At 57.1% G+C, this 906468-nt stretch carries 904 protein-coding genes, 14 tRNA genes, 1 other RNA gene, 2 pseudogenes and 1 riboswitch (1 of these 922 only partly in view); of the genes and pseudogenes, 452 read left to right on the top strand and 469 right to left on the bottom strand.

From position 1 onward, the window contains the following. Positions 1-43, top strand: partial view of a DUF1223 domain-containing protein gene (locus ACR0AW_RS04605; RefSeq protein WP_480438673.1) — the end only. Its footprint begins 659 nt before the window's first position; 43 of the gene's 702 nt are visible here — the last part of the coding sequence; the start codon falls outside the window, past its left edge; it ends in the stop codon at positions 41-43. Here the strand turns inward: ACR0AW_RS04605 and ACR0AW_RS04600 are convergent, their stop codons facing one another. The 4 genes from ACR0AW_RS04600 to purB form a co-directional block, all read right to left on the bottom strand. After that, on the bottom strand, positions 44-967 hold the full coding sequence (locus ACR0AW_RS04600; RefSeq protein ID WP_170396406.1) for a lysophospholipid acyltransferase family protein: 924 nt from the start codon (positions 965-967) through the stop codon (positions 44-46). Positions 968-1052: 85 nt separating this feature from the next. Beyond that, positions 1053-2129: a FliG C-terminal domain-containing protein gene (locus ACR0AW_RS04595; RefSeq protein WP_170733501.1), complete on the bottom strand. Its 1077-nt coding sequence runs from the start codon at positions 2127-2129 to the stop codon at positions 1053-1055. Between the two features lie 84 nt (positions 2130-2213). Further along, entirely contained in the window at positions 2214-2756 is a 543-nt protein-coding gene (locus ACR0AW_RS04590; protein WP_170733394.1) for a tetratricopeptide repeat protein, read from the bottom strand. A gap of 380 nt (positions 2757-3136) precedes the next feature. Then, positions 3137-4441, bottom strand: a complete 1305-nt coding sequence (gene purB, locus ACR0AW_RS04585) for an adenylosuccinate lyase (RefSeq protein WP_170396410.1) — start codon at positions 4439-4441, stop codon at positions 3137-3139. A gap of 88 nt (positions 4442-4529) precedes the next feature. On the opposite strand from purB, the gene ACR0AW_RS04580 reads away from it, so the two are divergent. The 5 genes from ACR0AW_RS04580 to ACR0AW_RS04560 all read left to right on the top strand — a co-directional run bounded on the left by ACR0AW_RS04580 (position 4530) and on the right by ACR0AW_RS04560 (position 7002). Beyond that, a complete protein-coding gene (locus ACR0AW_RS04580) occupies positions 4530-4862 on the top strand; it encodes a hypothetical protein (RefSeq protein WP_170733393.1) in 333 nt (110 codons plus the stop codon). Next, positions 4859-5281, top strand: a complete 423-nt coding sequence (locus ACR0AW_RS04575) for a DUF6314 family protein (protein ID WP_170626642.1) — start codon at positions 4859-4861, stop codon at positions 5279-5281. The genes ACR0AW_RS04580 and ACR0AW_RS04575 overlap by 4 nt, the downstream gene beginning before the upstream one ends. A 75-nt stretch (positions 5282-5356) precedes the next feature. After that, complete coding sequence (locus ACR0AW_RS04570; protein WP_170396416.1) at positions 5357-5944, top strand: biotin transporter BioY; 588 nt, start codon at positions 5357-5359, stop codon at positions 5942-5944. A 139-nt stretch (positions 5945-6083) separates the two neighbouring features. Continuing rightward, entirely contained in the window at positions 6084-6641 is a 558-nt protein-coding gene (locus ACR0AW_RS04565) for a hypothetical protein (RefSeq protein ID WP_170733392.1), read from the top strand. 10 nt (positions 6642-6651) lie between these two features. Further along, complete coding sequence (locus tag ACR0AW_RS04560; RefSeq protein ID WP_170511970.1) at positions 6652-7002, top strand: hypothetical protein; 351 nt, start codon at positions 6652-6654, stop codon at positions 7000-7002. A 55-nt stretch (positions 7003-7057) separates the two neighbouring features. Here the strand turns inward: ACR0AW_RS04560 and ACR0AW_RS04555 are convergent, their stop codons facing one another. Beyond that, entirely contained in the window at positions 7058-8272 is a 1215-nt protein-coding gene (locus ACR0AW_RS04555) for a bifunctional alpha/beta hydrolase/OsmC family protein (protein ID WP_170422256.1), read from the bottom strand. 255 nt (positions 8273-8527) lie between these two features. On the opposite strand from ACR0AW_RS04555, the gene ACR0AW_RS04550 reads away from it, so the two are divergent. After that, positions 8528-8722 (top strand): hypothetical protein, encoded by a 195-nt coding sequence (locus ACR0AW_RS04550; protein ID WP_170396424.1) that lies wholly within the window; start codon positions 8528-8530, stop codon positions 8720-8722. Positions 8723-8732: 10 nt separating this feature from the next. On the opposite strand, the gene dddP is transcribed toward ACR0AW_RS04550, so the two are convergent. After that, complete coding sequence (gene dddP, locus ACR0AW_RS04545) at positions 8733-10076, bottom strand: dimethylsulfonioproprionate lyase DddP (protein ID WP_170733391.1); 1344 nt, start codon at positions 10074-10076, stop codon at positions 8733-8735. 124 nt (positions 10077-10200) lie between these two features. Here dddP and ACR0AW_RS04540 point away from each other — a divergent pair, with 124 nt between their 5' ends. Then, positions 10201-10944, top strand: a complete 744-nt coding sequence (locus ACR0AW_RS04540) for a heme-dependent oxidative N-demethylase family protein (RefSeq protein ID WP_170733390.1) — start codon at positions 10201-10203, stop codon at positions 10942-10944. A gap of 36 nt (positions 10945-10980) precedes the next feature. Here ACR0AW_RS04540 and ACR0AW_RS04535 read toward each other — a convergent pair whose 3' ends face one another. The 5 genes from ACR0AW_RS04535 to ACR0AW_RS04515 all read right to left on the bottom strand — a co-directional run bounded on the left by ACR0AW_RS04535 (position 10981) and on the right by ACR0AW_RS04515 (position 15503). Continuing rightward, positions 10981-11910, bottom strand: a complete 930-nt coding sequence (locus ACR0AW_RS04535; protein WP_480444140.1) for a hypothetical protein — start codon at positions 11908-11910, stop codon at positions 10981-10983. A gap of 176 nt (positions 11911-12086) precedes the next feature. After that, positions 12087-12881, bottom strand: coding sequence for a lytic murein transglycosylase (locus ACR0AW_RS04530; protein ID WP_170733389.1), 795 nt, complete (start codon positions 12879-12881; stop codon positions 12087-12089). Positions 12882-12948: 67 nt separating this feature from the next. Continuing rightward, positions 12949-13596, bottom strand: a complete 648-nt coding sequence (locus ACR0AW_RS04525) for an MSMEG_1061 family FMN-dependent PPOX-type flavoprotein (RefSeq protein WP_170396434.1) — start codon at positions 13594-13596, stop codon at positions 12949-12951. A 128-nt stretch (positions 13597-13724) separates the two neighbouring features. After that, positions 13725-15131: a type I glutamate--ammonia ligase gene (gene glnA / locus ACR0AW_RS04520; RefSeq protein WP_170396436.1), complete on the bottom strand. Its 1407-nt coding sequence runs from the start codon at positions 15129-15131 to the stop codon at positions 13725-13727. Positions 15132-15164: 33 nt separating this feature from the next. Beyond that, positions 15165-15503 carry a P-II family nitrogen regulator gene (locus ACR0AW_RS04515; RefSeq protein WP_170422248.1) on the bottom strand — a complete coding sequence of 113 codons (339 nt, stop codon included), beginning with the start codon at positions 15501-15503 and terminating at the stop codon, positions 15165-15167. Positions 15504-15672: 169 nt separating this feature from the next. On the opposite strand from ACR0AW_RS04515, the gene ACR0AW_RS04510 reads away from it, so the two are divergent. The 3 genes from ACR0AW_RS04510 to tig all read left to right on the top strand — a co-directional run bounded on the left by ACR0AW_RS04510 (position 15673) and on the right by tig (position 20198). After that, a complete protein-coding gene (locus ACR0AW_RS04510) occupies positions 15673-17256 on the top strand; it encodes an NAD(P)H-hydrate dehydratase (protein WP_170733388.1) in 1584 nt (527 codons plus the stop codon). A gap of 301 nt (positions 17257-17557) precedes the next feature. Further along, positions 17558-18682 carry a porin gene (locus ACR0AW_RS04505; RefSeq protein WP_170422244.1) on the top strand — a complete coding sequence of 375 codons (1125 nt, stop codon included), beginning with the start codon at positions 17558-17560 and terminating at the stop codon, positions 18680-18682. 184 nt (positions 18683-18866) lie between these two features. Next, positions 18867-20198, top strand: a complete 1332-nt coding sequence (tig, locus tag ACR0AW_RS04500) for a trigger factor (RefSeq protein WP_170396960.1) — start codon at positions 18867-18869, stop codon at positions 20196-20198. Between the two features lie 95 nt (positions 20199-20293). On the opposite strand, the gene ACR0AW_RS04495 is transcribed toward tig, so the two are convergent. The 6 genes from ACR0AW_RS04495 to rpsF form a co-directional block, all read right to left on the bottom strand. After that, positions 20294-21148 (bottom strand): acyl-homoserine-lactone synthase, encoded by an 855-nt coding sequence (locus ACR0AW_RS04495; RefSeq protein ID WP_170396444.1) that lies wholly within the window; start codon positions 21146-21148, stop codon positions 20294-20296. A 119-nt stretch (positions 21149-21267) separates the two neighbouring features. Beyond that, positions 21268-21969, bottom strand: a complete 702-nt coding sequence (locus tag ACR0AW_RS04490) for an autoinducer binding domain-containing protein (RefSeq protein WP_170396446.1) — start codon at positions 21967-21969, stop codon at positions 21268-21270. A 278-nt stretch (positions 21970-22247) separates the two neighbouring features. Beyond that, positions 22248-22733, bottom strand: coding sequence for a lytic transglycosylase domain-containing protein (locus tag ACR0AW_RS04485; protein ID WP_170511990.1), 486 nt, complete (start codon positions 22731-22733; stop codon positions 22248-22250). Positions 22734-22886: 153 nt separating this feature from the next. After that, positions 22887-23507, bottom strand: a complete 621-nt coding sequence (gene rplI / locus ACR0AW_RS04480; RefSeq protein WP_170733387.1) for a 50S ribosomal protein L9 — start codon at positions 23505-23507, stop codon at positions 22887-22889. A gap of 12 nt (positions 23508-23519) precedes the next feature. Next, positions 23520-23747: a 30S ribosomal protein S18 gene (rpsR, locus tag ACR0AW_RS04475; protein ID WP_005608650.1), complete on the bottom strand. Its 228-nt coding sequence runs from the start codon at positions 23745-23747 to the stop codon at positions 23520-23522. A 27-nt stretch (positions 23748-23774) separates the two neighbouring features. Continuing rightward, on the bottom strand, positions 23775-24128 hold the full coding sequence (gene rpsF / locus ACR0AW_RS04470; protein ID WP_068332653.1) for a 30S ribosomal protein S6: 354 nt from the start codon (positions 24126-24128) through the stop codon (positions 23775-23777). A 278-nt stretch (positions 24129-24406) separates the two neighbouring features. Between rpsF and ACR0AW_RS04465 the strand changes: the two genes are divergently transcribed. Continuing rightward, the gene (locus ACR0AW_RS04465; RefSeq protein ID WP_255612061.1) at positions 24407-24916 is read left to right on the top strand and encodes a hypothetical protein; all 510 of its coding nucleotides are present in this window, start codon (positions 24407-24409) and stop codon (positions 24914-24916) included. A 126-nt stretch (positions 24917-25042) separates the two neighbouring features. Next, positions 25043-25615, top strand: a complete 573-nt coding sequence (locus ACR0AW_RS04460; RefSeq protein WP_170646377.1) for a YceI family protein — start codon at positions 25043-25045, stop codon at positions 25613-25615. Between the two features lie 53 nt (positions 25616-25668). Here ACR0AW_RS04460 and ACR0AW_RS04455 read toward each other — a convergent pair whose 3' ends face one another. Beyond that, the gene (locus tag ACR0AW_RS04455) at positions 25669-26898 is read right to left on the bottom strand and encodes a cytochrome b/b6 domain-containing protein (RefSeq protein WP_170733386.1); all 1230 of its coding nucleotides are present in this window, start codon (positions 26896-26898) and stop codon (positions 25669-25671) included. Positions 26899-27070: 172 nt separating this feature from the next. Here ACR0AW_RS04455 and fabD point away from each other — a divergent pair, with 172 nt between their 5' ends. The 7 genes from fabD to mltG all read left to right on the top strand — a co-directional run bounded on the left by fabD (position 27071) and on the right by mltG (position 33409). Next, positions 27071-28009 carry an ACP S-malonyltransferase gene (fabD, locus tag ACR0AW_RS04450; protein ID WP_170733385.1) on the top strand — a complete coding sequence of 313 codons (939 nt, stop codon included), beginning with the start codon at positions 27071-27073 and terminating at the stop codon, positions 28007-28009. A 44-nt stretch (positions 28010-28053) separates the two neighbouring features. After that, positions 28054-28791, top strand: coding sequence for a 3-oxoacyl-[acyl-carrier-protein] reductase (gene fabG / locus ACR0AW_RS04445; RefSeq protein ID WP_170396459.1), 738 nt, complete (start codon positions 28054-28056; stop codon positions 28789-28791). A 210-nt stretch (positions 28792-29001) separates the two neighbouring features. After that, positions 29002-29235: an acyl carrier protein gene (locus ACR0AW_RS04440; protein WP_008756330.1), complete on the top strand. Its 234-nt coding sequence runs from the start codon at positions 29002-29004 to the stop codon at positions 29233-29235. A gap of 140 nt (positions 29236-29375) precedes the next feature. After that, positions 29376-29915 carry a GNAT family N-acetyltransferase gene (locus ACR0AW_RS04435; protein ID WP_170403143.1) on the top strand — a complete coding sequence of 180 codons (540 nt, stop codon included), beginning with the start codon at positions 29376-29378 and terminating at the stop codon, positions 29913-29915. 123 nt (positions 29916-30038) lie between these two features. Beyond that, positions 30039-30782, top strand: a complete 744-nt coding sequence (locus ACR0AW_RS04430; protein ID WP_170396463.1) for a 1-(5-phosphoribosyl)-5-[(5-phosphoribosylamino)methylideneamino]imidazole-4-carboxamide isomerase — start codon at positions 30039-30041, stop codon at positions 30780-30782. A 203-nt stretch (positions 30783-30985) separates the two neighbouring features. Then, positions 30986-32251, top strand: coding sequence for a beta-ketoacyl-ACP synthase II (gene fabF / locus ACR0AW_RS04425; RefSeq protein WP_170403139.1), 1266 nt, complete (start codon positions 30986-30988; stop codon positions 32249-32251). Next, positions 32252-33409 (top strand): endolytic transglycosylase MltG, encoded by a 1158-nt coding sequence (gene mltG / locus ACR0AW_RS04420; protein WP_170733384.1) that lies wholly within the window; start codon positions 32252-32254, stop codon positions 33407-33409. Between the two features lie 113 nt (positions 33410-33522). On the opposite strand, the gene ACR0AW_RS04415 is transcribed toward mltG, so the two are convergent. Further along, positions 33523-34782, bottom strand: coding sequence for a DEAD/DEAH box helicase (locus ACR0AW_RS04415; RefSeq protein ID WP_170733383.1), 1260 nt, complete (start codon positions 34780-34782; stop codon positions 33523-33525). Positions 34783-35107: 325 nt separating this feature from the next. On the opposite strand from ACR0AW_RS04415, the gene ACR0AW_RS04410 reads away from it, so the two are divergent. The 3 genes from ACR0AW_RS04410 (at position 35108) to ACR0AW_RS04400 (ending at position 37799) form a co-directional block, all read left to right on the top strand. Next, positions 35108-35995, top strand: a complete 888-nt coding sequence (locus tag ACR0AW_RS04410) for a DMT family transporter (protein WP_170733382.1) — start codon at positions 35108-35110, stop codon at positions 35993-35995. 180 nt (positions 35996-36175) lie between these two features. Beyond that, positions 36176-36520 (top strand): hypothetical protein, encoded by a 345-nt coding sequence (locus ACR0AW_RS04405; RefSeq protein WP_170733381.1) that lies wholly within the window; start codon positions 36176-36178, stop codon positions 36518-36520. Continuing rightward, complete coding sequence (locus tag ACR0AW_RS04400) at positions 36429-37799, top strand: DNA-packaging protein (RefSeq protein ID WP_480438664.1); 1371 nt, start codon at positions 36429-36431, stop codon at positions 37797-37799. Before ACR0AW_RS04405 ends, ACR0AW_RS04400 begins: the two co-directional genes overlap by 92 nt. 32 nt (positions 37800-37831) lie before the next feature. On the opposite strand, the gene ACR0AW_RS04395 is transcribed toward ACR0AW_RS04400, so the two are convergent. Further along, positions 37832-38083, bottom strand: a complete 252-nt coding sequence (locus ACR0AW_RS04395; protein WP_170733380.1) for a hypothetical protein — start codon at positions 38081-38083, stop codon at positions 37832-37834. A 362-nt stretch (positions 38084-38445) separates the two neighbouring features. Between ACR0AW_RS04395 and ACR0AW_RS04390 the strand changes: the two genes are divergently transcribed. The 17 genes from ACR0AW_RS04390 (at position 38446) to ACR0AW_RS04310 (ending at position 51896) form a co-directional block, all read left to right on the top strand. After that, on the top strand, positions 38446-39249 hold the full coding sequence (locus ACR0AW_RS04390; RefSeq protein ID WP_170733379.1) for a methyltransferase domain-containing protein: 804 nt from the start codon (positions 38446-38448) through the stop codon (positions 39247-39249). A 120-nt stretch (positions 39250-39369) separates the two neighbouring features. Beyond that, positions 39370-40530 (top strand): phage portal protein, encoded by a 1161-nt coding sequence (locus tag ACR0AW_RS04385; RefSeq protein WP_170733378.1) that lies wholly within the window; start codon positions 39370-39372, stop codon positions 40528-40530. Continuing rightward, the gene (locus ACR0AW_RS04380; RefSeq protein WP_170733377.1) at positions 40523-40741 is read left to right on the top strand and encodes a GTA head formation protein, RCAP_rcc01685 family; all 219 of its coding nucleotides are present in this window, start codon (positions 40523-40525) and stop codon (positions 40739-40741) included. The genes ACR0AW_RS04385 and ACR0AW_RS04380 overlap by 8 nt, the downstream gene beginning before the upstream one ends. Before the next feature lie 26 nt (positions 40742-40767). Next, the gene (locus ACR0AW_RS04375; protein ID WP_480438661.1) at positions 40768-41313 is read left to right on the top strand and encodes an HK97 family phage prohead protease; all 546 of its coding nucleotides are present in this window, start codon (positions 40768-40770) and stop codon (positions 41311-41313) included. A gap of 36 nt (positions 41314-41349) precedes the next feature. Next, the gene (locus ACR0AW_RS04370; RefSeq protein WP_170733376.1) at positions 41350-42528 is read left to right on the top strand and encodes a phage major capsid protein; all 1179 of its coding nucleotides are present in this window, start codon (positions 41350-41352) and stop codon (positions 42526-42528) included. A gap of 172 nt (positions 42529-42700) precedes the next feature. Continuing rightward, positions 42701-43300 (top strand): head-tail connector protein, encoded by a 600-nt coding sequence (locus tag ACR0AW_RS04365; protein WP_170733375.1) that lies wholly within the window; start codon positions 42701-42703, stop codon positions 43298-43300. After that, on the top strand, positions 43297-43635 hold the full coding sequence (locus tag ACR0AW_RS04360; RefSeq protein ID WP_170733374.1) for a phage head closure protein: 339 nt from the start codon (positions 43297-43299) through the stop codon (positions 43633-43635). Before ACR0AW_RS04365 ends, ACR0AW_RS04360 begins: the two co-directional genes overlap by 4 nt. Next, entirely contained in the window at positions 43632-44045 is a 414-nt protein-coding gene (locus tag ACR0AW_RS04355; protein WP_170663689.1) for a DUF3168 domain-containing protein, read from the top strand. The genes ACR0AW_RS04360 and ACR0AW_RS04355 overlap by 4 nt, the downstream gene beginning before the upstream one ends. Before the next feature lie 20 nt (positions 44046-44065). Further along, positions 44066-44479 (top strand): phage major tail protein, TP901-1 family, encoded by a 414-nt coding sequence (locus tag ACR0AW_RS04350; protein WP_170733373.1) that lies wholly within the window; start codon positions 44066-44068, stop codon positions 44477-44479. Then, positions 44479-44793 carry a gene transfer agent family protein gene (locus tag ACR0AW_RS04345; protein ID WP_170733372.1) on the top strand — a complete coding sequence of 105 codons (315 nt, stop codon included), beginning with the start codon at positions 44479-44481 and terminating at the stop codon, positions 44791-44793. The genes ACR0AW_RS04350 and ACR0AW_RS04345 overlap by 1 nt, the downstream gene beginning before the upstream one ends. Next, on the top strand, positions 44790-44999 hold the full coding sequence (locus ACR0AW_RS04340) for a rcc01693 family protein (RefSeq protein WP_170422216.1): 210 nt from the start codon (positions 44790-44792) through the stop codon (positions 44997-44999). The genes ACR0AW_RS04345 and ACR0AW_RS04340 overlap by 4 nt, the downstream gene beginning before the upstream one ends. Then, a complete protein-coding gene (locus ACR0AW_RS04335) occupies positions 44986-45648 on the top strand; it encodes a phage tail tape measure protein (RefSeq protein ID WP_170403101.1) in 663 nt (220 codons plus the stop codon). Before ACR0AW_RS04340 ends, ACR0AW_RS04335 begins: the two co-directional genes overlap by 14 nt. Positions 45649-45660: 12 nt before the next feature. Further along, positions 45661-46293, top strand: coding sequence for a DUF2460 domain-containing protein (locus ACR0AW_RS04330; RefSeq protein ID WP_170733371.1), 633 nt, complete (start codon positions 45661-45663; stop codon positions 46291-46293). Next, positions 46293-47177: a baseplate hub domain-containing protein gene (locus ACR0AW_RS04325; protein WP_170733370.1), complete on the top strand. Its 885-nt coding sequence runs from the start codon at positions 46293-46295 to the stop codon at positions 47175-47177. Before ACR0AW_RS04330 ends, ACR0AW_RS04325 begins: the two co-directional genes overlap by 1 nt. Next, positions 47177-47617 (top strand): NlpC/P60 family protein, encoded by a 441-nt coding sequence (locus ACR0AW_RS04320; protein WP_170396502.1) that lies wholly within the window; start codon positions 47177-47179, stop codon positions 47615-47617. Before ACR0AW_RS04325 ends, ACR0AW_RS04320 begins: the two co-directional genes overlap by 1 nt. Continuing rightward, entirely contained in the window at positions 47617-51597 is a 3981-nt protein-coding gene (locus ACR0AW_RS04315; protein ID WP_170733369.1) for a baseplate multidomain protein megatron, read from the top strand. Before ACR0AW_RS04320 ends, ACR0AW_RS04315 begins: the two co-directional genes overlap by 1 nt. Positions 51598-51599: 2 nt before the next feature. Next, a complete protein-coding gene (locus ACR0AW_RS04310; RefSeq protein WP_480438656.1) occupies positions 51600-51896 on the top strand; it encodes a DUF7742 family protein in 297 nt (98 codons plus the stop codon). Here ACR0AW_RS04310 and ACR0AW_RS04305 read toward each other — a convergent pair. Further along, the gene (locus ACR0AW_RS04305; RefSeq protein WP_170396506.1) at positions 51877-52215 is read right to left on the bottom strand and encodes a TraR/DksA C4-type zinc finger protein; all 339 of its coding nucleotides are present in this window, start codon (positions 52213-52215) and stop codon (positions 51877-51879) included. The two genes, ACR0AW_RS04310 and ACR0AW_RS04305, sit on opposite strands and share 20 nt — an antisense overlap. A gap of 86 nt (positions 52216-52301) precedes the next feature. Between ACR0AW_RS04305 and cysE the strand changes: the two genes are divergently transcribed. Then, entirely contained in the window at positions 52302-53111 is an 810-nt protein-coding gene (gene cysE / locus ACR0AW_RS04300) for a serine O-acetyltransferase (RefSeq protein WP_170686147.1), read from the top strand. Between the two features lie 72 nt (positions 53112-53183). Here cysE and ACR0AW_RS04295 read toward each other — a convergent pair whose 3' ends face one another. From ACR0AW_RS04295 to ACR0AW_RS04270, 6 genes are all read right to left on the bottom strand, one after another. Further along, positions 53184-54485 (bottom strand): pyruvate dehydrogenase complex dihydrolipoamide acetyltransferase, encoded by a 1302-nt coding sequence (locus ACR0AW_RS04295; protein ID WP_170733367.1) that lies wholly within the window; start codon positions 54483-54485, stop codon positions 53184-53186. A 1-nt stretch (position 54486) separates the two neighbouring features. Then, the gene (locus tag ACR0AW_RS04290; RefSeq protein ID WP_010442121.1) at positions 54487-54747 is read right to left on the bottom strand and encodes a hypothetical protein; all 261 of its coding nucleotides are present in this window, start codon (positions 54745-54747) and stop codon (positions 54487-54489) included. Beyond that, positions 54747-56120 carry a pyruvate dehydrogenase complex E1 component subunit beta gene (locus ACR0AW_RS04285; protein WP_170733366.1) on the bottom strand — a complete coding sequence of 458 codons (1374 nt, stop codon included), beginning with the start codon at positions 56118-56120 and terminating at the stop codon, positions 54747-54749. The genes ACR0AW_RS04290 and ACR0AW_RS04285 overlap by 1 nt, the downstream gene beginning before the upstream one ends. 15 nt (positions 56121-56135) lie before the next feature. Next, positions 56136-57125, bottom strand: coding sequence for a pyruvate dehydrogenase (acetyl-transferring) E1 component subunit alpha (gene pdhA, locus ACR0AW_RS04280; RefSeq protein ID WP_170733365.1), 990 nt, complete (start codon positions 57123-57125; stop codon positions 56136-56138). 172 nt (positions 57126-57297) lie between these two features. Further along, positions 57298-57597 (bottom strand): septum formation initiator family protein, encoded by a 300-nt coding sequence (locus ACR0AW_RS04275; RefSeq protein WP_170565957.1) that lies wholly within the window; start codon positions 57595-57597, stop codon positions 57298-57300. Between the two features lie 130 nt (positions 57598-57727). Further along, entirely contained in the window at positions 57728-58918 is a 1191-nt protein-coding gene (locus ACR0AW_RS04270) for a phosphoglycerate kinase (protein WP_170512945.1), read from the bottom strand. A gap of 135 nt (positions 58919-59053) precedes the next feature. Here ACR0AW_RS04270 and ACR0AW_RS04265 point away from each other — a divergent pair, with 135 nt between their 5' ends. Further along, entirely contained in the window at positions 59054-59560 is a 507-nt protein-coding gene (locus tag ACR0AW_RS04265; RefSeq protein ID WP_170472209.1) for a peptidylprolyl isomerase, read from the top strand. After that, positions 59553-60101: a peptidylprolyl isomerase gene (locus tag ACR0AW_RS04260; protein WP_170512948.1), complete on the top strand. Its 549-nt coding sequence runs from the start codon at positions 59553-59555 to the stop codon at positions 60099-60101. Before ACR0AW_RS04265 ends, ACR0AW_RS04260 begins: the two co-directional genes overlap by 8 nt. A 50-nt stretch (positions 60102-60151) precedes the next feature. On the opposite strand, the gene aqpZ is transcribed toward ACR0AW_RS04260, so the two are convergent. Continuing rightward, a complete protein-coding gene (aqpZ, locus tag ACR0AW_RS04255; protein ID WP_170733364.1) occupies positions 60152-60841 on the bottom strand; it encodes an aquaporin Z in 690 nt (229 codons plus the stop codon). A gap of 239 nt (positions 60842-61080) precedes the next feature. Between aqpZ and ACR0AW_RS04250 the strand changes: the two genes are divergently transcribed. Beyond that, positions 61081-61446, top strand: coding sequence for a cupin domain-containing protein (locus ACR0AW_RS04250; protein WP_170403066.1), 366 nt, complete (start codon positions 61081-61083; stop codon positions 61444-61446). A 176-nt stretch (positions 61447-61622) separates the two neighbouring features. Here ACR0AW_RS04250 and ACR0AW_RS04245 read toward each other — a convergent pair whose 3' ends face one another. From ACR0AW_RS04245 to ACR0AW_RS04230, 4 genes are all read right to left on the bottom strand, one after another. After that, complete coding sequence (locus ACR0AW_RS04245; protein WP_170733363.1) at positions 61623-62123, bottom strand: polymer-forming cytoskeletal protein; 501 nt, start codon at positions 62121-62123, stop codon at positions 61623-61625. After that, the gene (locus ACR0AW_RS04240; protein ID WP_170733362.1) at positions 62113-63438 is read right to left on the bottom strand and encodes a DUF5930 domain-containing protein; all 1326 of its coding nucleotides are present in this window, start codon (positions 63436-63438) and stop codon (positions 62113-62115) included. The genes ACR0AW_RS04245 and ACR0AW_RS04240 overlap by 11 nt, the downstream gene beginning before the upstream one ends. 178 nt (positions 63439-63616) lie before the next feature. Next, on the bottom strand, positions 63617-64435 hold the full coding sequence (locus ACR0AW_RS04235; RefSeq protein WP_170404710.1) for a ferritin-like domain-containing protein: 819 nt from the start codon (positions 64433-64435) through the stop codon (positions 63617-63619). Positions 64436-64520: 85 nt separating this feature from the next. Beyond that, a complete protein-coding gene (locus tag ACR0AW_RS04230) occupies positions 64521-64982 on the bottom strand; it encodes a peroxiredoxin family protein (protein WP_170396533.1) in 462 nt (153 codons plus the stop codon). Between the two features lie 68 nt (positions 64983-65050). Here ACR0AW_RS04230 and ACR0AW_RS04225 point away from each other — a divergent pair, with 68 nt between their 5' ends. From ACR0AW_RS04225 to ACR0AW_RS04210, 4 genes are all read left to right on the top strand, one after another. Next, positions 65051-68434, top strand: coding sequence for a YhdP family protein (locus ACR0AW_RS04225; protein ID WP_480438646.1), 3384 nt, complete (start codon positions 65051-65053; stop codon positions 68432-68434). A gap of 44 nt (positions 68435-68478) precedes the next feature. After that, the gene (queA, locus tag ACR0AW_RS04220; protein WP_170733498.1) at positions 68479-69525 is read left to right on the top strand and encodes a tRNA preQ1(34) S-adenosylmethionine ribosyltransferase-isomerase QueA; all 1047 of its coding nucleotides are present in this window, start codon (positions 68479-68481) and stop codon (positions 69523-69525) included. A gap of 106 nt (positions 69526-69631) precedes the next feature. Further along, entirely contained in the window at positions 69632-70903 is a 1272-nt protein-coding gene (locus tag ACR0AW_RS04215; protein ID WP_170422201.1) for an MFS transporter, read from the top strand. Positions 70904-71010: 107 nt separating this feature from the next. Continuing rightward, a complete protein-coding gene (locus ACR0AW_RS04210; protein ID WP_170733360.1) occupies positions 71011-71589 on the top strand; it encodes a DUF924 family protein in 579 nt (192 codons plus the stop codon). On the opposite strand, the gene ACR0AW_RS04205 is transcribed toward ACR0AW_RS04210, so the two are convergent. After that, a complete protein-coding gene (locus ACR0AW_RS04205) occupies positions 71586-72020 on the bottom strand; it encodes a hypothetical protein (RefSeq protein ID WP_170733359.1) in 435 nt (144 codons plus the stop codon). The genes ACR0AW_RS04210 and ACR0AW_RS04205 overlap by 4 nt on opposite strands. Before the next feature lie 212 nt (positions 72021-72232). Between ACR0AW_RS04205 and lpdA the strand changes: the two genes are divergently transcribed. Beyond that, complete coding sequence (lpdA, locus tag ACR0AW_RS04200) at positions 72233-73627, top strand: dihydrolipoyl dehydrogenase (RefSeq protein WP_170733358.1); 1395 nt, start codon at positions 72233-72235, stop codon at positions 73625-73627. A 134-nt stretch (positions 73628-73761) separates the two neighbouring features. On the opposite strand, the gene ACR0AW_RS04195 is transcribed toward lpdA, so the two are convergent. Continuing rightward, on the bottom strand, positions 73762-75147 hold the full coding sequence (locus tag ACR0AW_RS04195) for a dipeptidase (protein ID WP_170733357.1): 1386 nt from the start codon (positions 75145-75147) through the stop codon (positions 73762-73764). Positions 75148-75449: 302 nt separating this feature from the next. On the opposite strand from ACR0AW_RS04195, the gene hemA reads away from it, so the two are divergent. The 3 genes from hemA to ispG all read left to right on the top strand — a co-directional run bounded on the left by hemA (position 75450) and on the right by ispG (position 79210). Beyond that, on the top strand, positions 75450-76673 hold the full coding sequence (gene hemA, locus ACR0AW_RS04190) for a 5-aminolevulinate synthase (protein WP_170612342.1): 1224 nt from the start codon (positions 75450-75452) through the stop codon (positions 76671-76673). A gap of 130 nt (positions 76674-76803) precedes the next feature. Continuing rightward, entirely contained in the window at positions 76804-78018 is a 1215-nt protein-coding gene (locus ACR0AW_RS04185; protein WP_170663671.1) for a helix-turn-helix domain-containing protein, read from the top strand. A 70-nt stretch (positions 78019-78088) separates the two neighbouring features. Then, positions 78089-79210, top strand: coding sequence for a flavodoxin-dependent (E)-4-hydroxy-3-methylbut-2-enyl-diphosphate synthase (gene ispG / locus ACR0AW_RS04180; RefSeq protein WP_170733356.1), 1122 nt, complete (start codon positions 78089-78091; stop codon positions 79208-79210). Between the two features lie 6 nt (positions 79211-79216). Here ispG and ACR0AW_RS04175 read toward each other — a convergent pair whose 3' ends face one another. From ACR0AW_RS04175 to ACR0AW_RS04165, 3 genes are all read right to left on the bottom strand, one after another. Continuing rightward, positions 79217-80242: an agmatine deiminase family protein gene (locus tag ACR0AW_RS04175; protein ID WP_480444142.1), complete on the bottom strand. Its 1026-nt coding sequence runs from the start codon at positions 80240-80242 to the stop codon at positions 79217-79219. A 67-nt stretch (positions 80243-80309) separates the two neighbouring features. Then, positions 80310-81068 (bottom strand): DsbA family protein, encoded by a 759-nt coding sequence (locus tag ACR0AW_RS04170; RefSeq protein WP_170396556.1) that lies wholly within the window; start codon positions 81066-81068, stop codon positions 80310-80312. Next, a complete protein-coding gene (locus tag ACR0AW_RS04165; RefSeq protein ID WP_170733497.1) occupies positions 81065-82450 on the bottom strand; it encodes a M48 family metalloprotease in 1386 nt (461 codons plus the stop codon). Before ACR0AW_RS04165 ends, ACR0AW_RS04170 begins: the two co-directional genes overlap by 4 nt. Here ACR0AW_RS04165 and ACR0AW_RS04160 point away from each other — a divergent pair. From ACR0AW_RS04160 to ACR0AW_RS04130, 7 genes are all read left to right on the top strand, one after another. Then, positions 82449-83612, top strand: coding sequence for an aminotransferase class I/II-fold pyridoxal phosphate-dependent enzyme (locus tag ACR0AW_RS04160; RefSeq protein WP_170733354.1), 1164 nt, complete (start codon positions 82449-82451; stop codon positions 83610-83612). The genes ACR0AW_RS04165 and ACR0AW_RS04160 overlap by 2 nt on opposite strands. A gap of 66 nt (positions 83613-83678) precedes the next feature. After that, entirely contained in the window at positions 83679-84899 is a 1221-nt protein-coding gene (locus tag ACR0AW_RS04155) for an N-acetylmuramoyl-L-alanine amidase (RefSeq protein ID WP_170733353.1), read from the top strand. Between the two features lie 95 nt (positions 84900-84994). Beyond that, the gene (locus ACR0AW_RS04150; RefSeq protein ID WP_170733352.1) at positions 84995-87481 is read left to right on the top strand and encodes a PBP1A family penicillin-binding protein; all 2487 of its coding nucleotides are present in this window, start codon (positions 84995-84997) and stop codon (positions 87479-87481) included. 89 nt (positions 87482-87570) lie between these two features. Next, positions 87571-88698: a peptide chain release factor 2 gene (gene prfB / locus ACR0AW_RS04145; RefSeq protein WP_170566005.1), complete on the top strand. Its 1128-nt coding sequence runs from the start codon at positions 87571-87573 to the stop codon at positions 88696-88698. Further along, positions 88699-89406: a M50 family metallopeptidase gene (locus ACR0AW_RS04140; protein WP_480438635.1), complete on the top strand. Its 708-nt coding sequence runs from the start codon at positions 88699-88701 to the stop codon at positions 89404-89406. Positions 89407-89524: 118 nt separating this feature from the next. Then, positions 89525-90922 (top strand): amidase, encoded by a 1398-nt coding sequence (locus tag ACR0AW_RS04135; RefSeq protein WP_170733351.1) that lies wholly within the window; start codon positions 89525-89527, stop codon positions 90920-90922. A gap of 28 nt (positions 90923-90950) precedes the next feature. Further along, positions 90951-91748 carry a DUF2189 domain-containing protein gene (locus ACR0AW_RS04130; RefSeq protein ID WP_170396570.1) on the top strand — a complete coding sequence of 266 codons (798 nt, stop codon included), beginning with the start codon at positions 90951-90953 and terminating at the stop codon, positions 91746-91748. Here ACR0AW_RS04130 and ACR0AW_RS04125 read toward each other — a convergent pair. The 4 genes from ACR0AW_RS04125 to ACR0AW_RS04110 form a co-directional block, all read right to left on the bottom strand. Then, positions 91745-92440 (bottom strand): helix-turn-helix domain-containing protein, encoded by a 696-nt coding sequence (locus tag ACR0AW_RS04125; RefSeq protein ID WP_170404700.1) that lies wholly within the window; start codon positions 92438-92440, stop codon positions 91745-91747. The two genes, ACR0AW_RS04130 and ACR0AW_RS04125, sit on opposite strands and share 4 nt — an antisense overlap. 340 nt (positions 92441-92780) lie before the next feature. Continuing rightward, positions 92781-93341, bottom strand: a complete 561-nt coding sequence (gene ilvN / locus ACR0AW_RS04120; protein WP_170733350.1) for an acetolactate synthase small subunit — start codon at positions 93339-93341, stop codon at positions 92781-92783. Then, complete coding sequence (locus ACR0AW_RS04115) at positions 93338-94609, bottom strand: glycosyltransferase family 87 protein (protein ID WP_170733349.1); 1272 nt, start codon at positions 94607-94609, stop codon at positions 93338-93340. Before ACR0AW_RS04115 ends, ilvN begins: the two co-directional genes overlap by 4 nt. Before the next feature lie 73 nt (positions 94610-94682). Beyond that, a complete protein-coding gene (locus ACR0AW_RS04110) occupies positions 94683-96434 on the bottom strand; it encodes an acetolactate synthase 3 large subunit (protein WP_170733348.1) in 1752 nt (583 codons plus the stop codon). Positions 96435-96859: 425 nt separating this feature from the next. On the opposite strand from ACR0AW_RS04110, the gene ACR0AW_RS04105 reads away from it, so the two are divergent. Both ACR0AW_RS04105 and ACR0AW_RS04100 read left to right on the top strand, forming a co-directional pair. After that, positions 96860-97705: a HalD/BesD family halogenase gene (locus tag ACR0AW_RS04105; protein ID WP_170733347.1), complete on the top strand. Its 846-nt coding sequence runs from the start codon at positions 96860-96862 to the stop codon at positions 97703-97705. A gap of 42 nt (positions 97706-97747) precedes the next feature. Continuing rightward, positions 97748-98134, top strand: a complete 387-nt coding sequence (locus ACR0AW_RS04100; RefSeq protein WP_255612071.1) for a bleomycin resistance protein — start codon at positions 97748-97750, stop codon at positions 98132-98134. 74 nt (positions 98135-98208) lie between these two features. Here the strand turns inward: ACR0AW_RS04100 and ACR0AW_RS04095 are convergent, their stop codons facing one another. Both ACR0AW_RS04095 and ACR0AW_RS04090 read right to left on the bottom strand, forming a co-directional pair. Next, positions 98209-98856: a response regulator transcription factor gene (locus tag ACR0AW_RS04095; protein ID WP_170396590.1), complete on the bottom strand. Its 648-nt coding sequence runs from the start codon at positions 98854-98856 to the stop codon at positions 98209-98211. Further along, the gene (locus ACR0AW_RS04090; RefSeq protein ID WP_170396592.1) at positions 98856-100289 is read right to left on the bottom strand and encodes a cache domain-containing protein; all 1434 of its coding nucleotides are present in this window, start codon (positions 100287-100289) and stop codon (positions 98856-98858) included. The genes ACR0AW_RS04095 and ACR0AW_RS04090 overlap by 1 nt, the downstream gene beginning before the upstream one ends. A 246-nt stretch (positions 100290-100535) precedes the next feature. Here ACR0AW_RS04090 and ACR0AW_RS04085 point away from each other — a divergent pair, with 246 nt between their 5' ends. The 3 genes from ACR0AW_RS04085 (at position 100536) to ACR0AW_RS04075 (ending at position 105034) form a co-directional block, all read left to right on the top strand. Then, positions 100536-101618 carry a TRAP transporter substrate-binding protein gene (locus ACR0AW_RS04085; RefSeq protein ID WP_170396967.1) on the top strand — a complete coding sequence of 361 codons (1083 nt, stop codon included), beginning with the start codon at positions 100536-100538 and terminating at the stop codon, positions 101616-101618. Between the two features lie 117 nt (positions 101619-101735). Then, the gene (locus ACR0AW_RS04080; RefSeq protein WP_170733346.1) at positions 101736-102662 is read left to right on the top strand and encodes a TRAP transporter small permease subunit; all 927 of its coding nucleotides are present in this window, start codon (positions 101736-101738) and stop codon (positions 102660-102662) included. A gap of 17 nt (positions 102663-102679) precedes the next feature. Further along, entirely contained in the window at positions 102680-105034 is a 2355-nt protein-coding gene (locus ACR0AW_RS04075; protein WP_170733345.1) for a TRAP transporter large permease subunit, read from the top strand. 53 nt (positions 105035-105087) lie between these two features. On the opposite strand, the gene ACR0AW_RS04070 is transcribed toward ACR0AW_RS04075, so the two are convergent. The 5 genes from ACR0AW_RS04070 to ACR0AW_RS04050 all read right to left on the bottom strand — a co-directional run bounded on the left by ACR0AW_RS04070 (position 105088) and on the right by ACR0AW_RS04050 (position 108923). Next, the gene (locus ACR0AW_RS04070; RefSeq protein WP_170733344.1) at positions 105088-106446 is read right to left on the bottom strand and encodes a dicarboxylate/amino acid:cation symporter; all 1359 of its coding nucleotides are present in this window, start codon (positions 106444-106446) and stop codon (positions 105088-105090) included. Between the two features lie 244 nt (positions 106447-106690). Then, complete coding sequence (locus ACR0AW_RS04065) at positions 106691-107098, bottom strand: VOC family protein (RefSeq protein ID WP_170396600.1); 408 nt, start codon at positions 107096-107098, stop codon at positions 106691-106693. A gap of 6 nt (positions 107099-107104) precedes the next feature. After that, the gene (locus tag ACR0AW_RS04060) at positions 107105-107929 is read right to left on the bottom strand and encodes an arginyltransferase (RefSeq protein WP_170396602.1); all 825 of its coding nucleotides are present in this window, start codon (positions 107927-107929) and stop codon (positions 107105-107107) included. 74 nt (positions 107930-108003) lie between these two features. Further along, positions 108004-108435 (bottom strand): RDD family protein, encoded by a 432-nt coding sequence (locus ACR0AW_RS04055; RefSeq protein ID WP_170402989.1) that lies wholly within the window; start codon positions 108433-108435, stop codon positions 108004-108006. A 65-nt stretch (positions 108436-108500) separates the two neighbouring features. Continuing rightward, positions 108501-108923: a DUF2852 domain-containing protein gene (locus ACR0AW_RS04050; RefSeq protein ID WP_480438629.1), complete on the bottom strand. Its 423-nt coding sequence runs from the start codon at positions 108921-108923 to the stop codon at positions 108501-108503. A 347-nt stretch (positions 108924-109270) separates the two neighbouring features. On the opposite strand from ACR0AW_RS04050, the gene ACR0AW_RS04045 reads away from it, so the two are divergent. From ACR0AW_RS04045 to ACR0AW_RS04020, 6 genes are all read left to right on the top strand, one after another. Then, entirely contained in the window at positions 109271-110194 is a 924-nt protein-coding gene (locus tag ACR0AW_RS04045; RefSeq protein ID WP_170733343.1) for a hypothetical protein, read from the top strand. A 112-nt stretch (positions 110195-110306) separates the two neighbouring features. Beyond that, complete coding sequence (locus ACR0AW_RS04040; protein ID WP_170396632.1) at positions 110307-110696, top strand: nuclear transport factor 2 family protein; 390 nt, start codon at positions 110307-110309, stop codon at positions 110694-110696. Then, positions 110693-113485 carry a [protein-PII] uridylyltransferase family protein gene (locus ACR0AW_RS04035; RefSeq protein WP_170733342.1) on the top strand — a complete coding sequence of 931 codons (2793 nt, stop codon included), beginning with the start codon at positions 110693-110695 and terminating at the stop codon, positions 113483-113485. The genes ACR0AW_RS04040 and ACR0AW_RS04035 overlap by 4 nt, the downstream gene beginning before the upstream one ends. Beyond that, positions 113472-113744: a hypothetical protein gene (locus ACR0AW_RS04030; protein ID WP_170396636.1), complete on the top strand. Its 273-nt coding sequence runs from the start codon at positions 113472-113474 to the stop codon at positions 113742-113744. The genes ACR0AW_RS04035 and ACR0AW_RS04030 overlap by 14 nt, the downstream gene beginning before the upstream one ends. A 41-nt stretch (positions 113745-113785) precedes the next feature. Next, entirely contained in the window at positions 113786-114988 is a 1203-nt protein-coding gene (locus tag ACR0AW_RS04025; protein ID WP_170733341.1) for an RSP_2647 family RNA methyltransferase, read from the top strand. Beyond that, complete coding sequence (locus ACR0AW_RS04020; protein WP_170733340.1) at positions 114985-115527, top strand: RSP_2648 family PIN domain-containing protein; 543 nt, start codon at positions 114985-114987, stop codon at positions 115525-115527. The genes ACR0AW_RS04025 and ACR0AW_RS04020 overlap by 4 nt, the downstream gene beginning before the upstream one ends. A 68-nt stretch (positions 115528-115595) precedes the next feature. Here the strand turns inward: ACR0AW_RS04020 and ACR0AW_RS04015 are convergent, their stop codons facing one another. The 7 genes from ACR0AW_RS04015 to ACR0AW_RS03985 all read right to left on the bottom strand — a co-directional run bounded on the left by ACR0AW_RS04015 (position 115596) and on the right by ACR0AW_RS03985 (position 122443). Continuing rightward, a complete protein-coding gene (locus ACR0AW_RS04015; protein ID WP_170396642.1) occupies positions 115596-116285 on the bottom strand; it encodes a M48 family metallopeptidase in 690 nt (229 codons plus the stop codon). 84 nt (positions 116286-116369) lie between these two features. Then, on the bottom strand, positions 116370-118172 hold the full coding sequence (locus tag ACR0AW_RS04010; RefSeq protein WP_480438624.1) for a hypothetical protein: 1803 nt from the start codon (positions 118170-118172) through the stop codon (positions 116370-116372). A 161-nt stretch (positions 118173-118333) separates the two neighbouring features. Then, complete coding sequence (locus tag ACR0AW_RS04005; protein ID WP_170732429.1) at positions 118334-119518, bottom strand: vWA domain-containing protein; 1185 nt, start codon at positions 119516-119518, stop codon at positions 118334-118336. Positions 119519-119522: 4 nt separating this feature from the next. Then, positions 119523-119690: a hypothetical protein gene (locus tag ACR0AW_RS04000; RefSeq protein ID WP_170396648.1), complete on the bottom strand. Its 168-nt coding sequence runs from the start codon at positions 119688-119690 to the stop codon at positions 119523-119525. A gap of 6 nt (positions 119691-119696) precedes the next feature. Continuing rightward, positions 119697-121061, bottom strand: a complete 1365-nt coding sequence (locus ACR0AW_RS03995; protein WP_170406392.1) for a DUF2927 domain-containing protein — start codon at positions 121059-121061, stop codon at positions 119697-119699. Beyond that, complete coding sequence (locus ACR0AW_RS03990; RefSeq protein ID WP_170732427.1) at positions 121058-121507, bottom strand: GNAT family N-acetyltransferase; 450 nt, start codon at positions 121505-121507, stop codon at positions 121058-121060. The genes ACR0AW_RS03995 and ACR0AW_RS03990 overlap by 4 nt, the downstream gene beginning before the upstream one ends. 90 nt (positions 121508-121597) lie before the next feature. Next, entirely contained in the window at positions 121598-122443 is an 846-nt protein-coding gene (locus ACR0AW_RS03985; protein WP_170396653.1) for an AAA family ATPase, read from the bottom strand. A gap of 385 nt (positions 122444-122828) precedes the next feature. On the opposite strand from ACR0AW_RS03985, the gene dksA reads away from it, so the two are divergent. Together dksA and ACR0AW_RS03975 are read left to right on the top strand one after the other, a co-directional pair. Then, positions 122829-123251: an RNA polymerase-binding protein DksA gene (dksA, locus tag ACR0AW_RS03980; protein WP_074736317.1), complete on the top strand. Its 423-nt coding sequence runs from the start codon at positions 122829-122831 to the stop codon at positions 123249-123251. A 72-nt stretch (positions 123252-123323) separates the two neighbouring features. Next, complete coding sequence (locus ACR0AW_RS03975; protein WP_170732425.1) at positions 123324-124475, top strand: FAD-dependent monooxygenase; 1152 nt, start codon at positions 123324-123326, stop codon at positions 124473-124475. A gap of 4 nt (positions 124476-124479) precedes the next feature. Here ACR0AW_RS03975 and xth read toward each other — a convergent pair whose 3' ends face one another. Both xth and ACR0AW_RS03965 read right to left on the bottom strand, forming a co-directional pair. Then, complete coding sequence (xth, locus tag ACR0AW_RS03970) at positions 124480-125259, bottom strand: exodeoxyribonuclease III (RefSeq protein ID WP_170611073.1); 780 nt, start codon at positions 125257-125259, stop codon at positions 124480-124482. Between the two features lie 280 nt (positions 125260-125539). Then, positions 125540-125863 carry a HesB/IscA family protein gene (locus ACR0AW_RS03965; protein ID WP_170406378.1) on the bottom strand — a complete coding sequence of 108 codons (324 nt, stop codon included), beginning with the start codon at positions 125861-125863 and terminating at the stop codon, positions 125540-125542. Positions 125864-125939: 76 nt separating this feature from the next. Here ACR0AW_RS03965 and ACR0AW_RS03960 point away from each other — a divergent pair, with 76 nt between their 5' ends. Beyond that, the gene (locus ACR0AW_RS03960; protein WP_170732423.1) at positions 125940-127097 is read left to right on the top strand and encodes a deoxyguanosinetriphosphate triphosphohydrolase; all 1158 of its coding nucleotides are present in this window, start codon (positions 125940-125942) and stop codon (positions 127095-127097) included. Here the strand turns inward: ACR0AW_RS03960 and ACR0AW_RS03955 are convergent. Then, positions 127079-127630 (bottom strand): molybdopterin-binding protein, encoded by a 552-nt coding sequence (locus ACR0AW_RS03955; RefSeq protein ID WP_170422124.1) that lies wholly within the window; start codon positions 127628-127630, stop codon positions 127079-127081. The genes ACR0AW_RS03960 and ACR0AW_RS03955 overlap by 19 nt on opposite strands. A gap of 130 nt (positions 127631-127760) precedes the next feature. Between ACR0AW_RS03955 and argS the strand changes: the two genes are divergently transcribed. The 6 genes from argS to ACR0AW_RS03925 all read left to right on the top strand — a co-directional run bounded on the left by argS (position 127761) and on the right by ACR0AW_RS03925 (position 133372). Beyond that, positions 127761-129506: an arginine--tRNA ligase gene (gene argS / locus ACR0AW_RS03950; protein ID WP_170732421.1), complete on the top strand. Its 1746-nt coding sequence runs from the start codon at positions 127761-127763 to the stop codon at positions 129504-129506. Between the two features lie 86 nt (positions 129507-129592). Continuing rightward, positions 129593-130636 (top strand): SPOR domain-containing protein, encoded by a 1044-nt coding sequence (locus ACR0AW_RS03945; protein WP_170732419.1) that lies wholly within the window; start codon positions 129593-129595, stop codon positions 130634-130636. After that, positions 130633-131640, top strand: coding sequence for a beta-N-acetylhexosaminidase (gene nagZ / locus ACR0AW_RS03940; protein ID WP_170732417.1), 1008 nt, complete (start codon positions 130633-130635; stop codon positions 131638-131640). Before ACR0AW_RS03945 ends, nagZ begins: the two co-directional genes overlap by 4 nt. Next, a complete protein-coding gene (locus tag ACR0AW_RS03935) occupies positions 131630-132424 on the top strand; it encodes a segregation and condensation protein A (RefSeq protein WP_170509855.1) in 795 nt (264 codons plus the stop codon). The genes nagZ and ACR0AW_RS03935 overlap by 11 nt, the downstream gene beginning before the upstream one ends. Beyond that, entirely contained in the window at positions 132417-133067 is a 651-nt protein-coding gene (gene scpB, locus ACR0AW_RS03930) for an SMC-Scp complex subunit ScpB (RefSeq protein ID WP_170567026.1), read from the top strand. Before ACR0AW_RS03935 ends, scpB begins: the two co-directional genes overlap by 8 nt. A 65-nt stretch (positions 133068-133132) precedes the next feature. After that, a complete protein-coding gene (locus tag ACR0AW_RS03925; protein ID WP_170611055.1) occupies positions 133133-133372 on the top strand; it encodes a hypothetical protein in 240 nt (79 codons plus the stop codon). Positions 133373-133375: 3 nt separating this feature from the next. Here the strand turns inward: ACR0AW_RS03925 and ACR0AW_RS03920 are convergent, their stop codons facing one another. From ACR0AW_RS03920 to ACR0AW_RS03885, 8 genes are all read right to left on the bottom strand, one after another. Continuing rightward, complete coding sequence (locus ACR0AW_RS03920) at positions 133376-134455, bottom strand: 2'-deoxycytidine 5'-triphosphate deaminase (protein ID WP_170509858.1); 1080 nt, start codon at positions 134453-134455, stop codon at positions 133376-133378. A 61-nt stretch (positions 134456-134516) separates the two neighbouring features. Next, a tRNA-Pro gene (locus tag ACR0AW_RS03915) sits at positions 134517-134593 on the bottom strand. Positions 134594-134654: 61 nt separating this feature from the next. Next, the gene (locus tag ACR0AW_RS03910; RefSeq protein WP_170732415.1) at positions 134655-135245 is read right to left on the bottom strand and encodes a MerR family transcriptional regulator; all 591 of its coding nucleotides are present in this window, start codon (positions 135243-135245) and stop codon (positions 134655-134657) included. A gap of 18 nt (positions 135246-135263) precedes the next feature. After that, on the bottom strand, positions 135264-135566 hold the full coding sequence (gene ihfA / locus ACR0AW_RS03905) for an integration host factor subunit alpha (protein ID WP_008755922.1): 303 nt from the start codon (positions 135564-135566) through the stop codon (positions 135264-135266). A 96-nt stretch (positions 135567-135662) separates the two neighbouring features. Beyond that, entirely contained in the window at positions 135663-136634 is a 972-nt protein-coding gene (locus ACR0AW_RS03900) for a beta-ketoacyl-ACP synthase III (RefSeq protein ID WP_170732413.1), read from the bottom strand. A gap of 24 nt (positions 136635-136658) precedes the next feature. Continuing rightward, on the bottom strand, positions 136659-137744 hold the full coding sequence (gene plsX / locus ACR0AW_RS03895) for a phosphate acyltransferase PlsX (RefSeq protein ID WP_170396680.1): 1086 nt from the start codon (positions 137742-137744) through the stop codon (positions 136659-136661). Positions 137745-137768: 24 nt separating this feature from the next. Next, on the bottom strand, positions 137769-137975 hold the full coding sequence (gene rpmF / locus ACR0AW_RS03890) for a 50S ribosomal protein L32 (RefSeq protein WP_008756996.1): 207 nt from the start codon (positions 137973-137975) through the stop codon (positions 137769-137771). A 205-nt stretch (positions 137976-138180) separates the two neighbouring features. Then, the gene (locus tag ACR0AW_RS03885; RefSeq protein WP_170611049.1) at positions 138181-138717 is read right to left on the bottom strand and encodes a DUF177 domain-containing protein; all 537 of its coding nucleotides are present in this window, start codon (positions 138715-138717) and stop codon (positions 138181-138183) included. 84 nt (positions 138718-138801) lie between these two features. Between ACR0AW_RS03885 and ACR0AW_RS03880 the strand changes: the two genes are divergently transcribed. The 3 genes from ACR0AW_RS03880 (at position 138802) to ACR0AW_RS03870 (ending at position 141988) form a co-directional block, all read left to right on the top strand. Further along, on the top strand, positions 138802-139278 hold the full coding sequence (locus ACR0AW_RS03880) for an outer membrane protein assembly factor BamE (RefSeq protein WP_170396685.1): 477 nt from the start codon (positions 138802-138804) through the stop codon (positions 139276-139278). 98 nt (positions 139279-139376) lie between these two features. Further along, positions 139377-140111, top strand: coding sequence for a GNAT family N-acyltransferase (locus ACR0AW_RS03875; RefSeq protein WP_170510766.1), 735 nt, complete (start codon positions 139377-139379; stop codon positions 140109-140111). A 68-nt stretch (positions 140112-140179) separates the two neighbouring features. Beyond that, positions 140180-141988, top strand: coding sequence for an ABC-F family ATP-binding cassette domain-containing protein (locus ACR0AW_RS03870; RefSeq protein WP_480438615.1), 1809 nt, complete (start codon positions 140180-140182; stop codon positions 141986-141988). Between the two features lie 71 nt (positions 141989-142059). Here the strand turns inward: ACR0AW_RS03870 and ACR0AW_RS03865 are convergent, their stop codons facing one another. The 3 genes from ACR0AW_RS03865 to ACR0AW_RS03855 all read right to left on the bottom strand — a co-directional run bounded on the left by ACR0AW_RS03865 (position 142060) and on the right by ACR0AW_RS03855 (position 144393). Beyond that, the gene (locus ACR0AW_RS03865; protein WP_170626814.1) at positions 142060-142602 is read right to left on the bottom strand and encodes a sugar O-acetyltransferase; all 543 of its coding nucleotides are present in this window, start codon (positions 142600-142602) and stop codon (positions 142060-142062) included. 10 nt (positions 142603-142612) lie between these two features. Then, the gene (locus tag ACR0AW_RS03860) at positions 142613-143368 is read right to left on the bottom strand and encodes an SDR family NAD(P)-dependent oxidoreductase (RefSeq protein WP_170509423.1); all 756 of its coding nucleotides are present in this window, start codon (positions 143366-143368) and stop codon (positions 142613-142615) included. Between the two features lie 74 nt (positions 143369-143442). Beyond that, a complete protein-coding gene (locus tag ACR0AW_RS03855; protein WP_170732409.1) occupies positions 143443-144393 on the bottom strand; it encodes a GlxA family transcriptional regulator in 951 nt (316 codons plus the stop codon). Positions 144394-144526: 133 nt separating this feature from the next. Between ACR0AW_RS03855 and ACR0AW_RS03850 the strand changes: the two genes are divergently transcribed. Genes ACR0AW_RS03850 through ACR0AW_RS03835 form a run of 4 tightly spaced genes read left to right on the top strand, consistent with a single transcriptional unit; the run spans position 144527 to position 148999 of the window. Continuing rightward, positions 144527-145237, top strand: a complete 711-nt coding sequence (locus ACR0AW_RS03850) for a GntR family transcriptional regulator (RefSeq protein WP_170396695.1) — start codon at positions 144527-144529, stop codon at positions 145235-145237. Between the two features lie 7 nt (positions 145238-145244). Then, a complete protein-coding gene (locus ACR0AW_RS03845) occupies positions 145245-146162 on the top strand; it encodes a dihydrodipicolinate synthase family protein (protein ID WP_170732407.1) in 918 nt (305 codons plus the stop codon). Between the two features lie 3 nt (positions 146163-146165). Then, positions 146166-147662: an aldehyde dehydrogenase gene (locus ACR0AW_RS03840; RefSeq protein ID WP_170732405.1), complete on the top strand. Its 1497-nt coding sequence runs from the start codon at positions 146166-146168 to the stop codon at positions 147660-147662. Further along, the gene (locus tag ACR0AW_RS03835) at positions 147659-148999 is read left to right on the top strand and encodes an NAD(P)/FAD-dependent oxidoreductase (protein WP_170732403.1); all 1341 of its coding nucleotides are present in this window, start codon (positions 147659-147661) and stop codon (positions 148997-148999) included. Before ACR0AW_RS03840 ends, ACR0AW_RS03835 begins: the two co-directional genes overlap by 4 nt. 12 nt (positions 149000-149011) lie before the next feature. On the opposite strand, the gene ACR0AW_RS03830 is transcribed toward ACR0AW_RS03835, so the two are convergent. From ACR0AW_RS03830 to ACR0AW_RS03820, 3 genes are read right to left on the bottom strand one after another with little or no spacing between them, the layout of a single operon-like run. Beyond that, positions 149012-149746, bottom strand: coding sequence for an SDR family oxidoreductase (locus tag ACR0AW_RS03830; protein ID WP_170732401.1), 735 nt, complete (start codon positions 149744-149746; stop codon positions 149012-149014). Continuing rightward, the gene (locus ACR0AW_RS03825) at positions 149743-150474 is read right to left on the bottom strand and encodes an SDR family oxidoreductase (protein WP_170732399.1); all 732 of its coding nucleotides are present in this window, start codon (positions 150472-150474) and stop codon (positions 149743-149745) included. The genes ACR0AW_RS03830 and ACR0AW_RS03825 overlap by 4 nt, the downstream gene beginning before the upstream one ends. A 19-nt stretch (positions 150475-150493) precedes the next feature. Then, complete coding sequence (locus ACR0AW_RS03820) at positions 150494-152044, bottom strand: trimethylamine methyltransferase family protein (RefSeq protein ID WP_170732398.1); 1551 nt, start codon at positions 152042-152044, stop codon at positions 150494-150496. 341 nt (positions 152045-152385) lie between these two features. Between ACR0AW_RS03820 and ACR0AW_RS03815 the strand changes: the two genes are divergently transcribed. Next, a complete protein-coding gene (locus ACR0AW_RS03815; protein WP_170422077.1) occupies positions 152386-153873 on the top strand; it encodes an adenylate/guanylate cyclase domain-containing protein in 1488 nt (495 codons plus the stop codon). A gap of 77 nt (positions 153874-153950) precedes the next feature. On the opposite strand, the gene tyrS is transcribed toward ACR0AW_RS03815, so the two are convergent. Together tyrS and ACR0AW_RS03805 are read right to left on the bottom strand one after the other, a co-directional pair. Continuing rightward, entirely contained in the window at positions 153951-155201 is a 1251-nt protein-coding gene (gene tyrS / locus ACR0AW_RS03810; RefSeq protein ID WP_170732459.1) for a tyrosine--tRNA ligase, read from the bottom strand. Between the two features lie 298 nt (positions 155202-155499). Beyond that, positions 155500-156579 (bottom strand): Hint domain-containing protein, encoded by a 1080-nt coding sequence (locus tag ACR0AW_RS03805; protein WP_170732397.1) that lies wholly within the window; start codon positions 156577-156579, stop codon positions 155500-155502. A 650-nt stretch (positions 156580-157229) separates the two neighbouring features. Here ACR0AW_RS03805 and ACR0AW_RS03800 point away from each other — a divergent pair. Then, a complete protein-coding gene (locus tag ACR0AW_RS03800; protein WP_480438855.1) occupies positions 157230-158309 on the top strand; it encodes an anhydro-N-acetylmuramic acid kinase in 1080 nt (359 codons plus the stop codon). A 64-nt stretch (positions 158310-158373) separates the two neighbouring features. Here the strand turns inward: ACR0AW_RS03800 and ACR0AW_RS03795 are convergent, their stop codons facing one another. After that, positions 158374-159264: a fatty acid desaturase gene (locus ACR0AW_RS03795; protein WP_170732396.1), complete on the bottom strand. Its 891-nt coding sequence runs from the start codon at positions 159262-159264 to the stop codon at positions 158374-158376. Positions 159265-159268: 4 nt separating this feature from the next. Further along, on the bottom strand, positions 159269-159688 hold the full coding sequence (locus ACR0AW_RS03790; protein ID WP_170611016.1) for a cupin domain-containing protein: 420 nt from the start codon (positions 159686-159688) through the stop codon (positions 159269-159271). 86 nt (positions 159689-159774) lie between these two features. On the opposite strand from ACR0AW_RS03790, the gene ACR0AW_RS03785 reads away from it, so the two are divergent. Beyond that, positions 159775-161193 carry a protein adenylyltransferase SelO gene (locus ACR0AW_RS03785; RefSeq protein ID WP_170732395.1) on the top strand — a complete coding sequence of 473 codons (1419 nt, stop codon included), beginning with the start codon at positions 159775-159777 and terminating at the stop codon, positions 161191-161193. Positions 161194-161255: 62 nt separating this feature from the next. On the opposite strand, the gene ACR0AW_RS03780 is transcribed toward ACR0AW_RS03785, so the two are convergent. Then, positions 161256-161651, bottom strand: a complete 396-nt coding sequence (locus ACR0AW_RS03780) for a hypothetical protein (protein ID WP_170732394.1) — start codon at positions 161649-161651, stop codon at positions 161256-161258. A gap of 152 nt (positions 161652-161803) precedes the next feature. Here ACR0AW_RS03780 and ACR0AW_RS03775 point away from each other — a divergent pair, with 152 nt between their 5' ends. The 6 genes from ACR0AW_RS03775 to ACR0AW_RS03750 all read left to right on the top strand — a co-directional run bounded on the left by ACR0AW_RS03775 (position 161804) and on the right by ACR0AW_RS03750 (position 166141). Beyond that, positions 161804-162508: an endonuclease/exonuclease/phosphatase family protein gene (locus ACR0AW_RS03775; protein WP_170406281.1), complete on the top strand. Its 705-nt coding sequence runs from the start codon at positions 161804-161806 to the stop codon at positions 162506-162508. 72 nt (positions 162509-162580) lie between these two features. Continuing rightward, positions 162581-162994 (top strand): Fur family transcriptional regulator, encoded by a 414-nt coding sequence (locus ACR0AW_RS03770; protein WP_170396723.1) that lies wholly within the window; start codon positions 162581-162583, stop codon positions 162992-162994. 136 nt (positions 162995-163130) lie between these two features. Continuing rightward, positions 163131-164009: a DMT family transporter gene (locus tag ACR0AW_RS03765; RefSeq protein ID WP_170732393.1), complete on the top strand. Its 879-nt coding sequence runs from the start codon at positions 163131-163133 to the stop codon at positions 164007-164009. A 144-nt stretch (positions 164010-164153) separates the two neighbouring features. Further along, a complete protein-coding gene (gene eno, locus ACR0AW_RS03760) occupies positions 164154-165431 on the top strand; it encodes a phosphopyruvate hydratase (protein WP_170406273.1) in 1278 nt (425 codons plus the stop codon). A 122-nt stretch (positions 165432-165553) separates the two neighbouring features. After that, complete coding sequence (locus ACR0AW_RS03755) at positions 165554-165871, top strand: hypothetical protein (RefSeq protein ID WP_170422059.1); 318 nt, start codon at positions 165554-165556, stop codon at positions 165869-165871. Positions 165872-165973: 102 nt separating this feature from the next. Next, a complete protein-coding gene (locus ACR0AW_RS03750) occupies positions 165974-166141 on the top strand; it encodes a hypothetical protein (RefSeq protein WP_170396730.1) in 168 nt (55 codons plus the stop codon). Here ACR0AW_RS03750 and ACR0AW_RS03745 read toward each other — a convergent pair. From ACR0AW_RS03745 to mazG, 3 genes are all read right to left on the bottom strand, one after another. Further along, positions 166138-166587 carry a GNAT family N-acetyltransferase gene (locus ACR0AW_RS03745; protein WP_170422057.1) on the bottom strand — a complete coding sequence of 150 codons (450 nt, stop codon included), beginning with the start codon at positions 166585-166587 and terminating at the stop codon, positions 166138-166140. The two genes, ACR0AW_RS03750 and ACR0AW_RS03745, sit on opposite strands and share 4 nt — an antisense overlap. After that, positions 166584-167522, bottom strand: coding sequence for a nucleoside hydrolase (locus ACR0AW_RS03740; protein ID WP_170732391.1), 939 nt, complete (start codon positions 167520-167522; stop codon positions 166584-166586). The genes ACR0AW_RS03745 and ACR0AW_RS03740 overlap by 4 nt, the downstream gene beginning before the upstream one ends. Positions 167523-167585: 63 nt before the next feature. Further along, positions 167586-168443: a nucleoside triphosphate pyrophosphohydrolase gene (gene mazG / locus ACR0AW_RS03735; RefSeq protein ID WP_170732455.1), complete on the bottom strand. Its 858-nt coding sequence runs from the start codon at positions 168441-168443 to the stop codon at positions 167586-167588. A 66-nt stretch (positions 168444-168509) separates the two neighbouring features. Here mazG and ACR0AW_RS03730 point away from each other — a divergent pair, with 66 nt between their 5' ends. Genes ACR0AW_RS03730 through ACR0AW_RS03715 form a run of 4 tightly spaced genes read left to right on the top strand, consistent with a single transcriptional unit; the run spans position 168510 to position 172120 of the window. Continuing rightward, complete coding sequence (locus ACR0AW_RS03730; RefSeq protein ID WP_170732389.1) at positions 168510-169673, top strand: M20 aminoacylase family protein; 1164 nt, start codon at positions 168510-168512, stop codon at positions 169671-169673. A 12-nt stretch (positions 169674-169685) separates the two neighbouring features. Beyond that, positions 169686-170654 (top strand): agmatinase, encoded by a 969-nt coding sequence (gene speB / locus ACR0AW_RS03725; protein WP_170732387.1) that lies wholly within the window; start codon positions 169686-169688, stop codon positions 170652-170654. 59 nt (positions 170655-170713) lie between these two features. Then, positions 170714-171661: an agmatinase gene (gene speB / locus ACR0AW_RS03720; RefSeq protein ID WP_170732385.1), complete on the top strand. Its 948-nt coding sequence runs from the start codon at positions 170714-170716 to the stop codon at positions 171659-171661. Between the two features lie 45 nt (positions 171662-171706). Then, entirely contained in the window at positions 171707-172120 is a 414-nt protein-coding gene (locus tag ACR0AW_RS03715) for a DUF1499 domain-containing protein (RefSeq protein ID WP_480438606.1), read from the top strand. Here ACR0AW_RS03715 and ACR0AW_RS03710 read toward each other — a convergent pair. Beyond that, a complete protein-coding gene (locus tag ACR0AW_RS03710) occupies positions 172046-172348 on the bottom strand; it encodes a hypothetical protein (RefSeq protein WP_170509520.1) in 303 nt (100 codons plus the stop codon). The genes ACR0AW_RS03715 and ACR0AW_RS03710 overlap by 75 nt on opposite strands. A 62-nt stretch (positions 172349-172410) precedes the next feature. Here ACR0AW_RS03710 and prfA point away from each other — a divergent pair, with 62 nt between their 5' ends. The 3 genes from prfA (at position 172411) to ACR0AW_RS03695 (ending at position 175129) form a co-directional block, all read left to right on the top strand. Next, positions 172411-173466 (top strand): peptide chain release factor 1, encoded by a 1056-nt coding sequence (gene prfA, locus ACR0AW_RS03705; protein ID WP_170396981.1) that lies wholly within the window; start codon positions 172411-172413, stop codon positions 173464-173466. Beyond that, positions 173463-174320: a peptide chain release factor N(5)-glutamine methyltransferase gene (prmC, locus tag ACR0AW_RS03700; protein ID WP_170732383.1), complete on the top strand. Its 858-nt coding sequence runs from the start codon at positions 173463-173465 to the stop codon at positions 174318-174320. The genes prfA and prmC overlap by 4 nt, the downstream gene beginning before the upstream one ends. A gap of 227 nt (positions 174321-174547) precedes the next feature. Beyond that, positions 174548-175129 carry a DUF4167 domain-containing protein gene (locus ACR0AW_RS03695; RefSeq protein ID WP_170396747.1) on the top strand — a complete coding sequence of 194 codons (582 nt, stop codon included), beginning with the start codon at positions 174548-174550 and terminating at the stop codon, positions 175127-175129. A 58-nt stretch (positions 175130-175187) separates the two neighbouring features. On the opposite strand, the gene rsmA is transcribed toward ACR0AW_RS03695, so the two are convergent. The 5 genes from rsmA to lptG all read right to left on the bottom strand — a co-directional run bounded on the left by rsmA (position 175188) and on the right by lptG (position 181584). Continuing rightward, entirely contained in the window at positions 175188-176030 is an 843-nt protein-coding gene (gene rsmA / locus ACR0AW_RS03690) for a 16S rRNA (adenine(1518)-N(6)/adenine(1519)-N(6))-dimethyltransferase RsmA (protein WP_170610981.1), read from the bottom strand. A gap of 82 nt (positions 176031-176112) precedes the next feature. Further along, on the bottom strand, positions 176113-177078 hold the full coding sequence (pdxA, locus tag ACR0AW_RS03685) for a 4-hydroxythreonine-4-phosphate dehydrogenase PdxA (protein WP_170732381.1): 966 nt from the start codon (positions 177076-177078) through the stop codon (positions 176113-176115). Beyond that, positions 177075-178328 carry a peptidylprolyl isomerase gene (locus tag ACR0AW_RS03680; RefSeq protein WP_170406236.1) on the bottom strand — a complete coding sequence of 418 codons (1254 nt, stop codon included), beginning with the start codon at positions 178326-178328 and terminating at the stop codon, positions 177075-177077. The genes pdxA and ACR0AW_RS03680 overlap by 4 nt, the downstream gene beginning before the upstream one ends. Then, positions 178319-180484, bottom strand: a complete 2166-nt coding sequence (locus tag ACR0AW_RS03675) for an LPS assembly protein LptD (RefSeq protein ID WP_170732379.1) — start codon at positions 180482-180484, stop codon at positions 178319-178321. Before ACR0AW_RS03675 ends, ACR0AW_RS03680 begins: the two co-directional genes overlap by 10 nt. After that, the gene (gene lptG / locus ACR0AW_RS03670) at positions 180484-181584 is read right to left on the bottom strand and encodes an LPS export ABC transporter permease LptG (protein WP_170406461.1); all 1101 of its coding nucleotides are present in this window, start codon (positions 181582-181584) and stop codon (positions 180484-180486) included. Before lptG ends, ACR0AW_RS03675 begins: the two co-directional genes overlap by 1 nt. Positions 181585-181803: 219 nt before the next feature. On the opposite strand from lptG, the gene ACR0AW_RS03665 reads away from it, so the two are divergent. The 3 genes from ACR0AW_RS03665 to ACR0AW_RS03655 are packed head-to-tail and all read left to right on the top strand — an operon-like array spanning position 181804 to position 184811. Then, positions 181804-183270, top strand: coding sequence for a leucyl aminopeptidase (locus ACR0AW_RS03665; RefSeq protein WP_170732377.1), 1467 nt, complete (start codon positions 181804-181806; stop codon positions 183268-183270). Between the two features lie 4 nt (positions 183271-183274). Beyond that, complete coding sequence (locus tag ACR0AW_RS03660; protein WP_170732376.1) at positions 183275-183733, top strand: DNA polymerase III subunit chi; 459 nt, start codon at positions 183275-183277, stop codon at positions 183731-183733. A gap of 31 nt (positions 183734-183764) precedes the next feature. Continuing rightward, on the top strand, positions 183765-184811 hold the full coding sequence (locus ACR0AW_RS03655; RefSeq protein ID WP_170732375.1) for an aldo/keto reductase: 1047 nt from the start codon (positions 183765-183767) through the stop codon (positions 184809-184811). 75 nt (positions 184812-184886) lie between these two features. Here the strand turns inward: ACR0AW_RS03655 and ACR0AW_RS03650 are convergent, their stop codons facing one another. Further along, positions 184887-185873 carry a GlxA family transcriptional regulator gene (locus ACR0AW_RS03650; protein ID WP_170396763.1) on the bottom strand — a complete coding sequence of 329 codons (987 nt, stop codon included), beginning with the start codon at positions 185871-185873 and terminating at the stop codon, positions 184887-184889. Between the two features lie 132 nt (positions 185874-186005). Here ACR0AW_RS03650 and bcoG point away from each other — a divergent pair, with 132 nt between their 5' ends. The 3 genes from bcoG to ACR0AW_RS03635 all read left to right on the top strand — a co-directional run bounded on the left by bcoG (position 186006) and on the right by ACR0AW_RS03635 (position 189226). Beyond that, positions 186006-186923, top strand: coding sequence for a 3-dehydrocarnitine:acetyl-CoA trimethylamine transferase BcoG (gene bcoG / locus ACR0AW_RS03645; RefSeq protein WP_170509547.1), 918 nt, complete (start codon positions 186006-186008; stop codon positions 186921-186923). Between the two features lie 63 nt (positions 186924-186986). Next, on the top strand, positions 186987-188468 hold the full coding sequence (locus ACR0AW_RS03640; protein ID WP_255612083.1) for a carnitine 3-dehydrogenase: 1482 nt from the start codon (positions 186987-186989) through the stop codon (positions 188466-188468). Further along, entirely contained in the window at positions 188465-189226 is a 762-nt protein-coding gene (locus ACR0AW_RS03635) for an SDR family oxidoreductase (RefSeq protein WP_170396769.1), read from the top strand. Before ACR0AW_RS03640 ends, ACR0AW_RS03635 begins: the two co-directional genes overlap by 4 nt. A gap of 1 nt (position 189227) precedes the next feature. Here the strand turns inward: ACR0AW_RS03635 and ACR0AW_RS03630 are convergent, their stop codons facing one another. Both ACR0AW_RS03630 and ACR0AW_RS03625 read right to left on the bottom strand, forming a co-directional pair. Continuing rightward, positions 189228-189410 (bottom strand): hypothetical protein, encoded by a 183-nt coding sequence (locus tag ACR0AW_RS03630; RefSeq protein ID WP_170396771.1) that lies wholly within the window; start codon positions 189408-189410, stop codon positions 189228-189230. A 76-nt stretch (positions 189411-189486) separates the two neighbouring features. Further along, entirely contained in the window at positions 189487-190353 is an 867-nt protein-coding gene (locus ACR0AW_RS03625; protein ID WP_170732373.1) for a helix-turn-helix domain-containing protein, read from the bottom strand. A 108-nt stretch (positions 190354-190461) separates the two neighbouring features. Between ACR0AW_RS03625 and ACR0AW_RS03620 the strand changes: the two genes are divergently transcribed. From ACR0AW_RS03620 to ACR0AW_RS03610, 3 genes are read left to right on the top strand one after another with little or no spacing between them, the layout of a single operon-like run. After that, entirely contained in the window at positions 190462-190665 is a 204-nt protein-coding gene (locus tag ACR0AW_RS03620; protein WP_170396775.1) for a DUF2061 domain-containing protein, read from the top strand. Next, a complete protein-coding gene (locus tag ACR0AW_RS03615) occupies positions 190658-191560 on the top strand; it encodes a fatty acid desaturase (protein WP_170732372.1) in 903 nt (300 codons plus the stop codon). The genes ACR0AW_RS03620 and ACR0AW_RS03615 overlap by 8 nt, the downstream gene beginning before the upstream one ends. A 21-nt stretch (positions 191561-191581) precedes the next feature. Further along, a complete protein-coding gene (locus ACR0AW_RS03610) occupies positions 191582-192484 on the top strand; it encodes a DMT family transporter (protein WP_170732371.1) in 903 nt (300 codons plus the stop codon). Here the strand turns inward: ACR0AW_RS03610 and ACR0AW_RS03605 are convergent. The 3 genes from ACR0AW_RS03605 to ACR0AW_RS03595 all read right to left on the bottom strand — a co-directional run bounded on the left by ACR0AW_RS03605 (position 192481) and on the right by ACR0AW_RS03595 (position 196568). After that, positions 192481-193833 (bottom strand): DEAD/DEAH box helicase, encoded by a 1353-nt coding sequence (locus tag ACR0AW_RS03605; protein ID WP_170732369.1) that lies wholly within the window; start codon positions 193831-193833, stop codon positions 192481-192483. The genes ACR0AW_RS03610 and ACR0AW_RS03605 overlap by 4 nt on opposite strands. Positions 193834-194016: 183 nt before the next feature. After that, entirely contained in the window at positions 194017-194940 is a 924-nt protein-coding gene (locus ACR0AW_RS03600; RefSeq protein WP_480438602.1) for a glycosyltransferase family 2 protein, read from the bottom strand. Positions 194941-194963: 23 nt separating this feature from the next. Next, a complete protein-coding gene (locus ACR0AW_RS03595; protein ID WP_170636194.1) occupies positions 194964-196568 on the bottom strand; it encodes a peptide chain release factor 3 in 1605 nt (534 codons plus the stop codon). A 109-nt stretch (positions 196569-196677) separates the two neighbouring features. On the opposite strand from ACR0AW_RS03595, the gene ACR0AW_RS03590 reads away from it, so the two are divergent. The 8 genes from ACR0AW_RS03590 to ACR0AW_RS03555 all read left to right on the top strand — a co-directional run bounded on the left by ACR0AW_RS03590 (position 196678) and on the right by ACR0AW_RS03555 (position 204086). Continuing rightward, the gene (locus ACR0AW_RS03590) at positions 196678-197040 is read left to right on the top strand and encodes a SnoaL-like domain-containing protein (RefSeq protein WP_170396787.1); all 363 of its coding nucleotides are present in this window, start codon (positions 196678-196680) and stop codon (positions 197038-197040) included. 72 nt (positions 197041-197112) lie between these two features. Then, on the top strand, positions 197113-197892 hold the full coding sequence (locus tag ACR0AW_RS03585; RefSeq protein ID WP_170509566.1) for an SDR family oxidoreductase: 780 nt from the start codon (positions 197113-197115) through the stop codon (positions 197890-197892). A 2-nt stretch (positions 197893-197894) separates the two neighbouring features. After that, the gene (locus ACR0AW_RS03580; RefSeq protein WP_170732368.1) at positions 197895-199007 is read left to right on the top strand and encodes a hypothetical protein; all 1113 of its coding nucleotides are present in this window, start codon (positions 197895-197897) and stop codon (positions 199005-199007) included. A 96-nt stretch (positions 199008-199103) separates the two neighbouring features. Continuing rightward, positions 199104-200150 (top strand): methyltransferase domain-containing protein, encoded by a 1047-nt coding sequence (locus tag ACR0AW_RS03575; protein ID WP_170732367.1) that lies wholly within the window; start codon positions 199104-199106, stop codon positions 200148-200150. Between the two features lie 80 nt (positions 200151-200230). Next, positions 200231-201316 (top strand): ABC transporter ATP-binding protein, encoded by a 1086-nt coding sequence (locus ACR0AW_RS03570; RefSeq protein WP_170396795.1) that lies wholly within the window; start codon positions 200231-200233, stop codon positions 201314-201316. Between the two features lie 118 nt (positions 201317-201434). Continuing rightward, on the top strand, positions 201435-202217 hold the full coding sequence (gene surE / locus ACR0AW_RS03565; protein WP_170406170.1) for a 5'/3'-nucleotidase SurE: 783 nt from the start codon (positions 201435-201437) through the stop codon (positions 202215-202217). After that, positions 202214-202864, top strand: coding sequence for a protein-L-isoaspartate(D-aspartate) O-methyltransferase (locus ACR0AW_RS03560; RefSeq protein ID WP_170509978.1), 651 nt, complete (start codon positions 202214-202216; stop codon positions 202862-202864). Before surE ends, ACR0AW_RS03560 begins: the two co-directional genes overlap by 4 nt. Positions 202865-202922: 58 nt before the next feature. Then, positions 202923-204086, top strand: a complete 1164-nt coding sequence (locus ACR0AW_RS03555; protein WP_170406164.1) for a peptidoglycan DD-metalloendopeptidase family protein — start codon at positions 202923-202925, stop codon at positions 204084-204086. 63 nt (positions 204087-204149) lie between these two features. On the opposite strand, the gene ACR0AW_RS03550 is transcribed toward ACR0AW_RS03555, so the two are convergent. Together ACR0AW_RS03550 and ACR0AW_RS03545 are read right to left on the bottom strand one after the other, a co-directional pair. Next, positions 204150-204821 (bottom strand): helix-turn-helix transcriptional regulator, encoded by a 672-nt coding sequence (locus ACR0AW_RS03550; RefSeq protein WP_170509576.1) that lies wholly within the window; start codon positions 204819-204821, stop codon positions 204150-204152. 21 nt (positions 204822-204842) lie between these two features. Beyond that, positions 204843-205148, bottom strand: coding sequence for a hypothetical protein (locus ACR0AW_RS03545; RefSeq protein ID WP_170567102.1), 306 nt, complete (start codon positions 205146-205148; stop codon positions 204843-204845). A 218-nt stretch (positions 205149-205366) separates the two neighbouring features. On the opposite strand from ACR0AW_RS03545, the gene ACR0AW_RS03540 reads away from it, so the two are divergent. From ACR0AW_RS03540 to ACR0AW_RS03525, 4 genes are all read left to right on the top strand, one after another. After that, the gene (locus ACR0AW_RS03540) at positions 205367-205582 is read left to right on the top strand and encodes a twin-arginine translocase TatA/TatE family subunit (protein ID WP_010440381.1); all 216 of its coding nucleotides are present in this window, start codon (positions 205367-205369) and stop codon (positions 205580-205582) included. 6 nt (positions 205583-205588) lie between these two features. Beyond that, positions 205589-206047: a Sec-independent protein translocase protein TatB gene (gene tatB / locus ACR0AW_RS03535; RefSeq protein ID WP_170396807.1), complete on the top strand. Its 459-nt coding sequence runs from the start codon at positions 205589-205591 to the stop codon at positions 206045-206047. Then, positions 206044-206922 carry a twin-arginine translocase subunit TatC gene (gene tatC, locus ACR0AW_RS03530; RefSeq protein WP_170396809.1) on the top strand — a complete coding sequence of 293 codons (879 nt, stop codon included), beginning with the start codon at positions 206044-206046 and terminating at the stop codon, positions 206920-206922. The genes tatB and tatC overlap by 4 nt, the downstream gene beginning before the upstream one ends. Before the next feature lie 115 nt (positions 206923-207037). Further along, complete coding sequence (locus ACR0AW_RS03525; RefSeq protein WP_170732453.1) at positions 207038-207880, top strand: ATP-binding protein; 843 nt, start codon at positions 207038-207040, stop codon at positions 207878-207880. A 61-nt stretch (positions 207881-207941) separates the two neighbouring features. Here ACR0AW_RS03525 and ACR0AW_RS03520 read toward each other — a convergent pair whose 3' ends face one another. The 18 genes from ACR0AW_RS03520 to ACR0AW_RS03435 all read right to left on the bottom strand — a co-directional run bounded on the left by ACR0AW_RS03520 (position 207942) and on the right by ACR0AW_RS03435 (position 223935). Then, positions 207942-208586 (bottom strand): SDR family NAD(P)-dependent oxidoreductase, encoded by a 645-nt coding sequence (locus ACR0AW_RS03520; protein ID WP_170732366.1) that lies wholly within the window; start codon positions 208584-208586, stop codon positions 207942-207944. A gap of 42 nt (positions 208587-208628) precedes the next feature. After that, the gene (locus ACR0AW_RS03515; protein ID WP_170396813.1) at positions 208629-208877 is read right to left on the bottom strand and encodes a hypothetical protein; all 249 of its coding nucleotides are present in this window, start codon (positions 208875-208877) and stop codon (positions 208629-208631) included. A gap of 238 nt (positions 208878-209115) precedes the next feature. Then, positions 209116-210636, bottom strand: coding sequence for an amidophosphoribosyltransferase (gene purF, locus ACR0AW_RS03510; protein ID WP_170396815.1), 1521 nt, complete (start codon positions 210634-210636; stop codon positions 209116-209118). A gap of 16 nt (positions 210637-210652) precedes the next feature. Further along, positions 210653-210808, bottom strand: a complete 156-nt coding sequence (locus ACR0AW_RS03505; protein WP_170396817.1) for a hypothetical protein — start codon at positions 210806-210808, stop codon at positions 210653-210655. Between the two features lie 471 nt (positions 210809-211279). Then, a complete protein-coding gene (locus ACR0AW_RS03500; protein WP_170421967.1) occupies positions 211280-211852 on the bottom strand; it encodes a CvpA family protein in 573 nt (190 codons plus the stop codon). 40 nt (positions 211853-211892) lie between these two features. Beyond that, positions 211893-213257 (bottom strand): DNA repair protein RadA, encoded by a 1365-nt coding sequence (gene radA / locus ACR0AW_RS03495; RefSeq protein ID WP_170732365.1) that lies wholly within the window; start codon positions 213255-213257, stop codon positions 211893-211895. A gap of 121 nt (positions 213258-213378) precedes the next feature. Then, positions 213379-214155: a DNA repair protein gene (locus tag ACR0AW_RS03490; protein WP_170421961.1), complete on the bottom strand. Its 777-nt coding sequence runs from the start codon at positions 214153-214155 to the stop codon at positions 213379-213381. Between the two features lie 148 nt (positions 214156-214303). Then, complete coding sequence (locus ACR0AW_RS03485; RefSeq protein ID WP_170732450.1) at positions 214304-214753, bottom strand: paraquat-inducible protein A; 450 nt, start codon at positions 214751-214753, stop codon at positions 214304-214306. After that, positions 214747-215400 (bottom strand): hypothetical protein, encoded by a 654-nt coding sequence (locus ACR0AW_RS03480; RefSeq protein ID WP_170732364.1) that lies wholly within the window; start codon positions 215398-215400, stop codon positions 214747-214749. Before ACR0AW_RS03480 ends, ACR0AW_RS03485 begins: the two co-directional genes overlap by 7 nt. 14 nt (positions 215401-215414) lie before the next feature. After that, complete coding sequence (locus tag ACR0AW_RS03475; protein WP_170567110.1) at positions 215415-216161, bottom strand: ATP-binding cassette domain-containing protein; 747 nt, start codon at positions 216159-216161, stop codon at positions 215415-215417. Continuing rightward, entirely contained in the window at positions 216158-216940 is a 783-nt protein-coding gene (locus tag ACR0AW_RS03470; protein WP_170732363.1) for an MlaE family ABC transporter permease, read from the bottom strand. The genes ACR0AW_RS03475 and ACR0AW_RS03470 overlap by 4 nt, the downstream gene beginning before the upstream one ends. Further along, positions 216937-217971 (bottom strand): alanine racemase, encoded by a 1035-nt coding sequence (alr, locus tag ACR0AW_RS03465; protein ID WP_170732361.1) that lies wholly within the window; start codon positions 217969-217971, stop codon positions 216937-216939. The genes ACR0AW_RS03470 and alr overlap by 4 nt, the downstream gene beginning before the upstream one ends. A 48-nt stretch (positions 217972-218019) precedes the next feature. After that, entirely contained in the window at positions 218020-218958 is a 939-nt protein-coding gene (locus ACR0AW_RS03460; RefSeq protein ID WP_170732359.1) for a 2OG-Fe(II) oxygenase family protein, read from the bottom strand. A 173-nt stretch (positions 218959-219131) separates the two neighbouring features. After that, positions 219132-220622, bottom strand: coding sequence for a replicative DNA helicase (locus ACR0AW_RS03455; protein ID WP_170421945.1), 1491 nt, complete (start codon positions 220620-220622; stop codon positions 219132-219134). A 201-nt stretch (positions 220623-220823) separates the two neighbouring features. Continuing rightward, on the bottom strand, positions 220824-221501 hold the full coding sequence (locus tag ACR0AW_RS03450) for an orotate phosphoribosyltransferase (RefSeq protein WP_170732358.1): 678 nt from the start codon (positions 221499-221501) through the stop codon (positions 220824-220826). Positions 221502-221831: 330 nt separating this feature from the next. Beyond that, the gene (locus ACR0AW_RS03445) at positions 221832-222314 is read right to left on the bottom strand and encodes a CinA family protein (RefSeq protein WP_170732356.1); all 483 of its coding nucleotides are present in this window, start codon (positions 222312-222314) and stop codon (positions 221832-221834) included. Continuing rightward, the gene (locus tag ACR0AW_RS03440; RefSeq protein ID WP_170567122.1) at positions 222311-222808 is read right to left on the bottom strand and encodes a phosphatidylglycerophosphatase A family protein; all 498 of its coding nucleotides are present in this window, start codon (positions 222806-222808) and stop codon (positions 222311-222313) included. The genes ACR0AW_RS03445 and ACR0AW_RS03440 overlap by 4 nt, the downstream gene beginning before the upstream one ends. Beyond that, positions 222805-223935, bottom strand: coding sequence for a bifunctional 2-C-methyl-D-erythritol 4-phosphate cytidylyltransferase/2-C-methyl-D-erythritol 2,4-cyclodiphosphate synthase (locus ACR0AW_RS03435; protein ID WP_170732354.1), 1131 nt, complete (start codon positions 223933-223935; stop codon positions 222805-222807). The genes ACR0AW_RS03440 and ACR0AW_RS03435 overlap by 4 nt, the downstream gene beginning before the upstream one ends. 179 nt (positions 223936-224114) lie before the next feature. On the opposite strand from ACR0AW_RS03435, the gene dusB reads away from it, so the two are divergent. The 7 genes from dusB to ACR0AW_RS03400 all read left to right on the top strand — a co-directional run bounded on the left by dusB (position 224115) and on the right by ACR0AW_RS03400 (position 233159). Beyond that, positions 224115-225098, top strand: coding sequence for a tRNA dihydrouridine synthase DusB (gene dusB, locus ACR0AW_RS03430; RefSeq protein WP_480438595.1), 984 nt, complete (start codon positions 224115-224117; stop codon positions 225096-225098). Beyond that, positions 225095-226174 carry a two-component system sensor histidine kinase NtrB gene (locus tag ACR0AW_RS03425; protein WP_170396849.1) on the top strand — a complete coding sequence of 360 codons (1080 nt, stop codon included), beginning with the start codon at positions 225095-225097 and terminating at the stop codon, positions 226172-226174. The genes dusB and ACR0AW_RS03425 overlap by 4 nt, the downstream gene beginning before the upstream one ends. After that, positions 226174-227541, top strand: a complete 1368-nt coding sequence (locus tag ACR0AW_RS03420) for a sigma-54-dependent transcriptional regulator (protein ID WP_170396851.1) — start codon at positions 226174-226176, stop codon at positions 227539-227541. The genes ACR0AW_RS03425 and ACR0AW_RS03420 overlap by 1 nt, the downstream gene beginning before the upstream one ends. A 162-nt stretch (positions 227542-227703) precedes the next feature. After that, a complete protein-coding gene (locus ACR0AW_RS03415) occupies positions 227704-229929 on the top strand; it encodes a sensor histidine kinase NtrY-like (RefSeq protein ID WP_480438593.1) in 2226 nt (741 codons plus the stop codon). After that, positions 229926-231335 (top strand): nitrogen assimilation response regulator NtrX, encoded by a 1410-nt coding sequence (gene ntrX, locus ACR0AW_RS03410; RefSeq protein ID WP_170732348.1) that lies wholly within the window; start codon positions 229926-229928, stop codon positions 231333-231335. The genes ACR0AW_RS03415 and ntrX overlap by 4 nt, the downstream gene beginning before the upstream one ends. Then, complete coding sequence (locus ACR0AW_RS03405; RefSeq protein WP_170465307.1) at positions 231332-231922, top strand: helix-turn-helix domain-containing protein; 591 nt, start codon at positions 231332-231334, stop codon at positions 231920-231922. Before ntrX ends, ACR0AW_RS03405 begins: the two co-directional genes overlap by 4 nt. A 43-nt stretch (positions 231923-231965) precedes the next feature. Continuing rightward, positions 231966-233159: an MFS transporter gene (locus ACR0AW_RS03400; RefSeq protein WP_170732346.1), complete on the top strand. Its 1194-nt coding sequence runs from the start codon at positions 231966-231968 to the stop codon at positions 233157-233159. Here the strand turns inward: ACR0AW_RS03400 and ACR0AW_RS03395 are convergent. Then, positions 233124-233603 (bottom strand): hypothetical protein, encoded by a 480-nt coding sequence (locus ACR0AW_RS03395; RefSeq protein ID WP_170732345.1) that lies wholly within the window; start codon positions 233601-233603, stop codon positions 233124-233126. The two genes, ACR0AW_RS03400 and ACR0AW_RS03395, sit on opposite strands and share 36 nt — an antisense overlap. A 96-nt stretch (positions 233604-233699) precedes the next feature. Here ACR0AW_RS03395 and trkA point away from each other — a divergent pair, with 96 nt between their 5' ends. From trkA to hflX, 4 genes are all read left to right on the top strand, one after another. Next, entirely contained in the window at positions 233700-235076 is a 1377-nt protein-coding gene (gene trkA / locus ACR0AW_RS03390) for a Trk system potassium transporter TrkA (protein ID WP_170396865.1), read from the top strand. Further along, entirely contained in the window at positions 235076-236617 is a 1542-nt protein-coding gene (locus tag ACR0AW_RS03385) for a TrkH family potassium uptake protein (RefSeq protein WP_170396867.1), read from the top strand. Before trkA ends, ACR0AW_RS03385 begins: the two co-directional genes overlap by 1 nt. A gap of 131 nt (positions 236618-236748) precedes the next feature. Beyond that, on the top strand, positions 236749-236988 hold the full coding sequence (gene hfq, locus ACR0AW_RS03380) for an RNA chaperone Hfq (protein ID WP_005982826.1): 240 nt from the start codon (positions 236749-236751) through the stop codon (positions 236986-236988). Continuing rightward, positions 236988-238259 (top strand): GTPase HflX, encoded by a 1272-nt coding sequence (gene hflX, locus ACR0AW_RS03375; RefSeq protein ID WP_170732343.1) that lies wholly within the window; start codon positions 236988-236990, stop codon positions 238257-238259. The genes hfq and hflX overlap by 1 nt, the downstream gene beginning before the upstream one ends. Here the strand turns inward: hflX and ACR0AW_RS03370 are convergent. From ACR0AW_RS03370 to hemB, 4 genes are all read right to left on the bottom strand, one after another. Continuing rightward, positions 238256-238651 carry a nuclear transport factor 2 family protein gene (locus ACR0AW_RS03370; protein WP_170567134.1) on the bottom strand — a complete coding sequence of 132 codons (396 nt, stop codon included), beginning with the start codon at positions 238649-238651 and terminating at the stop codon, positions 238256-238258. The two genes, hflX and ACR0AW_RS03370, sit on opposite strands and share 4 nt — an antisense overlap. Positions 238652-238754: 103 nt before the next feature. Then, entirely contained in the window at positions 238755-241217 is a 2463-nt protein-coding gene (locus ACR0AW_RS03365; RefSeq protein WP_170396872.1) for a penicillin acylase family protein, read from the bottom strand. A gap of 165 nt (positions 241218-241382) precedes the next feature. Then, positions 241383-241955 (bottom strand): lipid-binding SYLF domain-containing protein, encoded by a 573-nt coding sequence (locus ACR0AW_RS03360; protein WP_170396874.1) that lies wholly within the window; start codon positions 241953-241955, stop codon positions 241383-241385. A gap of 143 nt (positions 241956-242098) precedes the next feature. Further along, entirely contained in the window at positions 242099-243097 is a 999-nt protein-coding gene (hemB, locus tag ACR0AW_RS03355) for a porphobilinogen synthase (RefSeq protein ID WP_170732341.1), read from the bottom strand. Positions 243098-243217: 120 nt separating this feature from the next. Between hemB and ACR0AW_RS03350 the strand changes: the two genes are divergently transcribed. Beyond that, on the top strand, positions 243218-243742 hold the full coding sequence (locus ACR0AW_RS03350; protein WP_170732339.1) for a component of SufBCD complex: 525 nt from the start codon (positions 243218-243220) through the stop codon (positions 243740-243742). A gap of 21 nt (positions 243743-243763) precedes the next feature. Further along, positions 243764-247219 carry a transcription-repair coupling factor gene (mfd, locus tag ACR0AW_RS03345; RefSeq protein ID WP_170732338.1) on the top strand — a complete coding sequence of 1152 codons (3456 nt, stop codon included), beginning with the start codon at positions 243764-243766 and terminating at the stop codon, positions 247217-247219. Here mfd and ACR0AW_RS03340 read toward each other — a convergent pair. The 5 genes from ACR0AW_RS03340 to ACR0AW_RS03320 form a co-directional block, all read right to left on the bottom strand. After that, positions 247216-247893, bottom strand: a complete 678-nt coding sequence (locus tag ACR0AW_RS03340; protein ID WP_170567142.1) for an SH3 domain-containing protein — start codon at positions 247891-247893, stop codon at positions 247216-247218. The two genes, mfd and ACR0AW_RS03340, sit on opposite strands and share 4 nt — an antisense overlap. Then, positions 247890-249554, bottom strand: a complete 1665-nt coding sequence (locus ACR0AW_RS03335; RefSeq protein WP_170732337.1) for a hypothetical protein — start codon at positions 249552-249554, stop codon at positions 247890-247892. The genes ACR0AW_RS03340 and ACR0AW_RS03335 overlap by 4 nt, the downstream gene beginning before the upstream one ends. A gap of 58 nt (positions 249555-249612) precedes the next feature. Continuing rightward, positions 249613-250821, bottom strand: a complete 1209-nt coding sequence (locus ACR0AW_RS03330) for a multidrug effflux MFS transporter (protein ID WP_170406074.1) — start codon at positions 250819-250821, stop codon at positions 249613-249615. A gap of 73 nt (positions 250822-250894) precedes the next feature. Further along, positions 250895-251554, bottom strand: a complete 660-nt coding sequence (locus ACR0AW_RS03325) for a DsbA family oxidoreductase (protein WP_170732336.1) — start codon at positions 251552-251554, stop codon at positions 250895-250897. After that, complete coding sequence (locus ACR0AW_RS03320) at positions 251551-253068, bottom strand: class I adenylate-forming enzyme family protein (RefSeq protein WP_170732335.1); 1518 nt, start codon at positions 253066-253068, stop codon at positions 251551-251553. The genes ACR0AW_RS03325 and ACR0AW_RS03320 overlap by 4 nt, the downstream gene beginning before the upstream one ends. 65 nt (positions 253069-253133) lie before the next feature. On the opposite strand from ACR0AW_RS03320, the gene ACR0AW_RS03315 reads away from it, so the two are divergent. Further along, positions 253134-253757, top strand: coding sequence for an XRE family transcriptional regulator (locus tag ACR0AW_RS03315; RefSeq protein WP_170396891.1), 624 nt, complete (start codon positions 253134-253136; stop codon positions 253755-253757). On the opposite strand, the gene ACR0AW_RS03310 is transcribed toward ACR0AW_RS03315, so the two are convergent. The 5 genes from ACR0AW_RS03310 to ACR0AW_RS03290 all read right to left on the bottom strand — a co-directional run bounded on the left by ACR0AW_RS03310 (position 253746) and on the right by ACR0AW_RS03290 (position 258012). Continuing rightward, on the bottom strand, positions 253746-253982 hold the full coding sequence (locus tag ACR0AW_RS03310) for a hypothetical protein (RefSeq protein WP_170396893.1): 237 nt from the start codon (positions 253980-253982) through the stop codon (positions 253746-253748). The two genes, ACR0AW_RS03315 and ACR0AW_RS03310, sit on opposite strands and share 12 nt — an antisense overlap. 187 nt (positions 253983-254169) lie before the next feature. After that, positions 254170-254829: an aquaporin gene (locus ACR0AW_RS03305; protein ID WP_170465314.1), complete on the bottom strand. Its 660-nt coding sequence runs from the start codon at positions 254827-254829 to the stop codon at positions 254170-254172. After that, entirely contained in the window at positions 254826-255302 is a 477-nt protein-coding gene (locus ACR0AW_RS03300; RefSeq protein WP_170732334.1) for an arsenate reductase ArsC, read from the bottom strand. Before ACR0AW_RS03300 ends, ACR0AW_RS03305 begins: the two co-directional genes overlap by 4 nt. A 26-nt stretch (positions 255303-255328) precedes the next feature. Continuing rightward, on the bottom strand, positions 255329-256153 hold the full coding sequence (locus ACR0AW_RS03295) for an arsenate reductase/protein-tyrosine-phosphatase family protein (protein ID WP_170421885.1): 825 nt from the start codon (positions 256151-256153) through the stop codon (positions 255329-255331). A gap of 32 nt (positions 256154-256185) precedes the next feature. After that, positions 256186-258012 (bottom strand): extracellular solute-binding protein, encoded by a 1827-nt coding sequence (locus tag ACR0AW_RS03290; RefSeq protein WP_480438584.1) that lies wholly within the window; start codon positions 258010-258012, stop codon positions 256186-256188. A gap of 293 nt (positions 258013-258305) precedes the next feature. On the opposite strand from ACR0AW_RS03290, the gene ACR0AW_RS03285 reads away from it, so the two are divergent. Together ACR0AW_RS03285 and ACR0AW_RS03280 are read left to right on the top strand one after the other, a co-directional pair. Further along, the gene (locus ACR0AW_RS03285; RefSeq protein ID WP_170421879.1) at positions 258306-259079 is read left to right on the top strand and encodes a 3-hydroxybutyrate dehydrogenase; all 774 of its coding nucleotides are present in this window, start codon (positions 258306-258308) and stop codon (positions 259077-259079) included. Between the two features lie 64 nt (positions 259080-259143). Further along, entirely contained in the window at positions 259144-260169 is a 1026-nt protein-coding gene (locus ACR0AW_RS03280; RefSeq protein ID WP_170732332.1) for a patatin-like phospholipase family protein, read from the top strand. On the opposite strand, the gene ACR0AW_RS03275 is transcribed toward ACR0AW_RS03280, so the two are convergent. The 4 genes from ACR0AW_RS03275 to ACR0AW_RS03260 form a co-directional block, all read right to left on the bottom strand. After that, positions 260170-260847, bottom strand: a complete 678-nt coding sequence (locus tag ACR0AW_RS03275) for a DUF502 domain-containing protein (protein ID WP_170396909.1) — start codon at positions 260845-260847, stop codon at positions 260170-260172. It lies immediately after the preceding gene. 63 nt (positions 260848-260910) lie between these two features. Beyond that, positions 260911-261825 carry a pseudouridine-5'-phosphate glycosidase gene (locus ACR0AW_RS03270; protein ID WP_170406047.1) on the bottom strand — a complete coding sequence of 305 codons (915 nt, stop codon included), beginning with the start codon at positions 261823-261825 and terminating at the stop codon, positions 260911-260913. Beyond that, the gene (locus ACR0AW_RS03265) at positions 261822-262715 is read right to left on the bottom strand and encodes a PfkB family carbohydrate kinase (protein WP_170509655.1); all 894 of its coding nucleotides are present in this window, start codon (positions 262713-262715) and stop codon (positions 261822-261824) included. The genes ACR0AW_RS03270 and ACR0AW_RS03265 overlap by 4 nt, the downstream gene beginning before the upstream one ends. Before the next feature lie 55 nt (positions 262716-262770). Next, a complete protein-coding gene (locus ACR0AW_RS03260; RefSeq protein ID WP_170732330.1) occupies positions 262771-263391 on the bottom strand; it encodes a thiamine phosphate synthase in 621 nt (206 codons plus the stop codon). 163 nt (positions 263392-263554) lie between these two features. Here ACR0AW_RS03260 and ACR0AW_RS03255 point away from each other — a divergent pair, with 163 nt between their 5' ends. Genes ACR0AW_RS03255 through ACR0AW_RS03245 form a run of 3 tightly spaced genes read left to right on the top strand, consistent with a single transcriptional unit; the run spans position 263555 to position 266977 of the window. Then, complete coding sequence (locus ACR0AW_RS03255) at positions 263555-264298, top strand: RNA methyltransferase (RefSeq protein WP_170732328.1); 744 nt, start codon at positions 263555-263557, stop codon at positions 264296-264298. Between the two features lie 59 nt (positions 264299-264357). Beyond that, entirely contained in the window at positions 264358-265503 is a 1146-nt protein-coding gene (ctaA, locus tag ACR0AW_RS03250; protein ID WP_170732326.1) for a heme A synthase, read from the top strand. Positions 265504-265507: 4 nt separating this feature from the next. Next, positions 265508-266977, top strand: coding sequence for a carboxypeptidase M32 (locus ACR0AW_RS03245; protein WP_170732323.1), 1470 nt, complete (start codon positions 265508-265510; stop codon positions 266975-266977). Positions 266978-267000: 23 nt separating this feature from the next. Here the strand turns inward: ACR0AW_RS03245 and trhA are convergent, their stop codons facing one another. Further along, positions 267001-267669 carry a PAQR family membrane homeostasis protein TrhA gene (trhA, locus tag ACR0AW_RS03240; RefSeq protein WP_170406032.1) on the bottom strand — a complete coding sequence of 223 codons (669 nt, stop codon included), beginning with the start codon at positions 267667-267669 and terminating at the stop codon, positions 267001-267003. Positions 267670-267795: 126 nt separating this feature from the next. Then, positions 267796-270519, bottom strand: a complete 2724-nt coding sequence (gyrA, locus tag ACR0AW_RS03235) for a DNA gyrase subunit A (protein WP_170396932.1) — start codon at positions 270517-270519, stop codon at positions 267796-267798. Between the two features lie 194 nt (positions 270520-270713). On the opposite strand from gyrA, the gene ACR0AW_RS03230 reads away from it, so the two are divergent. Together ACR0AW_RS03230 and ACR0AW_RS03225 are read left to right on the top strand one after the other, a co-directional pair. Further along, a complete protein-coding gene (locus ACR0AW_RS03230; RefSeq protein ID WP_039535770.1) occupies positions 270714-270983 on the top strand; it encodes an usg protein in 270 nt (89 codons plus the stop codon). Positions 270984-271085: 102 nt separating this feature from the next. Beyond that, positions 271086-271781 carry a hypothetical protein gene (locus ACR0AW_RS03225; protein ID WP_170732321.1) on the top strand — a complete coding sequence of 232 codons (696 nt, stop codon included), beginning with the start codon at positions 271086-271088 and terminating at the stop codon, positions 271779-271781. On the opposite strand, the gene ACR0AW_RS03220 is transcribed toward ACR0AW_RS03225, so the two are convergent. Further along, a complete protein-coding gene (locus ACR0AW_RS03220; RefSeq protein WP_170732319.1) occupies positions 271782-272735 on the bottom strand; it encodes a radical SAM family protein in 954 nt (317 codons plus the stop codon). It abuts the gene before it with no gap. Positions 272736-272898: 163 nt separating this feature from the next. Between ACR0AW_RS03220 and zwf the strand changes: the two genes are divergently transcribed. From zwf to ACR0AW_RS03200, 4 genes are all read left to right on the top strand, one after another. Further along, a complete protein-coding gene (gene zwf / locus ACR0AW_RS03215; RefSeq protein WP_170732317.1) occupies positions 272899-274353 on the top strand; it encodes a glucose-6-phosphate dehydrogenase in 1455 nt (484 codons plus the stop codon). Then, entirely contained in the window at positions 274350-275021 is a 672-nt protein-coding gene (gene pgl, locus ACR0AW_RS03210; protein WP_170396937.1) for a 6-phosphogluconolactonase, read from the top strand. The genes zwf and pgl overlap by 4 nt, the downstream gene beginning before the upstream one ends. Positions 275022-275026: 5 nt before the next feature. After that, entirely contained in the window at positions 275027-276637 is a 1611-nt protein-coding gene (gene pgi / locus ACR0AW_RS03205; protein WP_170732315.1) for a glucose-6-phosphate isomerase, read from the top strand. A 106-nt stretch (positions 276638-276743) separates the two neighbouring features. Continuing rightward, entirely contained in the window at positions 276744-278363 is a 1620-nt protein-coding gene (locus ACR0AW_RS03200; protein ID WP_170732314.1) for a long-chain-fatty-acid--CoA ligase, read from the top strand. Positions 278364-278381: 18 nt separating this feature from the next. Here ACR0AW_RS03200 and ACR0AW_RS03195 read toward each other — a convergent pair. From ACR0AW_RS03195 to ACR0AW_RS03185, 3 genes are all read right to left on the bottom strand, one after another. Beyond that, a tRNA-Asn gene (locus tag ACR0AW_RS03195) sits at positions 278382-278456 on the bottom strand. A 117-nt stretch (positions 278457-278573) separates the two neighbouring features. Continuing rightward, a tRNA-Asn gene (locus ACR0AW_RS03190) sits at positions 278574-278648 on the bottom strand. Between the two features lie 73 nt (positions 278649-278721). Continuing rightward, positions 278722-279636: an MBL fold metallo-hydrolase gene (locus ACR0AW_RS03185; RefSeq protein ID WP_170732313.1), complete on the bottom strand. Its 915-nt coding sequence runs from the start codon at positions 279634-279636 to the stop codon at positions 278722-278724. A 44-nt stretch (positions 279637-279680) separates the two neighbouring features. On the opposite strand from ACR0AW_RS03185, the gene ACR0AW_RS03180 reads away from it, so the two are divergent. Then, positions 279681-281000, top strand: coding sequence for an ATP-binding protein (locus ACR0AW_RS03180; protein ID WP_170636160.1), 1320 nt, complete (start codon positions 279681-279683; stop codon positions 280998-281000). Positions 281001-281002: 2 nt separating this feature from the next. Here ACR0AW_RS03180 and ACR0AW_RS03175 read toward each other — a convergent pair. Beyond that, positions 281003-281079, bottom strand: a tRNA-Ile gene (locus tag ACR0AW_RS03175). Positions 281080-281186: 107 nt separating this feature from the next. Between ACR0AW_RS03175 and purM the strand changes: the two genes are divergently transcribed. From purM to rnd, 3 genes are all read left to right on the top strand, one after another. Next, positions 281187-282233: a phosphoribosylformylglycinamidine cyclo-ligase gene (gene purM, locus ACR0AW_RS03170; protein ID WP_170732448.1), complete on the top strand. Its 1047-nt coding sequence runs from the start codon at positions 281187-281189 to the stop codon at positions 282231-282233. Continuing rightward, entirely contained in the window at positions 282230-282826 is a 597-nt protein-coding gene (gene purN / locus ACR0AW_RS03165; protein ID WP_170732312.1) for a phosphoribosylglycinamide formyltransferase, read from the top strand. Before purM ends, purN begins: the two co-directional genes overlap by 4 nt. Positions 282827-282936: 110 nt before the next feature. Then, entirely contained in the window at positions 282937-284094 is a 1158-nt protein-coding gene (gene rnd / locus ACR0AW_RS03160) for a ribonuclease D (protein WP_170646165.1), read from the top strand. Here the strand turns inward: rnd and ACR0AW_RS03155 are convergent. Beyond that, a complete protein-coding gene (locus ACR0AW_RS03155; protein ID WP_170405998.1) occupies positions 284091-284615 on the bottom strand; it encodes a hypothetical protein in 525 nt (174 codons plus the stop codon). The two genes, rnd and ACR0AW_RS03155, sit on opposite strands and share 4 nt — an antisense overlap. Before the next feature lie 141 nt (positions 284616-284756). Between ACR0AW_RS03155 and ACR0AW_RS03150 the strand changes: the two genes are divergently transcribed. Then, positions 284757-285167, top strand: a complete 411-nt coding sequence (locus ACR0AW_RS03150) for a SufE family protein (RefSeq protein WP_170392962.1) — start codon at positions 284757-284759, stop codon at positions 285165-285167. A gap of 3 nt (positions 285168-285170) precedes the next feature. On the opposite strand, the gene ACR0AW_RS03145 is transcribed toward ACR0AW_RS03150, so the two are convergent. Both ACR0AW_RS03145 and ACR0AW_RS03140 read right to left on the bottom strand, forming a co-directional pair. Then, positions 285171-285836, bottom strand: a complete 666-nt coding sequence (locus ACR0AW_RS03145; RefSeq protein WP_170732311.1) for a DUF1638 domain-containing protein — start codon at positions 285834-285836, stop codon at positions 285171-285173. A 101-nt stretch (positions 285837-285937) separates the two neighbouring features. Continuing rightward, positions 285938-286636 (bottom strand): corrinoid protein, encoded by a 699-nt coding sequence (locus ACR0AW_RS03140; protein ID WP_170392964.1) that lies wholly within the window; start codon positions 286634-286636, stop codon positions 285938-285940. 315 nt (positions 286637-286951) lie between these two features. On the opposite strand from ACR0AW_RS03140, the gene ACR0AW_RS03135 reads away from it, so the two are divergent. Next, positions 286952-288019, top strand: a complete 1068-nt coding sequence (locus ACR0AW_RS03135) for a PA0069 family radical SAM protein (protein WP_170732310.1) — start codon at positions 286952-286954, stop codon at positions 288017-288019. A 9-nt stretch (positions 288020-288028) separates the two neighbouring features. Here ACR0AW_RS03135 and ACR0AW_RS03130 read toward each other — a convergent pair whose 3' ends face one another. The 3 genes from ACR0AW_RS03130 to gltX all read right to left on the bottom strand — a co-directional run bounded on the left by ACR0AW_RS03130 (position 288029) and on the right by gltX (position 291958). Further along, the gene (locus ACR0AW_RS03130) at positions 288029-288970 is read right to left on the bottom strand and encodes an autotransporter domain-containing protein (RefSeq protein WP_170732309.1); all 942 of its coding nucleotides are present in this window, start codon (positions 288968-288970) and stop codon (positions 288029-288031) included. Between the two features lie 171 nt (positions 288971-289141). Next, a complete protein-coding gene (gltA, locus tag ACR0AW_RS03125) occupies positions 289142-290437 on the bottom strand; it encodes a citrate synthase (RefSeq protein WP_170392967.1) in 1296 nt (431 codons plus the stop codon). Between the two features lie 114 nt (positions 290438-290551). Next, complete coding sequence (gltX, locus tag ACR0AW_RS03120) at positions 290552-291958, bottom strand: glutamate--tRNA ligase (protein ID WP_170732307.1); 1407 nt, start codon at positions 291956-291958, stop codon at positions 290552-290554. Positions 291959-292036: 78 nt separating this feature from the next. On the opposite strand from gltX, the gene ACR0AW_RS03115 reads away from it, so the two are divergent. Continuing rightward, positions 292037-294064, top strand: coding sequence for a ComEC/Rec2 family competence protein (locus ACR0AW_RS03115; RefSeq protein WP_170732305.1), 2028 nt, complete (start codon positions 292037-292039; stop codon positions 294062-294064). On the opposite strand, the gene lexA is transcribed toward ACR0AW_RS03115, so the two are convergent. The 6 genes from lexA to ACR0AW_RS03085 all read right to left on the bottom strand — a co-directional run bounded on the left by lexA (position 294058) and on the right by ACR0AW_RS03085 (position 298875). After that, positions 294058-294756: a transcriptional repressor LexA gene (gene lexA, locus ACR0AW_RS03110; RefSeq protein ID WP_170465326.1), complete on the bottom strand. Its 699-nt coding sequence runs from the start codon at positions 294754-294756 to the stop codon at positions 294058-294060. The genes ACR0AW_RS03115 and lexA overlap by 7 nt on opposite strands. 70 nt (positions 294757-294826) lie before the next feature. Continuing rightward, on the bottom strand, positions 294827-295999 hold the full coding sequence (locus ACR0AW_RS03105; RefSeq protein ID WP_170732303.1) for a molybdopterin molybdotransferase MoeA: 1173 nt from the start codon (positions 295997-295999) through the stop codon (positions 294827-294829). Beyond that, positions 295996-296469 carry a cyclic pyranopterin monophosphate synthase MoaC gene (moaC, locus tag ACR0AW_RS03100; protein ID WP_170732301.1) on the bottom strand — a complete coding sequence of 158 codons (474 nt, stop codon included), beginning with the start codon at positions 296467-296469 and terminating at the stop codon, positions 295996-295998. The genes ACR0AW_RS03105 and moaC overlap by 4 nt, the downstream gene beginning before the upstream one ends. After that, a complete protein-coding gene (gene trpC / locus ACR0AW_RS03095; RefSeq protein ID WP_170392973.1) occupies positions 296469-297281 on the bottom strand; it encodes an indole-3-glycerol phosphate synthase TrpC in 813 nt (270 codons plus the stop codon). The genes moaC and trpC overlap by 1 nt, the downstream gene beginning before the upstream one ends. Beyond that, complete coding sequence (trpD, locus tag ACR0AW_RS03090; protein WP_170646154.1) at positions 297278-298297, bottom strand: anthranilate phosphoribosyltransferase; 1020 nt, start codon at positions 298295-298297, stop codon at positions 297278-297280. Before trpD ends, trpC begins: the two co-directional genes overlap by 4 nt. Continuing rightward, positions 298294-298875 (bottom strand): aminodeoxychorismate/anthranilate synthase component II, encoded by a 582-nt coding sequence (locus tag ACR0AW_RS03085; protein WP_170732296.1) that lies wholly within the window; start codon positions 298873-298875, stop codon positions 298294-298296. Before ACR0AW_RS03085 ends, trpD begins: the two co-directional genes overlap by 4 nt. 197 nt (positions 298876-299072) lie before the next feature. Here ACR0AW_RS03085 and ACR0AW_RS03080 point away from each other — a divergent pair, with 197 nt between their 5' ends. Beyond that, positions 299073-300554, top strand: a complete 1482-nt coding sequence (locus ACR0AW_RS03080; protein ID WP_480444144.1) for a divergent polysaccharide deacetylase family protein — start codon at positions 299073-299075, stop codon at positions 300552-300554. 24 nt (positions 300555-300578) lie between these two features. Here the strand turns inward: ACR0AW_RS03080 and trpE are convergent, their stop codons facing one another. The 5 genes from trpE to fabI form a co-directional block, all read right to left on the bottom strand. Beyond that, on the bottom strand, positions 300579-302090 hold the full coding sequence (gene trpE, locus ACR0AW_RS03075; RefSeq protein ID WP_170732292.1) for an anthranilate synthase component I: 1512 nt from the start codon (positions 302088-302090) through the stop codon (positions 300579-300581). 12 nt (positions 302091-302102) lie between these two features. Then, positions 302103-303944 (bottom strand): SurA N-terminal domain-containing protein, encoded by a 1842-nt coding sequence (locus ACR0AW_RS03070; protein WP_170732290.1) that lies wholly within the window; start codon positions 303942-303944, stop codon positions 302103-302105. An 81-nt stretch (positions 303945-304025) separates the two neighbouring features. Further along, on the bottom strand, positions 304026-305201 hold the full coding sequence (locus ACR0AW_RS03065) for an aminotransferase (protein WP_170732288.1): 1176 nt from the start codon (positions 305199-305201) through the stop codon (positions 304026-304028). A 39-nt stretch (positions 305202-305240) separates the two neighbouring features. Beyond that, positions 305241-305750 carry a xanthine phosphoribosyltransferase gene (gene gpt / locus ACR0AW_RS03060; RefSeq protein WP_170392980.1) on the bottom strand — a complete coding sequence of 170 codons (510 nt, stop codon included), beginning with the start codon at positions 305748-305750 and terminating at the stop codon, positions 305241-305243. 6 nt (positions 305751-305756) lie between these two features. Next, a complete protein-coding gene (gene fabI, locus ACR0AW_RS03055; protein WP_170405951.1) occupies positions 305757-306563 on the bottom strand; it encodes an enoyl-ACP reductase FabI in 807 nt (268 codons plus the stop codon). Positions 306564-306697: 134 nt separating this feature from the next. On the opposite strand from fabI, the gene pdxH reads away from it, so the two are divergent. From pdxH to ACR0AW_RS03035, 4 genes are all read left to right on the top strand, one after another. After that, positions 306698-307303 (top strand): pyridoxamine 5'-phosphate oxidase, encoded by a 606-nt coding sequence (gene pdxH / locus ACR0AW_RS03050; protein WP_170405948.1) that lies wholly within the window; start codon positions 306698-306700, stop codon positions 307301-307303. A 117-nt stretch (positions 307304-307420) separates the two neighbouring features. After that, positions 307421-307948 carry a cold-shock protein gene (locus ACR0AW_RS03045; RefSeq protein ID WP_170392983.1) on the top strand — a complete coding sequence of 176 codons (528 nt, stop codon included), beginning with the start codon at positions 307421-307423 and terminating at the stop codon, positions 307946-307948. 7 nt (positions 307949-307955) lie between these two features. Continuing rightward, complete coding sequence (locus ACR0AW_RS03040; RefSeq protein ID WP_170392984.1) at positions 307956-308423, top strand: DUF192 domain-containing protein; 468 nt, start codon at positions 307956-307958, stop codon at positions 308421-308423. Positions 308424-308466: 43 nt separating this feature from the next. After that, positions 308467-308543: transfer RNA gene (locus ACR0AW_RS03035), tRNA-Pro, on the top strand. Between the two features lie 8 nt (positions 308544-308551). Here ACR0AW_RS03035 and ACR0AW_RS03030 read toward each other — a convergent pair. After that, positions 308552-308986 carry a hypothetical protein gene (locus ACR0AW_RS03030; protein WP_170392985.1) on the bottom strand — a complete coding sequence of 145 codons (435 nt, stop codon included), beginning with the start codon at positions 308984-308986 and terminating at the stop codon, positions 308552-308554. A gap of 544 nt (positions 308987-309530) precedes the next feature. Between ACR0AW_RS03030 and ACR0AW_RS03025 the strand changes: the two genes are divergently transcribed. Beyond that, entirely contained in the window at positions 309531-313148 is a 3618-nt protein-coding gene (locus tag ACR0AW_RS03025) for a vitamin B12-dependent ribonucleotide reductase (protein WP_170732286.1), read from the top strand. Positions 313149-313691: 543 nt separating this feature from the next. After that, positions 313692-313937, top strand: a complete 246-nt coding sequence (locus ACR0AW_RS03020) for a CREC-EF hand family protein (RefSeq protein WP_170509731.1) — start codon at positions 313692-313694, stop codon at positions 313935-313937. Between the two features lie 54 nt (positions 313938-313991). Here the strand turns inward: ACR0AW_RS03020 and ACR0AW_RS03015 are convergent, their stop codons facing one another. Continuing rightward, entirely contained in the window at positions 313992-315536 is a 1545-nt protein-coding gene (locus ACR0AW_RS03015; RefSeq protein ID WP_170421793.1) for a trimethylamine methyltransferase family protein, read from the bottom strand. Between the two features lie 413 nt (positions 315537-315949). Between ACR0AW_RS03015 and ACR0AW_RS03010 the strand changes: the two genes are divergently transcribed. Continuing rightward, the gene (locus tag ACR0AW_RS03010) at positions 315950-316468 is read left to right on the top strand and encodes an outer membrane beta-barrel protein (RefSeq protein ID WP_170510161.1); all 519 of its coding nucleotides are present in this window, start codon (positions 315950-315952) and stop codon (positions 316466-316468) included. 17 nt (positions 316469-316485) lie between these two features. Here ACR0AW_RS03010 and ACR0AW_RS03005 read toward each other — a convergent pair whose 3' ends face one another. Both ACR0AW_RS03005 and ACR0AW_RS03000 read right to left on the bottom strand, forming a co-directional pair. Beyond that, complete coding sequence (locus ACR0AW_RS03005; protein WP_170732284.1) at positions 316486-317661, bottom strand: pyridoxal phosphate-dependent aminotransferase; 1176 nt, start codon at positions 317659-317661, stop codon at positions 316486-316488. 57 nt (positions 317662-317718) lie between these two features. Then, positions 317719-318063: an MmcQ/YjbR family DNA-binding protein gene (locus tag ACR0AW_RS03000; protein ID WP_170392991.1), complete on the bottom strand. Its 345-nt coding sequence runs from the start codon at positions 318061-318063 to the stop codon at positions 317719-317721. 218 nt (positions 318064-318281) lie between these two features. On the opposite strand from ACR0AW_RS03000, the gene cysS reads away from it, so the two are divergent. From cysS to ACR0AW_RS02985, 3 genes are all read left to right on the top strand, one after another. Then, positions 318282-319862, top strand: coding sequence for a cysteine--tRNA ligase (gene cysS / locus ACR0AW_RS02995; RefSeq protein ID WP_170732282.1), 1581 nt, complete (start codon positions 318282-318284; stop codon positions 319860-319862). Between the two features lie 70 nt (positions 319863-319932). Beyond that, on the top strand, positions 319933-321567 hold the full coding sequence (gene cimA, locus ACR0AW_RS02990) for a citramalate synthase (RefSeq protein WP_170732280.1): 1635 nt from the start codon (positions 319933-319935) through the stop codon (positions 321565-321567). A gap of 1 nt (position 321568) precedes the next feature. Further along, on the top strand, positions 321569-322345 hold the full coding sequence (locus tag ACR0AW_RS02985; RefSeq protein ID WP_170732278.1) for a squalene/phytoene synthase family protein: 777 nt from the start codon (positions 321569-321571) through the stop codon (positions 322343-322345). Positions 322346-322347: 2 nt separating this feature from the next. Here the strand turns inward: ACR0AW_RS02985 and ACR0AW_RS02980 are convergent, their stop codons facing one another. Beyond that, on the bottom strand, positions 322348-323574 hold the full coding sequence (locus tag ACR0AW_RS02980; protein WP_170732276.1) for an MFS transporter: 1227 nt from the start codon (positions 323572-323574) through the stop codon (positions 322348-322350). Positions 323575-323672: 98 nt separating this feature from the next. On the opposite strand from ACR0AW_RS02980, the gene ACR0AW_RS02975 reads away from it, so the two are divergent. From ACR0AW_RS02975 to ACR0AW_RS02965, 3 genes are read left to right on the top strand one after another with little or no spacing between them, the layout of a single operon-like run. Continuing rightward, positions 323673-324305 (top strand): DNA-3-methyladenine glycosylase family protein, encoded by a 633-nt coding sequence (locus ACR0AW_RS02975; protein WP_170392996.1) that lies wholly within the window; start codon positions 323673-323675, stop codon positions 324303-324305. Next, the gene (locus ACR0AW_RS02970) at positions 324302-324967 is read left to right on the top strand and encodes an alpha/beta fold hydrolase (RefSeq protein WP_170392997.1); all 666 of its coding nucleotides are present in this window, start codon (positions 324302-324304) and stop codon (positions 324965-324967) included. Before ACR0AW_RS02975 ends, ACR0AW_RS02970 begins: the two co-directional genes overlap by 4 nt. Before the next feature lie 27 nt (positions 324968-324994). Beyond that, positions 324995-325297, top strand: a complete 303-nt coding sequence (locus ACR0AW_RS02965; RefSeq protein ID WP_170732274.1) for a putative quinol monooxygenase — start codon at positions 324995-324997, stop codon at positions 325295-325297. Positions 325298-325301: 4 nt separating this feature from the next. On the opposite strand, the gene ACR0AW_RS02960 is transcribed toward ACR0AW_RS02965, so the two are convergent. Both ACR0AW_RS02960 and ACR0AW_RS02955 read right to left on the bottom strand, forming a co-directional pair. Continuing rightward, positions 325302-325727 carry a VOC family protein gene (locus ACR0AW_RS02960; protein ID WP_170732272.1) on the bottom strand — a complete coding sequence of 142 codons (426 nt, stop codon included), beginning with the start codon at positions 325725-325727 and terminating at the stop codon, positions 325302-325304. Between the two features lie 31 nt (positions 325728-325758). Next, entirely contained in the window at positions 325759-326364 is a 606-nt protein-coding gene (locus ACR0AW_RS02955) for an rRNA large subunit pseudouridine synthase E (protein WP_170732270.1), read from the bottom strand. Between the two features lie 211 nt (positions 326365-326575). On the opposite strand from ACR0AW_RS02955, the gene ACR0AW_RS02950 reads away from it, so the two are divergent. Beyond that, a complete protein-coding gene (locus tag ACR0AW_RS02950; protein WP_170405905.1) occupies positions 326576-327163 on the top strand; it encodes an HNH endonuclease in 588 nt (195 codons plus the stop codon). A gap of 3 nt (positions 327164-327166) precedes the next feature. Here ACR0AW_RS02950 and ACR0AW_RS02945 read toward each other — a convergent pair whose 3' ends face one another. Together ACR0AW_RS02945 and ACR0AW_RS02940 are read right to left on the bottom strand one after the other, a co-directional pair. Further along, positions 327167-327631: a disulfide bond formation protein B gene (locus ACR0AW_RS02945; protein WP_170732268.1), complete on the bottom strand. Its 465-nt coding sequence runs from the start codon at positions 327629-327631 to the stop codon at positions 327167-327169. Beyond that, positions 327628-328206, bottom strand: a complete 579-nt coding sequence (locus tag ACR0AW_RS02940) for a YqaA family protein (RefSeq protein WP_170393003.1) — start codon at positions 328204-328206, stop codon at positions 327628-327630. The genes ACR0AW_RS02945 and ACR0AW_RS02940 overlap by 4 nt, the downstream gene beginning before the upstream one ends. A gap of 145 nt (positions 328207-328351) precedes the next feature. Between ACR0AW_RS02940 and ACR0AW_RS02935 the strand changes: the two genes are divergently transcribed. Then, positions 328352-328437: transfer RNA gene (locus ACR0AW_RS02935), tRNA-Leu, on the top strand. 33 nt (positions 328438-328470) lie between these two features. Here the strand turns inward: ACR0AW_RS02935 and ACR0AW_RS02930 are convergent. The 3 genes from ACR0AW_RS02930 to ACR0AW_RS02920 are packed head-to-tail and all read right to left on the bottom strand — an operon-like array spanning position 328471 to position 332553. Further along, a complete protein-coding gene (locus ACR0AW_RS02930) occupies positions 328471-329505 on the bottom strand; it encodes a lipocalin-like domain-containing protein (RefSeq protein ID WP_170732266.1) in 1035 nt (344 codons plus the stop codon). Further along, entirely contained in the window at positions 329495-331909 is a 2415-nt protein-coding gene (locus ACR0AW_RS02925) for an FtsX-like permease family protein (protein ID WP_170732265.1), read from the bottom strand. The genes ACR0AW_RS02930 and ACR0AW_RS02925 overlap by 11 nt, the downstream gene beginning before the upstream one ends. Then, positions 331906-332553 (bottom strand): ABC transporter ATP-binding protein, encoded by a 648-nt coding sequence (locus ACR0AW_RS02920; protein WP_170732264.1) that lies wholly within the window; start codon positions 332551-332553, stop codon positions 331906-331908. Before ACR0AW_RS02920 ends, ACR0AW_RS02925 begins: the two co-directional genes overlap by 4 nt. Here ACR0AW_RS02920 and ACR0AW_RS02915 point away from each other — a divergent pair. Beyond that, a complete protein-coding gene (locus ACR0AW_RS02915; RefSeq protein ID WP_370644421.1) occupies positions 332552-333154 on the top strand; it encodes a potassium channel family protein in 603 nt (200 codons plus the stop codon). The genes ACR0AW_RS02920 and ACR0AW_RS02915 overlap by 2 nt on opposite strands. Here ACR0AW_RS02915 and cls read toward each other — a convergent pair. Genes cls through ACR0AW_RS02900 form a run of 3 tightly spaced genes read right to left on the bottom strand, consistent with a single transcriptional unit; the run spans position 333151 to position 337232 of the window. Then, positions 333151-334563, bottom strand: coding sequence for a cardiolipin synthase (gene cls, locus ACR0AW_RS02910; RefSeq protein WP_170732263.1), 1413 nt, complete (start codon positions 334561-334563; stop codon positions 333151-333153). The genes ACR0AW_RS02915 and cls overlap by 4 nt on opposite strands. 23 nt (positions 334564-334586) lie before the next feature. Then, positions 334587-335561 (bottom strand): HAD family hydrolase, encoded by a 975-nt coding sequence (locus ACR0AW_RS02905; protein WP_170732262.1) that lies wholly within the window; start codon positions 335559-335561, stop codon positions 334587-334589. Between the two features lie 60 nt (positions 335562-335621). Further along, positions 335622-337232, bottom strand: a complete 1611-nt coding sequence (locus ACR0AW_RS02900; RefSeq protein ID WP_255612093.1) for an arylsulfatase — start codon at positions 337230-337232, stop codon at positions 335622-335624. Between the two features lie 191 nt (positions 337233-337423). Between ACR0AW_RS02900 and ACR0AW_RS02895 the strand changes: the two genes are divergently transcribed. Continuing rightward, a complete protein-coding gene (locus tag ACR0AW_RS02895) occupies positions 337424-338104 on the top strand; it encodes a Crp/Fnr family transcriptional regulator (protein ID WP_170562640.1) in 681 nt (226 codons plus the stop codon). Between the two features lie 7 nt (positions 338105-338111). Here ACR0AW_RS02895 and ACR0AW_RS02890 read toward each other — a convergent pair whose 3' ends face one another. Further along, a complete protein-coding gene (locus ACR0AW_RS02890; RefSeq protein WP_170393011.1) occupies positions 338112-339203 on the bottom strand; it encodes an AI-2E family transporter in 1092 nt (363 codons plus the stop codon). Positions 339204-339361: 158 nt separating this feature from the next. On the opposite strand from ACR0AW_RS02890, the gene ACR0AW_RS02885 reads away from it, so the two are divergent. From ACR0AW_RS02885 to ACR0AW_RS02875, 3 genes are all read left to right on the top strand, one after another. Further along, entirely contained in the window at positions 339362-340219 is an 858-nt protein-coding gene (locus ACR0AW_RS02885) for a YihY/virulence factor BrkB family protein (RefSeq protein WP_170393012.1), read from the top strand. Then, the gene (locus ACR0AW_RS02880) at positions 340219-342123 is read left to right on the top strand and encodes a cytochrome c3 family protein (protein WP_170732446.1); all 1905 of its coding nucleotides are present in this window, start codon (positions 340219-340221) and stop codon (positions 342121-342123) included. Before ACR0AW_RS02885 ends, ACR0AW_RS02880 begins: the two co-directional genes overlap by 1 nt. A gap of 91 nt (positions 342124-342214) precedes the next feature. Continuing rightward, a complete protein-coding gene (locus tag ACR0AW_RS02875; protein ID WP_170732261.1) occupies positions 342215-342409 on the top strand; it encodes a hypothetical protein in 195 nt (64 codons plus the stop codon). A 6-nt stretch (positions 342410-342415) separates the two neighbouring features. Here the strand turns inward: ACR0AW_RS02875 and ACR0AW_RS02870 are convergent, their stop codons facing one another. Further along, positions 342416-343132 (bottom strand): RlmE family RNA methyltransferase, encoded by a 717-nt coding sequence (locus ACR0AW_RS02870; RefSeq protein ID WP_170610764.1) that lies wholly within the window; start codon positions 343130-343132, stop codon positions 342416-342418. Next, a complete protein-coding gene (locus ACR0AW_RS02865) occupies positions 343132-344244 on the bottom strand; it encodes a Ppx/GppA phosphatase family protein (protein ID WP_170393015.1) in 1113 nt (370 codons plus the stop codon). Before ACR0AW_RS02865 ends, ACR0AW_RS02870 begins: the two co-directional genes overlap by 1 nt. A gap of 241 nt (positions 344245-344485) precedes the next feature. Between ACR0AW_RS02865 and ACR0AW_RS02860 the strand changes: the two genes are divergently transcribed. From ACR0AW_RS02860 to ACR0AW_RS02845, 4 genes are all read left to right on the top strand, one after another. Then, positions 344486-344782 (top strand): virulence factor, encoded by a 297-nt coding sequence (locus tag ACR0AW_RS02860; RefSeq protein ID WP_170393016.1) that lies wholly within the window; start codon positions 344486-344488, stop codon positions 344780-344782. A 26-nt stretch (positions 344783-344808) separates the two neighbouring features. Continuing rightward, entirely contained in the window at positions 344809-345735 is a 927-nt protein-coding gene (locus ACR0AW_RS02855; protein WP_170393017.1) for a methylenetetrahydrofolate reductase, read from the top strand. Between the two features lie 9 nt (positions 345736-345744). Further along, positions 345745-346809, top strand: a complete 1065-nt coding sequence (locus ACR0AW_RS02850) for a methyltetrahydrofolate cobalamin methyltransferase (RefSeq protein WP_170393018.1) — start codon at positions 345745-345747, stop codon at positions 346807-346809. 111 nt (positions 346810-346920) lie between these two features. Next, positions 346921-346994: transfer RNA gene (locus tag ACR0AW_RS02845), tRNA-Gly, on the top strand. 1 nt (position 346995) lies between these two features. On the opposite strand, the gene ACR0AW_RS02840 is transcribed toward ACR0AW_RS02845, so the two are convergent. Further along, positions 346996-347853 (bottom strand): class I SAM-dependent methyltransferase, encoded by an 858-nt coding sequence (locus ACR0AW_RS02840; RefSeq protein ID WP_170732259.1) that lies wholly within the window; start codon positions 347851-347853, stop codon positions 346996-346998. 24 nt (positions 347854-347877) lie between these two features. Beyond that, positions 347878-349923, bottom strand: a complete 2046-nt coding sequence (locus ACR0AW_RS02835; protein ID WP_170732258.1) for an ASKHA domain-containing protein — start codon at positions 349921-349923, stop codon at positions 347878-347880. Between the two features lie 215 nt (positions 349924-350138). Here ACR0AW_RS02835 and guaB point away from each other — a divergent pair, with 215 nt between their 5' ends. From guaB to ACR0AW_RS02820, 3 genes are all read left to right on the top strand, one after another. Further along, a complete protein-coding gene (gene guaB / locus ACR0AW_RS02830; protein WP_170405866.1) occupies positions 350139-351587 on the top strand; it encodes an IMP dehydrogenase in 1449 nt (482 codons plus the stop codon). A gap of 60 nt (positions 351588-351647) precedes the next feature. Next, positions 351648-352811 carry an RsmB/NOP family class I SAM-dependent RNA methyltransferase gene (locus tag ACR0AW_RS02825; RefSeq protein WP_170732255.1) on the top strand — a complete coding sequence of 388 codons (1164 nt, stop codon included), beginning with the start codon at positions 351648-351650 and terminating at the stop codon, positions 352809-352811. Between the two features lie 103 nt (positions 352812-352914). Next, positions 352915-355206 carry an ATP-binding protein gene (locus ACR0AW_RS02820; protein WP_170732254.1) on the top strand — a complete coding sequence of 764 codons (2292 nt, stop codon included), beginning with the start codon at positions 352915-352917 and terminating at the stop codon, positions 355204-355206. A 5-nt stretch (positions 355207-355211) separates the two neighbouring features. Here ACR0AW_RS02820 and ACR0AW_RS02815 read toward each other — a convergent pair whose 3' ends face one another. Next, a complete protein-coding gene (locus ACR0AW_RS02815) occupies positions 355212-355805 on the bottom strand; it encodes a sulfotransferase family 2 domain-containing protein (RefSeq protein ID WP_170405857.1) in 594 nt (197 codons plus the stop codon). A gap of 190 nt (positions 355806-355995) precedes the next feature. Between ACR0AW_RS02815 and recA the strand changes: the two genes are divergently transcribed. The 4 genes from recA (at position 355996) to ACR0AW_RS02795 (ending at position 361181) form a co-directional block, all read left to right on the top strand. Then, the gene (gene recA / locus ACR0AW_RS02810) at positions 355996-357060 is read left to right on the top strand and encodes a recombinase RecA (RefSeq protein WP_170393025.1); all 1065 of its coding nucleotides are present in this window, start codon (positions 355996-355998) and stop codon (positions 357058-357060) included. A gap of 179 nt (positions 357061-357239) precedes the next feature. Next, positions 357240-359912 carry an alanine--tRNA ligase gene (gene alaS, locus ACR0AW_RS02805; protein ID WP_170732444.1) on the top strand — a complete coding sequence of 891 codons (2673 nt, stop codon included), beginning with the start codon at positions 357240-357242 and terminating at the stop codon, positions 359910-359912. A gap of 1 nt (position 359913) precedes the next feature. Next, positions 359914-360201, top strand: coding sequence for a DUF1330 domain-containing protein (locus ACR0AW_RS02800; protein WP_170393026.1), 288 nt, complete (start codon positions 359914-359916; stop codon positions 360199-360201). 359 nt (positions 360202-360560) lie between these two features. Then, positions 360561-361181: a transglutaminase-like cysteine peptidase gene (locus ACR0AW_RS02795; protein ID WP_170405851.1), complete on the top strand. Its 621-nt coding sequence runs from the start codon at positions 360561-360563 to the stop codon at positions 361179-361181. 53 nt (positions 361182-361234) lie between these two features. Here the strand turns inward: ACR0AW_RS02795 and ACR0AW_RS02790 are convergent, their stop codons facing one another. From ACR0AW_RS02790 to ACR0AW_RS02780, 3 genes are all read right to left on the bottom strand, one after another. After that, positions 361235-361933: a hypothetical protein gene (locus ACR0AW_RS02790; RefSeq protein WP_170732252.1), complete on the bottom strand. Its 699-nt coding sequence runs from the start codon at positions 361931-361933 to the stop codon at positions 361235-361237. A 273-nt stretch (positions 361934-362206) separates the two neighbouring features. Continuing rightward, positions 362207-364024 carry a translational GTPase TypA gene (typA, locus tag ACR0AW_RS02785; protein ID WP_170732251.1) on the bottom strand — a complete coding sequence of 606 codons (1818 nt, stop codon included), beginning with the start codon at positions 364022-364024 and terminating at the stop codon, positions 362207-362209. 76 nt (positions 364025-364100) lie between these two features. Continuing rightward, a complete protein-coding gene (locus ACR0AW_RS02780; protein WP_480438560.1) occupies positions 364101-364436 on the bottom strand; it encodes a DMT family transporter in 336 nt (111 codons plus the stop codon). 186 nt (positions 364437-364622) lie between these two features. Here ACR0AW_RS02780 and ACR0AW_RS02775 point away from each other — a divergent pair, with 186 nt between their 5' ends. Then, complete coding sequence (locus ACR0AW_RS02775; RefSeq protein ID WP_255612097.1) at positions 364623-364754, top strand: hypothetical protein; 132 nt, start codon at positions 364623-364625, stop codon at positions 364752-364754. A 72-nt stretch (positions 364755-364826) separates the two neighbouring features. On the opposite strand, the gene ACR0AW_RS02770 is transcribed toward ACR0AW_RS02775, so the two are convergent. Further along, a complete protein-coding gene (locus ACR0AW_RS02770) occupies positions 364827-365072 on the bottom strand; it encodes a hypothetical protein (protein WP_170393030.1) in 246 nt (81 codons plus the stop codon). Beyond that, on the bottom strand, positions 365072-365725 hold the full coding sequence (locus ACR0AW_RS02765; protein WP_008758207.1) for an alpha/beta hydrolase: 654 nt from the start codon (positions 365723-365725) through the stop codon (positions 365072-365074). The genes ACR0AW_RS02770 and ACR0AW_RS02765 overlap by 1 nt, the downstream gene beginning before the upstream one ends. A gap of 178 nt (positions 365726-365903) precedes the next feature. Between ACR0AW_RS02765 and iscR the strand changes: the two genes are divergently transcribed. From iscR to ACR0AW_RS02715, 10 genes are all read left to right on the top strand, one after another. Further along, positions 365904-366362, top strand: coding sequence for a Fe-S cluster assembly transcriptional regulator IscR (iscR, locus tag ACR0AW_RS02760; RefSeq protein WP_170393031.1), 459 nt, complete (start codon positions 365904-365906; stop codon positions 366360-366362). 54 nt (positions 366363-366416) lie between these two features. Further along, entirely contained in the window at positions 366417-367460 is a 1044-nt protein-coding gene (locus tag ACR0AW_RS02755) for a cysteine desulfurase family protein (RefSeq protein ID WP_170732250.1), read from the top strand. An 18-nt stretch (positions 367461-367478) separates the two neighbouring features. Further along, positions 367479-368999, top strand: coding sequence for a Fe-S cluster assembly protein SufB (gene sufB, locus ACR0AW_RS02750; RefSeq protein WP_170393033.1), 1521 nt, complete (start codon positions 367479-367481; stop codon positions 368997-368999). Continuing rightward, a complete protein-coding gene (locus ACR0AW_RS02745; protein WP_170405842.1) occupies positions 368999-369202 on the top strand; it encodes a hypothetical protein in 204 nt (67 codons plus the stop codon). The genes sufB and ACR0AW_RS02745 overlap by 1 nt, the downstream gene beginning before the upstream one ends. 51 nt (positions 369203-369253) lie before the next feature. Continuing rightward, entirely contained in the window at positions 369254-370009 is a 756-nt protein-coding gene (gene sufC, locus ACR0AW_RS02740) for a Fe-S cluster assembly ATPase SufC (RefSeq protein ID WP_170393035.1), read from the top strand. Further along, positions 370009-371289, top strand: a complete 1281-nt coding sequence (sufD, locus tag ACR0AW_RS02735; protein WP_170393036.1) for a Fe-S cluster assembly protein SufD — start codon at positions 370009-370011, stop codon at positions 371287-371289. Before sufC ends, sufD begins: the two co-directional genes overlap by 1 nt. Next, on the top strand, positions 371289-371774 hold the full coding sequence (locus tag ACR0AW_RS02730) for a YIP1 family protein (protein ID WP_170393037.1): 486 nt from the start codon (positions 371289-371291) through the stop codon (positions 371772-371774). The genes sufD and ACR0AW_RS02730 overlap by 1 nt, the downstream gene beginning before the upstream one ends. Next, complete coding sequence (locus tag ACR0AW_RS02725) at positions 371771-372337, top strand: Yip1 family protein (protein WP_170393038.1); 567 nt, start codon at positions 371771-371773, stop codon at positions 372335-372337. The genes ACR0AW_RS02730 and ACR0AW_RS02725 overlap by 4 nt, the downstream gene beginning before the upstream one ends. Positions 372338-372350: 13 nt before the next feature. Then, positions 372351-373571, top strand: a complete 1221-nt coding sequence (locus tag ACR0AW_RS02720) for a cysteine desulfurase (protein WP_170732249.1) — start codon at positions 372351-372353, stop codon at positions 373569-373571. Between the two features lie 57 nt (positions 373572-373628). After that, positions 373629-373705 (top strand) — tRNA-Arg (locus ACR0AW_RS02715). 129 nt (positions 373706-373834) lie between these two features. On the opposite strand, the gene mepK is transcribed toward ACR0AW_RS02715, so the two are convergent. Beyond that, positions 373835-374404: a peptidoglycan L,D-endopeptidase MepK gene (gene mepK, locus ACR0AW_RS02710; RefSeq protein WP_170393040.1), complete on the bottom strand. Its 570-nt coding sequence runs from the start codon at positions 374402-374404 to the stop codon at positions 373835-373837. Between the two features lie 345 nt (positions 374405-374749). Here mepK and ACR0AW_RS02705 point away from each other — a divergent pair, with 345 nt between their 5' ends. The 4 genes from ACR0AW_RS02705 to ACR0AW_RS02690 are packed head-to-tail and all read left to right on the top strand — an operon-like array spanning position 374750 to position 378984. Continuing rightward, positions 374750-376351 (top strand): L,D-transpeptidase family protein, encoded by a 1602-nt coding sequence (locus ACR0AW_RS02705; RefSeq protein WP_170732235.1) that lies wholly within the window; start codon positions 374750-374752, stop codon positions 376349-376351. Between the two features lie 34 nt (positions 376352-376385). After that, positions 376386-377477 carry a UDP-3-O-(3-hydroxymyristoyl)glucosamine N-acyltransferase gene (gene lpxD / locus ACR0AW_RS02700; RefSeq protein ID WP_170732232.1) on the top strand — a complete coding sequence of 364 codons (1092 nt, stop codon included), beginning with the start codon at positions 376386-376388 and terminating at the stop codon, positions 377475-377477. Between the two features lie 32 nt (positions 377478-377509). After that, positions 377510-377767 carry an acyl carrier protein gene (locus ACR0AW_RS02695; protein ID WP_170732231.1) on the top strand — a complete coding sequence of 86 codons (258 nt, stop codon included), beginning with the start codon at positions 377510-377512 and terminating at the stop codon, positions 377765-377767. Positions 377768-377775: 8 nt separating this feature from the next. Beyond that, entirely contained in the window at positions 377776-378984 is a 1209-nt protein-coding gene (locus ACR0AW_RS02690) for a beta-ketoacyl-[acyl-carrier-protein] synthase family protein (protein ID WP_170732230.1), read from the top strand. 52 nt (positions 378985-379036) lie between these two features. On the opposite strand, the gene ACR0AW_RS02685 is transcribed toward ACR0AW_RS02690, so the two are convergent. Then, the gene (locus ACR0AW_RS02685) at positions 379037-379636 is read right to left on the bottom strand and encodes an invasion associated locus B family protein (protein ID WP_170732229.1); all 600 of its coding nucleotides are present in this window, start codon (positions 379634-379636) and stop codon (positions 379037-379039) included. 440 nt (positions 379637-380076) lie between these two features. Between ACR0AW_RS02685 and ACR0AW_RS02680 the strand changes: the two genes are divergently transcribed. Beyond that, on the top strand, positions 380077-381624 hold the full coding sequence (locus ACR0AW_RS02680) for a helicase HerA-like domain-containing protein (RefSeq protein WP_170732228.1): 1548 nt from the start codon (positions 380077-380079) through the stop codon (positions 381622-381624). Between the two features lie 45 nt (positions 381625-381669). On the opposite strand, the gene ACR0AW_RS02675 is transcribed toward ACR0AW_RS02680, so the two are convergent. The 6 genes from ACR0AW_RS02675 to ACR0AW_RS02650 form a co-directional block, all read right to left on the bottom strand. Next, positions 381670-381882, bottom strand: coding sequence for a hypothetical protein (locus tag ACR0AW_RS02675; RefSeq protein WP_480438555.1), 213 nt, complete (start codon positions 381880-381882; stop codon positions 381670-381672). Between the two features lie 227 nt (positions 381883-382109). Next, the gene (locus tag ACR0AW_RS02670; protein WP_170421678.1) at positions 382110-383423 is read right to left on the bottom strand and encodes a branched-chain amino acid ABC transporter permease; all 1314 of its coding nucleotides are present in this window, start codon (positions 383421-383423) and stop codon (positions 382110-382112) included. Continuing rightward, positions 383420-384430, bottom strand: a complete 1011-nt coding sequence (locus ACR0AW_RS02665; RefSeq protein WP_170393049.1) for a branched-chain amino acid ABC transporter permease — start codon at positions 384428-384430, stop codon at positions 383420-383422. The genes ACR0AW_RS02670 and ACR0AW_RS02665 overlap by 4 nt, the downstream gene beginning before the upstream one ends. 85 nt (positions 384431-384515) lie before the next feature. Then, positions 384516-385346, bottom strand: coding sequence for an ABC transporter ATP-binding protein (locus ACR0AW_RS02660; protein WP_170393050.1), 831 nt, complete (start codon positions 385344-385346; stop codon positions 384516-384518). Then, positions 385343-386131, bottom strand: coding sequence for an ABC transporter ATP-binding protein (locus tag ACR0AW_RS02655; protein ID WP_170393051.1), 789 nt, complete (start codon positions 386129-386131; stop codon positions 385343-385345). Before ACR0AW_RS02655 ends, ACR0AW_RS02660 begins: the two co-directional genes overlap by 4 nt. Before the next feature lie 125 nt (positions 386132-386256). Continuing rightward, positions 386257-387438 (bottom strand): ABC transporter substrate-binding protein, encoded by a 1182-nt coding sequence (locus ACR0AW_RS02650; protein WP_170393052.1) that lies wholly within the window; start codon positions 387436-387438, stop codon positions 386257-386259. A 170-nt stretch (positions 387439-387608) separates the two neighbouring features. Between ACR0AW_RS02650 and ACR0AW_RS02645 the strand changes: the two genes are divergently transcribed. Continuing rightward, positions 387609-388703 carry a PQQ-dependent sugar dehydrogenase gene (locus tag ACR0AW_RS02645; RefSeq protein ID WP_170732227.1) on the top strand — a complete coding sequence of 365 codons (1095 nt, stop codon included), beginning with the start codon at positions 387609-387611 and terminating at the stop codon, positions 388701-388703. Positions 388704-388791: 88 nt separating this feature from the next. Continuing rightward, positions 388792-389319, top strand: a complete 528-nt coding sequence (locus ACR0AW_RS02640) for a GNAT family N-acetyltransferase (protein WP_170732226.1) — start codon at positions 388792-388794, stop codon at positions 389317-389319. 20 nt (positions 389320-389339) lie between these two features. Here the strand turns inward: ACR0AW_RS02640 and ACR0AW_RS02635 are convergent, their stop codons facing one another. Then, positions 389340-390344: a GlxA family transcriptional regulator gene (locus ACR0AW_RS02635; protein WP_170393055.1), complete on the bottom strand. Its 1005-nt coding sequence runs from the start codon at positions 390342-390344 to the stop codon at positions 389340-389342. 169 nt (positions 390345-390513) lie between these two features. Between ACR0AW_RS02635 and ACR0AW_RS02630 the strand changes: the two genes are divergently transcribed. Next, a complete protein-coding gene (locus ACR0AW_RS02630) occupies positions 390514-391884 on the top strand; it encodes a class II 3-deoxy-7-phosphoheptulonate synthase (RefSeq protein ID WP_170393056.1) in 1371 nt (456 codons plus the stop codon). A 55-nt stretch (positions 391885-391939) separates the two neighbouring features. Here ACR0AW_RS02630 and ACR0AW_RS02625 read toward each other — a convergent pair whose 3' ends face one another. Beyond that, positions 391940-392611 (bottom strand): PAS domain-containing protein, encoded by a 672-nt coding sequence (locus ACR0AW_RS02625; protein ID WP_170405809.1) that lies wholly within the window; start codon positions 392609-392611, stop codon positions 391940-391942. A gap of 232 nt (positions 392612-392843) precedes the next feature. On the opposite strand from ACR0AW_RS02625, the gene ACR0AW_RS02620 reads away from it, so the two are divergent. The 10 genes from ACR0AW_RS02620 to phoB all read left to right on the top strand — a co-directional run bounded on the left by ACR0AW_RS02620 (position 392844) and on the right by phoB (position 402273). Beyond that, positions 392844-393734, top strand: coding sequence for a YicC/YloC family endoribonuclease (locus ACR0AW_RS02620; protein WP_170732225.1), 891 nt, complete (start codon positions 392844-392846; stop codon positions 393732-393734). A 15-nt stretch (positions 393735-393749) separates the two neighbouring features. Beyond that, positions 393750-394391: a guanylate kinase gene (gmk, locus tag ACR0AW_RS02615; protein WP_170393058.1), complete on the top strand. Its 642-nt coding sequence runs from the start codon at positions 393750-393752 to the stop codon at positions 394389-394391. After that, positions 394388-394909, top strand: coding sequence for a gamma carbonic anhydrase family protein (locus ACR0AW_RS02610; RefSeq protein WP_170405803.1), 522 nt, complete (start codon positions 394388-394390; stop codon positions 394907-394909). The genes gmk and ACR0AW_RS02610 overlap by 4 nt, the downstream gene beginning before the upstream one ends. Before the next feature lie 6 nt (positions 394910-394915). Further along, positions 394916-395947 carry an ATP-binding protein gene (locus ACR0AW_RS02605; protein WP_170646058.1) on the top strand — a complete coding sequence of 344 codons (1032 nt, stop codon included), beginning with the start codon at positions 394916-394918 and terminating at the stop codon, positions 395945-395947. Positions 395948-396128: 181 nt separating this feature from the next. Continuing rightward, on the top strand, positions 396129-397169 hold the full coding sequence (locus tag ACR0AW_RS02600; protein WP_170393061.1) for a substrate-binding domain-containing protein: 1041 nt from the start codon (positions 396129-396131) through the stop codon (positions 397167-397169). A gap of 88 nt (positions 397170-397257) precedes the next feature. Next, positions 397258-398730, top strand: coding sequence for a phosphate ABC transporter permease subunit PstC (gene pstC / locus ACR0AW_RS02595; protein ID WP_170732224.1), 1473 nt, complete (start codon positions 397258-397260; stop codon positions 398728-398730). After that, entirely contained in the window at positions 398727-400043 is a 1317-nt protein-coding gene (pstA, locus tag ACR0AW_RS02590) for a phosphate ABC transporter permease PstA (RefSeq protein WP_170393063.1), read from the top strand. Before pstC ends, pstA begins: the two co-directional genes overlap by 4 nt. Positions 400044-400055: 12 nt before the next feature. Further along, complete coding sequence (gene pstB / locus ACR0AW_RS02585) at positions 400056-400853, top strand: phosphate ABC transporter ATP-binding protein PstB (RefSeq protein WP_170393064.1); 798 nt, start codon at positions 400056-400058, stop codon at positions 400851-400853. Between the two features lie 16 nt (positions 400854-400869). Then, a complete protein-coding gene (gene phoU / locus ACR0AW_RS02580; protein WP_170393065.1) occupies positions 400870-401571 on the top strand; it encodes a phosphate signaling complex protein PhoU in 702 nt (233 codons plus the stop codon). Between the two features lie 12 nt (positions 401572-401583). Continuing rightward, entirely contained in the window at positions 401584-402273 is a 690-nt protein-coding gene (phoB, locus tag ACR0AW_RS02575) for a phosphate regulon transcriptional regulator PhoB (protein WP_170393066.1), read from the top strand. Here the strand turns inward: phoB and ACR0AW_RS02570 are convergent. Continuing rightward, positions 402270-403181, bottom strand: a complete 912-nt coding sequence (locus ACR0AW_RS02570; protein WP_170636113.1) for a LysR family transcriptional regulator — start codon at positions 403179-403181, stop codon at positions 402270-402272. The genes phoB and ACR0AW_RS02570 overlap by 4 nt on opposite strands. A gap of 98 nt (positions 403182-403279) precedes the next feature. Here ACR0AW_RS02570 and ACR0AW_RS02565 point away from each other — a divergent pair, with 98 nt between their 5' ends. Both ACR0AW_RS02565 and ACR0AW_RS02560 read left to right on the top strand, forming a co-directional pair. Next, positions 403280-404509, top strand: a complete 1230-nt coding sequence (locus ACR0AW_RS02565; protein ID WP_170393068.1) for an acyl-CoA dehydrogenase — start codon at positions 403280-403282, stop codon at positions 404507-404509. A 133-nt stretch (positions 404510-404642) separates the two neighbouring features. After that, positions 404643-405410, top strand: coding sequence for an SDR family oxidoreductase (locus tag ACR0AW_RS02560; RefSeq protein WP_170732222.1), 768 nt, complete (start codon positions 404643-404645; stop codon positions 405408-405410). On the opposite strand, the gene ACR0AW_RS02555 is transcribed toward ACR0AW_RS02560, so the two are convergent. The 4 genes from ACR0AW_RS02555 to ACR0AW_RS02540 all read right to left on the bottom strand — a co-directional run bounded on the left by ACR0AW_RS02555 (position 405407) and on the right by ACR0AW_RS02540 (position 409525). Then, entirely contained in the window at positions 405407-406273 is an 867-nt protein-coding gene (locus tag ACR0AW_RS02555; RefSeq protein WP_170405779.1) for an acyl-CoA thioesterase, read from the bottom strand. The genes ACR0AW_RS02560 and ACR0AW_RS02555 overlap by 4 nt on opposite strands. Before the next feature lie 49 nt (positions 406274-406322). After that, complete coding sequence (locus ACR0AW_RS02550; RefSeq protein ID WP_170732221.1) at positions 406323-407540, bottom strand: serine hydrolase domain-containing protein; 1218 nt, start codon at positions 407538-407540, stop codon at positions 406323-406325. A 107-nt stretch (positions 407541-407647) separates the two neighbouring features. After that, entirely contained in the window at positions 407648-408679 is a 1032-nt protein-coding gene (locus ACR0AW_RS02545) for a phosphotransferase family protein (RefSeq protein ID WP_170732220.1), read from the bottom strand. A 27-nt stretch (positions 408680-408706) separates the two neighbouring features. After that, positions 408707-409525, bottom strand: coding sequence for an SDR family NAD(P)-dependent oxidoreductase (locus ACR0AW_RS02540; RefSeq protein ID WP_170732219.1), 819 nt, complete (start codon positions 409523-409525; stop codon positions 408707-408709). 108 nt (positions 409526-409633) lie between these two features. Between ACR0AW_RS02540 and ACR0AW_RS02535 the strand changes: the two genes are divergently transcribed. The 3 genes from ACR0AW_RS02535 to ACR0AW_RS02525 all read left to right on the top strand — a co-directional run bounded on the left by ACR0AW_RS02535 (position 409634) and on the right by ACR0AW_RS02525 (position 411963). Next, positions 409634-410635: an NADPH:quinone oxidoreductase family protein gene (locus tag ACR0AW_RS02535; RefSeq protein WP_170732218.1), complete on the top strand. Its 1002-nt coding sequence runs from the start codon at positions 409634-409636 to the stop codon at positions 410633-410635. A 129-nt stretch (positions 410636-410764) separates the two neighbouring features. After that, positions 410765-411214: a type II 3-dehydroquinate dehydratase gene (gene aroQ, locus ACR0AW_RS02530; RefSeq protein WP_170405767.1), complete on the top strand. Its 450-nt coding sequence runs from the start codon at positions 410765-410767 to the stop codon at positions 411212-411214. Then, positions 411211-411963 carry a LuxR family transcriptional regulator gene (locus ACR0AW_RS02525; protein WP_170732217.1) on the top strand — a complete coding sequence of 251 codons (753 nt, stop codon included), beginning with the start codon at positions 411211-411213 and terminating at the stop codon, positions 411961-411963. The genes aroQ and ACR0AW_RS02525 overlap by 4 nt, the downstream gene beginning before the upstream one ends. 363 nt (positions 411964-412326) lie before the next feature. On the opposite strand, the gene tsf is transcribed toward ACR0AW_RS02525, so the two are convergent. The 5 genes from tsf to ACR0AW_RS02500 form a co-directional block, all read right to left on the bottom strand. Further along, positions 412327-413202, bottom strand: a complete 876-nt coding sequence (gene tsf / locus ACR0AW_RS02520; RefSeq protein WP_170393077.1) for a translation elongation factor Ts — start codon at positions 413200-413202, stop codon at positions 412327-412329. A 76-nt stretch (positions 413203-413278) separates the two neighbouring features. Beyond that, positions 413279-414079: a 30S ribosomal protein S2 gene (gene rpsB / locus ACR0AW_RS02515; protein WP_170393078.1), complete on the bottom strand. Its 801-nt coding sequence runs from the start codon at positions 414077-414079 to the stop codon at positions 413279-413281. 168 nt (positions 414080-414247) lie between these two features. Next, positions 414248-415102: a lyso-ornithine lipid O-acyltransferase gene (olsA, locus tag ACR0AW_RS02510; RefSeq protein WP_170732442.1), complete on the bottom strand. Its 855-nt coding sequence runs from the start codon at positions 415100-415102 to the stop codon at positions 414248-414250. Then, a complete protein-coding gene (olsB, locus tag ACR0AW_RS02505) occupies positions 415089-415844 on the bottom strand; it encodes an L-ornithine N(alpha)-acyltransferase (RefSeq protein WP_170732216.1) in 756 nt (251 codons plus the stop codon). The genes olsA and olsB overlap by 14 nt, the downstream gene beginning before the upstream one ends. A gap of 105 nt (positions 415845-415949) precedes the next feature. After that, on the bottom strand, positions 415950-416132 hold the full coding sequence (locus ACR0AW_RS02500) for a DUF3553 domain-containing protein (RefSeq protein ID WP_170732215.1): 183 nt from the start codon (positions 416130-416132) through the stop codon (positions 415950-415952). Positions 416133-416174: 42 nt separating this feature from the next. On the opposite strand from ACR0AW_RS02500, the gene ACR0AW_RS02495 reads away from it, so the two are divergent. Continuing rightward, positions 416175-416771 carry a histidine phosphotransferase family protein gene (locus ACR0AW_RS02495; RefSeq protein ID WP_170405755.1) on the top strand — a complete coding sequence of 199 codons (597 nt, stop codon included), beginning with the start codon at positions 416175-416177 and terminating at the stop codon, positions 416769-416771. Here the strand turns inward: ACR0AW_RS02495 and ACR0AW_RS02490 are convergent. The 9 genes from ACR0AW_RS02490 to ACR0AW_RS02450 all read right to left on the bottom strand — a co-directional run bounded on the left by ACR0AW_RS02490 (position 416768) and on the right by ACR0AW_RS02450 (position 424253). After that, positions 416768-418030, bottom strand: a complete 1263-nt coding sequence (locus ACR0AW_RS02490; RefSeq protein WP_170732213.1) for a glutamate-5-semialdehyde dehydrogenase — start codon at positions 418028-418030, stop codon at positions 416768-416770. The two genes, ACR0AW_RS02495 and ACR0AW_RS02490, sit on opposite strands and share 4 nt — an antisense overlap. A 39-nt stretch (positions 418031-418069) precedes the next feature. Next, the gene (proB, locus tag ACR0AW_RS02485; RefSeq protein WP_170393083.1) at positions 418070-419176 is read right to left on the bottom strand and encodes a glutamate 5-kinase; all 1107 of its coding nucleotides are present in this window, start codon (positions 419174-419176) and stop codon (positions 418070-418072) included. Continuing rightward, a complete protein-coding gene (obgE, locus tag ACR0AW_RS02480) occupies positions 419164-420198 on the bottom strand; it encodes a GTPase ObgE (protein WP_170595639.1) in 1035 nt (344 codons plus the stop codon). The genes proB and obgE overlap by 13 nt, the downstream gene beginning before the upstream one ends. A gap of 37 nt (positions 420199-420235) precedes the next feature. Further along, positions 420236-420772, bottom strand: coding sequence for a GNAT family N-acetyltransferase (locus tag ACR0AW_RS02475; RefSeq protein WP_170393085.1), 537 nt, complete (start codon positions 420770-420772; stop codon positions 420236-420238). Further along, positions 420769-421377, bottom strand: coding sequence for a LysE family translocator (locus tag ACR0AW_RS02470; protein ID WP_170393086.1), 609 nt, complete (start codon positions 421375-421377; stop codon positions 420769-420771). The genes ACR0AW_RS02475 and ACR0AW_RS02470 overlap by 4 nt, the downstream gene beginning before the upstream one ends. Before the next feature lie 95 nt (positions 421378-421472). Further along, entirely contained in the window at positions 421473-421742 is a 270-nt protein-coding gene (rpmA, locus tag ACR0AW_RS02465) for a 50S ribosomal protein L27 (protein ID WP_010440093.1), read from the bottom strand. Between the two features lie 11 nt (positions 421743-421753). Then, positions 421754-422371 carry a 50S ribosomal protein L21 gene (locus tag ACR0AW_RS02460; RefSeq protein ID WP_170732211.1) on the bottom strand — a complete coding sequence of 206 codons (618 nt, stop codon included), beginning with the start codon at positions 422369-422371 and terminating at the stop codon, positions 421754-421756. Between the two features lie 233 nt (positions 422372-422604). Then, the gene (locus ACR0AW_RS02455; RefSeq protein ID WP_170732209.1) at positions 422605-423411 is read right to left on the bottom strand and encodes a DUF2059 domain-containing protein; all 807 of its coding nucleotides are present in this window, start codon (positions 423409-423411) and stop codon (positions 422605-422607) included. Further along, on the bottom strand, positions 423411-424253 hold the full coding sequence (locus ACR0AW_RS02450; RefSeq protein WP_170732208.1) for a DUF2059 domain-containing protein: 843 nt from the start codon (positions 424251-424253) through the stop codon (positions 423411-423413). The genes ACR0AW_RS02455 and ACR0AW_RS02450 overlap by 1 nt, the downstream gene beginning before the upstream one ends. Before the next feature lie 123 nt (positions 424254-424376). Between ACR0AW_RS02450 and ACR0AW_RS02445 the strand changes: the two genes are divergently transcribed. After that, positions 424377-424466, top strand: a tRNA-Ser gene (locus ACR0AW_RS02445). Positions 424467-424755: 289 nt separating this feature from the next. Here the strand turns inward: ACR0AW_RS02445 and ACR0AW_RS02440 are convergent. After that, positions 424756-424974: a GDCCVxC domain-containing (seleno)protein gene (locus ACR0AW_RS02440; protein WP_480438545.1), complete on the bottom strand. Its 219-nt coding sequence runs from the start codon at positions 424972-424974 to the stop codon at positions 424756-424758. 4 nt (positions 424975-424978) lie between these two features. Then, entirely contained in the window at positions 424979-425302 is a 324-nt protein-coding gene (locus ACR0AW_RS02435; RefSeq protein WP_480438543.1) for a hypothetical protein, read from the bottom strand. A gap of 99 nt (positions 425303-425401) precedes the next feature. On the opposite strand from ACR0AW_RS02435, the gene ACR0AW_RS02430 reads away from it, so the two are divergent. The 3 genes from ACR0AW_RS02430 to ACR0AW_RS02420 all read left to right on the top strand — a co-directional run bounded on the left by ACR0AW_RS02430 (position 425402) and on the right by ACR0AW_RS02420 (position 427951). After that, positions 425402-425800 carry a MerR family transcriptional regulator gene (locus ACR0AW_RS02430; RefSeq protein WP_170732203.1) on the top strand — a complete coding sequence of 133 codons (399 nt, stop codon included), beginning with the start codon at positions 425402-425404 and terminating at the stop codon, positions 425798-425800. 181 nt (positions 425801-425981) lie between these two features. Continuing rightward, positions 425982-427307: a sensor histidine kinase gene (locus ACR0AW_RS02425; RefSeq protein WP_170732201.1), complete on the top strand. Its 1326-nt coding sequence runs from the start codon at positions 425982-425984 to the stop codon at positions 427305-427307. Then, on the top strand, positions 427304-427951 hold the full coding sequence (locus tag ACR0AW_RS02420; RefSeq protein ID WP_170732199.1) for a response regulator transcription factor: 648 nt from the start codon (positions 427304-427306) through the stop codon (positions 427949-427951). Before ACR0AW_RS02425 ends, ACR0AW_RS02420 begins: the two co-directional genes overlap by 4 nt. 75 nt (positions 427952-428026) lie before the next feature. Here the strand turns inward: ACR0AW_RS02420 and ACR0AW_RS02415 are convergent, their stop codons facing one another. The 4 genes from ACR0AW_RS02415 to ACR0AW_RS02400 form a co-directional block, all read right to left on the bottom strand. Further along, complete coding sequence (locus tag ACR0AW_RS02415) at positions 428027-428890, bottom strand: hypothetical protein (RefSeq protein ID WP_480438540.1); 864 nt, start codon at positions 428888-428890, stop codon at positions 428027-428029. Positions 428891-429049: 159 nt separating this feature from the next. Then, positions 429050-429931: a cation diffusion facilitator family transporter gene (locus ACR0AW_RS02410; protein WP_170732198.1), complete on the bottom strand. Its 882-nt coding sequence runs from the start codon at positions 429929-429931 to the stop codon at positions 429050-429052. A gap of 158 nt (positions 429932-430089) precedes the next feature. Next, positions 430090-430998, bottom strand: coding sequence for a c-type cytochrome (locus ACR0AW_RS02405; protein ID WP_480438538.1), 909 nt, complete (start codon positions 430996-430998; stop codon positions 430090-430092). 13 nt (positions 430999-431011) lie between these two features. After that, on the bottom strand, positions 431012-431479 hold the full coding sequence (locus ACR0AW_RS02400) for a cytochrome c (protein ID WP_170646040.1): 468 nt from the start codon (positions 431477-431479) through the stop codon (positions 431012-431014). 86 nt (positions 431480-431565) lie between these two features. Here ACR0AW_RS02400 and ACR0AW_RS02395 point away from each other — a divergent pair, with 86 nt between their 5' ends. Continuing rightward, positions 431566-432411 carry a LysR family transcriptional regulator gene (locus ACR0AW_RS02395; protein ID WP_170732195.1) on the top strand — a complete coding sequence of 282 codons (846 nt, stop codon included), beginning with the start codon at positions 431566-431568 and terminating at the stop codon, positions 432409-432411. Positions 432412-432849: 438 nt separating this feature from the next. Here the strand turns inward: ACR0AW_RS02395 and cueR are convergent, their stop codons facing one another. The 10 genes from cueR to ACR0AW_RS02345 form a co-directional block, all read right to left on the bottom strand. Then, positions 432850-433236, bottom strand: coding sequence for a Cu(I)-responsive transcriptional regulator (cueR, locus tag ACR0AW_RS02390; protein ID WP_170564201.1), 387 nt, complete (start codon positions 433234-433236; stop codon positions 432850-432852). A gap of 15 nt (positions 433237-433251) precedes the next feature. Further along, on the bottom strand, positions 433252-435762 hold the full coding sequence (locus ACR0AW_RS02385; RefSeq protein WP_170732193.1) for a heavy metal translocating P-type ATPase: 2511 nt from the start codon (positions 435760-435762) through the stop codon (positions 433252-433254). 325 nt (positions 435763-436087) lie between these two features. After that, on the bottom strand, positions 436088-436816 hold the full coding sequence (locus ACR0AW_RS02380) for a DsbA family protein (RefSeq protein ID WP_480436160.1): 729 nt from the start codon (positions 436814-436816) through the stop codon (positions 436088-436090). A 1-nt stretch (position 436817) separates the two neighbouring features. Next, positions 436818-437291: a c-type cytochrome gene (locus tag ACR0AW_RS02375; RefSeq protein ID WP_170509961.1), complete on the bottom strand. Its 474-nt coding sequence runs from the start codon at positions 437289-437291 to the stop codon at positions 436818-436820. Then, the gene (locus ACR0AW_RS02370; protein WP_170732190.1) at positions 437291-438661 is read right to left on the bottom strand and encodes a multicopper oxidase family protein; all 1371 of its coding nucleotides are present in this window, start codon (positions 438659-438661) and stop codon (positions 437291-437293) included. Before ACR0AW_RS02370 ends, ACR0AW_RS02375 begins: the two co-directional genes overlap by 1 nt. 39 nt (positions 438662-438700) lie before the next feature. Then, positions 438701-439600 (bottom strand): c-type cytochrome, encoded by a 900-nt coding sequence (locus ACR0AW_RS02365; RefSeq protein ID WP_170732189.1) that lies wholly within the window; start codon positions 439598-439600, stop codon positions 438701-438703. 9 nt (positions 439601-439609) lie between these two features. Beyond that, entirely contained in the window at positions 439610-440197 is a 588-nt protein-coding gene (locus ACR0AW_RS02360) for a cytochrome c (RefSeq protein WP_170732187.1), read from the bottom strand. A gap of 396 nt (positions 440198-440593) precedes the next feature. Next, positions 440594-441043 carry a c-type cytochrome gene (locus tag ACR0AW_RS02355; protein WP_170392477.1) on the bottom strand — a complete coding sequence of 150 codons (450 nt, stop codon included), beginning with the start codon at positions 441041-441043 and terminating at the stop codon, positions 440594-440596. Positions 441044-441112: 69 nt separating this feature from the next. Next, the gene (locus ACR0AW_RS02350) at positions 441113-441703 is read right to left on the bottom strand and encodes a L,D-transpeptidase (protein WP_170732186.1); all 591 of its coding nucleotides are present in this window, start codon (positions 441701-441703) and stop codon (positions 441113-441115) included. Between the two features lie 726 nt (positions 441704-442429). Beyond that, positions 442430-442621, bottom strand: a complete 192-nt coding sequence (locus ACR0AW_RS02345; protein WP_170732183.1) for a hypothetical protein — start codon at positions 442619-442621, stop codon at positions 442430-442432. A gap of 182 nt (positions 442622-442803) precedes the next feature. Here ACR0AW_RS02345 and ACR0AW_RS02340 point away from each other — a divergent pair, with 182 nt between their 5' ends. The 8 genes from ACR0AW_RS02340 (at position 442804) to ACR0AW_RS02305 (ending at position 451231) form a co-directional block, all read left to right on the top strand. Beyond that, positions 442804-443358, top strand: coding sequence for a hypothetical protein (locus tag ACR0AW_RS02340; RefSeq protein ID WP_170421572.1), 555 nt, complete (start codon positions 442804-442806; stop codon positions 443356-443358). A gap of 210 nt (positions 443359-443568) precedes the next feature. Next, positions 443569-444597: a zinc-binding dehydrogenase gene (locus ACR0AW_RS02335; RefSeq protein ID WP_170610605.1), complete on the top strand. Its 1029-nt coding sequence runs from the start codon at positions 443569-443571 to the stop codon at positions 444595-444597. 42 nt (positions 444598-444639) lie between these two features. Next, positions 444640-445515 carry a branched-chain amino acid ABC transporter permease gene (locus ACR0AW_RS02330; RefSeq protein ID WP_170393104.1) on the top strand — a complete coding sequence of 292 codons (876 nt, stop codon included), beginning with the start codon at positions 444640-444642 and terminating at the stop codon, positions 445513-445515. A gap of 4 nt (positions 445516-445519) precedes the next feature. After that, the gene (locus ACR0AW_RS02325) at positions 445520-446617 is read left to right on the top strand and encodes a branched-chain amino acid ABC transporter permease (protein ID WP_170732181.1); all 1098 of its coding nucleotides are present in this window, start codon (positions 445520-445522) and stop codon (positions 446615-446617) included. Further along, positions 446614-447378, top strand: a complete 765-nt coding sequence (locus tag ACR0AW_RS02320) for an ABC transporter ATP-binding protein (protein WP_170732179.1) — start codon at positions 446614-446616, stop codon at positions 447376-447378. Before ACR0AW_RS02325 ends, ACR0AW_RS02320 begins: the two co-directional genes overlap by 4 nt. After that, a complete protein-coding gene (locus ACR0AW_RS02315) occupies positions 447375-448148 on the top strand; it encodes an ABC transporter ATP-binding protein (protein WP_170405694.1) in 774 nt (257 codons plus the stop codon). The genes ACR0AW_RS02320 and ACR0AW_RS02315 overlap by 4 nt, the downstream gene beginning before the upstream one ends. Positions 448149-448153: 5 nt before the next feature. Then, positions 448154-450040: an AMP-dependent synthetase/ligase gene (locus tag ACR0AW_RS02310; RefSeq protein ID WP_170732177.1), complete on the top strand. Its 1887-nt coding sequence runs from the start codon at positions 448154-448156 to the stop codon at positions 450038-450040. A 30-nt stretch (positions 450041-450070) separates the two neighbouring features. Further along, positions 450071-451231 carry an ABC transporter substrate-binding protein gene (locus ACR0AW_RS02305; RefSeq protein ID WP_170732175.1) on the top strand — a complete coding sequence of 387 codons (1161 nt, stop codon included), beginning with the start codon at positions 450071-450073 and terminating at the stop codon, positions 451229-451231. 60 nt (positions 451232-451291) lie between these two features. On the opposite strand, the gene rpsI is transcribed toward ACR0AW_RS02305, so the two are convergent. Continuing rightward, positions 451292-451777 (bottom strand): 30S ribosomal protein S9, encoded by a 486-nt coding sequence (gene rpsI, locus ACR0AW_RS02300; protein ID WP_010440030.1) that lies wholly within the window; start codon positions 451775-451777, stop codon positions 451292-451294. Between the two features lie 6 nt (positions 451778-451783). Continuing rightward, positions 451784-452242: a 50S ribosomal protein L13 gene (rplM, locus tag ACR0AW_RS02295; RefSeq protein WP_039536983.1), complete on the bottom strand. Its 459-nt coding sequence runs from the start codon at positions 452240-452242 to the stop codon at positions 451784-451786. Between the two features lie 239 nt (positions 452243-452481). Here rplM and ACR0AW_RS02290 point away from each other — a divergent pair, with 239 nt between their 5' ends. Next, positions 452482-452847 (top strand): nuclear transport factor 2 family protein, encoded by a 366-nt coding sequence (locus tag ACR0AW_RS02290; RefSeq protein WP_170732173.1) that lies wholly within the window; start codon positions 452482-452484, stop codon positions 452845-452847. Between the two features lie 3 nt (positions 452848-452850). Here the strand turns inward: ACR0AW_RS02290 and ACR0AW_RS02285 are convergent, their stop codons facing one another. After that, positions 452851-454254, bottom strand: a complete 1404-nt coding sequence (locus ACR0AW_RS02285; RefSeq protein ID WP_170732171.1) for an aminotransferase-like domain-containing protein — start codon at positions 454252-454254, stop codon at positions 452851-452853. Positions 454255-454353: 99 nt separating this feature from the next. On the opposite strand from ACR0AW_RS02285, the gene ACR0AW_RS02280 reads away from it, so the two are divergent. Beyond that, positions 454354-454581, top strand: a complete 228-nt coding sequence (locus ACR0AW_RS02280; RefSeq protein ID WP_170732170.1) for a YjiS-like domain-containing protein — start codon at positions 454354-454356, stop codon at positions 454579-454581. Between the two features lie 59 nt (positions 454582-454640). Here ACR0AW_RS02280 and ACR0AW_RS02275 read toward each other — a convergent pair whose 3' ends face one another. Next, on the bottom strand, positions 454641-455084 hold the full coding sequence (locus tag ACR0AW_RS02275) for a PaaI family thioesterase (RefSeq protein WP_170510386.1): 444 nt from the start codon (positions 455082-455084) through the stop codon (positions 454641-454643). A 49-nt stretch (positions 455085-455133) separates the two neighbouring features. Between ACR0AW_RS02275 and ACR0AW_RS02270 the strand changes: the two are divergent. The 4 genes and pseudogenes from ACR0AW_RS02270 to gluQRS form a co-directional block, all read left to right on the top strand. Beyond that, positions 455134-455928 (top strand): annotated as a pseudogene (locus ACR0AW_RS02270) (enoyl-CoA hydratase); the annotation flags it as partial. 251 nt (positions 455929-456179) lie between these two features. Continuing rightward, a complete protein-coding gene (gene trmFO, locus ACR0AW_RS02265; RefSeq protein WP_170732168.1) occupies positions 456180-457520 on the top strand; it encodes a methylenetetrahydrofolate--tRNA-(uracil(54)-C(5))-methyltransferase (FADH(2)-oxidizing) TrmFO in 1341 nt (446 codons plus the stop codon). Positions 457521-457558: 38 nt separating this feature from the next. Beyond that, positions 457559-458173 (top strand): class I SAM-dependent methyltransferase, encoded by a 615-nt coding sequence (locus ACR0AW_RS02260; protein WP_170595665.1) that lies wholly within the window; start codon positions 457559-457561, stop codon positions 458171-458173. After that, positions 458170-459015, top strand: coding sequence for a tRNA glutamyl-Q(34) synthetase GluQRS (gene gluQRS / locus ACR0AW_RS02255; RefSeq protein ID WP_170732157.1), 846 nt, complete (start codon positions 458170-458172; stop codon positions 459013-459015). The genes ACR0AW_RS02260 and gluQRS overlap by 4 nt, the downstream gene beginning before the upstream one ends. Positions 459016-459038: 23 nt before the next feature. Here gluQRS and hisI read toward each other — a convergent pair whose 3' ends face one another. Further along, positions 459039-459428, bottom strand: a complete 390-nt coding sequence (hisI, locus tag ACR0AW_RS02250; RefSeq protein WP_170510402.1) for a phosphoribosyl-AMP cyclohydrolase — start codon at positions 459426-459428, stop codon at positions 459039-459041. A gap of 48 nt (positions 459429-459476) precedes the next feature. Between hisI and ACR0AW_RS02245 the strand changes: the two genes are divergently transcribed. Then, positions 459477-459929 carry an iron-sulfur cluster assembly scaffold protein gene (locus ACR0AW_RS02245; protein ID WP_170405662.1) on the top strand — a complete coding sequence of 151 codons (453 nt, stop codon included), beginning with the start codon at positions 459477-459479 and terminating at the stop codon, positions 459927-459929. A gap of 55 nt (positions 459930-459984) precedes the next feature. Beyond that, a complete protein-coding gene (locus ACR0AW_RS02240) occupies positions 459985-460623 on the top strand; it encodes a MarC family protein (protein WP_170393121.1) in 639 nt (212 codons plus the stop codon). A 185-nt stretch (positions 460624-460808) separates the two neighbouring features. Here the strand turns inward: ACR0AW_RS02240 and ACR0AW_RS02235 are convergent, their stop codons facing one another. The 5 genes from ACR0AW_RS02235 to sciP form a co-directional block, all read right to left on the bottom strand. Next, positions 460809-460931: a hypothetical protein gene (locus ACR0AW_RS02235; protein ID WP_255612104.1), complete on the bottom strand. Its 123-nt coding sequence runs from the start codon at positions 460929-460931 to the stop codon at positions 460809-460811. A gap of 110 nt (positions 460932-461041) precedes the next feature. Beyond that, positions 461042-463132: an ATP-dependent DNA helicase RecG gene (gene recG / locus ACR0AW_RS02230; RefSeq protein WP_170732155.1), complete on the bottom strand. Its 2091-nt coding sequence runs from the start codon at positions 463130-463132 to the stop codon at positions 461042-461044. Further along, a complete protein-coding gene (gene ligA, locus ACR0AW_RS02225) occupies positions 463129-465381 on the bottom strand; it encodes an NAD-dependent DNA ligase LigA (RefSeq protein WP_170732153.1) in 2253 nt (750 codons plus the stop codon). Before ligA ends, recG begins: the two co-directional genes overlap by 4 nt. 125 nt (positions 465382-465506) lie before the next feature. Then, a complete protein-coding gene (gene ctrA / locus ACR0AW_RS02220; protein ID WP_170732151.1) occupies positions 465507-466223 on the bottom strand; it encodes a response regulator transcription factor CtrA in 717 nt (238 codons plus the stop codon). A gap of 84 nt (positions 466224-466307) precedes the next feature. Beyond that, positions 466308-466601 carry a CtrA inhibitor SciP gene (gene sciP / locus ACR0AW_RS02215; protein ID WP_170393125.1) on the bottom strand — a complete coding sequence of 98 codons (294 nt, stop codon included), beginning with the start codon at positions 466599-466601 and terminating at the stop codon, positions 466308-466310. A 130-nt stretch (positions 466602-466731) separates the two neighbouring features. Here sciP and mnmA point away from each other — a divergent pair, with 130 nt between their 5' ends. Beyond that, entirely contained in the window at positions 466732-467877 is a 1146-nt protein-coding gene (mnmA, locus tag ACR0AW_RS02210; RefSeq protein WP_170393126.1) for a tRNA 2-thiouridine(34) synthase MnmA, read from the top strand. Here mnmA and ACR0AW_RS02205 read toward each other — a convergent pair. The 18 genes from ACR0AW_RS02205 to ACR0AW_RS02120 form a co-directional block, all read right to left on the bottom strand. Beyond that, positions 467874-468455, bottom strand: a complete 582-nt coding sequence (locus ACR0AW_RS02205; protein WP_170646017.1) for a cadmium resistance transporter — start codon at positions 468453-468455, stop codon at positions 467874-467876. The genes mnmA and ACR0AW_RS02205 overlap by 4 nt on opposite strands. 5 nt (positions 468456-468460) lie before the next feature. Beyond that, entirely contained in the window at positions 468461-469612 is a 1152-nt protein-coding gene (gene lpxB / locus ACR0AW_RS02200) for a lipid-A-disaccharide synthase (RefSeq protein WP_170732150.1), read from the bottom strand. Beyond that, positions 469612-470406, bottom strand: coding sequence for a UDP-2,3-diacylglucosamine diphosphatase LpxI domain-containing protein (locus tag ACR0AW_RS02195; RefSeq protein WP_170732148.1), 795 nt, complete (start codon positions 470404-470406; stop codon positions 469612-469614). The genes lpxB and ACR0AW_RS02195 overlap by 1 nt, the downstream gene beginning before the upstream one ends. A 4-nt stretch (positions 470407-470410) precedes the next feature. Next, positions 470411-471196, bottom strand: coding sequence for an acyl-ACP--UDP-N-acetylglucosamine O-acyltransferase (gene lpxA / locus ACR0AW_RS02190; protein ID WP_170732146.1), 786 nt, complete (start codon positions 471194-471196; stop codon positions 470411-470413). Beyond that, positions 471193-471666 carry a 3-hydroxyacyl-ACP dehydratase FabZ gene (gene fabZ, locus ACR0AW_RS02185; RefSeq protein WP_170393131.1) on the bottom strand — a complete coding sequence of 158 codons (474 nt, stop codon included), beginning with the start codon at positions 471664-471666 and terminating at the stop codon, positions 471193-471195. The genes lpxA and fabZ overlap by 4 nt, the downstream gene beginning before the upstream one ends. Positions 471667-471738: 72 nt before the next feature. After that, a complete protein-coding gene (locus ACR0AW_RS02180; protein ID WP_170732144.1) occupies positions 471739-472323 on the bottom strand; it encodes an OmpH family outer membrane protein in 585 nt (194 codons plus the stop codon). 6 nt (positions 472324-472329) lie between these two features. Next, entirely contained in the window at positions 472330-474690 is a 2361-nt protein-coding gene (gene bamA, locus ACR0AW_RS02175) for an outer membrane protein assembly factor BamA (RefSeq protein ID WP_170393133.1), read from the bottom strand. 128 nt (positions 474691-474818) lie between these two features. Continuing rightward, positions 474819-474947 carry a hypothetical protein gene (locus ACR0AW_RS02170; RefSeq protein WP_255612105.1) on the bottom strand — a complete coding sequence of 43 codons (129 nt, stop codon included), beginning with the start codon at positions 474945-474947 and terminating at the stop codon, positions 474819-474821. A gap of 91 nt (positions 474948-475038) precedes the next feature. Then, positions 475039-476391 carry an RIP metalloprotease RseP gene (rseP, locus tag ACR0AW_RS02165; RefSeq protein WP_170595683.1) on the bottom strand — a complete coding sequence of 451 codons (1353 nt, stop codon included), beginning with the start codon at positions 476389-476391 and terminating at the stop codon, positions 475039-475041. Positions 476392-476396: 5 nt separating this feature from the next. After that, positions 476397-477569, bottom strand: coding sequence for a 1-deoxy-D-xylulose-5-phosphate reductoisomerase (gene dxr / locus ACR0AW_RS02160; RefSeq protein WP_170732142.1), 1173 nt, complete (start codon positions 477567-477569; stop codon positions 476397-476399). Next, positions 477569-478351: a phosphatidate cytidylyltransferase gene (locus ACR0AW_RS02155; RefSeq protein WP_170393136.1), complete on the bottom strand. Its 783-nt coding sequence runs from the start codon at positions 478349-478351 to the stop codon at positions 477569-477571. The genes dxr and ACR0AW_RS02155 overlap by 1 nt, the downstream gene beginning before the upstream one ends. Then, entirely contained in the window at positions 478348-479079 is a 732-nt protein-coding gene (locus tag ACR0AW_RS02150) for an isoprenyl transferase (protein WP_170421502.1), read from the bottom strand. The genes ACR0AW_RS02155 and ACR0AW_RS02150 overlap by 4 nt, the downstream gene beginning before the upstream one ends. A 9-nt stretch (positions 479080-479088) precedes the next feature. Beyond that, positions 479089-479652: a ribosome recycling factor gene (gene frr / locus ACR0AW_RS02145; protein WP_170393138.1), complete on the bottom strand. Its 564-nt coding sequence runs from the start codon at positions 479650-479652 to the stop codon at positions 479089-479091. A 184-nt stretch (positions 479653-479836) separates the two neighbouring features. After that, positions 479837-480832, bottom strand: coding sequence for an acryloyl-CoA reductase (acuI, locus tag ACR0AW_RS02140; RefSeq protein WP_170732140.1), 996 nt, complete (start codon positions 480830-480832; stop codon positions 479837-479839). 50 nt (positions 480833-480882) lie between these two features. Beyond that, a complete protein-coding gene (locus ACR0AW_RS02135; protein WP_170732138.1) occupies positions 480883-481977 on the bottom strand; it encodes a dimethylsulfoniopropionate demethylase in 1095 nt (364 codons plus the stop codon). A 1-nt stretch (position 481978) separates the two neighbouring features. Continuing rightward, entirely contained in the window at positions 481979-482485 is a 507-nt protein-coding gene (locus ACR0AW_RS02130) for a DinB family protein (protein ID WP_170732136.1), read from the bottom strand. Beyond that, on the bottom strand, positions 482485-483189 hold the full coding sequence (locus tag ACR0AW_RS02125; protein WP_170393142.1) for a DUF1326 domain-containing protein: 705 nt from the start codon (positions 483187-483189) through the stop codon (positions 482485-482487). The genes ACR0AW_RS02130 and ACR0AW_RS02125 overlap by 1 nt, the downstream gene beginning before the upstream one ends. A gap of 4 nt (positions 483190-483193) precedes the next feature. Continuing rightward, positions 483194-483985 carry a DUF2182 domain-containing protein gene (locus ACR0AW_RS02120; RefSeq protein WP_170393143.1) on the bottom strand — a complete coding sequence of 264 codons (792 nt, stop codon included), beginning with the start codon at positions 483983-483985 and terminating at the stop codon, positions 483194-483196. 89 nt (positions 483986-484074) lie between these two features. Between ACR0AW_RS02120 and ACR0AW_RS02115 the strand changes: the two genes are divergently transcribed. From ACR0AW_RS02115 to ACR0AW_RS02075, 9 genes are all read left to right on the top strand, one after another. Then, on the top strand, positions 484075-484806 hold the full coding sequence (locus tag ACR0AW_RS02115) for a FadR/GntR family transcriptional regulator (protein ID WP_170732135.1): 732 nt from the start codon (positions 484075-484077) through the stop codon (positions 484804-484806). A 116-nt stretch (positions 484807-484922) separates the two neighbouring features. Next, complete coding sequence (locus tag ACR0AW_RS02110; protein WP_170393145.1) at positions 484923-486323, top strand: selenium-binding protein SBP56-related protein; 1401 nt, start codon at positions 484923-484925, stop codon at positions 486321-486323. Positions 486324-486336: 13 nt separating this feature from the next. Continuing rightward, positions 486337-486987: a hypothetical protein gene (locus ACR0AW_RS02105; RefSeq protein WP_170421484.1), complete on the top strand. Its 651-nt coding sequence runs from the start codon at positions 486337-486339 to the stop codon at positions 486985-486987. A 62-nt stretch (positions 486988-487049) separates the two neighbouring features. Beyond that, positions 487050-487412 (top strand): DUF4345 family protein, encoded by a 363-nt coding sequence (locus ACR0AW_RS02100; protein WP_170421482.1) that lies wholly within the window; start codon positions 487050-487052, stop codon positions 487410-487412. Between the two features lie 36 nt (positions 487413-487448). After that, positions 487449-487795: a transfer-messenger RNA gene (ssrA, locus tag ACR0AW_RS02095) on the top strand. 99 nt (positions 487796-487894) lie between these two features. Further along, positions 487895-488326, top strand: a complete 432-nt coding sequence (locus tag ACR0AW_RS02090) for an ester cyclase (RefSeq protein WP_170393148.1) — start codon at positions 487895-487897, stop codon at positions 488324-488326. A 129-nt stretch (positions 488327-488455) separates the two neighbouring features. Beyond that, on the top strand, positions 488456-489271 hold the full coding sequence (locus ACR0AW_RS02085; protein ID WP_170421479.1) for a sulfurtransferase/chromate resistance protein: 816 nt from the start codon (positions 488456-488458) through the stop codon (positions 489269-489271). After that, positions 489268-490518 (top strand): chromate efflux transporter, encoded by a 1251-nt coding sequence (gene chrA, locus ACR0AW_RS02080; RefSeq protein WP_480438524.1) that lies wholly within the window; start codon positions 489268-489270, stop codon positions 490516-490518. The genes ACR0AW_RS02085 and chrA overlap by 4 nt, the downstream gene beginning before the upstream one ends. Before the next feature lie 76 nt (positions 490519-490594). Further along, a complete protein-coding gene (locus ACR0AW_RS02075; RefSeq protein WP_170405597.1) occupies positions 490595-491062 on the top strand; it encodes a ClpXP protease specificity-enhancing factor SspB in 468 nt (155 codons plus the stop codon). Between the two features lie 27 nt (positions 491063-491089). On the opposite strand, the gene ACR0AW_RS02070 is transcribed toward ACR0AW_RS02075, so the two are convergent. After that, positions 491090-491653: a hypothetical protein gene (locus tag ACR0AW_RS02070; protein WP_170421470.1), complete on the bottom strand. Its 564-nt coding sequence runs from the start codon at positions 491651-491653 to the stop codon at positions 491090-491092. Between the two features lie 207 nt (positions 491654-491860). Between ACR0AW_RS02070 and fumC the strand changes: the two genes are divergently transcribed. The 4 genes from fumC to ACR0AW_RS02050 are packed head-to-tail and all read left to right on the top strand — an operon-like array spanning position 491861 to position 494311. Further along, positions 491861-493255: a class II fumarate hydratase gene (gene fumC / locus ACR0AW_RS02065; RefSeq protein ID WP_170595699.1), complete on the top strand. Its 1395-nt coding sequence runs from the start codon at positions 491861-491863 to the stop codon at positions 493253-493255. Then, the gene (locus ACR0AW_RS02060; RefSeq protein WP_170393154.1) at positions 493255-493431 is read left to right on the top strand and encodes a DUF4169 family protein; all 177 of its coding nucleotides are present in this window, start codon (positions 493255-493257) and stop codon (positions 493429-493431) included. The genes fumC and ACR0AW_RS02060 overlap by 1 nt, the downstream gene beginning before the upstream one ends. Next, a complete protein-coding gene (locus ACR0AW_RS02055; RefSeq protein ID WP_170393155.1) occupies positions 493428-493649 on the top strand; it encodes a ribbon-helix-helix domain-containing protein in 222 nt (73 codons plus the stop codon). The genes ACR0AW_RS02060 and ACR0AW_RS02055 overlap by 4 nt, the downstream gene beginning before the upstream one ends. A 59-nt stretch (positions 493650-493708) precedes the next feature. Beyond that, complete coding sequence (locus ACR0AW_RS02050; RefSeq protein WP_170732124.1) at positions 493709-494311, top strand: DNA-3-methyladenine glycosylase I; 603 nt, start codon at positions 493709-493711, stop codon at positions 494309-494311. A gap of 13 nt (positions 494312-494324) precedes the next feature. Here ACR0AW_RS02050 and ACR0AW_RS02045 read toward each other — a convergent pair whose 3' ends face one another. The 4 genes from ACR0AW_RS02045 to ACR0AW_RS02030 all read right to left on the bottom strand — a co-directional run bounded on the left by ACR0AW_RS02045 (position 494325) and on the right by ACR0AW_RS02030 (position 498679). After that, positions 494325-495206: a fructose bisphosphate aldolase gene (locus ACR0AW_RS02045; RefSeq protein ID WP_170732122.1), complete on the bottom strand. Its 882-nt coding sequence runs from the start codon at positions 495204-495206 to the stop codon at positions 494325-494327. Between the two features lie 72 nt (positions 495207-495278). Beyond that, the gene (locus ACR0AW_RS02040; RefSeq protein WP_170732120.1) at positions 495279-496628 is read right to left on the bottom strand and encodes a cytochrome P450; all 1350 of its coding nucleotides are present in this window, start codon (positions 496626-496628) and stop codon (positions 495279-495281) included. After that, the gene (locus ACR0AW_RS02035) at positions 496625-497839 is read right to left on the bottom strand and encodes a hypothetical protein (protein WP_170732118.1); all 1215 of its coding nucleotides are present in this window, start codon (positions 497837-497839) and stop codon (positions 496625-496627) included. The genes ACR0AW_RS02040 and ACR0AW_RS02035 overlap by 4 nt, the downstream gene beginning before the upstream one ends. Positions 497840-497926: 87 nt before the next feature. After that, the gene (locus tag ACR0AW_RS02030) at positions 497927-498679 is read right to left on the bottom strand and encodes a cytochrome c biogenesis CcdA family protein (protein ID WP_170393160.1); all 753 of its coding nucleotides are present in this window, start codon (positions 498677-498679) and stop codon (positions 497927-497929) included. Between the two features lie 105 nt (positions 498680-498784). On the opposite strand from ACR0AW_RS02030, the gene ACR0AW_RS02025 reads away from it, so the two are divergent. Further along, complete coding sequence (locus tag ACR0AW_RS02025; protein ID WP_170732116.1) at positions 498785-499018, top strand: sulfurtransferase TusA family protein; 234 nt, start codon at positions 498785-498787, stop codon at positions 499016-499018. Positions 499019-499076: 58 nt separating this feature from the next. On the opposite strand, the gene ACR0AW_RS02020 is transcribed toward ACR0AW_RS02025, so the two are convergent. From ACR0AW_RS02020 to purC, 6 genes are all read right to left on the bottom strand, one after another. Next, on the bottom strand, positions 499077-501908 hold the full coding sequence (locus ACR0AW_RS02020; protein WP_170732114.1) for an Rne/Rng family ribonuclease: 2832 nt from the start codon (positions 501906-501908) through the stop codon (positions 499077-499079). Positions 501909-502416: 508 nt separating this feature from the next. Then, positions 502417-503751, bottom strand: coding sequence for a sigma-54-dependent transcriptional regulator (locus ACR0AW_RS02015; protein WP_170393162.1), 1335 nt, complete (start codon positions 503749-503751; stop codon positions 502417-502419). 11 nt (positions 503752-503762) lie between these two features. Next, positions 503763-505541, bottom strand: a complete 1779-nt coding sequence (locus tag ACR0AW_RS02010) for a sensor histidine kinase (RefSeq protein WP_480438519.1) — start codon at positions 505539-505541, stop codon at positions 503763-503765. Between the two features lie 36 nt (positions 505542-505577). Continuing rightward, complete coding sequence (gene purQ / locus ACR0AW_RS02005) at positions 505578-506246, bottom strand: phosphoribosylformylglycinamidine synthase subunit PurQ (protein WP_170732113.1); 669 nt, start codon at positions 506244-506246, stop codon at positions 505578-505580. A 26-nt stretch (positions 506247-506272) separates the two neighbouring features. Continuing rightward, positions 506273-506503 carry a phosphoribosylformylglycinamidine synthase subunit PurS gene (gene purS, locus ACR0AW_RS02000; RefSeq protein ID WP_170610508.1) on the bottom strand — a complete coding sequence of 77 codons (231 nt, stop codon included), beginning with the start codon at positions 506501-506503 and terminating at the stop codon, positions 506273-506275. 100 nt (positions 506504-506603) lie between these two features. Then, positions 506604-507359: a phosphoribosylaminoimidazolesuccinocarboxamide synthase gene (gene purC, locus ACR0AW_RS01995; RefSeq protein ID WP_170393164.1), complete on the bottom strand. Its 756-nt coding sequence runs from the start codon at positions 507357-507359 to the stop codon at positions 506604-506606. A 187-nt stretch (positions 507360-507546) separates the two neighbouring features. On the opposite strand from purC, the gene ACR0AW_RS01990 reads away from it, so the two are divergent. Both ACR0AW_RS01990 and bmt read left to right on the top strand, forming a co-directional pair. Beyond that, positions 507547-507867, top strand: coding sequence for a DUF1476 domain-containing protein (locus tag ACR0AW_RS01990; RefSeq protein ID WP_170393165.1), 321 nt, complete (start codon positions 507547-507549; stop codon positions 507865-507867). 121 nt (positions 507868-507988) lie between these two features. Beyond that, on the top strand, positions 507989-509002 hold the full coding sequence (gene bmt / locus ACR0AW_RS01985; RefSeq protein WP_170732110.1) for a betaine--homocysteine S-methyltransferase: 1014 nt from the start codon (positions 507989-507991) through the stop codon (positions 509000-509002). A gap of 8 nt (positions 509003-509010) precedes the next feature. On the opposite strand, the gene ACR0AW_RS01980 is transcribed toward bmt, so the two are convergent. From ACR0AW_RS01980 to ACR0AW_RS01935, 10 genes are all read right to left on the bottom strand, one after another. Beyond that, positions 509011-509787: an enoyl-CoA hydratase-related protein gene (locus tag ACR0AW_RS01980; RefSeq protein ID WP_170732109.1), complete on the bottom strand. Its 777-nt coding sequence runs from the start codon at positions 509785-509787 to the stop codon at positions 509011-509013. Positions 509788-509860: 73 nt separating this feature from the next. After that, positions 509861-510316: a cytochrome c-type biogenesis protein gene (locus tag ACR0AW_RS01975; RefSeq protein WP_170405571.1), complete on the bottom strand. Its 456-nt coding sequence runs from the start codon at positions 510314-510316 to the stop codon at positions 509861-509863. Further along, positions 510313-512277 carry a heme lyase CcmF/NrfE family subunit gene (locus ACR0AW_RS01970; RefSeq protein WP_170563485.1) on the bottom strand — a complete coding sequence of 655 codons (1965 nt, stop codon included), beginning with the start codon at positions 512275-512277 and terminating at the stop codon, positions 510313-510315. Before ACR0AW_RS01970 ends, ACR0AW_RS01975 begins: the two co-directional genes overlap by 4 nt. Before the next feature lie 74 nt (positions 512278-512351). Continuing rightward, the gene (locus tag ACR0AW_RS01965) at positions 512352-512930 is read right to left on the bottom strand and encodes a holin family protein (RefSeq protein ID WP_170732107.1); all 579 of its coding nucleotides are present in this window, start codon (positions 512928-512930) and stop codon (positions 512352-512354) included. Next, a complete protein-coding gene (locus tag ACR0AW_RS01960) occupies positions 512921-513532 on the bottom strand; it encodes a holin-associated N-acetylmuramidase (protein WP_170732105.1) in 612 nt (203 codons plus the stop codon). The genes ACR0AW_RS01965 and ACR0AW_RS01960 overlap by 10 nt, the downstream gene beginning before the upstream one ends. A 148-nt stretch (positions 513533-513680) precedes the next feature. Beyond that, a complete protein-coding gene (gene ccmE, locus ACR0AW_RS01955; protein ID WP_170405562.1) occupies positions 513681-514127 on the bottom strand; it encodes a cytochrome c maturation protein CcmE in 447 nt (148 codons plus the stop codon). Between the two features lie 7 nt (positions 514128-514134). Continuing rightward, positions 514135-515163, bottom strand: a complete 1029-nt coding sequence (gene argC / locus ACR0AW_RS01950) for an N-acetyl-gamma-glutamyl-phosphate reductase (RefSeq protein ID WP_170732103.1) — start codon at positions 515161-515163, stop codon at positions 514135-514137. A gap of 94 nt (positions 515164-515257) precedes the next feature. Continuing rightward, positions 515258-516067: a glutamate racemase gene (gene murI, locus ACR0AW_RS01945; RefSeq protein ID WP_170405556.1), complete on the bottom strand. Its 810-nt coding sequence runs from the start codon at positions 516065-516067 to the stop codon at positions 515258-515260. 8 nt (positions 516068-516075) lie between these two features. Then, positions 516076-516954, bottom strand: a complete 879-nt coding sequence (locus ACR0AW_RS01940; protein ID WP_170393174.1) for a lysophospholipid acyltransferase family protein — start codon at positions 516952-516954, stop codon at positions 516076-516078. A gap of 78 nt (positions 516955-517032) precedes the next feature. Then, positions 517033-520452, bottom strand: coding sequence for an indolepyruvate ferredoxin oxidoreductase family protein (locus ACR0AW_RS01935; protein WP_170732101.1), 3420 nt, complete (start codon positions 520450-520452; stop codon positions 517033-517035). Between the two features lie 169 nt (positions 520453-520621). Here ACR0AW_RS01935 and ACR0AW_RS01930 point away from each other — a divergent pair, with 169 nt between their 5' ends. From ACR0AW_RS01930 to grxD, 6 genes are all read left to right on the top strand, one after another. Beyond that, positions 520622-521530, top strand: coding sequence for a LysR family transcriptional regulator (locus ACR0AW_RS01930; RefSeq protein WP_170393176.1), 909 nt, complete (start codon positions 520622-520624; stop codon positions 521528-521530). A 269-nt stretch (positions 521531-521799) separates the two neighbouring features. Continuing rightward, positions 521800-524046: a mechanosensitive ion channel family protein gene (locus ACR0AW_RS01925; RefSeq protein ID WP_170393177.1), complete on the top strand. Its 2247-nt coding sequence runs from the start codon at positions 521800-521802 to the stop codon at positions 524044-524046. Positions 524047-524235: 189 nt separating this feature from the next. Then, positions 524236-526395, top strand: a complete 2160-nt coding sequence (gene purL / locus ACR0AW_RS01920; protein WP_170732099.1) for a phosphoribosylformylglycinamidine synthase subunit PurL — start codon at positions 524236-524238, stop codon at positions 526393-526395. A gap of 138 nt (positions 526396-526533) precedes the next feature. Continuing rightward, entirely contained in the window at positions 526534-526770 is a 237-nt protein-coding gene (locus tag ACR0AW_RS01915) for a BolA/IbaG family iron-sulfur metabolism protein (RefSeq protein WP_170393179.1), read from the top strand. Between the two features lie 43 nt (positions 526771-526813). Continuing rightward, positions 526814-527104 carry a hypothetical protein gene (locus ACR0AW_RS01910; RefSeq protein ID WP_170510095.1) on the top strand — a complete coding sequence of 97 codons (291 nt, stop codon included), beginning with the start codon at positions 526814-526816 and terminating at the stop codon, positions 527102-527104. Next, positions 527091-527453 (top strand): Grx4 family monothiol glutaredoxin, encoded by a 363-nt coding sequence (grxD, locus tag ACR0AW_RS01905; protein WP_170393181.1) that lies wholly within the window; start codon positions 527091-527093, stop codon positions 527451-527453. The genes ACR0AW_RS01910 and grxD overlap by 14 nt, the downstream gene beginning before the upstream one ends. A 1-nt stretch (position 527454) precedes the next feature. Here grxD and ACR0AW_RS01900 read toward each other — a convergent pair whose 3' ends face one another. The 3 genes from ACR0AW_RS01900 to ACR0AW_RS01890 are packed head-to-tail and all read right to left on the bottom strand — an operon-like array spanning position 527455 to position 529030. Next, a complete protein-coding gene (locus tag ACR0AW_RS01900) occupies positions 527455-527805 on the bottom strand; it encodes an MliC family protein (protein ID WP_170405544.1) in 351 nt (116 codons plus the stop codon). Beyond that, entirely contained in the window at positions 527805-528197 is a 393-nt protein-coding gene (locus ACR0AW_RS01895) for a cell division protein ZapA (protein ID WP_170393183.1), read from the bottom strand. Before ACR0AW_RS01895 ends, ACR0AW_RS01900 begins: the two co-directional genes overlap by 1 nt. Continuing rightward, on the bottom strand, positions 528197-529030 hold the full coding sequence (locus ACR0AW_RS01890; protein ID WP_170732097.1) for a coiled-coil domain-containing protein: 834 nt from the start codon (positions 529028-529030) through the stop codon (positions 528197-528199). Before ACR0AW_RS01890 ends, ACR0AW_RS01895 begins: the two co-directional genes overlap by 1 nt. Before the next feature lie 234 nt (positions 529031-529264). Here ACR0AW_RS01890 and tkt point away from each other — a divergent pair, with 234 nt between their 5' ends. Continuing rightward, positions 529265-531286 (top strand): transketolase, encoded by a 2022-nt coding sequence (gene tkt / locus ACR0AW_RS01885; protein WP_170732096.1) that lies wholly within the window; start codon positions 529265-529267, stop codon positions 531284-531286. Positions 531287-531336: 50 nt separating this feature from the next. On the opposite strand, the gene ACR0AW_RS01880 is transcribed toward tkt, so the two are convergent. Together ACR0AW_RS01880 and ACR0AW_RS01875 are read right to left on the bottom strand one after the other, a co-directional pair. Continuing rightward, the gene (locus ACR0AW_RS01880) at positions 531337-532137 is read right to left on the bottom strand and encodes a thioesterase family protein (protein WP_170732094.1); all 801 of its coding nucleotides are present in this window, start codon (positions 532135-532137) and stop codon (positions 531337-531339) included. A gap of 87 nt (positions 532138-532224) precedes the next feature. Continuing rightward, the gene (locus ACR0AW_RS01875) at positions 532225-533196 is read right to left on the bottom strand and encodes a DUF808 domain-containing protein (RefSeq protein ID WP_170732093.1); all 972 of its coding nucleotides are present in this window, start codon (positions 533194-533196) and stop codon (positions 532225-532227) included. A 182-nt stretch (positions 533197-533378) separates the two neighbouring features. On the opposite strand from ACR0AW_RS01875, the gene gap (ACR0AW_RS01870) reads away from it, so the two are divergent. The 3 genes from gap (ACR0AW_RS01870) (at position 533379) to gap (ACR0AW_RS01860) (ending at position 535683) form a co-directional block, all read left to right on the top strand. After that, positions 533379-534380, top strand: a complete 1002-nt coding sequence (gap, locus tag ACR0AW_RS01870; RefSeq protein ID WP_170393188.1) for a type I glyceraldehyde-3-phosphate dehydrogenase — start codon at positions 533379-533381, stop codon at positions 534378-534380. 73 nt (positions 534381-534453) lie between these two features. Further along, positions 534454-534597 carry a hypothetical protein gene (locus ACR0AW_RS01865; protein WP_010439846.1) on the top strand — a complete coding sequence of 48 codons (144 nt, stop codon included), beginning with the start codon at positions 534454-534456 and terminating at the stop codon, positions 534595-534597. An 81-nt stretch (positions 534598-534678) separates the two neighbouring features. Beyond that, on the top strand, positions 534679-535683 hold the full coding sequence (gene gap / locus ACR0AW_RS01860) for a type I glyceraldehyde-3-phosphate dehydrogenase (RefSeq protein ID WP_170732091.1): 1005 nt from the start codon (positions 534679-534681) through the stop codon (positions 535681-535683). Here the strand turns inward: gap (ACR0AW_RS01860) and coaD are convergent. The 3 genes from coaD to ACR0AW_RS01845 form a co-directional block, all read right to left on the bottom strand. After that, positions 535675-536166, bottom strand: a complete 492-nt coding sequence (gene coaD / locus ACR0AW_RS01855) for a pantetheine-phosphate adenylyltransferase (protein WP_170393190.1) — start codon at positions 536164-536166, stop codon at positions 535675-535677. The two genes, gap (ACR0AW_RS01860) and coaD, sit on opposite strands and share 9 nt — an antisense overlap. An 82-nt stretch (positions 536167-536248) precedes the next feature. Continuing rightward, the gene (locus ACR0AW_RS01850) at positions 536249-536686 is read right to left on the bottom strand and encodes a CBS domain-containing protein (protein WP_170405529.1); all 438 of its coding nucleotides are present in this window, start codon (positions 536684-536686) and stop codon (positions 536249-536251) included. A 61-nt stretch (positions 536687-536747) separates the two neighbouring features. Continuing rightward, positions 536748-537650, bottom strand: a complete 903-nt coding sequence (locus tag ACR0AW_RS01845; protein WP_170405527.1) for a LysR family transcriptional regulator — start codon at positions 537648-537650, stop codon at positions 536748-536750. A 104-nt stretch (positions 537651-537754) separates the two neighbouring features. Here ACR0AW_RS01845 and ACR0AW_RS01840 point away from each other — a divergent pair, with 104 nt between their 5' ends. Both ACR0AW_RS01840 and ACR0AW_RS01835 read left to right on the top strand, forming a co-directional pair. Continuing rightward, the gene (locus tag ACR0AW_RS01840) at positions 537755-539254 is read left to right on the top strand and encodes a CoA-acylating methylmalonate-semialdehyde dehydrogenase (protein ID WP_170405524.1); all 1500 of its coding nucleotides are present in this window, start codon (positions 537755-537757) and stop codon (positions 539252-539254) included. Positions 539255-539442: 188 nt separating this feature from the next. Further along, complete coding sequence (locus tag ACR0AW_RS01835) at positions 539443-540042, top strand: L,D-transpeptidase (protein ID WP_170393194.1); 600 nt, start codon at positions 539443-539445, stop codon at positions 540040-540042. A 78-nt stretch (positions 540043-540120) separates the two neighbouring features. Here ACR0AW_RS01835 and ACR0AW_RS01830 read toward each other — a convergent pair whose 3' ends face one another. Next, positions 540121-540597 (bottom strand): fasciclin domain-containing protein, encoded by a 477-nt coding sequence (locus tag ACR0AW_RS01830; RefSeq protein WP_170732089.1) that lies wholly within the window; start codon positions 540595-540597, stop codon positions 540121-540123. Positions 540598-540668: 71 nt separating this feature from the next. Beyond that, complete coding sequence (locus tag ACR0AW_RS01825; RefSeq protein ID WP_170610464.1) at positions 540669-541520, bottom strand: class I SAM-dependent methyltransferase; 852 nt, start codon at positions 541518-541520, stop codon at positions 540669-540671. A 135-nt stretch (positions 541521-541655) separates the two neighbouring features. Between ACR0AW_RS01825 and ACR0AW_RS01820 the strand changes: the two genes are divergently transcribed. Continuing rightward, entirely contained in the window at positions 541656-542771 is a 1116-nt protein-coding gene (locus tag ACR0AW_RS01820; protein WP_170510546.1) for a carboxylate-amine ligase, read from the top strand. A gap of 2 nt (positions 542772-542773) precedes the next feature. On the opposite strand, the gene ACR0AW_RS01815 is transcribed toward ACR0AW_RS01820, so the two are convergent. Then, on the bottom strand, positions 542774-543634 hold the full coding sequence (locus ACR0AW_RS01815) for a hypothetical protein (RefSeq protein WP_170393198.1): 861 nt from the start codon (positions 543632-543634) through the stop codon (positions 542774-542776). Positions 543635-543793: 159 nt separating this feature from the next. On the opposite strand from ACR0AW_RS01815, the gene ACR0AW_RS01810 reads away from it, so the two are divergent. Genes ACR0AW_RS01810 through mmsB form a run of 3 tightly spaced genes read left to right on the top strand, consistent with a single transcriptional unit; the run spans position 543794 to position 546861 of the window. Beyond that, positions 543794-544936 (top strand): acyl-CoA dehydrogenase family protein, encoded by a 1143-nt coding sequence (locus tag ACR0AW_RS01810; protein ID WP_170732088.1) that lies wholly within the window; start codon positions 543794-543796, stop codon positions 544934-544936. Between the two features lie 8 nt (positions 544937-544944). Continuing rightward, positions 544945-545985, top strand: a complete 1041-nt coding sequence (locus tag ACR0AW_RS01805) for an enoyl-CoA hydratase/isomerase family protein (protein WP_170732086.1) — start codon at positions 544945-544947, stop codon at positions 545983-545985. 3 nt (positions 545986-545988) lie between these two features. Further along, positions 545989-546861, top strand: a complete 873-nt coding sequence (gene mmsB / locus ACR0AW_RS01800) for a 3-hydroxyisobutyrate dehydrogenase (RefSeq protein WP_170732084.1) — start codon at positions 545989-545991, stop codon at positions 546859-546861. A gap of 74 nt (positions 546862-546935) precedes the next feature. Here the strand turns inward: mmsB and uvrA are convergent, their stop codons facing one another. The 4 genes from uvrA to ACR0AW_RS01780 form a co-directional block, all read right to left on the bottom strand. Then, positions 546936-549794, bottom strand: a complete 2859-nt coding sequence (uvrA, locus tag ACR0AW_RS01795; protein WP_170510559.1) for an excinuclease ABC subunit UvrA — start codon at positions 549792-549794, stop codon at positions 546936-546938. A gap of 105 nt (positions 549795-549899) precedes the next feature. Continuing rightward, entirely contained in the window at positions 549900-550442 is a 543-nt protein-coding gene (locus ACR0AW_RS01790; protein ID WP_480444161.1) for a methyltransferase domain-containing protein, read from the bottom strand. A 127-nt stretch (positions 550443-550569) separates the two neighbouring features. Next, positions 550570-550646 (bottom strand) — tRNA-Asp (locus tag ACR0AW_RS01785). A 52-nt stretch (positions 550647-550698) separates the two neighbouring features. Further along, a tRNA-Asp gene (locus ACR0AW_RS01780) sits at positions 550699-550775 on the bottom strand. 213 nt (positions 550776-550988) lie between these two features. Here ACR0AW_RS01780 and ACR0AW_RS01775 point away from each other — a divergent pair. Beyond that, a tRNA-Val gene (locus ACR0AW_RS01775) sits at positions 550989-551063 on the top strand. A 75-nt stretch (positions 551064-551138) separates the two neighbouring features. Here ACR0AW_RS01775 and ACR0AW_RS01770 read toward each other — a convergent pair. Further along, positions 551139-551366: a hypothetical protein gene (locus tag ACR0AW_RS01770; protein WP_170393204.1), complete on the bottom strand. Its 228-nt coding sequence runs from the start codon at positions 551364-551366 to the stop codon at positions 551139-551141. Between the two features lie 248 nt (positions 551367-551614). Between ACR0AW_RS01770 and ACR0AW_RS01765 the strand changes: the two genes are divergently transcribed. Next, positions 551615-553201: an APC family permease gene (locus tag ACR0AW_RS01765; RefSeq protein WP_170562901.1), complete on the top strand. Its 1587-nt coding sequence runs from the start codon at positions 551615-551617 to the stop codon at positions 553199-553201. A gap of 50 nt (positions 553202-553251) precedes the next feature. Here the strand turns inward: ACR0AW_RS01765 and lon are convergent, their stop codons facing one another. The 4 genes from lon to ACR0AW_RS01745 all read right to left on the bottom strand — a co-directional run bounded on the left by lon (position 553252) and on the right by ACR0AW_RS01745 (position 558490). After that, a complete protein-coding gene (lon, locus tag ACR0AW_RS01760; RefSeq protein ID WP_170732080.1) occupies positions 553252-555648 on the bottom strand; it encodes an endopeptidase La in 2397 nt (798 codons plus the stop codon). A 233-nt stretch (positions 555649-555881) separates the two neighbouring features. Then, entirely contained in the window at positions 555882-556292 is a 411-nt protein-coding gene (locus ACR0AW_RS01755; RefSeq protein WP_170405494.1) for a DUF6636 domain-containing protein, read from the bottom strand. A gap of 92 nt (positions 556293-556384) precedes the next feature. Further along, entirely contained in the window at positions 556385-557515 is a 1131-nt protein-coding gene (gene tgt / locus ACR0AW_RS01750) for a tRNA guanosine(34) transglycosylase Tgt (protein WP_170732438.1), read from the bottom strand. A 63-nt stretch (positions 557516-557578) separates the two neighbouring features. Next, positions 557579-558490, bottom strand: coding sequence for a nucleoside hydrolase (locus tag ACR0AW_RS01745; RefSeq protein WP_170562904.1), 912 nt, complete (start codon positions 558488-558490; stop codon positions 557579-557581). 175 nt (positions 558491-558665) lie between these two features. Here ACR0AW_RS01745 and ACR0AW_RS01740 point away from each other — a divergent pair, with 175 nt between their 5' ends. The 3 genes from ACR0AW_RS01740 (at position 558666) to ACR0AW_RS01730 (ending at position 560292) form a co-directional block, all read left to right on the top strand. Further along, positions 558666-559556, top strand: coding sequence for an SPFH domain-containing protein (locus tag ACR0AW_RS01740; RefSeq protein ID WP_170393209.1), 891 nt, complete (start codon positions 558666-558668; stop codon positions 559554-559556). Continuing rightward, the gene (locus ACR0AW_RS01735; RefSeq protein ID WP_170421372.1) at positions 559556-559834 is read left to right on the top strand and encodes an NfeD family protein; all 279 of its coding nucleotides are present in this window, start codon (positions 559556-559558) and stop codon (positions 559832-559834) included. The genes ACR0AW_RS01740 and ACR0AW_RS01735 overlap by 1 nt, the downstream gene beginning before the upstream one ends. Before the next feature lie 95 nt (positions 559835-559929). Next, positions 559930-560292, top strand: coding sequence for an SUF system Fe-S cluster assembly protein (locus ACR0AW_RS01730; RefSeq protein WP_170393211.1), 363 nt, complete (start codon positions 559930-559932; stop codon positions 560290-560292). 304 nt (positions 560293-560596) lie between these two features. Here the strand turns inward: ACR0AW_RS01730 and ACR0AW_RS01725 are convergent, their stop codons facing one another. After that, positions 560597-560920, bottom strand: coding sequence for a hypothetical protein (locus ACR0AW_RS01725; RefSeq protein ID WP_170732077.1), 324 nt, complete (start codon positions 560918-560920; stop codon positions 560597-560599). Between the two features lie 164 nt (positions 560921-561084). On the opposite strand from ACR0AW_RS01725, the gene ACR0AW_RS01720 reads away from it, so the two are divergent. Next, positions 561085-561450, top strand: coding sequence for a HesB/IscA family protein (locus tag ACR0AW_RS01720; RefSeq protein ID WP_170465407.1), 366 nt, complete (start codon positions 561085-561087; stop codon positions 561448-561450). Here the strand turns inward: ACR0AW_RS01720 and ACR0AW_RS01715 are convergent. Then, positions 561447-562361 carry an isopenicillin N synthase family oxygenase gene (locus ACR0AW_RS01715; protein WP_170732076.1) on the bottom strand — a complete coding sequence of 305 codons (915 nt, stop codon included), beginning with the start codon at positions 562359-562361 and terminating at the stop codon, positions 561447-561449. The genes ACR0AW_RS01720 and ACR0AW_RS01715 overlap by 4 nt on opposite strands. A 120-nt stretch (positions 562362-562481) precedes the next feature. Here ACR0AW_RS01715 and tpiA point away from each other — a divergent pair, with 120 nt between their 5' ends. Next, positions 562482-563231: a triose-phosphate isomerase gene (gene tpiA, locus ACR0AW_RS01710; protein ID WP_170732074.1), complete on the top strand. Its 750-nt coding sequence runs from the start codon at positions 562482-562484 to the stop codon at positions 563229-563231. A 9-nt stretch (positions 563232-563240) separates the two neighbouring features. Here tpiA and ACR0AW_RS01705 read toward each other — a convergent pair whose 3' ends face one another. From ACR0AW_RS01705 to ACR0AW_RS01675, 7 genes are all read right to left on the bottom strand, one after another. Then, positions 563241-563687 carry a nucleoside deaminase gene (locus ACR0AW_RS01705; protein ID WP_170732072.1) on the bottom strand — a complete coding sequence of 149 codons (447 nt, stop codon included), beginning with the start codon at positions 563685-563687 and terminating at the stop codon, positions 563241-563243. A 65-nt stretch (positions 563688-563752) separates the two neighbouring features. After that, a complete protein-coding gene (locus tag ACR0AW_RS01700; RefSeq protein WP_170732070.1) occupies positions 563753-564064 on the bottom strand; it encodes a DMT family transporter in 312 nt (103 codons plus the stop codon). A gap of 157 nt (positions 564065-564221) precedes the next feature. After that, positions 564222-565598 carry a TRAP transporter large permease gene (locus ACR0AW_RS01695; RefSeq protein ID WP_170393218.1) on the bottom strand — a complete coding sequence of 459 codons (1377 nt, stop codon included), beginning with the start codon at positions 565596-565598 and terminating at the stop codon, positions 564222-564224. Then, on the bottom strand, positions 565598-566275 hold the full coding sequence (locus tag ACR0AW_RS01690; protein ID WP_170393219.1) for a TRAP transporter small permease: 678 nt from the start codon (positions 566273-566275) through the stop codon (positions 565598-565600). Before ACR0AW_RS01690 ends, ACR0AW_RS01695 begins: the two co-directional genes overlap by 1 nt. 116 nt (positions 566276-566391) lie before the next feature. Then, entirely contained in the window at positions 566392-567393 is a 1002-nt protein-coding gene (locus ACR0AW_RS01685) for a DctP family TRAP transporter solute-binding subunit (protein ID WP_480438504.1), read from the bottom strand. A gap of 318 nt (positions 567394-567711) precedes the next feature. Then, positions 567712-568941, bottom strand: coding sequence for a sigma-54-dependent transcriptional regulator (locus ACR0AW_RS01680; RefSeq protein WP_170393221.1), 1230 nt, complete (start codon positions 568939-568941; stop codon positions 567712-567714). After that, positions 568938-570671: an ATP-binding protein gene (locus ACR0AW_RS01675; RefSeq protein ID WP_170421367.1), complete on the bottom strand. Its 1734-nt coding sequence runs from the start codon at positions 570669-570671 to the stop codon at positions 568938-568940. Before ACR0AW_RS01675 ends, ACR0AW_RS01680 begins: the two co-directional genes overlap by 4 nt. A 46-nt stretch (positions 570672-570717) precedes the next feature. Here ACR0AW_RS01675 and ACR0AW_RS01670 point away from each other — a divergent pair, with 46 nt between their 5' ends. After that, positions 570718-571899 (top strand): cytochrome P450, encoded by a 1182-nt coding sequence (locus ACR0AW_RS01670; protein WP_170732069.1) that lies wholly within the window; start codon positions 570718-570720, stop codon positions 571897-571899. Between the two features lie 106 nt (positions 571900-572005). On the opposite strand, the gene ACR0AW_RS01665 is transcribed toward ACR0AW_RS01670, so the two are convergent. Next, positions 572006-572479 carry an Lrp/AsnC family transcriptional regulator gene (locus ACR0AW_RS01665; protein WP_010439761.1) on the bottom strand — a complete coding sequence of 158 codons (474 nt, stop codon included), beginning with the start codon at positions 572477-572479 and terminating at the stop codon, positions 572006-572008. A 245-nt stretch (positions 572480-572724) separates the two neighbouring features. Here ACR0AW_RS01665 and ACR0AW_RS01660 point away from each other — a divergent pair, with 245 nt between their 5' ends. From ACR0AW_RS01660 to infC, 6 genes are all read left to right on the top strand, one after another. Then, the gene (locus ACR0AW_RS01660) at positions 572725-573039 is read left to right on the top strand and encodes a DUF2849 domain-containing protein (protein ID WP_170732067.1); all 315 of its coding nucleotides are present in this window, start codon (positions 572725-572727) and stop codon (positions 573037-573039) included. 65 nt (positions 573040-573104) lie between these two features. Next, positions 573105-574769: a nitrite/sulfite reductase gene (locus ACR0AW_RS01655; protein WP_170732065.1), complete on the top strand. Its 1665-nt coding sequence runs from the start codon at positions 573105-573107 to the stop codon at positions 574767-574769. Beyond that, positions 574759-575520, top strand: coding sequence for a phosphoadenylyl-sulfate reductase (locus ACR0AW_RS01650; protein ID WP_170732063.1), 762 nt, complete (start codon positions 574759-574761; stop codon positions 575518-575520). The genes ACR0AW_RS01655 and ACR0AW_RS01650 overlap by 11 nt, the downstream gene beginning before the upstream one ends. Continuing rightward, the gene (locus tag ACR0AW_RS01645; RefSeq protein ID WP_170732061.1) at positions 575517-575924 is read left to right on the top strand and encodes a DUF934 domain-containing protein; all 408 of its coding nucleotides are present in this window, start codon (positions 575517-575519) and stop codon (positions 575922-575924) included. Before ACR0AW_RS01650 ends, ACR0AW_RS01645 begins: the two co-directional genes overlap by 4 nt. 105 nt (positions 575925-576029) lie before the next feature. Next, positions 576030-576863 carry a ferredoxin--NADP reductase gene (locus tag ACR0AW_RS01640; protein ID WP_170732060.1) on the top strand — a complete coding sequence of 278 codons (834 nt, stop codon included), beginning with the start codon at positions 576030-576032 and terminating at the stop codon, positions 576861-576863. A 116-nt stretch (positions 576864-576979) separates the two neighbouring features. Next, positions 576980-577570 carry a translation initiation factor IF-3 gene (gene infC / locus ACR0AW_RS01635; RefSeq protein WP_310793657.1) on the top strand — a complete coding sequence of 197 codons (591 nt, stop codon included), beginning with the start codon at positions 576980-576982 and terminating at the stop codon, positions 577568-577570. Positions 577571-577644: 74 nt separating this feature from the next. On the opposite strand, the gene ACR0AW_RS01630 is transcribed toward infC, so the two are convergent. Both ACR0AW_RS01630 and ACR0AW_RS01625 read right to left on the bottom strand, forming a co-directional pair. Beyond that, positions 577645-578961: an aspartate aminotransferase family protein gene (locus ACR0AW_RS01630; protein ID WP_170732058.1), complete on the bottom strand. Its 1317-nt coding sequence runs from the start codon at positions 578959-578961 to the stop codon at positions 577645-577647. Next, a complete protein-coding gene (locus tag ACR0AW_RS01625) occupies positions 578958-579710 on the bottom strand; it encodes a beta-keto acid cleavage family enzyme (RefSeq protein ID WP_480438499.1) in 753 nt (250 codons plus the stop codon). Before ACR0AW_RS01625 ends, ACR0AW_RS01630 begins: the two co-directional genes overlap by 4 nt. A gap of 110 nt (positions 579711-579820) precedes the next feature. On the opposite strand from ACR0AW_RS01625, the gene ACR0AW_RS01620 reads away from it, so the two are divergent. After that, complete coding sequence (locus tag ACR0AW_RS01620) at positions 579821-580720, top strand: MurR/RpiR family transcriptional regulator (protein WP_170645974.1); 900 nt, start codon at positions 579821-579823, stop codon at positions 580718-580720. 47 nt (positions 580721-580767) lie between these two features. Here ACR0AW_RS01620 and ACR0AW_RS01615 read toward each other — a convergent pair whose 3' ends face one another. From ACR0AW_RS01615 to ACR0AW_RS01595, 5 genes are all read right to left on the bottom strand, one after another. Next, positions 580768-581559, bottom strand: coding sequence for an FAD binding domain-containing protein (locus ACR0AW_RS01615; RefSeq protein ID WP_170732054.1), 792 nt, complete (start codon positions 581557-581559; stop codon positions 580768-580770). A gap of 95 nt (positions 581560-581654) precedes the next feature. Then, entirely contained in the window at positions 581655-584015 is a 2361-nt protein-coding gene (locus tag ACR0AW_RS01610; protein WP_170732052.1) for a xanthine dehydrogenase family protein molybdopterin-binding subunit, read from the bottom strand. Positions 584016-584066: 51 nt separating this feature from the next. After that, positions 584067-584552 carry a (2Fe-2S)-binding protein gene (locus ACR0AW_RS01605; RefSeq protein WP_170393234.1) on the bottom strand — a complete coding sequence of 162 codons (486 nt, stop codon included), beginning with the start codon at positions 584550-584552 and terminating at the stop codon, positions 584067-584069. A gap of 156 nt (positions 584553-584708) precedes the next feature. After that, a complete protein-coding gene (locus ACR0AW_RS01600) occupies positions 584709-585710 on the bottom strand; it encodes a molybdopterin-binding protein (RefSeq protein ID WP_170732051.1) in 1002 nt (333 codons plus the stop codon). Then, positions 585707-586675 (bottom strand): XdhC family protein, encoded by a 969-nt coding sequence (locus ACR0AW_RS01595; RefSeq protein WP_170732049.1) that lies wholly within the window; start codon positions 586673-586675, stop codon positions 585707-585709. The genes ACR0AW_RS01600 and ACR0AW_RS01595 overlap by 4 nt, the downstream gene beginning before the upstream one ends. A 206-nt stretch (positions 586676-586881) precedes the next feature. Between ACR0AW_RS01595 and ACR0AW_RS01590 the strand changes: the two genes are divergently transcribed. Beyond that, positions 586882-587382 (top strand): hypothetical protein, encoded by a 501-nt coding sequence (locus tag ACR0AW_RS01590; protein ID WP_170393237.1) that lies wholly within the window; start codon positions 586882-586884, stop codon positions 587380-587382. 3 nt (positions 587383-587385) lie between these two features. Here ACR0AW_RS01590 and ACR0AW_RS01585 read toward each other — a convergent pair whose 3' ends face one another. After that, positions 587386-588642, bottom strand: a complete 1257-nt coding sequence (locus ACR0AW_RS01585) for a vWA domain-containing protein (protein ID WP_170732047.1) — start codon at positions 588640-588642, stop codon at positions 587386-587388. 34 nt (positions 588643-588676) lie between these two features. Further along, a complete protein-coding gene (locus ACR0AW_RS01580; protein ID WP_170732046.1) occupies positions 588677-589585 on the bottom strand; it encodes an AAA family ATPase in 909 nt (302 codons plus the stop codon). A 146-nt stretch (positions 589586-589731) separates the two neighbouring features. Here ACR0AW_RS01580 and pyrC point away from each other — a divergent pair, with 146 nt between their 5' ends. Beyond that, complete coding sequence (gene pyrC / locus ACR0AW_RS01575; RefSeq protein ID WP_170732044.1) at positions 589732-590769, top strand: dihydroorotase; 1038 nt, start codon at positions 589732-589734, stop codon at positions 590767-590769. Here pyrC and ACR0AW_RS01570 read toward each other — a convergent pair. Both ACR0AW_RS01570 and ACR0AW_RS01565 read right to left on the bottom strand, forming a co-directional pair. Beyond that, entirely contained in the window at positions 590766-592061 is a 1296-nt protein-coding gene (locus ACR0AW_RS01570; RefSeq protein ID WP_170732042.1) for an MmgE/PrpD family protein, read from the bottom strand. The two genes, pyrC and ACR0AW_RS01570, sit on opposite strands and share 4 nt — an antisense overlap. A 38-nt stretch (positions 592062-592099) precedes the next feature. Further along, positions 592100-592543, bottom strand: a complete 444-nt coding sequence (locus ACR0AW_RS01565; protein WP_170393242.1) for a type II toxin-antitoxin system RatA family toxin — start codon at positions 592541-592543, stop codon at positions 592100-592102. Positions 592544-592615: 72 nt separating this feature from the next. On the opposite strand from ACR0AW_RS01565, the gene hpt reads away from it, so the two are divergent. Further along, positions 592616-593164 (top strand): hypoxanthine phosphoribosyltransferase, encoded by a 549-nt coding sequence (gene hpt, locus ACR0AW_RS01560; protein WP_010439696.1) that lies wholly within the window; start codon positions 592616-592618, stop codon positions 593162-593164. A gap of 162 nt (positions 593165-593326) precedes the next feature. Here the strand turns inward: hpt and ACR0AW_RS01555 are convergent, their stop codons facing one another. Both ACR0AW_RS01555 and lipA read right to left on the bottom strand, forming a co-directional pair. After that, positions 593327-594472, bottom strand: coding sequence for an amidohydrolase (locus ACR0AW_RS01555; RefSeq protein ID WP_170732040.1), 1146 nt, complete (start codon positions 594470-594472; stop codon positions 593327-593329). Next, positions 594469-595419 (bottom strand): lipoyl synthase, encoded by a 951-nt coding sequence (lipA, locus tag ACR0AW_RS01550; RefSeq protein ID WP_170610393.1) that lies wholly within the window; start codon positions 595417-595419, stop codon positions 594469-594471. Before lipA ends, ACR0AW_RS01555 begins: the two co-directional genes overlap by 4 nt. A 262-nt stretch (positions 595420-595681) precedes the next feature. On the opposite strand from lipA, the gene ACR0AW_RS01545 reads away from it, so the two are divergent. After that, positions 595682-596230 carry a peroxiredoxin gene (locus ACR0AW_RS01545; protein WP_170732038.1) on the top strand — a complete coding sequence of 183 codons (549 nt, stop codon included), beginning with the start codon at positions 595682-595684 and terminating at the stop codon, positions 596228-596230. Between the two features lie 51 nt (positions 596231-596281). On the opposite strand, the gene ACR0AW_RS01540 is transcribed toward ACR0AW_RS01545, so the two are convergent. Together ACR0AW_RS01540 and ACR0AW_RS01535 are read right to left on the bottom strand one after the other, a co-directional pair. Next, positions 596282-597205 (bottom strand): hydrogen peroxide-inducible genes activator, encoded by a 924-nt coding sequence (locus ACR0AW_RS01540; protein WP_170732036.1) that lies wholly within the window; start codon positions 597203-597205, stop codon positions 596282-596284. Between the two features lie 60 nt (positions 597206-597265). Beyond that, positions 597266-598363: a DUF6456 domain-containing protein gene (locus ACR0AW_RS01535; protein ID WP_170732035.1), complete on the bottom strand. Its 1098-nt coding sequence runs from the start codon at positions 598361-598363 to the stop codon at positions 597266-597268. A gap of 241 nt (positions 598364-598604) precedes the next feature. Between ACR0AW_RS01535 and ACR0AW_RS01530 the strand changes: the two genes are divergently transcribed. Further along, positions 598605-598904, top strand: coding sequence for a DUF6477 family protein (locus ACR0AW_RS01530; RefSeq protein ID WP_170610387.1), 300 nt, complete (start codon positions 598605-598607; stop codon positions 598902-598904). Here ACR0AW_RS01530 and ACR0AW_RS01525 read toward each other — a convergent pair whose 3' ends face one another. Together ACR0AW_RS01525 and ACR0AW_RS01520 are read right to left on the bottom strand one after the other, a co-directional pair. Next, entirely contained in the window at positions 598905-600449 is a 1545-nt protein-coding gene (locus ACR0AW_RS01525; protein ID WP_170732031.1) for a trimethylamine methyltransferase family protein, read from the bottom strand. 134 nt (positions 600450-600583) lie between these two features. After that, a complete protein-coding gene (locus ACR0AW_RS01520) occupies positions 600584-601024 on the bottom strand; it encodes a GNAT family N-acetyltransferase (RefSeq protein ID WP_170732029.1) in 441 nt (146 codons plus the stop codon). 70 nt (positions 601025-601094) lie between these two features. Between ACR0AW_RS01520 and guaA the strand changes: the two genes are divergently transcribed. The 10 genes from guaA (at position 601095) to ACR0AW_RS01470 (ending at position 611172) form a co-directional block, all read left to right on the top strand. After that, complete coding sequence (gene guaA / locus ACR0AW_RS01515) at positions 601095-602654, top strand: glutamine-hydrolyzing GMP synthase (protein WP_170421311.1); 1560 nt, start codon at positions 601095-601097, stop codon at positions 602652-602654. 57 nt (positions 602655-602711) lie between these two features. After that, a complete protein-coding gene (locus ACR0AW_RS01510) occupies positions 602712-603302 on the top strand; it encodes an acyltransferase (RefSeq protein ID WP_170732027.1) in 591 nt (196 codons plus the stop codon). A gap of 187 nt (positions 603303-603489) precedes the next feature. Beyond that, a complete protein-coding gene (locus ACR0AW_RS01505) occupies positions 603490-604377 on the top strand; it encodes a DMT family transporter (RefSeq protein WP_170732025.1) in 888 nt (295 codons plus the stop codon). A 137-nt stretch (positions 604378-604514) separates the two neighbouring features. Beyond that, the gene (locus ACR0AW_RS01500) at positions 604515-605741 is read left to right on the top strand and encodes an OmpP1/FadL family transporter (RefSeq protein ID WP_170393255.1); all 1227 of its coding nucleotides are present in this window, start codon (positions 604515-604517) and stop codon (positions 605739-605741) included. Positions 605742-605838: 97 nt separating this feature from the next. Continuing rightward, a complete protein-coding gene (locus tag ACR0AW_RS01495) occupies positions 605839-606735 on the top strand; it encodes a DMT family transporter (protein ID WP_170732023.1) in 897 nt (298 codons plus the stop codon). A 49-nt stretch (positions 606736-606784) separates the two neighbouring features. Next, positions 606785-607657 (top strand): ATPase, encoded by an 873-nt coding sequence (locus ACR0AW_RS01490; protein WP_170562988.1) that lies wholly within the window; start codon positions 606785-606787, stop codon positions 607655-607657. Positions 607658-607695: 38 nt separating this feature from the next. Continuing rightward, positions 607696-608613 carry a homoserine O-acetyltransferase MetA gene (gene metA, locus ACR0AW_RS01485; protein WP_170393257.1) on the top strand — a complete coding sequence of 306 codons (918 nt, stop codon included), beginning with the start codon at positions 607696-607698 and terminating at the stop codon, positions 608611-608613. After that, complete coding sequence (locus ACR0AW_RS01480; RefSeq protein ID WP_170610374.1) at positions 608603-609556, top strand: alpha/beta fold hydrolase; 954 nt, start codon at positions 608603-608605, stop codon at positions 609554-609556. The genes metA and ACR0AW_RS01480 overlap by 11 nt, the downstream gene beginning before the upstream one ends. Positions 609557-609604: 48 nt before the next feature. Then, a complete protein-coding gene (ppk2, locus tag ACR0AW_RS01475) occupies positions 609605-610474 on the top strand; it encodes a polyphosphate kinase 2 (protein ID WP_170393259.1) in 870 nt (289 codons plus the stop codon). A gap of 83 nt (positions 610475-610557) precedes the next feature. Next, entirely contained in the window at positions 610558-611172 is a 615-nt protein-coding gene (locus ACR0AW_RS01470; protein WP_170393260.1) for a TetR/AcrR family transcriptional regulator, read from the top strand. 11 nt (positions 611173-611183) lie between these two features. On the opposite strand, the gene ACR0AW_RS01465 is transcribed toward ACR0AW_RS01470, so the two are convergent. Then, positions 611184-612401 carry a tetratricopeptide repeat protein gene (locus ACR0AW_RS01465; RefSeq protein ID WP_170732022.1) on the bottom strand — a complete coding sequence of 406 codons (1218 nt, stop codon included), beginning with the start codon at positions 612399-612401 and terminating at the stop codon, positions 611184-611186. A 239-nt stretch (positions 612402-612640) separates the two neighbouring features. Here ACR0AW_RS01465 and ACR0AW_RS01460 point away from each other — a divergent pair, with 239 nt between their 5' ends. The 5 genes from ACR0AW_RS01460 to ACR0AW_RS01440 all read left to right on the top strand — a co-directional run bounded on the left by ACR0AW_RS01460 (position 612641) and on the right by ACR0AW_RS01440 (position 618448). Beyond that, complete coding sequence (locus ACR0AW_RS01460; RefSeq protein ID WP_170732020.1) at positions 612641-612919, top strand: hypothetical protein; 279 nt, start codon at positions 612641-612643, stop codon at positions 612917-612919. Beyond that, positions 612916-614556: a sulfatase-like hydrolase/transferase gene (locus tag ACR0AW_RS01455; RefSeq protein WP_170732018.1), complete on the top strand. Its 1641-nt coding sequence runs from the start codon at positions 612916-612918 to the stop codon at positions 614554-614556. Before ACR0AW_RS01460 ends, ACR0AW_RS01455 begins: the two co-directional genes overlap by 4 nt. Before the next feature lie 99 nt (positions 614557-614655). Then, positions 614656-616323, top strand: coding sequence for a sulfatase-like hydrolase/transferase (locus ACR0AW_RS01450; RefSeq protein ID WP_170421294.1), 1668 nt, complete (start codon positions 614656-614658; stop codon positions 616321-616323). A 45-nt stretch (positions 616324-616368) separates the two neighbouring features. Next, a complete protein-coding gene (locus ACR0AW_RS01445; RefSeq protein WP_170732017.1) occupies positions 616369-617613 on the top strand; it encodes a DUF3179 domain-containing (seleno)protein in 1245 nt (414 codons plus the stop codon). Between the two features lie 82 nt (positions 617614-617695). Further along, positions 617696-618448, top strand: coding sequence for an outer membrane protein (locus ACR0AW_RS01440; RefSeq protein ID WP_480438488.1), 753 nt, complete (start codon positions 617696-617698; stop codon positions 618446-618448). 7 nt (positions 618449-618455) lie between these two features. On the opposite strand, the gene ACR0AW_RS01435 is transcribed toward ACR0AW_RS01440, so the two are convergent. The 13 genes from ACR0AW_RS01435 to ACR0AW_RS01375 all read right to left on the bottom strand — a co-directional run bounded on the left by ACR0AW_RS01435 (position 618456) and on the right by ACR0AW_RS01375 (position 629840). Beyond that, complete coding sequence (locus tag ACR0AW_RS01435) at positions 618456-619163, bottom strand: ABC transporter ATP-binding protein (protein WP_170684191.1); 708 nt, start codon at positions 619161-619163, stop codon at positions 618456-618458. Next, positions 619163-619894, bottom strand: a complete 732-nt coding sequence (locus ACR0AW_RS01430) for an ATP-binding cassette domain-containing protein (protein ID WP_170732435.1) — start codon at positions 619892-619894, stop codon at positions 619163-619165. Before ACR0AW_RS01430 ends, ACR0AW_RS01435 begins: the two co-directional genes overlap by 1 nt. Continuing rightward, complete coding sequence (locus ACR0AW_RS01425; protein ID WP_170732015.1) at positions 619891-620838, bottom strand: branched-chain amino acid ABC transporter permease; 948 nt, start codon at positions 620836-620838, stop codon at positions 619891-619893. The genes ACR0AW_RS01430 and ACR0AW_RS01425 overlap by 4 nt, the downstream gene beginning before the upstream one ends. Before the next feature lie 2 nt (positions 620839-620840). Continuing rightward, a complete protein-coding gene (locus ACR0AW_RS01420) occupies positions 620841-621692 on the bottom strand; it encodes a branched-chain amino acid ABC transporter permease (protein WP_170510277.1) in 852 nt (283 codons plus the stop codon). A 65-nt stretch (positions 621693-621757) separates the two neighbouring features. Further along, a complete protein-coding gene (locus tag ACR0AW_RS01415) occupies positions 621758-623038 on the bottom strand; it encodes an ABC transporter substrate-binding protein (RefSeq protein WP_170732013.1) in 1281 nt (426 codons plus the stop codon). A 96-nt stretch (positions 623039-623134) separates the two neighbouring features. Then, the gene (locus tag ACR0AW_RS01410) at positions 623135-623545 is read right to left on the bottom strand and encodes a Rid family hydrolase (RefSeq protein ID WP_480438485.1); all 411 of its coding nucleotides are present in this window, start codon (positions 623543-623545) and stop codon (positions 623135-623137) included. Beyond that, positions 623542-624723 carry a malate dehydrogenase gene (locus ACR0AW_RS01405; protein ID WP_170732011.1) on the bottom strand — a complete coding sequence of 394 codons (1182 nt, stop codon included), beginning with the start codon at positions 624721-624723 and terminating at the stop codon, positions 623542-623544. The genes ACR0AW_RS01410 and ACR0AW_RS01405 overlap by 4 nt, the downstream gene beginning before the upstream one ends. Then, positions 624723-625346 (bottom strand): BMC domain-containing protein, encoded by a 624-nt coding sequence (locus ACR0AW_RS01400; RefSeq protein ID WP_170393272.1) that lies wholly within the window; start codon positions 625344-625346, stop codon positions 624723-624725. Before ACR0AW_RS01400 ends, ACR0AW_RS01405 begins: the two co-directional genes overlap by 1 nt. Continuing rightward, positions 625343-626722 carry an aldehyde dehydrogenase family protein gene (locus tag ACR0AW_RS01395; RefSeq protein ID WP_170393273.1) on the bottom strand — a complete coding sequence of 460 codons (1380 nt, stop codon included), beginning with the start codon at positions 626720-626722 and terminating at the stop codon, positions 625343-625345. The genes ACR0AW_RS01400 and ACR0AW_RS01395 overlap by 4 nt, the downstream gene beginning before the upstream one ends. Then, entirely contained in the window at positions 626722-627906 is a 1185-nt protein-coding gene (locus tag ACR0AW_RS01390) for a hypothetical protein (RefSeq protein WP_170732009.1), read from the bottom strand. Before ACR0AW_RS01390 ends, ACR0AW_RS01395 begins: the two co-directional genes overlap by 1 nt. A gap of 23 nt (positions 627907-627929) precedes the next feature. Then, positions 627930-628238, bottom strand: a complete 309-nt coding sequence (locus ACR0AW_RS01385) for a BMC domain-containing protein (RefSeq protein WP_170393275.1) — start codon at positions 628236-628238, stop codon at positions 627930-627932. A gap of 43 nt (positions 628239-628281) precedes the next feature. After that, a complete protein-coding gene (locus tag ACR0AW_RS01380; protein ID WP_170393276.1) occupies positions 628282-628548 on the bottom strand; it encodes a EutN/CcmL family microcompartment protein in 267 nt (88 codons plus the stop codon). After that, positions 628548-629840 carry a glutamine synthetase family protein gene (locus ACR0AW_RS01375; RefSeq protein ID WP_170405351.1) on the bottom strand — a complete coding sequence of 431 codons (1293 nt, stop codon included), beginning with the start codon at positions 629838-629840 and terminating at the stop codon, positions 628548-628550. The genes ACR0AW_RS01380 and ACR0AW_RS01375 overlap by 1 nt, the downstream gene beginning before the upstream one ends. A 92-nt stretch (positions 629841-629932) precedes the next feature. Here ACR0AW_RS01375 and ACR0AW_RS01370 point away from each other — a divergent pair, with 92 nt between their 5' ends. After that, positions 629933-631072 (top strand): FAD-dependent oxidoreductase, encoded by a 1140-nt coding sequence (locus ACR0AW_RS01370; protein WP_170393278.1) that lies wholly within the window; start codon positions 629933-629935, stop codon positions 631070-631072. Here the strand turns inward: ACR0AW_RS01370 and ACR0AW_RS01365 are convergent. From ACR0AW_RS01365 to ACR0AW_RS01345, 5 genes are all read right to left on the bottom strand, one after another. Further along, positions 631069-631419, bottom strand: a complete 351-nt coding sequence (locus ACR0AW_RS01365) for a hypothetical protein (protein WP_170510714.1) — start codon at positions 631417-631419, stop codon at positions 631069-631071. The genes ACR0AW_RS01370 and ACR0AW_RS01365 overlap by 4 nt on opposite strands. 89 nt (positions 631420-631508) lie before the next feature. Further along, positions 631509-632153: a type 1 glutamine amidotransferase gene (locus ACR0AW_RS01360; RefSeq protein ID WP_170645947.1), complete on the bottom strand. Its 645-nt coding sequence runs from the start codon at positions 632151-632153 to the stop codon at positions 631509-631511. A 50-nt stretch (positions 632154-632203) separates the two neighbouring features. Next, positions 632204-633628: an FMN-binding glutamate synthase family protein gene (locus ACR0AW_RS01355; RefSeq protein WP_170393281.1), complete on the bottom strand. Its 1425-nt coding sequence runs from the start codon at positions 633626-633628 to the stop codon at positions 632204-632206. Next, positions 633613-634326, bottom strand: a complete 714-nt coding sequence (locus ACR0AW_RS01350; RefSeq protein ID WP_170393282.1) for a GltB/FmdC/FwdC-like GXGXG domain-containing protein — start codon at positions 634324-634326, stop codon at positions 633613-633615. The genes ACR0AW_RS01355 and ACR0AW_RS01350 overlap by 16 nt, the downstream gene beginning before the upstream one ends. Beyond that, positions 634323-635267: a class II glutamine amidotransferase domain-containing protein gene (locus tag ACR0AW_RS01345; protein WP_170421277.1), complete on the bottom strand. Its 945-nt coding sequence runs from the start codon at positions 635265-635267 to the stop codon at positions 634323-634325. Before ACR0AW_RS01345 ends, ACR0AW_RS01350 begins: the two co-directional genes overlap by 4 nt. A 128-nt stretch (positions 635268-635395) precedes the next feature. Here ACR0AW_RS01345 and ACR0AW_RS01340 point away from each other — a divergent pair, with 128 nt between their 5' ends. Beyond that, on the top strand, positions 635396-636067 hold the full coding sequence (locus tag ACR0AW_RS01340) for a GntR family transcriptional regulator (RefSeq protein WP_170405336.1): 672 nt from the start codon (positions 635396-635398) through the stop codon (positions 636065-636067). 57 nt (positions 636068-636124) lie between these two features. On the opposite strand, the gene ACR0AW_RS01335 is transcribed toward ACR0AW_RS01340, so the two are convergent. Then, positions 636125-637432, bottom strand: coding sequence for an aminotransferase class I/II-fold pyridoxal phosphate-dependent enzyme (locus ACR0AW_RS01335; RefSeq protein WP_170732007.1), 1308 nt, complete (start codon positions 637430-637432; stop codon positions 636125-636127). A gap of 96 nt (positions 637433-637528) precedes the next feature. Here ACR0AW_RS01335 and ACR0AW_RS01330 point away from each other — a divergent pair, with 96 nt between their 5' ends. Continuing rightward, complete coding sequence (locus tag ACR0AW_RS01330) at positions 637529-638407, top strand: LysR family transcriptional regulator (protein ID WP_170732005.1); 879 nt, start codon at positions 637529-637531, stop codon at positions 638405-638407. A gap of 107 nt (positions 638408-638514) precedes the next feature. On the opposite strand, the gene ACR0AW_RS01325 is transcribed toward ACR0AW_RS01330, so the two are convergent. The 11 genes from ACR0AW_RS01325 to pyrH all read right to left on the bottom strand — a co-directional run bounded on the left by ACR0AW_RS01325 (position 638515) and on the right by pyrH (position 649805). Further along, positions 638515-638604: transfer RNA gene (locus tag ACR0AW_RS01325), tRNA-Ser, on the bottom strand. Between the two features lie 64 nt (positions 638605-638668). Then, positions 638669-639496 carry an exonuclease/endonuclease/phosphatase family protein gene (locus tag ACR0AW_RS01320; protein WP_170732004.1) on the bottom strand — a complete coding sequence of 276 codons (828 nt, stop codon included), beginning with the start codon at positions 639494-639496 and terminating at the stop codon, positions 638669-638671. Between the two features lie 87 nt (positions 639497-639583). Beyond that, positions 639584-642037, bottom strand: a complete 2454-nt coding sequence (locus tag ACR0AW_RS01315) for a DUF3772 domain-containing protein (RefSeq protein WP_170732002.1) — start codon at positions 642035-642037, stop codon at positions 639584-639586. Then, positions 642037-643071: a cysteine synthase A gene (locus ACR0AW_RS01310; RefSeq protein WP_170732000.1), complete on the bottom strand. Its 1035-nt coding sequence runs from the start codon at positions 643069-643071 to the stop codon at positions 642037-642039. The genes ACR0AW_RS01315 and ACR0AW_RS01310 overlap by 1 nt, the downstream gene beginning before the upstream one ends. Before the next feature lie 66 nt (positions 643072-643137). After that, positions 643138-644256: an NUDIX domain-containing protein gene (locus ACR0AW_RS01305; RefSeq protein WP_170731998.1), complete on the bottom strand. Its 1119-nt coding sequence runs from the start codon at positions 644254-644256 to the stop codon at positions 643138-643140. 29 nt (positions 644257-644285) lie between these two features. Beyond that, positions 644286-644726 carry a TrgA family protein gene (locus ACR0AW_RS01300; protein ID WP_170421264.1) on the bottom strand — a complete coding sequence of 147 codons (441 nt, stop codon included), beginning with the start codon at positions 644724-644726 and terminating at the stop codon, positions 644286-644288. A 16-nt stretch (positions 644727-644742) separates the two neighbouring features. Continuing rightward, on the bottom strand, positions 644743-645951 hold the full coding sequence (locus tag ACR0AW_RS01295; RefSeq protein WP_170731997.1) for an SAM-dependent methyltransferase: 1209 nt from the start codon (positions 645949-645951) through the stop codon (positions 644743-644745). Positions 645952-646020: 69 nt separating this feature from the next. Then, the gene (locus ACR0AW_RS01290) at positions 646021-647445 is read right to left on the bottom strand and encodes a cryptochrome/photolyase family protein (protein WP_170731995.1); all 1425 of its coding nucleotides are present in this window, start codon (positions 647443-647445) and stop codon (positions 646021-646023) included. A gap of 47 nt (positions 647446-647492) precedes the next feature. Continuing rightward, on the bottom strand, positions 647493-648719 hold the full coding sequence (locus ACR0AW_RS01285; protein ID WP_170731993.1) for an aminotransferase class V-fold PLP-dependent enzyme: 1227 nt from the start codon (positions 648717-648719) through the stop codon (positions 647493-647495). Next, complete coding sequence (locus ACR0AW_RS01280; RefSeq protein ID WP_170645933.1) at positions 648706-648915, bottom strand: hypothetical protein; 210 nt, start codon at positions 648913-648915, stop codon at positions 648706-648708. The genes ACR0AW_RS01285 and ACR0AW_RS01280 overlap by 14 nt, the downstream gene beginning before the upstream one ends. Before the next feature lie 137 nt (positions 648916-649052). Next, on the bottom strand, positions 649053-649805 hold the full coding sequence (gene pyrH / locus ACR0AW_RS01275; RefSeq protein ID WP_170405311.1) for a UMP kinase: 753 nt from the start codon (positions 649803-649805) through the stop codon (positions 649053-649055). Between the two features lie 97 nt (positions 649806-649902). Between pyrH and miaA the strand changes: the two genes are divergently transcribed. The 5 genes from miaA (at position 649903) to ACR0AW_RS01250 (ending at position 657644) form a co-directional block, all read left to right on the top strand. After that, positions 649903-650796, top strand: a complete 894-nt coding sequence (gene miaA, locus ACR0AW_RS01270; protein ID WP_170731991.1) for a tRNA (adenosine(37)-N6)-dimethylallyltransferase MiaA — start codon at positions 649903-649905, stop codon at positions 650794-650796. Between the two features lie 351 nt (positions 650797-651147). Further along, positions 651148-652818 (top strand): ABC transporter substrate-binding protein, encoded by a 1671-nt coding sequence (locus tag ACR0AW_RS01265; protein WP_170393298.1) that lies wholly within the window; start codon positions 651148-651150, stop codon positions 652816-652818. A 121-nt stretch (positions 652819-652939) separates the two neighbouring features. Further along, the gene (locus ACR0AW_RS01260; protein WP_170393299.1) at positions 652940-653986 is read left to right on the top strand and encodes an ABC transporter permease; all 1047 of its coding nucleotides are present in this window, start codon (positions 652940-652942) and stop codon (positions 653984-653986) included. Positions 653987-653999: 13 nt separating this feature from the next. Beyond that, positions 654000-655463, top strand: coding sequence for an ABC transporter permease subunit (locus ACR0AW_RS01255; protein ID WP_170393300.1), 1464 nt, complete (start codon positions 654000-654002; stop codon positions 655461-655463). Between the two features lie 93 nt (positions 655464-655556). Then, positions 655557-657644, top strand: a complete 2088-nt coding sequence (locus ACR0AW_RS01250; RefSeq protein ID WP_170393301.1) for a dipeptide ABC transporter ATP-binding protein — start codon at positions 655557-655559, stop codon at positions 657642-657644. A gap of 115 nt (positions 657645-657759) precedes the next feature. Here ACR0AW_RS01250 and ACR0AW_RS01245 read toward each other — a convergent pair whose 3' ends face one another. The 3 genes from ACR0AW_RS01245 to ACR0AW_RS01235 form a co-directional block, all read right to left on the bottom strand. Next, on the bottom strand, positions 657760-658746 hold the full coding sequence (locus tag ACR0AW_RS01245) for an MBL fold metallo-hydrolase (protein ID WP_170731987.1): 987 nt from the start codon (positions 658744-658746) through the stop codon (positions 657760-657762). A 130-nt stretch (positions 658747-658876) separates the two neighbouring features. Next, positions 658877-659839 (bottom strand): LuxR C-terminal-related transcriptional regulator, encoded by a 963-nt coding sequence (locus ACR0AW_RS01240; protein WP_170405297.1) that lies wholly within the window; start codon positions 659837-659839, stop codon positions 658877-658879. Positions 659840-659926: 87 nt separating this feature from the next. Next, positions 659927-660505 carry a lytic transglycosylase domain-containing protein gene (locus ACR0AW_RS01235; RefSeq protein WP_170405293.1) on the bottom strand — a complete coding sequence of 193 codons (579 nt, stop codon included), beginning with the start codon at positions 660503-660505 and terminating at the stop codon, positions 659927-659929. Positions 660506-660712: 207 nt separating this feature from the next. On the opposite strand from ACR0AW_RS01235, the gene ssb reads away from it, so the two are divergent. Together ssb and ACR0AW_RS01225 are read left to right on the top strand one after the other, a co-directional pair. Next, positions 660713-661198 (top strand): single-stranded DNA-binding protein, encoded by a 486-nt coding sequence (ssb, locus tag ACR0AW_RS01230; RefSeq protein ID WP_170393305.1) that lies wholly within the window; start codon positions 660713-660715, stop codon positions 661196-661198. 18 nt (positions 661199-661216) lie between these two features. Continuing rightward, the gene (locus tag ACR0AW_RS01225) at positions 661217-662287 is read left to right on the top strand and encodes a site-2 protease family protein (protein ID WP_170731985.1); all 1071 of its coding nucleotides are present in this window, start codon (positions 661217-661219) and stop codon (positions 662285-662287) included. A gap of 3 nt (positions 662288-662290) precedes the next feature. Here the strand turns inward: ACR0AW_RS01225 and aroB are convergent, their stop codons facing one another. Together aroB and ACR0AW_RS01215 are read right to left on the bottom strand one after the other, a co-directional pair. After that, positions 662291-663403: a 3-dehydroquinate synthase gene (gene aroB / locus ACR0AW_RS01220; protein WP_170731983.1), complete on the bottom strand. Its 1113-nt coding sequence runs from the start codon at positions 663401-663403 to the stop codon at positions 662291-662293. Beyond that, positions 663403-663990 (bottom strand): shikimate kinase, encoded by a 588-nt coding sequence (locus ACR0AW_RS01215; RefSeq protein ID WP_170731981.1) that lies wholly within the window; start codon positions 663988-663990, stop codon positions 663403-663405. Before ACR0AW_RS01215 ends, aroB begins: the two co-directional genes overlap by 1 nt. Positions 663991-664069: 79 nt before the next feature. Between ACR0AW_RS01215 and ACR0AW_RS01210 the strand changes: the two genes are divergently transcribed. The 9 genes from ACR0AW_RS01210 to ACR0AW_RS01170 all read left to right on the top strand — a co-directional run bounded on the left by ACR0AW_RS01210 (position 664070) and on the right by ACR0AW_RS01170 (position 675623). Continuing rightward, on the top strand, positions 664070-664219 hold the full coding sequence (locus ACR0AW_RS01210; protein WP_170510340.1) for a hypothetical protein: 150 nt from the start codon (positions 664070-664072) through the stop codon (positions 664217-664219). Further along, on the top strand, positions 664209-665735 hold the full coding sequence (locus tag ACR0AW_RS01205; protein ID WP_170731980.1) for a hypothetical protein: 1527 nt from the start codon (positions 664209-664211) through the stop codon (positions 665733-665735). Before ACR0AW_RS01210 ends, ACR0AW_RS01205 begins: the two co-directional genes overlap by 11 nt. A gap of 2 nt (positions 665736-665737) precedes the next feature. After that, positions 665738-666694 carry a site-specific tyrosine recombinase XerD gene (locus ACR0AW_RS01200; protein WP_170731978.1) on the top strand — a complete coding sequence of 319 codons (957 nt, stop codon included), beginning with the start codon at positions 665738-665740 and terminating at the stop codon, positions 666692-666694. Positions 666695-666757: 63 nt separating this feature from the next. After that, positions 666758-668065 (top strand): HlyC/CorC family transporter, encoded by a 1308-nt coding sequence (locus tag ACR0AW_RS01195; RefSeq protein ID WP_170393312.1) that lies wholly within the window; start codon positions 666758-666760, stop codon positions 668063-668065. A gap of 104 nt (positions 668066-668169) precedes the next feature. Continuing rightward, positions 668170-670587, top strand: coding sequence for a GcvT family protein (locus tag ACR0AW_RS01190; protein WP_170731976.1), 2418 nt, complete (start codon positions 668170-668172; stop codon positions 670585-670587). 31 nt (positions 670588-670618) lie between these two features. Further along, a complete protein-coding gene (locus tag ACR0AW_RS01185; RefSeq protein ID WP_170510351.1) occupies positions 670619-671233 on the top strand; it encodes a nucleotidyltransferase family protein in 615 nt (204 codons plus the stop codon). 746 nt (positions 671234-671979) lie between these two features. Further along, positions 671980-673416: a DegQ family serine endoprotease gene (locus tag ACR0AW_RS01180; protein WP_170731974.1), complete on the top strand. Its 1437-nt coding sequence runs from the start codon at positions 671980-671982 to the stop codon at positions 673414-673416. A 163-nt stretch (positions 673417-673579) separates the two neighbouring features. Continuing rightward, positions 673580-674260, top strand: a complete 681-nt coding sequence (locus ACR0AW_RS01175) for a response regulator transcription factor (protein WP_170393316.1) — start codon at positions 673580-673582, stop codon at positions 674258-674260. Beyond that, positions 674253-675623, top strand: coding sequence for a sensor histidine kinase (locus ACR0AW_RS01170; RefSeq protein WP_170731973.1), 1371 nt, complete (start codon positions 674253-674255; stop codon positions 675621-675623). The genes ACR0AW_RS01175 and ACR0AW_RS01170 overlap by 8 nt, the downstream gene beginning before the upstream one ends. Positions 675624-675658: 35 nt before the next feature. Here ACR0AW_RS01170 and ACR0AW_RS01165 read toward each other — a convergent pair whose 3' ends face one another. Next, positions 675659-676882: a cytochrome P450 gene (locus ACR0AW_RS01165; protein ID WP_170731971.1), complete on the bottom strand. Its 1224-nt coding sequence runs from the start codon at positions 676880-676882 to the stop codon at positions 675659-675661. Positions 676883-676974: 92 nt separating this feature from the next. On the opposite strand from ACR0AW_RS01165, the gene ACR0AW_RS01160 reads away from it, so the two are divergent. Further along, a complete protein-coding gene (locus ACR0AW_RS01160; RefSeq protein ID WP_170595853.1) occupies positions 676975-677322 on the top strand; it encodes a TfoX/Sxy family protein in 348 nt (115 codons plus the stop codon). On the opposite strand, the gene rpiB is transcribed toward ACR0AW_RS01160, so the two are convergent. From rpiB to ACR0AW_RS01145, 3 genes are all read right to left on the bottom strand, one after another. After that, entirely contained in the window at positions 677319-677768 is a 450-nt protein-coding gene (rpiB, locus tag ACR0AW_RS01155; RefSeq protein ID WP_170405254.1) for a ribose 5-phosphate isomerase B, read from the bottom strand. The genes ACR0AW_RS01160 and rpiB overlap by 4 nt on opposite strands. 118 nt (positions 677769-677886) lie before the next feature. Continuing rightward, a complete protein-coding gene (ndk, locus tag ACR0AW_RS01150) occupies positions 677887-678309 on the bottom strand; it encodes a nucleoside-diphosphate kinase (protein ID WP_008757405.1) in 423 nt (140 codons plus the stop codon). 104 nt (positions 678310-678413) lie between these two features. Beyond that, positions 678414-679616: a multidrug effflux MFS transporter gene (locus ACR0AW_RS01145; protein WP_170405251.1), complete on the bottom strand. Its 1203-nt coding sequence runs from the start codon at positions 679614-679616 to the stop codon at positions 678414-678416. A gap of 105 nt (positions 679617-679721) precedes the next feature. Between ACR0AW_RS01145 and ACR0AW_RS01140 the strand changes: the two genes are divergently transcribed. The 7 genes from ACR0AW_RS01140 (at position 679722) to ACR0AW_RS01110 (ending at position 686646) form a co-directional block, all read left to right on the top strand. Further along, a complete protein-coding gene (locus tag ACR0AW_RS01140) occupies positions 679722-681575 on the top strand; it encodes an ABC-F family ATP-binding cassette domain-containing protein (RefSeq protein WP_170731969.1) in 1854 nt (617 codons plus the stop codon). Continuing rightward, positions 681572-682192, top strand: a complete 621-nt coding sequence (locus tag ACR0AW_RS01135; protein WP_170393323.1) for a MarC family protein — start codon at positions 681572-681574, stop codon at positions 682190-682192. Before ACR0AW_RS01140 ends, ACR0AW_RS01135 begins: the two co-directional genes overlap by 4 nt. A gap of 41 nt (positions 682193-682233) precedes the next feature. Further along, a complete protein-coding gene (locus ACR0AW_RS01130; RefSeq protein WP_170731967.1) occupies positions 682234-682815 on the top strand; it encodes a TIGR02281 family clan AA aspartic protease in 582 nt (193 codons plus the stop codon). Between the two features lie 49 nt (positions 682816-682864). Continuing rightward, the gene (locus ACR0AW_RS01125) at positions 682865-683491 is read left to right on the top strand and encodes a hypothetical protein (protein WP_170731966.1); all 627 of its coding nucleotides are present in this window, start codon (positions 682865-682867) and stop codon (positions 683489-683491) included. 43 nt (positions 683492-683534) lie between these two features. Further along, a complete protein-coding gene (locus ACR0AW_RS01120) occupies positions 683535-684749 on the top strand; it encodes an MFS transporter (protein ID WP_170510795.1) in 1215 nt (404 codons plus the stop codon). Further along, on the top strand, positions 684746-685342 hold the full coding sequence (locus ACR0AW_RS01115) for a YceI family protein (RefSeq protein ID WP_170731965.1): 597 nt from the start codon (positions 684746-684748) through the stop codon (positions 685340-685342). Before ACR0AW_RS01120 ends, ACR0AW_RS01115 begins: the two co-directional genes overlap by 4 nt. Positions 685343-685422: 80 nt before the next feature. After that, positions 685423-686646, top strand: a complete 1224-nt coding sequence (locus tag ACR0AW_RS01110; RefSeq protein ID WP_170731964.1) for an MFS transporter — start codon at positions 685423-685425, stop codon at positions 686644-686646. 31 nt (positions 686647-686677) lie between these two features. On the opposite strand, the gene ACR0AW_RS01105 is transcribed toward ACR0AW_RS01110, so the two are convergent. The 3 genes from ACR0AW_RS01105 to ACR0AW_RS01095 form a co-directional block, all read right to left on the bottom strand. Next, positions 686678-688351: a flotillin domain-containing protein gene (locus ACR0AW_RS01105; protein WP_170731963.1), complete on the bottom strand. Its 1674-nt coding sequence runs from the start codon at positions 688349-688351 to the stop codon at positions 686678-686680. A gap of 35 nt (positions 688352-688386) precedes the next feature. Beyond that, positions 688387-689142: an OB-fold-containig protein gene (locus ACR0AW_RS01100; protein ID WP_480776490.1), complete on the bottom strand. Its 756-nt coding sequence runs from the start codon at positions 689140-689142 to the stop codon at positions 688387-688389. Positions 689143-689309: 167 nt separating this feature from the next. Next, positions 689310-690236 (bottom strand): hypothetical protein, encoded by a 927-nt coding sequence (locus ACR0AW_RS01095; RefSeq protein WP_170731961.1) that lies wholly within the window; start codon positions 690234-690236, stop codon positions 689310-689312. A 210-nt stretch (positions 690237-690446) separates the two neighbouring features. Here ACR0AW_RS01095 and metG point away from each other — a divergent pair, with 210 nt between their 5' ends. The 3 genes from metG to ACR0AW_RS01080 all read left to right on the top strand — a co-directional run bounded on the left by metG (position 690447) and on the right by ACR0AW_RS01080 (position 696774). Further along, positions 690447-692165, top strand: a complete 1719-nt coding sequence (metG, locus tag ACR0AW_RS01090) for a methionine--tRNA ligase (protein ID WP_170731960.1) — start codon at positions 690447-690449, stop codon at positions 692163-692165. Positions 692166-692455: 290 nt separating this feature from the next. After that, positions 692456-693637, top strand: coding sequence for an efflux RND transporter periplasmic adaptor subunit (locus ACR0AW_RS01085; RefSeq protein WP_170731959.1), 1182 nt, complete (start codon positions 692456-692458; stop codon positions 693635-693637). Then, a complete protein-coding gene (locus ACR0AW_RS01080) occupies positions 693637-696774 on the top strand; it encodes an efflux RND transporter permease subunit (protein ID WP_170731957.1) in 3138 nt (1045 codons plus the stop codon). The genes ACR0AW_RS01085 and ACR0AW_RS01080 overlap by 1 nt, the downstream gene beginning before the upstream one ends. Positions 696775-696851: 77 nt before the next feature. Here ACR0AW_RS01080 and glpD read toward each other — a convergent pair whose 3' ends face one another. Next, positions 696852-698429 (bottom strand): glycerol-3-phosphate dehydrogenase, encoded by a 1578-nt coding sequence (gene glpD / locus ACR0AW_RS01075; RefSeq protein WP_170645910.1) that lies wholly within the window; start codon positions 698427-698429, stop codon positions 696852-696854. 190 nt (positions 698430-698619) lie between these two features. Between glpD and ACR0AW_RS01070 the strand changes: the two genes are divergently transcribed. The 4 genes from ACR0AW_RS01070 to ACR0AW_RS01055 all read left to right on the top strand — a co-directional run bounded on the left by ACR0AW_RS01070 (position 698620) and on the right by ACR0AW_RS01055 (position 702559). Further along, a complete protein-coding gene (locus ACR0AW_RS01070; RefSeq protein ID WP_170421208.1) occupies positions 698620-699378 on the top strand; it encodes a DeoR/GlpR family DNA-binding transcription regulator in 759 nt (252 codons plus the stop codon). Positions 699379-699467: 89 nt separating this feature from the next. Further along, positions 699468-699830, top strand: a complete 363-nt coding sequence (locus ACR0AW_RS01065) for a DUF3302 domain-containing protein (RefSeq protein ID WP_170393336.1) — start codon at positions 699468-699470, stop codon at positions 699828-699830. A gap of 21 nt (positions 699831-699851) precedes the next feature. Next, the gene (locus tag ACR0AW_RS01060) at positions 699852-700997 is read left to right on the top strand and encodes an HlyD family secretion protein (RefSeq protein ID WP_170731955.1); all 1146 of its coding nucleotides are present in this window, start codon (positions 699852-699854) and stop codon (positions 700995-700997) included. Between the two features lie 11 nt (positions 700998-701008). Next, complete coding sequence (locus ACR0AW_RS01055) at positions 701009-702559, top strand: efflux transporter outer membrane subunit (protein WP_480438466.1); 1551 nt, start codon at positions 701009-701011, stop codon at positions 702557-702559. 3 nt (positions 702560-702562) lie between these two features. On the opposite strand, the gene mprF is transcribed toward ACR0AW_RS01055, so the two are convergent. Together mprF and ACR0AW_RS01045 are read right to left on the bottom strand one after the other, a co-directional pair. Beyond that, entirely contained in the window at positions 702563-705169 is a 2607-nt protein-coding gene (gene mprF, locus ACR0AW_RS01050) for a bifunctional lysylphosphatidylglycerol flippase/synthetase MprF (RefSeq protein ID WP_170731952.1), read from the bottom strand. Positions 705170-705260: 91 nt separating this feature from the next. Further along, a complete protein-coding gene (locus ACR0AW_RS01045; RefSeq protein WP_170393340.1) occupies positions 705261-705689 on the bottom strand; it encodes an Lrp/AsnC family transcriptional regulator in 429 nt (142 codons plus the stop codon). Between the two features lie 86 nt (positions 705690-705775). Here ACR0AW_RS01045 and rocF point away from each other — a divergent pair, with 86 nt between their 5' ends. The 3 genes from rocF to ACR0AW_RS01030 are packed head-to-tail and all read left to right on the top strand — an operon-like array spanning position 705776 to position 708666. Then, complete coding sequence (gene rocF, locus ACR0AW_RS01040; protein WP_170510828.1) at positions 705776-706696, top strand: arginase; 921 nt, start codon at positions 705776-705778, stop codon at positions 706694-706696. Further along, the gene (ctlX, locus tag ACR0AW_RS01035; RefSeq protein ID WP_170731950.1) at positions 706696-707616 is read left to right on the top strand and encodes a citrulline utilization hydrolase CtlX; all 921 of its coding nucleotides are present in this window, start codon (positions 706696-706698) and stop codon (positions 707614-707616) included. The genes rocF and ctlX overlap by 1 nt, the downstream gene beginning before the upstream one ends. A 6-nt stretch (positions 707617-707622) precedes the next feature. Next, entirely contained in the window at positions 707623-708666 is a 1044-nt protein-coding gene (locus ACR0AW_RS01030) for an ornithine cyclodeaminase (protein WP_170731949.1), read from the top strand. Between the two features lie 50 nt (positions 708667-708716). Here the strand turns inward: ACR0AW_RS01030 and ACR0AW_RS01025 are convergent, their stop codons facing one another. From ACR0AW_RS01025 to ACR0AW_RS01015, 3 genes are read right to left on the bottom strand one after another with little or no spacing between them, the layout of a single operon-like run. Next, a complete protein-coding gene (locus ACR0AW_RS01025) occupies positions 708717-710120 on the bottom strand; it encodes a TRAP transporter large permease (RefSeq protein ID WP_170393344.1) in 1404 nt (467 codons plus the stop codon). 3 nt (positions 710121-710123) lie between these two features. Next, positions 710124-710753, bottom strand: a complete 630-nt coding sequence (locus ACR0AW_RS01020) for a TRAP transporter small permease subunit (protein ID WP_170393345.1) — start codon at positions 710751-710753, stop codon at positions 710124-710126. Positions 710754-710812: 59 nt separating this feature from the next. After that, positions 710813-711829 carry a C4-dicarboxylate TRAP transporter substrate-binding protein gene (locus ACR0AW_RS01015; protein WP_170405200.1) on the bottom strand — a complete coding sequence of 339 codons (1017 nt, stop codon included), beginning with the start codon at positions 711827-711829 and terminating at the stop codon, positions 710813-710815. Positions 711830-712237: 408 nt separating this feature from the next. On the opposite strand from ACR0AW_RS01015, the gene acs reads away from it, so the two are divergent. The 8 genes from acs to ACR0AW_RS00975 all read left to right on the top strand — a co-directional run bounded on the left by acs (position 712238) and on the right by ACR0AW_RS00975 (position 721629). Beyond that, the gene (acs, locus tag ACR0AW_RS01010) at positions 712238-714202 is read left to right on the top strand and encodes an acetate--CoA ligase (RefSeq protein ID WP_170405196.1); all 1965 of its coding nucleotides are present in this window, start codon (positions 712238-712240) and stop codon (positions 714200-714202) included. 7 nt (positions 714203-714209) lie between these two features. Further along, entirely contained in the window at positions 714210-714893 is a 684-nt protein-coding gene (locus ACR0AW_RS01005; RefSeq protein WP_170731947.1) for an adenylate kinase, read from the top strand. Positions 714894-715075: 182 nt separating this feature from the next. Continuing rightward, entirely contained in the window at positions 715076-715360 is a 285-nt protein-coding gene (locus ACR0AW_RS01000) for a DUF4212 domain-containing protein (RefSeq protein WP_010439512.1), read from the top strand. A gap of 5 nt (positions 715361-715365) precedes the next feature. After that, positions 715366-717150, top strand: coding sequence for a sodium:solute symporter family protein (locus tag ACR0AW_RS00995; RefSeq protein ID WP_170393349.1), 1785 nt, complete (start codon positions 715366-715368; stop codon positions 717148-717150). Between the two features lie 107 nt (positions 717151-717257). Next, positions 717258-719081: a DUF294 nucleotidyltransferase-like domain-containing protein gene (locus ACR0AW_RS00990; RefSeq protein ID WP_170731946.1), complete on the top strand. Its 1824-nt coding sequence runs from the start codon at positions 717258-717260 to the stop codon at positions 719079-719081. Between the two features lie 27 nt (positions 719082-719108). Then, positions 719109-719627, top strand: a complete 519-nt coding sequence (locus tag ACR0AW_RS00985; protein ID WP_170393351.1) for a hypothetical protein — start codon at positions 719109-719111, stop codon at positions 719625-719627. Between the two features lie 2 nt (positions 719628-719629). Beyond that, entirely contained in the window at positions 719630-721042 is a 1413-nt protein-coding gene (locus tag ACR0AW_RS00980) for a 3'-5' exonuclease (RefSeq protein WP_170731944.1), read from the top strand. An 86-nt stretch (positions 721043-721128) separates the two neighbouring features. After that, entirely contained in the window at positions 721129-721629 is a 501-nt protein-coding gene (locus tag ACR0AW_RS00975) for a flavin reductase family protein (protein WP_170731942.1), read from the top strand. On the opposite strand, the gene ACR0AW_RS00970 is transcribed toward ACR0AW_RS00975, so the two are convergent. Genes ACR0AW_RS00970 through ACR0AW_RS00960 form a run of 3 tightly spaced genes read right to left on the bottom strand, consistent with a single transcriptional unit; the run spans position 721626 to position 723858 of the window. Next, positions 721626-722105 carry a DUF6505 family protein gene (locus ACR0AW_RS00970; protein ID WP_170393354.1) on the bottom strand — a complete coding sequence of 160 codons (480 nt, stop codon included), beginning with the start codon at positions 722103-722105 and terminating at the stop codon, positions 721626-721628. The genes ACR0AW_RS00975 and ACR0AW_RS00970 overlap by 4 nt on opposite strands. Continuing rightward, positions 722102-722800, bottom strand: coding sequence for a biotin/lipoate--protein ligase family protein (locus tag ACR0AW_RS00965; protein ID WP_170731941.1), 699 nt, complete (start codon positions 722798-722800; stop codon positions 722102-722104). The genes ACR0AW_RS00970 and ACR0AW_RS00965 overlap by 4 nt, the downstream gene beginning before the upstream one ends. Further along, the gene (locus ACR0AW_RS00960) at positions 722797-723858 is read right to left on the bottom strand and encodes an Mrp/NBP35 family ATP-binding protein (protein WP_170731939.1); all 1062 of its coding nucleotides are present in this window, start codon (positions 723856-723858) and stop codon (positions 722797-722799) included. Before ACR0AW_RS00960 ends, ACR0AW_RS00965 begins: the two co-directional genes overlap by 4 nt. A gap of 132 nt (positions 723859-723990) precedes the next feature. On the opposite strand from ACR0AW_RS00960, the gene ACR0AW_RS00955 reads away from it, so the two are divergent. Beyond that, positions 723991-724719: a cytochrome c family protein gene (locus ACR0AW_RS00955; RefSeq protein ID WP_170405173.1), complete on the top strand. Its 729-nt coding sequence runs from the start codon at positions 723991-723993 to the stop codon at positions 724717-724719. Here the strand turns inward: ACR0AW_RS00955 and ACR0AW_RS00950 are convergent. Beyond that, positions 724713-726668, bottom strand: a complete 1956-nt coding sequence (locus tag ACR0AW_RS00950; RefSeq protein ID WP_170732434.1) for a 4Fe-4S binding protein — start codon at positions 726666-726668, stop codon at positions 724713-724715. The two genes, ACR0AW_RS00955 and ACR0AW_RS00950, sit on opposite strands and share 7 nt — an antisense overlap. A 250-nt stretch (positions 726669-726918) precedes the next feature. Between ACR0AW_RS00950 and ACR0AW_RS00945 the strand changes: the two genes are divergently transcribed. The 10 genes from ACR0AW_RS00945 to ACR0AW_RS00900 all read left to right on the top strand — a co-directional run bounded on the left by ACR0AW_RS00945 (position 726919) and on the right by ACR0AW_RS00900 (position 736074). Continuing rightward, on the top strand, positions 726919-727473 hold the full coding sequence (locus ACR0AW_RS00945) for a DUF3305 domain-containing protein (protein WP_170510438.1): 555 nt from the start codon (positions 726919-726921) through the stop codon (positions 727471-727473). After that, positions 727470-728051, top strand: a complete 582-nt coding sequence (locus ACR0AW_RS00940; protein WP_170731937.1) for a DUF3306 domain-containing protein — start codon at positions 727470-727472, stop codon at positions 728049-728051. The genes ACR0AW_RS00945 and ACR0AW_RS00940 overlap by 4 nt, the downstream gene beginning before the upstream one ends. 4 nt (positions 728052-728055) lie before the next feature. Further along, a complete protein-coding gene (locus ACR0AW_RS00935; RefSeq protein WP_170393360.1) occupies positions 728056-728667 on the top strand; it encodes a molecular chaperone TorD family protein in 612 nt (203 codons plus the stop codon). A 56-nt stretch (positions 728668-728723) separates the two neighbouring features. Further along, a complete protein-coding gene (locus tag ACR0AW_RS00930) occupies positions 728724-728912 on the top strand; it encodes a ubiquinol-cytochrome c reductase iron-sulfur subunit N-terminal domain-containing protein (protein WP_170393361.1) in 189 nt (62 codons plus the stop codon). A 105-nt stretch (positions 728913-729017) separates the two neighbouring features. Then, the gene (locus ACR0AW_RS00925; RefSeq protein WP_170731936.1) at positions 729018-731912 is read left to right on the top strand and encodes a formate dehydrogenase subunit alpha; all 2895 of its coding nucleotides are present in this window, start codon (positions 729018-729020) and stop codon (positions 731910-731912) included. An 11-nt stretch (positions 731913-731923) separates the two neighbouring features. Further along, positions 731924-732517 (top strand): formate dehydrogenase FDH3 subunit beta, encoded by a 594-nt coding sequence (fdh3B, locus tag ACR0AW_RS00920; protein WP_037307340.1) that lies wholly within the window; start codon positions 731924-731926, stop codon positions 732515-732517. Positions 732518-732590: 73 nt separating this feature from the next. After that, a complete protein-coding gene (locus ACR0AW_RS00915) occupies positions 732591-733799 on the top strand; it encodes a formate dehydrogenase subunit gamma (RefSeq protein ID WP_170731934.1) in 1209 nt (402 codons plus the stop codon). After that, complete coding sequence (locus ACR0AW_RS00910) at positions 733800-735062, top strand: c-type cytochrome (RefSeq protein WP_170731932.1); 1263 nt, start codon at positions 733800-733802, stop codon at positions 735060-735062. A gap of 13 nt (positions 735063-735075) precedes the next feature. After that, positions 735076-735201, top strand: a complete 126-nt coding sequence (locus tag ACR0AW_RS00905) for a hypothetical protein (RefSeq protein ID WP_255612119.1) — start codon at positions 735076-735078, stop codon at positions 735199-735201. Next, on the top strand, positions 735202-736074 hold the full coding sequence (locus ACR0AW_RS00900; RefSeq protein WP_170731931.1) for a helix-turn-helix transcriptional regulator: 873 nt from the start codon (positions 735202-735204) through the stop codon (positions 736072-736074). It begins immediately after the preceding gene. A 39-nt stretch (positions 736075-736113) separates the two neighbouring features. On the opposite strand, the gene ACR0AW_RS00895 is transcribed toward ACR0AW_RS00900, so the two are convergent. The 10 genes from ACR0AW_RS00895 to ACR0AW_RS00850 form a co-directional block, all read right to left on the bottom strand. Beyond that, complete coding sequence (locus ACR0AW_RS00895) at positions 736114-736929, bottom strand: substrate-binding domain-containing protein (protein WP_170731929.1); 816 nt, start codon at positions 736927-736929, stop codon at positions 736114-736116. 22 nt (positions 736930-736951) lie between these two features. Beyond that, positions 736952-737686, bottom strand: a complete 735-nt coding sequence (locus tag ACR0AW_RS00890) for an ATP-binding cassette domain-containing protein (protein WP_170731927.1) — start codon at positions 737684-737686, stop codon at positions 736952-736954. Next, complete coding sequence (locus ACR0AW_RS00885) at positions 737679-738392, bottom strand: ABC transporter permease (protein WP_170626032.1); 714 nt, start codon at positions 738390-738392, stop codon at positions 737679-737681. Before ACR0AW_RS00885 ends, ACR0AW_RS00890 begins: the two co-directional genes overlap by 8 nt. A gap of 161 nt (positions 738393-738553) precedes the next feature. Continuing rightward, a complete protein-coding gene (locus tag ACR0AW_RS00880; protein WP_170393369.1) occupies positions 738554-739543 on the bottom strand; it encodes an ABC transporter substrate-binding protein in 990 nt (329 codons plus the stop codon). Between the two features lie 59 nt (positions 739544-739602). Continuing rightward, positions 739603-740448, bottom strand: coding sequence for an ABC transporter permease (locus ACR0AW_RS00875; RefSeq protein ID WP_170393370.1), 846 nt, complete (start codon positions 740446-740448; stop codon positions 739603-739605). Beyond that, complete coding sequence (locus tag ACR0AW_RS00870; RefSeq protein WP_170405143.1) at positions 740445-741362, bottom strand: ABC transporter permease; 918 nt, start codon at positions 741360-741362, stop codon at positions 740445-740447. The genes ACR0AW_RS00875 and ACR0AW_RS00870 overlap by 4 nt, the downstream gene beginning before the upstream one ends. Next, positions 741359-741790: a GNAT family N-acetyltransferase gene (locus ACR0AW_RS00865; protein ID WP_170405139.1), complete on the bottom strand. Its 432-nt coding sequence runs from the start codon at positions 741788-741790 to the stop codon at positions 741359-741361. The genes ACR0AW_RS00870 and ACR0AW_RS00865 overlap by 4 nt, the downstream gene beginning before the upstream one ends. Further along, positions 741790-742587 carry an ABC transporter ATP-binding protein gene (locus ACR0AW_RS00860; RefSeq protein ID WP_170731926.1) on the bottom strand — a complete coding sequence of 266 codons (798 nt, stop codon included), beginning with the start codon at positions 742585-742587 and terminating at the stop codon, positions 741790-741792. The genes ACR0AW_RS00865 and ACR0AW_RS00860 overlap by 1 nt, the downstream gene beginning before the upstream one ends. A gap of 55 nt (positions 742588-742642) precedes the next feature. After that, a complete protein-coding gene (hydA, locus tag ACR0AW_RS00855; RefSeq protein WP_170731924.1) occupies positions 742643-744097 on the bottom strand; it encodes a dihydropyrimidinase in 1455 nt (484 codons plus the stop codon). A gap of 92 nt (positions 744098-744189) precedes the next feature. Continuing rightward, positions 744190-745440: a Zn-dependent hydrolase gene (locus ACR0AW_RS00850; protein WP_170563162.1), complete on the bottom strand. Its 1251-nt coding sequence runs from the start codon at positions 745438-745440 to the stop codon at positions 744190-744192. A 171-nt stretch (positions 745441-745611) separates the two neighbouring features. Between ACR0AW_RS00850 and ACR0AW_RS00845 the strand changes: the two genes are divergently transcribed. Next, a complete protein-coding gene (locus ACR0AW_RS00845) occupies positions 745612-746220 on the top strand; it encodes a TetR family transcriptional regulator C-terminal domain-containing protein (RefSeq protein WP_170393378.1) in 609 nt (202 codons plus the stop codon). Between the two features lie 37 nt (positions 746221-746257). Continuing rightward, complete coding sequence (locus ACR0AW_RS00840) at positions 746258-746479, top strand: N-(5'-phosphoribosyl)anthranilate isomerase (protein WP_480438453.1); 222 nt, start codon at positions 746258-746260, stop codon at positions 746477-746479. Between the two features lie 50 nt (positions 746480-746529). Here the strand turns inward: ACR0AW_RS00840 and preA are convergent, their stop codons facing one another. The 3 genes from preA to ACR0AW_RS00825 all read right to left on the bottom strand — a co-directional run bounded on the left by preA (position 746530) and on the right by ACR0AW_RS00825 (position 750006). Next, complete coding sequence (gene preA / locus ACR0AW_RS00835) at positions 746530-747834, bottom strand: NAD-dependent dihydropyrimidine dehydrogenase subunit PreA (RefSeq protein ID WP_170731922.1); 1305 nt, start codon at positions 747832-747834, stop codon at positions 746530-746532. Positions 747835-747879: 45 nt separating this feature from the next. Beyond that, the gene (locus tag ACR0AW_RS00830; protein WP_170731921.1) at positions 747880-749214 is read right to left on the bottom strand and encodes an NAD(P)-dependent oxidoreductase; all 1335 of its coding nucleotides are present in this window, start codon (positions 749212-749214) and stop codon (positions 747880-747882) included. 159 nt (positions 749215-749373) lie between these two features. Continuing rightward, positions 749374-750006 carry a cupin domain-containing protein gene (locus tag ACR0AW_RS00825; protein WP_170731920.1) on the bottom strand — a complete coding sequence of 211 codons (633 nt, stop codon included), beginning with the start codon at positions 750004-750006 and terminating at the stop codon, positions 749374-749376. Between the two features lie 152 nt (positions 750007-750158). Here ACR0AW_RS00825 and ACR0AW_RS00820 point away from each other — a divergent pair, with 152 nt between their 5' ends. From ACR0AW_RS00820 to ACR0AW_RS00810, 3 genes are all read left to right on the top strand, one after another. After that, the gene (locus ACR0AW_RS00820) at positions 750159-751154 is read left to right on the top strand and encodes a hypothetical protein (RefSeq protein WP_170731918.1); all 996 of its coding nucleotides are present in this window, start codon (positions 750159-750161) and stop codon (positions 751152-751154) included. 72 nt (positions 751155-751226) lie between these two features. Then, positions 751227-752519, top strand: coding sequence for an O-acetylhomoserine aminocarboxypropyltransferase/cysteine synthase family protein (locus tag ACR0AW_RS00815; RefSeq protein ID WP_170731916.1), 1293 nt, complete (start codon positions 751227-751229; stop codon positions 752517-752519). 4 nt (positions 752520-752523) lie between these two features. Beyond that, positions 752524-753234, top strand: coding sequence for a GNAT family N-acetyltransferase (locus tag ACR0AW_RS00810; protein WP_170731914.1), 711 nt, complete (start codon positions 752524-752526; stop codon positions 753232-753234). 1 nt (position 753235) lies between these two features. Here ACR0AW_RS00810 and ACR0AW_RS00805 read toward each other — a convergent pair whose 3' ends face one another. After that, positions 753236-753931 carry an SIMPL domain-containing protein gene (locus ACR0AW_RS00805; RefSeq protein WP_170731912.1) on the bottom strand — a complete coding sequence of 232 codons (696 nt, stop codon included), beginning with the start codon at positions 753929-753931 and terminating at the stop codon, positions 753236-753238. Positions 753932-754095: 164 nt separating this feature from the next. Between ACR0AW_RS00805 and ACR0AW_RS00800 the strand changes: the two genes are divergently transcribed. Next, entirely contained in the window at positions 754096-755982 is a 1887-nt protein-coding gene (locus tag ACR0AW_RS00800) for a hypothetical protein (protein ID WP_170731910.1), read from the top strand. 56 nt (positions 755983-756038) lie between these two features. Here ACR0AW_RS00800 and hppD read toward each other — a convergent pair whose 3' ends face one another. Beyond that, a complete protein-coding gene (gene hppD, locus ACR0AW_RS00795) occupies positions 756039-757136 on the bottom strand; it encodes a 4-hydroxyphenylpyruvate dioxygenase (RefSeq protein WP_170731908.1) in 1098 nt (365 codons plus the stop codon). Positions 757137-757235: 99 nt separating this feature from the next. Between hppD and ACR0AW_RS00790 the strand changes: the two genes are divergently transcribed. After that, positions 757236-757739, top strand: coding sequence for an Lrp/AsnC family transcriptional regulator (locus ACR0AW_RS00790; protein WP_480444170.1), 504 nt, complete (start codon positions 757236-757238; stop codon positions 757737-757739). Between the two features lie 20 nt (positions 757740-757759). Further along, entirely contained in the window at positions 757760-759643 is a 1884-nt protein-coding gene (locus ACR0AW_RS00785) for a monovalent cation:proton antiporter-2 (CPA2) family protein (RefSeq protein WP_170393396.1), read from the top strand. A 122-nt stretch (positions 759644-759765) separates the two neighbouring features. Here ACR0AW_RS00785 and cobT read toward each other — a convergent pair whose 3' ends face one another. Beyond that, entirely contained in the window at positions 759766-760776 is a 1011-nt protein-coding gene (gene cobT / locus ACR0AW_RS00780) for a nicotinate-nucleotide--dimethylbenzimidazole phosphoribosyltransferase (protein WP_170731907.1), read from the bottom strand. A 79-nt stretch (positions 760777-760855) separates the two neighbouring features. Here cobT and cobS point away from each other — a divergent pair, with 79 nt between their 5' ends. Further along, positions 760856-761620, top strand: a complete 765-nt coding sequence (cobS, locus tag ACR0AW_RS00775) for an adenosylcobinamide-GDP ribazoletransferase (protein ID WP_480438446.1) — start codon at positions 760856-760858, stop codon at positions 761618-761620. On the opposite strand, the gene ACR0AW_RS00770 is transcribed toward cobS, so the two are convergent. The 6 genes from ACR0AW_RS00770 to ACR0AW_RS00745 all read right to left on the bottom strand — a co-directional run bounded on the left by ACR0AW_RS00770 (position 761617) and on the right by ACR0AW_RS00745 (position 767521). Next, the gene (locus ACR0AW_RS00770; RefSeq protein ID WP_170406404.1) at positions 761617-762378 is read right to left on the bottom strand and encodes an ion channel; all 762 of its coding nucleotides are present in this window, start codon (positions 762376-762378) and stop codon (positions 761617-761619) included. The two genes, cobS and ACR0AW_RS00770, sit on opposite strands and share 4 nt — an antisense overlap. Before the next feature lie 124 nt (positions 762379-762502). Continuing rightward, entirely contained in the window at positions 762503-763012 is a 510-nt protein-coding gene (locus ACR0AW_RS00765) for a CarD family transcriptional regulator (protein WP_010439402.1), read from the bottom strand. Positions 763013-763296: 284 nt separating this feature from the next. Beyond that, complete coding sequence (gene fdxA / locus ACR0AW_RS00760; protein WP_170731904.1) at positions 763297-763635, bottom strand: ferredoxin FdxA; 339 nt, start codon at positions 763633-763635, stop codon at positions 763297-763299. Positions 763636-763700: 65 nt separating this feature from the next. Then, a complete protein-coding gene (locus ACR0AW_RS00755; protein WP_170393403.1) occupies positions 763701-764066 on the bottom strand; it encodes an RNA-binding S4 domain-containing protein in 366 nt (121 codons plus the stop codon). Positions 764067-764072: 6 nt separating this feature from the next. Then, positions 764073-766889: a helicase-related protein gene (locus ACR0AW_RS00750; RefSeq protein WP_170731902.1), complete on the bottom strand. Its 2817-nt coding sequence runs from the start codon at positions 766887-766889 to the stop codon at positions 764073-764075. A gap of 23 nt (positions 766890-766912) precedes the next feature. After that, positions 766913-767521 carry a tetratricopeptide repeat protein gene (locus tag ACR0AW_RS00745; protein ID WP_170405089.1) on the bottom strand — a complete coding sequence of 203 codons (609 nt, stop codon included), beginning with the start codon at positions 767519-767521 and terminating at the stop codon, positions 766913-766915. 30 nt (positions 767522-767551) lie between these two features. On the opposite strand from ACR0AW_RS00745, the gene ACR0AW_RS00740 reads away from it, so the two are divergent. From ACR0AW_RS00740 to ACR0AW_RS00730, 3 genes are all read left to right on the top strand, one after another. Beyond that, a complete protein-coding gene (locus ACR0AW_RS00740) occupies positions 767552-767842 on the top strand; it encodes an SCP2 sterol-binding domain-containing protein (protein ID WP_170393409.1) in 291 nt (96 codons plus the stop codon). Further along, positions 767842-768813: an alpha/beta hydrolase gene (locus ACR0AW_RS00735; RefSeq protein ID WP_170731901.1), complete on the top strand. Its 972-nt coding sequence runs from the start codon at positions 767842-767844 to the stop codon at positions 768811-768813. The genes ACR0AW_RS00740 and ACR0AW_RS00735 overlap by 1 nt, the downstream gene beginning before the upstream one ends. 79 nt (positions 768814-768892) lie before the next feature. Further along, positions 768893-770713, top strand: a complete 1821-nt coding sequence (locus ACR0AW_RS00730) for a M3 family oligoendopeptidase (protein ID WP_170731900.1) — start codon at positions 768893-768895, stop codon at positions 770711-770713. A 27-nt stretch (positions 770714-770740) separates the two neighbouring features. Here the strand turns inward: ACR0AW_RS00730 and ACR0AW_RS00725 are convergent, their stop codons facing one another. Genes ACR0AW_RS00725 through ACR0AW_RS00715 form a run of 3 tightly spaced genes read right to left on the bottom strand, consistent with a single transcriptional unit; the run spans position 770741 to position 772950 of the window. Beyond that, positions 770741-771634, bottom strand: coding sequence for a DMT family transporter (locus tag ACR0AW_RS00725; protein WP_170393415.1), 894 nt, complete (start codon positions 771632-771634; stop codon positions 770741-770743). 15 nt (positions 771635-771649) lie between these two features. After that, complete coding sequence (locus ACR0AW_RS00720) at positions 771650-771919, bottom strand: DksA/TraR family C4-type zinc finger protein (protein WP_170393417.1); 270 nt, start codon at positions 771917-771919, stop codon at positions 771650-771652. 56 nt (positions 771920-771975) lie between these two features. Next, the gene (locus tag ACR0AW_RS00715; RefSeq protein ID WP_170731899.1) at positions 771976-772950 is read right to left on the bottom strand and encodes a Gfo/Idh/MocA family protein; all 975 of its coding nucleotides are present in this window, start codon (positions 772948-772950) and stop codon (positions 771976-771978) included. Between the two features lie 339 nt (positions 772951-773289). Between ACR0AW_RS00715 and ACR0AW_RS00710 the strand changes: the two genes are divergently transcribed. Next, entirely contained in the window at positions 773290-774357 is a 1068-nt protein-coding gene (locus ACR0AW_RS00710; RefSeq protein WP_170731898.1) for a fasciclin domain-containing protein, read from the top strand. 47 nt (positions 774358-774404) lie between these two features. Here ACR0AW_RS00710 and rpoH read toward each other — a convergent pair whose 3' ends face one another. Continuing rightward, the gene (gene rpoH / locus ACR0AW_RS00705; protein ID WP_170393423.1) at positions 774405-775301 is read right to left on the bottom strand and encodes an RNA polymerase sigma factor RpoH; all 897 of its coding nucleotides are present in this window, start codon (positions 775299-775301) and stop codon (positions 774405-774407) included. Positions 775302-775448: 147 nt separating this feature from the next. Further along, the gene (locus ACR0AW_RS00700) at positions 775449-776483 is read right to left on the bottom strand and encodes an RluA family pseudouridine synthase (RefSeq protein ID WP_170731897.1); all 1035 of its coding nucleotides are present in this window, start codon (positions 776481-776483) and stop codon (positions 775449-775451) included. On the opposite strand from ACR0AW_RS00700, the gene ACR0AW_RS00695 reads away from it, so the two are divergent. Next, on the top strand, positions 776482-776784 hold the full coding sequence (locus ACR0AW_RS00695; protein ID WP_170563212.1) for a DUF6476 family protein: 303 nt from the start codon (positions 776482-776484) through the stop codon (positions 776782-776784). The two genes, ACR0AW_RS00700 and ACR0AW_RS00695, sit on opposite strands and share 2 nt — an antisense overlap. 2 nt (positions 776785-776786) lie before the next feature. On the opposite strand, the gene ACR0AW_RS00690 is transcribed toward ACR0AW_RS00695, so the two are convergent. From ACR0AW_RS00690 to ACR0AW_RS00670, 5 genes are all read right to left on the bottom strand, one after another. Next, a complete protein-coding gene (locus ACR0AW_RS00690; protein ID WP_170731896.1) occupies positions 776787-778787 on the bottom strand; it encodes a hypothetical protein in 2001 nt (666 codons plus the stop codon). A 155-nt stretch (positions 778788-778942) separates the two neighbouring features. Continuing rightward, positions 778943-780076: an N-acetylglucosamine-6-phosphate deacetylase gene (nagA, locus tag ACR0AW_RS00685; protein WP_170510523.1), complete on the bottom strand. Its 1134-nt coding sequence runs from the start codon at positions 780074-780076 to the stop codon at positions 778943-778945. Next, positions 780073-781101 carry an SIS domain-containing protein gene (locus tag ACR0AW_RS00680; RefSeq protein WP_170510526.1) on the bottom strand — a complete coding sequence of 343 codons (1029 nt, stop codon included), beginning with the start codon at positions 781099-781101 and terminating at the stop codon, positions 780073-780075. Before ACR0AW_RS00680 ends, nagA begins: the two co-directional genes overlap by 4 nt. Positions 781102-781113: 12 nt before the next feature. Further along, complete coding sequence (locus tag ACR0AW_RS00675) at positions 781114-781869, bottom strand: GntR family transcriptional regulator (protein ID WP_170731895.1); 756 nt, start codon at positions 781867-781869, stop codon at positions 781114-781116. Continuing rightward, positions 781856-782743 carry a BadF/BadG/BcrA/BcrD ATPase family protein gene (locus ACR0AW_RS00670; RefSeq protein ID WP_170731894.1) on the bottom strand — a complete coding sequence of 296 codons (888 nt, stop codon included), beginning with the start codon at positions 782741-782743 and terminating at the stop codon, positions 781856-781858. Before ACR0AW_RS00670 ends, ACR0AW_RS00675 begins: the two co-directional genes overlap by 14 nt. Positions 782744-782901: 158 nt before the next feature. Here ACR0AW_RS00670 and ACR0AW_RS00665 point away from each other — a divergent pair, with 158 nt between their 5' ends. From ACR0AW_RS00665 to ACR0AW_RS00640, 6 genes are all read left to right on the top strand, one after another. After that, positions 782902-783825 (top strand): N-acetylmuramic acid 6-phosphate etherase, encoded by a 924-nt coding sequence (locus ACR0AW_RS00665; protein WP_170731893.1) that lies wholly within the window; start codon positions 782902-782904, stop codon positions 783823-783825. Then, complete coding sequence (locus tag ACR0AW_RS00660) at positions 783822-785072, top strand: ABC transporter substrate-binding protein (protein ID WP_170393441.1); 1251 nt, start codon at positions 783822-783824, stop codon at positions 785070-785072. The genes ACR0AW_RS00665 and ACR0AW_RS00660 overlap by 4 nt, the downstream gene beginning before the upstream one ends. Positions 785073-785138: 66 nt before the next feature. Then, positions 785139-786053, top strand: a complete 915-nt coding sequence (locus ACR0AW_RS00655) for a carbohydrate ABC transporter permease (RefSeq protein WP_170731892.1) — start codon at positions 785139-785141, stop codon at positions 786051-786053. A 10-nt stretch (positions 786054-786063) separates the two neighbouring features. Further along, entirely contained in the window at positions 786064-786903 is an 840-nt protein-coding gene (locus tag ACR0AW_RS00650; protein WP_170731891.1) for a carbohydrate ABC transporter permease, read from the top strand. Further along, entirely contained in the window at positions 786900-787934 is a 1035-nt protein-coding gene (locus tag ACR0AW_RS00645) for a Gfo/Idh/MocA family protein (RefSeq protein WP_170510539.1), read from the top strand. The genes ACR0AW_RS00650 and ACR0AW_RS00645 overlap by 4 nt, the downstream gene beginning before the upstream one ends. Continuing rightward, on the top strand, positions 787931-788926 hold the full coding sequence (locus ACR0AW_RS00640; RefSeq protein WP_170405045.1) for an ABC transporter ATP-binding protein: 996 nt from the start codon (positions 787931-787933) through the stop codon (positions 788924-788926). Before ACR0AW_RS00645 ends, ACR0AW_RS00640 begins: the two co-directional genes overlap by 4 nt. A gap of 27 nt (positions 788927-788953) precedes the next feature. Here the strand turns inward: ACR0AW_RS00640 and ACR0AW_RS00635 are convergent. Beyond that, a tRNA-Leu gene (locus ACR0AW_RS00635) sits at positions 788954-789040 on the bottom strand. Between the two features lie 128 nt (positions 789041-789168). On the opposite strand from ACR0AW_RS00635, the gene ACR0AW_RS00630 reads away from it, so the two are divergent. Next, a complete protein-coding gene (locus ACR0AW_RS00630; RefSeq protein ID WP_170731890.1) occupies positions 789169-789828 on the top strand; it encodes a DsbA family oxidoreductase in 660 nt (219 codons plus the stop codon). A gap of 39 nt (positions 789829-789867) precedes the next feature. Continuing rightward, positions 789868-790524, top strand: a complete 657-nt coding sequence (gene lipB, locus ACR0AW_RS00625) for a lipoyl(octanoyl) transferase LipB (RefSeq protein ID WP_170393453.1) — start codon at positions 789868-789870, stop codon at positions 790522-790524. A gap of 314 nt (positions 790525-790838) precedes the next feature. Here lipB and ACR0AW_RS00620 read toward each other — a convergent pair whose 3' ends face one another. Together ACR0AW_RS00620 and ACR0AW_RS00615 are read right to left on the bottom strand one after the other, a co-directional pair. Continuing rightward, positions 790839-791774 (bottom strand): cation diffusion facilitator family transporter, encoded by a 936-nt coding sequence (locus tag ACR0AW_RS00620; protein WP_480438433.1) that lies wholly within the window; start codon positions 791772-791774, stop codon positions 790839-790841. Between the two features lie 486 nt (positions 791775-792260). Continuing rightward, positions 792261-792680, bottom strand: a complete 420-nt coding sequence (locus ACR0AW_RS00615; RefSeq protein WP_170510549.1) for an HIT family protein — start codon at positions 792678-792680, stop codon at positions 792261-792263. Between the two features lie 278 nt (positions 792681-792958). Here ACR0AW_RS00615 and ctaD point away from each other — a divergent pair, with 278 nt between their 5' ends. The 4 genes from ctaD (at position 792959) to ACR0AW_RS00595 (ending at position 797023) form a co-directional block, all read left to right on the top strand. Next, the gene (gene ctaD / locus ACR0AW_RS00610) at positions 792959-794617 is read left to right on the top strand and encodes a cytochrome c oxidase subunit I (RefSeq protein ID WP_170393460.1); all 1659 of its coding nucleotides are present in this window, start codon (positions 792959-792961) and stop codon (positions 794615-794617) included. A gap of 162 nt (positions 794618-794779) precedes the next feature. Continuing rightward, positions 794780-795808, top strand: a complete 1029-nt coding sequence (locus tag ACR0AW_RS00605; protein ID WP_170405037.1) for a bestrophin family protein — start codon at positions 794780-794782, stop codon at positions 795806-795808. An 83-nt stretch (positions 795809-795891) separates the two neighbouring features. Beyond that, positions 795892-796491 (top strand): 2-hydroxychromene-2-carboxylate isomerase, encoded by a 600-nt coding sequence (locus ACR0AW_RS00600; RefSeq protein WP_170393465.1) that lies wholly within the window; start codon positions 795892-795894, stop codon positions 796489-796491. 46 nt (positions 796492-796537) lie between these two features. Continuing rightward, positions 796538-797023: a DUF2244 domain-containing protein gene (locus tag ACR0AW_RS00595; RefSeq protein WP_170731889.1), complete on the top strand. Its 486-nt coding sequence runs from the start codon at positions 796538-796540 to the stop codon at positions 797021-797023. On the opposite strand, the gene ACR0AW_RS00590 is transcribed toward ACR0AW_RS00595, so the two are convergent. Beyond that, positions 797024-797506 (bottom strand): GatB/YqeY domain-containing protein, encoded by a 483-nt coding sequence (locus ACR0AW_RS00590; protein WP_170393469.1) that lies wholly within the window; start codon positions 797504-797506, stop codon positions 797024-797026. A 182-nt stretch (positions 797507-797688) separates the two neighbouring features. On the opposite strand from ACR0AW_RS00590, the gene carA reads away from it, so the two are divergent. Together carA and ACR0AW_RS00580 are read left to right on the top strand one after the other, a co-directional pair. Beyond that, complete coding sequence (gene carA / locus ACR0AW_RS00585) at positions 797689-798855, top strand: glutamine-hydrolyzing carbamoyl-phosphate synthase small subunit (RefSeq protein WP_170510981.1); 1167 nt, start codon at positions 797689-797691, stop codon at positions 798853-798855. A 62-nt stretch (positions 798856-798917) separates the two neighbouring features. After that, on the top strand, positions 798918-800846 hold the full coding sequence (locus ACR0AW_RS00580) for a glycosyltransferase family 2 protein (RefSeq protein ID WP_480438428.1): 1929 nt from the start codon (positions 798918-798920) through the stop codon (positions 800844-800846). Here ACR0AW_RS00580 and ACR0AW_RS00575 read toward each other — a convergent pair. Next, positions 800803-801450 (bottom strand): GntR family transcriptional regulator, encoded by a 648-nt coding sequence (locus ACR0AW_RS00575; RefSeq protein WP_170731888.1) that lies wholly within the window; start codon positions 801448-801450, stop codon positions 800803-800805. The two genes, ACR0AW_RS00580 and ACR0AW_RS00575, sit on opposite strands and share 44 nt — an antisense overlap. Positions 801451-801550: 100 nt before the next feature. Between ACR0AW_RS00575 and ACR0AW_RS00570 the strand changes: the two genes are divergently transcribed. The 3 genes from ACR0AW_RS00570 (at position 801551) to ACR0AW_RS00560 (ending at position 803800) form a co-directional block, all read left to right on the top strand. After that, positions 801551-802195, top strand: coding sequence for a pyrimidine 5'-nucleotidase (locus tag ACR0AW_RS00570; protein ID WP_170635565.1), 645 nt, complete (start codon positions 801551-801553; stop codon positions 802193-802195). An 87-nt stretch (positions 802196-802282) separates the two neighbouring features. Continuing rightward, a complete protein-coding gene (locus tag ACR0AW_RS00565; RefSeq protein ID WP_170405023.1) occupies positions 802283-802531 on the top strand; it encodes a hypothetical protein in 249 nt (82 codons plus the stop codon). A 72-nt stretch (positions 802532-802603) separates the two neighbouring features. Next, positions 802604-803800: a UbiH/UbiF family hydroxylase gene (locus ACR0AW_RS00560; protein ID WP_170595989.1), complete on the top strand. Its 1197-nt coding sequence runs from the start codon at positions 802604-802606 to the stop codon at positions 803798-803800. Between the two features lie 31 nt (positions 803801-803831). Here the strand turns inward: ACR0AW_RS00560 and ACR0AW_RS00555 are convergent, their stop codons facing one another. Then, the gene (locus tag ACR0AW_RS00555) at positions 803832-804959 is read right to left on the bottom strand and encodes an aminotransferase class V-fold PLP-dependent enzyme (RefSeq protein ID WP_170731887.1); all 1128 of its coding nucleotides are present in this window, start codon (positions 804957-804959) and stop codon (positions 803832-803834) included. 232 nt (positions 804960-805191) lie between these two features. Here ACR0AW_RS00555 and ACR0AW_RS00550 point away from each other — a divergent pair, with 232 nt between their 5' ends. Beyond that, positions 805192-805893, top strand: a complete 702-nt coding sequence (locus tag ACR0AW_RS00550) for a GntR family transcriptional regulator (protein ID WP_170393483.1) — start codon at positions 805192-805194, stop codon at positions 805891-805893. Here ACR0AW_RS00550 and ACR0AW_RS00545 read toward each other — a convergent pair. Both ACR0AW_RS00545 and ACR0AW_RS00540 read right to left on the bottom strand, forming a co-directional pair. Further along, a complete protein-coding gene (locus tag ACR0AW_RS00545) occupies positions 805890-806348 on the bottom strand; it encodes an Lrp/AsnC family transcriptional regulator (RefSeq protein WP_170393485.1) in 459 nt (152 codons plus the stop codon). The genes ACR0AW_RS00550 and ACR0AW_RS00545 overlap by 4 nt on opposite strands. Further along, the gene (locus ACR0AW_RS00540) at positions 806345-806800 is read right to left on the bottom strand and encodes an Lrp/AsnC family transcriptional regulator (RefSeq protein WP_170393487.1); all 456 of its coding nucleotides are present in this window, start codon (positions 806798-806800) and stop codon (positions 806345-806347) included. Before ACR0AW_RS00540 ends, ACR0AW_RS00545 begins: the two co-directional genes overlap by 4 nt. A gap of 131 nt (positions 806801-806931) precedes the next feature. Here ACR0AW_RS00540 and ilvC point away from each other — a divergent pair, with 131 nt between their 5' ends. Further along, positions 806932-807954, top strand: a complete 1023-nt coding sequence (gene ilvC / locus ACR0AW_RS00535) for a ketol-acid reductoisomerase (RefSeq protein WP_170393489.1) — start codon at positions 806932-806934, stop codon at positions 807952-807954. 45 nt (positions 807955-807999) lie between these two features. Here ilvC and ACR0AW_RS00530 read toward each other — a convergent pair whose 3' ends face one another. Together ACR0AW_RS00530 and ACR0AW_RS00525 are read right to left on the bottom strand one after the other, a co-directional pair. Continuing rightward, complete coding sequence (locus tag ACR0AW_RS00530) at positions 808000-808455, bottom strand: SRPBCC family protein (protein WP_170610148.1); 456 nt, start codon at positions 808453-808455, stop codon at positions 808000-808002. Beyond that, positions 808452-808760, bottom strand: a complete 309-nt coding sequence (locus tag ACR0AW_RS00525; RefSeq protein WP_170731886.1) for a metalloregulator ArsR/SmtB family transcription factor — start codon at positions 808758-808760, stop codon at positions 808452-808454. The genes ACR0AW_RS00530 and ACR0AW_RS00525 overlap by 4 nt, the downstream gene beginning before the upstream one ends. Before the next feature lie 78 nt (positions 808761-808838). On the opposite strand from ACR0AW_RS00525, the gene ACR0AW_RS00520 reads away from it, so the two are divergent. Further along, the gene (locus ACR0AW_RS00520; RefSeq protein ID WP_170405007.1) at positions 808839-809741 is read left to right on the top strand and encodes a DMT family transporter; all 903 of its coding nucleotides are present in this window, start codon (positions 808839-808841) and stop codon (positions 809739-809741) included. Here the strand turns inward: ACR0AW_RS00520 and glmM are convergent. From glmM to ACR0AW_RS00475, 9 genes are all read right to left on the bottom strand, one after another. Next, positions 809738-811081, bottom strand: a complete 1344-nt coding sequence (gene glmM, locus ACR0AW_RS00515) for a phosphoglucosamine mutase (protein ID WP_170393497.1) — start codon at positions 811079-811081, stop codon at positions 809738-809740. The two genes, ACR0AW_RS00520 and glmM, sit on opposite strands and share 4 nt — an antisense overlap. A gap of 33 nt (positions 811082-811114) precedes the next feature. Continuing rightward, positions 811115-812113 (bottom strand): dihydropteroate synthase, encoded by a 999-nt coding sequence (folP, locus tag ACR0AW_RS00510; RefSeq protein ID WP_170731885.1) that lies wholly within the window; start codon positions 812111-812113, stop codon positions 811115-811117. After that, entirely contained in the window at positions 812110-813030 is a 921-nt protein-coding gene (locus tag ACR0AW_RS00505) for a dihydroneopterin aldolase (RefSeq protein WP_170393501.1), read from the bottom strand. The genes folP and ACR0AW_RS00505 overlap by 4 nt, the downstream gene beginning before the upstream one ends. Before the next feature lie 105 nt (positions 813031-813135). Continuing rightward, positions 813136-814509: a multicopper oxidase family protein gene (locus ACR0AW_RS00500; protein WP_170731884.1), complete on the bottom strand. Its 1374-nt coding sequence runs from the start codon at positions 814507-814509 to the stop codon at positions 813136-813138. Between the two features lie 73 nt (positions 814510-814582). Further along, entirely contained in the window at positions 814583-815221 is a 639-nt protein-coding gene (locus tag ACR0AW_RS00495) for a cell wall hydrolase (protein WP_170731882.1), read from the bottom strand. Positions 815222-815407: 186 nt separating this feature from the next. Beyond that, positions 815408-817969, bottom strand: coding sequence for a pyruvate, phosphate dikinase (locus ACR0AW_RS00490; RefSeq protein WP_170393505.1), 2562 nt, complete (start codon positions 817967-817969; stop codon positions 815408-815410). 36 nt (positions 817970-818005) lie between these two features. Further along, entirely contained in the window at positions 818006-820225 is a 2220-nt protein-coding gene (glyS, locus tag ACR0AW_RS00485) for a glycine--tRNA ligase subunit beta (protein WP_170731881.1), read from the bottom strand. A 9-nt stretch (positions 820226-820234) separates the two neighbouring features. Further along, positions 820235-821443 carry a sodium/glutamate symporter gene (gene gltS / locus ACR0AW_RS00480; RefSeq protein ID WP_170732432.1) on the bottom strand — a complete coding sequence of 403 codons (1209 nt, stop codon included), beginning with the start codon at positions 821441-821443 and terminating at the stop codon, positions 820235-820237. Between the two features lie 5 nt (positions 821444-821448). Further along, positions 821449-821970, bottom strand: a complete 522-nt coding sequence (locus ACR0AW_RS00475) for a DUF6446 family protein (protein WP_170731879.1) — start codon at positions 821968-821970, stop codon at positions 821449-821451. A gap of 78 nt (positions 821971-822048) precedes the next feature. Here ACR0AW_RS00475 and ACR0AW_RS00470 point away from each other — a divergent pair, with 78 nt between their 5' ends. Continuing rightward, positions 822049-822681 (top strand): MarC family protein, encoded by a 633-nt coding sequence (locus ACR0AW_RS00470; RefSeq protein ID WP_170626061.1) that lies wholly within the window; start codon positions 822049-822051, stop codon positions 822679-822681. 8 nt (positions 822682-822689) lie between these two features. Here ACR0AW_RS00470 and ACR0AW_RS00465 read toward each other — a convergent pair whose 3' ends face one another. Further along, positions 822690-823619: a glycine--tRNA ligase subunit alpha gene (locus tag ACR0AW_RS00465; protein ID WP_170645851.1), complete on the bottom strand. Its 930-nt coding sequence runs from the start codon at positions 823617-823619 to the stop codon at positions 822690-822692. 205 nt (positions 823620-823824) lie between these two features. Between ACR0AW_RS00465 and ACR0AW_RS00460 the strand changes: the two genes are divergently transcribed. Continuing rightward, entirely contained in the window at positions 823825-825564 is a 1740-nt protein-coding gene (locus ACR0AW_RS00460) for a serine protease (protein WP_170732431.1), read from the top strand. Positions 825565-825620: 56 nt separating this feature from the next. Here the strand turns inward: ACR0AW_RS00460 and ACR0AW_RS00455 are convergent, their stop codons facing one another. The 5 genes from ACR0AW_RS00455 to metZ form a co-directional block, all read right to left on the bottom strand. Beyond that, complete coding sequence (locus ACR0AW_RS00455; RefSeq protein ID WP_170731878.1) at positions 825621-827195, bottom strand: thiamine pyrophosphate-binding protein; 1575 nt, start codon at positions 827193-827195, stop codon at positions 825621-825623. Continuing rightward, positions 827195-828643, bottom strand: a complete 1449-nt coding sequence (locus ACR0AW_RS00450) for a TrkH family potassium uptake protein (RefSeq protein WP_170393516.1) — start codon at positions 828641-828643, stop codon at positions 827195-827197. Before ACR0AW_RS00450 ends, ACR0AW_RS00455 begins: the two co-directional genes overlap by 1 nt. A 51-nt stretch (positions 828644-828694) precedes the next feature. Then, positions 828695-829462, bottom strand: coding sequence for a transcriptional regulator (locus ACR0AW_RS00445; protein WP_170731877.1), 768 nt, complete (start codon positions 829460-829462; stop codon positions 828695-828697). A gap of 281 nt (positions 829463-829743) precedes the next feature. Beyond that, complete coding sequence (gene folE2, locus ACR0AW_RS00440) at positions 829744-830847, bottom strand: GTP cyclohydrolase FolE2 (RefSeq protein WP_170404973.1); 1104 nt, start codon at positions 830845-830847, stop codon at positions 829744-829746. Between the two features lie 181 nt (positions 830848-831028). Then, positions 831029-832219 carry an O-succinylhomoserine sulfhydrylase gene (metZ, locus tag ACR0AW_RS00435; protein ID WP_170731876.1) on the bottom strand — a complete coding sequence of 397 codons (1191 nt, stop codon included), beginning with the start codon at positions 832217-832219 and terminating at the stop codon, positions 831029-831031. 62 nt (positions 832220-832281) lie between these two features. Continuing rightward, positions 832282-832359, bottom strand: a riboswitch (SAM riboswitch). Between the two features lie 130 nt (positions 832360-832489). Here metZ and ACR0AW_RS00430 point away from each other — a divergent pair. The 4 genes from ACR0AW_RS00430 (at position 832490) to ACR0AW_RS00415 (ending at position 835424) form a co-directional block, all read left to right on the top strand. Beyond that, a complete protein-coding gene (locus tag ACR0AW_RS00430; protein ID WP_170421069.1) occupies positions 832490-833179 on the top strand; it encodes a glutathione S-transferase N-terminal domain-containing protein in 690 nt (229 codons plus the stop codon). 113 nt (positions 833180-833292) lie between these two features. Next, positions 833293-834126 carry a TPM domain-containing protein gene (locus ACR0AW_RS00425; protein WP_170731874.1) on the top strand — a complete coding sequence of 278 codons (834 nt, stop codon included), beginning with the start codon at positions 833293-833295 and terminating at the stop codon, positions 834124-834126. Between the two features lie 183 nt (positions 834127-834309). Continuing rightward, positions 834310-834633, top strand: coding sequence for a 2Fe-2S iron-sulfur cluster-binding protein (locus tag ACR0AW_RS00420; protein ID WP_170404961.1), 324 nt, complete (start codon positions 834310-834312; stop codon positions 834631-834633). A gap of 92 nt (positions 834634-834725) precedes the next feature. Next, entirely contained in the window at positions 834726-835424 is a 699-nt protein-coding gene (locus tag ACR0AW_RS00415) for an FG-GAP repeat domain-containing protein (protein WP_480438415.1), read from the top strand. Between the two features lie 94 nt (positions 835425-835518). On the opposite strand, the gene purD is transcribed toward ACR0AW_RS00415, so the two are convergent. Next, positions 835519-836781: a phosphoribosylamine--glycine ligase gene (gene purD / locus ACR0AW_RS00410; RefSeq protein WP_170731871.1), complete on the bottom strand. Its 1263-nt coding sequence runs from the start codon at positions 836779-836781 to the stop codon at positions 835519-835521. Positions 836782-836855: 74 nt separating this feature from the next. Here purD and xseA point away from each other — a divergent pair, with 74 nt between their 5' ends. Together xseA and ACR0AW_RS00400 are read left to right on the top strand one after the other, a co-directional pair. Next, positions 836856-838340, top strand: a complete 1485-nt coding sequence (gene xseA, locus ACR0AW_RS00405) for an exodeoxyribonuclease VII large subunit (protein WP_170731869.1) — start codon at positions 836856-836858, stop codon at positions 838338-838340. A 3-nt stretch (positions 838341-838343) separates the two neighbouring features. Continuing rightward, positions 838344-839006, top strand: a complete 663-nt coding sequence (locus tag ACR0AW_RS00400) for a glutathione S-transferase family protein (RefSeq protein WP_170731868.1) — start codon at positions 838344-838346, stop codon at positions 839004-839006. Here ACR0AW_RS00400 and ACR0AW_RS00395 read toward each other — a convergent pair. Beyond that, entirely contained in the window at positions 838982-839377 is a 396-nt protein-coding gene (locus ACR0AW_RS00395) for a hypothetical protein (RefSeq protein WP_170393540.1), read from the bottom strand. The genes ACR0AW_RS00400 and ACR0AW_RS00395 overlap by 25 nt on opposite strands. A 141-nt stretch (positions 839378-839518) precedes the next feature. Here ACR0AW_RS00395 and ACR0AW_RS00390 point away from each other — a divergent pair, with 141 nt between their 5' ends. The 5 genes from ACR0AW_RS00390 (at position 839519) to ACR0AW_RS00370 (ending at position 843746) form a co-directional block, all read left to right on the top strand. After that, entirely contained in the window at positions 839519-840157 is a 639-nt protein-coding gene (locus ACR0AW_RS00390) for a lysoplasmalogenase (RefSeq protein ID WP_170731866.1), read from the top strand. A 58-nt stretch (positions 840158-840215) separates the two neighbouring features. Next, positions 840216-841355, top strand: coding sequence for a signal recognition particle-docking protein FtsY (ftsY, locus tag ACR0AW_RS00385; RefSeq protein WP_170731865.1), 1140 nt, complete (start codon positions 840216-840218; stop codon positions 841353-841355). A gap of 88 nt (positions 841356-841443) precedes the next feature. Beyond that, complete coding sequence (locus ACR0AW_RS00380) at positions 841444-842346, top strand: DMT family transporter (RefSeq protein ID WP_170393546.1); 903 nt, start codon at positions 841444-841446, stop codon at positions 842344-842346. A 16-nt stretch (positions 842347-842362) separates the two neighbouring features. Beyond that, entirely contained in the window at positions 842363-842968 is a 606-nt protein-coding gene (locus ACR0AW_RS00375) for an inner membrane-spanning protein YciB (protein WP_170393548.1), read from the top strand. A gap of 109 nt (positions 842969-843077) precedes the next feature. After that, the gene (locus ACR0AW_RS00370) at positions 843078-843746 is read left to right on the top strand and encodes a Crp/Fnr family transcriptional regulator (RefSeq protein ID WP_170393550.1); all 669 of its coding nucleotides are present in this window, start codon (positions 843078-843080) and stop codon (positions 843744-843746) included. Positions 843747-843975: 229 nt separating this feature from the next. Here the strand turns inward: ACR0AW_RS00370 and ACR0AW_RS00365 are convergent, their stop codons facing one another. The 6 genes from ACR0AW_RS00365 to rpiA all read right to left on the bottom strand — a co-directional run bounded on the left by ACR0AW_RS00365 (position 843976) and on the right by rpiA (position 850176). Then, positions 843976-845418: a Do family serine endopeptidase gene (locus ACR0AW_RS00365; RefSeq protein WP_480438850.1), complete on the bottom strand. Its 1443-nt coding sequence runs from the start codon at positions 845416-845418 to the stop codon at positions 843976-843978. A gap of 179 nt (positions 845419-845597) precedes the next feature. After that, positions 845598-845792 carry a DUF2065 domain-containing protein gene (locus ACR0AW_RS00360; RefSeq protein ID WP_170393554.1) on the bottom strand — a complete coding sequence of 65 codons (195 nt, stop codon included), beginning with the start codon at positions 845790-845792 and terminating at the stop codon, positions 845598-845600. Then, positions 845792-846688 (bottom strand): protease modulator HflC, encoded by an 897-nt coding sequence (gene hflC, locus ACR0AW_RS00355; protein WP_170393556.1) that lies wholly within the window; start codon positions 846686-846688, stop codon positions 845792-845794. Before hflC ends, ACR0AW_RS00360 begins: the two co-directional genes overlap by 1 nt. After that, positions 846688-847830, bottom strand: coding sequence for an FtsH protease activity modulator HflK (hflK, locus tag ACR0AW_RS00350; RefSeq protein ID WP_170393723.1), 1143 nt, complete (start codon positions 847828-847830; stop codon positions 846688-846690). The genes hflC and hflK overlap by 1 nt, the downstream gene beginning before the upstream one ends. A gap of 72 nt (positions 847831-847902) precedes the next feature. Next, positions 847903-849261: a glutathione-disulfide reductase gene (gor, locus tag ACR0AW_RS00345; protein ID WP_170393558.1), complete on the bottom strand. Its 1359-nt coding sequence runs from the start codon at positions 849259-849261 to the stop codon at positions 847903-847905. Between the two features lie 129 nt (positions 849262-849390). Beyond that, positions 849391-850176, bottom strand: coding sequence for a ribose-5-phosphate isomerase RpiA (gene rpiA, locus ACR0AW_RS00340; protein ID WP_170645840.1), 786 nt, complete (start codon positions 850174-850176; stop codon positions 849391-849393). 167 nt (positions 850177-850343) lie between these two features. Here rpiA and ACR0AW_RS00335 point away from each other — a divergent pair, with 167 nt between their 5' ends. The 4 genes from ACR0AW_RS00335 to ACR0AW_RS00320 are packed head-to-tail and all read left to right on the top strand — an operon-like array spanning position 850344 to position 853824. Next, entirely contained in the window at positions 850344-851045 is a 702-nt protein-coding gene (locus ACR0AW_RS00335) for a glutathione S-transferase family protein (RefSeq protein WP_170731862.1), read from the top strand. Position 851046: 1 nt separating this feature from the next. After that, a complete protein-coding gene (locus tag ACR0AW_RS00330; protein ID WP_170731860.1) occupies positions 851047-852420 on the top strand; it encodes an L-serine ammonia-lyase in 1374 nt (457 codons plus the stop codon). A gap of 27 nt (positions 852421-852447) precedes the next feature. Continuing rightward, positions 852448-852864: a GFA family protein gene (locus ACR0AW_RS00325; RefSeq protein WP_170510657.1), complete on the top strand. Its 417-nt coding sequence runs from the start codon at positions 852448-852450 to the stop codon at positions 852862-852864. Positions 852865-852909: 45 nt separating this feature from the next. Beyond that, on the top strand, positions 852910-853824 hold the full coding sequence (locus ACR0AW_RS00320; RefSeq protein ID WP_170731858.1) for a DMT family transporter: 915 nt from the start codon (positions 852910-852912) through the stop codon (positions 853822-853824). Here ACR0AW_RS00320 and ACR0AW_RS00315 read toward each other — a convergent pair. Beyond that, positions 853769-854476: a thiamine diphosphokinase gene (locus ACR0AW_RS00315; protein WP_170645837.1), complete on the bottom strand. Its 708-nt coding sequence runs from the start codon at positions 854474-854476 to the stop codon at positions 853769-853771. The two genes, ACR0AW_RS00320 and ACR0AW_RS00315, sit on opposite strands and share 56 nt — an antisense overlap. Positions 854477-854596: 120 nt before the next feature. Between ACR0AW_RS00315 and ACR0AW_RS00310 the strand changes: the two genes are divergently transcribed. Beyond that, positions 854597-856285 (top strand): hypothetical protein, encoded by a 1689-nt coding sequence (locus ACR0AW_RS00310; protein WP_170731857.1) that lies wholly within the window; start codon positions 854597-854599, stop codon positions 856283-856285. Positions 856286-856383: 98 nt separating this feature from the next. Here ACR0AW_RS00310 and ACR0AW_RS00305 read toward each other — a convergent pair whose 3' ends face one another. The 6 genes from ACR0AW_RS00305 to nthA form a co-directional block, all read right to left on the bottom strand. Further along, on the bottom strand, positions 856384-857091 hold the full coding sequence (locus tag ACR0AW_RS00305) for a YfaZ family protein (RefSeq protein WP_170404917.1): 708 nt from the start codon (positions 857089-857091) through the stop codon (positions 856384-856386). A gap of 79 nt (positions 857092-857170) precedes the next feature. Then, the gene (locus tag ACR0AW_RS00300) at positions 857171-857413 is read right to left on the bottom strand and encodes a DUF2842 domain-containing protein (RefSeq protein WP_170731856.1); all 243 of its coding nucleotides are present in this window, start codon (positions 857411-857413) and stop codon (positions 857171-857173) included. Further along, positions 857413-858705, bottom strand: coding sequence for an adenylosuccinate synthase (locus ACR0AW_RS00295; RefSeq protein WP_170393577.1), 1293 nt, complete (start codon positions 858703-858705; stop codon positions 857413-857415). The genes ACR0AW_RS00300 and ACR0AW_RS00295 overlap by 1 nt, the downstream gene beginning before the upstream one ends. A 220-nt stretch (positions 858706-858925) precedes the next feature. Beyond that, positions 858926-859255: a nitrile hydratase accessory protein gene (locus ACR0AW_RS00290; RefSeq protein WP_170510675.1), complete on the bottom strand. Its 330-nt coding sequence runs from the start codon at positions 859253-859255 to the stop codon at positions 858926-858928. Further along, positions 859252-859929 (bottom strand): nitrile hydratase subunit beta, encoded by a 678-nt coding sequence (gene nthB / locus ACR0AW_RS00285; RefSeq protein WP_170731853.1) that lies wholly within the window; start codon positions 859927-859929, stop codon positions 859252-859254. The genes ACR0AW_RS00290 and nthB overlap by 4 nt, the downstream gene beginning before the upstream one ends. Beyond that, a complete protein-coding gene (nthA, locus tag ACR0AW_RS00280) occupies positions 859926-860540 on the bottom strand; it encodes a nitrile hydratase subunit alpha (RefSeq protein WP_170511094.1) in 615 nt (204 codons plus the stop codon). The genes nthB and nthA overlap by 4 nt, the downstream gene beginning before the upstream one ends. Before the next feature lie 151 nt (positions 860541-860691). On the opposite strand from nthA, the gene secG reads away from it, so the two are divergent. The 6 genes from secG to ACR0AW_RS00250 all read left to right on the top strand — a co-directional run bounded on the left by secG (position 860692) and on the right by ACR0AW_RS00250 (position 865057). Continuing rightward, on the top strand, positions 860692-861060 hold the full coding sequence (gene secG / locus ACR0AW_RS00275; RefSeq protein WP_010439184.1) for a preprotein translocase subunit SecG: 369 nt from the start codon (positions 860692-860694) through the stop codon (positions 861058-861060). 159 nt (positions 861061-861219) lie between these two features. Further along, complete coding sequence (locus tag ACR0AW_RS00270; RefSeq protein ID WP_170393584.1) at positions 861220-862863, top strand: CTP synthase; 1644 nt, start codon at positions 861220-861222, stop codon at positions 862861-862863. A 102-nt stretch (positions 862864-862965) separates the two neighbouring features. Next, a complete protein-coding gene (locus tag ACR0AW_RS00265) occupies positions 862966-863742 on the top strand; it encodes an isocitrate lyase/PEP mutase family protein (protein WP_170393586.1) in 777 nt (258 codons plus the stop codon). A gap of 71 nt (positions 863743-863813) precedes the next feature. Then, complete coding sequence (locus tag ACR0AW_RS00260; RefSeq protein WP_170563411.1) at positions 863814-864107, top strand: DUF1330 domain-containing protein; 294 nt, start codon at positions 863814-863816, stop codon at positions 864105-864107. A 41-nt stretch (positions 864108-864148) separates the two neighbouring features. Beyond that, positions 864149-864598, top strand: a complete 450-nt coding sequence (locus ACR0AW_RS00255) for a tellurite resistance TerB family protein (RefSeq protein WP_170393590.1) — start codon at positions 864149-864151, stop codon at positions 864596-864598. A 21-nt stretch (positions 864599-864619) separates the two neighbouring features. After that, positions 864620-865057 (top strand): tellurite resistance TerB family protein, encoded by a 438-nt coding sequence (locus tag ACR0AW_RS00250; protein ID WP_170393592.1) that lies wholly within the window; start codon positions 864620-864622, stop codon positions 865055-865057. A gap of 31 nt (positions 865058-865088) precedes the next feature. Here ACR0AW_RS00250 and ACR0AW_RS00245 read toward each other — a convergent pair whose 3' ends face one another. Both ACR0AW_RS00245 and ACR0AW_RS00240 read right to left on the bottom strand, forming a co-directional pair. After that, a complete protein-coding gene (locus ACR0AW_RS00245; RefSeq protein WP_170731852.1) occupies positions 865089-865667 on the bottom strand; it encodes a disulfide bond formation protein B in 579 nt (192 codons plus the stop codon). A gap of 9 nt (positions 865668-865676) precedes the next feature. Further along, positions 865677-865832, bottom strand: coding sequence for a DUF5993 family protein (locus tag ACR0AW_RS00240; protein ID WP_223118239.1), 156 nt, complete (start codon positions 865830-865832; stop codon positions 865677-865679). A 366-nt stretch (positions 865833-866198) separates the two neighbouring features. Here ACR0AW_RS00240 and ACR0AW_RS00235 point away from each other — a divergent pair, with 366 nt between their 5' ends. The 4 genes from ACR0AW_RS00235 to ACR0AW_RS00220 all read left to right on the top strand — a co-directional run bounded on the left by ACR0AW_RS00235 (position 866199) and on the right by ACR0AW_RS00220 (position 869529). Next, entirely contained in the window at positions 866199-866975 is a 777-nt protein-coding gene (locus ACR0AW_RS00235) for an ATP-binding cassette domain-containing protein (protein ID WP_170731851.1), read from the top strand. Positions 866976-867008: 33 nt separating this feature from the next. Further along, positions 867009-867758, top strand: coding sequence for a transporter substrate-binding domain-containing protein (locus ACR0AW_RS00230; RefSeq protein ID WP_170393598.1), 750 nt, complete (start codon positions 867009-867011; stop codon positions 867756-867758). Between the two features lie 80 nt (positions 867759-867838). Further along, the gene (locus ACR0AW_RS00225) at positions 867839-868726 is read left to right on the top strand and encodes an ABC transporter permease (RefSeq protein WP_170393600.1); all 888 of its coding nucleotides are present in this window, start codon (positions 867839-867841) and stop codon (positions 868724-868726) included. Further along, positions 868723-869529, top strand: a complete 807-nt coding sequence (locus tag ACR0AW_RS00220) for an ABC transporter permease (RefSeq protein ID WP_170393602.1) — start codon at positions 868723-868725, stop codon at positions 869527-869529. The genes ACR0AW_RS00225 and ACR0AW_RS00220 overlap by 4 nt, the downstream gene beginning before the upstream one ends. On the opposite strand, the gene ACR0AW_RS00215 is transcribed toward ACR0AW_RS00220, so the two are convergent. Further along, on the bottom strand, positions 869526-870335 hold the full coding sequence (locus ACR0AW_RS00215; RefSeq protein WP_170731850.1) for a M90 family metallopeptidase: 810 nt from the start codon (positions 870333-870335) through the stop codon (positions 869526-869528). The two genes, ACR0AW_RS00220 and ACR0AW_RS00215, sit on opposite strands and share 4 nt — an antisense overlap. A gap of 211 nt (positions 870336-870546) precedes the next feature. Between ACR0AW_RS00215 and ACR0AW_RS00210 the strand changes: the two genes are divergently transcribed. From ACR0AW_RS00210 to ACR0AW_RS00190, 5 genes are all read left to right on the top strand, one after another. Continuing rightward, on the top strand, positions 870547-871866 hold the full coding sequence (locus ACR0AW_RS00210) for a glutamine synthetase family protein (RefSeq protein ID WP_170731849.1): 1320 nt from the start codon (positions 870547-870549) through the stop codon (positions 871864-871866). 58 nt (positions 871867-871924) lie between these two features. Beyond that, a complete protein-coding gene (locus tag ACR0AW_RS00205; RefSeq protein WP_170731848.1) occupies positions 871925-872605 on the top strand; it encodes a type 1 glutamine amidotransferase in 681 nt (226 codons plus the stop codon). Beyond that, the gene (locus tag ACR0AW_RS00200; RefSeq protein WP_170731847.1) at positions 872605-873963 is read left to right on the top strand and encodes a glutamine synthetase family protein; all 1359 of its coding nucleotides are present in this window, start codon (positions 872605-872607) and stop codon (positions 873961-873963) included. The genes ACR0AW_RS00205 and ACR0AW_RS00200 overlap by 1 nt, the downstream gene beginning before the upstream one ends. Positions 873964-873975: 12 nt before the next feature. Next, positions 873976-875280: an NAD(P)/FAD-dependent oxidoreductase gene (locus ACR0AW_RS00195; protein WP_170731846.1), complete on the top strand. Its 1305-nt coding sequence runs from the start codon at positions 873976-873978 to the stop codon at positions 875278-875280. 112 nt (positions 875281-875392) lie between these two features. Further along, positions 875393-876592, top strand: coding sequence for an aminotransferase class I/II-fold pyridoxal phosphate-dependent enzyme (locus tag ACR0AW_RS00190; RefSeq protein ID WP_170731845.1), 1200 nt, complete (start codon positions 875393-875395; stop codon positions 876590-876592). Between the two features lie 9 nt (positions 876593-876601). Here ACR0AW_RS00190 and ACR0AW_RS00185 read toward each other — a convergent pair whose 3' ends face one another. The 4 genes from ACR0AW_RS00185 to ACR0AW_RS00170 all read right to left on the bottom strand — a co-directional run bounded on the left by ACR0AW_RS00185 (position 876602) and on the right by ACR0AW_RS00170 (position 880437). Then, a complete protein-coding gene (locus ACR0AW_RS00185; protein WP_170393616.1) occupies positions 876602-877357 on the bottom strand; it encodes a trypsin-like serine protease in 756 nt (251 codons plus the stop codon). An 8-nt stretch (positions 877358-877365) separates the two neighbouring features. Beyond that, positions 877366-877920 carry a polyhydroxyalkanoate synthesis repressor PhaR gene (gene phaR / locus ACR0AW_RS00180; protein ID WP_170404880.1) on the bottom strand — a complete coding sequence of 185 codons (555 nt, stop codon included), beginning with the start codon at positions 877918-877920 and terminating at the stop codon, positions 877366-877368. A 135-nt stretch (positions 877921-878055) separates the two neighbouring features. Then, positions 878056-878502 (bottom strand): phasin family protein, encoded by a 447-nt coding sequence (locus ACR0AW_RS00175; RefSeq protein WP_029621740.1) that lies wholly within the window; start codon positions 878500-878502, stop codon positions 878056-878058. A gap of 132 nt (positions 878503-878634) precedes the next feature. After that, on the bottom strand, positions 878635-880437 hold the full coding sequence (locus ACR0AW_RS00170) for a class I poly(R)-hydroxyalkanoic acid synthase (RefSeq protein WP_170731843.1): 1803 nt from the start codon (positions 880435-880437) through the stop codon (positions 878635-878637). A 111-nt stretch (positions 880438-880548) separates the two neighbouring features. Here ACR0AW_RS00170 and phaZ point away from each other — a divergent pair, with 111 nt between their 5' ends. Continuing rightward, positions 880549-881820, top strand: a complete 1272-nt coding sequence (gene phaZ / locus ACR0AW_RS00165; protein ID WP_170404873.1) for a polyhydroxyalkanoate depolymerase — start codon at positions 880549-880551, stop codon at positions 881818-881820. After that, positions 881817-882401, top strand: coding sequence for a DUF6151 family protein (locus ACR0AW_RS00160; RefSeq protein ID WP_170731841.1), 585 nt, complete (start codon positions 881817-881819; stop codon positions 882399-882401). Before phaZ ends, ACR0AW_RS00160 begins: the two co-directional genes overlap by 4 nt. Here the strand turns inward: ACR0AW_RS00160 and ACR0AW_RS00155 are convergent. The 4 genes from ACR0AW_RS00155 to ACR0AW_RS00140 all read right to left on the bottom strand — a co-directional run bounded on the left by ACR0AW_RS00155 (position 882398) and on the right by ACR0AW_RS00140 (position 885573). Further along, positions 882398-883108: an alpha/beta fold hydrolase gene (locus ACR0AW_RS00155; protein WP_170393627.1), complete on the bottom strand. Its 711-nt coding sequence runs from the start codon at positions 883106-883108 to the stop codon at positions 882398-882400. The genes ACR0AW_RS00160 and ACR0AW_RS00155 overlap by 4 nt on opposite strands. A gap of 73 nt (positions 883109-883181) precedes the next feature. Continuing rightward, complete coding sequence (locus ACR0AW_RS00150) at positions 883182-883796, bottom strand: hypothetical protein (protein ID WP_170732430.1); 615 nt, start codon at positions 883794-883796, stop codon at positions 883182-883184. Between the two features lie 20 nt (positions 883797-883816). Beyond that, positions 883817-884824 (bottom strand): alpha/beta fold hydrolase, encoded by a 1008-nt coding sequence (locus ACR0AW_RS00145; protein ID WP_170731839.1) that lies wholly within the window; start codon positions 884822-884824, stop codon positions 883817-883819. Then, complete coding sequence (locus tag ACR0AW_RS00140) at positions 884824-885573, bottom strand: alpha/beta fold hydrolase (protein ID WP_170731837.1); 750 nt, start codon at positions 885571-885573, stop codon at positions 884824-884826. The genes ACR0AW_RS00145 and ACR0AW_RS00140 overlap by 1 nt, the downstream gene beginning before the upstream one ends. A gap of 216 nt (positions 885574-885789) precedes the next feature. On the opposite strand from ACR0AW_RS00140, the gene thrS reads away from it, so the two are divergent. The 5 genes from thrS (at position 885790) to ACR0AW_RS00115 (ending at position 890474) form a co-directional block, all read left to right on the top strand. Next, entirely contained in the window at positions 885790-887748 is a 1959-nt protein-coding gene (gene thrS, locus ACR0AW_RS00135; protein WP_170731835.1) for a threonine--tRNA ligase, read from the top strand. 221 nt (positions 887749-887969) lie between these two features. Then, positions 887970-888272, top strand: a complete 303-nt coding sequence (locus ACR0AW_RS00130) for a BufA1 family periplasmic bufferin-type metallophore (RefSeq protein ID WP_010439128.1) — start codon at positions 887970-887972, stop codon at positions 888270-888272. A 71-nt stretch (positions 888273-888343) separates the two neighbouring features. Further along, on the top strand, positions 888344-889201 hold the full coding sequence (gene bufB, locus ACR0AW_RS00125; protein ID WP_170731834.1) for an MNIO family bufferin maturase: 858 nt from the start codon (positions 888344-888346) through the stop codon (positions 889199-889201). Further along, positions 889198-889959 (top strand): HvfC/BufC family peptide modification chaperone, encoded by a 762-nt coding sequence (locus ACR0AW_RS00120; RefSeq protein ID WP_170731833.1) that lies wholly within the window; start codon positions 889198-889200, stop codon positions 889957-889959. The genes bufB and ACR0AW_RS00120 overlap by 4 nt, the downstream gene beginning before the upstream one ends. Next, positions 889956-890474 (top strand): DoxX family membrane protein, encoded by a 519-nt coding sequence (locus ACR0AW_RS00115; RefSeq protein WP_170393639.1) that lies wholly within the window; start codon positions 889956-889958, stop codon positions 890472-890474. Before ACR0AW_RS00120 ends, ACR0AW_RS00115 begins: the two co-directional genes overlap by 4 nt. Before the next feature lies 1 nt (position 890475). Here the strand turns inward: ACR0AW_RS00115 and ACR0AW_RS00110 are convergent, their stop codons facing one another. Together ACR0AW_RS00110 and ACR0AW_RS00105 are read right to left on the bottom strand one after the other, a co-directional pair. Continuing rightward, positions 890476-890844, bottom strand: a complete 369-nt coding sequence (locus ACR0AW_RS00110) for a hypothetical protein (protein ID WP_170596068.1) — start codon at positions 890842-890844, stop codon at positions 890476-890478. 42 nt (positions 890845-890886) lie between these two features. Further along, positions 890887-891204 (bottom strand): ArsC/Spx/MgsR family protein, encoded by a 318-nt coding sequence (locus tag ACR0AW_RS00105; RefSeq protein WP_170596070.1) that lies wholly within the window; start codon positions 891202-891204, stop codon positions 890887-890889. Positions 891205-891418: 214 nt separating this feature from the next. Here ACR0AW_RS00105 and ACR0AW_RS00100 point away from each other — a divergent pair, with 214 nt between their 5' ends. After that, complete coding sequence (locus ACR0AW_RS00100) at positions 891419-891625, top strand: cold-shock protein (protein WP_008758035.1); 207 nt, start codon at positions 891419-891421, stop codon at positions 891623-891625. A 115-nt stretch (positions 891626-891740) separates the two neighbouring features. Here the strand turns inward: ACR0AW_RS00100 and thyX are convergent, their stop codons facing one another. After that, complete coding sequence (gene thyX / locus ACR0AW_RS00095; protein ID WP_170393643.1) at positions 891741-892652, bottom strand: FAD-dependent thymidylate synthase; 912 nt, start codon at positions 892650-892652, stop codon at positions 891741-891743. Positions 892653-892829: 177 nt separating this feature from the next. Here thyX and ACR0AW_RS00090 point away from each other — a divergent pair, with 177 nt between their 5' ends. The 3 genes from ACR0AW_RS00090 to ACR0AW_RS00080 are packed head-to-tail and all read left to right on the top strand — an operon-like array spanning position 892830 to position 894726. Continuing rightward, a complete protein-coding gene (locus tag ACR0AW_RS00090; RefSeq protein WP_170731831.1) occupies positions 892830-893258 on the top strand; it encodes a VOC family protein in 429 nt (142 codons plus the stop codon). Continuing rightward, entirely contained in the window at positions 893255-893959 is a 705-nt protein-coding gene (locus ACR0AW_RS00085) for a DUF1194 domain-containing protein (protein ID WP_170662131.1), read from the top strand. Before ACR0AW_RS00090 ends, ACR0AW_RS00085 begins: the two co-directional genes overlap by 4 nt. After that, on the top strand, positions 893956-894726 hold the full coding sequence (locus tag ACR0AW_RS00080; protein ID WP_170731829.1) for a DUF1194 domain-containing protein: 771 nt from the start codon (positions 893956-893958) through the stop codon (positions 894724-894726). Before ACR0AW_RS00085 ends, ACR0AW_RS00080 begins: the two co-directional genes overlap by 4 nt. Here the strand turns inward: ACR0AW_RS00080 and ACR0AW_RS00075 are convergent. The 3 genes from ACR0AW_RS00075 to ACR0AW_RS00065 all read right to left on the bottom strand — a co-directional run bounded on the left by ACR0AW_RS00075 (position 894673) and on the right by ACR0AW_RS00065 (position 895894). Then, positions 894673-895170 carry a winged helix DNA-binding protein gene (locus ACR0AW_RS00075; RefSeq protein ID WP_170731828.1) on the bottom strand — a complete coding sequence of 166 codons (498 nt, stop codon included), beginning with the start codon at positions 895168-895170 and terminating at the stop codon, positions 894673-894675. The genes ACR0AW_RS00080 and ACR0AW_RS00075 overlap by 54 nt on opposite strands. Positions 895171-895247: 77 nt before the next feature. Next, the gene (locus ACR0AW_RS00070; RefSeq protein WP_170393653.1) at positions 895248-895505 is read right to left on the bottom strand and encodes a succinate dehydrogenase assembly factor 2; all 258 of its coding nucleotides are present in this window, start codon (positions 895503-895505) and stop codon (positions 895248-895250) included. Continuing rightward, positions 895502-895894: a helix-turn-helix domain-containing protein gene (locus ACR0AW_RS00065; RefSeq protein WP_170393655.1), complete on the bottom strand. Its 393-nt coding sequence runs from the start codon at positions 895892-895894 to the stop codon at positions 895502-895504. The genes ACR0AW_RS00070 and ACR0AW_RS00065 overlap by 4 nt, the downstream gene beginning before the upstream one ends. A 92-nt stretch (positions 895895-895986) precedes the next feature. On the opposite strand from ACR0AW_RS00065, the gene ACR0AW_RS00060 reads away from it, so the two are divergent. Next, positions 895987-897189, top strand: a complete 1203-nt coding sequence (locus ACR0AW_RS00060; protein WP_170776122.1) for a pyridoxal phosphate-dependent aminotransferase — start codon at positions 895987-895989, stop codon at positions 897187-897189. Between the two features lie 14 nt (positions 897190-897203). Beyond that, positions 897204-897605: a hypothetical protein gene (locus ACR0AW_RS00055; RefSeq protein ID WP_170404825.1), complete on the top strand. Its 402-nt coding sequence runs from the start codon at positions 897204-897206 to the stop codon at positions 897603-897605. A 4-nt stretch (positions 897606-897609) separates the two neighbouring features. Here the strand turns inward: ACR0AW_RS00055 and ACR0AW_RS00050 are convergent, their stop codons facing one another. From ACR0AW_RS00050 to ACR0AW_RS00040, 3 genes are all read right to left on the bottom strand, one after another. Next, a complete protein-coding gene (locus ACR0AW_RS00050; RefSeq protein ID WP_170731826.1) occupies positions 897610-898974 on the bottom strand; it encodes an MATE family efflux transporter in 1365 nt (454 codons plus the stop codon). Between the two features lie 129 nt (positions 898975-899103). Further along, positions 899104-900033, bottom strand: a complete 930-nt coding sequence (gene ppk2, locus ACR0AW_RS00045; protein WP_170404818.1) for a polyphosphate kinase 2 — start codon at positions 900031-900033, stop codon at positions 899104-899106. A 167-nt stretch (positions 900034-900200) separates the two neighbouring features. Beyond that, a complete protein-coding gene (locus ACR0AW_RS00040; protein WP_170731825.1) occupies positions 900201-900809 on the bottom strand; it encodes a peroxidase-related enzyme in 609 nt (202 codons plus the stop codon). Between the two features lie 379 nt (positions 900810-901188). On the opposite strand from ACR0AW_RS00040, the gene ACR0AW_RS00035 reads away from it, so the two are divergent. From ACR0AW_RS00035 to ACR0AW_RS00015, 5 genes are all read left to right on the top strand, one after another. Further along, on the top strand, positions 901189-901413 hold the full coding sequence (locus ACR0AW_RS00035; RefSeq protein ID WP_170776118.1) for a hypothetical protein: 225 nt from the start codon (positions 901189-901191) through the stop codon (positions 901411-901413). A 275-nt stretch (positions 901414-901688) separates the two neighbouring features. Continuing rightward, positions 901689-903647 carry a DNA topoisomerase IV subunit B gene (gene parE, locus ACR0AW_RS00030; RefSeq protein ID WP_170404808.1) on the top strand — a complete coding sequence of 653 codons (1959 nt, stop codon included), beginning with the start codon at positions 901689-901691 and terminating at the stop codon, positions 903645-903647. Between the two features lie 3 nt (positions 903648-903650). Continuing rightward, positions 903651-903884: a hypothetical protein gene (locus ACR0AW_RS00025; protein WP_170731823.1), complete on the top strand. Its 234-nt coding sequence runs from the start codon at positions 903651-903653 to the stop codon at positions 903882-903884. A gap of 546 nt (positions 903885-904430) precedes the next feature. Then, complete coding sequence (locus ACR0AW_RS00020; protein WP_170731822.1) at positions 904431-904817, top strand: hypothetical protein; 387 nt, start codon at positions 904431-904433, stop codon at positions 904815-904817. A 342-nt stretch (positions 904818-905159) separates the two neighbouring features. Continuing rightward, the gene (locus ACR0AW_RS00015) at positions 905160-905441 is read left to right on the top strand and encodes a hypothetical protein (RefSeq protein WP_170420982.1); all 282 of its coding nucleotides are present in this window, start codon (positions 905160-905162) and stop codon (positions 905439-905441) included. Positions 905442-905500: 59 nt separating this feature from the next. On the opposite strand, the gene ACR0AW_RS00010 is transcribed toward ACR0AW_RS00015, so the two are convergent. Both ACR0AW_RS00010 and ACR0AW_RS00005 read right to left on the bottom strand, forming a co-directional pair. Next, a complete protein-coding gene (locus ACR0AW_RS00010) occupies positions 905501-906271 on the bottom strand; it encodes an alpha/beta fold hydrolase (protein WP_170731820.1) in 771 nt (256 codons plus the stop codon). A gap of 58 nt (positions 906272-906329) precedes the next feature. Continuing rightward, positions 906330-906468: pseudogene (locus ACR0AW_RS00005) on the bottom strand (iron-containing alcohol dehydrogenase); the annotation flags it as partial.

The raw sequence follows: 906468 nt of genomic DNA, 5'->3' as shown, positions 1-906468 counted from the left end.
CAGTGGCCATGGTCCGATCGTGGCCGCAGCGCGGGTTAAGTGATCAGGGCATATCCTTTGGCTGGACCCCCAGTCCCCTCCAGGACTTCCAGCGCCGATGAATCCAGAACCATTGTCCCATGTGCTGACGCACCATCGCTTCCAGGTCGTCATTGGTGAACTGGGTCATGGTTTTGGCATCAGTATGCGGGACCGGGTCGTGCAGGACGATCTCAAAATCGATCCCGTTGGGTTGGCGCACTGCATAGCAGGGAATCAGCACAGCCTTGTATTTGATCGCAAGTTCCGCGTTCAGCACCGAGGTGACGGCGGGTTTGCCGAAAAAGGTCAGCTCCTCACCACCATGCGCATGCAGGTCGGATACAATGGCAATGATGCCTCCGCTTTTCAGTGAACGGACCATTTCGACCATCCCTCGGCGGCCCTGTTCGAACATGGGCGACCCGGTCTGATAGAATGCCTCGACATACATGTCGTTGAAATATGGATTTGCCATGCGGCGATAGAGGCTGCCGATGGGTTTACCGCTACGCGCCTGCAGCGCGACCCGCGCGGCCAGATAGTGCCCGAAATGCGCAGTGATCATCATCACTGGACGCCCTTCCGCCACGGCGGCATCAAATGCTTCGACACCCGAGCCCGATACTTTGGCCTTGCTTTGTCGCTCGATGAAACCGTCGGCTGAAAAATGCTCCATGATCGCGCGCCCGGCATTGTCAGGCACGGCGCGGCAGATGCGTTTGACCTCGGCCTCGGGCAGGTCTGGGCAGGTGAGTTTCAGGTTGCGGCGCACGCGGGTTCGAAACCCGACAATGGGGGCAAGCCAGCGCACAATCGCGCCCATCGCTCCGATGCGGCGCTCATATGGCAGCAGGCGCATGCCGCGGATTACGCCGGTCAGAAACAGGTTGGCGACGTAGTATTTTCCAAGCTCAAATCGGCTTAGTTCCGACTTTTCGACGGGCATGGGGAGAGACACCTGAGCGTTGTGAACTGCGCGACGAGACATACAGGCCCCATCGTGCGATCACAAGTGGTCGCGCCTTGCCGGACTATTCTGCATTCTCCTCCGCCTCGACCAGTGCGATCGCGCCCTCGTCCAAAAGCGCGCGGATGGCTGCAACGATCTGCGACATCGCTTCTTCACTGTCGGATTGTTTGACCTTGCCACGTTCGGCCATTTCTTCCCGTAAGTTTTCCGCCATGCGAGAGGACATGTTGGCTAGGAAGAACTCGACCGTGGCGAGGTCTTCGTCGCTATTGGCTCCGGCCAACGCCGTGATGAGAACGGGTTGATCCACACCGCGCAGAATCGCTGGAACATCGCGGGGTTGGATGCGCGAGGGCACATGCGAAAAGATGAAGATCGATTGCCGGACGGTATCCGCAAAATCGGCGTCTTCTTCGTCCAACGCGGTCAGCAAACCATTACGCGTCGCCGCGGCTGACTGGTTGAGGATCGCGCCCACACGCTCACCCGGCCCATCCCGAAAGGCGGGCTCGGGGCGTTGATCCAGCTGAGCGGCCAAGGACCATCCGATCCGCTCAACCGCCTCGGGCGTCACGTTGGCCGTTTTCGAGACTGCATAAGTTATCCGTCGCGCTGTGGGGCCGGGCAGGTGGCCCAACAACTGGGCAGCCTTGGCGGTTTCGAGTTTCGAAAGCATAACGGCGGCGACTTCTGTGCTTTCAGCTTTGGCCATTTCGGCCAGATCTTCTGAGGGTACTTCGTGCAAACGCTGCCATGGGTCACCGATCTGCCTCACGCCAGCTACCTTGCGCAGCCGGGCGGCGGTGGCTGGGGCGATCTTGCCGTTCACCGCGTCCAGAGCACCGGCTAGCCCATGGGGAAATGCAAGCCCTACGCCATCCAGCGCATCGGCAAATTCCTGTGCGACGGCGGCCAGCGTTACCCGGTCAACCAACCCCATCTGTCCAAGTTGGTGGGTAAGTTGTTCCTGCAGTGAATCGGGAAGCTCTTCCAACGGGATATCCGCCCCCTCGTTCAGCAGCAGCCGAACCACAACCGCGGCTTTCTCTCGGTTGCTGAGGGCGCGCGGCACAACACGTGGCGCATCATCGTCTTGTTCAACGACCGGGGGTTTCGTGCCCGGCGTCATCTGCACCATTAGGTTCGTGTCCTGCATCTGCCTGCAATGCCTCATTCGCGTTGCAGGCAGAATATAGAGAGTCGGGTAAAGAAACCCTGAAACTCAGTAGCTATATGTCAGCCCTGTTCTGATCGCTTCGCGCAGCGATGTCTCAGCCCATGTGCCTTCGCCACCACGCGCCTTGATCTCGCGCCATTGTGCGATGGCCAACTCGGTCTTGCCCTGGGTAACAAATCCCTGACCCATGTAGCTGCGGGCGAGGATGTTGTCGGGGTTGGATTCAATTGCTTTCTGGTAAAATGCGTCAGCCAGTTTCAGCTCACCCATCTTGCGATAGGTGAACCCCCAATAGGTCTGCACCCGATCATCATCTTGATCCATGATACGCAGTATGCCCTGAGCATTTTCGTACTGCCCGTCGTAAGCCAACTCGCGCACGACATCATACAGTTGGTCTTCGGTGAAATTCGTCTTGTTGGGTTTGACGCAGCGCCCGGCTGCCTCGTCATAGACGCGGCCAAACAGGCATTTCTTTGTGGTGTTGGTGGGCTTGGGCGGGCTGCTGTCCCCACCACCCGCAGCAATGGCCATGGGCGCGAAAGTAAAGGCCTGAAGAGCGATGGCCGAGGCTAGTACAAGACGCATTTTCCTACTCCGTTGTCAAAGAGACTTGTTACAATCATAGCTTGATCTTCAAAAAAGCTAACGATTGACTGATCGCTTTTATTCACAAGCAGGAAATAAAAATGTCAGCTATTGACGATTTTCATGCAGCTTTGGCTTTCGCTGTCCCAAATTGTGCCTTCAGCACAGGACTGGGTTTGCTTGGTGTTACCGTTACAGGCAAATCCGGCGGTGCCCGCACAGATAAGAGCAATTGCGCATAGAGCAGTTCGTAGCATCGAGTTTTCCTTTCGCGGAAACTGTGCCAACAGATTAACCGATTTTTGCCAATCTGGCAAAGACACAAGGCCCGGCTGCATTGAGCAAACCGGGCCAAGTTTTTAGCACTATTTGAGTTTGAATTATTCGCCGAATACGCGGGCGAAAATCGTATCTACATGTTTGGTATGGTAGCCGAGATCGAATTTCTCTTCGATTTCTTTCGGGCTCAGCGCGGCGGTGACATCGGCGTCGGCCAACAGTTCCTCTTTGAAGTCGGTGCGATGCTCCCAGACTTTCAGCGCGTTGCGCTGAACCATGGCATAGGCATCCTCGCGGCTTACACCGGCTTGGGTCAACGCCAACAGCACTCGTTGGCTCATGACAAGACCGGGGAACTTGTTCATGTTCTCGATCATGTTCTCGGGGAAGATCAGCATCTTGTCGATTACACCGGTCAATCGCGCGAGTGCAAAGTCCAGCGTGATAGTGGCATCCGGCCCGATCATGCGTTCGACCGAGGAATGCGAGATATCGCGCTCGTGCCACAGCGCCACGTTCTCCATCGCCGGGATCACGGCCGCACGCACCATGCGCGCAAGACCGGTCAGGTTCTCGGTCAGCACCGGGTTCTTCTTGTGCGGCATCGCGGATGAGCCTTTCTGACCCATCGAGAAGAACTCGGCCCCCTCCAGTACTTCGGTACGCTGCATGTGGCGGATTTCGATAGCGATGTTTTCGATGCTGCTGGCGATAACACCCAGTGTGGCGAAGAATGCGGCGTGACGGTCGCGGGGAATGACCTGCGTGCTGATCGGTTCAGGCACCAGACCCAGCTTGTCGCAGACATGCTCTTCAACCTGCGGGTCGATATTCGCAAACGTCCCGACCGCGCCGCTGATCGCTCCGGTGGCGATTTCCGCGCGGGCATCGCGCATCCGGGACAAGTTGCGGTCCATCTCGGCATAGAAGCGGGCAAAGGTCAGGCCCATCGTGGTGGGTTCGGCATGGATACCGTGGCTGCGACCGATGCGAACGGTGTCTTTGTGCTCGATCGCGCGGCGTTTCAGGGCAGCCAACAGACCTTCGAGGTCTGCAATCAGCAGGTCGGCGGCGCGGGTCAGTTGCACATTGAAGCAAGTGTCCAGCACGTCCGAGGAGGTCATGCCCTGATGCACGAAACGAGCTTCCTCGCTACCCACATGTTCGGCCAGATGGGTCAGGAAGGCGATGACGTCGTGTTTGGTGACGGCTTCGATCTCGTCGATACGGGCGACATCAAACTCCACATCCTTGGCTTTCCACACGGCCTCGGCGTTTTCACGCGGGATCACGCCTAGATCGGCCATGGCGTCGCAGGCGTGCGCCTCGATCTCGTACCAAATGCGGAACTTGCTCTCGGGTGACCAGATGGCGACCATGTCGGGGCGTGAATAGCGGGGAATCATTGGCGGCAGCACCTTTTTATGATTGGGATGAGGCGTTGGCGCGGGGTTTAGCCGCGCATTGACCAAGGAACAAGGCGCGAGTGCTGGGATGAGACGGTTTGCCCTGATTTTATTGCTTTGGCCCGGATTTGTGACCGCCGACGAGTTTCAGCAACTGACGGGTGATGAGATTCTGATGGCGCTTGCTGGCAAGAAGCTCGACTATGGCGAGGGGATCACCCAGACCTTCGATAGCAACATGCAAACGCAGTACTTTTCAGGTCGCCCAAGTTCGGGACGATGGGCTGTTCGTGATGATCGCTATTGCTCGGTCTGGCCGCCTTCGGATTTCTGGGCTTGTTATGATGTTGAGCAAAGCGGTGAAACCATCCGGTTTGTGGATGATTCAGGCAATACAACTGACGGAATCTATTTGAAGTGAGCCTGCCCAGAAATATTTATGATTTCCAGGGGGTTTGGGACCTGAGCCGCCTCATCCGGGACGAGCGTGCAGGCCAGATCATTCAGGCCGAGGGTAAGGCAGAGCTTCGGCAAGATACCCAAGGGTTGGTCTATGATGAGACGGTCACGCTGCGTGTTCCGGGGCAGCCTGCAATGACGGGAACGCGTCGATACCTTTGGCGCGACGCCGGTGATCGGATCGCTATCCATTTTGATGATGATCGGTTTTTTCACGCACTCAAACTTGGCCAAACCCGGGTCGAGGATCATCACGATTGCCCGCCAGACAGCTATGATGCAGACTATGATTTCTCAGGATGGCCGCGCTGGACAGTCCGCTGGACTGTATCAGGACCGCGAAAATCCTATGAAATGGAGACCAAATACGCGCTGCGATAGCGTAATCATCTTGCAGCAACGGCCCGGAACGGGCATTGCTGCATGTGCAAATAAGTCCGAATGTGGAGAAATGAGATGAACGCAAACGTACTGGCCAATGCTTTTGGCCCGCGTGAGGGGACGGCGCTGCGCGTCAAGCAGGTGGCTCTGGTTGCCCTGGGTATCGTTGCTCTGGCTGTTGCAGCCAAAATCAAAGTGCCGATGTGGCCGGTTCCGATCACCATGGGCACATTCGCCGTTCTGACCATCGGCACCGCCTATGGCGCGCGCCTTGGCCTGATCACGATGCTGGGTTACCTGCTGGTTGGTGCTCTGGGCTTTGACGTGTTTGCAGGCTCCTCGGCCGAAAAATACGGCCTGACCTACATGATGGGTGGCACCGGCGGCTATCTGGTCGGTTACCTGATGGCGACCATTCTGCTGGGCGCACTGGCCGCGCGCGGCTGGGATCGTTCGGTCGGCAAGCTGGCGCTGGCGCTGGTACTGGCCAACGTGCTGATCTACGTGCCGGGCCTGCTGTGGCTGGGTCAGCTGTATGGCTGGGACAAGCCGATCCTGGAATGGGGTCTGACACCGTTCCTGCTGGGTGACGCGATCAAGCTGGCGCTGGCCGCTCTGCTGATCCCTGGCCTGTGGAAGCTGCTGGGCGACGCACGCACCTGATAGCGCGCTCTTGCGCAAGATACACCCGCGTTCGGAGCTTTCCGGACGCGGGTTTTTTATTGTCTGCAGAACAGGATGCTGGACAAAGTCAAACTGCATGGGCAACCTGACATCAGAAAACTGATCAGGTTATTGAGATATGCGTATTTTGTTAAGCTTGGTGCTTGCTGCAAGTGCCGTGACTTGGTTGGCTGTAACGCCTGTGCAAGCCGACACGCCGGTGACTTACACCGATGAAGGACGCGCCCTGTTCCGCTTTGAGGTTCCCGACTTCTGGACATTGCGTACCGGTGGCCCGCGTGAAATCGAGGATACCAATCTGGGCGATGCCCGTGCGGTTTCGCGCGTCATGGGGATCAGACCGGTGACCGACGATAATGTCTGGATGGGCTTCGTCTCACCATCACGGGTTTCCAGCATTCAGGGCGGGCTGAGCTATCTTGAGGATATCGACAAATTCCTCGTCAAAGACCCGACCGTGACCAGCACCAGCAATACAAGGATTGGTGGGCGGCCAGCCCACGTTATTCGAGGCACCGGCAATCGGGATGGGCGAGGCGTAAACTTTACCGCCACCGTGATTGACCTGCCGCGTGACCGTGTTGCGATAGGGGTTGCGATCCTGCGTGACGGGGCCGACCCGTCTTATGTTGAAGCCTTGAACGCCGTTTTCGCGTCGTTCCGGTCTTTGCAGTAAGGAGGCTCGGATGACTCGCAAACTGTTAAAACGGTCTGTTCTGGCGCTGGGGTTGGGTACTGCAACGTTTACATTGTCCGCCTGCGATGGCGTGTCCGTCGGGGTAGGGTATGGCGTTGGGTATGACCCGTTCTACGACTCGATGCTGTGGAATGATTACTACCACGACCGTAACGTGAATGTAGATGTTGACATAAACCGCCCAGACCGGCCCGACCGCCCCGATCGACCGGTTCGTCCGACCCCTCCACCGCGGCCAAAGCCACCGATCGCCAAACCGCCGTCGCGTCCGCATCCCCCGGTGGCGCGTCCTCCGACGGCACGGCCACCAATTCACCGACCCTCACCGAGGCGCCGTTAGAAAAAGGGGGCAAAAGCCCCCTTCAATCATTATCATAAGCTGACAAAGGTGGTTTTCAGTCCAGCAGCTCAGTCGTGATATGGGCCGAGCCTTCAAGGGTTCGGTGCACGGGACATTTATCTGCGATCTCCAATAGCTTAGCACGTTGCGCGGCATCCAGCGGCCCTTGTAGCCGTATCTTGCGGCGGAACTGATCGACCTTGCCATCGCTGGCCAGTCCGGCGTCCTGCGCGTGTACCTTGTCGTGGCAGACATCGACGGTGATACCCGTCAGAGGCCATTTCTTGCGCCGCGCATACATGCGAATGGTCATCGAGGTACAGGCGCCCAATCCCGAGGACACAAATCCATAAGGGGACATGCCTCGGTCCGTTCCTCCGTACGAAGCGGGCTCGTCAGCGACCGCATGGTGGCGCGGGCCGGACTGGATGTCTTGCAGGAACCCTGCCGGGTCTGCCTCGGTCACGCGAACAACACCTTCCGGGGCACCGGGTGGTGGGGCGGGCGGGCACAGTTTGACGTATCTCGACACCCAAGCCGCAATGACATCCGCCGCGTAATCCGCATCAGCGGCGCGCGTGATCAGATGGTCGGCATCGTCCAGCGTGACAAAACTTTTTGGATGCTTCGCAGCCAGAAAGATGGTGCTGGCGTTGTCAATGCTGACCGTGTCATCGCGCGGTGCGTGCAGGATCAGAAGCGCTGCTTTCAAATCTGAAACGGCAGGGCTAAGCGCGGCCTCTGAAATGTCATCGACAAAAGCTTTGCCAATGCGGAACGGGCGACCGCCAAGCGAAACCTCTGCGCTGCCTTGCGCCTGAATCTCGGGCAGGGCGGCCTCGAAATGGTGTGATACGTGGCCCGGGTCAGCAGGCGCACCCAATGTGACGACCGCCTTGACCGACGGTATGCCAGCGCGTGCGCGCAGTACCGCAGCGCCGCCAAGTGAATGGCCGATAAGCAGGGCGGGGGCCATGTTGCGGCCGGACAGGTAGTGCGCTGCAGCGATCAGATCTTCGACATTTGAGGTGAATGTCGTATTCGCAAACTCTCCATCCGAGTGGCCAAGGCCTGTAAAATCAAACCTGAGCACGGCGATGCCCATCGCCGCCAAACGCGCCGAAATGCGCCGTGCGGCAGGTATGTCCTTAGAGCAGGTAAAGCAATGCGCAAACAAAGCCGTTGCCAATACCGGCCCGTCCGGCAGATCAAGGCGCGCGGCCAATTGGCTGCCGTCGTGACCGGCGAAAGTAATGCGTTCGGTGGGCATGATGAATCCTTGGTGGTCCGGGTTTCGACAATACTGTGTGCTGTGTGCGGTTCTCTCAACCCTTGTGTCAGTGGCGTAACGGGAAGGTGAGGGGGAGAGACCACGTAGCCCTTGGCGCGTCGCATCAACGCTTTGTTGGGGTTGGTTTTTGAATAATCAAAAAATGTGATGTAAGATCATATAAACATTCATTTTACTTATTTATTCTTGGACCCCAACTTGCAATCATCCTTCTTATCCAAAGCAGAGGTCAAAATGGCACATACAACATCTGCACCGCTAAGCCCGACACTCCACGCCGGAGTTCTGTTGGCAATTCTCGTGACTGGCGCAATTGGTTTTGCACTGGGACAAAGCTGGCCGCTGACCAATACGTCTGAGGACACGCCAACTCTCACCGCGCCTGAAGACTGGCACGGTAATGTCAGACGGTCCCACTGGTCGAACTAGGCCATAGCGCTTAGCCAGACCCCATCAACTGTGCGTCGAACGGATACTTCGTTAGGTTTTCATAGCCGTCTTCAGTGATCAGAACCTGATCTTCCAGCTTGATCGAGAAATCGCCGCCAACCTCGCCAACTGCCGCTTCGACGCACAACACCATTCCGGGTTCAAGTGGATAATCATACGATCCCTCGACCGCCTTGTCGGGATAGGCCACCAAGGGCCATTCATCGCACAATCCAACTCCATGCATCAGGCAGCCGTATTTCTGTGCCTGAAACTTGTCATCCAGCCGATGGGCATTCGCAGTTAGTTCCGGGATCATGACGCCGGGCTTCAGCATTTCCATATTGGTCATGATATGCTCATGCGCGTGCTGCATGGCATAGATCATGTCGGGGCGCGGTTTTTGATCGCCGATCCACCAGGTTCGTGAGATGTCGACGCAAATGCCGTAAGACCCGATCAGGTCGGTATCGAACGCGATGATTTCATTTTGCCGCGTGATGCGCGGGCCGCATTCCTGAAACCAGGGATTGGTGCGCTGGCCCGAGGCAAGCAAGCGGGTCTCGATCCATTCACCACCGCGCCGGATGTTTTCAGCATGTAGCACTGCCCAAATGTCATCCTCGGATGTCTTCCCGTCTCCGACATTGACACGTGCGAAGCGCTCCATTTCGGCCACAGCGGTCTCGCAGGCGTGGCTGGCGCAGCGCATGGCGAGGATTTCGTCTGGGCCTTTGATAGCACGGGTTTTCTCGGTAAGCTCTTCGCCCTCCATCACCTCGAACCCCTGAGCCTCAAGCGCGCGCAGGCCGTGCAGCATGATCTTGTCGACTCCCAGCCGCATGTTGCCGCCGCAATGTTCTTCGATCAGGGCGCGCACCTCGTTTGAAAACACATCTGCGGCAACGTCAATCTTGTCGCCCCGGTCGAAATAGAACAGATCGGCGCCCGAGCGCTGCTCGCGCACCAGCGGGTTGAATTTCGACAAGAACGGAGAGTTCTTGTAGTCCCAGATCACCATATATCCGTCAGCGCAAACTAGAACGGCCCGGAACGGGTTATGGGTATTCCAGAGCTGCATGTTGGTGCTGTCAGTCGCATAGCGGATATTCAGGGGGTCAAACAGCAGGATCCCGCCCCAATCGCGCTGCACGATGGCCTGAGTGAGGCGTTTCCAGCGGTATTTACGCATCTGTTCTAGATTGGGCAGGCTAAGCCCGGCAGCGGCCCATTCGTCGAAGGCAAGCTGTGTCGGTCCGATCTCGATCCTGTCATTGTCGTTCGGTGTCCCGTCCCCGAGGGTGGCGCCCCGGGTCGGGTCAATCTTACGGGTGTCACGATATGGTGTGTTCACGGTTGGACCTTTCTGCTTGCCTGCCCAACCTGCAAATCCAGATGCGCTGCGTCTTCTAGGTTTGCGACCGTCTTCTGGTCGCTTTTTGACCGACAGCACCAGAGCAGGGTGCTATGCCTCGACTATGACCGTGATATTACAGCAAGCCATTCCCTATGATCCACTCGCCCAAAACCCGCTGCCTGGCATTAAGCCTGCGGACCCCAGGGCCTGGTTGCATCGCGACGATGCGTTTTCTGCCCAGATGCAACGACGCGCCGCGCTGTTGGCGCAACAAAAACCGGACGTCTTGGCGCAAAGCCCCGAGGCGTTGGCACCCGCGCAGGAGTTGCTGGAACTGGTCATTCAGCAAGTTTATCCGAATGTCTCCGATAACGTTGTGCGGCCCGACGGTGTACGGGTTGAGGTTGACCGGGAACGCCCGTTGGAAACGCTATGCCATTTGGTGCAAGAGGATTTCTGCATTCTGCAGAAACACGATGACGAGCATGTTTTGACTGGCGCGATCCTGTGCTTTCCCGCAAGCTGGATGCTGTCAGAAAAGTTCATGCGCCCTTTGATTGGGATCCATGAACCGGTTGATGCCTACGACGCCAGTATTGCCCGCAGAGTTCAACGTTTGTTTGACGGCATTCAGCCCAACCGGCCACTTTGGCGGTTCAATGCGCTTTGGTACAATGATGCCGAATTGTTCCAACCGCGTAGTCTCATGCAGCGACGCACGCCGCAGGACGAAAATTCGGCCCGATATCTGCGTAGTGAACGTCAGACTCTCTTGCGTTTACCTGAGACAAACGCAGTGGTGTTCGCGATCCACACTTATGTAATGGCCGCTGATCAGGTCCTTAAAATGGAAAACCCCGCCTGACGGCGGGGCCTCCAAGGAGGGTCTTGGGTAATTTGATTACATGCCAATCGCGCTGGCGACCTCGGCAAAAGCATTCGTAGCGTTCAGGCCAAAAATCGCTGTGGTAAAAGCCAGAACCTGAGTGTTGAGGCGGAAATCCTCACCCCGGATCAGATTGACTGCTGCCAGGGATATGGCAATCGGCGTCGATATGCTTGCCACAGCACCAGTCATGCCCCAGCTGGTCAGTCGCAGAATATCGCTTGGGCGTTCCGTTTCGTCCTCGGACTGGTGAATGTTGCCGGCGGGCAGGGGAGCGTCAGCCTCGGTCCGGAAGGCGATACTGAGCAGTTGGTCGTCACTTAGCTTGATCGGACGCGGCTTGGCGTGTTTGGTCTGTGTATTTTCCGCATCAGGATCGGGCAGATCGAGCCCCGCAAATGGGCCGCTGACTGCTTCGAATATCTGCTTTCGGTTCCGGGCGTTGCGCGGCGCAATTGAATCAAAGGCACTCATGAATTGTTCGATGGTGAGAACCGTTTTGGGCGACAACCATTCGACACGACGGGTCGTGCAGATGTCGACCATTCGGTACAGGATCACCACAAGCATCAACTCGGATATTTCACTGTCATCGAGCAGTTTTGACACCGGACAAATCGAGATCGTCAGCCGGTTTCCCGGCAGCGTAACCGCAGCACGCGGCATAGTTTTGAGACCAGCGGTTCGATCCATCCGCTCATGGTGGTTGTGATCTACTTGGGTTGGTTCCGAGTCCAATGTCAGACGCACGAGATATTGGCTGCTGACAATACTGGCCTCCGATGCGCTAAGAAGCGTCTTGCGCTCGACCAGATGGCCATAGTCACCCAGCGTCGTCGAGACGACCTCGCACAGACGCTCAAGCGCGCCATCTGCCGACCCGTCAAACTGGAGGCCACCGTGGTAACTATGCTTTGCAGTCACAGCATGTTCCTTTGCTGTCATAATCTTCACAACAAATTAACAGGCGAAATGGCGCAAATTTTGACCAAAATGGAAAAAAGTCGAAATATTCCAAGATTGATTACGCTTTGGAAACCAAGAAAATCGGGGTTTCCTTAAATCTATGTGGCAACAATGTGGCCGAATTCAGGTGCTCTGACGTCAAGCCTATGACTGCCCTAGTTGTCGATTCGCGCCGCCATGATTGCAATGGATTGCTGGTAGACCGAGGCCGCATTCCATTGCTGTATGACCGCAAAATTCGGCTCTCCGGGTTGATAGCCGCGACCGGGCTTCCACCCTTTCTTACGTAGAAAATTCGCGGTCGAGGCGAGCGCGTCGGTCATGTTATAAAAATCGACCCGACCGTCACCGGTGGCGTCCACACCATAGGTCAGGGCGTTGCCGGGCAGGAACTGTGTATGCCCCAGCTCGCCATGTTTTGCCCCTTTTGTCGCCATCGTAAGGGTACCTTGGTCAATCAGTTTTAAGGCGCCGATAGCGTGCGGGATGAAGAATTCGGACCGGCGACAATCATAGGCTAATGTCGTGATTGCGGAAACAACCTGACTATCGCCCATGAAACCTCCAAAGCCGGTTTCCATGCCGTGAATGGCAATTAGCACACCCGCCGGTACGCCATATTGACGCTCGAGCGCGGCGTAAAACTGCGGATTGCGAGCTTTGCGCTTGCGCCCTTGCGCAACGATGGTGTTTGCCCCGCGCACCTGCATGAATTTGTCCAATGAGTATTTAAAGCTCTTCTGATTGCGATCCGCGGCAATCGTACGTGTTGCATATTGCGTTTGTGCGAGCGCCTGCAGACCCTTCTTTTTAACACCCGCTCGTTTGGCGGTTTTGGCAAAGTCGGCTTTCCAGGCCTCGAACCCGCTGCTGGTATTCCCACAAGGGGCGGACAGTGCCACCGAGGGCAGAAGGAACGCGAGTGCAGCGTAAAGGCGAAGACGAGGCATAGAGGAAATCCGAGTGCTGAAAAAACTACGCTCAGCCTAAGCCGAGTTCGACCTACCGCAAAGTGGTTTAATAGAGATCAAGCTCGTCTGTGCCTTTCAGGGATTCGAACCATTCATCCGGGGTTTTGTCGATCTTGGCATGTTTGACCATCATCGCGTTCATATTTGGCAGACTGGATGAGTCCGGCCATTCATCGGGGTGCCACAGGTTTGATCGAATGATGCATTTGGGACAGTGCGCAAAGACGGTTTCGACATGGATTAACAGGGCCAGCTTGGGCACGCGTCCACCGACGGCCATGTTTGAAAGAAGTTCGGGATCTGCGCTAATTCTCGCGGATCCCCGCAGGCGCAGAGTTTCCAATTTTCCGGGGACAAAGAATATTACGCTGACGCGCTGATCTTTCAGCACATTATGAAACGTATCCACGCGCTTGTTCCCAGGCCGGTCCGGGATCGCAATCATCGAGTTCGAGAGCACCTGCACAAACCCCGCAGGATCGCCACGAGGCGAAATATCGAGATGCCCATCGGGATTGGCCGAAGCGATCAGGCAGAACGAGGACATGCCGATGAAGTCTCGACACATCTCATCAAGTGCAGGCAATTCCTTTGCAATGATCTGCGGCAAGGGTTGCCCGCAAATGCGTTCCAGATCTTTTTCCGAGGTTACAAGTCCTGAATACTCAGAAAAGAGTTTGTCGCTTGCGGGCATGTGCTCTCTCCGCCTGATGTTGAGCTCAAATTTTGAAAGATCATCATCGATCCGTCAAATCTCGCGGAGATACAGAAAAAGGGGCGCCCGATGGGCGCCCCCTGAGAATTTTCGTCGAAAATTCTTAATCAGCAGCTGTAGTACATGCCGTACTCAACCGGGTGAGGTGTGTGCTCGTAGGTTTCTACCTCTTCCATCTTCAGCGCGATGTAGCCGTCGATCTGGTCTTTGGTGAACACGTCGCCTTGCAGCAGGAAGTCGTGATCAGATGCCAGCGCTTCCAGAGCTTCGCGCAGGCTGCCGCAGACGGTCGGGATGTCGGCCAGTTCTTCGGCAGGAAGATCGTACAGGTTCTTGTCCATGGCTTCGCCCGGATCGATCTTGTTCTTGATGCCGTCCAGACCGGCCATCAGCAGCGCGGCGAACGCCAGATAGGGGTTTGCGGCCGGATCGGGGAAGCGGGCCTCGACGCGCTTGGCTTTCGGGCTTTCGGTCCACGGAATACGCACGCAGCCTGAACGGTTGCGGGCCGAATAGGCGCGCAAGACGGGGGCTTCGAAACCTGGGATCAGACGCTTGTAGCTGTTGGTCGCCGGGTTGGTGAAGGCGTTCAGCGTTTTGGCGTGCTTCAGGATGCCGCCGATGAAGTACAGCGCCTCATCAGACAGGTCGGCGTATTTGTCGCCCGCGAACAGCGGCTTGCCGTCTTTCCAGATCGACATGTTCACGTGCATGCCGGTGCCGTTGTCACCTGCGATTGGCTTCGGCATAAAGGTCGCCGATTTGCCATAGGCATGTGCAACATTGTGGATCACGTACTTGTATTTCTGAAGCTCGTCGGCCTGCTTGGTCAGGCTGTCGAAGATCAGGCCCAGTTCGTGCTGACACGATGCAACCTCATGGTGGTGCTTGTCGACCTTCATGCCCAGACGCTTCATGGTCGACAGCATTTCCGATCGCAGGTCCTGCGCTTCGTCAACGGGGTTTACGGGGAAGTAACCACCTTTAACGCCCGGACGATGGCCCATGTTGCCCATCTCGTATTCGGTGTCGGTGTTCCACGATGCATCAGTCGCATCAACTTCGTAGGATACCTTGTTGATACTGTTCGAAAAACGAACGTCATCAAAGAGGAAAAATTCGGCCTCAGGACCCATATAGGCCACATCACCAATACCGGAAGCCTTCAGGTACGCTTCGGCTTTCTGAGCAGTGCCTCGCGGGTCACGCTCATAGGCTTCACCAGTGTCAGGCTCCACAACCGAGCAGTGCAGGCAGATGGTCTTTTCCGCATAGAACGGATCGACATAGGCGCTGTCGGTGTCGGGCATCAGTTTCATGTCGGAAGCTTCAATCGACTTCCAGCCCGCGATGGACGAACCGTCGAACATAAAGCCCTCTTCCAGGAAGTCCTCATCGACCTGATCGGACATGATGGTGACGTGCTGAAGTTTGCCGCGCGGGTCGGTAAAGCGGATGTCGACGTATTCGGCGTCTTCATCACGGATCAGCTGAAGAACTGCGTCCTTGCTCATACTATTTGTTCCTCTGATTTGAAGATTGCTGTGTTACAGGGCTTCCGAACCGGTTTCGCCGGTGCGGATACGAATGGCTTGTTCGATAGGTGAGACAAAGATTTTTCCGTCCCCGATCTTGTCGGTCTTTGCGGCGCCAACGATGGCTTCGATCGCTGCGTCAACCTGATCATCATCAAGGACGACCTCGACCTTTACCTTGGGTAGAAAGTCGACAACATATTCTGCGCCGCGATAAAGTTCGGTGTGACCTTTCTGGCGACCAAAGCCTTTCACCTCGACCACGCTGAGGCCCTGGACTCCCACGTCCTGCAGCGCCTCTTTCACTTCGTCCAGTTTGAACGGCTTGATGATCGCTTCGATCTTTTTCATTCCGGTTCACCTTGTGTGGTTGTCTTGATGGCAATGATCACGTCTAAGATCGAGCGGCAATGGAACCGCGAATTTGGTCGCCTTGTGGTGCTGCGAAATCGTGCAACGGGTTAAATTTTGATCGATGTGCACAAAATGTAATCAGAATTGAATCGTGTGAGGGCGCAACATGGCAGAGTTGCTGACAGCGGCACAGATGCGGACGATCGAAAAATCCGCGATTGAGTCCGGTGACGTGAGCGGACTGGAGCTGATGGAGCGGGCGGGGCGCGGTGTTCTTCAAGCCGTATTTGAAGAATGGCCAGAGCTGCAGCGGGGGCCAGCCCCCGCACCCCCGAGGTATTTGGGGCCAGATGAAGAGGATCCGCTGCGTGCGGTAATTCTTTGCGGGCCGGGAAATAACGGGGGGGATGGATTTGTTGTTGCACGCTTGCTGCGGGAGCGCGGCTGGGAGGTGGCGGCATTTCTTCTTGGTGATCCGGCGAAGCTGCCACCAGATGCGCGTGTGAATCATGACAGGTGGGGCGAATTGGGGGAGGTTCAACCATTTTCCGAAGTGTTTGCCGCGCATCAAGGGGCTGACCTTTATGTCGATGCGTTATTCGGGACGGGCTTACAGCGACCGCTTGAGGGTGATGTTCTAAAATGGGCAGAAATGACTGCCTCGGATCCAGCCATCGCCGAAAAGACAGTATCCGTTGATATGCCGTCTGGCCTGTGTTCCGATAGTGGGCGTGAGCTGGCCCCGGGGACCGCGACGGTTCAGGCCAGGATCACGGTATCGTTTCATACTGCAAAGCTGGGGCATTATCTGGGGCTGGGGCCGGTCAGAAGTGGCCGATTGGTCGTCAAGGACATTGGTTTGGAGGAGGGAGTTCAGGGCGCGGTCAAACTGGTGACCACCCCGGATGCTGATTTTTCGAAGGCAACTGCCTTACACAAATATGCGCATGGGCATGCCTTGATTATTAGCGGAGGTGCGGGGGCAACCGGCGCAGCAAGGCTGGCGGCACGTGGTGCATTACGCATCGGGGCCGGATTGGTGACGCTGGGTGTTCCACCCTCGGCTCAGATGGAGGTTGCCAGTCACATCACTGCGCTGATGCTGCAGCGGGTCCAGAGCGGCGATGATCTGATGGAAGTCCTGATGGATGCGCGGTTGAATGCACTATGCCTCGGTCCTGGTTTGGGGCTGGCGCGTGCGCAGGAGCTGGTTCCTGCGGCGCTGGCCTCGGGGCGTCCCGCAGTGCTGGACGCGGATGCTTTGACGGCGTTTGCTGATGCGCCAGAGGTGCTGTTGGACATGCTCCATGACAGATGTGTTCTGACACCGCACGGGGGCGAGTTTGCGCGATTGTTCCCGGAGATCTCCGAAAAGCTCTCGGTCAAGCCGGGCAAAGGGCCGGCTTATTCCAAAGTGGATGCCGTGCGTGAGGCGACCAAGCAGGCTGGCTGTGTGGTACTATACAAGGGCCCTGACACGGTGATTGCTGCACCGGATGGGCAATGTGCGATCAATGCGGCGCTGTTTGACCGGGCGGCGCCCTGGCTGGCGACAGCAGGGTCGGGCGATGTGCTTGGCGGGTTCATAACGGGACTACTGGCGCGGAGCTTCAACCCGATGGCTGCAGCCAAGACCGCAGCTTGGTTACATGTGGAATGCGCCAGGCAATTTGGGCCGGGGTTGATTGCTGAAGATCTGCCGGAACAATTGCCAGCGGTATTCGCACGGCTTGAAATAAATGGGTCATAGGCAAATATTGGCCGATCGCGGGTCAAAGCGGCAATGTTTCGCCTTATGATTTACCTGTGCGCATAACGGGTGTTTGCAAGCTGCAACACGCAGCGCAAGAATTGTCTTGCAGGTTAGCTGGGTGCTGCTTTCGAACTAGGTCAAAATATTGATTATAAAACGCTTTCCCTGAAGGTCCCCGCTTCCGCCTGTGGCAGAAATGCAATGCCGGGCTAATAAGCTTTAGCAATCATTGGAACCGTTAATCCAGGTGCGCATATCGGCAATATCTAAAAAAACTGACCCATCAATGGTGAATGACATGACAGTGAATTTTAAGCTGACTTCGATAGCCGCGGCGCTTGTCGCAACAACGGCAATCCCCGCCGCCGCCGAACTGAAATACGAAAACAACACGGGCGGTTATGTCCTGCTTTATGGTCAGTTGCACCCGGCCTTAATCTCGGTTGACGACGGTGAAGAGACCGAAACGCGCGTTCTGGACAATGACCTGTCAAACAGCCGCGTCGGTTTGGAACTGTTGCAGCCCTTCGGCAACAACGATTTCACCTTCCGTTTTGAAACCGGGCTTGGTCTGCCGAGCTCGAGCGAGTGGAACCAGCTGGGCACAGATTTCAGCGGCTGGACCCGTGAAGATATCCGTCACGTGGATTTCGCACTTGCCGGTGACTGGGGTAAATTCTCGGCCGGTCAGGGCAGCATGGTGGCCGATGGCGCTGCCGAAGTGGATCTGTCTTACGTTGGAACTGCGCTGTATTCCTTTACCAACGATGAAAATGGCGGGTTCTTCTATCGCGGTACTGACGGTTTGCTGAGCGACATCACCGTTGGCGATTCCAGCAGCAACTTTGACGGTGCGCGCCGTGGCCGCGTTCGGTATGACACGCCGGAGTTCAGCGGTTTTAAGGCCGGCATCGCCTATGGTCAGAACATTCTGTCCAGCAGCGATGACGATGACTATTACGATATCGGCCTTCGCTATAACAACACCTTCGGCGGCGGGGTTGAATTTGCAGCGGCGGTTGCATACTCGGTGCGTTCGGCTGACGATGGATCGGGGGACCGCAAGGATACGATCGGGTCGGCCTCGGTTATGCTGCAAAACGGCCTGAGCTTCACCGTAGCCGCCGGTACGCGGGACAATGACGCGGATGGTGCGTCTGACCCGAACTACTTCTACGGCAAGATTGCCTATGAGGATCAGTGGGTATCCTGGGGTAAAACCGGTATCGGGATCGACTATTACTCGGGCTCGGACTTCGTAAATGACGGTTCCAGCACCGATGCTTGGGGAATCGCTGTTGTTCAGCGTATCGACAGCATCAATACAGATGCATATCTGAAATACCGCAATCACGATTTCGAAGATGGCGCTTCGTTCGACAACAACGAGGCGTGGGTGCTGGGGGCCCGCTGGAGGTTCTGAATTCTCAGCTTTCGATGATCGAACGCTCCGGCCTGTGCCGGGGCGTTTTTTCGTCTGTAATAGGGGTAAAACCAGCCTGAAAGGGCCTTTGCCTCTTGCACGCAGGCGGCTGTGCAAATAGAAGGCGTCAAATTTGCCCGGCGCGCCCGTTTTGCGCGCCCCGAATCCTATGGGGACTACCAAAATGCAGGTTACCGAGACGCTGAACGAAGGTCTGAAGCGCGGCTACAACATCGTTGTGACCGCAGCCGAGCTGGACGACAAGGTCAACGAGAAACTGACCGAAGCGCAGCCCGAGGTTGAAATGAAGGGTTTCCGCAAAGGCAAGGTGCCGATGGCTCTGCTGAAAAAGCAGTTCGGCCAGCGCTTGCTTGGCGAAGCGATGCAAGAAACCATCGACGGTGCGATGAACAAGCACTTTGAGGACAGCGGCGAACGTCCTGCGTTGCAGCCCGAGGTCAAGATGACCAACGAGGACTGGAAAGAAGGCGACGACGTAGAAGTTGCGATGTCCTACGAAGCGCTGCCTGAGATTCCGGAAGTTGACCTGAAATCGGTTGAACTGGAGAAGCTGGTTGTCAAAGCGGACGACGCAGCCGTGGAAGAAGCGCTGAACAACCTGGCCGAGACCGCGCAGAACTTCAAAGCGCGCCGTAAGGGTTCGAAAGCCAAGGACGGTGACCAGATCGTGTTCGACTTTGTTGGTAAGGTTGACGGCGAAGAGTTCGAAGGCGGTTCGGCTGAAGATTACCCGCTGGTTCTGGGCTCGAACAGCTTCATCCCCGGCTTTGAAGAGCAGTTGGTCGGTGTGAAGGCCGAGGAAGAAAAAGACGTCAACGTCACCTTCCCCGAAGAATACGGTGCTGAGCATCTGGCCGGCAAAGACGCCGTTTTCACCTGCACCATCAAAGAGGTGAAAGAGCCGGTCGCGGCTGAGGTCGACGACGAGTTGGCCAAGAAATTTGGTGCCGAAGATCTGGCTGGGTTGAAGGCACAGATCGCCGAGCGTCTGGAAGCCGAATATGCTGGTGCGTCCCGTGCAGTTATGAAGCGCGCTTTGTTGGACGTGCTGGACGAGAAAGTCTCGTTCGACCTGCCGCCGTCACTGGTAGAAGCCGAAGCCAAGCAGATCGCACACCAGCTGTGGCACGAGGAAAACCCTGACGTTGAAGGTCACGATCACGATCCGATCGAACCAACCGACGAGCATAACAAGCTTGCCGAACGCCGCGTGCGTCTAGGCCTGCTGCTTGCCGAACTGGGCCAGAAGGCCGAGGTTGAGGTGACCGACTCGGAAATGACACAGGCGATCATGAACCAGGCGCGTCAGTACCCGGGCCAGGAGCGCCAGTTCTTTGAATTTGTGCAGCAGAACGCCCAAATGCAGCAGCAGCTGCGTGCGCCTATCTTTGAAGACAAGGTTGTCGACTACGTCTTCGAACTGGCTCAGGTTGCGGACAAAGAAGTCAGCAAGGACGATCTGCAAAAAGCCGTTGAGGCACTGGAAGAGGAATAATCCTCTTCCTTCCCCCATTAGGGGTCAAAAAAAAGCGGAGCCGTCTCGAATTAGACGGCTCCGCATGGGTGGCTTTGTACTATGAGGTGAGGGGGTCAGGCCTCATGAGCAAAAGCACGGGGGGTCTGTAACAGAGCGGTCTTCTGCTCTGGGGTGAATGTGTCGGACAGCGCTTCGATCAGTTTCAGCACTGCCTGCCTTTCTTCTTCCGTCTTGGCCGCACTCATCTGTTCGACAAAGTACTTCTCAAGATCGGTGAGCGGCTTGTGGTCGCGATTTGCCGGGCTGAGTTTGGCGGCCTTTTTGGCCTCGAAGAACTCCAACGCCTTTTCTTCTTCGATAAAGACATCGTGGTGAATGTCTGCGAATTCGCGAAGACCCGAAATCCTTTCTTCTGTGCAATCCAGCAACGCCGCCATGGCCGGTACCTTGCCCATCGGAACGGTTTCGCCCACATAGTCGTAAGGCGCACAGTTCGAGCGTTTGAGAACGCGGTTCATAACCGGGTCAATCACGGTGATGATGTCCTGGATACCCGCGCTGCGGCAGTATTCCAGAGATCCGATCATCAGCTCACAGGTCGCGTAAGAAACCGAGTTCTTCTCTTTTCCTCGGGTCAGTCGCTGCGTGTCGACGCAGAAGCGGGTGGATTCCCACATGGTCGCGCTGCGCATTGGCGCTTCGCCGCATAAGATATCCGAGAACACATCTGAAAGCATGTGCGGGCCGGTTGTCTGGAGTGCACGTACTGCGGCTACGACGTTCCCCTCATCGTCGAGACCAATTACGTATGCAGGATCCAGATGATCGAACTGATCGATTTCTTTGCCGTCTTCGATGTGGACGTCCCATCCAAGTCGCCCGCCAAAAACCCGAGCGCGCAGTTCGAACATATCGTCAAGAACTTCGGTGAACAGATGTCTGTTCAACCCATCAACTACCAAAATCATGTTAACCCCCTTCGAGTGATCTGTCTGTGGATAAGACGTTACCCGGTTTCCACAGCGAATCTATTGGGGGTTTCCCGTAATATTGGCTTTTTTTAGCCCAATTTCGGCAAAATTTGGCTTTATCCTGGGTAGATTAAGCCGATTCCGATGGCCCGACCGACAGCCTGCGGAGTCGTCAGTGCATTAAGCTTTTCGCGAGAAGAGCGCAAGTGCACCTCAACCGTGCGGTGCGAAATCGACAGTATATCGCCGATATCTTGTTGCGATTTACCCGCTGCGGCCCATTGCAAAATCTCCAATTCTCGGCTGGAGAGGGTCGGGTGGTACAGCATCCGGCTGATCGTATCCGATGTCATGACATTGTCATGGATGTGTACGGCCAATGATTGCAGGTCACTTATCACGTTGGGCACCAGTTTCTTCCACTCATCCCGGCTGCACTCGCGCACTGCGCTAAGCAAGCCGATATCTCCGTACGGCCCGCGAACCGGAATCGTAATGCCTTGATCTGGAATGCCAAAATCATGCGCATCGCGAAAAACGCGCTGGAAATCTTTACCGCGTTCCAGACGGCTCCAGTCGACCGGAGCGATACTGCGCTGGCTCATGTGCAGCGTCGGATCGATCAGGTGCAGGCCTTGCTCTTGATAGTGGGTTTTCCAGTCGTCCCCATAGGTCACATGGCCGTGAATCGTACCTGCAGCAGGATTCATACCCGCATAGGCTGCGTGGTCCATTTCATATTTGTCACAGACCTGACGCAGGAACTCGTCATACCGAGTATCCTGTTCGGGAAGAGTGCTGAGATCAACAATATCCATACGGTAACGACCAGTTAGACCCGAGTGAGCGGGCGGATCCCCTTGGCCAGGAAAATGATACTGTCTTCCCTGACGTCAAGCAGGACACCACATTTCGCTTGTCAAGACAAGAAGATGTGGGAAATGTCTGCCTTTTATAGGTAAATGTGCCTTTCGGGCACACAATTACGCACCTTTAAAAGATTTAACGTCAGAGTTGTGCAGTAGGTCATGGGATTCGCCGTGGCATTTCGAAGGTTATGTATGTGCATTACAATCGAAATGCGAATTAAACATGCCTATTCTGTGGCAGAAACCAGACCCGTCTCGACGAGCATGCCTCTGGCCTTTGCTTCGGGCCAATATCCTTTGGCATAAAGAAAGATGGCACGTTGTTGATCTCCATCAGACAAAAGCCAGGCGCCTCGCAGGTATTTTCCGGCGAACTCCAGATTGGTATCGGCGTCCAGCAGGCCTTCGGCATTTCCAGTATAACCCATTGATCGCGCAGTGGCCGGGAGGATTTGCAGAAGCCCATAATAGGGCCGGTTCACCGCCCACGGTCGATGTGTACTTTCACGGATGGCCAGCTTGTGCACCAACTCCCGCGGGAGCTCGTAGTGGTCAGCCCATTTATTGATCGAGGCGCGAAGCTCGGGTGTTTCATTGGGGTAGAGGGGGGGATCGAACGTATCGCCGGAACCTGAGCTGCCAGGACTGCCACAAGCTGCAAGCGGTGCCATAAGCAACAAGGTTAAGACGCGGCGACGAAGGAGGGGGGTCATCAAAATACTCCTGATTGCGAATGGCGATGATATGAAACCCTCGCCGGTCTGCAAGGCCAGGCGAACAATCGGGCCGAATTTTGCTTGCGATGTAACAAAAAGAAAAAGGGCCGCGTAAAAGCGCGGCCCTTTGATATTGGATATGCAGCCAGATCAGGCTTTTGCTTCGTCTGCTTCGACCGGAGCTTCTTCGGCAACCAGATCTTCGTCTTCCGAAGCGGCAGAGCCTATGTCGTCGAACAGTTCGGCGATTTCGAATTCGGCAGCGGCTTCTTCTTCAGCAGCCAATTCCTGGATCGATTTGCCCGATGCCTGCAGTTCGGCTTCTTCTTCCGAACGTGCGACGTTCATCTTGATCTCGACTTCTACCTCGGGGTGCAGGTTGACTGCGACCGAGTGCAGACCCAGTTCCTTAATCGGAGCGATCAGGGCAATCTGTTTCTTGTCGACGGTGAAACCAGCTTCGGTTGCAGCGTCTGCGGCGTCACGCGGGGTGACCGAACCGTACAGAGCGCCGGCATCCGATGCCGAGCGAATCACGATGAACTGCTGACCGTCCAGCTTTTCAGCCAGCGCTTCAGCTTCTTTCTTGGTTTCCAGGTTGCGTGCCTCAAGTTGGGCTTTCTGGGCTTCGAACGACGCGATGTTGGCGTTCGATGCGCTCAGCGCTTTGCCTTGGGGCAGCAGGAAGTTGCGGGCGTAGCCGGGCTTGACGTCAACGACGTCGCCCATCTGACCCAGTTTCGCAACGCGTTCCAGAAGGATAACTTGCATGTCAGTCTCTCCTTACTTCACGGCGTAGGGCAGCAGGGCGAGGAAGCGGGCGCGCTTGATAGCACGGGCCAGTTCACGCTGCTTTTTCGCCGAAACGGCGGTAATGCGCGAAGGTACGATCTTGCCACGCTCAGAGATGTAGCGCTGCAGCAGACGAGTGTCTTTGTAGTCGATTTTCGGCGCGTTCTCACCCGAGAACGGGCAGACCTTGCGGCGGCGGAAAAATGGTTTTGCGGCCATGGTTTATGTCCTTTCGTCAGGCGTTGATCAGCGGCGCTCGCGGCGGCCTTCGCGCTCATCGCGCTTCTGCATCTGGACCGAGGGGCCCTCGGCATGCTCGTCGACCTTGATGGTCAGAACGCGCATCACGTCATCATGCAGGCGCATCAGGCGTTCCATTTCCTGAACCGCACCCGAAGGGGCATCGGTTTTCAGGAAGGCATAGTGGCCTTTGCGGTTCTTGTTGATCTTGTAAGCCATCGTCTTGACGCCCCAGTACTCGCTTTCGACGACGTTGCCGCCGTTGTCAGCCAGAACGGTGCCGAAATGTTCGACAAGGCTTTCTGCCTGCGCGTTGGACAAATCCTGACGCGCGATCATTACATGCTCATACAGTGGCATGTGCACTCCTGTTTATATCAAGGCGCATTTCAAAGGCGGGGCCATATGGTCCTTCGCGACCCTGCCACGAGAGGCTGCGCGATTCATAACTCCTGCGAAGGATGGCCCCGTATACACGTTTGAGCGGGCGGGGCAAGCCCTGCCACATATGCCTTTGTGAAGTCGCCCTATTTCCACTGGTGCGCCCAATTCCTGACGCTTTTCGCCCCGAGGTTGTTCATGAAGCCGGGAGAACCCGGTAGATTGGAAAACATAGACAGGGCAAGACAATGGCCGTCATGAACACAAACACTTTTGAACAATCGGCACCTGCCGCGGTATTTGATAAATCCGTCCCCGTGCTGATTACGTTTGCGCCGAATTGGCGGGCTCGGATGTTTCTTCTGCGTGCCGTTGGTGTCTTTCTGATTGTGTCGGCCTTTTCGATGTGGTTGATGCCGGGTTCGGTTATGGGGGCCGAGGTTTGGCCTATCAAGTTAGTCGCTTCGCTGATGTTCTTGATTGTTGGCGTCAGCCTGCTGACCATCGAGGTGATGGATGCGCGCCCAGACGCCTACTTTGACCCAATCCGCCGCGAGGTTCGCATTCTTCAGAAAAACGAAAACGGTCGGCCGCAAACGGTATTGCGCCGCAGCTACGACTCGCTGGGTGGCGCGCGTTTCGCTGACGACCAGGTCGAACTGTACGATGTAGACGGAAGCCTGCTGATGAAGCTGCCACTGGAATCGGCGGATGTTGGCTCAGCGCTCAAAGGTCAACTCAGCCAAAACGTAACAATTTTCGCCTGACTTTTATTCTGTTCAAAAAGGAACAGAAGTTGTGAATCAAAAAAACTTGTGTGCTGCCCTTGGGCAGCACATTTTTGTTATCGAGCAACCCATTCGGTTTGCATTCACAAATTTGCGGAGATTGTCATGAAATCCACCCTTCTTGCTGCTGCTTTGGCCGTATCAGCGACCTCGGCGTTTGCCAGCGCCGAGAAATACGTTCTGGACCCCAGCCACAGCCAGGTCATCTTCAGCTATAACCACCTTGGCTTTTCGACTACCACGGGCATGTTTTCGGGCTTTGAGGGCGAAATCATGTTTGATCAGGAAGACCCGGCAGCATCGAGCGTGACTGTTTCGATGCCGGTCGTTGAGATGATCACCGGTTGGAAGCCGCGCGAAGATCACTTCATGACCGAAGATTTCTTTGGCGCAGCCGAAGGTGATCTGGTGACCTTCACTTCAACTGGTATTGAGGTCACTGGCGAAAACACAGCCAACATCACCGGTGATCTGACCATGAATGGTGTCACCAAATCCGTGGTTCTGGATGCCAAGCTTAACCAGGTGGGTGAGCACCCGATGGCGGGCAAGCCATGGGCCGGATTTGACGCCACCACAACGCTGGTGCGCAGCGATTTTGATTTGGGCCAATTCGCTCCATTCGTGGGTGACGAGGTCGAGGTCAATATTTCGATCGAGGCGCAGAAGGCCGACTAATCCCTTCATGATCCCAAAAAGAAACCGTCGGGGTTATGCGCCCCGGCGGTTTTTTATTTGTTGTCGCGTTCTGCCGTCAATTCGACTGCCACGATAACCGTGAACCCCAACGAATCTTCGGTGGGTTGCGATGTTCCAACGTCGAAATCCATTCGGTTGAGTTCCAGATTCCCCGACATCGTCGCTGCATCGTCGGCCAGTTCCAGCGTAAATGGCAGGACGACATCGATAGATTTGTCCCGGATTGTCAGAGGTCCTCGCGCCTCATAACCCGCATCCGTTTTGAACAGGTCGGCCTTAAATTGGGCCGTAGGAAACTGCGCACTGTCAAAGAAATCCGCACCCATCGCTTGGTCGGTGACTGTGCCGAGGCTGAGTGAACCAATGGCAATCGTTACATCGACGGAACCGGCCAACCCGGGCTCGGCGGGATCCTCAAACGCTATCGCTGCAGTCCAGTCTGCAAACTCGCCGCTTACGGGACTGCCCAGTTGCGAGATAGTAATCGACAGGGATCCGTCTTCGACCTCCCATTCCGATTGAACTTGCGCAAGTTCGGCCGTGTCTTCGGATGCTTTGGACTGGTCGTCAAAGACACCGGTGGACCAACCTCCGACCAGCACCGCGCCCCAGATTGCCAAGGCGGCGAAGGCGGGAACAATGGAATGGTGCTGCGCCGGGGGTTCCGGCGCGTCCGATTGGCCGGGCAGCATACGGCGCAGGGTGCTGTCTTTGTCCACGACATGGTGTTTCAGCGCGCCCGCTATGTGCAGCACGAGTGCCACACCCAGGGCCCAGACGAACAGCCAATGCAGGCTGGCGCTGATGTCGGCAAGGAAAGCTGACTTCGGAATAAGCGGCAGGTTCTGACCAAGGGGCCATAGGATCGGCGCGAAGCCGTCGGTGGCGGCGTGGTGGATCCAGCCGCTGAGCGGAGCCAGTACAAGCGAGCCGTACAGCAGCCAGTGCACAGTTTCGGCGGCGAAGGCCTCGGGTTTGTTTTCAGCGTTCAGCAAGCCCGGCTTCGTCTGGGTAACAGCCCAAAGGATTCGGGCCAGTGCGACGAAGAACACGGTAACACCAATGGTTTTGTGCAGTGAAAACAGCTGGGCGGCGCGGGCGATGTCATCCTCGGTCGTGGGAATGCTCGGATCGTAAATCGCATGGGCCAATTGGTTCGCGAACCAGCCCAGCGGCAGAGCCGTCAGGATCAGTAGTGCGGTCAGCCAGTGAAATGCTTTGGTTACACCACCATAGCTGGACCGGGTGTTGGTAAGGGGCATCGATTGGCTCTCCGAGTTTCTGAATTGAGGGTAAGTTAAATGGATGCCGTGTGGACACAAGACAGAGAAATGCACAGTAAAGGTGTCCTGATGCAGAACGCATGCAATGCTTGTGCCGCGCCGATTGTCAGTTTAAACCCCGCCGAAATCTGACGTCACGCAAGAGGCACCAATGACACGCGCGTTTGTTTTCCCCGGGCAGGGCGCCCAGACCATCGGAATGGGCAAGGCCTTGGCTGAGGCATATCCAGCCGCCCGCGCCGTTTTCGATGAGGTCGATGAGGCCTTGGGCGAAAAACTGAGCGATCTAATCTGGGACGGCGATATCGCAGAGCTGACCCTGACTCAGAATGCACAGCCCGCGCTGATGGCAACCTCGATGGCCGCAATGCGCGCACTTGAGGCCGAAGGCGTTTTGATTTCAATGGCATCTTATGTGGCGGGTCACTCGCTGGGTGAATACTCGGCGCTGGCTGCGGCCGGAGCCTTGACGGTTGCCGATACTGCCCGCCTGCTGCGGACGCGCGGGCAGGCGATGCAAAGTGCAGTGCCGGTGGGCGAGGGCGCAATGGCCGCCATTCTGGGGCTCGATCTTGAAGCGGTGCGCGCCGTTGCGGAAGAGGCCGCGCAAGATGAGGTCTGTCAGGCTGCCAATGACAATGACCCAACCCAAGTAGTCGTTTCTGGTTCAAAAGCCGCTGTTGAGCGCGCAGCCGAGATCGCCAAGGAAAAAGGTGCCAAGCGTGCAATTATGTTGCCGGTAAGTGCTCCATTTCACTGTGCGCTGATGCAGCCTGCGGCAGATGTAATGGCAGAGGCATTGGCTTCGGTTGAAATCAAAGCGCCTGCCGTGCCTTTGGTTGCGAATGTTCGCGCCGAAGCTGTGGCTGATCCAGATATGATCCGTCAGTTGCTGGTGGAACAGGTCACCGGCTCGGTTCGGTGGCGTGAGAGCGTACAGTACATGGTCGCGCAGGGTGTGACCGAAGCGTGGGAGATCGGCGCGGGCAAAGCTCTGTCGGGAATGATCCGCAAGATCGATCGAGCATTGGCGTGCACAGCGGTCGGGACGCCTGAAGATGTACAAAAAGCCGTTAACCCCGGCGCATGAACAAGGGACAGCCGCCGGATTCGGCGGCCAGAGAGGAAACATAGATGTTTGATTTGACAGGTAAGAATGCGCTAATCACCGGTGCTTCGGGTGGTATTGGCGGCGATATCGCCCGCGCGCTTTACGACGCTGGTGCAACTGTTGGCCTTTCCGGAACGCGCGTGGAGCCTCTGCAAGCTCTGGCCGACAGCCTTGGCGATCGTGCGCATGTCTTGCCGTGTAACCTGAGCGATCCCGAAGCCGTCGAGGCCCTGCCGAAACAAGCGGCTGAGGCGATGGGCTCGGTTGATATTCTGGTGAACAACGCAGGCATCACACGCGACAACCTGTTCATGCGCATGTCGGATGAAGAATGGCAGAGCGTGATCGACGTGAACATGACCGCAACGATGAAGCTGTGCAAAGGCGTGATCAGGGGCATGATGAAGGCGCGCTGGGGGCGGATCGTCAATGTCTCGTCCGTTGTGGCTGCGATCGGAAACCCAGGGCAGGCGAACTATGCTGCCTCCAAGGCCGGCATGATCGGCTTTTCCAAGGCGCTGGCGCATGAGGTTGCGACCCGTGGCATTACCGTTAATGCGGTTGCGCCGGGCTTTATCACCACCGCGATGACCGAGAAGCTGACGGATGAGCAAAAGAAGGGTCTGCTGCTCAAGGTTCCGGCCGGTCGTATGGGTGATCCGCAGGAAATCGCAGCCGCTGTGCTGTATCTGGCAAGCCCTGAAGCAGGTTATGTTACCGGAAGCACCTTGCATGTGAATGGCGGTATGGCCATGTTGTAATCGCAATTCAGGGTGGGCGCGAAAGCGTTTGCCTTGTGCGTTGTCTGTGCTATAGGCGGCGCATATGCGCAGGAACCGGTCCAAGGGCCGGTTCTCTGATTTCCCGGGGACCCGGGACCCAAACCGCCCGGAAAGGGCAAAACAAGTCCACCCCGAACGGGCAAGGGCAGAACCGGGCGGACAGCCCTGAAATTGAAATGAGGAATAGACATGAGCGACGTCGCAGATCGCGTAAAGAAGATCGTTGTTGAGCACCTGGGTGTTGAAGAGGACAAGGTTGCGGAAAACGCCTCGTTCATCGACGATCTGGGCGCAGACAGCCTGGACACCGTTGAGCTGGTAATGGCGTTCGAAGAAGAGTTCGGCATCGAGATTCCGGACGACGCAGCCGAGACCATCCAGACCTTTGGCGACGCGGTCAAATTCATCAGCGAAGCTTCCTAAGCTGACCTGACTGAGGCAAAAACGGCGCTTCCGGGCAACGGAAGCGCCGTTTTTTTTGCTCTGCCACATTTCGCGCTTGCTTTGAGGCGTTGAGGCTCCGCACTCTGACACCTGAGGCAAGTTTCTGAGCGGGCAAGGGCATGATAAGATCCACCCCGATGATCAACACGGCGCGTCTGACCTTGTGTGCAATGCGGCCCGAGGATTTCAACCGGTTCGCCGAAATCTGGCGCGACCCCGAAGTTGTACGCCATATCGGAGGCACCCCGAAAACGCGCGGCGAGGCGTGGGATTCTTTCCTGCGCAACGCTGGACATTGGCAGATGACCGGGTTCGGTCAATGGGGTGTGATGCTGCAGTCGAATCGTACTCTGATCGGGCAAGCCGGGTTCTTCTATGGCAACCGGTCTCTGGGCGATGATTTTGATGGTTTTCCCGAAGCCGGCTGGGTTCTGGCCCCGGACATGCAGGGGCAAGGATACGGGTGTGAGGCCGCGCAGGCGGCGCACGACTGGTTCGACCGGATCATTCCGGGCCCGTTGGTTGCGCTGATCGACGCGGACCATGCAGCCTCACAGCGATTGGCTGAAAAGCTGGGCTACAAGCTGTTGCGCGAAGCTGAATACCGCGACACCCCCGTTCATCTGTTTCGCCGTGACGGACCTCCGACACGGGTGTGAAGCGCATTGGGCAGTGCGATGCCGCAAAATGGACGAGCTTTGCCGATCTTGTGAAATAAAGCGGCAAACTGAGACTCTATGCTATCGTGGAATTACGGAATGATTCAGCGGAGGATATGAATCATGATGATTTACCCCACGATGGAGTTGCAGAACGGTCGGTGCGTTACGCTGGACAAGGGGCGTCTGGATGAAGCGATGATCTGGCATGTAGATCCGGTCGAGACCGCGCGCGGCTGGTCTGCGGCTGGAGCGGAATGGATGCAGCTTACGGATTTTGACGCGATCGAAGGCCGGGATACCAATTCCGAGCTGATCGAAGAAATCATTCGCTCCTCTGAAATGTCAGTACAGTTGGCAGGGGGGATGCGGACCCGCGAGCATGTTGAACATTGGATCAACAAAGGGGCTGGCCGAATCGTGATTGGCACACTTGCGGCTTGGGACCCACAGTTGGTTAAGGAATTGGCTAAGCTTTATCCCGATCAGATCGTGTTGGCGGTCGATGTTTGGCAAGGGCAAGTGATGACCGAAGGTTGGCGTAGCCAAAGTGCGTTTACCCCGGAAGCCTTCATCGAAGCTTTCGCGGATACGCCTCTTGCTGCCATTCTGGTGACCGATATCGATAGCGATATGGAAGACGTCGAGGCGCAGCTGGGTCTGATTTCAGGACTGGCCGAAAAATCGCGTACACCGATCATAGCCAGCGGTGTCGTACGTACCAGCGACGATATCTCTCGTCTCGCCTATATCTCGAATATTTCGGGTGCGATCGTTGGCCGGGCACTGTTCCGCAAGTCCGTCGATCTGTCCGAAGCATTGGAAGTCGCCCAATCGGCACACGAGCCAGTCGCCGAGTTCCAGTAAACTTCAGTACCAGACGACCCGCCTTTCCCGTTGAAGGAAGGGCGGGTTTTTGCCTTTCAGGCATCGTTCAACTGAATTGACAGAGGATTTGAACAGGTTACGGCACAAGGATGCCGGTTCAGAATATGCCGTTGCTCTTGCCCCCGCACCCCGGGCCGGGGTATGAGCGGTTCTCATAACAGGAAGCAGGCAAGAGGCACTTCATGCGCAGAGTCGTTGTAACCGGTCTTGGATTGGTCACTCCTTTGGCCAGTGGGGTCGAGGAAACATGGTCACGGCTGCTGGATGGAGAATCCGGCGCAGGACCAATCACGCAGTTTGATGCCGAGGCAAGCGGGGTCACCACGACCTATGCCTGCGAAGTGCCGCGCGGAGATGGCACCAACGGGACGTTTAATCCTGACGATTGGATGCCGCCGAAAGAACAGCGCAAGATTGAAGATTTCATCCTATATTCCATCGCTGCAGCCGAGATGGCTTGCAAGGATGCCAATTGGCTGCCCGAAGACGAAGAAGACCGCCTGCGCACGGGCGTTCTGATTGGGTCCGGTATCGGTGGGCTGGGATCAATTGCCAACACGGCCAACCTGATCCGCGACAAAGGTCCCCGTAGGGTTTCTCCGTTCTTTATCCCGGGCGCGCTGATCAATCTGGCCTCGGGGCAGGTTTCGATCCGTCATGGGTTCAAGGGGCCGAACCACTCGGTCGTGACTGCTTGCTCGACCGGTGCTCATGCGATCGGTGATGCCAGCCGCATCATCCGCGCCGGGGATGCAGACGTGATGATCGCAGGCGGCGGCGAGGGCTGTATTTGCGAAATCGGTATCGCCGGCTTCAACGCCTGCAAGGCGCTGTCGACCAAATACGCCGATGATCCGAAGAAAGCGAGCCGCCCCTATGACATCGACCGCGACGGTTTCGTCATGGGCGAAGGTGCAGGCATTGTAGTTCTTGAGGATTACGAACACGCCAAAGCGCGCGGTGCCAAGATTTATGCCGAGGTTCTGGGCTATGGGATGTCGGGTGACGCTTATCACATCACCGCGCCGTCCGAGGATGGCGACGGGGCCGAACGCTCGATGAAAGCAGCGCTGCGTAGTGCGGGGCTTGAGCCGAAGGATCTGGATTACATCAACGCGCATGGCACCTCGACCATGGCGGATACAATTGAACTGGGTGCAGTTGAGCGCCTGCTGGGGGATCACGCCAGCAACGCGACGATGACATCGACCAAATCGGCCACTGGTCACCTGCTGGGCGCTGCTGGCGCGATTGAGGCGATCTTTTCGATCCTTGCGATCCGCGATCAGGTTGCACCGCCGACCATCAACCTGGACAACCCTGCGGTGGAGACTCCGATCGACTTGGCACCGAATGCAAAACGAGAGCGTGAGATCAACGTGGCCTTGTCAAATTCGTTCGGCTTCGGCGGCACCAATGCAAGTGTGATCTTCGGAAAGGTCAACTAAATGTGGCGAGCGCTCGCTTCGAACGCGTTGACAATACTGATCGTTGGGCTGTTCCTGATGGGCGGTGTCGTCCTGTGGGGGCAGTCGCAATACAAGTCAGAAGGACCGCTGGAAACCGCGATCTGCCTGCAGGTAAAGCCGGGCTCCAACATGACACGGGTCAGCCGCGACCTCGAGGATCAAGGTGCGATCAGCAGCGGGTTGATTTTCCGCTTAGCTGCTGATTACACAGACAAATCTCAGCAGCTGAAAGCGGGTAGCTTTCTGGTTCGCGAAGGCGCGTCGATGGAGCAAATCGTCGACGACATAACTCATAGCGGCGCCAGCACTTGCGGGACCGAGATCGAATACCGCATTGGTGTGACCCGTATGCAGACCCGCGTGCGGGAACTGAACCCGGCGACTCTGGATTTTGATGAGGTGGCTTCCTTTGTGATCGGCGAAGAGGACGCCCCGGAAGTTTATGCAGAAAAACGCGGTGAGGCGGATACGCGTTATCGCATCTCGTTAGCTGAAGGCGTTACCAGTTGGCAGATTGTCGAGTCGCTAAAGGCGATGGATTTGCTAACCGGTGAAGTAGCCGATTTGCCCGCTGAAGGGATGTTGGCCCCTGACAGTTATGAGGTCAGACCCGGTGAAGATCGGAATGCAATTCTTGCTGAAATGCAGGAAAAACAACAGCTTAGAATCAACGCAGCGTGGGAGGGGCGTCAGGATGGTTTACCTCTGAACAGCCCCGAAGAGATGCTGATTTTGGCTTCGATCATCGAAAAAGAAACAGGTCAGCCGGAAGAGCGTGGCCAGGTAGCCAGCGTTTTCGTTAACCGTCTGAACCAAGGTATGAGGCTGCAGACAGACCCGACGGTGATCTATGGTGTAACCAAAGGGCAGGGTACTTTGGGTCGCGGTTTGCGGCAAAGCGAACTGCGCCGTGCGACGCCTTGGAACACCTATGTTATCGAAGGGCTGCCACCCACCCCGATTGCCAATCCGGGTCTCGCGAGCCTTGAGGCTGCGGTGGCACCTGACAACACGGATTTCATCTTCTTTGTTGCGGACGGAACCGGTGGTCATGCCTTTGCCGAGACCCTGCAAGAGCACAATCGCAACGTCGCAAAGTGGCGTGAGATCGAGGCCGAGCGGAATTCCGGGAACTGATTCAATCGTCCGTGTTGTACAGGTTTGAAACGGCACTTTGTCCGACTTGTACAACACGAAGCTCTGACCCCGATAAAGCAACGGCCCGATCAATCGACCGGGCCGTTTCTTATTCAGGCCGCTTTCGCGCGACGCGGTCGGCGGCGTTTCTGACCGCCCGGTTTGGGCGCACCAGAGTGCTGAGGTTTCGGGCCGCGACGGCGGTTGCTTGGGCGGCGCGGGGTTTTCTTTGGTGAGATTGCTTCAGGCATCTCACCGCTGGCGACCAGGATTTCGATCTTCATCAGCTTCTGAATCTGACGCAGCAGGTCGACCTCTTCCGCCGAGCAGAAGGCAATAGCCTCGCCCTCGCGGCCTGCGCGAGCGGTGCGGCCGATGCGGTGGACATAGTTGTCCGGTACCTCGGGCAGGTCGTAGTTGATCACATAGGCCACGCCCGGAATATCGATGCCGCGCGCGGCGACGTCGGTAGCGACGAGGACGTTCACCTCACCCGCGCGGAAGGCCTTGATGGCGCGGTCGCGCTGGCCCTGGCTTTTGTTGCCGTGGATGGAAGCAGCGTTGAACCCATCCGCGACCAGCCCCTTCATCAGCTTTTCGGCCCCGTGTTTGGTGCGGGAGAAGACCAACGTCAGCGCGTCCATGTCAGCCGAGAGGATCTCGCGCAGTTTGGCGGGTTTTGCAGGCTTTTCAACAAAGTGGATCGACTGCGTGATCTTGTCGGCTGCTTTGCCGGGGGGCGAGACCTGCACCCGTTGCGGGTTGGTCAAATAGGCACGGCTGAGCTCTTCCATTTGCTTCGGCATGGTGGCCGAGAACAGCATGGTTTGGCGCGGCGTGCCCAGTTCCGGCGCGATCCGACGCAGGGCATGGATGAAGCCCATATCGAGCATCTGGTCAGCCTCGTCCAGCACGAGGTGCTTGACTGAACCCAGATTAACCGCACCGCGATCCATCAGGTCGATCAGGCGACCGGGGGTGGCGACAAGAATGTCGGTGCCGCGCGCCAGAAACATGATCTGCTTGTTGATCGACTGACCGCCAACCACGGTCGCGACGCGGATCTTGGTTTTCTTGGTCAAGTTGCGAAGGCTGTCGGCGATCTGGTTGACCAACTCGCGGGTGGGCGCAAGGATCAGCGCCTTGGCGGTTTTGGGATCGGGCTTGCCGGGCTGGGCCAGCAGATGGTCGATCAGCGGCAGGCCAAAGGCCAATGTCTTACCTGTACCGGTCTGGGCGAGGCCAAGGATATCGTGACCATTCAGGGCCAGCGGGATCGCCTGGTTCTGGATCGGGGTCGGTTGAGTGAAGTTGGCGCGTTTGAGCGCATCATTTAGAGCGGGCGCAAGGCCCAGCATATCGAAGTCGAACAAATAACTATCCTTTACAGCCCGAGGCAAAGGTCCACGGGCAAGTCGTGATGGGCCGCTTCCGCGACCGGCAGGGGTTGTGCGAAACCTCAGGACGTGCAGGCGTTCCCTGCAGCATCTGGTTGTCGCGTCAAGAACCCTGCGTGATGGGGAACTATGGGTGAATCGGGCGCTGTTGGGGGCGGTGTCGCCCACGTGCTCACGCGGTAGCGCTGTTTGAGGGGCACATGCGCCTTGCGGTCGCGATTGTCAAGCGCCGTGTCGGCCATAAGCTTGCGCGGGTTGCGCGTTTGCCAGATACGGTTCGGAAGGTTTTATGAGTCGGGTCATGACATTCAGAGCTTTACACGGAGCGGATTTGAGGACCGCCAGCGTCGCCCTTGTCATCGGCGGGATGATGTGGGGGCTGTACTGGATTCCGGTTCGCTACTTTGTCGACCAAGGACTGGATGGCCCATGGCCCGGTATTGTGATGTACACCTCGGCGTTGATCGTACTGACGCCTTTCCTGATGCGCGAACGGCAAGCGCTTTTGAAAGACTGGCGCGGGCTGATCTTCAGCGGGATGTTCACCGGTGCTGCGTTCAGCTTGTTTACCATCAGTCTGGTTTACACAGATGTCGTCCGGTCAATCCTGCTGTTCTATCTGACACCGGTCTGGGGAACGATCCTTGGAATGGTGTTTCTGGGTGAACGTCTTGGCCCGGCGCGCGTGCTGGGCTTACTCTGCGGTCTGGGTGGCATGTTCATCGTGCTTGGCGGAGAACAGGGGTTTCCCTGGCCGCGCAATACTGGAGACTGGCTGGCCCTGATCTCGGGGATCACTTGGGCGATGGGATCGCTGGGGCTTTATCGGACGTCCGGTATCTCTGTTCCGGGGCAGGTTTTTGCCTTTATTTCAGGCGCTTTGGTTTTGTCTCTGCTGAGCCTTCCATTCGGCGGCGGTTTGGCGTCATCAGAGGCAGTCGGCGAGATGGTTATACGAATCGGCCCGGTCGCGTTGCTGTCGGTCCTGTACACCTTGCCGATGTTTTTTCTGACGATTTGGCCCGCAACCAAGCTGACCCCGGCACGCGTTGGTCTACTGCTGATGAGCGAAGTTGTGGTGGGCCTGATCTCGGCGGCGTTCTTCTCGGGCGAGCCGTTTGGGATGAGAGAAGCATTGGGTGCGGCTTTGATCGTAAGCGCTGCGTTTCTTGAGGTCATGCGGGGCTGATCGTTAACGGATCGGACGCCGGGTGTTGCGTCCGCGTTGCGTAACGCATTGACTTTGCGCGCTTTTCTTGGTATGAATTGTGTCATGCTAGAAGAGGTGGGCAACGGCCCCGGGGCGACCCGGCGGTCGTTTTTCGTTTCTCTCGTGCGGAAAAACTCACGCATGAGGTCACAGGCAAACATGACTTTGATTACCCCGGAAGAGCGGATTTCTCAGACGGCTGATTTATTGCGGTCGCTTGAGCGATCCATTCGCGATCTGCGCCAAGCGGCGGAAGAACTGCGAAAACAGATCGGTGCCGGGGAGGATGCAGACCTTGCCGGAACAGGCAAGCAACTGGGTCAGCTAGAGGGGCTGATCCGCAGTTGCCAGAAAGTGGAGACAAGCTTTGTCGAACAACATCACAGACAAGCCGGAATTGCCCAAGGGGGCTATGCGCTCGACCTTGATCGGGCACGATCTGAGATCGGGTGCAGGCTGGCTCGCCTCCGCGCCTGCTGCGGTGCAGGACAGATTTCTGAGTGAGATCGGGGAGGGGGGGCTGTGTGCCCTCCCTTTCCTGTTCGAGTTCTGGGCGCTGCCGCATCAGCTGCCGCCTGAGGGGGACTGGCGGTCATGGGTGATCATGGGCGGGCGTGGGGCCGGTAAGACGCGGGCGGGGGCCGAATGGGTGCGGTCGGTGGTCGAGGGGTCTTTGCCGTTGGAGAAGGGTGAGGCCAGTCGCGTGGCTCTGGTCGGTGAGACCTTCGATCAGGTGCGCGATGTGATGATCTTTGGTGATAGTGGGATCTTGCAGTGTTCACCGCCGGATCGGCGGCCTGTTTGGAAGGCGTCCGAACGCAAGCTGGTTTGGCCTAACGGGGCCGAGGCGCAGGCGTTTTCGGCACATGATCCCGAGGGGTTGCGCGGGCCGCAATTCGATGCGGCCTGGGTGGATGAGCTGGCCAAGTGGAAGAAGGCTGGAGAGACCTGGGATATGTTGCAATTTGCACTGCGTTTGGGGGATCGGCCTCGGGTCTGTGTGACGACGACGCCGCGCAATGTGAAGGTTTTGAAGAATTTGCTGGCGTCGCCGTCGACCGTGCAGACCCATGCGCCGACCGAGGCGAACCGGGCCAATCTGGCAGAGTCCTTCTTGGACGAGGTGCGCGCGCGTTATGCAGGTACGCGGCTGGGGCGGCAGGAGTTGGACGGTGTGTTGCTGTCGGATGCCGAAGGGGCGCTGTGGACCGGCTCGATGCTGGAGGCGGCGCGCTGTGCGCAGGTGCCCGCATTGGACCGGGTTGTCGTGGCGCTGGACCCGGCGGTGACGACGGGGTCGGATGCGGATGCCTGCGGGATCGTGGTCGTTGGTGCTCAGCTACAGGGGCCACCCGAGGACTGGCGGGCCTATGTACTGGCTGACCGGACGGTGCAGGGCGTTGGCCCGGCTGGCTGGGCGCAGGCGGCGATTGACGCGATGGATGAGTTCGGGGCCGAACGGCTGGTGGCCGAGGTCAATCAGGGCGGGCAGTTGGTGGATGAGGTCGTGCGGCAGGTGGACCCTCTGGTCCCTTATCGCGCGGTGAGGGCCACACGCGGCAAGGTCGCGCGGGCCGAGCCTGTGGCTGCATTGTACGAACAGGGGCGGGTGGCCCATGTGGCCGGGTTGGATGCGCTGGAGGAGCAGATGTGCCAGATGACCGCGCGCGGGTTCGAAGGGCAGGGCTCGCCCGACCGGGTTGATGCTTTGGTCTGGGCGCTGCATGAGTTGGTTGTGGGGCCTGCGGGGGCGTATCGGCGGCCGAGGGTGCGGAGTTTGTGAGGACCATTAGGGTTGATAGACCGCTGGCGCGATCAGGTTCTGGACGTTGGTTGGTTTTGACTCCAACTATCCTCGTATTCGCCGAGCAAACGAGACAGGGCCAGAAGCGACGAAAACAACCTTTCGTAGACATCCGGTGACATCATTGTTTTGTAGTCATCAAGCAGCTGTACAAGAACGACTACATTGGAGGCAAACACCTCGTAGACGTGTTTGTCGGCAGCAGTAGGTTCACTATTGTGCGCATCGGGGTGTCCGGTCGGCGCAGGTTCGTTTTCAGTCATCGGGTGGCCTCTTCTATTTGAAGCACACTTGGGGGCATGTGAAACGCAGACAATTGCCGTGGCACGAAATCACAAGAACTTGGCGGCGATTGCGAAGGAATTGGGTTATACGTCGAGTGTGCCGCGACTCTTGCGATAGAATATGCTGGATGGGGCTTGCCCGACCGGCTCGACGCGATGGTCTGGTCGGTGCGTGAGGTATGGCGGGTTTGCGGGGGCGTTTCGGCTGCCGAGTGCGCAGAGTCTGTAGAGCGATCCGAGCAACGAAGGGCCAAACGGTCGCTGACCTCGTTTCGAATCGAGAGAAAGTGTAAGCTCGCAGCTGTCGGGGAATTTTTTGAAAACTGACCCGGAGTGACACTATGGATCATTCAGCTTCGCAAGAGGAATTGGACGCGGGGCGCAGCTATGAGGACCTTTTTGTTCCAGCGCTGTTTGCGCCATGGCCCCCACATTTGGTGAAGTGCGCCAAAGTTCAAACTGGACAATCAGTTCTGGATGTTGCTTGCGGCAGCGGCGTTTTGGCGCGTTATATCCTATCGGTGGTCGGCGATTCAGGCCATGTGACCGGGCTTGACCCCGCGCCCGGAATGATCGCGGCTGCGCGTGAGGTTGAGCCACGCATTGACTGGGTTTTGGCCGGTGCGGAGGATACTGGATTAGACAACGAGGCTTATGATGCCGTGCTTTCACAGTTCGGGATGATGTTTTTTCGGGACCGTGATGCGGCAGCGCAGGAAATGCATCGCGTCCTCAGGCCGGGCGGCGCGCTGGCCGTAGCGGTCTGGAACGACTTGGATCACAATCCGGCCTATCACGCCATTATCAAGTTCTTGGAGACCGAGATCAGCACCGCGGCGGGGAATGCACTGAGATTGCCATATTCACTTGGGAATCCTGCTGAGGTTGTTTCAATCTATGAAAAGGCTGGATTTTTGGACATTGAGGTGGTGACCGACACTGAACCGGCACGTTTTCCAAATGCCCGGACGATGGTTGAGGCTGATTTGCGCGGCTGGCTTCCACTTTTTGACATTCATCTGAGCGAAGAGAAAATCGCGAGTGTCTTAGCCTGTGCTGACGATGCGCTAGAAACGTTCCGCACTGCCGATGGTGAGGTCGTATTTCAGGCATCAGCCTATATTGTGAGTGGCAGGAAGCCCTGAGTTGTTGGTGACGCCCTCGCGTTGCCCACCCCCCGTACGCCCCATTCCCAAGCTTTAAACTTCTTTCCACCATAACTCCTTCCAACAAGCCGGGCAGAGCGGCGGCAGAAAGGAGCACAGATGGTATTCGATTTCTTGCGTCGTGGATCGGCTGAGGCAGCGACCGAGGCGAAGGCGAGCGCGGCGGGACCTGTGGTGGCGTGGCAGACGGGCGGGCGCGTGGCGTGGAGCCCTCGGGATGCGGTGTCGCTGACGCGGACGGGGTTTTCGGGGAACCCGGTGGGGTTTCGATCCGTCAAGCTGATTGCCGAGGCGGCGGCGGCCTTGCCGCTGGTGCTTCAGGATCAGGTGCAGCGGTTTGATACCCATCCGATCCTGTCGCTGATGCGCCGTCCGAATGCGGCGCAGGGGCGGGCTGAGTTGATGGAGGCCTTGTTCGGGCAGTTGCTGCTGTCGGGCAATGCTTATGTCGAGGCCGTGCGGGCCGAGGAAGGCCTGCCGGTTGAGCTGCATGTCTTGCGCTCGGATCGGATGAGAGTGGTGCCGGGGGCCGATGGCTGGCCCAAGGCGTATGATTACGCGGTGGGTGGTAAGAAGCACCGGTTCGCGGCGGAAAACATCTGTCATATCAAATCGTTCCACCCTCAGGACGATCACTACGGGTTTTCGCCGATGCAGGCGGCGGCGATGGCGATTGATGTGCATAACAGCGCGTCTCGGTGGTCTAAATCGTTGTTGGATAATGCGGCGCGGCCTTCGGGGGCGCTGGTGTGGAAGGGCGATGGCCATGGGGTGATGGCCGAAGATCAGTTCCGGCGTCTGTCCGATGAGATCGAGCAGAACTATCGCGGGGCGCGCAATGCGGGCCGCCCGATGGTTCTGGAAGGGGGGCTGGATTGGAAGCCGATGGGGTTCTCTCCGTCCGATATGGAGTTTCAAAAGACCAAGGAAGCCGCCGCCCGCGAGATCGCGCTGGCCTTTGGGGTCCCGCCGATGCTGCTGGGGATCCAGGGCGACGCGACCTATTCGAACTATCAGGAGGCCAACCGGGCGTTCTATCGCCTGACCGTGCTGCCCCTGGTGACGCGGGTGGCGGCGGCGGTGTCGGAATGGCTGGCGGGCTTTACCGGTGAGGATCTGGTGCTGAAACCCGATCTGGATCAGGTACCCGCGCTGTCGGCGGAACGGGATGCGCAATGGGCGCGGGTGAGCGGGGCCGAATTCCTGAGCAATGCTGAGAAACGTGCGTTGCTGGGGCTGCCGGAGCGTGGCGATGGGTGACGGGTATCCTCCGTTCGACTGCGCGCCGGGCCTGCGCCTGGCCGCGCATGAGCGGGTGACCGAGATCCAGCATGCGCACCTGTGCAGGCGGTTGGATCAGATTGAAGAGATGATGGAGCGGCTGGAGAAGCGGTTATGGCTGACAGTGTACGGCGTGGCTGCGGTGATTTTGGCGCAGGCGTTTCAGTCATTCCTTGCGGTAACGCCATAATGTCAGCGGGCTACATGGAGAAGTTCATGGATTTGGAACATAAATTCGCGCGGTTTGGGGACGGCTTGTCGGTGACCGAGGACGCTGTGATCGAGGGCTACGCCAGCCTGTTCGGGCAGGTCGATCAGGGCAGCGACGTGGTGCAGCGCGGGGCGTATCGCGGCTCGCTTGACGGGCTGGCCAAAGCGGGTCAGCGGGTCAAGATGCTGTGGCAGCACGACCCGGCGCAGCCCATCGGTGTTTGGGACGACGTGCGCGAGGATGACAAGGGCCTTTGGGTCAAGGGACGTTTGCTGGAGAGCACGCAGAAAGGCCGTGAGGCGGCCGAGTTGATCCGGGCGGGGGCGATGGACGGCCTGTCGATTGGCTATCGCACCAAACGGGCTGTGAAAAATGACAAGGGCCAGCGTGTCCTGACCGAACTGGAGCTGTGGGAGGTGTCTTTGGTGACCTTCCCGATGCTGCCCAGTGCGCGGGTGGCAGCGAAGGGTTTTGAGCCTGACGTTGAAAACACCTGGCGCAGTATTGCCGAGGTGTTCAACGACGCTCGGCAGGAGCTGGCGCGGACCTAGCGCGCCTCAATACCCACCCAAAAACAGGACATGCTGATGAGCAAGACCGAGACCCCGGCCTTGACCGGAGAGGGTGCGCCCCTGGTTCAGGAGGTGAAGCAGGCGATGGCTGGCTTCGTGAATGAATTCAAGGGCCTGAAGGCTGAAGTTAAAACCAAACTGCAACAGACAGAAGAGCGACTGACCATGCTGGATCGTAAATCAACCATCGCGGCGCGTCCGCATCTTGCGGCCTCGATCGAGGACGGTGCCCCGCATCAAAAGGCATTCGACGCCTATGTGCGTTCGGGCGAGGATGACGGGCTGCGCGGGCTGGAGATTGAGGCCAAGTCGCTTTCGACGGCAGTCAACAGCGATGGTGGCTATCTGGTCGATCCGCAGACGGCTGAGATGATCAAGTCGGTGTTGAATTCGACTGCTTCGATCCGTTCGATTGCGTCGGTGGTGAATGTCGAGGCGAACTCGTTCGACGTGCTGATCGATCACACAGATGTGGGCGCGGGTTGGGCGGATGAGAATTCGGCCACGGCTGAGACGTCGACTCCGTCGATTGATCGGATTTCGATCCCGCTGCACGAGCTGAGTGCTTTGCCCAAGGCGTCGCAGCGTCTGTTGGATGACAGTGCGTTTGACGTCGAAGGCTGGCTTGCCGGTCGTATCGCTGACAAGTTTGCGCGGGCCGAGGCGGCGGCGTTCATCATTGGCGATGGTGTGGACAAGCCCAAGGGCATCCTGACCCACCGCACGATGGAGAACGGCAGCTGGGGCTGGGACAGCCTGGGTTATGTCGCGTCGGGCATTGATGGCGGCGTTGATGCGGATGCCATTGTGGACGTGGTCTACGCGCTGGGCGCGCAGTACCGGGTGAACGGCACATTCGTGATGAACTCAAAAACCGCGGGTCTGATCCGCAAGCTTAAGGACAGCGATGGCCGCTTCCTATGGTCGGATGGTCTGGCGGCGGGTGAGCCTGCGCGTCTGATGGGTTATCCGGTACTGATCGCCGAGGACATGCCGGATGCGGCGACCGACAGCTACTCGATTGCTTTTGGTGACTTCCAGTCGGGCTACACCATTGCCGAGCGTCCTGATCTGCGCGTGCTGCGCGACCCGTTCAGCGCCAAACCGCATGTCCTGTTCTACGCGACCAAGCGCGTTGGCGGCGACGTGAGCGATTTTGCTGCGATCAAGCTGGTGAAATTCGGCACCGCCTAATGCGGGCTGAATCCGGGGGGCTTTATGGCCCCTCGGGCGGCGGGCGCGGGCCGGGGTGAGATCCCCCGCGTTGTCTAGCTGCTCCCCTCCGTCCGAGCAACGTGGGGCGGCGCGTGCCCGTCATTTTCCAAGAAAGCGGCCCCGGAGGGGTCCGAGATTGCGGAGTGAATGGATGATGTTGATCGAAGAAACCGCCATCGCGGATGCGGCGCTGCCGGTGGATCTGTTCAAGGCGCATCTGCGACTGGGCACGGGGTTTGCCGAGGGCAATGTGCAGGACGAGGTGTTGAATGGATTTCTGCGCGCGGCCATTGCAGCGATTGAGGCGCGGACCGGTAAGGTGCTGATCGAACGAGATTTCTCGTGGAGCCTGAACGGGTGGCGCGATCCAGCAGGTGAAGTGCTGCCGGTGGCCCCGGTGGTCTCGGTCGCTGCTGTCACACTTACCGATGCGGCGGGGACCGAGACGGTTGTGGACGCCGAAGCTTACCGTTTGGAGCGCGACATGCAGCGCCCTCGGTTGCGTCCGGTTGGGGCCTGCTTGCCAAGGGTGCAGACCGGCAGCTCGGTGAAGATTGCCTTCACTGTCGGGATGGCAGCGGATTGGGGCGGGCTGCCCGCTGATCTGGGGCAAGCGGTGCTGCTGTTGGCGGCGCATTACTACGAATATCGCGATGAGACGGCGCTGGGTGCGGGCTGCATGCCGTTTGGTGTGACCAGTCTGATCCAGCGTTACCGCACGGTGCGCTTCGGCGCAGGGGTGACGCAATGAGCGCGCCGCGATTGAACCGCAAGCTGGTGCTGGAGGCTCCGGTGCGCAATGCGGATGGCGCGGGGGGATACACCGAGACCTGGGCCGCGCTGGGCTCGCTTTGGGCGGAAGTCACGGCGCGCAGTGGGGCGGAACGCGCTGTCGGTGGCGCTTCGGTGTCGCGGGTAGGGTACCGGATCGTCGTGCGGGGCGCGCCCGAGGGGTCCAAATTGCGGCCCACACCGGATCAGCGCTTTGTCGAAGGGACGCGCCGGTTTGTCATCCGCGCGGTGGCCGAGCGTGATGGGCGCGGCCAATATCTGACCTGTTTTGCAGATGAAGAGGTGGCGGCATGAGCTATGGCGTTGCAGCCGCTTTGCAGGCGGCGGTGTTTCAGCAGCTTTTGGGGGATGTGCAGGTAAGCGCCCTGTCAGGCGGTGCGATCTATGACGCGGTGCCATCGGGGGTGCTGCCTCAGACCTATGTGACGCTCGGGCCGGAGGAGGTGCGGGACGCCTCGGACCGGTCGGGGGCGGGCGCATTGCACCGGTTCACGGTTTCGGTGGTGTCCGAGGCGGCGGGCTTCAGTGCGGCCAAGACATTGGCGGGCGCGGTGTGTGACGCGCTGGAAGGTGCAGCGCTGAGCTTGGACCGGGGCCATCTGGTGGGGCTGTGGTTCGAACGCGCTAGCGCCCGGCGCACGGGAACTGGCGGCGCGATCCGCCAGATCGATCTGAGATTCCGCGCCCGCGTGGAAGACGACTAAGCAATCAACGGAGAGAGCATATGGCTGCCCAGAACGGAAAAGACCTTTTGGTCAAAGTGGATATGAACGGCACCGGCCTGTTCGAGACCATCGCGGGCCTGCGCGCCACGCGGATCAGTTTCAACGCGGAAAGTGTGGATGTGACCAGCCTGGAAAGTCAGGGCGGGTGGCGCGAGTTGCTGTCGGGGGCCGGGGTCAAATCGGCCGCGATTTCGGGCTCGGGCGTGTTCAAGGATGCGGGCACAGATGAGCGTGCGCGCCAGCTGTTTTTTGACGGTGAGACGCCCGGCTTTCAGGTGATCATCCCCGATTTCGGTATTATCGAAGGCCCGTTTCAGGTCAGCAGCATCGAATATGCGGGCTCGCATAACGGTGAGGCGACCTATGAGATGAGCATGGCAAGCGCTGGTGCGCTGAGCTTTACGGCGCTCTGATGGCCAATCCGTGGACGGGCGAGGTGGCGTTGACCATCGATGGGGAGCAGCGGGTGCTCAAGCTGACTTTGGGCGCTTTGGCGGAACTGGAACAGGAGCTGCAAGCCGGGTCTCTGGTCGAGCTGGTGCAGCGGTTCGAGGGTGGCGCATATTCCAGCGGCGATGTGCTGGCGTTGCTTATTGCCGGGCTGCGCGGCGGCGGGTCTCAGGTGACCCGCGATGATCTGCTGCATGTCGAGATTGCAGGCGGGCCGATGGCGGGTGCGAAGGCGGCGGCTGAGCTGCTGGCGCGCGCCTTCATGGTGCCCGAGTGAGCGGGTTCGACTGGCCCGTACTGATGCGGGCCGGGTTCCTCGGTCTTCGCCTGACGCCGGATCAGTTCTGGCGTCTGACCCCGGCTGAGCTGCGGCTGATGCTGGGGCAGGGCGCGGGGATGCCGGCGATGAACCGGGCGGGGCTGGATGCGCTGCTCGCGGCATATCCGGACAAGACACAAGGAGAGCGTAATGACGGATCGTGATGGTTTTGACGACCTGCAGGAGCGGGGAGAGGCGCTGGGTGACGCGCTGGGCGATGCGGCGACCATGGCCTCGGCATTTGATGGCCAGATGCGACGGATCAAGGCCGCGTTTGAAGAGACCGGAAAGGATGTGGCTACGCTGGAGCGTGGCATGTCGGGCGGGTTGCGCAAGGCGTTCGATGGTGTGGTGCTGGATGGGATGAACCTGTCGGGCGCGCTGGATGTGCTGAAGAACTCGATGATCCGCACGGCGTATTCGGCGGCGATCAAACCTGTGACGGATCATTTTGGCGGCATGCTGGCCAACGGGGTTGGTGGGTTGGTTCAGGGGATTCTGCCCTTCGCGGACGGAGGCAGTTTTTCTCAGGGCCGTGTGATGCCGTTTGCCAATGGTGGGGTCGTTAGCAGTCCGACCATGTTCCCGATGCGAGGCGGCACCGGGTTGATGGGTGAGGCGGGTCCCGAGGCGATCATGCCACTGGCGCGCGGGGCCGATGGCAAGCTGGGTGTGCGGTCACAGGGCGGCGCGCGAGCGGTCAACGTGGTGATGAATATCTCAACACCGGATGTGCAGGGGTTCCGCCGCTCTCAAGGCCAGATCGCGGCGCAGATGAGCCGCGCATTGGGCCGCGGCAATCGCAACAGATAAGGGGAGCAGGCGATGAATTTCCACGAGGTGAGATTTCCCGCCAGCCTGAGCTTTGGCTCGGTCGGTGGGCCGGAACGGCGCACGGATATCGTGACGCTGGCCAACGGGTTCGAAGAACGCAACACGCCCTGGGCGCATTCGCGCAGGCGCTATGATGCCGGGCTGGGGATGCGGTCGCTAGACGATATCGAGACATTGATTTCCTTCTTCGAGGCGCGGCAAGGCCAGATGTTTGGATTCCGCTGGAAGGACTGGTCGGATTTCAAATCGGGCGCGGCGACGGCTGAGGTCGACAAGGGCGATCAGGTGATTGCGCGCGGAGATGGCGAGACGGTTTCGTTTCAACTGGTCAAGACCTACAGCTCGGGCGGGTTCAGCTATGTGCGGCCAATCCTGAAGCCGGTACTGGGGACCGTGACGCTGGGGCTGGATCAGGACGCGCAACGCGAAGGCGTGGACTTTGAGGTCGATTTGGCGATCGGACGCGTGATGTTCTCGGCCCCGCCGCCTGAGCAGGTCGAGATCACCGCAGGGTTTGAATTCGACGTGCCGGTGCGGTTCGACACGGACAAGATCCAGACCAGCGTCGCCAGCTTTCAGGCAGGCGACGTGCCCAATGTGCCGGTGGTTGAGGTGCGGGTCTGATGAACGGCGATAAACAGGCGCTACAGGCGCATTTGCAAACGGGCTTGACCACCACCTGCCGCTGCTGGGCGATAACCCGTAGCGACGGACAGGTCTATGGCTTCACCGATCATGACAGGGAGCTGAGCTTTGACGGGCTGGTGTTCAAAGCCAGCACCGGTCTGACCGCTGCGGCCATCGAGCAGGCAACCGGCCTGTCGATCGATAATACCGAGGCGATGGGCGCACTGTCTGATGCCTCGGTCCGGGAAGAGGATATCGAGGCGGGGCGCTTTGATGGGGCCGAGGTGCGGGCCTGGCTGGTCAATTGGGCCGATCCTGAGCAGCGGATGCTGCAGTTTCGTGGTTCGATTGGCGAGTTGCGTCGCGCTGGCGGGGCGTTTCATGCGGAATTGCGCGGGTTGACCGATCTGCTGAACCGGCCTTTAGGGCGGATTTATCAGAAGCCCTGTACGGCAGTGTTCGGGGATAAGGCGTGCCGCTTTGCCCTGGAGACGCCGGGTTATCGCGCTGAGGCTGAAATTGTCGCGCTGGACGGCGCGGCTTTGCGTTTGCAGGGCGCGGAGAGTTCTGATGCGGGTTGGTTTGAACGCGGCAGGCTGGATGTGCTGGACGGGGCTGCGCAGGGCCTGTGGGCCTCGATCAAGCTGGATGAACAGGTCAGAGATGGCCGCGATGTCACGCTGTGGTCGGCGATTGGCGGCGGGCTGGCGGTTGGGGACCGGGTCCAGCTGATCGCCGGGTGTGACAAGCGCATGACCACTTGCCGACTGAAGTTCAACAACATGCTGAATTTTCAGGGCTTCCCTGACCTGCCGCACGAGGATTGGGTCATGGCCGTACCCAAGCGCAGTAGTCAACACAAAGGGGGAAGCAGGCGGTGATGCGGACAAAACAAGATATCGTGGACGAAGCGCGCGGATGGCTGGGCACACCTTATGTTCATCAGGCCTCTGTTCGGGGTGCAGGCGCTGATTGTCTGGGCTTGCTGCGGGGCGTTTGGCGCGCGGTGATGGGGCATGAGCCTGAGGCGGTGCCGGTCTACAGCATGGATTGGTCCGAGCCGCAGGGTGAGGAACGCATGTGGGCCGCAGCCCGTCGCCATCTAGTCGAGAAATCGCCCGATGATTTGGCCCCGGGGGATGTATTGCTGTTTCGGATGCGGGATGCGGCCGTGGCAAAGCATCTGGGCATCGTCAGCGCCCAAGACCCGATGCGATTCATCCACGCCTATACCGGGCATGGTGTTGTTGAAAACACGCTGAGCGAGCCTTGGCGTCGCCGCGTGGTCGCTTGTTTCGAATTCCCGCTGGAGGATTTCTGATGGCCACAATAGTTCTGTCTGCTGCAGGTGCGGCAATAGGTGGTTCGATCGGGGGCTCGGTTGCGGGTCTGTCCACGGCGGTGATTGGCCGCGCGGTCGGGGCGACGCTGGGGCGGGTGATCGACAACCGGTTGATGGCCAGCCAATCCGTAATGGGCGGCGGCAGCGAGGTGGTCGAGACCGGGCGTCTGGATCGTTTCCGTCTCACCGAAACCGGTGAGGGTGCGACCGTCGCGACGGTCTACGGCCGGATGCGAGTTGGAGGACAGGTCATCTGGGCCTCGGACTTTCTGGAAACCCGATCGACCTCGACGACGACGCAAACATCAGGCGGTGGCGGTGGAGGCAAGGGGAAACCCAAGCCCGTTGAAGTGACGACAACGACAACCACGCATAGCTACAGCTATTCTGTGTCTCTGGCGATTGCCGTGGGCGCGGGACGGATTGCGGATATCACGCGTGTCTGGGCCGATGGTGAAGAGGTCGAGCGTAGATCGCTGAACATGCGAATTTATCGCGGCGATCACGAGCAATTGCCCGACCCGCTCATTGAAGCGGTCGAAGGGGCAGGCACGGTGCCCGCTTATCGCGGAACGGCTTATGTGGTGATCGAAGATCTGGCGCTGGGCCCCTTTGGCAACCGCGTGCCGCAATTCTCGTTCGAGGTGGTGCGGCAGGAACAAGACGAGATGCCGGATGCCGAGGACGCGCTGTCTCGGATCATCAAGGGGGTGGCCTTGATGCCGGGTACGGGTGAATACGCACTGGCTTCATCTCAGGTTAATTACACCAAGGGCCGGGGGCGCAGTTGGGCGGCGAATTTCAATTCACCATCGGGCAAGTCCGATCTGGTGACCTCGACGCGGGCGCTCGGCCAGGAATTGCCGGGCTGCGAGGCGGCTTCGTTGATCGTGTCGTGGTTCGGCGATGATTTGCGCTGCGGAGAATGCCAGATCCGCCCCAAGGTTGAACGCAAGAATATCGAGGGCGCAAACATGCCCTGGAGTGTTTCAGGTCTGTCCCGAACTGCGGCGGGGCAGGTGAAATGGCAGGATGGGCGTCCGGTTTATGGCGGCACACCGGCTGATGCGGCCGTAGTGCAGGCGATCGGGCACCTGAAGAGCTCGGGCAAACGGGTTATGTTTTATCCGTTTATTTTGATGGAGCAATCAGAGGGCAACGGCCTGCCTGATCCGTGGTCCGATGCGCCGGATCAACCTCATTTACCCTGGCGTGGGCGGATCACTTTGGATGTTGCTCCGGGGCGGCCAGGCTCGCCGGATCAAACTGCCGATGCGGATGCGCAGGTGGCGGCGTTCTTTGGTACGGCGCGCGCGTCACATTTCTCGACCAGCGGCAGCAAAGTGACCTATCGCGGCCCAAGTGAATGGGGGTTACGGCGGTTCATTCTGCACTATGCGGCCCTGTGCAAGGCGGCGGGCGGCGTGGAGTCCTTCTGCATCGGGTCCGAGATGCGCGGGCTAACGCAAATCCGCGGCGCGTCTGGCTTCGCTGCAGTTGCGGGGCTGCGGTCTCTGGCCGCGGAAGTGCGCGCGATATTGGGGCCGGAAACTAAGATCGGCTATGCCGCAGACTGGACCGAGTATTTCGGGTATCAGCCGCAAGACGGCACCGGAGACCGGTATTTCCACCTCGACCCGCTTTGGGCCGATGAGAACATAGATTTTGTCGGCATCGACAACTATATGCCGCTGTCCGACTGGCGGGATGGGGGCTCGCATCTGGACGCTGAGGTGTCGAATGGGTCGATCTACGATCTGGACTATCTGCGCGGCAATATCGAAGGCGGCGAGGGGTATGATTGGTACTATGCGTCACCCGAGGAAGCCGAAGCGCAGATCCGAAGCCCGATCACTGATGACGATCATGGCGAGCCGTGGGTCTGGCGGTACAAGGACCTGCGCAACTGGTGGGCGAACCGACATCATGAGCGGATCGGGGGCGTGCGGCAGCAAACACCCACGGGTTGGGTTCCGGGGTCCAAGCCAATCTGGTTCACCGAACTCGGCTGCGCGGCCATCGACAAGGGCACGAACCAGCCGAACAAATTCTTGGACCCAAAGTCGTCTGAATCGAATTTGCCGCGCTATTCCAATGGAGTACGGGATGATTTTATCATGGTTCAGTACCTTCGGGCCGTCCTTGGCTATTGGGGTGATACTGAGATCAACCCGGTTTCAGATATCTATGACGGCCCGATGGTGGACCTGTCGAACGCCTTTGTCTGGGCTTGGGATGCGCGTCCGTTCCCGACTTTCCCGAACCTGCGGACGCAGTGGTCGGACGGCGATAACTATGCACGTGGGCATTGGCTGAACGGGCGGTCCGGGTCGCGGACTCTGGCCTCGGTCGTGACAGAAATCTGCCATGAGGCAGGGGTGACGGCGATTGATGTGTCCGAGCTCTACGGCGTGGTACGCGGTTACGCGGTTGAGGACGTAATGAACGCTCGGCAGGCCTTGCAGCCGCTGATGCTGCGCTATGGGTTCGACGCGATCGAGCGGGACGGGGTGCTGAAGTTTAAAACCCGCGACGGGCGTCAGGCCGTTGACATCGACCCCGAGCAGATCGCCATCAGCGCGGATATCGACGGGCCAGTGGAACATCGCCGCGAGGCTGAGGCCGAGATGACCGGGCGTGTGCGTCTGCGGTTCGTCCAGTCGGATGCGGACCATGATGTTGTCGCGGAAGAGGCCGTCTTGCCTGATGACAGAACCCATTCGGTCGCCGTCAACGAAATGCCTCTGTCGATGACCCGGGCCGAAGGGCGTCAGACGGTCGAGCGCTGGCTGAGCGAATCCCGCATTTCGCGCGAGACGGCGCGCTTTGCTCTGCCGCCCTCGCTGCTGCATGTCGGGGCCGGCGATGTGGTGCGTTTGCCGGATGCCGGGGACGGAACGCTATATCGGATTGACCGGCTGGAACAGGCCGAGATGCAATTGGCGGATGCAGTACGGATTGAACCCGGCGTCTATACGCCGTCCGACGTGCTGGACGATGTGGCGGCAGCCAAGCCGTTCATTGCTCCGGTGCCAGTTCTGCCGGTGTTCATGGATCTGCCGCTGATCACTGGATCCGAAGCGCCCCATGCGCCGTATCTGGCGATATCGGCCGAGCCCTGGCCCGGTAACGTGGCTGTTTATTCGGCTGCACAGGATGAGGACTATACCTTGCATCAAGTGATCGCGGGGCAGGCGGTGATTGGCTTCACCGAAACACCCCTGCGACGCGCAGGCGCTGGGATCTGGGACGAAGGGGCCGCGTTGCGTGTCAACTTGATCGATGGCGTGTTGGAGTCTCGTCCCCGCTCGGCGTTGCTGAGTGGTGCCAATCTGGCTGCCATCGGTGACGGAACACCGGGCAATTGGGAAGTGTTTCAGTTCTCGGATGCGGTTTTGCAGGAGACTGGCGTTTACAATTTGTCAGGCCGCTTGCGTGGTCAGCTGGGTACGGATGCCCTGATGCCGGATGTATGGCCTGAAGCGTCTACCTTTGTCCTACTGGATGAACGTGTTTATCAGACCGGATTGCTGCGCACCGAACGCCGCATGGCCAAGCATTACCGTATCGGCCCTGCAACGCGCGGCTACGAGGACCCGGCATATGTGCATCTGGTTGAAGCGTTCGATGGCAATGGGCTGAGGCCTTATGCGCCAGTGCATTTGCAGGCTTCTGCGTCGGCTACCGGGGACAAGATCTCGTGGGTGCGCCGCACCCGGATTGACGGCGATGACTGGAGCGCATTGGATGTGCCTCTGGGCGAAGAAAGCGAATCCTATCTGATCCGCGTCTTCACTGAGGGTGCTTTGTTGCACGAAACTGTCACCAGTGATCCGGTTTGGCAGTATTCTGCCGCGATGAAAGCCGATGACGGGCTGGCCGGACCCTACGATATCGCAGTCGCGCAGGTTTCGGCTACCTACGGACCCGGGGCGTTTGCGCGCCTTTCGGTCTGCTAGCCGTGCGGCCAGTCCTGCACCGAGATCTCAGCGCGGCGGCGCGGGCTTTTCTGGCCGCGCCGCGAACCGACCGCGATAGGATAAGCACCCTCCTGATTGCTGAGGCCGAACTGGCGGATCGACATGTCGCCAGAACAGGGCGGTTGCATCCTGTTTATGGAAATGGCTCGTTGATGGCAGCCGCGCGCTGCCGGCCCTTGGCAGACGAGCCAAATTTCGACGATCTGCAATATTGCCAATGTTTCGAGATGGTTCTGCGCAAACTGATCCGGTTCCAAATCAGCCAGATGCGCAGCTGACACATTTTGAGGCGGCAAGGTCCAGCTCTAGCCTTCCGTGCGCTATTTCCTCGCCGCAATCTTCGCAATAGCCGAATTCGTCTTCGTCCATCCGGTTCAGCGCGGCCCGAAGCCGATGCGTTTCGGTGTCGCGCCGGGCCTGTTGCGCCTTGGCCATTGCTTGATTTTGCAACGCATCCATCCGGCTGAGCCGACCCACTGCCTGTTGATCCAGCTCCACAACTGATTGCGCATCCTGACCGGCGGCGGATTGCGCGGCCAGATCGCGAAGGCGCTGGTGAATAAGCTTCCGAAAATGGTCCAGATCGGCTGAGTTCATTTTTTGTTGTAGTGCATATCAAGGGTTTGCGTTTGGTAATTTTACGACTAGATGGCTATTCTAAGCGCAGCAAAGGATGAAAAGCCATGTTTGAAACGCGCAGCCGAGTGACACCTGTGGACCCTGTTTGGGATCGCATCACTTCTGAGGCCCACGCCGCAGTCGAAAAAGAGCCCTTGATGGGTGGGTTGGTGCATGCCTGTATCCTGCACCATCGCAGCCTGGAAAGGGCGTTATCTTATCGTATTTCGGCGAAGCTGTGTTCGAACGAGATGTCGATGATGGTGCTGCGCGAGATCGTGGATGAGGCCTATGCCGATGACAAATCACTGATCGAAGCCGCGCGCGCCGATCTAATGGCGGTCTATGAGCGCGATCCGGCGTGCCACCGTCTGCTGCAGCCGATCCTTTATTTCAAAGGGTATCAGGCGATGCAGGCCTATCGTGTGGCGCATTGGTTATGGAAGAAGGGGCGGCATGATCTGGCGTATTTCTTCCAGATGCGCTCGTCCGAGATATTTGGGATCGATATCCATCCTGCGGCCCGCATTGGGAAAGGTATCATGATCGACCATGCGCATTCTATCGTGATCGGCGAGACTGCGGTTGTGGGCGACAATGTGTCGATGCTGCATTCGGTGACGCTGGGCGGGACCGGCAAGGAAGAAGAACAGCGCCATCCCACCATCGGTGATGGTGTCCTGATCGGCGCGGGTGCTAAGGTGCTGGGCAATATCGAGGTCGGCCATTGCAGCCGTATCGCCGCTGGTTCGGTGGTTCTGCAAGAGGTTCCGGCATGTACGACCGTTGCTGGGATTCCCGCCAAGATCGTGGGCGAGGCAGGGTGCGATCAGCCGTCGATCTCGATGGATCATATGCTGGGGAAAGACCAGTAATTCAGAGTTAATAGACGAAAAAGGCCGCCTCGGGGTTCGAGGCGGCCTTTTTTTGTGCGCGTAATGGTGGGCTTAGGCCAGCATAACCATCGGGTTTTCCAGATTGTCGACGATGGCTTGCAGCAGTTGAGCCCCAAGCGCGCCGTCAATGACCCGGTGATCGACCGACATGGTGACGGACATGACGGTCGCGACCGTCAGCTCTCCGTCATCTCCGACGACCGGCTTCTTGAGCCCGGTGCCGACTGCGAGGATACCTGCATGCGGCGGGTTCACGATGGCGTCGAAGTTGTCGATGCCGAACATGCCAAGGTTCGAGACAGCGAAAGTGCCGCCCTGATACTCATGCGGGGCCAGCTTGCGTTCGCGGGCGCGGCCAGCAAGGTCCTTCATCTCAGTTGAGAGTGCGGAAAGCGACTTGGTGTCGGCGTCCTGCAGGACCGGTGTGAATAGACCGCCTTCGATCGCAACTGCGACCGCAACGTCCGATGGTTTCAGTTGCAGAACCCGGTCACCGGCCCAGACGGCGTTACATTCGGGGACCTGCTGTAGCGCGTTGGCGACGGCTTTGATGATGAAGTCATTGACGCTGAGCTTCACGCCGCGGCCTTCGAGCTGTTTGTTCAACTGGCTGCGGAATTTCAGCAGCGCATCCAGCTTGATATCCCGGCGCAGGTAGAAATGCGGGATTGTCTGCTTCGCCTCGGACAGGCGTGCGGCGATGGTCTTGCGCATGCCGTCGAGTTGAATCTCTTCGTATTCGCGACCCTCATACATCCGGGCGACCATGTCTGCCGACGGGCCAGCCGGAGCAGCGGCAGGTGCTGGTGCAGCGGCGGCAGCCGCCGGGGCGGGCGCGGGCGCGGAAGCGGTTGCGCCTTCGACATCTGCCTTGACGATGCGGCCATGTGGACCCGAACCGGCAATCTGCGTGAGGTCGAGGCCTTTTTGCGCGGCAATACGACGGGCCAGTGGTGAGGCAAAGATGCGTCCACCGTCGGCCTTGGCAGGCGCAGCCGGGGCAGGGGCGGGCGCCTCGGGTGCCGCAGGGGCGGCAGCCTCGTTGCCCGCGGCGGCTGGTGCAGCCGCGGGAGCTGCGGCAGGCGTGGCCGCGATATCATCGGCGCTTTCGCCTTCTTCCAGCAGAACTGCGATGGCAGTGTTGACCTTGACCCCTTCGGTGCCTTCGGCAATCAGAATCTTGCCGACGACGCCTTCGTCAACGGCCTCAAATTCCATGGTGGCCTTGTCGGTTTCAATCTCGGCCAGCAGATCACCGGAGGAGACCGTGTCGCCTTCTTTGACGAGCCATTTTGCAAGCGTGCCTTCCTCCATCGTCGGGGACAGGGCGGGCATCAGGATTTCGGTGGGCATTTCAGCGCTCCTCAATCAGAGTAATTTGGTCAAAGGGCGCCTTGGGACGCCCAGTGCCGCGTGCGAGAGTCGCAATCGCAGCTTCGATTTTGTCTTTGTTTTCAGCCATCCAGACATAGGCGGTCTGGTGCGAGGGGCGCGCGCCGATCAACCGCATATCCGCCGCCAGCCGTTCGGGCACAAGAGCCCGCACGGTCCGGTCATCGAGGTCAATCTCGACACGGTAGCATTCGGTTGCTGGATCGCGGCCCCTGATCTCCATTACCGGTAGGTCACCTGTTTCGCCGCAGCGATCACCTCATCAGTGGTGATTAGCGCCAGCTTTTCGAGGTTCGCTGCATATGGCATCGGAACATCTTTGCCGGTGAGGGTGATGACCGGGGCGTCGAGATAATCGAACGCTTCCTGCATGACCACCGAGCTGATGTAGCTACCAACGGAACCTTGCGGCCAGCCTTCTTCGACGGTCACAAGACGGTTGGTTTTCATCACCGAGTTGATGATCGCGCCAGTATCCATCGGACGGATAGTACGCAGGTCGATCACTTCGGCGCTGATGCCGTCTTCGGCCAGTTTGTCTGCGGCTTCCAGCGCATATTGCATGCCGATGCCGAAGCTGACGATGGTCACGTCAGAGCCTTCGCGCCAGATGCGGGCCTTGCCCAGCGGGATGGTAAGGTCATCCACTTGCGGCACGTCGAAGGAGCGACCGTAGAGGATTTCGTTTTCCAGAAAGACCACCGGGTTCGGGTCGCGGATAGCTGATTTCAGCAGACCTTTGGCATCCGCAGCCGAGTAGGGCATGACAACTTTCAGGCCGGGGATCTGCATGTACCACGCGGCGTAGTCCTGGCTGTGCTGCGCGGCCACACGCGCGGCGGCACCGTTGGGCCCACGGAACACGATGGGGCAACCCATCTGACCGCCGGACATGTAGAGCGTCTTGGCGGCAGAGTTGATGATCTGGTCAATCGCCTGCATGGCGAAGTTGAAGGTCATGAACTCGACAATCGGTTTCAGCCCGCCAAAGGCCGAGCCGACGGCAATGCCGGTGAAGCCGTGTTCAGTGATCGGGGTGTCGATGACACGTTTGGCACCGAATTCATCGAGCAGGCCTTGAGAGATTTTATAGGCGCCCTGATATTCAGCGACTTCTTCGCCCATCAGATAGACATCTTCGTCGCCGCGCATTTCTTCGGCCATCGCGTCGCGCAAGGCCTCGCGTACGGTTTGCTGCGCCATCTCGGCGTCGGCAGGCCAATCGGGCGACAGGTCCACAACCGGAGCAGCGGGGGCTGCTGCGGCAGGAGCGGGGGCCTCAACCGCCGCAGGGGCGGCTTCGGCCACCGCTGCGGCTGCGGGCGCAGCCGCGGGCAGGGCGGAGGCGTCTTCGCCTTCTTCAACCAGGATCGCGATGGGGGTGTTCACTTTGACCCCTTCAGTACCCTCGCCGATCAGGATTTTGCCGACGATACCTTCATCGACAGCTTCAAACTCCATCGTGGCCTTGTCGGTTTCGATCTCGGCCATGATGTCGCCCGAGGATACGGTGTCGCCTTCCTTGACCAGCCACTTGGCCAATGTGCCCTCTTCCATCGTGGGCGAAAGGGCGGGCATGAGAATTTCGGTTGCCATGTCTTATTCGTCCTCTCAGGCGTAGATATCAGTCCAGAGCTCGTCCAGCGACGGCTCGGGGCTTTCTTTCGAGAATTCGGCGGCCTGATTGACGACCTCTTTGATCTCTTTGTCGATCGCCTTCAGGTCATCCTCGGTCGCGTGTTTGCCGGTCAGCAGCAGCTCGCGTACATGTTCGATCGGGTCGCTTTGTTCGCGGACCTTCTGAACCTCTTCGCGTGTACGGTACTTGGCCGGGTCAGACATCGAGTGGCCGCGATAGCGGTAGGTTTTCACCTCGAGGATGTAGGGACCTTTGCCCGCACGGCAGTGGGCGACCGCCTTTTCACCTGCGGCTTTGACGGCCAGCACATCCATGCCGTTCACCATTTCACCCGGTATTCCGAAGGCTTGACCGCGGTGGTAGATGTCGGCCGAAGAGGTCGAGCGTGCTTGCGCGGTGCCCATGGCATACTGGTTGTTCTCGATCACGAATACCACCGGCAGTTCCCAAAGAGCAGCCATATTGAAGGTCTCATAGACCTGACCCTGGTTGGCCGCGCCGTCACCGAAATAGGTGAAGGTGACGCCGCCGTTCTCTTTATACTTGTCAGCAAAGGCCAAACCCGCACCCAGCGGAACCTGTGCGCCGACGATGCCATGGCCGCCATAGAAATTCTTCTCTTTCGAGAACATGTGCATCGAGCCGCCTTTGCCTTTGGACAGCCCGCCTTCGCGACCGGTCAATTCGGCCATTACGCCGCCCGGGTCCATTCCACAGGCCAGCATGTGGCCGTGATCGCGATAGGACGTGATGCGCTTGTCGCCTTCCTTGGTCGCGGCCTCAAGGCCGACAACAACCGCTTCCTGACCGATGTAGAGGTGGCAGAAACCCCCGATCAGACCCATGCCGTAGAGTTGACCTGCCTTTTCCTCGAATCGGCGGATCAGCAGCATCTCGCGGTAATATGTGGTCAGTTCTTCCGCAGAAACATTTGGTTTCTTTGTGGTTTTTCGCGCAGCCATAGTGGCGATCTCCCCCTTTCGGCAAGATAGTTTAGCGTTAAACTATCTCATAGAGCATTTCACACGTTCTGGCGAGTACTAATGTTACGCGAGGGCAGGATACGCGAGTTGCGGCCTGCCACAGCTTATCTTCCGGGCGTTAAGGTACAGAGATTCTTAGTCAAAAATTTCGTCAGCGGATGACGATCTCATCCGCGCGGATCATGCCGAGCACTGAGCGGGCCTGTTGATCCAGCAGATCGAGATCCAGATAGGTGTCTGACAGTCGGCGGGTCAGGTTCTCCATCTGCTCGATCTCGGCGTTCAGCTGCGCCAGATCGCGAGACAAAACATCGCGCTCGGCGGCAATCTCGACCCGGCGAAACAGACCGTAATCCCCTTGAACGGCGGCAAAGGTGAAATACGCCCCCAGCATGAAGGCGATCGTGAAGAAAATGAAAGCCCCTAAACCGGGCCGATTGGAACGGGACACTGTGTTAACCGCCGTGTGAAATACTGCCTCAGAAACGCACCCTTTTTGGATGTCTCGACGCACTATGTCACAGGTGATTCGGCTTGTGAATCCCCTGAGTAGAAAAAGCTGAGACCTGAGGTTTGAGCGCTTATAGTTCCAGCGCAGCCACACCCGGCAAGGTCTTGCCTTCCATCCATTCAAGGAAGGCACCACCAGCAGTAGAGATATATGAGAAATCCGTTGCCGCGCCCGAGGCGTTCAGCGCGGCGACCGTGTCACCCCCGCCCGCGACCGAGGTCAGCTTGCCATCGCGGGTTAGTGCAGCCGCCTTCAGCGCCGCCGCATTGGTTGCGGCATCGAACGGGGTCAGCTCAAACGCCCCCAGTGGGCCGTTCCAAATCAGGGTCTGGCTTTTTTCCAGCACTTCGGACACGGCTGCGACGCTTTCGGGACCGGCGTCCAGGATCATCGCGTCCGAAGGGCACTGATCAGCGGGCAGAACCTGATGCGGCGCGTTGGCCTCGAACACTTCGGCCACGACGATGTCGCGCGGCAAGACAATCGTGCAGCCAGCGGCTTCGGCCTTGCCGAGGATTTCGGCGGCGGTATCGGTCATGGCGTGCTCGGCCAGTGATTTGCCGACATCGATCCCCTGGGCCAGTAGGAATGTATTCGCCATGCCGCCACCGATGACCAGATAGTCAACCTTCTCGATCAGGTTGCCCAGCAGGTCCAGCTTGGTCGACACTTTGGCGCCCCCGACAACCGCTGTGACAGGCCGCTTGGGCGCGCCCAGGGCGGCCTCAAGTGCGCTCAGTTCCTGCTGCATCAGGCGTCCGGCACAGGCGGGCAGCAGACGGGCCAGCGCCTCGGTCGAGCTGTGGGCGCGGTGCGCGGCCGAGAAGGCATCGTTGCAATAGATGTCGCCCAGCTTTGCCATGCCTTGGGCAAGTGGGACGCTGTTCTTGGTCTCCTCGGCATGGAAGCGGGTGTTTTCCAGCAGCAGAACTTCACCTTCCGTCAGGGCGGAGGCGGCGGTTTCAGCCTCATAGCCCACACAATCATCGGCAAAGCGCACGGGAGCCCCAAAAGCGGATTCAAGTGCTGGCACAAGCTGCTTCAATGACAGCTCGGGTACATGCTGACCACCGGGGCGTCCGAAATGGGCCAGCAGGATGGGTTTACCGCCTGCGGCGAGGATATCGCGCACGGTTGGCACGATCCGTTGAATGCGGGTGTCGTCGGTCACCACGCCATCCGCGACCGGTACGTTGATATCCACGCGCACCAGAACCCGCTTACCGCCAAGATCCATATCGTCCAGAGATTTCCAGCCCATCGCGCTCATCCTTGCCCATTGCATCCAGTTTCAGCGGTTCTTTTCCTGCATTTTGCGTTCAGGTCAATGCGTCACTTGGCATTCGCGCGCCCGCGTCATAGGTATTTGCGCAAGTTTCAAAGACAGGAGGGCCAGATGGCCGAGATCAAAGACCCCGAAAACACGATCATCATTGAGCTGAAAGACGGCAATGTCGTCATCGAATTGCTGCCTGATGTGGCCCCTCAGCACTCGGCCCGCATGAAAGAGCTGGCGCGTGGTGGTGAATATGACAACGTCGCCTTCCACCGTGTGATCGACGGGTTCATGGCGCAAACCGGCGATGTGCAGCATGGCGACATGGAAGACGGGTTCAACATTCGTATGGCGGGCACCGGTGGATCGTCGCTGCCGAACGTTCCGGCAGAGTTTTCGAAACTGCCCCATGATCGCGGAACTTTGGGTGCGGCACGCTCGGCCAACCCGGATTCGGCCAACTCGCAGTTCTTCATCAACTTTAAGGACAACCATTTCCTGAACGGTCAGTACACGGTGTATGGCCGTGTGATCGAAGGGATGGAGCATGTGGATGCGATCGTTCGTGGTGAGCCGCCCGCGAGCCCCGACCGGATGATCAGCGTCAAGGTGGCTGCCGATGCATAAGCTGGCCGCTGCATTTGCCCTGTTGGCCAGCCCCGCGCTGGCAACAGGTCTTGAGATTGAGATCGAGGGTGAGGGGGCGAATGGCACCGTCACCGTCGACCTGTTCGAAGACCTTGCACCCAAGCATGTTGAGCAAATCACGGCGCTGGCCGCTGCAGGCCAGTATGATGGGGTGGTGTTTCACCGTGTGATCGACGGCTTCATGGCGCAGACCGGCGATGTTGAGTTTGGCCGTGTCGGTGGCGACATGCGTCGTGCGGGTACGGGTGGATCGGATCGCCCTGATCTGCCTGCTGAATTCTCGGATTTCAATTATGACCGGGGCGTCGTGGGTATGGCGCGGGCGCAGGACCCAGACAGCGCGAATTCGCAATTCTTCATTATGTTCGAGCCCGGCCCGTTCCTGAATGGTCAGTACACGGTTGTCGGTCAGGTGACAGAAGGGATGGACGTGGTCGATGCGATCAAGCGGGGCGATGGCCCTAATGGCGCAGTGATCGGACAACCGGATGCGATGAAAAAGGTCACTGTGACCGAATAAAAGAAAACCCCGGCGCGCTTCTGCGGGCCGGGGGTCTTGGTGCGACCGGGTCAATCGTCGTCCGACATCGCCCGCCAGATCAGTGCGCCAATCGCACCGCCGATCAAAGGTGCCACCCAGAACAGCCACAGCTGCGCCAGTGCCGGACCATCGGCAAACAACGCCACGCCGGTTGACCGGGCAGGGTTCACCGAGGTGTTGGTCACCGGAATCGAGATCAGGTGGATCAGCGTCAGCCCCAATCCAATCGCAATCGGGGCGAACCCGGCAGGCGCGCCGCTGGAGGTCGCGCCGAGAATGATCACGATGAAGAACGCGGTCATGACGATTTCGATGATCAATGCGGAAATCATCGAATAGCCTTCGGGTGACGCCTCGCCATACCCGTTCGACGCGAACCCTCCAACGCCCTCAAAACCCGGCGCTCCGCTGACGATCAGATACAGCACGGCTGCCGCCGCGATCGCGCCGATCACCTGAGCGATCCAATAGGGGATCAGATCCTTGGCATCGAACCGCCCGCCGATCATCAGCCCAAGGCTGACCGCCGGGTTGAAATGCCCGCCAGAGATATAACCGACCGCGTAGGCCATGGTCAGCACGGTCAGGCCGAAAGCGAATGAAACGCCCAGCCAGCCGATACCCACATCGGCTATGCCTGCAGCCAGCACCGCGCTGCCGCAGCCGCCCAGAACCAGCCAGAATGTACCGAAGAATTCGGCCATGAGTTTTGATGACATGAAAAGCCCTCCAGAAATCAATGACTTTAAGGTTAATTCAAAAAACGCTTTTTGTGAAACTGTGAGAATGCGGGGAATTTTCCTTCAAGACACGTCAGATAGGGGGACTGTTAGGGAATATGCTTATTCCGGTGAGCTGGCGATTGAGAACGACACACTCGGCCCAACTTGCGTTTTTCTCCTTTGCGCCCCAATGTCCGGTATCGGTTGTGGGCTTGCGATGTGGTGGGGGTATCAAAGTGAAGTTCAAAAAACTGTATTCGGATGCTCAAGGCGAAAGCCATTGGAAAGACATCGAAGTCGAACTTGAAGAGCAAAGCTTTGCACCACCTGCGAAAGCAATCGAGATTTCAAAGCCAGAAGCTGTCAAGCAAACCATGTTCTTGAGACTCAAGAAGGGTTGGGATGAGCCAATTCATCCCACACCTGTCGCTCAAAAGCTCATTTGTCTTTCTGGCTCAGTGCGCGTGACCGCGAGCGACGGGGAATTCAGAGATATTGGTCCGGGTGACGTCTGGCATATGGAAGACAAACACGGCAAAGGCCACCACACAGTAGTAACAAGCGATGATGATTTTCTTTCGGTGATCGTACAGTACGAGTAGCGGGGGCAGCGCAGACCAAGCCCTCCTGATCAACCAAGCGCATTGCGGCACTTGCGCGGTGTAAGGCCGCTACGTCCTGCATTGAGGTCATTGTTAGATTTAGACGAACACCCCAAAACAAAAAAAACGCCGCAGGGTATCCTGCGGCGTTGCTGATTTGTCTTGCCGATAAGTGTTTACTGCTTCACTTCCGCCGCCGGGTTGGCACCCGATTTGCCGCTGCGGCCCGGGTTCAGCGGGTCGTCCTGACGCTGCACCGAACCTTCGAAATGCGCACCGCTTTCAATGGCGATGGTCTTGTGGATGATGTCACCTTCGACGCGGGCGGTTGAGGTCAGGCGGACCTTCAGGCCGCGGACGCGGCCCACGATACGGCCGTTGACCACTACGTCATCTGCAGTGACTTCGCCCTTGATGGTGGCAGTCTCGCCGATGGTCAGCAGATGGGCGCGGATGTCTCCTTCGACGGTGCCCTCGACCTGGATATCGCCCGAGGTCTTGATGTTACCGGTGATGTGCAAATCCGAGGACAGCACCGATGCGGGTGGCTTGGGCTTGGGAGGGGTGCTGGCCTTTGTTTCAGCCAGTGCAGGTGTTGCCGGAGTGGCCGGAGCGGCTGGTTTTGCTGCCTCAGTCTCTTTCGATCCGGGTTCGTTGATTTTGCTCTTAGAAAACATTTCTCGCAGCCTTGATGTAAGTCATTGGGTTAACAGGTTTTCCGTTCACACGGACCTCGTAGTGCAGGTGTGTGCCGGTCGACCGTCCGGTGCTACCCATATCAGCTATATGATCCCCGCGCGAGACCCTTTGACCAACCTTTACGCGTACCTTGGTGTTATGAGCGTAAAGTGTCTCAATCCCAAAGGCGTGCTTGATCTTTACCAGCCGTCCGAAACCCGATTGCCAGCCTGCATGAGTGACAACACCATCAGCAGTCGCGAAGATATCGGTGCCCGAGGGGCCGGCGAAATCGGCGCCATTATGCATGCGGCGCCCGCCGGTTTTAGGGTCGCGGCGGGTTCCGTAGCCACTGGTATAACGGACAGCGGCGCGCACCGGGCTGGCGAAGGGGGCCTTTTCCGCAGCGATGCGATAGAGGTTCAGCTGGTCCATCTGTTCCAGCAGGATATTGGCGCGGATCTGGTCGGGGCTCAGCTCCTCACCGCGGGTGCTGAAGGATAAAGGGGTCAGCGGACCGCCCATACCGCTATATCCGCGCCGAACTTCGTCGAGGATACGATCTGTTGGCATGCCCGCGCTGCGGAACATCTTGTCGAGAGGTTCGACCGAGATCAGCATCGCCTCTTCCAACTGGCGGAAAATCTCGTCGCTGCGCTCCTGCATCAGGCGGATTTCAAGCTCGAGCTCGTCACGCTGGTCCAATGCGCCTTGCGCATCGGCAGCGATCTGGTCGCGCTGCGCCGCGGTCCGGGCCAGGGCATCGGTCATAAATGCCATCTGTTCCGGGTTTGCCGATGCCATCGCATAAGCCGCGTCCGCATCAGTGCTGGGTTGCAGTTCGGCCAGTTTGGTCCGCGCGTCTTCGCGCTGCTTCATAGTGGCACGCAGCGTGGTTTGGATCACCTCGATGCCGGTTTCCAACTCGCGCCGGCGGTTCTCGGATTCCAGCAATTCGGACTGCATGACCGAAATCTGTTCCAAAGCCGCGTTGAACCTGTCATGTGCAGCCAGAGCTTCGGCCGCACGCGCATCGCGCTCTTCCGACAGGATGTTCAGACGTTCTTGATAGGTCGCCTGATCGCGCTTGGCCTGTTCCCGGAAATTGCCCGATCCGATGCTGTCCATCAACAGAACTGACGTGGCAATCGCGGTCCAGGCGACCATCACCGACACACCGGCGACTGCAGCGATCTGAGTTTCAGAACTCAGTCGGATGAACCGCGTGTCGTTGTCAGATTTCAGAAAAACACGGCGCTCTGGAAAGTGCCGCTCGAGCAGTGAGTGTAGTTTAATTGCCAGACGTGTCCGCACGCGTCCTACCTCAATTGTCCCCATATCTCGGAGCCGGTCGTGAGTGAGTAGCCGCTCCTTGACGCGATTGCATAAAGCGGTCGAGGCATTCGGGCAAGTTTGTTAACCAATCAAGAGCTATGAACGGAGAATTACCGCACGTGATCGGCGAGAACTTGCCGATAGCGAGCATTTGCTGTCAGTCCGACACAACTCCGGGTGGTGGCAGGTCTTCGGTCAGGGGCCAATAGAAATCTGGCGGCAGTCCGGCCTCGGCCCGTTTCTCTTCGTTAAATGGTGGTTTCAGCGCGCCGTGGAAATAGCGGCGGACGAGGGCGTGGAATACATCCTTGGGGTCGGCATTCTCGCGCCCGCACAAGAAGTGGAACCATTTCGAGCCATAGGCGACGTGACCAACTTCCTCGGCATAAATCACTTCCAGTGCAGCGACTGCGTCGTCAGCCTTGGCCTTGCGGAAAATGTCGATCATTCCGGGGGTCACGTCCAGCCCACGTGCCTCAAGCACCATTGGGACGACGGCAAGACGACCCATAAGATCCTCGGCAGTGTCCTCGGCGGCGCGCCACATGCCTGCATGGGCGGGCAGGGCGCCATAATGGCTCCCCATCTGTTCGAGGCAGTCGCAGACCATCTCAAAATGGCGCGATTCTTCTTCGGCGCATTTCACCCAATCGTCATAGAAGCCGATGGGCATGGGCACATGGCCAAACCGGGCAATGATATCCCAATGCAGATCCACGGCGTTCAACTCTATATGAGCGACAGCGTGCAACAGTGCGATGCGGCCGGCCTCGGACCCCGCCCTTCGGCGCGGTACATCACGAGGCGACAACAGTTCGGGCTTTTCAGGTCGCGCAGGGTATAGCGGTGGCTTTGCGGTGCCCACTTCGATCTTGGGCGCGTCGCCTTGCCGGGCTGCGAACCAGGCAGCGGCGTATCGTTTGGACAGGGCGGTTTTCTCGCGACCGACTGATGTGGTCAAAACCTCGGTCGCCATTTCGGTCAGTGTTTTTGACACGCTTGCCCCCTTACGCTTCACTCCGCGCGGGTCATACCCTTGATGCCCGCGCGGGTCGAGAGGGCTAGAGCGCGCGTGCGGCCTCCAACACTTCGTCCACATGACCCGGCACTTTCACCTTGCGCCAGACGCGGGCGATTTTTCCATCCGCATCAATCAGAAAGGTCGAGCGTTCGATCCCCATGGATTTGCGTCCGTACATGTTCTTTTCGACCCAGACGCCATAATCTTCGCACACGCTCTGACCCTCATCGGACAAAAGCGGCGTCGTAAGGCCGTGCTTGGCGACAAATTTGTCATGCTTGGCCACGGTATCGCGCGAGATGCCGAAAACGTTAGCACCCGCATCCGCAAAGGCTTGTAGTTGTTCCGAGAAACCGATGGATTCCTTGGTGCAGCCCGGCGTATCATCGCGGGGATAGAAAAACAGAACGACCGCGCGGCCACGTTGTTCCGACAGGGTCACCTCGCCGCCGCCGTCGCGAGGCAGTGTAAAGTCGGGTGCGATGTCTGAGACTTCGGGCATATTCAAACTCCGGCTGAGAAATTAACGGTTGCCGCATATCATAGGGCTCCGTTGACAGGTTGAAAGGCGTGAGACGCAAATTGGTCCAGCAAGAACAGCAGGATGACACGAAGGCGGATAAGAAACCCCGCCGTCGGTCGCGGCGTCGGACCGCAGGGCTGTGGACATTGCGCGGTGTCTTCATCCTTGGATTTCTGGCACTGGTCACCGGCTTTATGGTTGTCGGCCAGCGCATGCACGCGCCGGATTGGTTGCGCGACCGGGTCGAGGCGCGCCTTGATCAGACATTGGGTGGCGTCAAAGTTCGGTTCGGCGATGTCAGTTTCATCATTCATGAAGGCTGGCGTCCGCGATTGCGACTGACCGATGTTCGTATCAGCGATGCGGACGGACGGCAGATTGCCGAAGTGTCCGACCTGCGGGCCAGCCTGTCGATGCGCCCGCTGTTGCGCGGGCATTTGCGCCCGAAGCGGATCATATTGCAAGGCGCGCAGATTGCACTGACACGGGGTGTCGATGGAGCGCTGTCGCTGACGGTCGGTGCCGGAAGTGCGCCGGTCGGTCAGGCCCGGAACCTGGCGCAGCTGATTGAATCATCGGACGAGGTGTTCCAGGCACCTATTTTGTCAGCCCTGACCTCGGTCGAACTGGATGCAATTACGCTGGACTATCAGGACCTGCGGTTGGGCCGGTCCTGGGTGCTGGACGGCGGGCGTATTCAGGCCAACCGCAGCGCGGGTGAGGTTCGTCTGGCCACCAATTTCTCGGTGCTGGCCGGTCGCGATTATGTCAGCACGATCGAGGCCAACTATACCAGTTTGCTGGGCAGTCCCGCTGCGCAGTTCGGCATCTCGATCACCGATCTTCCCGCCGAGGATATCGCAGGCCACAGCCCGGCGCTGGCATGGATGCAGGTACTTCGCACACCGATCTCAGGTGCTTTGAGGGGTGGCATTGATACTGAGGGCGCGCTGGGGCCGGTCTTTGCCACGTTGAATCTGGGTGCAGGCGCCGTGCAGCCCACGCCTGAAACAACACCGATCAAATTCGACGCGGCGCGGACGTATTTTACCTACGACCCGAAACAACAGGCGCTGGATTTCAATGAAGTCTCGATCCAGTCTGCCTGGGGTACGGTGCAGGCAGATGGCAAGGCCTTTCTACATGGGGTCAAAGCTGGCGGGTTGGACAGTATGTCGGGGCAGTTCCGCCTCAGCGGGATTGAGATCAACCCGGCCAATCTGTTCCCCGAAGCACTGAATCTGACGCGGGCCGATGTTGATTTCCAGATGAAACTTGCGCCGTTCCGTATACAGCTGGGGCAAATGACGGTTGAAGACGGTGCACATCGCGCACGGCTCAGCGGGTCTCTGGCTGGTTTGACCGACGGCTGGGTCGCAGCCATTGACGCGCAGATTGATCGGATGAGCTCTGATCAGCTGTTGAACTACTGGCCCGAACGACTTGCCCCGAAACCGCGCCTTTGGGTCACCGATAACCTCTATCACGGAGAAATGTCCGATCTGGATTTCGCCCTGCGTCTACGGCCCGGCGAAAAGCCGGACATCTATGCGGATTTCGAATTTGACGAGACCGAGATTCGGTTCGCCAAGACGTTGCCAACTATCCAAGACGCGCAGGGGCAGGCCAGCCTGCTCAACCGGCGCTTTACCGTCTCGGCGCAAAAGGGGATTGTGATCGCGGATGAAGGAGGTACCGTTGATGCCTCGGGCACCTCGTTCATCATCCCCGATACCGGCATCAAAAAAACCACCCCGGCCATTGCGCGGATTAAGGCCAGCGGCAGTGTAACCGCAGCCATGTCATTGCTGGACCGGCCGCCGCTGCAACTGCTGACCAAGGCCAATCTGCCGGTGGATCTGGCCGACGGTCAGGTCAGTCTGAGTGGAACGCTTTCCTTGCCGTTGATTAAGGGCCTGAAGCTGGAAGATACCAGGTTCCATTTTGTTGGCGAGTTGTCGAATTTGGACAGCAGCAAGCTGGTACCCGGATTTGAAGTCAGCGCAGACCGATTGGACCTGAGCGGCGACCAGACGCAAGTGGCCATCCAGGGCGAGGGGCTGTTTGGCGTCGTACCGGTTGAAGCGCTTTGGCGGCAGCCGATCGGAGGCGAAACCCCGCAGCAAAGCGAACTGACAGGTCAAATCGAACTCTCCCCGCGTTTGATGGAACAAATCAATGCCGGACTGCCGCGCGGCATGTTGACCGGAGAGGGGATCGCCGATTTCAGCCTGAGTCTTGGTGCGGGTGAGCCCCCGCGCTTGTCGGCACAGTCCGATTTGGTTGGCGTCGCGTTGGCGATCCCTGAGCTTGGATGGCGCAAATCTGCCAGCACTGGCGGCTCTCTGACTGCCGAGGTCACGCTGGGCGCTCAGCTAAGTGTCGATTCCCTTCGGATCAACGCTGCTGGTTTGCGGACAACTGCAGCGATCTCGTTCCGGGATGGCGGGTTCGAAAGGGTACGGTTCAGCACGTTCGAACTGGGCGACTGGCTTGCAGTTCCGGCGGAATTGATTGGGCGTGGTGCCGCGCTGCCAGATATCCGTGTGTTGGGCGGCGTGCTTGATCTGGGAAAATCCACCATCGGTGAGGGAGGTAGCAGCGGTGGTGCTGCTGGGCCCGGGCCAAAGCTGGATGTGAAGCTGGACCGACTACAAGTCACTGAATCCGTTGCGTTGACCGGGTTGACTGGCTCGTTTCAAACCACTGGCGGATTGACCGGCAGCTTTGCGTCGCAAGTCAATGGCGGTGCAGCGATCCGCGGTCAGGTCACCCCGCGCGCGTCCCGATCTGCGGTTGGTCTAACCTCGGACGATGCAGGGGCGGTTCTGAGATCAGCGGGGGTTTTGACGCAGGCACGCGGTGGAACAATGCAATTGCAACTGGATCCGATCGCAGAGCCTGGAAATTATGACGTCGACCTGAAAATCAAAAATACGCGGATCACGGACGCCCCGGCCATGGCAGCGATATTGAACGCGATCAGTCTGGTGGGGTTGCTGGATGAAATGGCGGGGCAAGGTATTTTCTTCGCAGCCATCGACAGCAAAATGCGTATCACTCCGACCGAGGTGAAGGTGCTGAGCGGTAGTGCCGTAGGTCCATCAATGGGGCTGTCCTTTGATGGTACGGTCGACACTGTAGCCGGGATGCTGAACCTGCGCGGCGCGATTTCACCGATCTATCTGGTCAATGCTATTGGCAGCGTTCTGACCAAAAAGGGGGAAGGTATCTTTGCCTTCAACTACACTCTGTCCGGACCGCTGTCCGACCCGCAAGTTTCGGTCAATCCTCTGTCTGGTCTCGCACCTCTGTTTCTGCGCAACCTGTTGCGCGAGCCTGCGCCAACGGTCTCGGATGGCCCGAATGCCACACCGGATCGATCTGGCGAACCCAATCCCGCCTTCCAGACACGTGGTGAGGATCGCTGATCTGAGCTGTGGCCGAATCTGTCGGGCCGATGTATGGCGCGGCCATGAAACTCAGCGACTTTGACTTCCACCTGCCCGAACACCTGATTGCCACGCGTCCCGTCAGCCCGCGCTCGTCAGCGCGACTGCTGCTTGCGCAGGGTGATGCTGTTCAGGACCGGCACGTGTTCGATCTGCCGGACATATTGCAGCCCGGGGACCGTCTGGTGCTGAACGACACCCGCGTCATTCCCGCTCGCCTCAGCGGTCGCCGCCACCGTGACAGCGCGCAAGGGCCGGTATCTGCCGCGATTGAGGCGACGTTGCTGGACCCGCAATCTGATGGTTGTTGGGCCGCGCTGATCAAGCCGCTTAAGAAGATCAAACCGGGCGAAGAGATCGTATTCTCCGACGATCTGAGCGCAACCCTGGACCGAGTTGCCGATGGCCAAGCCTATCTGCGCTTCAACCTGACCGGAGAGGATTTCGATCAAGCGTTGGAGCAGGCCGGCGCGATGCCGTTGCCTCCCTACATCGCAGCGAAACGTGCAGCGGATGAACAGGACAAGACCGACTACCAAACTGTGTGGGCGCGAAACTCCGGAGCCGTAGCGGCCCCAACCGCGTCCTTGCATTTTGATGATGCGCTTTTGCAGGCGCTATCGGAGCGCGGTGTCGAGTTCACGCATGTCACGCTGCATGTGGGGGCAGGCACATTTCTGCCGGTCAAAGTGGAAGACGTGACCTCCCACAAGATGCACGCCGAATGGGGACGGGTCAGCGCGCAGGCCGCTGCCGAGATTGCGGCAACCAAAGAAGCGGGCGGGCGCGTTATCCCGGTGGGCACAACCGCCCTTCGACTGATCGAAAGCGCGGCACGCCGCGGCCGGATCGCGCCGTGGGAAGGCGAGACCGATATCTTCATATTCCCAGGTTTTGAATTTCACGTCACTGATGCGCTGATGACCAATTTCCACCTGCCGAAATCCACATTGCTGATGCTGGTTTCGGCGTTGATTGGGCGGGATCGGGTCAAGTCGGTCTATGACCACGCTATCGCAGAAGAATATCGCTTTTTCTCATACGGCGACGCATCTCTGCTGATACCATAGTCGTATCTTGGCCATCTGCGCCCTTACAATGTCGTAGACAAGCGCGACGTGCTTGGTCATTGACGGCAAAGCGGACAAAACACACCGGCAATTTTGGATAGGCAGAATGCTTCAGGTTCTTTCCAGCGCTTGGGCGCTTCTTCTGGGAATGGGGTTGCTGATGGTCGGCAACGGCCTGCAGGGCACGTTGCTGGGGGTGCGTGGGGAGATCGAGGGATTCTCGACCCTAGAGATGTCCTTTGTGATGTCGGCCTATTTCCTTGGGTTCCTTGGCGGCTCGCGTCTGGCACCTGAAATGATCCGCCGCGTGGGGCACGTGCGCGTGTTTGCGGCGCTGGCCTCGTTTATCTCGGCTGTCATGATCATGTATCCGATGCTGACCGATCCAATTGCATGGTCGATTGGCCGCGTGATTATCGGGTTCTGTTTTTCGGGCGTGTATGTGACTGCTGAAAGCTGGCTGAACAATGCCGCAAACAACGAGAACCGAGGGCAGGCGCTGTCGCTTTATATGATGGTGCAGATGACAGGTGTGGTGAGTGCCCAGGCCTTGTTGCTGGTCGGTGACCCGGCAGGATATGAGACCTTTGTCATCGCTTCTATACTGGTTTCGATCTCATTTGCGCCTATTCTGCTGTCCATTTCTCCGACCCCGGCGTTCGATACCACCAAACCGATGACATTGCGCCAGCTGATGGAAACATCGCCGCTGGGCTGCGTCGGCATGTTCTTGCTTGGCGGGATATTTTCAGCGCAATTCGGGATGAGCGCCGTTTATGGCGCTCAGGTTGGATTGAGTCTGGTCGAGATTTCGACCTTCGTAGCGGTGTTTTATATCGGCGCCGTAGTCCTGCAATATCCGTTGGGCTGGATGTCCGACAGAATGGACCGCCGTCTGCTGATCATGCTGGTGGCCGCTGTTGGTGGGGTAGGCGCCGTGATAGGCATGATACTGGGCGTCACTTTCACCATGCTTCTCGTAGCTGCCTTTATCATCGGCGGCATGACAAGCCCGCTCTATTCTCTGTTGATCGCGTATACCAATGACTACTTGGAGTATGACGATATGTCGGCGGCTTCGGGCGGTCTGGTTTTTATTAACGGCTTGGGCGCTATCGCAGGTCCAATTATCACCGGTTGGCTAATGGGGGCTGGCGTGCTCGGCCCACAAGGCTTTTTCCTGTTCATCGCGGCGCTGATGTTCATCATGGCCGCCTATGCGGCCTATCGTATGACCCAGCGCGTCTACAAACCCGTGGATGAAACCGGATCGATTGCCCCGATTTACCCGACATCTTCGCCCGTTGCTCTGGAAGTTGCGCAAGAGGTCGCCATAGAGGCAGCCCAGGACGAGCAGGATACGCAAGAACCCGCCTGAGCGCCGGAAATGTGACTTTTGTGTTGCAATATGTTACTGTCACAAATCTGTAAAAGTGATTTTAATGACGTTACGTCCTGGGGAGGGCAATTACGGAGTCTAGGGCAATGGTAGGTCCTGAAGAAGTATTGAGTTTTTGGTTAGATGAGGTTGGCCCCGAGGGGTGGTACCTGCAGGATGAAGCGCTGGATGCGCGGGTCCGGGATAAATTTCTTTCAACATGGGAAGCCGCGTGTGAGGGTAAATTCTCGCTTTGGCTGACCTATCCTAGCGGTTCGCTGGCCTATATTATTCTTATGGATCAGTTGCCTCGCAACATGTTCCGGGGAAGCAAACAGGCCTTTGCATCGGATCGGGCGGCACTGGCTGCAGCGAAATGCGCGGTCGACAAAGGCTGGGATCTTAAGATCGACGAACCGGCGCGGCAGTTCTTTTATTTGCCGATGATGCATTCGGAAAATCTGTGCGATCAGGAGCGCTGTGTGCGCCTTATGATCGAACGGATGCCGGAAGGCGGCGAGAGCAATCTGCTTCATGCGCGCGCTCATCGTGAGGTGATCCGCAAGTTCGGTCGTTTCCCGTATCGAAACGATGCGCTGGAACGCGCGACCACTGAACACGAAGCCGCATATGTCAGTAATGGCGGATATGGTTCGACTGTGCGCGAGTTGCAGGCCGCGACCTAGGTCGCGGGCTCACAGCCTTTTAGGATCAGAAGGCGGTCGGTGACAGTGTCGGCGGATGTCGTGATGGCATAGTCGATCAAGTCTTCTGGTTTTTCGACCAGGCCCGCCAATCGGGTCTGAGTGTCTTCCAGCTTCCCCTCCAGATCACCCAAACGTCGCAATGCCGCATTCAACTGTTGGCGTGTGACCGCATCGAGCTGCGTGCCCTGACTGCCAAGGGTCGCAAGATCGCTGCGCAACGCGGCCAGTTCCCCACGAATTCCCTGCGCCTGATCTCGTAGCGGCGCCACGACCTGCAGGTTCTCAGCAAACCCGACCCGGATCTGATCGACAGACTGCGCAAGTTTCCACCCCAAAAACAGGCATAAAGCCAACAATATCAATGTCGCGTTCAAAAGAGCGAGCAGTAAATCTTTGAGCGTTTTAGCCATGATACGCCTTTCGAAAATCGGGAAGGTCAAAAACTGGTAGTGCATATTCTTCAGTTCTAGCCTTTGCGGTAACGTGGGTATAGGCTGAATTCAGCTCCAAATACCTGATTTGACCCCGCGTCACATATGTCGCGGGCTCTGATGTTGATGCGTTGTAAAAAATAGTTTAACGGTAAACTAGTTTTTGAACTGACCTGTGCCGAGAGGGAAACATGGCTGCACAATCTTATGATCTGATCGTAATCGGGGCTGGCCCCGGTGGCTATGTAGCCGCTATTCGCGCGGCGCAACTGGGCCTGAAGACCGCTGTTGTCGAGCGCGAACATCTGGGTGGTATCTGCCTGAACTGGGGCTGTATCCCGACAAAGGCACTACTGCGGTCATCGGAAGTGTTCCACCTGATGGAGCGTGCCAAGGATTTTGGCTTGAAAGCAGACAAGGTCGGCTACGATCTGGATGCGGTTGTGAAGCGCTCGCGCGGTGTTGCCGCGCAGTTGTCCGGCGGCATAGGTCATCTGCTGAAAAAGAACAAAGTCGCTGTTGTCATGGGTGAGGCATCGATCCCCGCCAAGGGCAAGGTCAGCGTCAAAACAGACAAAGGCACGGAAGACCTAACCGCGAAGAATATCGTTCTGGCCACCGGTGCCCGGGCGCGCGAACTGCCGGGCCTTGAAGCGGATGGCGATCTGGTCTGGACGTACAAACACGCGCTGCAACCGCCGCGGATGCCCAAGAAACTGCTGGTCATCGGCTCGGGTGCGATCGGGATCGAATTCGCCAGCTTCTATAACACTTTGGGCGCGGACACGACCGTGGTCGAGGTGATGGATCGAGTGCTGCCTGTCGAAGATGCCGAGATCAGTGCATTTGCCAAGAAAGCTTTCACCAAGCAGGGCATGACCATCATGGAAAAGGCGATGGTTAAACAATTGGACCGCGCCAAGGACAAGGTGACTGCGCATATCGAGGTGAAAGGCAAGGTTGAGAAACACGATTTTGACACGGTGATCTCGGCCGTGGGCATCGTCGGCAATGTGGAAAACCTCGGGCTTGAAGCCTTGGGTGTGAAGATCGACCGCACGCACGTGGTCACCGATGAATACTGCCGCACTGGGGTAGACGGGCTTTACGCTATAGGTGATATCGCCGGGGCGCCCTGGCTGGCACACAAAGCCAGCCACGAAGGCGTGATGGTCGCGGAACTGATCGCGGGCAAACACGCACATCCGGTCAAGCCTGAAAGCATCGCGGGCTGCACTTATTGCCAGCCTCAGGTCGCTTCGGTTGGGTATAGCGAAGCCAAGGCCAAAGAGCTGGGCTATGACATCAAGGTCGGACGCTTCCCGTTCATCGGCAACGGCAAGGCCATCGCGCTTGGTGAGCCCGAGGGACTGATCAAGACCGTCTTCGATGCCAAGACTGGGGAACTGCTAGGTGCACACATGATCGGTGCCGAAGTCACAGAGCTTATTCAGGGCTATGTGGTCGGTCGCCAGTTGGAAACCACTGAAGAAGACCTGATGAACACCGTCTTCCCGCATCCGACGCTGTCTGAAATGATGCATGAAAGCGTGCTGGATGCCTATGGACGCGTGATCCACATGTAAGGACAGGGGGCTCTGCCCCCGCCGCGGCAAGCCGCGACTCCCCCGAGATATTTATAGCCAGATGAAGCAGGGGATCCGTACTTCATCTGGCCGAAAATACCTCGGAGCGCGAGGCAGAGCCTCGCAAAGGATCCTCATTTATTTATTGCTTCCAATATACGGGCCCACGAGCGGATGCCTCTGTGGAAGCTTTTGACGTCGTATTTCTCGTTCGGCGAGTGGATGGCATCATCGTCATTGGCATACCCAACCAGCATCGAATCCAGCCCCAACACTGTATTGAAATATCCAACAACTGGGATTGATCCGCCCATCCCGGTGAAAACGGCCTCGCGATTCCACTCGTCCGAAAGTGCTCCGCGGGCCGCTTCGAATTCTGGGCGGCTAAGGTTCATCACCGAAGCAGGAGAGCCTTCGAGATCACTGTCCCAGACCACTTTAGCATCCGTGGACAGGCGCTCTTCGACATGTTTGCGGATACTTTTGCGGAGCGCGTCCGGGTCCATGTCGCCGACCAGGCGGCAGGTGATCTTGCAATGTGCCTCGGACGGGATAACGGTTTTGGAGCCCGCGCCGTTGTAACCTCCCCAAAGGCCATTCACTTCGAGCGTGGGTCGCGCCCATTGTTGTTCCAGCGTGGAATAGCCTGTTTCACCGTGCGGCTCGGTATAGCCAACCGAATTCAGGTATTCCGTTTCATCGAACCCGCAATTCTCCCATTGGCGCAACTGCTCGGCCGGGACTTCGTGTACGCCTTCGTAAAAACCTTCGACTGCGACGCGGCCGGTTTCTTCATCATAGAAGGATGCGACGATGCGCGACAGTTCCCGCAGCGGGTTCAGACCCGGCCCGCCATAGTGGCCCGAATGCAGGTCAATGCGGGGACCGATGATTGTGAATTCATCCTTGAGCATGCCGCGCAATTGCGACGCTATCGAAGGCACCCCCCGCGACACCATCGAAGTATCACAGACCAACGCGAGATCCGCCTGAAGCTCGGATTTGTTTGCTTTGAGAAATGGCACGAGCGAGGGCGACCCGGATTCTTCCTCACCTTCGAAGAAAAACGTGATGCGGCAGGGCAGGGTGCCATGCACTGCTTTCCAGGCGCGGCAGGCCTCGACGAAGGTCATCAGTTGGCCTTTGTCGTCAGAAGCGCCGCGCCCGCGTATCACCTGTCCGTGTGGAGTGTCTTCCAAAGCCGGATCGAAAGGATCGCGTGTCCACAGCTCCAGCGGATCGACAGGTTGCACATCATAGTGCCCATAGAACAGAACATGCGGCCCACCGCTGTCCTCACCGACATGGCCAACGACCATGGGATGTCCCGGAGTTTCGCGCTTTTCGGCTGCAATACCGATACTTTTCAGATCCGCCACCAGCCAATCGGCAGCCTGGTCGACTTGGTCCTTGAAGGCCGGGTCAGTCGAGATGGAGGGAATGCGCAGAAACTCCATCAGGCGGTCGATGGAGGTGGTCAGATCGGTATCGATCCGGCTCAGTACAGCGTCAAGCGACATAGGGGTCTCCTGGGAAGGTCTTGAAATTGGGCAGAGCCTATCAGCATGGGCGGTACCGTCCAGCAGGTTTCTGTGCTGGATCTGGGGAAAAGGCCTGCGGCGTTTCCTCGCGTCTTGTGGTCGTAACTTTGCTTGTCGGTTTAGGCGTTTGGCGTTATTTGATGCAAATCAAAGTTGGGTTCGGCTGTTCGGCTGTAGGCCAGTTGGACAGATGAACGCGACGCCATACTTCCAGCCCGGCTTGTGAAGTGGCGAAAAAAGTCGCCCGGGGCTATAATAACCGGGCATCCAAGGAGGGTCCGTTGGACTATACTGCTCAGATCGATACAGCGATTGCCAGGCTGCATGACGAAGGACGTTATCGGACCTTTATCGATATTGAACGTCGGAACGGTCATTTTCCGCATGCGGTACGGACTTGTCCCGATGGTTCGCAGCAGAACATCACCGTGTGGTGTGGCAATGATTATTTGGGCATGGGTCAGAATCCTGTTGTTTTGGAGGCCATGCACGAGGCGGTGGAGGCCGCAGGCGCAGGCTCGGGCGGGACGCGCAACATTTCAGGCACGACAGTCTATCACAAACGGCTGGAAGCTGAATTGGCGGACTTGCACGGCAAAGAAGCCGCACTGCTATTCACCAGTGCCTATATCGCCAATGACGCGACACTCAGCACTCTGCCAAAACTGTTCCCCGGCCTGATTATATATTCCGATGCACTGAACCATGCGTCGATGATCGAAGGCGTGCGCCGCAACGGGGGTGCCAAACGCATCTTCCGCCACAATGACGTGGCACATCTGCGTGAGTTGCTGGAGGCTGATGACCCTGCAGCCCCCAAGCTGATCGCGTTTGAGTCGGTCTATTCGATGGATGGCGATTTCGGACCCATTGAAGAGATTTGCGATCTGGCCGATGAATTCGGTGCTTTGACCTATATTGATGAGGTTCACGCGGTTGGCATGTACGGCCCCCGCGGCGGGGGCGTAACCGAGCGTGATCGGTTGGCGCATCGCATTGACATCATCAACGGAACGCTTGCTAAAGCCTATGGTGTCATGGGCGGCTACATCGCGGCGAGTGCCAAGATGTGTGACGCCATCCGGTCCTATGCGCCGGGCTTCATCTTCACTACCTCGCTGCCACCTGCGGTTGCGGCAGGGGCGGCAGCCTCGGTGGCCTATCTCAAGCGCGCGCCTGAACTGCGCGAGCAGCACCAGACCCAGGCCAGCATTCTTAAGCTGAGGCTGAAAGGGCTTGGCATGCCTCTGATTGATCACGGCAGCCACATTGTGCCGGTGATCGTTGGCAACCCCGTCCACACCAAGAAGTTGAGCGATATGCTGCTGGATGACTATGGTATCTATGTGCAGCCAATCAATTTCCCGACCGTTCCGCGCGGCACCGAACGTCTGCGGTTTACGCCATCTCCGGTGCATGGACCCGACGAAATGAACCGTCTGGTGCAGGCGATGGACGAACTTTGGTCACATTGTGCGCTAAATCGCGCCGAACTTGCTGGTTAACCTCACGCTAAAGTGTGCAACGAGTTTGCTGCGTGTTAAGCTTACGCTAACAAAAGAAGCGGACGAATCGTTATAGGGGCGATTCGACGTTTGCGCGTAACACGCGACAGGCAAAGATGGGGCAGCAGGAATGATTGGGCGCAGATCACAGCGCGATTCCGAAGAAGACATGGACGTCAGACCCAAGGGTTTTGATGACTATGAGGTACGGCTTGGCGATGTCATGCGCGGCGAACGTGCAACGATGGGCAAGTCGCTTCTGGATGTGCAGCGTGAACTGCGAATCAAAGCCAACTACATCGCCGCCATCGAAAATGCAGATCCCGATGCCTTTGACACACCCGGCTTCATCGCCGGGTATGTGCGTTCATATGCCCGCTATCTGGGCATGAACCCCGATGAGACTTTTGCGACCTTCTGTCAGGAAAGCGGTTTCGAGGTTGCGCATGGCATGTCGGCCGAGGCGTCGGTGGTCAAAAAAGCGCAAGGTGGTTTGCCCTCACGCGGGCCGATGGGACGTGATCCGTTTGTCTCGCCCAGTACGCCTTATATTCCGGGCCGCGAATCCGTAGTCAGCCAGATTGAACCGCGTGCTATTGGATCGACGCTGGTGCTGTTGGCCGTCATTGGCGGCATCGGTTATGGGGGCTGGTCGGTTCTGAACCGCATTCAGCAGGTGCAGGTCAGCCCGGTTGAGCAGGCCCCCGTCGTGCTTACAGACCTTGATCCGCTGGATGCCGCCCAGGCCCGGCCCGAGGGAACCGAACTGGCCAGCGCCGAGGTGCCAAGCTCTGAAGCGCTGGATCGTCTGTATCGTCCGCAGGCGCTTGATGTGCCGGTGCTGGTGGCGCGGGATGCGCCGATTTCCACCCTTGATCCGCGCAGTGTCGGAACGTTCCGCGCGCCTGAACCTCCGCAAATCAAAGTGACCGAAGTGCATACGGTTGAACGCCCGGCCTTGCCTCAAGTGGTTGAAAAGCTGGATACGACGCTGAAGATCGTGGCCGTGAACCCCGCTTGGATGCGTGTCACGGCAGCCGATGGCAGCGTGATTTTCGAAGGAACTCTGGGCACCGTTGAGCAGGGCAGCACGTTCGAGGTGCCGCTCACCGAGGAACCCCCGCAACTGCGAGCAGGAGCTGCAGGGTCGGTCTATTTCTCGATGAATGGCGAACATTTTGGTCCTGTGGGCGCGCCGGGCACGGTGGCCAAAGGTGTTGTTCTGTCAAAAGATGCCGTTGCAGAAACCTTCGCAGTTGCCGATCTTGAGGCCGATCAGAACAGCGCACTCAAGCAACTGGTGGCCGAGTTGCAGACCGAGGCGGCAGAAGCGCCCACCGAGTGATCTTGGCATTGCTCCCCAAGGGATGGCGAACTATCTAAGGGTCAATTCAGGCTGATCCGGATCGATCCTCATGTCGCTCAATCACGTGCGCCCTTGGCGCAATATCTATCGCCGCAAATCCCGCCAGATCATGGTCGGCAATGTGCCCGTCGGAGGTGACGCACCGATTGCCGTGCAGACCATGACCAACACGCTGACCACCGACGTGGCTGCGACCGTGGCACAGGTGCAGGCGGCAGCAGAGGCGGGGGCGGATATCGTGCGGGTCTCGGTCCCGGATGAGGCCTCGTCAAAAGCGCTGAAAGAGATCGTGCGCGAAAGCCCTGTTCCTATCGTGGCTGATATTCATTTCCACTACCGTCGCGGAATCGAATCCGCCAAGGCCGGTGCGGCCTGTCTGCGGATCAATCCGGGCAATATCGGCGATGAAAAACGGGTGAAAGAGGTCATCAAAGCCGCGCGAGACCACAATTGCTCGATCCGGATCGGGGTGAACGCAGGGAGCCTGGAAAAGCACCTGCTTGAGAAATACGGCGAGCCGTGCCCCGAAGCGATGGTCGAGAGCGGGTTGGAGCATATCCGTATTCTCGAAGACAACGACTTTCACAATTTCAAGATCAGTGTGAAAGCCAGCGACGTATTCCTGTCAGCCGCGGCTTATCAGGGCATTGCCGAGGCGACGGATGCGCCCATCCATCTGGGCATCACCGAGGCCGGAGGGCTGGTCAGCGGCACCATCAAATCGGCCATCGGTCTGGGCAATCTGCTGTGGATGGGCATTGGCGACACGATCCGCGTCAGCCTGTCTGCTGATCCGGTGGAAGAGGTCAAGGTCGGCTATGAGATCCTGAAATCTCTGGGCCTGCGCCATCGCGGCGTGAACATCATCTCATGCCCCTCCTGCGCGCGACAGGGTTTTGACGTAATCAAAACGGTTGAGGCGTTGGAGCATCGCTTGGAACACATCAAGACACCCATGAGCCTGTCGATCATCGGCTGTGTCGTGAACGGTCCGGGTGAGGCGCTGATGACCGATGTCGGTTTCACCGGTGGCGGGGCGGGCTCGGGCATGGTCTATCTGGCAGGCAAAGCCAGCCACAAGATGTCAAACGACCAGATGATTGATCACATCGTTGAAGAGGTCGAAAAGAAGGCAGCAGAGCTGGATGCGGCAGCTGAAGCTGCTGAGTAACAAGGCCTATGCAACAGGCATTTGCTGTGTTGCGCAGTGAATGCCGCCGCCCAGCTCGCCCAATACGTCGACATTCAATGCAATGATCTCGCGCCCGGGGTAGTGACGAGCTAGGGCCATCTGTGCAATCTCATCGGTTTCGCGGTCTCCGAACTGGGCCATCACGATGCCGCCATTACAAACATAGTAATTCGCATAAGACGCCACGAATTCGGGATCGTTAACTCGGCGCCTATTGGGTTCAGGGATCACCTCAACCTGCAATCCTTCGGCGACGAGACGGTCATGAGTATCAAGGGCCGCGACATGAAACGGATCATCCATATCCGGCTCGTCTGGCAGGTTGATCAAAACGCGCCCAGGGCCGGTGAAGCGCGCCAGACTGTCGATGTGGTAATCGGTGATATCCTCGCCCCAGACCCCATCGGACCAGACCATGCGGTCGGCCCCATATGCAGCCAGTAATCGAGATTCAATTTCATTGCGTGACAAGTCTGGATTGCGGTTCTCATTCACCCACGAGCTTTCATGGGCCATGATCAACCCATGACCGTCTTGTTCTACACCGCCGGCCTCGCCTTTCAAGCCGGTTGGAAGCAGGGGCAGACCGAGATGGTCGGCAACCTTGGCAGCGATCCGCGCATCGTGTTTGTGCACCTGTTTCCGACCCCAGCCGTTGAACTGGATACGAGTGACCGCAATCCCGCCTCGATTGTCGATCACGAAGATTGGACCTGCGTCGCGGCACCACAAATCTTCGGTTGGAACATCCCAGAGCTCGACTGATGAGGAAAGTTTTTGACGTGCATCCGCATGGTGCTTTCCCGCCGCAAGCATCGTCACGGGTTCAAAGGCGGAAATGGCGTTCGCGATTTCCGCGATGGTTTGTTGCACCATATCCAGAAAGATCTGGTCACGGTAAACTTTGCGGCTGACCGGCCATTGCATAAATGTGCGTTCGTGGGGCGCTTCTTCCGCCGGTACAAAGAAGTTTGAGGTGCGCTGAGCGAGGGCTTGCTTAGACAGGCCCATAAAACTCAGCGCACCTCCAGTGAGTAAGAGGTTCCGTCGATCCATGCTGGAAACCCACAGTGATGACTTAACCCTGTTCTGCCCGAACACCATTTGCGATCTGGAGCATTTGGTCTGCGGGTAGGTACCCGCGCATCATTTCGGTGCCCAGAACAAAGGACGGTGTGCCTGAAATCCGCAGCTTTTGCGCCAGATCGCGGGTTTTTGCGATTTCTTCGGTGACCTCATCGCTGTTCATTGCCGCGATGATCGCGTCGCTGTCCAGACCCAGCCCATCTGAAATCCGGCGCAGGGTCACCTCGGAGGGCTCGCCGCTGAATTCCAGCAGAGCGTCATGGACCTGCTTATAGGCATCGTCTCCGGCCACCTGTTTTGTTGCGATGGCAAAGCGGGATGACGCTACAGAGGCATCGCCTAGGATCGGCAATTCCTTAATCACAAGACGGATATTGCCGTCCTCGGCCAGCAGGGTGGCCACTTCGGGCACGGCGCGCCGGCAGTAACCGCAACGGTAGTCCATGAACTCGACCAGAGTAATATCGCCGTCCGGATTGCCACCGACCCAGCTGTAACCGTCATTAAAAAGCTCGTCAGCGTTGGCCGCGACAAGCTCCTTGTCAGCCTGAGCCTCGGCAACGGCATTGCGTTCCTCAAGGATGTTGATCGCCTCGAGGATCACTTCGGGGTTTTCCAGAAGGTATTCGCGCACCTGTGCGCCAAACTCGGCCTTCTCGGCGTCGCTCATCGCGTTCAATTCCAGCGCCTGCGCAGGACCAGTGATCAGGGAAAGACCCAATAGGGCCGGTGCAGCATGTCTCAGGATCATTTCCGTTTCCTCTTTTTCTTCTTCTTTGCGCGCTCCGAGGCAATCAACACATCCTGTGCCCTTTGCCAACCCGGAGAGCCTTCGGGGAGCTGTGCAACAGCCCGTTTAGCATGTATGCCCGCATCATCAAGTCGGCCCTGCAGCGCATAGCGTTCTGCAGTCACCGCAGACGCCATTCCGTTGTTGCCCACCTGCGAATAGGCAGAACCCAGATCCTGCATCAGCCGGGCATTGCGATAGTCGCGTGCGCGCGCCTTTTCAAGCACTTGCAGGGCTTTCTTCGTCTTGCCATCCGCCAGCAAAGCACGTCCGTAACCGGCGAGGATCAGGGCATTGTTGGGCGCCATATCAACGGCTGCACCGTAGGCATCCACAGCTTCGCGCACGCGCCGGTTCTCCAATAGAATCTGGCCCTTCAATTCATAAAAAAACGGATCGTCAGGGCGAATCTCCAGCGCACCATCGATTGCGGCGCGGGCACTGGCGAGATCGCGATTTTGATGATGGGCCGATGCCTCGCGCATCAGGCGTATGTCACGATCTTTTTCTTCGCCCGCGCGACGCATGGTCCAGGTCGGGGATCGAAGAAAGGCTGACAACTTACCTTTGATCCGCGCGAACCAGTAATCGGCATTTGCGTTTTGCTCTGCCTTGTCGCCGAATTCGTTCAGAAAGGCCTCGGCGGCGCGCAAACGTTCGCGGCTGGTAGGGTGTGAGCGCATGTAGGGGTCTTGATTGACGGGGTTCAACAGCTCTTGCCCCGCGAACTTACGGTGCAGGTTGACCATCCCGCGCGGAGATACTCCCGCCCAACGCAAATAGCTGGCAGCACTTCGATCCGCCGAGGCTTCTTCAGCCCGCGTATGGCCCAGAAAGCTGCGCAGCGCCGAGGCTTGTGTGCCCGCTGCAATTCCTGCTGCAGCTTCTCCGCCACCTGCGGCCGCGGCTGCAAGTGCTAAAAGCGTCCCAAGCTGCGCGTTACGTTGCGCCGCGCGCAGGTTCTCTGAGCGTCTGGCCAAGTGGCCGTTGGCGATGTGCGCGGCCTCGTGTGCGATCACCGCTTGCAGCATCTCGGGCGTATCGACGCTTAGGATCAAGCCATAGTTGATATAGATCGTGTTGTAATCGATCACGAAGGCATTGAACGTACCATCATTGACGATCAGTACGCGCACCCGGTTGGTGTTCAGGCCAGCGGCCCGCAGGATCGGAAAGGCGAGCTCTTGCAGCCCGTGTTCAATGTCGGGATCGCGGATAAGGCTTTGCGCGCTGGCCTGCATGGCGCTGATCGACCATGTCACTGCCAGCAGCAACACGGCCGGGATTGACGCCAGCCGGGATAAGCGTTCAAAAGCCATGGCTGCAACATGGGAGATGGCCATGAGAAACTCAACCCGTTCCGGGGTCGATCCCTTCATCGTGATGGACGTGATGGAGGCCGCGCGCAAGGCGGAAGAAGCCGGGCGGCATGTCGTTCACATGGAAGTAGGTCAACCGGGGACCGGCGCACCCAAAGGGGCAACCGAAGCATTGGCGAAGGCCATGGAACAAGGGCCGCTTGGGTATACGGTGGCTTTGGGTTTGCCCGCTCTTCGTCAGCGGATCGCGCAGATGTATGGTGAATGGTATGGCGTTGATCTCAATCCAGAACGGGTGGTCATCACACCGGGATCATCGGGCGGGTTTTTGCTCGCCTTTACCGCTCTGTTCGACAGCGGTGATCGGGTGGGGATTGGTGCCCCGGGATATCCCTCATATAGGCAAATCCTGAAAGCATTGGGTTTGGTGCCGGTAGACTTGCCGACAGCACCGGAAAACCGGCTGCAGCCGGTGCCCGCCGATTTCACGGGGCTTGATTTGCAGGGATTGATGGTTGCCTCGCCTGCCAACCCGACTGGGACAATGCTGGATCATGCGGCGATGCAGGCGCTGATCGATGCGGCGCACGCGCAGGGTGCATCGTTCATCAGTGACGAGATTTATCACGGGCTGGAATACGAGGCCAAAGCCGTCACTGCGCTCGAGCTGACGGATGAGTGCTATGTGATAAACTCATTCTCCAAATATTTTTCGATGACCGGCTGGCGCGTTGGCTGGATGGTTGTGCCCGAGGATCAGGTACGGGTGGTTGAGCGGATTGCCCAGAACATGTTCATCTGCGCGCCTCACGCCAGTCAGGTGGCCGCATTGGCAGCAATGGATTGTAACGACGAATTGCAGGCAAATCTGGATGTATACCGCCGCAATCGTCTGTTGATGCTGGACGGGTTGCCCAAGGCCGGTTTTACTAATATCGCACCGCCGGATGGGGCGTTTTATGTTTTCGCGGATGTCTCAGACTTGACCGATGACAGCCGGGCATTTGCAGCCGAGATTCTCGACAAAGCCGGGGTTGCCGTGACGCCGGGGCTGGATTTCGACCCGGTGCGCGGGCACACGACGCTGCGATTTTCCTATGCGCGATCGACCGAAGACATTCAGGATGGGCTGGATCGGCTGCAACGTTTTATGGCCAAGCGGGGTGCGATCCCGCAATCGGCCTAAAGCGTTCACAAAGGCGGCGTCATGCGATAGGCTCTGCCTCAAACGATCTCGGGATAACTTGAGGCCATGAGCAGGATTTTCTACGCAATCGCCCTGATCTGGGCGTTGAACGGTGTCGCTGTCGCGCAGGACTTCAGCGCGCTCGCACGCGTCCTTCCGGACCAGAGCGGCATCGTCGATGATGGTAATACCGGCGTAAGGGTCGAACTTGGGCTGACTCAAGGCGTGCCATACCGCGTGTTCACGCTGCGCGATCCATACCGCGTGGTTCTGGATTTCCAAGAGGTCGACTGGTCTGGCCTGAACCGCGAGACCTTCCTACAAACCAGCCGGATCAGCGGTGTTCAATTCGGGGCATACGTGCCCGGTTGGTCGCGTCTGGTGTTGGAGCTGGGCGCTCCGCTGGCGGTGGAAACAGCTGATCTGCGGGTTGATCTGGCGACGGGCACTGCTCAACTATCGCTGCACCTAAAAGGCACTGATTTTGACAGTTTTGCAGCCAGCGCAGGTGCCCCCCGTCAGCCCGGCTGGGATTTGCCGGAATCCGCAGTGACACCGGCACTGCCACGGCGCGACGGTGTGCGGGCGGTACGGGTCATGCTGGATCCCGGGCATGGCGGCATTGATCCCGGGGCAGAATTCGCTGATACAAATGAGAAAACACTGATGCTGACCTTCGCGCGAGAGCTGCGAGAGGCGCTGCTGCGTACCGGCGGTTTCGAAGTGGTGATGACGCGTGTTGACGATCAATTCGTCTCGCTCGAACGCCGTATCTCGCTGGCACATCAGGCCGGGGCCGACGTGTTTATCTCACTGCATGCGGATTCGCTTTCCGAAGGGCTGGCGCATGGGTCGGTCGTGTACACTCTTTCAGAGGAAGCTTCAGACGTTGCCAGTCAAAAGCTGGCCGAACGGCATGACCGGAGTGATTTGATCGCAGGTATTGATCTCAGCGGTGCAGACGATCAGGTCGCTGATGTGTTGCTGGATCTGGCTCGGCAAGAGACTGTGCCACGCAGTAGCGCACTGGCGCGCTCGCTGGTGGATGGAATGACGCAGCAGGGAGGCCCGATGAATCGTCGTCCGCTACGTTCTTCGTCGTTTTCGGTGTTGAAGGCAGCCGATATCCCATCGGTTCTGGTCGAGTTGGGTTTTTTGTCCAGCCCGCGCGATTTCAAGAACATCTCTGATCCAAACTGGCGCGCATCCATGGCGCATGGGCTTGTGCAGGGGCTTGAGAACTGGCGTCGGGACGATCTGGTGAAGCGATCTCTGATCGGACAATGACGCAGCGGCGCAAAACAGCCATTGTAGCCTTTCGTGTTTTGACCCTCCGCGGGGGCGACACTATATAGGCGTCATCGCGAGTAAAAGGCAGTAACGTGATCCGGTTCATTCTTTCGTTCTTCGGGGCAATTTTCAGTCTCGTGACCTTAGGTATTTTTATGGCCGCGCTGGTCGTTGGCGCGGTGTTCTGGATGTATGGCCGAGACCTGCCCAGTCATGAATCATTGGCACAATACAAACCACCGACGATCAGCCGGATTTACTCGGGTGAGGGCCAGCTGATCGACGAATTTGCGCAGGAGCGCCGCCTGTTCACGCCGTCCGAGGAAATTCCCGATCTGGTAAAACAGGCGTTTATCTCGGCGGAAGACAAAAATTTCTATACCCATCAGGGCTATGACCCGCGTGGGATCATTGCTGCCGGGGTCGAGGCCGTGCGCACTAAAGGCGAAACCGTTCGTGGTGCGTCAACCATCACGCAGCAGGTGATGAAGAACTTCCTTTTGTCCGGTGATCGCCGGGCCGAGCGCAAGATCAAGGAAATTATCCTCGCCACCCGGCTTGAGGATACCTTGGACAAGGAACAGATCCTCGAGCTGTATATGAACGAGATCTTTCTGGGCCAGAACTCTTATGGTGTGACCGCTGCAGCGCAGACCTATTTCAACAAAACTCTGCAGGAACTGGCCCCGCATGAGGCCGCGATGCTGGCGGCGATGCCCAAGGCACCATCGGACTACCATCCTGTGCGGCAGAAAGAACGTTTGCTGAACCGCCGCAACTATGTGCTGCGCGAGATGCAACAGAACGGCTATATCGATCAGGCCACCTATGAGACCGAAGTCGAGATGCCTTTGCGTTCGGTTCAGAACGGCGATTTTGAAAGCTTCCGCACTGCACTGCCGCCGCGTGACTATTTCACCGACGAAATCCGTCGCCAGTTGAGCGAGGATTTTGGCGAGGGTGAGTTCTTTACTGGCGGTTTCACCGTACGCGCCTCGGTGGATGCGGAAATGCAGGTCGAAGCGGCGAAAGCCCTGCGCACGGCGCTGCAGAAATACGACCGCTCTCGCGGGCGGTGGCGCGGCACAGGCGAAGTCATCGCCGAGGAGAAGCTGGCGGATGAAGCACAGTGGCGCGAGGCGCTGGCGATCATGGAAATCCCCCGCGACGTGGTGCTGCCGACGCAGTGGTATCCTGCCGTTGTTTTGAACGTGGCCGACCAATCCCTGACCGTCGGGATCGAAGATGGTCCAGCAGATGGCACCATCCCGCGCGAAGACATCAAGTGGATGCAGGGCAATTTCCAGGACAATTTCAAACGCGGCGATGTCATTCTGGTAATGGCTGGCGAAGAGGGGCAGTGGTCTGCCCGTCAGGTGCCAGAAGTGCAGGGCGGCTTTGTCGCGATGGACGTGAATTCGGGCCGTGTTCTGGCGATGCAGGGCGGGTTCTCGTATCAGGATACCGTGTTTAACCGCGCCACTCAGGCACAGCGCCAACCCGGGTCGAGCTTCAAACCGTTCGTTTATGCAGCGGCGCTAGACAGCGGATACAGCCCCGCAACGATCGTTGTGGATGCGCCGATTGAAGTGAATACACCGCAGGGCCTGTGGCGTCCCAAAAACTCGACGAACAAGTTTTATGGTCCGACCCCGTTGCGTACCGGGATCGAACAGTCGCGGAACCTGATGACCATCCGTCTGGCGCAAGAAGTCACAATGCCCGTGGTCGCAGGCTATGCCGAGCGGTTTGGCGTTTATGACCGGATGGGTGCGTTCCTTGCGAACTCGCTAGGGTCTGAAGAGACTACGCTGTACAAAATGGTCGCTGCCTATGCGATGTTCGCCAATGGTGGCGAGCGGGTTGAACCCACACTGGTTGACCGTATTCAGGACCGGTTCGGCAAGACCATCTATCGCCATGACGATCGCCAGTGCGTCGATTGTAACTCTAGCTGGCTTGAGCCTGATGAATCGCCCACGATCCTCACCGATCGCAGCCAGGTCATGGATGCCATCACCGCCTACCAGTTGACGTCGATGATGAAGGGCGTGGTTGATCGCGGCACTGCATCACGTGTTGTGAACCTGCCCGTGCCCACAGCGGGCAAGACCGGCACCACGAACGAATCCAAGGATGCGTGGTTCATCGGTTTCACCTCAAATATCGTGGCCGGTTGCTACATCGGTTATGACCGCCCGCGCCCGATGGGCCGAGGGGCCTACGGCGGCACCTTGTGCGGTCCTGTGTTCCAAAGCTTTATGGAAAAAGCAGTCGAGAAATACGGCGGTGGCCCGTTCGAGGTGCCTCCGGGTGGCCATTTCATCAAGATTGACCGTTTCAGCGGCGCGCGCCTGCCAGAAGACGCGAGTGGAGAATATGTGGTCGCCGAGTATTTCCGTGATGGCGTGGATGGTTTTATCGATCGCGTCTATGACGGTGGCTTCGCGATGGGATCTGACCTACCGTTGTTTGAAGAGGCAAGTTCGGGCCGTCAGGTGACCACCTCAACCGGGGATACGATCACGGTTGGCCCCAATGCCAGCCAGGGCGATCTGCAGGGCGGCGGGCTTTACTGATCCGCCCAAGTTTCCCGGCTCAGTCGTCTTGTGGTGCCTCGCACCTCTTGCTATCACGCACACCTGATTGAGCAAGTTGGGACCTGACCATGCGCGCCGAAACCCAGAATATCGTGGCGGAAATCGAAAAGTCGCTGGAGCTGCTGGCGCAGCGCATGGACTATGAAACAGCGCCGCACCGGTTGGAGGAATTCAACGCGCGTGTTGAAGATCCGAACCTGTGGGACAATCCCGAGAACGCGCAGAAATTGATGCGCGAGCGGCAGTTGCTGGTCGATGCCATCGAGACCTACGAATCTATCAAGACCGATCTCAGCGACAATATTGAGCTGATCGAACTGGGCGAGATGGAAGAGGACGAAGAGGTCGTGACCGACGCCGAAGAAGCGATCAAAAAGCTGCAGACCAAGGCCGCAAAGAAAGAGCTTGAGGCGCTGCTTGATGGCGAAGCGGACGGCAATGATACCTTCCTTGAGATCAACTCGGGCGCGGGCGGTACGGAAAGCTGCGACTGGGCCTCGATGTTGGCGCGGATGTATGTCCGCTGGGCCGAGAAAAAGGGCTATACGGTCGAACTGCAATCCGAGACAGCGGGGGAAGAGGCGGGGATCAAGTCCGCCGCCTACAAGATCACTGGCCACAATGCCTATGGCTGGCTGAAATCGGAAAGCGGTGTGCACCGTTTGGTGCGTATCTCTCCGTTCGACTCGGCGGCCAAGCGGCATACCTCGTTCAGTTCGGTCTGGGTTTATCCTGTGGTGGACGACAATATCGAGATCGAGGTGAACCCATCGGATATCCGCGTTGATACCTACCGGTCCTCGGGCGCGGGTGGTCAGCACGTGAACACGACGGACTCGGCGGTTCGGATTACGCATATTCCGACCGGAATCGTGGTCACCAGTTCCGAGAAATCGCAGCACCAGAACCGCGATATTGCCATGAAAGCGCTGAAATCACGGCTGTACCAGCAAGAGCTGGATCGCAGAAACGCCGAGATCAACGCTGCCCACGAAGCCAAGGGTGATGCGGGCTGGGGCAACCAGATCCGGTCTTACGTGCTGCAGCCCTATCAGATGGTCAAAGACTTGCGGACCAATCACGAGACATCGGACACCAAGGGTGTGCTGGATGGTGATCTGGATGGTTTCATGGCGGCGACACTGGCCCTGAATGTCTCGGGCAAAAGCCGGTCCGAGGCACAGGGCGACGGCTAATTGCGGCAGTCCCTGACCTCGGCTGTGAACCTGATCAAGGGCCACTGGCAATTGATCGCAATTGTCGCGTTGGTGTTTGTGTTCTGGAACACGATGCTGGTGCTTCCGTTGAAAATCCTGGTTGTGTTCCTGCATGAGCTTTCGCATGCAGGTGCCATTATACTGACCGGTGGTTCGGTTGAAAGTTTCTCGGTCTCTCCACAACAAGGTGGTCTGGTTATTGGCCTAGGAGGCAATCGGTTTGTCAGTCTGTCAGCGGGATATCTTGGGTCCTTGATGCTTGGGATGGGCCTGCTGATGATCGCCCTGCGCACCAATGCCGATCGGGCTGCGCTTGGTCTCTTTGGGGGAGTCATGCTGATTGTTGCGCTCCTGTATATCCGGGAACCGTTTGCCATGGCGTTCAGCGCGGGCTGTGGAGCGGTGATGCTGGCCACCGCGTGGTTCCTGAACCGCAACCTGTGTGATCTGATTTTACGGGTCATCGGGCTGACCAGCATGATCTACGTTCCGTTTGACATTTTCGATGACACGATCCGACGCGCGGGATTGCGATCAGATGCATATATGCTGGCTGAAGAATTCGGCGGAACCACCATGATGTGGGGCGGGTTGTGGCTGGTGCTTAGTCTGGTGATGATCGTCTTTGGTCTGATGAATGTGCTGGGCCGCGACAGCAATTTGCGGATCGACCTCAGGATCAGATGATGCGCGCTCTTGCGCCGCTCTTCTTCGCGAAATTCTAAAAAGATACATTTAAACAGTGGCTTTAAATGGTCCGAGCACGTCGCTAGGCTGATGACGAGCAGCCAAAGGACCAACCCGCATGGATTTGACCAGAGCATCCGCGACGGACATTCTTGACGCCTTGTCCCGCCGACAGCTTTCAGCTGCAGAACTGATGCGCGCGACGCTGGATCGGATCGCCCAGGTGAACGGTGAGGTAAACGCGATTGTCGCGCTGCGGGATGAAGACGCTTTGATGGCCGAGGCGCGGGCGGCGGATGCCGCGTCACCTCGCGGCGCGCTGCACGGGTTGCCGATAGCGGTGAAAGATCTGGTAAATGTGGCAGGGATAACTTCGACGCAGGGTTCGCCATTGTTCAAGGATCATATGCCGCAAACTGACGATCTGCTGGCCGCCCGGCTAAGGGCTGCTGGGGCAATTCTGATCGGTAAGACCAACACGCCGGAATTCGGACTGGGTTCGCATACGTTCAATCCTGTCTATGGTGCAACCCGCAACCCCTATGATCCCACGAAAACCTGTGGAGGTTCGTCGGGCGGTGCAGCAGTGGCGTTGGCGACGGGAATGCTGGCGCTGGCGGACGGCTCGGACATGATGGGCAGCCTGCGCAACCCGGCCGCATGGAACAACGTATACGGGTTCAGGCCAAGTTGGGGGCGCGTTCCGTCTGAGCCAGTGGGGGACGGTTATCTGCATCAGCTTTCAACTCTGGGGCCTATGGCGCGCAGCCCTGAAGACATCGGGCTATTGCTTGACGTCATATCCGGCCCCGATCCAAGGATGCCATTGAGCACAGAGGTCGAGCGCGTGTCGCCCGTTCAAGCGGCTGATCTGACAGGGATGCGCATAGGCTGGTTGGGCGACTGGGGCGGGGCGTTTCCGTGCGAAGAGGGTATCCTCGCGCTATGCCGCGATGCGTTGCACGTTTTCGAAGAACGCGGTGCACGGGTTGAGGCGCTTGCACCACCGTTTGACGCGGACCTGATCTGGGACAGTTGGATTACTCTGCGCTCCTGGTCAGTGGCCGCAGGGTTGGAGCCTTTGGCCAAGAAGAAATCATCACTCAAAGATACCGCGCAATGGGAGTTGGAGCGCGGCCTGACGCTCAGCGCGATGGATGTGCACCGGGCCAGTGTGAACCGGTTTGACTGGCACAAGCGGGCGGTGGAGCTTTTCGAAGACTATGACGCCTTGGTGTTGCCCGCAGCGCAGGTCTGGCCGTTCGAGCTTGAAACGCCGTACCCAACCGAAATCAAGGGGCAGGGGATGGATACCTACCATCGCTGGATGCAGGTCGTGACACCCGTCAGCCTTTTGGGGTTGCCCTGTCTGGGTGCGCCTGTCGGTTTTGGAGCACAAGGGCTGCCGATGGGAATGCAGCTGTTCGGTCCGCGTGGTGCAGATGCGCGGATCTTGTCGATTGGGGCGGCATATCATTCTGCAACGCTTTGGCCTCAGAAACGACCCGCCATGTAGAACAACCGCCCGGGAGGAGAAAACAAGAATGGACAAACCCTTTGGTGTGCCGACGCTGAAACCCGTTGATACCGCGATGCTGAAAGAAGCGTTACGCCGAGCTTGGCAGGATTATCGCCGCGCGCCGCTTTTCGGACTTCTGTTCGCAGGCTTCTACGTGCTGGCCGGGTGGCTGATGGCGTGGGTCACGCTGCAGACGGGAACGTCGTTCTGGCTGGTTTTGGCCGCGATCGGCTTTCCCCTGATCGGGCCGTTTGCTGCCGTGGGATTATATGAGGTCTCGCACCGGTTGGAACAGGGCGAGCCGTTGAATCCCGGTGCGATCTTCGGCGTGGTCATACAGCAAAGCCGAAGGCAACTGCCGTCGATCTGCGCCATTATCGTGGTGATCTTTCTGTTCTGGTTCTTTCTGGGCCACATGATCTTTGCCCTGTTCATGGGGCTGTCGACGATGACCAACATTTCAACATCATTTGAGGTATTCCTGACCCCGAATGGGCTGAGCATGTTGGTATTGGGCACACTGGTCGGGGCCGTATTTGCAATCATTCTGTACATGATCACCGTGCTGTCGATCCCTATGCTGCTGGATCGTGAGCTGGATTTTGTGACCGCGATGATCACCAGCTTTGCCTATGTCAAAGCGAACATGGGTGTGATGCTGGCGTGGGGGGCCTTCATCGCGATCATCACTTTTTTGGCCATGATCCCTTGGTTCCTGGGCCTGTTTATCGTCCTGCCTTTGCTGGGGCATGCCAGCTGGCATCTTTATCGCTTGATCTTGGACAACGATCCGTCCGGGGCTGCTCAGCCGACACCCTCTTAAATCTGTCCGTTTAAGTCAGGCCCTGATGAATTGTGCGCCTTTCGGGCCGATTGTAGTGCTGCGGACAAATCATGCCCAAGGTGATGCAGCGTAAGCCGTCTTACATCGGATCCACTGCCACCGGCCAACCGATACACATAACCCGACCATTCCTGAGGTGCCCATTCAGGCGGAAGGTTCAGAACCATCATTCTGCAATCCTGTGCGCCGGGCCGGGACATCAATGCGCAGACTTGTCCGCCGATGTGAGAAACGATGCCCTGAACCTCACGCATGGGCGCGGAGCATTTCGGCATATGCGACAAGGGTTCATAGCTGCGCAGCAAGGTGCAATGCCGAATGCGGCGCATAAACAGTAGCCGGTGAAGTGTTGGTTCGCGTCGGTTTGGTGAGGCCTCAGCGGCGTGATAAAATCCGGTCGCCATAGTTTTTTCTGACCCGGTGACGAGAAATCGATCGATGATTTCTGATGCGGGATGAGCGGCGACCGGTTCTATTTCATCCAAAGGTTTCAGCAGGATACGCGCGTCGATATCGAAGAATCGACACATCCGGTCCAGCACATCCGGCCTGGGAAAACTTTCACCTGACAGATAGCGATTAAACTGAGTTCGATTGATACCCAATTGGCGGCAAAGCTCTGAAACCGACCGATAACTGTTTGCGAGCTGCCTAAGGTTGGCTCCGAACATGCTGCGCAATTCTGCGGGGCTGCGATTGATGTCGGTCACTTCTGTCCCAGATTTCCGTTTGTATCTTCAGCAAAAACAGGTTTGCGGCGGCACAGCGGCCGCGCAGTATTCAGAAATCGTAAAGTTGACCCCAACGGGCGCTGCAAAGCGCCTCGCTACGCGTCACAGGCTAGTCTGATGATAAGCAAAATCAATAGGCTTTCAGCCTATTTGCATGATCTTTTTCATGCTGTTGCTCATATTTGATGAACGCATTAAGCCTTTTTGAGGTTAGCAGGGCACAATGGCCAAGCAGGCCGCCGCCCCGAGAATGAATTCAGTCCCGGGGCGGAAATGGGGCTTAGTCACCGCGCAACAGGGCTGCAACTCCGGTACGGGCGACTTCAATCAAGCCAAGAGGGCGCATCAGATCGGCAAAGGCATCGATCTTGTCCGGTGCACCGGTGATCTCGAAGATGAACGAATTCAGCGTACTATCGACGACATTGGCCCGGAAAATGTCGGCCAGTCGCAGGGCTTCGACCCGTTTATCGCCTTCACCCACAACCTTTATGATCGCCAGCTCGCGCTCGACCGAAGCACCTTCGACGGTCAGATCATGCACGTCACGGACCGACACGATGCGTCCAAGCTGCGCCTTGATCTGCTCGATCACTTGCGGGGTGCCGGTGGTGACGATGGTAATTCGGCTGAGATGCCCGGTATGGTCAACCTCAGCAACCGTTAGACTTTCAATATTATAGCCACGACCCGAGAACAGACCAATTACGCGGGCCAGAACCCCCGGTTCGTTTTCAACCAGCACCGCGATCGTGTGTTGTTCCTGCACGTCCGAGAATGTCGGGCGTAGGTTATATGCAGAATGGCGGGTGGAGCCTTTGACGATGTTTAGCGGAGTCATTGATAGACCTCATCTTGGACATAAGTTTCTTCGGGCTTTCGTAGCGCAGAGATCAGCGCTTGGAGGCAAACTACGCAAGCCAGTATTAGGATAGGGGCAAACACGAGGCGCAAAGACAATATCTCGGTCATCTTGAAAAGCACCATATGTGTTGCTGGTCCGATACCGATCCACATTGCGGCGGCCAGTACCAGACGCCATGGAGAAGTTGTCAGGACGCCAGCTCGAAGCAGGAACAGTGCAACGATTGCAAGCAGCCCAGATTCATAGAACCAGAAGTACGGTGTAGACATGGAAATACCTAGAAAGAGCACCGCTACCCGCAAGTCAAAACCTACTCTTGGGCTGCGCCATGCAACGAAGACTGCAATTCCAGACAACACTGTCAGAGTCCATTGCATCGCAAGCGCGAGCGTTTCTGGCACACCGATGCTGGCCAACAAGGAATAAGGGCTAAGCATCAGCGTATTGAGATGGATGGATTCTCGTATCTCTTCAAAGTGGACGCCCATCATGTTGCGCATTTCGGTCCAATATTCGACGCCAACGACCAGGGTGGCCAGAACGGACAAGACCACCGTCGTGACCGTTGCTGATATGATCGTTTTCCACGCACCGCTTGCCAAAAGCGCAAGCGGTATGAGCAGGCCGAGTTGGGGTTTAAGCGTCAGCAATCCAATAAAGAACCCTGCCAGCACGAAGCGGTCGTTCTTTAGCGCCGCTAGTGCGGCCAGAAGGCCTGCTGCCCAAAGGGTTGTGGTCTGCCCCATATACAAGTTTGGCAACATGGCGGGGGAGAGTGCAAAAGCAAACCAAACCGGTACAAATCCGCAGGAAAACGGTCGCACAGCAAGAAGCATTGCGACAATTGAGATCGCCGTGAAAATTGCCCAAGCCGGAGAAAACGACAATGCCCCGAGTGGTTGGAGTGCGACAAGGAACGAGGGAGGATAAGACCAAGGCATCCAATCGTCTTCCTTGGACGCTTCGTGTATTTCCGACAATCTGTCGATATCAAATGCCGCAAGCGGTTCGCCTAAATGCGCGAGGTGACCTGCAGCCCAGAACACCTTGAAATCAACGGATAACGCCATTTTTCCTTGATCAACAACGGCATACCAGCCTGTGCCGACCCAGAACAATATCAACGCTAGAACGAAGAGTGGAACCATGAGCCCCACTTGCCAACCGCGACGGCCGGCGAATATCGACAAATTCTCTTCCGGGCTCGAAGCTCTGGCTGAGAACTGACTGCTGAGATCACGCATGATCTAACCCTTTTTCATGTCACGTGCGGCGACCTTAGCTCCGGCATTTGACCTAGATGTGGCAAAGCGGTGCTCAAACAAGCACAGCTCCACCAGCTTGGATAACACCTTGCGTTTCGGCTTCGCCCAGCAGCATCTCATTGTGGGCCTTGCCCGATGGGATCATCGGGAAGCAATTCTCGTGCTTTTCGACCACGCAGTCGAAGATGATCGGACCGTCGTAATTGATCATCTCCATGATCGCGTCGTCCAGATCAGCTGGGTCGGAACAAAGAATACCCTTTGCGCCGAAAGCTTCTGCGAGTTTAACGAAATCGGGCAGGGCCTCGGACCACGAATGCGAATAGCGTTCGCCGTGCAGCAGCTCTTGCCATTGGCGCACCATTCCCAGCCGCTCGTTATTTAGGATGAACTGCTTCACGGGCAGGCGGTACTGCGCGGCCGTGCCCATTTCCTGCATGTTCATCAGCCACGAGGCCTCACCGGCCACGTTGATGACCAGCGCATCGGGATGTGCCATTTGCACACCGATCGAGGCGGGGAAACCATAGCCCATGGTGCCCAGACCGCCCGAGGTCATCCAGCGGTTGGGGTCTTCAAAACCCAGGTATTGCGCCGCCCACATCTGGTGCTGTCCAACCTCGGTTGTGACATAGCGGTCGTATTTCTTCGTCAGCTCTTCAAGCCGTTGCAGCGCGTATTGCGGCTTGATGGTCTTCTCGCTGTTTGTGAAGGCAAGGCAGTTGACCTTGCGCCATTCGTTAATCTGGTCTTGCCACTGCTTGATATTGGCAGCGTCTGTTTTGCGACCGCGTGCTTTCCAGACTTTCAGAATATCCTCAAGCACGTGGGCAACATCGCCAACTATTGGAATGTCGACACGGATAACTTTGTTGATCGACGACGGGTCGATATCTACATGGGCTTTGATTGAGTTCGGCGAGAACGCATCGATCCGGCCGGTGATACGGTCATCAAATCGCGCGCCGATGTTTATCATCAGATCGCAATCATGCATCGCCATGTTGGCCTCGTAGAGCCCATGCATCCCAAGCATGCCGATCCAGTTTTCGCCCGAGGCCGGATAGGCCCCAAGCCCCATCAGAGTCGAAGTGATCGGAAAGCCGGTTGCATCCACCAGTTCGCGCAGCAGCTGGCTGGCAGCTGGACCAGAATTGATAACGCCACCACCGGTATAGAAGACTGGTTTCTTCGCGGTCTCGATTGCTGCAACAAGTTCCGTGATTTCTTCCAAATCGCCTTTCAATACCGGCTGATAATGGGAAGTTGACGGTTTCGGCGTTGTATACTCTCCCGAGGCAAACTGAACGTCCTTCGGAATATCGACCAGCACGGGGCCGGGGCGACCCGATGTGGCCACATGGAAGGCTTCGTGCATAGTCGCCGCCAGCGAGTCGGTATCCTTCACCAACCAGTTGTGCTTGGTGCAGGGGCGGGTGATGCCCACGGTGTCGGCTTCCTGAAAGGCGTCAGAGCCAATCATGAAGGTCGGAACCTGACCGGTCAGAACAACGATCGGAATTGAATCCAACAACGCATCGGTCAAGCCGGTCACGGCATTGGTCGCGCCAGGACCGGATGTGACCAAGGCAACGCCCGGCTTGCCGGTCGAGCGGGCATAGCCTTCGGCAGCATGTACCGCACCTTGCTCATGCCGTACCAGAATGTGACGGATGTCATTTTGCAGAAAGATCTCGTCATAGATCGGTAGGACGGCGCCACCTGGGTATCCGAATACCGTGTCCACGCCCTGATCCTTGAGGGCCTGAACTACCATCTTTGCGCCGGTCATCTCACGTGTCATCTGCTTTGCTCCGTTCGCGACATGTGTCTTGCGTGTTGCCAAAAAAAAGCCCCCGAGATTTTCGGAGGCGCATGGGTTCGATTATGGTTTACCGTTACCGGCCCATGCGCGTGTTTCCTACGATTACGACTAGCGCTTTCATCGCCAGAGGCTCCTTCTTTGCGTGCAGGGACATTATGGTTGAGGGGAAGGGGCGTCAACAGGCAAATACAAAAATATTGTAAGTCTGGACTCGTGGGATTTGATATTTTGTTGCGCAAAATGACGCAGGTCGAGAAATATCCGCGAAAATTCGCCGTAAATTGGCGTGCGATCGGGCGATCAACAGTGGTCTGATTGCGTCAGGCCTATGTCTGAAACAGACCAGAGCAGCGCCCGATGCTGAGGCAGGCTGGTGAAAACAGCGCTAAATCGGGAGGTCAGACATGCTGCACGATCTTGTGGATCTGGGGCGCTATCCGATCGATCGGCCTGATTCATACGGGTACAGGCAGCTGATCGCGGACCTGAGGCGGGATCTGGAAGTTGATGGATGCGCGGTCCTCCCCGGCTTTGTGCATGAAGATGGCCTAGGGAAACTGATCGCTGAGGCCGATCACGTCGCTCCCAAAGCGCATCGCTCGTTCAATCGCACGAATGCCTATTTTACGCAGGATGATCCCAGTTACGAGATCGGTCATCCAATCCGACGGTTTTATGACCGATCCAACGCCTTTGTTCCGGCTGACAACTTCCCTGTCACAAGCCCGCTGCGGCGTATTTATGAGTATGAAGGTTTCATGCCTTTCATCCGCATGGCTTTGAACGAGCCGGAGGATCGGTTCTTCCGATATGATGACCCGTTGGCGGATGTGATCATCAATGTGGTCGAGAAGGGAGGCGGCTTTCCGTGGCATTTTGACACCAATAATTACACCGTGACGCTGGCAATCCAGAATGGCGAGGAGGGCGGTGCATTCGAATACGCACCCAATCTGCGGACCAGTGAAGACGAGAATTTCAAGGGCGTCGCTGCGATTTTGGATGGCAGCAGGAGGGGTGTACACCAACTGGAACTGCAACCGGGTGACCTGCAGATTTTCAAGGGGCGCTATGCCTTGCACCGGGTTGCGCCGGTCGAAGGACAACGGAAACGCTATGTTGGTATCTTTTCGTTTGTCGAAACCGAAGGCATGTGTGGTGGGGTGGAGCGGACCCGTCAACTCTATGGCCGTGTGCTGCCGCATCATTATGAGCGTGAAGGGTTGCGGGGTGATCAACTGCTTGACTGATATGTGCTAATCTCGGGCCCGAGGTTGAAAAGGGCTGTTTTGATGCAGATATTACAACTTACACCATTTGTCCTATGTTCTTCTTTGGACGCGCAGATTGAGTTCTACACTCAGCGGCTTGGGTTTTCCTGCACATTCAGGCAGGACAATTATGCCTTCTTGCGCCGTGATCCTGTGGCGATCCGATTATTGGAATGTCCACCGCGTCAGGATGGGCGCGCATTGGGGGATGAGCAGTCGTTTTATGTTGACGTCAAAGGAATCGACAGCCTGTTCGAAAGCCTGCGCCCCGGGTTGGAGGAGCTGCCTGAAGGGCGGGTGCGCCCGCCATTCGATCAGCCCTATCAGCAGCGCGAATTTCATGTCCTCGATGAAGATGGGACTTTGGTGTTCTTTGGTGAAGATATCAGTGAACGCGGCAGCGGGTAGTGCTCCCGCCCGACTTCAATGTGCCGTTGGCACATCTCCTTCGGTTGGGCCGGGCAGCGCGTTTCGCGCTGCGGTCATAGCCCGGGGCTGGTGCCCTGCAGGACGCCATGCTCCAGGGCATAGCGGGTCAAGCCGGCGGTGGAGGAGATGCCAAGTTTGCGCTTGATGTTCTTGCGATGCGTCTCAACCGTGCGCACCGAAATGTCCAGCGCCAGTGCCACCTCTTTGTTGGATTTACCTTGCGCCAATTCCAGCAGGATTGTCTGTTCCCGGCCGGTCAGCGCCTCGCGCGTGTTGCCGTCCTTGGGCTCCAGCGAGCCGCTGGCCCCGGTACAAAGATACCGCTCGCCCCGCATCACGGCATCGATGGCTTGCTTGATCTCTTCGGTGGGAACGTCCTTGAGGATATAGCCTTTGGCGCCGTGGCTGAGCGCGGTTGAGATGTATTCGGGACTGTCATGCATCGACAGGATCAGAACGCGGGTTTTGGGCAGGCGCTCTAAAATGATCTCGGTGGCGTTCAACCCGCTCAAGCCGGGCATATTGAGATCCATCAGGATCACGTCCGGCTGCAGGTGGGTTGCTCGATCGACAGCTTCTTGTCCGTTGGAAAGTGTGCCGACAACTTCGATCTCATCATAGCTTTCCAGCAGAGACTGAATGCCTTCGGCGACCATGGGGTGATCGTCGACAATAAGGACCCGGATGATTGAGTCGGACATCAGATACCGGCCTTTCGTTTTGGCGTTGGGTCTTCCTGCGGTGGCAGCATATGACTGAGCGGCAAGCTGACCTCAATCACGGTGCCGCTGCGCCCGCCGCGCGATGAGAGGATGCGTAGAGTGCCGTCAAGCTGTTCGATCCGTTCCTGCATGTTGCGTAGCCCGATTCCGGTGCTGACATGACCTGGCTCGTTCCGCAACCCGCGACCATTGTCCGTAATCCGCATCGTGGCGCCTTTCTTATGACCCCGCAGGTCAATGGTAACACGGGTTGCTCCCGAGTGGCGCTCGATATTGGTCAGGGCTTCCTGCGCAATACGGTAGAGGGCAATCTTGCTGTCTTGATCCAATCGGTTTCGGAACACCACGGTTGAGAAATCGGTTTCAATACCCGTGCGTTCACTGAAATCGTCGGTCAAAGCCTTGAGCGCTGGCCCAAGCCCCAGATCATCCAGAACACCCGGACGCAGGTCGCGGCTGATGCGGCGAACCTCGGTGATGGCGGTGGCCAGATTGTCGATACCTGTTTGCAATGGTTCCTGCGCCGACTCGTCATCCCCGCGGATCAGACGTCGTCGGGCGTTGTCCAGAGCATAGCGTACGCCAACCAGAATCTGGCTGATGCCGTCATGCAATTCGCGGGCGACGCGCCCGCGCTCTTCTTCCTGAGCGTCCAGTACCCGCTGTGTCAGTTCTTTAAGCTTGGCATCAGCCAGCCGCCGTTCGCGGAAGTTCAGCAACATGCCCGAGGCAAAGACGATCAGAACAGCGGCCAGAACAATGCCTCCGATATAAAGGAATGTGCGCTGCACGCGCGCCTCAACCTCAGCCCGGGCATTGGCGACGGTGGCGACGATGTCATCGATGAACACACCCGTGCCCACCACCCAGCGCCAGTCCTGCAGGCCAACAACATAGGCGATCATCTGAGCCTCTTCACCGGTCGATGGTTTTTGCCACATAAAGCTGTGCCAGCCCGCGCCCTGTCGGGCGAGCGTGATGAACTCATCCACAATCGGGGTGCCATCGCTGTCGGTCAGATCGGCCCAGTTGCGATTGATGAATTCAGTCTGGCGCGGGCTGACGAGGTTGTTGCCGTCATAGTCATAGACAAAGAAGAACCCGTCCTTGCCGTAAATCATCGCCGACAGAATCTGGGTCACGAGGTTTTTTGCGATTTCGTCATCCGGGGAGGCGCGACCGTAAATATAGGCAAACCCGTTCCGCGCCTGGGTCACGTAATTACGCAGCTCTTCTTTTTTGGCTTCGATCAGGCGGCGCTCGAGGGCCTGTATCTCACTCTCGGCGGTCGCGCGCGATTCATAAGCGACCACCATTGCAATGGCCGCAACCGCTGCGATCAGCGGGATTGCGGCAACCAGCGACAGTTTTTGCGCATAGGTTAGCGAGATTAGGTTCCGGATTCCTCCCATGTTCGAATCGATACGCAAGCTGCCGGCAAATTGCAAAAAATTTGGAAGAACACAGTGCTCGGCCACAGTGATTTGGGCGCGAGCGGGTAAAATCAACCGGATTTGTGCTTTTGAATGTGGAAAAACCCGACTGGCTACGTAGTAGTAGGTATTCACATTCATGTGTGTGGAACTAGGCTAACGCGCACTAGAAACGATCGACCCGGCATCACCCGGGGAATGAATATGAAGGGGAGGATCACTCATATGGATCGTCGTAAGTTTCTGAAAACATCAGCACTGGGCGGCTCGGCCGCTGCAGCCACCACGCTGGCAGCGCCCGCCTATGCGCAAGGCAAGCGCACGCTGACTATGGTCACCTCGTGGGGCCGTGGCCTCGCAGGTGTGTTCGACAGCGCGCAGCGTTGCGCCGACAGCATTACCACAATGTCGGATGGCGACCTGAACGTTGAAATCAAAGCCGCCGGTGAACTGGTTGGTGCGTTTGAGGTGTTTGACGCGGTATCGTCCGGTCAGGCCGATATGTACCACGCGGCAGACTACTACTTTGTGGGTCAGCACCCGGGCTATGCGTTCTTCACCGCTGTTCCGTTCGGCATGACCGCGCAGGAACTGGTGAACTGGTACTACCATGCCGGCGGCATGGAGCTGCATGATGAACTGGGCGAAATCTTCGGCCTGAAATCCTTCCTGGCCGGTAACACTGGCGCGCAGGCAGGTGGCTGGTACTCGAAAGAGATCAACAGCCCCGAAGACTTTAACGGCCTGAAATTCCGCATGCCGGGTCTGGGTGGCAAGGCGCTGGGCAAACTGGGCGCATCCGTTCAGAACATTCCGGGTTCGGAAGTGTATCAGGCGCTGTCGTCCGGTGCTATTGACGGAACCGAGTGGATCGGTCCCTGGGCTGATGAAAAAGCGGGCTTCCAGGAAATCACCAAAACCTACTACACCGCGGGCTTCCATGAGCCGGGTGCGGGTCTGTCGCTGGCCACCAATCGCGAGGTTTATGACAGCCTGTCCGCCGCGCAGCAGAAGATCATCGAGATCGCAGCTGCCGAGTGCCACCAGTGGAACCTGGCACAATTCCTGGCCAACAACGGTGCAGCGCTGCAGCGTCTGCAGGCCGGTGGTGTTAAGGTCATGGAATTCCCGGACAGCGTTTGGGACGCGTTTGGCGCAGCCAGCCAAGAAGTTCTGGATGAAAACATGGGTGATGAGCTGTTCAAGCGCATTCACGACAGCGCCATGGAGTCGATGGCAGCATCGTCGGCATGGAACAACCTGTCGTCGGGTGTCTACACCTCGCAGCGTGACCGCGTACGCGGCTAAGCAATCCGCTCAATGCAATCGGTTCCCCCGTCAGCGGGGGAGCCTTTCCTGTTGCACATAAGCGGCCCGGACATGCCGTCATAACCAAACGTGCAACCGATGCGACCTGGGGACAACATGCAGGACGAAAACGGTATCTCGTTCTTCGGCGCCCTGTGGAATGGACTGGTCTGGTTCATTCAGAACATTGCCGAAGCCTTCTATAATTTCGGATTCGCCATCACGCATCCGCAGCTCTGGCTGGACTGGTCGAACAAAGAAGCAATCATGCGCTTTGTTTATTATGGCGGGTCTGTCGAGTTCTTCTTCGTGATCTTCGCGCTGTTTCTGGTGCTGACGGCCATTGGTCTTTACTATCGGAACTTCATGTGGGGAATGGTGCGCGGGCTCGAGGGCTTCGCCAATACCACTGGCCGCTTCTTTGCGTGGGCGGGATTGCTGATGGTAATTCAGCAGATCGTTATCGTATTCATGCAGCGGGTGTTCACACGGCCGGATATGTCCTTTGGGCTGGGTATCCCTTTTCAAATGGATATCAGTTGGTTCGCCGAAGAACTTAAACTCTACAACGCCATGGTTGTGTGCCTTTGCTGCACCTACACATTCGTGCAGGGCGGCCATGTGCGCGTTGACTTGATTTATGCGGGCATCAGTCACAAGGCCAAACGCGTCGTTGATATGTGCGGGGCGGTTCTGTTCATGATGCCCATGGCCGTTCTGACCTGGATGTATGGATGGTACTTCATGTGGCGGCACCTGATCGTGCCGAAACCCTCGGCCAGTGACACGCTGGATAGGCTTGTGGCCAAGTCCCGAGCGCTGCGTTGGAACGTGGAAACCATCGGGTTTAGTCCCAACGGGTTCAACGCCTACTTCCTGTTCAAAATCCTGCTGGTGGCCTTTGCCGCCATGGTGTTCCTGCACGCGATTGCGTTCCTGTATCGCTCGTATCTGGAATACGTGGAAGGGCCGGAAAGTGAAGGAAAATACCTTGACAAGGACAGCCTTGGCGAGGGTGAAGAAGCCTACGAAGGCGCGCATTAGGGACGGAGAACCAGACAATGCTATTCGGACTTGATGGCGTCGAGATAGGCCTCATTATCGTATTTTTCTGCCTCTTCGGAGGCATTCTTTCGGGTTTCCCCGTGGCCTTTGCCATCGGTGGGGCCGGGGTGATTTCCTTCGGGATTATCGCTGCATTGGATAGTGCCGGCCTGTTGATCCACCAGGCGATCGACACCGGTTCGCAAGCCTACCGCGAAGTGGTGAATTCTGGCGTCAAACCTGACGTGATATCCGTGTTCCGATACCCGGATTTGCCAAGGATCGCCGAGCCGGTCTTTGTACAAGGCTGGGAAACCGCGCTGGACCGGAATGTTTCCTTCATCGTGAACCGCATGAACGAACGTGTTCTGGCCGGGCAGTCGATCGAGACGCTGCTGGCGGTGCTGATGTTCGTTCTGATGGGCATCACGCTGGAGCGTTCAAAAATTGCAAACGACCTGCTGACCACGATGGCGCGCGTCTTTGGCCCGCTGCCCGGTGGCCTTGCGGTCTCGATTGTGGTCGTGGGCGCGTTCCTTGCTGCCTCGACCGGAATCGTCGGCGCGACCGTTGTTACCATGGGACTGTTGGCCCTGCCGACCATGCTGCGGAACAACTATTCGCCGGAATTGGCGACAGGTGTGATCGCGGCCTCGGGTACGTTGGGGCAGATCATTCCACCCTCCATCGTGATCGTTCTGCTGGGTACACTGGCTGGTGACCTCTATTCGACCGCGCAGGAAACGCGCGCGGTTGAAGCCGGATGCACCGATGCGCTGACCTATCTGGGCGAACCAGCGGTTGTTTCGGTGGGTACATTGTTCCAGGCGGCGTTGCTGCCTGGGATCATGTTGGCGCTGCTCTATGCGCTCTATGCCTTTGGCTATGCGCTGTTGAACCCGGAAAAGGCCCCGGCAGTTGAACTGTCGGGAGGCTCGGGTGAAACCATCACGCGCTCGGAAGGGCTGACCTGGCTGCTGGGTGCTCCGGTTGCTCTGATTGTTGGCGCGGTGCTTTTGGGAAGCGCGGGAGTGATTGGCAGCCAGAACATCTCGGTCTCGGCATTTACGGATATCGGGCAGGGCGCCTCGCTGCGCACGAACGTGTCCGAAGAGTGTAAGGCTTCGATGATCGAACTGCATGGGCAATCAGCCTGGGATCAGGCCGTGGCCGAGCAGGAAGCGATTGACGAAGCAGGTGGTTCGTCCGAAGCCCAGCGTCTGAGCGAAGAGGAACTGGCTGCTGCGCAAGAGGCCAAGATTGCCGCTGCAGCGCCAATCGGCAACGGCGTCGCCGTTATTGTGGTACTGCTGGGTCTGACACTGGTGCTGGGTCGCGGGATTGCACCGTCGCAAGCGCCGCAGCCTCTGATCGTCGGAGCGATTGGCCTGTTGCTGATGCTGTTGGTCGACGTGTTGCTGATCGCGCCAACGACTTCGTCCGGGGCTACGTTCCTGATACTCGCCATACCTTTTGCGCTCGCAATGCATGGGTGCAAAGAAGCTGCCGCCCGTTGCGCGACCAATGATCTGATCCGTGTGGTCTTCCCACCGCTGGTGCTGATCATCGCGGTGTTGGGTTCGATCCTTGGCGGTGTCACCAACCCTACGCCGGCTGCGGCACTGGGGGCGGGTGGAGCGATCATGCTAGCGGCCTATCGGAAACTTCAGGATCAGAACCGGTCGGGCAAAGTGATCATCTGGTCAACCTTCGCAGTGATCATCGCACTGGTGATGGGAGTGAACTTTGATCTGCGCATCAATCAGGGCAATGTTTCAGTTGAAAGCTGGATCGCGTTCATCATCGCCTATTCGGCCTACCTCTATGCGCTGTTCGGCTTGATCTACGGTTGCTGGGTGCTGTTCTCAAGTGGGGTTCTGACACCGGTGGTGCGTGAGACAGCGAAGGTGACGTCAATGGTCTTCACCATCCTGATCGGATCGCAACTGCTGAACCTGGTGGTGATTTCCTTTGGTGGAGAGCACTATATACAGCAGTTCCTGCGCAGCTTTGATAATGAATTCACGGTCTTCCTGATCGTGATGCTGGTGCTGTTCATTCTTGGCTTTGTGCTGGATTTCCTTGAGATCATCTACATTGTGATCCCGATCGTGGGCCCCGTGATCTATGGCGGATCGTTTGATCCGAAATGGGTGACCATCATGGTGGCGGTGAACCTGCAGACCTCGTTCCTGACGCCTCCGTTCGGATTTGCGCTGTTCTATCTCAGGGGTGTTGCGCCGAAAGAGGTCACCACTGGCCACATCTATCGCGGCATCATACCGTTCGTGATCATTCAGGTTGTGGGCATCGCAATCCTGTGGTTCTTCCCGTCGATTGTAACCATCGTTCCTGACCTGATCCCGAACTGATCTGTCGCTTAGACTGACGAATACGGAGGCCCATTAGGGCCTCCGTTTGTTTTTCAGGAATTCGGCTGTGGGTGTGTCAGCCTTTCAAACTCCGCTTCAGTGGCATGATCGATTGCAAGGTCTGTGGTCTCGACGAGTCCGGCATTGGGATTGTCGAACGTGGCCTTGTCCAGCTTGCCGACCTTTTGCCCGACAATGGTGGTCACCACCGCATCGCCAGTGACATTCACTACCGTCCGCATCATATCGAGAATCCGGTCCACGGCAAGAATGATGCCGATGCCTTCCAGCGGCATACCCAACTGGTTCAGAACCATCGCAAGCATCACTATCCCCACGCCCGGCACACCTGCGGTGCCGATCGAAGCCAGAACCGAGATCGAGATCACGGTCAGGTATCCGCTCAGCCCCAGATCAATGCCATAGGCGTTGGCCAGGAATACCGTTGCCACACCATGCATAATTGCGGTGCCGTCCATGTTGATCGTCGCCCCCAGTGGGATACCGAAAGATGCGACCGAACGATCAACACCGACGCGCTGCGTAACGCATTGTAAGCTGGCCGGAATTGTCGCGTTCGAGCTTGAGGTCGAGAACGCAAACACCTGCGCCGAGCGCATCTTGCGCAGGAATACCCGAGGGCTCAGCCCGGTCGTAAAATACAGCAGCGCCATCAACGTGACACACAGATGGAATACCAGCGTCAGGCTGATCGTGGTCAGATAGCCGATCACCGGTCCGAATAGGCCAAAGCCCTCCATCGCAAAGGTTTTGGCAATCAGGCTGAAGACGCCGATGGGGGCGAAGGCCATGACGATATTGACGATCTTCATCGCCAGTTCATTCATGAACTCGCAGCCTTCCACAAAGGCCTTGGCGCGGCCGCCCATCATTAGCACTGCAATACCAACGACCATCACGTAGAAGATGATCTGCAGCATCTCACCATTGGCCAGAGCGTTGATCGGGTTCTTTGGGATGATGTTCGCCAGTATTTCCCAAGTGGTCTGTGGGTCGGCGACGCTTACGCTATCACCGGCCAGATGCAGGCTCGTGAATCCCGTGCCCGGCCCAATGAGGCCCGCAAAGATCAAGGCAGTTGTCACGGCCAAGGCGGTGGTGGCCAGATAGGTAACGAAGGTCAGCCCTCCGACACGGCCCAGCAATTTGACATCGCCAATGCCGACAACGCCGCACAGCAGTGAGAACACAACCAGCGGCACAACAAGCATCTGAAGTGCATTAAGGAACATTTGCCCAAACATGGACAGCACACCCTGCACAAGTGTTGCGTCGAGCGCAGCGATATCGAGATAGTTCAAGACCAGACCAAAGATCGAGCCCAAGGCGAGCGCGACCAGAATCTGGGTCGTCAGCGTGGCCGAAACCAGTCGGCGTGCGGCATATGTCATTTTCCCCCTCCTTCAGAACCTCTGCGACAGGGTGGGAGGCCTGCCGTAGCGACAATAAAGCCAGCCCGGTCAGCGTCTGATTGAGCTGCGGGTTTCAGGTTTGGGCTGGACGTTTAGAAGTGCGGCTAATTTGGTGACCTTGCGTCAACTTTCAATCGCACGGGCGGGGGAAGGTCGATTAAGATTGCTTAACAATTGGGCGCAGCATGGCGGAAGGTAGTTTAAAGCGATGAAAAAAATGTATTTATTTTGTCGATACAGGTGCTGAAAATTCGATCAAATCCCAACGATTTCCGAAAGGATCCCGCCAGACGGCGACAATTCCATAGGGTTCATGGCGCGGGCGCTCTTCAAACCCTACGCCTGCTTCCAGCATCGCTGCGTGATCGCGGTAGAAATCATCTGTTTCGAGGAAAAAGCCAACGCGCCCACCGGTTTGATTGCCGACCGATGCGATCTGTTCCGCGCCCACCGCCTTGGCCAGCAACAACGAAGCACCATCCGAGCCCGGAGGCGTGATCCGCACCCAGCGTTTACCATCGCCCAGATCAATATCCTGCGTCAGAGTAAAGCACAGCACTTTGGTGTAGAACGCGATCGCTGCGTCATAATCCGGGACGACCAGCGTCACCGCATGAAGGCTCTGACGCATGATAGATTAACCTTTGGTGGGGTGGCGGTCAGGCAGTTGGATGTTGGCCACCTGCTCGGCAATCGGGGCCGACGAAAGGGGGTGGTGGGCCGTATGGTCACACTGCTCGGGATTTTTAATTCGCTGCCATTCACCCTGCATATAGACCTGCAAGCCCGCGAATTTGGCCTTGTACCCCATCTTGGGGCTGCCGGGCACCCAATAGCCCAGATAAATATAGGGCAACCCAGCCTCGCGCGCGATCTCGATATGGTCGAGAATCATGTAAGTGCCCAGCGAGCTTTGCTGGAACTCTGGATCGTAGAATGAGTAAACCATGCTCAACCCGTCATCCAGTACATCGGTCAAACTGACGGCGATCAGCTCGCCGGTTTCGGGATCGGCATATTCTACGACTCGGCTGCGGATCGGGGTTTCCTCGATCATCGCGGCGAATTCGAAGACATCCATATCGGCCATGCCGCCATCCGCATGGCGCGCGTCCAGATACCGACGGAACAGGTCGAACTGTTCATCCGTTGCCCAGGGCGATGTTGCACGTCGGATCAAGTAGGAATTGCGCTTGTGGGCCCGTTTTTGGCTTTTGCTTGGCTGAAAGGCTGACACATCGATACGGGCAGACAGACAGGCGGCGCAGTCGGTGCAGGACGGGCGATACAGAACATTCTGCGAGCGGCGAAATCCTTGTTGTGAAAGGCAATTGTTCAATTGATCCGCACCTTCCCCCTGTAGGGCGGTGAACAGTTTGCGCTCCATCCTGCCCTCAAGGTAAGGGCAGGGCTGGGGTGCCGTCACATAGAATTGTGGCGCAATTGGCAGCGTGTGTCGCATGAAGGTCCCGCATTTCCTCGGAAACGATGATAGCAACGGTTTTTGGCGCAGCCAAGTGTTTCACTCAGGTGTTTTTAGGCGCGCTGGTTGATCATCACGGTGCCGAGGAAGGCATCGGTCAGGCCCTGACAGCGGGCGCTGGTCATCATCATGATGACCGAAATGATCTGTAGTACCGGGATCGCCATGCTGACGAAATACCCTGCCGTATGTGCAATGGCTTTCCCCGTATCCATTCGGGCGCCAAAGGCGTCACGCAACTCTATCCCCATGAAGCGCATCCCCAGTGTGGCCGAGCCGTTGGCGATGGTAACGACGCGATAGACAAAGCTGATGACTGCGTAGATCAGCGCCAATATGAAGAAGCCCATGCCAAAGGTCAGCAGAATCGCAACTGTACAGAGCAATGAGATAAAGGCGATGTCGAACAGCCAGGCAAAAAAGCGCTTGGTCGCTACGGATTGGTAGAATTCGGGTTGGCTGTCAGGGTCAGGCAGATGAGGCATAGACTGTAATCCGGGTATTGTGCAGAAACACCCTGTCCCGATGGGGGGGACAGGGCAAGCCACGATTAGGCAGATTGTTCGCCGTTTTCGTCATCACGATTATCGCGGGCGCGTTCATCCATGAACTCGTCGAACTCGGCCTTGTCCTTGGCTTCACGCAGGCGGTGCAGGAACGCCTCAAAGTCTTTCTGTTCACGCTCCAAACGCGCCAGTGTGTCGGCCTTGTAGGCGTCAAACGCGCTGTTGCCCGAAGGTTTCATGGCGCTCATGTGGCTGTTCCACGACGAACGGCGGCTGCAGGATTTGCTGAACATGCGTTTGCTCCAGATCATATAGGCAAGAAAGGCCAGGCCGATGGGCCAGAAGAAGAAAAAGCCAAGGACCATTGCGGCGATCCAGGCGCCTTTTCCCTTGCTATCAAGCCAGGCTTCGCTTCGGTGCAGCCATCCCGGATTTTGGGGAACGGCGTGGTCGGACAATGCGGTCATGTGCTCTCTCCAGCTAGGATGTAAATGCTTTTCACATTACCAAGATGGGAGGGGGGATAGGTGGTTGCAAGGGGGTATGTGAAAAAGATTTACATTTTTCGGAAACCAGCGTCTAACCGGGCGGATCAATCAGCGGGGTAAGGCGGATTTGCGTCTCAGTAATTCAGGCCAAGCGACGCAGCCCATCGGTTAAACGTTTCATTAAGAACGCTTAATAATCAAACCCTTCCATAGGGTTTGCGCAATGGCTGCATACATAGTTTTCCGAGGAGCAATCAAGGGAGGTCGCGGAAATGAATGTTGTGAACACAACTCATTGGCCGTTCGGGCCAGAGGAGAGTTTCATCTTGTCGACCGAACCAGGCCTAGCTTCGCAAGGCGGCGTATCTAGATCGATTGATCAAGTCGATTTGCCTTTTTTGAACCTCGATCCCCATGATCTCGAAGGGAAAGAAGATCTGCCGGATTTCGAACCGCGCGGGTTTTGGGACGGGATGATCGACAGCACGGTCAGCGCGTATCAGGGCGCTGGGTCTCACGAGGTTGAGTTCAGTCTTTTGATGGTGAACCACGAGATCGCGACACGCGGAAGCGCCACGCTCATTTCGGAGCTGTACCATACACAGCAAGTCGCGCTTGAAACCATAAGCATGCATGGAACGGCCATACCTGTTTCTTACGAGGCCCGGTCCGCCTTTGGATTTGAGGGCGTTCACATTGGTCAAGCAGCACAGTTTCAGCATCTGTCTATAGCCAGCGAACAGGGGGAGATGTTCGATGTGCATGGGGTCGATGCAAATGGCGATCTGGTTCTGGCGTCATTCGGCTATTACGAGGTCGTCGAGATCGCAGGCAAGCTTCATCAAAACGGTATTTCTGATTTTGCGCTGAGTTTTGAGGTGTCGTTCGAGCTCGAAATGAATGAGACCGGTCTTTATGAAGTATTTGCTGCGGTCTCGTTCGATGGCCAAATTGACTTTAACCACGGAATGTCGCGCTTTTTTGAGTTTGAAGAGGATATGTATTTCCCAGCTCGCAATCTGGGGAGTGTGGAATTTGGCCCTCTGCCAGATGGCCTGTTCCAACAACTAGCGATGTTTCAGGCTCATATGGGTGACGCCTGGGACGAGTTGGTGAGTTTGAACGATCAGCTTGAGGCGGTGTTTTTGCAGCTTCGTGAAGACGAGCACTATGACGAGTGGGATTTGGCCGGGCAGGGGATTGAAAATCCGTTCACTTTCGATTTGCCGCCAGTGGATCAGTGGCTATAACGATTTGGACATTAGGCCCTTTCTGCTGTTCAATCGGACAGGGCTAAGCCAACTCTGTCCGATCATGTGCGCTGGCCGCATCTGATTTTCGGCCGTCACAAGTCATATGCAAATGGAAGATATTGAAAACACCAGCCCACCGTCACTCGATCAGATCCTCTCGCTGGAAAAACAGGTATGGACTGCGCTGGTTGAAGGCAATGCACAGGCCGACCGGGCACTTCTGAGCCCCGATTTTCTGGGCGTGTATCCAACGGGTTTTGCCAACCGCGACGATCATGTTGGCCAGTTCGCCGATGCGCCTACGATGGCGCAATATGAACTCAGCGATACCAGGTTGCGCGTCTTATCGGCGGATGTGGTTTTGCTCTCATACAGGGCAGATTATCTACGCCCCGAAGCACAGGAATGGGAGGCGATGCTGATCTCATCCCTATGGGAGCGGCGTCACGATGTCTGGATCAACAGTTTCAGCCAGGACACGCCACTGGAACGGTCATGAGCCAGCCTCTTGTTATCAACCGCTTGCCGCGCGCTTTTCATACCGATCTGGGTGACGAAACACGCGCGGCGCTGCCCGATTTGACTGCCGAGCAGGGGGAGTTGATCGCGGGAACTGCGGGCTCTAGCCCCTACCTGAAAGGGTTGATTGACCAAGAAAGGAACTGGTTGCCACACGCGTTGCAGCAACCGGAGCAGGCATTGTCGGAAGTGATGGACGCGGCGCGCGCGCTGCCGTCGGATCAGTTGAAACCCGGTTTGCGGCAAGCGAAGAGGCGCATGGCCTTGCTGACGGCGCTGGCCGATCTGGCGGGTGCGTGGCCGTTGGAAAAGGTAACTGCTGCGCTGACTGACTTTGGCGCTTTGGCCGTAGATGTGGCAGCGAAGGCCGAAATTGCTGCGCTGATCCGGCGCGGCAAGCTGCCGGGTATGACCGAGAATGATGTCGAAACCGCAGCTGGTATGGTCATTCTGGCGATGGGCAAAATGGGCGCATATGAGCTGAATTATAGCTCGGATATCGATCTGATCGTGCTGTTCGACGAAACCCGTTTCGATCCCGATGATTTCTATGAAGCCCGTCAGGGAATGGTGCGCGCCACGCGGAATTTCTGTGCCACGCTCAGCGACAAGACGGCGGATGGGTATGTATTCCGCACCGATCTGCGACTGCGCCCGGACCCGGCAGTCACACCCGTGTGTCTGGCGATGGAAGCGGCTGAGCGCTACTATGAAAGCCTTGGGCGCACGTGGGAACGCGCGGCCTATATCAAGGCACGCCCCTGCGCCGGGGACATCGCGGCAGGTCAGAGATTCCTTGATGCATTGCGCCCGTTCGTCTGGCGGCGGCATCTGGATTTTGCCGCCATTCAAGACGCCCATGACATGCGCTTGCGCATTCGCGAGAACAAGGGAACGGGCGGAAGTCTCTCGATTCCCGGCCACGATATGAAGCTGGGGCAGGGCGGTATTCGAGAGATCGAGTTTTTTACTCAGACCCGTCAATTGATCGCGGGCGGACGTGATCCCGACCTTCGCGTCCGGGGTACCGTTCCCGGTCTGGCGGCGTTGGCGTCGAAGGGCTGGGTGCCCGAAGACGTCGCAGAGAAACTGACTGACCACTACCGCGCCCACCGCGAGGTCGAGCATCGCATCCAGATGGTGCACGACGCACAGACCCATAAGGTGCCAAATTCAGAGGACGGTTTCGAACGGGTCGCGTGCCTGATGGGGATCAGCAGCGCCGAATTGACCGCCGAACTGACCCGCCGCCTGACCGAAGTGCACGAACTGACCGAAGGGTTCTTCGCCCCTGGACCAGGCGCGGCACCCGTGCCGCTTCAGGAGGTTGAGTTTGACAAGGGTGTGCTGGCCCGCTGGCCGACTTATCCGGCGCTTCGATCGCAGCGTGGTGCACGGATATTCGAGCGGCTCAGGCCGGAACTTCTGGCGCGATTGGCAAAAACTGCGAAACCCGACGAAGCGCTATTGGCACTGGATGGTTTTCTGGCGGGATTACCCGCCGGAGTGCAGCTGTTTTCCCTGTTCGAGGCGAACCCGCATCTGATCGATCTGCTGGTCGATATCGTTGGAACGTCACATGCGCTCGCCACCCATCTGTCGCGCAACGCCTCGGTTTTTGATGCGGTGATTGGTGGCAGTTTCTTCAGCGATTGGCCCGGGCAGGCGACCTTGCAGTCGGACTTGACGCAGGCCTTGGCAGAGGAAAGCGACTATGAAACACAGCTCGATTTCGCACGTCGCTGGTGCAAGGAGTGGCACTTTCGCATCGGTGTGCATCATCTGCGCGGACTGATCGATGGGGCGCAGGCCGGGCAGCAATATGCCGAACTGGCGCAGGCCGTGATTGCGGCGGTTCTGCCCTGCGTTGTCGACCAGTTCTCCAAAAAGCATGGACCGGTGCCGGGGCGCGGCGCTGCGGTTTTGGGCATGGGGTCACTTGGGGCAGGGCGCATCAACTCGCAATCCGATCTGGACATGATCGTCATTTATGACCCGCAGGATCAGGATATGTCCGACGGTCCTCGCCCGCTGGCGACGCGGACGTATTATGCTCGGTTCACCCAGGCACTGATCACGGCGCTCAGCGCGCCAATGTCGCAGGGACGGCTTTATGAGGTCGACATGCGTCTGCGCCCGTCGGGCAATCAGGGGCCGGTGGCCACAAGCTGGGCCAGCTTCACCAACTATCAGCAGAATGAGGCCTGGGTGTGGGAACACCTTGCTTTGACTCGCGCCCATGTCGTCGCAGGCGACGCCGGTCTGGCCGAGGATATCGAAAACTTCCGCGCTGATTTCCTGTCGCAACCGCGCGACCGTGACAAAGTGCTGAAAGAAGTGGCCGAGATGCGCGAAAGGCTGGCCGGCGCAAAAGCGCCAGCGGGCGTTTGGGACGCAAAGAATGGGCCGGGCCGCATGATGGATATCGAACTGATGGCAGAGACGGGCGCATTGCTGGCCGGATTGCCCCAGCGCGATGTACACTCGGGTCTGGACGGGGCGGTCGCTGTCGGGCTGCTGGATGTCGCGCAGGCGCAAACCCTGAAGGGTTGTTACGATTTATGCTGGTCGGTGCAATGTGCGGCGCGTCTGCTGTCGGGAAAGGTGATCGAGGCCGACAAGATCGGTGAAGGCGGTACGGCCTTTCTGTGCCGGGCGACCGGGTTCGATCAGGTCGAACAGCTGCAATCCGCGTTGCAAGACAATTACAGCACTGCGGCCTCGTTGATTGGCGCAGTTGTCGGAAGGGTTGAAGATGGCACGCAGTGATGATCCGAATGACCACAAAGGCCTGATCCGCGAGGCGTATCGCATTGAAGGCATCACCTTGCCCGAATGCCGCAGCATCTTTCTGGATTGGGCGCTGAGCCTGCCCGGAGAGCTTGACCAAAATCAGGCCCTGACCAACCTGCACGCAGTCTATTCGGAACAGGCTGCTGATCATCCGATGACGCAGGTCCTGACCGAGGGTTTGCAGGCGGCCCAAGCCCCCAAGCGTCGTGGCGGCTGGCGCAAGCGCAACCGTTAACGGGGCTTTCACCCACGCGCATTCACGATTATGAGGGCGCCATGACAACCACAGCTGATCGCCCCCGTATCCGTTTGAAACCCAAGGCCAATGCGCGTGGCCTGCGCCACGGGTTTCCCTGGGTCTATGCCAATGACATCGTCACCGACCGCCGGACTCGCAAGATCGGGCCGGGGTCCTTGGCTGTGCTGGAAAACGAGAAGCGCGCGCCAATCGCTCTGGTCGCAGTGAATCCGGTCTCGAAGATCATGTGCCGGGTATTGGATCGCGATATCGGCGCGCAGTTGGATGCGGACTGGTTTGAAACCCGTCTGCGCCGCGCGCTTGAGATGCGCGAGCGACTGTTCGATGCGCCTTACTATCGCCTGATCCATGCCGAGGCGGATGGGTTTCCCGGGGTGATTATCGACAGGTTCGGAGACGCCTGCGTGATCCAACCCAACGCAGCCTGGGCTGAGGCACATCTTGAATCTCTGACCGACGCGCTAGTCAAGGTGACCGGGGTCGACACCGTGCTGAAGAACGCCTCAGGGCGCACGCGTGTGCTCGAGGGGTTGGACGACACCAATCTGACCTTGCGTGGAACTGTGCCTTATGAGCCTCTGCCAGTGCCAATGAATGGCGCAACCTACATGGCTGACCTGACTGGTGGGCAGAAAACCGGCCTGTTCTATGACCAACGCCCCAATCACGCGTTTGCCGCCAAGTTGGTTCACCCCGAGGCGCAGGTGCTGGATGTATTCAGCCACGTCGGAGGCTTTGGTCTGGCCATGCTGGCGGGCGGCGCAGCACAGGCGTTGTCCGTTGACGGCTCGGCAGCGGCGCTCGAACTGGCGGCGAAGGGCGCTGAAGCCTCAGGATTTTCTGCCCGTTTCCAGACCCGACAAGGCGACGCCTTTGATATACTGACCAAACTCGGCGAAGAGGACGCGTTGTTCGACGTCGTCATCTGTGATCCCCCGGCTTTTGCACCTTCGAAACAGGCGTTGGATGCAGGTTTGCGCGCCTATGAGCGTACCGCACGTCTGGCGGCTCCGCTGGTCAAACCGGGCGGGTATCTTGGCCTCTGCTCCTGTTCTCATGCGGCTGATCTGGGCCGTTTCCGCGATGCCTCATCCCGTGGGATCGGACGGGCAGGACGACAGGCCCAACTGATCCGAACTGGCTTTGCCGGGCCGGACCATCCACAACTGCCGCAGCTGGCAGAAAGCGGCTACCTCAAAGCCGTGTTTTACCGTCTGTGAAGGCGGTTCTTGATACCTGCGTCATCTATCCCACGGTGATGCGAGAGATGCTGTTGGGCGCTGCGAGGCTTGGTTATTTCACGCCCGTCTGGTCTGCACGTATCCTCGAAGAATGGGCTCGTGCCGCCCGCAAACTCGGCCCCGAGGGCGAGGCGCAGGCGCGCGCCGAAATCGCGCTGGTTCAGGCCCATTGGCCAAATGCCGAGCGACCTGCCAACCTCGGTGTTGAACAGCGCCTATGGTTGCCGGATGCCGCCGACATCCACGTTCTCGCAACGGCGGTCACAAGCTCGGCAGATGTCATTGTCACCGTCAATGCCAAGGATTTTCCCAAGAATATGTTGGCCGACGAAGGGCTTGAGCGGCGCGATCCGGACGGGCTGCTGCATGAACTCTGGCTGTCCGACCCCGAAGGCATGACGCAGGTTTCCAAAGCGGTCCTTGCTGAATCCAACCGGCTATCCGGTGCTCAATGGACCTTGCGCAGCTTAATGAAAAAAGCCCGCCTGCCGCGCCTTGGCAAAGCCCTGAGTACTTAACTCGGGATCCCATTCATCTGGCCAAAAATATCTCGGGGAGCACGTGGGACTGGCCCCTCGCTCCTATCCTAAACTCCCACGCCCCACTTTTGTTCAAGTACTTCCAGAGCTGCGATCCGCTCATCCGTCTTTGGATGACTCATTAACCAAGCGGGCACAACGCCCGCGCGCTGCTGTGTCAGATCCTCAAGCTTGTGGAACAAAGACTTCTGTGGACCAATCCCGATCCCGGCTTTTGTCAAAAGCGCAGCCGCATATTCATCCGCCTCATATTCATCACTCCGCGACAGGCGGGAGGCCAGCAAATGAGTCAGCATATTTGCAATCCAGGCTCCAATGAACGGGATGAAGCGGTTCAATAGCATCATCAGCGCAGCACGCAGGGCGTTTTGACCCGAGAAATCAATCATCCGCCGCCGGGCGTGGCCAAGGGCGACATGGCCCAATTCATGCGCGATTACGCTTGCCATTTCTTCCGCTGATACTTCGCCGTTGCCAAATTTGCGATAAAAACCGCGAGTGATGAAAATACGCCCATCCGGCGCGGCCAGCCCGTTCACCGGATCGATCTCGTAGATGTAGACTGGGACCCGATCAATCTCCAAGGCTGCAGCCAGCCGGTCCGTCATGCGTTTTAGCGCAGGATCGGCCAGTTCGGTGGACTTCGCATCCAATTCACGATGCGTGCGCCAGACGGATATCCGGTACATCACAACGGCATAGGCTATGGCAAGCAGGATGGGTGTTAAGCGAAGCATGAGTTAGATATGGGCGGCCCGCCCCGAGGAGGCAAGCGGTAACTCGCCCTTCACGCCCGATCAGTTATGCGGCTCAATCCAGCCTTACTTGCCTGGCGAGGGCAGGTGCAGGTTCGAATGAAACTCGGCAAGGGACTGCTTGGTTAAGACCTCGCCCTTCGAAGCCTCAAAAAATGCGCGTTCAGCTTCCTTTTCTGCGACCAGAGCATCAACTCTCAGGTCCCTCACATCTGCGCGCAGAGCGTCGCGCGCCTCCTCGTAGGTTTCAGCATCGCGCAGCTCATCCTCAAGCGCACTCAGCTTGTCATCATAGTCCGGGTCCGCAGGATCAAGTGCTGCGATATCATCGGCGATGTCTTCGCTGCTGCGGCCATCGTAGTCTTCGTTCAGATCACGCAGTTCACGGCGCGCCTCATAGAGGTCACCGCGTAAGTCGTAATAGGTTTCCGCCGCCGCCTGGTAGGTCGCGATTTTGCCGACATTGCTGTTGGGTGAAGCATTGCGGAACGCCGGGGCCGCTGCCTTAGACGCATTCAGGTTACGCAGCTTGTCCGAGCCATAGGGATCGGTGATCGCTGCAACAAGCGGGTCGCGGTAATAGCGATAGCGGTCCTTCTTGCGATCGGAATATGGCTTGTCGTAGCGCAGTCGATAGTCGGTTTCATCATAGATCTTCTTATCGTCCGAATAGCGGTAGCCGTCAGGACCGTAAGGCACCGGCTGGACCGTTGCCCAGTCCTTGTGCCGGTAGTTTGGCTGTGGCAGATCGAGATTGCCGTGGAAATCGCCCAGCGTCGCCTTGGTCAATGTGCGCCCTTTCGAAGCGTCATAAAAGGCAGCCTCTGCATCTTGCAACGCGTCGCGGGTTTCGTATTTCAGATCCCTCAGATCCGCGCGCAGATCGTCGCGCGCCTCCTCGTAGGTTTCGGCATCGCGCAGCTCATCCTCAAGCGCACTCAGCTTGTCATCATAGTCCGGGTCCGCAGGATCAAGTGCTGCGATATCATCGGCGATGTCTTCGCTGCTGCGGCCATCGTAGTCTTCGTTCAGATCACGCAGTTCACGGCGCGCCTCATAGAGGTCACCGCGCAGGTCGTAATAGGTTTCCGCCGCCGCCTGATAGGTCGCGATCTTGCCGACATTGCTGTTGGGTGAAGCATTGCGGAACGCCGGGGCCGCTGCCTTAGACGCATTCAGGTTACGCAGCTTGTCCGAGCCATCGGGATCGGTGATTGCTGCAACAAGCGGGTCGCGATAGCGACGCTTGCCGGGCTTCTTATTGTCATAGTGCTTGGATTTATAATCTGTGCGAGCAACAGGTCGCGGGGAATACTCAACAGGAGCAACCGAGGCCTTGCGGTACGATTTCTTTACCCGGTTCGCGCTTGACTTGGTTTTTACCGGCGAACGCTTGCCAAATAGTTGCTCGACATCGCGTATAAACTCTCTTCCAAAGCCCGCCAGTGTGGTCTTTTGTACCTTGCCGTTCCGTTCCTTAGCTTTAGCAGAGGTTTTGGCTGACCGGTGGTGTTTTGCCTTTTGCTTCTTGTTAAACCCGAAAGCCTTTTCCACGCGGTGCGTTTTGGAATTGGCCTTGCCGGCATCTTTACCCGCGCTTTTGGAACCCTTAGCTTTGCCGGATTTTCCCTTTTCGCCACTTTTGTTGCCGTCGTTGCCTTTTCCGGACTTACCCTTGCCTTTGTTGCCGTCGTTGCTTTTTCCAGAATTACCTTTGCCGCCGCCGCGGCCCTTTCCATTGCCATTATCATTCTTGGCATAAGCGGCGTCAGGGGAAAGTACCAATGTCGCGGTCGCACCCGATGCAATTGCGAACGCTGTAATGGTCAAAACAGATGTCAGGATATTTGGTAGTTTTGAAATGGTCATCTCAGCCCCCCAGCTTCAATCCCTTTGTCGTATATCACGAATTCGAGAGAGGCAGGGAATTTTGCCGAGATTGTTTCTTCTGTGGTGCTTTTGACGCGAATATCTCTGAAAAATGGGCCTATTGTTTCCGGATTCTGAGGCAACCAGGACTCCGACGGTGACTAGCGCGTCAGTTCCCGCATACCTTGTTCTAAACCCGCCAGCGTCATGGGTACCATGCGATCTTCGAATATCTCACGGATCATGCCGATCGAATGGGTGTATTCCCAATACTTCTCTGGCACAGGATTGATCCACAGGTTCGATGTCCACTGTTCGCGTGCACGGCCCAGCCAGACTTGGCCAGATTCCTGATTCCAATGCTCATTTGCACCACCGGGATAAGCGATCTCGTAAGGACTCATCGAGGCATCGCCGACAAAGATGCATTTGTAGTCCGGCCCGTATGTGCGCAAGACCTCGTGTGTCGGAGTTTGCTGATCCCAGCGGCGGCGATTGTCGCGCCAGACGCCTTCATAGAGGCAATTGTGGAAGTAGTAGTATTCCAGATGTTTGAATTCGGTTCGGGCCGCTGAGAACAGTTCTTCCACAACCTTGATATGCGGATCCATCGACCCGCCCACGTCCAGAAACAAAAGCACTTTGACGGCGTTGTGTCGTTCGGGTCGGGTTTTGACATCCAGATATCCGTGTTCAGCCGTAGCCCTGATCGTTCCATCCAGATCAAGCTCTTCCGCTGCACCTTCACGCGCCCAGCGGCGCAGGCGTTTCAAGGCAACCTTGATGTTCCGGGTGCCCAGTTCAACAGTGTCATCTAAGTTCTTGAATTCGCGCTTGTCCCAGACCTTTATGGCACGCTGATGGCGGCTTTCTTTCTGGCCGATGCGCACGCCTTCGGGGTTGTAGCCATAGGCACCGAAAGGTGAGGTGCCCGCGGTGCCGATCCACTTGTTACCGCCCTGATGGCGACCCTGTTGGTCCTTGAGGCGCTCGCGTAGCGTCTCCATCAGCTTCTCAAAGCCACCAAGCGCCTCGATCTCGGCTTTTTCTTCATCCGACAGGTGCTTTTCGGCCATCTTTGCAAGCCACTCGGCAGGAATATCGACCGCCTCGAGTACTTGATCGAAACTGATTTCACCCAACCCTTCGAAACTGGCGGCAAAGGCACGGTCGAACTTGTCGATGTTGCGCTCGTCTTTCACCATCGAAACGCGGGCGAGATAGTAAAACGCCTCGACATCGTATGTCGCCAAGCCCTTTTTCATCCCTTCCAGAAACGTCAGGTATTCGCGCAGAGATACGGGAATGCCAGCGTTTCGGAGGTTTTCGAAGAAGGGCAGGAACATCGTTCTATACCAGGCGGACAATGACCAGTGAAATCACCAGCCCGACCAACGCAAAGGCAATGCCGTAACCTGCAGCGTATTGCGCCATATCCGCACCGCTTCCGTTACGTTTGCGTGCTGTCAACGCGCCCAGAATCGCGCCCAGAATAGCCATGCCCAGAACCACTATCATGTGACGTTATCCACCCGTGCTTGTGGCGGCTGACTGCGCGATGTCTTGTGTGACCGAGCGCACCACCAAATCCGAGCCGAAGCCGTAACGTGCCCATCCGATACTGTCCAGCCGAACGCGACGTGCCTGATCTAGTTGACCGGACTGCCGCAGTGCCTCGGATTTGAGCAGCAGCAGAGTGGCCAGAAGGGCGGCGTTCTCGGCCTTGGTCATGACATTGATTGCTTTGTTCAATTCGGGCAGGGCCTCGGTGCCCTGACCCTGTGCCAAAGCAAAGGCTGCGGTTTGTGCCGTGATATGAGCGCGCTGAATTTCTGTTCCCGGGGTGGCGTTCAGGTATTTCAGGGCAATTTCATATTGCTGCTGCGCCGCCTCGGGGTCGTCGAATTGCCCCATGCGCCCTAGCAGATAATGCGGATAGGCGCGGCGGTGGTCGGTCCAGCCTTGCTGTTGACCAATTCGCGCTGCCTCGTTCGCAGCGTTGACGCGTTTGGCCGTACCAGCGCCAGCCCCCAAAGCGCGTTGAACTGCGTTAATCCAGGCCCGAGGTGTCTCAGTAACCTGTTGTGGCGCAACCCGATCCCCTCTGGGGTTCAGCCGGCTGAGTACGCCGGGCAGAACCGCTGCCACCTGTTCGCGTGTCATGCCATTTTGCAACTCAGGCGCATAGGCTGCGCGCAGGATCAACATGTCGAATCCGGTCAGAACCGTGTGGAAATTGTCGTCGTTGAATACTGAATCGGTTAGGCGATAGAGGTCGTTCAGAGGTCCAAGTGCCTGAGCCAATTCTTCATGGAGGCAGTCCCGAATTTCCTGTGGGCTGGCATCGTAGGGGATGAATATCCCGATCCGTTCACGTTTTCGCAGTTCGGTCCAGTTGCTTTTGCTTTTGCGCCTGTCACGGCGGTATTCTTCCAGACTTGAAGAGTTGGGAACGACGAAACAGGCGGCCTGCGGCAGGATGCGGCGGATCTGTTTCTGGCTTACAGCCTCGATCGTGATGTTCGCCTGACCCTCTGGAATCTGCCGGATGTCGATCTTCGCCTCACGTTGCAACCGGGTCAGTAGCCGGCTCAGGTCGGTCTGCATCGTTGGTGGCGGTGTCCCAGTCAGACGCACCGTGATGGGTCCATCAAACCGGGTGAAAACGGGCAACTCTGCGCCGCTCTCAAGTGCGAAATGCAGCGATAGGAAATCTGCGGCGATGTTCTTGTTTGAGCGGGCAGGCGGGCTTGGACGAGCAGCGCCGAAGGATTTAGACGGCGGTAGCGATGCTTCAATCACCTGGGTACGGGTCGGCGTCTCGATCCGGTCGACCGTGGTGCAGGCAGACAGCGCCGCCAGAAGTAGGGTTGCGCCTAAAAGCCTCATGGTCGCTGATACTTCAGGAACGGCGACAACTTGCCGATGCGGTCATAGAGTTTGCGTGCGGTATGGTTGTTTTCCTGCGTCAGCCAATAGACTGAGGGGGCTTTCTGCCTGTCCGCTTCTTCATAGACGGCCTCAATCAGGGCGCGTCCAACTCCGGTGCCTCGCGCTTCTGGGCGGGCATAGAGATCCTGCAGATAGCAGACACTTTCTTCCTTCCAGGCGTGGCGATGAAACAGGTAGTGGGTCAGTCCAAGCAGTTGCCCATCCAAATCCGCGACAAAACAGGAAAAGTCATTCGGATCATCACCTAAGAGCCGCGCAAAGGTGCTTTGGAAAGTCGAATCCGGCACTTTGGTTTCATAAAATGCCAGGTAGTCACGCCACATTTCGGCCCATTGATCCCGGTCTTCTGGTCGCAAGGGGCGAATTGTGAGGGCGTTAGACATTTTACTATTTCCTGCTCTGGAGGCCCGATTGGCGCGGGGTCTTTCGTTGATGTAATGCTGACACCCGACCGTACCGATGACAAGCTGTGATCACCGCTTGCTACGCGCCATAAAGGCCAGCCGTTCAAACAGATGTACGTCCTGCTCATTTTTTAGAAGCGCACCATGTAGCTTGGGCAGTGCATTCACACCGTCGCGTTTAAGGTCCTCAGCGCTCAAGTCCTCAGCCAAGAGCAGTTTCAGCCAGTCCAGCACTTCCGAGGTCGAGGGCTTTTTCTTCAAACCCTGCGTTTCGCGGATTTCGTAGAACTGGGTCAGCGCGGTGGTCAGCAGCGCATCTTTGATGCCGGGGTGATGGACTTCGACGATACGGCGCATCGTGGCTTCGTCTGGAAAGCGGATGTAGTGAAAGAAGCAGCGGCGCAAGAATGCGTCAGGTAGTTCCTTTTCGTTGTTCGACGTGATTATGACGATAGGGCGGTTCTTGGCACGGATCGTCTCGCCAGTCTCGTAGACGTGGAACTCCATCTTATCGAGTTCCTGCAGCAGGTCGTTCGGAAACTCGATATCAGCCTTGTCGATCTCGTCGATCAGCAACACGACCTTTTCATCCGCGTCAAACGCCTGCCACAGCTTGCCCTTGCGAATGTAGTTCGAAACATCATGCACGCGCTCTTCGCCAAGCTGGCTATCGCGCAAACGGCTGACCGCATCGTATTCATACAACCCCTGTTGCGCTCGGGTGGTGGATTTCACGTTCCACTCAATCATCGTCAGCCCCAGCGCGCCTGCGACCTGTTTCGCCAGCTCGGTTTTGCCGGTTCCGGGTTCGCCCTTGACAAGCAGCGGGCGTTCCAGCGTGACGGCGGCGTTCACGGCAATGTTCAGATCGTCGGTGGCAACATATTCTGCGGTGCCTTGAAAACGTGCGGTCATGGGACCCCTCATGTGGTTTCCGCGGAATGCGGGCTGGGTTTGCTCTGCTCGGGTTACAGAGAGGCAAGGTTATTTACAAGCCGGGCCGCAGCGTCGCGAAAGGATGGAATGGGCTGTAAGTCCAATCTGTTTTGGGCGATTCGTTCGGGGCGGGGTATCGCAGGGGTTGAAGCTGCCTGAAAAACGCCTTGCGAGAACCACAGAAAAACAAGGTTTTGTTGTTACAAGTCTCAATATTAGAGCAGTCGGAGGGACGCGGCGGCGAGGCATACGTTTGTGTAGTGACAATCTCTGCCCCGTCGGATAAACGCTCCGCAGAAGGGGGTGCCGAATGTCAGGTAATACAATCGCAACCGACGTTTCAGGCCATACCGAGGGAGCAAATATGAAGCAGGAAGTTTTTCTGCCGGAAGATTACCGTCCGGCTGAAGATGAACCTTTCATGAATGATCGCCAGCTTGAGTATTTTCGCCGCAAGCTGATGGATTGGAAGACAGAACTACTCGCAGGCAGCCGTGATACGATCGAAGGTCTGCAGGACAACACCCGAAACATTCCCGATGTCGCTGACCGCGCAAGCGAAGAGACCGACCGTGCGCTGGAACTGCGCACCCGGGATCGTCAGCGTAAGCTGGTGGCCAAAATCGACTCGGCCCTGCGCCGGATCGAAGAAGGGGAGTATGGATATTGCGAGAAGACCGGTGATCCGATCTCGCTCAAGCGCCTGGATGCGCGTCCTATCGCGACTATGACGCTTGAGGCGCAAGAGCGTCACGAGCGCCGCGAAAAGGTCCACCGCGACGATTGATCGCTGGGAAATTGCAACAAAACAACAGCGCCGGGGCCTGTCGCCCCGGCGTTTTTGCGTTATGGCAGGCCCATGAATATCAATGGTCTGAATTTCTGCGTCATTGGCGGCGGCATTGGGGGCATGGCGGCGGCACTCGCACTGCGAAGTCAGGGTGCTCAGGTGACGGTTCTGGAGCAGGCCCCAGAACTGACCGAAGTTGGTGCTGGATTGCAAATCAGTGCGAACGGGATGGCGGTACTGCGTGCGCTAGGCGTTGCTGGTAAGGTCCCGGAAGCTGGACAAATCTCGGGTGGGACCGTTTTGCGCGATTACCGTAATGGGCGCGTGATCAGTCGGGTCCCGGTCCCTGCCGCTGGGTCGACTTACTATTATCACCGGGCAGATCTGCTGGACCTGTTGCACAAAGCCGCCTTGCGCTCTGGGGTGGATATTCGGCTGGATGCACCTGTCGCCACGGTTCATAAACACCCAAGCGAAGCCGAGATCGTTCTGGAAAGCGGCGAAAGGCTGCGTGCGGAATGCGCAATCGCCGCAGACGGTGGGCGCAGCGCTATCCGCCCGATCTTGAATGGTCCCGAGGTCCCGGTGTTCACCCATCAGGTTGCCTGGCGAGCAACGATCCCCTGGACCCAGCGAGAAGAACTGCCATGCGCGTCCTTGACGATGGGGCCAGGCCGGCACGTGGTAACCTACCCGCTGCGCGATCAACGCCTCGTGAACATCGTGGCCATAGAAGAGCGTTCCGACTGGCAAGAGGAAGGCTGGCGACGTCAGGGTGATCCCGACGACCTGCGAACCCGGTTCGCCGATTTTGGCGGACCGGTTGGTGACATATTGTCAAAGATTGAAGAGGTTCACCTTTGGGCGCTGTTTCTGCGCCCCGTGGCGCAAATCTGGCAGAATGGGCGATTGGCCGTGCTTGGGGATGCGGCGCACCCGACGTTGCCTTTTATGGCCCAAGGAGCTTGCCTAGCACTGGAAGATGCCTGGGTCCTGACACGCGCGTTCCAGGACAACTCAGGCGTCGCCCGCGCATTGGCTACCTATGAAGCCACTCGACGACCGCGTGCCAGGCAAGTGATTGGCGCCGCAGGCGCAAATGCGCGTAATTTCCACCTTCGTGGGCCAATGAGGCTGGCCGCGCAGGCCGCCTTAATGGCGGTTGGTCCACGCTTGGCGCGGCGCTACGAGTGGATCTATAGCTACGACGCGACCGCGTAAGCGTTCACAGGTCGAGATCAACCCAGACCGGCACATGGTCCGAAGGTTTTTCGTGCCCCCTCACTTCGGCATCGATCCTGCAATCACGCATCAAATCTGCAGCTTGCGGCGTCAGAAGAAAGTGATCGATGCGGATCCCGTCGTTTCTGTTCCACGCACCGGCTTGATAATCCCAGAATGAGTAATGACCGGGGCCTTGCGTTCGTGCGCGAAAGGCTTCGGTGAAGCCCAGATTTAATATCTTGCGAAATGCTGCACGGCTTTCGGGCCGAAACAACGCATCCTCGCGCCAGGCGTCGGGGCGCTTGGCATCTTCGGCCTGCGGAATAATATTGTAATCCCCGGCCATCAATGCGGGTTCCTCTGATGCCATCAAATCGCGGGCACGATCATAGAGGCGCTCCATCCACTCAAGCTTGTAGTCATATTTCGGCCCCGGCACCGGATTGCCATTTGGCAGATACAATCCGCAGATGCGCAGTGCTCTCTTTCCTATGACAGTGGCTTCGATCCAGCGCGCCTGCTCATCACTTTCATCACCGGGCAACCCAAGGGAGACATCCTCAAGCGGCAATTTCGAAAGGATTGCAACGCCGTTGAAGCTCTTTTGCCCATGGGTTTCAACGTTATATCCACGCTCCCCGAAAATCTCGCGGGGGAAATTCTCATCGATTGATTTGATTTCCTGCAGCAACACGACATCGGGCTGTGCCTCATCCAACCAGCGAGGTAACGCCTCGGCCCGTGCCTTGATACCGTTGATGTTGAATGTGGCGATTTTCATGCGTGATCCTCCGGTGCCATTGGCAACCTATCGCGCAGAATACACGCAACGGCAAGTTGCCGAACAAGTTAGCGAGGCTCTGCCTCGCGCTCCGAGGTATTTTTAGCCAGATGAAGAAACGGATTCTTAACCATATTCGTCAAAACTGAGTATGCGGTACAGGCGGAGGCGCCGATGACCGCGCCAGGTGAAGCTCTCTGACTTTGACTGTCAGAGAGCGGATCCCTCTTCATCTGGCTAAAAATACCTTGGGGGTGTGGGGGCAAAGCCCCCACTGGCGCTACATCGAGAACGATGTGCCGCAGCCGCAGGAAGACGTGGCGTTGGGGTTCTCAATCACGAAGCGCGCGCCGATGAGTTCCTGTGTGAAATCAATTACCGCGTTCTCCAGAAACGGCAGAGAGATCGAGTCGACGATGACCTTTTGGCCTTTGCCCTCTAGCACCAAATCGTCCTCTTTCGGCTCATCCAGGGCGATCTCGTATTGAAAACCGGAACATCCGCCACCCTCCACAGCGACACGCAGGGCCTGGCCCTGATCTGCGGCACCGATTTCGGCCAGGCGTTCAAAGGCGCGTTCTGTGACTGTTGGGGGCAGATTCATGCCGGTCTCCAAAGGTTTATTTCCTTAGCATCGTACAATATATGGAATCTGACGACAGGCGACAAGGACAAGACCTTTGGACAGAGCGGGTTTTGCCTCGGACCCAGGCCGCGCAAGGGGGCGGCTTGTACCTGAGGAGGAAAGCAGTTTTCGGTCATGCTTTCAGCGCGACCGTGACAGGATAATTCATGCCAGCGCGTTTAGGCGCCTCAAACACAAAACTCAGGTGTTTGTCGAGCATGAGGGCGACAGTTATCGAACCCGCCTGACGCATTCCATTGAAGTGGCTCAGGTGGCCAGGACGATTGCCGGGGCCTTGGGTTTGAACGGCGAATTGACCGAGGCAGTCGCTTTAGCGCATGACCTAGGGCACACACCGTTTGGTCACACGGGCGAGGATGCTCTGCATGCGTTGATGGAGCCATATGGTGGCTTCGATCACAACGCGCAGGCCATTCGGATCGTAACCAAACTTGAGCGTCACTACGCCGAGTTTGATGGGTGCAACCTGACCTGGGAATGTCTGGAAGGAATAGCTAAACACAACGGACCGGTTACTGGCGAGCTGCCCTGGGCGCTGGCCGAATGCAACCAGGGCTTTGACCTCGAACTCCATACCCATGCGAGCGCCGAGGCGCAGGTCGCGGCGCTATCGGACGACATTGCCTACAACAACCACGATCTGTTTGACGGATTGCGGGCGGGATTGTTCAGAGATGAAGACATTCAGCAGCTTCCCATAATTGATGCCTGTTTCGCCGAAGTGGATGCCAAGTATCCGGGTCTTGACCCTTATCGCCGTCGGCACGAGGCGCTCAGACGGGTATTTGGCGTCATGGTTTCGGATGTTATCGACACCTCACGCGCGTTGATAGCGGCCTCGGGGGCGCAGTCGGTCGAGGATATCCGCCATCTGGGTTATCCGGTCATTCAATTCTCGGATGATCTTTGGGCGAAGCTCAAACAGATCCGTGCCTTCCTGTTTTCGCGCATGTATCGCGCACCGAGCGTGATGGAAGTGCGCGCCAGTGTCAGCAAGGTGGTTGAGGAACTGTTTCCGATTTACCTGTCCGACCCGAAACAGATGCCCAGGCACTGGCATGTCGATATCGAGACGGCAAAGGATGAGACCGCGCTGGCCCGCATCGTCTCGGATTATATCGCGGGCATGACCGACAGGTTTGCGCTGCAAGACCATGCCCGGCTTACCGGAGATCACTCGATCGCAATATAGGCGATGGCCCAGACCTGTTGGCTGGCTTGTGTTTGAGCCAGTTCAGCATCATTCGTGGGCGGGAAAACGATCATCGTGGGGCCGTAACTACCAATGCCCATCGGCACGCCATCCGCGTGGGTGGCCACGATGGGTTGATGTGTCTCGATGCTTTCCCATGGGATTTCAGCCTGATAGCCATCCATAGCCATGGGCAGAGCAGATTTGCCCCTCGCACCTGCCATCGTCATCACGTCGGACAACAGTGGGCCGGAAAAGGTATAGTCGCGCTGGTTCTCTGGCGGGCCGTAGGGGATGGTGATTTCGATCTGTTCCAACCCGTCCAGCATGGCAGCGTCAAAGCCTGCTGCACCGTCATGTGTGACTTCGAGAAAACCCAACAGCCCACCGTCGTTCTCAGCGCGCGCGGGCAGATTGGTTTCGGTGATGGCGCCACCGAGCGTCAGCAGTACGTGGCCTTGAGGTGAGGGCATCTCGGCCCATGTGGGCAGGGCGGTGGTCAGCAACAGGGCGAAGGGCAGGGTAAGGCGCATTCAGGGGCTCCGGTCACGGTTTTCCCCGACCTTAGCCCTGATAGCGGTTAATCCAAGCGCAAAATTTAGGCGTCCATTGACCTTGGCGCTTTGCGTGGTAAACCCCGCGGCAAGCAAAAGGACATCCGAAATGAACCTGTTTTCCGAGATCCGCGGCCTGGTACTGGACGCGCTGGCGCAGATGCAGTCCGAAGGCGCGCTGCCTGAGGGGCTGAGCTTTGACAACGTGGCGGTTGAGCCTCCGCGCGATGCGGCGCATGGCGATATGGCGACCAATGCGGCGATGGTACTGGCGAAACCGGCGAAGATGAAGCCGCGGGACATTGCGGATGTGCTTGCGGGCAAGCTGTCTGCAGACGACCGGATCACCAGCGCCGAGGTGGCGGGCCCGGGCTTTCTAAACCTGCGGCTTGCGTCTTCAGTTTGGCAGGGAGTGTTGGCTGCGGTGCTGGAAAAGGGCACCGGTTATGGCCGTTCGACCATGGGATATGGTCAGAAGGTGAACGTGGAGTATGTCTCGGCCAACCCGACCGGCCCGCTGCATGTGGGCCACACGCGGGGGGCTGTGTTCGGTGATGCGCTGGCAAGCTTGCTGGCCTATTCGGGCCATGAGGTGACCCGCGAATACTACATCAACGATGGCGGCGCGCAGGTGGATGTGTTGGCGCGGTCGGCCTATGAAAGGTATCGCGAGGCGAATGGTCTGAGCCCAGAGATCGCCGAGGGCCTGTACCCGGGCGATTACCTGATCCCGATCGGTGAAGCGCTGAAAGAGAAATACGGCGACAGCCTGATCGACAAGCCGGAAAGCGAATGGCTGGAAGAGCTGCGCAACTTTGCCACCGACGCGATGATGGACCTGATCCGCGCCGACCTGAAGGCGCTGGGCGTTGAGATGGACGTGTTCTTCTCAGAGAAGTCGCTCTACGGCACGGGTCGGATCGAGGCGGCGCTGCAGTCTTTGACCGACAAGGGCCTGATCTACGAAGGCGTGCTTGAGCCGCCGAAAGGCAAGAAGCCCGAGGATTGGGAGCCGCGCGAGCAAACCTTGTTCAAATCTACTGAACACGGGGATGACGTCGACCGCCCGGTCAAGAAATCGGACGGCAGCTGGACCTATTTCGCCCCGGATATCGCTTATCATTATGACAAGGTGAGCCGTGGGTTTGACGCGCTAATCGACGTGTTCGGTGCGGACCATGGCGGCTATGTCAAACGGATGAAGGCGGCGGTTTCGGCCCTTTCCGATGGTAAGGTGCCGCTGGATATCAAGCTGACCCAATTGGTGAAGTTGTGGAAGAATGGCGAGCCATTCAAGATGTCCAAGCGGGCAGGGAACTTTGTCACGTTGCGCGATGTAGTCGATCAGGTCGGGCCTGATGTAACCCGTTTCGTGATGCTGACCCGCAAGAACGACGCACCGCTGGATTTCGATTTCGACAAGGTGCTGGAACAAAGCCGCGAAAACCCGGTGTTCTACGTCCAATACGCTCATGCCCGGGTCATGAGTGTACTGCGCCGTGCGGCTGAGGCCCGGATCGCTGCCGATGATGCGGCTCTTTCCGGGGCGGATCTGGGCAAGATTGATCACGCATCTGAGCTGACGGTTGCCAAGAAACTGGCAGAATGGCCACGTTTGGTTGAAATCGCTGCACGGACCAATGAACCGCACCGGGTTGCCTTCTATCTCTATGAATTGGCAGGAGATTTTCACGCGTTGTGGAACAAGGGTAACGACGAAACCCAGCTGCGTTTCATCCAGGATGGCGATGTTGCCACAAGCCAGTCGAAAATCGCGCTGGCCCGCGCTGTTTCTGTTGTGATTTCAGCGGGCTTGGGTATTCTTGGCGTTACCCCGGCGCAGGAGATGCGGTAACAAATATCGCCCGAACCGCCGGTCTGAGGCAGACAAGAAATGACCCGCGCGCCACTTTTCCGGCGCACTCGGGCGGTGAGGCGGATATGGCACGTTACGATTACTCGGGGCAGCACAGCCCCGAGCAAATGCATTACTCGAATCAAGCCCATGCGCATGATGCGTATGACTATTCCGAAGAAAGCTATGGCTATGACGAAGCCCCGCGTGCAGGCGCAGGGCTGGGCCGTATTGTCAACGTTTTGGGGGCGGTTGCGTCCTTGGCACTGGTGGCAGGTGTAGGTGTTTGGGGCTATCAACTGATCATGCGCGATGTCAGCGGTGTACCTGTGGTGCGCGCTGCCGAAGGACCGATGCGTGTACAACCCGAAAATCCCGGCGGAACGCCTGCTGACCACCAGGGGTTGGCGGTGAATGCTGTTGCAGCGGTCGGAACAGCTGCGCCGCCAGCAGATCGGCTGATCCTGGCCCCGCGCCCTGTTTCGCTGACCGATGAAGACACACCCATGACTGGGCTTGAGGCCACGAATGCCGTGCAGGTCATCGAAGAGCCTGCCACAGATCAGGCCGTTGTGAATGCTCTGGCCGAGGGGCTTGCTGCCGATACCACGCATGAGCAAACGCCGGAAGAAGGCGTTCAGTTGGCTTCACTGGTCACGCCCGAGGAAGAGCCTGCGATCGACCCGGCAGATTACGCCGCGCAACAGCCTGACCCGAAGATAGCCGCTTTGCCGGGGGTGCGCCGGTCGCTGCGACCAGCCGTGCGGCCCGCCCGTGCAACACCGAGTTCTATTTCGTCCAACAGTGCAACCGAGGCGGCGATCAACGCTGCTGTAAAGGCTGCCGTTGGACTGGATGTGGACCCGGATACGCTGACCAAAGGAACGCGGCTGGCGCAGCTTGGAGCCTATGAAAGCGCCGATGTTGCACAGGCCGAATGGGCGCGCCTGAATGGGCGCTTTGCCGAGTATATGGATGGGAAACAGAGAGTTATCCAGAAAACTTCAAGCGGTGGCCGCACCTTCTATCGCCTACGCGTCATGGGATTTGATGATCTCGGCGACTCGCGCCAGTTCTGTGCCGCTTTGGTTGCGCAGGGTGCCGACTGTATCCCGGTCGCCGTCCGGTGAGATTTGGCGCGGTTATCACCGATGCCGAAGGGCTGCGCCTGACGCCGGATGAAAAAGCTTTGTTCAAAGAGATGAACCCGTTCGGGTTCATTCTGTTTGCCCGCAACATCGAATCCGCTGATCAGACCCGCGCCTTGTGCGAGGACTTCCGCGCAGCGGTTGGCCGAAATTGCCTAATCACCGTCGATCAGGAGGGGGGCCGCGTACAACGTCTGCGCGCACCTTTAGCCCGTGAATGGTTGCCTCCTTTGGATCATGTCGCGCATGCCGAAGATCAGGCCGAGCGCGCGATGTATCTGCGCTATCGTCTGATCGCGCATGAACTGCTGGAATTGGGCATCGACAGCAATTGTGCACCGATGGTCGATCTGGCCCGCGAGGGTACTCATGCGTTCCTGAAGAACCGCTGCTATGGGTCTGATCCCGAAAAGGTTTCCGCGATTGGTCGAGCCGTTGCCAACGGACACTTTGATGGCGGAGTGTTGCCGGTAGTAAAGCACATGCCCGGCCACGGTCTGTCGACGCTCGACAGTCATCACGAGTTGCCGCATGTGGATCTTTCTCTAAGTGCACTGGAAGCAGCAGATTTTGCACCATTCCGCGCGCTGAACGACTTGCCGATGGGGATGACGGCGCATTTGGTTTATGACCAGATCGATCCACGGCCCGCAACGATTTCTGCTGGAATGATGACGATGATTAGGGAGCGCATCGGTTTCGACGGTCTGATTATGACCGACGATATCACGATGAAAGCCCTGAACGGCGCGCCCGCCGACTTGGCCCGACAGGCACTGGACGCTGGATGCGATGTTGCTTTGCACTGCAACGGGGCCTTTGAAGAGCGTGCTAAGGTGCTCGAAGCCGCTGGTGAGATGTCGGATGCGGCACAAGCCCGCGCAGATCGGGCGCTGGTCCGGAGACAACCGCCACAGGAACTTGACATCCAAGCCGCCGAGGCGGAACTATCTGCCCTAATGGGCGGGCAGGTATATGCAGGATAACCTTTTCAGCGAAGACCCGGTCTCGGTTGCCGATCGGCTGGCCGCCGAGGCTTTGATTGTAGACGTCGACGGGTTTGAAGGTCCGCTCGATGTGCTTTTGACACTTTCGCGTACGCAAAAAGTGGACCTGCGAAAAATCTCGGTTCTTGCGCTGGCTCAACAGTATCTGACCTTTGTCGAAAAAGCGCGTCAGTTGAGGATCGAACTGGCCGCCGACTATCTGGTGATGGCCGCTTGGCTAGCTTTCCTCAAATCCCGCTTGCTGCTGCCCCCGGACCCGGATGACGAAGGCCCATCGGGTGAGGAACTGGCCGCGCACCTCGCATTCCAATTGGAGCGTCTGCAGGCCATGCGCGATGCCGCTGCGCGCCTGATGGCGCGTGACCAATTGGGCCGTGATTTCTTCAAACGTGGGCAGGGTGAGGATGTTACGCGTATCCGCACCGTGACCTATTCCGCGACGCTACTGGACCTGATGCAGGGCTACGCGCGTATCCGCACGCGCGACGAGTTCCGACCCTTCGTCATGGACCGCGACGCCGTTTTCACCATGGAACAAGCGCTTGAGCGGATGCGACCCCTGATAGGCTTTGCCGGTGCGTGGACGGATATGGAGACCTACCTGCCCGAAGGCTGGGATGCTGATCCGGTGCGGCGACGCTCGGCCACGGCTGCAACCTTCGCAGCCTCGCTGGAGCTGGTGAAAGAAGGACATATGGAGATCAAGCAAAGCGAGACCTTTGCGCCGATCCATCTGCGTAAGAGGACTGAGACACGTGACTGACGCCAACGAAGAGACAGGCACACTGTTCGAAGCGCCGCCCTTGGCGGAACAGGAACGTATGGTCGAGGCCGTGCTGTTTGCCAGCGCCGAGCCAGTGACGATTGGCGATCTTGAAGCGCGGATGCCCCATGGCAGCAATGCCGCGCAAGCTGTTGAATCGCTTCAGAAACGGTACGAAGGGCGCGGGGTGCGTGTGGTGCGCGTTGGTGAGGCTTGGGCGATCCGCACAGCCCCCGATCTTGGCTTCCTGATGCAGAAGGAAACGGTTGAGACCCGCAAGCTTAGCCGGGCTGCAATCGAAACGCTGGCAATCGTGGCCTATCACCAGCCCTGCACGCGTGCGGAGATCGAGGAAATCCGGGGCGTGTCCGTTTCGCGCGGAACTATCGACCAGTTGCTCGAAATGGAATGGATCCGGCTGGGCCGCCGCCGCATGACACCGGGCCGTCCGGTGACATTCGTCGTAACGCCTGAGTTTCTGGATCATTTCGGGCTGGAAAACGCCCGTGACCTGCCGGGCCTGAAGGAGTTGCGCGCAGCCGGACTGTTGGAGAATCGCCCACCCCCTGGTGCTGTGTCGCTGGGCGAAGGGCAGGGTGATGACGAGGACGAAGATCAAACCGAGCTGTTCGAAGAAGAGTGATCGGACAGCCCTTTTATTGCCGCAGATCCCGCCTATCATTGGGTGCAGGAAACGGAGTTGAGCCAATGAATGCCAATCGGATCATCGATATGATCGTGCGCCGGGTGATGCGTCGCCTGGTGAACCACGGTGTGGACAAGGGTATTGATATGGCCAGCAAGGTGGGCCGTAAACCGGGTCAGTCTGATACTGGGAATGGCCCCGAGGCGGACCGCCAGATGCGCGATGCGACCAAGCGCCAAAATCAAAGCGCAAAGCAGATGCGGCAGGTGTCGCGTCAGATGCGTCGGTTCATGAAGTTCTGAAACTCAGCCCACAGCTTTGAAATGCTTGGACAGTTTCAGGCCTTGACCCTGATAGTTCGAAGCAATCCCAGCACCATATAGCTGTGTCGGCATTTCGGCCATCTTCTCATAAACCAGGCGCCCGACGACTTGTCCGTGTTCCAACACAAATGGCGCTTCGTGGCAGCGCACTTCCAGCACCCCGCGTGATCCAGCGCCGCCTGCTTCGGCATGTCCAAAGCCCGGGTCAAAGAATCCGGCGTAATGTACCCGGAACTCGCCGACCATAGCGAGATATGGGGCCATTTCAGCAGCATACATTGGCGGGATATGCACCGCTTCGCGGCTGACGAGAATGTAGAACGCGCCGGGGTCGAGGATGATGCGACCGTCCTTGGTATGCACCTCTTCCCAGTATTCCTGCGGGTCGTATTCGCCGATCCGATCCAGATCGATCACCCCGGTATGGGGCTTGGCGCGATAGCCGACCAGATCGGTATCGGGCAGTTGCAGATCGACCGAAAACCCCAACCCGTCCTGAATGACGGCTGGCCCATCAACCAACGGCGTTTGACCATGCAACGCGGTCAGCTCGGCGTCGCTGAGTACCGCCTGACCTTTGCGGAAACGGATCTGATTCAGACGCATTCCGGGGCGCACCAGAACCGAGAACGATCGCGGGCAGATCTCGGCATAAAGCGGACCTGTGTAGCCTGCGGGAACCCGATCAAACTCGGTTCCGCCATCGGTGATCGTGCGCGTGAGCAAGTCGAGCCGCCCGGTCGAGCTTTTGGCATTGGCCACCGCACTGACGTCATCGGGCAGGGCGAGCGATTCCATTAGCGGCACCAGATAGACACAGCCCTTTTCCAGAACAGCGCCTTCAGTGATGTCGATGCGGTGCATCTCAAACTCGGCCAACCGGTCTGCGACAGAACGCCCTTCGCCCGCCAGAAACGACGCGCGCACCCGGTAAGCCACTGTTCCCAAACGTAGATCAAGGCTTGCCGGCTGCACCTGTGCAGGGATGATGTCTGGGCTTGCGGCGATCTCACCGCGTGCAATCATCGCCTCAAGCTGTTGATTTGGGCAAACACCTGTCATCTCGATCCCCTCTGCTGCCAGAGCGGGATCTGGCCTATGTGCCATAAACGTCGGTGTGATTTGGTCGGGCTAGCAGGACTCGAACCTGCGACCTTCCGTCCCCCAGACGGACGCGCTACCAGGCTGCGCCATAGCCCGACGTTGAGGTGTTCATAAAGACTTTCCCGGCGGGGGCAAGAGGAAATCATCGCCTTTTTTGCTATCCCGCCGTGTGGTGTTCGACGCGATTCAGCCACCTGCGCAGGTCCTTGGCGATGGGTGCAATCTGGTGCAACAGCTCATCGTCATACTCGTCACGATTCCATGCCAGCGAGGCAATACCACCCATCAGCGGCGCTGCATCCAGCTCAGCCGGTATCGGTTTGGGTTCGGGGGTTGCGACGGGTTTCGGAGCCTCTGGGGCAGGGGAATGGGCGGGTTCGCCCAAATCCATGTCGATCTGGTTTGCGGATGGTTCCGGCGCTGAAGCGAACGGAACCACAGTATCGTCGATGCTGGGTGCTGGCGCGTTTTCGTCCAGGCTAGGTGACAGCGATGCAACATGCGCAACGCCCTGTTCCCGAAGGATACGCTGAACACCTTTGATGGTAATCCCGTCCTCGTGTAGCAGTTTCTTGATACCGCCCAGCAGACGCATATCATTGGGGCGATAATATCGCCGCCCACCGGCGCGTTTGACGGGTTTGACTTGGGTAAACCGGCTTTCCCAGAAACGCAGCACATGAGCCTGAACTCCGAGCCAGTCCGCAACTTCACTTATGGTGCGAAAGGCATCGGGGGACTTACTCATAACCTGGATGTCCTGAACTTACTTGCGGTTCCCTGCGGCGACGCGATCCTTCATCAGGTGCGACGGACGGAATGTCAGTACACGACGGGGCTGGATCGGAACCTCTTCACCGGTTTTAGGGTTGCGACCGATACGGGCGGTTTTGTCCCGAACGCTGAAGGTGCCGAATGACGAAATCTTAACCTGTTCGCCACGCACCAGCGCGTCAGACATGTGGTTCAGAACGCTTTCGACCAGCTGTGCGCTTTCATTGCGTGACAGGCCAACCTCACGAAAGACGGCCTCGCTCAGATCCATTCGGGTCAGTGTTTTGTCGCCCATGCTTTTTCCCCTGTTGATGTCTGAGCATATGGCTATGCAAAATTCGCTGTCAATATCAATGAATTGCAGGAGGCTCTGTAAGCCGGATTGTGCCGGTCACCAACGCAGTGCGACCGCACCCCAGGCCAGACCGCCACCAATCGCCTCTGTAACGATCAGATCGCCGGTTTTGATCTGGCCGTTTTGCTTGCCCACCGACAGGGCCAGAGGGATGGAGGCTGCCGATGTGTTGCCATGGTCCTGAACGGTGACCACAACGTTATCCATCGACAGGCCCATCTTCTTGGCGGTGCCCTGAATAATGCGGATATTGGCCTGATGCGGCACGATCCAGTCAACATCGTCGCTGGACAGACCTGCACGCTCCAGCGCGACTTCTGCGGTTCGGGCCAGTTTTTCGACCGCATGACGGAAGACCTGATTGCCCTGCATCCGCAAGTGGCCGGTGGATTGGGTCGAAACCCCGCCATCAACATAGAGAAGGTCTTTGTATCGTCCGTCCGAATTCAAGTCGGTGGCAAGAATACCGCGATCATCCGAAGTGCCCTGACCCTCTTGCTCTTCCAGAACCAGTGCGCCCGCGCCATCGCCAAACAGCACGCAGGTCGACCGGTCGGTCCAGTCCATGATTCGTGAAAAGGTCTCGGCGCCGATCACCAGTACGCGCTTGGCCTGACCGGACAGGATCAGGGCGTTGGCGTTGCTGAGCGCAAAGACAAATCCAGCGCAGACCGCCTGTACATCGAAGGCAAAACCTTTGGTCATGCCCAACCGGGCCTGAACCATGGTTGCCGCCGAAGGAAAGGTCAAATCAGCTGTGGAGGTTGCCAGCACAATCGCGTCGATATCATCCGCCGTCAGTCCGGCATCAGCCAGTGCAGCTTCGGCCGCTTTGGTGGCCAGATCGGAAGTGGTTTCGTCCTCGGCCGCGAAGTGTCGCCGCTCGATCCCGGACCGGGTGCGAATCCATTCGTCCGTCGTATCCAGCGTTTTCTCGAACTCAGAGTTCGGTACAACGCGCTCTGGCAAATAATGCCCGACACCTACAACAACTGAGCGGCCTGCCATGCTGGGGTACTGCCTTTTTTGTTATTATTCCGATTGAGACACGGAATGGGCCGCATCTTGTGCAAGTGCGGCTGTTGATGCAACCCGTGCCGCCAATTTTTCGGCGAAACCGGATTCAGCCAGAGTGAAGGCCAGCTTAACCGCTGCGGAAACGCCGGTTGCGTCCGCTCCGCCGTGGGATTTCACCACGGTTCCGTTGAGTCCCAGGAACACGCCGCCATTGACGCGGCGCGGGTCTATCCGCTTTTTCAGACGATTCAACGAGGTGATTGCCAGGATCGAGGCCAGCCGGGATAGGGGCGAGTATTTGAACGCCTCACGCAGCAAATCACCGATAAGGTTCGCGGTGCCTTCACCAGTTTTAATGGCGACATTGCCGGTAAACCCGTCAGTCACGATCACGTCAGCTTTGTCGCCGGGGATATCGCTGCCCTCGACAAAGCCCACGAACTCGAAATTCGCCTGATCGGCAAAGTCCGAGATCATCGCGTGGGCTTCTTTCAGTTCGGCGCGGCCCTTGTGTTCTTCGGTGCCGACATTCAGCAACCCGATCCGAGGGCGGCTGAGCGCCATACCGTTGCGCGCGTATGAAGCCCCCATCAGCGCGTATTGCAAAAGGTCCTTGGCATCAGCGCGCACATCTGCGCCGACGTCCAGCATCACGTTGAACCCATGCGGATTGCGCGAGGGCCACAGGATCGCGATGGCAGGGCGGTTCACGCCGGGCAGCTTGCGCAGCCGCAACATGGACATGGCCATCAGCGCGCCCGTATTGCCGCAGGACACCGCGCCGTGCGCTTCACCTGCACGCACCGCTTCCAGAGCGGACCACATCGACGTGCTCTTGCCGCTGCGGACAACCTGGCTTGGTTTGTCTTCCATCGTGACCACGTCCGGGCAATCACGAAAAACGACGCGCCCATCAAGGACACGCCGTTTGGCAACCAGCTTGCGTAGTTCCTGTTCCTGACCGTGCAGGATGAACCCGATCTTCGGGTTCTTGTCCGCAGATTTTGCAATGCCCGCCACAACGACTGCAGGGCCCGAATCTCCGCCCATAGCGTCAACCGAGATGATGATCCGTCCGGTCTGCGTGGGCTGATCCGTCATGCCTTGGCCTGCGTCCAATCAGGCTTAGGCCGCGTCTTCGTCCAGGTCGATTTCGTCGGCCTGAGCGACGACTTCACGATCGTCATAGTGGCCGCAAGATGCGCAAACGTGGTGTGGGCGCTTCAGCTCGCCGCAGTTCGGGCATTCGTTCGGGTTTGCAGCAACCAGAGCGTCGTGTGCGCGGCGGTTGTTGCGACGCGACTTGGAAACTTTGTTCTGTTGGACGGCCATGGTCTCAACCTTTGTCTGATATGGGCTGACAGATTCGCTGTCAGCCGGGTTACGTACTTTGTTTTCTCGTGGTTTGACGCGCGTTTAAGGGCCTTGCCCCGCAATGTCCAACCCAAATTCCAATGAGCGCGCGAAAATACTGCGATTCTCGTCATGTTCAAGCGGTTTTTCTGACGGCCTGCTATGACAGGAAATCCCTCGCCTGTCACTCGTCTTTTTTCATCGCATCCCGCAGCCCGGCCAAACCAGCGAAGGGTTTTACATCCTCATCCGTGAGGGCCTGTTTGCCCGGTTCGGTATAGTCTATCTGGCCCAGCTCAACTCCATCCTTCCGTGGGTATTGGGGCAGGGCCAGCGACAGCGCTTCAACCATGATCAGCGCAGGATCGATCTCGGGCCCAAGCGGTTCGGTCTCGTCATCCTCGGGGATTTCGAACTCGGGCTCTTCCGGATCGCTCCAATCGGCCACAAAGACGCGACTCACCGGGGTGTCGATGCGTGTGGTCACTGGTTCCAGCGTCACGACACAAGGTTGGATCACCGTTGCGCCCAGCTTGCCTGAAAGCGTCCAATCCCGTTTGCCCTGCGCGCGTAATTCGCCGACAAAGCTGAGCTTGCGGAGGCCAAGCAGGCCGAGCTCTTGTTTTATGGCCTCCAGCGCCTCGCCGGTCGGGCGCAACTCAAACGGGGCCGGAGCGTTTTGCGGCAGGTCTGCGACGCGTAAAGATGTCTGGTTGCTCATTCGTGAGGTTTTCCTGTGTTGAACCGGAGCCTTGGTTTCTGTAATCGGATAGGGTCCGCAAGGGGCCATGGCAAGAGGATGTGCATGTTGAAGGGTTTGAACAGGTTGAAACCAGCGTCGAAAACGCTTGTCTTTGCGGCCTGTCTGGCGGTCGCGGGCGCATGTTCACCAATCTTCAAGAATCACGGCTACGTGCCTCCGCCAGAGGATCTGGCCAAAATCAAGGTCGGCGTCGATACCCGCGATAGTGTTGAAGAAACCATCGGCGCGCCCAGCTCGGCGGGCGTGGTGCGGGATTCGGGCTATTACTATGTCGCCTCGCGCGTCCGTCATTATGGGCCCAAACGACCCGAGGTCGTTTCACGTGAACTGGTCGCGATCAGCTTTGATCAGCGCGGTGTCGTTCGCAATATCGAGCGGTTCGGCCTGGAAGACGGCTATGTCATCGTGCTGGATCGTCGCGTGACCGATTCCAACGTGGAAGACAAAGGCTTCCTGCGTCAGCTTCTGGGTAACATCGGCAACTTCAACCCGGCAAATATTCCTGGCGCAAACAACTAAAGCGACCAATTCTCTTGCAGTGGTCACAGGACAGTCACACATTCTGTAGTAAGGACCAGACAGATGTGACCGGTCAGCAACCGCAGGAGGATGCGACCATGGCGGTTTTGTTGGACAAGGGCCGATATCGCGCCCGCTTGGCGCAAACCGAGCAAGACGTGGCGGCGGCGCAGACGCTGAGGATGCTGACCTTTGCTACTGATGGTCAGGATTGTGATGCTTTTGATGCACGCTGCGCCCATGTTCTGGTCGAAGATCTGCAGGCCGGTGGGGCGTTGGTGTGCTGTTTCCGTATGCTGACAATGCAGGGCGGCTTTGAAATCGGACTCAGCTACTCGGCACAGTTCTATGACCTGTCGGCGCTACGCGATTTTACGGGACCGATGGTCGAGATGGGTCGGTTCTGTATTCACCCGGACTACAATGATCCGGATATCTTGCGTGTCGCGTGGGGCGCAATGACGGCGTATGTCGATCAGAACGGGATCGAAATGCTGTTTGGTTGTTCGTCATTCGCTGGAACCGAAACAGCCGAATATCTTGACGCTTTTGCGATGCTCAAACACCGACATCTGGCACCAAGGCGATGGTTGCCGCGAGTCAAGGCGCCGGATGTGTTTCGCTTTGCGGCGCGCTTGCGCAGACGCCCTGATGTAAAACAGGCGATGCTGAGGATGCCGCCCTTGTTGCGCACCTATCTGATGATGGGGGGGTGGGTCAGCGATCATGCGGTGGTGGACAGGCACATGAACACCCTGCATGTGTTCACCGGCCTTGAAATCGGAGCAATTCCCCCAGCTCGTAAACGGTTGCTGCGCGCGGTGGCTGGGTGATTTGAGTATCTGGGAAAAGGTGAAGTTGGGGCGTTGACGCCTTGCTTTGGCCGGTTTAGCTGGCGGGTATGGCGAGAATTCCTTTATTGCAAATGTCCGGTATCTCTCTGACGTTCGGGGGTGATCCGGTGTTTTCCGATCTGGACCTTGTGGTTCAACCCGGTGATCGCGTCGCGCTGGTCGGGCGGAACGGGTCAGGCAAATCCACCTTGATGAAAGTGATGGCCGGGCTGGTCGAGGCCGATCAGGGTGAAATCGTCATCCCTCCTGGTAAATCAGTGGGTTACATGGAGCAGGATCCCGGAATGCAGGGATTCGCGACGCTTGGAGACTATGCCTCAAGCGGGTTGGAACCGGGTGAGCTGTATAAGGTCGAACGCGCGGGCGAAGGGCTGAAATTCGACCCTGAGCGCGCGGTCGAAACCGCTTCGGGTGGGGAAAGGCGACGCGCCGCCTTGGCCAAGCTGATGGCCGAGGCGCCTGACTTGATGTTGCTGGACGAACCGACGAACCACCTGGATATCGAGGCGATTGCGTGGTTGGAGCGTGAGTTGGGCTCAACCCGTGCAGCCTATGTTCTGATCTCGCATGATCGCGCATTCCTGCGTGCGTTGACCCGTGCGACGCTGTGGATCGATCGCGGAGTTGTGCGGCGGCAAGAACAGGGCTTTGCGGCCTTTGAAAACTGGCGGGACAAGGTCTGGGAAGAGGAGGATCAGCAGCGCCACAAGCTGAACCGCTTGATCAAGTCCGAGGCGCGATGGGCCGTCGAGGGTATCAGCGCCCGCCGCAAGCGCAATCAGGGTCGTGTTCGGGCGCTACAAGCCTTGCGCGCCGAGCGTGCAGCGCAGATCAAACGTCAGGGATCGGCTGCCATGGCGTTGGAATCCGGTCCGAAATCAGGCCGCAAGGTCATCGAGGCCAATGGCGTTTCAAAGGCATTTGACTCTCAGCAGATCGTGCGCAATTTCGATCTTCTGGTTCAGCGCGGTGACCGTGTGGCCTTTGTTGGGCCGAACGGTGTGGGCAAGACCACGTTGCTGAAAATGCTGCTAGGTCAGGTCGAACCGGACAAGGGTTCGGTGGTGCTGGGTACTAACCTTGAGATCGCCGTGTTCGATCAGGCGAGGGCACAGCTGGACCCGGAAATGAGCCTGTGGGACAGCTTGACCGGCGATCCCGAGATGCGGGTCTCGGGCAAGGCCGATCAGGTGATGGTCGGCGGGCAGCCCAAGCATGTGGTGGGCTATCTCAAAGAGTTTCTGTTTGATGATGCGCAGGCAAGAGCGGCTGTTAAGTCATTGTCCGGAGGGGAAAAAGCCCGGTTGCTGTTGGCGAAACTGATGGCAAAAACCTCTAACCTGCTGGTGCTGGACGAACCGACGAACGACTTGGATGTCGAAACGCTGGATCTGCTGCAGGAACTTCTGGACGACTACGATGGAACGGTCTTGCTGGTCAGTCACGACCGAGATTTTCTGGATCGGGTCGCCACCACAACCATCGCGATGGAGGGCAATGGGCGCGCAACGGTCTATGCCGGTGGTTGGTCCGATTATATCGCTCAGCGAGGTGATGTGGTTGCGAAAAAGGAAGAAAAAGCAAGGCCTTCAAAGCCGAAAGTGAAGCAAGAAGCGAAGTCAAAAGCAGGGCTGTCGTTCTCGGAGAAACACCGACTTGAGAAGCTACCAGCAGAGATCGCGCGCCTTGAAGCCGAGATCGCCAAGCTCGAAGAACTGATGTCTGATCCTGAGCTGTTCACACGCGAACCGATCAAGTTCCAGAAGGCAACCGATGCCCTGGTCGAACGGCAGGAAAAACTGTCAGCGGCTGAGGAAGAGTGGCTGATGCTTGAAGAGAAGGCCGAAGCCGGTTGAGTCCGAGTTGTACAACCTCAATCGACTAGATTGTCTGAGTTGTACAAACCTATGCACCGGTTTGCGCGTGCTCAAATGGGGCGGGCGGGGTTACCGACAACAGTTGCTCCGGCGGGGACGTCCTTCGTGACGACGCTGCCTGCACCGACGATGGCGCGGTCTCCGATAGTAACGCCGGGCATGATGATCGCGCCACCGCCGATCCAGACGTTTTCGCCGATTGTCACCGGGTGGTCGATTTCCAGACCCTGTGCGCGCAGGGCTGGGTCTTTGGCGTGTTGGGCGCAATAGATCTGCACCGTGGGGCCGAGCATCGAGTCACTGCCGATGCGAACAGGCGCGGTGTCGAGAATGACACAGCCCGCATTCAGATACACCCGGTCGCCCAGCGACAGGTTCATCCCATAGGCGCAGTGGAACGGAGCCTCAAAATAGCAATCTTGCCCGATCCCCGCAAAGAGCGCCGCCAATTCGGGAGCTATAGCCCCTCGGTCATCGGGCGGGCAGGTGTTGTGGGCATGGACCGCGCGGCGTGCTTTCATACGAAGCACTTCCAGTTCGGGGTCGAGGCAGCAATACCACTCGCCTGCCGCCATTTTCTGCCGCTCGGTCATGAAACCCGTCTTAGCGCATCCGCAGGGCACCGTCGATGCGGATGACCTCTCCGTTCAGGTAGCCCATCTCGACGATGAACCCGGCCAGACGACCGTATTCGCGCGGGTCGCCGAGGCGAGCAGGGTTGGGGACGTCCGCCGCAAGCTGTTGCTGCACCTCTTCAGGCAGGCCGGCCAGCATCGGGGTCATGAAGATGCCCGGTGCGATGGCCATCACACGGATACCAGTCGAGGCCAGATCGCGCGCCATGGGTAGCGTCATGCCGACCACGCCGCCTTTCGAGGCTGCATAGGCCGCCTGACCTTTTTGCCCGTCAAAGGCGGCGATGGAGGCGGTGTTAATAATCACGCCGCGCGCGCCATCTGGTTCAGGATCATTCTTTGCCATCTCTGCGGCAGCAAGACGCGAGACGTTGAAGGAGCCGACCAGATTGATGTCGATGGTACGCTGGAACGCCTCCAGAGGGTGGGGGCCGTCTTTGCCAACCGTTTTGGCTCCGATCGCGATCCCGGCGCAGTTCACGGCGGCGGTGATGCGACCCATCTTGTCCATCGCATGTGCAATCGCTGCAGCGACCGAGGCCTCATCCGTCACATCAGTTTGCGCGAAATGTCCGCCGATTTCAGCCGCGACTTGCGGGCCACGCTCGGCGTCGCGGTCAAGGATTGTGACCTGCGCGCCGTTCTCGGCAAAGTGACGGGCTGTGGCTTCACCCAGGCCGGAGGCTCCGCCGGTGATCACCGCAGCTGTGGTTGAGAGTTGCATGGCGGGTTCCTTCCTGATCTGAACACTTGTTCAGATAATCCCAACCATGGCCCTCTGTCCAGTCACAGCTTTGATCAATCAAGCCTGCTGCGCTGCTGCATGGGCGTGACACCAAAGGCAGCCCTGTACACGCGCGAGAAGTGGCCGGCGCTTTCGAAGCCACAGGCAAAGGCGACCTCGGTCACCGAAGATTCGGTCTGCAACAGCAGATTGCGGGCGCGGTCCAGCCGCAATTCCATGAAGTATTTCTTAGGCGAGGTGTTCAGGAATTTCCCAAACAGGCGCTCCAGTTGCCGGGTTGAGATGCCGATTTTGCTGGCGATGACCGAGGGGGACAACGGGCTTTGGATATTGTCGGTCATGATGTGGATTGCCTTAGCCAGATGCGCGTTCCGCATCCCGTTGCGCGATTGCAGCGAAACGCGCTGATCGGCGGTGGCGTTGCGCACGGCGTTATAGACCATTTGATCGGCCACTGCGACTGATAGATCGTGACCGTGGTCGCGTTCAATCAGGTGCAGCATCAAATCGGCGGTTGCGGTGCCGCCCGAGGCGGTCATGTGTTTTTCGTCGGCGACAAAGACGCTGCGGACGAGGTTGATCTCGGGGAAGGCCTCCATGAAAGCATCATGGTATTCCCAATGGATCGCCGCCTGCATCCCATCCAAAAATCCGGCCTCGGCCAGCAGCCATGCACCCGAACACAAGGCGCTGATATTGGTGCCCCGTGCCCGCTCTCGGCGCAGGGTTGCGAGCAGCGGACGCGAGACGTGATTGCGCATGTTTATTCCTGACAGAACAAACAGTTGGTCACATTTTGGGATAGATCCCAATCCGCCATGCACCAAAGTGACCGATCCGTTTGAACAGACCGCATGCTCAGCGTGTTCGGACAGGAAGGACCATCGATAAAGATCTTCCTCGGCCAGCAAATTTGCGATCCGCAATGGCTCGACCGCGCAGGAGAAGGCGAGATGCGAGAATTCCTCGACCAGTATGAAGGCGTAGTGCTGTGTTTGGCTCATCGATAGGACCGGAATCAGGGCGTTCTGACTGTTTTCTGCATGCTGCACGAAAACTAACTGTATACAACATGTATTTTTATACGATACCAGAGGGCAAGCTATCGATTCGCGGGATCGTGATGAAGGGGATCGGATGAGGGACGAAGGGAAATCACCAAAAGAGGCGTTGGCTGAGCATCTGAAGATGTCGGTTCTGACCCTGCGTTTGCGTCCCGGAGAAGATTTGGACGAGGCGCAGCTGTCGCAGGCCTTTGGCCTGTCGCGCACGCCTTTGCGCGAAGTGTTCCGGCAGTTGGCCGGTGAGGGGTATCTGGACCTGCGCACCCATCGCGGGGCGCGGGTGTCAGAGATGTCTCATACCACGCTACGCGATTTCTTTCTGGTTGCGCCGATGGTCTATGGCGCGGTGCTGCGTCTGGCCGCGGCGAATGCGACGCACGATCAGATCGATCAGTTGAAAGAGGCGCAAGAGACGTTTCGGCAAGCCTTGCGTACAGGCTCGGCTGAGGAGCGGACGCTGGCCAATACCCGGTTTCACGAGGTGACCGGAGAGATGGCGGGGAATGTCTATTTATCCCCATCGTTCAACCGGTTGCTGATCGATCACGCGCGGATCGGGATGACATTTTATCGCCCGCAGACCGCACGAATGGCTGAGAACCTTTCAGAGGCGAGCGACCAGCATGACGCCATCATCGCCGCCATCGAGGCGGGCGATGAGGCGGCTGCTGCGCAGCTGGCCGACGACCACTGGACCCTGTCACGCGATCAGATCGAGCTGTTCGTGATGCCCGAGGGGTTGGATTTTCCGCTGGGGCAGGTCCCCGGCAAGACTTCTGCATGAGGGACACATGACTCCGATCTTCAGATTTGAGGGTATTTATACGCCGGTGGTGACACCCTACGCGGCGGATGGTGGCGTGAACTGGGACGCGTTGGCCGAGGTGATCGAGTACCTGATCGAGAATGGTGTGCACGGGCTGATCTCGGGCGGGTCCACCGGCGAAAACTATGCGCAGACCGTCGATGAGCGGCTGGAACTGGCGCGCTTTACGCATGAACGACTGAAGGGGCGTGTGCCTCTGGTTGTGGGAACGGGGGCGATGCTGACCGGGGACTCCGTCGCTTTGGCCTCAGGTGCGCGAGACCTAGGCGCAGATGCGATCTTGTTGGCCAGCCCGCCCTATTCGGTGCCCACCGACCGCGAGAATGCGCTGAATGCGCTGGCAATCGACAAGGCGGCTGACCTGCCGGTGATGCTGTACAACTATCCGCACCGGACCGGCACGATGATGGGGGAAGAGTTCCTGGACCGCGTAGGCCGCAGCCGGAATTTCTGTGGCATCAAGGAAAGTTCGGGCGATATCAACCGGGTGCATCTGCTGGCGCGGGACTATCCGCATATTCAGCTGGGTTGTGGCATGGATGATCAGGCGCTGGAGTTCTTCGCCTGGGGAGCGCCGTTCTGGGTCTGTGGCGGGTCGAACTTTCTGCCTGCCGAACACGTGGCGCTGTATCAGGCTTGTGTGATCGAGGGCAACTTTGCCAAGGGCCGTCGCATCATGAGCGCGCTGATGCCGCTGATGCGGGTGCTGGAGCAGGGCGGCAAATTCATCCAGACGATCAAGCATGGCGTCACCATGAACGGGATTGACGCAGGCGTGGTGAGGCCGCCTCTGAAAGGTTTGAACAAAGATGACAAACGCGCGCTGGAACAGGTGACGCGCGTTCTGAAACGCAAAATCGCAGATATTGTGGCGGAGGGTTAAGGCATGGGCTTGCTGACGAAAGACGAATACGAATCCATCGCTGCGCATCTGGATCTGCCGACGGGCGCTTTCATCGACGGCGGTTATCGCCCCTCGATCTCGGGACAGGTGTTCGACACTATCAATCCAGCCACCGGGGCTGTGCTGACCAGCATTGCTGCCTGCGGATCGGAGGATGTGGATTTTGCGGTCGAAAAGGCGCGAGAAGCCTTTGACGACGGGCGTTGGTCAAAGATGCACCCCTCGGATCGCAAGGACATTCTGATCCGCCTGTGCAAGCTGCTTACCCGCAACGCGCGGGAACTGGCGGTGATGGAGAGCATCGATAGCGGCAAGACGATCTTTGATTGCGAAACCGTTGATGTTCCCGAGACGATCCACTGCCTGAAATGGCATGCCGAGGCGATCGACAAGATCTATGATCAGGTCAGCCCGGCCAGTGATGACCACATCGCCATGGTGGTGCGCGAGCCCATTGGTGTGGTTGGACTGGTCCTGCCGTGGAACTTCCCCTTGCTGATGCTGGCGTGGAAGATCGGGCCGGCGCTGGCGGCGGGGTGTTCAGTGGTGCTGAAGCCGGCGGCCGAGACTTCTCTGACCGCTTTAAAGGTGGCGGAGCTGGCGTCTGAGGCCGGGTTGCCGCGCGGTGTGCTGAACGTGGTACCAGGTGGTGGCGCCGAGGTGGGCGAACCCATCGGGCGGCATATGGATATCGACATGGTGTCCTTCACTGGCTCGACCGTGACGGGCAAGAAGTTCCTGAACTATTCCGCTGAAAGCAATGCCAAGGAGGTGGTGCTTGAGATGGGCGGCAAGAACCCGGCCATCGTGATGGAGGATGCGGAAAATCTGGACCGCGTGGCGGCGCATGTCGTCAATGGTGCGTTCTGGAACATGGGCGAGAATTGCTCGGCCTCGTCGCGGTTGATTGTGCATAAGGACGTGAAGGCAGAGTTGTTGGAACGGATCGCGCATCATGCGAAGCAATGGAATGTCGGCGAACCGCTGGACCCGGAAACTCGGATGGGCGCGCTTGTTAGTGAAGGGCATTATTCCAAGGTTTGCGGATATCTGGACAAGGCCGAAAACGTGCTGATTGGCGGAAAGGCCGAGAATGGATTCATCGAGGCCACGGTGGTCGAAGTGCCCGGAAACGATGCCACGCTGGCGCGCGAGGAGATCTTTGGCCCGGTTTTGTCGGTGATCGAAGTTTCGGGCTTTGACGAGGCGATCAGCATTGCCAATGACACCGAGTATGGGCTGTGCGCCTCGATATTCACAGCCAACGCCAAACGCGCGATCCGTGGCGCGCGGGCGATCCGGGCGGGTACCGTCACGATCAACAGCTTTGGTGAAGGGGATATCACCACACCCTTTGGTGGCTACAAGCAGTCCGGGTTTGGTGGCCGGGACAACTCGGTTCACGCCCATGATCAGTATACCCAGCTGAAAACCATCTGGATTGATCTGGCCGATGACGAAGATGAGGCGGTAGATTGACGATCTACACCGCCAAACGTTTACCCCGGCAAACCGGCGTGGCAGGATGGAATGCCATCCTGCCTCCGCAGCAGGACCTGCCTCGGCTTGAGCAAGACCAGACCGCAGATGTGACCATCATCGGCGGTGGTTTTGCCGGGCTGTCCGCAGCGCTGAGGCTGCATCAGCTTGATCCGGCGCTGAAGGTTGTGGTGCTTGAGGCTGGGCGCTTTGCGGAAGGCTCTGCCGGGCGCAACTCGGGGTTCATGATCGATCTGCCGCATGACTTGGCCTCGGACAATTACGCCAGCGATGGGCTGGAGGCAGATCGGGCCACAATCGCGCTGAATCGCCAGGCGATTTCCTTTGCGACCCGGGTAGCTGCTGAGTGCGACCTGTCGCCTGAGATGTTCGACCCGTGCGGCAAGATCAACGCTGCTGCGACCGCAGCGGGTGATCGGCACAACGCAGACTACGCAGTGCATTTGGCACGATTGGGAGAGCCCCACGAGCTTTATGATGCACAGCAGATGCAGGCGCTGACGGGCAGCCCGCATTACACATCTGGTCTGTTTGCGCCCGGGACGGTGATGATCCAGCCCGCAGCCTATGTGCGGGCTCTCTCAACGCATCTGTCTAGGCAGATTAGTGTTTATGAAAACTCTGCCGTGACCGGGTTTCGCAAACAAGGCGGTGGCTGGGTGGTCGAGACCGAACAGGCGCGGGTTTCGACGGGGCGGATCGTGATGGCAACAAATGGTCATCTGGAAAGCTTTGGGTTTTACCAGCGGCGTCTGATGCACATCTGCCTCTACGCGTCGATAACGGAACCACTGACGCCAGATCAGATCGCCACGCTGGGCGGACAGCCACGCTGGTCAGTAACGCCAGCGGATCCGATGGGCACTTCGGTCCGGCGGGTTTCGGGCAGTTATGGGGATCGCATTCTGATCCGGACCTGTTCAAGCTTTCATCCTGAAATCCATAGTAGCGACAGCCATTTGAAACGGGCAGGCGCGGTGCACGATCGTAAGTTTCAGGAGCGATTTCCCAACTTGCCGAATGTACAGATGCAGCACCGTTGGGCTGGGATGCTGTGCCTCAGCCGCAATGGCTCGGCCGCGTTCGGTAAGATCGAGCAGGGTGTATATGCCGCCTGTTGTCAAAACGGATTGGGTATAGCGCGAGGAACACTGCAAGGAATGGGCGTGGCAGAGCTTGTGCAGGGGAAAGACTCCCAGATTGCAGATCATTTTCTGGCGCAACCGATGCCACCGCGTTTACCACCCGAGCCCTTCGCATCGGTTGGGGCCAATGCGTATCTGCGCTGGAAAGAGTGGCGATCAGGGGCGGAATAGCTTGCAGGCTGGTCAGGGCAGGCTGAGCTTTGCCATCCGTCCGCCATCGATCGTGTAAATTTGACCGGTGACAAAACCCGCTTCCTCGGCTGCCAAGAACGCGACCAGTGCGGCGACTTCTTTCGGGTCGCCGGTGCGGCCTACGGGATGAATGCGGGCGATATCCCGGCGGAATGCGCCGGGGTTGTTCATGCTCTCGATGAAATCGATGTTGAGGTCTGTGTCGATCCAGCCCGGTGCCACCGCATTGCAGCGAATGCCTTCTGCTCCGTGATCCACGGCAACCGCGCGGGTCAGCCCATGCAGCCCGGCCTTAGAGGCGCAGTAGGCGGCATGGCCGGGGTTGCTGCCCAACCCCTCGACCGAGCCGATATTGACGATGCTGCCCTTGGTTTTGCTCAGATGTGGCAGTGCAGCCTGGATCAGCAGGAACGGGGCGGTCAGGTTGACCATGAGGTTGCGTTGCCAATCTTCAAGCGGCATGTCGTTGACGGAAGCCTCCTGCATCATGCCTGCATTGTTGATCAGTACGTCCAGCTGGCCCGCGCTGTCCACAACCTGCTTGATGATCTGCGCCGGGCTTTCCGGATTTGCAAAATCCGACAGGATAGAGGGGAACTCATCATCTTTACCGCGCTGCGCAGTGTAGACATTAGCCCCTTCTTCGCGCAGCCGCCGGGCGATGGCTTGTCCGATGCCACTGCGGCCACCGGTCACGAGCGCTGTTTTTCCTGCAAATCTTTTCATCGCACCGGCTTGCCCCCATTCACTTCGACCAGAGCACCACACATGTAGCGCGCCGAATCCGAGGCGAGAAAAAGGATCACTTCGGCTATATCTTCGGGTTCGGCGATACGCCCTAAAGGCACCGACTTCCCAAGCTCGGCAATCGCCGTATCAGGATCGAACCCACGTTTGGCAAAGCCCGAACGCAGCATCGGTGTGTTCACCTCGTTCGGGCAAACGGCGTTGATGCGGATGCCCTGATGGGCGTGATCGTGCCCCATGCATTGGGTGAGGCTGGCAATGGCCGCTTTGGTCATGCAGTACACCACATGATCCGGGCCAGGTCTAAGGCCCCAGCACGAGGCAGTGTTCACAATAGCACCGCCACCCGCCGCCGCCATGATTGGAATCGCAGCGCGGCAGATACGGAAAGGGGCCTCGACATTCACTCCGACGGACAGGGCCCAGTCCTCATCGGATGTTTCAGTCACCGGGCCGCGGGTGATCACGCCTGCATTGTTGATCACGATATCAAGACCACCCAGCGCCTGATGCGCGGCCAAGGCCAGCCCGTCGCAATAGTCGGGATCGCGCAGATCGCCGGGCAGATGCGCCTCGGCTTCAAGGCTGCCCACATCGCGGTCAGCAACAGCTACACGCGCGCCTTCGGCCCGCAACTGGCTGACGATGGCGCCCCCGATCCCGCCCGACGCCCCTGTGACGAGTGCGGTTTTTTCAGCGAACCTCATTCGTGTACCTCCCCGGGATCTAGTAGGACTGGTTCAGCTCATCCGCAGCCGGTATTTCACGCTCGCGCCGGGCGATGTAATCCAGCAGCTCTTCGTTCTTGGCGATATCGAGCGTTGGTTCCTGATACTCGGCCAGCAGCTTGCGGGCGTGTTTCAGGGCGCGTTCGGTGATTTCAACACAACCCTCAGCCTGCCATTGTTCGATCGAGTTGTTGTCGAACATATCAGGCATGAAGAATGCGCTCTGGAAATTGTCCTGCGTATGCGGATGCCCAAGGTAATGCCCGCCCGGACCGATATCACCGACTGCCGAAACGGCCTGATCGAAATCGCCCCATTTCGGGCCCTCGGCCATGCGATAGGCCATGGCGCATTGTTCCGCGTCAACGATGAACTTGGCGGTCGAGCAGTGCATCCCGGCCTCGTTCCAGCCCGCCGAGTGCCAGATGTAGTTCGCACCAGCATGGATGACCGCCTGCAAGGTGGTGGCAGATTCATAGCCTGCCTGCGCGTCGAACGTCTTGGCTCCGCCCAGAGTGTTTGAGGTACGCCAAGGCACTTCGTAGTGCCGCGCCATCTGGCCGATCATAAAATTCATCAGGCTGATCTCGGGCGTGCCTGCCATCGGCGCGCCGGATTTCATCGAAACGGTCGACAGGTAGTGCCCGTAGATCGCGGGCGCGCCCTTGCGGATCACCTGCGTATAGGCCAGCGCGCTGAGCGCCTCGGCATTCAGTTGCGCCACGGTCGCCGGAACGCTGGCGGGCGTGTTGGCCCCGCCCAGTACAAAGGGCGAGCACAGCACGGGCTGCTTCCGGCGACAGAAGGCGCGCATCGCGCCCAACATGGTCTCATCCCAGACCAGCGGCGAATTGCCGTTGCAATTGCCAGTGGTGACCGGGTGATCTTCAAGGAAATCCTCGCCGAACAGGATGGCGCACATCTCTATGACATCTTCGGCATTCTTGGGGCTGGTGGTCATGCCCATGAAGGTTTTGTCAGAGTGCTTCATTGACGAATAGGTAATCCGCAGATGCCGCTGACTTATCGGGTGATCATAGGGCTCCACGATGTGATGGGCCGAGGAATGCAGCGCGGGCAACATATGGCTGAGCTTGTGGAACATCGCCAGATCATCCAGCGTCGGGTTGCGGCGCACATCTTCCAGATCGCGCAAGAAAGGCGCGCCGGTCATTGGCACGAAGATCGAGTGTTTACCGCCCAGCCGCACGTTCTTTTTCGGATCGCGCGCGTGGTAGGTGAAATCTGACGGAATGGTCGCGATCAACTCGCGCACCAGACCGCGATCCAGATAGACGAGCTCGCCTTCTACCTTGGCACCAGCCTTCTTCCAGTCTTCCAGCGCGATGGGGTCACGGAACTGGACACCCACGTTTTCCAGAATATCCATCGAGGCCGCATCAATGCGTTCAACCTGTGCGCCGTCCATCACTTCGCATAACGGAATGCCGCGGGTCAGCCCTGGCAGCATCTCGAAGTTTGGAGCGGTGCGCATGGCGCGCCGGGCAGAGCGCCCTCCGGTACGTGTGGCTGTGGCAGTTCTGGTCATATGGTGCCTCCTTCCGGTTCAGAGTGGAACGGAAAGGGTGAGGTCCACATGCAGGAATGCGAAAGACTGTTGCGAAATGCGACGTTGGGGTTTCGTCAAATAAACGGCAACTCGAAGGAGGTTCACTAAAGCATCTCAAACGCATCTTTGTGGGAGTTTGTGTTTAACATCACGCAATGGCAGCGAAGCAGACGATGGGGCCAAAGAATTGCGGCCAAAAGTGACTAGTCCGCCCGCAGACTGTATTCTGATTAATGTATCGGCACCATTCGAGACGGGCTTAATCCATGTGGGAGCGGGGCATTAGGAACTCTCAGCAACCAAATCTGATCGTAAGGAGCGTGGCAAAAGCTGCCCTGTCTGTGCGGGTGAAACTGCTGATGGCGTTTTTGGGTATCACCTTGTTGCTTTTGGGATTGGCGCTTTTTGCGGTGTCGGCCTTGCAGCAATCGAACAGGCGTGTCGATGCGATGATCCATGATCAAGAGAGGATTGCATATTTCAACGAAATCCATTTGGCGCTGAGCGAGTTGAACCTGATGAACTTGTCCTTGGTCATCGATCAGACGCCCGGGGACGACTCGGACGAAATTTTTGCATTTTCAACCGGCAATTTCATCGGTCAGATCGAGAACCTGCAACATCACATTGCGCAAGGGATACGTCGATTCCTGCAGGCGGGCAGCAAAGAGTTCCAAACCATTGATGAAATCCGCGCAGATTTGGGCGACATCAAAACCAAGGCCGCCGCCATGGTGCGGTTTCGAAGAGACGGAGACATGCAGAATCTCGCCGAATTGGGATTGGATCAGATTTTTCGCCAAGTTCGTTCACTGCAAAGCGATGCGTATAATCTTGTGCAGGGCGCCGAAGCAGAGATGCGTGACCGGGCAAATAGGAATGCCGAAGTTTACCAATCGACGCGCAAAATGGTCGTGGCGGCGGCAACAATTGCAATGGGGGCAGCCCTTTTTCTTGGCTACGCAATCTCTTCGTCACTGATCTGGCCAATGCGCCGAATCGGCCAAACACTTAGCGTTGTCGCCGAAGGAGATTTCGCGGCGCGAGTTGATGTCCCCAATCGCGACGAGCTTGGCAAATTGGCAAACGACGTGAATGCAACAAGTGCGCGTCTGGGTGATCTTTATGAACAGGTAGAGACCCAGCGAGCCGAATTGGAAGCCGAATACGACCGGTCGGAAAAGTTGCTTTACAATTTGCTGCCAGAAGACATTGCGGTAAGATTGAAGCTTGAGCCAGACCAGACTATCGCTGACAGTTTGCCCAAGGTTGCAATACTATTCGCTGATATCGTGGATTTCACGCCACGGGCATCGAAACTGCCGCCGGAAGATGTAGTCGGGTTTCTGAACAAGATCTTTCGTCTATTTGATGAATTGGCCGACAAACACGGATTGGAAAAGATCAAGACAATTGGTGATGCCTATATGGTCGCGGCAGGTATGCCGTCTCCGGTCGGCGACCCGGTGCATCGCGTCGCCGAGATGGCTCTGGACGTGCAACGGTCGGTTGCGGAAATGTCACCTGATTTTCCGGATGGGCTTCAAGTAAGAATCGGACTTCACGCAGGGCCTGCTGTCGCCGGTGTCATTGGAAACCAGAAGTTGTTCTATGATGTTTGGGGGGAAACGGTGAACACCGCCAGCCGGATGGAGAGCCACGGTGAACCGGGGAGGATCCAGGTAACGGGTGCCGCAAAAGAGGAGCTTGAAGCGGACTACGACTTCGAACCCCGAGGCGTGGTGGAGATAAAGGGATTGGGTTCTGTGAAAACGTGGTTCTTGATCGGTTCTAAAACCAAAAGCTGACCACTACGTCTCGACCTAATTAATCTGCCACTTCTACTTCAATGGACGGCCACCCGGCGGCGACCGCCCAATTTGGATCAGCCCAATTGAACCAGTGCGTGGCGCTTCTTGCCCGCGCTCAGCTTGATCGGCGATGACAACGCGCCTGCGTCGATCATCAGTCCCGCATCAGTCAGCGGGGCGTCGTCCATTTTGGCGCCGTTTTCGGCGATCAGGCGTTTGGCTTCTTTGCCGGATTTGGCGAGGCCGGATTTGACGATCAACTGCACGATGGACATGCCGTCACCCAGCTCTGATGCGCTGAGGGTCAGGGTCGGGAGGTCTCCGCCAACGCCGCCCTTTTCGAACACCTCGCGCGCGGTCGCCTCGGCGGTTGCAGCGGCTTCTGCACCGTGCAGCAGAGTTGTGACTTCGTTGGCGAGGCGGATTTTGGCCTCGTTGATTTCGGACCCTTGCAGCGCGGCCATGCGGTCGCATTCGTCTACCGGAAGCTCGGTGAAGATTTTCAGGAACCGTCCCACATCGGCGTCGGTCGTGTTGCGCCAGAACTGCCAGAACTCATAGGCGCTCAGCATGTCGCCGTTCAGCCAGACGGCTCCACCTTGCGATTTGCCCATTTTGCGACCATCGCTGGTGGTCAGCAGGGGTGTGGTCAGACCGTAGATTTCGTGATCCAGTACGCGGCGGGTCAGGTCGATGCCGTTGACGATGTTGCCCCACTGGTCCGAGCCGCCCATCTGCAGAACGCAGTTATACCGGCGGTTCAGTTCGAGGAAGTCATAGGCCTGCAGGATCATGTAGTTGAATTCGAGGAACGACAGCGATTGCTCGCGGTCCAGCCGCGATTTCACCGATTCAAAGCTCAGCATCCGGTTAACCGAGAAATGCCGCCCAATATCGCGCAGGAAATCGAGATAGTTCAGGCTGTCGAGCCATTCGGCATTGTTCAGCATCAACGCGCCGGTCTCGCTGCCATCGTAAGACAGGTATTTCGAGAACACCTGTTTCATGCCTGCGATATTGGCGTCGATCTGTTCAGGGCCCAGTAGCGGGCGTTCGTCTGAACGGAACGAGGGATCGCCCACTTTGGTCGTGCCGCCGCCCATCAGGGTGATCGGTTTGTGCCCAGTCTTTTGCAGCCAGCGCAGCACCATGATGTTCATCAGGTGACCCACGTGTAAAGACTGCGCCGTGGCGTCATAGCCGATATAAGCCGTCTGCACCCCAGAGATCAGCGCGTCGTCAAGGCCCTGATAATCGGTGCAGTCGGCGAGAAAGCCGCGCTCGATCATCGTGGCGATGAAATCCGATTTGGGGTGGTAGGTCATGACGCTCAACAGGCCTTGTGTTCTGGCCCTCTCTGCAAGGGCTGGTGTAAGTCATAGGTCAGTAATTTCAAAACCAGACCCGCTTGGTCGCACGACGGAAGGTACATTCATTCGACTGGCCTTCTAATTCCCTAAGTCTCGCGGAATGTCCAGTCATTGGCGAGCAAGTGCAGTCCGTATTGAAAGAATCTTGCGGATAAGCTTTCTGAGGGAAACGCGAAGAAATAACGCATAGCGAAATCCAGTATATCGCGTCAGTCTTTGAAGCGTACCAAGTCCTGCCGGATAACCTCTGGTTCTAGCGTGCAGTGTGTCTGGACAGAAGCGGCTTTTCATTCTTGATGTGGCGTTCAATCAGTTGCTTTTGCAGTTTCCCGGATGGGATCGGGCAGGCGGGCTTGGGGGCAAACTCCAGTTCTGCTATCTCGGGGAATATGCTCAGGATTTCTGTTCGTGCTTCTGCACTGATGGCCTTGAGTACTTCCGGTCCGGTAAACAGGCTTTCCGATGGTGCGCCTTCGGCATAGACTACCTCGTGCTGTCCAAAAAGAAGGTGAAAATACTCGACGCTCTGGGCATCCTGGTCGATGAAAATACCGGGCAGCGAAGTCAGATTGACGGCGGGTACCAGAACTTCGGAAGTCCTGAACATACGCTCGACAATCTTCGAAGACACCAGCATCCGGTGCTGCCGGGACACCACAAGATCACGCTGAGGCAAGCCCAGACCTAACGCTCCGGCGCTGATACGAACTGGGCGCAGTTTGGGGTTTGCGGCCAGTTCCGGGGCAGATATCGTACGGCGAAACACTCGCAGCAGGGTGGCAAATCCGGGCCCATCACCCGTGGGATCAAACACTTCGATCTCATCGCTGGCTTTCAGATCCTCGACCGCCTTATGACCACCCCTTACCCGAATATTCGTGCCACTGGTGAAACAGGGAACAAAGTCGTCAACGGGCAGATTTACGACTGGACTGGCGAAGGCACCGTCACCCAGCGCCGTGATCGTCAGTGTTGTGTTGAGCGGGGGGACATCTCCCAAAAAGCCGATGAAGAATCCTTGCTCGGCTCCGCCGCCAAACGCGCCGTTGCCGCTGGAATCATAGTCGAAAACGCCAATCGTATAGGTATTGGTGCCATCCGTGACTATGTAATTGTAGTCCCAGGCAATTGCATTCCCCAGATAGGTTTGCGTGGGGTCGTCTGGGAATTCGTTGTTTACACCGTCTCCCTCGATGGTGTTGGGGTCAACACCATCAGTAATTTCGATCGTATTGTACGCGGAGATCTGAAATGTCGTTCCAACGCCGCCGAATTGGGCCTGGTTCGTGGTCAGAGTCGTGTCCGTCCGAAATGCACCGTATATGTTTGGCATAAACCCTGTTCAGGCCAATTCACTGCCGCTTTTTACTAAGCGGTATGAACCTACTCACCCGTCCTCAATTTGTTGTCTGTGCTTTGCTGCATATTAGTATCTCATCTATAAGCATTGGTGCAACATTTGCGAATATCCGGGGTTTTGAGCCTGCGCTTTTATTGCACTGAACATCCCAAAGTACCGGCCATTATTCAGTCGCTTTGTTTCAATGAAAATCTGACGAAGCTGAGCTATATGGAATGATCGTAGGTGCTTCAGATCAAGTGGAACACTGAAACCGGCGACGGGCATTCTTGGGAGAGCTTGGCAGCTGCTGTAGCGATCTGCGAACATGTGGTAATGGACTTTGTACAGCTCTTTCATGAGCACTCGGAACTGCGCTGCGTTTGGGAACGCCTTGTCGCCTTCATTCGCGGTCTCGTACCTTTCGGAATTTTGTAGCGGCGCACGGTACAGGCGGGGGCAGAGGCAAGGAAAAGGCACCTTTTCCAAGAAAAATGAAGCTCGCGCATGATGTGTCTTGCCTTGGCTTTGCATTACCGTGCAGGTTGTGCTCAGAACCCGGCGAAACGGGTGGAGAGACGCAATACGAGGTCGGCGTGGGCAGGGTCATCAGCAAATCGGGGGCGATCAGAGCGTTGGGGGCCATGTCGGGCACATCGCTGGACGGTGTGGACGCTGCGGTCGTTGAAACCGATGGGCAGCAGATATTCGGCTTTGGTCCCAGCGGGTATCGCGCTTATTCCGAAGAAGAGCGTGCCACACTGCGCGCGGCGCTGGGGCTTTGGCATGGACCAAAGGTTGATATTTCGGCTGAATTGGTGACCCGGGCACATGCCGAGGTTCTTTCAGAGTTCGAAGAGGTCGACCTGATCGGCTTCCACGGTCAGACATTGGCACATGAGCCGCGTGGGCGTGGCACGTTGCAGGTGGGTGACGGGCTGGGTCTGTCGCAGGCTTTGGGGCTGCCGGTGGTCTGGGATTTTCGCAGCGATGATGTGGCGCTGGGCGGAGAGGGTGCGCCTCTGGCCCCGTTCTTTCATTTCGCCTGCGCCAAATGGATCGGGGCGGAAGAGCCGCTGTGTTTCCTCAATCTGGGCGGTGTTGGGAACCTCACCTATGTTGACCCGTCTTTTGACGGGCCTGAAGCGCCAGGGGCGTTGCTGGCTTTCGACACCGGACCCGCCAACGCGCCGGTTGACGATCTGATGCAGGCGCGGTTGGGGTTGCCGATGGATCGGGACGGCGCGCTGGCCCGAGAGGGTACGGTCGAGGCCGGCGCACTGGAGCTGTTTCTGGCCGAGCCCTATTTCAACCGAATGCCGCCCAAATCGCTGGACCGGAATGATTTCTCGGAAATGATCGGTCTGGTGACCGAGCTGAGCGATGCGGATGCGGTGGCCACGTTGACCGGGATGAGCGCTGCGGGTGTGCTGCAGGGGATGGAGCATTGTCCCAAGCCACCCGCCCGTATGTTGGTGACCGGGGGCGGACGTCACAACCCAGTGCTGATCGAAATGCTGCGCGTGTCGCTGGATTGCCCGGTCGAGCCGGTTGAGGCGGTTGGGCTGGACGGAGACATGCTGGAAGCGCAGGCCTTTGCCTACCTTGCCGTGCGTGTGGCGCGGGGATTGCCGACCTCTTGCCCGGGTACCACCGGGGTAAGTGCGCTGGTCGGGGGCGGTGTCGTCTCGTCTCCGGCGAAAGGTGTCGTGGTGAGCGGGTAGGGGGCTCTGCCCCCGTCGCTGCGCGACTCCCCCGAGGTATTTTTGGCCAGATGAAGAGGCGGATCTAGCGATTTAGGGCGCGGGCGTAATCCAGGGTGAATTCGGTGTAGCCGTCCGAGGTGGATTGCAGGTGTGCCTGGGTCCAGCGGTGGAAGGCTGGAAGGTGGTGGAAAGGCACGTTTGGAAAGGCGTGGTGTTCCGCGTGGTAGGGCATGTTCCAGGCCAGAAATCGGATCATTCGATTGGTAAAGGTGGTACGGGAGTTTTCGAGCATATTTGCCACCGGCGGGCAGAGGCCGTGTTCAGCCAGCAGGTATAGGCGCAGGAAAGGCTGGCCGATAAGGGCGGGCAGAAGCCAGAGCCAGAACAACAAGGGGCTGAAGAACAGGCTGAGTGCGGCCAGGGCATATAGTGTAGATAATATTCGGGCTTCGGTTCGTATGGCGCGGTGCTGGCGGGTTGGCAGGTAAGCGGCGTCAATCCTGCCGCGCGCGTTGTCGGTCAACACACGGGCCATACCCGTCCAATATGGCCAGCCGCTGAGATAGATCGCAAGGCTGCGCCAGTTTTCGGGGCGGGGTTTGCCGCCAAGTTCCGGGTCTTTGGCCGGGTGGTTTGTCCATTTGTGATGGGCAAGGTGAAAGTAGCGAAACCATGTGAACGGCAGGCAGATGGGAATTGAGACAAGGTGCCCAACCGCTTCGTTGATCCAAGGGGTTTTGAACGGCGTCTTGTGGGTGCATTCGTGGCTGAGCGTAAAGAGGAAAACCAGCAATAGGCCTTGCGGCAGGAGCAATAGTGGCCAGAGGGGAACCTGTAGGATGATACCGGTGCTGGTTGCTGTCAAAGCGCCGAAATAGATCGCTAGATGTCTGAGACCTGCCGTGTCTGACCGCTGTTGCAGCCTGTCCTTGGTCTCGGGCGGGATCGCGGCGATCAGGGCGCGGTGGTCCATGGAATTACACTCCTGGAATGTCAAAACCGGGTGGCGCGAGCTCAAACCCGTCAAATTCAAATCCCGGTGAAACAGTGCAACTGACTAGCGTGTAGTCTCCACTGCTGCGCGCCGCCTGCCAATGGCCCTTGGGTACAATAAGCTGCGGTGCGCCTTGGGTCAGATCAGGTGTGAGGGTGTGGTCTTTGGCAGGGCCTGTATCGGAGGCGCTGAGCGAGAGGATCAGCGGAGCGCCGGAATGGTAGAGCCAGATCTCGGTCGCATCTACCTTGTGCCAGTGGCTGCGCTCACCCTTTGCCAGTAGGAAGTAGATGCAAGTGCCGGTGGCACGGCCGGGATTGTCGGCACGCCAGGTCTCTTTGAACCAGCCGCCTTCGGGGTGCTGCTGCAGGTTCAGGTGTTGGATGATGTCTTGCGCGGTCATGGAAGCCTCGGGTCTGTTTGTGGGATTATGCACGCACGCGCACGATCTGCTATGGCAATTGTGTATGCAGAGCATATGTTTGCCGCATGACTTTGACGATCCCGTTTGACAACAGCTATGTTCGCCTGCCGGACACCTTCTTTGCGCGGCAGGGGCCCGTGCCTGTGCGTGCACCAAAGCTTGTTGCCTTCAACAGTGATCTGGCGCGACTGTTGCGGATTGCGCCGGGCGACGTTGAAGAGATGGCGCAGGCTTTTGCGGGCAATACTGTGCCCGAAGGGGCCGAGCCGCTGGCGCAGTTATATTCCGGGCATCAGTTTGGCACCTATAACCCTCAGCTAGGAGATGGGCGCGCGGTTTTGTTAGGTGAGACGGTCGGATCCGACGGGATTCGGCGGGATATTCAATTGAAGGGCTCAGGGCAGACACCTTTCTCGCGCCAGGGAGATGGACGTGCCTGGCTGGGGCCGGTTTTGCGCGAATATGTGGTTTCCGAGGCGATGCATGCGCTGGGCATTCCCACCACGCGCGCCTTGGCAGCGGTTGAAACCGGAGAGATCGTGCTGCGCGAGGGTCCGATGCCCGGGGCGGTATTGACACGTGTGGCGCAAAGCCATTTGCGGGTGGGCACGTTTCAGGTGTTTGCAGCGCGAGGGCAGTTAGAGAGCCTGCAACGGCTAACTGAATATGCCGTTCAGCGCCACTATCCTGAGGCGGACGGGGCTATGGGTTTGTTGCGCGCGGTTCGGGATGCGCAGGCCGGGTTGATCGCCCGATGGATGAGCGTGGGTTTCATTCACGGGGTCATGAATACTGACAACAGCTCGATCGCCGGTGAGACGATCGACTATGGCCCATGTGCGTTCATGGACAGCTATCACCCGAATACAGTCTATAGCTCGATCGACCGGATGGGGCGGTATGCCTACTCGAACCAGCCTGAGATTGCGGTTTGGAATCTGGCGCAGCTGGCAACGGCCCTAATTCAGCAGTTTGAGGACAAGGATGCAGCTGTCGAAGAGGCCACCGAAATTGTCCATGCCATGCCTGCATTGATGCAGGCACATTGGCTGGAACATTTCAGGGCCAAGATCGGATTGGTTCGGGCAGAGGAGGGGGATCTTGAAATGATCTCGGACCTGTTGACGCGGATGGCGCAGAATCAGGCGGATTTCACAAACACGTTCCGCGCGCTGGGCAGCGACCGCGCGCGAGACCAGTTTACCGACCCGGCGGCTTTTGACGAATGGGCAAAGGGGTGGCAGGAACGCTTGGCGCGTGAGGATGCGCCTTCGGACGTGATGGATGTGGCCAATCCGGCCTTCATTCCACGCAATCATCGGGTGGAGCAGATGATTCAGGCTGCGGTGCAGGGCGATTACGCACCGTTCAATCGGCTGAATGAAGTGCTGTTACGGCCGTATGAGGATCAACCAGAATCAGCTGACCTGATGCGCCCTCCGGCGAAGAACGAGGTCGTACACGCGACATTCTGCGGTACGTAACAAAGAGACGGTTTCTTATGAAGAAACCGAGCCTGAAACTTTTGAAGTTTCAGGTTTCGAGGCTATCGGGGCGTGTCTGTAAAGGGTTCGGCGATCACCTGACACGCATCTTCATAGACAATGTAGCCGATCCGGTCTGATCGCAGAGTATCGATCTGGTATCCGTTTTCTTTGAGCAGTGCGACCATCTCATACGACTTGCCCAAAACCTCATTGGCTTCGGGTTTGAACCAGCTGAGGCCTTTGGTGTTGCGCTGAAAGGCGCCTTTAGATTTTGTCCTGTTGAACCGATAGGGGATTTCAAGGTTTTCCCGGAACCAAACCAGCAGCGCCTTAATTCGATCGAATGTGTATTTATCCAGCGCGGCAGTGTCGCGCAGGTCGTAGGCCGCGCAGAAGAACCCCTGACGCGCGTCCATATCTTCTATCTTGATCGGATGGACAAACCTTATGAACATGATCGTGAAGGTGGCCGAGGGACTGCGCGGGCTCAAGGCCGTTTTGCACAAATGTTAGCGGAGCAAGCGGCGCGTTGCCATTCAGCGCTGGGTTCGGCTTGCACTTGTCCGACCAGTTGGCGATCTTGGGTTAAATCAGTTTAAGTGTGCCGATGACCTACCGCTCGACCCTGCGCCTTGCCAGTTACAACATTCAGAAATGCGTGGGACTCGATTTCCGGCGGCAGCCGCAGCGGATATTGCAGGTCATCGAAAGCATGCAGGCCGATATCGTTGTTTTGCAGGAGGCGGACAAACGATTGCCGCCCCGTCCTGCCGCTTTGCCACATTTCATGCTGGATGAGGCCGGGTGGCAGATCGTGGACCTGGGCGGTGCCGGTAGTCTCGGTTGGCATGGCAACGCGGTGATCTGGCGTGGGGATGCCATTCAGGTGCGCCAGGCAGGTCATCATGATTTGCCGGGTCTGGAGCCCCGCGGCGCCGTGCGGGTCGAGTTTGATACGCAGATCGGGCCTTTGCGGGTGATGGGGATGCATCTTGGGCTTTTGCCGGCGTCGCGACGTCAACAGATCAGTCATATCCGTCGATGTGATTCTGATCTGGAACACATGCCCACCGTCTGGGCCGGGGATTTCAACGAATGGTCACGCCAGCCTGTTCTAGATCATTTGGCCCCGGACATGCAGTTTCTTCCTCCGGTTCCAAGCTTCCCGGCCGCGCAGCCATTGGGGGCACTGGACAGAATCGCGGTGGGTCAGGGGCTTGAGGCTGCACTGCACGGGGTGCATGATGCGCGGCCCGCGCATATCGCCTCGGATCATTTGCCGGTCTGGGCCGATCTGCGACGCATCGCCTGACCGCAAAATCGTCTGTGGCGCAGGGCGCGTAGACATATTAAGACAGAACACCGAACAGTTCCGGGGGTCACCATGTCCGACACGATTATCGCCCGTTGCGAAGCCAAGGGCCTGCGCATGACCGGCCAGCGGCGGACCATTGCACAGGTCTTGCAGCAAAGCGAAGATCACCCGGATGTAGAAGAGCTTTATGCCCGTGCTTCAGCCGAAGATGCGGGCATTTCGATCGCGACAGTCTATCGTACCGTGAAGTTGTTCGAAGAGGCCGGGATACTTGAGCGGCTGGAGTTCGGCGACGGGCGCGCGCGGTACGAAGATGCGGAGCGCGATCACCACGACCACCTGATCGACATGCAGTCAGGCGAGGTGATCGAGTTTGTCGACCCTGAGATAGAAGCTCTGCAAGAAAAGATTGCGGCCAAGCTTGGCTACAGGCTGAAAGGCCATCGCCTAGAATTGTACGGCGTACCGTTGGAAAAAGACTGACACATCACGAAAATCGATCGGTCGGTGAACGCGATTTCATCGAACATGTCGTAATACTGCTTGCGACGTCGCAAAGGTTGCGGTTTTGCTGCCGGAAAGGTCCGCCTGTCAGCGGCCTGTTCCAATGGAAACGCGCATGAACAACGTAAACGGCATTTTGCTGATCATCGGCTCGATGGCGGCCTTCGCGCTTGAGGACATGTTCATCAAGCATCTCTCGGTCAGTGTGTCGACCGGGCAGATCATGATCGCATTGGGTCTGATCTGCGGGGCTGTGTTTACGCTTATGTCTATGGCGACACGCAAACGCATCTTCGACCCGGTCGCGTGGCAACCTTTGCCGCTGATCCGTGCCGGGACCGAAGCCTTTGGTGCGCTCAGCTTCGTGACCGCGCTGTCACTTGTTGATCTGTCGACTGTGGCGGCGGTTTTTCAGGCGATGCCTCTATTTGTCACGATGGGGGCAGCACTGTTTCTGGGTGAGCAGGTCGGTTGGCGTCGTTGGAGCGCCATCGGCATCGGCTTTGTCGGCGTCTTGATGATCATCCGCCCCGGGTTCGAGGGATTCCAGCCGGAATCTCTGTTTGTTTTGGTCTCGGTCGTTGCGATCGCGGCACGTGATCTGATCACACGCAGGTTGGATGTTCGTGTGGCCTCGTCGGTCGTCGCATTGCAGGCCTATATCGGAGTGGCGCTGGCTGGTGCGGCCCTTATGGTGTTCACAGCACAGCCCGTTGTGCCGCTGCAAGCTGCGCAGATCGGGCCTTATCTGGGTGCCATCGGGTTCGGCGTATTGGGCTATTACGGCATCGTAACCGCGATGCGGATTGGCGAAGCTTCAGCGCTGACGCCATTTCGGTATACTCGGTTGGTGTTCTCGATCACGGCCGGGATGCTGATGTTTGGCGAACGCCCCGACAGCATGACGTTGGCCGGTGCCGGTCTGATTATCGGATCAGGTCTGTATACTTTCATTCGAGAACGCCAGCTGGCGCGGGCATTGGCAGTGGTCTAAGCGCCCGCGACCTGTTGGCGCAAACAGCAAACTGTTAGCCCTAAAGGCCGAAAAATATAAGTGTTAGCGATAACGGAAACGGTTTACTTTTCGCCGCGTGCTGGTATGAGGCATGCAACCGTTGGCATCATTGGGACCCGTATCATGAGCACGATCATCGACATCCACGCACGCGAAATACTGGACAGCCGGGGCAACCCGACGGTCGAAGTGGACGTGATTCTGGAAGACGGCACCATGGGCCGCGCCGCTGTGCCTTCAGGGGCGTCGACCGGCGCCTACGAGGCGGTGGAAAAGCGCGATGGTGACAAATCTCGTTACATGGGCAAGGGCGTGCTGGAAGCGGTTGCTGCCGTTAACGGTGAGATCGCCGAAGAACTGGTGGGCTTTGACGCGACCGAGCAGGTGGCCATCGATCAGGCGATGATTGAACTCGACGGGACCGAGAACAAGGGCCGTCTGGGCGCGAACGCTATCCTGGGTGTCTCGCTGGCGACGGCCAAGGCGGCGGCGGATTTCACCACGCAGCCTCTGTATCGCTATGTTGGCGGTACTTCTGCGCGCGTTCTTCCGGTTCCGATGATGAACATCATCAACGGGGGTGAGCACGCCGATAATCCGATCGACATTCAGGAATTCATGATCATGCCGACCTCGGCCGCGAATATCCGCGAAGCCGTGCGCATGGGGTCGGAGGTGTTCCATACGCTCAAGCGCGAACTGTCGGCTGCCGGGCTGGCCACCGGAGTGGGGGACGAAGGTGGTTTTGCACCTAACATCGCTTCGACCCGTGAGGCACTGGATTTCATCCTGCAGGCGGTCGAAAAAGCGGGCTACAAACCCGGCGAAGAGATCCATCTGGCGCTGGACTGCGCCGCCACCGAATACTACCGCGACGGAAAATATGTTCTGTCGGGTGAAAACATCTCGCTGACCTCAGAGGAGAACGCTGAGTATCTGGCGACATTGGTCAAAGATTACCCAATTATCTCGATCGAAGACGGTATGTCCGAGGACGATTGGGATGGCTGGAAAGCGCTAACCGATGCCATCGGCAACGAAGTACAACTGGTCGGCGACGACCTGTTCGTAACCAACCCAGAGCGTTTGGCAGAGGGGATCGATCGTGGCTGTGCCAACTCGATGCTGGTTAAGGTGAACCAGATTGGATCACTGACCGAAACTCTGCGCGCCGTCGATATGGCCCACCGTGCACGGTATACCAACGTGATGTCGCATCGCTCGGGCGAGACCGAAGATGCCACCATTGCCGATTTGGCTGTGGCGACCAACTGTGGGCAGATCAAAACCGGCTCGCTGGCGCGGTCGGACCGGTTGGCCAAATACAACCAGCTGATCCGCATCGAGGAATCGCTGGGTGAGGTCGCAGAATACGCCGGCGCGTCGATCCTGAAGCGCTGAGTTTGGCGTACTTGGTAAAACCAGATCAGGCCCCGGTAGAACGCCGGGGCCATTTTTTTCTTTGAGTCATTACCGATCCGTCTAAGCTGGGCATCGAAGGCCAAGATGGGAGAGGGCGATTTATGACAACATTCAAACGCATCGTTGGCGCTGGCGCGCTATTGATCCTGCCTCAGCTTGCAGGGGCTGATCGTCCGCCTCAGGCAGTGTGCCAGAAAATGGTGGAAGGCGATCCCAGCGGGCAGGTCACGATGGAGGAATGCCTGTGCACCTATAACGTCGCCAATACGGTTTTGGACGATGACATCAAAGAATTATTGTTCGAGTCCTGGTACACCGGTGAGAACATAACTGAACAGTTGAATGCGCTGCCCAAACCCAAACGCGTGCCCCGGCAGTTCAAGACCATGGAGCAGACGTTCAATAAGAACTGCCGCTGATCGTTAAGCTAAACAAACATAAATGTCGTTATGTGTGAACTTGTTCCTATTGCGGCGCTGTGACTCCCGATAGTCTGCAAGCATTGCAGAAAGGGGGACGATATGTCTGCTTCAAAGGTCTTTCTCGTAATTTCAATGCTTTGCGCGGGAATGCTGGCCGCATGTTCAGAGCCTGGGACCTATCCGATCACAGGGATGCAGGTTTCGCAGGATGATCCGGTGCAGGAAATGGCAAATCCGGCGGTAATCTTCCGGGGGGAATCGCGCTAAAGCGATTTGCTCATCAGCATGTAGCGATCGCGCGGTTTGAAGCCTGACCGCAGATATAGTTTCTGCGCGGTTTCGTTGGTTCGGTCGACCTCAAGATGCAGGGCGGTCAGACCGGCCTCGGCCAGCGCCTTGGGGAGATCATGCAGCACTTCGGTGGCGATACCGCGTCCGCGAACGGCGGGGCGGATGTAAATCTCATCTACAAAGGCATCCATGCCACCAAACTCGACCGACCAGCCGAAGGTGAGGATGACATAGCCCAGCGGCGCGCGGCCCGGACCGATCAGATATATGCACCCATGGGGTATTCCATCCAGCAGTGGGGCCAGCGCGTTGCGACGTTTCTCGTCATCCTGCGCGATGCCGGATTCCGAGTGAAACGCTGCGACCAGCGCCATCAGTCGGTCCAGATCGTCGGGGCGGGCAAGGCGGAGTGCGGCGGTCATAGGCGGGCAAGTCTTTCTGTGAGCAGGTCGAAGAAACCTTGGGCATCCACGTCACCCATGAACATGGCGTTTGGTGCGCGATCAGTGACCTGCCACCAGTCGGCCACTGTCATGCCCAACGTCAATTCTGATTGGGTTTCGATCTCAACATTGATGTGGCGGCCCGAGAACAACTCGGGTCGGATCAGATAGGCGGTGACGCAGGGGTCGTGCAGCGGTGCGCCCTCCGATCCGTATTTTTCCTTGTCGAAACGTTCGAAGAAATCGGTCATCTCTGCCACTGCATGGCCAACCTTGCTGTCCAATGCCCGGAATGCATCATTGCGATGGGGTGTGACCAGCGCATCATGTGTGACATCCAATGGCATTACGACGACATGAATGCCGGATTTAAACACAATATCAGCAGCTTCCGGGTCGACATAAATGTTGAATTCGGCTGCTGGTGTGATGTTTCCAACCTCAAAATACGCACCACCCATCAGGACGATTTCCTGCACCCGGTCGATGATGTCGGGCGCTTTTTGGAAGGCAGTGGCGATGTTCGTCAGCGGCCCCAGAGGGCAGAGCGTCACCGTGCCGGGCTCATGTGCGCGCAGGGTATCGATGATAAAATCGACCGCGTGACCTTCGGCCAGAGGCATTTCAGGATCTGGCAAAACAGGGCCGTCGAGCCCTGTTTTACCATGCACATGCTCGGCGGTGACGAGCGGGCGTTTCAAGGGGCGATCGCATCCGGCGTAGACGGGGATTTCGGTGTGCCCCGCCAACTCGCACACGATGCGGGCATTTTTGGCGGTCAGCTCCAAAGGCACGTTTCCAGCGACGGCGGTGATACCCAAAACCTCGATCTCTTCGGGGCTGGCTAGCGCTAGAAGAATGGCGACGGCGTCGTCCTGTCCGGGATCGGTGTCGATTATGATCTTGCGGGGCATGGGGGTCTCCGGGGGCCGTGAAGGTCGGACACTCGCAAGTGTCGCGGGACTTGTCTAGCCGAATTACGTGCCTGCCGGAGCATCCACCGGCGGGAGTTTGCCGTTGGCGCGGTGTTCCTCGATTTTCACCTCGTCCCACAGCGCGTCCATTTCGGCCAGATCACTTTGCGACGGCGTTTTTCCGCGTTCGGCCAGCCGGGCTTCGACCTTCTCAAAACGGCGAGTAAACTTGGCGTTTGTGCGGCGCAGGGCGGCCTCGGGTTCGATGCCTAAGTGGCGGCCGAGGTTGACAATCACGAACAGCAGATCGCCGAATTCATCCTCGAGCGCGTCGGCATCCATGCTGTCGCGCGCCTCTTCCAGCTCAGCGGCTTCCTCGGTGATCTTGGCGAGCACATGGCTGGCGTCAGGCCAGTCGAACCCTACGCGCGCGGCACGTTTCTGCAGCTTATGTGCGCGTAGCAAGGCGGGCAGGTTCGCGGCAACACCGTCTAATGCACCTTTTTGTTCTTTGCCCGCACGTTCGGCGGCTTTGATGGTTTCCCAGTCCTTTGTCTGTTGATCCGCCGACTTGTCTCGGGACTCATCACCGAAGACATGTGGGTGACGGGTAACCATCTTGTCCGACATGGTGCGCACCACGTCCTGAAAGGTAAAATGCCCAGCCTCTTCAGCCATTTGCGCGTGGAAGACGGATTGGAACAGCAGGTCGCCCAGCTCTCCCTTCAATTCGTCATAAGCCTCGCGTTCGATGGCATCGGCGACTTCATAGGCTTCTTCGATCGTATAGGGCGCGATGGTCGAAAAATCCTGTTCGATATCCCACGGGCAACCGGATTGAGGGTCGCGTAGGCGGCGCATGATTTCCAGCAAACGCTCGATACCTGCGTCCGTGTCGTGGATCAGAGGATTTTCGGCCATTGCGAACCCTTTCGTTCCGGTGTCAGATGCATCCATCCCGCAGTCAGGATCAGGAGTCCACCCCAGATGCCCGTCGTCAACCGAATTGCCGATTACGCCGCCGATATGGCCAAGTGGCGCCAGCACCTTCACACCATCCCCGAATTGGAATTCGAATGCTATGAGACCGCCGCCTTTGTGGCCGAGCGTCTGCGCGAGTTTGGGGTGGATGAACTGCATGAGGGAATCGCCAAAACCGGCATGGTCGCGATCATCAACGGGCAGGGCGAGGGACCGACTATTGGTCTGCGCGCTGACATGGATGCATTGCCGATTACCGAGGAAACGGGCGTGGACTACGCCTCGAAGAACCCCGGTAAGATGCATGCCTGCGGTCATGACGGGCACACAACCATGCTGCTGGGTGCTGCGCGCTATCTGGCCGAAACGCGGAATTTTGCGGGTCGGGTTGCGCTGATCTTTCAGCCTGCCGAGGAAGAGGGCGGCGGCGCGGGCGTGATGGTTGAAGAAGGCATCATGGATCGGTTCAATATCTCTGAGGTTTACGGCATCCATAACACTCCGGGCCGGCCCGAGGGGCTGTTCGAGACTACGCCGGGGCCGCTGATGGCCGCAGTAGATACTTTCGAGATCAATATTCAGGGCGTGGGCGGCCATGGGGCCATGCCGCATGAGACGCGCGACCCGGTGATGGCGGCTTGCGGGATGGCGCAGGCGATCCAAACTATCGTCAGCCGCAACCACTATGCGCTGGACGATCTGGTGGTGTCGGTGACGCAGATACACACCGGAACAGTGAATAACGTGATACCTGATACCGCTTATCTGAACGGCACCGTTCGCACCTTTGATCCGGCCGTGCAAAGGATGGTCAAAGAGAGAATGGCGCAGATCGTGGCGGGGCAGGCGGCCTCGTACGGTGTCGAGGCCAAACTGGACTATCAGGAGGGTTATCCCGCCACTATCAACGACGCCGACAAGGCGGCATTCGCGGCTGAAGTGGCGCGGGATGTATCCGGCGCGGAACGCGTGAAAGATGATGCTGGGCGTGAGATGGGGGCAGAGGATTTTTCCTACATGCTGCAGGCCCGACCCGGTGCTTACCTGTTCATGGGGCAAGGAGATGGCGCGGGGCTGCACCATCCGAAATACAACTTCAATGACGACGTCGCGCCGATCGGAGCGTCCTTCTTCGCACGGATCGTCGAAAAGGCACAGCCATTGGGCTGAAAAGGAAAAAACATGGCACTGGAAGATGCAAAGAACCAGGTGGATGAGGCGTTCACCAACCCCGATCTCAAGGGATTATCTTATGAGAACACCTTTGGCGGCGCGACCTCATTCCTGCGGCGGCTATATACCAAAGACCTGACCGGTGCGGATATCGCGGTAACCGGCGTGCCTTTCGATCAGGCGGTGACCAACCGCCCCGGAACGCGGCTTGGACCCCGTGCCATCCGTGAGGCGAGCGCGCTGCAATCGCCGGATGCACCCTATGGCTGGCCGTTTGATGCGCTGAGTGAACTGGCCATCGTGGATTACGGCGACATGGCCTATGACTATGCCAATATCCCGGCCTTTCCCGATACGCTGACAGATCACATCCGCACCATTCTGGCCGCAGATGTCGCCTCGGTCACGCTGGGAGGGGATCACTATATCAGTTTCCCGATCCTCAAGGCTTATGCCGAGAAATTCGGACCAATGTCTCTGCTGCAATTCGATGCGCATACGGACACCTGGGCCGATGACGACATGTCCCGCGTGGATCATGGGACCATGTTCTACAAGGCGGTGAAATCGGGGATCGTGGACCCGAAACGCTCGGTTCAGGTGGGGATCCGCACGACGAATGAGGACACTCTGGGCGTCAACATCATCGACTCGCGTGAGGTGTACGAATCCGGCCCCGCTGCGGTGGCGCAGAAGATCAAAGGGATACTGGGTGACAGGCCCGTTTATCTGAGTTTCGACATCGACGGTCTGGACCCGGCTTTTGCCCCGGGTACTGGGACGCCGGTCTGGGGTGGGCTGAGTTCCATTCAGGCGCAAATCATCCTGCGGGACATTGCCGGGATCAACATCAAAGGTGGCGATGTGGTTGAGGTATCTCCGCCCTATGACACCTCCGGTGCGACGGCGATTGCAGGAGCTCATGTGGCAACACAGATCATTTGCCTGTTGGGGTGGAACAAGCTGGTGAAACCTTAACCATTGGTTAGGCATAATTCCGGTATCTGCTTGGTGAAGCACCGGATCGGAGACATCACATGACCGAATACAACCAACCCATCGGCGGCAATGATCTGGCGCGGTTTTCGGGACCGAATACATTCATGCGCCTGCCGCAGGCGTCGTCGCTTGAAGGGCTGGACGTGACGTTCCTGGGCGTACCGATGGATATCGGCACCTCTTGGCGGTCGGGCACGCGGTTTGGACCCAAGCAGATCCGTAGCGAAAGCGCGATGATCCGGCCCTATAACATGGCCAATGGGGCGGCCCCGTTCGATCACTTGCAGATTGCCGATATCGGGGATTTGGCGATCAACACCTTTTCGTTGGCCGATAGTCTGAAGATCATCAAGGACAGCTATGACGGTATTCTGGCGCAGGATGTGATCCCGGTGGCGATGGGTGGGGATCACTCGATCACCCTGCCGATCCTAAGGGCAATGGCGGCGAAACACGGGCCGGTGGCGCTGGTGCATGTGGACGCTCATGCGGACGTGAACGACGAAATGTTTGGCGAGCGTGAGACTCACGGTACTGTCTTTCGCCGTGCCTATGAGGAAGGGCTGATTGTCCCCGATAAAACCTTCCAGATCGGGATTCGTGGATCGGGCTACGCCGCCAGCGACTTTACCGAGGCGCAGGGTTGGGGGTTCCGCCAGTACCCTGCGTGGGAGCTGTGGCAACAGAACCTGACCGAAATCGGCTCGTTGATCCGCAAAACGGTCGAAGATCATCCGGTTTATATCACCTATGACATCGACAGCCTCGATCCGGCCTATGCACCCGGAACAGGCACGCCCGAGATCGCAGGTCTGACCACTCCGCAGGCGCTGCAGTTGATCCATGCGCTGGCGGGCATGAACGTGGTGGGCTGCGATCTGGTCGAAGTATCTCCACCCTATGATCCGTCGGGCAATACGGCACTGACCGCAGCCAATCTACTGTTCGAGATGCTGTGCATTCTGCCCGGAGTGACGTCACGATAGGGGTGCGACGCCATCCTCTGACCGAGTAAGCAGGGCATAGCGGGAATGAATGGGCAGATGAAAATGGTGCTGTGGCTGTTGATTGCGGTGGGCCTTGCAATGGGTGCCTATATCAGACTTGCGCCTTCAGATCCTGTGCGCTGGCATGTGGCCCCTGAAGACGCGGAACGAGACCTGAAGGGTGGTGTCGTTCGAGTCGTCGAAACCGGTCCTGATGGGCTGGCGCGTCTCGATAAAATTGCGCGCGCAACACCACGCACCAGTGTTCTGGCCGGATCTCTAGAAGAGGGCATGATCACCTATATCACCCGTACCAAGGTATTCGGGTTTCCCGACTACACCACCGTGCAGCAAGACGGTGATACGCTGCGTATCTATGCCAGATTAAGATTTGGCCGGAAAGATTTCGGCGTCAATCGGGACCGGGTCACCCAATGGCTTGCTTTGCTGCAACCCTGACGACAAACAGCCCTCTTGCACCTCGCGCCACATGGGCACGTTCAGCGACATCTGGCATTGGGCCATGAACATGCGGCCGTCGACCTGCAGGCATATCATCTCTCCCAACTCGATGCGGGTGCCGGATTTGTCGGTGCAATAGCAGTCTTGCACTTTGCCTCCGGGGCCAACAACATCGGCCATTCCGGGCGTCGCAATGAGTGTCAGGGCTAAGATCAGTCGCTTCATGGCCCAAGCCTAGCACAAGGCAGGGCCTTGACCAAAGCCTCTGGATGATAGACACCGCGCGGATGATCCCCGAAGAACGCCTTGAACAGATAACTCAGCGATTCCAATACCTCGAAGCGGCCATGGCGGATGGTGCCTCGGGCGGGGATATTGCAGCTTTGGCAAAGGAATATTCCGACCTCAAGCCGGTGGTCGATCAGATCATGGCGTGGCGTCAGCTGGTTTCTGATCTGGCCGAGGCCGAGGCAATGCTGTCTGACCCGGACATGAAAGAGCTGGCCGAAGAGGAAATTCCAGAACTGCAGGCGCGTATCCCCGAGGCGGAGCATGCCTTGCAGCTGGCGCTGTTGCCCAAAGACGCGGCTGATGCGCGCCCGGCAATGCTGGAAATACGCCCCGGCACCGGCGGGGATGAGGCCGCGCTGTTTGCCGGAGACTTGCTGCGCATGTATCAACGCTATGCCGAAGCGCGGGGCTGGCAGTTCGAGATCATCGAGGAACAAGCGTCTGATCTTGGTGGGATCAAAGAGGTGGTGGCACATATCAAGGGCGACAATGTCTTTGCGCGGATGAAGTACGAATCCGGCGTGCATCGCGTGCAGCGCGTGCCCGAAACCGAAAGCGGTGGGCGCATTCATACCTCGGCGGCGACGGTGGCGGTTTTGCCAGAGGCCGAGGATGTGGACATTCAGATCGATGCCAATGACATCCGAATTGACACGATGCGCAGCTCGGGCGCGGGGGGGCAGCACGTGAACACGACGGATTCGGCTGTGCGGATTACTCACTTGCCCAGCGGAATCGTGGTGACCAGTTCCGAGAAATCCCAGCACCGAAACCGTGAGATAGCGATGCAGGTGCTGAAAACGCGCCTTTATGATCTTGAACGGCAGCGGATCGACAGCGAACGCTCGGCGGATCGCGCCAGTCAGGTCGGTTCAGGTGACCGGTCGGAACGGATTAGGACGTATAACTTCCCGCAAGGCCGCATGACGGATCACCGCATTAACCTGACGCTTTATAAGCTGGATCAGGTGATGCAGGGCGATCTGGATGAGGTGATCGACGCGCTGACCGCAGATGATCAGGCTCGGCTTCTGGCCGAAATGGCGCAATGATTGCTGCGCTGACAGCCGCGCAGGCCATGGTCGCTGCAACCGCACGTTTGCGCGCAGCCGGTGTGCCTGATCCAGCGCGGGATGCGCGGGTGCTGCTGGCGCATGCGGCGCGGATCGAGGCCAGTCGGGTGACGCTGATCGCGCCCGAGGAACTGCCGGAGGATATCGCGGAACGCTACGATCAATTGATCTCGCTAAGGGCCATCCGAGTGCCGGTATCGCATCTGCTGGGCGAGCGTGAATTCTATGGTCGGCGGTTTCGGGTCAGTCGCGATGTGCTGGACCCGCGCCCGGAGACCGAGGCATTGATCGAGGCGGCGCTGAGCGAGCCGTTTGATCATGTACTCGATTTGGGTGTGGGCTCGGGCTGTATCCTGATCACCTTGCTGGCCGAGCGGGCGAGTGCCTCGGGCGTCGGCGCCGACCTCAGCGAAGCTGCCTGTCTGCAGGCCAGCGCCAATGCAGTACAGCATCAGGTGCAGGCGCGCGCCGAGATTCGGCAATCTGACTGGTTCGAAAACATTGAAGGTCAGTTCGATCTGATTGTTTCGAATCCGCCCTATATTTCAGCGGACGAGCTGCACGCGCTTTCCCCTGAAGTGCGCGAGCATGAGCCGCGCATGGCGCTGACGGATGAGGGCGACGGTCTGGATGCCTATCGCCGTATTGCGGCATCGGCCCCGGATTATCTGATGCCCGGCGGGCGTATCCTGGTTGAAATTGGCCCGACACAGGGCGCTTATGTTTCTGCCCTTTTTGATGCCGCTGGTTTGACCGGCGTAAAGGTGATCCCCGATCTGGACAGGCGTGATCGTGTTGTGGGGGCCAGAATGCCGCCTTCTAAGCGAAACTGAGGCCGAAAAATGCCGATTGATGTAAAAAAGCTGCGACATTTTCGAGAATCCCCTTGTCTGAACGCTCAGGACATGTTTACTCAGGATTAGTCGGCGAGGTTGACGCTGTTTCAGCGCACCCCTGACGCCAAGCCCAAAAAGTCGATAGCGCGTAACGGCACAAGCCACTGAGCAGCGTTAGATACGGGTTGATCGACAGTGAATTGATAAGGCTGACGTAAAGTAAGATGAGATCTTCCAAATCCCGCTCGCGGGCCAAGAACAACCGCAATCGTCCTTCTGGCGGAAACGTCGTAAACCGAGTTTTTGACAGCTCGGGCCCCGAAGGCAAGGTGCGTGGCACACCGCAGCAGATTATTGACAAATACAACCAATTGGCGCGCGACGCTCAGCTGTCGAATGACCGCGTGGCAGCTGAGAACTTTCAGCAACACGCCGAGCACTATCTGCGCATGCTAAGCGAGGCGCAGCGCGAGATCGAAGCGCGCCGCGAAGAGCAAGAGCGCCAGAACCGCGAACGACAGGCCGAGCGTGATCGTGAACGCGCCGAGCGTCAGGAACGCGAAGCAGCCCGTCAGGCCGATCCGGCCGAGGCTCCGCAGCCGGACGTTGTGGATTTCGGGAATGAGGCGGCTGCACCCGATACAGGGCTGGTCGAGACGCCGGAAAGCAAGGATGCCGAGCAACCCGAAGCGACCGAGCGTAAGGAAAAGCCGCGCCGCCCGCGCACCCGGAAGCCAAAGGCTGCCACCCCTGCGGCTGAGGATGCACCCGCTGACAAGGGCGACGCACCCGAGGCAGCTGAATAAGCGCTTTTCGATCATGAATTGAATGAAAACCCCGGGCAAAGGCCTGGGGTTTTTTCGTTCAGGGTTTGCGAATTTCGCGCGCGAGCGCGCAGAAGGCTTCGAGCGGGATCTGCTCGGCCCGGTCGGTGGGTTTGATTCCGGCTGCGATCAGGCGGTCCTCGATATCTGGCGCTGCCCCTTTGAGTGAGGCCCGCAGCATTTTGCGGCGCTGATTGAAGGCTGTGGCAACCACGCGCGACAGGGTTGCGGCGTCAGCGGGATAGCGGGGTTCGGGCAGGGCAGTCAGGTGAACCACGGCGCTTGAGACCTTGGGCGGTGGAGTGAAGGCTCCGGGTGGCAGGGACATTGCAATGCGCGCTTCGGCCCGCCATTGGGCAAGGATGGCGAGGCGGCCATAGGCCTTGCTGCCGGGTTGGGCGACGATCCGCTCGGCCACTTCACGTTGAAACATAAGGGTCAGGCTCTGCCAGAAGGGCGGCCATTCGGGCGGGGTGAGCCAGCGGACCAGAAGCTCGGTCCCGACATTGTAGGGAAGGTTCGCGGCCACCCGGATCGGAGGTGTCAGGTGGGCCAGCGGCTCGATTTCCAGCGCGTCGCCGTTGATCACTTCCAGCTGGCCCGGATAGGCGGCGGCGATGTCGTTCAGGGCGGCGATGCAGCGGGTGTCCTTTTCCACGGCCACGACCTTGCGCGCGCCTTCGGACAGAAGCCCGCGAGTCAGACCTCCGGGGCCTGGGCCGATTTCAAGGACATCGCATTGAGTCAGATCACCCGCCTGCCGCGCGATCTTGGCGGTCAAGTTGAGGTCGAGCAGGAAGTTCTGGCCCAGCGACTTGCGGGCCGAAAGCTGGTGAGTTGCGATAACCTCGCGCAGCGGGGGGAGGGAGTCGATGGCGCTCATGACTTTACCGTCGCGCGGGTTGCGGGGAGAGCACCAGAGTTTTTTTTGCCTCCGGCGGAGGTATTTGGGGCCAGATGAAGCATTAGCGGGAATGGCCCATTCGTTGGGCGAGTTTCAGGGCCTCGATCAGGCTGGTGGCGGTCGCGCGGCATTGGCCCGCGATGTCCAGAGCGGTGCCGTGATCCGGCGAGGTCCGGACGAAGGGCAGGCCCAAGGTTACGTTCACACCGCTGTCGAAATCCAGTGTCTTGATCGGGATCAGGGCCTGGTCGTGATACATCGCAATCGCGGCATCATATCGCGTGCGCGCCGCGGCGTGGAACATGGTGTCTGCCGGGTGGGGTCCGGTCACGGTGCAATCGACTGGATTGAGGTCTGCGATCAGTGGCGCGATCCAGTCAAGCTCTTCCGTACCCATTTTCCCGCCTTCGCCAGCGTGGGGGTTCAGCCCCGCGATGGCGATGCGAGGATGGTGGATACCGAATTGGGTGCGCAGGCCTTGGGCGGTGATCTCGATGGTTTCTTGCAGCACTTCTGGGGTGAGTGCGCTTGGGACCTGAGAGAGCGGGATGTGGATGGTGGCCGCAACCACGCGGAGCTGTTCGCTGGCCAGCATCATTACTACGCGTGACCGGCCTGCCAAAGCAGCAAGAAATTCGGTATGGCCGGGGAAGGCAAAGCCCGCACCGTCGATCAGCGCCTTTTTGTGGATCGGCGCGGTACACAGTGCAGAGGCTGCGCCGGAACTCACCAGCTCAACACCCTTTTCAATAGAATCGATGACCGAAAGTGCGTTTGCTGGATCGGGGTGGCCGGGCGTGTTCGGGGCAGGAAAGTCGAAATGCAGCACCGGCAGAGCCGAGGCGCTGGCCGGTGTGGCCTCTGACGGGTCGGCGATCCGGGTAATGGGTGTTCCATCGGGCAAATGTGATGCGTCGCCGATGTAGAAGAACGGACAGGTATCGCGCAGGGCTGCCCAAGCTTTGGCTGCGATTTCGGGTCCGATCCCGGCGGGCTCACCACAGCTTAGCGCGATTGGGGCGATCATTGTTCGATGATGACAGCGTCGGCCCTCAGCTGTTCCAGCAGGCTGTTTGCAAGGGCCTGTAACCGTTGCTGGGTCAGTGCGTTTGCCACGTCCACACGGGTGGTATCTTCGCCCAGGTTGCGGGTGCGATTGCACAGCATCAGGAACATCAGCGTCTGCCCGTTGTTGCGCGTCAGCGTGGCCGATGCCTCATTTGGATCAAGCTTGGCCAGCTCAAGCGCTACGTCGCGTGGAATCGCCGAGGGGCTTTGGGTAAGGCGTTCCAGCACGTCGGGCGATTGATCTTTGGCGATGCCGTAGAGGTCATCGCAGGTGTCGATCTCTTCCTTGAGCTTTTCGGCTTTTGCAAGCGTTTCGGCGCTGCGGCCACCGGGAAGGTAGTAGATCGCGTAGTCGATCTCGGAATAGGTTGGGGCACCTGCGGCAACTTCGCGGATGCCGCGCATCTGGAACAGAGCCACGGCGTTCGGGAGCGAAAGTGGGTCGGTGATCTCACCGTTTTTCAAGCCCAGAATGACGGGTTGCAGGGCCGGAGGCAGGTTGTTGAGCGACAGCCAATCCAGTCGCCCGCCATTCTCGCGTGTGGCAGCGGCAGAGTATTGCGTAGCAGCCGAAGAAAAGCTGTCTTGATCGGGAAGTTGTGAGATTTCATCGGCCAGGGCTTCAGCCTGCGCCAGGGTCTGCGGTGTTACCGGAATGATAATTTCGGACAACAGAACCTGTAGGCCGCCGCCGCCACCCTGACCCAAAGCACGGTTGATCTCATCTTCCGAGGGACGAGCCTGCGACAGAAAGCGGGTACTGACAAAGTCGCGCCAGGACAGTTGATCGGCGACAAAATCCCGGACGGTTTCCTTTGATACGCCCGCATCGTTGAGCAGCTGCAGAAACTCTTCGCTGCTGAGGTTGCCGCGCGAGGCGAATTCATCAATCCCGGTCTGGATATCTTCGGGCGCGGCTTCGATGCCGGCATCGCGCATCGCCTGTTTGCGCAAACGATCCTCGATCAAGGCTTCGCGGACTTCGCGCTCGGAACTGCCCGGAACGCCGAGCAATTCGAGAAACTGCTGACGTTGTTGAAGTTCATACCAGGTGACAATGTCCTGATTGACCCGGATTGCAGGCGAGAACAGGCTTTGAGCCTGAACCTGTGGTGTGGCCATTGCAACAAGCGCGGCAGCCAGCACCGGCAGCACCGATCTACGGCAGCCAGAGCGGAGAGATTTTGTGAAACCTGAGATCAACTGCATCTTCTCTTAAACTTCTGTCCATCGCCTTCGACGGAATACCCTGTCAGGGCAACGGTAAAGCCGAATTCTGTCGAAGGCTCAATACTTGATGTGGAGGTAAAGCGTCTGTTGACGTTCACATTTACCTGCACACACTCATTTTCGTAGGTCACGCCGAACCCAAGGCGGAGTGGTTCAGATTCGCTGAAATCATAGCGTGCGTTGGCTCGGGTCAACCAATTCTGATCTACGCGGTAGCGACCGCTCACCCGTAATTCCGAGATTTCATCATTATTCGCTTCAGCAGGATCAGGCTCGAGCCAGATGTAACCGCCGGAGATTGCCGTATCTCCACTAGACCAGCCTGCACGAATTTCAGCTTTGGTAAAACTGAAATCGCTGTTTAAAAGCCCACGCGCGGCCAATGTCAGCCCCTTGCCGTTATTCAATTGCCCGGCAAGCAGAATGTCGGATTTGGTACCCTGCAGCCCCGATGTGAGCGTGAAATCCGGATCCGCATCGGACCGGAAGACCTGTCCGATTGTCGCCAGCGCCCGCCAGCCGTCAGCATTGTACCGAGACCAGTTCAGGCCCACAACGGCGGTTGCACCGTCTTCGCGGCGGTCGGGGGCCGGAAAGCGCGAAAGGGACAAAAGATTGCCCTGATCGAGTTCCTGAAAGGTACTTTCATCGTTGGGAACGTCATTGTTCGAAACATGCGTCCAACCAATTTGCGCGATTGGCTCAAGGATTTGTGTTGCACCGGACTGCTCGCGGCGCAGCATGGGGTAGCGCAGGGTAAAAGCTGCACGCGGGGTCGAGCGGGTTACATTGTTCGGAAACTCGCTGTCATTGCGGATATTGAACGTATCCACTGACGCGCCCACCAATGCCTCTGCACGTAATCCGGTCGCAAAGGTCCAGTTGCGCAGCCATTCCGCATCGAATGTTGCCCTGGCGACGTCGCGACCAATAATATCTTCGTCACTGGTTCGCGTGTGGGTGTGACCATCGAGGCTTAGTTCAACTTCACCCCCTAAGGTGCTGGGGAAGAATCGCTTTCGATAGTTGATGTCGAAGACACGCGATGGGATTTCATCCTGATTTTCGCTATCCCGAAGGGACTTGTAGTGGATGAAGCTGGTTCTGAATGCTGTATCACGCTTGATCCGCTCAAGTGCAATTTCGCTACGCAGGCGGTCAAAATCGGGCAAGCCGTAATCTGCCAGATACGAGTCATCCGAAGTTGTTTTGATATCGAATGTCAGCCGGTAGTCATATCCAAGACCGAACCGGCCATCGGCGAAGAAATACCCCCGATCCTGACCGGGCTGCAGGTCGTCGCGTGTATAAGAGCCTCGCAGCCGAATGCGCCCGCGTTTGAATGCCTGCCGGTAACGAAACCCAAGTGTGCGGGTCTTGGGCGACAGATAGGGCGTCAGAGTCAGGTCCTTGTGATCTCCGATCTTGAAGAAATACGGCACCTGAACGCCAGTGCCCAGTTGCGAAGTGGTGCGGATCGACGGCACGAGAAAGCCGGTCGCCCGCTCAAGTGTCGGGTCGGGTAGGCGCAGCGTGGGAAAGTAGAAGACCGGGACATCGAGTATTCGGAACTGTGCGCCTTCGAAATAGAGCTGCCGTTCAAGCTGGTCATGGGTCACTTTCCGGGCGCGAATTTGCCAGATCGGGGGTCTGCCATTCGCGCAGACATGACATGAGGTTGCAGCGACCTTGCTGAATTGCGTGTAGCGACCTGCCGCACGGGTGGCCTGAACTGAGGCGATCTGCACTTGCTGGTCAAAGACCATGCGCGCGCCCATCAGAAGGCCATTCTGTATCCCGCTGTCCAACTGCGCGGAATCGGCCAGCAATGTGCTGTTTCCGCCTTGATCGATCCGGATTGGGCCTGTCAGGGTCAGCTCGCCGGTTTCGCGATCATAGGTGACGCTTTGCGCTGTCAGTTTGACGTCGCCTTGGAAGGCCTCGACATTCCCCTCTGCGACCAGTTTGCGATCCGGGGTAATGAATATCTCATCGGCCACCAGTAGGGCGGGTTGATTCTGTTCAGTCGCGTCAGCCTCGCTGGCGGCACCTTCTGGTTCGGACTGTGCGGCAACTGCTGCTGGCAGCGAGAGGATCAGTGCGCTCGACAGCAACAAAGACAGGACGGAGCGCATCAGCCATCCTCCGCATGGAGCAACAGGCCCAGAGACAGTAGAATGCCCGCAAAGGGTGGGGCCCAGGCCGAGACCAGAATAGGTAATTGCCCGTTTTCGCCAAGAATTTGGGCGAAATTCCGGATGAAGTAGATACCGAACCCCAGCAATACAGCGGTCAGCACGGCAACTCCGGTGCCGCCGAACCGGACATGGCGCATTGTGAAGGCGGCCCCGATCAGAACCATCGAAACCAGAAACAGGGGTCGCGCAAGTTGTACTTGCAGCCAGACCTCATATTGCTTGGTTGAAAATCCCGCCTCGCCCAGATCACGAATCAACTGGGGCAGATCATAGACCGAAACCGAATCCTTTTGCCCGAGAGTGTCCAGAATCCGGTCTCTGGTCAGCGTTGTGGGTAGGTTCAGGATCTCATGGCTGGTGGCATTTGCTTCGGGATTTAAATCGTCCTGAATGGGCCAGATTTTGGCCTGATGCAAGGTCCAGAATCCATCCTCCAGATCAGCTTGCTGGGCCGAGATTTGCTGGTTCGGCTTGCCGTCGGATGAGAACGTTGTGATGGTCACGTTCTGCAGGGCGAACCGGTCGCCGTTGACAGTGCCGGTTGCGTGAATCACCGACTGACCGTTGGCTGAGCTCTGGCGCAGCCACAACCCCTCGCGGCTGATGGACAGGGCTGAACCACCCTGGTTGCGATAACCATCGGACAAGCGTTGGAACTCTTCCGACGTCGCGGCCGCGATGGGATTCAGCAAAGTCACAGCAAGTGCGCCGATGGTCAGCGCAAGCAATACGGGCGCTAGCAGGGCTCGGATACCGGATCGCCCGATAGCGCGGGTCACCACCAGTTCGGAGCTGCGGGCGAGGCCGACAAACAGCGCGATGGTGGCCAGGATCATCAGCAGGGGTAACATCTCGCTGATCGCGGCCGGTGTGTTCAGCAACGTCAGTTGCAGCAACTGGCCAAAGGATAGGTCAACGCCATCGAACCGCCGCACCTGTTCGATCAGATCGATCAGGATCATCAAGGTCAGAAAAATGCCGCCGATTACAAGAAAGCTTTGAATAAAGCGGCGGGCAAAATAGCGGTCGAGGATCACTTGGGCATCCCCGTCAAACCCCGGCATCCAAGAATCACAATCGGGCATGGAATCATGCGCGACGGCCTGTAACTGCCGATTGGTGTCACGTTCTCTCCCCCGAGCCTGCCGTTATTTTCGCGCGACCATAATGCAATTGCCCGGCGGGGAAAACTGCTATCTGGTCAACGGTGGCTGCGCGGGCTAGGTCTTGGGCAACGCATTTTTCAGGAGAATGATATGAGCAGTCTTGTGCCCGTCCGATTCACCCCCTTTGACCTTGATGCGATAGCGCAAACCGAAGGGCGCGTGGCCATTCTCATTCCCGCCGATGGCAAGATGAGCCCCGCCGCGCGTCGAGCCAATCGCCTGACCAAAGGCGCGGTTGCGCGGCTGGTCGAAAGCGAGCGGTTCAGCAAGGTCAAATCGGGTAATGTTATTTCGCTGGCCTGGCCTGCCGGAATGGTGGCCGAGGCGCTGGACATTCTGGTGTTGCCGCGTCGCCCCGACGCGGACGAGGCGCGCAAGGCCGGGGCCAATCTGGCGAAAGCTGCAGCGGGCAAACCCGTGCTGGTCATGGCCGCCAATCACGCGCGTATCGAAGAGGTAGCCTTGGGCATGGTACTGCGGGCCTACGATTTCGATGTCCACAAATCCAAGGACTCAGACCCGGCGGGTGAGATCACCATCGGTCACTCCAAGCCGGAGGAGGCCGAAGCCGCTTTTGCACCGCTCTATGCCGTCGCAGACGGTGTGCGCATGACACGAGATCTGACAAATGAACCCGCGAATGTGCTGACGACAACTGAGTTCGCGGACAGATTGGTCGAGATGGAATCGCTGGGCCTGAAGGTCGAGGTTCTGGAAGAGGACAAGCTGGCCGAACTGGGCATGCGTACGCTGCTGAGCGTCGGGCAGGGCTCGGTCAGCCCCTCGAAAGTTGTGGTGATGCAATGGGACGGCGGCGACAAGGATGACGCGCCGCTGGCCTTGGTCGGTAAGGGCGTCGTGTTCGATACCGGCGGTATCTCGCTTAAGCCGGCCGGAGGCATGGAAGACATGACCATGGACATGGGCGGCGCGGGTGTTGTTGCCGGAACCATGCGAGCGTTGGCCAAGCGCAACGCCAAAGCCAATGTCGTGGGGCTGGTCGGGTTGGTCGAAAACATGCCCTCGGGCAATGCCTCTCGCCCAGGCGATGTGGTCACTTCGATGAAAGGCGACACTGTCGAGATCATTAACACCGATGCCGAGGGTCGTTTGGTTCTGTGTGACGTCATGTGGTACGCGCAGGATCGGTTCCAGCCGGTGGGCATGATCGATCTGGCCACACTGACGGGCGCGGTCATCATTGGTCTTGGGCATGAGAATGCCGGTGTGTTTTCAAACAATGACACCTTCTGCGACGCCTTCTTGAAGTCGGCCAAGGCCGAGGACGAGGGCGCATGGCGGCTGCCCTTGGGTGAAGGCTACGACAAACAACTTAAATCGCGCATTGCGGATATGAAGAACGTGGGCGGGCGGCCCGCAGGTTCGATCACCGCAGCGCAGTTCCTGCAGCGTTTCGTCAAGGAAGAGACGCCGTGGATTCACTTGGATATCGCAGGTGTGGCCTCTGTCTCTTCCGAGACCTCTTATGCGCCGAAAGGGGCCACGGGCTGGGGCGTCCGCGCGCTAAGCCGGTTCGTGCAGGACAATTTCGAGTAAGCGCATGGGTGCCGTCTATTTCTACCACCTGACCCGCCAGCCGTTAGAGCACACATTGCCTGTGCTGCTCGACAAGGCACGACAGGCCGGGTGGCGGATTGCCGTGCGGGGAATCGACCCTGTGCGGATGGACTGGCTGGATGAGAAATTGTGGCTGGGACCTGAGGACGGGTTCCTGCCGCATGGTCGCGAAGGTGGCCCGCACGACGCGGCACAGCCCGTTCTGCTGACGACCGGCCAAGGGGCTGCAAATGGCGCGACCTGTGTGATGGCTGTCGATGGGGCAACGGTTGAGGCGGAGGAAGTTTCGACCATGGAGCGTGTCTGCATTCTGTTCGACGGAAATGATCCGGAGGCGGTTCAACATGCGCGCGGGCAGTGGAAGGCTCTGACCGGGGCGGGGTGTTCGGCACAGTATTGGTCCGAGGAATCCGGGCGATGGGAGAAAAAGGCCGAAGCTTGATCGGTCACAAATATATTTTAGGAGATTTCAAATGGATATGAAGCCTTTGGGCCGCACCGGGATCATGGTGTCGGATTTATGTCTTGGGACAATGACCTTTGGTACTCAGACCTCGGAAACTGAGGCGCACCGCCAGATGGACATGGCGCTTGCGGGTGGGATCAACTTTGTCGACGCGGCTGAGATGTATCCGGTGAACCCGATCTCGGCAGAGACGGTCGGGCGGACCGAAGAGATTCTTGGCAATTGGAATGCCGCCAATCCTTCGCGGCGCGGTGACTATGTGCTGGCCACGAAACACTCTGGTGAAGGGTTCGTGCATGCGCGCAATGGCGCCCCAATCTCGAAAGAGACCATACCTGAGGCGATAGAGGGTTCACTGCGTCGTCTACAGACTGATTGCATAGATCTCTATCAGTTCCACTGGCCAAATCGTGGTAGTTACATGTTCCGACAGAACTGGGACTATGCGCCTTTGGGTCACAACCGGGACGAGATTATGGACGAGATGCGCGAAAGCCTGATCGCTCTGCAGGCGCAGGTGGACAAGGGCAATATCCGCGCCTTTGGTCTGTCGAATGAAAGCGCTTGGGGTACCGCTCAGTGGTTGCGGGCGTCGGATGAGGTTAGTGGACCTCGGGTCGCGTCGATCCAGAACGAATACTCTTTGCTCTGCCGGTTATTCGATACCGACCTGGCTGAATTGTGTCTTCTGGAAGATGTCGGGTTACTATCATTCTCACCGTTGGCGGCAGGTTTCCTGACTGGGAAATATCAAGGGGGTGCTGTTCCAGAAGGATCACGCATGGCGCTGGTGCCGAATATGGGCGGGCGCAAAACAGATCGCGTTTTTGATGCAGTGGCGGCTTATCTGGATGTCGCCGCGCGGCATGGGCTGGACCCGATCCACATGTCACTGGCGTGGTGTTGCAGCCGTCCGTTCATGGCCTCAACCATCTTTGGCGCGACAAATGTAGCGCAGCTAGAACATATTCTGGCGGGTAAGGATTTGAAGCTGTCGTCCGAAGTGATGGCCGAGATCAGTGCGGCGCATCGGGCGTTTCCGATGCCATATTGAAGGGATGGGGGCTCTGCCCCCGTCGCCTTTGGCGACTCCCCCGAGGTATTTTATGCCAGATGAAGTTGGATCGTGTCAGTGATGGGTTGGTTGCGTACGGTCTTGCCTGAGGTCGCGAGCCGTGAGGCCGTGGGCGGTTCGGAACGCGCGGGCGAAGCTGGATTGCGAGGCGAAGCCGGTGGCCAGCGCCACGTCCATCAGCGGCAGGTCGGTATCGGTAACCAGACGGCGGGCCTCGGCCAGTCTGAGTTGCAGGTAATGATCCTGTGGAGTTGTATTCAGGCGCAGGCGGAACTGCTGCTGCAGGGTGCGCGTACTAGTGCCGAGTCTATCGGCGATGTGCGCAAGGGACAGGGGGTCGTCCAGTGAGGATTCCATCAATGAGTTGGCTTTGGCAGTGAGCGCGGTGTGACGGTGCGGCGCACCGGTGCGGCTTTGTGGTTTTGAGGGCTGAGACGCACCTTCATAGAGGAATAGCCCGGACACGCGGGCGGCAAAGCCCGCGCCATGACGTGCAGCAATAATATGGAGCATCATATCGATCGCCGGGACGGCGCCGCCGGAGGTTAGGCGTGTATCGGAGACGGTAAATCGGTCAGGGCGCACATCGACATTGGGAAAGCGCGCAGCGAAGTTCTCCAAATCCTCCCAATGGGTCGTCGCCGCGTGACCGTCGAGCAATCCAGCCTCAGCCAGTAACCAGGGGCCGCCATCTATCCCGGCGATTGTTGCACCGGTGGCCGCGATCCTGCGGAGCCCGGCGAGCAGGCTGGGCGTCGCATGACGGGCCAATTGGAATCCGGCAACTACGATCAACAGATCGCAGCCCTGCAACCGGGCCAGGGGAATGCCCTGCACATTCAGAGCGCTGGTCAGCAACGCGGGTTCTGCGGTTGCCGTGACGTAGTCCCAATCAAAAGCGGGCCGATCCGCCAGTCGGTTGGCAGCACGCATCGGATCGACGGCGGCCGCGAAGCTGAGTGTGTTGCATTCGTCCAGCACCAGCACCGCCGTTTTCAGGGCGCGATGTTCGGGCTGCAGTATGTTTTTTGCGGATTTCATCAAGTCTGATTCGCATTTTGCTAAGTGGTTCCCTCAAGGCTGCGTCAGAGTTGGCGTTGACGCAAATCGGAATCCGGGGAGAAGCCTGGGGAAAACCCACGGTAAAACCGGGTATAAGCTGGGGATAACGCCATGCCTTTGGAAATGAACCGCGAAGTCTTTATCACCTGTGCCGTCACCGGCTCGGGCGGGACACAGGATCGCAGCCCACATGTGCCGCGTTCGCCTAAGCAGATTGCCGATAGTGCAATTGCTGCAGCGAAAGCCGGTGCGGCCGTGGTGCACTGCCATGTGCGCGACCCCGAGACCGGTGCGCCTTCACGCGATCTGGCGCTGTACCGTGAAGTCACGGACCGCATTCGCGATGCCGAAGTAGACGCGGTTCTGAACCTGACGGCGGGCATGGGCGGAGACATGGTGTTCGGCGGGATCGAAAATCCGCTGCCTTTGGCAGAGGCCGGAACCGATCTGGTTGGTGCCACTGAACGTGTTGCACATGTAGCGGAGTGCTTGCCTGAAATCTGTACTCTGGATTGTGGCACGATGAACTTTGCCGAGGCCGACTATGTGATGACCAATACGCCCGGCGCCTTGCGGGCGATGGGGCAGATGATGACCGATCTGGGTGTGAAGCCCGAGATCGAGGCCTTCGACACCGGCCATCTGTGGTTCGCCAAGCAGCTGGTGAAAGAGGGTGTTCTGGAACCGAACGCTCTGGTCCAGCTATGTATGGGGGTGCCGTGGGGGGCTCCGGATGATCTCAACACCTTTATGGCGATGGTGAACAATGTGCCGGAGGACTGGACGTTCAGCGCGTTTTCGCTGGGGCGCAATGAGATGGCGTATGTCGCGGCCTCGGTTCTGGCGGGCGGTAATGTGCGCGTCGGGCTGGAGGACAACCTGTGGCTGGAAAAGGGTGTTCTGGCCGAAAACTGGCAGTTGGTCGAGCGTGCAGGCAGCATCATCGAAAACATGGGCGCGCGGGTGATCGGGCCGCAGGAAGTACGTGAGAAGCTGGGGCTTACCAAGCGGGCTCCGGTTGCGAAGTAGTCGCGGATTGGGGGCCAGCCCCCAAACCCCCGAGATATTTTTGGCCAGATGAAGAGGCGGATCGTGGGCAAAGAACAGCAAGCAAAAACAGCAGCAATCATCGGAGGCGGAGTGATTGGTGGCGGGTGGGCTGCCCGGTTCCTGCTGAACGGATGGGATGTTCGGGTATACGATCCCGACCCTGAAGCCGAGAGGAAGATCGGTGAGGTGTTAGATAACGCGCGTCGTTCTTTGCCGGGGTTGAGCGATGTACCTCTGCCTCTAGAAGGGACGCTGAGCTTTCATGACGATCTCGGTGAGGCAGTTCAGGGTGCGATCTGGATTCAGGAGAGCGTACCGGAAAGGCTCGATCTGAAGCTGAAGGTTTACAAGAGCTTGCAGGGGGCTTGTGATCCAGATGCAATCATCGGGTCCTCGACCAGCGGGTTCAAGCCCTCGGAGTTGCAGGAAGGCGCTTTGCGACCCGAGCAGATCGTGGTGACACACCCGTTCAACCCGGTCTACCTGTTGCCACTGATCGAACTGGTTCCGACCGACAAGAATTCACCTGACTTGATCGCGCGGGCCAAAGATCTTTTGACCTCGGTGGGGTTCTTCCCGCTGCACATCAAGAAGGAAATCGACGCGCATATTGCTGACCGGTTCCTCGAGGCGGTGTGGCGCGAGGCGCTTTGGCTGGTGAAAGACGGCATCGCAACGACCGAAGAGATCGATGAATCCATCCGCATGGGTTTTGGCATCCGTTGGGCCCAGATGGGACTGTTCGAAACCTATCGCGTGGCCGGTGGAGAGGCCGGGATGCGGCATTTCATGGCTCAGTTCGGCCCGGCGCTGAAATGGCCCTGGACCAAGCTCATGGACGTGCCTGAGTTCACCGATGAGTTGGTCGACATGATTGCGGATCAGTCGGATGCGCAGTCTGGCAAGTACTCGATCCGCGAGTTGGAGCGTATCCGGGACAATAACCTCGTTGGTATGATGCGGGCGCTGAAGGCCCAGAACTATGGTGCAGGGGCGGTATTGAACCAGCATGATGCGGCCTTGAAGCCAGGAGCGCTGCCGACGCTGGACGAGGCGGATCTGAGCCAGCCGATCCTCACGCTGTCGCGCGCCGTTCCGCTGGATTGGACCGACTACAATGGCCACATGAATGAAGCTAAATATCTGGAGGCCTTTGCAGCAGCCACGGATCGTTTCATGGAAATCATTGGCTGCGATATGGAGTATATCGCGACAGGCGGCAGCTATTTCACTGCCGAAAATCACATCCGTTACATGCAGGAGACCCATGCGGGGTCGCGGATCGAATGCCGTACGCAGATGCTGTTAGGGCAGGGCAAGAAGCTGCATGTCTTCCACAGCATGTACGAGGGTGAAACGCTGTTGGCCACAGGCGAAAGCTTTCTTCTGCATGTCAGCCTTGAGACCCGACGCCCCAGCCGACCTTCACCCGAGATCGAGGCCGCGATGGCACGGGTTGCCGAGGCGCAGGCCGGGTTGCCTTATCCCGAAGGCGCGGGCGCGGCGATCCGCAAGCCCGCATGAGCAGCCGGGTCTTGATTACCGCAGGCGCCTCTGGCGTCGGCAGGGCCATGGCTGAAGCGTTTGATGCTGCCGGGGCTCAGGTCTGGGTTGCGGATGTTGATGCGGATGCGTTGGCGGATTGCCCGGCGCATTGGAAGCAAAGCCAGCTTGATGTGTCGGATGAGGATGCTGTCGCGGCTGCGTTTACTGACCTTGAGACCGAATGGGACGGGCTTGATGTGCTCTGTGCGAATGCGGGGATAGCCGGTCCCACCGCAGCAGTTGAGGACGTTTCCCTGACGGATTGGAGGTCATGCCTTTCCATCAATCTAGAGGGGTCATTTTTGTGCTCTAAATACGCTGCACCTCTGATGAAACAGCAGCGCAGCGGGGCGATATTGATCACTTCATCGACTGCAGGCCAGTACGGATACCCCAACCGCGCGCCGTACGCGGCGGCCAAGTGGGGCATGGTGGGATTGGGCAAGACGCTGGCGATGGAGCTTGGGCCGCACGGTATCCGCTGCAATGTGATCTGCCCGGGTTCGGTTGAAGGACCACGCATGGAGGGCGTGTTACAGCGCGAGGCCGATGCCAAGGGCATGACCCGGGATCAGGTTTACGACGGCTATGCCTCGGGCACGTCCATGGGCCGCTTTGTAGAGGCGCAGGACATAGCGAACATGGCTGTATTCCTGGCTTCAGATGCAGCGAGGCTGGTGTCGGGTCAGGTAATCGCGGTGGATGGCCATACGGTCAATCCTGACCCGAAACTGTGAATCAGCCCTGATTTGGCCCCCGAATCTGGCGGATGGCGCTGCGGACGGCTTGCCAGTCCTGCGCCTCCTGCTGATTTCCGGCGGCTTCACATTCGCGCATTTTCTGCGCAGCTTCGGCTTCGGCCCGATCGCCATGGGCCGTATAAAGGGCACGTGCGTATTCAGCGGTTTTGAGTGCGTCCATTCCCGTCATCCTCCATCTCAGATCGGAATGTCTGTAGTTTCGCGCCAAGTGACTATACTACAGCTTTCAGCCCAGGTCATGTCTGAGAGATTTCTGAGCGCAATTGCTGCAGATGGTCCGGGAAATCACGCGCGGTCATATCCGCCTCTCGAACCAGCCGGTCGAAATGGAGCGTAAAGACCTCAATCCGGTCGCGGTCTCGGAAAGCCATGTAGTGGCTTCCGGCATAGAACACGCAAAGAAGTGGGCCGAATATCGTGACGGGGGCAGAGTAAAGACGTTTTGCATCAAATAGATAGATGCGCAGACGTGGATAAAGCTGCTCGCACACCGACAGCAGGTGATCGATCTGATCCAACCGGACCTGAAGCGGTAGTCCCTCGTAGTAACCGGTGGCATAGGCAAAGCTGTGAAGCTCGTACAACGGCATGGCAATCTCATAATCGGACTGGGCGCTGCGCATCCATGCCAGCCGGTCTGCCGAGGCGCCAATGGCTTGATCTGCAGTACGGCCGAGATGCGGAGCGTATTCCCATTCAAGCACGGCGCGGGTCTTGAGCATGTCGGGCAGGGTAGCCGGAACGTAGCGTATCTTGTAGCCGGCGGCCTCTTGATGCCATTCAAAAATGCGCTCATCAACCAATGCCCGGGCGGCCTCGGTTAGGGTGAGGGAACTGGCCAATAATTCTGCCGCGCTTTCGGGTCGGTTGGAAAGCCCAAGAAGCCAGTCGGCGGAAACCCCGAGCGCCGAGGCGCAGCTACCGACCACATGCGCATTGGGCAGGCGCGCGCCCGCACCGGTCAGCAACTGCGAAACGGTCGATCGGTCAACACCGATGTCGCGTGCCAGGGCGCTTTGGCTGACATCTCGATCCTGCATTGCTCGGGCCAAGCGCTGGCGAAAATGCAGGGCACGATCCCGTTTGTCGATTTTATCAATCATGTGGTGATTAATATCACCTTTGGTGAGAATTGTTAATCATATTCAGAATTCACGACCCTTGGCTCTGTCTGTAACGCTGGTGTTACAAAAATAAGAATGGGGTCTGGAATGGAAACGCGACGCAGGTCGGTCGTGAAGGCGCTGGTGTGGAATGCGATGGGGCTGGCGATGATGACGCTGGTTGGTTTGATCGCCACGGGTTCAGCAGCACTTGGAGGGATGGTTGCGCTGGTCAATACAGCCATTGGTCTGACCATGTATGTAATTTACGAGCGTATCTGGGCCGGAATCACGTGGGGCCGCAATGGCTGAGCCGATCACACCCAAATCACCTGAATGGGCGACATTTGCCCTGATCATCGCGTGCTATTTAGCCTGGATTGGTGCGATTTTCTGGTTGGCAGGCATATCGCTTTGGCTTGCGATCCCGTTCATGGGGCTGGTGGCTGCGCTGCATTCCTCGCTGACCCATGAGGCTTTGCACGGGCATCCCTTTCGTCAGAAGTGGCTGAATGAGGCGCTGATGGCGATGCCGCTGACTTTGTTCATTCCCTACAATCGGTTTCGAGACCTGCATCTGGCGCATCACTGTGACGCGAACCTAACCGATCCCTATGATGACCCTGAGACCAACTATCTCGACCCGGAGGTCTGGGCATCTCTGGCTGGATGGCAAAGGCGGATGTATCAAGTGAACAATACTTTGCTGGGGCGGATGGTTCTGGGGCCTGCGATCGGGCAGGTTGCGTTCTTGCGGGATGAACTGCGTGGTGCACTTCGCGGAGATCGGGCGATTTTGTTGGCATGGGCGCTGCATATGCCCGGCGTTGTCGCGACTCTTTGGATCGTCTCGCTTTCGCAAATGCCGATCTGGGCCTTCGCCTTTTCAGCATATATCGGGCTGGGACTGGTCAAGATCCGCACATTCCTGGAACACCGCGCGCATGAGAAATCGCGCGCGCGCACAGTGATCGTAGAGGACCGTGGCATCCTTGCATTTCTGTTTTTGAACAATAACTTGCACGTCGTTCATCATATGAACCCATCAGCACCTTGGTACCGATTGCCTGCACTCTACCGCACGGGCAAGGAAAGATACTTGGCCTGTAACGAGGCTTATGTCTACCGTTCGTACGGGCAGATATTCCGAGAGTATTTCTGGCGCGCCAAGGATCCGGTGGCGCATCCGCTCTGGCCAAAGCCTTGATTTAACGACAGAAGGGAAGCCATGAGTTTATGGATTCCCGTCACCATCGCGGCCGCATCGTTCCAGACGGTGCGGTTCATGCTTCAGAAATCCCTGAGCAGCGTGAAGCTTTCGGCTGCAGGGGCGACATTTGCACGATTCGCCTATTCCATGCCATTGGCCTTGCTGGGGCTTTTCATTGCTTTGGGCGCGACGGGGTACGAACTGCCAGCGCTGACGGCGAAGTTCTGGATATTTGCTGTCATCGGCGGGACCACACAGATATTGGCCACGATCTGCGTTGTGGCATTGTTCAAGCAGCGCAACTTTGCGGTAGGGATTACGTTTAAGAAAACTGAGGTGATTCAAACCGCTATTGTGGGGTTCCTTGTCCTCGGCGATCAGGTCTCTACCGGGGCGCTGGGGGCAATTCTGCTTGGGTTGCTGGCCGTCCTGTTGTTGTCAAAAACGCCCGGAGGCAGCGGCGCTTGGTGGCAACATCTGACAAACAAAGCCTCGCGTCTTGGACTGGGGTCAGGCGTGTTATTCGCATTCTCCTCGGTCAGCTATCGCGGCGCCTCTTTGCAATTGGGCGACATCGATGCGTGGTTCCGGGCACTTGTGACACTGGCTGTCGTGGTAACGTTTCAGTTTCTCAGCATGTGGCTGTGGCTGCTTTGGCGAGACAGGGCCGAGCTGCGCGCGGTGTGGGAGACTCGCCGGACCGGTGTTTTTGTCGGCCTGACCAGCCTCTGTGGTTCGTTTTGCTGGTTCTTCGCCTTCACGTTGCAGAACGCAGCCTATGTAAAGGCCTTGGGTCAGATCGAACTGATCCTCAGCCTGTTCGCATCGCTGCTGTTTTTCCGTGAAACCATCACCCGTCGCGAGATCGCCGGGATGACGTTGCTTGGCTTGTCGATACTGGCGCTTGTGCTGATAATCTAGCCAGCGCGACGCTCATCAAAGCTGAGAGCGATAAAGCTGGGGAGGTGATCCCCCATGCCTACAACTGCTGGCCCGCCATCGTCGCGACGCCCACGACCACGGGTTTTGGGCTCTCGCTCTTTGCGGCTCTCGCTCTTTTTGTTGTCCGACGCTTTGGCCTTCTTCTCTGGCTTTGGCGCCTCGGGCTTGGGCTCATCGGCCTTGACCGGATTGTCGATGCGCGGAATGTCCTTCTGGATCAGGCTCTCGATCGCGGCCAGCGCCTTTTCATCGCGGCCCGAGCAGATCGTGATTGCCTTGCCTTCGCGCCCGGCACGGCCCGTGCGGCCGATGCGGTGGACATAATCTTCGGCATGGCCGGGAACATCGAAGTTGAACACGTGGCTGACCGAGGGGATATCCAGACCCCGCGCAGCAACGTCCGAAGCCACCAGCAGCCGCAGTGATCCATCGCGGAATCCGTCCAGTGTTTTCATCCTCTGCGACTGATCCAGATCGCCATGGATCGCGGCGGCGTTATAGCCGTATTTCTTCAGCGACTTGGCGCAGATATCTACATCGGTCTTGCGGTTGCAGAAGATGATCGCGTTGGTGCATTTGTCGCCCTCGGCATCGATCAATGCGCGCAGGGTTTTGCGTTTCTGGCTAGCCTCACGATCCCGGCGACCACCTTTGAACATCACCACGCCTTGTTCGATGGTTTCCGAAGCGGTGGCCTGACGCGCAACTTCGACCCGGGTGGGGGCCGACAGGAAAGTATCGGTGATCCGTTCGATCTCGGGCGCCATGGTGGCCGAGAAGAACAGCGTCTGGCGGGTGAATGGCGTCAGCGAGAAGATGCGCTCGATATCAGGAATGAAGCCCATGTCGAGCATCCGATCAGCTTCGTCCACCACCATGATCTGAACGCCTGTCAGAAGCAGCTTCCCGCGTTCGAAATGATCCAGCAGACGGCCCGGAGTGGCAATCAGCACGTCAACACCGCGGTCAATCAGAGCATCCTGTTCCTTGAACGAAACGCCGCCGATCAGCAGCGCTTTGGTGAGCTTAAGGTGCTTGGCGTAGGTGTCGAAGTTTTCGGCCACCTGTGCTGCCAGTTCCCGCGTCGGGCACAAGACCAGCGAGCGGGGCATCCGCGCACGGGCGCGCCCGCGGGCCAGCAGGGTGATCATCGGTAGGGTGAAGCTTGCGGTTTTGCCGGTGCCGGTTTGGGCGATCCCCAGAACATCGCGCCCTTCAAGCGCGGCTGGAATCGCGCCTTCCTGGATCGGGGTCGGAGTTTCGTATCCGGCTTCCTCAACTGCTTTGAGGACCTTCGGGTTCAGGTTCAGTTCGTTAAACTTTGTCATGTATGTCCGGTTCAAGCGGACACTAGACCTGGCCCGCGCGTCTGAAAATGCCGGGCCCGGATGGCCATGCGCCCCATGCGCGTTTCGGCTGTGGCGCGGGCATAACAAAAACGTGGGGCAGGGTCAAATGAAGTCGGTTTAATCCGTGGCAAATCTGCCGGTAACAAGGATTTCCGCAACAATTCAGATGGTTCCGGGAAAGTGTTTCGCGACTTTTTGGTCCAGATCAAGCGGCCGGTGACGGATCATGTCGTTATCCTCAAGCCGTTCCAGCACTTCCGGGTCAGCAGCGCTGATTTCATCGTAAAATTCCCGCAGGCCATCGAGCCCGTATTCGGTTTCCAGAAGGGTGATCAATTCGTACCTGTCTAGCGCACCGATCTTTCGCGGGCGATCCGGGCTGGCCTGGTACGAGCCGCGTTCGAGGCGGAAACGATAATGCGCCAGCCAATGCTCCCAATCCGGGGCGTGGCGATGACACAGATCGATCTGAGGAAGCTCGGTTCTGACTGGCAGAAACTCACCGTGCTGATAGAGGTTGTGGATACGGTCGCTCAGTTTTTTCAAACCGCCGCGTACGAACAGTTTGCCCTGAATGTGGCTCATGAAACCGGCCAGAACGTAAGTGCCGAAATTGGGATAGAGCGCTTCGACCAGCGCTTGTCGATTCTGACCTTCGGGAATGAACGCTTTGTAGAGGTCCTGGCCACCCGCCAGCGCCTCAATCGGGCGGACGCGGACGGCGGGGATGTCATCGGGGATGTCGCGCAGCAGGTCGGGGATCGGGGACATCGGCCACAGAAACTCATCGACATCGATATGTGCGACCCAGTCCAGATCAGTCCTGTTGTAGATCAAATTCGCGTTCGAGGATTGTCGAACCTGATGTTTGTCCGGCCTCTCACGCCTGCGACGCTTCCAGAACGCCGCATCGCAGGTACGCACCCGGATCCGGGGATGCTCGCGCAGGGCTGAGATGTCCCCCTGGACCGGCTCGTCCAGAAAGATGTGAATCCGGTCCGCGCCGATATCGAGGTGGTGGGCGGCAAAGCGCAAAATATCCTCACGCGGGGCGCGGATCGTGGACACAATCCCCCATGTGGTCACTTCTGGATTGCCTGTAGAATCCGTCAGGTCATCATTTCCTTCGTCGCGGTCAGGCTCAGCTCGGGATAATCGCGGACGACCCGGTCGATGTCCCACTGCAGCCGCGTCAGATAGACGATATCTCCATCGTGATCATGGGCGATATGCTGCTTGTTGGCGTTAACAAATTTGTCGATCTCAACCTTGTTGCCACTGACCCAACGGGCCGAGGTGAACTGAGACGCCTCAAACCGCACAGGCAGGCCGTATTCCATCTCAATCCGGCTGGCGAGCACCTCGAATTGCAGCGCACCGACGACTCCGACGATGAAGCCCGACCCAATCGAAGGTTTGAATACCTTCGCGGCACCTTCCTCGGCGAACTGCATCAGGGCCTTTTCCAGATGCTTGGCCTTCAATGGGTCACCCGCGCGCACCGTTTGCAGCAATTCCGGTGCGAAGGAGGGGATGCCGGTTACCCGGATCGCCTCACCTTCGGTCAGCGTGTCGCCGATGCGCAACTGACCGTGGTTGGGAATGCCGATGATGTCTCCGGCCCAGGCTTCCTCGGCCAGTTCCCGGTCAGAGGCGAGGAACAGCACGGGGTTTGATATTGCCATCGGTTTCTTCGATCGCACATGTGTTAGCTTCATGCCACGTTTGAAATGGCCCGAGGCCATTCGGACAAAGGCCACCCGGTCGCGGTGTTTGGGGTCCATATTGGCCTGCACCTTGAACACGAAACCGGCGACCTTCTTTTCATCGGGCGCGATCTGACGGGGCTCAGCGGACTGAACCTGCGGCTGCGGACCATAGGCGCCGATACCCTCCATCAGTTCCTTGACGCCAAACGAGTTGATGGCCGAACCAAACCAGATCGGGGTCATGTGCCCCTCAAGCACCGCCTGAGGGTCGAGCTTGGGCAACAATTCGCGTGCCATCTCAACCTCTTCCAGCAGCTTGTCGAGCAATTCAGCGGGCACATGCTCGGCCAGCTTAGGGTCATCCAGACCATTGATTTGGATGCTTTCGGCCACCTTGTTGCGGTCGGCGCGGTCCATCAGCTCAAGCCGGTCGCGCAGCATATCGTAGCAGCCGATGAAATCGCGACCCACGCCGATAGGCCACGCGGCTGGCGTGACGTCGATCGCCAGCATTTCCTGAATTTCGTCGACGATCTCGAACGTATCCCGGCTTTCGCGGTCCATCTTGTTACAGAAGGTCAGGATCGGCAGATCGCGCAGGCGGCAGACCTCGAACAGTTTCTGCGTCTGGCTTTCCACACCTTTCGCACCGTCAATGACCATGACGGCGGCGTCTACGGCTGTCAGGGTGCGATAGGTGTCTTCGGAGAAATCCGAGTGGCCGGGTGTGTCCACAAGATTGAACCGGAAGTTCCCGTAGTCGAATGACATGGCCGAGGCTGAGACCGAGATACCGCGATCTTTCTCCATCTGCATGAAGTCCGACCGCGTCCGCCGTGCCTCACCCTTGGCCCGTACCTGTCCAGCCATCTGGATCGCGCCGCCGTACAGCAGAAACTTTTCCGTCAGCGTCGTCTTGCCCGCATCCGGGTGCGAGATGATAGCGAATGTCCGGCGACGAGCGATCTCGGGCGGCAGGGTGGGTTGGTTCGAAGTATCAAGCATAAGCGCGCGTATAGGCGGGGAATCCAACTGAGGCAAGACAAAGGGGGTGGTTCGAATCATGTGGCTGTGGCAATAAGAACATATAGTGAACAAAATATGGAGTGGACCAATGAATTTGAAAGAAATCGCAGACGAACTGGTTGCTGGATGCCGCGAGAACCGGGCCAAGGAGAATCTCGAGAAGCTTTATGCCTCGGATGCTGTTTCTGTTGAGGGACAGGATTTTGCGGGCATGGGGCGCGAGACGCACGGATTAGAAGCCATTCGTGGCAAGCACGAATGGTGGGAAGGCGCTCATGAAGTATCGGGCGCGTCCGTCAGTGGCCCGTACCCGCATGGTGACGACCGCTTTGCCGTGATCTTTGAAGTGCAGGGCAAGGTGAAAGAAACCGGTGAAAGCTTTGATATGCGTGAGGTCGGTGTTTATCACGTCGCCGATGGCAAGATCGTGCGTGAAGAGTTCTTTTATTAATCCGCAAGATCCCATTCTGGCCTTCTTTGCCGGGCCGATGTTAGATGTGTGCCGAAGAAAGGGAGGGTCAGAATGGACTTGGGAATTCGCGGAAAACGCGCGCTGGTTTGTGCCAGCAGCAAAGGCTTGGGATTGGGCTGTGCCGAGGCGTTGGCCGAAGCCGGCGTCGATCTTGTGATGAACGCGCGCGGAGCCGAAACGTTGGAGGCCGAAGCCACGCGTTTGCGATCATCATATGGCATTGCCGTGCAGACAGTGGCTTGTGATGTTACCACACCAGAGGGTCAGGCCGAGGTGATAAGTGCCGCGCAGGGTGCTGATATCCTTGTCACAAACGCGGGTGGCCCTCCGCCCGGCATGTGGTCGGACTGGGAGCGTGATGATTTCATCAAAGCACTGGATGCCAATATGCTGACACCTATAGCTTTCATGAAGGCTCTGCTGCCGGGCATGATGGATAAGGGCTGGGGTCGCGTGGTGAATATCACCTCGCAGTCGGTACGCGCGCCGATTGCGGTGCTGGGCCTGTCAAATGCGGCGCGAACTGGATTAACCGGCTATGTTGCGGGCACATCGCGCCAGGTGGCACCACATGGCGTGACGATCAATAATCTGCTGCCAGGTATCCACGCCACCGACCGCGCGAACGCGCTGGATGGCGGGGTGTCAGAGCAGAAAGGTATTTCGATGGCCGAGGCACGGGCTGAACGCGCTGCAACCATCCCAGCGAGACGCTATGGCACGAGGGAAGAGTTTGGGGCGACCTGCGCGTTTCTATGCTCGCAACACGCCGGGTTCATTGTCGGGCAGAACATTTTGCTGGACGGTGGTGGCACCAATCTGACGATGTAGGTATGGCACAGAACTTTTCTCTGAAAGATCAGTTGTTCAACGCGGAAAAGGTAAGCTTTCTTGCGGGCTTGTTCGCCAATGCTGATTCCGATTTCAAAGAAGAAGCATTCGCGGCGAAAGTGATGTCGCGTTTGCCCGAGCTTGAACTGAAAGAGCGTATGGCGTGGATTGCAGAGTGTCTGCAAGAATCGGTGCCTGGCGATTTGCCGGCAGTGGCACCGATCATTCTGCGGGCGCTGCCGCCTCCGCTGGACCCCGCCAAAAGTGATGATGACTTCGGAGACTTTATCTTTGCGCCCTTGGGTGATTGGGTTTGTGCAATCGGCCTGGATCATCCCGCTTTGGCGCTGGATGTATTCGAAGAGCTGACCCAGAGATTTTCGATGGAATGGGCGATCCGCCCGTTCCTCAATCACCACTCCGAACTGGTCACGGCGCGGATGCAGGGCTGGTGCACCCATCCCAGCTATCACGTGCGTCGTCTGGTCAGCGAGGGCACGCGGCCGCGTTTACCGTGGGGGCAGGCCGTTGGCTTGGCAATGTCAGACCCATTGCCGTTATTGGACCGGTTGCACGGGGATCGGACGCGCTATGTGACGCGCTCGGTCGCCAATCATCTGAATGATATCACCAAGAAAGAACCCGATCTGGTGCTGGAACGTCTGCGGGATTGGGGCAAGGCAGGGCGGCAGGACAAGGATGAACTGAACTGGATGACATCTCATGCATTACGAGGCCTTGTGAAATCTGGGCATCCCAAGGCGATGAAGGTGCTTGGATACGATCCCGATGCAGATATTGCGGTTGAGATTCAGGTAAACGGTCCGGCCCGGATTGGTGATGCGCTGGAGTTTGAAACGCGCCTGAGCGGCGCAGAAGATCAGCCAGTCTTGGTCGACTATATCGTTCATTTCCAACGACCTGGCGGAAAGATCTCACCCAAGGTTCACAAGTTGAAACAGGCCGCGCTTACAGGTGGTCAGTTGACACTTAGAAAGCGGCACAAGCTGAAGGGCAATGCAACAACGTTCAAGTTGGTTCCTGGGCCGCATCGGTTAGAGATTCAAGTGAACGGCCGCGTGCACGCAGGCGTCGATTTCGACCTGCTCGCCTGAGCCCTGTCACGGTTTCGTCAGATCGGGCGCTGGTGGATTGCGTGGTGTGGATTGCTGCACTAGCTGCAAAAGACCAGTGACAAAAGGATTGCCCCGATGAAGCACGAGGCTGTGCAGAACTACTACGGTGAGGTGTTGCAAGGCAGCGCGGATTTGCAAACAAATGCCTGCTGTACTCCGGATGATATGCCGGATCACTTCAAGAAAATTCTGTCGCAAATTCATGATGATGTGCTGACACGTTACTATGGATGCGGGCTGATTGCTCCGTTGGATCTGGAGGGAATGCGTATCCTGGATCTGGGCTGTGGTGCGGGGCGCGATGTGTATGCTTTATCCGCGATGGTCGGTGAAAAGGGCCGTGTCGTCGGCGTTGACATGACGCCTGAGCAGCTCGACGTGGCGCGTGCGCATCAGGACTATCACGCGATGGCATTCGGACATTCGGCCAGCAATGTCGAGTTTCACCACGGCTATATCGAAAAGCTGGATGAGCTGGACCTCGAACCGGGATCGTTCGATATCATCGTCTCAAACTGCGTGATCAATCTGGCGACCGACAAGGCTGCTGTGCTGCGCGGTGCGCATCGGCTGCTGAAAGAGGGTGGCGAGATGTATTTCTCGGACGTCTATGCCGACCGCCGGGTGCCCAAGGCGATGGCCGAGGATGAGATCCTGTATGGCGAATGCCTGTCGGGTGCGCTCTATTGGAACGATTTTCTGTCGATGTCGCGTGCTGCCGGATTTGGCGATCCCCGTCGGGTGACGCATCGGCCTTTGGCCATCGAGAACCCAATTCTTGAAGAACGGGTCGCACCGCTGAGCTTTATCTCGGCCACCTACCGTCTGTTCAAGCTGCCGGAGTTGGAACCTGCGTGCGAGGATTACGGTCAGGCTGTGATCTACAAGGGCACAGTGCCGCATGCGCCGCATGAATTTGTTCTGGATGACCACCATACGATCGAGGCCGGCAAAGTATTCCCGGTCTGTGGCAACACGTGGATGATGCTGCAAGACACCCGTTTTGCACGACATTTCGAGTTTATCGGCGATTTCTCGACCCATTACGGGATTTTCGAAGGCTGCGGCGGGGATAGCCCGTTTGTTGTACAGGGCGAAGCTGCCTCGACCGGGTGCTGCTGATCCCTTGCGCCTGATGGGCGGGGTTGTTATCCCCGCCTAAGCTCGATGGAATTGATCGGGAAAGGCAATGGGGTCCATCGGTGACAGTGACGACAACTCCTCCTCGATTGGAAATCCGCAATCTGATCGCGCGCTTTGGCGGGCGGACGGTCGTGGATGATGTATCGTTGACCGTACACGCGGGGCAGGTGACTTGCCTGCTGGGGCCTTCGGGCTGCGGAAAGTCGACCACATTGCGGATGATCGCGGGGGTCGAAATGCAGACCTCGGGCGAGATTTATGTAGATGGCAAGCTGATCTGTGACACGGTGTTCCGAGTACCGCCCGAACGGCGCGAGATTGGGCTGATGTTTCAGGATTTTGCGCTGTTTCCGCATCTCAGCGTGGCGGATAACGTCGCGTTCGGCCTGAAAGGCAGCAAAGAGCAGAAACGCGCGCGGGTCGAGGAACTGCTGACCAAGGTCGATCTGATGCGGTTCATCGATGGATTTCCGCATCAGTTATCTGGGGGTGAGCAGCAGCGGGTTGCTCTGGCCCGTGCTTTGGCCCCACGTCCGCGGATCATGCTGATGGATGAGCCGTTCTCGGGCCTCGATAACCGTTTGCGCGACGGCATTCGGGACGAAACGCTCGCAGTCCTCAAAGAAGAGGACGCTGCTGTTCTGTTGGTCACGCATGAGCCGGACGAGGCGATGCGAATGGCTGATGAAATCGCGCTGATGCGGCGTGGCAAGATTGTGCAGCAGGGGGCGCCATACAATGTCTATACCCGGCCTGCAGACAAGGCAGCAGTTTCGTTTTTTAGTGATATCAATGTGTTGAAGGCTCAAGTTAATGGTGCGTTGGCGCATACTCCGTTTGGCCGTTTTCTTGCGCCCGGTGTGCCGGACGCAACCGATGTTGAAATCGTGTTTCGACCCCAGCACGTCAAGCTGGACTTCGACCGCAATGGCAAAGGGCCTGCGCCGACGCCGACAGACGGCATTGCCGCCCGAGGCGTGGTTGAGCGTGCTCGGTTTTTGGGAAATGAAAGCCTTGTCGAGTTTCGCATGGACTATGATGGCTCGATCCTGAAGGCGACGGTTCCGAACGTCTTTGTGCCCAAAGAGGGCCGTGTCATGTGGCTGACCATTCGCCGCGACCGGTGTTTTGTGTTCCCGGCCTGACGCTCAAATCCTGCATTTTCATCCAAGTGGTGCGTGAAAGCCTCAGATTGCGCATGTGCATTGCTTGTCGCAGCGCTGAGGCGGGTCTATCAAGGGCAAAACGAGGGGTGGACCGGGCATGCGAATTCTTCTGACCAATGATGACGGCATCAATGCGCCGGGACTGATTGTACTTGAAGCGATCGCGGCTGAACTGGCCGGTCCCGATGGCGAGGTCTGGGTCGTCGCGCCTGCCTTTGAACAGTCGGGCGTGGGCCATTGCATCAGCTATACCCACCCGATGATGGTCGCCAAACTGGGCGAGCGTCGCTATGCCGCCGAAGGGTCTCCGGCGGATTGCGTGTTAGCCGGTTTGCACGACGTTATGAAGGACGCCCCGCCCGATCTGGTGTTGTCAGGGGTGAACCGGGGCAACAACTCGGCTGAAAACACGCTGTATTCGGGTACAATCGGCGGCGCGATGGAGGCGGCGTTGCAAGGTGTGCCCGCGATTGCCTTGTCTCAGTATTTCGGGCCGCGCAATCTGGGGCTGGACGATCCGTTTGAGGCGGCTGCCAAATTTGGGGCCGATCTGGTGCGCCGCATTCTTGATGCGACACCCGAGCAGCAGGGCGACTATCGTCTGTTCTATAATGTGAATTTCCCTCCGGTTCCCGCAGATGAGGTGCTGGGTACGCGCGTGGCCCCGCAGGGGTACCGACGCGATACACATTTCTCTGTCGAGCCGCACAGCTCGCCCTCGGGTCGCCGGTTCCTTTGGATCAAGGGCGGGTATCAGCATAACCCGACCGCTCCGGGCACGGATGCGGCGGTCAATCTGGAAGGGTATATCTCGGTCACTCCGATGCGCGCTGATCTGACAGCATATGACACGCTCGAGGCGCTAAAGGTCATCGAATGACTGGGCCAAGCGCAGAAACCATAATGCAGTTCCTGTTTGCCCTGCGCTCGCGCGGGGTAACGGATGCACGTGTGCTGGCGGCGATGGAGCAGGTTGACCGGGGGCAGTTTGTCAAAGGCCTGTTCGCGGACCGGGCCTATGAGGACACTCCGCTACCGATTGCCTGTGGACAGACCATCAGCCAGCCTTCGGTTGTGGGGCTGATGACGCAGGCGCTGCAGGTGCGTCCGCGTGATACGGTTCTAGAGGTCGGCACCGGCTCGGGCTATCAGGCGGCGATCCTGTCCAAGCTGGCGCGCCGGGTCTACACGGTTGAGCGGCACAAGAGGCTGGTGCGCGAAACGGGAGAACTGTTCCGTGAGCTGGGGCTGACGAATGTGACCGCGATGCTGTCGGATGGATCGTTTGGCCTGTCCGAACAGGCCCCGTTTGACCGTATCATTGTGACCGCGGCCGCCGAAGATCCTCCGGGGCCGCTCTTGGCGCAGTTAAAAATCGGCGGTATCATGGTGTTACCCGTGGGCCAGTCGGACGCGGTGCAGACCCTAATCCGGGTCACGCGCACTGAAACCGGTCTGGACTATGACGAATTGTTGCCGGTCCGTTTTGTGCCCTTGCTTGAGGGGCTGGGAAAAGACGGAGCGTAAAGGTATATTAGAGGCGCCAGAACCCCGGAGAACAGGGGCAGGTGTTGAGGACAGTAAAATGAGAGCAGTTTCCAAATCAGCAATGCGCCGCTATGCGACAGGTGTTGCCGCACTGGCAATTCTGGCCGGGTGTGAAGGGCCATATGACTATGACCTGCGCGGCAATGTCGGCGGGTTCTCCACTGCAGATGCCGCCCTTGCAGCGACCGCCAACCGCCCGACGCCGGATGCGCGTGGCGTGATCACCTATCCGAACTATCAGGTCGCGGTAGCCCGCCGTGGGGATACAGTTGGCGATGTCGCCACCCGGATCGGCATGCCGGTGGCCGAATTGGCCCGGTTTAACGGATTGCAGCCAAATGACAGCCTGCGAGACGGTGAAGTTTTGGCCTTGCCGCGCTCGGTCGGTGGGACGAGCAATGTTGATATTGCGACCATTGCCGGAACCGCGATTGACGAGGCACCGGACACAGGATCTGTACAGACATCGACATTGGAGCCCGCGCAACCTGCTGCGGCTCCGGCACCAGTTGCTACGGGGCCTGAGCCGATCCGGCACAAGGTCAAGCGGGGTGAGACAGCCTATACAATTTCGCGCCTCTATCAGGTGCCTGTGGAGTCTCTGGCAGAATGGAACGGTTTGGGACCAGACTTTATGGTGCGCGAAGACCAGTACCTGTTGATCCCGGTCAAGAATCAACCGGCACCTCGGGCAGCAGCGCCGGCCGCCACGGCAACTGCGGTAACCCAACCGGGCGAAGGCTCACCAACTCCTACGCCGCCGAGCGCGACGCAGCCATTGCCGGATGAGAAAGTTGCCGCGGCAACGCCTGCGCCGGATATCACAGCCGAGGCCCCGACCAATTCGGGAAGCTCGGCGCTGGCAAGTCCGGTGAGCGGCACCATCATTCGGACCTACAAGAAGGGTAAGAATGAGGGGATAGATATCGCCGCAGCGCCAGGCGCGTCGGTCAGTGCGGCCGAGGCAGGCACGGTCGCCGCGATCACCGCGGATGCGGATCAGGTTCCGATCATCGTTGTGAAACACAACAATGACTTGCTGACTGTTTATGCCAATGTCGACAATATCACCATCAAGAAAGGTGATCGGGTGCGACGGGGACAAAAGATCGCCTCGCTGCGCGGAGGCGACAATGCATATGTGCACTTCGAAGTGCGCAAAGGGTTCGAGTCGGTTGATCCCGAGCCTTACCTGAAGTGACCGAAATGGCCCGTTCCGGGCCATGCCTCCGGCGGAGGTATTTGGGGCCAGATGAAGGACGGATCACGCATTGGGATCGTAGTCGCTGAGCCGTTTACCTGGTTCGTCGATAAAGAGTTCCGGTAGAGGCGTGACGTTTTCTATCAGGTCGATGCGGAAGACCCGGAAGTCGTCGCGCAGTTCGCACCAGGCGGTCAGTGTCCAGACACGGCCCCAGTATTCCATATGTAGCGGTCGGATGGTGCGTTCGGTCAGCGCGCCGTCAATGCGACGGTAGCTGAGCTGCAATTTCTGGCGCGATTTGATCGCGGCGCGGATCGGGGCCATATGTGCCATTCCGCGTACGACATCAGCGAAGGGATAGACCGCGAATTTCCAGCTGTCGGCCTCGGCAATGACCTGCGTGGGCAAGACGGCGTCGATTTTCTCGGCCAGAGATTCCGCGGCGGATTTAAGATCGGGATCGGCGGCCTCGGCAACGATCGCCATGCCGAGGTTCAGAGCCTCAAGCTCGGCGGGTGTCAGGTTTAGCGGGGGCAGCGTGATCTGTTCACGCACCATGTAACCTACGCCGCGTTCGCCTTCTACAGGAACGCCCGAGGCCACCAACGTGTCCATATCGCGATAGATCGTACGGACCGACACCTCAAGTCGGTCCGCGATGTCCTGCGCGCGGTGCAAGTTACCATCGCGCAGGATCTGTATGATGTCGAACAGGCGGTCAGTGCGGCGCATGACACGCCGTCTGAGCCGCCCTTAGGCGGTCATGTTCCATAGCACGGTCTCGTGACGCATCTGGGCGCTGTCGGGGTTGATTGCCGCCATCAGAGCGGGTGCAAAATCCTGTTGCATGAATGCAGCAGCGGCGTCCTTTGCGGATTTCATATCGGTCCAGACGACATAGTCGGTCCAGCGGCCATCTTCGCCATGGCTTAGCTGGCGGTGGGTAAAGCCGGGAGCCGCGCGGACGAAGGCTTCGGAGGCTTGGCTTAGACTGACGAACTGTTCGGGCTTTGTGCCGTCGGCAAGGGTAAAGGTGACGATTTCTGCGACATGGGTCATGTGGTTCTCCGTAGACCAGGTTTCGATATCGTCCTTCTAGGTGATATCAACTGACATAAACCTGTCAGTTGAGAAATGCGAGTCCGCAAAAAACGCATGATCCGTTCAATTTTGCGCGCGGATTTGATCTGTCGCACTTTTGCTGATGCCCGTACGGGCGTAGACACGGGGCCAGACATATTCACGGCGCGCTGCGCCGACGTAGAAGGAGACAAGTCATGCTCAACAATATTGGCCTTCCGGGTATCCTGCTGATTGCTGTTGTGGTTCTCGTCCTGTTTGGACGCGGCAAGATCAGCTCGCTGATGGGTGAAGTGGGTAAAGGCATTACCTCGTTCAAAAAAGGCATCAAGGAAGGTTCGGAAGAACTGGAGCAGGATGCGTCCGAGCTGGCCAAAGACGTCACGCCTGAGACTGACAAAGACAAGGTCTGAGCCTAGATGTTTGATCTGGGCTGGACCGAGCTTCTGGTCATCGGCATCGTCGCGTTGATCGTGGTGGGGCCAAAGGACCTGCCTGTGCTGTTTCGCAATGTCGGACGGTTCGTCGGCAAGGCGCGCGGCATGGCGCGCGAATTCAGCACTGCAATGAACGAGGCTGCGGACGAAGCAGGCGTCAATGAGATCAAGAAGGGCCTGAACGCGGCGACCAACCCGGTTAGTACAGCGATGGACGGGATCAACGAAGCCGCGCGCGACGTGGCCAAATCCATCGACCCAACCAAGTTCGACCCTGACAGCGAGACCGGCAAGCTGGCCACCGAGCGAGCAGAGCAAGCCAAGAAGATCCAAGCCACAACGGCCCGCGCTGCCGCTGAGCGCAAGGCCAAGGAAGCCGCGGATGCGCTGGCCAAGGCGGAAGAGGCCGAAGCAGCGCTGAAAACCGAAAGCAAGACATGACCAAGACCGACGAGATCGAGGACAGCTCGGCACCCCTGATCGAGCACCTGGCCGAGCTACGTACGCGGCTGATCCACTGCGTTGTGGCGTTTCTGATCGGTATGATCATCTGTTTCACCGTGGCCACGCCACTGTTCAATTTCCTCACGCAACCGCTATGTGAGGTGCTGACCGAGCGTGGACAGGATTGCGGGCTGATCTTCATCTCGCCGCAGGAAGGGTTCTTTGTCGCCATCAAGGTTTCGCTGCTGGGCGGGTTCATTCTGGCCTTTCCCTATATCGGAATGCAGATGTGGAGGTTCGTGGCGCCGGGCCTGTATAAATCGGAAAAGAACGCGTTTCTGCCGTTCATGCTGGCCTCTCCCTTCATGTTCCTGCTGGGCGCAAGCTTCGCTTTTTATGTGGTCACGCCACTGGCCTATGACTTCTTCCTCGGTTTCCAGCAATTTGGAGCGGAAGGGGAAGCTGTAGCAGAAGGCGCAACCGCACCTTTGAGCGTGGTGTTTCAGGGTTCGGCGCAGGAATATCTCAACCTGACCATCAAGTTCATCGTTGCCTTTGGCCTGTGCTTTCAATTGCCCGTATTGCTGACACTGATGGGTAAGGCCGGACTTGTCAGTGCCGAAGGTCTGGGGGCAGTGCGTAAATATGCGGTGGTAGGCATTCTGGTGTTGGCTGCGATTGTCACACCGCCGGACGTGATCACCCAGATCATCCTCTTTGTCGTAGTTTACGGGCTCTATGAGATTTCAATATTCCTGGTCGCCCGTGTCGAGAAGAAGCGCGAAGAACAGTTGCGCGCCGATGGATACTACGACGATGAAGAGGCCGAAGCCGACGCAGACGTGATGCAGGATTACGAAGAGAACAAGTAACCTGTTCCAATAGCTTTAAAGGCGCGCCCAAGGTAGGCGCGCCTTTTTCAATTGCTACTCTTGTTGTGTTGATCGGAACATGGTTGAACTCCGCCAGAACATCCCGGAGGAGCCGATGGACGACCAAGCCCTGAATCGCATTGCGGACGCGTTGGAACGCATGGCGCCCGCGCCGCTGGCGGCACCTGATTTCAACGCGGCCCCGGCTTTCGTCTGGCATGTCGAGCCTGACCGGCTGGAACCCGTCACACAGGTCAATCGGGTCGACCTTGATCTATTGGTGGGGATCAACCGCTCCCGCGATACGTTGCTGGACAACACGCGCCGCTTTGCTGCGGGTTACAAGGCTAACAACGCGCTCTTGTGGGGCGCGCGCGGAATGGGGAAATCCAGCCTCGTCAAAGCGGTGCACGGTACGTTGCAGGATGAGCATCCTGACCTGAAACTGGTCGAATTGCAGCGCGAGGATATGGGCTCGGTCGCGCGTTTGCTGAACCACCTGCGTGCCGCGCCGCACAGGTTCATCCTGTTTTGCGATGATTTGTCGTTCAGCCACGATGATCAGCATTACAAATCGCTCAAGGCCGTGCTGGATGGCGGTATCGAAGGTCGCCCGGAAAACGTTGTGTTCTACGCCACATCAAACCGCCGCCACCTGATGCCGCGCGACATGATCGAAAACGAACGCTCCAGCGCCATTAATCCGTCCGAGGCGGTTGAGGAGAAGGTCTCACTCTCTGACCGTTTCGGCCTGTGGCTGGGGTTCCACCCCTGCGATCAGGACGAATACCTAGCGATGATCGATCGTTACTGCGCCGCTCATGGCGTCAAGGTTGATCCAAAAACTCTGCGCGCGGAAGCCATCGAGTGGCAAGCCACCCGGGGGGCACGCTCGGGCCGCGTCGCCTGGCAATTCTTCGTCGACCTCGCCGGGCGAAACGGCGTCCATATCGGTTAGTCCGCGCGCTTCATCTGGCCAGAAATACCTCCGCCGGAGGCATGGCCCGTCAGGGCCATTCTCACAACAGTGCTATAATCCGCGCCGCCTCATCCGCAGTGCTGGTTAATACATCCCGATCCTCACCGGGATGGAAACGCGCACGTACGGCGGTCGGCATCGGTGCAGGCTCAACAATCGACACGCGCGGTCCTGTCCGCGCGGTCTCGGTCGCCCAACTGCGAGCCAGCGCCATCTGTGCCGCTTTGGTGGCGCCGTAGATGCCATAGAACTTCTCGCCTGCCTTCGGGTCATCGAAGAACACGGCATGGCCAGTTTCGCCCAACAAAGGCGAGACATACGGGATCAGAACCGAGGTGGCGTTTGCATTGATGCTGACTGCCTTGTTCCATTCCTTCGGATCAACGAAATGCACTGGCGTCAGGGCTGAGGTGTGGATTGCAGTATGCAACCACAAATCGATCTTGCCCCAGCGATCGTGAATGCCCCGGCACAGGGTCGCCATCGCATTGGGATCGGTGATGTCCATGGGGGCCAGAGTCGTCGAGCCACCCTTTGCCTGGATGCGGTCATCCAGCTCTTCCAGTCCGCCCTGAGTGCGAGCGACAGCGACGATGTGATAGTCGGGGGCCAGCGCTTCGGCCAGCGCCGCGCCCAACCCGCGAGAAGCCCCGGTGATAAGGGCGATTTTGGTCTGATCGGTCATGAGGGGGGTTTGAACCTGCACGCGCAGGGCGTCAAGTCAGGATCAGCTGCCGGGGATGTCGATCCGGCGGTTCTGGCCGCTTTGTCGCAGCACAACGCCATTTTCATCAATGGCGACCACCTTACCCGGGCCGACACGACTGCCGGGTTTCACTTTCTTAATGCGCCCCGACGACATGCGGACCAGGGCTTGTAGGTCCGCCTTGGGCCCAAAAATGCCCAATACCGAGACCGCGTTCTTCTTGAGCGCCCCCGCCTGTGTGGCGGCGCTTTTCACCGTTGCGTTTGCCATGGTTTGTGGCCGAGCTGCGCGCCCGGACCCCGTTTTGTGAGTGGTTTTCGGCATCCGGGTAACACGGGCTTTGCCGGACCAAAAGGCCGGCAGCACTCGGTTGGAAGCGGTTCGAATGCCGCATACCGAACCCTTTGCAAATGCAGCCTGTTCAGCAATAGGTTGTCGGCGGATTCTGACCTATGGCCGCTAGCGCAAGTCTCTTGGCCGGCGCCTCAGGACAAAGCGATTCGCCCGATCACCCCGAGGCAAGTTTCGCCGCGTTCCACGAACTGCCGACCACCTGCATATCCTCACGCTTTTTGCTGACCCGACTGCTGTTTTCCAGACTACCCAGATATTCCTCGTCGACGCCGGTGACGTAGTTGCCGTCAAAGCAGGAACAGTCAAAGGCTTCGATCTCGGGGTTGCCTTCCTTGGCAGCCCAGATCAGATCGTCGAGATGTTGGTAGAACAGCGCATCCGCACCCAGTTCTTCGCGAATCTCCTCGATCTCTTTGCCATTCGCGACAAGCTCGTGTCGGGTGGGCATATCGATGCCATAGACATTGGGGTATTTCACCGGGGGCGAGGCGCTGGCGATGTAGACCTTTTTGGCGCCGGCCTCACGGCACATCTGGACGATCTTTTTGATTGTATTGCCGCGCACGATCGAATCATCGATCAGCAGTACGTTATGACCGTCAAACTCCAAAGGCACCGCGTTCAGTTTGCGACGCACGGATTTCTGCCGTTCTTCCTGGCCCGGCATGATGAAGGTGCGGCCAACATAACGGTTCTTCACAAGCCCCTCGCGATAGGGAATGCCTGTGATCTTTGCGGCCTCAAGCGCGACAGGGCGGGCGCTATCTGGCACAGGGATGATCCGGTCGATCTCAAGTCCCGAGTCCTGAATTTGCTTGGCCAGCGTCTGCCCCATGCGCATCTGGGTTTTGTAAACCGACACCCCATCCAGCAGCGAATCTGGTCGGGCTAGATAGACATACTCGAAGATGCAGGGCGTCAGTTTACCTTCAACGGCCTGGAACTCGTGCATATTGCCGTCGAGGTCGATAAGGATCGCCTCGCCGGGACCTAGGTCGCGCAGCTTGTCAAAACCGTTGATGCCGAATGCCACATCTTCGGACGCAAAGGCATAATCATCGCCGTCACCAGTTGCGGCACGCTTGGCAACAGACAAAGGTCGGATGCCGTAAGGATCACGGAAGGCCAGCATCCCTACGCCCGCGACGAGGCAGATCACCGAATACGCCCCCTGAACCCGCTCCATCGTCATTTTGACACCGGCAAACAGGTTGCGGATCGGATCAGCATTACCATTGACCTTGATCGCATCCGCGACCTTGTCGGCCAGTACGTTCAGAAGGACCTCGGAATCCGAGGTGGTGCGCAGGTGACGGCTGTATTTCGCGGTAACCTTTTCGCGCTGTTCTTCGGTATTGGTGATGTTGCCGTTGTGAACCAGATAGATGCCATAAGGCGCGTTCACGAAAAATGGTTGCGCCTCGGCCGCGCTGAGCGAGCCAGCGGTTGGATAGCGGACATGGCCCATGCCGACCTTTCCCAACAGGGTTTCGGCGTCACTGGCATTGAACACGTCTTTGACGAGACCATTTGCTTTCTTCTCACGGAAGAACTCGCCGTTGTAGGTGACGATCCCCGAGGCGTCCTGACCTCGGTGCTGAAGCATCAGCAAGCCGTCATAGATTTCCGCAAAGACATCATGTGTCCGGCTTGCGATCCCCAAAATCCCACACATACACGGGCTCCAATTTCTATGACTTGCTTAGGATGGCGTTCAGGTCGGATCGGGTGCGGACGGGTATCTGAATGGTGTGTTTAGGTCCGTTTGCACGGGACTCAGGCACAAGCACGAAAGCGGCTAGCGCATAAGAAAACAGATACAGCAAGGTCGGCAGCTCCGATTCCATGTCGGTATGGCCTCCACATAATGCCAAACGATGCGTGTGTCATCAAAGGATCACATTCGCGATTTGACGCAGGTGCGAATTGTACACGCCGCGGGTTTAGGATGACAAATGTACAGACCTATGCTGTCATATCATTACGAAGGTTTTTTGCATGCATTCCGGCAATACCTGGTGGAGCAGACGCCATGTGGCAACACAAGCAAAACACACCGAAGGACAAACCTGTCAAGCGGCGTTGCCACCGATGTCGTGGGGCAGGGCGCGCACCCTGCGAGATCTGCAAGGGAACCGGTGAAGTGATCAAGAGCCGAGACCAGTATGGCAAGCCGATCTCAAGCCGATGTGACGGATGCTTTGGCCTGAAGACCATCCGGTGCAATATTTGTGGTGGCGAAGGGTTTATCTGATTTTTCCGAACCAAACGCAAAAAAGCCCGGCTGAAACCGGGCTTTTCTTTGGAATTTGGTTTGATTAACCCTCAGAGGCGTTGTCGGCGGTGCAGCTTGCGACCAGCTCTTCGTACTGGGCGGTAACCCAACCCAACGCCGCCTCGGGGTTTTGTTCCTCGATCTTGCTGCTGAACTGTTCGAACACCTTGGCCGAGCGGCTTTCATCGACCATCGTGTAGGATTGACCGGTCATCACGGTGTCGTAGACGAAGAACGCAATCGCAACCAGCAATATGCCGCGTGCGATTCCAAAGAAGAAGCCAAGCGCCTGATCCAGGCCGCCAAGCGCAGAACGCTGCACCAGTGAAGAGAATAGCGGCGTGAAGATGCTGACCACGATCAGTGCAATGGCGAAGACGGCGGCAAAGCCGGTAATCACCGAAAGCTCACAACTGTCGCGCAGGAATTCACCGACCACTGGCACTTCTTTGACCAGCGGCACAGCCTGCGGCGCAAAGATGAATGCTAAAACTGCCGCGGCGACCCAACCTGCGATGGCCAAAACCTCGCGCATGAAACCGCGCGAATAGGCCAGCAAGCCCGACAGCACGATGATCAGGGCCACAACCCCGTCAATTATTGTAAAACCTTCCATGGCCCTCGCCTGTTCGTTTTCTGCCCCTCAAGGCGCGACTTTACCCTGCTCCGAAGGTTTCGCCAACAAACCCCACCAAATCAGAGGGTCGGGTGAGTGTCAGACCTGCCACAGTGCCAGTTTTGCCACCTGCCGGAGCAATTGCCGCTGTGAAACCAAGTTTTTGCGCTTCTTTCAACCTGTTTTCGGTCTGCGGGGCTGGTCTAAGTGCCCCGGATAGCGAGATTTCTCCGAAAACGACCGTATCGGCAGGCAGGGCGGTGTCTTCACGAGCGCTGAGCAGTGCAGCAGCAACGGCGAGGTCAGCGGCGGGTTCGCTGACTTTCAGCCCTCCGGCGACGTTCAGATAGACATCGAGCCCGGCAAAGGGGATGCCGCAGCGGGCTTCGAGTACTGCAAGGATCATGGCGAGCCGCCCGCTATCCCATCCCACAACCGTGCGGCGGGGCTGGGAATGGGGGGACGGCGCCACCAGTGCTTGCAATTCGACCAGCACGGGGCGGGTGCCTTCGATACCTGCGAATACGGCGGAACCTGGGCTGGGCTTACCGCGTTCCGATAGGAACAGGGCCGAGGGGTTGGTGACTTGCGCCAGCCCTTTGCCGGTCATTTCGAAGACGCCAATCTCATCCGCTGGGCCAAAGCGGTTCTTAACGGCGCGCAGGATGCGGAACTGGTGCCCGCGTTCGCCTTCGAAGTAAAGCACGGTGTCGACCATATGTTCGACTACACGGGGTCCAGCGATCTGGCCTTCTTTGGTGACGTGGCCAACCATGATGATCGATACGCCGTGGCGTTTTGCAAATGTCGTCAGCTCATGCGCTGCGGCGCGCACCTGCGACACCGAGCCCGGCGCGCTGTCGACATTGTCGGCCCACATCGTCTGGATCGAGTCGATGATGGCGAGGCCGGGTTTTTCTGCCTCTAGCGTCGTGAGGATGTCCCGAAGGTTGGTTTCAGCGGCCAATTGCACCGGCGACTCTTCCAGACCTAACCGGCGCGCGCGCATCCTAACCTGTGCGCTGGCCTCCTCGCCCGAGACGTAGATGGTTTTGACACCTTTGCGGGCAAAACGTGCTGCAGCTTGCAGTAAGAGGGTCGATTTGCCAATGCCGGGGTCACCGCCCACTAGCAGCGCCGATGCAGGGACAAGGCCGCCGCCGAGGACACGGTCCAATTCTTCAACACCGCAGAGGGTGCGGGGCGGGGGTGTTTCTTCGGTCGAGAGGTCGGTGAGCGCGATTGACTGTCCGCGTTTACCGCCGAGGGATTTCTTGGCTGGTCCTGCCGAAAGCGGCACTTCCTGAACGATAGTGTTCCATTCGCCGCACGCATCGCAGCGGCCCGACCATCTGGTGTGAGAGGCTCCGCAGGCCGAGCAGGAGAAGGAGTGTGTCTTTGCCATGTCGCCCTTGGTGCCCGAGGAAAGGCGGTTCTTCAAGCCCTTGCGGGCTTTCCTCACCGCCGGTGGCGCGCCACGTCCTCAGGCCCTTCGGGCCATCGTCCGCTGCGGGCGCTAGACGCGCCTATTCCGCGGCACGCGGCGGGGTCATCGCGACCACGCTGCCCGGTGTTTGATCGTCCGTGGGGGATTGCAATTGCGCCGACAGTTCCGGAAGCAGATCGAACAGCTCATCCCTGAGGCGCGCGAGTTGCGATTTGGCGATGGATTCCTCGATCTCGATGTCTCGGGTCCATTGGCGCAGCTCGTGCTGGATGATTTGGGCTTCCTCGATGCGCTGCTGGAATTGTTCGACCTCTTCCTGACGTTGCCGCAGGAAGGCACGGGCGCGTTCGACCTTTGTGTCCCCATAGGTCTCGGCCAGTTCCTGACTGATCTGGCTCATCTGAGCAGCCAGTTCCAGCACCTGCGGTTCGAGCCCCTGCAAATCGGGGTGATCGCGCAGGAAGGCCATGCGCTCTTTCACCGCGTCGAATTCGGAGGCCAGCGCAAAGGCGCCGCTGCGGTCGGCGGCATGGGCGACCTGATAGGCCCCGGCCACGTCCTGCATATTCATTGTGAACTTACGATGGGTGTTTTCAAGCGCCATCATGCGGGCGTTCGATGGCAGATAGAAGACCAGCATCAGGATCAGGGCGGTCAATCCGGCCTGAACATATACGCCTGCGTCAATCGTTGCACCGTTGCTGAGACCGGCCTGCAACGAGAGCCAGGGCAGGATGCCAATCGCGGATAAAATGGTGGTCGTCACCGCGAACAATGCTGCGGCGCAGATCAGGAAAAAAGTGAGCCTTAATAAGGTATTCTGAAATTGCAATGTTATTGTGTGGAGGGCGGCCATGATCGTCGTTCTCCTTCTTCAACCGGTACAAAAACCGGGCCGAAGCGGAAGGTTAGACAGACGCGAAGTGATCCGCTACGGACCCGAAAACTACAAAATTTACTGCTCGAAATATAAAGATGATACTCAGAAATCTGTTTTCAATCAATTAGGTCTGAGGTTTTCGTGATCCAAATGTCATCTCTGTAATATGGCCCAGTGCAAGTGAGGCCAGAATGCAGCCGGTGAACAGGTAGAGACCCCATGCGGTTTCGATGGTGGCGTATGAGATGCCTTTGGCCAGCGTGATGTAGAGCGCGATGAGGAAGATATCGGCCATCGCCAGCTTGCCGAGAATATTCAGTGCGGGCTGGACGCGCGGGTCTAGCAGGTTCCATTGGATCAGCGCGGTCCCGATGGTTTTGATGTAGGGCGCAAAGAGGGCGAAGATGGTGACAACCAGCGCGAGGAAGATGTCGGATTTCCACAAGGACTGGAGACCGGTGATGACGCTGATTTCGGAGAGACCGAAGATAGGCAGGAGCCCTGCGCGCATCAGCGGGGCGAACCACGCGATGGGGTAGAGGATCAGGAGGAAGAGGGTGGCGATCTTTAGGATTCCGCTTCTCCAGTTTTGTCTTCGATTTGTTTCGGGGGTGCTGGAAGTCCAAGCGGTTCGTCAGGCTCTCCTTCGGCTATCAGGAAAATTCTCTTAAACAAATCCACTACGGGATTCAGGTTCTTGGCGCTTTGACCTGCCACGGCGGTCACTTCAGTTACACCTGCCAACATGACATCCAAATCACTAATCTTCTTGTTGATCTCGGACTGGAGTTTCTCAAGCCGGTTTAGAAGCCTTCGCTTATGCTTCTCTTCGAATGCACTTGAGGATCGAATTTTCTGTCGAGCCTCATTTATGTGTCCTTCAATTTCTTCGACTTGCTCTTTGGTTAAGCGAACAAGATGGTTCTCATAATCGACTAAAACGCTTCTGGACCCCTTAAAAATCTTAATGGTCAATTCTAACTGTTGGATCTGAAAAAGGACCCTGTCACATGCTTTTTCAACGCTTTCGGCTCTAGACGGGTCTAGAATTTGAATTGGTTGCCCCATTTGTTTTGCGAGCTCAATGGCTTTTCCATATTGCTCAAACAATTTACCCGCGATCTGCGTAGCATGGGCATAGTCTTTTGTGCCGCCCAAATGTCCGCCGTTAATCCTCTTGATCTCAAGAATAACATCTTCCAAGTCTTCAAACGGATCCATCTACTTCACCTAATCTACCGAACCGCCTCAATCGGCCCTTCGGCACTGCCGCTTATGAACTGCTCCACATAAGGATCACCCGAGGCGTCCATCTGACCGACCGGGCCGGTCCACTGGATCACGCCTCCGTGCAGCATGGCCACGTTGTCGGCAATGGCGCGGACCGAGCTCATGTCGTGGGTGATGGTCATCGCGGTGGCGCCCATCTCGGTCACGATTTCTCGGATCAGGTCGTTGATGACGCCGGACATGATCGGGTCAAGGCCGGTGGTGGGTTCGTCAAAAAAGATGATCTCGGGCTCGGCGGCGATGGCGCGGGCGAGGCCGACGCGTTTTTGCATGCCGCCCGACAGCTCGGCCGGGAACCGGTCAGCAACGTTGGATTTCAGGCCCACGCGGCGCAGTTTCTCGATGGCGATTTCGCGGGCTTCATCAGCGGGGCGTTTCAACGAGCCGCGCAGCAGGCGGAAGGCGACGTTTTGCCAGACGGGCAGCGAGTCGAACAGCGCCGCGCCCTGAAACAGCATTCCAAAGCGGGCCAGAAACGCATCGCGGTCGCCTTTCGCGGCGTCTTTGCCGTCGACATAGATCATGCCGCCGTCGGGTTTGATCAGGCCGAGGATACATTTCAACGCCACGGATTTGCCAGTTCCAGAACCGCCGATGATGACCATCGAGGTGCCCTTGGGAATTTCAAGGTTCATGCCTTGCAACACGTGGTTGTCGTCGAAGGCCTTATGTACGTTCTCCATCCGGATCATAGCGAGAAGAACACCCCCGTGAGTACGAAATTGGCGGCGAGGATCAGCACGGCGGCGGCCTCGACCGAGCCCTTGGTGGCCCGGCCCACGCCCTGTGCGCCACGGCCCGAGGACATGCCGTAGTAGCAGCCCATGATGGCGGCGATCACGCCGAAGGCGGCGCCTTTGACAAGTGACGAGACGATGTCGCGTGTCTCAAGGAAATCGACGGTGTTTTTCAGATAGGCCGCTGGGTTGAAGCCCAGATTTTGCGTCGCGACGGTGTAGCCGCCTGCAATGCCGATGATATCTCCGACCCCGACCAGCGCTGGAACCGTGATCAGGGCGGCCAGCACGCGTGGGGCGGTGAGGTATTTCATCGGATGGGTGGACAATGTGACCAGAGCGTCGATCTGTTCGGTCACTTTCATCGTGGCGATCTCGGCGGCGATCGAAGACGTCACGCGGGCGGCGATCATCAGGCCGACCAGCACCGGTCCAAGCTCTCGCACCATGCCGATGGCGACGATCTGGGGCACCACGGCTTCGGCATTGAAACGCGCGCCACCTGCGTAGATCTGCAGCGCCAGTGCGCCGCCGGTGAAGATGGCGGTCAGGCCGACCACGGGCAGGGACAGCCAGCCGATGTTCAGCAAGGCGATGCCAAACTCGCGCGGGTAAAACGGTGGCCGGAAAATATGCGAAACCGCGTCGAGCGCAAACAGCGCGACGCGGCCAAACGCGGCGAACATGGTCAGGATGGAACGCCCCAGCTCACCCAGCAATGAAACGGGGTTCATTCCACGTAGCCTCGCGAAAAGCGACTGCCGAGCGAGGTCAGAATTTCATAGCCGATTGTGCCGGCAGCCTCGGCCAGATCATCGACGGTTTGGTGCCCGTTCAGGATACGCAGGCGATCAGGTTTGTACGGCAAGTCAGTCACATCCACGGTGATCAGGTCCATCGAGATACGTCCTACCACCGGGCAGGGCTGATCACCAGCGAATGTATCGATGCCGCCCCCAATGGCGCGATGCAGCCCATCGGCATAGCCTGCCGCAACGGTCGCAATCTTCGACGGACGGCGTGCGCTCCAGCTGTTGCCGTAGCCGACGGTTTCGCCCACGGCGACGTCGCGCACTTGAATCACCGGCAGATCGACGGTGACGACCGGCTTGGCCCCGGCAAAGGGCATCCCGCCGTACAGGCCAATCCCAGGGCGGCAAAAGTCAAAGTGGAACTCCGGCCCCATCAGAGTACCACCCGTCGCCGCAAGCGAGCGCGGTGCGTCGACGCCATCGGTCATCTGTTTGAACGTGTCCAGTTGCTGGCGGTTCATTGGATGTTCAGGCTCATCCCCGCAGGCCAAGTGCGACATTACCACCAACGGGTCCAGGGCAAGGGCTTCGTGCCGCAGTTCAGCCCAGTCCGCAGGCTCAAGCCCAAGGCGATTCATACCGCTGTCGAGCTGTATGCCAAAACCATGATCGGGCAGGGCCTGACGATGGCGCTTGAATTGCTCCGGTGAGTTGATCAGCGGCGTCAGATCATGCTGGCGCAGCAGATCCGTGTCACCCTCCATATGTCCGGAAAACACCGCAACCAACGGGCCGGGGCCCACAGCCTCACGCACGGCCACGCCTTCCTCGGCAACGGCGACGAAGAATTTTGCAACGCCTTCCTCAGCCAGCGCAGAGGCGACCGGACCGGCACCTAACCCGTAAGCGTCAGCTTTGACCACTGCGCCGGTCTCAACCTGGGTCTTTGCGTCAAGCGCCCGCCAGTTCTGGGCGAGCGCGTGCAGATTTATCGTCAGATGTGCGGTACTCATAAATGCCGTTCATCACATCGGATTGGCCCAGGTCAAGGGGGGAGCACCTTAATTCTTGGCGGGTTTATGCGCCTCATAGGCCGCTTCCAGCTCGGAACGCAGGAAATCCGCAAATAATAAGGGGCTAAACTGAGGTTGGCCGGTCCCGGGTAGGGGTTCGATGATTGTGCTGACATGAGGATCAAAGAAGAACGGAACGCTATATCGTTCACGGCCCGAACGGTTGATGACCCGATGCGGCGTCGAAAGCAGGCGGCCGTTCGACATCCGGTGCAGCATATCCCCGACATTGACGACAAAGGCGTCGCGACGGGACGGAACGTCAACCCAATGCCCTGACGGTGTTTTGACCTGCAAGCCGCCCACCTGATCTTGAGCGAGCAGCGTTAGGCATCCGAAATCAGTGTGCGGGGCCGAGCCGAACAGATCATCGGGGCTGGTCTTTGCTTGCGGAGGATAGTGAAGCAGACGCAGCCAGAATGTAGGCTCATCAAACGCGGAAAGGACCGAGAAATCCTGCGCCTCGCAAGCGATCAGCGCGATATGCATCAATCTGCGTCCAAGGGCCGACATAGCCTTAACGTAGGTTTCCAGGGTGTCGCGAAAATCCGGTAGATCAGGCCATCGGTTTGGACCCGAGAGGTAGATATCGGGATCAACGCCAGCATCCTCGCGCATCATCATGAAGCTGGCGGATTGGTTGGGTTTTTTTACATCGGCCAGTGTTGAGTTCACATCTGTCGATGTGTTGATGACGATGTATCCGCGATGCGTGTGGTCGACTGCGATTGCCAGCTTTTGATCCAGCGGCAGCGCGTGAAACTGTTTTGAGGCTTCGAACACATCGCGCATCAGCTGCGGGTCTATTCCGTGATCTTCGATATAGCCGAAACCAGTCGTGCCGTAGGCCGAACGAAACTCGGCCGCGATTTCCTCATCAGGGCGTGCACCCAGACGAATAACGGGGATCTCTGTGAACTCAGTCATGTCTCTCTCGCTTATATTGGGAAGATTGCAGGGGCAAAAATGCCCCCGGTCTATCCCGCAAAGCGTTTGCGGCGATGCCCGAAATGACGCGCCAGAATCACGCGCCGGGGTAGGGGATTGAGACAAGCTTGCATGGCCCGATCCGTACACATCGGACCGGGCTGGTCAAGGGATCAATAGCCCTCGATCTGGCTGTCCTGTTGCCAAGGTTTGACCAGATTGCCAAATCGGGTGAACTGAGCTTCGAACGACAGCTCGACCGTGCCGATGGGGCCGTGGCGCTGCTTGCCGACGATGACCTCGGCCTTGCCATGCAGGCGCTCCATGGCCTGTTTCCACTCTTCCATCTTTTCCAACTCGTGATCGCCGGGTTTTTCGCGTTCCTTATAGTATTCCTCGCGGAACACGAACATCACAACGTCGGCATCCTGTTCGATCGAGCCCGATTCCCGCAGGTCAGACAGCTGCGGGCGTTTGTCGTCACGGCTTTCTACCTGTCGGCTGAGCTGTGACAATGCGATGACCGGGATGTTGAGTTCCTTGGCGATGGCTTTCATGCCCATCGAAATCTCGGCGATTTCGTTGACCCGGTTGTCGGCCATTCCGCGGCAGAGCTGAAGGTAGTCGATCACCAGCAAATCCAGCCCGTGCGTCCGCTTCAGCCGCCGTGCACGGGCAGCGAGTTGCGAGATTGGCAGGGCGGGGGTGTCATCAATGAACAGCGGGCAGGCTTCCAGTTCTTTCGCGGCGTCCACGAAGCGGCGGAACTCGGACTCGGTCATGTCGCCCTGGCGGATTTTGTGACTGGAAATCTCGGAAGCCTCGGCCAGAACCCGGCCCGCAAGTTGCTCGGCGCTCATTTCGAGTGAAAAGAACCCAACCACACCGCCGTCGATCGCACCTTCAGAGCCGTCCGGCTTGGTGCCGCGCTTGTAGGCCTTGGCCACGTTAAATGCGACGTTTGTTGCCAGCGATGTCTTACCCATCGACGGACGCCCGGCCAAAATGATCAGGTCGGACGGGTGCAGGCCACCCAATTGCTTGTCGAGATCGGCCAGACCGGTGGAAATCCCCGCCATGCCGCCACCGCGTTGGTACGCCTCGTTGGTGACGTTGACGGCTTCTGTGACCGCCTTGAGGAAGGATTGAAAACCCTGTTCGGTCTGGCCCTGCTCGGATAACTGATAAAGTTGTTGCTCGGCCTCGACGATTTGCTCTTTGGGCTCGCTGCTGACATCGACCCTCGCAGCCTTGTCTGAAATGTCCCGGCCCAGCCGGATCAGCTCGCGCCGAATGGCGAGGTCATAGATCATTTGGGCGTAGTCATGCACCGCAAAGGCACTGATCGAGGCACCGGCAAGCTTGACCAGATAGGCCGGACCGCCCAGTTCCTTCAGGCCCTCATCCTCGGCCATGAAAGACTTCAGCGTGACGGGTGAAGCCAGCGCATTTTTAGCGATACGGGTCGACGCGACTTCGTAGATGCGCGCATGAACCGGATCATAGAAATGCTCGGCCCCAATAATCGATGCGACCCGATCATACAGATCGTTATTCGTCAGAATCGCACCCAGAAGCTGCTGCTCGGCCTCGATGGAGTGCGGCATTGTTTCTGGGTTCTGAATCTGTGCGGCGGCCTGCTCGATACTGCTGATCTCGTTCATTGCTGTTCTCTTTGTCCCGTGGACAGAGGCCATAGCGCGGCCCTGTGAGTCGGCGCAAATTGTATGTTTTCTGGGGATATGCTGTGCATATCTCTCTGCCCCATCATATTGAAGGATGAGGCAGGGTTGCGTCAACATCTTGTGGATGAAGCGATCGATGCAGCGGTCAGTGTTTCCATTCTGAAAACAGTTTGCGCAACGTCAGCTTTTATGTGCGTCCTGCCAACCGCGCGGGTCGTTCAGGAAGGCCTCGACGCCATCAAGCGTCTCTTCGTCAAACGCCTTTTGCGCTTTGGCTTCCGCCAAAACATCCCACCAAGTACAAAGCGAGTGCAATTTTACGCCGTGATCGCCCAGCGTTTTCTCGGTTTCGGGGAAAATACCATAATAGAAGATCACAGCCGTATGCCCACAGGTCGCACCGGTTTCGCGGATCGCGTCGACAAAGGACAGTTTTGAGCCTCCATCGGTGGTCAGGTCTTCAACCAGCAGTACCCGCTCACCCTCGCTCATCGCGCCTTCGATGCGGGCGTTCCGGCCGTAGCCTTTGGGTTTCTTCCGCACGTAGGTCATTGGCAGTGACATGCGCTCGGCCACCATTGCAGCGAAGGGAATACCTGCTGTCTCGCCACCGGCGATATTGTCAAACGCTTCGAACCCCGCGTCGCGCATCACGGTAACCGTCAGGAAGTCCATCAGGGTCGAGCGGATGCGCGGGTACGAGATCAGCTTGCGGCAATCGATATAGGTCGGGCTTGGTAGACCGCTGGCCAGCGTGAAAGGTTCGCGGGAATTAAAGTGTACGGCTTTGATCTCCAGCAGCATCCGTGCGGTCAGGCGGGCGATTTCGGTGCTGTCGGGGAAGGAACTGGGGATCATGGCGCAAACCTCTGGGCTGAAAGGGTGTCGCAGGCTGATAGCCTGACCCCCGGCCCAGAGTCGAGAGGGCACGCTAAAAGAAAAGCGGACCCCCAAGAGGTCCGCTTGATGCCCTTGCGGGCAGAGCAGCCAAGGTGGGCTTGACTGCTCATTTCTCAGGCTCGCTTTCCGCAATCGGCAAGACCGTGCCTTCAATCTCGGTATCGACGTGTATGCGAGGCGAGGTAAGAAGCGCAACCACCATTGCCGTCACAAATGCGTAGGCTGCCGCGCAGTAACTGTATACAGCGCCCAGTATTCGAAATGATGCGCTGTAGACTGCAGGTATTCTTAGGTCTGAGCCAGATCAGCAAGAGCGTCTCTCAAAAGGGTCAAAGCGTGGTCCCGCGCAGCGCGACGTACGTTATCCCGTCCCTGCGCTCCGAATTCCACGGTCTCGGTTCGGGTCGGTTGACCCTGTGCAGCGAGGCCAAAGCATACGCGGCCTTCGGGTTTGTGTTCGGACCCGCCGGGGCCCGCGATGCCGGTGATCGAGACCGCCAACTGCGCCCGCGAATTCCGCAGGGCGCCATTGGCCATTTCTTGGGCGACTTCTTCTGAAACTGCGCCACATGTCTCAAGCGTATCGGCGCGCACGCCCAGCATCTCTTGCTTCGCGGTGTTGGTGTAGGTGACAAAGCCGCGCTCAACCACGGCAGAGCTGCCAGGGATGTCAGTCAGTGCAGCGGCGACCATACCGCCGGTACAGCTTTCAGCAGTGGCGATCATCATGCCCTGCGCCTTGGCGCGATCCAGCAGGTCGACAACGGTCATAGACCCATGACTCCATGTGAGATACCGGCGAGGACGACCACACCGATGGCCGCAAAGACGCCAGCGATCACATCATCCAGCATGACACCCATCGGATCTCCACGCCGGTCGGCCCAGCCAATGGGACCGGGTTTGGTAATGTCGAAGAGGCGGAACAAGAGAAAACCCGCGATCCAGCCGGGCCAGAGCGCTGTGATGTCGATCCCATGCGCCCAAGACGGGTAGGAAATCGCCCATATCGCGATGAACTGGCCCGCGACTTCATCAATGACAATTTCGGACGGGTCGTGGTCATCTTGTCCAGCTGTCATCACTCGCGTGGCCCACAGGCCCCCGAAGAAAACCGCGAGTGTTGAGATGACCAGCAAGGGGAAGCCACCCAGCGTATGCAGAACCCACGCCAGCGGCAAAGCAGCCAGCGATCCCCAGGTGCCGGGGGCAGGGCGGAGGTAACCGACGCCGCAGACGGTTCCGATTAGACGAGCCGCTGTCATGACTTCACCAGACAGGCAGTTGCGAGCGAGGCAATGCCTTCGCTGCGACCGGTAAAGCCCAGCCGTTCGGATGTGGTGGCCTTGACCGAGACCTGATCGGTGCGCAAGCCCATGATCCGTGCCATTTCGGCACGCATGGTATCGGCATGAGGGCCGATCTTGGGAAATTCGCAGACCAGTGTGCAGTCGACATTCGAGATCTCATAGCCCAACTGCCCAGCCAATTCGACTGCGTGGCGCAGGAAAATTTCACTCGCTGCACCTTTCCACTGCGGATCGGAGGGCGGAAAATGCTGTCCGATATCACCCCGCGCCAGAGCGCCATAGATCGCGTCGGTGACCGCGTGCATCCCCACATCTGCATCGGAGTGACCTTGGAGCCCACGATTGTGCGGCACCTTCACACCGCAGAGGATCACGTGATCTCCGTCACCAAAGCGGTGCACGTCGTAGCCGTTGCCCAGCCTTACATCCATATTCATACCCATTGTACGTTCGGCCCGTGCGAAATCCTCGGGCTGTGTGATTTTCAGGTTATCCGCATCGCCCGGAATAATCGCGACTTCGATTCCCGCAGCGCGCGCGACTTCTACATCATCCGCTGCACCTCCGGGATGGGCTGAATGGGCGGCGGTGATTGTGCCATAATGAAATCCCTGCGGTGTCTGCGCAGCGTAAAGGCCGGATCGATCCTGCGTTCCTGTGACCACTGAACCGTCGCCTGTCCAGAGCGCATCCGTGACGGCCAAGCCCGGAGCAACTGCCGCATGCGTGTCGAGTGCTTTCAGAACATCGCCGATTATCCGAGCGCTGACGCAGGGACGGGCAACATCGTGAATCAAAACCTTTTCAACGCTGTACGCTTCCAAAGCCTGCAACCCGTTGCGCACTGATCCGGCGCGGTCTGCACCGCCGGGTGCAAGGATCAGGTTTGTCGCGCTGAATTCTTCCCAAACGGCTGTGTCGTCTCCGGCCAGCACCAAAACGAGGTGATCAACCAACCCTTCGAAGCGATCAATCGTCCAATCGGCCACGCGCCGTCCAGCCAAGGCACGCCACTGTTTGGGCACTCCGCCTCCGGCGCGCTGGCCGCGCCCGGCGGCGACGATGATGGCGGCTGTGGTCATCTGAAAGGTCTCCTGATTGGGGCATTGTTTAGGGGGCGGTGAATGCAGAGGCAATCACCCGCGTCAATTTGCTTAAAAAATAGGCATATGATGATTTTGCGGGCTTGAATGCTCCCGTTTTATTGTTCATATGCCGCAATTTCGATATCAAATGCGCAACTGCTCAAGGATTAAGCACATTGGCCCTGCGTCTTGCTGAAAAGGATCTGACCCCTCCGGTGCTGTTGGCGCCAATGGCCGGAATCACCGACCGGCCTTTTAGGGACCTTGTGATGCGCTTCGGCGCGGGGATGGTTGTCAGCGAAATGGTCGCCAGCCAAGAGATGGTGCAGGCCAAACCAGGCGTACGTGAACGGGCCGAGCTGTCGGCGGATGTGGAAAACACCGCTGTGCAACTGGCCGGACGCGAGGCGCATTGGATGGCCGAGGCCGCCCGGCAAGTCGCTGACCGGGGCGCGCGCGTGATCGATATCAATATGGGCTGCCCGGCCAAGAAGGTAACCAACGGCTATTCCGGTTCAGCTTTGTTGAAAACTCCGGACCATGCACTGACGCTGATCGAGGCCGTTGTGGGTGCAGTTGATGTGCCTGTTACGCTGAAAACGCGGCTAGGCTGGGATGACAATCTGCTGAACGCGCCGGATGTGGCGCGGCGTGCGCAGGACGCAGGCATCCGGATGGTGACCATCCATGGGCGTACGCGCTGTCAATTCTATAAAGGCCGGGCAGATTGGCGGGCGATCCGGGCGGTGAAAGAAGCCGTCTCGATCCCTGTCATCGCAAACGGTGACATCGTCGATACTAAGGCCGCGCAAATCGCGCTGAATCAGTCCGGGGCCGATGGCGTCATGGTAGGTCGGGGGGCGCAGGGCAAGCCCTGGCTGCTGGCGCAGATTTGCCATGATCTCTATGGCGCTGCTTCTCCAACCATTCCCACGGGCACTGAACTGATCGAGATGGTGCGTGGCCACTATCTGGCGATGCTGGAGTTCTACGGTACCGATCTGGGCCTGCGCGTCGCACGCAAACATCTCGGTTGGTACATGGATGAGGCCGGAACACCCGCCACCTTGCGGCGGGCTGTCCTGACATCCCGCGACACCAATGAGGTGTTACGGCTTTTGGCAGATGCGCTTAGTGGCACGGCGGAGGCAGCAGCGTGACCTCTGACCAGAGCATCTGGACCTCGCTTCCGGTTCCGGCGTTCATTATCGATGCCGAAGATCGGATATCGGACGTCAACTCCTCGGGTGAGGGGTTTCTGAACGCCTCCCGCAAGGCAGTGATTGGACACCCGGTCTGGGATCAACTCGCGGTTGACGCGCCGTTGGAAGAGGCGTTTTTGCGCGCGCGTCAACAAGGTACACCGCTGTTCGTGAACGATGTGGACGTTGGGTCGGGCAATCGCGCGCCGCTGCAATGTGCGCTGCAAATCGCGCCGCTGATGGGGCATCCCGGTTCAATGATCATGATCATCTCGCCGCGCGAACTGGCCGGTCGGATGACCCGTGGCAACACTGTGAAATCGGCAGCGCAGTCTGCGATTGGCATGGCCGAGATGCTGGCGCATGAGATCAAGAACCCTTTGGCAGGGATCACCGGTGCGGCGCAATTGCTCAGCATGAATATTTCGCAGCAAGATCTTGAGCTCACTGACCTTATCGTTGAGGAAAGCCGCCGCATTGTGAAGTTGTTGGAGCAAGTAGAACAGTTCGGCAACCTGTCTCAACCCGATTTCAAACCGGTCAATATCCACGATGTACTGGATCGCGCGCGCCGGTCAGCGCTGTTGGGTTTTGGCGCGCATATGACGATTATCGAGGATTACGACCCCTCGCTGCCTTTGGCCTATGGGGACCCGGATCAGTTCCTGCAGGTGGTTCTGAACTTGCTCAAAAACGCTTCGGAAGCTGCTGATGGCAACGGTACAATCCGGCTGCGTACCTATTTTGAGCATTCATTCCGACTGCGGCGCAGTGACGGTTCGGGTCATTCGCTGCCTCTGCAGATCGAGATTATTGATGATGGGCCGGGCCTGCCGGAAAATATTCGCAGTGATATTTTCGACCCCTTCGTGTCGGGCAAGGAGAACGGCACCGGGCTTGGGCTGGCGCTGGTCAGCAAGATCGTTTCCGACCACGACGGCTGGATTTCGGCTGAATCTGTGCCCGGACGCACTAGTTTTCGACTGTCCCTGCGGCGTGCACCGAACGACGCGTATGAAAAGGAGAGCATCTGATGGATGGCACAGTTCTGGTTGCCGATGACGACCGCACGATCCGCACGGTTCTGACACAGGCCCTGACGCGGGCGGGGTGCAAGGTTCACGCGACATCTTCGCTGACCACGCTGATGCGCTGGGTAGCCGAAGGCAAGGGCGACGTTGTGATCTCGGATGTGGTAATGCCGGATGGAAACGGGTTGGAGATGCTGCCAAAGATCGCGCAGGACCGTCCCGGTTTGCCGGTCATCGTGATCTCGGCCCAGAACACCATCATGACAGCCATTCAGGCGGCTGAGGCGGAAGCTTACGATTATCTGCCAAAGCCTTTCGATTTGCCCGATCTGATGAAGCGCACCGCGAGGGCGCTGGATCAAAAGCAGCGGGTACAGGCTGAGCCGGTGATGGCCAGCGAAGACCGACCTGATGAACTGCCGCTTGTCGGGCGCACCCCGGTGATGCAGGCGCTTTATCGTCTGGTCGCTCGGGTGATGAACACGGATCTGTCTGTGATGATTTCTGGTGAAAGTGGGACGGGTAAATCTCTGATAGCACGCGCTATTCACGATTTCTCTGACCGAAGGACACTGCCCTTTGTCACCGTGACAGCTGCCGATCTGAGCGATTTGGAAGGCCCGGCACGGGTGATGGCGCGCGTACGTGGTGGTACGCTGCTGATCGATGAAATTGCCGATATTGATGATGAGATTCAGGCCCGTATCGTGCGCATGATGGACACGCCGGGCGATCACGTGCCGCGCTTCATGGCCACAAGTCAATCAGATCTGACCGACGCGATGGAAAGTGGTCGCGTACGACAAGATCTCTATTACCGTCTCTGCGGTGCGACGATCCACGTGCCTGCGTTGCGCGAGCGGGTTGATGATATCACCTTGCTGACCGATCACTTTCTGGCGCGGGAGGAGCGGGAAAGCGGCGCGCAGCGTCGTCTCAGCCCCGAAGCGGTCGAGTTGGTGCGCCGGTATTCCTGGCCCGGCAATGTCCGACAGCTTGAAAATGCGATCCGGCGTCTTGGTCTAACCAGCCGTTCTGATGAAATCTCGCGCACCGAAGTTGAGATGGTGCTGGGTAGCCAGCCCGAGGCCGAACCAGTTCTGGGTGATGGCGAGCGTGAGAAGCTGTCATCTTCGGTTGGTCGTCACCTGCGCCGGTATTTTGATCTGCACGGAAACATCCTGCCGCCTCCCGGCCTCTATCAACGTATTCTACGCGAGGTCGAGGCACCGTTAATCGAAATCGCGCTGGATGCGACTGGTGGAAATCAGGCAAAATGTGCTGATCTCCTGGGGATTAACCGGAATACGCTGCGGAAAAAGATTACTGACCTCGATATTCAGGTGACACGCCGTCGCAAACTGATGTAATATCGCCACACAAACAGTGGCATTCGGGTTCGACCCCGGGAACGACCACGATATATGGCGGTAAGCCGCGCAAGCGGCACATCAGAATGAGGGCAGACGGTGGCAACCCGGGCACAGAACGGGCCGATCCTATCGATTAACCGGTGGCGCAAGTCCCGGAGGATGCGCAATTTCAGTACATTGGGATTGGTTATACTGGGCCCGGTTCTGGCGCTTGCAACCTATCTCGTCATTGGCCCTTTTGATCTTGGCGCGGCGGCACCGACGCTGCGGCTGATTTTGTTGGCTGATCTGGTCTACGTGCTGGTCGTAGCTGCGCTGGTGTTGGGCCAATTGTTCAGTCTGATCGCCGCACGTCGCGCGAAATCTGCGGGCTCCCGTCTTCACCTGCGCCTGATCGGCGCTTTCACGCTGTTGGCTTTGGTGCCGACGGTCACCGTGGCGATTTTCGCCGGGCTGACGGTGAATATCGGCCTTGAAGGTTGGTTCTCGGACCGTGTGCGGCAGGTGGTTGGGTCGTCACTAACTGCAGCCGAAGCTTACGAACAGGAACACCGCGAGGGCCTGACGCAGGATGCGGTTGTTCTGGCGCGTTTCCTCGATAACGCGCGATCGTTGGATTATTTTGTCTCAGACGCCGAATTGCGAGAGGTTCTGGCCCAGGGGCAGGCCCAGATACAACGCGGTTTGCGAGAGGCCTATGTGATCGATGGCAGCGCCGAAATCCGATCGCGCGGTGATCGGTCCTACCTGTTCGACTACGAGGCACCAACCCCCGAAGAGATGATCGAGGCCAATGATCAGGGCGTGGCCATCATTGCCGATTGGGAGAACAGCGAATTCCGCGCGCTTGTTCCTTTGCACGCCTATCTTGACCGGTATCTCTATGTCAGTCGCGAGGTTGATGGGCAGCTTCTGACCCTGCTTGATGAAACCAAAGAGACAGCACAGTTCTACAGCCAATTGGAAAGTGAGCGGGGCAGGGTCCTGTTCGAATTCGGCCTTCTTTATCTCGGCTTTGCTGTGATCCTGATTCTGGCCGCGATGTCGCTGGGCATGTGGTTCGCCGAACGTCTTTCTCGCCCTGTTGGACGGCTGACAACGGCGGCGCAGCGCGTTGGTGCTGGTGATCTGAGTGTTCAGGTCATCGAAGAGGCCAGCGATGACGAAATCGCGATGCTGGGCCGCTACTTCAACCAGATGACTCGTCAGTTGAAGGGGCAGCGCGACACGCTGTTGGAAAACACCCGCCATATCGAACGTCGAAGGCGGCTGTTTGATTCAGTTCTAAGCTCGGTGACATCCGGTGTCGTTGGCGTTGATTCAGAGGGCTGTGTGACCTTCGTGAACCGATCCGCCGAACGTCTTCTGGGCTGGTCTGGTGGAGAGCAGAACCTGGCTATCGGCATCGCTGTTCCCGAATTTTTGCCTTTGTTCGAAGCCCTTAAGGACAGCGGGCAAGAGGCGGTTCAGGGGGAGATCAAGGTAACCCGTAAAGGCCGGTTGGAGAACTTACTGGTACGCATGGCGACGCGGCGTGGCGAGGATGGAAGGCTGGAAGGCTACGTTGTGGCCTTTGATGACGTGACCGATCTGGTAAGCGCGCAGCGCATGGCGGCGTGGGGTGATGTGGCCCGTCGCATTGCGCATGAGATCAAGAATCCGCTGACACCGATCCAACTGAGCGCCGAGCGAATCAAACGCAAATTCTCGCGCAAGCTGGACGAGGACGATTGCGATAGCCTGGAATCGATGACCGACGTGATCGTGCGGCAGACCAATGATCTGCGGCGGATTGTTGACGAGTTCTCGAAATTCGCACGCATGCCCGAACCGGAACGGCGCGAAGAGAATATCGTGACGCTAGTGCGTGAGGCGGTTCTGTTGCAGCAGGCGGGTCAGCCTGATGTTCAGATCGATGCGGACTTACCTAAACAGCCCATTTTGGCGGATGTGGATTCGACCATGTTGAGCCAGGCGTTGACGAACCTGATCAAGAACGCGGGCGAGGCTATTGAAACGCTGAAAGAAAAAGGCGCACCGGACAATCTGAAACCTCAGATCAAAGTCGTTGTCTCCACTGACGATGCAGGAACGCAGATCACCATTGCGGACAATGGCATCGGTCTGCCCGAGGACAGGGCACGGCTGTTCGAACCTTATGTGACCACGCGTGACGAAGGCACCGGCCTTGGCCTGCCCATCGTAAAGAAGATCATCGAAGAACATGGCGGAGCGCTGACATTGGAAGACGCGCCCACATTCGACGGACAGGACCATTTCGGCGCAATGGCTGTCATTCGTCTACCCGGGGCCTCAGGCGGCCCGACAAATGCGCCGGAAAAACAGGCGATTAAAACAAACAAACTGAAAGCAGGCCAAAGATGAGCGACATTCTGATCGTAGATGACGAACGCGATATTCGCGAATTGGTGTCCGACATTCTGGAGGACGAAGGCTATTCAACTCGGCTGGCGGCAAACTCGGATGAGTGCATGTCGTCGATCAATGCCGAACCTCCGGGGCTGTTGATCCTGGATATCTGGCTGAAAGACAGTCGAATGGACGGGATCGACATCCTGAAAGCTGTAAAACGGGACAACCCGGATGTTCCGGTGGTGATCATTTCCGGACATGGCAATATCGAGATTGCAGTGGCGGCTATCAAGCAGGGGGCGTACGACTTTATCGAAAAGCCCTTTAACATTGACCAGTTGATGGTGGTGATCCGCCGTGCGATGGAAACCTCGCGCCTGCGTCGCGAGAATGCCTCGCTGAAGCGGCAGGAAGTCAGCTGTTCAGACATGATTGGCAATTCTGCGTCGTTCCGCGCGATGCAGGGGCAGTTGGACAAGGTAACAAAGTCGAATGGCCGGGTTATGCTCAGCGGGCCGGCTGGGTCGGGCAAGGAAATTGCCGCGCGCTATATCCATGCCCATTCCAACCGGGCGAATGCCCCATTTGTGACGGTCAATTGTGCGGGGATTGAACCTGAGAGGGTTGAAGAGGTTCTGTTCGGACGAGAATCGTCTGAGCGCGGAATCGAGTCAGGCCTGCTGGAAGAGGCGCATGGCGGCGTTGTCTACTTCGACGAAGTCGCTGACATGCCGCTGGGGACGCAGTCCAAGATTCTTCGCGTGTTGGTTGATCAGCAATTCCAGCGTGTTGGTGGCTCTGACAAGGTGCGGGTTGATCTGCGGGTCATTTCCTCGACCAACCGCGATCTGGAAGAAGAGATCGCCGCCGAACGGTTCCGCGAAGAACTGTATCACCGGCTGAATGTGGTGCCGATTGCGGTTCCCTCGCTGGAGGAACGGCGAGAGGACATCCCGGTTCTGGCGCAACATTTCATCGAGGTGTGCAACGATACACAGGGTCTGCCGATGCGCGAGCTGTCGGATGAGGCTATTGCTTTGCTACAAACGATGACATGGCCGGGCAATGTGCGTCAGCTGAAGAACCTGATCGAGCGGGTGCTGATCCTAGGCGACAGCACTGGCCCGATCGAGGCCCGCGAGTTGCCCAACGAAGAAGAGAAATCCGACGAGTCCGGGCGCGTGGTACTGTCTGGCGCACTGGCGACGCTGCCGCTGCGTGAGGCGCGCGAAGCGTTCGAGCGTGAATATTTGCTGACCCAGATCAATCGGTTTGGTGGCAACATAAGCCGCACGGCCAGTTTTGTCGGCATGGAACGCAGCGCCTTGCATCGCAAGCTCAAGTCGCTGGGCGTAGTGACCTCGAACAAATCCGGTGCGCGGGTGGCTCAAATTGACGAGCCCGAACCAGCCGAGTGAGTACCGCGCCGAATAAGAAGACCGTAGCCGTTTCCATCGGTTTTCCCGCCTTTGGTAAACGGTTGAAGCGGTTGCGGCGATCGGTTGGACTTAAGCAATCCGCCCTCGCAGATCTGATTGAAGTCGACCAAACCACGATTTCCCGGTGGGAAAACGGGGGTCAAACGCCATCGCCGCATATTCAACAGTCCGTTTTTGCAGCGTTGGGGCCGGTTCGGGTGCAGGATTCTGCGCTGAAACGTCTGGTCGTTCATTCGGCAGAGTGCTTGCACCTTGTCGAAGAGGCCAGCCATATCTGCCTTGCTTATTCGGGCAGCCGGGCGCTGGATTGGAAGACCTCACAGCGCGCCTTGCTGGGCGTGTCGCTTTGGCAATTTGCAACGGATGAGATCCGACAAGCCGAAGCAGAACTGCAGAACGATGGCTGGTGGGATTTGCATTCGCCTTCACCCAAAGCGTTTCTGACTTCCGAGGCTGTGCATGATCAAATCAGGATCAGCGCCGGGCAAATCGTGTGGGAGCGGTTGTATCTGGGTGATGGCACTCCGGTCCGTCTGGTCAGCGGGCGGCGCGAAGTCACCGCATAATTTATGCGTTCCGCTGGCAGGTTAGGCGCGATAGACCGGCTGCATGAGTGACTCTTTTCGTACATTCTTGCAGGTCATGCTGATCTGGTTTGCTGGCCTCGGTGCGGCAACCCAATTTGCAAAGATTGCCGTACCATTTTCTGATGTGGGGCTGTTGTACCCGGACAACGCTGCCGTGATCGGCTGGTTGCTGTCCATTATCAGTCTAATGGGGGCTGCTTTGGGCGCGATATCCGGAGCGATCACAGCGCGTATTGGGCCAAATCGTCTATTGCTATTAGGGCTTGTGCTCGGTGGCGCGTTATCTTTGCTGCAAGCAAGCTTGCCGGTTTTTCAACTGATGCTGCTCAGCCGGGTGATCGAGGGGCTGTCCCATCTTGCGATTGTGGTGGCGGCACCGACGCTGATTGCTCAGATCACATCCGGTCGGGCGCGGTATAATTCCATGGTGCTGTGGAGTACATTCTTTGGCGTTGCATTCGCATTAAACGCTTGGGTTGGGCTGCCCATCGTCGATCGTTTCGGACTGCCCACATACTTTGCCATGCACGGGGGTCTGATGCTGCTGATCGCCGCGCTGATCGCGCTTAGCAATCTGAAAACCGACATGGGCCAGACGGAGGGTACCGGGTGGGGGCTCTCCGCCTTCCTTGATGTGCATATCAGGACCTACCGCTCACCCTTTATTTCGGCCCCGGCAATTGGCTGGTTCTTTTACACGCTGACATTTGTTTCTCTGTTAGCGATCCTGCCGGGTCGTTTACCCGAAGGGCAGGGTGCATCGATTGCAGCACTTATGCCCCTGGCAGGGATTGTACTGTCATGGCTGCTGGTGCCCTTGCTGTTGACCGTCCTGTCCTGCGTCAGTGTCGTCAATCTGGGCTTTGTGCTGGGGATCGCGACGATCATCGCATTGTTTCTGGGGGCGCCCCTTACGTTCGGATGTATCGCCTTGTTTGCCGTGCTCGGGCTTGTACAGGGCGGCAGCTTCGCCGCAGTGCCAGAGTTAAACGATACCACCGAAGCCCAAGCCCTGAGTTATGGTGCGATGGCGCAGATGGGCAATGCCGGAAACCTGCTTGGAACCCCGGTATTGCTGGCGATATTGCTGGGCGTCGATGAGGCTGGCATGTTTGTAGCCGTCGCCGCGTTCTATAGCATCGCGATCATAGCGCATCTGCTGCTGGCGCGGCGTCGCAAATCAGCCGGCTTGTCCCGGAGTGACGATCTGAAATGACCCGTCGTCAAATTTCACGAAACAGGACGCGCTGTTCAGCGGCGGGAGCGTCGTGGTGCGCGTGGGCGTGACCCGCGATTTGACACCCTGTTTGCAAGGCGGAAGGCTGACCGGGCGATAGCCCTTTTGGGCCATGCACTGCGCCTCGACCTTGTTTCTCAGCCCCTGATTCACGTCGACGGTATAGACCCGCCCAGGCTCCCACCATCCGGGGTTGCGATAGCAGCGTCCTCGGCCATCGCAATAGGTGCGCCCAGGCCAATAGACTGGCGGGCTCTGCCGGACCTGATTGGCGACAGGGGCGTCCTTGAGGGCTTGCACCTGACAGTTCGTGGTCTCGGTCTGCATCCGCGAGACGCTCTCACCTTCGCGATAATACAAAGAAAGCGGACCACAGGCGGACAGCGTCAGCAGGCAAATCAGAGCAGGCAGAATGGTTTTCATATGCTTACTTTGGCGCAGCTTAGGAGGCATGACAATTCAATTGACCGCTTTGGGGGCATCTGTCATTCAAAGATTTCAGGCAGAAAGGCCAAGAGCATGAAGGTCATCATATGCGGCGCCGGTCAGGTCGGCTGGCAGATTGCGCGTCACCTTTCGGGCGAACTGAACGATGTGACGGTGGTCGACAACAATCCCGATCTGGTACGTCGCGCGACCGAGACGCTGGACGTGCAGGGGATCGCCGGTTTCGCCAGTTATCCGGATGTGCTGGATCGTGCAGGGGCGCGGGATGCCGATATGATCATCGCCGCGACACATTCGGATGAGGTGAATATGGTCACCTGCCAGATGGCGCATTCGGTTTTTTCGATCCAGCGCAAGATCGCGCGTTTGCGATCAAAATCCTATCTTGAGGCGATCCACTCCGATCTGTACCGTCGTGATCATCTGCCCATCGATGTCGTAATTAGCCCCGAGCGCGAGGTTGCCGCCGCAGCGATGCGCCGTCTTTCGGCACCTTCTGCTTTTGACACCGAGATTTTCATGGACGGTAAGGCGCAACTGTTGGGCATTCGAGTCGAAGAAGACTGCCCCATCGTCAACACACCGCTGCGACAATTGACCGACCTGTTTTCAACGCTCAGCTCGATTGTGGTTGGTGTGCGCCGCGAAGGGACGCTGTTTGCACCGGAATCCGAGGATCAGCTGTTTGTAGGCGACGAATGCTACGTCTTCACCAGCGTCAAGGACGTTGAACGTACGATGGAGGTGTTCGGCAAGGCTCAGCGTAAGCAAGATCGTGTGGTGATCGTCGGTGGCGGTAATGTCGGGTTGGAAGTGGCCCGCACACTGGAAGAGCGCGAAAGCCGGGTGCGGGCCAAGATTATCGAGCGTGACCGCAAATGCGCCGAAATCGCTGCCGAAGCATTGGAGCGGACCATTGTTCTGAACGGCGACGGCCTTGATTCATCTTTGCTGAGCGAAGCAGGGATTGAGCGCGCCGACGCGATGTTGGCGGTCACGGATGACGATCGCACCAACATGCTGGCCGCGGTACGCGCCAAGGGAGAGGGTTGTCCACTGGCCATCGCCCTGATCAACGACCCCAGCATGGTCGCCTTGATGGGACCGCTGGGGATTGACGCATATATTAACCCGCGCGCCACCACTGTCAGTTCGATCCTGCGTCACATTCGGCACGGGCGCGTGCGTCAGGTGTATTCCATTGGTGATGCCGAGGCCGAGGTAATCGAGGCCGAAGTGCTATCAACCTCGCCCATGGCTGGACAAAAACTGCGCGACATCGATTTCCCAGAAGGCGTTCTGGTCGGCGCAGTACGCAAAGGTGACGAGGTTCTGCGCCCGACCGGCAGCCTGCGCATCGACGAGAAAGACGTGGTGGCGATCTTTGCAATGGCCAAAGACGTGCCCGAGGTTGAGCGTCTGATGCAGGTTTCAATCGATTTCTTCTGATGTTGCAAGCACGCGGACAGCAACGGATCGGAGTATTGCGGCGATTGCCGCTGCTGCTGATGATCTGGGGTATCGTGTCGCTGGCAATGTGGATACCCGCAGTTTATGCGCTGGCGCTGGATGATCACGCCACCTCACGGTCATTCTTCTATTCCGGATTGCTGGGTGTTTTTGCGGTGTCGATCATAGCTCTGGCCATGTCGAACCGACGACCACGGCGGGGAACGCTTGGCCAATTGGCGGTTCTGCTGGCCGCCTTTACCGTACTGCCGATATTTCTTGCTATTCCGTTTCATGATGCGCTGGGGACAACCAGCTTCCTGAACGCCTATTTCGATATGGTCAGCGCGCTGACCACAACCGGCGCTGATCTGTTCCCCGATCCCGCACGCCTTTCGGCGCCGTTGCACTTATGGCGCGCGTTGGTCGGTTGGATGGGCGGATTGCTGATGTGGATCTCGGCGGCCGCGATTCTGGCACCCTTGTCGTTGGGCGGTTTCGAAGTCACAGCCCGGGGGCAACCAGGGCGTCCCGTCTCGGGCGTGGCACAGAGCGAGAAGTCCGATCCACGCGGCCATCTGATCCGCGTGTCGCGCACATTGGCACCCGTCTATGCGGGTTTGACAGCTGTGATCTGGATCCTGCTGTTGATCGCAGGTGAGCAAGGGCTTACTGCCGTGAGCCACGCGATGTCAGTGATTGCGACTTCCGGCATATCACCCGTCGGTGGATTGGAAGGATCGACCGCAGGAATCACTGGCGAGGCGATCCTGTTCCTGTTCCTGTTCTTTGCCCTGTCGCGGCTGACCTTTTCGACCGATACAGCGACCTCAGGGTATTCGCGGCTGGACAAAGACCCAGAATTTAGGATTGGCATCTTCATTGTGCTGGCGGTCGCTGTGCTGCTGTTCATCCGGTTTTTGGCTGGAACGGCCGAACTGAACATTGCCGTCGAAGTGCGGCAAGCACTTGGCGTTTTTTGGGGGTTCATGTTTACGGCGATGTCGTTTCTGACCACGGCCGGATTTGAAAGCGCCAACTGGAACGACGCGCAGCAATTGTCGGGCTTGAGCACACCGGGCCTGATTCTGATGGGGCTAGCCCTGGTCGGAGGAGGCGTGGCGACGACTGCGGGTGGGGTAAAGCTGTTGCGGGTTTTTGCGCTCTATCTGAATGGCAAGCGCGAGATTGACCGACTGATCTATCCTTCTTCGGTCAGCGGAGAGGGTGGCGGCAACCGCCGCATTCAAAGCGACGGTGCCTTCATCGCCTGGATCTTCCTGATGATGTTCGCCCTGACGTTGGCCTTGTTCGATTTGTTGCTGGCCGTCATGGGCGTAGGTTTTGAACAGGCCATGCTGCTCAGCGTTGCCGCACTCAGCACCACGGGGCCGTTGATTGAATTGGCAACGGATGTGCCCATACGTCTGATTGATCTTTCCAGCGGGGCCAAGTTGACGGTCTGCGCGGCGATGGTGATCGGGCGGTTGGAAACTCTGGCGATCGTGGCACTGATTACGCCAACGCTGTGGCGCGATTGACCCTGCGTCAGGCACCTGGTGTTACTGCCTGATTTTTCATCTGGAATATCTGTGCGCGGCACTCCATACTCTGCCGGAGGGAGCGCGTTGGTCCGCAGCGCGTAGCAAGAACAATGGCGAGATAACAAAATATGGCTTCGGACAGACAGAATCTGCAGGACGCGTTCCTGAACAATGTACGGAAAGCAAAGGTCCCGGTCACAATATTCCTGATCAACGGTGTGAAATTGCAGGGTGTAATCACCTGGTTCGATAACTTCTGCGTGCTGCTGCGCCGCGACGGACAGTCGCAGTTGGTGTACAAGCATGCGATTTCGACCATCATGCCGTCACAGCCGATCAACCTGTATGAGGGCGAAGACGCCTCTTGATGGAACATGAGAGGGCGCGCACCCGGGCTTGGGTGCTGCATCCCGAAATCAAATCAGATGAACAGCGCCGTGTCCCCGAACCAGCGCTGGAAGAGGCGGTGGCACTAGCTGCCGCTTTGCCCGATCTGGATGTGGTCGGTTCCGAAATAGTGCGCCTACCGCGCGCGCAGGCTGGTTTTCTATTCGGCAGCGGCAAGATCGAGGAACTGGCCGAACGCGTCCACGACAATGAGATCGAGCTGGTTCTGATCGACGGGCCAGTGACTCCGGTTCAGCAGCGCAATCTGGAAAAGGCGTGGAAGGTCAAAATCCTCGACCGGACCGGTTTGATTCTGGAAATATTCAGCGACCGTGCGCGTACCCGTGAAGGTGTGCTGCAAGTTGAGATGGCCGCGCTTAGCTATCAGCGTACGCGACTGGTTCGGGCCTGGACCCACCTGGAACGTCAGCGCGGTGGCCTTGGGTTTGTGGGTGGTCCCGGTGAAACTCAGATCGAGGCCGACCGGCGTGCCATTGATGAACAACTGGTCCGCCTGCGCCGCCAATTGCAAAAAGTGGTGAAGACCCGCACCTTACACCGCGCAGCGCGCGCGAAGGTTCCATACCCGATTGTTGCACTTGTTGGCTATACAAACGCCGGGAAATCCACGCTGTTCAACAGCCTAACCGGGGCCGAGGTGATGGCAAAAGACATGCTGTTCGCCACGTTGGACCCAACCATGCGACGGGTTGAGCTGCCGGATGGCCCCGAGGTGATCCTGTCCGATACCGTGGGTTTCATCTCGAACCTGCCCACGGAACTGGTTGCGGCCTTCCGCGCCACGCTGGAAGAGGTTCTGGGGGCTGATCTGGTCGTGCATGTCCGCGATATCAGCCACGAAGAAACCGAGGCACAGGCACGGGATGTTGAGGCGATCCTGAACTCTTTGGGTGTTGAGGACAGTCGCCCCCGGTTGGAGGTTTGGAACAAGATCGATCTGCTGAGCCCGGAAGACCGCGAAGCCGCGCTTGCCCGGGCCGAGCGTGATCCGGCGATCTTTGCCATATCGGCCGTAACGGGCGAAGGTGTTGATCCGCTGCTGTCTGAAATCGCCACGATCCTGCAGGGCGCGCGGCATGAGACTATCCTGAAACTGGGCTTTGCCGATGGTGCCAAACGCGCGTGGCTCTATCGTCAGGATGTGGTCAGGTCTGAAGATCAGACCGAAGAGGGGTTCGAGATCACGGTGCTCTGGACTGACAAGCAGGCGTCCCGCTTCGCGGCGTTCTAGGTACCGTCTATCTGGCGCTGGTAATCCTCTGCATCGAACCACCCAAGCGACGATAGCACCTTGTTGTCCTTTGAAAGCTCCCACTCTTCCCAGCCGCGTGTAACGACACGGTTGCCGGTCTCGGCGTGATGGCCTTCGAGGGTCCAGACAAAAATGGCATGCCCTCCGGCCCAACGCATCATATCGCAACGCACCTCAAGATCGGGGAATTCTGCATAGAACCCGCGAGCCATTTCGGCGATTGCGGCATGGCCACGCAGGGGCTCACCGCGATTGATGCTGATCTGACCTTCGGGGGCGAAAAAACTGGCGACCAAGTCGGGATCGCCCGAGCTCCAGGCGATCGCATAATCGCGTGCGAGATTGTTTAAGGTGTCTCGAAAGCTGCCCATGCATTTTCCCCCTTCGTGCAATGCGACGGCCAGACGAGTTTAGGCGATAACGAAGGGGTGCGCCACGCGAGGTTCAAAAAGGGGCGGGGATTTGCCGATCAGATCAGCGCGGGTTCAGGACAGTCACACCAACCGCCGCTGCACGGGCAAGCCCGATATCCAGCGACATAGGGATGTATTCTCCGCGCCGCCATAGTTGGGCCTGATCGTCATAATAGCGGGATAGGAAATGGCCTGACTGGCCAGTTGCGGTGATGAAAACCGAACTATCGGGGTCCGCAAAATCGTAGACGCCACGATAACCTGCGCCATGCACATTCTGGAACGGGTCCGGTCCTTCGCCTGACGTGCGCCCGCGCAGCAGGGTGTTATCGCCGCCGCTGGTGGATTGGCGGATGTTGACGAAAAACCGCAGCACCGGAACCTGGCCCAGCGCAGGGTGGTCCTGGGTGGCCTGATGCGCATCGCCCCAGCGTAAAGATTCGAGTGCGGGGCCATAGCGCTCGGAAATCCAAATGATCGCGTCATCCAGGGCCAGTCGTGCCATGTCGGTGCAGTTTTCAACGGGCGCGCTCTGAACCACGTCGCACCAGACCGAGGCACCGTCGATATCGCGATACACCCGTTCGATAAACAGCGGCTCGACATGCTTGTATTCGGCAGCCAGCGGGCCAAGTTCGTCCGAGATCAGGCGGATTTGCAGCGCGCGCAACCATGCGGCGTAGATCAGGGGTTCCGGCAGATGCTCGTTCATCTCACCGTTCCAGTTGGCCAGCAGATCCAGCGCGATCTGACGCTGCCGTTCGGGCGTGCCATCGGGTGCCGACTCACCGGTAAACCAGAGGTCGGCGCCGATCAGAGGAAGCAGTGATCGCGCTGTAAAGCTAACCGTGTCCAACTGCGCTTCGATAAAACTGTCACGCGTATGTACCTCGCGCGATTGCATCAGGCGTTCCCAGCGATTGACCCGCTGGGTGTCGCCCCACTCGTACGACACATGGCGCGGGAAGGGCCGGTCGATAATCTTGTTGTTGGTGTTACCCAGAACTCCGCCGACCGGGGCCACGAATTCAGGATTGTCTGAATAGGGCAGGCGGCCCTGCCAACGGTTCCGTTCCAGCCAGCCGGGGGTGGGAATGCGGCCTCGGCTTTGATTGTTCAGATCGCGCCGGGGCATTGCGCCGACCAGTTTCATGCCGATCGTGTCTTTATCGACAAGCGACAAGTTTTGCGAAGGGGCAATATAGTCCTCGGCCGCGTCGATGGCGTCTCGAACTGAATCGGCATTCATCAGCGCCAAAGAGGCGCTCATGGATGTATCGCGGGGGCTTAGCGCGCTCCACGACAGAGACGCGACATGGCCCGGTGGTGTGATGGTTTCCAGATCATAATGCGTGCCCGGCAGAACCGGGCCATTCTCGGTCCAGCGCAGGGTCAGGGTAATTGGGGCGGCGTCTTTGATCTCGATAATCGAAGGGCGGGTCTGAAAGCGTTTGTAGCCGTCTGGGGTAAGGTATTCTTCGGGATTGTCGGGGTTCAGTTGTTCGATGTGAACGTCCTGATCGTCCAGATAGGAGGAGGTAAGGCCCCAGCCCAGGCGCTCACTCCGTCCGGCTGAGATTGCCGGTACGCCTGGAATCGTTGCACCGATAACGCCGCCTTTGGCCAGTTCCAGCCGCGCCAGATACCAGATACCCGGGGCGGTGAGGCCCAGATGCGGATCGTTTGCCAGCAACGTGCCACCGCTGGCCGAGCGGGACGGCGCGGCGGTCCACGCGTTTGACGCACCTGCCAGCCCGCGCTGCGGGAAAGGCGACAGCGGCGTGTCGGGCATCGGGGTGCCTTGGGCATAGCGCGGAAGGTCTGGAAACAGATCAGCATACTCGGGCAGCGCGGCAATACCGGGACCGGGGACGTCGGGCAGAATGTCGGCCAGCCGTGCGGGATTATCCAGCATCAGCGATGTGCGTGCGCGCAACACTTCATCAGCAAGATGGCCGGAAAGCTGCAGGCTCATCAGCTTGATAATCGCTACGCTGTCGCCCGGCTGCCATGGGGGAACGGGGGCGTTGAACAGGAACATCTCGGGGGCGCCACGTCCAAGCGCCTGTTCGTTGATCTCGGTAAGCCGGGCGTTGATCCCTGCGGAATAAGCGCGAAGCGCGGCCTTGGTATAGTCGTCCTGAAACTCGACTGAGCGATGGGCGAGTCCGTAAAGATCGAAACGACGCAGTAATTTGTCGATGGCTACCGTGCGCTGGCCGAACACTTCGGACAAGCGGCCCTGTGCGGTCCGACGCAGAATGGTCATCTGCCACAGCCTGTCTTGTGCATGGGCATAGCCCAGACCAAAGAACACGTCCGGGTCGGACTGGCCCAGTATATGCGGCACATTTGCAGTGTCGCGAACGATCTCGACAGGGGCAGTTATTCCTTCAACTTCAAGGGTTTGATTGTATTCAGGCAGGGATTGGCTGGCCAGAAAGTAGACCAACCCCACAGCAGCGATTGCCAGCAGGATCAGGCCTGTCGTAAGTCTCACCAGCCAGCGAAAAACCAGACCCATCTGTCCCCCGAGAATTCTATGCGGTCATTTGCGCCAAGGTTACTGGAACCTCCGCCCGACCGAAAGAGGAATGCCACTGGAATTTGTGGAAATCCGCGAAAACTCGGAGCCCCGCCACAAGATGTAGCGGGGCTCGTCAGAGGGGGGAGGGTGGTATCTTGGGTCTTAGGGGATGATGCGCGTATATTTGGTGCCTTCGACCGTCGCGCCGAACTTCAGACCCGCTTGTCCAAAGACTGCGGCCAGCACGGGTTTGCGCAACTGAGTGGTGTCGGTCGACAAGGATTCTCCGGTCGCGTCGACGACGTATCCGATATCTGCACCGGCCGTCCAACCGCTGGAGCGGCGGAAATCGTTCAAGGCCTCTTCGGTCATAAAGAACAGAACATGCGCATATTGCTGTGCGCCGATCTGCAGGCCCGCAGTACCGGAGATGGCGGAATAATAGTCGACCGTCGCGCCCTGAATACGCAGTGCACCCTGACCATAGGCGCCACCAAAGATAAATCCGGCATCTGTAATCAGTGGCATGACCAACATTCCGTTGGCCTTGTTGGCAATCTCAACGGTGTTGGGATACTTGCTGTACATCTCGTTCAGCGTCGCGTCGACGCGCGCGTCGAGTGTGACTGCGTTGGAGTTGCCAACGCCGTTGCCGCAGGCGGCGGTCAGCGTCAGTCCGGCCATGCCAAAAGCAAAACCGCGACGGCTAAGTCGGGGGGAGTTTGAACTGCTCATGTTTCTCTGTCTCTGTGTATGTGCCTGAAATGTCGGGTGTTCCCGATCTTGTCTGCAAGAATACGCCGATTGCACCGGCCTGTCACGGGAAAGCTGTGCTGCGCACGCAGCAAATCGGCGAAAAATTGCGACAATCTGAGGTGTTAGCCCTGCAGGATGCGCGCGGCTTCGGGTGCAAAATAGGTCAGGATGCCGTCACACCCTGCGCGCTTGAAGGCCAGTAGGCTTTCCAGCATCACCCTTTCGCCGTCGATCCAACCGTTTTGTGCAGCGGCTTGGATCATCGCATATTCGCCAGACACCTGATAGGCATAGGTCGGCGCACCGAAGCTGTCTTTGACCCGTCGGCAGATATCCAAGTATGGCATCCCCGGTTTGATCATGACCATATCTGCACCCTCGGTCAGATCACGCTCGATCAGACGGAGGGCCTCGTCCGAGTTGGCAGGGTCCATCTGATAGGTCTTCTTGTCACCGGTCAGAGCGCCCGATGCCCCAACGGCGTCGCGGAAAGGGCCGTAGAAAGCGCTGGCATATTTGGCGGCATAACTCAGGATCATGACATTGTGGTGACCCGCCGACTCAAGTGCGCTGCGCATGGCGCCGATACGGCCATCCATCATGTCGGACGGGCCGATGATGTCAGCTCCGGCTTCGGCCTGCGCCAGCGTCATGTTCACCAGCGCCTCAACAGTCTGGTCATTCACAATCTCGCCATCGACCACATAGCCGTCATGGCCGTTGATGTTGTAGGGGTCCAGGGCCACATCCGTCATCACCGCGATTTCGGGCGCAGCAGTCTTAATTGCACGAATGGCGCGGTTGGACAGGTTGTCGGGGTTCCAGGCCTCGGCACAATCTTCGGTTTTCAGGCTCGGATCGGTGTACGGGAAAATACATATTGCAGGAATACCAAGGGCTTGCGCTTCAACCGCGGCTTTGGCGATCAGGTCGACCGAGCGTCGCACGACCCCGGGCATCGACGGGACGGGTTCTTCGATGTTTTCACCGTCGCGCACAAAAACAGGCCAAATAAAGTCATTCACGGTCAATGTGTTCTCGCGCACCAGACCCCGGATCGCCTCAGATTGGCGGGCCCGGCGGAAACGGGTCCGGGGATATGGGGCGATGGTCGGTTTCATGGCGCACTCTCCTTGAACAATTGCGCATTGGGTGGCATGAATTCCCGGTGGTCTCAAGGGTAACAATGGACGCATCGCTACGATGACGGTCCCTGCGGACGTTGAACAAAGGGCAGACGCTTGGACATATACTCTTCGATTTTCGAACTCATCGACATGCGGAGTTTTTCGAATCTGTGGTACTGGATCGGTCTGGCCGTTCTTTGGTCATCTGCCAGCCACTGGACGATGGGGGTGCCCTATGATCTGGTGATGCGCGCCCGTCGTGTAGGTGGTCAATCAGAACAAGACCTTCTCGATGTCGCGCGGATCAACTCGAACAGAGTGTTGTACATCGTCGAAACCTCGGGTCTGGTATTGATGGCAATTTGCTGTTTTGTTTTGACAGGCCTTGCAACGTTGGGATTCTTCTACGACGTGGAATTTGCACAGGCCGTATTCCTTCTTCTGCTCCCGATGTGTTTTGTCATGATGATCAGTATTGCGGCAGCGCGTCGATTGCAGACTCAAGAAGCGACCGTAGAAAATGTTTCCAATACGCTGACGCGCAGTCGGACCTTTACTCAGATCATCGGTATGTTCTCGATCTTGATCACTGCGTTCTGGGGAATGTATCAGAACATTTCGATTGGTGTCCTGGGTTAGTAGTCCCTGAAAGGCAAGGTAATGACGGCTCCGAACCACGTAACAGTCGGCGGCGGCCCCGAGGGGTTTGATGCACAGCTTGTGCTGAATGAGATCGCGCGCTCGGGCGGTCCAGTCTGTCATATCGCCCGCGATGACAAACGGATGGAGGCGATGCGGGCAGCGTTGGCATTCTTTGCGCCGGACATGCCCGTATTTGTATTCCCCGGATGGGACTGCTTGCCCTATGATCGGGTGTCGCCCAACGCCGACATTTCTGCTGCCCGCGTGGCAACACTGGCTGCTTTGGTGCATCAGATGCCGCAGCGGTTCGTGCTGCTGACCACGCTCAATGCCGCGACCCAACGGGTACCCGCGCGTGCAGTATTGCGAGAGGCCGCATTCACCGCTCGCGTAGATCAGCGCATCGACGAAGATGCCCTACGCAACTTTCTGGTGCGCATGGGCTTTACCCAAAGCCCCACGGTGATGGAGCCCGGAGACTACGCTATCCGAGGCGGTATCATCGACATCTTCCCACCCGGTGAGAGCGGTCCCGTGCGGCTGGACTTGTTCGGGGATGTTCTGGATGGTGCACGCCGGTTTGATCCTGTCTCGCAGCGAACGACTGAAAAACTTGATGTGGTCGAGCTTGCCCCGGTGTCCGAGGTCATACTGGACGAAGCCGCCATCACCCGATTCCGTCAGAACTATCGCATCGAATTCGGCGCGGCGGGTACGGATGATCCCTTATACGAAGCTGTCAGCGCAGGTCGCAAGCACCAGGGGATTGAGCATTGGCTGCCGTTTTTCCATGAAAAACTGGAAACCCTGTTCGACTATCTTCCGGGGGCCTCAATCTCGCTTGACGATCAAGTCACGCCTGCTCGGCTGGCGCGCTGGGATACGATTGCGGATCAATATGAGACGCGAAAGCTCGCTTTGGAAAACCGCTCGCGCATGGATACGGTTTATAAACCGACGCCTCCCGGTCTGCTCTATATGGACGATGCTGCATGGGAAGATGCAGTGGGCGATCGTCGCGTTTTGCAGTTCAGCCCGCTGCCGCAGGCGAGTGGTCCGGGCGTGATCGATGCAGGCGGACGGATCGGGCGCAACTTTGCACCCGAACGTCAGCAGGAAAGCATCAGCCTGTTTGGCGCTCTGGCGGCGCATATCACCGAAAAGATGGACAAGGGGCCGGTCCTCATTGCCTCTTACTCCGAAGGCGCTCGTGAACGACTGACCGGCTTGATCGAAGATGAAGGCCTGGCCGAGGCGATCCCGGTGACCGACGGAACCCGGGTTGGAAAGCGCGGCCTGCATCTTGCGGTTTGGGCATTGGAACACGGGTTTGAAGCGCCCAATCTGACCGTGATCTCGGAACAGGACGTTCTGGGCGACCGTCTGATCCGCCAACCCAAGAAACGCCGCAAGGCCGAGAACTTCCTGACTGAAACGCAGTCGCTGTCGCCCGGTGATCTGGTGGTGCATGTTGACCACGGGATCGGGCGGTATCAGGGGATGGAGGTCGTTACGGCTGCGGGGGCCGCGCATGAATGCCTGCTGCTGGAATATGCTGAACAGTCCAAACTCTACCTGCCGGTCGAAAACATCGAACTGCTTTCGAAATATGGCCATGACGAAGGTCTGCTTGATCGCTTGGGTGGTGGCGCTTGGCAGGCCAAGAAGGCCAAGCTGAAAGAGCGCATCCGCGAAATGGCGGACAAGCTGATCCGCATCGCCGCCGAACGAGCCCTGCGGAAAGCTCCTGTCATGGACCCACCGCCGCATGCATGGGAAGAGTTCAGCGCGCGTTTCCCATATCAGGAGACCGACGATCAGTTGCGCGCCATCTCCGAAGTGATGGAGGATATGCATTCCGGCGCGCCGATGGATCGCCTGATCTGTGGGGATGTAGGCTTTGGCAAGACCGAGGTCGCCATGCGCGCAGCCTTTGTCGCCGCGATGTCGGGCGTACAGGTTGCCATTGTGGCACCGACCACGTTGCTCGCGCGGCAACACGCGGCGTCCTTCAAGGAACGCTTCCGGGGTTTCCCACTTGAAGTCCGGCAACTGTCGCGCTTTGTCTCGGCCAAAGAGGCGCAGCAAACCCGCGATGGGTTGGCGCGAGGCACTGTAGATATCGTGATCGGCACCCATGCGTTGCTGGCGAAAGGGATACGGTTCAATAATCTAGGCCTGCTGATCATCGACGAGGAACAGCATTTCGGCGTGGGCCACAAAGAACGGCTGAAACAGCTGCGTTCAGATGTACACGTCCTGACCCTGACAGCGACACCGATCCCACGAACTCTGCAACTGTCCCTGACAGGCGTGCGTGATCTGTCGATCATAGGCACGCCCCCCATCGACCGGCTTGCGATCCGCACCTATGTCAGCGAATTCGACGCGGTAACGATCCGTGAGGCGCTGCTGCGCGAGCATTATCGTGGCGGGCAGAGCTTCTATGTGGTGCCGCGCATCTCTGACCTGCCTGAGATCGAGGAATTCCTGAAAGAGCAGTTGCCTGAATTATCCTACGTGGTCGCACACGGGCAGATGGCTGCGGGTGAGCTTGATGACCGGATGAACGCGTTCTACGACGGTAAATACGACGTTCTGCTGGCCACGACGATTGTGGAAAGCGGGCTGGATATTCCAACTGCCAACACGATGGTTGTGCATCGGGCGGATATGTTTGGCCTAGCGCAGCTCTATCAGATCCGGGGGCGGGTGGGGCGCTCAAAAACCCGCGCCTATGCCTATCTGACCACCAAACCGCGCCAGCGCCTGACGGCGACGGCTGAGAAACGGCTGCGGGTTCTGGGCTCGCTGGATACGCTCGGGGCCGGGTTCACACTGGCATCGCAAGATCTCGACATTCGTGGTGCGGGCAACCTGCTGGGTGAGGAACAGTCCGGCCAGATGCGTGATGTGGGCTACGAACTCTACCAATCGATGCTGGAAGAGGCGATTGCCAAGATCAAAGCCGGCGAGATGGAGGGGCTATCGGATGCCGATGACCAATGGGCGCCGCAGATCAATCTGGGTGTCCCGGTTCTGATCCCCGAGGATTATGTGCCCGATCTGGACGTGCGTCTGGGCCTCTACCGCCGCCTGTCGTCACTGTCGACGAAAGTGGAACTGGAAGGATTCGCTGCCGAGTTGATCGACCGCTTCGGCAGCCTGCCGAAAGAGGTGAATACCCTGATGCTTGTCGTGCGCATTAAGGCGATGTGCAAACGTGCCGGGATCGCCAAGCTGGACGGCGGGCCAAAGGGCGCAACGATACAGTTCCACAATGATAAGTTCGCCTCACCCGAGGGGTTGGTCGAGTTCATTCAGAACCAACGCGGGCTGGCCAAGGTCAAGGACAACAAGATCGTTGTGCGGCGCGACTGGAAGAAGGACAGCGACAAGATCAAAGGTGCGTTTGCCATCGCCCGTGATCTGGCCGAAAAGGTCGTGGCTGTGAAGAAAAAGGCGAAAGCCTAGTCCCCTGTCACAAAAGTGCAGAGCTGCCAGTCACCCGCTTCGGATTTTACAAACGCAGCGCGGTAACCGACCATTGATGCCAGAAAATCGCTGAGTAAGTAGCCCGATGTCCCATCGGTCAGTCTGATTTTCTGGTATTCCTCATCAGGTTGATAGTCAGGGACGATCACGATTTCATGACTGATCAGCGCGAGGATGGGCGCGCCACGAGACGGTGCTTGACGCAGTGTGATGCTTTCGCCCGAAACGTAGAAGGCGGTGAAAGGGTCCACTGTAGCGGGAAGAATGATCCGCCAATAGTGCGGCATCCAGAATTCACCCTGATCGTCAAAATATCCCGGTTGGGAAACCGTTTGCTGCAATTGCGACCAGTAAAAATCACGTAGCTCCGCAGCCTCGTCCTTAAATTCTTCACCAAGCGTTTCCGGAGGCACAGTCAAGTTGGTGCGAAACTCTTCCGGTCCACCTGCTGTACCGTGGCTGAGATAGATGTCGGGACAAGCGGCGGCGACAACTGCATCGGTATCGCGTGCCTCGATTTTCGCCAGCAAGTCAGCTCGGAATGCGACCAGTGATGGATTTTGACCTGCCTCGTCGATAGGTGGAAAGGTCTGGCGCTGTGCCAGCGCTGGAGTGGCAAGCAGCAGGCCTGCCACCAAAAGGAATAGCTTCATTCCGCAGCCCTCATAGCGGCTTGGGCACAGAAGCATGACGCGCCGACGGTGCGGTCCGCGCGCGCCAAGGCAAGATCAAGGCGTTGCTTGATTTGGCGGATTTCTACTGTCTCGCCGCGTGCTTTCAGGCAATCATGCAAACCCTTCAAACTCCAGACATTGTCAGGGTGGATCGAGGCGCGGCTGAGCGTGCCACCCAAGCCTAGATCTTCACGATAGACTGCCTCGGCCTCGTTCACATGCCCTTGTTCGAACAACAACGCACCAAGCGCATGGCGTGTTGGTTGCATCCAACCCCATGGCTCGTCATAGGGCAGCGTGTCATCCAACTCGACCGAGCGGCGTAGATGTGCATAGGCAATCTCGTAGTTGCCTTTGCGATACTCGATTTCTCCGCGCAGCATTTCCGCTGCGATCTCCAGAAGGTCGATGACCCGATTGTTGTGCAGGCGGCGGGTCTCGGGCACGCAGGTTTTTGCGGCAAGGAACAACTGCTCTTCGGCCTCGGCTTGCGCCACCTCATCAGTGGCCGCATGGGCGATGGCGCGAGCATAATGTGTTGTTGCTGTCAAAGTGCGATAAAGGTCAGGGTCGTCTGGCAAATTCAGTGCCTTGGCTTCTTCCCAGCGGCCAAAGCGGATCAGGATATGCGGGCCCATGGACATGTAGCTTTCAAAATAATCCGCCATGGGCGGGCTTTCGATCCGAAGCATATCTTCGGGGGTGGTATCCCACAGGCCCTGATTGGCACGCAGGGCTGGTTCCATCTGACCGAGAAACAGAGCGCCATAGATGGTGAAGTGATAGTTGTGCTGACGATAGCCGGTATAAATGTTGAACGCGCCTTCACGCTCATAATATTTCAGATCGGCCTCGGTAGCCTTTTCGTTCCAGTAGGCAACGTTGTGATAGTGGCCGCACAGCACGTCGATATGGGTCGGCATATGCACCAGGTGACCGGCATCGGGTACGAGTGTGCGCAGGATGTCTCCGGCCTGCAGCGCCTTTTCTGGCGTCGGCGACATCTCCATCAGGTGCACATACAGGTGAAGTAGACCGGGATGAGACATCGACGCCGGGTCATTGACCAAAGCGCTCTCCAAAGCGTTTTGCGCTTCGAGGGTCGCGGCACCCTCGGCTGGTTGGCCCGTTTTCAGGTCCCACATCTGCCACGGGGTGAGGTTCATCAGCGCCTCAACATGGATCGTGCGCAGGTCCAGATCATCAGGCTGTTCGGCAAATGCGGCGCGCATGGCATCCGCATAGTCATAGTCCCACTGGTGCATGTTTTCGATGGGGTCACGCTGAGGGTATCGGGCGGGTAGGGCGCGGATCAATGCTTGCTCAACCGCTGTGCACCCGTTGAGCAGCGACAGCGCCTTCTGTGTTGCATCATAGGCGATGGCCAGTGATTTGGCCCGGCCGTGATCGTCCCGCAATTCCCACGGCAGGTTATAGTTTGGGCCTGCTGCATAGGCGACGCCCCAATGGGCCATGGCGCAATCCGGGTCAATCTCGGCAGCTTTCTGAAAGCACGTGACCGCTTCGTCGTGGTTGTAGCCATACGTCCAGACCAATCCGCGATCGAACCAAAGCTGTGCTTCGGGTGATGCTGTGGTGACGGCACAGGAATACGTGCCCAGATCATAATAGTCGCTCATGGCGCCCCCTCCCCACGATTTGCGGGAAGGTTAGCGTGTTTCAGCGGCTCTGCACAGATCAGGCGGGCAGTCTGTTTTCGATCCGGCCCATATGTAGCATCAGGCCGAAGCCAAGGATGCACATCGTCAGTACTCCGGTCGTCAGCGGTGTGATCGACCCGTCAAATAACAGCCCAATAGGGGCCGCGATGGCAGCCGCCAGAATTGTGGCGATCGAGCCAATGACCGAGGCAGCCATTCCCGCGATATGACCCATAGGTTCCATGGCAATGGCGTTCAGGTTGCCCATGGTTACACCGGCCATAAAGAAGATCGAGGTCTGCCACGCCACAAAAACAGCAAATGACGCGCCCGGTGAAAGTGGTGTCATGTTCAGGATGATGACGGCGCTTGTGATCAGAATCTGCGCGCCCAAGGCCCAGGTCACCATACGGCGCATCCCGACGCGTACGACCACGGCGGCGTTCAAAAGGCTGGCCGAACCCGAGATCAGCGCCACGAAGGCGAACCAGAAGGGAAAGCTGTCTGCCCGATCATGGATGACGTCAAAAACCGGCTGAACCATCGTTAGCATGGTGAACAGCAACCCCATGCAAAGGGTCTGCACCAGGATCGAGAGGCGTACGGTGGGGTGTGCGAACATCTCATGCACTGCCGCAATCATCAGGGGCAGGCGGAAGGGGCGCCGGTTTTCGGGCGCCAGAGATTCAGGCAGGCGCGTGGCCATCCAGATCACGATGATCGTGGCGAATATGATGAAGGACACAAAGATGCCGCGCCAGCCGACCAGTGCAATAACGCCTGCGCCTAGCAGCGGTGCCACGGCGGGGACCAGAGTAAAGATCATCATCGCAATCGAGATGATGCGCGCCATCTCGCGCCCTGAAAATAAGTCGCGAATGATCGCCATGGCCACAACGCGCGGCCCGGCCGCCCCGAGGCCCTGCGCGATGCGCGCAGCCAACACCAGTTCAAGCGATGAGCTGGACCACGCAACAGCGCAGGCCAGTATATAGAGAGCGGCACCACCATAAATCACCGGCTTGCGCCCGACCGCATCGGAAATTGGCCCAGTAAAGAATGTGCCGATCCCCATGCCCAGCACAAAAGAGGTCAGGATCAACTGTGCTTTGTTCAGATCGTAGGGGCTGAGCTCTGCGCCGATCTCGGGCAGGGCTGGCAGCATTGAATCGATCGAAAAGGCTATCGTGGCGAACATCATCGCGATCAACGCAATGAATTCGCCCCGGGACATGCGGTCGGCCATGGGGAACTCCTTCCCGAATGCGCTATCACGGCGTTTCGGGTTGGACTAGATCAGAAATGCACAGGGGTATGTGCTATTCTGCAGGGGAAGCCTCAATCTGAGACATGATCTCAGCGATCACTTTTGCCCACAATTCAGGAGGTTGCGCGCCCGGAACGGCGTGCTGGTTTGCAACGATATATGTGGGAACCGAATTTACGCCCATTTCGCGTGAATGGCTGTCGCGGTTACGGATATCTTCTCGGTCGGCGTCTGACTGCAGCAGTTTCAGTACGACCGCTGCGTCCATGCCGACGCTGTCGGCGACATCAGCCAACACCTCATGATCACCAATATCACGCGCCTCGACGAAGTAAGCATTAAAGAGTGCATCGACCACGGCATCCTGCTTGCCCTCGATCCCCGCCCAGTGGATCAGGCGGTGGGCATCCAGCGTGTTGGGCGTGCGTTTCATGCCTTCGAAATCGATATTCAAACCTGCGTTTTCGGCATGTTCGACAACGGGAGCGTATGCGCGAACTGCTCCGTCCTTGCCGCCGAACTTCCGTTCAAGGTATTCGCGCCGATCCATGCCCTCGTCGGGCATATCGGGGTTCAGCTGAAAGGGGTGCCACTCGATCACAAAGGGGTGGTTTGGCACTTCGGCGAGCGCTTTGTCCAGATGGGTCTTGCCGATATAGCACCAGGGGCAAATCGGATCGGACATGATGTCGAGCTTTACAGTGTGTGTCATTCGGACGTCGCCTTGAAATAGGCCGGCAGGGCGCGGCGCAGAAGTTTGCCGTTGCCTCCGGTGGGCAAGGCGGGCAGATGGACAAAGGCACGCGGCTGTTTGTAGCGCGCCAACTTGTCAGACACATAGGCGTGCAGGTCCGCCGCGTCCAGTTCTTCGGGGCCAGTGTAGAAGGCAACGATGATCGAACTGTCCTGTTTTACCTCAACCGTAGCCGCCCCGACCTGGGTGATCTCGGGATGGGTGGATAAGGCCGCCTCGACTTCGACCGGGGAAACGCGATATCCGCCCGCATTCATCATGTCGTCATCTCGACCCAGATAGGTGATTTGCCCATCAACCGCCATCGCGCCTTGATCACCGGTCAGGAACCAATCCCCCTGCATCCGAGCAGCGGCCTCGTCGGGGGCATTCAGATAGGTCAGCATCAGGCCCGGATCTTCGCGATGTACGGCTATTGTACCTTCCTGACCTTGTGGCACAGGGCCATCCGGCCCGAGGATGGCAATCCGACGCCCGGGCTGCGGCTGCCCCAACGCTGTGCCGCGTGCCGGGTGGCTTGGGCTGGATGAGATGAAGGTCGAGCATTCGGACATGCCGTAAGCCTCATAAAGCTCGGTGCCGGTGAAGTGCACCCATTTTTCATGCAGGTGTCGCGACAGCTTTTCCCCGGCGCAAAGGCCGTGGCGCAGATCGGGAAGGCCGGGCTGCGTGTCACTTTGCATCATCTTCCGAAAGACCCCCGGTGCGGCTGCAAAGATGGTGGCACGATGTTGTTTCAACAGGGCAGGCAGATCGCGTATGTCTGTCCCGGGTTCAGGGATCAGAGCCGTTGCACCAATGGCCCAAGGGTCCATCAAGCCGGTGCCCAGCGTGTAGGTCCAATTGAATGCCCCCGCATGGCACAGCCGGTCCGAGGATTTCAGGCCATACCAGCCGTCGACCATCATCTGCCGAGCCCAGATGGCGCGGTGTGCATGCGCAACCGCACGGGGTTTGCCCGAAGTGCCCGAAGTGTAGACCACGTAGGCAAGCCGCTCGGGATCTCCCATGGCAAAACTTGCAGGCGGCAGTGATCGCATCCGGGCCAGTTCAGGCAGCATGATCTGATCCGGGTGCGCCGCGCAGGCGACCTGGGGATCTCGCAAAATGGCGGCGGGTTTCAGATCGTCGACGATCTTTGCGGTCTCTTGCTCGGTCAGTTGTGATGAGGTGGGCACGGGGACCAGCCCCACGGCGATTGCGCCCAGATAGGCGATCGGAAAATCGACGGTATTGCCCAATCGCATGAGAACAATGTCTTGGGCGCGAAGGCCGCTCTGCAGCAATCCTGAACCGGTGCCCATTATCGCCGAATGCAGATCGCCATAGGTCCAGTCTGTTGCACCATCCGATCCCAGCACCGAAAGTGCGGTCTTCTCAGCTGAACTTTTCGCATGGCGCAGCACATGCGCGGCAAGATTGAATGGGCGCGGGCAGGGCGTAGGCGGCCCCTGATCAAAGATCGACAACATTAGAACTGGCTATCCCCGTGCGAGGCGCGTTGCAAGCAGGGCATGCTCGCCCTATAGAAAGACCCATGGCCACCAATGATCATAAATCTATCGTCAGAATTGCCCGCGACAATGGTGTCAACACCGAGTTGGAGCCGGTCGATCTGGGCGCGCGCGTGCGCGAACTGCGTAAAGCCCGCAACTGGACGCTGGAACAGGCGGCGAGTCAGGCGGGTCTGGCTCGGTCGACACTCAGCAAGATCGAAAATGGTCAGATGTCTCCGACCTATGATGCTTTGAAAAAGCTGGCGACCGGATTGGAGATTTCGGTGCCTCAGCTTTTTACGCCGCCACAACGCGATCAGGTGATCGGTCGAATGGCAGTGACCAAGATGGGCGGGGGTGCGGCCCATGCGACCACCACCTACGAACATGAGTTGCTGGCAGAAACGCTGACCAAAAAGCAGATGCTGCCCTATCGCGCCCGTGTACGTGCACGCTCGATGGAAGAATTTGACGGCTGGGTGCGTCACGATGGTGAGGAATTTCTGTATGTCCTGACCGGAGTGGTGCGGTTGTTTACCGAGTTCTATGAGCCGGTCGAAATGCGCCGCGGCGACAGCGCTTATTACGACGGCAGCATGGGGCATAACGTCATTTCGGTCAGTGATGAGGATGCGACGATCCTGTGGGTGACGTCACTTGCTTAGGGCTTGGGCCGCTTCGCGGTTCAATGCTTCGGTGAACAGGAAATCCTCAAGCTCTTCGCGCGCCTCGTTTACGGTCAGGTGGTGACGCTCGGCCAGGTAAGCTTCGAACTGTTTGCGATCTTCGCCAACGCGCGCCATATCCCTATCCCGCAGGTTCGGAAACCTACGTTTTGCACGCGCATATGACGCGTCCCAGTCTTGCGTCAGATCAGCCCAGTTTAGCATCTGCGAGCCTTCCTTAGTTGGTGTTTCAGGATTGCTCTCCCCCAAGACAGCCTACGGAGCGCCGTGCGTTGCTGCAGACATGACAAAATGTCGCAGCCGGAGTCGGGAGATAAGATGCAAAAAACCCGCTGCGGAGATACCGCAACGGGCCCACGGACCTGCTGTAAAGTGAGTGGCGGCCGGTCCGTTATTCTGCTGGTTCGAATAACCAGTTCAGTATTTTGTGTCCGATAAATACAGCAATTAACTGCATAATTATGAACATCGGAATGTGCGCAGGGTATATCCCCGCAAAGGTATCCGTAAAGCCCCTTGCGATTGTAACGGCCGGATTAGCAAAACTTGTGGAAGACGTATACCAGTAGGCGCCGGTAATATAGAGGCCCACAAGGGCTGGTACCGTGTCCGGCTTGTGCCGAATTCCGCCGAAAATCACAAAGAGCAAACCCAAAGTGGCGACAATCTCCGAAAACCACTGATGTGCCCCGGTACGATGCATCGTTTCCGAAGTTTGCAGAATCGGCAGGTCAAACATGTAATGGCTGGCCCAGACCCCCGCGATACCTCCGGCAATCTGAACAAGCATGTAAGGGGTGACCGCACGCCAGGGATGTTCACCGCGCAGCGCAAAGGCCAATGTCACTGCAGGGTTGAAGTGAGCGCCCGAGACAGGGCCGAGCGTAGTGATGATAGCGTAAAGGATGCAGCCGGTCGCAATTGCATTGGCCAGCAACGCCAGCGCGATGTTCCCGTCGGACAAGGTTTGCGCCATGATGCCTGATCCGACAACGCCGATCAGCAGGAAGGCGGTTCCGAGGAATTCGGCAAAGTATTGGCGGGCGCTCACAGCAGGGCTCCTATACGTTTGAGATGGGCCGAGAGTTCAACGCTGTCCATGGTTTCAATGGGCAGCTCCAGAAGTGCTTCGGCGCGGCGCCCAAGAATGTCATATGCGGTCCTAAAGGCGGTTTCCCAGTCTGACTGAGACGCGGCGGCTGGGTCCTCGACACCCCAATGCGCGCGTACGGGCGCGCCGGGCCAGACGGGGCATGTCTCTTCGGCGGCTGAGCCGCAAACCGTGATCACTATGTCCATTTCCGGAGCATCTTCTGCTGCAAACTCATCCCAGCTTTTAGAGCGGGCATCGCGGATGTCATGGCCTTCGGCACCAAGCAGCGTCAAGGATTGCGGATGCACCTTCCCGGTCGGGTTGGAGCCTGCTGAATAGGCGCGTACACGCCCTTCGCCGGTGTGATTGAAGAGCGACTCCAGCAGAATCGACCGAGCCGAGTTGCCGGTGCATAGAACCAGTATGTTCATGGGGGTATCCTTGGATTGATCGAGGACTATTCGGCCATTCGACCGATATCATCCACCTTGTGCTGTAGTGAGATGCGGTCGAGCGTTTCGAACGGGAGGCTTGCAAAGGCGGTGATACGGTTGCGCAGCAATCCGTAGGCCTGCTGGAATGCCAGCTGCTTTTGCGCGTCGGTTCCTTCAACTTTGACCGGATCGGGCAGACCCCAATGCGCGCTTATCGGTTGTCCTGGCCAAGCGGGGCAGGCCTCGTTCGCCGCGTGGTCGCAGACGGTAAAGACAAAATCCATCTTTGGGGCATCAGCAGCGGCAAATTCTTCCAGTGATTTTGAGCGGAGCGAGGTCGTGTCGTAGTCTTTTTGCTTCAAGAGTTCCAAAACGATTGAATTTGGTCCGTCCGATGGTGCCGTTCCTGCCGAATAAGCGCGAAACAAGCCGTTACCTTCATTGTTTAGGATGGCTTCCGCCATGATCGAACGGGCCGAGTTTCCGGTGCAGAGGAAAAGCGCATTCATGACGCGGTCAGGGGACGCCATAACGGGGTCATCCGAGGGTTGCATGCACAAATCAGGACGATTTTGACAGCAACCGCCCAGCAACTCATCAAACAGCCCGCGCACCGCTGGTAAGTTGGCGGCATATTGCAATGATGTCCCGCTGCGCGACTGCTGGATCAGCCCGGCGGATTTCAATGCATTCAGGTAGGTTGACGCAGTATTGGGTTTCAGCGCTAAAGCCTCGGCAATCTGACCCGCAGCAACGGAATCTGGATAGCGACGCATCAACAGCCGGAACAGATCCAGCCGCTTGGGATGTGCGAGTGCGTTCAGCCTGTCATGAATCTCTATTTCCATAATTCATGAAATATGGAAATAGAAAGGACTCGTCAATCCTGAAACCACCAGACCTGTGGCATATATTCTGGCCCATCGCCATAAATTGGCAGAGTGTCGGGTTGTTTCAGCTCTTTGACATGGGCGATACGGCCGACATCAAAGCTCCAGATAGGAATGACATAGCGACCCGCTGTCAGAACACGATCCAGCGCGCGCGTTGCCGCAACAAAATCCTCGTGGCTTTCCGAGGCCAGCATCGCGTCGATCAGCCCGTCCACGGCGGGCGAGGTCAGGCCCATAACATTCCGCGTCCCGGGAGCATTTGCGTTTTCGCTGCCCCAATACAGACGTTGTTCGTTGCCTGGCGAGAGCGACAGCGCTCGACGGAACGGGGTCATGTCAAAATCTTGCGCATCGATGCGTGAAGTATATTGCGCGTCATCTACTTTCTCGACTGTCAACTGGATACCCAGGCGTTCGAGGGCGCGGGCGTAGATTTCCGCGATCACGCCGACATCCTGCACCACATTCAGGCTGCCCTGGCTGATGACCAGATCAATCACAAACGGCTCACCGCTGGCGTCGCGAAGCTGGCCGTCCTGAATTGTCCATCCGGCCTCTTCCAGCAGTTTAAGCGCTTTGCGGATATTGCGACGGTTGCGTTCGGTTCCATCGCTTTGAGGCAATTCATATCCATCCAGCGTGCCCGGTGCCAACTCGGCGGTGTAAGGTTGAAGCAATTCCTCGACACGACCAGTGGCCGGTCCGGGTTGCATCCCCAATTCCGATCCCGAGAAATAGGAGGTGATCCTGGGCTGCGTGCCGCCTGTAATGGTGTCGTTGATGAACTCGAAGTTGAAGGCCAGCGTTAGTGCCTCGCGTACGCGCCAGTCATCGAATGGGGCCTTGCGCGTGTTCATGACAAAGCCGGTCATGCCTGACGGCTTTTGATGGGGAATTTCCGTCTTCACAACATCACCGCGCTGAACCGCTGGGAAGTTGTACTGCGTGTTCCATTTATCCGCGTTGAATTCACGAACGGCCGAAAGCTCGCCAGCTTTGAACGCTTCAAACGCGACTGTGCCGTCTCCGTAGAACTCAACCCGCATGTCATCCAGATTCATCGTGCCCTTGCGGAAGGGGATATCGGCACCCCAATAGTCAGGATTGCGACGCAGGTTCACATAGCGGCCAGCCTCATAGTCATCGATTACGTATGGTCCGGAACCGATGGGTATATCGTGTAGTTGAGCGTCAGCGAACGACTTTCCCTCCCACTGCGCTTTTTGCAGGATCGGGCGCATTCCGGCGATCAGGGCCAGTTCGCGATCCGGTTCGTTAAAAGTGATCCGAACGCTGCGCGGTCCAGTCTTTTCAATGCTATCAATCTTGCCCCACAGCCCGCGATATCGCAGGTGGCCTTCGGTGCCCAGTGTCTCATACGACCAGATCACGTCATCGACAGTGACCGGCGATCCATCCGAGAATTCAGCATTTTCGCGCAGCGTGAATTCGACCCAGGTTCGGTCCGAATCCGTCTCAACTGATTCGGCTAACAACCCGTAAAGAGTGAAAGGTTCGTCCCAGGAGCGGCCCATCAGGCTTTCATGAGTCCAAAATCGCAACTGCCACGGCGCGGTGCCTTTTTGCACAAACGGGTTCAGACTGTTATAGCCGCCGGTATTGCCAAATACGACCTTGCCGCCCTTGGGCGCGTCAGGATTTGCGTAGGGTAGCGACACAAAATCCGGTGGTAGGGCCGGGTCACCATACATAGCTATGCCATGGGCCGATTCTGCTGACGCCATTGAGGCGGCGAAAATACAGGTGATTCCCACAATCGCGGGACGAAGGGGGCGGAGATAATCGGGGCTCATTTTGGAAACAATCCTGCTCTGGCCTTATTTTGTTTGGGATTCACCGTAGCCATGATTTTTCTTATTATCAAACTTTTAGCTTGGACGAGGGCGTGGAATTGCTTATAAAGGTTCTACTGCTCGATAGGTTTCTTGCCTGTATGAAACCTGCCTCAATAACTTAACGCCCGCTTCGTGCGGGCGTTTTTTTTGGCAAAACTCGTGCGGGTGCGCGGATCAGATCATTCCCCGTTTTCTTTGCAGGTGCAGCATGGCACTGTGTTTGAGAAACAAAAACTCATAAGGAGAGTGCCATGAGTCTGTCGGGCAAAACAGCCGTCGTCACGGGGTCGAATTCGGGGATTGGGCTGGGCATCGCGCGTGAGCTGGCGAAGGCCGGGGCGGATGTGGTGCTGAATTCGTTCACCGACCGTGATGAAGATCATGCGCTGGCCACCGAGATTGGCAAAGAGACGGGAACCAACGCGCGCTATATCAAGGCAGATATGTCCAAGGGCGATGAATGCCGTGCACTGATCGAACAGGCAGGTGCTTGTGACATTCTGGTGAACAACGCCGGCATTCAGCATGTGGCTCCGATCGATCAGTTTCCGTCGGACAAATGGGATGCGATCATCGCGATCAACATGAATTCGGTCTTTCATACGATGGCGGCAGCGCTTCCGATGATGCGCGCGGCGGGCTGGGGGCGGATCGTGAATATTGCCTCGGCTCACGGTCTGACGGCCTCGCCCTACAAGGCGGCTTACATCGCGGCAAAGCATGGTGTCGTCGGCATGAGCAAGACCGTGGCGCTGGAGACTGCGCAGGAGCCGATTACCTGCAATGCTATTTGTCCGGGATACGTACTGACTCCATTGGTTGAGGCGCAAATTCCCAACACGATGAAAGAGTACAATATGAGCCGCGAGGATGTGGTGAAGAACATCCTGCTGGAGCGGCAGCCGTCGAAGGAGTTTGCCACGGTCGAGCAGCTGGGCGGAACTACGATCTTCTTGTGCTCGGATGCAGCGGCACAGATCACAGGAACGACGATATCCGTGGATGGGGGATGGACGGCATTGTGAGGGACCATGGGGGCTCTGCCCCCATACCCCCGAGGTATTTCTGGCCAGATGAAGAGGCGGAACCATGAAACGGATCAATCTGGCATTGCAGGGCGGTGGGGCGCATGGCGCGTTTACCTGGGGTGTACTGGATCGATTGCTGGATGAAGAGGATATCGAGATTGCCGCGATCACTGGGACTTCGGCCGGCGCTTTGAACGGGGCAGCGTTCAAATCAGGGATGGTGCATGCAGGGCGCGAAGGGGCGCGGGCGTGTCTGGATGGGCTTTGGAAACGCATGGGTGCCGTCGGCGATATGCGAATTGCCCATTGGATGCGGGGCATTGAGCCTGCTCATGTTGCACAAGCGTTGGAGTACTCCGTTCCGTTCTCGATGGCCGAAGCATGGTCGCGGCTGGTATCGCCTTACGCCTATGGGCCGTTTTATCGCAATCCGCTCACCCCGGTTGTGGATCGGTTCAACTTTGATGAGATTTGTGCAGACGAAGGGCCCGCGCTGTTTGTCTGCGCCACCTGTGTGCGCAGCGGCAAGATTCGCGTGTTCACAGGCGAGGAGATTTCGACCGATGCGATTCTGGCCTCGGCCTGCTTGCCGAACCTGTTTCAGGCGGTTGAAATCTATGACCCGAAATCCGAGCGGACCGAAGCGTATTGGGATGGCGGCTATACCGGAAACCCGGCGCTTTATCCGTTGTTCGGTGGGGATTTGCCAGATGATGTGGTGATTGTGAACATCAACCCGCTGGAACGCGATGAGGTGCCTAAAACGCCGCAGCAGATTCAGAACCGGATCAATGAGATCAGCTTTAACTCATCGTTGTTTCGCGAGCTGCGTGCGATCAATTTCGTTCAACGGCTTCTGGCCGAAGGCAAGCTGAAGGCTGGTGAGATGAGCCGGGTGCTGGTGCATATGATCGCTGATGACGCCTTGATGAACGACCTTTCAGCGGCCACCAAGATCGTGCCAAACCCGGTTGTGCTGAACCGGCTGAAACAGTCCGGGCGCGATGCGGTGGATCAGTTTCTGAGCGTGCATAAGGACGATCTGGGTCAGCGGAGCACGGTCGATTTGCCCGCAATGTTTGGTTGATTATTCAGGCGGCTGGGTTGGGTCTTTGTCATTCGGGTAAACCAGACCCGCTGAGATCACCAGCTTGGCTGCATCCTCGATGGACATATCCAGCAGGATCACATCCTCTGCGGGGAAAAACAACAGGAACCCGGATGTGGGGTTTGGGGTTGTCGGGACAAACACGCTTAGCAACTCGCCCCCGGTTTCGGCGCGATCGCTCACTTCACCGCGCGCTGTTGTCGAGACGAAGCCGATTGCCCAGATGCCCCGGCGCGGATACTGGATCAGGCAGGCTTTTTCGAAAGACCGCTCGGTCTGGGCGAACACAGTTTCCGAGATTTGCTTGATCCCGGAATAAACCGAACGGACCACGGGCATGCGGTCGACGACACTTTCGGCGAAATGGATCAGCGAACGGCCCAGGATGCCCTTTGCAATCCAGCCGACGATAATCGTGAACAGCAGGAATATGACCACGCCAACGCCGCGCAGGTTGATGCCGACATATTCCGAGGGTTGGAACCGTTGCGGGATCAGTGGCAGGACGGCACTGTCGATCCAGCCAACCACAGACCAGATCAACCAGATGGTCAGCCACACCGGAGCAATGACGACGATACCAGTCAGAAAGGACGCGCGTAGCCGGGAGAACAGGCCGGGGCGTCGGTGGGGTTCTTCGTCAAACGGAGTGTTCATTGCGGTCCTGAGTGGTTTGCGGAATTAGGTAAGCAGTCCGGGCGCTTGGTGCAATAGCTGGGGTCAGTGGGCTGATTCCGTTAGCGCACGCGCGATGACCGCTGCCAGTCGGGCGTTGTTGCGTACCAAAGCGATGTTGGCGGTAAGCGAACGGCCTTCGGTCTGTTCATAGATACGCTGTAGCAGATAAGGTGTGACGCCTTTGCCAGTGATCCGGTGAGTTTCTGCATCGGCCTGTGCGGACGCGATGATCGGGGCCAGCTCCTCGGACGGGATCTGGTCGGCTTGCGGGATCGGGTTAGCGACCAACTGACCACCCGGCAGCCCCAACGCACGCCGTGCTGCGTGGGCTTTTGCTATGTCAGCGGCATCATCCATGCGCAGCGGGGCTGCCAAGGGTGATTTTGCGGACCAGAAGGCTGGGAACTCGTCCTGTCCGTGGGCGATGACGGGGACGCCGAGCGTTTCCAGAACTTCAAGCGTTTTGGCGAGGTCGAGGATGGCTTTGGCCCCGGCCGCGACCACAGTCACCGGGGTCTGCGCGAGCTCGTGCAGGTCAGCGGAGATGTCGAAGGAGGTTTCGGCCCCCTGATGCACCCCACCGATGCCTCCGGTGGCGAAGACCTCAATGCCTGCATAATGTGCGGCGATCATTGTTGCGGCGACGGTGGTGGCCCCGGTGCCGCCTGTAGCGAGGCAGGCGGCCATGTCAGCGCGTGACAGTTTGGCGACGCCTTGCGCCTGACCCAGTGCGCTCAGCTGGTCGGCTTCGAGGCCGACGTGCAAAACTCCGTCAATAACGGCAATCGTTGCTGGAACGGCGCCCGCATCGCGGATGTCTTGTTCAACCTGTGCCGCGACCTCGATGTTCTGGGGGTAGGGCATGCCATGGGTGATGATGGTGCTTTCCAATGCCACGATTGGTTGGCCCGCATCCTTGGCGGCGCGGACCTCTGCGGAATAGTGAATGGTGATCACAGTGGGGTTTCTCCGGAAACATAGGTTGCAGCGGCGCGCAGCGCGCGGCTGAGTGCCGCGTCGCTGTCGGCACCATTCGCCTCGGCGGCGATATGGGCGGCCATGAAAGTGTCACCCGCGCCGGTCACGCGGGTGACCAGAACGGACGGGGGTGTTTGGGTCAAGACAGCATCAGCATCCCCGACGGTGGCCGAGTTGCCGCCATCGGTCACAAGAACCCGCAACGCGCCACGGTCCAGCAGGCCTTTGGCGGCGCTCTCGGAATCGGTGAACTCGCGTTGGCAAAGCAGTCCGGCCTCTTCGAGATTCACATAGAGCGTTGCACGGGCGTGTTTGAGGAAGGGCAGCAGCCGTTCTGCCTTGCCGGGCGACGCCGGGGCGACGCGCAGGTCGGCTTTGGCGAAGGCGGGGCTTTGGGCGATCTCTTCAAGCAAGGTAAGCGTCAGGTTACCGTCCAGCGCGATGGGCCCTTCGAATGGCGTATTTTCATAGCCCAGCGGACCATGCATCAAGGGACGCAGGATTTTGGCTCCGGCAGCTTCAAGCGAATGGGCGTCGGCAATGGCGGCGATCAGCCCGTTGGCTCCTTCAACCGCCATATATCTGTCGGTTGGCAGGTCTTGCGAGCGATAGATGTGATCGGTGACCATCCCCAAACGCGCGCAGGACCGGACCAATTCGTCGCCTTCAGCGTCGCGGCCAATTGCGGTCAGCAAAGTCGGGGTCATTCCGAACCGCACCAGCGTCATGGCGATGTTCATGGCGACGCCACCCGGCAGGCGAGTAATGCGGCCAGGTACATCCGAGCCCTGTCGCATGGCGCTGGCCGAGCGTCCGATCACGTCCCAAAGGACCGAGCCGATGCACAAAATTTCGCTGTTCTTGTTCATGCCTTGTGTCATGCCGCAGCCCCGACGCGGGTGCAAGGGTTAACGCTCGCATCCCTCAGCGCATTGCGGCAATCAGAGAGTTCAGCGCCTCCAACGGGTTATCTTGCGACCAGATTTCCTCTCCGATGCCGAAGAAATCGGTGCAGGGGGTGAGGTCTCGGATCAGATCGGACGTCAGGCCGCCCTCGGCCACGACGGGAACCTCGATCATTTCGGACCACCATTGGAACAGGTCCTTTTCGGCCTGAGTACCATCGCCCAGCGTGGCGGAACCAACCGGGCCAAAGGCCACGTAATCCGCGCCACTTTCACCAGCAGTCATCCCGTCATGGCTGGAGGCTCCGCAGAAGCTGCCGACAATCGCATCCGCGCCCAGTTCCTTGCGGGCCGCCCGGATAGACCGCGCGCCGTCATCCAGATGCACCCCGTCCAGACCCAACCGTTGCGCCAGCAGGACGTGGTTGGAAATCACGATGGCCACGTCGCGCGCATGCGCAACTTCGCGGCAGGCATCGGCAGCGCGTGCAATGGTGTCTTCGTCGTTGCCCGCCAAAGCAAGACGGATACAGGCAACATCGGCCCCGTCCAGCACGCGGCCCAATTGGTCGGGGAATGTGCTCAGCGCGATGGTCGGAGGCGTGATCAGGTAAATCTGCGGCTGCTCGGGGGGTTCCATGGCGCGTCCTTCGGGTTTGTCATCTTTCGCGCGGTTTAGCGGATTGCGCGGGGGAAGCAAACTTTTATGCCTTCCAAGCGGGTATTTGGAAACAGAAGAAAGGGATCGGGTTGCTATGGCCATGTATGCGAATTAGAGCAGGCGGAGTTTTTTGGAGTAAGCCATGCCCAGCGATACATCCCAGCCTTCATTTGTGCTCGTGCGCCCGCAGATGGGTGAAAACATCGGTGCTGCGGCGCGGGCGATGTGGAACTTCGGACTGGACCGGATGCGGATCGTGGCACCGCGTGACGGGTGGCCAAACCCCAAGGCGGTAGCCATGTCGAGCGGGGCGGGGCGGCTGCTGGACGAGGCGCAGTTGTTCGACGATCTGGCCGGATCTCTGGCAGATAAAACCTTTGTCTTTGCCACCACAGCGCGGCAGCGCGGCCTGACCAAACCAGTCTATAGCCCCGAACGCGCGATGCAGATCGCGGCTGAGAAAGTGGCGGCGGGTGAAAAAGTGGCCGTGCTGTTTGGCCCGGAACGGGCAGGGCTTGAGAATGAGGATATCGCCAAGGCTAACGCGATAATCTCGGTATCGGTGAATCCGGATTACGCCTCATTGAACCTCGGACAATGCGTGTTGCTGACGGCCTATGAATGGATGCGCCAGACCGGGGACGTTGTTCACGAAGCCACCGATCTTGGCAAGGGTGACTGGGCCACCGGGATCGAAGTGGAGAAACTGGTCGAGCACTACGAAGACCGTCTGGAAGAAGCCGGGTTCTTCTACCCGCCTGAAAAAGCCGAAGGAATGAAGGTGAACCTGCGCAATCTGTGGTCGCGGATGCGGATGACACGGGCCGATGTGCAGATGCTTCACGGGATCATGCGGCAGATGGTCCGCTGGAAAGACAAAAGCTGAGGCTGGACCTATCTTCCGCCAAACCATAGCTTGCGACGAAAACAGGACATGAGGACAGCATGAGCGGTAAGCGCAGCATCTTCGAAGAGGTCTCGGACAGCGAAAAACAACAGGCCGTCCAACCCGGTATGATCGACCGGGGGCGTGGCGGTGCGCGGGTCGCGATCCGGGTTTGGCTGATGATCCTGTTCGCGCTGGTCGTGATCATGATTGCCGTGGGCGGGCTCACGCGGCTGACCGACAGTGGTCTATCGATCACCGAATGGCGACCTATTACGGGTGCGATCCCGCCGATGAACGCTGCCGACTGGCAAGCCGAATTCGATAAATACAAGCAGATTGACCAGTGGCGCATTCAGAACCAATGGATGGAGCTGGATGATTTCAAAACCATCTATTGGTGGGAATGGGGCCATCGCCAGTTGGGCCGCGTGATAGGATTGGTTTGGGCCGTTGGATTTATCGGTTTCCTTGTGACCCGCAAGATTCCTACAGGATGGGCTGGTAAGCTGCTGATCCCCGGCTTGCTTGGCGGTGTTCAGGGTGCTGTAGGCTGGTGGATGGTCGCCTCGGGCGTCACACAGGGTGAAGGCATGACCGCCGTTGCCAGCTATCGTCTGGCAACGCATCTTGGCTTGGCCTTCGTGATCCTCGGCTTTCTTGCCTGGTACATCTTTGAACTTGGCCGTGACGAACGTGACCTGATGCAGGCCCGCCGCGCGAAAGAGGCTAAGCTTTTCTCGATATCGACCGGACTGCTGCACTTCACCTTCCTGCAAATCCTCATCGGTGCGCTGGTGGCCGGGATCGACGCGGGGAGGTCCTACACTGACTGGCCTCTGATTGGCGGTCAGTTGCTGCCGCCCGATGCGGCCATGCTGGAACCGATGTGGCGTAACTTCTTTGAAAGTCCCGGTCTGGTGCAGTTTATCCACCGTTGCGTCGGCTATCTGCTCTTTATTTTCGCCATCATAGTCTGGCGGCGCGGTGGCAGCAGCGCGCACCCACAGACCCGCTTTGCCTTCAACGCCATGTTCGCGGCTTTGTCACTGCAAGTGGTCGTGGGCATCATCACAGTCGTCTATGCGGCACCTTGGCAGATCGCCATTTTCCACCAGTTCATGGCCGTGGTCGTCTGGACACTGATCCTGCGCGCCCGCTTCCTGACAGCTTACCCTATCGCAACATCTGTGCGCGGAGCATGATCCCATGACAGCATACAATGACCTGATGGCCTTTCAGCGCGAAACCTCGGCCCTGGGCCAGATTGCCGGTAGGCTCGGCTGGGACCAGGAAACGGTGATGCCGCGCGGTGCCGCGCCGCAACGGGCCGAGGAAATGGCAGCGATCGAGGCTGTATTGCATGCTCGCCGCTCTGACCCTCGCGTTGCCGAATGGTTGGAGCAGGCCGCACCGCAAGATGAGGTCGGCAAGGCACAACTGCGTGAGATACGCCGCGCCTATGACCGCGCGGTGAAGGTGCCCGCCGATCTGGCGACGGCGATTGCACGCGTGACATCCGCCGCGCAGGGCACATGGGCCCAGGCGCGAGCGGACGAAGATGTCTCAGCCTTCCTGCCGGTGCTGGAAGAAGTTGTCTCGCTGAAACGGCAAGAAGGTGAAGCGCTGGCACAGGGTGGCGACGTTTATGATGCGATGGTTGAGGATTACGAGCCCTACACAACCGGCGCTCAGATCGCCGCGATCTTTGACGAAATGCGCCCACGTCTGGTGGCTCTTCGCGCCGCAGTTCTGGATCGCCCGGAACCTGCCGCGCTGACCGGCAACTTTGACGAACTGACCCAGATGCGCCTGACGCAGAAACTGGCAACGACATTCGGCTATGACCTGAACAATGGCCGCGTCGACAAAGCGGTGCATCCGTTCAGCTCGGGCAGTGGGCTGGACGTTCGGATCACCACCCGCACCAGCGAGACCGATCCGTTCAACTGCTTTTACTCGACCATTCACGAGGTTGGACACGCCGCCTATGAGCAGGGCATCGACCGCGATTACCTGCTGACCCCGCTAGGACGTGGTGTGTCGATGGGTGTGCATGAAAGCCAAAGCCGGATTTACGAAAACCAGCTGGGCCGCTCGCGCGCCTTTACCGGATGGCTGTTTGACCAGATGAAAGAGGCGTTCGGTGATTTTGGCATCGCCGATGCGGATGCGTTCTATGCCACCGTCAACCGCGTCCACAACGGCTATATCCGGACCGAGGCGGATGAGGTGCAGTACAATCTGCACATCATGCTACGGTTTGATTTGGAACGCGCACTGATGGCCGGTGACTTGCAGGTCGGCGACCTTGAAGCCGCCTGGAACAACCGCTTCAAAGCAGATTTTGGTTATGCGGTCGACAAGCCCTCGAACGGGTGTTTGCAGGACGTACACTGGTCGGTTGGCCTGTTTGGCTATTTCCCGACCTATTCGCTGGGTAATGTCTATGCGGGATGCCTGTATCAAACACTGCGCGCGGCAATTCCCGGACTTGAGGGGCAGTTGGCAGCTGGCGATACTTCCGGGGCGACCGGTTGGCTTCGAGAGCATGTGCAGCAGCATGGAGGACTGTACGCGCCCCGCGAAATCATTCAGCGCGCCAGTGGGGTGGAACCAGGGCCGGAGCCGCTGTTGGCTTATCTGGAGCAGAAGTTCGGGGCGTTGTACGGGCTTTGAGGCGTGTTCGTGGCGCTCCGGCGTTACACTGGTCCTGACGGTACCATTTCGATACGCAAGGCAACAGCGGCGAAGAAAAGGCCGCTTCCTGCCAATACAAACACGTGCCAGATTGTGTTGTGGTAGGGCAGCCAGTCCAGAAGGTAGAATACCACGCCTGCGGTATAGATGAGGCCTCCGGCGATCATCAAAGTAAGGGTAAGGGGTGAAAGTTCGGCCAACATGGATTGTCCGGCCCAAACCGCGGCCCATCCCATCAGAAGATACAGCGCCAGCCCGAACCAGCGGAAGCGGTTCGGGTCGATCATCTTCAGAACAGAGCCCAGCGTCGCAGAAGACCACAGCCCCAGCAAAAGCCCCGGAGGTTGCGAAGCCGAGAGCAGCAGGAACGGCGTATAAGTTCCTGCGATCTTCACGTAGATACCCGAGTGATCAAGGCGGCGCAGAAACTCTGCCCACTCATCATGCTCGATCATGTTGTAGAGCGCCGAGAACGTCAGCATCAAAACCAGAGTTATTCCATAGATCGAGGCGCCCAAAACCGCCGCCGGGTCTGACCGATAGAAGACTGTCATGATGATCAGCATAGGCGCTGCGATCACCGCCGAAGAAACACCCAGCACATGAACAACACCGTCACTTATTCGCTCAGCACGGCTATAGGCAGGTCGGATATGGGCGAATGACCACATATCGAAATGCTAGGCTTGCCGGGTCTGCTGGGGCAAGCCCACCCTCGTGCCGTTGGCAGGAACGTGACCCTGAGTAACAAAAACGCCCGCAAAACGGGCGTTATGTTACACTTCTGTAGTGCTTTGTTATTCCTCGGCTTCTTCGTCACCCTGGTCGGCGATCCAAGCCACACTAACGACTTCTTCGCCTTTGCCGGTGTTGAATACCCGCACACCACCCGCGCTGCGGGAGCGGAACGAGATTCCCTCGACCGGCACCCGGATCGATTGGCCTTTCGAGGTAGCCAGCATGATCTGATCGTCGATTTCTACGGGGAAGGAGGCAACCAGCTCGCCACCGCGCATGGCTTTGTCCATCGCCGCCACACCCATGCCACCGCGACCGCGGACAGGGTAGTCGTGACTGGAGCTCAGCTTGCCCGCGCCGCCCGACGTGATGGTCAAGATCAGGTTCTCGGCTGCCGACATCTCGGCATAGCGTTCCTGCGTGATACTGCCAGGCGCGGCTTCGTCCTCGTCCGTTTCGCCGTCATCCGCAATGCCCGCGACTGCGCGGCGCATCTTGAGGTAGGCGGCGCGCTCGTCCGGGTCGGCCTCGAAATGGCGAATTACGGACATCGAGACGACACGGTCGCCATTGCTCAGCCTGATGCCGCGCACACCGGTAGATTCGCGTGAGTTGAAGACACGTACATCAGTGGTCCGGAAGCGGATCGCACGGCCCGAATTGGTGACCAGCATCACGTCTTCATCTTCTGAACAGATGCGAGCGTTTACCAGTTCCACATCCTCGGGCAGTTTCATCGCGATCTTGCCATTGCGGCGGACGTTCGTGAAATCTGACAGACGATTGCGGCGGACGTCACCTGCACTGGTGGCGAAGACGATTTGCAGGTTCTCCCACTCTTCATCCGGCACATCCACGGGCATGATCGCCGCGATCGAGACACCGGTCGGGATCGGAAGAATGTTGACGATCGCCTTACCCTTACCGGTCCGGCTGGATTGCGGCAGACGCCAGGTCTTGAGCTTGTAGACCATGCCTTCGGTGGTGAAGAACAGCAGTTGCGTATGCGTGTTCGCCACGAAGAGATTGGTGACAACATCCTCTTCCTTGGTCTGCATACCCGACAGGCCTTTGCCGCCACGCTTTTGAGCCCGGAAATCGGCCAGAGGGGTGCGTTTGATGTAGCCGCCTGAGGTGACAGTCACGACCATATCTTCGCGTTCGATCAGGTCTTCGTCTTCCATATCACCGGACCAGTCAACGATCTCGGTGCGGCGGTCGACGGCGAACTGCTCGCGCACGCTGCGTAGCTCATCGGCGATGATGCCCATGATGCGCTCACGCGAAGACAGAATATCCAAGTATTCCTTGATCTTGTCGGCCAGTTCTTCCAGTTCGTCCGTGACTTCCTTTACACCCAGTTGGGTCAGACGCTGCAGCCGCAGTTCGAGAATGGCGCGGGCCTGTACCTCGGTCAGGTTATAGGTGCCGTCGTCATTCATCTTGGACAGCGGATCGTCGATCAGGCGTAGATAGCCTTCGATCTCGGATGCAGGCCAGCGGCGGGTCATCAGTTTCTCGCGCGCTTCAGCAGCGTCTGCCGACGAGCGGATCGTGGCAACCACTTCGTCAACATTCGAAACGGCCACGGCCAGACCACACAGGATGTGACTGCGCTCACGCGCCTTACGCAAGTCATAGGCTGTGCGGCGGGCAACAACATCTTCGCGGAAGTCGATGAACGAGGTCAGGAAGCGGCGCAGGGTCAGCTGTTCAGGCCGACCACCGTTCAACGCCAGCATGTTGCAACCAAATGAGGTCTGCATCGGCGAGAAGCGGTAGAGCTGGTTCAGCACCACTTCGGGCGTTGCATCGCGTTTCAGTTCGACCACGACACGCACACCATTGCGGTCGGATTCGTCCTGTACGTGGCTGACGCCTTCGATGCGTTTTTCGCGCACGGCTTCGGCGATCTTTTCGATCATCGAGGCTTTGTTCACCTGATAGGGGATCTCGTCGACAACGATGGCATACCGATCCTTGCGCAGCTCTTCTACGCGGGTCTTGGCGCGGATGATAACGCTGCCACGGCCTTCAAGGTAGGCTTTGCGCGCACCTGAGCGGCCCAGCATCACACCGCCAGTCGGGAAGTCGGGGCCGGGCACATACTCGATCAGTTGTTCTGATGTCAGATCCGGGTCGTCGATCAGCGCCAGCGTGGCATCGACCACTTCGCCTAAGTTATGCGGTGGGATGTTGGTTGCCATACCCACGGCGATACCACCGGCACCATTGACCAGCATGTTCGGGAAACGGGCGGGTAGGACGGTCGGCTCTTTGTCTTTGCCGTCATAGTTGTCCTGAAAATCGACAGTCTCTTTTTCGATATCGGCCAGCAGGGACGCTGCGGGTTTGTCCATCCGTACTTCGGTGTAACGCATCGCCGCCGGGTTATCGCCGTCCATTGAGCCAAAGTTGCCCTGACCATCAAGCAGCGGCAGCGACATCGAGAAATCCTGCGCCATCCGCACCAGCGCGTCATAGATCGCACTATCACCATGCGGGTGGTACTTACCCATCACGTCACCAACCGGACGGGCCGACTTGCGATAGGACTTGTCATGAGTGTTCCCGGTCTCATGCATCGCGTAGAGAATACGCCGATGCACCGGTTTCAGCCCATCGCGCAGATCGGGGATCGCACGGCTGACAATGACCGACATCGCATAGTCCAGATAGGAAGTGCGCATTTCGGATTCGATGGATACCGTCGGGCCGTCATAAACGGGGCGCTCGGGCGGGGTTTCGTCCATGTTTTCAGGGATTTCTGGCGTATCGCTCACGTAGGCTGCCCGTGTCTTGTTCTTGATCTATATCTTGTGGATACACTTTATCAGACCCAGCATATAAGGTGCAAGCAAGCAACCGTTCCCCGGTCAAATTAGGTCGGTAACACCTGAGTAACATATTGTTATCTAAGTATTAGGACAGTTCCGTGTTACTCTGAGTAGACCTTGTAACAAATTTGGAGGTCTGCATGGCGCAAAGTGAAACTGAACTCATGCTTAAGGGGTACGGGCTGACCACTGCGGAATTTTTCTACCACATGCCCGACTATATTCACGTACTGAACACGTTTATTTGGCAGGATTACGACCTTGCTCCGGACCATCCGAAGCTGTTCGAATTCGTAGAATTCTGGCAGAAAGAGATTGAAGGTCCGCTGCACTCTGTCAGGTTCACGCACCGGAAAATGATCGCGCCTGGGGAATGGCGCAACATGGTAGGTGAGTTTCGGGTGAACTGAATCAAGGTTCAATTTATCCACGGCACTTCAAAGCTTGCTTCCAAATGAGGTGAAATGGGCTAAGGTCATGGCCGATCTGACGGTTTAATTCGGATACATGCGATGCCCAGAATTCTGCTCCTTGCCGCTGCGCTTTGTCTAAGTGGCCCTGTTTTCGCCGAAGGGCTGTTAGGAAAGATCAAGAAAGGTGCGGAAAACACAGCAACTGCGATCGGCCTAGGGGCTGAGGCCGTGGGAACGACGATTGAAAAGGGTACAGCTGCCGTTGACGAAACCATTGGTTCGACAGCGGATTTGCTGAAGAACGAAGCCACGCCGGAAGAGACTCGCGCTAAGCTGGACGCAATGGCTGGCGAAACTCTTGATCATTTATTTGCCGAAGATCCACAGGCGCAGGCGCTTTATGAGTTTAGTGCGGGATATGCGGTGTTCGACTCGCGAAAAGTAACTGTGTTCCCAGTTTCAGCTGGGTATGGGCGCGGTGTGGCGGTTTCAAAGGACACCGGACAACACACATACATGAATATGGGGACCGGGGGCGTCGGCGCCGCCATTGGTATCGGCGGATTTGAAACCAAGTTCGTGATCATGTTCGAAACACCCGCCGATTTGGACAAGTTTATCAACGAAGGTTACGACGCGACCGCAGAAACGTACGCGATGTATGGTGAAGAGCGATCTGGCGATACGCTTCACTTTACCGATGGCCGGTCATTCTTTGTGTTGAGCAAGAAAGGTTGGCGTGTCTCAGCAGGTGCGTCCGGAACCAAATTCTGGAAATCACTGGAGCTGAACTGACTAACCGGAACAACTCGCCCCACCGAGCACACAGAATTTGGCGCAATGTGGATGGTTCAGATGCACGTCGGCCTCGGCTTCGGCGAGCGTTTCGCCGAGTTCAAATTCCGGCGAATAGGGCAGTAGGGTGCAGGCCAACACAGCTGGCCGTTTTGCCCCTTTGCGTTTGACCACCATACGTGAGCTGGCGCACATAACTGCATCGGGGGACTTATTCAGAATACCCCAGCATGCGGTTGTAATCTCTGGAACTTCTACGGTGTCGTCCATCTCGGGGAACAGCACGGTCTGCGCTGGATTATGCGCATCAATGTCAAAGCCGTGCTTGGCAAAGAATGCTGCATACCCCGCGCGGCTTTCAGCGTCGCTGTCCCCCCAGACTGAGCGCCCGGCAATTGCCATCCTAAAGCCGTTGTCCCGCAACCACTCCATCCCCGTCAGAGTTTTGGCAAAACTGCCTTTGCCGCGTTCTTCGTCATGCAGATCGGGGCGGTAGTGGTCGACGGAGACACGCAGCGTCAGTTTTTCTGCGTAGTCGCGCTGTAATTCCAGTAAACCCTCGCGCATTTTGCGGCGCATCATCGGCCGCATTGCATTGGTCAGGATCAAAACTTCGTACCCGCGCTCTAGCGCGACGCGCGTCATCTCGATCATCTCGGGGTTCATGAAGGGCTCACCACCAGTAAAGCCTATCTCGCGGATCGGCCATTGGCGCTGTTCGATCTGATCCAAATAGTCGCGGACTTCGTCGGCGGTGATGTAAACCAGAGCATCGTTGGTTGGGCTGCTGGCGATATAGCAGTTAATGCACTCGATGTTGCACAGCGTTCCGGTGTTGAACCAAAGGGTTTCGGGATGAGTCAGCGCGACGGACGCGCGCGTTTGCCCGTCTGCTGTCACTAAACTGTTCTGAAACTTCCCGATATTCGCAGCCTGTAGGGCGTTGTCTTTCATTCCGGCATCCGGTTCTGTGCTTGTGCCAAACCGACTTAACCGTTTGTGCCGGTTTAGTTAAGAGTATCTACCCCTCGCTGACAGAGTTTTGATGTGGGAAGAAAGTTGCCGATTGGTTGCGCTAACATTGGACATGCCCCAAGCGGCAAGGTAAGGAAAAGCCATGGTTTCTCGTGTCATACCTGTTGACCCATTTGATCTGGTCATATTCGGCGGAACCGGCGATCTGGCACAGCGCAAGATCGTTCCGGCCCTGTTTCGGCGTTACTGCGCCGGGCAGTGGCCCGAGGCCACCCGGATCATCGGCGCAGCGCGGGGCGCTCTGACCGTTGATGGCTTTCGCGAGATGGTGGCCGAATCGTTGCGGCAGCACGCACCGAAGCGGGCAAATGATCAGGAGGCTGTGAACGGTTTTCTGCAGCGCGTGGAGTATGTCCCGCTTGACGCATTGTCCGAAGATGGTTGGGCCCAGTTGGCCGAAATGCTGAATGCGGATCGTATCAGGGCCTTCTATTTCTCGGTAGGCCCCCGATTGTTTGGCCCGCTGGCCGAACAAATCAGGGCGCACAATCTGGCCACCCCGCAAACCCGTATCGTCGTCGAAAAGCCTTTTGGGCACGATCTGGAAAGTGCTCGCGCGTTGAATGCGACACTGGCGGCGCATTTTGACGAAGGGCAAATCTATCGGATCGATCATTATCTGGGTAAGGAAACCGTTCAGAATCTTATGGCCGTTCGGTTCGGCAACATGCTGTTCGAACCGCTTTGGAACAGCCAGTATGTCGATCACATTCAGATCACTGTGGCCGAGACCGTCGGCATTGACGGTCGTGAAGAGTATTACGAGCGCGCTGGCGCCATGCGCGACATGATGCAGAACCATCTGATGCAGCTTTTGTGTCTGATCGCGATGGAACCACCCGCAAAATTTGATCCGGACGCGGTGCGCGATGAGAAACTCAAGGTCATACGTGCGTTGGATTCGGTTGAGCCGCATCATATCGTAAGAGGTCAGTTTGCAGGCGGTGCCGATGGCCGGGGGTATCGTGAAGTTGTCGGCAATCAAAGGTCGACGACGGAAAGCTACATCGCATTGCGCGCGCATATCAGCAATTGGCGTTGGGCGGGCACACCGTTCTATCTGCGCACGGGCAAAGAGCTGGTGGCGCGGTCCTCGGTCATCAATGTGATGTTCAAGGATGCTCCGCATTCGATTTTTGGCGAAGAGGCCGGGCGTCATGCGAATGCTCTGTCGATCCGGTTGCAGCCCAATGAAGGCATCACTTTGAAAGTGACAATCAAAGAGCCGGGGCAGGGAGGCATGCGTCTGGTTGACGTTCCGCTGGACATGAGCTTTGCCGAAGCGCTTGGGCCTGAAAACCAGGACCCACCTGACGCTTATGAGCGGCTGGTGATGGATGTCATTCGCGGCAACCAAACGCTGTTCATGCGCGGTGATGAGGTAGAAGCCGCATGGGCCTGGACCGATCCGATTATCGCGGGCTGGGAGGCGCGCGGTGATGTTCCCAAACCCTATGAAAACGGCAGCACCGGCCCGGGCGACGCCGAGCTGCTGATGAAACGCGACCACCGCCGCTGGCAAGGAATAAATCCATGAATATCAAAGAATACGCCGATCGCGACATGCTGGCGATTGATGTCGCGAATGCATTGGCCGGAGATCTTGAGGCCGCATTGCTACATCATGATACTGTCTCGTTGGCCGTTCCGGGCGGAACCACACCGGGGCCGATCTTTGATGGATTGTGCGCTGCGGATCTGGAATGGGATCGTGTGCACATTCTGCCGACCGATGAAAGATGCGTGCCGGGTGATCACGAGCGTTCGAACGAGAGGTTGATCCGGGAACGGTTGCTGACCAGTCGCGCATCCATTGCACAATACATGCCGCTCTATGTTGCGGAACATGAGCCTGAGGCGGTTTTGCCCGAGATCGAAAGCCTGATTAACCCGCATCTGCCGCTATCGGTTCTGGTGCTGGGTATGGGTGAGGACATGCATACCGCCTCGCTCTTTCCGGGGATGCAGGGCTTGTCTGCTGCTCTGAACAACAACGCCCCGACACTGGCGGTAGCGCGGACCGATGTGCAGCCCGAAGCGCGTATCACGCTGACGGGTCCGGTTCTGGACGGCGCTCTGTCCAAGCATCTCGTCATATTCGGAGAAACTAAACGGAATGCCCTGGATCGTGCCATGTCATTGCCACCCGAGGAAGCTCCGATCGCGGCCGTGCTCAGCGGCATGACCGTACATTGGGCGGAGTAATCACGATGCAGCTGGATCAATTGAACTCACTCGCAGCCACACAGACGGGCCGTCGGATACTCGATCTGTTTGACGCCGATCCAAACCGGGCGCAGGGTTTCTCGGCTTCGACCGGAGATCTGCTGTTTGACTATTCGAAGACACAAATCGACGAAGATATCCGCGCGGCACTGATCCAGCTTTGCGATCAAGTCGAATTGGCAGAGCGTCGGGCCGCGATGTTCTCCGGTGAAAAGATCAACGAAACCGAAGGCCGGGCTGTGTTGCATACCGCGCTACGCAATCTCGACGGAGGCCCGGTCGAGGTCGATGGTCAGGATGTAATGCCGGACGTACTGGGCACTTTACAGCGAATGCGCGTCTTTGCCGAAGAAGTGCGTGGCGGGGCGATCAAAGGGGCAGGGGGCAGCTTTACGGATGTGGTCAACATTGGCATCGGTGGCTCGGACCTTGGGCCGGTGATGGCGACGCATGCCTTGGCACCTTATCACGACGGGCCAAGGCTGCATTATGTCTCAAACGTGGATGGTGCGCATATTGCGGATACGCTGCGCCCGCTTGATCCGACACAGACTCTGGTGATTGTCGCGTCGAAGACCTTTACGACCATCGAGACGATGACCAATGCACGCACGGCGCGGGCTTGGATGGTCGATGGTGGTGGTGATCCGGCGCGGCAATTCGCAGCGGTCTCCAGCGCTGTTGATAAGACACAGGCCTTCGGGATTCCCGAGTCGCGGGTGTTTGGCTTCGCGGATTGGGTCGGCGGGCGGTACTCGGTCTGGGGGCCGGTCGGACTGCCGGTAATGATTGCCGTTGGCTCGAACGCGTTTGACGCGTTTCTACGGGGCGGTCAGGCGATGGATCTGCACTTTCAATCCGCTGAATGGGCAGAAAACCTGCCAGTTATGCTGGCGCTTGTGGGGGTCTGGCATCGTCAGGTGCTTGGGCATGCCAGCCGCGCAGTTCTGCCATATGATCAGCGTCTGCTGCGCCTGCCTGCCTATTTCCAACAACTTGAGATGGAATCGAACGGTAAATCCGTCGCGATGGATGGCAGCGCGCTGACCATGCCTTCAGGACCGGTCGTCTGGGGCGAACCGGGCACCAATGGACAGCACGCCTTTTATCAGTTGATCCATCAGGGCACCGATGTGATCCCCTGCGAATTCATGGTGGCGGCAAACGGGCATGAGCCGGAACTGGCCCATCATCATCGCCTTCTATTGGCCAATTGCTTGGCCCAGTCCGAAGCGCTAATGCGGGGTCGGTCGCTGGATGTTGCACGCGCACGCATGGCCGAAAAAGGCCTGACAGGCGACGAGTTGGAGCGTCAGGCACGCCATCGTGTGTTTTCGGGCGACCGCCCGTCAACCACGCTGATCTATCCGCAGCTTACCCCGTTTGTGCTGGGTCAAATCATTGCGCTTTATGAACACCGTGTGTTTGTCGAAGGCGTGCTGCTTGGAATCAACTCGTTCGATCAGTGGGGTGTTGAGCTGGGCAAGGAACTGGCAACGTCTCTGGGACCGATCGTGGACGGTGAGGTTAGCGCCGAAGGCAAAGATGGCTCGACCTCGGCGCTGGTTGGATACGCATTGCGACATCGCGGTTGACGCGGCACCCTGCCGCACTCTCTTATTGTCAGACAATTGAATTCTTGGCAGGGTTGTTGCCAAGACATAACGGCGCGGCCAAGCGCTGACGATGGGAGGAATGTCCATGCTGGGACAGATGATGACGCAGCCTTTGCTGATTTCGTCGCTGATTGAACATGCTGAACGTTATCACGGGCAGACCGAGATCATCTCGGTCGAGACCGACGGAACCGTCACCGAGACCAACTGGTCCGGGATCGCGCAAAACGCCCGACGGATGGCTTCGGCGTTAGAGAAACTGGGGCTGCAACCGCAGGATCGCGTGGGCACGCTGGCCTGGAATAACCGCCGCCACCTTGAGATCTACTATGCAGTGTCCGGCGCGGGCTTTGTCTGCCACACGATAAACCCGCGTCTGTTTCCCGAACAACTAACCTATATAATCAACCACGCGCAGGACCGGGTCCTGTTCTTCGATGCGACCTTCCTGCCTTTGGTCGCCGCGCTGCAAGAGCATCTGACCGAGGTGCAGTACTATGTGCTGATGGGTGCGCGGGACGAGGCTGCGCTGTCTCAGGTGCCGGGGTTGGTTTTTTATGACGAGCTCATTGAAACCGGTGATACAGACTACGCGTGGCCCAGCTTTGATGAAAACACTGCCTCCAGCCTCTGTTATACTTCGGGTACCACTGGGAACCCCAAAGGCGTTCTCTATTCCCACCGCTCTACAGTTCTGCACAGCTTCGCGTCGAACACGCGCGACGTAATCGGCTATTCCGCCATGGATGTGGTGATGCCGGTGGTGCCAATGTTCCACGTCAACGCTTGGGGCTCGCCCTATGCCAGCGCTATGTCTGGTTCGCGAATGGTGATGCCGGGGCCGGGATTGCATGGCGAGGCATTGGTCAATCTGATCGACACATATGGCGTCACGCTGGCGATGGGCGTACCGACCATTTGGCAAGGTCTGCTGGCCCATGCCGCGACATGCGGGACCAAGTTGAAAAGCCTCAATCGTACTGTAATCGGTGGTGCGGCATGCCCGCCCTCAATGATTGAAACGTTCCGCGAAACTTATGGAGTCGATACCGTCCACGCCTGGGGCATGAGCGAAATGAGCCCGCTGGGCACGACGAACTATCCGATGGCCAAACATCTGGACATGCCCATGGAGGCACAGCACAAGCTGCGCGAAAACCAAGGCCGCCCGCCCTTTGGGGTTGAACTAAAAATCGTCGATGATGATGGCAGAGATCTTCCCCATGACGGTGAAACGCAGGGCGATCTGATGGTGCGCGGCCATTGGGTGCTGGACAGCTACTTCCACATGCAGGATGAGGCCTTGTTGCAGGATGGCTGGTTCGCGACTGGCGACGTTGCCACACTGGACCCGGATGGGTACATGACCATCCGCGACCGATCGAAGGACATCATCAAATCGGGGGGTGAATGGATCAGCTCTGTCGAGTTGGAGAATATCGCGGTCGCACACCCTCAACTAGCGACGGCTGCCGTTGTGGGCGTGCCGCATCCGAAATGGGACGAACGCCCGCTCTTGGTAGCAGTGAAGGCCGAGGGCGAAGAACCGACCGAGCAGGATTTGTTGGCATTCTTCGACGGTAAAATCGCAAAATGGCAGGTGCCCGACAAGGTCGTGTTCGTCGACGCCTTGCCCCTTAACGCGACCGGAAAGGTCCTGAAGCGCACGTTGCGCTCGGATTTCAGTGATGCGCTGTTGGGATAAGTGCCAGTCTGGGAAGAATGGCTCCGGCGGTAGGGATCGAACCTACGACCAATTGATTAACAGTCAACTGCTCTACCGCTGAGCTACGCCGGAACGGTCCGCGCCGTATAGCAACCTCAAATTGCGGCGTCCAGTGGGGTAGTGGAGTTTTTTCTGCGAAAAAACTTCGCCGTGGCTCACGCAGCTAATTATGAAGAATTTGGTGTGATTTGGCTCCGGCGGTAGGGATCGAACCTACGACCAATTGATTAACAGTCAACTGCTCTACCGCTGAGCTACGCCGGAACTGAGGGGCGTATAACAACCCGTATTTTCGGCGTCCAGAGGGGAAGCGCACGGGCCGTCAATTTTTTCCGATTCACGCGATGCGCTTGAAACGAGACGCAACTGACAGATCCCCCAAGGGCGCTACACGGGATCTGCCGGTCAGATCAACCAGATGGGCGAAGACATTACGCTCGGCCGCGGGAAGCAGCGCGGCGGGGGTTTCGATATAGATTCGCTGGGCAAGCTGTTGGGCCGTTTCTGGGCCATTTTCCAGGGCGTCGAGTATCTGTGATTCCCGCTGCAATCGGTGGTCTATCAGCCAATCCAGGCGCTTGGCAGGATTCGTGATAGGGGCACCATGGCCCGGATGAAAAACCGACCACTCGCGCGCACGCAGGCGGCGACAGGCTGCCATGAAATCCGTCAGGTCTCCGTCCGGGGGCGAGACCAGAGAGCTGGCCCAGCCCATGACGTGATCAGCCGTAAAGCAGACATCCCCCCAGGCCAACGCGATATGGTTGCCCAGATGGCCGGGTGTGTGGATCACTTCGAGTTGCCAGCCTTCTGCCGCGACGCGTTCACCGTCTTCAAGCTCGATATCAGGGCGGAAATCGGCATCGATTCCCTCACCACCTCCGGCAAGCCCGTTCTGGGCCAGCTCGGTCATGACTTCGCTGCGTCCAGCTTGCGGACCACCAAAAGCCAGAACCGGAGCGCCGGTGCGGGATGCGAGCGGGGCGGCCAAAGGCGAGTGATCCAGATGGGTGTGCGTAACAAATATGTGGCTGATCCGCTGCCCGGGTTTCAGCGCATCAACTATGGCTTGCATATGGGCATCACTCAATGGCCCAGGGTCGATGACAGCAATGTCCTCATCGCCCAGAAGGTAGGTATTCGTACCACGATAAGTCATTGGCGAGGGATTGGGCGCAAGAATGCGCCTAAGTCCCGGGGTGAGCACGGCAACCTGTCCAGGGAGAGGGTTGAAATCGTCGGGGGCTTGCATTCTGACCTCTTCCTCTTGCCCGGGCAGCCCGCTAGGTTTAGCGCATGTCGACCCAATGGCTCAAACCCTATATGCCGCGTAGCCTATATGCGCGTGCCGCACTCATTCTGGTACTGCCGGTCATTGTCGTGCTTTTGGTAGTGGCGATTGCCTTTTTGCAAAAACATCTTGAAGAAGTGACCGCCCAGATGACCCGCACGGCGGCGCGCGAGGTGACACTGGTGCTGGACGTGATGGAGGGTGCGGAAACCCAGCAGCAGGCATTGGCAGCTGCGCGGCAGGACTTGTCGGTCTTGAACATGACCGCCCGTTTTCTGCCGCCGAATGAAGAGCCGAAAAACAGTCCGCGTCGATGGTACGATTTCATTGCCCCGCAGGTGGATGCGGAAATGCGCAGCTTGTTGCCTGAAACCCAGTATGTGGCTCTGCCAAATGGACAGGAAGTGAGTCTTTTTCTGGCAACCAATCTGGGCATGCTTGAGCTAGAGTTTGATCGCCGACGCCTGTCGCCGACTGCACCGCATCAGCTGATTGTGACGATGGTGTTCTTTGCGGCTCTGATGACAACGATCTCGTTTCTCTACATGCGCAATCAGTTGCGCCCGATCACGCGCCTTGCGGACGCGGCGCAGGCCTTTGGTCGCGGGCGGGTCGTGCCTTATTCACCCGGTGGTGCAATCGAGGTACGCGCTGCGGGCAATGCCTTCGTTGACATGCGCGCCCGAATCGAGCGGCAGATTGAGCAGCGCACGCTCATGTTGTCGGGGGTCAGCCACGATTTGCGCACACCTCTGACGCGTCTGAAACTTGGATTAGCTATGTTGCCCGAGGACGAGGCCGCACCGTTGTTGCAAGACGTGGACGAGATGCAATCGCTGCTGGATGCATTCTTGGACTTCTCGCGTGGCGCTGCAGAGAGCGCACCCGAAGAGATTGAACCCGAAAATTGGCTGAGCCAAATCGTTGACGATGCACAGCGCGCGGGCCAGCACGTTGAACTAATCTCGGTCGAGGGGCGTGGAACGGCAATGCTGCGCCCATCGGCCATGCGCAGGGCGGTAGAGAATCTGATTGGAAACGCGAATCGCTATGGTTCACGCGCCGAGGTCAGCCTTTCGATGACGCCAAAGTCACTACGCATTCGGGTTGAAGATGACGGCCCCGGTATCCCGATCGAACAACGCACCGAGGCCGTCAAACCCTTCACGCGACTTGATCCGGCGCGAAACCAGAATCAGGGCACCGGCGTGGGTTTGGGCCTTGCGATTGTTGCCGATATCGCCCGCGTACATGGTGGTATTCTGCGACTGGGCAGCAGCGAAAGGCTGGGCGGATTAAGCGCGGATATCGTGATTGGACGGTGATTTGGTAGGCCCGGAGGGACTCGAACCCCCAACCAAAGCGTTATGAGCGCTCTGCTCTAACCAATTGAGCTACAGGCCCGCCTGAGGGCTTTGCCTATCACGATGGCAGCCCGCGTCAAGCCTGACCGTTGCAACATGGCCCACAATCGAATAACCCGCGCGCAAAGCACTCATGAGGGATTGGCCATGACAGCGGGCAAGAACGGAATCACCTATGCCGACGCAGGTGTAGATATCGATGCAGGCAACGCTCTGGTCGATCGGATCAAGCCTGCGGCCAAGCGCACCAACCGTTCGGGCGTGATGAGCGGGCTAGGCGGATTTGGCGCTCTGTTCGACCTGAAAGCGGCTGGCTATCAAGACCCGGTTCTGGTGGGCGCAACCGATGGTGTGGGCACCAAGCTGCGGATCGCAATTGATACCGGCGTTGTCGATGGCGTGGGAATCGATCTGGTGGCGATGTGCGTCAACGATCTGATCTGCCAAGGTGCTGAGCCGCTGTTTTTCCTGGATTATTTTGCCACCGGTAAGCTGGACACCGATACTGCCGCGCGGATTATCGAAGGAATTGCCGAGGGGTGTGTCCAATCTGGCTGCGCCCTGATTGGTGGTGAAACCGCCGAAATGCCGGGTATGTACCCTGACGGCGATTTCGATCTGGCCGGTTTCTCGGTTGGTGCCATGGAACGCGGGGCCGCATTGCCCGAGGGCGTTGAACAGGGTGATGTCCTGCTGGGGCTGGCTTCGAACGGGGTGCATTCCAACGGCTATTCGCTGGTGCGCAAACTGGTTGAAATGTCCGGGCTGGGCTGGGAGGAAGAGTCGCCTTTCGGTGGCGGAACATTGGGTGAGGCTCTGCTGACCCCCACGCGGCTGTATGTGAAACCAGCGCTGCAGGCGATCCGGGCTGGCGGCGTTCGCGCGCTTGCCCATATAACCGGCGGCGGCCTCACCGAAAATCTGCCGCGCGTATTGCCCGAAGGGCTCGGGGCCGAGATTGATTTGAGTGCTTGGGACTTGCCGCCTGTGTTCAAATGGATGGCCGAGACCGGTGGGATCGCCGAATCCGAGATGTTGAAGACCTTCAACTGCGGCATCGGCATGATTGTTGTCTGCGCTGCAGATCAGGCGGATGAGCTTACAACACTGCTTGCAGAGGCAGGCGAATCCGTTGCGCGCATCGGAACGGTCACCGCAGCGTCGGGTATGGCCTATTCAGGCAAACTGCTGTGAGCCACAAGCGCGTCGCGATCCTGATCTCCGGGGGCGGATCGAACATGCTGTCGCTGGTCGACAGCATGAATGGCGATCATCCAGGCCGACCATGTCTGGTATTGTCGAACGACACAAATGCCGGAGGGCTGAAGAAAGCTGCACAGCGCGGAATTCCGACCGCAGCCGTCGACCACAAGCCCTTTGGCAAAGATCGCGCTGCGTTTGAGGCAGAACTGCTTAAACCGCTTATGGCAGCCCGGCCGGATGTTGTCTGTCTGGCCGGTTTCATGCGTGTATTGACGGGTGAATTTGTATCGCGTTTCCAGGGCCGGATGCTGAACATCCACCCATCGCTTTTGCCTAAGTACAAGGGTTTGAACACCCATGCACGCGCAATTGAAGCAGGCGACGCCGAACATGGCTGCACCGTTCACGAAGTTACTGCCGCGTTAGATGACGGGCCGATTCTGGGTCAGGCGCGCGTGGGTGTACGGGTAGGGGACACGCCTGAGGAGCTCGCCGCCCGCGTGTTGACCTGGGAGCACAAACTCTACCCTGCCGTGCTTCGCCGTTATTGTATGGGTAACAAAGACCCAGTTCTTCTGCCCTAACGCGGCGGGGTGATTTACACGCAAAGGTTATTCGTCTTATGGTCGCATATCGCTCGGGACGAGGACGGCACGGGCAGTCACAATAACCAAAAGCAAGAACAGCACCGCGCATGAAAACCCTGACGACGACGCAAGAGCTGGCCGCATTCTGCTCGGCTGCTGCACAATATCCTTATGTCACTGTAGATACCGAATTTCTGCGCGAACGGACCTATTATTCGAAACTCTGTCTGGTGCAGCTTGCGGTGCCATCGGAAGATGAAGACAGCGCCGTTCTGGTTGATCCATTGGCTGACGGCATGTCGCTGGAGCCTTTGTACCAGCTGTTCAGCGACGAAAGCGTGGTCAAGGTTTTCCACGCCGCGCGGCAGGATCTTGAAATTTTTTGGGTCGACGCGGGCGTCTTTCCGACTCCGTTGTTTGATACTCAGGTCGCTGCGATGGTCTGCGGTTTTGGTGAACAGGTTGGCTATGAGACTCTGGTCCGGAAGATTTGCAAGGAAGGGGTCGATAAAACTTCTCGCTTCACCGATTGGTCACGGCGCCCTCTGACGGATGCGCAGAAAACATACGCACTGGCAGATGTAACCCATCTTCGGAAAATCTATGAGCAACTGGCTGCAGAACTTAAGAAGTCGCGCCGGGATCACTGGGTCGCAGAAGAGCTTCGCATACTGACCCGACCCGAGACATATGACATTCGCCCGGAAGAGGCGTGGCGGCGGGTCAAAACGCGGACCAACTCTGCCAAATTTCTGGCCGTGGTTCGAGAGCTGGCGCAGTTCCGTGAGGCCTATGCGCAAGAGAACAATGTGCCACGAAGCCGTGTGTTCAAAGACGATGCGTTGATCGAGATGGCCTCGACCAAGCCCAAGACGCCCTCTGATCTGGGCGGATCGCGCTTGTTGCTGCGCGAAGCGCGCAAAGGGGCGATCGCAGAAGGCATTCTGGAGGCGGTAAAACGGGGCGTAGGTTGCCCGCAAGACCGATTGCCGAAAATTGACAACAGCCGCGACAAGCTGAAGGTCAACCCTGCACTTGCAGATTTGCTGCGCGTTCTTTTGAAATCAAAGACCGAAAGCGCAGGCGTTGCCGCAAAATTGATCGCCTCCAGCGCGGAATTGGATCAGATCGCTGCAGGCGAACGAGAAGTTCCCGCCATGTCTGGTTGGCGGTTCGAGGTTTTTGGCGAGGACGCGCTGAAGCTTTGCGAAGGCAAGATTGCTTTGGCCGCCAAGGGACAGGCCGTGCAGGTTGTCTCGCTTTAACGGCGACGGGATTCCAACGCGTTCTGCTGGCCTTTGACCCGAACTAAACGAATACCTTCCAGTTCTTTCCGGCTTACATTGACGGCCTCTGAAACCATCCGCGACCGTTCGGTGCCCTGCGCAGTGGCGTAGTCCGGGTAATCCACGCGGAAGGTGAATTCCATAACGCCATTTTTGCTGAGTTCTTCAGATCTTACGCGCGCGAGCTGTGCGTTGAACGCACCCTGTCGAATGGCTGTGCCAGCCGCATAGATGATTGCGCCCGTCGAGGTTGGGTCGATCCGCAATTCGTTGATCACGGCGATTGGAACGCTGTTATCCTCGGCGTCCGGACGCTCGAACAGGCCTTTTTTGTCGGCATTTTCGGGAACCAAGGCATTAGCGTCATCGGCTGATACTTCGGATGGGCTGGGTGTGCTGCTGCCAAACCAGTTCGATGGATTCGCGCTTGAGTTGCTCCAGTTGCTACAAGCGGACAGAGCCATTGTGGAGATCATCAGAACAGGCAGAGTTTTGTGCATGGACCCAGTACTTTGTGCAACTTTACCTGCATCGGGTTAACGCAAATTCGATCGTTTGAAAAGCCACGCTGGGGACTGGACAGTCGGTAGCGCTGAGCATAGTTCACAATTGTGAATGCGTAACGCAAGGACGGACCCGATATGGCAACGCCAGCCTTCGAAGAGATAGTCGAGGATTTCGAGTTCCTGGAGGACTGGGAAGACCGCTATCGCCATGTGATCGAGCAGGGCAAAGCGATGGAGCCTCTGGATGATGCATTCAAAGTCCCTGCGACCAAGGTGAATGGTTGCGCCAGTCAGGTCTGGCTGCATCCAACCATTGAGGGCGGTCAATTCCGCTTTGACGGTGACAGCGATGCCCTGATTGTTCGGGGCCTGATTGCGGTTCTGCGTAGCCTGTATAACGGCTTGCCGGTGGCCGAGGTGCCCAGTGTTGATGCCGGTGGAGAACTCGCGCGACTGGGGTTGCAGGATCATTTGTCTGCCCAACGTTCGAACGGGTTGCGCGCAATGATAGAACGTATTCGCGAAGTGGCATTGGCCAGCGCCTGACTTTTAGGTGGATTTGCGCGCTGCCCAATCTGTAAGCGTGGTTTCCAAATCGCCATAGCCGGTTTGCCGACGTTCGAATTCCAGCCCCATCCGATCAGCGCACTCCTGCGCGCGACGGGTCAAGTCGGGATCATCGGTTTGCGCCTGATAAACGAGCTTGGTGTAATTGCCGAAATACATCTCTCGCAATTCAGGATGACGGTCCAGACCCAGCGGTTTCCAGACAAACGCATCAAACTGCCGCGCAAGGAAATCTGTCAGATAAAAAGCGGTGGTTTCATCGTCGCCATGCGCTGCGAAGGCAAGATTGCCCTCGAAGAAGGAATAGCAATGGGGCCCTTGGATCATCTCGACCCCCAGCCGCTCGCATGCTGCCTGTAACAAGCCACCGGTTCCGCAATCGGCATAGACAACGTAGATGCGGTCGTATGAGCCCCGATGCTTGGCAACCGCATCCTCGACCGCCTGTGTGATCTTTTCCGGGTGCACATGCAAAATGGCGGGCAGGCAAGTCAGGGCCATGTGATCCCAGCCGTTCCGTTCTTTAAGGTCCAGAATCTCGCGGGCCAGTGCACCGCATGCGATCAGAAGAATCGACTCGGCGCTGTGCGGTGCGACATAGCCTTGACGGGTCAGGCTGTCATCGTCTGGGATCTGTGAGTCGGTCATCTGATCTCTCTGGCTGGTCTTTAGCAATATATGTGCCCGAGGTTCGGACAAAAAAGGCCGCCCCAAAAAGGACGGCCTGTCTCACGATATGATCTCGCGCCTTAGCCGGCTAGTTGGTTGTGCTTGCGCGACATAAAGTCCTTTGCCATTTCCACCGCCACGGCTGCGTCGCGGCAATAGCCGTCAGCGCCGATCGCCTTGCCGAACTCTTCGTTCAGCGGAGCGCCGCCAACCAGAACGGTGTACTCATCACGCAGGCCTTGTTCGACCAACGTGTCGATTACGACCTTCATATAAGGCATCGTCGTCGTCAGCAGAGCGGACATGCCCAGAATGTCGGGCTGTTCGTTTTCCAGCGCTTCGAGGTAGTTCTCGACCGGGTTGTTGATGCCGATATCGACAACTTCGAACCCGGCGCCTTCCATCATCATCGCAACAAGGTTCTTGCCGATGTCATGGATGTCGCCCTTTACGGTGCCGATCACCATCTTGCCAACGCGCGGAGCACCAGTTTCAGCCAGCAGAGGCTTCAGGATCGCCATACCGCCTTTCATGGCGTTGGCCGCCAGCAGCACCTCAGGCACGAACAGGATGCCGTCGCGGAAGTCATGGCCGACAATTGTCATGCCGCCAACCAGCGCTTTGGTTAGGATGTCATAGGGTTGCCATCCGCGCTCGAGCAGGATGTTCACACCTTCTTCGATCTCTTCCTTCAGGCCGTCATAAAGGTCATCGAACATCTGTTCGACGAGTTCGTCGTCATTCAGTTCGGACAGGACGATGTCTTCTTCATCAGACATGGGTATTTCCCTGAGCTGTGCGGGCCTGCGGCCCGTGGTGGCATTTTCTCCGTTTTGGCCATTTCGTCGCAGGTCTACTGTGACGATTGCGACCTAGGTCGTTCTGAGACCGACCTATAGGCCGAATATTCGCACTCAGCGACATCGAATTTTGCAAGATCATCCTGCATTGGTTTCATTAGCCACGGTAAATTCACCAGCAGTCTAATGCGTCGCCTGTTTCGAGCATCTGATGATTTTTGGGAAACGAAACATGAATCTTGCCAGTGAAACTGGTTTTAATTACATCTAGTGATAGGAACATAAGGCGAACATATGACTACTGCCATCAAAAGCCCTGGGCGCGGAGCAACCTCAAACGAAGCAGGTCGGTTCGAGAGGTTTACAACCGAGTTGACCGAAGATGGCTGGGATTTGCCAGACGAACCGCCCCCTTTGCGGACCGAAGTTCGGGAAGAAATGGCGCGCAATCTGATTGCCTATAACAAGTCGCCGGACCTACCTTTTGACAGATCCATAAACCCATATCGGGGCTGCGAGCATGGATGCGTGTATTGCTTTGCTCGGCCAACGCATGCGTATCTCGGGCTGTCTCCGGGCTTGGATTTCGAAACCCGCCTTGTTGCGCGACCAAATGCGGCTGAGCTATTGCGTCGCGAACTCTCGGCACGTTCTTACAAGGTGGCCACGATTGCACTGGGAACCAACACCGATCCCTATCAACCGATCGAAAAAAACCGCAAGATAACAAGGAGCTGTCTAAAGGTTCTGAGAGATTTTCAACATCCGGTCGGTATTGTGACCAAGGGGACTCTGATCGAGCGTGATCTTGATATTCTGGCACCGATGGCCAGCAATGGTCTTGTCCGGGTTGGCATTTCGCTGACCTCATTGGACCGGGATCTTTCCCGGCGGATGGAACCCCGGGCGCCTTCACCACAGCGCAGGCTCGGAATGATCCGCAACCTGACCGAGGCTGGCGTGCCAGTGCGCGTTATGACGTCTCCGGTGATTCCCGGTTTAACCGATCATGAATTGGAAAACCTGTTGGAGGCCGGAAAGCAGGCTGGCGCCGATGCTGCAAGCTGGATCATGCTGCGGCTTCCCCGTGAAGTATCCGCGCTCTGGCGCGAGTGGCTGATCGAACATCAGCCGGGCAGGGCTGAGAAGGTGATGGCACGGCTGCGCGAAATGCATGGGGGTAGGGAATATGACCCCCGGTGGGGCCACCGCATGCGGGGCGAGGGGACCTATGCCGAGATGATTGCGCAACGGTTCAAGGCCGCAGTCAAACGTCTCGGGCTGTCGACAGACATGCCGCCACTGAACTGTGCGGCGTTTGCACCTCCACCCCAGCCCGGTGATCAACTGGCTTTGTTTTGAAGCCTTGGTTCAGAAACTAATGCCAATACCGGCCGAGAATCCGTTGACGGTATCGCTGCCGTAGTAGCGGACCATAAACCGTGTCGTTGATACCCAAGGCACCCATGTGTCAGACAGATCGACCTCGATCCCACCACCTACGCGGGCCAGCCAGTCGGTGCCCAATACAAGTGACTGATCCCCGATCAGATAGGACAGGGACAGATCGCCCACCCAGCGGACCGGGCGACCGAACATGCGTTTTCCAGTTGGAAAGCGGTAGCGTGACCACAGAACTGCATTTGCGGCAGTTGATTCAACCAACAGGTCCTCGTTGTCTCCGATAGGCCAGTATTCGATATGGGTATAGCGCAGGCTTGCCTCGAATTCCCGGTCGTTGGACAGAGCTTTCTCGTACGAGACTGTCATCGATCCGCCTGCGCCACCAGCCCAGATGCCGCCGCTTTCGAGAAAGTCTCGATCAAGCCCCAGGCGGTTGGCTATGGCTTGCGCACCGACAGATGCGTCGGATTGCGTACGTCCGACCGAGATATGGGCCATCGGGGTCATTTTCCAATACTCGCCGATGTCGAACTGATAGCCGACACCGCCGGTAAGGGCGAGGCTGGTCCATTTCAGCGGAATACGCGTGGTATCTCCGGTGCCGCTGAAGGTCAGAACGGGGTCATAGCGCGCGTAGCCTATATACCCCTCAAGATAGATCGGCACGCCCTCAGCAAGGCGAAACCCGCCGCCCAGCTGGGCGGATTTGAAATCGTAATCGCGATTGTCTGTATTTGACTGCAGCGAGATTGCGCTGGCAGAATCGTCCGGGATGCCTGCTAGCCCTAAGATTGCCAACGACCCGGCGGCGTTTTCCTGCTGCTGCTTCTCAAAAGCACGTTCCAGCACGCTTTGAGCGGATGCCGATTGCGCAAGTAGCAACATAATGAGCAAGAGGATTAAACGCATGAGAACCAAACACTATTCGCCGGACGCGGCAACATTAGGCGGACTAACGCAGTGCGGAAAGATGCATCGAAACAGTCATTTACGTTTGGTTTCGAACGGTCTCATTTTGGTAACGCTACGGAAAAAAAGACCCCGGATAACCGGGGTCTTAACATCGATATTGTGTGTGGATCAGCGGTTTTCGATGTCCACGTAATCGCGGTTGGTCGCGCCCAGATAAAGCTGACGTGGGCGTCCGATCTTATTCTGTGGATCGGCAATCATTTCTTTCCACTGGCTAACCCAGCCAACGGTACGTGACAACGCGAAGATTGGCGTGAACATCGAGGTCGGGAAGCCCATCGCTTCCATCACGATGCCCGAATAAAAGTCGACATTCGGGAACAGTTTCTTTTCGATGAAATACGGATCTTCCAGAGCCTGTTTTTCCAGCGCCTTCGCGACCTGTAGTTTGGGATTGTTTTCTACGCCCAGCAGGTCAAGTACTTCGTCTGCCGATTGCTTCATCACTTTCGCGCGTGGATCGAAGTTCTTGTAGACGCGGTGGCCAAAGCCCATCAGACGGAACGGGTCATCTTTGTCTTTGGCGCGCTCGATAAACTCGGGGATGCGGTCCACGCTGCCGATCTCTTCCAGCATTTCAAGGCAAGCCTGGTTCGCACCACCATGGGCCGGACCCCAGAGACAGGCGATACCGGCCGCGATACAGGCGAACGGGTTTGCACCCGAAGAAGATGCCAGACGCACCGTCGAAGTCGAGGCGTTCTGTTCGTGATCCGCCTGCAGCATGAAGATACGATCCATGGCGCGTGCCAGAATCGGGTTCACCTCGTAATCTTCGGCAGGAACGGCAAAACACATGCGCAGGAAGTTTGACGCATAGTCCAGGTCGTTGCGCGGATACACGAAGGGCTGACCGATATGGTATTTGTAGGCCCAGGCCGCGATGGTCGGCATTTTTGCGATCAAACGGTGCGAAGCTACTTCACGCTGACGCGGGTCCGCGATGTCGGTCGAATCGTGATAGAACGCAGACATGGCACCGACAACACCCACCATGATGGCCATCGGATGCGCATCCCGGCGGAATCCGCGATAGAAATACTGCATCTGCTCGTGCAGCATCGTGTGGCGGGTGATTGTGGTCTCGAAGTTCTCCAGATCCTTTGCCGAAGGCAGCTCGCCATACAGCAGCAGATAGCTGAGTTCGAGGAAATGCGACTTCGAGGCGATCTGTTCGATCGGATAACCGCGATGCAGCAACTCGCCCTTGTCACCGTCGATGAATGTAATGGTGCTGTCACAGCTTGCGGTGGACGTGAAACCCGGATCATAAGTAAAGACGCCAGCCTGACCATAGAGCTTGCGGATATCGATCACATCGGGCCCAGCGGTCGGAGAAAACACCGGCAGATCATAGCTTTCGCCGTGGACAGTCAGTTTGGCTGATTTTTTGCTCTCGGTCATGTTTGTCCCTTCTTCATTCGTGCGCATGCCGGATCGCTGTCCGACAAAGCAGGCAACGACTGCGTTCCGTCGCGCAGTCCGTTCTTAACGGAGCAGCGTTACCCTTATGTGAAATCAGGCCGGGTTCGCTGCATCAGAAAGCCGCGCCAGGGTTTCATCGCGCCCAAGCACAAGCATCATGTCAAATACCGAAGGTGTAACTGCCCGGCCCGCTAGTGCCGCCCGCAGCGGACCAGCCAATTTGCCGAACTTAACCCCATTCGCCTCTGCGAACGAATTCAGGGTCTCCTCCAGTTCGTTCCGGGACCAGCTAGCATTTTGCAGCTGCGGCGTCAATTCTTTCAGTATACCGTCGGATACAGATGCCAGCGCCTTTGCGGCCTTTTCATCTGGCTGGATAGGTCGCGACGTAAGCACAAAATGAGCTTTTTCAATGAGTTCCGGGAACGTGCGTGCGCGGTCCTTGAGGCAATACATCGCACGGACCAAATCACTGGATTGTGTTTCGGAAAGCGGCGGCAAACCAGCTGACTTCAGATATCCCTGAATTTCATGCTGCAGCGCGGCATCTTCCCCGACGGCAATATGTTGTCCACAAAGGTTTTCAAGCTTCTTCACATCAAACCGCGCCGGGCTTTTGCCAATGCCATCCAGATCGAACCACTCTTTAGCTTGGGCATCGGTAAAGAACTCATCATCCCCATGGCTCCAACCCAGCCGAGCCAGATAGTTGCGCATTCCGGATGCCGGATATCCCATGGCCTGATATTCTTGCGCCCCCAACGCACCGTGACGTTTGCTGAGCTTTTTCCCATCGGGTCCATGGATCAAAGGGATATGCGCCCAGACTGGTACATCCCAACCCATCGCCTCGTAGATCATCATCTGACGGGCGGCGTTGTTGAGGTGATCGTCGCCCCGGATCACATGAGTCACGCCCATATCATGATCGTCAACCACAACGGCCAGCATATAGACCGGAGTCCCATCCGAACGCAGCAGGATCATGTCATCCAACTGATCGTTGCGAATGGTGACATCGCCCTGCACCTGATCGCGGATCACAGTGGCACCGTCTTGCGGAGCCTTGATGCGGATCACGTAAGGTGCGTCGGGATGTGTGGCAGGGTCAGCCTCGCGCCACGGGCTGCGAAACAGGGTCGACTGCCCCTCGGCCCGCGCCTGTTCACGGAATGCAGCGATTTCTTCCTGCGTCGAAAAGCACTTGTATGCCTTGCCGTCGGACAGCAATTGATGCGCGACCTCTGCATGTCGAGGGGCACCCTCGAATTGGCTGACGACCTCACCGTCATGATCAAGCCCTAGCCAGTCCATGCCTTGCAGTATGGCCGCTGTTGCTTCCGGCGTGGAACGTTCCCGATCGGTATCCTCGATCCGCAACAGGAACTGGCCGCCGCGACCCCGCGCATAAAGCCAGTTGAACAGAGCAGTGCGGGCGCCACCGATATGCAGAAATCCGGTGGGAGAGGGGGCAAAACGGGTGACGACCTGATCGGACATGGTGTGGATTAACCTTTTGGTAACCTTAGCGGGCATAGTTTGGCGACTATCTACCCAGCCCGAAGGACGGGGGCAACCATGCGTGTTCTGACACGGGTCGAGACCGCATTGCTGACCCAGCGGGTACACTTGTTTCCGTGGTCCCCGATCTGCCTGGCGGTCGGGATTGGTTGGTATTTCAGCCTCAGGTTCGAACCCGAGGTTGAGCTCTATGTCGGCGTTCTGGCGCTTGCCTTGCTGGCGCTTGCCTCCACCCGTTGGATGGGGGCCGCGTGGTCACCGCTGGCCACTGGCTTAGCCCTGATCGCGATGGGGTTCGCTCTGGCCGGGGCGCGGGCACATATGGTTGCGGAGCCGGTCCTGCAATGGCGTTACTATGGCCCGGTCGAGGGGAGGGTCGTAGCGCTGGACCGCTCTGCGTCGGATGCGCTGAGGGTGACATTGGATCAGGTGCGGATCGGGGACGTTCCTGCTGATCAAAGACCCCGGCGCATCCGGCTGTCTATTCACGGGGAGTCAGTTGCGCTGTCCCCGGGTCAGCGGATTATGACCACAGCACATCTTTCGCCGCCGCAAGGGCCAGTTGAACCCGGAGGTTTTGATTTTCGCCGCCACGCCTGGTTCCAGCAACTTGGCGCTGTTGGATACACTCGGGTTCCGGTCCTGACGTCGGCTGCGGCGCAAGATGGTTTGGACGGAGTGCGTATCACGGCCTTGCGCATGGAGATCTCGGATCGGGTGCGCACGATCCTGCCGGGCGAAGTCGGGGGCTTTGCCGCCGCCGTAACTACCGGTGATCGCAGCGGGATGGGGCAGGCCTCGTTAGAGGCGTTGCGCGCGTCCAACCTGGCTCATCTTCTGGCGATTTCGGGCCTGCACATGGGTTTGCTGACCGGTTTCGTTTTTGTGGCGTGCCGCATGGGGTTCTCAATGGTACCTGTCATCGCGCTTCGCATGCCCGTACGCAAGGTGGCAGCGCTCTGCGCGTTATTCGCGTCGACAATCTACCTGCTTCTGTCTGGTGGGAACGTCGCGACTGAGCGCGCCTTTGTGATGGTCTGCGTTATGCTGGGGGCCGTATTGCTGGACCGGCGCGCGATTTCGTTGCGGGCGGTGGCCGTGGCTGCGCTGATTGTTCTTACCTTTCGTCCAGAAACTCTTTTGAGCCCCGGATTTCAGATGTCTTTTGCAGCCACAACCGCCTTGGTCGCAGGGTTTGGCGCGTTGCGGGGCTATGGCCCAATGCCAGGCCCAAAATGGCTGCGGCTTATGCTGGCCTTGTTGACATCCTCGGCGATCGCGGGGATCGCGACAGCTCCGATCGGGGCGGCGCATTTCAACGCTATTTCACACTACGGGTTGTTGGCAAATCTCGTCTCCGTGCCCGTCATGGGAACGCTGGTCGTTCCAAGTGCGGTGGTCGCCGCCCTTCTTGCACCTTTTGGGCTTGAAGCGATTGCATTGCACGTAATGGGTCTTGGGCTGAGATGGATCCTTACCGTTGCCAATTGGGTCGCGGGACTGGAGGGCGCGCGCGGGTACGTGGTAAGCCCAGACTATTTCGTATTGCCTGTTCTGGCTCTGTCTCTTCTGTGGCTAATGCTGTGGCAAGGGCACGCACGGTGGCTCGGCATCGCCCCGGCGGCATTGGCGATAGCGCTGTGGGGTCAGGGAAGCCGCCCAGACGTGCTGATCGCCGATACCGGCGGGCTGGTCGGAGTGATGACTGAACACGGGCGCGCGCTGAGCAAACCGAAAGGCAGCGGATTTGTCGCGTCGGTTTGGCTGGAAAATGACGGGGACGGGGCAGATCAACCAAAGGCCGCTTTGCGATGGCCAGAGGCACCAGCGGGAATTCAACGTTTTCTTCTGGGAGACAAAGAGCTTGTCCACTTGACTAGCAAGCGGGCTGCGAGCGCCTTTCAGGAATGCAGGAAAGATCAGATCATTGTCGCCCCGGTGTCGTTGACTTTGACCGGTGAATGCAGCGTTTACGATACGGAATTTCTGCGGAAGACAGGCAGTCTTGCGTTATCCAAGGGGCGTTTGTTCGCGAGTTCTGATATCTCAGGCCGCCGCCTATGGTCCCCCAAGCTGCCTCAGTAGCTTCGGATCAAGCCTACCAGGCGGCCCTGAACTTTCACCTTGTCCTCTGGCAGCACGCGGGTCTCATAGGCCGGATTCGCCGCTTCCAGCGCAATGGCCTGACCTCGGCGGAAAAACCGTTTCAGCGTGGCTTCCTGATCTTCCACCAATGCCACCACGATGTCACCGTTGTCAGCGGCCGTTGTTTCGCGGATCACCACGACATCGCCATCGTTGATACCGGCGTCGATCATCGAGTCGCCACGAACCTCAAGCGCATAATGTTCACCACGGCCCGAAACCATCGAGCCCGGTACCGCAACGCGGTGCGACACATGGCTGATCGCTTCGATCGGTACACCGGCAGCAATCCGGCCCATAACAGGCAATTCCATTGCATCAACTGTGATGGGTTCAAAGTTCGCGGGGCGTGGACCTTCAGGGCGATCGCCTTCAATCACACGGGGTTTGAAACCTGTAGTTGGCTCTCCCCCAAGGCTTTCGGGCAGCTTGACAACTTCGATGGCACGGGCTCGATGGGCAAGGCGGCGGATAAAGCCACGTTCTTCCAGCGCGGTGATCAGTCGATGAATCCCGGATTTTGACCGTAGATCCAACGCGGCCTTCATCTCATCAAAACTGGGCGGAACACCGTCCGCTTGCACGCGTTTGTGGATGAATTCCAGCAAATCCAATTGCTTCTTGGTCAGCATTGCTCATACCTCGTCGCTCATGCGTTTTCTTTTGTTCTACGCATGTTCACGTTTTGTGTCAACGGATTTGCTAGATCGGCAGGTAAAGGACCTCATCCCCGGCCTCGCGCGCGGGATCGTGGGGTTGGCGTACCAATAGTGCATTGGCTTGCGCCAAAACACTTAGCAGCGAGCTGTCCTGATCATCACAGGCGCGGATGCCGCCGTTGTCCAACACCGCCCGCATATAATGCTCACGCGGGCCATTTTTTCCGAGCGGGGCAGAAAGGCGGGCGCGTTGGAATGGCTGTAGGGCCTGTTCAATCCCCAACATGCGGCGCACCATTGGGATGAGGAACAGGTAACCGCACACCATGGCACTGACCGGGTTTCCGGGTAGACCGACCATCGCAGCATCCCCAAGCCGCCCGGCCATCAGTGGTTTACCCGGTCGCATGCGAATCTTGTAGAACGATTGCTTCAGCCCAAGACCTTCCGAGACATCCGCAACCAGGTCGTACTCGCCAACCGACGCCCCTCCGATGGTCACTACAAGGTCAGCGCCCTGCGCCAATCCAAAAGCTGTTTCCAGCGACGCCACGGTATCCTGTGCGATGGGAAGTACACGAACTTGTGCGCCAGCGTCTTCCAGTAACGCCTTAAGACCAAAGGTATTTGAGGCGATGATCTGATCGGGGGTCGGCGTCTCCCCGGGCATCACCAGTTCGTCACCGGTTGATATCAAAGCAACCACGGGTTTACGGATCACAGGAACCGAAGCGATGTTCATTGCCGCCATCAACGCAACATCTTCGGGTCTGAGCTGGCGTGGAGCGCTGATCTGCGTACCGATGCTGAAATCGATCCCCGCAGGGCGGATATTTGGCTTTTCACCGGGGGCGTCGGTTATGGTGATCAGATCGCCGCGTCGGTCGACATCTTCCTGAATGACGACAAAATCCGCGCCTTCCGGCACGGGTGCGCCAGTGAATACCCGTACAGCTTGGCCGGGCCCGACGGTACCAGCAAAGCGGCGTCCGGCCGCTGCTTCGCCAATCACTTTGAACATCGCGTGCAGTTCGACTTCGGTCGCTTTGACGGCGTACCCATCCATCGATGACGCAGCAAAGGGCGGCTGATCACGCGTTGCTGTAACGTTTTCCGCCAGAATACGACCGGCAGCCTCGGCAAGAGGAACCGTTTCTGCAGGCAGCGGAGAGACCAGATCGAACAGCAGGGCCCGCGCTTCTTCAACCGAGATCATGATGCCTCGTAACGCCCTGATTTTCCGCCGTCTTTCAGGAGAACGCGGATGCCGCCGATCTCCATCGCCTTGTCCACGGCCTTGGTCATATCATAAACCGTCAGCGCGGCTATTGAGACTGCTGTTAGCGCTTCCATCTCTACGCCGGTCTGGCCCGAGGTTTTTACGGTCGCTTCAATCTGAACGCCCGGAAGGTCAGGGTCCAAGGTTAATTCGACGGCGACCTTGGTGACGGGTAGCGGATGACACAGAGGTATCAGATCAGGCGTTTTCTTGGCACCCATGATGCCCGCAAGCCGGGCGATACCAAGAACATCGCCTTTCTTGGCGCGACCTTCTGAAATGATATCAAAGGTTTCCTTCGCCATCTTGATGTATCCAGATGCAACCGCAACCCGGTCGGTGACAGCCTTGTCGGACACGTCCACCATATGGGCCTCACCTTTGGCATCAAAATGGGTCAGCGGCATCACATCACTCCGGGAATGAGCGGGTTGGCGAGCAGTGCTCGAGTTGCCGAAGCTACATCATCCTGACGCATCAGGCTCTCACCAATAAGGAAACAGCGCGCACCGTAGCGGGCGATATCTGCGAGGTCCGCCGGAGTGCTAAGGCCGCTCTCGCAGACGATCGTGCGATCCGCTGGAACCAGCTTTGACAGATGACGAGTTGTATCAAGAGTCGTCTCGAAGGTCTTGAGATTGCGGTTGTTTATCCCGATCAGCGGGCTTTTCAGCTGCGATGCCCGCTCAAGCTCGTCTGCGTCATGGACTTCGATCAGAACATCCATGCCCCAGTCAAACGCGGTTTGCTCAAGCTCGGCGGCCTGTGCATCGCTGACCGATGCCATGATGATCAGGATGCAATCCGCACCCAATGCACGCGCTTCGACCACCTGATAGGGGTCGTACATGAAGTCCTTCCGCAATGCTGGCAACGAACAGGCCGCGCGCGCTTCGGTCAGAAAGGACTTGTCACCCTGAAAGCTAGGCGTGTCCGTCAGAACCGACAGGCAAGCCGCGCCGCCCTCTTCATAAGCTTTGGCAAGCGCGGGCGGATCGAAATCAGCGCGGATCAGACCTTTGGACGGGCTGGCCTTTTTGACCTCGGCGATCAATCCGTACCCCTTGCGCATAGCCGAATGCAGGGCTTCGGCAAAACCGCGTACCTCGGGTGCGTTCCGTGCCTCAGATTCTAGTGTTTCCAGAGGCTTATGCGCCTTATCCGCAGCGATCTCTTCCAGCTTGTACGCTTTGATTTTGTCCAGAACGGTCTCGGTCATGCGGCTTCCTGTGTAATGCGCGCCAGCGCGGTGATCTTTTCACGGGCCTTGCCGCTATCAATGCTTTCTGTGGCCATCGCAACGCCCTCGCGCAGATCGCTTGCCGCATCTGCAACGACCAGCGCCGCTGCCGAGTTCAGCAACACCGCGTCGCGGTAGGCTGAAGGTGCCCCATCCAGCAGGGCGCGGAAGGCGACCGCGTTCTCTTCGGGCGTGCCGCCGATGATATTTTCGAACGGATGCACCGGAAGGCCTGCATCTTCGGGGTGAAGCTCGACCTCTTTGACAACGCCGTCCTCAACCGATGCGACCCAGCTGACCCCGGTGATCGTAAGCTCATCCGTACCGTCTGAGCCGTGGACTAGCCAGGCATGTTCAGCCCCAAGCAGACCCAGAGTTTCGGCCATCGGGCGGATCAGGTCGCGGCTGAACGCACCGGTCAGTTGGCGCTTCACTCCGGCGGGGTTGGTCAGGGGGCCCAGAATGTTGAAAATCGTGCGCGTCCCCAGTTCTTGCCGCGAAGGCATGACATGGGCGATCGCCGGGTGGTGCATTGGGGCCATCATAAAGCCGATACCGACCTCTTTCAGCGCTTTCTCAACGACTTCCGGGCCGACCATTACGTTGATACCTAGCTGCCCAAGAGCATCTGCTGCGCCAGATTTCGAGCTCAGGTTCCGATTACCGTGTTTTGCAACGGTGACTCCGGCGCCAGCCGTCACAAAAGCCGTGGCTGTCGAGATATTGAGTGTTCCTTTGCCGTCGCCCCCCGTGCCAACGATGTCCATCGCGCCAGCGGGAGCTTTCACTGCATTGCATTTCGCGCGCATTACGGCAGCGGCGGCGGCGTATTCCTCGACCGTCTCGCCGCGCGTGCGCATTGCCATCAGCAACCCGCCGATCTGGCTGGGCGTGGCGGCCCCATCAAAGAGGATGCCAAAGGCCTGTTCAGCCTCGGCACGGGTCAAAGGTCGATCGGCCGCAGCACCGATCAGAGGTTTCAGAGCGTCGCTCATGCGGGGACTTTCATTTCGTTCAGGAAGTTCTTAAGCAGGGTGTGACCATGCTCGGACGCGATGGATTCCGGGTGAAACTGGACGCCGTGGATCGGCAGTTCTTTGTGCTGCAGACCCATAATCGTGCCATCCTCAAGCTCGGCCGTGATCTCAAGGCAATCGGGCAGGCTTTCGCGTTCTACGACAAGCGAATGATACCGGGTGGCCTCGAAGGGCGAGGGCAGGCCAGCGAATACACCTTTGCCGGTGTGTTTCATCGTGCCCATTTTCCCGTGCACGATCTCATGACAGCGCACAACCTTGCCGCCAAATGCCTGACCGATGGTTTGATGCCCCAGACAGACCCCCATCAGCGGTGTTTGCGTTTCGGCCACGGCTTCGGTCAAGGCCAGACAGATGCCCGCCTGATCGGGATCACAAGGGCCGGGGCTGAGCAGAATACCAGCCGGGTTCATCGCCATTGCTTCTTGCACATCCAGCGCGTCATTCCGGCGCACGACCATCTCGGCCCCGAGCTCACCCAGATAATGAACGAGGTTGTAGGTAAACGAGTCATAGTTGTCGATCAGCAGCAGCATTTGGGCACTTATCTTCCTATGGGCATTTCGGGCTGGCGATGCAGTCCCTGAGCGCGGTATAATGTCGGGACATACATGCTCAGGCTTGTGCGGCAGCGTCAAGAGGACATACCCAACTTGACACCGTACAGGTGAGCGTCGCGGAAGATGGCGTCTGGGCAGATGAGGCACGAAACAACGCGAGAGGCGAGATTTCGATGAGCGGATTTTACGGTGGAGCGATCGCCGGGGCGGTCTCGGTATTGGCACTGGGCGCGGTTCTTTCGCTGACAACTCCTTTGTCACGTAAACCAGATGTGACGGCAACAGCGCCCGAAGTGGCTGATACTCCGCAGCCCCTGGAGGCTGCGAAAGTTGAGGAAAGCAATGCCGATGCTGATCTGGTTGAGTTGCCACCATCCGGCCCTGAAACCCGCGATCTATCATCAGATTCGCTGGATGGCTTGGCAGGTATCGAGCTTGAGCCCGGTGCCCGTCCTGAGGCGGGTGGAGCACCGACCGTAGCCGAGGCACCTGCAGCGATCTCATCTTCTGACGTGACCGTTCAAACCGAAGCGCCCGCGGCACCGCCAAATCCACTTGCCGAACCGACCTCGCCACAACAGGAAGCCGAACCGGCAGCGCTCGCGGACGCTCCAGCAGCGCCTGCGCCCGAGGAAGCCCCGGAACCGCAGGTTGCGGAAGAAACGCCCAAGGAGGTCCCTCAGGTCGCAGCCCTGCAGCCTGAGACCGTCGAAGTGCCGGATGCCGCGCCAGAGGCTGAGGAAGCGGAACCCGTACCTGATGAAAATCCAATCGCGGTTGAGGGTGAAGAAGATACCCGCCCTGTACGTCAGCCGCGCGTATTGACCCTGCCGCAAATTGGCGGAGAGGGGGTTACAGGTTCCGGTTCGTTGATCGGCAAGCGTGTCGTGCCCCTAACCGAGAGGGATGACCCGCCCGTCGAACAAGCCGTGATTACTCCAGAAGTGGTGGCCAAGCCCATCGAAGCACATGCTGCCACCTTCGAAAACCCAGAATCCAAGCCATTGATGTCGATCATTCTGATCGATGATGAAGGGGCTTTTGGGGCCGAGGCGTTGCAGGATTTCCCATACCCGCTAAGTTTTGCCGTCAGCCCGTCTGACCCGAATGCAGCGGAAAAAATGGCCCGTCATCGCGAGGCTGGATTTGAAGTATTGGCCTTGGTTGACATGCACGAAGCCGCCAGTGCTCAGGACGCTGAGGTGTCGTTGTCGGTGTGGTTGGATCAATTGCCTCAAACCGTTGGCATTCTGGAAGGTGTCGGAAGCGGCATTCAAGGCAACCGAAAGCTGGCTGATCAGGTTGCGGCGATTGCTGGAGATACCGGGCGCGGGCTGGTGACGCAGGACAATGGTCTAAACACTGCGCAAAAGCTTGCAGCGCGCAACGGCATTCCATCCAGCGTAGTGTTCCGCGATTTCGATGGTGCCAAACAGGACCCCAAGATCATGCGGCGTTTTCTGGATCAGGCAGCCTTCCGCGCCGGACAGGAAGGTGCCGTGGTGATGCTGGGTCGTCTGCGTCCCGAGACGATCTCGGCTCTGTTGCTGTGGGGGCTTGAGGATCGCGGCAGCCGCGTGGCGATGGCCCCAATTTCTGCCGTGATGATGAAAGAAATCCAGCAGGGCGTTGCCGGATCGCTGACGGACGGGTGACGGCAGCGACCATCCGCCACCCCACTAGCTGTTTCCGCTGCCTGTAAACCGCGCCGCATCCGCAGCCGCGCCGCGAATGGCGTTCGATTTATGGACGGTCTCCATGTATTCCGCTTCTGGGTCGCTGTCATAGACAACGCCGCCTCCAGCTTGGATATACAGTTTGTGGTCTTTCACAATGGCCGTCCGCAGCGCGATGCACATATCCATGTCGCCGCCTGCGCTGAAATACCCGACACCGCCACCGTAGATGCCGCGCTTTTCAGGCTCCAACTCGTCGATGATTTCCATCGCGCGCACTTTGGGCGCGCCTGATACCGTGCCTGCAGGCATCCCGGCAAAGAACGCGTCCAGTGCATCCTTGTCTTCGGCCAGTTCGCCGACCACGTTTGATACGATGTGCATCACGTGGCTGTAGCGCTCGATGATGAACTCTTCGGTAGGACGCACGGTTCCAATCTTAGAAACACGCCCGGTGTCATTGCGGCCCAGGTCCAGCAACATGAGGTGCTCGGCCAGTTCTTTCTTGTCGGCCAGCAGGTCGATTTCGTTGACCTTGTCTTCTTCGGGCGTCGCGCCACGCGGGCGGGTACCCGCGATTGGGCGGATCGTGACCTCATTGCCGAAGACACGCACCAGGATTTCTGGGCTTGCGCCTACGACCTGAAAGCCGCCGAAGTTGAAATAGAACATGAATGGCGATGGGTTGGTACGCCGCAGCGAGCGGTAGAGGGCAAATGGCGGTTGTGGAAAATCCTGTGTCCAGCGTTGGGCCGGGACGACCTGAAAGATATCACCTGCACGGATATATTCCTTGGCCTTTTCAACGGCTTCCATATAGCCCGATTTGGTGAAGTTAGAGACAGGAGCCCCAACTTCGATTGCGTCACCTAGATCGCGCGTCTCAGCCGGCATGGCACGCTCAAGATCACGCACGGCATCCATCACACGCTCGGCGGCCTGCGCATAGGCGGCTTTGGCGCTTTGGCCCTCGCTGGCCCATGCGGGCGACACGACGGTAACCTCGCCTTTGACGCCGTCCAACACAGCAATGACCGAGGGGCGCAGCATGATCGCATCGGGCAGGCCCAACGGGTCAGGGTTCACATCCGGCAGGTATTCCACCAACCGGACCATGTCATAGCCCAGATAGCCAAACAGGCCAGCGGCGGCCTGCGGCAGGTCATCGGGAAGCGCGATGCGGCTTTCAGCCAACAAGGCGCGCAAGTTGTCCATCGGTTTGCCATCCTGTGGCTCGAACGCCTCGGCATCGAAGCGGGCTGATCGGTTCAAGGCCGATGTCTCGCCCTGACAGCGCCAAATCAGATCGGGCTTCATTCCGATGATCGAATAGCGCCCTCGCACTTCACCCCCGGTTACCGACTCGAGCATGAAGGCGTCTTTCTGAGCACCTGTCAGTTTCAGCATCAGTGAAACCGGCGTATCCAGATCAGCGGCGAGGCGGGTATAGACGACCTGATTTTCGCCCGCATCATAAGCGCGCGCGAAACTTTCGAAATCCGGGGTCAGGGCCATGTTCTGTCTCTTTTAGTAACTGGCCCGTACCGCGTTCAGCGCTTGCTGATCCAGCACAGGGCGTGCGCGTGTCTGGGCATTGCGCACATAGATGTCAAAGATGTTCTGCGCCAGCGCCTGGCTCAATTGCGCAGCCAGTGCATCCTGCATCTGGCGTTGCTCATCGGTTTCCGCCGGAGGTAGCTCTTCATCCAGACGCACGATCAGGGCGTTACCGTTTCCGGGAATGACACGCAGCTCACCAGGGTCCATTTCAAACACCTGAGTCATGAAGTCCACGGGAACATCTTCGAGGAATGCGGTACGTGTCAGCGCATTTTCGACGCGGAAGGGCAGGCCAGTGGCGGTAAAGTCGCCATCTGTTGCCAGCTGGGTCAGAACCGTGTTGCCCTGGTTTTGCAGCGCTTTCGCAGTTTCTACCTGCAGCCATGCCTCGGCGACACGGTCACGGGCGCTTTCCAGAGGTTCCGGGCGCGGCTCTAGCACTTCATTCAAGCGCAGCGCAAAGATCGAACCATCTTCAAGGAACGCGACCTCTGGGAAATCACCTTCTTGCACAGCCTCAGCCACTGCGCGGAAGCCGTCATACGCGGCGACGCCATCGTCGCTTTGCTGGGTCCAGTCGATCTGACCCAGTTCCATCTCGGTCTCACCGGCCAGTTCTTCCAGTGTTGCGCCGCCTGCAAGCAGGTCGTTGATGTCTTCGGCCTGTGCTTCGATCTGACGGCGCGCTCGGTCGGCGGCGAGTTCTGCACGAAGTTCGGGTTCGGCGTCTTCGAAACTGACATTGTTCTCGGCCAGCGATCCATTGATCCGGAACAGGGCAGGGCCGAAAACCGTAGGAAGCGGGCCGACCACATCGTCGATCTCGGCGGCAAACACGGCGTCGGCTGCATCGCCCAGATCTTCACGTGTGACATCGCCCAGATCAACATCGCTCAGCTCAAGCTGACGTTCGCGGACCAACTGTTCGAAATCGGCCCCGCCAACTTCAAGTTGTGCCAGCGCCTCGGTTGCGGATTCTTCGCTGGGATAGGGCAGACGCTCGACCAAGCGGCGCTCGGGTTGGAAAAATTCGTCAGCGCGTTGGTCGTATAGACGGCGCAGAGAATCTTCGTCCACTTCGATCGTGTCGAGCAGCATGTCGGGCGACAGAATGGCGTAGGTCAGTTGCTTGGTGCGGGGCAGGGTGAACTGATCGGTATTCTCATCGTAATATGTCTGAATCTGCGCGTCTGTGGGTTGGGCCACGGGCGTTTCGAGAAGGTCGGCTGACAGGGTCGCCACGGTAAAGCTGCGGCGGGCCAGCACATAGTTCGACAAAGCCTCGGTCAGCGTACGGGGCATTTCAACACCGCTCATGACCGCACCCTGAACGATGGTGCGTGAAGATTCTTTGCGCAGATCCGATTCGAATTCGGAATCGGTCATTCCGACCTGTTCCAGCTGAAAGCGATAGGCTTCGCGGTCGAATGTACCGTTTACACCTTGGAACGCCGGTATCTGTACAATCTCGTCCTGCAGGTTCTCGTCACCGATCGAAATGCCAAGCTGTCCGACCTCGTTATCGATTGCGGCCAGCGCGATCAGGCGCGAAAGGGCAAGTTGATCAAGGCCAAGATCATGTGCCTGCGAAATCTGCATTGCCTGACCGGTTTGCGCTTCGACGGCCCGGATCTCGCGCTGAAGCTCACGAAAATACGCGTCGACCGAAATGCTTTCATCACCGACCTGCGCAACCGTACGCACGGTTCCGGTCAGGCTGGTGGCGCCAAAGCCCGCAAGGCCCAGCATCAAAAGACCCATGAGAATCCAGACAAAGGTTTTGGATAGGTTTTTCATGCCTGCGGCCATGGTGCCCTCTTGGTTTTGTCGGCAAATGTCTGCCCAGTCGGTTGCGGCCCTGAATACGATGCGTGCAGCCGGGGGGCAAGCTTAGAAGGACAAGCCCTGCAATCGGTCGAACAAATGCGCGATACCGGCGCGGTCGAGGTTGGCAAATGCTACACGAACCTGCCGCTTTCCCGCGGAATCGCCCTCTGGCATGAACATGGTACCCGGCAAAAGCAGTATACCTGCCTCGGGTACCAGCCGTCGGGCCAATTCGTCGGAAGCGATGCCAAAGGGATGTTCGAGGTAGGCAAAGTAAGCGCCAAGTCCCAAAAGACGCCAGCCTTTGTCTTCAAGGCGTGGCATTCCTTCTGCAATGGCGGCTCTTCGGTCGAGAATTTCATCTCGTTCACCCGCAACCCATTGGGTCAAGTTCCGCATGCCCCAAAGCGCGGCAAACTGGCCGATCTGGCCGGGGCAGATCGCGACCGTGTCCAGAAATTTTTCGATCTCCGCCAACAGGGCGGGGCTGGTTGAAATCGCGCCGACACGGTGACCGGTCAGGCGATAGGCTTTTGAGAACGAGTAGAGATGGACAAACGTATCGTCCCAACCCGATTGCTGGAACAGGTCATGAGGCGCGCCTGATCGACTGTCGAAATCGCGATAGGTTTCGTCAACCAAAAGACGAAGCCCCGTTTCCCGCGCAAGATCATAGAAGCGGCGCACCAAGTCCGCAGGGTATTCGACACCACCGGGATTATTCGGCGTCACCAACGAAATCGCCCGTGTCTTTTCGGTGATAAGGGCGCGGGCCTGTTCCGGATCGGGAAGCAAATCATCGTCTGTGGGCAAATCAACGGTTTTTACCCCAGCCATATCCAGCCACATCTTGTGATTGAAATACCAAGGAGTCGGAAGGATCACCTCATCCCCCTGATCGGTAATTGCCGAAATCACGGCTGAAAAGGCCTGATTGCAACCCGAGGTGATTGCGATCTGATTCGCCGATACCTCAGCCGCATAATGTGCGCTGATCTGAGCCGCGAGTTCGGACCGCAGGTCATCGTTGCCCAGAACCGGGCCGTATAGATGCGCGCTGTCCTGCTCGACCGCGAATTCGGCCATTGCTTGCCGCAGCGCTAACGGGGGCGGATCGACCGGAGCCGCCTGACTGACATTGATCAACGGACGGTCAACTGCGAACTCGACCCCGTCCAGCCAACGGCGTGCCTCCATCACCGGAGGGGCAAAGGTGGCGGCAGTGCGGGTCATTGTCATGGTGAGTCCGTGATTTCAGCGCTTAGTTGAAACGCTTGATTAATCGGTGCCCCGATAGGGTTCGACATATTGCAGCGCCATGTCCCATGGGAAGAAAATCCATGTGTCCTGACTGACCTCGGTAATGAAGGTGTCTACCATCGGACGGCCCTTGGGCTTGGCGTATACGGTCGCGAAATGCGCTTTGGGGAACATCTCGCGCACGAGTTCCAGCGTTTTGCCGCTATCGACCAGATCGTCGATGATCAGAATACCGGTGCCATCACCCATCAGATCAGCATTGGGCGCTTTGAGAATTTCTGCTTCGCCCTGCGCTTGATGATGATAGGATTTCACGCTGACAGTATCGACCGTACGGATATCCAGTTCGCGGCTGACGATCATCGCGGGGGCCATGCCACCACGTGTAATTGCTACGACTGCACGCCAAGCGCCGTCATCTGGTCCTTGCCCATCCAGACGCCACGCAAGAGCGCGCGAGTCGCGATGAATCTGATCCCAGCTGATGTGGAAGCCTTTTTCGTGTGGCAGGCGGTCCTTGGCGCTCATGGTCTGTTATCCTTTTTCAACGTCCGGCGCGTCGACGGCCTTCATTCCGACGATGTGATAGCCTGAATCCACGTGCAGATTTTCACCTGTCACTCCGCTGCTGAGATCAGACAGCAGATACAGGGCCGATTTACCAACATCATCGATGGTCACATTCCGGCGCAGGGGCGAGTTATACTCGTTCCACTTCATGATGTAACGGAAATCGCCGATGCCGCTGGCCGCGAGCGTTTTGATCGGGCCTGCCGAGATCGAATTCACGCGAATGCCGTCTTTGCCCAAATCCTCGGCCAGATACTTTACGGATGCCTCAAGGGCGGCTTTTGCAACACCCATTACATTGTAGTGTGGCATGACCTGTTCAGCGCCGTAATAGGTGAGGGTGATCGCACTGCCGCCTTCGTTCATCATTTTCTCCGCGCGCTGCATAACGGCGGTGAAAGAGTAGACCGAAACATCCATCGTCAGGTTAAAGTTCGCGCGCGATGTGTCGACGTAACGCCCGCGCAATTCGTTCTTGTCAGAAAAGCCAATGGCGTGGACGACGAAATCCAGTTTACCCCATTTCTTTTCGAGCGCGCTGAAGAGTTCATTAATTGATTCTTCGTCGCTGACGTCACAGGGCAAAACGATCTCGCTGCCCAACTGCGCCGCCAATGGATCGACGCGTTTTTTCAGGGCGTCCCCCTGATAGGAAAAGGCCAGCTCGGCCCCGGCGTCGGACAAGGCGCGGGCGATACCCCATGCGATTGATTTGTCATTGGCCAGTCCCATGATGAGGCCGCGTTTTCCGGCCATCAACTGATTTGACATCTTCGGTTCTCCGCCTGTCGTCGCATTGTGTTCGGTTGGTTTATGCCATTGATTGTCCTGCTTCAAGGCCATGCGCTCTTGCCCGCAGCGGGTTCTCGCCTTAGGGTCATGTTAATTGTTTCCTGGGGATGGAAATGAACGAGCATAATGGCATCTTCGCCGGGGCTGATCCGTTTGAAATCGCGGATCGGTGGCTGGCCGAGGCAGAAAAGACCGAACCGAATGATCCTAATGCGATTGCTTTGGCAACCGTGGACCCGGAAGGTTTGCCGAACGCCCGTATGGTTCTGCTGAAGGAAATCGAGAAGGACGCGTTTGTTTTCTATACGAACTATCACAGCGCCAAGGCTCAGGAGTTGGACAGCGCCCACAAAGCGGCTTTTGTGATGCATTGGAAATCTTTGCGGCGACAAATCCGTGTTCGTGGTACAATCACCAAGGAAGATGGGCCGCAGGCGGACGCATACTACGCCTCGCGCTCGCTCAAAAGCCGCTTGGGTGCTTGGGCGTCGCACCAGTCGCAACCGCTGGAAAGTCGTGCATCCCTGATGGCCGAAGTGGCTAAAGTGACCGCAAAGTTGGGTACCAACCCGCCTCGCCCTGAATTTTGGGGGGGATACCGTGTAACACCTGTCGAAGTCGAGTTCTGGGCCGATGGTGCCTTCAGGTTGCATGACAGGTTTCAGTGGAAGCGACAAAATGTCGATTCCGACTGGCAAGTGCTGAGGTTAAATCCATGACGTTCGCGTTGCGTGAAATGCAACTGTTTGCAGACAATAGCTTTTTTCAGCTTGAATTTGCGAGCCAAAACATAAACAAGAAACCCTTAACGACTTGCCTATCGTAATGGGAAAACAGTGCCAGAAGATCTGAACAGCATGTACCGCGTCCGTGGACACGTAAAATGGTTCGATCCCGCCAAGGGATACGGATTTGTTGTGTCTGACGAAGGCGGCCCGGACATTCTGTTGCACGTCAACGTGCTGCGAAACTTCGGGCAAAGCTCGGTCGCGGATGGCGCCGGCATCGAGATCATGACCCACAAAACTGATCGCGGTGTTCAAGCGGTCGAAGTGATCAGTGTTGACCCGCCTGTTCGCGCGGAAACCATGATGTTGGCCGATTTTGCCGAGCTTGATCCAACCGTGATCGGCAGCGCTCCGCTTGAGGCTGCGCGCGTCAAATGGTTCGACAAGGGCAAAGGGTTTGGCTTTGCCAATGTTTTCGGCAGCAGTGAAGACGTATTCCTGCATATCGAGGTGCTACGTCGTTCTGGGTTGGCAGATCTGCAACCGGGCGAAGCGCTGGCCATGCGGGTCATTGATGGCAAGCGCGGAAGAATGGCCGCGCAGGTTCTGGCCTGGGAAGCGGCCCTGAACGACTAGGTTCTGAATGATGAGAACGGCTTTCGTACTGGCGCTCCTGAGTTTTTTGATTGGCGGGATCGCGCGGGCTGAATGCCGTCCGGATCGTGTCGAGCTTCGAAATGATCTGGCAGAGGTTCGCTTCGACGTTGAGCTGGCCATCACACCGAAAGAGCGATCGCGCGGATTGATGTTTCGCGAAAGCATGCCCAACAGATCTGGAATGTTGTTTGTTTTTGATCCGCCGCAACCTGTTGCGTTCTGGATGAAGAATACCCTGATTCCGCTTGATATGATCTTTGTTGATCGCGCGGGCACGGTGACGCGTGTGCACGAAGGTGCAATTCCGGGGGATCTGAGCCCAATCGAAGGCGGCGATTCGGTTTATGCGGTCCTGGAAATCAACGCTGGCCTGGCCGAGCGTTACGCCATTCGGCCTGGATCGCAGATGCGCCACGAAGTTTTTTCGCAAGGTCCTGCAATTTGGCCCTGTTAGGGCTTTTCAAATCAGATCGGCACGTTTAGGAAGGCGCACGGTCCGGGGCGTGGCGCAGTCTGGTAGCGCACCTGTTTTGGGTACAGGGGGTCGTAGGTTCGAATCCTGCCGCCCCGACCATTTTTCTTCTACACTGGCGTTCCGCCATAATCGGTGTAGAGCTTGGAAAAATCCCTGTCCAAATCTTTGCTTTCAATAGGTATTCTAAGAGTTGAACCATCTTTCTGCGGAACCAGAAAGTACAACTCTGCGTCCACGCGATACCCGGCCTGATTCTTGGTCGAGCTCAGCCGCGTTACGATCTGCGGCAAGTTCTGCGGATAGCCGTTGAAGCTGAGAATCAAATAGGCCGTTGCCTCGGGCGGCAAGGTCTCGCGGCATTCAAAGATGCTTGCGGTGGTCTTGATATACTTGTCGCCCGGCCCCGCGCAGTCGGTCCTGAAGGAATTGAAAAGGTTCTGCGGATAACCGTCGAATTGCGCGCTGCGAGATGCAGGTGGTGCTTCCTGTGATGTGCAGGACACGATTAGCGCCACAATAGTTAACAATGAAATCAAACGCATGTAGAGTAGATTTCCCATCCAGAAATGTCGTGTGATTTCAAGTATGGCACGCGCTGCGATGTCGTGACGATGATTCTCTGAACATGTCCTTAACGCGGGATCGGTTGATCAATGACCTCTAACTGTGGCGGAAAACACGAGAAATCACTCTGACACATCAAGGCGGAATGGGCTGGTCGTGCGGGACATGTCTGTGGAGGAATCGCGATGCGGCGAAATTCCGCCGGTTCAGCAAAACAGGTCAAGCTAAAAGATTCCAAAAATGACCGAAAAAGCCCGTTGACCAACTATGGGAATATACGTCAGATTGTATGGGCCGAAAGACGAGCCACTAAATCTGGTAGGCAATGACCGGAAAAGGCATCGGGCGAGGGACGGAAAGCAAACCACTATGACGTAGACCGTATTCGCGGTTCTGCGCTGTTCTAGGCAGCGTCCGGTCCCTTGCGTCTCAAATTCGTCGGTAGTGCGGGCGGCACCCCGCAGCATCAAGATTTAGTGCCGGGACTTGAAATTTGGACAGATCGAAGCTGGGGCAGCGGACATGAAGATTGAAAGAAAATTCACCAAACCGGGACAGGATGCATATGCCGATCTGGATTTTGTGTCCGCAACATCCGAGATTCGCAATCCGGATGGCACAATCGTGTTCCGTCTGGACGAGATCGAAGTGCCTGCAAAATGGAGCCAGGTGGCTAGCGATGTCATCGCACAGAAGTACTTCCGCAAGGCCGGTGTTCCTTCCAAACTGAAGAAGGTTAAGGAAAAGGACGTTCCCGAATTCCTGTGGCGATCGGTTCCTGCGGAAGATGCTGAATTTGATGGCGAAACCTCATCGAAACAGGTTTTTGATCGTCTGGCCGGCGCGTGGGCTTATTGGGGCTGGAAGGGCGGCTATTTCTCGACTGAAGAGGACGCGAGCGCCTATTTTGACGAGATGCGCTATATGCTGGCGACCCAGCGCGCAGCTCCGAACTCGCCGCAGTGGTTCAACACCGGTCTGCACTGGGCATATGGGATCGATGGCCCGGCGCAGGGGCACCACTATGTTGACTACAAATCCGGCAAGCTAACCAAATCGAAATCCGCTTATGAGCATCCGCAACCGCATGCGTGCTTCATCCAGTCGGTCGACGATGATCTGGTCAACGAAGGCGGCATTATGGACTTGTGGGTGCGTGAGGCGCGCCTGTTTAAGTATGGCTCGGGCACCGGAACCAACTTCAGCCATCTGCGTGCAGAGGGTGAAGCGCTTTCGGGTGGCGGCAAGTCTTCGGGCCTCATGGGATTTCTCAAGATCGGCGACCGCGCCGCTGGCGCGATCAAATCAGGCGGTACAACCCGTCGAGCAGCAAAGATGGTAATCGTCGATGCAGATCACCCGGACATCGAGCAATTCATCGAATGGAAAGTGATCGAAGAGCAGAAGGTGGCCTCGATCGTTGCCGGATCGAAGATGCACGAGAAGATGCTGAACGGTATTTTCGAGGCCATCCGGTCTTGGGACGGCTCTGCCGATGATGCCTATGATCCAAACGCAAACGACGCCCTGAAAAATGCGGTTCGCAAAGCGAAAAAGGTCGCGATCCCAGAAACTTACATCAAGCGCGTTCTGGACTACGCCAAGCAGGGCCACGATAGCATTGAATTCCCGACCTACGATACGGACTGGGATTCAGAGGCTTATAGCTCGGTCTCGGGCCAAAACTCGAACAACTCGATCCGGGTGACCAATGCGTTCCTGACCGCAGTTGAAAAAGACGCGGATTGGGAACTGATCAACCGCACTGACGGCAAGGTTGCTCGTACAGTCAAAGCTCGTGATTTGTGGGAAAAGGTCGGCCACGCCGCATGGGCCTGTGCCGATCCTGGCATCCAGTTCCATGATACTGTCAACGAATGGCACACTTGCCCCGAAGACGGTGAAATCCGCGGTTCGAACCCGTGTTCGGAATACATGTTCCTCGATGACACTGCCTGTAACCTGGCGTCGATGAACTTGCTGACCTTTTTCAAGGACGGTGAGTTCCAGGCGGCGGACTATATGCACGCCTCGCGGCTTTGGACGCTGACGCTGGAAATCTCGGTGACCATGGCGCAGTTCCCGTCTAAGGAAATTGCGAAACTCTCTTACGATTTCCGTACGCTGGGTCTGGGTTATGCCAACATTGGCGGTCTGCTGATGAACATGGGCTATAGCTATGACTCGGATGAGGGTCGTTCGATCTGTGGCGCGCTGACCGCGATCATGACCGGTGTGGCTTATGCGACCTCGGCAGAGATTGCAGGCGAGCTTGGCCCGTTCAAAGGATATGAGCGCAACGCAGACCACATGCTGCGCGTCATCCGCAACCACCGTCGTGCGTCGCAAGGAGTGACCGATGGTTATGAAAAACTGGCTGTTAAGCCGGTGCCTCTGGATCACGACAATTGCCCGGATAAGCGTTTGATCGATCTGGCCATGTCAGCTTGGGATGAAGCGCTGAGCCTCGGCGAAAAGAACGGTTATCGCAACGCGCAGGCCACAGTTATCGCACCAACTGGCACCATCGGTCTGGTGATGGATTGCGACACGACCGGGATCGAACCGGACTTTGCTCTGGTCAAGTTCAAGAAGCTGGCCGGCGGTGGTTACTTCAAGATCATCAACCGCTCGGTGCCTTCGGCGCTGGAAAAGCTGGGCTATTCCTCGGCTCAGATTGAAGAGATCGTGGGTTATGCGGTTGGTCATGGCACCATCGGCAACGCGCCGGGGATCAACCACACCTCGCTGACCGGTCATGGTTTTGGCCCGAACGAGTTGGCAAAAGTAGATGCCGCACTGGAAAGCGCGTTCGACATCCGGTTCGTCTTCAACCAGTGGACGCTGGGCGAGGACTTCTGCACCGGTGTTCTGGGCATCCCGGCGACCAAGCTGAATGACCCGACCTTCGATCTGCTGCGCCATCTGGGCTTTACCAAGGCGGATATCGACGCGGCAAACGACCATGTTTGCGGAACCATGACGCTGGAAGGTGCGCCGCATCTGAAGGAAGAGCACTATTCGATCTTCGACTGCGCCAACCCGTGCGGCAAGAAAGGCAAGCGTTTCCTTGGGGTTGATAGCCACATTACCATGATGGCTGCAGCGCAAAGCTTTATCTCGGGCGCGATCTCGAAGACGATCAACATGCCCAATGACGCGACCATCGAGGACTGCCAGAAGGCATACGAACTCAGCTGGTCGCTGGGTGTGAAGGCGAACGCGCTGTACCGCGACGGCTCGAAACTGTCGCAGCCTCTGGCGGCGGCGCTGGTCGAAGATGACGATGAGGCAGCCGAAGTACTAGAAAGCGGTTCGACGCAAGAAAAAGCCGTCGTTCTGGCCGAGAAGGTGATCGAGAAGGTTGTGGTCAAGGAAATGATCCGCAGCCACCGCGAGAAACTGCCGCATCGCCGCAAGGGTTATACCCAGAAGGCGATCGTGGGCGGCCACAAGGTCTATCTGCGCACCGGTGAATTCGAAGACGGCAAGCTGGGCGAGATTTTCATCGACATGCACAAGGAAGGCGCTGGCTTCCGGGCGATGATGAACAATTTTGCCATCGCCGTGTCGGTCGGCCTGCAATACGGTGTGCCGCTGGAAGAGTTCGTCGATGCGTTCACCTTCACCAAGTTCGAACCGGCTGGGATGGTGCAGGGCAACGACTCGATCAAGAACGCGACGTCGATCTTGGATTATATCTTCCGTGAACTGGCCGTCTCCTATCTGGACCGCACCGATCTGGCCCATGTGAAACCCGAAGGTGCGACCTTCGACGATCTGGGTCGCGGCGAAGAGGATGGTCTGTCCAACGTATCGGAAATCAGTGAAAGCGCGGCGACCAAATCCTTGGAAGTGCTGAAACAAATCAGTTCAACCGGCTATCTGCGCAAACGACTGCCGCAAGACCTGATGGTCTTCAATGGCGGACAGGCTGACGTGACGGGTATGGCGGAAACCGCAGCGACATTCGAAGCACCCGCTGAGACGGCGGTTGCGACCGGAATGGACGCCCGTACCAAAGCCAAGATGCAAGGGTACGAGGGCGATCCCTGCGGCGAATGCGGAAACTACACGCTGGTGCGCAACGGCACCTGCATGAAATGCAACACCTGCGGCGCGACAAGCGGGTGTAGCTGAGTTTAGCGCCCCGGCAACCCGGGGTGCAGGGGTCGGATGCTGCCACAGTAACCGGCCCCGACGAATACGAAGCAAGGCGCTGAGACTTACCATCGATGCCTTGTTTCACTCGGCCGACATGCCCGTGTCGGCCGGGAACAGGGTGGGGCGGAATATTTGCTCCCTCCCACTCTCTCACGGGACGGGTGCGCTCGTCCCATGCGCAGTCCAGGCCGCAGGCAAAAAAACACCGGGCGGTCAACGAAATGAGCCTGGAAGGCGAAACTGACAGGGGGCTTCGGCCCCCTTTCTTTTTTCAACCCCGAGTCGTGGATTTGAGCAGGGCATTGCCGGATCATCCTGTTTGGATCGGGCAAGAGTTGCCGAAACCTGTCCTGGCCATTTCGCCCGGCAAGCCTCCGCAAATGCGACTCAGTCAAACACGCAGAGATTGGCTCGAATGCGGTCATATCAATCTGAGCGGGTGACACGCTTTCAAGATGGCCTTTTTTTGGCGCTTGTCCGGACGCAAACACTCAAGAAAACGCAATCAGGAGGCATAACATGAAACCGCAAATAATGGCCCTTATCTCAACCTTCGCACTTGGCCTGCCGACATTGGCCGTTGGCCAAAGCGCCGCCGATACCAACGGCGACGGCGTGCTGACGATCGATGAAGTTCAGGCCGTCGTGCCTGACGTTGATGCCGAAGGCTTTGCGCAGATGGACGCAAACGGCGACGGTGCGCTGGATCAGGATGAGATCACCATCGCTGAACAAGCGGGCCTGCTGCCGCCGTCCAACGGCTGATCAAGCAGGAATACTGGCGGCCCGGAAGCTCCGGGCCGCTTATTTTTCAGTGTCTTACGCGGGTAAGTAAATGTTGAATTTGCCACGAATTTCCGCGTCCAGAAGCGGGTCGAATCTGGCCGGGGAAGGCACGGCGAGGATCTCTTCCTTCCGCTTCACTGCCTTTTCGATCAGATCTGGTTTGCCAAGCTCAACCCATTCCTTCGGAGATGATCGGTCACCAAAGGTAGGATAGACGTAATCTGCCTGCATACGGCCTAGCGTCGCATCGGTGCCAAGATAATGCCCAGGACCACCCATGCAGACTTCGGCCATCTGATCCAGTGCCAGCGTCTCGTCCGTTACCTCGATTCCGCGCACACAGCGCTGTGCCTGTCCGATCAGGTCATCGCTCAGGATCAGGCTCTCGTGGCAGAACCCCAGCAACGAGGCATGCATGCCTGCGGCTTCATACACCATGTTCAGGCCTGACAGCCCAGCCATGACGTTCGAACACATTTGTTCCCAACCGGCCTGCATGTCGGGCAATTTCGCGTCCGATGCACCAGCTGCGGCACCACCGGGCAGATCGTAGAACTGGTGCATTTGCGCGCAGCCAGCGGTTAGCAGAGCTTGTTCACCCGAGCCGATGGACATTGCACCCGTGCGCAGGTCCAGACCAAAAGGCCAAGTGCCAAAAATCGCGGGAGCACCGGGCTTTACGGCGTTTACATAAACCAAACCCGCCAGACATTCGGCGGTGGCTTGTGTGATCGCTCCGGCAACGGTCGAGGGTGCGGTAGCTCCTGCCATGCCCGCAGAAAGCAACAAAACCGGCATTCCGGCCTTGATGCATTCTTCCATCACCTCGCAGCTTTCGGTGGCGAATTTCATCGGAGGCACAACGAAGCAGTTGGAATTGGACATGAAGGGCCGCTCGCGCCACTTGTCCTCTCCGCCCGCGATCATGTGCAGCATCTCGATGGCGGGGGCCACATGGCTGGGCTCCGTGAACGACGTACCGATATGTTTGAAAGTGCCTGAGGTGGTGGCGTAGACCGTGTTCAGATCCATCTCAAGGTTGTCGGCGATATCTCGGCACACCATGGGGCGTTGAACAAAGTGAATGTTTTCAAGCTGTTCACAGATGCGAGTCGCGTCATGCAGGTCCTGCAGGGTCGAGTCGCGATATTCCTGCCCATGCACGTCGACCATGCTGACCGCTGCGCCTGCGGTGCCATAATGGACGCGTGTCCCTGATAGCTCCAAATCCGACTTGCCATCCCGGCTGTGTAGCGTGATCGAGCGGTTGGCCTTGGCGATTGTGTCCTCGACCAATGCACGCGGAAAGCGGATGCGGCCATCGTCGCCCAAGGTGCATCCCGCAGCCACGAGATAGTCGATCCCACTTTGTGGCGCATCAGCAAGGCCGATGGTTTCCAGAGCGGTCAGAGCGGCCTCGTGGATGCGTTCGATCTGTGCTTGGGTCAGAACCTTCAGGGTTCCGCCCTCCATACCAGGCCGAATCGGGCGAAGATGTTCCGGAAGAGCTGACGCACGGGCGGCACGACGCGCGGCGCGGCCACCGCTGCGGGATGAGTTTCGGGTTTGTTCGTTCATGTGTGTGTCCGGTCAAAAAAGTACGATGTGGGTGAGTGTACCTAGACCAGTGCTGGCCGTCCTCGTGCCGCACGACCGCGATCCGCACCAATGGTGCGGCTGACCAGCCGAATTTTCCAAACTTCGTTATGCATCAACTTCCTCAGTCTGATGCGCCCATTGTTTCAATGCACTTTTGGACAATCTGTTCTGTTTGCGACTTTGGACTAGTTTTATTGGGCCATCAGTCAAAATGAACTGGGCGCAAATCCTCGTGACTAAATGTTTTTTTCCAATTGCGGTAAGAATCTGTTAATCTGCACGTAGTTATTTGGATTTGTACCTTAGGTTTAAGTAAATACTGGGGTTGGCTGATCAGCAGATCGCTGCCTCGGGGATGCGCCCAAACCGGCAACGGATGTTTGGAGGTCTGCATGAAGTCATTACTGGCCGCACTCGCCGCAGCACTGATAACAGGTGCAGGGCAGGTTGTGGCAGAAGACTGGACAGGCGCGTACGCTGGTTTCAGCTTTGGTTATGCAGATGTTGATGGGTCCGGAGGGGCAGGCGGAAGCGGGGGCAGTTTTGGCCCGCTGATCGGATACGACTATGATTTTGGAAATTTCGTGCTTGGCGGTGAGTTGGAATATAACCGCCTGAATCTTGATCTGGGACAATCCGAAGGAAGCCTTGATAGTATGTCGCGATTGAAGTTGCGCGGCGGCTACGATTTTGGATCAGCCCTTGGCTATGTTGTCTTGGGAACCGCGCGGGCCAGTACGTCGGGTGACAGTGATACGGCAGCCGTTTACGGGATCGGTGTTGCCTATCCGCTTGGCGAACGGTTTGTAATCAGTGGCGAAGCGCTGCGGCAGAACTTCGATGATATACCGGAGTCTGGTCGAAGCCTCGACGCAAATGTGTTCAACTTGCGCACCACATTCCGCTTCTGAAACTCGGTGGTCGATTGTCATCCCTCTGCCAATTGAGCGGCAAATTCGCATAGGGTCTGTAGCGATGTGACGAATTTCTCGTCATCGATTGTCATGGCCACGCGGATGTGACCTGCGGCGGCAGAACCAAAGCTCTCACCGGGCATCACAGCGATGGCATGCGTGTCCAGCAGCGCATTTGCGAACACATCGCCGCTAAGACCCGTAGCCCGGATATCCAGCATCAGATACATCGCGCCTTGCGCCGGTATTAAGGTGACGACCTGCTGCGCAGCCAGCACTTCAATCGCCAGAGCGCGGCGGCGGCGAAACGGCGCGGCGATTTTGTCTTCGAGAGGTTGTCCCACGCTCAGCGCATAGTTGGCCGCATCCTGTATAAAGCCGGGCACACCATAGGTTGTGTGTGTTGCCAAGTTGATCAGGTGGTCGATCACGCCTTCCGGAGCAACGATCCACCCACACCGCGAGCCAGTCATGGCATGAGATTTCGACATTGAACCCACGACCAGAGTGCGCTCAGCCATGCCGGGTAGAGCGCGAGGTGACAGGTGTTCACCCTCCCAAACCTGCGTATCGTAGACTTCATCGGAAATCAGCCATAGATCGCGGCGCTGACAAACCTCGGCGATGGCAGAAAGTGTTTCGGCGGAATAGACCACACCAGTTGGATTGTTTGGGGAGTTTATCAGCAGCGACACCGCCCCGCCTGCCGCGCCATCGATATCGGAAGCACGAGGTTGGAACAAATCTTCGGCGCGTGTTTCTATGCGTTTGGCTTCCGCTCCAACGCCACGGATCGTGCCGGGGTAGGTGGCATAATACGGATCCAGGTAGAGCGCGATATCGCCCGGATCGCAAAGCGCGGTGTGCGCCGCAAACAACGCGGCCTGACCGCCGGGGGTTATTATGACATTGTTGCGAGTGGTCGCTACACCCGTTCGCATTTGGACACGGGCGGCCACAGTATCACGCAGCAGATCAGTGCCCGGAACCATCGCGTATCCTGTGTGCCCGCTGCGGGCCGAACTTTCCATGGCCGACAATATTGACTGATCGGTCCGAATGTCATGCTCGCCGATCGTCAACTCGGTAACGGCATGGCCTTCGGCAATCATCCGACGCGCGCGGATGAACACCTCCCAGCCGTCTGATCCACCCTCGGTCAGATGCGTAATGCGATGCGATAGTTTCAAGGGATTCTCCCGACCGGCTATGACGCCGAATGGGGCAAAGCACAGCAATTTTGTCAATCAGCTTCGCGGCGGCAAACTCGCCTGTATCTTCTTGGTCAGCGATGCACGGATGATATCGTATGAGGTGATCAGGCGATGTTGCATCTCGTCGGCGTCAGTTTCCCACGGCAGGCGAACCCAGCTGCGGTGAAAATACGGGGCCTTGGTGCCAATCCCTGCGTCGATCAGCATCTGCGCGGTCTCAATGTCGGGAGTCTTGACCGATACACCATCCCCGACCGAGCCGACGCAGGCGAACATCTTGCCGCCAACTTTCCATGCGTCGTGGCCGCCACCCCAAGGGTCCGAAAGTTCGGCACCGGGCAGGTCTGCGCATACGGAATTGACGTAATCACGGGTCATGGTGGGCAGACTGCCTCTGTGGAGGTTGAAACTCAAGGCTTGGCTCAGCATCAATCCCGTGCTAGGCAAAGCGCATGAACCGGAAAACTTGCATCATTATCTGCTGCATTACCTGCTGATTTCTCAAGCGGGCCGGTTTCTTTCGTTTTCATCTCTGAGACAAGTTGCTAAGCCCGCGCCAACGCGTGACGTATATGCTGTTTCAGGAGCACGACCCGATGACGACGATCAAACTGCACAACACAAGGACTCGGACGAAAGAGGATTTCGTGCCGATCGATCCCGATAATGTGCGGATGTATGTCTGTGGTCCGACGGTCTATGATCGGGCGCATCTGGGGAACGCACGGCCTGTGGTTGTGTTCGACGTGCTCTATCGTTTGTTGCGGCATGTATACGGTGCTGATCACGTGACCTATGTGCGCAATTTCACCGACGTGGATGACAAGATCAACGCCACCGCATTGTCGCGCAAGAAGGCTGGGGCTGACGGGTCTTTGGAACAGTTGGTGCAGGAACGTTCGGACGAAACCATCGGCTGGTATCTGCACGACATGGGCGCGCTGGGGGCGTTGGAACCCAACGCGATGCCGCGCGCCACAGAGTATATCGCGCAGATGATTGCGATGATCGAAGACCTGATGGCCGAGGGGCACGCTTATGCTGCCGAGGGTCACGTGTTGTTCGCGGTGGACAGCTGGAAGGAACACTATGGTGCGCTGTCGGGGCGGTCGGTTGATGACATGATCGCCGGGGCGCGGGTCGAGGTCGCGCCTTACAAGAAGAACCCGATGGATTTTGTGCTGTGGAAGCCGTCGACCGATGAGTTGCCCGGCTGGGACAGCCCATGGGGCCGGGGGCGTCCGGGGTGGCATATCGAATGCTCGGCCATGAGCTATGAATTGCTGGGCGAGAGCTTTGATATTCACGGTGGCGGCAACGATCTGATGTTCCCGCACCACGAGAACGAGATTGCTCAGAGCAAATGTGCCCACCCGCATGGCGAATTCGCGCGTGTCTGGATGCATAATGAGATGCTACAGGTCGAGGGCAAGAAGATGTCCAAATCGCTGGGCAACTTCTTCACTGTGCACGACCTGCTGGAACAGGGCGTGCCGGGTGAGGTGATCCGATTTGTATTCCTGCAGACCCATTATCGCAAGCCGATGGACTGGACCGAGAAAAAAGCGCGCGAAGCCGAGGCAACATTGCGCAAGTGGCGGGCGCTGACAGCGGGCATCGAGCCCGCCGCCACCGCAGCACCTGCGGTTATCGATGCGCTTTCGGACGATTTGAACACGGCAGGTGCCATCGCGGAACTGCATCGCCTGGCGGCGGACGGAGACGCCGCTGGTTTGTTGGCGAGTGGGCAGTTGCTAGGGCTGCTGACAAGTGATTTGAGTGTATGGATTAATGACCGCGATAAACTTCAAGTTGGAGATTTCTCGGAAGAAATCGAACTCTGGGAGGCTTTGCTAACCAACATAAAAAGTGAAGCGAAAGGTCTAATCAAAGCTGGGGAAAAAGAGGTCGCGGGAAACATTTTTGATCTGAGAACTGATCTGAGAGACAAAGTCTTGAGCGAAATAGGTTTCAAAGTGAAGGACACAAAAGACGGTTACGATTGGGAACTTCTTAACGTATTAACAGTCGTTTCAACTAGGACCCCCGACGGTGTCGTGACAGAAGAAGCATTCCAGCGGAGCAAGGACGATCTACTAGGCCAGACGATTAGGCAGTTGAAAGATGCGCGCGCGCTTGGAGAACGGAGTTTCAATGACCTGCTCGCGAAGACGTAAGTATTAACTCAAAGTTCTCGTTCACAGTTTGTGAACGGGTGCCTTCGAGCCTAGCCAAAGAGCCAAACAAATGACCAAAGAACGCCTCTACCTCTATGACACCACGCTGCGTGATGGGCAGCAGACTCAGGGTGTGCAGTTTTCGACTACCGAGAAGGTGCAGATTGCGCAGGCGTTGGATTCGCTGGGGATTGATTACATCGAAGGGGGTTGGCCCGGAGCGAACCCGACCGACAGTGCGTTTTTTGAGAGCGCGCCTGAGACGTCGGCCTGTATTACGGCGTTTGGAATGACCAAACGCTCGGGCAGGTCGGCTGAGAATGATGACGTTCTGGCGGCTGTAATGAACGCGGGAACACCAGGCGTTTGTCTGGTTGGGAAATCGCACGATTACCACGTGACCCACGCACTTGGTATCACGCTGGAGGAAAACACCGAGAACGTTCGCGCCTCGGTCGCGCATATCGTGGCGCAGGGGCAGGAGGCTCTGTTTGATGCCGAGCATTTTTTTGATGGCTACAAGGACAACCCGGAATATGCGGTTGAAGTCTGCCGCGCTGCGCTCGATGCAGGGGCACGGTGGGTGGTTCTGTGCGATACCAATGGAGGTGCGCTACCGGCAGAGGTCGGGCGGATCGTATCCGAGGTGATTGCGGCCGGTCTGCCGGGGGATCGGCTGGGCATTCATACGCATAACGACACCGAGAACGCAGTGGCGTGCTCGCTGGCTGCAGTCGATGCTGGGGCGCGGCAGATTCAAGGTACGTTGAATGGGTTGGGAGAGCGCTGTGGCAATGCCAACCTGACCGCTTTGATCCCAACGCTGATGCTGAAAGAACCCTATGCCTCGTGCTATGAAATCGGAGTGATGCCCGAGGCGCTGGCCAGGCTGACGCGCATCAGCCGGATGCTGGATGATATCCTGAACCGAGTGCCCAGCAAGCAGAGCGCCTATGTGGGCGCGTCGGCTTTTGCGCATAAGGCCGGGCTGCATGCCAGCGCGATCCTCAAGGACCCGACAACCTATGAGCATATCGATCCGGCAAGTGTTGGAAATGCGCGCATCATTCCGATGTCGAACCAGGCTGGGCAATCGAACCTGCGCAAACGTCTGACCGATGCGGGATTGGCCGTAGAAGCGGGCGATCCGGCGTTGGGACGTATCCTTGAGCGGATAAAACTGCGCGAGGCCGAGGGGTATTCCTACGACACCGCGCAGGCTAGTTTTGAGCTGCTGGCGCGGGATGAGCTGGGGCAATTGCCCGAATTCTTTGAGGTCAAGCGCTATAAGGTGACCGTTGAGCGCCGGAAGAACAAATACAACAAGATGGTCAGCCTGTCCGAAGCGGTTGTTGTTGTGAAAGTGGATGGCGAGAAGAAGCTGTCGGTAAGTGAGTCGCTGGATGAAAGCGGCAGTGATCGTGGTCCGGTAAACGCGCTGGCGAAGGCTCTGGCCAAGGATTTGGGGCAGTATTCGCAGATACTGTCGGATATGCGGCTGGTCGACTTCAAGGTGCGTATCACGCAAGGCGGGACTGAGGCGGTCACGCGCGTGATCATTGACAGCGAAGACGGGCAAGGGCGGCGCTGGTCTACGGTTGGGGTGAGTGCGAACATAATTGATGCCTCGTTCGAAGCGCTACTGGATGCGATTCAGTGGAAACTGGTGAGCGATTGCGCACCGCGGTCAGCGGCCGCCGAATAAGGTGGAGTTCGACGACGACATCAAGGCTTGTGCTGCGCTGGTTCATCGGGCCGATCCCGATCGCTTTATGGCTGCCATGGCCGCACCAGTTGAGGCACGGGCAGTTTTGTTCCCGATTTATGCGCTGAACGTCGAGGTGGCCCGTGCCCCGTGGGTGACGCAAGAGAGCATGATCGCCGAGATGCGGCTGCAATGGTGGCGCGATGCCTTGCAAGAGATTGCCGAAGGTCCATCTGTTCGTCGGCACGAGGTTGTCACACCTGTGTCGCGCGTGATTTCTCCGCATCTGGCAGCGCTGCTGGATGAATATGTGGCCGTAAGGCGTTGGGATATCTATCGTGATCCGTTCGAGGATGAGGCGCATTTTGACGCCTATATTGCCCATAGCGCTGGAACATTAATGGTGGTGTCGGCGCAGGCTTTGGGTTCGGCGGATGAAACTGTTCTGCGTGATTTCGGATATGCAGCGGGGATCGCGAATTGGCTGCGCGCAATTCCCGAGCTTGAGGCACGTGGGCGCATTCCTTTGCTGGACGGAACCCATGACGGGGTTCGGGCGCTGGCGCAGAAGGCTTTGGACCGATTGGCGCAGGCGCGGTCCGCCCGCAACGAGGTCTCGGCACAAGCACGGCCTGCGCTCTATGCGGGGTGGCAGACGGAATGGGTGTTGCGGACTGCATTGGCCAGACCGGACCGGGTGGCCGCAGGTGCGTTGGCTCAGGGTGAAATCCGACGTCGGTTTACCCTGATGAAAACGGCAGCGACCGGTCGTTGGTAGGGTCAGGCCGTCTGGGGATCTGAAGGTCTCAGAACCAACCATAGCAGTGCGCCACCCGCAAGGGTCAGCAGCGGGATCATGGCGAGGTTTACGGCCGTCCAACCCTCGACCGCTGAGCCGCCCGAGCAGTTCATCAATCCGCCAGAGGCAAGCGAGGCAAAGGTCACGCCGCCAAACACCAGCAAGTCATTCAGGCCCTGCATTCGACCGCGTTCGTGCACTTCATGCGAGTCTGCCAACATGCTGGTGGCGCCAATGAAGCCAAAGTTCCATCCGATGCCCAGCAGGATCAGGGCGACGAAAAAGTTACCTATATCAACACCTTGCAGGGCGACAATGCCCGCGCCGCCAAGGATTGCCAAACCGAGAGCTACGATCTTTTCGACCCCAAACCGCGCGATCAGGTGGCCGGTGAAGAAGCTGGGAATGTACATCGCCAGTACGTGGCTGGTGACGATATCCGCGGCATCACCTTCGGTATATCCGCACCCGACGACGGCCAAAGGTGTAGACGTCATTACAAGGTTCATCAGCGCGTAGGAAACCATTGCGCAGATGATCGCTACTGCGATGCGTGGAGTTTTCAGCAACTCCATCCGTGTGCGACCTTTGGGTTCATCTTCGGTCGGTTTCGGCGGAGTAGGGATGTCGAGAAAGAAGAACAGGGCTGAGCCGATTACGTTGATCGCGATCACCGCCAGATAAGTGCCCAAAAACGGGACCACATACGCTTGCGAAGTCAGCTTGACGATCTGAGGGCCGATGATCGCCGCCGCAAGCCCTCCGGCCATGACGTATGAGATCGCCTTGGGCCGGAAAGCATCCGATGCAGTGTCAGCCGCTGCAAAGCGATAAAAGCCATGTGCGCTCATGTATATGCCGGTCAGGAAGCTGCCGATCAGGAAGATCGGGAACGAGCCGAGATAAAGGCCGTAAGCCCCGATAACGCCCCCTGCGGCACCTGCGGTTGATCCCACAAGAAACCCGGCACGGCGTCCCCAGCGTTGCATGATGGCTGAAATCGGCGTTGCCGCCAGCATTGAACCCAGAACGATCAGTGAAATCGGCAGCGTCGCAAGGCAAGCGTTGCTGGCCAGCGATTGGCCTGCCAGCCCGCCGACGATGAACATCATGGGCATCTGTGCACCCAGGATTGCCTGTGCTGCCACCAAAACGGCGACGTTGCGTTTGGCCTGACTATCGTCAGGGGTGGCAGCGATCATTGTCATGGGCGAATGGTTATCTACGATTGAGACTTGGCACAAGCGGGTTGCATATGCGGCACATCCGCCTAACGTGCGGACAAGGATCACTTATCGGAGAGCGCATGTCCGTCGGACGCATCATCGAAACACCGGACTGCGTTACCGAAGGGGCCGAGTGGTTGGCTGAGGCTTGCCCCCGGATGGCTTATGCGATGGAGCAAACCGGACCCCTGCCACTCAGGCGCAAGCCTGACGGGTTCGCCCAATTGCTCAGCGCGATTGTCAGTCAGCAGGTCAGCGTGGCCTCGGCAAACGCAATCTGGAAGAGGCTGCAGGACGCAAAACTGACCGGTCCGCGCAAGATTATGTGGGCCACTGATGATGATCTGCGCGCTGTGGGTCTCAGCCGTCAGAAAATTCGCTATGCCCGCGCCTTGGCTGAGGCGCGGATCGATTACAAAGCGTTGCGTGATGCGCCAGATGACGAAGTGGTCGCAATTCTGACCGAGGTACCGGGAATCGGTGTCTGGACTGCCGAGATTTATGCGATGTTTTCGCTGGGTCGCGCCGATGTGATTGCACCGGGCGATCTGGCCTTACAGGAAGCTGCACGCATCCTCTATGAATTGCCAGAACGACCAAAAGACAAAGAGTTACGCCAGATGGCTGAAGCATGGTCGCCGTGGCGATCGGTTGCGGCGCGGGTGCTGTGGGCCTATTACCGGGTCGCAAAAGACAGAGAAGGGATCAGATGACACGGGTTTTGAACGCGCTCAGGAAAGAGCCGGTTTCAGGCGACACACGCTCGGTTGTGGTGTTTGTGCATGGTTATGGTGCAAACGGGGCCGATCTTTTGGGGCTGGCTGATCCGTTGGGCGAGCATCTCCCGGATACGTTGTTTGTAGCTCCGGACGCGCCTGAACAGATCATCGGTATGCCCAACGGTTTCCAGTGGTTCCCGATCCCGTGGATTGATGGCTCATCCGAGGAGGAAGCCCGACGGGGTATGGAAATGGCAGTTGAGGATTTCAACGCGTTCCTTGATGCGCTGATGGTGGATGAGGATGTCCTGCCAGAGCAGGTAGTGCTGTTCGGTTTCAGCCAGGGCACGATGATGAGCTTACATGTAGCCCCGCGCCGCGAGGACCCAGTGGCCGGGATCGTAGCGTTCTCGGGCCGTTTGCTGGAACCTGATTTGCTGCCAGACGAAACCGTAAGTCGCATGCCGATCCTGCTGGTGCATGGCGATGCTGATGACGTTGTACCGCCGCAATCGTTGCCAGAAGCAGCTGAGGCACTTCAGGCGGCCGGGTTCAAAGAGGTTTATGCCCATATAATGAAGGGCACCGGCCACGGGATTGCTCCGGATGGCTTGAGTGTTGCGCTGGCTTTCATGCGGGATAAGTTGAGCCTCTGACTTGCGGGGCGATCTAAGGAGAGCATGATGCTGATCGTGACAGGAGTGGTCGAAGTTTCAGATGCAGGGGTCGAGAAAGCCATTGCCGCTGCGCAGGTGATGGTTGCGGAAACCCTGAAAGAACCCGGATGCCTGATCTATGAATTCAGTCAAATCCTGGGTCAGGCGACCCGCTTTCGGGTCTATGAGGAATGGCAGGATCAGGCCGCGCTTGAGGCCCATTTCGCGACCCCTCATATGGCTGCGTTTCAGGCAGCACTTGGTGAAATCGGCGTTGTCTCTAGTGAAATCTACCGTGTGATCGGGGGTGAAAAGCAGCCGCTTCGCTGATCGATCACTCCCACAGCCTTCTTTCCGAGAATTCGACGGAGTTGCCTGCAGGGTCTCGTACATAGAGCGACCGGGCTCCGTTGGGCCAGTCGAACTCGGCATCGACAGGGATGTTCCAGTCCAACAGATGCTTGCGCATCACGGTGATTTCATCTCGGGTTAGGACAAGGCAAACATGGCTGGGACCGCGCGCCCCATGCGGTGGGACCGGCAGATCGGGGTTGCCTGGCGGTTTCTCGGTTTCGCTGGCATTGAACAGCAACAGGACAGACCCGCCGATTCGATAGAACACATGGCGGTCGGTGACGCGCTGGATTTTCTCTAGCCCCAATATCTGACCATAGAAATCCTCGGCCGCATCTAGATCGTCGACATACAGCGCGGCTTCCAGGATGGCAGACGGGGCAGGGATATCCGGTGTGACCTTCATGCCCTAAGCCTATCACATCACGCAGTTTTTGTCACCGGCGCGGGCGGCGGTCCCGCTTGCGCGACGGTGCTGCGTCAACAGCTGGCATCGGCAGGCTTTCCCACTGACCGGGGTCAAGGCCGTCCAAAGACCAATCTCCAACACGGGCTCGGATCAGCCGCAGAGTTGGGTGCCCGACTGCGGCTGTCATCCGGCGAACCTGACGGTTGCGGCCCTCTTTAATCGTCAGTTCAACCCAACTGTCGGGCACCGTTTGGCGAACCCGGATCGGCGGGGTGCGTGGCCACAGCCATTCGGGTTCGTCAATCAGCCGCGCCTTGGCGAGGCGCGTCAAACCATCCTTAAATTCAACACCTTCCCGCAACGCCTTTAGTGCCGCTGTGTCGGGAATGCCTTCGACCTGAACCCAGTATGTCTTAGGCATCTTGTGCTTGGGGTCTGATATCTGCGCCTGCAAACGCCCATTGTCAGTCAGCAGCATCAAACCCTCGCTATCCCGGTCCAAGCGTCCCGCAGGATAGACACCGGGCAGGTCGATGAATTCCGACAGCGTGCTGCGGGGCGAGTCAGAATTGGCGCGGTCGGTGAACTGCGGCAATACATCGTAAGGTTTGTTGAAACGGATGAACCAGGACATGCCCCGCCATAGCTTGCAGACCACATCTGCGCAACCTGTGGATAAGTGTCACTTATCTGTTACGTATTCGGCCTAACCAATACCCGAGATGTTGTGTGAACTCGGCACTTGTCAGAGATTTAACACGATATATAGTTAACTTAAGGCCGGGGCGGGTGTTCCCCGCTCTGATGTCACAAACGGGCAGTACAGAGCGAGGAGCGATTCTGTTATGGACGGAGACTTCAGGACCGAATTTGTCAGGGAAACCGGTGCGCTCAAGCATCATCCGGCATTGGTTTTGAACGCCGATTACAGACCTCTTTCCTACTACCCGTTGTCTTTATGGCCGTGGCAGGAGGCGATCAAAGCTGCCTGGCTGGACAGGGTGGATATTGTTGCGGAATATGACGAGGTTGTCCGCAGTCCCAGTACCGAGATCCGAATACCCTCGGTCGTTGTCCTGAAAGACTATGTAAAACCCAGAAAGCGCGTGGCCTTCACGCGCTTTAATTTATTTTTGCGGGACGAATTCAAATGCCAGTACTGCGGCAGCCGTGAAAACCTGACCTTTGATCATGTTGTACCGCGCGCTGCGGGCGGGGTCACAAGTTGGCAGAATGTCGTTGCAGCGTGCAGCCCGTGCAATCTGCGCAAGGGCTCAAAATCCCTGCGACAGGCCAGAATGTCACTGAATAAACCGCCGCGTCAGCCGGATGCTGAGGCTTTGCGCAATATCGGTCGGAAGTTCCCCCCGAACCATCTGCACGAAAGTTGGATCGACTTCCTCTACTGGGATGCCGAACTGGATCAGCTATGAACCCTAGCGCGCGCGCCAGGCTGCGATCCAGATCAGGACCAGACCCGTCGAAATCAATCCATTCCAGCCCGCCATGGAAATCCCGAACATCTCCCACGGGATGTCATCGCAACGCACGAGCGGGGCAGACATGATCTGATCCATTAACTCTTCGGCACTCAGACCACCGATATCACCAGATGTGCAGGTCAATGGGCCCTCCCACCAGCCTTGCTCGACCCCAGCATGGTAAAACCCTATTCCCGCCGTTGTGGCCGCGGCCAGAGCGCCTAGTAGGGGCAGGGGGCGGACGCCCGGGAAGGCAAAGGCTAGAGCACCAAGAATCACTGCGACACCATGGGGATACCGCTGCCAGATGCACATTTTGCACGGCGCGAGCCCACCGATGTATTGAAAGCCCCAAGCCCCAAGTAGCAACGCGGCCGAGCCGGATGCGGCAACCAGAACCAGAAGTCTTTTGCGCGTCATAAGTATTTCACCACAAGAAAGCCGCCAAACAGCAGGATTATGAATAGGGTAAACATCAAACCCAACCGTTTTTCGATGAAGTCACGGATTGGTTCCCCAAATTTCCACAGCAGCCCGGCCACAAGAAAGAAGCGCAAGGCGCGCGCCAGGATCGAGGTGGCTATGAACGTCCCAATCGGCATCCCGGTCCAGCCCGACATGATGGTGATGACCTTATATGGGAAAGGCGTCACACCAGCCGCCAGCACGGCCCAGAAGCCGAAATCATTGAAGCGGGTATTGAATTCTTCCATTGCGTGGGCTTTGCCCATGGCTTCCAGAACAGGCTGCCCAAGGCTTTCGTAAAAGAATGCCCCAATTGCATAACCCAATATCCCACCCAGCACCGAGGCAACCAAGGCGACCGTCGCGATCAGCCAGGCCCGCGACGGACGCGCAAGGATCATGGGAATCATCAAAACATCGGGTGGGATCGGAAAAAACGAACTTTCGACAAAAGCCACAACAGCCAGCGCCCAGAGCGCATGAGGATGTTCGGCCAGACGAATGGTCCAGTCATAAAGGGATCGCAACATGAAGAATATGTATCCTGGTAACCGCTGCGGCAAGCCAAACCATGCACCCGACTGACCGTCAACCTCCTTCGATGAAACATTCAGGGCAGTGGTTGTTTTTTGCCTCTGGACCTTCTCTCGGTAGGGCGCTAATCCAGTGTTCGTGGCCCAAGTGGCGGAATGGTAGACGCAGGGGATTCAAAATCCCCCGCCTTCACGGGCGTGAGAGTTCGAGTCTCTCCTTGGGCACCACAGCAATTCTGAATATATTGCTGAAGTTCAACTTCAATACCCCGTCATCTCAAGATATCCGCGTCCTGTGTGGCTACCTGTGATGGTGATTGGGCCTTCCCAGTATTCGAACCGGGTTCCCATCCAAGCCTTCGGGCTTATGGCATCGACTTCAACATCGATCCCGCGATCCGGCAACGACACCTGCCATTTGATCGGAACGTCACGTTGTGCCACGCGGGCGGTTTCAAGGGGTTCTAGCAGTACTGAGCCGTCAGGTAGGGGGGTCGTTTGCCCATCAGGCTCAATCCACGTAGCGGCCGTGAAATCCCCTCGATCCCCGCGTAGGCGGAAGGCCATCAGCTTGTCACCGTCGTCAAAGCTGAGCGAGAACCAGTCCCAGCCGCTTTGATCTTCGGCCAAGGGTTGCGAAGACCATTCGCGATCCAGCCAACCCTGGCCGGCGACTTCGATATCTTCGTTGGGCAGGTGGAGCGTGCCCTCGACCGTGTAGAAGGGTTGCGAATAGTAATAGCTGGCCTGACCATCGGCGGATTTCACCGAATACCCCTCGGCCCCGTGAAACACCAATGGGCCTTGGGCCTTCAGAGTCAGATCATACCCAAAGTCTGATCCGTTTGCTGTCAGGCTGAGGGTTTCCAAATCATCGCCGCGCATGTGCCATTCATCGATCCATGCCTCAAACGGATGGGCCGTTACGCCAGCCTGTCCGACACCGCCGCGAGAGAGTCGTTCGGCGAAATAGTGTGTTTCTGGCGTTGTGAGCGCGGCATGGCCCATCCAGATCTGCGGGCTTTGCCAGCCGTCAGCCTCGGACGGTTTCAGGGCCGATCGGAACAGGGTCCATTGTATGCCATAGTCGCGACCCTCTGCGTCTTTGAGGTTTGCCGTCAGATACCACCATTCAATCCGATAATCCGGATGGGCGCCGTGATCTTGCGGAAACTGAAAGCTGTAGCCCGGTTCAGGACGCGTAAAGCCATCCGCATTGCCGCCCAACCCGGCATAACCCTGCGCCCAACCGGGAATTGGAAGGAGGATGAACAGAATGAAGGCTTTAACGTTCATTGGCAAAAACCCTCAACAGCGCAGCAGGTGGTAGGCGGAGCAATCGTAATGCGGGTAGGGCCGCTGCGAGCACGGCGGCAACCAGAGTCAGCAGGAATAAGCTCAGCCAATCAGTTGGGAACAAATACATGGGCAAGCGCCATCCGAAGGCCTGCACGTTGATCACGGCCAGCAGCACCCATGCCAATACAAGGCCCAATGGAAGGGCAAGACAAGCGGTCATCACCGCAAGCAGGACACTGCGCAGAAGCTCTAGCTTGGCCAGTTGCGCGCGCGTAAGGCCCAGCGCCCAGACCGGTGCGACCTGAGGCAGGCGCTGGGTCCACAATGTCAGCAAACTGGTGAGTATCGCGAACCCCGCAACGCCCAGTGTCAGGACATTCAGCGCTGAGGTGACGACGAAAGTTTTCTCAAAAACAGCCATCGATTGCGCTTTCATAGCGGCCTGCTGCACAACTGCCGATGGGGGTAGGTCAAATTGGTCACGCAACGCCTGTGCCAGCTCCGAGGCCTGATCCGGTATGATGCGGATGCCGAAGCGGCGTGTATCCGTATCCGGGGCAATCTGATCCAGCATCGGCATTGCGACGATGGCCTGACCTGTCGGGTTCCCGTAGTCGGAATAGACACCTGCAATCGGCAAGCTGTGCTCGGGTGTGATCGCGACGGTATCTCCGGGCCACAGATCCCCGCGTCGTGCGAGTTGCTCGTTGATGAGTACGGCGCCGCGATACAGGACGTTGTCCCAGACGTCGGGATCCTTGGCGATCAGTGGCCAGTTGTTGCGATAGCTATCGTGATCAACAATCCCGTACAGAAACAACGGCCCGGTCTCGTGCAGCAATTCGGTGCTGCGAATGGGTAGGACAGCTGACGCCCTTGGGGCGAGCCAATCGATAAGGGCTGCGCCTTGTGCATTGTCGGCTGCGGTCACGTAAAGTTCGGAGGTCAGCCGTTGATCGAGCCAGCCAGTAAAGGTGAGGCGGAAGCTTGAAACCATTGTGCCCACGCCGATATTCGCGGCGAGCGCTAGCAGCAAGGCCATCAGCGCAAGTGACAGACCGGGCAATTGCGCCCGCATGTCCGCGAGCACCCATTGACCAACAGGCGTGCGGGCCCGGCGCAGGCACAAGGTCAATATCCCTGACAGTGCGAGCGGCAGCAACAAGGCCGCTCCGGTCAGCATCCCGGCAAGCAAGGCAAACCCTGCGATAAGTCCGCCGATTGTGAAATATGCGATAAAGCCCAATGCTAGCAGGGCTAGGCCACACGCGCCTGTAATCTGGGCCGAGGCTTTACTGCCACGCCAAGCTTGTAAGCCCGGCCCTGCGAGGATGGGCATGCGCGAAAGTCGCCAAAGAGCGTGGCCACTGGCCGCCAACGTGCCGCCTGTTGCCATCGCAAGACCTGCGGCGACCCATTGGGGGCGTAATGACATCTGCCCGTCGATTGTTGCCCCGTAGAGGCCGCGCAACGTGGCGGCGACATCAGGCAACAAGGCTCCAGCCAGAAAATACCCCAGGATTAACCCGAACAGGCCACCGATCAGGGCCAAGAGAAGTAATTCACCCAGAACGATCCAGATCAGGCCCCGCATGGGAAGGCCCAACGCCCTTAATGTACGGATCGTGCCACGCCTCTGCGCGAAGGCGAGGCCGACCGTTCCGTGAACGATGAACAGGCCGACGGCGAAAGACAGCAAGCCGAAGGCTGAGAGGTTCAGGTGAAAGCTGTCGGTAAGTTGCGCGGTATCCAACTGGGCCGAGGGGCTAATGCGTTGAAGTTCAGGCGCAAGTTCTGACAGAGACGGGACACCACGGGGCTGAATGGGCAAGATCACCAGACGGGAAATCTGACCGGGACGGTTCAGAAGACGCTCGGCCACTCCAATATCGGTGAGCACCAGATCAGGTGGCAGCGCGGTGCTGGAAAGTACCGGTGGGAAGTCGTCACTAGATTGAAACAGCGGGGCCAGGGCGGGTGACATCAGCAGCCGCCCCGGAGCTGTCAGCATATCAGCTGGGTCGGGGGCATCCGCGCCTTGCTCGATCTGGGTGATCGCGGGCAGGACAGGGTAGGCCACCAAATCCACCCCCATCAGACGTACGGAACGGCCCTTGATGCGCAGCGTGCCTTCTAAGACGGCCGCCACTTGCCAGCCTGCGCGCCTGAGCTCGGCGTAGCGGGAAAGAGGGATCGTGGAACCGGAGGCGCGCAGTTCGTCGAATTGTCCGATGGCAAGCTGGGCGCTGGCGCGTTCATAGCTGGCGCGCGCTTCGGCATTGATGGCTTGCACGGCCGACCACAGACAAGTTGCCAGCGCGATACCCGTCAGAAGCGTCATCAATTGCAATGGGTGCATCCGCCAATGGGACACCAACGCCAGGACCGCAGCGCGTGTCATGCGATATGCCCGCCCGTCAGGTGGGCACGCCGGTCGAGACGGCTGGCGATGTCATTCGAGTGGGTGACCAGCAGGAGCGCAGCGCCGGTATCGGCTACCAATGAAAGCATCAGGTCTAGCACCACCGCACTTGCTGTTTCGTCCAGATTGCCCGTCGGCTCATCCGCTAGCAGCAATCGTGGTCGGATCGCCATGGCGCGTCCGATGGCAACCCGCTGCTGCTGTCCGCCCGAAAGGTTCTCGGGGTAGCGGTCTTGCAGTTCTCTCAGGCCAAGGCGCTCGGTCAGGTGGACAACCCAATCCGGGTCGTTCCGACCCGCAAGTCGCGCATGGATCGAGAGGTTCTGGGCAACGGTCAGCGACGGGATCAGGTTGAACTGCTGAAAGACCAGAGACAAGGTGCAGCGACGCAATTCGGCGCGTTCCGCATCATTCAGGGCCGACATGGCGCGCCCTTCCAGAGTAATCTCTCCGCCATCAAACCCATCCAGCGCCGCCACCAGATGCAATAATGTGCTTTTGCCACTGCCACTTTCTCCGGTCAGCGCCAAGGTCTGCCCCTGTTCCAACGTCAATGAAACATCGGTCAGGACAGGTCGCCCACCGGGATAGGCTTTTCGAACGTGATCAATTGATAGCAACATGCAAACTCTCATCTGGTCCCGTCACAATGTGCAACGCGGCGCGCCAGTGTCCAGAGCCGAGATCGGTTCTATTCGCCGCAGCCTTACGCATCGCATGGGGTTGTCGGCAACGCGCGAAACCCCCATGCTTGCACAGTTTTCAGCGATCAGAACAAAGGCCGTTTACATGACATTGTCGCAACAAATCATTTGGGGCAGCTTCTATCTGGGTATTTGTTTTCTGATCGAAATCATGCTGCTGACATGGTGCGTTCTGGTCATCCGAAAACTGGTTGCGAAATGGGAGACACGCAGCACTATCCTTGCAACCGCAGGCCCGATCAGCGTGGCGCTGGTGTTTATCGTGCTGACCCATACGGTTCAGGTCTGGATCTGGGCGATTGTCTGGGTTTGGGGTGATGTGCTGCCGGATTGGAATTCGGCCCTCTATTTCTCATTGGTGACGTTCACAACGCTGGGTTACGGCGACATCGTCTTGGGCGAAGGGCTGCGCATCTTCGGAGCGTTTGCATCGGTCACGGGCCTACTGGCCTTTGGGCTGTCGACCGCGTTCCTGGTGGCTCTCATGACGCGGGTGTTTGAAGAACGGTTCCTGAACTAGAGGATCGGTGCAAACAACCGTGCAAGCGGCGCACCAAAACGGATGTGGAACGGTTGCTGGGGCAAATTGCGGGTCAATTCGTAACTTGCTTCAAAATCGGTTTCCAGCATCGCAGCCACTGCGTTTGCTGCGCGACGATCAAAGAACAGGGCCATCGCCTCAAAGTTCAGACGGAAAGATCGGTTGTCCAGATTGGTGGTGCCAACGGCGGCCAAGGTATCGTCTACAACAAACGCTTTTTGATGCATGAAGCCGTCGGTATAGCGAAACACACGGGCGCCACAGTCTCGGATTTCGTCGAAATAGGCAAAAGCGGCCAGCCAGGGCAGACGATGGTCGATGACATCCGGCACGAGTATTCGTACATCCACACCACGCAACGCCGCGTGCTGTAGCGCGGTCATGATGTCGATGTCGGGCACAAAATAGGGCGAGGCGATCCAAAGCCGTTCTTTCGCCTCAGTGATGGCCGCAAAGAACATCATTGCGCCGGTTTCTGTTTCGTCGCCCGGGCCCGTTGCCACCAGCAGCGCATTCATGTCCTGATCAGATTCATTTCCAGCCCAATCGAGTTGGTCGATCAGATCTTCGTTGCGCGCCCAGTGCCAGTCTTCCGTGAAGATCAGTTGCAATTGACGGACCACGTGACCGGTCATCTTGATGTGTGTGTCCCGCCAACGACCGAACCGAGGGCTTTGTCCCAGATACTCGACCCCGATGTTGTGACCACCGATAAAGCCGACATCGCCATCCACGATCACAGTTTTTCGGTGGTTGCGATAGTTCAGTTGAAACCGGAAATTGGGCCCGCGTTGTTCGCGGGGATCTGCAACATCCACACCGGCCTGGCGCAGCGTCTCAAAATAGCTGGACGGCAGGCCATAGCTACCCACCGCGTCGGTCATGAACCGAACATGTACGCCACGCTTGACCGCGGCGATTAGCCGGTCCCGCACCCTTCGCCCAAGATCATCATCCCGGACGATGTAGAACTGGATCAGAACGTAATTCTCGGCCTTATCTATGGCGTCGAGAATGGCATCAAACGTAGCTTCGCCGTCGATCAGCAGCTCGGCTCCATTCCCACGTGAGACGGGCAAATGGGCCAGCGCTTCAAACGCGCGAGGATTGACTCGCATCGTCTGAGGGTTGGGTTTCGAGAAATCGGCAAAGGTCTTGATCCCTTCGACGACGCGCTCACTTTCTTGCCGAGCGATCCGGTATCCTCTGAACCGATGGTGACCGAGGAATAGATACAGCGGCACGCCAAACATCGGGGCCGACAGCAGGAACACAACCCAGCCAACCGCTCCTTGTGGTGTGCGTGCAGTCTGCGCAGCGCGAACTGCAAAGACGACCGCTACGCAATAGAGTGAAAACAGAAAAAACGAGACGAGTAATGTCCACATCGGGGCGCAGCGATCCGGGTTGCTTAGTTTGCCCCAGTGTAGATGCGGGACCAGTCGTTGGCCATATCAACAATGACCCATCCCATATCCGGGCCTTTGTCCAACCCATCGACCAGCCGTCCAATCGGGCTTTCGCGGTCGTAGGCCCATTCACGATCCGCATCAGTGTGATGGATCAAAACGCCCAGCCGTGGCCCGTCGCCTGCGGTGGTCCATTCAAGCATGGCAAAATCCCCGTCCGAGTTTCCCCCGGCAAATATGGGGCGCTTGCCGATGGTGCGCTCGATATTGATAGGTTTGCCTTCTTTATCATCGATGAAGGCGATGCCGGGGGCCTTGTTGATTACAGGCGTGCCGTCCACATTGTCATACGTGGTCTCACCATAGGTGCCCAGAATCTGTTCGGGCGGGATGCCATAGGCCTGTTCGGCGAAGACACGCATGAAATGCAGGCCTCCGCCTGAAACGATATAAGTTTTGAAATCCTCATCCCGCAGATAGCGCAACAGCTCGACCATCGGCTGATAGGTCATCTGGTCGTAGGGCAGATCGGTCTCGGGATGTCGTGCAGTGTCCAGCCAATCGGCCACCGACGCCTGAAATACTTCAACGCTGCTGCCGGAATGCGATGCGTTGACCACTTCGATCAGAGCGTCGTGCCCGCCTTCCAGAATGGTTTTCAGATCACCTTCAGCAGCCGCTTTCAGCGCTGGGGTCGATAAGATCGATGGGTCTTGTTTAGCAAGCTCTGCCAGTTGGTCCATGGCAAATATGAACTGAAAATAGACCGGTTGTTCGGCCCAGAGCGTGCCGTCATTGTCAAACACCGCAATCCGGTCGACGGGAGTGACATAGAGTTCATTCGCCGGGTCGCTGACCGCGTCAACAAAGTCGATGATCTGCTGTTTTGATGCTGAGTCGGTCCAGCTGGGCAGGGGGTCTGCGAACGCCACTAAGGGGACGGTGGCTATAAACGCCGTGAGTTTGAGAAATCTCATTTAATAGCCTCTGATACTGGAAAAAGGGGCCGCGCTTTACGGCGGCCCCTGTCTTGTTTTCTAGTTCGAAGTCGGTGTGGCCAATTTCTGCATTACCTGATCCAGGCTGAAGCTCGCCGCCTTCTGACGTGGTGGGAATTCTTGGAAAGTACTCAGGAAACTCGCCACATATTGCTGCGCCGGTACTAGGAAATACACCCGGTCGATCATCCAGTCGTAGTATGTGTTGGATGTACGGTATCCACGCTCATAAGGGTCGCGGCGCAAATTCACGATGATCGGCACGCGCAGTTCTGTGAATGGTTCCATCCATGCGCGCAGGGTGGCCCATGCTTTTTGCTCCAAAAAGATCAGCTTCCAGTCGTCAAAACGCAAAGCAGACAGGTCGCCGTCATCCGTGAAATAAAAGATTTCACGGCGGGGGCTTTCAGTGGTCTCACCAGTCAGCAGTGGCAATATGTTGTAGCCATCCAGATGCACTTTGTAGTCGCGACCCATGGCAGGTGAGGAATAGCCGGCTTTCAGCTTTTCCTTGATTTCGGGGTCGCCAGCGACCGCCAGATAGGTGGGCAGCCAATCCATGTGATGCACGATTTCGTTCGAGATCGAACCCGCTTCGATCTTACCGGGCCAACGCACCATGGATGGTACGCGCCAGCCGCCTTCCCAGTTGGTATTCTTTTCGCCCCAGAACGGTGTCGAAGCGGCATCCGGCCAAGTGTTGTAATGCGGGCCGTTATCGGTGGAATAATGAACGATAGTGTTGTCGGCGATGCCGAGTTCGTCCAGCAGATCAAGCAGTTGGCCGACCTGAATGTCATGTTCGATCATGCCCGCCGTGTATTCATCGGCCGGACTACCTAGGATTTCGTTGGCTGTTTCGCGCATTTCTTCCCCGACATGGGTGCGGAAATGCATGCGTGTGCCATTCCACCAGACATAGAATGGTGTGCCGTTCTGGTTGGCCTCACGAATGAACTCAACGGCAGCTTCCAGGGTTTCCTGATCCACCGTTTCCATGCGTTTGCGTGTCAGTGGACCGGTGTCTTCGATGGGGCCGCCTGCGCTGGACTTGATCACACCGCGCGGACCATAGGCCTCGCGGAACGTGCGCCCGTCGGGCAGAACCGCGTCCCCGGGATAATCTTCATGCTCGGGTTCTTCTTCGGCATTGAGGTGATAGAGATTCCCAAAAAACTCATCAAATCCGTGATTTGTCGGCAGATGCTCATCCCGGTCGCCCAGGTGGTTCTTGCCAAACTGGCCGGTCACGTACCCATGATCCTTAAGCAACCCTGCAATCGTGGGGTCTTCGATCTGCATCCCTTCTTTAGCGCCAGGCAAGCCAACCTTGGACAGTCCAGTCCGGAACACCGATTGGCCCATGATGTAAGATGAGCGGCCAGCTGTGCAGGATTGCTCGCCATAATAATCGGTGAAGATCATGCCTTCATCGGCGACCCTGTCGATATTGGGGGTCTGGTATCCCATAAGGCCCATTGTGTAGGCCGAAATGTTGGATTGGCCGATGTCATCGCCCCAAATGACCAAAATGTTGGGTTTTTGATCCTGCGCCCATGCGGGCAGTGCGACCAGAACGGCAATCGACGCTGCTGCGGTACGGCGCAGTCCGATACGCCAGCTTTCCAAGAACCGGGTTGTAGTTAACATGTTTTACTCCTGAACTTGTGGACAATTTGTCCCTGTGAACTATCTGAGACTTGTGTCCAGAATAGGATTAGTTGCAGTCGTTAAGCATTGGATATCCCGCGAAAATAGCCAGATTGCGGGATTCGTGTGTAAGTAATGTAGGCCAGTGAGCCTGATTGAAATTTATCATATGATGAAGTTTAAATATATAGATGGCATTAATTGAAACTGATCTAGACGCGCTGCAGGAAAGTTCCTGGTTCAAAACCAGATCTCCCGCCTTTCAGGATGCTCTGATGCGCAGCGCCGTGCGCCGAACTTACGGTGCTGACGAAGCTTTGTTTGTCCAGGGTGATCCCGCCAACGGGATTCACGCTGTATTGGATGGTAGTGTTAAGATCACCGTCCCCGCAGATGACGGTCAGGAATTTGTCATACACCAAGAGGGACGTGGCTTTTGGATCGGCGATCTCGCGTTGTTTGCGACTGCACATCGGCTGATCAGCGTGGTAGCGACTCGGCCAACCGAGACGCTTTTCTTTCCGGCCTCGCGGCTAGAACGCTTAGTGCAGGATTCTCCTGACTTTGTTCGGGATTTCTACGCCTTAAGTCATGAAAACATGCAAAAAGCCCTGCGTATCGTAGCCAATCTTGCGGTGACCGGCACCGAGAAACGTCTGGTTCTGAGGTTGCTGCATCTGGATGAGGTGACATCCGACGCAGAGGGTTGGATACCGGTTTCGCAGGAAGAGCTGGCGGCTATGATTGCAGTCTCTGCGCCAACGCTTCACCGAGCATTACACAGGCTTATCGAATTGGACTTGATCGAAGGCGGGTATGGTCGGCTGAGGTTGAAAGATCGACGCGCCCTCGTCGCTAGCTGTCAAAGTTGACGGACGTTCAAGCCGAATGTTCGGTTGACGACCGATCATCCTCACCGAGCCTTCCATCCAAAGACATCAAGATCGCGACAGGGCGCAGCGCGGGGATGTGGCTGAAGATGATCAGGATGCAGACGGTCAAAGGCACACTCAGGAACGCTCCGATCAGACCCCAGACCGTAGTCCAGAAGGTCAACGCCAAAATCACTAGGAAGGTCGACATGTTCAGCGATCGGCCCAGCATAGCCGGATCCAGAAAGTTGCCGATTAGAAACTGTAGTGTGCCGCACCCCAGAACGATCACGAGAAATGGCCCGATCGTCTCAAACTGAACCAGAGCGATCATTGCGGGAAAGATAACGGCAATGATCGAACCGATTGACGGGATGAAATTCAGGGCGAAAGTCAGCACGGCCCAGGTTTCAGCATATTCCAGACCCAGCGCTTTGAATACAGCGTAGCTGATGGTGGCGGTGATCAGACTGATAAATGTTTTCACGCCGACGTATCGCTGCAGGCTGTACGAAATCGCATCCAGAACCAAGGCCAGGTCAGCCCCCAGCCGTGGGTTGCCGGCGGCAAGCTGGATTTTCTTGCGAAAGGCTAACCGCTCGGCCATCAGAAAGGCGACATAGAGGCTGATTAGGAAGAACTGGTTAAGCAGTGATGTGGCGCTGCCCAGCAATATCCGAGCGACATAGGACATATCGATGCTGACCAGATTGTCTCGGATAAAACTTGTGACATCATTGCCGACCAACCCGGTAATTCTATGAACAGCCCCGTCAAACTGGCTTTCGTAGGTGTTGATCGAGCGTGCAAACTGCGTGGCCTGACTGCCCAGAATGTACATGATCATGAACAAACCGGCCAATACAACTGTTACTCCCGCGACATTCGCCAACCAGATTGGCACCCGCGTCACTGCAATGACCCGGTCGCTAAGGGCCAGGATCAGCACGTTGACCAGTAACGCCATGGTCAACGGCACCAGAAAGTTTGCCCCTGCATAGAGGCCAAGCACCATTAGCGTGGCCACGATCGCTACATCCCGCAATACGCTCAGTTGCGGACGCGCACGGGATGGGCTGTTTTCTGGGTCAGAGGTCATAAGATGGCCTTGGTCTGAGTGCTGCCTGGATGTGTTTTGATTGATCCTGCACAGGCTGGCGGGTTTATGCAATCCATACAGAAGGTTATACGCATGAAATCGGTGGCCTGATCCGATTGGCGGTTCTGCCAAAGGAAAAGGCAGGCTAGGCTAGCGCAATGCCAACTGTTTTGATTCCCTCGTTCGGCCAATTCCTGCGTGCGCTCTGGCTTGCTGTGCGCCGATTTAATGACAAAAACGGCTTCGTCATGAGCAGCCACGTCGCCATGTCGTTGATGATGGCCCTGTTTCCATTCGTTCTGTTCACGGTTGCGCTGGCAGGGGCCTTGTCACAGGGCTATGTGACCGATGAACTGATCGAACTGATATTTGGCGCCTGGCCCAAAGACGTGGCCGATCCCATCGTTTCAGAACTGCGTGCTGTTCTGGCCGGTGCGGGCTCGGGCGTGATCACTTTGGGTGGCTTGTTGGCGATCTACTTTGCCTCGAACGGAGTCGCCGCCGTGCGAAAGGCGATGGCGCAGGCCTATCACGACACGGACAATTGGCCCTTCTGGAAGACCCGACTGCTGTGCTTTGTGCTGGTCATAATCGGCGGTGCTGCCATTCTGGCCATCGCGGCGGTCGAAGTCGTTCTGCCGGTCTATACCCGTTTGGTTTCGGAAAAGACGGCAGTGGATGTGGACAACTGGCTGTCGGTGGATCGTCTGCGATGGACCTTTACCGTGGCTGTCCCCGCTGGCACCGTTCTTTTGGCCCATCTGATCTTGCCCACCCGACGGCACAGCCTACTACAAATCTTGCCGGGCGTAATCCTGACATTGGCTTTGTGGGCTGCAGGTGGATGGGGCTTTTCAATCTACATCGCCAAGTTTGCGACCTATAGCGCGACGTATGCCGGGCTTGCAGGAGCAATGGCAGCGCTGATTTTCCTGTACTTATGCTCGGCCATGCTGATCCTCGGGGCCGAATACAACGGTGCGCTGATCGATTTGCAAAACGAAGAGGGGCAATGATGTATCTCCGCGCTATCGTGATGACCGCGATCCTTTGGGCGACCGCGCAGCAGTCGCAGGCGCAGGACTATGTTGGATCAGACGCGTGCTCGGATTGTCATAAGGAAGAAACCGAAGCCTGGGAAAGCTCATACCATGCGCTTGCCTGGACCGAGGTGGAGGACGGCCATGTTCAGGCTGATTTCGATGGAACACGATTCTCGCATGATGGAATGAGCGTGGCCTTTGCGGATCAAGATGGAGCTCTTACGGCGCAGGTCACCGAAAAAGACGGCGTTACAACGACCTATCCGGTACATTCAGTGGTTGGTATCGCGCCGCTACAGCAATATCTTTTCGAAACCGAACCCGGCCGGTTGCAGAGTTTCGACGTTGTTTGGGACGTCGAAAAGGGCCGTTGGTTTCACCTTTATCCAGATCAGGATCTGCCTCCGAATGATGGGCTGCACTGGACCGGTCCGTACAAAAGCTGGAACGCCCGCTGTGCCGAGTGTCACGCGACCGGTTATGTGAAGAACTACGACTCTGAGGAAAGGCGCTATGCCTCGACACAGGTCGAAATTGGTGTCGGGTGCGAGGCTTGCCACGGGCCGGGTTCTGCGCATTTGGAGTGGACGACCGGAAAAGTGTTGCAAGACGGTTTGAGCGAGTTCGGATTCTCTACGACATGGGGCAGGGGGCTGACAGAAGCGGAAATTCAGCAATGCGCCGGCTGTCATTCCCGGCGCGAGGCGTTGGAAGATGGTAATCCGCTTCCCGGCAAGCCGTATCACGACGCCTATAACCTGGCGTTGCTGCGACCGGGTTTGTATCACCCAGATGGCCAGATTTTGGACGAGGTCTATGTTTATGGCTCATTCCTGCAGTCGCGCATGTATGCAGAAGGGGTGGGTTGTATGAATTGCCATGATCCGCACCGGGCTGAGGTAAAAGCCGAGGGTAATGGGTTGTGTACCCAATGCCACTCCCCCGCTGGCAACCCGGATTTCCCGACCCTTCGGCTGGCCGAATATGACACGCCCGTGCATCACCAACATGCTGAAAATTCTGCGGGTGCCCAATGCAAGAACTGCCACATGATCGAGCGTGTCTATATGGGTGTAGATGGCAGGCGCGATCACAGCTTCCGCATTCCCCGCCCTGATCTGGGGCTCGGAACTGATGCCTGCACCGATTGCCATGCGGATGAAGATCAGTCTTGGGCGGCGCAGCAGATTGAACTCTGGTTCCCGGAATCATCCTATAGAGTGGCGCATTATGGCACGACATTTGCTGCAGCAGGCAGTGGTCAATTGGACGACCCTGAAACGCTGGTCGCGATCGCTCTGGATGAAGGGCAGGCAGGTATCGTTCGCGCAACCGCTCTGTATTTGTTGCAACCTTTTGCAACGCCTGATCTTGCCGAGCGTCTGGCACCGTTGCTGGCCGATCCGGACCCACTGATACGTGCCAATGGACCGGTACTGCAGCGTCAGGTTCCTGCCCAGTTGCGCGCTTCGCGGTTAGAGCCGTTGTTATCCGACCCCATGCGCAATGTACGCATCTCGGCTGCGAAAGAGTTCTTATCGATCCCAGCGCAGGCCATGACGCAAGACCAACGCGCAAGCGCGCAGCAGGGTATGGCGGATTGGCAACGTAGCATTTCCAATCGTTTGGACTTTCCTGAGACCCATTTGGTGCTGGGTGGTTGGGCGCTTACGCTCAGAAACGCGCCGGCTGCAGAACGTGCATTCCGCGAGGTTGTAACGCTCGACCCGCAGCGCGTTGAGGCTTGGCCGATGCTGGTTCAACTTGCCCACATCAATCGCGGTGTTCAGGCTGCGTTGGCGACATTGGACGAGGCCTTGTCAGTGCTTCCCGATGATCCGAACTTAATGCAACTTGCGCAGGAACTCGGGAGATAGCTGGCATGGAACTGGCAGAATTGCGCCATCTTCGCGGCGCATTCTACGGTTAGCCAACCGGTATCAGCACTCGGATTGCTACAGGTGATGTATGCCGGATCGCACCGCTACCTTCGCAAAGCCGCTGACGGCGGCTCGTAAAACAACGCTTGACCAGCGTATTGAAGAGCTGCGCGCGCGCAAGCCTGTCGATATCAATCATGGCGAAGCACTATTGCTGCAAGGCATAGCTGCAGCGTCTCTGCGGAAACAGAGCATAGCGCCGGGAAAGATCGATCTGAATTAACGCCGCTTAACCCCGGAAGCCGGTGGCGACAACAAACTTCTCGGAACTATCAGAACGTGAGGCCGGAGGCTTCACATTGGCAACCTTGTTGAATTTCTGCTTGAGCAGTTTCTGAAGGTCCCCCTCAGCCCCGCCAGCAAGCACCTTGGCAACGAAAGTGCCCCCCTCTTCCAGCACGTCGAACGCGAAATAAGCCGCCGTTTCGCACAGGGCCATGATCCGCAGGTGGTCAGTCTGTTTGTGGCCCGAAGACGCAGCCGCCATATCAGACATGACCACGTCCGCTTTGCCACCCAGCCAGTCCTTGACCTTCTGATCGGCGTCATCTTCCATGAAATCAAGGACATGCGCGGTGGCACCGGCGACGGGCTCAACCTCTTGAAGGTCAACCCCCAGAACGGTGCCGACGCGCTTGCCGCTTTTCTCGCCGAGTGCATTGACGCGTTTCACGGCGACTTGCAGCCAGCCACCGGGCGCACAACCCAGATCGACCACGCGCGCGCCGGGTACGAGAAACCGGAACTTGTCGTCCAACTCAAGTATCTTGAATGCCGCGCGTCCGCGATAGCCTTCGACCTGCGCGCGTTTGACATAGGGGTCGTTCAACTGCCGTTCCAGCCAGCGGGTCGAGCTGAGCTTGCGCCCGCGCGCTGTCTTGACCTTCACCTTCAGGTCGCGTTGCCCGCGACCCGAGTTGCTTTTGCCAGTTGGTGTCTTCGCCATCAGAACGGTCCGTCTTCCAATACACCGTCCGCACTCATTTGCGCATAAAGCAAACCCTCGCGCAGCCCACGGTCCGCCACAGAAAGGCGATCGGTGGGCCAGCAGCGCAACAGCGCCTGCAAGATGGCCGAGCCGGACATGATCAGGGCCTGCCGATCTTCTCCGATCCGGGGATCACGGCGGCGCCCACGAGGGCCGAGTTCTAGATAGCCTCGTATCACCTTGTCAATCTGATCGCTGGTCATCCGCAATCCGTCCACCTTCGTCCGGTCATAGCGCTTGAGGCCAAGGTGTGAGGCGGCGACAGTGGTCACCGTTCCGCTGGTGCCCACAATCTGAAACCCTTCGCGGGCCTGTTCATCCTTGTAAGGTGCGAAATCGGCCAGATTTTCTTCGAAAAACCAGCTCATTAGCGCAAAACGCGCGGCATCGTCTTCGACGTCGTTGAACTGATCACGCAATGTTGCCACGCCCAGCGGGACGCTGATCCAATCAACCACTTTGGCCGCAGGGAAAGGGCTTTCAGGTGTGTGGAACCCGTTATGCAATCTCATAATCGCGGCAGGCCGATCCCGACGAGGAACAGAGGAGATGTCGATCCAGACCAATTCGGTTGAGCCGCCGCCGATATCGACGACCAACAATTGCTCGGTCTTGGTCGACACTAGCGGTGCACAGGAAATCACAGCCAGACGTGCTTCTTCCTCGGGCTGGATGATGTCGAGCGTCAGGCCGGTTTCGCGTTTAACTTGCCGGATGAAATCGCGTGAATTCTTGGCGCGACGGCAAGCCTCGGTTGCGATCAAGCGCATGCGCTTGACCTTGTTACGTTTGAGTTTTTGCTGACAAATCCGCAGCGCCTGTACGGTACGTGCCATGGACGCCCGCGACAACCGCCCGGTGCGTTCCAGACCGGCACCCAACTGCACCGATTTGGAGAAGCTGTCCACCACATGAAATCCACTGCCCTTGGGCTGGGCGATCAACATGCGGCAGCTATTTGTCCCCAAATCCAGTGCCGCATATAACGCATCTGGATCGGGTCTTGCCGGCGCGGGGCTTTCGACCGCTTTCGGGAACGCGCCCGCACCTCTGGGACGCTTGGGCGCCATCTTAAACGCCCTCCGATTTTCGAGTTACCCCGACCATAGGTCGCGCAATTGGATCACGCAAGACGCTCATTAAAGTCATTAGGATTTTGATGTTCGGTTTTGGCCACCAAGGCTTTAAAAGCTGCGGTACGCAGCCGTGGGCAAAAAGGTCGCTGCAAATACGCCGTATGTCGAAAATCGACCGACTTGGACCCACATTGAAGTTTAGAACCGGTCCATCTGGTTAGGAGGAATCACGGTAATGCCTGACGTCACCATCGTATATTGGCGCGATATTCCCGCCCAAGTCATCGTCGGCAAGGGCCGTCGTGGCGCTAAGCGGCAGTTGGAAGAGCGGTTTGAACAAGCCATCGACCGGGCCGCAATGAAGGTGAACGCCAAGGATAGTGATGCCTATCTGGCCGAGTGGCGCAAAGCCGAGCCTTTCGCAGTTGAGGGCGACCCGTCCGAAATTGCCGAAGCCGAGGCCGCGCGTTTGGAAACAGAGTACGATCAGGACCGTATCAAGACCCTGATCGCCAATGACGGTTGGGCATGAGCCCCAGATCTTTATGGGAGGCCGCTATGGCTTTGCTGAACTTCAAGAAACGTGATGCGGTCGAAAACGGCCCTGTGAACCCGACCGTCGAAGCCTTTTTGCAGGGCTACTCGATCGAGGTGATGCCGCGCACTGCAGAAAAGGTCGAAGATTTCCGCGCGCTGCTGCCAGAAGGCACCCGTGTCTACATCGCCCATATCGAGGGCACGCCAATCGAAGACATGGTCAAAACCGCCAAGCGTATCGCGGCCGAAGGTTACCCTGTCATGCCGCATTTCCCGGCACGGATCATCAAGGATGCCGCAACGCTGGAAAACTGGATTTCCATGTATCAGGGTGAAGCGGGTGTCGAGCAGGCGCTTCTGCTGGCCGGTGGGGTCGCCAAACCGCATGGTGATTTCGACAGCTCGATGCAGCTGCTGGAAACCGGACTGTTCGACAAGGCGGGGTTCAAGCGACTGCACGTAGCCGGTCACCCCGAAGGCAACAAGGATATCGATCCCGACGGCTCGACCAAGAATGTCGATGACGCGCTGCGCTGGAAGCAGAAGTTTTCGGAAACCACCGACGCCGAAATGGCGCTGGCCACTCAGTTTGCGTTCGACGCCAAGCCGATCATCGCTTGGGCAGATAGCCTGAAAGAAGCGGGTATTGATCTGCCGATCCATATCGGTATCGCGGGCCCGGCGAAGCTGCAGACGCTGATCAAATTCGCTATCGCCTGCGGCGTTGGTCCATCGCTGAAAGTCCTGCAGAAGCGCGCCATGGACGTGTCCAAGCTGCTGTTGCCTTACGAGCCAACCGATGTGGTCACCGAACTGGCCAATCACAAGGCAGCCAACCCGGATTTCAATATCACCAAGGTACACTTCTTCCCGCTGGGCGGGATCAAGACCAACGCCAACTGGGCGATCAACAACGGCGGCGCTTCGGCAAAGCCGGTTAACTCCTAAGGAACGGACATGACCCGTACAGTCGTAGAATCAAAAACAAAAACTGCCGTTCTGGGCTTTGACGAACCGTTCTGCGTTATCGGTGAGCGGATCAACCCAACGGGCCGCAAGAAACTGGCTGCCGAATTGGAAGCAGGCGATTTCTCGACAGTCGAAAAGGATGCTCTGGCGCAGGTCGCTGCAGGCGCGACCGTTCTGGATATCAACGCAGGTGTCGTCTACAACTCGAACCCCAACCCGAACGAGACCGAGCCGCCGCTGATGACCAAGATCGTCGAGCTGGTGCAGGGGCTTGTTGATGTACCGCTTTGCATCGATTCCTCGGTTCCGGGCGCTTTGGAAGCCGGTCTTGAGGCGGCGGAAGGTCGTCCGCTGTTGAACTCGGTCACCGGTGAAGAAGAGCGTCTGGAACTGGTTCTGCCACTGGTCAAGAAATACAACGTACCCGTTGTGGCGATCTCGAACGATGACACCGGAATCTCGGAAGACCCTGATGTGCGTTTTGCCGTTGCCAAAACCATCGTTGAGCGTGCAGCCGATCACGGCATCCCGGCTCATGACATCGTGGTCGATCCGCTGGTCATGCCGATTGGTGCGATGGCAACTGCTGGCCAGCAGGTGTTTGCTCTGGTCCGTCGTCTGCGGGAAGAGCTGGGCGTGAACACCACATGCGGTGCGTCCAACATCTCGTTCGGCCTGCCGAACCGTCACGGTATCAACAACGCCTTCCTGCCGATGGCAATGGGTGCTGGAATGACTTCGGCGATCATGAACCCGGTGGCTCTGCCGGTGACTCAGAAGAAGATTGCTGAAAAGAAAGAGGCCGTTGCTGCCGCCGGTATCATTCTGCCCGAGGATATGGACGACGAAACCTTTGTACAGATGTTCGGTCTGGGTTCGACCCTTCCGCGTGCGGGCAAAGAGATGGAGGCCATCCGCGCCGCCAACCTGCTGACCAACAACGACGCACATGGTGGTGAGTGGATCAGGTTCAACAAACCACCCGCCGAGGCCGGAGCCGAAGGCGAGGGTGCACGCGGACGTCGTGGCGGTGGTCGTCGTCGCCGCGCTTAAGGTAAATAAAACAATGAATTGGGCCGGATTTTTTGATCCGGCCTTTTCGATTCGTCAGCGTTTGTTGACCCTTGAACCCCATTAAAGAGCAGTGCTACTCAATGCCCAGCGGCGGGTATGATGTAATGGTAGCCTGTCAGCTTCCCAAGCTGAACGCGCGGGTTCGATTCCCGCTACCCGCTCCAATCATTCTGCGCGACGGGCCTGATAGAGGTTGATCATCGCCGGGATGAGGATCTCCGAACCAGACTTATACTGTCGGAACTCTTTTGCGACCGCTTCTTGAATAGCGTCAGTATCAGCCTCACTCCCTTCGAAATGAGCAACAACACGGCCCGCAGGACCAACACGTGTCACCAGCCTCGCCGTGCCTTCAACGCCGCCAAAACCCGTCAGGTTCACTGTGATCGCGTCGCCGGTTATTTCAGACAGCCCCGCTTGGGTCATCAGACCTTTGACATGGTCGATGTCGTGGAACGCCAGCGGCCCGGGCGCATAGCGGTCTACGCGGGGCGGTTGACCCATTCGCCGAACGGCGGCGACATGGGGTATCTTGAACCACGGGTTGACGTCCAATGGCCCCCAGGAAGCGAACGTCATTTGCCCACCGGGTTTCAGTGCCAAGGCGATGTTTCGGAATGCTGCGATCGAGTCGCTAAAGAACATGACACCAAACCGGGAGATTGCGGCATCCATTTGTCCGGGTTCAAACGCGTAGGTTTGCGCATCCGCGTGCTGAAAAGTGATAGTCTGTATCCCGTCGCTTTCAGCACGTTTGGCTGCGCGGTCCAGAAAGGGCTGTGAAATGTCAGCGGCCAGAACGTGCCCGTTCGGCCCTACCGCGCGGGCGGCAGCGATTGCGCTGACGCCCGTGCCACATCCGATATCCAGCACTTGCATACCCGCCGACAGGGCGGCCCGGTCCAGAACGAGATCAAGAACGGGCGCGAAGGCGTGGTCAAGCTGATCCTCATAGGTCAGCCATTTGGTGCCTTGTTCCGAGTTTCCCCAGAATTCCGCCTGTTCCTCGTTCACTGATGTCATGTTCGCCTCCTGTGGATGGGGCGACTATGACCTCCGGCGGCGTCGGCGGCCAGATTTTTCCTCATCCCCGCCGCCGGTATTGAAGGACGGAGCGGGCAGGGTGACGACCTGGGCCAATTCAGGGAACGGATCGGTTTTGTGCGGGATCGCATTGGCGGCGACGAAATGGTCCTGAAACTTGGGTTCGATTGCCGTTTCGACCTTGGTGATCTCGCGCACCACGCGTTCGATCTCGGCCCGCGATCCGATGTTACACAGCGCGATCCGGGCACCGGTTCCAGCGGCATTACCCGCGCTGGAGACCTTCTCGAGCGGTGCATCAGGGATCATACCCAGCACCATCGCGTGTTTGGTCGAAATATGCGCGCCGAAGGCACCGGCAAGTACCACGCGATCCACACGGTCAACCTCCATCTCATCCATTAGGAGACGCGCTCCGGCGTAGAGCGCGGATTTAGCCAACTGGATGGCACGGATATCACCCTGAGTTACCGTGATACGCGGACCGCCCTCGGCGCTGGCGTCGTGGATCAGATAGGAGTTGGTGCGGCCTTCGGGAACGCAACGCGGTGTGCCCGTCTGCGCGGCCGAGCCGATCAGCCCGCTTTCGTCCAGAAGACCTGCAATGCGCATCTCGGCCACGGCCTCGATAATGCCTGAGCCGCAGATACCGGTGATGCCCGTGGTGGCAATGTCCTGATCAAAGCCTTCGTCATTCGACCATTTCTCGGACCCGATCACGCGGAAACGCGGTTCTTTGGTGACAGGATCGATTTCGATTCGTTCAATCGCACCGGGCGCGGCTCTCTGGCCCGAGCTAATCTGGGCACCCTCAAATGCGGGGCCGGTGGGTGACGAACAGGCCAGAACGCGGTGGGTGTTGCCCAGCAAGATTTCCGCATTGGTACCCACATCCACGATCAGTACCAGATCGTCGGACTTGCCGGGTTCCTCGGATAGGGCAACGGCAGCGCAGTCCGCACCCACATGGCCCGCAATACACGGCAGGATGTAGACCTGCGCGCGTGGATTCATCGTGGTCAGGTCCATCTCATGCGCAGGAAGGGACATGCTTTCCGAAGTTGCCAACGCAAATGGGGCCTGACCCAGTTCAACCGGGTCCAGACCCAGCAGAAGGTGGTGCATGACCGGATTGCAGACGAACACCGTTTCAACGATCAAAGCGGCATCGATCCCGGCCTCATCAGCGATTGAAGTGGTCAGATCGTTGATCGCTTCGCGCACGGCCCGGGTCATTTCCTTGTCGCCACCGGGATTCATCATGGCGTAAGACACGCGGCTCATCAGGTCTTCGCCGAAACGAATTTGCGGGTTCATCAGGCCGGAAGAAGCCTTGACTTCACCGGTTTCCAGATCGGTCAGGTGCGCAGCGATGGTGGTCGAGCCGAGGTCGATAGCCAGACCGTAAAGCCCATGTTCGTGCAGGCCGGGCCAAATTTCGACGATACGGGCCACGTTGTCCTTGTGGCCTTTGTGGACGGCGACCGTGACCTCCCATTTCCCTTTGCGCAGCACTGGCTGCAGCTTGGACATCAGCGACAGATCAGCGGTAATCGCATCGATCTTCCATTGTTCGCGCAAGGCGCGTTCTAACCGTTCCAGATCGCCTGTGGGCGAGTGCATATCGGGTTGTTCCACCACCACGAAATACAGGCGTGTTGCAGGGTCCATGGTGATGGCGCGGGCGGCGGCGGCCTTGCGGACCACCTGACGGTGAACCTGGCTTTCAGGAGGCACGTCGATCACCACGTCACCCTGAACCGAGGCCTGACAGCCCAAACGGCGCCCGGGTTTCAAGCCTCGCTTGTCGTCATAACGCTGTTCAACCGCGTTCCACTCGCTCAGCGCGTCCTCCGAGACGGTCACGCCATGCTTGGGAAACTCGCCATAGCTGGGGGTGATCTGACATTTCGAACAAATACCGCGTCCACCGCAGACTGAATCAAGATCGACACCCAACTGGCGCGCTGCCGTCAGGATTGGCGTGCCAACGGGAAAGTGTCCGCGTTTGCCGGACGGGGTGAAAACGACAAGAGGATCGGTGGTCATGAATGGCTTGCCTTTGTATTCGCGCGTATGCCGGCGAACATATGGGTTTGAACGCAAAGGGAAAGGGCATTCAGCGGCACGTTTTGCATTGCTTGCGTCGTTTTCGGGCGTGGCAGAAGCCCGCGGGGGAAAACAACTTGGGTTCGGGGCTTTCCCTCGGGTGAAATCCATGCAATAGGGTCACCGTCAAACGGGCTTTTGCATGGGGTTATCAAATGCAGATTCGTGAGGCACTCACCTTCGACGACGTTCTTCTGGTTCCGGGCGCATCTTCTGTGCTGCCGGCAACCGCTGATACCACCACGCGCGTGACGCGTGAAATCACTATGAACATCCCGCTGCTCAGTTCGGCGATGGACACGGTGACCGAGGCGCGCATGGCCATCGCGATGGCACAAGCCGGAGGGATCGGAGTTGTGCACAAGAACCTCTCAGTCGAGGAACAGGCGCGTGAAATTCGTCGGGTAAAGCGGTTCGAATCCGGTATCGTCTATAACCCGGTCACGCTGCGCGCGGATCAAACATTGGCAGATGCTCAGGCTTTGGTAGAGCGCTACAACTTCACCGGCTTCCCGGTCGTTGAAGAAAGCGGTCGTGTCGTCGGCATTGTCACCAACCGAGATATGCGCTTTGCGACCTCGGATGACACGCCGATCAAAGCGATGATGACCTCTGACAATCTGGCGATGCTGCAAGAGCCCGCCGATCTGGAAGAGGCCAAAAGCCTCATGCGTGCGCGTCGGATCGAAAAATTGCTGGTCGTCGATGGCGAGGGCAAGCTGACAGGCTTACTGACGCTGAAAGATACCGAGCAGGCCGTGCTGAACCCTACAGCCTGCAAGGACCGGTTGGGCCGTCTGCGTGTGGCTGCTGCAACCTCGGTCGGAGACGCTGGGTTCGAGCGGTCAGAGCAGTTGGTCGATTCCGGGGTCGATATCATTGTTGTGGATACCGCACATGGTCATTCGCAAGGGGTTCTGGACGCGGTGAAACGTGCCAAGACGCTGTCGAACGAGGTTCAGATCATCGCCGGTAACGTCGCCACTGCCGAGGCCACCAAAGCGCTGATCGATGCAGGTGCAGACGCGATCAAAGTGGGCATCGGGCCCGGCTCGATCTGTACCACACGGATGGTCGCGGGTGTTGGCGTCCCTCAGTTGACGGCCATCATGGATTGTGCCGCTGCGGCGGGGGAAGTTCCGGTCATTGCTGATGGTGGCATCAAATTCTCGGGCGATTTCGCCAAGGCGATTGCGGCAGGGGCATCTTGCGCCATGGTGGGTTCGATGATTGCGGGCACGGATGAAAGCCCGGGCGAGGTGATCCTCTATCAAGGCCGCTCGTTCAAATCGTATCGCGGCATGGGCAGCCTGGGTGCGATGGCGCGTGGCTCGGCGGATCGCTATTTCCAGAAGGACGCCGCGAATGACAAGCTGGTGCCCGAAGGGATCGAAGGCCAGGTGCCGTATAAAGGGTCCGCAAGCGCTGTTGTGCACCAACTGGTTGGAGGTTTGCGCGCGGCGATGGGCTATACCGGTTGTGCCACCGTCGATGAGATGCGCCAGAACTGCAACTTTGTCAAAATCACTGGCGCAGGTTTGAAGGAAAGCCATGTGCATGACGTTCAGATCACACGGGAAAGCCCCAATTATCGCGTGATGTAAGTTTGTGAGACCCTTCAGGGGGTCTCTCGAAATTGATCGTGTAGACGAACGGAAAACGCGATGACACCTGCTGCTCGGGTACAGGCCTCGATCGAGATCCTCGATGACATTCTTGCCGGTGCACCGGTCGAGAAGGCGTTGACCGGCTGGGCTCGACGCAGTCGGTTCGCGGGATCTAAGGATCGCGCTGCGATCCGGGATCATGTGTTTGATGCATTGCGGTGCAAGCGATCCTTCTCGGCGCTCGGTGGATCCGAGACGGGGCGCGGCCTGATGATCGGTGCCGCCCGATCCTTGGACTCAGACCTAACGTCATTATTTTCGGGTGCGCGGTATGCACCTGCAGAGGTAACCGAAGCTGACCAACCCAGGTCATTTCAGAGCGACGCAGAACGTCTGGATATCCCTGAATGGTTGTGGCCCCAATTTCAGGCCGCGTTGAAGGACGAAGCTGAACTTGCCGCAGCCACGCTACAATCGCGCGCTCCGGTTCATCTGAGGGTTAATCTGCTGAAAGCTGACCGACCCTCGGCCATTCAGCGATTGGCTGCCGATGGGATTACGGCGCATCCACATTCGGCTTGCGACACCGCATTGGAAGTGACCGTAGGCGCACGCAAGATATCAATGAGCGGCCCGTATACAGATGGACTTGTTGAGTTGCAGGATGCCGCGAGCCAAGCGGTAATTGCCGCGCTTGATTTGCAGCCAGGCATGCGAGTTCTGGACTACTGTGCAGGCGGCGGTGGTAAGGCGTTGGCTTTGGCGGCAAGGGCCCCCGGCGTTCACGTCTTTGCCCATGATGCCAGTCCCAAACGCATGCGGGATTTGTCAGCACGCGCGGCAAGGGCGGGCGCAGATGTCACAATCTTGACCACAGGCCAAGTCTCCAGTCAGGCGCCGTTCGATGTCGTTTTGACAGATGTGCCCTGTTCCGGCAGCGGATCGTGGCGCCGCGCACCGGCAGGGAAATGGGCGCTTACGCCGGAGCGCTTGGACGAGCTGACGCAGATTCAGGCCGCTATTCTACGAGACGTTTCACCTCTCGTTGCGCCCAAAGGCGTGCTTGCCTATGCGACCTGCTCGATGCTGACGATTGAAAACGACGGCATTATTGATGGATTCTTGGCCAGCAATCCCGAATGGCAGAGCGAATACCGCAAAACGTGGCTGGTTTCACACGGGACCGATGGATTTTTTACTGCACACTTGACGCGAATATAAACTTTAAAACACAACCTTAAGAAGTTTATGTCACTGATCATTAAGCAGCAATTAACCATTGCAGGCAGATATTGATCAGAAATTGTAATAATCCGGGCTGTTTATGTCTATTCAATCTGAATTTACCCCCTCTCGATCAAGTGGATGGGGCATTGATCGTGGGCGCTATGCCTCACTGGCATTGATCGCCATTTTATTGAGCGTACTTTCCTTCTTTGACGTCTTGCCGCCACGGTTAAGTGCTGGGGTCGCAGCCGTTGGCTTGTCCTTCCTGGTAGTAGTGGTCTTTGCCTTGGCGCGCGCTTGGATATTGAATCAGATCGAAGCGCAAACATACGCTGCGATGACGGGTTTTCTAGAGCAAGAAACCGATGCCTGTGTCATTTCGGATGCGACGGGCGAGGTGCTAGTTGCAAACGCTCAGGCCAATGCGCGTCTTATTCGGAACGCGGGTACGCGACTAGATGGGTCTCTGCGTACCGTATTTGCAAACCCGTCGGCGGTGCTGTTGCGTTTGCAGTCTCATGCCCTGAAACGGGGCTTTTGGGAAGAAGATGTTGTCACGCGCGGACAAACAATACCCGTGTCTGTTTCAAAGCTGGGTGAAAATCGGTTTTGCTGGCGTTTTAGAATAGATGCACCCCAGATCTGGCGCAGCGTGCAGCGGCCGGTTCTGACGGTCGGACGAAATGACGTGGTGCTGGATGCCAATGATGCGGCAATCGAACTTTTTGGTCAGATTCCCACATGCCTCAAGCCGATGGTTCAAGCTGGCGGTGCAGTTGATGGTAGCATCATACAGATTAAAACCGGGGAAACCGAAGCACCATTCACTGTCACAACGCTAAGGCACAGCGGTATTGTGCGTGAGTTGCTTTTAACGCCGCTGCAGCACGCCGAAGGACCACAGCACACGACATCATTTGCAGATTTGCCAGTTGCGATCATGTGCATGTCTCCCGATGGAGATGTTAGCGAAGCAAACCACCTCGCAGTTGAATTGGTCGGTGAGATCCAACCGGGGCGGACGAATATCGAAAGCATGATGCAGGGGCTCGGCTATCCGATCAGGGACTGGCTGGCGAGTGCTGCCGAACAAGGCGCAGCACCGCGGTCTGAATTCCTGCGTTTGGTGCGCAAGGACAAAGAGGTATTTGTGCAAGTTACGCTGTCACGGATTCTCAGGGATGGTCAGGTTTGTCTTATTGCGGTTCTGAACGATGCCACCGAACTGAAAACGATGGAGGCGCAGTTTGTCCAAGGCCAGAAGATGCAAGCCGTTGGGCAATTGGCTGGCGGGGTCGCACATGATTTCAATAACTTGCTGACGGCGATTTCGGGGCATTGTGATCTGTTGCTGTTGCGCCATGACCAAGATGACCCGAATTACGGCGATCTTATACAGATCAATCAGAACGCCAACCGTGCTGCAGCGTTGGTCAGCCAGCTTCTGGCCTTTTCGCGCAAACAAACGCTCCGGCCCGAGGTGCTGGATCTGCGAGATACGATTTCAGACCTTATCCATTTGCTAAACCGTCTTGTGGGCGAGAAGGTCCGCCTGACGCTCAGTCATGATCCGGTGCTCAAACCCGTCTGTGCGGACAAGCGCCAGTTAGAGCAGGTCTTGATGAACCTGGTCGTCAATGCGCGTGATGCGATGCCTGAGGGTGGGGAGATTCGGATCGAGACCGAAGTAGTGACATTGGATCAATCGATCACGCGCGATCGGGCGACGGTACAGCCGGGGGAATATGTTACGGTCAAAGTCATCGATAGCGGCATCGGGATTCCTGCAGACAAACTGCAAAAGGTGTTTGAGCCATTTTATACGACCAAACGCACAGGCGAGGGGACGGGGCTGGGGCTATCGACTGTTTACGGGATCGTAAAACAGACTGGTGGTTTCATATTTGTCGACAGTGTGCAGGACCGGGGAACGGAATTCACCGTGCTCTTGCCTGTGAGTTCCCGGGTCCAAGAATCGGAGCCTGAGGTACCCGATACGTCAGAGGTGCAAAGTTCCCGATTGGGTGAAGGCGTGGTTTTGTTGGTCGAAGACGAAGCCCCGGTGCGCGCCTTCGCGACGCGGGCGCTTCGCTTGAAAGGCTACACTGTGCTTGAAGCTGAATCAGCCGAAGATGCGCTGCAATTGTTGGACGACCCCAATTTGCTGGTGGATGTTTTTGTTACCGATGTCGTCATGCCCGGAATGGACGGCCCGACCTGGGTGCGCGAGGCCATGAAAACACGGCCTGACGTGCGGGTGGTCTTCATGTCAGGCTATACTGAGGGGGCATTCGGCGAATCTGGTCCTCAGATCGAAAATTCCACCTTCCTGCCCAAGCCGTTTTCGTTGACCCAGCTGACCGAAGCGGTGTTTCAGCAAATGAATTGAAAACGCTATTCGGCAGCACGATACAATGCGTATTCTGCGGCGTTCAATGATTGGAACCGGAGTTCAGTTTGTTTTGAGAAGTCCATCGGGCAAGCGGGCGAGACGTTCTCACGCGGTAGATCGATTTTACATTCCAGCCGATTCTGAAGGAAATCCAGTATCTTTTGCTGGCTGTCATATTTGAAGATATGCGCAACACCTTTACCGTTACTGCGGGGTTGCAAAAAATCGGTTTGGCATCCCACATCTGCGTAGACCGGGCGGGGGGTTTGCATATAGGCGTCAAGGAATGCCTCGAAGCTTAAACCTTTTGTGGAATGCGGATGACCTGCCAATTCGGCGCGCGTTCGATATCGATACCAACTTCCCAACCAATCGACAGGTTCGCGCACAATGGCCATGACGTCCATTTCTGCATCAAACATCTTGCGAAACATGGTCTGGAAGAAACGATCATAGCGACGCATGTTCGCATGTTTCAGGTCTGTTGGTCCGGACACGACGATATCGGCCCTATCGCGTAAAGCTGATTGATACGCGGTGGAGCCGGTCTTTGGAACAGACAGAAGCGCAAGCCGCTTTTCATAGAAAACAAGCATTTATCTTTTCTCTTCAATGCCTTTCATGTCTGAGATTGTCGTAAACGACTCTTTAACACAATTGCTGAAGAGTAGTTTTCATAAGTTTTAGTTGAAATGTTCTCTTTTTGGTCCCATAAGGAACAAGAGGCGAACAAAGCAGCGATTGCCGCCCGATCAAGGGTGTGACAAAAGAGAAGGCGACAGGACAATGGCGGATCTTCTGACGATGAGCGACAAGAAAAACGCAGACAAGCAAAAGGCGCTCGACAGCGCATTGGCCCAGATCGAACGGCAGTTCGGCAAAGGCTCGATCATGAAGTTGGGCGAAGATTCCAAGCAGGATATCGATGCGAGCTCGACCGGGTCGCTGGGCTTGGATATCGCGCTGGGGATCGGCGGCCTGCCGATGGGGCGGATCGTCGAGATTTATGGCCCGGAAAGCTCGGGTAAGACCACGCTGACGCTGCACTGCATCGCTGAACAGCAAAAACGCGGCGGAGTCTGCGCGTTCGTCGACGCAGAACATGCGCTGGACCCTCAATATGCGCGCAAGCTGGGTGTGGATCTGGATGAATTGCTGATCTCTCAGCCCGACACTGGCGAGCAGGCACTTGAGATCACCGACACCTTGGTGCGGTCGGGAGCCGTGAACATGGTCGTGGTCGACTCGGTTGCGGCGCTGACGCCGAAATCCGAGTTGGAAGGCGACATGGGTGACAGCAGCGTCGGTGTTCAGGCCCGGCTGATGAGCCAGGCGATGCGCAAGCTGACCGGCTCGATCAATCGCTCGAACTGCATGGTGATCTTCATAAACCAGATCAGGATGAAGATCGGTGTGATGTTTGGCAGCCCGGAAACCACTACCGGTGGTAATGCGTTGAAATTCTACAGCTCGGTCCGTCTGGATATTCGCCGTATCGGTGCGATCAAGGATCGGGACGAAGTTGTGGGCAACCAGACCCGCGTCAAGGTCGTCAAGAACAAGGTGGCACCGCCGTTCAAGCAGGTGGAATTCGACATCATGTATGGCGAAGGCATCAGCAAAATGGGTGAGCTGCTGGATTTGGGCGTCAAGGCCGGTGTGGTCGAAAAGTCGGGTTCGTGGTTCAGCTACGGTGATGAGCGGATCGGGCAGGGGCGTGAGAATGCCAAGCAATATCTGCGTGACAATTCCCGTGCGGCGCTCGAGATCGAAGACAAAATACGTGCCGCGCATGGGTTAGACTTTGAAATGCCACCCGAGGCGGAAGAGGATGACATCCTCGAAGCTTAAAGCGTGCCTGAGGGGGAACCAAAGAAATCCCCCGCACCCCGGTAATGCTAAAATATCTGGAACAGGGTGGTCCCTCGGGGCCGCCTTGTTTCGTTTCGGATGGGCCAATGCTGTGGACACTCTTGGGGGGTGGGGCTAAACCTTTGCTGACCATAACGACTGCGCGCCGAGAGAGCCTTATGCCAACGCTGAACGACATTCGATCTACCTTCCTGAACTACTTTGCCAAGCAGGGGCACGAAGTGGTTGCGTCTAGCCCGCTGGTTCCGCGCAATGATCCGACACTGATGTTCGTCAACTCGGGTATGGTTCAGTTCAAGAATCTGTTTACTGGCGTCGAAACCCGCGACTACAGCCGTGCTACCACTGCACAGAAATGCGTGCGTGCAGGCGGCAAACACAACGATCTGGACAATGTGGGCTATACCGCTCGCCACCATACGTTCTTTGAAATGCTGGGGAATTTCTCATTCGGGGATTACTTTAAGCATGAGGCGATACCGTTCGCTTGGGAACTGATCACCAAAGAATTTGGTATCGATAAGAACCGTCTGTTGGCCACTGTCTATCACACCGATGATGAGGCATTTGAAATCTGGAAAAAGGTTGGTGTCCCTGAAGACCGGATCATCCGCATCGCTACTAATGACAATTTCTGGCAAATGGGCCCTACCGGCCCCTGCGGCCCGTGCACCGAGATTTTCTATGACCACGGTGATCACATCTGGGGCGGGCCTCCGGGTTCGGCTGAGGAAGATGGTGATCGGTTCATCGAAATCTGGAACATCGTTTTCATGCAGAACGAACAGTTCGAAGACGGCTCGATGGTCGAACTCGACATGCAGTCGATCGACACCGGCATGGGATTGGAACGCATTGGAGCGTTGCTGCAAGGCAGCCACGACAATTATGACACCGATCTGTTCAAAACGCTGATCGAAGCCTCCGCGGATGCGACCGGTGTTGATCCTTATGGGGATCAAAACGTGCATCATCGCGTGATTGCGGACCACTTGCGTTCAACTTCGTTCCTGATCGCGGATGGTGTGATGCCGTCAAATGATGGGCGAGGGTATGTTCTGCGCCGTATCATGCGCCGCGCGATGCGCCATGCGCATCTGTTGGGGGCCAAAGATCCGGTGATGCACCGCCTGGTACCCACGCTGGTGCAATTGATGGGTGCGCAATATTCAGAGCTTGGTCAGGCGCAGCCACTGATCGAAGAGACACTGCTGCTTGAGGAAACTCGGTTCAAGCAAACTTTGGATCGCGGTTTGAAGCTGTTGGATGAGGAAGTCTCGGGCCTACCTGAAGGCGATCCACTACCCGGAGACGCGGCGTTCAAACTGTATGATACCTATGGTTTCCCGCTTGATCTGACGCAGGATGCGCTGCGCGAGAAAGGTCGAACCGTCGACACCGATGGATTTGACGTGGCCATGGCCGAACAAAAAGCCAAGGCTCGCGCGGCGTGGGCCGGGTCTGGCGAATCTGCCGATCAGGTGGTTTGGTTCGATGTGCTGGATGCGGCCGGTGCGACCGATTTCCTTGGCTACGATACTGAAAAGGCCGAAGGGCAGGTCGCTGCGTTGGTGGTCGATGGTGCATTGGTCGACAAGATCGAGAAGGGTGGTACCGGCTGGGTCGTAGTCAACCAGACACCGTTCTATGGCGAGGCCGGTGGCCAGGTCGGCGACACCGGTGAAATTCGCAGGCTGGATGAGCGCGACGATATCGCCCGTGTTGAAGACACCAGAAAGTTTGCTGATGGCAAAGTCTATGCTCACAAGGTCACGATTGATCATGGGGAGATCTCAAAAGGTGACGCAGTTGAGCTGGAAGTCGATCACGCGCGCCGCACGGCCATTCGTGCCAACCACTCCGCGACGCACCTTCTGCATGAAGCCCTGCGTGAGACATTGGGTGATCACGTGGCGCAGCGCGGGTCGCTCAACGCATCAGATCGTTTGCGGTTCGATTTCAGCCATTCCAAGGCTCTGACACTGGAAGAAGTGCAGAAAGTTGAGCGAGAGGTGAACGCGTTCATCCGCCAAAACTCAACCGTGGAAACCAGGATTATGACACCGGATGACGCCCGTGAACTGGGTGCTCAAGCTCTGTTCGGTGAGAAATACGGGGATGAGGTGCGCGTGGTTTCGATGGGCAAAGCACCCACCGGCAAAGGCCAGGATGGTGAGACATGGTCGATTGAACTGTGTGGCGGCACCCATGTGCGCCAGACCGGTGATATCGGAACCTTCGTCGTGCTGGGCGACAGTGCCAGCAGCGCGGGCGTGCGGCGGATCGAGGCTTTGACCGGTGATGACGCATTTAAGTATCTGTCGAAACAGGATCATCGCCTTTCCTCAATTGCGCTTGAGTTGAAAGCGCAGCCTGATGACGTTGTGGCGCGTGTGAAGACTCTGTTGGATGAGCGTAAGTCGCTGCAAAACGAAGTTGCGCAGTTGCGCCGTGATCTGGCCATGGCCGGAGGCGCGGGGCAGGGCGGTGGAGCGGAAGCGCGCGATGTGAACGGTGTGGCGTTCTTTGCGCAGTCGCTCTCGGGTGTGTCCGGAAAGGACCTGCCTGCATTGATTGATGAGCACAAAAGCCGTTTAGGAACCGGTGCAGTATTGTTGATTGCTGATACCGGCGGCAAAGCGGCTGTTGCTGCGGGCGTCACGTCTGACCTGACAGACACGGTATCTGCGGTGGATCTGGTCCGCGCGGCGGTCGCTGAACTGGGCGGCAAAGGCGGTGGCGGACGGCCTGACATGGCACAGGGGGGGGGCAAGGATGCCTCGAATGCAGAGGCTGCAATCAAGGCCGCTGAACAGGTTTTGGGAGGATAAGATGCCAGCACTTTGGATCGCACACGTCACTGTGACAGACGCCGATGCTTATGGAAAATACGCCGAGCTTGCAGGGCCGGCAATTGCGGCGCATGGGGGTGAATTCATCGCCCGCGCGGCACGTTACGTGCAGTTAGAGGGCAAAGAGCGACCACGCAATGTGGTCGCCCGCTTCCCAACCGTAGAGGCTGCGGTAGAGTGCTACAATTCTCCTGCATATCAGCAGGCATTGGATCATGCCCGTGGCGCCAGCGAGCGAGAGCTGGTGGTCGTTGAAATTACCGACTGAGAATCAGGCTAAATCTACCTTCGCATGAAATTTGCAAATTCTGCCCGGCCCCGAGCCGTGCGACCTGCCATGCATTTTAGCGTGGGCGGCTCTTCACGATCGCTCTGAATTTATACACATTATTACAATGGGTTGTGCGTACTTCCTGTTGATTTTGAACATATTTCTCTGTCCGATTGTGGCACTTCGCGCCACTTTCTTGCGCGGAAATGGTCACGAAATGTGACGAATTTCCGCCGTTTTTTCCGCTCAATCTCGGATTTGATTGCGTGACAACCACGGTTTGCGGATATGGTCCGGTATACAGATGGGTTCTGATCCACGCAGTTTGCAGGGATTAATAGGACTCGAGGGACAGCATGAAATTCTTTGGTACGACCATAGATGCCCACTTAAAGAGCGCTGCCAAGCTTGGCGGGCTGTTTGGTTTGGCTATCCTGATTAACGGTTCGCTGTTGTTTGGGACTGAAGCATCGGCGAAAGATGCCGCGTTTATCCCGAGTATCGCTGCCTCGCCACCACCCTCGGGTGCGCGTCAGCTTTGCGGTAAGTATTCCTGGGCATGTGCGCAAAAAGGTATCGGTTCCTTATCTACCAGCCAAGAATTGAAGCTTGTCAAAGAGATCAACCGCCGCGTTAATCGATCCACGCGAGAGGTCACGGATCAGTCGCAATACAAAACCAGTGAACTTTGGGCGCTTCCAACGTCGCGCGGTGGTGACTGCGAAGATTTTGCGCTTCTAAAGAAAAGAGATTTGATCCAGGCTGGTTTCGACCCTCGTAAACTACTGCTCGCGACAGTGTTGGATACGCGCAGAAACTCTCATGCTGTTTTGGTTTATCGGTCGAGCGGCGGCGATCTGGTCCTGGATAATTTGACCAATCAGATCAAGCCTTGGAAAGCGACGCGCTATCTGTTCCTGAGGATGCAAGACCCAAAGCAGCCACGAAATTGGGTCGGGGTTTTCGGTAAGAGCTAGAAAATCGTGAAACAAAAAAGGGCGCCTGTAATGAGCAGCGCCCTTTTTCAGCATTAGTTATCAAATATACTAGTATTAACTTTGTTTTTCGACTTTTTGTTTTTCGACTTTTTGTTTTTTGACTTTTTGTTTTTTGACTTTTTGTCTTTGGACTTTTTGTTCTTCATTTTTTTGTCTTTGGACTTTTTGCCCTTGGATTTCTTGTCATTAGACTTTAGTTCCTTCAACTTTCCGTCGTCCGAATTGTCGTCATCAGGCTCATTGTCATCGGGCTGGTTGTCATCAGGATCATTGTCATCAGGATCATTGTCATCAGGATCATTGTCATCAGGATCGTTGTCATTTCCGTTGTTGTTACCTCCCGGCGTCGACGAACCGGGGTCGTTGTCCGGAGAAGAATCACCGCTAGGGCCGGAACTTGAACTTTCCCGCTCAGATTCATCTGATGGACCGTCGCCAGATCTTTGGTCGGCGAAGCCGATGCTTGCAGTTGGCAGGTCGGTCAAAACAGCTGCAAATCGCGGGCAATCAAGAATGGTACGTTCCAAGATAGACTCGAAGTCGGCGCGTCGCTGGATATACCGGAGCATGCCCGAAGTAACCACGTCACACGCACAAAGCGTGTTCGAAGATACAGATTGTTTGGCCGTTCTCACGGTACATGTGCCAGCTGCCTGAGCGGAATTTACGAAGGTGAAGGGTAAGATTGCGGAAGCAAAAGCAATCGATAACAGTTTGGATCTAATGCGCATCGCACGCTCCTTAAGCACTCGTTAACTAATCTGCCGTTTACTCAAACGGCGTCACACTTTGAACACAAAGTCCTCTTTCTATCGCCTATATTCAAGCAAACTTTCTGTTGGATTTCTGTGATCCAGCTCACTCAAACGCGATTAACCCATAAAAAACAAAAAGAAGACCTGCTGTTGCACCAGGTCTTCTTTTTCTGTGTTGTTTCTAGCCTGACGCAAAAATGTCACGAATGTGGCAATGTTTCCAAAACGTGAACAAGTTCACAGCATTGATCAGGCTGATTTTGACATCCGTTTACGCTCATGCGGATCCAGATAACGTTTGCGAAGCCGGATCGCATTGGGCGTAACCTCGACCAGTTCATCGTCGTCGATATAAGCGATTGCCTCTTCAAGCGAGAACTGAATATGAGGGGTCAGCCTTACTGCGTCGTCCGAGCCGCTGGCACGCACGTTTGTCAGCTTCTTCCCTTTCAGCGGATTCACTTCCAGATCGTTGTCTCGCGAATGCTCTCCGATCACCATGCCCCGATAGACATCAGTTTGCGGGCCAACAAACATGCGGCCACGCTCTTCCAAATTCCACAGCGCATAGGCGACCGCCTGACCGTTTTCCATCGAGATCAGAACACCTGCACGTCGACCAGGAATCTGCCCTTTATGAGCCGCCCAGGCGTGGAAGACCCGGTTCAAGACACCAGTTCCGCGTGTATCGGTCAGGAACTCTCCGTGATAGCCGATCAGGCCACGAGACGGCACGTGGGCGATGATCCGGGTTTTGCCTGCCCCTGCAGGGCGCATTTCAGCCAGTTCACCTTTGCGCGTACCCGTGATTTTCTCGATCACCGCGCCAGAATATTCATCATCCACATCGATCGTGACTTCTTCGATAGGTTCAAGGCGCTGGCCGCTCTCCTCGCGGAACAAAACCTGAGGGCGCGAGATGCTGAGCTCGAATCCTTCGCGACGCATGTTTTCGATCAGAACACCCATCTGCAATTCGCCGCGACCAGCAACCTCGAAAGCCTCACCGCCGGGCGTGTCGCTGATGCGGATGGCTACGTTCGATTCGGCTTCTTTCATCAGGCGATCACGAATGACCCGAGACTGAACCTTTTTGCCGTCACGACCGGCCAGTGGGGAATCGTTTATGCCGAAGGTCACTGTGATGGTTGGCGGATCGATAGGCTGGGCGGGCAGGGCCTCTTCGACTTGCGGGGATACAAGGGAATCTGCCACGGTGGCTTTGCTCATACCCGCAATCGTGACAATATCGCCTGCTTCGGCGACGTCGATGGGTTGTTGAGCTAATCCACGGAATGCCAGGATTTTCGACGCGCGGAAGCTTTCAATCTGGGTGCCGTCTCGGCTGAGTGCTTTGAGGCTGTCACCCGCTTTCAGAGTTCCACTTTCCACGCGACCGGTCAAAATGCGACCGATGAATGGATCGCTGCCCAAAGTGGTGGCGAGCATCCTGAACGGTTCGTCCTTTTTCTCGATCTGCTTGGGGGCGGGGACGTGATCAACGATCAGATCGAACAGGGCGGTCAAGTCCTTGCGCGGACCGTCAAGCTCCATATCGGCCCAGCCGGACCGGCCCGAAGCATACATGGCCGGGAAGTCCAGCTGATCGTCATCGGCGCCCAAGTTGGCGAAAAGGTCGAAACATTCGTCCAGCGCGCGATCAGGCTCGGCATCGGGTTTGTCGACCTTGTTCAGCACGACAATCGGGCGCAGGCCCAAAGCCAGCGCCTTTGAGGTCACGAATTTGGTTTGCGGCATCGGGCCTTCGGCGGCATCGACCAGCAGTACAACGCCGTCGACCATGCTGAGAATACGTTCGACTTCCCCACCGAAATCAGCGTGGCCGGGGGTGTCGACGATGTTAATGCGGGTATCCTTCCACTCAACGCTGGTGGCTTTGGCCAGGATGGTAATGCCGCGTTCGCGTTCCAGGTCGTTGCTGTCCATGGCGCGTTCTGCCACGGCCTGGTTTTCCCGGAACGCGCCGGATTGTTTGAGCAGCTCATCCACCAGGGTCGTCTTGCCGTGGTCCACGTGAGCGATGATTGCGATATTGCGCAGGTCCATGAGAGGTCAGCCTTTGAACGGGAAGTTGCCGCGCGCATAACGCGGCGCGACAAAATATACCAGCCCTAACCGGCGGTCAGTGGCCCGCTGTGGCTGAAAACAGGTGGATGATCAGAATGCCACTCAAAATCATGCCCAAACCCAAGACTGCGGGCCAATCGAGTTTTTGGCCAAAAACCAGAAATCCAATCAGTGCGATCAGGGCAATACCGAGGCCCGACCAGATTGCATAGACAATGCCCACGGGCATGACCTTTAACGTGAGGGCCATAAGATAAAAGGCTGCCCCATAGCCAACCACGACAAGAGCCGACGGCCAAAATCGCGTAAACTGATGGCTAGCCTGCAACGCAGTCGTGCCGATGGTTTCCGCGATAACAGCCAACATTAGGATTAGGTAGGTCTTTGGCACGAGCGATGCCTCTCTGAATTATCGCGAAAGGTTGAGCATACTTGCGATTATTTGGGCAAGGGGATTCAGATGCAGATGATCAAAACCCTAACTTTACCAAAGGTCAGGTAAACCCGACTATTCGGGCTTTTGCATTCGTGCTAAACACTCGATTGTTTTTAGTGTGTTTTTAATGAGTTTGATAAGATGACGACTTTTGCAAAATCGGTCATTATCGCTTCGGTTTTGATTGTGGCGTTGGGGTGGCTTGCAGACGGGGGGTCCGTCGACATTGATGCAGCCCAGAATGTTGAGCGGTTCACAGGTTTTCCGGTTTAGGCGCCCACCGAGCGATATCCTCGAAAAGGAGCTTTCGGGCTCCTTTTCTTTTCTTCAGACGCTAAGCAATCTTTACTGCTTTTCGATCGCTTTCAGCTTGGATCGATGTTCAGACAGTCTTTTCACCACGAATTGCCGCGCCTTGCGTTCCGCCAGCCTAACCCGGATTTCGGTCAAGAACGCTTCTTCCAGAGATTGCGAGGCTGCACCGAGAACGTCTCCAACCTCCACAAAGAATCGATCCTCGCCTGTCTCGTCCATAACCTTCATCGTGTCCTCGGCCAATCTGGCGGCGAGGGTAGTGATGGTATCGGACATCAGCGCGTATTCTCTGTCAGGCGGCGTTTCACGTAATCCGTCACATCTGTCATCAGCGTGTCCATGTGGCGGTCTTGGAAGAAGTGATCGGCACCTTCCACCTCATTATGGGTGATGGTGATACCCTTTTGTTCATGCAGCTTTCCGACCAGAGACGCAGTGTCTGCAGGTGGCGCTACACGGTCCGCCAATCCGTTGATGATCAAGCCAGAAGACGGGCAGGGTGCCAGGAACGAAAAGTCGTACATGTTTGCGGGCGGCGATACACTGATGAAGCCAGTGATCTCGGGGCGGCGCATCAGAAGCTGCATTCCGATCCATGCACCGAACGAGAATCCAGCGACCCAGCAATGCTTGGAGTTGTTGTTCATCGACTGAAGGTAATCCAGCGCTGATGCTGCATCGCTCAGCTCACCTACACCCTGGTCATACTCGCCCTGGCTGCGACCAACGCCGCGAAAGTTAAAACGCAGAACCGTGAAGCCCATGTTGTAAAAGGCGTAATGCAGGTTATAGACCACCTTGTTGTTCATGGTCCCGCCAAATTGTGGATGCGGGTGAAGCACGATAGCGATCGGTGCGTCTTTTTCCTTTTGCGGGTGGTAGCGGCCTTCCAGGCGGCCTTCGGGTCCGGGAAAAATCACCTCGGGCATGTGTGCTTTGGTCCTGTTTTTTGACGCGTCGGCCCCGAGATTATCTTGACGGTAATCCTCAGGTACCTTAGAACGGTTCTAATTACATTGTGTCGCGTGAAAACGCTGTCAGTGGGAGATACGCACTGGCTCGGGCGACGTCAATGTTTTCGCGCAGTTCTTGCCTGAAGGAAACAAAATGAAGCTGTCTACCAAAGGCCGCTATGCGATGGTTGCGCTGGCGGATATCGCCCTTCAGTCCTCGGACAAACTTGTCACGTTGGGCGAGATTTCCGAACGTCAGGATATTTCACTACCGTATTTGGAGCAGCTTTTCGTGAAACTGCGCCGAGCTGATCTGGTCAGTTCAGTACGCGGACCGGGTGGGGGCTATCGCCTGGCGCGACCTGCCTCGGAAATCCGTGTGGTCGAGATACTGGCCGCGGTTGATGAGACGGTGGATGCGATGCACAAGGGGGCAGGTGCCTCGGGCGCGTCTTCGGGCAGCCGGGCGCAGTCACTGACCAATCGGTTGTGGGAAAGCCTGAGCGCGAATGTTTACGTATTCCTGCATCAAACGCGGCTGTCGGATGTAATTCGGAATGATCTTGCACCGTGTCCCGCTGTTCCTAGCTTGTTCGCAGTCGTGGACGATTGATCTGATGACGTTTTTCTGTGTTCCGTCAAAACCCATCTTGGAAAAGATACATCTATGAAACGGGTTTATCTCGACCATAACGCAACCGCCGCTCTGAGGCCCGAGGCCCGCGATGCAATGATCGCGGCGATGGATTTGGTGGGTAATCCGTCCTCGGTCCATGCCGAAGGGCGCGCCGCAAAAGCGGTGGTCGAGAAAGCGCGGGCTCAAATCGCAACAGCGTTTGGGGCAGATGGTGCCGACATCGTGTTTACTTCTGGTGCGACGGAGGCAGCGGCTTTGGCCATGGCGGGGCGCGATCTTCAAGGTGCAGCGATTGAACATGACGCGGTAAGAGCTTGGATTAATGAGGTTCTGCCTGTCTCCCAAGGCGGTTACGTTGACGTGCCGGACGCTTCCCGATCCACGCTACAACTGGCCAATTCGGAAACTGGAATTGTTCAAGCTTTGCCTGCCGGTCTTGCGGTCACTGACGCGACTCAGGCTTTTGGTAAGTTGCCGATAGCCTTCAACTGGCTGGGGGCTGAGATGGCGCTGATTTCAGCCCACAAACTTGGCGGGCCAAAAGGGATCGGGGCGTTGGTGATGAAACGCGGCACCGATCTTGCTGCGCAAATCAAGGGCGGCGGGCAGGAGATGGGGCGTCGCTCGGGTACAGAAAATGTCACTGGAATTGCGGGGTTCGGAGCAGCAGCTGAAGCCGCGTCCCGTGATTTAGCAAATGGCGTTTGGGAAAACGTTGCAGAACTTAGAAATATTCTAGAAAACGCTCTTGAGGCTGGTACGAAAGCTACTATTTTTGTCGGGAAAGACCAAAGGCGACTCCCCAACACTCTGTGCTTCGCCACACCGGGATGGAAGGGCGAGACACAGGTCATGCAGATGGATTTGTCAGGCTTCGCGATCAGTGCGGGCTCGGCCTGTTCCAGTGGCAAGGTTCGTGCAAGCGCCGTACTGACGGCCATGGGATTTGATGAGATGAAGGCCTCCAGCGCAATCCGCGTATCGCTGGGGCCGGAGACGGCAGAAGAAGATGTGCTGCGTTTCGCGGAAACGTGGCTTGAAAAAGAGAAAAAGCATCGCGCGCGGGCCGCGTGATCTGACGGAGGGTGAATTATGGCCGCTTTGGACCAGACCCAGGTGAAAGAGGGTGTCGATCAGGAAACCGTAGACGCGGTTCGCGAGGTCAGCACTTATAAATACGGCTGGGAAACTGATATCGAGATGGAGTATGCGCCAAAAGGCGTGAATCCCGATATCGTTCGTCTGATCTCGGACAAAAATGATGAACCTGAGTGGATGACCGAATGGCGTCTGGCCGCGTTCGAGCGCTGGACCCAGATGGAAGAGCCTAAATGGGCGATGGTGCACTACCCGCCGATCGACTTTCAGGACCAGTATTATTATGCCCGTCCGAAATCGATGGAAGATAAACCCAAATCTCTGGATGAGGTCGATCCCAAGCTTCTGGCGACTTACGAAAAGCTGGGTATCCCTCTGAAAGAACAGATGATCCTGGCAGGTGTCGAGGGCGCTGAGAATGCACCGGCAGAAGGCCGTAAGGTTGCTGTTGATGCAGTATTTGACTCGGTTTCGGTCGGGACGACTTTTCAGGAAGAGTTGAAGAAAGCCGGCGTTATCTTCTGCTCGATTTCCGAGGCGATCAAAGAGCATCCGGAACTGGTCAAGAAATACCTGGGGACGGTCGTACCGGTCTCGGACAATTTCTATGCCACGCTCAACTCAGCTGTGTTCTCGGACGGCTCGTTTGTTTATGTCCCTCCGGGCGTGCGCTGCCCGATGGAACTGAGCACATATTTCCGCATCAATGCAGAAAATACCGGCCAGTTTGAGCGCACGCTGATCATCGCCGACAAGGGCTCTTACGTCTCGTATCTGGAAGGCTGCACCGCGCCCCAGCGCGACACCGCTCAGTTGCACGCGGCGGTTGTCGAGATTATCGTCGAAGAAGATGCCGAGGTGAAATACTCGACCGTTCAGAACTGGTTCCCCGGAGATGAGAATGGCAAGGGCGGTATCTACAACTTCGTGACCAAGCGCGCCGATTGTCGGGGTGATCGCTCCAAGGTGATGTGGACGCAGGTCGAAACCGGCTCGGCTGTGACCTGGAAATACCCGTCTTGCATCCTGCGTGGCGACGATAGCCAGGGTGAGTTCTACTCGATCGCGATCACCAACAACATGCAGCAGGCCGATACCGGCACCAAGATGGTTCATCTGGGCAAGAACACCAAGTCGCGGATCGTATCGAAAGGGATCAGTGCCGGTAAGGCGCAGAATACCTATCGTGGTCTGGTGTCGATGCATCCAAAGGCCAAGGATAGTCGCAACTATACGCAGTGCGACAGCTTGCTGATTGGCGACAAATGCGGGGCGCATACGGTTCCGTATATCGAGGTGAAGAACAACTCATCTCGGGTCGAGCACGAGGCGACTACCTCGAAGGTAGACGACGATCAGCTGTTCTATTGCCGTCAGCGTGGCATGGACGAGGAAGAAGCCGTGGCCTTGGTCGTCAACGGGTTCTGCAAGGACGTTCTGCAGGCGCTGCCGATGGAATTTGCGATGGAAGCGCAACAGCTTGTGGCAATCAGCCTTGAGGGATCAGTCGGCTGATGACACCAAAACCCCAACAGCGAATCCGAAAGGACGATGTCCTGACCGTGCTTGGCTATGCGTTGCCGGTGCTCGGCGGCCTGTTGGGGGTTGCTTACGTCAATACCAAGTACATGGACTTCATAAACCCGGTTTGGGCAGTGGGCGCAGGCGCGTTGCTTGGATGGATCATCGCCCGCGTGATCCGCAAGGTGCTGGGATAAGAACTTATCGGGGTCACAATGCGCCCCTTGCGATATGCTAAAGGACAGAAAATGCTGGAAATCAATAACCTGCACGTCAAACTTGAGGAAGAAGACAAGCAAATTCTGAAAGGGGTCGACCTGACGGTCGAGCCTGGCAAGGTGCATGCGATCATGGGGCCCAATGGCTCGGGCAAATCAACGCTCAGCTACGTGTTGTCTGGTCGTGATGGCTATGAGGTGACCGAGGGCGGCGCGACGCTTGATGGCGAGGATCTGCTTGAGATGGAACCGGAAGAACGTGCAGCCGCAGGTGTGTTTCTGGCGTTCCAGTACCCGGTCGAGATTCCCGGTGTGGGCAACATGACCTTCCTGCGCACCGCCGTGAATGCGCAGCGCAAAGCACGTGGCGAGGAAGAGCTGTCGGCGACGGATTTTTTGAAAGAGGTTCGTGCCAAGGCCAAGGCGCTGAAAATCGACGCTGAAATGTTGAAACGTCCGGTCAATGTTGGCTTTTCGGGTGGTGAGAAAAAGCGCAACGAAATCCTGCAAATGGCGATGCTAGAGCCGAAGATGTGTATCCTGGACGAAACGGACTCGGGCCTTGACGTAGACGCGATGAAGCTGGTGGCCGAGGGTGTGAACGCCCTGCGCGATGAAGGGCGGGGTTTCCTTGTTATCACGCACTATCAGCGGCTTCTCGATCACATCAAACCTGACGTGGTTCACATCATGGCGGATGGTCGTATCGTGAAATCCGGTGGCCCCGAACTCGCGCTGGAAGTGGAAAACAACGGCTATGCCGACATCCTGGCCGAGGTGAACTGATGGCATTACCCCAAGCGAAACAAACGGCGACCGAGGAACGGCTGGCAGCGCTGACCATGCCGGATGCGGGATGCACACGCAAAGCGCGCGAAGCCGCAATTGCACGTGTACGCGCGATGGGTTTGCCCAGTCGTCGAGATGAATACTGGAAATATACCCGTCCAGACACTCTGGTCTCTGCGGAAGCTCCCAGTGCTGCTTTGTTCAAAACGGATGAACCGGCTCTGTTCCACGCGCTCGACCGACTGAAGATCGTTTTCATTGATGGCGTATTCAGCCCGGAAGAGTCTGATGATCTGTCTCTGGAGGGTGTAACGATCGATCGGCTGGAAGATATCTGTTGCAAAGATATCCATTGGGCCAAAGAGTTATACGGCGTTCTTGAAGCAAAAGGCCAAGATCCAGTGGCGCGTCCCTTGGCGGCGCTGAACACGGCCTATGCGTCAGATGGAGTTGCCATTCATGTATCCGGCAAGCCGAGCAAACCGATTAACCTGATTTATCGCCATGAATCTGAAACGTCGGATGCGATCCTGCATCACGTCGTTCGGGTTGAAAGCGGTGCCGAAGTCACGATCCTTGAAAACGGACCCGCAGCTTCGCGCTTCAACAAATGCATGGAGATCGATATCGCCGACAATGGCACACTGCATCATATCCGTGCGCAGGGCAGGGATCATCAACGCCGTGCGGCGACTCATATGTTCTCGCGGCTTGGCAAAGAATCCGTCTATAAATCCTTCACGCTGACCGTGAACGGAGTTTTAACGCGAAACGAGCAAGTCGTCGAACTGACGGGTGATGATGCGGTCGCGCACGTGGCGGGTGCGTGTGTTGGAGACGGTGATTTTCTCCATGATGACACGGTCTTTGTCACCCATGATGCGGTGAATTGCGAGAGCCGCCAAGTGTTCAAGAAGGTGCTTCGCAACGGTGCGACGGGTGTTTTTCAGGGCAAGATCTTGGTGAAGGAAGGTGCTCAGAAAACCGACGGTTACCAGATCAGCCAGTCGCTGCTTCTGGACGATGACAGTCAGTTCCTCGCAAAGCCCGAGCTCGAGATTTACGCCGATGACGTTGCGTGTTCGCATGGTTCGACCTCGGGCGCCATTGATGAAACGGCTTTGTTCTACCTGCGCTCGCGTGGAGTACCAACTGCGGAAGCAACCGACATGTTGACACTGGCCTTCCTGGCTGAAGCCGTCGATGAAATCGAGGACGAGGATCTGGCAGCTGATATCGTGTCCCGATTGCAAGATTGGCTGGCACGCCGACGCTGATGCCTGTCACAACTGATATCGTGGCCACGTATCGCGGACCGGGGCGTGTGGTGCGTCGGCTGCTTGATATGGGGCCGCGCGAAGATCGCGCATTGGCGTTTGTGATGGCGTTCTGTGTAATAGGCTTTATCGCACAATTGCCCGGCCTTGCACGGAGAGCTCATCTGGAAGGAATAGAGCTGAACATGCTGATGGGCGGGGCCCTGTTGGGCTCGGTCTTTATTCTGCCATTGTGCTTTTATCTTCTTGCTTGGCTCACCCATTTCATCGCGCGAATGATGGGGGGCGTTGGCACCAGCTATGGTGCGCGGCTAGCCTTGTTCTGGGCGCTTCTCGCGTCAGCGCCTTTGGTGTTGCTGAATGGGCTGGTGTCCGGTTTCATCGGCCCCGGGTCAGCGCAAACACTTGTGGGGCTGTTATGGGTTGCGGTTTTTCTCTGGTTCTGGTTGTCGGGCCTCAAGCAATCGCAAAAGGCTGCTAAATGAATTCCACCGCACTGCTCAACCTGGTCGTTCTGACCCTGTCCAATCCAGCCGAAGCCGCAAGACGATTGCTCGCGTTGCGGCTGGGTACGGATGTACTGTGGCTCGCCTTCTCTCTCGCGGTGATCCTGAACGCTCTGGTCCAGTCTGCGTCCAGCTTCGTCCTGCCGCTTATCAGTCCGGATGTTCAGCAATTGGCTGAGCCACTATCGAGGACGCTTTTTGTTTCTGTTGCGGCGATCATGATCAGCGTCGTGACGTTCCTGTTAGTGGGCCGCGTCCTAGGTGGAACGGGAACGTTCAATGACTTCATGACGCTGATTGTCTGGTTGCAAATCCTGCAAATTGCGGGGCAAGCAATCATTCTAGCGCTGGTTGCGGCGCTGCCGTTTCTATTCTTACCGGCCAGTCTGGCGATGCTGGGTCTTAGCCTTTATATCACTCTGCATTTTCTCAACGAGGCGCATCGATTTAAGTCGTTGGGAAAGTCGTTTGTTGTGATCCTGATCTCTGGTCTTGTGGCCGTCCCGTTTGTTCTTTGGCTGATCCCCGCTGGGTCTGTATAGGGAAGTCCTGTCTATGTATGACGTACAAAAAATCCGCGCAGATTTTCCGATCCTGTCACGTCAGGTCAACGGAAAGCCGCTGACTTATCTAGACAATGGGGCCTCCGCGCAGAAACCCCAGGTAGTGATCGACGCGATCACGCAGGCCTATGCGCTCGAATATTCGAACGTGCATCGAGGGCTTCACTATCTGTCAAATCTCGCGACCGAGAAATATGAGGCCGTCCGTGGCACGGTTGCGCGGTTTCTGGGCGTATCAAACGAGAATGAGATTGTCCTGAATTCGGGTACGACCGAAGGAATCAATTTAGTCGCCTACGGTTGGGCAATGCCACGCCTGCAGGCGGGGGACGAGATTGTCCTCAGCGTGATGGAACATCACGCCAACATCGTACCGTGGCACTTCCTGCGCGAACGGCAGGGCGTGGTGCTGAAATGGGTCGATGTCGATGCGACCGGCCATCTTGACCCTCAGGCGGTAATCGACGCCATTGGCCCCAAGACAAAGCTGGTTGCGGTGACCCAGTGCTCGAACGTGCTGGGCACTGTGGTTGATGTCAAAGCAATCACGCAAGGCGCCCACGCCAAAGGCGTTCCGGTTCTGGTGGATGGCAGCCAGGGCGCGGTTCATATGCCCGTCAATGTCGATGACATCGGATGTGACTTCTATGCCATCACGGGTCATAAACTGTACGGCCCATCCGGTTCTGGCGCTATTTTTATCAAATCGGACCGCATGGCTGAAATGCGCCCCTTTATTGGTGGCGGTGACATGATCAAAGAGGTTTCAAAAGATCAGGTGATCTACAACGATCCGCCAATGAAGTTCGAGGCCGGAACCCCTGGCATCGTGCAGACCATCGGGTTGGGTGTGGCGCTTGACTATATGATGGACCTTGGCATGGAGAGCATCGCATCGCATGAGGCCGGCTTGCGCGATTATGCAATGCAACGGTTGAATGGATTGAACTGGCTGCAGGTTCAAGGCACCACAGCGAACAAAGCCGCGATATTCAGCTTTACTTTGGATGGGGCAGGGCATGCCCATGATGTTTCAACCATTCTGGACAAAAAGGGTGTCGCCGTGCGCGCAGGCCACCACTGCGCCGGGCCGCTGATGGATCATTTGGGGGTCACTGCTACCTGTCGTGCCAGCTTTGGGCTTTATAACACGACTGATGAGGTCGACACTCTGATCGATGCGTTGGAGCTTGCCCACGATCTGTTTGCCTGATCGTACTGCGGATTTGCAGTTGCACCCGGATTGGAACGAGGGTAGCTAACGGCCAAGGCACCTGTAGCTCAGCTGGATAGAGCGCTGCCCTCCGAAGGCAGAGGCCAGAGGTTCGAATCCTCTCAGGTGCGCCATTTCACCCTTGCTAGTCGTCATATTACGCAGAACTGACGGTGCACGAACCTGTTTTTCCAGGCAAAACAAAAACCCCCGCCAGAACTATCTGATGGGGGTTGTGCAACAGCGAAAGATGAAATGCTCGATTAGCCGCGCCACGAGCGGATGACACCGCAATCCATGTGAACGAAATTTGAACGATAGTACTGTCCAACGCCACCGGCACGACAGGCCATCGCTGCCTTGCCCATTTGCGAAACCGAGCGTGATGACAGTCGCAGATCAGCAGCCTGACCCTTCATATGAAGCGAATTCTTCGCAACACCCCGCGAGCGGCGGCGCAGCATTGCGTTGGTTTGCGGCGAGCGGTAACCCGACAGCAGCATGTATGGCTCGCTGACATCCAGAAGGTTATGAGTGGCCGCCATGATGTCGATGGTCCTCAGGTCCACTGACTTGACTTGATCGCTGCGCCAGTCGCGCATGAAGTGATTGACCTCTTTCACCGCGTCTTTGATGTATTTGCCATCAACCCAATAGACCATATCGATACGTTCACCGGTACGGCCGGAATACATGCGGATACGGCGAATATCACCTCCGCCGCGAAGGAAACCTGCTGCGTTGGAATATGTGGGGGCTGCAACAACTGCGGTTGCGGCGAATGCGCCCAATAGGGCACGCCGGGTCAGGCCCGAGGTACTGCTCTTGGTCATTTTTTGTTTCGTCCCGTACTGTTCCTGCCTGCACACGATGTTACGCGCGCCGTATTAATTTTTTCCCATCCCAGATGCGGGATTTATGGCACAGTAGGATTCAACAGCCAAGAAATCTTTGGTCGCAGTCAAATCAAGGGGGAAATTTCGGCAGTTTTTTGCGCAACTGATGCAAGTATGCTTGCTTTTGGCGCAGTTCGCGCGTCGGCGATGCAAACGCGCACCAGGGGTCAAAGAAGCGGTCTGGTGATGAATTTGTGAATAGACATCAGGCGCTCGGCAAAACATTATTTTCAGACGCCGGTTATAGGGCGTGACAAGTCATTGAAGAAACAGGGCCATCCTATGTCATTTGTTACCCGTGCTCGTTCAAGTGTTTTTATCGCCGCTTTCCTTGTGGCTTCGGCCTCAGTCGCGCAGGCGGGGACGGATGGCACAGCGTTTCAAATGGCCGTTGCTGAAAGTGTGTCCAACAGCCCGGCAATTGCTGAGTTTTATCGCACAAACGGGTTTGATCCGGTTTGGGTTGGCGATACGCCCGAACATGCTGCACGACGCAAAGCCCTGATCGAAGCGCTTTCGACGACCGATCTGCATGGATTGCCTGGGGCACGTTACGACGTCCAGACTTTGAAGACAAAGATGCAGGACGCGCGTAACACCCGTGATCTGGGCATGCTCGAGGCCGAGCTGACTCGGGTTTTTGTCAAATATGCCAGAGACTTGCACTCTGGTTCTGTAACGCCTTCACAGATTGATCCCGGCCTAGTGCGGGCGGTGGAACGACGCAGCGCCGCAGAGCATCTTGAACTGCTCGTTTCCAGCCAGGGTGATACCTATTTCAGGGATATGATGCCTCAATCGCGCCAGTATCTTGCGCTGTTGAAACAGAAGAAGGCGCTGGAAGCGCTGATGACACAAGGTGGCTGGGGCGAGACCGTTCCTGTCTCCAAGCTTGAGCTTGGGGACACAGGGAGCAATGTCATCAGGCTGCGCAATCGACTTGTCGCGATGGGTTATCTGAAGCCTACTGCCAGCCCAAACTATGATGATGCGCTGTTTGCGGCGGTGCAATCCTTTCAGGCTGCTCATGGTCTTGAGGCGGATGGCGTAGCTGGCAAAGGCACTATTTCCGAGATCAATCGCCCAGTTTCAGACCGCTTGAAAGCTGTTTACGTTGCGCTTGAACGGGAGCGCTGGTTACCCAAAGACAGTGGTGAGCGGCATATTCTGGTGAATCTGGCCGATTTTTCTGCCAAGATCGTCGATGACGGGCAGGTCACGTTTGAGACTCGTGCCGTGATCGGCAAAAACACACATGATCGCCGTAGCCCAGAGTTCTCGGATGAGATGGAGCATATGGTGATCAACCCAAGTTGGTATGTGCCACGCTCGATCATCACGAAGGAATATCTGCCGCAATTACGGGCCAATCCAAATGCTGTCGGCCATATCCAGATCACCGACCGCCGTGGCCGTCAGGTGAATCGTGGAGCGGTTGACTTTACCCAGTTCACTGCGCGTAATTTCCCGTTTTCCATGCGTCAGCCCCCGAGCAAAAGCAACGCACTTGGGCTGGTGAAGTTCATGTTCCCTAATAAGTACAACATCTATCTGCATGATACGCCTCAGAAATCTCTGTTCGCACGCGAGGTTCGGGCATTCTCTCATGGATGCATCCGTTTGGCGCAACCGTTCGAGTTTGCCTATAAGCTGCTGGCCAAGCAGGAAGAGGATCCTAAGGCGTTTTTCCACCGCGTTCTGAACACGGGCAAAGAAACGAAGGTTGAACTGGATAAAAAAATTCCGGTGCATCTGATTTACCGCACGGCCTATATTGGCCCCAAAGGCGAGGTGCAGTATCGCCGCGACGTGTATGACCGGGATCGCAAGATCTGGGAAGCGCTGCAAAAGGCAGGGGTGGTCCTGCCGGACGTTCAAGGGTAATCACGAGGCAATTCCCGCCACGAGGACGCCCGACATGCAGTTTACCGTTCAACAAATCGCCGATTCCCTGGGGGTCGTCGCAGAAGGCCAGACTGGTCTGACCATCTTGCGGGCAGCCGAGCCGGGAGATGCCGGGCCAACCGATCTGGCCATGGCGATGTCGCCAAAATATGCTGAAGCCTTGGAGACCGGTACAGCACGGGCCGCGGTTTTGTGGGATGGCGCGGACTGGAAAGCACTGGGGCTTGAGGCCGCCATTTTTGTGCAACGCCCCCGCATGGCGATGGCAGGGATCACCGCGATGCTGGATCGCGGGCAGGGGATTGCGCCGGGAATTCATCCATCGGCTGTCATTGATGAAACCGCCGAGATCGGGGTTGACGTAACGGTCGGCCCGCTTGCTGTTATCGGTGCGCGCGCGCGCGTCGGCGCGGGTTCGGTTATCGGCCCGCATTGCGTGATCGGTATGGATGCGTCGCTTGGTGAAAACGCTCTGCTGCGCGAAATGGTCAGCATCGGTGCGCGGGCTCAAATCGGTGATCGCTTTATCGCGCAGCCGGGTGCCCGTATCGGCGGGGACGGTTTCAGCTATGTCACACCAGAAGTCTCGGGTGCCGAAAATGCGCGGAAAACTCTGGGTGATCAGGGGGATGCAAAGGCGCAAAGCTGGTTGCGCATCCATTCGCTGGGTGCGGTCGAGATTGGCGACGATGTCGAAGTCGGCTCGAACTGCACTGTCGACAACGGGACCATACGCAATACTGTAATCGGTAGTGGATCGAAACTGGATAATCTTGTCCACGTGGGACACAACACCCGAGTCGGGCAGGATTGTTTGTTATGTGGGCAAACCGGCGTTTCTGGTTCGGTCGAGATTGGTAATAACGTAGTACTGGGTGGTCAGACTGGTGTTGTCGATAATATTTTCATCGGTGATGGCGTGATTGCCGGTGGCGGCACCAAGATTCTGTCAAATGTTCCTGCTGGTCGCGTGATCATGGGCTACCCGGGCATTAAAATGGAAAGCCATACCGAGATATATAAAGCCCAACGTCGTCTGCCCCGATTGTCGCGCGACGTCGAGGCGTTGAAAAAGGCTGTTTTCAAACAGCCTTCAAGTGATTAAATCATCCCCAAGGCGAAAATCAGGGGATCGAGATGAGCATCAGCGACCGCGTCATAGCAATCATTGCCGAACAGGCCGTGCTTGAGCCTTCGGATGTGACGCCCGACAGTACGCTCGAAGAATTGGGCATCGATAGCCTGGGTCTTGTTGAGAGTATCTTTGCCATCGAGGAAGAGTTCGATATCACCGTGCCCTTCAACGCAAACGAGCCCACATCTAGCGATTTCGACATTTCGAATGTGACAGCGATCATTGCGGGTATCGAAAAACTCGTATCGGAAAAGGTCTGACCGCCGGTATGAAACGCGTCGTCATTACGGGTGCTGGCACCATTAATGCGTTGGGCCATTCCGTCCCCGACACTCTGGAAGCCATGCGCGAGGGTCGTTGTGGTATCTCCGAGCTTGAGTTTCGTGATGTGGATCGCCTGTCGATCAAGATCGGCGGTCAAGTCCGGGGTTTTGAGGCCGAGGGCCGTTTCAACCGCCAACAGATGACGCTGTATGATCGGTTCACGCAGTTCACGTTAACCGCCGCCAAAGAAGCGATCGATCAATCCGGCATTGTATTCTCGGGTGACACAGCCGCGCGGTCGGGGGTGGTTCTGGGAACGGCCGGTGGTGGCGTCTCCACCTGGGATGACAACTACCGCTCGGTTTACGAGGATGGCAAAAATCGCGTGCATCCTTTTGTCGTGCCCAAGCTGATGAACAACGCGGCGGCCAGCCACGTTTCAATGGAGCACAACCTCAAAGGCCCTAGCTTTACAGTATCAACAGCGTGTGCGTCCTCGAACCATGCAATGGCGCAGGCATTTCAGATGGTGCGCAGCGGTGCAGCGCCCACCATGGTGACCGGTGGTTCGGAGTCGATGCTGTGCTTTGGGGGCGTCAAGGCATGGGAAGGGCTTCGCGTCATGTCAAAAGATGCCTGTCGGCCCTTTAGCGCAAACCGAAACGGGATGGTGCAAGGCGAAGGTGCGGGTGTTTTTGTGTTCGAAGAATACGAACACGCGCGCGCGCGCGGAGCAGATATCCTGTGCGAGGTCGTGGGATTCGCCATGTCCTCGGACGCGGCCGACATAGTTATGCCCAGCAAACAAGGGGCAGCACGGGCCATGGCCGGGGCGTTATCGGATGCACGGCTGAATGCAAGCGATGTGGGTTACATAAATGCCCATGGGACCGGCACGGCTGCAAATGACAAAACCGAATGTGCAGCCGTTGCTGGTGTGTTTGGTCCGCACGCCGACGATCTGATGATTTCGTCAACAAAGTCCATGCACGGACACCTGATCGGCGGTACCGGCGCAGTTGAGCTATTAGCCTGTATCATGGCCCTGCGCGACGGGGTGATCGCCCCGACCATTGGCTATGAAGAGCCCGACCCCGAATGCGCGCTGGATGTGGTGCCAAACGAGTCGCGTGAGGCGAAAGTTAATGTCGCCCTTAGCAATGCTTTCGCCTTTGGTGGGCTGAACGCCGTTCTTGCGTTGAAGCGTATATGAAGAAACCGCCGTGTTATCACGGCGGCTTTCTTATTCGATGTTTTTGCGGGGCTTAGTTTATGGAAACATTCAGCCCGTCAAAGCCTGCTGTGAAGCCAGACAAAGACATGTCCATATTCAGAACCTGATCTGGCAGGCGCGCAGGAACCAGCGACAGCACCGCCTTTTGGCCTGATTTCATCGCGTCGATATCACCCTGAGTCAAACCCAGTTGCGCCACGCAGCCAACCGGAATGCAGTGGTGATAATTGTAAAGCTTGCGCGGTGCCCCATCGATCGACATAGCCAATTGCGCCTGCAGCAGGGTTTCGAGCGGTACAACAACATTCGCCCAAGCAACAGCGGCACCGCCTTCGGGCAGTTTTCCGATCGAAACTTCGGCAATCGGATCACCCTGTTGGTTATTCAGGATCTGAACCATCGCGCAGGGATCGTCTTCGCCTTCGGTTTTGATGCAGGAAATATTCCATTCACCCGTTTGTTCTTTGACGTATTGCTCGCCAACACGGGGACCGGATTCACCCAGATCCAGATCGCTGCCAACTTCGGCTTCAGCACCGGCTTCAGGTTGCTGTGCGGTTTCCTGCGCAAATGCTGTTCCGCATAAAAGTGCTGCGGCCGCCACATTAAAAGGGACAAGTTTCCTGATCATGAATGCCTCATCTAACTGATCCAGTTTTTTGTTTCCTCTATCACCGCAATTCAGTGGTGTCAGGGTAAATCCGAATTCCAGACCGGGAATTGATCGTTTTTTGCCGAAATGCGTGGGAAACACCGCGATCTGCAACGAAAAAGGGAGCCGGTGGAGCGGCTCCCTTCCTGAATATTTTCTCCCCGTCGGACTGGCCGACTTAGTTATGCGCAGACGTTACGAAAGGGGAACCCGTTGGTCAACTCCTAACCCTAAAAAACTATTCTTGCGTCTTTCGGTTTTTGTAGAATTTAAAAAAAGCCGTGCCCAAAGGCACGGCCAGTCGACAGGGAGGAAGTTTGCCCCCGCAGCCAAGCCACGAGAAGCAACATTTACTCTCGCAGCGAAAGGTTAACTTTGTATGCTTGCAGCAGATCGGTAGAATTCGGGACAGATTTTCAATGGACAACAAGATCTTCGTAGGCGGTGGTGGCGACGGCTATTCAGTGGCACAGGGGCTGTCGCTGAAATATGCGAACCGCCATGGCCTGATTGCTGGTGCGACCGGTACGGGCAAAACGGTTACGCTGCAAATTCTGGCTGAAGGCTTCTCACAGGCGGGGGTTCCAGTGTTTCTGGCCGATGTGAAAGGTGACTTGTCGGGGCTGGCGCTGCCTGGAAGCGAAACCCACAAATTACACCAGGCTTTTTTGGATCGGGCCGAGAAGATCGGGTTCGGCACATTCTCTTACGCCGCGTGTCCAGTCACGTTCTGGGATCTGTTTGGCGAGCAGGGGCACCCGGTCCGAACCACAGTGACCGAGATGGGCCCACTGCTGCTATCGCGATTGATGGAACTGAGTGAGGCGCAGGAAGGCATTCTGAACATCGCCTTTCGGGTCGCAGACGAAGAAGGCATGCCGCTGCTCGACCTGAAAGACCTGCAGGCATTGCTGGTCTGGATAGGCGAGAATCGCGCCCAACTATCGCTGCGCTATGGCAATGTCTCGACATCTTCGATCGGTGCTATTCAACGCCGCTTGCTGGTTCTGGATAATCAGGGCGGTACCAATCTGTTTGGCGAGCCTGCGTTGGACCTGGCCGACCTGATGCGGACAGATGCGAACGGGCAGGGGATGGTGAACATTCTGGCCTCTGACAAGCTGATGGGCTCTCCGCGCCTATACGCGACTTTCCTGTTGTGGCTGCTTAGCGAATTGTTTGAAGAACTGCCCGAAGTGGGGGACCCTGAAAAACCGAAGCTGGTGTTCTTCTTTGACGAAGCGCACTTGCTGTTCGAGGACGCCCCCAAGGTGCTGGTGGACAAGGTCGAGCAGGTGGCGCGCCTGATCCGATCAAAGGGCGTTGGCGTTTATTTCATCTCGCAGAATCCGGCAGACATCCCGGAAGATATTTTGGGTCAGCTGGGCAACCGGGTCCAACATGCGCTGCGGGCCTTCACAGCGCGCGACCGCAAGAATCTGCGACTTGCTGCTGAGACCTATCGTGAAAACCCAGCTTTCGATACTGAGACCGCAATCCGAGAGGTGGGCGTGGGCGAGGCCGTGACGTCGATGCTGCAAAAGAAGGGTGTACCGGGCGTGGTCGAGCGCACTTTGATCCGGCCACCGGGCTCACAACTTGGTCCGATTACCAAAGCTGAGCGTCAGTCGGTGATCAAAGCTTCGCCGATGGATGCAAAATACGGCAAGCGTATCGACCGCAAATCGGCGTTTGAGATTCTGCAGGCGCGCGCGGATGCCGCTGCGAATGCGGCGGAACAGGCGGAATCCGACGAAGTTCTGGAACAGCAGACCCCGGCAGAACGCGAATACGCCTCGGCCCGAAGGTATTCGGGCAACCGCGTTGGGCGATCGTCATCTCGTCTTTCGCGCAAAAAGGATACCTTCGCCACGGCCATGAGCGAGGCCGTGATCAAAGAGCTGAAAGGAACAACTGGCCGCCGCATCGTCAGGGGCATACTGGGCGGCTTGTTCCGCAATCGCTAGAATCCGGAGTGCGGCGCGCGCCGAACCAGTCGCGCGCCCATATTGTTATCGATTAAGCCGGCGCAGGCCTTCCTGTCTGCAATAATTATCCGCCTCGGGCACCGACATTTTGGTGGCCGGAAAATCGATTGCGCGGTCCCAGGTGACGCGGTCCTGGCGGTAAAGCTGACAGGTCACAACACCTTTGGGCGTCTGGACCTTGACCGGGGTGGTCTCCAATTGTTCAGGTGAGGGAATACACGCTGATAGCGTTGCCATCAGCGGGATCCCGATTGCGAAAACTCTGAGTGGTTTAATCATTGCGACTACGGTGCTCTCATCTTGGTTAACTGTCAGATCGTTACAACTCCGCACCAAACAAACATGGTATGGGGCACAGCGCGATGTGGTGGATCACGATACACCGATTTAGAGCGTTCTGACTCGCCGCACAATAAAACGCACCGATTAACGGTGCGTTAGGGGAATTTCGCAGGAAATTTTGCTTATTTCTCGGGGATCAGCCCTCTTGGACTGAATCTGAGAACAATCAAAAGAATCAGCCCCATGGTGAACAGGCGCATATGTGCGGCGCTATCTATCAGATGCGTCTTAAGTGCGCTGCCGTCAGGCATGCCTGAGGTTATCAGGTTCATCAGCCACAGGCCCATGGGTTCAACCTGAACCCACAGGAACCAGATCAGGAACGCTCCCAGTACGGCTCCGAAATTGTTGCCCGACCCGCCGACGATCACCATGACCCAGACAAGGAAGGTAAAGCGAAGCGGGTTGTAGGTGCCCGGCGTCAGCTGCCCGTCCAAAGTGGTCATCATCGCACCGGCGATGCCGCAGATGGCTGAGCCCAGAACAAAGATCTGTAGATGGCGGCGGGTGACATCCTTGCCCATCGCCTCGGCGGCGACCTCGTTGTCGCGGATGGCGCGCATCATGCGGCCCCAAGGGCTTTTCAACGCCATCTGAGCCATCCACAGCAGCACCAGTAGCACGATCAGGAACAGCAAAGAGTAGCCCAGCTTGACGGAAAGCGTCGAGGCAGTAACCGGATCCAGCCCGAACCACTCGGCCCTTGCAAGGAAAGTTGGGTCTTGCTGCAATTCAACTTCGTAGCCAACCACCGGTGAGGGGCGTGGAATGCCGTAGACGTTCTTGACCCCACGTGCCAGCCAGTCCTCGTTTTTCATGACGGCGATGATGATCTCGGCGATACCAAGTGTGGCAATTGCCAAATAGTCCGAGCGCAGGCCCAGCGCCGTTTTTCCGATCAGCCATGCTGCGCCCGCCGCCAAAAGTCCCCCGGCAGGCCAAGCGAATAGGACAGGAAGGTTCAAACCGCCGATATTACCTGCGACAGCAGGATCAATCGCTTCGATCGCAGCTACGTTGGGATCAAAAATTGCGCGGTAAACAAAAAAACCTACGACCAGAATACCGATGATTGCAAAGGTTTGTGTGCGTCCCTTGGGCATTTTTTGGGCCACCATCACAGCTGCAACCACGGTTGCCGCGCCCATCAAAAGCGACAGGATGACGCCATATCCTCCACCTGACCAGGCGCCGGGGGTTGGGGGTGTCGAGACCAGCACAACCGCCAGCCCGCCCAGCGCGACAAAGCCCATGACACCAACGTTGAAGAGGCCAGCAAAGCCCCATTGCAGATTCACGCCAATCGACATGATGGCCGAGATCAAGCCCATGTTCAGGATCAGGATTGCGGCGTTCCAGCTTTGGGTGAATCCGGTCAACAGGATGAGTGCGCCGACGACCACAAAAAGCAGCGTATTTTTGACGGGCTCGCTCATATCACTTTTCCTTTGAACAAGCCGGTTGGCTTAAACAGAAGTACGATCAGCAAAATGGCAAAGCTGACAGCGAATTTGTAATCGGTGGACAGGAACTGCACCAAACCTGACGGCTCCAGATTTTCAGGTGCCAGATAGGTGAGCACTTTCTTCCACGCGTAGGTGATCGTCACCTCAGAAAACGCGATGATGAAACCGCCTGCGATGGCTCCCAGAGGGTTTCCGAGGCCACCCACGATAGCCGAGGCAAAGATCGGCAGCAAAAGCTGGAAATAGACAAATGGCTTGAAGCTTTTGTCGAGGCCGTAAAGCACGCCCGCAGTGGTCGCCAGCGCGGCAACGATGATCCATGTGATCATCACCACGCGCTCGGGGTTGATACCGGACAGCAACGCAAGATCCTCATTGTCAGAATAGGCCCGCATTGATTTGCCGGTGCGCGTTTTGTTCAGGAACCAGAACAACAGCGCCACGGCGACAACCGCCACGATCACCGTGATGCCCTGGGAGGTCTTGATAGCCAGCCCCTCACGCAGCCCAGTCATCGCCTTGAAATCTCGCGCCGAGACGATGAAACGCGCTCCGTCCGAGAACCTTTGGTCATCCGGACCGATGATGAAACGAACCAGCCCGTTCATGATGAACATCACACCCATCGAGACGATCACCAGAATGACAGGTTTGGCCTTCTGTTCCCGATAGAAGCGATAGACCAACCGGTCGGTGATCAGCACCAGAACGATACAGCCCAGAATGGCAAAGGGCAGGGCGAGCAGAGCCGTTGGCAACGGCCCGAAACTGACGCCTGCGGCTTGCAGGCCCCAAGTGACCAGCACCGCGATCATCGCGCCAAAGGCCATCGTATCGCCATGGGCAAAGTTCGAAAACCGCAGGATGCCGTAAATCAGCGTCACCCCCAAAGCGCCCAGCGCCAACTGACTGCCATAGGCGATTGCGGGAACAAGAACGAAGTTGGAGAGCGCCACAAGGGCGTTGAGGAAGTCCATTAGTTCGTTACCTCATTTTCCAAGTTCGTACGTCTTTTTGACCTGATTTCAGAGTGATCAAACACGAGAGTAGCTGTCACTGGCGTCATCCCCCCAAGAAACTCTTGCGAACTTCTGGATCGGCCAACAGCTCCTTGCCTGTCCCGGTATAGGCATTGCGACCCTGGACCAGTACATATCCCTTGTCCGCAATCTCCAGCGCCTGACGGGCATTCTGTTCGACCATCAGGATCGGTAACCCGGTGCGCGAGACCTCGATGATCCGGTCGAACAGCTCATCCATCACGATTGGTGAGACACCGGCGGTGGGTTCGTCCAGCATCAACACCTTGGGCTGGGTCATTAGCGCACGGCCCACGGCGACCTGTTGACGTTGACCACCTGACAGCTCTCCGGCGGCCTGATTGCGTTTGTCGCGGAGAATGGGGAAGAGGTCATAGACCTGTTCCATCGTCTGGCTGATGTCGTCGCGCCGGATGAAAGCACCCATCTCTAGGTTCTCTTCCACTGTCATCGACGTAAAAATGTTCGAGGTCTGCGGGACAAAGCCCATGCCGCGTACCACGCGGTCTTGCGGGCTGAGATTGGTGATATCTTCGCCATCCAGCCGCACAGACCCTTGGCGTACGTCCAGCATACCAAACACAGCCTTCATTGCGGTGGATTTGCCCGCGCCGTTGGGGCCGACGATCACCGCGATCTCGCCCTTGTCAACGGCGATGGTGCAGTCATGCAGGATGTCCGGCCCTTTGCCATAGCCACCAGTCATGGTGTCGCCAATCAGGAAAGGACCGCCCTCGACCCGATGCGTTTCACCGCTTTTGCGATGTGCTGGAGTCATGGTGCCGACGCCATGCGTATTGGTGATCGAGGCGTCCTTGTTGCCCTTGTCGTCCTGGTAGGGGTTGTCGCTCATGCGCCCGCCTCCAGCTTGTCTTTGTTCTTAAGGCCGGTGCCTAGGTAGGCTTCGATCACGTGTTCATTGGCCTTGATCTCGTCCAGAGTGCCTTCGGCCAGCACCTTTCCCTCGGCCATACAGATGACCGGGTCGCAAATCTTGCCGATGAAATCCATGTCGTGCTCGATAACGACGAAGGTATAGCCGCGCTCCTTGTTCAGGCGCAGGATCGTGTCGGCGATGGTCATCAGGAGGGTGCGGTTCACACCAGCGCCGACCTCGTCCAAAAACACGATCTTGGCGTCGACCATCATGGTACGGCCAAGTTCCAGCAGCTTCTTCTGACCGCCCGAGACCTGACCGGCCTTGTGATCGGCCAGATGTTCGATTGTCAGGAACTCCAGCACCTCATCGGCTTTCGCCCTAAGTGCGCGTTCTTCATCCGCGATACGCTTACGCCCGAACCATGTGTTCCACAGCGATTCCCCGGATTGTGCGCCGGGCACCATCATCAGGTTTTCACGGCAGCTCATCGACGAAAACTCATGCGCGATCTGGAAGGTGCGCAGCAGGCCTTTATGAAACAGCTCATGCGGGGGCAGGCCAGTGATATCCTCACCGTCCATGTGTACCTTACCGCTAGTCGGTGGAAGTACGCCCGCGATCACGTTGAACAGCGTGGTTTTTCCGGCCCCGTTCGGTCCGATCAGACCGGTGATCGAGCCCTTTTGGATTTCCAGCGATGCCCCGTCCACCGCATGAAACCCGCCGAAATGCTTGTGCACGTCATCGACGACGATCATCTTTTCCCCTAGCCGCCGTTTTCGGCGTTTTTACCATCCCCGTTAACCGGAGTGCGGCCTTTTTTCATTGAAACAGCCCGGACACAAGGGCCGGGCTGCTTGTTTTTATGACTTTTAACCTTGGATCAACGGAAGTTGACGGTCTTGTTTTCGCCGTCGGTCACCTCGATCTCGCGATAGGAACCTGCGCTTTCACCAGGGCCGATCAGCTCAACGCCCGATGCGCCGACATAATCGATGTCCTGACCGGCAGCCAACAGCTCCAGACCTTTAGCCAGTTCTCCGGGGAAGATTTGCTCACCCGGAGCGTTGGCGACATCCATGATTTTCGCGCCGTATTCAGCGGGGTTGGTCGAACCTGCGGCCTGCATCGCCAGCATGAACAGCGCGGCGGCGTCATAGCTTTCCGGCGAGTAGGGCGACGAACCGTCAAAGCCCGCAGCTTCAGCCATGGCAAAGTACTTCTCGGCACCTTCACCGCCCGAGCCAGCGATCTGACCGAACGAGCCGTTCAGGTCGGGACCAACGTTTGCCGGCAGCGAGTCACCGATCATGCCGCCGGGCAGACCGAATGTATCAAACGCGCCGCTGTCCAGCGCCGACTGGATGATGCCCAGACCACCCTGATCCAGATAGCCGGCAACGACCAGAATATCGCCACCGGCCGAGGCCAGCGCGCCCACTTCAGCCGAGTAGTCGGCTTTGCCGTCTTCGTGCGCGGCAACGATGGTCACCTCGCCACCCGATGCCTCGAACGAGGACTGGATCGCATCCGCCAGACCCTTGCCATAGTCGTTGTTGGTGTATGTCAGAGCAATCGAGCTGATGCCACGGTCATTCAGGATGTCTGCCATTACCTGACCTTCACGCGCATCCGACGGCGCGGTGCGGAAGAACAGGCCGTTGTCTTCCATGGTCGACAGACCCGGAGACGTGGCCGACGGCGAGATCATGACCATGCCGTTCGGGATTGCGACGTTTTGCAGGATCGCGCCAGTGACGCCCGAGCAGTCGCCGCCGATGATACCGGCAACGCCATCGGCAATCATACGTTCGCCGTTCGAGGTGGCCAGACCATTGTCGATACAGCCGGTATCGGCGCGGGTTCCGGTCACGCTTGCGCCGTCCAGCAGTTTGCCGGATTCGGTGACCTCGGCCATCGCCATTTCAGCGCCCGAACCCATGGCCGGGGCCAGCGATTCAATCGGGCCTGTAAAGCCGAACAGCACGCCCAGCTTCACGTCCTCGGCCATAGCGGTACCCGCCAGCAGAGCGGTTGCTGCAGTAGCGGTAAGCAGCTTTTTCATTAGGTTACTCCCTATTTATCGTTTGAACGTCGTCGTTCTGGGCATGACCCTAGGCAAGCTGTCCGAAAAAGAAAAGTCCTAACAAAAAAGTGCTTTTGAAAGCAGCAATCCTATCTGTTTTGTTAGGCTAGGTCAGTTTGTTGCGGAGCACCACTAGGGATTGGGTCGGTATGATCAGAACTTTTGCGATTCTCATTCTGTCGTGCTGGTCGATTGCAGGCTGGTCCGATGTCATCAACACAACCGGCGGGCCGGTTCAGGTTACTCAGGTGGTTAGAGGCCTTGATACACCTTGGGCGATTGGCATTCTTCCGGATGGCAGCTTTGTTGTCACTGAGCGAGATGGCGAGCTTTTGTACGTTGCCGGAGGTGAGGCGAAGCGCATCAAGGGTCTGCCAAAAGTGGTCGCGAACGGGCAGGGCGGTCTGCTAGATGTCACCATCGCGCGTGACTTTAATCAGACCCGCGAGCTTTTTCTGACTTTCTCCAAATCGCAACGAGGCGGTGCAGGCACCGCTGTCGCTGTCGCTCGTTTATCGGAAAACGGAGAACGTCTAACCAATCTGCGCGTGATATTCGAGGCCTCTCCCGGTGGCTCCGGCGGGCGCCACTTTGGCTCTCGTGTCGTTGAATCGAATGATGGCACGTTGTTCGTCACTATCGGTGACCGAGGTGATCGCCCGGCTGCGCAGGATCGAACGAACCACATGGGTACGGTCATTCGGATCAACCGTGATGGTTCAGTTCCCAGTGATAACCCGTTTGTGGGCAATCCCGGTGTCCGCCCCGAGATCTGGTCGTTTGGTCACAGAAACCCTCAGGGTGCCAATTTGGATCAGCAGGGCCGGCTTTGGGTTTCGGAACACGGGGCAAAAGGCGGGGATGAGGTTAATCTGATCAGACCCGGTGCCAATTATGGCTGGCCAGTGATTTCGTATGGCGTTCATTATTCGGGTCAGAAGATCGGTGAAGGCACGTCGAAGCAAGGAATGCAACAGCCCGAGCATTATTGGGATCCTTCCATCGCGCCCTCTGGCTTGATGGTCTATTCCGGGAAACTATGGCCGGAATGGAAGGGAAATCTGTTCGTTGGCTCTTTGAAATTCGACTACATTGCACGTTTGGCGGGCGATCCACTGCGTGAGGCTGAGCAGATCGAAGGCCCCGAGACCGAACGTGTTCGCGACATCGTCGAATCACCAGATGGGTCGATCTGGTTCATTTCCGTTGGGCAAGGCGCGGTTTACCGAATGACGCCCCTCTGACGGTATTAAACGGGGTTAGGGCGTTTGCTTCTATGCCATTCGGTCACGGTGTATCTGTTCCGGGCTTCAGGGTGATGAGGAGATTTGAATGAGTGATTTTGTAATCGAGCTTTGTGAAACAATGCCGCCAAAGCGCGAACTGAATACGATTCTGGCACAGTATTACGCGCTTATCGTGCAACGAATGCAGGATATGGGCTTTGAGATTGATCCAGCAGCCCCCGAAAGCGCATTGGCGGAGTTTTGGGCGCATACAGAGGATTACCTACCCCCGAATGGATGTCTTGTGGTGGCGCGAAACGATGCCGGAGATATCATTGGATGTGGGATGCTGAAACGATTTGATCACCAAACCGGTGAACTTAAGCGGGTTTTTGTGACCGAGGAGGCACGGGGGACCGGTGCCGGGCGTGCCTTGATCGAAGCCCGGGAACAGGCCGCGCGTGATATGGGTTTGAAACGCCTCATCGCCGATACGCTTACACCGAATGTCGAAATGCGCGACCTGTACCCCAAACTTGGTTTTGTTGAACTGGACTCACCAATCAAAACCACGACCTATCTGGATCAACCGATGTTACGGCCGCACCTGCACTACTTTGCGAAAGATTTGTAAGGTTTCCCTGCGGCTTTGGATTAAACAGACAACCGACCGCTCTGTGCACCGCGTTCGCGATAAGGCGTGGTGTTGTAATGCGCCCGGTAGCATTTGGAGAAATGCGACGGGCTGGCAAAGCCGCAAGCCAGCGCCACATTGATGACGCTCATATCGGTCTGCATCAGCAAGTTCCGCGCTTTATGCAGGCGCAGTTCCATGTAGTAGCGCTTGGGCGAGCGGCTGAGATAGCGGCGGAACAGACGTTCTAGCTGGCGCGTCGACATGCCTACGTCCTTGGCTAGAATAGAAGGCGAGATTGGCTCTTCTATGTTCTTTTCCATCATCAGGATAACCTGACTGAGCTTGGGGTGGCGTACGCCGATCCGTGTAGGGGTCGACAAACGTTGCGTGTCCTGATCCGTACGTATCGAAGAATAGATCATCTGATCAGCGACCGCGTTGGCCAGATCTTCTCCGTAATCTTCGGCAATCAGCTTGAGCATCAGGTCAATCGAGGATGTGCCGCCAGCAGTTGTCATTCGGTTGCCATCAACCAAAAACACCGACTTGGTCAGCTCTACTGTGTCGAATTCTTCGGCAAAACTGTCTGAGTTTTCCCAATGGATCGTTGCGCGCTTGCCTTCCAGCAAACCGGCTTTGGCCAGCGTATAGGCCGCGGTGCAAAGACCGCCGATTTTCAACCCTTTACGCGCTTCGCGGCGTACCCAGTTCAGAATGCGCTTGGTGGTTGCCGCTTGTACATCGACCCCCCCGCAGATCAGGACGACGTCGTCACGCTGTAATTCGGTCAGATCAGAATCAAGATTGAAAGAAGTACCGGCTGAACAAGTCACTGTTTCACCGCCTTCGCCCGTCAAGGTCCAGGTATAAAGCTCTCGGTTGGCCATTCGATTGGCGATCCGCAGACTGTCCAAAGCCGAAGCGAATGACAAAAGGGAAAACTTGTCCAAAAGCACAAATACAAAGTTATGCGGCTTGCCTGTGCTATGATCCACAGTGACAACTTGGCGTTGCTCTTGCATGGCGAACTGTCCTTGATTCGGCGCGCACCGGGATTTCCACGGTGGCGGATATGCCAGTCACCATGCTCAAAGCTTGATTATGGCGTCAAGAGGCGCAAAAGGGATATGGCCTCTCATTCATGCATTTTGTATAGAGGCCACCTGAAATACTTCAGCGGAGATAAAAGCTATGACTGAATGGCAAAAAACGAACTGGCGCAACAAGCCCCGGGTTCAGATGCCAGACTATACCGACGCGGCCGCGCTGGCCAAAGTCGAGGCGCAGCTTTCGCAGTATCCCCCGCTGGTTTTTGCGGGTGAAGCGCGACGGCTGAAGCAGCATCTGGGAGCCGCGGGTCGTGGCGAAGCGTTCCTGTTGCAAGGCGGGGATTGCGCTGAAAGCTTTGAGCAGTTCAGCGCGGATGCGATCCGTGACACGTTCAAGGTGATGCTGCAGATGGCAATGGTGCTAACCTACGGCGCCAAGGTTCCCGTGGTTAAAGTTGGCCGCATGGCGGGCCAGTTCGCAAAACCGCGCAGTGCGCCGACAGAGGTTGTGGACGGTGTGGAGCTGCCCAGCTACCGCGGTGACATCATCAATGAGCTGGCCTTTACACCCGAGGCACGTATTCCGAATCCCGACAAGATGCTTCAGGCCTATACACAGGCGGCGGCAACACTGAATCTGCTGCGGGCGTTCTCGACCGGTGGTTTTGCGGATATGAGCCACGTGCATTCGTGGACGCTGGGTTTTGCCGACGGGCAAGACGTTCAGAAATACTCTGAGATCGCCGACCGCATTCAGGATTCGATTGACTTCATGGGGGCTGCTGGCATCACCGCCGACACCACCCACGAATTCTCATCGGTGGAGTTTTACACCAGCCACGAGAGCCTGTTGCTTGAGTACGAAGAGGCGTTGACCCGTCTGGATTCGACCTCGGGCAATTGGTTGGCCGGTTCTGGGCACATGATCTGGATCGGCGATCGGACCCGTCAGCCCGACGGTGCGCATGTCGAGTTCTGCCGGGGTGTTCTGAACCCGATTGGTCTGAAATGTGGCCCGACAACCAGTGCCGAAGACCTCAAGGTTCTGATGTCCAAGTTGAATCCCGAAAACGAAGAGGGGCGTCTGACTCTGATCGCGCGCTTTGGTGCAGGTAAAGCGGGTGAGCATCTGCCGCGTCTGGTCAAAGCCGTAAAGGAAGAGGGCGCACAGGTTACTTGGGTCTGCGATCCGATGCATGGCAACACGATCAAATCCGCGACCGGCTACAAGACCCGGCCGTTTGATTCCGTGCTGCGCGAAGTACGCGATTTCTTTGGCGTACATCAGGCTGAAGGCACGATCCCCGGTGGTGTTCATTTCGAGATGACAGGGCTGGATGTCACCGAATGCACCGGAGGTGTGCGCGCGGTGACCGAAGAGGATCTTTCGGATCGCTATCACACAGCTTGTGACCCGCGCCTGAACGCCTCGCAGTCGCTGGAACTTGCATTCCTTGTCGCGGAAGAACTGACCAACCTACGTCGTGACCGCAGCAAGCGCGCTGCAAGCTGACTTCGAATACATCCTGAATTAGTAAGACGGCGGGCCTCATGCCCGCCGTTTTCATTTAGTCGTCACGTGATGATACCAACCTTAAGTGCGGTGCCCCTTTGAACGTGGTCTGGTCTTCAGCGAACCCCTCTGCTTGCTGTTGGACAGGCCTCGGAGGCTGTTGCAAATCAGAGATCGTGTTGACGCGGCGATCCGAGACGATGAAGCGACGCGGTGTCGACCCGATGGTTCCGTCGCTGACCATGACCCCAAGAATGCGGCTGACGTCGCCCAGATCGCTTTTAAGCGGCAGCAGGATCATGCGGGCCTGAAGGCTGGTTCGTCCCAGCTTGCCTTTCGAAAGCAAGCCCAGTTCGGCAACCGCGGGGCGGGTGAGGACTTGGTCCAGAATGGATTTGACATCATCGCGGGCGCTCGGTTCGAAAAAAGCCGTTAGAGGCATACCGCGAACTTCCATGCCCGCCAGATTGTTCAGGTGACTTCCCGCCAGCCGAAACCGGGCCAAACCCGGCGCGATGCGTTCCAGTATGAAAGTGTATTCGAGAATATTCTCCAGGCCGCGCGGATCGATCTGCGAGCGCATCGGAACGCCTTCACCTGTCAGCAAGGCGGTCCAATAGGCTTCGGCCTGACGGATGGGAGAAAGGCTTCGCCCGCTGTCAAATCGGTCCATTGCGATGATCTTTCCAAGTTCTGAGCCGGAACCAGTCCCGAAAAAGGTTTTCATTTCATCACCCTACCAGCAATCACTCGCGATTCTCCTAAAATGCCATCTAATGGGCAAAGCTGCGATCCGCCAGCTTTTCTGACTGTCAGATTGACACGGGTTAATACAATTTTGGAGCAATTCTTTAACGAATGGTTAACCTCTTGGCACTGATTGGGGAATGAGCAAGGTCTTGCCCCTTGCTGGTCAATGGCATTAGGTGCGACCAGTGAATTTGACGGAAAGGGCAGGCATGATCAAATCCATGACCGGTTTCGCCTCGGGCAAGGGGGCGTTTGGTCCCCATAGCTGGACTTGGGAATTGCGCAGCGTCAATGGCAAGGGGCTGGATTTGCGACTGCGGCTCCCCGATTGGTTGACAGGGTTAGAGGCCGCGCTGAGAGGCGATCTGTCGAAGCAGGTCAACCGAGGGAACATCACGCTGTCCCTTCGGATGGGACGGGAAGAATCCGCCGCGGATGTCCGGTTGAATACCCCAGCGATGGAAACTGCGCTGGATGCACTGGCCCAGACCGAAGCGCTTGCAGGCGCGCGGGGCGTATTGTTGGCTCCGTCCAAAGCAAGTGATCTTCTTGCGTTGAAAGGGATGTTGGAAGCCGGAGCTGACGCGGATGATCCAGCCCAACTTGTCGAGCACCTGAAATCTGAGTTCGGTGGCTTGCTTGCTTCATTCATTGAGATGCGCGGTTCCGAAGGTGAAGCTCTGTCAGGCATTCTTGCGGGACAACTCGACCAAGTCGCAAAGTTGACGGATCAGGCCGCTGATCTGGCCGAGCGTCGCCGCGAGGAAATGGCGCAAAACATGCGCGAAAATCTGACGCGCGTTCTCGACAATACGCAAGGTGCGGACCCTGATCGTGTTGCACAAGAACTGGCCCTGATCGCGGTCAAGGCCGATATTACCGAAGAAATTGACCGGTTGAAGGCCCATGTCACTGCGGCGCGTTCCCTTTTAACGCAAGACGGCCCGGTTGGGCGTAAGCTGGATTTCCTGATGCAGGAGTTCAATCGTGAGGCCAATACGCTTTGCTCGAAATCGCAGAATGCCGAACTGACGGCGGTTGGGTTGGAGCTGAAAGCGGTCATCGATCAGATGCGCGAGCAAGTGCAGAACGTGGAATAAGGACGGGAACATCACATGGCGGATCGCCGCGGTCTATTAATCATACTGTCCTCGCCTTCGGGCGCAGGTAAATCCACTCTGGCCCGCCGTTTGATGCAATGGGATGTCGGTTTGGAATTCTCGATCTCGGCCACCACCCGTGCTCCGCGCCCGGGTGAGGAGCACGGCCGGGAGTATTACTTCCTATCCGAGGACGAGTTCAAACAGCAGGTGGCGGATGGGCAGATGCTGGAACACGCGCATGTGTTCGGCAACTTCTACGGCTCTCCTGCTGGACCGGTCCGCGAGTCCATCACACAGGGGCGCGATGTGCTGTTTGATGTTGATTGGCAGGGAGAAGTGCAGATCCGCAATTCAGATCTGGGCAAGCATGCGTTGTCGATTTTCATTCTCCCGCCCTCGATCCGCGAGCTTCGGCGCAGGCTGGAAGGGCGTGGGCAGGACAGTGAGGATGTGATCGCCAAGCGCATGTTGAAAAGCTGGGATGAGATCAGCCATTGGGGCTACTACGACTATGTCCTGATCAACGATGATTTGGATACCACCGAGGAAAAACTGAAGACCATCGTCAGCGCAGAACGCATGCGTCGCATCCAACAGCCCAGCCTGCAGAACCACATCCGCTCGTTGCAGACCGAGTTCGAGGGCTTGTCGTGACCATCTATGCTTTGGGCGATGACTCGCCGCAAATTCACGAAGACACCTGGGTAGCCCCCGACGCCAACTTGATCGGCAAAGTAGTCCTGGAACAAGGCGCTTCGGTCTGGTTCGGGTGCACCATCCGGGCCGATCACGAAGAAATCCGTGTGGGCGCAGGCAGCAATGTGCAGGAAAACTGCGTGATGCACATCGATGCGGGCTATCCGCTGACCATTGGGAAGAACTGCACAATTGGTCACAAGGTCATGCTGCATGGTTGCACGATCGGAGACAATACGCTGATCGGTATGGGGGCTATCGTTCTAAACGGGGCGAAGATCGGAAAGAACTGTCTGATCGGGGCGGGGGCGCTGATCACCGAAGGCAAAGAGGTTCCCGATAATTCGTTGGTTATGGGCTCGCCGGGCAAAGTTGTGCGGCAGCTTGATGAGGCGGCGGCCCAGAAACTAACGCTGAGTGCGCTGCACTATCAGGACAACATGCGCAAGTTTCGCCAAACATTGCGTCCGGTCTAAACGCGCATGACGGATACCCTGCTTGCCGAATTGGTTTCAGCCATTCCGATGCCCGCCGTGCTGGTTGGTCGGACCGAGCGTATTGTCGCCGCAAATAGCGAGGCGCGGACGCTTTTGGGGCACGCAATCGAAGGCAGGCATTTTGCCACAATCCTGCGCCAGCCTCAGGTCATCGATGCCGTCGAACAATGCCTGCGCTCGAAGCAGCCCGGCAAAGCGCGGCATCTGTCCAATGATGGTGCTCAGGATACGACGTTTGAGGTGCAGTGCAGATTCGTCGGCGGGACCGAAGCGGTATTGGCGGTATTTCAGGATATCACGCATTTGGAACAGGCAGGTCAGATGCGGCGCGATTTTGTGGCCAATGTCAGCCATGAATTGCGCACGCCGCTAACGGCCTTGATGGGGTTTATCGAAACATTGCGAGGCCCCGCCCGCGACGACACCGCCGCCCGCGACCGCTTTCTTCAGATCATGGCGGATGAGGCCAATCGGATGAACCGGCTTGTGGGGGATTTGCTGTCGCTGAATCGAGTGGAAAGTGAAGAACGGGTCAGACCCAAAGAGCCATTGGAACTGACAGGTCTGATTCAATCGACCTTAAACACTCTGCGACCGCTGGCGGATGATGCCAGTGTTGTTGTTTCGTTGGATGCCCCAAACGAGTCGATCGAGATGGTCGGAGACAGCGATCAGCTTCGTCAGGTGATAACCAATCTCGTTGAAAACGCGATCAAATACGGGGGCAGCGGTGGCAAGGTCGGTGTGGTCGTAACCCTGTCTGAGCGGGATACGGCGATGCGCGGTCCTGCGGTACGGATCAAGATCATTGATCAAGGGCCCGGTATTGATGCCAAACACCTGCCCAGGTTGACCGAACGGTTCTATCGCGCAGACAGTCACCGCTCGCGCGAGTTGGGCGGAACCGGACTGGGGCTTGCAATCGTGAAGCATATCGTCAATCGCCATCGGGGCAGGTTGCGTGTGGAAAGTGAACCGGGGCAGGGAGCGACGTTTACGGTCATTCTACCACGCTGAGGGCGTGCCAAACGCGGGCTTTACTGGGGTGACGCTTCGTCAAGTTAAGATTTTCTGAGAAATTCATGAGTTGTCATGAAACCGTTACATACCTGTCACAAAAGACTTACGCAGGCGTCATAGTGCTGCGCTCAGATCATCATGGGGATGATCAGTACCCATCCTTTTCAAGGAGACTGAAATGTCCTTTGTAAAACTGTCGGCTTCTGCGCTGGCTATCGCTGCCGTCTCGGCAACCACTGCTGCCGCGCGTGACAACGTTCAAGTTGCTGGCTCTTCCACCGTTCTGCCTTATGCGTCAATCGTTGCAGAACTATTCGGTGAAAATACCGACTTCCCCACACCGGTTGTTGAATCAGGCGGCTCGTCCGCCGGTCTGAAACGCTTCTGCGAAGGCGTCGGTGAAAACACGATCGACGTTGCAAACGCATCGCGTGCCATCCGTGAAAAAGAGATTAAAGCATGCGCCGAAAACGGTGTGACCGACATCATGGAAGTCCGCATCGGTTATGACGGCATCGTATTTGCAAGCCAGCAGTCGGGTCCTGCCTTCACGGCGTTTGAGCCTGCGGATATTTACAATGCCATCGGATCGAAAGTGATGAAAGATGGCGCGCTGGTCGACAACAGCTTCAACAGCTGGGCCGAGTTCAACGCTGACCTGCCGGATGTGGAAATCGCAATGTTCATCCCGGGCACCAAGCACGGCACCCGCGAAGTGTTCGAAGACAAAGTTCTGCTGGCAGGTTGTGAAGCGACGGGCGCGATGGAAGCCATGGTCGCGGGCGGCCTAAGCGAAGATGACGCCGAAGATGCATGCCTGGACGTGCGCACCGACGGCAAATCGGTCGATATCGACGGTGACTACACCGAAACTCTGGCCCGCATCGACACCAACACCAATGGTATCGGCGTGTTTGGTCTGGCGTTCTACGAGAACAACACCGACAAGCTGAAAGTGGCTACGATGGGTGGTATCGCACCGTCGACCGAGAGCATCGCGTCGGGTGAATACCCCGTCTCGCGTCCGCTGTTTTTCTACGTCAAGAAAGCGCATATCGGCGTGATCCCCGGTCTGAAAGAATACGCCCAGTTCTTCACTCATGAAGAAATTGCTGGTCCTTCGGGCCCGCTGGCCAACTACGGTCTGGTTGCCGATCCTGAACTGGCAAAAACGCAGGACGCGATTGCCAACGAAGTAACCTTGGGTTCGGGCAGCTAATCCCTCACCCCGATCGAATTGACTGGGGGCGGCGTTTTCTGTCGCCCCCAATTTTTCCCTAATCCCGATCAAGACCTATGGGGGCGTCATGCCAATTCTTTGGCTCATTCTGATCGTGCTTGCGATCGCGGCAGTCGGATATGTTTTGGGGCGAATGCGCGCCTTGCAAAGTGCCGGAGGGGACAGCCGCAATCTGCATTCTCTTCCCTCGTTTTATGGCGCGAACGTCGCACTGAAAGTCATAGTTCCCGCCTTAGGTTTGTTGATCGTCTGGCTGCTGGTTCAGCCGCTCTACGTTAACTCTCAGATCTCGGAGATGGTTCCCGAAACGGCTATCAAGGAAGGATCGTCGCGCAGTCTTGTTATGGCCGAGGTGCGTCGGACCGCAAATGGTCTGGACAGTGCCGTTGCGCAGGGACATCTCACCGAAACGCTCGCACAGGATGCGCGGGCAGATATTTCCGAGATGACCCAAAAGTTGAAGGACGCGGGTCAAGTCGTAACCTCGGACATCACGCAGACGGTTTTGCATGCAGCTCAAGCCTATCGGGCGATAAATTCAACCGGTTACGCGATCATGTCCGTCGCTGTGATACTGGTCGCCTTGGCCGGTGCTGCGTTCAGTTGGTTACAGACGCATTCTGAATATCGTGCCCGCAATGTGGTTGAGCAGGGAATTCGTGTGATGCTGCTGGCGGCTGCGTCGATTGCGATCCTGACAACGGTCGGCATCGTCCTTTCGCTGGTTTTCAATACGTGGGAGTTCTTCAAGCTTTACCCGGCATCAGAGTTCTTTTTCGGTACCACCTGGGCGCCCAGTTTCTCGGGCCGTGGCGGGGCATCAGATCTGGGTATCATCCCTTTGCTGTGGGGCACGTTCTATATCTCGTTGGTGGCGTTGTTGGTGGCCGTGCCAATCGGTCTTTTCGCTGCGATTTATCTCAGTGAGTACGCTTCTTCACGCGTGCGCTCGATCGCCAAACCGATGCTTGAGGTGCTGGCCGGTATCCCGACCATCGTTTACGGCCTTTTCGCCCTGCTGACCGTTGGCCCGCTGTTGCTGAGCGTGTTCGGGGATGATGGTTTGGGCTGGATGAAAGCCGGTACGGCGGTGATGACCGCCGGTCTTGTCATGGGCATCATGCTGATCCCGTTCGTTTCGTCGCTTTCCGACGACATCATCAACGCGGTGCCTCAGGCCATGCGTGATGGCTCTTACGGGCTGGGGGCCACACAATCCGAGACCATCCGGCAGGTCGTTTTGCCCGCAGCCTTGCCCGGGATCGTGGGAGCGATCCTGCTGGCGGCATCGCGCGCCATCGGTGAGACCATGATCGTGGTTCTGGGGGCAGGGGCCGCCGCGCGTCTGGACCTGAACCCGTTCGAGGCCATGACCACCGTCACCGCCAAGATCGTCAGCCAGCTGACAGGCGACGCCGATTTCGCCTCGCCCGAGGCCCTCGTCGCCTTCGCGCTTGGCATGACGCTGTTCATCCTCACGCTGGGGCTGAACGTTTTCGCCCTTTATATCGTGCGCAAGTATCGGGAGCAGTACGAATGACCGACGCCAGCATGCAAAATACCTCGACCTCGCTGACTGCATCCGATGCCCGGACCAAAAAACGCGCGGCTGCCGAAAAGCGTTTTCGCGCCTACGGGATCGTCGCTATCGCGACCGGACTGTTCTTTCTGATTGTGCTGTTTGCCTCAATCCTGTCGCAGGGCATCCCGGCCTTCCAGCGCACAGTGATCAGTTTAGAATTCACGCTGAGCGAAGCGCAGCGCGATGAAGCCGAAGGCACGATGTTCAAGACAAAGGCCTACTCCAATCTGTTCATTGCGGAACTGAATGAACAACTAGCCGAAAGTGGCATCACCGTGGATTTCGATCAGGATGCCATCGAGCGTCTGTTGGGCAAAATTGGGGGTACGATCCGAACCTTCTATGCCGATAATCCTAGCAAGCTGGGTGAGCCGATCATGTTCGATCTGGCGGCTTCAAGCCGTGTGGATGGCTACTTCAAGGGTCGGGTGTCTCGTGACACACTGCAGGACAGCCGCTTCCTGCAACTCAGCGATCTGGATCTGGTGGACGCGCTGAAAGAAGCGGGGATCATTAAACAGGCTTTCAACTGGCCGTTCATCACTGGTGCGGACTCGGGCGTGGATAACCCCGGTGGCGCGGGTATTGGTGCCTCGGTCGTCGGTTCGTTCTTCATGATGTTGGTGGTGCTGTGCCTGTCGCTGCCCATTGGGGTCGCCGCCTCGATCTATCTGGAAGAGTTTGCGCCGCAGAATAAATTCACCGATCTGATTGAGGTAAATATTTCGAACCTGGCCGCCGTTCCGTCTATCGTGTTCGGTATCCTGGGTCTGGCCGTGTTCATCCAATTTATGCACCTGCCGCAATCGGCGCCGCTGGTGGGTGGTCTGGTGCTGACGCTGATGACCCTGCCAACGATCATCATCTCAACCCGCGCCTCGCTAAAGGCGGTTCCCCCGTCTATCCGCGACGCGGCGTTGGGGGTAGGGGCCTCGAAGATGCAGGCCGTCTTCCACCACGTGCTGCCGTTGGCCGCGCCCGGTATCCTGACTGGTACCATCATTGGTCTGGCGCAGGCGCTGGGTGAAACTGCTCCGTTGCTGTTGATCGGCATGGTGGGCTTTGTCGCCCGAGGCTATCCCGATGGCTTTTTGGCGGGCTTCACCGAGCCGAACTCGGCCATGCCGGCACAGATCTACACATGGGCCGCGCGTGCCGATGTGGGTTTTTACGAGAAAGCCTGGGGCGGCATCATCATCCTTTTGATGTTCCTGCTGACCATGAATATCATCGCTATCATCCTGCGCCGCCGCTTTGAACGCCGCTGGTAGGAGGGGTTTAAAATGAACGATATGACACGAGTGGAGAGAACCGTGGACTCCAAAGACATCAAGATCAACGCCAAGCAGGTTCAGGTCTACTACGGTGAGACCCACGCCATTAAGGACGTGAGCGTCGATATCGAAGACAAGACTGTGACGGCTTTCATCGGTCCCTCTGGCTGCGGTAAATCCACCTTCCTACGCTGTCTGAACCGGATGAACGACACAATCGACATTTGCCGGGTGCAGGGTGATATCCTGCTGGACGGTGAAGACATTTACGACAAGCGCGTCGATCCGGTACAGTTGCGTGCAAAGGTCGGCATGGTTTTTCAAAAACCGAACCCGTTCCCCAAATCGATCTATGACAACGTGGCTTACGGTCCGCGTATCCACGGCCTTGCCAAGAATAAGGCAGAACTGGATGAAATCGTAGAGAAATCTCTGCGTCGTGGTGCGATCTGGGATGAGGTCAAGGACCGTCTGGATGCCCCCGGTACCGGCCTTTCTGGTGGTCAGCAACAGCGTCTTTGCATCGCGCGCGCCGTAGCCACCGAGCCTGAGGTGCTATTGATGGACGAACCCTGTTCGGCGCTCGACCCAATCGCAACCGCGCAGGTCGAGGAACTGATTGACGAACTGCGTTCACGCTATTCAGTGGTGATCGTAACCCATTCGATGCAACAGGCCGCGCGGGTCAGTCAGAAGACAGCGTTTTTCCATCTGGGGAACTTGGTTGAATTCGGCGAAACCGGGCAGATCTTCACCAACCCCGAAGATCCCCGAACCGAAAGTTACATCACCGGCCGGATTGGCTGAGCACAGGATAACTGCAATGAGCGAACAACATATTGCATCCGCGTTCGACCGCGACCTTGAGGCCATCCAAGCACACATCATGAAGATGGGTGGACTGGTCGAAGCCGCCATTATGGGCGCGGCCCGGTCGCTGGAGACCCGCGACGAAGAACTTGCAAATGAAGTGCGTCAAGGCGACAAGGCCATCGACGCACTGGAAGAACTGATTGACGAAGAGACCGCGCGCCTGATTGCCTTGCGTGCACCGACGGCCAGCGATTTGCGGCTGGTGCTGTCCGTGCTGAAGGTTGCGACCAACCTTGAACGGATTGGAGATTACTCCAAGAACATCGCCAAGCGAACGACCGTTCTGGTGAATGCCGGCGAAATCAACGGCAGTGCCGCCGCTCTGCGCCGAATGGCGCGCGAGGTCGAGCGGATGCTGCGCGACGCGCTGGATGCCTATATCCAGCGTGATGCTGAGCTGGCGCAGGACGTGATCGAACGGGATCTGGAAGTGGACCAGATGTATAACGGCCTGTTTCGCGAGTTCCTGACCTTCATGGCGGAGGATCCGCGCAATATCTCATCGTGCATGCACCTGCATTTCATCGCAAAAAATATCGAACGCATGGGCGATCACGTCACCGCCATTGCCGAGCAGGTCGTCTATCTCGTCACCGGCGAGAGACCCAGCGAAGCGCGCCCCAAAGCCGACAACACGTCGCAAACGATCTAGGAGATCTAAGTCATGTCCGCTGATCAACCGACGGTACTGGTTGTTGAGGATGAGTTGGCCCAAAGAGAGGTACTGGCCTATAATCTGGACGCCGAAGGGTTCCGGGTAATCCGTGCCGCTAATGGCGACGAAGCTTTGTTGCTGGTCGAAGAAGACCGCCCGGATATCATCGTTCTGGATTGGATGATGCCCAATCTCAGCGGTATCGAGGTCTGCCGCCGCCTGAAAACGCGGCCGGACACCCGATCAATTCCGATCATCATGCTGTCGGCGCGCTCAGAAGAGGTTGATAAAGTGCGCGGCCTTGAAACCGGTGCCGATGATTATGTGGTTAAGCCTTACTCGGTTGTCGAATTGATGGCGCGTGTACGGACACAATTGCGCAGAGTGCGTCCAGCGACCGTGGGCATCCGGTTGGAGTTTGACGATATCATATTGGACTCTGAGACCCACAAGGTAAGCCGCGACAACAAGCTGTTAAAACTGGGCCCGACCGAGTTCCGGTTGCTGAGCACATTCATGGAAAAGCCCGGCCGGGTCTGGAGCCGAGAGCAGTTGCTTGACCGCGTCTGGGGCCGCGATATCTACGTCGACACGCGTACTGTTGATGTTCATATCGGTCGTCTGCGCAAAGCGTTGACCCAACATGGCGGTGAAGATCCGGTGCGCACGGTGCGCGGGGCAGGATACGCGCTCGGCTAACGTGGCAGTGCTTCTTCGGTCTGGGCCTGAGAAGCAAGCCAGTGTCGAAACTCTCGCAATGATGCGTCATCCGATTTTTCGCGCGGCCAAACCAGATAATATGCCCCCATCGTCTCTATCGCGTCAGGGAAGGCTGCAACCAGCCTACCTGTCGCAAGGTCTAGTTCCACCAGATAGTTTGGCAACAGGGCAACACCCAGGCCGTGCAGCGCGGCTTGGTTGATGGTGTTGAACTGGTCGTGGACGGTGCCGGGCAGGGGATGCGGGTGCGTGACACCCATCTGTTGAAACCAGTCCTGCCAGGCGCGCGGTCTTGTCTGGATATGCAGCAGCGGCAGTTTTAGCAGATCGCGGGGTGACGTCGGAGTGCCTTTGGGTAAAAGCTCGGGCGCGCAGACGGGCAAAACCCGCTCGACACTTAATAACAAGCGATCAGTTCCCGGCCAATCAGGTTCCCCAAAATGTAAAGCCGCATCAAAGGGTTCCGAAGCAAAACTAAACGGTCGCAACCGCGTGGTCATGTTGATTGTGATATCCGGATGGCGGCGGGCGAAATCCGGCAGACGCGGTACCAGCCAGCGCATTCCGAATGTCGGCAGAATCGCCAGATTCAATGTCCCACCGACAGGGGAAATGTGCAGTTTCAGCGCCGCCTGCGCGATCTGAGACAAGGCTGGCCGAATTTCTTGTACATAGTCTTGTCCAGCCTTTGTCAGTGACAATCGCTTGCGATCACGGCTGACCAATTCTGCGTCCAAATGCGCTTCAAGCGTCTGCAGTTGCCGACTGACCGCGCTCTGCGTCAGTGCCATTTCGTCCGCGACTGCCGAGGCTGATCCAAGGCGATCCAAAGCCTCAAGCGCGCGCAGCGCGGATATAGGCGGCAGGATAGGGCGCTTGGTGTCCATCTATGCGTTTTGATCATGAAACAATGCAAATGTCTCGCTGTTTTTTGAATATTACTCAGATTATAGTTGCGCAAACCTAGTCAAGTCGGAGAAGCAAAATGAACGCTCCAGATACAAAGCCTGTCCTGCGCGCAAAAGATGCGCCTGACCTTGGACGTTTCAACTGGGACGACCCGTTTCGCTTGTCGGACCAGTTGGAAGAGGATGAACGCCTGATTGCCGACAGCGCGCGCGCTTACGCCCAGGAGAAATTGCAGCCGCGTGTCACTAAGGCTTTTGCAAACGAAGAAACCGATCCTGAGATCTTTCGTGAAATGGGTGAAATGGGGCTGTTGGGCACGACAATCCCGGAAGAATATGGTGGGATCGGTGCGAGCTACGTATCTTATGGACTGGTGGCGCGGGAAGTTGAACGGGTGGATTCCGGCTATCGCTCGATGATGTCGGTGCAAAGCTCGTTGGTGATGTACCCGATTTTCGCCTATGGCAGCGAAGAACAGCGTCGCAAATATCTGCCGAAACTGGCAAGTGGCGAATGGATTGGGTGTTTTGGCCTGACAGAGCCGGATGCGGGTTCGGACCCGGCGGCGATGAAGACCCGTGCCGAGAAGATTGATGGCGGGTATCGTCTGACCGGCAGCAAGATGTGGATTTCAAACGCACCGATCGCAGATGTCTATGTGGTCTGGGCCAAGTCAGATGCGCATGACGGCAAGATTCGTGGATTCGTGCTGGATAAAGGCACCAAGGGCCTGAGCGCACCGAAGATCGAGAACAAGCTGAGCCTGCGTACTTCGATCACAGGTGAAATTGTCATGGATGGCGTTGAGGTGGACGAGGGCGCTTTGCTTCCACATGTTCAGGGTCTCAAGGGACCGTTCGGCTGCCTGAACCGCGCACGCTATGGTATCAGCTGGGGTGCGATGGGGGCCGCGGAATGCTGCTGGCACGCAGCGCGTCAATACGGCTTGGATCGTAAACAGTTCAATCGACCACTTGCGCAGACCCAGTTGTTTCAACGCAAACTGGCAGAGATGCAGACCGAAATCTCTTTGGGACTGCAAGCAAGCTTGCGCGTCGGCCGACTGATGGATCAGGCTGAAGCTGCGCCCGAGATGATCTCGATCATCAAACGTAACAATTGCGGCAAGGCATTGGACATTGCGCGGATGTCGCGTGACATGCACGGCGGCAACGGTATCTCACTTGAGTTCCAGGTGGTGCGTCACATGATCAATCTTGAGACAGTCAACACCTATGAGGGCACGCACGACGTTCATGCATTGATCCTGGGGCGGGCGCAAACCGGACTACAGGCATTTTACTGAGGCTGCACCTATTACTCGCATAATCGGTATTATGTAAAATACGTAGCAAGCGAGCCACGACTATAGAACACACATTGGTCGTGGCTTGCCAATATGTTACGCTGTGTTTGAGAAGTAAGACACGAGCTATGCAATGGTTCTGATTGGGAAGACCGTCGTCATCACTGGCGCTGCAAATGGCATAGGTAAAGGTCTTGCCAAGCGGTTCTCAGAAGAAGGTGCGCATGTAGTCTGCGCCGATATCGACCTTGCCGGCGCGCAGGCCGTGGCGGCGCAAATTGGCGGTGATGCACTCAGCTGTGATGTGTCCAAGGAAAGTGATATTCGAAATCTGATTGAGACTGTCGAGGATACGATCGCTCCGATTGATTTATTCTGTGCCAATGCGGGAATACTCACCTTAGGTGGATTTGAAGTGCCGGATGCTGAATGGGACCGCATCTGGCAGATCAACGTGATGTCTCATGTCTGGACCGCGCGGCACCTGGTCCCAAGGATGGTTGCGCGTGGTGGTGGTTATTTGATGATCACAGCATCAGCGGCTGGATTGCTCAATCAACCCGGCGCAGCCCCTTATGGCGTAACCAAACATGCGGCTGTGGGTTTTGCTGAATGGGTCGCGATGACCTATGGCGACAAAGGTCTCAGGGTCTCAGTTCTGTGTCCACAGGCCGTTCGGTCCGAGATGATACTTGGACATGAGGATTCGGTCGCCGCGATTGACGGAATAATTGAACCTGATGAGGTCGCCCAAGCCTGTGTCGAGGCGCTGGCGGATGAACGTTTCTTGATTCTTCCGCATCCACAAGTGCTTGACTATATGCGTTTAAAAACAGAAGACTACGACCGATGGTTAGGTGGAATGATGAAGCTTAATCAAAGGTTTGCTGGCAGTACTTAGCGTTGCTTCCGTCGTCTGAGTAGGCCTTCCTGCGCGACGGACGCAACCAGTTTGCCATCCTGCGAAAAGATCGAACCCCGATTGAAGCTGCGCCCCTGCCCTGTCCACGGCGACTCCATCGAATACAGATGCCAGTTTTGAAACTGCACGGGTGCATGAAACCAGATTGCATGGTCCAGACTGGCCCCATCAATTTCACCAGTGAACCAGCTCAGCCCATGGGGCCGCATTCCGGAACTGAGCAAGCTCATATCCGAGGCATAGGCCAATAGAAGATGTTGTGTAACGGTGTCCGCGTGGTTCGCTGCGCCCATGCGAAACCAGACGTGGTTCTTGTCATCTGCCTTTGCGGGTGCAAACAGGTCCAGCGGATCGATTTCGCGCACTTCGATCGGGCGCTCGCGCAGCAATTCAGCTTTCAGCTTTTCGGGAACGCGATCCAGGTATTTTTCGCGCAATTCGTCACGCGATGGATGGTGCTCGGGCGCTTGAACGTCCGGAATCGGATGCTGATGTTCCCATCCGTCATCCTGCTTGTGAAACGAGGCCGACATGTTCAAAATTTGCTTGCCATGCTGGATCGCAACCACGCGGCGGGTTGTAAAAGAACCTCCATCGCGCGCGCGATCCACTTGATATATAACCGGAATTGACGGATCTCCGGGCCTTATGAAATAGGCGTGCAAGGAATGGCATAGACGATCCTCGACCGTCCTGTATGCTGCCGCAAGCGCTTGCGCGATCACCTGCCCGCCAAAGATACGCGTTGGTGTCTCGCCACCAGAACCGGTCCCGCGAAACAAATCGACCTCAAGCGGTTCGATATTCAGCAGATCAAGCAATATGCGTTCGGCTTCGGTCATTCAGGGCTCTCCGGCGTCTTGGCCTTTTCCGGTATCACTCAAACACCGATCATTCAACGAGCGCCGCGTGAACAAGCGCCTTTAACTCGGCTCGGGATGGATAAGAGCTGGATGGCGAGAGCTGTGTAAAAAACACTGTTGAAAGCGCGTTGACCGGATCGATCCAGAAATAGGTGGAGGCCATCCCGCCCCAGCCATAGTCGCCAACCGAGCTTGGGGCTCGGGTGCGCGCCGGGTTCAGTACCACCGCGCCTCCGATGCCAAAGCCTGTGCCTTCCATGGGTTGCTCTGCAAAGCTTTGTGGACCCATGGATGCAATATCGTCCGGTAAATGGTTGCGAAACATGAATTCTACAGTCTTCGGCCCGAGCAATCGCGCGCCATTTGCGGTTCCTTTGTTTCGCAACATCTCGGCGAACTTGCTGTAATCGTCGATGGTACTGATCAATCCGCCACCGCCAGAAAAGGTCGTTGCCGCCTCAAACGGGGACTCTCCGGCCCGATCCACCAACCGCAATGTTTCGCCACCCGATTTTGCGGCATTCAGCGCCATGGCATCGCCTTCGAGCGGGGTGTAGAGCGAGGCAAATCGGTCCCCTGCCCCTTCAGGCACTGAAAACGCGGTTTCACTCATCCCAAGTGGTCGAAAGATGTGTTCTGTCAGAAACACGTCCAGCGGTTTGCCTGATACGACTTCTATCACGCGGCCAATCACGTCGATACCGACCGAGTACTCCCAGCGACTGCCTGGCTGAAAAGCCAGCGGCAACCCTGCCAGCACTTTAACCCGGTCTGACAGCGGGCCTTGTTTCGGGGAAAAGATCAGATCGAGCTCATCCATGGCCATTGGCAAAAGGCCGGGATTGAACGGGTAGCTCAGCCCGCTGGTGTGCGTCAGCAACTGATGCAGGCTGGGTGTCGGCGCGTCCTCGGTCTGGTTCAACTGCGTTGCACCCGGGACCAAAGCTTGCATCGTTGCAAACTCTGGCAGGAAATCGGAAACCGGGGCATCTAGATGAAACAACCCCTGTTCCACCAGCATCATCAAGGCAACGGACGTCACAGGCTTGGTCATCGAATAAATCCGAATCAGGCTGTCCCGCTGAAACGCGAGGTCGGTTTCAATGCAGCGGCGGCCACATGCGTGAAAGAATGCCTCTTGCCCGTTCTGGTGGATCAGAAGGGCGCTGCCTGCGTATTTCTTCTGCTCAACATATCTGTGCATCCATTGGCGGATGTGGGTCTGCGCGGTCGGATCAAATCCCATGAGGCAACTCCATCTTGATCAGGCCGATCTTGTCTTCGTAAGACCCTAGGCAACAGCGAATTCTGCCGATTTTTGCTGGATTTGTTGAAGTGCGCCGAGAATACTGCCTACGTTTTTTGCAGCGCAGATAATCCGTGTTGGGCGAAGACAGGCACATAGGCACCGAAAGCCTTAGCGCGTGCCGGGTCTGACGCGTTTCCATCCAAGGCCCGCTTGTAGACACCTTGCAGAATACCGGCCATCCGAAAGAAGTTGAAAGCAAGGTAGAAGCCAAAATTCTCAATCCCTGTTAGGCCGCGGCGCGCGCAATACTCGGCGATGAAGTCCTGATCTGACGGTAGCCCAAGGCTTAACCGATCTACGCCAGCCAGCCCCCGTCCCTCCTTGCCCGGCGGCAGTTGCCACTGCATGACGACGGCCGCCAGGTCGGCGTATGGATGGCCGATGGTCGATAGCTCCCAATCCAGCACTCCGATGCAGGCGGTGCCATGCGCCTCGAACATAAGATTGTCGATGCGGTAATCCCCATGAACCAGTGTTCTTTGATTATCATCCTCGGGGATCTGGCGCTCAAGCCCGGCGATCAGCTGATCCATCTCGGCGATTTTTTCGGTCTCAGAGGCGCGATATTGTTTGGTCCAGCGAGCAATTTGCCGCTCGAAATAGTTGCCTGGAGGTCCGAAATCCGAAAGACCCACCGCATCGATATCGACCATGTGCAGTTCGGCCAGTACGCGGTTCATCTCTTTCAGCACACCCGTGCGCGTCGCATTGTTTTCGCCTTTCATGACAGGGTCGACAAATGTGCGCCCTTTCAGATGCTCCATCACGTAAAAGGCAGAGCCTATGACGCTGTCATCTTCACAAAGCAGATGTACTTGCGGAACGGGCACTTTGCTACCAGCCAGCGCCGCTTGTACGCGAAATTCCCGATCCACTGCATGTGCGGATTTCAGCAATATGCCCGGCGGCTTGCGTCTCAGAACATAGGATTTGGCCGGCGTACGCAGCAGATAGGTTGGGTTCGACTGACCCACGGTGAATTTTGTAGCTTCAAGAGGGCCGTGATAACCAACAAGATGCGTGTTTAGATAAGCGTCGACGGACTTGATATCCAAAGTGTTTTCAGTGTGTGTCATATATTCAGTCTGCGTATGAACCCACGGCTAAAGGGCATCGGCAAAGATATTGCCACCGGTCTGCACATTTATCCCACCGGAGACAGGGATGACCGCGCCAGTGACATAGCTGCCTCCGCGACCGCATAGAAACAACATGCAACCAGCGATATCCTCGGCCTGGCCAACCCGGCCCAGTGGAACACCTTTGCCGACGCGCGCGCGCTTGGTTTCGTCTTCGGTGGCAAAGGCCGTCATGCGCGATACGAATGGTCCCGGGGCCAGCGCATTCACCGTGACTCTGTATGGTGCCAATTCCTTAGCCATGATTTTGGACAGGTGAATAACCGCCGCTTTGGACGCGGAATAGCTGTAGGCCCCGTCACCCATCGGGACCTCACCCATGACTGAACCTACATTGACGACCCGCGCAGGATCCTCGTCGGTTGCGGATTTCATCAGAAGTGGCAGCAATTTTTGGGTCAGATCAAATACGCCTGCGACATTAACCGACATGACTTTGTCCCAAGCGAAATGAGGGAACTGCCCCATCGGCGCGCCCCAAGACACACCTGCATTATTCATCAATATATCAATCGCTTGAGTGCGACTTTTGACTTCATCCACCAACGCATCTACACCCGCCTCACTGCTGATGTCGCCAGCAAACCCTTCGGCCGAGCCTGACGCGTCCAGAGCGTTCAACTCTGTTGCAACCTCCTCGCATGCCTCGCCTTTGCGAGAAGCGATCAGTACATGCGCCCCGGCACGTACCAACGCCTCGGCCGCCATTCGGCCGATACCGGTGGCACCCCCAGTTACCAGTGCCGTCTTTCCACTGAGCGAAAACAAAGTCTCGGGCGTCATGTGCACTCCATTCAGGCGATCTGGGATTCTGGCGTGAGGTCTTCTTGACAATACGTGCTGACAATCCAACGATTTCAAAACAGGTGAAGCAAGAGGCAATTGAAAAACATGCAGGCATTACTCAGCGTCACACCAGGCGGCCCCGAGAGTTTGGAACTGACCACCCTGCCCGATCCAACCCCTGAGCCAGATGAAATTGTATTGCGTATCCGCGCCGCCGGGGTGAACTTCCCTGATACGCTGATGATCCGGGACCTCTATCAGATAAAACCACCCCGCCCCTTTGCGCCAGGTGGTGAAATCGCCGGAGAAGTTGTCTCGGTCGGAGAAGGCGTCACAGACTTCGCGCCTGGTGATCGGGTTCTGGCGCTGACAGGGCACGGAGGGTTCGCTACGCATCTGAAGCTCAAACCAGCGACTGCCGTCAAGATACCCGACGTGATGCCGTATGAGGATGCGGCTAGCATTGTCTTCACCTACGGCACTTCATACCACGCCCTCAAGGACCGTGCGCTACTTAAGCCCGGCGAAAAAGTACTTGTACTGGGGGCCGCCGGTGGCGTTGGGTCTGCGGCGATCGAGCTAGCCAAAGCGATGGGGGCACATGTGATCGCGGCAGTCTCGTCTGAAGACAAAGCATTGTTTTGCAGAGATGTTGGCGCAGACCAGACGCTGATCTATCCACGCGATCTGGACCGCGAAGCGCAAAAGGCCCTAGCCGCCGAGATAAAGGCGCTGGCCGGGGGCGAAGGTGTGGATGTGGTCTATGATGCGGTTGGCGGAGACTACGCGGAGCCCGCCTTGCGAAGTATGGCATGGGGCGGGCGTTATCTGGTTGTTGGCTTTCCTGCCGGCATCCCGAGCATTCCGCTGAACCTGACTTTGCTCAAGGGCTGTCAGATCGTCGGGGTGTTCTGGGGCGCGTCCGTATTTCGCGACCCGAAAGGGCACGCACAGAACCTGGCCGAGTTGTTCCGCCTATATGGTTCGGGAGTGATTTCACCCCGTATCAGTGCACGATTTCTGCTAACCCAGGCGGCAGAGGCAATTGGCATGCTCGAACGGCGCGAGGCTCTCGGTAAAGTTGTGGTCACGATGGAAGATAATTGAATAGGGGATGGGATTGAGCCGATCCAGCAACCTGCGTGCGTCAATGAAGCTCTACCCATAAGAGCGAAGGTCGCTGGACGACCTTTAAATTCATGTTTATGAAAAAGGGAAGATGGGGACAGTTTGAATATGCACAATATCCTGGTTCTGAATGGTCCGAACCTGAATTTGCTTGGTACACGGCAACCCGAGGTCTACGGCGCAACGACGTTGCAGATGATCGAGGACCTGTGCGTTGCGCATGGTGAAACGCTGGGTCAAAACATAACCCATCTCCAATCCAATCACGAAGGCGCGCTAATTGATGCGATCCACGCGGCACGCGGCGCTCAGGATGGTATCGTGCTGAATGCAGGCGCATTCACGCATACATCGATTGCGCTGATGGATGCGATATCTTCGGCCGAAGTACCCGTGGTCGAAGTTCATTTATCTAACATCCACGCGCGCGAGGCGTTTCGTCACAAATCACATATCGCACCAGTCGCGATTGGACAGATCTGTGGTTTTGGCGCGCAAAGCTATGTTCTTGCACTGAACGCGATTGCCGCGCATCTGGCTGAGAGGGACACAGGATGACCCTCAAAGAGTATCTGAATTTTCTGAGCTACACGAAAACTCTGGAAGAGCTTTGGGATGCACATTGCCGCCAGATGGAAAAGTATGGCTTCGACCGGCTGTTGTATGGGTATACGCAATACCGAACGGCGACTTCGCTCGGCGATCCAGAAGACTTTGTAATCCTGACCAATCACTGCTCAGATTACTTGGAAGGGTTCCTTCAATCCGGCCTGTATTTTCACGCCCCCATGCTGAAATGGGCGCTGAACAACGAAGGCGCTGCAAGTTGGAGCATGATACAGGACATGATGTCCAGCGGGGTCATGTCGAACGAAGAGCTTCGGGTTTTTGAGTTCAATAAGTCGCGTGATATTACAGTAGGTTATACGGTCAGCTTCAACTCTGTATCGATGCGTTCCAAAGGGGCGATTTCGCTTGCGGCACGTAATCGCAGCCAGGAGGAGATGGACGAGGTCTGGAACGAGCACGGCGACGACATCCTTCTGATGAACAATGTTGCCCATCTCAAAATCCTGACCTTGCCATATCATGCCCCGAACCGCGCGCTGACCAAACGCCAGCGCGAAGCTTTGCAATGGGTCGGCGACGGAAAGACCACGCAGGACATCGCGCTATTGATGGGTTTGACTTCGGCAACGGTGGAAAAACACCTGAGACTCGCGCGTGAGGCGCTTTCGGTTGAAACAACGGCACAGGCCGTGTTGAAGGCCGCGTTGCAGAATCAGATGTTTGTGATGGAAGCATGACCCTATTTTGATGCTAATTAGCATCAAATTGACCTAGGGTAAGGAATACATGACTTTCCGAATCTCCCGATAAAATTGCAAATTGATATTGTTCCGTGAGTGGTGGCTTTAGCCAGGGAACGTTTTGATCGGATCTTTGTAATACCAAAGCTCTCTGATCGCTCTGACACCGAGGCGTCTATTCGTCCACGTCTCTTTGTCGGGATTATTGAGGGGCCCTTCCATCCCCATCATGCAGGGCCCCTCAATTCACCAATCTTCGCAAGCATCGGTTCACAGGCTTTTGACATGAAAAAAACCCGGCTGCGCTATGCAACCGGGCTCGGTATTTGTTGCAGCCTCTAACCGAAGCTGCAAAAGATTTTAGCCTTGGGCTGCCTTTGCAACTTCGGCAGCGAAGTCTTCTTTTTCGACCACGATGCCTTCGCCTACTTCCATGCGGACAAAACCGGTGATGGTCGCACCCGCTTCTTTGGCGGCCGCTTCGACGGTCAGGTCAGGATTCACAACGAAGTCCTGGTTCAGAAGGGTCGCTTCGGCAACGAATTTCTTCATGCGACCGACGATCATCTTTTCGATCACCTGCTCCGGCTTGCCGGATTCGCGAGCGATGTCCATCTGGACCTGCTTCTCTTTCTCGACAACTTCCGGATCCATGTCCGCCTCGGACAGGGCCGCCGGGTTCACAGCCGCAATGTGCATTGCAACCTGCTTGCCGAAGGCTTCATCGCCGCCGGACAGAGCAACCAGAACGCCGATTTTGCCCATGCCGGTTGTCGCCGCGTTGTGAACGTATGACACGACGGTATCGCCCGACAGTTTCGACATGCGGCGGACCGACATGTTTTCACCAATGGTGGCGATCTTGTCGGTCAGGGTATCTGCAACAGACTTGCCGCCCAGATCAGCAGCCAGCAGCGCATCGACGTCATCAACACCCTCGGCTGCGTAGGTAATCTTGCCGACCATCTCCTGGAATTCACTGTTTTTCGCAACGAAGTCGGTTTCCGAGTTCACTTCGACAGCAACACCGTTGCCGCCGTTGACGTGAACAGCAACCAGACCTTCGGCTGCGGTACGGCCCGATTTCTTGGCCGCCTTGGCCAGGCCTTTGGTGCGCAGCCAGTCAACGGCTTCGTCCATGTTGCCGCCGGTTTCGGTCAGCGCTTTTTTTGCGTCCATCATGCCTGCGCCGGTCGAGTCGCGCAGTTCTTTTACCATTGCTGCTGTGATTGCCATCTTTTGGCTCTCCTCAATTCAAACGGAATTGGGGCAGGTCTACCCTGCCCCATATGTCATTTACGTGACGGGCAGCTTACGCTTCGGCTTTGGCTTCCGGCGCGGCTTCTTCAGCGGGTGCTTCTTCGGCTACGACTTCTTCAACCGGAGCTTCTTCGAATGCACCCAGGTCAACGCCAGCAGCACCCATCTGAGCGGTCATGCCGTCCAGAGCGGCACGTGCGGCCAGATCGCAATACAGAGCGATTGCGCGCGCTGCGTCGTCGTTGCCGGGGATGATGTAGTCAACACCATCGGGCGAGCAGTTGGTGTCGACAACAGCCACAACCGGGATACCCAGCTTGTTGGCTTCGGCGATGGCCAGTGCTTCTTTCTTGACGTCGATGACGAACAGCAGATCCGGAACGCCACCCATCTCGCGGATACCGCCCAGTGAAGCCTGCAGCTTGGCCTGGTCACGTTCCATGCCCAGACGCTCTTTCTTGGTCAGGCCTTCGGCACCCGATTCCATGGCTTCGTCGATCTGGTTCAGACGGTTGATCGACTGGGAAACGGTTTTCCAGTTGGTCAGCGTGCCGCCCAGCCAGCGGTGGTTCATGTAGTACTGAGCCGACTTTTCAGCGGCATCTGCGATCGGCTGAGCTGCCTGACGCTTGGTGCCTACGAACAGAACGCGGCCACCTTTTGCGACGGTGTCACGAACAGCCTGCAGAGCCTGATCCAGCATCGGAACGGTCTGAGTCAGGTCCATGATGTGGATGCCATTGCGCGAGCCGTAGATGAACGGGCCCATGCGGGGATTCCAACGCTGTGTCTGGTGACCAAAGTGAACGCCAGCTTCCAGCAGCTGACGCATGGTGAACTCGGGAAGAGCCATGCTTTACTTTCCTTTTCCGGTTTACGCCTCGGCGGGGGTGAAAGAAGCGGATGCTCCAACCGGCGGGCCAGATAAGGATGTCTCCCTCAAAAAGCCCAAACCCCGCCTGCGGGTTTGAATGGCGCGCGTATACGGCAGGTTTAGCATCAGTGCAAGGGCCAAATGCCCCTATTTTTCAAGCCGCGCCAGTGAATGCGCATGACGTACCGCGTCTTCGCAATGGGCTGCCAGAGCTTTGCGGTTTTCAAAGTCGCTAACCTTAGCTGGCGCGTGGTAGATCAATTCCACGGTGCCTTGTCGACGTGACCCCAAAGTCTTAAGCAAATGCGGTCCGAAATCCATGTCGCCCCACCAGCCATAAAACCTATCGGGCTGACCTTGGGGAGCGTGAAAGATGACCGAAACCGGTTGAACATACATGAATTCCCGCAGCCCTTCAGTGAAGAACGCGGCAAAGAGTGTTGTTTTAAAAGGTAAAACTCGCTGTCCGTCGGTCGAGGTGCCTTCTGGAAAGAACAACAGCTTGTGCCCGGCTTTCAGACGTTCCTCGAAAATCCGGGTCTGCTCGCGGGCTTTCTTGCGATCACGTTCGATAAAGACCGTACCCGTCGCGCGTGCCAGCCAGCCGATGCCGGGCCATTTTGCAACTTCGGCTTTCGATACGAAATACACGCGCTTACGGGCATTCAGCGCAAAGATATCCAGCCACGACGTATGGTTTGCAACCACAGCGCCGCGTTCCTGCATGAGCGCGCCAGAGGTGCGAAATCTGATCCCGAGAATTCGAAATGCATTGCGACAAACGAACTGAGAAATGAACGGTGTCACCGGCCGTTGAACGCCATAAAGCGGTCGTTCGATGAGACGTATGGCCAATAAGACGAACAGCCCCCCAAAAACCAGAAGGGCCAGCGGCAGACCGCGAAGTATCACCAGCAACCAACCTAAGAAACCAAGCTCAATTGGATCAGGCGCGTCTTCACTCTGCCACGATGGGTCGCTCACAGGGTTATGCTCCACCATAAATACGCCGCTGACGCTCATTCATGCGGGCTGTGTCAAGGATCAGACACACATCGGTTGTGTTGAAGGCATGATCGATAAATGCCCCCTCGCCGACGAATCCACCGAGGCGAAGGTAGGCCTTGATGAGAGACGGCACCTGAACCATCGCCGCGCGCCGATCCAGCGCGTCGGGTGCCAAAAGGTCCATTGATTGAAATACATCTGGCTGGGCCCGAACCCGCAAATCCAGCGGGGCAAGGTGGTTGTGATGCAGCATCGACAGCGGCTGCGCCAATTTGCTCACGTCGGTTCCGTGGAAACTCGCGACTCCGAACAAGACCTCAATATCACGCTCGGTGACGTATGCAGCCAGACCATTCCACAGATGATACATCGCCGTGCCACCACGATAATCCGGATGCACGCACGAGCGTCCAAGCTCCAACAGCTTGCGCCCGCTTTGTTTCAGGACGGTGAGATCGTATTCATCCTCGGAGTAGAATTGCCCCAGTTCGGCCGCTCGCTCACCAGGAAGCAGTCGATAGACGCCGATCACCTCTCCAGATGAATCGTCGATGGCGAGCATATGATCGAAGTATGGATCGAACCGATCCTTCTCGAGCCTCGCCTCATGATCCACCATCTCGCCGCCACCGCCCAATTCCTGAACAAACACGTCGTAGCGCAGTCGTTGGGCCGCCCGCAGTTCAACCTCGGTATTGGCCAATTTGACAGTGAATGAGGGGCCTTCGTCGGGCATCAAGAAAATTCCATCGATCGCTGTTGCGCGCTGATAACGCGATTGCTCGGCCAAAGGCAACAAGCCCGCGTTTTGCCCGAGTTGTTAACCTTTCCTAAACCAGTTTCACGGATCAAAGACCGGCGTCAGGGCTATGCGTGTCCCGTCGATCACCACTTTCCCCTGCTCGCGAAAGTTAACGGTGATCTTGCCTCCTATATTGGACTGCACCTGTCCAACGCCCCAATCGGGGAAATCGGGGTGGCGGACAAACATGCCCGGTGCAAGAATGGCATTCAGATCTGTCATATCGGGCCTCCGGGTCCAAGGCAGATGCAGCAGGAGGTACGCATGGGCGCGTCAGACGTCAACCTGGCCGAATTGATCGGTTCTCGGATCTGTCATGATCTGATCAGCCCCATTGGGGCAATTACCAACGGGCTTGAGCTGTTGGAGATGGTTGGCGCAGTCCAAGGCCCTGAAATGGAGCTGATTTCGGGCAGCGTTGGCAGTGCAGGTGCCCGCATCCGGTTTTTCCGCGTTGCCTTTGGATCAGCAAGCGATCAGCCATTGGGTCGCACCGAAGTGGTCGAGCTTCTTAAAGATGTGGAAAAGGCCGGGCGTCTGCGGATCAGTTGGAACCTGACCGAACCTGTCCCGCGCAATCAGGTTAAACTCGCGTTTCTGGCTGTGATGTGCTGTGAAAATGCGATGCCCTTCGGCGGCGAAGTGGAAATCGAAACTCAGGGCGACGCATGGACGGTGACTGGCGTTGCTGACAAGCTGAACCTCAATACGGGACTGTGGAAAGGGATTGGCTCGGGGCGATTTACCGAAAAACTAAGCCCGGCGCAGGTTCAATTTGCCCTGCTGCCGGATACAGCCTCGACGATGGGTCGCAGAATCACGGTAGAAACGACCGCAACCCAGGTGACACTGCGGTTTTAGTGCCGCGTGGTCCCGTTTCCGCGTACCAGATACTTAAAACTGGTCAACTGAGCGGCACCGACAGGACCGCGCGCGTGCATCTTGCCGGTGGCGATACCAATCTCAGCACCCATGCCAAACTCACCGCCATCCGCGAATTGGGTCGAGGCGTTATGCATCAGGATTGCGCTGTCAAGCCGTTCGAAGAAGTGCTCGGCGGCCGCAGTATCCTCGGTCATAATGCAATCGGTGTGGCTTGAGCCAAACTGCCGGATATGCGCAATCGCGGCGTCGATATCTGCTACGGGCCGTGCAGCGATGATACTATCTAGGTACTCTTTGCCCCAGTCATCATCCGACGCAGGAATGGTGTTTTCATTGGCCAAAACGCCTTCGGCATGCACTTCAACACCCGCAGCTTGAAGAGCAGCGATCAGATCACGGCCCAGTGTTTCTGCAACGTCTTGATGGATCAGCAAGCATTCTGCCGCGCCACAGATACCGGTGCGCCGGGTTTTGGCGTTCAACACAACATCCAGCGTCTTCTGGGGATCGGCGGCTTTATCAACATAAATATGAACGATGCCTTCGAGATGCGCAAAGACGGGCACGCGCGCCTCGCGTTGCACAAGACCCACCAATCCTTTGCCACCTCGGGGAACGATGACGTCGACATAATCAGTCATGGTCAAAAGCTCTTGCACCGCAGCCCGGTCGCGAGTCGGCACCAGTTGAATGGCGTCTTCGGGCAAGCCTGCAGCTGCTAGCCCCTCAACCAGACAGGCGTGGATCGCGGTTGACGAATGAAAGCTCTCAGACCCGCCTCGCAAGATCACGGCGTTCCCGGATTTCAGGCACAATGCACCCGCATCCGCCGTCACGTTGGGACGGCTTTCATAAATCACGCCGATAACACCCAAAGGCGTGCGCACACGCTGAATGTTGAGGCCCGAGGCCATGTCCCATTCGGCCAACACCTCACCCACAGGATCAGTCTGATCGGCAACGGTGCGAAGCCCGTCAACCATGCCCTGAACGCGTGCTTCATCCAGCATCAGGCGGTCCATCATCGCGGGGCTCAAACCCTTTTCTCGCCCGAACTCCAAATCCTTCTTGTTCGCTTCGATAATGCCGGCACGTTTGTGCCAAACGGCGTCTGCGGCTGCGATCAGCGCGGCGTGCTTGCGTTCGGCGGTGGCAAAGGCAAGCTCTTGCGAGGCTGCTTTGGCGCGCGCACCAAGGTCGGCCATCATTGCGGGAATGTTGTCGAAATCCTTCATCTCATGCGCCTTTCGGTCTCAGTTTATCAAATCACGCCCTTACAGCGCCAGATCGTCCCGGTGGATCAGGGCCGCGCGGCCTGGATAGCCTAGCGTCGCCTCGATTTCAGACGATTTACGTCCTTTGATCGCATCCGCCTCTTGCGCGGTATAGCGACTTAGCCCCTGTGCCAGCCTCCGCGCCTGCGCATCCAGAACAGCGACGGGATCGCCGCGACCGAAATCACCCGTGACCTCGACAATGCCAGCGGGCAACAGGCTTTTGCCATTGGAAAGCGCCCTTGCCGCGCCGTCATCGATCACGATCTCTCCGCGCGGTTTCATCGCCGAAATCCAGCGTTTCCGGGCTGCATGCGGATCGAGCGTGGCCGTGAACCAAGTGCAGCTCGCTCCATTTTCAAGCGTTTTCAGCGGGTTCAGGGGTGATCCTTCAGTTATCGCCATATCGCAGCCAGCAGCGGTTGCCATCTTGGCAGCCAACAGCTTGGTCTTCATGCCGCCCTTTGACAGCCCCGATCCCGCGTCACCTGCCATGGCCTCGATCTCGGGCGTGATCTGTTTGATCACGTCATATCGAGTGGCTGTCGTGTCCTCGTTGGGATTGCCCGAATAGAACCCGTCGACATCTGAAAGCAGGATCAACTGATCCGCGCCGATGGTCACGGCGATTTGCGCTGCCAGCCGGTCATTGTCGCCATACCGTATCTCATCCGTGGCGACTGTATCGTTTTCGTTGACAATCGGAACAACACCCAGGCTCAGCAGCGTTTCCAGCGTTGCACGGGAATTCAGATAACGCCGCCGATCCGCGCTGTCTTCCAACGTGACCAGCACCTGAGCGGTTTTGATCTCATGTGGCGTCAACGCTTCTTCATACGCACGGGCCAGCCGGATTTGTCCAACCGCCGCAGCGGCCTGTGACTGTTCCAGCGGCAGATTCTGCATCGGCAGGCCAAGTACACCTCGACCCAACGCGATTGACCCGGACGAGACCAGAACAACATCTGTCCCCTGCCCTTTCAGCCAAGCCACGTCCTGCGCCAGCGATTTCAGCCAATCCGACCTGAGCAATCCCGTATCCCGGTCGACCAACAAGGCCGATCCGATCTTGACCACCAGGCGGCGGGCATGGGTCAGGGTTGCCAAGGCGTGGCCTCCTCGGCGGGTTTCTGGCGCAGGCGGTTTTCATCGATCTGAGCCCGCAAGGACCGCAGCACCTCGGTCACGCCCAAATGCGCAACGCCTGACATGGTCATGACCGGGCCGCGAACGGCATCTTCCAGTTCGGCCTTGATCAGTTCGCGTTCCTCATCGTCCAGAGCGTCGATCTTGTTCAATACGGTGATACGCGGCTTATCCGCCAGCTCTCCGCCATAGGCCTCAAGCTCGGTGATGATTGTGCGATAGTCTTCGACCACAGTTTCCGAGGTGCCGTCGACCAGATGCAACAGTACCGCGCAGCGTTCTACGTGGCCAAGAAACCGGTCACCGATTCCACGCCCCTCATGTGCGCCTTCGATCAGACCTGGAATGTCGGCAACGACGAACTCCACGTTATCGACACCGACAACGCCCAGATTGGGGTGCAGCGTAGTAAAGGGATAGTCGGCGATTTTGGGCCGTGCATTGGATGTGGCAGCCAAGAAAGTTGATTTCCCGGCGTTGGGCATGCCCAAAAGACCCACATCCGCAATCAGCTTCAGCCGCAGCCAGATGGTGCGGTCGATCCCCGCCTGCCCCGGATTGGCGCGGCGCGGGGCCTGATTGGTCGCGGATTTGAAATGCAGGTTGCCAAAGCCGCCGTTGCCGCCTTTTGCCAGCAAAAATCTCTGACCAACCTCGGTCAGGTCACAAATCACGGTCTCTTCGTCTTCGTCCAGAATCTCGGTTCCGACGGGAACGCGCAGGATGATGTCGTCACCATCCTTACCGGTGCGTTGCTGACCGCGACCGGGTTGGCCGTTCTTGGCGAAGAAATGCTGTTGATAGCGAAAGTCGATCAGGGTGTTCAGCCCGTCCACAACCTCGGCCCAAACAGACCCACCCTTACCGCCGTCCCCACCATCGGGTCCGCCGTATTCGATGTACTTTTCACGTCTAAAGCTGACGCAGCCGCCACCTCCGGCCCCGGACCGGATGTAGACCTTTGCAAGATCGAGAAATTTCATAGCTGTCCCCTACTGCAAAGGCCCCATCGGCCACAAGTCAGAGTTTCTTTGTATAGGTCCAGGTGGGCACATTCGCATCGCGCGCCACCGAATAGGTTTCCGCATCGCCAAGATACTGGAATCCGCAATGGGTCAGAACCCGGGCCGAGGCCGGGTTGTCCTGGAACACGCTGGCGAACATGGTCGCGTTTTCCAGCGGATTGGCGTTGACCAGCGTTTCAACGGCCAGCGATGCAATGCCGGTGTTCCAATACACCGGGGCGACCCAATAGCCGACCTCGGACTGGTTGCGATCCAGCCGAGTCAATGAAATCAGTCCGATCAGCTCCGGGCCACCATCCTTTGTGGCATCCATTGCCCAGACATCCTCGTCCCGGTCTTCGGCCATCGCGCGCATCACAAACGCCTCAATCGAGCCGGGTGGCAATGGATGCGGGATCGATGTCGTCATGCGCGCCACACGCTCATCGCCTGCGTAATGCTCAATGAGACCCAAATCCGACCGACGCAGAGGGCGAAGGTCGAACCGCTCGGTTTCAATGACCGGCTGATTTATTATTGCCTCAATCTTCATGAGTGCGTTCCTCCTCCGAACAACACAAAAAGTACGGACGCAACTGTCAAACTGGCTAACGTCCACATCAGATATTTTTCTGCAGGCCGACCTTCAACCGCATGGGCGATCCGATCTCCTGCAAATGTCCAGATCGGGTGCAATACGATCTGGCAGATTAACAAACAGAGAGCGATCGTGAGGGTCGCCTCAAAACTGGGTGTTCCTGTTGCCACAAACCCGGTGAAACCTGCGATAATCATTGCCCAAGCCTTAGGGTTAAGCGGATGCACTATTAACCCCGCCAGAAAACCGGGCACTTGCTTATCCGATTGACCTCGGGAAAGCCGCAGATTGGCAATTTTCCACGCGAGCCAGCAAATATATGCAGCAGAAGCATATTTGAGTGCCTCGAACACCAACGGCGCCTGATCGGCAACTTGCATCAGGCCAAAACCAACCGGCCAGATGATCAGCTGTTTGCCCAGAATGACCCCGCCCACAAAGGGTAGAGCCGACCGAAAGCCATAACGCGCACCTGTTCCCAGCAGGACCATATTGGCCGGTCCCGGCGTGCCGACCTGCGAAGCGGCAAAAATCAGGAAACTGGTGGTTGCGACTGTCATCGGTTCTGGTGATCACGACTGCGTTAAAACGAAAAAGGGACCGGCACTTTGTGCCGGTCCCCCATGAATTTTTCTTAAACCTTCTGGGTTTCGGCTTACTCTGCGGCCTCCGCCACTGGCAGGACCGAAATAAAGGTGCGGTTTTTAAGTCCCTTATGGAACTTCACGGCGCCATCGACAGTTGCAAAGATGGTATGGTCTTTGCCCATGCCTACGCCTTCGCCCGGCCAGAACTTGGTGCCGCGCTGACGTACGATGATGTTGCCTGCGATGGCGGCCTGGCCACCATACAGTTTCACGCCAAGGCGGCGACCCGCTGAGTCGCGACCGTTACGGGAGGAACCGCCAGCTTTCTTATGTGCCATTCTCTCTCTCCTTAGCCCTGAGCCAGCTCTTTGGCTTGCTCAACCCATTCGGGTTTCACTTTGATGGTGTCGATAGCAGCAATCTGCTCGTCCGACAAGGCGGCCAGAGCGGCAAAGCTTTCGATACCGGCTTCAACCAGCTTTTTGGCAGCGGCAGGGCCGACACCATTAAGAGCAGTCAGATCGTCAGCGGCAGCAGCTGCGGCGGGTGCCTTTGCTTTGGCTTCAGCTTTCTTGGCAGGCTTTTTTGCCACCGGAGCAGCTTCGCCAGCCGGTGCCGAACCGGTTGCAGCTTTGATGCCCGACTTGTCAGCGCCCGACGACAGGATGTCGGTGATTTTGACCAGAGTCAGTTTCTGACGGTGACCAACGGTACGCTTCGAGCTGTGCTTACGACGGCGCTTGACGAACTTGATGACCTTGTCACCTTTGATCTGTTCGATCACTTCGGCCTGTACGCCTGCGCCTTCAACGAAAGGTGCACCAACAACCGGTGCGTCGCCGCCCAGCATCAGAACATCGTTGAATTGAACTTTTTCACCTGCGTCGGCAGCCAGCTTTTCAACACGGAGCACATCGCCCGCCTGAACCTTGTACTGCTTGCCGCCAGTCTTGAGGACCGCAAACATGCGTCTTTCCTTTGTCTAACCGCGTTCTGTGGTCCCCGATTGGGTGTTTCCGGCTTTCGCCACCTCGAACAGCGCGCCCTTTTCGGGCTGTGTGAATGACCTTTGGCACATGCCATCAGGTCAAAGAATAACGATACCCGGCGCGGAAAGCCGGCCGGGATGCGCGCTTATCGAAGCATTCATGAAGAAAGTCAACCAAAAATCCGCGGCTCAGAGATCCGAAAATCTGCGGCTCAGAGATCCGACGCTTTCATGGCTTGCGCGACGGTTTGACCAAGCTGGTAAGAGATGCCGTTTAGCATTTCATCAAAACCCATGAACAAAGCGGAATTCAAGGCCCGACCCGCATCGGTTCGGGAAAAGGCGATGTTCTCTCGCATCTGAGACTCGTTCAACGGCTGATAGGCCAATAAAAGGAACGAGTACATCCATTCAGTTGTCTCCGCCCTGGTGTTCTCATGCTGAGATAGCAGTTCCTGCAACACGGATGCATCGTCGAACAGGGCACTTTGCCCGGAGGCAAGTCCTTGGTAAAAACTATAATCGGCGCTGATGGTGCCTTGCACATTTTTCTCGATCAGGTCGTTGACCTGCACATATTCATCTACAAGACGAAAAAACATGCCCTCGCGATCGGCCTGTTCGTAAGCGCTGCGTGCCATCTCTTCGATCGCGTCATCTGCAATGGCCCGGCGCGCCGAGTTTTCCAGAGAAACGATGCTTTGCCCCAGTTCGCTTTCAAAAAAGATCGAAGCTTGTTCTAGCTGCACATCGGACATCATCTCGCCAACCGACAGCGAAAGTTGTTGGTGCATCGTGCTCGGATCGTACAAATCCTCAACTTGCGCCAAAAAATAGGCTCCTCCTGAGCTGCCCAGCATGGACTCGTTGATTGCATGCCCTTGCGCCACACCTTCTTCACTAAGAATTTTCATAAAATCCAAAATATGCATCGCATGCATCAGTCTTTCAGCACGCTCGCTTGCGGCCATAGGCAGCGCCCAGATCGTCAAACAGAGTGCCGTAGCTAAAACTCGCATCAGATATCCTGCGCCGGGCGCAATTCGGCCATGCGGGCGGCCAATACTTCGAACCGCATCGCCATGATTTCATATTGGATCGCATTCAACAGCTCATAGACCTCCTGCATCAGAGGCTGTTCCAGAGCGTCAACATAGGCGTCGACATCCTCATCCGAGAAATCCTGGTAGGTGTAAGCCGCCCCTGCCAAAGCTGACAGTTGGAGAGATCGACGCAACTCACCTTCATTGCGTTGGATCATCGTACGCAGTTCATCTCCGCTCAGTTGCATGTCGATAATGCCAGACGCACTTGCGGCCAGTAAAAACCGCACCTGAATCTCTTGCAGCGCGCGCAGCGAGGTTCCGCTGGCGTCCACCGCACGGTTCATGCGCTTCAGGCTTTCAACACGAGATGAGCCTTCTTTTATCAACTTCGAGACGATTTCTTGCCCGGCCAGTTGTTTGGCATCATCATCGTCATCCATATGAGCGGCGTTTTCAGCAACGACCAGTCTTTGCCCCAACTCCGAGGCGTAAAACGAGACCGCGTGGACCAGCGCCTCTTCGCTAAGCGTCTGTTCAAGGATCGAGACGGCCGTTTCGTGCATCAAAGCGGTATCAAACACCTCTTCGGTCAGACGCGCCCAATCCGATCCGAAGCCGTCAGGGTCGATACCCAGCATCTGCGGGGCCGAAGCAGAGGCCTGAGCTATGCTTTCCAAGGCAACGTCAAACCCTGTCGTGGTCAGAAACGCCTCAATCTGATCCTGACTGGCGGCCTGAGATGGCGAGGCCATGACACCAAGTGAGAAAATTGGAAGGATGAGGCTGATTGCGAACTGGCGTATAAAGTAAGTCATACATATCAGCCTAGGTGTTTTCTTACCTCTGGCAATGGAAAATCCCACTATCGTCAAAATCCGGAACTTTCTGCTTGCACCCCTGCCCGTTCACCACTAAATCCCCCCCTCACAGACCCCCGCGGAGAGGTGCCGGAGTGGTCGAACGGGGCGGTCTCGAAAACCGTTGTGGGTGCAAGCCTACCCAGGGTTCGAATCCCTGTCTCTCCGCCACTATTTTGCTACCAGCAACATTCCTGAATACAGTCTCGATGCCCTACTCACGACCGAGTGCACTTGTCGTTGAGCATCGGATGGGTCCGTTTTCAAATAGATTGAAGTAGATTTTCATTTGCCTTGCCCCAAAAAAGCTACTGTGCCCGGCGCCCTCTTTCCAATTTGTTATTTTCGGCCGAGCAGTCGTTCAAGAACCATTGCCCAACGGCTGGATCGGGCCAAAAGTATTAGATCTTTTACTCCTTCGGTATTGTCCGCAGTCAATCAATCCGACCCGTAGTAAGACCTATCCACAACAGCTATCCCCCAACTGAATTGGCGGACACGGTACAGTTGCGTAGGAACAAAAGACACAGCAATCGCCTTCTAACGGTTTCAAGACTGCCTTGCATGATTTGCATTCATAAAACCACTGGCACGAGTCAGTTGGCATTCTTTCGGTTTCAATGTGCCCACACTTTGGGCAGGTCAAAGTGCTATCGAGCACCACAGTTTGATTTGTCATTGTCTCACATCTGCATGATTAGATAGTCGTTGATTTGAGCCTCATTGAACACGATGACCCATGCCAACGCGGTAGTCGCCGTGCTTCCGACAAGCCACCATTTCAGATTTGCCAACGCCCCGTTTAGATGCGCTAAGAACCACGAAACCGCGGCCAGCGCTGTTGAGACGGCGAGAACACAGTAGCTTGCCGCCGCCATTTTTCCGAATACTGCCAACCAACTGCCGCCCAAGCCTAACAACATCATGGCCATTGGAAGAACACAGCATGTTGCGACGCCCAGAGCTGAAACCGATCCCAAGTAGCTGAGGTTCACGTATTTCTTCATCTTTTGCTCCCGAGATGCTCGATTTGATTGTGTTGAAGCACCGGTATTCAGAGCGTATAAATCCTGTAGTAACTACAGGATCAAGTGGAGGCACTTCACATGATTGCGATAGGTGAGGCTTCCCGGCAATCCGGGGTTGGCATAGAAACCATCCGCTACTACGAACGCGAAGGTATCGTACCAAGACCTGTGCGAGCTCTGAACAATCGTCGCCTCTTTTCAGCAAGCGATGTGGGAAGACTTCGATTTTTGAAGAGGTGCCGCGACCTGGGATTTCCTCTCCCAGACGCAAAGGCGCTTTTAGAGCTGTCAGAAGGAAGTGCCGAAGACTGCTGGTCAGTGAAAGAATTGGCCGAGGCGCATATTGCCGGCGTTCGAAGCAAGATTGATGAGCTCAGACGTCTGGAGCGTGCCTTGAGTGAGCTTACCGCCAATTGTGATAGTGGTAACGTTCACTGCCCGATGCTGCAAAGTCTGCGAACGATGGATGATATCTGACTCTGGACACAGGGCGGAAACTCAGGGTCTGAGATTTAGCCAGATCACCTCAGACCAAGGTCTGTGGTGCGGTAACAGATTGTAGTTCATAGTCGATTTCACGATGAGAGCGAAAGTAACTGACCTAACGATTGGCAATTGGTCGTTGTCGCGAGTCTTTCTTGCGGCAAGTATCTTCGTGATGGGTGCTGCTACCGCAATCGTTGGGGTCTGGGTGTCTAATCGAATTCAGAACGCAGTCGTGCAAAACTCCGCCAACTCCGCAGCGCTGTATATGGAAAGCGTAGTTTCCCCGCTCAGCCAGGAATTGGCACATGGTGACCGCCTTTCTGAGCAGGCGAGCCTGGCGCTGGATGAGATTTTCATGACCCAGCCAATGCTTGACCGTATCGTTTCCTACAAATTCTGGAAGCAAGGCGGTGTGATTGCGCATGCCTCGGATACAGACATCATAGGAAACCGTTTCAAGCCAACGGATGATTTAAGGCGAGCGTGGAGCGGAGATATCTCCGGCTCTTTCGAAGAGCTTGATCATGCCGAGAGCGCCGCCGAGGCGGCATTGGGGATACCACTGCTTGAAGTTTACAGCCCCATCCGCGAACTCTGGTCCGGCGAAATCATCGCAGTTGCGGAGTTCTACGAAAGAGCTGACCAGCTTGAGTTAGACTTAGCCAAGGCTAGGCGAACAAGTTGGTTGGTCGTCGGCTCCGCATTTCTGGCAAGTACAATTGTTTTGTATTCCATCGTCGCAATTGGCGACAAAACAATTCGACGACAGGGGTCTCTTCTTAAACAGCGGTTGAAAGAAAGTGAGAAGATGGCTGAGCAGAATGCGCTGCTGCGGTCGCGTGTGGTCGAGGCGTCAGAAAGATATACCACGCAAACAGATCGGTTCCTCAAGAATCTTGGAGCTGAGCTACATGATGGCCCTGCGCAATACCTGTCGCTCGCCGCCCTTAGACTGGAGGCGGCGTTTTCCAAAGAGTCGGAAAGGCCTAAAGAGGCAGTGGAAATTCAGCAGTCTTTGCAAAAATCGCTGGCTGAAATTCGTGCAATTTCGCGAGGGCTGTCCGCGCCAGATATCGATAGCCTGTCACTCGTCGATGTTGTGAAGAGAGCCGTAGAGGATCACGCCGAACACAGCCCGTTGCGACCGGATATTTCATTCCTGGGTAGCCAGGCTCCGGAGTTGTCATTGTCCGACAAACTGTGCGTTTTTCGGTTCCTCCAGGAAACGCTTTCCAATGCGGCGAGATATGCTCCAGCTTCCAAGTGCACTGTTATCGCTGAGGCGCAGAACGACCGCATAGTTGTAAAGGTCACAGACGACGGACCAGGATTTGACAGGTCAGAAGAAACCGCGTTGCGAGATGATGGTGGCCAAGGGCTTATGGGCTTGCGAGATCGGGTCGAGAGTATTGGTGGCAGGTTCGACGTCGCATCGAGACCGGGCGAAGGCGCCACCATAGCTATGACACTATTTCCCAGAAAGTTAGGCACATCATGACTACATCTGTCGTAATAGCCGATGATCACCCGATATTCAGGGATGGTTTGCAGCGCACGTTGGATGAAGCTGATGGCTTCGAAGTTTTAGCCGCTGGGTCCAGTGCTGAAGAGGCAGTATCGCTGGTCGGCACGCATCAGCCGGACATAGCTATTCTTGACCTCTCGATGCCCGGTGGCGGGATAAGCGCGACACGTAAAATCGCGGCAATGGCAAATCCACCCGTCATTGCAATCTTGACGGTCTCAGAGAACAGCGGCGATGTCGCGGACGCCTTGGAGGCGGGTGCGATTGGGTACATTGTGAAGGGAGTAACCGCGAGCGAACTAACCGCTTCTTTACGCAGCATCGCCGCAGGTGAAGGGTTCGTTTCTCCTGGCTTGGCCTCGCGGGTACTTCTTCAAATCAACGCTGACACCGGCATGTCTGTTAACAGCAGCATTCTAGATGACCTTACACATCGTGAGGAAGAAATACTGAGACGTGTGGCCAAAGGACTGAGTAATCGTGAAATCGCTGACGAGTTAGACCTCCAGGAAAAGACCGTGAAGCACTACATGACCGCAGTTCTGTCCAAGCTTCATGCGCGAAATCGGGTAGAGGCCGCGCTCATTGCACATGATGTTTGGAACAAGGAAGAATAGCTGCGGTCTCTTTGACGACGATGGCGACCTCTCACTAAGAGAAGCCGCCAACGGATTATCGACTGGAATTGCAGCTCAGTTGGCGACCGACTGTAACCTCCGGCGATCAGAGGCCGTTGCGTTTCTTTCAACAACAGTCCGGTTGTAAGGGTCTTTCAACTCGTAACGCCCAAACTCGATCTCCTCTTTCCAACCATTGGCATAATTTACTTCGATATTGTTGCCTTGGCGTTCGATTTTCGTGGGTCGACTTCCAGCAGTGCCGCCTTGCCCAGATGAGCGTACATTGTCGATTGAGATACCATTCGCCAAGGACCGAAGCCTTGAAACGTCAGCGCCTGTCGCGGGGCGTTCCTCAACAGTTCGGTTCTGAGCATTCTTTCTCTCATACCGCCCGTTTTCGATCTCTTCCTTGGTTCCGTCGGCGTAACGCACTTCAATGCCGTTGGCGTTTGTTTCGACCTTTGTTATCCCAGCCGAACCCGACGATTTACCCCCTGATTGAGACCGATCCTTCTTTCCGCTGCCCTTATTGGAGCGTTTGGAGTCATCGTCGTCATTATCGTCATCGTCGTCGCGACCACTTTTTCCTGATCCCGAATTGTCGTCCCGGTCATCATCTCTGTCGTCGTCTCGATCATCGTCTGTATCGTCATCACGATCATCATCTCGGTCGCCACCACGGCCGCTATTACCCGACCCCGAATTATCATCCCGATCGTCGTCGCGATCATCATCCCTGTCATCGTCACGATCATCATCCCGGTCATCGTCACGATCATCCCCGTCTTTCCCTTTGCCGCTTTTGGCAAAGGCATATGACGGTTCAAAATGTAGGCGGCCATCGTCATCAAAGGTTGGCAAATAAGGCGTCGCGGCAATCAACGAAGCCAACGCCGCGGTACTTAGAAGTTGACCCAGCTTTCTTTGAATTTTCATTTTCGCCTCCAATTTTGATCGTCACGCTTCATGGCATTGGAGACAGGCTACTACCGGCCCGACTTTCCCACATCGGGCTTAGGTCTGACAAATTTCAAGCCGAACGTCTTAACCAGATCAGTCAATCCAATAGATTCTTTGCAGAACCAAATGAGCAGTTCAGTGGGGATTAACCCCGTCGCCTTTCAACTCGTCATCAGGTTCGAGGTGAATGACAAAGACGGAACCCGGGTACAGACACTCTAGTTCTTCCTCTATGTCGTTACATATATCGTGCGCTGCGCTGACTGGCATTGTGCCGTCCACAACAAGGTGAAACTCTACAAAGATAACATTCGCGGATCTGCGCCCTTTGAGGTCATGATACTCTAAGGCTGCACCGAGGTTTGCTTCGATTGCATTAGAAACAGTCTGCAAGTCATGTTCCGACAGGCTTACATCCATCAGGCCATCGACGGATGCCCGAATAACTTTCCAACCCTCCCACAAGATGTTCAGCGCAACAAGAATTGCCAGGATCGGGTCAAGGATCAACCAGCCGGTGACAAGCGCTAGTATCAGTCCTGCGACGACACCAACAGAAGTCATAACATCCGTAAAAATGTGGCGGGAGCTCGCTTGCAAGGCGGGCGATCCCTCGCGCCTACCTGTCCTAAGCAAGAGGTAGGCCCATGCACCGTTCACACCCGTTGCAACGATATTGACGGCAATTCCAAGCAACGGCGCATCCTCAAGATGCGGGTTCGGGAGCACCAGTACAGCTTCTCTGATGATCAAGAACGCCGCCAACACAATCAGCGCGCCCTCAACCACGGCTGAAAGATACTCCGCTTTTTTATGACCAAAGGGGTGGTTTTGGTCAGGAGGCTTATTGGCAACCCGAACTGCGAAATACGCCAACAAAGCCGCGACAACATTCACGGTTGATTCCATTGCGTCTGACAACAAAGCCAACGAACCTGTCAGCCACCAAGCCAACAGTTTCAGGGCCAGTACCGCAATGGATATCGGGATAGACCAAAGAGCGATTTTTTGTGTCATTTGGCCGCGACCCTCAGTCAATCATGAACAGAAACTCGGGTGATTGGTGAGCTCCGATGTTCAAAACGTAAAACAGGTGTTTGGCGAAAAGGGAATAGGTCTTACGGCATCCTATTGGTGACAGCATCTGGTCGCCGCTGCGTGGCGCCAAACGACTGTTATTCGGATGAATGCCCGGTCGACGAAACAGGAACAGCCTTGAGGTAGGCGGCAATCGCCAAACGGTCCTCATCCGTCAGCCGTGAGGTGTTCTCGATGACCTCCACCATCTCACCACCCGCACTGTCATAGTCTGGTGTAAAGCCAGATTTTAGGTATTCGGCAATGTCTGCCTCTGACCAATCAAGCTGGTCTGAGGTTAAGCCGGGGATACGACCTTTCCCGTTTGGATTTGGTGCACCCGTCAGCCAAAGGTCTCGTTTCAGGCCCCCTAAACCATTTCGCGGGGTATGGCATTCAGCGCAATGACCCAGCGCCTCGACCAAATACCTGCCATGTTTTTGTTGGTCGGTCAGATCACCTTCAACCACCCAGCCTGATGACATGAACAAGAGCTTCCATCCCCCCAATCCGCGCCGAACGCTGAAAGGAAAACCTACGTCATGCGCAACACTTTCCGTTGCGGCCGCTGGCAGCGTGCCGAGGAATGCGTGTAGCGAAACCACGTCTTCGGCCGACATGTTGGCGTAAGAGGTATAGGGAAACGCTGGGAAATAGTGCTGCCCTTCGGGTCCGGTTCCATGGATCAAGGCACTGGCCAGATCCAGGGCAGACCAGGATCCGATACCAGTTTCCGGGTCACTGGAAATGTTGGGGGCAATGAACGTACCGAATTCCGTCTCAAACCGGCGACCACCAGCGAGCACGAGCTTGTCTTCACCGACCGCATCCGGCGATGAATGACAGGATGCGCATCCCCCCGCGTGGAACACGATTTCACCTCGGGCAAGATCTGGGTTCAAACCGTCGAGTCGTGATTGCTCCATTCGTTGAGGTCGGGTCAGCACCAAACCGGCCAACCCGACCAACACAATGACGATTGCGACAAAGAAAAGAAAGCGCCGCACCGTCAGTGCCCAATCAGTTCTTTGGAGCTCTGTATGCTTTGTGACATGCCGAACAGCTTCCGCCCAGATCGCCCATCGCTGCTTTTAGGGCATCAACATCTTGACCTGCCGCAGCCTGCATCGCAACAGCGGCGTCTGCCATGGCCTGCCCTTTTGCACCCACGTCAGGGAAGCTCTCCCAGATCGCAGGCAATGCACGGGTGGTCGGATCGGACACATTGTCAGATCCCTGGGGCCACATCGCGGATTGATCGATTTGTGTCAGCACAACAAGATTATTCGCGGCCCGAGTTGCGGCCTCGGCATCATAATCGACCTCTCCCTTAGCCATTCCGCCAAGTGTACCAAGATTGAAGGCATAGAGTTGCATGATTGAGGTACGAGCTTTCACAGCCGGATTTTCACTTTCATGGGCGATGGCTGTGCCAATGGCGGCCAATGATAAAAGACCTGCCGCGAATACTGAGAACTTCTTCTTCATGATGTGTCTCCCTGTTTAATGCTCCGAATATTAACTTGAACGATTTTTCTTGTAATTGTTTGTTATTGGTCGTCACTTGTTAATTTATGAACAACGCAAACTGGGATGATATTCGGTACGCGCTCGCCGTAAGCAAATACGGCTCACTCAATGCAGCGGCAGCGGCACTGGGCGTCACGCATGCGACCGTGTTGCGAAGGGTGGCCGCATTCGAAGAGCGCAATAGCTGTGTGATTTTCCAGAAAAGCCCTTCGGGATACTCTGCCCTGCCCGAGGCCAGAACCGTTCTGTCGGCTATGGAAAGCGTCGAAGATGCGGTGCTATCGGTCGAACGCGCGATTGTCGGTGCAAATCAGTCCCCTACGGGCCATGTGCGAATTACATCTACAGACAGTCTTTGCCAGATTGTTCTACCTTCAATACTAAATGAGATCGCACGGCTTTACCCCGGCCTGAAGCTGACTTTGCTAAGCGGGAATAGTCACCATGATTTGTCCCGGTTAAGCGCAGACATCGCCGTGCGCCCATCGATAAAGCTCGGGGAGGGTCTGGTCGGGCAGCGTGCCGGAACACTGTCTTTCGGAGTCTTTGACGACGGCTCCCCCAATCGCAAATGGTTGAGGCTAGATGGCGCGTTAAGCCGTTCACTTCCTGCCAAATGGTTAAAAGCGAATGTCAGTGCTGACCAAATGACCAACGGGGCAGACAGTTTTTTGGTGCTTCAGCAGATGGCAGCCGCAGGAGTCGGCAAAACGTTTTTGCCTACTTTTTTTGGCGACGCGGATTCCAGACTTCGAAAGTCTCACGACATCACTCCAGAAATTCAGGTTCCGCTCTGGGTTGCGGCACTGGACGAAATTGCGAACACACCAAGATTTGCAATCGTTCAACGAGTGTTGGTTGAACGCTTAGCCACTGTTCTTACTGGATGACGCTGTGTTTTTGAAATCAAATGCGAGCATTAGGATGGAGCTTCAAGCCGATACACGACGCAGACATTTCAAACCAAAGTCTTACTAACAAGCTGTTAGGACAATGACCTCTTGATGCAGTTTGCCGGTCACTACGATAACCGAATTTGCTATCGTCTAGTTTGTGCTGTGCGGACTTGAGGTAAGGAGTGCTTTCCGCCCTAAGGGACCTAAATTCGCCTTCGATAACTGCCGGCAAAGGTTACTCGACTTTAATCACTATGACGCTTTCCTATGACACCCCCCCCCACCCGCTTTTTGTGCCGAAGCCGTCCCTAGTGCTGACCCGAAGCCAACAAAACTACAATTGATAGCGCGGCACGCACTAGAGAAGAGCGGATTGCCACGTCTGAAGAAAAAGATTGCCAAACTTGGAGGCAGATCAAACAACAAGGTCAACTACGCTTGGCCCAAGTTTTTTAGAATTGGACAGTCTGGGCGGTGGTCGCCGGCGCATTCTTCGATCAGATGAGACAGTGTTTCATGCATCGCCTTCAGATCGGAAATCTTATCTTCGATCTCTTTCAGATTCTGTTTTGCAATTTCTTTCACGTCCGCGCTTGCGCGTTCTTTGTCCTCGTAAAGCGCCAGTAGCGAACGACAATCCTCAATAGTAAAGCCCAATGAGCGGGCCCGCCCGATGAAGGCCAGCTTGTGCAGTTCCTTTTCGTCGAAATGGCGATACCCATTGAGGCTCCGCTTGGGTTTGATGAACCCGATATCCTCGTAATAGCGGATGGTTTTGGCAGGCAGACCGGAACGTTCTGCTACATCTCCGATATTCACAGCGGTTCTCCTATTCTATCCAGCAGGCGCTGAACGCAGCGTCTGCTCGGTGTTCTGCGAGATCTGTTCTCGCCCAACTTTGATCGGCTTTACCCAGCGCAACCGCAGCGCATTGGTCAGGACAAATACACTGGAGAGAGCCATGGCACCTGCGGCCAAAACCGGCGATAGCAGCGGGCCGCCAAACGGATAAAGCACCCCTGCCGCAACCGGTATGAGCAGTGTGTTGTAGCCGAACGCCCAGAACAGGTTTTGGCGGATGTTACGCATGGTGCGCTGACTAATATCGAAGGCATTGACCACGCCCGTCAGGTCGCCTGACATCAGAACGACGTCAGCCGCTTCGATGGCAATGTCAGTGCCTGTCCCGATCGCAATTCCTACCTCAGCTGCCGCCAAAGCAGGCGCATCATTGATGCCATCACCCACAAAGGCCAGTTTTCCGCCATTTGAACGCAAATCCTGTAACGCGGATATTTTACCCTCGGGCAGAACTTCAGCCACGACATGATCGATGCCAAGCTGCGCCGCAATGGATTTGGCAGTAGCGGCATTGTCACCGGTGATCATCGCTACTTTCAGGCCCAGCCCGTGCAGAGCTTCGATTGCGTCCGGCGTGGTGGTTTTGATTGGGTCCGCCACAGCGATTACGGCCGCGAGAGCCCCGTCTACGGCAGCATAAAGTGGAGTCTTTCCGTTGATTGCGAGTTCAGCGCCCCGATCAGACAACGCGCCCATTTCTACCCCTTCGCGACTCATCAAGCGGTCGGCCCCGATCAGGATTTTATGGCCTTCAACTGAGGCGCTTACCCCGTAACCGGTGATCGACGTGAAGTCTTCTGGCTCGGAAAGCTCCAGACCACGGGTTTCTGCCACGCGCACGATGGCTGTGGCGATTGGATGTTCTGAAGTGACCTCAACGGCAGCAACAAGGTGCAGAACCTCGTCTTCGGTCATTCCTTCGGCCACAATCAGGTCGGTCAGCTCCGGACGCCCTTCGGTCAGGGTGCCCGTCTTGTCCACCGCAACAACGGTGGTTTCCTGCAGCATTTGCAAGGCATCGCCCTTTCGGAACAGGACGCCCATCTCGGCAGCGCGGCCAGTGCCGACCATGATGGAAGTAGGTGTTGCCAACCCCATGGCGCAGGGGCAAGCAATGATCAGTACCGCAACCCCGGCCACCAACGCCAGGCTAAGCGCGGGATCGGGTCCGAACAACATCCATACCAGCACTGTCACAACGGCCACTGCGATCACTACCGGCACAAACCACAGCGTGATGCGGTCGACCAGGCCTTGAATCGGAAGTTTGGCACCCTGTGCTTGTTCGACCATCTGAATGATCTGGGCCAACATAGTGTCTGCGCCGATCTTTTCAGCACGGTACGTCAATGCACCTGCGCCATTTACGGTCCCCCCGACCACAGTTGCGCCCTCGGTTTTTTCGACGGGAACCGGCTCTCCGGTGATCATGCTTTCATCGACATATGACGCGCCGGTCATTACGGCACCATCCACCGCGATTTTTTCGCCCGGTCGAACGTGCACAATATCCCCTACAACGATCTGCTCAATCGGTAGCTCGACAACCGATCCGTCGCGCTCAACTCGTGCTGTTTTTGCCTGCAGACCGACCAGTTTTCGGATCGCTTCACCCGTTCGGCCCTTGGCGCGCGCCTCGAGGAACCGCCCAAGCAATATAAGAACCACGATTACCGCTGCGGCCTCGTAGTAGACATTTGCGGTTCCGGCAGGAAGAATATGCGGCGCAAAGGTCGAGATAAGCGAGAACCCATAGGCCGCCGAAGTGCCCAGGGCCACCAGAGAATTCATGTCCGGCGCGCCTTTGACCAAGGAAGGGAATCCCTTGGTGTAGAACTGCAAGCCTGGCCCCAAAAGAACGATCGTGGTCAGAAGGAATTGCAGGTAATAGCTGTTCTGGATGCCGATGGTGCTCGCTATCAGGTGGTGCATGCCCGGAATAACATGCGAGCCCATTTCGAGAATGAATACCGGCAAAGCGAGCAAAGCGGCGAAGCTTGTTCGCCGCGCCAGATGGCTGATCTCTGCCGCTTTGCGGTCTTGTGGTTCGGTCTGCGTTGCGGATCGCAGGCTCGCCGGATAGCCGGCAGATGCCGCAAGCGCCGCGATTGCTTCGGGTGTTGTGACTCCCTCAGCAAAACGCACAGTTGCACTTTCAGTGGCCAGATTGACCGACGCGGACAAGACGCCGCCATCGGCTTCCAGGGCTCGTTCAACGCGCCCTACACAGGATGCGCAGGACATGTTCTGAATATCCAGCGTTACCTCTGCGGTCCGCGCCGGATATCCGGCGCGGTTTAACGCATCAGCAATGGCCGCTTTATCGGCTGGATCGCGGAAATCGACCTGAACGCTTTCACTGGCGAGATTAACCGAAGCGGCATCTACCCCTGGCACATCTTTCAATGCGCGCTCGACGCGCCCAACGCAGGAAGCACAGCTCATACCCTGAACCTGGAACCGCGCATGTGAATTTTCAGTCATATTGTCACCACGTATGTTCTGCTGACGGGCAACATAAGGGTTCCAGCAAGTGGAAGGTCAAGGGATGAGGCTGACTTTCTTTCTCATCATTCATGACGACGCTAAGTATCCCGGATATGAACTGCGGGCACCGCAAGTCAGCTATAGACAAAGCCATTGACACAGTAAGTTCCTCCGCACAGTTGGACTTTGACATGAAAAACCGCAGGGTACGTGTCTTAAGCACCAATCAACTTGATCATATCCTTGCAGCTCAGAGTCCGAGGGATACGAAGCCACGTTCGCAACAGAAGCTTAGGGGCGCACATGCTGTCGTCCCTTAGTTCTATCTTGCGTCTCTGACTGCCTCGATTAGCCGGGTCATTTCATCTTCGGCGATCAGACCCGGGGCAAGCGCATCTCCAATCACAAACGAAGGGGTGCCACTGAAGCCAAGCTGCCGGGCCAATTCCATGGACACCTGGATATGCGCGTCGACTTCCGGCGCCTCCATGTCTGCGCGCAATTGATCCTCGTCCAGGCCAAGTTCCCGAACAACTTTCAGGACACTGGCCTCAGTGGCACGACCGTTCAGAGCCATAAGCGCCCAATGAAATTCTTCATATTTTCCCTGATTACGTGAGGCAAGCGCGGCGCGTGCCGCGAAGTCGGAACCTTCTCCGAGTATGGGCCATTCTCGGTAAACAACTCGGACATCGGAATCGCCTGCGATTACGTTTTTCACGACCGGGGCCGCGCGTTTGCAATATGGGCAGTTATAGTCAAAAAACTCGACTACGGTTACATCACCTTCCGGGTTTCCGATGACAGGCGCATTCGGATCCTGTTCCAGCAATTCACGCTGATTTTCCAAGACGTTTCCAATGGCTTCGGCTTTTGCCTGATCTTCGCGCTGTTGAAGCAATTGAATCGCCTGCATGATGATTTCGGGGTTTTCCATAATGGCTTCCAGAGCCAGCCGTTTTACATCGGAGTCAGACAATTCGTCAGCACTCGCCATAGCAGCACCAATCGACATAGTGATGGCAATTAAGCCTGCAAAAAATCGTTTCACGTCAGTTTCCTTCCGTTTGTTCTGCCTCGGTGCGCTGCTCTTGCAGCTTGCGTTCCCGATCCGGCCAACTCTCCTTGATGAAGGCAAGGATGTCCCAGATTTCCTGATCCGACAGAGTGTCCTCGAAACCTGGCATACCGCTTTTGACATCAGCGACGCCCATCTGTTTTAGTGTTTGGTACCCGCCAAGCTTTGTATAATCGAACAACAGCTTGTCGCCGTGATGCCAAGTGTGCCCTGTTCGGTCATGCGGGGGAGCTCGCAAGACGCCATCTGGATCAGGTGTCTGCCAATCTGGTTGACCCTCCAGACTTGCCCCGTGGCATGACGCGCAGTTTTCGGCGTACAAAACTGCACCACGTGCCGAATCCGCTGATGCACCGTTTTGTGCGCGCCCGCTCAGGCCCCAGCCAGCGACCGCGACAATGATCACCACAGCAGCTAGTGACACCCATTTCGCCGCACTCTTGTTCATCACGCCACGCTCAGCCAGGTCTTCATTCCAGCGGCCTGATGCGACAGCATGTGGCAATGAAACAGCCAGTCCCCAGGGTTATCCGCAACGAACGCAATCTCCCGCGTTTCCATCCGGTCAACCAGTATTGTGTCTCGCAGCGGTCCCAGGCTCCCGTTCGGCAGAACTTCCTGAAAGTGCGTCCCGTGCAAGTGCATGGCATGCGCAAAGACAGTGTCGTTCTGCATCTGAATACGGACTATGTCGCCACGCGAAACAGAAGCGAGCGGGTCTTCGGGTAACCCAGCGACTCCGTTGAATGTCCAGATCTGTCCTTCCTGAACCAACTCATTAGCGCTCATGACTTGGCCGTTGTAAGTACCTTGACGCAGTCCGCCCATCGCCCCGCCTTCCATCACCAATGGAACCTTTAAGGCGTCAGAAACATCTTCAAGAAAAGAAACAGGGTTGGGTGGCAGAGCTTCGATCTCACCGCGGCTGGCAGATGTACCGCTTCCCGAAACCGGGATCTCAGCGATAACAAATGATTCATCGCGTTCGTGAAGAGTTATTTGAACGGCTTCGTTCGATTCCGCTGTGACGTCGACGATCAAGTCTGCTCGCTGTGCAGGTCCGAAAACAAGTGTTTCGAAATCTTCTGGCTGCCTTACAGGCATGCCATCATAAGCGACCAGTTTCCCGTTTGCGCCACCTACTGACACATACATGATCCGATCAGTTGCCACGTTGACCATTCGAATTCGCAATCGCTGGTTCGTCAAAACTTCGGTCATTGGCGATATGCGCGCGTGAACGTAGTTTCCCATCCGACCTGCATGGGTCCAATCATGCATTGCACCAAAATCATCTACTATTTGAGCGTCCTTACCCAACCGCCAATCATCCAGAAGGATCGTGATGTCATGGTCCGTGTCCGGCGGGTCCGTTTCGTCGACGATGAACGCGCCGTAAAGGCCCCTGGCCACTTGTTCCGTTGACTGGTTGTGAGAGTGATACCAGAAGGTCCCCGCGTCCTTCAGATGCAAGTCATACTGATATTTGCCGCCGGTTGGTACAGCCTCCTGCGTAAGGCCCGGCACCCCGTCCATATTGTTCGGAACCCGCAATCCGTGCCAATGGATTGCTGTAGGCTGAGGTAGCGAGTTCAGGAGTGTCCGGCGAACCGTTTCGCCTTGCCGGGCTCGAATTTCAGGGCCCGGAACACCGCCATCATATCCCCATATCTCGGTCTCCGGATAGTTGTCGGGGGCAACACGCGCCAATCCTGAACGCGCCTCGATTATTCGGGGGGCGGTAGCCGCCCTCCCGATAGTCGGCACTGCGATTAGTGCCGACGTGCCTGCAACAAATTGCCTGCGATTGAGCTTCATTAGGACTTCCTTCCAAAGAATACTTGATCTCTCACTCGATTACCCCCCGTCGTGCACATCCAGCAGATAGGTCGCCATTGCCTTCCGGTCTTCGTCTGTCAGAAAGCTGGTGCCATAGTTTACGACCTCTCCCATGGTGCCGCCGAAGACATCGCCATCAGGCATGACGCCGGTGCGCAACGCGTAGGCCAAATCATCTACCGTCCAACCACGCTTTTGCAGGGTCTCAAAGTCGATGGCGGGTGCCTTGTCACCGCCCGGCAGGGTGTCACTTCCTTTGAAGTGTTCCGTGTCCGAATTTCTTGCGCCAGCCAGGTTCCTCCCGGTGTGACAGGCGGCACAATGCGTGGCACCTTCAACGAGTAACCGGCCCCGGTTCCATACATCATCATTGCCCGGCACGGGATCGGTCCGCGGCGGTTCCAAAAATGCCGCCCGCCACAGCTTCAGGCCCCATCTCTGATTGAAGGGGAACACCATTTCCTGCTCTTTTGACGGTTCCGCTACCGGTGCAACCGTTTTCCAGGCGGCCCAGAGATCGGCGATGTCCTGATCCGTGAAATTCGCATAAAACGGATAAGGAAAGGCCGGGTAGTAGGGCTGCCCGTCTGGCGACACACCCTGACGCACAGCGCGGGCAAATTCCTCGATGGTCCAATCACCGATCCCGTGATCGGGATCTGTGGTCAAGTTCGGCGAAAAGAGCGTGCCGAACGGGGTATCCAACTCCACCCCACCGGCCAAGGGCTCACCTCCTTTGGCAAAGTCTGTGTGGCAGGCGATACAGCCGCTTGCCCTTGCCAGATACGCCCCGCGGTTAACGTCACCTTGAATGTCGAGAGCTTGTAAGGGCTGGCCAATCGGCCAAGCCATCACAGCAACAAACCCTGCTGACGCCGTAACGGCGGTAGCAAGACCCAACCGTATTATCGGCTTCATGATGCATTCCTATTCCGACCGAAATCGCGTGTGACACGCCGAGCATGTCTGGCTCAGCATCATGAACACACCATCTGCCGGCATTTCAGACAGCTGTGCTAAGTTTGGACTGCCAGCCATCATCCCGCTGCCCATCATGGAACCACCTCCCATCATGGAACCACCTCCCATCATGGATTTGCCGCCCATCATGCCGGAACCATGACCCGATCCGGACGCCATCAGCCCGTTGTCTGCCGAAAGCGCAAGGCCTTTTGAGTAGATTTCCAACTGTCTGGCTATTTCTGTAAAGGAACCCCAATCCTGCCAGATTTGCGATTTGGCCTCCGAGGGTTTGCCATCAGATCCCTCTGGAAACAGCTTAGTCATGCTCTCACCGGCGTGGCTTCCGATTTTCTTGGCTTCGCTTCGTACCGTTTGCGCATTGTAGGGCGTTTTCCCCTGCATCATCGGTGTAAGGACCTTCATGCTGTCCTTCATCGCGGACATACCGTCCATGCGTTCTTTGACGACGCCGGTTGCGCCACCATGCGCTAAGGCGGCCGCCGCAAATAGAGAAACCAGGGCCACGCCTGTAGTCATTTTTAGAAAGTTCATTTATTTGTCCTTTTCGTCTGCTTCGACGCGCCCATCTTGAGCGCAATTCGACTCGTCAGATCAGGACACGCGGCGGTGGTGGGTCAAACGCGATAATACTAAGAACCCGGTATTGAGCTCGAGGTATCGAGTATCTTCGTTCCGTGCCTTGGGGACCAGGCGGTGTTGGACCCATCAAAAATAGTCCAACAGCGTTGCAGATCGCTCCGCCATGACAATGCCCGGGATGACCCTGCTTGACATGTTCGACGTCCGCAGAGTCGGTCTGGTCAATCACATGCGGTGAATCACCGCCATGTGCATGAGCAGAATCGGCCGTTACAAGTAGCCCGCCAATAGCCAGCGCAATTGACAGGATGGAGCAACGAATTGCTGTGCCCACTCGACTCGTCACCTTCAGAAAATCCCGTTTTCTTGCTGCAACTCTCTTATGTACGCCACGATGCCCTTCACATCCGCGCGGGTCAAACCATCGACCGGCGGCATGTTACCGAACTTCCAATGGTGTGCCCGAACACCATTCTGGACGGCCACGTAAAATGCCTCGTCCGAATGGTGGCTTGGTTCATAGATTTTATGCACCAATGGTGGTGCAAGGCCCTCCAGACCAGTTGCATTCCCGCCATGGCACGCCGAGCATTTTGCGTCGAATGCCACTTTGCCGACGGCCGCAAATTCGCTTAGCTGGTCCGGTAGATTGACGTTTTGGATTGGGTCTCCCGACGCCAGCGTCGACGTATCAGGTGTCGTCATCGAATGGCCAGCTGGTTGCTGATTTAGATTGTAGACGATTGCGACGGCACCTGCGATCGCCACACCGCCTATCATGAGTGTAAGTTTATCCATTTTACTATTTCACGTCGTTGTCAGTTACCGAGCTTAAGCACCTGTCCAGAAAAGCCGACTTGACCATGGTCAGATCAGTTTTACCTGCGTGCCCACGGTGGCCAGTTCGAACAAGTCCGCGATCTGCTCATTGTACAAGCCGATGCAGCCATTGGAGGATCTTCTTCCGATCTTGCGTGTGTCGTTGGTGCCGTGGATCCGGTAGTATTGCCAGCTCAAATAAAGTGCATGTGTCCCCAGAGGATTCTCCGGACCCGGGCCCACATAGTCGGGCCAAGCGGGGTTGCGCTTTTTCATTGCTGGTGTCGGTCGCCAAGATGGCCCCTCAACCTTGCGAGTTACTGTGGTGTAGCCCAGCCTTGTAAGGTCTTCCGTCAGCGGCACGCTGGTTGGATACATCCGATAGACGCTCTCGTCTTCTGACCAATATTGCAGGACCTTGGACTGTGTATCGGACAGGATCACACCATTCTTAAGCGTATCAAAGTGATCCTGCCATTTAGCAACGCGGAATGAAGAAACATTGCGGCGCGCCCCTTCGGTTGTCATCGATTGGGCCCAAACGGCCGGTGCTGGAAAAAGAGTTGTCGCAGCAAACGCGGCAATCACTCCGCGTCGCGTAACAGCCTTTCTATCCCTGTTCGGTTTCATGCCTGCCATCCCAAGCGTGTATTCTTGCTCTACGACTCATTTGGGCTGTATGCCCGGTTCCCGCGCTGGAAGGTCAACAAACAACAGGTTTTGCGTAAGGGATATTTCATCTGGAATGCCGCCGCCGTGGGCACATGGGGCGGTTTCAAAGGTGGCTTCAGATCGTCAAGCTATTGTGAAGAAGAAACTATTTTTGGGTACTCACACCAAAACAACGTCAATACAGGTAGATAGCAAGCATGGAGCGTTTTCCCGAGCTTCTATCGCCTTTGTTCAGATTGCTGCCCGTTGTCGGTCCAATAACGGTAAAGAGCGCAACAACTGCGAGAGCTTTGACCTGTGTCATGGCATCGATTTCCCAATAACCTGTATGGTCGTTGGCACGCGGCCCAGATTCACTGGACACTATACTCTCGCGTAACGGTCGCCATAATAGCTTTGTCTGGATGCACGGGCATGCACCACCTCGTTGACTGGATTAGCCTCGGAGCGGAATACTGTTACCGTACTCACCATTAAGTTGATCGCGAGGTTCTTCGCGGAACATTTGATTGAAATGACACAAGAAACGTGTGCCGTCTGGAATGCTTTACTTTCCTAGCCTACTGTTTCGAGCGAAAAAGATTTGGTGTTAGAAAGTCACGCGGAGTGGTAACAAAAAATTCCGGTTCCGCCCTAAGGATCTTCAATGGGCGTTCGGCAACCGCTGACATAGGTCACTCACCATAAATCACTTTAATGCTTTCTTGTGACACCCCTGCCCGCTTTCTGTGCCGAACCTGCCCATCTTGCCGCCACAAAGCCCTTGTCTCTTAATGCAAGGACTTCTGTTTTGATGTAGAACACGGTCTCGGAAATCGTTGTGAGTGCAAGCCCACCCAGGGTTCGAATCCCTGTCTCTCCGCCATAAATCAATTCATCCTTCAAGGCTGTTTCTTTGCTTGTGTTGCGATTCCTGCAATGGATGGCATGATGTTGCCACTGCCTGCAGTGTCAATCAGCGCAGTGTGGCTCAAACCCGCAATATGCTGCAAACTCACGTGTTTTCCCCTTTGCTTTAACGTACCTTAACCCCATCTGAGCGACACATCATTTGAAGGAGACATCCAATGTCGCGTCTTTTACTTATCGTAGCCATCGCCGTTATCGGCGGAGGCGCTTACTATTTCGCCACAAAACCTGAACCAACCCCTGCCGAGCAGTTGCAATCGGCGGCTGAAGATGCCTCAGAGGCGGTTGGTGAAGCAGCCTCGGCAATACAAGAGGGCGCTGCTAATGCCGTTGAGGCGGCGACTGAACAAGCATCCGAGGCTGCGTCCTCGATTGCGGATCAGGCCTCGGAAGCTGCATCTTCGGTATCGGAACAGGCCAGCGACGCTGCTACATCTTTGACCGAGCAGGCCAATGATGCAGCCTCAGCAGCTGGCGATCAGGTCGCAGCGCTTGCCGGTCAGGGACAGGAACTGTTCAACTCGTGGGTTCAGGACGGCATGCTGACCGCGCAGAATTTCGACTATGACGCAATCGTCACGTCAGTTCAGGAAAGCGCCTTGTCTCAGGACATCAAAACACAGGTTATGAAGATCCTCGACGAGATCAAAGCGTCGCCTGAGCTGGTTGTCGCGAAGATACAGGATCTGCGCAATCTGATGACGCAGCAGTGATCAATTCTAGAACCAGCCCCAAGAGGGCTGGTTCACCCGGTCGGGATGCGACTTAATTTGCGTCACTTTACGGCATTACCCAATTGACATAGCTCACCGTGTTTGATTGCTTTCTTGAGATTGTTTTGAAAAAATAAAACCTTTTGTCAGTGTGTTACATTGTGACGATGAAGGCCTCGTGCTGAACTCGCATCAAAGAAGGATCGAACGATGACCACCCTGCCCGACACCATGTTTGCCGTTGTTCAGACGCAGGACGGATATTCCGGCACAGCCACGGGACCGACGCTGGAGAATGCCTCGGACTGGTTAGCGGAGGCTGAACTGCCTGTACCTGTCCCAAAGGCGGGACAAGTGTTGATCAAAGTGCGCACTGCCTCGGTGAATCCTTCAGATATCCATTTTATCAAAGGGGAATATGGTCAGCCGCGGGTCAAAGGCGCCGCAGCAGGGTTCGAGGGGTGCGGAGATGTTGTTGCCACCGGTACCGGCGCTGACGCCCTGCTGGATCAGCGCGTGGCCTTTGTGGCAGCAGGCTCTGGTGCCTGGGCCGAGTATGTTGTGACGCAGGCCCAGATGTGTATCCCCTTGCGCCCCGAAATCTCGGATGAAGACGGGGCGGCGCAGATCGTAAACCCGCTAACCGCAATGGCGATGGTGGATATCGCACGGGCTGAGGGCGAGGCTTTTGTGGTCTCTGCCGCCACCAGCCAGCTTGGTAAGTTGATGTGCAGCCTTGGACGGGATCTTGGGTTGAAACCGATCGCTCTGGTGCGGCGCGCCGAAACGGTCGAGATGTTAAAAGGCCTGGGTGCGGCAGAGGTGGTCGTGACCAGCGATACGGATGCGCCGACGCGGTTTGCCACGATCAGTGCAGATCTGAAACCTCGTGTTTTTCTCGACGCGGTTTCCGACCAACTGTCAGAGCAGGTGTTCTGCGCGATGCCCAATGGCGCGCGGTGGGTTTGCTATGGGAAACTCAGTTCGGAAATGCCGAAGTTGACTCAGATGGGCCAGTTGATCTTCATGAGCAAACGGATCGAGGGTTTCTGGCTGACCCGCTGGATGATGGACACCCCCCCGGCTGATCAAATGCGAGTTGTCAGCGAAGTGCAGGCGCGATTTGCAGATGGGCGCTGGCGCACAGATGTTTCCGCACGGCTTTCGCTACGAGAAGTGCTGCCAAATCTGGCGGATGCTCTGAAAAAGAGTGACGGGAAGGTGATAATCACTCCATAGTAGAACAAAGCGCCGGACTTAACCGGCTTAGGGAGGGTGAGATTGGATAACGCACAGCTGCTGATTAGCGGGCTGGCGAATGGTTGTGTCTACGGCCTGATCGCCCTTGGCTTTGTACTGATTTACAAAGCCACCGAGGCAGTGAATTTTGCGCAGGGCGATTTCATGATGCTGGGTGCGTTTGTCACCATTGGCCTTACGAATACGGAATATATGGGGCTGCCCTTCTGGCTGGCGCTACCGATTTCACTGGGGATTATGGGCGCACTTGGGTATCTGATCGATCGGCTGATCATCCGCCGCGTCTTTGGCGAAAGTCAGACTGCCGTGGTGATCCTAACCATCGCCTTGGGCTTTGTGATCAGGTTTGCAGCTGGTCTGATCTGGGGGCACGAGCCGCAAACGCTGCAGAACCCATTGGCTGGTAAGGAAATCCGGTTCGGTGGTCTTGTGCTGGGGATGGAGGACGTGGCCGTGATTGTTGTCACCGTCCTACTGACCTGGGGTCTTTATGTGTTCTTCAGCAAGACCAAGCTGGGGCTTGCCATGCAAGGTGCGTCTCAAAACCAGTTGGCGGCATATTACATGGGGATCCCGGTCAAGCGGGTTCAGGGCTTAATCTGGGCATTGGCCGGAGTTGTCGCCGGGATTGCCGGAATTTTGTTCGCGGCCAAAGGCTCGGTCGATCCCACAACTGGGCTTCTGGGGATCAAGGCATTTGCAGCAGCTGTGATCGGCGGGTTCGGCAGCCTGCCCGGCGCTTTGGCCGGCGGGCTAATCGTCGGCGTAATCGAGCCCTTCGCTAGCCGCTATATCGCAGCCGGGTACAGTCAGATCGCGCCTTATGCGCTGTTGCTGGCAGTTCTGATCTTTCGACCGCATGGGCTGTTCAGCCAGGTGCGGGTCAAGAAGGTCTGATCGCATGCGGATTGTTTTCAAAACAAACTATATGCAGGACATTCGCCCGTGGAAGGATGGCTATCAGCTTAGCCTCTATCTGATCCTGTTGGCGGTCGTAGCCGCTGCGCCGTGGTGGCTGGATGATTTCTATCTTGGAGAACTGACCAATGTCCTGATCTGGGCCATCGCAGGTTTGGGCTTAATGATCCTAACCGGCCATACCGGGCAGGCCAGCCTTGGCCATGCCGCCTTTCTGGCCGTTGGGTGCTTTGCCAATGTTATCCTGATCGAGGCTGGAGTACCATTCCTCATCGCTTTCCCTCTGGCGGGTCTGTTGACCGGCATCGTCGGAGCAACCGTCGCCATCCCTGCGCTGCGCTTGCATGGCATCTATCTTGCGATCTTCACCCTGGCTCTGTCTGTGCTCATGGACGACATCATCGTTCTGGCCGAACCCGTCACCGGAGGTGTCGCGGGTAAATATCTGGGTGGTGTCGAAATCTTCGGACATCTGGTCGATCGTTGGGCCACCCCGGCCCCGTTTTTCTGGCTGGTGCTGGCCGTCGCCGTTATCGTGACACTGGGCTATATCAACCTATTGCGCGCGCCCTTGGGCCGCAGCTTCATCGCCGTACGAGACTCTGAGGTCTCAGCGCAGGCGATGGGTGTGGATATCGCGCGCACCAAGACGATCTCTTTCGCCCTCTCCTGCGCCGTCACCGGACTAGCAGGCGCTTTGATGGGTATGTTCTCTGGGGCGTTCAATAACGAGACCTTCAGTGTCGTAATTTCCATCCAATTGCTGATGATGATCGTTATCGGAGGTCTGGGCTCAATCCATGGCGCGTTTTTGGGCGCAATCGTGATCGGTTTCCTGCCGCAGTTTTTGTCGATTTCAAAGGAATACGCAGCAGCCCTGTTTGGTGGTAATACGGTCGCCATTCCGGGGCTCGAATTCGGCATCTTTGGCATGATCCTGATCGCCTTCATCCTGTTCGAACCGATGGGTCTGTATGGTCGATGGCTAAAAATCCGGACGTGGTTCGAACTGTTCCCCTTCTACCGCAAGGACATGTTCAAAAGACAAAAGTCCTATCTCAAGACGGAGCGTCTGAGATGAGCTTGCTGGAGTTTGAAAACGTTACCCTGAAATTCGGCGGTCTGACTGCTGTGGATGATCTGTCCTTCAACGTGCAAGAAGGTGAGGTGTTCGCCATCGTCGGTCCCAACGGCGCCGGCAAATCAACGGTCTTCAACCTGATTTCGCGCTTCTATGATCCTTATGCAGGGGCGATCCACTTTGACGGGCATGATCTGCTGCGTATCAAGCCCTCGGGTGTCGCGGCCTATGGCGTCGCGCGGACATTCCAGAACATTGAACTGTTCGAACATGCGACCGTTTTGCAGAACCTCCTGGTCGGGCGCCACCGGCACCGCAAAACCAATCTGATCTCGGAAATTCTGTTCTCGCCCTCTGCACGACAGCAGGAGATCGAGAACCGAGAAAAGGTTGAAGAGATCATCGACTTCCTCGACCTCCAGGCCTTTCGTGACAAGATGATCTCGGGCTTACCCTATGGCGTGCGTAAGGTGGTCGAAGTCGCTCGAGCGTTGGCCACCGATCCAAAACTCCTGCTGTTGGACGAACCCGCCTCGGGCTTATCGGTGGAAGAGACCACAGATATGCGTTGGTGGATCGATGACATCCGGCGTCAGATGGGCATTACCGTGCTTATGGTAGAGCATGATATGGGTCTGGTCTCGGGCGTATCCGACCGGGTTCTTGCCATGGCCGACGGAGCGAAGCTTGCCCTTGGAACCCCAGCCGAAGTTCAATCTCATCCTGCTGTGGTAGAGGCCTATTTGGGCAAAGCTTCATGAACCAACCGATCCTTAGCATTCGCAATGTTGAAAGCTTTTATGGCCCGATCATGGCCATTCGTGGCGTGTCATTGGACGTGCATCGAGGGCAGGTCGTTTCAATCCTGGGCGCAAATGGCGCGGGCAAGACAACGCTGATGAAAACAATCTCAGGCGTGATGGATCCCGAAAAAGGTTCAATCACATTTGACGGTCAGCAAATACAGGGATCGGAACCTCACAAGGTCGTGCAAAAAGGCATCGTCCATGTGCCCGAGGGACGCGAGGTCTTTCCACTTTTGACCGTCGACGAGAACCTGAACCTTGGGGCTTATACCCTGTCGGATAAAGGACAGATCGATCATGACCGCGATCTGGTATTTTCCTACTTTCCTGTGCTGAAAGACCGCCGCAATCAAGAGGCTGGCACTCTGTCCGGCGGGCAACAGCAGATGCTGGCGATTGGGCGCGGCCTGATGGCTAACCCGCGTATCATGCTGCTGGATGAGCCCTCGCTGGGCCTATCGCCGCTGCTGGTGCAAGAGATTTTTGGCATTCTCAAACGCCTGAATGACGAACAGAGCATGACAATGATGCTGGTCGAGCAGAACGCCAATGCGGCACTGGAACTCGCCCATCATGGCTATGTAATGGAGATCGGACGGATCGTTATGGATGGTGCGGCTGAAACCTTGCTGCAATCCGAGGACATTCAGAACTTCTATCTGGGCGTTCAGGAAGAAGGCGCGCGAGAAAACCGACGCTGGAAACGCAAAAAGACGTGGAGGTGAGCTGGATGGACGCAAGCCCCCTGCCCCCTCAGACCAGTATCAACGGTGTGCAGTTCAACGCTACGCCAGGTCAGAGACCCCTGCGAGTCGATGGCTGTGTCACGATATGCGAGTTATTCCAGAAACGCTGTGCCGAACTGGGACCGCGTACGGCGCATCGCGAGAAGGACTTCGGCATCTGGAAATCCTACTCATGGGCCGACTACTGGCAACACGCCAAATGGATCGGGCTGGCCCTGCGCAAGCTGGGTCAGCAACGTGGCGAGGTTGTCTCGATCCTGTCCGAAGACCGCAAGGAATGGGCGTGGTTCGACATGGGCATCCAGTGTGTCGGAGGGATTGCTTCGGGCGTCTACACCACAGATTCGGCCAGCCAGTTAAAATACCTGATCAATGACAGTGGCAGCCGGTTTCTGATCGTTGAAGATGAAGAGCAGTTGGACAAGTTCCTCGAAGTCGAGGCGGATCTGTCTGATCTGCTCAAGGTCATTATCCTTGAGGATGAAGGCCTGCACGACCTGGATCATCCGCGTTGCATGATGATCGAGGACTTGTATGCTCTGGGGCAGCAGGCTGAGGTCGATGAACCCGGCGCATTCGAAGCAGAAATCGCTGAAACCACGTCACAAGACACCGCCCTGCTCATATATACGTCAGGTACCACCGGTAATCCCAAAGGCGCCATGCTAAGCCATGAGAACATCATGGCCGCGATTGAGGCAGGGGCGCATTCCCTGCCCTCCCAATCAACCGACGAACAGCTATGTTTTCTGCCGCTCTGTCATATCCTCGAACGCGACGTGTCGATCTACTACCCGCTTGCGATGAAGACTACTGTGAATTTCGCTGAAAGCCCCGAGACAGTGTTCTCCAACCTGCAAGAGGTCTCTCCCGCCACCTTCACTGCCGTCCCGCGCGTGTGGGAGAAGATCTACTCGCAGGTCATGTTCATGGCGAAAGAAGCAACGCCCACCGGGCGCTTCGCCTTTGCACAGGCGCTCAAGTCTGGAATGGCGCGGGCCGAATTTATCCTTGCAGGCAAACCTGTTCCAGCACCGATCGCTATGCAGTTCTGGCTTTGGGATCGGCTTGTTCTGCGCAACCTGCGCCGGATGCTGGGCTTAGATCGTCTCCGCCGAGGCGGCTCTGGTGCAGCGCCGATCTCTCCCGATTTGCTCAGGTGGTATTGGGCAATTGGTGTGCCCATTGTCGAGGGCTTCGGTATGACTGAAACCGCCGGCATAGCAGCGCTGAACACGCTTGAGGCCAACAAGATCGGCACCATTGGAAAACCTGTTCCTGGCAACGACCTGCGCATCGCGGAAGACGGAGAAATTCAGGTCAAAGGCCTGAACGTCTTTCAGGGCTACTGGCGCAACAATGCCAAAACAGCCGAAAGCTTCACCTGCGACGGTTGGCTGCGCACTGGGGACATGGGGCATATCGACGAGGAAGGCTTTGTCACCATCACAGGGCGCCTCAAGGACATCATCATTACTGCGGGCGGTAAGAACGTCACGCCCGCAGAGATCGAGAGCGGGTTGAAGTTCAGCCAGTATATCTCGGACGCGGTGATCATCGGGGATCGGCGCAAGTATTTGACGGCGCTAATCATGATCGATCAGGAAAATGTCGAGAAATTCGCACAAGAGCGCAAGATCCCCTTTTCGAACTTTTCTTCCCTTTGTGCTGCTTCCGAAGTGACGGAGCTGATCGGCGAGGAAATCGCAGCGGTTAATAAGGACTTTGCGCGGGTCGAACAGATCAAGGATTTCCGGCTGATCGACGTGTTGCTCACTGCCGAAGATGAGGAGCTGACGGCGACGATGAAACTCAAACGTGGTCTGGTGGAAAAGAAACACGCACATCTCATTGAAGATATGTACAATTAGTTAAGGGGCGACCCAACAGGGAGGAGAAGTATGAAACACTTATTTAAGGGCCTTGCCGCAGCTACGGCATTGACTGCATCTGCCACGATCAGCTGGGCGCAAACACAAGGCGTGACAGATGACGAGATCGTCATTGGCTCAGTCAACGACCTCAGCGGCATCTTCGCTGCTGTGGGCGTTCCGGCCACCAAAGGCGCAAATGTGGTCTTTGATCGCGTCAACGCCGAGGGTGGCGTGCATGGCCGCAAGATCCGCTTTGTCGTCGAGGATAACGGCTATCAGATGCCACGCGCGATGCAGGGCTATAACAAGCTGCTGAACCGTGACAAGGTTTTCGCGATGTTGCAGTCGCTGGGTACGCCGATGAATGTTGCTGGGTTCAAGCTGCTGGATCCGAAAGGTATTCCCAACGTCGCACCTCTGACCGCCGCGCGGCAAATGCTGCAAGAGCCGATGAAGAACAAGTTCACCTCGTTCTCGACCTATTACGATCAAGCTCGGATTGGGGTGAAGTATCTGAACGGTGAATTTGGATCGCAAACCGTTTGCACCATGTACCTGCCTACTGATTTCGGTGAGGAAATTCTGGAAGGCAGCAAAGCGGGAGCCGAAGAGGCTGGCATCACTTTCGGCGCTGAGACCACCCATAAACCGGACGAGACGGATTTCGTGGGGTCCTTGAGCAAGCTTAAAGAAGAAGGTTGTGACATCGTCACGATGGCGCTCGGCGTGCGTCAGGCAATCACTGTTGTTGGAACGGCCAAGAAAATGGGCCTGACCGACATGAAGTTCCTCGGCACCTCTGCCAGCTTCCTAACCGTGGTGGCGCAGGTGCCCGGTGGTGTGACCGACGGTTTCCATGCGGCGGCCTCGTGGCTGGATCTCTGGGCGCGCGCCGAAGAGCCCGCCCCGGCAGCATTTATTTCTGAATACAAAGAGGCTACGGGCGAAGACCCGGTCGGATTTTCAATGCTGGGCTATTCAGCGGCCGAGATGATGGTCAAAGCGCTTGAAGCTGCAGGTCCTGATCTGACGCATGATAGCTTCATCGCCGCGATGGAATCTCTGGATTACATGGATGAGTTGGTCGGCAACCAGATCACCTATGGGCCCGATGACCATCAGGGTGCTGACTCTGTATTTGTCAGCGTCGTCGAAAATGGTGCGTGGAAACTGGTTTACGAAGAATAAACCGAACAAGGAAAAAGGGCTCGCAGTTGCGAGCCCTTTCCAATTCGGTATCCGTAGCGATTAACGCTTCGAGAACTGGAACGAACGACGCGCTTTGCGCTTACCGTATTTCTTACGTTCCACAACGCGGCTGTCGCGGGTCAGGAAGCCAGCGGCTTTCAGAGCGCCACGCAGGTTGGGATCGTACAGTTGCAGCGCTTTCGAGATGCCGTGCTTGACCGCACCGGCCTGACCGGTCAGGCCACCGCCTTTGACGGTTGCAACAACGTCGAACTCACCTTCCACACCAGCAACCTGGAACGGCTGGCGCAGGATCAGCTGCAGAACGGGACGCGCAAAATACTTGTCCTGATCCTTGCCGTTTACGGTGACCTTGCCGGAACCCGGCTTGATCCAGACGCGGGCAACAGCGTCTTTACGCTTGCCGGTGGCGTAGGAACGACCCAGCTCGTCACGTACGGGTTCACGTACGATAACTTCTTCGGCCACGGTTTCAACGCCTGCGACGGCGCTCAGCTCTTCGAGAGTATTGATCTGATCAGCCATCGGTCATTAGCTCCGGGTGTTTTTCTTGTTCATGGACTTTACGTCCAGAACTTCGGGCGCTTGCGCCTCATGAGGATGCTCGGCACCAGCATAAACGCGCAGGTTGGTCATCTGCTGACGCGCCAGACGGTTGCCCGGCAGCATGCGCTTGACCGCTTGGGTCACGACGCGCTCGGGGTGTGCACCCTCAAGGATCTGCTGCTTGGTGCGCGACTTGATGCCGCCCGGGTGGCCAGTGTGCCAGTAGAAGTTCTCTTCGCGCTTCTTGCCGGTCATCTGGATTTTGTCAGCGTTGATCACGATGACATTGTCGCCCATGTCCATGTTGGGTGTGAACGACGCTTTGTGCTTGCCACGCAGGCGCATGGCGACGATCGAGGCAAGACGGCCCAGAACAACGCCCTCGGCGTCGATCAGGATCCATTTCTTGTCGATGTCTGCAGGTGTTGCAGAAAAGGTTTTCATGGCAGGATAGTCCTGTTTGATGTGAAAGACCGCCCCTTGGCGGAGCGGCCCGAATTCGATGGAGGGGGTTTAGACCTACTAGTTATGCAGGTCAATACAGGCAAAGTATAATATATCTATCAATAACAATAACTTATAAAATAGGTATTATTTTACCCCAAAATTTCTTCGGCATATCCAATTTTGCGTAGCTTAGTTAAGCTAGACTCAACCAAGATCATCCAATGTCGGAGGTGGCTATGCAAGAATTGGAACAGGTTATCGCTGCCTATGGTGCGGCATGGCAGTCGACCGATCCCGAAAGGCGACTGAGCCTTCTTGAGCAGTGTTTTGCACAAACTGGTCGTTACGTCGATCCAACTGCAGAAGTTTCCGGCAGAGATCAACTCAATGCCCATATCGGAGCGGTTCTGAGTGATACAAAGGGCCGAGTTGAGCTGACCAGTGAGCCGAATTCACACCATGATGTGGTCCACTTCACCTGGCATATGATTGCTTCCGATGGGTCCATTATGGTTACCGGGCATGATTTCATTCGTCTCGATGTCGATGGCAAGATTGCACATTTGGCGGGCTTTTTTGGCGACCCTGCCCCATTGCAATAGGTACTAGACGCTTATTTGCTCGGGCGGGTTGTCCAGCAATGCGCGCAGACGCAGCATGGCGTCTTCGAACTTCTCAAGCGAGACATGCCCATTCACCGCTATACGAACGGCATTTGGCGCGCGACCATCCCGCAGCGCGAATTCATCGGCCGATCGCAGCTGAATACCTTCCCGCTCGGCCGCCCGGCTGAACGCAGCAGACCGCCAACCGGAAGGCAGATGAAGCCAGACGAAGGGAATCTCAGAATCCCAGTTTAGATCGAAGCCACCCAGGGCGTTTACCGCCACACGTACATATTCGCCCATCTTGGAGCGAACGTTTTTTGCAAGTTGCCTCGCCTCTGGATGTCCCAACAGCAACCGCGTCAACTCAGCCAAAGGCTGGGCGAGCCCGAAATACCCGTATTCTGCAGAACGCCGCAGATCGACGCTCTGCTCTTTCGGTGCGATGGCGAAACCTACCCGTAATGCTGGTGTGAGAGTTTTCGAAATTGACGAAACATGCCAGCCCCGTTCGGGTGCCAAAGCACGATAGCTGGGCGCGCGGGCCTCGCCCATGCGATAGCAATCGTCTTCGATGATCTGTAATTCATGCTTTCGCGCAATCTCGACAACTTCTTTGCGCCGCTCCAACGGTGAATGCCCGCCCGTTGGGTTCTGCACTTCGGGTGAGACGCAGATCGCCTGCGCCTTCGTTTGCCTGAGAATGTGGTCCAGCGCATCGGGGCTTATGCCCCATTTGTCCATTTTTACCCCGACAACCTCGGCGCGCATCAACTCACCTGCCCGTCTGAACCCGGCATAAGACAAGTCCTCAACCAACACGATGGGTTTCGAATCTTTCAGAACGGTCTGGAACACAACGCAAATGCCACTTTGCCCACCATGTGTCAGTACAATGTCATCTGCATTAATTGAGCCCAGAGGAAGATCTGACAACCAGTCGGCCACAACCTGGCGCACGGGTAGGTAGGCATCTCGGGTCGGATAGTTCATAAACATCCGCGGATCGCCTTTTGCAACCTTTTCAAGGCATTCGCGGATTAATGTCACCTGCCCCACATCCGGCAAGCGTGGGCTGAACAGGCTGACATTGGATTCATATTTGTCGTCCCTCAGATGTAGCTGCCGCGACCAGACATCATCCAGAATGGGCGATCTCGGCGGGGCTACAAATGTACCACGCCCGACCTCGGCTTGTAGCAAACCTTCATCGGTCAGGATCGTATAGGCACGCGCGACAGTGCCTGGTGTAATCTTTAATCGATACGCTAACTCACGCACCGGAGGCAGTTTCTTTCCAACCTCCAGTGTTTTGTTTTCTATCGCTTTTCGGATCGTGTCAGCGACCAGAGTATATTTTGGACCTTTGGATTTCGGTAACGCCTCTGGCCAAATTGTATCCATTACAATTCTTCCTTTGATTTCGACACAATGCTGAATGTATCAAAGCAGTGTACCGAATATTTTTACTTTGTGTCAATACAATATGAAAGGATACCCAAGATGACACGCGCAATGCACAACCCCGCCCTCTTGCTGCTGAACGACAGCCCCCGGCTGCCGCTGATCGCCGCGCTGGCCGTGCGGTTTGCGGCGTCGGTCACACAATGGGAACAACGCCGCCGCAGCCGGGTAAACTTAGGTAAGCTGGATGACAGGCTGCTCCGCGATGTCGGGCTGACCCGCCATCGGGCAGATGCAGAAGTCAGCCGCCATTTCTGGATGAAATAGACTATCCCCAGTCCCATCTAAGGGACCTCTTCCTGGCCGGGGTTTATCCCCGGCCCTTTTTACCCAAAGGCAGCAGCGGCTGAGCCTTCTGGAGGAAGCGAATAGGTCATGCTGGCCCGCGCGACGGGCTTGTCAGAGCCTTCCGAGTAAATCAGCACATCCCCGACAGCTAGTGTTCGACCTAATTTCAACAACCTACACTCAGCAATCAGGTCCGCCCCGCCTTCGGGCTTGCGCAAGAAATCCAGAGAACTGTTGGTCGTGACAGCCAGAGATTGCCGACCTTTCCGCGCCAAAACCATTGCATATACACTGACATCGGCCAGCCCGAACATGGATGGACCAGATACTGTGCCTCCGGGGCGCAGGTGACGGTCTTCGACCCTCAGGCGCATGGTGATGTTGGCTTCTGTCAGATCCTCGACGACAAAGTCATTATGAACCTGTGGAAACACCTGCGCCAGGTATTCCGTCAATTCTTGTTTATTCAGTGCTAATGACATGCTTCCCCTCGTCGCTCTGCCCGCCTAGAGTTGGCCTGAACGCCAGCGGGAGGGCAAGATGGCAATTCTGGAACGTAACGATACAGGTGCGATTGCACGGCTTCGAATGAACGCGCCTGAGCGGTTGAACGCCCTCAGCGATGAAATGCTGGCGGCCCTGCAGGCAGAGTTCGATGCGCTGCGCGAAGACAAGTCGATTCGTGTTGTTGTTCTTTCCGGTGCGGGGAAAGCGTTTTGCGCGGGGCACGATCTGAAACAGATGACCCAGGGGCGGCAGGCACCCGATGGTGGGCTTTCCTATTTTCAGGATCTGTTCGACCGATGTGCCAAGATGATGATGTCCATTCAGTCCCTGCCCCAACCCGTGATCGCCCAAGCGCACGGGATCGCCACTGCCGCAGGGTGTCAGCTTGTAGCAACCTGTGACCTGGCAATCGCGGCCGAGGGTACACGGTTCGGCGTAAATGGTGTCAATATCGGCTTGTTCTGCTCCACTCCGATGGTGGCTCTCAGCCGGAATATACCGCGGAAACAGGCGTTTGAAATGCTCACGACCGGTGATTTTATCACCGCCGAACGCGCGGCTGAGCTAGGTCTGATCAATCGAGCGGTTCCCGAGAACTTGTTGGAAGATGAAACCAATGCGTTGGCCGAGAAGTTGGCAGGCAAGCTCAGCAGTGCGGTGAAAGTCGGTAAAACCGCTTTTTATCAACAGATTACAATGCGGACTGATCAGGCGTACGATTATACCGCCGAGGTAATGGCACAGAATATGATGGACCGGAATACTGAGGAAGGAATTAGTGCCTTTATCGAAAAGCGCCCGCCTGATTGGCACCAGTAACGCAATTATTTAATACATTTTTGCCGACTGTTCGCATTTTTTCACTTTTCAAAAGGGCGACACTGTGGCAAAGCTGGGTCAAGGCCAAGGCCTGACCATACTTTTGGGTCGCCGTGGGCGGAAGGTCCCTCCAAGCTGGTTTCTCTCACCGGCGTTGACATTCCCGCAGCGGCGACCCCAAGAATCCCCCTCAGAACTAAAGCGATTACTGCGCATTGCGCATGGCGCTGCTCTGCCCTATTTGGCAGCACATGACAGAGACATTGCATATCGTGGGCGGCGGCATGGCCGGGTCCGAGGCCGCCTGGCAGGCAGCGGAAATGGGCGTGGATGTTGTGATCCACGAAATGCGTCCTAATGTGGGCACGTTTGCACACCAGACCGGCAATCTGGCCGAGATGGTGTGTTCGAACTCATTCCGATCGGATGATGATGAACAGAACGCAGTCGGCTTGCTGCATTGGGAAATGCGCGCGGCAAACGGGTTGATCATGACGACCGCAGATAGCCATCGCCTGCCTGCGGGTGGCGCGCTTGCGGTTGACCGTGATCCTTTTGCCGAAGCCGTAACTGCCAAGCTGAAGGCCCATCCACGGGTCTCGGTCTCAGCGGAAGAAGTAACCAGTCTACCCCAAGACGGAAAGTGGATCTTTGCAACCGGGCCGTTGACCTCGCCCGCATTGGGGGAAGCCATTCGCGCAGAGACTGGTGCCGAGGCGCTGGCCTTTTTCGACGCGATCGCCCCCATCGTCTATGCAGACAGCATTGATATGAGCAAAGCCTGGATGCAGTCACGCTACGACAAGGGCGAGACTGAGGAAGAGCGCACCGCTTACCTCAACTGTCCGATGGATCGTGACCAGCACGAAGCCTTCATTGATGCGCTGCTGGCTGCAGATAAGACCGAATTCCACGAGGGAGAGACCGCTGGTTATTTCGACGGTTGTCTGCCGATCGAGGTTATGGCCGAGCGCGGTCGTGAAACTTTACGCCATGGCCCGATGAAACCTGTTGGCCTGACAAATCCGCATCAACCGGACGTAAAACCTTATGCCGTCGTCCAATTGCGGCGCGACAATGTCTTGGGCACGTTGTTCAATATCGTCGGTTTTCAAACCAAGATGAAATACGGAGCGCAGACCGAGGTATTTCGTATGATACCGGGTCTGGAAAATGCCAGCTTTGCGCGATTGGGTGGCATTCACCGCAACACTTTCATCAACTCTCCGACTTTGCTGGACGCGCAGATGCGGCTCAAGTCTAGGCCAAATATTCGTTTTGCGGGGCAAATCACGGGGGTGGAAGGGTATGTGGAAAGCGCAGCGATGGGCCTTTTGGCAGGCCGTTTGGCCGCTGCCGAAATACTAGGCCGATCCCTTCCCGACGTACCGCAAGACAGTGCGATGGGCGCATTGATCCACCACATCACGGGCGGCGCCGAAGCCAAGACCTTCCAGCCGATGAACGTGAATTTCGGTCTGTTTCGTCCGGTCGACGGCCTGAAGGGGGGGCGCCGAGGCCGCAAGGACCGCTACAAGGCCTATACCGATCGCGCAAAAGAAGTCTGGAGCGATTGGGTAAAGCAGTGTTGACTGGACGTCGCCCCCAGCCTGCGCCTAACATGTAAGGTATGAGCGATAAGTTTCTGAAAGACACATACAATCTGAATTCTGCCCAGGAAACGCACGATCACTACCAGAAATGGGCGGCCTCATACGATGATGAAGTCGGTGAGCACGGATATGTCACCCCGGACCGTGTTGCGGCAGCATTGAAATCCTTTGTCTCAGATGCTGATGTGCCGGTGCTGGACTACGGATGCGGTACCGGGTTGTCGGGTTTAGCACTTCGCAAGGCGGGTTTTCGTGTCATCGATGGGATGGATCCAACACCAAAGATGCTGGAAGGTGCCGCTGCCAAGGGGGTTTATCGCAACTTGATAAACTTCGAAGTTACTGATCCCAACCCCATTGAGGCCGAGGCTTACTCAGCCATAACGTGCATTGGCGTCATCGGCGTTGGTGCCGCGCCGCCTGAAACCTTTGATCTACTTATGAACGCGCTGCCACGTGGCGGATATCTGGCGTTTTCCTTCAACGATCACACTTTGGCTGACCGCACTTACACCGGGCGGCTGAACGACTGGCTAGACATGGGTCACGCAAGGCTGTTATTCCGCGAATACGGTCCGCATCTACCGGGTATGGACATGAAATCAGACGTTTATGTTGTTGAAAAAACGTGACATTCACAACGCGTTTTGCGCCATCGCCAACAGGTCCGCTGCATTTGGGGCATGCCTATTCCGCGCTTCTTGCGTTTGATCAGGCACGGGCTGCGGGTGGATCATTTCTTTTACGGATCGAAGATATTGATCAATCGCGATCCAGGTCCCATTGGGAAACCCAGATCTACGACGACCTGCACTGGCTTGGACTGCGCTGGCCGCACCCGGTGATGCGCCAGTCGGACAGGCTGCCGCGATACAGAGAGGCATTGGAGATTCTCAAAAACACGGGCCTGGTCTACCCTTGCAGCTGCAATCGTGCCGATATCGAATCTGCGGCCGGTGCTCCGCAGGAAGGTGTACCCCAGTTCGGACCTGACGGGCGCATCTATCCAGGCACGTGCCGCGACCGCCCTTTGTCGGATGCTTCAGCTGGTGATGTTCTGCGCCTGAACATGCACAAGGCAATCAAGGCATCCGAACTTCGTGGATTTTGTGAAACTGGTGCGAAGTATTTGGGAACGCATGAGCTTGATGCGCACAACCTCCTGAACGCGGTTGGCGATATCATTCTCGTTCGGCGCAATATGGGCAGTTCGTATCACCTGTCCGTCGTGGTTGATGATGCGGATCAGAACATCTCACATGTGATCCGGGGCGAGGATTTGTTCGATGCCACGCAGATACATGTCCTTTTACAAGGGCTGCTTGGTTTGCCGACACCTGTTTATCATCATCACCGTCTGATCCGGGACAACAACGGCAAACGCCTCGCGAAACGTGACGACGCACGCGCCATCTCGCTTTATCGCGAACAAGGAGCATCTCCCGCTGAAATCAGAGAGATGGTGGGCATTTGACCTGACCACCATCAGAGGCCCCACTATTCCATCGGCTTCATGAGTTCGACTTCGGTCCCATTGCGGACGGCCGTGTAGAAACAACTTCGCCGGTTGGTGTGACAGGCTGGCCCCGTTTGGTTCACCACAACCAGCAGGCAATCCCTGTCGCAATCGACACGAAAATCCACCAGGGCCTGCAAGTGGCCTGAGCTTTCGCCCTTGATCCAGAACGCCTGTCGTGACCGCGACCAATACGTAACCCGTCCGGTTTCCAACGTTTGCTCGATGGATTGGGCATTCATCCAGGCCATCATCAGAACCTCGCCCGTCGCTTCGTCCTGTGCGATCGCGGGGATCAAACCCGCCTCGTTAAATTTCAGTGTCGACGGATCGAACAAGACTGCGTCAGCCATCGCAAAAACCTTTTGCATCCCCGAATCCCGCCATTATGTAAGGAGAATGGACAACGAGGGAAAGCCATGAGCGGCGAAACCGATCTGATCAAGCTCTATTCCGGACGCATCTTGGCGCTAGCTGCGGATATTCCGCATCTGGATCGCTTGGATAATCCTGATGCGACGGTAAAGAAACGAGCGCCTTTGTGTGGATCGACGGTGACTGTAGACGTCAAGCTCGAAGATGGGCGGATCGTGGACTTTGGGCAAGACGTCAAGGCCTGTGCGTTGGGTCAGGCCTCGGCTTCGGTCGTAGGCAGCGCCGTGATCGGGGCGACGCGGTCGCAGGTCGAAACCGCACGTGATCAGCTTTCCGCAATGCTGAAGAAAGACGGCCCTGCCCCCGAGGCGCCCTTTGACGGGCTCGAAGTTCTGATGCCCGCGCGGGACTACAAGAACCGCCACGCGTCAATCCTGCTGGCGCTTGACGCGACCGCCGAGGCGATGGAGCAGGCCGAACAAGCCAACTGCGCCTGATTGGCTTTTCCATACAAAGCCGTATAGGGTGCCCCCAATGATTGGGGGGGCTAACGTGAACAATTTGCTGGAACATTTTGTGACGCTCTGGGTCGTGATCGACCCGATCGGCACCATCCCCGTCTTTATCGCTGTCACTGCTGGGATCGCGACGGGTGCGCGTCGTAAAACCGCTTTACTGGCCGCGTTGGTCAGCGCAGGCATTCTGCTGTTCTTTCTGATCTTTGGGCAACTTGTGATCGAGGCTTTGGATATCGGCCTTAACTCGTTTCAGGTTGCAGGCGGAATTATTCTGTTTCTCTTCGCTCTGACCATGATCTTTGGCGAAAGCAAACAGGTGATCGAGCAGCGCCAGGCCGAAGAAGACTTGGACGACAAAATGCACAAGACCAATCCGGCCATATTCCCTTTGGCCGTCCCTTCGCTTGCGTCACCGGGCGCGATGCTGGCGATAGTGGTTCTAACGGACAACAACCGATACAGCGTCGCCGATCAGAGCATCACTGCACTGGTTATGTTGGTCGTTATTGCCATAGCGTTTGTGCTGATGCTGCTGGCCGAGCCGATCATCCGGTTGATCGGGCATTCCGGCGCGGCGATCATCAGCCGCGTGATGGGGATGATCCTTGCATCTGTCGCCGTAAATTCAGTTCTATCCGCCACGATCGAAATCATCAAAACCGGACAGCTGTAAAAAGAACCGCCGCACCTTCCGGGCGGAAAGGGCGGCGGCAAGTCATGCGTTTCTCATGTAGGGTCCGGATCACCGCACGGGGCCGAGGCAGGCCCCTTCAAGGGAAATGGGACAGGCAGGTCACCCTTGACTATGACGGGGAGACAAGCGCGGTGTGATCGGCACGAGATCGCAGGCAGAAAGGCTTAGAACCCGGTTGGCAGGTGAAGGGCAACCACCAGCATCACAACCAGTGAAACCGCGCCCGCTGCATCCTGCAAAATCGTGGATTGTGAACGGGTAAAGGCAGTTTTGATCTGGCTCAGCATGGTCTCACCTCCGGTCAGGTTTAATCCTTTGTTGACCTTTTGTTCTCATATTTTAACGAGTCGGTAAAGAACTTTTTGAGAACATTTGTGGACTTAGTGGGATTTTCGGTCTAACCCACTGATATCAAACGGATCGCCTGATCCTGCTTCATAAGCCACAGAAGAACACGCGCAGCCTGCCCCCGATCCGAGGTCAATTTGGGGTCTGCGGACAGCAAAGCGCGCGCATCTGATTGCGCCACCGCCATCAGCCCAGCTTGCCTTTCAAGATCAGCTATCCGGAACTTTGGCAGGCCAGATTGTGCGGTTCCGATCAAGTCACCCGCACCGCGCATCTGCAGATCGGTCTCGGCAATGCGGAAGCCGTCTTCAGTTTCTCGGAGTACCTCCAGCCGTTTGCGACCACCCTCGCTAAGCGGTGGCTGATACATCAACAAACAGGTTGAGGCATCTTCACCACGTCCAACTCGGCCCCTAAGCTGATGCAACTGCGCCAGACCAAAAATCTCTGCCCGCTCAATCACCATGATCGTGGCGTTCGGCACGTTCACCCCAACCTCGATCACCGTAGTAGCGACAAGGACTTTGGTCTTACCACTCTGAAACGCCGCCATTGCCGCGTCTTTATCGGCGGGCGGCATTTGGCCGTGTACCAGACCCACCACATCGTCCCCCAAGATCGCGCGCAACCTTTTGAAACGCTCTTCAGCTGCAGTCAGGTCCGAGACCTCGGATTCATCGACTAATGGGCACACCCAATAGCATTGTTTGCCTGCATCAATCGCACCGCGCAGATGGGCCACAACTTCGTCCATGCGTTGCGTGCTGACGACTGCGGTCTTGATCGGTTTACGACCCGGCGGCTTTTCATCCAGAACCGAGACGTCCATATCGCCGTACTGCGCAAGCGCCAAACTGCGCGGGATGGGCGTAGCGGTCATCACCAGCACATCCGCGCGTTGGCCCTTTTCGGACAGCTCCATGCGTTGGCGGACGCCAAAACGGTGCTGCTCATCAACGATGGCCAGCCTTAGGGCTTTGAATTCAACATCGTCCTGAAACACCGCGTGGGTACCGACCAATATCTGAATATCTCCCTGCTTCAGCGCAGCCAGCTTCGCTCGACGCTCAGCCCCCTTGTCGCGCCCGGTCAGGATTTCCAGCACAACTCCGGCTTCTTCTGCCAATGGTCGCAGCCCTTCAAGATGCTGCCGGGCAAGGATTTCGGTAGGGGCCATCATCACCCCCTGCCCGCCAGCTTCGACGGCTATAAGCAGCGAAACAAATGCTACCAGAGTCTTTCCTGCCCCCACATCACCCTGAAGCAACCGGTTCATCCGCGTCTCAGCGGCCATATCTGCCGAGATTTCCTCGATCGCGCGTGTCTGCGCTCCGGTTGGTCGATATGGAAGGCTTGCCAGCACCTTGGATTGCAATGCACCGGTGCCGAGACTGACGATTCCACGCGCTTTACGCTCACGCTGTCGTGCCAGGGCCAGCGTCAGTTGATGTGCGAGCAGCTCATCGTAAGCCAGACGTTCCCGCGCAGGCGCAAAAGGTGCTACGTCGTCCGCCCCTTGTGGGTGATGCGCCGCGTGAATAGCAGTTGTCCAATCTGGCCAATTCTGTTGTGCCACCTGAGCGGGGTCGGCCCATTCGGCCAATGCAGGTACTCGCGCCAACGCACTTTGAGCAGCTTTATAGGCAGTTTTTTGCGTCACACCCTGCGTCAGATGATAAACCGGCTCAAACTCGGGCAATTCGCCTGCGTTTTCAGGCGCGACCATATGATCGGGGTGTACCATCTGAACCATGCCATCGAACAGCTCAAGCTTTCCCGATACCACCCGGCGTGCGCCCTCCGGCAACAGCTTCTTCAGATAGTCCCCTCGGGCATGAAAAAACACCAGTTGGAAATCCGCCTGACTGTCTTCAACATGAATGCGATATGCGCCCCCTTTGTTCCGCGGTGGTCGATGCGCGCCGATCGTCACCTCAACAGTCAGAGTCGTCGGAAGGTCGGCGCCCTTTATCGTATCGCGTCGCCGCCGGTCAATCACCGCATAGGGTAGCGAAAACAATACATCGCGCGGTGAATCGATCCCTAATTGGCCCAGAAGCTGCGCGGTCTTCGGCCCCACACCATCTAGTGTTTCAAGACCCGCAAACAGCGGAAAGAGCTGTTCAGGCCTGCCGCTCATAGATCGCCAATCAGTTGAAGCCAGCTATCTTCATCCAAGGTTTCGATGCCCAGATCAGCCGCTTTTTTCGCCTTGGACCCTGCACCCGGGCCCGCCACGAGCAAATCAGTTTTCTGACTGACCGAGCCGGACACTTTGGCTCCCAACGCTTCGGCGCGGGCCTTGGCCTCGGCGCGTGTCATCTTTTCAAGCGTTCCCGTAAACACGACGGTTTTTCCTGCGACCGGACTGTCTGACGCAGGAGCCTCTGGTGGAACAACCGTCAGATGTTTACGCAGATCATCAAATGCTTGGCGTTCCTCCGAATTGGCAAACGCATCAGATAGTGACAACCCGAGCGTGGCGCCGATTCCGTCGATACCAATCAGATCAGCCCAGGCGCTGGCGGCATCTGTCGAAACATCCATTCGCACGAAAGCCGCATCCCGAACTTCTTTAACTTTCGCACGCCTCGCTTCTGCAGTAGCCGCGATTCTCTCGGCGTCTTCCGCTTCATCGGCTGCACGCTGCGCAAGCGCGGCAGGCCGGGCCGTATCAATGGAGGCCGCCATTACATCCCATTCCCGATAAAACAACGCCAAATCTCGTGCACCAACTTCGCCCACATGACGAATCCCCAGAGCGAACAACAGACGGGCAAACGGTATGGTTCGCTTGTCATCGATCGCTGCAAACAGGTTGCTTGCCGATGTCTCGCCCCAGCCGTCGCGGTTTTTCAACCGGGCCAGGTTTTCGGTGTCGCGATCTTTCAATGTAAATATATCAGCGGGTGTGTTTATTGGCAGAAGAGGATCGCCATAAAACATCTCGATTTGTTTTGCGCCAAGCCCTTCGATATCGAACGCCTTGCGCGATACGAAATGTTTGAGTTTTTCAACCGCCTGCGCGGGACATATCAGCCCCCCTGTGCAGCGGCGGACCGCATCCCCCTCTTCCCGGATCGCTTCGCTGTCACATTCCGGGCATTTCGTCGGGAAAGCGAAGGGCCGCGCATCATCGGGTCGTTTCGACAGATCAACATCCGAGATTTTCGGGATCACATCCCCGGCCCGATAGACCTGAACCCAATCTCCAACGCGAATATCCTTGCCCTCACGAATGAATCCGCCTTTGGCGTCCCGCCCTGCAATATAATCTTCATTGTGTAGGGTCGCGTTCGAAACAACTACCCCGCCAACGGTTACCGGATGCAGCCGCGCTACCGGGCTAAGCGCGCCGGTACGGCCCACTTGAATGTCGATGGCTTCAAGCCGCGTCCAAGCCAGTTCGGCAGGAAATTTGTGCGCAATCGCCCAGCGGGGCGTGGTAGATCGGAAACCCAGCCGGGCCTGCAGACTCAGATCATCGACCTTGTATACGACCCCATCAATGTCATAGCCCAATGTCGCGCGCTGAGCTTCAATCTGACGGTAATGTTCCAACATCTCATTAGTCGTTGAGCAACGCCTTGTCAGCGCATTGACCTTGAACCCCAAGGTTTTGAGGTGATCAATTGCGCCCAACTGAGTCTCAGCCAGCGGTGCAGACAATTCACCCCAGGCGTAGGCAAAGAATTTCAGCGGGCGAGATCGTGTTATTTCGGAATCCAGTTGACGGAGCGAACCAGCCGCAGCGTTGCGCGGATTTGCAAAGGTCTTTCCACCTGTTTCGACCTGACGTGCGTTCAAAGCCTCGAAATCATGGTGAGACATGTAGACCTCGCCGCGAACCTCAAGAACGTCTGGTGCACCCTCAATTCGGTGTGGAATATCGGAAAGCGTACGCGCATTTGCGGTAACGTTTTCACCGGTCTCACCATCACCACGTGTTGCAGCCTGCATCAGTTCACCCTGCTCATACCGCAGGGATAATGACAGGCCGTCGATTTTGGGCTCAGCTGTATAGGCGAGCGGTGCCTCATCTCCCAGTCCCAGATATTTGCGGATCGAGCGGTCAAAATCGGCAACATCCGTGTCATCAAACGCATTGCCCAGTGACATCATACGCACGGCGTGGGTCACTTTTGCAAACCCGTCTGAAACGCGTGCGCCCACTTGTTCAGTAGGGCTGTCGGAGCGTTTCAGTTCGGGGAAACGCGCCTCGATCTCGGCATTGCGACGCTTGAGAGCATCATAGTCGGCATCCGAAATTTCTGGTGCATCTTCAGTGTGATAAAGTTGGTTTGCCCGCAGCAGTTCGTTGGCGAGCCGGGCCAATTCTTCCCGTGCTTCATCTTCTGTCAGATCTGGGATTGCTGTGGTATCGCTCATGGCCCCGCCCTGTCACATCGTCTTGAAAACCAGTGATAGGACGAGGCCATGGTCAGGTCCAGTGTTGTGCTGACACGCGAGTGGATTTACCGCCCCGGACCATTGACGGTAGCAATCAGATCAGATTAGGCGCCCACGGCCATGCGGGTTTCACCCATGTTGTTGGCTTGCGGATCACGCAGGACGTATCCACGGCCCCAGACCGTCTCGATATAATTCTCACCGCCGGTTGCATTGCTGAGTTTCTTGCGTAACTTGCAGATGAAGACGTCGATAATCTTGAGCTCGGGCTCATCCATGCCGCCGTAGAGATGGTTCAGGAACATTTCTTTGGTCAGTGTTGTCCCTTTCCGCAGGCTCAGAAGTTCCAGCATCTGATATTCCTTGCCTGTCAGGTGTACGGTTTTTCCGTTCACCTCTACGGATTTGGCATCCAGATTTACGGCGACCTGCCCGGTGTGTATCACGGATTGAGAATGCCCCTTAGAGCGGCGGATAATCGCATGAATGCGCGCCACCAGCTCTTCGCGATGGAAAGGTTTGGTCAGATAATCGTCTGCTCCAAATCCAAATCCCTTGATCTTGCTTTCGGTGTCATCAGCGCCCGACAGAATCAGGATCGGTGTCTCTACTCGTGCTATGCGCAGTTGGCGCAACACTTCATGGCCGTTCATATCCGGCAGATTCAAGTCCAACAGGATGAGGTCGTAATCATATAGCTTGGCCAGATCGATGCCTTCTTCGCCAAGGTCCGTCGCATACACGTTGAGATTGGCGTGTGTCAGCATCAGTTCGATGCTTTTGGACGTGGTTGGATCATCCTCGACAAGAAGTATGCGCATGTTCACTGCTCCAATTTAGGTCAAATTCTTCAACTGATTTGAGCCTGAATAAAAATGGTTAATCTGACGTTACCGTTGAATCATTTATTCACTTTCACCTTTAAGTTGTCGATATTTTTTTAAGGCCGTTACCTTCAACGCATCGATCCCGTGCTCAGCAACTGCTGAGACCCACGAGTTGAACTCTTCATCGCTGATGCCATAGCGCTTTTTGGCTTCGGACAACGAAATCAACCCATAAAGTACACCACGCACGACGATCACCTTGCGCGACGCCACCCAGCGCCGCGTATCCGCAGGAGGCAAATCGGCGCGTGTCAGCACGCTCCCGTCCGGCAGGGTGACCGACCTTGGACCTTCCACTTTGTGCAAATACATCTCTCATACCTTCTGCTGCTGCGACAAAGCTGCACCCAGCCTACTTAAAAGGGCGTGAAACCGCCCCTTGAGAGTGTCTAGAATTTTCTTATATTCTGCCGGTCTTTCTTAACCCGGACTGGAACCGCCTATGGCCCTCGATACCGAGACCCCGCTGAACTCGCTTGGCTTTGCCAAACCACCCTCGGAAACGCGGGTTGTCGTGGCCATGTCCGGCGGTGTGGACAGCTCTGTTGTGGCGGCCCATCTCGCTGATCAAGGCTATGATGTCGTAGGTGTTACTCTGCAGCTTTACGATCACGGTGCGGCGTTGGCCAAGAAAGGCGCGTGCTGTGCGGGGATCGACATCCACGATGCGCGTCGCGTGGCGGAAGAACGCGGGTTCCCTCACTACGTCTTGGACTATGAAAATATCTTCAAGGACGCTGTAATCGACGAATTCGCCGACAGCTATCTTGCCGGCGCGACTCCGGTGCCCTGCATCCGTTGCAATGAACGGGTGAAGTTCAAGGACTTGCTTGAGACCGCCAAGGACCTTGAGGCCGACTGCATGGCCACGGGCCACTATATTCAGCGCAAGATGGGCCCCAAAGGCGCCGAGCTTCATAGCGCTGAGGATGCAAATCGCGATCAGTCCTATTTCCTATTTTCGACCACACCAGAACAGTTGGATTTCCTGCGTTTCCCGCTAGGCCACCTGCCCTCCAAAGACGCCACGCGCGAGATGGCGGCACAATATGGGCTGGCCGTTGCGGACAAGCCGGATAGTCAGGACATCTGTTTTGTGCCCAACGGAAACTATGCCAGCGTGATCGAAAAACTGCGCCCCGGAGCCGCAGAACCCGGTGAGATCGTACACGCCGATGGCCGCGTTCTGGCGCAGCATAACGGGGTGATTCACTATACGATCGGTCAGCGTCGTGGGCTCGGTATCGGTGGTCTCAGCGAACCTTTGTATGTGGTCAAGCTGGATGTGGACAAGAAACAGGTTGTTGTCGGCCCCAAAGAGATGTTGGCCACAAGAACCGTTCCCGTGCGCGAGATCAATTGGCTGGGAGACGAACCGTTCACGTCAAAGAACGAATGGCATGTTTCGGTCAAAGTCCGCTCGACCCGCCCCCCGCGTGAGGCGATTATTCGCCCCCTTTCGGACACAACAGCCGAGGTTGAATTGCTGACGCCCGAGGAAGGTATCTCTCCGGGTCAGGCTTGTGTGTTCTACGAAACCGATGGCAGCCGTATCTTTGGCGGCGGCTGGATCTGGCGCGGTTACTAAATCGCGTCAGTCCACGAGTTGCTGAGGATATAGATCCCGGCACAAATCATTACGTAAGGCACCAGTTTCTCAAGCCGACGTGCGAAACCGCCAGTCATGATTGGGGATTGTGCACCCCAAAGCCCCAGCATGGTCAGCGTCAGCGCTGCTGCCACCGCGCCGGTGACACCCGCAATCCGATAGCTGGGGGCTGAGTCGGCCAATAGCGGCGCAAGCACAGCGAACGTGTCCATCGACAGACTTATGAACAGCAGCATGGTGACGAATGTCGAAGCACCCGTGGATATTTGAGGGGCCTCCTCGGTCTCCGATCCGCGGAACTGACGGATAACTCCGATCAGCCCGAGGCCAAGTGGTATCACGCCCAGATATCCAGCCCAATGTGGCACCACATCATCGACACCCAAGGCCAACAATAAGGCGGCAGCGATGATTAACATTTGCGCCAGCAGGAACCCCGCAACGGTCCGGCGCGGACCAGACACCATCATCAACGCTACAAGAGCTGCAAGGTTGTCGAGATTGGTCAAAACCTGCGCCATGAAGGCCGAAGCAGCGAAGATCGTGTGATCCAGCATCACGATTACATTCTGTCCAAAACGGCCCTTGCCGCACGCCGACCCGGTGCTTCGCCACCGCGACCAAGACGCTCCATCGTCGTCGCCATGGCTTGATGTTGGGCGTCGGGGGTGGCGGCCACCTGTTCCAACGCCGAAGCGATCTTGTCCGGTTGGCATTCATCCAGCAGACATTCGGGTACTGCGTGTGTCTCCGAGACCAGATTGACCAGTGTGACGGTGTCCAGCTTAACCATTCGTTTTGCGATCAGCGTGGTCAGCCAGTTGAGGTTATAGGCGATCACCATCGGTGTTGCCTGCGCGGCCAGTTCCAATGAGACCGTGCCGGATGCAGCCAATGCAAGATCAGCTGCGGCAAACGCTGCCCGTTTCTGCGCTTGCGCGTCGTCCGAGGGCAATTCCCGCGGATCGACAACTATCGGATTCCCCGGCCAGTTCCGAACCTGTTCGGCGACCGCATCAACCATATGTGCAACTGCGGGCACGACCACGCGCATATCGGGACGGTCTTTCAGAAATTCCTGCAAAGCAGCGCCAAAGATCGGAGCCAGCCGTTCGACCTCACCCCGCCGAGAGCCGGGCAATGCCAACAGAACGGGGGCGTCGCCGAGATCATGAGCCGCGCGGAATCGCTGGATATCCTGATCGGACGCAATGGGTTCGTTCACAACCGGATGGCCGACAAAGTCACACTCCATCCCTGCCCGCTCCATATAGGGCGGTTCAAAGGGTAACAGCGCAAGTACGTGATCGATTACTTTCGCCATCTTGTCTGCGCGCCCCGGCCTCCAGGCCCAGACGCTGGGGGCAACGTAGTGGACAGTGCGAATCTCGCTGGAGGCCTTTACCAGCTTAGCCACACGCAACGAGAAATCCGGGCTGTCGATAGTGATCAGTACATCAGGCTTCGTGTCTAGAACTGCCTGAGCAGTCTCAGCGATACGGCGTTTTAGGTGAAAGAACTTGGGCAGAACCTCAACCAACCCCATAATGCTGAGTTCGGACATGGGAAATCGGCTGGTCAGTCCCTGCGCCTGCATCAGCGGCCCGCCAATCCCATCAAACTGCACCTCTGGCACAAGGGTCCGCAGACCTTCCATCAACGCGGCCCCTAATCGGTCGCCCGAAGGTTCACCGGCGACCAGAAAGACGCGCATCAGACCGTGCGCTCGCGGACATAAAGAAACAGACCAAGGCGATTGCATTCATCAATCACGCGGTCGCGCTGCAAAACAATGACGCCGCCCTTTTCGATGACAATGCCCGACAGGCCCGCCGCGACGGCCGCCGAAACGGTGTCGGGTCCGATGGCAGGCATATCTGCGCGGCGATCCTGATCTGGTTTTGGACCCTTGTACAGAATGCCACCGCCCGCGTCGGGGCGCTGAGTCAAGGATTGCAGCATCCATGCGGTGCCATAGATGCCCTCGATCGCCAACGCTTGAGATTTCAGTACTACGCAAGCCTGACCGATATCCGCCGCCCCCATGTTGCGCAGAATTCCTGCCGCTCGATCTGCGTCGTTGTGATCCGCTTCAGAAGGCTGGGCTTCGGTCAATGAGCCAAGCGGCGGCAGCAAATCCGGCGCGATCTCATGCGCCGCACGGACCGTCAAACCGGCATCCTCAAATATACCAATGACCGCGCGCAATGCGCCATCGTCACCGGCCATGATGGCCTTTTGCAGGATCGGAACCAGCGGCATCGTCGCCGCATCAATGCGAGCTGGATTGACAGTCGGACGACGCACTGCCCCTGCCATGCAAATCTCGGTCACGCCGCGGGCTTTGAGATCGGCGATGAAGCTACCCAGTTGCTCTAATGGAAAAACCAAGTCGGTGGTCAGTGTATCGGGCTCGAACCCTTCCAGAGCGCAGATTAGCGGGCGGTTTGGCAGACAAGTGACCACCTCGTCTGGTAAAGCGCCAGTTCCTGCGATCAATGCCAGCATTGGCCTACTTCCTCGGGGTCAGGAACGAACGGTCTGTTTGCCCCGTCACAAATTCGACGATCTGGCGCACATATTCGTTGTCAGCATCCTCACCCAGCCGGGTGGCGCGATCCATGAAGGTGCCGTCTCCTTCGGACAGTTCCTTGAAGGCCGCGCGCAATGCCGAGATATCCTCACGCGTTACACCACGCCGTTTCAAACCGACCAGATTCAAGCCATCCAGCTCGCCCCGAGGCGCCTGAACAAGCCCATATGGAATCACATCATTCGGGACCATCGTAAGCGCGCCAATGATGGCACCGCGACCAACGCGCACGAACTGATGCAAGCCCGAAATACCACCAACGATGACGTCATCCTCGATAATACAGTGACCAGCCGCGCCAGCGTGATTCACCAGAATGACCCGGTTGCCGATTTGTACATCATGCGCCACGTGGACACCGGCCATCAGTAAGCAGTCATCGCCAATCCGGGTGATACCACCGCCGCCATCCGTGCCGGTGTTGATAGTGACGTGTTCGCGGATACGGTTGCGCTCACCGATTTCAAGGCGCGTGTTCTCACCACCGAATTTCTTGTCTTGCGGAATTTCCCCGACAACAGCAAAGCTGAAAATCACTGTGTCATCACCAATTGACGTATCGCCGGTGACTACGACATGGGATTTCAGTTCGACCCGATCGCCCAGACGGACCTGCGGACCGATATGGCAGAATGGACCAACCGTACAACCCTGTCCGATCTGCGCTCCGTCTTCGATAATGGCGCTGGGATGAATACCGCTCATGTTGTTTTTTCCATGTCCCAGTCGACATAGGCCGAAAATTCAGCTTCGGCAGCAACCTCGCCCTCGACTGTCGCGCGGCCGCTGAACTTGAAGATCTTGCCACCTTTCTTACCGCGTACAGTTTCGACATGCATTTCGAGAACATCGCCAGGTACGACCTTGCGGCGGAATTTGCATTTGTCGATATTCATGAAATAGATCAGCAATTCGCTGTCGATTACATCCATGCCGACACCCAGCATAACCCCTGCAGTCTGCGCCATCGCCTCGACAATGGTCACGCCAGGCATGATCGGAGTTCCGGGGAAATGGCCCTGAAAGTGCGGCTCATTCATGGTGACATTCTTGATGCCCACCGCTGATTGATAGCCATCGATATCCACAACCTTGTCGACCAGCAAAAACGGATAGCGATGCGGCAATATACGCTGAATCAGCTGAATGTCGGCGCTCTTGGTTTCCGTGGTCATGGTGCGGATGTCCTGTTCTGGATGTCTCTTTCAAGCGTGGTTAGCAATACCCGTACCCAAGGGCAAGCCAGCCTATTCGTTGTTATTGTTTTCAAGTGTAGCGCCGTCGCCGATTGCGGCATCGATCCTGGCGATCGCAGCGTTGGTAATATCTGAGGCGTCCGTGCTTAGAACCACATTGGACCGCTCGATCACGATCGAGGCGCCAAATTCGCGCAGCAATTCGATCAGCACCGGTTGCGCCATTTCAAAAAACTGACCACGCGCCTCTTCGCCGCGCCGCGCTAATGCGTCCAGTTTGGCGCGCTGGCCGTCACGGTGTGATTGAACTTTCTCGTCAAAAGCTTCGGCAAGCGGGCGAAACTCGTTCGCCGAAAGATCTGACCTCTTTTCGGTCAGATCTTTTTCTTCCTTGCTCAACTGCGCCACAATCCGTTCGTTTTCTTCAGCCAAAAGGGTGCTTTCGGCTTCAATCTCGCGAAAGACGCGCTGCCCAAAGGCGGAATCTGCAAACAAACGCTCACTGGAGATTGTCAGAACGTCTGTTTGTGGCACGCCCAATTGCTGCGCACCCAGCGGCATTGCTACAGCTACAAGTACCAAAACGCACAGGGCCCTTAGCGGGCCCTGCAGGATGTTCTTAACTTCGGTGATCATTCGCGATCAGAACCTGGCTTGAACGGTCAGGTCAAAGCTTTGCTCTTTATCGAAGTCCTCTTTCTTGAGGGCCTGCGAGAAGTTGAAGCGAAGCGGACCAAACGGTGTTTCCCACAGTACGGATACCCCTACAACATGCCGGATCGAACCGCTTTCACCAACAATATCAGCGCCAGCGGTGTTGACGTTGTTGAGATTGTAGAGGTTTCCAACATCGTAGAAGACGCCGCCACGTAGCCCCAGTTCTTCGGGCAGCCCCAGCGGGAAGTCCGATTCGAAACGAGCAACCCAGTAGTAGTTGCCGCCGATGGCATCGTCCTGCCCGTTCGAAAGGTCACGCGGCCCGATACCAGCAGGCTCAAACCCGCGGAATGTGCTAGGACCTAGAACAAACCGGTCGAGCGTGCGGCTGAAATCGTCCCCGGTCCAGTTCAGTGCACCCAATTCAAGCGTCGCGCGCAATACGACTTCTTCGTTGAGGACGCGTTTCTGGGCTATCGCCCGTGCCGTGGTTTTGAAGAATTCATTGTCCCCGCCAAGACCAGCAGCATCCACGCCGACTTCGAACAGGACGCCCGCTGTGGGGTTCAGGCCACCAATACGGCTATCGTATACGTAGGATACACCCAGAGAACTGCTGGTTCGTTTCCCCTGATCGATCTCTGATGAGATGACAGCGCCGTTCCGCTCATTGCTCTGCTGGGTCATTTCGCTGCGATCCCAACCATAGCGAAGACGCAGCGCCGACAATTCACCGATCGCGTAGCTCAGCTGTGGGCGGAAGAACACTGTTTTTGTGTCGTAGCTGGCAAAGCTCGAGTTGGTGCTGGCCAGACCAAGCCCAAGATCAAAGCGTAGCTTACGGCCCAGCAGATAAGGCTCGGTAAAGTTGATAACGTACTGCTCAGAATCCTGAGCTGTCGACAACGTGATACCCAGGTTTTGCCCGCGGCCGAGGAAGTTCGATTCATTCAATCCGATTGCGATCCCGAAACCGTCCGAGACCGAGTAGCTACCACCCAGGCTCAACGAACCGGTGGGTTGTTCTTCGACATCCACGTCCACGATGACCTGGCTTGGCGACGATCCCTCGCGGGTTTCCACATCAGCGACTGAGAAGAAACCCAAGGCGCGAATACGTTCGGCGCTCTGGCGGATTTCACGGGGATTGAAGGGGTCGCCTTCAACGGTATCGAATTGACGGCGGATCACACGGTCTAGGGTGGTTGTGTTCCCCTCGATATCGATGCGTTCCACAAAGATACGCGGGCCACGGGTCAGCACGAACTGGACATCCAACGTCAGATCGCGGGGATTACGCGTTACCCGGGGCTCGACCCGCAGGAAATCAACGCCGTTTTTCAGCCCCAGACGCTCCATCCGCGCGATCGAGTTCTCAAGCACCGTCGGAGAGTAAATTACACCTGGTTTGACTTTCAGAGCCGCCTGATAAGGCGCTGGGTCCACACCCGGGATCTCACTGACGGTCGTAATCTGACCGAACGAGAACCGCTGTCCTTCTGTGACGTTCATAACCAGAAAGAATGCATCCCGTTCACGGGTGAATTCGACATTGGCACTATTGACGCGAAAATCGATATAACCGCGTGACAGGTAGAAATCACGGATCACCTGTTTGTCGAATTCGATTCTGTCGGCAATGAAGGTGTCGCCGCGAAGGAAGGTCCGCAGAATGTTCGCCTGCTTTGTTTCAAGCACGCGGCGCAGGCGACGGTCCGAAAACGCGCGGTTTCCTACAAAACTGACGCGCTCGACCTCGATTGTCGTTCCTTCGGCGACTTCGAACACCAGATCGACACGGTTATCGCTGCGACGTATGATACGCGGGATAACCGTCGCGGATACGCGGCCCTGCGCCGAATATACTTCGGCAATCAGGTCAGCGTCCGCTTCGGCCTGTTGAGGCGTGAAGACGCGGCGGGTTTGGGACGATATCGCTTCGAGCAGGAGATCGTCTTTTACGCGGCGATTGCCCTCGATGCTGATCTGGTTGATGGTCGGGTATTCCTCGACCGCGATGACCAACGTACTGCCACGCGGTGTAAGTTCGACTGTTTCAAAAACACCACTGTCAAGCAAACGCTGGAAGGCATCATTCAATTGTCCTGCCGTAACAGTCTGCCCCGGTTCGATTCCGGTGCGGGCGATAATCGTCGAAGTCTCGATCCGTCGATTGCCCTCAACCTCGAAGCTGTTGATGGTGTAGGATTGCGCCTGCGCGGGCTGCGTCAGAACCAGTAAACCCGGTGTAGCAAAAAGGAAAAAGAACGTTAGTGCCTGCCACAAAATGTTGCTTTTCCGCCCCCGCGAGCCGCAGTATGTGCCCGTGCGCCTGCTGTCAGTCATTTTTATCACTACCCAGAATTTTCAGCCTTTAGCTGCTGAGTAGCCCGATTGTGAGGTCATGTCAAAAGACGAAAAAGCAAAAACGGCCCATCAGGCCGTTGCATGTAAGTCAGACATGTTCTGGAGAATCACAAACCGAGCAGATAACCACCAACAGCTAGGGCCAGTGCGGTCACGGCAAAGCTAAGCAGCATATCCCAGTTCAACTGGAACAGGACACTGACACTCTGATAGGATTTTTGAAACGCCTTGGTCATTGAACTCAAGCCTACACTTATCGATGCACCCCAATAAGATAGGCTTGAATTGCGGCAATTTTGCGTCGGAACGGTGCCAAGATCGCCTTAATCAGCAGAACAGATCATTACTGACCGAGAAAAGCATCAATGACAGGATCAGTGTGACACCGACCCCCATCAGTACCCTCAGCGCTTTATCACTGGGTGGTCTGCCAGACACAGCTTCATAAGCGTAGAATAGCAAATGCCCCCCATCCAAGGCTGGGATCGGGAACAGGTTCAGCAACCCGACCGCCGTTGACAATACGGCGATGAAGAAGATGAAGTTCTGTGCCCCCTGGCTGGCCATAGCACCCGAGGTTTCGGCAATACCGATCGGCCCGGAAATGTTGCAGGTGCTGATCGCTCCGGTGATCATGTGCCACATTCCCGACAGTGAGCCTTCGATGATGCGCCCGGTTTGGACCACGCCACCTTCGATCGAATCCCAAATGCCCGCTGGAACGGTTTCGGGATCGATCATCATGCCGCCTACGATACCGATGCGCCAATGGGTGATGAAACCACCATCGGACGTCGGCTCGTCGGTGCGTCGGGGCGCAAGTGCAAATTCTAAATCCGCCCCGTCGCGCCATACATCCAGCAGCAATACGCGCCCGTTCGATCCTTCGACATGTTCCTTAAGCTGCTCGAACGCAAAGATCGGATCACCGTCTACCGCCGTGATTACGTCGCCTTGCTGCAACTGTATGTCCATCGCTGCACTGCGCGGCGTAACCTGTTGGATTAGCGGTGGAAAGAGCCAAGGTGCCACGACATCAGTGGTCTCTCCATCTCGGATAACCGTATAGTCCAGCTCTGGTTCTACAGGCAGCGAATTGATGAAATCGGACCAGTTGCTTGCGTCATCGAAATCCGGTGTTGGAATGCCTGCGATGGCGATAATCTCATCGCCCTCCTGCAGACCCTGAATTGTACCAGGCAACGGCTGCAGTGCGCCAACAGTCAAAGGTTCACGGGAAACACCCTGCGACCAGAAAATCAGGCCAAACACCAATATCGACATCACGAAATTAAAGACCGGCCCTGCCGCAACAGTAGCCGCACGCGCCCAAAGCGGGGCACCGTGCATGGTGCGGCGCAGCTCTTCCGGGCTTTGTGCAGAGATCTCACTCATCGCGTCTACGTCTTTGCCGGACGCGGCATTGGCATCTCCCAGGAATTTGACATAACCGCCAAATGGCAGCAGCGCGACCTGCCAGCGAGTGCCGCGCTTGTCTACACGGCTCCATAGAACTGGGCCGAAACCGATCGAGAACACTTCGGCATGAATGCCAGACCACCGACCAACGATGTAGTGGCCGTATTCGTGCACCGCGACAATCACTGAAAGCGCAATAACAAAGGCTATTATCGTGTAGAGCAGATTGCCAAATTGCGGGATCAAAGAGAGTATGTCCAAAAGTTCTATCCTGCTCGTTCCAATACGGTTTCATCGACCCACTGACGTGCGAGATGGTCCGTTTGCTGTACATTATCAAGGGTCAATGGTGCATCAATCAGGCTGTCTGAAGCCTCAAAACGCTCCAACACGGCCGACACCGTGTCTGCCATATCCAAAAAACGTATCCGGTTTTCTATAAAGTGGTCCAATGCGCGCTCTTTGGCGGCGTTGAAGATCGCACCGGACAAGCCGCCGCGCTGCATCACTTCGCGGGCAAGACGCAAAGCCGGGTAACGCGCTTCATCCGGTGCATGAAATCGCAACTGACCCAGTTGCGCGAGATCCAGACGCGCAACAGGTAAATCGCGCCGTTCGGGCCAATGCAGCGCGTACCCGATGGCATGGCGCATATCCGGAGCACCCAGATGCGCCATCAAGGCGCCGTCCTGAAATCCGACCAGTGCGTGAACGATGGATTCGGGGTGCACGAGGACTTCGATATTCGATGGATTAACGCCAAAATATTCTTTGGTTTCTATAACTTCCAATGCCTTGTTGAACATAGATGCGCTGTCGATCGTAATCCGCTGTCCCATGTTCCAGTTCGGATGACTCGATGCCTGTTCAACAGTCGCCTTTGCCAGATCGCCGAGCGGCCAATCCCGGAACGCTCCACCGCTTGCGGTGATAATGATCCGTTCAACGCTTGTCATATCCTCGCCCACAAGCGCCTGAAAAACTGCCGAATGTTCGCTATCCACGGGTAATAGCGTGGCGCCATGCGCCCGAGCCGTTTCCAGAACCAGCGGCCCGGCACAAACCAGCGTTTCCTTGTTGGCAAGCGCGAGTGTCGCCCCTTGTTTCAACGCTTCGATCCCCGGAGCCAGTCCTGCGGAACCGACAATTGCAGACATCACCCAATCCGCCGGTCGCGCCCCGGCCTCGATCAGAGCGGCCTGCCCCGCAGCCGCTCGCACTCTGCTGCCGGCCAATGCGTCATGCAGATCATCGAGTTTGTCATCAAACGCAGTCACCGCCACGTCTGCATCCAGGCGCACCGCATCGCGTGCAAGCTGCGCGACGTTGCGTCCACCGGTCAACGCGACCACGTCATAGGCATTCGGATTTCTTGCGATCAGATCAATCGTATTCTGGCCAATGGAACCAGTCGCACCAAATATGGATACCCTTCGCATCACATACCTCCGGGCGCGTAAAACAGCCCTGCGAGCAACACAAAGACTGACGCGCCCATCATCCCATCAAACCGATCCAGAAACCCGCCATGACCGGGTATAAGGTTTGAGCTGTCCTTAACGCCAAAGCCACGTTTTGTCGCGCTTTCAACAATATCACCGATCTGGCTGGCCATAGAGGCAAGAACCGAGACAACGATAAAAGCAATGCCGAAACCGGCATAGTGCGCAAAAACTGTTCCGACCAGCGCGGCGGCAACCCAGCCTCCAACCGTACCGGACCATGTCTTCTTGGGGCTAACTCTGGGCCAAAACTTAGGTCCGCCAAGCGTTTTGCCCACAAAATACCCGGCGACATCCGTGGCCACGACCACAAGGATCAGCCAAACCATCCATCCAAATCCCAGGTTTTCTCGGATCGATATGAATCCCAGCCCCGACATCGCGATCCAAAGGGCAAACAGGACGTATATCCCGCGCGCACGGTTGATCTGTCCTGCTCCTACCAATGCCGGGGCCACCAAACATGGAAGCTTGTATAGCGGTGGTAGATGATAGCTTAGGACCACGGCGAACCCGGTCAGTATCGCCAGCTGAATCGCGACACCCTGACGTTCTGGGTCGATCATCCGGATCAGTTCCCATATCATCAGACCGCAGACGGTGCCGATAAATATCTCAAACCACAGGCCGCCTAGCCAAACTTCGACTGCCGCAATAGTCACAAGAACCGAAGCCGACAAAACCCGGGCAGTCAGATCAGACCATCGGCCATCACTCATGCCGGGACCGCTCCAAACCGCCGTTCACGCGATCCATAGTTGCGGCACAGCCGTTCCAGTTCTGCAGCGGTGAAATCAGGCCACAGAGTATCGATGAATTCGTACTCGGAATAGGCAGACTGCCACAGCAGGAAATTAGAAATCCGCGCTTCACCACTGGTACGGATCACCAAATCGGGGTCTGGCAGAACGCGCGTGTCCAGATATTTGGGCAGAGTTTCCTCGTCCACGTCCTCGGGGCGCAGAATGCCATCGGCAACGTCACGTGCCAAACGTCTGGTCGCGCGCGCCACCTCGTCACGACCGCCATAGTTCAAGGCAACGGTTAGATGAACCAGGTCATTGTTCTGTGTTTCGCGTTCAAGCGTATCCATCAGCTCGGTCAACTTGGCATCCAGCCGAACTCTATCCCCAATGAAACGGACCCGAATGCCGTTATCTTTCAAGGTCTTGGTCTCTTTGACGATGTAACGGCGAAACAAGCTCATCAGGCCTGCAACTTCGACCTGAGTGCGTTTCCAGTTTTCAGTCGAAAACGCAAATACTGTCAGATACTTGATCCCTAAACCCGGGCAGGCCTCGACCACCTCACGGACGCGGCGCGCACCTGCATGATGGCCAAACAATCGAGGCCGCCCGCGCGACTGTGCCCAGCGACCGTTGCCGTCCATGATGATAGCAACGTGGCGCGGCCCTGCAATCGGAGAGGTATCGGGATCCTTTGGCATATCCGAGGCTCAGACCTGCATGATCTCGGCTTGTTTGGTCTCGAGCGCATCATCGACGGATTTGATCATGGTATCCGTCAGCTCCTGAACCTCGGTTTCCCAGAATTTCTGATCGTCCTCGGACATGCCGTCTGCCTTGGCCTTTTTGATCTGGTCCATGCCATCACGGCGCACATTCCTGATCGAAACCCGTGCGCTTTCTGCATATTGACCCGCGACCTTGCCGAGCTCGCGACGGCGTTCTTCGTTCAGTTCGGGAATCGGCAGCATGATGATGGTACCATTCAGTTGCGGGTTTATACCCAAACCGCTTTCCCGAATGGCCTTTTCAACTTTGCCTACGAGGCCCTTGTCCCAAACATTCACGGTTACCATGCGCGGTTCAGGGACGTTCACGGTACCAACCTGATTGATCGGAGTCATCGCGCCGTAAGCATCGACCATGACGGGCTCAAGCATTGAAGCCGATGCACGACCGGTCCGCAGCGAAGCGAATTCGGTTCTGAGGTTGGCCATGGCACCGTCCATGCGGCGTTTCAGATCATCGGTATCGAGTTCGAAATCATCAGACATGCTGCTCACTCCCCGTCTTCAGGTGATGTTCGGATGGGTCTTAAGCCATCACAAATGGGATGTATAGCAATCATGGTCACGAAATGTGGCAATGGCCAGAACTGTTTCCGGCATTTCGGCCTCATTCCCGACAATTGGGTCGGCCGGATGCATGCTCCGGCCGATCCGTTGTCTGTTTTGTCTATCAAGCGTTCACGTTTACCACGACGCGCCCTTTTACCTGACCTTGCAGGATGTCCGCTCCCAACTGGGGCAGATCAGAAAGGGTTGCTGCATGGACCATCGCCTCAAGCTTATCCATGGGCAGATCGGTTGCGATACGCGTCCAGGCACGGACCCGGTTGTCATATGGCTGCATCACGCTGTCGATGCCCAACAGATTTACACCGCGCAGCAGGAATGGGATCACGGTTGCGGGCAGCGCCGCACCACCGGCAAGGCCAACCGCAGCTACCGAGGCCCCATACTTCATCTGCCCCAGCACGCGGGCAAGCATCGCTCCGCCCACCGCATCAACACATCCGGACCAAGTTTCACTTTCCAGCGGACGCTTGGTGGTCTCGTTCAACTCGTCACGCGGGACAATTGTGGTTGCACCCAGTGATTTGAGATAATCTTCGGTTTCAGGACGCCCGGTCACAGCTGCAACCTCATAGCCCAGATGAGCCAAAATGGCCGTTGCGACCGAGCCGACACCTCCTGCAGCACCTGTGACCAGCACGGGGCCATGACCCGGCTGCAAACCTTGATCCTCCAGCGCCATGACGGCCAGCATAGCGGTGAACCCGGCAGTGCCAACTGCCATCGCCTGCCGTGTATCCAACCCATCCGGCAACGGCACCAGCCAATCTGCTCGCGCGTTTGCTTTTTGTGAATAACCGCCCCAATGCGCTTCACCTACGCGCCAGCCCGTCAGCACGACCTTGTCGCCAGGTTTGTAGCGTGCATCCGAGGACTGCTCGACCGTGCCCGCATAATCGATGCCCGGAATATGAGGATAGCTACGCACCAGACCACCGCCTTTGGGCGACATGCACAGACCGTCCTTGTAGTTCACCGTTGAATATTCAACGGCGATCGTCACTTCTCCATCCGGCAGCGCATCCAGAGAAATCTGCTTCACCGAAGCGCTTGCGAGGCCGCTTTCTTCATCTTTTTCAACGACAAGTGCATTAAACATGAACTTACTCCTTCTATTGCCTCAATCGGCTGTGTTCCTGAAATAAGGGCTTAGCGCCAGAATTTTTCCTGCACTTCGGCCCATCGCATTCCATGTTCGGTCATCAATTCGATCCGCGTACCTGGCGCCCAATGGGACCGGTCGACCATTCCAATGGCTACATTCACTCCAAACTCGGGTGAATACGCAGCCGAAGCCACCTGCCCGACCTGCCGGCCCCCGGCCATCAGCGGCCAAGATTCGGTGCACGGTCCGATCTCACCTTCAATGACAAGCGGACGGATCTGCCGGGGCGGACCGTTTTTCGCCTGATCCGCCAAAGCGGCTTTGCCGATATAATCCAGCGGAGAATTGCAGAACCGTGCTAGCCCGCATTCATAGGGCGTATTCTCGCGCCGCATGTCCGACCCGAAACTCAATAGACCGCTTTCAACACGCTCAATCCCGTTTGGGCAACCTGCCCGCACGTTCAGGTCTCGGCCATTAGAAAACAGCGTGTCCCATAGTGGCATGCCATAATCCGTCCCTTCGACGTATATCTCGAACCCGCCTTGTTTCGACCAGCCTGACCGGGCGACGACGAAAGATGTATCTTCAAACGCTAACTGTTTATATCGAAAGAACTTTATATCCCTAACTTCATCACCAAAGACGCGCGTCATCAGCTCGTCCGCCTTGGGGCCCTGTACCGCCAAGGGCGACACATCCGGCTCAGAAATATCGACATCCAGCCCCAGCGCAATCACGATTCCCAGAGCAAATTGCCAAAGGTCACCATCGGCAACCGACAACCAATAGTGATCATCCGCCAGTTTGATCGCAACAGGATCATTCAGCATGCCGCCATTGTGATCTACTATCGGCACATAATAGCACTGGTTCGCCTGCATTTTGTCCATATCGCGCGGGCTGAGCATCTTCATCAGCCGCAACGCATCCGGGCCTTTGATCTGTACCTGCCGCTCACACGAGACATCCCAGACCTGAACATGTTGTTTCAGATGCGCCGCATCAGCTTCGACGCTTTCAAAAACCGTCGCAAGCAGCATGTGATTATAAACTGTATACCCTTTGACGCCTTCGGCCTCGACGCCCGGAGTGAATGGGGTTTTGCGCACGCGCCGGTTCGGTGAGATGACTGCCATGTCAGAAATCCTCTGGCAGAAAGACAAGATCGCTGACAGGTGCCTGCGAACCAGCCTCGGTCAGCATTTGGTGCAATTGTCCGCGATGATGTGTCTGATGATTGAACATATGAATGACGCATTGCCAGTAAGGCTTTGTTACGTCGTTCTCTTTTGCAGCCGAGTACCACGTGAACAAATCGCTCAGGACATCATCCCCCAACGTATTGGCCCATCTGGCAATACGGGCGTCAATCGTATCGCGCAGCGGCAGCCAGTCGGCCATGCCAGTGCAGATCGAGACACTCTCAGGAATGCCGCCACCTGGCCCCGGTCCCTTGTCAAACCGGGAAATCCAGATCCAATCCCCCCAAAGCAGATGATTGGCAGTTCCCATGATCGACCCGAAAAAAGCGCCGCGATCCCGTGCCAATTCTTCGTCTGAAAGAGCTTTGAGAAAGCTCTTTAACTGGTTGTTTTGCCAGTGGTTATATCGCGCCATTTCACGGGCATAGGCACCGGTTATCATTACTTAGGCCCGTGCCAGTCAATCGGGCAGATCTCGGCTGACTTGCCGCCGAAGTCCCATACGCGACCATAGTCGCGCACCTTGGATTTCGTGCCTTTTGCTACAATGATGTCCGGCCCCATCCAGTATTTCGAATTTGAAACCATCACCGGATGCTCTGGGTCTTTGCCCGCAAGCATTTCGATCTCACCCTGAATCTTGCGCCCTATCATGATCCGGCGTTTGGTGCCGTCCCTTTCGATCTGAACCGGTGCACGTTCAGCCCCTATGATCTCGCTGACCAACATAGTGAACAGCCCGGTTGTGCCACCTGCCTGACCGCTGAATATCTGCAACAGTCCATTATAAGCCTTGCCGCTGGCACGTTCATCCACATAAGCCGCGACTTTCCACTGGCCTTCGCCCATGCGTCCGGGGATATCAACCAGCAGACCTACATTCAGACCGGACAAATCTTCGCCTTCGTAATGGCCTTCGTCGATCGCGATACCCATCCACGCGTGGCAATGCCCTTCGGTCGGAGGGTGTGCACCCAGCGAAACCACGCATGGGCAGAATACGTCGCACGAACAATTCAGGATCAGTTCACCCTTAACCGCCCAATCGGTCGGGCTCATCTCACGCCGCTTGGGATTTGGCATCCGGCTGTCAATTCTTTGACTGACCGGCAGCTTGTCTGCATCCGGTTTTCTATTTTTAGCCATCGACTTATCCTCCGTAAACAATGTGATGAGCGAGCAGTGCAAAACCACCCGCAATCAAGACGAATCCCATAGGACGGGTCACGGCGTGCCCGATCTGGGGAAGTTTTTCCAATACCATGAACAGGGTCGCCAGCCCCATCCAGAGCAGGCTCATGACGCCGCCGACAAAGCCCAACGCCATGAAGCCCCAGCAGCAACCGACACAGAACGCACCCAGTCCGACGCCCATGCGTACACCGCCGCCGAATCCGGTTTTCCAGTGGCCCAGAAAATACGTCATCGGTGCATGGCAAACACCGTGGCAGACTTCTTTCACCCGAGAAAACTGAAAGGCACCCACGGCGATCAACAGGCCGGCGGCCAGATATGGCGATTTAGCGATTCCCAACATATCAACCGCGCCGCCAAACAGCAGCGCCAATTGCAGGCCAGTGATCAGCGCAGCGAAGCCCACCCAAACTATGAAGTATCCGGATAGAACGCCCAGCCACCCTGCCCGCGTACCGTTCGCGCTGCGGATCAGATCATCATAACTGCGCAACGTGGGCACCAAAGTCGGCAGCATCATGGCCGCCATCATGATCGCCCACATCCAGAAAAGTGGGCCGAACTCGGCCATGGGCATATACATGTCCATACGCGGATCCATGGCCGCCATCGCCTGACCCATCGGTCCGGGTCGACCGATCCAGTCCACGTCCATATCGCGGCTCATTGAGACCATCATCCACCACGACCAAAGGATCGTGATGTAGAAGCCCAACCAAAGCGCGCTGCGGAAAATTGAGCGACTCACTTGCTCCTCCCGACTCAACTCTCTTGCTTTTCAAATGTCAGACTTTTAAATGTCAGACAAATAAAAATTACGCATCGCCGAAAACAACCATGAAAATCGACCCTCAGAGTACTGCAGATCTATCCGCTCAAATTGCTCAGGCGATCCGCGACGCCATTATCTCGGGTCGGCTGATCGTCGATGAGCGTCTGCCATCAGAATCTGAGTTGGCCGATCAGTTCAAAGTATCACGGCCTACGGTTCGCGAAGCATTGAAACGTCTGGCAGCGCAGTCCCTTATCCGCACGCAACGCGGGGCATCGGGTGGTGCGTTTGTGAACCGGCTGAGTTTTGAGGACGCCTATTCCCAACAAGTCACAACCTCGACACTGCTGCTGTCGATGAACGCAGTCAGTTTCGACACCGCATGCGAAGCGCGTTATGCGCTCGAACGTGCATGCGCTGCTTTGTCGGCACAACGTCGTACCGCGGATCAACTCGCCACCATGCGGGCCGAGATTTTTCGTCAGGCGCAACCAGGTCTCACAGATGAGGCTTTCTGCGCGTCCGACGTCGCCTTTCATCGCGCGCTTGTGGATGGCGCGGGCAACCCCGTTCTGTCCTACCAATTGGCCGGTGCGGTCGAGGCTATGCAACCTCTGATGAACATGATTACGTTCACGGCTCGATCCCGCGAAGAGATCATCGCCCTTCACAGTGACATCACAGACGCACTGGAAGCGCGTGATGCCGGCCCGGTCGATGCGGCATTGATCAAACTTGAGGCCTATACACGGCAACTGGCGCAGGACGTGGCCGAAAGACGACGCAAACCCGCCTGACCACAGGCAAAAAGGAACGAAGGACGGCGAGGTGCCCGAGCAGGCAGCATGACATCCGGCGTTAAGACCGGAACTTCCAACATGAATTGAAGATCAATGACTTACGGGAGGACGTTATGAACCAAAGACCGGACCCAACCTTTTACCCATCAGCCAAACTGGCGATGGAGGGCCCCACTGAGACGCTTGCATTCACCTTGATGCTAAGCCCTGATTTTTCCCAACCAGACGGTTTGGCCGTCGTGAACGTGGATCCGACTTCGGATGATTACGGAAAAATTGTTCATCAGGTGATCATGCCAGAAAAAGGCGATGAGTTTCACCATTTCGGGTGGAACGCTTGTTCCTCTGCGCTGTCACCGCTTAGTGGCCATGCGTTTCTGGAACGCCGCTACCTCATTGTTCCTGGCATACGATCAAGCCGGATCTACATTATCGACGTCAAGAACCCGCTTGAGGCCAAGATACACAAGATCATCGAACCCGAAGAAGTTTTTGCAAAAACTGGATATTCCCGCCCGCACACGATCCATTGCGGACCGGAGGGGATCTACGTGAGCACGCTTGGAGGCGGTGGCGAAGACGGCACGGACGGTCCTCCGGGCATTTTCATCATGGATTGCGAGAGCTTCGAGATCATCGGGCGCTACGAGATCGAGCGAGGTATCCAAGACAAACACTACGATTTCTGGTGGAACCTGCCACGCGACTATATGGTCAGTTCGGAATGGGGACTGCCTCCGCAATTCGAAAACGGCATCGTGGCCGAGGATCTGCTTTCGAACAAATACGGGCACAGCATCCATTTCTGGAACCTACGCAGCCGGACCAATATTCAGACCATCGATCTGGGTGAAAATCACCAGATGGCCCTGGAAATCCGGCCCGCTCACGATCCGGTCAAACAATATGGGTTCTGTGGTGTGGTGGTTGACACGACCAACCTGCAGGGCGCGATCTTTACTTGGTGGCGTAATGATGATGGCACCTTCGAGGCCAAGAAGACCATCACGATCGATCCGCAGCCCGCTGATCCAGATGACTTGCCTGAATTGCTGAAAGGCTTCTCTGCCGTTCCGCCACTGGTCACGGATATCGACCTCAGCTTGGACGATAAATACCTTTATGTGGCCTGTTGGGGCACGGGTGAGATGCATCAATACGATGTCTCTGATCCGATGAACCCGACCCTTGCGGGCAAAGTCGAGATCGGGGGGATCGTCAAGAAAACAAAACATCCCAACGGGCAAGACTTTGGTTACGGGCCGCAGATGGTTGAAATCAGCCGCGACGGAAAGCGGGTATATTGGACCAATTCGCTTTATTCCACTTGGGATGATCAGTTCTATCCCGGTGAACGCGGGGCTGCGATGGTCAAGGCGGATGTTGGCGAGAACGGGGGCCTGACATTGGATCCGAAGTTCTGGGTCGACTTCCCGGACGGATATCGGGCCCACCAAATCCGGCTTGAGGGTGGAGACTGTTCAACCGATAGTTTCTGCTACCCATCGGTCTGAGTTGGAGACTCTGATGACATCAACGGCTGGTCTCTGGCTGGCCGTTGTGCTTAGCGGCGCTTATCATGGCCTGAATCCCGGAATGGGCTGGCCGCTTGCGGTATCTTCGGCGCTGATGGAACAACGGCCATCAGCTTTGTGGCGCGCATTGACCGCCCTGGCTGGTGGTCATTTCGTCGCCATGCTGGGGGTCCTACTGCCATTTGCTATGATGGCAGTTCTGGTTGAATATCAACGCGAAATTCGTATCGGCGCTGCGCTGATTGTGATCACAATGGGTGTTTACATCGCCATAACACGCCGGCATCCCCGGATGTTGTCGCGCGTACCGCCAAGCAAATTGGCACTTTGGTCGTTCCTCGTTGCGCTGGCACACGGCGCGGCGTTGATGTTGGTTCCGATTTATCTTGGATTGTGTGGATCAGACGAGCTGGAAACGGGCCAGATCGCAGTCTCTCAGATCATGGCGAGCAATGGCCTGCTCGTACTGACGGTCGCTGCACTTCACACAGCCGCCATGATCCTTGGCGGAGGCATTTTGGCCTTCGCCGTCTATCGCTGGCTGGGCCTTCAATTTCTGTCACGCAGCTGGTTCAATCTGGAACTTGTCTGGGCTCTCAGCCTGATCGCGGTCGGAGTTATAGGCTTGTGGTCAGCGATTTAGATGCTTTTCTTTACATAGTGCTGCGCTAGACTCTGCGAGCAGAGCAGAAAGGGAAAAAGTCCATGATCGCAACCCTTAACGTGATTGCCGCCTTGCTGACCGTCGGCTTTGGTTTGTTCGGATTTCTGGCCCCGGCCTACACAGCCAACGCGCTGGACCTAGCCCCCACCAAAAGCACCATGGGACTTAGTGAGATGCGAGCCTCGGTTGGCGGGTTGTTCGTGGTGACAGGTGCCGTGGTTCTCTGGCTCAACACACCGATGGCATATGCCATGCTGGGCGTTGTTTATGCAGGGGCGGCGTTGGGTCGGTTTGTGTCTTTGGCGCTGGATAATCCCCCGTTCGTCAAGGCGCTGACTTTTGGTGGAATCGAGCTTGTTCTGGCCCTTTGGCTTATTATCGCCAACATGAACAGAGCTGCTTAACTTATTGAATTTTATATAAGTCAACCTTAGCATTCCGGGTTTGCATCCGACCACGTCCTAACCTATATATGAGGGGTCCTTCGGGACTATGGACATAAACGCGCTCGTAATAAGCGGATCGGACCCGGGGGCGGTACCCGGCGGCTCCACCAACATCCTTCGTTTGAGGATCATGGGGCCGAAATAGGATCGACGAACGTCTAAAGGGGTTAGCTTTGTCTCGGCTGTCTGCCACCGTTACCGGCGAAACTAGTACAATTGCAAACGACAATCGTGCTCCGGTTGCAGTTGCTGCGTAAGCAGTAGCAAGACCGAAACTTAAGCCCTTGCGCCTAGCCGCGTAAGGCGGGGTTCGCAGGTACCTGGCAACAGAAACCTGCATTTTACCGATTATGTCTGCTCCATGCCCATAACTCACCAGGGATTCAGGGTTTATTCATTTCTCTGATCCATCTTCCTGAACAAGCGACAGGAGGGCTGAGATGACGAATTCTGACAGGCTTAGGGCATGGTATTCAGAGGTCTGGGAACAAGGCAATACCGATGCAATCGATCAGTTTTTTGCCCCGGATACGATGGCCGAAGGGTTGATACCCGAAATGCAGGTTGGCGCGGACGACTTTCGCGATCTGGTCATGGCGTTTCGTCATGTTCTGGGCGAGATCACAGTCGAACTGCCGAAGATCATCGAAAATGGTGATTGGGTCTCTGGTATTCTGCATGTCCGCACCTTCCGGGCCGATAACGGTGCCCCGCTTGAAGTTACCGGACAAGTCATGGCGCGCTTCAAAGGGGACAAGATGGTCGAGGCCTATAATCAGTTTGATTTCATTACACTTTTTGAACAACTGGGGCAGTTCCCACAGGATACCCTTCCGGTTTGCATGACCGGGCAAAGGTTGGACTGGGCCTGATAAACTTGACCGCAAGCTTGACCCATCCCGCATTTGCGCGCTAGCAGAGGATCAAGGGGTAAGCTTGCGAACACCCCGTGAGGCGGCAGCCCAAGTTCGCATGTATCCAAAGCAATAAGGAAACATGCAATGGCTGCCCCCAATGCAATTACACCCCGACAACTCTTGCGCCTGATCGGTACGCCTCAGGCTCCTATCCTGTTTGATGTGCGAACAGATGGGGATTTCGACGATGATCCCTCCCTCATACCCGGCGCATTCCGAATGCCATATCAAAATGTTGATGGCATAAGAAATCATACCGGCGATCATTCTTGCGTAGTAATTTGCCAGAAAGGCAAAAAGCTGAGTCAGGGCGTTGTTTCATGGCTGCAGGCTGAAGGGGTGGTGGCAGAATTTCTGGAAGGTGGAATGTTCGCCTGGCGCGCTATGCCGGGCGCAATGGTCGTGCCTGTGCCTGCCCTTCCTGCAGTTGCAAAAGGCAACACGGTCTGGTTGACGCGGCACCGCCCCAAGATTGATCGCATCGCGTGCCCCTGGCTGATCCGCAGGTTTGTCGACAGGCGCGCTCGGTTCCTGTTTGTAGCACCGGATGAAATTCAGGGGGTTGCCGAGCACTTCGGCGCCACACCCTTTGATGTTGAAGGAACTGATTGGAGCCATCGCGGCGACAATTGCACCTTTGACACGATGCTGGATGACTTCAAGCTTCGATCTGAGCCTCTGGACCGCATGGCGACGATCATACGTGCCGCCGATACAAACAGGCACGATCTGGCGCCTGAGGCCGCCGGGTTGCTGGCCCTTTCGGTCGGCTTGTCGCGCCAGTATCGGGATGACCAACAACAATTGCAGGCTGGAATGCACATCTATGATGCACTCTATCGCTGGGCGCGCGATGGCTCTAGCGAGACGCATGACTGGCCCGCGGGTCACGGCAGATGACCCCTTCATATCAAGAGTTGATCAGGGTGTTTGGGCGCATCGGGCTGCTGTCCTTCGGCGGCCCCGCCGCCCAAATTTCACTGATGCATCAGGAGCTGGTCGAAAAGCGCCCCTGGTTGGTCGAACAGACCTATCTGCGCGCGCTTTCCTTATGCATGCTGTTGCCAGGTCCCGAGGCCATGCAGCTTGCCACTTATGCAGGTTGGCGGCTGCGCGGCGTGGCCGGAGGGTTAATCGCGGGCTGTTTGTTTGTACTGCCAGGTGCTCTGGTGATCGCGCTGCTGGTATTGCTTTATGCGGCCTATGGTACATTGCCTTTGGTTCAAGCCGGGTTCTTGGGCATCAAGGCCACGGTGATCATCATCGTCCTGCAAGCATTACGGAACCTATCGAGGAAAGCGCTTACAGACGTCGAGCACCGGGTTATCGCGGGCCTAGCCTTTTTGGGGATCTTTGTCTTCAACCTGCCCTTCCCGCTAATCATACTGTGCGCTGCCGTTTGGGGATTCGTGACTTCGAAAGACGACAAGCCCGTTGCCGTTCAAACCAGCCCAACACTTGCCAATCCTGTTCGCACAGCGGTTTTCTGGCTTATTCTTTGGCTGGGGCCGTTGTTTGTTCTGTCTTTGAGCGGTCAGGAACTGCTCAGCGATCTGGGCTGGTTCTTTGCCCGCCTTGCGGTTGTAACTTTTGGCGGTGCCTATGCGGTGCTGGCCTATATGACCCAGACCGTGGTCGAAACCTACCAATGGATCAGCACGGACCAGATGATCGACGCGCTAGGTCTGGCCGAAACCACGCCTGGGCCACTGATTCTGGTGACTCAGTTTGTGGCCATGCTTAGCGGTCAGATTGCCGGAGGCGCCTCGCTGGCGTTTGCGGCGGGCATTGTCGCTTTATGGGCGACGTTTGTACCGTGTTTTCTGTGGATTTTTCTTGCAGCCCCGCATCTGGATAGAATCGCCGAGCGTCCGCGTCTTGGGGCCGCGATGCACGGAATCACAGCTGCGGTCGTCGGAGTGATTCTCAACCTCTCCGTGTGGTTCGGGCTAAACGTCTTGTTCACCTCAATTCCGGGGTGGCATTGGGGACCAGTTTCTCTCCCCCTACCCGACCTTTCGTCGCTTGAATTCAGCGCACTTGTGCTGACCGTTCTGGCTGGCCTGTTGATTTTCCGTATGAAATCCGGTTTAGCAACCACACTTGGTATCATGGTTCTGGCCGGACTAGGCATGCAGGTTTTGTAATCAATACAGCCCAGCACAGCCTTTCGTTTCCGTCCGAATGAACTATGCTGGGATTAACCACTTTCGAGGATCAACCATGTCGCAAGACATCGACTACGGGAATCTGATGCACACGGCCATGCGAGGCCTGATCAAGACCGTCCTGACCGACGTGTCCGAAACCGGCCTGCCCGGTTCGCATCATTTCTTTATCACTTTTGATACACGGCATGAGGGCGTTGAGTTGGCCGATTGGCTGCGTGAGCGCTATCCAGGCGAGATGACGATTGTCATGCAGCACTGGTTCGAAAACCTCGAAGTCGGTGACGATGGCTTTTCGATTACGCTGAATTTCGGGGATGCGCCGGAACCCCTTTACATCCCCTATCTGGCGATCAAGACCTTCGTGGATCCTTCGGTTGAGTTTGGCTTGCGCTTTGAAAGCCCAGAAGACGAGGACGAAGAGATCCATGTGACGGAAGAAGCCCCGATTGAGCTTGAGGCCGAAGAGACGGAACCTCAGCATGATGCGGATGTGGTCTCGCTGGACAGCTTTCGGAAATGACCCAGAAAACCCCGCTTGATGCGGGGTTTATTCTTTTTGAAGGAATGTCTCGACCGAGCGCGACTTAACCCCATCGCGAAACCGGGAAAATGACAGGTCGAGCCCGCCATCAGCTAGTGTCCGGTCAAATTGCTGAAGCTCATAGCCACCGTTTTCGGCTATGAACAACGAAAACACCGTCAGAGTATCTCCTTCGATCCGCCCCCAAACAAAAGGTTCCCCTTTCATCGGGTCAAGCGGCACCTCATGGCCAAACACATTTCGCTTCATGGCCGCAGAATAAACATCGGGCCGATCCGAGCTTTGAAAATCAACCGAGTATTTCTCATCCTTGATGCGACCGTCGGCTTTGTAAGTCGTGGTGGTCCAACTCACGTTGAAGCCCCCTTTAATTTCCTGAATCGAAACGCTCATATCCCGAGGGGTCGCCGTACCATCCGCATCAACAACGTCGGCCGAACCGGTATAGTCGCCCACGAACGGCTCGATTCCCGTCGCCTGAGCGTGTTGCACAAATACTGCCAGCCAAAAACTCGCGGCAAACAATAACGCAAGCGTATACAAAGGGCTTTTGAGAAGTGACACGCGCATGGTTGCCTCCGTCAGGGTTATTGTCCCATCTTAACTTTAGCCCGCCGACGTACAATGGCACTGTTTTCGCTAACAGAAATTATTTGTAGCTGTGCCGCGTCTATACCTTTGCGCGGCCCAAGTTTAAGGTGCGCTCAACTGGCCGATTGCGCCACAGCCTTGCTGCGGGTAAACGGCATACGACTGCATACCAGACCGGAGCGACCGATGTCTCAAACCCGCACTGAATCCGACAGCTTTGGCCCGCTTGAGGTGCCTGCCGATAAGTACTGGGGCGCGCAAACGCAGCGTTCGATCATGAACTTCCCCATCGGCTGGGAAAAGCAGCCCGTCGCCATCGTGCGCGCGTTGGGTGTGATCAAAAAGGCCTGTGCAATTGAAAACAAAGCCATCGGCAAGCTGGACGCCAAGATCGCCGACGCGATCATACAAGCGGCCGGTGAAGTGTTCGAAGGCAAGTTTGACGACAACTTTCCTCTGGTCGTATGGCAAACCGGCTCGGGCACGCAATCCAATATGAACTCGAACGAGGTCATTGCGAACCGCGCGATTGAGATTATGGGTGGCGAGATTGGCTCGAAAGATCCCGTTCACCCGAATGATCACTGCAATATGGGTCAATCCTCGAACGATACTTTCCCCACCGCGATGCACATCGCCACAGCGATGAGTGTGCGCGATGTGTTGATGCCCGGGCTTGAGAAGTTCGCCTCGGCGCTGGATGCCAAGGCAAAAGAGTTTGCCGGTATCATCAAGATCGGCCGCACCCATACGCAGGATGCCACGCCGTTGACGTTGGAACAGGAATTCGGCGGGTATGCGCATCAAATTCGTCAGGGCATTGCGCGTGTAGAAGCTGCAATGCCCGGTATCTATGAACTGGCTCAAGGCGGTACTGCTGTGGGTACCGGTTTGAACACGCATGGCGGCTGGGATGAGGCTGTCGCCAAGAATATGGCCGATATCACCGGCCTGCCCTTTGTGACCGCGCCGAACAAATTCGAAGCTCTGGCCGCACATGATGCCATGGTCTTTTTGTCGGGCGCTTTGGCCACGATTGCCGGTTCCTGCTATAAGATTGCCAACGATATCCGTCTGTTGGGTTCGGGGCCCCGCTCAGGATTGGGTGAGCTTATCCTGCCCGAAAACGAGCCCGGTTCGTCCATCATGCCAGGCAAGGTGAACCCGACACAGGCCGAGGCGCTGACTCAGGTGGCCGCGCATGTGATGGGCAACGACGCAGCAATGAAGTTTGCAGGCTCGCAGGGCCATTTCCAGTTGAACGTCTACAACCCGATGATGTCCTATAACCTGCTGCAGTCGATCCAGCTGCTCGGCGATGCAACCGACAGCTTTACCGAGCGAATGCTGTTGGGCATCAAAGCCAACGAGCCACGCATCGACAAGCTGATGAAGGAATCCCTGATGCTGGTGACTGCTCTGGCACCGACAATCGGGTATGACAACGCCACGACCGTCGCCAAAACAGCGCACAAGAACGGCACAACACTTAAGGAAGAAGCCATTGCGTTGGGCTTTGTGGACGAGGCTACGTTTGATGCGGTTGTACGGCCCGAGCATATGATTGGACCCAAGGACTGATGGGTAAACCGGTTAACCTGAACCGGTTTCGAAAAGAAAAAGCGCGGGCTGAAAAAAAGGCCCGCGCGGATGCAAACGCTGCGAAACACGGGCAATCCAAAGCCGACAGGACCGTTGTAAAGCTGCAGCAAGACCGGCAGCGCCGGGACCTTGACGGTCACAAGGTCGACGAATGAGTGGACGTCCTGTCAAACGCTCCCTGACCTTGCAAGGTCATCGAACATCCGTTTCGCTTGAGGATGAGTTCTGGCAAGCCTTCCGTGATATCGCGCGGGAAAAAGATATCCCAATCAATGTCCTGGCGGCAAATATTGATGCAGAGCGCGACCCGGAAACCGGACTGGCTTCGGCCATTCGTGTCTTCATTCTGAATTGGTATCGACAAACCGATTAAGTACTTGATTTCAAACAATCGCGTCGCTTATCCTTGCGGAGAACAAAAAGGGTACATTCATGAACGATTTGGCAACGGGCCCAGATGGAAAACCTCGGTGTTCGTGGTGCAAGGCCGTCCCCGAATTCTTTGACTATCATGATAACGAATGGGGATATCCGGTTTCCGATGACAGACGACTGTTTGAGAAACTGTGCCTCGAGAGCTTTCAGTCAGGCTTGAGTTGGCGCACCATTCTGTCAAAACGCGAGAATTTCAGGGCAGCGTTTTATAAATTCGATTTCAATAAGATAGCTGAGTTTTCTGATGCCGATATCAATCGACTTCTGGACGACAAAGGCATCGTGCGTCACCGCGGCAAGATCGAAGCCGTGATCAACAACGCCCGCCGTGTGCAGGACCTTATCGCAACCGAGGGATCATTGGCAGCTTATGTCTGGAGGTACGAGCCCGAGACGCCACCCGCCCCGCAAAGCGCATCCACCTCGGCAGAATCCATTGCGATGTCAAAAGACCTGAAAAAACGCGGCTGGAAATTCGTCGGTCCGACGACCGTGTTTGCATTCATGCAGGCCATGGGGCTGATCAACGATCACGCCATTGGATGCGCCATGCACGAAAAAGCGGCGCAGATGCGCCGCGATTTCATCAAACCCGAATAGATTCTCCCCGCGATCAGATCGAAGCGCGGTAGATATTGTCGATATTGCCGCCGAGTGCCGCGTTGAAATCCGCATCAGATTGCTGCTTTGACAATCCCTCGGTCAGTGCGCGCGAGAATGAGGCGATCATTTTGCTGTTTTGGCCAAGCAGGTCGCAGGCCTGCTCGGTCGAGTACCCGCCGGACAGCGCCACAACACGCAGGACGCGCGGGTGATCCGCCACCTCATCATAAAGGTTGGCCTGGCTGGGGATCGTCAGCTTCAGCATCACTTCCTGACCCTCGACCAATTGATCCAGGTTCTTCAGAATTTCTGATTTCAGAATGTCCTCAGCCTCGGCCTTGGTTTCCGAGTGGATGTTTACCTCAGGCTCGACAATTGGGACCATTCCCGCATCAGTGACCACGCGTGCGACCTGGAACTGCTGCGCGACAACGTCGGCAATGCCCTGAGCATTGGCTTCGTGGATAACTGAACGTTCCTTGGTGCCAAAAACACCATCCGCCTTGGCCAACGTCTCAGCCAGCCCCGGAATTGGCTTCATCATCTGAACACCGTTGGCCTGATCCTCAAGCCCTTTGTCGATTTTCAGAAATGGTACGATACCTTTTTCGGACCACAGGTAATCCGCGACCTTCTTGCCGTCGATTTCTTCGCCCAAGGTCCGTTCGAACAGGATCGCACCAATCACTTTATCCTTGGTGAAATCGTCAGCCAGAATGATCCGCGCGCGCATCTTCTGAATCTCGCCGAACATCTCTTCGTCTGATCCGTAGTCCGATGCTTCAACGCCGTACAAAGCCAGCGCTTTCGGGGTTGAACCGCCGCTTTGGTCCAGTGCTGCGATAAATCCTGCGCCTTCGGACATCTGCGCGCGCTGTTCTGCTTTCGACATAACTCAATCCCGTTCAATATGATTCCGCATTTTCAAACCGCATACAGCATGCCGAAGAGCGATGGTAGTTTGTTAGCGCTCAACCAAGCGCAACCAAATTCCGTCCTTCGATCTGACCGTCAAATGCGCGACCGGTACCGGCGTTTCGCCGTGAATTGTTTCGAATCGATAACGGCGCAACAGCATTGACAAGATCAAAGGCCCTTCGACCATCGCAAACCCCGCACCCGTGCAGACACGGGGGCCAGCCGAAAACGGAATATAGGCCTCGCGCTGGCATTTCTTTCCGTTCTCCGTCGTCCATCGTGTGGGATCGAAATCGTCCGGCCTGTCCCAAAGCCGCTCATGTCGATGCAAATGCCAGGGGCTCACAACGATCTGAGAGCCCTGCGGAACATCCCGATCACGGAAGCGTTCTGGGCATGTCGCCTCGCGCACCATCATCGGAACTGGTGGATACAGACGTAGAGCTTCGCGAAATACATCGCGGCTGAGTTTCAATTGGGACATGGTGGAAAAATCAGGCGTGTCCAGGGCCTGCGCTTCTTCAGCCAGTTTATCCTGCCAGTCCGGATACAGTGCCATCAAATAGAGCGTCCAGGCCAGCGCCGATGCGCTGGTTTCATGCCCCGCCAAAAAGAAGATGGCGACCTGATCGACCATTTCCTGCGCATCAAACCGGTCTCCGGTTTCCGGGTCTGTAGTCGTCATGATCTTGGTGGCCAGATCATCGGGGGCCGACCCGTTTTCGATTGCTATAGCGCGTTCATCCGTCAATCGGCTGATCAGATCCCGAATCTCGCCGGCGGTTTGGCGAGTTTTGCGAGAATGAAATCGGGGCATCCAGCTTGGAACCGGCACGAATGCGGCCAGGTTCAGCAAGGGCTGTTCGCGCTGATAGATTCGGAATTTATCGAAGACCTGCGCGGCAACCTCATGTTCGATAGGAACCGAAAACAGGGTACGGAAAATCACATCCGCCGCGACATGGCTTGTGATTTCTTCACATTCCACCCTCTGCCCAACTCTGCCTGAAAGCCGATCCGCACAAGCCTGCGCCGCATTTAACATTGCGGGAAACGTGTCTTTCAAACGTCCGCCTTCAAAGGCGGGATCAATGATCCTGCGCTGCCGTTTCCAGACTTCGCCATTGGTCAGGAACACGGACCGGCCCAATAAGGGGCGTAAGCCTTCGCTGATGCGATTTGATTTTGGAAACGCATCCAGGCGCTCTTTCAGAACTGCGCGGATCAGATCGGGTTGGTTGACCATATACGAGCGAAAGAACGGCGTTCGGAATTCAGCCATCCACGCTCGATATAGACGCTGGGGCTGAGCAGACAGCAAGTCTTGCCGAAACAGACGTAGATACCGCCACAGCGAGACCTTATCTGGTCGTGCTTCGGGCTTTGGGGGCGTCATGCTTCCACCGCGATGTATTTCGAAACAGCCCGCTCAATGCGCGATCGTGATGGGGCGCGCCTTTCAAACCGCTGTTTCAATGTTTCAGGACCTGCGGTGATGCGGAAATAGTCATAAAGTCCAGGTTGATCGAACGCACAAAGATATTGAAAGTGCAGGCGAAAAAAGCGCCAACGCAATTGCTGCCATCGCGCGTGGGACAGTGTTTGGGTGAAGGCCGCAGAAAGAACCAGCGGCCCGCATTTTTTGGGGCCAGCGACGCCGCTGACCGCGACCGGATCGCACAACGCAAACGCGCAGCCATCCCCTGGTGCAGAGACATCGATCCAAGTCATATCCGCGCGTTCGGACAGATATTTAAGATCAGCACGAAGCGTGTGTGCCTGCGGTAGAAACGAAACCATTGGCACCACCTGCCCCAAGGTCAGAAAGGATAAGACTGGCTTATCCTGTACACCGCCCCGTCGTCGTAAAACATCTGCCAACACTGACACACCAAGATGGGCGCCAGAGCTGTGACCCACGACCAGCACCTCATCGGTGTCTGTGTCCAGCGTCTCGGTGATCAGGTCAGAAAACTCCCGCAGCCTCGATTGCAGATCTTGCGAATACGCGCCGTATAGCTTCGCCGAGTGGGCATAGTCATGCATAAGGTAATAAGCGAACAGTCGATTATCGATCTTTCGGAACCATTGCATCAGAGCATAGATTACCCCGGCAGCAGGTACCAAAGACCACCACCCAACGAGTGGTTTCAATACAGAGACTAAACCCCAAGCAATCAACAACGATGCAAAAAGCTGCAGCAGCAGCATTGCCACCGGGTATAGCGCCGCAATTACGGGCCCCTTGCGCAGCTGCATCAGCCGCCAAAGCGTACCGGTCGAGATATATATCCAGGCGGTTCTCGCCAGTTGCAGATAGGTTGCCGGTATCGATTGAGCCATGCTGTCACGCACGATATCCGACCAGACCAGAACCTGAACATCTGCATCAACAGGACTGCCGTCCTGCTGAGAAGTCACCTGCCAGCCGTAGGGACCTTCGCCCGTCCTAGCGCTAATATCGATCTGGTATCCCGATATCTCAGCCTGGGCGCCCCCCTCTTTGCGGTAGAGCTCTCGATATCGGCGCGGATGAATCGGGTCGTAGCCGGGAATGTAAAACACCCGGCGTTTGCGCACCTGCGGATTGGATTGCTGACTGCTCATTACCCGGCCCTCTGCGCCAAAGATTAGCGCAGCGTTGACGCCAAGGTAAGACCTGGCGTCTATCCATCCGTGTTTAAAGCCAGAGGGTTAACCGAGGTTTGCCAAAGCCGGAAATGTTTCCAGCAGCCACCAGCTGAATTCGGTGAACAAACCGGTGACAAGCATGATGCCGACAAAAAGCAGCAGCCCGCCCATCACCTTCTCGATTGTGCCCATATGCGGTTTGATGCGGTTCATAACCGCCATCGAGCGGTTCAGGAACATCGCAGCCAGCAAGAATGGAATGCCCAGGCCTGCCGCATATACGCCAAGCAATACGGTGCCACGCGTGACTGATGCTTCGGAGGCGGCCAGCGACAAGATTGCACCTAATTGTGGGCCGATACACGGCGTCCAACCGAAGGCGAAGGCCAGTCCCAGAATATATGCCCCGAACACAGATCCGCTGGAGTCACCCGTATCAACGCGTGCCTCACGATCCAACAAAGGAATACGGAACACGTTCAGAAAGTGCAGGCCAAAGACAATGACGACAGCGCCCGAGAGTTTGGCGAAAAGCACCTGATTCTGAAGAACAAACGCCCCAAAGACCGAGGCTGTAAAGCCTAGCAGCAGGAACACGGTCGACAGACCCAGAACAAAAAACAGTGCCGCCAGGGTCGCCTTGCGCCGCGCGCGCGCCTCATCCTGCATCTCGTTGATAGTCACACCGCTCATATACGCGAGGTACGGTGGCACAATCGGCAGCACGCAGGGAGACAGAAAACTTATCAACCCGCCCAGCATGGCGATAAACATGGCAGGCAGAAGGCCCGCGTCTATGATCTCAATTCCGAACATGACTCAGCACATATGGTATCGCGCGGGTTTCGTCACGGGGCCATTCGGTCACATCCTCGTGGTTGCGCGCTGGACAGCAACGCCGGTTGGAAATATCTCAGCCCCATGACCGATGAGATCGAAACACTGGATGCGCTAGGATTGTTGTGCCCGCTGCCTGTTTTGAAGGCTCGGAAGCGACTGAAATCCTTGCCTGCGGGGGGTATGCTGCGCGTGCTGGCCGATGATCCAGCCGCGATTATCGACGTACCGCATTTCTGTACCGAATCTGGCCACACACTTGTCTCGCAAGAAACAGTGGATGGTCATCAGATATATGTGATCCAAAAATCGGCCTGAGGTTTCTTTGGAACGCACGCTAATGAAAAAAAAGCGGGCCAGTTGGCCCGCCTTTTTCTTACTGTCCCAATGACCACCACCCTCGGCGCTTTGGTTTGGCCGGGGCGGGTTCGGGTTCGTCTGCCACTGCCTCCAAGACCGGCTCTGCGGTGGCAGCCTCAATGACTTCGGGTTCTGCTGCCACGGTCGATTCTTCGGCTTCTTCGGCAACCAGTTCAGGCGCTTCAGCAGGTTCCTCTGGCACTTCTTCAGCGACTTCAGAAGCCGACGTTGCTTCGGCGATCTCAAGTTCTGATGGTGCATCAGCACTATCGGGCTCAGCGGCTGGTTCGATGCTTTCAGACTCATCGGCTGGCTCTTGCTGTTCAGCCTCGGCGGCCTCAGCATTGACCGGCTCTTTCTGCGGATCGGAGTTCGCATTATCCGCTTCGGTCTGCGTCTCGCTTGCTTCGACTGTGGCCTCAGTATCCTTTTTGCGTCGACGCGGTGCCCGGCGCTTTTTCGGTTTGGCCGCTTTCTCAGCATCTTCCTCAGCAACAGGCTCAGCCTCGGTCTGCTTGGTATCGAAGCTCTCAGCTTCGTTGCTCGAGTCGGTTACACTGTCTGCGTCAGACTCGTCTGCATTGCCATCCGGCGCGTCACCATTGCCCGAACTCTTCTTGCGCCGGCGCCGACGCCGTTTACGCTTGGGCTTAGTCTCTTCCTCGGTCTGAACCTCAGTTTCTTCTTCGTTTTCGTCCTCATCCGTGGCGTCGACCATATCCATCAGCGACGCATCAACCGATACCACCGGCGCAGTTGCTTCAGGAACAACGCGGCTAGCGGTCTTGAACTTCTCCATCGAGAAGTCGGGGCTGACCAAATGAACGTCCCCTTCGATCCGAACCGACAAACCATACCGCGCTTCGATCTGCGCGATGTGTTCGCGTTTCTGGTTCATCAGGAAGTTGGCGATGCTAACCGGGCAACGCACCAATACCTCACGCGAACGGCGGCGAGTGCCTTCCTCTTCAATCTGGCGAAGGATTGACAGTGCCATATTGTCGTCCGACCGGATCAGGCCGGTACCATGGCAAGACGGGCATGGCTGGGTCGTCGCCTCAAGCATTCCAGGACGCAGGCGCTGACGGCTCATTTCGAGCAGTCCAAAGCCCGAAATCCGGCCCACCTGAATACGGGCACGATCCGTTTTCAGCTTGTCTTTCAGTCGTTTCTCAACGGCCGAGTTATTTTTGCGCTCGTCCATATCGATGAAATCGATCACGATCAGACCGGCCAGATCGCGCAGACGCAATTGGCGCGCCACTTCTTCGGCGGCCTCCAGATTGGTCTTCAACGCGGTTTCTTCGATCGAGCCTTCTTTGGTCGCCCGGCCCGAGTTCACATCGATCGCCACCAGCGCTTCAGTTACGCCGATCACAATGTAACCGCCGGATTTCAGCTGAACCGTCGGGTTGAACATCCCGGCCAGATAGCTTTCTACCTGATATCGCGCGAATAGCGGCAGCGCGTCTTCGTATCGCTTCACGTTTTTGGCGTGCGACGGCATGATCATCTTCATGAAGTCTTTGGCGATGCGATACCCGCCCTCGCCTTCAACCAGAACCTCATCGATGTCGCGATTATACAAGTCGCGGATCGAGCGTTTGATTAGGTCGCCTTCTTCATAAATTTTCGCAGGCGCAATGGATTGCAACGTCAGCTCGCGGATCTGCTCCCACAGTCGTTGCAGGTATTCATAGTCGCGCTTGATCTCTGATTTGGTCCGCTTGGCTCCGGCCGTGCGCACGATCAGACCCGCGCCCGTGGGCACGTCGATTTCAGCGGCAATGTCTTTCAGTTTCTTCCGGTCAGCGGCATTGGTGATCTTGCGGCTAATTCCGCCGCCACGTGCGGTATTGGGCATCAGTACGCAGTACCGACCCGCCAAAGACAGATACGTGGTAAGTGCCGCACCCTTGTTGCCGCGCTCTTCCTTGACCACCTGCACCAGCAGGACCTGACGCACCTTGATAACTTCCTGAATCTTGTAGCGGCGCGGGCGTGGCTTGCGCGGAGGACGGATATCCTCGCTATCGTCTTCGTCCGCCACCGACTCGATGGTATCGTCTTTCGAAGCCGCGTCAGCGCTTTTGCTTTCTGTCTCGCCATCCGCCTCGGGCTCATCGCCAGAAGCTTCCGCCTCTTCTTCGTCAGACTTGGATTCGACCTCATCCGAAGGTTCTTCTTGGTCGGTATCAGTTGCTTCGACAGGCGCGTCTTCCGCTACCTCAGCAGTCTCTTCTGGCGCTTCCGCCTGCTGATCTACATCTTCGGACTTGGCTTCTTCGGTCGGAGCTTCTTCAGCAACAGGCTCGTCGGCATCCTCTGGCTCTTCCACCGGCGTCTCGGCAACGATTTCCATCGGAGACGTCCCTTCGGGCACCTCCGTCTCTTCACCGTCATCCAGATCGATGGTTTCCATTCCGGTCGGCTCTGAGGAAACCTCCAGCGTCTCAACCGGATCGTCCGTCTTGACATCAGCGGCCTTCGAGCGCGAACGCGACCGGCGCTTTTTGGGCTTTGTTTCCTCGGCCTCATCCCGCGCCTTCATCGCCTCGGCATAGGCGCGCTCTTCCTCCATCAGCGCCTCGCGGTCAGCGACGGGGATCTGGTAGTAGTCGGGATGGATTTCGGAAAAGGCCAGAAACCCGTGCCGGTTCCCGCCGTAATCCACAAATGCCGCCTGTAGCGACGGCTCAACCCGTGTTACTTTTGCAAGATAGATGTTGCCAGCAAGCTGGCGTTTGTTTTCGGATTCAAAGTCAAATTCCTCAACCTTGTTTCCGTCGACCACCACAACGCGGGTTTCCTCCGCGTGGGTGGCATCGATAAGCATTTTCTTAGCCATGTGTCCTTGGTGCACCGCGCCAAACGCGTTGTCCTGACCCGTCCAGGCGGACAGGCGCTTTTGGGGAGGTGTCTTGTACGGGCGATATCGGACGGCGCGCGGCAGGGTCTGGCGCTTTGGCCCCCTGCCCGTATACTCAATCGTTGCGCGCGCGTCATCGCGGTTCTTCTCCGACAGGCGCGTCTATATGCGGCCTGCCCATTTATTCCTTTCACCCGCATAGACGGGTTCAGGCGTTCATCTGCCCCATTGGGGCATAATCGGTCTGCCGCGCCGCGCGGGATCTATCCTCACCATCAGCTCAGCAGCGAAACTCAAAACACGGGGCTTGCAGGCACAAAATACCCGGCCCGTTCGATCACAATAAAAGCAGTCCTGTGGAAAAGACAATGGGCAAACTGCATCGCGACCCAAGAACGCGCCGAAGAGTCCCTTCATCTGTTCAGAAATATCCAGGGGTTGAATTGAACCGCAGGCTCAAGAGGGGGGCCAGCCCCCTCCTCCACCTTCACAGGTAGTCCGAACGCTGCAACCCGTACTTCGCCATCTTTTCGTTCAGTGTCCGGCGTGGCAGGCAGAGTTCTTCCATCACCGAGGCGATCGATCCCTTGTGACGGCGCATCGTATTGTCGATCAGCATCCGCTCGAAGGCTTCAACATATTCCTTCAGCGGCTTGCCTTCAGTTGTCATCACTGGCTGCATCTCTTCGTGATCCGACATCAGCAGCGAAGCAATTGTCCCCGACCCGCGCCGCGACTGCAGCACCGCACGCTCAGCAATGTTGATCAACTGCCTCACATTCCCGGGCCACGGGGCCTGAAGCAGCTGAGCCGCTTCCTGCGCACTGACCTGAGGCGCGTCGCAGCCATATTCCTCTGCGAACTGTTCGCTCAGACGGGTGAACAGCGTCAGGATGTCCTCACCCCGCTGTCGCAGCGGAGGCATGGTGATGCGCAGCGCCGCCAACCGATAGAACAGATCGGGACGCAATACATCTTCTGAGGTTTTGCCCGCTTCCTGCAGGTTCGAAATCGCAACGATCCGCGTTTCTGCAGGGGTGCCCTGCTCATTCATAACGCTCAATAGACGGGCCTGCAGCGTATCACTCAGGGCTTCGACATCCTCAAGAACCAGCGTACCGCCGCGGGCCTCTTCGATGGCGGGCAACTGCGTGTCCTCGGGCAACATCGGGCCAAACAGGCGTTTCGACAGCGCTTCTTCCTCAAGTGCTGCGCAAGAAACCAGGACGAATTTCTTACCCGCCCGGCTACCAACCGCGTGCAATGCATGCGCCACCAAAGTCTTTCCGGTTCCGGTTTCCCCATCGATCAGGACATGACCATCCGCCTGTCCCAGATCCAGAATATCTTCACGCAACCGCTCCATGACGGGGCTGGCACCGATCAGCTTGTTCATGATCTGCGTACCGCCAGACAGCTCACGCCGCAGGGCTCGGTTGTCAAGCGTCAGACGACGCGCATTGCTGGCGCGTTTGGCCAGTTCGGACATGCGATCGGGATTAAACGGCTTTTCAAGGAAATCGAACGCCCCGACACGCATCGCCTCTACGGCCATTGGCACGTCGCCATGTCCCGTGATCATGATCACCGGTAGCGTGCTATCGGCCCCCATCAGCTTTTTCAGCAGTTGAATGCCATCCATTCCCGGCATCTTGATGTCAGAAATCACGATCCCGGGGTATTCTGGCCCCAAGACCTTGAGCGCATCCTCGGCGCTTGAAAAGGTTTCGGTGTCGTACCCCGACAAAGCCAGCCACTGGCTGATCGACTGGCGCATGTCCTGTTCATCATCCACGATGGCGATTTTCATGGCCTGTGCCATAGTCACTTCCTCTATTCCGCGGCCTCAAGGCCGTCGCTTCCCAATATGGGCAATTGCATCTCAAACACCGCGCCACCCTGTTGGCCGTTGCGCGCGGTCAGCCGTCCGCCATGGTCGTTCACGATCCCGGACGAGATGGCAAGCCCCAGACCAACGCCGTCCCCCGGGCGTTTGGTTGTATAAAACGGCTCGAACAGGTTTTCGATATCCTCGATCCCGTGGCCATTGTCCCGCACGGTCAGTACCGCAGTTTCACCCGCAGCGAGAATGATCTCGACATCCGGCTCATCCACAGACTTGGTCGCATCCAGCGCATTGCGCAAGAGATTGACCATAACCTGTTCGATCCGCATCCGATCACCCATCACTATAACAGGTTCTTCGGGCAAAATCTGGGTTATCTTCACATGCCGCTGACGCAGCTGCGGTTCCATCATCGACAGGGACGAGGCCAGCGCTTCACCAAGATTTACTGGCGAAAACGCATCTGCACCTTTGCGCGCATAGGATTTGAGTTGGCGCGTGATCGCTCCCATCCGCTCGATCAATCCGTCGATCCGCCCAAAGCTGGCTAACGCCTCTTCGGGTCGGTTTCGACGCAAAAGCAGACGCGCGCCGGCCAGATAAGTTTTCATCGCAGCCAGAGGTTGATTTAACTCGTGACTGACTGCCGCAGACATCTCTCCAAGTGCTGCCAGTTTTGAGCTCTGGGCAAGGGTTTGTTCGGCAACTTCCAGCGTCTTTTCAACACGTTCACGCTCAGCGATTTCCCGCTGCAGCCTTACGTTCAATGCGCGAAGCTCCGCCGACTCGCGCTGGAACAAGGTCATGCGCAACGTTGCTCTGCGGCTGAGCGCATAGAAGGTCAGCGCCAGAAGAATCGCAAATGCCATGATCTCAAGCGCCAGAACGCTGTTCACCCGCTCGCGGATCGATGAATAGGTGGTGAACGAAGTCATTTGCCAGCCCCGGAACGGAATGCGGGTCTCCATCCGCATCACAGCCTCGCCCTGAAGATAGGCATCGGGGGGCAAAGCGCTCCAATCGGTTGTGGCCCGGATTGCGCGCTGGATCGCGTTCTGAGGGGGTTGGCGCAACATGGCACCGCTTTCATCCAGACCTCGCCACTGAGGCTCGGTCGAGAGGATGATCGTACCAGTGCTGTCTGTGACCATCACCGCGTCAGAAATACCAGCCCAGGCGCGTTCAAATTTCTGCAAATCAACTTCGACTACGATCACGCCAAGGATCTCTGCATTCGCCTCGATTCGCCGTGAGTACACAAAGCTGTAACCGCCGGACTCACGTGGAATGACCGAGAATATAGTGGCATTCGATCGAATTGCATCGATGAAGTAAGGCGAGTTCCGGTGGCTTTCCTGCAACCGGTTCCGGTCGGTTGCAGCACGTGTCAGGCCATCCCCATCCAGCAAAACCAGTGAGGCCGCCCCGATTTCTTCAACGAAAGAGATCAGGCGCTGGCTCGACAACGTGTAATCGCTGGATTGCAGGGCCGAAATCAGGGTGGGGTCACGGGCAAGCAACTGCGGCACGATGGCGTTGCGTCGCAACTCACTCAGCAGGTTGCCGGAATACAAGGCTAACCGCAGTTCGGCCCGGTTTCTGGTCGATTCGGTGAAGCGACTTGTTAGCAGACTGTTGGTGATCCACACTGTGGCGACGGTAGCAAGCAGCAACAAAAACACGGCAAGACGCAGCCGCCAGCCCATAGGCGCGCCGCGAAACCGGTTCAGAAACCCTTTGCTGTTTGCTTGATCTTCCGCGCTCATGTACTGACGCTACGCGTCCCGACTGATGACCTCAAGTCACGCGGGCGTCAGCACCCCGGCCAATGCGCGGAAGAGCGCCGTCCCGTCAGTGCCTCCGTGGCCTGAATCCGCCGCTCGTTCTGGGTGGGGCATCATGCCTAACACGCGCCGGTTGTGCGATAAAATCCCTGCAATATCGTCACGCGAACCATTGGGATTTTCGGCATATGTGAAGGCAATGCGATCCTGATCCTTCAACTCGGCCAAGGTCTCATCGTCTGCGAAATAATTGCCATCGTGATGCGCAATCGGGATATCGATCACATCCCCGGCATTGTACCATTCAGTAAAGGCGCTATCGCTGGTTTCGACCTTCAGTCCGATCGTTTTGCAGATGTATTTCAGACCGGCGTTGCGCAACAGCGCGCCAGGCAGAATTCCTGTTTCGGTCAGAACCTGAAAACCGTTGCAGATACCGACGGCATAGCCACCACGCTCGGTATGCGCGGCCAGCGCTTTGCAAATGGGCGATTGGGCCGCAATCGCGCCGCAGCGCAGATAGTCACCATAGGAAAACCCACCCGGAACACCGACAATATCTATGCCCTCGGGCAGCGCGGCATCCTTGTGCCAGACCATATCGACGGAAAAACCGGCCTGCTCGAAAGCAACGGCAAGATCACGATCGCAGTTGGAACCGGGGAAAACGATGACGGCTGCGCGCATGGCGGACCCTCCTAGGTCAGAAAAACTTAGAGCAGTTCGATCTCAAAGCGTTCGATGACCGTATTGGCCAACAGCTTTTCGCACATCTTGGTTACGTCCTCTTCGGTCGAGCCGTCGGCCAGTTCCAGATCGATCACCTTGCCCTGACGGACACCTTCGACCTGATCAAAGCCCATCGCACCCAATGCGTGACGCACAGCCTCGCCCTGCGGGTCCAGAACCCCGTTCTTGAGCATCACATGCACACGTGCTTTCATTTTCGAGAACTCCACTGATGGACCGCGCATCGATCCGTTTCGTTGGGCGCGGGATACCCCGCTTGGGCTTGTCGGACAACCCTGTCGATATGAGACAGGATCAGTTGATCAGCGTTGGCTTTGTGACATTGCTTTTGGGCAGAACGCCAAGACGGCGGGCGACCTCAGAATATGCATCAGTCAGACTACCCAGATCACGGCGGAACACATCCTTGTCCAGCTTCTGACCGGTTTCGATATCCCATAGACGGCAGCTGTCGGGGCTGATTTCGTCCGCAATGATCAGTCGTTGGAAATCGCCTTCGAACACGCGCCCGATCTCGATTTTGAAATCGACCAGACGAATACCAACCGCCAGCATCACGCCGCTCATGAAATCATTAACGCGCAGTGCAAGGCTCAGGATATCGTCCATATCCTGCTGGCTCGCCCAGCCGAATGCCGCAATGTGCTCTTCGGTCACCAGCGGATCACCCAGCGCATCGTCCTTGTAGCAGTATTCAACAATCGGGCGCGGCAGTTGAGTACCCTCGGCGATACCGAGGCGTTTGGACATCGATCCGGCGGCATAGTTGCGGACGATCACTTCCAGTGGAATAATCTCACAATTCCGCACAAGTTGCTCCCGCATGTTCAGACGGCGAATGAAGTGCGTCGGAACTCCGATCTGGGCCAGACCGGTCATGAAGAATTCGCTCAACCGGTTGTTCAGAACGCCCTTTCCATCGATCACATCTTTCTTCTCGGCGTTGAAAGCTGTGGCGTCATCCTTGAAGTACTGCACGATGGTGCCCGGCTCGGGACCTTCATACAGGATCTTGGCTTTACCTTCGTAAATCTTCTTGCGACGCGCCATGAGCGACCTTTCCAGTCTGGGGAAAGGGAATGAGTCCCTTCACGTTGGCGCCCTCATAGTGCAAGCCCCGCTTTCCCGCAAGTTCGCAACCCCGAGAGGCTTTGACGCAGCGCAAATACCTTGCGCACAGGGCGTCGTATAGTCATATCATCAGAAAAGAACATCTAACCCAAGAGGTCCCCAACCAATGACCACATTCGACGAACGTGAAGCCGCGTTTGAAAACAAATTCGCTCATGACGAAAAGATGCAGTTCATCGCCCGGATGCGCCGCAATCGATTTATGGCTGTATGGGCCTCGGCGCTGAAAGGCGAGACTGTGGAACAGGCGCGTAAATACGGGCAGGAACTTGTCCACACCGACCTGCAAAATGTCAGCGAAGACGATGTTGTCGAGGCGGTCAAAGGGTACCTCGGTGATCTCGCGGATGAGGCCAAAATCCGCGAGAAGATGGTCGAACTTCTGGTCGAAGCCAAAGAGCAGGTGATGGCAGAAGCCGAGTCCTGATGCCTGAGCTGCAAAACTCATGATCTTCATGAGTTTTATGAATTTGATTTGACGCCCCGGTCATGAGACACGGGGCGTCTCATATTTTGACGGGCTGTGGCCCCAATTTTGGAATACTCCAATGACAAACGCGCTCAGCAACCTTCTGGAAACCGTTGACGTCATTCTGGCGGATGGCGCAACCGGGACGAACCTGTTCAACATGGGCCTGCAATCAGGCGATGCGCCGGAATTGTGGAACGTCGATGCGCCTGACAAGATTCGTGCTCTGTATCAGGGCTCGGTCGATGCCGGCAGTGATCTGTTTTTGACAAACACATTTGGTGGAACAGCCGCGCGTTTGAAGTTACACGACGCCCAGAACCGCGTGGCCGAGCTGAACCGTACTGGCGCTGAACTGGGTCGCGAAGTCGCTGACAAGGCAGGTCGCCCGATCATCGTGGCCGGCTCTGTTGGCCCGACCGGCGAGATCATGGAACCTGTCGGCAGCCTTTCGCACGCCGAAGCCGTCGAGATGTTTCATGAACAGGCTGAAGCGCTAAAGGCTGGAGGCGCAGATGTTCTGTGGCTTGAGACCATAAGCGCGCCGGAAGAATTCCGGGCTGCGGCAGAAGCGTTCGCTCTGGCAGATATGCCGTGGTGCGGCACCATGAGTTTTGACACGGCTGGCCGCACAATGATGGGTGTTACATCTTCTGATCTGGCAATGATCGTGGAAACTCTGCCCAATCCTCCGGTTGCGTTCGGGGCGAATTGCGGCACTGGTGCCTCGGATATACTGCGGACGGTGCTTGGGTTCGCTGCCCAAGGAAACGAACGTCCACTGATTTCCAAGGGCAACGCAGGGATCCCGAAATATGTGGACGGTCATATCCATTATGACGGAACGCCTGAACTGATGGGCCAGTACGCCGCCATGGCGCGCGACGCAGGTGCAACGATCATTGGCGGTTGCTGTGGCACTATGCCTGCGCATTTGCGCAAAATGCGCGAGGCGTTAGATAACGGTCCGCGCGGCGAACGCCCGACCCTGGATCAGATCGTATCGGCACTTGGTCCGTTTACCTCAGCCTCAGATGGCACTGGGAACGAGGCCGTTCCCGAACGGCGCACTCGTCGCCGCCGCCGGGCCTGATTGAATGATCAGCGCCCTTCGAATTTCGCAGGGCGCTTTTCCAGAAAGGCTACGACGCCTTCGGCAAAGTCTCGGGTACGTCCGCATTCGCCCTGCAGGTGGGCTTCGGCTGCAAGTTGCTGAGGTAATGTTCTATCGTAAGTTCCCCGGATCGCTTGTTTGATCGCGCGAAACCCGGAGGTTGGACCATTCGCCAAATACGCAGCTCTCTTGCGCCAATGAGCGTCGAACTCATCATCCGCAACCGCTTCCCAGATCAATCCCCATTCATCCGCCTGGCGCGCGCTGATCTTGTCTGCAAACAACGCTGCACCCATCGCTTTGGCAAACCCCATCTGACGCGGCATGAACCAGGTGCCGCCTGCATCAGGCAGCAGACCGATCCGAGCGAAAGCTTGCAGAAAATAGGCACTCTCGGTTGCTATCACCACATCGGCACAAAGCGCCAGGTTGGCCCCCGCCCCCGCTGCAGGCCCGTTAACAGCCGCTATTGTTGGCACGGGGCAATCATAGACAGCCTCAAGCATCGGTTCATATTCGTCGCGAAGCGCGCGTTCGAGGTCGATCTTTCCTGTGCTCGACGCGTCACCCAAATCCTGACCTGAACAAAAGGCAGAACCAGCACCCGTCAGGACAATCGCGCGGGCGTGTTGCGCGGCATCTTTCATTGCGTAGGTGATCTCGGCCCGCATCTGCGTCGTCAACGCATTCATCTTATCCGGCCGGTTCAATGTCAAAACCGCCAAATTATCAGTAATGTCCAGAAGGACCGCTTCGTATTCCATGCAAAACCTCAGCTGCGCAGCGTTCTGCAAAACACTGACGCAAATGCGGAAAAAGGAAAAGAAGAACCGCGCGTCAGTCTTCCAGAATTCGGCGCAGACGCTCTTGTTCTTCCTCACTAAGGCCTTCTGAATGCGCTACTTCCTGATGCTGCGCACGCTTGCGCAAAAAGTTCCAACCCATGCCGGCCGCTATCAGCAGCATGACAGGAGCCGACAGCCATAACAACAGATTGGCGCCGGTCGCGGTAGGTTTCAGCAGCACATATTCGCCATAGCGATCAACGATGAAGTCCACAACCTCTTGATCAGTATCCCCCGCAACCAGACGTTCTCGCACCAAGATACGCAGATCACGCGCAAGTTCAGCATTGCTTTCGTCAATGCTTTCGTTCCTGCACACCAAGCAGCGCAGACCGGTACTAATATCCCGCGCTCGTGTCTCGAGCGCCGGGTCGTCAAGCACTTCATCCGGCTGAATAGCCATGATGGGGGATGCAATCAGCAGCAGGATAACAAGCAGGCGCTTCATTCGGCAGGAACCCCGCTTGCAGGCGTTTTCCGTGCACCGGCTGCAACACGGAAACGGCGATCCGACAGGCTGAGCACACCGCCCAGAGCCATGAGGATACATCCGCCCCAAATCCAGTTGGCCAGAGGTTTGATATAGGTTCGCATCACCCAGCCGCCATCAGCTTGTTGATCCCCGATCACAACATATAGATCGCGCAGAAAGCGGTAGTCGATTGCAGCCTCAGTTGTCGGCATCCGTGCCACAGGGTAGTCGCGCTTTTCCGGGTTAAGAGTCGCGATATAGCGCCCGTCCTTCTCAACAAGCACATCCGCCATGGTTGAGAAATAGTTCGGCCCCTGTACCTGACGCACATCTTGCAACGTCAACGTAAACTGTCCCACTTCAAAAGGCTGACCCGGTTGAGCGACACGAATATCCTCCACTTCCCAAGCGGTTAGGCCTGCGATGGCAAACATGGTGACACCCAAACCACTATGGGCCACCGCCTTACCCCAGTCTGCGCCGGGCAGTCGAAACAGGCGTCCAAAACTGCCTTTGCGGCCAGTGCGGCTCCAAAGATCGACGATGGCGCCGAAGGTGATCCACGCCCCCAGGAACAAGCCCACGGGTCCCAATGCGCTGCGTCCGGTCTGCATCACCCAGACCAGTATCGCGATCGTGACCGCCAGCACAAATGCATAGCGCAAAGACCATGCCGCCCGGCTTAGCTTGCCCCGCTTCCAAGGCAGCATTGCGCCGACGGGAAGAACGATTCCGAGGGCGACCATGAAAGGTGTAAATGCAGCATTGAAGAACGGCGCGCCCACCGAGAGTTTTCTATCGAACGCCATCTCGGCCACCATTGGCCACATTGTGCCAAAGAATACGACAAAACAGCTAACTGCCAACAAGATGTTGTTCAGAACCAAAGCACTTTCGCGGCTGACCATTCCGAAGACACCCTTCGCCTCCATCGCCTGCGCGCGTGCAGCAAACAGGGTCAACGCACCGCCGGTAAAGATGATCAGGATGAACAGGATAAATACGCCACGCTCAGGATCATTGGCAAAAGCATGGACCGAAGTCAGCAGCCCCGATCTCACGATAAAGGTCCCGATCAGAGAAAACCCAAACGCGATAATCGCAAGCAAGATCGTCCAGCTTTTCAACGCCTCGCGTTTTTCCACCACGATGGAGGAATGCAATAGAGCGGCCGCCAGTAGCCAAGGCATAAAGCTGGCGTTCTCAACAGGATCCCAGAACCAGAACCCGCCCCAGCCCAATTCGTAGTAGGCCCACCAGGATCCAAGCGCGATACCGATCGTCAGGAAGACCCAAGCCGCCAATGTCCAAGGCCGAACCCAACGCCCCCAAGCCGCGTCCACCCGGCCCTCGATCAATGCAGCAACGGCAAAACTGAACGCCATGCTGAGGCCGACATAGCCCAGATACAGGAATGGCGGATGGAAGGCCAAACCGGGGTCCTGCAGCAGCGGGTTCAGGTCCCGCCCATCGAACGGAGGAACAGGCAGTCGGTCAAACGGGTTCGATGTGAAGAGGATAAAGGCATAGAAAGCCACTCCGATCGCGGCCTGAACGGCCAGCACCCGCGCCTTTAAGGTCGGAGGCAAGCCAGCGCCGAATATGGCGGCCATCGCGCCGAATATCGCTACAATCAGGACCCATAACAGCATCGAACCTTCATGGTTTCCCCAGGTCCCGGTGATCTTGTAGAGCATCGGTTTTGCCGAATGGCTATTCTCGACCACGATCCGCAACGAGAAGTCAGACGTGGTAAACGCCCAGACCAGCGCACCAAAGGAAAAGGCGGCCAAGATGAACTGCGTGATGGCGGCCGGTTCAGCGAAAACCATCCACCCGTTCCAACGGTTGGCAGCCCCGATCAACGGCACCACAGTTTGGACGATGGCAACGAGGAAGGCTAAGATAAGTGCGAAATGGCCGAGTTCTGTAATCATGGCCTGCTTATACTGCGGCACCGGTGCAAGTGCCATTCACATTCGCCTCGGATCACCGCACATAATGTCGCGCCTCAGGTCTTTCGTAGCCGCTTCCAGTCCTCCAATGCAGGGTTCGAATCCGGCTGGTTGACTGCTTCGGCCAACGATGCGTCCGAGCCAGTATCGGCGACACCCGGACTGTCATCGCGCAACCCGCGGATCGTTTCAAGATTGGCGATCACCTCAGGCGTCCTCAGCATTGTCGCGCTGATTTCTCTTTGAAAATCCTGCGCTTTGATCTGATGCCGCGCGCCAAAGTAAAACGACACGATCACCCCTAACAGCCACCACAGTGGCTCTGGCACCAGCGCAATTCCCTGCATACGTGCTGCGAACCACAGCGGATCGATCATGGCGGCCAGAAACAAACCCAATGTTCCCAAAGCCAGCGCCGGTCGCGGAAGGCGATTCAGCCCATCCATGAATCGATCAAACCTGGTTTTGCTTGGAGCTTGGAATTCAGTGCCGAATTGCGCCATGGCCGCACCGCGCAGTTCGACAGAACGCTCGGCACCGCTTTCTACATTTTCGCGAAACACTTCCGCAGTTTCGCGAACCACATTGCGACCTCCGCCAAACAAGAGCGCCAACAAACCCGAGATCAAACCCATCCTGAAACCCTTTTCTGAAACGCGTCCTCGCTCAGATGATACTTGGGCGATAAAAACTCTTCGGCACGCTTGATCCATCCGCCTTTGCCGCCCGCGCGATTTCTGGCATATTTGCGAAGAGCGATCCGCCGGTCTGCTAAACGGAAGTAATAGTTTCGTCTTGCGACCCCATAGGCATCGCGAAACACCAGAGGCTTTGGACTAGCCGCCTCGCGGCTCGCCTGCGCAGTCTGAGGGCCGATGACCCCGTCAACCGTAATGTCATACTCCATCTGCCACAGCAGGTTCTGCAGGATTTTCACCGCTTGAGCTCCTGCATTGACGTACATGTCGAACACGGATGCCTGTACGGCTTCCGGCAGCACCTGAAGGCGTGGTTTCTCAAAATAGTGTTCCAGAAAAATATCGACGGCCTGCGCTTTGCTAAGCATGCGCACGTCTTGTTGCGTCACCGAACCATCTCGGTCCAGATCGAGACCCAATCGGCGCATGGTATGGATCGTCACACCGTATTTCGTGGCACCACCGGGATCATCGGGATCATCCACAAAACCACCTTCCCGCGCCACGATCCCTTTTGCAATCTGCCGCACTGTCCGCATTGCCGCCCCCTCTGCCAAACTTTGGTAAACGGTCGGACAATTTCGTTAACACCACTGCAAAACAAAGGGCGCTGCCTACCTTAGCACGCAACGCCCCGCTTCTTCTGTTTAGAAATTTTAACGCCAATGGCATTCAGCGATGCTGCATTCAGCTATCGCCTGATTCCTGATAAACGCCTTGCTCTTTTAATGCGTCCACAACCTCTTTGGGCATGTAGGTTTCATCGTGTTTCGCAAGGATTTCAGTGGCTTCAAAGACTCCATTCACATAACTTCCGGTGCCCACCATACCCTGATTTTCCGAGAACAGATCAGGCAGAACACCGGTAAAAGCGACCTTTACGCTTTCACCGCCGTCGGTCACGACGAAATGCACAGTCTCACCCTGCCCGCGAATGATCGAACCTTCTTCGACCAATCCACCGATACGGAACACCTCGGTCGGTTTCGGCGGTTCTGCAATCACCTGACTGGGTGAGCGGAAAAAGTTGATGCCATCACGCATCGCATATCCGATCAGACCCGTCGCCAGTATCAGGGCCGCAACAGCCACTAGAATGACTTGTACACGACGACGTTTCTTAAGCGTTTTCATACCGTCCTCACGGGAACAAGGGGGCCATCATCAGACCCAGGGTTTCATCCTCACCTAACATCAGGTTGGCGTTCTGCAAGGCTTGCCCGCTGCTACCTTTTGTCAGGTTATCCAATGCTGCTACCACGATTGCACGGCGTTCGATCCGATCTCCAACGACACCGATATGGCAGAAGTTCGACCCCCGCACATGGTGGGTTGAGGGCGTCTCGCCAAATGGCAGCATCTCAATAAAGGGCTCGGCTTCATAGGCCGATTGAAGTGTCTCATACACGCTCTGCGGGTCACCCTTTACATAGGTTGTGGCCAGAATACCCCGGTTGGCTGGGATCAGGTGCGGTGTGAACTGCACATGCACGGTTCTTCCAGCCAGTTCCGTGAATTCCTGATCAAACTCGCCCAGATGCCGGTGCGTCCCGCCAACGGCATATGCGTTCGCCCCTTCACTGAGTTCTGCGTGCAATAGATTCTCTTTCAGCGCCCGACCTGCGCCCGAGACCGCGCATTTCAGGTCCAGAATAATGTCATCCAGATCAATCACACCCGCCGATATCAGCGGACGCAGCACATACTGACCCGTCGCGGCATTGCATCCGGTCCCGGCAACCAGCCGAGCGCCGCGGATTTCGTCACGGTAGAACTCGGTCAGACCATAAACCGCCTCTTCCTGATGCCCAAGCGCGGCATGTGAATTCCCATACCACTTCTTGTATTCGTCGCCATCGCGAAGTCGAAAATCTGCTGACAGGTCAACAATTTTCAAGGTGTTGGGCAGTTCGCGAATGACTTCCTGACTGGTCTTGTGCGGCAGAGCGCAGAAACACAGGTCGATTTGGCTAAAGTCGATCTCGGAAATCTTGCAAAGCGCCGGCAAATCCATATGGCGCAGATGCGGAAATACCTGCGCCATTGTCTGTCCAGCCTTCCGCTCGGCGGCCAGAGCTTTGATTTCCATACTCGGATGCCCGGCGATCAGCCGCACGAGTTCCGCGCCGGTGTAACCAGAAGCGCCAAGAATTGCGATTTTGTGGGTCATGTCAGACCTCTTTCATTCATGTGTCACATGGGGTGACCGCCGCTGTGACGGTCAACGAATTACGGAATCGGAAAAGCGCCGTCCTTGACCTAGGTCAGGCGGCTTCAAAGGTGATTTGTCGTCGGAGGAACTGAGTCGCGCGATCCGTCACAACGCCCGGCTTACCCGTTGTCAGGAAGCCATCGGTGCCCTCACCCAGCATATTCGGATGCCGTTGCAAGTAGTCTGCAAGGCTTTCCGCAACCAGATCACCCTGGCTATAGACTTTCACATCCGGTCCGAGCGCCTGCTGAAACGTCTCTGCCATCAGCGGGTAATGCGTACAGCCCAGAATGGCTGCTTGCGGTTCCGGCATCTTGCGCTTCAGAGCATCCACATGGCTGCGTACCAAGGCCTCGGCCAAGATCATGTCGCCCTCTTCGATGGCGTCCACCACCCCGCCGCAGGCTTGCGCCTCGACATCAACCCCGATCGCCCGAAACGCCAGCTCCCGCTGAAACGCACGGCTCGACACAGTCGCGGGCGTCGCAAACAGCGCAACATGCTGCACCTGAACCTCACGCGGCGGAGAGTTGTCGCCCCATTGCCGTTCAGTCAGCGCCTCAATCAAAGGCACAAATACGCCCAGTACACGCTTTCCTTCTGGCACGCCCGCTTCTTGCATCCGACGCAGGGCGGCGGCGCTTGCGGTATTGCAGGCCAGAATCACCAGATTGCAGCCGCGATCCCAAAGGTCCTGCACAGCGTTTCGTGTCAGGTTAAAGATATCCTCGGCATCGCGCACACCATAAGGCGCATGCGCGCTGTCCGCGAAATAAAGGAAATCAACGTCGGGCAGACGTTTCTGCGCGGCGTTCAGGACGGTCAAACCACCCAATCCGGAATCAAAGATACCTACTGCCATTTGCCCCTTCAGGCGCGATGCCGTTCCTCGAATTCATAGCCATAGTCATAAGACTTCAATGGCTCTGGAGACAGCTCATACGTGGCTTTGCGCAGGAAATCCATCATCTTGCGCGTATCCTTGCCCAGCGGGTCCAGAATGTCTCGCCCAATGGGGTCTCCTACGACCACGCGGACGGGGGTATCGACACGTTTCTTGAACTCTTTGATCAGCAACCCCATCCGCAGAGTGTTGTGCAGATGGCTGGCAATCTGGAACAAACGCGAGGTGTGACCATCGAAGAAAACCGGCACAACGGTCGCATTGGATTTGGCAACCATCCGCGCTGTGAATCCGCGCCAGCCCGGATCCATCGGATGAGAAAATGGCTTGGCCGCAGTGCTAACTGTGCCACCCGGGAAGATCCCGATTGCACCACCATCGCTTAGGTAGTTCAGAGCGGTTTTGCGGGTCGCAAGATTCAGCTTCATCGCATCTTTTGTGGCATCAAACGAAATTGGCAGCACGATGCTGTTCAGGTCTTCAGCTTTGCGAAAAACATGATTGGCGAGAATGCGAAAGTCTGTCCGAGTCTGAGACAGGATGTGTCCCATCATTAGCCCGTCTAGAATGCCGTAAGGATGGTTCGCAATCAGGATCAATGGCCCATCTTTTGGGATGTTCGACAACGCACCGCCAACCACGTCTAATGTCAGCCCATATCGATCCACCATTACGGACCAAAAATCACGCCCCTGTGCGACCTCCTGCTCATACCCGTCAGCGCGGCGGATAAGACGCAGACGACCGGTCGTGTTTTCCATCAGCTTGATCACTATACGCCCGCTCCGCGTTTCTGCGGAATGGGCGTAAGAGATGTCACGAGCGACGTGATGGCGCGAGGGCATAGGCTACTCCGGTTTGCTGCCGCTTAGATAAGGCCGGGTAGACATTTTGCATAGGTTTGATGACAAGCTTGTAAAGCCTCACTCTGCCGCAGCTTTCATCTGAGGCCCGCCAGCGCGAATAACAGCCAACAATTCCTCGCGCCGTTTCGCAGCCTTAGCCTCATTGGCGACCAAAACCGGACCGAAACCGCGAATGTCCAATGGCAGAGCCGCAAGGGCCGCGATCGCATCACTGGTTTCGGGCGTCAGACTGGGCAAAACCTCTTTCATGTCCTTTTCATACTGGCGGATCAGAGCACGCTCCATTTTGCGCTCTGTCGTGTAGCCAAAGATATCCAGCGGAGTGCCGCGCAAACCTTTCAGCTTGGCTAGAACCTTCAACGGACCAAGAAACCACGCTCCGAACGCTTTCTTGGCCGGGCGTCCATTGTCGCCCTTCGTCCCTAGGGTTGGCGGCGCAAGATGGAAGGTCATCTTAAAGTCACCATCAAACTCGGCCTCCGCCTTCTGGCGACTGTCGAGCAGCAATCGGGCGACTTCATATTCATCCTTATATGACAAAAGCTTATGGTAGCCTTTGGCAATAGCCTCACGAACGTGTTGATCTTCAACGCTGTCGACGAGCTTGCGATAACGTTTCGCCAACCGCTTATTCTGATAGTCGATCAGGTGCGCAGCGCGGAAATCGATCACTTGATCGAGGGTCTTTGGCAACTCTTCCACGTTGGGGCGCAAAATATTAGCCACGTCGTCGGGGTGGGTCACCGCCCAGCGACCAACTTCAAAGGCGCGTTTGTTGCGCTCGACCGCCGCACCATTCAACTCAATAGCACCCATTATCGCTTGGTGACTGATCGGTAGCAGACCACGCTGCCAGGCTGCGCCAAAGACCATCATATTGGAATAGATCGAGTCGCCCATCACGGCTCGCGCCAGATCGGTGGCATCGAAAAGGGACACCCCATCTTTCAACCGCGCCTGCAGCGCAAGCTGCAATTGATCGCTGGGGATTGTGAATTCTGTATCGCGCGTGAAGTCACCGGTGATAATCTCATGACTGTTCACAACGGCGCCGGTCTGGCCGGTTTGCGTGAGGCCAAGCGTCTTGGCCCCGGCCGATACCACCAGATCACCGCCGATCAGAGCATGCGCCTCGCCAGTGGCAACACGGATCGCGCTGATATCTTCGGGCCGGTTGGCCAGACGGCAATGGATATGTACGGCGCCACCCTTCTGTGCGAGGCCGGCCATTTCCATCATACCGGCACCCTTGCCGTCGATTTGTGCGGCTTGCGCCAGAACCGCCCCGATGGTGACAACGCCTGTGCCACCAACGCCGGTGATCACGACATTATGGGTGCCGTTGATCTGTGGCAAAACGGGGTCCGGTAGGTCGGGCAAGTCGAGGTCGGTCGTCGCCTCTTTGCGGATTTTCGCCCCTTCAACGGTTACAAAAGACGGGCAGAACCCGTTCAAGCAGGAAAAATCCTTGTTGCAGCTTGACTGATCAATCGCACGCTTGCGGCCAAGTTCGGTCTCTTTCGGTACGATGGAAACGCAGTTCGACTGAACGCCGCAATCTCCGCAACCCTCACAGATATCGGTATTTATGAACACTCGCTTATCGGGGTCGGGGAACGTGCCGCGCTTGCGTCTCCTGCGCTTTTCAGCTGCGCAGGTCTGGACATAAACAATGACCGATACACCCTCGATTTCGCGGAATTTTTCCTGAACCTGCATCAGTTTTGAACGCTCGAACGTATCAACACCCGAAGGCAACGCACCAAAATTCACATCTTCTTTTTCGTCGTAAACGACAGCGACGTTGCTGACACCCATCGCGCGGACCTCGGCGACGATGCGTTCGGCACTTAGCCCACCTTCGTTCTCCTGACCTCCAGTCATCGCAACGGCGTCGTTATAGAGGATCTTAAAGGTGATATTTGTGCCCGCAGCCAGTGCCGCCCGGATCGCCTGCACGCCGGAATGGTTATAGGTGCCATCGCCGAGGTTTTGGAAAACATGTTGTGTGGTCGAAAACGGAGCCTCGCCAATCCAGTTCGCCCCTTCGCCGCCCATCTGGGTGAAACCGGTGGTTTCGCGATCCATCCACTGCACCATGTAGTGACAGCCAATCCCGGCATAGGCTCGGCTGCCATCAGGCAGCTTGGTTGAACTGTTATGCGGACATCCTGAACAAAAGTATGGTAAACGCGCCGCGATTTCCTGCGCATTGTCAGCCCGGCGCGCTTCGGACAGCGCCTCCAGTCCGGCACGAACGCCATCTGTATCGCGCCCCTCTTCGATTAGGATCTCACCCAGCTTCTCGGCAATCATGATCGGGTCAAGCGCCCCTCGGGTCGGGAACAGTTCTTCGCGGTGCAGCGTCCCCGCGCCGCCTTTGTACCAGCCATAAACACGGCGCCCACGACGGTCGTCAAAGATCGCTTCTTTAACCTGAACTTCGATCAGCTTGCGCTTTTCCTCGACGATCACGATCAGATCCAGCCCCTCAGCCCAATCGTGGAAGCCCTTCATATCCAAAGGGAAAGTCTGACCGATCTTATAGGTGGTAATGCCTAGCCGTTCGGCCTCATCCGCGTTGATGTTCAGCAGCGACATGGCATGAGTCAGATCAAGCCAGTTCTTACCCGCCGCCACAAACCCAATCTTGGAGCCCGGTTTTCCCCAGACCCGCTTGTCCAACTTGTTGGCGTGCGAAAAGACCTCTGCCGCAAAGCGCTTGTGGTCGATTACGCGCGCTTCCTGCAGATGCGGCGTATCACCCAGCCGAATATTCAGCCCACCCTCTGGCATATCGAATTGAGGGGTGACCAGCTGCATTCGGTCAGGGCGGCCATCTACGACGGAAGTCACTTCGATCGTGTCTTTCATCGTTTTCAGCCCGACCCAGACCCCGGCGAACCGGCTGAGCGCGAATCCGTAAATGCCATAGTCCAGAATTTCTTGCACACCTGCCGGGCTGACCACGGGCATATACATGTCCACCAGTGACCATTCCGACTGATGTAAAACGGTGGAGCTTTCACCCGTGTGATCATCGCCCATGGCCATCAATACACCGCCATGTTGCGCCGTGCCCGCCATATTGGCATGGCGCATCACATCACCGGATCGATCTACGCCCGGCCCCTTGCCATACCAGAGCCCAAAAACACCATCGAATTTTCCGTCGCCACGCAGCCCCGCCTGTTGGCTGCCCCATAATGCGGTTGCGGCCAGATCTTCGTTCAATCCGAATTGAAAGGTGACATCCTTTTCGGCAAGTTGCTTTTCTGCACGAGACATCTGAAGGTCTACAGCCCCAAGCGGAGACCCCCGATAGCCTGTGACCAGACCCGCTGTGTTCAATTCCGCCGCAGTGTCTCGTACTTTTTGCATCAGCATCAAACGCACCAGTGCCTGCGTTCCGTTCAAAAGAACCGGGCTTTTGGACAGGTCGAACCGGTCGTTGAGTGAAATTTTCGGCTGACTCATCTGACGTCTCCCCTCGTCGGATTAGTGTGCTTTATTCTCGTGCATATTAGGTCATAAATACTGACCTGTATAGTGATTTTACTCTATTCCGTAACGATTTCCGGGTTTCATTGTGGAATTTGTTACCTGTTTCATATAGGGCTGCGCGAGGATAACGAAAGTTGCGGCGATGGATTGGGATAAGCTCAGAATATTTCACGCGGTTGCAGACGCTGGCAGCCTCACACACGCGGGAGACAAGCTCAATTTATCTCAATCCGCAGTGAGCCGTCAGATCCGCGCGCTTGAAGAATCACTCGATGCAACCTTGTTCCACCGCCATGCACGCGGTCTGATTCTGACAGAACAAGGCGAATTGCTGTTCGATGCCACGACGGCCATGCTGAAACGTCTGGATGCCGCTGCAGCGCGTATCCGGGATAGTGAAGATGAGGTCTTTGGCGTACTGAGGGTGACCACCACCTTCGGGTTCGGCACGCTGTGGCTCGCACCGCGCCTACCGAAGCTCTATGAACAGTATCCTGACCTCAATATCGACCTCATGCTTGAAGAGCGGGTATTGGATCTGCCAATGCGTGAAGCCGATGTGGCCATCCGCATGAAAGAGCCCAGCCAGGCCGATCTCGTGCGCAAACGTCTGATGACAGTGCAGATGCTGCTCTATGCAACGCGCAGCTATTTGGATGCTCATGGTGGGGCGCCTGAAACGCTGGAAGACATTTCCAAGCACCGATTGATCTGCCAAACGCCCGCAGCCCCTCAGGTTGGGGCAAGCGCGTCGATGGTTCGTCACCTTATGACATACAATCCCGGCTCGTTGCTGACCGTGAACAACTATTTCGGCGTTCTTCAGGGCGTGCTGCATGATCTGGGTATCGGAGTACTTCCTGATTATGTGACTGAGGACTTCCCGGATCTGGTCCCCGTCATGTCAGACATCGAAAGTGCTGATGTACCGGTTTACCTCGCCTACCCCGAAGAATTGCGTCATTCCAAACGGATAGCGGCATTTCGGGACTTTGTGCAGGATGAGATAATCGCCCATCGCAAACAGCTAAGGCAATTGGGCAAGCTATAGCCATGCACTCAGAGCATAGCGGGCATGACGCCGGGGTCTGCTAATAGACCTTGATCGTTAATAAACTGATCCCTAAATGAGCACATGAAGGCGGTGATGCTGAAACGCTCATCATCTTCATACCTCCCTGTTGGACTACGGCCGAGCTTAGTGCTCGGCCTTTTTTTTGCGCGAGGCTGATGCAATTCAGTGGAAAGCACTGGGAAAATCCAACGCGTAGGCCTATGATCCCGAAAAAACACCTAAATTTCGTGTTCGAGGGCTAATTCATGTTCCACTCATTCCGCCTATTGTTGGCGATGATTTCAGTCTTGTTCCTGGCCGTGCCACTTCATGCACAAGACACAAGCACAACCGCTACAGTTGAAATTCCCGAAGATCTGACGCCAGAACAGGTTGATGATCTGGTTGCGCGCATGTCTGACGACCAGGTACGGGCAATCCTTCTGGAACGCCTTGACGCTGTTGCCGAAAAGCAAGCGGCGGAAAAGGAAGGTCAGGAAGACCCGCTGACCGAGCTCAATGAGATCTGGGCAGAAATGGTCGCATCCTGGACACATGTTCTGACCACAGTTCCCAATATCATCAGTGCGCAAATCACTGCATTTAGCAATTTCTCTGACAAATTGGGGGGCGCTGGTGTTCTGACCCTAATGGGGCTGGTGCTCTCGGTCCTGATAGTCGGCTTCATTGCTGAGAAGCTATTCATTTTCCTGACCCGCCGCTGGCATGAGGCAACCGAGCCCTCGGGTGACGCTGATCTCAGAGGCGCTGTGAACTACCTGTTCCGCCGATTTTGCCGCGAAATTGCAGGGCTTATCGTATTCTACGTCGTCATTCGGGCGATTGGCCGAGGATTGCTGAGCCCCGAGCAGATCATCTATGCAGCCCCATTTGTATTCTACCTAATCTGGGTGCCGCGTCTGGGGGCAGCAGTCTCGCGCTTTGTTCTTGCGCCGCAAAAGCCACAATTCCGATTGGTAAACATTGACGACCACTGGGCAAAATACCTGCATCGCAACCTGATCGGTCTGCTGATCCTGATCGGCTTTACCTTGTTCGTACTAAGGTTCAATGCGCTGAACGGGGTTACCGGCGATCAGACGCGCATCGGTTTCTGGCTGAACGCAGCAATCCACGTCTATATTGGCATAATCGCCTGGACAGCGCGCGAAGGTTTGTCACAGATGATGCTGGGTACCGACCCGGACCACACCAAGTTCGACGAAGAAGTCGCGCGGTATTACCCGTATTTTGCAATCGGCGTTTCTGTCGTGATTTGGCTGCTGGTCGAATTCCTGGTGGCACAACGCAACCCGGCGCTGATCCGCGTGTTGTCCGGTGGAGCGCATTTCACAACCATGTTCTGGCTGTTGATTGCACCTGCACTTGATACATTGATACGTGGTTTGGTGCGTCACCTGCAGCCGCCAATGTCGGGCGAAGGGCCATTAGCAGAACGCGCCTATCGATCGGCCAAGCGCAGCTATATTCGCATCGGTCGGGTGATTGCTGGCCTCTTCGTCGTCTTCATGATTTCCCGTGTTTGGCAGCTTGATCTGCGCCATGTTGCGTCCGCAGGTATCGGTGCCGAAGTTGGCGGCGCAATCATCGAGTTCCTGCTGATCATCGCTGTCGGCTACATCCTGAACGAGATCGTCTCGCTATGGATTAACCGTCGTCTGGCCAAGGAACAGACAGCGGCCGAGGAGCTGGATGAAGAAGCCGGCGGAGAAGGTGGCGGCGCAGGTGGTTCGCGTCTGGCGACCGTCCTGCCCTTGTTGCGGATTACCGCACAAGTCACCATCTCGGTGATCTTCGGCCTGCTAGCCCTGAGCGCCTTGGGCATCAACATCACGCCGCTGCTGGCTGGTGCTGGTGTTTTGGGTCTGGCCATCGGCTTTGGTGCGCAGAAACTGGTGGCCGATATCGTAGGCGGCATCTTCTTCCTGATCGATGACGCATTCCGCGTCGGCGAATATGTCGATGTCGGCGGGACCATGGGAACGGTCGAGAAAATTTCGATCCGCTCAATGCAGCTTCGCCACCATCGTGGTCCAGTCCACACTATACCTTATGGCGAGATTCAAAAGCTCACCAACTTCAGCCGTGACTGGGTGATCATGAAGTTGAAATTTACTGTGCCGTTCGACACCGACCCCAACAAGGTCAAGAAGATCTTCAAGAAGATCGGTGCCGAGATGATGCAGGACGAGGTTCACAAAGATGGCTTCCTGCAGCCCTTCAAATCTCAGGGTGTGTTCGACTTCGACGATGTCGGTATGATCATCCGAGGCAAGTTCATGGCCAAGCCCGGCAAGCAATTCACACTGCGTAAGGAAATCTTTAACCGTGTGAAGGCCGAATTCAACGCAAATGGTATCGACTTCGCCCGCCGCGAGGTGCGCGTCGCCATCCCGGGGTTGGATGAGGCTGAGAACATAACTGAAGAACAAAAAGCTGCCGCCGGCGCCGCCGCCGCAGATGCGGTCAACAAAGGGCAAAACCCCGCCTGACACTTAGGCTTCGACACGTTTCAGCCGCTGGCTGAACCAAATCAGCACGCCTCTCAAATCGGAACCGGTCTTATGGCCGGTTCCGTTTTTTATTGCCCGATGACCCCTGTGCGGGTTTGGCTCTTTCCTCAAGCGGCCCATTGCCCTAAAAGGCCCGCAATCTCGGCCCACTTGGACACAGGACAGAAGATGCAAGAGCCCGCCATCACACCCGATCTGATTGCCGCACATGGGCTCAAGCCCGAGGAATACGACATGATCCTTGAGATCATCGGGCGTGAGCCGACCTTTACCGAGCTTGGCATCTTTTCAGCGATGTGGAACGAGCATTGTTCTTATAAGTCATCCAAGAAATGGTTGCGCACCCTTCCGACCTCTGGCCCTCAGGTTATCTGCGGCCCAGGCGAGAATGCGGGTGTCGTCGATATCGGCGACGGTCAGGCCGTGGTGTTCAAGATGGAAAGCCACAACCACCCCTCGTATATCGAACCCTATCAGGGCGCGGCGACCGGCGTGGGCGGCATCCTGCGGGATGTTTTCACCATGGGCGCACGGCCCATCGCCTCGATGAACGCACTGTCCTTTGGCGAGCCGGACCACCATAAGACGCGCCAATTGGTGAACGGAGTGGTCGAGGGGATTGGCGGCTACGGCAACTGCTTCGGTGTGCCTTGCGTGGGTGGCGAAGTTCGGTTCCACCCGGCCTATAACGGCAACTGCCTTGTGAACGCGTTTGCCGCTGGTCTGGCTGACAGTGACAAGATTTTCTACTCGGCCGCTTCGGGCGTTGGGATGCCCGTCGTCTATCTGGGCGCAAAAACCGGTCGTGACGGTGTGGGCGGAGCAACCATGGCATCGGCCGAATTCGATGACACCATCGAAGAAAAACGCCCCACCGTTCAGGTCGGCGACCCCTTCACCGAAAAGCGCCTGATGGAAGCAACGCTGGAACTGATGCAGACCGGTGCCGTGATCTCGATCCAGGACATGGGCGCAGCGGGCTTGACCTGCTCGGCTGTAGAGATGGGCGACAAAGGTGGTCTGGGCGTGCGTTTGGACCTCGAGAATGTCCCGCAGCGCGAAGAGAACATGACGGCTTATGAGATGATGCTGTCGGAATCTCAGGAACGGATGCTGATGGTCCTCAAACCTGAGCTTGAGGCTGAGGCCCGCGCCGTGTTCGAAAAATGGGACCTCGATTTTGCCATCGTTGGCGAAACCATTGCCGAAGACCGTTTCCTGATCATGCACAATGGTCAGATCAAAGCCGATCTGGTCCTGTCTAAACTGTCCTCGACCGCGCCTGAATACGACCGCCCGTGGGAACCGACCCCTGAGTCCGCGCCACTGGAAGACGTACCACAGATCGATCCGATCGACGGTCTGCGCGCCCTGCTCTCTTCACCCAATTACGCGGGCAAACAATGGGTCTATGAGCAATACGACACCATGGTCATGGCGGATTCAACACGCACGCCGGGTCTGGGCGCTGGCATGGTCCGCGTACATGGCACTGACAAGGTGCTGGCCTTCACCAGCGACGTAACCCCGCGCTATGTCCGTGCAAACCCGGTGGAAGGCGGCAAACAAGCGGTGGCCGAGGCCTATCGCAACCTGACCGCCGTGGGGGCCAAACCACTTGCCACCACAGACAACCTGAACTTCGGGAACCCCGAAAAGCCCGAGATCATGGGTCAGTTCGTCGGCGCGATCCAAGGTATCGGTGCCGCCGTTGGTGCGCTGGATATGCCCATCGTGTCGGGCAACGTCTCTCTTTATAACGAGACAGACGGTCAGGCGATCCTGCCAACCCCCACCATCGGCGCGGTTGGTCTTCTTGCTCATAGCGACGAGATAATCGGAAACGAAGTTCGGGATGGCCATGTTGCGCTGGTCATCGGCGAAACCAACGGCCATATGGGTCAGTCCGCCCTGCTGGCCGAGGTATTCAACCGCGAGGACGGAGACGCGCCGCATGTTGATCTGGCTGCAGAGGCGCGCAACGGGGAATTCATCCGTGCCAATCGCGAGATGATCAAAGCATGTACTGATCTTAGCGATGGCGGCCTTGCACTGGCAGCGTTTGAACTTGCTGAAGCTGCAGGCGTAGGCGTTTGCCTGGATGATGCATCGTCCGAGTTCCTATTCGGCGAAGACCAGGCCCGTTATCTTGTGGCGTGCAACTTCGATCAAGCCGAGGCGCTGATGATCGCTGCCGGTCAGGCTGGTGTCCCGCTGGTCTCGGTTGGTCGATTTACCGGTGACAGCGTGAAGATCGGCAATTCCGAAGCTCCTTTGGCAGAACTGACCGAGACCTTCCGCCAGAGCTTTGCCGCCGCGGTCGCCTGATCAATCGTCTCTTTCGAATTCCAGAATTCCCGCGTCTTCCATAGGCGCGGGATTCGCGTATCTGAAAAATGCTCGACATCTTGCACGCCCGCTCCCATCACTCTACATCTTGGTAAAGACCTACAGGAGTGAACCTACATGCCGATGAGCGCCCACGAGATCGAAACCCTGCTGCGCGAAAGCTTTCCCAATGCGGAAATTCAGGTTGGTGGCAGCGATGGCGTGCACATGTCCGCCATGGTCGTGGACGAAAGCTTTCGCGGCAAAAACCGCGTTCAGCAACAGCGTGCGGTTTACGCTGCGCTGAAAGGCAAGATGGATGGATCTGATGGGGAATTGCACGCGCTGGCGTTGACGACGAAGGTACCTGAATGACACAGCACTACTTTCAAAAAAGCGCCTAAGTGGCTTTGAAAAGATGAGTGGCTGGCCCTTCTGGATATCTCTTCTTGGTGCATTGATAGTTGTCGCCGCCCTCATCGAAGCCTATGTCAAACGCAACAGAAAACGAAAACTGTCGGATATGCGCCCTGACCCCGATACGCTTAGCAAGGTTGGGGGAATTGAACGATACGGGCTTGATCCGGTGACGCTTGCACAAGCAGAACACCGGCGGCTTGAAGAAGAAGGATGGGCACCTGAACCGCCCGATAACCGAACGACCGCCGCGCAAGCGGATGAAAAGGAAAAGCAAGATGAGCGACGTTAAGACCCAGATCGACGAAACCGTCAAAGCCAACGATGTGGTGCTTTACATGAAAGGCACCAAAGAGATGCCGCAGTGCGGGTTCTCATCCCGGGTGGCCGGTGTTCTGAATTACATGGGTGTCGAATACACCGATGTGAACGTTCTGGCTGACGAAGCTGTGCGCCAGGGCATCAAGGACTACTCCGACTGGCCAACCGTGCCTCAGCTTTATGTCAAAGGCGAGTTTGTCGGCGGTTGCGACATTATCACTGAAATGACGCTGTCGGGTGAGCTAGACACACTGTTCGATGAAAACAGTGTGGGCTATAACAAAGACGCTGCGGACAAAATCCGCGAAGCAAACGCGTAAGCTATCGGCTGCTACAGTCCTTGAACAATACGAGTTCCGGGGCTGTGTCGCCTTCGGCCTGATGGCTGATCGTGGCATCCCACCCCTTGGAGCGCAGGGTGTATGTCCCTGCCCCTCCGACGGATTCATACCGGATGCCCGAGCCGCTTGGAACCTGTTTCATGGGGATCAACTGATCATCGATCATCATCGCAGCCGCCCCATCGCCATTTGAGGCGTTAAAGTAGGACACCGGCACTTGCGTGTTGTTTTCACAGGTAAACGTCACGGACAGAATGTCGATATCGGCCTTTGCCATCGTGCCAGTCAGCGAGACGACGGCCGCGCAAAAGGCCATTCGGGCGATCGGCATTAGGCCGTCCTTTCTTCAATGACTGCCGCCAGGGCTTCGGCGCGCGCCGCCATTTCAGCCAGCGTATCCGTGACAGATGGCGGCACTACCGCGACCTCGATCCGTTCAGGTTCCGGCTGCGGTTGGCTGCGGAGCCGCTTCAATTCGGTCTCCAATTCAACCAGCTTGGCCTCGGCCAGTTTCATGCGATCTTCATGCGCGGCTGCCTTGTCTGCCAACATGAGTCCCGCCATCAGCAGCATCCGCGATTCCGGCATACGTCCGATCTGGTCCGACAAAACCTGAGCCTCATCATCCAGCAGTCTGGCTGCCGCTTGCAGAAACGGTTCCTCACCGTCCTGGCACGAGACATCAAAGCCGCGGCCACCGATATGAATGGTTACTTCGGGCATTATTCCACCTCTCCCTCGGCCAGATTGGCATGACTTAGCAATGGCTCAAGCCGAGCCAGGACCGCATGCGCTTCGGCTGCGTCCGACGCGCGCGCGGCACGTATGGCTTCTAATTCGGCTGTCGTGGCCCGGTTCAGCATGTCAGCATCCGTGACACCGTCCTCTGCGGCGGCGCGTAATTCATCGACAGCGATTCGGAGCTGATCGTTTGCATTGCGAAGCCGTTGCAAATCATCATCCAACCGGGACATCGCGGCCCCATGGCTAGCCCGTTCCGCGCGCAGCATCTCAAGCTCGGCATTGAGTTCGGTTAACCGCTCGCTATCGACCAGTTCAGCCCGCAGACGCGCCAATTCGGCCTCCATCTCTTCCGCGCGATCCGCGATTGGGGTCAGTTTCTCGACCTGCGCGCGCAACGTATTGGCCTCTTCTGCGGCGCCCTGATGTGAGCGCAGAGTCTCAATCTCTGCCTTCAAGCCCTCGACTTCGTCCGTGTTTTCAAGCGCAGCCTTGGCATCCGCCAACTCGGCCCGCGCAGCCTCAACCGTGGCGAGCTGAGAAGTCGCCTCGGCCAATTGCACACGCAGCGCATCCACTTCCGAACTCGGTGCCGGTTGCGCACGCAGCGCGTCAATCTCTTGCGCGTGCCTCTCTTTGATCGTTTTCAGCCGTTCCTCAAGCTGGGCATTGGCCACCCGCTCTTCTTCAAGCGCCGTTCGCAGCGACGTATCATCACCGGCTGCGGATCCAGCATCGTGCAAGGCCTCGACACCATTACCGATCCGCTCCATCGCGGTGATAATACGGCGTTGTAGTTCTTCGATCTGACTCATGCCTGTGTCACCTCTTTATCAAGGTTCGTTCTGATATTCGCCTACCCGAATCAAAAGCGGCGGCGCTCAGCCCTAGTCTAACGGAATGCGACAGAAAATACCCACTGTTTGGTTTCAACCACTTGCACACCGCTCTTGAAGCGCCAATTCGGTGTGCCACGCGGTTCTGCTTGCACTTTGACAATCGGATGGTATTCAGCGCCCATCTGCCCGTAAACCAAAGGAACAACGCCCGTGGACCTGACTGCGCTGCGCAATGCCAACCCCGAACACTGGGACAAGGCTGCGGCCATCCGCACCCTGACCCTCGACGCTGTCGCCGCCGCCAATTCCGGCCATTCCGGTATGCCGATGGGCATGGCCGATGTTGCGACCGTATTGTTCGAAAAGCACCTCAAATTCGACGCCGCTGCCCCGAACTGGCCGGACCGCGATCGGTTCATCCTATCGGCGGGTCACGGTTCGATGCTGGTCTATTCGCTGCTGTATCTCACCGGTCATGGCGATGTTACGCTGGAAGAGATCAAGAACTTCCGTCAATTGGGCGCTAAAACTGCCGGGCACCCCGAGAACTTCCTGATCGATGGTGTCGAAACCACTACCGGACCTTTGGGTCAGGGCATTTCGAATGCCGTTGGCTTTGCGATGGCCGAGGAAATTCAGCGTGCGCATTATGGCAAGAAGATCGTTGATCACTATACCTACGTGATTGCGGGCGACGGCTGCCTGATGGAAGGCGTCAGCCAAGAGGCGATCACTTTGGCCGGTCGCCACGAGCTGAGCAAGCTGATCGTCTTCTGGGATAACAACAACATCACCATCGACGGCACAGTCGACATCGCCGACCGCACCGATCAGGTGCGCCGTTTTGCGGCCTCGGGCTGGCATGTGCTTGAGATTGACGGCCACGACCCCAAGGCCATCGATGCGGCCATCATGCAGGCGAAGAAGTCGAACAAGCCGACGATGATTGCTTGTGAAAGCCACATTGCACTGGGTCACGCGGCGCAGGACACTTCAAAAGGCCATGGCGCTCTGACCGATCAGGATCAGTTGAACGCCGCCAAAGAAGCATATGACTGGCCGCATGATGCGTTCGTCATCCCTGCTGAGGTCAAAGCCGCTTGGGAGGCCATTGGTGCACGTGGCAAAGCCGAGCGCGCAGCGTGGGAGGAGCGTTTTGCGCAAGTCTCCGAACGTAAACAAGCCGAATTCAACCGCGCCTATGCGTTTGAGGCGCCAAAGAAGCTGGCCGGCGCCATCCGGTCGTTCAAGAAACAGATGTCGGAAGACCAGCCAAAGCTGGCCACACGCGCCTCTTCAGAGAAGGTGTTGAATGTCGTTAACCCGATCATGCCCGAAACCATTGGCGGCTCGGCTGACCTGACTGGGTCGAACAACACCAAATCGGCTGATATGGGCGTGTTCCTTCCGGAAAACCGCAAGGGTCGGTATATCCATTACGGCATTCGTGAACACGGTATGGCCGCTGCTATGAACGGTATGGCGCTGCATGGTGGCATTCGCCCGTATGGCGGTACGTTCATGGCCTTCACCGACTATGCGCGGCCCTCGATGCGTTTGGCTGCACTTATGAAGATCCCGACGGTGTTTGTGATGACCCACGACTCGATTGGTCTGGGCGAAGACGGTCCGACGCACCAACCGGTGGAACATCTGGCGATCTCACGCGCGACGCCGAACACTTATGTGTTCCGCCCAGCCGATACGATTGAGACCGCCGAAGCCTGGGAATTGGCGCTGACCTTCAAGGATAGCCCCTCAGTCCTGTCGCTGACCCGTCAAGGCGTGCCAACTGTTCGGACCCAGCACAAAGCCAAAAACCTGACCGCGCAAGGCGCCTATGTATTGGCTGACGCAGAAAACAAGCGTCAGGCGATTCTGATTGCCACAGGTTCCGAGGTTTCGCTGGCGATGGAAGCTAAAGCAATACTTGAGGCCGAAGGCATCGGCACTCGGGTCGTTTCCATGCCCTGTATGGAGCTGTTTGCCGAACAAGACGAAGCCTACCGCAAGCGCGTATTGCCTGCGGGAGCCGTCCGCGTCGGTATCGAGGCTGCGGTTCGCGCCGGAGGCTGGGACCGTTGGCTTCTGGGCGAGCGTGGTCGCGAGGCCAAGGCTGGGTTCATCGGCATGTCCAGCTTTGGTGCGTCGGCACCCGCCGGAGAGCTCTACAAGCATTTTGGCATCACGACCGAGGCAACAGTCGCCAAGGTCAAAGAACTGCTGGGTTGAACCTACCCAAATTAGTCAAAAGGCCTCGGTTAAAACCGGGGCCTTTTTTGTTAGACGAAAATTATTACTGACTGCATACCATCGACAATTAGATCACCATCGGTGTTCCACATCCGCATGACCTGAGAGCTGTAGCCGTCATGTCCAGCTGTCAATTGATGTTCCATCAACCACCATCCATCGCGAGTATGAATATCCTCGGACAGCACGTTGAAAATCCAGTTCATTGACGAGTTGTTTCCCGGCTTCTTCAACGTCGGGAATATGGCCGGTGGCAATAGGTCCGCAATTGCGATCAACCCTTCGATCCTATCGCGCATATCGGCATCATTATGGCGCGCCCAAACCTTCACATAGCCACGCTCTGCACCAGCAAATGGCCGCGCCCCGTCGATCAACCGAACGTCGAAGTTCTCAAGAAATGCGATGGGAAGTTTTGGCAAATCTGGCGGGAAATAGTGTTCTGTGATCTCTGGCTGTATCTCTGCCTTAGCCGGATGTTCGAACACCACATGGCTTTCCTGTGCCTTGCCAAACGTAAATGTCCCAAGCGCGGCTGTATTCCCCTCAATCCTTGCTCGTGTATTGATCGTTGTGACATTCCGCCCATTGCGAAGCACCTCGGTTTCGATCAGCGGAGGTGAACCGATGGGCGCGGTAAAATTGATCAGGGCCGAGCGTAATGGCGGCAGAACATCGACCGCATTTCTCGCAGCAGCCAGCAGCAAGGCAGACGAGAAGCCGCCATATGTTGTGCGGCCTTGCATCCAGTTTAGCGGCACCGGGAACTGCAGCATCCCGTTCAACCGATCTGAACTGGCAAGGACTTGGGAAAGGCTGAGTTTAGTCATCGATCTCACACCGGGTATGCTTCGAATGGAACTTACCCCGCTCTTACCGTTGTGCCAGATGAAACCTCACGTCACATGATCCTGATTTCAGTGTTTATTCGCAGATCCCGAAATCGCGCTGATCGCGGGGGACAGCAGCTTGGTTGCCACCGGTATCAGCGCCAGCCCATAGGCCAGACCGAATACACCATCCATCGTCGCCTTCGCGATCCACTTTACCGCGCCTGCCCATTGTTCAGACACAGCATGACTCGCAGCATTTGCCCAGTCGTAAATGTGATGGCCCAGCCAGCCAAAGCCCAGGACCTCCATACCGTGGATCATGATCGACCCGCCGACCCACAGCATCGCAGCAGTACCAACGATAGACAGAACTTTCATAACAACGGGCATCGCTTTGACGAGGCCCCTTCCCGTTCCGCGCCCTATCGGCGTCGGCGCGTTTTGCGCCAAATACAGGCCGACATCATCCATTTTCACGATCAGAGCGACCGAGCCATAAACGGCGACGGTGACCCCAACGCCCACAACGGCCAGCGTAGCGGCTTGCATCCACACATTCGGCGCTTCAATGGCCGCCAAAGCGATGGTCATGATTTCAGCAGACAGGATAAAGTCAGTCTTGATCGCACCCTTCACCTTCTTTTCTTCCAGATGGCCAGGATCAGGATTTTTCATATCCTCTTCGATCGCGTGGCTTCCGTGTGGGAACAGGACATGAAAAATCTTTTCGGCCCCTTCAAAACACAGATATGAACCACCGAGCATAAGCAGTGGTGTGATCAACCAAGGCGCAAAATTGGCTAGTAGCAATGCCACTGGCAACAACAGAATGATCTTGTTGAAAATCGATCCGCGCGCGATGCGCCAGATGATCGGCAGTTCCCGCGCCGGGGCAAAACCCTGAACGTATTTGGGCGTCACGGCCGCATCGTCAATGATCACACCCGCAGTCTTGGCCCCAGCCTTGCCGGCAGCGGCCACCACATCGTCCACCGAGGCCGCCGCAACCTTTGCAATGCCCGCCACGTCGTCCAACAGGGCCAACAGACCACTCATCGCGCTTCCTTTCCATTCATCTGTTCGATCGGACCCTACCTGATCCAACGGCTAGCGCAAGCGTTAGCGCAATCGGCGCAGGTTTGCGCTAACACCTTAAAAATATGCCATTTTTGCCCTTTTGAGATTCAATATTCGCGGCTATATGGCCTGCAACGCAAGCGCATTTTTGGAGACGTCGGATGACCATCAAGGTCGGTATCAATGGTTTTGGCCGCATCGGCCGCTGTACTCTGTCGCACATCGCCGCATCGGCGCGCAACGACATCGAAGTGATCAAGGTCAACGCCACCGGCCCGCTGGAAACCTCGGCGCATCTGTTGAAATACGACAGCATCCATGGACGTTTCCCACGCGACGTCTCGGTCGAAGGCAACACCATGGATCTGGGTCGCGGCCCGATGGAGATGTTCTCGACCTACGATATGAACGAGCTGGACTGGGAAGGCTGCGATGTCGTTCTGGAATGCACCGGTAAATTCAACGACGGCCTGAAAGCCAAAACCCATCTTGAGCGCGGCGCTGGTAAGGTTCTGCTGTCGGCTCCCGGCAAAAATGTCGACAAGACCATCGTATTTGGTGTGAACCACAACAGCCTGACCGCAAACGACAATATGGTGTCGAACGGTTCTTGCACCACCAACTGCCTTGCTCCGCTTGCCAAGGTTCTGGACGAAGGTATCGGCATCGAGCATGGCATCATGACCACGATTCACGCCTATACCGGCGACCAACCGACGCTGGACCGTCGCCACAGCGATCTTTATCGCGCCCGCGCTGCCGCCATGTCGATGATCCCGACGTCCACTGGCGCCGCTGCAGCACTGGGAGAGGTTCTGCCGAACCTCAAAGGGCGCCTGGACGGCTCGGCCATCCGCGTGCCCACTCCAAACGTCTCGGCCGTTGATCTATCATTCCGCGCCTCGCGCGACGTCACTGTCGAAGAGGTCAACGCCATCGTCGAAGAGGCAGCGAAAGGCCCGATGCAGCGCGTTCTAGGGTATGAGCCCGCGCCGCTGGTTTCGACCGATTTCAACCACACCGAAGAAAGCTCGATCTTCGCGCCGGATCAGACCCGTGTGGTCGACAACCGTATGGTGCGCGTGCTGGCGTGGTATGACAACGAATGGGGATTCTCGGTGCGTATGGCGGATGTCGCCGTCGCGATGGGCCGCCTTAACTGACCCTTTGGACATAGCTTGTACCTTTATTCCCGCTCAGGTTATCTGAGCGGGCATTTTCGTTCAGGGCGCAGAAATGACAAATCAAATCGCCATCTGGCTTGGAATCCTAATTCTGGGCGGTCTGATGCTGGACGTGGCACTATTCGGCACCGAACACCTGCTGTTCCTGGGCAAGAAGCTCTACGATTTCCTGGATTGGCTCGCCTTCTGGCGCTGACAGAGGTTTTTCTTGACTTTCGCGCCAATCTGGCTTTGTTAGCGCTAACCATCTATGGACCATGTTCTGACGGAGCGCATTATGACACTCAAGCTGGCAATCAATGGATTTGGACGGATCGGGCGCGGCGTTCTTCGGGCCGTCATGGAATCCAGACGTACTGATGTTGAAATCATCGCAATCAACGATCTGGCAAAGCCCGAAATGAACGCACATCTGTTCGAGTTCGACAGTGTGCATGGACGCTATTCCAAACCCGTAAGTCTGACTGATGCAGGTCTGGATGTGGGTGCTGGGCCCATCCGGCTGACCAGCGAGCGTGATCCCGAAGCACTAGACTGGTCTGATGTGGATGTGGTTCTGGAATGCACCGGTGTTTTCCGGACCCGTGAAGCAGCTGAGCGGCACCTGAAAAACGGATCAAAGAAAGTGTTGATCTCGGCCCCTGCCCGTGGCGACGGCGGCGTGAAGACAGTCGTGTTCGGCGTGAACGATCATGAGTTAACCGCCGACGATATCGTAGTTTCCAATGCCTCGTGCACCACCAACTGCCTGTCGCCGGTCGCGGCGGCTTTGGACGCAGGACTAGGTATCAAACACGGCAACATGACCACAGTTCATGCATATACGGCCAGCCAACCGGTTCACGACACTGCGGGCAAAGACCCCTACCTGTCGCGCGCAGCTGCGCTGTCGATGATTCCGACGACAACTGGCGCGGCATCGGCTGTTGGTCTGGTTCTGCCGCAGCTTGCTGGTAAGTTGACCGGGCAAGCCATTCGTGTCCCCACGCCCAATGTTTCAGTCGTTGATCTGGTTGCTGAGGTTTCGCGACCGACGACCGAAGAAGAGGTCAATGCCCTCTTTGTAGAAGCCGCCGCCAAAATCCCCGGTGTGCTGGCGGCCGAGAATCGCCCCTTGATCTCGATCGATTTCAACCACGACTCGCACAGCTCGACGGTTTCACTGGCTGAAACCAAAGTAACTGACGGCACATTGGTTCGTGTGCTTGCATGGTACGACAACGAATGGGGCTTCTCGAACCGGATGCTGGACACTGCCGCCGCGATGGGCGCGCTATCCTAACCGCTCTTTCAAGGCGGAATTGACGCGGGGCGTGACGAATTTTGACACGTCCCCGTTCAATCTGGCGATTTCTTTGACCAGTTTCGACGCAATGGCTTGATGCCGTGCCTCTGCCATCAAGAACACGGTCTCAATCGAGTCGTCCAACGCGCGATTCATCCCAACCATCTGGAATTCATACTCGAAATCCGCAACCGCACGCAGTCCGCGCACGATGATCTGAGCGCCTACATCGCGGGCGCAATCGATCAGCAGGTTTTCAAACGGATGCGCGACAATCTCGGTGCCAGTCTGCTCGGTTAGATGGGCGCATTCGGCCTCGATCATCGCGACACGCTCTTCCAAAGAAAACAGCGGGCCCTTGTCCCGGTTGATAGCAACACCAATGACGAGCTTATCCACCAGCGCAGCCGCGCGGCGAATAATGTCTATATGACCCATGGTGATAGGGTCGAAAGTACCGGGATATAATCCAACCCGCATTGGGCTCTCCAGCGCAACAATATTTCTGCGCAAGCAAACATAACTTTGCCGCAGGTGCAAGAGGCTGAAACAGCCCCCGCGTTCAGTGCCCCATGATCATGCCCTCAAGCGCGTCTTTTTCCATAGCAAGTTCAGCCAGTTGCGCCTTGACCGCATCACCCAGCGTAACGATGCCGACCAGTTTGCCATCTTCCAATACAGGCATGTGGCGAAATCGACCTTCGGTCATCTGGGACAGGATAGACTCAACAGTATCCTGCTGGCTGGCGGTCACAAGTTGCTTGGTCATATAGTTGCTAACGGGTTTATCCAAGCATCCGCTGCCGCTGGCAGCCAACTCGCGAACAATGTCTCGTTCGGATAAAATGCCCGCTGCCGTCTGCCCCCCATCCTCGGAAATGACCACAGTACCAATCCGCTTTTCCGCAAGAATCTCGGCAGCCTGAGAAACGGATGCCGTTGGCTCGACCGTCTCCACACCGCCGCTGGCCTTGGATTTGAGAATGGCCTGTACAAGCATAAGCGAAAACCTCCGGAATTACGTACTGTTTTCCAAAGCGTTGCCGGAATGTGTGAATGTGTCAAGGTGAAGCTTCGCGCTCAAGCCGCGCTACTTCGTCCCGTATTCCGCGCGTCAACGCCTCGGCAAAGCGGTTCAACCGCTCATTGCGCTGATCGCCCTGATGGCGGACCAGATAGAACCCCCGGGTCAGACTGACCTGATCCGTCAGGATTTTCTGCAATCCCCGATGGAACGGCAATGTGAAATCATGTGCCACGCAGACCCCTGTTCCCAGCGAAACTTGTCGCAGCTGAACGGAAACAGAGTTTGATGCAAGCGCGACACGTTCAACACCAATGTCGTTGAGATAGTCCAGCTCGCGGTCGAAAATCATGTCCGGAATATAGCCTATCATCCGATGCCCTTTTAGATCCTCGATGGATCGAATTTCGGCGTGACGACTCAGGTATTCCTTCGTTGCGACCATATGCAGCCGATAGTCGGATATCTTCTGCACCAGCAGTTTCCCTGCGGTGGGCGCACTGACTGTTACCGCCATGTCGGCCTCTCGCCGGGATAGGTTGATGATGCGCGGCAACGCCAGGATCTGAATGTCGAGATCAGGATTGGCATCGCTGATCTTGGCGCAGACCTGTGGCAACAGGTAATTGGCACTACCATCCGGGGCACCAATTCGGATCTGACCGCTTAGCGATTTGGCAGAGCCTGACATGACACCAGTCGCTGCACGCATAGCTTCTTCCGCCTGCAGCCCATGCTCCATCAGGCGTTGTCCTGCAGTCGTCAACACATAGCCCTGCTGTGATTTCGTGAACAACACCGCGTCCAATGCCGCTTCGAGCCGCGCGATTCTGCGCCCGACTGTCGCCGGGTCTATCTTGAGAACCCGCCCCGCACCCGAAAGGCTTTCATCGCGCGCGACCGCCAGAAATACCCGCAAATCATCCCAATTCGGCGTCATGCTCTACCCTTTGCATTTTTGCAAAACTGATTTGAAATATTGCCTCTGTTCAGGTGATTTTCGCAAGTCTATTCTTCGCGCAACTTAATCCGGAGGAGTTTGCAATGCAGAACCTGACCCATTTCATCAACGGCGAAAATGTCGCTGGCACATCTGGCCGCTTTGACAATGTATTCAACCCAGCAACGGGTGAAGTGCAGTACCAATGCCCGATGGCCAGTGTCGCCGAGACCACCGCTGCGATCGAAGACGCTGCAGCAGCTCAGGTCGCTTGGGGCGCAACCAACCCGCAGAAGCGCGCGCGCGTTATGATGGCAATGGTTGGCTTGATGAACCGCGACATGGACAAGCTGGCCGAGGCTCTCAGCCGGGAACATGGCAAGACCATTCCCGATGCGAAGGGTGACTTGCAGCGTGGTCTGGAAGTGATCGAGTACTGCATCGGCGCGCCCCAGATGCTGAAAGGTGAGTTCACCGACAGCGCGGGCCCGGGCATCGATATGTATTCGATGCGTCAGCCGCTGGGCGTGGTCGCTTCGATCATGCCATTCAACTTCCCCGCAATGATGCCGCTTTGGCACGTTGGCCCGGCACTGGCCTGCGGCAACGCAGTTGTTCTAAAGCCGTCCGAGCGCGACCCCTCTGTTCCATTGATGCTGGCAGAGCTGTTTGTCGAAGCTGGTCTGCCCAAGGGCGTGTTCCAAGTCGTAAACGGTGACAAAGAGGCCGTGGACACCCTGCTGGACAGCGAAATCATTCAGGGCGTGTCGTTCGTGGGTTCAACCCCGATCGCGCAGTACATCTATGCTCGTGCAACCGCCAACGGCAAACGCGCGCAGTGCTTCGGTGGCGCCAAGAACCACATGATCGTTATGCCTGACGCCGATCTGGATCAGGCTGCTGACGCGCTGGTCGGTGCGGGTTTTGGCGCGGCTGGCGAGCGCTGCATGGCGATCTCGGTTGCCGTTCCTGTGGGTGAAGAAACCGCAGACGCACTGATCGAAAAACTGATCCCGCGCGTAGAAAAGCTGAAAGTCGGCCCCTACACAGCGGGCGACGACGTAGACATGGGTCCGGTTGTTACTGCTGCCGCGAAAGAGCGTATCCTTGGCCTGATCAACTCGGGCGTTGAGCAGGGCGCGAAGCTGGTTGTCGACAACCGCGACTTCAGCCTGCAGGGCTATGAGGACGGCTTCTTTGTCGGCCCGCACCTGTTCGACAACGTCACACCCGAGATGGACATCTACAAGCAAGAGATCTTTGGCCCGGTCCTGTCGACCGTACGCGCGGGTTCTTATGAAGAGGCGTTGAAACTGGCGATGGATCATGAATACGGCAACGGCACTGCGATCTTCACCCGCGACGGTGATACGGCGCGTGACTTTGCCAGCCGTGTGAACATCGGCATGGTCGGCATCAACGTTCCGATCCCGGTTCCGCTGGCCTACCACACTTTTGGCGGCTGGAAGAAATCGATGTTCGGCGACCTGAACCAGCACGGTCCAGACAGCTTCAAGTTCTACACCCGCACCAAAACAGTGACATCGCGCTGGCCGTCGGGCATCAAGGAAGGTGGCGAGTTCAACTTCAAAGCGATGGACTGATCATTCAGCTTACAAATCAGGAAACCCGGCCCTACATGGGTCGGGTTTTTTCGTGCCTGCGCTAGTTGCTGCCTGATCGCGTACCTCACAAGAAATTCAGAGGTCGCCCTCTGGAAAAAGCAGGCATTCACTAATATTTTATCGGTAATTCAACTATCCGAGCAGCTCATAACTCCCTGGAGGCAACCTTGTCCCAAAATCGTTTTACCCGTCGTCACGCCCTTTTGGGCGCTGCATCGCTGATTGCGGCCCCTGCTATCGTGCGTGCTCAAAGCACTGATGCTTTCCCACAGACCGAGGAAGCAATCAGCACGCAGCTTCCAGTACGTCGTAACGTTTCATCGTTCTCGCAGCAGAATTGGCAGGATCACTTTGACGAGTTGGGCGTCGGCGCATTGTTGGCCGATATCACCAGCCGGGCTGTTCATTACTGGGGGCCGGATGGAACCTACAAGCTGTACCCCAGTTCTGTCCCGATGAGCGAAGAGCTGACCAAGCGCGGCTATACCAAAGTCACACGCAAGGCGGAGAACCCAAGCTGGACACCAACCCCATCAATGCGCGAGCGCGATCCCTCGTTGCCAATTCGCATGGAGGGTGGTGAACCTGGAAACCCATTGGGAACTCGCGCTATGTATCTTGGCTGGCCTGCCTACCTGGTTCACGGCACCTATGATACCCGCAAGATTGGCCGTCAGAGCTCGTCCGGCTGTATTGGTCTCTATAACCAGCACGTTGAAGAGCTGTATCCGCTGGTAAAGGTCGGTACTCAGGTACGTTTGGTCTAAACGGCGAGTTTCTACACGAAACACAAAAAAGCCCCGTCCATCAGGAACGGGGCTTTTGTTTTCGTGAAGGTGGTAGATTTATTCGGGAATGATCACTTCGTCGACAACGTGAATGACGCCGTTGCTGGCTTCGATGTCGGCCTGCACAACTTTGGCACCATTAACTTTCACGCCATTTTTTGCGTTCACGCTTAGTCGGTCGCCTTGCACGGTCAGAACCTTCGCGCGCTTTCCTGCAATGTCGCCGGACATCACTTTGGCTGGCACGACATGGTAGGTCAGGATCGACACCAACTGGTCCTTGTTTTCCGGCAGAAGTAGGGTTTCAACAGTGCCTTCAGGCAGAGCTGCAAAAGCTTCATCCGTGGGTGCAAAGACGGTGAAGGGCCCATCGCCTTTCAGCGTATCAACCAGGCCCGCGGCCTGAACGGCAGCAACCAGGGTGTTGAATGACCCGGCAGCAACTGCGGTATCTACGATATCAGCGGCCTGTGCCTTGACGGGCAGTGCAAGTGCAAATGCGGCGGCAGTGCCCATGAATGTGCGGCGGAACATGGCTGTTAACTCCTCTCCAGCTTGTTATGGAAAGGGTTACGGGCCTGGGTTCGAACCGGATCACACAGAAATCAATTTTCTTTGAGCTGAACCCAGATGCTCTGCGCACGGCCCTCTTCTAGAAACGGCAGCGCTGCGACGGCGTCGGGGCGATCCTGCTGCAGGTAATATCCGGGCCAAAGCATTGAATAGAAACCGGATTGCAGCAAGGCATGCAACATGTATTGCTCACCCCATCCTGGGCAGTCATAGAAGAACCGTTTGGGATATTCATAAGGCAGAAAAACATCGTGGACATGAATGACAACGCCGGGTTTCAGCGCCGGAATGATCCGACAGAATAGATGGGCGACATCGTTGCTCATCCGAACCACATGGCTTGAATCGATGAACAGAACATCCCCAGCCTCAAGCTGATCGAACAGCGCGGGATCTACTTCTTCCAGTCGCTTCTGCTCAAACTGATCGACGACATGGGCGATATCTGCGCGCGGGTACGGATCAATTGCCGTGATCGTCGTATCCAAACCACCATCTATGATCGCCTGCCGCGTCACGCGGGTAGAGTTCCCGCAGCCGACCTCGATCACGCGCTTGGGCTGAAAGCGGCGGATCATCAAGTAAAGCGCATCCGCATCCGGGCTATCGTAATATCCGTTTCCGGTGTAATAACCGGTTTGGTTTCGCGCCGGGTCCTTCAAAGCTGCAAGCGCATCGGCATGGCGCGTATACTCTTCGACAAGTTGCGCGATATCGAATCCGTCCATTCCCGGCGACAGGGCATAAGCGGGCCTGGTCAATCCCCCTGCCCGTTCGAACGCTTCCAGCCGCGCCCGTTCATCCTGTTCCGTAACCTTGTCGATCAGCTTGACACCCAACTCATCTAGGGCTGCATTGATCTGCGGAAATTTTCTGGGTTTCACGAGGACGGCTCCACATTGCGTTGCGCCCGCTCTTTACCTGTGCACGCAGGACTTCCGCAAGAACCGACAGGCCAAACCCTTGGCAAAACGCTAATTTCCGTATTCACTGATGTGAATTGACCAACGAGGGCCGCCATGCAGCAGGAATTCACGATCGGCATTGAAGAGGAATACCTGCTGGTCGATCAAGACAGTCTGCAGCTCGCCGAGGCGCCCGCAGCATTGATGGAAGCTTGTCAGGCAGATTTCGAAGGCCAGGTCAGCCCGGAATTTCTGCAGTGCCAGATCGAAGTCGGGACCCGCCCACATGCTACGATCAGATCGGCGCGCGAAGATCTAAAGCGCCTGCGTTCTTGTGTTTCAAAACGTGCAGCCGAGTATAATTTGGCTCCGATCGCTGTCTCTTGCCACCCGTTTGCGAACTGGAAAGATCAACACCATACACGGAAAGAACGCTATGACGCCCTGCAGCATGCTTTGGGCGGCGTGGCGCGGCGGATGCTGATCTGCGGAATGCATGTGCATGTGGGCGTCGAAGATCAAGCCTTGCGCGCCGACCTGGTACCCCAGCTTTCTTACTTTCTGCCCCATCTGCTGGCGTTGTCGACCTCGTCTCCTTATTGGAACGGCGAAGACACCGGGCTTTCCTCCTATAGGCTCACCGTGTTCGACAATCTGCCCCGGACCGGTCTGCCCCCGGTGTTCGGCAGTTGGGGCGAATACGAACGCACCACCGGCGTGCTGGTCGAACTCGGCGTTATCGAGGATACCTCGAAGATCTGGTGGGACCTACGTCCATCTCACCGGTTCCCCACCCTAGAAACTCGCATCATGGACGTACAGCCAAGGCTTGAACATACGCTTTCGCTTGCAGCGCTAGTGCAGGCGCTGACCCGGATGCTGTGCCGCCTGAAAGACCGCAATCTTCGTTGGCGGCAATATGATAAGTTTCTGATCGGCGAAAACCGTTGGCGCGCGCAGCGCTACGGTGTGGGCGAAGGTCTGATCGATTTCGGTGATCGCTCAATCAAGCCGATGGCTGAACTGATCGGAGAGCTGATGGGCATGTTGGCCGAAGACACCGAGGCATTGGGCACCATGACCGAACTCGCCCGCCTTCGGCAGATCGCAGAAAATGGCACCTCCGCCACCCGCCAACGCCGTGTTTACGCTGAAGCTTTGGCGCGCGGGGATGATCCGGGCATGGCGGTGGTCAAGCACCTGATCGAGGAATTTCACGCCGACCTTTAAAGTCAAACCGCCGCCAAAATCTCTTTGATCCGGTCCGCTACGGGTTCATACAAATCGCGATCCGTCCAGTATCCGTTATGCGAAAGCGGGTTCCACGACGTAAAGATTTTGCCCGCATTGATCGGCTTATCCTTCAAGGCCCCACTTTGAGCGAGCTGTTCATAGCTTGGCGCGCTTTTGCCCAAAGGAAAACCCAAAACATCATGCTTGTCATAGTAGTTTCGCCACCAGGTCGAAAACTGCAACGCAGGCGGCAGCGCGCGGTTCGGGGCCATGATCGGAAAAATCTCATTCTCGGGATATGCGAACAGAAAAATCGGAATATTGCACCCAAACGTCACGAGGCCAGCAACGGTTTTCATGTTTTCAACATCTGTCGGATGAACCGGTGAACCACCCTGGCGCAGATGTCTTTGCATGTCATAAATATAGTTCGACATTATGTGCCCACCCAGCGAATGCGCCAGGATCAGTACAGGCCCCTGTGGTCCGACCTGGTATTTGACGACCCCCATCACATTCTCGATTTTCTTGTGGATCGCCTCATAGATCTTATCGCCATCATCCGGGGTTGGTCGGTAAGAAGCCGCATCCGACAGATTGCACACTACAAACTCGCGCAGCTTGTCGTATCCAAGGCTGCGGTTGACCTTGCGCAGATATGCCTTTTGCCGCCCTTGCAGGATCTGTGCCCAGACCACCTCGTGCCAGATTACATCATCCATATCCGCGCCGACCCGGTTCGAAACGCGTCGTTTCAGCCCTTTGGAAAACGTTGGGGTCGTTGATGGGGGCTGGTTCTGAGGATTGTACTGGCTGCCCATGCCGTGAATCGCGATAACAGCAAGCTTGTGTGACGACATAAGAATACTCCGTAATGATCAAGAAAGCAGAATTCCCGCAGTATACCTCACCGTCCAGAAATCCCCTAAATCGCCGTGTTTGCCGTTATTGAAAAATTTCTGTAAGGATTGAAGAATAAAACGCTCGTTCAATTCTATAGCCATCAGGAAGCACACGTCATGGATTTCGCGCTGACCGAAGAACAAACGGCCATTTTCGACATGGCCTACGCCTTTGGCCAAGACCACATCGCCCCCTTCGCGCGTCAGTGGGAAGCAGACGGAACCATCCCCAAAGAGCTTTGGCCCAAAATCGGCGAACTAGGATTTGGTGGACTTTATGTCTCGGAAGAGGCTGGTGGTTCTGGCCTGACGCGATTGGATGCGACACTGGTGTTCGAAGCGCTATCGATGGCCTGTCCCTCGGTCGCGGCGTTCCTGTCGATTCACAACATGTGCGCCAAAATGCTGGACAGCTTTGGCAGTGACGATCTGAAGTACCGCATTATGCCAAGTATCCTCAGCCTCGAAACCGTCCTCAGCTACTGCCTGACGGAACCCGGATCGGGATCTGACGCTGCGGCGCTGAAAACGCGCGCTGAACGGACCAATGAAGGCTTCACGCTCAACGGCACAAAAGCGTTCATTTCCGGCGGCGGCTATTCGGATGCCTATGTCTGCATGGTACGCACGGGTGAAGACGGCCCTAAAGGAATCTCTACCGTCTATGTCGAAGACGGCACGCCGGGCCTGAGTTTCGGTGGTCTGGAACAAAAAATGGGTTGGAAAAGCCAGCCAACCGCGCAAGTTCAGTTTGACGATTGCAAAATTCCATCCGGCAATCTGGTCGGGGCTGAAGGCGACGGTTTCAAATACGCGATGATGGGGCTGGACGGTGGCCGCCTGAACATCGCCTCCTGCTCGCTGGGGGCAGCTCAGAACGGTCTGGACATGACGTTGCAGTATATGTCCGAGCGCAAGGCCTTTGGACAATCGATCGATCAGTTTCAAGCGCTGCAGTTCCGACTGGCAGATATGGAGATTGAGCTACAGGCGGCGCGCACATTCTTGCGTCAGGCAGCGTGGAAACTTGATCAGGGCGCACCAGACGCCACAAAATTCTGTGCGATGGCCAAGAAATTCGTAACAGAAACCGGATCGAAGGTTGTGGATCAGTGTCTGCAATTGCACGGCGGATATGGCTATCTGGCGGATTATGGCATCGAGAAACTGGTGCGGGATCTGCGCGTGCACCAAATTCTGGAAGGCACGAACGAGATCATGCGCGTGATCGTTGCGCGCCAGATGCTCTCCAATCGCTGAGGTCTTTGATGTCCGATATTGACATTCGCACCGCAGGCCGTGCCGGGCGCATAACGCTGACACGTCCACACGCCCTGAATGCCCTTAGCTATGAGATGTGCATGGCCATCGATACCGCTCTGCGCAACTGGCGTGAGGATGATCGAGTCGATCTGATCATTCTCGATGCCGAAGGCGACAAAGCCTTTTGCGCTGGCGGAGATATTGCCGAGCTTTATGCAACCGGCACCAAGGCGGACTATGCTTATGGCCAAACGTTTTGGCGCGACGAATACCGACTGAATGCCTTGATTTTTGAGTACTCAAAACCAGTGATCAGCTTCCTGCAAGGTTTCACCATGGGTGGCGGGGTTGGCATCGGGTGCCATGGCAGCCATCGAGTGGTTGGAGAAAGCTCAAAGATCGCGATGCCGGAATGCTCAATCGGGCTGGTTCCAGATGTGGGCGGATCGCTGATGTTGGCGCTGGCGCCGGGGCGATTGGGCGAGTATCTGGGCACCACCGGCCACCGCATGGGGCCCGGAGATGCGATCTATGCCGGGTTTGCCGACCATTTCATTCCCCAAGAGCATTGGGCGGGACTGATAGACCAGTTGGAAGCCTCTGGACGGGCGGAACTGGTAGATGAGCATGCAGTGCCCGCACCGGATAGCCCCTTGGCTGAAATGCAGGGCGAGATCGACAGGCTATTCAGCGGAGAAAGCCTTGGCGATATCCTGAACAGCTTGCGCTGCGATGACACAGAATTTTCGACGAAAATTCTCGGCACACTGCAGCGAAACTCTCCTATCTCCATGGCTTGTGCTGTCGAGATTTTGCATCGGCTGCGCGGAACCAACCTGACAATGCAAAAAGCGCTGGATCTGGAGTACCGGTTTACCTATCGCGCGATGGAGCATGGCGATTTTCTGGAAGGCATTCGCGCCCAGATCATCGACAAGGATCGCAACCCAAAATGGCAGTTTGCTGATTTGGATGTGCCTGCCGTCGCAGTGTCCAAGATGCTGCAACCGCTCGGTGCGGATGCATTAAGCTTTTCAGAGGAGTAAGGGATGAAAATCGCATTCATAGGGCTTGGCAACATGGGCGGCCCGATGGCGGCCAATCTGGCGCGCGCGGGCCAAGACGTCATCGGATTTGATCAAGTTGATGTCGCCATCGAAGGCGTTTCCAAGGCGTCCTCTGGCGCCGCTGCAGCTGCGGAAGCCGACGCCGTCATCACCATGCTTCCCAACGGGCAAATTCTGCGCGCTGTGGCCGATGAAGTTGTTCCGGCAATGCAAGACGGTGCGGTTCTGATTGATTGCTCTACGGTCGATGTCGACAGCGCCCGCGCGGTGGCGCAGCAAGCTGCTCAGGCTGGTCTGCTATCAGTCGATGCACCTGTATCCGGCGGGATTGGTGGGGCCGCTGCAGGCACTTTGACCTTTATGGCCGGTGGATCTGACGCAGCTTTTGCTAAGGCGGCCCCGTTATTTGAAATCATGGGGCAAAAAGCGGTTCACTGCGGTGAAGCTGGCGCGGGTCAGGCCGCCAAAATCTGCAACAACATGATTCTCGGCGTGACGATGATCGCAACCTGCGAGGCATTTGCGCTTGCTGATAAATTGGGATTGGATCGACAAAAGATGTTCGATGTCGTCAGCACGTCCTCAGGGTACAGCTGGACAATGAACGCCTATTGCCCTGCCCCCGGCGTTGGACCCGAAAGCCCATCCGACAATAACTATACCCCTGGTTTCGCCGCCGAGCTGATGTTGAAAGACCTACGTCTCAGCCAACAGGCTGCCGAGAGTGCGGACGCTGATACGCCCATGGGACAGGTTGCGACAAAGCTCTATGAATTGTTTGTCGAACACGAAGATGGCTTGGGGCGCGATTTCAGCGCCATGCTGCCACGTTTTGAGAAGCGGTCCAGAGACTGAACAACCTCAGAACGCAGCGCTCTACGAAGCACCAGAGAAGAAAATTCGCAGCATTTTCTTCTCTCGCTCTGTTCCTATTCGGCAGCTACGGCTTGCCCATCCAGCATTGGCTTCAGATAACGCCCAGTGTGGCTACGCTCACATTCAGCGACGTCTTCGGGCGTACCCTCAGCCACAATCTGACCTCCGCCATCGCCACCTTCCGGGCCAATGTCGATTATCCAGTCGGCGGTTTTTACGACATCGAGATTATGTTCGATGACAACAACAGTATTTCCTTGGTCGACCAGTTCGTGCAGGACTTCCAACAGTTTACGCACGTCCTCGAAATGCAGACCCGTTGTGGGTTCGTCCAGAATATACAGCGTTCGACCCGTTGATCGCTTGCTCAGTTCTTTAGAGAGCTTTACACGCTGCGCCTCACCACCGGAGAGCGTGGTCGCCTGTTGACCAACTTTGATGTAGCCGAGCCCAACGCGAGCCAAGGCATCCATCTTGTCACGGATCGATGGCACCGCTTTAAAAAACTCCTGCGCATCTTCCACTGTCATATCAAGTACATCCGCGATGGACTTACCCTTGAATTTGATCTCAAGCGTCTCACGGTTGTATCGCGCGCCTTTACAGGTTTCGCAGGTGACATAAACATCAGGCAGAAAGTGCATCTCGATCTTGATGACGCCATCACCCTGACACGCTTCGCACCGGCCGCCTTTGACGTTAAAGCTGAACCGCCCGGGCTTGTATCCACGCGCTTTGGCTTCTGGCAACCCGGCAAACCAGTCTCGGATCGGGGTGAAAGCCCCGGTGTAAGTCGCTGGATTTGAACGTGGAGTCCGGCCAATGGGTCGCTGATCTATGTCGATCACCTTGTCCAGATGCTCTAGCCCTTTGATCGTTTCACAGGGCGCCGGTGTCTGGCGAGCGCCGTTCAACCGCATCGAGGCGGTTTTGAACAAAGTCTCAATCGTCAGCGTCGATTTTCCACCGCCAGACACACCGGTCACACAAACAAATTTTCCCAGCGGAAATTCGGCCGTAACGTTCTTGAGGTTGTTTCCCGTCGCCTTAACAACGGCTACTTTTTGCTTCTTACCCTTTCGCCGCTCAACCGGCACCGGGATCTCGCGTGTGCCCGAAAGGTATTGACCGGTAATCGAGGCCGCATCGCCGGCGATATGCTCGGGCGTACCGTGGCTGACCACCTGTCCGCCATGCACTCCTGCACCGGGACCGATATCAAACACATAATCCGCCTCGCGAATGGCCTCTTCGTCATGTTCAACGACGATGACCGTGTTGCCCTGGTCACGCAAATTCTTAAGCGTTCCCAGCAGACGATCATTGTCGCGTTGGTGCAGACCAATCGATGGCTCGTCGAGTACATACAATACCCCGGTCAGGCCCGAGCCGATCTGGCTCGCCAGACGGATACGCTGACTTTCACCTCCGGACAGGGTACCACTTGAACGAGACATCGTAAGATACTCTAATCCAACATTATTCAAAAAACCCAACCGCTCGCGAATTTCCTTGAGAATTGCGCGCGCGATCTCGTTCTTTTGTGCGCTCAGATGATTTGGGGCATCCTCGACCCAGGCCAACGCCTCGCGGATCGACATTTCGACGACCTGTCCAACGTGCAAACCCGCAATTTTGACGGCCAGCGCCTCAGCACGCAGCCGATACCCTTCGCACGTGCCGCAGGGTCGGTTGTTTTGATAGCGCTCGAATTCTTCGCGAATCCAAGCGCTGTCAGTCTCGCGATAGCGGCGCTCCATGTTGGGGATGACGCCTTCAAAGCTTCGGGTAACCTGATAGACGCGGCCACCTTCATCATAACGGAACTGGATCTCTTCATCACCAGACCCGCGCAGAAACACCTGCTGGACTTTCTTAGGCAAGTCCTTCCAGGGAGTGTTCTTGTCAAACTCGTAATGTCGCGCGATAGCTTCGATCGTTTGCAGAAAATAGGGTGATTTACCCTTCCGCCAGGGCGCAAGCGCCCCGTCATAGAGTTTCAATGTCTGGTCCGGCACGACCAGACGTTCATCAAAGAACAGTTCGACCCCAAGCCCGTCGCAATCGGGGCAAGCCCCAAAGGGCGCGTTGAATGAGAACAGGCGCGGCTCGATCTCGGGGATGGTGAACCCACTGACCGGGCAGGCAAAATTCTCACTGAATGTGATGCGTTCCGGGTCGCCCTCCTTCGGTGCGGTTTCGAGGATTGCGATCCCGTCCGCCAGATCCAGTGCGGTCCTTAGGCTGTCGGCCAGGCGTGTTTCCATGCCCTCTCGTACCACCAGACGATCGACAACGACGTCGATATCGTGGCGGAACTTCTTGTCCAGCGTCGGCGGCTCATCCAATTCATAGAACTCACCATCTACCTTGACGCGCTGAAAACCCTGCTTGCGCAGCTCAAGGAATTCTTTCCGATATTCACCCTTCCGATCACGAACGATGGGGGCCAGCAGATAGCCGCGCGTGCCCTCCTCCATCGTCATGATCCGGTCGACCATGTCCTGCACCTGCTGTGCCTCAATCGGCAATCCTGTGGCCGGGCTGTAAGGCGTACCAGCACGGGCAAACAGCAAGCGCAGATAGTCGTAGATCTCGGTTACGGTGCCCACGGTCGAACGCGGGTTTTTTGAGGTCGTCTTCTGCTCGATCGAAATCGCGGGGCTTAGTCCGCTAATGTGATCCACATCGGGCTTCTCCATCATATCGAGGAACTGGCGCGCATAGGCCGACAGGCTTTCGACATAGCGGCGCTGCCCTTCGGCATAGATCGTATCAAATGCCAAAGAAGACTTACCCGAGCCCGACAGGCCAGTGATCACCACTAGCTGATCCCGTGGGATGTCGACATCAATGCTCTTGAGGTTATGCTCGCGCGCACCGCGCACCTCGATATTCTTCAGCTCAGCCATTCAGGCCCCCAACAACCAACGTCACTCAGAGATAGGCGAGAGCGGCTGAGTCTCCAACCAAAAAATTAGAACAAAGTAAGAACGGGCGATTTTTCGACACTCGGCTTAAGCACTGGATTTCTTAGCCATAGCCCATGCGCAGATTGGAAAATCGGGATCGTTCTCCAAATTGTCTGTCTCAGGGTCATAAACAGGAGGCCATTCAAGTTCGAGATTGCGCAAAGCGGCGTGCCGATTGCCCCACTGTTCGGCCCGGATGAGATCCGGGTCGAACCCACACTCCGTGAGCAGGTTTTTCAATCCGCGCGCAGACCAGCGCGAACAGTCATGCGGAGCGGTGTGAAACGGAATGAAAAACGGGACGGCAAGCCAGAAAAACCCTCCGGGCCTTAACATCTCTAGCACGTTCAGTGTGGCTTCAACCGGGCGATCCAAGTGCTCCCACACCTGATTGGCCAAAACCAGATCGACCTTTCGCACCTGCTGCTGTTTGTCCAGAACGGGTCCGGTGCAGATATCATGTTGCTTGTGCCAAATCTGTTCATAGCTGCAAAATCCAAATTGCTTACCCCACGAACCAGAAATCTCAATGACATCAAGTGTTTCCGGCTTCAGGCCGCGGACCCACTGCCGGCTACGCCGTGCCATGATGACTCGATTTAGACTGGTCACTGCTTGCCCCTGATGTTTTGCAGGCAATAAACCATAAGATCAGTAAGATGTCGGCACAAAAAAACGCCCACAAGGGCGTATGACTTTCTAAATCGAAGGAAAATGGCGCGGTTGACGGGGCTCGAACCCGCGACCCCCGGCGTGACAGGCCGGTACTCTAACCAACTGAGCTACAACCGCGCATTTAGGGTCTATGTGCGATCCGTTTGCCCGGATCAAAGGCTGGCAGCGATGGCGCGGTTGACGGGGCTCGAACCCGCGACCCCCGGCGTGACAGGCCGGTACTCTAACCAACTGAGCTACAACCGCCCACTGCCCGTTCATCTCTGAACGTTGGGGTGTATTATGGCTACACCCCGGCATCGTCAAGCGGCGTTTTCAAGTTTTTTGCTCGAACCTGATTTTTTCCGATCTATACGACTTGGCGGGCAATGTGTGAAAACCGGATTTCGTCTGACGCGCTGCAATTTGAACGCTTTGAACTTGCGGCGAAACACAAGCCGCTGTATCAAACGCCGCTATGGGTGATTAGCTCAGTGGTAGAGCGCTTCGTTCACATCGAAGATGTCAGGAGTTCAAATCTCTTATCACCCACCATATTATTCAAATGCTTATGCGGCATAGTTGAAGCGTTTTGGAGCCATTTGGTTCAACGCTGCGAGCACAATGCTGTCATCCTCCGACATACACGCCGGATTTAGGACGATAAAAAACCTTTTGGTCATGCAGACGCCCCAGAAGGTCGTGTGCCTTGCGCACAAAGTCTTCACGGGTTTCCCTTTCTTCTACCCTCTCGTCAACAGGGCCATTCGATCTGGAAGCTATGGCATGACGCATGGCCTCTTCGATTATATCCATATCTTCGACCGAAAGCTCGAACATATCATTGTACAGAGGCATCCTGGGTTCTCCTACCTTGGCACAGACGATCAGCGTGCCTCATGTTCCGAGTCGATTCCACTTCAAATACCTATTGCCGGCGATCGCGTTTCGAAGAACACGCCCAGCAGGATTTAGAAGATGAATCGGTCAGACCTCGTTTTCGCGATTTTTCTGCATGATATGTGGTGCTTGCCATGTTTCCCGTGGCCTGCTTATCCTGATGTCATAGCCACCAATAAGGCACCCCTCTTTGGGCGAGAAATAACATGGCGAAACTGAAGCGGGAAATTGGCCTGGTCGGCCTGACCTTCATTTCGGTTGGAGGAATCATTGGGTCAGGCTGGCTTTTCGGCCCCCTGCTCGCCGTGCAACACGCAGGCCCCGCCGCGGTTCTTTCTTGGATTATTGGCGCCGTTGCGATGTTCATACTGGCAATAACCTTCGCCGAGATTTCAGCGATGTTACCTATCCCAGGCGGAATCGCACGCGTCCCTCAGTTCTCACACGGCAACATCGTGTCGATGGCGATGGGATGGACGGCCTGGATTGGCTACAACACCACCGCTCCGATCGAAGTTGAAGCCATGCTTAAATACCTCGCACCCTACGCGTCATGGCTCCACGCCGCAGATACCGGCGAACTGACCGGCGCTGGTGTTTCGGTCGCCTTGCTGTTCATGTTGCTGTTCGTCGCTGTGAACGCACTAGGCGTGAAATTTTTTGCACAGGTAAATGCAACGCTGACCTGGGCCAAGATTGCCATTCCGATAGTTTTGTCCGTGTTGTTGATCGCGACCCGCTTTGACGTGCAGAATTTCTCCGCACCTGACGGATTCGCCCCCTACGGCCTGAAAGGCATCATGGCCGCAGTATCAACCGGTGGAGTGATCTTTTCCTTTATAGGTTTCCGACATGTTGTTGATATGGCGGGAGAAGTTCGAAACCCAAAATTCGACATCCCGGCTGCTCTGGTTCTGTCCATTGTATTATGTGCCCTGATCTACCTTGGATTACAGGTGGCCTTTATCGGCGCGCTTGATCCCACAATGATCCGCGATGGCTGGGCGAGTCTCAGCTTCGGTGGGCAAGGTCCGTTGGATGGCGTCATCATGTCCGTCGGGATATTGTGGTTCCTCAGCTTGCTGAACGTCGGGTCGGTCATCGGCCCGTTTGGCAATGGGTTGGTTGCAACTGGATCGAACGCCCGTATCGCTCTGGCCCTGTCGCAAAACGGGTTCCTGCCGAAACGTTTGCAGATCTTGTCATCGTTCGGAGTACCGCTTTGGGCCTTGGCTCTCAACTTTCTGATTGGCACTCTGTTTTTACTGACGGTCCCGTTCGCAACCGTAATCGCCCTGAACGGGGCCGCCATTGTGCTTTCATTCGCGGTCGGCCCAATCGCCGTGGTGTGCTTACGCGATCTGATGCCTGACCGCCCGCGCTCAATCCGTATTCCCGCCGTCAAACTTGTCGGGCTCACGGCCTTCGCGATCTCAACCCTGATCGTCTACTGGAGCGGATGGGACACGGTCTGGAGGCTGGGAATTGCACTGCTCATCGGCATGGCGCTGCTGCTGATCCGCTTTCACAATCGGCTCGATGAAATGGACGCGACCGAGGCGCTTTGGCTGATGCCCTATTTCTGTGGTTTGGGGCTGATCTCTTACATGGGTCAGTTTGGAGAAGGCGCGCAAAAGCAGATCCCGTTTGGTTGGGATATTGTGCTGTGTGCGGCATTTTCGGCGGTGATTTTTGCGCTCGCCGTGCGCTCGGCGCTGTCAGACAAAAAATTCCAGGCTTACATCGAAAACGAAGAGGTGCTGGACCCGGCCAAACCTGTCATTGGGCTTTGAACAAAAAAGGCGGGGAATAACCCCGCCTTTCTAGTTAATCTGTTTCAGGCTTAGTGGGCTGTTGCCGACGGTCCTGCCCCTTCGGCCGCCTTGGCGGCAGCGGCAGCGGCCTCATCCCACTCAATTGACTCGGGCTTACGTATCAATGCCTGCTCTAGTACCTCCGAGACGTGTTTGACCGCGATGATCTCCAGCCCTTCTTTCACGTTGTCGGGGATATCCGCCAGATCCTTTTCATTCTCTTCGGGAATGAGGACGGTCTTGATCCCGCCACGCAGGGCAGCCAGCAGTTTTTCTTTCAGCCCGCCAATCGGCATCGCGTTGCCGCGCAGCGAAACCTCGCCTGTCATGGCGATGTCCTTGCGCACAGGAATACCGGTCAGGACCGAAACAATCGAGGTCACCATAGCCAAGCCCGCAGACGGACCATCCTTTGGCGTCGCACCATCGGGCACGTGCACGTGGATATCGATTTTGTCGAACTGCGGCGGTTTAACCCCGATCTGAGGCGAAATCGATCGGACGTAAGACGACGCCGCGTCGATCGATTCCTTCATCACATCGCCCAGCTTACCAGTGGTCTTCATCCGCCCTTTGCCGGGCAGTTTCAGAGCCTCGATATGCAGCAGATCACCACCGACCGAAGTCCAGGCCAAGCCAGTGACTACACCAACCTGATCGTCCTGTTCAGCCAAGCCATAACGGAACTTGGGCACTCCAAGAAAATCATCCAGATTGTCGGGCGTCACCTTTACGGTCTCCGCCTCTTTCTTGATGATCTTGGTCAGCGATTTCCGCGCCACTTTGGCGATTTCGCGTTCGAGGTTCCGCACACCCGCCTCGCGGGTATAGGTGCGGATGATCGATTGCAGCGCCTCATCGGTCAGCTCAAACTCCTTGGCTTTCAGACCATGGTTTTTGACCTGTTTGTCGATCAGGTGTTGCTTGGCGATCTCGCTCTTTTCCTCTTCGGTGTAACCGGCCAGCGGGATGATCTCCATCCGGTCTAGCAGAGGCCCAGGCATGTTGTAGCTGTTAGACGTGGTCAGGAACATCACGTTGGACAGGTCATATTCGACCTCAAGATAATGATCCATGAACGTGTTGTTCTGTTCCGGGTCCAACACCTCCAGCATCGCCGAGGCTGGATCGCCACGGAAATCCTGCCCCATCTTGTCGATTTCATCGAGCAGGATGAGAGGGTTTGTGGTTTTCGCCTTCTTCAGCGCCTGAATGATCTTGCCGGGCATCGACCCGATATAAGTCCGACGGTGGCCACGAATCTCAGATTCGTCGCGCACACCACCCAGCGAGATGCGAATGAATTCGCGCCCCGTGGCTTTTGCGACCGATTTACCCAGCGAGGTTTTACCCACACCCGGAGGGCCAACAAGGCACAGGATCGGGCCTTTCAGCTTTTTCGAGCGCTGCTGAACCGCCAGATATTCGACGATCCGCTCTTTGACTTTCTCAAGTCCATAATGATCGGCGTCCAGAATGTCCTGCGCGCGACCCAGATCCTTTTTAACGCGAGATTTGGTGCCCCACGGCAGTGACAGGATCCAGTCCAGATAGTTGCGCACAACGGTCGCTTCAGCCGACATGGGCGACATGTTCTTAAGCTTTTTCAGCTCACCTTCGGCCTTTTCGCGCGCCTCTTTCGACAGCTTGGTCTCGTTGATCTTGGCTTCCAGTTCGGCAACTTCGTTGCTGCCGTCCTCACCATCGCCAAGCTCCTTCTGAATGGCTTTCATCTGCTCATTCAGATAGTACTCGCGCTGCGTCTTCTCCATCTGGGATTTGACGCGGGTCTTGATCTTTTTCTCGACCTGCAGAACCGACATTTCGCCCTGCATAAGGCCATAGACCTTCTCAAGCCGCTCGCTCACCGAGAGCGTCTCAAGCAGTTCCTGTTTCTGTTCAACCTCGATGCCCAGATGACCTGACACAAGGTCGGCCAACTTTGCAGGCTCGGTGGTTTCACCAACAGCGGCCAGCGCTTCTTCGGGGATGTTCTTGCGCACTTTGGCATAGCGCTCGAACTCATCGGCGACGGTGCGCAGCAGTGCTTCGGTCGTGGTGACATCGCCCGGAATCTCGGTCAGATACTCGGCGCGCGCTTCGAAAAACTGATCGTTTTCAAGGAATTCTGTGATCTGCACCCGCGCCTGCCCCTCGACAAGCACCTTCACGGTGCCATCGGGCAGTTTCAGCAGTTGCAGCACGTTGGCCAGAACGCCCGAGCGGTAGATACCGTCGATTTCCGGATCATCCTCACCAGGATCAATCTGGCTGGACAACAGAATTTGCTTGTCATCCTGCATCACCTCTTCCAGGGCGCGGACCGATTTGTCACGGCCCACGAACAGCGGCACGATCATATGTGGGAAGACCACGATATCGCGCAGCGGCAGGACGGGGTATGAGGAATTCAGAGGCTCTTGCATGCTCTATCCTTATCATTGGCAAGACGGCGCTGGTCCCTGATTCAGGCAACCTTTGGCCATCTCCTGTCTTGGACGATAAAGGTGGGGCACCTGTTCCCCCATTTCAACCTCATCGTCGTTTGTCGTGATGCAGCATGACCGGATGATTTGGGGACTTCAAGGCATCCGACAGACATATCCACCGATTTTAGCGAACCCAGCATTAAAACGGGCAACAAATCATCCAGCGTGGATCAGAACACCCTCTGCTTAGCTCGGGACAAAAAGAAGCCATGACCGACTTCGTTTCTACATTCCAAGCCCTTTTTCGAGGAATGGCAAACGAACCCGCCAAACTCTCCGGTTACGCCGTAGTCTGCACGGTCAAATCCATCCCGGTTATGGCTGACTGGTTGGCACAGCATGCGGACGGCGCCCGTATTGGTCATGAAAAAATCATGTCCCCAGTCCGACTGACAATCCGCCGGGCGCGGGAACGCAGGCGCACCACTCCGCTCAATTATAGTGCAAGACAGGTCCGAAACACTCGCCCCCTGCCCGACGACACACTGAATATTCTCGGACGGGGTTTCGAAGGTCCAGACATCCGCAAGAGATGTCGATGCGCAAAGAACGATTGCGATAGAAACAATAAAGCGAGGCATTGAATCCTCCTGAACAAAACAAATGAAAATGGTAAATAATGCGCGAACAGTATAGCAAAAAATACCGCGTTTGTCACCGCAATGGCCACAATCTACAGCGGTTCAATATCGCCTTGCTCCCGAAGCGCGTGGAATTGCGATTGCCACTCTGCGAATGTGCCCTGTGAAATCGCGTCCCGCATTCTCTGCATGATATCCTGAAAGTAATGCAGATTGTGCCAAGTCAGCAGCATGCCCGAGATCATCTCATTCGAGCGGAACACGTGATGCAAGTAGGCGCGAGAATAACTTGAACACGCGGGGCATGTGCAGTTCTCATCCAGCGGGCGTGGGTCGTCAGCATGGCGGGCGTTCTTGATATTGACCACACCATAACGCGTGAACACCTGCCCGGTACGACCCGACCGCGAAGGTAGAACGCAATCCATCATATCTATCCCACGTGCAACGGCACCTACGATATCATCAGGCTTGCCTACGCCCATCAGATAACGCGGTTTATCCTGGGGCAAGAAGTCAGGCGCATAGTCAAGGCAGCTGAACATGGCCTCCTGCCCCTCACCCACGGCAAGGCCGCCGACGGCGTAGCCTTCAAAACCGACCTGCTTAAGTGCCTCGGCACTTTCTTCCCGAAGATCTTGTTCCAGCCCGCCCTGCATGATCCCAAACAGGGCATGTCCAGGGCGGTCTCCAAACGCTTCACGTGACCGTGCAGCCCACCGCATCGAAAGGCGCATGGACTCGGCGATACGGTCGCGATCGGCGGGCAGCGCAGGGCATTCATCAAAGCACATGACGATGTCCGAGCCCAAAAGCCGCTGGATTTCCATCGACCGTTCCGGCGTCAATTCGTGCTTCGAGCCATCGACGTGAGATTTAAAGGTCACGCCCTTCTCGGTCAGTTTGCGCAGACCGGCCAGCGACATCACCTGAAATCCGCCAGAATCCGTCAGGATGGGCCGGTCCCAGTTCATGAACTTGTGCAGGCCTCCCAAACGATCGATACGCTCGGCCGTTGGGCGCAGCATCAGATGATAGGTGTTGCCCAACAGAATATCGGCACCCGTGGCGCGCACACTTTCCGGCATCATCGCCTTGACGGTCGCGGCTGTGCCCACAGGCATGAACGCTGGCGTCCGCACCTCACCGCGCGGCGTGTTGATCACGCCTGTGCGGGCCTTGCCATCGGTGGATTTCAGGTCGAAAGAAAATCGCTGGGTCATGGTAACGCCTTGGATCGCTGAACCGGGCAGGCTTTGCCCGATCTGCAAGGGCATTGCAACCCGTCAGGGCAGCGAGGCTACACGGTCCGTAAACAGGCGCACCACCCCTGCCCCATCGACATCCCGGCACACTCGCACTGGTGGCCGTGCAGGGTCAGGACGAGTCGCACCGATTTCAGCCCCGTCCAACGCCACCTGCAAACCCGTTTCGACCATTTCGAACATCGGTTCATGGGTGCAGGCGATAACGGCAGTCGAGTCATGCAGTCCGCACCCTTCAAGCCCACCGATCTCTTTATAGAACTTTAAATAGAAGCGCGAGATATCACGCAGAAAACCACCCATGTCAGGGGAACGTTCAGCGAGCGCCTCAAAATCAGCGGTCTCGTAGAGCGTTTTCAGAGTCACATCCAATCCCACCAGAATCGTAGGCGGCGGCGCGGCAAAGACTTCGTCTGCAGCTTTGGCATCGTGATAGATATTCGCCTCGGCATGTTCGGTGATGTTGCCCGGGCAGTACACGGCCCCGCCCATGATGACGAGCTTGCCAAGATTCTCTGCAAACTCAGGGTCCAATCGCATGGCATCAGCGATATTGGTCAATGGCCCAACCGCGCATACGACCAGCTCTCCGCGATGGCTGCGCGCCATGTCGACAAGAAACTCTGCGGCGGACAGGGCGTGGTTTTCACCGATCTCTTCAATCTGGGTCAGGTCACCAAAGCCTTCGGGGCCGTGCACATGTTCCGAAGGTGAATGCGCGATCTCTCCCAATGCGAAGGGCGCGCCTTGGGCCACGGGAATGCCGAGCCCCAGTTTGTCCACCAGAAATCGCGCATTGCGGCTGGATTGATGCACATGGGTGTTGCCGAACACGGTGGTCAGGCCGATCAGGTCAATTTCGGACGCAGCGGCGGCATAGGCAATGGCCATTGCGTCGTCGATGCCGGGGTCTGTATCGATAATCAGTTTCATCCTCGTCCGATAACGCAAACACCAGTGGGATGCAAAGCTGCCACAAAAGGGAATTTCTGGCCGGTATGAACGCTTTCACAGATTTGCATTCCAGCCTGTACAATCCATACCAGAGTTGAAATTGAGCGATTCAATCCCCATATGTATACCATAGTACACAATAAATGAGGACAGTATGATAGAAGACCAGATTATCGGACTGATTACTTCGAACATTATCTACCTGCTGGCAGCGGCGCTTATTGCCATTGTCATCTTCAAGGGCATCAAGATCGTGCCTCAATCCGAGAAATACGTTGTTGAACGGTTTGGCCGCCTGCATTCGGTGCTTGGGCCCGGGATCAATTTTATCGTTCCTTTTCTAGATGTTGCCCGCCACAAGATATCCATCCTTGAGCGTCAGTTGCCAAACGCAACGCAAGACGCAATTACCAAGGACAATGTTCTGGTGCAGATCGATACTTCGGTGTTCTACCGCATTCTCGAGCCGGAAAAGACGGTCTATCGCATCCGCGATGTCGACGGTGCGATTGCAACGACTGTAGCCGGTATCGTCCGCGCCGAGATCGGTAAGATGGACCTGGATGAAGTGCAATCGAACCGGGCGCAACTGATTGAACGTATTCAGGAAAGCGTAGAAACCGCTGTTGACGATTGGGGGATCGAAGTAACCCGCGCCGAGATTCTGGACGTAAATCTTGATCAGGCCACTCGTGACGCGATGTTGCAGCAATTGAACGCCGAACGTGCCCGCCGCGCGCAGGTGACCGAGGCCGAGGGCCAAAAGCGTGCCGTTGAGCTGCAGGCAGATGCCGAACTTTATGCGGCAGAGCAGACCGCCAAGGCCCGCCGAATCTCGGCTGAGGCCGAAGCTTATGCGACTCAGGTCGTAGCAAAGGCCATTCAAGACAACGGGCTGGAAGCGGCACAGTATCAGGTTGCGTTGAAACAGGTGGAATCGCTGAACGCCCTAGGCAACGGCACCGGCTCGCAGACCATCGTTGTGCCTGCAAACGCACTTGAAGCCTTCGGCAATGCCTTTAACATGCTTAAAGGAGGAAAATGATGGCCGATCCTTTCTGGCTGACGTGGTGGATTTGGTTGGCCGGAGCACTTGCTCTGGGCATCCTTGAGGTCGCGCTGCCCGGCTTCATTTTCCTGGGTTTTGCCATCGGTGCAGCCATTACCGGAGTGGTTTTGCTGATCCCTGGCCTCACGCTATCCCTGCCCGTTCTGCTGTTGATATTTGCTGTTCTGTCACTGGTCGCATGGCTGGTTCTGCGCCGTATGTTTGCCCTGCCGCACGGTCAGGTCAAAACCTTCAAGCACGACATCAACGACTGATCTGTCGTGGCGCTCAAATCAGGCGCCACGGCACCTCTGGACGCTGCCCGGCACTTTCCCTATATAATTTCTCAGGTAACAGACCCGAGGCATCAATGACCCACCCCAGTGAACAGTTCGAAGGCAGCCCCCTGATCGCTCCCTCGACCATCGATCACCCGCTCTACGAACCCGTGGTCGAAGCTTGCCGGACGGTGTTTGACCCAGAAATACCAGTCAATATCTACGATCTCGGTCTGATCTATACGATCGACATCACCGGAGAAAACGCGGTCAAGGTGATCATGACCCTCACTGCGCCAGGCTGTCCTGTCGCAGGCGAAATGCCCGGTTGGATCGTGGAAGCTATCGAACCCGTTGCTGGCGTCAAAGAGGTCGACGTCGAACTGACTTGGGAGCCACCTTGGGGCATGGAAATGATGTCAGATGAAGCCCGGCTTGAGCTGGGTTTCATGTAACTCTCGACTTACTCACAAAAAACATGGCGATGTTACAAAACGGTGTACTGCGTGTTACTTAACCGTTTTCATGTTGTCACAATGCTGGGTCACAAGGTCCTCAGGTACTGACCCAGTGATTAAGCATGCGTTTTTCGATCTGCTGGACGTGCTGGCGCAGGATGTCGAGTAGCGGGCGTCTTATCCGATTGCCCCGCTAAATTGACATACTTCGTGAATTGCATGGGCCTCTGACCATAGCCATCCCCCATTCAATGGGCCCATTCCGGGCCGCTCTTGCCCGAGAGCGGCCCTTTTTGTTTGATTATTCTAAGTTACAGGTCGATTTGATTTCAGCAGCGCGCGCGTCCAGCTCTTTTATATAGTCGCCTGACAGCATCTTCAGGTGCTTGCTCTCGGTTCCTGTGACGAGACCCAGCAAGGCACCGGCAGGGAGGATCGAGAACACGCTTTCAGCCTGCTGGTCCTCGGCATGTTTCTTTTCAGCTGCGATTGCGCGCAGATCACCGGGTGCGGTAGCACAGTTGACCGGGTGCCGTTTTGTGTCATCTATCGCAAATGCCGCAGACGCGGACGCCAACAACATAGATGTGAAAATGGCGGCTCCTGCCCAGTTCTGCGCTCTCATCGATCCAAACCTCTCTGGAATGCCTGTCCTTTACTTCAGATACGCTAAAGCTTTGCGCACCATCGTGACAACCCTGCGCGGAGTGTGTATTTGAACAGGCTCTCTCTTGAGCCCGGCGCGTGTCGGCCTTAGATTAGAGATAACGCGCGATAACGGAGCCCACCATGTTTGGCATTCCCGGCAAACAAGCCGTGACCATGACACCTAAAGCCGCTGAACAGATTGTTCGGCTTATGAAATCCGGCGGTCACACCGGATTGCGCATCGGCGTCAAGAAAGGCGGCTGCGCGGGGATGGAATACACCATGGACTACGTCGATGATGCCGACCCGAACGACGAAGTGGTCGAGCAGGATGGCGCGCGTGTTATGATCGCCCCCATGGCACAGATGTTCCTGTTCGGAACCGAGATCGACTACGAGGTTTCACTGCTTGAGGCCGGGTTCAAGTTCCGGAACCCGAATGTAGTCGATGCATGCGGATGCGGAGAATCGATTAAGTTCGACGAAACCTTGGCTGAACAACGCTAACTCGCAGCTTTTAGGTGGACGTAGGTCTCATTAAATCGCCGCGTCAGGTGCTCTCCGGCGCGGATCGTGGCGTATGAACCCGGCGGCGCAACATTTGTGTCGTAAGAAGGATTAAAGAACAACGGAACCGAGATCCTCTCGTTCACGCTGCCTTTGACTCTATGCTCGGTCGCTTTGACTTCTCCTGCCGTCCAAAACTCCAGCATCTCCCCGAAATTGATTATGAATTGTCCCGGCGTGGCGTTTACAGCTTGCCAATCGCCATCAGACATACGAACTTCCAGACCCGGTGTGCCGTCCGTGGCCAGCAAAGTCAGGCAGCCATAATCCGTATGCGCGCCGATACCAAAGTCCTTTTCCCCTGCCCAATCAGGACGTTGCGGATAGAAGTTACCGCGCAGCAGCGCCATTGGCGTATCAAAGGCCGCATCAAAACTGTTTGCATCCCTACCGATGGCAATCGCAATCGCGCGCAAAACGCGAATGGCAACTGAGCAGGCGTCTGAATAGTAACTCTGGATCGTTCTCCGAAACGCGTCGGCCCCGTCTGGCCAGAGATTTGGGGCATACACACTTAATCCACGCCCCGCATAGGGATCATCGGCTGGCAGTTCAAAACCGCTATCAAAGACTTCTTTGAAATCCGGGTTCGCCCTGAGATCCACCTGTTCGGAACGCGGCGCACCCCAACCGCGGTTGGCACCCGTAGCTGCCATATCGACGCTCTGCTTGATCTCATCGGGTTGACGAAAAAAATCGCGATAAGTGTCGATCACCTGCTTCACACGGGCGGCATCAAGGCCGGAATTGAAGATCGTTAGAAATCCGATCTGGCGAACAGCATGTCTCAGCTTTTCCATCTCAGCTGGATCACGCAGATCCAATTTGGCGAGATCGAGATCGTCTATCATGCCATCCTCCGCAACAACGCGCGCAATGTGTCCTGACAAGTAGCGCTATGCAACCGGAATTGTCAGCCCCGCCTGCGGGTGATATCCGAGGGTTCAAAGCAGAAAACCGGAGGGATCGCGATGCGGCGTAAGTTGGCGGCAGGCAACTGGAAAATGAACGGAACTGGCGTTGCGCTGAGCGAGTTGGAAGCGTTGAAAGCCTCGCACCCATCTTCTGCGGTAGAAATCCTGATATGCCCACCAGCCACTTTGCTTCATCGCGCGGCAAATACGGTTGAAGGTTCGGGCATTACCGTTGGTGGCCAAGACTGCCACGCGGCGCTCTCGGGTGCGCATACCGGGGATCTGAGTGCCGAGATGCTGTTGGATGCAGGGGCAAGCTCAGTGATTCTTGGCCATTCCGAGCGCCGTGAAGATCATGCTGAGCAGAACGAAGACATCCGTGCCAAAGCCCGCACCGCCATGGATGCAGGCCTGAAGACGATCATCTGCGTTGGTGAAAGCCTTGAACAGCGCGAAGCAGCAAATACTCTGGATATCATCGGTGGACAGATGTCGGGTTCGATCCCGGATCAAGCGACAGGCGAGAACCTGATTGTCGCATATGAGCCGATCTGGGCCATCGGCACCGGTAAGGTTCCAACTTTGGAAGAGATCGGAGAAGTGCATGATTTCATACGCGCACGTCTGGAACGCCGATTTGGCGAAGGTGTCGGCCGGTCAGTCCGCCTGCTGTATGGCGGATCGGTCAAACCCGGTAATGCTGCCGAGATTTTCGGCGTTTCAAATGTTGACGGAGCGTTGGTGGGTGGCGCCAGTCTGAAAGCAACTGATTTCTCGGGCATCATTCAGGCGCTTGAAAGCGCCTGATCGCCAACCTCATTCGGCAATATCTTCGGCCCAAAGCGCGGGCTTCTCTTCGATAAAACGCTTCATCAATGCAATGCAGTCCGGGTCATCTGCGATGATGACCTCGACACCACGATCGCGCAGGAAGTCCTCATTGCCGCCAAAATTCACGGTGTCTCCGATCACAACGCGCGGGATACCGAACTGTACGATCGTGCCAGAACACATCATGCAAGGCGACAGCGAGGTATAGAGCACAGTATCGCGATAGGTCTTCTGCCGCCCTGCCTTGCGCAGCGCATCCATTTCCCCATGGGCGATCGGGTCGCCCAGTTGGACACGCTGATTACGCCCTTGTGCGACGACCTCACCAACCCGCGCAAGCACTGAACCAATTGGGCAGCCTCCTTCGTCAAATCCAGCTTTCGCCTCATCATAGGCAACGCGCAGCAAGCGTGCATCGGTGTCGGTCAGCATATGCAGGTGTCCTTTGTTCGGAGTTGTTTCGCAAAGCTGCCCGACACCACAACGGCGGTCAACGCTTAGGCCAGTTTCATGATGACCAAACCCGTCACGATTAGAACCGCAGCGCCGATCCGCATGGGCGTCAGCGCTTCGCCCAGGAATAGGACGCCAACAGTGAACGCCCCTACTGCGCCGATCCCGGTCCAGATCGTATAGGCGGTACCGAGCGGCAGATCCCGCATGGCCATTGCAAGCAGGCCAAATGACCCGATCATCGCAACACCCATGATCGCCGTCGGCCACAGCCGCGTGAAACCAGCGGTCTGCTTCATCGCGACGGCCCAGACGATTTCGAGAAGGCCGGCAAACAACAGTAATACCCAGGGCATAAGAACACCTCACTTTCCGAGATCGGGTCGTCCCGAATAATCGTCCATGATGGTGAGGTCGTCCTCTGACCCTCAGATATGCGTTTGGGCATCAGTTTCAAGACAAAAAAAACCGGGCGGATTACACCGCCCGGTTCATATGCTCGGTTTAACCGATCTAGTTGGTTATGATCTCAGGCCCCATGAATGTGTTGGGCAGGAATGTCGAAATCCACGGGATATACGTAACCATGATGAGGAAGACGAACAGCACGGCCAAGAACGGCAACGCTGCCTTCACAACACTCATCATCGGCATACCCGCTACGCCCGAGGTTACGAACAAGTTCAACCCGACCGGAGGCGTGATCATCCCGATCTCCATGTTCACCACCATGATGATGCCCAGATGGATCGGATCGATGCCCAGCTCGATGGCAATCGGGAACACCAGGGGGGCCACAATGACCAGCAGACCTGAGGGCTCCATGAACTGGCCACCGATCAACAGGATCACGTTGACCACAATCAGGAAAGTGACTGGCCCTAGACCCGCCGACAGCATAGCGCTTGCGATATGCTGGGGCACCTGCTCATCCGTCAGCACATGTTTCAGGATCAGCGCGTTGGCGATCACAAAAAGCAGCGTAACGGTTAGCTTGCCGGCCTCGAACAGCGTATGCTTGGTGTCGGGGTGCACAAAGGCCGTGATCAACGCATAGGGTTTCTTGAGCAGCGAGATGTTCTGCGCATCCCCTTCGGTGCTGAGCGGACCCATATCCTTGTAGACAAAACTTGCGATCAAGAACGCATAGACGGCAGCAACAGCCGCGGCCTCGGTCGGGGTAAAGATACCTCCGTAGATACCGCCGAGGATGATGACGATCAGGAACAGACCCCAACCGGCCTCGCGTGCTGACGTGAAGACCTCACCCCAACCTTTCCAATCGCCTTTGGGAAGGTTCTTGACCTTGGCCATGACGTAAATGGTGATCATCAGCATCAGACCAGCCATCAAACCCGGAATAACGCCCGCAAGGAACATCCGCCCGACCGAAACCTCCACGGCTGCCGCATAGACCACCATCACGATTGATGGCGGAATCAGAATGCCCAGTGTCCCTGCGTTACAGATCACACCGGCGGCGAATTCCTTGGAATAGCCCACCTGACGCATGCCAGCGATGACGATCGACCCGATTGCCACAACTGTCGCCGGAGACGAACCCGACAAGGCCGCAAACAACATACACGCGAAGACGCCAGCAATTGCCAGACCTCCGGGCAAGTGCCCCACACAAGCGATCGAGAAACGGATGATCCGCCGCGCCACTCCACCTGTGGTCATGAAAGATGACGCGAGAATGAAAAACGGGATAGCCAAGAGGGTGAAATGCCCCTCAAACGCCTCGAACAGCGTGCCAGCGACCGAAGCCAATGAGCTGTCGGAATAGATCAGCAGGAATAGGGTCGAGCTGAGACCAAGTGCCACCGCAATCGGAACTCCGATCAACAATAGGCCAATGACCATCGAGAAAAGTAGTACGACGTCCATCAGTCATGCTCCCCCTGCTGGGCGCGGACTTCTTCGATCTCGTCCTCAACCTCGTGGCTAGCTACAAGGCGATCAGTTTCACCGCGCCAAATCTGTACTGCGACCTGTGCAAAACGGATCACCAGCAGCAACATCGAAAGAGGCAGAACGAAATACGGAACGACCTTGGGCAGTTTCTCGTAATACTCGCCATAGTTGATCATATCTTCCAGAAACCGCAGCGGCGCGACCATCGGGATATCATCAACTTCATAGAAGCTCTGGCTGCGCGCACTCATGTCAAAGCCGGTCGGAAACCAGCGACCCGAGGTTGGCGGCAGATCGGCAAAAACCGCCCAGTAGTCATACGACCCCTTGAGCAGGAGCAGAGAAAACACCAGACAGCAAGCAACGGCTATCAACGCTAAAACCCGGCGTGGCGCGGGGGCCAGCATGTTCAGGATCGCATCAACACCCAGATGTGCATGCTTCTTCACTGCATAAGACGCACCCAGCAGCACCAACCAACCGAAGGTGAATACTGTCAGTTCCAGCGCCCAAAGAATGTTAGAATTGAATACAAACCGCGCGATCACATTGGCGAAGGTGACAATTGTCATCAGACCCAACAGGCACGCAATCATGGTTTCTTCGATATGGTCGACCAGCCCGCCTTGGCCGGGTTTCGCACCAGACATCTCTCTGTCCCCGCATTTTTTTGATGAGAGTGGTGGGAGTGTGGCGGGCCACTAAGGCCCGCCCAGCCAATGCGTCCATAACTCCCCAGTCCCCGGACGCGTGGCTTGAACCGGGATCAGAACCCGGCGTTGATCGCCTGTGCGGCGTCGATCTTGTCCTGACCAACGTCACCGGCAAATTTGTCCCAGACTGGCTTCATCGCATCGACCCAGGCCTGGCGCTGCTCGGGGTTCAGTTCCCGGATGATGCCCCCTGCGTCAGTGATCGAAGCCTTGGCAGCTTCGTTTACGGAAAAGGCCTCCTTGTTACGGGTCTCGGTCACTTCGGCGAGAATCGTCAGGAATTGATCGCGAACTTCAGGCTCCAGGCTGTCCAGCCAGTCAACAGAGGTTACAACCAGATAATCGATGATACCGTGGTTCGTTTCTGTGATGCCGTCCTGCACCTCGAAGAACTTCTTGCCGTAGATGTTCGACCAGGTGTTTTCCTGCCCGTCAACAACGCCCTGTTGCAGAGCACCGTACACTTCCGAGAACGCCATCTTCTGAGGGCTGCCACCAATTGCTTCCATCTGGGCAACCAATACGTCCGAAGACTGAACGCGGAACTTCAGGCCGTTCGCATCCGAAGGATCTTCCAACGGCTTGTTCGCAGACATCTGCTTCATGCCATTGTGCCAGAATGCCAGCCCCTGCAGGCCGCGGCGCTGCATGCTGTCTTTCATCGCCTGACCATCGGCCGAGGCTTGGAACGCATCCACAGCATCGATGTTCTTGAACATGAACGGCAGATCGAACAGGCGGAATTGCTTTGTAAACTTCTCAAACTTCGACAGCGAGGGCGCGGCCAACTGCACGTCGCCCTGCAGCATCGCTTCAAGAACCTTGTCATCGTTGTAAAGAGTGGAGTTCGGATAAACCTCCATGCACATCACGCCGTTCATCTCGTCATTGACGCGCTGCTCAAGCAGCGAAGCGGCGATGCCCTTGGGGTGTTTGTCCGTATTGGTCACATGCGCAAACTTCACGACGATCTCGCCATCATCGCAAGCTGCTACACCAGCGGTCGCTGTCACGGACAGTGCGATTGCGGTTGCTGCCGTTGTCAGGAATTTCATCAGTCTTATCCTCCCAGACTTCCCTAAAACTTCCATCGAGCGCCCAATCAGCGCCGTATGTTGCGGAGTGAACCGAATCGGCTCCTCACTCTCAACATTTTGTTTAGATGTTGCTGAAATCTGTTTTTTCCAAATAATTTCTTACGGTTAAATGATGTCCGTTATAAATCTGGTGTTTCGGCAGAACTACGCTGTGCGATTTTTCGCACAGGCAGTCAGCACCTTGTGCGAATTTCCGCACAATATCCGAATCGATGCGAGCGAATCGCTCGCTTAAGCCACAGCGCAACCGCAGTTCGCCCTAGCGGAAGTGTTTTGCTAACGACGATAGTCTTCTGGCCTAATGTGGTAGCGGGTCAGCTTGTCATAAAAAGTTTTGCGCGGCAGCTTCAGTGCCTTGGCGGCATCCGCAGCCTTGCCATTGTGGCGCCCAAGGGCTGCAATCAGCAAAGACCTCTCAACACGCGCCAATTGCTCGCTCAACCCCAGATCAGCGGCCTGTGCAACCTCATCCGGCATCCCCAACACAAACCGCATTGCCGCCGACATCAACGATCGGGCATTGCCCGGCCAATCCTGCGCCATCAGCGAGGCCAGATGCTCGGGTGTCACTTCAGGTTCCGCAATCCCGGCCTGCTCAGCGGCCTGCGCCACATAGCGGCGAAAGATGACGGGGATATCCTCGGGCCGTTCTGACAGGGCCGGGATTCGCACCCGCATGACATCCAACCTATAGAACAGATCGGCATTGAACCTTCCCTGTGCAGTAAGGTCCGACAAATCGGCCGTTGCCCCTGCGATGATTCTGGCTTCCGTCCCTTGTTCGATCAGTTCCAGCGCGGCGTATTGCGTGGCATCCGACATCGCCGAGATCTCATCCAGATAAAGCGATCCGCCTGCCGCGTCCTTGCAGACACGCAATAAATCATCCGGGTTCAGGCCTGAGGCAGGGCGTTTGACAAATGGCCCCTGTCCAACCGGAGACATCAGATGGACAACTTCAGCGACCTTTGAAACTCCGCTACCCGCTGGCCCGGTAACCAGTACCTCGGCCCGTGTTGGCGCTACGCTCCGCACTCGCTCACGCAAGGCCTCGGCTTGATCTGACAACCCAAACAGCATGCGTGCTGCGGGATCGCCACGCTCAAGTTCGCGCCGTTGCTCGCGTTCCTGCAGAATTTCTGCGCGCGCGGCAAAGGCTCGTTCGAGTACCGCCAATAAATCCGCTGCTGCACAGGGCTTTTCCAGAAAATCAAATGCTCCCTGCCCCATGGCCTGTACTGCCATCGGGATATCGCCTTCACCTGTCAGCAATACCACCGGAAGCTCAGGATCAACCTCGCGCGCGTATGCGAGCAGATGAAACCCATCCCGCCCCGGCATGCGAATATCCGAGATGATCACACCGCCGAAGTCACGATGAATATGATCCTTTGCGGCCACGAAAGATCCCGCGGTGACCGGTTCATACTCGGCCAATTCGAGGGTTTGCGCCAAGGCCTCACGTACGGCGGCATCATCATCGACCAAAAGCACTTTGCGGATCATGCTGCCTCATCTTCTTCAAAGGGTTCCAGTTCAACCGTGAATTCAGCACCCTCGTCCGTGTTGGCACCGCGAATATCCCCCCCGAAGCTCTGAACCAGACCGTAGGATATCGACAGCCCCAGACCCATCCCCTCGGACGTCCCAACTGTTTTTGTGGTGTAGAACGGCTCAAACACGCGGTCGGGGTCCTCGATGCCGGGTCCGGTATCCCGCACAGACACGCGAATAGGCTTCCCCCCTGACAGAGTGACCAATATCCTGCGCGTCGGTCGATCGACCATCGCATCCGCTGCATTATTGATTAGGTTGACAAACACCTGCACAAGACGCACCTCTCCACCCCAAGCATAGACCGCAGTCTTTGGCGGCACCCACTCCAACGCGACATTCTCATCGCGCAGGCGCGCCTCAGTCAATTCGGTGGCAGTGTTCAGAACCTGAACCAGATCAACGCGCCCCATTGGTTCGCTTTCATTTCTCGCAAAAGCCCGCAGGTTCTTGATGATCCGCGCCATGCGTGCGGCCATATCGGAAATACGGCCCAGATTTTCGCCAGCTCTCTGGCCCTTGCCGCGCTCAAGAAAGGCGGACCCGTTGTCGGCGAACTGCTGAATCGCCATCAAGGGCTGGTTCAATTCATGACTGATGCCAGCCGACATCTTGCCCAAAGCGCTCAACTTACCAGCCTGAACCAAATCGGCCTGCGCTTGTTTGAGCGCGGCTTCCGCCTCCTGCCGCTCGGCAACTTCGTGGCGCAAAGCGCTATTAGCCGCCGTCAAGGCGCGCGTGCGTTGCGCGACCCGGCTTTCCAGCACGGTATTTGCCTCTGCAAGTGTCCGACGGCGTTCCGAGGCCAGAAACAACAAAGCACCAAAGGCGAAACAGATCGCCGCAACCGCCGCCGCCTGCAACCCCGCCAACCGGCGCGCCGGGGCGACATCAACCAGCATCTCTGCGGTCATCGCAATCACCGGAAGATCGAGCGTCAGATGCAGGGCGCGACGGGGCAGATAGCGACCCCAATTGAGCTTCCACACTTCATATCCCGCAATCCAGGTTGAGGCGAAATCGACATTCTCACCTTCGGGTGACATCAGGCCCTGCTGCCCTTGCCCGCGGCGCCATAGTAGCAGATCCGATCGGTTCGAGATAAAGACAACCCCATCCGTATCAACGAAAAACACCGCATCGGTGCTACCGCGCCAAGTTTGTTCAACGTCCTGCACATCGGCCAGAACCATCAACGCGCCTTGTATCTGCCCCAATTCCCCAAATGCAGGGGCCGCATATGAATAGATGCGATCGCCGCTTGCGTCTTCGACCCCATGCGCGCTGCCCAAGGCACCTTGCATGGCGCGCTCGAAGGCCGGATGTGCGGACATATCGCGCTGCGTCACCGGTTGGGCCGCGACAAGAACCTGACCCTCCGGATTCAGGTACATAACGTTAACGGCAGCGGTTTTGTCTGCCACATCCAGCAGCACCTTTCGGGCGGCCCGTTGCTGTTCTGATGTTTCTAGCTCCTGCAAAGCAGGATGATCCGCCATCAAGGCGGCCACTTCCTGATAGACCTGCATTTGCGTGCTCAGACGGTCGGCGGCCAGTTCCAAATCAGCCTCGGCCTTCTCGCTCAGTTGCGACAGGGCCTGACGATAGCCATATGTCCAGACCGCCGCTGACAGCAATCCGACCGCGCATAAGAAACCGGCTATGATCCAAAAACGTTGCATATCTAGGGTCTTGCATTCAGCAGCCGCCATGGCAAGTCTGCACCGCATGAAGACGCTGACCCAATCCCCGACCGACCCGGCATTCGTGCAAAACCCATACCCTTTTTATGACAGCGCACGTCAGTCGGGCGATCTGTTCTACTGGAAAGACTACGGCCTTGTCGCGGCTGTCTCGCACAAAGCGGTGCAAATTCTGCTGCGCGATCGGCGCTTCGGGCGTGAAATCCCGGCGGAACTTGCAAAACCCGGCCCAGACCATCTTGCACCCTGGCTAGAAGTCGAATCCCATTCGATGTTAGAGCTTGAACCCCCGCGTCATACTCGATTGCGTTCTCTGGTACTGCGGGCGTTTACCTCTCGCGCGATCACGGCGCTTGAGGGGTCCACTGTACAGTTGTGCCACGATTTGATCAAGCAGTTCCCCGCTGGCCCCTTCGATCTGCTGGAGGCCTATTGCACCCAGGTCCCCGTGATCACGATCTGCCGTCTGCTCGGTGTGCCAGAAGACATGGCACCGCAACTGTTGCAGTGGTCGCACGCCATGGTGGCCATGTATCAGGCAAACCGGACGCGCCAGACCGAAGACGAAGCCGTCCGCGCCACACAAGCCTTTACCACCTATCTCGAAGAATACATCGAAAAACGCCGCACTGACCCGCGTGACGATCTGATCACCCGGTTGATCGCGGCAGAGGAAGATGGTGAAAAACTCTCGCGGGACGAACTGATCACGACCTGCATTTTGTTGCTGAACGCCGGTCACGAGGCCACCGTGCACGCTATTGGCAATGGCGTGAAGACTATATTAACGACGGGTACACAGCAGTATGTCCTGGCGCCCGGCACTATCGATAGCGCAGTCGAGGAAATCCTGCGTTTCGATCCACCACTGCACATGTTCAGACGCTATGCCTATGAAGACATTGAACTCTTCGGTCACAGCTTTGCGCGTGGTGACGAAGTTGCCTTGCTTCTGGGCGCAGCCAATCGCGACCCAGCTGCTTGGTCCCAACCCGATACATTCGACCCGATGCGAGATGTAAGCGCCAATACTAGCTTTGGTGGTGGCCTTCACTTCTGTGTGGGCGCTCCGCTGGCCCGGCTTGAGATGCGGATCGCCCTGCCCATCCTGTTCCAGCAATGCCCAAAGCTAAAGCTGACGGCAGAGCCGCAATATTCGGACAGCTACCATTTCCACGGGCTGACCAAACTCATGGTAACGGGCTGACTTAATATCCTGTCAAGAAACCCGGATCCGTGCTTCATCTGGCCATAAATATCTCGGGGGAGTCGCCTTCGGGCGGCGAGGGCGGCGCCCCCATTCACGCTTCATCCTATCCGACAGACTTCAGTGGTAGCATGGTGGTCGATTTGATCTCTTCCATCGAAAGCAAGGCTGTGACGTTGTGCACCCGTACCTCTGAAATCAACGCCTGATAAAACGCATCATACGCACGCGCGTTCTTGACGCGCACTTTCAGAATGTAATCGATGTCTCCAGCCAAACGGTGCGCTTCCTGAACCTCTGGACGATCGCGCAACGCTTTCAGGAACTTCTGCTGCCACTCTGCTTCATGTTCCGACGTACGGATCAGCACAAAGAATGTGGCCTCAAAGCCCAACGCTTCGGCATCCAGCAATACGGTCTGCTGGCCAATGACCCCTGCCCCCTTCAGCTTGCGAATGCGATTCCAAACCGGCGTCTTGGAGCTCCCTACACGGGCTGCGATTTCGTCAAGCGACTGGCTGGCATCCCGTTGCAGCTCGGCTAGAATTTTCCGATCCGTGTCGTCTATTCGCACCGACATTCCAATTTCCCTTCCAATTCAGAACAAACCTTCTTTCACTCGCCGCATATAGAACATTTGTTCTTATTTCTTCGCGCATATGGCGATTTGTCGGGAATATTTCCTATATTGGCACACAAGTCAATTCAGTCACGAGATGATCCGATGCAGGTCAAACAAACAAATAGGCGCATTCACAAACCCGGCGTCGCCCGAGTTGCGCAATACCCGCACAAAGTCTCGGTTTTCAATAAGGAGCTTGCCTGATGGCCCGCGCTTTTACCCCCAAAGTCGTCACCGCCAACGACTTGTTGGAAGGTGATGTGATTTACCAGACCGAAGATGACCGGTGGTCGCGCGAGTTGTCCGATGCCGAACTGATCACGGACGAAGCTCACGCGCAGGTTCGTCTGCTGGATGCCGCGCGTCAGGCCAACAAGATCGTCGGCGCCTATCTTGCCGACGCGGTGGCCGGAGAAAAGGGCCCCGAACCCACCCACTTTCGGGAGGATTTCCGCCGGACTGGTCCGTCCAACTATGCCCACGGCAAACAGGAAACCTCCCAGCAGCCTCGGGCCTGATCTCAGGCCATTCTCTCTCCCCTTCAAGGCCCCGGGTCCGGGGCTGCAACTAAGGACAGCTAAACATGTATCGCTACTCCGAGTTCGACACAGCATTTTTGGCAGAACGCAACGCGCAGTTCCGTGCGCAGGTTGAGCGTCGCATTGACGGTTCGCTGACTGAAGACGAATTCAAGCCACTGCGCCTGATGAATGGTCTGTATCTGCAATTGCACGCTTATATGCTGCGGGTCGCTATTCCATATGGCACGCTGTCCAGTGCTCAGATGCATCAGCTCGCTTTGCTGGCCGAGAAATGGGACAAAGGTTACGGCCATTTTACCACCCGTCAGAACATTCAGTACAACTGGCCGAAGCTGAACGACGTGCCGGATATGCTGGACGCACTGGCCGAGGTTGGCATGCACGCCATCCAGACCTCGGGTAACACCATCCGCAACGTGACCGCCGATCATTTCGCCGGTGCCGCCGCGGATGAGGTCGCTGATCCGCGCCCCTATGCCGAACTGCTGCGTCAGTGGTCAACCGACCACCCTGAATTCCAGTTCATGCCGCGCAAATTCAAGATCGCCATCACCGGCAGCGAGAATGACCGCGCCGTGATCAAGGCGCATGACATCGGTCTGCAACTGGTCGAGCGTGATGGTGTTCTGGGTGCCCGCGTCATCGTTGGCGGTGGTCTGGGCCGTACGCCCATGATCGGCAAAGAGCTATCGGAATTCGTCGCCTTTGACGACCTGCTGGCCTATCTTGAGGCCACCGTTTCCGTGTGGAACCAGATCGGCCGTCGCGACAACAAGTACAAGGCGCGCATCAAGATCACCGTGCACGAGCATGGCATCGACGCCATCCGTGCCAAAGTGAACGAGCGATTCCTGAAGGTTCGCCCGCAATTCAAAGGCGCGGATATGAGCCTGCTGGACAAAATCAAAGGCCACTTTGCGCCTCCAGCCTTCCGTGATGGTTCGGTTGCCTCGTTCGAGAGTGCCTACACCAACGATCCGGTCTTCCGTTCGTGGGTCGACACCAACATCGCGCCGCACAAGAACGCGGACCACGCGATCGTCACGATCTCGATCAAGAAGCACGGCCAGACGCCGGGCGATGCGACTGCCGAGCAGATGCGCGTAATGGCTGATCTGGCCGAAGAGTTTGCCTATGACGAACTGCGTATCAGCCACGAGCAGAACGTAATCCTGCCGCATGTCCACAAATCCGACCTGCCCGCGATCCACGCGACGCTGAAAGAATACGAGTTGGCGACCGCCAACATCGGCTTGATCAGCGACATTATCGCTTGCCCCGGTATGGATTACTGCGCACTGGCGACGGCACGTTCGATCCCCGTGGCGCAGGAAATCGCGACCCGGTTCGAAGACCTGAAACTGGAGCATGATATCGGCCACCTGAAGATCAAGATCTCGGGCTGCATCAACGCCTGTGGTCACCACCATGTGGGTCACATCGGCATTCTTGGCCTCGACCGCGCTGGCGTCGAAAACTACCAGATCACTCTGGGTGGTGACGGTACCGAATCCGCCGCCATAGGTGATCGTACTGGCCCGGGCTTCGCCTATGACGAGATTGTTCCGGCGGTCGAGCGCATCGTCGACACGTATCTGGAGCAGCGCGACAGCGCCGAAGAGACCTTCTTGCAGACCTATCGCCGCGTTGGCATGGCACCGTTCAAAGCGGCGCTTTACCCCGAGGCACAGGCCAATGCCGCTTGACCTGATCCAAACGGAACTGGGGGCTGACCGCGCCGAACTGACCGAAAAGGTCGAGGCGCTGAACGCCCGCTTCCGCCACCACAGTGCCCATGATGTGATGCATGGCACATTGGACGAGATCGAGGAGCTTGCTCTGGTCTCCAGCTTTGGCGCGGAATCGGTGGTGTTGCTGCATATGGCTGCAGTGGTCGACAAGATGACCCCAGTGCTGTTCGTGGACACCCAGATGCTGTTTGCCGAAACGCTGGAATACCAGCAGGAGGTCAGCGAGCGTCTGGGCCTGCGCAATGTGCAGATCATCCGCGCCGAGGATGAAGATGTTCAGCGCGACGATCCTTATGGCGCGTTGCGTCTGCGTGACACCGATGCCTGCTGTAATCTGCGCAAGACCTTCCCGCTGCAGAAAGCTCTGACCGGGTATTGTGGCTGGATCACCGGGCGCAAACGGTTTCAGTCCGGCACCCGTGCCGCGCTGGACTTTTTCGAGGTCGAGGACGGAACCGGCCGGATCAAGGTCAACCCCTTGGCCCACTGGGCGCCCAACGATGTGCGCGCCTATATGGAAGAAAACAACCTGCCCCGGCATCCGCTGGTGGCCAAAGGATACCCCTCGATCGGCTGTGCGCCCTGCACTTCGCCGGTCAAAGAAGGCGAAGACCCCCGCGCCGGGCGCTGGCGCGATCAGAACAAGGAAGAATGCGGCATCCATTTTGTTGATGGAAAAATGGTGCGCATCGGAGAGAAAACATGAACGTAATCGTGAACGACGAGGGCTTTGCCCCGGATGACTGGACCGATGGCTATGTCACGCTGGACGACGCAGCGAATGATGTGGTTGCGCTGGATATCACTTCGGACACTGACCCCGATGAACTATTTGACCGGCTGGGCAGCGCCCAGATGGTGCGTGTGGATTTTCCATCTTCGGCAGATGGGCGCGGCTTCACCATTGCGCGCGTTCTGCGCCTGAAGGGTTACAAAGGCCGCCTGCGGGCCAAAGGCCATATACTTGCCGACCAATACGCCATGGCGCGTCGCAGCGGCTTTGATGAGGTCGAAATTGACCACGCACTGGCCAACCGTCAGCCCGAAGATCAGTGGCTGGCCCGCGCCAATTGGCAGGACAATAACTACCAGGCCCGCCTGCGCGGCTAACTCGCCATCGGCAGCTTGTGATACGAAAGGGGCAATCTGCCCCTTTTCCTGACTTGGATCAAAGATTAAACGGAGATACCGGTTTAGCAGACCGGTGGTAAAATTATGACAGAGATGAAGCCCGTGAGTGAAGCAACCGCCGTAAAGGCCCCCGTCCTGCCCGATGCCCAGACCGTGACCGAGGTCAAGCACTGGACCGACCGCCTGTTCTCTTTCAAGGTGTCGCGCCCGGCATCCTTGCGTTTTCGCTCGGGTGAATTTGTGATGATCGGTCTGCTGGGCGACAACGGCAAACCTCTGCTGCGCGCCTATTCCATCGCCTCGCCTTCATGGGATGAGGAACTGGAATTCTACTCGATCAAAGTGCAGGATGGCCCGCTGACCTCGAAGCTGCAGCACATCCAGCCCGGTGATCAGATCGTCCTGCGGCCCAAGCCGGTTGGCACACTGGTCCATGACGCGCTGCTGCCCGGCAAGCGCATCTGGTTCTTTGCTACGGGAACAGGTTTTGCCCCCTTCGCATCGCTGCTGCGCGAGCCGCAGACCTACGAAGATTATGACGAGGTCATCATCACCCATACCTGCCGCGACGTGGCCGAGCTGGACTATGGTCGTGAGCTGATCGAGAACGTCAAACAGGACGAACTGCTGGCTGAACTGATGGGCGAAGGCTTTGCCGACAAGATTCGCTACTACCCGACCACCACGCGGGAAGAGAGCCCAAAGATGGGTCGTATCACCGAATTGCTGAAAGACGGCACCGTATTTGCCGATCTGGGCATCGAAGATGGCATCAAGCCGGACACCGACCGGGCCATGGTCTGCGGCAGCCTTGCGTTCAACCATGACATCAAAGCAATTCTGGAAGAGTTCGGCCTGCGCGAAGGCGCGAATTCCGAACCCAAGGAATTCGTGATCGAAAAGGCCTTTGTGGGCTAAACGGGTTTGCCGGCCGGGTTGTCGACAGCCTAAACCGGCAAAAACACCCGAATTTCATCGAAAATTCATGCAGCTTGCAATTTATGCCGCTTGAAACACCTTTCAGCCCGGTCTAAATTCCGGGCTCGAAATTCTGCAATCATCAAAGGAATGAACCCATAGCCCGCAGACCTCACAACGCGCCGCCACAGCGAGATACCGGCCCGCGCGTCAATGACAAGATCCGTGCTCCCGAAATTCGCCTGATTGGCGCCGAAGGTGAAAATGTCGGGGTGGTTCATCCCGCAAAAGCCATGCAGATGGCCGCCGATGTCGGCCTCGATCTGGTTGAGATTTCGCCCAACGCGAACCCGCCGGTCTGCAAAATCATGGATTTCGGCAAGTTCAAGTACGAACAGCAGAAACGCGAAAGCGAAGCCCGCAAGAAGCAAAAGATCATTGAGGTGAAAGAGGTCAAGTTCCGGCCCAACACCGACACGCATGACTACGACGTCAAGATGCGCAACGTGTTCAAGTTTCTTGAGAACGGCGACAAGGTCAAAGTCACCCTGCGTTTCCGGGGCCGCGAGATGGCGCACCAGAACCTGGGGCGTGAGCTGCTGGAACGTGTGGCCGAAGACGTCAAGGATCTGGGCAAGATCGAGAACATGCCCAAGATGGAAGGCCGTCAGATGATCATGATGATTGGCCCGCTGCCACAGAAGTAGGTTTTCTTTTGTAGAATGACAAAAGCCCCTCCGAAATCGGAGGGGCTTCTTTGTTTTCTGGCTTCTCGCCTAAATCAGATCACCGAGGATATCGCCCGATCCAGCTTGTCTACAAGCTCGACCAGTTGGTCATCTTCGATGATAAAGGGCGGTGCTAGGAGGATATGATCTCCGTTGCGTCCATCACGCGTTCCCGACATCGGGTAACAGATCAATCCCTCGGCCATCGCTGCCTTCTTGATTTTGCCCGCCACGCCACGCGATGGATCAAACGGGGTTTTCGTATCCCGATCCTCGACCAACTCAATTCCTCGGAATAAGCCGCGGCCCCGTATGTCCCCGACATTCGGGTGTTGGCCAAACTTGTTTTCCAACATGCTCTGCAATTTGCCCCCCATTACGCCGGCCCGCGCTGGCAGGTCACGAGAAGTAAGTTCCTGTACAACGGCAAGCGCAGCCGCAGTCGCAACCGGATGACCGATATAGGTGTGGCCATGCTGGAAGAAGCCCGATCCATCCCGGATCGCATCATAGATTCGACCCGAACACAGCATGGCTCCGATAGGCTGATACCCTGCCCCCAACCCTTTGGCGATACAAAGAATATCTGGCGCGACATCGTCATGATCACAGGCAAACAAATGCCCGGTACGACCCATGCCGCACATTACTTCGTCGAGGATCAGAAGAACGCCGTGTTGATCGCAAATTTCACGGATTCGCTTGTAGTACCCCTCGACTGCCGGAACAGCCCCAAGCGTCGCACCAACCACCGGCTCTGCCATGAAAGCCATGACCGTTTCAGGCCCAAGGCGCAGGATTTCTGCCTCCAGCTCATTCGCAACGCGCTGACCATATTCAAAACTGCTCTCATCCTCAGGCTTTTCGGCGTACTCATAGCAAGGAGCGATATGAGTCATCTCGATCAGCATCGGTGCAAACTGCGCCCGCCGCCATTCATTGCCACCCGCCGAAAGTGCCCCCAAAGTGTTGCCGTGATAGCTTTGCCGACGCGCGATCACATGGCGGCGTTCTGGCTGACCGGTTTCAAGATAATACTGCCGCGCCAGTTTGATAGCAGCCTCGGTCGCCTCTGACCCGCCCGAGACAAAGTAGACCCGGTCCAGATCGCCGGGGGCGTGTTCAATCAGCAGATCAGCCAGTGCCTCTGCCGGTTCCGAGGTCATAAAGCCGGTATGCGCAAACGCAATCTGCGCCACCTGATCCTGCACCGCTTTGACCACAGCGGCGTTGGAATGGCCGAGGCATGAAACGGCAGCATCCCCGCAATCCAAATAACGACGGCCGGTTGAATCGATCAGATAACAGCCGTCACCACCAGCGGCCTCAGGCAGTTCCGACTTGGTGTGACGTGGAAATACGTGACTCATGTCGAAGTCCTTTTCAGAAGATTAATGAGCGCCGCGACTGATGCAGCATTGTCTGCCCAAGCCTGGCCATTCGGACCTGCAAGGCTGTTTTCGAAACCCACGCGCACATCGCCACCCAACTGCGCGGCCTTTTGCAGGCACGCATGCTCCTGCCCTCCAAAGGCACAGACCATCCATGGATCAGCGCTGTGCGGAAACACATCCAGATCATTCGGACTCGATTCTTTCGCCGTGGCATAGCGACCAAGGACAAGCAGACGGTCGACCTGATCCGATTTTACCACCCCTTTAGCCTGCCAATGGGTCAGTAACTCGACGTCAGCGACATCATAGAGGATATGCTGAACACGAGTCCCTTGTTCCGCGCATAGTGCGTAGACCTTTGGCGCAAGTTCGGGCGACCGTGCAATCTCGCGCACCGAAATCGAAGCCCAGTCCGGGCGCACATCTTGCAAACAAGCAAGTTGTGCTTGAACGCTGAAAACGCCAGCAGCTTCTGTCGTAATCTGGATGTCCATGTCAGGGGCCGCAGCACGCAGTTCAGCAATGGTTTCACAATACAAACCCGCATCAAGCGAATGCTGACCCGCCTGATCACGAACATGCAGGTGCAGGCCTTGCGCACCTGCCCGATTGCAGGTCTTCGCAGCTTTGACGATTTCGTCCGTTGTGATCGGCAGCGCAGGATGATCCCCATGCCCCCGCCGCGCCCCGTTCGGAGCCACCAACACATATGGCCTTCTCGTCATCCTCAAACCAGTCCCAGACATTCCGTCACCTGTTTTTTACGATCCCGAATTAAACACCTCGCTCACGTTTTCAATTTGCATTCTTCATAACATTTGTTCTTTCTTACCAAATGCAACACACCTCATCCCAACTGACCGAGCAGCTTCGGCACGAAATCGACACCCTGCCTCAGCAAATGCAAGCCGCAGCGAAATACATCATCGACCACCCTGGCGATTTCGGGCTCGACCCGGTTCGGCTTACCGCCGAAAAGATCGGTGTCAGTTCAAACGTTTTGGTGCGGTTGGCACAACGCATGGGATTCGACAGTTTTGAGTCGTTCAGACGACCCTTTCGCCAAACCCTTGTCACAGACCGAGAAGATCGGCTGGGTCAGGGCTGGCTGGATCGCATGAAATCGGGGGGCCAATTCAGCGCCGCGCAAGCTGGGTTTGCGCAAAACGAACTGAACGTCGTAGCCCGCTCCTTGCGACTGGCCGATCCTGATTTGATGCAACAGGTCACGGAGTACATGATTGCAGCTAATCGCTGTTTCATAACCGCGACCCGGGCTAGCTATGCTTTGGCCTATTATCTCCACTATGCGGGTCGGATGGCACACCCAGGATTTCAGCTTATCCCGCGACATATGGGATCAGCCATCGATGATTTGCTCGAGGCCGATGAAGCGGACTGCCTTTTCGCTATTACCGTTCACCCCTATTCCTCTGACACCATACAATCCATGCGTTTTGCGCGTAAACGCGGAATGCGCATCGCGTTATTGTCGGATAGCGACGTCATCGCCCCTGGTGTTGACCCTGACATCGTGCTGCCTGTCAGTACCCGCGCGCAACATCACTTTTCCAGCTTCTCCGGAGCGATGGTAGTGCTTGAATGCCTGCTGGGTCATCTCTTTGCCGCAGGGGGGTCAGCCGCGCGTGACCGCGTGGAACGCTATCAGACGGCCCGAGAAGACACCGGCGCCTACTGGCGCCCCGCCAAGCCCCCAAGAGTTCGGAAAGAATAAAGAGCCCCGGCTTTCACAGAGGCTCTCAACGCTGATCAACAATCAGATCAGCTGCAAGCTTCGACAGCCCGTTTCGTCATAACAGTGACCAGATGCGCCCGGTACGTTTTGCTGCCGTGCAGATCACCAATCATGTTCATCGGATTAATGTGCAGCCCCATCAAAGCGTCCGCGCGGAACTCTTTGTTCAGGGCCTCCTCAGCCTCTGCCCAGCGGAAAACTCCGTCCTCGCTTGCGCCGGTTACTGCAACTCGAACGCCATTGGCAAACCGGGCAAGATATACCCCGACCAACGCAAACCGAGACGCGGGCTGCAAAAACTTCTGATAACTCGCCGCCTGAGGCACGGGGAAACGCACCGAAGTGATAATCTCGCCCTCTTCCAGAGCTGTCGTAAACATGCCCTGAAAGAAGTCATCCGCCGCTATCTGGCGATTATTGGTGACAATGGTCGCGCCTGAACCCAGTACTCCCGCCGGATAACAGGCCGCTGGATCATTGTTGGCAATCGAACCGCCAATAGTGCCACGATTACGCACCGCAGGATCACCGATCTGGCCGGCCAGCGCTGCCAGCGCCGGATAGTTACCAACAGCTTCAGCGGCCACATTTGCGTGGGTTGTCGCACCGCCTATCGCTACCGAGCCATCATCCTCGACGCAGACCCCTTTCATTTCAGCGATTCCATTGACCGAAACCAGCTTGGATGGCGCGGCCAACCGCTGCTTCATTGTGGGGATCAGGGTTTGCCCACCCCCCAATGCCTGCGCATCCTCAACTCCCAACGCAGTAACCGCCTCAGCGATGGTCGAGGGTTTCTCAAACTCGAAATTGTACATTTCGTTCTTCCTTTCCGAAAAGCGCGGATCCGCCCTTCATCTGGCTATAAATATCTCGGGGAGCGCGAGGGGCTGGCCCCTCGCACCCGAACCTCTCAACCATGCATTGCTGTCCAAACACGCGACGGGCTCATCGGCATGTCAATGTGATCAACAGCCTTTCCACCCGAGTTCAGCGCATCCAGAACCGCGTTGACTACCGCAGGCGGCGAGCCAATCGCACCAGCTTCACCGCAGCCCTTCACACCCAACGGGTTGTGCGTACACGGCGTCTGGCTGGAATGGTCGACTGCATAGAACGGCAGATCATCGGCGCGTGGCATCGCGTAATCCATGAAGGATGCGCTCAGCAACTGGCCATTCTCGTCATAGGCGCAATTTTCCAACAAAGCCTGACCGATACCCTGACCGATACCGCCATGTACCTGACCATCCACAATCATCGGGTTAACGATGTTGCCAAAGTCATCCGCAGCGGTGAAGGCTTCGATGGTCACCTGTCCAGTCTCGGGATCCACCTCAACCTCACAGGCATATGCCCCCGCTGGGAATGTGAAGTTGGCCGGGTCATAAAATGCGGTCTCCTCCAGCCCCGGCTCAACCTCCAATGGGAAGTTGTGCGGTACATAGGCTGTCAGAGTCACATCACCCCATGCCACCGACTTGTCAGTGCCCGCGACGCTGAACTGGCCGTCCTTCAGCTCGATATCGGCCTCGGACGCCTCGAGCAGGTGGGCCGCGATCTTCTTGGCCTTGTCGATGACCTTTTCGGTCGCCTTAACCATGGCCGAACCACAGACCGCCAGCGAGCGTGAGCCATAAGTGCCCATGCCGAACGGGATCTTCGAGGTGTCGCCATGCACAATCTCGACCATCGACTCGTCGATGCCGATCATGTCGGCCACTACCTGCGGGAAAGCAGTCTCATGCCCCTGCCCGTGGCTATGTGCACCAACCATGACACTGATAGAACCGGTGGCGTTTACCCGAACCGTAGCTGCATCATAGAGCCCTGCCCGGGCCCCCAGCATACCGACGATGTTCGAGGGCGCGATGCCGCAGGCCTCGATATAGCAATTGACGCCTAGACCACGCAGCTTGCCATTGGCCTCGCTTTCCGCCCGCCGCGCGGCAAAGCCAGCCAAATCAGCAGCAGCCTCAAGCTTATCCATCGTCGCGTTGTAATCCCCGGTGTCGTAGGTCAGCGCCACCGGTGTGTCATACGGGAACTGGGTGATGAAATTCTGGCGACGCAGGGCGATCGGATCGACACCCAGTTCACGCGCTGCCTTGTCGATGACGCGCTCCAACTGATAGGTTGCCTCTGGCCGACCCGCACCGCGATAAGCGTCCACCGGCACTGTGTTGGTGAACATTGCCTTCACATTCACCTGAATGACCGGCGTCTTGTAGTTGCCCGCCATCAGAGTGCCATGCAGCCAAGTCGGAACCGAGCTTGAGAAGGTCGACAGATACGCGCCCAGATTGGCGTAGGTGTTGGTGCGAAGGCCTGTGAAGTTATTGTCCGCGTCCAAAGCGAGCTCAATCGTGCTGACGTGGTCGCGGCCCTGCGCATCCGACATAAACGCCTCGGACCGGCTGGCGGTCCATTTGACCGGGCGGTTGCAGGCCTTGGCAGCGAACGTACAGAACGCCTCTTCCGCGTAGTGGAAAATCTTCGTGCCAAATCCACCACCAACATCAGGCGCTACGACACGCACTTTGTGTTCAGGCAAGCCCAGAACAAATGCGCACATCAGCAGGCGGATCACATGCGGGTTCTGCGAAGTGGTGTAGAGCGTGTACTCATCCGTACCCCGGCTGTACTCGGCCACCGCAACGCGTGGTTCCATTGGGTTTGCGACCAGACGGTTATTGATCAGGTCCAGAGTGGTGACATGGGCCGCGTTGGCAAAAACCTCATTGACCTTGTCATTGTCTTCTTCGCCCAGATGCCAGTCATAGCAGATGTTGTTCTTCAGATCCTCATGGATAAGCGTCGCGCCATCCTGCGCTGCGGCTTTCATATCCAGCACGGCGGGGAGCTCTTCCATATCCACTTCAATCGCTTCCGCCGCATCGCGGGCGAGTTCAAGGCTGTCCGCGACAACGGCAGCGATGGGATCGCCTACATGTCGGACCTTGCCTTGCGCCAGAATGGGATGCGGTGGTTCCTGCATCGGGGCGCCATGACGGTCGGTTACTTCCCAGCCGCAGGGCATTCCGCCCACGCCTTCAAAGTCCTTGCCGGTGAACACCTTCACAACCCCCGGCATACCCTCGGCGGCAGATGTGTCAATGTTGGTGATCCGGCCATGCGCGATGTCGGACCGTAGGAAATGCACATAGGCCTGGCCATGTACGTTGATGTCGTCGGTGTAATTGCCTGCTCCGGTCAGAAAGCGTACGTCCTCGCGCCGCTTGGAACTGGCTCCGATGCCACTGTCTTTGGGCATTGCTTGTTCTCCTCCGTGGAAAAGAATTTTCGTCGAAAATTCTTAACCGCCTCACTCGGCGGCGATGCTGGAAACGTCTTGACCCGATGCGGCCATGATTGCCTTGACGATGTTGTGGTAACCTGTGCACCGGCATAGGTTACCCTCAAGGTATTTACGAATTTCGCCTTCGGTCGGGCGCGGGTTATCCTTGAGCAGCGCTGCAGCGCTCATCACCATGCCCGGAGTGCAAAACCCACATTGCAGCCCGTGATGATCCTGAAAGGCCTGTTGGATCACGTTCAGCGTGCCATCTTCGGCCGCCTGCCCCTCGATCGTGCCCACATCCGCGCCGTCTGCTTCCAGCGCCAGCATGTTGCAGGATTTGACCGCCTCACCATTCACGTGCACCACGCACGCGCCACATTGAGCCGTGTCGCAGCCAATATGTGTGCCTGTCAAATTCAGGTGGTCGCGTAGAAATCCGGATAATAGAGTCCGCCCTTCAACATCACCGCTGACGGCAACGCCGTTCACGGTCATTGAGACCTTGGTCATAAGATCCTCCCCTTTTTTTGGCTTATTTGCTAAGCCAGAGTTAAACACGGTAAATTTCGTTTGAGAACAAAAATATTTGCCTGATTTTTCCGCAGTTTCGCTGATCAGCCTTCTAACAATGATGCGTCTACCAAACAGGGCAAAATTGCCGTTGCGTCATTTACTCTTGGCAGCGCGGGGCTGTGGCCGCGTCGGGATTTCTTTTAGCAGCCCACCGACACCCATCCCTGCGATGTCCGCGCCCGTCGTTTCGATTCCGCAAGCAACGCGGGACAAGACCCAATCCGCCCCGTTCAATGCTGGTGAGCGCGCGCATCCGGGCAAACCGATGATGGGGCGCTCGCCGGAAGATCCCAAAAACAACAGGTTCCCCGGATCGACCGGCATTCCAAACCGGTCGACGATACCCCCCGCCGCCCGCACAGAAGCAGGCGCCACATCATCTTTATCCGACGTGGCCGATCCGGTCAGGATCATGACGATCTCACCCCGAATGGTCGAAATCGATGCTGTTAAGTCGCCCATCCGATGCGGCACCACCTGAACATCTGACAGATTCATACCCAAAGCCTCAACCCGGCTACGAATAGCAGCGATACCTTTTTCATTAGATGGCCCGCCAGCAATGTCGGTAACGATGAGACCCGCGTTTTCGTATTTGGGCACCGATAACCGAATAGCGTCCTGCGCATGACGGGCCGCACTCTCAACGTCGGATCGAGGTACGGCATAAGAAATCACCTTGATCGTCGCGACCATGCCGCCAGCCGCCATCTGCTGATATTGCGGCACCGTCGCAACAGTGATCATCGGATTGACCTGATTGAACTTTTGCAAGGCATCGGTAGCCAGCACCGCGACGCCTGGTCCATTTGCTAAAAGGTTGACCCGGCCTGTAAAGGCTTCGGTGACACGCAGATTTGCCTGTGTGGGACTTGGTGCAAGCGCTTCTGCCAGCAGCGCTGCGGCTTCGTCCTCATGGCAATCACCTTGCTCCAGTCTGGCGACTGTGACCTCGGTCAGACCGGCTTGGTGCAACTCGGCTATGTGCTCGGACGAAAGCGTTATACCTTTCCTAAGCTTGCGGTTTCCCGCTTTGACGGAATGGGCCAATATCGCGCCGTCGGCGTCGGAAACGGGTACCGGACCAAACTTCACGCTCTGCCTCGCAGAACCGCAGTCATTTGCGCCAGAATCGCAACGGCTATCTCAGACGGTCCAGCCGCCCCGATATCAAGCCCAACGGGTCCGTGGATCAGTGAAATCTGGTCCTCGTTGAACCCGGCCTGCTTCATCCGCTCCACGCGTTTGGCATGTGTGCGCTTAGATCCGAGTGCGCCGATGTAGAACACATCGGCCGCCAAACCGGCCTGAAGCGCGGGGTCATCAAGTTTGGGGTCGTGGGTCAGCAACACAAGCGCTGTGCGCGAGTCGAGACCCAGCTTTGACACAGCCTCATCCGGCCAATCCGTCAGGATGGTTTCTCCGGGAAAACGTGCGTCCGATGCGAAGGCCTCGCGCGGATCTATAATCGCCGGGTCATAGCCCGCGATCCGGGCCATCGGCACCAGAGCTTGGGCGATGTGCACCGCTCCCACCACTATCAACCGTAGCGGTGGGTTGTGGACAGCGACAAAGGTTTGCCCATCCTCTTCGAACCCGGACCTGTCCATACGCAAGCGTTCGGAATAGGCATTACGGCGCAACGCGCGCTGGCCCGTCTCGACATTGACTTCATAGGCCAAGGGTTCGCGCCGCGCCCGTGCCGCGACCAGTTCGGCCAGCATTGGTTCGGGCAGGACCTTGCCGACCGGTTCAACCAAAACCCTGATCGTACCGCCGCAGGCCAGACCGACGGCAAACGCATCCTCGTCGCTTACACCGAACTCTAGCAGCCTTGCCTCGCCTTCCTCTATGGCTTCCAGCGCTTCGACGATCACGGCACCTTCGACGCAACCACCAGAAACCGAGCCTTCGATCCGACCATCGCCCGCAATGACCAACTGCGCGCCTACACGGCGCGGCGCGCTGCCCCAGGTCTCAACCACAGTGGCCAAAGCCGCGCCCTTCCCGGCGCGATACCATTTTAGTGCGGTTTCCGGGCTGCTATCGAATCGTTCCATTTAGACCTCCGGCCGTGCTTGGGTTCAACATAGTCAGCTTTGGAGCAATGAAAAGCGCTCAGCGGGTCGATCTTGTGGCGCTAACAAGCCGATTTTGAACTCACATTCACAAATTGTTGAATGTTGGAAGGCGTCATTCTAGCCTGCATGCGATTCCGGGGCCTATTCGGGATCGTCCCAACATATTTCATAGCGGAGACAAACAGTTGAAACGCATTCTTACACTCGGAGCAGCGATCGGCCTGTTGACTGCCAGCACCGGCTGGGCTGACACATTTCTGAAATACGGTGAGGTCGAAGGCTGGAAGGTTTTCATTGATCAGGACAAGAAATCCTGCCTGATCGAAGCGGTTGATGACGCTGAAAATGTCGTACAGATGGGCCTGACCGAAGATCGCGGCGTTGGCTATGTGGGCGTCTTCACCAAAGCCGAGACCAACATCAAGAAAGGCGAGAAAGAGGCTGTTGCCATCCTTATCGGCGACAATATTTATGTCGGAGAAGCCACCGGTATGAAGGGGAACATCACCAAGGGCTATTCGGGCGGGTATGTTCTGTCAGACGACCCTCAGTTCGCAGATGATCTTGCCAAGAAGAAGGTGATGGTCGTTTTCCCGGAGAAAGAGTTCGCCTTCACCGTTGACCTGACTGGCACTTACAAAGCCATGGAGATGGCACGGAAGTGCAATGAAGAGCAGCTTTCGTAACAGCTAGTCTGAAAGCGCGGACATCAGCCGCGCTTTCTGCCCCTGATCATCTGGTTGTGAAATCACGGCGGCCAGATCTTCCAGCGACGCAATCGAATGCCCGGCGCGGAAGCTGTCGACATGTGGAAGCATTGTCGCCACACCCTGAGCTTTCGGTGCAAACCCGTCCCAGCGCAGCAATGGGTTCAGCCAAATCAGACGCCGCGACGACAGTTGCAGGCGCTCGATTTCCTTTTCCAGCATCTCGGGATCGCCCCGCTCTAACCCGTCGGTGATCAACAACACGACCGCCCCCTGCCCCATAACGCGCCGCGACCAGTCGCGATTGAACTGATGCAGGCATTCTCCGATCCGGGTTCCGCCTTCCCAGTCCTGTGCCTCGGCCCCAGCAGCGGCCAGCGCTGCATCGACATCACGTTGATGCAGATGGCGGGTGATGTTGGTCAGGCGTGTGCCAAACGTGAATGCGTGCACTTTGGCCCAACCTGCGCCTTTGGCATTCGAAACCGCGTGAAGAAAGTGCAGAATGATCCGACTGTATTGGCTCATCGACCCGGAGATATCGCACAACGCAACCAAATTCGGCCAGCGAGGTTTGGGTTGCAAGTGCGCGATATCGCGTAGTTCGCCACCCTGCCGCATCGCTGACCTAAGTGTCCGAGCGCGATCAATACGGTGACCGAGGTGACTGGCCTGACCTCGGCGAGACTCAATGGGTTTGACCGGTAAGTTCAGGCGCGACAGCATGCGTTTGGCCTGGGCGATCTCGGATGTACTCATCTGTTCGAAATCGAGGTTGCGCAAGCGTTCTTCGGATGACGCGGTTTGGGTTGCGTCGATCTCGATCTCGCTTTCCTCTTGTTGCTCGGTTGATTCTGGCAAGTCGCGTTCGACGCCATCCAACAACGCCTCAGCCGCGCGCTTTTCAGCCGCATCCGCTTTGCGCTCCTCCTGAACACCGCGAATGGCGGGCAGCATCATGGACATCATATGTTCTAGATACCGCGGATCGCGCCAATAGAGGCGGAAGACTTGCGCAAAAACCGTTCGATGTTCCGGCCGGTTCACGAAACAGGCATTCAGCGTCCAGTAGAAATCTCGTTTCTCGGTAAACCCCGCGGCCTGCACCGCGCGGATCGCGTCAACCACGCGCCCAGTTCCTATCGGCAGTCCGGCCTTGCGCAAGGCGCGCGCAAAATGGGTGATGTTCTGGGCCAACTTGGGGTTGTCCGGTATATCCAGTGGGAGTTGTTCGGCCATCAAAACTCCGAAATATTTGCGAGCGAATTGAGCCTCATGCCGGTTCGAGGTCGGCCTTGGCCTGATCCAGAATGCGTTTTGCCTCGGACCCCTGCAACTTTTGGATGTCGTCCTGGTATTTCAGGATGGCACCCAACGTATCGCCAATCACCTCGGGGCTGAGATTGATGACGTCCAGCGCAAGAAGGCACTTGGCCCAATCGATGGTCTCAGCCACCCCGGGTTTCTTGAACAGGTCTTCGGTGCGCAGACGCTGAACAAATGCCACAACCTCACGGCTCAGCGCTTCGGCCGCTTCGGGGGCACGGGCGTGCAGGATTTCGATTTCACGAGCAAAATCAGGGTAATCAACCCAGTGATACAGGCAGCGGCGTTTCAGCGCGTCGTGCACTTCGCGCGTGCGGTTTGAGGTGACGATCACGATTGGTGGTTCGGGTGCTTTGACGGTACCAAGTTCGGGGATCGTGACCTGAAAGTCGCTGAGGGCTTCCAGCAGGAACGCCTCAAAAGGTTCGTCGGTTCGATCCAACTCGTCGATCAACAATACAGGTGCCCCAAAGGCATCAGGGCGCATGGCCTGCAGCAAGGGACGCTCAATCAGATAGTCATCCGAGAACAGCTCGGTCTGTAACACGCCTCGGTCCGCCCCGCCTGATGCTTCGGCGGTTCGGATCGCCACCATTTGGGCGGGAAAATTCCATTCATAAACGGCGGAAGAGGCATCAAGACCTTCGTAACACTGCAACCGGATCAAGCGACGCCCCAATCCCGCGGCCAGCGCTTTGGCAATTTCGGTTTTGCCAACGCCCGCCTCACCTTCCAGAAACAGAGGCCGACCAAGCTTCAGCGAAAGAAACACAACCGTCGCCAAAGCCCGGCCACAGACATAGCCCTCAGAGCCCAAAAGGTCCTGCACGGCATCGATGGAGTTTGGCTGTGTCATGTGTTCCCCTTTTTCCTGCGCCCCAACAGGTCATGACCACAACCAGAGGTCAAGACCACCATCCGTCAGAGACTTACGACGATCTGCCTCACCGGCAAGGGCAACAGGGTCTTTCACCACCCAAGCGGCTGTGCTAGCCGGGGGCCATGACCCATTCCCTGACGATCCGCCGCCCCGATGACTGGCATCTGCATCTGCGCGATGGCGCGATGCTGCAAGCCGTCCTGCCTGAAACCGCGCGCCATTTTGCCCGTGCCATCATCATGCCCAATCTGGTTCCGCCCGTTGTGAAGGGTGACGACGCGGCAGCTTATCGGGACCGCATCCTCGCTGCTCTGCCTGAGGATATGACGTTTGAGCCGCTGATGACGCTCTACCTGACCGAAGACACGGACCCGGCAGATGTAGCCGCCGCGCATGCAAGCGGGCTGGTCAAGGCAGTCAAACTGTACCCGGCTGGGGCAACAACCAACTCGTCTTCTGGCGTTCGCGATTTCGACAAGGTGCGCCCGGTGCTGGAGAAGATGGCCGAGATCGGTCTGCCGCTGTGTGTGCACGGCGAAGTCACGGATGCCGAGATCGATATCTTCGATCGTGAGGCGGTGTTCATCGACCGCGTTCTTGATCCGATTCGCAAAGCAACACCCGGACTGCGCGTGGTGATGGAGCACATCACGACGTCAAACGGCGTGGATTACGCCAGGGCGAACGAGAAAGATCTGGGTGCGACGATTACAACGCATCACCTGATCATCAACCGCAACCACATTCTGGTTGGCGGCATCAAGCCGCATTACTACTGCTTGCCGGTCGCCAAACGCGAAGAGCATCGGCTGGCGCTGCTGACCGCCGCGACATCAGGCGATACGCGTTTCTTCTTGGGCACAGACAGCGCACCGCACACGGATGCAAACAAGGAAATGGCCTGTGGCTGCGCCGGCTGTTTCACTGCAACCAATACGATGTCACTGCTGGCCGAAATGTTCGAGCGCGCAGATGCGTTGGACAAGCTGGAGGCGTTCACCTCACTCAGCGGCCCGGCCTTCTATCGCCTGCCAGTAAACGAAGAGACCATCACGCTGACCAAAGGCGATGAGGTCGTCTATCCGGCCAAAATCGAAAGCGGCGACGGCCCCGTGACCGTATTCGATCCGGGCTTTCCACTGCATTGGCGCGTCGCTTAATCAGTTAGCCTTTCAGCCAAATCCGCTGCGCGCCCACCGGTGCGTAGCATTGACCAGATGGCGTCTGCCTCATCCCCTCCGATCAGCTTCGCCGCTTTCTCCCTGACGCGATCTTCGCGATCCGATAGAGACATCGGAGCCAGCAGATCATGGCTGGCCTCGCGGCGCGCGCCGTCCCGGCGTAACAGGGACAGATGGGCTTGTGTCTCGGATAGACTCTCATCCGCCTCGACCGTGATCCGGTCCCTTAAGGATTGCAGTCTTGGATCAGCACAAATCTTGTCGGAATAGCTCCCTGGCAGAGCTGTATCGTAGCCCATTGCCTGCATTGCGATCACGGTACGATAGGAAAACTTCGCTCCTAACCCACTGGTCGGCTGCAGTTGATTGCACACGCTCATCCAGCGGGGGTGGGTTTTGATCTTGATCTCGGCCACCTCAGGCTCGGCGACGTCGAGATCGCGCGCAGCCTCGAGCGCCGCGTGCAGGCCATGGCAGCAAGCGTGGAATTTGTGGCTGATGCTTTCGAACAGCCACTCGTCCCCCAAACCATCAAGCGCAGCAGCTAAATCGTCAGCTCCCAAATGTGTCGCCCCAAACCCAAACGGGCCTTCCAATGCGTCAGCACCGGGTTGAAAACCGTTGCGGATCAACTGGGCGGCCTCAACCCCGTTCGAGGCCGCAAGTCCAGCGTTATAGGGTTTACCCATGGTCCCGAACTGTGATTTCTGCCCTGAGGCCCGGGTTGCGGTTAGCCCCAACAGGTCACGCATCTGCTTTACGTCAAATGCCATAATCCGACCCGCAGCCACCGTAGCCCCAAACGCGCCAGCCGTGGCTGTTTGGTGAAAACCAGCCTGATAATGACCACGACCAAGCCACAAACCGATGCGGATCGATAACTCCATTCCCACTAGCGCTGCCTCAAGCAGATCGACCAGAGGTCGGTCTTCCCACGCCGCAAGAGCAAGGGCTGCAGGAAAAACAGCAACCGATGGATGACCGATATGAGCGAAATGCGTGTCGTCATAATCAAGCGCATGAGAAATGGTACCATTCACTAGCGCCGCTGCACGTAGCGGCGCATCACCGCCTCCGAACAAACGCGCCTGTGCGGCACCGCTCTCGGAAAGAACCATCTGACGTATGATGCGGGAAACCGGCTCATCTGCGCCTGCCCGCCCCACGGCAAGCCAGTCCAACGCGGATAAAGATGTCACGATACGGGCCTGCGCCGTGGTCGATACAGAACCAGCAGCAAACTCGGCAAGGGCAGTTGTCAAATCGGTCATGTGGCGCAGTCTAGCGCGCGCCGCTCGGGCGTAAAGCCTCAGCCGTACAGGACGGCAGCACGTTGTTCGAATGCTCGGACGATACGGTGCATGGCTTCGTTGAAAACCACGCCAATGATTCCTTGCAGAACCGCGTTCTTGAATTCGAAATCAACGTGGAACGAGACGTTGCAGCCGTCTTCCGTATCTTCAAACTCCCAATCCGAGCGCATGTATTTGAACGGTCCGTCCAGATACTCGGTATCGATCCGTTTCAGCTCATCAAACAGCGTGACGCGGCTGCCGAAGCGTTCGCGGAACACCTTGAATGAAATAACCAGATCCGCTTCCATCACCTTGCCATCGCCCGCGGCATAGGTCCGACGGATACGGGCCGCAGCGCACCAAGGCAAAAATTCAGGGTATTTCGCCACATCCGCGACCAGATCATACATCTGCTGAGCGGTGTAAGGCAGCGGGCGGGTCTCGGAATGGGTTGGCATGATATCCGGGATTAACTGGTGACAATGGCGCGTGATTTCGTATGTTGCGCGCCAAAGATCAAGGGGGCAGCGATGAGCCAGCGCGCATATGTGATAGATGAGATGATCTCGGCCAAGGCAATTGCTGCCCGGATCGAAGAGCTTTGCCGCGAAATAACGGCTGAATTCGGCGGCACTGACAAGCTGGTCGTTGTCGGCCTGCTGCGCGGCAGCTTCGTCTTTATCGCTGATCTGGTGCGTGAGCTGGACCTGCCCATCGAGGTCGATTTTCTGGAGGCATCGTCCTACGGAGACTCGATGGAAAGCAGTCGAGAAGTTCGTATTCTTAAGGACTTACGCGGCGCCATTGAAGGGCGCGATGTTTTGGTGGTCGAGGATATCGTGGATACCGGCCATACCCTGAACCACGTCTCCAAGCTGCTCCGCACCCGCAAGCCGCACCGGTTGAAATCCATCGCCCTTCTGGACAAACCCAGCCGGCGCGAGGTTGATTTCCGCTCGGACTGGATCGGGTTTGAAATCCCTGATGAATTTGTCGTGGGTTATGGCATCGACTATGCGCAGCGCAATCGCAACCTGCCGTTTATCGGCAAGGTTCGATTTGTCGAAGATCAGGACTGATGAGTCTGCGCCACTTTGTTCGCATGTCAAAATGGGGGCGAAACCCGCCCTCGGAACGGCGCGTGAAACTGGTGTTTGGCGCGATCCTTATCTGCCTGATTATTGCCGGAATTGAATATATGGGTTGGTGGCCCGAATGGGCAGAAAGCCAGCCCAGAAAACTCAGGCCTTGAGCGTTTGTTCGATAGCAGCCAGAAAAATATCTGTCCCGATCGGGATCAAAGCATCCGGGAAATCATAGTCGGGGTTGTGTAGCTGCGGATGATCCCGCCCCGCGCCTAGCCAGAACATGGCGTTTTTTGCGCCTTTTCCGAACTGCCCAAAATCTTCCGAAAACCTTTGTGGGGTTGCAACCAGCTTGCAAGGAATGTCGCGGCTTTGGCAGGCCTCTGACAGGATCTGCACGGCTTCACCCGAATTTGTGCAAGCCTCAAACACATCGTCATAGGTGATTTCAACACTTAATCCCTGTGCCTGAGCACGTGTAGCCACCAGTTGTTCTGCGTCGCGGATCAGGCTTGCCATCCGGCTGTCCGAGACCGTGCGCAGGGTCACCCACAGTTCGGCCTGACCGGGTGCGATACCAAAAGTGGCCTCACCCAGCCTAGCATGGGTTACCGTTGTCAGCGCATATTCTGCATCCAGCGCCCCACCCTGCCCCAGAATGGCCAAAGCAGGCATAAGCTCTGCCAACGCACCGGCTGGCGACACTCCATCCTGAGGGGCCGCCGCGTGAGAGGTTTTGCCCGTCAAAACAATTCGCATCCCACGCGAGGCGCAATTCGCCGGACCCGAGCAAAGCTCAACCCCGCCCAATTCCAAACCCGGCAAATTGTGCAAAGAAAACACATAGTCCGGAGCGATATCCGCAAACTTGGGATCAGCACGATAGGCAATCGCACCTTGACCGGTTTCTTCGGCGGGTTGAAAAATCAGAACCACCCGCCCCTTGGTCGGACGCTTGTCCCCCAATACAAAGGCAACACCAAGCACCATCGCCATATGGCCATCATGCCCGCAAAGATGCCCCTTTCCGGGATGTTGCGACGCGTATCGTGCACTTGAGATTTCCCGAATCGGCAAACCGTCCAATTCACATCGGATTCCGATGGTTGGTCCGGGCTGTCCGCTATCATAAACCGCCGCGACACCGTGGCCACCGATACCTGTCAGAACCGCATCGGGATCACACGCCTGAAGCAAGTTCGAGATACTCGTCGCGGTTCCACGTTCCTCGCCCGATATCTCAGGCACTTGATGCAGTTCATGGCGCTTTTCGGTAAGCCAGGATTGAAGTTCGGGTTTCACCTCTGGTTCAACTTCTTTTGTCGAGCTTCGCGCAAACGGGCGAAATCATCGCCCGCATGGTAAGACGACCGGGTCAAAGGAGTTGCCGAGACCATAAGGAAACCTTTGCCGAATGCAGCTTTTTCATAGGCCGCAAACTCTTCGGGTGTAACAAAGCGGTCAATGCCATGATGCTTGGGTGTTGGCTGCAGATACTGGCCGATAGTCAGAAAATCGATATCCGCCGCGCGCATGTCATCCATGACCTGACGAACTTGCTGCTCGTCCTCGCCCAGTCCGACCATTATGCCGGATTTGGTGAAAATGGACGGGTCCATCTCTTTGACCCGCTGCAGCAAGCGCAATGAGTGGAAATATCGCGCACCGGGACGCACCTGAGGATATAGGCCCGGCACCGTTTCAAGATTGTGATTGAACACATCTGGCTTGGCCTCGACAACAATCTCAAGCACCGAGGGATCGCATTTCAGGAAATCCGGCGTCAGAATCTCGATCGTAGTCTTGGGCGAGCGGTGTCGTACTGCGCGTATGGTTTGGGCGAAATGGTCAGCCCCACCATCCTGCAGGTCATCCCGGTCCACGGATGTGATGACCACATGGTTCAAGCCCAGCTTCTGCACCGCATGCGCCACGCGACCCGGTTCAAATGCATCCAGAGTATCCGGCTTACCGGTCGCAATGTTGCAGAAGGTACAACCGCGCGTGCAGATTTCGCCCATGATCATCATGGTCGCGTGACCCTGGCTCCAGCACTCACCTACATTCGGGCATCCGGCTTCTTCGCAGACGGTGACCAGATTATTGTCACGCATGATCTTGTGCGTCTCGGCATAGCCCTTGCCACCCGGCGCTTTGACCCGAATCCAGTTCGGTTTGCGCGGAGCCGCATTGTCAGGTCGATGTGCCTTTTCGGGGTGTCTTTGCTCGGGTACTTTCAGATCACGCACGGCTGGCTTTCCTGACTTTGGGTCAATTTTCTTTGTTCATAACATAGACCGACTCATTTGGTTACACCAGCGGCGCATAGCCGCTATGCGGCACGTCTACGCGCGTGCAGCGAAAGTGACCATGCACATCATTTTACGCATTACTTATAATGCTTTAACGCCATCAAAGATATTATGCTTTTGCAGCATATATATCATTGAAGCCGAGTTAGAATCATTTTAACTCTCGCGGCAAACATATGTGAATCACAGGAGTTTGATGATGAAAACCGGTGCAAAACTACCTGACGTAACCTTCCATACCCGTGTCCGCGATGAGGCGGTCGAAGGCCCCAACCCGTTCCGTTGGGAAGACAAGACAACTGCGGATTATTTTGCAGGCAAGCGCGTTATCCTGTTCTCGCTGCCCGGCGCATTCACCCCGACATGCTCGACCTATCAATTGCCTGGTTTCGAAAAAGGCCACGGCGATTTTGCGGCCAAGGGCATCGATGCAATCTACTGCATGTCCGTCAACGACAGCTTTGTCATGAACAAATGGGCCGCCGATCAGGGTCTGGAAAACGTCAAGGTCATTCCTGATGGGTCCGGTGAGTTCACGCGTAAAATGGGTATGCTGGTCGACAAGGACAATCTGGGCTTTGGCATGCGCTCGTGGCGTTACGCAGCCATCGTCAACGATGGCGTTGTGGAGGCATGGTTCGAAGAGCCCGGCCTGATGGATAACTGCCCCGAAGACCCTTACGGCATGTCGTCCCCAGAAAACCTAATGAAGCATCTGGACGAAGCCCGCGAACCGGCGCTGGCATAATCCTGTCATGCACTACTTTGAAAGGCCCACCATTTCGGCGGGCCTTTTTCGTTAGGTTCGAGTTTTAGCTACCACGTCTTCACCGACCTGCCGGATTACTTGCGCCAATCGATCGAACCACTCCTCCGCTCCGGTCGAGCTGCGACGCACCAGGCCAATGGTCCTCGCCGGTTGCGGCGCACCAAATCGCAACAATCGCAGACCAGGGACTGCATCCGTCTCGGCCTGCGCCGCAAGTTCAGGCATCAACGTCAGGCCAAACCCTTCGGCGACCAAACGCGACAACGTGGCAAGCGAAGACGCACCCATATTAATTTGGCCGCTGGTACGATCCTGACCGCAAACTTCTAGCGCCTGATCTGTCAGGCAGTGCCCGTCTTCCAACAGCATCAATTGCGCTGTCTTCAAGTCCACAGGCCGCAACTCTTCCGGGCTGATGGTCAATCGATTCAAGCGAGTCTGACTTCCTGCCAGCAAGAACCGATCTTCGAATAGTGGCTCTTCGTGGAAAGTTCCATTTCCCAAGGGCAGCGCCAGTACGGCGGCATCTATTTCGCCCAAGCCCAACATGGATAGCAATCGCTCGGTCCGGGCCTCACGAATCTGAACCCGTAACGAGACATCCGCAGCCCGCAACCCGGCTAGCACCCCCGGCAGCAAATATGGTGCAACCGTAGGAATAATCCCGATCGACAGGGACCTATGGCCACCCGAATGGTCGCGTGCAAACCGGTCCAACCGTTCGGCCGCGTTCAGGACATGTTGGGCATAGTCCAAAACGTCTCGACCAAGTGGTGTCAACAGGATGTCGCGGGCCTGCCGTTCGAACAACGGCCCACCAATCGAGTCTTCCAGTGCCTTGATTTGAACCGAAAGCGCAGGCTGCGACACATGGCAGACCTGCGCGGCACGGCCAAAGTTACGCTGTTCGGCGACGGCCTGGAAATATTGCAGCTGGCGGAAGGTAAAATTCATAACCCCTGACTATCATTTGGGGTCATTTCCGCAAGGCCGGTATATGGCTGCATGAATCGTTCAGCCGATCATCCGATCCCGCTCGGTCTGGTCCTCGTAGTGGCGCTTCAGCCTTTGCAACGCGATCCGCAGCACGATCTTGCCTGATCGCGCAGACCAGCCCATCCGCTTTTCAGCCAGCTCAAGCCCTTCTAAATAACAACAACAGCGCAGCGCGACGTCGCTCAAACCCGGCCCAAGGTCAGACAGCGCGCGGGCCACACGATCTCTGGCACCAGAAGGTCCTCGCCCCACATGGCTGTCCGAGGCAAAGTCACCGCGTCCTCCGCCTGTCAGAAAGCGATCCCAATTTTGTGTGACCTGAGGTCCGATCTGCGCCAGTTCGAAATCCTCACGCAAGCGCTCGCCCGCGCTCACCAGAGTTTCATCCAGAAACAGCTTGCCATCCCGGTCGCGGCGGCGCGCCAAAGCGATCAGCGGGCTTTCCACAGTGCTGTAACGAACGCGGGGCTGCGATGGCGCCCTTGCACCCGCAGTTGCGGGTTTGAATGCGGCCTGCGCTTCCGCCATGCCAAATTCATTCTGCGTGCGCGCTCGGTTTTCGGCCTCGGCAATCAAATGACTTAGCGCAGCCCTGCCCGAGGTTGAAATCCGGTAGCGTAAGATCCGACCCGGACAATCGCATGAAATCCAATCATTCAGCGCCAGAGCCTGCGCGATCCGGCAATCTACAACTGCTGTTTTGGTAGTTCCACCTTCGCCGTTGTCCCGAACCACAACAGCCTTGTGCATATCCTCGGCCACGGCAAGCACTGCACCGGATTCACACATGCGCCTCAGTACACGCAGCGACTCGCGCTCGAATCCGTCGTCTTGGGCTTCGGGCCGTTCTGCCTCAGACGTCACGATTGCAAATGCAGAACCTGTGCGCTCCATTGGCGCAAAGTGTGACTGGGCCAGAGAATGCAGAGCTGCATCCACCAAAGGATCGTCCCTGCGCATCTCAACCCTGCGGATCTGACGCAGAATGGTCGAGGCATGGCACCCTGCGGACCGCGCAATATCCCGAATAGATCGCCCTGACTCCGTATGGTCCAGATATCGTTGCGCCCCTTCGGGAACCCATGCCGGAACAGTGAATGCCACGCTGTTTTCCATATTTCTTCGCCCTCGTCGACAAAACAAACTGACAGTTTTAGCCGTCGGATTCTTAGTTAACCAAATCTAACTAGAGTTGCTTTCGTTACTCGTTCGTTAATCACAGACGGCACAGAGCAGAATTGATTCAAAAAGATAAACAGTGGTGAAACCATAGTTCGGGGTGATCCCGCACAAGGCAACACCCGCTTAGGATGTGTCACATTTCAGACAGCGAAATTGAAAAAGAAGGAAAGCTGCCGTGCAGGACCTGATGACCATGATCACCACACTCCGCCGCCCGCGACTACTGGCCCGTGCCGCCAAGATCGGGGCGCAGGACTATAATCGCGACCGCCACCTGCAACGGCTTCTTGGATATGGATCAACACCGGGCACTGGTGCAGCGTTGATCCGTTTGCTGGAATTGGAGCGTGAGATTAACGCGCAACGCATCGAAGAAGATGCGGCCTATTCACTGGTTCGCCATCTTGATCTGCTGATTGCATTGAATGGCGAAGCGCAACTGTATCAGGCCAGTCGCGCAACGCAGTATCAGTAATCAGGTGAACGCGTCCGGCATCGATGCTTTCTTTTCGGCAACATATGCGTCGAGCGCCGCCTTTACATCAGGGTCAAGCTGCGGCTGCTGGTAGTTCGCCAACAGATGCTCAACCCGTGCCGAAGCCAGCGTCCGTGTATCGCGGGCGCCTTCTTCTTCCCAGGTCTCAAACGGCTTATAATCCAAGAGATCGGTTTTCCAGAACGCTTCCTTGAAGTTGGCTTGCGTATGGGCACAACCCAAATAGTGACCTCCGGGACCGACTTCGCGGATGGCGTCCATCGCCTGTGCATTCTCATCATAGGCCACACCTTTGGCCAATCCGTGCAAAACGCCGAGCTGATCGGCATCCATGACGAATTTCTCGAAATCCGCCACCAAGCCGCCTTCGAGCCAACCGCAGGAATGCAGCATGAAATTCACACCCGACATCAGGCCCATGTTCAACGAGTTCGCGGTCTCATACGCAGCTTGCGCATCCGGCAATTTTGAACCACAGAACGAACCCGCAGAGCGATATGGCAGACCCAGTCGGCGCGCCAACTGACCCGCGCCATAAGTGACGTGCGAAGCCTCTGGGGTGCCAAAGGTCGGCGCTCCTGAATTCATGTCGATCGACGATACGAATGCCCCAAAGATCGCAGGAGCACCCGGACGGATGATCTGGCTATATGCTACACCTGCCATGACCTCGGCCAGAACCTGCGTCAGCGTGCCCGCGACCGAAACCGGTGCCATAGCACCACCCACGATGAACGGCGAAATAATGCAGGCCTGATTGTTTGCGGCATAAACTTCCAGAGAACCCATCATCACGTCGTCAAAGGTCATCGGCGAGTTGATGTTGGTCAACGATGTCATCACGGTGTTGTTCTGCACGAACTCTTTGCCGAACAGGATCTCGCACATCTCGATCGAATCCTGCGCCCGGCTGGGATCAGTGACCGAACCCATGAACGGTTTGTCGGACAGAGTCATATGCGCCATCAGCATGTCCAAATGGCGCTTGTTTACCGGAATATCTGTCGGTTCGCAGACCGTACCGCCCGAATGGTGCAGCCACTTGGACATGTAGGCCAGCTTCACGAACTTGTTGAAATCGTCCATTGTCGCGTAACGACGTCCGCCTTGCGCATCGCGTACGAACGGAGGACCATAGACCGGAGCCAGAACCATATTGCGGCCGCCGATGACTACCGATTTCTCAGGATTGCGGGCGTGCTGGGTAAATTCGCTAGGGGCGGTCTTGATCAGCTCACGTGCCAGGCCGCGCGGCACGCGGACCCGCTCACCATCGACATCTGCACCCGCGTCTTTCCAGCGCTCAAGCGCTGCCGGATTGTCTACGAAATTGACGCCAATCTCAGCCAATACGGTTTCCGCATTGGTTTCGATAATCTCCAGCGCCTCATCGTTGAGGACCTCGAAATTGGGGATATTGCGTTCGATATATTTCGCGGTTTCGATCTTGACCGCCGTACGCTCGGCACGACGGGCGGCACCACCGCCACCCCGTGCCCTGCGCCGGGTGTTTGCCTCTGCCATTGAGTAAATCCCGTGATTGGTTGGTTTGGTAGATGTGTTACATGAACGGCAAACTCCGCCACAGGTAGTTTACGGCGCTCTAGAGGTAAAAGCGACATGAACTGTAGGCCACAGCGACATATGTCTGTCAGTCCCTACTTTGCCCATTTCTGCATGACGACAGAATTCCCTGCCTCCTCGACCTCCACCCAACCCAGATGGGTGTACATTTCACGGGTCGCGTGCATCAATCGGTGAGTCCGCAAGCGCAGGATAGAAAGCCCAAGCTCAACAGCCTCAGCTTCAGCAACTGCAAGTAATTGCCGCGCAACACCTTTGCCCTGAGCTTCTGGCGAAACGGCGAGATTGAATATCATCATAGCCTCGGCCTGTTGATCATATATGATGACACCGAGAAGTGTACCGTCCACTTCAGCAATGACGACCTGATGCTCTGCGATCTCTTCCTCGATACCAGACGCAACATCCGGCAGATCGGCAATGTCTCTCATCGCATCGGCATAAGCGCTTGCGATACAAACTTGTATCGACTTGGCGTCGCTTCGTTCGGCAGTTCTGAGTTTTATGGTGGTCATGTATCAGCCTCCTCGCTGAATTGACGTCATTACGCTTGCACAAGCAAGGCTTGCGACCTAATAGCCAATCATGACCCAAGACAGCCATGACCGCCTTTTGATCATCGACTTCGGCAGCCAGGTGACGCAGCTTATTGCCCGCCGCTTGCGCGAACTGAACGTCTATTGCGAAATCCACCCCTACCAGAACGTCACGATGGATTTCGTGCGAGAGATGGCGCCCAAGGCCGTCATTTTTTCGGGCGGCCCTGACAGTGTTACGCGCGAGGGTTCACCCCGCGCCCCGCAAGAGATTTTTGACTACGGCGTGCCGATCCTGGGCATCTGCTATGGTCAGCAGGTGATGATGCATCAACTGGGCGGCAAGGTTGAAAGCGGGCACGGCACCGCAGAATTTGGCCGCGCATTTGTTACTCCGAATAATCGGCTTGATATCCTCGATGGCTGGTTCGCCGAAGGTGACGAGCAGGTCTGGATGAGCCACGGCGATCATGTAAGCGAAATCGCTCCGGGTTTTGAGGTGTTCGGCACTTCACCCAACGCGCCGTATGCCATCACGGCCGACGCCTCGCGTCATTTCTATGCGGTGCAATTTCACCCCGAGGTTCATCACACACCCAAGGGTGCAAAGCTCTATGAGAATTTTGTCAAACTGGCAGGGTTCAAGGGCGATTGGACCATGGGGGCTTATCGGGACGAGATGATCCGCAAGATCCGCGAACAGGTCGGGGACAAAAAAGTCATTTGTGGCTTGTCTGGCGGTGTCGACAGCTCGGTTGCGGCGATCCTGATACATGAGGCGATTGGCGATCAGCTGACCTGCGTGTTTGTCGACCATGGGCTGCTACGCAAGAACGAAGCTGCCGAAGTCGTCGGCATGTTCCGCGACAATTACAACATCCAGTTGATCCACGCGGACGAAAGCGAACTGTTCCTGGGTGAACTTGATGGTCAATCCGATCCTGAGACCAAGCGCAAGATTATCGGCAAGCTGTTCATCGACGTGTTCCAGAAACACGCCGACACAATCGACGGCGCCGAGTTCTTGGCACAGGGCACCCTGTATCCAGATGTGATTGAATCCGTGTCGTTTTCGGGCGGTCCATCTGTGACCATCAAATCGCATCACAATGTGGGTGGCCTGCCTGAAAAGATGGGTTTGAAGCTGGTCGAGCCTCTGCGTGAACTCTTCAAGGACGAGGTCCGCGCGTTGGGCCGAGAGTTGGGCCTGCCCGACAGCTTCATCGGTCGCCACCCCTTCCCCGGCCCCGGCCTTGCCATTCGCTGCCCGGGTGAGATAACTCGCGAAAAGCTTGAGATCCTACGCGAAGCCGATGCCATATATATCGACCAGATTCGCAAACATGGTCTGTATGATGAGATTTGGCAGGCCTTTGTCGCCATTCTTCCGGTGCGCACGGTCGGTGTAATGGGGGATGGACGAACATACGATTATGCCTGCGCCCTCCGCGCGGTCACATCCGTCGATGGCATGACAGCGGACTACTATCCGTTCAGCCACGAATTCCTCGGTGAAACCGCCACGCGTATCATCAACGAAGTCAAGGGCATCAACCGATGCACTTACGACATCACCTCGAAACCTCCCGGAACGATTGAATGGGAATGATTATTCCCCCTCGGCAGTGCTGAAATGCACCGCATTTGACGGGAGAAGGACAATTCGATGAGCAACTACTCGGTACATGAAACGGCAATCGTCGATGAAGGCGCGCAGATCGGAGATGGCTGCCGAATCTGGCATTGGGTGCACATCTGCGGAGGCGCCAAGCTGGGCCGAAATGTTTCACTCGGGCAGAATGTCTTCGTTGGGAACAAGGTTATAATTGGCGACGATTGCAAAATTCAGAACAACGTTTCGATCTATGACAACATCACGCTGGAAGATGGCGTATTCTGTGGGCCGAGCATGGTGTTCACGAATGTGTACAACCCGCGTTCATTGATCGAACGAAAGGCCGAATACCGCAATACTCTGGTAAAGAAAGGGGCCACGCTGGGCGCCAATTGCACGATCGTTTGCGGTGCTACAATCGGGGAATACGCTTTTATCGGCGCAGGTGCCGTTGTTAATGCTGACGTGAAGCCATACGCACTGATGGTGGGCGTCGCTGCCAAACAGATTGGCTGGATGAGCGAGTATGGCGAGCAGTTGGATTTACCTCTCACTGGGCGTGGTGAGGTTACCTGCCCTCATACCGGTGCTCGATACGTGTTGAACGGCAATTCGGTCAGCAAAGCTCTGCCAACCACCTGAGTATCAGAGCCAGCACGCCGAACGGCTAAGAACCCCTTTTATTTGCGGGTTCGCGTCAGAATACTGGCATCATCTAAGCCCCTCACCCAAAGCGATCATAGACGGCCAGACTTACATTTAGCCTTGCTTCATCGGGTAAAACGCAATCTATTCAGCCCGTTGCACCACAGCACATGTAAGAGATCTCATGAACAGCAATAAAATGCAGATCGGTAAGGCGGCGCTGTGGATGACAGGGGCGATCGCCTCATTCACATCGATGGCCATTGCCGGCCGCGAGCTGAGCGTGACGCACGACACCTTTGAGATCATGTTCTATCGCAGCCTAGTTGGTATCTGCGTGGTGGCAATCGTCCTCTCGGCTTCACGCAAATGGCATCAGGTAACCACCAAACGTCTTGGTTTGCATGGTATTCGGAACGTGTTGCATTTCACCGGGCAGAACCTGTGGTTCTATGCAGTAACGGTGATCCCGTTGGCCCAGGTCTTTGCACTCGAATTCACTCAGCCCATCTGGGTGATCCTGCTGTCCCCACTGCTGCTGCACGAGAGGTTGACCGCTTTGCGTCTGACCGCAGCCCTGATCGGATTTGCCGGGATTCTCCTTGTGGCCCGTCCAGGGGCCGCCACACTTAGTCCCGGCGTTATTGCTGCGGCCGCATCTGCGATTTTCTTCGCGTTAACAGCAATATCGACCAAGTCGTTAACGCGCATAGCCAGCATCGGATGCATTATGTTCTGGCTTACTTTGATGCAGGCCGGTTTGGGTCTGGTTGCATCAGGTCTGGATGGGCAAATAACACTTCCAACCTTAACGACTGCGCCGCTTCTTTTGCTTGTCGGCTTGGCAGGCCTATTGGCCCACTACTGTATTACCAATGCCCTGGCCATCGCGCCTGCGACCGTGGTCGTGCCGTTTGATTTTGCACGCCTTCCGACCATCGCGATCCTCGGGATGGTCCTTTATCACGAGCCGCTGGATCACTGGACGCTTCTGGGGGCCGTGGTGATCTTTGCCGGGATTTTCCTGAACGTTTGGTCCGAGAACCGTAGCAATTCAGCAACACCCGCATAGAGCTATTTTGCTGAATAACGCTCCGTCACCGGTTGACCCAATTTTAAAGTTTAAGACAGTAAAAAGCGGTAACGAGGCCGAATACGCCCAATGAGGATGCGTATAACAGGCAATTTGGACAGTGTAGGGAGGAATATATGAAACGAGTGTTGTTGCACACATGCGCGTTGTGCATTGGGGCAACCGCGGCGCAGGCCGGCGGCCTAGACCGAAGTGGGCAAGGTGTTAACATCCTGTTCGAAGAGGGATCTGTCGTGCAGTTTCGGCTTGGGTATACAAAGCCGGACGTAAGCGGATCGATGGAGGATCAAATTCCGACCAGCCCGACGTTTGGGGAAACGATTGACTCGGGCAATGTCTCGAACAGCTTTTTCACGCCGCATCTGGCATACAAGACTTCTTTGACCGAAAAGCTCGACTTCGCGCTGGTTTATGACGAGCCGTTTGGCGCGGATATCGACTATTCTTCGGATTATCCCTTGTCGCAGAATGTCTTGGCTCTGGCAGGTCTTCCCGGAGCAACAACTGACGTGCTTCGCGCAAAAGCAGATACCGATGCGATCACGGCTTTGCTTCGCTACAAATTGGATGGTGGCTTCAGCGTTATCGGTGGTCTCCGCGCCCAGCGTCTGAAAGCAAGTGTTTCAGTTCCGATCGCTGGTGCAAGCACAACACCATTCGCGTCCGGGGGATACCGCGTTGAAACCGATGCCGAGATCGATTTCGGTTACGTTGTCGGTGTTGCTTGGGAACGGCCAGATATCGCCGCACGGGTCGCTCTGACCTATAACTCGAAAATCACACATGATCTGTCGCAGACCGAAGCGAACGATGCCATCACTGGAATTGTTCCACCCGGCATACCCGTCGTGGGTCGCGTCAGCGCTGATTCATCGACCGAGGTTGTGACGCCTCAATCTGTCAATCTCGATTTCCAGACAGGTGTCGCGCCAAAAACGCTGTTGTTTGGTTCGATCCGTTGGGTTGACTGGCCGCAAACCGTGTACGCACCGCCGGTCTATACTGGTCTGACCGGTATTAACCTGGTCGACTACGAAGAAGCGACATGGACCTACTCACTGGGTCTCGGCTATCAGTTTAGCGAAGAATTCTCTGGCGCGGTAACGCTGGGTTACGAGAGCTCTCAGGGGAACTCGGTCTCGAACCTAGGCCCGACGGATGGGTTCTGGAGTATCGGTCTGGGCGGCACTTACTCTCTTGAAAAGGCCAAGATTTCCGGTGGTGTACGCTATACGGATATTGGGGATGCCACTGCCAACGGTACTGGCCCCGATAACCGTGCCACGTTCACTGGCAACAGCGCATGGAGCGTTGGTATTCAGGTGACTTACGCGCTGAACTAAAGCAGATGCAAATGTGCATATTAAGCCCCGCCATCTCGGTGGGGCTTTTTAGCATGTTCCGGGTCGATATGCTGATTGAGAGATGCCAGAACAAGCCATGACCTCTCAGAAAACACTCACAGCTCGCACTTGGTCCGAATTGATACTGCTTGGTGTCATTTGGGGAATGTCATTCCTTGCGATCCGAATCGCACTTGATACGATTCCCGTCATAACATCAGTTTTCCACAGGGTTTTTTGGGCAGCGCTGGCGTTGTGGATCGTCATCATCTTTCAGCGCCAACCGGTTCCGAGCGATCCGAAGGTCTGGGGTATTTTTCTGATCATGGGGCTGTTGAACAATGTCCTGCCATTCTCGCTTATGGCCTGGGGGCAGCTCTATGTCGAAACTGGGCTGACATCGATTCTGAACGCTGCCACCGCGATCTTCGGCGTCCTTTTAGCGGCCTTGTTTTTTCGCGACGAGAGGCTGACCAAAACCCGCCTCCTTGGCGTAGGGCTTGGGTTTCTGGGCGTTTCAATCACAATTGGCCTCAGACAGTTTAGCAACCTAAACCCAAGCAACCTGGGTCAGGTTGCGATCCTGGCTGGAACGCTTTCTTATGCGTTTGCAGCCATCTGGGCGCGTAGCCACATGAGCGCCCTTCCCCCTCAGATCGCCGCGGCAGGTATGTTGACCGGATCTGCGATCCTGATGACGCCTGTTATGTTGTTGGTCGATGGAGTTCCGACCTTCACCCTGCCCCTGCAAACCTGGCTGGCAATCGCCTATTACGCCCTGCTGGCAACAGCCGGAGCCTATTTGCTGTATTATCGCGTACTGCAACAAGCAGGCAGCGGCAATGTTCTGCTCGTAACGCTCATAATTCCGCCAATCGCAATACTAATGGGTGCTTTGGTGCGCGATGAAGCTTTGCCACCACGTGCTTTTATCGGTTTTACGGTACTGGCGATCGGCTTGCTCATCCTCAGCCGATCTCGCCGACGCGATTGACGCCGCCAGCGGCCCGTTTTAGCTAGGGCAAAACAAGGGACGGCGGATTATGATCTACAACTCGGCAACGGATTGGCGCCAGGCTGCGCGAAAGAAGGTGTTGTTCTTCGGTATGTCCGGGTTGGGAAAATCCTATGTCTCAAACACGCTGCGAGATGCCGGGGACTGGTTCCACTATTCAATCGATTACCGCATCGGCACCCGCTATATGGGCGAACATATCGCGGACAATGCCAAGGCTGAGGCGATGAAAGTACCCTTTCTCCGCGAGCTTTTGCTGTCGGATTCAATATATATCGGGTCGAACATCACGTTTCAGAACCTGACCCCGGTGTCGACTTATCTGGGCAAGCCGGGCAATCCCGATCTGGGCGGCCTTGAAATCTCGGAATATCAGCTGCGGCAAGACCAGTTTCGGCAGGCCGAAATCCATGCCCTGTTGGATACCAAGTATTTCATCGACCGGGCCAATCGTCTTTATAGCTATCCTCACTTTATCTGCGATACCGGCGGGTCAATCTGCGAATGGGTAGAGCCTGACAATCCAAATGACCACATTCTGACCGAATTGTCGCGCCAGACCCTGATGATCTGGATCAAGGGCGATGAAGCCCACACTGAAGAACTGATCAAACGCTTCGACAAGGCACCAAAGCCTATGTCCTATAAGGCCGAGTTCCTGCAGCGGGTTTGGGACGAATACCTCGCCCTCAACAAGTGTTCCGGCACCAAGGTTGATCCGGATGCATTCATCCGCTGGACCTATGCGCAAGCGCTGGCGCACCGGCAGCCACGCTATGAAGCGATGGCCCGAAATTGGGGTGTTACAATAGCAGCCGATGACATCGCCAAAGTGCGGGATAGTGGCGATTTCGATGAGTTGATCGAACGCACCCTTGAGACCCGCCCCAACCCCGCCTAAGTTCCAGACTTCCTTCGCAGTTTCAACAGCGTGACCAAATGCCGATCAAAATCCCCTCTGACCTGCCCGCCTTTGAAGTCCTGACAAATGAGGGCGTCATGGTCATGGCTGATGATCAGGCCGCACGGCAGGATATTCGCCCACTTCGGATCGGGCTTTTGAACCTGATGCCAAAGAAGATACAGACCGAAAACCAGTTCGCACGCCTGATCGGAGCGACCCCACTGCAGATCGAGCTATCGCTGATCCGCATGACGGAACATCAGACCAAGAATACCGCCGCCGAGCATATGGCCGAGTTCTACCATCCTTTTCAGGAGGTGAAGGACCAGAAGTTCGACGGCCTGATCATAACCGGTGCACCAATCGAACATCTGGATTTCGCTGACGTCACCTATTGGGATGAAATCCGCGAAGTGTTTGAGTGGACCCAGACCAATGTGCATTCCACATTTGGCGTATGCTGGGGTGGTATGGCGATGATCAACCATTTCCACGACGTTGAAAAACACATGCTGGATGCGAAGGCCTTTGGCTGCTTCCGGCACCGGAACCTAGCACCCGCATCTCCATTTTTGCGTGGTTTTTCTGATGATTGCGTGATACCCGTCAGCCGCTGGACCGAGATGCGGCAATACGAGATCGATGCGGTTCCTGATCTGATCACTTTGCTTGGCAGTGATGATGTCGGCCCCTGCCTGATCGAAGATCCCGTGCATCGGGCGCTCTATATCTTCAATCACTTTGAGTATGACAGCGATACGCTCAAACAGGAATATGACCGGGACATCGCAAATAACACGCCGATTAATGTGCCTATCAACTACTATCCCGACGATGATCCAAGCCAGAACCCTCAGAACAGGTGGCGCAGTCACGCGCATCTGCTTTATGGTAACTGGATCAATGAAATTTACCAGACAACCCCGTTTGATATGAGTAAAATTGGCCAGTAAGCTTTTGATATCGCTCAGCGTTGCGCTTGTGGGTCTCGCCCTTGTGACCGCATGGCGCAGCGCGCAGCGTGAAAGCAGCGCCGAGGCTTCGTTTCCGCCAGAAGGCCAGATCGTCGATGTCGATGGCGTTGCTGTGCATGCCGTAGTGATGGGCGTAGGGCCGGATGTGGTGCTTATCCACGGGTCCAGCGGAAACACGCGCGACATGACTTTTGCGCTGGCCCCAATTCTGGCCGAGACCTATCGCGTCATCGTCTTTGACCGCCCGGGTCTTGGATACTCAGATAGCTTTAACTCCGACGGCGAAACTATTGTCGAACAAGCGGAAATCCTACAACGAGCCGCATCGAAACTAGGCGCAGAAAAACCGATCGTCGCCGGGCAAAGCTATGGCGGTTCGGTTTCGCTTGCCTGGGCTGTCACTCGGCCCGACAACATCGCAGCTTTGGTCCTGATCGCTCCGGCGGCGATCCCGTGGGAAACACCTCTGGACGCGTTCAACACTATTGGTGCGACGACAGCGGGCAACGCCCTTGCTTTGCCTTTGGTCAGCGCATTTGTTCCTGACTGGTTTGTTACGAAGGCGTTGGACCAGGTGTTTGCACCGCAAAAAGCCCCCGAAGGATATGCCGAGCATTTCGGGCCGGGCTTGACCATGCGCCAGTCTTCGATGCACGCAAATGCCAAACAGCGTGCAAATCTGCTGGATGAAATCACCGAGCTTCAACCCCGCTATGGCGAGATCTCCGTGCCAACCGAAATTGTCCACGGTACGGCGGATACGACTGTCGGGCTGGGCTGGCATTCCGAGCGCCTGATCGAACAGATTCCCGGCGCTGAGCTGATCGAATTGGACGGCATAGGACACATGCCGCAGGTTGTGGCCGCCCCAGAGGTTGCCGCCGCAATCGACCGCGCAGCCGAGCGCGCGGGTTTGCGTTAAGTCCATCCGTAATTCATAGTAAGATATGGATTTTATGGCGAGGCGTGCATGACCCAATCAGACCCGGACACTATCGAGAACTATTTTCACAACCACGCCCCAAAACCCATACGCTCGGCTATTGAAGAGGCCAAGAAGGGTGAAATTCTGAACCCGACCTACCCCTACTCCAAAAAGCTCAAAGGCAAGGAATACGATCAGCAGATGGAAGGTCTGCAGATTGAGCTGGTCAAGATGCAGCGATGGGTCAAGGAGAACGACCAGCGCATCGCTATCCTGTTCGAGGGCCGTGACGCCGCTGGCAAAGGCGGAACCATCAAAAGGTTCCGCGAGAATTTGAACCCAAGGGGCGCGCGGAACGTGGCGCTTAGCAAACCCTCGGACGCAGAACGCAGCCAATGGTATTTCCAACGCTATATCTCTCATCTCCCATCGGCTGGTGAAATCGTGTTTTTTGATCGCAGTTGGTATAATCGGGGCGTTGTCGAAAATGTCTTTGGCTTCTGCACGACGGAAGAGCGTGAACGTTTTTTCAGGCAGGTCCTGCCCTTGGAAACCGGGTTTAGCAATGATGGCATACATATCTTCAAGTTCTGGCTGAATGTCGGGCGCGCCGAGCAGCTTAACCGCTTTCTTGCCCGCGAAACCGACCCGTTGAAGCAATGGAAACTCAGCCCGATCGACATCGCAGGCCTGCACAAATGGGATGAATACAGTCAGTCGATTACCGAAACCCTTACACGAAGCCATTCCGAAAACTGCCCTTGGACGATCATTCGATCAGATGACAAGAAACGCGCCCGGCTGGCAGCCATTCGCACCGTGCTAAGCCAACTCGACTACGAAGGCAAAAACCTGGAAGTGGTGGGCATGCCGGATGAAAAGATCAGTGGTGGTCCGGAAATCTGGGATGCATAAGCTAATTGCAACACTCTGCTCAGCCTACGCTGGATTAGGCCCTGGCCGCTGCATATATACAATAAAACGCGCCTGAGGCCGGGATGACGAAACGCGGATATCACCACGGAAACCTAAAGCAAGCCTTGATGGAGGCCGCCTTGTCCCTGATCGAACAGAAGGGACCGACCGGTTTTACATTGTCAGAGGCCGCAAAGACTGCTGGGGTCACTCCCGCAGCCGTCTATCGCCATTTCGAAGGGCGTGAGGACCTGATCGCCGAGGCTGCCCGTCAGGGGTTTGAGATGTTCGCCGACCTGATGCAATTTGCCTATGACAAAGGGCAACCCTCGGCGCTTGCGGCGTTTGAGGCCACGGGCCGCGCCTATCTTGCCTTCGCCCGCAAGCACCCCGGCTATTATATCGCGATGTTCGAAAGCGGGATTTCAATCAATCGTACACCGGAACTGGCGCTGGCCGCGAACCGGGCTAAAAACGTGCTTGAAAAGGCCGCCAGCGATCTGTCGCAGCATATTCCGCCGGAGAAGCGTCCGCCCGCTTCGATGTTCAGCGCCCATATCTGGGCCATGAGCCATGGTGTTGTCGAACTTTTCGCACGCAATACCGGCGCAAGTTCCCCCTTCCCGCCTGAAGACCTTCTGGAGAGCGGAATTGGAATCTATCTGCGCGGTTTGGGTCTGGTCGCACAGGACGAATAAGACCCTGCCAGTCAATCACTTTCGCGGGCGGTCCCGCCGTCGATCAACGGGACTCCCGCTGCCCTCACGCCTGCAATAAGCGCATCAACCGGTTGCGACTCTTTGAATACGCGGCGTTTCAGGGCCTCCAGCGGAAAACCAGGCCAAGTTTTCTGGTAAACATTGGCGAGACGCCGTGCCTCGACTTGTTCGCCATTGTTCCAATGCGCGGCCATCAGATAGGCCGCTGATATCGGCCCAAATGGTCCTCCGCGCTCGATCGTGTCCTCGTAAGTTCGGATCGCCGCTGCATAGTCTCCGGTATGAAAATGCGCAGACCCTAGTACATTGCCAAAGACAAGCCCGCCGCTGCGTTCCGCAAGCTCTTCATACCATTCAGATTGCGCCAGGATCCGCTCGAAATTCAGAGTATAGAGTGAAATAAGTGCATCGAACTCAGCGACATGCGGATCGGTGGGGGCCAGATCAACGGCTCTGCGAGACAGGGCTGATGCCCGATCGTAATTGCCCAGTGCAAATTCCAGCCAGGCCCGCGCCGAAAGCGCCCAAGCCTCATCAGGTGCGATATCCATCGCATGGGCGCTTTTTTCATCGGCAGACTTCAAATACTTTTCTGCATCCGGTTCAAAGAACAACAAAATGGCCAGCATGGTCTCGACCTGTGCCGCTCCGGCATAGCCACAGAAAAAGAGTGGATCTCGTTCAATCGCCGTCTCAAAAATCAGCAAAGCCGGTTGCAGGCGCGATAGGTCAACGACGGGGAACATCACATCGCGGCCGGCACTACAAAGGTTTATCGCTTCTACCCGCGCGGGAGATACGTCATAAATCGCGCTTTGCCCTCGGCCCACAGCGCTGCGAGGCTCATTCTTTGAGTAATAGCCTGATACCCAGATGCCTACGCCAATCAAAGCCAGAAAGAACGCGATAACCAACGCGCTTCGCCGAATGCCCTGTGGGTTCTGGGCTTGCGAACTCCCCAGCGTAAATTCGGGTGCATAGCTACCGACAGGCAGCGAAATCACCACGGGATCAGCTTCGCCATCACCTCCGTAGTAAGCTTTTAGCTTTCGCCTGACACGACCCGCATCAACGCGCACAACCCCTTCCCGCTTGGTCAAGTCTTCGGCGCTGTAACCATAAACATCCATGGCAATGGTCTTGGCGCGGATCTCATCCGTGCGGCCGGCAAGCGCTTCGGTCACGACATAGCTAAGAAAGGCCCGCATTCGGGCAGATCCTTTGAAGCCACCTGAGTTCAATACCCGCTCAAGAGCACTTCGCACCTCCTCATCCGAGAAAGAAGGCGCTGTGTCACGTTGTTTGTTATCCGCCTGGGCAGTCAAGAACTATCCTTTCATGACAATGGCTTGACCCCATGATGCTACGGTAGCATGCGGCTTTATACGTTCAAGTCATATTCTAGGGAACGCATGCTTTACGAGCAATTTCCACGAAGGCAACGCGGATGGACGAAGAAGACTTCTTTGACGCACAATTCCCGGGAACCTCCGTTCTGCTGCGAAACATGCGCGCCCAAGACAGTGAGTTCGACCGGATTTGCCTCGATTATCAGGAGATGATGACCGAGCTGGCTCAGTCTCCTCTTTCCGACACGGGCGTTCGCCCTCGGTACCTCGCGGATCTGGCGGAAACCGTTACTGATTTGCGAAGCTCTATCGAAGCAAAGCTGTCAGACGTTCCCCGTACGCCTGGGCATATGGATAAAACGAAAGGCTTGAAATGACCCTGAAACACATTTTGCCCGCGCTAATCCTCACTGCAGGTTCGGCATATGCCCAACAGAACCCGATTATTCACGATGGTGAGTTCGAATTTCTGCGTGCCCAGTTCGGCGCGGTCTGGGATGCCCAGGACATTGAGATTGACGCGAAACTGGCCGAAATCCGCGACGCAAACGGGGGCAAACCACCCAATATCCTGTACATCCTGATCGACGACATCAGCTTTGGTCAGATGGGTGATCGCAAGATGAACTACGTCATGGGCATCGAAACGCCCAGCATCAACCAGTTCGCCACCGAAGGTTTGTCGCTGATGCGAATGTACACGGAACCCTCGTGCACGCCGACCCGCACGGCAATGCTAACGGGGCGACATCCGGTGCGTGCCGGTGTGACAGAAGTCAAAGTGGCTCTGGTAGGCGAAGGCCTTCCAGCCAGCGAGGTGACCCTGCCCGAGATCCTGAAAGAAGTTGGCTACAACACCGTACATGTCGGCAAGTGGCACCAAGGTGATATCGAACAGGCCTACCCCCATAATCAAGGTTTCGACTGGGCTGCCTTCCCCCTACATCAACAAGTTCAACTGAGCCTCATGACCCCCGAGGCGATGCGCGCGAATAACATGCTTGGATACGTGCCCGAGGGGCAGAACAATCAGTTTCTGCTGGATGAACGTTTCAAGCCCTACGGGCTGGTGACCGGTGTCGAGGCAGAAGCAGGCGGCACCGCTCGAGAGGTGGATATGTCACCGGGCGAGGTCTGGACCCAAGCCAAGTATGAAGCGATGAACGAGAGGTATCAGCGTCAGGCTCTTGAGCAATTGGAGCGTGCCGCAGCTGAGGAAGAACCGTTTTTCCTGCAATATTGGCCGCTCTACCCGTTGAATTTCGTTTATGCCGAGAACGCGATCTCTCGCAACGGCGGGTTTCATGCTGACAAACTGCAACTACTGGATGGCTGGATCGGTGACCTGCTGGTCAAGCTCGAAGAAACCGGAAAAGCCGACAACACGATTGTGGTTTTGATGGCCGACAATGGACTGATGTACCACTACGAAGGAACTTCGGGGCTCAATCAACTGATCTATCGTGGCGGTAAGACCCAACATCTGGAAGGTGGCGTACGCACGGATGCATTCATTCGCTGGCCCGGAGTAATCGAGGCTGACAGCGCCGCCGGAGATATCTTTCATGTGTCTGATATCTATACCACAATGGCTCGGATCGCAGGCGCGACTGATCATATCCCGCGCGACCGCATCATCGATGGTGTCGATCAGACCGCCCTGCTGCTGAACGGTGAAGGCAACGGTCGCCGCGATTATGTATATGTCTATGAAGGCCCGGTTTTGCGCTCGGTGGTCAAGCAGGAATTCAAAATGCACCTGCCCGCGCCCGGCCAACCCGGAGCGGCGGCCCCGACCTTCAACATCTATCGTGATCCACGCGAACTGCACCCTTTGGTCGGTTACTCACTTTGGGCCGGAGCGTCGTTTCAGGACATGATCAAACGCCATCAGAAGATGATCGCGAAACACCCGCATTCCGAAATCGGGCGCGGCATCCCCTACGAGGGCATCGACAACCTGCGCCCGGAATCTGAACTGGCTCGCGATGTGTTCACCAGCTGGCAGCAGTGAAGGCTACAGAAATTCCTGTTTAAATATGATAATGTTTTAATGTGAAATCAGCGGCAGGAGTGTTTGCGTTCCGCCCAGTACACGATCGGGGGATATCGAATGAAGATTTCAGGGGTATTGGTTTTATTCGTCGGCCTTGCCGCGCGCAGCACGTTCGCGCAAGAAAACCCAATCCAACACGATGCCGAATTCTATATCTTGCAAGCACAGCGCGCAGAGCAATGGGCCCAGGATGATATGGCTGTGGATGAAGCCCTGGCTGCATTTCGCGAAGGCAACAACGGTAAGCCACCGAACATCATCAGCGTTCTGATCGATGATCTGGGATTCGGCGACATGGGGATACCCGAGTTGAACGCCGTTCGGGGTTATTCGACGCCGAATATCAACGATTTCTCCGACGACGCAATGCGCATGGTTCGGATGTATACCGAACCCTCTTGCACCCCTACTCGCGTCGCCCAAATGACAGGGCGGCTGCCTGTACGCATGGGAATGGGTGATACCACCGTTGATATTGCCGGCTTTGGCCTGCCGGGGGCAGAAGTGACATTGGCCGAAGTGCTGAAACAGGTTGGCTACGCAACCAGCCATGTTGGCAAGTGGCACATGGGGGATATCGCGGAAAGTTGGGCGATGAACCAAGGCTTTGACTATGCGCAACACGCAATTCACCAGCAGGGTCAGCTGACGATCTTTAATGATGATGCAATCAAAGAGCAGGTCTCGGTCGCGATCAGAGATTATGATGACAAATACACGCTGGACGGTTGGTTCAGGCCGGACGCCTCAGCGATGATGACCGTCATCGAAGGCGAAACGGGCGGTCCAATTCGCGAAATTCGGATGGAGTCAGGTGAGCGCTGGAATGCGGCCAAATACGATGAGATGAACCAGGCCTTTCAGGACAAAACCTTGTCAGAGCTTGAACGTCTTGCCAGCGACGATACCCCCTTTTTCCTGCAGTATTGGCCGATGATCCCTCTGGATAATACCCGCGCCGGACGTTCTGGTCCCGAAAGCGCGAATGGCGGTCTCTATGTCGACAAGATGCAACTTTTGGATCAATGGCTGGGTGATTTGTTCGCCAGCATGGCAGAGTTGGGGGTCAGCGAGAATACCATCGTCATCGTTATGGGGGACAACGGCCACTTTACCAAATACGCCCCGCAATCGGGCTATACTCCGATGATATATGCTGGTGGCAAAGGGGATACGACCGAGGGCGGCGTTCGGGTAGACGCCTTTATTCGCTGGCCGGGGATGATTCAGGCAGATGGTTTGCTGAACAGTATCATTCACGTCTCAGACCTTTATACAACGCTCTCACGTTTTGCGGGGGCCGAGCAATACATCCCGCGGGATCGTCTGGTGGATGGCGTCGATCAATCCGCAGCGCTATTGTTTGCGGACGAAGCCAAAGCGCGCCGAGATCACGTGATCATCTATTCGGTGAACAAACCCGAGGCGATCGTGAAGGACCAGCTTAAGCTCAAACTGCCGGGAGCCGGGGAAAGCGCTATTCTGGCAAAGTTCTTTGATCTCTACCGGGACACGCGCGAGGAATATTCAGTCTCGACCGAGGTTGGCGCCTGGGGCGGGCAGGAATTCGCACGCATCCTTGGCCGACACATGGCCCGCAAAGAGAAATTCCCCGACACGCCGCCCGCGTATGGCGTGCCCTATGAAGGGATCGAGAACCTGCGCCCCGAAACCCAACAAGCGGTCGAGGCTTTCCTGATCAAAAGCCAATCCCCGCAGCAGTAGCACAGTGTCGCCGTCGTCATTCACTCAAGTTTCTAGGATTATCACATGCTTGGATTACTCCTATTCGCACTGGGTTTAATCGGATCACTTGGGATCGGGTTCGTCTACTTCCGTGATTTGGGCGACGTGTCCCAGATGCTGTTGAAGGTAAAGCGCGAGAATATGGTGCGTTTCATCCGCAATGAATACCGCTTGATTGCCATCGGGTTGGGCGCATTTGCTCTCGCAACGCTCGCGCATTTCGCCCTGGGAGCCGGGCCGTTCTGGCTTTGGCTCATTGCCGCTTTACTTGTTCTACTTCTCTATGGCTTTCCCTATGTCTGGGTTCATCTAGGTCTGAGAAATCAGCTAAATGACGCGCAGTTTTTTCCCATCGACGAGGCCCGCAAATATGTCGGGCCGACTGCCCCCGTGATGGTGATTGAAAATGACGGCCATGCCCGCGCCCATCCTGATGCACAAATCATGCGCCCACATTTGGCGGGCGATGATAAAGGGCTGGGCGGAGAAGACGTCGTGATGACCTATTGCGCCATGGCCAATCTCGGTCAGGGGTATGCGCCAAGCATCGAAGGAAAACGGCTGAACCTTGAGGTTCTCGCCCAGCACGGCAACAACCTGATCCTGCGTGATAATGACACCGGTGAGCCCATCCAGCACATATACGGCTTTCGCGAAGCGGATCGTGACACAAATGCAGACGGTCTCGCGTGCCCTCTGCGGCCCGAAGCGCAGATGACACCCTGGCCAACCTATCGGATGACTTTCCGTGGATTTCAAAAGGCTTTCCCGGAAGGCGAGGTGTTTTTGAACAAACCCTCCCCAAACCCCTTGCTGCGGCTGCTGGACATGATGACCGAGATCACGTTCGGCTGGGGCATTGGCCGCCAGCATCAGGAAGAGGCTCCGGTGATGGACAACATGGACCGTTCGGACAATCGGCTGCCGAATAAAACCTATGTCTGGGGGATCACAATCGGACAGGATGCCACCTGCTGGACCGACGATTTCGTTGTCGACAACGATTGGATCGTCAACGCGCGTGTCGGCGGGCGGGATATCGTCGTCAGCCTCGATCCGAAATTTGAAAGCTTGGGCGTTTGGTACAATGACAGCGGTCAACCCGTGACCCAATGTGACTTTTGGGGAATGTCTGATCAGGGCCAACTGCAACGGGTCGAAACCCTGCGCGCAGGCGTGTTCTGGCATGTCTGGTCCGAGTTTTTTCCCAGCACCGATATCAATCGTGTCGGTGACGGCGCAGGCAAATCCGAAGACGTGGCAGCATGAAAGAATGAACATTGCGCTTGGCTAGATTGGCATGAGGCGACAACGGAATTTCAATTCAAGGTTCTTGGCGGGAGACGGAAAAATGGATGTGACAGTAAAGTGGACAGGATTGGCGCTTGGCCTCGCAATGGCAGGTTCGATGGCACCAATGGCCTTGGCCCAACAGTCGGACTGGTCATATGAGGCCTCAATCTATCTTTTCATGCCGGAAACTGAGACCTCACTCAGCACACCGATGGGTACACTGGATGGCACCCTGAGTTTTTCCGATGCGTTGGACAATCTCGATTTTGCCTTCATGGCCGCGTTTGCCGCCACAAATGGCCGGTGGTCCCTGTTGGCCGACTATAACTATACCAATCTGTCTTTCAGCAGCGACACTCCCGGCCCTGCCAGCTCAGGCTTGGACACATCCTTCACCACGCAATTTCTCAGCGGCTATGTCGGCTATAGGGTCTACGAGGATCAAACCGCAAATGTGGATATTGTCGGTGGATTCAGGTGGTTCAGCACGGAAACCGACTTTGAATTGCAACCAGGCGCGGCCCCCGGCCGTCGAACAACGGTTGATTCAAGCTGGACCGATCCCGTGATCGGGGCCCGCGCACGCGTCAAGTTCTCGGACAAATGGTCAGGAACTGGGTTTGTAGACTATGGCGGCTTCCGCAGTGGCAGCGAGACATGGCAGGTTCTGCTGACAGCCGACTATGCGATTAATGATCGTTGGCTGATCCGCGGTGGATACCGCTATATCTCATTCGACCAAGACATCGACGGAAACGATTTCAAGTTCGACCAATCCGGTCCACTGATTGGCGCGACTTACCGCTTTTGAGCGGCTTTTAGTGACCGCCAAAGTAGGCCTCAAGCAATCGCTTATCATTCCGCAACTCATCTGCGGTGCCTGATGTCTGCATGCGTCCTGACTCGAGCACGTAAATCCGGCTCGCCAGCGAAAGCGCGAAGTTGGCGTTTTGCTCGGTAATCACCACCGTCAGCCCGTATTCCTTGTTGAGCTTGCGCACGACCTCAGCGATTTCGTGGCAGATTTTCGGGGCCAGTCCAATTGTCGGCTCGTCGACCAGCAACAGCTCGGGGCTGGTCATCAGCGCGCGCCCGAACGAGACCATCTGACGTTCCCCGCCCGACTGGGTCGAGGTCTCTTGCCCTTCCCTCTCTTCCAGACGCGGGAACAGGCTGTGCACCATCGCCAGATTGCTCTGGATATCATCGCGGGCCGTGAAGGCACCGACCATAAGGTTGTCACGCACAGACATATAGGGAAACAGGTTGAAGCGCTCGGGCGCGTAACCCACTCCATGCCGCACAATTTCCGAAGGTGTTCGACCGGCCAGGCTGTGCCCCCTCAGCCGAATGTCTCCTTCGGTTTTGACAAGCCCCATGATGCTGTCCAGCAAGGTCGATTTTCCGGCACCATTAGGCCCAACCACGGCGACGATCTCACCGGGTTGGACAGTGATTGAGATATCGGTCAGCGCTTGCGCTTTGCCATAGAAGGCCGACAGGTTTTCGATCTCCAAATACGACATTACGCGGCCCCCAGATACGAGGCCTGAACAGCCTTGTCGTTCATCACCTCGGCAAACGATCCCTCGGCAATCATGGTGCCGCGTTCGATGGCGATGGCGCGGTCGATCAAAGGTTCAAGCGCGGGCAGATCATGGCTGACGATCAGGAAAGTCATTCCATCCTTGCGCATCGACTGAATGAGGTCCGAAATCTGTGCAATCTCGCCTGTGGTGAGACCCGCGAACACCTCGTCCAGCAACATCACCTTGGGTGCGGTAGCCATCGTACGGGCCATCTCAAGCTTGCGCAGATCACCCATGGCCAATTCTGTTGGCGCGCGCTCCAAATCCGCTTCGGTAAAGCCGACGCTAAACGCTAGCTCCCGCTCACGTTCTTTGTTTGGGGGCGAGACAATCATTTGCCAGATATTGTCAGGCATCAGCCCAACTCGGATGTTTTCGGCAACGCTCATATCACCAAACGGGCGCGGGATTTGATAGGTCCGGCTAACCCCGGCACGAATGCGCTGTGGGGTCGAAAGGTTCGAAATTTCCTGCCCGAACAGCTCGATCGTGCCACTGTTTTGCCGCAGCTCGCCCATGATCTGGCTAAACACGGTTGTCTTGCCTGCTCCGTTGGGACCGATCAATCCCAGAGACTCGCCCTCTTTGAGAGCGAACGACAGATCGTTCGTCGCGACCAACCCACCGAAACGCTTCACAAGACCGGATACTTTCAACGCCGCGCTCATGCCATCCGCCCTCTGCCCAGAGTTTTGAAGCCACGCCGGACAAGCTCAACAAGGCCTTTCGGCTGATACATGTAAAGGAGCAGTGCAATGGCACCGTAGACGAAGTACCGCTCTGCCCCCGGAAGAACCGGCCTCAGATATTCCAGCAAGAACGTCATGAAAAACGCGCCGATCATCGGGCCGATGATGGTTGAGGTTCCACCCAGAAGTGCCGCGACAATAATGGTGAACAAGAAGTTGATATCAAACAGCGCACGTGGAGCAAGCGATCCCAGATAGTGGACATAGAACGCCCCTCCTAGACCCGCAATCATAGCGCTTGTCAGAAAGGCAAACGCCTTAAGGCGCGTGGTGCTGAGGCCCGAACCCCGCACGCTTTCCTCGTTCATGCCAATCGCAGACAAGGCGGTTCCGAGCCGCGTCTTCATCAGCAACCACATGCTGACAGCGATCGCCAGCATCAGCGTCGTCGATAGGTAATACCCGTTCGCCGCGCCGCGCGTCAGCGTTTGAATGCCCGACATGCCGCGCGTTCCGCCGGTCAAGTCGGGACGAATGACCTGAACCAGTTGATACAGCAACTCCATGAAGGCCAGCGTGACAAGTGCGAAATAGCTGCCTCGAATTCGCAAGGCTGGCAGCAACACCAGCAGGCCCGCGATCATGGTGACAACAACAGCAATCGGGATTGATATCTCAACAGCGACATCGAATCGCTTGGTCAGGATTGCAGTGGTATAGGCCCCGATACCGATCAGAAACGGATGCCCAAAGCTCACATACCCTGTTCTGCCCGACAGCACATCCCAACTTATGGCAAAGATCGCCAGATAGTTGGCAAAGATCATCGTGCGCAATGTCCCGTTCGAGACGACTTGCGGCAACAGGAACATTCCCGCGATCAAACCGACCCAAAGCGCAAAGTGAAACCAGCGTAGGCCCATCGTCACAGCTCCTCTCGGCCGAACAGGCCCTGCGGTCGCGTGACCAGCACCCCGATGATCAACAGCATCGTGAAAACACCGCGCAACTCAGGTGCAAGCGTCGCCACAACGATGACTTCGAGGAAGCCCACAATATGCGCCACCACCAAAGTGCCCAGAATCGAGCCGATCCCGCCAACGATAACCACAGCCACCGAAATGATTAGCGGAGCCACCCACATGGATGGCGATAGCTGAGTGTAGCTGGCAAAGAAGACGCCTCCGATTGCGCCCAATGCGCCAGAGATACCCCAGGTGATCAGATTGATGCGATCCGGATCGATCCCGGAAATTGCAGCGCCTTTAGCATCCATCGACACCGCCTGCATCGCCCGTCCGGTATGTGTGAGCCGCACAAAGGCATAGAGCCCAAGCAGAATTGCCCAGCTAATAAGGGTTGCGATCAGGATGTTATACGTGACCGAGGCCCCGGCCACATTGATCACCCCGGGAACAATCGGCAAAAGGATTTTGCTGCTGTCGCCAAAGACCAAAACGATCCCGGCCTGAATGACGACCGCAAGGATCAGCGTCGAAATCTCGACAGCCACGTGATCCCCTTTGAGCGTTTTGACAATCAAACGGTACTTCAGAACTCCCATCAGCACACCCAGCGCGGCGGCCACGGCAACCCCCATAAGCTTAGGCATTCCAAGTGATTGCGATATCCAGAAGTAAATGTAGCCGCCGACCATCAGATAGGCGCCATAGGCGAGATTCAGAACGCGGCCTATGCTGAAGATCAGCGTAAACCCCATTGCTATAAGCGCGTAGAGACCGCTGAGCAAAAGCCCCTGAATCAGTATCTGCAACATAAATGGATCCTTGGCTGCGGGTGCGCGTTGCCGCACACCCGTTTCGAGCTATGGTTGGGGCAGGTTTATGGCTTTACCCAGCTGGGCAGCGTGAACTCGCCCGTCGCGTATTTCTCGGGGTACACAACTGCGGCAGTGCCGTCTTCATACCACTGAACAACGACCATCGACGGGGCCGCATCATCAAACGGCTCGGAAAGATCAAAGCGAATGTTGTGGGGATAGGTGCGGCCTGTCACAGGCTCGACCTCATCATCGCCCCAGAAGGCATAGCGCAGCCAAAGCTGACCATCCATCTCAAGAACCAGATCCTGCTTCTTCATCGCATCGGCCCAGCCTTCGACATTGTCGAAGCCACCCGCCTCTTCCGCGGCAGCCATAGCCTGTTTCAGACCGTGATAGGCGTTGAACCCATTGAAATGCGGCAGCAGTGGGCGGCTGTCATACTTGGCCTGATAGGTATCAACAAAGGCCTGACTGGCCGGATCCAGCTTGAATCCCACGGAAGGAATCGGAGACAGGGTCGAGATGCCGCCACCGGCTCCGCCAGTGTCTTCCCAATATTCCATACCCAATGCGGCTACGTTTACGCCTGTCATAGCCATGGGAACTTGCAGTTTCACGTATTGCGACGAGACGACCTGCGAATTTACGGATGAGACCTGATAGATAAAGTCAGCCCCGGTATCCTGCGCCCGGCTGAAAATCGGCGCGAAATCAACGGTGGCTACGTCATAGATGATGATGTCCTTGACCTCGATCCCCGCAACTGGCGCAAGCGCCTCGGTCACCAATCCGGTGATCGCTTCGCCAAACGCTGTATCCTCAGCCAGAATGACAACGGAGTCCCAACCCATCTTTTCCTTCAGGACGTCTGCACCAAAATTTATGTAGAGCGTGGCAAGCGCCTCGTCTGAGGCGATGTTCATGAAATATGGTGCCATGCTTTCGGGATCTTCGACCACCATGTCGATGATGCCGATATATGACGTCCACGTGTCCAGCGTCGGAATCCGGTATTCCTGCATTCGCGGCAGCCAGCCCAGCGAAACATCATCGATAGAGCCTGAGATGATGAAATCTACTTCCTCGGTTTCCGCCAGATATTCATAGGCCCGCACCCCTTCGGTCGGGTCCTGCCCAGTGTCGGCGGACACCAGCGTGATCTGTTCCCCCATAACGCCGCCATTCGCATTAAGCTCTTCAATCGCGATCTCTGCACCACGCAGCGTCGACAGACCGGTGTCTGAGGAAAGAGATCCAATAAAGCCCACCTTGATTTCAGCTGCGGCCGCCGAGGCCACAAGCGCGATACATGTTCCGCTGAGTAGCGCTGTCTTGATCATCACATTAGCTCCCTGTGTCTTATTGTGCCCTTCTTGTATTCTGTATACAGTACACAAGACGATAGTTCGATCAAATCCTTTCTTGGTGACTCATGTTCAGATTCCGCTGATTTCGCCGTTTTCGTCGTGAATTACCGCATCCACATCGATTTCCACCGTCAAACCGGGTTGCGTCAGCCCGGCTTGAACGGCTGTCAGAACAGGATCGATATGTTTGAATACCTCTCCGTGAACGCTCGCGAATTCACCCGCGCGCGACAGATCGGTCAGATAGGCGCGGACCCGGCCTACATGGCGCATCTCGGCACCGACGGCCTTAAGCGCCTCTTCTATACGGGACAGAATGTATTTTGTTTGGGCTCCCACATCTCCTGGCGCATGAATACGCCCGCTGGGTTCGATCGCTGTGGTCCCTGCGACCCAAACGAAGGGACCGATGCGCTTTGCGCGGGAATAAGACGCAACTTCTTCGAACCGCCCGCCTGACTTCCAGATGCGGAGGGTCACAGGCCTAACCTCGATCGGATGGCATCCGCCGCTTTCTGCAAGGCTGCTTGTTCTTGATCGGTCAGCCGCAACTCCTCGACTTCGACCAACCCGGAAGACCCCAGATGGGCAGGAACACCAAGCACAACCCCATCGATGCCATATTCCCCCTGCAACATGACCGAGACCGGAACCGGGCCGGTGCGTGCGCCCCGGATATGGTCGATCAACTCGATCGACGCGTGCGCCGGTGCTATGGTTGCGGAACCGGATTTCTTCAGGGCAACTACCTGCCCACCGCCGGTCACGGCGTCCTGAACGCAAGCCTCAATCTGATCAGGCGATAAAAACACATCCAATGCCCTGCCCTTAATTTTTGCCCGGCTTGGGATTGGCGCCATCTCGTCCCCGTGGCTTCCGAGCGTGAAGGCTTCGACATCAGCGGGCGCTACTCCCGCAGCCATAGCAAGGGCGTTGCGAAACCGGCTGCTGTCCAGAGTACCGGCCATGCCCAGCACTCTTTCACGAGGGAACCCGGTTGCGCTCAGCATTTCTACGGTCATTTCGTCAAGCGGATTTGTCACCACGATGACGATGGCATCAGGCGCAGCGGAGCGTATGGCCTCAGCGGCCTGGCGGATCACGCGCGCATTCACGTCGATCAGATCCGCGCGGCTCATACCCGGACGCCGGGCACGGCCTGCGGTCACCACGACCACCTCAGCCCCTGCCACAAGGTCCAGCGACTCGCCGCCAACACATCGTGACCGAGCGCCGGTAATGCCTGACGTGTGGTTCAGATCCAACGCCGTAGCAGCGGCCATTCCGGGCGCAATATCGATCAGCGCGATCTCATCCGCGATATCCTGCATCGCCGCCAGATGCGCCACATTGCCCCCGACGCCCCCTGCCCCGATCATGGCAAGTTTGCCAAGCCTTCGGGCCTTGCGTTTCGAACGCACCGGAGCAACCCATTTGGGCGAGCGGCGATACAACACACGCTGCATTGAAATAGTAGCGTCTGTACGCGTTGGTTGTGGCTTTTCCAGCGGTCCGTCGACAAGCTTTATGCCAACACGCTCGGCAGTTTCGCGTGCCAAGGCCGTCACGATATCGTCGGGCAGGACTTCAAACACGATCCGACCGCGACGGCGGGCATCTTCGACCGCCTCTGAACCTATGACGCGCGGCGCTGCCATCAGTTGGCTTGCCCGTCCACCGCCTCTATCGCGCGGGTTGCGGCCTCGACGGCGGTCTTGACCGAGTTTTCAGACCCCGAGATGAACAGGCGGCCAAACCGCCCCACGGCGCGCACTTCGACAATATCGATCTCTGCCGCCTTCTCCGCTTCATTCGCGGCAATCGAGATATAAGCAGCCGGGGCACATTCGACGATGCCCAACGTCTGCCCTGGAACGATCAGAGCCCCCTTGCGCCATTTGTTCAGCAGTTGCGCCTGATAGGGTTCGACGCTGGTGATAATCTGCGTGGAACTGATCGCCGGCTTCAACCGGTCAGACATTGTTGCGCCGAGCTCGGCCAGCATCGCATCGCGCGCGGCGGACACCTCCGCATTCGACGGAGACCGCAGGATAAAGAACCCGAACTCGCGCTCGACCATCTGTGTTGTCGCCTCAACCGAAGATGCCTTGAGCGCCCGGTCGATCAGCGAGAATACTCCGTTACCCGGCGCAAACTCTCCGATCAAAACCGTATCCCCGGACAAGGGCACCGACCCTTGCACCGTCGCACCGTTATAGGCGGCGAATTTTGGTTGCAGGTTGTCGATCTGCATCAGCGCCCGGATGGTAATCTCGCTCATGCGCCATACTCCTCGTAAATGTCGCGCCATGGCCTGCTTTCGTAGGCAACCCGTTTGATGTTGATGAGATGCAGGGCTGTCACATTGTCCGAAGTGATCGAACCTGACCACGTGCCGGTGCCCAACATGAAGGATGGTTCCAGATCAGTCGAATATCCCATACCGCCCATGATGCCCGGTGTATTCACCAGTACCCGACCCGTCGGCACGGTGGCAAAACGGGCCACGATCTCAGGGTCGTCCGAATGGATGACCGAGGAATGACCCCACCCTTCGAACTTGGCGATGGATTGCGCCAACTCGATCCCATGGTCTGTGGATTTCGCCGCGTAGAACGCCAGAACGGGGTTCAGCTTTTCTGCAGACAGCGGGCGCTGCCAACCTACTTCAGTTTCTTCCGAGACGAGGCACCGGGTGCGTGGTGGGATGGAAAAACCGGCAGCATCCGCCAGCGCCTGCGGGCTTTGCCCCACCTTCTCAGGGTCCATGGTCTGCACGCCTTTGAAGATCACCCCGGCAAGACGATCCGCTTCGGCCGGAGTGCAGAAATAGGCACCTTTCAATTTTAGCTCGTGGCGCAAATCACGTGCGATCTCGGGATCAGCGACGACGGCCTGCTCACTGACGCAGGCGGTCCCGTAGTCAAAGCTCTTCGACGTCACGATCATCTCGGCGACTTCCGCCAGATCGCGTGCTTTCGACTTGTGTACGTAACACGGCACGTTGCCCGCACCGACCGCGAGCGTGGGTTTGCCGCTGGAATACGCCGCTTTGACCATGGCAGGACCACCGGTTGCCATCACAACCGAGGTACGGCGATGTTTCATCAACTCGGCTGTGCCCTGAATTGTCACGGAATCCAGACATTGGATTAGACCCTTGGGCGCACCAATTTGTTCAGCCACGCGCGCCATAATTCGCACCGTTTCGATGCCACAACTCACACCACGCGGATGCGGCGCACACACGATCGCATTGCCTGCCTTCACCGCAGAAAGCACTTTGTAGATGATGGTTGAAGTGGGGTTCGTCACCGGGATCAGAGCTGCCACAACGCCCATCGGTTCACCGAAGGCTGCGATCTTTGTCGCATCATCGCGCCAAAGCAATCCCAGCGTTGTCACATCTCTTAGATAATCCGCGACTGAAAGCGCGTTGAACAGGTTCTTGACGCGCTTGTCCGGCACATTCCCATATCCGGTTTCCTCGACGGCCATTTGCCCCAGCCGTTCGGCCTCGGGCTCGATGGCGCGCGCCATGGCGTCGACTATTGCGTCTACCTGCGCCGGGTCAGTGCCCAAAAAGGCGCGATAAGCCTCGAAAGCGCTATCTGCGGCACGCCGTGCGGCGGCGATTGATTTCAGATCTGCATCCATCAAGAAGCTCCGGTGACGATGGTGTCAAAGATACGGCGCGCTTGATCAACGTCGCCCGCTGAAACCCCTATGGCTTCGAGGCGCCGTCCAGCGGCAGCCACATCCGCCCCCAAAATTCGGTCGGACATCGCGATCAGGCTGTTCGTCAACGGGCTCGGGATACCCGCAAGCTCACCCGCTGAGACCAAAGGTACAAGCGAGCCCAACACCCCATCCCGCATCATACCGCGCGACGTTTGCTGATCCGGGATCGGACGCGCGCCCGAGCCACGTTCGGCGCCGGCAAAAGTGGATATCCACTGCCCTGTCTCCGGCAGATTACGAACTCCAAACGCAGCAGCAATGCGTCGCCGTTCGTCTGCAAGACCCTGAATGACCTCTGTCTGGTCCGGACCAATCAGAGACGCAAAGGTCTGGTTATCCTCAAGCTGAACACCACCCATTGGAATGTCAGGACCACCTGTCCCCATTGCGGCACCGCCGAGGATCAGCGCAGGTATCTCGACTGCGGCCGACAGATCGTTGAAGCCGCACGACAAAACCGAGTCGACCGCCTGAACGTTGGACAAATAGGCGGACACGGCGTCCAGAACCTCTTCCCGACCGCGCGGCAAGGTTGCCGCAGCCATCGGTGCCGCCTGCGAAAGCGTCAAAGCTGCGCCCTCGGAACGGAACCAGTATGGCAGACCCTGAACCTCGACCAGCGTGACGTCCGCCGCGCAGCCTCCGATCCGCAACAACCAGGCTGTTTCCACAGCCCCCAAAGATCGTCCCGGCGCAAGGACCAAGATTTGCCCGTCGCTGAGGTGATCGGCCAGCACCATCGCATAAGTGCGCTGTTTGTGAAGCGGTCCGGTCAGGAATATCACCTGTGCATCGCGCACCGCTGCATCCAGCTCAGCGGTTGTGCGCACCGACGGCCCATCCCGATCGACTTGATAGGTCCCGACCGGACCTTCACCGCGAAGCGAAATGCCCGAGGACTGGGCCAACAGCGACAGTTCGGCCCCATAGGCCGAAAACAAGGTGACCTCAGCCCCTTCGGCAAGGCAAAGAGCGGCCAACAGGCGTGCATCAGCCCCGCCGCCCAACACCGATATCCGGTCGAGCTTGGGATGTTCAGGTGCACCCCGGGTTGAGCCACGTGTCGCTGCACGTGTGAATTCCTCGAAACCGGCTGACATAGCGTCTCCTCAAGACAGACGGATTAAGCCGCAGAGCCAGCACCAAGGCTGTCGATTATGGCCTCAAGTTCATCATGTGGGCGCGCGATCACGTGGACGGATACGACTTCACCCACTTTGTTTGCCGCTGTCGCACCGGCATCCGCGGCGGCTTTGACTGCGCCGACTTCACCACGCACAAGGGTGGTGACTAGGCCTCCGCCAGCCTTGGTTTGGCCGACAATCGAAACGCTGGCCGCCTTGACCATCGCATCTGCCGCTTCGATCGCGCCGACCAGTCCGCGCGTTTCGATCATGCCCAGGGCCATTTGCCCCGCCACTGGTTTCGCCATTTTTCGTTCCTCCAAAGAAATTTAGATGTTTGGTGTTCTTGGTTCAGGTCGTGGACACGCGATCCACAATCGCGATGATCGCCAGATCGACGGGCGCGGTGGACAGACCGGCGGCCATACGCGCCGCCGAGCCGTTGACCAGCAGAACCGTATCCCCCACCCCGGCACCGCAGGTGTCGACGGCGACCCGCGCCGGTTCGATCACCTTGCCTTTGCTATCGACCAAATCCGTCACCAGCAGTTTCGTACCGACCAGTTTTGCGTCTTTGGCCGTGGCTGTGACGGTCCCGGCGACCTTGCCCAAATGCATCAGAAGGTCCTCAGGTAGCGGTCCAACTCAACCGGAGTGACCTGTTGATTGAAGAATTCAAGCTCGCGCTCAGCCTGCTGCAGAACCAGCTCCCACAGCATTTCGCCCATGAGATCGCGAAGCCATTCGGATCCTCGCGCCAGTTCGATCGCCGTTGGCAAGTCGGTTGGGATCGGATCGCCGATCCCTTCTTCGTAACCGTTGCCGGTTGTCGGCTCTGACGGAGCCAGGCCCTGCTCGATCCCGTCCAGCCCCGCTGCAATCTCGGCCGCCAGCAGAAGGTAGGGATTGGCATCTGCACCAGCGTCACGTTTTTCTACGCGCACCGCGCTGTCGGATCCTTCAATGACCCGAATACCAACGGTCCGGTTGTCATAACCCCAGCTCGTGTTGATCGGGCAGAAAGTATAAGGCTGACGGCGTCGATAACCATTGACGGTGCCACTGCCACAGATTGCCGTTTCGCACATGCGTTGTTGCAGCCCGGCGATGAAGGATTTGCCGGTATCGTTTATCTTGCCGTTATCGGCAAAGACATTCTTGCCGTCTTTCCAAAGCGAGTAGTGTGTGTGGAAGCCGTTGCCGGACTGATCGAAGAACGGTTTTGGCATGAAGGTTGCCAGATAGCCGTGGGCGATGCCCAGCTGGCGGATCAGCGACTTAAACAAGACGACACGATCTGCCGCTGCCAGCGCTTCGCCGTAACGGATATTCACCTCAATCTGACCCGCAGCGTATTCGGGGTTCGATTGCTCGATTGGAATACCGCACTCGTTGATCTGTTGGCGGATCGGCCCAACGATGTGCTCCATCCGCGCAGCACGGCCCAGACCGTAGACCTGGATCCCGCTATCGCGCGGCTGTCCGGTCTCCGGATCCAGTAGATAGAATTCAAGTTCAGTACCGACATTGACCTCGAACCCCATTTCGCGGGCCCGTTCAACTTGACGCACCAACGCCTGACGCGGATCGATCGGAACAGGCTTGTGATCCATACCTTCCGCCCGACCAAAGCAAACAGCGACGCCTGGCTCCCACGGCACAGCGACGGGCTGGGTCATTGGGAAGACGTGCATATCGGGGTAGCCGTTGTCGAAATTGACATAAGGCGTATCCCAGACGTCGCACGTCATATCGATCGCCATCAATGCAATCGACAGCGCATTGCCGCTTTTGCAGACGTGGTCCCAGTGGCTGGCCGGAATGCGCTTGCCACGCATGATGCCGTTGAGGTCACCCACACCAAGTATGACGGTGTGCGTGCCTTCGGGCAGATCAAATCCCGAACTCATTGATGCGCTCTCCCTGTTTTTTGGCTTTATAATTGTTGTATTCTGTATACAGTATTCACAAAGACAATCGATAAACAAGGAAAATCTGCATCATGTCCAAGAACTCGGTCATCGTTGTCGGAGGCGGCATCGTCGGCGTCATGACGGCGCTTACACTGCAACGACGTGGTGAGGCAGTGACTTTGATAGATCGCTGGGAACCGGGACATTCCCGTGCATCTTCAACGGATTACAACCGTGTCATCCGTGCGATTTCCGGGCGGGATGAGTTCTATACACGTTGGGCCCGCGAAAGCCGCCTGCGCTGGCTGGAACTGCAAGCCGAGAGCGGCCAGAACCTGATGTATGAATGCGGTGCGCTGATTCTTGCAACAGGCGGTCATTGCGACTGGGAGAACGCCACAGCCGAAACCTTCGACCGCGTTGGTGTGCCCTACTACAAGTTCGGGCGGCAGGACATCGAATCGCGATTTCCGCAGTTTCGCGTTCCTGACATCGAATACGCCCTGTTCGAACCCGAAGCCGGAATGTTAATGGCACATCGCTGCGTCTTGACCGGGCTTGAACTGTTTCGTCGAGCGGGCGGGATCGTACAGCGCGGTCGCGTGACCACAGATGGATCAGAGCGCCCAATGCTGGATGGAAAGCCGCTTGAGGCTGATCTTATCATTGTCTCAACCGGCCCCTGGATGGCGGACATGTTCCCCAGGACGATCAAGCCGATATCGACGGTGGTTGGTGTGAATGTCCTCTATACCTCAACGCCAGATGGGTCCGAGGAGTTCGATATGAGCCGGATGCCCTGCTGGATCGATCATGGTCAAGGCTCATTCGGGCTGCCCTCCTCCGAGGGTTCAGGCGTGAAAGCCGCGGTCGTAATTCCGGACAAGATCGACCTAGACAATGACGAAAGGCTGATCCGGCAGGAAACGCTGGGACGCACTCGCAGCTACATCCGTCATCGTCTTCCGGGCCTTGAGGGTGAGCGGGTCGTGGATTCCAAATTCAACCAAATCATCCTGACGCCAGACACGCACTTTATTGTCGACTGGCACCCCGAGCATGAAAACGTGCTGTTCGCCGGAGGCTGCTCGGGACATCTGTTCAAACACGCGCCGGTTTTTGCAGAATTTGCGGCAGGTGTTGGAATGAAGGATTTCGGAACGGCTGATCGTTTCAAGATCACTGGTCGAAGAAAACTGAGCCCAAAAGAAAGTCCAAGCGGGCGTTAACCTTCTGAAAGCGCCGCATAGAGTCCTGAATTCGGGCACTTTTCCTGAGGCAGGCGAACGCCTGATCGAATTGCATCTCGGCAGGTCTTTGCTTGGCGACAATGTCCACATTTTTCCGCCAACTCAAGGCCAAGCTCAGGATGGGCATTAAGATCATCTTCACTCAGGCCAAACTGACTAGCCATCGAGAGTATACGCTCTCGCGCGTTGGGCGCGCCAGAGCGCAACATGGCCAAGTCAGCGCGGGACAGGCCGAGATCCGATAGCTCCAGATCGCTGATACTTCCCTCGCGTGGAGCATTCACAATCCGCGCAATCCTCTCAAAGAAATCCTTGTATCCCGTCATTGCCAAATCTCCCAACCGATTGCGTATACAGTATACAAAATGCGGCTTGGCTGGACTTGATTAGGATCAAGAGCCGTTCGCTCAAACGCTTATTGCTCAGGGACGTATGCACCGCGAAAAAGCTCTACTGCTTGAAGCGCTGCAATATCGTCCGGCACCTTTGCCGCGTTGATCGAGGACATCCCATCATCCGCCTCAGTAGCTGACAAAAGCACCTCTCGACCTCTAGTGAACAGATCGCGCAAGTGATGCGCCTTGTATTCGGGATGAAACTGAACAGAGCGGGCAGGAAAATCATAATCCAGTGCACCAACTGGACAGTGGCCCGCTGATCCGGTCACCCGAGCCGAGTCCGGAATGCTTGTTACCTGATCCTGATGCCAGACATATGCATCCACGCTATCTCCGCCATAGTCGAAGGGCCGTGCGCCAACGACATTGCCTACCTCGGCTTTCTCGGCCTGACCACCATAGACGTCAGCCATGATCTGATGACCGAAACAGATACCAAAGACTGGTTTTCGGATTTCTCGACAACGGTCCAGGAAGGCACGTAGCGGCTGCATCCAATCCGTGTCATCATAAACGCCAAATTCAGATCCGCCGACTATAGCACCGTCGAAATCGCTCTCGTCCGGGAGCGGTTCTCCATCAACAACCCCGACTACTACGAACTCGGCTTCCGGTAGGTGTGGGGCGATCCACTCCTGTATCTGCTGTGAAGTCCGCGGCATTCCCTCCAACAATGGCAGCGGGTGGCTAGTCAACTCAAGAACTGCGATTTTCACCAGTCAAAAGCCCTGTCAATTCCAGCCATTTTCACCCCAGTGAAAGCTGACGCTTGAAAGCTAAGCGCACGCAAGTCTTCGGTTTCCAGATTGTGTACCGAGGACTTTCCGCAGGCTTTCGCAAGCGCTGTAATCTCCATGGTCATGGCCGTCAAATAGCGCGCAATGCGCTCTGCCCCTGCATTCGGGTTCATACGAGCTTCGAGACTTTCATCCTGCGTCGCAATCCCGACCGGGCAGCGACCTGTGTGACAATGGTGGCAGGCACCGGGGGATGTTCCCAAGGCCGCGTAATCTTCGAGATAGCGCGGACTGTTGCACCCTAGCGCAACCATAGCCGCGTTGCCGATCATCACAGCGTCAGCACCGAGGGCCAGACACTTCGCCGCGTCCACACCGGACCGAATGCCACCGGCAGCGACCAGAGAGACTTTGCCGGTCATGCCGCATTCGTCTAATGCTTCACGCGCAGCGCGAATGGCGCTCATCGTCGGGATACCGGTATGGTTTAACAACAACTCCGGAGACGCGCCGGTACCACCTTCGGCACCATCAACTACTACAACATCAGCACCCGCTTTGGCGGCAACTGCCACGTCAAACCGGGGACGTGTCGCACCCATCTTGATGAAGATCGGCACCTGATAGTTGGTGGCGATGCGCAATTCTTCAATCTTCACTGCCAAATCATCAGCGCCGAGAAAATCTGGATGGCGGATCGTAGATCGCTGATCCACGCCTTCGGGCAAAGTTCGCATCTGGCTGACGCGCGGGCTGACCTTCATACCCAGCAACAGACCCCCGGTTCCGGGTTTCGCACCCTGCCCCACGACAAGTTCCAAGGCATCCGCGCGGCGCAGATGATCCAGATCCACACCATACCGCGCGGGTGACATCTGATAGAGCAGGCGTTGGGAGGCTTCGCGCTCCTCTTCCAGCATGCCACCCTCACCCGTGCAAGTCATGGTTCCTACTTTCGAGGCCCCATAACCCAGCGATGCCTTGGCCGATGCCGACAAAGCACCAAAGGACATTGAAGCGATGTAGATCGGGATCTTCAATTCAAGCGGGCGCTCCACAAGGCCGCGCCCTCCACCCAGTACGGTCGTCGTATCGCAATTCTCGCGATAGCCTTCCAGCGGCAGGCGGGTCATCGTTGCAGGAACGAATGTCAGATCATCAAAGGTCGGCAATTGCTTGTTGAACGTGTTGTATCCACGTACCTGATAGCGCCCAAGCTGCGCCAGCGCGTGAACTTCCGAGATCGCCTCGGGTGTCCAGCGGGTCGAACCTCCTTCATCATACGACGAAGGAACGCCAGCCGGGCGGCCGTCGATCGCTCCCGCATCGCGGAACCTGATTTCCTCTTCCGAGGCAACGTCGAACGGATATTCGTAAGGTTTACTCAGATCATGAGCCATGCGCTTGCGTCCCTGCTTTCAAAATACCAAAGACGCTGGCCCGAAACCATTTTGCGCCAATTTCGCGAACTGTCGACAAGCCCGAGCGGGTCGAGGATCGCATCGACCTCGGCCACTTCTTCAGCAGTCGGTTCGATCACGTCGACATCCACACCCAGGCTGTCGACCTCGCCAGCTACCCAGACCTCACCTTCCCAAAGCGCATCAGCACAGGATTCCCCCGCTCCGCCAAGCGCTATGATCCGACCGGAATGCGCCATGAAGCCGGACTGATAGCCAATCTTTCCTTCGACGACGATGTTTCCACCTTTCATCGCAACGCCGACCCTTGGGCCCGCATCGCCTTTGACATGGATCGTGCCGCCGATCATCGCAGCACCACAGGACATACCGGCATAGCCACCGACAGTGATGTGCCCCTTGGCCATACCTTCGCCAACGGCCCACCCACAATTGCGCTCAATTGTGATGTTCGCCCCGGTGTTGAGGCCGCCGCAGTAGTACCCCACAGAGCCCTCAAATGTGATATCCACATTGTCTGGCAGACCCACGCCCAAATTATGACGAGACAGCGTATCTACCACGCGGATCGGCCGACCCATTGTGCAGGCTTCCATTATCTCACGATTGACCTCGCGGATATGTCGCTTGCCGACTTCGATGACGATCTCATCCATCTTTGCAGCCACCTCATTCATGCCGCCAAACTCCGGTTTCCGACGCCCCAGATACCGGTCAGCGACGGGCCGTCGTAGTTGATCACATCGCATTCCTCGGTCATCACCCGGCGGACCGCTTGTTCTTCGGTCGCAGCCGCCAGATCGCCATTGCGGTTGACGACGACCAGAGGCTTCATTGCAAATCGGTCTTTGGCAAACCCAATCCCGTTTGGCGTTGCGATCATGTAGGTAAACACACCATCGATAGAGGTAATGGACTTCTTTAGCGCCTGCTCCATGGTCAGGCCCGCCTTCATCTGGTCGCTGACCCAGACGGCAATCAACTCGCTGTCATTCTCAGTCAAGAACCGATAACCCATTCGGGTCAGCTTATCGCGCCAAGTGAAGTAATCGGTGATCTGCCCGTTATGTACGATCGCGACATCCGAAAATGGGCGCGCCCAGAACGGATGCGATGCGTTAGGCAATACCGAACTTTCCGTCGCAAGCCGCGCATGCCCCAGCCCATGTGTTCCTATCATATCGCGAACGCCGTGCTTTTCTGCCACGGCTTCGGCACCACCAATATCCTTGATGATCTCAAGACTGCGGCCGCAGGATTGAACTTCAATGCGGTCTGTCAGCTCATCCGCGTCCGCGACCCAGGCTTGAAGATTCCTTGGGTCTGAAATTTCCATCCGAAAGCAATAGTGACGACTTTGGTCCGTTACGATTTGGGGGTCAGACAGAAAGCTGCTTCCGTGTTCACGCAATATCGTTTCAAACGCGGAGAGATCCGCATCCTGTTGAGACTTGTCGAATCCCATTCCGCGTAAAACGTACCCCGTTTCCCGAGGCAAACCATAAACGGCGAAGCCAGTGCTGTCGGCGCCTCGATGTTCCTGCGCATCCATCAGGTCAACAAGATCCGCCCCAACCTTCCCGGGCGCGGCCAGTATTCTACCAGCAATTCCACACATGAAGAGCTCCCTGTTCATTCTTTCTTGTATACTGTATACAGTACACGAACAATAGCAACCCCATTCGCCTTGGCAGCAGTTGTTTTATTGAATACAGAATTCATGAAGGACAGAAAGAGAGGCTCCGAGTGGCTCTGAAACAAATCAAAACACAACGCAGACGCCTGGCGGACGAGGTCTATGACCAACTGGTCGAAGCCATCATGAGTCGCGAGATCACCGGTGAAGATCGGCTGGTGCAAGAAAAGCTGGCGGCCGAGTTGAACATCAGCAGGACGCCTGTACGCGAAGCGCTCATGCGGTTGGAGACTGAAGGCGTGTTGGAAGTGGCCGCCAGCGGCGGATTTCGATTGGCGCGCATGGACCAGACCGAGGTGCGGCAACTATACCAGGCACGTGCCGCGATCGAAGGACAAGCCGCGCGCATACTTGCGGTACACGCAGAACCAGAGGTGCTGGATCGATTGCGTGAACTCATTCGTCGCGAAGAAGATCTGAGCCAGCCAACGACCCGAGACTATTTTATCGCAAACCGACGCATTCATCGTGCCTTCATGGTTGAGGCGGGCAACAAATTTCTTATCGATATGTTCGATATGATCTGGGGCAAAGCGATGGCGTTCCATCTGTTTTCAGCGATTGAGAATGTTGATATCTCCAAATCGCTCGGAAACCACCTGACGCTAGTTGACGCGATAGCGACGGGTGATGTCACCGAAGCGCTGGAAACTTTCACCAGCCACATTCAGGAAGGTTTCGACCTTCAGATCGAAGGTCTGAAAGAAGCGGATAACGGTTAAACCGCGTTTCTGAGCGAGCGGCCAATCAGGGCCCTTGCCTGATTGTCCGCAGCTTGTTCAAATCACGAAATGCAGCCTGTCGAACTCAGCGCGCCATCCAGATACCTCGGTTAGAACGGATTCACCGCTCAAGCCACGTCGGATCAGTTCCGCCAGACGCTCTGCATCTCCTGCTGTCATACCCCACCGGACCAGCTCGGGCGTGCCGATCCGTAGGCCATTCATGTCGCCTTCCACCGGCTCAACTGGCAATCCGATGCCACATGCCAGAAACCCGGATTTACGAAGCAGTTTGGAGGCAGTCTGACCGCCACCATACGGCGCTGCCAGTACCGCGAATTGATGAGAATTGGTGAAACCCTCTCCACCCGCGAAGACCGGAACACCTTGCGCATCCAACGCGGCAGCAAGTGCTTTGGACATCGCAATCATCTCATCTGCATAGGCTGAGCCGAACTCTTTCCAATCCAGCATGGTGACGGCAAGTGCAGCCGTTTTTGCGGCATCAAAGTTGGCTGTCATACCGGGGAAAGCAATTGCATCCAGCGCCTTGGCGATTTCTGCATCGTTCGACACAATCAGACCCCCGGCCGGTCCGCCCAGGCTTTTGTAGGTACTCATGGTCATGAAATGCGCACCCTCCTTCAGCGGGTTGCACCACGCACGCCCTGCGATGATGCCGCACTGATGGGCGGCGTCGAACATGACCTTTGCGCCAATTTCATCTGCTATGGCACGCACCTCGGCCACAGGATGCTCAAACAGGTTCAGACTGCCGCCTATCGTGATTAGCTTGGGGCATTCGGTCTTCGCCAATGCCCTCAAGCGTTCCAGATCAACGGTATACCCATCCGCATTGACGGGGGCCTCAATAGAGCGCAGACCAAACAGCCCCGCACACCCCGCCAAATGATGAGTCACATGGCCACCAATCGATGCTGGCGGAGCGATTATCGCATCACCGGGTTTGCAGGTCGCCATAAAACCATAGAGGTTGGCAATTGCGCCCGAAGGCACGCGAACCTCGGCGAATTGCGCGTCGAAAACATCGGCACACAACTCTGCTGCGATGACTTCGATCTCTTCGATCGCCTCCAACCCCATTTCATATTTGTCACCGGGATATCCCAGCGATGGTCTGGACCCGATGCCTGACGACAAAAGTACCTCGGCCCTTGGGTTCATGACATTTGTCGCCGGGTTGAGATTGAAGCACTCTTTTTCGTGAATGCGCCGGTTTTCCTCTGCCAGATTCTCGATCCGGGCCAGTAAATCGCCAGACGACAACGATGCGGCCTTGGTCGCGATATCCTGAATCAGGGTTTCGCTTGCGGCAGGCACCCAGTCTCTTTGTACAAGTGTCATCTGACATCCTCCTGTTTTTCGCAGTTTGGCGGCTTTCGCGTGACACCGCAAAGCAGAATTGTTATTTCTTGGCGTAGAAAAACTAAGGTTAGATCGATGAGTGTCGCTCCCAAACGCCCCAAGGGACCTCCGCTGAATGCAATGAGGGCGTTCGAGGCCGCGGCGCGGCATGTCAGCTTTGTCGCGGCGGCGGAAGAGCTGAACGTTTCTCCGGGTGCGATCTCACAGCATGTAAAGGCGTTGGAGGGTTGGGCAGGTGCGCCGCTGTTTCGCCGCAACGCGCAAGGGGTTGAACTGACGCCCCAAGGTCAATCACTTGTCGCTGTCTTCACCACAGCCTTTGATCAGATGGGCGATGCCGCTCGGGCCTTGCGAAACCTTAAACCAAATGCCGATTTTCACATCGCCGCTTTGCCTGCTGTTGCCCAACTCTGGTTGCCCAAACGATTGCGCCGGATCAGAGAGTGTTTTCCGCATATCAATTTTTCGGTCACGGCGCTGGAAACACCACCCAGCCTGTCGCGTGAGATGTTCGATTTGGCGATCTTCTTCGCGACCTTGGACGAAGCACCTGACCAAATTGTGCTGTGCGAGGATGAAACCCAACCGGTTTGCGCGCCTGCTCTGCTGGATCGGGTGACCGGCAACAACGGGTTTCAAGGCACTCCCTTGTTGCACGATCAGACGTGGAGCAGCGATTGGTCCACATGGTCGCGAAGCACAGGTTGTGAGGTCCCAGATGTCAAAACTGGCCCGCAGTTTTCGCTTTACAGCCTTGCCGTGGAAGAGGCCAAGGCCGCAGCTGGCGTGCTAATGGGGCACCTATGCTTACTCGAAGAGCCATTGAAATCTGGTGCACTAGTAACGGCCCACGCGCAATCCTGCCCGACAGGGCGTGCTCTAGCGGTTCAAGTGCCAGTGGCATCGCGACGAAGACCCGAAACCGATCAAGTCATCGCCTTGTTGTCAGATTGAGTCAAATCTCATCAATCCGGTGCATTGTGCACGTCACTTCACATTGAAAGCCGTGCACAAAACAGTCTCGCATAGACCGCAAGGCAACTCAGATTTCATAGGGCATATGGCGGAGAGACAGGGATTCGAACCCTGGAGACGGTTTCCCGCCTACACACTTTCCAGGCGTGCGCCTTCGACCACTCGGCCACCTCTCCGGTAGAGGTGACTTATGCGAATTTCTGAACCGAGCGCAAGGCCCCTTTCGCAAAAATGGACGGGTCAGAAAATACGAAAGCTGGCAACAAATGGCAGATGATCCGACACCTCATCCTTGAACGCCTCGCGCCCCATATTCATGGTCCAGTGCATTGGAAACAGTCGCAGGCTGCCTCGGACATAATCGGTGGAATAAGTGCGTGATACGGCAAAACCGTCCAGCAAATTGGCGCGACCCCTATCCAGAATATGCGAAAATCGGTCTTGCAGATCCCAGCACGAAACAAAGTCCATCATGTCATCCCCACCAAGATGGTGGAAATTGCTGACGTCCTGACCGGGGATCATGTTGAAGTCGCCCATCAGCAGAATCGTGCGTTGTGTCAGACCGGGGGTCGAGCGGATTTCAGCGATCTTATCACCGATGATCTTGCATTGGCTGTCACGTATCTGCTGCTCGGGCCGGTCTCGTCCGGATTTAAGATGCACAGCGATCAGCTTGGCCTTGAATTTGCCGACCTCGACATCGGCGATCAAGGCCTGACGTCCGCCGGGATCGTCACCTTCCGAGCCGTCGATCAGCTGCAAACCTGTCACCGAGACCCCCGGTTTGTGCAGAAACCCGATATGGATATTGCCGTTGGGCTGCGGCAGAATCTTGACCTGATAGTCCAGCCCCTTATCGGCCAGACCCAAGGCCAGCCGATCGATATGTTCGATTGGGCTGACCTCGACCAGAGTGATCAGTTCGGCGTCCAGCAGGGCCAGCCCTTCGATTTGATGGGTGACCCGGTCACTGCTGGCTGGAATACCCAGACTTGTGTTTACTGGATTGAAGCCGGCCAGATTCCAGACGGCAATACGCGCGAGGCTGTGTGAAAATGTAACCATCAAAATTCCTCCTGCAAATGACTTCAGACTACATCAAAATGAAACAGTCCGATAACCATTTGCGGGAAAATGCCGATTGCATCACGCTCAGTGGTTGTCGCCCTCGCCGTCATGATCCCCTGCCGCGTCCAGATCGTCTGCTGTCATGTCCACTGGTTTTGTCGATGGCGCTTGGGGTGATAGGTCGTCATCCACGGCAGAAGCATCATTGGACGGATCGGACTGACCCGTCAGCACCTCAGGGTTACGGAGCCACAGGTCACGCTGCGCGAACGGGATCTCGATACCTTCCTCAACGAACCGGCGATTGATCTCGTGGTTCATGTCGGATTTGACAGACAGCACCCAGTTCACATCCCGCAGGATTGCGCGGATTTCAAAATCCAACGAGTCTGCACCGAAGCCCTGGAACACTACACTGGGCGCGGGATTGGCCAGAACCATCGGGTGCCCGTTTGCGATCTCGCCCAGAATAGTTTCGACCTTGCGGGTATCGGTACCATAGGCGACGCCTACAGGCACGATCACTCGGCCAATCGTATTGCCCCGGGTGTAATTCGTAACCACCCCACTGATCAGGTCCGAGTTTGGAACGATCACATCCGTCCGGTCGAACGTCTCGATCCGCGTCGACCGGACTGAGATATCGCGCACATATCCCATCATCCCGTTCACATCGATCCAGTCACCTTTGGAGATAGGACGCTCAACCAGCAGGATGATCCCTGAGACAAAGTTCGATACAATGGTCTGAAGACCGAAACCGATGCCGACCGACAAAGCACCCGCCACGATCGCAAGCGAGGACAGGTCAAAACCGGCAACCATGATAGCGATCAGTGCAGCTAGAAAAATTCCGACATATCCGGTACCCGACACGATGGCATTCTGCCCGCCGGGATCAATGCTGGTCTTCGGCAGCAGTGAATTGCGCAGCCCGCTTTGCAGCAAACGGGTCAGCGTATATCCAATGGCGAAAATGGCAACGAACGTCAGGAAGTTACTGGGTGAAATCGTAACCCCGCCAATATCGAACCCCAGCAACAATCGCGACCAAGCTTCAAGCAGATCCGTCTGCCGCGCGCCCCAGTAAAGCGCTAATATCGGCAACGCCAGAATGGCAAGCGCGAACCCGACCAGAACCGAAAACAGTGAATCGCGCGCGGCGTCGCCCTGCCCCGAAAGCCAGCCATATACCGTACCAATAAATCGCTGCACGATCACTAGAGCTGCAATCAGAACCAGCGTTTTGATGGCAGGAAATACGATAGCTTCGGCAGCGTTAATGTATCCGAAAGCCCCCAGGATTGGAGTCGCAATCCCAAGCATGAACAAGGCGCGCCGCAGGAACTCGACCAATTGGCTGAACCCTGCGCCACGGCGGGTAGCTTCCTGGTCCGTCTGTTCTTGCTGAGGCTCTGATTGGCGGACCTGACGCACACGCAGCAGAAGAAGGGCAGACACCACAACGATCGGGAAGCCAACAACGGCGCGGGTCGCGTCAGAGATATTCTCGATCTGCTCGAACAATTGCGCCAGCTCGTGCAAAATAAGCATGACCGCCAACAGGTCTATATAAACCCGCAATTCTCTGATTTTGCCTGCGGACAGTCTTTGGAAGTTCTGCGCCGCTCCCATCAGATAGACCTGCCGGCCGATCCAATCAAAATAGAAGATAATCGCGGCCCAATAGGGGATTTGCTGGAACAAAAGTGTACCGCGCAGGCCCAGCACGCCAGTTAGCACGACGGCGGTGACCAACGCCAACACGCCCAACCAAGGCAATAGAATGCGCAACAGCGAGACAATAAAGGTCCAGACCCCGCTGCCGCTACCTCCTAGCGAGCGGAGATATTCGCCGCCTTTCTCGGACCATTTGCGCCCAAACAGCAATAGAACTGCTGAAACAACCAACAGCACGAGAATGCCAAGACCGCGCTCGCGGATTTGTTCGCGCACCACATCAGAGCGCAAGTTTTCGATGGTTTCGTTAATAAGGCTGTGCGTCGCCTCTTTGATGTCGACCCAAGCTGGTCCCCAATAGACGGGGTTGAGCGGCGACGGCCCGCGTTTCAGCATCTCTTTCTTTTGTCGGTCTCGGACTATCCGATCAATTTCGCTGATCAGCCCATTCGCGCGACTGAAAGCCTCTTCCGAGATGATGCGGGGAACACGCAAACTGTTCAGTTGTGTTTCGAGTTGCGCACGCAGCTTGGCAATGTCTTCGGCCTCGCTTTCCCCTTCAGCCGGCTTTGGGCCAAGCGCCTTGAGTTGGCTTTCCAGCGTCTGAATACGATCGGTGTTGGCACCTCGGGCTTTGTTAAAGTCTTCGCGATACTCATTTATTTCCGAACGCAAATTCTCTAATGCTGCGTTGGATGCACGGTTCGCGCGAATAACAGATTCCGCCCGGTCCGCCGTGCTGACCCAGCCCTGATAATATTCGCTCTGCCGGTCAGTAAGTTGGGCAGAGGCGATCCCGCCCAAACCAATCAAGCAGAATAGCACCAGAACCAGACACAGGCGGACCTGTCGCAGCATCACACGTCCTCAAACACGCCAGGAATACTGCGCGGCGCTTCGGTCATCCAATCGGGCACGGGAAGTTCCTTTTCACGCAGGAATTCAGGATTGAACAGTTTGGATTGATAGCGGGTGCCGTAGTCACACAAAATCGTAACAATGGTGTGCCCTGGCCCCAGTTCTTTCGCCAAACGGACGGCACCGGCAATGTTGATCGCGGTTGACCCGCCCATCACCAGACCCTCTTCGCGCAGCAGATCGAAGATATAGGGCAGCGCTTCGCTATCGGTAATCTGCCAGGAATGGTCAGGTGTGAACCCTTCGAGGTTCTTGGTAATCCGCACCTGTCCGATACCTTCTGCGATAGAACCTCCCTCCATCGCGATCTCACCAGTGGTGTAGAAGGAATAGAGCCCCGCCCCCATCGGATCAGCCAAACCGATCTTGACACCCTTGGGCTGCAACGCTTCGGCCACCCCGGCCAGAGTACCACCCGATCCAACGGCACAGATGAAGCCATCGACTTTACCGCCGGTCTGCTCCCAGATTTCGGGACCAGTGGTTTCCACATGTGCCTGACGGTTGGCGACATTGTCGAACTGATTGGCCCAAATCGCGCCATTTGGTTCGGTTTGAGCCAATTGTTCGGCCAGTCGGCGCGAATAATGCACAAAGTTGTTGGGATTACGGTACGGCGCCGCAGGCACCTGCACAAGCTGAGCGCCCGCCAGGCGGAGCATATCCTTTTTCTCTTCAGATTGGGTTTCGGGAATGACGATCACCGTCTTGAACCCCATCGAGGCACCAACCAGCGCCAGACCGATGCCGGTATTCCCGGCCGTGCCCTCAACAATCGTGCCGCCGGGTTTCAGATCACCGCGCGAAATCGCATCGCGGATGATAAACAACGCAGCACGGTCTTTGACGGACTGACCCGGGTTCATGAATTCGGCCTTGCCGAGGATCTCGCATCCCGTTTCTTCGCTGACGCGACGCAGCCGGATCAAAGGTGTTTTACCGACGGCGTCGGCAAGGTCTCGTGCAATGCGCATGGCATCCTCTTGTCATATGGTATTGCAGCAGATTTACAGGTGCCCTGACGCGATCACAAGCAGGGATCACTTAGCGCGCAGTCGATCGCGGTTCCGCGCCAACCAATAAGCAAGAGTTAGAAGCGGCAGATCCTTGAAAACATGAGCATCTACCATGCTCATGAATTCATCAAACGGCAGAATTCTGCTGCGGATATCCTCACCTTCGGAAGCGAGGCCACCGCTTTCAACCGTACTAGTCAGATCCCCAAGACCGACATAGAGATAAACATATTCTGTTGACGATCCGCTGGATGAATAGGCACCACCTGCATATTCCAGTTGGTATAGTGAAATCTGCGCTTCTTCCATGGCCTCGCGGGTGGCCGCCTGCTGAGGTGTTTCGCCCGGGTCGATCATGCCAGCCACAGGCTCCCACATCCACGGCTCGGGGTCGTCGATCAGGAACACGGGCGCGCGGAATTGCTCTACCAGCAACACCGTATCGCGCACCGGATCATAAGGCAGGACGACCACTGCGGACCCTTGCATCAATCCATTGCGATGCAGCACCGGACTCATCTCGCCGTTATTCTTACGATGCTGCAGTTCAATTTCATCCATCCCAAAATAGTTGACATAGGCGCGCCTGCGGTACTGAACGATCACGTCATCCGCAACGCTCCGCTCATCCCCCGTTCCACGTTGTCTTGCTGCTAATCTGGCCCAGGCGCGTGTTCTTATGGCTGGAAAGCTGCGCACGATGTCCGAGGCATCGACTCTTCCGTAATGGGCCATCACCTCGTCTGCTGCGAACACCGAAAGCGCACCCCAATCCCTGATCCAGGTTTCAAGATCCCACGGTGCGCCTTTTTTCCAAATGTCAGTATCCGGAAAGAACACCAAGGCCTGATGTTCTTTTCCATCCTCAGTCACGATTGTCTCCTGGCGCAGTTCATATTCGAAACCGCCTTCATAGAAGGCCAATCGACTACGCTCAACGTCACCTAGGCCCTGCACCAGAACGCCACTGGCCTTACTGCCCTTTTCGGTGACAATCATTGGAAAGGGTTGATCTTGAACCGCGTATACGGCGTGATCCGGCAAAACAGCCTGCATCGCCGATAAATCGCCTGCGCTGCGACCCATGACGAGTTCCAGCAAAGAGACATGGCGCAAAGTGCCATAGAAAAACAGATTGGACAAAGCAGAGGCCCCAAATTGGCAGATCAGATTTAACGCCAGCGGCGAAAGGCAATTTCGGTAAGTATCCCGCTGAGAACAGCACCAAAACCCAGCGTAAGCAGGATTTCCGGTGCCAGAAGCTGTTCACCATAGCCAATCCCGATCTGAAAGATGGCAAGCAGAGCCTCAAACGGACCACCAAACCGATGGCGCATCGCCTGACTGAACATCTCGTAGGTGCCCTGAACGAACAGCCCCCAGAACACCAGCGCCGCAACACCGGTCAAACCGTTGTTGACGGCCGCGGTCCAGCCACGGCCAGCACGTTTACCCATGACGACCCAGCCGCAGATCCAACCCAGGATTATGTTCACGTAGGTGAAATAACCATAGTCTTTACCCTCTTCCCCGTTGTCGATGATCATGCCCGACACAAGGAACGCGATCACCAGCAGACACAACGCGGCGGTGAGACGTGAGGCTGTAGGCATCCGATTTTTCCGTTCTTCAACTGGGTTTGGCTATCGTGATCTGTGTCACATCACAATTACCGGTGTCAAAGGCTGCGCCACATGCGGTCAAATAATAATTCCACATGCGGCGAAAACGCTCATCAAACCCCATCTCCGATATCTGATCCCACTTGGCATTGAAGGTCTCGTACCAGCGCCGCAGGGTCAGATCGTAGCTTTTGCCAAACTCTTTTGAGCGTACAACGGTCAACCCCGCCTGATCGATCTGATCTCTAAGGATAGACGGTGCTGGCAACATCCCGCCGGGAAAGATGTATTTCTGAATGAAATCAACGCCGTTCTTGTAAATATCCCAACGATGATCCGCGACCGTGATGATCTGCAAAGTGGCATGGGCACCCGGCTTCAACCGATCACGGACCGTGTTGAAATATGCGGGCCAATATTTCTGACCGACCGCCTCGAACATCTCGATCGAGGCAATTCCATCATATTGACCCTGCTCATCGCGGTAGTCCTGTAGTTTGAACTCCACCAGATCAGAAAGCCCTGCTTTTTCAATTCGCTCTCTAGCAAACTTCAACTGCTCTTGGCTAATGGTCAGCCCGGTGACGCGCAGCCCACGCTCTTTCGCGGCATATTCGGCGAACCCGCCCCAGCCGCACCCGATCTCAAGGATATGATCCCCCGGTTTGGCCCCCATTTCATCCACCAGGCTGGCGTATTTCGCAGTTTGCGCCTTTTCGAGGCTTTCCTGACCCGTTTCAAATATGGCACTGGAATAGGTCATCGTGTCATCCAGCCACAGGCCATAGAAGTCATTGCCGAGATCATAGTGATACGAGATGTTCTTTTTCGCCTGCGACCGGTTGTTACGATGCAACCAGAACCGCAGTCTTTCATAGGCTCGCACAAGAAACTGTCCGGTAAAATCATCGTAGACCGTCTCAGTTCCCAGATGCACGAGGTCCATGAAACTGCGCAGATCCGGTGTGCTCCAATCGCCTTCAAGGTAGCCGTCAGAGAATCCCAGCTCTCCCTCACGCACCAACCGGGCAAAGACGTCGGGGTCGTGAATATCCACATGCGCCACCGGACCAGGTTTAGGCGCATCCGCGCGGAAAATGCGTCCGTCGGGCAGCGCGATGTCAAGTCGGCCGCGCTCCATCCTCTTCAGCATCTTGAAGACTTGTGTAAAATATCTCGGCAGGTTTTCCTGCCCTTCGGTGCTCGTCAGGAACATCCGCTCTCCCCTCTGCGGTTGCGGGTCAAAGCTAGGGCGGGATTCGGTTTCTGGCAAGTTTTCAGTTCCTTACTGGTCTTTTCCGGCATTATACGCGCCCAACGCACGGGCGCGGCCTTCCTTCAGCCCCACCACCGGTGCGGGATACATCTGGTCAGGAGAAAGCCCCCATGATCGCGGCACGGCATCAAAATAGGCTAGCGCGGTCGATGGCGGCTCGGATTGGCCCTCGGCAATCCAGCGACGCACATAACCTGAGTTTGGATCAAACCGCTCGCGCTGTGTGTCGGGATTGAAGATACGGAAATACGGTGCGGCATCAGGGCCACAACCGGCCACCCATTGCCATCCCATCGCATTTGCAGCTGGGTCCCAGTCGATCAGGCAATCCCCGAACCAGTCTGCGCCGATTTTCCAATGCGTCATCAGATGCTTTGTCAGATAACTCGCGACAATCATCCGAGCCCGATTGTGCATGCGTCCGGTGACATACATTTGTCTTAGACCTGCATCGACAAGCGGAATTCCGGTTCTTGCCTGGCGCCACGCGCGCACTTCGGGCGTGTCGGGATCAGTATTCCAAGGGAATGCGTCCCATTCAGGCTTCCAATTGGCACTCAGAAGATGCGGCCAGTGGTACATTAAGTGATATGCGAACTCACGCCACACAAGCTGACGCAGATAGCCTTCACCACCATGCGCCCCGGTTTGGTCGGCGATTTGCACCCGATGCCAGATTGTACGCGGCCCGATCTCGCCCAGTGCAAGGTATTCTGAAAGATCAGAGGTTCCAGATTGATCCAGTTGATCCCGCTGTTCGCGATACTGATCAATACGTTCTAGAAACGCATCCAACTGGTCCAGCGCCGCATTTTCGCCCGGGTGGACAAACGGGCGGACCACTGCGGCCCCGCGCTGCATATCCCGATCCAGTCGCCAATCAGACAATTGATCGGACGCAGGCCAGGTTTTCGGCGTCATAAGCCGCGTGGGCGCGGGCTCGGGCAAAGAGACTTCGCGCCCCTGCACTGATCGCCACATCGGAGTGAAGACCCGAAACGGCTGGCCGGTTTTGGTGGCGATCGTCCAAGGCTCAAACAAAAGCAGGCCAGCAAAAGACTGTGCCTGGATACCCTGTTCGGTCAAAGCAGCCTTGATCTGGGTATCCCTGTTGATCGCCTCCGGATCATAAGCCCGCGTCCAGAATACGGAGCCTGCCCCAGTTTCTCTGACCAGTTCACAAAGAACATCCAGTGCTTGACCCTGGCGCAGTATCAACTTGCTGCCAAGCTGCTCAAGCCTGCCGGCAAAAGCGTCAAGGCCCAGACCAAGGCGCCATTTCGGCGCGGCACCCAAAGTCTGAACCTGATGATCGAGAACAAATACGGGCACGATGGGTCGACCTGATTGCACCGCCGCGCTCAGCGCCGGATGATCTCCTAACCGAAGATCGCGCCTGAACCACAAAATGATCGGAGAATGATCAAAATCCATGTCCGCCCCATGTTTTCTTCGAACTACGAAGCGCCGCAGAAACTGGATCACAAAACGCGGTCAAGCGCCTCCAAAAGCTGATCAATTTCCTGTCGACTGGTGTAGTGTGTAAAGCTAAGGCGCAAGACCCCTTGTTCTGCGTCAACGCCCATCGCTTGCAACGGGCGATGTGCGTAGAAATCACCGCCACCCGCCATGATACCGTGTTTGGAAAGCTCGGCAGCAACAGGCTCGGCCTTCTTATTCAGACTTAACGCTACCGTCGGTGCGCGCCGACTGGCATCAGACGGTCCGATCAGGCGCAGAGCGTTCCGGTCTTTGACCGCGTCCAGCAGAGGTTGCAATAAAGCGACCTCGTGTTCCCGCATCAGATCATGCACAAAGGACCCCCTTGCCGAAGCTCCTGTTTCCGGTCCTCCATGATGGGCACAAAGTAGGTCCACATAGTCCGCCATGCCTGCGCTGGCCGCGATCTGAGCATGGTCAGGCCCGGCTGGTGTGAACCGCTTAAAAAGAGTGTCGCCGTTGAAATAATGCGCTTGGTTGGGCAGCAATTCACCCAGAGCTCGTCGAATAACCATGCAACCCTGGTGCGGGCCATAGGTTTTGTAGGCGGAAAACAGATAGATATCTGGGCCCAGATCACCGACATTGGGGAACCCGTGCGGTGCGTAAGAGACCCCGTCGACACAGGCAAAAGCACCCGCAGCATGGGCGATCGCGGTGATTTCGGTGACCGGGTTGATTTCCCCAACGACATTCGAGCAATGCGGAAAGCACACCAGCCGCACTTTCTCGTCCAGCAAATTCTCCAAATCTTGCGGGTTCAAAGACCCACTCTCCGGATCAATCTTCCATTCCCGAGTTTCGATCCCCTCATCGGCCAATCGCCGCCAGGGCCCCGAGTTTGCTTCGTGGTCCTGATTGGTCACGACAATCGCTTCGCCCGGCTGCATCCACTGCCGGAATGCCTGAGCCAGTACATAGGTGTTCTGCGTCGTCGAAGGGCCAAAGCTCAGCTCATCTGTTTCCACCCCCAATATCGCGGCAAGTCGCGCTCGTGCTTCGTCCATTTCCGCGCCACCCGCATGGCTCGCCTCATAGGGCGCGTAGGGCTGAACCTTTCGCTGGGTGTAGAACCGGCTCAACCGATCAAGCACAGGTTTGCAGGTATAGGATCCACCTGCATTCTCAAAAAAGGCCTGTCCTTGAAGGCTGGGTTCCGAAAAGGCCGGGAACTGTGCCCGAACGAATTCAATATCAAGAGCGCCCATCGCATCTCTCTCCCTTATCATGCACTACAGTCCGGGTCGTTGCCCGCGCAAAGTCCGGACATCCCCGAAAACAAGGCAGGTCTTCCAGCCCAGCCGCAGGTCCTTGGAACGGGTAAGGATCGACGGCAGCCCCCATGATGGCCCCATCACCACCAGCAGACCCGGCCAGATAGCCAGAGGTAGAAGGTTGGGTCAAGTGATTGCGTTAATGGTATTTTTTGCCGCCACGCAATGCGTGCACTGACGAAGTCATTGGCCCACGCGGGGCTTAGTTTCTTTTAAGTAGGAAAATGCCGGGCAGAGATGCCCGGCTCAGTGTTGTTCAAATCAGCATTAGCCCTGAACTTTGGTATAAGTCCCCTCACCCGCCAGGATGCCGCGGAACCCGCCGGGTTCATCCAGACCGAAGACGATCAGTGGCAGATTGTTGTCGCGCGCCAATGCAATGGCCGATGCGTCCATCACGCGCAGCCGCTTGGCCAAAACATCGTCATAGGAAACCTGATCATAGCGCACTGCATCCGAGTGTACTTTGGGGTCTTTGTCATAAACGCCATCCACACCGTTCTTGCCCATAAAGATCGCCTGACACGCCATTTCGTTAGCGCGCAGAGTCGCGGCGGTATCGGTGGTGAAATAGGGGTTCCCGGTTCCTGCGGCAAAGATGCAAACCCGTTTTTTCTCAAGGTGACGAACAGCACGGCGGCGAATGTAGGGCTCGCACACCTCATCCATCCGAATGGCCGAAATCACACGTGTAAAGACCCCTACCCCCTCCAGCGCGGATTGCATCGCCAGCGCGTTCATGACAGTCGCCAGCATGCCCATGTAGTCGGCTGTCGTACGCTCCATCCCCTGCGCCGAACCAGACAGACCACGGAAGATATTGCCACCACCGATGACCATGCAAATCTCAACACCAAGATCATGAACCGATTTGACCTCTTGCGCGATGCGCTGAACGGTGGGCGGATGCAGTCCGAATCCCTGATCTCCCATCAGCGCCTCGCCGGAAATCTTCAACATGACACGGTCATATGTTGTTTTTGGGGTCTCGGTGGTCTCGACGGAAGGGGAAAGGCTCATGTTGCGCTCCGGGCTGGCACGGGGTTATTTTCCGGCGCAAAATGAAGCAAAACCTCCGCAGGTTCAATGCGGATAGTCAGGAACGGGGCAACCAGTCATGGCCGACAACTCTGAGAACCGGCTTTTGGCGCAATTGCCGTCGATTCCCGATGACAAACCTGTATTGATCGCCGGGCCCACTGCCTCGGGTAAATCGGCGCTGGCGCTGTTAATCGCCGAGCGTTTCGGAGGCGTGATTGTCAACGCCGATGCCAGTCAGGTCTATGACTGCTGGCGTATTATCTCGGCCCGCCCCTCGCCCGAGGATGAGGCCCGCGCACCGCACCGTCTGTATGGGCATGTTGCCTATGACCAGACCTATTCGACTGGTCATTGGCTGCGAGAGGTCACGCCGATGCTGTCGCAACGCCCTCGTCCGATAATCGTCGGAGGGACCGGTCTGTATTTCACAGCTCTGACCGATGGGATGGCCGATATCCCCGCAACCCCGCCGGAAATCCGGGAACACGCGGATAAGTTGCCGTTGCAAGAACTAATCGCGGGTTTGGACGGTCTGACCCTGCAGAGGATCGACACCCAAAACCGCGCGCGTGTTCAGCGCGCCTGGGAGGTTCAGAACGCAACCGGGCGATCCCTTTCGGATTGGCAGGCTGACACCCCCGCCCCGATACTGGATATTCAAAACACGGTGCCGATTGTTTTCGACGCCAGAAAAGACTGGCTGCTGGATCGCATCAACCGACGGTTCGACCTGATGTTGGACCAAGGAGCTATAGAGGAAGTGGAGGCCATGCGCGATCGCTATGACCCCTCTTTTCCCTCCTGTAAAGCGATCGGCGTTCCGGAGCTAATGGGCTACCTGGACGGCCGCATGACACTGGATGAGGCGCGCGAAAAAGCGACGATCGCGACACGTCAGTTTGCCAAGCGCCAACGCACATGGTTCCGTGCGCGCATGAAGTTCTGGCATCACCTTGACGCAGCGCGTTGAAGGTTGCAGCCGCCGGATACGATAAAGCCCAATATAACAACGCCTTAATCAGCACCATGGTGAGCGATAGATATGTATCCATCTATCCGTCACAACGTGTCTCGTTTCCTTTCACATTGAAACTTTCCGAACCTCACTTTCTGCCCGGATGTCGTTTTTGTACCATCTATGACGATTTCCAACATTGACGCAGGGAAAAAACTGGTGCCGAATGCGGCTATGGGGATGTTGATAAATCGTAAATCCAAGCCCGTGGCCCTACCAACCGAGACCAAACGGTCCCTGTAGTGCCCGGCTCTATCAATCAGAAACACGAAATCTAAAAAAATTATGTGTCACAGGGAGACATCTATGGAAAACCAGACAATCAACGGAAAGCCGATGCATTGGGCGGCAGAGATGCACGCCAAGGAATATCGTGAGGGCAATCTGAGCCGTCGTGAATTTCTGGCCCGTGTAACCGCGCTGGGCGTTGCCGTACCGACGGCATATGGCATGATTGGCCTGCAGTCACCGGCAGCCGCTGCCGAACCTCAGCGTGGCGGCACCATCCGCTATCAAATGGAAGTGCGCGCACTGAAAGACCCGCGCACATATGACTGGACGCAGATCGCAACCTTCACGGCTGGCTGGCTGGAATATCTTGTCGAATACAATAATGACGGCTCGTTCAAACCCATGCTGCTGGAAAGCTGGGAAGCCAATGATGACGCCACTGAATACACGCTGAACGTCCGCAAAGGTGTGAAGTGGAACAATGGTGACGATTTCACTGCCGAAGACGTAGCTCGCAATATCGAAGGTTGGTGCGACGGGTCTCTGGAAGGGAACTCGATGGCCTCGCGCATGGCCTCACTGATGGATGAGAGCACTCAGAAAGCCGCAGATGGCGCCATCACCGTTGTCGACTCGCATACAGTCAAGCTGAAGTGCAACGCGCCGGATATCACGATCATCCCCGGCATGGCAGATTATCCGGGTGCAATCGTACACAGCAGCTTTGATGCAAATGATATGCTGTCCAACCCAGTTGGTACGGGTTTCATGATGCCCGAAAGCCATGAGGTCGGCGTGAAGGGCGTTCTGGTCCGCAACGAAGGCTTTGACTGGTGGGGCTACGAAGCTGGTAAAGGCGGCTATATCGACCGGATCGAATTCATCGATTATGGCACTGACCCTGCTGCTTTCTTGGCCGCCTATGAGGCCGAAGAGATCGATATGAACTGGGAATCGGTTGGTGAGTTTGTCGACATCTTTGACAGTATTGGCCTTGTCCGCTCGGAAATCCCATCGGGCTTTACCATTGTCATTCGCCCCAACCAGCTGGCTGAAGACGCCGATGGCAACAAAATCTATGGCGACAAGAGGGTCCGTCAGGCCCTTGCCATGGCAGTTGACAACGCCGTCTGCCTTGAACTTGGCATGTCCGGCTACGGCATCACCGCCGACAATTGTCATGTCGGCCCGATGCACCCCGAGTACGACTCGGCTGTGACGCGTATCCCTTACGATCCGGCAGGCGCAAAGGCGCTGATGGACGAAGCGGGTATGGGCGATTTCGAGCACGAAGTGCAGTCGATCGACGATGACTGGCGTCGCAATACCACGGCTGCGGTAGTGGCTCAGTTGAACGATGCGGGCATCAAGGCAAAGCACACGGTTCTGCCTGGTTCGACATTCTGGAACGACTGGACCAAGTACCCGTATTCCTCGACCAACTGGAACCACCGCCCGCTGGGCACGCAGGTTCTGGCACTGGCGTATAAGTCGGGTGTCGCTTGGAATGAATCTGGTTTTGCCAACGAAGAGTTCGACAAGCTGCTGGCCGAGGCGAACTCGATCGCGGATGTCGATATGCGCCGTGAGGTGATGGCGAAACTGCAGGCTATCATGATCGACGAGGGCGTGGTCATCCAGCCCTATTGGCGGACCGCGATGCGTCACCACCGCGACAATATGGTCGGTGTCGAAAAGCACATTGCGGACCTGCCGCAGCTTTATAAGTTCGGCCTGACTTCCTAAGCCGAAACCTACAAGGGCCGCGCCAATCTGGCGCGGCCCTTCGTCCTCAATACGGCGACCAGAATAATAGCAATGCGTGGGGCGAAATGCCTGTCACGCCAGCCGATCAACAGGGGCTAACATGGGACTTTTTATTCTAAGGCGTGTGGGGATTATGCTGCTGACAGCATTGTGCCTGACATTCCTGGTCTTCTTCCTTACCAATCTCTACCCGAACCTGGAAAAGCTTGCGAAGACGCAGGGCAATTTCAGGATGTCTGATGAACAGGTCGAAAGCTATCTGGAGAAAAACGGCTACCTCCAGTCCACGCCGATCAAATACGGTGAATGGCTCGGTGTCCTGCCCTCGTTCCGACACACGAATGAGGACGGTACCGTTCAGGGCAGATGTATCCTGCCAGGCAAAACTGCCGAGGAATCTCCGAATTTCTGCGGTATCCTGCAGGGGTACTGGGGATATTCAACTGTCTTCAAGGAAGAGGTCTCTACCGTTGTTGGCAATCGGCTGGCACTGACCGGACGGCTGATGTTCTGGGTGATGCTGCTGATGGTCCCTTCGGCACTCATTCTGGGCATCCTGGCCGGGATGAAGGAAGGTTCGGCCACTGACCGGACGCTTTCAACCTTTGCCATCACGACGACGGCGACCCCAGAATACGTCTCGGGCGTTATCTTCATAGCGATCTTCACATCCTCCGCCGTCGGGTTGAAATGGTTCAAAGGCACCGCCACGCAAGCGATGGAGAACCCGACGTTCGAGAACTTCTTCCTACCAGTTCTGACCATCGCGCTTTACGGGATGGGCTATATCGCCCGGATGACTCGCGCCTCAATGACCGAGGTGATGACGGCGCAATACATCAGGACGGCGCGTCTGAAAGGCGTGTCATTCCCGAATATCGTCATGAAACACGCGCTGCGCAACGCGCTTATCGCGCCCTTTACAGTCATTATGTTGCAGTTCCCATGGCTGCTGAATGGTGTCGTGATCGTCGAGACCCTGTTCAACTACAAGGGCTTTGGCTGGGCGCTTGTACAGGCAGCGGGCAACAATGACATCCAGCTGCTGCTGGCGATCTCGGTCGTGTCGGTCTTTGTGGTGCTGGTGACGCAGCTGATCTCGGATATCGGCTATGTCTACCTCAACCCGCGCATCCGCATTTCGTAAGGAGGGATAGATCATGGAACCACTTACCTGGACCGGCTCTATCGCCTTCCTGAACCCGCTGTTGATGCTTGCGTTGGGACTGATGCTTTTGTCCATCGTTGTCTGGATGCTGGCAAGTATCGTGCTGCCCGAAGATCAGATGATTGTGAATGCCGATGGGACGCTCAGTTCGAGCTCTGGCCTGAGAATCCTGATACAATCGGCGCTGCGCTATAGCTTTTTGGCAAGTGTGGGAATCGCGGTGGCGTACATTGTCCTTGGCATCCTGATGGGGACCAGTGCTGGCATCATCGGCGCTATCTCTCAGCAGTTTCTGCCCGTCTGGCTGTCGCTGATCATCCTTTATGCGATGTCGATTGCGTTCAAGCGCAAGCTGGGCCTATATGGCAAGCTGTTCGACAGCCCCATTGGTATGATCGGCTTTGGCCTTGTGATGTTCTGGGTGTTCACCGGCATATTTGGCGCACTCGATCTGATCGTGACCCACGATCCCCTGTCGCAGGTCTCGGGTATGAAGAACAAAGTGCCGGGCACCCCGCTTCCCAATCTGGAGGACGGTCAATACGCTTGGTATTTGCTGGGTGGAGATAACCTCGCGCGCGACGTCTTTAGCCGTATGGTTAAAGGTGCCTGGATCGTCGTGCAGATCGCGCCGCTGGCGACGATGTTTGCCTTCATGGTCGGTATCACTCTGGGTTTACCCGCAGGCTACTATGGCGGGCGTCTGGATACGCTCCTGTCATTCCTCGCGAACCTGATCCTGGCCTTTCCCGTGATCTTGCTGTTCTACCTTTTGGTCACGCCCGAGATCGTAGCGACCGGCGTGCCGAACTATATGGCCGCGATCCTGTTCGTGTTCCCGATCATCTTCCTCGGCGTTCTACTGAATTCGCGTTTCTATACGCGTCCCAGTTTTCGAACGCCTTTGTTGATCGGGGTTCTGGGTGTTGCGCTCTGGCTCTACCTGTCGCTGATTTCGACCGGTGGCTACATCATCAACACCGACAGCTACCGCATCTGGGGTCTGCCGACCTACCTTGATCTGTTCGATATTCCAGGCGGTATTCTGGTGGTGTTCGTCTCGGTGGTCTTCGTGAACTCTCCGACCGTGTTCCGCATCGTACGCGGACTGGCGCTGGACATCAAAACTCGCGACTATGTGGCTGCGGCCCAAACGCGCGGCGAGGGTCCTTGGTACATCATGCTGTGGGAAATCCTGCCCAACGCGCGTGGCCCGCTGATCGTCGATTTCTGCCTGCGCATCGGCTACACGACCATCCTGCTTGGAACCTTGGGTTTCTTCGGGCTGGGGCTGCCACCGGAAAGCCCGGACTGGGGCTCGACGATCAACGAGGGGCGCAAGCTTCTGTCGATCTATCTACATCCCGCACTGCCGCCCGCGCTGGCATTGCTGTCGCTGGTTCTTGGCTTGAACCTGCTGGCGGATGGTCTGCGCGAAGAAAGTCTGAAGGACTGATTGTGATCGAGGCCGGGGGCTCTGCCCCCGGACCCCCGAGATATTTTTAGCCAGATGAAGGGAAACCCCCGGACTCTCGCGAGGAGTAATAAGATGAACAAACTGGCGGATTATGACGGGCCAATCCTGGAGATCGACAAGCTTTCGATTTCCTTCTTTACCCGCCTTCGTGAGATCCCTGCCGTGATGGATTTCTCGGTCAGTGTGCAACCCGGCGAAGCCGTCGGTTTGGTGGGTGAATCAGGTTGTGGGAAATCTACCGTGGCGTTGGGTGTCATGCAGGATTTGGGCAAGAATGGCCGCATCGTCGGTGGCTCGATCAAGTTCAAGGGGCGTGATCTGGGTGAAATGACCACCGAAGAGCTGCGCGACATACGTGGCAATGAAATCGCGATGATCTATCAGGAGCCGATGGCATCGCTGAATCCGGCGATGAAGATCGGCAAGCAGCTGATGGAAGTGCCGATGATCCACGAAGGTGTGGGCGCGGAAGAGGCCTACGCGCGTGCGCTGGAGGTCGTCACCGATGTACGCCTGCCCGACCCTGAGCGGATGCTGAACTCGTTCCCGCATCAGCTGTCAGGCGGTCAGCAGCAGCGGATCGTGATTGCGATGGCGCTGATGTCGAAACCTGCCTTGTTGATCTTGGATGAGCCAACAACCGCTCTGGACGTGACGGTCGAGGCCGCCGTGGTCGAGTTGGTCAAGGATCTGGGCAAGAAATACGGCACCTCGATGCTGTTCATTTCGCACAATCTGGGTCTGGTGCTGGAAACCTGCGACCGGCTGTGCGTGATGTATTCAGGTGAAGCCGTCGAGCGTGGCTCGATCAAGGATGTATTCGACGAGATGCAGCACCCGTATACGCAGGCGCTGTTCCGCTCGATCCCGCTGCCGGGCGCTGACAAGAACTCGCGCCCACTGGTCGCCATACCGGGTAACTTTCCCCTGCCCCATGAGCGGCCTCCGGGCTGTAACTTTGGTCCGCGCTGCGACTATTTCGAAGAAGGCCGCTGTGACGCCAAGGATATCCTGATGGAGGCGGTACCGGGCAACGACCGACACCATACGCGATGCTTGAAATTCCAGGAAATCGACTGGAACGCGCCAATCACCGTTGGTGAACAGAAAGAGAAAGGCGAGATTGGCCGGACTGTTCTGAAAATGGACAACCTCAAGAAATACTATGAGGTGGCTGCGAATGCATTGTTCGGCGGTGGTGAGACCAAAGTGGTCAAGGCCAATGAGACGCTAAGCTTTGAAGCGCATGAATCCGAGACGCTTGCCATCGTCGGCGAATCCGGTTGCGGCAAATCCACTTTTGCGAAGGTCTTAATGGGGCTGGAAACGGCCACCGACGGGCAGATCCTGCTGGACAATCGCAATATCGAGGACGTGCCCATCGAAGAACGCGACGCCAAGACCGTTGGCGAAGTGCAGATGGTGTTTCAGAACCCGTTCGACACGCTGAACCCGTCGATGACCGTAGGCCGTCAAATCATCCGGGCGCTGGAAATCTTTGGCGTCGGTGACTCCGAGGCCGATCGCAAGAAGCGGATGCTGGAACTGCTGGATCTCGTGAAATTGCCCCGCGCCTTCGCGGACAGGATGCCACGCCAGCTATCAGGCGGTCAGAAGCAGCGCGTCGGTATCGCCCGCGCCTTTGCCGGTGATGCACGGATCGTGGTTGCGGATGAACCGGTTTCGGCGCTGGACGTATCCGTACAAGCTGCCGTTACAGACCTGTTGATGGAAATTCAGCGCGAGCACAAAACCACGCTGCTGTTCATCAGTCACGACCTTTCAATCGTGCGCTATCTCAGTGACCGTGTGATGGTGATGTATTTGGGGCATGTGGTTGAACTGGGCACCACCGATCAGGTCTTTAGCCCACCCTATCATCCCTACACTGAGGCATTGCTAAGTGCGGTTCCAATCGCGGACACATCGATCGAAAAGCAGCACATCGTGCTTGAGGGCGATATTCCCTCGGCCATGAACCCGCCGCCGGGTTGCCCGTTCCAAACACGCTGTCGCTGGAAATCAGAAGTGCCGGATGGGCGATGCGAATCCCATGTGCCTCCGGTGCAAACACTTGCGGATGGTCATCAGGTGAAATGTCACCTTGCCGAAGACATTCTGGCCAAAATGGAGCCGGTTATCAAAATTGCGGCCGAATAAATCCGCGCGAACGAAAGAAAAGGGCCGGTCAAAGACCGGCCCTTTCAATTTGCGTCACGTTTTTTGGGGAGACAGGCGACGCAGGTCGTGGGTGAGTGGCAGTTTCTGATCGTAATCAGCCCGTCATCACGTTGTTGCCGAAGTGCATGAACTCCTGATTCATACCCGCCACATCTCCGGCTTCCAGTTTTAGACTGGCGCTGTCGAGCATCTTGTAACTCTGCTGGCTTTTGACCCAATCGTCTGCGGCCTGCAGCGTCGTAAGCGTGTATGACGTAACCTCATTGAGGTAGTGCGTCGGGATGATGATCTTGGGCTTGAGCTTGGCGACAATATCGTTGCCCTGATCGAAGCTAAGGATGTGTTCCGATCCGTCGACGGGCAAAGTCAGCACGTCTACCTGTCCCATAGCATCCCAGAACTCCTGAGGCGGATTGTGGCGGTTGTCGCCCCAGATCAAGGTGCGAATGCCTCCGGTTTCGACAAGGTAGACCACCATATCCATATGTCCGACGTTGTTGGGCGGACAAGCTTCCGCGCCAAACTCGGCCAAGGCGTTGGTCCATTCGTACCAACCTGGCGCAACGCAGGCATGTTTGTCAGCAAAACCTGTGATCTTAAGATCAGCAAATTCAAAATTGCCCGCCATCCTGTCTAAAACCATTGTGGAACTTGGTCGCTCGATAGCGTCATGGTCAAAATGAGCATGAGTGGACATGGTGATATCAACTGGGATCTGCGGGAACTCGTTGCGGAACCACAGGCCCCATGCGCCGGAGGGATCATCGCGCCAAGGATCAAACAACACGGTCACTCCGTTTGGAGAGGTAATTTTGATCGCGCAGTGACCGTAATAATCGATTCCAACCGCTCCCGTGCTTGCCTGACCAGTCGAGCCCTGTAGATCGATTACGTGGTTATTATTGCCAGGCTGCAGCCAGGCCTGCGATTGCGCCTCGGCCGGTTTGCTACCCAACAGTGAGGCCCCTGCACCGACACCGGCGGCCCCGGCAGCCATAAAGAACGATCGACGCGACAGACCACTTGCCAATGTGTCGCGTTCTCCGTTTAGAATTGTGGGTTTCAGATCTTTGCGATCCATTTTTTATCCTCCCGAGTTGAAAAGGCCCGGCTTGGTCCGCACCCTTGCGACCAGCCTAGCGCGCGTGGCACAGGTTGCTCAGATCAGAAAAATCGGGGGGGAATATGGGGGAAATCCCCATATTCAGAAATCACGAAATCGACAAAAGATGGCTTCGCAAGTTCTGGTCACGGCCTTCGAGGCCAAGTTTTCGACGAATATTGTTACGATGAAAATCAATTGTAGAAGTTTCGCGCGACATCGCCCGGGCGATATCTTTCGTGGTTTTGCCCGACATGACCAGCTGAGCAATTTCGATCTCGGTCGGCGTCATGACCGAAAACGCATCCGAAAGTTTGTCGGAAATCATTGAAGTAATCTCTTGCAGATTACGCTCGGCCAATTCCAGATAAACTTGCGAGGCGTCGCCTTCGGTCAATAGCCCGCGCAACTTGTCCAGATAAGGCAACACCATCGTGCGAACCTGATCTACGATATCCTGATCCCGGTCTTTCCGATCGTCGTCCAAACTGGTCAACAGCACCCGTAGCGCCGTGTTTGTTTCCTGCAGCTCCCGCGTCCTCGCCGCGACGCGGTGCTCCAGTTGCGCCAGAGTTTCATTCAACTTCACTTCCAGCGCTCGGCGCAGGTAAACCTCTTGGATCAAAGCCAAATCCGATTCAACCATGCGCGCAAACTGTGCCAAACCTTCACGAAACAACAAGGCCCGGCGATTGCGGTGACGGTCCAAGACGCAGATTGTTCCGAATACCGAACCATCCGGCCACTTCAGCGGAAAACCGATATAGAAGGACATGCCATGCTCCATGTCCTCATTGTCGCTCCAGGCCGGGTCACAGGTTGCGTCCTCGACAACAAATTCGCCGTCGCGTTCCAGAACGCCCTGACAATAGAGCTTGGGGTTCAGTCGAAAATTCATGCCGACCGGGTATGGGTTTTCTGGATGATCCGATGTGATCAGAACCGCATGATCCGGCGCTTCGGTCTTCATGATCAAAGTGGCGGGCACATCGGCCAGCTGCGAAACAAGGTCGACCAAACGCTGCCAGTTCGCCATTGTTTCGGGTGGTATGTTGGGTCGATCTTGGATCATCGCAATTCGCACCAGTCCGAAAAGTTATCCAATCAGACTAGGACAGCGTTTGGCGGTAGATCAAGAAACAGACACGCTGCGGCGCAGCTAGCCCCCCCAGATCACTTTTACGTAGTTCTGGGTTTCCTTGTAGGGTGGAATTCCGCCGTGCTTTTCAACTGCTTTGGGCCCTGCATTGTAAGCTGCCAGTGCAAGGCGCCAGGACTTGAACTTGCGGTATTGCCAGGAAAGATAACGCGCACCACCCTCCAGATTCTGGATCGGATCGTGCGGATTGACGCCCAGCAGCCGCGCTGTCTGAGGCATCAGTTGCGCAAGACCCAAGGCCCCTTTGTGGGATTTGGCATTCGGGTTCCACCCGCTTTCTTGTTGAACAAGTCGCAGGAAAAGTTCTTCCGGCACGTTATGTTGCCGCGCTGCTTTTCTGGCATGATCCAGATACTGGCCCCGGTAGTTACCAGTGTAACGCTTGACGAATTTCCCACGCTCGGTCTTGGGTTTAAGCCGTTCAGAGCCGCGATATTGCGTAGCGGCCCGATTATCCAAAACCTTGGATTGCTTGAGGAATATCGCCTTGCGATTCTTGGTGGACAGCGTTTCTGCCTGCGTCGCGAACGACGTCAGACAAAGACCCAATACCGAGATACCACCGACCAGAAAACGCATTAATGCCAATCCTGCACCCTCAACAACCAATCAGATTATAGTTAAATCAGCCGGAAATGAAAGCTTGGTTAAGACAGTCCTAATGTTTTCCTGCTCACCGTTGCACGATCAATCATGTTTCAACCAAGTCGTAGCCCGTATAGGGTCAGCAGCAGAATACAGCGCCAGATTCGGGCGCCATCCAGTCAGAGTAAAACGAGGGAATATATGGCGGGTTCAGTCAACAAGGTCATTCTGATCGGCAATCTCGGTGCCGACCCCGAGGTGCGATCGTTCCAGAACGGTGGTAAGGTGTGCAACCTGCGCATCGCAACATCAGAGACATGGAAAGACCGCAACACTGGTGAGCGTCGGGATCGAACCCAATGGCACACAGTCGCCATCTTCTCGGAACCTCTGGTTCGCGTTGCCGAGCAGTATTTGCGTAAAGGCAGCAAAGTCTATGTCGAGGGCCAGTTAGAGACCCGCAAGTGGCAGGATCAGTCGGGGCAGGATCGCTATTCGACTGAGGTTGTCCTGCGCCCTTACCGCAGCGAGCTGACTATGCTGGATGCCCGCGGTGAAGGCGGCGGCGGTGGTGGTGGCTATGGCGGTGGTCAGGCCGGAGGAGGCTATGGTGATCCCTATGGTGGTCAGTCCAGCGCCCCTGCCCCTGCATCCGGCGGCATCGATGACGACGAGATTCCGTTCTAAACCAAACGGAGAAACAACATGGCATGGTCCTTCTCACTTGGCCGATTGCTCGGCTCGGAACTGAGGGTCCATGTCACCTTCTTACTGCTGCTCGCCTGGGTTGGTTTTGCAGCGTATTCCAGCGGCGGTTGGCCCGCTGCGCTCAACAACATCCTGTTCGTTCTGGCTTTGTTTGCCTGTGTCGTCGCGCATGAATTCGGTCACGCGCTCATGGCAAAGCGATACGGGATTCGCACCCCTGATATCACTTTGCTGCCAATCGGTGGACTGGCACGTCTTGAGCGGATGCCAGAAAAACCGATGCAGGAGGTTTGGGTCGCCTTAGCAGGCCCGGCCGTAAACGTCGTCATCTGGGCCATCCTCGTGGTTTTAGGCGCGGGGATACAACTTGGATCGCTGGCCCAGATCGACTCGGCAGGCACGAACCTATTGAGCCGTCTGGCCTATGTGAATCTGCTGCTGGCGGCCTTCAACATGATCCCGGCATTTCCGATGGACGGCGGGCGTGTATTCCGCGCCTTGCTATGTATGAAGATGGAACGTGCCAAGGCCACGCGGATCGCCGCCCTTGGCGGTCAGATCGTAGCGGTCGGGCTTGGTTTTCTGGGGCTGACCTCTGGCAACCCGATACTGGTTCTGATCGCCGTCTTTGTCTTCATTGCCGCGAATTCCGAAAACCAGGACGTTGCGCTACGTTCGGTTGCGCGGCGTGTTAAGGCCCGGGATGCGATGATCACCGAGTTCAAGGCGTTGTCGCCCGATGATACGTTGGCGACGGCGGCTCAAGCGGTCATTCATACGACCCAGCACGAGTTTCCCGTCTTGGCCGAGGATGGCAGCCTTTTGGGTTTTGTCACCCGTGACCGACTGTTCGCAGCGTTAGCAAGCGACCATCCCCGATCCGAGCCTGCAGCGTCGATTATGGATAAGAACATACCACAAGTCGCGCTCACCAGCGGTTTGGACCAAGTTCTGAATGGCCTGCATAAAGGTGCACCCGCAATTGCTGTATGCACCAAATCGGGACACATGGTTGGCTATATCACCCGCGAAAACATCGGCGAGCTGATGGTAATCCAGGGGCGCTGAATCTCAGCAGGCGGCCAGCGCATCATCAAGCACCGAGACCACTGTCTCGCGCGGCACTTCTGAAGTGACGAAGGCCTGTCCGATGCCTCGTGCCATAATGAAACGCAACTGGCCATCCATGACCTTTTTGTCCTGCGCCATCAGATCGACCAGCGTTTCTGCATCCGGCATTTCACCCGGAATATCGGCCAGATCAGTCTTCATGCCCATGGCGCGCAAATGCGCCCTGACACGGCTTGGATCTTCTTGCGGGCAAAGCCCCAAGCGAGAAGAAGTTTCAAACGCCAGCGCACAGCCGATGGCGACACCTTCACCGTGCAGCAATCGATCAGAATAATCGGTTGCAGCCTCAAGCGCGTGGCAGAAAGTATGACCCAGATTGAGCAGCGCCCGGTCGCCCTGCTCGGTCTCGTCGCGTGCCACGATATCGGCCTTCATCTGAACCGAGCGTGTGACGGCCTGCACGCGCGCAGCCATGTCGCCGGATGCTAACAGAGGCCCGTTATCTTCAAGCCACTCAAAGAACTGGGCATCGCCCAGCAGTCCATATTTGACGACTTCGCCATATCCAGCGAGAAAGTCCCGCGTCTGTAACGTACCCAGCACGTCCGTGTCGGCCAACACCAGTGACGGCTGGTGAAACGCTCCAATCAGGTTCTTGCCCTGTGGCGCGTTGATCCCGGTCTTGCCGCCAACCGAGCTGTCGACCTGTGCCAGCAGCGAGGTTGGTATCTGAACAAAGCGCACCCCGCGCCGCATCACTGCTGCAGCAAATCCCGCCAGATCACCGATCACACCCCCTCCTAGCGCAACGACGATGTCGTTCCGTTCGACCTTCTCTGCCAGCAACCATTCTACCGCGCGCTCAAAATGCGGCCAGCTTTTGGTGGCCTCACCCGCTGGCATTGCCAGAGCATTCATCTCGATCCCGGCTGAGGCCAGGCCTTCACGCAGTGCATCCAGATGCAGGCCCGCGACAGTCTCATCCGTCAGAACCGCGACACGCTTACGCTTTATCAGTGGAGCAATCCGTTCCCCAGATTGCGCCAAAAGGCCGGGGCCGATCTCTACATCATAAGAACGCTCGGCCAGATCAACATGTACGGTTTGATGCATTAAATTCGTTCCAAAATATCAGGGCGCGTCACCAATGCAGAGATCACCCGATCCACCATATCTTCGATTGCGGTTTCGCCATCTGAGTCAGCCACCAGATCGGCCTGTTCATAGATCGGCACGCGCGCCTCGTACAAACCGCGCAACGTTGCATACGGGTCTTCCGTACGCAGCAACGGGCGCGTGTCTTTATGTTTGACGCGATTCCACAACACGTTCAGATCGGCCCGCAACCACACAGATGCACCGCGATCTGAGATCATTTTTCGATTGCCTTCTGCCAGAAACGCGCCGCCTCCGGTCGACAGGATGCCTTTTTCCTCGTCCAAAAGCCGCCCGATGATCTGACTTTCCTTGCTGCGAAAGAACGCCTCACCATCACGGGCAAAGATCTCGGGGATGGTCATGTTGGCCGCCGATTCGATCTCGGAATCGCTATCGAGAAAGGGAACGCCGAGCCGCGCCGCAAGGGCCCGGCCCACCGCAGTCTTTCCAGCCCCCATCATTCCGACCAAAACGACGGTTTTGTGCAGTTGAAACTGCGCCGCTGTGTCGGAACGCACCGTGTTATGCTTAATTTCGCTCATTTCGTCGTGAATGACGTGATCTTAAGAAAAATGCTAGTTATAACTTGGGCAAAAGCAAAAATTGAGGCAGCGTTCACCCATGGGCCGTTTAATCAAGTTCCTGATTTACCTCATCTGCCTGTGTTTCATCGGGCTGGTTGGGTATGCCTATGTCGGGCCGTATTTTGGTGCGGACTTTTCCGCTCCTCAAAGTGAAGTCCGCGAACCGGTCATCTTGAATGCCGACTAAGACTACTCTTCTGGCGCTTTTTCTGGCCGGAACTGCGCAGGCACAATCGACGGAGCCCTTGTCGATCATCGACTGGCTGACCGACCCGCCTGAGAATCTGCCAGGCACAGTGCTATTAGAGCCACCTGTCACCCAGACAGGGTTACAGCCGGACGTGCAGGTCACCCCGCTTGAGGCGCTGTCGCCTCCGTTGGGTTTGGTGGCCTCTTCCGTCACGGGTCTGCCAGTCAACTTGTGGCAGAACAGCGATGCGGATCGTCTGGCGGAACTGATCGGGCAGGTGCGGGTCAAGTCCAACCCCGCAATGCAACGGCTGCTGTTCACCCTGCTCCTTTCCGAGGCACGTCCCCCAAGCGGAGGACAGGCAGAAGACAAATTGCTGATGGCGCGACTGGACCGCCTTATGCAATTGGGCGCATCCGATCCGGTACAATCTCTGGTTCAGCTGGCCGGTCCGACCGATACGCAAGCTCGTTTCAAACGCTGGTTCGATGCAACTTTGCTGACGGGTGACGAAGACCGGAGTTGCACCGCGCTAATCGCGCAGCCGAATTTGTCTCGGGATTACGCGGCGCAGATATTCTGCAAGGCTCGTCGTGGAGATTGGGCCTCAGCCGCGCTAACGCTCGAAGCCGCTCATGCGCTGCAGGTGCTTCCCGAAGACCAGCTTGCCTTGCTCGATCGCTTTCTCAGCCCGGAATTGTTCGAAGGGGCTGAGTATCTTCCTCAGCCCGACGACCCGAATCCGCTTACGTTCCGTCTGTTCGAAGCCATTGGTGAACGTTTGCCCACGGCTTCACTGCCAAGGGCGTTCGCCAATGCCGATCTGCGCGATGTGGCAGGCTGGAAAGCTCAGGTCGAAGCTGCTGAACGATTGACGCGGATTGGCGCGCTGACACCCAATCAGTTGCTTGGCCTATATACCGAACGTTCGCCGGCTGCTTCGGGTGCTGTCTGGGACCGCGTGGCTGCCATCCAACGGTTCGAAACCGCATTGGAAACCGGAAATCCCGAGGCAGTTTCCAAAACTCTTGTTGAGGTCTGGGCTCAGATGAAAACCGTCGGGCTTGAGGTTCCGTTTGCCGAACTTTTTGCCCCGCGTCTGGCAGCAATGAAACTATCAGGTTCGGCCGCCAAGAATCTGCGGTGGCGTATTCTGCTGTTGTCCGAGCTTTATGAAGACGCGGCGCAAGATGTGCCCGAAGGTTCCGATGCGAATATGTTTCTGGCCGCCCTGGCACAGGGCGATCCGCAACGCGCGCCGTCGCCAACCCCTCTGGCGGATGCCATTTCGCAGGGCTTTGCCTGGTCCGCGCCCATCCCTTCGGATATCGACGGGCTGCTGAGTAACGATCAATTGGGCGAAGCCATTCTGGAAACGATGCAATTGTTCGCCCATGGCGCGCGCGGCAATCTGGTCGACCTGACCGCTGCAATCGCTGCGTTCCGCCGCGTGGGTCTTGAAGACACCGCACGTCGGGCCGCGTTGCAGTTGATGATCTTGAACGGGGCTTGAGCATGACCGCGCCCGCGTCTCAGGAGCTGTGGATTTCCACCTTCCTCGAAGCGCAAGCTGCCGAGCTTGGCGCTGCCACCAACACCCTGCTCGCCTATGGCCGGGATCTGAAAGATTTCTCTGATTGGTTGACGCGTCGGAAATCGGGCTTTTCCGAAGCGGATCGCGATCGGATCGAAGGTTACCTGATCGATTGCGATGCGCAGGGCCTGTCGCGCTCGACAAGGGCACGGCGGTTGTCGGCGATCAAACAATTGTATCGATTTGCTTTCGAAGAAGGCTGGCGCGAAAGCAACCCGGCCATCCAGATCAAGGGACCAGGGCGCCCCAAGCGATTGCCTAAGACACTGGACGTGCCCGAAGTTGACCGCCTGCTTGCAACAGCGCGGCGCACGGGTCGTTCCGACGCAGACAAAATTCGCAACACGTGCCTGATGGAACTGCTCTATGCGACGGGGATGCGTGTGACAGAACTGGTATCGCTGCCGGTCAGTTCGGCCAGAGGTGATCCCCGCATGCTGCTGGTCCTCGGCAAAGGCGGGAAAGAGCGGATGGTTCCGCTGTCCCCCCCTGCCCGCGAGGCGTTGGCAGACTGGCTGCAAGCCCGCGATGCGGCCGAGGAAAAAGCCGTTTCCAAAGGGGGGCAAGCGTCGCGTTTCCTGTTCCCGTCGCGCGGGAAATCCGGTCACCTGACGCGGCATCGCTTCTTTCTGCTGGTCAAGGAACTGGCGATCGAAGGCGGTGTTTCGCCTGAAAAAGTCACACCTCATACGCTGCGCCATGCGTTTGCGACGCACCTGCTGGCCAATGGCGCGGATTTGCGCTCGATCCAGACGCTGTTGGGCCATGCAGATGTGGCGACAACCGAGATCTATACGCATGTTCTGGATGAGCGCCTGTCGGAACTGGTGTTGGAACACCACCCGCTGGCCAAAGACGACACCACAGATCAGGGCTAACCCCTTGATTGGTAGGGCCCGCACCCCCATAACGATTGCAGCAACACGAACAACCTAGGACCAATGGAACCCACTCCTTCTCTGCTTGATGGCGCATTCTGGATCACGACAGGATCCATTCTTCTTCTCCTTGTCCTCTCGGGCTTTTTCTCGGGCTCCGAAACTGCGCTGACCGCATCATCGCGCGGCAAGCTGAGAGCGCAGGCTGACAAAGGCTCGCGCGGGGCGAAAAAAGCGCTGGAAATCACCGATGATAACGAACGTCTGATCGGCTCGGTCCTTCTCGGCAACAACCTTGTCAACATCCTTGCCGCTTCGTTGGCAACCGCCCTGTTTACTCGCCTGTTCGGCGAAAGCGGTGTGGCGCTAGCGACGCTCGTGATGACCCTTCTGGTGCTGATCTTTGCCGAGGTGCTGCCCAAGACCTACGCGATTACCAACGCCGAAAAAGCCGCCGCCTTGGTGGCACCCGTTATCAGCGTCGTCGTAACGGTGTTCTCTCCGGTGGTGGCTGCCGTCCGACTGCTGGTGCGCGGTGTATTGCGCCTGTTCGGCGTACAGATCGACCCTGATAGCAACATCCTTGCGGTCCGTGAAGAAATCGCTGGCGCATTGCAACTGGGCCATTCCGAAGGTGTGGTCGAAAAAGAAGATCGCGACCGTATTCTGGGCGCGCTCGATCTTGGCGACCGCGCGGTGGAAGAGATCATGCTTCATCGCTCGAATATTGAGATGATCGATGCGGATGACGAACCCGAAGCGATCTTGAAACAATGTCTGGAAAGCCCGCACACCCGCCTGCCTGTGTTCCGTGAAGAACAGGAAAACATCGTGGGTGTCGTGCACGCCAAAGACCTGTTTCGCGCAATGTATGCGCAGGTAGGTGGCGCGGATGGTGATCCAGAGCGGCTTAAGAATTTCGACATCGCGAAGGTTGCCAACGATCCTTATTTCGTGCCCGAAACCACCACTCTGGACGACCAGATGCGTGAGTTTCTTCGGATGCACAGCCATTTTGCCTTGGTTGTCGACGAATACGGATCGCTGCGCGGGCTGATCACGCTGGAAGATATTCTGGAAGAGATCGTGGGCGAGATCGCAGACGAGTTCGACATCGACGAAGATGTCCCCGTTACCCGATCTGACGACGGCCAGTATCTGGTCGAAGGCGCGATGACCATCCGCGACGCAAACCGCGCGCTAGACTGGTCGCTGCCGGATGAAGAAGCCAACACGCTGGCCGGGTTGGTGATCCACGAGGCTCAGATGATCCCCATTGTGGGCCAAGTGTTCTCGTTCCACGGTTTCCGATTTGAGGTCACGGCCCGCGAAGGCAACAGGATCACCGCCCTCAAGGTTCGTCCTCTCTAAGCCCTACAGCGCGCGTATTCAGCAAACGACGCGCGGTGTCGCGAACGGAACTTAATACGCCAGAGCCCTCGGCAGGCTCGGCCAAAAGCCGAGGGAGAAACATCGTGAAAACCACCACCCGTGTCGCAGTTATCGGAGGCGGCGTTGTCGGATGCTCGGTCCTCTATCACCTGACCAAGCTCGGTTGGTCGGATGTGATGCTGCTGGAACGGTCTGAGCTGACCAGCGGTTCGACCTGGCATGCGGCGGGCGGGTTTCACACCCTGAACGGTGACACAAACATGGCCGCCCTGCAGGGCTATACCATCCGGCTGTACAAAGAGCTGGAAGAGATCACGGGCATGTCGTGCGGCCTGCACCACGTCGGCGGCGTCACGCTGGCCGACAATCAAGACCGGTTCGACATGTTGCTTGCCGAACGCGCCAAGCACCGATTCATGGGTCTTGAGACCGAGATCGTCGGGCCTGAGGAGATCAAAAAAATTGCTCCGATCACCAACACCGATGGCATCCTTGGTGCGCTGTATGATCCGCTGGACGGGCACCTTGATCCGTCGGGTACAACACACGCATACGCCAAGGCCGCGCGTATGGGCGGGGCTACGATCGAAACACATTGCATGGTGCGCGAGACCAACCAGCGCCCGGACGGAACTTGGGACGTGGTGACCGACAAGGGTACAATTCACGCCGAACATATCGTCAATGCGGGCGGATTGTGGGCGCGCGAGGTCGGTGCGATGGCCGGGATCTATTTCCCGTTGCATCCGATGGAGCATCAATATCTGGTCACCGATAACATACCCGAGATCGAGGCCATCATCGACGCAGGTAGCGAGCACCCGCATGTGATGGACCCCGCTGGCGAAAGCTATCTGCGGCAGGAAGGGCGTGGACTGTGCATCGGCTTCTACGAACAGCCCTGCAAGCCTTGGGCGGTCGACGGCACCCCGTGGGAGTTTGGCCATGAATTGCTGCCCGATGACTTCGACAAGATCACCGATAGCATCGAATTCGCCTACAAACGCTTCCCTGTTCTCGCTGAGGCGGGTGTCAAATCCGTCATCCATGGGCCGTTTACCTTTGCCCCGGATGGCAACCCTCTGGTCGGTCCGGTGCCTGGCGTGCGGAACTACTGGTCAGCCTGCGGTGTCATGGCCGGTTTCAGCCAAGGCGGTGGTGTTGGCTTGACCCTTGCTCAATGGATGATCGAAGGCGAACCCGAACGCGATGTGTTTGCCATGGATGTGGCGCGGTTTGGCGATTGGATCAGCCCGGGCTATACGCGCCCCAAGGTGATCGAGAACTATCAGAAGCGGTTCAGCGTCGCTTATCCGAACGAGGAACTGCCTGCAGCGCGTCCCAACCGAACCACACCAATGTACGACATCTTCAGCGATCTCGGTGCCGTTTGGGGGCAGCAATACGGGCTGGAAGTACCAAACTACTTTGCCCAAGGCGATGAACCGGATTTCGAGACACCCTCGTTCCGCCGTTCCAACGCCTTTGAGGCCACCGGCCGCGAAGTTCGTGCCGTGCGTGGAGGTGTTGGGATCAACGAAGTCCACAATTTCGGAAAATACCGTATTACCGGTGCCGGTGCTCGTGCATGGCTGGATCGCATCATGGCGGGCCGCATACCCAAACCAGGCCGCGTTTCACTGACGCCAATGTTGTCGCATAAAGGTAAGCTGATCGGCGATTTCACCGTCTCCGGCTTGGGCGACGACCTGTTTCACCTGACCGCCTCCTACGGCAGTCAGGCATTTCATATGCGCTGGTTCCTGAAAAACCAGGACCATGGCGTGGGCATCGAGAACATCAGCGACCGGTTGAATGGGTTTCAGATCGCAGGCCCCAAGGCCACCGAGGTTTTGTCGGCCTGCACCCGAGAAGCAGTCAACTCGCTCAGGTTCCTCGACGTGCGCGAGATGACAATTGGCATGACCGACTGCATCGTTCAGCGTGTCAGCTATACCGGCGATCTGGGTTATGAGATTTATTGCGACCCAATGGCCCAACGGCAACTATGGTGGAACCTGTGGCAAGCGGGTCAAGCCCATGACATGACCCCATTTGGCATGCGCGCAATGATGAGTCTGCGTCTGGACAAGTTCTTTGGCTCGTGGATGCGAGAATTTTCACCCGACTATACAGCGGCAGAAACCGGGTTGGATCGGTTCATCTCATTCTCCAAGAACAGTGATTTCATCGGCCGAGCAGCGGCCGAGGCCGATCGCGCATCTGGCGTTGATCGCTGCTTGGTGGCTTTTGAGGTCGACGCGGCAGATGCGGATGTAAACGCGTACGAACCGATCTGGTTAGACGGCGCTGTTGTCGGCTTCTGTACATCTGGTGGGTATTCGCACTTTGCGGGCAAGTCGATTGCCATGGGGTTCCTCCCGACTGAACAGGCCACCGAGGGACGTGCGGTTGAAATTGAAATTCTAGGTCAGATGCACAAAGCGCGTGTCATCACGACCCCACTTTTCGATCCCGATGGCGCAAGAATGCGGGGATGACTTATTAATCCACCGACGGCATGCTTGCGAAATGACCCAGATTCCCATCATCCTGCTCGCTGCCGGGCAATCCAGCCGCATGGGTGGTGCTGATAAGTTAATGCAACCGATTGAAGGCGTGCCGCTTCTGCGCCGAGTGGCTCAGCGGGCGCTTGCCGCAGGTCACGTTATCATCGCCCTGCCCCCGGCCCCACATCCCCGATATACGGTGCTGGAGGGCCTCGGTGTTCAACTGGTCGAAATCCCAAATGCGCAAGAAGGCATGAATGCCAGTTTGAGAGGCGCAATGGCCTCCGTTCCAGCAAATGCACCTGCGGTCATGATCCTGTTATCGGACCTTCCGGACCTCACAACCCAAGACCTGAACAGTGTTCTCCGATCAGTCAAAACCCACCCTGACAATCTGATATGGCGTGGGGCTACTGACGAAGGCGCTCCCGGCCATCCTGTCGTGTTTGATCGTTCTCTATTTTCAGAGCTTTCGGAACTGAACGGTGACAGCGGCGCGCAGATTGTCGTGCAACGTTACAAGGGCAAGGTTCATCTGCATCGCCTGCCCGCCCAGAATGCGCTGCTTGATTTGGATACACCCGCCGATTGGACCCGTTGGAGTGCGGGCCGACCGCAAAAGCAGCCCCTCAAATAAACGCGACCCGGTCAATAATGACCGGGTCGCATGCCCAAAAACAGGACTACCACTTTCACCAATCTCTAAAGCGCGGTCAGATCGCCAATCAGGCTTCCCGACGTTGTGCTGCTGAACCTAAACAAGACCCCCTCGTTAACATGCCGCTCAGCGCTATGGAGACTGAGATGCGCCTTTGACACCCCCTAGTGCCTAAGGCCCCCCTCACTTGGGCAACTCCAATGTCGCTGATCCGATGCGTTCAAACAATGTAAAATTGGATGAAATGGTAAATTTCAGCGCAGGCGCACTGGCTTTTGAGCAACAATGCAACACTCTGGATTCTACCAATGGTTGCATCGACTTATACTTTTTCCAGAAGTTTCCGTCAGTTGCGCACTTAGAATACGGCTAACTTACCTATTTCAAAGGCATCGACGGGCGTGTTCGAAATTTGAACACTGCATCTCACGCAACTTTTAGGAGAAGTATTTTTGAGACCGCAAAAGCGTCGTTTCTTTGTTAACAAAAATGAATCAATTCAATGCTTTTTCGAATTTATTGACTTTATCGGCAACAATCCACCGATTCGCCACATAGCACCCAAGCTGATTCTTGCTACCCGAGCACGTTGAACGGAGTCATTAAAGCGGCGAAACGTGGCGAAATTAAGGTTTCTTAATATTTCTCTCAGGATATCCCAAGGTTGCCAGTGCATCTCCTCTCTCAATGCGCGGGATCAACCGCCGAAATAGACAGGAGTCAAAATGAGCATCCGTAAATCCTCACTGCTTATTCCACGCACATCCAGCTGGATGGGAGCTACCGCACTGGGCGCGGCCATGATGGCCACCACCGCCCTGCCCGCAATGGCAGACGAGGCTCTGGCCGATCTGGTCGAAACCGTCTCGCCTTCGGTGGTCACGATCACCGCCAGGCAAGATGCCAAACCACGCCCCACACAAGGTCAGGAGTTCGACCTCGAAAACCATCCCTTTGGCGAGTTCTTTAAACGGTTCGGCGGTCCTGAAGGATTTGACATGCCGCAGCGAGGCCCCAGCCAGGGTTTGGGATCAGGCTTTGTGCTGGATAAGGCAGGATACATCGTCACCAACCACCACGTTGTCGACAACGCCAGCGAAGTGACCGTACGTCTGAGCGATAACCGCACATTCGAAGCTGAAATCGTTGGTACAGATCCGCTTACGGACATCGCCGTGCTTAAAATCGACGCAGGAGAAGACCTGCAAGCCGTTCAAATGGGTGACAGCGATGTCATTCGCGTGGGCGAAGACGTCGTCGCCATCGGCAACCCGTTTGGCCTGAATGCAACCGTTACGACCGGTATTGTTTCCGCGAAGGGGCGCAATATTTCGGAAGGCCCCTACGCCGAATTTATTCAGACCGATGCTGCAATCAACAAAGGCAACTCGGGAGGTCCGCTATTCAACATGGATGGTGAGGTGATCGGTGTGAACTCGGCGATCTATTCGCCCAGCGGCGGCTCAGTCGGGCTCGGCTTTGCGGTGACTTCGAATATTGTAGATCACATCACGGCTGATCTGCGCGATGACGGCGAGGTCAGCCGCGGTTGGTTGGGAGTGTCGATCCAGAATGTCAGCCCCGAACTGGCTGCTGCGATGGGTATCGATACGGCAACAGGTGCACTGGTATCGGATGTTGTACCTGACAGCCCGGCCGATGGCGTACTGCAGCAAGGTGACGTGATCCTGACCTTCAATGACGAAGCCGTTGATTCCAGTAGCGATCTTCCGATCCTGGTTGGCACGACCAAGGTAGGTACTGATAGCACGCTGACTGTTCTTCGAAATGGCAAAGAAGAACAGATCGAACTGACAATCGGTCAGCATCAGTCAGCCTCGGCGGCTACCGATAGCGTGGTTGAAGACAAGTTCGAAGGTACGTCGCTGGGCGTAACCGTGGCACCGCTGACCGAAACCGCCCGCGCCGAGATTGGCGTGGCCGAGAACGTCGATGGTGTTGTTGTCACCGATCTGGAGCCCGAAAGCCCTGCGGCCAAGGCCGGATTGCAGCGTGGTGATGTGATCGTTCGACTGGGCAATCTGGATACAGTTACGCCAGACGCTTTGAAAGAAGCGCTGGAGAACGAAAAGACGGATCCAGCTCTGGTTTTGATCAATCGCGGTGGCAACCAGATCTTCGTCGCGGTCGAAATCGCCTAACCCTACACCTAAGCGCGCCACATGATGGGGAAATTTGGAGCGCTTATTCTGGCAGGCACGGATTGTCCACGTGCCGCCGGAACTGCCGGGTGCACCTTTGCACCCGGCATGTTTTTTTCAAAGAGTATGTGTGTTTAAATCCCATTGGGAAGGAGCCCTGACCATGAGCAGACGCTTGTTGATCGTTGAAGATGACCAAGACACACGGGACTTCATTGCCAAGGGATTTGGTGAAGAAGGCTATGTTGTCGAAGTCGCATCAGATGGCCGCGAAGGCCTGTACCACGCAACTGACGGCGGATTTGATGCGGTCGTACTGGACCGAATGCTTCCCGGGCTGGACGGGTTATCACTGATTAAGTCAATGCGTGCGGCTGGGTTGAAAACACCTGTTCTGATGTTAACCGCCATGAGTGCAGTGGACGAGCGAGTCAAAGGCCTCCGCGCGGGCGCAGACGATTATCTGGTCAAACCATTTTCATTCCAGGAACTTCATGCCCGGATCGAAGCCCTGTTGCGTCGACCGCAAGAAGCCGAAGAAACGCCGACCCTTGCCTGCCGCGATCTCGAAATGGATCTGTTGACCCGCAAGGTCACACGCAACGGTCGTGAAATCACCCTGACCCCGCGCGAATTTCAAATTCTGGAGTTCTTTCTGCGCCGAAAAAACCGCGTCGTCTCGCGCACGATGTTGCTTGAAGGTGTGTGGGATTACCACTTTGACCCGAACACCAACGTGGTCGACGTCCATATTTCGAAACTGCGCCGCCAGCTTGATGAAGACGGAGCTGACCCGGTGATTGAAACAGTCCGAGGCGCCGGATACATGGTTTCGGATGGATAACCTGCGCCTGTCGCTGAAAAACTCTCGTACTCGGTTGGTTCTGGCCAGCATGGTGCTTAGCACTTTGCTGACGGCGACCGTTCTGACGATGGTGTATTTTACGGCCAATCGCACGATTTCAGGCGAGACGCGTTCGGTCGTTCAGGCCGAGCTTACGGGCCTCGCAGATGAATATGAACGGCGTGGCATGATCGGGTTGATCTCTGCCATCGACCGCCGTTTGCCGACAGCGGCTGAGCGGGATGCCTTGTACCTGCTGACAGGTCGGCAAGGCACGAAACTGGCGGGCAACCTGACGCATTGGCCGGAAGGGATAACTCCGGGCAGCGGCTGGGTCGATCTTCAGCTTCGCAAAGAAGATACGGATCAATATGTCCCGATCTCTGCCGCTTCAGTCCGGCTGCCGGGTGGTGAGAGGCTGCTTGTCGGGCGTGATTCATTGGCCAGACAGCAATTCGACCGGGTTCTGTTCCGGTCTGTCGCGCTGGCACTTGCCACGGCATTGGCGCTGAGTTTATTGACCGGCTGGCTGCTGACCCGGCTGGTGTTTTCACGACTGAAAGACATCGCCAATACAGCCGACAATATCGTTTCCGGAGATTTAGCTCTGCGCATGCCTCTACGAGGCACGGGCGATGAATTCGATCAGGTCGCGGCCACATTGAACAACATGCTGGATCGTATTGAAGAACTGATCAGCAACCTGCGCACAACGTCCAATTCTATTGCTCATGACCTGCGCTCTCCCCTGTCGCGACTGCGGCAACGGGTCGAATCCCTGGCTGAGCCCGGCAAAAGCGATCAAGATCGCGAGATCGACATGGCGCGCGCGACCGGCGAGATTGATCACCTGCTGCGCGTTCTCAGCCAACTGACCGAGATTTCGCGTGCCGAGGCCGGTCTGGGCCGCGAACAATTTGAACCGGTAAAGCTTTTGCAACTGGTCGGTGACGTGGTTGAGTTATACGAACCTGTCGCGTCTGATCAGAACATCCGACTTGAGGTCGTTGGAAACGCGTACCCAATCCAAGGCCATCGCCCTCTGCTGTCTCAAGCACTGTCGAACCTTCTTGAAAACGCCATGCGCTACGCCCCGACTGGCACGGCGATCACCATCGAAATTCGAGACGACGGCGACTATGCGTTACTCAGCGTTCGCGACCGGGGCCCTGGCGTACCAGAATGCGATCTGCCCCGATTGCAGATGCCGTTTGTCACGCTTGATCCCGCAAGGACCGGGCGCAATGCCGGTCTTGGACTAGCGCTTGTGGCGGCAATTTCGCATATGCACGGCGGCACGTTTCTTGCGCGTAACCGGAAGCCAGGGCTTGAGACAACTCTGAAGTTGTCACGCAATTCGTAATTACATGAAGAACATCTACTATAGCCTTGATAAAATTACATAACTGCAGGCAAGGAAGCGTAACCGTGAAAGCGAATGCGACCACCCTGCACCCGTTTTCCTTGAATCTGGTAATCGGGAAAACGATTCAACAACCGGCCCAATGCAACACGACCTTCAAGACGCGCCAAAGTCAGGCCAACGCAGACATGCGGCCCGCCTGCGAAGGCCAGGTGCCTGTTCGGCTTGCGTGTGATGTCAAACCGGGTCGGGTCGGTGAACACCTCGGGATCACGGTTCGCTGCCCCGATACATAGATGCAGGTTCGTTCCTTTGGCGATCTGATGTCCTCGGATTTCAACGTCCGACGTAGTTTCCCGGTTGCCAAATTGGTTGGGCGACCGAAAGCGCAAGACCTCTTCAACCGCCGGAGCAATCAATTCGCCATCTTCCAACAGTCTTTGGCGTTGTTCTGGATAGTCATGAAGCAGCGCCAGTCCATTGCCGATCAGATTGGTGGTCGTTTCGTGGCCCGCGTTCAGTATGAAGATGCAGTTTTGCAGAAGCTCAATCTCGCTCAGCATCTCATCCGCGCCTTCGCCACGGATCAGACGTGTCAGAACATCTGTTTCCGGATCTCCCGGTTTTGCGCGACGACGGGCGACGAGATCCCGAAGGTAAGTTTTGAAGTCGCGAACAGCAGTGTGACCCTTTTCCAGCTTAGCTTCCGTCAAAGCGGGTTCCAAAGCACCAAGGATAGCCAGAGACCAATCGCGCAGAGGCGCGCGTTCATCCATCGGTACATCCAGCAGATTGCCGATGATCTGGATTGGAATGGTCGAGGCAAAATCCGCAATCAGATCAACCCGTCCCCTGCCCGCCATATCATCCAGCAGCGTATCAACGGTTTCGATCAGACCCGGCTCCATCCGCGCGATTGCCCGGGGCGTCAGGGCTGAGGTCATGATCTTGCGCACCCGCGTGTGCAGCGGCGGATCGGAGAACACCAGTGAAGTTGTATGATGTTCGAATAACGGCGAGCCAACACCGAATTTAGGGCCGAACGCAGCCTCCTTATCCGAAGAATAAAGCGTCGTGTTGCGATAAATGGCATCCAGATCCGCATGGCGCGACAACAACATGGAACCGTCCGGCTGCCGCAATATTGGCGCATGCTCAAGCAGAGCATCGTAAAGGGGGAACGGGTCGTCGACAAACCCCTCGGGCGGGTTCATCAGGTCCAGATTTTGCGCGGCATTCTCTAGGCTTAGATCGTTCATTCTTGGCCCCTCCAACGCTTGGGTAGCGGAAAGGGAAGCTGCAAACAACCTTGAGCGGGTGACAGGCCGTATCGGGCGGGATAAGACAAGGCATGTCTGATCCGATATCCTCCATCCGCAATCTTGGCCCGGCGTTCGAGCAAGCCTGCGCGCGTGCGGGCATTATGACAGCTCAGGAGTTGCGAGCGTTGGGAGCAGACGAGGCATATGCGCGCCTGTTACAGGCCGGGACGCGCCCTCATTTCATCGGCTATTATGTGCTGGTCATGGGCTTGCAAGGCCGCCCTTGGAACGACTGCAAGGGCGAGGAAAAGAAAGCCTTGCGCGAACGATTCGATGCGATCAAAGCCGGAGTCAGCATAGCGCCAAAGCATCAGATGATTGCCGATCTTGATGCTTTGGGCGTGCGAATTTCAGCCAAGGATTTGGCGGCAGACTAGGCTTCGAGCGCCCCGATCATATCGACCCGCGTTGCGTGGCGACCACCTTCGAATTCGGATGTCAGGAAAGCAGCCGTGATTTCCAGTGCTTGCTTTTCATCGATAATCCGCGCCCCCAGCGAGAGCATGTTTGCGTCATTGTGCTGACGGATCATCTGGGCCGAAAAGACATCACTGCAAACGCCACATCTGACGCCGTTGATTTTGTTCGCCGCCATCATGATACCCTGACCGGTGCCACACAAGATGATACCAAAGCGACAATCACCCGAAGCCACAAGGCGCGCTGCGGCAGCTCCGTGTTCGGGATAATGAGTGCTTTCCGATGTGGTCGGGCCGATATCTACGGCCTCCCAACCTTCGGCTTCAACGTAAGCAGAGATAGCCTGCCTGAGGTCGATTGCAGCGTGATCACTGGAAAGAACAATGCGTTTGTTTGTGCTCATGACGGCATTTCGCTCCTGTCGACTAAAGCAATGCGGACAAACACTCTTGAGCCCTGCCCTCATAAGAAAGGCCGCACCCGATATGGGGTGCGGCCCAAAGCTAGGATCTGACGGCCGATTAGCCGACCAGTTCGATGCCCGAGAAGAAGTAGGCGATCTCAACCGCGGCAGTTTCCGGTGCGTCCGAACCGTGGACCGAGTTTTCGCCGACCGATTCAGCGAACTCGGCGCGGATGGTGCCAGGTGCTGCGTCTGCAGGGTTGGTTGCGCCCATGACTTCGCGGTTCTTTGCAATGGCACCTTCGCCTTCCAGAACCTGAACAACAACAGGGGCCGACGACATGAATTCGCACAGTTCGTCATAGAACGGACGCTCGGCGTGCACGTCATAGAACTTGCCAGCTTGGGCTTTGGTCATGTGGATGCGCTTTTGCGCGACGATGCGCAGGCCAGCTTCTTCGAACTTGGCATTGATCTTGCCAGTCAGGTTGCGGCGGGTTGCATCGGGTTTGATGATCGAGAATGTGCGTTCCAGTGCCATGTCGGCCTCTCCTTGACTTTAGGGCGCGACACCCGCGCCGAAATCCATCGCGCGCCGCCTAACATGGTATTTGCCTCATGAAAAGCGTTATGATCGTTTATCGCTCAGATCGCCTCAGGCAGTGGGTCGGTACGATCCAAACGACGGACATAGAGCACTGCTAAAAGACCAGCAAAGCTGCTGCCGCACATCATGCTCAGCACCAGATAAGGCCCGTTTTCGGGGCTTACGAACGTCCCGGTCATCATGGTCAAGACCGCCCCCAGCGCCACGATCAAAGCGCCTGATAAGCCGGCCGCGCTGCCAGCCAATTTCGGGCGTACCGACATCACCCCGGCCGAGGCATTTGCATTGGTCAGACCATTTCCGAAACCAACGCAGATGGCGGATCCAAAAAACACCCAGACCGAGCCCATATTGCCGATGAACAGCAGCAGCCCGCAAAATGGCCCAACCGAGGCCACGACCCGACCGAACAAGATCATTGTCGTCAGCTGGGTACGCTTTGCGATGCGCCCTGTAACAAAGTTGCCGACCATAAAACCGCCAGTAATGATCCCGATGCCCAGACCCAGCATTGCTGGGCTCAGATCGAACCAGGCTGCGGCGACCAGAGGCGCGCCGGTGATAAAACTAAAAAAACCGCCGATGGAGAACGCGGCGCATAAGGCGTAACCCCAGAACCTACGCGCGCGGAACAAATGCGGGTATTCCCGCATCTGCGCCGCGAAAGTCGACGAGCGGTTGGTGTTGGTTTCACCCATGTCAGCCCAAAGCAGCAACAGCACCCCTGCCCCAAGCAGCGAATACAGCACGAACCCGGCCCGCCAACCAAAAAGCATATCCAGCGCGCCACCTAGCATTGGCCCAAGCATCGGTGCCAGTGCCATGGCCATTGCGACATAGCCCAGCTTGCTCGCGGCCTCGTTTGGTGGATATCGGTCGCGGATCGAAGCACTCGACAGCACCGGCCCGGCCACCACCGCCGCCTGAATCATCCGAAACGAAAGGAAAACCCAGATTGACTCGGCTAAGACGCATCCAATTGAAGCGGCGACAAATATGACCATCGCAATCAACAAGACAGGTCTTCGCCCGTAGCGATCCGACAGCGGCCCGACGATCAACTGCAAGACCGCCGAGACAAATAGGTATCCTGCGACGGCCACGTTCATCAGGCCATAATCCACGCCGAAATCTTCGCTCATATGCGCCAGCGACGGCAGGAACATGTTCAGTGTCAGAACCGAGAGCGCCGTTGCAAAGATCAGCGTTATCAGGGTCGGAGGAGATTGAGCCGCACGCATATCGAAACCGTTTGGAAGACGAACCGGAACAGCGCTAACACATTGCTTCTGGCTTGAACATGGTGACCTCTGGCGGCGTCTTGGATGCTCTGATAAGAGCGCCTCATGTTACGGATCGATAACATCACATACGCCGTTGAAGGGCGTCCTCTGTTCGACGGGGCCAGTGCGACCATTCCCGATGGCCACAAGGTCGGCCTTGTCGGGCGCAATGGTACCGGAAAGACGACGCTCTTTCGGTTGATCCGGGGCGAGCTGTCGCTGGAATCAGGCAATATATCCCTGCCCAAACGTGCGCGGATCGGGGGCGTGGCGCAGGAAGTGCCATCCTCGGATGTCTCGCTGATCAACACGGTTCTGGCCGCGGATGTGGAACGCAGCACATTGATGGCCGAAGCAGATAGCGCAATAGATCCGAACCGCATTGCTGAAATCCAGACACGGCTGGCTGATATTGATGCTTGGTCGGCTGAGGCTCGGGCAGCCTCGATCCTCAAAGGACTGGGCTTTGACGATGAGGATCAGCTGAAACCCTGTTCGGATTTCTCGGGCGGATGGCGCATGAGGGTAGCGCTGGCGGCCGTACTGTTTTCGCAGCCTGACCTGTTGCTGTTGGACGAACCGACCAATTATCTGGACCTTGAAGGTGCGTTGTGGCTTGAAAGCTATCTGGCCAAATACCCTCACACCGTCATCATCATCAGCCACGACCGGGGGTTGTTGAACCGCGCCGTCGGATCAATTCTGCATCTCGAAGATCGCAAACTGACTTATTACGCGGTTCCCTACGACAAGTTTGCCGAACGTCGCGCTGAACGTCTGGCACAAGCAGAGTCGGAAAACGCCAAGGCCAAGGCCCGCATCGCACATCTGCAAAGTTTCGTGGATCGTTTCCGCTATAAGGCGTCAAAGGCCGTACAGGCCCAGTCTCGTTTGAAGATGATCGAGCGCATCCAACTGGTTTCAACTCCGCAAGAGGCGGCTTTGCGCGCCTTTTCATTCCCCGAGCCAGAAGAGCTGTCGCCACCGATCATTCAGCTTGAAGGAGGCGTGACCGGTTATGGTGAGACCGAGGTTCTGCGACGACTGAACCTGCGTATTGATCAGGATGATCGCATCGCTCTGCTAGGCAAGAATGGTCAGGGCAAGTCGACCCTTTCGAAACTGCTATCTGACCGCCTACCCCTGATGGCGGGTAAAATGACCCGAAGCTCCAAGCTGCGCATCGGCTATTTCGCGCAGCATCAGGTAGATGAGCTGCATGTGGACGAAACACCATTGGATCACTTGCGCCGCCTGCGCCCTAATGAGGCGCCCGGCAAGTGGCGCTCGCGTCTGGCGGGGTTCGGATTGAACGCGGATCAAGCGGAAACGCTGGTCGGTCGCCTGTCGGGCGGACAAAAGGCGCGCTTGTCGCTGCTGATCGCTACCATCGACGCGCCGCATATGCTGATCCTTGACGAACCGACGAACCATCTGGACATCGAAAGCCGCGAAGCGTTGGTCGAGGCACTGACTGCCTATTCCGGCGCGGTCATCTTTGTCAGCCACGACATGCATCTACTGTCGCTTGTCGCTGATCGGCTATGGCTGGTCTCGGATGGCACCGTGAAGCCATTCGATGGCGATCTTGAGGCCTATCGCACTCTTTTGCTGGCCCGCGAGAAACCGGTCAAAGATAAACTACAGGCGCCCAAACCCAAACGTGCGTCACGCGAGACCGTATTGGCCCTGCGTGCGGATCTGCGCAAATGCGAAGACCGGGTCGAGAAACTGACCAATATGCACGACAAGCTTTCTGCCAAGCTGGCGGATCCTGCGCTTTATGAAGATGACCGGATCAACGATCTGGAAACCTGGAACCGCAAATTCGCCGAGGTGGTCGAAGCCATGCAAAAGGCTGAAGCCCTATGGGTCGCCGCCGCAGAACGGTTGGAACAGGCAGAGAGCGCAGCATGATCGACATGGCCTTTTTCATAACGGCTTTCACCACGATGTTTGTGGTGATCGACCCTTTCGGAACCACGCCAATTTTCGTTGCCTTGACGCAGGACATGGATGCGGCCACACGCCGTAAGATTGCCATTCGCAGCTGCCTGACCGCGGTTTTCATCCTGATCGCCTTTGCCGCTTTTGGTGAAGCGGTTCTTGGATTCGTCGGCATCTCGATGGAAGCCTTCCGCGTTGCAGGTGGCGCGCTTTTGTTTCTGACTGCGCTGGACATGCTGTTCGACCGCCGTACCAAACGCCGCGAGGACCGCGCCGAGGAAGAAGATCATTCTGACCCTTCGGTGTTCCCTTTGGCCATCCCCCTGATCGCGGGCCCCGGATCGATCGCAACAATCATTCTTTTGGCCGGACAAAACCCGGGCGTCCCTGGGATCGCAGCGGCCTGCGCTGTTATGCTGGCCGTCATGTTGGTTGTATTTGTGTTCTTTCTGGCCGGAGGCATGATCGCCCGTATTCTTGGTAAGACCGGGCTGAACGTGCTGACACGGCTGCTGGGTATGCTGCTGGCTGCACTGTCGGTTCAGTTCATTCTTGATGGCCTCAAAGCCTTTGGTTTCGCCTCGTGAAACACCATATTGGTATGAGAAAACTGATTTCGGGTGATTGAATGGACGGCTACGATATTGGGCGCTTGACCTATCTGGTTCTGCTGGGTGCGGCCCTGTTGATGTGGTTTATCACTCAGAACCGTCAGTCTTTGGGCAAAACCATGCAGCAGGTCGCGGCTTGGGTGTTTATCTTTATCGGTGTCATTGCCGTTGTCGGATTGTGGGATGACATCCGTTCAACCGTCAGCCCGACCCCGCAACTGACTGTGACCGATCAGCGGATTGAAGTGCCCCGCTCTTATGATGGACACTACTATTTACCAATGCTGGTGAATGGCACAGCGGTGACCTTTCTGGTCGATACCGGGGCCAGCAATATCGTCATCAGCCCGAAAGATGCCGAACGAATTGGAATCGATACGGATCAATTGAACTATCTCGGCCGCGCCTCGACGGCCAATGGCATTGTGCGTACAGCGCCGATTCGGCTGGACAGCCTGTCTTTGGGCCCCATCACCGATCGCGATATCCTGGCCTCGGTCAATGAAGGCGATCTGGGTCAATCCTTGCTAGGGATGGCGTATCTGCACCGCTTTTCGAACATCCAGTTCGCAGATGGGCGTCTAATCCTGTCGCGTTGACCGCATTCCCCAATTGAGAACAAAATGAGAACATGCTAATTTGATCAGCATGTCCACCAATCTTCTTGGCCGCAAGCCCGCGCGCACCCCACCCGGGGTGGCCCTGCACCCACAGATCAGTCTGCAACTGGCCCGTGTACACGAAGCCTGCGGCCCTGCCCGGCGTAGCTTTGCTCTGTGGATAGCGGGGCAGACTCAAGGGCCAGTGATGTGGATTGCCCCGGCTTGGGAGGTGGCGCAGCTACATCCCGAGGGCATGCTGCCTTTTGCCGATCCGTCCCGGTTTCTGCTGATCCGCCCTGACAAACCCGAAGACCTGTTGTGGTGCATGGAAGAAGCCTTGCGCAGCGGTGCCGCCCCGTTGGTCATTGGCGATTTGCCCGGCCCGCCGGGTCTGACCCCGGTCCGGCGGATGCATCTGGCTGCCGAACAGGGCGGCATATCGGGACAGGCTCCGCTGGGGCTATTGCTGACGCCTGACGATGGTGGCGCACAGGGGATTGAGACGCGCTGGCATATGGTGCCCACCTATCGGGACGAGGCCTGCAGTTGGTGTCTGACCCGCCGCCGCGCCCGCGCCCTGCCCCCGGCCAGTTGGCACGTGACGCGGGCTGCTCCTCATTGCGGACTGCAGTTAAAGCAGATCAAATCCGAAGACGCCCCGATGATCACATAACTTGTGACTGGCCAAAACCGGACTTGCCCCCTAGCGTGCCGGCATGACACACCCGATCCATGACAGCCGATATTCGTGGCTTCGCCTGCTGATCACCCTGGCCATCGCAACCGTGGTCAATGTGGGCATGTGGGCTGTGATCGTCGTCATGCCCGCCATCGAGGCCGAGTTTGGCGCAGACCGAGCCGCGGCGTCGATGCCCTATACGCTCGCCATGATCGGCTTTGCCTTCGGCAACATGTGGCTGGGCAAGCTGGTGGACCGACTGGGCGTGACAATGGCGTTGATCGGCGCCGCTGTGCTGAGCGCGGTAAGCTATCTGCTGGCAACCCTTGCGCCGAATATTGCGCTGCTGTCGGTTGCGCATCTTCTGCTGGGGCTCGGCACGTCAATCGGATTTGGACCGCTGATCGCCGATATCTCGCATTGGTTCATGCGCAGGCGAGGGATTGCCGTGGCACTGGTGGCCAGTGGCAACTACCTGTCGGGCGCGATCTGGCCCACGCTGCTGTCGGGCATTCTGCAGCGCGACGGGTGGCAGCAGGTTTATCTGAGTCTCGCCGTCATCACCCTGGTCGCCGTCATTCCTCTGTCCCTGCTTTTGCGCAGACAGGTCCCCGTCGAGGCGCATGGCACGGCAGCAGCGGCAGCACAGGTCAAAGCACAAAGCGTCGGCTTTTCACCCCGCGCCCTGCAGTACATCCTCGGGCTGGCTGGTATCGGCTGCTGCGTGGCCATGTCGATGCCCCAGGTCCATATTGTCTCCTATTGTGTGGGCTTGGGCTATGGCCCGGCCGTTGGTGCCGAGATGCTGTCTCTGATGCTGTTGGGCGGCGTGGTTAGCCGCATCATCTCGGGGCTTGTCGCGGACCGGTTGGGAGGGCTTTCAACACTGCTGATCGGCTCGGTCCTGCAATGTATCGCTCTGTTCCTGTTTCTCCCTTATGATGGGATGGTTTCGCTTTATGTCGTCAGCATGCTATTCGGGCTGGCCCAGGGTGGTATCGTCCCCAGCTACGCGCTGATTGTACGTGAATATATGCCCCCGCAAGAGGCCGGTGCGCGCGTGGGTTTTGTCATGATGATGACTATCCTCGGCATGGCTCTGGGTGGTTGGATGTCGGGCTGGATCTATGACGTGACTGGCAGTTATCAGCTTGCTTTCATCAATGGCATCCTTTGGAACGGGCTGAACATCGCAATCGTGCTGATGCTCATGAAACGCTCGCGCCCGCGCGGTCGCACGGCGATGGCATGAGGAACCTTACCCGACGCAGCCTGATTGCAAGCCTTTGCGCGTTACCAATGGCACGGGCAGCGATGGCCGCCCTCACCCCATATGCGCTGGCAGCATCGCGCAGTTCCGTTGGCTTCACCTATGATTTGTCCGGCGCGCTTCAGACGGGCACGATGCCAGTACAGTCGGCCCAAATTCTGATTGATACCAATCGCTTGCAAAACAGCCGGGTCGATGTCGTGCTGGACGTGGCCCGGGCGCGGACGAACCTACCATTTGCCCGAGGTCCGATGTTGGGAAAAAGTGTGTTGAACGCTGCCCAATACCCCACCATCCGTTTCATCACGACTAAGATTCAGCTGGGACCCACTGGCCGTATCTCGGAAGGTGCAACCGTGACCGGCGCTCTGACAGTGCGCGGTATCACGCGTCCGGTGACTTTGAGCGCCAATCTGTATCGGAGACCGGGAAGCGCGGTGGATGATTTGGACACCCTGTCCATCCGGCTAGAGGGGGCGATCAATCGAAATGAGTTTGGCGCGTCTGGATATCCTGATCTTGTACAACCCACGATCGGCCTGGACATCCACGCCGAAATCATCCGGCAGGATTAACCACAAAAAGGCAAAAAACGACGTCAGGGCGTCGATTAGGCGCGCGCATTTCGTGGCGACAAGGTCAAGTTGCACCTATCATGCGTACGATCATTTCATTTGCCGCCCTCTTTCTTTCGGTCATTCTGCTGCAGCTCTCAACGGGCGGTGTTGGTCCGCTGGATGCAATCTCGGGGCTGACGCTTGATTTTTCGACCGAACAGATCGGTCTGCTGGGGTCATCGCACTTCATTGGGTTCTTTGTTGGTTGCTGGTGGGCTCCGCGGCTTATGGGCAGTGTCGGGCACTCGCGCGCATTTGCGGTCTGCACCGCCTTGGGCGCGATGGGGTTGCTGGGGCATACGCTGACTGAAAACCCTTATGTCTGGGCCGCGCTGCGTATCGCGTCGGGCACCTGTGTCGCAGGTTGTTACACCGTGATCGAGGCTTGGCTGAACGCCAAGGTCACCAACGAAACCCGTGGGCGCGCGATGGGTACCTACCGTATCGCCGATATGGGGGCCTCGCTTTGTGCACAGCTTATCATTGCTGTTCTGCCACCCGCCTCTTACGTTTCATACAACCTGCTTGCGATCCTATGCTGTGCATCGATCTTGCCCCTGGCCCTAACTCGCGCCAGCCAACCCAAGACACCGGACACCCCGCGCCTGCGCCCCAAGCTGGCCTGGCACAGCTCACCACTGGCTGTGGCGGGCGTTATCGTGGCTGCGCTCAGTTCGGCATCATTGCGCATGGTCGGCCCGGTATACGGTCAGGAGGTCGGACTGGGCGTAGATCAGATTGCATTCTTTCTGGCCTCTTTCGTTCTGGGCGGCGCACTGGCCCAGTACCCCTTGGGTTGGCTCGCAGACAAGTATGATCGACGCTGGGTGCTGATCTGGCTATCCGTGGCAGCGGTGCTAAGCTGCGGTGTCACGATGTTGGCTAGCGGAACTGGAACGGTCGGCGTTATGCTGGCCGCCGGGTTCTTTGGCCTGACCACGTTTCCGATTTTCTCGGTTTCCTCGGCCCATGCAAATGATTTTGCCACGACCGAACAACGCGTTGAATTGGCAGCAGCGTTGATGTTCTGGTATGCATTGGGGGCGATTGCCTCGCCCTACATCTCATCCACGTTGATCCAGCAATTCGGCCCCGGAGCCCTGTTTGCTTTTGTTGCATTGGGTCATCTGTTTCTTATTGTCTTTGGCCTCGCCCGTATGCGTTCGCGCCCGACGCCCGAGAAACGGACGAATTATGTCTATGCACCGCGCACATCCTTTACCATCGGCAGGCTGCTCAAGGGTTCTCGCGAAAAGCAATGAAAAAGGGCCGGGAAATCCCGGCCCTTCTGTTTTACTGCTGGACCGCTGGCCCGTGGTCCTCGACCGCGTCGACCACCTCATCTGGGTCCCCGGTGCTCTCAAGCGCACCGTTCACTACGCCCCCGACGCCGTTCTCCATGGACAAGCCAAGCTCTTCGCCCAGTTTCTTGAGCGCTGGCATCTGCACGGCCATTCCCATGATCGAATCCAACGCCTGATTGACGACCGGCTTTTCACCGCTTGAAACACCACCACCATTGGCAGCTCCGATCCCACCAACCTGATGGATTTTGATCGAGTCGATTTTTTCGGCCGGCTTGACCATTTCCGAGATGATCGAGGGCATGGTTTCAATGCGGGTCAAGTCGACCTTCATCCGGATCTGCTCAGGTGACAGGGCATTGTCCGCCTCTACGATCGCACGCTTACCTTCCGCCTCGGCCAGCATGTCGTTTTTCTTGGCCTCGGCGCGAATGTTCAGCGCGTCTGCTTCGGCCTGCGCTTCCTCGCGGCGGGCTTCGGCGCGGTCTGCGGCGGCCTCTTTCTCGGCCTGCGCTGACAAACGGATCGCGGTGGCCTGACGTTCGGCCTCACGGGTGGCTTCAATCAGAACAATCTGCTTCTGACGCTCGGCCTCGGCCACTTCGCGCGCCGTAGCCACAGCTTCGGTTGCTTTGGTCGCCTCGGCTCTAGCCAGATCGGCGGATGCGCGCGCGCGGCTTTCCTCTTCGGATTTCTGCGCGATGATGATCTGGCGTTCCTGTTCTGCCACTTCGATCTCACGCTCTTTGGCGATCTCGGCATCGCGGATCTTGCGCTCGCGCTCAATCTCGGCGGAACGAATGGCCTCTTCACGGGCAATCCGGGCGCGTTCGGTTTCGCGTACCGAGTCTTCAGTTCGCGCAGCGATCTCCGCCTCTTGCGCCACACGAAGAGTTTCCACCTTCTGCGCCTGCTCGATGCGCGCCTGCTGTTCGTCCTGTTCGATCAGCAACTTCTGACGCTCCGCTTCCATCGCCGCACGACGCACCTCAACCTCGGCCTCGGCGTCGATCTGCGCGCGTTCTTTCTTGGATATGGCAATCACCTCGGCCAGCTTGCGCATACCCACGGCGTTAAAGGCGTTGTTCTCGTCCAGCGCTTCAAACGGCGTCTGGTCGAGCGCAGTTAGCGAGACGGATTCCAGCGACAAACCGTTCTTCAGCAAGTCTTCGGACACCGCATTCTGCACTTCCTGCACAAAGTCGGCGCGGTTTTCATGAAGACCATCCATGGTCATCTGAGCGGCCACGGCACGCAGACCGTCGATCAGCTTGCCTTCGATCATCTCACGCAGTTGCTCGACGTCAAAGGTGCGATCACCCAGCGTTTGCGCGGCGCGCGCGATGCCCTCTTCAGTCGCCATCACCGAGACGTAGAATTCGACACCCACGTCGACACGCATCCGGTCTTTGGTGATAAGCGCGGCCTCACCGCTGCGCTGCACCTCAAGGCGCAGAGTCTTCATGTTGACCGGGCTGACTTCGTGCAGCAACGGTACGATGATGACGCCGCCATCCATAATGACCTTTTTGCCACCCGCGCCGGTTTTCACCAGGCTGATCTCGCGCGTGGCGCGTCGATAAAGGCGGCCAAGTACAAGGCCTATGAACAAGAGTACGGCTAAAATAGTCACAACTGTAATGGCCAGGAATGATAGTTCCATGCAATATCCTCCGGATTGGGGTTAAGATTTTTTGGTTAAACTGACATGCGAACCAGAACGAACCGGTCGCGCCGTCGATCACGCAGAACAAGGACTTCTGTTCCCTGCTCCAGCGAATCTTTGTCCTGCAACGGCTCTGCGCGCAGGTAGTGCGTGTTGCCAAAGCGATCCATGACGCGGACTTCGGCTGGACGGCCTCGCGATGCGATACCCTGAGTGATCACGCCACGGCGGCGGGCCAGCATCCGTTCCGACATCGCTTCGGTTTCGGTTTTGGGCAGGAGGCGAGCGAAGACACCACCAAAGCCACGTGCGAACCATAGGCCGAATACTCCGGCCGGAATCGCGGCCAACCATGCAGGTAAGTCAAAGCCCAGCAGATCACGCAGCGCCAGTTGCAGGCCTATGCCACTCAGGCCGAAACCAGCCAGCAGCACAACGAGCCAGATCATGAATGGCATCTTGCCAATGCCCAACCAGCCAAACGGGCCGACGGGCGTAGCCGCAGGCACATCGGTTTCAATTTCGGCCAGTTCCAAGTCACCCAGATCGATGTCGGCGTCGATATCCAGATCAAAGTCGGCGACGTCCAGATCGGGCGCGTCGACCATGTCCAAATCAACCTCGCCCTCGCCTGCCAGAAGACTTCCCCCGAAAACCAATGCGATCAGTTCAAGGCCCAGAAGACCGAACAAAAGCGCAAGCGCCAAGGTAAAGGGCACAAATGCGCCCTCTAGTAAAAAGTCGAACATCAGCAGATTGCCCTCGTTATTGTATACTTTTGTATACACTACAAATGGGAAGTCATTGCTACAATTTCAAGAGGTTGTGATTCTGTGTTTCAACCTGAGGTTATTTACATCCAAATGTCAGTTACAATCTGCAACCATGACATTAAGCTCAATTTCTTTCGCCCGTGCGAAACGTATTACCTGTTCACACCTGCTGGAGTAATTCTCTAATCGGTGGGCTTTGGCGGTGGTGCCGGGATCATTTCATCCAGGATCGATCCCGCCTCATATCCCAGCAGGTCAACCCGCATCCGTTCAGGGTCTCCGAACACCCATGCACCAACATGCCTCTGCATTCGAACGTATCCGGCGTATCCAGCCAACGCGTCGTTCCCGTGTGCGTTCTCAGCGAACAGAACCTGCCCGGCAGCAACCTTTTCCGGCATCACGCGCTGTAGGTACAGTAGCACGACATTGACGTCTTTGACGCTGGAGCCGCCGTGATGCACCACATACATCTTGGCCCACTCCTCTTCGCTTATGGCTGCGCGTGCATCGGACACGGCGGTATGAAGTGCGTTCAACTCCGCACGTGCAGATTTCTCCATATTCTCTGCCCAGATGGGCCGCATGTCGTTGATCACCTGCGAAACCGCTTCACGTGTGATCTGATCCTTGTCGAGTGCACCTTGAGCAAATGCCCGGGCTGTTTCGAGCATTTTGCGCTGGCTCGCCAAGTCGCCCTCGGTCATGCCCAGTTCGCCCAATGTCGCAAGAAATACATCTATCTCATTGATGATAATTGCAAACTCCGCCTTCCAGCGCTCATCATCGGTATTATCATCAGGCCATGGAGTCACCGCCCCGATCAATCCCAACACAACATGCGACGTGGACTTCAGATGTTGATAGGTTGGCGCATCCCTTGGATAGCTCGCCTCTCCGTCTTCGGTCATGACTGTGACATCACGTGCGATAATCATGACGGGCCGGGTTTCAGCCGTCAGCGCATCCTGGCCTCGGTGAAAGATCGAGAGCATAGCGTGGTCAAAAGCATGCACCGGATCATCTGTGGCGCTCTGGTCGGCGATGGCGCTGGCGGTAAATACAATAGCTGCAACGGCGGCACAGCAGCCCATCCATAAACTCTGCATAATGAAATTCCCCCTAAGCTGGGTTCTCCTGATCATCATACACCATTGGTACGCACGGGGCGAAATCGCTGACGAACGCGACACAAACTCCCGGGAATGCACGAAGTCGCGTAGTAATACCCGTTAAATTCAAGCGGGTATGAATGCGGGCTTTTGCTTACTGGCCACATAAGGTAGACGGGCGCGCAGACAGATACGTGGAAGCGCATTATGGCCCGAATTCTCATCACCTCGGCGATCCCTTACATCAACGGGATCAAACATCTCGGCAACCTGATCGGCTCGCAATTGCCTGCCGATCTGTACGCTCGCTATCAGCGCGGCCGGGGCAATGAGGTCATGTTCCTGTGTGCAACCGACGAGCACGGCACCCCGGCCGAGCTGGCCGCCGCCAAAGCGGGCAAACCTGTGGCTGAATATTGCGCTGACATGTACGCAGTACAGGCCGATATCGCCAAGCGCTTTGGCCTGAGCTTTGATCACTTTGGCCGCTCGTCCAGCGATCAGAACCGTAAACTGACCCAGCATTTCGCTGGCAAACTGGATGAAGCCGGGCTGATCCGGGAAGTCAGCGAAAAGCAGGTTTATTCCAACGCCGATGGCCGTTTTCTGCCCGACCGCTATATCGAAGGCACTTGCCCCAATTGCGGTTACGAGCGCGCGCGCGGCGACCAGTGCGAAAATTGTACCAAGCAGCTAGACCCGACCGACCTGATCGAGCCCCGCAGCGCGATCAGCGGCTCGACCGATCTTGAGGTGCGTGAGACCAAGCACCTGTATTTGCGTCAATCCGCAATGAAAGATCAGTTGGACGCGTGGATTGACAGCAAGACAGACTGGCCGATCCTGACAACCTCGATCGCCAAGAAATGGCTACATGATGGCGACGGCCTGCAGGATCGCGGCATTACCCGCGATCTGGATTGGGGTGTACCAGTCAAGAAAGGTGATCAAGATTGGCCCGGCATGGAAGGCAAAGTCTTCTATGTCTGGTTCGATGCCCCCATTGAATACATCGCCTGCGCCAAGGAATGGGCCGACGCCAATGGTAAGTCTGATGCCGATTGGGAACGTTGGTGGCGCACCGACAAAGGCGCAGAAGATGTGCGTTACGTTCAGTTCATGGGCAAGGACAATGTGCCCTTCCACACCCTGTCTTTCCCGGCCACCATTCTGGGATCGGGCGAGCCCTGGAAGATGGTCGACCACCTGAAATCATTCAACTACCTGAACTATGACGGTGGCCAGTTCTCGACCTCGCAGGGTCGTGGCGTGTTTATGGATCAGGCGCTGGACATTCTGCCCGCCGATTACTGGCGCTGGTGGCTGTTGAGCCATGCGCCAGAAAGCAGCGACAGCGAGTTCACATGGGAGAACTTCCAGCAGTCGGTGAACAAAGATCTTGCGGATGTTCTGGGTAACTTTGTCAGCCGGATCACTAAGTTCTGCCGCTCGAGATTCGGTGAAGCAGTGCCCGAAGATGGTGCGTATGGCGAACGTGAACAGACCCTGATTGCTGAGCTTACTAGCCGAGTACGTGCCTACGAAGGCCACATGGAAGCGATGGAAGTGCGCAAATCCGCGCAAGAGCTGCGAGCGATCTGGGTCGCTGGCAACGAGTATCTGCAGGCTGCCGCACCATGGTCTACCTTTAAGGAAGATCCTGCGCAGGCTGCGGCGCAGGTGCGGCTGGGGCTGAACCTGATCCGCCTCTATGCAGTTCTGAGCGCGCCGTTCATTCCCGATGCGTCTGCAAAAATGCTTAGTGCGATGAACACACTCTATACCAGCTGGCCCGAAGATATCGATGCCGCGCTGCGCGCCCTGCCCGCTGGCCATGAATTTTCGGTTCCCGACGTGCTGTTTGCCAAAATCACGGACGAACAGCGCGAAGACTGGCAGAATCGGTTTGCGGGAACGCGTGAATAACAACAAAATTCGATTTATGAATGCCGCAGCGGAGCCCTGAAGCCTCTCCGCTGCTGGTTTTTGGCAGAGAAAATTCGCCCGCCCCAATTGTCATCGGGCAGATAAACGCCTGCGGATGCAGGCTAAGTCTGCAGATTGGAAAGAAATTTCGGGTCGATTCTTGCCAACGCACTACCTCAACACGCTTGAGAAACTGCGTCAAACCCGCCATCCTGCCTATAAAATCAATCGACTCATCCGGGGTTTCTGTTGCCCGGTTGTGCAATCTTTACTTTGAACGAGGCGCCAACATGTCCCTTGCATTTAAGAAGCCAGCACTCGGCCCACGCGGCTATTTCAGGGCACTCGGCGTTTCTGCCGCTTTGTTTGCATGTTCCAGCCTGCCCCAGATAGCGGTCGCGCAGGATCAGGGCGATGCCCCTGCGCCCAAGGTGTCGATCGCCGCAGCTTATACCGAAGAGATCACCGATCAGGCCACCTTCATTGGACGGGCCGAGGCAATCGACAAGGTCGATATTATCGCGCGCGTCAGTGGTTTCCTGGACAGCCAGAACGTCGACGATGGCTCTCCGGTGAATGAGGATGACCTGCTGTTTACGATCGAACCGGATCTTTACGAAGCCACGCTTGAGGCGCGTAAAGCCGATCTGGATCGGGCGCAGGCAAACCTTGAACTGGCCAAAGTCGATCTCGCCCGCAAGGAAGAGCTGTACAAGCGCGACGCTACACCGGAATCAGAACGTGACATTGCCCGAGCCAATGAACTGGTCGCCGAGGCCGAGGTCAAAGCCGCCAATGCAGCGATCCAACAGGCCGAGCTTGATCTCAGCTACACACAGATCCACGCCCCGTTTTCGGGCCGCATCGGCCGCGTGGAAACCAGTGTCGGTGATGTTGTGGGCCCCAACAATCCGCCGCTTGTCACCCTGGTCAGCGAAGCCCCCATCTATGTGAATTTTTCGTTGAATGAGAAGCAGTTCACGTCGGTTCTTGAACAATTTGGTGAAGACCCGGCCACGCTAGCTGAAAGCAGCCAAAGCCCGAATGTTCATGTGACTCTGCCGAACGGTACTGAGCTGGATGAAACCGGCGAAATCATTTTTGTCGACAACCGCATTGATCCGCTGACCGGAGCCATTACGATCACAGCTCAATTCGACAATGCCAAGCGTCTGCTCGTTGATGGTGCCTTCGTAAACGTTCAGATCGAAGCGCTTGAGCCGACGCTGCAGGTATTGATCCCTCAAGCAGCGCTGCAGCGTGATCAGCGCGGCGAATTCGTTCTGGTCGTCAATGACAAGCAGATGGTTGAACAACGCTACATCACAACCGGAGATACCGTGGATTCGGCGATTATCGTCACAGATGGCCTGCGCGAAGGCGAAAGCGTCATCGTCGAAGGCCTGCAACGCGTGCGCCCCGGCGTCGCCGTTGATGCAGTCGTTGCGTCCGAGCAGCCGGAGAATAACTGATGTTCTCAGCCCTGTTTATCAGCCGGCCCAAGCTGGCGCTTGTCATTTCGCTGGTCCTGACCATTTTGGGCGGGATCGGTTATCTGGTTCTGCCGGTTGCGCAGTTTCCCGATATCACGCCGCCGGTGGTCAGCGTAACGGCCACCTATACAGGTGCAAATGCCGAAACCGTGGAAAACACCGTGGCCGCCCCGATCGAGGCGCAGGTCAACGGTGTGGACGATATGATCTACATGACGTCGACCTCATCGGATAACGGCTCGTATTCGTTGAACGTTACGTTCGAGGTGGGCACCGACCCCGATATCGCCTCGGTCAACGTGCAGAACCGTGTGGCACAGGCGATGGCATCGCTGCCGTCCGAAGTGACTTCATCCGGTGTTGTCACGCAAAAAGCGTCAACCAACATGTTGTTGCTGGTCACGCTGACCTCGCCCAATGGCACATATGACAGTGTGTTCCTGTCGAACTATGCCTCAATCAACTTGAAAGACGCTCTGGCGCGGGTTCAGGGCGTGGGTAAAGCGGATGTTTTGACCAATCTGGAATACGCCATGCGGATCTGGATGGACCCGGACAAGATGGCCGCGCTGTCAATCACTCCGGGTGATGTGATCAATGCCATCCGCGAACAGAATATCGAGGTCTCTGCGGGCTCAATCGGGTCACCGCCTGTACCTGAAGGGCAGACCTTTCAGTATACGATCAAGACCAAAGGCCGCCTGACCTCGGCCGATGAATTCGGAGATATTGTAATCCGTACAGGCGAAGCCGGTGCGATTGTGCGCGTCAAAGACATTGCGCGCGTCGAGCTAGGGGCGCAGTTCTATTCCGCCTCGGGCTATTTCGAAAGCGTTCCTGCGACCGTTATCGGCATCTATCAGGCCCCCGGCGCAAACGCCCTTGCGGTGTCCGAACGTGTTGAGGCCGAACTTGAGCGCCTGTCACGGTCCTTTCCCACGGATGTCGAATACGATGTTCCATTCAATACGACGGATTTCGTGGAACAGTCGCTCAATGACGTGGTCTCGACCCTCATCCTGACATTCATATTGGTGATCACAGTTGTGTTCATCTTCCTTGGCAGTTGGCGGGCGACGATCATTCCGGCGGTGGCAATTCCGGTCTCATTGATCGGGACATTTGCCTTCCTGCTGGCCTTTGGCATGTCGCTGAACACGATCTCGCTGTTCGCATTGGTGCTGGCCATCGGGATCGTTGTAGATGACGCCATCGTCGTGGTGGAAAACGTCGAACGTATAATCGCCGATGAAGGTCTGCCCCCTGCCGAGGCAACCCGCAAGGCCATGGGCCAGATCACCGGGCCCGTGATCGCGACCACGCTGGTGCTACTGGCCGTCTTCGTGCCGGTGACTTTCATGCCCGGCATATCCGGACGATTGTATTCCCAGTTTGCGGTAACGATCTCGACTGCTGTGGTAATCTCGTCGATCAACGCCTTGACCCTTTCACCGGCCTTGTGCGGGCTTGTGCTACAGGCGCGCTCGGGGCCGCCCAAAGGGTTGCTGGCCGTGTTCGAGAAATTTATCGGCGGAATGCGCAGCGGCTATGTCGCCATCGTGCGAAAGCTACTGATCCTGCCGGTCATTTCGCTGGGGATCATTGCAGCATTCGCAGCGGGTACTGGGACCATTATGGGCAACACGTCCAAAGGGTTCATTCCGCTGGAAGACAACGGATATCTGTTCGTCGATATCCAGCTTCCCGATGCGGCGACGCTTGAACGGACCGAGGCGGTTTCTGCGCGGATCGATGAACAGATTCAACAGATCTCCGGCGTATCCAGTACCGTTCTGGTCAATGGGTTCTCGCTGTTGAACGGGACCACTACCAATGGCGCAGCCATCTTTGTCAACCTGACCAACTGGGAAGAGCGGCAGGAACCCGAGCTCAGTGCGGATGCGATCCTGAACCAGGTTCTGGCGATTGCATATGGTGAGTCTGCCGCATCGATTGTTGCGTTCAACCCGCCACCCATTCAGGGCCTTGGTATGTCTGCAGGGGTTGAAATGGAAGTGCAGCAGACCGGTGGCGGCTCGCCGCAGGATCTGGCCTCGGCCGTTGGGTCGTATGTCTATGCCGCAAACCAGCGTCCTGAGATCGCGCAGGCCTACACCACCTTCCGCGCGAACGTGCCGCAATTGTTTGTCGATCTGGATCGGGAAAAGGCCAAAACCCTGCAAGTCTCGGTGGCCGAGATTTTCCAGACCATGCAGGCGCAGCTTGGCTCGTATTACGTGAATGACTTCAACCTGTTTGGTCGTGTCTATCGCGTAATGATCCAGGCCGAAGGGTCATACCGGAATAAGGTCGATGATATCTCAGAGCTTTATGTACGTTCCACCAAAGGTGAGATGGTACCGCTTGGCACGCTGATCGATATCGAGAACGTGCTGGGTCCGGTCCTGCTAAAGCGGCATAACCTGTTCCGCTCGGCCACTGTGACAGCGGTTCCGGCACCGGGGCTCTCGACCGGGGACGCCATCAATGTCATGACCGAGGAGTCGGCGACTGCCTTGCCCCCCGGCTATGCCTATGAATGGACCGGAACGGCGCAGCAGCAGCTGGCCTCGGGCGGTCTGGTCGTGGTGATCCTTGGGTTGGCGATCTTGTTTGGGTACCTGTTCCTTGTCGGCCAATATGAAAGTTGGACGATGCCCGTTTCGATCCTAATGTCGGTGACCGTGGCCTTGTTCGGTGCCGTCGCAGCGGTGGCGATCGTTGGCAGCGACATCAACCTCTACACGCAGATCGGAATGATCATGCTTGTCGGGCTTGCGTCAAAGAACGGGATTCTGATCGTCGAATTCGCGATGGAGCAAAGGGCCAAGGGGCTGTCAATCAAGGAGGCCGCGGCCGAAGCCGCATATCAGCGTTTCCGCGCTGTGATGATGACCGCCCTGTCCTTCCTTTTGGGCGTGGTTCCCCTGCTGGCCGCGAACGGGGCCGGAGCTGCCAGCCAGAAGGCCATCGGCGTTGCCGTGTTCGGCGGCATGCTGGCAGCCACTCTGTTCGGGGTCATTCTAGTACCGGTCCTTTACGCTGTGATGCAGAGCCTGCGCGAATGGGTCAAAGGCAGCAAGAACGATCCGGAACCGTCAGAAGAAGCCGCATAAGACCGGCATTGAAATCGCAAAACGCCCCGCACATCTGCGGGGCGTATCTTTTTTGCTTGGATCGACTGATCCGCACGCTAGTCAGTTAACCGTTTGGCCATCCAGTCGTCTATCCGGCTGATCTGTTCGGGGCTGAGCCTTAGACCCAGCTTATTGCGCCGCCACACGACATCCTGAGCGGTGCGCGCGTATTCCTTGTCCATCAGCCAAACCAGTTCGGCCTCGGTCAATGTCGCGCCGAAATCGTCACCCAGATCGCTCTGATCTTTTGCCGGACCCAGAAGGTCCCAGGTCTCGGTGCCATAGGCCCGGATCAATCGACGGGCCCAAAAATCGGTCAGGAACGGGTACTCCGCTATCAGTTTCCCGATCAAATCCTGCACGCCGTCGACCGGAAAATCCCCGCCGGGCAATGGGACGCCTGCGGTCCATGGTCCGCCAAGATCTGGGAAATGTTCTCCAATCTTCTCCAGCGCGCTTTCCGCGAGGCGTCTGTAGGTGGTGATTTTACCACCAAAGACATTCAACACCGGAGCCCCGCTCTCGGCATCAACTTTAAGCGTGTAATCGCGGGTAGCCGCCGTGGCACTGCTTGCGCCGTCATCATATAGCGGACGGACGCCTGAATAGGTCCAGACAATATCTTCACGGGTAACGGGCTTCGCGAAGTATTTCGATGCGAAAGCGCACAGATACTCCTGCTCGGCCTCGGTACAAATCGGAGGCTCGGAGGGGTCAGAATGATCCTGATCCGTGGTTCCGATCAAGGTAAAATCCTGCTCGTACGGGATCGCAAAGATGATGCGCCCGTCTTCGCCCTGAAAGAAATAGCACTTGTCATGGTCAAACAGCTTGGGTGTCACGATATGGCTGCCACGCACCAGACGGACGCCTTCTCGGGAATTGACCCGGATCTTGGTCTGGATGATGTCACCTACCCAAGGTCCGCCCGCATTGATCAACATCTTCGCAAGGACGGTTTCGGTCTTGCCGCTATCCCGATCCCGGATCGTAACCTGCCACAGTTCATCGATCCGCTCAGCCGAAAGAACCTCGGTCCTGACCATGATCTTGGCCCCGCGTGCCTCGGCATCGCGGGCGTTCAGGACCACCAGCCGCGAATCCTCGACCCAGCAGTCCGAGTATTCATAGGCGGTTTCAAATTTGTCTTGCAGCGGAGCCCCCTCGGGTGCCGCGCGCAGGTTCAGCGAACGTGTACCCGGCAGGATTTTGCGACCGCCCAGATTGTCATACAAAAAAAGGCCAAGCCGTATTAGCCACGCAGGACGACGCCCGCGCATCCATGGCATCACCGTACTGAGCAACCGTGAGGTCGGCGTTTCAGAGTCAAAACGCATATCGGCGTGATAGGGCAGCACGAAACGCATGGGCCAACTGATATGGGGCATAGCGCGCAGTAAGGTCTCGCGTTCGACCAGCGCTTCACGCACCAAACGAAATTCAAAAAATTCCAGGTACCGTAGCCCGCCATGAAACAGTTTGGTCGAGGCTGACGACGTCGCCGAGGCCAGATCGTTCATTTCAGCCAAGGTGACCGATAGGCCCCGACCTGCCGCATCACGTGCGATACCGCACCCATTTATACCCCCGCCGATCACAAAAAGATCGGTAACTTGGCTGCTGTCCGATGACATATCCAATTGATTCCCCAACGTGGCAGTTTCAAGCGCATTAGCAGCATGATGGTTCGTATCGTCAACTTTATTTTTCGATATTGTTCGTTTTTAGCTGAAACAACGAATATTAATAAGTGCAACTAACGAATTCCCTTGCTTAACCGCAAAATTAGAACAAAAACGAAAACACCGGAACTCAGGACCGCCCATGTCACTATCATTTCGCCAATCGGACATTCTTTTAGTCGCCGAGCAAGAGGGCCGCGTTACTGTCGAAGGACTGGCCGAGCGCTTTCAGGTGACGGTTCAAACCATTCGCCGTGACCTGACTGAACTGTCAGAAGCTGGTAAGTTGGATCGGGTTCACGGGGGTGCCGTTCTGCGTTCTGGCGTGTCTAATATTGGATACGAAGACCGGCGCGCCCTGAATCATGAAGCCAAGACACGCATCGCTGAACGCTGCGCGGCCGACATCCCCGAGGGCAGCTCGATCTTTATGAACATAGGCACCTCGACCGAGGCCGTTGCCCGCCAATTGCTGAAACACAAAAACCTAATGGTCGTGACCAACAATATGAACGTTGCCAATATCCTGGCCGATAACCCCGATTGCCAGATCGTCGTTGCAGGCGGTGTGCTGCGCAGATCAGATAGTGGGTTGGTCGGGAATCTTGCGGTCTCGACCATCCGCCAGTTCAAATTCGATCACGCGATTATCGGCTGTTCCGCATTGGATGCGGATGGGGATCTAATGGATTTCGATCTCCAAGAAGTACTGGTCAGTCAAACTATCATTGAACAAGCCCGGCAGATCAGCCTAGTAGCGGATGCTTCAAAGTTTCAGCGCACCGCGCCCGCACGCATCGCCTCATTATCCGATGTTGATATGGTTTATACCGATCTACCGCTACCCGGCGACCTCCATCAGAAGTGCATAGACTGGAACACCAAAATTATTGAATGCTGATGCATCCTTCCGATCAGCCAGAAAGTGATTGATTAGCTGGACAACAGCGCCCGAGGATGGAACAGTTTCCAACAACAGGAGGCGCGAGCATGGGACTTTTGGGGCAGCCGCTGGGCTACTATGACTATCTGACATTTGTTGCACTTATCTTGCTGCTGGCAGCGGTGATGGCGTTGTTTCTATTCATAATGGGTCTGCCCGGACGTATCGCGATCAAACGCAATCACCCCCATGCCGAAGCGGTCAAGATCATGGGATGGATGGGATTTTTGGCGATTGTCCCTTGGGTGCACGCCTTTATCTGGGCGTTTCACGACGGCGTCACCGTCGACATGCGCCGCGGCCCTGATGAAGAACGCAAGGCCATAAGGGATGAGATCAAGCGTCTGGGCGGTACAGTCAAACCGGAATACCAGGACCCACTTGATACCGACGAAACAAAGCAAGCCTAAGGCCAAAGGAATTCAGCACTCATGTTCGTCGCCCTAGGCATCACGCTTTTCTACATTATTTTTGTCTGGTTCATCTTCTTCAAGGTGCAATGGCTGAAATTCAACATCATGTGGGGGATCGTCTCATTCTGGGTCGGCGCTCATCTGCTGCTGATCTTTTTGGTCGCGCTGCGCTTCTTTCAACCCTTTTCCGTCGACAGCCACGTCGTGCGCTCCACCATCCAGATCGTCCCGCGTCTGACTCAGCCCACAATCCTGTCCGAGGTTTTGGTCGAGCCCAACACCTGGGTCACTAAGGGCGATCCGCTGTATAAGTTCGACGACACGGTGTTTTCGCTGGCCGTGGACAAGGCGAATGCACAGCTGGTGGCGGCGCAGCAAAACGCAAAGATCCTTGAACAGGACGTTATCGCGGCGGGAGAAGCAGTCGAACGCGCGAACGCGCAGCTGGCCTATGCGCTGACCGAACAAGCGCGATACGAGAACCTCGTTCCCGCCGGGGGCGCCCGCCAGGATGAACTAGACCGCTGGAACGAACAGGTCGCGGAAGATCAGGCGAAGATTAAGGAAGCTCAGGCCAATCTTGAGAAGGCCAACCTTGCGCTGGATTCGCAGATCGACGGCGTGAATACCGGCATTATTGAGGCTGAGGCTCAGCTGGCAGAAGCCGAATATTTTCTTGAGAACACCACCATCTACGCCCCCGAAAATGGCATGATCGTATCGCAACAGGCACGCCCCGGTATGGTTGTGGGGGAAATTCGTCTGGGTGCCATTGCCAGCTTTGTCACCGAAGAAGACCCCTATATTCTAGCCACCTTCCGCCAGCAGAACCTGAAATTTGTCGAGGTCGGCCAACCAGTCGAAGTTGCTCTAGACCTCTATCCCGGAGAAATTCTGACCGGCAAGGTTGAGGCGGTCTGGTGGGCCACACGTCAGGGCCAATACTTGCCCTCAGGCCGCCTGCCCGGCTTTGAATTGCCAAAACTGCCCGGTCGGATCGCTGTTCAGATCTCGGTCGATGTGCCTGAGGGGCATACTTTTCCTGCAGGTGGCCACGCTGCGGTGGCGATTTACACCGGCATGGGAAAAAGCTTTGAATTTCTGAGGCGCATCAACATTCGCCTCTATTCCTTCGCCAACTTCATCCGGCCACTGGATATCTGAGGATGCGTACGATGACACTCCGCCGGTTGTTAGGCACTGCCCTTTGCGCCGCTACCCTCACCGCCTGTACGCCGGTGGGGCCTGATTTTGTGCGCCCCAACTCTCCGATCGTGAAGCAATGGATGGAGGTCAACAACCCCAGCGCGGGCCAGAGCGGCCTGACCTCACGCAGCGCTCCGGTTGTGCGCTGGTGGGAAACGTTTAATGATCCGACGCTGAACAAGCTGATCGCCGAAGCCTATGCGCAGAACCTGACCTTACAGGTCGCAGGTGCCCGCGTACTTCAGGCCCGCGCGCAGCTTGGTATCGCATTCGGAGAGCTCTACCCGCAATCGCAGGCCGTGGGCGGTTCGCTCCAACGCCGACAGATCAGCGACAATCTTGGGCCGATTTCGGACATCCGGCGGATTATTCCCTTGGACACCGAATTCTCGACTTCGCAAGTTGGGTTTGATGCGCAATGGGAACTGGACGTATGGGGCCAGCAACGTCGCGGCGTACAGGCCGCGCGATCGAACCTGGCACTGCAGGTTGCTAACTATGACGACGCACTGGTCACGCTGACCGGGGACGTAGCGGCGCTTTATATCAACATCCGTTCGTTGCAAGAGGCTCTGCGCATCGCGCGGGAAAACATCACGATTCAGCAGGCATCGGCAGACCTCACTCAGCTGCGCTTCAACAACGGCGTTACAACCGAGCTGGATGTTCAGGAATCAACTGCTCTGCTCAACAACACCAAGGCACTCGTGCCCGAATTGGAAAGCGATATTCAACAGGCCAAGAACGCGCTGGCCGTTCTATTGGGCAAAACCCCTTCCCAGATGACTGGCTTGATCGGCAATTCAGGCCGAATTCCAACAGGGCGCAGCAACGTGGCCGTTGGTGTGCCCGCCGAATTGCTGCGGCGACGGCCTGACGTCCGCGCCGCCGAGTTGGCGGCAGCCACCCAATCGGCGCAGGTCGGGATCGCGTTAGCTGATCTCTATCCGCAGTTCATTCTGTCGGGCGCGATCGGTTTGCAGGCCTCGGGTGGGCGCGATCTGTTCAGCACCAACAGCGCCACAGGATTGGCTAGCGCAGGCGTTGTCTGGAATGTCCTGAATTATGGCCGCATTAAGAACAATGTCCGCGCGCAGGATGCCGCCTATCAAGCGTTGATCGCCAATTATCAGAACACTGTGCTGACCGCCTATTCCGAGGTCGAAAGCGCGATGGTTGCTTACGCACAGGCGCGCAAACAGGTCACCTTTTATCAACGCAGCGTCGAAGCTTCGCGCAAGGCGGCTGAAATCGCGGTCGATCAGTACCGAGACGGCATCGCCAGCTATTCGCGTATCCTGAACACGCAAACCGCGCTATTACGATCGCAGGCGAACCTGATCGAGGCCCGGCAGGAGGTCTCTTCGAATCTGGTCGCGATCTACAAAGGTCTGGGTGGTGGTTGGCAGATTCGGCAGAATAAGGAATTCTTACCCGAGACGGTGCTGGCCGAGATGGCCTATCGCACCGATTGGGGTGATCTGTTGGAGAAATCGCCAACACGCGCCAGCTTGAACTAAGGCCTATTTCGTCAACCCGCGCAGGCCACCCGAGATCAGGATGTTAACTTCGTAGAGGATACGTGGCGCGGCCAACCCGCCGGGGCTGGCTAGATAGTTGGGGCTCCATTCCGGATCGAATTTCTGCTTGAAGGCGCGCAGGCCTTCGAAGTGGTAGAATTGTTCGCCATGTTCATAAACGAACCCACCGATCCGATTCCAAAGCGAGGCCAACTGCCGGTTTTCGATCCCTGAAAATGGCGCTGCGCCCAATGAGAACCAGTGGAATCCCTGCTCGGACCCCCAGACCATCATCTCAGCAAACAGCGCATCCATGACAAAGCTGGGGCTGTCCGGTTCATAACGCATCAAATCCAGAGACAGTTCGGATTTGTTTCCGCCTTGAAACAGGTTCGCAAAGGCCATGATCTTGCCCGTCTCATCCCGCAGAACCGCATGGTCGAAATAGGAAAGATAGGCATCATCAAAGCCGCCCAAGGCAAAACCCTTTTCCTCACCTGCCTTTTGCGCCAACCAATCGTCCGAGATCTGACGAAGTTCGGGCAACACCGGTGCAAGCTGTTCTTTGGGGATAATTTCGAACTTGTACCCCTCACGCTCAGCCCTGTTCTTCGCCTGCCGGAACCGTTTTCGCGATTTTCCGTCCAGCGAAAAATTCTGCAGCGGTACGCGGGCCACTTCTCCGATCTTCAGGATCGACAGGCCGAGGTCCAGGAATGTCGGCAGATATTTGGTCGATACACTGTAGAACGCACAAAGCTTGCCTTCGCGATCGGCCATTTCTCGCAATTGCCAGATCAGTTGCTGCCCCGCTTGCTCATCACCCACAGGCTCTCCTTTGGTGATCAGCGCATTGCCAGTATCTGCATAGGCAAGGAATGCGGTTTCGTCAGGCGAGATCAGGAATTGCTTATCACCCGTCAGTGAAATCTGAGATTCGGTGTCTTCGCTCTCCATCACGAGACGTTCGACAACTTCGGGGATTTCAGTCCTAACCGGCGCGGGGATTTCACGGCCGAACAGCGAGTTCACCGCCACGATGCCAACGATCACGACCACCACGAGGCTGGACCGCAGGAATCGCGAGGCGTCTCCACTCCAGGCAAAGTCCCACCACAGCGCGTTTTGATATTCGACATGGGAATAAGCGAACAATCCAATCCAGAAAATCACCGCCAGCAACGCGACGACGCTGACCAGCCAAGGGATATTTAGCCGAAAGATAGAAGCACCGCTTACCCGGTAAAACGCACCCCGAAACATCGCCAAAAGGCCAATCGTGAACAGCAATGAAAGGGCTTCATGCGTATCAAGCCCTTTGGCGAGCGAGGCGAAGAAACCCGCCACCATCAAAAGCATGGCAACAACCCATGCCCGATAGAGCTTGCGGAATAGGCCACGTGAGACAAGCAGCAGTAGGACACCCACGGCGCTGCCTGCAAGATGAGATGCCTCGACAAATGACAAAGGCAAAACCTCTCGCAGTACGCCAAGGTTCTGCGTACTGGAAGGCAAAGCCCCTGAAACCAACAGGATAACTCCTGCCACAGCCGCGACGCCGGCAGCCACCATCGGGACAATGGGGCGAATTGCGCGATAGACCCAAGTGACCGCGCCCCCGATGCGATGGCGCTGTGTCAGCACCGACGCGACCGCGATCGACAGGCTGGCGATGGCAAACGGAAGGAACGTATAGACCAGTCGGTAGAGCAGAAGCGCAGCGATCACATCAGACCGGCCCGACGCCCCTAGACCAGCGATTAGAGTGGCTTCGAACACACCGATTCCACCCGGTGCATGGCTAAGGATACCCACCGCTATTGCGCCTATATAGACCGCGAAGAAATACGGGTAGCCAACCCCCAGATCGTCCGGCATGAGCACATACAGCGCCATTGAAGCGCCGAACAGATCGCCTACCGCCGCGATTGTCAGCAGACTTGCCAGCTTGCCGCCCGGCAGGTTGAACCCAAACCCACCATAGGCCAATCGCCGCCCTCCGCTTGAAAGCCAGACAAACAAGACCGCAAGCCCCGCCAACATGCTCAGACCGATCACAGTCTCCGTCGTTTCACTGATCGGCAGGACCTTGGAAATGCCATCCGGGTGTATTGTAAGCAAAAGGCCCAAAAGCAGGATCAGTCCCATCCAGAACGCCACCCAAGAAGTCGCGATCACCCCGGCCACGCGGCCAAGATCAAGCCCCAGCGACGCATAGATACGGTATCGGATCGCGGTGCCGGTGATATAGGAGAATCCCAGGCAGTTCGATACCGCATAGCCGCTTGCACCGGCCATCCCCGCAACGGGCAGAGGCACTTTTCCATCGGCGACGCTCTGCACGGCAAGCACATCGTAGAACGAAAGCGACAGAAAACTGAAAGCCGTCCAGCACATCGCAAAAAACATGAATTTCCATGGTTTCGCTGCGATATCGCTTTGGATATCTGACCATTTCACATGCGCAGAGAGGTCATGCAGAACCGCAAGCGCGATTCCTGTAATCAGCAACGGAACCGCAATCTTGACCAGCGGCTTTTCCAACAGCCCTGTCACATACTCGGCCAGACGTACGGCGCGTGTCTCTTCCGTTGTCGGCTGTGTCGTCATTCCGTTCGCCCCTGCCCCGCGATCCTCAGATCAGTGTCAATTCAAAGCTTTGCACGAATTTTCCATCCGGCAAAGGGCCTTGGGCAACGCGTCACGAACGGCCCTTGCGTGTCGAAAGCAACAGATTGGTCTCAGATCGTGTGACACCCTCCATCCGACGGATCTGGAACAGGACTTCATCAAGCTCATCCAGTGTATCGGTTCCGATCTCTGCGATCAGATCCCAACTTCCATTGGTTGAGTGCACCGCCCGAACTTGACGCATCGCAGCGATACGCGATCTGATCCGCTCGGTCCCACGGCCTGCGATCTCAAGCATCATCAATCCACGAACAGGGCTTTCCGATACGCCCTGCCGTGTCACAACGGTAAAGCCGACGATTTCGCCAGACTGCTGAAGCCGCTTTAGTCGGCTGCGCACGGTTGTTCGGGTCACTCCGAGCAGTTCAGCCAGCTCCGACAACGATGCCCGAGCGTCCCTGTGCAGTGCGTTCAATAAGCGATTGTCCAGTTCGTCCATGCGTGATTACCAAATCGGAATTAGCTAATTCACTTTGACCAATTTGATCTCTTTTCTCAACTCATATCGTATCGATAGATAGACTTATGAGCAAAATGAACATCATTCTCGCCGGAGCGCCGATGGATGCCGGCAAACACCGCCAAGGCTGTCGGATGGGTCCAGATGCCTATCGGGTCGCGGGTCTCGCCCAAGCGCTGTCAGATCTCGGGCATTCTGTGTCGGACATCGGTGACACGCGACCAGATGCCGTCGACATTTCGGAAGACACCCATCTGTTCTCTTTACCGGAATGCGTGGGCTGGACACAGGCGCTAAGCCGCACGGCACAAGAGGCCGCGCTTGAAGGCCTTCCTATTTTCATGGGCGGTGATCACGCCCTGTCGATGGGCACGGTGGCAGGAATGGCGGCACATGCAGACCGTATCGGGCGCCCTCTTTTCGTGCTCTGGCTGGATGCACATAGCGATTTTCATACGCCCAGCAGCACGGCCAGCGGCAATTTGCATGGAACGCCGGTCGCTTATTTCACTGGCCAGTCAGGCTTTGACGCCTTTCCACCGCTGATATCGCCGATCCCAACGGATCGCGTCGGTATGATCGGTCTGCGCTCGGTCGATCCCGCCGAACGTGCGGCATTGGAAAAAGATCACGCGATGCTCGCCGATATGCGCAGCATCGACGAGCACGGGATCAAGACACCCCTACTGGCCTTCCTTGACAAAGTACGCGCAGCAAACGGCATCCTGCATGTCTCGCTGGATGTGGACTTCCTTGATCCCTCGATTGCGCCTGCGGTTGGAACCACTGTCCCAGGTGGCGCAACCGAGCGCGAGGCGCATCTGGTCATGGAATTGTTGCATGAAAGCGGTCTCGTTTGTTCGCTGGACCTCGTCGAGCTGAACCCGTTCCTGGATGAGCGCGGCCGAACCGCAAAACTGATGGTCGATCTTGCAGCCTCGCTTATGGGTCGTCGCATCTTCGATCGCCCAACCCGGAGCTTCTGATGATTTCTCTTCAATCTCCTTCAGCTGTCGTGATGGTGCGCCCGCACGCATTTGCGTCGAATCCTGAAACCCGCGACGACAATGCATTTCAAACACTGGCGAATCGATCTGCTGCAGCGACGTCTGCTGCCGCGCGGGATGAGCATGACAAAGCAGTAGAACAGCTTCGCGCTGCTGGTGTGACCGTTCATGTGTTTGACGACGAAGGCGAACGTGACACACCCGACAGCGTGTTCCCAAACAACTGGTTTTCGACCCATCCAGGCGGTCATGTCGCTGTTTATCCGATGTTCGTACCATCGCGCAGACGCGAAAGACGCTCAGATGTAATTGAGTTACTGAAGCGGGAATATCGAGTGCAAGACGTCATCGACTATTCCGGCCTCGAACAGGACGACCTCGCGCTTGAGGGCACGGGCGCAATGGTTCTGGATCACGTGGGCCGTATTGCCTACACTGTTCGATCCAACCGCGCCGATCCGGTGTTGTTGGAGCGTTTCTGTACGCATTTCAACTATGAGCCGATTGCCTTTGATGCAAAGGACGCTGAAGGCCGTGATGTCTATCACACCAATGTTCTGATGGGGATCGGGACGCACTACGCGCTGATTTGTTTGGACATGATTTCCGACCCGGAACGCCGCGCAACAGTTCGGGCACGGCTGGAAGAATCTGGGCGGACTGTCATCGATCTGTCCCATGAGCAGATTGCAGATTTTGCAGGAAACGCGATTGAGCTTTGTGGCAATGATGGTCTTGTCCTGGCGTTGTCCAGCCGAGCGCTACAGGCTCTTACACCTGCTCAAGTCGCGATCATCGAAGCCAGTGCAACTCCACTGCCGCTCTCGGTTCCCACAATTGAAACAGCCGGTGGATCCGTACGTTGTATGATCGCTGGTATCCATCTTTCCCGCCGATAGGAGTCTTTGATGCAACCTTCTGATAAGGCCCTCGTGCCATTTGTATCCGTCGACAACATGATGCGTCTGGTCCACCACATCGGGGTCGAACAGATGATCACGCAGATTGCCGCGCAGATCGAATCCGATTTTAAACGCTGGGAGAGCTTTGACAAAACGCCCCGCATCCCGGCCCACTCACCACATGGGGTGATCGAACTGATGCCAACCTCGGATGGTGAGGCATACGGGTTCAAATACGTCAACGGGCATCCCAAAAATACGTCTGAGGGCCTGCAGACCGTGACCGCGTTTGGCCTGCTGGCTGATGTCTATACCGGTTACCCGACATTGTTGACCGAAATGACGATGTTGACTGCTTTGCGGACAGCGGCAACCTCTGCTCTGGTCGGCAAATATCTCGCGCCCAAATCCGCAACGACGATGGCGATGATTGGAAACGGCGCGCAATCCGAGTTCCAGTGCCTCGCCTTCAAAGCCATGTGCGGGATCGACACGGTCAGGCTCTACGACACCGACCCGAACGCGACGGCGAAATGTGCAGCCAATCTGCAGGGCAAAGGGCTGACGGTCGTGCCCTGCAAAACGCCGGAGGACGCAATCGAAGGCGCTCTGATCATAACGACCTGCACCGCTGACAAGAAATACGCCGCCATCCTGACCGACAACATGGTCGGCCACGGTGTGCACATCAACGCGATTGGCGGTGATTGCCCCGGCAAAACCGAACTGCACCGCGATATCCTTCTGCGCTCGAATATCTTTGTAGAATACCCCGAGCAAACGCGGATCGAAGGTGAAATTCAAGCTCTGGAGAATGATCACCCTGTCACCGAGATGTGGGAAGTGATGACCGGACAGGCTAAAGGGCGCACCGATGATCGACAGATCACGTTGTTCGACAGTGTCGGCTTCGCGATCGAGGACTTCTCGGCACTACGTTACATCAAAAGCGCGATTGAAGGCACTGATTTCTATGAGCCATTGGATATGCTGGCAGACCCTGACGACCCGCGGGATCTGTTCGGGATGTTGATGCGGGCAGGATAAAGAACCCGCACTTCTAAAACTGTGCCCCGGCCTTTGGCCGGGGCTTTTTCTTATCCCGCAAGCGATGGCAGGTATAGAACAATCCCTGGAAAGGCCACCAGCAGTGCGATGGTAAGTGCATCGGCAATGAAGAACGGCGTTACCCCTTTGAAGACATCCTGAACACTAAGATCAGGCCTCACGCCTGCGACAACAAAACAGTTTAGACCAATAGGAGGTGTGATCAGGCAAAACTCGGCCATTTTGACCACCAAGATTCCAAACCAGATCGCACACATCGGCCCGGACATACCAAAGGCGCTGTCTGCTGCGCTGACGGCCTCGCCTCCGTTCAGGGCCATAACGGCGGGATACACGACCGGAAGTGTCAAAAGCAGCATACCGATCGCATCCATGAACATGCCCAGCACTGCATAGGCCAGCAGTATGCAGATCAGGATCAACATAGGTGACATTTCGAGCGAAGTGATCCAGTCGGAAAACGCCCCCGGCAAATCAGCAAATCCTAGAAACCGCACATAGATCAGAACACCCCAGATGATTGCGAAGATCATGGCGGTCAGTTTGGCGGTTTCAAGCAAAGCCGATTTGAATTCAGGCCAGCGCATGCCGTGGATCAGGGCAAAGCAGAACACGATGAAGGCCCCGATGGCCCCGCCCTCGGTCGGGGTGCCCCAAGCCTTGTCGCCGAAGGGGTTATAGACAAAGCAGATTATGATGAGGATCACCGCCACAATGGGCAGTGCGCCCGGAAGAGCAGCAAATCGTTGTTTCCAAGTAAACCCGGTGACCGGTGGTCCGACGGACTTGAAGATCACGGCGATACCGACGATCAGCAAGCCATAGATCACCGCCGAAAACGCGCCGGGGATGAAGCCTGCGAGCAGCAGTTTTCCCACATCCTGCTCGACAATGATGGCGTAAATCACAAGGATCGCAGATGGGGGGATTAGCGAGGCCAAGGTCCCGCCAGCGGCAACCACACCGGCGGCGAAACGTTTATTATACCCGACGGCCAGCATTTCAGGGATGGCGATGCGCGCAAAGACGGCTGATGTGGCGACCGATGCACCTGATACGGCGGCGAAACCGGCGGTCGCAAAAATCGTTGAAACGGCCAACCCGCCAGGCACCCATGCCACCCAGCGTTTTGCCGCCTCAAACAAGGCGCGGGTCAGGCCAGCGTAGTAGGCTAGATAGCCGATCAGGATGAATGTTGGGATCAGGCTCAGCGTATGAGACGCCACCTTGGAATGTGGCACCTGGCCAGCCGTTTTGACGGCCACCGTCAGTGCCTTACCAAACCGCTCGGGATCATACCCAAACTTTGCCCAGAATATCCAAACAAGGCCAACCAACCCTGCCAGACCTGCAGCAAATGCCACCCGCATGCCAGTGACGACAAGAACCAACAGTCCGGCAGTGACCCAAAGGCCGATATCAATCGTGTCCATGGGTCAGTTACGTCCTTCGAATTGTTCGGCCTCGGCTGCAGCCTGTGCGGCGGCATCCTGTATCAGCGGTACGGCCACCGGTGCCTCGAGCCCCAGCATGAAGGCGCGTCCATAGCCCCAGACCTGCAAGATTAGCCGGGCGCACAGCACCGAAAAAGCAACGGGTGCCAGCAGCTTGGCTGGCCAAATAGGAATCCCGATATCAATCGAGCTGTCGCGACTCCACATCGGAGCGCCGAAGTCAAATGAGCGGTCAAAGTGGGACCAACTACCCCAAACCAGCGCCAGCATCAGCAGCAGTATCAACAGAACCGAGATCAGCTCGAACAACCACAGCGCCCGCCCTTTCAGGCGCGAGATAACGATATCCATTCGGATGTGCCCGCCATCACGTTGCACAAACGAGATACCCAGAAACGCGATCAAGGGCATCGCCTGTTCAATCCAGTCAACATATCCGGGCAAAGGCGCGTTTAATGCGTTTCGGCCGCTGACTGACACAACAGCCAGCACCATCAGCCCGAAAACCGCGAATCCGCTGATCAACGCCATAAAACGCTCTAGACGTAACAAACGGTGATCCAACCGGCTTAGAAGACTGCCATCCTCAAGCACCGTGGCATGTCCTGCCATCTCAGCATTCCTTTGATTGAAGGAGATGCCGGGTGCCTAATGACACCCGGCTGTGGCGATCAGTTACCGCCGCGCTGCTGTTGCAGTGTCGATTGCACAAGATCATAAAGATCCTGCGCAGGTAGACCCTGAGCGGTCATGTCTTCGATCCACTTCGCGCGAATCGGATCAGCGGCTTTGGCGCGAAACTCCTCAAGCACGGCATCGTCAATCTCGACCTTTTCAACGCCTTTCTCTGCCAGCACGCCATCCCACTTTTCAAGCAGTCCACCGTAGTTGGCCAGATAGTGATCGATAGCCTCATCAATCGAGCTGTCCAGCGCTTCGCGATGTTCGGCTGGCAGCGCTTCATAAGCGTCGATATTCACCACCACCGGACAGTTTACCGTTCCAGGATTCAGATTGGCCGTCCACCAGTCAGCTTCGTTGATCGTCCCGAATGACAAATGCGCATGCTGAGCGAAGGCCACGGTATCGACCACGCCAGATTCCATCGCATTATAGGCTTCGGTCGCGGGCACGGACGTAGGTACGCCACCAACCGCTTCAAATGCTTGCCCCAAACCGCCAGTGGCGCGTACGCGCATACCGTCGAACTCGGCAAGCTCATCACGAGGGTCACCGGTACCAACAAGGTTATATTGAGGCATCGGTGAAGTCATGATGATGCGCGCGTTCCACTGCGCCATCTCGTCCTTGACTGCTGGATGATCATAGACTGCGTGGCTGACGGCCACCTCTTCATCCAATGTGTTTACGCCAAGGAAGGGCAGTTCCAAAACGGTGATCGCGCGGTTCTTATCGCGGTGATAGCCCGCACAGAACTGCGCCATCTCGAACGCGCCAATCTCGATACCATCCAGGTTTTCCTTGGGCTTCGACAATCCACCATAGCTAACATTGATGGTGAAATCGCCGCCGGTTTTTTCGTTCACCAGTTCAGCCAGTTTCTCAACATGCTCGGTAAATGCGCGGCGCTTACCCCAGACCGAGGCATTCCATTCGGTCGCGGCTGCTTCGGTGACAAACGCCACACTCAGGGCGGCAAAAGCCGCACCGCTCAACATCTTTTTCATAGTGGTATCTCCCTTAGTTGCGCCCCCTATCGGGATGCTTGATTGTGAAGCTAGCGCCAAGTCTAGAAGCTGCCAACCCCTGCGAGGAGAAGTGGTGTTATCGCCACCAGACTTCGAGATTAAAGTGAAGCTATCGGCCAAAGCCCCAGACACATGCCAATGAGCGCTGATGTCATTACAGCTATCTTACTGTTTTAAATTATATTTTACGCATAATTTCAGAGTTGTTTACAATATTAGTGCCGGAAATGAAATTTCTTTACAAAGAAATCCAAGGATTATGGCAATTTATTTATTTATTTTCTGATCCCCGTATTATTCAACTTGGGGAGGAACCGGATCGACATTGCCTGATCGGCTGGCAAAATCGATCCCATGTAATCCAGTCCAGAGGGAGGAGCCTCAAAGATGACTACCGCTGCCCAGGCAGATGCCAAGACATATCCGCCATCCGCAGAAACTGTCGCCCGTGCGCATGTCGACGCCGACAAATACGCAGATATGTACGCTGCGTCGATCAACAACCCCGAAGCATTCTGGGATGAGCAAGGCAAGCGCGTTGACTGGATCAAGCCTTATACTCAGGTCAAAGACGTCAGCTATGATTTTGGTTCGGTTGGTATCAACTGGTATGCGGACGGCACGCTAAACGTCTCGGCCAACTGCCTTGATCGTCATTTGAATACGCGCGGCGATCAGACAGCGATCATCTGGGAACCGGATGATCCAAACGACGAAGCTCAGCACATTACCTACGCCGAACTGCACCGTCGCACCTGCCGCATGGCCAATATTCTCGAGTCGATGGGCGTGCGCAAAGGTGACCGCGTTGTAATCTATCTGCCGATGATCCCTGAAGCCGCCTATGCGATGCTGGCTTGTGCACGGATCGGAGCAATCCATTCGATTGTATTTGCTGGGTTTTCACCCGATGCGTTGGCAGCCCGAGTCAACGGATGTGATGCCAAGGTCGTCATCACTGCCGATGAGGCACCACGTGGTGGCCGCAAGACTCCGCTGAAGTCCAACGCAGACGCGGCCCTGCTGCACTGCAAAGACAGCGTGAAATGTCTGGTGGTCAAACGCACCGGTGGGCAGACCACTTGGATTGATGGCCGCGACTATGATTACAACGAAATGGCGCTTGAAGCGGATGACTATTGCGCACCCGCCGAGATGAATGCCGAAGATCCGCTGTTCATTCTCTATACTTCCGGTTCGACCGGTCAGCCCAAAGGTGTCGTCCATACGACCGGCGGTTATCTGGTCTATGCCGCGATGACGCATGAGATCACATTCGACTACCATGAAGGCGACGTCTACTGGTGCACCGCCGATGTCGGCTGGGTCACCGGTCACAGCTATATCGTCTACGGACCACTGGCCAACGGCGCGACCACACTGATGTTCGAAGGCGTGCCGACCTACCCGGATGCATCACGCTTCTGGCAGGTGTGCGAAAAGCACAAGGTGAATCAGTTCTACACTGCTCCGACGGCAATTCGCGCTCTGATGGGTCAGGGTACCGAGTTCGTCGAGAAATGCGACCTGAGCGATCTCCGGACGCTGGGCACAGTCGGCGAGCCGATCAACCCGGAAGCCTGGAACTGGTACAATGAAGTTGTTGGCAAAGGCAAATGCCCGATTGTTGACACCTGGTGGCAGACCGAAACCGGCGGTCATCTGATGACCCCCCTGCCTGGTGCGCATGCGATGAAGCCCGGCTCGGCGATGAAACCGTTCTTCGGCATCCAGCCGGTGGTTCTGGACCCGCAATCCGGTGTTGAGATCGAGGGAAATGGCGTTGAGGGTGTTCTGTGCATCAAAGACAGCTGGCCCGGTCAGATGCGCACCGTCTGGGGCGATCATGAGCGGTTCGAGAAGACCTATTTCTCGGACTACAAAGGCTACTACTTCACCGGCGATGGCTGCCGTCGCGATGAGGATGGCGATTACTGGATCACTGGCCGCGTCGATGATGTAATCAACGTCTCCGGCCACCGGATGGGCACGGCCGAGGTGGAAAGCGCGCTGGTCGCCCATGCCGCCGTCGCCGAGGCCGCTGTGGTTGGTTACCCCCATGAAATCAAAGGGCAAGGCATCTATTGCTATGTCACTTTGATGAATGACCGCGAGCCGTCGGATGAGCTGCTGAAAGAGCTGCGCACCTGGGTCCGGACCGAGATCGGCCCGATTGCCTCGCCTGATGTGATCCAGTGGGCCCCCGGCCTGCCCAAGACTCGCTCGGGCAAGATCATGCGCCGAATTCTGCGCAAGATTGCCGAGAACGACTTTGGTTCGCTTGGCGATACGTCGACCCTGGCCGATCCGTCAGTGGTCGAAGACCTGATCGAAAACCGGGCAAACAAGTGAGGATGTGATGGACGCTGCCACGACCATATCCCCCGCTGTTCTGATCCTTCTCGGCCCTCCGGGCGCCGGGAAGGGTACGCAGGCTCGTATGCTTGAAGAGAAGTTCGGGCTTGTACAACTCAGCACCGGTGATCTGCTGCGTGACGCGGTCGCCGCAGGTACCGAGGCTGGTAATGCTGCCAAAGCGGTTATGGAGGCAGGCGATCTTGTCAGCGACGGCATCGTCATCGCGATCCTGCGCGACCGCATGGCGGAACCGGACTGCGCCAAGGGCGTCATACTGGATGGTTTCCCTCGGACCACAGTCCAGGCCGAGGCTCTTGATGGTCTGCTCGCGTCTTCAGATCAGAAGATCAACGCGGCCATCAGCCTTGAAGTTGAAGACGCCGAGATGGTGACGCGGATATCGGGTCGTTACACCTGCGCCGGATGCGGTGAGGGCTATCACGACACGTACAAGCAGCCCGTCGAAAACGGCAAATGCGACAAGTGCGGACACACAGAATTCAAGCGCCGCGCCGATGACAATGCTGAGACGGTTGCCTCACGGCTTGCTGCCTACCACGCGCAAACCGCACCATTGATTGACTACTATCAAGCCCAAGGTGTGCTGAAAGGCATCGATGCCATGGGTCAGATCGACGACATCGCGCAAGACCTTCAAGGGATTGTCGGCGAGGTCATGAAATAAGGGGAGGAGATAAGCCCTAGGGCTTTGATCCTAAATCAGAATACTTCAATGGACCCGCCTTGGCGGACCAGAGAAGTTATGCCTGACGTCACGGGGCGTTTGGCACAACCGAGAAGCGGCCCACCGCACTGGAGGAGTTGGGCAATGGGCCGCCAATGAGGGAAGCGAAGGAGGAACCCGCGATGGCGGATCATTCAACAAACTCCGCGCAGACTGCCGAAGCCGACAAGGGCTATTGGCAGGCCAACCTGCGCCTCATCTACATCAGCCTCGCGATTTGGGCGCTGGTGTCGTTTGGATTCGGCATTCTGCTGCGTCCGCTGCTGTCCGGCATCGCCGTTGGCGGTACAGATCTGGGCTTTTGGTTCGCTCAGCAAGGATCGATTCTGGTCTTTCTGGTGCTGATCTTCAACTACGCCTGGCGCATGAACAAGCTCGACGCTGAACACGGCGTGGACGAGGAGTAATCGGCATGGATCAGTTTACCATCAACCTGCTGTTTGTGGGCGCGTCTTTTGCGCTTTACATCGGCATCGCGATCTGGGCCCGTGCGGGTTCCACATCGGAATTCTATGCCGCCGGTCGCGGCGTTCACCCGGTCACCAACGGTATGGCGACAGCAGCGGACTGGATGTCTGCGGCCTCGTTCATCTCGATGGCGGGTCTGATTGCCTTTACCGGCTATGACAACTCGACCTTCCTGATGGGTTGGACCGGTGGCTACGTGCTGCTGGCTCTGCTGCTTGCTCCTTACCTGCGTAAGTTCGGCAAGTTCACCGTGTCGGAATTCATCGGCGACCGTTTCTACAGCCAGACCGCACGTATCGTGGCGGTTATCTGTCTGATCGTTGCGTCGGTGACCTACGTGATCGGTCAGATGACCGGTGTTGGCGTGGCCTTTGGCCGCTTCCTCGAAGTGTCCAACACTACAGGTCTGCTGATCGGCGCCGGCGTTGTGTTTGCCTACGCAGTGTTTGGTGGGATGAAGGGCGTGACCTACACTCAGGTCGCTCAGTACTGCGTGCTGATCACCGCTTATACCATCCCGGCCATCTTTATCTCGCTGCAGCTGACCGGCACGCCTGTTCCGGCGCTGGGTCTGTTTGGTGACACCGCCAGCGGTGAACCCCTGCTGACCAAGCTGGACGCCATCGTGACCGAGTTGGGCTTCAACGACTACACGGCCCACCACTCGAATACGCTTAACATGGTGCTGTTCACCCTGTCGCTGATGATCGGTACTGCGGGTCTGCCGCACGTCATCATGCGCTTCTTCACCGTTCCCAAAGTGTCTGACGCACGTTGGTCGGCAGGCTGGGCGCTGGTCTTCATCGCTCTGCTGTACCTGACGGCTCCTGCTGTTGGTGCAATGGCGCGCCTGAACATCACCGACATGATGTGGCCCAATGGTGGCATCGAAGGTGGCGCTGTTTCGGTTGAGGAAATCGACAATGATCCGCGTTACGACTGGATGGCCACTTGGCAGAAAACCGGTCTGCTGGATTGGGAAGACAAGAACGGCGACGGCAAGATCCAGTACTACAACGACAAATCCGAAGCGATGACTGCAATCGCCGAAGAAAAAGGCTGGGTCGGTAACGAGCTGACCAAGTTCAACCGCGACATCCTGGTTCTGGCCAATCCTGAGATTGCCAACTTGCCAGGTTGGGTGATTGGTCTGGTCGCTGCTGGTGGTCTTGCGGCTGCTCTGTCAACCGCTGCGGGCCTGCTGCTGGCGATCTCGTCGGCTGTGTCCCATGACCTTGTCAAAGGTGCAATCAACCCGTCGATCTCTGAAAAGGGTGAACTTCTGGCGGCACGGATTGCCATGGCTGTAGCCATCGTCGTTGCAACCTATCTGGGTCTCAACCCTCCGGGCTTTGCGGCACAAACCGTGGCCTTGGCCTTTGGTCTGGCAGCAGCCTCGATCTTCCCGGCGCTGATGATGGGGATCTTCTCGACCCGCATCAACAACACCGGCGCGGTTGCAGGTATGCTGGCTGGTCTGACCGTAACCCTGGTCTACATCTTCCTGCATAAGGGCTGGCTGTTCATTCCGGGCACCAACTCGTTCACCGATGCTGATCCGCTTCTGGGTCCGATCAAGTCGACCTCGTTCGGCGCCATCGGTGCGATGATCAACTTCGGCGTTGCCTACGTCGTTGCCGGTATGACCAAAGAGACTCCGCAGGAGATCAAAGATATGGTCGAAAGCATTCGCATTCCCCGTGGTGCGGGCGCAGCTCAGGATCACTGAGTGTGATGCGGTCGGCGGCTCTTGTCTTCGATCGCATCTTTCGACTTACTGTTCCCGCCCGGCACACCACCGGGCGGGATTTTTATTCGGAACTCCGGAGAGCGTAAATGCCCCTGTCCCATGACGAAATCACCCGGTTTCTGAAGTCTGTACACCCCTATGACTCGTTGCCCCATGATGCTTTGGACGATCTGGCCAAGCAGATCGAAGTGCGCGAAGTCGATGCCGATGGCAGCATTTACCAGTTGGGCAACGCTCTGCCCGGCGTCTTTGTGATCTATGAAGGACAGGTAGAAATTACCGATGAGAACGGCGCTGTCGTTTCGCATCTGGGATTGCGCAATTCTTTTGGTGAGCGCGGATTGCTGAAGGACGGCAAGGCCGCCACACATGCGCGCGCGCACACGCCGTCAGTGTTGATCGTGTTGCCGCCAGACCTTGTGAAAAACCTGATCGAAGGTCACGACGTGGTGTCCAAGTTCTTTAATCGTTCACGCGGTGGGCGGAGCGGACCGCAAAGCTTGGCTACCAGTGCAATTGACGTGCTGATGGCTCGTGACCCTGCCACCTGCCCGCCCGATACTCCGGTTCAAAACGCTGCGCAGATCATGCGCGACCGCCATATCTCATCGCTTTGCGTGACCGAAGGGGACAGATTGTTGGGTATCGCAACCCTCCGCGATATTTCCGGCAAATACGTCGCCGAGGCGATGCCCGCTGACACCGCGGTTTCGGCGATCATGACCGCCGATCCAATCATTCTTGCCCCGACAGATATCGGCTCGGACGTATTACACGTGATGATGGAACGTGGCATCGGTCATATTCCAATTTCCGAGGCCGGTAAGCTGGTCGGAATCGTAACCCAAACCGACCTCACCCGCTATCAGGCGGTCAATTCTGCCGAGTTGGTAGGACGAATTGCCCGCGCCGACAGCCCGCAAGAGATGGCTCAAGTCACCGCTGAGATACCACAACTGCTGGTCCAACTCGTCGCGGGTGGCAACCGGCACGAGATCGTTACACGGCTGATCACCGACATCGCAGACACTGCGACGCGGCGGTTGCTGGCACTGGCTGAGGCTGAACTGGGTGCGCCGCCAGTGCCCTACTTGTGGCTTGCTTGCGGCTCGCAAGGACGGCAGGAACAGACCGGAGTTTCTGATCAGGACAATTGCCTGATGCTAGATGACAGTGTGGCGGTCGGTGATATGGCCTACTTCGCTGCGCTGGCCAAATTCGTCTCAGACGGGCTGGATACCTGCGGTTATTTCTATTGCCCCGGAGACATGATGGCGACCAACCCTCGCTGGTGCCAGCCCGTGCGTGTCTGGCGCGAGTATTTCAATGGCTGGATCGCCAAACCCAACCCTGAGGCGCAAATGCTGGCCTCGGTGATGTTTGACCTGCGGCCCATCGGAGGGTCCTTCGATCTGTTCACCGACCTGCAGGCCGATACGCTGGCGGCAGCCAATGTGAATTCGATCTTTGTCGCGCATATGATTTCGAACTCACTGAAACACACGCCTCCTCTGGGCCTGCTGCGTGGATTCGCCACCATACGTTCGGGTGAGCATCGCAATACGCTCGACCTCAAGCATAATGGCGTGGTGCCTGTCGTGGATCTGGCACGCATCTACAGCCTGCAGGGACAATTAACCGAAGCGAACACCCGCGCCCGTCTTAGCGCCGCCGAGGCTGCGGGTGTGCTCAGCGCGTCTGGCGCACGCGATTTACTGGACGCATATGACCTGATCGCTGAGACCCGATTGGAACATCAAGTGCGTCTGGTCAAATCCGGGGATGCACCGGACAATTACCTGCCACCCGCTGAATTGTCGGACTTTGAGCGAAGTCATCTCCGCGATGCCTTTGTCGTGGTAAAAACCATGCAATCAGCGGTTGGCCATGGCAAAGGAATGCTGGGTTAAGAAACTGGAAATGAACGGAGAAATCACATGTTTCTGGAACTGATCGGCACGATTTTTGCAGGCTTTGCCTTTGCGGGTGTCGTGATGGTGGTGAACAAGCTGACCGGGGGCCGCTTGCCCAAATGGGCCGCGCCGGTTGCGGCAGGTGCGGGGATGATCGGTATGACGATTACCAGCGAGTATTCTTGGTATGACCGTACGCGCGACCAACTGCCCGACAGCCTCACCATCGTGCAGGAGGTGGAAAGCCGCGCCTTTTATCGCCCTTGGACGTACGCCGTGCCCTTTGTCGACCGTTTTGCTGCGATCGACGCCACATCGGTACGCACCAATGCCAATTTGCCGGACGAGCGTCTGGTCGATCTTTACTTTTTTGGTCGCTGGGCACCGGTCTCGAAGATGCCGGTCGCTGTAAACTGCGCCGAAAACAGCCGCGCCAACCTGGCAGACGGGGCCGAATTCGCCGATGACGGACGTTTGCTGAACGCCAGCTGGATCAAGATCGACGCTGAAGATCCGGTAATCGAGGCAACCTGCGGGGTCTGACTATGTTGAACCATCTGAGCCTGCGCCTGAGGGTGTTCCTGTTCTTCCTATTACTTGCGGCAGGAGGGCTGATCATCAGCACCCTGGCTTTGTGGGTCGGTTATCAGAGGGCAAGTGATCCCGCTCTTATGGATGCGTTCATCTTCGCAGAGATACTGATCGCGTTTGGAATGTTGGCGCTGGTTGCCGGAGTCTGGCTTCTTTTTGATGATAACGTTGCAAAACCAATCGAGCGGCTCTCGGCCCAACTCCGGGCGCGCGCACACGCCGGGGTCAGCACGGATCTGGACCTTCAGGCGGCGCGCTATTTGGGCGATCTGGCCCCCGCCGCCGCTGGACTGGCCGAACAACTGGCTGCCAACGCCATGACCACGGCTGAGGCCGTGGCTGCGGAAACGGCCCATCTGGCCTCGGAAAAACAGCGTCTCACCGCGCTCCTGACCGAGATTCCGGTTGCCATGCTTTTGGCCGGACCGAAGCATCAGATCGTACTATATGACGCGCAGGCGGCTGAGGTTCTGGCACAGATCGCACATCCCCGGTTGAACGCGTCGCTGTTTGACTATCTCGAAGCGACGGGCCTGACGGATTCTTATGCGAAGCTGGTCAAGACCGGGAAAGACGTCCATTGCACGCTGACCAGTGTTGATGGGCGGCAATCCTATTCGGCCCGTATGAAACCCTTGGGCGATGCCCCTGGTTACATGCTGGTTTTCGATGACAGTGCTGCGCAGATCGATCCCGACGCGGCCCGCCCGCTGGTTTACGATTTCGAACTTCTCGACACACCCGGTGACGACGCGTTTGAAGATAGGCCCCTGTTGGACCTCTGCTTCGTAGTCTTTGACACCGAAACCACGGGCCTGCTCCCGCATAAGGATGAGATCGTACAGATCGGTGCGGTGCGCGTCGTAAAGGGTAAGATCGTCGAAGGCGAACGGCTGGATACTCTGGTCGATCCCGGCATCCCGATCCCCCCGGCATCGACCAAGGTGCATAAGGTCAGCGACAGGATGGTTCAGGGTGCGCCTGACATTGGCGAGGCCGGTCGAAGCTTTCACCAATTCGCTCGTGATGCGGTCATTGTTGCCCACAATGCACCATTCGACATGGCTTTCCTGCGCCGCCATGCCGAGCGTATGGGGGTGGAATGGAGCCACCCCATTCTGGACACGGTCCTGCTGTCGGCGGTGCTGTTCGGGGCAAGCGAAACGCATACGCTGGACGCGGTCTGCGAACGGCTTGGCATAACAATTCCCGAAGCCCTGCGTCACACGGCCTTGGGTGATGCCGTCGCGACCGCCGAAGTGCTGGTTCGGATGCTACCGATGCTTACGGCCCGTAATTTGGTGACCTTTGGCGACGTCATCACCGAGACTCGCAAACACGGACGGTTGCTTGAAGACCTGAACTGACCAGAAATTGCTAAAACCACCGCAGCTTTCCGTAGACAATTCTGGCGTCGCGTGGCACCTGAGACAGGCCCATGTACGAGCGCGCGATGACTGAAAAGACCTTCATTCCCAGCCCCGAGCAAAGCCTTGCCTTTCGCGAGGCCCTGAGCTGTTTCGGCACCGGCGTCACCGTTGTGACCACAAATACCTCCGAGGGCCCTGCAGCAATCACGGTGAACTCATTTGCGTCTGTATCGCTGGACCCGCCGCTGGTCCTGTGGTGTCTAGATCGGGGCTCGAACCGGTACGACGCGTTCCACAACTGCGAATATTATGCGATCCATGTAATGGCGCAGGACCAGCACGACCAAGCATTGCAATTCGCGCGAAACGGGTTCGATTTTTCCCATGCGGATTGGCAGGAGGATGACGCCGGGCGCCCCCGACTTGCGGAATGCCTCGCCCGCTTCGATTGCCGCCTGTCGGCCCGTCATGAGGCAGGTGACCACCTGATCCTTGTTGGTCATGTTGAACAGGTCATGCATCGCCCAGGTCAGGGGCTGATCTTCAAGCGCGGACAATTCGGCGGCTTCGCCGATCTGATCTAATCGTCCAGCGAGCCGTGGACGGCCAACGCTTCAAGTTGCGTCTCTTGCGGGGTGATCACGCGGAATGCCTCGTGCACCCCTGCCCCCGTCAGCTCTCGGGCGACGGTCAGCAATGTGTTCGGGGCATGATCTTCGCACAGTTCGGACATATGTGAGACTTCGGCCTGCGCCACTTCTAACGCGGCTTCAACCGAAGGCGCGCCGTAGAATTGCACGAAATGCTCGGCCAGATATTGCGTGATCTGGTCAATCTCGGCCTGCTCGACCTGTGTAACGGCAACAAATGTAACGCGCCCGAAGGTTTCAAGCCCCAGCCATCCATTGGCAAAGGCCTGACGCGCCTTGCCTTCCAGATCAGCCTCACTCCAGTTCGAAAACTCGAATCCGCCCGAGATGCACCATTCACCGGTTCTTGCGGGTGAATGAAACACGTTCATATCGCTTTCATCAAAATGGATAGCACGGGCGAGTTTCATCTGGCGGTCTCCAATAATTCTGTCAGCGGGCGTATATGTGTGTCCGCGCCGTCGCGGATCAGCATACCGAAGCGCTCATCGGTGCCCAGAAAGACACCCCCTTCTCCAATAGGTTCTCCGACACCGCGCAGCAGTCCCATCCACTCCGCGTGAAGCGGCGCGTTACCGTCCTCGTTCCAGCGGTTCAACCAGGTCAACATGTGACGCGACCAACTCTCGACCAACTGCGTCGCAGAAACCTCGGCGCATCCTTCATCATAGAGCGAGGTAACATCCGGTGTTTCCCCTGGTGCATCGCTGGTTTGAAGCAAGGCCAGTTCCCAACCAACGATCAGCCAATCGGGAACCTCATCCACCTCGGCAGACGACGCTGCAACTTTTATTGTCCCACAATTTGCACCGTTTACACAGATCAGCCCATCCCAACCCAAGTGCACCGCGACCTCGGGTGGGGCCAGCGCGCCCAGCGCATTCTGGAATCCGACAGCACAAAGCGGCAGCATCGCCATAGCATCCCGCAACGGAACCTCGGGCGCGAATACTATCGCAACGCGCAGACGATCCGCCTGAATATTGTGGACCACAGTTCCCGCGTCACAGCCCAGCGCTGCCATCGCCTGGGCACGCTCGAACGGGTCTTCGCCAGCCTTGGCAGGTTGCCCTTTGAGCAATGGGGGAAAGACCGGCTGGGTCACGCTTTGCCCTTGGCAATCATGTCGCGGGCGATCTTGCGGAAGGCTTCGGCTTGCGGGCTGTCAGGTTTGCTGACAACGATGGGGGCACCCCCGTCGGCGGCAACTCGGATATCCAGATGCAGCGGAATTTCCCCTAGCAATGGCACGCCCACCGCCTCGGCTTCTGAGGCAACACCGCCATGGCCAAAGACATGTTCTTCGTGTCCGCAATTCGAGCAAATATGCGTCGACATGTTTTCGATCATCCCAACAATGGGCGTCTTGAGCTGGTTGAACATATCGATCCCCTTGCGGGCGTCGATCAAAGCAACATCCTGTGGGGTTGAGACGACAATGGCTCCATCCACCTGAAACTTTTGGCTCAGCGTCAGTTGCACATCGCCGGTTCCGGGGGGCAGATCAACGATCAACACATCCAATGCGCCCCATTGCACCTGACTCATCATCTGCTGTAAGGCGCCCATCAGCATGGGGCCGCGCCAGACAACCGCCTGCCCTTCGTTGGTCATTAACCCCATCGACATCATGGTGACACCGTGATTGCGCAGCGGCAGGATCGTCTTGCCATCTGGGCTGGCCGGTCGCCCCGACACACCCAGCATCCGGGGTTGTGAAGGGCCATATACGTCTGCGTCCAATAGGCCTACGCGACGGCCTTCAGCAGCCAGCGCGCAGGCAAGGTTGGCCGACACGGTAGACTTGCCCACGCCACCCTTGCCCGACGCAACCGCGATGATCCGGTCCACACCGGGAACGGCCTGCGGTCCGGTTTGTGAGGGCTTGGGCTTGGGCTTCAAATCAGGCGGCGCCTTGTCCGAATGCGCGGTCAACATTGCCGAGACCTTGGAAACACCATCGACCATCTGCGCCGCCTGTTCGGCTGTGGCGCGTACGGGCTCCATCTTTTCGGCCTGTTTGGGATCGATCTCCAGCACAAACCGAACGGTATCACCTTCAACATTCAATGCACGCACGATACCCGCGCTCACAATATCCTGACCAGAAACCGGATCGGTAATCTTCTTTAAGTTCGCTAGAACTGCATCACGGATGCTCATGCCGTCTTCCCCTTGATCCGCCCCGCGCTGGGCGCCCTGCGTATCGACAGAATATAGTCGCCGCTCATTGCATGTGTCTCCGTCTCATTTTGTACATTTGACGCATCGGGTCAGCCACCGTTAGGCTTAACCATGCGCTTTGTCCTGTTGTGCCTGAGCCTGACGCTCACCGCCACCCCCTCTTGGTCGCAAGAGGCATTGGGCCTTGCCGCCCCGGATGAGGTGACAAACTCAGGTCTTTTGCAACATATTCTTCCGCGCTTTTCTCTCAAGACCGGAATACGTGTTGTTGCGGATGAAAGCGGCGTCATGTCACTGGCCCCGAGTTCGCCCGGCGATCCGGTCTTTGCCCGTGACGGGGTGGTCTATCATCTACGAATCGACGACAGCGCCAAGCAGGTAAGGTTTCGTGAATGGCTACTTTCCGACATTGGCAGACGGACGGTTGAAAACTTCATCCCCGACGAGGGCACGCCCTTTAGCGCAAGTTTCGAAACTGCCACTGTTACCAAAGAGGTCGTGGTCGACGGAAACGCGCTGCTTGGCGAAGATCTGTCGATGACCCATTGTGGCCGGTGCCACGTAATCGGCCCAAAGAATCGGATGAACGGGCTGGGTTCGACCCCGTCTTTCGCAGTGCTGCGCGCAATGCCCGACTGGTCGGAACGGTTTCAGGCGTTCTTTGCCCTGAACCCACACCCAGCTTTCACGCAGATCGAGGGCGTCACCGAACCTTTCCCGCCCGAGCGTCCCTCGCCGATCCATCCGGTCGAGATGAGCCTGGATGACCTCGAAGCAATTCTGGCTTTCGTGACCGCCATGCGCGCCGCCGATCTGGGCGCGCCACTGCAACTTCAGTGATCCTTGCGCTTTGAAAGGTAATCATCCGTTGTGACAACCCGTGGTCTGGGGGCGGATTGAAATGGATTGTCAGCGCTATGGAACTGGGCGTTCACCCGGCAATTGTCGCACATCTGGATCATCCGCGCCTGATCCGAGGTCGCGAACATCGGATGTGTGCCCGACAACTTTTCCATGATCCGCTCAACCGTTGATTTAACGCCAAACGCTGCGCCGCATTCGACGCATTCAAAGGGTTCCTCTTCATTCAGCACCTGTTGTGACAGCGCTTGGTCGCTCAGATCAAGCTGGGGCACTAGTGTGATCGCCTGTTCTGGGCAGATCGTTCGGCAAATCCCGCATTGCAGGCAGGCGTCCTGCTGGAAGTTCAACTGCGGCTTGTCCGGGTTATCGATCAGCGCCCCCGATGGGCAAAGGGACACGCAACTCAGGCACAATGTACAGGTGTCGGTATTCACTGCAATCGCGCCATAAGGCGCGCCCTCGGGCAAGGCCAGCGGCACCTCGACCTCCGGGTTCAAAGCTTGCGCCGCCAGACGCGCTATTTGACGACGATTACCCAGTGGAAGCACCGGATCAGCCAATGGCTGCAGAACATCTTGCGCATAAAGCAGATCTGCCAGCGCATCCGGGTCGGTTTCATCAATCAGACTCAGCGCGTCGTGCATTGCGATAGCCCGAGCCAGCTCTAATTCACGATCAAGCGCGTCCCGTTCGGTCTTGGGGCTAATCAGGATATCGGCGCGCGCAAAGCCATGCGCCAGCGCTGCGAGCATCTCGGCATGTCCAAAGCCCGAAACCACATTCAGCTCCAGCGGAATGACATCCGCTGGCAGTCCCCGTCCAAACCGGGCCGCCATCCGGATCATCTGCGCCCCATGGGCGTCGTGCACCAGTAATCGCGGTGCAACGCCGCCCGCGCGCCGGAAGGTCCGGGCCAGTATGTGCATCCGCGACAATACCGCCGAGACCGGAGGGTCTTCATATGTGATAGCAGTCGACGGGCACAACGCCGAACACTCACCGCACCCGGCGCAAATCATCGGATCAATGGCTACATGATCGCCAGCCGGTGTGATCGCACCGGTCGGGCAGACGTCCAGACAGTTTGAACACCCCGTTTGTTCCGCTCGCGAATGGGCGCAAAGCGTCTCATCCAATCGGACATATAGCGGTTTTTCAAAGGTCCCGACCAGTTGCACCGCTTCAAAAGCAAGACGCGCGACGGCCACCGCATCGCGGGGATCAGCGCGCAAGTACCCCTCGCGCTTTTCGGGGGCATTAACCAAAGGTGTTGCTCCGGTCAGATCAACAACAATGTCGCAACGCGACGTTGCACCGTCACGGGGTGTGCTCCAACCAAATTCTCCGCGTCCGCCGGGCTCTAGTTGCTGCACCTGATCCAGATGCCAAACAAATCCGCCCAGCGCGCCGGCCAGTCTGCGTATTCGTGCGCGCGCAACGTCATAGTTGCGGCTTAGCGGTTCTGCATCGTCAACCAAAAGCACAGTCACGGCCAACACAGCGGACAGCTGTTCGGCCAACGGAAAGACAACCTCTCCGGGCCCGACAATACAGCAGGTGCCTTCACTGATGACATCGAAACTGGGGGTCACTGGCTGAGGCAGTAATGCCTCAGCCGCGAGCGCAGCCATTTTGGGGGTCGCATCGGTCCCCTGTTCGGACCAGCCAGCTCGGTCGCGCAGATCGACAAATCCGGGCGCTTCAACACCCAGTTCCTCGGCAAGCTCGCTAAAAACTGCACTTTCCTGAGCGCAGGCAAACACCACCTGCTCATCGCCCGTCATCAACTCGGCGGCAGTTTGAATCTGGTGCGTACAAAGGGCGGTATGCACCTTCGAGCACTCCGTATCGCAGGCTGCAGAAATACCATCTGCGTTCAGGGACTGCGTCCCCTCGCAATCACACAATATGAGCTTGCTGGCCATTTCCCCTCCCGACGCTGCGTTCTGCCCCATCAGCAGCTTAGACCCAATCCGCGCCGAGGCAATGCGAAGCATCAGAGAAAATCCCGATATGTGCATTATTTTTCATCACAAATCGCCATCAAAACCTGAAGTTGGAAATAAACTCTAAGTGAATGTCTCATATTAGGCGAAACTAGACTTGGCAGGTCGCCAATTTATGTAACATAGTACATCAATGGAAGGCAGGGGAGAGCCTTCCGGGGAGGAGCCAGTGGCCAAGGCCGCAAGCCGGACTGAAATGACAATTGGCGTCGTCGTGCGCAGAACACCCGGGGTGACACGCTGGGCGCGTTGGAACTGGCGCGCGGTCGCTGTTTTGCCAGGTGCAGGGCCTGCCGACTGGCAAGAGTTGCGACGTGAAGGTGAGGCCATCGAATACCATGCAGCCACCCTGCCCCTCACCCTCTGGGCCGATGAAACCGAAGCCTACATGGTCAACCTGTCGGACGGTCAACCTTCGCTGTACCTGGTTTTGCGGGATGAGCTGAAAGGCGAAACACCCCTGAATGCCGTATTGATCACCGCCTCACCGTTCGAGGGTCAGGATTATGCGGATACCGGCGAAGAGATCGTTGAGAAGATTCCGATGACCGAAGGGTTGATTGCATGGCTCCGCGATTTCACCCTGCAGCATCATCAGGACGAGGTGTTCATAAAACGTAAACGGGACAAGAAACGCACCGATCTTGTGGAAGACGGCAAGGGCGATGCACGAATCCGGCAGGATTCAGATGTCTACCGGGCTCCGCGTCGGGTGCTGCAATGACCCAGACCCGCGATTTCTGGTCCCTCCGCAAGGCCGCCGTTCAGGCCGAGACCGAAGCAGAAGCTCTGGCCGCAGAGGAACAGATCATCACAACGCGGCAAGCTGAGCTGGAGGAAAAAAGCGACGCTGAAATTCTGGCCGAGTTTGATCTGCCCGATCCCGATACACTGGAAGCCGGCGATGATGTCTCGGGCTTCATGGCCAAAGCTGTACCTGACCGTCTGCGCCGCCGCGCCTTGCGGCGCCTATGGCGGTTGAATCCTGTTCTGGCCAATGTCGACGGGCTGGTCGATTACGGCGAGGATTATACCGATGCGGCCTGCGTGATTGAGAACATCCAGACCGCGTATCAGGTTGGCAAGGGTATGTTGGCGCATGTCGAAGCGCTCGCTGCCGAGGCAGAAGTGTCCGAAGCAGAAACAGAAGCTGACATGCCCGAGGCGATCGAGTCAGGTGAAGAACCGATCAACGCCGTCGAACCAGAACCGGAAGCCCCACAGATGGTTGAAATGGAAGAGCCAGAGGAAATCGAACTCACCCCTGCTCCACGCCGTATGAAATTCGAATTCGAAGGATAACTCTATGACCGCAGACAACGCGCAAACATTGGATATCTCAACTGAGGATCGTCTGCGTGCGGATTTCTATAATTTTCTTGGCCTGCTATTGGCCGGTCCACCCGATCAGTTGCTTTTGGATCAGATGGCCGGGCTAAGCGGTGATGACTCGGATCTAGGTCAGGCCATTCAGGCAATGGCACGGGTGGCCAAGGTGACCAAGCCTGCCGCCGCAGAGCGCGAATTCAACGCACTTTTCATCGGATTGGGCCGAGGCGAACTGCTGCCTTATGCCTCTTTCTACCTGACGGGATTTCTGAACGAAAAACCCCTGGCGCAGCTGCGCAATGACATGGCCGCGCGGGGCATCACCCGGGCGCAGAATGTATATGAACCCGAAGACAACATCGCCTCGCTAATGGAAATGATGGCGGGCATGATCGTCGGTCGGTTCGGCGCGCCCGCCACGCTGGAAGATCAAAAGGCGTTCTGGAGCAAACATATTGGGCCCTGGGCCGCGCATTTCTATTCGGATTTGGAAGGTGCCGAGAACTCGGTTCTCTACGCCTCGGTCGGCACGGCTGGTCGGGTGTTCATGGAGATCGAACGTGAAGCCTTTCGAATGACGGCGGCCTAGCCCGCCACTCGCCGGTGCCTTTAGGCACCAAACCGCAATTGGGACAGGAGGAGCCCATGAGCAAGACCAAGGAAGAAGGCGCAACCCGCCGCGACTTCCTGAAACTGGCCGGAACCGCAGCGCCCGCTGCTGTAGCCGCCGCCAGCCTGTCTGGGAAAGCCGAAGCAGCCGAACTGCCGACGGACGAAACCCGGATGCAGGACACCGCGCATACGCGCGCATACCTCGACAGCGCCCGGTTCTGACCCGGACGTAGTCATACCCGACAGACGGTTGCGATTGGCCCTGACGTCGGTTTCGCGAAGTACCAAGCCAGCCATGGGTTACATGGCCAGCAAGGGAGGAAAGAAATGCTTAGGAAAAAGACCAACGGGGTTGCGAGACGCCCCCAGCGGACAAGTATCCTGTCCCAGGTCGGCGAGAAAACCGTCGATCGCCGCGCATTCTTGCGTGGCTCGGGCCTGACGATCGGAGGCCTTGCCGCGATCAGCGCCACGGGTGGAACCGTGACGCCCGCCAGTGCCCAGACAGCGGCAAACACCGCCGTTGAGAATATCAAATCCGTATGCACTCACTGCTCGGTCGGCTGCACGGTCGTTGCCGAGGTACAGAACGGAGTCTGGATCGGGCAAGAACCTGGCTGGGACAGCCCATTCAATCTGGGTGCACACTGCGCCAAGGGGGCCTCGGTCCGCGAGCACGCCCATGGCGAGCGCCGCCTGAAATATCCGATGAAAAAGGAAGGTGGCGAGTGGAAGCGCATCAGCTGGGAAGAGGCGATCAACGAGATCGGCGATGGCATGATGAGCATCCGCGAAGAATCCGGGCCGGACAGCGTGTACTGGCTGGGGTCTGCGAAGCACAATAACGAACAGGCCTATCTGTTCCGCAAGTTCGCCGCCTACTGGGGCACGAACAACGTGGACCATCAGGCCCGTATCTGCCACTCGACCACTGTTGCGGGTGTTGCGAATACATGGGGCTACGGCGCCATGACCAATTCGTACAACGACATGCACAACAGCCGGGCCATCTTCATCATCGGTGGTAACCCGGCCGAGGCGCACCCCGTCTCGCTGCTGCATATCCTGCGCGCGAAAGAGCAGAACAATGCGCCTTTAATCGTCTGCGACCCGCGCTTTACGCGCACCGCGGCCCATGCGGATGAATATGTCCGCTTCCGCCCCGGTACGGACGTCGCTCTGATCTGGGGTATCCTGTGGCACATCTTCGACAACGGCTGGGAGGACAAAGAGTTCATCCGCACCCGTGTCTGGGGCATGGACCAGATCCGCGAAGAGGTTGCCAAGTGGAACCCGGATGAGGTTGAGCGCGTCACCGGTACGCCCGGCTCGCAGCTGCGCCGCGTCGCACGGACCATGGTGAACAACCGCCCCGGTACCGTTGTATGGTGCATGGGTGGTACGCAGCACACCAACGGCAACAACAACACTCGCGCCTACTGCGTGCTTCAGCTTGCGCTTGGCAACATGGGCACCTCGGGTGGTGGCACCAACATCTTCCGCGGCCATGACAACGTGCAAGGCGCGACAGACCTTGGTGTTCTGTCCCATACCCTGCCCGGCTACTATGGCTTGTCAAAAGGCGCATGGGGTCACTGGGCCCGTGTCTGGGGTGAAGAGCCCGAGTGGCTTGCAGGCCAGTTCGCCACGATCAAAGACAAGGAAGGCAAGGATAAACCGCTGCAGAATGAGCGCGGCATCCCGGTCTCCCGCTGGATCGACGGTGTTCTCGAAGATCCGGCCAACATGGATCAGGACAACAACGTCCGCGCCATGGTTCTGTGGGGCCACGCGCCCAACTCGCAGACCCGGATGACGGAAATGAAGACGGCGATGGAGAAGCTGGACATGCTGGTCGTGATCGACCCGTATCCCACCGTCTCGGCCGTGCTGCATGACCGCACCGATGGCGTCTATCTGCTGCCCGCCTGTACGCAGTTCGAAACCCGTGGCTCGGTCACGGCCTCGAACCGATCGCTGCAGTGGCGGGACCGCGTGGTCGAACCTCTGTTCGAAAGCCTGCCGGACGAGGTCATCATGGCCAAGTTCGCCAACAAGTTCGGCTGGGCGGATCGGTTCTTCCGCAATATCGAGATGGAAGATCCCGAAACCCCGAATGTTGAAAGCATCACGCGTGAGTTCAACTCGGGCCTCTGGACCATCGGCTATACCGGTCAGTCGCCGGAACGTCTGAAAAGCCATATGGCCAACCAGCACACGTTCGACAGAACCACGCTGCAAGCCATCGGTGGACCAAACGACGGCGAATATTACGGTCTGCCCTGGCCCTGCTGGGGAACGGCTGAGATGGGTCATACGGGGACACCAAACCTGTATGATATGTCCAAACCGGTGGGCGAAGGTGGCCTGACCTTCCGCGCCCGTTTCGGAGTGGAACGTGACGGCGACAACCTGCTGGCCGAAGGGGTCTATAGCGTTGGTTCGGAAATTCAGGATGGTTATCCGGAATTCACGATGCAGATGCTGATGGACCTTGGCTGGGACGGTGACCTGACGGCTGAGGAACGTGCGGCCATCGACGCCGTAGCGGGACCAGAGACCAACTGGAAAACCGACCTTAGCGGCGGTATCCAGCGGGTCGCGATTGCCCATGGCTGTGCGCCCTTCGGGAACGCAAAGGCACGCGCGGTCGTATGGACCTTCCCGGATCCGATCCCACTGCACCGCGAGCCGCTCTATACAAACCGGCGCGATCTGGTGGAGGACTATCCAACCTACGATGACCGTCAGGCCTATCGTCTACCTACCCTTTATGCGTCGATCCAAAAGAACGACTTTTCAAAGGATTACCCGATAATCCTCACGTCTGGTCGTCTGGTCGAGTATGAGGGTGGCGGCGATGAGACGCGGTCGAACCCGTGGCTGGCTGAGCTCCAGCAGGACATGTTCGTCGAGATCAATCCGCGCGATGCCAACAACCTTGGTATTCGGGACGGATCACAGGTCTGGGTCGAAGGTCCTGAGGGCGGCAAGGTCAAGGTGATGGCGATGCTGACCAACAGAGTCGGCGCCGGTGTCGCCTTCATGCCCTTCCACTTTGGCGGCCATTTCCAGGGCGAAGACCAGCGGCACAAGTATCCTGCCGGTGCAGACCCCTATGTGCTGGGTGAAAGTACCAACACCGCCCAGACCTATGGCTATGATTCAGTGACCCAGATGCAAGAGACCAAAGCGACTCTCTGCAAAATCTGGTCAGCGTAAGGAGGACGATAATGGCTAGAGCAAAGTTTCTCTGCGACGCTGAACGCTGCATCGAGTGTAATGCCTGCGTAACCGCGTGTAAGAACGAGCACGAGGTGCCGTGGGGCATCAACCGCCGCAGGGTGGTGACGATCAATGACGGCAATCCGGGTGAACGCTCGATCTCGGTGGCCTGTATGCATTGTTCGGATGCGCCCTGCATGGCGGTGTGCCCGGTCGACTGCTTCTATCAGAACGAAGAAGGGGTCGTCCTGCACTCCAAGGACCTGTGCATTGGCTGCGGCTATTGCTTCTATGCGTGCCCCTTCGGCGCGCCGCAATACCCGCAGGCGGGCAACTTCGGATCGCGAGGCAAGATGGACAAATGTACCTTCTGTGCTGGCGGCCCCGAGGAAACGCACTCGACCGCAGAGTTCGCCAAATACGGACGCAACCGGATCGCAGAGGGCAAATTGCCCATCTGCGCCGAGATGTGTTCTACCAAGGCCCTGCTCGCCGGCGATGGCGACGTGGTCTCGGCTATTTACCGAGAGCGTGTCGTCGCGCGCGGATTTGGTTCGGGCGCTTGGGGTTGGGGCACGGCCTACGATCAGAAAGACGGCTGACCCCGTCTACCAAAGCAAAACGGATGACCCGCAGATGTGGGTCATCCTGCATTGGATTTTTATTGAGGTTCCGATGTTGCGCTTATTCATCGCTTTCCTGCTTTCGCTAACGCTGACCCAAGTTGCGGGCGCTCAAACCAGTGAGGGGGCCGCCCCTGCGGATTCGACCGACCGGTCTACAACCGGCGGCGCGACCACGCTTGAGGACATTCTGGCCCGCCAGCGTGGCGAGAAGGTCGACAACAGCTACAGGTCTGAAAACACCGGTCAGGGCAATGTTGAAGGCCTGCTGGGACAGTTCGGCACCCGCGGTGTTGCCTCTGACAGTGACGTCTACCGCGCGCTGCGTTACGGATCTGCGGACGTCACCGTTTCATCCCAGGGACCTGCGGACAGCGTGCTGATTCAAGACGGCGGCATGTGGTGGTTGAACTTCCGAACTGGCCCGTTGCGTGATTATGGAACCTACATTCTGGGCGGAATGCTTGCGATCATTGTGCTTTTCTTTCTGATCCGAGGAAAAATCCGCATCGACGGAGAAAAAACCGGCCGCACGGTCCTTCGTTTCAATAGTTTCGAACGTTTCGGTCACTGGCTCTTTGCCGGGTCGTTCCTTGTGCTCGGCATCACAGGCCTGCTGACCCTTTATGGCCGCGATTTCTTGATCCCGGTCTTTGGCAAAGAAGGGTTCGCCACTATCGCGCAAGGGTGCAAGTGGCTTCACAACAACCTCGCTTGGGCCTTCATGTTGGGTCTGATAATCATCACCATAAACTGGATTGCCCATAACATCCCCAACAAGACCGACCTGAAATGGTTGGCCGCCGGAGGGGGCTTGTTCACCAAAGACAGCCATCCACCAGCCAAGAAATTCAATGCGGGTCAAAAGATAATCTTCTGGGCTTGCATTCTACTGGGTGTCTCTATCAGCCTGTCAGGCCTGTCGCTGCTATTCCCGTTCGAGCTGCCGATGTTCGCCAAAACCTTCTCAATCGCCAATTCGACAGGTATTCCGCAGGCGTTGGGTCTGAACCTGCCAGTGCAGATGTCACCGCAGGAAGAGATGCAATATGCCCAAGTTTGGCATGTCATGGTCGCCTACGTGTTCATCGCCATCATCATCGCCCATATCTACCTTGGCTCGGTGGGCATGGAGGGTGCGTTTGACGCCATGGGCACCGGTGAAGTCGAAGAACAATGGGCACGCGAGCACCACTCGCTGTGGCTGGAAGAGGTGCAAGAAAAAGAGGCCGGCAAGGCAGCGGCCTCACCTGCAGAATAGATGCGCTGGCTCGCTCTTGCGCTTGTTTTGACCCCCCTGCCCGCCTGGTCCGAGTTTTTCACGCTCAAAGGCCATGGCGGGCCGATCATGGGGATCGCTTCGGCGCCGGATGGGCGTATCGCAACGGCCAGTTTCGACAATTCGGTCGGTCTGTGGACCGGACAGACACCGGAATGGCTGGAGGGGCACGAAGCGGCAGTGAACTCGGTCGTTTTCAATGGCACTGCAATCTATTCTGCCGGGGATGACTTCACCCTCCGCCGCTGGCCCGGCGGGGATGTAGTCGGGCAGCACAAAGGCAAGATTATCGGCATTGCAGCGTCGAAAACTCATATCGCGACGGCCAGCTGGGATGGCACCATCGGCCTGTGGCCGGTGGACGGGTCCGAGCCGACCCTGCTTGGGCCAATCGGCAGCGGGGTGAATGCAGTTGTTTTTACGCCGGACGGAAAGCAGCTTTATTCGGCAGGTGTCGACGGAGCGTTGCGTATCTGGGATGTCGCCAGCGGTCAGGAAACAAATCGCTTGATCGAGCATGGTTTTGGCATCAATGAATTGGTCCTGAACGCACAAGACAACTGGATCGCCTACGGTACCGTCGATGGAGTGACACGCATCCTGAGCCTCACCACCGAAGAAGAACATGACTTTACGTTGGATCGGCGCCCGATCCTCGCCATGGCATTGAGCCCCGATCGCAAGCTGTTGGCTGTCGGTGATGGTGAGGGCTTTATAATGGTCATCGACACGGCTGAATGGCGCATTGCACAAGATTTCCGCGCCACCCTGCGCGGTCCGGTTTGGGCGCTCGCTTTTTCTGCCGATGGTCAAAACCTTCACGCAGGCGGCATTGATGAGGCAATGTACAGCTGGCCCGTTTCAGCACTGGGCGATCGCGAACAGATGGCCGCTGCCGAACCCAGCTTTCTGAAAGACCCAAGCGAGATGGGCAACGGAGAACGGCAATTTGCGCGCAAATGTTCGATCTGTCACAGCCTGACGCCGGATGGGGGTCGACGTGCAGGCCCTACCTTGCACGACATCTTTGGGCGGAAAGCGGGCACATCGCCCGGTTATTTGTACTCGGATACGCTGCAAGACTCTGATATTATTTGGAATGAAGAGACAATAAATGCTCTTTTCGACGAAGGCCCGGACCACTACATTCCGGGGTCAAAGATGCCAATGCAGCGGATCACGCAAGCACAGGACCGGTTAGATCTGGTCGCGTTCCTGCGCAGCGCCACCGCACCGCAGGATTGAGCCGGAGGAGAACATGAAAGCCTTTCTGACCGCCGTCGCCGCGATGGTCGTGATCACTGTCGCCGCTCCTTACACGCTGGATCAATTCGGTTTCAGCGCCGCCGACAAGACGTCCGGTTCGGCTGTACGCCTCGACTGAATGCCGCAATACCTGACCACCCGCGAATTGGCGGATCTGCTGCGCATTGGTGAGCGGAAGGCCTATGATCTGGCATCCTCGGGCGAAATCCCCTGTGTACGCGCCATGGGCAAGCTGTTGTTCCCAAAAGCCGAGATCATAGCGTGGCTCAACGCCTCACGCTCTGGCCCCGATGTCGTCGAACCACCCCTGCCGCCGATCGTGGCAGGTAGCCACGATCCCCTGCTGGACTGGGCTTTGCGGGAAAGCGGCTCTGGGCTTGCGACTTACTATGATGGGTCTTTCGACGGGCTGAATCGTCTTGCGGAGCGCAGCGCACAGGCGGCGGCCTTGCATATCCACGAACCGGAAGGCTTCAACACTCAGACCCTGCGCGACACGATTGGCGAAGCACCTGTGATCCTCTACCAGATTGCCAACCGGCAGCGCGGCTTGTTGCTGGCACCCGGCACTTCGGACATCTCGGGGTTTCAGGATCTGAAAGGCAGACGGATCATTCTGCGGCAAGACAGCGCCGCCAGCCAGCGTCTGTTCGATGCACTGCTCGACGCCCACGGTCTGGATCGTGATGATCTGAATACACTGCCTGTTTGCGCCCGCACAGAAGAAGAGCTGGCCACCGCCCTGCGTGACGGCAAGGCAGAGGTTGGTTTTGGCCTCGGTGCACTGGCGCGCCCGTACAGGCTAAGTTTTGTGCCCACCCATTCCGAGCGTCTGGACCTTGCAATCTGGCGCCGCGCCTTCTTCGAGGTCCCCATGCAGACGCTGACCCAGTTTGTGAAATCCGAGCGTTTTACCGAACGCGCTGATGAACTAGGCGGCTATGACCTCGCAAATCTGGGTCGGATCCACCACAACGGCGCCAGTGGTTGATCTGTCGTCTATTCGCGGTTGCGCTAACCCAAGTCAAACTTACTGTGCGTTTGGAAAAAACAACTGCTCACCATCCAGCGTGTAAGACGCAATCGCCGCCTGTCCATCAGGGCCGATAAGCCAATCGATAAACCTTTGCCCGGCAGCGGCGCGAACGCCGGAGTGCTTTTCAGGGTTCACGAGGATTACACCATATTGGTTAAACAGGCGCGGATCGCCCTCGACCAAGACCTCCAGATTGCCCCGGTTTCCGAAGGATAACCAGGTTGCCCGGTCGGTCAGAGCATACGCGTCCATGCCGCTGGCCACGTTCAGCGTTGCCCCCATCCCCGATCCGGTCTCGCGATACCAAGTCCCCGACGCCGCCGTCGGGTCAACGCCTGTCGCCTCCCAATAGCGCATCTCGGCTTTGTGGGTCCCGCTGTCATCCCCGCGCGAGGCAAAGGGTACCTTCGTTTCGGCCACAGCTGTCAAAGCGGTTGTAATGTCGTTGCCGCCGGCAATTCCGGCCGGATCAGATTTTGGGCCAACCAATACAAAATCATTGTACATGACATCGAACCGTTCGACACCCCAACCGTCTGCTACAAACTGCTCTTCAGCGGGCTTGGAGTGAACCAGAAGAACATCGCCATCACCGTTGATTGCGTTCCGGATCGCCTGACCGGTCCCGACGGCCACAACCCGTACATCGATACCGGTTTCGGCCTCGAACCCCGGCAGGATATAGTCCAGCAGACCCGAATTCTGCGTCGAGGTCGTTGATTGCACAACGATAAAGGGTTCTTCGGCCAAGCCTGCGCCTGCGGTCAGCCCAAGCGCGACAATTGATGCCCGAACGAAATCAGGGATCATTCGAAGTCTCCATCTCTGTTCATCAGGTTACCAGACCGCCAGCCAGATACCGGCGCGACTCGTTGCTTTTGGGGGCTTCCAGAACCTGCTGCGCCCTTCCGTGTTCCACCACACGCCCTGCCTGCATCATCACGATGTCAGATGCCAGGCGCCGCGCCTGCCCGATGTCATGCGTCACCATCACGATGCGCACACCCCGGGCCGAGGCGCGCAAGACCATCCGTTCGATCATCTGCATAGCACTTGGATCCAATGCGCTGGTGGGTTCGTCCAGGAACAAGGTCTTGGGGTCTAAGGCCAACGCGCGCAGGATCGCCAACCTTTGCGCCTCGCCACCAGACAGCGAACGCGCGGATTGACGTGCTTTACCATCCAGTCCTCCTTCGGCCAGCAAAGCTTCGATACGATGCCTGCGCAAGGCACGGGGCATCGATTTCCGCTTTAGCACAAAGTCCAGATTGGCCGCGACCGAGCGGCGCAGCAGCACGGGGCTTTGAAACACCATCGCCTGCCGCGCTTTGTGGGCTGCATTCAACACAACACCGTCCTGACAGACACGCCCGCTGTCGGGTTGAATCAGACCATGCAGACAACGCAGCAACAGACTTTTGCCAGCGCCGTTTGGACCCAAGATCATGGTCGGACCCGGGCCATCCAGGCACAAATGCGGGACATCGAGCAGCACCTTGCCTTCGCGTGCAATGTGCACCCCTTGGACCTCTAACATACCCGGCGCCTCGGTCACGACATCACGCATGGCGCAGCCCTTCCCGCTCGGCCCGCAGGGTCAACGCGCTGACCATCGCGTTTACCGCCACGGCCAAACCGATCAGGATCACACCCAAGGCCAGCGCCAGCGCCAAGTTCCCCTTCGAAGTCTCAAGCGCAATCGTGGTCGTCATCACGCGCGTCACGTGATTGATATTGCCGCCGACGATGATCACTGCGCCTACCTCGGCGATTGCCCGGCCAAACCCGGCCAGTAATGCGGTGACCAGAGCCAAACGCGCGTCCCACAACAGCACCGGGATCGAAGCCAACCGCGATACGCCGAGCGAGCGAAGCTGTTCAGAATACTCTTCGGCCAGCATCTCGACTACCTGCCGGGTAAGTGCGGCCATGATCGGCGTCACCAGCACCACCTGCGCTATGACCATTGCGGTAGGAGTGTAGAGAAGTTCCAGCACCCCCAGAGGACCGGATCGGGACAACATCAGGTAGACCAGCAAACCGACGACGACTGGTGGGAACCCCATCAGAGCGTTCACAAGGATAATCAGCGCCCGCCGTCCCGGAAACCGCGCGACGGCCAAAGCTGCCCCAATAGGCATCCCGATGACCGCCGAAATCAGAACAGCAAAGATCGAAACCCGCAGCGACAACAACACAATTGCCCACAGCTCTGCATCCCCTTCGAGGATCAGCGAGAGCGCCTGAGTGAATTCTGATGCAAATCCCTGCATTTTCTACCATTCATGCCGTATGCTGTGACAAAATGCTATGAATTACAGGGAAATACTAAAGGTTCTGGCCAGCAAGTACAGGCACAAATTCGACATTCAAAACTAAGAACGCGGCCCCGTCAGGGCCGCGTTTGATTGGCACGTCTTTTGCTGTAGCTGGTTCAGTTCAGCGCAGCGTCGGTGATCTGATGTGTCCATGCCCCTTCAGGCTTTTTGGTGATAACCGGATCAGATCCACCCGCCAGCAGGGTATCAACCGTGCGGTCGAAATCGGCTGGATCCAGCGCCCCGTTCGACCCTGCGGTCAGCTTGGCAATCTCGCCCATCATTCGCTTTTGATGCTCCTCGGTCTGGGCACCGGTTGCATCGTTTTCGAGAACGATCTCGGCGGCTTCATCCGGGTTCTCTTCGGCGTATTTCCAACCCTTCATCGAGGCACGGACAAACCGTTCCATCTTGTCGGTGAAGGCCGCATCGCTCAAATTTTCTTCAAGCACATATAGACCATCCTCAAGCGTGGCGACGCCCTGATCTTCGTATTTGAAGGTTACCAGTTCTTCAGGCGTGACACCGGCATCAATGACCTGCCAATACTCATTGTAGGTCATGGTGCTGATGCAATCGGCCTGACGCTGCAGCAGCGGGTCGACGTTAAAGCCTTGTTTCAGCACTTCGACACCGCTGTCGCTTTTGCCATCGGTGCCGATTCCCAGCTGACTCATCCAACTCATGAACGGGAATTCGTTGCCGAAGAACCAGACTCCCAGCGTGCGATTTTTGAGATCTTCGGGCGAGGCAATCCCCGCATCTTTCCAGCAGGTCAGCATCATGCCCGAGCTCTTGAAAGGCTGCGCGATGTTCACCAGAGGCAGACCCTTTTCGCGCGCAGCAAGTGCAGCCGGCATCCATTCCACCGTAACGTCTGCTCCACCACCTGCGATCACCTGTGTGGGCGCAATATCAGGACCACCGGGCAGAATGGTGACGTCCAGCCCCTCTTCTTCGTAGAACCCTTTGTCTTTTGCCACATAATAGCCCGCAAACTGCGCTTGCGTGACCCACTTCAATTGCAGTGTCACCTCATCCGCAGCAAGTGTCGCACTGGCTGCCAGGCTAAAGGCCGCAACCGCCCCACTGAGTAGCTTCTTCATCTTCATATCTCCTAGTTGCTTATGTTTGCCCCGTTTATGGGGTCTGTTGAGTTATTCCTTTATCCTCGCTGCGACGGATGCCAGAAGGTCACCGCCTTTTCGATCATCGCCACTACGCCATAGAAGGCCGTCCCCGCCAGCGCGGCCACTACAATCTCGGCCCACACCATATCCAGCGACAATTGCCCGACGCTGGTCGATATCCGAAAGCCCATGCCCAATGTGGGGGAGCCAAAGAACTCAGCCACGATAGCGCCGATCAGCGCCAGAGTGGTAGAAATCTTGAGCCCGTTGAAAATAAACGGCATCGCGGCGGGGAGGCGAAGTTTCAGGAAGCTCTGCCAATAGGTGGCGGCATAGGTCTCCATCAGATCGCGCTGCATCGTTGTGGCTTCGCGCAGCCCTGCCACCGTGTTCACCAGCATCGGGAAGAACACCATCACTACGACGACCGCCGCCTTGGAATGCCAGTCGAACCCGAACCACATCACTAAAATGGGTGCGGTGCCCACGATAGGCAGCGCTGCAACAAAGTTGCCGACGGGAAGAAGCCCGAGGCGCAGGAAATCCCATCTATCCACGGCAATTGCCATGAGAAAGGCCGAACCGCAGCCGATGATGTAGCCGCTGAGTGCTCCCTTGATGATCGTTTGAACAAAGTCAGCCCAAAGTGTTGGCAAACTGTCCCAGAAACGGTCCCAGATGACTGATGGCGCGGGCAGAATGACCAAGGGCACTTCTAGTCCACGCACCACCAGTTCCCAGATGCCAATCACGGTCAGACCGAAGATCAGGGGCGCAAGAAACCGCACCATCCGTGTGTCAGAATAGGGTCCGCTGGCCAGACGGCTGTTCAACCACCAACCCAATAACCAGACAGCGATTGCACCAACAATAGGTATCATTGTGCCATCCCCATTCGTTTCAGGACGGTCCGCTCGATCAGCCCCAGCAACCCGACGAGACAGGCGGCGAGAATGGCCGCAGCAAACAGCGCCGACCAGATCTGTACCGTCTGGCCATAGTAGCTACCGGCCAGCAGCCGTGCACCCAACCCGGCAACAGCCCCGGTCGGCAGTTCTCCAACAATGGCCCCGACCAGCGAAGCAGCGACGCCAATTTTCAGCGATGTAAACAGATAGGGCATCGAGGCCGGCAGCCGCAGTTTCCAAAACCCCTGCGAACGGCTGGCATTGTAGGTTCGCAGCAAATCCAACTGCATAGCATCCGGGCTGCGCAGCCCTTTTACCATGCCTACGACGACGGGGAAGAAACTCAGATACGCCGAAATGATCGCCTTAGGAATGATCCCCTGAACCCCAACAGAATACAGAACAACGATGATCATCGGAGCCAGCGCAATGATAGGAATGGTCTGGCTGACGATCGCCCAGGGCATCACCGACAGATCCATCACCCGACTGTGCACGATCCCGACCGCCAGCAGGATGCCCAACCCGGTTCCGATAGCAAAACCCAGCATCGTAGCGCTCAGCGTGACCCAGCCATGATAAATCAGAGAGCGTTTCGAGGTGATTTTTTTCTCAATCGTGGTTTCCCACAACTCAATCCCAACTTGATGGGGTGCAGGCAGGCGGGGGCGGTCCTGCTCCCATGTGGCTGGGATTGCAAACGCGTTGTTCAAAGCCAGACCGATCTCCCCCATGTCCCGGCGATCCTTGGCTGAAGGTGGTTGGACTTCAGCACCCGCGCGCTCCTGTTCGGTCAGAACCCCTTTGATATTCATAGGAATACAGGCCGCGTACCAGACAACGACAATGGCGGCGATCACGGTGAGGACTGCAATGATCTGCTTCATGCGTGCCACTCCATCCGAATGACAGGCACTGTGTCAGGTGGCACCGGAGGCTCTCTTCCCGTCTCAACAAAGCCCTCGCGCCGATAAAACCGTTGCGCGTCGACATTTGGCACATGTGTGGTCAGCCAAAGATGGTCGCGCCCCTCCTTCGCCTTATCCAGCAATTGCTTGCCGATGCCCTGCCCAGTGCGCAAACAATACAGCGCACCAACCTTATGTTCGACCGGATCGACAGACATATAGCAATCAATCGGATCACCTGCGATCCAGATGTCCCTATTCGGAAACGCCTCAAGGATCAGATCCGCCAGCTTTTCTTCTGGCAATTCCTCGGGTATCCAATCGGTCTGGGCGGCCCAGGTCGCGATAATACGCGCGCAATCCCCCACATCTTCGCGGGATGCCCGTCTGATGCCTTTACCCGCCATCACACTTCATCCCCATGACCCGCTCGCAATCCTTCTCGCACTCGGTGGGCGACTTCGATAAACTCGGGCGTGTCACGGATATCCAGAGGCCGCTCTTTCGGCAGAGGGCTATCGATCACATCCGTGATCCGGCCAGGCCGAGGGCTCATCACCACGATCTTGGTGCTGAGATACACCGCTTCGGGGATCGAATGTGTCACGAAACCAATGGTCTTCTCGGTGCGCGCCCATAATGCCAGAAGCTGTTCGTTCAGATGGTCGCGCACGATCTCATCAAGCGCACCGAACGGTTCGTCCATCAGCAGTATATCCGCATCAAATGCCAAGGCCCGCGCAATACTGGCCCGCTGTTGCATCCCGCCCGAGAGCTGCCAGGGGAACTTACCGCCAAATCCATCAAGATCAACAAGTTCCAGAACCTTTCTAACGCGTTCCTCCTGCTCGGCAGAGGAATAGCCCATGATCTCAAGCGGCAGCTTGATGTTCTTTGCAATGGTCCGCCACGGGTAGAGCCCAGCCGCCTGAAACACATACCCATAAGCGCGCTTTCGCCGTGCTTCGTCAGGCGTCATGCCATTCACGGTCAGGGTCCCGCCGGTCGGTGTTTCCAGCGCTGCGATACAGCGCAGGAACGTCGTCTTGCCGCAGCCCGAGGGGCCGATAAAACTAACGAACTCCCCCTTGCCAATCGACAAGTTCACATCTTTCAGCGCATGAATAGGCCCATCATTCGTCTGAAATGTAAGATCCAGCTGCCTTGCCTCAATAACGGGCTGAGTAGTATTTTCTGTATTCATTCCATTGCCTTGAAGAAGCTCAGACCCGGGTCGCCGGAAAGGCGACCCAAGGGGTTTATACACCCGTTGCCGGTATACCTGTCCGCTCAACAGGCCGGGGCGCTGTCAACTCTTTCCAGGTGCTTAGCGCCTTGTTCACATGGGTATTGGCCTCACGCGCCACGAACTTCCCGTGCCCTTCCTGAGTCTGAATCTCGCCATCATGTACGGCCACCGCGCCGCGGGTCAGCGTAAACCGAGGCAGCCCTCGCACCTCTTTGCCCTCGAAGACATTGTAGTCGATGGAGGATTGTTGTGTCTCGGCCGTGATTACCTTGGCCTTGTCCGGGTCCCAAACCACCAAATCTGCATCAGCACCCACAAGAACTGCACCTTTTTTCGGGTAACAATTCAATATCTTGGCAATGTTGGTTGAAGTCACAGCCACAAACTCGTTCGGTGTCAATCGCCCGGTATTCACCCCATGGGTCCACAGCATCGGCATCCGGTCCTCCAACCCGCCGGTGCCGTTCGGGATCTTGGTGAAATCCCCAACGCCATAGCGTTTCTGCTCGGTCGTAAAGGCACAGTGATCCGTGGCCACCACATTCAGTGTTCCGGACTGCAAACCGTTCCACAAGCTATCCTGATGCTGTTTGTTCCGGAACGGAGGGCTCATGACCCGACGTGCCGCGTGCTCCCAATCGTGGTGGAAGTATTCACTCTCATCCAATGTCAGGTGTTGGATCAAAGGTTCGCCCCAAACCCGCTTGCCCTGCATCTTGGCACGCCGGATGGCCTCGTGCGCCTCCTCACAGGAAGTATGCACCACATAGAGCGGCACACCCGCCATATCTGCAATCATGATCGCCCGGTTGGTTGCCTCACCTTCCACCTGCGGTGGGCGGGAATAAGCATGTGCCTCCGGTCCAGTATTGCCTTCGGCGAGCAGTTTCGCGCTCAGCTCAGCAACCACATCGCCGTTCTCGGCATGCACCATCGCAGTGCCGCCCAGCTCGGCCAAACGCTTGAACGAGGCAAAAAGCTCATCGTCGTTCACCATCAGTGCGCCTTTATAGGCCATGAAATGCTTGAACGTGTTGATGCCGCGCGTCTCGATGACGGTTTTGATGTCATCAAACACCTGCTCGCCCCACCAGGTCACCGCCATATGGAACGAATAATCACAGTTCGCGCGCGTTGACTTGTTGTCCCAACGCTTCAGGGCGTCCAACAGGCTTTCGCCCGGATTAGGCAACGCGAAATCCACAACCATCGTGGTCCCGCCTGCCAGCGCTGCGCGCGTGCCGCTTTCGAAATCATCGCTGGAATAGGTTCCCATAAACGGCATTTCCAGATGCGTGTGCGGGTCGATCCCTCCGGGCATGACATAACAGCCCGATGCATCAAGTTCCTTTTCACCTCGCAGGTCCGGCCCAATCTCAGTAATCACACCACCTTCGACCTTTACATCCGCCTTATAGGTCAGATCAGCGGTCACAACGGTTCCGTTCTTGATTACAGTGCTCATGTTAAACTCCCTGATGCGGTCTGCGCCGCTTGCTTCATCTGGCTAAAAATACCCCGGGGGAGCCGCCCATCGGGCGACGGGGGCAGAGCCCCCTATTCCACGATCCCAGCCGTCTCGACGACCGCATGCAACAGAACATCCGCCCCGGCTGCAGCCCAATCCTTGCTGATCTCCTCAGCTTCATTATGGCTCAACCCATCAACGCATGGGCACATCACCATCGCCGTTGGCGCTACCCGGTTGATCCAGCAGGCATCATGCCCGGCGCCCGAGATGATATCCGTATGCGAATACCCCAACCGCTCAGCCGCATCGCGCACCGCCGCCACGCAACCCTCATCAAACTTCACTGGATCAAAACCGCCCACTTTCTCGAATTCGATCTGCAGCCCCATCTCTTCGACGATGTCTTCAGCTGCGACCCGCAGACGGTTCTCCATATCAGTGATCACGTCCAACTCGGGCGAGCGAAAATCGACCGTGAACACTGCCTTTCCAGGGATCACATTGCGTGAGTTCGGATAGACATCGATATGCCCCGCCGCACCCACGGCATGAGGTGCATGCGACCATGCAATCTCGTCCACTTTCTCAAGAATACGCGCCATCGCCAGCCCGGCATTCTTGCGCATCGGCATCGGTGTAGACCCAGTATGCGCATCCTTGCCGGTCACGGTAACCTGGGTCCAGCTCAAACCCTGACCATGGGTTACAACGCCAATATCCTTACCCTCAGCTTCCAGAATCGGGCCCTGTTCAATGTGCAACTCAAAGAAAGCGTGCATCTTGCGCGCACCAACCTCTTCATCGCCGCGCCAACCGATGCGGTTCAATTCATCTCCGAACTTCTTTCCTTCGGCATCCTCACGTGCATAAGCCCAGTCCTGAGTGTGCATTCCGGCAAACACCCCCGAAGACAACATCGCCGGGGCATATCGCGTCCCTTCTTCGTTGGTCCAATTGGTGGCCACAATAGGGTGCTTGGTCTTGATGCCTAGGTCATTCAGCGTGCGAATGATCTCCAGCCCACCAAGCACGCCAAGAACGCCATCATACTTGCCACCTGTGGGCTGCGTATCCAAATGCGACCCTACATAAACCGGCAGTGCCTCGGGGTCCGCTCCCTCTCGTCGGGCAAACATGTTGCCCATCTGGTCCAACCCCATCGAGCAACCGGCATCCTCGCACCATTTCTGAAACAGCGCGCGCCCTTCGGCGTCCTCGTCCGTTAGCGTCTGACGGTTGTTGCCACCCGCGACGCCTGGGCCGATCTTGGCCATCTCCATCAGGCTGTCCCATAACCTGTCGCCATTGATCCTGAGATTCTGCGCCGGAGCTGCCATCATGTTCTTCCCTGTTGCTTGCGATTTGGCTCGCTTTTGGTGTCTTGATTTGACCATCTGGTCAAACTCACGCTATCACGGGTTCGACATCAGTCAAGAAATTGCAGTGGCCTGCCGGAATTTTCGACATAATTGACGCCCAACTGGCCGAAAAAAGGACAACAGGTGAACATGCCCAAAGACCGCGCCCCAACCCGGATTCAGCAAAAGAACCGAGCAGCGATTCTCGAGGCGGCCCTGAATGTGTTCTCAGCCCACGGTTTTCGCGGCGCAACCGTCGACCAAATTGCAGCTGAGGCGGGGCTGAGCAAGCCCAACCTGCTCTATTATTTTCCATCGAAAGAAGCGATCCATACAGCCCTGTTGTCGGGACTGCTTGAAGTCTGGCTCGCTCCCCTGCACGCGTTGAATGAGGATGGCGACCCGCTGGAAGAAATACTGTCTTATATCCAACGCAAGCTTGAGATGAGCCGCGACCTGCCTCGCGAGAGCCGCCTCTTTGCCAATGAGCTTGTTCAGGGCGCGCCGCGCATTCATGAAGCTTTGTCCAGCGATCTCAAAAAACTGGTCGATGAAAAAACCACGATTCTGACAAGCTGGATGGCTCAGGGCAAAATTGCACGAGTCCATCCCTATCATCTGATTTTCTCGATCTGGGCACTGACACAGCATTATGCGGATTTCGATGTTCAAGTCCGGGCAATTCTTGGGGAAGAAGACCCTTTCGAAGGCGCGGTTCCGTTCGTGGAAACGCTCTATCGAAAACTGCTTACACCTTAAGAGACGCTTAACCCTATTGAGAAAAGCTCGGAGCATGATGACGTATCGCTCAGATCCCGAGCCTTGGATCACCCAGCTTTTCTCGTCCCGATCTGCTCGAACGGGAGCTGTTGTGCGACGCTTGGTTGCTTGGGTCGAACGCGAGGTTGGTCACGCGGCTTTTCAGGCTGAAGTGAAACGGCGCGGATACCATTTGATCCGCACCGCCAATCAATATGTCATCATCTGCCACAACGGACCCATCGACATTCTGTTCTGAGAAAATTCGCCGAATTTTCTCCGCCAAGATTTTTGACGAAATATCTCTGACTACTCCGCCGCTTTCGCCATGGGGTTGTTGGGGTGTGTCGTCCAATTGGCATATTCAGGATCAACGACCTTGCCTGTGCGCGGATCAACCGCTCCGGCGGCCATCGGCTCCATGGAAATACACCCCTCTACAGGGCACACATCCACGCAAAGATTGCAGGCCACGCATTCCTCGTCGATAACTTCGAACACCCGATCCTCCGACATCGAAATCGCCTGATGGCTGGTGTCTTCACAGGCTGCAAAACAGCGACCGCATTTGATGCACTGATCCTGATCGATCTTCGCTTTGGCGATGTAGTTGAGGTTCAGATATTGCCAATCCGTCACATTGGGCACTGCGCGTCCGATCACTTCGTCGATATTGGCATAGCCTTTCTCATCCATCCATTCCGACAAGCCAGCCGTCAATTCATCGATGATTTTGAACCCGTAGGTCATCGCTGCAGTGCAGACCTGAACATTGCCGCAACCCAGCGAGATAAACTCTGCTGCATCGCGCCAAGTGGTGACGCCACCGATGCCTGAGATCGGCAGCCCATGCGTGGCTTCGGCCCGCGCAATCTCGGACACCATCGACAACGCGATTGGTTTCACCGCCGGTCCGCAGTAGCCACCATGGCTGCCTTTACCGTCAATCGAGGGTTCGGGGCTGAACGTATCCAGATTGACGCTGGTGATCGAGTTAATCGTATTGATCAGCGATACAGCATCCGCACCGCCATTCTTGGCTGCCGCTGCCGGTTTGCGGATATCCGTAATGTTCGGCGTTAGCTTCACGATAACTGGGCGGTCGTAATACTGTTTGCACCAACGGGTCACCATTTCGATGTATTCCGGCACCTGCCCGACGGCAGACCCCATACCCCGTTCACTCATCCCGTGCGGACAGCCAAAATTCAGCTCGATCCCGTCCGCACCGGTTTCAGCAACACGCGGCAGAATGGCCTTCCAAGCAGCCTCCTCACAGGGCACCATGATCGAGGCGATCAGGGCGCGATCTGGATAATCCGCCTTTACGCGGGCCATTTCCTCAAGGTTCACCTCAAGCGGCCGATCTGTGATCAGTTCGATGTTGTTGAGTCCCAACAACCGGCGGTCCGCGCCATAAATCGCGCCATAGCGTGGGCCGTTCACATTCACGACCGGAGGCCCCTCGGCCCCCAAGGTCTTCCACACTACGCCGCCCCATCCGGCCTCGAAGGCGCGGCGAACATTGTACTCCTTATCCGTCGGTGGCGCGGAGGCCAGCCAATACGGGTTCGGGCTAGATATTCCAAGAAAGTTTGATGTTAAATCAGCCATTTATCCGGCCTCCCTGATGCAGCTCTGCATCTTTGTCTTTGAGTTTCACGCGCTCAGAGCAGCGTGGATATCCATCGCGGCATCGCGACCTTCGGCTACGGCGGTCACGGTCAGGTCTTCGCCTCCTGCCGCACAGTCTCCGCCAGCCCACACACCGGTCATTGAAGTGCGTCCCGCCCCGGTCACGGCAATCTTATTGCCATCCAGCGTTAGGCCTTCCGGCGCACCGTCAAGCGTCTGACCGATGGCCTTAAGAATCTGATCGGCCGGCACACGGACAGATTCACCCGTTCCGGTCAGTCGACCATCATGGCTCGCAGTATACTCCAATTCGATCTCTGCTGCGGCACCATTTCCGTGAATAGCCACCGGCTGAACATTGCAGAGAATCCGAACACCATGCGACGCCGCCAAATCCTGTTCGTACCGGCTTGCACCCATCGCGTCGCGACCTCGGCGATAGGCGATGGTGACGTGCTCAGCGCCTAGCAGTTTCGATTTCACTGCCGCATCTACGGCAGTCATACCACCGCCAATCACAACGACATTGCGACCCACAGGTAGATCAACCAGATCGCTGGCCTGTCGCACATCCGAGATAAAGTCGACCGCCGGGCGCACCCCGTCTTTATCGACCCCATCAGCCCGCAGTGCGTTCACCCCCGCAAGTCCTATTGACAGGAAAACAGCGTCATAGTTCTCCTGCAACCCTTCCAGAGAAATCGTCTCTCCCAGAATCGAACCGGTCTCGATCGCGATCCCGCCTATTTTAAGCAGCCAATCGACCTCGGCCTGTGCAAAATCATTGGTAGATTTATACGCCGCAATCCCGTATTCGTTCAGACCGCCTGGCTTGGGCTTGCCTTCGTGGATCACCACATCGTGCCCCTGCATCGCCAGACGATGCGCACAGGCCAGACCGGCGGGCCCTGCCCCAACTACGGCAATTGTCTTGCCGGTTGATGCGGCGCGCTCGAACGGATGCGCACCCGAGGCCATCACATCATCGGTTGCATAACGCTGCAGGCGTCCGATCTCGACCGGCTTGCCTTCGGCCGTCTCACGCACGCAAGCCTCTTCACACAAAGTTTCGGTCGGACAAACCCGGGCACACATGCCGCCCAGAATGTTCTGCTCCAGAATGGTCTGCCCTGCCGCCTGCGGTTGCCCGGCCTGAATCTGGCGAATGAACAACGGAATATCGATATCCGTCGGACAGGCCGTCACACATGGCGCGTCATAGCAGAAATAGCATCGATCGGCGGCCACGGCGGCCTCGTGCGGGGCCAGTGGCGGATGCAGATCGGTGAAATTCGAGGTCAGCTCATCGCTGGAAAGCCGCCCGGAGACGATCCCGGGTGCCATCTGGCCCTGTGCCATCACTCTACTCCCTGTAGATATGTTTGTTATGGACCCCAGCTTGCCACAATCTGATTTTTTATCAATTGGTAAAATTTGCCAAATGGTCAAAAAATGAAAAATCCGGGCGGAATGGTCCGGATTCAGTCAGAAATTGCCTATTTTGTTGGCAGCGGCGGCTCAGACCATCCCACCCAGGTGGCCGGATTTGATCCAAACACGGGCTCCGCCCTCTCCTGCTACAGCAGCAAAGCGTGATCCAGGCGGCAAGCGCAACCAGTCCCAAGTGCCAAATTCTTCGCCCGCCTCGGCAAAGCCACCTTCGATAACAAAGACCTCAAACCCCTTGTCGGCGTCCAATTCAATATGTTCGCCCGCGCCCCAGGTTTGCACCTGGACATCCTCATGCGCATCCTTGAACAAATCGATATCTCCGCCCCCGTTGATCGAGCGCCGAACCTCGGTGCGGTCATCGGGGTCGAACTGATGCAGTTTGACCAGAATAGTCGCGCCTTCGCTGGCCGAAGGTGTATGGGAGGACGTCGGGGGATTGCGTACATAGCTGCCGACAGGGAAATCTCCGGTTTCATCCTGGAACACTCCGTCCAGCACCAGATATTCCTCACCCCCGTCATGAGTATGCGACGAAAACGCGCTGCCGGGGGCAAAGCGCACGATGGTTGTGGCACGCGCCACTTCCTCGCCAATGCGGTCCAGCATCTTGCGTTCGACGCCAGCAGCCGGTGACGCGACCCATTCGGTCTGATCAAAGTGAACGGCGACCCGCTGTGTGAAATCTGCATTGACCCGCATCTGCAATCCTCATGCGTTGCTGTCACATTAGATGGGAGCACGAGCCGGATTTGCAAACCGGTCATGTTTGGGGTTTTGACGCCCTTCACAGCTTGTTGTACTTCCGGTTGAGGCAGCGGCCGAATACCGGCCCGATCAGAAAGCGCAACACGATGCAGGCAAGCCCGGCGACATTCAACATCCTCATCATCGGGCAAAACAACCGGCTGCAATACGAGGCATTGCTTTTCGCCGCCTCGCTGCGCCACAGCTCATCAGGGTTCAAAGGTCGGCTGTTCGTGGGGGTGCCACAGCCCGGCCCTCTTTGGCCTCAGAACCCCAGCATTCAGGATGCCGAAGTTCTTGAAGCCCTGCAGCATCTGGGTGCCGAGATTCTGCCTTTTGAATCTCATGCTTTTGGCTCGAGCTATCCCAATGGCAACAAGATCGAAGCTTTGCTGGCGATGCCAGAGGGTGAGCCCTTTGTCTTTTTCGACTCCGACACTCTGATCACCGGCGAAATTTCCGACGTCCCGTTCGATTTCGAACAGCCCGGCGCCTCACTTCGGGTCGAGGGAACATGGCCCAAACCCACGCTCTACGGCCCAGGATATGAGGGTATCTGGCGCGCACTGTATGACCGGTTCGGGCTGGATTTCGAAAGCTCTCTCGATCCCAGCCAGCCCGAGGGTTATTGGCGGCGCTACCTGTATTTTAACGCCGGTTATTTCTTCTACAAATGCCCCCGCCAATTTGGTGAGCGGTTTATGGGCTATGCCCGCACCATTCGCGACGAGGAAATCCCCGAACTGACCGCGCAAGTTTTGAGCCCGTGGCTAGATCAGATCGCCTTGCCGCTGGTCATCCATTCCTTCGGTGGCGGACGGGATGCCCTGCCCGAGGGCCTGCTGGATGGGTCGGTCAGCTGCCACTATCGCCTGTTCCCGATGCTCTACGCCCGCGAAAGCGATCATGTGGTCGAGGTATTGGAAACCGTCGTGGCCCCGAACAAGATCAAAAAAGTGCTCAAAGGCTATGATCCACTGAAGAAGCTGGTGATACAGCGCAAGGGTGCGAAGATCCGGGCATTGTTCGACCGAAACAACCTGCCCGCACGCGAACAGGTCATTCGCAAAACGATCAAGTCCAAGGGGCTTTGGCTGCGGTGACGCGGACATTGTGCCGGGCGAGCCAATGTCCTAGAGATTCAGCAACACACATTCCAACAGGAGATTTCAAAGATGTCTGACGGCCCGACCTACGGTTTTGACACGCTGCAAATTCACGCCGGGGCCCGCCCTGACCCTGCCACCGGGGCGCGCCAGACGCCGATTTATCAGACCACTGCCTATGTGTTCCGCGATGCCGATCACGCCGCCGCGCTATTCAATCTGCAGGAAGTGGGCTTCATCTATTCGCGCCTGACCAACCCCACTGTTGCGGTGTTGCAGGAACGTGTCGCCACGCTGGAGGGCGGTGTTGGCGCGGTTTGCTGTTCTTCTGGCCACGCAGCACAGATCATGGCGCTGTTCCCGCTGATGGGACCGGGCTGCAACGTTATCGCATCGACCCGTCTGTACGGCGGCACGGTCACCCAATTCAGCCAGACGATCAAACGCTTTGGATGGTCGGCCAAGTTCGTCGACACCGACGATCTGGACGCCGTCAAGGACGCTATCGATGAGAACACCCGCGCGGTGTTCTGCGAATCCATCGCCAATCCGGGCGGCTATGTAACTGATATTCGCGCGCTGGCCGATGTGGCCGATGCCGCAGGAGTTCCGCTGATCGTCGATAACACCTCGGCCACGCCTTACCTCTGCCGTCCGATCGAACATGGCGCAACGCTGGTCGTGCATTCGACAACCAAGTATCTGACCGGGAACGGCACCGTCACAGGCGGATGTATCGTTGACTCGGGCAAGTTCGACTGGTCGGCAAATGATAAGTTCCCATCGCTCAGCCAACCTGAACCTGCCTATCACGGCCTGAAATTCCACGAGACCTTCGGCCCGCTCGCCTTTACATTCCACGGCATCGCGATCGGTCTACGCGATCTGGGCATGACGATGAACCCTCAGGCGGCGCACTACACGCTGATGGGGATAGAAACGCTATCGCTACGGATGGAGCGCCATGTCGAAAACGCGCAGAAAATAGCAGCGTGGCTCGAGGCAGACGACCGTGTGGATTACGTGACATATGCTGGCCTGCCATCCTCGCCCTATAGCGACAGGGTAAAAAAGCACTACCCGCGCGGCGCGGGCGCCCTGTTCACCTTTGCGGTCAAGGGCGGCTATGACGCCTGCGTAAAGCTGGTGAACGCGCTTGAGATCTTCAGCCACGTGGCCAACCTTGGCGACGCACGGTCGCTGATCATCCACTCGGCCTCGACCACACACCGTCAGTTGACGCCCGAGCAGCAGGAAGCTGCAGGCGCAGGCCCTGGAGTGGTGCGCGTGTCCATCGGGATCGAGGATGCAGACGATCTGATCGCTGATCTCGATCAGGCTCTGTCCAAAGCCAGCGCCTGATCCGATGACCGGGCACAACACAAATGAACTGGGTCAACCCATCGGCTTGCCGGTCGCGGGCGAGTTTCCTCGCCCCACCCCGCCTTACACACCGATGCAGGGCCGGTTCTGTTCCGTTGTGCCACTGGATGTAAACAGGCACGCGCCCGGCTTGTACCGGGCGTTTGCCAACGATACGGACGGCCACAATTGGACTTATCTGCCCTACGGCCCGTTCGACTCTGAGGCTGATTTCACCGCATGGGCGCAGTCAAACTGCGTGGATGCGGACCCGATGTTTCATACAGTGCTCGACGCGGATGAGGTACCCGTGGGGATGGCCTCATACCTTCGGGTCGAACCAGCAGCGGGTTCAATCGAGGTAGGCCATATCCACTTCTCTCCCCTGCTCCAGCGCAAACCGCAATCGACCGAGGTTATGTATCTGATGATGCGCCGTGTGTTCGATGAGCTTGGTTATCGCCGCTATGAATGGAAATGCGACGCCCTGAACGCGCCATCAAAACGCGCAGCTGAACGTTTGGGTTTCACGTTCGAGGGCGTCTTCCGGCAGGCGACACATTACAAAGGACGCAACCGGGATACGGCGTGGTTTTCGATTATCGACAGCGAGTGGCCGCGCATTCGCGCGGCATTCGAGAACTGGCTTGCGCCGGGGAATTTCGATGCATCGGGCCGGCAGCGCCAACCGCTGCAAGCCCGGGTTGGATCGTAGATTACTCCGCGATTTCGAACTCCATCGCGATATTGACCGAAACGGAAATCTCTCCGCCTGCGACCGGCACGCCACCGGCGTCCGACATAGCCATCTCGCGCATCTGAGCCATCGGGCGAACACCTCCGCCGTGGTCGTTGATCGATAGGACGGGACCCAGCGTAACCCCGGACGCCTGCGCTAGTTGCTGCGCCTTCTCGGTCGCATCTGCCACAGCCTTGGCCCGTGCTTCAGCCTCAAGCGGTTTGGGCTCTTGCACGCCAAAACTCAGACTGCCGAAATCATTGGCACCGTCCTTGATGACCGCATCCATGATCTGGCCCAGATTATCCAGATCCCGCACGCGTACCGAAACGCGGTTGGACGCGGTGAACCCAGTGATCTTGGGTGGCTCATTGCTGGAATTGCTGCGCCCCGACCAGACCGGTGAAAGCGAAAGATCGCGCGTCTGAACATCGCGCGCCTCCAATCCCATTTCGTCCAGTCGTTTGAGGATCTGCGTCACCGCGTCCGAAGTCGCCTGCATCGCTACCGATGCCTGCGCATCCTGATTGGTCACGCCCAGTGTTATCGTTGCCATATCAGGTGCAACCAGAGCCGTACCGGTCCCGCTGACCGAGATGCGACGTTCTTCCGCATGGGCGGGCAGCGTCGCGGTGGCAGCGGCCATGGCGGCCAAAAAAGCAAGTGTCTTCAAGATGATCCCTCCTTGATGCTTGCCCTCAAGATGGGTGGTCAGGCCCGTACACGGCAAGGGGGAAACGTGCCTTTTTCTTTCCCTCGGCGAGTTCCTGCTCTAATCTCGGCGGGCAGACATCTAAGCGTTTGCATAAAAGCCGACAATTATGGTTCATCGCGATTATGAAACCCGCCTTTGCGCTGTCATTTTCTGAAAACGGCATTTCCTTGCATCATCAGTCGGATGGAGACTGGTACTGCATTGGTACCGTTCCGTTAGATGCGTCGGATTTCGCGGACCAGATGCAGGCCCTTCGGGATCAGGGATTCGCGCTGGAAAATGACCTGAGTTGCAAGCTTGTGATTCCATCAGATCAGGTGCGCCGCTTGGTTGTCGACACCGATGGTTTGGACACCGATGCAGCGGCGAAAAAGGTCAAGGATACGTTGGCCGCAGCCACGCCCTATGAGCTATCAGAGCTGGCCTATGTCGCAGGCGACGTGGGGACTGAGACCCCGGTTGCCGCTGTGGCCCAGCAAACGCTGGACGAAGCCAGCGCATTTGCCACCGATCATGGCTTTATCCCCGAGGCATTCTGGGTCAGCGCAACCGGCAACGATGCTCTGGACGCGCCATTTCTGGAACTGCCGATCATTGTGGATGAGGACGCTGTGATTGCGGCCCCCAAACCCGTTGATACGCCGGACATACCGGTTCACGCCATCGCTGAAGATGCAGCCCCCCCTGCATTTGAGCCTGCTACCAAAGCACTGCCCTCGTCTGCCAAGACAGGAACGGATCTGAAACGCTTTGCAATTCCTGCGATCGCAGCGTCGGTTGTGGTTGGAATGTTGCTGGGTGTCTGGTCTTACAACAGCTCTGACCCCGAAATTGTCGAAGTGGCCGAGCCGTTAGAGCCCGAGCTGCAGCCAGAGCCAGAAACTGCAACTGCAGAACCGCAGGCACAACCCGAACCTCAGGAAACCGAGATCGCAAGCCTCCCACAAGAACCTGAAGTGGCAGAGGAAGAACCGGTGCTCACCCCCACGGACGAGGCCATTCTCGAAGCACTGAAGATTGAACCGGAGCCGGTCGAAGACATCGCTGATCTGCCAGAGAGCAGAACCGAGTTTCGAGAGTTTACCGGCACCGCCCCTGTTGAACCTTCAGATCTGGAGCCAGCGCCTGTGGCTGGCGTGGATAATCAATATCTCACATCGGTCGATCGCTCGGACCTGTCGACCGATTCCGTCGCACTACCCGAACTTGCCAGCCTGGACACAGATGCGTCTTTTGAGTCGATCTCTTTGCCAGGCCAAGCGGGGCAGCGGTTCAACCTGGATGAACGCGGACTTGTGACGCCAAGCGCCGAAGGCACACTGAACCCGGCCGGCGTTATGGTTTATCTGGGTCGTCCCGCATCTGTGCCCCCCGACCCCCCAACCAGGTTCGAAACAGAACCCGTTGTCGTAGAAGAGGTCGATGAGAGACTCGCGGCGTTTCGCCCACGGCCACGCCCGGAAAATCTGGTGGATCAATTCGAACGTCAGCAACTTGGCGGTCGATCCCGGCAAGAACTGGCCTCGGTCCGGCCCAAGCTGCGGCCCGAGTCTCTGCAAACCCCTCCGCAGGTCGATGAAACCCCGACTGCGCTGGCTGTTGTACGGGTACCCCGTCCTAAAATCAGGCCTGCCAGCATCACGGCGCGCGCGACACGGCAACCTAGTTCTGGGAGTGCAGCGCTGGCCTCGACCGCAAATGTGGCCAGTAATGCCGATGAAGTTGGTTCGTTCCAGCCCAGAACGGTCAATCCCAAAATCCCGTCTTCCGCTTCAGTTGCGAGACAAGCAACCATCGACAACGCGATTAACCTGCGCAAGTTGAACCTAATCGGCGTGTACGGCACCCCGGCAAACCGCCGTGCTTTGGTCCGCCTGCCCAGCGGACGCTACAAAAAGCTGAAGGTGGGCGATCGCATCGACGGAGGTAATGTCATCGCTATCGGCGACAGCGAGTTGCGCTATCAGAAGCGCGGCAAGAACATCACGCTCAAGATGCCGCGCGGGTAAAGAAAAAGCGCCATGTCGGTCAGACACGGCGCTCGGTTGATTTCATTGATTCATGTTTAGGCTGCCGAGATTTCACCCGACTCGATCTGCTCACGTTCGATCGATTCAAACAGGGCCTTGAAGTTGCCTTCACCAAACCCGTCATCCCCTTTACGCTGAATGAACTCAAAGAAGATCGGGCCAATAACTGTTTTCGAAAAGATCTGCAGCAGAATCTTGGTCTCACCGCCATCAACAACGCCTTCGCCGTCGATCAGAATGCCGTGCTTCATCATCCGATGCTTGGGCTCTTCATGGCCGGACACACGGTCGTAAGACATGTCATAATAGGCCTCGTTCGGACCGGGCATGAACTTCAGACCCTTCTCGGCAATGGCATCGGTCGAGGCGTAGATGTCGTCGCTGCCCACCGCGATATGCTGGATGCCTTCGCCGTTGTACTTCTTCAGGTAGGAGACGATCTGTCCGGTCTCTCCACGATCTTCATTGATCGGAATGCGGATGCGACCACAAGGTGAAGTCAGCGCGCGACTGTAAAGCCCGGTGAACTTACCTTGAATGTCGAAAAAGCGGATTTCACGGAAGTTGAACAGGTCGCCATAGAATTTGAACCACTTGTCCATGTTGCCCTTGAACACGTTGTGGGTCAGGTGATCGAGATAGTAGAACCCATCGCCGCGCGGTTTTGACTGCTCCAGCCATTCAAATTCCTCGTTGTAGGGCGAGGTGTCATAATACTGATCGATGAAGTAGATCAGCGAACCACCAATGCCCTTGATCGCCGGAACGTTCATGGTCTTGTCTGCGCCATCATAGGGCTCAGCCCCTTTGGCGATCGCGTGCTCATAAGCCTTCTGAGCATCAACAACGCGCCAGCCCATGGCAGGGGCGCAGGGGCCGTGCTCGGCCACGAATTTGGCTGCAAAACTATCAGGATCCGCGTTCAGGATGTAGGTTACATCACCCTGTTGCCAAAGCTCGACCTTGGGGGTGTTGCGGTGATAACCGACATAGTCGAAGCCCATTCGCGCAAACAGGTCTCGCAGCTCTTGCGGCTCGGGATGTGCGAATTCAACAAACTCAAACCCGTCGGTACCGGCTGGGTTTTCTTCGCTGATGACAGATTTCGGGGCGTTATGCGGGAAAGGACCCATGGCGCGTCTCCTCGGAAAACAGGAATTTCTTTGCTGATTCAAAAATACGCCTTAATGAGTGCTGTTTCTGCGCATTGTTTTCGTATAAACTAAGCTTAGATGCGTACTTTCCGCATATTGATTGCAAATTTTGAGGAAACGCCGCACGTGCTGGATCGGATTGATATCGGAATACTCGCAGCTTTGCAGCGCGACGCGCATCTGACGTCGCAGCAATTGGGTGATGTGCTGAATCTATCCGCCAGTCAGGCGGGCCGTCGCCGACAGCGCCTTGAGGCCGAGGGTTATATCACTGGGTACACCGCACGACTGGACCCGCTGAGGCTGGGGCTACAGGTTCAGGGGTTCATTCAGGTGCATCTGGGCACTCATGGCCCCGAACAATCCGCAGGCTTCGCCCGCATGGTCAACACCCGCCCCGAGATCACCAGCGCCTGGACGATGACAGGTGAGGCAGATTATCTGCTTCACGTCTATTGTGACGACTTATCCGCACTCAATACCTTGCTTCACGAAGTGATCCTGCCGCATCCTGCAGTTGCACGGGTGCAAAGCCAGATCGTAATGGACCAATTGAAGCGCGACGCGCCGCTCCCGACCTGAGCGGATTTAAGAGGACAATAATGAACGAGTTCCTTTATCAGGCATCGATCTATCTGGCAGCTGCGGTGATCGCGGTGCCGCTTTCCGCCCGTCTGGGTCTGGGATCGGTGCTGGGTTATCTGGCCGCAGGCATCGCGATTGGTCCCATTTTGGGCCTTGTCGGGGCCGAGACGGAAAGCCTGCAGCATGTGGCCGAATTCGGCGTCGTGATGATGCTGTTCCTGATCGGGCTCGAGCTTGAGCCCCGTGCCTTGTGGGATATGCGGGACAAATTGTTAGGCTTGGGCGGGTTGCAGGTCGGCCTGTCGACCGCCGCAATCGCAGCTGTGGCGTTCTATGCGGGTCATCAATGGTCGGTGGCGCTGGCGGTTGGATTAACCTTGTCACTTTCTTCCACTGCAATCGTGCTGCAGACCCTGTCCGAAAAGGGCCTGATGCAAACCAACGGAGGTCGAGCGACCTTCTCGGTCCTGCTGACGCAGGACATTGCCGTAATCCCGATCCTAGCTTTCCTGCCGCTGCTTGCCCTGCCCGCAAGCATCCACATCGAAGATGACGGCTCCATCAGCCGCGGCGTAGGCATAGCCAAAGACGCGGATTATCACGCCAAACTCTCGCTGGTCGAAGGTCTGCCCGGCTGGGCCGTTACGCTTGTCACCATTGGCGCCGTCGCGTTTGTCGTATTGGCCGGCATCTACCTGACCCGCCCACTGTTCCGTTTCATCCACGCCACCCACCTGCGCGAAATGTATACGGCACTGGCGCTAATGATCGTGGTCGGCATCTCGTTCCTGATGACCCTTGTGGGCCTGTCGCCCGCTCTTGGCGCGTTTCTGGCCGGAGTGGTTCTGGCCAGTTCGGAGTTCCGACACGAAATGGAAAGCGACCTTGAGCCGTTCAAGGGGCTGTTGCTGGGCCTGTTCTTCATCACCGTGGGCGCTGGGATCGATATCGGGTATTTCTTCGCCGACCCGTTTGACCTGATCGGTTTGGCCTTGCTGGTCATACTGGCCAAGGGGATCATCCTGTTCATCGTCGGGCGCGCCTTCAAGCTGCGCGGGCGCGATCACTGGCTGTTCACGCTGGGTTTGGCCCAGGCCGGCGAATTCGGCTTTGTCTTGTTGGCGTTTTCTACGCAGCAGAACGTGATTCCGCCGGGCTTGTCGCAAAAACTGTTGATGATCATCGCGCTGACCATGTTGATCACACCGCTTCTGTTTATCGTCTACGACGTACTTTCGCGCTTTCTCGGCGAGAGCAATCCGCAGGTTGAACCCGATCAGATCGACGAAAAAGGCCCTGTCATCATCGCCGGGATCGGTCGCTTCGGGCAGATCGTCAACCGGCTGGTACAGGCAAGTGGGTTTAAAACAGTTGTTCTGGACCACGATATCGAAACGATCCAGCTGATGCGACGGTTCGGTGTCAAAGGCTTCCTTGGCGACCCCACTCGCCCCGAATTGCTGCGCGCTGCTGGAATCGAAAAGGCAGCGGTCCTTGTCGCGGCCATGGATGACTACAAACAGGTCACCCGTCTCGTCGGATATGCCCGCCGCCAGCGGCCCGATCTGCACATCATCGCCCGCGCCCGCGACCGCAACCATGTCTATGAACTGTATCAGGCCGGGGCCAACGACATTGTCCGCGAGATGTTCGACGGATCGCTACGCGCGGGCCGCTATGTTTTGGAGAATATCGGCCTCAGTGAATACGAGGCCGCACAGGCCGAGCAGACCTTCTATCACCACGACCGGGGATCGGTGCGCGAGCTTGCAGAACTGTGGATCCCCGGCATGCCGACAGCCGAAAACAAGAAATACATCGAGCGTGCGCGGCAACTGGAAAAGGATCTTGAAACCGCCCTGCTGGAATTGGCCGAAGAACATGCCAAGAAATCTGCCTGACCCGCCATTCCGACGGCTTTGCCCCGCAACAGGCAAGCAACCTCCTCCGCGTTCGTCTGTTCCAAAATATTTCGGGTAATTTTTAGCCAGCTACGAAGGGGGCAGCGCCCCCTGCCCCTGCCTTAGGCGTCCGACACACCCGCTTCAGCGAATGTCGCCATGCCGGAATGGCAAGCAACCGCGCTTTTCAGAATGTTGATCGCCAACGCCCCGCCCGAGCCCTCGCCCAAGCGCAAACCTAGGCTCAGCAACGGCTCTTTGCCCAGCTTGTCCAGCATCGCGGCATGTGCGCCCTCTGCACTTTGGTGGCCAGCGACAGTGTGATCCAGCGCTGTTTCCGAAATCTGCGCCAGACAGGCCGCAGCTGCGGTGCAGATGAATCCATCCAGAATAACCGGTATCCGCAATACGCGCGCGGCGGCTATCGCACCAGCCATAGCCGCAATCTCGCGTCCGCCGAGGCACCTTAGAATATGCAGCCCATCGCCCTGACCGTGCAGAGCGACGCCTTCCGCAACAACCCGGGTTTTGTTCGCCAGACCTGCATCATCCACACCGGTCCCGCGGCCAGTCCAGTCGGCAGCATCCCCGCCAAACAGCGCGCAAGCGATGGCTGCAGCCGGCGTGGTATTTCCGATCCCCATCTCTCCAACAACCAGCAGATCGGCCTGCGGATCAACCGCCTGCCATCCTGTGCGCAGTGCGCTTAGAAATTCCTCTTCGCTCATCGCGGGGGCTTGGGTAAAATCTGCGGTCGGACGGTCCAGCTCCAGCGCGTGCACGTCCATCTTCGCGCCCGCAGCCTTTGCCAACTGGTTGATCGCCGCGCCGCCATGTTCGAAATTCATGACCATCTGCACCGTCACTTCGGGCGGGAACGCCGAGACACCTTGAGCAGTTACGCCATGGTTGCCCGCAAACACGATGACCTGCGGCGCATCGATCTGAGGCCGCGCATCCCCGCGCCAACCTGCATACCAGATCGCCAGATCCTCAAGCCGCCCCAACGCGCCGGGCGGTTTGGTTAGTTGACCGTTGCGCTCTTCCGCGCCCTGCTTGGCAGCGGTGTCCGGACCGGGTGCGCCGGTCAGCGCATTGCGGAAACTGTTCAAGTCATTGAGTTCGGGCAGCATGGAAAGCCTCGTTGCATCAGAGTGGTTGTGTGTGTTTAACCAATGCTGGCAAAGCAACAAGACCCGGAAAGGCCTGGGAGTGACCAAAAACGACACCGCCCCGTTTTCCCTGTGGGATATCCCGCTGGCTCTGGTCCTTTTGACGCGCCTGCCCCTGCCACCCCTGCCCGATCAAGCGTTCACCCGCCAGTCGCGTGCGGCTTGGGCCTATCCCCTTGCCGGGCTTGTTGTGGGGGCGCTGGCTTGCGGCGTCGCCTGGATTGCAATCTGGGCGCAGCTGCCAACCCTTGCCACCGCCGCCCTGCTGGTCGCCACGTTGATCATCGCAACCGGAGCGATGCACGAAGACGGGCTAGCCGATACGGCCGACGGGCTTTGGGGCGGCTTCACAACCGAACGTCGACTGGAGATCATGAAGGACAGCCATATCGGTACTTACGGCGTACTGGCCCTGTTGCTGGGCCAACTGCTTCGAGTTGCTGCTGTCATGGCAGTGATCGGTGCGGGTCTGTTGACGGGCATATTGGCCGCCTGCCTGTTCTCACGCGCCATGATGCCGGTGCTGATGCGCGCGCTACCCAACGCTCGCAAATCGGGGCTGAGCCATTCGGTTGGTGCGCCCCCCTTGTCTGCGGTGCTGGCCGGTATCGTGTTGGCTATCGTCCTGTCGCTATTGCTGCTGGGTGGATCAGCCATCACGCCGATGCTCTGCGCCCTGCTTGCAGCGGCTTTTGTCGCTCGCATCGCCAAGACCAAGATCGGTGGCCAAACCGGTGATATTCTGGGGGCCACGCAGCAGGTCTCGGAAATCATCTTCCTCCTGGCGCTAACAGCCTCAATCTAAGACGCCCCACCGGTTTCAATGCGCAGCGTCGCGCCACAGTGTTTGCAATGCACAGCATCCGGATCGTGCCGGAACAGGCCGCAGCTTGGGCATTTGTAGCGCACTTTCTGCGGCATGAAGATCGCCTGCGCCAGACGGACAAACAACGCCACGCCAACAACCATGATGAAAACGGAAAACAGCTTTCCCGCTGGTGTGCCCAGCGTGATATCTCCGAACCCCGTTGTCGTCAGGGTCGCCATAGTGAAATAAAGTGCGTCGATATAGGGGGTCTGCGCATCTTCGGGGACGAAAAAGACCAGTACTGCAGTCGAGGTTGCAAAAACAAAGACCATCAGATTGATCGCCGCAATCACCGCGTCCTCGTGGGTTCGGAAGAAAGGACTATCTCGGCGCAAATCCCGCAGCAGATGATAGGAATGGATCAGCCGCAACGCGCGCAATATCCGAAGGAACGCGAGATTGCCGGTCAGGAACGGGTCAAGCAGCAGCGACACGATCACAACGATGTCTGCCATCGTGTAAATCTGGCGCAGCAGTTTCCAGCGGTCTTTGGAAATCCACATCCGAGCGCAGAAATCCATTAGGATGATCAGCCCAACACCCAGACTTGCCGCCGTCAGCCCAGGCCCGTGCGGGATATTCGCCGTGGAGACAAAAAAGATGATCGAGGCGATATCGAACAGGATCAGCCCATAGCGAAACCAGACCGAGACCGGCTCGTGGCTGATGTAGAGAAACTTGACAGTTTGCTTCATCATGTCCCCGTATCTTCCTGCAGTTACAGAAAAATACCCGACACGCACCACAAGACCAAGCGCCTAGTCACGAAAAAGGGCCGCCCCGGATATCGGGACGACCCTTAAATTGGCTTGAACGCGATCAGGCTGCGCGTGAGGTCAGAACCTCATCGACCTGTTTGGCAGCCGAAATCTCATCGGCGCCAGAAACTGCGGCCACTTCGCGTGTCAGACGTTCCAGCGCGGCTTCGTAAAGCTGACGCTCGGAATAACTCTGCTCGCGCTGGTCGTCGGTGCGGTGCAGGTCGCGGACCACTTCGGCGATCGAGATCAAGTCACCCGAGTTGATCTTTTGCTCGTATTCCTGCGCCCGGCGCGACCACATGGCACGCTTGACCTTGGCTTTGCCCTTCAGCGTCTTCATTGCCTGGCTGATCACATCCGGTGAGCTGAGCGACCGAAGCCCCGATTCAGTGACCTTGTTAGTCGGCACGCGCAGGGTCATTTTGTCTTTTTCAAAAGAAATCACGAACAGCTCAAGCGAGAAGCCTGCAACTTCCTGCTCTTCGATTGATACGATCTGACCTACGCCATGAGCCGGGTAGACGACATAATCGTTCGGGCGGAACTCAAGCTTTTTCGATTTCGACATTCATATTCATCCTTCATTTCTGATCGGGATATGAGACGACAAAAGCACCACAGCCGAGGCCCTGCATGGCCCCGTCAGGCGGCTTATTTGTCATAAATTCAGAACTCCAAAGCGAGCATACTTACGGAGCACATCCCAATCACAGTCATCATTCGGTCCCTAGTATATCACAAATTTGCGACACTCAAAAGACCGCGCCAAGGTAAATGGGAAATTCCCTTTCTACCTCAACCAATTAATGCACAGATTGATGCCAAATGAACGGTAACCGGCTGCCGAATCGGTCAACCGCCCTCGCCGGGGGCTTCCGAGAAATATTTCTCCATCTTGCCTTCTTCGCCGTCGCGTTCCTCGGCCCCGGGCAAGGGGTCTTTTTTGGTCACGATCACCGGCCACATTTCCGAGTATTTCCGGTTGAACTCGACCCACTGCTCCATCCCCGGCTCGGTGTCCGGGCGGATGGCGTCGGCGGGGCATTCGGGTTCGCAGACACCGCAGTCAATGCATTCGTCGGGGTGAATGACCAATGTGTTTTCACCTTCGTAGAAACAATCCACCGGACAAACCTCGACACAGTCGGTGTATTTGCAGCCAATGCAGTTTTCGGTGACAACGTAGGTCATGTTGGATTTCCCGTTTGCGCTTTGGCGACTAGCTAATCCAGTCTGACCGCCGCTTCAAGGTCAGATCACCCCTTTGGGATGCGAGAAAGATCAAGCGCGCGTCTTTCTTTCTTGGTTGGACGACCTTTTCCCTCAAACGCAGGATTCTTGGGCGATACGTCCTGCTTTTCGGTCATATCAAAGTACAAAGCTTGCGCCTCGGGGGCCGGGCCGCGACGCACGCCAAGCGCTTCGATACGTACAACCCGAACAATACGCCCCTGCGGAAAGGTCAGGACATCTCCGGGTGCCACGGCTTGCGCCGGTTTCAGCACCCGATTTCCGTTCAGACGCACATGGCCGCCGCTGACCTGTTTGGCGGCCAGGCTACGGGTCTTGAAGAACCGCGCCTGCCACAACCATTTGTCGATCCGCAGCTTGGCCTCGGCCATCGCGGATCAGTTGCCGTCCTTCAGACCCATCAACGCTGCCGCAAATGGGTTATCGGGATCGATTGCCTTTTCCTTTTTGGGTGGCCGTGACGAGAAGGTCTTGGCGCCCTGAGGCTTGCCCCCCTTCTTGCCATGCGGCTTGCCCTGAGGTTTACCACGCGGCTTGCCCTTGCCCTGCCCCTGCTCGCGACGCGGACCACGGTTTTGCTGACGTTGGCGCCCCCAAGTGAAGGTGTAGAACACCTCAATTTCGGGCTCATCCAATTTGGACTCTGCTGATTTCTCAGTGGCCGGAGCCTCGGTTGCCGCCTCGGTGCTTTCGGAGGCTTCGGCTGACGCCTCGGCGGTTATACCGACGTCATCCGCTTCGGCATTTGCGGTCGGTGTCTCATCGATGACGGGTTGTTCCTCAGCTTCCGTCACAGGCTGCTCCGTGGGGACCGGTTTGGCCTTCTCACGTTCGTCGCGTTCGGCCTTGTAACCCAGTCCCTGCATCAGGTCTGCAAACTGTTCCAAGGTCATGCCGGTAATCGACAACATGTCGGGTTTGGCTTCGAACCCACCGCGGCTATCCTCGGACCGCAGCATGTCGGCCAGCCGTTCCAGCATATCGATCCGGATTGAGCGTTCGCCCGCATCGCGGTAGCCGCACATGGTGTCATAGCCCTGCGGCGCGTCCTTGGCGACCGGAACGGTAACCAGACCCGGAGGTGGTGCTTCGGGGAACTCCTGCAAGCCACCGGACAATGCCCAAAGTACCAGACGCAGGCGCGTTGGCGCGGGTTTCAGCAGCAGCGGCATGAAGATGGTGAATTGACCGAACCGGATGCCATGTTTACGCAGTGCACCACGGGCATCCTGATCCAGATCCTTGACCTCTTGCGCGACCTGCGCGCGCGGCAGAACGCCCAGCGCCTCGACCATGCGGAAGGCAAAACCTTTGGCCAGACCGCTCAGCTCCTCATCCCGCGACAGGTTCAGCAGCGGCTCGAACAGGGCTGCCACTTTGCGGTCGATGAAATGCTGCAGGCGGCGCTGAACCTTCTGTTCCACGTCCGGCCCGGCGGCCTCATCGACAAAAACCTCGACCACAGGCTTGAGAGGCTCGGCACCGGCAACAAGTTTGCCCACGGCATACTCGCCCCACATCAGGCCACCCTGATCGGTGAAATCAATTTCGGTATCGGGCGCATTGTAGAAGCGATCGGCACGCAGATGGAATTGCGGCGCGAGTGCTTGCAGAGAGGCTGACTTCAAGGCTTTCGCTTCAGTCCCCTGCGCGCTTTTGTCCGGGGTAAACCGGAACCCTTCCAGACGACCGACGAATTCGCCTTCGACGGTCACTTCACCCTTGTCATTTACTTCGGCCAAAAGGGCCTCCTTCTGTTTGAGCCGGCGCAGCAACACTGACGTGCGCCGGTCCACAAATCGCTGAGTCAAACGGTCGTGAAGAGCGTCCGACAGCCTGTCTTCTACAGTGCGCGTTTCCTCGCGCCAATGGGATTCGTCACGCACCCAACCATTTCGTTGCGCAACATATGTCCAAGTGCGAATATATGCCAACCTTTTGGACAATGCATCAATGTCGCCATGGGTTTGGTCGATACCGCGGATTTGCCGCGCCATGAAATCATCGGGTATACTTCCGCGCTCATGCAGGTGGCCATAGATCACCTCAAGCAGGCTGGCATGTTCGGCATGGCTGATGCCGCGAAAATCGGGGATTCTGCACACATCCCATAGCAAACGGATCGACGGTCCATCGCTGGCACGGGCAACGACTTCGGTGACTTGGGACAGAGATTTCAGGACGTTCAGATCGTCAGCTGGCCGCGCTTTGATCAGGTGCTCATTGTCTGGGCTGACCTCAAGCGAGTCGATTAGTGCGTCGATTGAGCCGAACCGCAAAGCGGCATTCCGCCAATTCAACTTTTTCATAGGCGTGAACCGGCTGTCCATAATGGCTTGGGCTACGCCCTCATCCAGCGGCGGAGCCTCGCCCGTCACACCAAACGTGCCATCCGACATGCCGCGCCCGGCCCGTCCTGCAATCTGGGCCAACTCGTTGGGGGCCAGAGGCCGCATTCGGCGGCCATCAAACTTGGTCAGAGATGAGAACGCCACATGGTTCACATCCAGGTTCAACCCCATACCGATGGCATCCGTAGCCACCAGATAATCAACCTCACCGTTTTGATAGAGGTCAACCTGCGCATTCCGCGTGCGAGGGCTGAGCGCCCCCATGACGACCGCCGCCCCGCCCTTTTGGCGACGAAGCAGCTCGGCGATGGCATAGACATTGTCGACCGAGAACCCGACGATCGCACTGCGCGCAGGCATTCGGCTGATCTTTTTCGAACCGGAATAGACCAGCTGAGACATCCGTTCACGCCGGATGAACTGCGCTTCGGGCACAAGGGCCGCGATGGGGCCGCGCATGGTGTCAGAGCCGAGAAACAGCGTTTCATTGGTGCCGCGCGACCGCAACAGGCGGTCAGTAAAGACATGGCCGCGCTCGGGATCCGCGCAAAGCTGAATTTCGTCAATCGCCACAAAATCAGTGCCCATGCCTTCTGGCATCGCCTCAACTGTACAGACCCAGTATTGGGTGCGCGGCGGTACGATCCGTTCCTCGCCTGTCACCAGCGCCACAACAGACGGACCGCGAATAGCGACAATCTTGTCATAGACTTCGCGCGCGAGCAGCCGCAGCGGCAGACCGATGACACCGGTCCGGTACCCCAGCATACGTTCAATCGCGTAGTGAGTTTTACCTGTGTTCGTCGGGCCAAGTACGGCCACTACCCGGGATGACCCGCTCACCTTTGCCCCCTGCGCCCTGAGACTTACAGCGCCTTGCCTTCAACCTGAGGCTTCAGCCGATTCACGGCATTGGTTACTTCTTCATGATGGGGATGTATAGCCAGCGCACGTGAATAGGCCTCAAGTGCTTGTTCTGGCTTGCCCACGATCTCAAAGATGAGGCCAAGGCCGTAGATAGCGTCGTAGTTGTTCGGATTCAGCGTCAATGCCTGTTCAAGATCCGCCGCAGCCATGCCAAACCTGTCAATGCCGAAGAAAACCGAAGCGCGCACATGCCAACCCTCGGCAAATTCGGGTGCGTGATCGGTAAGCGCCGTCAAATGATCAAGCGCGGCCTCGACATCCCCGTCATCCAGCGCTTCGCGTCCGCGTTCCAACAGCAAATCCGCCGAAGCCGAACCTGATTGTGACCACAGCGCCTGCAATTGCCGATCCAATCCGATGGCCTGTTCGGGCGTCGATTGCGCCAGTTGCTGCAACAGTGATGCCTCGTCCCGCGAATCCGCCTGCTGCGCGATGCAACTGGTGGAAAACGTGACTATGACGGCAAGTGCCGCGACGGTACGTTTGAGATTGGTGATTGCAATACCCATAACAATGGTCAGTGTAGCGTAGCGACCGGGGATGTCCATTCACGGCGCATGAACAATATGAGGAAGACCATGAGCGATATTCTGGAAAAAGCCGCGGCGGCATTGAATGAGAAACTGTCGGGCGGCGATTTCGATGCGTCAGCCAAATTTGCCATTGCCGATCTGGGTTCTATCATTCTGGATGCAAGCGGTGCGCGGGTAAGCGACGAAGATGCTGATGTGACCCTCAGCGCCGATGCGGACACCTTTGAACAGATCCTCAGCGGCGACCTGAACCCAACCGGCGCGTTTATGTCCGGCAAGCTGAGCGTTGACGGAGACATGGGTATCGCCATGAAACTCGCCTCGGTGCTGGCCTGATGGAGTTTTCGCCGGCCCCCTTATTCGAAGACGTGGCCGGCGGCCCTGCCGATGGTGCGGTGCATTGGCTGATCACCGAAGATCGCAAACGTATCCGCGTGGCACATTGGCTGCCCGGAGGCGATACGCACGGCACGGTGATGCTGTTCCCCGGTCGCACGGAATACATCGAAAAATATGGTGATACCGCCAAGGAATTTGTGAACCGGGGCTTTGCAAGCCTCGCGGTCGATTGGCGCGGGCAAGGGCTTGCAGATCGCCTGCTGGATGATCCGCGGATCGGTCATATCGAACAATTCACCGATTACCAGCACGACGTTCGCTCAATACTGAAACTGGCCGAAAAACTGGAGTTGCCCAAGCCCTGGTACGTCATAGGCCATTCCATGGGCGGGGCTATCGGGCTTCGCGCCGTTCTGGAGGGGGCTGATTTTGCGGCCTGCGCCTTTACGGGCCCGATGTGGGGGATTTTCTTTACACCAATCATGAAGCCGCTCAGCCAGCTAACTGCCTATTGGGGGCCACGCTTGGGCTTGGGCGAGAAAACACCGCCCACCACCACGCTGGAGAGCTATGTGGCCTCACAGCCCTTCGAAGGAAACGTGCTGACACGCGATCCGGCGATGTACCGAATGATGCAGGATCAGTTGGCCGCACACCCTGAACTTGCTTTGGGCGCACCGTCTACCATCTGGCTGCGCGAGGCGCTGGATGAATGCACCTGGCTGATGGAGCAGACCGCGCCCGAGATCCCTGCCCTGACCTTCTTGGGTAGCCATGAACAGATCGTAGACCGCAAGGCCATTCGGGCACGTATGGCCAACTGGCCTAGCGGTACTCTGGTCGAGATCCCCGACGGCGAACACGAAGTTCTGATGGAGGCACCCGAGGTGCGCGGGCCGGTCTTTGATCAACTTGCTGCACATTTCGCGGCAGCCGCGGCCAAACCAAAACCCGAGCCCTGTCATTAAGGTTTGACCAGACAGCTTGCTTGTGATCCGGACGTGCCGCGCCTAAATGTTTGCCAACGCAGTTTATTCGAGGTGTTCCATGCGCGACCTTCCCTTTCCCGTCCGTGACGCAAATGCAGGCGGCGGTACCGATGATCTGGGCAATTTGCCGGAATGGGATCTGACGGACCTCTATGCCTCGGAAGATGCACCCGAACTGGCCCGCGATCTGGACTGGCTGGAAGGCGAATGTGCGTCCTTTGCCACAGATTATGAGGGTAAGCTGGCCGAATTGGACGCAGCTGGCCTACTGACCTGCGTGCTGCGCAACGAAAAGATCAACGCCATCGCCGGGCGGATCATGTCCTTTGCCGGATTACGCTATTACCAACTGACCACCGACGCGGATCGCGCCAAGTTCCTGTCTGACATGCAGGAGAAGATCACCGTCTTCACCACGCCTCTGGTGTTCTTCACGCTGGAACTGAATCGCATCGACGATGACGCGCTGGCTGCTCATTTTGCCGCCAATGCCGATCTGGCGCGATACGAGCCCGTGTTCCGTCGCATTCGCGCGATGAAACCCTATCAACTGTCTGATGAGTTGGAAAAATTCCTGCACGACCTCGGCGTTGTCGGCGACGCGTGGGAACGCCTATTCGACGAAACAATCGCGGGCCTGACCTTCACCGTCGATGGTGAAGAGCTGAATATCGAAGGTACGCTGAACCTGCTGACCGAGCAGGATCGCGCCAAGCGTGAAGCCGCAGCGCGCGAACTCGCCACCGTTTTCCAAAGCAATATCAAAACCTTCGCGCGCGTTCATAACACGCAAGCCAAAGAAAAAGAGATCGTTGATCGCTGGCGCAAAATGCCATCTGCCCAGACCGGTCGTCACCTGTCGAACGATGTCGAGCCCGAAGTGGTCGAAGCCCTGCGCGAGGCCGTTGTGGCCGCCTACCCCAAGCTGAGCCATCGTTACTACGAACTGAAACGCAAATGGCTTGGTCTGGACGTGATGCAAGTGTGGGACCGTAATGCTCCGTTGCCGATGGAGGACACCCGCATCGTCGATTGGTCCGAGGCCGAGAAGACGGTGATGGACGCCTATAACGCGTTTGATCCTCGGATGGGTGAGATCGCAGCTCCCTTCTTCTCGAAGGGTTGGATCGATGCGGCCGTGAAGCCCGGCAAAGCGCCTGGCGCCTTTGCGCATCCCACCGTGACCGAAGTTCATCCCTACGTGATGCTCAACTATCTGGGCAAACCGCGCGATGTGATGACCTTGGCGCATGAATTGGGCCACGGCGTGCATCAGGTATTGGCCGCCGATCAGGGCGAGATGCTTTCATCGACCCCGCTGACCTTGGCCGAAACTGCTTCGGTCTTTGGTGAAATGCTGACCTTCCGCAAAATGCTGGATCAGGCCGAGACAGCGGAACAGCGCAAGGTGCTTCTGGCCGGTAAGGTCGAGGACATGATCAACACAGTCGTTCGCCAGATCGCCTTCTACGACTTCGAATGCAAACTGCACGCCGCCCGTCGTGAGGGCGAGCTGACACCAGACGACATCAACGCCCTTTGGATGAGCGTTCAGGCTGAAAGCCTTGGCCCCGCATTCGAATTCATGGACGGGTACGAGACCTTCTGGGCCTATATCCCGCACTTCGTCCACTCACCGTTCTACGTCTATGCCTATGCGTTTGGCGACGGCTTGGTGAACGCGCTCTATTCGGTTTACGAAAGCGGTGCGGACGGGTTCGAGGACAAGTATTTCGAAATGCTGCGTGCCGGTGGCTCCAAGCACCATAAAGAGCTTCTGGCCCCGTTCGGACTGGATGCCAGTGATCCCGAGTTCTGGGACAAAGGCCTGTCGATGATCTCGGGATTTATTGACGAACTGGAAGCGATGGAAAGCTAAAGTTGAAAGGCAGCCTGTATGGCTGCCTCATTTCTCTTTGGCTGATTTCATCGTCGTCACGAAAATGGCCGTGACAATCAATACCGCGCCAACAATCGAAAGCGGTGTGATCGTTGCGCCCAGAAACAGTGCCGAGTTGACAAAGGTAAACACAACCGAGGCGGCGAATAGCAACGTCGCCGTCAAAGTCGACACGCGGGCGGCGGCCTCGTACCAAAGATAATAGGCAAGCGCGGTCGGCAAAACGCCCAGAAGGATCAAGAAGATCACGTCGTTTGCGGTCGGCATCTGAATAGAAAAAGCCGCCAGTGGCACCAGCAAAACGCCCGAACACAAAAAGATGCCAAACAGGAAGTTCAACCTTTCGGCAGTGGTCTCCGATGACTGCATCGCGCGGCTGCTGGAAATCAGGAACACCGCCCAGCTAAGTCCCGCCCCGATTTCCATCAGATCGCCCAGCAGGGGTTCTCCCCCGCCTTGAAAATCCCGATAGACGGTTAGAAACACACCGAGGATCGCCAGCAGGGTTGCCAATACATCAGTCCGGCCAACGGTGGTATCCGCGAAGAAATACAGAAATATCAACACGAAGAACGGCGCGGTATTCTCAAGCACCATCGCATTAGCAGCACCTGTATGTTCCAAACCTATGTGGAACAGGATATAGTTCACCACCGTCGACAACACCGCCAGCCGGAAGTTCCAATCCCTGTACTGGATTGAAACCCGTGCGCCCATCACCCGCAACATGCAGTAAATCGCAAAAGCAGCAATGAACAGGCGAGACACGGCAATCTGTAACCCGCCGAGATCACTAGTCAAATATCGCACGATAACGCTGTGCGTGCCCCATAGAAACGCGGCTAGGAACCCAAGAACCAACCCGTTTTGCAGTACTGATCTCTGCGGCTGATCCTTCACCGGGTGCTCCTCGCGTTATTTCAACTGACTGTCTTTCGAACCCCGCCGATTGATCCCGCCGCGAGATTTGAAGCTGCTGTCACGCTCTTGCTGGCAATCCAGGCAGAGCTTTACGCCGGGCAGAGCAAGGCGGCGTTTTTCGGGGATCGGTTCTTCGCATTCGGCACAATGGGTCAGGCTTTCGCCCACAGGTCGCTTTTGCGCCTGCATCCGCGCCAGTTCATCTGAAATCGACGCTTCGATCTGTTCACTCACCGCGCCATCGCGCGCCCAGCCGCCTGCCATTTAGCCCTCCTGATCCGGTCGGGACAGGATACGCGAGACACCACAGGCGTGGCAAGCTAGAGCGAAACGGCGGCGTCAAAGACCTGATCGATAACCTCTTGTGTACCCCTCACGAATTCCAACGAACAGGGATATTCAACCCCTTCGCGAACCGATCGGCAGAACGCTTCGACCTGCAATTGATAGTGGTTGTCCGCTGGAAACCGGGGCACCAGAACTTCAAGGCCCGGTCGGTGCAGTTCAACCCGCGCCTCGCCGAACACACGGGCATTGAACGGAGCGGTTAGACGGATCATGCCACCTTCTCCGTGAAACACCATTTCCTGATGTGGATGCATGCGTGTAGAGACGTAGGCGGAATAGGTAAATTCGGGAAACTGCGCGCGTATCTCGGTGAAGACATCCACGTCATTTTCCCACCGGATCGCACCGTTGACCGAGACCGGCTCTTGCCCAGTCGCAAACCGAGCGCTGCCGATAACATACACCCCGATGTCACGCAGCCCGCCCCCACCGGTTTCCGCACGGTTGCGGATGTTGCCCGTGTCCGCCCGGTTGTCATAGCTGAACGCCCCGGTGACATGGACCAGCCGGCCGATCACTCCGTCCGCGATCAGTTTACGGGTCAGATGCCACTGAGGGTGATGCACGATCATATATGCTTCGGCAGCCAGCAAACCCGTCTGGTCCCTCTTTGCGATCAGCGCGTCAAACTCATCGGCCCGCATGGTCATCGGCTTTTCGCACAGCACATGCTTGCCCGCATCCAGCGCCTTCAGGCTCCATTCGACGTGAAGATGGTTGGGCAGCGGGATGTACACCGCCTCAATCTCAGGATCGGCTAGCAATGCCTCATAGCTGTTGTAGACATTCAAATCAGGGCAATATCTGGCAAAGGGCTCGGCCTTGGCCGTATCCGAGGTCGCCAACCCCGCCAGCCGCGCGCCCTCTGCCGCATGGATGGCGGGCGCCATGTGTTGTCGTGCGAATCTGGCTGCACCCAGAACACCCCAATTGACCGGTTTATGCATGCGCGCCCCCTAATAATTGATGTAACCCGCTCACGGCGAGCTCAATGTAATTCAGTTCCTGATCTGTCTATCAACCACCTGCCAATAAGTCAGTCCCTTCTCTATCTATTTGAAAATCATACGCCTCGGTAAATTTTTTGATGAGATTAAAAAAACCCGATAACCTTATACTTTATATCGATAATCTAAAATCGATTTGCGTCAAACCTGCCCTCGCAAATCAGTTTTGTTGATCCAGTCTGATACTGCCGCCGTAGCTCAAACATCGACTGAATCATGCTCGGATGGTGCTCTGGCAACATCCGGAGCAACGGCTAACAGGGTGGGAGGCTTAATGAAATGCCAGCAACACATACGATTACAGGAACAGTGCTAAAAAGCGGTGATCCCGGAACGTTTGACAGCGACAATCAGGATTTCGACATTCTCCGCGAAGCGGTGATTGCAGCCGGGCTGGCGGAAACGCTGGACAATCCTGAGGCAGAACTGACCGTCTTTGCCCCAAATGACGCCGCCTTTATTACTCTGGCACAAACACTTGGATATAAAGGGGATGACGAGGCTGGAGCATTGGGCCACATCATCAAGGCGCTCACCCTGCTTGGCGGCGGAGACCCTATCCCTATGCTAACCAACATTTTGAAGTATCACGTGGTCGATGGTGAGTTCGACAGCACCACAGTGGTCGGTCTAGGCGACGGGGCTGAAATCCAAACTCTGCTTGGGTCGTCAGTCGAACTGAACCTTGAAAGCGATCCTCCCAGCCTGGGCGATGCCGATCCGGGCATCGACGATCCCGGCTTGATCGCGTTCGACGTGGATGCGTCAAACGGTATCATTCACGTACTTGACGGCGTACTTCTACCCGTCTCGGTGTCGGGCATTCTGGGCAAAAAGAACACGGACTTTATCCTGGGTGACAGCAGCGATGAATTCATCTTTACCGGACGCGGCAAAGACTTTGTTCACGGTGATGGTGGCAATGACGTGATCAACACCGGCTCGGGCAATGATGTGGCGCTTGGCGGTGCCGGGAACGACATAATCTTCGGGGGGCGCGGAAAGGATATTCTGCGTGGCGATGAAGGCCATGACAAAATCTTCGGAGGTCGTGGGAAAGACATCATCGACGGCGGCGAAGGCAATGACAAACTCTTTGGTGGGCGCGGTAAGGATACGTTTGTATTCGATGAAGGCGACGGTCACGACTGGATTGTCGATTTCCGCGTCGGCAAGGACAAGATCGACCTGTCCGAATACGATGGCATCAACAGCTTTGAGGACATCGAAGACGATATCGACGGTAAGTTCTTCGGGACCAAGATCGAGTTGGACGACGGAGACAGCATCTATCTGTCAGGCGTCTGGGCAAGCCACCTGTCCGAGTCCGATTTCATTCTCGCATAACAAAAACAATCAGCCCGCTCATATGGCGGGCTGATATCAGTCTGGAGTTAGTTTGAACCCAGCATACCTTTTTCGCGCGCAAGCTCTCGCATCTTCTTTTGCAGCTTCTCGAACGCGCGCACTTCGATCTGACGAATACGTTCACGGCTGACATTGTACTGCGTGCTCAGCTCTTCCAGCGTAACAGCCTGGTCCATCAGACGGCGCTGAGTCAGGATGTCTTTCTCGCGATCATTCAGAACATCCAGCGCAGCGGCGAGCAATTCGCGCCGGGCTTCCAATTCATCGCGCGCTTCGTAGTCGCCAGCCTGATCGGCATCTTCATCTTCCAGCCAATCCTGCCACTGCATGGTGCCTTCGCCTTCGGACCCCACGGTCGCGTTCAGCGAAGCATCGCCACCGGACATCCGACGGTTCATGCTGATCACTTCTTCCTCGGTCACTCCGAGGTCTTCTGCAATCTTGGCCACGTTTTCAGGACGCAGATCACCTTCTTCCAGCGCGCCAATGCGTGCCTTTGCTTTACGCAGGTTGAAGAACAGCTTTTTCTGCGCCGATGTTGTACCCAGTTTCACCATCGACCACGACCGAAGGACGTATTCCTGGATCGAAGCGCGGATCCACCACATGGCATAGGTCGCCAACCGGAAGCCTTTTTCGGGGTCAAATTTCTTGACCGCCTGCATCAGGCCCACATTGGCTTCGGAAATCACCTCGGCCTGCGGCAAGCCATAGCCGCGATATCCCATGGCGATCTTGGCCGCCAAGCGCAGATGAGACGTGACCATTTTATGCGCGGCCTCGGTATCCTGTTCCTCGACCCAGCGCTTGGCCAGCATATATTCTTCCTCCGGCTCCAGCAGAGGAAACTTGCGAATCTCCTGCATATAGCGGTTCAGCCCACCCTCGGGTGTCGGCGCTGGAAGATTTGAGTAATTTGCCATTTATTTCTGCCCCTTGGACAAATGTTTAAGCCCTTAACATGGGATATGGGTACCAGACCCGATACATTCAAGAGGATCTGTTAACAGTCTGAGATTAACCCTATGTAAAGGAAAGCTGAAAAGGCCTTTTTCACAAGCCTTTGCAGTTTATTTCAGTGGTTTTCTGAGATTTTCCAGCAGGTCCGCCATATCCTGCGGCAGCGGGGCTTCAAAACGTAATGCCTGGCCCGAAACCGGGTGTTCGAAGCCTAACACTGCTGCGTGCAGAGCTTGGCGGGGGAAAGCCTGCACCGCCTCGGCGGTTTCGGGCGTGAATGCCCGCGCGGCCAGTTTGCGCTTTCCGCCGTAAACCGGGTCTCCGACAAGCCCGTGGCCGGCATGGGCCATATGGACACGGATTTGATGCGTTCGGCCCGTCTCAAGCCAGCATTCGATCAAGGACAGACCGCCGGGCGTTCCAATAACTTCGACAATCCGCGCCCGTGTCACTGCGTGGCGGCCTCCGTGAAACAGCACGGCCTGCTTTTGCCGATCCGTCTTGTGCCGCGCCAGTTGAGTTGTTAGGCGCATGATGTTGCCGGGCTCAAAACTGACACCCTTGATCCCACGCAACCGAGGGTCATTGGCATCCGGCACACCATAGCAGATCGCGCGATAATAGCGCTCGACGCTATGCGCCTCGAACTGGGCAGCCAGCCCGTGATGCGCCGCATCCGATTTCGCCACAACCAGCAACCCGCTGGTTTCCTTGTCGATCCGGTGCACGATGCCCGGGCGCTTGACGCCCCCAACACCCGAGAGATCATCCCCGCAATGATGCAGCAGCGCATTGACTAGCGTACCGTTCGGCGAGCCCGGCGCCGGATGCACGACCATCCCTGCTGGTTTGTTGATCACGATCAGATCGTCATCCTCATAGACGACTTCAAGTGGGATATCCTCAGCGCCGATATGACTATCTTCGGCCTCGGCCACGGTGATCCCAATCTGCGCGCCTTCGGTTATCTTAGCTTTGGGGTCTTCAACGGCGACGCCATCAACGGTGACGGCACCCTCATTGATCAGTCGGGCCAGCCGGGTGCGCGACAGGTTCTCTTCCGCTGGCACATCCCGCGCAAGCGCCTTATCAAGGCGGGGCGGCGGAGCGGCCGCGATATGAAACTCTATCAGGCGGGTGCCCATGACTGTCCCTTCCGAACCTCAGGAACCGCAGGAAACACCGCAGCTTCGACTGCTGCGGCGTATGGTCATGCTGTTGACCGCGGTAATGATTGGCGGGGTTCTAGTGACATTCGCCCTGATTGTCATCCGCCTATCGGACCGCACTCCGAAGCTGCCCGACCAGATCGAACTTCCGGACGGCGCAAAAGCGCAAGCGTTGACCATCGGCAACAACTGGTATGCGGTCGTGACCGAGGACAATCGGATTCTGATCTTCGACAAGACAACCGGAAAACTACGGCAAGAGGTCGCGCTGGATTAGCGTCAGGCCTGACCCGAAAGCCGGTTCAGCTGATTGGTAAAGCGCTTGTGAGGCGGATAGAGATCGCGCGCTTTCTCAAGATAGGGACGTGCCTTGTTCTTGTTCCCGCGCCGCATGTGTATCTGGCCCGCCATGCCCTGAATAACGATGGTCACGTCATCAAGATCGGCAGCTTTCAGAATAAGCTTCTCGCCCTGCCCGATCTTGCCCGTCCGCTCAAGCAAGTGACCCATGGCGAACATGAGAAACGGGCTTTCCGGGTCACAAGCCAGCGCCTCAGCCATCGTTCGATGCGCAGCTTCGGTATCGCCTTCTGCTTCGTAAAGTTCGGCCAGCCGCTTTTGGTACAAGGCACTTTCCGGCACACCAGCTACGATCTGGCGGGTTTTATCGATCGCCTGAGCTCCGGATATTTCCCCTAGATGCCTCTGTAGTATCACCCTCGCGCCCAACAATCGCGGGTCGTCTGCTGGTACGTCGTGAACCTCATAGAGTGAGGTAGAAAGCGCTTCCAATCTTTGTTGGTGATCAAAGATACGACTTGCGCGTTGATCCAGCGCCAACTCGGCCCAATCCAAGAGTATGAAATCGAAGTTGCAAGGACGCCTGACAACAACATTGCGCTGAACCAGATACAGGTTATTGAACGGTGGAAATCGGCGTTGCCGAACGACCTTCTGCAACGACCAATCCACAGGCGGCATTAGCCTAAGCGCAAGTTGGGCGCGGTAGAGCATTCTGGACCCCAGCACCACAACATCCGGCCGTAAGGGTTTGGACCAGAACGCTTTAGCAAAGTGCAGCGTCGCCGCGCCGCGCTTGCCCTGCATGCCAAGAACAGCGCCGCGCAACGCGCACAAAACAGTATAGTCTTCGGGCCAGAGATGCGGGTTCTGCAATCCCTCTTTGGCATGTGCCTCGCTTTCCTGCCACTTCGACAGGTAAAAACAGTTCAGGGATTGCAGAAGTGGCATAAAGGCGTTGTCGGCCCCGGCGTCCAGAATAGGTTTCGCATTATCATACGCCTCTTCGCAGCGATCCTGCGCTGACAGATGTTGCACCGCCTTTGAATAGATATGCGCCGCCTCTGAGGGATTCAGAAAGGCCGATGGCCCCTTCGCAACCCGTTCGATGAACCGCGCATTGGCCGCCTGCATCTCATCCTTGGACAATACATCGCGGAACACTTTACGCTGCTGCCCCGAAATCCGGGCTGCAGCCATTGAAAAGCCAGATATGTGTGGCGCGATCACCTGATCCGCCCGTGACATCGCAAAAAGCTCCAGAAAGTCCCGCTGCGCCCGGGTCAGAGCCGACAGATCAGCGATATCCGACATCTGCATGAGCTCCGGAAACCGTTGCTTGAAACGGTCTATCACCTCTGGCTGATCCGAAAACATGATCGCCGTCTGGCCCTTGGATTTCTCCAGATGGGCCTCGTAAAACTCGTCAGGTTCGATCTTGGCGGGCCAGATCGAATGCTTCCATGGTAATCCGTTCAGGATTTCTCCGCGCCGAATGTGGTAAGCCGAAACCCCCTGCCCCGAGAGCTTCTGATCCGCGCGATCCATGATCTGACGAACCTCATCCACAAATCCAACGCTATGTATGAAATCGCGATAGCGGGGACGGATGGTTTCGATATCTTCCCACGGGAAGCCAAATATCTCGCTCGCTTCTTCGACCAGAACCGAACGGCCAGAAGCCAAATGGTCGATCAGCCGCTCGGGCGATGGATCGTGTTGGAAGGCCCAAATTGGCAGAGCGGTCGCGCTTATCGCGTCGAACTCTGCCTGATCAAGGAAATGCGCATCCATCCAGTCTTTGGTGAATAACTCCTCAGGATGATCCAACTCCGGCGCATCGGCGCCTTGCGAGAACCAGTTCACCCGGTAGTCTGTCCCAAAGTCTTCGGCCAGACGGATACAGGTCAGGATCATCAGCAGGCGCGCGCCCAAACAATCCGTACGCTGACCAATGAAAACGCCACGCGTTTGGATCATTGCGCGATCCGGGTGGTCAATGCCCTGCCAACTATTCCAATTATCTGATACATACAGACATTCCCAAACCACGTTCGCCTAAGGTCTTACACAACCGCTACAGTTGAGGCGAGATGCGAAAAACGCGGTGTTTCGCAATTTCTTGCAGTGCGAGGTTAAGCAACCGCCGGACGGGCCTGCGACAAGTCCGGAGAAATGCGAATGGCCTGCGAGATCAAGTTCAGGCGCGCGATTGAGCGCTGGGAAATGATATCCGCCGGAATGCGTGTGGCCGCTGCCAAGGCGTCCGTCAGTGAAACGCCGACATCCGTTGTCAACACGCGCAGCGCGGTGGTCAGGTTCAGATCGGCCCCGGCCAGGGTTCCATCCGGTAAGGTCAGCCTGCTGTTTTCACGTTGGATGACACGCCCTTCCAGCTTGAATTCCCGCAGATCCGTTCCAGCAACGGCCATCGCGTCGCTCACCAGAAACAGATGCCCCGGCCCCTGTTTAGCTGCAAAGGCGGCGCGCATCGTCTGCGGGTGAACATGGATTGCATCCGCTATCAACCCGGCAGACATCGCACCGCTGGACAAGACTGCGCCAACCAGCCCCGGTTCGCGGTTGCCCAACTGACTCATCGCGTTAAACAAATGGGTGGCGCAGTGCGCGCCCGCCTGTGCGTAAGCCACGCAGGTTTGAAACTCGGCATCACTGTGCCCCAACGACACGATGACCCCCGCCTTGCTGAGCGTTTCGACCTGAGCAATCGTGACACTTTCAGGCGCAAGCGTAACCATCAATGCAGGCAACGCCCCTGCCGCTTCTATCAGCTGTGCAAGATCAGCGTCCTGCATCCGGCGGATCAGCCCGCCGTCATGCGCGCCCTTGCGTCGCACCGAGAGATGCGGCCCCTCAAGATGCAAGCCGACAATCCCCTGAACTCCGCGCTGAATGGCCTGAGAAGCAGCAGAAATGGCAGCCGTTGTCTTTTCGGGCGTGTCCGTGATCAGCGTCGGAAGGATCGACGTCGCGCCAAGCTTGCGATGAGCCGCCGCAATACGCTGTACTGTCTCGACCGATGGATCGTCGTTGAACATGACGCCTCCGCCGCCATTCACCTGCAAATCTACATAGCCGGGGCTTAAAATATCGCCCGACAGATCCTGAACCATCTCATCCGAAGGCAACTCGGCTTCGGGCAAAATACTGTCGAGCAGCCCGCCGACGAAACGGGCGGCGTGGCCGTCCTTCAGGGTTTTACCATCAAAGATAGGCCCACCCGCGAAGGTGATCGTCGCATCGGTCATACCGTCTCCGTCACTTTCCGCAGGTGACGCGGCGCATCGGGATTGATGCCCCGGCGCGTGGCCACAGTTTCGACCATACCGTAGAACGAAGCGATTGAGGCTACCGGATCTGTCATCCAGTGCGTGGTGCGGACATGTGGTAGCCTCACGGCATCAGACACCTGATTGGTCGTTGCGAAGACTTTTGCGCCCTTAGCTGCGAGCGCATCGGCGACTTCGGCGATGTTGGCCTCAGCCGCGTCTCCGGACGAGAACGCAATCACCGGAAAGCCCTGATCCACGATCGAAACCGGGCCATGCAGAACTTCGGCCGAGGAATAGCTTTCCGCATGAATCTGGCAGGTTTCCTTGAATTTCAGCGCCGCCTCATTCGAAATTGCCCAGGACATCCCACGTCCCAACGTGAACAGGGATTGTCCATCGACTGCCTCGACCACCGCGCTCCAATCGCAGGTGATCGCCCGCGATAAATCTTCCGGCAATTTGTGAATTGCAGCCAGCAAAGTGTCATCACCCTTTACCTCGGCCAACAGCCAAAGCCCGGCGACCAGAGAGGTGACGAAAGTCTTGGTGGCAGCCACGCTAAGCTCGGGGCCTGCAAGGATGGGCAGAGCCGAGGTGGCGTTCTGGGCCAGTGCAGACGTGGTATCGTTCGTGATCGCCACCGAACATGCGCCGCCTTCTGTCAGGGACTTCGTCAGCTGTACGATGTCGGGGCTTTGACCCGATTGAGATACCGAAATACACAGCGCACCCGGGCATCGCATATCGACCCCGTAGATCGATTTCACGCTCGGCCCAACCGAGGCCATGGGCAGGCCCAGCAGCAGTTCCGAAGCGTATTTCAGATAGCTGCAGGCATGGTCCGACGAACCTCGCGCAACCGAAATCAGGAAGCCGGGATCGTGCGCGCGGATCGCGCTGGCCGTCTTTGTAATCGCCGTGGCACCATCAGTGAGAAGCCGATCAACGGCAAAAGGTATCTCATTGATTTCCTGCCGCATTTGAGTTGTATCGCTGGACATGAGCCCCGCCTTTCAGGTTGACAGACGCAGCTCTGCCACGAAATCGTAAGCATCGCCGTGATAGATGGATCGGGTCAGTTCAGCAACGCGCCCGCTTTCTAGATACGAGGTCCGCTGAATGCGCAGCCCCGCCGTACCTTCTGCAACATCAAGCAATCCAGCCTCGGTTGCTTCGAGATTGATGGCCGAGATTTTCTGGATGGCGCGCACCGGACGATTGCCTGAGTGTTCGAGAAAGGCATAGAGAGATCCGGTAACCTCAGTCGGGTTGGGCAATATATCCAGCGGCAACGCCGCGCGTTCCAGCGCCATCGGTCGCCCGCCAGCCGCGCGCAGACGATGAATGCGGGCGACCTGATCACTCGCCGATAGGCCCAGCGCCAGCATCTCATCAGGTGACGGCAGGAATATTCCGCGCTCCAACCAGGTTGAATTCGTTTCAAAACCGCGCCTCTCCATGTCTTCGGTAAACGAGGTCAAATGCGACAGCGACTGCTCAACCCGCGCAACCGCTTGACGCACGAATGATCCCGAGCCTTGCCGCTGTTCAATCGCGCCTTTGCGCACAAGTTCCTGAATCGCCTTGCGGACCGTCACCCGCGACAGGTCTGTCAGTTCGGCAATCTCGCGCTCGGGCGGGAGTGAACTGTTCGGGGCCAGAATACCCTCTTCGATCCCCTGCTCCAGCCGCTGCCGCAACTGCACGTAACGCGGACCGGCAGTCTGACCCAGCCAACCCTCGGGCCGCAAGAAGTCAGCAACGCTCATGTCGGGTCTCCTTTTGAAAGGCGTGGGCCAACGCGGTGGCACCGGTCAACGGATCGCCCAGCGGTTCGGCCAATTCCTGTTGCATTGGCGCAGGCAGAAATTCCGCATATTGCGGGCCGATGCCGCCGGTCAGGCAGATCGAAAGGCCGGGCATCCAGCCCATCGCCAACATCTGATCCGCCAAATACTGCGCACTATCCTCCATGATCGACAGCGCAAGCGCATCCCCTTGCTTTGCGTGTTGCGTGACAACAGGCGCCAGCGCTCCGAACTCGGTAGGCGACATCTTGGAGGCGGTCCTGACAATCCCAGCAGCGCCATCAAAACGCGACAACAGGCTGTCCGCCAATTCAGACGCAGGCTTCAGAGCGTCCACACAGTCAAGCGTAAAGGCCAAAGCCCGCCGCCCAACCCATTGCGCCGAGGCCTGATCCCCGAGAACAGGTCCCCAGCCCCCGGCAAATGACCTGCGATCCCCATTCTGGACCGCCAGAAAAGAACCCGTTCCGCAATGCGCTACGAAACCGTCTTTCGAACCCAACGCACCACGTAATGCGGCGGGCCTGTCATCTTCAATCAGAACATGGTCAAATGGCAGCTTTTCTGCCAGCCGATCAGCCAGCGCGCGCCCCGTGATACCGGCCAGCCCCAAGTAGGCTGGCGCACGAGCGATTTGAGTTGCCTCTAGTCCGGCACGTCGGGCCAAAGCAGCAATTCCGTGCATCAACTCAGCGCAGGCTGCGTCAAAATCGGTTGATACATTTGCCGCACCAACCTCGACACACTGAACCGCAGAGCCGTCTGAAACAGCAAGACGGCAGCGTGTTCCACCGCCATCAGCGGCCAGCACAATGGTATCAGAAGGGCGACTCATGGAGATACCTTTATAATACCTATTTCTAATTTTGAAGACCAAATTCCACAATAATGCAGTAATAATTGTCTAAATCTTGAAAATAGTGGGTATAAAAATAAAATGGTAGACTAATGGTATCTAAAAGGTATGATATTCAAAATTCGGGGGAGAATCACGTGACCAAGCCAGTTACCGAACAGCTACATCAAGACGCGATCGGACTTGACGCCCGACCGCTGACTGAGGTAGCCGAGCTGCTGGCCCGCTCGCAAGCCGACGCTGCCGCTGCCCCGCTTTCCTCGCTGCCCACCCTCTGCGCAGGCGCAAAAGCTATGGCGCAATCCATCCGATCGGGCGGGGTTTTGCGCTATTTGGCGGCAGGCTCTTCCGGCTTGATGGCCGCCTCGGATGCGCTGGAACTGGGGGGAACTTTTTCGATACCAGCCCGCCAGGTTCGCATCCACATGGCAGGTGGATTGCCCTCAGGGGTAGAGATGCCGGGAGATGTCGAAGATGCCACCGACGGCCTTGCCCGTGAACTGGCCGATCTTTCTGCCAAAGACACCTTGATCACCGTCTCGGCCAGCGGAACCACACCGTACACAACCGCAGCAGCGCGGATCGCGCGGGACAGAGGCGCCACGGTTATCGGCATTGCCAATAACGGGGGCACCGAACTGTTGCAGCTTTCTGACCATCCAATCCTGCTTTCGACACCACCTGAACTGATCTCGGGCTCTACCCGCATGGGCGCTGGTACAGCGCAGAAAATCGCACTGAACATGCTTTCGACGCTGATGGCGATGGAGCTGGGGCATATTCAGGACGGCATGATGATCAATTTGCGTGCTGACAATGACAAGCTACGCGCCCGAGCCAACGGGATCGTCTGTCAGTTGACCGGCGTTTCCTCCGCTCAGGCTACAAAGGCGTTGACTGCGGCAGAGGGCAACCTCAAATGCGCGGCCCTTTTGGCTGTAGGCGCAGGGTCCCTGGACGCGGCGCAAGCAATGCTAAGCAACACCGACGATCACCTCCGCCCTGCGCTGGAGCGGATGAAACAAAACCAAGAAACCATCAACCTGGGAGATATCAAATGACACGCAAAGTTCTGAGCCTTGCCTTGATGAGCACGGCGCTGGTCACAAGCGCCTATGCGCAAGAGGCCACTTTGACCATCGAAAGTTGGCGAAACGACGATCTGGCATTGTGGCAGGAAAAGATCATTCCGGCGTTCGAGGCCGAGAATCCCGGCATCAAAGTAATATTCTCGCCCTCTGCACCGGCAGAATACAACGCTGTCTTAAACTCAAAGCTCGAGGCCGGTTCGGCTGGCGATCTGATTACCTGCCGTCCGTTTGATGCCTCGCTTGCGCTATACGAGTCGGGGCACCTGACCGATCTGTCTGATCTTGAGGCCATGGGAAATTTCTCGGACGTGGCCAAATCTGCGTGGCAAACCGATGACGGTTCGGCCAGTTTCTGCGTCCCGATGGCGTCAGTGATTCACGGCTTCATCTACAACAAAGATGCGTTCAATGAGTTGGGCATCGAAGTTCCAACTACCGAAGCTGAGTTCTTTGCCGCCCTCGATAAGATCAAGGAAGACGGTACCTATATCCCGATGGCGATGGGCACCAATGACCAGTGGGAAGCCGCAACGATGGGCTATAACAATATCGGCCCGAACTACTGGAAGGGTGAAGAAGGTCGTCAGGCGCTGATCAAAGGCGAGCAGAAGCTGACCGACCCCCAGTGGGTCGCCCCGTATGCGACACTGGCCAAGTGGGCGGACTACCTCGGCGACGGGTATGAGGCACAGACCTATCCCGACAGCCAGAACCTGTTCACCCTGGGTCGTGCAGCGGTCTATCCAGCAGGCAGCTGGGAAATCTCGGGCTTCAACACGCAGGCCGATTTCGAAATGGGCGCCTTTAAGCCACCGGTCCAGAACGCGGGCGATACCTGCTATATTTCGGACCACACCGATATCGGCATAGGCATGAACGCGGCGAGCGAAAACCAAGAAGCTGCACGCACCTTCCTGGCTTGGGTCGCAAGCCCGGAATTCGCCAGCATCTTCGGTAACGCCCTACCTGGTTTCTTCCCGCTGTCCAGCACTCCGGTCGAGCTGGAAGATCCACTGGCCAAAGAAATCGTCGGTTGGCGGGATGAGTGCGAAAGCACAATCCGCTCGACCTACCAAATCCTGTCGCGCGGCACACCGAACCTCGAAAACGAGACTTGGGGTGCATCCGTTGCAGCCATCAAGGGTGCCGAGACACCCGAGGCACTGGGTCAGCAACTGCAAGACGGTCTGGCCAGCTGGTACGCACCGCATCAGTAACACCTAGGCCACTCACACCGGACGCGGCCACCGCGTCGCGTCCGGACCTTTCCCCCGGAGATTCCCATGCAGACCCGCCGCATACGCTGGCACATTGCCGTTTTCCTCGCCCCTGCGGTGCTGGTCTACACGGCAGTGATGATCTTCCCCTTGTTCAACACACTGCGCCTCGCACTGTTCACCGAGGTTGATCAGACACGTATCTACGTGGGCTTGCAGAATTTCCGCACCCTGTTCTTCGATCCGATCTGGTCCGAGCAGTTCTGGAACGCTTTGGGCAACAACTTCTGGTTCTTCCTGATCCACATGCTGGTTCAGAACCCCATCGGCATAGCTTTGGCCGCGCTTCTGTCGCATCCACGCTTGCGGTTTGCCGCGCTCTATCGGTCCGCGATCTTCATTCCGACCATTCTGAGCTTTGTGATCGTCGGTTTCGCGTGGAAGCTGATATTGTCCCCGCTTTGGGGCATCGCACCTTCAATGCTGGACGCCATTGGTTTGAAGTCGCTGTTTGCACCATGGCTGGGCAAGGAAGAATACGCGCTGACAACACTGGCACTTGTCTCGGTCTGGCAATTCGTCGGCATCCCGATGATGTTGATCTACGCCGCCCTGCTGTCGATCCCCGAAGAGATCATTGAAGCCGGAGAAATAGACGGCATCACCGGTGCTTCGGCGTTCTGGAAGATCAAGCTGCCGCTGATCATTCCCTCGATTGGCATCATCTCGATCCTGACATTCGTCGGCAATTTCAACGCGTTCGATCTGATCTATGTATCGCAAGGTGCACTGGCGGGCCCGGATTTCTCAACCGACATCCTCGGCACCTTCATGTACCGCACCTTCTTTGGCTTCCAGCTGCAACTTGGCGACCCGCATATGGGCTCCGCCATCGCTGGCGCCATGTTCGCCATCATTCTCGTGGGTGTCTGCATCTACCTCTTCGGCATCCAGACCCGGATGCGCCGGTACCAACTGTGAGGATAGCCGGATGAACAAAGCACGCCATAACCCGCTGAACACGGCCGCCATGCATGTGGCGCTGATCCTCTACACGTTGATCGCCCTCTTCCCGGTCTTCGTGATCATCATCAACAGCTTCAAAACCCGACGCTCGATTTTCCGCGAGCCACTCGCCCTGCCCGATGCCGAAAGCTTCTCGCTGATCGGTTACCAGACGGTGATGAAACAAGGGGATTTCTTCCTTTATTTCCAAAACTCGCTGATCGTGACTGTGGTGTCGCTAGCCTTCGTTCTGTTGTTCGGCGCAATGGCCGCCTTTGCCCTGAGCGAATACAAATTCAAGGGCAACACTCTGATGGGCCTCTATCTGGCGCTTGGGATTATGATCCCGATCCGCATCGGCACCGTGGCGATACTTGAGATGATGGTGGCAACCGGTTTGGTGAACACCCTTTGGGCCCTGATCCTTGTCTATACCGCGCAAGGTCTGCCGCTGGCGGTGTTCATCCTGTCTGAATTCATGCGGCAAGTCTCGGACGATCTGAAGAACGCAGGCCGCGTCGATGGGCTGTCCGAATACACCATATTCTTCCGATTGGTCCTACCGCTGGTCCGCCCCGCCATGGCGACCGTGGCCGTGTTCAACATGATCCCCATCTGGAACGACCTCTGGTTCCCGCTGATCCTTGCCCCGGCCGAGGAAACCAAAACACTGACGCTGGGCAGCCAGGTCTTCATTGGCCAGTTCGTCACCGACTGGAACGCGGTTCTGTCGGCGCTCAGCATGGCGATCCTGCCGGTGCTGGTGCTCTATGTCATCTTCTCACGTCAGTTGATCCGCGGCATCACTTCAGGAGCTGTGAAATGACCAAAGTTCTGATCGCCGGCCTCGGCAATATGGGGCTGAGCCACGCTTTGGCCCACCACAACCACCTGGACGCGCAGATTGTTGGGTTGGTGAACCGATCCGGTCGCGTCGACCATCCTGACCTGTCAGGCTATCCGGCTTATTCAGATTTTCAGGCAGCTCTGACTGAAACCAACCCGGATCTGGTGGTTGTGGCGACCTACTCCGACAGCCACGCCGATTTCGCCTGCGCGGCGATGGAGGCCGGGGCGCATGTCTTCGTTGAAAAGCCGCTAGCGACCACTGTGGCAGATGCCAATCGCGTTGTCGAAAAGGCCATTGAGACCAACCGCAAACTGGTGATCGGTTACATCCTGCGACACCATCCTTCGTGGATGCGCCTGATTTCCGAGGCGCGCGACCTCGGCGGGCCGTATGTGTTCCGCCTGAACCTCAACCAGCAAAGCAGCGGGGCTGAGTGGGAAACACACAAAGCTCTGATGCAGACCACCTCGCCCATCGTCGATTGCGGTGTGCATTATGTCGACGTGATGTGTCAGATCACTGACTCCGACCCCGTGCGAGTCCACGGCATGGGCCTGCGCCTAAGCGATGAGATCGCCGAAGACATGTACAACTACGGCCAGTTTCAGGTGGTCTTCGAGGATGGCTCGGTCGGCTGGTATGAGGCCGGTTGGGGCCCGATGATGTCCGAAACCGCGTTCTTCGTGAAAGACATCGTGTCGCCCAACGGCTCGGTCTCGATCACCGATGGAAACAAGGGCGCATCCGCCGATATCGACGGACACACCAAGGTTGGCGGCCTTCTGGTCCATCGCCCCGATGGCGACCAGACAATCGACATGCCCGATGAGCCCGGCCATCAGCAGCTCTGCGATGCCGAACAAGCCTATATGCTGCGCGCCATCGCCGAGGACATCGACCTGACCCGCCATATGAACGACGCCGTGCAATCGCTGGCCATCTGTCTAGCTGCCGATGAAAGCATCCGCACTGGCCAACCCATTTCGCTGAAAGAGGCACGCACATGACCGCCCTGACGCTGACAAACGTGAACAAGTCCTTCGGCACTGTCGAGGTACTGAAAGATATTAACATCGAAGTCGAAGACGGAGAATTCGTCGTCTTCGTCGGCCCCTCCGGCTGCGGCAAGTCCACCCTGCTACGCGTGATCGCGGGGCTGGAGGACGTGACCTCGGGCGAAGTGCGCATTGGCGGAGAGGTGATGAACCTTACGCCGCCCTCGAAACGCGGCATCGCGATGGTGTTCCAAAGCTATGCACTCTATCCCCACCTGAATGTGCGCAAGAACATGTCGCTGGCACTGAAACAGGAAGGCCAGAGTAAGCAGGTCATCGAAGAACGCGTCGCCAAGGCCAGCAAGATGCTGAACCTTGAGCCCTATATCGACCGTTACCCCTCAGAACTGTCAGGCGGCCAGCGCCAACGTGTCGCCATCGGGCGTGCCATTGTGCGTGAACCCAAACTGTTTCTGTTTGACGAACCTTTATCCAATCTGGACGCCGCCCTGCGTATGAATACGCGACTGGAAATCGCCAACCTGCATCAGCAGCTCGATGCATCGATGATCTACGTCACCCACGACCAGACCGAGGCGATGACACTCGCCGACAAGATCGTCGTCCTGCGCGACGGGCGCGTTGAACAGGTTGGCAGCCCGATGGAGCTATATAATAACCCCGCCAACCAGTTCGTCGCGGGTTTCCTTGGCGCTCCGTCGATGAATTTCTTCCCCGCCAGCGTAATCGGCGACAGCGCGGACACAACATTGGGCATCCGCCCAGAGGACTTGTACTTATCCGACGAAGGCCCCCTGACCGCAAACGTGACCCATGTTGAGCATCTGGGTGGAGACACAAACGTGATCGCGATGATGCAAGACCACCAGATAACCGCGCGCCTGTTCGGCCAGCATCAGGTCAACGCTGGTGAATCCGTCCATTTCGGTTACGCCCATGATCGAACCTACCGCTTCAACCAACAGGGCGCCCGTCTCACCTGACAATTTCGGGTAAAGATCTCAGGATGTTGGTGCGGTCGAGAAGACTCGAACTTCCACGGGTGTTACCCCACAGCGACCTCAACGCTGCGCGTCTACCAATTCCGCCACGACCGCACTGCCAATGACTTGGTAGAGGGGCGTATAGACGCTGAGCCGCGCGATGTGAAGAGGCAAAAAACAGCCGATTGAAATCACGTGCTTTAGCCATATCTAACCGCGATACAATGCAATCTGGAGCAGCCATGCCCTCGCCCGATCCCCGCCCTACAGTGCAGATTGATGTCGTCTCGGATGTGGTCTGTCCGTGGTGTATTGTCGGCTTTCGTCAACTCGATGCCGCACTGAAGCAAGAGAATGTGCTGGCCCGATTGCGCTGGCATCCGTTCGAACTGAACCCCAACATGGGGCCAGAGGGACAGAATCTGAGGGAGCATATTGCCGAGAAATATGGCTCGACGCCCGAACAAAGCCAGCAGGCGCGCGAGCGGTTGACTGCGTTGGGCACTGAACTTGGGTTCACCTTCAATTTCACTGATGACAGCAGAATCGTGAACACCTTTGCCGCGCATCAACTGCTTGACTGGGCGGAAAAACAGGGGCGTCAGCATCCGCTGAAACTGACCCTGTTCGAAACCTATTTCACCAAGCAACAGGATGTCTCTGACGTCGAGGTGTTGATGGGCGCAGTCGAGGCGGCCGGGCTCAACCCGGAGGCGGCGCGAACCGCACTTGAATCAGGTGCGCATGCCCAACCGGTGCGTGAAAAACAAGATTTCTGGACCAGCCGAGGCATCTCGGGCGTGCCTTCGATGGTGTTTGGAGGGAAATATCTGCTGACCGGCGCACAGGGCACGGACACTTATGCGCAGGTCCTGCAACGCTGCCTGGCCGAGGCCGCCTGACCCCTTCCCCCTGCCCCGCAGACGGTCTAAGGAACGAGCATGGAATGGAAGACTACCGACGGGCTGATCGACTACGACGAGGCCACTGCCTTCATGGAGGCGCGCGTTGCTGCGATTGCAGCGGGTGAGGCGGACGAATGCATTTGGCTGTTGGAACACCCTCCGCTTTATACCGCTGGGACTTCTGCCAAGCGAGAAGATCTGACCGATCCGGATCGCTTTCCGGTCTATGAAAGCAAGCGCGGTGGACAGTACACCTATCACGGCCCCGGTCAGCGCGTTGTTTACGTCATGCTTGATGTGGGCAAACGCGGTCATGATGTGCGCCGCTTTGTGCAGCAGCTTGAGGCATGGGTGATTGCGGCTCTGGCCGAGTTCAATGTCACCGGTGAGATCCGCGACGGCCGCGTGGGCGTCTGGGTGCAACGGCAAGACAAGCCGCTGACGATCACCGGCCAGCCAGCCGAGGACAAGATCGCGGCCATCGGCATTCGCCTGCGGAAATGGATCAGCTTTCACGGCATCTCAATCAATGTCGAGCCGGACCTGTCACATTTCACCGGTATCGTGCCCTGCGGAATTCAGGAACACGGGGTGACCTCACTGGTCGATCTTGGGTTGCCGGTGACCATGGATGACGTCGATGTTGCGCTAAAAAAGACCTTTGATGAGGTATTCGCCACCGAAGGCGCCTAGTTCATAGGTGATTCCACGTATTCGGACAGATCTGGCCAGAATACGCAAAAGACAATGCTAGAATTTGGGGCACTCTGTTTCGAAAATCATTCAGAAAATTCCTTTGAATGGTCTCAATTCGCCTCAAATTCAGGGATTCTTCACATCCTCTCCTTACAAACGCCATCTGACCACATAGTATGTAATGACCGTTCATGAGTGAGTGGTGTGTTAACCGGTGATCTCAGGGCTGCCCTGCGAAATCCGTGAAAGTGTTTGGTTACGAGTCTGCCGTTCCGACCCCATATCGGAACGGCAATTCTCGTTTTAGGCCCCTAAATCTGTTGATGCCCAAATCGGGTTGATCCGACGCAAGCGTGCCCGCTGGCTTCGATTTCAAGCGTAACATGGCCAAGCCCAAACTTGTTCTGCAGAACCTGCTTGACCATCACCCGGATATCCTCGGCACTATCTTGTGCGTCGGGTTTGATGACCAGATGCGCCGACAGCGCGGGCTCACGCTCCTGCATGCTCCACAGATGGATGTGGTGAACTCCTGCCACGCCCGATACGCCTTCAATGGCTGTGGCGACCTCTTCCGGATCCAATTCTGTTGGCGCGCCCAACATCAGAACGCGTATGGTTTCACCGATCTCGGATTTGACGTGCCAAAGGATGTAAAGTGAGATCATGATGGTGACCGCTGGGTCGACCCAAGTCCAGTTGAAGACAATTACAGCGGTACCTGCGACAATCACGGCGACGGACCCCAATGCATCGGCCACATTGTGCAGGAATGCCGCACGAATATTCATGCTGTCCTTGGACATGGAATAGGTCAGCATAGCGGTGACAAGGTCGACGACCAATGCGATCCCAGCGATCCAGACAACGATCCAGCCATTAACCGGCTCGGGCTCGACAAACCGCATTACGCCTTCGTACAGCAGATAGACCGACAGAACGATCAGTGTTGTGTAGTTAACCAGCGCCGCTACAACCTCGGCCCGGCCATACCCGAAACTCATACGCGCGTTTGCGGGTCGACGAGCGATCTTACGGGCAAAGAATGCGATGACCAGCGCAATCGCATCTGACAGGTTGTGCAAGGCGTCCGCAATCAAGGCGAGCGAACCTGAAATAACCCCGCCCACAATCTGTGCCAGCGTCAAGAACATATTGACCGCGATGGCCCAGGCAACGCGCGCATCTCCGGCCTGCGGATCAACATGCGTGTGGCTGTGCCCTTTGTGGGAATGCTGATGAGCCATTTTAGTGTGTCCTATTTACTGAATCACCATGCTACATAATTCCTCTAGTGACTAGAGGTTCAAGGGGGTGTTTTCGAAAATGAATGCAATCGGGGCTCCCTCATTTCGCACTGGATTCAAAGCACCTACGATCCGGTTCTGGACGTCTACCGCCGTTCGAACCTACTGCGGGTAATCGGCGCCGCTATGACGAAACCGCGCTGCGGCGGTTGCAATGTGTACGCCATGGCCAAGATCTGGCCACCCGCTGGCCTAATTAGAGGCTTTGCTCACGCTCGAAAGTGCAAATGGAAAAACTTGAACCGGGCTAATGAAATCGCCGGACAGCAGCCTGATGTTTTACGAGTCCGGATCGCACGCATGAAATGAATGGAACAAGACTGATCCGTATTCCTCAGGTCTGCGACGGGCAGCGCGATTACGCAAGTGTCGTGCTCCATGCGTTTGGTGATCACGTCGCCTGCGACAGCTCGCTTCGAAGGTGGATCAGGTCAGTGCCGCGCGGATCTTGTCGGCGTGTTGAGCAATCAGGTCAAAATCGCCCATTTTACCGGGCGGGCGTATCGAGACGCCCTCGTGGCGCGGCAATACATGCACATGCAGGTGAAATACCTCTTGCCCGCCTGCGGCCTCATTGAATTGCTGAACGGTGACGCCATCTGCGCCAAACGCTTCTTTCACAGCGTGAGCCATCTTCTGTACCGTCGCCATCACCGCTGCCAGTTGCTCGGGCGTTGCATCCAGCATGTTGCGACAGGGGGTTTTGGGGATCACCAACAAGTGCCCGTCCGCCCGGGGCATGATATCCATCAGCGCGACGGTGTCGTCGTCTTCATACACACGGTTTGACGGGATTTCTCCGCGCAGGATCTTGGCAAAGACATTTTCGGGATCATAAGCGGTCATTACAGGCCTCCGGTGTTGGACTTACCCGTTGTTCTGAGCCGCCGCTTGATGCGGGTCAAGCGGGTTTCCCCGTCACCACTTGTAATCGCGGACTGAATCCCCAAATCCCTGGCATCCGAGGTCAGATTATCGCGCAGCACAGTCTGCCCGCGACAATTAATCTTGATCCAGATCAAACTCGACCATTGAAGGTCGCCCCTTCGCAATCTAAAACCAGCAGGAATCCCGCGCGTTGGAGAGGTCCGACTGCGCGGTACAGTTGCAACAGGAGGCACCTAATGGCAGACGCAGCCATTCATGGTCACGAGCATGAAGATCAGCGCGGCTTTTTCACCCGCTGGTTCATGTCGACCAACCACAAGGACATCGGGATTCTCTACCTGGTCTTTTCGGCCCTTGCCGGTCTGATCTCGGTTCTGATGACTGTCTATATGCGGCTCGAACTGATGCACCCCGGTGTTCAGTATATGTGCCTCGAAGGTTTCATGGCCGATCCATGTACCCCCAACGGTCACCTCTGGAACGTGATGATCACCTATCACGGTGTTCTGATGATGTTCTTCGTGGTCATCCCCGCCCTGTTCGGCGGATTTGGCAACTATTTCATGCCGTTGCAGATCGGCGCGCCGGACATGGCGTTCCCGCGGATGAACAACCTGTCCTTCTGGCTGTATGTCGCTGGCACCTCGCTGGGCGTCGCCTCGCTGCTCAGCCCCGGTGGTAATGACCAGCTTGGTTCAGGTGTAGGCTGGGTTCTGTATCCACCGCTGTCGACGACCGAAGGCGGCATGTCCATGGACCTTGCGATCTTCGCCGTGCACGTATCGGGCGCCTCCTCGATCCTCGGCGCGATCAACATGATTACCACCTTCCTCAATATGCGTGCCCCGGGAATGACACTGTTCAAGGTGCCTCTGTTCAGCTGGTCGATCTTCGTCACTTCGTGGCTGATTCTGCTGTCGCTGCCGGTTCTGGCAGGCGCGATCACCATGCTGCTGATGGACCGCAACTTCGGCTTCACCTTCTTTGATCCGGCCGGTGGCGGCGATCCGATCCTGTATCAGCACATCCTTTGGTTCTTTGGCCACCCGGAAGTGTACATTGTGATCCTGCCCGGCTTTGGCATCATCAGCCACGTGATCGCGACCTTCGCGCGTAAACCAATCTTCGGCTACCTGCCGATGGTCTGGGCGATCATCGCGATCGGTGTGCTGGGCTTCGTCGTATGGGCGCATCACATGTACACAGTTGGCATGTCGCTGCGCCAGCAGGCCTACTTCATGCTGGCCACGATGGTCATCGCGGTTCCGACCGGCGTTAAGGTCTTCTCGTGGATCGCGACCATGTGGGGCGGCTCGATCGAGTTCAAAACCCCGATGCTGTTCGCCTTCGGCTTCCTGTTCCTGTTCACCGTTGGTGGTGTGACCGGCGTTGTGCTGTCGCAGGCCGGCGTGGACCGTGCCTATCACGACACCTATTACGTCGTTGCGCACTTCCACTACGTGATGAGCTTGGGTGCCGTCTTCGCGATCTTCGCTGGCGTGTACTTCTACTTCTCGAAGATGACGGGCCGTCAGTATTCCGAGTTCTGGGGCAAGGTTCACTTCTGGCTGTTCTTCATCGGCGCCAACCTGACCTTCTTCCCGCAGCACTTCCTGGGCCGTCAGGGCATGCCACGCCGCTATATCGACTACCCTGAAGCGTTTGCTCAGTGGAACTTCGTTTCGTCGATTGGTGCGTTCATCTCGTTCGCCTCGTTCCTGCTGTTCTTCGGCATCGTGATCTACGCCCTGCTGCGTGGTGCGAAAGAGACACGTCCGAACCCGTGGAACGAATACGCGGATACGTTGGAATGGACCCTGCCCACGCCGCCGCCTGAACACACGTTCGAGCAGCTGCCCAAGCAGGAAGACTGGGACAAGGGCCACGCGCACTAATCCCGCCATCCAAACCAAACTCAGCAAAGCCCCGCCCCGTGCGGGGCTTTGTGTTTTTTATGCCCCCAGTCCGCAACTTGCTGCACCCAACACGTAGACGCACCAAAGATCAGGCCGCTAGTATTTGCGAAAACAGCATAATCTAAGACGGGTGCGCGCCACATGATTCTCCATCACGGCATCACACTTCGGCAACTGGTCAAAGGCTCTGCCGGGTTCATTTGCATCGTCATGGCCTGGATACTCCTGCTTGAACTAGTGGATGAAGTTACTCCGCTTGAGTTGATCTCGAACTCCAGCCCACCGGTCACGATGCTGGGTTTGGCAGTGGCATTTTTTCTGGGTTTCAAGAACACCTCGGCCTATGGCCGCTGGGTTGAGGCCCGCAAGATCTGGGGGGACATCGTCAACGCCAGTCGCGATTGGGGCAACACGATCAGCAATCTGGTTCAGGCTGACGGCACGCCGCTTGCGCCCGAGATACGGCGTGAATTGCTGGAACGTCATATCGCTTGGCTCAACATGCTGGCATTTCAGCTGCGCCAGCCCGCTACGCATGGACGTGCCCGCCGCCCGTGGATGTTCGGACACAAACCGGTCGTGGACAAAATCGCGCTGCATCAGGAACCCGAATGCTGGCGCGATACCCAACTGGCGGCTGATTTGCCTCTGCTCGAAGGGAAATCCAACCGTGCCGCGTACCTGTTGTTTCTTCAGGGTGAGCGGCTTTCATCACTGGCGCAATCCGGCAAGATCGACCCCTATTGGCATGTGGCGCTGATGAACCGGCTAGCACGGTTTGCAGACGCGCAAGGCCAAAGCGAACGTATCAAGAATACCCCCTTCCCACGGCAGGTCGCCGAGGTCGGACGCATCTTCAGCTATATTTTTATCTTCATGTTACCGCTGGCGTTGAATGACCAACGCTCGATCACCGCTGGCATGGGCTACTCGGTAACAAAATCCGTTCTGCTTGACTGGGCAGTCTTTGCTCCGATCGGAGCGTTGGTTTGCTGGATTTTCTTCGTGACTGAACGGGTCAGCGCCTCGATGGAGGACCCGTTCGAAGGCGACGTAACCGATGTTCCGATCTCGTCCATCTGCCGCATGATCGAAATCGACCTGCGCCAGATGACTTCCTGCGGCACTGCCCCTCAGCCGACAGAACCCATCGATAAAGCGCTACTTTGACCACTTAAATTGGGCAAAGATCGAAAAAACCTCCGTTTTGCGGTATTCTGGTTGGCAAAGCCCCTTTTGACAGGAGCCTTGCTATGCCCGAGATCGACTTTTGGTATTCAATCGGCAGCACTTACAGTTTTCTGACCATCACGCGCCTGGATGGCTGGTGCGAAGAAAACGATGCGACAGTAACCTGGCGCCCCTTCAACGTGCGCACGGTGATGTCGGAACAGCAAAATATTCCCTTCGCTGGCAAACCGGTGAAGTCGGCCTATATGTGGCGCGATATTGAGCGGCGCGCTGCGAAATATCACATCCACGCCAAACTTCCCGCCCCCTATCCAATTTCTGACCTGGCGCTGGCAAATCAGGTGGCTTTGCTGGGCATGCAGGACGGCTGGGGCGCCGGGTTCACGCAAAATCTTTATCGGATCTGGTTCGAGGACGGGATTGAAGCCGGTAGCGAAAGCGCCATTTCCGAAGCCCTGCTTCGGTGCCAACAAGATCCACGCCTGATGCTTGCCCGTGCCCGCAGCCCGGACGCTGTTGCAGCCTTGGAGGACGAGACAAACAAGGCCATCAAACTGGGGGTTTTCGGCGCACCCAGCTTTGTTGTCCGCGACGAAGTGTTCTGGGGTGATGACCGGCTTGACGATGCCCTGTCGTGGGTCCGCGTCGGCCACGTTGTCTGACTGATTTTTGCTTCGACATTGCGCCGGTCTGAGCTAGGTTCTCGCCATGCCTTATCAATGGACAGAAAACTCGGACGCTGAACAGGAACTGCGGCTTTGGCCGCACAACTCCTTGCCACCACGTGGTGCAATGACCGTCATCTTGTCGGTGTTCCTGCTCGGACTGATCCCGCTGCTGGCGATGTTGGGTTCGATCGTCCTGTGGGGTCTGCTGCCGTTCCTGCTGCTGACGGTTCTGGGCCTCTGGTTGGCAATCCAGACAAACTATCGCGCGCGCAGCGTGTTCGAGGTTCTGACCTTAGGCCAGACGCAAGCCCACCTTGTGCACCACCACCCAGACAAGGGCGATCAGGAATGGACCTGCAACCGCTATTGGGCCCGTCCCGAAATGCACACCAGCGGTGGTCCGGTACCCCACTACGTAACGCTGATCGGCGATGGGCGCGAAGTTGAGATCGGCGCGTTCCTGTCCGAGGACGAGCGGATCGCGCTGTTTGATGATCTGAGTCAGAAACTGCGCAAATCGACGTGATTAAGCGCCGTTGGAGTTAGCGCAAAGATGATCTTTGACCATCGGTCCTACTTTGCCGAAATCCATCTGACCGGTATAGCGCGACTTCAACTCGCCCATCACCTTGCCCATATCGCGGATTGAGCCCGCCCCAGTAGACGTGATGGCGGTCTGAATGGCCTTGCTAACTTCGTCGTCGTCCAGCTGTTTGGGCAGGAATTCCTCAATCACCTCAACCTCGCGCAGTTCCCGCTCGGCCAAATCAAGGCGTCCGCCCTCTTCATAGGCGCGTGCGCTTTCCTTGCGCTGCTTGGTCATTTTACCCAGAATTTCAAGCACTTCAGCATCGCCGCAGCCCTTGGTCTCTTCATTGTCAGAGGCGCGCGAAGCAATATCACGATCCTTGATCGCCGCATTGATCAGGCGCAGTGTCGAAAGACGCTCGGCGGCTTTGTCTTTCATAGCTTGCTTCAGGGCAGAGTTCACCCGTGATCGCATATCCATATGGTCTGTCCATCCCCATGGCAAAGGAACCCTGACCATATCGAAACAAAAAGGTTGGTACAACAGTGGACATTAATTGTAACTCATTGATTTTTAACAATAGCCCAAAATTTGAACAGACTTGACCCTAGCGTATAACCCACTTAGTTATGCGCCCGTTTACCTTGCAGGAGAGTCGCGCCATGGCCCAGAACGCCCCGTCCAAGCCCACCGCATGTCTGGCGTTGGCCGATGGAACCCTGTTTTACGGTGTGGGCTTCGGCGCAACCGGTCAAACCGAGGCCGAGTTGTGTTTCAACACCGCCATGACGGGCTATCAAGAGATCATGACCGATCCTTCTTATGCGGGCCAGATCGTGACCTTCACTTTCCCGCATATCGGCAATGTCGGAGTGAATCCCGAAGATGACGAAACCGGCGACCCGGTGGCAGCCGGGATGGTGGTCAAATGGGACCCGACCGAGCCGTCGAATTGGCGCGCGACAGAAGAGCTAAAAAGCTGGTTAGCCCGCCGTGGTCGCATCGCAATCGGCGGCGTCGATACCCGCCGCCTGACCCGCGCGATCCGCCAGCAAGGCGCACCGCACGTGGCGCTAGCTCATGATCCCGAGGGAAACTTCGATATCGAAGCCCTGATTGCTGCAGCGCGTAGTTTTGCGGGTCTCGAAGGGATGGATCTGGCCAAAGAAGTCACCTGCGCCCAAAGCTATCGCTGGGATGAGATGCGTTGGGCTTGGCCCGATGGCTACCAGCGTCAGGAAGCTCCGATGCACAAGGTGGTCGCGATCGACTATGGTGCCAAGCGCAACATCTTGCGCTGCCTCGCCTCGGCGGGTTGCGACGTAACCGTATTGCCCGCCACCGCAACGGCTGCGGAGGTGCTGGCACACAAGCCGGACGGAGTGTTCCTGTCAAACGGACCCGGCGATCCGGCGGCTACCGGCGAATATGCTGTTCCGATGATAAAGGAAGTGCTGGATACAACAAATCTGCCCGTCTTTGGCATTTGCCTAGGCCATCAGATGCTGGCACTGGCGCTTGGCGGGCAGACGATCAAGATGAACCACGGCCACCATGGTGCCAATCATCCGGTCAAGGATATGGAAACCGGCAAGGTCGAGATCACCTCGATGAACCACGGCTTCGCCGTGGACGCGGAAACACTGCCCGATGGCGTAGTCGAAACGCATCGCTCTCTGTTTGACGGCTCGAACTGCGGCATCCGCATGACGGGTCGCCCGGTTTATTCGGTGCAGCATCATCCAGAAGCGTCACCCGGCCCGCAGGACAGTTTCTACCTGTTCGAACGCTTTGCCGCGGCGATGGCGGATCAAAAAGCACAAGCTTAAAGGCGAATTCAACAGCGTTAACCGTGTGTTAACTCTGACTAAGCAACCCTGCCGGATGTTACATGCGGCAGGGTTTCGTTATGGTCGAATTGAATCTCCAGCGTCAGACACTGGCGCAGCCTGTGCCCGGGCCGCATTCGCGCAAACCGCTCGGCACATGTCTCGTCGAACAAGGCATCATCACACCCGACCAGTTGGCGCGCGCCCTGCGGATGCAAGTATTCCAGAACGCGCCATTGGGGGAAATACTGGTCAGTGAAGGATGGGCCAGCCGTGCGCAGGTTCTCTCGGCGCTGTCTGACCAAACCGGCCTTCAGATCGCCGATCTTGCGCAGGTACCACCTGCCGCAGACCTCTGTTTGCTCGAACCGGTCGAGTTTTGGTTGGAGCACAATGTACTGCCCTGGATGCGTGTGGGGCCAATCCTGCTGATCGCTACAGCCAGGCCAGATACGTTCGACGCAGTGGCAGACGCATTGAAACGCCACCGTTACACAATCATCCCGGTTCTGGCAGGACCCGAGCAGATCGATGCCGCCATCGCCCGTCAATATGCTCAACCGCTGGCACAAGCTGCAGAAACTCGCGTTGAGGCGCGGCAAAGCTGCAGGAATTGGTCGGCCCAGACGCGCCGTGGGCCGATCATTGGATTTATCCTGTTCGCGGCACTCTGTGTTTGTTTCCCGATAGTTGGCCTCGGCCTTCTTTTGGGCTTTGCACTGCTGACCCTAGGACTGTTCTTGTCTCTCAGGCTCTCGGGGCTCATTGCTTATCTGTGGCGAGAAAAATCTGAGCCAACAACAAAGACCTCTGAGTCACTTCGCCTACCCCGCGTCTCGATCCTTGTGCCGCTATATAAGGAACGCGAGATTGCCGATGACCTGATCGCCCGGCTGCGCCGCCTGACCTATCCCAAAGCGTTGCTGGATGTCATTTTGGTGCTGGAAGAGCGGGATGACGTAACCAATGAGGCGCTCAGGCAAATAGAACTGCCAACCTGGATGCGCGCCATTGTTGTGCCGGATCGGGGTGACCTGACCACCAAGCCCCGTGCGATGAACTATGCGCTGGATTTCTGCCGTGGAGAGATTTTGGGCGTTTGGGATGCCGAAGACGCGCCGCAATCCGATCAGATTGAAACCGTTGTCCGCCATTTCGCGAACGCCCCAAAGGAAGTGGTGTGCCTGCAAGGTATTCTAGACTACTATAATCCGCGCACCAATTGGCGGTCGCGCTGTTTTAGCATCGAATACAGCGGCTGGTTTCGCGTCGTCCTGAAAGGCATCGCGCGAATTGGTCTGGTCGTTCCGCTGGGCGGCACAACCTTCTTTTTTCGCCGCGACAAGCTGGTCGAACTGGGCGGTTGGGATGCCCATAATGTCACCGAAGATGCCGATCTGGGTGTCCGCCTAAGCCGTGCCGGATATCGGACCGAGATCGTCAGCACCACGACCTATGAAGAGGCGAACTTTCGCGCCTGGCCATGGGTCAAGCAGCGTTCGCGTTGGCTGAAAGGGTTCATGGTCACCTATCTGGTGCATATGCGCGCACCACGCCAATTGCTGCGCGATCTGGGGTTGCTGCGCTTTTTGGGCTTACAGGCCTTTTTTCTGGGAACACTGGGCCAATTCCTTCTGGCCCCGCTTTTGTGGGCGTTCTGGCCCATCTTTTTCGGGCTGCCCCACCTGTATCAACCAATCCTGACACCCGGTTTATTGACTGCCTGCGTGGTTCTGTTTCTCGTCGCCGAAGCCGCCAACCTATTGGTGGGTATCTTCGGTGTCATCGCAGGCAAACGCAGGTTCCTGCTACCCTGGGTGCCGACCATGGTGCTTTACTATCCGCTGGGCGTGTTGGCGGCCTACAAAGGCCTGTGGGAACTGGCGGTCAATCCGTTCTTCTGGGACAAGACCCAGCACGGCCATGCGGTCGAGGAACGTGAGGCCGTTATTTCTCGCGCCGGATCGCATCCTGTTTCAGCCGCGTCATGAAGGCGACCGAAATGTGATCCTGCAACGCCTTGGCCGCCGCGTCCTCGTCTCGCGCCGCAATCGCGTCCACGATGCCTTTGTGCTCGCTCTGCGCAATCTCGCCACGCCCTTCTGCGGCCAGCGATGTGGTCGCCATCAAGGCCATGGTCCGATGCACCAGATCAAGCTGCTGCACCAGATAGCGGTTATGCGAAGCCAGGTGAATCTGTTCGTGAAATCTCCGGTTGGCCCGCGACAGCGCAACAGGATCTCCGATCAACTCATTATCGGCCATCACCATGTCCCGAAGGACCCGAATTTCCTCTTCGGTTGCGTGTTTTGCGGCCAGTCGTGCGGCCAGCCCTTCCAATTCACGCCGGACAACATAAAGCTCGGCCATCTGGTTGTGGTCCAATGAGGCCACGATCAACGACCGCCCGTCCCGTTCCAGCAACGACTGCGTTTCAAGCCGCTGCAGCGCCTCGCGGATCGGAGTACGCGAAACGCCAAACCGCTCGGCCAGTTCGCTTTCCACCAGCCGATCACCAGGCTTGTAGACACCGACGTCTATCGCTTCGAGAATAAGGCTATAGGCGTCCGTATTGGACTGTTTGGATTGGGGCATCGGCTGAATTGTCTCCTCGTTCGGACCTGTCTAGCCGCCACACGCCCCCCCGATCAAGTGCGGCATTGAAAACCGCAGCCCATCGCCCTAAACCCAAACCATGGTCAAACCTGCCTTTTCCCATGTCACCCAATGGGTGTTCGATCTAGACAATACGCTTTACCCGCCGCATATGCGCCTGTTCGATCAGATCGAAGTGCTGATGACGGATTACGTCGTGCAAGCTATCGGCGTCGACCGCCCCGAGGCCGACCGGTTGCGTTCACATTACTGGCGCGAGTACGGCACGACACTCGCGGGCCTGATGGCAGAGCACGATCTGGACCCCGATCCCTATCTGTACGCCGTGCATCAGGTGGACATGAGCCATATGGAACCCGATGTTGCGCTGGCGGAACATATCCGCGCTTTGCCCGGGCGACGCATTGTCTATACCAATGGATCTGCACCTTATGCTGAGCGCGTTCTGGCGGCACGCGGTCTGAATGGGCTGTTCGACGCGATCTATGGCGTAGAACACGCAGGCTATCGCCCCAAGCCGCAAAAAGCCGCGTTCGAGGCGATCTTTGCGCAGGATGGAATCGATACCGCGAAAGCCGCCATGTTCGAAGATGATCCACGCAATCTGGCCGCCCCGCACGAGATGGGAATGCGTACCGTGCACGTCGCGCCTGACCCGCACGAGGCTGACCATATTCACCATCACACCGATGATCTGACCGGGTTTCTGGGTCGCCTGCGATAGGCTGTCACACTGCGACGATCTGTTCGTTTCGCAGTTGCAGAATTGACCCCATATGCAGCTCAGCGACGAACAGAATCGGAGACCCCAATGACCGCGCTTGAGATGCCACAGCGCCTGCCTCTTTGGCAGCGCCTTTTGTTCGCAATTCCCGTGTTTGGCTGGATGGCCCGGGACGCGGCCAATGCCGAAGCTGAAGACCTTTATTATACAGCCGCGGCGCTGGTCAGCATGTGGGGCTGTTCCATCCTTCTGTTCGGCCTGCCGGGTCTTTATATTCCTGCCCTGATGCTGGTGCCGACGATGTTCCTTGTCCTGATTTTGATCTCTCGGGGATAAAGCACGAGACAGGATGTCACTTGGCGCCCACCGCGCAACAGCACTAGTGTCTGCGGCAACGGAGACATACTCATGACTGACAGCTGTGACATCCTGATTTCCGGCGGCGGAATCGCCGGATTGACCGCCGCCGCCGCCTTTGGCGCTGCCGGGTTCGACGTAGTCTGCGTCGATCCCACCCCTCCGATCACCGAGCGGGATGTGGACGGATCGGATCTGCGTACCACCGCTTTTTTGCAGCCTGCCCACGGTCTGTTGGAACAATGCGGGCTTTGGGCCAAACTGGATGCCCACGCAGCGCCCCTGCAGATCATGCGCATCGTGGATGCGGGTGGCGATGTGCCCGAACCGCGCGTCGTGCGTGATTTCAACGCCGCCGATATCTCGGACCAGCCATTCGGATGGAACCTGCCCAACTGGCTGCTGCGCCGCGAGATGGTGGCGCGACTGGCCGAACTGCCGAATGTCGATTTCCGCCCGGGCACCGGCACGGTCAGCCTGTTCACCCGCACCAATGAAGCGCGGGTCGGCCTGAGCGACGGAACCCGCATCCGCTGCAAATTGGTAATCGCCGCTGACGGGCGCAGTTCACCAATGCGCGAAGCTGCCGGGATCAATGTTCATACCACGCGCTACGGCCAAAAGGCCCTCGCCTTCGCCGTCACACATCCTATCCCGCACGACAATGTCTCGACCGAGATTCACCGCTCGGGCGGGCCGTTCACATTGGTCCCCCTGCCCGATTGGCAAGGCCAACCGTCCTCGGCGATTGTCTGGATGGAGCGTGGGCCACGTGCCGTTGAACTGCTAAACCTTGAATCCGACGCGTTCGAAGCCGCCATGACCGAACGCTCTTGCGGGCTGTTTGGACCGCTGAAATTGGCCTCACGCCGGACGATCTGGCCGATCATCAGCCAGTCGGCGGAACGGTTGTCGGGTGAACGCATCGCGCTGATGGCCGAGGCCGCGCATGTGGTGCCACCTATTGGTGCGCAGGGGCTGAACATGTCGTTGGGCGATCTGCGCTGCTTGCTGGAATTGACGCAAGCCCGGCCCGAGGGCTTAGGCGATGCGCAGATGCTGGATTCCTATCACAAGGCCCGCCATACCGAGATCGAACTGCGCGTCAAGGGCATCGACCTGCTGAACCGCGCCTCGATGATCGAAGCGCGTCCGCTGCGCGACGCACGAGCGATGGGGCTGAATGCGCTCTATTCCCTACCACCCGTGCGAAAGACGCTCATGCAAATGGGCCTCGGCGTCCGCTGAACCGCAGGGCGGGCTTCTACCCGCCACGCTATTACAGCACCTGATCCAGAACCCGTTTCAGGCGCGCAATCGTGTCGTCAACATCATACAGCTTGTCCAAGCCAAACAGGCCGAGACGGAAGGTGCTGAACCCTTCGGGTTCGTCACATTGCAGCGGCACACCCGCTGCGATCTGCATGCCCAGGGCCGCGAACTTCTTGCCGTTCTGCACTTCGGGGTCTGCTGTATAGCTGACCACCACACCCGGCGCGCCGAACCCTTCGGCGGCAACCGACATGACGCCCTTGTCCCTAAGATAGGCCCGGACGCCATCACCCAGCGCCCATTGCGCCGTGCGCAGCTTTTCGAAGCCGTACGCGCGCGTCTCGGCCATTGTGTCGCGGAAGGAAAGCAGAGAATCCGTCGGCATGGTGGCGTGATAGGCATGGCCTCCATTCTCGTAGGCCTGCATGATCTGGCGCCATTTCTTCAAATCTATCGCAAAGCTATCGGATGAGGTTTCTGCCAGCCGCGCCTCGGCGCGTTCGGATAGCATGACAATACCGGCGCATGGCGTTGCGCTCCACCCCTTCTGCGGAGCCGAGATCAGCACATCCACTCCGGTGGCCTTCATATTGACCCAGGCACAGCCCGAGGCGATGCAGTCCAGCACCATCAACGCCCCCACCTCATGCGCAGCAGCGGCCATCGCTGTCACAAAATCATCAGGCAGAATCACTCCGGCCGAGGTCTCAACATGCGGCGCGAAGACAATACCCGGTCGTTTCTCATGGATTGTTGCCACAACTTCATCAATCGGGGCCGGAGCAAAAGGTGACGGGCTGGAATTGCCGGTTTCGCGCGCTTTGAGAACGGTGGTCGACGATGTCAGATCACCTGACTCGATGATCTGGCTCCACCGATATGAAAACCACCCATTGCGTACGACAAGCACATCAGCACCCCGCGCAAACTGTCGCGCGACAGCTTCCATCCCATAGGTGCCTCCGCCAGGAATGACCGCAACGCCCTCAGCATTGTAAACTTCACGCAGCATTGCCGAAATATCGCGCATGACTTGCTGAAAACTTGCAGACATATGGTTCAGAGAACGGTCGGTAAAAACCACCGAGAACTCCTCCAGCCCGCCCGGGTCAACAGTATTCAGTAGTGCCGGCATGACGCATCCTTTCTATTGGGTCCTTTTTGTTCTGCCTTGTCTTGCGCGCTCGGTAAAGCGTCAAACGCGGCCTGAAGTTGACCCAAAGTAACCCACAGCCAAAAATTTCATTTTGAGTTTTTACATGCCACAATTAGCAGAAATGACGCCAACCAGAGTCAGGTCCCCTTTACACCCTAGCGTGTTTCTGAACAGATACACACACTTTGAACAAGAACGGATAATTTTACTCGTGACTGCGCAAAAGCGGATTAGTTTTCAAGTCGTTCGAGACGAGGTAAAGCGGCGGATTGAATCCCGCATATGGCCTCAGGGCTCGCTTTTACCCACCGAAACCCAACTAGCGGAAGAGTTCAATTGTGCCCGCGCCACAGTGAACCGGGCGCTGAGGGAGCTCGCCGAACAGGGCTTTGTCGAGCGCAAGCGCAAAAGCGGAACGCGGGTCAAGAAAGAACCACGCAAACAAGCCAAGCTTGAAATTTCACTTGCGAGACAAGCGGTTGAGAACCAAAACTCAGCCTATCGCTATGCTCTGGTGGAACGGAACGTGGTCTACAGCCCCGGCTGGCTGACCTCGCAACTGAATGTCGAACCGGACGCGCGCGTTCTGCACGTGATCTGCATGCACTATGCAGACAACCGCCCCTTCCAGCTTGAAGAACGCTGGATCAATATAGAAGCCGTACCCGAGGTCGAGCAAGCCGACCTCAACAAAAGTGGCCCACACGAATGGTTGTTGAATGCTGCCCCGTTCACCGAAGCTGAAATCGCCTTTTGCGCGATCTCGGCGGACAATCGTCTAGCTGATTTCATGGGCACAACCACTGGCACTTCGATGATTCAGCTGGAACGGACCACGTGGAAGGACGGGCAACCGATGACTTTCGCCCGCATGACCCATCATCCGGGGTTCCGCATCCGCACTAAATACTAACCGATCGGCCCGGGCAGGCGTTCCTCGCTCAGCAGTACATTGGCTTCGACCTCTCCGGCCCCTGGTAAGGTCATCACCCTTCGGCGCAGAACCCGTTCGAAGTCTGCCAGATCCCGCGCCACGACGCGCAAGCGATAATCATAAAGACCCAGCACATGCTCAACCGTCTGCACCTCGGGAATGGCGCTGACGGCACGTTCAAAATCTTCAAGGCTGACCTGCCCTTTTCGCGCAAGTTTCACGCCGAGAAAGACGGTCACTCCAAAACCCAGGGCCTCGGCATTCAGACGCAGCCGCCGCCCCTTGATCACGCCTGCTTCTTCCAGTCGACGAATACGCCGCCAGGTCGCAGGCTGCGATAAGCCAAAGCGGCGCCCCAGAGCCCCCGCGCTTTGGGTCGCGTCCTGCACCAGCGCGCGCAGAATTCTGCGGTCGATCTCATCCAGTTCGATCATACCGGCAGCACCTCGTCCCGCTTGACCCGTGCGATATGCATAAGGGCTTCGATATCGGCAATATGCGGGAGAGTCAGAATGCGATCGCGATAGACCTGTTGATAATGCGCCATATCTCGCGCCAACACCGATAGGCGCACATCTACCCGACCAAGGAAGGTCTGGATCTCGATCACCTCGGCCACGTTCCGCGCCGCCGCCGTGAATTCGTCGAACGCCCGTGCCTGCGTCTTGTCCAGCGTGATCCGCAAAGAGACCTCGACCGCATAGCCCAAGGCGGCCCAGTCGATAACGGCTTCCTGCCCCTCGATCACTCCTGCCGCCTGCATCTTTTCGATCCGGCGCCAGCAGACGCCCGAAGTGATGCGGCATCGCTCAGCCAATTCTGCCGTTGTCAGGCTTGGCTCGGCCTGGAAGTGGCGCAGTATACGTCGATCAACATCATCAAGCATGATTTTTTCACATTTCGTTCAATAGAAGAATTATTCTTCATCTATTTGTCAAATACCCAATCCAAACCCTATCGCCAATAGCAATCACGCAAGATAGAAGCACATCAATCGAAACTGAAAGGACCGGCGAAATGCGCGTCTATTACGATCGCGATTGCGACATCAACCTGATCAAAGACAAAAAAGTGGCCATTCTGGGCTATGGCAGCCAGGGCCACGCCCACGCGCTGAACCTGCGCGACTCGGGCGCCAAGAACCTGGTCATCGCCCTGCGCGAAGGCTCCCCCTCGGCCAAGAAAGCCGAAGCAGAAGGCCTGCAGGTGATGGGCATCGCCGAAGCCGCAGCCTGGTGCGACGTCATCATGTTCACCATGCCTGACGAACTGCAGGCTGAGACGTACAAGAAATACGTGCACGACAACATCAAGCCAGGTGCGGCCATCGCGTTCGCCCACGGCCTGAACGTCCATTTTGGCCTGATCGAGCCGAAAGAAGGCGTCGACGTGATCATGATGGCCCCCAAAGGCCCCGGCCACACCGTGCGCGGCGAATACACCAAAGGCGGCGGCGTTCCTTGCCTCGTCGCGGTCGACAACGACGCGACCGGCAAAGCGCTGGAAATCGGTCTGTCTTACTGTTCGGCCATCGGTGGCGGCCGTTCGGGCATCATCGAAACCAACTTCCGCGAGGAATGCGAAACCGACCTGTTCGGTGAGCAGGCTGTTCTGTGCGGCGGTCTGGTTGAACTGATCCGCTGCGGCTTTGAAACGCTGGTTGAGGCCGGCTACGCGCCCGAGATGGCATATTTCGAGTGTCTGCACGAAGTGAAGCTGATCGTTGACCTGATCTATGAAGGCGGCATCGCCAACATGGATTATTCGATCTCGAACACGGCTGAATATGGCCAGTACGTCACCGGCCCGCGTATTTTGAAATACGACGAGACCAAAGCGCGTATGAAAGAGGTTCTGAACGACATCCAGCAGGGTAAATTCGTCCGTGACTTCATGCTGGAGAACGCTGTAGGCCAACCGACCATCAAAGCGTCGCGCCGTGCGAACGATGAGCACATGATCGAGGAAACCGGTGCAAAACTGCGCGCCATGATGCCCTGGATCTCGGCTGGCAAAATGGTCGACAAAGAAAAGAACTAAGTCTGACAATTGTCAGCGAAAGGGCGGCCCCGGTGGCCGCCCTTTTCATTTGGTGACAGCATTTGCGTAGCATTCGCCCAGAACATAATCCCAGCCACTGTCGTAACCGGTGCGTTTGTCCGACGCCTCAGATGTCCAGACTTCCCAGCCCGAATGGGTCAGAGTGACCATGGTCTGCCCGGCTCCGTGGGCTGCGAACCGGACCTCAACCCGCGTGGGGCGGTCGGTGTTGGTGCCGGGGTGCCAGCTGAAGGCCAGGCGAGCCCCCTGTTCGAAGATCAACACTTTGCCCCAATCAGCGCGGGTGCCATCGAACATGGTTTCATAAACCGCACCGCCGACATGAGGTTCGATCACAACTGCCAGCGCAGGCTTGCCTTGCGCCGCTGAGACAGCGTGCCCATCCAATGGCCACCATTTGGCAATGCGATTTACAAAAACATCAAAGGCGTGCTCGGGCGCTGCGTTCACAACAATGGTCTTGATGATTGGTTCGATCATGCATCTCGTCCTTCGTTTACCTCGGCGGCGAAACTCTCCAACACGTCCGACCAGTATTGCTCGAGCCAGGCGCGCAGTTCTGCCAGCCCCTCGGGTCGGGCGGCATAGATGCGGCGCGTTCCCTCAGCCCTGCAAACGACAAGTCCGGCATCGGACAAGACCTTTAAATGTTGCGAGACCGCCGGGCGGCTTACGGGCAAATCCGCAGCCAGATCACCAACCGCCCTGGGGCGCTCCGCCACCTCCTCAAATACCTTGCGACGGGTCGAATCCCCTAAAGCCGAAAGCACTTCTTTGTAAGCCATAGCTTACGGTAAGTAATGACTTACCTAATGTCAATATCAGCGCGTGACACCGTCAGATTCGCGGGATAAGTGGATGGAATGGTTCAACAACCGACAAAACAGGATTGGAGCGGTGTTTTCACGCTGGGCCTCATCTGGGGCGGGACGTTCATGGTGGTTGCCATGGCGCTGGAAGGCTATGGACCGGTCACCGTGGCGACGTCGCGCACCACATTGGGTGCCGTTATGCTGCTGGTGCTGATGCGCCTTACCGGACGGCGTATTCCGAGTTTGACACCAGCCCTTTTGAGTTCGATTTTCTTCATCGGCATTCTGTCGACGGCGGTTCCCTTCATGCTGTTAAGCTGGGGGCAACAATTTGTCCCTTCGGCCTTTGCGGGTCTGTCCATGGCGGCGATTCCGCTGATGGTTCTGCCGCTGGCACATTTCTTTTCGGATGAGCCTATGAACCTACGGCGTCTGGTCGGCGTTTGCCTTGGCTTCTCTGGCGCGCTTGTGTTGATCGGGCCCGGTCTGGCGCAATTGGGTCAGGGTACGCAGCCACTGGCGCAAATGGCCTGCGTCACGGCAGCCTTGTGCTACGCCAGTTCGTCGATCCTGACCCGCCGCTGCCCTCCGATTGAACCGATGGCTCTGGCAGCCCTGACGCTGCTGGTTGGCGCAGTACTATTGATACCTATCATGCTGCTAACCGAGGGGCTTCCCTCGTGGCAGGGAACGCGCCCCAGTCTGGCCCTGATCGTTCTGGGCCTTGTCCCCACGGCCTTCGCCACCCTGCTGCGAGTATCCATCACCCGCAGCGCCGGGTCCGTCTTTCTGACGCTGGTGAACTATCAGGTGCCCGTTTGGTCGATGGTGTTCGGGGCCTGGATTCTATCCGAAGCCCTGCCGCTGCGGTTCTATATCGCGCTTGCCATGATCCTAACCGGGCTGGCAATCAGCCAGTGGTTCACTCTGCAGAAAATGCTACTGGGGCGTTAACCTGTCGCCGCCTCAACCTCGGATACGATCCCATCGACCACTTGGGTCAGCAGTGCGGCATCCTCGCATTCCGCCATCACCCGGATCAGAGGTTCCGTGCCCGATTTGCGGATCAGCAAACGCCCCTGCCCATTCAGACGCGCCTCGGCCTCGGAAATCGCGCTTTTGACGCTGGCCGCTTCCAGCGGGGCCTGCCCCGCGCTAAAGCGCACATTCTTCAGCAATTGCGGCACCGTCTCAAACTGGCGCGATAGGTCCGAGGCTTTCTTGCCGGATTGCACCATCTCTGCCAGAAAATGCAGCCCCGCCATCAGACCGTCGCCGGTTGTGGCATAATCGCTCATCACGATGTGACCTGATTGTTCTCCACCAAGATTGAAACCACCCTCGCGCATCCGTTCAACCACATAGCGGTCGCCAACGGCGGTCCGCTCCAGACGCAGCCCCTGCCCGGCCAGGTGCCGCTCCAACCCGAGGTTCGACATCACAGTGGCCACCAAGGCGCCGCCTTTCAACTGATCCGCGCGGGACCACGCGGTCGCCAACAGAGCCATCAACTGATCCCCATCGGCGACAGCGCCAGTTTCGTCGATCACAACGACGCGGTCGGCATCCCCATCCAGACAGATACCTACATCGGCGCCATGTGAAACCACGGTTTCGGCCGCAACACGAGGCTGGGTTGAGCCACATCCGAGGTTGATGTTCTTGCCGTTCGGCGCGATGCCGACCGGGATCACATCTGCTCCCAACTCCCAAAGAACTTCCGGCGCAGTACGGTGCGCGGCACCGTTGGCGCAGTCGATCACAACCTTCAGCCCATCCAAGCGCAGATTGCGCGGCAGCGATGATTTCACACGCTCGCCATAACGGAACCGCGCATCGTCGACCCGACGCGCACGACCAATATTCTGCGCCTGTGCGGGGCTTACGCCTTCTTCGATCAGCCGCTCGATCTCAATCTCGGCCTGATCGGACAGCTTGAACCCGTCCGGCCCAAAGAATTTAATTCCATTGTCGATCGCCGGATTGTGGCTAGCCGAGATCATCACGCCCAGATCCGCGCGCATCGAGCGCGTCATCAACCCTACCGCAGGAGTCGGCACCGGCCCCAGCAGAAGCACGTTCATACCGGTCGAGGTCAAACCTGCCGTCAGCGCATTTTCCAGCATATAGCCCGACAGCCGCGTATCCTTGCCAATGACAACGCGATGTACGCCTGAGGCATCGCGGCGGAAATACCGCCCCACAGCCGCGCCAATCCGCAAAGCCATTTCCGCCGTCATAGGGTGCGTGTTGGCGGTGCCCCGCACCCCGTCGGTTCCAAACAGCTTGCGCATAAGTCGGTCTCCTGAAAATTCCTTTTGCCCGGATTACCGGACGGCGGCCCATAGACGCAAGGCCTGAGCCGTCTCGGCCACGTCATGTACCCGTACAATCTGCACGCCCTGTGATATTCCCGCCAGAGCAACCGCGATTGACCCCGGCGCGCGGGCATCCTTGCGCGGCTCTTTGCCGATCTGACCAATAAATCCCTTGCGCGAAACGCCCAGAAGGATTGGACAGCCCAGCCCGTGAAACAGGCTGAGATTGCGCAGAAGGGTCAGGTTGTGGTCCAGATTCTTGCCAAACCCGATGCCCGGATCGATGACAATCAAATCGCGGCTGAGCCCCAGTCCTTCAAGATGGGTGATTTGCCCCTCAAGGAAATCGTAAACATCCAGCAGAACATTGTCATAGTGCGGGTCATCCTGCATCGTGGTCGGATCACCCTGCATATGCATCACACAAACCGGAGCCTCAATCTGCGCGCAAAATGGTGCAAGTTTGGGATCGAAGGTAAATCCCGACACATCGTTGATCAGTCCCGCACCTGCCAGATGAGCCGCCTTGGCAACACCGGCCTTGCGAGTATCGATCGAGATCAACACATCTGTCTCGCCCCGAATTGCCTCAATCAAAGGGCGTGTGCGGGCAATCTCTTCGTCTTCAGGCACAAAATCAGCGCCCGGGCGCGTGGATTCGCCGCCAATGTCCAGAATACTTGCACCATACGCTACCATGCCGGCGGCAGCGGTCCGAGCGGCCTCGACCGAGTTATACAGCCCCCCATCCGAGAAGCTATCCGGCGTGGCATTCAGAATGCCCATGATCTGCGTTCGTGCCATATCAAGCCCGGCAATCGTTGGGCGCGCGCAGGTCAGACGATCCAGCTGTTCCTTTGGGATTTCAACGGCATCGACGATCTGGGTGCTTTGCCCGCGCTCAATCCGCTCGGCCTGTGAGAACCACAGCACCTGCCCTGCAAGTGGCACCGCCCCGTCGACGCGCGTGCTCCCATGCTGGACCAATGGGCGGTAATAGACGGTCACAGTTGCGCCTGCTCCACCGGAACTGCGCGCAATGGCGTTTTGGGGGCTTCGGGCAGGTCTCCGCCAATAACCAGCATCTCGCTGGCTTCAAAGGTTGCTGCGAACCAAGCAGCCAGCGCCACCGCGTCAGACGGCGCGGCTGAGGGGCCATCGACCGCATCCAGAACAATTTTGGAGGGTGCCCAAACACAAATCTGGCCGTTTTTCATCGCCCAATCCAACTCGGTCCGCGTTGAAACGACCACGCAACGGTGATCGCGCGCAGCTAGAACCCAGGCGTTCTGTTCAATTGCCAACAGATCTATCCGGCGTTGGGTCATTGCGTGACCCGTCTGCGGCACATCCAGATCAGACGCCCCAACACACAGGATCAGCGGGCGCTGGCGATTCTCAAGCTGGTCGATCCAGCCGGTGAGATTACCTGATGAAATCGCTGCATTCGACAGAAAGACCAACCGTGGATGTGGCCGCTCTTCTTCGGTCACATCATGATGTACCGCATCCTTGCCGCGCACGATCTCGACGCCAAGCGCGCCGGGTCCACGATCCAGTTTTTCAATGCGGACAAAAGCTCTTACAGCCTGAGGCTCAAGCAGAATGCGCTCCGCCACGCGATCTGCCAGTGTCTCGAGCAAATTTAGTCGCTCAGCAGCCAGCTCGAACGCAATCGCTTCGGTTACACGGTCGTAAGACAGAATACGATCCACGTCATCATCGATGGGGTCTGTCAGCGGGCGCACCTCGACCACGATGTTAAAGCAGATCCGTTGCGTGGTACCGCGTTCGGCCTGAAACGCCCCGATCTCGACCTCAACGATGTGATCGCGCAGCGAAATGCGGTCCAGCGCACCGCGCGCGGCGGTAGCCTCGGACCGTTCGGACGGGTGCGCAAAGGCAAGACGGATTTCAGAGCTCATGCGGCGGACCTTTTCGGGCTCGGTGGACTGATGATCAGCCCACTTTAGGCGTTTCGCGGGCGTATAGCATCGCAGCAAACGCCTTTCCAGCTACGGAATGCGGCGTTACGTGACCCGGAACCAGCTCATCATACCCGATGCCGCATGGCCTAGCATGTGACAATGCAACAGCCAGTTGCCCGGATTGTCAGCTACCAACGCTACTTGCCGCACCTGCCCTCGTTCGACTAGAACAGTGTCGCGCCACGGCCCCAGTGTACCGTCCTGCAGGATAATGCGAAAATGGTGTCCATGCAGATGCATCGCATGTGGAAACGCCGTTTCATTTGCGAATTCAATCCGATGAACTGATCCCAATCGCGCATCCAGAAACGGATCATCTGGCCGCTCTGCATATCCGTTCAAAGCCCAGAATCGTCCAAGCTGAGCCAACTCGCGCCCCGACAGCTCGGAATCGCCCAATTTGGCGCTCTCCAGCCAGCGCATTGCCCCCCCCTGCATCGTCATACGATGCAGAGGTGTATTCTGCAGTTCAATTTCGGGCATTCGGTTTGCTGGCAACGGTCTAACTTTTGCATCAGCAATACGCGATGCTACTCCGAACACATCAAATTTGACGAGTCCGTAAGCGCCATCCCGTTCTACACTCACAATACTTGCCGTCTGGCCGGATTCCGCTGAGACATCAACGATCAAGTCAACCCGCTGCGCAGGCGCTAAAGGAAAACTGCTCTCAACTCGCAATGGAACCTCAAGCGGCATACCGTCAAGCGCAACAATCCAGCCAGCAAGCCCGTCGAGCGCTACGTCGAATACCCGGGCATTCGCGGCATTGATCACCCGCAATCGCAATCGTTCAGACGCTTGCACTGGATAAGAAGGGTCAAACTCTCCGTTCACCGTTACAATGTTGCCCAGCCGACCCGCATGGCTCAGATCATGAGCATTGTCGAAATCGCTGGATATCTTTGCGCTCTCGGTGTCAAGGCGCCAATCGTCCAGCATTAAGGTCAGGTCCTGATCAACATCGGGTCCGCTGGCTTCTTCGACGATCAAAGGGCCATAAAGCCCACGCGCGACCTGCTCCATCGATTGGTTGTGCGCATGATACCAATAGGTTCCCGCATCCGGCACCACGAAATCATATTCAAAGTTGGAATCTGGCTGCACAACTTCCTGCGTCAGGCCGGGCACTCCATCCATCGCATTGTCGATCCGGATGCCATGCCAGTGAACGGTCGTTGGTTGCGGCAGCATGTTTACAAGCTTGCGGCGTACCCGAGCCCCCTGCGGAACACGGATTTCCGCGCCCGGAACACCGCCGCCATAACTCCAGACCGGAGTTTCCGGATATCCCTGGGGCGCGATCTGCTGGAGGGAAGTCTGTGCCACCAGTTCGGTGGCAGATGCCATCGCCACGCGTGGTATCATCGACAAGGCCAGGGTCGATTGCAGAAACTGTCGGCGTGTTATGGTCATTGCGAGCCTCCTGGCTCGCAACATAGTTGGTAAAACGCCTGTTGCCAGCACCGTTCCAGCGCTGGTGCGTCAATCAGTTGCTGGCCGTGCGATAATTGTGCTTGTAGAAGATATGCACGCCAATACGCGCCGTTTCTTTATAGACGCGGGACCAGGACGGGCGCACTGCCTTGGTGTGGTAGTGCGTGGCACCTGCAGTCATCTCTTCAGCTACACCATCAATTGCGGCACGGGCGACTTTCGAAACGCGATCATAAGCGCGTTTTTCGTTGATCACCTCTTTCTGACCATCGCAGGTGTAGGTGAACTGGCACTGATATTTCTTGCCCGTTCCTTGCTTTATCACACCGCACAGTGAATCCGGAAAGCGACCGCTTTCAACACGGTTCAGGATAACCTCGGCCACTGCAAATTGACCGCGTACGCTTTCACCGCGAGCCTCGAAATACAGCGCTTCGGCAAGACAATGGAAATTTTCATCTCCGGTCGCCTTTGGCTGCTGGTCCAGCCAGGCTTTGGTGTAGGAGATTTCGACTTTTTCCGGCGCCTTACGCGGCTTAAACAGTTTCAGGTAATCGCGGAAGCTTTGTGCTGGCAACTCGTTACGTGTGACCAACTCAACAGATTTTGTATCGCCTTGCCTATCGGCAAAGGACAAACTCGGTAGCAAGGCTGCGGCCCCCACGGCAACAGCCACTATGTAGCGTCTCATCAGATAACCTCGCACAGGCACAAACGCGCCATACCCTCCCCCGGCGGGCGCGACGAGGCTAATACCCCAGACGAAGCGAGACGTCCAGTTCTGAAAAAAATGCAAGAGAAAAACCGCTCACGCCGCCAATTATTATCGACAGCGGAACGTTTCTTACGCCACTATTTCTAGGTAGGAGACAGTTAGTCAACCCCCAAGTTTGGACGAAATCGCCAGTTGAGCGGCAGACAGCCGAGCGACAGGAACCCGGAAAGGGGAACAGGACACATAGTCGAATCCAAGTGACCGGCAGATTGCGATTGATTCGGGGTTACCACCATGTTCGCCACAGACAGAAAGCGTAACGTCTGGTTGGGCTTGACGCCCGCGCTCGGCCCCCAGCTTCAGCAATTCACCTACCCCATCTGCATCCAGAACGTGAAATGGATCTTCGCCAAACACGCCTTGGCGGACATATGCCGACATGAAGCGCCCAGCGTCATCGCGCGACAATCCGTAGGTCATCTGGGTCAGGTCGTTTGTTCCAAAGCTTAGGAAAGCGGAATGTGGCGCAATCTCATTCGCGCGCAGACAGGCCCGAGGCGTTTCCACCATCACTCCCAATCGATAGTCGAACTCCTGCCCCTGCTCCGAGGCAACCTCGGCCGCTACAGTATCGATGCGTGTTTTGACCAGTTCAACCTCGCGCTTGGCCGAGACCAGCGGGATCATGACCTCGGGTACGACAGGGGCACCTTCTTTGCTGGCCTCAACCGTCGCCTCGAAGATCGCGCGTGCCTGCATGTCGTAGATTTCCGGCACGGTGACACCCAGACGAACCCCGCGCAATCCCAGCATCGGGTTGTATTCGCTCATCGCCTCGACCCGACGTTCGACATCCGAGATTGGCAAATCCAGCGCCTCAGCCAGCTCGCGCTGACCAGTGCGCGTAGTAGGCAGAAACTCGTGCAAGGGCGGATCGAACAGGCGGATGCAGACCGGCTGCCCCTCCATAATCCGGAACAACTGCACAAAATCCTGCCGTTGCATCGGCAGCAACCGTTCCAACACAGCAGCGCGTCCAGATGGGGTCTGCGCAAAGATCATTTCGCGCATTACGGTCAAACGACCGGGATCGAAGAACATGTGTTCCGTTCGGCACAACCCGATCCCTTCTGCTTTGAAGTTTCGTGCAGTTTGCGCGTCAGCGGGTGTATCGGCGTTGGCGCGGATAGCGATGTCCCTCTCGGCATCGGCCCAGCTCATCAGGGTCTGAAAGCAATCATCCAGCGCCGCTTCAAGCATCTCGGGTTGTCCGGCCAATACCTGACCCGAAGTCCCATCGATGGTCAGAATATCGCCTGTCTTGAACACACGCCCATCGGGTGCACTTAGCAGCTTTTTCTTGGTCTGGAATCGCATCTCGGACGCGCCGACGATACACGGCAAACCCAGACCACGGCCAATCACCGCCGCATGGCTGGTGATCCCGCCCTTTTCGGTCAAAACAGCTACTGCGGCATGCATTCCGCGCACATCTTCGGGCGAGGTTTCTCGGCGCACAAGAATACAGGGCTCCCCCCGCGCTGCGCTGGCCTGCGCTTCGGCAGCCGTAAAGACAATTCGACCGGTCGCTGCACCGGGGCTGGCCGCGATGGCTGTGGTCAGCACATCACGCTCGGCCTCAGGATGGACCTGCCGGTGCAGAAGTTCATTCAGCGAATGCGGGTCGATCCGCATCACGGCCTCTTGCGGTGGAATGATCCCGTCTTCGGCCAAGCGCACCGCGATCCGCATCCCGGCCCGCGACCCGCGCGGAACCCGCACGCCGTCCAGAATATGCACCTTGCCGTTCTGCACCACGAATTCGACCTGCATCTCTTCGCGCAGCTTCTCGCGCATTAACGCAGCGTGGGCCTTGAGATCGGCAAAAGCCTCGGGCGCCACATCCTCCAGCGATTGGCCGCGTTCATCCTTTTCCAGATACAGCGCAGCGACACCTTCCCCCAGCGCATCGCGCCCCTGGCTCTGGCTCAGATACCGGCCCGTGATCTGGGGCATGCCTGTCGCAGGGTCAATCAGTTGCAATACGCCCGAGCCACATTCGCCCTGCCCGACGCCCGGGATCATCTCTTGAATCACCAGCCCCAAACCGGCATCCGCAGGTGCGCCCTTGGCCTGCCGCAGCAGCCGGGCCGACGTGCCATCCCAGGCACGCGCCATCGAACGCAGAACACCAATCAGTTGCTCTCCTCGATCTTGCGGGAAGGCCTCGTCGGTTTCATCTTCATACGCCCGTAGGGACAAGCTCAGCCCTTCGCGCCCATCCGCATCGATGGTATCGAATACGTCAGGGTCCAGACGCGCAATATGGAGCGCATAGCTCTGCACAAACCGCAGATATAGCGCCGCCGCTGCATCCGCCCCCATTTCCGCAGACCGATCCAGATATCGGGCATCGTTCATGCCGATATTCAGCACCGCCCCCGGTCCACCCCAGTCAGGATCTTCCGAACTGGGCCGTACACACAGCAATGACTCGGCGTCGAACTGTTCCAGAATGGCCGCGATGTCCGGAATGTCGCCCTGGGCAATTCGCTGCACCGCGTCAAAAGAAAGGGCCACGGTCCGCGGCACCGGCATGTCCAGCCGGACCAGTCGTTGCAGGCACTTTGCCCGGCCACCATGGGTATTGGCGGCAACGGGTGCTTTTGGAGTGATAAGCGTGGTATGCGGATTATTCTGCACTGCGGCACCTTTTGGTTTCACCGCAGCATAAGCCCCTGCGCCCTTGGCGCAAGGGCGTTATCCCTCGATACGCGTCAGATCAGCAACGCTAGAGCAGACCTTACGGATCTGGCTCAGCAGGTTCAGACGGTTGCGGCGCAGAATGTCATTATCGGTATTGACCTGCACGTCCTCAAAGAACGCATCCACCGGCCCGCGCAGTTCGGCCATTGCCGCCATCGCTGTCGGGAAATCCTCGGCCTTCAGCGCGGGATCGATCTTGGCCTCTGCCGCGTCAAGCGCTGCAAACAGTGCCTTTTCGCTGTCAGTTTCAGCAAACTTCACATCCGCGCCGTAAGAGTATTCGACTCCATCCTTCTCTTCCGCCTGAGACAGGATGTTGTTCGCACGCTTGAACCCCTGCACGAGGTTCTCTCCATCCTCGGTCGCAATCACCGCATTCAGAGCGCGGGCGCGTTTGACCAGCAGGTTGAGGTCGTCATTCCCCTCCATCGCGATACAAGCGTCGATGACATCATGGCGGATGCCTTCGTCTCGGAGGAAGACTTTGAGGCGGTCGTGGAAGAAAGAGAGAAGATCGTCAGACGCGTCAGGAACCTTTTTCTCAAGCTCAAGAAATGCTGCTGCGGGCGATCCTTCAAGCTTTTCTTTGACAGTCTGGAATGAAGCACCAAAGACACCATGTTTTGCGATTTCTTCCAGGAGATCGCGGACATTCGCTTCGGGCAAAGCCTCATTGATAGCGCGTTCTGATCGAACCAGTTGACTATCGAAAAAACGGTCCAACCGAAGACGCAGATCATTATTCACGATTAGTCGAATTACCCCTAACGCCGCGCGACGCAGAGCAAACGGGTCCTTCGACCCGGTTGGTTTCTCATCAATCGCCCAAAATCCTGTCAGCGTATCTAGCTTGTCGGCCAGCGCTACGGTCACCGACAGCGGTGCGGTCGGCACGTCATCCGACGGCCCCAGCGGCGAGTAATGCTCCTGCGCCACAGCCGCGACGGCAGCGTCTTCGCCAGCCGCTTCGATATAATACCGCCCCATAAGCCCTTGAAGTTCAGGAAATTCATAGACCATTTCGGAGTTCAGATCAGCCTTGGCCAAACGCGCGGCTTTCTCGGCCTGATCCGCATCCGCCCCGACCACCGGGGCCAGTTCTCGGGCCAGCGCGGCAATGCGGTCGATGCGTTCCGCCTGAGTGCCCAGCTTGTTGTGGAAAGTCACATTCTCCAACGCGCGGGTCCATTGGGCGATGTCCGACTTGGCAACGCGCAGGTCGTTCTCCCAGAAGAATTTCGCATCGGCCAGACGGGCCGACAAAACCTTCTGGTTCCCCGCCAAAATGGTCGCGCCGTTATCGGCGGTCTCGCGATTGGCGACGGTAATGAAGCGCTCGATCCGCCCCGTCTTGGGGTTCTTCACAGAAAAGAACTTCTGATGCTCTTTCATCGAGGTCTGCAGTACCTCGGGCGGCAGCTCAAGAAACTCCTCGTCGATCTGCCCCATCAGCACAACGGGCCATTCGATCAGACCGGCAACTTCTGCCAGCAGACCCTTGTCGTCGACGACTTCCAGACCTGCGGCGAAGGCCATGTTCTGGGCATCGTTCCAGATATGTTCGGCGCGCTCTTCGGGCGACAGCACCACGAAGGCGCGTTTCAGCTTGGCGGCATAATCCTCGAACGAGGTCACCGTAAACCGGTTCGGGGCCATGAAACGATGGCCCTCAGTCGTATCACCGGACGTGATCCCTTCGATCGCAAGCGGCACGACCTGCGCGCCTGCTTCATCGGTCAGGATGCAAAGGATCGAGTGCAAGGGCCGTACCCACCGCATCGATCCAGCCCCCCAGCGCATGGATTTGGGCCAGGGGAAGTTTCGAATGGTAGCTTCTAAGACCTCGGCGATGATTTCAGCTGCTGGACGACCCGCCTTTTCAATGGTGGCGAAATACACTGCGCCTTTGGGCGTGTCGCGCTCTTCCAGCTGGTCTCGGGTCAGTCCCGCGCCGCGTAGAAAGCCTTCGATGGCTTTGTCAGGCGCGCCGACCTTTGGGCCTTTGCGTTCTTCGCGGATTGTCGGGCTTTCCGCCAGCAGGCCTTCAACCGCCAGCGTCAGGCGACGCGGCGTCGTCAGTGCAGCGGCAGAGCCATAGGTCAGACCGCCTTCGACCAGACCATCGGTGATCCGCTTTTTCAGGTCTTCACCGGCGCGGGTCTGCATGCGCGCGGGGATTTCCTCGGAAAACAGTTCGATCAGCAGGTCGGGCATTTTCGGTCCTTAGAAATTGACAATCGTCTGGATGACGATGGCATTGGCGATGTCCACAAAGAATGCGGATACAAGGGGCAGTACGATAAAGGCAATAGGCGACGGGCCATATCGCTTGGTTACGGCGGTCATATTTGCGATAGCTGTGGGGGTAGCACCCAGAGCGAACCCTCCGAACCCGGCGGCCAGAACGGCGGCGCGGTAATTCGATCCCATCAACGGAAACAGAACCCAGATCACGAACACCACGGCAAACAGGGTCTGGGCGGTCATGATCACCGCAATCGCAAGGCCCAGTTCGGCGATGGTCCACAGTTGCAGGCTCATCAGCGACATCGCCAGAAATGCACCAAGCGCGAATTCCGAGATCAGCGCCAGCGAGGGTGTGCGTGAGACCGGCTTGGCATTCGGCGCGAACATGGCGCGGAGATTGGCAATCACGATCCCCATGATAAGGCAGGGCACAAACAACGGCAGTTTCAGCCCTGCGGCGCTGATTGCTTCGCTCAGGATCGCGCCTGAAATGATCGCGAGGTTGAGATACAGCAGCACCCGCATGATTGTCAGATGATCAATCTCGGATTTCTGGTCGACCTCATTGGGCAAACCCACCGTATGCTCTTCCCCGGGGCGTTCGGGGCTGAGATTGCGCCCCTCGATCAGCAGCCGCGCAATCGGCCCCCCGACCAGAGCGGCCAGCACGAGACCCAATGTGGCCACGGCCACCCCCAACTCGGTTGCGCCACTCAAACCGGTGGCGCCCGCAACTTCGGGGGCCCAGGCGATCGCGGTTCCGTGCCCCCCGATCAGCGCAGCAGACCCGAACAGCACCCCGGCTTGCGCCGGATAACCGAACATCGCGGCCCCCACTGCGCCGATCACGTTTTGCGCAAAGATGGTCAGAAGCGTCAAAATCAGAAGCAAAAGCAAAGGCTTGCCACCCGCGATCAAATCGGACAGACGGGCATTTAGACCAATCCCGGCAAAGAACAGAACCAATAGAAAGTCTCGTGCGGTCAAGCCAAAGGATAGCTCAATGCCGAAACCAAGATACAGCGCCAATACCACGAGCGAGGCCAGAAGGCCCCCGGTTACCGGCTCGGGGATGTTGAAGCTGCGCAATTGTGCGACACGGGCGTTGATCTCTGCCCCCAGCAGATAGACCGCAAAGCCCAGCGTTGCTGTCAGGAACTCCGGTATCTCAACGACCATCCCCATCTGCATCAGCCCTCGGGCCTGGGTGGGCACTCCTCGCCCACAACCGTGCCGTCATAGGCTTTTTCACCGCAATTGTTCAGCGCATGCCAGACGTAGCCTTTACCATCCTGTGTAATGGCAACGATCCGGTCGACACCATAATGGATGTTCTTGGTGCCCAAGAAAGCCTGTGCTTGACCCGATTTCAATACGTCGGCCAGCGCAACTGCGTCGTAGCAGTCAAACCATCCCGGTGCGGTCAATGGCTCGGGGTTCTCGACAGGGGTAAAATCCACCATCTGATCCGGCCTTAACTCGGTTTCGAAACAGGCCCGATACCGGATCGGAGAACTGTCGGCGTCAATGGCCTTAAACCCAGTATAGGCGATGGCTTCGGGCGCTTCCGCCCCTTGCGCCAGCAGGACCACATCCTGGCCCGGGCGCGGTTCTACCTCATAATAGAACCCATAAACCTGCAGGTAATACATCCCAGCACCGGCCAGAAAGCCAGAAATCAGAAGGATTAGCGCAACCAATTTTCCAGTCATCGTTTACGCCACCTCTTTCAAGTTCATAGAAAATAAGACAGGTTCCCAAGCAGTACGGTCAGAAACGAGGCTACTCGCATGGAAACCACTCTTGCCGTCGGATTCTTTGGCGCGCTTTTTGCAATCATGAATCCGATTACCAACTTGCCTGTGTTCCTGAGTGTTACGCAAGACCTGCCCATTTCGGATCAACGCAAAGTGGCTGTGAAGACTGCGCTTTATTGCACGATCCTCGGTGGCGCCTTCGCTGCGATCGGCAGTCACGCGCTTGGGCTCTTTGGCATCAGCGTCGATGACCTGCGCGTCGCCGGTGGCCTTGTTGTACTGATGATCGGCCTGAACATGCTGAACGGGAACCAGAGCAGCTCGCATCACGGAACCGACGGAGAAAAGAAATCCTATCCCGCGCCCGAGACCGTTGCGTTCTATCCCTTGGCTTTTCCCATTCTGGTCGGCCCCGGAACAATCACAACACTGATCCTTTATGCGCACCACATCAAAACCCCGGTCGAAGCCGTTGTCTATGCAGGTGTATTTCTGTTCGTGGTGGCCTTGCTTTTGATCACGTTCTGGAACGCATCGGCGTTGGCTAAGCGGCTGTCGGACAATGCCCGAGTGATAATGAGCCGCTTCATGGGCATGATCCTTGCGGCTATCGCAATCAGCATGATCGCAGACGGCCTGAAGGCGTTGTTGCCCGGACTGGCCTAGGCGCTGCATCAAGCTTCGAACCCGGCAGCCTCGGTCTGCACGAACGCATCTGCGCATTGCTTGGCCAATGCGCGAACGCGGCCGATATAGGCCTGTCTTTCGGTAACCGAAATCACCCCGCGGGCGTCCAGCAAGTTGAAGATGTGGCTGGCCTTGATGCACTGATCATATGCGGGATGCGCCATGATGATGCGCTTGCCCGTCTTCGGGTCGTCATGTTCCTGCGCCAGAATGGTCGCGCATTCGGTTTCAGCCTCTTCGAAATGACGCAGCAGGACCTCGGTATTGGCAATATCGAAGTTCCAGCGGGCGTATTCCTCTTCGGTCTGCTTGAAGATGTCGCCATAGGTCAGCGGGCTGGGCGACTGAGGATCGTTGAAGGGCATGTCCATCACATGGTCGATGCCCAGTACATACATGGACAGACGTTCCAGACCATAGGTCAGCTCACCCGAAACCGGCGCACAGTCATGGCCGCCGACCTGCTGGAAATAGGTGAACTGGCTGACTTCCATGCCGTCACACCAGACCTCCCAGCCCAGCCCCCAAGCACCCAGGGTGGGGCTTTCCCAGTCATCCTCGACAAAGCGGATGTCGTGCAGATCCATGTCGATGCCGATGGCCTCAAGGCTGCCCAGATACAGCTCTTGCAGATCCGGCGGGCTGGGTTTGATCAGCACCTGGTATTGATAGTAATGCTGCAACCGGTTCGGGTTTTCGCCATAACGTCCGTCTGTCGGGCGACGCGAGGGCTGAACGTAGGCCGCTGACCAAGCCTTGGACCCCAAAGCGCGCAACGTGGTTGCTGGATGGAACGTACCTGCGCCGACCTCCATGTCATAGGGCTGTAGGATCGCACAACCTTTCGACGCCCAATAGGACTGAAGCCTTAGGATAATCTCTTGAAATGAACGTGGTGCGCTATTGGGTTCGGTCATGACAATTCCCTTGGACGCCCAAGCGCCCGGTTCCGGTGGGTTCGGCCCTTCCTATGCAAGGCATCCAAGGGCGTCAACGGGCCAATCGGCCACTCTGTCGCTGAGCGGCCACACACAGAATTCCCCGTATTCCGGGCATGGCAATCGGACCACGATTCCGCGTAATCTGCGCCAAAGTGAAAACACTGCAGAACACGGGCAGACAATGACACGCGTATTTACTGTTATTACATTCTTTATCTTCTTCGGCCTGCGCGCCGCTTTTGCCCAGCAAGATGCGGGCGTCTTTGTTCAGATCGAGGCGCAGCCGTCGCTGCGCGAGGCGCAGGAACGGGCGCAGGTCTATGCGAACGCACTGCCCGATGTGAACGGGTTTCGGCTGAATTCCGGCTGGTATGCCATTGTTATCGGGCCCTATTTACGCGACGACGCCGAACAGGTGCTGCGCGTTTACCGGGCCGAGCTTCAGATCCCATCGGACAGTTTCATCGCATTCTCCAGCGCGCTGGGGCAACAGTTCTGGCCCATCGGTGCCAACATCCTGAACCGCGGCGTCGTCACCGCCCCGATCCAGCCCGAGCCGCAGCCAGAGCAGCCCTTGGCCGGTCTTACCCTGCAGGACGCAGATGAAACCCGTTCGCAGGCTCTGCAAGGCGAACGCCTTTTGACCGCGCAAGAGCGCAGAGACCTGCAAACCGCGTTGCAGGTAGCCGGGTTCTACAATTCAACAATTGACGGAGCCTTTGGTCAGGGCACCCGCCGCTCGATGGGCGATTGGCAACGTTCCAACGGGTTCGACGCGACTGGCGTTCTGACCACGCTGCAGCGCAAAACCCTGATGGATGACTACAACGCTCCACTGATCAGCGTCGGGATGGCACGCTATTCCGACCCGCAAGCCGGGATCGAACTGGACATGCCAATAGGCGTCTTGGGCTTTGACCGTTACGAGGCACCCTTTGCCCATTTCAACCCCACTTCTGATCTGGACGCCAAGGCGCTGCTGATCTCGCAGGAAGGCTCTGCCGCAACCCTGCGGGCGCTCTATCAAGTGATGCAGTCGCTTGAAATCGTTCCTCTGGACGGTGAGCGCAGCCTGCGGGGCAACAGCTTCACGATTGAAGGGCGCGGAAATGGCATGACCTCGTTCACGCAAGCAGCTCTGAAAGACGGCAAGATCAAAGGTTTCACGCTGGTCTGGCCTGCCGGGGATGAGGTTCGCCGCGCCCGAGTTCTGGCCGCGATGCGCGCAAGCTTTGCCACGACCGATGCCGTACTGGATGCCGGTGCTGGAGCGGATGCTGACCAGCGCATCGATTTGATGTCAGGACTGCAAATCCGCAAACCGCGGCTATCGCGATCGGGCTTCTTCGCCGACGCTGATGGTACGGTCCTGACGGTCACCGAGGCCGCTGAAAGCTGCACCCGCATCACGCTGGACGGTGACCAAGAGGTTCAGCTGGCTTGGCAGGATGCCGACCTTGGTGTCGCTGTGCTGCGTCCTAGCAAGACCCTAGCCCCGATCAGTGTTGCCGAGTTCCGCGCGGGCGTTCCGCGTATTAAGTCTCAGGTCGCTGTTTCAGGCTTTTCTTACGAAGGCGCATTGGGTGCCCCTACTCTGACCTTTGGCGAAATCGCTGATATCCGCGGCCTGAATGGAGAAGATGGCGTCAAACGCCTTGCACTGTCCGCCCAGCCCGGCGACGCGGGAGGACCTGTCTTTGACGATAGCGGCAGCGTTGTTGGCATGTTGCTACCTGCCCCTTCCGATGGGCGTACCCTGCCCGACTCGGTCAGCCTTGCGGCGAATGTGGCACGTCTGACCGAAGTTCTGACCAAGGCGGGCATCTCAGGTCAGCCCGCGCAAGGCTCAGCCCAGATTTCACCCAACGAACTGAGCCGCAGAGCCAACGGAATGACCGTTCTGGTGCACTGCTGGGACTGAACAATCAGGTTCAGGGAAAAGGCGCTGCACGAAGGTGCACGCCTTTTTTCATAGGTTTACAGGATATCCGGTGTGACCCGTATTAATGTGGGAACCTCGGCCTGAAAGGCGGCGCGCACTGCGTCCTGCATCTCATCCAGCGTCTTCGGTGCAGCTGACAGCGCCCCGAACGCCTCGGCCAGTTTGTAGAAATCCGGGTTTCGCGCGATCACCGCATTGGGCGCGATCTGTCCGCGCACCATGCTCTCTTCAATCTCTTTGAGTTTACCATTGTCCCACAGAATGATGGGTAGCGGCAGGCCGAGTTCGACAGCAACCCCAAGCTCTTGCATTGTGTAGTGAAAACCATAGTCACCCGCGATGACCGCTGTGGGTTTGCCCCGCCGTGCTACTGCACCACCGATCCCGGCTGGCAGGGCGTAACCCAGCGTGCCAAATCCAGTCGGGTGGTGCCAATGATAAGGAAAGCCCATGTCCCAGACTTCTTTCGCGACATACGCGAATTGGGTCATGTCCGAATAAATCATCGTATCCAAGGGCATGGCCGCCCTGAGTGCATCGACCACGGGGACAATGCCCGGGCGCTCGGCATCTACCTCGGCCCGCCAGCGCGCGCGCGCATCGCGCACCTCGTCCGCAGACCAACCAGCGGCTGGTTTTACCTGATCGAACACTGCCCACAGCGCATGCGCAAAACTCTCACCATCTGCCTGCAGTTTGACAGCCGCACGATGGTGGTCTGACAGCACTTGCGGGTCCAGATCAACACGCACCATAGTTGCGTTGTGGCCCAGATCATGGCGCCACAGATCAACCTCGCCCAGTTCAGCACCGACAACAACGACAAGATCAGCCGAGGCAATTACTTTGGCGCTGCCCGGTCGTGGCAGCATCGATCCGAAATCCAGCGGATAATCGGCTCCGGCCAGCCCGCGGCCGGCATATGTCGAGAAGCACGCCGCCCCCAACTGGGTAAGGATCTGTCGCCAAAGGTTAGACCGGCACCCGCCGCCTAATATGAACAAAGGCCGCTGCGCGATATTCAGCAGCGACAGAACCGGTGCCACATCCGGTGGAACAGTCTGGTTGCGCAAGGCAGGCTGGTTTGGAAAAGGTGCAGGCGCTGCCTCGGCCTCCAATTGCGCGATGGGTACCTGAATGTGTTTCGGTCGCGGGCGCGACAGCTCAAACTCTTCGAAGGCGCGCTCGATCAGACCATAGGCAGCCTGGGCATTGTTCGCCTGACAGGACCAGTCTGTAACTGTCTCGGCCGCAGCGCGTTGATCCTTCATCTGATGCAATTGGCCACGCAGTGCTTGTGTCTCTTCGAGGCAAGAAGACAACACCAGCATCGGCACCGAATCCGAATAAGCCTGCCCCATCGGCGTCATGATGTTGCACAGGCCCGGTCCGGTGATCACATAGGCCACCCCCGGCTTGCCAGACGCGCGGGCAAATCCATCGGCCATGAAACCGGCCCCCTGCTCGTGTCGGGCCAGAACATGCGTGATCCCGGCCTCTTCGATACCGCGATACATCTCCTGATTATGCACGCCCGGTATGCCAAAGATCACGTCAACGCCACGATCCTTAAGCATGTGCGAGATCTGCGCCCCAAGGGGTCGTTTCATTAGCCTCTCCAGAATTGAACGGTAAAGATTGCGTAGACAGCCAGCAGTTCAAGGCGTCCGACCAGCATCCCAATCGTCAGCAGCCACTTGGCACCGTCATTCAGCCCCGCAAAGTTGCCTGCTGGCCCGATCTGTTCCCCCAGTCCCGGCCCAACATTAGCCAGTGCCGTCGCGGCCCCCGATACCGAGGTGATAAAGTCCAACCCAGTCAGGGCCAGCGCCCACGACAGAACCCCCATCGATAGTGCAAAGAACATGAAAAAACTCATGACCGAGGTCAGCACGTCGCGACTGATCGGTCGTCCATCATAGCGCGGCACGAACACACCATGCGGCGAACGAATTCGGCTGAGCTGGGTTTTAATCGACGCAAACAGCAATTGATAGCGGAACACCTTGATCGAACACGCGGTGGACCCCGCGCAACCGCCAATCAATCCGATCAGGAAGAACAACATGACCGGGAAACTGCCCCAGCCCATATAGTCGACACTCGCGTACCCGGTGCCCGAAATGATCGATGTGATGTTGAACAGCGACTCGCGGAATGCCTGCTCCCAATGGTGCGGAAAGACCGAAGTCAGGAAGATCGACATAATCACAACCAGAACCACGATGGTTGCCAGAAACGCCCGAATCTGGCTGTCTTTCCACAACGAGCTTGTGTGACCATTGGCCAATTGCACATACCGCACGAATGGCAGCGCCGCGAGGATCATGAAGATGGCAGCGGCATATTCCAGAGGTCCCGAAAACCGGGCGAAAGAGCTGTCATAGTTTGAAAACCCGCCCGTCGCGATTGTGGTCATGGCATGTACGACGGCGTCAAAAAAGCTCATGCCGAAACCGGCATAGACCAATGCGCAGACCACCGTCAGAAATACGTAGATCAAGGAAATCTGCCCGGCGATCTCTTGCGCACGGGGCAGAATTTTTCCCATGGTTTCAAACCCTTCCGAGCGAAAGATCTGCATCCCACCAACGCGCAGCTCGGGTAGGAACACCATCGCCACGACGATGATTCCGATGCCCCCCAACCATTGCAAAACGCCCCGCCAGAGCAACAAGCCCTGTGGCAGTTCGTCTAGCCCCGAGATCACGGTTGAACCTGTGGTGGTCAGCCCCGACATCGCCTCGAAATAGGCATCGACGAAACGCAGTTCAGTTTCGCCGAACAGAAACGGAATTGCGCCAAAAACCGGCAACGCCACCCAGACACCCGAGGTCAGCAAAAAGGTCTGACGGATGGTCAGACCTTCGCCCACTCCGTTGGAACAACTCATCGCAAGAACACTGCCGGTCAGCAGTGTTATGACCGCGCTTTCAAAGAAAACATGCCACTCGCCCCGCCCCTCGATCATGTCGACAAGCATGGGCAGCAGCATGGTCGCCCCTAGAATGGCGACCAGCAGGCCAATCACATATCCGACCGGGCGAAGATCCATCATGACGGGCAGCGTTGGCGCGCCAGCCCGACGGTGTCAAGCAGATGATCCGTGTTAACTGTCGGATTTTATCTCAACGCCCGGCATCGCGGGTGGCTTCGACGGGGCGCGTGCACGACGCGGTGCCGGTTTGGCCTGCTCAGCCGACGCAGCTGCGGGTTTCTTCGTCGCAGGTTTTGCAGCGGCAGGTTTCGGAGCCGCTGTGGCCTGAGGCGCAGCTTTTGCCGGGGCGGACTTTGCTGGGGCGGGCTTAGCTGCCGCAGGTGCCTTGGGCGCCGCTTTTGCCGTGTTTGCTGATGCTTTCGGCGCTGCGGCTGCCGGTTGTGCCTTGGCTTGTGCTGAAGATTTGAACTCCGCAACCGGCTTGGCCGCCGTTGATACTGGCTTGGCCGCTTTCGAGGCGGGTTTTGCAGATACTTTGGCCTTCGCCGGTGCTGCTTTCACAGCCGGTTTGGCTACCGGGGCCGCCTTGGGTGCAGCGGCCGCAACCTTAGGAGCCGCCGTTTTCGGCGCTGGTTCCGCCGCAGGCTTAGCCGCCGCCTTCGGCTTTGGTGCTGCTTTGGGTTTCGGCGCGGCTTTAGGCTTTGCTGCAACCTTGGCTTTTGCAACCGGTCTTGCTGGCTTTCGCGTTGCTGGGGTCGCCGCTTTGCGGGCAACCGGTGCGGGTGCCTCGGCTGTCTTCAATCCGTGCAGAGGTACCATCGGCAGATCAAACGCCGCGCGGGTCATGATCTGCATGATCTCAATCTGGCTGGCCATTGCGTAACCGGCCATCCGGATGGCCGCTGCCTGAAACTCAAGCGGTTGAGTAATCGGATTCATTGCATGTCTCTCCTGATAAAACCGAGGCAGCGGGTAGATGAGTAAAGGACCCCGCCCGCCCCAATCGTCCGGGCGGATTTGCAGGTTGGCGGTCCAAGGCGTTGCACGTCCCGGTTTCCTTTCGGGCTGCGCGACCCGGTTTTTACGGATGCGCAGCAGCTGCACTCGGGGACAATCTAGCGCAATTCAGGGTGCGGATGCAGCATTTCTTGCTGCAATGCGGCAAAAAAGCGCCCATGCAGGATTTTTGACTGTTTTTCCAGCAGCTTCCGCAGGGTCAATCAGCCCACATGAAACAGCGTCGTGAACAAACGCGGGTCCAGGCTCGCGGTTTCGAAGGTTGGACCTTCGGTTAGAATCGAGACCGCATCATGGCTGTGCAGGCTTTCCTGATGGCTGGCGATCACACGGAAATCGCCGACATGATGATCGGCCTGCAGCTCGGCGCAGAAAAGACGCGCGGCATCTTCCACGAATATGGGATTGGCAGCGTTCAGTTCCGCAAAGGCCTGTTCATCTTCGCGCTTGACCATCACCTGAGTTTCGGTTGGCACCGCGCGGCGGCACAGCGCGATCAAGTCTTCGAACCACAGACAATCGGCGTTGCAATCGATAACCACCGAAATCCGCGCCACCGAGCGCTGGGAATGCGGCGTCGCCAACTGCCCGCGGGTTGCGCGCGCGTGTTCGCTCAGTTCCAATGAACAGGGGCATGTGGACGAATAGACATAGTCCAGATGCATAATCTTCAGACGTTCTCCGCCTTGATCAACCAGTTCCAGCGCGATGTCGTAATACTGGTATCCGGACAAGCCCGAACGCAGGCTCTCAATCCGATCGGGATAGGAAAACCGCATCTGTATGCGCGCATCCAAACTATCCAGATCAGTCAGATAGTCGTTCAGCGCTGCCTCCATCACCTCAAAACTAAAGGTGCGCTCGGCGTGCTTGTAGAAGGACCGCATGATACGAGACATGTTGATGCCTTTCTTCTCGGCCTCAAGGCTGACAGACCCGGTGACCGAGGTCTCAAGTGTCAGCTCGGCACCGCTTTTGCGATGGAACCGGATCGGCAGACGGAAATTCGAGATGCCGACATGCTGGATCTGCTGCTTCGAACCCCGGATCAGGCTGGACGGACCGTTTTGCAGATCCGGCAATGTGGCCTTGTAGGCTGCATCCGCCTCGAACTCGTGGGGATATTCGCGCGACAGGGCTGGATAGTTTGACGGCAACAGCCCCGGGACAAGCTGCGCAATGGCCGGGTCCAGTTGACTGATCTCGGCCGCCGAGGCTGATTTCGCCCATTCGCGCAGCACCTTGAGCGCTGCTGCGGCCTGATCGTGATCGGGTGTCTCGTTGATGTCGCGCGGATGAATGTTCATTGGCACGGATCCCTTGCTAGGCCGACGGTTATATACCACCGAGGTTTAATTACCAGTCCTGAACGATACGCGCGGAATAGCAGTCCGGATCGAAATTCGAGGCAAGAAATCGTCATTTTACAACCAAATGCGCCGGATCAGGCGGATCACATCCGCCTGATGGTGCATTCCCGGCGCATCACTAGCCCTGAGATACGTCTAGCGCGCGCTGGATATCCGCCAGCAAATCACCGGCATCCTCAAGCCCAACCGAAAGGCGGATCAGGCCCGGCGTGATACCCAACTCATCGCGTTGTTCGTCACTCAGACGCTGGTGCGTTGTGGTGGCCGGGTGCGTTGCGATCGACTTGGCATCGCCCAGATTGTTCGAGATCACAGGGATCGTCAGCGCATTCAGGAAAGCAAACGCCGCCGCTTTGCCGCCCTTGATGTCCAGCGATAGAACCGTACCGCCCTTGCCGCCCAGCTGCTCTTGCACCAACGCGTTTTGCGCATGGGTTCTCAGCCCGGGATACAGAGTCCGCTCCAATGCAGAATGCCCTTCTAAAGCTTCTGCAATCTTCTGCGCGCTGTCGGCTTGCGCGTTTACGCGCAGGGCCATAGTTTCAAGACCTTTGACCATGATCCAAGCGCTGAACGGGCTAAGCGCACCGCCGGTGTGCTTCATGTAAGGCTCGACCGTGCCACGGATGAATTCCTTAGTGCCGATGATCACGCCGCCCAGCGCCCGGCCCTGCCCGTCGATATGCTTGGTCGCCGAATAGACCACCACGTCGGCTCCCTGTTCGATCGCGCGCGAGAACACGGGTGTCGAGAACACGTTGTCCACGATTACAACCGCACCCACCGCATGGGCCAGCTTAGACACGGACGTGATGTCGATCACTTCAAGCGTCGGGTTCGACATGGATTCAAAAAACACTGCCTTGGTGTCAGGCCGGATCGCGACCTCCCACGCGTCCAGATCGGTGCCGTCTACAAAGGTCACCTCAACGCCATAACGCGTCAGGATGTTTTCAAGGATATACAGACAGGACCCAAAAAGCGCCTTGGCTGAAACCACATGGTCGCCCGCCTGCAGCATCGAAGTCAGCGCACCGTTCACAGCGGCCATACCTGAAGCGGTGGCAAACGCATCCTCGCCGCCTTCCAAAGCTGCGATACGCTGCTCGAACATCGACACGGTGGGGTTGCCGTAGCGGGCATAGATGAACTCATCCGGGCCGCTTTCAATAAACCGGGCCTCGGCCTGCTCGGCGTTATCGTAGACAAACCCCTGCGTCAGAAAGATCGACTCAGAAACCTCATTGTACTGACTGCGACGGATGCCGCCATGGACGGCTTGGGTGCGTTTGTTCCAGCTCTCGCTCATCTCATTCCTTTCAGCCCCGCATTGGAGGCAAACAAAAAACCCCAGACGCGGCCAAGCGAAAGGGGTCTTTCATCCTGACCTTTTAGCGGTGTTGTTTAACGTGGCCCGCAATCCGGTAACAAATCGCCACATGAATGAAGATGCGTTTACGCCCCGCCCCGGAACACGTCAAGCCCGACTGATCACCGGTCACGCTTTCGTAACACGGCCAGGCGCGCTCTTGCCGTTTGTGCAGAAAGCTTCATGATCGCCCAAACTCAAGGAGGCCCCATGATTGAACTCTATTTCTGGCCCACGCCCAACGGCTGGAAAGTGTCCATCGCTCTGGAAGAGATGGAGCTGCCCTACAAAACCCACCTGATCAACATCGGCAAGGGCGACCAGTTCGATCCCGAGTTTCTAAAGATCTCGCCTAACAACCGTATGCCCGCCATCGTCGACCCGGACGGCCCTGACGGCGCGCCTGTTTCGGTCTTCGAAAGCGGCGCGATCCTGATGTACCTCGCCCGCAAGACCGGGCGGTTCTACGGCAATACCGAACGTGACAGGATCGCAGTCGAGGAATGGCTGATGTGGCAAATGGGCGGCGTAGGCCCGATGGCCGGCCAAGCGCATCACTTCCTTAAATACGCCCCACATCTGGACCCGCCACAAGACCATCCCTATCCGAAAGACCGCTATCGCAGTGAGGTCGGGCGTCTCTACGGCGTGCTCGACCGCAGGCTGGCCGAAAACGAATACGTCGCCGGCGATTTCTACTCCATCGCCGACATGTCGATCTGGGGCTGGGCCAGCCTATGGGAAGGCCAGCAACAGGTGCTTGAGGACAAACCGCATTTCACCCGTTGGCTGGACATGATGAGCGCCCGACCCAGCGTGCAGGCAGGCCGAGCCTTACATGCAGAACTGCGCGGGGATCATCGGGACCGGCAGTCGCAGGGGGTATTGTTCAGGCGGTAATCGTTACCGAAAACCATCATCGGCATTTGACACACAACCTTCCAGGGTCGGGCCATATCCCGGTTGCTATTGTGTCGCTCGGTGATACGCTTCCGAAAAACACGCGGGCAGCCATGAGAATTGTTTTCGTCTTATTAATGATTTGGGCCAATACTGCATTTGGGCAAACTTATCCCGACTATCAAAGCACGACCGTCAACGACTTTGCCAATTTGCTCAGCCCGTTGGACGAGGAGGCACTTGCTGAGCAACTAGATGGGCTCAAACGCGAGACAGGGGTCGAAATGACCATCCTGACACTGCGCACTCAAGGCGGCTATGCCGACGGTCTGACGCTCGAACAGTTTGCCACCGGGCTTTTTGACCACTGGGGGATCGGCGACGCTTCTCGAAACGATGGTGTGCTTGTGATGGTCTTACGGGATGACCGGGCTATGCGAATCGAGCTTGGCGCCGCCTATGGGCGCGACTGGGATCACGCCGCGGAACGCATTGTTGACACGCAATTCCTCCCGGCCTTCAAAGCAAACAATTATGCAATCGGGATCAAGGCCGGCACTACGGCTATCATAGATCAGATCATACAGCCTTTTCGCACTGGCGAGGCCGCGCCCGCCAAGAAAACAAATGATGATCTAGGTCTCTGGATATTTGGCCTCTTTGCCATGATGATTATGATGCTCAAAGGCCGCAATTTCATAAGTGATGGTCTGGTACGACTTCGAACCTGCCCAAAATGTGGGAACCACAGTCTGCGCCAGAGGCGACGCATCACGCTCTCCGCAAGTACAACGAGGGCCGGTTCGGGTATTCGCCGGATCGAATGCCTAAAATGCGATTACGCTGAAGAAACCAGCTACTATATCCCTCAGGTTTCCCAAAGCTCTGGCGGGGGCGGTTTCGGCGGCGGTCGATCTGGTGGCGGGGGCGCGTCCGGGCGCTGGTAGCACTGATCAGGCAAATTCGTTTTCTCAGTGTTTCCCTACAATCGCGTCGCCAGGCACGCAAACTTAGCCTTACCAAAGCCGCAAAACTCCAAACACGGCATCCAGAGTCGCAATTGCCACTGGAATCACCTAATTCCCTTCACTAAGAAAGCTCTCGAACATCGCAAAAGGAAGACGCAAGCAATGGCAAAGATCACCTATGTCGAGCACAGCGGTACCGAACATACAGTCGACGTCGCCAACGGGCTGACGGTCATGGAAGGGGCCCGCGACAACAACATCCCCGGCATCGAGGCCGATTGCGGCGGCGCCTGCGCCTGCTCGACCTGCCACGTCTATATTCATCCTGACTGGGTCGAGAGAATCCCCGCCAAGGACGACATGGAAGAAGACATGCTGGACTTCGCCTATGAACCCGACCCGACCCGCTCGCGCCTGACCTGTCAGATCAAGGTCACCGACGCGCTGGATGGTCTGGTTGTGCAGATGCCCGAAAAGCAGATCTGATGCACCCTGATGCGCCGCGCCAGCCCAACCGCCTTTGGCACCGTCGGGCGCGCGGCGCTGTTCTGATGGTTTGCATTTGGCTAACGGGGAATATGCCCGCAGCCAGCGGCGAAACCAAAGTATCTGCTCGCTTCACGGAACCAACAACACGCTACGCCCATGGGGTGCTTGGCGACGCCATCGAATACGGTGCTTTGGAAATCGGCGTCGGTACAAGTCTTTCCTCGGCGGCGCGGCGAAAAGTCGATAGCTCCAAACGCTCGACCGTTACAATACGTCTGCCTGAAGACCGCGTATTCGAAGATCTTGCCCCACGCCTGGCCGATATCGATCAGGACGGGTTGCCCGAAGTCATCGTTGTAGAGACCCAGCAGCATACGGGTGCTCAACTGGCGATCTATGACGTCAATGGTCAAAAAATCGCCGCCACCCCCCATATCGGCACGCGCAACCGCTGGCTCGCCCCCATCGGTGCCGCCGATCTGGATGGTGATGGACATGTCGAGATCGCCTATGTCGACCGCCCACACCTTGCGAAAACTCTGCGCATCTGGCGTTACAAAGACGGTGAACTCATTGAAATCGCGACAATCCCTGGCCTTACCAATCACAGGATCGGAGAAGATTTTATTTCAGGCGGCCTGCGCCAATGCGAAACGCACCCTGAGCTGATCCTCGCCAGCGCCGACTGGTCGCGGATCATAGGCGTCTCGTACAGCAAAGGCTGGCGACAAAAAGACCTCGGACCACTCAACAGTCTCAAAGATCTGGCCAACGCACTAAAGTGCTGATCCGATCTTCATCTGGCCATAAATACCTCGGGGAGCGCGAGGGGCTGGCCCCTCGCCCCGAAATCATCAAGCCGGGCGCAGCCCGACTACTGAGTTAAAGCGCGCGCCAGCCGATGTCGCGACGGAAGAACCCTTCAGGCCAATCAACACCTTCAACCATGTCATACGCCCGGTCGCGTGCGTCTTTCAGCGTTTCCCCACGCGCAGTCACATTCAGAACGCGGCCACCCGCGGCCTGAACCTTGCCTTCAGCCGCTTTTGTCCCCGCGTGGAATACCATGTTGCTACTATCCTCGGCCAGATCGCCCAGGCCGTTGATCACAGTGCCTTTTTCATAAGAACCAGGATACCCCTTTGCCGCCATCACGACCGTGATGGCGTGATCGTCGGCCCAGTTCACCCGCGTCTCAGCCAAGCGACCCTCGGCCGCCGCGTGCATCAGGTCCATGGCCTGAGCGCCAAGGCGCATCATCAGTACCTGACATTCGGGATCTCCGAACCGCACGTTGTACTCCACCAACCTGGGCCGACCATCCTTGATCATCAAACCGGCGTAGAGCACACCCTGAAACGGTGTCCCGCGCCGCTTCATCTCGGCCACCGTCGGGCGCACGATCTGATCCATCGCAAGGGCCTCGATCTCGGCGCTCAGCACCGGGGCCGGAGAATAGGCGCCCATCCCCCCAGTGTTCAGCCCGGTATCGCCCTCGCCGACGCGCTTGTGATCCTGCGCTGTGCCGATCGACAGGATATCCTCTCCGTCACAGAGCACGAACAGAGACGCCTCCTCGCCCTCCATGAAATCCTCGATCACCACTTCGGCCCCCGCGCCACCAAAGGCTCCGCCGAACATGTCGTCAATCGCGTCCAGGGCGGTTTGCTCGTCCATCGCAACGATCACGCCCTTGCCGGCAGCCAGCCCATCGGCCTTGACCACAATCGGGGCCCCCTGCGCACGGATGTATTCCTTGGCGGGCTCAGCCTCGGTGAACCGGGCATAAGCCGCCGTCGGCGCGCCGGATGCGTCACAGATTTCCTTGGTGAAGCTTTTTGAGGCCTCCAGCCGCGCCGCTTCTGCCGAGGGCCCGAAAACCAGCACACCCGCTTCGCGCAGCCGGTCAGCGACCCCTGCGGCCAAAGGCGCTTCGGGGCCAACGATCACGAAATCAATCGCGTTTTCCTCGGCAAAGTTGACCACAGCACCGCCATTCTCAATGTCCACCGCCGCGCACTCTGCGATCTGGGCGATCCCGGCATTCCCCGGCGCCACAATCAGGCGATCACATTTGGGGTTTTGCATCACCGCCCAAGCCAGACTGTGCTCGCGTCCACCGCTGCCGAGAATGAGGATATTCATGAAACGCTCCGATCTGCTTGGCCTTGCCTGCGCGGCGTTCTAAGCTGCGCAGAGATTTGACACAAGGCGCTGAAATGTCCGACCTGCTAGATGACCCGATTCCGGGTCAGAACACCCCCGAATACACTGTCTCGGACATCTCAGGCGAGGTGAAGCGCACGCTCGAGGGCACCTTTGGCCGAATCCGTGTGCGTGGAGAAGTGGGCCGCGTGTTCAAGGCCCGTTCGGGTCATCTGTATTACGACATAAAGGACGACCGGAACGTGCTGGCCTGCACAACTTGGAAAGGGCAGATTTCTGGTCTTTCAGTTGTTCCCGAAGAAGGCCTCGAGGTTGTCGTCACCGGGCGCCTGACAGCTTTTGGAGCCCAGTCGAAATACAACCTGAATGTCGATGAAGTCGCCGTCGCCGGGCAAGGCGCGCTGATGGCATTGCTGGAAAAGCGCAAAAAGCAGCTCGAATCCGAAGGCTTGTTTGCGGCTGAACGCAAGAAACCCCTGCCCTACTTGCCGCAGATCATCGGCGTTGTCACTTCGCCCTCCGGTGCGGTGATCCGAGACATCTTGCATCGGCTGCGTGATCGGTTCCCGCGCAAAGTACTGATCTGGCCCGTCGCGGTTCAGGGGGCAAACTGTGCCCCCGAAGTGACCCGCGCCATCGAAGGCTTCAATCAACTCACACCGGGCGGGGCCCTCCCGCGACCCGACCTGATTATCATCGCGCGCGGCGGTGGGTCCATAGAAGACCTCTGGGGCTTCAACGAAGAAAGCGTCGCGCGCGCGACTGCAGCCTCAGAAATCCCGCTGATCTCGGCCGTCGGGCACGAGACGGACACCACCCTGATCGACTATGTCTCGGACCGCCGCGCGCCTACGCCAACCGCCGCTGCCGAACTTGCCGTACCGGTCCGCATGGAACTGCTGGCTTGGACCAACGAACAAGGGGCCCGCCTGTCGCGCGCCTCCACGGATGCCGTGCAACGCCGCAGCCAGCGTCTGCGCGACCTGTCCCGAGCCCTGCCCCGCCCCGATACACTGCTGGAAAGCCCGCGCCAAAGGCTCGACCAAATCTCGGAACGCCTGCCCAACGCGCTGATCCGGGGTGTTCAGAACCGCCGCGTCAAACTGCTGGACAGTGCGGCCCGCCTGCGCCCCTCGACCCTGCGCAGCTTTGTCGAAACCCGCCGCGATCGCTGGCGCAACCTGTCCTCACGCCTGTCACTGCGCCCGATCCAGCGCGAGCTGGAAACACAGCGCGACGCTCTGAATCGCCTATCCGAACGCCTGAACACCGGGCAATCCACGCGATTGGACCGCCTGCGCCAGCAGATGGACGCCACCGACCGCCTACGTGAAACGCTGAGCTACAAGGCGACGCTCGGGCGTGGCTACGCCGTCGTGCGCGCCGAAGGAGAGGTCATCACAACCAAAGCTCAAGCCTCCGGTCACGCTGTTCTTGAGATCGAATTCGCTGACGGTCGCCTCAGCACCGGGGCTGCGGGCAAGGCGCCACCCAAGAAATCCAAACAGGCACCTCCTGATCAGGGATCGTTGTTCTGACCGATGTTGACGATCTGGGGCCGTAAAACATCCTCGAACGTTCAGGCCCTAATGTGGTGCGTGGGTGAGCTTGGCCTAGAATACCAGCGTCACGATCTTGGCCATCGCTTCGGCGGGCTGGACACTGCAGCGTTTCGGGCACTGAACCCAAACAAAACCATCCCCGTCCTGCAAGATGGCGACAACCCACCGCTTTGGGAAACCGGCGCCATCCTGCGATATCTGGCCACCCAATATGGCGAACAGGCATTCTGGCCTTCAGATCCTGCCCGGCGCGCCACGATCGACAAATGGGCCGAATGGGCGAAACTCAACGTGGCGATGGCGTTTACCGTTCCGGTGTTCTGGCAAATTGTGCGAACACCCATTGAACAGCAGGACCAAACAGCGATCCATCGGGCCGTCAGCGATTTGGAAATCAAACTGGCAATCGCAGACAAGGAGCTGGACCAAAACACGTTCCTTGCGGGTGAGCATTTTACACTGGCGGATATACAGTTCGGCCACGTCCTTTACCGCTACTACGATATCGACATCGTCCGCGCACCGTTACCGCATTTGCGTCGATACTATGAACGGCTAACCGAAAGGCCCGCGTTTCAACATCACGTCATGCTGGACTATGAAGACCTGCGACCATTTCAGACCCCGACATCCGGTCCGTAGCACAACATCTCTTCGCCAATATCCTCGGCCTCGTACAACTCGGTCGCTGTCGGATCGCCCTCGAATTGTGCGATCAAACCGCCCCCGGATTGCCAGAAAACCCAGCATTGCGGCGCCAGTTGATCCTCATAGATGAAACAGATCTGATCTTCCTGCTCGTACCAAACTCCGTTCATGCAATTGCCATCCAGAAATGACCAGATGACTCGGCGGTCTGGCAGATACCGTTCGACTCCGTAGGCCTGCCCATCGAACCCGTAATACAAGGTTTTTCCACGCGTATACGCATCGAATTCAGACCCCGTCAGAGGCGACTGCGCCGCAACGGGCTGTGAGGCAAGGGTCAGCAGAATCAAGCAAATTCGGATCATGACCACACTGTGTCAGAAGCAGCCCACAAGTGCCATTCAACCTTTCCACATTGCGACGATCGGCAAGATAACTCCACGTCACGCCTTGATGCACCGCCGAGATCATGGCGATGATTGACTCAAAAACATCGGGGACGCACCATGACGACACTTCTTTTCTGGATTGCGGCGGCCTGCGCGCTGGCCTACCTGCTACTTACCGCGCGCCCGGCTGGCACCCTGCGTAGCATGCTGAAAACAGCATCGGTCGTGCTGCTGGCAGGCGTCGCCATACTGGCAAGCGCGCCATGGCTCCTGATCCTCGCCCTCACCTTCTGCGCGATAGGTGATGCCCTTCTGTCACGCGAAACCGACAGCACATTCATGGCAGGCATCGGTGCATTTGCTGCGGGGCATTTGGCCTATATCGCCTTGTTTATGACGAGCCCCAGCAGCAGCCCTGAACAGATCTTCGACCACCCCGCGATCTTCTGGTCCCTGATCATCCTGGGCATCGTTATGGCCACGCTGCTCACCCCCCGCGCCGGAGACCTCAAAATCCCCGTCCTCGCCTATATTCCAATCATCCTGGGCATGGGCATCACCGTTCTTGCCCTTCCCGAAACTGGAGCACTACGCTGGGCCCTTCCCGCCGCGATGGCCTTCATCGCCTCGGATCTGGCGCTTGCGACTGAAAAGTTCCTGCTACCTGCCAATCACCCGACCCTGAAGCTTACGCCCTATCTGGTCTGGCCGCTTTACTGGGCTGCCCAAGCCGGGTTTCTGATCGCCTTCACCTGACCCTTTGCAACTGCCTTCAATCCACATTAGGTGAGGGGAACACCTGCGGAGATCAAAAATGGCGTTTTTCTCAAAGCTCAAGGACAAGCTGTTCAAATCCTCATCGCGCCTCGAAGAGGGGCTGGATGCAATTGTCGAGGATGGCGGCGAGGAAACCCCAAATCCTGATCCGGTGATCCCCGAACCTGAGCCCGAACCGCAACCGGTTCCCGAAGTGCCGGAACCCACGCCCGCGCCCCAACCGGTCGAGCCTCCCGCTCCGATCCCGGCTGATCCCACACCGGCGCCTCCACCCCTAGAGGTTCCAGAATCCAAGGGTTTGATGGGTCGCCTGTTCGGCCGAAATGAATCCAAGACCGTTGTCCGCCGCACGCTGGATGACGACATGCTGGAGCAACTCGAAGAGCTTCTGATCGCCTCGGATATGGGCGTCGACACCGCCTTGCGCATTACGTCCAACATGGCCGAGGGCCGCTTTGGTCGCAAACTCTCGACCCAGGAAATCAAACAGCTGCTGGCGCAGGAGGTTGCCCGCGTGATGGAACCCGTGGCCAAACCAATGCCGATCTACCCCAAACGCCCGCAAGTGGTGCTGGTTGTTGGCGTCAACGGTTCGGGCAAAACTACGACAATCGGTAAGCTTGCCAGCCAGTTCAAAGCCGCCGGCAAGAAAGTCGTCATCGCCGCCGGAGACACATTCCGCGCCGCCGCCGTCGAGCAGCTGCAGGTCTGGGGTGACCGCGCAGGCGTTCCAGTGCTCACCGCCCCCGAAGGCTCCGACCCTGCTTCGCTGGCCTTTGATGCGCTGACCAAAGCGCAGAACGAAGGTGCCGACCTGCTGATGATCGACACAGCAGGCCGCCTGCAAAACCGCGCCGACCTGATGGAAGAGCTGTCCAAAATCGTCCGCGTCATCCGCAAGGTTGACGACACCGCACCGCACAACACTCTGCTGGTGCTGGACGCCACCACCGGGCAAAACGCCCTCAGTCAGGTCGAAACCTTCCGCAAACTGGCCGATGTCTCGGGCCTCGTGATGACCAAACTGGACGGCACAGCCAAAGGCGGCGTGCTGGTCGCCCTCGCCGACAAGTTCGGCCTTCCGATCCACGCCATTGGTGTCGGTGAGCAAATCGACGACCTCGCCCCGTTTGATCCCGAAGAATTCGCCGCCGCCCTGACGGGCTTACAATCCTGATCCGCCCCTTCATCTGGCCGAAAATACCTTCGGGGGGCGTGGGGGGCAGACAGCCCCCCACTCTCTCCGCCCAAGCGAAAGCCCCGATTTGAGCGACTGGCTGATCTCCCTCGAAGGCACCGAAGCAGGCCACCAACTCGCCCTCGCGCTCGCGCTGATGGCGGCCTTCCTGCATGCGGTTTTCGGTGCACTGCAAAAAGGCCGCCACGACCCGTGGATGTCGCGCGGGGCGATCGATGCCTGCTACTGCCTTATGGCGATGCCATTCGCCTTCTTTATCGTGCCATGGCCCGAACCTTACATGTGGCCAATCTTTGGCGTCGTTTGGCTGATCCATATCGGCTATAAGGTGCTGCAGGCGATGGCCTACACCAAAGGCTCCTATACCGTAGTCTATCCGGTCGTGCGCGGTACTGGCCCGCTCTTCACCGTGATCGGAGCCTATCTATTGTTCGGTGAAACCTTCTCGGCCATCCAATGGCTTGGAGTCGCGACGCTTCTTGCGGGTATCTTCGGCCTTGCCGCATATAACCTGCGCTACCTTGAGACCAATCGAGATACGCTGCAAATCGCGCTGGTGCTGGCGGTCGTCACGGGCCTCTTCGTGGCGCTCTATACGACCTATGATGCCTACGGTATCCGCGCTACGGCCGACCCGTTCACCTTCCTTGCGTGGTTCTTCATGATCGACGGGGCCGCGATGCCGATCTATGCTGCGCTCAGATACCGCGCAATGATCCACCGCCCCGCGCTTGGACCTCTGATGCTTCGCGGGTTCGCGGGCGGCATCATCGCGCCGATGTCCTTCGGTGCCATCATGCTGGCCACGCGACTGGACAAGGTCGGAGAGGCGGCGGTCCTGCGCGAAACCTCCACCGTTTTCGCAGCACTCATCGGCTGGCTGGTGCTGAAAGAAACTGTCGGCCCCAGACGCATTGCGTTGATGGCATTGATTGCACTCGGCGCAGTAATAGTTGAAATGGGCGGGTAAGCAGCAGGTTGGAATCATGGCAGAGAAAAAAGACATCAACCCATTCCTCAAACAGGTACTGGAACTTGGCCCCCCACTGGCCTTCTTCTTCATTTACCTGCGCCTGCGTGATGACAATTTCGTGATCGGCGGCACCGAGTATTCTGGGTTCATCGTCGCCACCATCCTGTTCGTGCCGCTGATGCTGGCTGCCATGGGCATCCTCTGGTACCTGACGGGCAAACTCAGCCGGATGCAGATTTTCACCGCATTCATGGTGATTTTCTTCGGCGGCCTCACCGCGTGGTTCAATGACGAGCGGTTTTTCAAGATGAAAACAACGCTGGTCTATGGCTTCTTTTCCGCCATCCTCGGGATCGGGCTTTTGCAGGGGAAATCCTACCTGGCATATGTTCTGGACGAGATGCTACCCATGCAGCACGAGGGCTGGATGATCCTCACCCGGCGTCTGTGTGCCTGTTTCGCAGTACTGGCCGCAGCCAATGAATTGGTCTGGCGCACGATGTCAACGGACCTATGGGTCAAGATCGAAACCTTCGGCTTTCCCATTGCCTTGATGGCGTTTCTGATGATGCAGTTCAACCTGCTGCAAAGCTATATGGATGATCCCGACAAGCAATAACTGTTCTTGCCCAAGCGTAACAAGCTAACAAAATTTCTTGGCTTAAGCTTGAAGCTGTGAAAAGTTGGGTCACCACCCGCACCACTCAACCCCGGAGATCAGCGCCCGAATGATGGCATTTCCCAACAGTGGATTCCTGTCCGAAGCCTCTGAAGAGCTGCGCACCATGCTGGCAGCCCAGGCCACCGAAGTCACATTGGATCGGGGCGATGTCCTGTTCGAGCAGGACGATGAAGGCGATGCGCTCTATGCCATTCTTTCCGGTGCGCTCGAAGTGTCATTTCTTGCGTCGAGCGGGCGCAAGCTTTCTCTCAGCATGATGCGCCCAGGTGAGGTGTTCGGGGAAATCGCGTTGTTCGATAGCGGTCCCCGCACCGCAACCGTAACAGCAGCTGAGCCCTCCAAAGTCCTGCGCGTTCGCCAGAAAGACATGATGGCGCAGATCCGGGAACATCCTGACCTTGCGGTGGATCTGATCCGCTTGGCCGGTCTTCGCATGCGTTATATGGGCGCTCAATTGAACGAGCAGGTATTCCTGCCGATGCCGATCCGACTGGCGCGCAAGCTTTTGCACCTGGCAGGACAACAGGACAGCCCAACGGCACGTATCACGCTTTCGCAAAGCGAATTGGCCGAATTTGTCGGTGCGACGCGTGAGGCAGTGTCAAAGACCATTTCGACATGGAAACGCGACAATGTCGTCGAAGCTTCGCGCGGCGGGCTGCAGATCCACGACTTTGACGCGCTGCGGCAACTGGCCGAATCCGATTTAATCTAAATTTTCGGCACAGATGTGATCCGCTTCACATACGCAGCTTTAAGATTGCCCTAAGGTCAATCCCGTTACCGTAGGAGGTCGGTTTTATCATCCCCGATATCTGTCCACCGACCTCTCCCTGTACAGAGCCATATGCCTTCCCCGGCATATGGCTTTTTTCTTAACGAAGTATGAAAAAGGCCGGGAAAATATCCCGACCTTCTAATTTCGGATCTGTTCGCTGAGTTTATTATTCTAGGCTCAGCGCTACGAACCGGGGTTCCCCGCCCCGCCGCACCAGCAGCAACAGAGATTTGCGTCCTGCTTCACGCGCCTCATCCATCCGCGTCTCCAGATCAGTGGTCGAAGTCACCTTCTGCTGCCCTGCCTCAGTGATAAGATCACCGGCGCGCAGACCCTTTTCAAAGGCTTCCGAGGATTCATCAACATTGGTCACCAACAATCCTTCGGCATCGGCATCCAGACCCAATTCCTCGCGCTGGCTATCCCCCAGCGGAGCGATGGTCAGGCCAAGAATATCCTTGTCTTCCTCCGTCGGCGTTTCGGCTTCCGGCTCTTCACCGTTCTCGGCACGTTCGGCGTCTTCGCGGCGGCCCAGCGTCACCAGCACGGTCTGGGTGCCTCCATCACGGTGCACGACCACACGCACAGATTTGCCAACGGTGGTCTCTCCCACCTGCCGCACAAGGCCGCGTGTATCCTCGACCTCGACGCCATCAAAGCTGATGATCACGTCTCCGGCCAGCAGGCCCGCTTCTTTTGCCGGGCCGTCCGGTACATCGCTGATCAACGCACCTCCGGGTTTGTCCAGCCCCATCGCCTCGGCCATATCCTCGGTCACGTCCTGAATGCGCACGCCCAGCCAACCGCGGCGGGTCTCCCCGAACTCACGCAGTTGATCAACGACCTTGATCACCACGTTCGAAGCCATCGAGAAACCAATCCCGATCGAGCCGCCATTGGGCGACAGGATCGCAGTATTTACGCCGATCACCTCGCCATTCATGTTGAACAGCGGCCCACCCGAGTTGCCCCGGTTGATCGCAGCATCGGTCTGGATGTAGTCATCATATGACCCGCTCAGCGCCCGATTCCGGGCCGAGATAATCCCTGCTGACACCGAAAAGCCCTGCCCCAGCGGGTTCCCCATCGCGATCACCCAATCGCCCACGCGGGCAATGTCGCTGTCACCGAACTGCACGTATTTCAGCGGCCCTTCCGCCTCGACTTTCAGCAGCGCGATGTCGGTCTTTTCGTCCCGGCCGATTACCTTGGCAACCAAATCTTTCGCGGGCTGGCCATCACCGGGAAAAAACTCGACCAATATCTCATCGGCTTCGGCAATCACGTGATTGTTGGTGACGATATAGCCGTCTTCCGAGATCACGAAGCCCGAGCCCAGCGCATTGCTGCGACGTGGACGATTTTCATTGTCCCCACCATTGCGATCCTGAAACTCTCGGAAAAAGTCTTCGAATGGTGAGCCCTCTGGCACGATCCCTTGCGGGCCAGTCTGGCCTTCGATCAGCGTCGACGTGGTGATATTGACCACCGCAGGGCTAATCTGTTCAGCCAGCGGTGCCAGGCTGTCACCCCGCGCCTGCGCGGACACAGATTGAGCCAAAACCAGCAGCACCCCCACTAACGTCAGCCACATCAGCCGCATCTTCATAACAAAATCGTCCCGTCGGACGGACACACTGCGCGCCTTAGCCTGCACTTGGGGTCTCCTTGTTGACTAGTTCTCTATTGGCATCACCCGGATGCCCTTCTTTGCAACCAATGTAGTCAGTTTGTCCCGGCCCGCAACTCGGGATCGCGGGGAAATCACCGGTGCGTGAAACCATCGCATCAAAAACCGACCTGATATGCGCCCCACAGCAGCACCAGCCCACTGACCACACAAAGCAGCCCGACCAGCCGCCGCGCCTGTTCCGGCAACGCGCGCAGCGCCTCAAGCATGCGTTCAATAAGCGAAGGGGCCAGCGCATAGGCCAGCCCCTCGACAATCAGTACCAGCCCGAAGGCCAGAAGGATCATGCCCATCACTCAGCGGCCGCAGCTGCCGGTGCCCGACGCCCGGTCGGAGAAGCAAGGTAGTTGAAGAACTCCGAGTCCGGGCTCAGGATCAACGAGCTGTTGCTGCCTTGCAGGGCATTCTCATAGGCGGTCAGCGAACGGTAGAATTCAAAGAACTCCGGATCGGCACCATAGGCTTCGGCGAAGATCGCGTTGCGTTCGGCATCTGCCTCACCGCGAATGATCTCGGCCTCACGGTTGGCGTCGGAAACCAGTTCAACCACGGTCCGGTCGGCCTGCGCGCGCACACGCTGCGCGGCTTCGTTACCGCGGGCGCGTTCGTCGGTCGCTTCACGTTCACGTTCTGCCTTCATCCGGTCAAACGTCGCCTCAAGGTTGGCCTGCGGCAGATCGGTCGCCTTCAGACGCACGTCGATTACGTTCACGCCCAGCGCACGTGCCTGTGCAATCGCGCTGTTGCGGATACGCAGCATCAGTGCGGCACGATCCGAGCTGAGGATGTCACGGGACGAAACCGAACCCAGTACTTCGCGGGTTTCGGCGCGCAGGATGCGGTCCAGACGATCCTCGGCAACCGGGATACCGCCGACACCAACGGCCTGACGGAACTGTTCCAGATCAGAAATCCGGTAGCGTGCGAAGGCATCGACCACCAGACGACGATCGTCCAGAGGCGTCACTTCCAGCGGCTGAACGTCAATCGACAGGATACGGTCGTCATACCGCACCACTTCCTGAATCAGCGGGATTTTGAATGCCAGCCCCGGATCTTCCTTAACCGCAACAACGCGACCAAATTGCAGAACCAGAGCGCGTTCACGCTCGTCCACGATGAAGATCGAGGACAGAACACCGACTATCGCAAGAAAGATGATCGGCAGAATAAACGTTGTCTTACGCATCAGTTGCTCTCCCCTGCAGGGTTACGGCGCAACTCGTTGAGCGGCAGATAAGGCACAACGCCCTGCCCCGATCCTGTCGAGTTTTCATCCAGAATGATCTTGTCCACGTCACCCAGCACCTGCTCCATGCGTTCCAGATACAGACGTTTGCGGGTCACATCAGGTGCTTTGGAATATTCCTCCAAAACCGCGCTAAAGCGGCTGGCTTCACCCTGTGCACCGTTGATCTGCTGGGCACGATAAGCTTCAGCCTCTTCCAGTACCTGCGCGGCTTCACCACGCGCCTCAGCGAGAACGCGGTTGGCATAGGCGTCAGCGACGTTCTGCAACCTGTCACGCTCCTGCGCGGCGGCCTGAACGTCGCGGAACGCGGCAATCACGTCCTGCGGTGGGTCAGCCTTGTCAAAGTTCACACGAACGATGTTCACACCCGAATCGTAGCTGTCCATTGTCTCTTGGATCAGTTCCTGCAGGCGATCAGCAATGATACCGCGATCCCGGTTCAGGATCGGCGCAAGTTCGCTCTGCGCAATAATCTCACGCATCGCCGATTCAGACACGGCGCGGATCGTCTGGCGCGGATCACGCAGGTTGAACAGGAATTTCGCCGGGTCGTTGATGTTCCAGACAACCTGATAATCGATATCAACCACATTCTCGTCACCGGTCAACATCAGACCATCGTCGCTGCCACGAGCACCGCCCATGTCTTCGTTCTGTTCGCGGGTCACCGGAATGACCTCGGCGGTTACAAACGGCCACGGGGCAAAATTCAGGCCCGGATTTCCCACAGCCGAGAATTCGCCCAGAAACAGTTCGACGGATTGTTCTTCCGGTTTGACGGTATAGAAGCTCGCCAAACCCCAAAGACCAGCCGCAACAAGCAGACCAATCGCAACGGTTCCCTTAGTAAACGCGGGGCCACCGCCGCCGCCCGAACCATTTGTACCACGGCCACCGCCGCCACGACCGCCCATCAGGACGCGCAGCTGTTCCTGGCCCTTTTTCATCAGCTCATCGATCTCGGGGATCTGCGGGCCGTCACCTTCGGGGGGCTTGCGCCCATCCCCGTTGTTACCCCGATTTCCTCCGCCTCCGGATGAGCCTCCGCCCCCCCAGGGGCCGCCGCTGTTGCCCGCCATATGTATCTTTTCCCTTGTGTTGGACCGTGTGATCACGGGTTCCCTTGTAACGTGTGTGCGCGCGCTTGCAAATCAAGCCGTGCGCACAGGTTGCCGCATTGTCACCAGTTCTTCGGCCATCACCGGATGAACTGCAACCGTACGGTCGAAATCTTCTTTGGTGGCACCCATCTTTACGGCAATTCCGGCAAGTTGGATCATCTCACCCGCGCCCGGCGCAACGATGTGACAGCCGAGGATTTTCCGCGTCTCTTGCGACACGATCAGCTTCATCAGCACGCGCTGTGTGCCTCCGGCAAACGCCTTCTGCATGGGCTTGAATGAGGTCGCATAAACCTCAATCGGTTCCTGTTCCGCAGCCGCTTCCTCGCTGAGGCCCACAGTACCCATTTCCGGCTGGGTAAAGATCGCGGTCGGGATCAGTTCGTGATCAACGGGCGTTGGATTGCCTTTAAAGACGGTCTCGACAAAGGCCATGCCTTCGCGGATCGCCACAGGGGTCAGGTTCACCCGATCCGTTACATCGCCAATGGCAAAGATCGAGGGCACGCCGGTCTGGCTGTACTCATCCACGATGATCTCACCCTTGCGACCGCGCGCGACGCCCAAAGCCTCAAGCCCCAGATCATCCGCATTCGGCGCGCGACCCGTGGCATACATCACAACGTCGAATAGCTGCTCGGAGCCATTTGTGGCCTTCACCCAGATTTTGTCGCCTTGCTTTTTCATCTCAAGCACGTTGGTACCCAGATGCAGGTCGATCCCGTTCTGGCACATCTCTTCACTGATCAGCCCGCGCGCCTCATCATCAAAGCCCCGCAGAATCTGCGCCCCGCGATAGAACTGAGTCGTTTTGACCCCCATCCCATTCATGATCCCGGCAAATTCACAGGCGATATATCCACCGCCAACGATCAGCATGGATTCGGGCAGTTCCTCCAGGTGGAAAATCTCATTCGAGGTGATCGCAAGATCAGATCCGGGGAACTCGGGTACAACCGGACGACCGCCCGTTGCGACAAGAATATGCTTGGCTGTCTTGCGGGTACCATCAGCCAGTTCCACCGTATGCGGATCAACGACATGGGCGCGCTGGTCAAAACTCTCGACACCATTGTTCTTCAGGATATTGCGGTAGATACCTTCCAACCGATCGAGCTCTGCGTGCAGCTTAACTTTGAAAGTGTTCCAGTTGAACGCACCCGGCTGCATGTCCCAGCCATAAGCCTGCGCGTCCCCGACCGTATCCGCGAACTCGCTAGCGAAAACCATCAGCTTCTTGGGTACACAGCCACGGATCACGCAGGTTCCGCCGTAACGATCCTCTTCCGCCAGAGCCACCTTGGCGCCGTTTTCACCCGCCGCGACCCGTGCCGCGCGAACTCCGCCCGAGCCGCCTCCGATGACGAACAGATCATAGTCAAAGCTCATGTACGAGTTCCTTTTATTCCGCGTGTCCAAAATTCACTGGATATCTGGGCGCAAATCCTGAACTGCCAACCCCTGACGCGGGAAATAGTGATTTTTCTTCTGCAGTTTATCGCGGCACTTGCCTGATCTTTAGTCCGCCAGATCGGAAAACAGGTTGTCCCCGCCGTCGCCCAGCATATCGGTCAGGACCGTACCCTCATTGATATCACGCAATTCGACCCGGCCATCGCCATAACCAATGACAACCTTGTCGCAAATATCAATGAACAGCCCATTTTCGACCACACCCGGGATCTGATTCATCACCAGTGCCAGTTGGCGGGCATTGCCGATCCGCTTGAGATGCAGGTCCAGAATGTGATTGCCCTCATCTGTAACCTTGGGCGCCTCACCGTTCATGCGCAAAGTGACCGAGGTGCCCAGCACATCCATTGTGTCCAGCGCCTCTTCAATCAGGGTGCGGGTGGTCTGCCAGCCGAACGGGATCACCTCGACCGGCAAAGGGAATGCGCCCAGCGTCTCAACCTCTTTGCCTGCATCCGCGATCACCACCATCTGATCGCTGGCTGTGGCCACAATCTTTTCCTGCAACAGCGCAGCACCACCGCCCTTGATCAGGTTGAACTCGCCATCGAACTCATCCGCGCCGTCGATTGTCAGGTCCAACCAGCCGGCCTGATCCAGCGAGACGACCTCGATCCCTTCTTCCCGCGCCAATTGCGCCGTCGCGGTCGAGGTCGGAACGCCCTTGATTTTCAACCCCTCATCGCGCACCCGTTCACCCAGGCGGCGCACCAACCACGCGGCGGTCGAGCCTGTCCCCAATCCCACACGCATCCCGTCCTGAACAAGATCGGCGGCGCGACAGGCAGCAACGTATTTCGCTTTGTCGATGGGCGACAAATCTCTGGTCATGGCAGCTTCCCCCAAGAATACAGCCAGACTTATACGGAATGCCCCGCGCAACTGCGAGAGGCAAAACACTCCGCACCTGTGTTAACATGTCGCTGAAATACGCGTTTCCGATAGGAAACGTCGCAATCAGCCTCTATTGTGATCGCCAGACCCCCTAGATAGTCGCCATGGAATCGCCATACCGCCTGCACTACGCCCCCGACAACGCCTCGCTGGTGATCCGACTGGCGCTAGAAGAGATGGGCCTGCCCTATGAGACCATACTGGTCGATCGCGCCCGCTATGCACAGAATAGTGCGCCGTATCGGGCGTTGAATCCGAACGGGCTGATTCCGGTGCTGGAGACGCCCCAGGGTCCGATCTTCGAGACCGCCGCAATCCTGCTGTGGCTGGCTGATACGCATGGGCAATTGGCCCCGACACAGGTCAGCCCTGATCGGGCGGCATTCCTGAAGTGGCTGTTCTTCGCCTCAAATACCCTGCATGCCGATCTGCGAATCCTGTTCTATGCCGAGAATTACATCGCGGCAGATCAGGCCGATACACTACGCTCCGGCATCCGCCCGCGGCTGCGGCAGCACCTGAAACTGCTGGATGCTCAGGCCCAAAAAGCGCCCGACTGGTTCAGTGCTGATCACCCTTCAGTCCTGACGATATATGTCGCCTGCATGATGCGCTGGATGGCGCTTTATCCCGCTAAGGCGGACCGCAGCTGGTATCAACTCGCCGACACGCCTTATCTGCAAAAAATCCTGGTGCAGCTAGAATCAAACCCGTCGACCCGCGCAGCTATTGCCGCCGAGGGGCTGGGGGTCACTCCCTTCACCTCGCCGACCTACGCCAACCCTCCAGAAGGCTCAGCTACCTGATATGTTTCTCTCTGTCTTCGATATGTTCAAAGTGGGCATCGGCCCATCTTCTTCCCACACCATGGGTCCGATGGTGGCCGCCGCACGGTTCCTTGACCTGATGCGCGCCTCGCCGTTCGAGTTTTCGGGCCTGCGCGGCTCGTTGCACGGCTCGCTGGCCTTTACCGGCGTCGGCCACGCCACCGACCGCGCTACCATTCTGGGCCTCGCCGGGTTTGTGCCCGACACCTATGACAACGACAAGGCCGAAGCCACACTGGCAGCTATCGCAGAATCCCATACGGTGACACCCGAAGGCCTGCCGACGCTGAGCTTTGATCCCAAAGCCGATCTGATCTTCGACTACGACAACAATCTGCCCGGTCATGCCAATGGTATGATCCTGATGGCCACTGACGCACAAGGCGATGTCATCCTGCGTCAGGTCTACTACTCCATCGGTGGAGGATTTGTTCTTACGGAAGAGGAATTGGCCGAAGGCAAGGCAACTGACGAAGGTGCGTCTGTGCCCTTCCCGTTCAAATCCGCCGCCGAAATGCTGCAAATGGCCAAAGACAACGGTAAAAGCATCGCTCAGATGAAGCGCGAAAATGAGATCGCGCGCGGTTGCGCGGATAGCTTTGCCAAAGGCACCGCGCGTCTTTGGCAGGTCATGAATGACTGCATCGAGCGTGGGCTAAAAACGGATGGCATCCTGCCCGGTGGTCTCAGCGTGCGCCGCCGCGCCAAAGGCATTCACGATGCCCTGCTGGCGGAACGCGGCATGAACCTGAATGCCCCGCATACGATCAACGACTGGATGAGCGTCTACGCCATGGCCGTGAACGAGGAAAACGCAGCCGGTGGGCAAGTTGTCACCGCCCCCACAAATGGCGCGGCGGGCGTGCTGCCATCAGTTCTGCGCTACTACCTCGATCACGTGCCCGGCGCGTCCGAAAGCCATGTCGAGGATTTCCTGCTGACCGCCGCCGCCATCGGTGGTCTGGTCAAGTTCAACGCTTCGATCTCGGGCGCTGAAGCGGGCTGTCAGGCCGAGGTTGGCAGCGCGTCAGCCATGGCTGCGGCAGGCATGTGCGCCGTGATGGGCGGTACGCCTGAGCAGGTTGAAAACGCCGCCGAGATCGCGTTGGAACATCACCTTGGCATGACCTGCGACCCAGTCGCGGGCCTTGTGCAGGTGCCGTGTATCGAGCGTAACGGATTGGGCGCGATCAAGGCCGTCTCGGCAGCCTCGCTGGCCCTGCGTGGCGACGGCAAGCACTTTATGCCTTTGGACGCGGCCATTGAAACGATGCGCCAGACCGGTGAAGATATGCACGAGAAATACAAGGAAACATCTTTGGGCGGGTTGGCCGTCAACGTGCCGAACTGCTGATCTGACAGCAAGAACAAGTGGGGTGACATGCGCGGACATTGCCTGTGCGGCAAGATTGGATACGAGGTTGACCCTCCGGTTCTGTCCTGTGTCACCTGCCATTGCGATAGCTGCCGTCGCCAATGCGCCGCTCCGATGACCACCTATTTCGGCGTGCGCGACGGCAATTGGCGCTGGATCGGGGAAGAACCGAAACGCTTCAACTCCTCCCCCGGGGTCGAGCGCAGCTTTTGTCCCCATTGCGGCACACCGATATCCTTCCGGTCGACGGTGATGTCGGATGTGATGCATCTCTACGTCGCGACACTGGAAAATCCCGAAGTACTCAGTCCGACCTTGCATGTCGCGCACGAGGAAAAGCTTAGCTGGCTGCAGCTTGGTGACGGCCTGCCCACCTGCATCGGCCCGGATTACACCAAAGTCCAACCCCTGCCCGACACCTGAGATCAGAGCTTCCCCCTCTGCCGCGAAACCGCTAGCGTCGCGCACATGACTCAGGATCGCCCCGTTCTCGGCATCACATTGATGCTCGGTTTTTGCGTGCTCGCACCGCTGGGTGACGGGATGGCAAAGCTGTTGGGTGAAACCACAGCTTTGGGACTGCTGGTACTGGTTCGGTTTGCTGTTCAGGCGATGATCTTGATCCCACTGATCGCGATGACCGGCAAGCCATGGAAGATGACGCCGCGCGTTTTGCGCCTGACGATGATCCGCACCCTTCTGCACATCATTGGGATCGCAGCGATGTTCACAGCGCTGCAATATATGCCGCTGGCCGATACCGTGGCCATCGCCTTTGTAATGCCCTTCATCATGCTGCTTTTGGGCAAATACGTTCTGGGCGAACAGGTCGGCCCCCGTCGTTTGATCGCCTGTGTCGTGGGATTCATTGGCACCTTGCTGGTGATCCAGCCCAGCTTTGCTGAGGTCGGCGCGCCCGCCTTGCTGCCCCTGATCGTTGCGGTGGTCTTCGCCCTGTTCATGTTGGTTACGCGGCAGATCGCCAAGGAAACAGACCCGGTTGCACTGCAGGCGGTATCGGGGGCCATGGCTACCGTCTTTTTGCTTCCGATTGTCCTGCTGGGTTCCCAGATCGGCCTGCCAGCAAAGTCCCTGACGATACCCACGGCCGAGACGCTCTGGCTGCTACTGGGGATCGGTGTGCTGGGCACCTTGGCGCATCTGCTGATGACATGGTCTCTGCGCTATGCGCCGTCTGCGACTCTGGCCCCGATGCAATATCTAGAGATTCCGGTCGCCACCCTGATCGGCTGGCTGATCTTCCACGATCTGCCAAACGGGCTGGCCGCGCTGGGCATCGGCATCACCATCGCCGCCGGGCTCTACGTTATCCTGCACGAGCGGGCCAACGCTCGGTCCGGCCCGACTGAAACGCCTGCATGACCTGATCCAACGCCGCGCGCGGCAGGATCGTCAGCAACCCGGGTCCATCGACCTCAAGCGTTAGCGCGCCTAGCGCTCGGTTTGAGGTTCCGACCTGCCCGTCCGGTTCTAGCACCAGATCATCAATCGGCCATTCCAGCCCCTCGCTGCGCCCGGTCACCCGCCGCAGCGGAAACAATGAAACCGTGTCTCCTACTGTGAGCTCCAGACTGATCCTGGGTGGCGCATGAAAGACAATTTCTCGTGCGCCCAACAGGACACAAGGCCGATCCTGCAACCGAACCAGAGTATTGAACGCCACCAACTGATGATCCACCCGCGCGCCCAGAAATCCTGCTGCCAGCACCACAGGCGCATCCATATTGCGCAGCGCCTTGTCAAAATCGGTGCTGTTCTGCTCGGATATCCGGAACAACCGATCCTTGGGAATCCGGGCCCGATATTCTGCCGTAATCGAGTCCAAATCGCCGATCACTGCGTCCGGCATCCGTCCCGAATCAATCAACGCAGCCGCACCGCCATCCGCCGCAACGGCAGAATTGACGCGATTTAGCACCAGATTCACATCCTCTGAACAGATTTCGCCCCCACCAAACAGCCCGATTGGCCCGCCAGAGCGAACAATTGCCCCATTTTCCACAAGATTGACCATATTTTCCAGTTTTGGACATAATGAAACCACAAAATGATAGCTTCATGGCTAGAGTTTCGAGTCGGTTGCCCCTGCTGTGTCTGGTAGTCGACCTGGTAGTTTGTAAAGGACATGCGTCTGATGGTACAGAACAACAAGGTACTCACCGTTTCATACGGCACCTTCTCGTGCACCCTCGAAGGTTTTGACGATTCATTTGAAACAATGAAGGCGATCGCCGAGTATTTCCGGGACCTTGCAGCGGATGACCGATACTTCGGATCGGAACCCCCTCAGCCTGACGCCGAGATGCTGACCCGGATCGCACAGCGGGACGCCGCACAGAAGGTTGAAGCCAGCCAGAACGAGACCGGCCTGTTGCTGCGCGCAACGGAAGCCGCCCCGGTTGCAGCACCGACCCCCGCTGCAATTGCGCCAGCCACAACACCTGAACCTGTTCAGCCTGTCGCGGATGTTGTTCCCCCTGCTCCGTCTGCTCCGCAATCCGACGATGCCCCCGCCGCTGACAGTATCGCAGCCAAGCTGCAGCGAATCCGGGCTGTTGTTTCGCATTCCGATGCTGCCCCTGCCGGATACTCTGAAGACGAAGACGTCAGCTATCTGCAGCCTGTGAAGCCAAAGGTCGATGCAATCTCTGCCGCTTTTGAGTCCGGCGCGCTGAGCCCGGCCGATCTGGAAGACACTGCTACGGACGACGCTCCGGCAACGGCCCCGCAGGTCGAACAGCCTGCCGAACCCGAGCAAATGGCAACGATTGCCGAGCTGCCGGTTGAGGACGAAGAACCACTCGCGCCTGCCGCTATCGAGCAGGACGAAGTCGAAGCAGCCCCGATCATCTCACCGGCGATCACTGCCGAACTTGAAGACGAGGACGAAGCGCCCGAACAGCCGTCGGCCGATGTCACGGACAAGGACGTGTTGTTCTCGGACCTCGACGACGAATCTGAAACTGAAGACGAAGGCCCGTCAAACATCCTGAATGGCCAGGACGACACCGACGAAGACGACACCGACGAAGATGAAACATCACCGGATCTTACCGGCCTCACCCATGGCGTCATCTCGGCCGAGGATGAGGCGCTGCTGCTTGACGAAATGGCGCTGGTAGAATCCGAGCTGGCGGCAAACACGACGGCTGAGCTGCCCGATATGACGGGTTTGGATCAGGACGTATCGCGCCTGATGGACGAAGCGGGCGCCCATATGGATGATCCTGCCACCAGCGGCCAGCGCGAAACATATTCTCACCTGCGCACTGCCGTTGCTGCAACCGAAGCAGACCGCGAAGATGGCGCAGACAAATCTCAGACCCCCGAGGATGATTATCGCGGTGATCTGGCCTCGGTCGTCAATCCACGCCGACCCGAGATCGAGGTCACCAGTGAACGCCCCACCCCGGATGCTGCCGCACCATTGAAACTGGTGGCTGAACAGCGGGTGGATACCGAAACGGCTGACACCGGCCCGGTGACACCGCGCCGTGTCACCTCGGCGGACGAGGAATCTGCAGATGAAGAAGGTGGTTTTGCAGCCTTTGCGCAAGAACAGGGTGCCCAATCACTACTCGACCTGCTGGAAGCTGCCGCGGCTTATCTGTCCTTCATCGAAGGTCAGGAGCAGTTCTCACGTCCACAGCTGATGAACAAAGTTCGCTCGCTCAAGCAGGAATCGTTCAACCGCGAAGAAAGCTTGCGCTCATTCGGTCAGTTGCTGCGGGACGGCAAAATCGAAAAGGCCGGAGGTGGCCGTTTTGCCGCCTCAACCCAAATCGGGTTCCGCCCGAACGACGACGAGCGTGCCGCTGGCTGACTCCAAGATCCCCAAATACCCCCTCAAGACAAAATTGGGCCAGAGGAAACTCTGGCCCTTTTTCGTTCCGTGGCTGGCAGCCAAAAAGCCAATCAAGTTCAGAAGTTGAACGCCAGCGCCACGTAAGGGCCGGTCAGGATCAGATCAATCACATCGCGCCCGTCTTCAAACTCAACATCCAGATGGCGATACCCGCCCGCAACGTTGATATTCTCACGCCACTTCCAACTAGCCTGCACCAGCGCCTCCCACTGGAATTCCGAGCCATAACCGAAGCCGCCGATATTGCCCATCGCTGTGAGGCTCCAGCGGTCATTCAGCGCGTAGTTATAGCGTGCGCCGATCAACGGGTCGGTCCAGCTTTGATCTGTGCTGAAGGTGCGATCCAGCACGGTGGTCGAAACATCCAGGTCCCAATGGCGCAGCCCGGCCAACGCTTCCAACCGTGACCGATCATCCTGATAGACCGCATAGCTGGCCGCCAGTGAGACCATCGTGCCCTCAAGATCCCAACTGGCTGCATCGTCAAACCGACCGACCGAGACATCGTCACCCAAATTGAGATAATTGAACTCACCACCAATGGTCCAACGCCCATTTCGGGCCTGACCAGCGATCAGGAACGCGCCCTTCAGAATGTCGAAGATCGAGGTATCCCCGTTCACCGGCGGGTTTGGTCCCACGTCCAGTGAGGTTCTGAATTCCGGCCCCCAGAAATAAGGCGCAATGGTATAGCGCCAATCATCGGCCTGAGCGCTGCTCGCGATACATGTTGTGGTAACCGCCGCTAATACCCGGTTTTTCATGCCCTATCTGCCTCTGGTTGCCGCTATAGAAAGTTGCAAACATCGTGCCACGCAGAAGACACCAAGACAATCGGGCGGCTTAGCTTTGATCTTGATCCGGGTCCTCTTTGCCCACCCCGCGGAAGACAAATTTGAACGGCAACGCCCAGACAATGCCAAGCGCGACATATACCAGAAGTTCCAGCCAGATCGGCGGGCGATCCAGCCAGTTCACGATTGTCACAACCGCAACGATATAGATGGGGAGCCCGATCAGCAGCAGCACCAATGACCACCGCCGACGTGCCTTATAGCTGAGGCCGGGTTTGTCGTTTCTGCTCATCAATCTGCAAACGGGTCGGTCACCAGAATGGTGTCCTCCCGCTCCGGGCTGGTGGACAAAAGGGCGACCGGACATTCGATCAATTCCTCGACGCGGCGCACGTATTTGATCGCGTTCGCAGGCAAGTCTGCCCAACTGCGCGCGCCTTCGGTGGATTCGCTCCAGCCCGGCATCTCTTCGTAAATCGGCGTGCAACGTGCTTGCTGGTCGGCGGCGGTCGGCAGATAGTCCAGACGATCGCCATCCAGCTCATACCCGACACAAATTTTCAGCGTCTCGAACCCGTCCAATACATCCAGTTTGGTCAGGGAGATGCCGTTCACGCCGCTGGTCGCGCAGGTTTGGCGTACCAGACAGGCATCGAACCAACCACAACGGCGTTTGCGCCCCGTCGTGGTGCCGAACTCATGCCCCCGTTCGCCCAGGCGTTGGCCATCTTCGTCGTCTAATTCGGTTGGGAAAGGCCCCTCACCCACGCGGGTCGTGTACGCCTTGACGATGCCCAAAACGAAGTCGATCGAACCCGGCCCAATCCCAACGCCTGTCGAGGCCTGGCCCGCAATTACATTCGACGATGTCACAAACGGATAGGTCCCGAAATCGATATCCAGCAGCGCACCCTGTGCGCCTTCGAACAGGATTCGCTTGCCTGCCTTGCGCTTCTCGTTCAGCACCTTCCACACCGGTGCTGCGAAAGGCAAAATCTGCGGCGCGATCTCTTTCAACTGCGCAATCAACGCGTCACGATCAATAGGTTCCAACCCCAGCCCATTGCGCAGCGCATTGTGATGGACCAGAGCCCGATCGACCCGCAGCGCCAGCGTCGCATCATCAGCCAGATCAGCCACCCGGATTACACGCCGACCAACCTTGTCTTCATAGCATGGACCGATCCCGCGACCGGTCGTGCCGATCTTGGCCACCGAGTTCTGGCTTTCGCGCGCACGATCCAGCTCGCCATGGAACGGTAGGATCAGCGGGGTGTTCTCGGCAATCATCAGCGTCTCGGGCGTGATATCGACACCCTGCGCGCGGATGGTACCGATCTCTTTGATCAGGTGCCAAGGGTCCAGAACGACCCCATTACCGATCACGCTCAGCTTTCCACCGCGTACCACGCCCGAAGGTAGCGCATGCAGTTTGTAAACCTCACCCTCAATGACCAGCGTGTGCCCGGCATTATGTCCACCCTGAAAACGCGCGATCACATCCGCTCGCTCACTGAGCCAGTCGACGATCTTGCCTTTTCCTTCGTCGCCCCACTGGGCGCCGACAACAACCACGTTGGCCATATCCGGTCCTTTTGCGCTGAATATTCAAACCCGGCTCATATAGCCGGGCACAGACGGCAGGGAAACCGATATTTCGCCGCAGATACAAATCGTGCCGCTCGCGATGCCTCCGGTGGAGGTGATTTTGGCCAGATGAAGAGCGGATCCCCTGCTTCATCTGGCCAAAAGTACCTCGGGGGAGTCGCCCGGACGGGCGGCGGGGGCAGCGCCCCCTCTGCTTTTAGCGCAATTGTACGGGATGACCGTGGGGTGTTGTCAGGTAAGCCTCTTCCCATGCATTGCGAAGATCCTGGACATCATCAGTGGGCGCTTCCCCCTGCTCAGCCAGCAGCGCCTCCAAGGTCTCCAACCAAGCGTGAAAGTAATCGTCCCCACCATCCAGATCTTTTTTGAGGCCGTTCCGTTTCAAAGTATTGGAAAACCGTTCCGCCCAGTCCGGCCAATCAAACCGGCCCGCTTCGTTCAAGGCCACTGTGACCGCAAAAACCTGCGCGTGCCAGGGCTCGGCAAAAATCGGCTCGGGGGCTGAGTGAGTGATACAATCGCTCATGCGGGCTCCAAATAAGACTGCCAGAGGTCCAGCACGACTTCATCCGCCGGGTGCTCAGGGTTTGCCCAAAGTTCTGAGGCGGGAAACACGACCGCGTAGAGCGGCTCAGGGGCTTCACCCAACCCATGGGCGTTGGAATCCGGCAGGACATGAGTGCCATGCAGCCTGAGGATGCGACCCGTTGCACCCGCGGCATAGATCGGCAACCGGGTATGGCCGCCATCAACCAGTCGATTGGCGCTCTGGCCCAATGCTCGGACTGCTTGTCCGGCTTGAAACCGAACTTCGACGTTCGACGGGCGATCTGCGGGTCCACCTTTGGCCAAAGCGCCTGCGACGGCGTCAGCCTTCAGGGTACGCTCAGTCAGAGGATGAACACCATCCCCGTCAACACCGCGCAAATCATCAAGCGTCAGGACACCCTTTTCGACCAGAAGATCAGCCAGACCAGACATCCATTTCTCATAGTAAGAAAACCGCGCGTAGTCCGTAGGAGACAGTTTTTCACGCGCGTGGCGTGAAACATCGATGTTCCATTGCCCCAGAAACCCCGCAGCGAGCGTTACCGCCAGCGCCCTACCGTGCCAGTCTTCGGCAAACACCGGCGCGTCTTCGGGTTCCGGGTTCACCGGACCATCACCAAAGCGCCCTCCCATATCATGTACGCGCGTCATGACGGCACCTTGGGTAGCCCAGTGCCGATCATGCTGTCGCGGGTGACCAGCGCCGCCAATTCGTCCGCGTTCAATCCTTCTGTGCCCTCTGGGCGCATCGGCAGGACGAGGTAACGAATTTCGGCCGTCGAATCCCAGACGCGAACCGATGTACCTTCGGGCAAGGTAACACCAAACTCAGACAGGACCTTGCGCGGCTCTCGCACGGCGCGGGCGCGGTAGGCGTCAGATTTGTACCAGCCGGGTGGAATTCCTAGCAGCGGCCACGGGTAACAGCTGCACAAGGTGCAGACGACCATGTTGTGCTGTTCAGGCGTGTTCTCGACGACCACCATATGCTCACCCTGACGACCGTAATAGCCCAGATCCGCCACGACTGATGTGGCGTCTGCCAGCAGTGAGGCTTTGAAATCGGGATCACTCCAAGCCTTTGCAACAACATGCGCGCCGTTCTGTGGCCCTATCTTGTTCTGATAAGTATCGATGATTTCATCCAGCGCTGCAGGATCAATCAGACCCTTGCGGGTCAGAATCGTCTCAAGCGCTTTGACGCGCAGCGCGGGTTCGGGAGGCAACAGGGCGTGCGGGTGGTCGTGATCATCATGTGGCATGAGGCGCAGCCTGCGCGACAGCACAGCGCTCTGTCCAGTCTCTTTGGTGTGATATGAAACATCACCGCACGTGATGCCAACTCGTGACTTGCCCCCGCTGGCAAACTTGCATAAGTACCACGCGATACACGCCACGCTGTACAGGACCACCATGGAAAACGTCGTTCTCATCATCCACCTTCTTCTGGCCTTGGGCCTGATTGTCGTTGTGCTGATGCAACGTTCCGAAGGCGGCGGCCTTGGCATGGGTGGCGGTGGCGGCGGGGCCATGACGGGCCGCGCGGCAGCAACGGCGTTGGGCAAGCTGACATGGATCCTGGCCGCGTGCTTTATCGTCACCTCGATCACGCTGACGATTCTGGCGGCCCAGAAATCTTCTGGCAGCTCGGTGATTGACCGTTTGGGCGTGCCTGCCCCGGCCCCGGCTGAGGAAAGCGCTCCGGCAGTCCCATCGGCAGATGAATTGTTGCCGCCGGCGCAAGGCGACAATGCTCCGCTGATCCCGCAGGCGGCCGACTAAGCCACAAAACCTAGAAAATCATAAGGGAACTGCAACAGCATCTTGCGGTTCTCTTGCGCTATGTGCGCGAATCCTTTATACGTGAAGTCCCGTGATGCAGCGGTTTTTTCGAACCGCCGGGCAGCTAATAATGACGTCTCACGGGAGCAGCCGAAAAACATGGCGCGTTTTATTTTCATCACTGGTGGTGTGGTTTCGTCCTTGGGCAAAGGACTGGCTTCGGCGGCGTTGGGATCGCTGTTGCAGGCCCGGGGATATTCGGTGCGTCTGCGCAAGCTGGACCCCTATCTAAACGTCGATCCGGGCACCATGTCGCCCTTCGAACATGGCGAAGTATTCGTTACCGATGACGGCGCTGAAACCGATCTGGACCTTGGCCATTACGAACGCTTCACCGGTGTGGCGGCACGCAAGACCGACTCGGTCAGCTCGGGGCGGATTTATTCCAACGTGCTGGAGAAAGAACGCCGTGGAGATTACCTCGGCAAAACCATTCAGGTGATCCCGCACGTCACGAATGAGATCAAGGATTTCATCGCGATTGGCGAGGATGAAGTTGATTTCATGCTCTGTGAAATCGGCGGCACCGTAGGTGATATTGAGGGCCTGCCCTTCTTTGAAGCGATCCGCCAGTTCAGTCAGGACAAGCCGCGCGGTCAGTGTATCTTCATGCACCTGACGTTGCTGCCCTATATCAAAGCCTCGGGCGAGTTGAAAACCAAGCCAACCCAGCATTCGGTGAAAGAGTTGCGCTCGATCGGTCTAGCCCCCGACATTCTGGTCTGCCGGTCCGAGGGACCGATTCCAACCAAAGAACGCGAAAAGCTGGCCCTTTTCTGCAATGTCCGCCCTGACAGCGTGATTGCCGCACAAGACCTCAGCACCATCTACGACGCCCCGCTGGCCTATCACCGTGAAGGTCTGGATCAGGCGGTTCTGGACGCATTCCAGATCAGCCCGGCCCCCAAGCCCGATCTGGCCAAATGGGAAGACGTCAGCGACCGCATTCACAACGCCGAAGGCGAAGTGAAAGTAGCCATCGTCGGCAAATACACCCAGCTTGAAGATGCCTATAAGTCAATTGCCGAGGCCCTGACCCATGGCGGCATGGCCAACCGCGTCCGCGTCAAGATCGAGTGGGTCGATGCCGAGGTGTTTGACAACGAAGACGCCGCACCTCATCTGGAAGGCTTCCACGCCATCCTGGTCCCCGGCGGCTTTGGCGAGCGTGGGACAGAAGGCAAGATCAAGGCCGCTCAATATGCGCGTGAACACAAAGTGCCCTATCTGGGCATCTGTCTGGGCATGCAGATGGCCGTGATCGAAGCCGCACGCAACGCGGCGGGAATCACCGAAGCCGGGTCCGAGGAATTCGACCACGAGGCTGGCAAAAAGCGTTTTGAACCCGTTGTTTACCACCTGAAAGAATGGGTGCAGGGCAACCACAAGGTCGAACGCAAAGTCGGAGACGACAAGGGCGGCACCATGCGTTTGGGCGCCTATGATGCGGTTCTGGCCGAAGGCTCGAAGGTCGCGGAAGTCTATGGCGGCACCCAGATTGAGGAACGCCACCGTCACCGCTACGAGGTCGACATCAAGTACCGCGACAAACTGGAAAAGGCAGGCCTGAATTTCTCGGGCATGTCCCCGGATGGTCGCCTGCCGGAAATCGTCGAATGGTCGGATCACCCATGGTTTATTGGTGTTCAGTATCACCCGGAACTGAAATCCAAACCCTTCGACCCGCACCCCCTGTTCCGCGAATTCGTGCGCGCCGCGAAAGACACCTCGCGTCTGGTCTGATCACGGGCCGATAACAGATTTGTACCAGTCGGCGCGAAATATCTTTACGCGCCGGCGGTTTGCACGGTTAACTGCCGCCATAGCAGCGACAGGAGACCGGCCATGACCGATCAGATTACCCAAGCAGAAACATTTGCCGCCCTGCACAAGAAGGGTGATCCGGTCATCCTCTATAACATTTGGGACCCCGGCAGCGCCGTCGCTGTACGCGATGCAGGGGCCAAAGCGCTGGCGACTGGCAGTGCTCCGGTCGCGATGGCGCAGGGGTTTTCGGACGGCCAGAACATCCCGTTTGAGTTGGCGTTAGACAACGCTCGCCGCATTGTCGAGGCGGTTGATATACCGGTCACCATGGACCTCGAAGGCGCTTATGCCGAGGATACTTTTGGCATATCGGCCAATGTCAAACGCGCGCTGGAAACCGGAGTAATCGGCTTTAACTTCGAAGATCAGGTCGTTGGAACTAAAGATCTTTATGACATTGAAACACAGGCAGCGCGTGTCGCTGCGATGCGCGAAAGCTGTGACGTGGCCGGTGTTCCCGCCTTCATCAACGCCCGCACTGACATCTTCCTCAAAGCCGCTCCGGACACGCATGATCAAGCGATGCTGGATGACGCCATGGCCCGCGCGGCAGCCTACGCCGATGCCGGAGCCAGCGGGTTCTTCGCGCCGGGCCTGAAAGACGAATCCATGATCGGCCAGCTTTGCGCGGCCACCGACTTGCCGGTCAACATCATCGCCCTGCCCGGCACGCCTGACACGCCGACGCTGGCGAAACTCGGCGTGGCCCGGATCAGCTATGGCCCGGTTCCCTATCGGCAAATGACCGCTTGGTTACAGGATTCAGCACGCGCCGCGCTGCAATCCGGTGGATGATCCACTTTTAGGGGATTGCATTTCAACCTGTTCCTCCGCACCTTGCATCCGATACCAGCGGAGGACACCTTGTGGCCAAAGGATACTGGGTTGCCCATGTCGATGTAGACGACATTGAAACCTACAAATCTTACATTGCTGCCAATGCGGCCCCATTCGCCGATTACGGAGCCAAGTTTCTTGTACGCGGCGGCGAGAGGAGCGAGCCCGAAGGCAAGGCTCGTGCCCGCACAGTTGTCATCGAATTTCCCAGCTATGAACAGGCGCTGGCCTGCTATGAAAGCGATGCCTATCAAGCCGCCAAGTCCTTGCGCGATCCGGTTTCGACCGGCGATCTTGTGATTATTCAGGGCTATGAGGGCTAGCACCGCTTGGCGCGCCTCGAATTACGGAATATCCTGCCGATATGTTGAAAAAATTCTTCCAGGCCTTTCGGCCACCGCAACATGACAAACTGCCCGATCCTGATGCCGAACTGGCCCTGGGGGCTTTGCTGGTACGTGTCGCGCAGGCCGACCGCGACTATAAGCTGGAAGAGATCAGCCTGATCGACCGCATTCTTGCGCGACTTTACCAGCACAATGCGATCGAGGCCGCCAAAGTCCGCGCCACCTGCGAAAAATTGCACGCAGCTGCTCCGGAAACAGATACATTCGGCAAACTGATCCGCGAAACGACCGATCTTCAGGAACGCTTGGCCGCGCTTGACGCCCTGTGGGAGGTCGTGCTGGCCGATGGCAACTCGGACGAGGGCGAGGTCAAGATCGTCGAAGAAGCCCGCATTGCCATGGGCCTCAGCTTCAACGACAGCAAAGCGGCACGCGAGCGGATACAAAGCCGCTTGGAAGCGACCTAGGCTGTCTCTATATAAACGCTTATGTTCAGTGATTTCCTGTCCCGGCTCACACAGCCGCAGCCCGACCCGCTTGTCGAAGATGATGCCCGTCTGGCCCTCACCGCCCTGTTGGTGCGTATCGCTAGGTCCGACAACGACTATGCCGATACCGAAATGGCCCGAATCGACCGCATCTCGGCCGAACGCTACGGCCTGTCGCCATTTGAGGCCGCAGCCCTGCGCGCCCGAGCCGAAGACCTTGAGGCCGAGGCGCCCGACACCGTCCGCTTTACTCGCGCCATCAAAGAGGCCATCGCCTATGACGACCGCCTGGCCGTTGTGCAGGCCATGTGGTCGGTCGCACTGGCGGACGGGCACCGCAGCGGTGAAGAGGATTCTCTGCTACGCCTTGTCGTCAGCCTGCTCGGCGTGAGCGATGTGGATTCGGCGCTTGCAAGACAAAAGGCGGCGAAGGTCTGATCAACCGGCAAGCCTTTGGGCGTTGTCAGCGCTATGAATCGCTGCCTTCAAGCTCATTCAGAAACTTGTAGTCCGTCGGTGGATCGTCACAGATGCCAGGCCCACACTCCAAAAGCGACGAACCAGCGTTCGCGACGGCCAATGCCAAAATCAGGAAAAACGCTGTTTTGGCCAATGTACTTCCTCCGAAGCGTTCGGTTGCCCGAACGTCCGACGCAAGATCATACTGCTTCTCGAATACCAGCATGATTGCGGTGCCAAGGATTATCAAACCAAACGCGACTCCCGCCCAGGTATAGAAGTGTAGGCCCAGAACCGGGGAGCCATAGTGCCCTGTTCCGGGCACGATATGCAGCAGAATCTGCCGGATCGAAACGCTGATCCCAAATATCGCTGCCACCAGCACGATGCCATAGTTTCTGGCGCGCGTACCCCATAACAGGTTCAGAGCAAGCCCGAACCCAACGGCCACGAATCCCACGCGTTGGAGCAAACATAACGGACAGGGCAGTTCATAAAGGACAAGCTGAAAGTAGAAGGCAAGCACCAGAACCAGGCAAACCGCCAGTGCACCAATCGCATTCATGTTACGAGCAAATTCAGGTGACATTGGACGACCTCACAGTTGAATCGTTAAGGGGGTCGTGGCGTGAAACTTCAGCCAGTAGGCACTCGCCAAAAGCGTCAGCACGAACAATGCGTATGAAATTCTGACCAGCTTAAAGTATGCCAGCACCATCGTGCCGGCGAACAATGCAAATAATAGCGCGATCACAAGAAGCCCCTTACGTGAATTGAATTCGTATATTTCAATCTTTAACTCAAAACGAATTATTCCCAAATTCAAACAGTTTTGGTGATTGGATCAAGCCAGTTCAATAAATTCGGTTTCGCTTAGGATCACCTCGGTTGATCCGTAATCCTGTGACCTGAATCTCTGGGCCGCAATCAAGAGATTGATCTGGCTGACCTGTCGATAATGGTGCATCGAGTCACAGAATGCGCCCAACAAACTGACAGTTTAGACAGCGCGACCGCCCGATTTGGCAATTTCGCTGCGTGAACTTGTCAATTGCGCATTGCATTAGCCCGATTTTTCAGCCCTATTACCGCACCAACACCAATCATATCTGGACTGCCCGTGACAGACGCCGCTCCCGTCATTGAGATCAAGAACCTGTACAAAAGCTTTGGCCAACTCGAGGTGCTCAAGGGCGTGGACATCACCGCGCATCGCGGCGACGTCGTGTCGCTGATCGGATCATCCGGCTCGGGGAAGTCTACCCTGCTGCGCTGCTGCAATCTGTTGGAAGACAGCCAAGAGGGCGAGATTCTGTTCAAAGGCGAGCCAGTCCGTTGGACTGGCAGCCACAATCATCGCCGTCCCGCCGATCCCAAGCAGGTGCTGCGCATCCGCACAAATCTGTCGATGGTGTTCCAGCAGTTCAATCTGTGGGCCCATATGACCATCCTGCAGAATGTGATGGAGGCTCCGGTCACTGTCATGGGCCGCGACAAGGCCGAGGTCGAAGACAGCGCGCGCAAATATCTGGAAAAGGTCGGCATCGGCGACAAATGCGACGTCTATCCGGCGCAACTATCGGGCGGACAGCAACAACGCGCCGCAATCGCACGTGGGCTGTGCATGGAACCTCAGGCGCTGCTGTTTGACGAACCGACCTCAGCGCTCGATCCCGAACTGGAACAGGAAGTGATCAAAGTGATCAAGGATCTGGCCGCAGAAGGCCGCACCATGATCATCGTGACCCATGACATGAAGATGGCTGCGGATATCTCCAGCCACGTTGTGTTCCTGCATCAGGGCCTGATCGAAGAAGAGGGTTCAGCCGAAGACATTTTCACTGCCCCTGAATCCGAACGGCTTCAGGGCTTTCTCTCCGCCACTCAGGCGGCTTAACCAACGGACAGAACCAATAAAGGGGAGTAACTCATGAAAAACCTGATTCTGACCACCGCAGCGCTGGCGTTGACCGCCGGTATCGCAATGGCCGAAACTGTGCGCATGGGCACCGAGGGCGCCTACCCTCCGTACAACTTCATCAATGATGCTGGTGAGATCGACGGCTTCGAGCGTGAAGTCGGTGACGAGCTGTGCAAGCGCGCTGGTCTGGAATGCGAATGGGTCAAGAACGACTGGGATTCGATCATTCCGAACCTTGTCTCGGGCAACTACGATACCATCATCGCCGGCATGTCGATCACTGACGAACGCGATGAGGTCATCGACTTTACCCAGAACTACTACCCGCCGACCGCCTCAGCTTACGTAGCTGCTTCAGATGGCGCTGACACGAAAGGTGGCATCGTCGCTGCACAGACCGCAACCATTCAGGCCGGTCACGTTGCTGAATCCGGCGCGACTCTGGTCGAATTCGCCACCCCCGAAGAAACCATCGCCGCCGTGCGCAACGGCGAAGCGGATGCGGTGCTGGCGGACTATGACTTCTTGGTCCCGATTGTTGAGGAATCCGGTGGCGAGCTGGTCTTTGTCGGCGATCTTGTCCCGCTGGGCGGTGGCATCGGCATGGGCCTGCGCGAGAGCGACGCAGAACTGCGCGGCAAGTTCGATGACGCTATTTCGTCCATGAAGGCGGACGGCACGCTCAACGAGATGCTGGTCAAATGGTTTGGCGAAGGTATCGCTACATACAACACAGACGGCTCGGTCGTAACCAACTAAGCCCTCCGTCCAATTGTCCGGCGCGTGCGCGCGCCGGACCTGCCGGACCTGAGACCGGCCAGACGTTCGAAAGACGCCTTATGTTCTCCTACTGCGCTGATCCTGACACGCTGGGCACGTTCCGCTGGTTCTCGTGCTATCTGACCAATGGCGTCCACTGGTCGTTCTACTTGTCGTTCTTCAAGGTGCTGGGTCTGCTGGCCGTCACCGCCCCGGTCGCCCTGAGCTTCGGTTTTGCCGGCGCTATGGCAGCGCGATCGCATTTCCCGCCGCTTAGCTGGCTGGGTAAGGCCTATATCGCCATCGTGCGTGGCGTGCCTGATATCGCTTTCTTTCTGTTCTTCGTGATCGCTCTGGATCAGGGCTTTGAATGGCTGCGCCATAAAGTGCTCTGCCCCGAATGGACCGATCCGGTGCGGCAGGGCAACGACTTCATCGTCTGTCAGGCCGCCAAGCTGCCGCTGGGCACTGCACCCGAATGGGTGCATGAAACCTACGGCTTCTTCCTTGCCGTCGTCACATTCTCTATCGTGTTCGGCGCGTTTGCCGCCAACGTCCTGTTCGGCGGCATGCGCGCTGTACCACACGCCCAGCTTGAGACGGCCGCAGCCTACGGCATGACACGCCGCCAGACCTTTTGGCGTATCCTGGTGCCGCAAATGTGGGTCTACGCCCTACCCGGCCTATCGAACCTGTGGATGGTGCTGATCAAGGCCACGCCACTGCTGTTTCTGCTGGGCATCGAAGATATCGTCTATTGGGCGCGCGAGTTGGGCGGCACAAAAACATCCCGCTTTACCGATTACCCTCATGGCGACTGGCGCATGTGGTACTTCCTCGCCCTGCTGATCTTCTACCTCGGCATGACCCGCGTCTCGGAAATCGGGCTTGAGAAACTGATGCGCCGCCTGTCCCATGGTCAGGCCACATCGGGCGGAGAGCTTCTGCGCAAGGAGACCACCGCATGAGCTGCATCCAGACCATTCAGGACTACGGCCTCCGTTCGCTGGGCTTTGGCGAGCGCCTGCTGCCCAAAACCGATTTCACCCTGTGCGAGCACTTCACGCTGATCGGCTCGGGCATGATCTGGAATATCTATTTCGGGATCATGGCGATGGTCACGGGGTTCTTCCTCGCCACCGCGTTGGCCGTCGGCAAAGCCTCGTCGAATAAATGGCTGCGTAAACCGTCCGAGTGGTTCATCTTTTTGTTCCGCGGCTCGCCGCTGTTCATCCAGTTCTTCTTCGCCTATTTCTTCTTCCTTTCGCTGAAGAAGCCCTATCCGATGTTCGACGCCTTCACCTCGGCCTGGCTGGGGGCGCTGATCGTGCTGTTCCTGAATACTTCCGCCTATTCGGGCGAGATCTTCTATGGCGCCCTTCGTTCAATCCCCAAGGGCGATATCGAAGCCGCCGACGCCTATGGCATGTCCGGTTGGTCGCGCTTCCGACGTATCGTTTGGCCCACAATGCTGCGGCTGGCGTGGCCCGCCTATACGAACGAAGCGATCTTTGTCTTCCAGTCCACCACACTGGTCTTCTTCTCGGCCTTCCCGGCCTGGCAACAACGGGGCGACGCGCTCTATTACGCCAGCTACTTCGCGGACAAGACTTTCAACCCGTTCATCCCCTACCCGATTCTGGCGTTCTATTTCATCCTGCTGACGCTGGTCATCGTTTGGGGCTTCGGAAGGGTCAACAAACGCCTGAACCGCCACCTACCTGCCGAGCGGAAAGCCAAGATGCGCTTCCGACTAAATCTGGCGCGCTAAGCCCACTCCACCGGGTTCAGCCGGAACAGTTTCGAAAGCTGCTCATAGACCTCGGGCACCTCGTGCTTCAGCGCCTTCGGGCGCTCAAAGAACACTTCAACCGAAACGGCAAAGAACTCTTCATGCCCGGTCGCGCCATACGGATCGATGACTGTCCGCCGCCCGCTTTCAACCGCATCGACATGCGCGTCATAGGCGCTCAGGAACACCTTTTCCCATTCCGCGAATGTCTGCCCTTCACTCAGGATCGGTACGCCATTTGTACCCCCGGACAGATCATCGATCTGATGCGCAAATTCATGCAGCACTACGTTCTGCCCGTCGCGATCATCCAGAGCGCCCTGCTGGCTGTGTGCCCATGATAAAATGACCGGTCCGCGATCCCAGCTTTCCCCGGTCCGCACTATCTCTTTCTCGGACACGACATAGCCCGAGCGCCGCTGCTGCTTTGACTTGAACGCATTGGGATAGATCAGAATGGTCGTCAGATTGTCATACCAAATGTCGCTATTGATCACGAGCAAACAGGCCTGCGCCGCAATCGACAGCTCCATCTCCTCAGTCACTTCCAACCCGTCGCAGCCGTAGAAGCTCACTTGATCCAGAAACAGGTTCACCTTGCCATCCAAGTGGCTGCGCAGCCCGGCGGGCAGCCGCCGGATGATGGGAACTTGCTGATCAATGATGTCCCGTTGATCCGAGGTCAGACGCGTCGCCAACAGCGCCGCGCGGGCCTGTCTCTTGGACCAGACGTAATAGCCGACCCCGCCTGCGATCAGTAACACTATGGTAAGAAAGATGAACATATATGAGACTATAGGCATCGCTACGCCCGGCACAATCGGGCACCTGAATGTTGTACAACTCGGAAGACAGCGGTCTCGACCACTGTACAAGTCGGTTGATTTTCAACATCGCGCCCCACCGCAAGCGACGCCTGTTCGTAATTTGATCAAATTTCGTGACAAGACGCTAATCCTGATTTAAACCTCTCGTGACTAGACCACGGAGCCCCCAATGGACCTGAGCGCCCTGCATACATTCCGCGTCGCCGCCTGTGACCTCAACGGTCAGATGCGTGGCAAACGCGTGCCGCCCTCATACGGTGCCAAGTTGGACAAAGGCGCCGTACGCATGCCGTTCTCTGCGCTCAATGTCGATCTCTGGGGCGCTGATATCGAAGGCAGCCCGCTTGTCTTCGAAAGCGGTGATGCAGATGGTGTGTTGCGCCCCACCGGGCGTGGTCCGGTTCCCATGCCCTGGCTTGATACACCCACCGCGCTGGTGCCCATGTGCCTGTACCACGATGACGGCACGCCTTTTGCGGGCGATCCGAGACACGCGCTTTCTGCGGTTCTAGATCGATTTTCCGAACGGGGCCGGTCGGTCATCGCCGCTACCGAACTCGAGTTCACTCTGCTTGACGCCTCAGGCGACCAACCGCAGCCTCCGATCAACCCGGTCACGCGCCGCAGGCTCCGGGACGAAGCCGTTCTGTCGATGGTCGAAATGGACGCGTTTGATGCGTTCTTCACCGATCTCTATGATGGTTGCGCCGCTATGGGTATTCCCGCTCAGACTGCAATATCTGAAAGCGGGATCGGTCAGTTCGAGATCAATCTGAACCATCAGGACGCCATGCGCTGCGCCGATGATACGTGGCTTTTCAAGACCTTGGCGCGTGGCGTGGCCCGCAAGCATGGCTTCACAGCAACTTTCATGTCCAAGCCCTATGCCGAGGATGCGGGCAACGGAATGCATGTGCATTTCTCGGTCGTCGATGTCGATGGACGCAATGTCTTCGATGACGGAGGGGCCGAGGGAACCGATGAACTGCGCTCGGCGGTTGCTGGATGTCTGACCGCGATGCCCGGCTCTACGCTGATCTTCGCTCCTCATGGCAATTCTTACACGCGCCTGGTGCCTGGTGCCCACGCACCCACCGGAGCAAGCTGGGCCTATGAAAACCGCACGGCGGCCCTGCGCATTCCGGGTGGTGTCCCTGCCGCCCGACGGATCGAACATCGCGTTGCTGGCGGTGACATCAACCCCTATCTCATGCTGGCCGCAGTTCTGGGCGCGGCAATGGTTGGGATCGAGGATGGCCTGCGACCGCCCAGCCCGATTTCGGGCAATGCCTATGAGTTGACGGATCTGCCGCAACTGGCAGCCGACTGGCCGTCGGCCATCTCTGCTTTCGAAACTGACCCGGTAGTTGCGCGCATTTTCCCGGACGATCTGATCCGCAACCTGGTGATGACCAAACGGCAGGAAATTGCACGATTCGCGTCCCACCCCCCTGACGAGCACTGGCTCAGCTATCTTGAGAGCGTTTGAACCTCTTGCCCAGCTCGCTTCGCTCCGTTAGAATAAATTTGATCAAATTTGGTGAACTATGAAAATCGGCATCCTTGTAACCGGCCACCCACCCGATGAATTGCATGAACAATTCGGGGAATATGATGGCATGTTTCGCGCATTACTGGGTGGGAACGGCTTTGAATTCCAAACATACGCAGTGGTCGATGGTGAGTTTCCGGAAGACGCGCATCAGGCCGACGGGTGGATCATCACCGGATCTCGTCATGGCGCATACGAAGATCACGTTTGGATTCCCCCGCTTGAACAGCTGATCCGGGATATTCAGAAGACAGGGAACCCCTTGATTGGTGTCTGCTTTGGACATCAGATCATCGCGCAAGCGCTTGGTGGAAAAGTGGAAAAGTTTGATGGTGGCTGGGCTGTAGGACGCACGGAATACAGCTTTGGCGATCAGACCGTCACCTTGAATGCTTGGCATCAGGATCAAGTGACCAAACTGCCCGCAGGTGCGGTGGTCACCGGTACGAATGACTTTTGCCAAAACGCCATGGTCACCTATGGCGATACGATCTGGACCGTGCAGGCCCATCCTGAATATGGAAATGACTTCATACAGGGCTTGATGGAGACCCGAGGCAAAGGCGTGGTTCCCGATGCGTTGATGCAGGCGGCAGCGAACCGGAAAGATGCCCCGGATGATAATGCCAAAATCGGACACCACATGGCAGAGTTCCTAAAGAAAGCGAGGGCCTGATGGCCGACTGGACAGATCAGCTGCCTGAGGCGGCGCGCACCTACTTTGAAGGCAAACGGCTGGATGAGGTTGAATGCATCATCTCTGACCTGCCCGGCATCGCCCGCGGCAAGGCGGTCCCGGCGTCAAAGTTTGCCAAGCAATCCTATTTTCACCTACCCGACAGCATTTTCTACCAGACCATCACAGGGGATTGGGGCGAAGCTGCAGGTGAGGACGGTTTCATTGAGCGGGACATGATCCTGAAACCCGATTTCTCAACTGCGTCGGCCGCTCCTTGGACGGGTGACTGGACCTTGCAGGTGATTCACGACGCGTTCGATCGAGATGGAGAGCCGATCCCTTTCAGCCCCCGCAATGTGCTCAAACGCGTTGTGAAGATGTATCACGACAAAGGTTGGAAGCCGGTTGTCGCCCCCGAGATGGAGTTTTTTCTTGTCGCGCCAAATGTAGACCCGGCGCAGGGTATCAAGCCGATGATGGGCCGCTCGGGCCGACCTGCGGCGGCGCGGCAGGCTTACTCGATGACAGCGGTGGATGAATTCGGGCCGGTGATCGACGACATCTACGACTTTGCCGAATTTCAGGGGTTTGAGATCGACGGGATCACGCAAGAAGGCGGTGCCGGACAACTAGAGATCAACCTGCGTCATGGCGATCCGGTGAAGCTGGCGGACGAGGTATTCTATTTCAAACGCCTGATCCGCGAAGCCGCGTTGCGTCACAACTGCTTTGCAACATTCATGGCGAAACCGATCGAAGATGAACCGGGCTCGGCCATGCACATCCATCACTCGATTATCGACATGGAAACGGGTCAGAATATCTTCTCGGGCCCTCAGGGCGGAGAAACGGACGCCTTCTACAACTTCATCGCCGGCTTGCAGAACCACCTGCCTGCAGGGCTGGCGGTGATGGCACCGTATGTGAATTCTTATCGCCGCTACGTCAAAGACCATGCGGCCCCGATTAATCTGGAGTGGGCACGCGACAATCGCACAACTGGCATTCGCGTACCTCTGTCCGGCCCCGAGGCGCGCCGGGTCGAAAACCGCATCGCAGGCATGGACTGCAACCCTTATCTTGGTATCGCATTGTCGTTGGCCTGTGGCTATTTGGGCCTGACTCAGCAAGAACGCCCACGCCGCCAATTCTATGGCGACGCCTATGAAGGCGACGGCGATATCCCTCAGATCATGGGTGAAGCTCTGGATCTGTTTGATGAAGCCACTGCCCTGCACGAAGTTCTGGGTCCCGAGTTCGCCCGTGTCTACGGCATCGTCAAACGTGCTGAGTACGAAGAGTTCCTGCAGGTCATTTCCCCGTGGGAACGCGAGCATCTGCTGATGAACGTCTAGGGCAAAGACGCGATGAACCTGCTGTATTCTAATGACCGCAAGGCGGAGTACCCGCCAAGCTGGTATGCCGCGACGGCGCACGCCTTTGACCGCCACCCGGCGCTTGAAGGCGACCATTCCGCAGATGTCTGCATTGTCGGGGGCGGATATACGGGCCTTTCGGCAGCATTGCACCTGGCTGAGGCTGGGTTCGATGTTGTCCTGCTGGAAGCTCATCGCGCGGGCTTTGGGGCTTCGGGTCGCAACGGAGGCCAACTGGGCAGCGCGCAGCGTTTGGATCAAGAGGATCTTGAACGGCTTGTCGGTGATGAAGACGCGTTAAAGCTTTGGGATCTGGCCGAAGAAGCCAAGGATCTGGTCAAATCTCTGATCTCAAAACATCAGATCGATTGCGACCTGAAGCCCGGCATTGCGGTTCTGGGCTTTAACAACTCGGAGCGCGCAGAGCTACATGATCACGCGGCGCATCTGTCGGGTAAATACAAATACGACCAAATCGAAACTTTAGATGCCGATGCCGCGCGCGGACTTTGCCCCTCACCAGCCTATGCGGGTGGGTATCTGGACAATGGTGCCGCGCACCTACACCCGTTGAACTACGCCCTCGGCCTTGCGCGTGCCGCTGTCAGAGCCGGATTAAGACTGCATGAAGACACCGAAGCTCTTGGCATCGATCAGGGCGCTCGTGTCACTGTACGCACTGAAAAGGGCAAGATCACTGCCGATCACGTTATTCTGGCCTGCAACGGATACCTCGGAGATCTGAACCGGCAAGTTGCATCGCGCGTGATGCCCATCAACAATTTCATCGCGGCAACCGAACCTTTGGGCGCTGAAGTGCAAAAAGTTTTGGCCAAAGATATCGCCGTTGCTGACACCAAGTTCGTGATAAACTATTTCCGGCTAAGCGCCGATGGCAGGCTGCTGTTTGGGGGTGGCGAAAGTTATGGTTATCGTTTCCCCGAGGACATCGCCGCAAAAGTCCGCAAGCCGATGACCGAGATTTTTCCGCATCTGCGTGACGTCAAAATCGACTACGCATGGGGCGGAACGCTGGGCATCACCATGCGGCGCATGCCCTATTTGACCCGGGTTGCGCCAAATATCCTGTCCGCCTCGGGTTATTCTGGCCACGGCGTCGGCACCGCGACCCATGCGGGGCAACTCATGGCGTTGGCGATCCAGGGGCAGGCTGAGGGGTTCGATACCATGGCCCGCGTTCCTGCAGTGCCATTCCCGGGTGGTCCTGCTTTGCGGACGCCGTTGCTGATACTGGCCATGACTTGGTATGCGCTGCGTGACAGGCTGGGAATCTGAATACATTCTTTACGACGAATTGGTGAAATCTCGCTGACGATGCGAATTGGGACTTGGCTTGCCTGCACATCGAATTTATATTTCCCAAAGATAAAATTCGGGAAATCCAAATATGACGCTTGTACCCAACGTTCATGAAGCCGAACCCATCCCCGCAGCCGCCCGAGACGCAATCGACGCCCTGATGAAGTCAGGCGATCTGTTTCGCTATACCGCACCTCAGGATGCGCCCGTTGCTCTTCTGGAGACAGAGTTTGCCGAACTGCTCGGCACAAAATACGCGCTGGCGGTCTCTTCCTGTTCTGCCGCGCTGTTTTTGTCGCTCAAGGCGCTTGGGCTTCCCCGCGATGCGCGGGTTCTGATCCCCGGATTTACCTTTGCCGCCGTGCCGTCTTCAATCGTGCACGCGGATTGCATTCCGGTTCTGTGCGAGGTCGGGGACAATTATCGCGTCGATATGGCCGATTTCACGGCCAAGCTGGACAGCGTGCAGGCAGTGATCATCAGCCATATGCGCGGCCATACCTCGGACATGGACGCGATCATGCAGCTGTGCGAAGCGCGCGATATCCCGGTGATCGAAGACGCCGCCCACTCATTGGGCACAACCTGGCATGGGCGCAAAATTGGCACCATCGGTAAGGTCGGCTGCTTCTCGTTCCAGTCCTATAAAATGATCAACGCAGGCGAAGGTGGCATTCTGGTCAGCGACGATGCGGATCTTGTGGCGCGCGCTGTTATCATGTCGGGCGCATACGAACACAACTGGAAAAAGCACTCTGGCTCACCAGAGCTGGAACAGGCCTTTGCCAAATGGCAGAACCAGTTGCCACTGTTTAACCTGCGCATGAGCAACCTCAGCGCCGCAGTCATTCGCCCACAAATCCCCGAACTAGCCCGCCGTGTCCGCGACGGGCTGGCAAACCATGACTATGTGGCTGATCGTCTGAACACATCGCCCTACATCGATGTCCCTGCCCCCCTGACACCCGAGCAGCGCGCACCGGATTCGATCCAATTCAATCTGGTTGACCTCAGCGACGATGAAATCCGCGCCTTTGCCGCCGCAGCCGAGGCACGCGGTGTCAAGGTGCAGGTCTTTGGCCTGAGTCAGGATAACGCTCGTGCCTTCTGGAACTGGCAGTTCCTACCCGAACAGTTCGACCTGCCACAGACCCGTGCGATGCTGATGAAGGCCTGCGATGTACGTCTGCCCGTGCGTTTGACGCGCGATGAACTGGACGTAATCTCGGACATCCTGCTGGCTTCTGTTGGCGAGGTTGTCGGCCCGGTGCCAGTCTACGGGACCTGATCGTCAGTACTATTGCAGATCAAGGTCATGAACTGAAAGTAACAATGCGTCGATCCCGTCAGGGGTTGGCGCGACGCGCGACAAAATCCCGGCAACGGCAAGCCCGGTTTCTGTTTGCATCAGAAACGGCGCACCGGAATCCCCCATCATGACGGGGCAGATCGCGCGCATCAGCCCTTGGCCGGCCTGTGCGGCATTACAGCTATCGGTGCGACTGAGCACGTGGGGCCGCAATCCGGGATAGCCCGCGAACGAGCCCATCTGCGGGACAGTCCGGGAAATATCGAAAAAACCAACCTGCTCTCCAATTGGCTCGGCCAACTCCAACACGGCCCAATCCAGATCGGCGCGATTGTTGAATACACCGTCGCGCCCCTGTTCCGAATCCAGCCGATAGGCCAATACATTGGACACGGCGGCAGCCTCGCCGCGCTGATACCCTGCGGCAAACCGGATACTGGCCGGAGGAATCCAGCGGTTGCGCGCGCTGTTGTACAAGCAATGTGCCGCGGTCAAAACCAGCCGCTCAGACACCAGCACGCCTGTACAATGGGACCGCTGACTGCGGCTGGCAAAATTGACCCGGCCAATGGCGCGCCAGGGCGGGGTCGTTGCATCCAGAATTTCGCGCGCGCGAATCTCGTCGCAGCCCGCAGCCGTATCCCGACCCATTGTGCAGATAGGTTCCCACACGGATGTAAACTGGCCTTGGGCCTGTGCAGTCTGGGCCCAGATCAACGCGCCCAGAACAGACAGCCAGCGCATCGGTCAGGCTAGCTCAGCTTCGATAGTTTTTGCTGCAGCTCGGCAAGTTGCTTTTTGATGTCGTCCAAATCCTCTTTGGGTTCGGGCGATGTTTCTTGTTCATCATCCGGCCCCGACCAGTTTCCCGACAGACCACCGGTCATGGCTTTTAGAAAGGCCTTTTGCTGCGCCTGCATCGCCTCGAACCCCGGCATCTGGGACATTGGGTTCATGGCGTTCATGTTTTCCATCATCTTGGACTGGCTCTCGCGCAGCATGTCGAACGAGCTTTGCAGGAATTGCGGCATCATGCCCCCGCCCGGCACCATGTAGCTGCGCACCAGATCGTTCAGCACATTAATCGGCAAAACATTTTCGCCACGGCTTTCGTGTTCGGCAATGATTTGAAGCAGATACTGACGAGTCAGGTCATCACCGGTTTTCAGGTCAATGATCTGAACCTCGCGCCCGTCGCGGATGAAACCGGCTATATCTTCAAGCGTCACGTAATCGCTGGTCTCGGTGTTATACAGCCGACGGCTGGCATAGCGCTTGATCAGCAGCGGTTTGTCTTGTTCCGACACCCTGTACCCTCCCCAAGGATGATGCGTTGCAGCAGAGGTTATGCGACTGCAGAACAAAAAGAAAGGGCAGGTCAAGCGACCTGCCCGAAGCGATTACACCATTTGGGAGGAATGGGTGCTATATCGCAGCCTTACTTACTTGGCGGTTGCTGCTTTCTTTGCGGCAGCGGTCACCTCGTTGGTGGCTTTTTTGACGGCTGCGGTTGCATCTTCTGCAGCGTCTTTGCCAGCCGCCATCAACAGCTCAACTGTTTCGGTCTGAACTTTTTTCGCGATCTCAGCGAAAGCAGCCAGGTTTTCAGCGGCAACTTCAGCCGACGCGCTTGCGAAGTCGGTTGCAGCTTTTGCGTAATCCGCAGGCTCGGTTTTTGCTTTCGACATCTCGGTCAGTTTGGCCAGGGTTTCTTTGGTCCATTTGTTCGAGATCTCAGCTGATTTCTCAGCTGCGTCCAGAGCAACACCCGACAGCTTTTCGTTCAGAGAAGCGGTCGATTTGAATGCGTCTTCCAGAGCGGTTGTGTCAACCGGGAACGCGCCCATCATGTCTTTCAGGGTCGCGGTAAAGTCTTGGGTCTTTGCCATTGTCCTAAATCCTTCTAGCCGTTCCGGGCCCACCCCGGTTCTCATCAGCTTGAAGGCAATATGATTGCTGCATCGCAGCATTGCAAGCTTTTTCTTGCTGCAACGCAGAAATTTTTGAGTTTCAAAATGATATCAGCGGTTTGCCTTGACCAAAACATAGGTACCCGGAGCCGGGCAAAGGCGTGGATGATCCGAATCGCCGGTATCGCGCGCGGGAACCTGCTTGCCTGATCGCTTCTTTAACCACGCTTCCCACATCGGCCACCACGAACCTTCGTGGAAGTCAGCTTCTTTCAGCCATGTATCAGCATCACACTTCAGCTCAGGATTGGTATAGTGACCATATTTTTTCTTACTGGGCGGGTTCACAATGCCCGCGATGTGACCGGACTCGGAAACCACAAAGGTCTTCGACTTCGCGCCCATCTGCTGTACCCCGCGATAGCAATCCTTCCACGCGGCAATATGATCCGTCTCGCATGTGATCGCCATCAAAGGCACATCGACATCCTTGATATGCAGCTTATGGCCAAGCAATTCGAACCCGTCGTCGACGAAATCGTTGCTCTGACACAAACCGCGCAGATACTGGATCGCCATCCGGCCTGGCAGGTTGGCCCCGTCGCCGTTCCAGTACAACAGGTCAAACGCTGGCGGTGTTTCACCCATCATGTAGCTGCGGATCGCCGGAGTATAGATGAGATCTCTGGATCGCAGGAAAGACATCGTTCGCCCGATGATCCATGCCTTTAGAATACCATCCTTCGAGACCTGTTCTTCGATGCCATCTACAAAGTCATTTTGCAGGAACGGCGTGAACTCCCCCTGCTCACCAAAGTCTGTCAGGGTGGTGAAGAAAGTGGCAGATTTGATCGACTTGTCACCGCGCTGCTTCATCAGCGAAAGCGTCAGGCTCAGCGTCGTACCAGCAATGCAATACCCAACAGCATTGACCTGCTTGACCTTGCAGATTTTCTTCGCCTCTTCGATGGCGGTCAGGAACCCTTCCTGAATATAGTCCTCCATCCCAATATCGGCGTGTGAGCTATCGGCATTCACCCAGCTGACCACAAACAGGGTATAGCCCTGCTCTGTCACCCATTTGATCAGGCTGTTCTGAGCCTTCAGGTCCAAGATATAGAACTTGTTGATCCATGGCGGGAACAGAACGATCGGCGTTTCGTGCACCGTCTCGGTCACCGGTTTATACTGGATCAGTTCCATCATTCGGTTGCGATAGACGACGTCGCCGGGTGTAGTTGCGATATTCCCGCCAATCTCAAAGGCACTTTCGTCAGCAAGTCTGACAACCATTTCGCCGTCATTGGCCTCAAGGTCCGACACGAGGTTCTCCAGCCCCTGTATCAGGGACTGCCCTTCGGTCTCGATCGCCTTTTCCAGCGCATCGGGGTTGGTGGCCAGAAAATTCGTCGGTGCCATCATATCTATGATCTGTTGCGAGAAGTACTGCAGACGCTGCTTATCCTTGGTTTCCAAATCGTCAACCGATGCAACGGCCTGCGCGATCGCTTCGGCATTGGTTTGGTACTGCTGGCGAATGAGGCGAAAGTAGGGGTTGGTTTCCCACATTGGATTGGCAAACCGTTTATCTTTGGTAGCGGCTGGGGGCACATCCCCGTCGCTTTGGGTCATCGCTTTCTGCGCTTCCGCAAAGTTGAGAACCGATTTTCCCCAATACTCAATTTGCTGCTCCAACAGCTTTGTGGGGTTTTGAAACGCTTCAGCCCAATACGCAGTTGCTGCTTTTGCAAAAAGCTCTTGATTCGGGCCATCCAGAGCGGGGGTGTGCGGCGTTTTTCCGGCCATGACCTCGACCAGGCGTTTGGACAGTTCTTCTACTTTGTCCATATTTTCTTTAAGTCGTTCAATATGTTCTTCGGTCAGTTTTGGCGTCTGGTCTTCGGTAGTTGTCATTTTAACAATTCCCCCCTAGTCTCGCTGCTGTGCAGAATAACGTCGTTGGCGTCGGGGGGCAAAGCGGCGAATGGTCCGAATTCTCAGGCTGATACTCAGGAGGCACATTCGATGCGCTACATGATGACCTATGACCTGATGGAAACCATGCGTAACACCAACCAATGGCTTGGTGCAACCGCAAGCGCGATGGCATCCTACCCCCTGTTCTCGATGACACCCAACCCGGCCTTCAACTGGATGGCTGCATGGGGCGAAGTAACCGAGCGCACATTCCAGCGTATGGTCGTCAAGCCTGATTGGGGCATCCGCACCTTTACCTGCGAAGACGGCAAGGACCATCTGGTCGATATCACAACCGTGCTTGAGCGTCCTTTCGGCGACCTGATCCATTTCCGCGTTAATGGACGCAAAGAACAGCCACGCAAGGTGCTGCTGGTTGCCCCGATGTCGGGGCATTACGCGACCCTGCTCCGCTCGACCGTCAAAAGCCTGCTTGTCAATTGTGAGGTCTACATTACCGATTGGCATAACGCGCGCGACATTCCCGTGTCCGAAGGCAAGTTCGATGTAGAGGATTACACGCTCTACCTTGTCGATTTTATGAAAGAGCTCGGCCCCGATACGCATGTTATTGCGGTTTGTCAGCCCGCACCGCTGACTCTGGCCGCAACCGCCTATCTGGCCGAGGTCGAGCCGAAGGCGCAGCCAAGTACCCTGACCCTGATCGGCGGTCCCGTCGACCCCGACGCAACTCCGACCGAGGTTACGGATTTTGGTCGCCGTGTAACGATGGGTCAGTTGGAAGAAACGATGATCCAGCGGGTTGGCTTTAAATACAAGGGCGTAGGCCGGATGGTGTATCCCGGCTTGCTACAACTGGCTTCGTTCATGTCAATGAATGCCGAACGTCACAGTAAGGCGTTCTCGGATCAGATCCAGCGCGTTATTCGTGACGAGGCATCCGACCACGATGCCCATAACCGGTTCTATGACGAATATCTGGCGGTGATGGACATGACTGCCGAGTTCTATCTTTCGACCGTTGAACGTGTCTTCAAAAACCGTGAGATCGCGCGCAACGAGTTCGTTGTAGCCGGCCACAAGGTAGATATCGGCAAGATCACTGATGTGGCTGTGAAATCGGTCGAAGGCACGAATGACGATATCTCAGCCCCCGGGCAATGCATTGCGGCGCTGGATTTATGCACGGGTCTGCCCGACAGCAAAAAGGCCAGCCATGTTGAACCCGGCGCGGGTCACTATGGCATTTTTGCGGGCCGCAGCTGGCGCGACAACATCCGTCCGCTAGTGATTGATTTCATGAATGAAAACAGCCGCAAACCCCGTCAACGAGCCGCCAATAGCAACAAAGTTGCATGAGCCGCGCAGCGGCAGGAGACCTTCCTTTCCGTTGCAATTGCGGCGCCCTTTCGGGGCGCATTACTGAACACGGCGTCGTATCCGGCACTCATGTCGTGTGTTTTTGCCATGACTGCCGCGCGGCTCAGCTGTATTTTGAACAGCCCGACCCTGCGCCCGACCCAGTCGAGGTGTTTCAGATGTCACCGGAAGACATCAAGATCGATGCAGGGGTCGAGCACTTGGCAGCTATGCAACTTAGCCCCAAGGGCATGTTGCGATGGTATGCCAGATGCTGCAACGCGCCGCTGGCCACGACGCCGACAACTCCAAAATTTCCGTTCGCGGGTTTTATCGTCAAACGTATTCCCCACCCCAGCAGTTTGGGTCCCATTACAACGCGTGGATTTGTGCCAAGGGCTGACAGCAAGCAGTCTCATGAGAAAATCCGCTATGCCGCTATGGGTCTGCTTAAACGCGTACTAAAATCGCGTCTGTTCGGGAGCTGGAAGAAAACGCCATTCTTTGACTCTGAAACCGGTCGGCCGGTGGTGCAACCAACTGTTCTGACCAAGAACCAGCGCGCGGTTTTCTACGACTAGGTCAGCCGCAGTGGTTTCCGGAGCCAATCCTGCAGCATCGCAATCACGGATTCGGGTGCTTCCAGTGTCGGATAGTGCCCGGCCTCATCAATCACGCGCAACTCTGCATCCGGAATGAGATCAGCCATGAAGGTATTCTTGCGGACCGGATTCTCCGCATCATGGGCACCGCAAATGATCAGCGTGGGCATCCTGATCCGGCGCAGCGTGCCTTGTTGGTCCGGACGGCGTTGCAGGGTTCTTATCTGACGCACAAACACATCCGAGCCCAATTCCTCGGCCATCTGCAACACTTCGTTCAAAATCGGGATGCGTTGCGGACCGGGAGACAACATGTCCGAGCCGATCAGCTTGCGCATCACTTCGTCCAACCTCCCCGCCTGCGCGCCAACAATCAGGTCTTCGCGACTCGCCGCGATATGAGGTGTGTCGGCCTGCGCATCCGTCGCCAGCAAGGCCAGTCGTGTCACCCTCTCAGGTGCTCGCCGCACGATCTCAAGCGCGACGCCACCACCCAGACCAAACCCGCACAAAGCAAACCGGTGCGGCAGTTGATCCAGCAAGCCCGGCGCGATTTCTTCGAACCGTTCACCGCCGGTGATCGGTGCGACCATAACTGCACGTTCACGCGACAGCGCGGTGATCTGCGCCTGAAACAACCGTGCATCGCACATCAATCCGGGTAGCAAAACCAACGGCTCGATCACCTCGGTGCCCTCCGCTCGTTGTTATTGTTTTGTTACAGGATGAGAGGTTTGCCAACGGCGGGCAAGCAAAACTTCACGGATAGCTGATCGCCCGAAACGGTGGGAAATCCGCATAGCGTTCCTGCCTTTGGCCCAGCGGTTCATCTGGCTCCGCCCCGGCCCGCAACAAGCAGCCGCGCGGGGCGATGTAGCTGTCGATCCGCCGTACAGGCTTGGGCCGCCAAACCAGATTGAACGCGCATAGTTTGGGAAAGAACCAAATCTCGGAATAATCCAGATGGTCATGCATCCACCACGCCAAATCGCGCCAATCGCGCCCCTGCGCATAACGGTCTGCAAACCACGGAATTACCACCGACGCCCCTGCTACACGTGCGTCACCTTCGCCCCAATCCCAAATGTGGCACTCCAACGGGTTGTCATTGCGGGCACAGTTCAACCTGTTCTCGTTCCCGAACCGGTTCAGTGATCGCGAGCGATAGCCCGAGCGCACCGCGATACGACCAAAGGTTTCTTCCAGCGGGTCCAGCAGGGTCTCGCAAAACGCGCGCCCGGTCTCGATCGCAAGATCAGGGTTGTCGGGAATATTTTGCAATTCGTGAAAGTTCCCGATCTCGGAATATAGAAAATCACGCATGAAAAAATGCCGGGATAGTCGCACGCGACCCAACGTCTCAAGGCTCCACATACTGCCCGGTCTACGCATATTCAGCCCCCGCTTTGCTTCGGAATCCCCTGCTCTGACAGCCATTCCAATATGCCCGCGACCGCCGCGTCGGTCTGACCCGGTGACATCAGACGCCCCGCGACCACGTGTGAGGTCGGATCATCCCCGGGCCCCATTGTCACCAATGAAACCATCGCCTGACCACCCCAGGTCTTGGCCGCCTCATGCATTTTATCCGGACGCACCACCTGATCATCATCAGAAAACCAGAACAGCGCCGGAACCCGCGCGCCCGAGAAGTCAAGCGCATTGACCGCATCTACAAGGGCAAACATCGGCACGACCGCCTCCCATGGATAAACAGTTGTCCAAAAGATGTTCTTCTCGGGATCAGTGCTTGAGACATCCCGGTCCTGTCCCATCAATGGCGGCAGCCAATGCCGGGCCCACGGCAAGGATGGCACCCAGGAACCAGCCGAGTTTACGCCAAAGTTCGGCGATACCAAAACCAACGCAGCCACATCAGTGCTCAGTTCCGTGTCCATCGCAGCCGCGGCGGCCAGGGTCGCCCCCGTCGAGGTTGCGAGCACAATGACTTGCTCACCAACAGCCCTGGCGGCAGCCAACGCCTCGGCTGTATCCTGCATCCAGCCCGACGCCGTACCTTCGGCCATTGCGTCCCCATCGCGGCCATGCCCCTGAAGCCTTGTGTAGACAAGGTTGGCACCCAACGCGTCCGCAACGCGATCAGGTACTGGCCTGATCTCCTCGGACGTGGCGGAAAACCCATGAATGTAGAGCACCGCAAAAGCTGTCCGCTGTTCAACAAAACCATCCTGCCAGATCACGCGCTTTTCAACACCTGGCACGATGTCATCATAGGCGGATTCGATGCTTTCAAAGTAAACCTGAACGCCCTCGCCAAAATTGCGCGGATCGAAACGCGGATGCAGGTCCACTGGCTCGCGCGGGCCAAAGGCGTAGATCAACACACCAACCAGCGTCAAACCCACCATCACCCGCGCCAAAACCCAGCCCAGGCGACGCATCAGGTGCATTCCAGGACTTCTCGCAGAGCCTGCTCAATCAGCCCGAGGCATCGCTCATCCGAAAACCTGTGATCCGCATCTTTGACCAGCAGCAGTTGCATGTCCGGACCAGTGGCATGATCCAGCAGGCGCACTGCCGTATCGGTCGAGACGGCCGTATCTGCTGTCCCCTGCAGGAGACGCACAGGGAAAGGCAGATCAAGCGAAGCGCGCAAAACCAACCGCTGCCGCCCATCCTCAATCATCCGCTTGGTGATGACGTAGGGCTCCATGTAGTCCGATGGCAGTTCCACATGTCCAACCGTCTCTAGTTCAGATTTCTGCTCGTTCGAAAACGACGCCCAATACCCATCCTCGGTAAAATCTGGGGCCGCCGCAATTGTCACCATACCTGCGATCCGTTCGGGCATGACACGCGCCAGCAACAGCGCTTGCCACCCGCCCATCGACGATCCCACAACAACCAGCGGACCATCAGTTAACCGAGAAACTGCGGCCAGCGTATCCTCGTGCCAGTCCCCGATACACCCGTCAGTAAAGGCGCCCGAGCTTTCACCGTGCCCCGAATAGTCAAACCGAAGGAACCCCTGCCCGCGCGCGCGAGCCCACGCTTCCAGGTGCAGCGCCTTGGTGCCCTCCATATCTGATTTCAAGCCACCTAGAAAAACGATGGTCGGCCCGCGCCCATCACTCTTGTGATACGCCAGACGTCGTCCCTGCGCGGTTTCCAGAAATTCTGCCTCTGCCATGCTACCCTCATTGCTTGTCAGCCCATCATGCATGTCACGCACCTCTCTGCAATTGCCCGATCCTTCTTCATCTGGCTAAAAATACCTCGGGGAGTGCGAGGGGCTGGCCCCTCGCTCCTGCCCTTGACACCTGTGTCCCCACCTGCCACATGAGCCGAGCATACATAACCCGCAACCGGGCGTTCAGTGGGCGCCAAACCGACGAGGAGAGCCGATATGGCCCTGGACTCACAGTCAGTCTCCCTTACCTTTCCCGATGGCAATTCCCGATCCTATGAAGCAGGCGTTACGCCCGCACAGGTCGCCGCCGACATCTCGACCTCGCTGGTGAAAAAAGCCATTTCTGCCACGGTGAATGGACAGCATTGGGACCTGCAATGGCCAATCGAAGCCGACGCGCAAATCGCTATTCATACCATGAAGGACGAGGCGCAAGCCAATGAGCTGATCCGACACGATCTGGCGCATGTCATGGCCCGCGCCGTGCAAGAGATTTGGCCCGCAACCAAGGTCACCATTGGCCCCGTCATAGAAAACGGCTGGTACTATGACTTTGACCGTGAGGAACCGTTTACGCCCGAAGATCTCGGCCTCATCGAGAAAAAGATGAAAGAGATCATCAACAAGCGTGACCCGGTGACCACCGAGGTCTGGGACCGCGATCGCGCGATCGAGTTCTACAAGGCCAATAATGAGCCCTATAAAGTTGAGCTGATCGAATCCATCCCGGGTGATGAACCACTGCGCATGTATTGGCACGGTCACTGGCAGGATCTCTGCCGTGGCCCGCACTTGCAGCACACCGGTCAACTGCCGGGCGACGCGTTCAAGCTGATGTCAATCGCCGGGGCTTATTGGCGCGGCGACAGCGACCGCGCAATGCTACAGCGCATCTATGGCGTGGCCTTCACCGGCAAGGAAAAGCTGAAGGCTCATCTGCACATGTTGGAAGAAGCCGCCAAGCGCGACCACCGCAAGCTGGGTCGCGAGATGGATTTGTTCCACATGCAGGAAGAGGCCCCAGGGCAGATTTTCTGGCACCCTAATGGCTGGACCATCTACACTCTTCTGCAAGATTACATGCGTCGGCAACAGCGCAAAGGTGGCTATGTTGAGGTCAACACCCCTCAGGTCGTCGACCGCAAGCTGTGGGTAGCCTCGGGTCATTGGGACAAATACCAAGAGAACATGTTCATCGTCGAAGTGGACGAGGAACATGCACGGGAAAAGGCGGTCAACGCTCTGAAACCGATGAACTGCCCCTGCCACGTGCAGATTTTCAATCAGGGTCTCAAATCCTATCGCGACCTTCCTCTGCGCATGGCCGAGTTCGGATCGTGTAACCGGTACGAACCTTCGGGCGCGCTGCACGGCATCATGCGCGTGCGTGGCTTTACCCAGGATGATGGCCATATCTTCTGCACCGAAGACCAGATCGAATCCGAAACCGCTGAGTTCATTCGGTTCCTGTCCGGTATCTACAAAGACCTCGGGTTTGAGAACTTCTCGGTCAAATTCTCGGACCGGCCGGAAAAACGCTCAGGATCGGACGAAGTGTGGGACAAGGCTGAAGCCGCCCTGCTCAGCGCAACCCGCGCGGCTGGGATCGAGCCGGAACTCAACCCGGGTGAAGGGGCATTCTACGGCCCGAAACTCGAGTTTGTTCTGACCGATGCGATCGGGCGGGATTGGCAATGCGGCACGCATCAGGTGGACTTTGTTCTGCCCGAGCGACTGGACGCCACGTATATCGGCGCTGATGGTGGCAAACACCGCCCAGTTATGTTGCACCGCGCGACGTTGGGCTCGTTTGAACGTTTCATCGGCATTCTGATCGAAGAACACGCGGGCAAGCTGCCGTTCTGGCTGGCCCCGCGCCAGGTCGTTGTGGCCTCGATCACCTCCGAGGCCGATGAGTATGTGGCCGAAGTGGTCAGCACCCTTCGCGCAGCAGGCATCCGCGCCCAGGCGGATATTCGCAACGAGAAGATCAACTATAAAGTCCGCGAACATTCGGTTGGCAAAGTGCCGATCATTCTGGCCGTTGGTCACCGTGAAGTCGAAGATCGCACGGTCAGTGTCCGTCGCCTTGGCGAAAAACAGACGCGGGTCCAATCGCTTGAGGCTGTAACAAATGAGTTGAGCGTGGCTACAACGCCCCCCGATCTGCTGTAACATTCGGCAGCAAACCGCTAGAAATCCGGCCCGTTATTTTGGGCCGGATTGAAACAAATATCATTTTTCAATTCAAAAACAATTTGTTAACGTTCAAGGGTGCATGACGACCTTTGACGGGGTTGTGAGACACGGGCTCGTGAATTCAACTGCTGCCCCTGAACCATTACCTTGTCGTTGTCACAAGCAGACATACGCAGTCATTAACAAGGATTACCAAGATGTCGAACACTGCAAAAACACTGGTTATCGCAAGCGCAGTTGCTGCAGCCGTTTCCGGCGCGGCCACAACCGCAACAGCCCAGGCCAAAGAAAAGTGCTATGGCGTTTCTCTGGCGGGTCAGAACGACTGTGCAGCCGGCCCCGGCACAACTTGCGCGGGCACTTCGACCGTCGACTATCAGGGCAACGCATGGACCCTGGTTGACGCAGGCACCTGCGCCGACATCGAGCTGCCTAAAACAGCAGACGGTGCAGATCGCAAAGGCTCGCTTGAGCCTCTGGAGCGTGACCTGCCTGCATAAGGCTTTTCCGAATGAACCAGAAAGGGCGGGCAGGATCGCCCGCCCTTTCCACGTGATCAGGGGATTTGCAAATGTTGGACAATGCGCTCAGATCGAACCGGCTGCCTGCAGCACCGGGCGTTGGTTACAAACCACAGCATTTCTCGCAGGTTCTTGAACAGGCCAAGCCTGTGGCGTGGCTAGAGATTCATGCCGAAAACTATATGGGCGATGGTGGCAGACCTCTGGCACAACTGCGTCACCTGTCCGAACAATTCCCGATTTCAGTGCATGGTGTCGGGCTGTCGATCGGCGGCGAAACGCCACTTGACCCAGATCACCTGGACCGCCTGAAGCATCTTGTCGGCTGGTTGAACCCGGCCAGCTTTTCGGAGCATTTGGCATGGTCAACCCATGACAGCCATTTCCTGAACGATCTACTTCCTCTGCCCTATACTGATGCGACTCTGGCCCGCGTTTGCGACCATATCGATCAGGTGCAAGAGGTGGTCGGGCGGCAAATGCTGTTAGAGAATCCCTCAAGCTATTTGGCCTTCGAGGAAAGCACATGGTCGGAACCTGATTTCTTGCGCGAAATCACCCGGCGCACCGGCTGCGGGCTGTTGCTGGACGTGAACAACGTCTTTGTTTCAGCCACCAATCTGGATTTCTCACCGCAGGGCTATATTGATGCCTACCCGCTGGACCAAGTCGGTGAGATTCACCTGGGCGGGCATGATGAGGACGAGGACGATCATGGACATCCCTTGCTGATCGACAGCCACGGGCGCGAAGTGGTGGACCCGGTCTGGGCGCTGCTGGACTACGTACTAGACAAATCCGGCCCCAAACCCCTGTTGATTGAATGGGACACCGATGTGCCAGACTGGCCGGTGTTACGGGCCGAAGCCGAGCGCGCGCAAAAAGCGCTGGATCGCGTGCCCGCATGAGCGTGTCGCAAACGACATTCCACATGGCACTGCTAGATGCCAACAAGCCCATTCCCGATGGGTTGCTGGACGCCGAGGCGCAGCCCGCCGGTCGTCGCTTCAGCGTCTATCGCAACAACGTCGCCGTCTCGCTGACCGAGGCGATGCATCAAGCCTTCCCGGTCATCACAAAACTTCTGGGCCCCCAGAATATGGACGGGCTGGCTGGAATATTCTTGCGCCAGCACCCGCCGTCCTCACCCCTGATGATGTTTTATGGCGAGGAATTCCCTAAATTTCTGGAAGGAATGGAGCAGTTGTCGCATCTGGGCTACCTGCCGGATGTTGCCCGTCTGGAACTGGCGCTGCGTAGGGCTTACCACGCCGCTGATCGACAACCCATAGATGCCGAAGCGCTCAGCTTGCCACCGGAAGATTTGATGCAAGCCAAACTGACCCTCGCGCCGTCGGTGCAGGTGTTGCGTTCAAGCTGGCCCGTACATGCGATCTGGCTATATAACACCGAAGAAGGCGCGCCGAAACCCGAGGCGGGCGCTCAGGATATTTTGATCATGCGTCCCGAATACGACCCTGCCCCACACCCATTGCTACCGGGTGGTGCGGCATGGATCGCGCTGATTCAGGATGGCAAATCCATCGGTGAGGCATTTGAATCCACCATGGCCGAAACACCCGAATTTGATCTTGGAACCACTCTGGCACTGCTTTTGCAGGGCGGTGCAATAACTTCTGTGACTATCGAAAGGCTGGACACATGACTGCCCTGATCTCAACTTACAATAATGCGATGGAAAAAGCGGATCACGCGTCCGGTTGGCTGACACCAACCCTGGCTCGGGTGGTCTTTATCGCCGTGTTGTTCGTCTACTACTGGAACTCGGCCACGCTGAAAATCGACGGCTCGATCTTTTCGCCATCGGCCGGAGCCTTCGGCCAGATCTTTCCCAAAGCTGCAGAGGCGGTGCTGTATGATGTGACTCAGATGACCTTTTTCCAGCGGGTCGTCATCTTCTTTGGCACAGTGGCCGAATTTGTCCTGCCTGTGCTTTTGCTGGTCGGCCTGCTGACGCGCCTTGCCGCGCTTGGCATGATCGGATTTGTCTGGGTTCAAACACTGACCGATGTCACCGGGCATGGCATCAAACTGGGCGGCTTGTTCGACAACGCAATTACGTTGATGGATCAGCGCGTGATGTGGACATTCCTGCTGCTGGTGATTGTGATCAACGGCGCGGGTCCGCTGTCTCTGGATCGGTTATTACGCCTGAAGTGACCTAGAAATGTGCCTTGGGCTCGTCCGGTTTTCCTGCGGCGAGCCCGAGCAACCCTGCTGCGCCTGCAAAGGCAATCGGGAACATGGTGAAAACACCGAAGCCAAAGGCGTAGTACATCCCAGCGGCAGAAATCAGCAGCAAAATGCCTGCAATCAGAGCCCGCGAATGGGCCATCGCCCCGCCAACGATTGCCAACAAAGGCGCCACGATCGAAGCCGTCTGGATCAACTCGGGGTTCTCTACCTGCTCGGCAATGCCTTCGATCTCACCAAACTGGTCGATCAGTTCCACAAAGCCGTAGCCAAAAAAGCCGACGATCATCCCGATCAGCCCGGCAATGACGCCTAAAATCATGGCAGCGTTTCGCATTCACAGGTCTCCGCTTGTTGCCCGTGTCACATAAGCAGTTCTTCAGGCAACACCAAGGGCCTGAAGGGTTTCAGGCGTCCAGCCCAGATACATCTGACCATCGGATACTATCAATGGGCGTTTCATCAGGGTCGGATGATCAGCCAACAGCGCGAGCACCGGTCGATTGCGTGTGTCATCATCCAATCCCCGCCAGGTTGTTGATCGCGTATTGAGCAAGGCTTTGCCGAAAGTCTCGTACGCCTCGGACAGCACATTTTCGGGAACCCCTTGCGCGCGGACATCAACGAAAACCGCATCTGGAAGCAGTTTCAATGCCTTACGGCACGTATCGCAAGTTTTTAACCCATATAGCTGCATTATCTAACTAATCCTGTAATCGCTGCAAATTTAGACAAACCCATCAGGCTGCCCCAGTTATTCTTGATTTTTTACTTCACCGTGTAATGTTGAAAAAGGCGAAACACGCGACCCGGGCTGTATCGTGAGGGCGAACAGTGACGTGTGGCGGTTTTGCCAGCCAAGGCCCCCACCAATTTGTGGGACAACTTGTAAGTAGAAGGAGACACGGGAAATGCCAACCGGCACCGTGAAATGGTTTAATACAACCAAAGGCTATGGTTTTATTGCGCCCGATGAAGGGGGCAAAGATGTGTTTGTTCATATCTCGGCCGTAGAACGATCCGGTCTGACCGGACTCGCTGACAATCAGAAAGTCTCGTACGAGTTGCAGGACGGACGTGACGGCCGCCAAATGGCTGCTGATTTGAAGCCGCTGTAAGGCACAGCCCGCCCCGGCGGGAAAGATAAAAGAAGGTTGACGGCCAATTTCAGGCCGTTAACCGCAAACCCTAGTGAACGCGCCCACCTTGGGACGTGCTCGGTTTTCTGTTGAATCAACCCTCTCTGATAACAGCCTCAAACTCACGCCATTCCCGTGCGGTCATGCCTGAGTTTTCCTGAGTGACATCTTCACCGCTGAGCATCCGACGCAAGCAGGTCACCATCTGCGCCGAGAGGTTGACTGCGCCAAGGCGGTAGTCCTCAAACGCGCGGTAGGCAAACGGTACCCAGTCAGCGACAATCTTGCACATGGTATCTGCGTAAACGCGGATTTCGTACTGCGCGTGCGGGTCGGCACGCAGACGCAAGAAGTGGAACAAGTTGTGCAAGTCCACCTTCCAATACCATTGCGTATAAATGTTGGCTGGAAGGTTCATCCGCGCCAGTTCACGCGCAAGCCCTTGCTGGCCGTCCTGACCGATCATCGCCTCGTAGTTGTCATAGCAGCGCGCACTGTCCGCTTTCAGTATCTCCAACACACGCGCGGCCTCTTCGCCTTGCAATGTGTCTCCACGGCCCTGATTGTTAACCTCGGATTGCGCGGCGACATGTTCGGGTGCCGGGATATAGAACTCTCGATCCAGGATCGAATACCGCGCCGAATATTCGTTCACATTCGCCGTGCGGTGGCGGATCCACTGGCGGGCTACGAACACGGGCAGTTTGACGTGCAACTTGATCTCGCACATTTCAAACGGGGTCGAATGCCAGTGGCGCATCAGATAGCGGATCAGGCCTTCATCATTTTGCACCGACTTGGTGCCTTTGCCGTAGGAAACACGCGCGGCCTGACAGATCGCAGCATCGTCGCCCATATAGTCGATAACGCGGACAAATCCGTGATCCAGAACCTGATGCGCCGTGTACAGATGATCTTCCATACCTTCGGCAACGACGCGGCGGGTCGGGCTCGACTGTGCGCGTTGAGCTTCGATCTCGGCCAGTTGGTCGGCAGACAGAGGCATGAAATTATCCTTTCCAGCAATGAGTCGCCGACCACTATATATCGGCAAGCTTGCCATCGGAACCGCGATATGTGCGGCGCATTGCGCTAAATCGGAATTGTGTCCGGCCAGCCCCTCGACATGGGATGAAGGCGCGCTAAGGTGCTTGGCATCACAACCAATGCAAGGAAAGTCGCGATGGGGCTGACATATCTCCACACCATGGTCCGCGTGAAGGATCTTGAGAAATCCATAGCGTTTTATGAACTATTGGGCCTGAAGGAAACGCGTCGTTATGAAAGCGAGGCTGCGCGGTTCACACTGGTATTCCTCGCCCCACCGGGACAAGAGGACGCGCCCATTGAACTTACATACAACTGGGATGGCGACGACGCACTGCCAAGCGACAGCCGCCATTTCGGGCACCTCGCCTATGGCGTCGACAACATTTACGAGACCTGCCAGCATCTTCAGGACAATGGCGTCGTGATCAACCGCCCGCCACGCGACGGGCGTATGGCGTTCGTTCGCTCGCCCGACAATGTCTCGATCGAGTTGCTGCAAAATGGTGAAGCGTTAGCCCCGGCAGAGCCTTGGTGTAGCATGGAAAGCACCGGCCACTGGTGATCCGCTGGCTGGGAGCATTGGGGCTGGCTGTCGCGGGCAGCCCCCTTTGGGCCGAGACCTGCCGCCTGGCGCTGGCGCTGGCCATGGACATCTCGACCTCGGTGGACGCGACTGAGGATGCGCTGCAACGACAGGGGCTGGCCAACGCATTGATTGCGCCCGAGGTGCAGGAGGCTTTCTTCCTTTCACCTCAACCGGTTGCATTAGCCGTCTATGAATGGTCCGGCAGTTTCAACCAGACATTGCTTTTGGATTGGACGATAATCGATACTCGGGCCAATTTGATCTCCGCCGCGCATCGGATCGGGACATCGAAGCGATCGGAAGACGAGTTTCCAACTGCAATGGGTCACGCGCTGGCTTATGGGGCAACCCTGCTGGGGAGCGCCCCGAATTGTCTGTTCCAAACCATCGATATCTCGGGCGATGGCAAGAACAACGATGGCTACGGGCCACAGATCGCTTACAAACACTTTCCGTTCGAAAACACGACCGTGAATGGTCTGGTGATCAATGCAGCTGATTTCGAAGGAGAAATCGACTTGATCCCGTTCTTTCAGAAAAATGTACTACACGGACCCGGAGCTTTTCTTGAGATCGCCGCCGGGTTCGAAGATTTTGAGCGTGCCATGCGTCGCAAACTGGAACGGGAATTGAAAGGATTGGAACTTAGTGCGTTGCAACCGGATAATGCGAAATGATCCGCCTGTGTGCGACACTTCTTTGCCTGCTGGCCAACCCGCTTTCAGCGCAATGTCGACAGGCTTTGGCGTTGGGAATGGATGTCTCTGGTTCGGTCGACAGTCGTGAGTACAGGTTGCAACTTAGTGGCCTTGCGGCGGCGTTGCGCCATCCCGAGGTGGTTCAACTGATCCTTTCAAACCCGTCTACCTTTATTCGTATCGCTATCTACGAATGGAGCGAACCTGGCCACCAACGCCTCTTGCTTGGTTGGACAGATGTTCGCTCGACTGCTGATCTGCGTCGAATTCAGCAACATTTAGAAAGCACAACACGCTCATCAGCGCCGCAGGGAACGGCGGTCGGGTCGGCCATGTTGTACGGTGCTGAGATGTTGGAGAGCCAAAGCGATTGCTGGCGGCGAACACTGGATCTGTCCGGTGATGGTAAACACAATCTCGGACATCACCCGCGGGACATAAAAGCCACTCTGCAAAACACTGATATTACAATCAATGCCCTTGTAATCGGTATCGACGACCCCAATCCAGGAGACACCCGCCAGGTAGAGATTGGGGAGCTATCTGCTTATTACCACGCGTGGGTCATCCGAGGCCCCGATGCTTTCGTCGAAGTCGCCCTTGGCTTCGAAGCCTATGAAGATGCGATGACACGTAAACTGATCCGTGAGCTTGAGGGTCTGTCGCTCTCCCAAACTCAGCCATCAAAGCTATTAGTAGATATACCGAATCTGATCGGTCCAATATCGTTCGACCCGACGCAGTGAACCGGTAATCTCTTCAATCCCATCGGTCCCGATCACGCCGCGGTTGTGCAGCCCTTCTGCATGGCGGGCGAACAGGTCTGACACGATGTCACGAATCTCACGCCCGCGCGGGGTCAGGCGTACCCGTACCGAGCGGCGGTCGATCTCGCATCGCTGATGGTGCATATAGCCCATCTCGACCAGTTTCTTAAGATTGTAGCTGACATTGCTGCCTTGATAGTAACCACGGCTCTTCAACTCTCCGGCGGTTACTTCATGGTCGCCTATGTTGAACAACAGCAGGGCCTGCACCGCGTTGATCTCAAGTACGCCGACACGCTCGAATTCATCCTTGATGACGTCCAGAAGCAAGCGATGCAGACGCTCGACCAGCGCCAACGCCTCAAGATAGCTCGTCATGAACCCCTTGGTCCCGGGCGCGGTGACCTGTAACTCCATACTCATTCAATCCTCCGATTCATCGCGCTGTTTCTGAAAACATGACGCGAATTCCCGAAAAATCGGTTAAGCCTGATGATTGCTTATTTTTGAAAGGTTTGCGCGATATCCGCGATCAATTCGGCCAGCGGTTCCGGCGGGCTGGCCTGACCAGTGACCCATTGATAAAGGTCCTGATCATTTTCATGCAGCAAGGCATCGTATGTGTCCAATCCCGCCTCGTCCATCGAAGACAGATTGCGATCGGCATATGCCGTCAGGATCAAATCCATCTCTTTGATGCCCCGCCGCATCGAACGCATTTTCATGCGCTTGATCCGGGTCTCGCGCGGCTCGGTCATTGATTGCGTTCCAATTTCAGACGCAGCGCTTTTTCGACGCGGGCCAGCCGCTCGGAGTTGGCTCGCATCTCACCTCGGATCGTGCGGAGCTCTGCAACAAGATCGCGCAATTCCGAGTCCGTATCGCCATGCAGGCTTGTTTCGTCCATACCGTCGCCCTCGCCCGTCAGAAGCCACATGATCGAGACATTCAGTAGCCCCGCCATCATCGACAGCTTGTTCGCGCGGGGTTCCGACAAATCATCTTCCCACGAAGTGATCGTGGCTTTTTTGACACCAAGCCTGCGGGCCAATTGGGTCTGCGTCATGCCTGCGGCTTCGCGTGCGCCAGCAACGCGATCCCCGAAGGTTGCGGTGTCCGGTCCGAACCAGTCTGTTTCGTCGTTCATCGGGGTCTCCAAAGGGTAAAACTCAATTGGCTTGATCGTTATTTCGGCGCACCCTATGACAGTCGGGCTGAACATACAAACCGAGGCCGACCATGAGTTTCCTGTCTGCGACACTGTCACGCGTAAAACCCTCGCCCACCATCGCGATGACGTCCAAAGCAGCCGAGCTGAAGGCCGCCGGGCGCGATGTGATCGGGCTGAGCGCAGGCGAGCCCGATTTCGACACGCCGCAGAACATCAAGGACGCCGCCGTGGCCGCCATCGCTGCGGGCAAGACCAAATACACTGCTCCGGACGGCATCCCCGAGCTGAAACAGGCGGTTTGCGCCAAGATGAAGCGTGACCACGGATTGGACTATACGCCCGCTCAGGTCTCGGTCGGGACCGGGGGTAAGCAGACGCTTTACAACGCGCTGATGGCTACGCTGAACGAGGGCGATGAGGTCCTCATCCCCGCGCCCTATTGGGTCAGCTACCCGGACATGGTGTTACTGGCCGGTGGCGCACCAGTGATCGTCGAAACTTCGCTGCAGACCAATTTCAAACTGACAGCGGATCAACTGGAAGCCGCAATCACACCTAAAACGAAATGGTTCATCTTCAACTCACCCTCGAATCCCACCGGGGCGGGCTATAGCCGTTCTGAACTAAAAGAACTGACTGATGTCCTGATGCGACATCCGCATGTCTGGGTGATGACCGATGATATGTATGAGCACCTGGCCTATGACGGGTTCGAGTTCTGCACGCCCGCACAGGTGGAACCGAGACTTTATGATCGGACGCTGACTTGCAATGGCGTCTCCAAAGCCTATGCCATGACCGGTTGGCGTATTGGCTATGCGGCAGGCCCGGTCGAGTTGATCGCCGCGATGCGCAAGGTGCAATCTCAATCAACTTCGAATCCCAGTTCGGTCAGCCAATGGGCAGCAGTCGAGGCTCTGAATGGAACTCAAGCATTCCTTGCGCCGAATAATGAGATCTTCAAACGCCGTCGCGATCTGGTCGTCGACATGCTCAGCCAAATCGACGGTATCTCGTGCCCGACACCCGAAGGCGCGTTCTACGTCTATCCATCAATTGCAGGCTTGATCGGGAAAACCACACCCGCGGGCACTGTGATAGATTCGGACGAAACCTTCGCAATCGCCCTGCTGGAAGAGGCCGACGTGGCGGTTGTGTTTGGCGCAGCTTTTGGTCTGTCCCCCAATTTCCGCGTCAGCTATGCGACCTCTGATGAAGCCCTGACTGAAGCCTGCACACGCATCCAACGTTTTTGCGCCGAGCTCACCTGATACCGGAGTTTGTTATGTCCACAGCCCTGCCTGAATACTATTTCCGCGTGCGCGAAAATGGGGCAGCGGTGTTCAGGATCGACACGGAAAATCGCCATCGCCGGATCGAGATGGAACAGATCGCGGTCATCAACATCCGCAATGGCGAGGTCAAACCGCAGGGCCAGCGTGTACTAAGCGACGCCGACAACGATGAAATCGCGCGCTGGATGGAAGAGCGCAAAGCCCTGCTATCCCGCCGCGATATGGATGATATTCACCGTGCGGTTGACTACCTGAATCTGACCACGCAATGGGCTCAGTCTAAAGCAACGGATGCGCAATTAGAGGACGTGACCGACCCATTGCTAATGGCAATGCACGACTTGCGGTCGGTACTTGTTCGAAAGAAATCCGACCGGATGAGCAAAGAATGATCCCCTAGGCGGGAACTTCTCCTACATCGCGCACCGACCTTAGCCAGAAGCGCGCCATCAACAATACGGCAGCACAAGCGAGGCCGATCACGAGGCCAAGCCAGACTCCGATCCCCTCCATACCTCGAACAAAGCCGAAATAGTACGAAGCGGGGATACCGATCACCCAATAGCTGAGTGCGGCCATCACCATCGGTATTTTTGCATCCTGCAAACCTCGCAACAGGCCTAGTGCGATGACCTGCGCCCCATCGACCAGCTGGAACAACGCAGCCATCGCCAGCAGGCCAGTGCCGATTAGCAGGATCTGTGGCCGCTGCGGATCATCGGCCTCCATAAACAGCGAGATCAGGGGCTCAGCGCATGTCAGGAACAGAACAATTGTCAAGACCGACACGATCAACGACATCCCGGTCACCGTAATCGCGCCTTTCTCAAGATGCGCCCGATCCCGTCGACCCAACGCGTTGCCCGCCCGAATAGTCGCCACATTAGACAGGCCCAAATGAACCATGAACGTCGCCGAGGCGAGGTTTAACGCAATCCCGTGAGCTGCCAGCGGCACTGGACCCAACCAGCCCATCATGACAGCAGAGATCGCGAACAACGACACCTCCGCCAGTGTCGTCAGACCGATGGGAACGCCCAAACGCAGCACGCTCATGAACATCTCCCAATCCGGGCGCCAAAACCGCTGAAACAAGCTGTGTTTCGGCAACGCACGCACCGCATAGATCACGACCGCCACCAATGATACGATCTGCGTCACCACTGACGCGATAGCCGCACCAATCACCCCAAGTTCGGGCGCGCCCCAGTTTCCGAAGATCAGCGCATAGTTGGTCACGCCATTGACCACAGCTGCAACAATCGTGATCCACAGCACAATCTGCGTCCGCTCAAGCGCGGCCAAATAGGACTTCAGGACCATCACCAACAGCGCCGGGAACAAGCCCCACCCCGCGACCCGCAGGTATACTGACGCAGTTTCAGCGACTTGCGGCTCTTGCTTCAAAGCAATCAGGATCGGATGGGACCACCACAAAAGGGGCATCATCACCGTCGCATAGATCAGTGATAGCCACAGACCCATGCGAGTGGAGCGCCGAATGCTGGTCTCATTTTCCTCGGCGGCAGCGGTCGCCACCATCGGCATTACAGCCCACCCAAACCCGGCACCAAACAGGAACAGGACGAAGTAATAGCTGTTGGCCAGCGTCACGGCAGCCAACGCCTCGACCCCGTACCAGCCCAGCATGACTGTATCGGTCAAACCAATCGCATACTGTGCCAGATGCCCGCCAATCAATGGCAGGCCCAGCACCGCGATTGCGCGCAAATGGCCGGGATATGTCATCACCTTGTTCATTCCGCCAGCCTTAGGCTTGCGCGCTGCCCGAGACAAGAGCGGAACAAACTTATTTCATAATGAGACTAACGAGAACAAAGCGACGCAAGCCATCACCTTTGGTGCAACGGCTTTACAGTTTATCGATTTTCAGCCGATCTTCGCGTCAGGATGCAGCGCTGTCCCCAGAATATGGTCCGAGTTATGAATTACGTGATGCGCCTGCCCAACTATCAACGGATCAGGCTCACCAACGATCCTGAGGTCTTTGTCCGGGTAGTCCAGCGTCGACAGGAAATGCCGCATGCAGTTCAGACGCGCGCGTTTCTTGTCGTTGGATTTGACAATCGTCCAGGGCGCATCAGCGGTGTCGGTGTAGAAGAACATCGCCTCTTTCGCCTCAGTATAATCATCCCATTTGCTCAGGCTAGCCTTGTCAATCGGTGACAGTTTCCATTGCTTCAACGGATCAGTTTCACGACTCCCAAAGCGCCGCTGCTGCTCTTCCTGCGTGACCGAGAACCAGTACTTATAAAGTTGAATGCCCGAGCGCACCAGCATCCGCTCCAACTCGGGCGTCTGCCGCATGAATTCCAGATACTCATTGGGTGAGCAGAAGCCCATCACCCGCTCGACGCCCGCACGGTTGTACCAGGACCGATCATAAAACACCATCTCGCCCACGGTGGGCAGCTGCTGCACATAACGCTGGTAATACCACTGCCCCTTCTCCTCATCCGTCGGCTTGTTCAATGCGACCACACGCGCCTGACGCGGGTTCAGATGCTCCATGAACCGCTTGATGGTCCCGCCCTTGCCGGCGGCGTCGCGGCCCTCGAACAACAGCACAAACCGCTGCCCGGTCTCCTGCGCCCACAATTGAACCTTCAGCAACTCTGCCTGCAGCTCGGCCTTTTGCGCCTCGTAATCCTTGCGCGCCATCTTGCGGCCATAGGGGTACTTGCCGCTCTCAAAAGCTTGCCGGATTTTCTCGGATGTTGGTGCCGAGGCATCCGCCTTCAGGTCAGTTACAGCTTTGATCTGAGATGATTTTTGTTTGATCTGGGGTGCCGCATCCATACATGTTCTCCTCGATTTCACTGTCGAGGAGATGCTTAGCCGATTGTCACACGGCGCGCTTTGATTGGTGTCAAATTGACATAGGTTTTATCGGGGCGTCAAAGAACAGGCCTATGCCCGTTCTTTACATGACCCCAAAATACATAGGCAAGCGGCCAGCCCCGCACTTACCGATGTCCCCAATCATCAGGATTGTCCGAGTTGTTCGGCGACAAACCCAAAACGTCTCCGTCAGTCGAACACCCCAAACCCAAAACGGTTCTGTTCGCATAGGAGAAATACGAACACACCTGATTGATCTCAAGAATCTCGCCATCTTCCCACCCCGCCTCTCGCAGAGCGATCACATCCGCCTCAGTCAGATCACCGGGTGCGTCGGTCAGCTTGCGCGCATATCTCATCGCTTCGACCTGTGCCGCGTCTAGCGGGGCCGAGGCCGGATCACGCGCCTCAATCGCCGCACGGATCGCATTGCCGCGCACCTCATCCTGCAGCAACCGCTGCAATCCGGAAAAGTGATGTTCTACGCAATACCCGCACCGGTTCAGAGAGCTGACCCACACGCCCAACACCTCAAGAAACCATTTCGGTATCTTGTTGCCCGAGTGATGCAGCACCGCCTTGTACATCGCCATATGGCCTTCCATCGAATGCGGCCGCAGGCTGTGCGCCATCATGATGTTGTCTACATTGTTGTCCGGCCCGGTAACCCGTTCATAAAGCCTCCTCAGCTTTCCCGTAGCCTCTTCGAGTGGAATGGTTCTGATCCAACTCAATTCTTCTGCTCCCCTGATTTCTGCTTCCGGAACAAAGCCTAAACGTGATTTCGAAATATGACGAGACCTTGGAAAGCTCGCGGTTTAATAACAATCTGTTTTGCATAACTGATATATGCTGGGCAGCTACCCTTACTGTCTGCTACGTCCCTATTGAAACAACTTTCTAACCAAAGACTTTTCAACTGTGCGCCCTCTCATCTGTATTTTTGCCCTGTCTTGTTTTGGCTCTGCTATAGCTATGTTCAATCCAGCGTTCTCAGATTGGTTATTGCTGACAGGTCCGTGCGCATTGGCAAGTTTGCTGCTACTGTTCGGAAAAAGGCTACGCCCGCTCAATACTTCAAAAAACTGGGCTGTCGTCGATGGATCAAGTGTTTTGCACTGGAAAGGCGGTGTTCCTAATATCGTCTCAGTGCGCGAGGTTGTCGACGAGTTGAAGACAAAGGGGCGGACACCGGGCGTCGTCTTTGATGCCAATGTAGGATACAAAATCTCAAATCGCTATATGAACGACAGTTCCATTGCGGCTTTGCTTGGGTCGCCACGCAGCCACGTGATGGTTGCGCCAAAGGGTACTCCTGCCGACCCGCTGGTCCTTTAGGTAGCGCGGGATCTCGGTGCTGCTATCGTCACAAATGACCGGTTCCGTGATTGGGATGACGAATATTCGGATGTGCTTGGGGAAAGTTCTCTTGTTCGAGGTGGCTTTAAAGACAAAACTCTCTGGCTGTCATTGTAAACGCGCTGCAATACAGCGCTGAATATTGCTCCGGTTCCGTTGGCCCCGACAAACCGGATACAACACCTCGCGCCCCTCTTCCCCCGGACCACATCACCTGCCATAATGGGGGAAACTCAAAAACAAGAGCAGCACCCATGCCCGACGATCTGTTGACGCCAGAAACAACGACCGCTTACGACGCCTCGTCCATCGAGGTGCTGGAAGGTCTGGAACCGGTCCGCAAACGCCCCGGCATGTATATTGGCGGCACGGATGAGCGTGCATTGCACCATATGGTGGCCGAGATACTCGACAACTCAATGGACGAAGCTGTTGCGGGCCATGCCAACCGGATAGAGGTCGAACTGCACGCAGATTACGCCCTGACCGTGCGCGATAACGGGCGCGGTATTCCGATCGACCCGCACCCCAAGTTCCCGGACAAGTCGGCTTTGGAGGTTATCCTCTGCACCCTGCACGCGGGCGGTAAGTTTTCGGGCAAGGCGTATCAGACCTCGGGCGGTTTGCACGGCGTGGGTGCGTCGGTCGTCAACGCCCTGTCGGATTCCATGGTCGTTCAGGTGGCACGCGACAAGCAGCTGTTCGAACAACGGTTCTCGCGTGGTATCCCGCTGGGGCCCGTGGAAAAGGTCGGTGCGGCCCCCAATCGGCGCGGCACCACAGTGACTTTCCACGCCGACGCCGACATCTTCGGCCATCACAAGTTCAAACCCGCGCGCCTATTCAAATCCATCCGTTCCAAGGCCTACCTGTTCTCGGGCGTGGAAATCCGCTGGAAATCCGCCATCGACGACGGCGAAACCCCGACCGAGGCCACCTTCCACTTCCCCGGCGGCCTGTCGGACTATCTGAAGGAGACGATGAACGGCTCGTCGACCTATGCCGAGCAGCCCTTTGCCGGCACCGTGGACTTTAACGAGAAGTTCGGCACCCCCGGCAAAGTCGAATGGGCGATCAATTGGACACCTTCACGCGACGGGTTCATCCAGTCCTACTGTAACACCGTCCCAACCCCCGAAGGCGGCACACATGTCGCCGGTTTCTGGGCTGCGGTCCTCAAGGGGATCAAGGCCTATGGCGAGCTGATCAATAACAAGAAAGCAGGTCAGATCACCCGTGACGACCTGATCACCGGCGGCTGCGCGCTGGTGTCGTGCTTTATCTCGGAACCGGAATTCGTCGGCCAGACCAAAGACCGTCTGGCCACGGTCGAGGCGCAACGGCTGGTCGAAAACTCCGTCCGCGACCATTTCGACAACTGGCTGGCGGCTGACACGAAATCCGCCGGGGCGATCCTCGACTTCCTCATCCTGAGGGCCGAAGAACGCCTGCGCCGACGGGCCGAGAAGGAAACACAACGCAAGTCCGCCACTAAGAAACTTCGTCTCCCCGGCAAGTTGGTGGACTGTTCTAGTTCAACACGGGACGGCACGGAATTATTCATTGTCGAGGGCGACTCGGCGGGCGGGTCCGCCAAGATGGGCCGCGACCGCAAGACACAGGCCCTGCTGCCCCTGCGTGGCAAGATTCTGAACGTGCTGGGCGCGGCCAGTTCGAAACTGGGCACCAATGCCGAGATCAACGACCTGACCCAAGCGCTGGGTGTCGGCCTTGGCACCAAGTTCAACGTCGACGACCTGCGCTATGACAAGATCATCATCATGACCGATGCGGATGTGGACGGGGCGCATATCGCCTCGTTGCTGATGACGTTCTTCTTCACCCAGATGCGGCCTATGATTGACGCGGGCCACCTCTATCTGGCCTGCCCGCCCCTCTACCGCCTGACCCAGGGCGCCAAGCGCGTCTATTGTCTGGACGAGGCCGAGCGCGACGAATGGCTCGAAAAAGGTCTGGGCGGCAAAGGCAAAATCGACGTCTCGCGCTTCAAAGGTCTCGGCGAAATGGACGCCAAGGACCTGAAAGAGACCACGATGGACCCGGCCTCGCGCAAACTGATCCGCGTCACCATAGACGAGGACGAACCCGGCGAAACCGGCGACCTTGTCGAGCGTCTGATGGGCAAAAAACCCGAACTGCGATTCCAGTACATTCAGGAGAACGCGCGGTTTGTGGAGGAGTTGGATGTTTGAGATATGTCTGAAAATTCTGCAGACACATCCCATGACAAGGACAAAAAGCTAGGCCGTCTGCGGATTATACGAGCAATCAAAGTTTTTAGTCTGATTTGGGTTGCTTTTGTTATTTGGGCGACGGTTTTTCCTGACTACTTACCAGTTAACCAAGTGCAATCAAAAGTTTACCTTTTCATTTTCGGTTGGTGGCCACTGGCAGGGTTTCTCTATTTTGCTGCGGCACAATCAGATTGACTTTTGGTTCTGGTCGAGCGCCTGATGGGCAAAAAACCCGAACTGCGGTTCCAGTACATTCAGGAGAACGCGCGGTTTGTGGAGGAGTTGGATGTTTGAGGGATGCCATTGCTGAACAAGATCGGAATTAGGTGGGCTGCATATTTTGCAACCCGCCAGCAAGTCCCTAATCACTATTCGCCTAGAAACCGGGGTAACAACTTTACATACTTTTGGGTTTGCCACGAAGATACCGAGTTGGAGAAGTTTTTGCCAACTTTGAACGGTGTTAGGAGTGGATTGAACGGTATTATTCTACCATCTGAATCTTCGCGTTGGCCGCCCGGAAATATGACGGAAGCGTGCCTACCTTATTCACGGTTGGGCAAACCCAAAATCAAGATATTCAGGCACTACAATGAAACGGAAATCGAGTTCTCGAGCGTCTGGATGTACATTCTCAGTGAACTTACTCGGTTCCACAAACTCAAAAATCAGCTTGAATCGAAGAGGGAACACCGAGAACAGAGAAAATTTTCTCGAAATTTCCAATTTTCGTCGGAGCGAATGGATATTTTGGGAAAGATAGTCGAATGGCGGAGATCAAAGTCAAAGAACGAAGGCCGGAATGCCTTGGCAAGCGATTTTTCTCACATCGACTTTTGTGACCACGTTTTCTCACGGCGCTTTTTCGGATTGGATGATTATAACTACTACTTAGATGAAGTGGAGTTCGTATTGGACAGCTTGGTTTCGTCTAATGACCTGACCAAGCATGGAGCGCGTTACCGCCTCACCGGGAATTCTATTTCCAGCCTGTCATCATTTGAAAAAGAAAAGGAGCAAGCCTCAAGGGCTGCCAAACATGATAGCGCAATTCTTCGGCTAACAGCTATTCTGGCCTTCGCGGCATTAGTCAGTTTGTGTATCCAGTATAATGCTCTAAATCCTTAGTTGAAACGGATAGAGTTTGTTAAGCGCAGTTCGACTTTTCATAACGAACGCTTGGCCTGCTCAAGATTGGCGTTCCCCCCGCACTATCTCATCACTAATCTCGCGACCGCTAGGACGAGTTGCCCATATACATGACGCCTTGCAACATGCATTAGCTGGATAGCGCGAGACAAACCCACAACCCGTGTGCCGGGCTTCAGCCCGGCACACCGCAACCCCCTTGCCTAACCCGTTGATCCCGTTCACACTTACCCTCAATCCGTCATCCAAGAACGACATATGAGGTTCCGAGCGCCCAAGACCTAATTTGACAACCAACACATTTCCGAACGGGAGGACGACATGAAAACACTAACCCTAGGGCTGGCCCTGACCCTGCTTGCCTCGGCAGCCCCCGCGCAGCAGATGCTCAGCACTGCATCGCCCATTCCGGACGGGGCCGAGACGCGGTTTTGCTACTATGACGGCATGGCCTATTCGCCAGACGCCTTCATCCTGCTGACCGGTGACAACACCGTCACCTCAACCATCAGCACGCGCGAGGAACGGCTGCTGCGGTGTCATCGCAATGACGATGGTTCTCTGGTCTGGAAACCACAGAGCACGTTTCAAACCAACAACTGACGTAGGATGGGTTTCCAACCCATCAAAGCGGAGCGGGGACGATGGGGTGAAACCCCATCTTACCCAACATTCCGATCCAACCAGTCGGCAATCCGTTCGGCTGGGCCTTCCCAGCCCGGCTCCATGAACAGAAAATGCGCGTGGTTGTCGACGGGCAGGAAAGTCGCACGGTCTCCGTAAAGCTTCGCCAGAGCACGGCAGGTGTTGGGGTTCACGGCCCGGTCCTCGGTGCCTGAAACAATCAGCACCGGGCAATCGACCTTGTCGATCTCCACCTTCATCGCATGGTGATCGTCGAACATCCAAAAGAACATCTCGAACATCACCCGCCCGCTTTCGGGGCCGAGTTGGTCATACACCTCATGCTGCTGCGCCTCGGGCATCTTGTTGAGCGCAAAAGGGGCCATCAGGTCGAAATCAACGCGCATGGGCTGTTTCCAGAACGCCCCACCCTCCATCAACGCGCGCGGCACAGCGCGTTCGTCGTCGGTTTCCGGCAATGTGCCCCAAGCCGCGTTTGGGTTGATCAGGACAATTGCGCTGGCCAACCCCCGAGACGCCACCTTCTGCGCCACTACCCCCGCAATGGCATGGCCCAGTAGAACAGGTTTGCTCTCCAACCCTTGCACGAAGTCTGCAATGTCATTGGCGTAATCTAGGACGCTTGTGTCGGTGAGGCCGGGATCGGGATCTGCCTTGGGGTCGCCACCATGATAGCGTAGCGCGGGCGTATGCACCGTCCAGCCACGTGCACGAAAGAAGCCCGCATAATCCTCCATACACCACGGCCCGGCAAAAGCACCGTGGATCAGAACAATCTCTTTCGTCATGAAAATCTCCCTCACCTCCGACCAGTATGAGAGGTGAGGGATGGGTTCGGCAAGCCTGTCAGTGTGCTGCGTTGAAGAGCGTTGTCAGGTTTTCTTCGGTCAATTCGATCGGATTCCCTCCGCATGAGGGGTCGATGATTGCGCCTTGGACCAGTTCGGGGATGGCGGCTTTGGTGACGCCGAGGTCGGAGAGATTG

It is taken from the genome of Ruegeria sp. C5 (genome assembly GCF_056537605.1).
This window is presented reverse-complemented; position numbering and strand designations above follow the sequence as displayed.

What these genes read in the sequence shown, in the direction of transcription:
- ACR0AW_RS04485 (WP_170511990.1), bottom strand. Translation starts at nt 22,733, where the DNA reads ATGACCCCCCTCCTTCGTCGCCGCGTCTTAACCTTGTTGCTTATGGCA.
- ACR0AW_RS03775 (WP_170406281.1), top strand. Translation starts at nt 161,804, where the DNA reads ATGACCTACCGCTCGACCCTGCGCCTTGCCAGTTACAACATTCAGAAA.
- ppk2 (WP_170393259.1), top strand. Translation starts at nt 609,605, where the DNA reads ATGACCCAATCAGACCCGGACACTATCGAGAACTATTTTCACAACCAC.
- ACR0AW_RS03085 (WP_170732296.1), bottom strand. Translation starts at nt 298,875, where the DNA reads ATGCTGCTGCTGATCGACAACTATGACTCGTTTACCTACAACCTCGTT.
- ACR0AW_RS01705 (WP_170732072.1), bottom strand. Translation starts at nt 563,687, where the DNA reads ATGCTGACCGACACCGATGCACGCTTGCTGCGCGTTGCCTATGATGAG.
- purF (WP_170396815.1), bottom strand. Translation starts at nt 210,636, where the DNA reads ATGTGTGGGATTTTGGGGATCGCAAGCCGGACACATGATGTCTTTGCG.
- rpmF (WP_008756996.1), bottom strand. Translation starts at nt 137,975, where the DNA reads ATGGCCGTCCAACAGAACAAAGTTTCCAAGTCGCGTCGCAACAACCGC.
- ACR0AW_RS03935 (WP_170509855.1), top strand. Translation starts at nt 131,630, where the DNA reads ATGCAGGATAACCTTTTCAGCGAAGACCCGGTCTCGGTTGCCGATCGG.
- ACR0AW_RS02235 (WP_255612104.1), bottom strand. Translation starts at nt 460,931, where the DNA reads ATGCTGAGCCAGATCAAAACTGCCTTTACCCGTTCACAATCCACGATT.
- ACR0AW_RS04525 (WP_170396434.1), bottom strand. Translation starts at nt 13,596, where the DNA reads ATGCCCGCAAGCGACAAACTCTTTTCTGAGTATTCAGGACTTGTAACC.
- ACR0AW_RS01685 (WP_480438504.1), bottom strand. Translation starts at nt 567,393, where the DNA reads ATGAAATTCCTGACAACGGCAGCAACCGCAATCGCACTGTCCGTGACA.
- phoU (WP_170393065.1), top strand. Translation starts at nt 400,870, where the DNA reads ATGAGCGAACAACATATTGCATCCGCGTTCGACCGCGACCTTGAGGCC.
- lpxD (WP_170732232.1), top strand. Translation starts at nt 376,386, where the DNA reads ATGCAGTTTACCGTTCAACAAATCGCCGATTCCCTGGGGGTCGTCGCA.
- ACR0AW_RS04165 (WP_170733497.1), bottom strand. Translation starts at nt 82,450, where the DNA reads ATGGCCATCTCCCATGTTGCAGCCATGGCTTTTGAACGCTTATCCCGG.
- ACR0AW_RS02695 (WP_170732231.1), top strand. Translation starts at nt 377,510, where the DNA reads ATGAGCATCAGCGACCGCGTCATAGCAATCATTGCCGAACAGGCCGTG.
- ACR0AW_RS01765 (WP_170562901.1), top strand. Translation starts at nt 551,615, where the DNA reads ATGGCGAAACTGAAGCGGGAAATTGGCCTGGTCGGCCTGACCTTCATT.
- ACR0AW_RS03105 (WP_170732303.1), bottom strand. Translation starts at nt 295,999, where the DNA reads ATGATCTCGGTTGAAGAAGCGCGGGCCCTGCTGTTCGATCTGGTCTCT.
- ACR0AW_RS01790 (WP_480444161.1), bottom strand. Translation starts at nt 550,442, where the DNA reads ATGGCACGGCGTAGCCGGCAGTGGGTCCGCGGCCTGAAGCCGGAAACA.
- ACR0AW_RS03780 (WP_170732394.1), bottom strand. Translation starts at nt 161,651, where the DNA reads ATGTTCATAAGGTTTGTCCATCCGATCAAGATAGAAGATATGGACGCG.
- ACR0AW_RS00015 (WP_170420982.1), top strand. Translation starts at nt 905,160, where the DNA reads ATGAAAACACTAACCCTAGGGCTGGCCCTGACCCTGCTTGCCTCGGCA.
- ACR0AW_RS00715 (WP_170731899.1), bottom strand. Translation starts at nt 772,950, where the DNA reads ATGCATAAACCGGTCAATTGGGGTGTTCTGGGTGCAGCCAGATTCGCA.
- ACR0AW_RS01320 (WP_170732004.1), bottom strand. Translation starts at nt 639,496, where the DNA reads ATGGTTACATTTTCACACAGCCTCGCGCGTATTGCCGTCTGGAATCTG.
- ssb (WP_170393305.1), top strand. Translation starts at nt 660,713, where the DNA reads ATGGCGGGTTCAGTCAACAAGGTCATTCTGATCGGCAATCTCGGTGCC.
- rpsB (WP_170393078.1), bottom strand. Translation starts at nt 414,079, where the DNA reads ATGGCTCTTCCCGAGTTCACCATGCGTCAGCTGCTGGAAGCTGGCGTT.
- ACR0AW_RS01095 (WP_170731961.1), bottom strand. Translation starts at nt 690,236, where the DNA reads ATGCAGAGTTTATGGATGGGCTGCTGTGCCGCCGTTGCAGCTATTGTA.
- ACR0AW_RS02815 (WP_170405857.1), bottom strand. Translation starts at nt 355,805, where the DNA reads ATGCTTGTTTTCTATGAAAAGCGGCTTGCGCTTCTGTCTGTTCCAAAG.
- sufB (WP_170393033.1), top strand. Translation starts at nt 367,479, where the DNA reads ATGGCCGCTTTGGACCAGACCCAGGTGAAAGAGGGTGTCGATCAGGAA.
- ACR0AW_RS00770 (WP_170406404.1), bottom strand. Translation starts at nt 762,378, where the DNA reads ATGAAGCAAACTGTCAAGTTTCTCTACATCAGCCACGAGCCGGTCTCG.
- gap (WP_170393188.1), top strand. Translation starts at nt 533,379, where the DNA reads ATGACCATCAAGGTCGGTATCAATGGTTTTGGCCGCATCGGCCGCTGT.
- ACR0AW_RS02365 (WP_170732189.1), bottom strand. Translation starts at nt 439,600, where the DNA reads ATGAAGCCGATAATACGGTTGGGTCTTGCTACCGCCGTTACGGCGTCA.
- ACR0AW_RS00325 (WP_170510657.1), top strand. Translation starts at nt 852,448, where the DNA reads ATGCGCGGACATTGCCTGTGCGGCAAGATTGGATACGAGGTTGACCCT.
- ACR0AW_RS01370 (WP_170393278.1), top strand. Translation starts at nt 629,933, where the DNA reads ATGTCCAAGAACTCGGTCATCGTTGTCGGAGGCGGCATCGTCGGCGTC.
- ACR0AW_RS03635 (WP_170396769.1), top strand. Translation starts at nt 188,465, where the DNA reads ATGAGCAGCCGGGTCTTGATTACCGCAGGCGCCTCTGGCGTCGGCAGG.
- ACR0AW_RS01585 (WP_170732047.1), bottom strand. Translation starts at nt 588,642, where the DNA reads ATGGCCGAACAACTCCCACTGGATATACCGGACAACCCCAAGTTGGCC.
- iscR (WP_170393031.1), top strand. Translation starts at nt 365,904, where the DNA reads ATGAAGCTGTCTACCAAAGGCCGCTATGCGATGGTTGCGCTGGCGGAT.
- bamA (WP_170393133.1), bottom strand. Translation starts at nt 474,690, where the DNA reads ATGACTGACAGCAGGCGCACGGGCACATACTGCGGCTCGCGGGGGCGG.
- ACR0AW_RS01445 (WP_170732017.1), top strand. Translation starts at nt 616,369, where the DNA reads ATGCTTGGATTACTCCTATTCGCACTGGGTTTAATCGGATCACTTGGG.
- ACR0AW_RS03820 (WP_170732398.1), bottom strand. Translation starts at nt 152,044, where the DNA reads ATGACCAGAACTGCCACAGCCACACGTACCGGAGGGCGCTCTGCCCGG.
- ACR0AW_RS02410 (WP_170732198.1), bottom strand. Translation starts at nt 429,931, where the DNA reads ATGACACAAAAAATCGCTCTTTGGTCTATCCCGATATCCATTGCGGTA.
- ACR0AW_RS04345 (WP_170733372.1), top strand. Translation starts at nt 44,479, where the DNA reads ATGGCCAATCCGTGGACGGGCGAGGTGGCGTTGACCATCGATGGGGAG.
- ACR0AW_RS00060 (WP_170776122.1), top strand. Translation starts at nt 895,987, where the DNA reads ATGAGTTTCCTGTCTGCGACACTGTCACGCGTAAAACCCTCGCCCACC.
- ACR0AW_RS02350 (WP_170732186.1), bottom strand. Translation starts at nt 441,703, where the DNA reads ATGGCAGGCATGAAACCGAACAGGGATAGAAAGGCTGTTACGCGACGC.
- ACR0AW_RS04210 (WP_170733360.1), top strand. Translation starts at nt 71,011, where the DNA reads ATGGTAGGTCCTGAAGAAGTATTGAGTTTTTGGTTAGATGAGGTTGGC.
- trpC (WP_170392973.1), bottom strand. Translation starts at nt 297,281, where the DNA reads ATGACCGAGACCGTTCTGGACAAAATCAAAGCGTACAAGCTGGAAGAG.
- ACR0AW_RS02820 (WP_170732254.1), top strand. Translation starts at nt 352,915, where the DNA reads ATGTCTATTCAATCTGAATTTACCCCCTCTCGATCAAGTGGATGGGGC.
- ACR0AW_RS03325 (WP_170732336.1), bottom strand. Translation starts at nt 251,554, where the DNA reads ATGACACACACTGTAAAGCTCGACATCATGTCCGATCCGATTTGCCCC.
- ACR0AW_RS02130 (WP_170732136.1), bottom strand. Translation starts at nt 482,485, where the DNA reads ATGATAACCGGTGCCTATGCCCGTGAAATGGCGCGATATAACCACTGG.
- eno (WP_170406273.1), top strand. Translation starts at nt 164,154, where the DNA reads ATGAGCACGATCATCGACATCCACGCACGCGAAATACTGGACAGCCGG.
- ACR0AW_RS00885 (WP_170626032.1), bottom strand. Translation starts at nt 738,392, where the DNA reads ATGCAGGGATTTGCATCAGAATTCACTCAGGCGCTCTCGCTGATCCTC.
- ACR0AW_RS03920 (WP_170509858.1), bottom strand. Translation starts at nt 134,455, where the DNA reads ATGACAGGTGTTTGCCCAAATCAACAGCTTGAGGCGATGATTGCACGC.
- ACR0AW_RS02770 (WP_170393030.1), bottom strand. Translation starts at nt 365,072, where the DNA reads ATGTCCGATACCATCACTACCCTCGCCGCCAGATTGGCCGAGGACACG.
- ctaD (WP_170393460.1), top strand. Translation starts at nt 792,959, where the DNA reads ATGGCAGACGCAGCCATTCATGGTCACGAGCATGAAGATCAGCGCGGC.
- ACR0AW_RS02395 (WP_170732195.1), top strand. Translation starts at nt 431,566, where the DNA reads ATGAACAACGCAAACTGGGATGATATTCGGTACGCGCTCGCCGTAAGC.
- ACR0AW_RS03130 (WP_170732309.1), bottom strand. Translation starts at nt 288,970, where the DNA reads ATGCGTTTAATCCTCTTGCTCATTATGTTGCTACTTGCGCAATCGGCA.
- ACR0AW_RS00960 (WP_170731939.1), bottom strand. Translation starts at nt 723,858, where the DNA reads ATGAGCATCCGTGATGCAGTTCTAGCGAACTTAAAGAAGATTACCGAT.
- ACR0AW_RS00820 (WP_170731918.1), top strand. Translation starts at nt 750,159, where the DNA reads ATGCAGGCAAGCCCGGCGACATTCAACATCCTCATCATCGGGCAAAAC.
- pgi (WP_170732315.1), top strand. Translation starts at nt 275,027, where the DNA reads ATGCAGCTGGATCAATTGAACTCACTCGCAGCCACACAGACGGGCCGT.
- ACR0AW_RS03965 (WP_170406378.1), bottom strand. Translation starts at nt 125,863, where the DNA reads ATGAATCTGCCCCCAACAGTCACAGAACGCGCCTTTGAACGCCTGGCC.
- rpmA (WP_010440093.1), bottom strand. Translation starts at nt 421,742, where the DNA reads ATGGCACATAAGAAAGCTGGCGGTTCCTCCCGTAACGGTCGCGACTCA.
- ACR0AW_RS02685 (WP_170732229.1), bottom strand. Translation starts at nt 379,636, where the DNA reads ATGATCAGGAAACTTGTCCCTTTTAATGTGGCGGCCGCAGCACTTTTA.
- rplI (WP_170733387.1), bottom strand. Translation starts at nt 23,507, where the DNA reads ATGCAAGTTATCCTTCTGGAACGCGTTGCGAAACTGGGTCAGATGGGC.
- ACR0AW_RS02620 (WP_170732225.1), top strand. Translation starts at nt 392,844, where the DNA reads ATGATCAAATCCATGACCGGTTTCGCCTCGGGCAAGGGGGCGTTTGGT.
- ACR0AW_RS02455 (WP_170732209.1), bottom strand. Translation starts at nt 423,411, where the DNA reads ATGCGAGTTTTAGCTACGGCACTCTGTTTGACGATCTGGGCGCTGCCT.
- rpiA (WP_170645840.1), bottom strand. Translation starts at nt 850,176, where the DNA reads ATGACCAGAGATTTGTCGCCCATCGACAAAGCGAAATACGTTGCTGCC.
- ACR0AW_RS01625 (WP_480438499.1), bottom strand. Translation starts at nt 579,710, where the DNA reads ATGACGAGAAGGCCATATGTGTTGGTGGCTCCGAACGGGGCGCGGCGG.
- ctaA (WP_170732326.1), top strand. Translation starts at nt 264,358, where the DNA reads ATGAGCGGTAAGCGCAGCATCTTCGAAGAGGTCTCGGACAGCGAAAAA.
- fabZ (WP_170393131.1), bottom strand. Translation starts at nt 471,666, where the DNA reads ATGACCACGGAAACCAAGAGCGCCGACATTCAGCTGATTCAGCGTATA.
- ACR0AW_RS02900 (WP_255612093.1), bottom strand. Translation starts at nt 337,232, where the DNA reads ATGTTAACTACAACCCGGTTCTTGGAAAGCTGGCGTATCGGACTGCGC.
- ACR0AW_RS03320 (WP_170732335.1), bottom strand. Translation starts at nt 253,068, where the DNA reads ATGTTGTCGATCTTTGATCAGGGGCCGCCTACGCCCTGCCCGCGCCCA.
- ACR0AW_RS04095 (WP_170396590.1), bottom strand. Translation starts at nt 98,856, where the DNA reads ATGTCCGACTCAATCATCCGGGTCCTTATTGTCGACGATCACCCCATG.
- gap (WP_170732091.1), top strand. Translation starts at nt 534,679, where the DNA reads ATGACACTCAAGCTGGCAATCAATGGATTTGGACGGATCGGGCGCGGC.
- bufB (WP_170731834.1), top strand. Translation starts at nt 888,344, where the DNA reads ATGTTGGACAATGCGCTCAGATCGAACCGGCTGCCTGCAGCACCGGGC.
- ACR0AW_RS00815 (WP_170731916.1), top strand. Translation starts at nt 751,227, where the DNA reads ATGTCTGACGGCCCGACCTACGGTTTTGACACGCTGCAAATTCACGCC.
- ACR0AW_RS01830 (WP_170732089.1), bottom strand. Translation starts at nt 540,597, where the DNA reads ATGTTCCGCCGCACATTCATGGGCACTGCCGCCGCATTTGCACTTGCA.
- ACR0AW_RS00225 (WP_170393600.1), top strand. Translation starts at nt 867,839, where the DNA reads ATGTTCTCCTACTGCGCTGATCCTGACACGCTGGGCACGTTCCGCTGG.
- argS (WP_170732421.1), top strand. Translation starts at nt 127,761, where the DNA reads ATGAACCTGTTTTCCGAGATCCGCGGCCTGGTACTGGACGCGCTGGCG.
- ACR0AW_RS03340 (WP_170567142.1), bottom strand. Translation starts at nt 247,893, where the DNA reads ATGAAGCTATTCCTTTTGGTGGCAGGCCTGCTGCTTGCCACTCCAGCG.
- ACR0AW_RS01375 (WP_170405351.1), bottom strand. Translation starts at nt 629,840, where the DNA reads ATGAGTTCGGGATTTGATCTGCCCGAAGGCACGCACACCGTCATACTT.
- ACR0AW_RS01085 (WP_170731959.1), top strand. Translation starts at nt 692,456, where the DNA reads ATGTCCCTTGCATTTAAGAAGCCAGCACTCGGCCCACGCGGCTATTTC.
- ACR0AW_RS00720 (WP_170393417.1), bottom strand. Translation starts at nt 771,919, where the DNA reads ATGGCAGGCGGCTGGGCGCGCGATGGCGCGGTGAGTGAACAGATCGAA.
- ACR0AW_RS04230 (WP_170396533.1), bottom strand. Translation starts at nt 64,982, where the DNA reads ATGCCCGAAGTCTCAGACATCGCACCCGACTTTACACTGCCTCGCGAC.
- ACR0AW_RS01365 (WP_170510714.1), bottom strand. Translation starts at nt 631,419, where the DNA reads ATGACGGGATACAAGGATTTCTTTGAGAGGATTGCGCGGATTGTGAAT.
- ACR0AW_RS03415 (WP_480438593.1), top strand. Translation starts at nt 227,704, where the DNA reads ATGCGCAATTTCAGTACATTGGGATTGGTTATACTGGGCCCGGTTCTG.
- bmt (WP_170732110.1), top strand. Translation starts at nt 507,989, where the DNA reads ATGACAAACGCGCTCAGCAACCTTCTGGAAACCGTTGACGTCATTCTG.
- lpxB (WP_170732150.1), bottom strand. Translation starts at nt 469,612, where the DNA reads ATGCGCGTCTTTCTGGTCGCCGGTGAACCTTCGGGCGACCGATTAGGG.
- ACR0AW_RS04330 (WP_170733371.1), top strand. Translation starts at nt 45,661, where the DNA reads ATGAATTTCCACGAGGTGAGATTTCCCGCCAGCCTGAGCTTTGGCTCG.
- ACR0AW_RS02115 (WP_170732135.1), top strand. Translation starts at nt 484,075, where the DNA reads ATGAAAATCGACCCTCAGAGTACTGCAGATCTATCCGCTCAAATTGCT.
- ACR0AW_RS02725 (WP_170393038.1), top strand. Translation starts at nt 371,771, where the DNA reads ATGAATTCCACCGCACTGCTCAACCTGGTCGTTCTGACCCTGTCCAAT.
- ACR0AW_RS04245 (WP_170733363.1), bottom strand. Translation starts at nt 62,123, where the DNA reads ATGTTTTCTAAGAGCAAAATCAACGAACCCGGATCGAAAGAGACTGAG.
- typA (WP_170732251.1), bottom strand. Translation starts at nt 364,024, where the DNA reads ATGGACCTGCGCAATATCGCAATCATCGCTCACGTGGACCACGGCAAG.
- ACR0AW_RS01695 (WP_170393218.1), bottom strand. Translation starts at nt 565,598, where the DNA reads ATGGACGTCGTACTACTTTTCTCGATGGTCATTGGCCTATTGTTGATC.
- ACR0AW_RS00700 (WP_170731897.1), bottom strand. Translation starts at nt 776,483, where the DNA reads ATGGGCACCCGCCTGATAGAGTTTCATATCGCGGCCGCTCCGCCGCCC.
- ftsY (WP_170731865.1), top strand. Translation starts at nt 840,216, where the DNA reads ATGGCGTTTTTCTCAAAGCTCAAGGACAAGCTGTTCAAATCCTCATCG.
- ACR0AW_RS02425 (WP_170732201.1), top strand. Translation starts at nt 425,982, where the DNA reads ATGGGTGCTGCTACCGCAATCGTTGGGGTCTGGGTGTCTAATCGAATT.
- metZ (WP_170731876.1), bottom strand. Translation starts at nt 832,219, where the DNA reads ATGAGCGAGAGCTGGAACAAACGCACCCAAGCCGTCCATGGCGGCATC.
- ACR0AW_RS02340 (WP_170421572.1), top strand. Translation starts at nt 442,804, where the DNA reads ATGTCGCGTCTTTTACTTATCGTAGCCATCGCCGTTATCGGCGGAGGC.
- ACR0AW_RS02060 (WP_170393154.1), top strand. Translation starts at nt 493,255, where the DNA reads ATGGGTAAACCGGTTAACCTGAACCGGTTTCGAAAAGAAAAAGCGCGG.
- ACR0AW_RS02105 (WP_170421484.1), top strand. Translation starts at nt 486,337, where the DNA reads ATGACATCAACGGCTGGTCTCTGGCTGGCCGTTGTGCTTAGCGGCGCT.
- ACR0AW_RS02030 (WP_170393160.1), bottom strand. Translation starts at nt 498,679, where the DNA reads ATGTTCGGAATTGAGATCATAGACGCGGGCCTTCTGCCTGCCATGTTT.
- tpiA (WP_170732074.1), top strand. Translation starts at nt 562,482, where the DNA reads ATGCGGCGTAAGTTGGCGGCAGGCAACTGGAAAATGAACGGAACTGGC.
- ACR0AW_RS03400 (WP_170732346.1), top strand. Translation starts at nt 231,966, where the DNA reads ATGAGTGACTCTTTTCGTACATTCTTGCAGGTCATGCTGATCTGGTTT.
- metA (WP_170393257.1), top strand. Translation starts at nt 607,696, where the DNA reads ATGCCGATCAAAATCCCCTCTGACCTGCCCGCCTTTGAAGTCCTGACA.
- ACR0AW_RS01840 (WP_170405524.1), top strand. Translation starts at nt 537,755, where the DNA reads ATGCAGAACCTGACCCATTTCATCAACGGCGAAAATGTCGCTGGCACA.
- ACR0AW_RS01725 (WP_170732077.1), bottom strand. Translation starts at nt 560,920, where the DNA reads ATGAGAGCGCAGAACTGGGCAGGAGCCGCCATTTTCACATCTATGTTG.
- ACR0AW_RS03225 (WP_170732321.1), top strand. Translation starts at nt 271,086, where the DNA reads ATGCCCAGAATTCTGCTCCTTGCCGCTGCGCTTTGTCTAAGTGGCCCT.
- ACR0AW_RS03625 (WP_170732373.1), bottom strand. Translation starts at nt 190,353, where the DNA reads ATGATTGATAAAATCGACAAACGGGATCGTGCCCTGCATTTTCGCCAG.
- ACR0AW_RS04515 (WP_170422248.1), bottom strand. Translation starts at nt 15,503, where the DNA reads ATGAAAAAGATCGAAGCGATCATCAAGCCGTTCAAACTGGACGAAGTG.
- pstA (WP_170393063.1), top strand. Translation starts at nt 398,727, where the DNA reads ATGACCGACGCCAGCATGCAAAATACCTCGACCTCGCTGACTGCATCC.
- ACR0AW_RS02890 (WP_170393011.1), bottom strand. Translation starts at nt 339,203, where the DNA reads ATGACCTCTGACCCAGAAAACAGCCCATCCCGTGCGCGTCCGCAACTG.
- ACR0AW_RS00190 (WP_170731845.1), top strand. Translation starts at nt 875,393, where the DNA reads ATGACGCTTGTACCCAACGTTCATGAAGCCGAACCCATCCCCGCAGCC.
- ACR0AW_RS00975 (WP_170731942.1), top strand. Translation starts at nt 721,129, where the DNA reads ATGACTGAAAAGACCTTCATTCCCAGCCCCGAGCAAAGCCTTGCCTTT.
- ACR0AW_RS03260 (WP_170732330.1), bottom strand. Translation starts at nt 263,391, where the DNA reads ATGGAACCCCCCGAGCAGCCGCAGATTTACCTGATCACGCCTCCGACC.
- ACR0AW_RS00170 (WP_170731843.1), bottom strand. Translation starts at nt 880,437, where the DNA reads ATGACAACTACCGAAGACCAGACGCCAAAACTGACCGAAGAACATATT.
- radA (WP_170732365.1), bottom strand. Translation starts at nt 213,257, where the DNA reads ATGGCAAAGACACACTCCTTCTCCTGCTCGGCCTGCGGAGCCTCTCAC.
- ACR0AW_RS04455 (WP_170733386.1), bottom strand. Translation starts at nt 26,898, where the DNA reads ATGCCCCTTACCAACACCCGGTCCAGCTATGGTGGTGTAACCAAAGCA.
- ACR0AW_RS03330 (WP_170406074.1), bottom strand. Translation starts at nt 250,821, where the DNA reads ATGGCCGACCGCATGTCCCGGGGCGAATTCATTGCGTTGATCGCGATG.
- ACR0AW_RS03585 (WP_170509566.1), top strand. Translation starts at nt 197,113, where the DNA reads ATGGACTTGGGAATTCGCGGAAAACGCGCGCTGGTTTGTGCCAGCAGC.
- ACR0AW_RS04205 (WP_170733359.1), bottom strand. Translation starts at nt 72,020, where the DNA reads ATGGCTAAAACGCTCAAAGATTTACTGCTCGCTCTTTTGAACGCGACA.
- ACR0AW_RS03870 (WP_480438615.1), top strand. Translation starts at nt 140,180, where the DNA reads ATGGCGAGAATTCCTTTATTGCAAATGTCCGGTATCTCTCTGACGTTC.
- ACR0AW_RS02650 (WP_170393052.1), bottom strand. Translation starts at nt 387,438, where the DNA reads ATGAAAAAGCTGCTTACCGCTACTGCAGCAACCGCTCTGCTGGCGGGT.
- ACR0AW_RS02870 (WP_170610764.1), bottom strand. Translation starts at nt 343,132, where the DNA reads ATGGCGAAGACACCAACTGGCAAAAGCAACTCGGGTCGCGGGCAACGC.
- ACR0AW_RS04075 (WP_170733345.1), top strand. Translation starts at nt 102,680, where the DNA reads ATGCTATTCGGACTTGATGGCGTCGAGATAGGCCTCATTATCGTATTT.
- ACR0AW_RS02355 (WP_170392477.1), bottom strand. Translation starts at nt 441,043, where the DNA reads ATGGATAAACTTACACTCATGATAGGCGGTGTGGCGATCGCAGGTGCC.
- ACR0AW_RS01655 (WP_170732065.1), top strand. Translation starts at nt 573,105, where the DNA reads ATGTATCGCTACTCCGAGTTCGACACAGCATTTTTGGCAGAACGCAAC.
- ACR0AW_RS01045 (WP_170393340.1), bottom strand. Translation starts at nt 705,689, where the DNA reads ATGGACGAACTGGACAATCGCTTATTGAACGCACTGCACAGGGACGCT.
- sufC (WP_170393035.1), top strand. Translation starts at nt 369,254, where the DNA reads ATGCTGGAAATCAATAACCTGCACGTCAAACTTGAGGAAGAAGACAAG.
- ACR0AW_RS00195 (WP_170731846.1), top strand. Translation starts at nt 873,976, where the DNA reads ATGAACCTGCTGTATTCTAATGACCGCAAGGCGGAGTACCCGCCAAGC.
- ACR0AW_RS03590 (WP_170396787.1), top strand. Translation starts at nt 196,678, where the DNA reads ATGAATTTGAAAGAAATCGCAGACGAACTGGTTGCTGGATGCCGCGAG.
- ACR0AW_RS00810 (WP_170731914.1), top strand. Translation starts at nt 752,524, where the DNA reads ATGACCGGGCACAACACAAATGAACTGGGTCAACCCATCGGCTTGCCG.
- ACR0AW_RS04155 (WP_170733353.1), top strand. Translation starts at nt 83,679, where the DNA reads ATGAGCAGGATTTTCTACGCAATCGCCCTGATCTGGGCGTTGAACGGT.
- ACR0AW_RS02125 (WP_170393142.1), bottom strand. Translation starts at nt 483,189, where the DNA reads ATGGCTAAAAATAGAAAACCGGATGCAGACAAGCTGCCGGTCAGTCAA.
- hflK (WP_170393723.1), bottom strand. Translation starts at nt 847,830, where the DNA reads ATGGCGGGCAACAGCGGCGGCCCCTGGGGGGGCGGAGGCTCATCCGGA.
- thyX (WP_170393643.1), bottom strand. Translation starts at nt 892,652, where the DNA reads ATGCCTCTGTCTGCCGACCAACTGGCCGAGATCGAAGCTCAACGCGCA.
- ACR0AW_RS00310 (WP_170731857.1), top strand. Translation starts at nt 854,597, where the DNA reads ATGGTACAGAACAACAAGGTACTCACCGTTTCATACGGCACCTTCTCG.
- ACR0AW_RS04100 (WP_255612071.1), top strand. Translation starts at nt 97,748, where the DNA reads ATGCAGATATTACAACTTACACCATTTGTCCTATGTTCTTCTTTGGAC.
- ACR0AW_RS04030 (WP_170396636.1), top strand. Translation starts at nt 113,472, where the DNA reads ATGGCACGCAGTGATGATCCGAATGACCACAAAGGCCTGATCCGCGAG.
- ACR0AW_RS02495 (WP_170405755.1), top strand. Translation starts at nt 416,175, where the DNA reads ATGGGCGCGTCAGACGTCAACCTGGCCGAATTGATCGGTTCTCGGATC.
- fabF (WP_170403139.1), top strand. Translation starts at nt 30,986, where the DNA reads ATGCGCAGAGTCGTTGTAACCGGTCTTGGATTGGTCACTCCTTTGGCC.
- ACR0AW_RS03745 (WP_170422057.1), bottom strand. Translation starts at nt 166,587, where the DNA reads ATGACCGCCGCACTCCGCCTTGCCCGCCCCGACGATCTGGACCGACTG.
- folE2 (WP_170404973.1), bottom strand. Translation starts at nt 830,847, where the DNA reads ATGAACATTCATCCGCGCGACATCAACGAGACACCCGATCACGATCAG.
- ACR0AW_RS02960 (WP_170732272.1), bottom strand. Translation starts at nt 325,727, where the DNA reads ATGAAGGTCACACCGGATATCCCTGCCCCGTCTGCCATCCTGGAAGCC.
- ACR0AW_RS03140 (WP_170392964.1), bottom strand. Translation starts at nt 286,636, where the DNA reads ATGTCTGATGAAGAAGACATCGTCCTGTCCGAACTGAATGACGACGAA.
- glyS (WP_170731881.1), bottom strand. Translation starts at nt 820,225, where the DNA reads ATGCCCGACCTGCTGATCGAACTGTTTTCCGAGGAAATCCCCGCGCGC.
- lpxA (WP_170732146.1), bottom strand. Translation starts at nt 471,196, where the DNA reads ATGAGCGGTATTCATCCCAGCGCCATTATCGAAGACGGAGCGCAGATC.
- ACR0AW_RS03985 (WP_170396653.1), bottom strand. Translation starts at nt 122,443, where the DNA reads ATGACCGCACGTTTTCAAGGCACCGCAGAATATGTTGCCACCGACGAT.
- ACR0AW_RS01810 (WP_170732088.1), top strand. Translation starts at nt 543,794, where the DNA reads ATGGATTTCGCGCTGACCGAAGAACAAACGGCCATTTTCGACATGGCC.
- pstB (WP_170393064.1), top strand. Translation starts at nt 400,056, where the DNA reads ATGAACGATATGACACGAGTGGAGAGAACCGTGGACTCCAAAGACATC.
- ACR0AW_RS04115 (WP_170733349.1), bottom strand. Translation starts at nt 94,609, where the DNA reads ATGCGTGATCTCAGCAGTCAGTTCTCAGCCAGAGCTTCGAGCCCGGAA.
- ACR0AW_RS03840 (WP_170732405.1), top strand. Translation starts at nt 146,166, where the DNA reads ATGGGCTTGCTGACGAAAGACGAATACGAATCCATCGCTGCGCATCTG.
- ACR0AW_RS02835 (WP_170732258.1), bottom strand. Translation starts at nt 349,923, where the DNA reads ATGACCACCGATCCTCTTGTCGTTTTCACCCCGTCCGGCAAACGCGGA.
- ACR0AW_RS01850 (WP_170405529.1), bottom strand. Translation starts at nt 536,686, where the DNA reads ATGCTTGTACAGGCCATTCTCAAATCCAAGGCCAGCGGCGGTGTGGAG.
- acuI (WP_170732140.1), bottom strand. Translation starts at nt 480,832, where the DNA reads ATGTTTAATGCACTTGTCGTTGAAAAAGATGAAGAAAGCGGCCTCGCA.
- ACR0AW_RS02285 (WP_170732171.1), bottom strand. Translation starts at nt 454,254, where the DNA reads ATGGATACAATTTGGCCAGAGGCGTTACCGAAATCCAAAGGTCCAAAA.
- ACR0AW_RS01355 (WP_170393281.1), bottom strand. Translation starts at nt 633,628, where the DNA reads ATGGCTCATGATCTGAGTAAACCTTACGAATATCCGTTCGACGTTGCC.
- ACR0AW_RS00450 (WP_170393516.1), bottom strand. Translation starts at nt 828,643, where the DNA reads ATGATGGATCTTCGCCCGGTCGGATATGTGATTGGCCTGCTGGTCGCC.
- ACR0AW_RS00710 (WP_170731898.1), top strand. Translation starts at nt 773,290, where the DNA reads ATGCCAGCAACACATACGATTACAGGAACAGTGCTAAAAAGCGGTGAT.
- ACR0AW_RS00660 (WP_170393441.1), top strand. Translation starts at nt 783,822, where the DNA reads ATGACACGCAAAGTTCTGAGCCTTGCCTTGATGAGCACGGCGCTGGTC.
- ACR0AW_RS04055 (WP_170402989.1), bottom strand. Translation starts at nt 108,435, where the DNA reads ATGCCTCATCTGCCTGACCCTGACAGCCAACCCGAATTCTACCAATCC.
- ACR0AW_RS03680 (WP_170406236.1), bottom strand. Translation starts at nt 178,328, where the DNA reads ATGCAGTTGATCTCAGGTTTCACAAAATCTCTCCGCTCTGGCTGCCGT.
- ACR0AW_RS00295 (WP_170393577.1), bottom strand. Translation starts at nt 858,705, where the DNA reads ATGGCCAACGTGGTTGTTGTCGGCGCCCAGTGGGGCGACGAAGGAAAA.
- ACR0AW_RS00790 (WP_480444170.1), top strand. Translation starts at nt 757,236, where the DNA reads ATGCGTACTTTCCGCATATTGATTGCAAATTTTGAGGAAACGCCGCAC.
- ACR0AW_RS03185 (WP_170732313.1), bottom strand. Translation starts at nt 279,636, where the DNA reads ATGCAAGCCCCCGACGATTTCAACCCTCTCCCTGGACAGGTTGCCGTG.
- rocF (WP_170510828.1), top strand. Translation starts at nt 705,776, where the DNA reads ATGAGCAAAATGAACATCATTCTCGCCGGAGCGCCGATGGATGCCGGC.
- ACR0AW_RS03335 (WP_170732337.1), bottom strand. Translation starts at nt 249,554, where the DNA reads ATGAGCGACTATTATGATCTGGGCACGTATTCCTGTGCCGTCACCACA.
- ACR0AW_RS03440 (WP_170567122.1), bottom strand. Translation starts at nt 222,808, where the DNA reads ATGACAGCGGCTCGTCTAATCGGAACCGTCTGCGGCGTCGGTTACCTC.
- ACR0AW_RS01145 (WP_170405251.1), bottom strand. Translation starts at nt 679,616, where the DNA reads ATGCGTGCGGCTCAATCTCCTCCGACCCTGATAACGCTGATCTTTGCA.
- fabI (WP_170405951.1), bottom strand. Translation starts at nt 306,563, where the DNA reads ATGTCAAATCAGTTGATGGCCGGAAAACGCGGCCTCATCATGGGACTG.
- ACR0AW_RS00470 (WP_170626061.1), top strand. Translation starts at nt 822,049, where the DNA reads ATGGAAACCACTCTTGCCGTCGGATTCTTTGGCGCGCTTTTTGCAATC.
- ACR0AW_RS02555 (WP_170405779.1), bottom strand. Translation starts at nt 406,273, where the DNA reads ATGACCGAAGCCGAACGCATATTGCTTGATCTGCTGAATATCGAACCG.
- ACR0AW_RS04350 (WP_170733373.1), top strand. Translation starts at nt 44,066, where the DNA reads ATGGCTGCCCAGAACGGAAAAGACCTTTTGGTCAAAGTGGATATGAAC.
- ACR0AW_RS03595 (WP_170636194.1), bottom strand. Translation starts at nt 196,568, where the DNA reads ATGCTTGATACTTCGAACCAACCCACCCTGCCGCCCGAGATCGCTCGT.
- ACR0AW_RS00645 (WP_170510539.1), top strand. Translation starts at nt 786,900, where the DNA reads ATGACCAAAGTTCTGATCGCCGGCCTCGGCAATATGGGGCTGAGCCAC.
- ACR0AW_RS04215 (WP_170422201.1), top strand. Translation starts at nt 69,632, where the DNA reads ATGCTTCAGGTTCTTTCCAGCGCTTGGGCGCTTCTTCTGGGAATGGGG.
- ACR0AW_RS01405 (WP_170732011.1), bottom strand. Translation starts at nt 624,723, where the DNA reads ATGGCAGCGCCGCGCGTCATAGGTTCAGAGGCGGTCGAAGATGCCCGC.
- ACR0AW_RS00735 (WP_170731901.1), top strand. Translation starts at nt 767,842, where the DNA reads ATGGAGTTTTCGCCGGCCCCCTTATTCGAAGACGTGGCCGGCGGCCCT.
- ACR0AW_RS01295 (WP_170731997.1), bottom strand. Translation starts at nt 645,951, where the DNA reads ATGTTCCTGACGAGCACCGAAGGGCAGGAAAACCTGCCGAGATATTTT.
- ACR0AW_RS00175 (WP_029621740.1), bottom strand. Translation starts at nt 878,502, where the DNA reads ATGGCAAAGACCCAAGACTTTACCGCGACCCTGAAAGACATGATGGGC.
- miaA (WP_170731991.1), top strand. Translation starts at nt 649,903, where the DNA reads ATGGCCGACAACTCTGAGAACCGGCTTTTGGCGCAATTGCCGTCGATT.
- ACR0AW_RS04395 (WP_170733380.1), bottom strand. Translation starts at nt 38,083, where the DNA reads ATGACTGAAAACGAACCTGCGCCGACCGGACACCCCGATGCGCACAAT.
- ACR0AW_RS01510 (WP_170732027.1), top strand. Translation starts at nt 602,712, where the DNA reads ATGAGCAACTACTCGGTACATGAAACGGCAATCGTCGATGAAGGCGCG.
- ACR0AW_RS04285 (WP_170733366.1), bottom strand. Translation starts at nt 56,120, where the DNA reads ATGGCAACCGAAATTCTCATGCCCGCCCTTTCGCCCACGATGGAAGAG.
- ACR0AW_RS02325 (WP_170732181.1), top strand. Translation starts at nt 445,520, where the DNA reads ATGCGGATTGTTTTCAAAACAAACTATATGCAGGACATTCGCCCGTGG.
- ACR0AW_RS01255 (WP_170393300.1), top strand. Translation starts at nt 654,000, where the DNA reads ATGGAACCACTTACCTGGACCGGCTCTATCGCCTTCCTGAACCCGCTG.
- ACR0AW_RS02420 (WP_170732199.1), top strand. Translation starts at nt 427,304, where the DNA reads ATGACTACATCTGTCGTAATAGCCGATGATCACCCGATATTCAGGGAT.
- ACR0AW_RS01160 (WP_170595853.1), top strand. Translation starts at nt 676,975, where the DNA reads ATGTCTGATCCGATATCCTCCATCCGCAATCTTGGCCCGGCGTTCGAG.
- ACR0AW_RS01170 (WP_170731973.1), top strand. Translation starts at nt 674,253, where the DNA reads ATGGATAACCTGCGCCTGTCGCTGAAAAACTCTCGTACTCGGTTGGTT.
- ACR0AW_RS04085 (WP_170396967.1), top strand. Translation starts at nt 100,536, where the DNA reads ATGGATCGTCGTAAGTTTCTGAAAACATCAGCACTGGGCGGCTCGGCC.
- ACR0AW_RS00615 (WP_170510549.1), bottom strand. Translation starts at nt 792,680, where the DNA reads ATGACCGCTTATGATCCCGAAAATGTCTTTGCCAAGATCCTGCGCGGA.
- gor (WP_170393558.1), bottom strand. Translation starts at nt 849,261, where the DNA reads ATGAGCTTTGACTATGATCTGTTCGTCATCGGAGGCGGCTCGGGCGGA.
- ACR0AW_RS01620 (WP_170645974.1), top strand. Translation starts at nt 579,821, where the DNA reads ATGCAACACACCTCATCCCAACTGACCGAGCAGCTTCGGCACGAAATC.
- ACR0AW_RS00055 (WP_170404825.1), top strand. Translation starts at nt 897,204, where the DNA reads ATGTCCACAGCCCTGCCTGAATACTATTTCCGCGTGCGCGAAAATGGG.
- ACR0AW_RS01940 (WP_170393174.1), bottom strand. Translation starts at nt 516,954, where the DNA reads ATGCCCTCGCGCCATCACGTCGCTCGTGACATCTCTTACGCCCATTCC.
- tgt (WP_170732438.1), bottom strand. Translation starts at nt 557,515, where the DNA reads ATGACCCAGCGATTTTCTTTCGACCTGAAATCCACCGATGGCAAGGCC.
- olsB (WP_170732216.1), bottom strand. Translation starts at nt 415,844, where the DNA reads ATGCCCGACGAAGGCCCCTCATTCACTGTCAAATTGGCCAATACCGAG.
- glpD (WP_170645910.1), bottom strand. Translation starts at nt 698,429, where the DNA reads ATGTCATCGGACAGCAGCCAAGTTACCGATCTTTTTGTGATCGGCGGG.
- ACR0AW_RS01665 (WP_010439761.1), bottom strand. Translation starts at nt 572,479, where the DNA reads ATGTCGGTGCGAATAGACGACACGGATCGGAAAATTCTAGCCGAGCTG.
- ACR0AW_RS03265 (WP_170509655.1), bottom strand. Translation starts at nt 262,715, where the DNA reads ATGAACAAGAACAGCGAAATTTTGTGCATCGGCTCGGTCCTTTGGGAC.
- ACR0AW_RS00070 (WP_170393653.1), bottom strand. Translation starts at nt 895,505, where the DNA reads ATGACCGAGCCGCGCGAGACCCGGATCAAGCGCATGAAAATGCGTTCG.
- ACR0AW_RS02525 (WP_170732217.1), top strand. Translation starts at nt 411,211, where the DNA reads ATGACCCTCAAAGAGTATCTGAATTTTCTGAGCTACACGAAAACTCTG.
- ACR0AW_RS03040 (WP_170392984.1), top strand. Translation starts at nt 307,956, where the DNA reads ATGATGAGAACGGCTTTCGTACTGGCGCTCCTGAGTTTTTTGATTGGC.
- chrA (WP_480438524.1), top strand. Translation starts at nt 489,268, where the DNA reads ATGACCCCTTCATATCAAGAGTTGATCAGGGTGTTTGGGCGCATCGGG.
- ACR0AW_RS03360 (WP_170396874.1), bottom strand. Translation starts at nt 241,955, where the DNA reads ATGAGCAGTTCAAACTCCCCCCGACTTAGCCGTCGCGGTTTTGCTTTT.
- ACR0AW_RS01285 (WP_170731993.1), bottom strand. Translation starts at nt 648,719, where the DNA reads ATGGGCGCTCTTGATATTGAATTCGTTCGGGCACAGTTCCCGGCCTTT.
- ACR0AW_RS01140 (WP_170731969.1), top strand. Translation starts at nt 679,722, where the DNA reads ATGTTACGGATCGATAACATCACATACGCCGTTGAAGGGCGTCCTCTG.
- ACR0AW_RS02070 (WP_170421470.1), bottom strand. Translation starts at nt 491,653, where the DNA reads ATGCGCGTGTCACTTCTCAAAAGCCCTTTGTATACGCTTGCGTTATTG.
- ACR0AW_RS03765 (WP_170732393.1), top strand. Translation starts at nt 163,131, where the DNA reads ATGAACAACGTAAACGGCATTTTGCTGATCATCGGCTCGATGGCGGCC.
- ACR0AW_RS02280 (WP_170732170.1), top strand. Translation starts at nt 454,354, where the DNA reads ATGACACGCGCAATGCACAACCCCGCCCTCTTGCTGCTGAACGACAGC.
- cimA (WP_170732280.1), top strand. Translation starts at nt 319,933, where the DNA reads ATGACCAAAGAACGCCTCTACCTCTATGACACCACGCTGCGTGATGGG.
- ACR0AW_RS01470 (WP_170393260.1), top strand. Translation starts at nt 610,558, where the DNA reads ATGACGAAACGCGGATATCACCACGGAAACCTAAAGCAAGCCTTGATG.
- ACR0AW_RS00935 (WP_170393360.1), top strand. Translation starts at nt 728,056, where the DNA reads ATGACCGCAGACAACGCGCAAACATTGGATATCTCAACTGAGGATCGT.
- ACR0AW_RS02670 (WP_170421678.1), bottom strand. Translation starts at nt 383,423, where the DNA reads ATGAGCGAGCCCGTCAAAAATACGCTGCTTTTTGTGGTCGTCGGCGCA.
- ACR0AW_RS03750 (WP_170396730.1), top strand. Translation starts at nt 165,974, where the DNA reads ATGTCTGCTTCAAAGGTCTTTCTCGTAATTTCAATGCTTTGCGCGGGA.
- ACR0AW_RS02655 (WP_170393051.1), bottom strand. Translation starts at nt 386,131, where the DNA reads ATGATCGTCGTCGATGACGTGCACAAGCATTTCGGCGGGTTTCATGCG.
- ACR0AW_RS01240 (WP_170405297.1), bottom strand. Translation starts at nt 659,839, where the DNA reads ATGATCCAAGATCGACCCAACATACCACCCGAAACAATGGCGAACTGG.
- ACR0AW_RS01845 (WP_170405527.1), bottom strand. Translation starts at nt 537,650, where the DNA reads ATGACGCCGAATTGGGATGATTTGCGGGTATTTCTGGCGGTCGCGCGC.
- ACR0AW_RS00730 (WP_170731900.1), top strand. Translation starts at nt 768,893, where the DNA reads ATGCGCGACCTTCCCTTTCCCGTCCGTGACGCAAATGCAGGCGGCGGT.
- ihfA (WP_008755922.1), bottom strand. Translation starts at nt 135,566, where the DNA reads ATGGGCGACAAAACACTGACCCGAATGGATCTGAGCGAGGCCGTCTTT.
- phaZ (WP_170404873.1), top strand. Translation starts at nt 880,549, where the DNA reads ATGCGCTACATGATGACCTATGACCTGATGGAAACCATGCGTAACACC.
- rpoH (WP_170393423.1), bottom strand. Translation starts at nt 775,301, where the DNA reads ATGGCAAATTACTCAAATCTTCCAGCGCCGACACCCGAGGGTGGGCTG.
- ACR0AW_RS03200 (WP_170732314.1), top strand. Translation starts at nt 276,744, where the DNA reads ATGCTGGGACAGATGATGACGCAGCCTTTGCTGATTTCGTCGCTGATT.
- ACR0AW_RS01970 (WP_170563485.1), bottom strand. Translation starts at nt 512,277, where the DNA reads ATGATTACAGAACTCGGCCATTTCGCACTTATCTTAGCCTTCCTCGTT.
- ACR0AW_RS04270 (WP_170512945.1), bottom strand. Translation starts at nt 58,918, where the DNA reads ATGGGCTGGAAATCTCTGGACGATATGGATCTTGGCGGTAAGCGGGTT.
- rplM (WP_039536983.1), bottom strand. Translation starts at nt 452,242, where the DNA reads ATGAAAACCTTTTCTGCAACACCTGCAGACATCGACAAGAAATGGATC.
- pgl (WP_170396937.1), top strand. Translation starts at nt 274,350, where the DNA reads ATGAATATCAAAGAATACGCCGATCGCGACATGCTGGCGATTGATGTC.
- ACR0AW_RS00220 (WP_170393602.1), top strand. Translation starts at nt 868,723, where the DNA reads ATGAGCTGCATCCAGACCATTCAGGACTACGGCCTCCGTTCGCTGGGC.
- ACR0AW_RS00620 (WP_480438433.1), bottom strand. Translation starts at nt 791,774, where the DNA reads ATGGCTCATCAGCATTCCCACAAAGGGCACAGCCACACGCATGTTGAT.
- ACR0AW_RS01915 (WP_170393179.1), top strand. Translation starts at nt 526,534, where the DNA reads ATGCCGATGAGCGCCCACGAGATCGAAACCCTGCTGCGCGAAAGCTTT.
- ACR0AW_RS00495 (WP_170731882.1), bottom strand. Translation starts at nt 815,221, where the DNA reads ATGAGACGCTACATAGTGGCTGTTGCCGTGGGGGCCGCAGCCTTGCTA.
- ACR0AW_RS02035 (WP_170732118.1), bottom strand. Translation starts at nt 497,839, where the DNA reads ATGAGCAGTCAGCAATCCAATCCGCAGGTGCGCAAACGCCGGGTGTTT.
- ACR0AW_RS00905 (WP_255612119.1), top strand. Translation starts at nt 735,076, where the DNA reads ATGAAAGCCTTTCTGACCGCCGTCGCCGCGATGGTCGTGATCACTGTC.
- ACR0AW_RS02150 (WP_170421502.1), bottom strand. Translation starts at nt 479,079, where the DNA reads ATGCCAAAGGATCCCGATACCTCTCCGATTGCAGGGCCGCGCCACGTT.
- ACR0AW_RS01415 (WP_170732013.1), bottom strand. Translation starts at nt 623,038, where the DNA reads ATGATCAAGACAGCGCTACTCAGCGGAACATGTATCGCGCTTGTGGCC.
- rnd (WP_170646165.1), top strand. Translation starts at nt 282,937, where the DNA reads ATGAAAACCCTGACGACGACGCAAGAGCTGGCCGCATTCTGCTCGGCT.
- ACR0AW_RS03145 (WP_170732311.1), bottom strand. Translation starts at nt 285,836, where the DNA reads ATGACCGACTCACAGATCCCAGACGATGACAGCCTGACCCGTCAAGGC.
- ACR0AW_RS04295 (WP_170733367.1), bottom strand. Translation starts at nt 54,485, where the DNA reads ATGCCCACCGAAATCCTGATGCCCGCCCTGTCCCCGACGATGGAGGAA.
- pdhA (WP_170733365.1), bottom strand. Translation starts at nt 57,125, where the DNA reads ATGGCTGCGCGAAAAACCACAAAGAAACCAAATGTTTCTGCGGAAGAA.
- ACR0AW_RS00565 (WP_170405023.1), top strand. Translation starts at nt 802,283, where the DNA reads ATGACCGCGCTTGAGATGCCACAGCGCCTGCCTCTTTGGCAGCGCCTT.
- ACR0AW_RS00540 (WP_170393487.1), bottom strand. Translation starts at nt 806,800, where the DNA reads ATGCTTGATGATGTTGATCGACGTATACTGCGCCACTTCCAGGCCGAG.
- ACR0AW_RS00650 (WP_170731891.1), top strand. Translation starts at nt 786,064, where the DNA reads ATGAACAAAGCACGCCATAACCCGCTGAACACGGCCGCCATGCATGTG.
- ACR0AW_RS02170 (WP_255612105.1), bottom strand. Translation starts at nt 474,947, where the DNA reads ATGACCAAGGCGTTTCAAAAATCCTATCAGAGTGTCAGTGTCCTGTTC.
- ACR0AW_RS01880 (WP_170732094.1), bottom strand. Translation starts at nt 532,137, where the DNA reads ATGACTAAACTCAGCCTTTCCCAAGTCCTTGCCAGTTCAGATCGGTTG.
- ACR0AW_RS03850 (WP_170396695.1), top strand. Translation starts at nt 144,527, where the DNA reads ATGAGGGACGAAGGGAAATCACCAAAAGAGGCGTTGGCTGAGCATCTG.
- speB (WP_170732385.1), top strand. Translation starts at nt 170,714, where the DNA reads ATGACCGAATACAACCAACCCATCGGCGGCAATGATCTGGCGCGGTTT.
- ACR0AW_RS01770 (WP_170393204.1), bottom strand. Translation starts at nt 551,366, where the DNA reads ATGCCTCTGTACAATGATATGTTCGAGCTTTCGGTCGAAGATATGGAT.
- ACR0AW_RS02135 (WP_170732138.1), bottom strand. Translation starts at nt 481,977, where the DNA reads ATGGCAGTCATCTCACCGAACCGGCGCGTGCGCAAAACCCCATTCACT.
- ACR0AW_RS00305 (WP_170404917.1), bottom strand. Translation starts at nt 857,091, where the DNA reads ATGAAAAACCGGGTATTAGCGGCGGTTACCACAACATGTATCGCGAGC.
- ACR0AW_RS00335 (WP_170731862.1), top strand. Translation starts at nt 850,344, where the DNA reads ATGGAATCGCCATACCGCCTGCACTACGCCCCCGACAACGCCTCGCTG.
- ACR0AW_RS00985 (WP_170393351.1), top strand. Translation starts at nt 719,109, where the DNA reads ATGTTTCTGGAACTGATCGGCACGATTTTTGCAGGCTTTGCCTTTGCG.
- ACR0AW_RS04070 (WP_170733344.1), bottom strand. Translation starts at nt 106,446, where the DNA reads ATGACATATGCCGCACGCCGACTGGTTTCGGCCACGCTGACGACCCAG.
- ACR0AW_RS01425 (WP_170732015.1), bottom strand. Translation starts at nt 620,838, where the DNA reads ATGGGCCTACGCTGGTTTCACTTTGCGCTTTGGGTCGGTTTGATCGCG.
- ACR0AW_RS03710 (WP_170509520.1), bottom strand. Translation starts at nt 172,348, where the DNA reads ATGAAGCGACTGATCTTAGCCCTGACACTCATTGCGACGCCCGGAATG.
- ACR0AW_RS02540 (WP_170732219.1), bottom strand. Translation starts at nt 409,525, where the DNA reads ATGACGCCCGAGACTTTGTTTTCGCTCAGTGGAAAGACGGCACTGGTA.
- ACR0AW_RS01025 (WP_170393344.1), bottom strand. Translation starts at nt 710,120, where the DNA reads ATGGACACGATTGATATCGGCCTTTGGGTCACTGCCGGACTGTTGGTT.
- lipB (WP_170393453.1), top strand. Translation starts at nt 789,868, where the DNA reads ATGGAATGGAAGACTACCGACGGGCTGATCGACTACGACGAGGCCACT.
- ACR0AW_RS02970 (WP_170392997.1), top strand. Translation starts at nt 324,302, where the DNA reads ATGACACGGGTTTTGAACGCGCTCAGGAAAGAGCCGGTTTCAGGCGAC.
- ACR0AW_RS03555 (WP_170406164.1), top strand. Translation starts at nt 202,923, where the DNA reads ATGAGAGCAGTTTCCAAATCAGCAATGCGCCGCTATGCGACAGGTGTT.
- ACR0AW_RS04465 (WP_255612061.1), top strand. Translation starts at nt 24,407, where the DNA reads ATGAACACAAACACTTTTGAACAATCGGCACCTGCCGCGGTATTTGAT.
- ACR0AW_RS02415 (WP_480438540.1), bottom strand. Translation starts at nt 428,890, where the DNA reads ATGAAAATTCAAAGAAAGCTGGGTCAACTTCTAAGTACCGCGGCGTTG.
- ACR0AW_RS00375 (WP_170393548.1), top strand. Translation starts at nt 842,363, where the DNA reads ATGGCAGAGAAAAAAGACATCAACCCATTCCTCAAACAGGTACTGGAA.
- ACR0AW_RS00900 (WP_170731931.1), top strand. Translation starts at nt 735,202, where the DNA reads ATGCCGCAATACCTGACCACCCGCGAATTGGCGGATCTGCTGCGCATT.
- ACR0AW_RS03610 (WP_170732371.1), top strand. Translation starts at nt 191,582, where the DNA reads ATGAGTTTATGGATTCCCGTCACCATCGCGGCCGCATCGTTCCAGACG.
- ACR0AW_RS00930 (WP_170393361.1), top strand. Translation starts at nt 728,724, where the DNA reads ATGAGCAAGACCAAGGAAGAAGGCGCAACCCGCCGCGACTTCCTGAAA.
- ACR0AW_RS00895 (WP_170731929.1), bottom strand. Translation starts at nt 736,929, where the DNA reads ATGATCCCTGATTTCGTTCGGGCATCAATTGTCGCGCTTGGGCTGACC.
- ACR0AW_RS02460 (WP_170732211.1), bottom strand. Translation starts at nt 422,371, where the DNA reads ATGTTTGCGGTCCTCAAGACTGGCGGCAAGCAGTACAAGGTTCAGGCG.
- ACR0AW_RS02320 (WP_170732179.1), top strand. Translation starts at nt 446,614, where the DNA reads ATGAGCTTGCTGGAGTTTGAAAACGTTACCCTGAAATTCGGCGGTCTG.
- ACR0AW_RS04010 (WP_480438624.1), bottom strand. Translation starts at nt 118,172, where the DNA reads ATGACCATTTCAAAACTACCAAATATCCTGACATCTGTTTTGACCATT.
- ACR0AW_RS00555 (WP_170731887.1), bottom strand. Translation starts at nt 804,959, where the DNA reads ATGCCGGCACTACTGAATACTGTTGACCCGGGCGGGCTGGAGGAGTTC.
- ACR0AW_RS00525 (WP_170731886.1), bottom strand. Translation starts at nt 808,760, where the DNA reads ATGGCTTACAAAGAAGTGCTTTCGGCTTTAGGGGATTCGACCCGTCGC.
- ACR0AW_RS02800 (WP_170393026.1), top strand. Translation starts at nt 359,914, where the DNA reads ATGCCAGCACTTTGGATCGCACACGTCACTGTGACAGACGCCGATGCT.
- ACR0AW_RS01645 (WP_170732061.1), top strand. Translation starts at nt 575,517, where the DNA reads ATGAACGTAATCGTGAACGACGAGGGCTTTGCCCCGGATGACTGGACC.
- ACR0AW_RS01300 (WP_170421264.1), bottom strand. Translation starts at nt 644,726, where the DNA reads ATGCCTACAGCCTCACGTCTCACCGCCGCGTTGTGTCTGCTGGTGATC.
- ACR0AW_RS00630 (WP_170731890.1), top strand. Translation starts at nt 789,169, where the DNA reads ATGCCCTCGCCCGATCCCCGCCCTACAGTGCAGATTGATGTCGTCTCG.
- ACR0AW_RS02100 (WP_170421482.1), top strand. Translation starts at nt 487,050, where the DNA reads ATGATCGCAACCCTTAACGTGATTGCCGCCTTGCTGACCGTCGGCTTT.
- ACR0AW_RS02720 (WP_170732249.1), top strand. Translation starts at nt 372,351, where the DNA reads ATGTATGACGTACAAAAAATCCGCGCAGATTTTCCGATCCTGTCACGT.
- ACR0AW_RS03155 (WP_170405998.1), bottom strand. Translation starts at nt 284,615, where the DNA reads ATGCACAAAACTCTGCCTGTTCTGATGATCTCCACAATGGCTCTGTCC.
- ACR0AW_RS01735 (WP_170421372.1), top strand. Translation starts at nt 559,556, where the DNA reads ATGGCCGATCCTTTCTGGCTGACGTGGTGGATTTGGTTGGCCGGAGCA.
- ACR0AW_RS03910 (WP_170732415.1), bottom strand. Translation starts at nt 135,245, where the DNA reads ATGAGTAAGTCCCCCGATGCCTTTCGCACCATAAGTGAAGTTGCGGAC.
- ACR0AW_RS01015 (WP_170405200.1), bottom strand. Translation starts at nt 711,829, where the DNA reads ATGAAAAAGATGTTGAGCGGTGCGGCTTTTGCCGCCCTGAGTGTGGCG.
- ACR0AW_RS00475 (WP_170731879.1), bottom strand. Translation starts at nt 821,970, where the DNA reads ATGACTGGAAAATTGGTTGCGCTAATCCTTCTGATTTCTGGCTTTCTG.
- mnmA (WP_170393126.1), top strand. Translation starts at nt 466,732, where the DNA reads ATGGCCCTCGATACCGAGACCCCGCTGAACTCGCTTGGCTTTGCCAAA.
- ACR0AW_RS03990 (WP_170732427.1), bottom strand. Translation starts at nt 121,507, where the DNA reads ATGTCTAACGCCCTCACAATTCGCCCCTTGCGACCAGAAGACCGGGAT.
- ACR0AW_RS03065 (WP_170732288.1), bottom strand. Translation starts at nt 305,201, where the DNA reads ATGACAATGACCCGCACTGCCGCCACCTTTGCCCCTCCGGTGATGGAG.
- ACR0AW_RS03420 (WP_170396851.1), top strand. Translation starts at nt 226,174, where the DNA reads ATGGATGGCACAGTTCTGGTTGCCGATGACGACCGCACGATCCGCACG.
- obgE (WP_170595639.1), bottom strand. Translation starts at nt 420,198, where the DNA reads ATGAAATTTCTCGATCTTGCAAAGGTCTACATCCGGTCCGGGGCCGGA.
- surE (WP_170406170.1), top strand. Translation starts at nt 201,435, where the DNA reads ATGCGAATTCTTCTGACCAATGATGACGGCATCAATGCGCCGGGACTG.
- ACR0AW_RS02085 (WP_170421479.1), top strand. Translation starts at nt 488,456, where the DNA reads ATGGCTGCCCCCAATGCAATTACACCCCGACAACTCTTGCGCCTGATC.
- ACR0AW_RS04320 (WP_170396502.1), top strand. Translation starts at nt 47,177, where the DNA reads ATGCGGACAAAACAAGATATCGTGGACGAAGCGCGCGGATGGCTGGGC.
- ACR0AW_RS01875 (WP_170732093.1), bottom strand. Translation starts at nt 533,196, where the DNA reads ATGAGTGGTCTGTTGGCCCTGTTGGACGACGTGGCGGGCATTGCAAAG.
- ACR0AW_RS00580 (WP_480438428.1), top strand. Translation starts at nt 798,918, where the DNA reads ATGCGGCAGGGTTTCGTTATGGTCGAATTGAATCTCCAGCGTCAGACA.
- ACR0AW_RS01605 (WP_170393234.1), bottom strand. Translation starts at nt 584,552, where the DNA reads ATGACCAAGGTCTCAATGACCGTGAACGGCGTTGCCGTCAGCGGTGAT.
- ACR0AW_RS02075 (WP_170405597.1), top strand. Translation starts at nt 490,595, where the DNA reads ATGTCGCAAGACATCGACTACGGGAATCTGATGCACACGGCCATGCGA.
- ACR0AW_RS00020 (WP_170731822.1), top strand. Translation starts at nt 904,431, where the DNA reads ATGGATATTTTGGGAAAGATAGTCGAATGGCGGAGATCAAAGTCAAAG.
- ACR0AW_RS03550 (WP_170509576.1), bottom strand. Translation starts at nt 204,821, where the DNA reads ATGCGCCGCACTGACCGCCTGTTCGACATCATACAGATCCTGCGCGAT.
- ACR0AW_RS04430 (WP_170396463.1), top strand. Translation starts at nt 30,039, where the DNA reads ATGATGATTTACCCCACGATGGAGTTGCAGAACGGTCGGTGCGTTACG.
- ACR0AW_RS03010 (WP_170510161.1), top strand. Translation starts at nt 315,950, where the DNA reads ATGAAGTCATTACTGGCCGCACTCGCCGCAGCACTGATAACAGGTGCA.
- ACR0AW_RS00465 (WP_170645851.1), bottom strand. Translation starts at nt 823,619, where the DNA reads ATGACCGAACCCAATAGCGCACCACGTTCATTTCAAGAGATTATCCTA.
- prfA (WP_170396981.1), top strand. Translation starts at nt 172,411, where the DNA reads ATGATCCCCGAAGAACGCCTTGAACAGATAACTCAGCGATTCCAATAC.
- ACR0AW_RS02470 (WP_170393086.1), bottom strand. Translation starts at nt 421,377, where the DNA reads ATGACAGTCGCAACCACCAGTTTCCTGATTTTTGCCGCTTCGCAGGTC.
- ACR0AW_RS00925 (WP_170731936.1), top strand. Translation starts at nt 729,018, where the DNA reads ATGCTTAGGAAAAAGACCAACGGGGTTGCGAGACGCCCCCAGCGGACA.
- ACR0AW_RS02050 (WP_170732124.1), top strand. Translation starts at nt 493,709, where the DNA reads ATGAACGATTTGGCAACGGGCCCAGATGGAAAACCTCGGTGTTCGTGG.
- ACR0AW_RS04305 (WP_170396506.1), bottom strand. Translation starts at nt 52,215, where the DNA reads ATGAACTCAGCCGATCTGGACCATTTTCGGAAGCTTATTCACCAGCGC.
- ACR0AW_RS03480 (WP_170732364.1), bottom strand. Translation starts at nt 215,400, where the DNA reads ATGGATCCGTTTGAAGACTTGGAAGATGTTATTCTTGAGATCAAGAGG.
- ppk2 (WP_170404818.1), bottom strand. Translation starts at nt 900,033, where the DNA reads ATGGATGCGGCACCCCAGATCAAACAAAAATCATCTCAGATCAAAGCT.
- ACR0AW_RS04050 (WP_480438629.1), bottom strand. Translation starts at nt 108,923, where the DNA reads ATGACCGCATTGTCCGACCACGCCGTTCCCCAAAATCCGGGATGGCTG.
- ACR0AW_RS01500 (WP_170393255.1), top strand. Translation starts at nt 604,515, where the DNA reads ATGAAACGAGTGTTGTTGCACACATGCGCGTTGTGCATTGGGGCAACC.
- cysE (WP_170686147.1), top strand. Translation starts at nt 52,302, where the DNA reads ATGTTTGAAACGCGCAGCCGAGTGACACCTGTGGACCCTGTTTGGGAT.
- ACR0AW_RS03580 (WP_170732368.1), top strand. Translation starts at nt 197,895, where the DNA reads ATGGCACAGAACTTTTCTCTGAAAGATCAGTTGTTCAACGCGGAAAAG.
- ACR0AW_RS03575 (WP_170732367.1), top strand. Translation starts at nt 199,104, where the DNA reads ATGAAGCACGAGGCTGTGCAGAACTACTACGGTGAGGTGTTGCAAGGC.
- ACR0AW_RS01890 (WP_170732097.1), bottom strand. Translation starts at nt 529,030, where the DNA reads ATGAGTCAGATCGAAGAACTACAACGCCGTATTATCACCGCGATGGAG.
- ACR0AW_RS00755 (WP_170393403.1), bottom strand. Translation starts at nt 764,066, where the DNA reads ATGGCCGAGGCCAAGCTGCGGATCGACAAATGGTTGTGGCAGGCGCGG.
- ACR0AW_RS03615 (WP_170732372.1), top strand. Translation starts at nt 190,658, where the DNA reads ATGGCTGAGCCGATCACACCCAAATCACCTGAATGGGCGACATTTGCC.
- rpsI (WP_010440030.1), bottom strand. Translation starts at nt 451,777, where the DNA reads ATGGCTGATCAGATCAATACTCTCGAAGAGCTGAGCGCCGTCGCAGGC.
- ACR0AW_RS03015 (WP_170421793.1), bottom strand. Translation starts at nt 315,536, where the DNA reads ATGAACGAACAAACCCGAAACTCATCCCGCAGCGGTGGCCGCGCCGCG.
- ACR0AW_RS02565 (WP_170393068.1), top strand. Translation starts at nt 403,280, where the DNA reads ATGAACGCTCCAGATACAAAGCCTGTCCTGCGCGCAAAAGATGCGCCT.
- ACR0AW_RS00320 (WP_170731858.1), top strand. Translation starts at nt 852,910, where the DNA reads ATGACTCAGGATCGCCCCGTTCTCGGCATCACATTGATGCTCGGTTTT.
- ACR0AW_RS04035 (WP_170733342.1), top strand. Translation starts at nt 110,693, where the DNA reads ATGAGCCAGCCTCTTGTTATCAACCGCTTGCCGCGCGCTTTTCATACC.
- ACR0AW_RS04440 (WP_008756330.1), top strand. Translation starts at nt 29,002, where the DNA reads ATGAGCGACGTCGCAGATCGCGTAAAGAAGATCGTTGTTGAGCACCTG.
- ACR0AW_RS00455 (WP_170731878.1), bottom strand. Translation starts at nt 827,195, where the DNA reads ATGAAACGACCCCTTGGGGCGCAGATCTCGCACATGCTTAAGGATCGT.
- ACR0AW_RS03830 (WP_170732401.1), bottom strand. Translation starts at nt 149,746, where the DNA reads ATGAAAAGATTTGCAGGAAAAACAGCGCTCGTGACCGGTGGCCGCAGT.
- ACR0AW_RS00860 (WP_170731926.1), bottom strand. Translation starts at nt 742,587, where the DNA reads ATGAATACAGAAAATACTACTCAGCCCGTTATTGAGGCAAGGCAGCTG.
- ACR0AW_RS02375 (WP_170509961.1), bottom strand. Translation starts at nt 437,291, where the DNA reads ATGAACAAGAGTGCGGCGAAATGGGTGTCACTAGCTGCTGTGGTGATC.
- ACR0AW_RS01680 (WP_170393221.1), bottom strand. Translation starts at nt 568,941, where the DNA reads ATGATCCGCAAAGTGCTTTTGGTCGATGATGATGCCGCCGTACGTGAG.
- ACR0AW_RS00430 (WP_170421069.1), top strand. Translation starts at nt 832,490, where the DNA reads ATGATTGAACTCTATTTCTGGCCCACGCCCAACGGCTGGAAAGTGTCC.
- ACR0AW_RS04375 (WP_480438661.1), top strand. Translation starts at nt 40,768, where the DNA reads ATGGATTTGGAACATAAATTCGCGCGGTTTGGGGACGGCTTGTCGGTG.
- ACR0AW_RS03220 (WP_170732319.1), bottom strand. Translation starts at nt 272,735, where the DNA reads ATGAAAGACAACGCCCTACAGGCTGCGAATATCGGGAAGTTTCAGAAC.
- ACR0AW_RS00765 (WP_010439402.1), bottom strand. Translation starts at nt 763,012, where the DNA reads ATGTCGAAATCGAAAAAGCTTGAGTTCCGCCCGAACGATTATGTCGTC.
- ACR0AW_RS04005 (WP_170732429.1), bottom strand. Translation starts at nt 119,518, where the DNA reads ATGTTCCTGCCCTTCTTCGAAAACCTCCGAAACGCTGGCATTCCCGTA.
- ACR0AW_RS01990 (WP_170393165.1), top strand. Translation starts at nt 507,547, where the DNA reads ATGACCACATTCGACGAACGTGAAGCCGCGTTTGAAAACAAATTCGCT.
- glmM (WP_170393497.1), bottom strand. Translation starts at nt 811,081, where the DNA reads ATGCGCAAGCTGTTTGGAACCGACGGGGTGCGGGGCACCGCCAACACG.
- ACR0AW_RS03460 (WP_170732359.1), bottom strand. Translation starts at nt 218,958, where the DNA reads ATGACTGAGTTCACAGAGATCCCCGTTATTCGTCTGGGTGCACGCCCT.
- ACR0AW_RS00460 (WP_170732431.1), top strand. Translation starts at nt 823,825, where the DNA reads ATGACACGCGTATTTACTGTTATTACATTCTTTATCTTCTTCGGCCTG.
- ACR0AW_RS01755 (WP_170405494.1), bottom strand. Translation starts at nt 556,292, where the DNA reads ATGCCTCGCTTTATTGTTTCTATCGCAATCGTTCTTTGCGCATCGACA.
- tig (WP_170396960.1), top strand. Translation starts at nt 18,867, where the DNA reads ATGCAGGTTACCGAGACGCTGAACGAAGGTCTGAAGCGCGGCTACAAC.
- ACR0AW_RS00590 (WP_170393469.1), bottom strand. Translation starts at nt 797,506, where the DNA reads ATGGATATGCGATCACGGGTGAACTCTGCCCTGAAGCAAGCTATGAAA.
- purD (WP_170731871.1), bottom strand. Translation starts at nt 836,781, where the DNA reads ATGAATATCCTCATTCTCGGCAGCGGTGGACGCGAGCACAGTCTGGCT.
- purB (WP_170396410.1), bottom strand. Translation starts at nt 4,441, where the DNA reads ATGATTCCCCGCTATTCACGCCCCGACATGGTCGCCATCTGGTCACCC.
- murI (WP_170405556.1), bottom strand. Translation starts at nt 516,067, where the DNA reads ATGGCAGTAGGTATCTTTGATTCCGGATTGGGTGGTTTGACCGTCCTG.
- ACR0AW_RS01180 (WP_170731974.1), top strand. Translation starts at nt 671,980, where the DNA reads ATGAGCATCCGTAAATCCTCACTGCTTATTCCACGCACATCCAGCTGG.
- ACR0AW_RS02635 (WP_170393055.1), bottom strand. Translation starts at nt 390,344, where the DNA reads ATGCAAGAGCAACGCCAAGTTGTCACTGTGGATCATAGCACAGGCAAG.
- ACR0AW_RS03845 (WP_170732407.1), top strand. Translation starts at nt 145,245, where the DNA reads ATGACTCCGATCTTCAGATTTGAGGGTATTTATACGCCGGTGGTGACA.
- ACR0AW_RS00205 (WP_170731848.1), top strand. Translation starts at nt 871,925, where the DNA reads ATGAAAATCGGCATCCTTGTAACCGGCCACCCACCCGATGAATTGCAT.
- gpt (WP_170392980.1), bottom strand. Translation starts at nt 305,750, where the DNA reads ATGAGCGCCAAGGACCGCCTGCCACACGAAAAAGGCTTCCACATCAGC.
- purC (WP_170393164.1), bottom strand. Translation starts at nt 507,359, where the DNA reads ATGGCGCGTCGCAAGAAGATTTACGAAGGTAAAGCCAAGATCCTGTAT.
- ACR0AW_RS01260 (WP_170393299.1), top strand. Translation starts at nt 652,940, where the DNA reads ATGGGACTTTTTATTCTAAGGCGTGTGGGGATTATGCTGCTGACAGCA.
- ACR0AW_RS03860 (WP_170509423.1), bottom strand. Translation starts at nt 143,368, where the DNA reads ATGCAACTCTCAACCACAGCTGCGGTGATCACCGGCGGAGCCTCCGGC.
- ACR0AW_RS03655 (WP_170732375.1), top strand. Translation starts at nt 183,765, where the DNA reads ATGGATATGAAGCCTTTGGGCCGCACCGGGATCATGGTGTCGGATTTA.
- ACR0AW_RS04495 (WP_170396444.1), bottom strand. Translation starts at nt 21,148, where the DNA reads ATGATTTTGGTAGTTGATGGGTTGAACAGACATCTGTTCACCGAAGTT.
- ACR0AW_RS00800 (WP_170731910.1), top strand. Translation starts at nt 754,096, where the DNA reads ATGAAACCCGCCTTTGCGCTGTCATTTTCTGAAAACGGCATTTCCTTG.
- trpE (WP_170732292.1), bottom strand. Translation starts at nt 302,090, where the DNA reads ATGGCCCTGACCCCGGATTTCGAAAGTTTCGCGCGCGCTTATGATGCG.
- ACR0AW_RS01610 (WP_170732052.1), bottom strand. Translation starts at nt 584,015, where the DNA reads ATGCCCAAAGACAGTGGCATCGGAGCCAGTTCCAAGCGGCGCGAGGAC.
- prfB (WP_170566005.1), top strand. Translation starts at nt 87,571, where the DNA reads ATGCGCGCCGAAACCCAGAATATCGTGGCGGAAATCGAAAAGTCGCTG.
- ACR0AW_RS01670 (WP_170732069.1), top strand. Translation starts at nt 570,718, where the DNA reads ATGAAGACGCTGACCCAATCCCCGACCGACCCGGCATTCGTGCAAAAC.
- ACR0AW_RS04290 (WP_010442121.1), bottom strand. Translation starts at nt 54,747, where the DNA reads ATGGAGATCAGGGGCCGCGATCCAGCAACCGAATGCTACCGTGTCGAG.
- ACR0AW_RS00255 (WP_170393590.1), top strand. Translation starts at nt 864,149, where the DNA reads ATGTTGAAAAAATTCTTCCAGGCCTTTCGGCCACCGCAACATGACAAA.
- pdxA (WP_170732381.1), bottom strand. Translation starts at nt 177,078, where the DNA reads ATGATCGCCCCAATCGCGCTAAGCTGTGGTGAGCCCGCCGGGATCGGA.
- tatB (WP_170396807.1), top strand. Translation starts at nt 205,589, where the DNA reads ATGTTTGATCTGGGCTGGACCGAGCTTCTGGTCATCGGCATCGTCGCG.
- ACR0AW_RS01120 (WP_170510795.1), top strand. Translation starts at nt 683,535, where the DNA reads ATGACACACCCGATCCATGACAGCCGATATTCGTGGCTTCGCCTGCTG.
- ACR0AW_RS02560 (WP_170732222.1), top strand. Translation starts at nt 404,643, where the DNA reads ATGGTTCTGATTGGGAAGACCGTCGTCATCACTGGCGCTGCAAATGGC.
- hemB (WP_170732341.1), bottom strand. Translation starts at nt 243,097, where the DNA reads ATGAAACCGACCATCGCCCCATATCCCCGGACCCGTTTCCGCCGGGCC.
- ACR0AW_RS04600 (WP_170396406.1), bottom strand. Translation starts at nt 967, where the DNA reads ATGCCCGTCGAAAAGTCGGAACTAAGCCGATTTGAGCTTGGAAAATAC.
- ACR0AW_RS04570 (WP_170396416.1), top strand. Translation starts at nt 5,357, where the DNA reads ATGAACGCAAACGTACTGGCCAATGCTTTTGGCCCGCGTGAGGGGACG.
- rsmA (WP_170610981.1), bottom strand. Translation starts at nt 176,030, where the DNA reads ATGAGCGCCATCGACTCCCTCCCCCCGCTGCGCGAGGTTATCGCAACT.
- prmC (WP_170732383.1), top strand. Translation starts at nt 173,463, where the DNA reads ATGATTGCTGCGCTGACAGCCGCGCAGGCCATGGTCGCTGCAACCGCA.
- ACR0AW_RS04125 (WP_170404700.1), bottom strand. Translation starts at nt 92,440, where the DNA reads ATGTTCGGAGCCAACCTTAGGCAGCTCGCAAACAGTTATCGGTCGGTT.
- ACR0AW_RS00940 (WP_170731937.1), top strand. Translation starts at nt 727,470, where the DNA reads ATGACCCAGACCCGCGATTTCTGGTCCCTCCGCAAGGCCGCCGTTCAG.
- lexA (WP_170465326.1), bottom strand. Translation starts at nt 294,756, where the DNA reads ATGCTGACCAAGAAGCAATTGGATTTGCTGGAATTCATCCACAAACGC.
- ACR0AW_RS03285 (WP_170421879.1), top strand. Translation starts at nt 258,306, where the DNA reads ATGAGTCTGTCGGGCAAAACAGCCGTCGTCACGGGGTCGAATTCGGGG.
- ACR0AW_RS03520 (WP_170732366.1), bottom strand. Translation starts at nt 208,586, where the DNA reads ATGACCGATCAGACCAAAATCGCCCTTATCACCGGGGCTTCTCGCGGG.
- ACR0AW_RS03770 (WP_170396723.1), top strand. Translation starts at nt 162,581, where the DNA reads ATGTCCGACACGATTATCGCCCGTTGCGAAGCCAAGGGCCTGCGCATG.
- ACR0AW_RS01165 (WP_170731971.1), bottom strand. Translation starts at nt 676,882, where the DNA reads ATGAACGATCTAAGCCTAGAGAATGCCGCGCAAAATCTGGACCTGATG.
- ACR0AW_RS01930 (WP_170393176.1), top strand. Translation starts at nt 520,622, where the DNA reads ATGGATTGGGATAAGCTCAGAATATTTCACGCGGTTGCAGACGCTGGC.
- lpdA (WP_170733358.1), top strand. Translation starts at nt 72,233, where the DNA reads ATGGCTGCACAATCTTATGATCTGATCGTAATCGGGGCTGGCCCCGGT.
- ACR0AW_RS02950 (WP_170405905.1), top strand. Translation starts at nt 326,576, where the DNA reads ATGGACGGAGACTTCAGGACCGAATTTGTCAGGGAAACCGGTGCGCTC.
- ACR0AW_RS04565 (WP_170733392.1), top strand. Translation starts at nt 6,084, where the DNA reads ATGCGTATTTTGTTAAGCTTGGTGCTTGCTGCAAGTGCCGTGACTTGG.
- ACR0AW_RS04555 (WP_170422256.1), bottom strand. Translation starts at nt 8,272, where the DNA reads ATGCCCACCGAACGCATTACTTTCGCCGGTCACGACGGCAGCCAATTG.
- ACR0AW_RS02880 (WP_170732446.1), top strand. Translation starts at nt 340,219, where the DNA reads ATGTATCTCCGCGCTATCGTGATGACCGCGATCCTTTGGGCGACCGCG.
- ACR0AW_RS00690 (WP_170731896.1), bottom strand. Translation starts at nt 778,787, where the DNA reads ATGATCCAAACGCGTGGCGTTTTCATTGGTCAGCGTACGGATTGTTTG.
- ACR0AW_RS01435 (WP_170684191.1), bottom strand. Translation starts at nt 619,163, where the DNA reads ATGTCGTATTTGGAGATCGAAAACCTGTCGGCCTTCTATGGCAAAGCG.
- ACR0AW_RS01315 (WP_170732002.1), bottom strand. Translation starts at nt 642,037, where the DNA reads ATGCTGCGACAGGTCCGCCTGTGTCTGGTTCTGGTGCTATTCTGCTTG.
- ACR0AW_RS01565 (WP_170393242.1), bottom strand. Translation starts at nt 592,543, where the DNA reads ATGCCAACCCATTCCGAGACCCGCCCGCTGCCTTACACCGCTCAGCAG.
- ACR0AW_RS02440 (WP_480438545.1), bottom strand. Translation starts at nt 424,974, where the DNA reads ATGACAAATCAAACTGTGGTGCTCGATAGCACTTTGACCTGCCCAAAG.
- thrS (WP_170731835.1), top strand. Translation starts at nt 885,790, where the DNA reads ATGGCCCTGGACTCACAGTCAGTCTCCCTTACCTTTCCCGATGGCAAT.
- ACR0AW_RS01690 (WP_170393219.1), bottom strand. Translation starts at nt 566,275, where the DNA reads ATGTCTGGTGCGAAACCCGGCCAAGGCGGGCTGGTCGACCATATCGAA.
- ACR0AW_RS03715 (WP_480438606.1), top strand. Translation starts at nt 171,707, where the DNA reads ATGAATGGGCAGATGAAAATGGTGCTGTGGCTGTTGATTGCGGTGGGC.
- ACR0AW_RS04370 (WP_170733376.1), top strand. Translation starts at nt 41,350, where the DNA reads ATGAGCAAGACCGAGACCCCGGCCTTGACCGGAGAGGGTGCGCCCCTG.
- ACR0AW_RS01960 (WP_170732105.1), bottom strand. Translation starts at nt 513,532, where the DNA reads ATGCGGACAGTGCGGCAGATTGCAAAAGGGATCGTGGCGCGGGAAGGT.
- ACR0AW_RS02310 (WP_170732177.1), top strand. Translation starts at nt 448,154, where the DNA reads ATGGACGCAAGCCCCCTGCCCCCTCAGACCAGTATCAACGGTGTGCAG.
- moaC (WP_170732301.1), bottom strand. Translation starts at nt 296,469, where the DNA reads ATGCCGCTGACCCATTTTGATGCCAAAGGTGAGGCCCATATGGTGGAC.
- preA (WP_170731922.1), bottom strand. Translation starts at nt 747,834, where the DNA reads ATGGCTGATTTAACATCAAACTTTCTTGGAATATCTAGCCCGAACCCG.
- mepK (WP_170393040.1), bottom strand. Translation starts at nt 374,404, where the DNA reads ATGACCAAGAGCAGTACCTCGGGCCTGACCCGGCGTGCCCTATTGGGC.
- ACR0AW_RS03740 (WP_170732391.1), bottom strand. Translation starts at nt 167,522, where the DNA reads ATGCCCCGCAAGATCATAATCGACACCGATCCCGGACAGGACGACGCC.
- ACR0AW_RS03855 (WP_170732409.1), bottom strand. Translation starts at nt 144,393, where the DNA reads ATGAGCCAAACACAGCACTACGCCTTCATACTGGTCGAGGAATTCTCG.
- ilvN (WP_170733350.1), bottom strand. Translation starts at nt 93,341, where the DNA reads ATGACTCCGCTAAACATCGTCAAAGGCTCCACCCGCCATTCTGCATAT.
- guaA (WP_170421311.1), top strand. Translation starts at nt 601,095, where the DNA reads ATGACCCAAGACAGCCATGACCGCCTTTTGATCATCGACTTCGGCAGC.
- ACR0AW_RS04260 (WP_170512948.1), top strand. Translation starts at nt 59,553, where the DNA reads ATGCATAAGCTGGCCGCTGCATTTGCCCTGTTGGCCAGCCCCGCGCTG.
- ccmE (WP_170405562.1), bottom strand. Translation starts at nt 514,127, where the DNA reads ATGAAAACGCTTAAGAAACGTCGTCGTGTACAAGTCATTCTAGTGGCT.
- ACR0AW_RS00160 (WP_170731841.1), top strand. Translation starts at nt 881,817, where the DNA reads ATGAGCCGCGCAGCGGCAGGAGACCTTCCTTTCCGTTGCAATTGCGGC.
- ACR0AW_RS00130 (WP_010439128.1), top strand. Translation starts at nt 887,970, where the DNA reads ATGTCGAACACTGCAAAAACACTGGTTATCGCAAGCGCAGTTGCTGCA.
- ACR0AW_RS02795 (WP_170405851.1), top strand. Translation starts at nt 360,561, where the DNA reads ATGAAATTCTTTGGTACGACCATAGATGCCCACTTAAAGAGCGCTGCC.
- ACR0AW_RS03115 (WP_170732305.1), top strand. Translation starts at nt 292,037, where the DNA reads ATGCGTGTTCTGACACGGGTCGAGACCGCATTGCTGACCCAGCGGGTA.
- ACR0AW_RS03435 (WP_170732354.1), bottom strand. Translation starts at nt 223,935, where the DNA reads ATGACCACAGCCGCCATCATCGTCGCCGCCGGGCGCGGCCAGCGCGCC.
- ACR0AW_RS01865 (WP_010439846.1), top strand. Translation starts at nt 534,454, where the DNA reads ATGACAAATCAAATCGCCATCTGGCTTGGAATCCTAATTCTGGGCGGT.
- mprF (WP_170731952.1), bottom strand. Translation starts at nt 705,169, where the DNA reads ATGACGACACAGCCGACAACGGAAGAGACACGCGCCGTACGTCTGGCC.
- guaB (WP_170405866.1), top strand. Translation starts at nt 350,139, where the DNA reads ATGCAGATTCGTGAGGCACTCACCTTCGACGACGTTCTTCTGGTTCCG.
- ACR0AW_RS00185 (WP_170393616.1), bottom strand. Translation starts at nt 877,357, where the DNA reads ATGCGCTGGCTGTCTGTTCTGGGCGCGTTGATCTGGGCCCAGACTGCA.
- ACR0AW_RS02885 (WP_170393012.1), top strand. Translation starts at nt 339,362, where the DNA reads ATGCCAACTGTTTTGATTCCCTCGTTCGGCCAATTCCTGCGTGCGCTC.
- ctlX (WP_170731950.1), top strand. Translation starts at nt 706,696, where the DNA reads ATGATTTCTCTTCAATCTCCTTCAGCTGTCGTGATGGTGCGCCCGCAC.
- sciP (WP_170393125.1), bottom strand. Translation starts at nt 466,601, where the DNA reads ATGTATTTGCACAAAGTGGAAGGTCCAAGGTCGGTCACCCTGCCGGAC.
- nthB (WP_170731853.1), bottom strand. Translation starts at nt 859,929, where the DNA reads ATGACGCGCGTACATGATATGGGAGGGCGCTTTGGTGATGGTCCGGTG.
- ACR0AW_RS00425 (WP_170731874.1), top strand. Translation starts at nt 833,293, where the DNA reads ATGAGAATTGTTTTCGTCTTATTAATGATTTGGGCCAATACTGCATTT.
- tyrS (WP_170732459.1), bottom strand. Translation starts at nt 155,201, where the DNA reads ATGACCTACCACCCCAAATCGGATTTCATCGCCACGATGATCGAGCGC.
- ACR0AW_RS02975 (WP_170392996.1), top strand. Translation starts at nt 323,673, where the DNA reads ATGTCCGTCGGACGCATCATCGAAACACCGGACTGCGTTACCGAAGGG.
- ACR0AW_RS02840 (WP_170732259.1), bottom strand. Translation starts at nt 347,853, where the DNA reads ATGACATCAGTGAACGAGGAACAGGCGGAATTCTGGGGAAACTCGGAA.
- ACR0AW_RS04025 (WP_170733341.1), top strand. Translation starts at nt 113,786, where the DNA reads ATGACAACCACAGCTGATCGCCCCCGTATCCGTTTGAAACCCAAGGCC.
- ACR0AW_RS00370 (WP_170393550.1), top strand. Translation starts at nt 843,078, where the DNA reads ATGATGGCATTTCCCAACAGTGGATTCCTGTCCGAAGCCTCTGAAGAG.
- ACR0AW_RS00530 (WP_170610148.1), bottom strand. Translation starts at nt 808,455, where the DNA reads ATGATCGAACCAATCATCAAGACCATTGTTGTGAACGCAGCGCCCGAG.
- ndk (WP_008757405.1), bottom strand. Translation starts at nt 678,309, where the DNA reads ATGGCACTGGAACGCACATTCTCGATCATCAAACCCGATGCAACCCGC.
- ACR0AW_RS03445 (WP_170732356.1), bottom strand. Translation starts at nt 222,314, where the DNA reads ATGACCGTTGTCGACCTGCTGGATCGCGCCAAGGCGCAGGGCATGATG.
- ACR0AW_RS02055 (WP_170393155.1), top strand. Translation starts at nt 493,428, where the DNA reads ATGAGTGGACGTCCTGTCAAACGCTCCCTGACCTTGCAAGGTCATCGA.
- ACR0AW_RS04505 (WP_170422244.1), top strand. Translation starts at nt 17,558, where the DNA reads ATGACAGTGAATTTTAAGCTGACTTCGATAGCCGCGGCGCTTGTCGCA.
- pstC (WP_170732224.1), top strand. Translation starts at nt 397,258, where the DNA reads ATGCCAATTCTTTGGCTCATTCTGATCGTGCTTGCGATCGCGGCAGTC.
- ACR0AW_RS02825 (WP_170732255.1), top strand. Translation starts at nt 351,648, where the DNA reads ATGACACCTGCTGCTCGGGTACAGGCCTCGATCGAGATCCTCGATGAC.
- ACR0AW_RS01895 (WP_170393183.1), bottom strand. Translation starts at nt 528,197, where the DNA reads ATGCCCGAAGTAACCATTCATATCGGTGGCCGCGGCTTTGATGTCTCG.
- ACR0AW_RS04530 (WP_170733389.1), bottom strand. Translation starts at nt 12,881, where the DNA reads ATGCCTCGTCTTCGCCTTTACGCTGCACTCGCGTTCCTTCTGCCCTCG.
- ACR0AW_RS02965 (WP_170732274.1), top strand. Translation starts at nt 324,995, where the DNA reads ATGCTGATCGTGACAGGAGTGGTCGAAGTTTCAGATGCAGGGGTCGAG.
- ACR0AW_RS02705 (WP_170732235.1), top strand. Translation starts at nt 374,750, where the DNA reads ATGTCATTTGTTACCCGTGCTCGTTCAAGTGTTTTTATCGCCGCTTTC.
- ACR0AW_RS04265 (WP_170472209.1), top strand. Translation starts at nt 59,054, where the DNA reads ATGGCCGAGATCAAAGACCCCGAAAACACGATCATCATTGAGCTGAAA.
- ACR0AW_RS00145 (WP_170731839.1), bottom strand. Translation starts at nt 884,824, where the DNA reads ATGCGTCGCCTGGGCTGGGTTTTGGCGCGGGTGATGGTGGGTTTGACG.
- ACR0AW_RS00215 (WP_170731850.1), bottom strand. Translation starts at nt 870,335, where the DNA reads ATGTTCATCTTTCTTACCATAGTGTTACTGATCGCAGGCGGGGTCGGC.
- ACR0AW_RS00980 (WP_170731944.1), top strand. Translation starts at nt 719,630, where the DNA reads ATGTTGAACCATCTGAGCCTGCGCCTGAGGGTGTTCCTGTTCTTCCTA.
- ACR0AW_RS01520 (WP_170732029.1), bottom strand. Translation starts at nt 601,024, where the DNA reads ATGACCACCATAAAACTCAGAACTGCCGAACGAAGCGACGCCAAGTCG.
- ACR0AW_RS02370 (WP_170732190.1), bottom strand. Translation starts at nt 438,661, where the DNA reads ATGAAGCTCAATCGCAGGCAATTTGTTGCAGGCACGTCGGCACTAATC.
- ACR0AW_RS00950 (WP_170732434.1), bottom strand. Translation starts at nt 726,668, where the DNA reads ATGGCCAGCAAGCTCATATTGTGTGATTGCGAGGGGACGCAGTCCCTG.
- ACR0AW_RS04390 (WP_170733379.1), top strand. Translation starts at nt 38,446, where the DNA reads ATGGATCATTCAGCTTCGCAAGAGGAATTGGACGCGGGGCGCAGCTAT.
- ACR0AW_RS02570 (WP_170636113.1), bottom strand. Translation starts at nt 403,181, where the DNA reads ATGGACACCAAGCGCCCTATCCTGCCGCCTATATCCGCGCTGCGCGCG.
- ACR0AW_RS04315 (WP_170733369.1), top strand. Translation starts at nt 47,617, where the DNA reads ATGGCCACAATAGTTCTGTCTGCTGCAGGTGCGGCAATAGGTGGTTCG.
- ACR0AW_RS02475 (WP_170393085.1), bottom strand. Translation starts at nt 420,772, where the DNA reads ATGAAGATTGAGGCAATAATAAATCAGCCGGTCATTGAAACCGAGCGG.
- ACR0AW_RS01400 (WP_170393272.1), bottom strand. Translation starts at nt 625,346, where the DNA reads ATGAGCGAGATTACCATCCGGGCGCTGATGCAGATCGACAACCTGCAA.
- ACR0AW_RS01420 (WP_170510277.1), bottom strand. Translation starts at nt 621,692, where the DNA reads ATGTTGCAGATACTGATTCAGGGGCTTTTGCTCAGCGGTCTCTACGCG.
- ACR0AW_RS04365 (WP_170733375.1), top strand. Translation starts at nt 42,701, where the DNA reads ATGATGTTGATCGAAGAAACCGCCATCGCGGATGCGGCGCTGCCGGTG.
- ligA (WP_170732153.1), bottom strand. Translation starts at nt 465,381, where the DNA reads ATGAGCGATACCACAGCAATCCCAGATCTGACAGAAGATGAAGCACGG.
- ACR0AW_RS02260 (WP_170595665.1), top strand. Translation starts at nt 457,559, where the DNA reads ATGAGCGATAAGTTTCTGAAAGACACATACAATCTGAATTCTGCCCAG.
- ACR0AW_RS04510 (WP_170733388.1), top strand. Translation starts at nt 15,673, where the DNA reads ATGGCAGAGTTGCTGACAGCGGCACAGATGCGGACGATCGAAAAATCC.
- uvrA (WP_170510559.1), bottom strand. Translation starts at nt 549,794, where the DNA reads ATGGCTGAGCTGAAGAATATCGAGGTGCGCGGTGCGCGCGAGCATAAC.
- tsf (WP_170393077.1), bottom strand. Translation starts at nt 413,202, where the DNA reads ATGGCAATCACAGCAGCAATGGTAAAAGAACTGCGCGACTCGACCGGC.
- ACR0AW_RS02905 (WP_170732262.1), bottom strand. Translation starts at nt 335,561, where the DNA reads ATGAGATTTCTCAAACTCACGGCGTTTATAGCCACCGTCCCCTTAGTG.
- ACR0AW_RS02690 (WP_170732230.1), top strand. Translation starts at nt 377,776, where the DNA reads ATGAAACGCGTCGTCATTACGGGTGCTGGCACCATTAATGCGTTGGGC.
- ACR0AW_RS02015 (WP_170393162.1), bottom strand. Translation starts at nt 503,751, where the DNA reads ATGGCACAGGCCATGAAAATCGCCATCGTGGATGATGAACAGGACATG.
- ACR0AW_RS02875 (WP_170732261.1), top strand. Translation starts at nt 342,215, where the DNA reads ATGCCGGATCGCACCGCTACCTTCGCAAAGCCGCTGACGGCGGCTCGT.
- ACR0AW_RS01535 (WP_170732035.1), bottom strand. Translation starts at nt 598,363, where the DNA reads ATGGAAAACAGCGTGGCATTCACTGTTCCGGCATGGGTTCCCGAAGGG.
- ACR0AW_RS04540 (WP_170733390.1), top strand. Translation starts at nt 10,201, where the DNA reads ATGACCGTGATATTACAGCAAGCCATTCCCTATGATCCACTCGCCCAA.
- ACR0AW_RS02605 (WP_170646058.1), top strand. Translation starts at nt 394,916, where the DNA reads ATGACGGATACCCTGCTTGCCGAATTGGTTTCAGCCATTCCGATGCCC.
- ACR0AW_RS02850 (WP_170393018.1), top strand. Translation starts at nt 345,745, where the DNA reads ATGACCCGTACAGTCGTAGAATCAAAAACAAAAACTGCCGTTCTGGGC.
- ACR0AW_RS02665 (WP_170393049.1), bottom strand. Translation starts at nt 384,430, where the DNA reads ATGGACTTCCTCAACGCCCTTGTGGCGCTCTCCAACTTCGTTCTTGTT.
- rpsR (WP_005608650.1), bottom strand. Translation starts at nt 23,747, where the DNA reads ATGGCCGCAAAACCATTTTTCCGCCGCCGCAAGGTCTGCCCGTTCTCG.
- ACR0AW_RS01380 (WP_170393276.1), bottom strand. Translation starts at nt 628,548, where the DNA reads ATGCATTTGGGCAAGGTCGCCGGGACCGTCACAGCCACGGCCAAAGAC.
- ACR0AW_RS00080 (WP_170731829.1), top strand. Translation starts at nt 893,956, where the DNA reads ATGATCCGCCTGTGTGCGACACTTCTTTGCCTGCTGGCCAACCCGCTT.
- ACR0AW_RS04535 (WP_480444140.1), bottom strand. Translation starts at nt 11,910, where the DNA reads ATGACAGCAAAGGAACATGCTGTGACTGCAAAGCATAGTTACCACGGT.
- ACR0AW_RS02630 (WP_170393056.1), top strand. Translation starts at nt 390,514, where the DNA reads ATGACTGAATGGCAAAAAACGAACTGGCGCAACAAGCCCCGGGTTCAG.
- ACR0AW_RS03315 (WP_170396891.1), top strand. Translation starts at nt 253,134, where the DNA reads ATGGCCACCAATGATCATAAATCTATCGTCAGAATTGCCCGCGACAAT.
- pyrH (WP_170405311.1), bottom strand. Translation starts at nt 649,805, where the DNA reads ATGAGCCTTTCCCCTTCCGTCGAGACCACCGAGACCCCAAAAACAACA.
- ACR0AW_RS04405 (WP_170733381.1), top strand. Translation starts at nt 36,176, where the DNA reads ATGACTTTGATTACCCCGGAAGAGCGGATTTCTCAGACGGCTGATTTA.
- ACR0AW_RS01580 (WP_170732046.1), bottom strand. Translation starts at nt 589,585, where the DNA reads ATGACACAGCCAAACTCCATCGATGCCGTGCAGGACCTTTTGGGCTCT.
- ACR0AW_RS03995 (WP_170406392.1), bottom strand. Translation starts at nt 121,061, where the DNA reads ATGAGGCTTTTAGGCGCAACCCTACTTCTGGCGGCGCTGTCTGCCTGC.
- ACR0AW_RS01925 (WP_170393177.1), top strand. Translation starts at nt 521,800, where the DNA reads ATGTTCCACTCATTCCGCCTATTGTTGGCGATGATTTCAGTCTTGTTC.
- ACR0AW_RS03975 (WP_170732425.1), top strand. Translation starts at nt 123,324, where the DNA reads ATGAATATCAATGGTCTGAATTTCTGCGTCATTGGCGGCGGCATTGGG.
- ACR0AW_RS00115 (WP_170393639.1), top strand. Translation starts at nt 889,956, where the DNA reads ATGACTGCCCTGATCTCAACTTACAATAATGCGATGGAAAAAGCGGAT.
- ACR0AW_RS02675 (WP_480438555.1), bottom strand. Translation starts at nt 381,882, where the DNA reads ATGGCAACGCTATCAGCGTGTATTCCCTCACCTGAACAATTGGAGACC.
- ACR0AW_RS03245 (WP_170732323.1), top strand. Translation starts at nt 265,508, where the DNA reads ATGACAGCATACAATGACCTGATGGCCTTTCAGCGCGAAACCTCGGCC.
- ACR0AW_RS04410 (WP_170733382.1), top strand. Translation starts at nt 35,108, where the DNA reads ATGACATTCAGAGCTTTACACGGAGCGGATTTGAGGACCGCCAGCGTC.
- ACR0AW_RS02660 (WP_170393050.1), bottom strand. Translation starts at nt 385,346, where the DNA reads ATGAGCGACAACCCCTACCAGGACGACAAGGGCAACAAGGACGCCTCG.
- ACR0AW_RS04040 (WP_170396632.1), top strand. Translation starts at nt 110,307, where the DNA reads ATGGAAGATATTGAAAACACCAGCCCACCGTCACTCGATCAGATCCTC.
- pdxH (WP_170405948.1), top strand. Translation starts at nt 306,698, where the DNA reads ATGAACGAGCATAATGGCATCTTCGCCGGGGCTGATCCGTTTGAAATC.
- lon (WP_170732080.1), bottom strand. Translation starts at nt 555,648, where the DNA reads ATGCAAGAGCCTCTGAATTCCTCATACCCCGTCCTGCCGCTGCGCGAT.
- sufD (WP_170393036.1), top strand. Translation starts at nt 370,009, where the DNA reads ATGGCATTACCCCAAGCGAAACAAACGGCGACCGAGGAACGGCTGGCA.
- fabD (WP_170733385.1), top strand. Translation starts at nt 27,071, where the DNA reads ATGACACGCGCGTTTGTTTTCCCCGGGCAGGGCGCCCAGACCATCGGA.
- ACR0AW_RS02090 (WP_170393148.1), top strand. Translation starts at nt 487,895, where the DNA reads ATGACGAATTCTGACAGGCTTAGGGCATGGTATTCAGAGGTCTGGGAA.
- ACR0AW_RS02765 (WP_008758207.1), bottom strand. Translation starts at nt 365,725, where the DNA reads ATGCCCGAGGTGATTTTTCCCGGACCCGAAGGCCGCCTGGAAGGCCGC.
- ACR0AW_RS00395 (WP_170393540.1), bottom strand. Translation starts at nt 839,377, where the DNA reads ATGATCCGAATTTGCTTGATTCTGCTGACCCTTGCCTCACAGCCCGTT.
- ACR0AW_RS02245 (WP_170405662.1), top strand. Translation starts at nt 459,477, where the DNA reads ATGAGCGGCGAAACCGATCTGATCAAGCTCTATTCCGGACGCATCTTG.
- ACR0AW_RS01490 (WP_170562988.1), top strand. Translation starts at nt 606,785, where the DNA reads ATGATCTACAACTCGGCAACGGATTGGCGCCAGGCTGCGCGAAAGAAG.
- ACR0AW_RS00290 (WP_170510675.1), bottom strand. Translation starts at nt 859,255, where the DNA reads ATGAGCGATTGTATCACTCACTCAGCCCCCGAGCCGATTTTTGCCGAG.
- ACR0AW_RS01265 (WP_170393298.1), top strand. Translation starts at nt 651,148, where the DNA reads ATGGAAAACCAGACAATCAACGGAAAGCCGATGCATTGGGCGGCAGAG.
- ACR0AW_RS01570 (WP_170732042.1), bottom strand. Translation starts at nt 592,061, where the DNA reads ATGACCGATTTGACAACTGCCCTTGCCGAGTTTGCTGCTGGTTCTGTA.
- purM (WP_170732448.1), top strand. Translation starts at nt 281,187, where the DNA reads ATGACAGCGGGCAAGAACGGAATCACCTATGCCGACGCAGGTGTAGAT.
- ACR0AW_RS03885 (WP_170611049.1), bottom strand. Translation starts at nt 138,717, where the DNA reads ATGAGCAACCAGACATCTTTACGCGTCGCAGACCTGCCGCAAAACGCT.
- ACR0AW_RS00915 (WP_170731934.1), top strand. Translation starts at nt 732,591, where the DNA reads ATGTTGCGCTTATTCATCGCTTTCCTGCTTTCGCTAACGCTGACCCAA.
- ACR0AW_RS01450 (WP_170421294.1), top strand. Translation starts at nt 614,656, where the DNA reads ATGAAGATTTCAGGGGTATTGGTTTTATTCGTCGGCCTTGCCGCGCGC.
- ACR0AW_RS02400 (WP_170646040.1), bottom strand. Translation starts at nt 431,479, where the DNA reads ATGAAGAAGAAGTTCTCAGTATTCGCGGCAGGTCTTTTATCATTGGCC.
- ACR0AW_RS02645 (WP_170732227.1), top strand. Translation starts at nt 387,609, where the DNA reads ATGATCAGAACTTTTGCGATTCTCATTCTGTCGTGCTGGTCGATTGCA.
- ACR0AW_RS03925 (WP_170611055.1), top strand. Translation starts at nt 133,133, where the DNA reads ATGAATGCCAATCGGATCATCGATATGATCGTGCGCCGGGTGATGCGT.
- ACR0AW_RS01350 (WP_170393282.1), bottom strand. Translation starts at nt 634,326, where the DNA reads ATGAATGAGGTGGCTGCAAAGATGGATGAGATCGTCATCGAAGTCGGC.
- ACR0AW_RS01730 (WP_170393211.1), top strand. Translation starts at nt 559,930, where the DNA reads ATGACCCACCCCAGTGAACAGTTCGAAGGCAGCCCCCTGATCGCTCCC.
- ACR0AW_RS00245 (WP_170731852.1), bottom strand. Translation starts at nt 865,667, where the DNA reads ATGTCACCTGAATTTGCTCGTAACATGAATGCGATTGGTGCACTGGCG.
- ACR0AW_RS03365 (WP_170396872.1), bottom strand. Translation starts at nt 241,217, where the DNA reads ATGGGTCTGGTTTTTCGCTGGCTGGTGAGACTTACGACAGGCCTGATC.
- ACR0AW_RS03900 (WP_170732413.1), bottom strand. Translation starts at nt 136,634, where the DNA reads ATGGCAGGCCGCTCAGTTGTTGTAGGTGTCGGGCATTATTTGCCAGAG.
- ACR0AW_RS00075 (WP_170731828.1), bottom strand. Translation starts at nt 895,170, where the DNA reads ATGAGTATGGAGTTACAGGTCACCGCGCCCGGGACCAAGGGGTTCATG.
- ACR0AW_RS04335 (WP_170403101.1), top strand. Translation starts at nt 44,986, where the DNA reads ATGACGGATCGTGATGGTTTTGACGACCTGCAGGAGCGGGGAGAGGCG.
- ACR0AW_RS03875 (WP_170510766.1), top strand. Translation starts at nt 139,377, where the DNA reads ATGGCGGTTTTGTTGGACAAGGGCCGATATCGCGCCCGCTTGGCGCAA.
- ACR0AW_RS00390 (WP_170731866.1), top strand. Translation starts at nt 839,519, where the DNA reads ATGACGACACTTCTTTTCTGGATTGCGGCGGCCTGCGCGCTGGCCTAC.
- dxr (WP_170732142.1), bottom strand. Translation starts at nt 477,569, where the DNA reads ATGCGAAGGGTATCCATATTTGGTGCGACTGGTTCCATTGGCCAGAAT.
- hflX (WP_170732343.1), top strand. Translation starts at nt 236,988, where the DNA reads ATGGAACATGAGAGGGCGCGCACCCGGGCTTGGGTGCTGCATCCCGAA.
- ACR0AW_RS01675 (WP_170421367.1), bottom strand. Translation starts at nt 570,671, where the DNA reads ATGCAACGTTTTTGGATCATAGCCGGTTTCTTATGCGCGGTCGGATTG.
- rpsF (WP_068332653.1), bottom strand. Translation starts at nt 24,128, where the DNA reads ATGCCACTGTATGAGCATGTAATGATCGCGCGTCAGGATTTGTCCAAC.
- carA (WP_170510981.1), top strand. Translation starts at nt 797,689, where the DNA reads ATGGCCCAGAACGCCCCGTCCAAGCCCACCGCATGTCTGGCGTTGGCC.
- ACR0AW_RS03620 (WP_170396775.1), top strand. Translation starts at nt 190,462, where the DNA reads ATGGAAACGCGACGCAGGTCGGTCGTGAAGGCGCTGGTGTGGAATGCG.
- ACR0AW_RS04080 (WP_170733346.1), top strand. Translation starts at nt 101,736, where the DNA reads ATGCAGGACGAAAACGGTATCTCGTTCTTCGGCGCCCTGTGGAATGGA.
- ACR0AW_RS00570 (WP_170635565.1), top strand. Translation starts at nt 801,551, where the DNA reads ATGGTCAAACCTGCCTTTTCCCATGTCACCCAATGGGTGTTCGATCTA.
- mmsB (WP_170732084.1), top strand. Translation starts at nt 545,989, where the DNA reads ATGAAAATCGCATTCATAGGGCTTGGCAACATGGGCGGCCCGATGGCG.
- xth (WP_170611073.1), bottom strand. Translation starts at nt 125,259, where the DNA reads ATGAAAATCGCCACATTCAACATCAACGGTATCAAGGCACGGGCCGAG.
- mfd (WP_170732338.1), top strand. Translation starts at nt 243,764, where the DNA reads ATGACGGCTCCGAACCACGTAACAGTCGGCGGCGGCCCCGAGGGGTTT.
- ACR0AW_RS00090 (WP_170731831.1), top strand. Translation starts at nt 892,830, where the DNA reads ATGGGGCTGACATATCTCCACACCATGGTCCGCGTGAAGGATCTTGAG.
- speB (WP_170732387.1), top strand. Translation starts at nt 169,686, where the DNA reads ATGGCACTGGAAGATGCAAAGAACCAGGTGGATGAGGCGTTCACCAAC.
- ACR0AW_RS04400 (WP_480438664.1), top strand. Translation starts at nt 36,429, where the DNA reads ATGCGCTCGACCTTGATCGGGCACGATCTGAGATCGGGTGCAGGCTGG.
- purQ (WP_170732113.1), bottom strand. Translation starts at nt 506,246, where the DNA reads ATGCGCGCAGCCGTCATCGTTTTCCCCGGTTCCAACTGCGATCGTGAT.
- ACR0AW_RS04175 (WP_480444142.1), bottom strand. Translation starts at nt 80,242, where the DNA reads ATGGGCCTGTCTAAGCAAGCCCTCGCTCAGCGCACCTCAAACTTCTTT.
- ACR0AW_RS04000 (WP_170396648.1), bottom strand. Translation starts at nt 119,690, where the DNA reads ATGATAGTGGTTCTGGGCATGGCTATTCTGGGCGCGATTCTGGGCGCG.
- trmFO (WP_170732168.1), top strand. Translation starts at nt 456,180, where the DNA reads ATGACAGAGACATTGCATATCGTGGGCGGCGGCATGGCCGGGTCCGAG.
- ACR0AW_RS01000 (WP_010439512.1), top strand. Translation starts at nt 715,076, where the DNA reads ATGGCGGATCATTCAACAAACTCCGCGCAGACTGCCGAAGCCGACAAG.
- ACR0AW_RS00600 (WP_170393465.1), top strand. Translation starts at nt 795,892, where the DNA reads ATGCCCGAGATCGACTTTTGGTATTCAATCGGCAGCACTTACAGTTTT.
- ACR0AW_RS00545 (WP_170393485.1), bottom strand. Translation starts at nt 806,348, where the DNA reads ATGATCGAACTGGATGAGATCGACCGCAGAATTCTGCGCGCGCTGGTG.
- ACR0AW_RS02430 (WP_170732203.1), top strand. Translation starts at nt 425,402, where the DNA reads ATGATTGCGATAGGTGAGGCTTCCCGGCAATCCGGGGTTGGCATAGAA.
- ACR0AW_RS01205 (WP_170731980.1), top strand. Translation starts at nt 664,209, where the DNA reads ATGCCGACTAAGACTACTCTTCTGGCGCTTTTTCTGGCCGGAACTGCG.
- ACR0AW_RS01235 (WP_170405293.1), bottom strand. Translation starts at nt 660,505, where the DNA reads ATGCGTTTTCTGGTCGGTGGTATCTCGGTATTGGGTCTTTGTCTGACG.
- gmk (WP_170393058.1), top strand. Translation starts at nt 393,750, where the DNA reads ATGGCGGATCGCCGCGGTCTATTAATCATACTGTCCTCGCCTTCGGGC.
- ACR0AW_RS02275 (WP_170510386.1), bottom strand. Translation starts at nt 455,084, where the DNA reads ATGTCATTAGCACTGAATAAACAAGAATTGACGGAATACCTGGCGCAG.
- pyrC (WP_170732044.1), top strand. Translation starts at nt 589,732, where the DNA reads ATGACCCATTCCCTGACGATCCGCCGCCCCGATGACTGGCATCTGCAT.
- ACR0AW_RS00595 (WP_170731889.1), top strand. Translation starts at nt 796,538, where the DNA reads ATGCCTTATCAATGGACAGAAAACTCGGACGCTGAACAGGAACTGCGG.
- ACR0AW_RS01060 (WP_170731955.1), top strand. Translation starts at nt 699,852, where the DNA reads ATGTTCGTCGCCCTAGGCATCACGCTTTTCTACATTATTTTTGTCTGG.
- ACR0AW_RS00955 (WP_170405173.1), top strand. Translation starts at nt 723,991, where the DNA reads ATGCGCTTTGTCCTGTTGTGCCTGAGCCTGACGCTCACCGCCACCCCC.
- ACR0AW_RS00500 (WP_170731884.1), bottom strand. Translation starts at nt 814,509, where the DNA reads ATGACCATAACACGCCGACAGTTTCTGCAATCGACCCTGGCCTTGTCG.
- ACR0AW_RS01135 (WP_170393323.1), top strand. Translation starts at nt 681,572, where the DNA reads ATGATCGACATGGCCTTTTTCATAACGGCTTTCACCACGATGTTTGTG.
- frr (WP_170393138.1), bottom strand. Translation starts at nt 479,652, where the DNA reads ATGTCTGATGATTTCGAACTCGATACCGATGATCTGAAACGCCGCATG.
- parE (WP_170404808.1), top strand. Translation starts at nt 901,689, where the DNA reads ATGCCCGACGATCTGTTGACGCCAGAAACAACGACCGCTTACGACGCC.
- ACR0AW_RS00420 (WP_170404961.1), top strand. Translation starts at nt 834,310, where the DNA reads ATGGCAAAGATCACCTATGTCGAGCACAGCGGTACCGAACATACAGTC.
- ACR0AW_RS01640 (WP_170732060.1), top strand. Translation starts at nt 576,030, where the DNA reads ATGACAGAGATGAAGCCCGTGAGTGAAGCAACCGCCGTAAAGGCCCCC.
- ACR0AW_RS02110 (WP_170393145.1), top strand. Translation starts at nt 484,923, where the DNA reads ATGAACCAAAGACCGGACCCAACCTTTTACCCATCAGCCAAACTGGCG.
- ACR0AW_RS02865 (WP_170393015.1), bottom strand. Translation starts at nt 344,244, where the DNA reads ATGGCGCCCAAGCGTCCCAGAGGTGCGGGCGCGTTCCCGAAAGCGGTC.
- ACR0AW_RS01195 (WP_170393312.1), top strand. Translation starts at nt 666,758, where the DNA reads ATGGAACCCACTCCTTCTCTGCTTGATGGCGCATTCTGGATCACGACA.
- tatC (WP_170396809.1), top strand. Translation starts at nt 206,044, where the DNA reads ATGACCAAGACCGACGAGATCGAGGACAGCTCGGCACCCCTGATCGAG.
- ACR0AW_RS01715 (WP_170732076.1), bottom strand. Translation starts at nt 562,361, where the DNA reads ATGATAGACGATCTCGATCTCGCCAAATTGGATCTGCGTGATCCAGCT.
- ACR0AW_RS03805 (WP_170732397.1), bottom strand. Translation starts at nt 156,579, where the DNA reads ATGCCAAACATATACGGTGCATTTCGGACGGACACGACTCTGACCACG.
- ACR0AW_RS02895 (WP_170562640.1), top strand. Translation starts at nt 337,424, where the DNA reads ATGGCATTAATTGAAACTGATCTAGACGCGCTGCAGGAAAGTTCCTGG.
- ACR0AW_RS02290 (WP_170732173.1), top strand. Translation starts at nt 452,482, where the DNA reads ATGCAAGAATTGGAACAGGTTATCGCTGCCTATGGTGCGGCATGGCAG.
- ilvC (WP_170393489.1), top strand. Translation starts at nt 806,932, where the DNA reads ATGCGCGTCTATTACGATCGCGATTGCGACATCAACCTGATCAAAGAC.
- queA (WP_170733498.1), top strand. Translation starts at nt 68,479, where the DNA reads ATGAAACTCAGCGACTTTGACTTCCACCTGCCCGAACACCTGATTGCC.
- ACR0AW_RS01740 (WP_170393209.1), top strand. Translation starts at nt 558,666, where the DNA reads ATGATAGAAGACCAGATTATCGGACTGATTACTTCGAACATTATCTAC.
- ACR0AW_RS00415 (WP_480438415.1), top strand. Translation starts at nt 834,726, where the DNA reads ATGCCCGCAGCCAGCGGCGAAACCAAAGTATCTGCTCGCTTCACGGAA.
- ACR0AW_RS01965 (WP_170732107.1), bottom strand. Translation starts at nt 512,930, where the DNA reads ATGGGTTTGATCTCGGGTTTGTTGGCGCTCTTGTTTGGCGGAGGTCGC.
- ACR0AW_RS03630 (WP_170396771.1), bottom strand. Translation starts at nt 189,410, where the DNA reads ATGGACGCACTCAAAACCGCTGAATACGCACGTGCCCTTTATACGGCC.
- ACR0AW_RS00825 (WP_170731920.1), bottom strand. Translation starts at nt 750,006, where the DNA reads ATGCGGGTCAATGCAGATTTCACACAGCGGGTCGCCGTTCACTTTGAT.
- ACR0AW_RS01455 (WP_170732018.1), top strand. Translation starts at nt 612,916, where the DNA reads ATGACCCTGAAACACATTTTGCCCGCGCTAATCCTCACTGCAGGTTCG.
- metG (WP_170731960.1), top strand. Translation starts at nt 690,447, where the DNA reads ATGGCCCGAATTCTCATCACCTCGGCGATCCCTTACATCAACGGGATC.
- bcoG (WP_170509547.1), top strand. Translation starts at nt 186,006, where the DNA reads ATGCCTTTGGAAATGAACCGCGAAGTCTTTATCACCTGTGCCGTCACC.
- ACR0AW_RS03020 (WP_170509731.1), top strand. Translation starts at nt 313,692, where the DNA reads ATGAAACCGCAAATAATGGCCCTTATCTCAACCTTCGCACTTGGCCTG.
- ACR0AW_RS02195 (WP_170732148.1), bottom strand. Translation starts at nt 470,406, where the DNA reads ATGCTGGCATTGATCGCAGGAACTGGCGCTTTACCAGACGAGGTGGTC.
- secG (WP_010439184.1), top strand. Translation starts at nt 860,692, where the DNA reads ATGGAAAACGTCGTTCTCATCATCCACCTTCTTCTGGCCTTGGGCCTG.
- ACR0AW_RS01130 (WP_170731967.1), top strand. Translation starts at nt 682,234, where the DNA reads ATGGACGGCTACGATATTGGGCGCTTGACCTATCTGGTTCTGCTGGGT.
- ACR0AW_RS04170 (WP_170396556.1), bottom strand. Translation starts at nt 81,068, where the DNA reads ATGATCCTGAGACATGCTGCACCGGCCCTATTGGGTCTTTCCCTGATC.
- ACR0AW_RS02745 (WP_170405842.1), top strand. Translation starts at nt 368,999, where the DNA reads ATGACACCAAAACCCCAACAGCGAATCCGAAAGGACGATGTCCTGACC.
- ACR0AW_RS03455 (WP_170421945.1), bottom strand. Translation starts at nt 220,622, where the DNA reads ATGAACGAGATCAGCAGTATCGAGCAGGCCGCCGCACAGATTCAGAAC.
- cls (WP_170732263.1), bottom strand. Translation starts at nt 334,563, where the DNA reads ATGTGGACATTACTCGTCTCGTTTTTTCTGTTTTCACTCTATTGCGTA.
- ACR0AW_RS01250 (WP_170393301.1), top strand. Translation starts at nt 655,557, where the DNA reads ATGAACAAACTGGCGGATTATGACGGGCCAATCCTGGAGATCGACAAG.
- ACR0AW_RS04130 (WP_170396570.1), top strand. Translation starts at nt 90,951, where the DNA reads ATGGACAAACCCTTTGGTGTGCCGACGCTGAAACCCGTTGATACCGCG.
- ACR0AW_RS02915 (WP_370644421.1), top strand. Translation starts at nt 332,552, where the DNA reads ATGCAAACTCTCATCTGGTCCCGTCACAATGTGCAACGCGGCGCGCCA.
- ACR0AW_RS03500 (WP_170421967.1), bottom strand. Translation starts at nt 211,852, where the DNA reads ATGGAAGGTTTTACAATAATTGACGGGGTTGTGGCCCTGATCATCGTG.
- ACR0AW_RS01225 (WP_170731985.1), top strand. Translation starts at nt 661,217, where the DNA reads ATGGCATGGTCCTTCTCACTTGGCCGATTGCTCGGCTCGGAACTGAGG.
- ACR0AW_RS02755 (WP_170732250.1), top strand. Translation starts at nt 366,417, where the DNA reads ATGAAACGGGTTTATCTCGACCATAACGCAACCGCCGCTCTGAGGCCC.
- ACR0AW_RS00200 (WP_170731847.1), top strand. Translation starts at nt 872,605, where the DNA reads ATGGCCGACTGGACAGATCAGCTGCCTGAGGCGGCGCGCACCTACTTT.
- ACR0AW_RS00875 (WP_170393370.1), bottom strand. Translation starts at nt 740,448, where the DNA reads ATGATACCTATTGTTGGTGCAATCGCTGTCTGGTTATTGGGTTGGTGG.
- ACR0AW_RS03470 (WP_170732363.1), bottom strand. Translation starts at nt 216,940, where the DNA reads ATGAACCCCGTTTCATTGCTGGGTGAGCTGGGGCGTTCCATCCTGACC.
- ACR0AW_RS00110 (WP_170596068.1), bottom strand. Translation starts at nt 890,844, where the DNA reads ATGCGAAACGCTGCCATGATTTTAGGCGTCATTGCCGGGCTGATCGGG.
- ACR0AW_RS04015 (WP_170396642.1), bottom strand. Translation starts at nt 116,285, where the DNA reads ATGCTTCGCTTAACACCCATCCTGCTTGCCATAGCCTATGCCGTTGTG.
- ACR0AW_RS03450 (WP_170732358.1), bottom strand. Translation starts at nt 221,501, where the DNA reads ATGATCCCCAGTTCCTTCCCCGACAGCACCGAAATCGCCCGCCTGACC.
- ACR0AW_RS03395 (WP_170732345.1), bottom strand. Translation starts at nt 233,603, where the DNA reads ATGAAAACCATTCTGCCTGCTCTGATTTGCCTGCTGACGCTGTCCGCC.
- ACR0AW_RS01525 (WP_170732031.1), bottom strand. Translation starts at nt 600,449, where the DNA reads ATGGCAGAGGCAAACACCCGGCGCAGGGCACGGGGTGGCGGTGGTGCC.
- ACR0AW_RS03795 (WP_170732396.1), bottom strand. Translation starts at nt 159,264, where the DNA reads ATGGACCACCGCGCCCTGATCGCCGCGATCCCGCCCGAGACCAAGGAC.
- ACR0AW_RS00675 (WP_170731895.1), bottom strand. Translation starts at nt 781,869, where the DNA reads ATGAGCGTTGCTGACTTCTTGCGGCCCGAGGGTTGGCTGGGTCAGACT.
- ACR0AW_RS00680 (WP_170510526.1), bottom strand. Translation starts at nt 781,101, where the DNA reads ATGTCCAGCGATACAACTCAAATGCGGCAGGAAATCAATGAGATACCT.
- ACR0AW_RS01390 (WP_170732009.1), bottom strand. Translation starts at nt 627,906, where the DNA reads ATGTCAGCCGGTTTCGAGGAATTCACACGTGCAGCGACACGTGGCTCA.
- hppD (WP_170731908.1), bottom strand. Translation starts at nt 757,136, where the DNA reads ATGGGTCCTTTCCCGCATAACGCCCCGAAATCTGTCATCAGCGAAGAA.
- ACR0AW_RS03150 (WP_170392962.1), top strand. Translation starts at nt 284,757, where the DNA reads ATGGCAACGCCAGCCTTCGAAGAGATAGTCGAGGATTTCGAGTTCCTG.
- ACR0AW_RS01540 (WP_170732036.1), bottom strand. Translation starts at nt 597,205, where the DNA reads ATGAATTTTACCTTCCGCCAGCTGCAATATTTCCAGGCCGTCGCCGAA.
- ACR0AW_RS03650 (WP_170396763.1), bottom strand. Translation starts at nt 185,873, where the DNA reads ATGAAATCCGCAAAAAACATACTGCAGCCCGAACATCGCGCCCTGAAA.
- ACR0AW_RS00025 (WP_170731823.1), top strand. Translation starts at nt 903,651, where the DNA reads ATGTCTGAAAATTCTGCAGACACATCCCATGACAAGGACAAAAAGCTA.
- ACR0AW_RS00265 (WP_170393586.1), top strand. Translation starts at nt 862,966, where the DNA reads ATGACCGATCAGATTACCCAAGCAGAAACATTTGCCGCCCTGCACAAG.
- ACR0AW_RS00745 (WP_170405089.1), bottom strand. Translation starts at nt 767,521, where the DNA reads ATGGACATCCCCGGTCGCTACGCTACACTGACCATTGTTATGGGTATT.
- alaS (WP_170732444.1), top strand. Translation starts at nt 357,240, where the DNA reads ATGCCAACGCTGAACGACATTCGATCTACCTTCCTGAACTACTTTGCC.
- ACR0AW_RS00640 (WP_170405045.1), top strand. Translation starts at nt 787,931, where the DNA reads ATGACCGCCCTGACGCTGACAAACGTGAACAAGTCCTTCGGCACTGTC.
- ACR0AW_RS01200 (WP_170731978.1), top strand. Translation starts at nt 665,738, where the DNA reads ATGACCGCGCCCGCGTCTCAGGAGCTGTGGATTTCCACCTTCCTCGAA.
- ACR0AW_RS03695 (WP_170396747.1), top strand. Translation starts at nt 174,548, where the DNA reads ATGAGATCTTCCAAATCCCGCTCGCGGGCCAAGAACAACCGCAATCGT.
- cysS (WP_170732282.1), top strand. Translation starts at nt 318,282, where the DNA reads ATGACGACGATCAAACTGCACAACACAAGGACTCGGACGAAAGAGGAT.
- ACR0AW_RS00050 (WP_170731826.1), bottom strand. Translation starts at nt 898,974, where the DNA reads ATGAACAAGGTGATGACATATCCCGGCCATTTGCGCGCAATCGCGGTG.
- ACR0AW_RS04595 (WP_170733501.1), bottom strand. Translation starts at nt 2,129, where the DNA reads ATGGTGCAGATGACGCCGGGCACGAAACCCCCGGTCGTTGAACAAGAC.
- ACR0AW_RS00330 (WP_170731860.1), top strand. Translation starts at nt 851,047, where the DNA reads ATGTTTCTCTCTGTCTTCGATATGTTCAAAGTGGGCATCGGCCCATCT.
- ACR0AW_RS03675 (WP_170732379.1), bottom strand. Translation starts at nt 180,484, where the DNA reads ATGCGCTCCGTCCTGTCTTTGTTGCTGTCGAGCGCACTGATCCTCTCG.
- ACR0AW_RS03030 (WP_170392985.1), bottom strand. Translation starts at nt 308,986, where the DNA reads ATGCGTTTGATTTCATTGTTAACTATTGTGGCGCTAATCGTGTCCTGC.
- ACR0AW_RS03545 (WP_170567102.1), bottom strand. Translation starts at nt 205,148, where the DNA reads ATGACCCATGTCGCAGAAATCGTCACCTTTACCCTTGCCGACGGCACA.
- ACR0AW_RS00575 (WP_170731888.1), bottom strand. Translation starts at nt 801,450, where the DNA reads ATGCCCCAATCCAAACAGTCCAATACGGACGCCTATAGCCTTATTCTC.
- ACR0AW_RS00140 (WP_170731837.1), bottom strand. Translation starts at nt 885,573, where the DNA reads ATGGCAGAGGCAGAATTTCTGGAAACCGCGCAGGGACGACGTCTGGCG.
- cobT (WP_170731907.1), bottom strand. Translation starts at nt 760,776, where the DNA reads ATGCTGCCCGAACTCAATGACTTGAACAGTTTCCGCAATGCGCTGACC.
- ACR0AW_RS04385 (WP_170733378.1), top strand. Translation starts at nt 39,370, where the DNA reads ATGGTATTCGATTTCTTGCGTCGTGGATCGGCTGAGGCAGCGACCGAG.
- ACR0AW_RS02025 (WP_170732116.1), top strand. Translation starts at nt 498,785, where the DNA reads ATGACCGATGAGATCGAAACACTGGATGCGCTAGGATTGTTGTGCCCG.
- ACR0AW_RS02385 (WP_170732193.1), bottom strand. Translation starts at nt 435,762, where the DNA reads ATGACTGAAAATTCACATGCGCGGTTCCAGGTTCAGGGTATGAGCTGT.
- ACR0AW_RS00655 (WP_170731892.1), top strand. Translation starts at nt 785,139, where the DNA reads ATGCAGACCCGCCGCATACGCTGGCACATTGCCGTTTTCCTCGCCCCT.
- purL (WP_170732099.1), top strand. Translation starts at nt 524,236, where the DNA reads ATGCAAGAGCCCGCCATCACACCCGATCTGATTGCCGCACATGGGCTC.
- ACR0AW_RS03825 (WP_170732399.1), bottom strand. Translation starts at nt 150,474, where the DNA reads ATGAGGTTCGCTGAAAAAACCGCACTCGTCACAGGGGCGTCGGGCGGG.
- hpt (WP_010439696.1), top strand. Translation starts at nt 592,616, where the DNA reads ATGAGCCAGCGCGCATATGTGATAGATGAGATGATCTCGGCCAAGGCA.
- ACR0AW_RS00315 (WP_170645837.1), bottom strand. Translation starts at nt 854,476, where the DNA reads ATGGTCAATCTTGTGGAAAATGGGGCAATTGTTCGCTCTGGCGGGCCA.
- ACR0AW_RS03280 (WP_170732332.1), top strand. Translation starts at nt 259,144, where the DNA reads ATGAAACGGATCAATCTGGCATTGCAGGGCGGTGGGGCGCATGGCGCG.
- ACR0AW_RS02980 (WP_170732276.1), bottom strand. Translation starts at nt 323,574, where the DNA reads ATGACAATGATCGCTGCCACCCCTGACGATAGTCAGGCCAAACGCAAC.
- ACR0AW_RS00100 (WP_008758035.1), top strand. Translation starts at nt 891,419, where the DNA reads ATGCCAACCGGCACCGTGAAATGGTTTAATACAACCAAAGGCTATGGT.
- ACR0AW_RS02790 (WP_170732252.1), bottom strand. Translation starts at nt 361,933, where the DNA reads ATGCGCATTAGATCCAAACTGTTATCGATTGCTTTTGCTTCCGCAATC.
- ACR0AW_RS02500 (WP_170732215.1), bottom strand. Translation starts at nt 416,132, where the DNA reads ATGACAGATCTGAATGCCATTCTTGCACCGGGCATGTTTGTCCGCCAC.
- ACR0AW_RS01495 (WP_170732023.1), top strand. Translation starts at nt 605,839, where the DNA reads ATGACCTCTCAGAAAACACTCACAGCTCGCACTTGGTCCGAATTGATA.
- ACR0AW_RS00995 (WP_170393349.1), top strand. Translation starts at nt 715,366, where the DNA reads ATGGATCAGTTTACCATCAACCTGCTGTTTGTGGGCGCGTCTTTTGCG.
- ACR0AW_RS04195 (WP_170733357.1), bottom strand. Translation starts at nt 75,147, where the DNA reads ATGTCGCTTGACGCTGTACTGAGCCGGATCGATACCGATCTGACCACC.
- ACR0AW_RS02545 (WP_170732220.1), bottom strand. Translation starts at nt 408,679, where the DNA reads ATGACACACACTGAAAACACTTTGGATATCAAGTCCGTCGACGCTTAT.
- phoB (WP_170393066.1), top strand. Translation starts at nt 401,584, where the DNA reads ATGTCCGCTGATCAACCGACGGTACTGGTTGTTGAGGATGAGTTGGCC.
- ACR0AW_RS00850 (WP_170563162.1), bottom strand. Translation starts at nt 745,440, where the DNA reads ATGGCAGCTCCGGCGCAGAATCTCAGGATCAATGGCGACAGGTTATGG.
- ACR0AW_RS01545 (WP_170732038.1), top strand. Translation starts at nt 595,682, where the DNA reads ATGAAAACCGGTGCAAAACTACCTGACGTAACCTTCCATACCCGTGTC.
- ACR0AW_RS04135 (WP_170733351.1), top strand. Translation starts at nt 89,525, where the DNA reads ATGGATTTGACCAGAGCATCCGCGACGGACATTCTTGACGCCTTGTCC.
- ACR0AW_RS00560 (WP_170595989.1), top strand. Translation starts at nt 802,604, where the DNA reads ATGACTGACAGCTGTGACATCCTGATTTCCGGCGGCGGAATCGCCGGA.
- dksA (WP_074736317.1), top strand. Translation starts at nt 122,829, where the DNA reads ATGAAGCAGGAAGTTTTTCTGCCGGAAGATTACCGTCCGGCTGAAGAT.
- ACR0AW_RS02205 (WP_170646017.1), bottom strand. Translation starts at nt 468,455, where the DNA reads ATGCTGGATCACACGATCTTCGCTGCTTCGGCCTTCATGGCGCAGGTT.
- ACR0AW_RS03300 (WP_170732334.1), bottom strand. Translation starts at nt 255,302, where the DNA reads ATGAACATACTGGTTCTATGCACCGGCAACTCGGCTCGGTCGATTCTG.
- ACR0AW_RS04490 (WP_170396446.1), bottom strand. Translation starts at nt 21,969, where the DNA reads ATGGATATTGTTGATCTCAGCACTCTTCCCGAACAGGATACTCGGTAT.
- ACR0AW_RS02860 (WP_170393016.1), top strand. Translation starts at nt 344,486, where the DNA reads ATGCCTGACGTCACCATCGTATATTGGCGCGATATTCCCGCCCAAGTC.
- ACR0AW_RS00990 (WP_170731946.1), top strand. Translation starts at nt 717,258, where the DNA reads ATGCCCCTGTCCCATGACGAAATCACCCGGTTTCTGAAGTCTGTACAC.
- ACR0AW_RS03755 (WP_170422059.1), top strand. Translation starts at nt 165,554, where the DNA reads ATGACAACATTCAAACGCATCGTTGGCGCTGGCGCGCTATTGATCCTG.
- ACR0AW_RS04065 (WP_170396600.1), bottom strand. Translation starts at nt 107,098, where the DNA reads ATGCGTCAGAGCCTTCATGCGGTGACGCTGGTCGTCCCGGATTATGAC.
- ACR0AW_RS04185 (WP_170663671.1), top strand. Translation starts at nt 76,804, where the DNA reads ATGATTGGGCGCAGATCACAGCGCGATTCCGAAGAAGACATGGACGTC.
- ACR0AW_RS01720 (WP_170465407.1), top strand. Translation starts at nt 561,085, where the DNA reads ATGTTTGGCATTCCCGGCAAACAAGCCGTGACCATGACACCTAAAGCC.
- ACR0AW_RS03515 (WP_170396813.1), bottom strand. Translation starts at nt 208,877, where the DNA reads ATGGCAAACGCAACGGTGAAAAGCGCCGCCACACAGGCGGGGGCGCTC.
- ACR0AW_RS01065 (WP_170393336.1), top strand. Translation starts at nt 699,468, where the DNA reads ATGGGACTTTTGGGGCAGCCGCTGGGCTACTATGACTATCTGACATTT.
- ACR0AW_RS02360 (WP_170732187.1), bottom strand. Translation starts at nt 440,197, where the DNA reads ATGAACTTTCTAAAAATGACTACAGGCGTGGCCCTGGTTTCTCTATTT.
- ACR0AW_RS00520 (WP_170405007.1), top strand. Translation starts at nt 808,839, where the DNA reads ATGGTTCAACAACCGACAAAACAGGATTGGAGCGGTGTTTTCACGCTG.
- glnA (WP_170396436.1), bottom strand. Translation starts at nt 15,131, where the DNA reads ATGAGCAAGGACGCAGTTCTTCAGCTGATCCGTGATGAAGACGCCGAA.
- ACR0AW_RS04550 (WP_170396424.1), top strand. Translation starts at nt 8,528, where the DNA reads ATGGCACATACAACATCTGCACCGCTAAGCCCGACACTCCACGCCGGA.
- trkA (WP_170396865.1), top strand. Translation starts at nt 233,700, where the DNA reads ATGAAGGTCATCATATGCGGCGCCGGTCAGGTCGGCTGGCAGATTGCG.
- ACR0AW_RS00870 (WP_170405143.1), bottom strand. Translation starts at nt 741,362, where the DNA reads ATGAAGCAGATCATTGCAGTCCTCACCGTGATCGCCGCCATTGTCGTT.
- ACR0AW_RS03660 (WP_170732376.1), top strand. Translation starts at nt 183,275, where the DNA reads ATGGGTGCCGTCTATTTCTACCACCTGACCCGCCAGCCGTTAGAGCAC.
- ACR0AW_RS04235 (WP_170404710.1), bottom strand. Translation starts at nt 64,435, where the DNA reads ATGGCGACCGAGGTTTTGACCACATCAGTCGGTCGCGAGAAAACCGCC.
- ACR0AW_RS02490 (WP_170732213.1), bottom strand. Translation starts at nt 418,030, where the DNA reads ATGAAGGATTTCGACAACATTCCCGCAATGATGGCCGACCTTGGTGCG.
- ACR0AW_RS01215 (WP_170731981.1), bottom strand. Translation starts at nt 663,990, where the DNA reads ATGAGCGAAATTAAGCATAACACGGTGCGTTCCGACACAGCGGCGCAG.
- aqpZ (WP_170733364.1), bottom strand. Translation starts at nt 60,841, where the DNA reads ATGTCATCAAAACTCATGGCCGAATTCTTCGGTACATTCTGGCTGGTT.
- nthA (WP_170511094.1), bottom strand. Translation starts at nt 860,540, where the DNA reads ATGCCACATGATGATCACGACCACCCGCACGCCCTGTTGCCTCCCGAA.
- ACR0AW_RS01210 (WP_170510340.1), top strand. Translation starts at nt 664,070, where the DNA reads ATGGGCCGTTTAATCAAGTTCCTGATTTACCTCATCTGCCTGTGTTTC.
- ACR0AW_RS00740 (WP_170393409.1), top strand. Translation starts at nt 767,552, where the DNA reads ATGAGCGATATTCTGGAAAAAGCCGCGGCGGCATTGAATGAGAAACTG.
- ACR0AW_RS00105 (WP_170596070.1), bottom strand. Translation starts at nt 891,204, where the DNA reads ATGCAGCTATATGGGTTAAAAACTTGCGATACGTGCCGTAAGGCATTG.
- ACR0AW_RS03790 (WP_170611016.1), bottom strand. Translation starts at nt 159,688, where the DNA reads ATGACCGCGCAAGACATCATCCAACACCTGAACCTGCAGCAGCACCCC.
- ACR0AW_RS01290 (WP_170731995.1), bottom strand. Translation starts at nt 647,445, where the DNA reads ATGGATTTTGATCATTCTCCGATCATTTTGTGGTTCAGGCGCGATCTT.
- ACR0AW_RS04090 (WP_170396592.1), bottom strand. Translation starts at nt 100,289, where the DNA reads ATGGGAGGAATCCGGAACCTAATCTCGCTAACCTATGCGCAAAAACTG.
- ACR0AW_RS01805 (WP_170732086.1), top strand. Translation starts at nt 544,945, where the DNA reads ATGTCCGATATTGACATTCGCACCGCAGGCCGTGCCGGGCGCATAACG.
- alr (WP_170732361.1), bottom strand. Translation starts at nt 217,971, where the DNA reads ATGAGTACCGCACATCTGACGATAAATCTGCACGCGCTCGCCCAGAAC.
- ACR0AW_RS00230 (WP_170393598.1), top strand. Translation starts at nt 867,009, where the DNA reads ATGAAAAACCTGATTCTGACCACCGCAGCGCTGGCGTTGACCGCCGGT.
- trpD (WP_170646154.1), bottom strand. Translation starts at nt 298,297, where the DNA reads ATGAGCGACGCTCTGAAACCTCTGATCGGTGCTGCGGCCGATCGACCT.
- ACR0AW_RS02315 (WP_170405694.1), top strand. Translation starts at nt 447,375, where the DNA reads ATGAACCAACCGATCCTTAGCATTCGCAATGTTGAAAGCTTTTATGGC.
- plsX (WP_170396680.1), bottom strand. Translation starts at nt 137,744, where the DNA reads ATGACGGATCAGCCCACGCAGACCGGACGGATCATCATCTCGGTTGAC.
- ACR0AW_RS01385 (WP_170393275.1), bottom strand. Translation starts at nt 628,238, where the DNA reads ATGGCGAAACCAGTGGCGGGGCAAATGGCCCTGGGCATGATCGAAACG.
- ACR0AW_RS01125 (WP_170731966.1), top strand. Translation starts at nt 682,865, where the DNA reads ATGTCCACCAATCTTCTTGGCCGCAAGCCCGCGCGCACCCCACCCGGG.
- xseA (WP_170731869.1), top strand. Translation starts at nt 836,856, where the DNA reads ATGTCCGACCTGCTAGATGACCCGATTCCGGGTCAGAACACCCCCGAA.
- ACR0AW_RS03785 (WP_170732395.1), top strand. Translation starts at nt 159,775, where the DNA reads ATGACTTTGACGATCCCGTTTGACAACAGCTATGTTCGCCTGCCGGAC.
- aroB (WP_170731983.1), bottom strand. Translation starts at nt 663,403, where the DNA reads ATGCATCAAACCGTACATGTTGATCTGGCCGAGCGTTCTTATGATGTA.
- ACR0AW_RS00300 (WP_170731856.1), bottom strand. Translation starts at nt 857,413, where the DNA reads ATGAGCAGAAACGACAAACCCGGCCTCAGCTATAAGGCACGTCGGCGG.
- ACR0AW_RS03490 (WP_170421961.1), bottom strand. Translation starts at nt 214,155, where the DNA reads ATGGCCGCCCTCCACACAATAACATTGCAATTTCAGAATACCTTATTA.
- ACR0AW_RS00830 (WP_170731921.1), bottom strand. Translation starts at nt 749,214, where the DNA reads ATGGCACAGGGCCAGATGGCACCCGGGATCGTCTCCGGGCGGCTTTCC.
- ACR0AW_RS00890 (WP_170731927.1), bottom strand. Translation starts at nt 737,686, where the DNA reads ATGCGTGATGTCGTGACCGAGGCGCCGGGTATGTTAGAGGTCCAAGGG.
- ACR0AW_RS03605 (WP_170732369.1), bottom strand. Translation starts at nt 193,833, where the DNA reads ATGACAAAGTTTAACGAACTGAACCTGAACCCGAAGGTCCTCAAAGCA.
- fabG (WP_170396459.1), top strand. Translation starts at nt 28,054, where the DNA reads ATGTTTGATTTGACAGGTAAGAATGCGCTAATCACCGGTGCTTCGGGT.
- ACR0AW_RS01080 (WP_170731957.1), top strand. Translation starts at nt 693,637, where the DNA reads ATGTTCTCAGCCCTGTTTATCAGCCGGCCCAAGCTGGCGCTTGTCATT.
- ACR0AW_RS02450 (WP_170732208.1), bottom strand. Translation starts at nt 424,253, where the DNA reads ATGACTTACTTTATACGCCAGTTCGCAATCAGCCTCATCCTTCCAATT.
- mltG (WP_170733384.1), top strand. Translation starts at nt 32,252, where the DNA reads ATGTGGCGAGCGCTCGCTTCGAACGCGTTGACAATACTGATCGTTGGG.
- ACR0AW_RS02945 (WP_170732268.1), bottom strand. Translation starts at nt 327,631, where the DNA reads ATGACGCGCAAAAGACTTCTGGTTCTGGTTGCCGCATCCGGCTCGGCC.
- ACR0AW_RS00270 (WP_170393584.1), top strand. Translation starts at nt 861,220, where the DNA reads ATGGCGCGTTTTATTTTCATCACTGGTGGTGTGGTTTCGTCCTTGGGC.
- ACR0AW_RS02535 (WP_170732218.1), top strand. Translation starts at nt 409,634, where the DNA reads ATGCAGGCATTACTCAGCGTCACACCAGGCGGCCCCGAGAGTTTGGAA.
- ACR0AW_RS01820 (WP_170510546.1), top strand. Translation starts at nt 541,656, where the DNA reads ATGCAGCAGGAATTCACGATCGGCATTGAAGAGGAATACCTGCTGGTC.
- ACR0AW_RS03180 (WP_170636160.1), top strand. Translation starts at nt 279,681, where the DNA reads ATGTCGACCCAATGGCTCAAACCCTATATGCCGCGTAGCCTATATGCG.
- ACR0AW_RS01460 (WP_170732020.1), top strand. Translation starts at nt 612,641, where the DNA reads ATGGACGAAGAAGACTTCTTTGACGCACAATTCCCGGGAACCTCCGTT.
- ACR0AW_RS03025 (WP_170732286.1), top strand. Translation starts at nt 309,531, where the DNA reads ATGAAGATTGAAAGAAAATTCACCAAACCGGGACAGGATGCATATGCC.
- ACR0AW_RS01660 (WP_170732067.1), top strand. Translation starts at nt 572,725, where the DNA reads ATGGCCCGCGCTTTTACCCCCAAAGTCGTCACCGCCAACGACTTGTTG.
- purS (WP_170610508.1), bottom strand. Translation starts at nt 506,503, where the DNA reads ATGAAAGCACGTGTGCATGTGATGCTCAAGAACGGGGTTCTGGACCCG.
- ACR0AW_RS00120 (WP_170731833.1), top strand. Translation starts at nt 889,198, where the DNA reads ATGAGCGTGTCGCAAACGACATTCCACATGGCACTGCTAGATGCCAAC.
- ACR0AW_RS00840 (WP_480438453.1), top strand. Translation starts at nt 746,258, where the DNA reads ATGACGTATCGCTCAGATCCCGAGCCTTGGATCACCCAGCTTTTCTCG.
- gltX (WP_170732307.1), bottom strand. Translation starts at nt 291,958, where the DNA reads ATGTCCGATCAGGTCGTCACCCGTTTTGCCCCCTCTCCCACCGGATTT.
- ACR0AW_RS03505 (WP_170396817.1), bottom strand. Translation starts at nt 210,808, where the DNA reads ATGGAATCGGAGCTGCCGACCTTGCTGTATCTGTTTTCTTATGCGCTA.
- ACR0AW_RS03255 (WP_170732328.1), top strand. Translation starts at nt 263,555, where the DNA reads ATGCCCAGCGATACATCCCAGCCTTCATTTGTGCTCGTGCGCCCGCAG.
- ACR0AW_RS03945 (WP_170732419.1), top strand. Translation starts at nt 129,593, where the DNA reads ATGGCACGTTACGATTACTCGGGGCAGCACAGCCCCGAGCAAATGCAT.
- ACR0AW_RS02435 (WP_480438543.1), bottom strand. Translation starts at nt 425,302, where the DNA reads ATGAAGAAATACGTGAACCTCAGCTACTTGGGATCGGTTTCAGCTCTG.
- recG (WP_170732155.1), bottom strand. Translation starts at nt 463,132, where the DNA reads ATGAGCGGCAGGCCTGAACAGCTCTTTCCGCTGTTTGCGGGTCTTGAA.
- ACR0AW_RS03135 (WP_170732310.1), top strand. Translation starts at nt 286,952, where the DNA reads ATGACTACTGCCATCAAAAGCCCTGGGCGCGGAGCAACCTCAAACGAA.
- ACR0AW_RS04560 (WP_170511970.1), top strand. Translation starts at nt 6,652, where the DNA reads ATGACTCGCAAACTGTTAAAACGGTCTGTTCTGGCGCTGGGGTTGGGT.
- hfq (WP_005982826.1), top strand. Translation starts at nt 236,749, where the DNA reads ATGGCTTCGGACAGACAGAATCTGCAGGACGCGTTCCTGAACAATGTA.
- ACR0AW_RS03385 (WP_170396867.1), top strand. Translation starts at nt 235,076, where the DNA reads ATGTTGCAAGCACGCGGACAGCAACGGATCGGAGTATTGCGGCGATTG.
- ACR0AW_RS02020 (WP_170732114.1), bottom strand. Translation starts at nt 501,908, where the DNA reads ATGGCTAAGAAAATGCTTATCGATGCCACCCACGCGGAGGAAACCCGC.
- ACR0AW_RS01185 (WP_170510351.1), top strand. Translation starts at nt 670,619, where the DNA reads ATGACCCAGATTCCCATCATCCTGCTCGCTGCCGGGCAATCCAGCCGC.
- zwf (WP_170732317.1), top strand. Translation starts at nt 272,899, where the DNA reads ATGGTTTCTCGTGTCATACCTGTTGACCCATTTGATCTGGTCATATTC.
- trhA (WP_170406032.1), bottom strand. Translation starts at nt 267,669, where the DNA reads ATGTGGTCATTCGCCCATATCCGACCTGCCTATAGCCGTGCTGAGCGA.
- ACR0AW_RS03295 (WP_170421885.1), bottom strand. Translation starts at nt 256,153, where the DNA reads ATGGAAATAGAGATTCATGACAGGCTGAACGCACTCGCACATCCCAAG.
- ACR0AW_RS03865 (WP_170626814.1), bottom strand. Translation starts at nt 142,602, where the DNA reads ATGACCGAGCGGCAGAAAATGGCGGCAGGCGAGTGGTATTGCTGCCTC.
- ACR0AW_RS00910 (WP_170731932.1), top strand. Translation starts at nt 733,800, where the DNA reads ATGCGCTGGCTCGCTCTTGCGCTTGTTTTGACCCCCCTGCCCGCCTGG.
- ACR0AW_RS01345 (WP_170421277.1), bottom strand. Translation starts at nt 635,267, where the DNA reads ATGTGTGGAATTGCTGGTAGAATACTGGCCGCGCCCGGGAAGGTTGGG.
- ACR0AW_RS02305 (WP_170732175.1), top strand. Translation starts at nt 450,071, where the DNA reads ATGAAACACTTATTTAAGGGCCTTGCCGCAGCTACGGCATTGACTGCA.
- ACR0AW_RS01020 (WP_170393345.1), bottom strand. Translation starts at nt 710,753, where the DNA reads ATGGCAGGACATGCCACGGTGCTTGAGGATGGCAGTCTTCTAAGCCGG.
- hydA (WP_170731924.1), bottom strand. Translation starts at nt 744,097, where the DNA reads ATGAGCACTGTAATCAAGAACGGAACCGTTGTGACCGCTGATCTGACC.
- ACR0AW_RS01330 (WP_170732005.1), top strand. Translation starts at nt 637,529, where the DNA reads ATGAGTGTCGCTCCCAAACGCCCCAAGGGACCTCCGCTGAATGCAATG.
- ACR0AW_RS02010 (WP_480438519.1), bottom strand. Translation starts at nt 505,541, where the DNA reads ATGAGCGCGGAAGATCAAGCAAACAGCAAAGGGTTTCTGAACCGGTTT.
- ACR0AW_RS04590 (WP_170733394.1), bottom strand. Translation starts at nt 2,756, where the DNA reads ATGCGTCTTGTACTAGCCTCGGCCATCGCTCTTCAGGCCTTTACTTTC.
- ACR0AW_RS02925 (WP_170732265.1), bottom strand. Translation starts at nt 331,909, where the DNA reads ATGACACGCGCTGCGGTCCTGGCGTTGGTGTCCCATTGGCGGATGCAC.
- ACR0AW_RS03955 (WP_170422124.1), bottom strand. Translation starts at nt 127,630, where the DNA reads ATGCGCCTTACCCTGCCCTTCGCCCTGTTGCTGACCACCGCCCTGCCC.
- ACR0AW_RS01650 (WP_170732063.1), top strand. Translation starts at nt 574,759, where the DNA reads ATGCCGCTTGACCTGATCCAAACGGAACTGGGGGCTGACCGCGCCGAA.
- ACR0AW_RS01700 (WP_170732070.1), bottom strand. Translation starts at nt 564,064, where the DNA reads ATGCCCTGGGTATTACTGTTGTTTGCCGGCCTTCTCGAAATCGTCTGG.
- ACR0AW_RS01245 (WP_170731987.1), bottom strand. Translation starts at nt 658,746, where the DNA reads ATGGATCGCAAAGATCTGAAACCCACAATTCTAAACGGAGAACGCGAC.
- fdh3B (WP_037307340.1), top strand. Translation starts at nt 731,924, where the DNA reads ATGGCTAGAGCAAAGTTTCTCTGCGACGCTGAACGCTGCATCGAGTGT.
- ACR0AW_RS01105 (WP_170731963.1), bottom strand. Translation starts at nt 688,351, where the DNA reads ATGGAACTATCATTCCTGGCCATTACAGTTGTGACTATTTTAGCCGTA.
- ACR0AW_RS02855 (WP_170393017.1), top strand. Translation starts at nt 344,809, where the DNA reads ATGGCTTTGCTGAACTTCAAGAAACGTGATGCGGTCGAAAACGGCCCT.
- ACR0AW_RS01005 (WP_170731947.1), top strand. Translation starts at nt 714,210, where the DNA reads ATGGACGCTGCCACGACCATATCCCCCGCTGTTCTGATCCTTCTCGGC.
- ACR0AW_RS03230 (WP_039535770.1), top strand. Translation starts at nt 270,714, where the DNA reads ATGGCGCAAAGTGAAACTGAACTCATGCTTAAGGGGTACGGGCTGACC.
- ACR0AW_RS02045 (WP_170732122.1), bottom strand. Translation starts at nt 495,206, where the DNA reads ATGTCGAAAGCAGAACAGCGCGCGCAGATGTCCGAAGGCGCAGGATTT.
- hisI (WP_170510402.1), bottom strand. Translation starts at nt 459,428, where the DNA reads ATGCAAAAGGTTTTTGCGATGGCTGACGCAGTCTTGTTCGATCCGTCG.
- ACR0AW_RS01055 (WP_480438466.1), top strand. Translation starts at nt 701,009, where the DNA reads ATGACACTCCGCCGGTTGTTAGGCACTGCCCTTTGCGCCGCTACCCTC.
- ACR0AW_RS03525 (WP_170732453.1), top strand. Translation starts at nt 207,038, where the DNA reads ATGGACGACCAAGCCCTGAATCGCATTGCGGACGCGTTGGAACGCATG.
- ACR0AW_RS01335 (WP_170732007.1), bottom strand. Translation starts at nt 637,432, where the DNA reads ATGACACTTGTACAAAGAGACTGGGTGCCTGCCGCAAGCGAAACCCTG.
- ACR0AW_RS03880 (WP_170396685.1), top strand. Translation starts at nt 138,802, where the DNA reads ATGTTGAAGGGTTTGAACAGGTTGAAACCAGCGTCGAAAACGCTTGTC.
- grxD (WP_170393181.1), top strand. Translation starts at nt 527,091, where the DNA reads ATGAGCGACGTTAAGACCCAGATCGACGAAACCGTCAAAGCCAACGAT.
- ctrA (WP_170732151.1), bottom strand. Translation starts at nt 466,223, where the DNA reads ATGCGCATACTTCTTGTCGAGGATGATCCAACCACGTCCAAAAGCATC.
- ACR0AW_RS01110 (WP_170731964.1), top strand. Translation starts at nt 685,423, where the DNA reads ATGCGTACGATCATTTCATTTGCCGCCCTCTTTCTTTCGGTCATTCTG.
- ACR0AW_RS04435 (WP_170403143.1), top strand. Translation starts at nt 29,376, where the DNA reads ATGATAAGATCCACCCCGATGATCAACACGGCGCGTCTGACCTTGTGT.
- ACR0AW_RS03080 (WP_480444144.1), top strand. Translation starts at nt 299,073, where the DNA reads ATGAGCGGATTTTACGGTGGAGCGATCGCCGGGGCGGTCTCGGTATTG.
- ACR0AW_RS01360 (WP_170645947.1), bottom strand. Translation starts at nt 632,153, where the DNA reads ATGCCGCGGACTTCACAGCAGATACAGGAGTGGATCGCCCCACACCTA.
- ACR0AW_RS04355 (WP_170663689.1), top strand. Translation starts at nt 43,632, where the DNA reads ATGAGCTATGGCGTTGCAGCCGCTTTGCAGGCGGCGGTGTTTCAGCAG.
- aroQ (WP_170405767.1), top strand. Translation starts at nt 410,765, where the DNA reads ATGCACAATATCCTGGTTCTGAATGGTCCGAACCTGAATTTGCTTGGT.
- ACR0AW_RS00605 (WP_170405037.1), top strand. Translation starts at nt 794,780, where the DNA reads ATGATTCTCCATCACGGCATCACACTTCGGCAACTGGTCAAAGGCTCT.
- ACR0AW_RS00865 (WP_170405139.1), bottom strand. Translation starts at nt 741,790, where the DNA reads ATGGCGGGTAAAGGCATCAGACGGGCATCCCGCGAAGATGTGGGGGAT.
- ACR0AW_RS03290 (WP_480438584.1), bottom strand. Translation starts at nt 258,012, where the DNA reads ATGAGCCCCGATTATCTCCGCCCCCTTCGTCCCGCGATTGTGGGAATC.
- ACR0AW_RS02625 (WP_170405809.1), bottom strand. Translation starts at nt 392,611, where the DNA reads ATGAAAACCTTTTTCGGGACTGGTTCCGGCTCAGAACTTGGAAAGATC.
- ACR0AW_RS00210 (WP_170731849.1), top strand. Translation starts at nt 870,547, where the DNA reads ATGGACCTGAGCGCCCTGCATACATTCCGCGTCGCCGCCTGTGACCTC.
- ACR0AW_RS02775 (WP_255612097.1), top strand. Translation starts at nt 364,623, where the DNA reads ATGACGACTTTTGCAAAATCGGTCATTATCGCTTCGGTTTTGATTGTG.
- ACR0AW_RS04160 (WP_170733354.1), top strand. Translation starts at nt 82,449, where the DNA reads ATGAGAAACTCAACCCGTTCCGGGGTCGATCCCTTCATCGTGATGGAC.
- mazG (WP_170732455.1), bottom strand. Translation starts at nt 168,443, where the DNA reads ATGGCCGAAAATCCTCTGATCCACGACACGGACGCAGGTATCGAGCGT.
- fumC (WP_170595699.1), top strand. Translation starts at nt 491,861, where the DNA reads ATGTCTCAAACCCGCACTGAATCCGACAGCTTTGGCCCGCTTGAGGTG.
- ACR0AW_RS01935 (WP_170732101.1), bottom strand. Translation starts at nt 520,452, where the DNA reads ATGAGTCAGCCGAAAATTTCACTCAACGACCGGTTCGACCTGTCCAAA.
- ACR0AW_RS02930 (WP_170732266.1), bottom strand. Translation starts at nt 329,505, where the DNA reads ATGAACGTTAAAGCCTTCATTCTGTTCATCCTCCTTCCAATTCCCGGT.
- ACR0AW_RS01505 (WP_170732025.1), top strand. Translation starts at nt 603,490, where the DNA reads ATGAACAGCAATAAAATGCAGATCGGTAAGGCGGCGCTGTGGATGACA.
- ACR0AW_RS03070 (WP_170732290.1), bottom strand. Translation starts at nt 303,944, where the DNA reads ATGGCCGCAGGCATGAAAAACCTATCCAAAACCTTTGTCTGGATTCTC.
- ACR0AW_RS02640 (WP_170732226.1), top strand. Translation starts at nt 388,792, where the DNA reads ATGAGTGATTTTGTAATCGAGCTTTGTGAAACAATGCCGCCAAAGCGC.
- ACR0AW_RS04325 (WP_170733370.1), top strand. Translation starts at nt 46,293, where the DNA reads ATGAACGGCGATAAACAGGCGCTACAGGCGCATTTGCAAACGGGCTTG.
- ACR0AW_RS03000 (WP_170392991.1), bottom strand. Translation starts at nt 318,063, where the DNA reads ATGACCCGTGATTACGTCAATTCCGTATGCGCAGACCTGCCCGGTGCC.
- ACR0AW_RS00785 (WP_170393396.1), top strand. Translation starts at nt 757,760, where the DNA reads ATGAACGAGTTCCTTTATCAGGCATCGATCTATCTGGCAGCTGCGGTG.
- ACR0AW_RS00250 (WP_170393592.1), top strand. Translation starts at nt 864,620, where the DNA reads ATGTTCAGTGATTTCCTGTCCCGGCTCACACAGCCGCAGCCCGACCCG.
- ACR0AW_RS02335 (WP_170610605.1), top strand. Translation starts at nt 443,569, where the DNA reads ATGACCACCCTGCCCGACACCATGTTTGCCGTTGTTCAGACGCAGGAC.
- ACR0AW_RS04460 (WP_170646377.1), top strand. Translation starts at nt 25,043, where the DNA reads ATGAAATCCACCCTTCTTGCTGCTGCTTTGGCCGTATCAGCGACCTCG.
- ACR0AW_RS02180 (WP_170732144.1), bottom strand. Translation starts at nt 472,323, where the DNA reads ATGATCACCGAAGTTAAGAACATCCTGCAGGGCCCGCTAAGGGCCCTG.
- ACR0AW_RS04105 (WP_170733347.1), top strand. Translation starts at nt 96,860, where the DNA reads ATGCTGCACGATCTTGTGGATCTGGGGCGCTATCCGATCGATCGGCCT.
- ACR0AW_RS02040 (WP_170732120.1), bottom strand. Translation starts at nt 496,628, where the DNA reads ATGACGCCCCCAAAGCCCGAAGCACGACCAGATAAGGTCTCGCTGTGG.
- coaD (WP_170393190.1), bottom strand. Translation starts at nt 536,166, where the DNA reads ATGCGGGTTGGATTATATCCCGGTACTTTCGACCCTATCACCATGGGT.
- ACR0AW_RS01615 (WP_170732054.1), bottom strand. Translation starts at nt 581,559, where the DNA reads ATGTACAATTTCGAGTTTGAGAAACCCTCGACCATCGCTGAGGCGGTT.
- ACR0AW_RS00010 (WP_170731820.1), bottom strand. Translation starts at nt 906,271, where the DNA reads ATGACGAAAGAGATTGTTCTGATCCACGGTGCTTTTGCCGGGCCGTGG.
- ACR0AW_RS01440 (WP_480438488.1), top strand. Translation starts at nt 617,696, where the DNA reads ATGGATGTGACAGTAAAGTGGACAGGATTGGCGCTTGGCCTCGCAATG.
- ACR0AW_RS02550 (WP_170732221.1), bottom strand. Translation starts at nt 407,540, where the DNA reads ATGGGATTTGATCCGACCGCGCAGACCCACATCCGCCAATGGATGCAC.
- ACR0AW_RS01395 (WP_170393273.1), bottom strand. Translation starts at nt 626,722, where the DNA reads ATGGATGCAGATCTGAAATCAATCGCCGCCGCACGGCGTGCCGCAGAT.
- ACR0AW_RS01595 (WP_170732049.1), bottom strand. Translation starts at nt 586,675, where the DNA reads ATGGAACGATTCGATAGCAGCCCGGAAACCGCACTAAAATGGTATCGC.
- ACR0AW_RS00880 (WP_170393369.1), bottom strand. Translation starts at nt 739,543, where the DNA reads ATGAAGAAGCTACTCAGTGGGGCGGTTGCGGCCTTTAGCCTGGCAGCC.
- acs (WP_170405196.1), top strand. Translation starts at nt 712,238, where the DNA reads ATGACTACCGCTGCCCAGGCAGATGCCAAGACATATCCGCCATCCGCA.
- ACR0AW_RS04380 (WP_170733377.1), top strand. Translation starts at nt 40,523, where the DNA reads ATGGGTGACGGGTATCCTCCGTTCGACTGCGCGCCGGGCCTGCGCCTG.
- ACR0AW_RS01815 (WP_170393198.1), bottom strand. Translation starts at nt 543,634, where the DNA reads ATGTCGTCACACAAGCTTGCTGTTATCGCGATTCACGGCATGGGCAGC.
- ACR0AW_RS03730 (WP_170732389.1), top strand. Translation starts at nt 168,510, where the DNA reads ATGCCCGTCGTCAACCGAATTGCCGATTACGCCGCCGATATGGCCAAG.
- ACR0AW_RS01980 (WP_170732109.1), bottom strand. Translation starts at nt 509,787, where the DNA reads ATGGAATACGAAGCGGTCCTTCTGGACATTACTGATAATTTGGCGGTT.
- ACR0AW_RS00360 (WP_170393554.1), bottom strand. Translation starts at nt 845,792, where the DNA reads ATGGGCATGATCCTTCTGGCCTTCGGGCTGGTACTGATTGTCGAGGGG.
- ACR0AW_RS01465 (WP_170732022.1), bottom strand. Translation starts at nt 612,401, where the DNA reads ATGCGGGCCTTTCTTAGCTATGTCGTGACCGAAGCGCTTGCCGGCCGC.
- ACR0AW_RS04360 (WP_170733374.1), top strand. Translation starts at nt 43,297, where the DNA reads ATGAGCGCGCCGCGATTGAACCGCAAGCTGGTGCTGGAGGCTCCGGTG.
- ACR0AW_RS00365 (WP_480438850.1), bottom strand. Translation starts at nt 845,418, where the DNA reads ATGAAGATGCGGCTGATGTGGCTGACGTTAGTGGGGGTGCTGCTGGTT.
- ACR0AW_RS02600 (WP_170393061.1), top strand. Translation starts at nt 396,129, where the DNA reads ATGTCCTTTGTAAAACTGTCGGCTTCTGCGCTGGCTATCGCTGCCGTC.
- ACR0AW_RS00695 (WP_170563212.1), top strand. Translation starts at nt 776,482, where the DNA reads ATGACTGTCCCTTCCGAACCTCAGGAACCGCAGGAAACACCGCAGCTT.
- ACR0AW_RS01910 (WP_170510095.1), top strand. Translation starts at nt 526,814, where the DNA reads ATGAGTGGCTGGCCCTTCTGGATATCTCTTCTTGGTGCATTGATAGTT.
- ACR0AW_RS01310 (WP_170732000.1), bottom strand. Translation starts at nt 643,071, where the DNA reads ATGCGCATTGCACGAGACCTTGCCGACGCCGTCGGTAAAACACCTTTG.
- ACR0AW_RS01175 (WP_170393316.1), top strand. Translation starts at nt 673,580, where the DNA reads ATGAGCAGACGCTTGTTGATCGTTGAAGATGACCAAGACACACGGGAC.
- ACR0AW_RS01745 (WP_170562904.1), bottom strand. Translation starts at nt 558,490, where the DNA reads ATGAAACTGATTATCGATACAGACCCCGGCATCGACGACGCAATGGCC.
- ntrX (WP_170732348.1), top strand. Translation starts at nt 229,926, where the DNA reads ATGAGCGACATTCTGATCGTAGATGACGAACGCGATATTCGCGAATTG.
- ACR0AW_RS03275 (WP_170396909.1), bottom strand. Translation starts at nt 260,847, where the DNA reads ATGAACACTCCGTTTGACGAAGAACCCCACCGACGCCCCGGCCTGTTC.
- ACR0AW_RS01975 (WP_170405571.1), bottom strand. Translation starts at nt 510,316, where the DNA reads ATGAAGCGCCTGCTTGTTATCCTGCTGCTGATTGCATCCCCCATCATG.
- ACR0AW_RS01070 (WP_170421208.1), top strand. Translation starts at nt 698,620, where the DNA reads ATGTCACTATCATTTCGCCAATCGGACATTCTTTTAGTCGCCGAGCAA.
- ACR0AW_RS03800 (WP_480438855.1), top strand. Translation starts at nt 157,230, where the DNA reads ATGTCGGGCACATCGCTGGACGGTGTGGACGCTGCGGTCGTTGAAACC.
- ACR0AW_RS02940 (WP_170393003.1), bottom strand. Translation starts at nt 328,206, where the DNA reads ATGTTGCGATCCCTTTATGACTGGACCATTCGTCTGGCCGAACATCCT.
- ACR0AW_RS00445 (WP_170731877.1), bottom strand. Translation starts at nt 829,462, where the DNA reads ATGAATCCGATTACTCAACCGCTTGAGTTTCAGGCAGCGGCCATCCGG.
- ACR0AW_RS01430 (WP_170732435.1), bottom strand. Translation starts at nt 619,894, where the DNA reads ATGAGCGCGGCGTTGAAAGTATCCGGTCTTGTGAAGCGTTTCGGTGGG.
- ACR0AW_RS04110 (WP_170733348.1), bottom strand. Translation starts at nt 96,434, where the DNA reads ATGACACGTGAGATGACCGGCGCAAAGATGGTAGTTCAGGCCCTCAAG.
- ispG (WP_170733356.1), top strand. Translation starts at nt 78,089, where the DNA reads ATGTCGCTCAATCACGTGCGCCCTTGGCGCAATATCTATCGCCGCAAA.
- ACR0AW_RS00970 (WP_170393354.1), bottom strand. Translation starts at nt 722,105, where the DNA reads ATGAAACTCGCCCGTGCTATCCATTTTGATGAAAGCGATATGAACGTG.
- recA (WP_170393025.1), top strand. Translation starts at nt 355,996, where the DNA reads ATGGCGGATCTTCTGACGATGAGCGACAAGAAAAACGCAGACAAGCAA.
- ACR0AW_RS03665 (WP_170732377.1), top strand. Translation starts at nt 181,804, where the DNA reads ATGAGCAGTCTTGTGCCCGTCCGATTCACCCCCTTTGACCTTGATGCG.
- hflC (WP_170393556.1), bottom strand. Translation starts at nt 846,688, where the DNA reads ATGCGTAAGACAACGTTTATTCTGCCGATCATCTTTCTTGCGATAGTC.
- ACR0AW_RS03310 (WP_170396893.1), bottom strand. Translation starts at nt 253,982, where the DNA reads ATGCTAAACTGGGCTGATCTGACGCAAGACTGGGACGCGTCATATGCG.
- ACR0AW_RS02920 (WP_170732264.1), bottom strand. Translation starts at nt 332,553, where the DNA reads ATGTTGCTATCAATTGATCACGTTCGAAAAGCCTATCCCGGTGGGCGA.
- ACR0AW_RS00670 (WP_170731894.1), bottom strand. Translation starts at nt 782,743, where the DNA reads ATGAGTCGCCCTTCTGATACCATTGTGCTGGCCGCTGATGGCGGTGGA.
- ACR0AW_RS00065 (WP_170393655.1), bottom strand. Translation starts at nt 895,894, where the DNA reads ATGAACGACGAAACAGACTGGTTCGGACCGGACACCGCAACCTTCGGG.
- ACR0AW_RS00505 (WP_170393501.1), bottom strand. Translation starts at nt 813,030, where the DNA reads ATGAGCTCTGAAATCCGTCTTGCCTTTGCGCACCCGTCCGAACGGTCC.
- ACR0AW_RS02155 (WP_170393136.1), bottom strand. Translation starts at nt 478,351, where the DNA reads ATGAGTGATGGCCGATGGTCTGATCTGACTGCCCGGGTTTTGTCGGCT.
- argC (WP_170732103.1), bottom strand. Translation starts at nt 515,163, where the DNA reads ATGACCCACAAAATCGCAATTCTTGGCGCTTCTGGTTACACCGGCGCG.
- olsA (WP_170732442.1), bottom strand. Translation starts at nt 415,102, where the DNA reads ATGGTGGAGCATAACCCTGTGAGCGACCCATCGTGGCAGAGTGAAGAC.
- ACR0AW_RS02730 (WP_170393037.1), top strand. Translation starts at nt 371,289, where the DNA reads ATGCCTGTCACAACTGATATCGTGGCCACGTATCGCGGACCGGGGCGT.
- ACR0AW_RS03540 (WP_010440381.1), top strand. Translation starts at nt 205,367, where the DNA reads ATGCTCAACAATATTGGCCTTCCGGGTATCCTGCTGATTGCTGTTGTG.
- ACR0AW_RS00845 (WP_170393378.1), top strand. Translation starts at nt 745,612, where the DNA reads ATGCCCAAAGACCGCGCCCCAACCCGGATTCAGCAAAAGAACCGAGCA.
- gltA (WP_170392967.1), bottom strand. Translation starts at nt 290,437, where the DNA reads ATGACCGAGAGCAAAAAATCAGCCAAACTGACTGTCCACGGCGAAAGC.
- ACR0AW_RS04580 (WP_170733393.1), top strand. Translation starts at nt 4,530, where the DNA reads ATGAGACGGTTTGCCCTGATTTTATTGCTTTGGCCCGGATTTGTGACC.
- ACR0AW_RS00400 (WP_170731868.1), top strand. Translation starts at nt 838,344, where the DNA reads ATGTTGACGATCTGGGGCCGTAAAACATCCTCGAACGTTCAGGCCCTA.
- ACR0AW_RS04060 (WP_170396602.1), bottom strand. Translation starts at nt 107,929, where the DNA reads ATGCGACACACGCTGCCAATTGCGCCACAATTCTATGTGACGGCACCC.
- ACR0AW_RS03370 (WP_170567134.1), bottom strand. Translation starts at nt 238,651, where the DNA reads ATGGGCAGCTTTCGAGACACCTTAAACAATCTCGCACGCGATTATGCG.
- ACR0AW_RS03475 (WP_170567110.1), bottom strand. Translation starts at nt 216,161, where the DNA reads ATGATCCGGATGGAGAACGTACATAAGGCCTTCGACGACAACCACGTG.
- ACR0AW_RS01630 (WP_170732058.1), bottom strand. Translation starts at nt 578,961, where the DNA reads ATGAGTCACGTATTTCCACGTCACACCAAGTCGGAACTGCCTGAGGCC.
- ACR0AW_RS01900 (WP_170405544.1), bottom strand. Translation starts at nt 527,805, where the DNA reads ATGCCGATCGCCCGAATGGCCTTTTGCGCGGCCGTCGTCTCGCTGACT.
- ACR0AW_RS02955 (WP_170732270.1), bottom strand. Translation starts at nt 326,364, where the DNA reads ATGTCCTGGTTCATCCGTTTCAACAAACCTTACGATGTATTGCCGCAG.
- ACR0AW_RS00150 (WP_170732430.1), bottom strand. Translation starts at nt 883,796, where the DNA reads ATGTGGAGCCTTGAGACGTTGGGTCGCGTGCGACTATCCCGGCATTTT.
- ACR0AW_RS02680 (WP_170732228.1), top strand. Translation starts at nt 380,077, where the DNA reads ATGGACAACAAGATCTTCGTAGGCGGTGGTGGCGACGGCTATTCAGTG.
- fdxA (WP_170731904.1), bottom strand. Translation starts at nt 763,635, where the DNA reads ATGACCTACGTTGTCACCGAAAACTGCATTGGCTGCAAATACACCGAC.
- gltS (WP_170732432.1), bottom strand. Translation starts at nt 821,443, where the DNA reads ATGGGGATGGTCGTTGAGATACCGGAGTTCCTGACAGCAACGCTGGGC.
- rpiB (WP_170405254.1), bottom strand. Translation starts at nt 677,768, where the DNA reads ATGAGCACAAACAAACGCATTGTTCTTTCCAGTGATCACGCTGCAATC.
- ACR0AW_RS03560 (WP_170509978.1), top strand. Translation starts at nt 202,214, where the DNA reads ATGACTGGGCCAAGCGCAGAAACCATAATGCAGTTCCTGTTTGCCCTG.
- ACR0AW_RS01115 (WP_170731965.1), top strand. Translation starts at nt 684,746, where the DNA reads ATGAGGAACCTTACCCGACGCAGCCTGATTGCAAGCCTTTGCGCGTTA.
- nagA (WP_170510523.1), bottom strand. Translation starts at nt 780,076, where the DNA reads ATGACCGATGCGACGATCACCTTCGCGGGTGGGCCTATCTTTGATGGT.